Annotated in this window: 823 protein-coding genes, 19 tRNA genes, 3 rRNA genes, 2 other RNA genes, 9 pseudogenes and 3 riboswitches (2 of these 859 only partly in view); of the genes and pseudogenes, 490 read left to right on the forward strand and 366 right to left on the reverse strand. The window is 66.3% G+C overall.

Annotation, left to right across the window (positions count from 1 at the left end; all coding sequences use genetic code 11):
- The 11 genes from VXM69_RS21025 to ugpQ form a co-directional block, all read left to right on the forward strand.
- Window positions 1–151: the end of a fimbrial protein gene (locus tag VXM69_RS21025; protein WP_343727713.1), read on the forward strand. The gene continues 458 nt to the left of window position 1, outside the view; the window shows 151 of its 609 coding nt (coding positions 459–609); its start codon lies beyond the left edge, outside the window; the stop codon is at window positions 149–151.
- Window positions 148–1002: a pilus assembly protein gene (locus VXM69_RS21030; protein ID WP_367190129.1), complete on the forward strand. Its 855-nt coding sequence runs from the start codon at window positions 148–150 to the stop codon at window positions 1000–1002. The genes VXM69_RS21025 and VXM69_RS21030 overlap by 4 nt, the downstream gene beginning before the upstream one ends.
- Complete coding sequence (pilQ, locus tag VXM69_RS21035; RefSeq protein ID WP_343727711.1) at window positions 999–2630, forward strand: type IV pilus secretin PilQ; 1632 nt, start codon at window positions 999–1001, stop codon at window positions 2628–2630. Before VXM69_RS21030 ends, pilQ begins: the two co-directional genes overlap by 4 nt.
- Before the next feature lie 40 nt (window positions 2631–2670).
- Window positions 2671–3225: a shikimate kinase AroK gene (aroK, locus tag VXM69_RS21040; protein WP_034189844.1), complete on the forward strand. Its 555-nt coding sequence runs from the start codon at window positions 2671–2673 to the stop codon at window positions 3223–3225.
- Window positions 3222–4301, forward strand: a complete 1080-nt coding sequence (aroB, locus tag VXM69_RS21045) for a 3-dehydroquinate synthase (RefSeq protein WP_367190130.1) — start codon at window positions 3222–3224, stop codon at window positions 4299–4301. Before aroK ends, aroB begins: the two co-directional genes overlap by 4 nt.
- 65 nt (window positions 4302–4366) lie before the next feature.
- Window positions 4367–5551, forward strand: a complete 1185-nt coding sequence (locus VXM69_RS21050; protein ID WP_226104019.1) for a deoxyguanosinetriphosphate triphosphohydrolase — start codon at window positions 4367–4369, stop codon at window positions 5549–5551.
- Between the two features lie 90 nt (window positions 5552–5641).
- Window positions 5642–6976 (forward strand): sn-glycerol-3-phosphate ABC transporter substrate-binding protein UgpB, encoded by a 1335-nt coding sequence (gene ugpB / locus VXM69_RS21055; RefSeq protein ID WP_200087997.1) that lies wholly within the window; start codon window positions 5642–5644, stop codon window positions 6974–6976.
- A gap of 96 nt (window positions 6977–7072) precedes the next feature.
- Window positions 7073–7957 (forward strand): sn-glycerol-3-phosphate ABC transporter permease UgpA, encoded by an 885-nt coding sequence (ugpA, locus tag VXM69_RS21060; RefSeq protein WP_367190131.1) that lies wholly within the window; start codon window positions 7073–7075, stop codon window positions 7955–7957.
- Window positions 7954–8799, forward strand: a complete 846-nt coding sequence (ugpE, locus tag VXM69_RS21065) for a sn-glycerol-3-phosphate ABC transporter permease UgpE (protein ID WP_034189839.1) — start codon at window positions 7954–7956, stop codon at window positions 8797–8799. The genes ugpA and ugpE overlap by 4 nt, the downstream gene beginning before the upstream one ends.
- 32 nt (window positions 8800–8831) lie before the next feature.
- The gene (locus tag VXM69_RS21070; protein WP_059557071.1) at window positions 8832–9917 is read left to right on the forward strand and encodes a sn-glycerol-3-phosphate import ATP-binding protein UgpC; all 1086 of its coding nucleotides are present in this window, start codon (window positions 8832–8834) and stop codon (window positions 9915–9917) included.
- 28 nt (window positions 9918–9945) lie between these two features.
- The gene (gene ugpQ, locus VXM69_RS21075; RefSeq protein WP_367190132.1) at window positions 9946–10716 is read left to right on the forward strand and encodes a glycerophosphodiester phosphodiesterase; all 771 of its coding nucleotides are present in this window, start codon (window positions 9946–9948) and stop codon (window positions 10714–10716) included.
- 170 nt (window positions 10717–10886) lie between these two features.
- Here ugpQ and VXM69_RS21080 read toward each other — a convergent pair whose 3' ends face one another.
- A complete protein-coding gene (locus VXM69_RS21080) occupies window positions 10887–11618 on the reverse strand; it encodes an OmpW family outer membrane protein (protein WP_034189836.1) in 732 nt (243 codons plus the stop codon).
- 193 nt (window positions 11619–11811) lie between these two features.
- On the opposite strand from VXM69_RS21080, the gene VXM69_RS21085 reads away from it, so the two are divergent.
- The 5 genes from VXM69_RS21085 to thpR all read left to right on the forward strand — a co-directional run bounded on the left by VXM69_RS21085 (window position 11812) and on the right by thpR (window position 21432).
- Window positions 11812–12525 (forward strand): transposase, encoded by a 714-nt coding sequence (locus VXM69_RS21085; RefSeq protein WP_034189835.1) that lies wholly within the window; start codon window positions 11812–11814, stop codon window positions 12523–12525.
- 288 nt (window positions 12526–12813) lie between these two features.
- Window positions 12814–17517 carry a glutamate synthase-related protein gene (locus VXM69_RS21090; protein ID WP_034189834.1) on the forward strand — a complete coding sequence of 1568 codons (4704 nt, stop codon included), beginning with the start codon at window positions 12814–12816 and terminating at the stop codon, window positions 17515–17517.
- An 85-nt stretch (window positions 17518–17602) separates the two neighbouring features.
- Entirely contained in the window at window positions 17603–19069 is a 1467-nt protein-coding gene (locus VXM69_RS21095) for a glutamate synthase subunit beta (RefSeq protein WP_034189833.1), read from the forward strand.
- A 306-nt stretch (window positions 19070–19375) separates the two neighbouring features.
- Window positions 19376–20869 carry a sodium:alanine symporter family protein gene (locus tag VXM69_RS21100; protein ID WP_049035352.1) on the forward strand — a complete coding sequence of 498 codons (1494 nt, stop codon included), beginning with the start codon at window positions 19376–19378 and terminating at the stop codon, window positions 20867–20869.
- The gene (gene thpR, locus VXM69_RS21105; protein WP_069706019.1) at window positions 20866–21432 is read left to right on the forward strand and encodes an RNA 2',3'-cyclic phosphodiesterase; all 567 of its coding nucleotides are present in this window, start codon (window positions 20866–20868) and stop codon (window positions 21430–21432) included. Before VXM69_RS21100 ends, thpR begins: the two co-directional genes overlap by 4 nt.
- Before the next feature lie 109 nt (window positions 21433–21541).
- Here thpR and VXM69_RS21110 read toward each other — a convergent pair whose 3' ends face one another.
- From VXM69_RS21110 to VXM69_RS21125, 4 genes are all read right to left on the reverse strand, one after another.
- A complete protein-coding gene (locus VXM69_RS21110) occupies window positions 21542–22825 on the reverse strand; it encodes a D-amino acid dehydrogenase (RefSeq protein WP_049030990.1) in 1284 nt (427 codons plus the stop codon).
- A gap of 25 nt (window positions 22826–22850) precedes the next feature.
- The gene (locus VXM69_RS21115; RefSeq protein ID WP_059557073.1) at window positions 22851–24113 is read right to left on the reverse strand and encodes an MFS transporter; all 1263 of its coding nucleotides are present in this window, start codon (window positions 24111–24113) and stop codon (window positions 22851–22853) included.
- Window positions 24114–24236: 123 nt separating this feature from the next.
- Window positions 24237–25001, reverse strand: coding sequence for an SDR family NAD(P)-dependent oxidoreductase (locus VXM69_RS21120; protein WP_367190133.1), 765 nt, complete (start codon window positions 24999–25001; stop codon window positions 24237–24239).
- The gene (locus tag VXM69_RS21125) at window positions 24998–26767 is read right to left on the reverse strand and encodes an ABC transporter ATP-binding protein/permease (RefSeq protein ID WP_034189827.1); all 1770 of its coding nucleotides are present in this window, start codon (window positions 26765–26767) and stop codon (window positions 24998–25000) included. The genes VXM69_RS21120 and VXM69_RS21125 overlap by 4 nt, the downstream gene beginning before the upstream one ends.
- A 269-nt stretch (window positions 26768–27036) precedes the next feature.
- Window positions 27037–27160, forward strand: a riboswitch (TPP riboswitch).
- A gap of 225 nt (window positions 27161–27385) precedes the next feature.
- Here VXM69_RS21125 and VXM69_RS21130 point away from each other — a divergent pair.
- From VXM69_RS21130 to tatC, 29 genes are all read left to right on the forward strand, one after another.
- A complete protein-coding gene (locus VXM69_RS21130) occupies window positions 27386–28522 on the forward strand; it encodes an FAD-dependent oxidoreductase (RefSeq protein WP_367190134.1) in 1137 nt (378 codons plus the stop codon).
- A gap of 32 nt (window positions 28523–28554) precedes the next feature.
- On the forward strand, window positions 28555–28752 hold the full coding sequence (thiS, locus tag VXM69_RS21135; RefSeq protein ID WP_027783340.1) for a sulfur carrier protein ThiS: 198 nt from the start codon (window positions 28555–28557) through the stop codon (window positions 28750–28752).
- Window positions 28753–28790: 38 nt separating this feature from the next.
- Window positions 28791–29606, forward strand: coding sequence for a thiazole synthase (locus VXM69_RS21140; protein WP_034189825.1), 816 nt, complete (start codon window positions 28791–28793; stop codon window positions 29604–29606).
- Window positions 29603–30727, forward strand: a complete 1125-nt coding sequence (thiE, locus tag VXM69_RS21145) for a thiamine phosphate synthase (RefSeq protein WP_200088010.1) — start codon at window positions 29603–29605, stop codon at window positions 30725–30727. The genes VXM69_RS21140 and thiE overlap by 4 nt, the downstream gene beginning before the upstream one ends.
- A gap of 84 nt (window positions 30728–30811) precedes the next feature.
- The gene (locus tag VXM69_RS21150; RefSeq protein ID WP_006477138.1) at window positions 30812–31633 is read left to right on the forward strand and encodes an ABC transporter ATP-binding protein; all 822 of its coding nucleotides are present in this window, start codon (window positions 30812–30814) and stop codon (window positions 31631–31633) included.
- Window positions 31630–32397: a lipid asymmetry maintenance ABC transporter permease subunit MlaE gene (gene mlaE / locus VXM69_RS21155; RefSeq protein ID WP_034189823.1), complete on the forward strand. Its 768-nt coding sequence runs from the start codon at window positions 31630–31632 to the stop codon at window positions 32395–32397. Before VXM69_RS21150 ends, mlaE begins: the two co-directional genes overlap by 4 nt.
- A 24-nt stretch (window positions 32398–32421) precedes the next feature.
- On the forward strand, window positions 32422–32982 hold the full coding sequence (gene mlaD / locus VXM69_RS21160) for an outer membrane lipid asymmetry maintenance protein MlaD (protein WP_034189822.1): 561 nt from the start codon (window positions 32422–32424) through the stop codon (window positions 32980–32982).
- Window positions 32983–33013: 31 nt separating this feature from the next.
- On the forward strand, window positions 33014–33970 hold the full coding sequence (locus VXM69_RS21165; RefSeq protein WP_059557092.1) for a VacJ family lipoprotein: 957 nt from the start codon (window positions 33014–33016) through the stop codon (window positions 33968–33970).
- A gap of 111 nt (window positions 33971–34081) precedes the next feature.
- A complete protein-coding gene (locus VXM69_RS21170) occupies window positions 34082–34711 on the forward strand; it encodes a phospholipid-binding protein MlaC (protein ID WP_034189861.1) in 630 nt (209 codons plus the stop codon).
- Window positions 34708–34983: an STAS domain-containing protein gene (locus VXM69_RS21175; protein ID WP_034189821.1), complete on the forward strand. Its 276-nt coding sequence runs from the start codon at window positions 34708–34710 to the stop codon at window positions 34981–34983. The genes VXM69_RS21170 and VXM69_RS21175 overlap by 4 nt, the downstream gene beginning before the upstream one ends.
- A gap of 192 nt (window positions 34984–35175) precedes the next feature.
- Entirely contained in the window at window positions 35176–36102 is a 927-nt protein-coding gene (locus VXM69_RS21180) for an ABC transporter ATP-binding protein (RefSeq protein ID WP_034189820.1), read from the forward strand.
- Complete coding sequence (locus VXM69_RS21185) at window positions 36099–36929, forward strand: ABC transporter permease (RefSeq protein ID WP_226229976.1); 831 nt, start codon at window positions 36099–36101, stop codon at window positions 36927–36929. The genes VXM69_RS21180 and VXM69_RS21185 overlap by 4 nt, the downstream gene beginning before the upstream one ends.
- A gap of 56 nt (window positions 36930–36985) precedes the next feature.
- Entirely contained in the window at window positions 36986–37225 is a 240-nt protein-coding gene (locus tag VXM69_RS21190) for a BolA family protein (protein ID WP_006477131.1), read from the forward strand.
- Between the two features lie 14 nt (window positions 37226–37239).
- Complete coding sequence (gene murA, locus VXM69_RS21195) at window positions 37240–38589, forward strand: UDP-N-acetylglucosamine 1-carboxyvinyltransferase (protein WP_034189819.1); 1350 nt, start codon at window positions 37240–37242, stop codon at window positions 38587–38589.
- Window positions 38586–39239 (forward strand): ATP phosphoribosyltransferase, encoded by a 654-nt coding sequence (gene hisG, locus VXM69_RS21200; RefSeq protein WP_012327780.1) that lies wholly within the window; start codon window positions 38586–38588, stop codon window positions 39237–39239. Before murA ends, hisG begins: the two co-directional genes overlap by 4 nt.
- 24 nt (window positions 39240–39263) lie before the next feature.
- On the forward strand, window positions 39264–40580 hold the full coding sequence (gene hisD, locus VXM69_RS21205; protein ID WP_034189818.1) for a histidinol dehydrogenase: 1317 nt from the start codon (window positions 39264–39266) through the stop codon (window positions 40578–40580).
- 147 nt (window positions 40581–40727) lie between these two features.
- Window positions 40728–41801, forward strand: a complete 1074-nt coding sequence (gene hisC / locus VXM69_RS21210) for a histidinol-phosphate transaminase (RefSeq protein WP_069706014.1) — start codon at window positions 40728–40730, stop codon at window positions 41799–41801.
- A 65-nt stretch (window positions 41802–41866) separates the two neighbouring features.
- Window positions 41867–42454: an imidazoleglycerol-phosphate dehydratase HisB gene (gene hisB / locus VXM69_RS21215; RefSeq protein WP_006477126.1), complete on the forward strand. Its 588-nt coding sequence runs from the start codon at window positions 41867–41869 to the stop codon at window positions 42452–42454.
- A 62-nt stretch (window positions 42455–42516) separates the two neighbouring features.
- A complete protein-coding gene (locus tag VXM69_RS21220) occupies window positions 42517–43137 on the forward strand; it encodes a YchE family NAAT transporter (protein WP_049032488.1) in 621 nt (206 codons plus the stop codon).
- Window positions 43134–43775: an imidazole glycerol phosphate synthase subunit HisH gene (gene hisH / locus VXM69_RS21225; RefSeq protein WP_367190135.1), complete on the forward strand. Its 642-nt coding sequence runs from the start codon at window positions 43134–43136 to the stop codon at window positions 43773–43775. The genes VXM69_RS21220 and hisH overlap by 4 nt, the downstream gene beginning before the upstream one ends.
- 163 nt (window positions 43776–43938) lie before the next feature.
- On the forward strand, window positions 43939–44694 hold the full coding sequence (gene hisA / locus VXM69_RS21230) for a 1-(5-phosphoribosyl)-5-[(5-phosphoribosylamino)methylideneamino]imidazole-4-carboxamide isomerase (RefSeq protein WP_034189814.1): 756 nt from the start codon (window positions 43939–43941) through the stop codon (window positions 44692–44694).
- Between the two features lie 104 nt (window positions 44695–44798).
- Window positions 44799–45572, forward strand: coding sequence for an imidazole glycerol phosphate synthase subunit HisF (gene hisF / locus VXM69_RS21235; protein WP_011350732.1), 774 nt, complete (start codon window positions 44799–44801; stop codon window positions 45570–45572).
- Window positions 45572–45988 (forward strand): phosphoribosyl-AMP cyclohydrolase, encoded by a 417-nt coding sequence (gene hisI, locus VXM69_RS21240; protein ID WP_034189813.1) that lies wholly within the window; start codon window positions 45572–45574, stop codon window positions 45986–45988. Before hisF ends, hisI begins: the two co-directional genes overlap by 1 nt.
- Complete coding sequence (locus VXM69_RS21245; RefSeq protein ID WP_034189812.1) at window positions 45985–46350, forward strand: phosphoribosyl-ATP diphosphatase; 366 nt, start codon at window positions 45985–45987, stop codon at window positions 46348–46350. The genes hisI and VXM69_RS21245 overlap by 4 nt, the downstream gene beginning before the upstream one ends.
- A gap of 71 nt (window positions 46351–46421) precedes the next feature.
- On the forward strand, window positions 46422–46814 hold the full coding sequence (locus tag VXM69_RS21250; protein WP_034189811.1) for a membrane protein: 393 nt from the start codon (window positions 46422–46424) through the stop codon (window positions 46812–46814).
- Between the two features lie 31 nt (window positions 46815–46845).
- Window positions 46846–47211: a histidine triad nucleotide-binding protein gene (locus tag VXM69_RS21255; protein WP_034189810.1), complete on the forward strand. Its 366-nt coding sequence runs from the start codon at window positions 46846–46848 to the stop codon at window positions 47209–47211.
- A gap of 93 nt (window positions 47212–47304) precedes the next feature.
- Window positions 47305–47535: a Sec-independent protein translocase subunit TatA gene (gene tatA, locus VXM69_RS21260; RefSeq protein WP_034183658.1), complete on the forward strand. Its 231-nt coding sequence runs from the start codon at window positions 47305–47307 to the stop codon at window positions 47533–47535.
- 26 nt (window positions 47536–47561) lie between these two features.
- Window positions 47562–48092 (forward strand): Sec-independent protein translocase protein TatB, encoded by a 531-nt coding sequence (gene tatB / locus VXM69_RS21265; RefSeq protein WP_034189809.1) that lies wholly within the window; start codon window positions 47562–47564, stop codon window positions 48090–48092.
- Between the two features lie 41 nt (window positions 48093–48133).
- The gene (tatC, locus tag VXM69_RS21270) at window positions 48134–48922 is read left to right on the forward strand and encodes a twin-arginine translocase subunit TatC (RefSeq protein ID WP_034189808.1); all 789 of its coding nucleotides are present in this window, start codon (window positions 48134–48136) and stop codon (window positions 48920–48922) included.
- 210 nt (window positions 48923–49132) lie between these two features.
- Here the strand turns inward: tatC and VXM69_RS21275 are convergent, their stop codons facing one another.
- Window positions 49133–50338: a Do family serine endopeptidase gene (locus VXM69_RS21275; RefSeq protein ID WP_034189807.1), complete on the reverse strand. Its 1206-nt coding sequence runs from the start codon at window positions 50336–50338 to the stop codon at window positions 49133–49135.
- 21 nt (window positions 50339–50359) lie between these two features.
- Here VXM69_RS21275 and VXM69_RS21280 point away from each other — a divergent pair, with 21 nt between their 5' ends.
- From VXM69_RS21280 to VXM69_RS21310, 7 genes are all read left to right on the forward strand, one after another.
- A complete protein-coding gene (locus VXM69_RS21280; protein WP_049032317.1) occupies window positions 50360–51106 on the forward strand; it encodes a Nif3-like dinuclear metal center hexameric protein in 747 nt (248 codons plus the stop codon).
- Window positions 51107–51324: 218 nt separating this feature from the next.
- Window positions 51325–51945 carry a ubiquinol-cytochrome c reductase iron-sulfur subunit gene (petA, locus tag VXM69_RS21285; protein ID WP_006477110.1) on the forward strand — a complete coding sequence of 207 codons (621 nt, stop codon included), beginning with the start codon at window positions 51325–51327 and terminating at the stop codon, window positions 51943–51945.
- The gene (locus VXM69_RS21290) at window positions 51945–53327 is read left to right on the forward strand and encodes a cytochrome bc complex cytochrome b subunit (protein WP_034189805.1); all 1383 of its coding nucleotides are present in this window, start codon (window positions 51945–51947) and stop codon (window positions 53325–53327) included. The genes petA and VXM69_RS21290 overlap by 1 nt, the downstream gene beginning before the upstream one ends.
- Before the next feature lie 21 nt (window positions 53328–53348).
- Window positions 53349–54107, forward strand: a complete 759-nt coding sequence (locus tag VXM69_RS21295) for a cytochrome c1 (protein WP_367190136.1) — start codon at window positions 53349–53351, stop codon at window positions 54105–54107.
- Window positions 54108–54201: 94 nt separating this feature from the next.
- A complete protein-coding gene (locus VXM69_RS21300) occupies window positions 54202–54813 on the forward strand; it encodes a glutathione S-transferase N-terminal domain-containing protein (protein WP_006400565.1) in 612 nt (203 codons plus the stop codon).
- Window positions 54814–54884: 71 nt separating this feature from the next.
- Window positions 54885–55406, forward strand: coding sequence for a ClpXP protease specificity-enhancing factor (locus VXM69_RS21305; protein WP_034189803.1), 522 nt, complete (start codon window positions 54885–54887; stop codon window positions 55404–55406).
- A 19-nt stretch (window positions 55407–55425) separates the two neighbouring features.
- A tRNA-Thr gene (locus tag VXM69_RS21310) sits at window positions 55426–55501 on the forward strand.
- Window positions 55502–55631: 130 nt separating this feature from the next.
- Here VXM69_RS21310 and VXM69_RS21315 read toward each other — a convergent pair.
- Both VXM69_RS21315 and VXM69_RS21320 read right to left on the reverse strand, forming a co-directional pair.
- Window positions 55632–56366, reverse strand: a complete 735-nt coding sequence (locus VXM69_RS21315; protein ID WP_049032314.1) for a LytTR family DNA-binding domain-containing protein — start codon at window positions 56364–56366, stop codon at window positions 55632–55634.
- 1 nt (window position 56367) lies between these two features.
- Entirely contained in the window at window positions 56368–57450 is a 1083-nt protein-coding gene (locus VXM69_RS21320) for a sensor histidine kinase (protein WP_367190137.1), read from the reverse strand.
- A gap of 142 nt (window positions 57451–57592) precedes the next feature.
- Between VXM69_RS21320 and VXM69_RS21325 the strand changes: the two genes are divergently transcribed.
- Entirely contained in the window at window positions 57593–58324 is a 732-nt protein-coding gene (locus VXM69_RS21325) for a DUF6622 family protein (RefSeq protein ID WP_319001973.1), read from the forward strand.
- Window positions 58325–58641: 317 nt separating this feature from the next.
- Window positions 58642–58845: a hypothetical protein gene (locus VXM69_RS21330; RefSeq protein ID WP_034189859.1), complete on the forward strand. Its 204-nt coding sequence runs from the start codon at window positions 58642–58644 to the stop codon at window positions 58843–58845.
- A gap of 59 nt (window positions 58846–58904) precedes the next feature.
- On the opposite strand, the gene VXM69_RS21335 is transcribed toward VXM69_RS21330, so the two are convergent.
- The gene (locus VXM69_RS21335) at window positions 58905–59705 is read right to left on the reverse strand and encodes a transporter substrate-binding domain-containing protein (RefSeq protein WP_034189797.1); all 801 of its coding nucleotides are present in this window, start codon (window positions 59703–59705) and stop codon (window positions 58905–58907) included.
- A gap of 327 nt (window positions 59706–60032) precedes the next feature.
- On the opposite strand from VXM69_RS21335, the gene VXM69_RS21340 reads away from it, so the two are divergent.
- From VXM69_RS21340 to VXM69_RS21385, 10 genes and pseudogenes are all read left to right on the forward strand, one after another.
- Window positions 60033–63212: a type VI secretion system Vgr family protein gene (locus VXM69_RS21340; protein WP_367190138.1), complete on the forward strand. Its 3180-nt coding sequence runs from the start codon at window positions 60033–60035 to the stop codon at window positions 63210–63212.
- Between the two features lie 53 nt (window positions 63213–63265).
- Entirely contained in the window at window positions 63266–67876 is a 4611-nt protein-coding gene (locus VXM69_RS21345; RefSeq protein ID WP_367190139.1) for an RHS repeat-associated core domain-containing protein, read from the forward strand.
- Window positions 67876–68130: a hypothetical protein gene (locus VXM69_RS21350; protein ID WP_367190140.1), complete on the forward strand. Its 255-nt coding sequence runs from the start codon at window positions 67876–67878 to the stop codon at window positions 68128–68130. The genes VXM69_RS21345 and VXM69_RS21350 overlap by 1 nt, the downstream gene beginning before the upstream one ends.
- 58 nt (window positions 68131–68188) lie before the next feature.
- Window positions 68189–68299: an RHS repeat domain-containing protein gene (locus VXM69_RS21355; protein WP_124609908.1), complete on the forward strand. Its 111-nt coding sequence runs from the start codon at window positions 68189–68191 to the stop codon at window positions 68297–68299.
- Between the two features lie 148 nt (window positions 68300–68447).
- Window positions 68448–68927 (forward strand): annotated as a pseudogene (locus tag VXM69_RS21360) (RHS repeat-associated core domain-containing protein); the annotation flags it as partial.
- 25 nt (window positions 68928–68952) lie between these two features.
- A complete protein-coding gene (locus tag VXM69_RS21365; RefSeq protein ID WP_367190141.1) occupies window positions 68953–69306 on the forward strand; it encodes a hypothetical protein in 354 nt (117 codons plus the stop codon).
- 80 nt (window positions 69307–69386) lie between these two features.
- Window positions 69387–69743: a DNA/RNA non-specific endonuclease gene (locus VXM69_RS21370; protein WP_083286573.1), complete on the forward strand. Its 357-nt coding sequence runs from the start codon at window positions 69387–69389 to the stop codon at window positions 69741–69743.
- An 11-nt stretch (window positions 69744–69754) separates the two neighbouring features.
- Entirely contained in the window at window positions 69755–70183 is a 429-nt protein-coding gene (locus VXM69_RS21375; RefSeq protein ID WP_167361862.1) for an NTF2 fold immunity protein, read from the forward strand.
- A 177-nt stretch (window positions 70184–70360) separates the two neighbouring features.
- Window positions 70361–70786: a hypothetical protein gene (locus VXM69_RS21380; RefSeq protein ID WP_244131199.1), complete on the forward strand. Its 426-nt coding sequence runs from the start codon at window positions 70361–70363 to the stop codon at window positions 70784–70786.
- Window positions 70783–71058, forward strand: a complete 276-nt coding sequence (locus VXM69_RS21385) for an immunity 53 family protein (RefSeq protein WP_124609909.1) — start codon at window positions 70783–70785, stop codon at window positions 71056–71058. The genes VXM69_RS21380 and VXM69_RS21385 overlap by 4 nt, the downstream gene beginning before the upstream one ends.
- Window positions 71059–71116: 58 nt before the next feature.
- Here the strand turns inward: VXM69_RS21385 and VXM69_RS21390 are convergent.
- Window positions 71117–71230 (reverse strand): annotated as a pseudogene (locus VXM69_RS21390) (SymE family type I addiction module toxin); the annotation flags it as partial.
- 8 nt (window positions 71231–71238) lie between these two features.
- Here VXM69_RS21390 and VXM69_RS21395 point away from each other — a divergent pair.
- The 5 genes from VXM69_RS21395 to VXM69_RS21415 all read left to right on the forward strand — a co-directional run bounded on the left by VXM69_RS21395 (window position 71239) and on the right by VXM69_RS21415 (window position 73300).
- Window positions 71239–71583, forward strand: coding sequence for an RHS repeat-associated core domain-containing protein (locus VXM69_RS21395; RefSeq protein WP_301742731.1), 345 nt, complete (start codon window positions 71239–71241; stop codon window positions 71581–71583).
- A 21-nt stretch (window positions 71584–71604) separates the two neighbouring features.
- A complete protein-coding gene (locus VXM69_RS21400; protein ID WP_367190142.1) occupies window positions 71605–72015 on the forward strand; it encodes a hypothetical protein in 411 nt (136 codons plus the stop codon).
- 550 nt (window positions 72016–72565) lie between these two features.
- Window positions 72566–72883, forward strand: coding sequence for a hypothetical protein (locus VXM69_RS21405; protein ID WP_034187531.1), 318 nt, complete (start codon window positions 72566–72568; stop codon window positions 72881–72883).
- Between the two features lie 14 nt (window positions 72884–72897).
- A complete protein-coding gene (locus VXM69_RS21410) occupies window positions 72898–73194 on the forward strand; it encodes a hypothetical protein (RefSeq protein WP_301742733.1) in 297 nt (98 codons plus the stop codon).
- On the forward strand, window positions 73160–73300 hold the full coding sequence (locus VXM69_RS21415; RefSeq protein ID WP_366917819.1) for an Imm1 family immunity protein: 141 nt from the start codon (window positions 73160–73162) through the stop codon (window positions 73298–73300). Before VXM69_RS21410 ends, VXM69_RS21415 begins: the two co-directional genes overlap by 35 nt.
- 480 nt (window positions 73301–73780) lie before the next feature.
- On the opposite strand, the gene icmH is transcribed toward VXM69_RS21415, so the two are convergent.
- The 3 genes from icmH to tssJ all read right to left on the reverse strand — a co-directional run bounded on the left by icmH (window position 73781) and on the right by tssJ (window position 76620).
- Entirely contained in the window at window positions 73781–74563 is a 783-nt protein-coding gene (gene icmH / locus VXM69_RS21420; RefSeq protein ID WP_034187530.1) for a type IVB secretion system protein IcmH/DotU, read from the reverse strand.
- Window positions 74560–75906 carry a type VI secretion system baseplate subunit TssK gene (tssK, locus tag VXM69_RS21425; RefSeq protein WP_367190143.1) on the reverse strand — a complete coding sequence of 449 codons (1347 nt, stop codon included), beginning with the start codon at window positions 75904–75906 and terminating at the stop codon, window positions 74560–74562. The genes icmH and tssK overlap by 4 nt, the downstream gene beginning before the upstream one ends.
- A 102-nt stretch (window positions 75907–76008) precedes the next feature.
- Window positions 76009–76620, reverse strand: coding sequence for a type VI secretion system lipoprotein TssJ (gene tssJ / locus VXM69_RS21430; protein ID WP_034187528.1), 612 nt, complete (start codon window positions 76618–76620; stop codon window positions 76009–76011).
- A 372-nt stretch (window positions 76621–76992) separates the two neighbouring features.
- Between tssJ and VXM69_RS21435 the strand changes: the two genes are divergently transcribed.
- The 12 genes from VXM69_RS21435 (at window position 76993) to VXM69_RS21490 (ending at window position 92724) form a co-directional block, all read left to right on the forward strand.
- Window positions 76993–77622, forward strand: coding sequence for a tetratricopeptide repeat protein (locus tag VXM69_RS21435; RefSeq protein ID WP_034187527.1), 630 nt, complete (start codon window positions 76993–76995; stop codon window positions 77620–77622).
- Between the two features lie 46 nt (window positions 77623–77668).
- On the forward strand, window positions 77669–78184 hold the full coding sequence (tssB, locus tag VXM69_RS21440) for a type VI secretion system contractile sheath small subunit (protein ID WP_006484395.1): 516 nt from the start codon (window positions 77669–77671) through the stop codon (window positions 78182–78184).
- A 15-nt stretch (window positions 78185–78199) separates the two neighbouring features.
- Window positions 78200–79690, forward strand: coding sequence for a type VI secretion system contractile sheath large subunit (gene tssC, locus VXM69_RS21445; RefSeq protein ID WP_034187526.1), 1491 nt, complete (start codon window positions 78200–78202; stop codon window positions 79688–79690).
- Between the two features lie 71 nt (window positions 79691–79761).
- Window positions 79762–80265 carry a type VI secretion system tube protein Hcp gene (locus tag VXM69_RS21450; protein WP_034187525.1) on the forward strand — a complete coding sequence of 168 codons (504 nt, stop codon included), beginning with the start codon at window positions 79762–79764 and terminating at the stop codon, window positions 80263–80265.
- A 62-nt stretch (window positions 80266–80327) separates the two neighbouring features.
- Window positions 80328–80813 (forward strand): type VI secretion system baseplate subunit TssE, encoded by a 486-nt coding sequence (tssE, locus tag VXM69_RS21455; protein WP_034187524.1) that lies wholly within the window; start codon window positions 80328–80330, stop codon window positions 80811–80813.
- A gap of 76 nt (window positions 80814–80889) precedes the next feature.
- On the forward strand, window positions 80890–82725 hold the full coding sequence (tssF, locus tag VXM69_RS21460) for a type VI secretion system baseplate subunit TssF (RefSeq protein ID WP_034187523.1): 1836 nt from the start codon (window positions 80890–80892) through the stop codon (window positions 82723–82725).
- The gene (tssG, locus tag VXM69_RS21465; protein WP_367190144.1) at window positions 82689–83789 is read left to right on the forward strand and encodes a type VI secretion system baseplate subunit TssG; all 1101 of its coding nucleotides are present in this window, start codon (window positions 82689–82691) and stop codon (window positions 83787–83789) included. The genes tssF and tssG overlap by 37 nt, the downstream gene beginning before the upstream one ends.
- A gap of 43 nt (window positions 83790–83832) precedes the next feature.
- Window positions 83833–86502, forward strand: coding sequence for a type VI secretion system ATPase TssH (gene tssH / locus VXM69_RS21470; RefSeq protein ID WP_034187521.1), 2670 nt, complete (start codon window positions 83833–83835; stop codon window positions 86500–86502).
- 43 nt (window positions 86503–86545) lie between these two features.
- Window positions 86546–87667 carry a type VI secretion system protein TssA gene (gene tssA / locus VXM69_RS21475; protein WP_034187520.1) on the forward strand — a complete coding sequence of 374 codons (1122 nt, stop codon included), beginning with the start codon at window positions 86546–86548 and terminating at the stop codon, window positions 87665–87667.
- Between the two features lie 68 nt (window positions 87668–87735).
- Window positions 87736–90414 carry a type VI secretion system Vgr family protein gene (locus tag VXM69_RS21480; protein WP_367190145.1) on the forward strand — a complete coding sequence of 893 codons (2679 nt, stop codon included), beginning with the start codon at window positions 87736–87738 and terminating at the stop codon, window positions 90412–90414.
- A gap of 2 nt (window positions 90415–90416) precedes the next feature.
- Complete coding sequence (locus VXM69_RS21485; RefSeq protein WP_367190146.1) at window positions 90417–91910, forward strand: hypothetical protein; 1494 nt, start codon at window positions 90417–90419, stop codon at window positions 91908–91910.
- Between the two features lie 40 nt (window positions 91911–91950).
- A complete protein-coding gene (locus VXM69_RS21490; RefSeq protein WP_367190147.1) occupies window positions 91951–92724 on the forward strand; it encodes a hypothetical protein in 774 nt (257 codons plus the stop codon).
- Window positions 92725–93274: 550 nt separating this feature from the next.
- Here VXM69_RS21490 and VXM69_RS21495 read toward each other — a convergent pair.
- Window positions 93275–93487, reverse strand: a pseudogene (locus VXM69_RS21495) (hypothetical protein); the annotation flags it as partial.
- A gap of 4 nt (window positions 93488–93491) precedes the next feature.
- On the opposite strand from VXM69_RS21495, the gene VXM69_RS21500 reads away from it, so the two are divergent.
- Together VXM69_RS21500 and VXM69_RS21505 are read left to right on the forward strand one after the other, a co-directional pair.
- On the forward strand, window positions 93492–94400 hold the full coding sequence (locus tag VXM69_RS21500) for a DUF3304 domain-containing protein (protein ID WP_069706001.1): 909 nt from the start codon (window positions 93492–93494) through the stop codon (window positions 94398–94400).
- 140 nt (window positions 94401–94540) lie between these two features.
- Window positions 94541–95337: pseudogene (locus VXM69_RS21505) on the forward strand (hypothetical protein); the annotation flags it as partial.
- A gap of 81 nt (window positions 95338–95418) precedes the next feature.
- Here the strand turns inward: VXM69_RS21505 and VXM69_RS21510 are convergent.
- From VXM69_RS21510 to VXM69_RS21525, 4 genes are all read right to left on the reverse strand, one after another.
- On the reverse strand, window positions 95419–96369 hold the full coding sequence (locus tag VXM69_RS21510; RefSeq protein WP_069706000.1) for an OmpA family protein: 951 nt from the start codon (window positions 96367–96369) through the stop codon (window positions 95419–95421).
- A gap of 4 nt (window positions 96370–96373) precedes the next feature.
- Entirely contained in the window at window positions 96374–97363 is a 990-nt protein-coding gene (tagF, locus tag VXM69_RS21515; RefSeq protein ID WP_034187515.1) for a type VI secretion system-associated protein TagF, read from the reverse strand.
- Window positions 97360–101304, reverse strand: coding sequence for a type VI secretion system membrane subunit TssM (tssM, locus tag VXM69_RS21520; RefSeq protein ID WP_034187514.1), 3945 nt, complete (start codon window positions 101302–101304; stop codon window positions 97360–97362). The genes tagF and tssM overlap by 4 nt, the downstream gene beginning before the upstream one ends.
- A gap of 301 nt (window positions 101305–101605) precedes the next feature.
- Window positions 101606–102451 carry a M15 family metallopeptidase gene (locus tag VXM69_RS21525; RefSeq protein WP_034187513.1) on the reverse strand — a complete coding sequence of 282 codons (846 nt, stop codon included), beginning with the start codon at window positions 102449–102451 and terminating at the stop codon, window positions 101606–101608.
- 121 nt (window positions 102452–102572) lie between these two features.
- Here VXM69_RS21525 and VXM69_RS21530 point away from each other — a divergent pair, with 121 nt between their 5' ends.
- On the forward strand, window positions 102573–103532 hold the full coding sequence (locus VXM69_RS21530) for a phage tail protein (RefSeq protein ID WP_367190148.1): 960 nt from the start codon (window positions 102573–102575) through the stop codon (window positions 103530–103532).
- 207 nt (window positions 103533–103739) lie between these two features.
- Window positions 103740–104768 (forward strand): transporter, encoded by a 1029-nt coding sequence (locus VXM69_RS21535; protein ID WP_059557543.1) that lies wholly within the window; start codon window positions 103740–103742, stop codon window positions 104766–104768.
- Window positions 104769–104910: 142 nt separating this feature from the next.
- Here VXM69_RS21535 and VXM69_RS21540 read toward each other — a convergent pair whose 3' ends face one another.
- Window positions 104911–107079, reverse strand: a complete 2169-nt coding sequence (locus tag VXM69_RS21540; RefSeq protein WP_034187511.1) for a M1 family metallopeptidase — start codon at window positions 107077–107079, stop codon at window positions 104911–104913.
- On the opposite strand from VXM69_RS21540, the gene VXM69_RS21545 reads away from it, so the two are divergent.
- The 5 genes from VXM69_RS21545 (at window position 107078) to VXM69_RS21565 (ending at window position 110955) form a co-directional block, all read left to right on the forward strand.
- Window positions 107078–107299 carry a hypothetical protein gene (locus VXM69_RS21545; protein WP_176730067.1) on the forward strand — a complete coding sequence of 74 codons (222 nt, stop codon included), beginning with the start codon at window positions 107078–107080 and terminating at the stop codon, window positions 107297–107299. The genes VXM69_RS21540 and VXM69_RS21545 overlap by 2 nt on opposite strands.
- Window positions 107300–107719: 420 nt before the next feature.
- Entirely contained in the window at window positions 107720–108217 is a 498-nt protein-coding gene (locus tag VXM69_RS21550) for an LEA type 2 family protein (RefSeq protein ID WP_034187510.1), read from the forward strand.
- Between the two features lie 155 nt (window positions 108218–108372).
- Complete coding sequence (locus VXM69_RS21555; RefSeq protein WP_034187509.1) at window positions 108373–108705, forward strand: YegP family protein; 333 nt, start codon at window positions 108373–108375, stop codon at window positions 108703–108705.
- Between the two features lie 136 nt (window positions 108706–108841).
- A complete protein-coding gene (locus VXM69_RS21560; RefSeq protein WP_367190149.1) occupies window positions 108842–109975 on the forward strand; it encodes a methyltransferase in 1134 nt (377 codons plus the stop codon).
- An 89-nt stretch (window positions 109976–110064) separates the two neighbouring features.
- Window positions 110065–110955 carry an SAM-dependent methyltransferase gene (locus VXM69_RS21565; RefSeq protein WP_034187534.1) on the forward strand — a complete coding sequence of 297 codons (891 nt, stop codon included), beginning with the start codon at window positions 110065–110067 and terminating at the stop codon, window positions 110953–110955.
- A 20-nt stretch (window positions 110956–110975) separates the two neighbouring features.
- On the opposite strand, the gene VXM69_RS21570 is transcribed toward VXM69_RS21565, so the two are convergent.
- Window positions 110976–111548, reverse strand: a complete 573-nt coding sequence (locus VXM69_RS21570; RefSeq protein ID WP_034187507.1) for a DUF1415 domain-containing protein — start codon at window positions 111546–111548, stop codon at window positions 110976–110978.
- A gap of 77 nt (window positions 111549–111625) precedes the next feature.
- The gene (locus tag VXM69_RS21575; RefSeq protein WP_034187506.1) at window positions 111626–112246 is read right to left on the reverse strand and encodes a TetR/AcrR family transcriptional regulator; all 621 of its coding nucleotides are present in this window, start codon (window positions 112244–112246) and stop codon (window positions 111626–111628) included.
- Window positions 112247–112464: 218 nt separating this feature from the next.
- Between VXM69_RS21575 and VXM69_RS21580 the strand changes: the two genes are divergently transcribed.
- The 3 genes from VXM69_RS21580 to VXM69_RS21590 all read left to right on the forward strand — a co-directional run bounded on the left by VXM69_RS21580 (window position 112465) and on the right by VXM69_RS21590 (window position 115949).
- Complete coding sequence (locus VXM69_RS21580) at window positions 112465–113748, forward strand: MFS transporter (protein WP_034187533.1); 1284 nt, start codon at window positions 112465–112467, stop codon at window positions 113746–113748.
- 157 nt (window positions 113749–113905) lie between these two features.
- On the forward strand, window positions 113906–114511 hold the full coding sequence (locus tag VXM69_RS21585) for a nitroreductase family protein (protein ID WP_034187505.1): 606 nt from the start codon (window positions 113906–113908) through the stop codon (window positions 114509–114511).
- A gap of 187 nt (window positions 114512–114698) precedes the next feature.
- On the forward strand, window positions 114699–115949 hold the full coding sequence (locus VXM69_RS21590; protein ID WP_034187504.1) for an Hsp70 family protein: 1251 nt from the start codon (window positions 114699–114701) through the stop codon (window positions 115947–115949).
- Window positions 115950–116051: 102 nt separating this feature from the next.
- Here the strand turns inward: VXM69_RS21590 and VXM69_RS21595 are convergent, their stop codons facing one another.
- A complete protein-coding gene (locus VXM69_RS21595) occupies window positions 116052–116255 on the reverse strand; it encodes a cold-shock protein (protein WP_006477070.1) in 204 nt (67 codons plus the stop codon).
- Window positions 116256–116673: 418 nt separating this feature from the next.
- Here VXM69_RS21595 and VXM69_RS21600 point away from each other — a divergent pair, with 418 nt between their 5' ends.
- The gene (locus VXM69_RS21600) at window positions 116674–118272 is read left to right on the forward strand and encodes an APC family permease (RefSeq protein ID WP_034187503.1); all 1599 of its coding nucleotides are present in this window, start codon (window positions 116674–116676) and stop codon (window positions 118270–118272) included.
- A gap of 100 nt (window positions 118273–118372) precedes the next feature.
- Here the strand turns inward: VXM69_RS21600 and VXM69_RS21605 are convergent, their stop codons facing one another.
- The 7 genes from VXM69_RS21605 to VXM69_RS21635 form a co-directional block, all read right to left on the reverse strand.
- Entirely contained in the window at window positions 118373–119164 is a 792-nt protein-coding gene (locus VXM69_RS21605; protein ID WP_069705996.1) for a class III extradiol ring-cleavage dioxygenase, read from the reverse strand.
- 201 nt (window positions 119165–119365) lie between these two features.
- The gene (locus VXM69_RS21610; RefSeq protein WP_034187501.1) at window positions 119366–119962 is read right to left on the reverse strand and encodes a UbiX family flavin prenyltransferase; all 597 of its coding nucleotides are present in this window, start codon (window positions 119960–119962) and stop codon (window positions 119366–119368) included.
- Window positions 119963–119986: 24 nt separating this feature from the next.
- Window positions 119987–120298 carry a Grx4 family monothiol glutaredoxin gene (grxD, locus tag VXM69_RS21615; RefSeq protein ID WP_006477066.1) on the reverse strand — a complete coding sequence of 104 codons (312 nt, stop codon included), beginning with the start codon at window positions 120296–120298 and terminating at the stop codon, window positions 119987–119989.
- Window positions 120299–120365: 67 nt separating this feature from the next.
- Window positions 120366–121208 (reverse strand): peptide chain release factor N(5)-glutamine methyltransferase, encoded by an 843-nt coding sequence (gene prmC / locus VXM69_RS21620; RefSeq protein WP_034187500.1) that lies wholly within the window; start codon window positions 121206–121208, stop codon window positions 120366–120368.
- A gap of 7 nt (window positions 121209–121215) precedes the next feature.
- The gene (gene prfA / locus VXM69_RS21625) at window positions 121216–122298 is read right to left on the reverse strand and encodes a peptide chain release factor 1 (RefSeq protein ID WP_034187499.1); all 1083 of its coding nucleotides are present in this window, start codon (window positions 122296–122298) and stop codon (window positions 121216–121218) included.
- Between the two features lie 82 nt (window positions 122299–122380).
- On the reverse strand, window positions 122381–123679 hold the full coding sequence (hemA, locus tag VXM69_RS21630; protein WP_059557517.1) for a glutamyl-tRNA reductase: 1299 nt from the start codon (window positions 123677–123679) through the stop codon (window positions 122381–122383).
- 26 nt (window positions 123680–123705) lie between these two features.
- Complete coding sequence (locus tag VXM69_RS21635; protein WP_034187498.1) at window positions 123706–124470, reverse strand: response regulator transcription factor; 765 nt, start codon at window positions 124468–124470, stop codon at window positions 123706–123708.
- Between the two features lie 171 nt (window positions 124471–124641).
- Here VXM69_RS21635 and VXM69_RS21640 point away from each other — a divergent pair, with 171 nt between their 5' ends.
- From VXM69_RS21640 to VXM69_RS21655, 4 genes are all read left to right on the forward strand, one after another.
- Window positions 124642–124896, forward strand: coding sequence for a hypothetical protein (locus VXM69_RS21640; protein WP_034187497.1), 255 nt, complete (start codon window positions 124642–124644; stop codon window positions 124894–124896).
- A gap of 18 nt (window positions 124897–124914) precedes the next feature.
- A complete protein-coding gene (locus VXM69_RS21645) occupies window positions 124915–126729 on the forward strand; it encodes an aminopeptidase P family protein (protein WP_034187496.1) in 1815 nt (604 codons plus the stop codon).
- A gap of 66 nt (window positions 126730–126795) precedes the next feature.
- Window positions 126796–127347: a cysteine hydrolase family protein gene (locus VXM69_RS21650; protein ID WP_034187495.1), complete on the forward strand. Its 552-nt coding sequence runs from the start codon at window positions 126796–126798 to the stop codon at window positions 127345–127347.
- The gene (locus tag VXM69_RS21655) at window positions 127344–127967 is read left to right on the forward strand and encodes an HAD family hydrolase (protein ID WP_049028997.1); all 624 of its coding nucleotides are present in this window, start codon (window positions 127344–127346) and stop codon (window positions 127965–127967) included. The genes VXM69_RS21650 and VXM69_RS21655 overlap by 4 nt, the downstream gene beginning before the upstream one ends.
- A 137-nt stretch (window positions 127968–128104) precedes the next feature.
- On the opposite strand, the gene ettA is transcribed toward VXM69_RS21655, so the two are convergent.
- From ettA to gcvA, 3 genes are all read right to left on the reverse strand, one after another.
- Window positions 128105–129772: an energy-dependent translational throttle protein EttA gene (ettA, locus tag VXM69_RS21660; protein WP_006494122.1), complete on the reverse strand. Its 1668-nt coding sequence runs from the start codon at window positions 129770–129772 to the stop codon at window positions 128105–128107.
- A gap of 186 nt (window positions 129773–129958) precedes the next feature.
- Window positions 129959–130267 carry a DUF3761 domain-containing protein gene (locus tag VXM69_RS21665; RefSeq protein ID WP_069705994.1) on the reverse strand — a complete coding sequence of 103 codons (309 nt, stop codon included), beginning with the start codon at window positions 130265–130267 and terminating at the stop codon, window positions 129959–129961.
- Window positions 130268–130379: 112 nt separating this feature from the next.
- Window positions 130380–131297 (reverse strand): transcriptional regulator GcvA, encoded by a 918-nt coding sequence (gene gcvA, locus VXM69_RS21670; protein WP_226230009.1) that lies wholly within the window; start codon window positions 131295–131297, stop codon window positions 130380–130382.
- A gap of 193 nt (window positions 131298–131490) precedes the next feature.
- Between gcvA and VXM69_RS21675 the strand changes: the two genes are divergently transcribed.
- The 3 genes from VXM69_RS21675 to gabP all read left to right on the forward strand — a co-directional run bounded on the left by VXM69_RS21675 (window position 131491) and on the right by gabP (window position 134931).
- On the forward strand, window positions 131491–132756 hold the full coding sequence (locus VXM69_RS21675) for an MFS transporter (protein WP_367190150.1): 1266 nt from the start codon (window positions 131491–131493) through the stop codon (window positions 132754–132756).
- Between the two features lie 81 nt (window positions 132757–132837).
- A complete protein-coding gene (locus VXM69_RS21680) occupies window positions 132838–133173 on the forward strand; it encodes an MmcQ/YjbR family DNA-binding protein (RefSeq protein WP_034187490.1) in 336 nt (111 codons plus the stop codon).
- Window positions 133174–133539: 366 nt separating this feature from the next.
- The gene (gene gabP, locus VXM69_RS21685; RefSeq protein ID WP_049034433.1) at window positions 133540–134931 is read left to right on the forward strand and encodes a GABA permease; all 1392 of its coding nucleotides are present in this window, start codon (window positions 133540–133542) and stop codon (window positions 134929–134931) included.
- Window positions 134932–135096: 165 nt separating this feature from the next.
- On the opposite strand, the gene ychF is transcribed toward gabP, so the two are convergent.
- Window positions 135097–136191: a redox-regulated ATPase YchF gene (ychF, locus tag VXM69_RS21690; protein WP_034187488.1), complete on the reverse strand. Its 1095-nt coding sequence runs from the start codon at window positions 136189–136191 to the stop codon at window positions 135097–135099.
- Between the two features lie 247 nt (window positions 136192–136438).
- Between ychF and VXM69_RS21695 the strand changes: the two genes are divergently transcribed.
- The 4 genes from VXM69_RS21695 (at window position 136439) to VXM69_RS21710 (ending at window position 141085) form a co-directional block, all read left to right on the forward strand.
- Entirely contained in the window at window positions 136439–137617 is a 1179-nt protein-coding gene (locus VXM69_RS21695) for a UbiH/UbiF family hydroxylase (protein ID WP_034187487.1), read from the forward strand.
- A gap of 90 nt (window positions 137618–137707) precedes the next feature.
- The gene (locus VXM69_RS21700) at window positions 137708–138436 is read left to right on the forward strand and encodes a DsbC family protein (protein WP_367190151.1); all 729 of its coding nucleotides are present in this window, start codon (window positions 137708–137710) and stop codon (window positions 138434–138436) included.
- Window positions 138437–138541: 105 nt separating this feature from the next.
- Window positions 138542–140341, forward strand: a complete 1800-nt coding sequence (locus tag VXM69_RS21705; RefSeq protein ID WP_059557505.1) for a M61 family metallopeptidase — start codon at window positions 138542–138544, stop codon at window positions 140339–140341.
- A gap of 147 nt (window positions 140342–140488) precedes the next feature.
- Window positions 140489–141085 (forward strand): NAD(P)H-dependent oxidoreductase, encoded by a 597-nt coding sequence (locus VXM69_RS21710; RefSeq protein WP_034187484.1) that lies wholly within the window; start codon window positions 140489–140491, stop codon window positions 141083–141085.
- 120 nt (window positions 141086–141205) lie between these two features.
- Here the strand turns inward: VXM69_RS21710 and VXM69_RS21715 are convergent, their stop codons facing one another.
- From VXM69_RS21715 to rpe, 8 genes are all read right to left on the reverse strand, one after another.
- A complete protein-coding gene (locus VXM69_RS21715; RefSeq protein WP_367190152.1) occupies window positions 141206–142111 on the reverse strand; it encodes a uracil-DNA glycosylase in 906 nt (301 codons plus the stop codon).
- Window positions 142112–142124: 13 nt separating this feature from the next.
- Complete coding sequence (locus tag VXM69_RS21720) at window positions 142125–142751, reverse strand: CYTH domain-containing protein (RefSeq protein WP_069705988.1); 627 nt, start codon at window positions 142749–142751, stop codon at window positions 142125–142127.
- Window positions 142751–143536, reverse strand: coding sequence for an indole-3-glycerol phosphate synthase TrpC (gene trpC / locus VXM69_RS21725; RefSeq protein ID WP_059557500.1), 786 nt, complete (start codon window positions 143534–143536; stop codon window positions 142751–142753). Before trpC ends, VXM69_RS21720 begins: the two co-directional genes overlap by 1 nt.
- 29 nt (window positions 143537–143565) lie before the next feature.
- Entirely contained in the window at window positions 143566–144597 is a 1032-nt protein-coding gene (gene trpD / locus VXM69_RS21730; RefSeq protein ID WP_027788472.1) for an anthranilate phosphoribosyltransferase, read from the reverse strand.
- Between the two features lie 13 nt (window positions 144598–144610).
- Window positions 144611–145201, reverse strand: a complete 591-nt coding sequence (locus VXM69_RS21735; RefSeq protein ID WP_049030266.1) for an aminodeoxychorismate/anthranilate synthase component II — start codon at window positions 145199–145201, stop codon at window positions 144611–144613.
- A gap of 13 nt (window positions 145202–145214) precedes the next feature.
- A complete protein-coding gene (gene trpE, locus VXM69_RS21740) occupies window positions 145215–146708 on the reverse strand; it encodes an anthranilate synthase component I (protein WP_034187479.1) in 1494 nt (497 codons plus the stop codon).
- A 357-nt stretch (window positions 146709–147065) separates the two neighbouring features.
- Complete coding sequence (locus VXM69_RS21745) at window positions 147066–147839, reverse strand: phosphoglycolate phosphatase (protein WP_034187477.1); 774 nt, start codon at window positions 147837–147839, stop codon at window positions 147066–147068.
- 4 nt (window positions 147840–147843) lie between these two features.
- Window positions 147844–148530: a ribulose-phosphate 3-epimerase gene (gene rpe, locus VXM69_RS21750; RefSeq protein ID WP_367190153.1), complete on the reverse strand. Its 687-nt coding sequence runs from the start codon at window positions 148528–148530 to the stop codon at window positions 147844–147846.
- Window positions 148531–148708: 178 nt separating this feature from the next.
- Here rpe and apaG point away from each other — a divergent pair, with 178 nt between their 5' ends.
- Together apaG and VXM69_RS21760 are read left to right on the forward strand one after the other, a co-directional pair.
- Window positions 148709–149083 (forward strand): Co2+/Mg2+ efflux protein ApaG, encoded by a 375-nt coding sequence (gene apaG / locus VXM69_RS21755; protein ID WP_034187476.1) that lies wholly within the window; start codon window positions 148709–148711, stop codon window positions 149081–149083.
- A gap of 81 nt (window positions 149084–149164) precedes the next feature.
- Window positions 149165–150397 carry an MltA domain-containing protein gene (locus tag VXM69_RS21760; protein WP_034187532.1) on the forward strand — a complete coding sequence of 411 codons (1233 nt, stop codon included), beginning with the start codon at window positions 149165–149167 and terminating at the stop codon, window positions 150395–150397.
- A 161-nt stretch (window positions 150398–150558) separates the two neighbouring features.
- Here VXM69_RS21760 and paaK read toward each other — a convergent pair whose 3' ends face one another.
- The 5 genes from paaK to paaN all read right to left on the reverse strand — a co-directional run bounded on the left by paaK (window position 150559) and on the right by paaN (window position 156183).
- Window positions 150559–151857 (reverse strand): phenylacetate--CoA ligase PaaK, encoded by a 1299-nt coding sequence (gene paaK / locus VXM69_RS21765; protein ID WP_034187475.1) that lies wholly within the window; start codon window positions 151855–151857, stop codon window positions 150559–150561.
- Window positions 151858–151895: 38 nt separating this feature from the next.
- On the reverse strand, window positions 151896–152348 hold the full coding sequence (gene paaI / locus VXM69_RS21770; protein WP_034187474.1) for a hydroxyphenylacetyl-CoA thioesterase PaaI: 453 nt from the start codon (window positions 152346–152348) through the stop codon (window positions 151896–151898).
- Window position 152349: 1 nt separating this feature from the next.
- On the reverse strand, window positions 152350–153141 hold the full coding sequence (gene paaG, locus VXM69_RS21775) for a 2-(1,2-epoxy-1,2-dihydrophenyl)acetyl-CoA isomerase PaaG (protein WP_367190154.1): 792 nt from the start codon (window positions 153139–153141) through the stop codon (window positions 152350–152352).
- A 45-nt stretch (window positions 153142–153186) separates the two neighbouring features.
- Complete coding sequence (gene pcaF, locus VXM69_RS21780; protein WP_069705985.1) at window positions 153187–154389, reverse strand: 3-oxoadipyl-CoA thiolase; 1203 nt, start codon at window positions 154387–154389, stop codon at window positions 153187–153189.
- Window positions 154390–154476: 87 nt separating this feature from the next.
- Window positions 154477–156183, reverse strand: coding sequence for a phenylacetic acid degradation protein PaaN (gene paaN / locus VXM69_RS21785; protein WP_367190155.1), 1707 nt, complete (start codon window positions 156181–156183; stop codon window positions 154477–154479).
- A 129-nt stretch (window positions 156184–156312) separates the two neighbouring features.
- Here paaN and VXM69_RS21790 point away from each other — a divergent pair, with 129 nt between their 5' ends.
- The 8 genes from VXM69_RS21790 to VXM69_RS21825 all read left to right on the forward strand — a co-directional run bounded on the left by VXM69_RS21790 (window position 156313) and on the right by VXM69_RS21825 (window position 166942).
- A complete protein-coding gene (locus VXM69_RS21790) occupies window positions 156313–157089 on the forward strand; it encodes an enoyl-CoA hydratase (protein ID WP_034187470.1) in 777 nt (258 codons plus the stop codon).
- A 570-nt stretch (window positions 157090–157659) separates the two neighbouring features.
- Window positions 157660–159192: ribosomal RNA gene (locus VXM69_RS21795) — 16S ribosomal RNA — on the forward strand.
- Window positions 159193–159255: 63 nt separating this feature from the next.
- Window positions 159256–159332: transfer RNA gene (locus tag VXM69_RS21800), tRNA-Ile, on the forward strand.
- 37 nt (window positions 159333–159369) lie between these two features.
- Window positions 159370–159445, forward strand: a tRNA-Ala gene (locus VXM69_RS21805).
- A 281-nt stretch (window positions 159446–159726) separates the two neighbouring features.
- Window positions 159727–162608, forward strand: a 23S ribosomal RNA gene (locus VXM69_RS21810).
- Between the two features lie 155 nt (window positions 162609–162763).
- Window positions 162764–162876, forward strand: a 5S ribosomal RNA gene (gene rrf, locus VXM69_RS21815).
- The 16S, 23S and 5S rRNA genes sit together here with 2 tRNA genes alongside, the layout of an rRNA operon.
- 180 nt (window positions 162877–163056) lie before the next feature.
- The gene (locus VXM69_RS21820) at window positions 163057–165132 is read left to right on the forward strand and encodes a molybdopterin oxidoreductase family protein (protein ID WP_226251542.1); all 2076 of its coding nucleotides are present in this window, start codon (window positions 163057–163059) and stop codon (window positions 165130–165132) included.
- A gap of 136 nt (window positions 165133–165268) precedes the next feature.
- A complete protein-coding gene (locus VXM69_RS21825; RefSeq protein ID WP_034186344.1) occupies window positions 165269–166942 on the forward strand; it encodes a long-chain fatty acid--CoA ligase in 1674 nt (557 codons plus the stop codon).
- A gap of 275 nt (window positions 166943–167217) precedes the next feature.
- Here the strand turns inward: VXM69_RS21825 and VXM69_RS21830 are convergent, their stop codons facing one another.
- On the reverse strand, window positions 167218–168369 hold the full coding sequence (locus tag VXM69_RS21830; RefSeq protein ID WP_034186345.1) for a porin: 1152 nt from the start codon (window positions 168367–168369) through the stop codon (window positions 167218–167220).
- Window positions 168370–168648: 279 nt separating this feature from the next.
- On the opposite strand from VXM69_RS21830, the gene coq7 reads away from it, so the two are divergent.
- From coq7 to lpxC, 18 genes are all read left to right on the forward strand, one after another.
- Complete coding sequence (gene coq7 / locus VXM69_RS21835; RefSeq protein ID WP_034186346.1) at window positions 168649–169272, forward strand: 2-polyprenyl-3-methyl-6-methoxy-1,4-benzoquinone monooxygenase; 624 nt, start codon at window positions 168649–168651, stop codon at window positions 169270–169272.
- A gap of 386 nt (window positions 169273–169658) precedes the next feature.
- A complete protein-coding gene (gene mraZ, locus VXM69_RS21840) occupies window positions 169659–170087 on the forward strand; it encodes a division/cell wall cluster transcriptional repressor MraZ (RefSeq protein WP_006487094.1) in 429 nt (142 codons plus the stop codon).
- 23 nt (window positions 170088–170110) lie between these two features.
- Window positions 170111–171052: a 16S rRNA (cytosine(1402)-N(4))-methyltransferase RsmH gene (rsmH, locus tag VXM69_RS21845; protein WP_367190156.1), complete on the forward strand. Its 942-nt coding sequence runs from the start codon at window positions 170111–170113 to the stop codon at window positions 171050–171052.
- Window positions 171049–171390 carry a cell division protein FtsL gene (gene ftsL, locus VXM69_RS21850; protein WP_034186347.1) on the forward strand — a complete coding sequence of 114 codons (342 nt, stop codon included), beginning with the start codon at window positions 171049–171051 and terminating at the stop codon, window positions 171388–171390. Before rsmH ends, ftsL begins: the two co-directional genes overlap by 4 nt.
- Window positions 171387–173234 (forward strand): penicillin-binding protein 2, encoded by a 1848-nt coding sequence (locus VXM69_RS21855; protein ID WP_034186348.1) that lies wholly within the window; start codon window positions 171387–171389, stop codon window positions 173232–173234. Before ftsL ends, VXM69_RS21855 begins: the two co-directional genes overlap by 4 nt.
- Window positions 173231–174769, forward strand: a complete 1539-nt coding sequence (locus tag VXM69_RS21860; RefSeq protein WP_059558080.1) for a UDP-N-acetylmuramoyl-L-alanyl-D-glutamate--2,6-diaminopimelate ligase — start codon at window positions 173231–173233, stop codon at window positions 174767–174769. The genes VXM69_RS21855 and VXM69_RS21860 overlap by 4 nt, the downstream gene beginning before the upstream one ends.
- Complete coding sequence (gene murF / locus VXM69_RS21865; RefSeq protein WP_367190157.1) at window positions 174766–176172, forward strand: UDP-N-acetylmuramoyl-tripeptide--D-alanyl-D-alanine ligase; 1407 nt, start codon at window positions 174766–174768, stop codon at window positions 176170–176172. The genes VXM69_RS21860 and murF overlap by 4 nt, the downstream gene beginning before the upstream one ends.
- 16 nt (window positions 176173–176188) lie before the next feature.
- Window positions 176189–177358, forward strand: a complete 1170-nt coding sequence (gene mraY / locus VXM69_RS21870; RefSeq protein ID WP_006477019.1) for a phospho-N-acetylmuramoyl-pentapeptide-transferase — start codon at window positions 176189–176191, stop codon at window positions 177356–177358.
- Window positions 177359–177386: 28 nt separating this feature from the next.
- Window positions 177387–178898 (forward strand): UDP-N-acetylmuramoyl-L-alanine--D-glutamate ligase, encoded by a 1512-nt coding sequence (gene murD / locus VXM69_RS21875; protein WP_367190158.1) that lies wholly within the window; start codon window positions 177387–177389, stop codon window positions 178896–178898.
- On the forward strand, window positions 178895–180178 hold the full coding sequence (ftsW, locus tag VXM69_RS21880; protein ID WP_034186352.1) for a putative lipid II flippase FtsW: 1284 nt from the start codon (window positions 178895–178897) through the stop codon (window positions 180176–180178). The genes murD and ftsW overlap by 4 nt, the downstream gene beginning before the upstream one ends.
- On the forward strand, window positions 180175–181275 hold the full coding sequence (gene murG / locus VXM69_RS21885; protein WP_049032744.1) for an undecaprenyldiphospho-muramoylpentapeptide beta-N-acetylglucosaminyltransferase: 1101 nt from the start codon (window positions 180175–180177) through the stop codon (window positions 181273–181275). The genes ftsW and murG overlap by 4 nt, the downstream gene beginning before the upstream one ends.
- A complete protein-coding gene (gene murC, locus VXM69_RS21890) occupies window positions 181272–182669 on the forward strand; it encodes a UDP-N-acetylmuramate--L-alanine ligase (protein WP_049032743.1) in 1398 nt (465 codons plus the stop codon). The genes murG and murC overlap by 4 nt, the downstream gene beginning before the upstream one ends.
- A 132-nt stretch (window positions 182670–182801) precedes the next feature.
- Window positions 182802–183743: a D-alanine--D-alanine ligase gene (locus tag VXM69_RS21895; RefSeq protein ID WP_034186355.1), complete on the forward strand. Its 942-nt coding sequence runs from the start codon at window positions 182802–182804 to the stop codon at window positions 183741–183743.
- Between the two features lie 19 nt (window positions 183744–183762).
- Complete coding sequence (locus VXM69_RS21900) at window positions 183763–184515, forward strand: cell division protein FtsQ/DivIB (RefSeq protein WP_034186356.1); 753 nt, start codon at window positions 183763–183765, stop codon at window positions 184513–184515.
- A 26-nt stretch (window positions 184516–184541) separates the two neighbouring features.
- On the forward strand, window positions 184542–185774 hold the full coding sequence (gene ftsA, locus VXM69_RS21905; RefSeq protein ID WP_006487138.1) for a cell division protein FtsA: 1233 nt from the start codon (window positions 184542–184544) through the stop codon (window positions 185772–185774).
- Between the two features lie 111 nt (window positions 185775–185885).
- Window positions 185886–187082, forward strand: coding sequence for a cell division protein FtsZ (ftsZ, locus tag VXM69_RS21910; RefSeq protein ID WP_021159911.1), 1197 nt, complete (start codon window positions 185886–185888; stop codon window positions 187080–187082).
- A 188-nt stretch (window positions 187083–187270) separates the two neighbouring features.
- Window positions 187271–187777 (forward strand): peroxiredoxin, encoded by a 507-nt coding sequence (locus VXM69_RS21915; protein WP_034186357.1) that lies wholly within the window; start codon window positions 187271–187273, stop codon window positions 187775–187777.
- 240 nt (window positions 187778–188017) lie between these two features.
- Window positions 188018–188935 carry a UDP-3-O-acyl-N-acetylglucosamine deacetylase gene (lpxC, locus tag VXM69_RS21920; protein WP_006487145.1) on the forward strand — a complete coding sequence of 306 codons (918 nt, stop codon included), beginning with the start codon at window positions 188018–188020 and terminating at the stop codon, window positions 188933–188935.
- Window positions 188936–189017: 82 nt separating this feature from the next.
- On the opposite strand, the gene VXM69_RS21925 is transcribed toward lpxC, so the two are convergent.
- Window positions 189018–189494 (reverse strand): DUF721 domain-containing protein, encoded by a 477-nt coding sequence (locus tag VXM69_RS21925; protein WP_034186358.1) that lies wholly within the window; start codon window positions 189492–189494, stop codon window positions 189018–189020.
- A gap of 256 nt (window positions 189495–189750) precedes the next feature.
- Between VXM69_RS21925 and secA the strand changes: the two genes are divergently transcribed.
- From secA to VXM69_RS21945, 4 genes are all read left to right on the forward strand, one after another.
- Entirely contained in the window at window positions 189751–192549 is a 2799-nt protein-coding gene (secA, locus tag VXM69_RS21930) for a preprotein translocase subunit SecA (protein ID WP_367190159.1), read from the forward strand.
- A gap of 143 nt (window positions 192550–192692) precedes the next feature.
- Window positions 192693–193934 carry a bifunctional glutamate N-acetyltransferase/amino-acid acetyltransferase ArgJ gene (gene argJ, locus VXM69_RS21935; RefSeq protein ID WP_367190160.1) on the forward strand — a complete coding sequence of 414 codons (1242 nt, stop codon included), beginning with the start codon at window positions 192693–192695 and terminating at the stop codon, window positions 193932–193934.
- Window positions 193935–193953: 19 nt separating this feature from the next.
- The gene (locus VXM69_RS21940; RefSeq protein ID WP_069706783.1) at window positions 193954–194823 is read left to right on the forward strand and encodes an ATP-binding protein; all 870 of its coding nucleotides are present in this window, start codon (window positions 193954–193956) and stop codon (window positions 194821–194823) included.
- Window positions 194820–195263 carry an NUDIX domain-containing protein gene (locus tag VXM69_RS21945; protein WP_034186362.1) on the forward strand — a complete coding sequence of 148 codons (444 nt, stop codon included), beginning with the start codon at window positions 194820–194822 and terminating at the stop codon, window positions 195261–195263. Before VXM69_RS21940 ends, VXM69_RS21945 begins: the two co-directional genes overlap by 4 nt.
- 62 nt (window positions 195264–195325) lie before the next feature.
- Here the strand turns inward: VXM69_RS21945 and VXM69_RS21950 are convergent, their stop codons facing one another.
- The 9 genes from VXM69_RS21950 to VXM69_RS21990 form a co-directional block, all read right to left on the reverse strand.
- On the reverse strand, window positions 195326–195526 hold the full coding sequence (locus VXM69_RS21950) for a DNA gyrase inhibitor YacG (RefSeq protein WP_080287726.1): 201 nt from the start codon (window positions 195524–195526) through the stop codon (window positions 195326–195328).
- A gap of 25 nt (window positions 195527–195551) precedes the next feature.
- Window positions 195552–196307 (reverse strand): cell division protein ZapD, encoded by a 756-nt coding sequence (zapD, locus tag VXM69_RS21955; protein ID WP_034186363.1) that lies wholly within the window; start codon window positions 196305–196307, stop codon window positions 195552–195554.
- 109 nt (window positions 196308–196416) lie between these two features.
- Window positions 196417–197025, reverse strand: a complete 609-nt coding sequence (gene coaE, locus VXM69_RS21960) for a dephospho-CoA kinase (protein WP_059558070.1) — start codon at window positions 197023–197025, stop codon at window positions 196417–196419.
- A gap of 1 nt (window position 197026) precedes the next feature.
- Window positions 197027–197938 (reverse strand): A24 family peptidase, encoded by a 912-nt coding sequence (locus tag VXM69_RS21965; RefSeq protein ID WP_049034947.1) that lies wholly within the window; start codon window positions 197936–197938, stop codon window positions 197027–197029.
- Between the two features lie 46 nt (window positions 197939–197984).
- Window positions 197985–199196 (reverse strand): type II secretion system F family protein, encoded by a 1212-nt coding sequence (locus VXM69_RS21970; RefSeq protein WP_175027952.1) that lies wholly within the window; start codon window positions 199194–199196, stop codon window positions 197985–197987.
- Window positions 199193–200470, reverse strand: a complete 1278-nt coding sequence (locus tag VXM69_RS21975) for a GspE/PulE family protein (protein ID WP_367190161.1) — start codon at window positions 200468–200470, stop codon at window positions 199193–199195. The genes VXM69_RS21970 and VXM69_RS21975 overlap by 4 nt, the downstream gene beginning before the upstream one ends.
- A gap of 83 nt (window positions 200471–200553) precedes the next feature.
- Entirely contained in the window at window positions 200554–201846 is a 1293-nt protein-coding gene (locus VXM69_RS21980; RefSeq protein ID WP_175027950.1) for an HlyC/CorC family transporter, read from the reverse strand.
- A gap of 141 nt (window positions 201847–201987) precedes the next feature.
- Window positions 201988–202064 (reverse strand) — tRNA-Pro (locus tag VXM69_RS21985).
- Window positions 202065–202245: 181 nt separating this feature from the next.
- Window positions 202246–203241, reverse strand: coding sequence for a polyprenyl synthetase family protein (locus VXM69_RS21990; protein WP_031398933.1), 996 nt, complete (start codon window positions 203239–203241; stop codon window positions 202246–202248).
- Between the two features lie 210 nt (window positions 203242–203451).
- Between VXM69_RS21990 and rplU the strand changes: the two genes are divergently transcribed.
- The 4 genes from rplU to proB all read left to right on the forward strand — a co-directional run bounded on the left by rplU (window position 203452) and on the right by proB (window position 206560).
- Window positions 203452–203763: a 50S ribosomal protein L21 gene (gene rplU, locus VXM69_RS21995; RefSeq protein WP_027783472.1), complete on the forward strand. Its 312-nt coding sequence runs from the start codon at window positions 203452–203454 to the stop codon at window positions 203761–203763.
- A gap of 24 nt (window positions 203764–203787) precedes the next feature.
- A complete protein-coding gene (rpmA, locus tag VXM69_RS22000) occupies window positions 203788–204051 on the forward strand; it encodes a 50S ribosomal protein L27 (RefSeq protein WP_006476999.1) in 264 nt (87 codons plus the stop codon).
- A 187-nt stretch (window positions 204052–204238) separates the two neighbouring features.
- Window positions 204239–205351, forward strand: a complete 1113-nt coding sequence (gene obgE, locus VXM69_RS22005) for a GTPase ObgE (RefSeq protein WP_034186369.1) — start codon at window positions 204239–204241, stop codon at window positions 205349–205351.
- A 90-nt stretch (window positions 205352–205441) separates the two neighbouring features.
- A complete protein-coding gene (proB, locus tag VXM69_RS22010) occupies window positions 205442–206560 on the forward strand; it encodes a glutamate 5-kinase (protein ID WP_034186370.1) in 1119 nt (372 codons plus the stop codon).
- 103 nt (window positions 206561–206663) lie between these two features.
- Here the strand turns inward: proB and VXM69_RS22015 are convergent, their stop codons facing one another.
- Window positions 206664–207272: a CNP1-like family protein gene (locus VXM69_RS22015; RefSeq protein WP_034186371.1), complete on the reverse strand. Its 609-nt coding sequence runs from the start codon at window positions 207270–207272 to the stop codon at window positions 206664–206666.
- A 13-nt stretch (window positions 207273–207285) separates the two neighbouring features.
- Window positions 207286–207933: an RNA pyrophosphohydrolase gene (locus VXM69_RS22020; protein ID WP_034186372.1), complete on the reverse strand. Its 648-nt coding sequence runs from the start codon at window positions 207931–207933 to the stop codon at window positions 207286–207288.
- Window positions 207934–208151: 218 nt separating this feature from the next.
- Here VXM69_RS22020 and VXM69_RS22025 point away from each other — a divergent pair, with 218 nt between their 5' ends.
- Window positions 208152–209888 carry a proline--tRNA ligase gene (locus VXM69_RS22025; RefSeq protein ID WP_049030429.1) on the forward strand — a complete coding sequence of 579 codons (1737 nt, stop codon included), beginning with the start codon at window positions 208152–208154 and terminating at the stop codon, window positions 209886–209888.
- A gap of 21 nt (window positions 209889–209909) precedes the next feature.
- Window positions 209910–210512, forward strand: a complete 603-nt coding sequence (locus tag VXM69_RS22030; protein ID WP_034186374.1) for a MarC family protein — start codon at window positions 209910–209912, stop codon at window positions 210510–210512.
- Window positions 210513–210593: 81 nt separating this feature from the next.
- Here the strand turns inward: VXM69_RS22030 and VXM69_RS22035 are convergent, their stop codons facing one another.
- Both VXM69_RS22035 and ffh read right to left on the reverse strand, forming a co-directional pair.
- Complete coding sequence (locus VXM69_RS22035; protein WP_034186375.1) at window positions 210594–211145, reverse strand: hypoxanthine-guanine phosphoribosyltransferase; 552 nt, start codon at window positions 211143–211145, stop codon at window positions 210594–210596.
- A gap of 95 nt (window positions 211146–211240) precedes the next feature.
- The gene (gene ffh, locus VXM69_RS22040; RefSeq protein ID WP_034186376.1) at window positions 211241–212608 is read right to left on the reverse strand and encodes a signal recognition particle protein; all 1368 of its coding nucleotides are present in this window, start codon (window positions 212606–212608) and stop codon (window positions 211241–211243) included.
- A gap of 89 nt (window positions 212609–212697) precedes the next feature.
- On the opposite strand from ffh, the gene VXM69_RS22045 reads away from it, so the two are divergent.
- From VXM69_RS22045 to VXM69_RS22075, 7 genes are all read left to right on the forward strand, one after another.
- Window positions 212698–213591, forward strand: coding sequence for an inner membrane protein YpjD (locus VXM69_RS22045; RefSeq protein ID WP_034186377.1), 894 nt, complete (start codon window positions 212698–212700; stop codon window positions 213589–213591).
- A gap of 13 nt (window positions 213592–213604) precedes the next feature.
- Entirely contained in the window at window positions 213605–213922 is a 318-nt protein-coding gene (locus tag VXM69_RS22050; RefSeq protein ID WP_034186378.1) for a PP0621 family protein, read from the forward strand.
- Window positions 213919–214509: a 1,6-anhydro-N-acetylmuramyl-L-alanine amidase AmpD gene (ampD, locus tag VXM69_RS22055; RefSeq protein WP_034186379.1), complete on the forward strand. Its 591-nt coding sequence runs from the start codon at window positions 213919–213921 to the stop codon at window positions 214507–214509. The genes VXM69_RS22050 and ampD overlap by 4 nt, the downstream gene beginning before the upstream one ends.
- Window positions 214510–214965: 456 nt before the next feature.
- Window positions 214966–217971 (forward strand): ribonucleoside-diphosphate reductase subunit alpha, encoded by a 3006-nt coding sequence (locus VXM69_RS22060; RefSeq protein WP_343727931.1) that lies wholly within the window; start codon window positions 214966–214968, stop codon window positions 217969–217971.
- Between the two features lie 365 nt (window positions 217972–218336).
- Window positions 218337–219548 carry a ribonucleotide-diphosphate reductase subunit beta gene (locus tag VXM69_RS22065; protein WP_034186381.1) on the forward strand — a complete coding sequence of 404 codons (1212 nt, stop codon included), beginning with the start codon at window positions 218337–218339 and terminating at the stop codon, window positions 219546–219548.
- 83 nt (window positions 219549–219631) lie between these two features.
- Window positions 219632–219958, forward strand: coding sequence for a hypothetical protein (locus VXM69_RS22070; RefSeq protein WP_080287729.1), 327 nt, complete (start codon window positions 219632–219634; stop codon window positions 219956–219958).
- Between the two features lie 28 nt (window positions 219959–219986).
- Window positions 219987–220637 (forward strand): histone H1-like DNA-binding protein, encoded by a 651-nt coding sequence (locus tag VXM69_RS22075; RefSeq protein ID WP_034186382.1) that lies wholly within the window; start codon window positions 219987–219989, stop codon window positions 220635–220637.
- Window positions 220638–220849: 212 nt separating this feature from the next.
- On the opposite strand, the gene VXM69_RS22080 is transcribed toward VXM69_RS22075, so the two are convergent.
- The 10 genes from VXM69_RS22080 to VXM69_RS22125 form a co-directional block, all read right to left on the reverse strand.
- A complete protein-coding gene (locus VXM69_RS22080) occupies window positions 220850–221323 on the reverse strand; it encodes a glycine zipper 2TM domain-containing protein (RefSeq protein ID WP_034186383.1) in 474 nt (157 codons plus the stop codon).
- A gap of 19 nt (window positions 221324–221342) precedes the next feature.
- Complete coding sequence (locus tag VXM69_RS22085) at window positions 221343–222281, reverse strand: carbohydrate kinase family protein (RefSeq protein ID WP_034186384.1); 939 nt, start codon at window positions 222279–222281, stop codon at window positions 221343–221345.
- Between the two features lie 85 nt (window positions 222282–222366).
- A complete protein-coding gene (gene tpx / locus VXM69_RS22090) occupies window positions 222367–222870 on the reverse strand; it encodes a thiol peroxidase (protein ID WP_034182673.1) in 504 nt (167 codons plus the stop codon).
- 74 nt (window positions 222871–222944) lie between these two features.
- On the reverse strand, window positions 222945–224294 hold the full coding sequence (locus tag VXM69_RS22095) for a DUF3426 domain-containing protein (protein WP_367190162.1): 1350 nt from the start codon (window positions 224292–224294) through the stop codon (window positions 222945–222947).
- 45 nt (window positions 224295–224339) lie between these two features.
- Window positions 224340–225242 carry a 50S ribosomal protein L11 methyltransferase gene (gene prmA / locus VXM69_RS22100; protein ID WP_034186386.1) on the reverse strand — a complete coding sequence of 301 codons (903 nt, stop codon included), beginning with the start codon at window positions 225240–225242 and terminating at the stop codon, window positions 224340–224342.
- 2 nt (window positions 225243–225244) lie between these two features.
- Window positions 225245–226612, reverse strand: a complete 1368-nt coding sequence (gene accC / locus VXM69_RS22105) for an acetyl-CoA carboxylase biotin carboxylase subunit (RefSeq protein ID WP_034186387.1) — start codon at window positions 226610–226612, stop codon at window positions 225245–225247.
- Window positions 226613–226699: 87 nt separating this feature from the next.
- Window positions 226700–227173 (reverse strand): acetyl-CoA carboxylase biotin carboxyl carrier protein, encoded by a 474-nt coding sequence (gene accB / locus VXM69_RS22110; RefSeq protein ID WP_034186388.1) that lies wholly within the window; start codon window positions 227171–227173, stop codon window positions 226700–226702.
- 66 nt (window positions 227174–227239) lie between these two features.
- Entirely contained in the window at window positions 227240–227692 is a 453-nt protein-coding gene (gene aroQ, locus VXM69_RS22115; RefSeq protein ID WP_011350880.1) for a type II 3-dehydroquinate dehydratase, read from the reverse strand.
- A gap of 194 nt (window positions 227693–227886) precedes the next feature.
- A complete protein-coding gene (locus tag VXM69_RS22120; RefSeq protein WP_069706789.1) occupies window positions 227887–228438 on the reverse strand; it encodes a TlpA disulfide reductase family protein in 552 nt (183 codons plus the stop codon).
- 7 nt (window positions 228439–228445) lie between these two features.
- Complete coding sequence (locus VXM69_RS22125) at window positions 228446–229090, reverse strand: hypothetical protein (protein WP_034186444.1); 645 nt, start codon at window positions 229088–229090, stop codon at window positions 228446–228448.
- 247 nt (window positions 229091–229337) lie between these two features.
- On the opposite strand from VXM69_RS22125, the gene mpl reads away from it, so the two are divergent.
- The 18 genes from mpl to VXM69_RS22215 all read left to right on the forward strand — a co-directional run bounded on the left by mpl (window position 229338) and on the right by VXM69_RS22215 (window position 249182).
- Window positions 229338–230723, forward strand: coding sequence for a UDP-N-acetylmuramate:L-alanyl-gamma-D-glutamyl-meso-diaminopimelate ligase (gene mpl / locus VXM69_RS22130; protein ID WP_367190163.1), 1386 nt, complete (start codon window positions 229338–229340; stop codon window positions 230721–230723).
- Window positions 230720–231289: a YqiA/YcfP family alpha/beta fold hydrolase gene (locus tag VXM69_RS22135; RefSeq protein WP_034186391.1), complete on the forward strand. Its 570-nt coding sequence runs from the start codon at window positions 230720–230722 to the stop codon at window positions 231287–231289. The genes mpl and VXM69_RS22135 overlap by 4 nt, the downstream gene beginning before the upstream one ends.
- 80 nt (window positions 231290–231369) lie before the next feature.
- A complete protein-coding gene (locus VXM69_RS22140; RefSeq protein WP_226251553.1) occupies window positions 231370–233457 on the forward strand; it encodes an RNB domain-containing ribonuclease in 2088 nt (695 codons plus the stop codon).
- Window positions 233454–234320, forward strand: coding sequence for a shikimate dehydrogenase (gene aroE / locus VXM69_RS22145; RefSeq protein ID WP_034186393.1), 867 nt, complete (start codon window positions 233454–233456; stop codon window positions 234318–234320). Before VXM69_RS22140 ends, aroE begins: the two co-directional genes overlap by 4 nt.
- 14 nt (window positions 234321–234334) lie before the next feature.
- Window positions 234335–235072 carry a monofunctional biosynthetic peptidoglycan transglycosylase gene (mtgA, locus tag VXM69_RS22150; protein WP_034186394.1) on the forward strand — a complete coding sequence of 246 codons (738 nt, stop codon included), beginning with the start codon at window positions 234335–234337 and terminating at the stop codon, window positions 235070–235072.
- Between the two features lie 426 nt (window positions 235073–235498).
- Complete coding sequence (locus VXM69_RS22155) at window positions 235499–237109, forward strand: S10 family peptidase (RefSeq protein WP_367190164.1); 1611 nt, start codon at window positions 235499–235501, stop codon at window positions 237107–237109.
- Between the two features lie 82 nt (window positions 237110–237191).
- Window positions 237192–237593 carry an EF-hand domain-containing protein gene (locus VXM69_RS22160; protein WP_367190165.1) on the forward strand — a complete coding sequence of 134 codons (402 nt, stop codon included), beginning with the start codon at window positions 237192–237194 and terminating at the stop codon, window positions 237591–237593.
- Between the two features lie 349 nt (window positions 237594–237942).
- Window positions 237943–238842, forward strand: coding sequence for an IclR family transcriptional regulator (locus VXM69_RS22165; RefSeq protein ID WP_034186397.1), 900 nt, complete (start codon window positions 237943–237945; stop codon window positions 238840–238842).
- A complete protein-coding gene (locus tag VXM69_RS22170; protein ID WP_034186398.1) occupies window positions 238839–239864 on the forward strand; it encodes a 2-dehydro-3-deoxygalactonokinase in 1026 nt (341 codons plus the stop codon). The genes VXM69_RS22165 and VXM69_RS22170 overlap by 4 nt, the downstream gene beginning before the upstream one ends.
- Before the next feature lie 22 nt (window positions 239865–239886).
- On the forward strand, window positions 239887–240564 hold the full coding sequence (locus tag VXM69_RS22175; RefSeq protein WP_049030986.1) for a 2-dehydro-3-deoxy-6-phosphogalactonate aldolase: 678 nt from the start codon (window positions 239887–239889) through the stop codon (window positions 240562–240564).
- Complete coding sequence (locus tag VXM69_RS22180; protein WP_367190199.1) at window positions 240564–241343, forward strand: SDR family oxidoreductase; 780 nt, start codon at window positions 240564–240566, stop codon at window positions 241341–241343. The genes VXM69_RS22175 and VXM69_RS22180 overlap by 1 nt, the downstream gene beginning before the upstream one ends.
- Before the next feature lie 102 nt (window positions 241344–241445).
- Window positions 241446–242441, forward strand: a complete 996-nt coding sequence (locus VXM69_RS22185; RefSeq protein ID WP_049030988.1) for an arabinose ABC transporter substrate-binding protein — start codon at window positions 241446–241448, stop codon at window positions 242439–242441.
- 68 nt (window positions 242442–242509) lie between these two features.
- Complete coding sequence (gene araG, locus VXM69_RS22190; protein ID WP_124670813.1) at window positions 242510–244021, forward strand: L-arabinose ABC transporter ATP-binding protein AraG; 1512 nt, start codon at window positions 242510–242512, stop codon at window positions 244019–244021.
- Between the two features lie 69 nt (window positions 244022–244090).
- Window positions 244091–245107 (forward strand): L-arabinose ABC transporter permease AraH, encoded by a 1017-nt coding sequence (araH, locus tag VXM69_RS22195; protein ID WP_034186402.1) that lies wholly within the window; start codon window positions 244091–244093, stop codon window positions 245105–245107.
- A gap of 28 nt (window positions 245108–245135) precedes the next feature.
- Entirely contained in the window at window positions 245136–245933 is a 798-nt protein-coding gene (locus VXM69_RS22200; RefSeq protein ID WP_034186403.1) for an SDR family NAD(P)-dependent oxidoreductase, read from the forward strand.
- 51 nt (window positions 245934–245984) lie between these two features.
- Window positions 245985–247046, forward strand: a complete 1062-nt coding sequence (locus tag VXM69_RS22205) for an aldose 1-epimerase (RefSeq protein WP_367190166.1) — start codon at window positions 245985–245987, stop codon at window positions 247044–247046.
- A gap of 39 nt (window positions 247047–247085) precedes the next feature.
- The gene (gene pyrF, locus VXM69_RS22210; RefSeq protein ID WP_034186405.1) at window positions 247086–247928 is read left to right on the forward strand and encodes an orotidine-5'-phosphate decarboxylase; all 843 of its coding nucleotides are present in this window, start codon (window positions 247086–247088) and stop codon (window positions 247926–247928) included.
- 195 nt (window positions 247929–248123) lie between these two features.
- On the forward strand, window positions 248124–249182 hold the full coding sequence (locus VXM69_RS22215; RefSeq protein WP_367190167.1) for a haloacid dehalogenase-like hydrolase: 1059 nt from the start codon (window positions 248124–248126) through the stop codon (window positions 249180–249182).
- A 35-nt stretch (window positions 249183–249217) separates the two neighbouring features.
- Here the strand turns inward: VXM69_RS22215 and VXM69_RS22220 are convergent, their stop codons facing one another.
- The 3 genes from VXM69_RS22220 to thiL are packed head-to-tail and all read right to left on the reverse strand — an operon-like array spanning window position 249218 to window position 251283.
- Window positions 249218–249718, reverse strand: a complete 501-nt coding sequence (locus tag VXM69_RS22220) for a CinA family protein (protein ID WP_034186407.1) — start codon at window positions 249716–249718, stop codon at window positions 249218–249220.
- 31 nt (window positions 249719–249749) lie between these two features.
- Window positions 249750–250295 carry a phosphatidylglycerophosphatase A gene (locus tag VXM69_RS22225; protein ID WP_034186408.1) on the reverse strand — a complete coding sequence of 182 codons (546 nt, stop codon included), beginning with the start codon at window positions 250293–250295 and terminating at the stop codon, window positions 249750–249752.
- Window positions 250285–251283, reverse strand: coding sequence for a thiamine-phosphate kinase (thiL, locus tag VXM69_RS22230; protein ID WP_059558041.1), 999 nt, complete (start codon window positions 251281–251283; stop codon window positions 250285–250287). The genes VXM69_RS22225 and thiL overlap by 11 nt, the downstream gene beginning before the upstream one ends.
- Before the next feature lie 134 nt (window positions 251284–251417).
- On the opposite strand from thiL, the gene VXM69_RS22235 reads away from it, so the two are divergent.
- From VXM69_RS22235 to VXM69_RS22250, 4 genes are all read left to right on the forward strand, one after another.
- The gene (locus VXM69_RS22235) at window positions 251418–253760 is read left to right on the forward strand and encodes an NADP-dependent malic enzyme (protein WP_269465996.1); all 2343 of its coding nucleotides are present in this window, start codon (window positions 251418–251420) and stop codon (window positions 253758–253760) included.
- A gap of 376 nt (window positions 253761–254136) precedes the next feature.
- Window positions 254137–254568: a ribonuclease domain-containing protein gene (locus VXM69_RS22240; RefSeq protein WP_034186411.1), complete on the forward strand. Its 432-nt coding sequence runs from the start codon at window positions 254137–254139 to the stop codon at window positions 254566–254568.
- 16 nt (window positions 254569–254584) lie between these two features.
- A complete protein-coding gene (locus tag VXM69_RS22245) occupies window positions 254585–255148 on the forward strand; it encodes a barstar family protein (RefSeq protein ID WP_034186412.1) in 564 nt (187 codons plus the stop codon).
- 210 nt (window positions 255149–255358) lie between these two features.
- The gene (locus VXM69_RS22250; RefSeq protein WP_049028426.1) at window positions 255359–256066 is read left to right on the forward strand and encodes a hypothetical protein; all 708 of its coding nucleotides are present in this window, start codon (window positions 255359–255361) and stop codon (window positions 256064–256066) included.
- 78 nt (window positions 256067–256144) lie between these two features.
- Here the strand turns inward: VXM69_RS22250 and VXM69_RS22255 are convergent, their stop codons facing one another.
- The 3 genes from VXM69_RS22255 to speE form a co-directional block, all read right to left on the reverse strand.
- Window positions 256145–256912, reverse strand: coding sequence for a 16S rRNA (uracil(1498)-N(3))-methyltransferase (locus tag VXM69_RS22255; protein ID WP_034186446.1), 768 nt, complete (start codon window positions 256910–256912; stop codon window positions 256145–256147).
- A 17-nt stretch (window positions 256913–256929) separates the two neighbouring features.
- Window positions 256930–257346, reverse strand: coding sequence for a VOC family protein (locus VXM69_RS22260; RefSeq protein ID WP_034186414.1), 417 nt, complete (start codon window positions 257344–257346; stop codon window positions 256930–256932).
- A 118-nt stretch (window positions 257347–257464) separates the two neighbouring features.
- Window positions 257465–258322 (reverse strand): polyamine aminopropyltransferase, encoded by an 858-nt coding sequence (gene speE, locus VXM69_RS22265; RefSeq protein WP_059558038.1) that lies wholly within the window; start codon window positions 258320–258322, stop codon window positions 257465–257467.
- 215 nt (window positions 258323–258537) lie between these two features.
- On the opposite strand from speE, the gene tkt reads away from it, so the two are divergent.
- A complete protein-coding gene (gene tkt, locus VXM69_RS22270; RefSeq protein ID WP_034186416.1) occupies window positions 258538–260610 on the forward strand; it encodes a transketolase in 2073 nt (690 codons plus the stop codon).
- 87 nt (window positions 260611–260697) lie between these two features.
- On the forward strand, window positions 260698–261708 hold the full coding sequence (gap, locus tag VXM69_RS22275) for a type I glyceraldehyde-3-phosphate dehydrogenase (RefSeq protein WP_367190168.1): 1011 nt from the start codon (window positions 260698–260700) through the stop codon (window positions 261706–261708).
- Between the two features lie 96 nt (window positions 261709–261804).
- On the opposite strand, the gene VXM69_RS22280 is transcribed toward gap, so the two are convergent.
- On the reverse strand, window positions 261805–262686 hold the full coding sequence (locus VXM69_RS22280; protein ID WP_367190169.1) for a LysR family transcriptional regulator: 882 nt from the start codon (window positions 262684–262686) through the stop codon (window positions 261805–261807).
- A gap of 150 nt (window positions 262687–262836) precedes the next feature.
- Between VXM69_RS22280 and VXM69_RS22285 the strand changes: the two genes are divergently transcribed.
- Both VXM69_RS22285 and VXM69_RS22290 read left to right on the forward strand, forming a co-directional pair.
- Entirely contained in the window at window positions 262837–263610 is a 774-nt protein-coding gene (locus VXM69_RS22285) for an SDR family NAD(P)-dependent oxidoreductase (RefSeq protein ID WP_034186418.1), read from the forward strand.
- 15 nt (window positions 263611–263625) lie between these two features.
- The gene (locus VXM69_RS22290) at window positions 263626–264684 is read left to right on the forward strand and encodes an L-idonate 5-dehydrogenase (RefSeq protein WP_034186419.1); all 1059 of its coding nucleotides are present in this window, start codon (window positions 263626–263628) and stop codon (window positions 264682–264684) included.
- A gap of 105 nt (window positions 264685–264789) precedes the next feature.
- Here the strand turns inward: VXM69_RS22290 and VXM69_RS22295 are convergent, their stop codons facing one another.
- On the reverse strand, window positions 264790–265989 hold the full coding sequence (locus VXM69_RS22295) for an MFS transporter (protein WP_034186420.1): 1200 nt from the start codon (window positions 265987–265989) through the stop codon (window positions 264790–264792).
- Window positions 265990–266299: 310 nt separating this feature from the next.
- Between VXM69_RS22295 and cynR the strand changes: the two genes are divergently transcribed.
- Window positions 266300–267190: a transcriptional regulator CynR gene (gene cynR / locus VXM69_RS22300; RefSeq protein WP_367190170.1), complete on the forward strand. Its 891-nt coding sequence runs from the start codon at window positions 266300–266302 to the stop codon at window positions 267188–267190.
- A 36-nt stretch (window positions 267191–267226) separates the two neighbouring features.
- Here cynR and VXM69_RS22305 read toward each other — a convergent pair whose 3' ends face one another.
- Window positions 267227–267949: a FadR/GntR family transcriptional regulator gene (locus VXM69_RS22305; protein ID WP_175029127.1), complete on the reverse strand. Its 723-nt coding sequence runs from the start codon at window positions 267947–267949 to the stop codon at window positions 267227–267229.
- Window positions 267950–268161: 212 nt separating this feature from the next.
- On the opposite strand from VXM69_RS22305, the gene VXM69_RS22310 reads away from it, so the two are divergent.
- The 3 genes from VXM69_RS22310 to VXM69_RS22320 all read left to right on the forward strand — a co-directional run bounded on the left by VXM69_RS22310 (window position 268162) and on the right by VXM69_RS22320 (window position 271158).
- Window positions 268162–269484 carry a C4-dicarboxylate transporter DctA gene (locus VXM69_RS22310; RefSeq protein WP_034186448.1) on the forward strand — a complete coding sequence of 441 codons (1323 nt, stop codon included), beginning with the start codon at window positions 268162–268164 and terminating at the stop codon, window positions 269482–269484.
- Window positions 269485–269602: 118 nt separating this feature from the next.
- On the forward strand, window positions 269603–270610 hold the full coding sequence (alc, locus tag VXM69_RS22315; RefSeq protein WP_367190171.1) for an allantoicase: 1008 nt from the start codon (window positions 269603–269605) through the stop codon (window positions 270608–270610).
- Between the two features lie 14 nt (window positions 270611–270624).
- Window positions 270625–271158, forward strand: a complete 534-nt coding sequence (locus tag VXM69_RS22320) for an ureidoglycolate lyase (RefSeq protein WP_034186449.1) — start codon at window positions 270625–270627, stop codon at window positions 271156–271158.
- 114 nt (window positions 271159–271272) lie between these two features.
- On the opposite strand, the gene fur is transcribed toward VXM69_RS22320, so the two are convergent.
- Window positions 271273–271701 carry a ferric iron uptake transcriptional regulator gene (fur, locus tag VXM69_RS22325; RefSeq protein ID WP_006753314.1) on the reverse strand — a complete coding sequence of 143 codons (429 nt, stop codon included), beginning with the start codon at window positions 271699–271701 and terminating at the stop codon, window positions 271273–271275.
- Window positions 271702–271842: 141 nt separating this feature from the next.
- On the opposite strand from fur, the gene bamE reads away from it, so the two are divergent.
- The 9 genes from bamE (at window position 271843) to VXM69_RS22370 (ending at window position 281053) form a co-directional block, all read left to right on the forward strand.
- On the forward strand, window positions 271843–272664 hold the full coding sequence (gene bamE / locus VXM69_RS22330) for an outer membrane protein assembly factor BamE (protein WP_034186423.1): 822 nt from the start codon (window positions 271843–271845) through the stop codon (window positions 272662–272664).
- 62 nt (window positions 272665–272726) lie between these two features.
- Window positions 272727–273524 (forward strand): 4-hydroxy-tetrahydrodipicolinate reductase, encoded by a 798-nt coding sequence (dapB, locus tag VXM69_RS22335; RefSeq protein WP_049031358.1) that lies wholly within the window; start codon window positions 272727–272729, stop codon window positions 273522–273524.
- 17 nt (window positions 273525–273541) lie between these two features.
- The gene (locus tag VXM69_RS22340) at window positions 273542–274210 is read left to right on the forward strand and encodes a MotA/TolQ/ExbB proton channel family protein (RefSeq protein WP_034186425.1); all 669 of its coding nucleotides are present in this window, start codon (window positions 273542–273544) and stop codon (window positions 274208–274210) included.
- Between the two features lie 24 nt (window positions 274211–274234).
- Window positions 274235–274693: a biopolymer transporter ExbD gene (locus tag VXM69_RS22345; protein WP_059558032.1), complete on the forward strand. Its 459-nt coding sequence runs from the start codon at window positions 274235–274237 to the stop codon at window positions 274691–274693.
- Between the two features lie 181 nt (window positions 274694–274874).
- A complete protein-coding gene (gene leuS / locus VXM69_RS22350; RefSeq protein ID WP_034186427.1) occupies window positions 274875–277469 on the forward strand; it encodes a leucine--tRNA ligase in 2595 nt (864 codons plus the stop codon).
- Between the two features lie 38 nt (window positions 277470–277507).
- Window positions 277508–278059, forward strand: coding sequence for an LPS assembly lipoprotein LptE (lptE, locus tag VXM69_RS22355; protein ID WP_034186428.1), 552 nt, complete (start codon window positions 277508–277510; stop codon window positions 278057–278059).
- Window positions 278060–278077: 18 nt separating this feature from the next.
- Window positions 278078–279172 (forward strand): DNA polymerase III subunit delta, encoded by a 1095-nt coding sequence (gene holA / locus VXM69_RS22360; protein WP_367190172.1) that lies wholly within the window; start codon window positions 278078–278080, stop codon window positions 279170–279172.
- 167 nt (window positions 279173–279339) lie between these two features.
- On the forward strand, window positions 279340–280611 hold the full coding sequence (locus VXM69_RS22365) for a glutamate-5-semialdehyde dehydrogenase (protein WP_034186430.1): 1272 nt from the start codon (window positions 279340–279342) through the stop codon (window positions 280609–280611).
- Between the two features lie 19 nt (window positions 280612–280630).
- A complete protein-coding gene (locus tag VXM69_RS22370) occupies window positions 280631–281053 on the forward strand; it encodes a CopD family protein (protein ID WP_107938103.1) in 423 nt (140 codons plus the stop codon).
- A 132-nt stretch (window positions 281054–281185) separates the two neighbouring features.
- On the opposite strand, the gene VXM69_RS22375 is transcribed toward VXM69_RS22370, so the two are convergent.
- A complete protein-coding gene (locus VXM69_RS22375; protein ID WP_021158790.1) occupies window positions 281186–282034 on the reverse strand; it encodes a MurR/RpiR family transcriptional regulator in 849 nt (282 codons plus the stop codon).
- Window positions 282035–282327: 293 nt separating this feature from the next.
- Between VXM69_RS22375 and edd the strand changes: the two genes are divergently transcribed.
- The 4 genes from edd (at window position 282328) to VXM69_RS22395 (ending at window position 286928) form a co-directional block, all read left to right on the forward strand.
- Window positions 282328–284184, forward strand: coding sequence for a phosphogluconate dehydratase (gene edd / locus VXM69_RS22380; protein WP_367190173.1), 1857 nt, complete (start codon window positions 282328–282330; stop codon window positions 284182–284184).
- A gap of 19 nt (window positions 284185–284203) precedes the next feature.
- A complete protein-coding gene (gene eda, locus VXM69_RS22385; protein ID WP_034186432.1) occupies window positions 284204–284830 on the forward strand; it encodes a bifunctional 4-hydroxy-2-oxoglutarate aldolase/2-dehydro-3-deoxy-phosphogluconate aldolase in 627 nt (208 codons plus the stop codon).
- Window positions 284831–285049: 219 nt separating this feature from the next.
- Window positions 285050–286411 (forward strand): GntP family permease, encoded by a 1362-nt coding sequence (locus VXM69_RS22390; protein WP_034186433.1) that lies wholly within the window; start codon window positions 285050–285052, stop codon window positions 286409–286411.
- 13 nt (window positions 286412–286424) lie between these two features.
- Window positions 286425–286928: a gluconokinase gene (locus VXM69_RS22395; protein WP_034186434.1), complete on the forward strand. Its 504-nt coding sequence runs from the start codon at window positions 286425–286427 to the stop codon at window positions 286926–286928.
- A 72-nt stretch (window positions 286929–287000) separates the two neighbouring features.
- On the opposite strand, the gene VXM69_RS22400 is transcribed toward VXM69_RS22395, so the two are convergent.
- Window positions 287001–287648: a TetR/AcrR family transcriptional regulator C-terminal domain-containing protein gene (locus VXM69_RS22400; protein WP_034186435.1), complete on the reverse strand. Its 648-nt coding sequence runs from the start codon at window positions 287646–287648 to the stop codon at window positions 287001–287003.
- A gap of 277 nt (window positions 287649–287925) precedes the next feature.
- Between VXM69_RS22400 and VXM69_RS22405 the strand changes: the two genes are divergently transcribed.
- Window positions 287926–289350 (forward strand): NAD(P)/FAD-dependent oxidoreductase, encoded by a 1425-nt coding sequence (locus VXM69_RS22405; RefSeq protein ID WP_367190174.1) that lies wholly within the window; start codon window positions 287926–287928, stop codon window positions 289348–289350.
- A 93-nt stretch (window positions 289351–289443) separates the two neighbouring features.
- Here VXM69_RS22405 and purB read toward each other — a convergent pair whose 3' ends face one another.
- Window positions 289444–290832 (reverse strand): adenylosuccinate lyase, encoded by a 1389-nt coding sequence (gene purB / locus VXM69_RS22410; protein WP_034186437.1) that lies wholly within the window; start codon window positions 290830–290832, stop codon window positions 289444–289446.
- A gap of 296 nt (window positions 290833–291128) precedes the next feature.
- Here purB and VXM69_RS22415 point away from each other — a divergent pair, with 296 nt between their 5' ends.
- On the forward strand, window positions 291129–292082 hold the full coding sequence (locus VXM69_RS22415; RefSeq protein ID WP_049030013.1) for a LysR substrate-binding domain-containing protein: 954 nt from the start codon (window positions 291129–291131) through the stop codon (window positions 292080–292082).
- A gap of 10 nt (window positions 292083–292092) precedes the next feature.
- Here the strand turns inward: VXM69_RS22415 and VXM69_RS22420 are convergent, their stop codons facing one another.
- Entirely contained in the window at window positions 292093–292272 is a 180-nt protein-coding gene (locus VXM69_RS22420; protein ID WP_034186439.1) for a hypothetical protein, read from the reverse strand.
- A 93-nt stretch (window positions 292273–292365) separates the two neighbouring features.
- Between VXM69_RS22420 and VXM69_RS22425 the strand changes: the two genes are divergently transcribed.
- The 5 genes from VXM69_RS22425 (at window position 292366) to VXM69_RS22445 (ending at window position 296988) form a co-directional block, all read left to right on the forward strand.
- Window positions 292366–293652 carry a Glu/Leu/Phe/Val dehydrogenase gene (locus VXM69_RS22425; RefSeq protein ID WP_034186440.1) on the forward strand — a complete coding sequence of 429 codons (1287 nt, stop codon included), beginning with the start codon at window positions 292366–292368 and terminating at the stop codon, window positions 293650–293652.
- A 218-nt stretch (window positions 293653–293870) separates the two neighbouring features.
- Window positions 293871–294764 (forward strand): glutamate/aspartate ABC transporter substrate-binding protein, encoded by an 894-nt coding sequence (locus VXM69_RS22430; protein ID WP_034186451.1) that lies wholly within the window; start codon window positions 293871–293873, stop codon window positions 294762–294764.
- A gap of 84 nt (window positions 294765–294848) precedes the next feature.
- The gene (locus VXM69_RS22435) at window positions 294849–295589 is read left to right on the forward strand and encodes an amino acid ABC transporter permease (protein ID WP_034186441.1); all 741 of its coding nucleotides are present in this window, start codon (window positions 294849–294851) and stop codon (window positions 295587–295589) included.
- Window positions 295589–296266, forward strand: a complete 678-nt coding sequence (gene gltK / locus VXM69_RS22440; protein WP_034186442.1) for a glutamate/aspartate ABC transporter permease GltK — start codon at window positions 295589–295591, stop codon at window positions 296264–296266. Before VXM69_RS22435 ends, gltK begins: the two co-directional genes overlap by 1 nt.
- Entirely contained in the window at window positions 296263–296988 is a 726-nt protein-coding gene (locus tag VXM69_RS22445) for an amino acid ABC transporter ATP-binding protein (RefSeq protein WP_069706501.1), read from the forward strand. The genes gltK and VXM69_RS22445 overlap by 4 nt, the downstream gene beginning before the upstream one ends.
- 83 nt (window positions 296989–297071) lie before the next feature.
- Here VXM69_RS22445 and VXM69_RS22450 read toward each other — a convergent pair whose 3' ends face one another.
- Complete coding sequence (locus VXM69_RS22450) at window positions 297072–302291, reverse strand: autotransporter outer membrane beta-barrel domain-containing protein (RefSeq protein WP_367190175.1); 5220 nt, start codon at window positions 302289–302291, stop codon at window positions 297072–297074.
- A 604-nt stretch (window positions 302292–302895) separates the two neighbouring features.
- Window positions 302896–303807, reverse strand: coding sequence for a class II glutamine amidotransferase (locus VXM69_RS22455; protein WP_034187113.1), 912 nt, complete (start codon window positions 303805–303807; stop codon window positions 302896–302898).
- Window positions 303808–304013: 206 nt separating this feature from the next.
- On the opposite strand from VXM69_RS22455, the gene pyrC reads away from it, so the two are divergent.
- From pyrC to rnpB, 3 genes are all read left to right on the forward strand, one after another.
- Window positions 304014–305078: a dihydroorotase gene (gene pyrC, locus VXM69_RS22460; RefSeq protein WP_367190176.1), complete on the forward strand. Its 1065-nt coding sequence runs from the start codon at window positions 304014–304016 to the stop codon at window positions 305076–305078.
- Window positions 305075–305953 carry a DUF3025 domain-containing protein gene (locus VXM69_RS22465; protein ID WP_367190177.1) on the forward strand — a complete coding sequence of 293 codons (879 nt, stop codon included), beginning with the start codon at window positions 305075–305077 and terminating at the stop codon, window positions 305951–305953. Before pyrC ends, VXM69_RS22465 begins: the two co-directional genes overlap by 4 nt.
- Window positions 305954–305965: 12 nt before the next feature.
- An RNA gene (gene rnpB / locus VXM69_RS22470) (RNase P RNA component class A) lies at window positions 305966–306377 on the forward strand.
- A gap of 70 nt (window positions 306378–306447) precedes the next feature.
- On the opposite strand, the gene VXM69_RS22475 is transcribed toward rnpB, so the two are convergent.
- On the reverse strand, window positions 306448–306912 hold the full coding sequence (locus tag VXM69_RS22475; RefSeq protein ID WP_175028623.1) for an OsmC family protein: 465 nt from the start codon (window positions 306910–306912) through the stop codon (window positions 306448–306450).
- Between the two features lie 411 nt (window positions 306913–307323).
- A complete protein-coding gene (locus VXM69_RS22480; protein WP_059557353.1) occupies window positions 307324–307629 on the reverse strand; it encodes a DUF1090 family protein in 306 nt (101 codons plus the stop codon).
- A gap of 311 nt (window positions 307630–307940) precedes the next feature.
- On the opposite strand from VXM69_RS22480, the gene rplM reads away from it, so the two are divergent.
- The 3 genes from rplM to erpA all read left to right on the forward strand — a co-directional run bounded on the left by rplM (window position 307941) and on the right by erpA (window position 309372).
- Window positions 307941–308369, forward strand: coding sequence for a 50S ribosomal protein L13 (gene rplM, locus VXM69_RS22485; protein WP_009687896.1), 429 nt, complete (start codon window positions 307941–307943; stop codon window positions 308367–308369).
- A gap of 10 nt (window positions 308370–308379) precedes the next feature.
- The gene (gene rpsI / locus VXM69_RS22490; protein WP_006476904.1) at window positions 308380–308772 is read left to right on the forward strand and encodes a 30S ribosomal protein S9; all 393 of its coding nucleotides are present in this window, start codon (window positions 308380–308382) and stop codon (window positions 308770–308772) included.
- 228 nt (window positions 308773–309000) lie between these two features.
- The gene (gene erpA, locus VXM69_RS22495; protein ID WP_034187117.1) at window positions 309001–309372 is read left to right on the forward strand and encodes an iron-sulfur cluster insertion protein ErpA; all 372 of its coding nucleotides are present in this window, start codon (window positions 309001–309003) and stop codon (window positions 309370–309372) included.
- Between the two features lie 107 nt (window positions 309373–309479).
- Here erpA and VXM69_RS22500 read toward each other — a convergent pair whose 3' ends face one another.
- On the reverse strand, window positions 309480–310628 hold the full coding sequence (locus VXM69_RS22500; RefSeq protein ID WP_367190178.1) for an anhydro-N-acetylmuramic acid kinase: 1149 nt from the start codon (window positions 310626–310628) through the stop codon (window positions 309480–309482).
- A 142-nt stretch (window positions 310629–310770) separates the two neighbouring features.
- On the opposite strand from VXM69_RS22500, the gene tyrS reads away from it, so the two are divergent.
- From tyrS to VXM69_RS22515, 3 genes are read left to right on the forward strand one after another with little or no spacing between them, the layout of a single operon-like run.
- Window positions 310771–312012: a tyrosine--tRNA ligase gene (tyrS, locus tag VXM69_RS22505; protein ID WP_034187119.1), complete on the forward strand. Its 1242-nt coding sequence runs from the start codon at window positions 310771–310773 to the stop codon at window positions 312010–312012.
- A complete protein-coding gene (gene dtd, locus VXM69_RS22510; RefSeq protein WP_034182741.1) occupies window positions 312009–312467 on the forward strand; it encodes a D-aminoacyl-tRNA deacylase in 459 nt (152 codons plus the stop codon). Before tyrS ends, dtd begins: the two co-directional genes overlap by 4 nt.
- Before the next feature lie 23 nt (window positions 312468–312490).
- Window positions 312491–313153, forward strand: coding sequence for a histidine phosphatase family protein (locus VXM69_RS22515; protein WP_124607873.1), 663 nt, complete (start codon window positions 312491–312493; stop codon window positions 313151–313153).
- Between the two features lie 54 nt (window positions 313154–313207).
- Here the strand turns inward: VXM69_RS22515 and VXM69_RS22520 are convergent, their stop codons facing one another.
- The 10 genes from VXM69_RS22520 to VXM69_RS22565 form a co-directional block, all read right to left on the reverse strand.
- Window positions 313208–314344 carry a ParB/Srx family N-terminal domain-containing protein gene (locus VXM69_RS22520; protein ID WP_367190179.1) on the reverse strand — a complete coding sequence of 379 codons (1137 nt, stop codon included), beginning with the start codon at window positions 314342–314344 and terminating at the stop codon, window positions 313208–313210.
- Window positions 314345–314487: 143 nt separating this feature from the next.
- The gene (locus tag VXM69_RS22525) at window positions 314488–315441 is read right to left on the reverse strand and encodes an oxygenase MpaB family protein (RefSeq protein WP_059557350.1); all 954 of its coding nucleotides are present in this window, start codon (window positions 315439–315441) and stop codon (window positions 314488–314490) included.
- Window positions 315442–315463: 22 nt separating this feature from the next.
- Entirely contained in the window at window positions 315464–316534 is a 1071-nt protein-coding gene (ruvB, locus tag VXM69_RS22530) for a Holliday junction branch migration DNA helicase RuvB (RefSeq protein WP_006483430.1), read from the reverse strand.
- Between the two features lie 108 nt (window positions 316535–316642).
- Window positions 316643–317224 carry a Holliday junction branch migration protein RuvA gene (gene ruvA / locus VXM69_RS22535; RefSeq protein ID WP_031402135.1) on the reverse strand — a complete coding sequence of 194 codons (582 nt, stop codon included), beginning with the start codon at window positions 317222–317224 and terminating at the stop codon, window positions 316643–316645.
- Window positions 317225–317388: 164 nt separating this feature from the next.
- On the reverse strand, window positions 317389–317931 hold the full coding sequence (ruvC, locus tag VXM69_RS22540) for a crossover junction endodeoxyribonuclease RuvC (protein WP_006476894.1): 543 nt from the start codon (window positions 317929–317931) through the stop codon (window positions 317389–317391).
- A 151-nt stretch (window positions 317932–318082) separates the two neighbouring features.
- Window positions 318083–319648: a bifunctional phosphoribosylaminoimidazolecarboxamide formyltransferase/IMP cyclohydrolase gene (gene purH / locus VXM69_RS22545; RefSeq protein ID WP_034187122.1), complete on the reverse strand. Its 1566-nt coding sequence runs from the start codon at window positions 319646–319648 to the stop codon at window positions 318083–318085.
- Window positions 319649–319692: 44 nt separating this feature from the next.
- A complete protein-coding gene (locus VXM69_RS22550) occupies window positions 319693–319926 on the reverse strand; it encodes a Fis family transcriptional regulator (protein ID WP_006476892.1) in 234 nt (77 codons plus the stop codon).
- The gene (gene dusB, locus VXM69_RS22555) at window positions 319923–320990 is read right to left on the reverse strand and encodes a tRNA dihydrouridine synthase DusB (protein WP_124669293.1); all 1068 of its coding nucleotides are present in this window, start codon (window positions 320988–320990) and stop codon (window positions 319923–319925) included. Before dusB ends, VXM69_RS22550 begins: the two co-directional genes overlap by 4 nt.
- Before the next feature lie 138 nt (window positions 320991–321128).
- Window positions 321129–322271: a UbiH/UbiF/VisC/COQ6 family ubiquinone biosynthesis hydroxylase gene (locus VXM69_RS22560; protein ID WP_367190200.1), complete on the reverse strand. Its 1143-nt coding sequence runs from the start codon at window positions 322269–322271 to the stop codon at window positions 321129–321131.
- A gap of 81 nt (window positions 322272–322352) precedes the next feature.
- Window positions 322353–323738 (reverse strand): aminopeptidase P N-terminal domain-containing protein, encoded by a 1386-nt coding sequence (locus tag VXM69_RS22565; protein ID WP_226251568.1) that lies wholly within the window; start codon window positions 323736–323738, stop codon window positions 322353–322355.
- 181 nt (window positions 323739–323919) lie between these two features.
- Here VXM69_RS22565 and VXM69_RS22570 point away from each other — a divergent pair, with 181 nt between their 5' ends.
- Window positions 323920–324534, forward strand: coding sequence for a glutathione S-transferase N-terminal domain-containing protein (locus VXM69_RS22570; protein ID WP_034187125.1), 615 nt, complete (start codon window positions 323920–323922; stop codon window positions 324532–324534).
- A 107-nt stretch (window positions 324535–324641) separates the two neighbouring features.
- Here VXM69_RS22570 and VXM69_RS22575 read toward each other — a convergent pair whose 3' ends face one another.
- The 4 genes from VXM69_RS22575 to VXM69_RS22590 form a co-directional block, all read right to left on the reverse strand.
- Complete coding sequence (locus VXM69_RS22575; protein ID WP_034187126.1) at window positions 324642–326261, reverse strand: FMN-binding glutamate synthase family protein; 1620 nt, start codon at window positions 326259–326261, stop codon at window positions 324642–324644.
- 118 nt (window positions 326262–326379) lie between these two features.
- Window positions 326380–327543: a tRNA 2-thiouridine(34) synthase MnmA gene (gene mnmA / locus VXM69_RS22580; protein WP_034187127.1), complete on the reverse strand. Its 1164-nt coding sequence runs from the start codon at window positions 327541–327543 to the stop codon at window positions 326380–326382.
- Window positions 327540–328049 (reverse strand): NUDIX hydrolase, encoded by a 510-nt coding sequence (locus VXM69_RS22585; protein ID WP_049030822.1) that lies wholly within the window; start codon window positions 328047–328049, stop codon window positions 327540–327542. The genes mnmA and VXM69_RS22585 overlap by 4 nt, the downstream gene beginning before the upstream one ends.
- A 249-nt stretch (window positions 328050–328298) precedes the next feature.
- On the reverse strand, window positions 328299–329219 hold the full coding sequence (locus VXM69_RS22590) for a LysR family transcriptional regulator (RefSeq protein WP_034187129.1): 921 nt from the start codon (window positions 329217–329219) through the stop codon (window positions 328299–328301).
- An 80-nt stretch (window positions 329220–329299) separates the two neighbouring features.
- On the opposite strand from VXM69_RS22590, the gene VXM69_RS22595 reads away from it, so the two are divergent.
- Complete coding sequence (locus VXM69_RS22595) at window positions 329300–330223, forward strand: carbon-nitrogen hydrolase family protein (RefSeq protein ID WP_059557342.1); 924 nt, start codon at window positions 329300–329302, stop codon at window positions 330221–330223.
- A gap of 102 nt (window positions 330224–330325) precedes the next feature.
- Here the strand turns inward: VXM69_RS22595 and VXM69_RS22600 are convergent, their stop codons facing one another.
- Together VXM69_RS22600 and VXM69_RS22605 are read right to left on the reverse strand one after the other, a co-directional pair.
- On the reverse strand, window positions 330326–331012 hold the full coding sequence (locus tag VXM69_RS22600; RefSeq protein WP_034187131.1) for a YafY family protein: 687 nt from the start codon (window positions 331010–331012) through the stop codon (window positions 330326–330328).
- A 73-nt stretch (window positions 331013–331085) separates the two neighbouring features.
- On the reverse strand, window positions 331086–331490 hold the full coding sequence (locus VXM69_RS22605; RefSeq protein ID WP_034187132.1) for a VOC family protein: 405 nt from the start codon (window positions 331488–331490) through the stop codon (window positions 331086–331088).
- 291 nt (window positions 331491–331781) lie between these two features.
- Here VXM69_RS22605 and VXM69_RS22610 point away from each other — a divergent pair, with 291 nt between their 5' ends.
- Window positions 331782–332015, forward strand: a complete 234-nt coding sequence (locus VXM69_RS22610) for a hypothetical protein (protein WP_367190180.1) — start codon at window positions 331782–331784, stop codon at window positions 332013–332015.
- 88 nt (window positions 332016–332103) lie between these two features.
- Here VXM69_RS22610 and VXM69_RS22615 read toward each other — a convergent pair whose 3' ends face one another.
- The 6 genes from VXM69_RS22615 to VXM69_RS22640 all read right to left on the reverse strand — a co-directional run bounded on the left by VXM69_RS22615 (window position 332104) and on the right by VXM69_RS22640 (window position 339757).
- Complete coding sequence (locus VXM69_RS22615; protein ID WP_034187133.1) at window positions 332104–333408, reverse strand: class I SAM-dependent RNA methyltransferase; 1305 nt, start codon at window positions 333406–333408, stop codon at window positions 332104–332106.
- A gap of 153 nt (window positions 333409–333561) precedes the next feature.
- Window positions 333562–335676 (reverse strand): site-specific recombinase, encoded by a 2115-nt coding sequence (locus VXM69_RS22620; protein WP_034187134.1) that lies wholly within the window; start codon window positions 335674–335676, stop codon window positions 333562–333564.
- A 455-nt stretch (window positions 335677–336131) separates the two neighbouring features.
- Entirely contained in the window at window positions 336132–336857 is a 726-nt protein-coding gene (locus VXM69_RS22625; protein WP_034187135.1) for a membrane integrity-associated transporter subunit PqiC, read from the reverse strand.
- Entirely contained in the window at window positions 336854–338473 is a 1620-nt protein-coding gene (locus tag VXM69_RS22630; RefSeq protein WP_034187136.1) for an MlaD family protein, read from the reverse strand. Before VXM69_RS22630 ends, VXM69_RS22625 begins: the two co-directional genes overlap by 4 nt.
- Window positions 338466–339095 carry a paraquat-inducible protein A gene (locus VXM69_RS22635; protein ID WP_034187137.1) on the reverse strand — a complete coding sequence of 210 codons (630 nt, stop codon included), beginning with the start codon at window positions 339093–339095 and terminating at the stop codon, window positions 338466–338468. Before VXM69_RS22635 ends, VXM69_RS22630 begins: the two co-directional genes overlap by 8 nt.
- The gene (locus tag VXM69_RS22640; protein ID WP_034187138.1) at window positions 339092–339757 is read right to left on the reverse strand and encodes a paraquat-inducible protein A; all 666 of its coding nucleotides are present in this window, start codon (window positions 339755–339757) and stop codon (window positions 339092–339094) included. Before VXM69_RS22640 ends, VXM69_RS22635 begins: the two co-directional genes overlap by 4 nt.
- 259 nt (window positions 339758–340016) lie before the next feature.
- Between VXM69_RS22640 and VXM69_RS22645 the strand changes: the two genes are divergently transcribed.
- From VXM69_RS22645 to VXM69_RS22660, 4 genes are all read left to right on the forward strand, one after another.
- Window positions 340017–340577, forward strand: a complete 561-nt coding sequence (locus VXM69_RS22645; protein ID WP_124607869.1) for a cytochrome b — start codon at window positions 340017–340019, stop codon at window positions 340575–340577.
- Between the two features lie 8 nt (window positions 340578–340585).
- On the forward strand, window positions 340586–341146 hold the full coding sequence (locus VXM69_RS22650) for a YceI family protein (RefSeq protein ID WP_034187440.1): 561 nt from the start codon (window positions 340586–340588) through the stop codon (window positions 341144–341146).
- Window positions 341147–341211: 65 nt separating this feature from the next.
- The gene (locus VXM69_RS22655) at window positions 341212–341793 is read left to right on the forward strand and encodes a YceI family protein (protein WP_034187441.1); all 582 of its coding nucleotides are present in this window, start codon (window positions 341212–341214) and stop codon (window positions 341791–341793) included.
- A gap of 187 nt (window positions 341794–341980) precedes the next feature.
- A complete protein-coding gene (locus VXM69_RS22660) occupies window positions 341981–343258 on the forward strand; it encodes an MFS transporter (protein ID WP_367190181.1) in 1278 nt (425 codons plus the stop codon).
- A 12-nt stretch (window positions 343259–343270) separates the two neighbouring features.
- Here VXM69_RS22660 and VXM69_RS22665 read toward each other — a convergent pair whose 3' ends face one another.
- From VXM69_RS22665 to queA, 6 genes are all read right to left on the reverse strand, one after another.
- The gene (locus VXM69_RS22665) at window positions 343271–344785 is read right to left on the reverse strand and encodes a S41 family peptidase (RefSeq protein ID WP_034187141.1); all 1515 of its coding nucleotides are present in this window, start codon (window positions 344783–344785) and stop codon (window positions 343271–343273) included.
- 220 nt (window positions 344786–345005) lie between these two features.
- Entirely contained in the window at window positions 345006–345956 is a 951-nt protein-coding gene (gene secF / locus VXM69_RS22670; protein WP_034187142.1) for a protein translocase subunit SecF, read from the reverse strand.
- Window positions 345957–345974: 18 nt separating this feature from the next.
- Entirely contained in the window at window positions 345975–347996 is a 2022-nt protein-coding gene (gene secD, locus VXM69_RS22675) for a protein translocase subunit SecD (RefSeq protein WP_049028476.1), read from the reverse strand.
- A gap of 106 nt (window positions 347997–348102) precedes the next feature.
- Window positions 348103–348426, reverse strand: coding sequence for a preprotein translocase subunit YajC (gene yajC / locus VXM69_RS22680; RefSeq protein WP_006476868.1), 324 nt, complete (start codon window positions 348424–348426; stop codon window positions 348103–348105).
- A 232-nt stretch (window positions 348427–348658) separates the two neighbouring features.
- Entirely contained in the window at window positions 348659–349846 is a 1188-nt protein-coding gene (gene tgt / locus VXM69_RS22685; RefSeq protein WP_049028475.1) for a tRNA guanosine(34) transglycosylase Tgt, read from the reverse strand.
- A gap of 246 nt (window positions 349847–350092) precedes the next feature.
- Window positions 350093–351160, reverse strand: coding sequence for a tRNA preQ1(34) S-adenosylmethionine ribosyltransferase-isomerase QueA (gene queA / locus VXM69_RS22690; protein WP_059557336.1), 1068 nt, complete (start codon window positions 351158–351160; stop codon window positions 350093–350095).
- A gap of 167 nt (window positions 351161–351327) precedes the next feature.
- Between queA and recG the strand changes: the two genes are divergently transcribed.
- The 7 genes from recG (at window position 351328) to ubiA (ending at window position 359498) form a co-directional block, all read left to right on the forward strand.
- The gene (gene recG / locus VXM69_RS22695; RefSeq protein WP_124607864.1) at window positions 351328–353649 is read left to right on the forward strand and encodes an ATP-dependent DNA helicase RecG; all 2322 of its coding nucleotides are present in this window, start codon (window positions 351328–351330) and stop codon (window positions 353647–353649) included.
- 126 nt (window positions 353650–353775) lie between these two features.
- Window positions 353776–354735, forward strand: a complete 960-nt coding sequence (locus VXM69_RS22700) for a hydrogen peroxide-inducible genes activator (RefSeq protein ID WP_034187146.1) — start codon at window positions 353776–353778, stop codon at window positions 354733–354735.
- 381 nt (window positions 354736–355116) lie between these two features.
- Window positions 355117–355245, forward strand: coding sequence for a hypothetical protein (locus tag VXM69_RS22705; RefSeq protein WP_260435749.1), 129 nt, complete (start codon window positions 355117–355119; stop codon window positions 355243–355245).
- 101 nt (window positions 355246–355346) lie between these two features.
- Window positions 355347–357533, forward strand: a complete 2187-nt coding sequence (katG, locus tag VXM69_RS22710) for a catalase/peroxidase HPI (protein WP_034187147.1) — start codon at window positions 355347–355349, stop codon at window positions 357531–357533.
- Between the two features lie 110 nt (window positions 357534–357643).
- Window positions 357644–357805, forward strand: coding sequence for a hypothetical protein (locus VXM69_RS22715; RefSeq protein ID WP_367190182.1), 162 nt, complete (start codon window positions 357644–357646; stop codon window positions 357803–357805).
- A gap of 129 nt (window positions 357806–357934) precedes the next feature.
- Complete coding sequence (gene dpsA / locus VXM69_RS22720) at window positions 357935–358423, forward strand: non-specific DNA-binding protein DpsA (protein WP_034187148.1); 489 nt, start codon at window positions 357935–357937, stop codon at window positions 358421–358423.
- A 211-nt stretch (window positions 358424–358634) separates the two neighbouring features.
- A complete protein-coding gene (gene ubiA / locus VXM69_RS22725; protein WP_034187149.1) occupies window positions 358635–359498 on the forward strand; it encodes a 4-hydroxybenzoate octaprenyltransferase in 864 nt (287 codons plus the stop codon).
- A gap of 100 nt (window positions 359499–359598) precedes the next feature.
- Here ubiA and proC read toward each other — a convergent pair whose 3' ends face one another.
- The 6 genes from proC to VXM69_RS22755 form a co-directional block, all read right to left on the reverse strand.
- Window positions 359599–360411: a pyrroline-5-carboxylate reductase gene (proC, locus tag VXM69_RS22730; RefSeq protein WP_367190183.1), complete on the reverse strand. Its 813-nt coding sequence runs from the start codon at window positions 360409–360411 to the stop codon at window positions 359599–359601.
- A gap of 52 nt (window positions 360412–360463) precedes the next feature.
- Window positions 360464–361162, reverse strand: coding sequence for a YggS family pyridoxal phosphate-dependent enzyme (locus tag VXM69_RS22735; RefSeq protein WP_034187443.1), 699 nt, complete (start codon window positions 361160–361162; stop codon window positions 360464–360466).
- 120 nt (window positions 361163–361282) lie between these two features.
- On the reverse strand, window positions 361283–362509 hold the full coding sequence (gene glcF / locus VXM69_RS22740; RefSeq protein WP_034187151.1) for a glycolate oxidase subunit GlcF: 1227 nt from the start codon (window positions 362507–362509) through the stop codon (window positions 361283–361285).
- A gap of 7 nt (window positions 362510–362516) precedes the next feature.
- Complete coding sequence (glcE, locus tag VXM69_RS22745) at window positions 362517–363605, reverse strand: glycolate oxidase subunit GlcE (protein WP_034187152.1); 1089 nt, start codon at window positions 363603–363605, stop codon at window positions 362517–362519.
- A gap of 185 nt (window positions 363606–363790) precedes the next feature.
- The gene (locus VXM69_RS22750) at window positions 363791–365284 is read right to left on the reverse strand and encodes an FAD-linked oxidase C-terminal domain-containing protein (protein ID WP_034187153.1); all 1494 of its coding nucleotides are present in this window, start codon (window positions 365282–365284) and stop codon (window positions 363791–363793) included.
- 41 nt (window positions 365285–365325) lie between these two features.
- Window positions 365326–366735 carry an FAD-linked oxidase C-terminal domain-containing protein gene (locus tag VXM69_RS22755; protein WP_049035160.1) on the reverse strand — a complete coding sequence of 470 codons (1410 nt, stop codon included), beginning with the start codon at window positions 366733–366735 and terminating at the stop codon, window positions 365326–365328.
- Window positions 366736–366871: 136 nt separating this feature from the next.
- On the opposite strand from VXM69_RS22755, the gene VXM69_RS22760 reads away from it, so the two are divergent.
- Entirely contained in the window at window positions 366872–367423 is a 552-nt protein-coding gene (locus VXM69_RS22760) for a cob(I)yrinic acid a,c-diamide adenosyltransferase (RefSeq protein ID WP_034187155.1), read from the forward strand.
- Between the two features lie 95 nt (window positions 367424–367518).
- Window positions 367519–368727, forward strand: a complete 1209-nt coding sequence (hmpA, locus tag VXM69_RS22765) for an NO-inducible flavohemoprotein (protein ID WP_367190184.1) — start codon at window positions 367519–367521, stop codon at window positions 368725–368727.
- A gap of 248 nt (window positions 368728–368975) precedes the next feature.
- Here hmpA and aroG read toward each other — a convergent pair whose 3' ends face one another.
- From aroG to VXM69_RS22785, 4 genes are all read right to left on the reverse strand, one after another.
- Window positions 368976–370049 carry a 3-deoxy-7-phosphoheptulonate synthase AroG gene (gene aroG / locus VXM69_RS22770; protein ID WP_034187157.1) on the reverse strand — a complete coding sequence of 358 codons (1074 nt, stop codon included), beginning with the start codon at window positions 370047–370049 and terminating at the stop codon, window positions 368976–368978.
- Window positions 370050–370446: 397 nt separating this feature from the next.
- Window positions 370447–371913, reverse strand: coding sequence for a metalloprotease TldD (gene tldD, locus VXM69_RS22775; RefSeq protein WP_034187158.1), 1467 nt, complete (start codon window positions 371911–371913; stop codon window positions 370447–370449).
- A gap of 85 nt (window positions 371914–371998) precedes the next feature.
- Window positions 371999–372826, reverse strand: a complete 828-nt coding sequence (locus tag VXM69_RS22780; RefSeq protein WP_049028365.1) for a carbon-nitrogen hydrolase family protein — start codon at window positions 372824–372826, stop codon at window positions 371999–372001.
- A 48-nt stretch (window positions 372827–372874) separates the two neighbouring features.
- A complete protein-coding gene (locus VXM69_RS22785) occupies window positions 372875–377080 on the reverse strand; it encodes an AsmA-like C-terminal region-containing protein (protein WP_059557325.1) in 4206 nt (1401 codons plus the stop codon).
- Between the two features lie 230 nt (window positions 377081–377310).
- Between VXM69_RS22785 and glnE the strand changes: the two genes are divergently transcribed.
- Entirely contained in the window at window positions 377311–380115 is a 2805-nt protein-coding gene (glnE, locus tag VXM69_RS22790; protein ID WP_175027630.1) for a bifunctional [glutamate--ammonia ligase]-adenylyl-L-tyrosine phosphorylase/[glutamate--ammonia-ligase] adenylyltransferase, read from the forward strand.
- A gap of 92 nt (window positions 380116–380207) precedes the next feature.
- Here glnE and recN read toward each other — a convergent pair whose 3' ends face one another.
- Window positions 380208–381857, reverse strand: a complete 1650-nt coding sequence (gene recN / locus VXM69_RS22795; RefSeq protein WP_034187162.1) for a DNA repair protein RecN — start codon at window positions 381855–381857, stop codon at window positions 380208–380210.
- A 19-nt stretch (window positions 381858–381876) separates the two neighbouring features.
- Window positions 381877–382779, reverse strand: a complete 903-nt coding sequence (locus VXM69_RS22800; protein WP_034187163.1) for an NAD kinase — start codon at window positions 382777–382779, stop codon at window positions 381877–381879.
- A gap of 131 nt (window positions 382780–382910) precedes the next feature.
- Here VXM69_RS22800 and hrcA point away from each other — a divergent pair, with 131 nt between their 5' ends.
- The 3 genes from hrcA to VXM69_RS22815 all read left to right on the forward strand — a co-directional run bounded on the left by hrcA (window position 382911) and on the right by VXM69_RS22815 (window position 385624).
- The gene (gene hrcA, locus VXM69_RS22805) at window positions 382911–383933 is read left to right on the forward strand and encodes a heat-inducible transcriptional repressor HrcA (protein ID WP_034187164.1); all 1023 of its coding nucleotides are present in this window, start codon (window positions 382911–382913) and stop codon (window positions 383931–383933) included.
- Between the two features lie 134 nt (window positions 383934–384067).
- Window positions 384068–385132 (forward strand): ferrochelatase, encoded by a 1065-nt coding sequence (hemH, locus tag VXM69_RS22810; RefSeq protein ID WP_034187165.1) that lies wholly within the window; start codon window positions 384068–384070, stop codon window positions 385130–385132.
- Window positions 385133–385216: 84 nt separating this feature from the next.
- Entirely contained in the window at window positions 385217–385624 is a 408-nt protein-coding gene (locus VXM69_RS22815; RefSeq protein WP_034187166.1) for an RNA-binding S4 domain-containing protein, read from the forward strand.
- Here the strand turns inward: VXM69_RS22815 and VXM69_RS22820 are convergent.
- Window positions 385596–385757 (reverse strand): hypothetical protein, encoded by a 162-nt coding sequence (locus tag VXM69_RS22820; RefSeq protein WP_006476841.1) that lies wholly within the window; start codon window positions 385755–385757, stop codon window positions 385596–385598. The genes VXM69_RS22815 and VXM69_RS22820 overlap by 29 nt on opposite strands.
- Window positions 385758–386119: 362 nt before the next feature.
- Here VXM69_RS22820 and grpE point away from each other — a divergent pair, with 362 nt between their 5' ends.
- From grpE to pabB, 5 genes are all read left to right on the forward strand, one after another.
- A complete protein-coding gene (gene grpE, locus VXM69_RS22825) occupies window positions 386120–386665 on the forward strand; it encodes a nucleotide exchange factor GrpE (protein ID WP_034187167.1) in 546 nt (181 codons plus the stop codon).
- Between the two features lie 10 nt (window positions 386666–386675).
- Complete coding sequence (locus VXM69_RS22830; RefSeq protein WP_367189250.1) at window positions 386676–387095, forward strand: thioredoxin family protein; 420 nt, start codon at window positions 386676–386678, stop codon at window positions 387093–387095.
- A 147-nt stretch (window positions 387096–387242) separates the two neighbouring features.
- Window positions 387243–389195: a molecular chaperone DnaK gene (gene dnaK / locus VXM69_RS22835; protein ID WP_059528990.1), complete on the forward strand. Its 1953-nt coding sequence runs from the start codon at window positions 387243–387245 to the stop codon at window positions 389193–389195.
- Between the two features lie 265 nt (window positions 389196–389460).
- Complete coding sequence (gene dnaJ / locus VXM69_RS22840) at window positions 389461–390597, forward strand: molecular chaperone DnaJ (RefSeq protein WP_034187169.1); 1137 nt, start codon at window positions 389461–389463, stop codon at window positions 390595–390597.
- A gap of 4 nt (window positions 390598–390601) precedes the next feature.
- Window positions 390602–392467: an aminodeoxychorismate synthase component I gene (gene pabB / locus VXM69_RS22845; RefSeq protein WP_226227334.1), complete on the forward strand. Its 1866-nt coding sequence runs from the start codon at window positions 390602–390604 to the stop codon at window positions 392465–392467.
- 116 nt (window positions 392468–392583) lie between these two features.
- On the opposite strand, the gene panB is transcribed toward pabB, so the two are convergent.
- The 6 genes from panB to hda are packed head-to-tail and all read right to left on the reverse strand — an operon-like array spanning window position 392584 to window position 397671.
- A complete protein-coding gene (gene panB / locus VXM69_RS22850; protein ID WP_034187171.1) occupies window positions 392584–393399 on the reverse strand; it encodes a 3-methyl-2-oxobutanoate hydroxymethyltransferase in 816 nt (271 codons plus the stop codon).
- Window positions 393400–393442: 43 nt separating this feature from the next.
- The gene (locus tag VXM69_RS22855) at window positions 393443–394129 is read right to left on the reverse strand and encodes a deoxynucleoside kinase (RefSeq protein WP_034187172.1); all 687 of its coding nucleotides are present in this window, start codon (window positions 394127–394129) and stop codon (window positions 393443–393445) included.
- A complete protein-coding gene (folK, locus tag VXM69_RS22860; protein WP_034187173.1) occupies window positions 394126–394668 on the reverse strand; it encodes a 2-amino-4-hydroxy-6-hydroxymethyldihydropteridine diphosphokinase in 543 nt (180 codons plus the stop codon). Before folK ends, VXM69_RS22855 begins: the two co-directional genes overlap by 4 nt.
- Window positions 394669–394703: 35 nt before the next feature.
- A complete protein-coding gene (gene pcnB, locus VXM69_RS22865; protein ID WP_069707102.1) occupies window positions 394704–396242 on the reverse strand; it encodes a polynucleotide adenylyltransferase PcnB in 1539 nt (512 codons plus the stop codon).
- A gap of 5 nt (window positions 396243–396247) precedes the next feature.
- Window positions 396248–396925 carry an HAD family phosphatase gene (locus VXM69_RS22870; protein ID WP_049028593.1) on the reverse strand — a complete coding sequence of 226 codons (678 nt, stop codon included), beginning with the start codon at window positions 396923–396925 and terminating at the stop codon, window positions 396248–396250.
- 11 nt (window positions 396926–396936) lie between these two features.
- Window positions 396937–397671, reverse strand: coding sequence for a DnaA regulatory inactivator Hda (hda, locus tag VXM69_RS22875; RefSeq protein ID WP_034187176.1), 735 nt, complete (start codon window positions 397669–397671; stop codon window positions 396937–396939).
- Between the two features lie 250 nt (window positions 397672–397921).
- Here hda and purM point away from each other — a divergent pair, with 250 nt between their 5' ends.
- On the forward strand, window positions 397922–398977 hold the full coding sequence (gene purM, locus VXM69_RS22880; RefSeq protein WP_034187177.1) for a phosphoribosylformylglycinamidine cyclo-ligase: 1056 nt from the start codon (window positions 397922–397924) through the stop codon (window positions 398975–398977).
- 111 nt (window positions 398978–399088) lie between these two features.
- A complete protein-coding gene (locus tag VXM69_RS22885) occupies window positions 399089–399484 on the forward strand; it encodes an SgcJ/EcaC family oxidoreductase (RefSeq protein ID WP_367189251.1) in 396 nt (131 codons plus the stop codon).
- Between the two features lie 21 nt (window positions 399485–399505).
- Here the strand turns inward: VXM69_RS22885 and tet(64) are convergent, their stop codons facing one another.
- Window positions 399506–400699 (reverse strand): tetracycline efflux MFS transporter Tet(64), encoded by a 1194-nt coding sequence (tet(64), locus tag VXM69_RS22890; RefSeq protein ID WP_034187178.1) that lies wholly within the window; start codon window positions 400697–400699, stop codon window positions 399506–399508.
- Window positions 400700–400761: 62 nt separating this feature from the next.
- On the opposite strand from tet(64), the gene tetR reads away from it, so the two are divergent.
- The gene (tetR, locus tag VXM69_RS22895) at window positions 400762–401394 is read left to right on the forward strand and encodes a tetracycline resistance transcriptional repressor TetR (protein WP_367189252.1); all 633 of its coding nucleotides are present in this window, start codon (window positions 400762–400764) and stop codon (window positions 401392–401394) included.
- Window positions 401395–401399: 5 nt separating this feature from the next.
- Here the strand turns inward: tetR and miaA are convergent, their stop codons facing one another.
- Both miaA and mutL read right to left on the reverse strand, forming a co-directional pair.
- Window positions 401400–402377: a tRNA (adenosine(37)-N6)-dimethylallyltransferase MiaA gene (gene miaA, locus VXM69_RS22900; RefSeq protein WP_367189253.1), complete on the reverse strand. Its 978-nt coding sequence runs from the start codon at window positions 402375–402377 to the stop codon at window positions 401400–401402.
- Entirely contained in the window at window positions 402374–404374 is a 2001-nt protein-coding gene (mutL, locus tag VXM69_RS22905) for a DNA mismatch repair endonuclease MutL (RefSeq protein WP_367189254.1), read from the reverse strand. The genes miaA and mutL overlap by 4 nt, the downstream gene beginning before the upstream one ends.
- A gap of 193 nt (window positions 404375–404567) precedes the next feature.
- On the opposite strand from mutL, the gene VXM69_RS22910 reads away from it, so the two are divergent.
- Window positions 404568–405251: a DedA family protein gene (locus tag VXM69_RS22910; RefSeq protein ID WP_034187182.1), complete on the forward strand. Its 684-nt coding sequence runs from the start codon at window positions 404568–404570 to the stop codon at window positions 405249–405251.
- A 75-nt stretch (window positions 405252–405326) separates the two neighbouring features.
- Here VXM69_RS22910 and VXM69_RS22915 read toward each other — a convergent pair whose 3' ends face one another.
- From VXM69_RS22915 to VXM69_RS22930, 4 genes are all read right to left on the reverse strand, one after another.
- The gene (locus VXM69_RS22915) at window positions 405327–406139 is read right to left on the reverse strand and encodes a mechanosensitive ion channel family protein (RefSeq protein WP_034187183.1); all 813 of its coding nucleotides are present in this window, start codon (window positions 406137–406139) and stop codon (window positions 405327–405329) included.
- A gap of 200 nt (window positions 406140–406339) precedes the next feature.
- Window positions 406340–407764 carry a mannose-1-phosphate guanylyltransferase/mannose-6-phosphate isomerase gene (locus tag VXM69_RS22920; protein ID WP_367189255.1) on the reverse strand — a complete coding sequence of 475 codons (1425 nt, stop codon included), beginning with the start codon at window positions 407762–407764 and terminating at the stop codon, window positions 406340–406342.
- A gap of 85 nt (window positions 407765–407849) precedes the next feature.
- A complete protein-coding gene (locus VXM69_RS22925) occupies window positions 407850–409880 on the reverse strand; it encodes a capsular polysaccharide biosynthesis protein (RefSeq protein ID WP_367190201.1) in 2031 nt (676 codons plus the stop codon).
- A gap of 27 nt (window positions 409881–409907) precedes the next feature.
- On the reverse strand, window positions 409908–411062 hold the full coding sequence (locus VXM69_RS22930; RefSeq protein WP_367189256.1) for a glycosyltransferase family 4 protein: 1155 nt from the start codon (window positions 411060–411062) through the stop codon (window positions 409908–409910).
- A gap of 129 nt (window positions 411063–411191) precedes the next feature.
- On the opposite strand from VXM69_RS22930, the gene VXM69_RS22935 reads away from it, so the two are divergent.
- The 3 genes from VXM69_RS22935 (at window position 411192) to VXM69_RS22945 (ending at window position 414813) form a co-directional block, all read left to right on the forward strand.
- Window positions 411192–412364 carry a polysaccharide biosynthesis/export family protein gene (locus VXM69_RS22935; protein ID WP_367189257.1) on the forward strand — a complete coding sequence of 391 codons (1173 nt, stop codon included), beginning with the start codon at window positions 411192–411194 and terminating at the stop codon, window positions 412362–412364.
- 100 nt (window positions 412365–412464) lie between these two features.
- Window positions 412465–413772 (forward strand): glycosyltransferase family 4 protein, encoded by a 1308-nt coding sequence (locus tag VXM69_RS22940; RefSeq protein WP_367189258.1) that lies wholly within the window; start codon window positions 412465–412467, stop codon window positions 413770–413772.
- A gap of 60 nt (window positions 413773–413832) precedes the next feature.
- A complete protein-coding gene (locus VXM69_RS22945; protein ID WP_367189259.1) occupies window positions 413833–414813 on the forward strand; it encodes a hypothetical protein in 981 nt (326 codons plus the stop codon).
- A 418-nt stretch (window positions 414814–415231) separates the two neighbouring features.
- On the opposite strand, the gene VXM69_RS22950 is transcribed toward VXM69_RS22945, so the two are convergent.
- The 5 genes from VXM69_RS22950 to VXM69_RS22970 form a co-directional block, all read right to left on the reverse strand.
- Window positions 415232–417043: an FkbM family methyltransferase gene (locus VXM69_RS22950; RefSeq protein ID WP_367189260.1), complete on the reverse strand. Its 1812-nt coding sequence runs from the start codon at window positions 417041–417043 to the stop codon at window positions 415232–415234.
- 182 nt (window positions 417044–417225) lie between these two features.
- Entirely contained in the window at window positions 417226–422226 is a 5001-nt protein-coding gene (locus VXM69_RS22955; protein WP_367189261.1) for a glycosyltransferase, read from the reverse strand.
- A 158-nt stretch (window positions 422227–422384) separates the two neighbouring features.
- Window positions 422385–423053 carry an ABC transporter ATP-binding protein gene (locus tag VXM69_RS22960; protein ID WP_367189262.1) on the reverse strand — a complete coding sequence of 223 codons (669 nt, stop codon included), beginning with the start codon at window positions 423051–423053 and terminating at the stop codon, window positions 422385–422387.
- Window positions 423053–423853, reverse strand: a complete 801-nt coding sequence (locus tag VXM69_RS22965) for an ABC transporter permease (protein WP_089483498.1) — start codon at window positions 423851–423853, stop codon at window positions 423053–423055. The genes VXM69_RS22960 and VXM69_RS22965 overlap by 1 nt, the downstream gene beginning before the upstream one ends.
- Before the next feature lie 4 nt (window positions 423854–423857).
- A complete protein-coding gene (locus tag VXM69_RS22970; RefSeq protein ID WP_367189263.1) occupies window positions 423858–425012 on the reverse strand; it encodes a hypothetical protein in 1155 nt (384 codons plus the stop codon).
- A gap of 631 nt (window positions 425013–425643) precedes the next feature.
- On the opposite strand from VXM69_RS22970, the pseudogene VXM69_RS22975 reads away from it, so the two are divergent.
- The 7 genes and pseudogenes from VXM69_RS22975 to VXM69_RS23005 all read left to right on the forward strand — a co-directional run bounded on the left by VXM69_RS22975 (window position 425644) and on the right by VXM69_RS23005 (window position 439767).
- A pseudogene (locus tag VXM69_RS22975) lies at window positions 425644–426848 on the forward strand (capsule biosynthesis protein).
- Complete coding sequence (locus tag VXM69_RS22980) at window positions 426845–427630, forward strand: SDR family NAD(P)-dependent oxidoreductase (RefSeq protein WP_367189264.1); 786 nt, start codon at window positions 426845–426847, stop codon at window positions 427628–427630. The pseudogene VXM69_RS22975 and the gene VXM69_RS22980 overlap by 4 nt, the downstream one beginning before the upstream one ends.
- Window positions 427631–427636: 6 nt before the next feature.
- Window positions 427637–429157 carry an LTA synthase family protein gene (locus VXM69_RS22985; protein ID WP_367190202.1) on the forward strand — a complete coding sequence of 507 codons (1521 nt, stop codon included), beginning with the start codon at window positions 427637–427639 and terminating at the stop codon, window positions 429155–429157.
- A 3-nt stretch (window positions 429158–429160) separates the two neighbouring features.
- On the forward strand, window positions 429161–436789 hold the full coding sequence (locus VXM69_RS22990) for an SDR family NAD(P)-dependent oxidoreductase (protein WP_367189265.1): 7629 nt from the start codon (window positions 429161–429163) through the stop codon (window positions 436787–436789).
- Window positions 436786–437703 carry a UDP-3-O-acyl N-acetylglycosamine deacetylase gene (locus tag VXM69_RS22995; RefSeq protein WP_124669272.1) on the forward strand — a complete coding sequence of 306 codons (918 nt, stop codon included), beginning with the start codon at window positions 436786–436788 and terminating at the stop codon, window positions 437701–437703. The genes VXM69_RS22990 and VXM69_RS22995 overlap by 4 nt, the downstream gene beginning before the upstream one ends.
- Window positions 437704–437767: 64 nt before the next feature.
- Window positions 437768–439096 (forward strand): aminotransferase class I/II-fold pyridoxal phosphate-dependent enzyme, encoded by a 1329-nt coding sequence (locus tag VXM69_RS23000; RefSeq protein WP_367189266.1) that lies wholly within the window; start codon window positions 437768–437770, stop codon window positions 439094–439096.
- Window positions 439093–439767 (forward strand): GNAT family N-acetyltransferase, encoded by a 675-nt coding sequence (locus VXM69_RS23005; protein ID WP_367189267.1) that lies wholly within the window; start codon window positions 439093–439095, stop codon window positions 439765–439767. Before VXM69_RS23000 ends, VXM69_RS23005 begins: the two co-directional genes overlap by 4 nt.
- Window positions 439768–439885: 118 nt before the next feature.
- On the opposite strand, the gene cysC is transcribed toward VXM69_RS23005, so the two are convergent.
- From cysC to VXM69_RS23020, 3 genes are all read right to left on the reverse strand, one after another.
- Complete coding sequence (gene cysC, locus VXM69_RS23010) at window positions 439886–440449, reverse strand: adenylyl-sulfate kinase (RefSeq protein WP_367190203.1); 564 nt, start codon at window positions 440447–440449, stop codon at window positions 439886–439888.
- A gap of 739 nt (window positions 440450–441188) precedes the next feature.
- A complete protein-coding gene (locus tag VXM69_RS23015; RefSeq protein ID WP_069706541.1) occupies window positions 441189–442022 on the reverse strand; it encodes a class II glutamine amidotransferase in 834 nt (277 codons plus the stop codon).
- A 195-nt stretch (window positions 442023–442217) separates the two neighbouring features.
- Window positions 442218–442547 carry a carboxymuconolactone decarboxylase family protein gene (locus VXM69_RS23020; protein ID WP_034187202.1) on the reverse strand — a complete coding sequence of 110 codons (330 nt, stop codon included), beginning with the start codon at window positions 442545–442547 and terminating at the stop codon, window positions 442218–442220.
- Window positions 442548–442677: 130 nt separating this feature from the next.
- On the opposite strand from VXM69_RS23020, the gene VXM69_RS23025 reads away from it, so the two are divergent.
- The gene (locus VXM69_RS23025) at window positions 442678–443625 is read left to right on the forward strand and encodes an AraC family transcriptional regulator (protein WP_069706542.1); all 948 of its coding nucleotides are present in this window, start codon (window positions 442678–442680) and stop codon (window positions 443623–443625) included.
- A gap of 101 nt (window positions 443626–443726) precedes the next feature.
- Window positions 443727–444170 (forward strand): inner membrane protein YiaA, encoded by a 444-nt coding sequence (gene yiaA, locus VXM69_RS23030; protein ID WP_034187204.1) that lies wholly within the window; start codon window positions 443727–443729, stop codon window positions 444168–444170.
- 430 nt (window positions 444171–444600) lie between these two features.
- Here yiaA and VXM69_RS23035 read toward each other — a convergent pair.
- The 9 genes from VXM69_RS23035 to VXM69_RS23075 all read right to left on the reverse strand — a co-directional run bounded on the left by VXM69_RS23035 (window position 444601) and on the right by VXM69_RS23075 (window position 451161).
- A tRNA-Lys gene (locus VXM69_RS23035) sits at window positions 444601–444677 on the reverse strand.
- Window positions 444678–444785: 108 nt separating this feature from the next.
- Window positions 444786–445535, reverse strand: coding sequence for a tol-pal system protein YbgF (gene ybgF, locus VXM69_RS23040; protein ID WP_034187206.1), 750 nt, complete (start codon window positions 445533–445535; stop codon window positions 444786–444788).
- Between the two features lie 19 nt (window positions 445536–445554).
- A complete protein-coding gene (gene pal / locus VXM69_RS23045; protein WP_011883386.1) occupies window positions 445555–446067 on the reverse strand; it encodes a peptidoglycan-associated lipoprotein Pal in 513 nt (170 codons plus the stop codon).
- Between the two features lie 17 nt (window positions 446068–446084).
- Window positions 446085–447380, reverse strand: a complete 1296-nt coding sequence (gene tolB, locus VXM69_RS23050) for a Tol-Pal system beta propeller repeat protein TolB (protein ID WP_034187207.1) — start codon at window positions 447378–447380, stop codon at window positions 446085–446087.
- A 108-nt stretch (window positions 447381–447488) separates the two neighbouring features.
- Window positions 447489–448556 carry a cell envelope integrity protein TolA gene (tolA, locus tag VXM69_RS23055; protein WP_034187208.1) on the reverse strand — a complete coding sequence of 356 codons (1068 nt, stop codon included), beginning with the start codon at window positions 448554–448556 and terminating at the stop codon, window positions 447489–447491.
- Window positions 448553–449002, reverse strand: a complete 450-nt coding sequence (gene tolR, locus VXM69_RS23060) for a protein TolR (protein WP_006484943.1) — start codon at window positions 449000–449002, stop codon at window positions 448553–448555. The genes tolA and tolR overlap by 4 nt, the downstream gene beginning before the upstream one ends.
- Before the next feature lie 10 nt (window positions 449003–449012).
- Window positions 449013–449690: a protein TolQ gene (tolQ, locus tag VXM69_RS23065; protein WP_021157170.1), complete on the reverse strand. Its 678-nt coding sequence runs from the start codon at window positions 449688–449690 to the stop codon at window positions 449013–449015.
- Window positions 449691–449821: 131 nt separating this feature from the next.
- Window positions 449822–450307, reverse strand: coding sequence for a tol-pal system-associated acyl-CoA thioesterase (gene ybgC / locus VXM69_RS23070; RefSeq protein WP_034187209.1), 486 nt, complete (start codon window positions 450305–450307; stop codon window positions 449822–449824).
- Between the two features lie 107 nt (window positions 450308–450414).
- Window positions 450415–451161, reverse strand: a complete 747-nt coding sequence (locus tag VXM69_RS23075; protein ID WP_034187210.1) for an SDR family NAD(P)-dependent oxidoreductase — start codon at window positions 451159–451161, stop codon at window positions 450415–450417.
- A 180-nt stretch (window positions 451162–451341) separates the two neighbouring features.
- Window positions 451342–451443, forward strand: a riboswitch (ZMP/ZTP riboswitch).
- Between the two features lie 137 nt (window positions 451444–451580).
- On the opposite strand from VXM69_RS23075, the gene glyA reads away from it, so the two are divergent.
- The 7 genes from glyA to VXM69_RS23110 all read left to right on the forward strand — a co-directional run bounded on the left by glyA (window position 451581) and on the right by VXM69_RS23110 (window position 456369).
- Window positions 451581–452828 carry a serine hydroxymethyltransferase gene (glyA, locus tag VXM69_RS23080; protein WP_034187211.1) on the forward strand — a complete coding sequence of 416 codons (1248 nt, stop codon included), beginning with the start codon at window positions 451581–451583 and terminating at the stop codon, window positions 452826–452828.
- Between the two features lie 6 nt (window positions 452829–452834).
- Complete coding sequence (gene nrdR, locus VXM69_RS23085) at window positions 452835–453314, forward strand: transcriptional regulator NrdR (RefSeq protein WP_006476792.1); 480 nt, start codon at window positions 452835–452837, stop codon at window positions 453312–453314.
- Window positions 453315–453467: 153 nt separating this feature from the next.
- Complete coding sequence (locus tag VXM69_RS23090) at window positions 453468–454031, forward strand: GspH/FimT family pseudopilin (protein ID WP_226227321.1); 564 nt, start codon at window positions 453468–453470, stop codon at window positions 454029–454031.
- Window positions 454028–454438 (forward strand): cleavage protein, encoded by a 411-nt coding sequence (locus VXM69_RS23095; protein ID WP_034187213.1) that lies wholly within the window; start codon window positions 454028–454030, stop codon window positions 454436–454438. Before VXM69_RS23090 ends, VXM69_RS23095 begins: the two co-directional genes overlap by 4 nt.
- A complete protein-coding gene (locus VXM69_RS23100) occupies window positions 454422–455261 on the forward strand; it encodes a PilW family protein (RefSeq protein ID WP_367190204.1) in 840 nt (279 codons plus the stop codon). Before VXM69_RS23095 ends, VXM69_RS23100 begins: the two co-directional genes overlap by 17 nt.
- A 203-nt stretch (window positions 455262–455464) precedes the next feature.
- Complete coding sequence (locus VXM69_RS23105; RefSeq protein ID WP_069706562.1) at window positions 455465–455926, forward strand: pilus assembly protein; 462 nt, start codon at window positions 455465–455467, stop codon at window positions 455924–455926.
- Complete coding sequence (locus VXM69_RS23110) at window positions 455923–456369, forward strand: type IV pilin protein (RefSeq protein ID WP_367189268.1); 447 nt, start codon at window positions 455923–455925, stop codon at window positions 456367–456369. The genes VXM69_RS23105 and VXM69_RS23110 overlap by 4 nt, the downstream gene beginning before the upstream one ends.
- A gap of 54 nt (window positions 456370–456423) precedes the next feature.
- Here the strand turns inward: VXM69_RS23110 and VXM69_RS23115 are convergent, their stop codons facing one another.
- The 3 genes from VXM69_RS23115 to VXM69_RS23125 form a co-directional block, all read right to left on the reverse strand.
- Window positions 456424–456867 carry a DUF3318 domain-containing protein gene (locus VXM69_RS23115; protein WP_034187215.1) on the reverse strand — a complete coding sequence of 148 codons (444 nt, stop codon included), beginning with the start codon at window positions 456865–456867 and terminating at the stop codon, window positions 456424–456426.
- Between the two features lie 43 nt (window positions 456868–456910).
- The gene (locus tag VXM69_RS23120; RefSeq protein ID WP_034187216.1) at window positions 456911–457300 is read right to left on the reverse strand and encodes a phage holin family protein; all 390 of its coding nucleotides are present in this window, start codon (window positions 457298–457300) and stop codon (window positions 456911–456913) included.
- Window positions 457301–457423: 123 nt separating this feature from the next.
- A complete protein-coding gene (locus tag VXM69_RS23125) occupies window positions 457424–457726 on the reverse strand; it encodes a YqjD family protein (RefSeq protein WP_006494044.1) in 303 nt (100 codons plus the stop codon).
- 317 nt (window positions 457727–458043) lie between these two features.
- Here VXM69_RS23125 and VXM69_RS23130 point away from each other — a divergent pair, with 317 nt between their 5' ends.
- Window positions 458044–458682: a peroxiredoxin gene (locus tag VXM69_RS23130; protein ID WP_034187217.1), complete on the forward strand. Its 639-nt coding sequence runs from the start codon at window positions 458044–458046 to the stop codon at window positions 458680–458682.
- A 123-nt stretch (window positions 458683–458805) separates the two neighbouring features.
- Here VXM69_RS23130 and VXM69_RS23135 read toward each other — a convergent pair whose 3' ends face one another.
- A complete protein-coding gene (locus VXM69_RS23135) occupies window positions 458806–459993 on the reverse strand; it encodes an acyl-CoA dehydrogenase (protein ID WP_034187218.1) in 1188 nt (395 codons plus the stop codon).
- 115 nt (window positions 459994–460108) lie between these two features.
- Between VXM69_RS23135 and VXM69_RS23140 the strand changes: the two genes are divergently transcribed.
- Complete coding sequence (locus VXM69_RS23140; RefSeq protein ID WP_034187219.1) at window positions 460109–460900, forward strand: IclR family transcriptional regulator; 792 nt, start codon at window positions 460109–460111, stop codon at window positions 460898–460900.
- A 143-nt stretch (window positions 460901–461043) separates the two neighbouring features.
- On the forward strand, window positions 461044–461454 hold the full coding sequence (locus VXM69_RS23145) for a GFA family protein (protein WP_059557289.1): 411 nt from the start codon (window positions 461044–461046) through the stop codon (window positions 461452–461454).
- Between the two features lie 144 nt (window positions 461455–461598).
- On the opposite strand, the gene VXM69_RS23150 is transcribed toward VXM69_RS23145, so the two are convergent.
- Entirely contained in the window at window positions 461599–462402 is an 804-nt protein-coding gene (locus tag VXM69_RS23150; RefSeq protein WP_034187221.1) for an EAL domain-containing protein, read from the reverse strand.
- A 352-nt stretch (window positions 462403–462754) separates the two neighbouring features.
- Here VXM69_RS23150 and VXM69_RS23155 point away from each other — a divergent pair, with 352 nt between their 5' ends.
- From VXM69_RS23155 to fahA, 5 genes are read left to right on the forward strand one after another with little or no spacing between them, the layout of a single operon-like run.
- Window positions 462755–464416, forward strand: coding sequence for an FAD-dependent oxidoreductase (locus VXM69_RS23155; protein WP_059557287.1), 1662 nt, complete (start codon window positions 462755–462757; stop codon window positions 464414–464416).
- Between the two features lie 27 nt (window positions 464417–464443).
- Window positions 464444–464674, forward strand: coding sequence for a DUF2783 domain-containing protein (locus VXM69_RS23160; RefSeq protein WP_034187223.1), 231 nt, complete (start codon window positions 464444–464446; stop codon window positions 464672–464674).
- Window positions 464671–466032: an MFS transporter gene (locus tag VXM69_RS23165; protein WP_049033129.1), complete on the forward strand. Its 1362-nt coding sequence runs from the start codon at window positions 464671–464673 to the stop codon at window positions 466030–466032. The genes VXM69_RS23160 and VXM69_RS23165 overlap by 4 nt, the downstream gene beginning before the upstream one ends.
- A gap of 15 nt (window positions 466033–466047) precedes the next feature.
- Window positions 466048–467382, forward strand: a complete 1335-nt coding sequence (gene hmgA, locus VXM69_RS23170; protein ID WP_059557283.1) for a homogentisate 1,2-dioxygenase — start codon at window positions 466048–466050, stop codon at window positions 467380–467382.
- The gene (gene fahA / locus VXM69_RS23175; protein WP_367189269.1) at window positions 467379–468683 is read left to right on the forward strand and encodes a fumarylacetoacetase; all 1305 of its coding nucleotides are present in this window, start codon (window positions 467379–467381) and stop codon (window positions 468681–468683) included. Before hmgA ends, fahA begins: the two co-directional genes overlap by 4 nt.
- Before the next feature lie 64 nt (window positions 468684–468747).
- Here fahA and VXM69_RS23180 read toward each other — a convergent pair whose 3' ends face one another.
- The 5 genes from VXM69_RS23180 to VXM69_RS23200 form a co-directional block, all read right to left on the reverse strand.
- The gene (locus VXM69_RS23180) at window positions 468748–469908 is read right to left on the reverse strand and encodes an MFS transporter (protein ID WP_034187227.1); all 1161 of its coding nucleotides are present in this window, start codon (window positions 469906–469908) and stop codon (window positions 468748–468750) included.
- A 93-nt stretch (window positions 469909–470001) separates the two neighbouring features.
- Window positions 470002–471171 carry an MFS transporter gene (locus VXM69_RS23185; RefSeq protein WP_059557280.1) on the reverse strand — a complete coding sequence of 390 codons (1170 nt, stop codon included), beginning with the start codon at window positions 471169–471171 and terminating at the stop codon, window positions 470002–470004.
- A gap of 243 nt (window positions 471172–471414) precedes the next feature.
- The gene (gene bluB / locus VXM69_RS23190) at window positions 471415–472164 is read right to left on the reverse strand and encodes a 5,6-dimethylbenzimidazole synthase (RefSeq protein WP_367189270.1); all 750 of its coding nucleotides are present in this window, start codon (window positions 472162–472164) and stop codon (window positions 471415–471417) included.
- 111 nt (window positions 472165–472275) lie between these two features.
- Window positions 472276–473274 carry a 2-hydroxyacid dehydrogenase gene (locus tag VXM69_RS23195; protein ID WP_034187230.1) on the reverse strand — a complete coding sequence of 333 codons (999 nt, stop codon included), beginning with the start codon at window positions 473272–473274 and terminating at the stop codon, window positions 472276–472278.
- 30 nt (window positions 473275–473304) lie between these two features.
- Window positions 473305–474288, reverse strand: coding sequence for a LysR family transcriptional regulator (locus tag VXM69_RS23200; RefSeq protein WP_124607841.1), 984 nt, complete (start codon window positions 474286–474288; stop codon window positions 473305–473307).
- A 753-nt stretch (window positions 474289–475041) separates the two neighbouring features.
- Here VXM69_RS23200 and VXM69_RS23205 point away from each other — a divergent pair.
- On the forward strand, window positions 475042–476253 hold the full coding sequence (locus VXM69_RS23205) for an alanine--glyoxylate aminotransferase family protein (protein ID WP_034187452.1): 1212 nt from the start codon (window positions 475042–475044) through the stop codon (window positions 476251–476253).
- 27 nt (window positions 476254–476280) lie between these two features.
- On the opposite strand, the gene VXM69_RS23210 is transcribed toward VXM69_RS23205, so the two are convergent.
- The gene (locus tag VXM69_RS23210) at window positions 476281–477216 is read right to left on the reverse strand and encodes a helix-turn-helix domain-containing protein (protein ID WP_367189271.1); all 936 of its coding nucleotides are present in this window, start codon (window positions 477214–477216) and stop codon (window positions 476281–476283) included.
- Window positions 477217–477350: 134 nt separating this feature from the next.
- Here VXM69_RS23210 and VXM69_RS23215 point away from each other — a divergent pair, with 134 nt between their 5' ends.
- Window positions 477351–478241 (forward strand): EamA family transporter, encoded by an 891-nt coding sequence (locus tag VXM69_RS23215; protein ID WP_034187233.1) that lies wholly within the window; start codon window positions 477351–477353, stop codon window positions 478239–478241.
- A gap of 108 nt (window positions 478242–478349) precedes the next feature.
- On the opposite strand, the gene VXM69_RS23220 is transcribed toward VXM69_RS23215, so the two are convergent.
- Window positions 478350–479564 (reverse strand): MFS transporter, encoded by a 1215-nt coding sequence (locus VXM69_RS23220; protein ID WP_034187234.1) that lies wholly within the window; start codon window positions 479562–479564, stop codon window positions 478350–478352.
- A gap of 337 nt (window positions 479565–479901) precedes the next feature.
- Here VXM69_RS23220 and xdhA point away from each other — a divergent pair, with 337 nt between their 5' ends.
- The 4 genes from xdhA to VXM69_RS23240 all read left to right on the forward strand — a co-directional run bounded on the left by xdhA (window position 479902) and on the right by VXM69_RS23240 (window position 484942).
- Window positions 479902–481446 (forward strand): xanthine dehydrogenase small subunit, encoded by a 1545-nt coding sequence (gene xdhA / locus VXM69_RS23225; protein WP_059557274.1) that lies wholly within the window; start codon window positions 479902–479904, stop codon window positions 481444–481446.
- Between the two features lie 18 nt (window positions 481447–481464).
- Window positions 481465–483828: a xanthine dehydrogenase molybdopterin binding subunit gene (gene xdhB, locus VXM69_RS23230; RefSeq protein WP_034187236.1), complete on the forward strand. Its 2364-nt coding sequence runs from the start codon at window positions 481465–481467 to the stop codon at window positions 483826–483828.
- Between the two features lies 1 nt (window position 483829).
- Complete coding sequence (gene xdhC, locus VXM69_RS23235; protein WP_034187237.1) at window positions 483830–484447, forward strand: xanthine dehydrogenase accessory protein XdhC; 618 nt, start codon at window positions 483830–483832, stop codon at window positions 484445–484447.
- Window positions 484448–484540: 93 nt separating this feature from the next.
- Complete coding sequence (locus tag VXM69_RS23240; protein WP_367189272.1) at window positions 484541–484942, forward strand: nuclear transport factor 2 family protein; 402 nt, start codon at window positions 484541–484543, stop codon at window positions 484940–484942.
- 11 nt (window positions 484943–484953) lie between these two features.
- Here VXM69_RS23240 and VXM69_RS23245 read toward each other — a convergent pair whose 3' ends face one another.
- The 3 genes from VXM69_RS23245 to VXM69_RS23255 form a co-directional block, all read right to left on the reverse strand.
- A complete protein-coding gene (locus VXM69_RS23245; RefSeq protein WP_034187239.1) occupies window positions 484954–485901 on the reverse strand; it encodes a LysR family transcriptional regulator in 948 nt (315 codons plus the stop codon).
- Between the two features lie 69 nt (window positions 485902–485970).
- Window positions 485971–486609 carry a DsbA family protein gene (locus VXM69_RS23250; protein WP_034187240.1) on the reverse strand — a complete coding sequence of 213 codons (639 nt, stop codon included), beginning with the start codon at window positions 486607–486609 and terminating at the stop codon, window positions 485971–485973.
- A 94-nt stretch (window positions 486610–486703) separates the two neighbouring features.
- A complete protein-coding gene (locus VXM69_RS23255) occupies window positions 486704–488149 on the reverse strand; it encodes a TAXI family TRAP transporter solute-binding subunit (RefSeq protein WP_124607838.1) in 1446 nt (481 codons plus the stop codon).
- A gap of 439 nt (window positions 488150–488588) precedes the next feature.
- On the opposite strand from VXM69_RS23255, the gene VXM69_RS23260 reads away from it, so the two are divergent.
- From VXM69_RS23260 to VXM69_RS23270, 3 genes are all read left to right on the forward strand, one after another.
- A complete protein-coding gene (locus VXM69_RS23260) occupies window positions 488589–488954 on the forward strand; it encodes a BON domain-containing protein (protein ID WP_034187242.1) in 366 nt (121 codons plus the stop codon).
- A 138-nt stretch (window positions 488955–489092) separates the two neighbouring features.
- Entirely contained in the window at window positions 489093–491183 is a 2091-nt protein-coding gene (locus VXM69_RS23265) for a D-(-)-3-hydroxybutyrate oligomer hydrolase (protein ID WP_226227309.1), read from the forward strand.
- 612 nt (window positions 491184–491795) lie between these two features.
- Window positions 491796–493631 carry a S10 family peptidase gene (locus VXM69_RS23270; protein ID WP_049029236.1) on the forward strand — a complete coding sequence of 612 codons (1836 nt, stop codon included), beginning with the start codon at window positions 491796–491798 and terminating at the stop codon, window positions 493629–493631.
- Between the two features lie 158 nt (window positions 493632–493789).
- On the opposite strand, the gene VXM69_RS23275 is transcribed toward VXM69_RS23270, so the two are convergent.
- The 5 genes from VXM69_RS23275 to VXM69_RS23295 form a co-directional block, all read right to left on the reverse strand.
- Window positions 493790–494578, reverse strand: coding sequence for a sulfite exporter TauE/SafE family protein (locus VXM69_RS23275; RefSeq protein WP_034187453.1), 789 nt, complete (start codon window positions 494576–494578; stop codon window positions 493790–493792).
- Between the two features lie 292 nt (window positions 494579–494870).
- Window positions 494871–496310 carry a DHA2 family efflux MFS transporter permease subunit gene (locus VXM69_RS23280; protein ID WP_367189273.1) on the reverse strand — a complete coding sequence of 480 codons (1440 nt, stop codon included), beginning with the start codon at window positions 496308–496310 and terminating at the stop codon, window positions 494871–494873.
- A gap of 138 nt (window positions 496311–496448) precedes the next feature.
- Window positions 496449–497180 carry a DsbA family oxidoreductase gene (locus VXM69_RS23285; protein WP_069706555.1) on the reverse strand — a complete coding sequence of 244 codons (732 nt, stop codon included), beginning with the start codon at window positions 497178–497180 and terminating at the stop codon, window positions 496449–496451.
- A gap of 182 nt (window positions 497181–497362) precedes the next feature.
- Entirely contained in the window at window positions 497363–498010 is a 648-nt protein-coding gene (locus VXM69_RS23290; protein WP_011694181.1) for a PAS domain-containing protein, read from the reverse strand.
- 141 nt (window positions 498011–498151) lie between these two features.
- Window positions 498152–499114 (reverse strand): ornithine cyclodeaminase family protein, encoded by a 963-nt coding sequence (locus VXM69_RS23295; protein ID WP_367189274.1) that lies wholly within the window; start codon window positions 499112–499114, stop codon window positions 498152–498154.
- 381 nt (window positions 499115–499495) lie between these two features.
- Between VXM69_RS23295 and VXM69_RS23300 the strand changes: the two genes are divergently transcribed.
- The 9 genes from VXM69_RS23300 (at window position 499496) to VXM69_RS23340 (ending at window position 508199) form a co-directional block, all read left to right on the forward strand.
- A complete protein-coding gene (locus VXM69_RS23300; RefSeq protein WP_034187454.1) occupies window positions 499496–500275 on the forward strand; it encodes an ABC transporter substrate-binding protein in 780 nt (259 codons plus the stop codon).
- A gap of 67 nt (window positions 500276–500342) precedes the next feature.
- A complete protein-coding gene (locus tag VXM69_RS23305) occupies window positions 500343–501587 on the forward strand; it encodes an FAD-binding oxidoreductase (RefSeq protein WP_069706556.1) in 1245 nt (414 codons plus the stop codon).
- Between the two features lie 539 nt (window positions 501588–502126).
- Window positions 502127–504589 (forward strand): beta strand repeat-containing protein, encoded by a 2463-nt coding sequence (locus VXM69_RS23310; RefSeq protein ID WP_367189275.1) that lies wholly within the window; start codon window positions 502127–502129, stop codon window positions 504587–504589.
- A gap of 284 nt (window positions 504590–504873) precedes the next feature.
- Entirely contained in the window at window positions 504874–505233 is a 360-nt protein-coding gene (locus VXM69_RS23315; RefSeq protein WP_034187251.1) for a hypothetical protein, read from the forward strand.
- Window positions 505234–505266: 33 nt separating this feature from the next.
- Complete coding sequence (locus VXM69_RS23320; RefSeq protein ID WP_124607832.1) at window positions 505267–505782, forward strand: sigma-70 family RNA polymerase sigma factor; 516 nt, start codon at window positions 505267–505269, stop codon at window positions 505780–505782.
- A complete protein-coding gene (locus VXM69_RS23325) occupies window positions 505779–506561 on the forward strand; it encodes an anti-sigma factor (RefSeq protein ID WP_059557249.1) in 783 nt (260 codons plus the stop codon). The genes VXM69_RS23320 and VXM69_RS23325 overlap by 4 nt, the downstream gene beginning before the upstream one ends.
- Before the next feature lie 26 nt (window positions 506562–506587).
- Window positions 506588–507010 carry a quinol oxidase gene (locus VXM69_RS23330; protein ID WP_034187455.1) on the forward strand — a complete coding sequence of 141 codons (423 nt, stop codon included), beginning with the start codon at window positions 506588–506590 and terminating at the stop codon, window positions 507008–507010.
- Complete coding sequence (locus VXM69_RS23335; protein WP_034187254.1) at window positions 507007–507639, forward strand: membrane protein; 633 nt, start codon at window positions 507007–507009, stop codon at window positions 507637–507639. Before VXM69_RS23330 ends, VXM69_RS23335 begins: the two co-directional genes overlap by 4 nt.
- A gap of 44 nt (window positions 507640–507683) precedes the next feature.
- Window positions 507684–508199, forward strand: coding sequence for an SRPBCC family protein (locus VXM69_RS23340; protein ID WP_069707162.1), 516 nt, complete (start codon window positions 507684–507686; stop codon window positions 508197–508199).
- A 28-nt stretch (window positions 508200–508227) separates the two neighbouring features.
- Here the strand turns inward: VXM69_RS23340 and VXM69_RS23345 are convergent, their stop codons facing one another.
- From VXM69_RS23345 to VXM69_RS23370, 6 genes are all read right to left on the reverse strand, one after another.
- The gene (locus VXM69_RS23345; RefSeq protein ID WP_059557246.1) at window positions 508228–509277 is read right to left on the reverse strand and encodes an ABC transporter ATP-binding protein; all 1050 of its coding nucleotides are present in this window, start codon (window positions 509275–509277) and stop codon (window positions 508228–508230) included.
- Between the two features lie 27 nt (window positions 509278–509304).
- Window positions 509305–510891: an iron ABC transporter permease gene (locus tag VXM69_RS23350; protein ID WP_260449311.1), complete on the reverse strand. Its 1587-nt coding sequence runs from the start codon at window positions 510889–510891 to the stop codon at window positions 509305–509307.
- Between the two features lie 14 nt (window positions 510892–510905).
- On the reverse strand, window positions 510906–511940 hold the full coding sequence (locus VXM69_RS23355) for an iron ABC transporter substrate-binding protein (protein WP_059557244.1): 1035 nt from the start codon (window positions 511938–511940) through the stop codon (window positions 510906–510908).
- Window positions 511941–512001: 61 nt separating this feature from the next.
- Window positions 512002–513309 (reverse strand): iron uptake transporter deferrochelatase/peroxidase subunit, encoded by a 1308-nt coding sequence (gene efeB, locus VXM69_RS23360; RefSeq protein ID WP_226251621.1) that lies wholly within the window; start codon window positions 513307–513309, stop codon window positions 512002–512004.
- Between the two features lie 11 nt (window positions 513310–513320).
- Window positions 513321–514454 carry a hypothetical protein gene (locus VXM69_RS23365; RefSeq protein ID WP_301740583.1) on the reverse strand — a complete coding sequence of 378 codons (1134 nt, stop codon included), beginning with the start codon at window positions 514452–514454 and terminating at the stop codon, window positions 513321–513323.
- Window positions 514455–514531: 77 nt separating this feature from the next.
- Window positions 514532–515956 (reverse strand): carbohydrate porin, encoded by a 1425-nt coding sequence (locus tag VXM69_RS23370; protein WP_226251775.1) that lies wholly within the window; start codon window positions 515954–515956, stop codon window positions 514532–514534.
- Between the two features lie 710 nt (window positions 515957–516666).
- Here VXM69_RS23370 and groES point away from each other — a divergent pair.
- A complete protein-coding gene (gene groES / locus VXM69_RS23375) occupies window positions 516667–516960 on the forward strand; it encodes a co-chaperone GroES (RefSeq protein WP_004186661.1) in 294 nt (97 codons plus the stop codon).
- 46 nt (window positions 516961–517006) lie between these two features.
- Window positions 517007–518648 (forward strand): annotated as a pseudogene (gene groL / locus VXM69_RS23380) (chaperonin GroEL).
- A 157-nt stretch (window positions 518649–518805) separates the two neighbouring features.
- Here groL and VXM69_RS23385 read toward each other — a convergent pair.
- From VXM69_RS23385 to VXM69_RS23405, 5 genes are all read right to left on the reverse strand, one after another.
- On the reverse strand, window positions 518806–520662 hold the full coding sequence (locus tag VXM69_RS23385) for a hypothetical protein (protein ID WP_367189277.1): 1857 nt from the start codon (window positions 520660–520662) through the stop codon (window positions 518806–518808).
- Between the two features lie 6 nt (window positions 520663–520668).
- Window positions 520669–521589: a hypothetical protein gene (locus VXM69_RS23390; RefSeq protein WP_226251623.1), complete on the reverse strand. Its 921-nt coding sequence runs from the start codon at window positions 521587–521589 to the stop codon at window positions 520669–520671.
- Entirely contained in the window at window positions 521547–522191 is a 645-nt protein-coding gene (locus tag VXM69_RS23395) for a class I SAM-dependent methyltransferase (RefSeq protein ID WP_367189278.1), read from the reverse strand. The genes VXM69_RS23390 and VXM69_RS23395 overlap by 43 nt, the downstream gene beginning before the upstream one ends.
- Window positions 522188–523183: a glycosyltransferase family 2 protein gene (locus VXM69_RS23400; protein WP_367189279.1), complete on the reverse strand. Its 996-nt coding sequence runs from the start codon at window positions 523181–523183 to the stop codon at window positions 522188–522190. Before VXM69_RS23400 ends, VXM69_RS23395 begins: the two co-directional genes overlap by 4 nt.
- Before the next feature lie 489 nt (window positions 523184–523672).
- Complete coding sequence (locus VXM69_RS23405; protein ID WP_367189280.1) at window positions 523673–524536, reverse strand: hydroxymethylpyrimidine/phosphomethylpyrimidine kinase; 864 nt, start codon at window positions 524534–524536, stop codon at window positions 523673–523675.
- Window positions 524537–524788: 252 nt separating this feature from the next.
- Between VXM69_RS23405 and VXM69_RS23410 the strand changes: the two genes are divergently transcribed.
- The 8 genes from VXM69_RS23410 to VXM69_RS23445 all read left to right on the forward strand — a co-directional run bounded on the left by VXM69_RS23410 (window position 524789) and on the right by VXM69_RS23445 (window position 531392).
- Complete coding sequence (locus VXM69_RS23410; protein WP_004186709.1) at window positions 524789–524959, forward strand: rubredoxin; 171 nt, start codon at window positions 524789–524791, stop codon at window positions 524957–524959.
- Window positions 524960–525063: 104 nt separating this feature from the next.
- The gene (locus tag VXM69_RS23415) at window positions 525064–526365 is read left to right on the forward strand and encodes a hypothetical protein (protein WP_367189283.1); all 1302 of its coding nucleotides are present in this window, start codon (window positions 525064–525066) and stop codon (window positions 526363–526365) included.
- Window positions 526366–526547: 182 nt separating this feature from the next.
- Window positions 526548–527126 carry a YqgE/AlgH family protein gene (locus tag VXM69_RS23420; protein ID WP_034187262.1) on the forward strand — a complete coding sequence of 193 codons (579 nt, stop codon included), beginning with the start codon at window positions 526548–526550 and terminating at the stop codon, window positions 527124–527126.
- Window positions 527123–527572 (forward strand): Holliday junction resolvase RuvX, encoded by a 450-nt coding sequence (gene ruvX, locus VXM69_RS23425; protein WP_367189284.1) that lies wholly within the window; start codon window positions 527123–527125, stop codon window positions 527570–527572. Before VXM69_RS23420 ends, ruvX begins: the two co-directional genes overlap by 4 nt.
- Window positions 527559–528071 (forward strand): bifunctional pyr operon transcriptional regulator/uracil phosphoribosyltransferase PyrR, encoded by a 513-nt coding sequence (gene pyrR / locus VXM69_RS23430; protein WP_034187263.1) that lies wholly within the window; start codon window positions 527559–527561, stop codon window positions 528069–528071. The genes ruvX and pyrR overlap by 14 nt, the downstream gene beginning before the upstream one ends.
- A 73-nt stretch (window positions 528072–528144) precedes the next feature.
- On the forward strand, window positions 528145–529176 hold the full coding sequence (locus tag VXM69_RS23435) for an aspartate carbamoyltransferase catalytic subunit (RefSeq protein ID WP_006476735.1): 1032 nt from the start codon (window positions 528145–528147) through the stop codon (window positions 529174–529176).
- Window positions 529177–529228: 52 nt separating this feature from the next.
- A complete protein-coding gene (locus VXM69_RS23440) occupies window positions 529229–530515 on the forward strand; it encodes a dihydroorotase (protein ID WP_034187264.1) in 1287 nt (428 codons plus the stop codon).
- A 19-nt stretch (window positions 530516–530534) separates the two neighbouring features.
- A complete protein-coding gene (locus VXM69_RS23445; protein ID WP_034187265.1) occupies window positions 530535–531392 on the forward strand; it encodes a 1-acyl-sn-glycerol-3-phosphate acyltransferase in 858 nt (285 codons plus the stop codon).
- Between the two features lie 32 nt (window positions 531393–531424).
- On the opposite strand, the gene VXM69_RS23450 is transcribed toward VXM69_RS23445, so the two are convergent.
- Complete coding sequence (locus VXM69_RS23450) at window positions 531425–532264, reverse strand: symmetrical bis(5'-nucleosyl)-tetraphosphatase (RefSeq protein WP_367189285.1); 840 nt, start codon at window positions 532262–532264, stop codon at window positions 531425–531427.
- A gap of 349 nt (window positions 532265–532613) precedes the next feature.
- Here VXM69_RS23450 and rfbB point away from each other — a divergent pair, with 349 nt between their 5' ends.
- From rfbB to VXM69_RS23570, 24 genes are all read left to right on the forward strand, one after another.
- On the forward strand, window positions 532614–533675 hold the full coding sequence (gene rfbB, locus VXM69_RS23455; RefSeq protein WP_367189286.1) for a dTDP-glucose 4,6-dehydratase: 1062 nt from the start codon (window positions 532614–532616) through the stop codon (window positions 533673–533675).
- An 11-nt stretch (window positions 533676–533686) separates the two neighbouring features.
- Window positions 533687–534580 (forward strand): glucose-1-phosphate thymidylyltransferase RfbA, encoded by an 894-nt coding sequence (gene rfbA, locus VXM69_RS23460; protein ID WP_367189287.1) that lies wholly within the window; start codon window positions 533687–533689, stop codon window positions 534578–534580.
- Window positions 534565–535116, forward strand: a complete 552-nt coding sequence (gene rfbC, locus VXM69_RS23465) for a dTDP-4-dehydrorhamnose 3,5-epimerase (protein WP_367189288.1) — start codon at window positions 534565–534567, stop codon at window positions 535114–535116. The genes rfbA and rfbC overlap by 16 nt, the downstream gene beginning before the upstream one ends.
- Window positions 535109–536008 carry a dTDP-4-dehydrorhamnose reductase gene (gene rfbD / locus VXM69_RS23470; RefSeq protein ID WP_367189289.1) on the forward strand — a complete coding sequence of 300 codons (900 nt, stop codon included), beginning with the start codon at window positions 535109–535111 and terminating at the stop codon, window positions 536006–536008. The genes rfbC and rfbD overlap by 8 nt, the downstream gene beginning before the upstream one ends.
- A gap of 136 nt (window positions 536009–536144) precedes the next feature.
- The gene (locus tag VXM69_RS23475; protein ID WP_367189290.1) at window positions 536145–537560 is read left to right on the forward strand and encodes a mannose-1-phosphate guanylyltransferase/mannose-6-phosphate isomerase; all 1416 of its coding nucleotides are present in this window, start codon (window positions 536145–536147) and stop codon (window positions 537558–537560) included.
- Between the two features lies 1 nt (window position 537561).
- Window positions 537562–538380 (forward strand): ABC transporter permease, encoded by an 819-nt coding sequence (locus VXM69_RS23480; RefSeq protein WP_175894614.1) that lies wholly within the window; start codon window positions 537562–537564, stop codon window positions 538378–538380.
- Between the two features lie 5 nt (window positions 538381–538385).
- Window positions 538386–539180 carry an ABC transporter ATP-binding protein gene (locus VXM69_RS23485; protein ID WP_367189291.1) on the forward strand — a complete coding sequence of 265 codons (795 nt, stop codon included), beginning with the start codon at window positions 538386–538388 and terminating at the stop codon, window positions 539178–539180.
- A gap of 122 nt (window positions 539181–539302) precedes the next feature.
- On the forward strand, window positions 539303–540685 hold the full coding sequence (locus VXM69_RS23490) for a phenylacetate--CoA ligase family protein (protein WP_367189292.1): 1383 nt from the start codon (window positions 539303–539305) through the stop codon (window positions 540683–540685).
- Window positions 540682–542256 (forward strand): polysaccharide deacetylase family protein, encoded by a 1575-nt coding sequence (locus VXM69_RS23495; protein WP_367189293.1) that lies wholly within the window; start codon window positions 540682–540684, stop codon window positions 542254–542256. The genes VXM69_RS23490 and VXM69_RS23495 overlap by 4 nt, the downstream gene beginning before the upstream one ends.
- Window positions 542253–543374, forward strand: coding sequence for a non-hydrolyzing UDP-N-acetylglucosamine 2-epimerase (gene wecB / locus VXM69_RS23500; RefSeq protein ID WP_367189294.1), 1122 nt, complete (start codon window positions 542253–542255; stop codon window positions 543372–543374). The genes VXM69_RS23495 and wecB overlap by 4 nt, the downstream gene beginning before the upstream one ends.
- A gap of 19 nt (window positions 543375–543393) precedes the next feature.
- On the forward strand, window positions 543394–544617 hold the full coding sequence (locus VXM69_RS23505) for a glycosyltransferase (RefSeq protein WP_367190205.1): 1224 nt from the start codon (window positions 543394–543396) through the stop codon (window positions 544615–544617).
- Window positions 544614–545741: a glycosyltransferase gene (locus VXM69_RS23510; RefSeq protein ID WP_367189295.1), complete on the forward strand. Its 1128-nt coding sequence runs from the start codon at window positions 544614–544616 to the stop codon at window positions 545739–545741. The genes VXM69_RS23505 and VXM69_RS23510 overlap by 4 nt, the downstream gene beginning before the upstream one ends.
- Window positions 545742–545864: 123 nt before the next feature.
- A complete protein-coding gene (locus VXM69_RS23515) occupies window positions 545865–546842 on the forward strand; it encodes a glycosyltransferase family 4 protein (RefSeq protein ID WP_367189296.1) in 978 nt (325 codons plus the stop codon).
- A 174-nt stretch (window positions 546843–547016) separates the two neighbouring features.
- Window positions 547017–548141, forward strand: coding sequence for a glycosyltransferase (locus VXM69_RS23520; protein WP_367189297.1), 1125 nt, complete (start codon window positions 547017–547019; stop codon window positions 548139–548141).
- Window positions 548142–548424: 283 nt separating this feature from the next.
- Window positions 548425–550065 carry a glycosyltransferase gene (locus tag VXM69_RS23525; RefSeq protein ID WP_367189298.1) on the forward strand — a complete coding sequence of 547 codons (1641 nt, stop codon included), beginning with the start codon at window positions 548425–548427 and terminating at the stop codon, window positions 550063–550065.
- Window positions 550062–553871: a glycosyltransferase family 4 protein gene (locus VXM69_RS23530; RefSeq protein ID WP_367189299.1), complete on the forward strand. Its 3810-nt coding sequence runs from the start codon at window positions 550062–550064 to the stop codon at window positions 553869–553871. Before VXM69_RS23525 ends, VXM69_RS23530 begins: the two co-directional genes overlap by 4 nt.
- Before the next feature lie 9 nt (window positions 553872–553880).
- A complete protein-coding gene (locus tag VXM69_RS23535) occupies window positions 553881–554921 on the forward strand; it encodes a glycosyltransferase (RefSeq protein WP_367189300.1) in 1041 nt (346 codons plus the stop codon).
- Window positions 554922–554951: 30 nt separating this feature from the next.
- Window positions 554952–555920 (forward strand): glycosyltransferase, encoded by a 969-nt coding sequence (locus tag VXM69_RS23540; protein WP_367189301.1) that lies wholly within the window; start codon window positions 554952–554954, stop codon window positions 555918–555920.
- Complete coding sequence (locus VXM69_RS23545) at window positions 555917–556555, forward strand: histidine phosphatase family protein (protein WP_367189302.1); 639 nt, start codon at window positions 555917–555919, stop codon at window positions 556553–556555. The genes VXM69_RS23540 and VXM69_RS23545 overlap by 4 nt, the downstream gene beginning before the upstream one ends.
- Window positions 556552–557601 carry a glycosyltransferase gene (locus VXM69_RS23550; protein WP_367189303.1) on the forward strand — a complete coding sequence of 350 codons (1050 nt, stop codon included), beginning with the start codon at window positions 556552–556554 and terminating at the stop codon, window positions 557599–557601. The genes VXM69_RS23545 and VXM69_RS23550 overlap by 4 nt, the downstream gene beginning before the upstream one ends.
- A 31-nt stretch (window positions 557602–557632) precedes the next feature.
- Window positions 557633–558583, forward strand: coding sequence for an NAD-dependent epimerase/dehydratase family protein (locus VXM69_RS23555; protein WP_367189304.1), 951 nt, complete (start codon window positions 557633–557635; stop codon window positions 558581–558583).
- A 4-nt stretch (window positions 558584–558587) separates the two neighbouring features.
- Window positions 558588–559607, forward strand: coding sequence for a glycosyltransferase family 4 protein (locus VXM69_RS23560; RefSeq protein WP_367189305.1), 1020 nt, complete (start codon window positions 558588–558590; stop codon window positions 559605–559607).
- Between the two features lie 17 nt (window positions 559608–559624).
- Window positions 559625–561553: a polysaccharide biosynthesis protein gene (locus tag VXM69_RS23565; protein ID WP_367190206.1), complete on the forward strand. Its 1929-nt coding sequence runs from the start codon at window positions 559625–559627 to the stop codon at window positions 561551–561553.
- A gap of 198 nt (window positions 561554–561751) precedes the next feature.
- The gene (locus VXM69_RS23570) at window positions 561752–563848 is read left to right on the forward strand and encodes an acyltransferase family protein (protein ID WP_367189306.1); all 2097 of its coding nucleotides are present in this window, start codon (window positions 561752–561754) and stop codon (window positions 563846–563848) included.
- A 206-nt stretch (window positions 563849–564054) separates the two neighbouring features.
- On the opposite strand, the gene VXM69_RS23575 is transcribed toward VXM69_RS23570, so the two are convergent.
- From VXM69_RS23575 to VXM69_RS23595, 5 genes are read right to left on the reverse strand one after another with little or no spacing between them, the layout of a single operon-like run.
- The gene (locus VXM69_RS23575; RefSeq protein ID WP_367189307.1) at window positions 564055–565161 is read right to left on the reverse strand and encodes a glycosyltransferase; all 1107 of its coding nucleotides are present in this window, start codon (window positions 565159–565161) and stop codon (window positions 564055–564057) included.
- Between the two features lie 27 nt (window positions 565162–565188).
- On the reverse strand, window positions 565189–566211 hold the full coding sequence (galE, locus tag VXM69_RS23580) for a UDP-glucose 4-epimerase GalE (protein WP_034187283.1): 1023 nt from the start codon (window positions 566209–566211) through the stop codon (window positions 565189–565191).
- A gap of 15 nt (window positions 566212–566226) precedes the next feature.
- Window positions 566227–567363 (reverse strand): glycosyltransferase family 4 protein, encoded by a 1137-nt coding sequence (locus VXM69_RS23585; protein ID WP_069706991.1) that lies wholly within the window; start codon window positions 567361–567363, stop codon window positions 566227–566229.
- Window positions 567364–567405: 42 nt separating this feature from the next.
- Complete coding sequence (locus tag VXM69_RS23590; RefSeq protein WP_069706992.1) at window positions 567406–568230, reverse strand: glycosyltransferase; 825 nt, start codon at window positions 568228–568230, stop codon at window positions 567406–567408.
- The gene (locus tag VXM69_RS23595; protein WP_301740590.1) at window positions 568227–569483 is read right to left on the reverse strand and encodes an oligosaccharide flippase family protein; all 1257 of its coding nucleotides are present in this window, start codon (window positions 569481–569483) and stop codon (window positions 568227–568229) included. The genes VXM69_RS23590 and VXM69_RS23595 overlap by 4 nt, the downstream gene beginning before the upstream one ends.
- Window positions 569484–569738: 255 nt before the next feature.
- Here VXM69_RS23595 and VXM69_RS23600 point away from each other — a divergent pair, with 255 nt between their 5' ends.
- The 4 genes from VXM69_RS23600 (at window position 569739) to waaA (ending at window position 574608) form a co-directional block, all read left to right on the forward strand.
- Complete coding sequence (locus VXM69_RS23600) at window positions 569739–571133, forward strand: phosphomannomutase/phosphoglucomutase (protein WP_049030306.1); 1395 nt, start codon at window positions 569739–569741, stop codon at window positions 571131–571133.
- Between the two features lie 174 nt (window positions 571134–571307).
- Window positions 571308–572303 (forward strand): lipopolysaccharide heptosyltransferase I, encoded by a 996-nt coding sequence (gene waaC / locus VXM69_RS23605; protein ID WP_034187288.1) that lies wholly within the window; start codon window positions 571308–571310, stop codon window positions 572301–572303.
- Between the two features lie 24 nt (window positions 572304–572327).
- On the forward strand, window positions 572328–573212 hold the full coding sequence (locus VXM69_RS23610) for a Kdo hydroxylase family protein (RefSeq protein ID WP_059557203.1): 885 nt from the start codon (window positions 572328–572330) through the stop codon (window positions 573210–573212).
- A 37-nt stretch (window positions 573213–573249) separates the two neighbouring features.
- Window positions 573250–574608: a lipid IV(A) 3-deoxy-D-manno-octulosonic acid transferase gene (gene waaA, locus VXM69_RS23615; protein WP_367189309.1), complete on the forward strand. Its 1359-nt coding sequence runs from the start codon at window positions 573250–573252 to the stop codon at window positions 574606–574608.
- Between the two features lie 81 nt (window positions 574609–574689).
- Here the strand turns inward: waaA and ureG are convergent, their stop codons facing one another.
- The 16 genes from ureG to hemN all read right to left on the reverse strand — a co-directional run bounded on the left by ureG (window position 574690) and on the right by hemN (window position 589268).
- Window positions 574690–575337 carry an urease accessory protein UreG gene (gene ureG / locus VXM69_RS23620; protein WP_034187291.1) on the reverse strand — a complete coding sequence of 216 codons (648 nt, stop codon included), beginning with the start codon at window positions 575335–575337 and terminating at the stop codon, window positions 574690–574692.
- Between the two features lie 15 nt (window positions 575338–575352).
- Window positions 575353–576033 (reverse strand): urease accessory protein UreF, encoded by a 681-nt coding sequence (locus VXM69_RS23625; RefSeq protein ID WP_059557197.1) that lies wholly within the window; start codon window positions 576031–576033, stop codon window positions 575353–575355.
- Window positions 576020–576637, reverse strand: coding sequence for an urease accessory protein UreE (ureE, locus tag VXM69_RS23630; protein ID WP_367189310.1), 618 nt, complete (start codon window positions 576635–576637; stop codon window positions 576020–576022). The genes VXM69_RS23625 and ureE overlap by 14 nt, the downstream gene beginning before the upstream one ends.
- Window positions 576638–576655: 18 nt before the next feature.
- Window positions 576656–578362: an urease subunit alpha gene (ureC, locus tag VXM69_RS23635; protein WP_034187294.1), complete on the reverse strand. Its 1707-nt coding sequence runs from the start codon at window positions 578360–578362 to the stop codon at window positions 576656–576658.
- A 29-nt stretch (window positions 578363–578391) separates the two neighbouring features.
- A complete protein-coding gene (locus tag VXM69_RS23640) occupies window positions 578392–578697 on the reverse strand; it encodes an urease subunit beta (RefSeq protein WP_034187295.1) in 306 nt (101 codons plus the stop codon).
- An 8-nt stretch (window positions 578698–578705) separates the two neighbouring features.
- Window positions 578706–579008: an urease subunit gamma gene (ureA, locus tag VXM69_RS23645; RefSeq protein WP_006406310.1), complete on the reverse strand. Its 303-nt coding sequence runs from the start codon at window positions 579006–579008 to the stop codon at window positions 578706–578708.
- 236 nt (window positions 579009–579244) lie between these two features.
- Window positions 579245–580120, reverse strand: a complete 876-nt coding sequence (locus tag VXM69_RS23650) for an urease accessory protein UreD (protein WP_034187296.1) — start codon at window positions 580118–580120, stop codon at window positions 579245–579247.
- Between the two features lie 179 nt (window positions 580121–580299).
- Entirely contained in the window at window positions 580300–580992 is a 693-nt protein-coding gene (gene urtE / locus VXM69_RS23655) for an urea ABC transporter ATP-binding subunit UrtE (RefSeq protein ID WP_367189311.1), read from the reverse strand.
- A gap of 4 nt (window positions 580993–580996) precedes the next feature.
- Window positions 580997–581854, reverse strand: a complete 858-nt coding sequence (urtD, locus tag VXM69_RS23660) for an urea ABC transporter ATP-binding protein UrtD (protein WP_367189312.1) — start codon at window positions 581852–581854, stop codon at window positions 580997–580999.
- The gene (urtC, locus tag VXM69_RS23665; RefSeq protein ID WP_034187299.1) at window positions 581851–583038 is read right to left on the reverse strand and encodes an urea ABC transporter permease subunit UrtC; all 1188 of its coding nucleotides are present in this window, start codon (window positions 583036–583038) and stop codon (window positions 581851–581853) included. The genes urtD and urtC overlap by 4 nt, the downstream gene beginning before the upstream one ends.
- A gap of 1 nt (window position 583039) precedes the next feature.
- On the reverse strand, window positions 583040–584659 hold the full coding sequence (gene urtB / locus VXM69_RS23670) for an urea ABC transporter permease subunit UrtB (RefSeq protein WP_124607812.1): 1620 nt from the start codon (window positions 584657–584659) through the stop codon (window positions 583040–583042).
- A gap of 113 nt (window positions 584660–584772) precedes the next feature.
- A complete protein-coding gene (urtA, locus tag VXM69_RS23675) occupies window positions 584773–586080 on the reverse strand; it encodes an urea ABC transporter substrate-binding protein (protein WP_367189313.1) in 1308 nt (435 codons plus the stop codon).
- Window positions 586081–586447: 367 nt separating this feature from the next.
- A complete protein-coding gene (locus VXM69_RS23680) occupies window positions 586448–586771 on the reverse strand; it encodes a rhodanese-like domain-containing protein (protein WP_034187302.1) in 324 nt (107 codons plus the stop codon).
- Between the two features lie 14 nt (window positions 586772–586785).
- Entirely contained in the window at window positions 586786–587442 is a 657-nt protein-coding gene (locus VXM69_RS23685) for a protein-L-isoaspartate O-methyltransferase (RefSeq protein WP_034187303.1), read from the reverse strand.
- Between the two features lie 104 nt (window positions 587443–587546).
- Complete coding sequence (locus VXM69_RS23690; RefSeq protein WP_006488573.1) at window positions 587547–587804, reverse strand: hypothetical protein; 258 nt, start codon at window positions 587802–587804, stop codon at window positions 587547–587549.
- 72 nt (window positions 587805–587876) lie between these two features.
- Window positions 587877–589268 (reverse strand): oxygen-independent coproporphyrinogen III oxidase, encoded by a 1392-nt coding sequence (gene hemN / locus VXM69_RS23695; protein ID WP_367189315.1) that lies wholly within the window; start codon window positions 589266–589268, stop codon window positions 587877–587879.
- 176 nt (window positions 589269–589444) lie between these two features.
- Between hemN and VXM69_RS23700 the strand changes: the two genes are divergently transcribed.
- From VXM69_RS23700 to VXM69_RS23710, 3 genes are all read left to right on the forward strand, one after another.
- The gene (locus VXM69_RS23700) at window positions 589445–589765 is read left to right on the forward strand and encodes a YkgJ family cysteine cluster protein (RefSeq protein ID WP_049031226.1); all 321 of its coding nucleotides are present in this window, start codon (window positions 589445–589447) and stop codon (window positions 589763–589765) included.
- Complete coding sequence (locus VXM69_RS23705) at window positions 589762–590343, forward strand: DUF1439 domain-containing protein (RefSeq protein ID WP_034187305.1); 582 nt, start codon at window positions 589762–589764, stop codon at window positions 590341–590343. The genes VXM69_RS23700 and VXM69_RS23705 overlap by 4 nt, the downstream gene beginning before the upstream one ends.
- A gap of 79 nt (window positions 590344–590422) precedes the next feature.
- Window positions 590423–591253, forward strand: coding sequence for an undecaprenyl-diphosphate phosphatase (locus VXM69_RS23710; RefSeq protein WP_034187306.1), 831 nt, complete (start codon window positions 590423–590425; stop codon window positions 591251–591253).
- Window positions 591254–591342: 89 nt separating this feature from the next.
- On the opposite strand, the gene trmB is transcribed toward VXM69_RS23710, so the two are convergent.
- Together trmB and VXM69_RS23720 are read right to left on the reverse strand one after the other, a co-directional pair.
- On the reverse strand, window positions 591343–592110 hold the full coding sequence (trmB, locus tag VXM69_RS23715; RefSeq protein ID WP_059557183.1) for a tRNA (guanosine(46)-N7)-methyltransferase TrmB: 768 nt from the start codon (window positions 592108–592110) through the stop codon (window positions 591343–591345).
- Window positions 592111–592244: 134 nt separating this feature from the next.
- Window positions 592245–592319, reverse strand: a tRNA-Gly gene (locus VXM69_RS23720).
- Window positions 592320–592615: 296 nt separating this feature from the next.
- On the opposite strand from VXM69_RS23720, the gene VXM69_RS23725 reads away from it, so the two are divergent.
- Together VXM69_RS23725 and VXM69_RS23730 are read left to right on the forward strand one after the other, a co-directional pair.
- Complete coding sequence (locus tag VXM69_RS23725) at window positions 592616–592960, forward strand: cupin domain-containing protein (protein ID WP_034187308.1); 345 nt, start codon at window positions 592616–592618, stop codon at window positions 592958–592960.
- Window positions 592961–593300: 340 nt separating this feature from the next.
- A complete protein-coding gene (locus tag VXM69_RS23730) occupies window positions 593301–594467 on the forward strand; it encodes an enolase C-terminal domain-like protein (RefSeq protein ID WP_367189316.1) in 1167 nt (388 codons plus the stop codon).
- A gap of 3 nt (window positions 594468–594470) precedes the next feature.
- On the opposite strand, the gene VXM69_RS23735 is transcribed toward VXM69_RS23730, so the two are convergent.
- The 3 genes from VXM69_RS23735 to VXM69_RS23745 all read right to left on the reverse strand — a co-directional run bounded on the left by VXM69_RS23735 (window position 594471) and on the right by VXM69_RS23745 (window position 596607).
- Complete coding sequence (locus tag VXM69_RS23735) at window positions 594471–595097, reverse strand: LysE family transporter (protein ID WP_034187310.1); 627 nt, start codon at window positions 595095–595097, stop codon at window positions 594471–594473.
- 108 nt (window positions 595098–595205) lie between these two features.
- On the reverse strand, window positions 595206–595547 hold the full coding sequence (locus VXM69_RS23740) for a multidrug efflux SMR transporter (protein WP_367189317.1): 342 nt from the start codon (window positions 595545–595547) through the stop codon (window positions 595206–595208).
- Between the two features lie 121 nt (window positions 595548–595668).
- Window positions 595669–596607, reverse strand: coding sequence for a LysR substrate-binding domain-containing protein (locus VXM69_RS23745; RefSeq protein ID WP_034187311.1), 939 nt, complete (start codon window positions 596605–596607; stop codon window positions 595669–595671).
- A gap of 170 nt (window positions 596608–596777) precedes the next feature.
- On the opposite strand from VXM69_RS23745, the gene VXM69_RS23750 reads away from it, so the two are divergent.
- The 3 genes from VXM69_RS23750 to scpB all read left to right on the forward strand — a co-directional run bounded on the left by VXM69_RS23750 (window position 596778) and on the right by scpB (window position 600191).
- Window positions 596778–598100 (forward strand): MFS transporter, encoded by a 1323-nt coding sequence (locus VXM69_RS23750; protein WP_124607808.1) that lies wholly within the window; start codon window positions 596778–596780, stop codon window positions 598098–598100.
- Window positions 598101–598161: 61 nt separating this feature from the next.
- Complete coding sequence (locus VXM69_RS23755; protein WP_059557175.1) at window positions 598162–599385, forward strand: CaiB/BaiF CoA-transferase family protein; 1224 nt, start codon at window positions 598162–598164, stop codon at window positions 599383–599385.
- Window positions 599382–600191 (forward strand): methylmalonyl-CoA decarboxylase, encoded by an 810-nt coding sequence (scpB, locus tag VXM69_RS23760; RefSeq protein WP_034187314.1) that lies wholly within the window; start codon window positions 599382–599384, stop codon window positions 600189–600191. The genes VXM69_RS23755 and scpB overlap by 4 nt, the downstream gene beginning before the upstream one ends.
- A gap of 28 nt (window positions 600192–600219) precedes the next feature.
- Here scpB and VXM69_RS23765 read toward each other — a convergent pair whose 3' ends face one another.
- From VXM69_RS23765 to VXM69_RS23775, 3 genes are all read right to left on the reverse strand, one after another.
- Entirely contained in the window at window positions 600220–600762 is a 543-nt protein-coding gene (locus tag VXM69_RS23765) for a chromate transporter (RefSeq protein WP_367189318.1), read from the reverse strand.
- Window positions 600759–601400, reverse strand: a complete 642-nt coding sequence (locus VXM69_RS23770; protein WP_367189319.1) for a chromate transporter — start codon at window positions 601398–601400, stop codon at window positions 600759–600761. Before VXM69_RS23770 ends, VXM69_RS23765 begins: the two co-directional genes overlap by 4 nt.
- A 112-nt stretch (window positions 601401–601512) precedes the next feature.
- The gene (locus VXM69_RS23775) at window positions 601513–602268 is read right to left on the reverse strand and encodes a DeoR/GlpR family DNA-binding transcription regulator (RefSeq protein ID WP_034187317.1); all 756 of its coding nucleotides are present in this window, start codon (window positions 602266–602268) and stop codon (window positions 601513–601515) included.
- Between the two features lie 81 nt (window positions 602269–602349).
- Between VXM69_RS23775 and VXM69_RS23780 the strand changes: the two genes are divergently transcribed.
- The 3 genes from VXM69_RS23780 to VXM69_RS23790 all read left to right on the forward strand — a co-directional run bounded on the left by VXM69_RS23780 (window position 602350) and on the right by VXM69_RS23790 (window position 604370).
- Window positions 602350–602949, forward strand: a complete 600-nt coding sequence (locus tag VXM69_RS23780) for an NUDIX domain-containing protein (RefSeq protein ID WP_049029857.1) — start codon at window positions 602350–602352, stop codon at window positions 602947–602949.
- The gene (locus VXM69_RS23785; protein ID WP_367189320.1) at window positions 602946–603326 is read left to right on the forward strand and encodes a DUF4406 domain-containing protein; all 381 of its coding nucleotides are present in this window, start codon (window positions 602946–602948) and stop codon (window positions 603324–603326) included. Before VXM69_RS23780 ends, VXM69_RS23785 begins: the two co-directional genes overlap by 4 nt.
- Before the next feature lie 183 nt (window positions 603327–603509).
- Window positions 603510–604370 (forward strand): Sir2 family NAD-dependent protein deacetylase, encoded by an 861-nt coding sequence (locus VXM69_RS23790; protein ID WP_049031360.1) that lies wholly within the window; start codon window positions 603510–603512, stop codon window positions 604368–604370.
- 37 nt (window positions 604371–604407) lie between these two features.
- On the opposite strand, the gene VXM69_RS23795 is transcribed toward VXM69_RS23790, so the two are convergent.
- Window positions 604408–605619, reverse strand: coding sequence for a peptidase S8/S53 subtilisin kexin sedolisin (locus tag VXM69_RS23795; RefSeq protein ID WP_367189321.1), 1212 nt, complete (start codon window positions 605617–605619; stop codon window positions 604408–604410).
- A 409-nt stretch (window positions 605620–606028) separates the two neighbouring features.
- On the opposite strand from VXM69_RS23795, the gene crcB reads away from it, so the two are divergent.
- Both crcB and VXM69_RS23805 read left to right on the forward strand, forming a co-directional pair.
- Window positions 606029–606415: a fluoride efflux transporter CrcB gene (gene crcB, locus VXM69_RS23800; RefSeq protein ID WP_034187322.1), complete on the forward strand. Its 387-nt coding sequence runs from the start codon at window positions 606029–606031 to the stop codon at window positions 606413–606415.
- A gap of 23 nt (window positions 606416–606438) precedes the next feature.
- A complete protein-coding gene (locus tag VXM69_RS23805; protein WP_034187323.1) occupies window positions 606439–606789 on the forward strand; it encodes a DUF190 domain-containing protein in 351 nt (116 codons plus the stop codon).
- Between the two features lie 12 nt (window positions 606790–606801).
- Here VXM69_RS23805 and VXM69_RS23810 read toward each other — a convergent pair whose 3' ends face one another.
- Complete coding sequence (locus VXM69_RS23810; RefSeq protein WP_006488584.1) at window positions 606802–607365, reverse strand: YggT family protein; 564 nt, start codon at window positions 607363–607365, stop codon at window positions 606802–606804.
- 75 nt (window positions 607366–607440) lie between these two features.
- The gene (locus VXM69_RS23815; protein ID WP_034187324.1) at window positions 607441–608370 is read right to left on the reverse strand and encodes a DUF2520 domain-containing protein; all 930 of its coding nucleotides are present in this window, start codon (window positions 608368–608370) and stop codon (window positions 607441–607443) included.
- Window positions 608371–608885: 515 nt separating this feature from the next.
- On the opposite strand from VXM69_RS23815, the gene VXM69_RS23820 reads away from it, so the two are divergent.
- Complete coding sequence (locus tag VXM69_RS23820; protein WP_006488565.1) at window positions 608886–609182, forward strand: hypothetical protein; 297 nt, start codon at window positions 608886–608888, stop codon at window positions 609180–609182.
- 117 nt (window positions 609183–609299) lie between these two features.
- Here VXM69_RS23820 and VXM69_RS23825 read toward each other — a convergent pair whose 3' ends face one another.
- On the reverse strand, window positions 609300–609968 hold the full coding sequence (locus tag VXM69_RS23825) for a LysE family transporter (protein WP_069706104.1): 669 nt from the start codon (window positions 609966–609968) through the stop codon (window positions 609300–609302).
- A gap of 58 nt (window positions 609969–610026) precedes the next feature.
- Window positions 610027–611583 (reverse strand): UbiD family decarboxylase, encoded by a 1557-nt coding sequence (locus VXM69_RS23830; RefSeq protein ID WP_367189323.1) that lies wholly within the window; start codon window positions 611581–611583, stop codon window positions 610027–610029.
- Window positions 611584–612180: 597 nt separating this feature from the next.
- Here VXM69_RS23830 and VXM69_RS23835 point away from each other — a divergent pair.
- Complete coding sequence (locus tag VXM69_RS23835) at window positions 612181–613305, forward strand: lytic transglycosylase domain-containing protein (RefSeq protein ID WP_226251652.1); 1125 nt, start codon at window positions 612181–612183, stop codon at window positions 613303–613305.
- A gap of 107 nt (window positions 613306–613412) precedes the next feature.
- Here VXM69_RS23835 and VXM69_RS23840 read toward each other — a convergent pair whose 3' ends face one another.
- The 5 genes from VXM69_RS23840 to VXM69_RS23860 form a co-directional block, all read right to left on the reverse strand.
- Window positions 613413–614609, reverse strand: coding sequence for a pyridoxal phosphate-dependent aminotransferase (locus tag VXM69_RS23840; protein ID WP_367189324.1), 1197 nt, complete (start codon window positions 614607–614609; stop codon window positions 613413–613415).
- A 70-nt stretch (window positions 614610–614679) separates the two neighbouring features.
- Window positions 614680–615117: a transcription antitermination factor NusB gene (nusB, locus tag VXM69_RS23845; protein WP_034187329.1), complete on the reverse strand. Its 438-nt coding sequence runs from the start codon at window positions 615115–615117 to the stop codon at window positions 614680–614682.
- Window positions 615114–615629, reverse strand: a complete 516-nt coding sequence (gene ribH / locus VXM69_RS23850) for a 6,7-dimethyl-8-ribityllumazine synthase (RefSeq protein WP_006476661.1) — start codon at window positions 615627–615629, stop codon at window positions 615114–615116. The genes nusB and ribH overlap by 4 nt, the downstream gene beginning before the upstream one ends.
- Window positions 615630–615682: 53 nt before the next feature.
- Window positions 615683–616825: a bifunctional 3,4-dihydroxy-2-butanone-4-phosphate synthase/GTP cyclohydrolase II gene (gene ribBA / locus VXM69_RS23855; RefSeq protein ID WP_034187330.1), complete on the reverse strand. Its 1143-nt coding sequence runs from the start codon at window positions 616823–616825 to the stop codon at window positions 615683–615685.
- A gap of 192 nt (window positions 616826–617017) precedes the next feature.
- The gene (locus VXM69_RS23860; protein ID WP_034187331.1) at window positions 617018–617536 is read right to left on the reverse strand and encodes a DUF1993 family protein; all 519 of its coding nucleotides are present in this window, start codon (window positions 617534–617536) and stop codon (window positions 617018–617020) included.
- A gap of 272 nt (window positions 617537–617808) precedes the next feature.
- On the opposite strand from VXM69_RS23860, the gene VXM69_RS23865 reads away from it, so the two are divergent.
- Both VXM69_RS23865 and VXM69_RS23870 read left to right on the forward strand, forming a co-directional pair.
- Window positions 617809–618411 carry an O-methyltransferase gene (locus tag VXM69_RS23865; RefSeq protein ID WP_049028247.1) on the forward strand — a complete coding sequence of 201 codons (603 nt, stop codon included), beginning with the start codon at window positions 617809–617811 and terminating at the stop codon, window positions 618409–618411.
- Window positions 618408–619091, forward strand: a complete 684-nt coding sequence (locus VXM69_RS23870) for a GntR family transcriptional regulator (protein ID WP_367189325.1) — start codon at window positions 618408–618410, stop codon at window positions 619089–619091. The genes VXM69_RS23865 and VXM69_RS23870 overlap by 4 nt, the downstream gene beginning before the upstream one ends.
- A 110-nt stretch (window positions 619092–619201) precedes the next feature.
- On the opposite strand, the gene VXM69_RS23875 is transcribed toward VXM69_RS23870, so the two are convergent.
- The 4 genes from VXM69_RS23875 to VXM69_RS23890 all read right to left on the reverse strand — a co-directional run bounded on the left by VXM69_RS23875 (window position 619202) and on the right by VXM69_RS23890 (window position 622904).
- Window positions 619202–619831 carry a riboflavin synthase gene (locus VXM69_RS23875; protein ID WP_034187333.1) on the reverse strand — a complete coding sequence of 210 codons (630 nt, stop codon included), beginning with the start codon at window positions 619829–619831 and terminating at the stop codon, window positions 619202–619204.
- A gap of 14 nt (window positions 619832–619845) precedes the next feature.
- A complete protein-coding gene (ribD, locus tag VXM69_RS23880; RefSeq protein WP_034187334.1) occupies window positions 619846–620967 on the reverse strand; it encodes a bifunctional diaminohydroxyphosphoribosylaminopyrimidine deaminase/5-amino-6-(5-phosphoribosylamino)uracil reductase RibD in 1122 nt (373 codons plus the stop codon).
- Between the two features lie 15 nt (window positions 620968–620982).
- Window positions 620983–622266: a glutamate-1-semialdehyde 2,1-aminomutase gene (gene hemL / locus VXM69_RS23885; protein ID WP_367189326.1), complete on the reverse strand. Its 1284-nt coding sequence runs from the start codon at window positions 622264–622266 to the stop codon at window positions 620983–620985.
- Between the two features lie 185 nt (window positions 622267–622451).
- A complete protein-coding gene (locus VXM69_RS23890; protein ID WP_049034495.1) occupies window positions 622452–622904 on the reverse strand; it encodes a hypothetical protein in 453 nt (150 codons plus the stop codon).
- Window positions 622905–623106: 202 nt separating this feature from the next.
- Between VXM69_RS23890 and VXM69_RS23895 the strand changes: the two genes are divergently transcribed.
- The gene (locus VXM69_RS23895) at window positions 623107–624324 is read left to right on the forward strand and encodes a Bcr/CflA family multidrug efflux MFS transporter (RefSeq protein ID WP_367189327.1); all 1218 of its coding nucleotides are present in this window, start codon (window positions 623107–623109) and stop codon (window positions 624322–624324) included.
- 29 nt (window positions 624325–624353) lie between these two features.
- Here the strand turns inward: VXM69_RS23895 and VXM69_RS23900 are convergent, their stop codons facing one another.
- The 5 genes from VXM69_RS23900 to zwf all read right to left on the reverse strand — a co-directional run bounded on the left by VXM69_RS23900 (window position 624354) and on the right by zwf (window position 629789).
- Window positions 624354–624815 (reverse strand): type VI secretion system amidase immunity protein Tai4, encoded by a 462-nt coding sequence (locus VXM69_RS23900; RefSeq protein WP_124669211.1) that lies wholly within the window; start codon window positions 624813–624815, stop codon window positions 624354–624356.
- Window positions 624812–625315, reverse strand: coding sequence for a type VI secretion system amidase effector protein Tae4 (locus VXM69_RS23905; protein WP_049034493.1), 504 nt, complete (start codon window positions 625313–625315; stop codon window positions 624812–624814). The genes VXM69_RS23900 and VXM69_RS23905 overlap by 4 nt, the downstream gene beginning before the upstream one ends.
- Window positions 625316–625646: 331 nt before the next feature.
- Window positions 625647–627575 (reverse strand): bifunctional transcriptional regulator/glucokinase, encoded by a 1929-nt coding sequence (locus tag VXM69_RS23910; RefSeq protein WP_034187340.1) that lies wholly within the window; start codon window positions 627573–627575, stop codon window positions 625647–625649.
- Window positions 627553–628233 carry a 6-phosphogluconolactonase gene (pgl, locus tag VXM69_RS23915; protein ID WP_034187341.1) on the reverse strand — a complete coding sequence of 227 codons (681 nt, stop codon included), beginning with the start codon at window positions 628231–628233 and terminating at the stop codon, window positions 627553–627555. Before pgl ends, VXM69_RS23910 begins: the two co-directional genes overlap by 23 nt.
- 86 nt (window positions 628234–628319) lie before the next feature.
- Window positions 628320–629789 (reverse strand): glucose-6-phosphate dehydrogenase, encoded by a 1470-nt coding sequence (zwf, locus tag VXM69_RS23920; protein WP_034187342.1) that lies wholly within the window; start codon window positions 629787–629789, stop codon window positions 628320–628322.
- A 430-nt stretch (window positions 629790–630219) separates the two neighbouring features.
- Here zwf and VXM69_RS23925 point away from each other — a divergent pair, with 430 nt between their 5' ends.
- From VXM69_RS23925 to VXM69_RS23940, 4 genes are all read left to right on the forward strand, one after another.
- Window positions 630220–631467, forward strand: coding sequence for an ABC transporter substrate-binding protein (locus VXM69_RS23925; protein ID WP_034187343.1), 1248 nt, complete (start codon window positions 630220–630222; stop codon window positions 631465–631467).
- A gap of 138 nt (window positions 631468–631605) precedes the next feature.
- The gene (locus tag VXM69_RS23930) at window positions 631606–632544 is read left to right on the forward strand and encodes a carbohydrate ABC transporter permease (protein WP_034187344.1); all 939 of its coding nucleotides are present in this window, start codon (window positions 631606–631608) and stop codon (window positions 632542–632544) included.
- Complete coding sequence (locus tag VXM69_RS23935; protein WP_011544828.1) at window positions 632534–633391, forward strand: carbohydrate ABC transporter permease; 858 nt, start codon at window positions 632534–632536, stop codon at window positions 633389–633391. The genes VXM69_RS23930 and VXM69_RS23935 overlap by 11 nt, the downstream gene beginning before the upstream one ends.
- A 112-nt stretch (window positions 633392–633503) precedes the next feature.
- Entirely contained in the window at window positions 633504–634622 is a 1119-nt protein-coding gene (locus VXM69_RS23940; RefSeq protein WP_034187345.1) for an ABC transporter ATP-binding protein, read from the forward strand.
- A 93-nt stretch (window positions 634623–634715) separates the two neighbouring features.
- Here the strand turns inward: VXM69_RS23940 and VXM69_RS23945 are convergent, their stop codons facing one another.
- The 3 genes from VXM69_RS23945 to trxB form a co-directional block, all read right to left on the reverse strand.
- Window positions 634716–635366 (reverse strand): trimeric intracellular cation channel family protein, encoded by a 651-nt coding sequence (locus VXM69_RS23945; protein ID WP_049030589.1) that lies wholly within the window; start codon window positions 635364–635366, stop codon window positions 634716–634718.
- The gene (locus tag VXM69_RS23950) at window positions 635326–636105 is read right to left on the reverse strand and encodes a Smr/MutS family protein (RefSeq protein WP_049030588.1); all 780 of its coding nucleotides are present in this window, start codon (window positions 636103–636105) and stop codon (window positions 635326–635328) included. Before VXM69_RS23950 ends, VXM69_RS23945 begins: the two co-directional genes overlap by 41 nt.
- Window positions 636106–636240: 135 nt before the next feature.
- Complete coding sequence (gene trxB, locus VXM69_RS23955; protein WP_034187347.1) at window positions 636241–637203, reverse strand: thioredoxin-disulfide reductase; 963 nt, start codon at window positions 637201–637203, stop codon at window positions 636241–636243.
- A 338-nt stretch (window positions 637204–637541) separates the two neighbouring features.
- Here trxB and VXM69_RS23960 point away from each other — a divergent pair, with 338 nt between their 5' ends.
- From VXM69_RS23960 to VXM69_RS23970, 3 genes are all read left to right on the forward strand, one after another.
- Entirely contained in the window at window positions 637542–639851 is a 2310-nt protein-coding gene (locus VXM69_RS23960) for a DNA translocase FtsK (RefSeq protein ID WP_034187348.1), read from the forward strand.
- 46 nt (window positions 639852–639897) lie between these two features.
- Complete coding sequence (lolA, locus tag VXM69_RS23965) at window positions 639898–640587, forward strand: outer membrane lipoprotein chaperone LolA (protein WP_034187349.1); 690 nt, start codon at window positions 639898–639900, stop codon at window positions 640585–640587.
- A gap of 176 nt (window positions 640588–640763) precedes the next feature.
- Window positions 640764–642074 (forward strand): replication-associated recombination protein A, encoded by a 1311-nt coding sequence (locus tag VXM69_RS23970; protein ID WP_034187350.1) that lies wholly within the window; start codon window positions 640764–640766, stop codon window positions 642072–642074.
- 42 nt (window positions 642075–642116) lie between these two features.
- Here the strand turns inward: VXM69_RS23970 and VXM69_RS23975 are convergent, their stop codons facing one another.
- Window positions 642117–642386, reverse strand: a complete 270-nt coding sequence (locus VXM69_RS23975; protein ID WP_034187351.1) for a DUF2164 domain-containing protein — start codon at window positions 642384–642386, stop codon at window positions 642117–642119.
- A 250-nt stretch (window positions 642387–642636) separates the two neighbouring features.
- On the opposite strand from VXM69_RS23975, the gene serS reads away from it, so the two are divergent.
- Both serS and VXM69_RS23985 read left to right on the forward strand, forming a co-directional pair.
- Window positions 642637–643938 carry a serine--tRNA ligase gene (gene serS, locus VXM69_RS23980; protein ID WP_367189328.1) on the forward strand — a complete coding sequence of 434 codons (1302 nt, stop codon included), beginning with the start codon at window positions 642637–642639 and terminating at the stop codon, window positions 643936–643938.
- Between the two features lie 117 nt (window positions 643939–644055).
- A tRNA-Ser gene (locus VXM69_RS23985) sits at window positions 644056–644146 on the forward strand.
- 95 nt (window positions 644147–644241) lie between these two features.
- On the opposite strand, the gene VXM69_RS23990 is transcribed toward VXM69_RS23985, so the two are convergent.
- Window positions 644242–645402, reverse strand: a complete 1161-nt coding sequence (locus VXM69_RS23990) for an alkane 1-monooxygenase (protein ID WP_069706115.1) — start codon at window positions 645400–645402, stop codon at window positions 644242–644244.
- Window positions 645403–645947: 545 nt separating this feature from the next.
- Here VXM69_RS23990 and VXM69_RS23995 point away from each other — a divergent pair.
- The 5 genes from VXM69_RS23995 to VXM69_RS24015 all read left to right on the forward strand — a co-directional run bounded on the left by VXM69_RS23995 (window position 645948) and on the right by VXM69_RS24015 (window position 649237).
- A complete protein-coding gene (locus VXM69_RS23995; RefSeq protein WP_226103946.1) occupies window positions 645948–646583 on the forward strand; it encodes a GNAT family N-acetyltransferase in 636 nt (211 codons plus the stop codon).
- 169 nt (window positions 646584–646752) lie between these two features.
- Window positions 646753–647532: a septum site-determining protein MinC gene (minC, locus tag VXM69_RS24000; protein WP_200087418.1), complete on the forward strand. Its 780-nt coding sequence runs from the start codon at window positions 646753–646755 to the stop codon at window positions 647530–647532.
- A 60-nt stretch (window positions 647533–647592) separates the two neighbouring features.
- Window positions 647593–648408, forward strand: a complete 816-nt coding sequence (gene minD, locus VXM69_RS24005) for a septum site-determining protein MinD (protein ID WP_006486674.1) — start codon at window positions 647593–647595, stop codon at window positions 648406–648408.
- Window positions 648409–648420: 12 nt separating this feature from the next.
- Window positions 648421–648675 carry a cell division topological specificity factor MinE gene (gene minE / locus VXM69_RS24010; RefSeq protein ID WP_006486661.1) on the forward strand — a complete coding sequence of 85 codons (255 nt, stop codon included), beginning with the start codon at window positions 648421–648423 and terminating at the stop codon, window positions 648673–648675.
- Between the two features lie 160 nt (window positions 648676–648835).
- Window positions 648836–649237: a YXWGXW repeat-containing protein gene (locus tag VXM69_RS24015; protein WP_034187356.1), complete on the forward strand. Its 402-nt coding sequence runs from the start codon at window positions 648836–648838 to the stop codon at window positions 649235–649237.
- Window positions 649238–649353: 116 nt separating this feature from the next.
- Here VXM69_RS24015 and VXM69_RS24020 read toward each other — a convergent pair whose 3' ends face one another.
- Entirely contained in the window at window positions 649354–650913 is a 1560-nt protein-coding gene (locus VXM69_RS24020) for a chloride channel protein (protein ID WP_367189329.1), read from the reverse strand.
- Between the two features lie 170 nt (window positions 650914–651083).
- On the opposite strand from VXM69_RS24020, the gene waaC (VXM69_RS24025) reads away from it, so the two are divergent.
- On the forward strand, window positions 651084–652082 hold the full coding sequence (gene waaC / locus VXM69_RS24025) for a lipopolysaccharide heptosyltransferase I (protein WP_034187358.1): 999 nt from the start codon (window positions 651084–651086) through the stop codon (window positions 652080–652082).
- 20 nt (window positions 652083–652102) lie between these two features.
- Here the strand turns inward: waaC (VXM69_RS24025) and VXM69_RS24030 are convergent, their stop codons facing one another.
- The 5 genes from VXM69_RS24030 to VXM69_RS24050 form a co-directional block, all read right to left on the reverse strand.
- Window positions 652103–652282 (reverse strand): hypothetical protein, encoded by a 180-nt coding sequence (locus tag VXM69_RS24030; RefSeq protein WP_034187359.1) that lies wholly within the window; start codon window positions 652280–652282, stop codon window positions 652103–652105.
- A gap of 104 nt (window positions 652283–652386) precedes the next feature.
- A complete protein-coding gene (locus VXM69_RS24035; RefSeq protein WP_367189330.1) occupies window positions 652387–653697 on the reverse strand; it encodes an MFS transporter in 1311 nt (436 codons plus the stop codon).
- 320 nt (window positions 653698–654017) lie between these two features.
- The gene (locus tag VXM69_RS24040; protein ID WP_049034931.1) at window positions 654018–654509 is read right to left on the reverse strand and encodes an energy transducer TonB; all 492 of its coding nucleotides are present in this window, start codon (window positions 654507–654509) and stop codon (window positions 654018–654020) included.
- A 259-nt stretch (window positions 654510–654768) separates the two neighbouring features.
- Window positions 654769–655062: a hypothetical protein gene (locus tag VXM69_RS24045; protein WP_034187362.1), complete on the reverse strand. Its 294-nt coding sequence runs from the start codon at window positions 655060–655062 to the stop codon at window positions 654769–654771.
- 173 nt (window positions 655063–655235) lie between these two features.
- A complete protein-coding gene (locus VXM69_RS24050; RefSeq protein WP_034187363.1) occupies window positions 655236–655631 on the reverse strand; it encodes a hypothetical protein in 396 nt (131 codons plus the stop codon).
- A gap of 321 nt (window positions 655632–655952) precedes the next feature.
- On the opposite strand from VXM69_RS24050, the gene VXM69_RS24055 reads away from it, so the two are divergent.
- The 3 genes from VXM69_RS24055 to VXM69_RS24065 all read left to right on the forward strand — a co-directional run bounded on the left by VXM69_RS24055 (window position 655953) and on the right by VXM69_RS24065 (window position 658544).
- Window positions 655953–656606 carry a DUF4145 domain-containing protein gene (locus VXM69_RS24055; protein WP_034187364.1) on the forward strand — a complete coding sequence of 218 codons (654 nt, stop codon included), beginning with the start codon at window positions 655953–655955 and terminating at the stop codon, window positions 656604–656606.
- Window positions 656607–656853: 247 nt separating this feature from the next.
- Window positions 656854–658050, forward strand: coding sequence for a hypothetical protein (locus VXM69_RS24060; protein ID WP_367189331.1), 1197 nt, complete (start codon window positions 656854–656856; stop codon window positions 658048–658050).
- A 2-nt stretch (window positions 658051–658052) separates the two neighbouring features.
- Entirely contained in the window at window positions 658053–658544 is a 492-nt protein-coding gene (locus VXM69_RS24065; protein WP_367189332.1) for a hypothetical protein, read from the forward strand.
- Window positions 658545–658564: 20 nt separating this feature from the next.
- Here the strand turns inward: VXM69_RS24065 and VXM69_RS24070 are convergent, their stop codons facing one another.
- Window positions 658565–658825: a pyocin activator PrtN family protein gene (locus VXM69_RS24070; protein ID WP_367189333.1), complete on the reverse strand. Its 261-nt coding sequence runs from the start codon at window positions 658823–658825 to the stop codon at window positions 658565–658567.
- An 80-nt stretch (window positions 658826–658905) separates the two neighbouring features.
- Entirely contained in the window at window positions 658906–659478 is a 573-nt protein-coding gene (locus VXM69_RS24075; protein ID WP_367189334.1) for a hypothetical protein, read from the reverse strand.
- Between the two features lie 444 nt (window positions 659479–659922).
- Between VXM69_RS24075 and VXM69_RS24080 the strand changes: the two genes are divergently transcribed.
- Window positions 659923–660363: an NUDIX domain-containing protein gene (locus tag VXM69_RS24080; protein ID WP_158512070.1), complete on the forward strand. Its 441-nt coding sequence runs from the start codon at window positions 659923–659925 to the stop codon at window positions 660361–660363.
- A 221-nt stretch (window positions 660364–660584) separates the two neighbouring features.
- Here the strand turns inward: VXM69_RS24080 and VXM69_RS24085 are convergent.
- Window positions 660585–660959 (reverse strand): annotated as a pseudogene (locus VXM69_RS24085) (transposase); the annotation flags it as partial.
- Window positions 660960–661177: 218 nt separating this feature from the next.
- Window positions 661178–661254, reverse strand: a tRNA-Met gene (locus VXM69_RS24090).
- Window positions 661255–661811: 557 nt separating this feature from the next.
- Between VXM69_RS24090 and VXM69_RS24095 the strand changes: the two genes are divergently transcribed.
- Window positions 661812–662099, forward strand: coding sequence for a DUF3892 domain-containing protein (locus tag VXM69_RS24095; protein WP_080287783.1), 288 nt, complete (start codon window positions 661812–661814; stop codon window positions 662097–662099).
- 49 nt (window positions 662100–662148) lie between these two features.
- Here VXM69_RS24095 and VXM69_RS24100 read toward each other — a convergent pair whose 3' ends face one another.
- The 9 genes from VXM69_RS24100 to VXM69_RS24140 form a co-directional block, all read right to left on the reverse strand.
- Entirely contained in the window at window positions 662149–662715 is a 567-nt protein-coding gene (locus VXM69_RS24100) for a hypothetical protein (RefSeq protein ID WP_367189335.1), read from the reverse strand.
- Window positions 662705–663175, reverse strand: coding sequence for a hypothetical protein (locus VXM69_RS24105; protein ID WP_367189336.1), 471 nt, complete (start codon window positions 663173–663175; stop codon window positions 662705–662707). The genes VXM69_RS24100 and VXM69_RS24105 overlap by 11 nt, the downstream gene beginning before the upstream one ends.
- A 297-nt stretch (window positions 663176–663472) precedes the next feature.
- Window positions 663473–664552, reverse strand: a complete 1080-nt coding sequence (locus VXM69_RS24110) for a tyrosine-type recombinase/integrase (RefSeq protein ID WP_367189337.1) — start codon at window positions 664550–664552, stop codon at window positions 663473–663475.
- Window positions 664553–664605: 53 nt separating this feature from the next.
- Window positions 664606–664800, reverse strand: coding sequence for a hypothetical protein (locus VXM69_RS24115; RefSeq protein WP_367189338.1), 195 nt, complete (start codon window positions 664798–664800; stop codon window positions 664606–664608).
- A 9-nt stretch (window positions 664801–664809) separates the two neighbouring features.
- The gene (locus VXM69_RS24120) at window positions 664810–665826 is read right to left on the reverse strand and encodes a hypothetical protein (protein WP_367189339.1); all 1017 of its coding nucleotides are present in this window, start codon (window positions 665824–665826) and stop codon (window positions 664810–664812) included.
- Window positions 665826–665990 carry a hypothetical protein gene (locus VXM69_RS24125; protein WP_367189340.1) on the reverse strand — a complete coding sequence of 55 codons (165 nt, stop codon included), beginning with the start codon at window positions 665988–665990 and terminating at the stop codon, window positions 665826–665828. Before VXM69_RS24125 ends, VXM69_RS24120 begins: the two co-directional genes overlap by 1 nt.
- A 170-nt stretch (window positions 665991–666160) precedes the next feature.
- Window positions 666161–667084 (reverse strand): hypothetical protein, encoded by a 924-nt coding sequence (locus VXM69_RS24130; protein ID WP_367189341.1) that lies wholly within the window; start codon window positions 667082–667084, stop codon window positions 666161–666163.
- 304 nt (window positions 667085–667388) lie between these two features.
- Window positions 667389–668093 (reverse strand): hypothetical protein, encoded by a 705-nt coding sequence (locus tag VXM69_RS24135; RefSeq protein ID WP_367189342.1) that lies wholly within the window; start codon window positions 668091–668093, stop codon window positions 667389–667391.
- 89 nt (window positions 668094–668182) lie between these two features.
- Window positions 668183–668401 carry a hypothetical protein gene (locus VXM69_RS24140; RefSeq protein WP_367189343.1) on the reverse strand — a complete coding sequence of 73 codons (219 nt, stop codon included), beginning with the start codon at window positions 668399–668401 and terminating at the stop codon, window positions 668183–668185.
- Window positions 668402–668489: 88 nt separating this feature from the next.
- Between VXM69_RS24140 and VXM69_RS24145 the strand changes: the two genes are divergently transcribed.
- Complete coding sequence (locus tag VXM69_RS24145) at window positions 668490–669248, forward strand: hypothetical protein (protein ID WP_367189344.1); 759 nt, start codon at window positions 668490–668492, stop codon at window positions 669246–669248.
- Window positions 669249–669601: 353 nt separating this feature from the next.
- Here the strand turns inward: VXM69_RS24145 and VXM69_RS24150 are convergent, their stop codons facing one another.
- The 11 genes from VXM69_RS24150 to rph form a co-directional block, all read right to left on the reverse strand.
- Window positions 669602–672382 (reverse strand): DUF927 domain-containing protein, encoded by a 2781-nt coding sequence (locus VXM69_RS24150; RefSeq protein WP_367189345.1) that lies wholly within the window; start codon window positions 672380–672382, stop codon window positions 669602–669604.
- Window positions 672379–672720, reverse strand: coding sequence for a hypothetical protein (locus VXM69_RS24155; protein ID WP_367189346.1), 342 nt, complete (start codon window positions 672718–672720; stop codon window positions 672379–672381). The genes VXM69_RS24150 and VXM69_RS24155 overlap by 4 nt, the downstream gene beginning before the upstream one ends.
- Complete coding sequence (locus VXM69_RS24160; RefSeq protein ID WP_367189347.1) at window positions 672713–673066, reverse strand: hypothetical protein; 354 nt, start codon at window positions 673064–673066, stop codon at window positions 672713–672715. Before VXM69_RS24160 ends, VXM69_RS24155 begins: the two co-directional genes overlap by 8 nt.
- On the reverse strand, window positions 673059–673469 hold the full coding sequence (locus tag VXM69_RS24165) for a hypothetical protein (protein ID WP_367189348.1): 411 nt from the start codon (window positions 673467–673469) through the stop codon (window positions 673059–673061). The genes VXM69_RS24160 and VXM69_RS24165 overlap by 8 nt, the downstream gene beginning before the upstream one ends.
- A 295-nt stretch (window positions 673470–673764) precedes the next feature.
- The gene (locus tag VXM69_RS24170; protein ID WP_367189349.1) at window positions 673765–674088 is read right to left on the reverse strand and encodes a transcriptional coactivator p15/PC4 family protein; all 324 of its coding nucleotides are present in this window, start codon (window positions 674086–674088) and stop codon (window positions 673765–673767) included.
- Window positions 674089–674456: 368 nt separating this feature from the next.
- Window positions 674457–675116 (reverse strand): hypothetical protein, encoded by a 660-nt coding sequence (locus VXM69_RS24175; protein ID WP_367189350.1) that lies wholly within the window; start codon window positions 675114–675116, stop codon window positions 674457–674459.
- A 68-nt stretch (window positions 675117–675184) separates the two neighbouring features.
- The gene (locus tag VXM69_RS24180) at window positions 675185–676423 is read right to left on the reverse strand and encodes a tyrosine-type recombinase/integrase (protein WP_367189351.1); all 1239 of its coding nucleotides are present in this window, start codon (window positions 676421–676423) and stop codon (window positions 675185–675187) included.
- A 258-nt stretch (window positions 676424–676681) separates the two neighbouring features.
- Window positions 676682–676769, reverse strand: a tRNA-Ser gene (locus VXM69_RS24185).
- Window positions 676770–676813: 44 nt separating this feature from the next.
- The gene (gene hemW, locus VXM69_RS24190) at window positions 676814–678028 is read right to left on the reverse strand and encodes a radical SAM family heme chaperone HemW (RefSeq protein WP_034187382.1); all 1215 of its coding nucleotides are present in this window, start codon (window positions 678026–678028) and stop codon (window positions 676814–676816) included.
- Window positions 678029–678062: 34 nt separating this feature from the next.
- Window positions 678063–678707, reverse strand: a complete 645-nt coding sequence (gene rdgB / locus VXM69_RS24195; RefSeq protein ID WP_175027376.1) for an RdgB/HAM1 family non-canonical purine NTP pyrophosphatase — start codon at window positions 678705–678707, stop codon at window positions 678063–678065.
- Window positions 678682–679422: a ribonuclease PH gene (rph, locus tag VXM69_RS24200; protein WP_034187383.1), complete on the reverse strand. Its 741-nt coding sequence runs from the start codon at window positions 679420–679422 to the stop codon at window positions 678682–678684. The genes rdgB and rph overlap by 26 nt, the downstream gene beginning before the upstream one ends.
- Window positions 679423–679595: 173 nt before the next feature.
- Here rph and VXM69_RS24205 point away from each other — a divergent pair, with 173 nt between their 5' ends.
- From VXM69_RS24205 to VXM69_RS24220, 4 genes are all read left to right on the forward strand, one after another.
- Window positions 679596–680519 carry a YicC/YloC family endoribonuclease gene (locus VXM69_RS24205; RefSeq protein ID WP_034187384.1) on the forward strand — a complete coding sequence of 308 codons (924 nt, stop codon included), beginning with the start codon at window positions 679596–679598 and terminating at the stop codon, window positions 680517–680519.
- 6 nt (window positions 680520–680525) lie between these two features.
- Window positions 680526–681200, forward strand: coding sequence for a guanylate kinase (gene gmk / locus VXM69_RS24210; protein WP_034187385.1), 675 nt, complete (start codon window positions 680526–680528; stop codon window positions 681198–681200).
- 58 nt (window positions 681201–681258) lie between these two features.
- Window positions 681259–681462 (forward strand): DNA-directed RNA polymerase subunit omega, encoded by a 204-nt coding sequence (gene rpoZ / locus VXM69_RS24215; protein ID WP_006025620.1) that lies wholly within the window; start codon window positions 681259–681261, stop codon window positions 681460–681462.
- Between the two features lie 63 nt (window positions 681463–681525).
- Window positions 681526–683892 carry a bifunctional (p)ppGpp synthetase/guanosine-3',5'-bis(diphosphate) 3'-pyrophosphohydrolase gene (locus VXM69_RS24220; RefSeq protein ID WP_034187386.1) on the forward strand — a complete coding sequence of 789 codons (2367 nt, stop codon included), beginning with the start codon at window positions 681526–681528 and terminating at the stop codon, window positions 683890–683892.
- A gap of 152 nt (window positions 683893–684044) precedes the next feature.
- On the opposite strand, the gene VXM69_RS24225 is transcribed toward VXM69_RS24220, so the two are convergent.
- From VXM69_RS24225 to VXM69_RS24235, 3 genes are all read right to left on the reverse strand, one after another.
- Window positions 684045–684121 (reverse strand) — tRNA-Arg (locus VXM69_RS24225).
- Window positions 684122–684182: 61 nt separating this feature from the next.
- Window positions 684183–684259: transfer RNA gene (locus VXM69_RS24230), tRNA-Arg, on the reverse strand.
- Window positions 684260–684325: 66 nt separating this feature from the next.
- Window positions 684326–684402 (reverse strand) — tRNA-Arg (locus VXM69_RS24235).
- A 128-nt stretch (window positions 684403–684530) separates the two neighbouring features.
- Here VXM69_RS24235 and greB point away from each other — a divergent pair.
- Complete coding sequence (gene greB, locus VXM69_RS24240; protein ID WP_034187387.1) at window positions 684531–685094, forward strand: transcription elongation factor GreB; 564 nt, start codon at window positions 684531–684533, stop codon at window positions 685092–685094.
- A gap of 82 nt (window positions 685095–685176) precedes the next feature.
- On the opposite strand, the gene VXM69_RS24245 is transcribed toward greB, so the two are convergent.
- A complete protein-coding gene (locus tag VXM69_RS24245; protein WP_034187388.1) occupies window positions 685177–686322 on the reverse strand; it encodes a porin in 1146 nt (381 codons plus the stop codon).
- Window positions 686323–686818: 496 nt separating this feature from the next.
- Window positions 686819–687085 (reverse strand): hypothetical protein, encoded by a 267-nt coding sequence (locus VXM69_RS24250; protein ID WP_034187389.1) that lies wholly within the window; start codon window positions 687083–687085, stop codon window positions 686819–686821.
- Between the two features lie 393 nt (window positions 687086–687478).
- On the opposite strand from VXM69_RS24250, the gene VXM69_RS24255 reads away from it, so the two are divergent.
- A complete protein-coding gene (locus tag VXM69_RS24255) occupies window positions 687479–687682 on the forward strand; it encodes a cold-shock protein (protein ID WP_006476615.1) in 204 nt (67 codons plus the stop codon).
- A gap of 141 nt (window positions 687683–687823) precedes the next feature.
- Window positions 687824–688951 carry an exonuclease domain-containing protein gene (locus VXM69_RS24260; protein ID WP_367189356.1) on the forward strand — a complete coding sequence of 376 codons (1128 nt, stop codon included), beginning with the start codon at window positions 687824–687826 and terminating at the stop codon, window positions 688949–688951.
- Window positions 688952–688972: 21 nt separating this feature from the next.
- On the opposite strand, the gene VXM69_RS24265 is transcribed toward VXM69_RS24260, so the two are convergent.
- Together VXM69_RS24265 and VXM69_RS24270 are read right to left on the reverse strand one after the other, a co-directional pair.
- The gene (locus VXM69_RS24265) at window positions 688973–689566 is read right to left on the reverse strand and encodes a chorismate mutase (protein ID WP_049035000.1); all 594 of its coding nucleotides are present in this window, start codon (window positions 689564–689566) and stop codon (window positions 688973–688975) included.
- 223 nt (window positions 689567–689789) lie between these two features.
- A complete protein-coding gene (locus VXM69_RS24270) occupies window positions 689790–689936 on the reverse strand; it encodes a hypothetical protein (protein WP_009690993.1) in 147 nt (48 codons plus the stop codon).
- Between the two features lie 198 nt (window positions 689937–690134).
- Here VXM69_RS24270 and VXM69_RS24275 point away from each other — a divergent pair, with 198 nt between their 5' ends.
- The 3 genes and pseudogenes from VXM69_RS24275 to VXM69_RS24285 all read left to right on the forward strand — a co-directional run.
- Window positions 690135–690524: a DUF2946 domain-containing protein gene (locus tag VXM69_RS24275; RefSeq protein WP_034187392.1), complete on the forward strand. Its 390-nt coding sequence runs from the start codon at window positions 690135–690137 to the stop codon at window positions 690522–690524.
- A gap of 124 nt (window positions 690525–690648) precedes the next feature.
- Window positions 690649–692988, forward strand: a complete 2340-nt coding sequence (locus VXM69_RS24280) for a TonB-dependent receptor (RefSeq protein WP_367189357.1) — start codon at window positions 690649–690651, stop codon at window positions 692986–692988.
- A 45-nt stretch (window positions 692989–693033) separates the two neighbouring features.
- Window positions 693034–693311, forward strand: a pseudogene (locus VXM69_RS24285) (TlpA family protein disulfide reductase); the annotation flags it as partial.
- 79 nt (window positions 693312–693390) lie between these two features.
- Here VXM69_RS24285 and VXM69_RS24290 read toward each other — a convergent pair.
- From VXM69_RS24290 to pepN, 7 genes are all read right to left on the reverse strand, one after another.
- Window positions 693391–693645 (reverse strand): GlsB/YeaQ/YmgE family stress response membrane protein, encoded by a 255-nt coding sequence (locus VXM69_RS24290; protein ID WP_034187394.1) that lies wholly within the window; start codon window positions 693643–693645, stop codon window positions 693391–693393.
- Window positions 693646–693881: 236 nt separating this feature from the next.
- On the reverse strand, window positions 693882–694103 hold the full coding sequence (locus VXM69_RS24295) for a hypothetical protein (protein ID WP_367189358.1): 222 nt from the start codon (window positions 694101–694103) through the stop codon (window positions 693882–693884).
- A complete protein-coding gene (locus tag VXM69_RS24300) occupies window positions 694100–695839 on the reverse strand; it encodes an FAD-dependent oxidoreductase (protein ID WP_367189359.1) in 1740 nt (579 codons plus the stop codon). The genes VXM69_RS24295 and VXM69_RS24300 overlap by 4 nt, the downstream gene beginning before the upstream one ends.
- Window positions 695840–696002: 163 nt before the next feature.
- Complete coding sequence (locus VXM69_RS24305) at window positions 696003–696812, reverse strand: LuxR C-terminal-related transcriptional regulator (protein WP_049036565.1); 810 nt, start codon at window positions 696810–696812, stop codon at window positions 696003–696005.
- A gap of 170 nt (window positions 696813–696982) precedes the next feature.
- A tRNA-Thr gene (locus VXM69_RS24310) sits at window positions 696983–697058 on the reverse strand.
- A 205-nt stretch (window positions 697059–697263) separates the two neighbouring features.
- On the reverse strand, window positions 697264–698277 hold the full coding sequence (locus VXM69_RS24315) for a class 1 fructose-bisphosphatase (protein WP_006485729.1): 1014 nt from the start codon (window positions 698275–698277) through the stop codon (window positions 697264–697266).
- A 278-nt stretch (window positions 698278–698555) separates the two neighbouring features.
- The gene (gene pepN / locus VXM69_RS24320) at window positions 698556–701249 is read right to left on the reverse strand and encodes an aminopeptidase N (protein ID WP_367189360.1); all 2694 of its coding nucleotides are present in this window, start codon (window positions 701247–701249) and stop codon (window positions 698556–698558) included.
- A 187-nt stretch (window positions 701250–701436) separates the two neighbouring features.
- Between pepN and VXM69_RS24325 the strand changes: the two genes are divergently transcribed.
- On the forward strand, window positions 701437–702135 hold the full coding sequence (locus VXM69_RS24325) for a DUF4136 domain-containing protein (protein WP_049036562.1): 699 nt from the start codon (window positions 701437–701439) through the stop codon (window positions 702133–702135).
- A 52-nt stretch (window positions 702136–702187) separates the two neighbouring features.
- Here the strand turns inward: VXM69_RS24325 and VXM69_RS24330 are convergent, their stop codons facing one another.
- The 7 genes from VXM69_RS24330 to VXM69_RS24360 form a co-directional block, all read right to left on the reverse strand.
- On the reverse strand, window positions 702188–702760 hold the full coding sequence (locus tag VXM69_RS24330) for a TMEM165/GDT1 family protein (protein ID WP_049036560.1): 573 nt from the start codon (window positions 702758–702760) through the stop codon (window positions 702188–702190).
- A 95-nt stretch (window positions 702761–702855) separates the two neighbouring features.
- Window positions 702856–702976, reverse strand: a riboswitch (yybP-ykoY riboswitch).
- Between the two features lie 142 nt (window positions 702977–703118).
- Entirely contained in the window at window positions 703119–704438 is a 1320-nt protein-coding gene (gene guaD / locus VXM69_RS24335; protein WP_367189361.1) for a guanine deaminase, read from the reverse strand.
- Between the two features lie 371 nt (window positions 704439–704809).
- Window positions 704810–705835, reverse strand: coding sequence for an adenosine deaminase (locus VXM69_RS24340; RefSeq protein WP_034187403.1), 1026 nt, complete (start codon window positions 705833–705835; stop codon window positions 704810–704812).
- Window positions 705836–705853: 18 nt separating this feature from the next.
- Window positions 705854–706858 carry a xanthine dehydrogenase accessory protein XdhC gene (gene xdhC, locus VXM69_RS24345; RefSeq protein WP_034187404.1) on the reverse strand — a complete coding sequence of 335 codons (1005 nt, stop codon included), beginning with the start codon at window positions 706856–706858 and terminating at the stop codon, window positions 705854–705856.
- Between the two features lie 600 nt (window positions 706859–707458).
- On the reverse strand, window positions 707459–707971 hold the full coding sequence (locus VXM69_RS24350) for a disulfide bond formation protein B (protein ID WP_034187405.1): 513 nt from the start codon (window positions 707969–707971) through the stop codon (window positions 707459–707461).
- Window positions 707972–708108: 137 nt separating this feature from the next.
- Window positions 708109–709485 (reverse strand): amidase, encoded by a 1377-nt coding sequence (locus tag VXM69_RS24355; RefSeq protein ID WP_034187406.1) that lies wholly within the window; start codon window positions 709483–709485, stop codon window positions 708109–708111.
- A 7-nt stretch (window positions 709486–709492) separates the two neighbouring features.
- Window positions 709493–710173: a GntR family transcriptional regulator gene (locus VXM69_RS24360; RefSeq protein WP_034187407.1), complete on the reverse strand. Its 681-nt coding sequence runs from the start codon at window positions 710171–710173 to the stop codon at window positions 709493–709495.
- A 280-nt stretch (window positions 710174–710453) separates the two neighbouring features.
- Between VXM69_RS24360 and VXM69_RS24365 the strand changes: the two genes are divergently transcribed.
- Together VXM69_RS24365 and VXM69_RS24370 are read left to right on the forward strand one after the other, a co-directional pair.
- Window positions 710454–711626, forward strand: a complete 1173-nt coding sequence (locus VXM69_RS24365; RefSeq protein WP_034187408.1) for a gamma-glutamyl-gamma-aminobutyrate hydrolase family protein — start codon at window positions 710454–710456, stop codon at window positions 711624–711626.
- A gap of 115 nt (window positions 711627–711741) precedes the next feature.
- Entirely contained in the window at window positions 711742–712431 is a 690-nt protein-coding gene (locus VXM69_RS24370) for a DUF2968 domain-containing protein (protein ID WP_034187409.1), read from the forward strand.
- A gap of 91 nt (window positions 712432–712522) precedes the next feature.
- Here VXM69_RS24370 and VXM69_RS24375 read toward each other — a convergent pair whose 3' ends face one another.
- Complete coding sequence (locus VXM69_RS24375; protein WP_367189362.1) at window positions 712523–713464, reverse strand: hypothetical protein; 942 nt, start codon at window positions 713462–713464, stop codon at window positions 712523–712525.
- 316 nt (window positions 713465–713780) lie between these two features.
- Here VXM69_RS24375 and VXM69_RS24380 point away from each other — a divergent pair, with 316 nt between their 5' ends.
- The gene (locus VXM69_RS24380) at window positions 713781–715076 is read left to right on the forward strand and encodes an MFS transporter (RefSeq protein WP_124669193.1); all 1296 of its coding nucleotides are present in this window, start codon (window positions 713781–713783) and stop codon (window positions 715074–715076) included.
- An 84-nt stretch (window positions 715077–715160) separates the two neighbouring features.
- Here the strand turns inward: VXM69_RS24380 and VXM69_RS24385 are convergent, their stop codons facing one another.
- Window positions 715161–717074 (reverse strand): tetratricopeptide repeat protein, encoded by a 1914-nt coding sequence (locus VXM69_RS24385; RefSeq protein WP_034187412.1) that lies wholly within the window; start codon window positions 717072–717074, stop codon window positions 715161–715163.
- Between the two features lie 58 nt (window positions 717075–717132).
- Between VXM69_RS24385 and VXM69_RS24390 the strand changes: the two genes are divergently transcribed.
- Window positions 717133–718779 carry an FAD-dependent monooxygenase gene (locus VXM69_RS24390; RefSeq protein ID WP_367189363.1) on the forward strand — a complete coding sequence of 549 codons (1647 nt, stop codon included), beginning with the start codon at window positions 717133–717135 and terminating at the stop codon, window positions 718777–718779.
- Window positions 718780–718787: 8 nt separating this feature from the next.
- On the opposite strand, the gene VXM69_RS24395 is transcribed toward VXM69_RS24390, so the two are convergent.
- The 4 genes from VXM69_RS24395 to VXM69_RS24410 are packed head-to-tail and all read right to left on the reverse strand — an operon-like array spanning window position 718788 to window position 724090.
- Window positions 718788–719039, reverse strand: a complete 252-nt coding sequence (locus VXM69_RS24395) for a formate dehydrogenase subunit delta (RefSeq protein WP_200088889.1) — start codon at window positions 719037–719039, stop codon at window positions 718788–718790.
- A 7-nt stretch (window positions 719040–719046) separates the two neighbouring features.
- Window positions 719047–721998, reverse strand: coding sequence for a formate dehydrogenase subunit alpha (gene fdhF, locus VXM69_RS24400; protein ID WP_367189364.1), 2952 nt, complete (start codon window positions 721996–721998; stop codon window positions 719047–719049).
- 17 nt (window positions 721999–722015) lie between these two features.
- The gene (locus tag VXM69_RS24405; RefSeq protein ID WP_034187416.1) at window positions 722016–723593 is read right to left on the reverse strand and encodes an NADH-quinone oxidoreductase subunit NuoF; all 1578 of its coding nucleotides are present in this window, start codon (window positions 723591–723593) and stop codon (window positions 722016–722018) included.
- Complete coding sequence (locus tag VXM69_RS24410; protein ID WP_049033191.1) at window positions 723590–724090, reverse strand: NAD(P)H-dependent oxidoreductase subunit E; 501 nt, start codon at window positions 724088–724090, stop codon at window positions 723590–723592. Before VXM69_RS24410 ends, VXM69_RS24405 begins: the two co-directional genes overlap by 4 nt.
- Before the next feature lie 131 nt (window positions 724091–724221).
- On the opposite strand from VXM69_RS24410, the gene VXM69_RS24415 reads away from it, so the two are divergent.
- From VXM69_RS24415 to VXM69_RS24425, 3 genes are all read left to right on the forward strand, one after another.
- Complete coding sequence (locus VXM69_RS24415) at window positions 724222–725328, forward strand: substrate-binding domain-containing protein (RefSeq protein ID WP_124669189.1); 1107 nt, start codon at window positions 724222–724224, stop codon at window positions 725326–725328.
- Window positions 725329–725429: 101 nt separating this feature from the next.
- Window positions 725430–725699 (forward strand): hypothetical protein, encoded by a 270-nt coding sequence (locus tag VXM69_RS24420; RefSeq protein ID WP_049033188.1) that lies wholly within the window; start codon window positions 725430–725432, stop codon window positions 725697–725699.
- A 361-nt stretch (window positions 725700–726060) separates the two neighbouring features.
- Window positions 726061–726411, forward strand: coding sequence for a DUF4148 domain-containing protein (locus VXM69_RS24425; RefSeq protein ID WP_367189365.1), 351 nt, complete (start codon window positions 726061–726063; stop codon window positions 726409–726411).
- A 276-nt stretch (window positions 726412–726687) separates the two neighbouring features.
- Here the strand turns inward: VXM69_RS24425 and ssrA are convergent.
- From ssrA to ompA, 4 genes are all read right to left on the reverse strand, one after another.
- Window positions 726688–727057: a transfer-messenger RNA gene (gene ssrA, locus VXM69_RS24430) on the reverse strand.
- A gap of 17 nt (window positions 727058–727074) precedes the next feature.
- Entirely contained in the window at window positions 727075–727788 is a 714-nt protein-coding gene (gph, locus tag VXM69_RS24435; RefSeq protein ID WP_367189366.1) for a phosphoglycolate phosphatase, read from the reverse strand.
- 13 nt (window positions 727789–727801) lie between these two features.
- Window positions 727802–728500, reverse strand: coding sequence for a bifunctional 2-polyprenyl-6-hydroxyphenol methylase/3-demethylubiquinol 3-O-methyltransferase UbiG (ubiG, locus tag VXM69_RS24440; RefSeq protein ID WP_034187422.1), 699 nt, complete (start codon window positions 728498–728500; stop codon window positions 727802–727804).
- A 154-nt stretch (window positions 728501–728654) separates the two neighbouring features.
- Window positions 728655–729323 (reverse strand): outer membrane protein OmpA, encoded by a 669-nt coding sequence (gene ompA, locus VXM69_RS24445; RefSeq protein ID WP_006476579.1) that lies wholly within the window; start codon window positions 729321–729323, stop codon window positions 728655–728657.
- A gap of 526 nt (window positions 729324–729849) precedes the next feature.
- Here ompA and gyrA point away from each other — a divergent pair.
- From gyrA to cysM, 16 genes are all read left to right on the forward strand, one after another.
- A complete protein-coding gene (gene gyrA / locus VXM69_RS24450; RefSeq protein WP_034187423.1) occupies window positions 729850–732453 on the forward strand; it encodes a DNA gyrase subunit A in 2604 nt (867 codons plus the stop codon).
- An 83-nt stretch (window positions 732454–732536) separates the two neighbouring features.
- Window positions 732537–733136: a DUF2059 domain-containing protein gene (locus tag VXM69_RS24455; protein WP_034187466.1), complete on the forward strand. Its 600-nt coding sequence runs from the start codon at window positions 732537–732539 to the stop codon at window positions 733134–733136.
- A 155-nt stretch (window positions 733137–733291) separates the two neighbouring features.
- Window positions 733292–734374, forward strand: a complete 1083-nt coding sequence (gene serC, locus VXM69_RS24460) for a 3-phosphoserine/phosphohydroxythreonine transaminase (RefSeq protein WP_034187424.1) — start codon at window positions 733292–733294, stop codon at window positions 734372–734374.
- 33 nt (window positions 734375–734407) lie between these two features.
- On the forward strand, window positions 734408–735490 hold the full coding sequence (pheA, locus tag VXM69_RS24465) for a prephenate dehydratase (protein ID WP_069706142.1): 1083 nt from the start codon (window positions 734408–734410) through the stop codon (window positions 735488–735490).
- Between the two features lie 184 nt (window positions 735491–735674).
- Window positions 735675–736601, forward strand: coding sequence for a prephenate dehydrogenase/arogenate dehydrogenase family protein (locus tag VXM69_RS24470; protein ID WP_034187467.1), 927 nt, complete (start codon window positions 735675–735677; stop codon window positions 736599–736601).
- Window positions 736602–736614: 13 nt separating this feature from the next.
- Complete coding sequence (aroA, locus tag VXM69_RS24475; protein ID WP_027811969.1) at window positions 736615–737919, forward strand: 3-phosphoshikimate 1-carboxyvinyltransferase; 1305 nt, start codon at window positions 736615–736617, stop codon at window positions 737917–737919.
- 13 nt (window positions 737920–737932) lie between these two features.
- The gene (cmk, locus tag VXM69_RS24480; protein ID WP_060131095.1) at window positions 737933–738619 is read left to right on the forward strand and encodes a (d)CMP kinase; all 687 of its coding nucleotides are present in this window, start codon (window positions 737933–737935) and stop codon (window positions 738617–738619) included.
- A 124-nt stretch (window positions 738620–738743) separates the two neighbouring features.
- Entirely contained in the window at window positions 738744–740474 is a 1731-nt protein-coding gene (rpsA, locus tag VXM69_RS24485; protein WP_309290345.1) for a 30S ribosomal protein S1, read from the forward strand.
- A 22-nt stretch (window positions 740475–740496) separates the two neighbouring features.
- A complete protein-coding gene (locus VXM69_RS24490; RefSeq protein WP_034187427.1) occupies window positions 740497–740820 on the forward strand; it encodes an integration host factor subunit beta in 324 nt (107 codons plus the stop codon).
- Window positions 740821–741028: 208 nt separating this feature from the next.
- Window positions 741029–741322 (forward strand): lipopolysaccharide assembly protein LapA domain-containing protein, encoded by a 294-nt coding sequence (locus tag VXM69_RS24495; protein WP_012328123.1) that lies wholly within the window; start codon window positions 741029–741031, stop codon window positions 741320–741322.
- A 53-nt stretch (window positions 741323–741375) separates the two neighbouring features.
- Entirely contained in the window at window positions 741376–742548 is a 1173-nt protein-coding gene (lapB, locus tag VXM69_RS24500; RefSeq protein WP_059557123.1) for a lipopolysaccharide assembly protein LapB, read from the forward strand.
- A 90-nt stretch (window positions 742549–742638) separates the two neighbouring features.
- Complete coding sequence (locus tag VXM69_RS24505) at window positions 742639–744039, forward strand: UDP-glucose/GDP-mannose dehydrogenase family protein (protein ID WP_034187429.1); 1401 nt, start codon at window positions 742639–742641, stop codon at window positions 744037–744039.
- 7 nt (window positions 744040–744046) lie between these two features.
- On the forward strand, window positions 744047–744997 hold the full coding sequence (rfaE1, locus tag VXM69_RS24510; protein ID WP_367189367.1) for a D-glycero-beta-D-manno-heptose-7-phosphate kinase: 951 nt from the start codon (window positions 744047–744049) through the stop codon (window positions 744995–744997).
- Between the two features lie 63 nt (window positions 744998–745060).
- The gene (rfaD, locus tag VXM69_RS24515) at window positions 745061–746053 is read left to right on the forward strand and encodes an ADP-glyceromanno-heptose 6-epimerase (RefSeq protein ID WP_034187430.1); all 993 of its coding nucleotides are present in this window, start codon (window positions 745061–745063) and stop codon (window positions 746051–746053) included.
- A gap of 74 nt (window positions 746054–746127) precedes the next feature.
- Entirely contained in the window at window positions 746128–746481 is a 354-nt protein-coding gene (locus tag VXM69_RS24520; protein WP_034187431.1) for a helix-hairpin-helix domain-containing protein, read from the forward strand.
- A gap of 223 nt (window positions 746482–746704) precedes the next feature.
- Window positions 746705–747607, forward strand: a complete 903-nt coding sequence (gene cysM, locus VXM69_RS24525) for a cysteine synthase CysM (RefSeq protein WP_034187432.1) — start codon at window positions 746705–746707, stop codon at window positions 747605–747607.
- 79 nt (window positions 747608–747686) lie between these two features.
- Here cysM and mltB read toward each other — a convergent pair whose 3' ends face one another.
- Complete coding sequence (gene mltB, locus VXM69_RS24530) at window positions 747687–749036, reverse strand: lytic murein transglycosylase B (protein ID WP_080287788.1); 1350 nt, start codon at window positions 749034–749036, stop codon at window positions 747687–747689.
- A 43-nt stretch (window positions 749037–749079) separates the two neighbouring features.
- On the opposite strand from mltB, the gene VXM69_RS24535 reads away from it, so the two are divergent.
- Window positions 749080–750003, forward strand: coding sequence for a histone deacetylase family protein (locus VXM69_RS24535; RefSeq protein ID WP_034187434.1), 924 nt, complete (start codon window positions 749080–749082; stop codon window positions 750001–750003).
- Between the two features lie 36 nt (window positions 750004–750039).
- Here VXM69_RS24535 and VXM69_RS24540 read toward each other — a convergent pair whose 3' ends face one another.
- The gene (locus VXM69_RS24540) at window positions 750040–750939 is read right to left on the reverse strand and encodes an alpha/beta hydrolase (protein ID WP_034187435.1); all 900 of its coding nucleotides are present in this window, start codon (window positions 750937–750939) and stop codon (window positions 750040–750042) included.
- Window positions 750940–751157: 218 nt separating this feature from the next.
- Here VXM69_RS24540 and VXM69_RS24545 point away from each other — a divergent pair, with 218 nt between their 5' ends.
- From VXM69_RS24545 to VXM69_RS24570, 6 genes are all read left to right on the forward strand, one after another.
- Window positions 751158–752192 carry a methionine ABC transporter ATP-binding protein gene (locus tag VXM69_RS24545; RefSeq protein WP_034187436.1) on the forward strand — a complete coding sequence of 345 codons (1035 nt, stop codon included), beginning with the start codon at window positions 751158–751160 and terminating at the stop codon, window positions 752190–752192.
- On the forward strand, window positions 752182–752835 hold the full coding sequence (locus VXM69_RS24550; RefSeq protein ID WP_006486982.1) for a methionine ABC transporter permease: 654 nt from the start codon (window positions 752182–752184) through the stop codon (window positions 752833–752835). The genes VXM69_RS24545 and VXM69_RS24550 overlap by 11 nt, the downstream gene beginning before the upstream one ends.
- A 28-nt stretch (window positions 752836–752863) precedes the next feature.
- Window positions 752864–753658, forward strand: a complete 795-nt coding sequence (locus VXM69_RS24555; protein ID WP_034187437.1) for a MetQ/NlpA family ABC transporter substrate-binding protein — start codon at window positions 752864–752866, stop codon at window positions 753656–753658.
- 227 nt (window positions 753659–753885) lie between these two features.
- On the forward strand, window positions 753886–754635 hold the full coding sequence (locus tag VXM69_RS24560) for an electron transfer flavoprotein subunit beta/FixA family protein (protein WP_014897713.1): 750 nt from the start codon (window positions 753886–753888) through the stop codon (window positions 754633–754635).
- Between the two features lie 16 nt (window positions 754636–754651).
- Window positions 754652–755587 carry an electron transfer flavoprotein subunit alpha/FixB family protein gene (locus VXM69_RS24565; protein ID WP_367189368.1) on the forward strand — a complete coding sequence of 312 codons (936 nt, stop codon included), beginning with the start codon at window positions 754652–754654 and terminating at the stop codon, window positions 755585–755587.
- Window positions 755588–755684: 97 nt separating this feature from the next.
- Window positions 755685–757475 (forward strand): acyl-CoA dehydrogenase, encoded by a 1791-nt coding sequence (locus VXM69_RS24570; protein ID WP_367189369.1) that lies wholly within the window; start codon window positions 755685–755687, stop codon window positions 757473–757475.
- Window positions 757476–757572: 97 nt separating this feature from the next.
- Here the strand turns inward: VXM69_RS24570 and VXM69_RS24575 are convergent, their stop codons facing one another.
- Window positions 757573–758859 carry a D-amino acid dehydrogenase gene (locus VXM69_RS24575; RefSeq protein WP_049034348.1) on the reverse strand — a complete coding sequence of 429 codons (1287 nt, stop codon included), beginning with the start codon at window positions 758857–758859 and terminating at the stop codon, window positions 757573–757575.
- A 145-nt stretch (window positions 758860–759004) separates the two neighbouring features.
- On the opposite strand from VXM69_RS24575, the gene VXM69_RS24580 reads away from it, so the two are divergent.
- Entirely contained in the window at window positions 759005–759493 is a 489-nt protein-coding gene (locus VXM69_RS24580; RefSeq protein ID WP_012492860.1) for an Lrp/AsnC ligand binding domain-containing protein, read from the forward strand.
- A 102-nt stretch (window positions 759494–759595) separates the two neighbouring features.
- The gene (locus VXM69_RS24585) at window positions 759596–760762 is read left to right on the forward strand and encodes a PA0069 family radical SAM protein (protein WP_034186455.1); all 1167 of its coding nucleotides are present in this window, start codon (window positions 759596–759598) and stop codon (window positions 760760–760762) included.
- A 64-nt stretch (window positions 760763–760826) separates the two neighbouring features.
- On the opposite strand, the gene VXM69_RS24590 is transcribed toward VXM69_RS24585, so the two are convergent.
- Both VXM69_RS24590 and VXM69_RS24595 read right to left on the reverse strand, forming a co-directional pair.
- On the reverse strand, window positions 760827–761294 hold the full coding sequence (locus VXM69_RS24590; RefSeq protein WP_367189371.1) for an NINE protein: 468 nt from the start codon (window positions 761292–761294) through the stop codon (window positions 760827–760829).
- 109 nt (window positions 761295–761403) lie between these two features.
- Window positions 761404–762543 (reverse strand): sorbosone dehydrogenase family protein, encoded by a 1140-nt coding sequence (locus VXM69_RS24595; protein ID WP_367189372.1) that lies wholly within the window; start codon window positions 762541–762543, stop codon window positions 761404–761406.
- A gap of 151 nt (window positions 762544–762694) precedes the next feature.
- Between VXM69_RS24595 and rpsP the strand changes: the two genes are divergently transcribed.
- The 6 genes from rpsP to VXM69_RS24625 all read left to right on the forward strand — a co-directional run bounded on the left by rpsP (window position 762695) and on the right by VXM69_RS24625 (window position 766824).
- Window positions 762695–762949 (forward strand): 30S ribosomal protein S16, encoded by a 255-nt coding sequence (gene rpsP, locus VXM69_RS24600; protein ID WP_006476550.1) that lies wholly within the window; start codon window positions 762695–762697, stop codon window positions 762947–762949.
- Between the two features lie 42 nt (window positions 762950–762991).
- On the forward strand, window positions 762992–763669 hold the full coding sequence (gene rimM / locus VXM69_RS24605) for a ribosome maturation factor RimM (protein WP_367189373.1): 678 nt from the start codon (window positions 762992–762994) through the stop codon (window positions 763667–763669).
- A 1-nt stretch (window position 763670) separates the two neighbouring features.
- On the forward strand, window positions 763671–764465 hold the full coding sequence (trmD, locus tag VXM69_RS24610) for a tRNA (guanosine(37)-N1)-methyltransferase TrmD (protein WP_034186458.1): 795 nt from the start codon (window positions 763671–763673) through the stop codon (window positions 764463–764465).
- A gap of 133 nt (window positions 764466–764598) precedes the next feature.
- Window positions 764599–764991, forward strand: a complete 393-nt coding sequence (rplS, locus tag VXM69_RS24615; protein ID WP_006753174.1) for a 50S ribosomal protein L19 — start codon at window positions 764599–764601, stop codon at window positions 764989–764991.
- 87 nt (window positions 764992–765078) lie between these two features.
- Window positions 765079–765765 (forward strand): CoA pyrophosphatase, encoded by a 687-nt coding sequence (locus VXM69_RS24620; protein WP_367189374.1) that lies wholly within the window; start codon window positions 765079–765081, stop codon window positions 765763–765765.
- A gap of 120 nt (window positions 765766–765885) precedes the next feature.
- On the forward strand, window positions 765886–766824 hold the full coding sequence (locus VXM69_RS24625) for a CobD/CbiB family protein (protein ID WP_034186460.1): 939 nt from the start codon (window positions 765886–765888) through the stop codon (window positions 766822–766824).
- Between the two features lie 63 nt (window positions 766825–766887).
- Here VXM69_RS24625 and VXM69_RS24630 read toward each other — a convergent pair whose 3' ends face one another.
- The 3 genes from VXM69_RS24630 to VXM69_RS24640 form a co-directional block, all read right to left on the reverse strand.
- Window positions 766888–767205, reverse strand: a complete 318-nt coding sequence (locus tag VXM69_RS24630; protein WP_034186461.1) for a hypothetical protein — start codon at window positions 767203–767205, stop codon at window positions 766888–766890.
- A gap of 62 nt (window positions 767206–767267) precedes the next feature.
- Window positions 767268–768209 carry a ribosome small subunit-dependent GTPase A gene (gene rsgA, locus VXM69_RS24635; RefSeq protein WP_034186462.1) on the reverse strand — a complete coding sequence of 314 codons (942 nt, stop codon included), beginning with the start codon at window positions 768207–768209 and terminating at the stop codon, window positions 767268–767270.
- Entirely contained in the window at window positions 768206–769465 is a 1260-nt protein-coding gene (locus VXM69_RS24640) for a M48 family metallopeptidase (protein WP_367189375.1), read from the reverse strand. The genes rsgA and VXM69_RS24640 overlap by 4 nt, the downstream gene beginning before the upstream one ends.
- A 117-nt stretch (window positions 769466–769582) precedes the next feature.
- On the opposite strand from VXM69_RS24640, the gene orn reads away from it, so the two are divergent.
- Window positions 769583–770203, forward strand: a complete 621-nt coding sequence (gene orn, locus VXM69_RS24645) for an oligoribonuclease (protein WP_049030222.1) — start codon at window positions 769583–769585, stop codon at window positions 770201–770203.
- Between the two features lie 16 nt (window positions 770204–770219).
- On the opposite strand, the gene mog is transcribed toward orn, so the two are convergent.
- On the reverse strand, window positions 770220–770837 hold the full coding sequence (mog, locus tag VXM69_RS24650; protein WP_367189376.1) for a molybdopterin adenylyltransferase: 618 nt from the start codon (window positions 770835–770837) through the stop codon (window positions 770220–770222).
- Window positions 770821–771423, reverse strand: a complete 603-nt coding sequence (yjgA, locus tag VXM69_RS24655) for a ribosome biogenesis factor YjgA (RefSeq protein ID WP_272481919.1) — start codon at window positions 771421–771423, stop codon at window positions 770821–770823. Before yjgA ends, mog begins: the two co-directional genes overlap by 17 nt.
- 127 nt (window positions 771424–771550) lie before the next feature.
- Between yjgA and pmbA the strand changes: the two genes are divergently transcribed.
- Window positions 771551–772921 (forward strand): metalloprotease PmbA, encoded by a 1371-nt coding sequence (gene pmbA / locus VXM69_RS24660; RefSeq protein WP_049028856.1) that lies wholly within the window; start codon window positions 771551–771553, stop codon window positions 772919–772921.
- A 96-nt stretch (window positions 772922–773017) separates the two neighbouring features.
- Here pmbA and VXM69_RS24665 read toward each other — a convergent pair whose 3' ends face one another.
- The gene (locus VXM69_RS24665) at window positions 773018–773518 is read right to left on the reverse strand and encodes a dihydrofolate reductase (RefSeq protein ID WP_034186467.1); all 501 of its coding nucleotides are present in this window, start codon (window positions 773516–773518) and stop codon (window positions 773018–773020) included.
- Between VXM69_RS24665 and VXM69_RS24670 the strand changes: the two genes are divergently transcribed.
- Entirely contained in the window at window positions 773517–773783 is a 267-nt protein-coding gene (locus VXM69_RS24670; RefSeq protein ID WP_367189377.1) for a hypothetical protein, read from the forward strand. The genes VXM69_RS24665 and VXM69_RS24670 overlap by 2 nt on opposite strands.
- Here VXM69_RS24670 and VXM69_RS24675 read toward each other — a convergent pair.
- Window positions 773777–774103: a hypothetical protein gene (locus VXM69_RS24675; protein WP_059560737.1), complete on the reverse strand. Its 327-nt coding sequence runs from the start codon at window positions 774101–774103 to the stop codon at window positions 773777–773779. The two genes, VXM69_RS24670 and VXM69_RS24675, sit on opposite strands and share 7 nt — an antisense overlap.
- A gap of 122 nt (window positions 774104–774225) precedes the next feature.
- The gene (locus VXM69_RS24680) at window positions 774226–774627 is read right to left on the reverse strand and encodes a hypothetical protein (protein ID WP_080287732.1); all 402 of its coding nucleotides are present in this window, start codon (window positions 774625–774627) and stop codon (window positions 774226–774228) included.
- Between VXM69_RS24680 and VXM69_RS24685 the strand changes: the two genes are divergently transcribed.
- Both VXM69_RS24685 and VXM69_RS24690 read left to right on the forward strand, forming a co-directional pair.
- Window positions 774607–776004, forward strand: a complete 1398-nt coding sequence (locus tag VXM69_RS24685; RefSeq protein WP_034186469.1) for a sigma-54 dependent transcriptional regulator — start codon at window positions 774607–774609, stop codon at window positions 776002–776004. The genes VXM69_RS24680 and VXM69_RS24685 overlap by 21 nt on opposite strands.
- Window positions 776005–776045: 41 nt before the next feature.
- Entirely contained in the window at window positions 776046–777017 is a 972-nt protein-coding gene (locus tag VXM69_RS24690; protein WP_049030723.1) for a thymidylate synthase, read from the forward strand.
- Between the two features lie 88 nt (window positions 777018–777105).
- Here VXM69_RS24690 and VXM69_RS24695 read toward each other — a convergent pair whose 3' ends face one another.
- Window positions 777106–779697: a DUF6600 domain-containing protein gene (locus VXM69_RS24695; RefSeq protein ID WP_367189378.1), complete on the reverse strand. Its 2592-nt coding sequence runs from the start codon at window positions 779695–779697 to the stop codon at window positions 777106–777108.
- Between the two features lie 150 nt (window positions 779698–779847).
- Entirely contained in the window at window positions 779848–780555 is a 708-nt protein-coding gene (locus tag VXM69_RS24700; protein WP_034186470.1) for a helix-turn-helix transcriptional regulator, read from the reverse strand.
- 186 nt (window positions 780556–780741) lie between these two features.
- Between VXM69_RS24700 and VXM69_RS24705 the strand changes: the two genes are divergently transcribed.
- Together VXM69_RS24705 and VXM69_RS24710 are read left to right on the forward strand one after the other, a co-directional pair.
- Window positions 780742–780882 (forward strand): hypothetical protein, encoded by a 141-nt coding sequence (locus VXM69_RS24705; protein WP_301740633.1) that lies wholly within the window; start codon window positions 780742–780744, stop codon window positions 780880–780882.
- 123 nt (window positions 780883–781005) lie between these two features.
- A complete protein-coding gene (locus VXM69_RS24710; protein WP_027811985.1) occupies window positions 781006–781518 on the forward strand; it encodes an acyl-CoA thioesterase in 513 nt (170 codons plus the stop codon).
- Between the two features lie 46 nt (window positions 781519–781564).
- Here the strand turns inward: VXM69_RS24710 and fumC are convergent, their stop codons facing one another.
- The 3 genes from fumC to VXM69_RS24725 all read right to left on the reverse strand — a co-directional run bounded on the left by fumC (window position 781565) and on the right by VXM69_RS24725 (window position 784849).
- Window positions 781565–782959, reverse strand: a complete 1395-nt coding sequence (gene fumC, locus VXM69_RS24715; RefSeq protein ID WP_034186471.1) for a class II fumarate hydratase — start codon at window positions 782957–782959, stop codon at window positions 781565–781567.
- Window positions 782960–783104: 145 nt separating this feature from the next.
- Window positions 783105–784493, reverse strand: coding sequence for a multidrug efflux MATE transporter NorM (gene norM / locus VXM69_RS24720; protein ID WP_034186472.1), 1389 nt, complete (start codon window positions 784491–784493; stop codon window positions 783105–783107).
- A 137-nt stretch (window positions 784494–784630) separates the two neighbouring features.
- Window positions 784631–784849, reverse strand: a complete 219-nt coding sequence (locus tag VXM69_RS24725) for an RNA-binding S4 domain-containing protein (protein ID WP_034186473.1) — start codon at window positions 784847–784849, stop codon at window positions 784631–784633.
- Window positions 784850–785117: 268 nt separating this feature from the next.
- Here VXM69_RS24725 and VXM69_RS24730 point away from each other — a divergent pair, with 268 nt between their 5' ends.
- On the forward strand, window positions 785118–785519 hold the full coding sequence (locus VXM69_RS24730; RefSeq protein WP_034186474.1) for a hypothetical protein: 402 nt from the start codon (window positions 785118–785120) through the stop codon (window positions 785517–785519).
- A gap of 128 nt (window positions 785520–785647) precedes the next feature.
- Here VXM69_RS24730 and VXM69_RS24735 read toward each other — a convergent pair whose 3' ends face one another.
- The 8 genes from VXM69_RS24735 to fdxA form a co-directional block, all read right to left on the reverse strand.
- Window positions 785648–786433 carry a DUF4088 family protein gene (locus VXM69_RS24735; RefSeq protein WP_034186475.1) on the reverse strand — a complete coding sequence of 262 codons (786 nt, stop codon included), beginning with the start codon at window positions 786431–786433 and terminating at the stop codon, window positions 785648–785650.
- 161 nt (window positions 786434–786594) lie between these two features.
- Complete coding sequence (locus VXM69_RS24740; protein WP_034186476.1) at window positions 786595–786933, reverse strand: AzlD domain-containing protein; 339 nt, start codon at window positions 786931–786933, stop codon at window positions 786595–786597.
- Complete coding sequence (locus tag VXM69_RS24745) at window positions 786930–787682, reverse strand: AzlC family ABC transporter permease (protein ID WP_367189379.1); 753 nt, start codon at window positions 787680–787682, stop codon at window positions 786930–786932. The genes VXM69_RS24740 and VXM69_RS24745 overlap by 4 nt, the downstream gene beginning before the upstream one ends.
- 87 nt (window positions 787683–787769) lie before the next feature.
- Window positions 787770–788669 carry an AraC family transcriptional regulator gene (locus tag VXM69_RS24750; protein ID WP_059560729.1) on the reverse strand — a complete coding sequence of 300 codons (900 nt, stop codon included), beginning with the start codon at window positions 788667–788669 and terminating at the stop codon, window positions 787770–787772.
- A gap of 63 nt (window positions 788670–788732) precedes the next feature.
- A complete protein-coding gene (locus VXM69_RS24755) occupies window positions 788733–789218 on the reverse strand; it encodes a CreA family protein (protein ID WP_034186479.1) in 486 nt (161 codons plus the stop codon).
- Between the two features lie 127 nt (window positions 789219–789345).
- A tRNA-Asn gene (locus VXM69_RS24760) sits at window positions 789346–789421 on the reverse strand.
- 71 nt (window positions 789422–789492) lie between these two features.
- A tRNA-Asn gene (locus VXM69_RS24765) sits at window positions 789493–789568 on the reverse strand.
- A 103-nt stretch (window positions 789569–789671) separates the two neighbouring features.
- On the reverse strand, window positions 789672–789995 hold the full coding sequence (gene fdxA, locus VXM69_RS24770; protein ID WP_006753067.1) for a ferredoxin FdxA: 324 nt from the start codon (window positions 789993–789995) through the stop codon (window positions 789672–789674).
- Window positions 789996–790282: 287 nt separating this feature from the next.
- Here fdxA and pncB point away from each other — a divergent pair, with 287 nt between their 5' ends.
- From pncB to rmuC, 5 genes are all read left to right on the forward strand, one after another.
- Window positions 790283–791482: a nicotinate phosphoribosyltransferase gene (gene pncB, locus VXM69_RS24775; RefSeq protein WP_034186480.1), complete on the forward strand. Its 1200-nt coding sequence runs from the start codon at window positions 790283–790285 to the stop codon at window positions 791480–791482.
- A gap of 88 nt (window positions 791483–791570) precedes the next feature.
- On the forward strand, window positions 791571–792233 hold the full coding sequence (locus VXM69_RS24780) for a lactate utilization protein C (RefSeq protein ID WP_034186481.1): 663 nt from the start codon (window positions 791571–791573) through the stop codon (window positions 792231–792233).
- Between the two features lie 43 nt (window positions 792234–792276).
- Window positions 792277–793707, forward strand: coding sequence for a sodium:proton antiporter (locus VXM69_RS24785; RefSeq protein WP_059560721.1), 1431 nt, complete (start codon window positions 792277–792279; stop codon window positions 793705–793707).
- A gap of 81 nt (window positions 793708–793788) precedes the next feature.
- Complete coding sequence (locus VXM69_RS24790; RefSeq protein WP_034186752.1) at window positions 793789–794778, forward strand: D-glycerate dehydrogenase; 990 nt, start codon at window positions 793789–793791, stop codon at window positions 794776–794778.
- Complete coding sequence (rmuC, locus tag VXM69_RS24795) at window positions 794775–796253, forward strand: DNA recombination protein RmuC (RefSeq protein ID WP_367189380.1); 1479 nt, start codon at window positions 794775–794777, stop codon at window positions 796251–796253. Before VXM69_RS24790 ends, rmuC begins: the two co-directional genes overlap by 4 nt.
- 102 nt (window positions 796254–796355) lie before the next feature.
- Here rmuC and VXM69_RS24800 read toward each other — a convergent pair whose 3' ends face one another.
- From VXM69_RS24800 to VXM69_RS24825, 6 genes are all read right to left on the reverse strand, one after another.
- A complete protein-coding gene (locus VXM69_RS24800; protein WP_367189381.1) occupies window positions 796356–796841 on the reverse strand; it encodes an N-acetyltransferase family protein in 486 nt (161 codons plus the stop codon).
- Complete coding sequence (locus tag VXM69_RS24805) at window positions 796838–797113, reverse strand: hypothetical protein (protein WP_006476519.1); 276 nt, start codon at window positions 797111–797113, stop codon at window positions 796838–796840. The genes VXM69_RS24800 and VXM69_RS24805 overlap by 4 nt, the downstream gene beginning before the upstream one ends.
- A gap of 39 nt (window positions 797114–797152) precedes the next feature.
- Window positions 797153–798451 carry a gephyrin-like molybdotransferase Glp gene (glp, locus tag VXM69_RS24810; RefSeq protein ID WP_367189382.1) on the reverse strand — a complete coding sequence of 433 codons (1299 nt, stop codon included), beginning with the start codon at window positions 798449–798451 and terminating at the stop codon, window positions 797153–797155.
- Window positions 798452–798565: 114 nt separating this feature from the next.
- On the reverse strand, window positions 798566–799183 hold the full coding sequence (mobA, locus tag VXM69_RS24815) for a molybdenum cofactor guanylyltransferase MobA (protein ID WP_059560716.1): 618 nt from the start codon (window positions 799181–799183) through the stop codon (window positions 798566–798568).
- Between the two features lie 29 nt (window positions 799184–799212).
- Entirely contained in the window at window positions 799213–800325 is a 1113-nt protein-coding gene (gene moaA / locus VXM69_RS24820; protein WP_034186487.1) for a GTP 3',8-cyclase MoaA, read from the reverse strand.
- A 129-nt stretch (window positions 800326–800454) separates the two neighbouring features.
- Entirely contained in the window at window positions 800455–803589 is a 3135-nt protein-coding gene (locus tag VXM69_RS24825; protein ID WP_367189383.1) for a ribonuclease E/G, read from the reverse strand.
- A 722-nt stretch (window positions 803590–804311) separates the two neighbouring features.
- On the opposite strand from VXM69_RS24825, the gene VXM69_RS24830 reads away from it, so the two are divergent.
- Genes VXM69_RS24830 through VXM69_RS24845 form a run of 4 tightly spaced genes read left to right on the forward strand, consistent with a single transcriptional unit; the run spans window position 804312 to window position 807384 of the window.
- Window positions 804312–805316: an RluA family pseudouridine synthase gene (locus VXM69_RS24830; protein WP_034186489.1), complete on the forward strand. Its 1005-nt coding sequence runs from the start codon at window positions 804312–804314 to the stop codon at window positions 805314–805316.
- A gap of 5 nt (window positions 805317–805321) precedes the next feature.
- Window positions 805322–805981 carry an HAD-IA family hydrolase gene (locus VXM69_RS24835; RefSeq protein ID WP_049030461.1) on the forward strand — a complete coding sequence of 220 codons (660 nt, stop codon included), beginning with the start codon at window positions 805322–805324 and terminating at the stop codon, window positions 805979–805981.
- The gene (locus VXM69_RS24840; RefSeq protein WP_367189385.1) at window positions 805978–806379 is read left to right on the forward strand and encodes a Rieske (2Fe-2S) protein; all 402 of its coding nucleotides are present in this window, start codon (window positions 805978–805980) and stop codon (window positions 806377–806379) included. The genes VXM69_RS24835 and VXM69_RS24840 overlap by 4 nt, the downstream gene beginning before the upstream one ends.
- A 12-nt stretch (window positions 806380–806391) precedes the next feature.
- The gene (locus tag VXM69_RS24845; protein ID WP_367189386.1) at window positions 806392–807384 is read left to right on the forward strand and encodes a S49 family peptidase; all 993 of its coding nucleotides are present in this window, start codon (window positions 806392–806394) and stop codon (window positions 807382–807384) included.
- Window positions 807385–807445: 61 nt separating this feature from the next.
- Here the strand turns inward: VXM69_RS24845 and VXM69_RS24850 are convergent, their stop codons facing one another.
- Both VXM69_RS24850 and VXM69_RS24855 read right to left on the reverse strand, forming a co-directional pair.
- Entirely contained in the window at window positions 807446–808168 is a 723-nt protein-coding gene (locus VXM69_RS24850) for an SAM-dependent methyltransferase (RefSeq protein ID WP_034186493.1), read from the reverse strand.
- A complete protein-coding gene (locus VXM69_RS24855; protein ID WP_124670462.1) occupies window positions 808165–808797 on the reverse strand; it encodes a Maf-like protein in 633 nt (210 codons plus the stop codon). The genes VXM69_RS24850 and VXM69_RS24855 overlap by 4 nt, the downstream gene beginning before the upstream one ends.
- Window positions 808798–809027: 230 nt before the next feature.
- Between VXM69_RS24855 and VXM69_RS24860 the strand changes: the two genes are divergently transcribed.
- The 22 genes from VXM69_RS24860 (at window position 809028) to nagZ (ending at window position 828724) form a co-directional block, all read left to right on the forward strand.
- Complete coding sequence (locus tag VXM69_RS24860) at window positions 809028–809663, forward strand: DUF177 domain-containing protein (protein ID WP_034186495.1); 636 nt, start codon at window positions 809028–809030, stop codon at window positions 809661–809663.
- A gap of 98 nt (window positions 809664–809761) precedes the next feature.
- The gene (gene rpmF / locus VXM69_RS24865; RefSeq protein ID WP_006051932.1) at window positions 809762–809941 is read left to right on the forward strand and encodes a 50S ribosomal protein L32; all 180 of its coding nucleotides are present in this window, start codon (window positions 809762–809764) and stop codon (window positions 809939–809941) included.
- 129 nt (window positions 809942–810070) lie between these two features.
- Window positions 810071–811177 carry a phosphate acyltransferase PlsX gene (plsX, locus tag VXM69_RS24870; protein ID WP_034186496.1) on the forward strand — a complete coding sequence of 369 codons (1107 nt, stop codon included), beginning with the start codon at window positions 810071–810073 and terminating at the stop codon, window positions 811175–811177.
- Window positions 811178–812167, forward strand: a complete 990-nt coding sequence (locus tag VXM69_RS24875) for a beta-ketoacyl-ACP synthase III (protein ID WP_367189387.1) — start codon at window positions 811178–811180, stop codon at window positions 812165–812167. It begins immediately after the preceding gene.
- Between the two features lie 83 nt (window positions 812168–812250).
- A complete protein-coding gene (fabD, locus tag VXM69_RS24880; RefSeq protein WP_226251698.1) occupies window positions 812251–813183 on the forward strand; it encodes an ACP S-malonyltransferase in 933 nt (310 codons plus the stop codon).
- Window positions 813184–813219: 36 nt separating this feature from the next.
- A complete protein-coding gene (gene fabG, locus VXM69_RS24885; protein WP_034186499.1) occupies window positions 813220–813969 on the forward strand; it encodes a 3-oxoacyl-ACP reductase FabG in 750 nt (249 codons plus the stop codon).
- A 144-nt stretch (window positions 813970–814113) separates the two neighbouring features.
- Window positions 814114–814353 (forward strand): acyl carrier protein, encoded by a 240-nt coding sequence (acpP, locus tag VXM69_RS24890; RefSeq protein WP_004197638.1) that lies wholly within the window; start codon window positions 814114–814116, stop codon window positions 814351–814353.
- Window positions 814354–814517: 164 nt separating this feature from the next.
- Window positions 814518–815750: a beta-ketoacyl-ACP synthase II gene (gene fabF, locus VXM69_RS24895; RefSeq protein WP_034186500.1), complete on the forward strand. Its 1233-nt coding sequence runs from the start codon at window positions 814518–814520 to the stop codon at window positions 815748–815750.
- An 11-nt stretch (window positions 815751–815761) separates the two neighbouring features.
- Complete coding sequence (locus tag VXM69_RS24900; RefSeq protein WP_069245555.1) at window positions 815762–816226, forward strand: hypothetical protein; 465 nt, start codon at window positions 815762–815764, stop codon at window positions 816224–816226.
- Window positions 816227–816317: 91 nt separating this feature from the next.
- A complete protein-coding gene (gene rpoE / locus VXM69_RS24905; RefSeq protein WP_006490873.1) occupies window positions 816318–816917 on the forward strand; it encodes an RNA polymerase sigma factor RpoE in 600 nt (199 codons plus the stop codon).
- A gap of 86 nt (window positions 816918–817003) precedes the next feature.
- Window positions 817004–817621 (forward strand): sigma-E factor negative regulatory protein, encoded by a 618-nt coding sequence (locus VXM69_RS24910; RefSeq protein ID WP_034186502.1) that lies wholly within the window; start codon window positions 817004–817006, stop codon window positions 817619–817621.
- Window positions 817622–817626: 5 nt separating this feature from the next.
- Window positions 817627–818679 (forward strand): MucB/RseB C-terminal domain-containing protein, encoded by a 1053-nt coding sequence (locus tag VXM69_RS24915; protein ID WP_034186503.1) that lies wholly within the window; start codon window positions 817627–817629, stop codon window positions 818677–818679.
- Between the two features lie 16 nt (window positions 818680–818695).
- Window positions 818696–820195, forward strand: coding sequence for a DegQ family serine endoprotease (locus tag VXM69_RS24920; RefSeq protein WP_034186504.1), 1500 nt, complete (start codon window positions 818696–818698; stop codon window positions 820193–820195).
- A 7-nt stretch (window positions 820196–820202) separates the two neighbouring features.
- Window positions 820203–820439, forward strand: a complete 237-nt coding sequence (locus VXM69_RS24925) for a glutaredoxin family protein (RefSeq protein WP_034186505.1) — start codon at window positions 820203–820205, stop codon at window positions 820437–820439.
- 168 nt (window positions 820440–820607) lie between these two features.
- Window positions 820608–822401 (forward strand): translation elongation factor 4, encoded by a 1794-nt coding sequence (lepA, locus tag VXM69_RS24930; RefSeq protein WP_034186506.1) that lies wholly within the window; start codon window positions 820608–820610, stop codon window positions 822399–822401.
- A 16-nt stretch (window positions 822402–822417) separates the two neighbouring features.
- Window positions 822418–823311: a signal peptidase I gene (gene lepB, locus VXM69_RS24935; protein WP_034186507.1), complete on the forward strand. Its 894-nt coding sequence runs from the start codon at window positions 822418–822420 to the stop codon at window positions 823309–823311.
- A gap of 153 nt (window positions 823312–823464) precedes the next feature.
- Window positions 823465–824655 (forward strand): ribonuclease III, encoded by a 1191-nt coding sequence (rnc, locus tag VXM69_RS24940; protein ID WP_059560706.1) that lies wholly within the window; start codon window positions 823465–823467, stop codon window positions 824653–824655.
- Window positions 824656–824715: 60 nt separating this feature from the next.
- Window positions 824716–825615 (forward strand): GTPase Era, encoded by a 900-nt coding sequence (gene era / locus VXM69_RS24945; RefSeq protein WP_034186509.1) that lies wholly within the window; start codon window positions 824716–824718, stop codon window positions 825613–825615.
- Window positions 825602–826438, forward strand: coding sequence for a DNA repair protein RecO (gene recO, locus VXM69_RS24950; RefSeq protein ID WP_034186510.1), 837 nt, complete (start codon window positions 825602–825604; stop codon window positions 826436–826438). The genes era and recO overlap by 14 nt, the downstream gene beginning before the upstream one ends.
- On the forward strand, window positions 826435–827211 hold the full coding sequence (pdxJ, locus tag VXM69_RS24955; RefSeq protein WP_034186511.1) for a pyridoxine 5'-phosphate synthase: 777 nt from the start codon (window positions 826435–826437) through the stop codon (window positions 827209–827211). The genes recO and pdxJ overlap by 4 nt, the downstream gene beginning before the upstream one ends.
- A gap of 33 nt (window positions 827212–827244) precedes the next feature.
- Window positions 827245–827679 carry a holo-ACP synthase gene (acpS, locus tag VXM69_RS24960; RefSeq protein ID WP_034186512.1) on the forward strand — a complete coding sequence of 145 codons (435 nt, stop codon included), beginning with the start codon at window positions 827245–827247 and terminating at the stop codon, window positions 827677–827679.
- A gap of 16 nt (window positions 827680–827695) precedes the next feature.
- Window positions 827696–828724 (forward strand): beta-N-acetylhexosaminidase, encoded by a 1029-nt coding sequence (nagZ, locus tag VXM69_RS24965; protein WP_034186513.1) that lies wholly within the window; start codon window positions 827696–827698, stop codon window positions 828722–828724.
- Between the two features lie 182 nt (window positions 828725–828906).
- Here the strand turns inward: nagZ and VXM69_RS24970 are convergent, their stop codons facing one another.
- The 3 genes from VXM69_RS24970 to earP form a co-directional block, all read right to left on the reverse strand.
- Window positions 828907–830292, reverse strand: coding sequence for a sigma-54 dependent transcriptional regulator (locus VXM69_RS24970; protein WP_059560702.1), 1386 nt, complete (start codon window positions 830290–830292; stop codon window positions 828907–828909).
- A gap of 268 nt (window positions 830293–830560) precedes the next feature.
- Entirely contained in the window at window positions 830561–831118 is a 558-nt protein-coding gene (efp, locus tag VXM69_RS24975) for an elongation factor P (protein ID WP_034186515.1), read from the reverse strand.
- Between the two features lie 126 nt (window positions 831119–831244).
- A complete protein-coding gene (earP, locus tag VXM69_RS24980; protein ID WP_367189392.1) occupies window positions 831245–832438 on the reverse strand; it encodes an elongation factor P maturation arginine rhamnosyltransferase EarP in 1194 nt (397 codons plus the stop codon).
- A 76-nt stretch (window positions 832439–832514) separates the two neighbouring features.
- Here earP and uvrC point away from each other — a divergent pair, with 76 nt between their 5' ends.
- The 6 genes from uvrC to VXM69_RS25010 all read left to right on the forward strand — a co-directional run bounded on the left by uvrC (window position 832515) and on the right by VXM69_RS25010 (window position 835893).
- Entirely contained in the window at window positions 832515–834560 is a 2046-nt protein-coding gene (gene uvrC, locus VXM69_RS24985) for an excinuclease ABC subunit UvrC (RefSeq protein ID WP_367189393.1), read from the forward strand.
- Between the two features lie 91 nt (window positions 834561–834651).
- Window positions 834652–835239, forward strand: a complete 588-nt coding sequence (gene pgsA, locus VXM69_RS24990) for a CDP-diacylglycerol--glycerol-3-phosphate 3-phosphatidyltransferase (protein ID WP_034186518.1) — start codon at window positions 834652–834654, stop codon at window positions 835237–835239.
- Between the two features lie 149 nt (window positions 835240–835388).
- Window positions 835389–835464: transfer RNA gene (locus tag VXM69_RS24995), tRNA-Gly, on the forward strand.
- Between the two features lie 53 nt (window positions 835465–835517).
- A tRNA-Gly gene (locus tag VXM69_RS25000) sits at window positions 835518–835593 on the forward strand.
- 51 nt (window positions 835594–835644) lie between these two features.
- Window positions 835645–835720, forward strand: a tRNA-Gly gene (locus tag VXM69_RS25005).
- Between the two features lie 99 nt (window positions 835721–835819).
- A tRNA-Cys gene (locus tag VXM69_RS25010) sits at window positions 835820–835893 on the forward strand.
- 97 nt (window positions 835894–835990) lie between these two features.
- Here VXM69_RS25010 and VXM69_RS25015 read toward each other — a convergent pair.
- Window positions 835991–836539 carry a GNAT family N-acetyltransferase gene (locus VXM69_RS25015; protein WP_034186519.1) on the reverse strand — a complete coding sequence of 183 codons (549 nt, stop codon included), beginning with the start codon at window positions 836537–836539 and terminating at the stop codon, window positions 835991–835993.
- A 47-nt stretch (window positions 836540–836586) separates the two neighbouring features.
- Window positions 836587–837210: a helix-turn-helix domain-containing protein gene (locus VXM69_RS25020; RefSeq protein WP_034186520.1), complete on the reverse strand. Its 624-nt coding sequence runs from the start codon at window positions 837208–837210 to the stop codon at window positions 836587–836589.
- A 148-nt stretch (window positions 837211–837358) separates the two neighbouring features.
- On the opposite strand from VXM69_RS25020, the gene VXM69_RS25025 reads away from it, so the two are divergent.
- Window positions 837359–837595 carry a ParD-like family protein gene (locus VXM69_RS25025; RefSeq protein WP_034186521.1) on the forward strand — a complete coding sequence of 79 codons (237 nt, stop codon included), beginning with the start codon at window positions 837359–837361 and terminating at the stop codon, window positions 837593–837595.
- On the forward strand, window positions 837595–838401 hold the full coding sequence (gene map / locus VXM69_RS25030; RefSeq protein WP_034186522.1) for a type I methionyl aminopeptidase: 807 nt from the start codon (window positions 837595–837597) through the stop codon (window positions 838399–838401). The genes VXM69_RS25025 and map overlap by 1 nt, the downstream gene beginning before the upstream one ends.
- A gap of 96 nt (window positions 838402–838497) precedes the next feature.
- Here map and VXM69_RS25035 read toward each other — a convergent pair whose 3' ends face one another.
- Window positions 838498–839001, reverse strand: a complete 504-nt coding sequence (locus VXM69_RS25035; RefSeq protein ID WP_034186523.1) for a GAF domain-containing protein — start codon at window positions 838999–839001, stop codon at window positions 838498–838500.
- Window positions 839002–839080: 79 nt separating this feature from the next.
- Window positions 839081–839998 carry a LysR family transcriptional regulator gene (locus VXM69_RS25040; protein ID WP_124609129.1) on the reverse strand — a complete coding sequence of 306 codons (918 nt, stop codon included), beginning with the start codon at window positions 839996–839998 and terminating at the stop codon, window positions 839081–839083.
- Window positions 839999–840109: 111 nt separating this feature from the next.
- Between VXM69_RS25040 and VXM69_RS25045 the strand changes: the two genes are divergently transcribed.
- Together VXM69_RS25045 and VXM69_RS25050 are read left to right on the forward strand one after the other, a co-directional pair.
- Window positions 840110–840982: a pirin family protein gene (locus VXM69_RS25045; RefSeq protein WP_049029664.1), complete on the forward strand. Its 873-nt coding sequence runs from the start codon at window positions 840110–840112 to the stop codon at window positions 840980–840982.
- 144 nt (window positions 840983–841126) lie between these two features.
- The gene (locus tag VXM69_RS25050) at window positions 841127–841612 is read left to right on the forward strand and encodes a GNAT family N-acetyltransferase (RefSeq protein ID WP_034186526.1); all 486 of its coding nucleotides are present in this window, start codon (window positions 841127–841129) and stop codon (window positions 841610–841612) included.
- Window positions 841613–841622: 10 nt separating this feature from the next.
- On the opposite strand, the gene VXM69_RS25055 is transcribed toward VXM69_RS25050, so the two are convergent.
- Genes VXM69_RS25055 through VXM69_RS25065 form a run of 3 tightly spaced genes read right to left on the reverse strand, consistent with a single transcriptional unit; the run spans window position 841623 to window position 843593 of the window.
- The gene (locus VXM69_RS25055) at window positions 841623–842492 is read right to left on the reverse strand and encodes a cytochrome c oxidase assembly protein (RefSeq protein ID WP_069705373.1); all 870 of its coding nucleotides are present in this window, start codon (window positions 842490–842492) and stop codon (window positions 841623–841625) included.
- Between the two features lie 10 nt (window positions 842493–842502).
- Entirely contained in the window at window positions 842503–842949 is a 447-nt protein-coding gene (locus VXM69_RS25060; RefSeq protein WP_367189394.1) for a copper chaperone PCu(A)C, read from the reverse strand.
- A gap of 8 nt (window positions 842950–842957) precedes the next feature.
- On the reverse strand, window positions 842958–843593 hold the full coding sequence (locus VXM69_RS25065) for an SCO family protein (RefSeq protein ID WP_049029666.1): 636 nt from the start codon (window positions 843591–843593) through the stop codon (window positions 842958–842960).
- Between the two features lie 282 nt (window positions 843594–843875).
- Between VXM69_RS25065 and otsB the strand changes: the two genes are divergently transcribed.
- Both otsB and otsA read left to right on the forward strand, forming a co-directional pair.
- A complete protein-coding gene (otsB, locus tag VXM69_RS25070; protein ID WP_034186530.1) occupies window positions 843876–844628 on the forward strand; it encodes a trehalose-phosphatase in 753 nt (250 codons plus the stop codon).
- On the forward strand, window positions 844625–846013 hold the full coding sequence (otsA, locus tag VXM69_RS25075; protein ID WP_034186531.1) for an alpha,alpha-trehalose-phosphate synthase (UDP-forming): 1389 nt from the start codon (window positions 844625–844627) through the stop codon (window positions 846011–846013). Before otsB ends, otsA begins: the two co-directional genes overlap by 4 nt.
- Window positions 846014–846090: 77 nt before the next feature.
- Here the strand turns inward: otsA and VXM69_RS25080 are convergent, their stop codons facing one another.
- Entirely contained in the window at window positions 846091–847923 is a 1833-nt protein-coding gene (locus tag VXM69_RS25080; protein WP_124670450.1) for an ABC transporter ATP-binding protein, read from the reverse strand.
- A gap of 564 nt (window positions 847924–848487) precedes the next feature.
- On the opposite strand from VXM69_RS25080, the gene VXM69_RS25085 reads away from it, so the two are divergent.
- Window positions 848488–849552 (forward strand): glycosyltransferase family 4 protein, encoded by a 1065-nt coding sequence (locus VXM69_RS25085; RefSeq protein ID WP_034186533.1) that lies wholly within the window; start codon window positions 848488–848490, stop codon window positions 849550–849552.
- Window positions 849553–849788: 236 nt separating this feature from the next.
- Window positions 849789–850598: a hypothetical protein gene (locus VXM69_RS25090; RefSeq protein WP_034186534.1), complete on the forward strand. Its 810-nt coding sequence runs from the start codon at window positions 849789–849791 to the stop codon at window positions 850596–850598.
- 56 nt (window positions 850599–850654) lie between these two features.
- Here VXM69_RS25090 and gudD read toward each other — a convergent pair whose 3' ends face one another.
- Complete coding sequence (gudD, locus tag VXM69_RS25095) at window positions 850655–852007, reverse strand: glucarate dehydratase (protein ID WP_034186535.1); 1353 nt, start codon at window positions 852005–852007, stop codon at window positions 850655–850657.
- Between the two features lie 361 nt (window positions 852008–852368).
- Between gudD and VXM69_RS25100 the strand changes: the two genes are divergently transcribed.
- Window positions 852369–853118: a FadR/GntR family transcriptional regulator gene (locus tag VXM69_RS25100; protein ID WP_059560683.1), complete on the forward strand. Its 750-nt coding sequence runs from the start codon at window positions 852369–852371 to the stop codon at window positions 853116–853118.
- A 137-nt stretch (window positions 853119–853255) separates the two neighbouring features.
- Here the strand turns inward: VXM69_RS25100 and VXM69_RS25105 are convergent, their stop codons facing one another.
- The 3 genes from VXM69_RS25105 to pdxY all read right to left on the reverse strand — a co-directional run bounded on the left by VXM69_RS25105 (window position 853256) and on the right by pdxY (window position 858071).
- Entirely contained in the window at window positions 853256–854404 is a 1149-nt protein-coding gene (locus tag VXM69_RS25105; RefSeq protein WP_367189395.1) for a branched-chain amino acid ABC transporter substrate-binding protein, read from the reverse strand.
- 388 nt (window positions 854405–854792) lie between these two features.
- Window positions 854793–856937, reverse strand: coding sequence for a phosphocholine-specific phospholipase C (locus VXM69_RS25110; protein WP_367189396.1), 2145 nt, complete (start codon window positions 856935–856937; stop codon window positions 854793–854795).
- A gap of 273 nt (window positions 856938–857210) precedes the next feature.
- Window positions 857211–858071 (reverse strand): pyridoxal kinase PdxY, encoded by an 861-nt coding sequence (pdxY, locus tag VXM69_RS25115; RefSeq protein WP_034186753.1) that lies wholly within the window; start codon window positions 858069–858071, stop codon window positions 857211–857213.
- 172 nt (window positions 858072–858243) lie between these two features.
- Between pdxY and VXM69_RS25120 the strand changes: the two genes are divergently transcribed.
- Window positions 858244–859305 (forward strand): alpha/beta hydrolase, encoded by a 1062-nt coding sequence (locus VXM69_RS25120; protein ID WP_124670447.1) that lies wholly within the window; start codon window positions 858244–858246, stop codon window positions 859303–859305.
- Between the two features lie 19 nt (window positions 859306–859324).
- Here VXM69_RS25120 and VXM69_RS25125 read toward each other — a convergent pair whose 3' ends face one another.
- A complete protein-coding gene (locus tag VXM69_RS25125) occupies window positions 859325–860323 on the reverse strand; it encodes an LLM class flavin-dependent oxidoreductase (RefSeq protein ID WP_034186540.1) in 999 nt (332 codons plus the stop codon).
- Between the two features lie 638 nt (window positions 860324–860961).
- Here VXM69_RS25125 and hpnI point away from each other — a divergent pair.
- The 16 genes from hpnI (at window position 860962) to VXM69_RS25205 (ending at window position 879138) form a co-directional block, all read left to right on the forward strand.
- The gene (hpnI, locus tag VXM69_RS25130) at window positions 860962–862137 is read left to right on the forward strand and encodes a bacteriohopanetetrol glucosamine biosynthesis glycosyltransferase HpnI (RefSeq protein ID WP_034186541.1); all 1176 of its coding nucleotides are present in this window, start codon (window positions 860962–860964) and stop codon (window positions 862135–862137) included.
- A gap of 155 nt (window positions 862138–862292) precedes the next feature.
- Complete coding sequence (gene hpnJ, locus VXM69_RS25135; RefSeq protein ID WP_034186542.1) at window positions 862293–863714, forward strand: hopanoid biosynthesis associated radical SAM protein HpnJ; 1422 nt, start codon at window positions 862293–862295, stop codon at window positions 863712–863714.
- Between the two features lie 3 nt (window positions 863715–863717).
- A complete protein-coding gene (hpnK, locus tag VXM69_RS25140; protein WP_034186543.1) occupies window positions 863718–864602 on the forward strand; it encodes a hopanoid biosynthesis-associated protein HpnK in 885 nt (294 codons plus the stop codon).
- The gene (locus VXM69_RS25145; protein ID WP_034186544.1) at window positions 864599–865645 is read left to right on the forward strand and encodes a lysylphosphatidylglycerol synthase domain-containing protein; all 1047 of its coding nucleotides are present in this window, start codon (window positions 864599–864601) and stop codon (window positions 865643–865645) included. Before hpnK ends, VXM69_RS25145 begins: the two co-directional genes overlap by 4 nt.
- Before the next feature lie 87 nt (window positions 865646–865732).
- Complete coding sequence (locus VXM69_RS25150) at window positions 865733–866290, forward strand: lipoprotein (protein ID WP_034186545.1); 558 nt, start codon at window positions 865733–865735, stop codon at window positions 866288–866290.
- 269 nt (window positions 866291–866559) lie between these two features.
- A complete protein-coding gene (locus tag VXM69_RS25155) occupies window positions 866560–867249 on the forward strand; it encodes an ABC transporter permease (RefSeq protein WP_006488734.1) in 690 nt (229 codons plus the stop codon).
- A complete protein-coding gene (locus tag VXM69_RS25160; protein ID WP_034186546.1) occupies window positions 867246–867959 on the forward strand; it encodes an ABC transporter permease in 714 nt (237 codons plus the stop codon). Before VXM69_RS25155 ends, VXM69_RS25160 begins: the two co-directional genes overlap by 4 nt.
- A 20-nt stretch (window positions 867960–867979) precedes the next feature.
- Window positions 867980–868774 carry an ABC transporter ATP-binding protein gene (locus tag VXM69_RS25165; RefSeq protein WP_034186547.1) on the forward strand — a complete coding sequence of 265 codons (795 nt, stop codon included), beginning with the start codon at window positions 867980–867982 and terminating at the stop codon, window positions 868772–868774.
- 22 nt (window positions 868775–868796) lie between these two features.
- Window positions 868797–869837, forward strand: coding sequence for a GlxA family transcriptional regulator (locus VXM69_RS25170; RefSeq protein WP_059560667.1), 1041 nt, complete (start codon window positions 868797–868799; stop codon window positions 869835–869837).
- 1008 nt (window positions 869838–870845) lie between these two features.
- Window positions 870846–872078, forward strand: coding sequence for an aspartate aminotransferase family protein (locus VXM69_RS25175; protein WP_034186549.1), 1233 nt, complete (start codon window positions 870846–870848; stop codon window positions 872076–872078).
- 31 nt (window positions 872079–872109) lie between these two features.
- Window positions 872110–873162, forward strand: a complete 1053-nt coding sequence (gene aruF / locus VXM69_RS25180) for an arginine/ornithine succinyltransferase subunit alpha (RefSeq protein ID WP_034186550.1) — start codon at window positions 872110–872112, stop codon at window positions 873160–873162.
- The gene (gene astA / locus VXM69_RS25185; RefSeq protein WP_034186551.1) at window positions 873159–874205 is read left to right on the forward strand and encodes an arginine N-succinyltransferase; all 1047 of its coding nucleotides are present in this window, start codon (window positions 873159–873161) and stop codon (window positions 874203–874205) included. The genes aruF and astA overlap by 4 nt, the downstream gene beginning before the upstream one ends.
- Window positions 874206–874212: 7 nt before the next feature.
- Window positions 874213–875676, forward strand: coding sequence for a succinylglutamate-semialdehyde dehydrogenase (gene astD / locus VXM69_RS25190; protein ID WP_367189397.1), 1464 nt, complete (start codon window positions 874213–874215; stop codon window positions 875674–875676).
- 14 nt (window positions 875677–875690) lie between these two features.
- Entirely contained in the window at window positions 875691–877031 is a 1341-nt protein-coding gene (gene astB, locus VXM69_RS25195; protein WP_034186553.1) for an N-succinylarginine dihydrolase, read from the forward strand.
- 7 nt (window positions 877032–877038) lie between these two features.
- The gene (gene astE, locus VXM69_RS25200) at window positions 877039–878067 is read left to right on the forward strand and encodes a succinylglutamate desuccinylase (RefSeq protein ID WP_176730047.1); all 1029 of its coding nucleotides are present in this window, start codon (window positions 877039–877041) and stop codon (window positions 878065–878067) included.
- A gap of 276 nt (window positions 878068–878343) precedes the next feature.
- Window positions 878344–879138 (forward strand): ABC transporter substrate-binding protein, encoded by a 795-nt coding sequence (locus tag VXM69_RS25205; RefSeq protein WP_034186555.1) that lies wholly within the window; start codon window positions 878344–878346, stop codon window positions 879136–879138.
- A 90-nt stretch (window positions 879139–879228) separates the two neighbouring features.
- Here the strand turns inward: VXM69_RS25205 and VXM69_RS25210 are convergent, their stop codons facing one another.
- Both VXM69_RS25210 and cdpA read right to left on the reverse strand, forming a co-directional pair.
- Window positions 879229–880719 carry an HDOD domain-containing protein gene (locus VXM69_RS25210; protein ID WP_034186556.1) on the reverse strand — a complete coding sequence of 497 codons (1491 nt, stop codon included), beginning with the start codon at window positions 880717–880719 and terminating at the stop codon, window positions 879229–879231.
- A 27-nt stretch (window positions 880720–880746) separates the two neighbouring features.
- Window positions 880747–882489 carry a cyclic di-GMP phosphodiesterase CdpA gene (cdpA, locus tag VXM69_RS25215; RefSeq protein WP_193791016.1) on the reverse strand — a complete coding sequence of 581 codons (1743 nt, stop codon included), beginning with the start codon at window positions 882487–882489 and terminating at the stop codon, window positions 880747–880749.
- A gap of 278 nt (window positions 882490–882767) precedes the next feature.
- Here cdpA and VXM69_RS25220 point away from each other — a divergent pair, with 278 nt between their 5' ends.
- Window positions 882768–883316: a peroxiredoxin gene (locus VXM69_RS25220; protein WP_034186558.1), complete on the forward strand. Its 549-nt coding sequence runs from the start codon at window positions 882768–882770 to the stop codon at window positions 883314–883316.
- 87 nt (window positions 883317–883403) lie between these two features.
- Here VXM69_RS25220 and VXM69_RS25225 read toward each other — a convergent pair whose 3' ends face one another.
- Window positions 883404–884033 carry an NAD(P)H-binding protein gene (locus VXM69_RS25225; RefSeq protein ID WP_034186559.1) on the reverse strand — a complete coding sequence of 210 codons (630 nt, stop codon included), beginning with the start codon at window positions 884031–884033 and terminating at the stop codon, window positions 883404–883406.
- Window positions 884034–884263: 230 nt separating this feature from the next.
- Here VXM69_RS25225 and VXM69_RS25230 point away from each other — a divergent pair, with 230 nt between their 5' ends.
- Window positions 884264–885733, forward strand: coding sequence for an NYN domain-containing protein (locus tag VXM69_RS25230; protein WP_124670442.1), 1470 nt, complete (start codon window positions 884264–884266; stop codon window positions 885731–885733).
- A gap of 82 nt (window positions 885734–885815) precedes the next feature.
- Here VXM69_RS25230 and VXM69_RS25235 read toward each other — a convergent pair whose 3' ends face one another.
- The 5 genes from VXM69_RS25235 to VXM69_RS25255 form a co-directional block, all read right to left on the reverse strand.
- On the reverse strand, window positions 885816–886199 hold the full coding sequence (locus VXM69_RS25235; protein WP_367189398.1) for a VOC family protein: 384 nt from the start codon (window positions 886197–886199) through the stop codon (window positions 885816–885818).
- Between the two features lie 159 nt (window positions 886200–886358).
- On the reverse strand, window positions 886359–889667 hold the full coding sequence (locus VXM69_RS25240; protein ID WP_034186562.1) for an efflux RND transporter permease subunit: 3309 nt from the start codon (window positions 889665–889667) through the stop codon (window positions 886359–886361).
- A gap of 3 nt (window positions 889668–889670) precedes the next feature.
- The gene (locus VXM69_RS25245) at window positions 889671–892784 is read right to left on the reverse strand and encodes an MdtB/MuxB family multidrug efflux RND transporter permease subunit (RefSeq protein WP_034186563.1); all 3114 of its coding nucleotides are present in this window, start codon (window positions 892782–892784) and stop codon (window positions 889671–889673) included.
- A gap of 15 nt (window positions 892785–892799) precedes the next feature.
- Window positions 892800–894152 carry an MdtA/MuxA family multidrug efflux RND transporter periplasmic adaptor subunit gene (locus VXM69_RS25250; RefSeq protein ID WP_367189399.1) on the reverse strand — a complete coding sequence of 451 codons (1353 nt, stop codon included), beginning with the start codon at window positions 894150–894152 and terminating at the stop codon, window positions 892800–892802.
- A 257-nt stretch (window positions 894153–894409) separates the two neighbouring features.
- Window positions 894410–895234 (reverse strand): IclR family transcriptional regulator, encoded by an 825-nt coding sequence (locus VXM69_RS25255; protein ID WP_034186565.1) that lies wholly within the window; start codon window positions 895232–895234, stop codon window positions 894410–894412.
- A 559-nt stretch (window positions 895235–895793) separates the two neighbouring features.
- On the opposite strand from VXM69_RS25255, the gene VXM69_RS25260 reads away from it, so the two are divergent.
- On the forward strand, window positions 895794–896078 hold the full coding sequence (locus VXM69_RS25260; protein ID WP_321967544.1) for an HU family DNA-binding protein: 285 nt from the start codon (window positions 895794–895796) through the stop codon (window positions 896076–896078).
- 488 nt (window positions 896079–896566) lie between these two features.
- Entirely contained in the window at window positions 896567–896857 is a 291-nt protein-coding gene (locus VXM69_RS25265; RefSeq protein ID WP_321967543.1) for an H-NS histone family protein, read from the forward strand.
- A gap of 239 nt (window positions 896858–897096) precedes the next feature.
- On the opposite strand, the pseudogene VXM69_RS25270 reads toward VXM69_RS25265, so the two are convergent.
- A pseudogene (locus VXM69_RS25270) lies at window positions 897097–897975 on the reverse strand (transposase); the annotation flags it as partial.
- A 675-nt stretch (window positions 897976–898650) separates the two neighbouring features.
- Between VXM69_RS25270 and VXM69_RS25275 the strand changes: the two are divergent.
- The 6 genes from VXM69_RS25275 to VXM69_RS25300 all read left to right on the forward strand — a co-directional run.
- Window positions 898651–900408: an ABC transporter ATP-binding protein gene (locus VXM69_RS25275; RefSeq protein ID WP_321967542.1), complete on the forward strand. Its 1758-nt coding sequence runs from the start codon at window positions 898651–898653 to the stop codon at window positions 900406–900408.
- A complete protein-coding gene (locus VXM69_RS25280; RefSeq protein ID WP_367190207.1) occupies window positions 900374–902221 on the forward strand; it encodes an ABC transporter ATP-binding protein in 1848 nt (615 codons plus the stop codon). The genes VXM69_RS25275 and VXM69_RS25280 overlap by 35 nt, the downstream gene beginning before the upstream one ends.
- Window positions 902222–902461: 240 nt before the next feature.
- Window positions 902462–903352: an AMP-binding protein gene (locus tag VXM69_RS25285; RefSeq protein ID WP_367189401.1), complete on the forward strand. Its 891-nt coding sequence runs from the start codon at window positions 902462–902464 to the stop codon at window positions 903350–903352.
- Between the two features lie 11 nt (window positions 903353–903363).
- On the forward strand, window positions 903364–907998 hold the full coding sequence (locus VXM69_RS25290) for an HAD-IIIC family phosphatase (protein ID WP_367189403.1): 4635 nt from the start codon (window positions 903364–903366) through the stop codon (window positions 907996–907998).
- Between the two features lie 60 nt (window positions 907999–908058).
- Window positions 908059–911448: an amino acid adenylation domain-containing protein gene (locus tag VXM69_RS25295; protein ID WP_367189404.1), complete on the forward strand. Its 3390-nt coding sequence runs from the start codon at window positions 908059–908061 to the stop codon at window positions 911446–911448.
- Window positions 911417–915217, forward strand: the 5' portion of a protein-coding gene (locus VXM69_RS25300; protein ID WP_367189405.1) for an amino acid adenylation domain-containing protein. The gene runs 291 nt beyond the window's last position; 3801 of the gene's 4092 nt are visible here — the first part of the coding sequence; the start codon lies at window positions 911417–911419; the stop codon falls past the right edge of the window. The genes VXM69_RS25295 and VXM69_RS25300 overlap by 32 nt, the downstream gene beginning before the upstream one ends.

The raw sequence follows: 915217 nt of genomic DNA on the forward strand, positions 1-915217 counted from the left end.
CGAGCAGCGCGACTGGCGGATCGACGTGGATGCATTGAAACCCGTGTCGAGCGCACCGGTCCCACTGGCCGGGTTGCCGCTCCGGTTTTCGGTTCAATTGCGCTGGCACGACGCGATGCCGTCGCGGACCGCGACGGGAGACGGCGCATGACGGCGATCACGCATTGGCCTGCGCCGCGTGGCGATGCGTGGCCAGGCGGCATGCGGCGGGTCTCGCCGGGGGCCCTGCATGCCGCCGGCTGCGTGCTGACGTTCGTGGCCGTGCTGGCGGGCGGCATTCATCTGGCGAATGCGGCCGACTGGAGCGGGCTCGCGCAGAGTCGCGCGTTGCTCGCCGCCGCGCAGGGGCGTGTGGTCGACGCGCAGCGCGTACTCGGGGCCGCGGAGCACAGGCACGAGACCCGTTTGCCGCCGGCGCATGGCGACCGCGCGCCGGGCGCGCCGGAATGGGCGGCGCTGATGCTGGAATTGGCCGATCTCGCCGCGTCGAGCGGGCTGCACGGCGTATCGATCGAGCCGCAGCCCACCGACGGCGCGGCGCGGGATGGCCGGCGCACTGTGCGTATCGTTGCCGACGGCGGCTTTCGCGCGCTGTCGACGATGGTCGGCGGGCTGGCGCGCTTTCCGGTGCTGGCGGTGCCGTCGGCGCTGCGTGTCGAGCGAGGCATGCAGTCGACACGGGTGGACATGTCTGTCGACGTGTATCCGGCGCTGCCGGCGGCATCGTCCGCACGCGGCACGATGCCGCTTCAGGCCGCTGCGCTCGACGCCGATCCGTTCGGCGGGGAAGCCGACGGGAGGGCGGTCCGCCTCGCCGGCACGATTCGCGACGCGCGTGCCGGTCTCGCGTTGTTCGACGACGGAGACGGCGTGTTCACCGCCGTGGCGCCCGGCGAAGCGCTGGGGGCAGTGCGCGTGGTGCGCGTCGAGCCCGCGGCGGTGATGCTCGCGACGGCGGACGGCGCGCACCGGGTCGTCCTGGACGACGGAGGGCGGCCATGATGAAGCACGGCTGTCGGGTACTCGCCGTCTGGGCCGGATTGACGGCGGCCGGTGCGGGCGCGTCGTTGCCGCCCCTGCCGGCAGTCTGGCCCGCCGCGTCGGTGGAGGCGCCAGCGCCGGGCCTGCCGCTGCCGCACGGGAGCGTGGACGGCGCGGACAGCGCGGCTCCCGAGGAAGCCGGCCCGCCGCCGTCTGGCCAGGCTGCTCGCGCGGTGCTTCAGGCGGAGCCCGCTCCACCGGCGCCGCAACTGGAGGGGCCGCCGATTCCGTTGGCGCCGCCGGCCCGGATGAGCGACGCCGCTGCGCGGCAACCCGACGATGCGGACGACGCGCGACGAATCTCGCTGAATCTGCAGGGCGCCGGGCTCGCGGCCGCGTTCGACGCATTCGCGCGGTTCACGGGGCTCAATATCGTCGTCGGCGAGCAGGTGCGAGGCACCGTCACGTTACGTCTGAACAATGTGCGCTGGCGCGATGCGTTCGACACGCTGCTCGACACGCACGGGCTCGCGATGTCCCGGCGCGGCAACGTGATCTGGGTCACGCCGGCGGCCGAGCTGGCCGCCCGGGAGCGCGAGCGCTTCGAAATGCATGCGCGGGCCGCCGATCTGGAGCCGCTCGCGAGCCGCACGTTCGCACTGCACTACCCGCGCGCGCAGGACGTGCAGCGGCTGCTGGCCGGCGCGACCGGCCAGCGCCTGCTGTCGAAACGCGGCGCCGCGGCGGCCGATCCGCGCACGAACCTGCTGTTCGTCACCGATCTCGCGCCGCGCCTCGCGCAGATCGCGAGCCTGATCGACGCGATCGACCGGCCGTCGCGGCAGGTCCGGATCGAGGCCCGCATCGTCGAGGGCGAGCAGGGCTTCTCGCGCAACCTCGGTGCACGCGTCGCGCTGCGGGCGCAGGGGCGTCCGTCGGGGGGCGAGAGCGCCACGTTCACGGCCGACGCGCGCAACGCGCTCAACCTCGCCGCGCGGCCGCTCGGCGGCTTCGACGCGGCGACCGCCGGCTTCACGCTGTTCGCCGCGCCGCTCAGCCGTGTCCTCGACGTCGAGCTGAGCGCGCTGGAGGCGCAGGGGCGGGGCCAGATCGTCTCGCGGCCGCGCGTGGTGACGGCCGACCGCGTCAAGGCCATCGTCGAGCAGGGTTCGGAGCTGCCGTACCAGGCGAAGGTGGGCAATGGCGTGAGCGGCGTGCAGTTCCGCCGTGCGACGCTCAAGCTGGAGGTCGAGCCGCAGATCACGCCGGACGGGCGCGTGGTGCTGGATCTCGATGTGACGAAGGACAGCGTCGGCGAGCCGACGGCGGCCGGCCCCGCCATCCATACGAAGCATGTGCGGACGCGTGTCGAGGTCGAGAATGGCGGGACGGTCGCGATCGGCGGCATCTATGAACAACTGAACCGGAACGATGTGACGCGCGTGCCGCTCTTGGGCAAAATACCGTTTCTGGGCGCGCTTTTCCGGCATCGCGCGCAGCGCGACCAGCGCAACGAACTGGTCGTGTTCATCACGCCGACCGTCGTCGATGCGCGTTGCGATGGGCGCGACGCGGGCGATGCGGATCCCGATAAAACGGGGCCAGAAGGCGCCGGCGCAGGCTCGACAAGGCAGCCGCTTTGCCAGTAAGCTGCGCCACACACCAGCAAGATTGAAGCAGAGGAAGCCGTTGCAAGCGCGGGACCCACATGCAAACGTATTTTTCGTCGGCCTTATGGGAGCGGGTAAGACCACCGTGGGCCGTGCGGTCGCGCGTCGTCTCGACAGGACGTTCTTCGACTCCGACCACGAAATCGAGGCCCGCACGGGCGCGCGCATTCCGGTGATCTTCGAGCTGGAGGGCGAGGCCGGATTTCGCGATCGCGAAACGCAGGTGATCGCCGATCTCACCCAGCGCGAGAACATCGTGCTCGCGACGGGCGGCGGCGCGGTGTTGCGCCCGGAAAATCGCGACTGCCTCAAAAGCAACGGCATCGTCGTCTACCTGCGCGCCAATCCGCACGATTTGTGGCTGCGCACGCGCAAGGACAAGAACCGCCCGCTGCTGCAGACCGACGATCCGAAGGGGCGTCTCGAGGCGCTGTACGAAGTACGCGACCCGCTGTACCGCGAATGCGCGGATTTCGTCATCGAGACCGGCCGTCCGTCGGTCAACGGTCTCGTCAATATGGTGCTGATGCAACTCGAACTGGCCGGCGTCATCGCCAAGCCGCTACAAGCATGATTACTGTCAACGTCGATCTGGGCGACCGAGCCTATCCGATTCACATTGGTGCCGGCCTGATCGGCCGCACCGAGCTGTTCGCGCCTCACATCAAGGGTTCGTCCGTCACGATCGTCACGAACACGACGGTCGACCCGCTCTACGGCGACGCGCTGCGCGCGGCGCTCGCGCCGCTCGGCAAGCGCGTATCGACGGCCGTGCTGCCGGACGGCGAGGCGTACAAGAACTGGGAAACGCTGAACCTGATCTTCGACGGCCTGCTGACGGATCGCGCCGATCGCAAGACGACGCTCGTCGCGCTCGGCGGCGGCGTGATCGGCGACATGACGGGCTTTGCCGCCGCGTGCTACATGCGCGGCGTGCCGTTCATCCAGGTGCCGACCACATTGCTGTCGCAGGTCGATTCGTCGGTCGGCGGCAAGACGGGCATCAACCACCCGCTCGGCAAGAACATGGTCGGCGCGTTCTACCAGCCGCAGGCCGTGATCGCGGACATCGGCGCGCTGACGACGCTGCCCGATCGCGAACTGGCGGCCGGCGTTGCCGAGATCATCAAGACCGGCGCGATCGCCGACGCGGCGTTCTTCGACTGGATCGAGGCGAACGTCGACGCGCTGAACCGTCGCGAGCCGGCTGCGCTCGCGCATGCCGTGAAGCGTTCGTGCGAGATCAAGGCGAGCGTGGTCGCGGCCGACGAGCGCGAAGGCGGTCTGCGCGCGATCCTGAATTTCGGCCACACGTTCGGCCATGCGATCGAGGCCGGGCTCGGCTACGGCGAGTGGCTGCACGGCGAGGCGGTCGGCTGCGGGATGGTGATGGCCGGCGACCTGTCGGCACGGCTCGGCCTGCTCGACGAAGCGTCGCGGCAGCGCCTCGACGCGGTGATCGCGGCCGCGCATCTGCCGACGCGCGGGCCCGCGCTCGGCGACGCGCGCTACATGGACCTGATGCGCGTCGACAAGAAGGCGGAGGCCGGCGCGATCAAGTTCATCCTGCTGAAGCGATTCGGCGATACGCTGATCACGGAAGCGCCAGACGAAGCCGTGTTCGCTACACTGGCGCAGACGACCCGATAACGGTGGCCCGGATGCCCCGGCGCCCCTGACATGGAGGAGACGTGAGCGAGACATCCAGCAGCACCTTGCCCGAAGCCGGCCGCGCATCCGCTGCGCCGGTGGCCGAGCCGCCGACGCTGGCGGCGCTGGAAGCCCATCTCGCTCCGTATGCCGCGCACGCGTCGCAATCGCGCGGCCGCCGCCATCCGGAAACCCCGCCGGCGGCGCGCACCGAATTCCAGCGCGATCGCGACCGCATCGTCCATTCGACCGCGTTCCGCCGGCTCGAATACAAGACGCAGGTCTTCGTGAATCACGAAGGCGACCTGTTCCGCACCCGCCTCACGCACAGCCTCGAAGTCGCGCAGATCGCCCGCTCGGTTGCCCGCAACCTGCGCCTGAACGAGGATCTCGTCGAAGCGATCTCGCTCGCGCACGATCTCGGCCACACGCCGTTCGGCCATGCCGGCCAGGACGCGCTGAATGCATGCATGCGCGACCACGGCGGCTTCGAGCACAACCTGCAGAGCCTCGCGGTCGTCGACGAGCTGGAGGAGCACTACGGCGCATTCAACGGGCTGAACCTGTGCTTCGAGACGCGCGAAGGCATCCTGAAGCATTGCTCGCGCGAGCATGCGCGCAAGCTCGGCGCGCTCGGCGAACGTTTCCTGCACGGCCGCCAGCCGTCGCTCGAAGCGCAGCTCGCGAACATCGCCGACGAAATCGCATACAACAACCACGACGTCGACGACGGCCTGCGTTCCGGCCTGATCACGATCGAGCAGCTTGCGGAAGTCGAGCTGTGGCAGCGTCACTACGAGGCGGCGCTCGCCGAATTCCCGCACCTCGAAGGCCGCCGGCTCGTGCACGAGACGGTGCGCCGCATCATCAACACGCTGATCGTCGACTTGATCGACGAAACGACGCGCAACCTCGTGCGCGTCGCGCCCGCGTCGCTCGACGACGTGCGCGCCGCGCCGCCGCTCGTGTCGCACAGCGCGACGGTCGCCGCTCAGGCGGCCGCGCTCAAGCGCTTCCTCTTCAAGAACCTGTACCGCCACTACAAGGTGATGCGCATGGCGAGCAAGGCGCAGCGCGTCGTCACGGGGCTGTTCGACGCATTCATCGACGATCCGCGCCTGCTGCCGCCGCCGTACCAGTCCGACGACGCGGCACATCAGCCCCGCCTCGTCGCGCACTACATCGCCGGCATGACCGACCGCTTCGCGCTGAAGGAATATCAGCGCCTGTTCGTCATCAACGACAACTGACTGTCACAAACGATCACTAGACTTCGCCGGTTCAATGGCGACGGGAATGTTGCACACGCTGTTGGTAACGTTTTCATAGGAGAGAGGTCGATGAAGAAAAAGCCTGCGGGGACACTGGTTCGTTCGATCGCGCTCGGCGGCGCGCTGATGTTCGGGGTGCAGCACGTGGCGCTCGCCGCGACGGAAATTCAGTTCTGGCATGCGATGGAGGCCGCGCTCGGCGAGCGGGTCAATGCGATCGCCGACCAGTTCAATGCGTCGCAAAGCGACTACAAGATCGTGCCGGTCTTCAAGGGCACCTACGACCAGGCGCTCGCGGCCGGCATCGCCGCGTATCGCAGCGGCAATGCGCCGGCGATCCTCCAGGTCTACGAAGTCGGCACGGCCACGATGATGCAGGCGAAGAAGGCCGTCGTGCCGGTCTACGACGTGTTCAAGCAGGCCGGCGTGCCGCTCGACGAAAAGGCGTTCGTGCCGACCATCGCGAGCTATTACAGCGACGCGAAGACGGGCCATCTCGTATCGATGCCGTTCAACAGCTCGACGCCGGTGCTTTACTACAACAAGGACGCGTTCAAGAAGGCCGGCCTCGATCCGAACCAGCCGCCGAAGACGTGGGCCGACGTGCAGGCCGATGCCGAGAAACTGCGCAAGTCGGGGATGGCGTGCGGCTTCACGACCGGCTGGCAGGGCTGGATCCAGCTCGAGAACTACAGCGCGTGGCACGGGCTGCCGTTCGCGAGCCGCAACAACGGCTTCGACGGCACCGACGCCGTGCTCGAATTCAACAAGCCGCAGCAGATCGCGCACATCGCGTTCCTGCAGCAGATGGCGAAGGACGGCACGTTCACGTACGCGGGCCGCAAGGATGAAGCGTCGGCGAAGTTCTACAGCGGCGATTGCGGGATCATGACGACGTCGTCGGGCGCGCTCGCGAACGTGCAGAAGTTCGCGAAGTTCAGCTACGGCACCGGCATGATGCCGTACGACGCGAACGTGAAGGGCGCGCCGCAGAACGCGATCATCGGCGGCGCGAGCCTGTGGGTGCTGGCCGGCAAGGATCCGGCGACGTACAAGGGCGTCGCGAAATTCCTCGCGTACCTCGCTTCGCCGGCGGTCGCCGCGAAGTGGCATCAGGACACGGGCTACCTGCCCGTCACCAAGGCGGCCTACGACCTGACGCGCGAACAGGGCTTCTACGCGAAGAACCCGAGCGCCGAAACCGCGATCAAGCAGATGCTGAACAAGCCGCCGCTGCCGTACACGAAGGGGCTGCGCCTGGGCAACATGCCGCAGATCCGCACGGTGGTCGACGAGGAGTTCGAACAGGTCTGGGCGCAGAAGAAGTCGCCGAAGGACGCGCTCGATTCGGCCGCCTCGCGTGGCGACGAGCTGCTGCGCCGCTTCGAGAAGTCGGGCGGCTGAGCACGCATCGCGTCGTGCCGCCGGCGGCCCCGCGCATGAGCGCGTGCCGTCCGGCGGCACGGTTTCCTTTCCGTTTCGCCTGACCGGATATCCGCGATGCAATCCCGTTCCCGTTTCGGTACGAGCCTGTTGCCGTACCTGCTGATCGCGCCGCAGCTCGCGATCACCGCCGTGTTCTTCCTGTGGCCGGCGGGCGTCGCGCTGTGGCAGTCGACGCAGACGCAGGACGCATTCGGCACGTCGAGCGAATTCGTCGGCTTCGCGAACTTCGCGCACCTGTTCGCCGATCCGCTGTATCTCGATTCGTTCCGCACGACGCTCGTGTTCAGCTCGCTCGTCACGGTAAGCGGGCTCGTCGTGTCGCTGCTGCTCGCCGCCTGCGCCGATCGCGTGACCCGCGGCGCGCGCGCGTACCGCACGCTGCTGATCTGGCCGTACGCGGTCGCGCCGACGATCGCGGCCGTGCTGTGGGCGTTCCTGTTCAACCCGAGCATCGGCCTGATCACCTATGCGCTCGCGAAGAGCGGCATCGTGTGGAACCACGCGCTGAACGGCGGGCAGGCGATGTTCCTGGTCGTGCTGGCATCGGTATGGAAGCAGGTGAGCTACAACTTCCTGTTCTTCTACGCGGGCCTGCAGGCGATCCCGCGCTCGCTGATCGAGGCGGCGGCGATCGACGGGGCCGGGCCGGTGCGGCGCTTCTTCAACATCGTGCTGCCGCTGCTGTCGCCGACGAGTTTCTTCCTGCTGGTCGTGAACCTCGTCTACGCGTTCTTCGACACGTTCCCGGTGATCGACGCGGCCACCGGCGGCGGCCCGGCGCAAAGCACGAAGACGCTGATCTACAAGATCTTCACGGAGGGCTTCCAGGGGCTCGACATCGGCAGCTCGGGCGCGCAGTCGGTCGTGTTGATGATCATCGTCGTCGGGCTCACGGTGATCCAGTTCCGCTTCGTCGAACGCAGGGTGCAATACGCATGATCGAAAATCGCAAGGGCTTCGACCTGTTCTGCCACGCGGTGCTGATCGCGGGCGTCGTGCTGATCGTGTTCCCCGTCTACGTCGCGTTCTGCGCGGCGACGATGAACGCGCAGGAAGTGTTCACGGTGCCGCTGTCGCTCGTGCCGAGCACGCACCTGTTCGAGAACATCGCGTACATCTGGGGGCACGGCAGCGGCGGCACGACGGCGCCGTTCGGCCGCCTGCTCGTGAACAGCTTCGCGATGGCGCTCGGCATCGCGGTCGGCAAGATCGCGGTGTCGATCCTGTCCGCGTACGCGATCGTCTATTTCCGCTTCCCGTTCCGCAACACGGCGTTCTGGCTGATCTTCGTCACGCTGATGCTGCCGGTGGAAGTGCGGATCTTTCCGACCGTGCAGGTCGTGTCGACGCTGCACCTGACGAACACGTACGCCGGGCTCACGATGCCGCTGATCGCATCGGCGACCGCGACGTTCCTGTTCCGCCAGTTCTTCATGACGCTGCCCGACGAGCTGATGGACGCCGCGCGCATCGACGGCGCCGGGGCGCTGCGCTTCTTCTGGGACGTGGTGCTGCCGCTGTCGAAGACGAGCATCGCGGCGCTGTTCGTGATCACGTTCATCTACGGCTGGAACCAGTATCTGTGGCCGATCCTGATCACGACGGAAGCGTCGCTGTCGACGGCGGTGGTGGGCATCAAGACGATGATCGCGAGCGGCGACGCCGCGACCGAATGGCAATACGTGATGGCGGCGACGCTGCTGGCGATGATCCCGCCGCTCGTCGTCGTGCTGGCGATGCAGCGCTGGTTCGTGCGCGGCCTCGTCGATTCCGAGAAATGAACCATGGACGGTAACCGGGAGAAGGACCAGGTATGGCTGCGCTGAGCTTGAAGGGCGTCAGGAAATCCTACGACGGCAAGCAGCATGTGCTGCACGGCATCGACGTGGAGATCGCGGACGGCGAATTCATCGTGCTGGTCGGCCCGTCGGGCTGCGGCAAGTCGACGTTGCTGCGGATGATCGCGGGGCTCGAGTCCGTGACGGACGGCGAGATCGCGATCGGCGAGCGCGTCGTCAACACGCTGGAGCCGAAGGATCGCGACATCGCGATGGTGTTCCAGAACTATGCGCTGTATCCGCACATGACGGTCGCGCAGAACATGGGCTACGGGCTGAAGATCCGTGGAATCGAGCGCGCGACGATCGATTCGCGGGTGGCCGCGGCCGCGAAGATCCTCGAGCTCGAGCCGCTGCTGGCACGGCGGCCGCGCGAACTGTCGGGCGGCCAGCGGCAGCGTGTCGCGATGGGGCGCGCGATCGTGCGCGAGCCGTCGGTGTTCCTGTTCGACGAGCCGTTGTCCAACCTCGACGCGAAGCTGCGCGTGCAGATGCGGCTCGAGATCCAGCGGCTGCATGCGCGGCTGGCGACGACGAGCGTCTACGTGACGCACGACCAGATCGAGGCGATGACGCTCGCGCAGCGCGTGATCGTGATGAACCGCGGCTACGCGGAACAGATCGGCGCGCCGGTCGACGTGTACGAGAAGCCGGCGACGGTGTTCGTCGCGGGCTTCATCGGCTCGCCGGCGATGAACCTGATGCACGGCCGGCTGTCGGATGACGGCGCGACCTTCACGGTCGCGGGCGGCGGCCCCGCGCTGCCGGTCGCCGGTGCGCCAGGCATCGGCGCGGAGATCGCCACCGGGCGCGACTGGGTGCTCGGCGTGCGTCCCGAGCACATGACGCCGCAGCCGGGCGTCGCGCAGGCGACGCTGCCGGTCGACTCGTGCGAGCTGCTGGGCGCGGACAACCTCGCGCACGGCCGCTGGGGCAACCACGACATCGCGGTGCGCCTGCCGCATGCGGACCGTCCCGCACGCGGCACGGCGCTCGCGGCCGCGCTGCCCGCGCACCGGCTGCATTTCTTCGATCCCGAAACCGGCAAGCGTGCCGGTTGAACCTGCTGCACTTGCCGAGAGACCGACGATGACCCTCCGCACCGACTGGCCCTATCCGCGCGTCGTCGCCCATCGCGGCGGCGGCACGCTCGCGCCGGAGAACACGCTTGCCGCGCTCGACGAGGGGGCGCGTCGCGGGCACCGGATGGTCGAGTTCGACGCGAAGCTGTCGGCCGACGACGTGACGTTCCTGCTGCACGACGACACGGTCGACCGGACGTCGAACGGCCACGGGCCGGCGGCGGGCATGCGTTATGCGGCGCTCGCCGCGCTCGACGCGGGCGCGTGGCGGGACGCGCGCTTCGCGGGCGAACGGATGCCGACGCTCGAGGCGGCGGCGGCGCGCTGCATCGCGCACGGGCTCGCCGCGAACGTCGAGATCAAGCCGTGCCCGGGGCGCGAGCGCGAGACCGGGCAACGCGTGGCGGCCGACGCGGCTGCGTACTGGCGCGACGCCGCGGTGCCGCCGCTGCTGTCGTCGTTCTCGTTCGATGCGCTGCAGCAGGCACGCGCGACCGAGCCGGCGCTGCCGCGCGGGATGCTCTACGAAGCCGTGCCGGACGACTGGCACGCGCAGGTCGTCGGCGTGCTCGGCTGCGTATCGTTGCACGCAGACCACAAACGGCTCGACGAACCGCTCGTGCGCGCGATCAAGGCGGCCGGTCTGCGCATCCTGGTTTACACGGTGAACGATCTCGAACGGGCGCGCGAACTCGCGCGCTGGGGCGTCGACGCGGTCTGCACGGACCGGATCGACCTGATCGCCCCCGATGCGCTGGACGACATCGCCGTCGTCTGACGATCACGGCAGCGCCACGGCGCGGCTCGAGCGGGAACGTGCCTGACGCGAAAAAACAACGCCCCGGCGGGATTTCCGCCGGGGCGTTGTGCATCGTGGAGACGTTACGTCAGGAAAAATCCGCTACAAATTGCAGCAGGATTAACCATTCCCCAAATATTCGACTACGCTTAGAAGCGGTAGCCGACGTTCAGGTACGTGACGATCGGGTTGAGCGAGATCTTCGCTTTCGACGTTTCGGTCAGGGTGCCGACCGGCGTCCGGCGGGCCGTCGTGAAGGTCGCGGTCACGCTGACCGGGATGTACGAGATCGACAGGCCCCCGAACCAGTGTTTCGTGAAGTTGTACGTGAAGCCGGCGTTGAATACGGGCGCCCACTGGTTGCTGGTCGTCGCGCTGGTCGGGCCGCCGAGCACGCCGTTCTCGAAGCTGCTGTTCGTGATCTTTGCGCCGGTGAACCAGACATACGTCGCGCCGACGCCGACATACGGACGGAACTTCGCGTTGGCGTCGTTGAAGTGGTAGCGAAGCAACACGGCGGGGCTCCACTGGTACGCACGGCCGAGTACGCCGAACTTATCGAACTGACCCTTGCCGGTGATGTCGAACTTCGGCGGTATCCCCATGACGAGCTCGGTGGAGATGTGGTCGGTGACGAAGTAGCCCGCTGCGAGCCCAAGCGTATCGGCGTCGTTGATGCCGGCGCCCGTGTTGGGAATCGATTGGTTGATGGGCGTGCCGCCGACGCGATACAGGAACAGCGGATCGCTGCTGTCCTGCGGCGACAGGTGCAGCCAGCCGGTGCTGACGTAGAAATCACCTGCGGATTGTGCTTGTGCCGTACCGCCCGCAAACGTGAATGCGAGCGCTGCGGCCCCCGTAATGGCCAGTTTTCGTTTCATTGTGTCTCCTCCGATGTAAGGCGTGCTCATTATGACGACTGCGTTTAAAACCAAACAAGCTCGTAAGTTAGAGTTTTCACCCTAGGATTAGTACGACCGTACGCTTACGCGCGCCGCAGGGACAGGCATTCTACGCAGGTGCGCACTTTCGGACCTTCGGGTATTTCCTAACGCGTTCAAACGGACATTCAGCATGGCACGGTTAGCACGACTCTACGTTCCCGACCAGCCGCAGCACGTGATACTGCGCGGCCTGGATCAGCAACCCGCGTTCGTCGACGACCAGGACTACGAACTCTTCATCGATTGCCTGAAGGCCGCCGCGCGCGATCATCACCTGTCGGTGCACGCCTACGTGCTGCTGCCGCGTCAGGTGCAACTCCTCGTGACGCCGAGCGACGAGGCGAGCCTGCCGAAAGCGATGCAGGCCGTCGGCCGCCGCTACGTCGCGCATTTCAACCGGCGCTACTCGCGGCGCGGCACGCTGTGGGAAGGCCGCTACCGCGCGACCGTGATCGAAGGCGAGCGCTATTTCCTGCTCGCGAGCCGCGTGGTCGAGATGAGCCCGGTGCGGTCGCAGCTCGTCGCGACGCCCGAGGCCTATCGCTGGTCGAGCTACCGGCATCACGTCGGGCTCACCGTCGACAGCCTGATCACCGACCATCCGCTGTACTGGGCGCTCGGCAATACGCCGTTCGACCGTCAGCGCGCGTACAAGGAGCTGTGCGAGCAGCCGCTCGACGAGCGGCAGGCCGACCAGCTGCAGCAGGCGACGCTCAAGGGCTGGGTGCTCGGCGGCGAGCATTACCGCGAGTGGGCGGCGCGTACCGCGAACCGGCGCGTGTCGCCGTTGCCGCGCGGACGCCCCAGAAAGGTGCGTGAGAACACGCCGCCGATCCAGCAGTAATGCCGGAAAGGCGGGCCGGAAGCGGCGCTGCGGGCGCCGCTTCTTTTTGCACCAAAACGATACGGCCCCAATAAAACAGCACCAGATCGATGCGTCTAATCAATTGGGGTTCGATCAAGCGGTTTTTGTTGCTATTTCCTTGATTCGTCGCGTATATTCCGAATTCCGGTGGCCCGGGCGAAGCCTGCCCAACCACTGTCGGCCGCGCCGTCTCCCGTCGGGAGCGGGATCGGCGGCAACAAGAAAACGGTTCAACGGCCTCCAGGCCCCCTTTACGACGGTGTCCCCATGAACGACCACCAGCAGCCGCTCGCCGCGGTGCCCGCCGCACAAGGTCTGTACGACCCGCAAAACGAACACGACGCCTGCGGCGTCGGCTTCGTCGCTCACATCAAGGGCAAGAAGAGCCACGAGATCATCCAGCAGGGCCTGAAGATCCTCGAGAACCTCGACCACCGCGGCGCGGTCGGTGCCGATCCGCTGATGGGCGACGGCGCGGGCATCCTGATCCAGATTCCGGACGCGTTCTATCGCGAGGAGATGGCCAAGCAGGGCGTGGACCTGCCGCCGGCCGGCGAATATGGGGTCGGGATGATCTTCCTGCCGAAGGAGAACGCGTCGCGTCTCGCGTGCGAGCAGGAGCTCGAGCGGACGGTGAAGGCGGAAGGCCAGGTCGTGCTCGGCTGGCGCGACGTGCCGGTCGACCATGCGATGCCGATTTCGCCGACCGTGAAGGCGAGCGAGCCGCTGATCCGCCAGATCTTCATCGGCCGCGGCAAGGACATCATGGTGACGGACGCGCTCGAGCGGAAGCTGTACGTGATCCGCAAGACCGCGAGCCACCGCATCCAGGCGCTGAAGCTCAAGCACGGCAAGGAATACTTCGTGCCGTCGATGTCGGCGCGCACGATCGTCTACAAGGGCCTGCTGCTGGCCGGCCAGGTCGGCGTGTACTACCGCGACCTGCAGGACGCGCGCGTCGTGTCGGCGCTCGCGCTCGTGCACCAGCGCTTCTCGACCAACACGTTCCCGGCATGGGAACTCGCTCACCCGTACCGGATGATCGCGCACAACGGCGAGATCAACACCGTGAAGGGCAACGTGAACTGGCTGAACGCGCGTACCGGCGCGATCGCGTCGCACGTGCTCGCCGACGACCTGCCGAAGCTGTGGCCGCTGATCTACCCGGGCCAGTCCGATACCGCATCGTTCGACAACTGTCTCGAACTGCTGGTGATGGCCGGTTACCCGCTCGTGCACGCGGTGATGATGATGATTCCGGAAGCGTGGGAGCAGCACACGCTGATGGACGAGAACCGCCGCGCGTTCTACGAATACCACGCCGCGATGATGGAGCCGTGGGACGGCCCGGCCGCGATCGCGTTCACCGACGGCCGCCAGATCGGCGCGACGCTTGACCGTAACGGCCTGCGTCCGGCGCGCTACATCGTGACCGACGACGATCTCGTGATCATGGCGTCGGAAGCCGGCACGCTGCCGATCCCCGAATCGAAGATCGTCAAGAAGTGGCGCCTGCAGCCGGGCAAGATGTTCCTGATCGACATGGAGCACGGCCGCATCATCGACGACAAGGAGCTGAAGGACAACCTCGCGAACGCGAAGCCGTACAAGAGCTGGATCGACGCCGTGCGCATCAAGCTCGACGAGATCGAGCCGAAGGCCGAGGAAGTCGCGGCCGGCCGTACGCAGGGCGCCGCGCTGCTCGACCGCCAGCAGGCGTTCGGCTATACGCAGGAAGACCTGAAGTTCCTGATGGCGCCGATGGCGCAGCAGGGCGAGGAAGCCGTCGGTTCGATGGGCAACGACTCGCCGCTCGCGGTGATGTCGAACAAGAACAAGACGCTCTATCACTACTTCAAGCAGCTGTTCGCGCAGGTCACGAACCCGCCGATCGACCCGATCCGTGAAAACATGGTCATGTCGCTCGTGTCGTTCATCGGCCCGAAGCCGAACCTGCTCGACACGAACAACATCAACCCGCCGATGCGTCTCGAAGTGTCGCAGCCGGTGCTCGACTTCAAGGACATCGCGAAGATCCGCGCGATCGACCAGTACACGGGCGGCAAGTTCAGCGCGTACGAACTGAACATCTGCTACCCGGTCGCGTGGGGCAAGGAAGGCATCGAGGCGCGTCTCGCGTCGCTGTGCGCGGAAGCCGTCGACGCGGTGAAGTCGGGCTACAACATGCTGATCGTGTCGGACCGCAAGACCGACGCCGAGCATGTCGCGATCCCGGCGCTGCTCGCCACGTCGGCAATCCACACGCACCTCGTCCAGCAAGGGCTGCGCACGAGCACGGGCCTCGTCGTCGAGACGGGCTCCGCGCGTGAAACGCACCACTTCGCGCTGCTCGCGGGCTACGGCGCGGAAGCCGTGCACCCGTACCTCGCGATGGAAACGCTCGCGAAGATGGCCGAGGGCCTGCCGGGCGACCTGTCGCCGGAGAAGGCCGTCTACAACTTCACGAAGGCGGTCGGCAAGGGCCTGCAGAAGGTGATGTCGAAGATGGGCATCTCGACGTACATGTCGTACACGGGCGCGCAGATCTTCGAAGCGCTCGGCCTGTCGAGCGACCTCGTCGAGAAGTACTTCAAGGGCACGGCGTCGAAGGTCGGCGGCATCGGCCTGTTCGAAGTCGCGGAAGAGGCGATCCGCCTGCACCGCGACGCGTTCGGCGACAGCCCGGTCCTGCGCGACATGCTCGACGCGGGCGGCGAGTACGCATACCGCGTGCGCGGCGAAGACCACATGTGGACGCCGGATTCGATCGCGAAGCTGCAGCACGCGACGCGCAGCAACTCGTACCAGACGTACAAGGAATACGCGCACCTGATCAACGACCAGACCAAGCGTCACATGACGTTCCGCGGCCTGTTCGAGTTCAAGGTCGAGCCGACCAAGGCGATCCCGATCGACGACGTCGAGCCGGCGAAGGAGATCGTCAAGCGCTTCGCGACGGGCGCGATGTCGCTCGGTTCGATCAGCACCGAAGCGCATGCGACGCTCGCGATCGCGATGAACCGGATCGGCGGCAAGTCGAACACCGGCGAAGGCGGCGAGGACGAGAAGCGCTATCGCAACGAACTGCGCGGTATTCCGATCAAGTCGGGCGAGACGCTGAAGTCGGTGATCGGCGACGAGATCGTCAGCGACATTCCGCTGAAGGACGGCGATTCGCTGCGCTCGAAGATCAAGCAGGTCGCGTCGGGCCGCTTCGGCGTTACCGCCGAGTACCTCGCGTCGGCCGACCAGATCCAGATCAAGATGGCGCAGGGCGCGAAGCCGGGCGAAGGCGGCCAGCTGCCGGGCCACAAGGTGTCCGAGTACATCGGCAAGCTGCGTTACTCGGTGCCGGGCGTCGGCCTGATCTCGCCGCCGCCGCACCACGACATCTACTCGATCGAGGATCTGGCGCAGCTGATCCACGACCTGAAGAACGTGAACCCGAGCGCGAGCATCTCCGTGAAGCTCGTGTCGGAAGTGGGCGTCGGCACGGTCGCGGCTGGCGTGGCGAAGGCGAAGGCCGATCACGTCGTGATCGCCGGCCATGACGGCGGCACGGGCGCATCGCCGCTGTCGTCGGTCAAGCACGCCGGCACGCCGTGGGAGCTGGGCCTGGCCGAAACGCAGCAGACGCTGGTGCTGAACCGCCTGCGCGGCCGGATCCGCGTGCAGGCCGACGGCCAGATGAAGACGGGGCGCGACGTCGTGATCGGCGCGCTGCTCGGCGCGGACGAATTCGGCTTCGCGACGGCGCCGCTCGTCGTCGAGGGCTGCATCATGATGCGCAAGTGCCACCTGAACACGTGCCCGGTCGGCGTCGCGACGCAGGATCCGGTGCTGCGCGCGAAGTTCAAGGGCCAGCCCGAGCACGTCGTGAACTACTTCTTCTTCGTCGCCGAGGAAGTGCGCGAGATCATGGCGCAGCTCGGCGTCGCGAAGTTCGACGACCTGATCGGCCGCGCCGACCTGCTCGATACGCGCAAGGGCATCGAGCACTGGAAGGCGAAGGGCCTCGACTTCTCGCGCGTGTTCTACCAGCCGGAAGAGTGCGAGGACGTCGCGCCGCGTCACGTCGACGTGCAGGATCACGGCCTCGAGCGCGCGCTCGACCACGTGCTGATCGAGAAGGCGAAGGCCGCGATCGAGAACGGCGAGCATGTGTCGTTCATCCAGCCGGTGCGCAACGTGAACCGTACGGTCGGCGCGATGCTGTCGGGCGTGATCGCGAAGAAGCACGGCCACGAAGGCCTCGCCGACGACGCGGTGCACATCCAGCTGAAGGGCACGGCCGGCCAGAGCTTCGGCGCGTTCCTCGCGAAGGGCGTGACGCTCGACCTCGTCGGCGACGGCAACGACTACGTCGGCAAGGGCCTGTCGGGCGGCCGGATCATCATCCGTCCGACCAACGACTTCCGCGGCAAGTCCGAGGAAAACATCATCTGCGGCAACACGGTGATGTACGGCGCGATCGAAGGCGAATCGTTCTTCCGCGGCGTCGCGGGCGAGCGCTTCTGCGTGCGCAACTCGGGCGCGACGGCGGTCGTCGAAGGCACGGGCGACCACGGCTGCGAATACATGACGGGCGGTACGGTCGTCGTGCTCGGCGAGACGGGGCGCAACTTCGCGGCCGGCATGTCGGGCGGCCTCGCTTACATCTACGATCCGGACGGCACGTTCGCGGCGAAGTGCAACAAGTCGATGGTCGCGCTCGAGCCGGTGCTGCAGCAGGCCGAGCAGGAGCGCACGGTCGATCGCGCGCTCTGGCACGCGGGCACGACGGACGAAGCGCTGCTCAAGGGGCTCGTCGAGCGTCATTTCCAGTTCACGGGTTCGCCGCGCGCGAAGTCGCTGCTGGAAAACTGGGACGCGGCGCGCCGCCAGTTCGTGAAGGTGTTCCCGCACGAATACAAGCGCGCGCTGGGCGAGATCGGTGCGAAGAAGGCGGCGAAGGAAGTGCTGGCCGCCTGAGCGACGAACGACATAGCGAATGCCGCGCGCGCGTGATTGCCGCGCGCGGCTCCCCCACCCGATACACCGAACAGAAGAGCACCTTATGGGTAAGGCAACCGGTTTTCTGGAGTTCGAACGCCGCCACGAGGCGTACGAAGCACCGCTCACGCGCGTGAAGCACTACAAGGAATTCGTCGCGGCACTGACCGACGCGGACGCGAAGGTCCAGGGCGCGCGCTGCATGGATTGCGGCATCCCGTTCTGCAACAACGGCTGCCCGGTCAACAACATCATTCCGGACTTCAACGATCTCGTTTACCGCCAGGACTGGCAGCAGGCGATCGAAGTCCTGCACTCGACCAACAACTTCCCGGAATTCACGGGCCGCATCTGCCCGGCGCCGTGCGAGGCGGCGTGCACGCTCGGGATCAACAACGACCCGGTCGGCATCAAGTCGATCGAGCACGCGATCATCGACAAGGCCTGGGCGGAAGGCTGGGTGAAGCCGCAGCCGGCCGAGCACAAGACCGGCAAGAAGGTCGCGGTCGTCGGTTCGGGCCCCGCGGGCCTCGCCGCCGCGCAGCAGCTCGCGCGCGCGGGCCACGACGTGACGGTGTTCGAGAAGAACGACCGCGTCGGCGGCCTGCTGCGTTACGGGATTCCCGACTTCAAGCTCGAGAAGTGGCTGATCGACCGCCGCATGCGCCAGATGGAAGCGGAAGGCGTGACGTTCCGCACCAGCGTGTTCATCGGCAAGGATCCGCTGCCCGAGTCGATCGGCAGTCTCGCGAAGGAAACGATTTCGCCGGACACGCTGAAGGAAGAATTCGACGCGGTCGTGATCGCGGGCGGTTCGGAAACGCCGCGCGACCTGCCGGTGCCGGGCCGCGAGCTCGCGGGCGTCCATTTCGCGATGGACTTCCTGCCGCAGCAGAACCGCGTGAATGCCGGCGACAAGCTCGTCGACCAGCTGCTCGCGAAGGGCAAGCACGTGATCGTGATCGGCGGCGGCGATACGGGTTCGGACTGCGTCGGCACGTCGAACCGTCACGGCGCGAAGCAGGTCACGCAGTTCGAGCTGCTGCCGCAGCCGCCGGAGGAGGAAAACAAGCCGCTCGTGTGGCCGTACTGGCCGATCAAGCTGCGCACGTCGTCATCGCACGAGGAAGGTTGCGAGCGCGATTGGGCGGTCGCGACGAAGCGTCTCGAAGGCAAGAACGGCAAGGTCGAGAAGCTGATCGCGGTGCGCGTCGAGTGGAAGGACGGCAAGATGCAGGAAGTGCCGGGCTCCGAATTCGAGATGAAGGCCGACCTCGTGCTGCTCGCGATGGGCTTCACGCAGCCGGCGGCGCCGGTGCTCGACGCGTTCGGCGTCGCGAAGGATGCGCGCGGCAATGCGCGTGCGGCGACCGAAGGCGATCGCTCGTACTACACGTCGGTCGACAAGGTGTTCGCGGCGGGCGACATGCGCCGCGGCCAGTCGCTCGTGGTGTGGGCGATCCGCGAAGGCCGCCAGTGCGCACGCTCGGTCGATGCGTACCTGATGGGACATTCCGAACTGCCGCGCTGAGCTGGATCGCGCGGGTTTCGACGGAAGCCGGGCGTCCGAAAGGGCGCCCGGTTTTTTTATGGCTGGCGCCTGCCGGGGCGCGCCGGTTTCGCGTGCGCGGCGACGCCGTCCGATCGGGTTGCCGTGCCCGCCGGTACGCATCATTTTCGCGAAGCATCGCCTAACCTGATGACATCCAGGCGCGATTTCCCGATATCTCAAATCCTTTCGTTTTGTAATATTCCTTGAAAACTGTCATATCATGTCGCCCCTCGGGCCGCGTTCGCGGCCGACGCACCTGACTGACCCTATTTACAAGGAAACCGGATGGAAGCACTCCTGCAAGCGCTGATCGACGCCGTCAACGGCGTGTTGTGGAATTACGTGCTGATCGCGCTGCTGCTCGGCGCCGGCGCGTGGTTCACGCTGCGGTTCCGGATGATCCAGCTGAAGGCGCTGCTCCTCAGCATGAAACTGGTCGGCAGCAAGGGCGAGCCGGGCAGTATCTCGTCGTTCCAGGCGTTCGCGACGGGGCTCGCGAGCCGCGTCGGCACCGGCAACATCGCCGGCGTCGCGGTCGCGCTGACGGTCGGCGGCCCGGGCGCGATCTTCTGGATGTGGATGACCGCGCTCGTCGGGATGTCGTCCGCGTTCGTCGAGGCGACGCTCGCGCAGATCTTCAAGGTGTCGCATCCGGACGGCAGCTTCCGCGGCGGCCCCGCGTACTACATCCAGACGGGCCTGCGTTCGCGCGGCTTCGGCGTGCTGTTCTCGCTGTCGCTGATCCTTGCGTTCGGTTTCGTGTTCAACGCGGTGCAGGCCAACGCGATCGCCGACGCATTTCATACGTCGTTCGGCTGGAGCCGCGAGACGGTCGGCCTCGGCCTCGTGCTGCTGTCCGCACCGATCATCTTCGGGGGGATCCGCCGCATCGCGACGGTCGCGCAGGTGATCGTGCCGCTGATGGCGATCGGCTACCTCGCGCTCGCGGTCTACGCGGTCGCGACGCACATCGCGCTGGTGCCGGACGTGATCGTGCTGATCGTGAAGAGCGCGTTCGGCCTCGAGCAGGCAGCGGGCGGCCTGACCGGCTATGCGGTGAGCCAGGCGATCGCGATCGGCGTGAAGCGCGGGCTGTTCTCGAACGAGGCGGGGATGGGCAGCGCGCCGAACGCGGCCGCGACCGCGAGCACGCGGCACCCGGTCACGCAGGGGCTGATCCAGATGCTCGGCGTGTTCGTCGACACGATCGTGATCTGCAGCGCGACCGCGTTCGTGATCCTGCTGTCGGGCCAGTACGAACTCGGCACCGGCATGGAAGGCGCGGCGCTCACGCAGCGCGCGATCTCGAGCCACGTCGGCGACTGGGGCGGCATCTACATGGCCGTCGCGATCTTCTTTCTCGCGTTCTCGTCGGTGATCGGCAACTACGCGTATGCGGAAGGCAACGTCGAATTCATCACGAAGCGGCGCGGCGTGCTGCCGCTGTTCCGCGTCGCGGTGCTCGCGATGGTGATGTTCGGCAGCGTCGGGCAACTGCCGCTCGTCTGGGCGATGGCCGATACGAGCATGGGGCTGATGGCGATCATCAACCTGATCGCCATCATCGCGCTCGGCAAGTACGCGCACGCCGCGTGGGCCGACTATCGCCGCCAGCGCGCGGCGGGCATCGCCGATCCGGTGTTCACGCGCAACACGATCCCCGAACTCGCGCGCGTGCTGCCGGCCGACGTGTGGGGCGAACACGGGCCGCTGCCGCAGCGTCCGGCGGCGTCGGCCGACGCGGCCAGCGCGCCGCGCGGCGCGGTACGCGGGTCATGAACGGCGACCGGCTCCGTGCGTTCGTCGCGCTGATGCCCGATGCGGCGTCGCGCGACGCGCTGCACGCGTTGCCGGTCACCCGTGGCGCGCGACGCACGCTGCCCGCGCAACTGCACGTGACGCTCGCATTCATCGGCGCGATCGAGCGCGAACGGTGCGACGCGCTGGCCGCGCACCTGCCCGCGCTCGCGGCGGCCCATGCGCTGCCGCCGCTGCCGGTCGAGCGGATCGCGTGGTGGCCGAGCCTGCCGCGCGCGCGGCTGATCGTCGCGGAACTCGCGGCCGATCCCGCGTGCGTCGCGCTGAATGCCGGGTTGTCGGCGGTGCTGCGCGAACTCGGCGTGCCGGCCGACCGGCGGCCGTTCCGCCCGCACGTGACGCTCGCGCGGCTGCCGCATGACGCGGTCGGCCAGCCCGCGCACGGCGGCGCGCCGGGGCGACAGGTCGTGCTGCGTGTCGACGCGCTGACGCTGTTCGAAAGCCGGCTGTCGCACGAAGGCGTGTCGCATCGGCCGATCGCGTCGGCGCCGGTTGCGTGCGCGGATGGTCACGCCGCGCGCTGAGCGGTTTCCGCGATGCGGGGCGAAGGCCGGCCATCATCGACAGCTCGCCGGACAAACCGTCTGGACCCGATGGGGCGACGCCGCCGCCCGACGTCCGGCCTGCTGCGTTCTAACGTCGGTAGCGCGCGAGCGTCAGGCCGGACAGATCGATCTCCGGCTCGTGTCCGGTGACGAGGTCCGCCAGCACCTTCCCCGAACCCATCGACATCGCCCAGCCCGTCGAGCCGTGGCCGACGTTGAGCCAGAGCCCGTCGATCCCGCTGGCGCCCAGCAGCGGAGGCCCGTCGGGCGTCATCGGCCGGCGGCCGACCCAGAAGCGCGCCGAGGCCCGATCGGCGGCCGCCGGAAACCAGTCGTCGAGCACCTTCATCAGCGTATCGAGCGCCTGCTGCCGCAGCGCCGCGCGCCGGTTGCCGAGTTCCGCGGTGCCCGCGACGCGCAGCGTCGGGCCGAAGCGCGTGATCGCCGTCTTCAGTGATTCGTCCATCAGCGCGGCGCACGGCGCTTTTTCCTCGTCGACGACTTCGAGCGTGGCGGAATAGCCTTTCACCGGATACAGCGGCACGTCGATTCCATGCGGCCGCAGCAGGCCGGCGCTGTCGACGCCAAGCGCGACGACGATCGCGTCGGCGGCGAGCATCGCATCGCGTGGCGTGGCATCGCCCGCGGCGCGCGAATCGACCCGCACGCCGCGCACCTTGCCGCCCGCGACGTCGAGCGCGCGGATCTCGGTGCGAAAGCGGAACGTCACGCCGTTCGCCTCGCACAGCGCCCGCAGTTCGCGCGTGAAGCGGGCGCAGTCGCCGGCTTCGTCGTCGGGCAGGTAGATGCCGCCGACAGGCGCCTGCCGCGCCCAGCGCAGGCCCGGCTCGATCGCCGTGCAGCCGGCCGCGTCGAGTTCGCGAAACGCGATGCCGGCGTCGCGCAGCACCTTCAGCGCGGGCTGCACCATCTCGACGTCGAACGCGCCGCGCAGCAGTTGCAGGTAGCCGCGGCTCGCGCCGTAGTCGAACGGATAACGCTCGCGAAACGCATGCAGGCATGCGCGGCTGTAATACGCGACGCGCTGCATCCGCTGCTTGTTCACGCGGAACCGTTCGAACTCGCATTCGCGCAGCCAGCGCGCGATCCAGCGCCACTGCGCGGCATCGAGCGTCGGCCGGAAGATCAGCGGCGACGCGGGCTTGAACAGGTACTTGAGGATCTTGCCGGGCATCCCGGGCGCGGCCCACGGCGTCACGTAGCCGGGCGCGATCACGCCCGCGTTGCCGAGGCTCGTCGCTCGCGCGACGTCGGCCTCGCGTTCGATCACGGTGACGTCGCAGCCTGCTTCGCGCAGGTGCCAGGCGGTGGTGACGCCGATCACGCCGGCGCCCAGAACGATCACGTGCATGCGGTTTCCTGGGCGAAGCAGTTGATCACGACGCGACGGCCGGATCGTCGACGAGCGACTTGCCGCGCGTTTCCGGCAGCACGAGCGCGGCGACGATCACGAGCAGGTAGCCGCCGCCCGCCACGAGGCCGATCGCCTTCACGAGCGACATCGACTGCGACAGCGCGCCGACGAGGATCGGGAAGAACGAGCCGAGCCCGCGGCCAAGGTTGTAGCAGAAGCCCTGGCCCGAGCCGCGGATCGCGCCCGGATACAGTTCCGACAGGTACGCGCCGACGCCCGCGAAAATCCCCTGCACGACGATGCCGAGCGGGAAGCCGAGCAGCAGCATCGCGGTATCGGTGATCGGCAGCATCGTGTATGCCATGCCGAGCGAGAACGAGCCGATCGCGAACAGGATGAACGACGCGCGGCGGCCGAGCCGGTCGGACAGGATCGCGCCGACCACGTAGCCGACGAACGAGCCGACGATCAGCACGACCAGATAGCCGCTCGTGTTGAACACCGACAGGTGGCGGACGGTTTTCAGGTAGGTGGGCAGCCACGTCGTGATCGCGTAGTAGCCGCCGAGCATGCCGGTGCACAGCGCGCTGCCGAACAGCGTCGCGCGCAGGTGCGGCGGCGAGAAGATCTCGAGGAAGTGGCCCGACACGCGGCCCTCGTCGCGCGCGCGGCGCGTGGCCGTGTAGATGTCGGGATCGCTGACGTTGCGGCGGATGTACAGGATCCACAGCGCGGGCGCGATGCCGATCCAGAAGCACGCGCGCCACGCGAGCTGCTCGGGCAGCAGCGCGAAGAATGCCCAGTAGAGGATCGCGGCCGCGCCCCAGCCGAACGACCAGCTGCTCTGCACGGTGCCGACGGCCTTTGCGCGATGCTCGGGCGAGCGGATCGTCTCGGCCATCATGATCGTCACGACCGACCATTCGCCGCCGAAGCCGAAGCCCTGCAGCGTGCGGGTGGCGAGCAGCTGCCAGAACGAATGCGTGAACCCGGACAGGCACGTGAACAGCGCGAACGTCGCGATCGTCCACTGCAGCACGCGCACGCGGCCGTAGCGGTCGGCGAGGATGCCGGCGATCCAGCCGCCGATCGCCGACGAGATCAGCGAACTCGTCGCGATCATCCCCGCCTCGCTCTTCGACATGCCCCAGGTCGCGATCAGCGTCGGAATCAGGAACGAATAGATCATGAAGTCGAACGCATCGACCGCGTAGCCGCCGAAGCCGGCGTACAGCGTCCGGCGCTCGCGCGTCGACAGTTCGTTGAACCACTGGAATGCCTGCATGCTTGCCGCCCCCTCTCGTCTTGTCTCGCGCTGCCGCGTGGCGGTTATTTTACGGGCGCGGCCCCGCGTGCCAAAAAGGCGGGGACGGGTTCGTGCGGGCAAGGAGGGGGAGGGAAGGACGCGTCAGAGCGTCAGGCCGCCGTCGACGTGAATGACCTGGCCGGTGATCTGCCGCGCCGCATCGGACAACAGGAATGCGATCAGCGCGGCGACATCGTCGGGTTCGGCGATCCGGCCGAGCGGTGTCGCCTGTTCGGCCTGCGCCCACGCGGCGGCGTTGCCGGCGCTCGGGCCGTGGTCCTTGCGCGTGAAGCCCGGCGCGACGGCGTTCACGGTGATGCCGCGCGCGGCGAATTCGGCGGCCGCCGAGCGCACGAGCGATTCGAGCGCGGCCTTCGCGGCGGCGGTCGCCGCGAACGGCGCATCGGCGCGGTAACGGTGCGCGACGAACGAGCTGACCGCGACGATGCGCGGGGCGACCGACGCTTCGAGCAGCGGCCGCGCGCGGCCCGCGAGCGCCGAGAACGCGCCGGGCATCGCCGTGAAGGCGCACGCGAGCGTGTCCGCGGAAAGATCGGAAAAGGATTGCCGCGCGGCGAAGCCGGCGTTCGCGACGAGCTGGTCGAGCCCGCCGAAGCGCGTGGCGGTGGTATCGACGAGCGCGGCGGCAAGACCCGGTTCGCCGAGATCGCCGGTCAGCGTGATGCATTCGGCGCCGGCCGTCGTGCACGCACGGGCGACTTCGGCGAGCCGCGCCCGCGCGGAATCGTCCGCGCCGCGCGCATGCAGCGCCAGCGCGACGCCGGGCGCCGCGAGCCGTCGTGCGAGCGCCGCGCCGATCCCCGCGCCTGCGCCGGTGATCAGCGCGATGCGCGCGCGTGCGCTCACGCGGCGACCTTGTCGCCGGCGTTCGCGCGTTCGACGTTGATCGTGCCGACGTGGAACGCGGCCAGCGACTCGCGGTGCGCGATGCTGACGATCGCGGCCTTCGGCAGCCGTTCGGCGAACAGGTGATACAGGCGTGCCTCGTTGTCGGCGTCGAGCGCGCTGGTGGCTTCGTCGAGGAACAGGAAGTCGGGCTTGTGCAGCAGCACGCGCGCGCCGGCAAGACGCTGCTGCTCGCCGGGCGACAGCACGCGCGTCCAGTGCGCGGTCTCGTCTAGGCGCTCGACGTAATCCTCGAGGCGGCACGCGCGCAGCGCGTCGCGGCAGGCTTCGTCGCTGAACGTGTCGGGTGTCGCCGGATAGGTGAGCGCGGCCTTCAGCGTGCCGATCGGCAGGTAGCTCGTCTGCGGCACGAACATCATCCGCGCGCCGACCGGCGCATCGATCGCACCGTCGCCGAACGGCCACAGGCCCGCGAGCGCGCGCATGAACGTGCTCTTGCCGGAACCCGACTTGCCGATCACGAGCCAGCGCGAGCCCGGCTCGATCGTCACGTTGCCGATGTCGGCGAGCGCGTTGCCGTTCGGCAGCGCGAGCTTCAGCGCCGACGTCGACAGCTTCGCGTCGTCGATGTAGTGCAGGTTGATGCCGCCGTGCTCGGTCGCGGGCGACAGGCTTTCCTTCAGGTGCGACGTGCCCATCACGCGCTTGAATTCGCGCAGACGGTTGACGGTGGCGCGCCATTCGACAAGGGTCGAGTAGCTGTTGATGAACCACGAGAACGAATCGCTGACGGTGCCGAACGCGGACGAGATCTGCATCAGCACGCCGAACGAGAACGCGCCCGCGAAATAGCGCGGCGCGGCGACGACGAGCGGGAAGATGATCGCGATCTGCCCGTAGAAGCTCAGCACGAACGTGAGCCGCTTCGTGTACTTCATCACGCGCCACCAGTTGTCGCGGATGCGCATGAAGAGGCCCTGCGCGTTGGCCGCCTCGGTCTTCTCGCCGTCGTAGAACGCGATCTGCTCGGCGTTCTCGCGCACGCGGATCAGCCCGAAGCGGAAATCGGCCTCGACGCGCTGCTGCTGGTAGTTGATCGACACCAACGGATGGCCGACCTTCTGGATGATCAGCGAGCCGATCACCGCGTATAGCGCGGCCGCCCACACCATGTAGCCGGGAATCGAGATCGGCGTCGCGCCGAGCGTGAACGTCAGCGCGCCGGCGAGCGACCACAGGATCGTGATGAACGACACGAGCGTGACGACCGTCGACAGCAGGTCGAGCGACAGCGCGAGCGTCGTGGTCGCGAACGATTGGAGGTCGTCGGTGATCCGCTGGTCGGGGTTGTCCGCGAGGCGGTCGCGTTCGATCCGGTAGAACGCGCGATCGCCGAGCCACTGGCCGAGGAAGCGGTCGGTGAGCCACTGGCGCCAGCGGAAGCCGAGCAGCTGCCGCAGGTAGCGGCCGTACACCGCGAGGATGATGAACGCGAACGCGAGCGCGGAGAACTGCATCAGCAGATTCGGGAAGTCGTGGACGTCCTTCGACTGCAGCGCGTTGTAGAACTCGGCGTTCCACTTGTTCAGCCGGACGTTGATCCAGACCACGCAGAGGTTGATCGCGATGATCGTGACCAGCAGGCCCCACGCGATTTTCCATTCGGACGATACCCAGTAGGGCTTGATGAGGCTCCATGCGGATACCGGGCGCTCGTCCTGCGGCGCGTCGGAGGCGGAGCGGACGGGATCGATCGATTGGGTCATGTGCTTCCTGATGAGTAGCCGGCGCGCGGGCCGGGCGAAGCCGGGCGCGCGCCGCGATACGGCATGCCGGGGCGCGGCGCCGACGGACGGCGGGCGCAGCGATGGTCGCCCGCGCGTCTTAAACGGCGCTTAAGGGCCGGCGGTGACGCGGCAACCGGCCGCTCGCGCGGCCGGCCTGCGGGCATTGTGCCAGAGCGGCGCGGGCCGACGGCGAATTTGCCCCACGGGGACAGTTTGCGGCGCTTTCGGCTTTTATGGTCTAATGGCCGACGACGAAACAGGGGTGCTTCGTGGCGCGGCCGGCGGATGTTCCGGGCGGCGCGGCGAGGCTGAGAAAAACCCTTTGCACCCGATCCGGGTAATACCGGCGAGGGAAGTTTCTGATCCCGCCGGGCCGCGCTGGCCGCCATCCCATATGGTCAGCGCCCGAGTCCCGCCCGGCCGGCCTTTGCTGCCGGTTTCGTCCTTTTGGGTACGCGCATTGCGCGTTACGGAAGGAATGATGACCGCACAATCTTCAGTCTTTTGCTTGATTCCCGCCCCGATGCCGCATGCGTTCGCATGGGGCGGCGCGCGCGCGTCGACGCTCGTCGTGCGTATTCGCGCGGAGGGCGCGCGATGAACGTCCAGGATGCACGGCCCGATTTCGCGGTGCTCGGCGGCGGCCTCGTCGGCCGCCTGATCGCGTGGCGGCTCGCGGGCGACGGGCATCGCGTCGCGCTGTACGAGCGCGGCGGCCCGGACGGCGAGCAGTCGGCTGCCTGGATCGCGGCCGCGATGCTCGCGCCGCTCGCGGAAGCGGCGAGCGCGGAACGGCTGATCACCGAGCTCGGCGCCGCGTCGCTCGAACGCTGGCCGCAATGGCTCGCGGAACTGCCCGAACCCGTTTTTTTCCAGCATCACGGCACGCTCGTCGTCTGGCACCACGCGGACCGCGCGGAGGCGCCGCTGTTCGAGCGGCGGGTGCGCGCGAACGCGCCGGCCGACCTGCTCGACGGCGGTTTCGTGACGCTCGCCGGCGCGCAGGTCGATGCGGCCGAGCCCACGCTCGCGGGCCGTTTCGCCCGCGGCCTGCTGCTGCCGCGCGAAGGGCAGCTCGACAATCGCCAGGCGCTGCGCGCGCTGGCGGCGGGCCTCGCCGAACGCGGCGTCGACCTTCACTGGCACGTCGCGATCGACGATGCCAACCTGCCCGCCGCGCATTTCACGATCGATTGCCGCGGGCTCGGCGCGAAATCCGCGCTGCCCGCGCTGCGCGGCATCCGCGGCGAAGTCGCGCGCGTGCATGCGCCCGGCATCGGGCTCACGCGGCCCGTGCGGCTGCTGCATCCGCGCTACCCGCTGTACATCGCGCCGAAGCAGGACGATCTCTATGTGATCGGCGCGACCGAGGTGGAGGGCGAGGACATGTCGCCCGTCAGCGTGCGCTCCGCGCTCGAACTGCTGAGCGCGGCGTTCTCCGTGCATCCGGCGTTCGGCGAGGCACGCATTCTCGAACTCAACGCGCAGTGCCGGCCGACGCTGCCCGATCACCGCCCGGCGGTGATCTGGGACGGCGCATCGACACTCGCCGTCAACGGTCTGTACCGGCACGGCTTCATGATTGCGCCGGAAGTCGCGCAGGCAGCCGTCGCGTGCGCGCAAGCCGCGCTCGGCGGCGCGCTGGGCGATGCCGACGCGTTCGCCGCGTGGCGCGACGCCGCGCGTTGGCCGACGCTCCTTCATCACCGCAGCGACGCGCGCCAGCCGGCCTGACGCGCGCCGCCGACCGAATCCGACCGAGCCTCATGGATATCCAGATCAACCAACAGACCCTGACGCTGCCCGACGGCGCGACGGTGGCCGACGCGCTCGCCGCGTACGGCGCGCGGCCGCCGTATGCGGTCGCGCTGAACGGCAATTTCGTCGCGCGCACGCAGCATGCGGCGCGCGCGCTCGCGGCGGGCGACAAGCTCGACGTCGTGCACCCCGTCGCGGGCGGCTGAGCGCCGCCGGTTCGTCCCCGCTCTTCCAGGAAAACGACATGACGTCCCTCACCTCCGCCGACGCGCTGACGCTGTACGGCGAAACCTTCGCAAGCCGCGTGCTGCTCGGCACGTCGCGTTATCCGTCGCTGCAGTCGCTGTCCGATTCGATCGACGCGTCGCGTCCCGGGATGGTGACGGTCGCGCTGCGCCGCCAGATGACGGGCGGCACCGCAGAAGCCGGCTTCTTCGACCTGCTCAAGCGCCACGCGGTGCCGCTGCTGCCGAACACGGCCGGCTGCCAGACCGTCGCCGAGGCCGTGACGACCGCGCACATGGCGCGCGAGGTGTTCGGCACCGACTGGATCAAGCTCGAGCTGATCGGCGACGACTACACGCTGCAGCCCGATCCGGTCGGGTTGATCGAGGCCGCCGCGCAACTGGTCAAGGACGGCTTCAAGGTGCTGCCGTACTGCACCGAGGATCTCGTGATCGGCCGGCGCCTGCTCGACGTCGGCTGCGAGGCGCTGATGCCGTGGGGCGCGCCGATCGGCACGGGCAAGGGCATCGTGAACCCGTACGGCCTGCGCGTGCTGCGCGAGCGGCTGCCGGACGTGCCGCTGATCGTCGATGCGGGGCTCGGCGTACCGTCGCACGCGTGCCAGGTGATGGAGTGGGGCTTCGACGGCGTGCTGCTGAACACGGCCGTGTCGCAGGCCACGCACCCGGAGATCATGGCGCGCGCGTTCGCGCAGGGCGTCGAGGCGGGGCGCGCCGCGTACCTGGCCGGGCCGATGGACGCACGCGAGACCGCGCACGCGAGCACGCCGGTCGTCGGGATGCCGTTCTGGCACCAGGACGGGGGTGGCGCATGAGCGCGCGCTTCGCCGACGCATTCTGGCCGCCGGCCGATGAGCTGGCCGAAGCGGCCGAACGGATTCGCGCCCGCCTCGGCGACTGGCCGGACGGCGCGGCGCCGTGGCGGCTCTGCGTGGCGGCGCCCGACGTGCCGTCCGACGGCGACGTGCTGATCGTGTCCGCCGGCGACCGCGCCGCGCAGGCGCGCGCGTCGGCCGCGTCGCGGCCGGCCTCGCCGGAGGCGGTCGCGATCGAATTCGACGAGCAGGGTGCGGTGCTGCATGCGGCGGGCGCGCGTTACGCGCTCGAAGCCGCGCATCCGCTCGCGGACGACTGGATCGCGGCGCTCGCCGCCTTCCTCGATTGCGGTTTCGCGCCGGTCGACGCGCTGGTGCTCGCGTTGGCGTGGCAAGACGGCGACGAGACGCGTGCCGCCGACGCGTGGCCGGTCGATGCCGCGCGGTTTCCGCGTGTCGCCGGGCTGCCGCCCGCGCCGGAGCCGGCATTCGCGCCGTGCCCCGCGCAACTCGGCCTCTATCCGGTCGTGCCGGACGCGGCGTGGGTCGAGCGCGTGCTCGAGGGCGGTGCGCGGACCGTGCAACTGCGCGTGAAAGGCGCGACGCCGGACGCGCTGCGCCGCGAAATCGCGCGTGCGGTCGCGGCGGGGCGTCGTTATCCCGATGCGCGCGTGTTCATCAACGATCACTGGCAGATCGCGGTAGATGAAGGCGCGTACGGCGTTCATCTGGGTCAGGAGGACCTCGAAACGGCCGATCTGGCCGCGATCGCGCGCGCGGGCCTGCGGCTCGGACTTTCGAGCCACGGTTATTACGAGATGTTGCGGGCGTTGCACGCGCGCCCGAGCTACCTCGCGCTCGGCCCCGTCTACGCGACCGCCACGAAGGCCGTCGCCGCGCCGCCCCAGGGCCTCGCGCGGATTGCCCGCTACGCGCGCTTCGCCAGCGCGCGGGCGCCGCTCGTCGCGATCGGCGGGGTGGGGCTCGACACGCTGCCGGCCGTGCTGGCGACGGGCGTCGGCAGCGTCGCGGTGGTCAGCGCGGTCACGGGCGCCGCCGATTATCGGACGGCGCTTATTGCGCTGCAGCAATGTTTTCCCGGACAATTTGACAATCATTGACCGCCGGGCCCGGAACGGCGTCACGACATCATTCCAATGCAGGCCCTATAATTCGGCGTTCTGCGTAAAAGGACTGTCAGCTCCGTGAGCCCCACTCCTACCGAGACCCTGCTGGAACTTCGCGACGTCGACTTTGGCTACGGCGACCGCCTCGTCCTGTCCAACCTGAACCTGCGCTTCGGGCGCGGGCAGGTCGTCGCGGTCATGGGCGGCTCGGGTTGCGGCAAGACCACCGTGCTGCGCCTGATCGGCGGCCTCGTGCGCGCGCGCCGCGGCCAGGTGCTGTTCGACGGCGCCGACGTCGGCGCGCAAACGCGCGACGGCCTGTACGCGCTGCGCCGCAAGATGGGCATGCTGTTCCAGTTCGGCGCGTTGTTTACCGACATGTCGGTGTTCGAGAACGTCGCGTTCGCGCTGCGCGAGCATACCGACCTGCCCGAAGACCTGATCCGCGACCTCGTGCTGATGAAGCTCAACGCGGTCGGCCTGCGCGGCGCGCGCGACCTGATGCCGTCCGAGGTGTCGGGCGGGATGGCGCGCCGGATCGCGCTCGCCCGTGCGATCGCGCTCGATCCGCAGCTCATCATGTACGACGAGCCGTTCGCCGGCCTCGACCCGATCTCGCTCGGCATCACCGCGAACCTGATCCGCACGCTGAACCAGGCGCTCGGCGCGACCTCGATCCTCGTCACGCACGACGTGCCGGAATCGTTCGCGATCGCCGACTACGTGTACTTTCTGGCCAACGGCGGCGTGCTCGCGCAGGGCACGCCCGACGAGCTGCGCGCGTCGACCGATCCGAGCGTGCGGCAGTTCATCGACGGCGCGCCGGACGGCCCGTTCAAATTTCATTACACGAGCCCGCCGCTTGCAGCGGATTTCGGGCTCGGCGGAGGGCGCGCATGATCAGCGCGATCGGACGTTACGTCATCGGCGGCCTCGAGCGCGCGGGCTACGGCACGCGGCTGTTCGTACGCCTCGTGCTGCAATTCTTCCCGCTGCTGCGCCGGCCGCGGCTGGTCACGAAGCAGATCCACTTCCTCGGCAACTATTCGTTCGTGATCATTGCCGTGTCGGGGCTGTTCGTCGGCTTCGTGCTCGGCCTGCAGGGCTATTACACGCTGAACCGCTACGGGTCCGAGCAGGCGCTCGGCCTGCTGGTCGCGCTGTCGCTCGTGCGCGAGCTCGGCCCGGTCGTCACCGCGCTGCTGTTCGCGGGCCGCGCGGGCACGTCGCTCACGGCCGAGATCGGCCTGATGAAGGCCGGCGAGCAGCTCACCGCGCTCGAAATGATGGCGGTGGACCCGATCAAGACGGTGATCGCGCCGCGCATGTGGGCGGGCATCATCGCGATGCCGCTGCTCGCGGCGATCTTCAACGCGGTCGGCGTGCTCGGCGGCTACTTCGTCGGCGTCGTGCTGATCGGCGTCGATCCGGGCGCGTTCTGGTCGCAGATGCAGGGCGGGGTCCAGGTCTGGGCCGACGTCGGCAACGGCGTGCTGAAGAGCATCGTGTTCGGGTTCGCCGTGACCTTCATTGCGCTGTATCAGGGGTATGAAGCGAAGCCCACGCCCGAAGGCGTGTCGCGCGCGACCACCAAGACGGTCGTGTTCGCGTCGCTCGCCGTACTCGGCCTCGATTTCCTGCTGACCGCGCTGATGTTCAGCTAAGCCTCAGCCAAGCCAAATTTTGGGATGACGATGAAAAAGACTGCTCTCGACTTCTGGGTCGGCCTGTTCGTGGTGGTGGGCTTCCTTGCGGTGCTGTTCCTGGCGCTGAAGGTCGGCAACATGAGCTCGCTGTCGTTTCAGCCGACTTACTCGGTCCGGATGAAATTCGACAATATCGGCGGGCTGAAGCCGCGCGCGGCCGTGAAGAGTGCCGGCGTCGTGGTCGGCCGCGTGAAGTCGATCGGCTTCGACACGAACACGTACCAGGCGCTGGTGACGATCGACATCGACGGCCAGTACCCGTTCCCGAAGGATTCGTCGGCGAAGATCCTGACGTCGGGCCTGCTCGGCGAGCAATACATCGGCCTCGATCCGGGCGGCGACACGGAAATGCTGAAGTCGGGCGATACGATCTCGATGACGCAGTCGGCGATCGTGCTCGAGAACCTGATCGGCCAGTTCCTGTACAGCAAGGCCGCCGATGCGGGCGGTGCGAAGCCGGCAGCCGGCGCGCCGGCTGCGCCGGCTCCGGTGGCGGTGCCGGCGTCGGCGGTGTCCGCCGCGTCCGGTTCGGCGGCCCAATAACCACACGAGAGAATAGAAGAGGGTAATGACCATGCAGACGATCCGCATCAGGCACGCCGCGCTGGCGATAGCGGCAGCCGCCGCGTTGAGCGGCTGCGCGACCGTGCAGACGCCGACCAAGGGCGATCCGCTCGAAGGCTTCAACCGGACGATGTACAAGTTCAACGATACGGTCGACACCTACGCGCTGAAACCGGTCGCGAAGGGCTACCAGTACGTGGTGCCGCAGCCGGTGCGCGACAGCGTGACGAACTTCTTCTCGAACATCGGCGACGTCTACATCGCGGCGAACAACATCGTGCAGCTGCGGATCGCGGACGGCGTCGGCGACATCATGCGCGTCGTGATCAACACGGTGTTCGGCGTCGGCGGCCTGTTCGACGTCGCGACGATCGCGAAGCTGCCGAAGCACACGGCCGATTTCGGGATCACGATGGGCCGCTACGGCATGCCGTCGGGCCCGTACCTCGTGCTGCCGCTGCTCGGCCCGAGCACGCTGCGCGACACGGCCGGCCTCGGCGTCGACTACGTCGGCAATCCGCTCACCTACGTGAAGCCGGACGGCCTGAGCTGGGGCCTGTTCGGCGTCAACCTCGTCAACACGCGTGCGAACCTGCTCGGCGCGGGCGACGTGCTGGATGCCGCGGCGCTCGACAAGTATTCGTTCGTGCGCAACGCGTACCTGCAGCGCCGCCAGATGCTGATCAGCAACGCGCGCGGCGAGGCCGCCGCGACGTCGAGCAACGACGCGCTGCCGAAGTACGATCTGCCGGACGACGGCGCGGCACCGGCGGCGGCCGGTACGGCGGGCGCGGCAGCGGTGAGCGGCGCGACCGCGCCGGCGGGGGCATCGGGCGCGGCGGTTGCCGCGCCGGCCTCGGGCACGGCCGAAGGACCGAATCCGGCCAGCGAAACGAACGTGCCGGCGATGCAGGTGGCGCCGCCGTCGCCGGGCGGGTTCCGCTTCCCGAGCATCCGGCTGCACTGACGGATTTACATTCGTTACAGCCGGAAACGATTCAGTCGGTAGCGTGCGCGAACTTGCGCGTAAGCTACCTGCTCCAACCTTCGCATCGACTCATTCATGCAGGTCACTATGATGAAAAAACTGTTCCTGATCCCCGTATTCGCGGCGCTGTTCTCGTTCGGCAGCGCGGCTCACGCGCAAGTCGACCAGTCGAACCCGCAGTCGCTGATCAAGACGGCGACGCAGCAGGTGCTCGACGAAGTCAAGCAGCAGACGATCAAGCAGGGCGACACCAACCGCATCATCTCGATCGTCAACAAGGACATCCTGCCGTACACCGATTTCCGCCGCACCACGCAGCTCGCGATGGGCCGCAACTGGCGCACGGCAACGGCCGAGCAGCAGCAGCAGGTTCAGGAGCAGTTCAAGCTGCTGCTGATCCGCACGTACTCGGGCGCGCTGGCGCAGCTGAAGCCGGACCAGCAGATCCAGTACCCGCCGTTCCGTGCCGATCCGGCCGATACCGATGTCGTGGTCAAGACGGTCGCGATGAACAACGGCCAGCCGGTCCAGATCGATTACCGCCTGTACAAGTCGGCGAACGGCTGGAAGGTGTATGACCTGAACGTGCTCGGCGCGTGGCTGATCCAGACGTACCAGCAGCAGTTCAACGAAAAGATCCAGCAAAGCGGCGTGGACGGCCTGATCCAGTTCCTGACGCAGCGCAACCAGCAACTTGCCGCCGGCAAGCAAGCGTCGTGAGCGGCTTCGAAGCCGGCTCCTCGCTGACCGTCGCGAGCGCGAAGTCCGCGCTCGCGGACGGTCTTGCGCGCATCGGCGCGGGCGCCACCGCCGTCGATTGCGCGGCGCTGACGCAGTTCGACTCGTCCGCGCTCGCCGTGCTGCTCGCATGGCAACGTGCCGCCATGTCGCGCGGCGCGACCCTCGACATCCTCAATCTCCCGCCGAAGCTCGCCAGCCTCGCGCGCGCCTACGGCGTCGACGCGCTCATCGACGGCACCGGGCGACATTGACCCTGTCCGACCGGAGCCTGCCGCGCCAGCCGGCGCGCGCACGCGTCAGGCCGCGCGCCTCCGGCGCCGGCTCCCCCAGCCGGTTTGCCCTATAATCAAGCGTTTTGCGGGGCAGCCAATCGGCGTCCGGCCCCCATTTTCTTTCGCAGCAAGCACAGAATAGGCGTCGCGGCCCTGGCGTCGCGCACAGTCATGTCAGCCATAGAAATCCGTCACGTCAAGAAGCGCTACAAGTCGCTTCAGGCGCTCAAGGGCGTCAGCCTGTCGGTCGAGGAAGGCGAGTTTTTCGGTCTGCTCGGCCCCAACGGCGCAGGCAAGACCACGCTCATCAGTATCCTCGCCGGGCTCGCCCGGGCCGACGAAGGCAGTATCTCGGTGCGCGGCCACGACGTCGTCAAGGACTTCCGCGGTGCGCGCCGCGCGCTGGGTGTCGTCCCGCAGGAACTCGTCTTCGACCCGTTCTTCACCGTCCGCGAGACGCTGCGGATCCAGTCCGGCTATTTCGGGCTGCGCCGCAACGACGACTGGATCGACGAAGTGATGGCCAATCTCGACCTCACCGAGAAGGCCGACGCGAACATGCGCGCGCTGTCGGGCGGGATGAAGCGCCGCGTGCTCGTCGCGCAGGCGCTCGTGCACCGGCCGCCCGTGATCGTGCTCGACGAGCCGACCGCCGGCGTCGACGTCGAATTGCGCCAGACGCTGTGGAAATTCATCTCGCGCCTGAACCGCGAGGGTCACACGATCGTGCTGACCACCCATTACCTCGAGGAAGCCGAGTCGCTGTGCGACCGCATCGCGATGCTGCGCCGTGGCGAGGTGGTCGCGCTCGACCGCACCGACGCGCTGCTGCGCCGCTTCGCGGGGTTGCAGCTCTATCTGCGGCTCGCGACGGGCGCGCTGCCGGCCGAGCTGCGCGGGCTGGAGACCGACCCCGCCGCGCGCGCGCCGGGCGAGCACCTGCTGCGTCTCACGAGCTACGACGATGTCGAACGCATTCTCGCGCAATGCCGCGCGGCAGGCTGCACGTTCGACGAGATCGAGGTCCGCAAGGCCGACCTCGAGGATGTGTTCGTCCAGGTGATGAACGGGGCCGAGGTGATCGAGGGTCTGGCATGAATCAACAATCCCCGCGCGAACTGCGTTCCCTGCCGGCCGAAGGGACGCTGGGCACGGCCCGGCGCGTGCCGGGCAGCGGCTTCCGGACGCTGTTCTACAAGGAACTGCTGCGTTTCTGGAAAGTGTCGTTCCAGACGGTGCTCGCGCCGATCGTCACGGCGCTGCTGTACCTGACGATCTTCGGTCATGCGCTGTCGGGCCGCGTCGAGGTCTATCCGGGCGTCGAGTACGTGAGCTTTCTCGTGCCGGGCCTCGTGATGATGAGCGTGTTGCAGAACGCGTTCGCGAACAGTTCGTCGTCGCTGATCCAGTCGAAGATCACCGGCAACCTCGTGTTCATGCTGCTGCCGCCGCTGTCGTACCGCGACATCTTCGGCGCGTACGTGCTCGCGTCGGTCGTGCGCGGGCTCGCGGTCGGCACCGGCGTGTTCGTCGTGACGATCTGGTTTATCCCGATGCATTTCGCGGCGCCGCTGTTCATCATTGCGTTCGCGCTGCTCGGCTCGGCGATCCTCGGCACGCTCGGCCTGATCGCCGGGATCTGGGCCGAGAAGTTCGACCAGCTCGCCGCGTTCCAGAACTTCCTGATCATGCCGCTGACGTTCCTGTCGGGCGTGTTCTATTCGACGCACTCGCTGCCGCCCGTGTGGCGCGAGATCTCGCGTCTCAATCCGTTTTTCTACATGATCGACGGCTTTCGTTTCGGGTTCTTCGGCGCGTCCGACATCAACCCGTTCGCGAGCCTCGCGATCGTTACCGGTTTCTTCGTGCTGCTCGCGCTGATCGCGATGCGGCTGCTCGCGACCGGCTACAAACTGCGTCATTGATATCGACAGGCTGCGGCCGCCTCCCGGGGCGCCGCCGCCGACAGGAGCCTTACACCATGTTGCCGACTCCCGAACAGGTCAAGCAATACATCGCCGGCGGTCTCGCCTGCACGCATCTGGAAGTCGAAGGCGACGGCCAGCATTTCTTCGCGACGATCGTGTCGGCGGCCTTCGAGGGCAAGCGGCCGATCCAGCGGCACCAGCTCGTCTATGCGGCGCTCGGCGATCGCATGAAGCAGGAAATCCACGCGCTCAGCATGAAGACGCTGACGCCCGCCGAATGGCAGAACGCATAACCGGAAATCACTGAGTGCAAGTCACCGTCAACGAGCGCGACGCCGTCAAGAGCGTCGCCACGGCACACCCGGCCGCCAACGGGGAATCGCAGGGACAGGGGATGGACAAGCTCGTGATCGAAGGCGGTAACCGTCTGTCCGGCGAGATCGTCGTGTCGGGCGCGAAGAACGCCGCACTGCCGATCCTGTGCGCGGGGCTGCTCACCGCCGATCCGGTCGATCTCGACAACGTGCCGAACCTGAAGGACGTGCGCACCACGCTGAAGGTGCTGAACCAGATGGGCGTGAAGAGCGAGACCGACGGCTGCCGCGTGCAGCTCGACGCGTCGCGCGTCGACAACCTCGTCGCGCCGTACGAGCTCGTGAAGACGATGCGCGCGTCGATCCTCGTGCTCGGCCCGCTGCTCGCGCGCTTCGGCGAGGCGAAGGTGTCGCTGCCGGGCGGCTGCGCGATCGGCGCGCGTCCGGTCGACCAGCACATCAAGGGGCTGCAGGCGATGGGCGCCGAGATCAGCATCGAGCACGGCTTCATCGAAGCGCGCGCGAAGCGCCTGAAGGGCGCGCGCATCGTGACCGACATGATCACGGTGACGGGCACGGAAAACCTGCTGATGGCCGCGACGCTGGCAGACGGCGAGACGGTGATCGAAAACGCCGCGCGCGAGCCGGAAGTGAGCGATCTCGCCCACCTGCTGGTGGCGATGGGCGCGAAGATCGACGGTATCGGCACCGATCGCCTCGTGATCCAGGGCGTCGAGCGGCTGCACGGCGCGCGCCATTCGGTGATCCCCGACCGCATCGAGGCCGGCACGTTCCTGTGCGCGGTCGCGGCGGCCGGCGGCGACGTGATGCTGACGGGCGTGCGCCCGCACATTCTCGACGCGGTGATCGACAAGCTGCGCGAAGCCGGCGTGTCGATCGAGGAAGGCGACAGCTGGCTGCGCGTGAAGATGGACCGCCGCCCGTCGGCCGTGACGATCCGCACGTCGGAATACCCGGCGTTCCCGACCGACATGCAGGCGCAGTTCATGGCCCTCAATACGGTCGCGACGGGCACCGCGCAGGTCGTCGAAACTATTTTCGAGAACCGCTTCATGCACGTGCAGGAGCTGAACCGGCTCGGCGCGAACATCACGATCGACGGCAATACCGCGCTCGTGACGGGCGTCGAGAAGCTGTCCGGCGCGAACGTGATGGCGACCGACCTGCGTGCGTCGGCGAGCCTCGTGATCGCCGGGCTGCGCGCCGACGGGGAAACGCTCGTCGACCGGATCTATCACCTGGACCGCGGCTACGACCGCATGGAAGCCAAACTGACCGCCGTCGGCGCGAACGTGCGCCGCCTTTCCGGGAGCCAAGCATGACCGCGCCGCTGACCCTCGCCCTGTCGAAGGGCCGGATTTTCGAGGAAACCCTGCCGTTGCTCGCCGCGGCCGGCGTGCAGGTGACCGAGGATCCGGAAACGTCGCGCAAGCTGATCCTGCCGACGACGAACCCGGACCTGCGCGTGATCATCGTGCGCGCGAGCGACGTGCCGACCTACGTCGAATACGGCGCGGCCGATTTCGGCGTGGCCGGCAAGGACGTGCTGGTCGAGCACGGCGGCTCGGGCCTGTACCAGCCGATCGATCTGAACATCGCGCGCTGCCGGATGTCGGTGGCGGTGTCGGCCGGCTTCGATTACGCGAGCGCCGTGCGCCAGGGCGCACGCCTGCGCGTCGCGACGAAGTACGTCGAAACGGCGCGCGAACACTTCGCCGCGAAGGGCGTGCACGTCGACCTGATCAAGCTGTACGGCTCGATGGAGCTCGCGCCGCTGGTCGGGCTGGCCGACGCGATCGTCGACCTCGTCAGCTCGGGCGGCACGCTGAAGGCGAACAATCTGGTCGAGGTCGAGGAGATCATGGCGATCTCGTCGCGCCTCGTCGTGAACCAGGCCGCGCTGAAGTTGAAGCGCGCGGCGCTCAAGCCGATCCTCGACGCGTTCGAACGCGCGTCGCAGAATGGCGGTTGAGCGCATCACCGTAACGGAACTCCCATGTCCATCACCATCCGCAAGCTCGATTCGACGAACGAAGGCTTCGGCGCCGCGCTGCGCGCGTTGCTCGCGTTCGAGGCGAGCGAAGACGAAGCGATCGAGCAATCGGTCGCGAAGATCCTCGCCGACGTGAAGTCGCGCGGCGACGCCGCGGTGCTCGAGTACACGAACCGCTTCGACCGGCTGAGCGCGAACAGCGTCGCCGCCCTCGAACTGCCGCAGGACGCGCTGCAGACGGCGCTCGACGGTCTCGCGCCGAAGGCGCGCGCGGCGCTGGAAGCGGCCGCGGCGCGTGTGCGCGCGTACCACGAGAAGCAGAAGATCGAGTGCGGCACGCATAGCTGGCAGTACACGGAAAGCGACGGCACGGTGCTCGGCCAGAAGGTCACGCCGCTCGACCGCGTCGGCCTGTACGTGCCGGGCGGCAAGGCCGCGTATCCGTCGTCGGTGCTGATGAACGCGATTCCCGCGCGCGTCGCGGGCGTCGGCGAGATCGTGATGGTCGTGCCGACGCCGGACGGCGTGAAGAACGACCTCGTGCTCGCCGCGGCGCTGCTCGGCGGCGTCGACCGCGTGTTCACGATCGGCGGCGCGCAGGCGGTCGGCGCGCTCGCGTACGGCACGGCGACGGTGCCGGCCGTCGACAAGATCTGCGGCCCCGGCAATGCGTACGTCGCGTCGGCGAAGCGCCGCGTGTTCGGCACGGTCGGTATCGACATGATCGCCGGGCCGTCGGAAATCCTCGTGCTGTGCGACGGCACGACCGATCCGAACTGGGTCGCGATGGACCTGTTCTCGCAGGCCGAGCACGACGAGCTCGCGCAGTCGATCCTGCTGTGCCCGGACGGCGCGTTCCTCGACCGTGTCGAGAAGGCGATCGACGAGCTGCTGCCGTCGATGCCGCGCCGGGACGTGATCCGCGCATCGCTCGAAGGGCGCGGCGCGCTGATCAAGGTGCGCGACATGGCCGAAGCGTGCCGGATCGCGAACGACATCGCGCCCGAGCACCTCGAAATCTCGGCACTGGAACCGCAGCAATGGGGCCAGCAGATCCGCCACGCGGGCGCGATCTTCCTCGGCCGCTACACGAGCGAAAGCCTCGGCGACTACTGCGCGGGGCCGAACCACGTGCTGCCGACGTCGCGCACCGCGCGTTTCTCGTCGCCGCTCGGCGTGTACGACTTCATCAAGCGTTCGAGCCTGATCGAGGTCAGCGCGGAAGGCGCGCAGACCCTTGGCGAGATCGCCTCCGAGCTCGCGTACGGCGAAGGGCTGCAGGCGCACGCGAAGAGCGCCGAGTTCCGGATGAAGGGCTGACCACGCACCACGCGGGGCCGAGCCGGGGCGGGCGCCGATGCGCCGGCGCCGGCCGCACCGCGGAGCGCGGCTGGAGACCAGTGCAGGGCGGCAGCCGCCGCCTTGCCGACCATTTGATGCCGGCGCGACGCACGCCGGCTTGAGACCATGACGACGCCACAAGACATCATCCGCCGCGACGTGCTCGCGATGACGAGCTATCCGGTGCCCGACGCGAGCGGGTTCGTGAAGCTCGACGCGATGGAGAACCCGTATCCGCTGCCCGAACCGCTGGCGGCGGCGCTCGGCGAGCGTCTCGCGCAGGTCGCGCTGAACCGCTACCCGGCGCCGCGCCCGGCCGCGCTGCTCGACAAGCTGCGCCACGCGATGGGCGTGCCGGCCGGTTGCGACGTGCTGCTCGGCAACGGTTCCGACGAAATCATCAGCATGATCTCGGTCGCGTGCGCGCAGCCGGGCGCGAAGGTGCTCGCGCCGGTGCCGGGTTTCGTGATGTACGAGCTGTCGGCGAAGCTCGCGCAGCTCGAATTCGTCGGCGTGCCGCTGCAGGCCGACCTGACGCTCGACGTCGACGCGATGCTCGCGGCGATCGCCGGGCACCGGCCCGCGATCGTCTATCTCGCGTACCCGAACAACCCGACCGGCACGCTGTACGACGATGCCGACGTCGAACGGATCATTGCCGCCGCGCGGCACAGCCTGATCGTGATCGACGAGGCGTACCAGCCGTTCGCCGAGCGCTCGTGGCTGCCGCGCGCCGCCGAATTCGACAACGTCGTCGTGATGCGCACGGTGTCGAAGCTCGGTCTCGCGGGCATCCGCCTCGGCTATCTCGTCGGGCGGCACGCGTGGCTGACCGAATTCGACAAGGTGCGCCCGCCGTACAACATCAACGTGCTGACCCAGGCGACCGCCGATTTCCTGCTCGACCACCTCGACGTGCTCGATGCGCAGGCGGCCGAACTGCGCGCGGAACGCACGCGTCTCGCGCAGGCCGTGGCCGCGCTGCCGGGCACGACGGTGTTCCCGAGCGCCGGCAATTTCCTGCTGGTGCGCGTGCCGGACGCGGCCGCCGTGTTCGATGCGCTGCTCACCGAACGGGTGCTGGTCAAAAACGTGAGTAAAATGCATCCATTGCTGGCCGAATGCGTGCGGCTGACCGTCGGTTCTCCCGACGAAAACGCCCGCCTGCTGGCCGCCTTGAAACTCGCGCTGCCCGGTTGAGCCCAGGGCGCGGCGGCGCGCGACGATCAATCCCCATTTACCTCAGACTCAATCAAGGAATTGCCATGCGTGTGGCGGAAGTCGTTCGCAATACCAGCGAAACGCAGATCCGTGTGAAGCTCGATCTCGACGGCACCGGCCAGCAGAAACTGGCCACCGGCGTGCCGTTTCTCGACCATATGCTCGACCAAATCGCGCGGCATGGGCTGGTCGATCTCGAGGTCGAAGCGCATGGCGACACGCATATCGACGACCACCACACGGTCGAGGATGTCGGCATCACGCTCGGTCAGGCTGTCGCGAAGGCGATCGGCGACCGGAAGGGCATCCGCCGCTACGGCCATTCGTACGTGCCGCTCGACGAGGCGTTGTCGCGCGTCGTGATCGACTTCTCCGGCCGGCCGGGCCTCGAATTCCACGTGCCGTTCACGCGTGCGCGGATCGGCACGTTCGACGTCGACCTGTCGATCGAGTTCTTCCGCGGTTTCGTGAACCACGCGGGCGTCACGCTGCACATCGACAACCTGCGCGGGATCAACGCGCACCATCAGCTCGAGACGGTGTTCAAGGCCTTCGGCCGTGCGCTGCGCGCGGCGGTGGAGCTCGACGAGCGTGCGGCGGGGCAGATTCCGTCGACGAAAGGCAGCCTCTGATCGTCCGGATGGGCGGACGCTAAGGACAACCTCACGGCTTCGGCGCGCGGCGCCGGCTTGCGATGGATCTGCTCAAATCGTTCATTTCGCTGCTGGCGCTGATCAACCCGGTCGGCGCGGTGCCGTTCTTCCTGAGCCTGACGGCGCAGCAGACGGACGGCGAGCGGCGTCGCACGATCCGGATCGCATCGGTGTCGGTATTCTGCGTGATGACGGTGACCGCGCTGCTCGGGCAGCAGATCATCAACTTCTTCGGCATTTCGGTCGGGTCGCTCGAAGTGGGCGGCGGGATCATCATGCTGCTGATGGCGATCAACATGCTGAACGCGCAGATCGGCAACACGCGATCGACGCCGGAAGAGCGCCACGAAGCCGAGCTGAAGGACAACATCGCGGTCGTGCCGCTGGCGATTCCGCTGCTCACGGGCCCCGGCTCGATCAGCACGGTGATCATCTATGCGGCGAACGCGCATCACTGGTATGAACAGGCCGGGCTGGTCGCGATCGGCGCGGTCCTGGCTTTTCTGTGTTTCGTCGCGATGCGGCTCGCCGAGCCGATCGCGAACTGGATCGGCCGCACGGGCATCAACATCGCCACGCGGCTGATGGGTCTGATGCTGTCGGCGCTGGCGGTGGAATTCATCGTCAATGGACTGAGGGCGCTACTGCCTGCACTGAGATGAAAACTTCGATTGCGATTGTGGATTATGGGATGGGCAACCTGCGCTCGGTCGCGCAGGCGCTCAAGAAGGCCGAACCGGCCGCCGACGTGGCGATCGTCGACACGCCGGCCGCGATTCGCGCGGCCGACCGCGTCGTGCTGCCCGGCCAGGGCGCGATGCCCGACTGCATGCGCTGCCTCGGCGAATCGGGCCTGCAGGAGGCCGTGATCGAGGCGTCGCGCACGAAGCCGCTGCTCGGCGTGTGCGTCGGCGAGCAGATGCTGTTCGACTGGAGCGCGGAAGGCGACACGAAGGGCCTCGGCCTGTTGCCCGGCAAGGTCGTGCGCTTCGAGCTCGACGGCCGCGTGCAGGACGACGGCTCGCGCTTCAAGGTGCCGCAGATGGGCTGGAACCGCGTGCGCCAGTCGCAGTCGCACCCGCTGTGGGAGGGCGTGCCCGACGACGCGTATTTCTACTTCGTGCACAGCTACTACGTGACGCCGGACAACCCGGCACATACGGTCGGCGAAACGGCATATGGTGCGCCGTTTACGTCCGCGGTCGCGCGGGACAACCTCTTCGCGACCCAATTCCACCCGGAGAAAAGCGCGGAGGTCGGGTTGCGTCTATACCGCAACTTCGTACACTGGAAACCGTGAACGTGGTGCGCGAACCACAGTCGACGGGCCGCGGAGGCCCGTCTTGCGGGGCTCGCGCGCCTAGGCGCCGAAAGAGTTGTACTAAACTAGCGAGACGGCGCGGTACCGGATTGGCCGGTACGCGCCGGATTCTTTTCTTCTTCCACGACGACACCCGATTGCTATGTTGCTGATTCCGGCCATCGATCTAAAAGACGGTCAGTGTGTGCGCCTCAAACAGGGCGACATGGACCAGGCCACGATTTTTTCCGAGGACCCGGCGGCGATGGCCCGCAAGTGGGTCGATCTCGGCGCCCGGCGGCTCCATCTGGTCGACCTGAACGGCGCATTCGCCGGCAAGCCGAAGAATCTCGAGGCGATCGAAGCGATCCTCGACGAAGTCGGCGATGAAATCCCCGTCCAGCTTGGTGGCGGCATCCGCAGCCTCGAGACGATCGAGAAGTATCTCGACGCGGGCCTGTCCTACGTGATCATCGGCACGGCGGCCGTGAAGAACCCGGGCTTCCTGCAGGACGCGTGCACCGCGTTCTCCGGCAGCATCATCGTCGGGCTCGACGCGAAGGACGGCAAGGTCGCGACCGACGGCTGGAGCAAGCTGACCGGCCACGAAGTGGTCGATCTCGCGAAGAAGTTCGAGGACTACGGCGTCGAATCGATCGTCTATACCGACATCGGGCGCGACGGAATGCTGCAGGGCATCAACATCGAGGCGACCGTGAAGCTCGCGCAGGCGGTCGGCATTCCGGTGATCGCCAGCGGCGGCCTGTCGAACCTCACGGACATCGAGAACCTGTGCGAAGTGGAAGAGCACGGCGTCGAAGGCGTGATCTGCGGCCGCGCGATCTACTCCGGCGATCTCGATTTCGCGGCCGCGCAAAGGCGCGCGGACGAACTGAACGGCGAACTCGACAACGCGTAACGCGGTTTCCCGTTCGCCGGGGCCGCCCGCAGGCGGCCCCGACCGGAAGTCTCGTGCGAGGCTTCCGCAACCGGCCGTCCCAGCGCGGCATTTGGCGCAACATCATGGCTCTAGCTAAACGCATCATCCCCTGCCTGGACGTGACTGCCGGGCGTGTCGTCAAGGGCGTCAACTTCGTCGAGCTGCGCGATGCCGGCGATCCCGTCGAAATCGCCCGCCGCTACGACGACCAGGGCGCCGACGAACTGACGTTCCTCGACATCACCGCGACGTCCGACCAGCGCGACCTGATCCTGCCGATCATCGAAGCCGTCGCGTCGCAGGTCTTCATTCCGCTGACCGTCGGCGGCGGCGTGCGCGCGGTCGAGGACGTGCGGCGTCTGCTGAACGCGGGCGCGGACAAGGTCAGCATGAATTCGTCGGCGGTCGCGAACCCGCAGCTCGTGCGCGATGCGGCCGACAAGTACGGCTCGCAGTGCATCGTCGTCGCGATCGACGCGAAGCGCGTGTCGGCCGACGGCGAGACGCCGCGCTGGGAAGTCTTCACGCACGGCGGCCGCAAGAACACGGGTCTCGACGCGATCGAATGGGCGCGCAAGATGGCCGAGCTCGGCGCGGGCGAGATCCTGCTCACGAGCATGGACCGCGACGGCACCAAGTCGGGCTTCGACCTCGCGCTCACGCGCGGCGTGTCGGACGCGGTGCCGGTGCCGGTGATCGCATCGGGCGGCGTCGGTTCGCTGCAGCATCTGGCAGACGGCATCAAGGACGGCCGCGCCGACGCGGTGCTGGCCGCGAGCATCTTCCACTACGGCGAGCACACGGTCGGCGAGGCGAAGCGCTTCATGGCCGACCAGGGCATCCCGGTGAGGCTGTAATGAATACGGAAACGAAATCCCTGCCCGCGTGGCTCGACAAGGTCCGCTGGGACGACAACGGCCTCGTGCCGGTGATCGCGCAGGAAGCAGCGACGAACGACGTGCTGATGTTCGCGTGGATGAACCGCGAGGCACTGGCGAAGACGATCGAGACGCAGCGCGCGGTCTACTATTCGCGCTCGCGCAAGCGGTTGTGGTTCAAGGGCGAGGAGTCGGGCCACGTGCAGCACGTGCACGAGGTGCGGCTCGACTGCGACGAGGACGTCGTGCTGCTGAAGGTCGAGCAGGTATCGGGCATCGCGTGCCACACCGGCCGGCATTCGTGCTTTTTCCAGAAATTCGAGGGCACCGTCGACCACGGCGACTGGGTCGCGGTCGAACCGGTGCTGAAAGATCCCGAACACATCTACAAATGACGCAATCGACCGAAGACACGCTGCTGCGCCTCGCGGCCGTGATCGATAGCCGCAAGGGCGGCGACCCCGATCAATCGTACGTATCGCGCCTGTTCCACAAGGGCGACGACGCAGTGCTGAAGAAGATCGGCGAAGAGGCGACGGAAGTCGTGCTGGCCGCGAAGGACGTGCGCCAGGGCGGCGCGCCGAGCGCGCTCGTCGGCGAGGTGGCCGACCTGTGGTTCCACTGCCTCGTGATGCTGTCGCACTTCGAGCTGAGCCCGGCCGACGTGATCGCCGAACTCGAGCGCCGCGAGGGGCTGTCGGGCATCGAGGAAAAGGCGCTGCGCAAGCGCCGCGAGCGCGAGGAAAACGGCGGCTGATGCGCATCGTCCCGCCGCGGTGGCAGCAGTGCGGTAAGCTGTAAGAATTGTCATCTTACGGGGGTAGCATCATGAACGATACGTCGAACCAGTTTCCGACGCCCGCGGTGCCGGGGGCGGCGGATGCCGAGCGCCTGAACGGGCTGCGCACGCTGACTCACGTGCTCTACGGTCTTTATGCATTTCACTGGCTGACGGGCGGCGTCACGGGCATCATCGCGATCATCATCAACTACGTGAAGCGCGGGGACGTGGCCGGCACGCCGTATGCCGACCATTTCGAGTGGCAGATCCGCACGTTCTGGCGCGCGCTGATCGCGTACGTCATCGGGTTCGCGCTGGCATTCGTCGTGGTCGGATTCGCAGTGATGTTTGTCACGTGGATTTGGACGCTGTACCGTATCATCAAGGGTTGGCTGTACCTGAACGACAACAAGACGCTCGATCCGCAGGCGTGGTTCTGACCGGCGCGCGCGGGCGTTTCGCAGGAGCAACATGAGTCACGATCCGAATTGCCTGTTCTGCAAGATCGCGGCAGGCGAGATCCCGAGCACGAAGGTGCACGAGGACGACGAATTCGTCGCGTTCCGCGACATCCGCCCGGCGGCCGAGACGCACGTGCTCGTGATTCCGCGCCGGCACCTGCCGACGCTGTCGGCGGCGAGCGCGGACGATGCGCCGATGCTCGGCCGGCTGATGCTGCTCGTCGCGCGCCTTGCCGACCAGCTCGGCGTCGCGTACACGGGCGGCGAGACCGGTTTTCGCACGGTGATCAATACGGGCCCGGGCGGCGGGCAGGAGGTCTACCACCTGCACGCGCATATCCTGGCCGGTCCGCGCCCCTGGCAGCGGATGGGTTGACGGCGCGGGGCGTTTCCCCGCATCGATAGTCGAAGCCGGCGCGTCGCCGGCGATTTGCGCCGCCCGGCGGCGTGGTTGAGGAGAGGTTTCATCATGGGTGGATTGAGCATTTGGCACTGGCTGATCGTGCTGCTGATCGTCGCGCTGGTTTTCGGTACGAAGAAGCTGCGCAACATCGGCAACGATCTCGGCAGCGCCGTGAAGGGTTTCAAGGACGGCATGAAGGAAGGCGAAACGCCGGCCGACGCGCAGCAGCTGCCGCGCTCCGGCTCGGTCGACGTCAACGCGAAGGAAACGACGCGTTCCGATTCGAACAAGGCGTAACGCCGGCCCGCTGACAGGCATTCGCGATGCTGGATCTCGGTCTTTCGAAGATGGCGCTGATCGGCGTCGTCGCGCTCGTGGTGCTCGGCCCCGAGCGCCTGCCGCGCGTCGCGCGTACGGCAGGCGCGCTGTTCGGTCGTGCGCAGCGGTACATCAACGACGTGAAGGCCGAGGTCTCGCGCGAAATCGAACTCGACGCGTTGCGGACGATGAAGACCGATTTCGAATCGGCCGCGCGCAATGTCGAGACGACGATTCACGACAACCTGCGCGAGCACGAGAAGGAACTCAACGACACGTGGCATTCCGCGGTCGGCGGTCTTGACGAAGCGTCGGGTGCCGCCGGGTCCTACGGTTCCGACGCGCCTGCTGCGCCGTCGTGGCGCGGCAGTCCGGCCGCGCTCGCGACGAAGCGCCGCAACTGGCGCGTGAAGCAGGCGGCGACGCCTGTCTGGTACAAGCGCGCGACCACCCGCCGCACGCACGTGCAGTCGGGCGCCGCGCGTGTCGCGCGCCACCAGCCGGCCAGCCTGCGCCGGCCGACGCGCTTCTTCTGAGCCGAGCGCATGCTCGCTCGTCAATCCTACCGAGGGCCGGTGTGAGCGACCCCCAGCAGAACCCGGGCGACGCCCCGGAAGAAACCTTCATTTCCCATCTCGTCGAGCTTCGCGACCGCATCATTCGCGCGGGGCTGGCCGTGATCGTCGTGTTCCTCGGGCTCGTCTACTGGGCGCCCGACATCTTCCGGCTGCTCGCGCGGCCGCTGATGGAGAATCTGCCGAAGGACGGCAAGATGATCGTCACCGACGTCACCGGCTCGTTCTTCGTGCCGATGAAGGTCACGATGCTCGTCGCGCTCGTGATCGCGCTGCCGGTCGTGCTGTACCAGATCTGGGCGTTCGTCGCGCCGGGGCTGTACCAGCACGAGAAGAAGCTCGTCACGCCGCTCGTCGGCAGCAGCTACGTGCTGTTCCTGTGCGGGATGGCATTCGCGTACTTCCTCGTGTTCCCGACGATCTTCCGCGTGATGGCGCACTACAACGCGCCGCTCGGGGCCGAGATGACGACCGACATCGACAACTACCTGAGCTTCGTGCTCGGGATGTTCATCGCGTTCGGGGTCACGTTCGAGGTGCCGATCGTCGTCGTGCTGCTCGTCCGGATGGGCGTGCTGACGGTGAAGAAACTGAAGGAAATCCGCCCGTACGTGATCGTCGGCGCGTTCGTCGTCGCGGCGGTCGTCACGCCGCCGGACGTGTTCTCGCAACTGATGCTCGCGCTGCCGCTGATCGTGCTGTATGAAGCCGGGATCCTGGCCGCGCGGTTCTTCGTGCCGAAGAAGCCGGCCGAAGAGGGCGAGGCGGGGAACGGCGAAGCCGCGGGCTGACGGCGGCGCACCGGGCGGCGGGCCGGCTCTTCCGGTCGGCTCGAACGGTGCGGCGATGCCGTGGCCGAGCAGGCAAGCGTGTGGCATTGCCCCCTTCCCGGGCAATACGGATCGGTCGAAGCAAAGCAAAAGGGCAGCCAACCGGCTGCCCTTTTTCATTTCCACCGACGACAACGGGCGCGTGATGTCGCGCGACCCGTCTGCCCAACCTCATTCGGTATCGCTGTCCTGCTCGTCGAGCGTCTGCTTCGGCGGCGGCGGGCGCTTGCCGATCACGACGCTCACGTCGAACTCCTTGCCCTTGCGCACGACGTGCACCTTGGTCGGCGTGCCGGGCTTGATCTGCGCGACGACGTTCAGCAGCTTGGTCGTGTCCGTGATGTCCTCGCCGTTGACCGTGACCAGGATATCGCCCGGCTTGATGCCGGCCTTGTCGGCCGGGCCGCCCTGCAGCACGCCGGCGACGATCGCGCCCGATTTCTGCTGGAGCCCGAACGACTCGGCGATCTCCGGCGTGACGTCCTGCGGTTCGACGCCGATCCAGCCGCGCGTGACCGAGCCCGTCGTGATGATGCTCTCGAGCACCGTGCGCGCGGTCGACACCGGAATCGCGAAGCCGATGCCGAGCGAACCGCCCGAACGCGAGTAGATCGCCGTGTTGATGCCGAGCAGGTTGCCGTTCACGTCGACCAGCGCGCCGCCCGAGTTGCCGGGGTTGATCGGTGCGTCGGTCTGGATGAAGTTCTCGAACGTGTTGATGCCGAGGTGATTGCGGCCGAGCGCGCTGATGATCCCCATCGTGACCGTCTGGCCGACGCCGAACGGGTTGCCGATCGCGAGCACGACGTCGCCGACGCGCGACTGGTCGGAGCGGCCGAGCGTGATCGTCGGCAGGTTCGTCACGTTGATCTTCAGCACGGCCAGATCGGTCTCGGGATCGCTGCCGATCACCTTCGCGGTGGCCGTGCGGCCGTCGGCGAGCGCGACTTCGATCTGGTCGGCGCCGTCCACGACGTGCTGGTTCGTTAGAATGTAACCTTCCGGGCTCACGATAACGCCCGAGCCGAGGTTGGCTGCCGGTTCGTCCTGCTGCTTGCGGGCGTTGCGGTCGCCGAAGAAGTAGCGGAACAGCGGATCTTTCGCGCGCGGGTCGGGCGGCAGCGAGCCGTCCTTGCTGGAGAACACGTTGACGACGGCCGGCATCGCCTTCTGCGCGGCTTCCGCGTACGACGTGGTCGCCGGCGCGCCGCCGATGCCGGGCGCGACCTCCCGCAGCGCAACGATCGGCGTGGCGAGCTGCTTGCCGAGCTGTCCTTGCCGTTGCAGCCATTGCGGCTTGAGCGTCACGACGATGAACATCAGCGCGAGCAGCACGGTAACCGCCTGCGCGAAGAACAGCCAGAAGCGTCTAAGCATCTGAATGGATTAGAGGTTTATATGGATCGGATCGAACTTGAATTGTACTTGAACAATACCCTCGAAACCGCGCGCTTCAAGGACTATTGCCCGAACGGCCTCCAGGTCGAGGGGCGCCGCAAGGTCGAGAAGATCGCCACCGGCGTGACGGCGTCGGTCGCGTTCCTCGAGGCCGCGCTCGAATGGGGGGCGGATGCCGTGCTCGTCCATCACGGTTATTTCTGGCGCAACGAGGCGCCGCAGATCACGGGCCGCAAGTACCAGCGCCTGAAGCTGCTGCTCGCGAACGACCTGAACCTGTTCGCGTTCCACCTGCCGCTCGACGCGCATCCCGAATTCGGCAACAACGCGCAGCTCGGCGCGAAGCTCGGGCTGATCGGCGAGCAGCGTTTCGGCGAAGGCAACCTCGGCTGGATGGCGACGCTGCCGATGCCCGTCACGCTCGAGCACTTCGTCGCGAAGGTCGAGAACACGCTCGGCCGCACGCCGCTCGTGCTCGGTGACCCGGAGATGCAGCTGCGCCGTATCGCGTGGTGCACCGGCGCCGCGCAAAGCTATTTCGACGCGGCGATCGATGCCGGCGCGGACGTGTACCTGACCGGCGAGGTGTCCGAATACGTGACGCACACGGCTGCCGAGAGCGGCGTCGCGTTCGTTGCGGCGGGGCACCACGCGACCGAACGTTACGGAATCCAGGCGCTGGGCGCCCACTTGTCCGAAGAATTCGATATCGAGCACCTTTTTATCGATATTCACAATCCGGTCTGAGCGACGAATTTGCGGCGGTGCATCGAAATTTCGCAATGTAGCGAATGCTTAAAAGTGAAATGATTTAATCGCTCCGATAGTGGGGGATAACCCTTAACTATCAAACACTTCGAAGGGATTTTCATCTCCGGGCCTTGTAAATGGCGACTCCATTCGAGCAAACTAGCGGCGGAATGGAAAGTCGTGACGGAAAATCCAACTCAGAAGTGGGGCGTGTGATGCGAGACAAGGAAGAGAAACGCGTCGACAGCGGCCGCCGTACCTGGCTGATTGCGACATCCGTAGCAGGTGGCGTGGGAGGCGTAGCCACCGTCATACCTTTCGCGGCGTCGCTTGCGCCGTCCGCGAAAGCGAAAGCGGCCGGTGCCCCGGTCGAGGTTGATATCAGCGGCCTGAAGCCTGGCGAAATGGTCACCGTGCCGTGGCGCGGCAAGCCCGTCTGGATCCTGAATCGCACCGATTCGATGCTGGCCGACGTGGTCAAGGCCGACAAGGAAGTCGCGGATCCGACCACGAAATCCCCGTATTCGATGCCGTTGCCCGCGTATTGCGCCAACGAATATCGCTCGCGGGCCGATCGCAAGAACATTCTCGTCGTGATGGCCGTGTGTACGCACCTCGGCTGCACGCCTAGCCAACGCTTCACGCCGGGTCCGCAGCCGAACCTGCCGGACGACTGGCCGGGCGGTTTCCTGTGCCCGTGCCACGGTTCGACCTACGACCTCGCCGGCCGTGTGTTCAAGAACAAGCCGGCGCCTCAGAATCTCGACATCCCGCCCTACATGTTCACGTCGGCGACGACCCTCGTGATTGGCAAGGACGAGAAAGGAGAAGCGTGATGGCCGCCGACAACAAAGAAGTCTCCACGACAGGTCTCACCGGCTGGATCGATCAGCGCTTCCCGCTCACGTCCACCTGGAAGAAGCACGTTTCCGAGTACTACGCGCCGAAGAACTTCAACTTCTGGTACTTCTTCGGCTCCCTCGCGCTGCTGGTGCTCGTCAACCAGATCGTCACGGGCATCTTCCTGACGATGAACTACAAGCCCGACTCGATGCTCGCGTTCGCGTCGGTCGAGTACATCATGCGCGAGGTGCCGTGGGGCTGGCTGATCCGCTACATGCACTCGACCGGTGCATCGATGTTCTTCGTGGTCGTCTACCTGCACATGTTCCGCGGGCTGCTGTACGGGTCGTACCGCAAGCCGCGCGAGCTCGTGTGGATCTTCGGCTGCGCGATCTTCCTGTGCCTGATGGCCGAGGCGTTCTTCGGCTACCTGCTGCCGTGGGGCCAGATGTCGTTCTGGGGTGCACAGGTGATCGTGAACCTGTTCTCGGCGATCCCGTTCGTCGGCCCGGACCTGTCGCTGTGGATTCGCGGCGACTACGTCGTGTCCGACGTCACGCTGAACCGTTTCTTCGCGTTCCACGTGATCGCGATTCCGCTCGTGCTGGTCGGTCTCGTGATCGCGCACCTCGTCGCACTGCACGAAGTGGGGTCGAATAACCCGGACGGCATCGAGATCAAGGCGAAGAAGGACGAGAACGGCATCCCGCTCGACGGCATCCCGTTCCATCCGTACTACTCGGTGCACGATTTCCTCGGCGTGTGCGTGTTCCTGATGATCTTCGCGCTGATCGTGTTCTTCTCGCCGGAGATGGGCGGCTACTTCCTCGAGGCGAACAACTTCGTCCCCGCGAACCCGCTGCAGACGCCGCCCGAGATCGCACCGGTCTGGTACTTCACCGCGTTCTACGCGATGCTGCGCGCGACCACCGACCCGTTCAAGATCGTGCTGATGATCGTGATCGCGCTGCTCGGCGTGCTCGCGCTGATCCGCGCGCGCGGCAAGTGGAAGGCCGGCCTGCCAGTGCTGGCCGCGGCGATCGTCGTGTTCATGTACCTGACGGAGTCGAAGTTCTGGGGCGTCGTCGTGATGGGCTCGGCGGTGATCACGTTGTTCTTCCTGCCGTGGCTGGATCGCAGCCCGGTGAAGTCGATCCGCTACCGGCCGCTGTTCCACAAGGTGTTCCTCGGGATCTTCGTCGCGGCGTTCCTGACCCTCGCGTTCCTCGGCACGCGGCCGCCATCGCCGGCTGCGACGCTGATCGCGCAGGCCTGCGCGCTGATCTACTTCGCGTTCTTCCTCGGCATGCCCGTCTGGACGCCGCTTGGCACGTTCAAGCAGCCGCCGGAGCGGGTGCGCTTCAAGCCCCATTAACGTGAGCGAGGAGAGAACGACATGAAGAAACTGCTTTCGACACTCGCGCTGATCGGGGCGACCGCGTGCGCGCTGCTGGCGGCGCCGGCCGTGCGGGCGGAAGGTAATTTTCCGCTCGACCGGGCGCCCGATAACACGGAAAATCTCGTTTCGCTTCAGCACGGCGCGCAATTGTTTGTAAACTATTGCCTGAACTGCCACAGCGCGAACCTGATGCGCTACAACCGTCTGACGGATCTGGGCATATCCCAGAAGGAGATCGAAAAGAATCTCCTGTTCACGACCGACAAGGTCGGCAACACGATGTCCGTCGCGATGCGGCCCGAAGACGCGAAGAACTGGCTCGGCACCACGCCGCCCGACCTGTCGGTCGAGGAGCGCGCGCGCGGCCGCGACTGGCTGTATACGTCTCTGCGGAGTTTCTACCGCGACGATACGCGGCCGACCGGCTGGAACAACGCGGTGTTCGAGAACGTCGGCATGCCCCATGTGTTGTGGCAGCTGCAGGGGCAGCGCATTGCCAAATTCGAAGACAAGACGTACGAGGAGACGGGCGAGAAGGTCCACACGCTCGTCGGCTTCCAGCAGGTCACACCGGGCACGCTGTCGTCGCCCGACTATGATGCTGCGGTGGCCGACCTGGTGGCCTATATGACATGGATGTCCGAGCCGGCCCAGCAGACCCGCAAACGCCTCGGCGTGTGGGTGCTGATCTTTCTCGGTGTCCTGACTTTCCTGGCCTGGCGGCTCAATGCCGCGTACTGGAAAGATATCAAGTAAACACGCCTGACCGGCGTGGGGCCGGCGCAAGGCGGAACCCGTGAAAGGGGTTGCGCCGCGTGCCGGCCCTCGGCTTTTTTGAGGAAACGCAAATATGATGGTTCTGTATTCCGGCACAACTTGCCCGTTCTCCCAGCGTTGCCGGCTGGTGCTGTTCGAGAAGGGCATGGACTTCGAAATCCGCGACGTCGACCTGTTCAACAAGCCGGAAGACATTTCGGTGATGAACCCGTACGGTCAGGTGCCGATCCTGGTCGAGCGCGACCTGATCCTGTACGAATCGAACATCATCAACGAGTACATCGACGAGCGCTTCCCGCATCCGCAGCTGATGCCGGCCGACCCGGTGCAGCGCGCCCGTGCGCGCCTGTTCCTGCTCAACTTCGAGAAGGAACTGTTCGTCCACGTCAGCACGCTCGAGAACGAGAAGGGCAAGGCGGCGGAGAAGAACCACGAGAAGGCACGCCTCGCGATCCGCGATCGCCTGACGCAGCTCGCGCCGATCTTCGTGAAGAACAAGTACATGCTCGGCGAAGAGTTCTCGATGCTCGACGTCGCGATCGCTCCGCTGCTGTGGCGCCTGGATCACTACGGCATCGAGCTGTCGAAGAACGCCGCGCCGCTGATGAAGTACGCCGAACGGATCTTCAGCCGTCCGGCCTACATCGAGGCACTGACGCCGTCCGAAAAGGTCATGCGTCGTTGATGTTGCAATGAAGGAATGACGGAGCGGGCGGCGCGGCGTGCCGCGTGCCTGCTCCGGGTTCGAGGATCGTGATGCAAGAGATTTCAACGAAGCCTTATCTGCTGCGCGCGTTGTACGAGTGGTGCACCGATAACGGTTACACGCCGCATATCGCGGTGAGGGTCGACAACTCGACGCGCGTGCCGCGTCAGTTCGTGCGTGACGGCGAGATCGTGCTCAACATCAGCTTCGAGGCGACGAGCCAGTTGCAGATGGGCAACGAGTGGATCGAGTTCACGGCCCGGTTCTCCGGGAAGGCGCACAAGATCGAGATTCCGGTGGCCAACGTGCTCGCGATCTATGCGCGCGAGAACGGGCAGGGCATGGCGTTCCAGGTCGATGCGGTTGCGGGCGAGGGCGCGGATTCGGGTACGTTCGACGATGACGCCGCGCAAGCGGAAGACGGGCAGCGTGACGAGCCTGCGTCGACGTTGACGCCGGTCGCCGACAGCGGCGCGAACGAGGAGCCGTCCGAAGGCGCCGACGAACCGCCGAAAACCGACGGCGACGGCACGAAAGGCGGCAGCAGACCTCGCCTCAAGATCGTGAAATGAGGTAGAATCTCGCGCTTACGCCGGCTTAGCTCATCTGGTAGAGCAGTTGATTTGTAATCATCAGGTGGCGGGTTCGAGTCCTGCAGCCGGCACCATATTGAACGAAGGGTCGGGAGATTGATTCTCCCGGCCCTTTGTCTTTTCTGCGGCCGTCTTTCTGGTCGGCGAGGTGTCGCGTGCGCGGTGCCGCGACAAGGGGGCTGTCCTTTCGCATCAACCTGCCGCTCACATCTGCCTGAACAACCCCGCATACGCACGACTGACGGGCAGCATCTCCCGCTGCCCGTGCACGCGAATCCGCAACCGCCCCAGCAGATCGCGCTCGATACGATCGATCGCCGCGTACGCGACGATCACACCGCGATGCACCTGCGCGAACCGCGCCGGATCGAGCCGCTGCATCAGGTCCTTCAACGGCGTGCGGATCACGAGCCGTTCGCTGGCCGTGACGATTTCCGTGTATTTTTCCGACGCCTGGAAATACAGCACATCGTCGATCGAAACGAGCCGCGTCGCATCCTTCACGCCCACGGTCAGCCAGCGGATCGGCGCGGCATCCCGCGATTGCGCCGCTTGAGCCAACGCTTCGGGATGCCCGACAGCCGGCTCGCCGCGCTGAAGCTTCGCGATACAGCGCAGCAGCCGCTCGTCCGTCACCGGCTTCAGCAAGTAGTCGACCGCTGAGCGATCGAACGCGTCGACTGCATATTCGTCGTAAGCCGTGACGAACACGACATGTACGTCCGGCACCAGCGCAGCCAGCTTCAATCCGTCGATGCCGGGCATCCGGATGTCGAGGAACGCGATGTCCGGGCGCGGCGACGCATTCAGTGCGGCCAGTGTTTCGACACCGTTGCGCGGCATCGCAACGATCTCCAGTTCAGGCCAGAGCTGCCGCAGTCGTTGCGCGAGCGAAGCGGACAGGTTCGGTTCGTCGTCGGCGATGAGGGCGGTCGGCATGTCAGTCGATCGGAGTCAGCAGGGTGGCGGTGACGCCATGTGCGGCACGCGCGTTCGTTTCGACGGTGACGCTGCCGCGCTCGCCATGCAGCGTCCGGATACGTGCAGCGACGTTGGCGAGCCCGACACCGCCGTGCAGGCCAGAGCCGCCCTTGCCGAGGCCGACGCCCGTGTCGATCACGTTCAGTTCGAGCTTGTCGCCCCGCGTCCGGCCACGAACGACAATCCCGCCGCCGTCGATCGACGGCTCGATCCCGTGCAGCAGCGCATTCTCGACGAGCGGTTGCAGCAGCAGCGGCGAGAACGGCAGCGCGTGCAATTCCTCCGGAACTTCGATCGCATATGACAGCCGCTCGCCGAGCCGGATCGAGGCGATCTTCAGCAACGCGTCGACGAGATCGAGTTCGTCGCCGAGCGTCGACGTCGCATCGCGCGTGCGGCGCAGGCTCGCACGCAGGTAGCGGTTCAGGTGGTCCAGCATCGTCGATGCGCGGGACGGGTCGCGTTCGATCAGGCTCTGCACGTTCGCGAGCGTATTGAACAGGAAGTGCGGCTCGATCTGCGCCTGCAGCAGCGCGAGGCGTGCGGCTGTCTCGGCCTGGCGCGCTTCGGCGGCTTCGCGTCGCTCGGTTTCGAGCGTCGCGCGCATGCGAAGCGACTGAAGGAACAGCGACACGCACACGAACAGCACGGCCGACACCAGGAACGACGGCCCGTAGTTGTCCCACGCTCCGATGCTGGTGTGCCCGAATACGTGCGGCACGTTCCCGCGAATGATGGTCGCGGCGATCTCGAACCCGGCGAACACGCTGACCGGTGCGATCACGATGGCCTTCAGCACGAGCCCCGGCTTGCGCGGCAGCAGCCGATTCGCGGCGCGGCTGAGCAACAGCGCGCAGAAACCGATCGTGTTGGCGACGACGAGGTAGGGCAGCAGCGGTTCGCCGACATGGACGACCCAGAATCCCACGCCGACGACCGAATTGAAGCACGTGAACGCGAGCAGCGCGGCCGGATCGCGCAGCCGCCGCGGTGCGGCGCCGGCAGGCGGTGGTATCGGTGAAGGATCGGACGTGGCTCGCATGGTGTCGGGGGAGCGTGGTGCGCGATGCGCGTATGCCGTGACTTTAGCGTCACGCGGGCCGACTGCGTGAAAGTTGCGACGAACGGCGCGCGGCTTCGACGACGTGCGTCGGCGGCCGACGGCTGGCCGGCTATCGCCACGAGTGTCGCGGAGCGTCGCCCGGAGGGATAGCGGATGGCGCCGGCTCCGCGTCGAGCGGGCCTCACCGGACGACCATCGCCACGACGCGCAACTCGTCCGCGGATTCCGGCCGCCCGTCGCAAGCCGCGCCGCGCGCAGGGGCTGCGCGGTACGGTGTAGGCGTGTCCATTCCGATCAGGCGACTTCGACCATGTCCGCGCTCCTTCATCTGAAGCCTTACGTGTACGTGATGTTCTGCGTGCTGCTTTACATCGGCATCAAGCGCTGTTTCCCGCGCGAGGTGCCGGCGATGCGACCGCTGATTTCTCCCGTCGTATTCGGGATGCTCGGCATCGTCAGCCTGAACGGCCTGTTTCCGCACGCCGGTGTCGATGCGAACGCGATTGCGCTGGCGGCCGTGCTGGGCGGCGCGTCGCTGGGCTGGCTGCACGCGAGCCGGTGGCGCCTCGAATACCGCTCGATGCCGTCGGGCCTGCACGTGCGCCTACCCGGCGACGCAAGCCTGCTCGTCACGCTGATGGTGACCTTCGTCGCGGAAACCTGCATGCATTATGCAGTGGCCGTGCGGGCGCCATGGGCGGCGACGAGCGGCTTCGAGATGCTGTCGTTCGCCGTCTGGGGCGTGCTCGTCGGAATGACGCTTGGGCGTGCGCTGAACGTGGTCGTGCGCTGCATGCGCCATGCGAGCGGATCGGAGCGCGGCGGCTACCCGTATTCAGTCGATTCGCGATGACGGGCGCGAGCTTGATGCAGTTCGTCGTCAACTGGATCCGCATCGAAACGCCGGCGGCGCGTAATGCGGACTGTTTCGCTCCCGCTTTGCTGTCACGGCCGCGTCACGATACGCCCATAAGGTTGCACGTTTTCATCGCCGCGACCTCGCCCGACGGAGCCGTGCGCAACCCGCCCCGCGGCGACGTGCCCGCCTCGCAGGCCGGGCAACCGGGATCTCGCTCCGGCAGCCTGGCGGTCGCGCATCGCACCCTTCCATTCGAAAACACGATCGACGCCGGTTCGAACCGGATCGCGGCCGGTCAGGAGACAAGCACCATGCTGAGTCCGCACGAATTCTCGATGCTGTTGCGCATTGCGCGTGCGCCGGACAGCGTCGATCAATCGAATCCGGCCTTTGCCGTGCTGGTCGAGAAGCGTCTGGTCGACGATACGCAGGCGCGCATGAGCGCCGTGGCGGCGCGTCCGGCGCTGACGCCGATCGGCCAGATGTTGCTGGCGCGCTTCGACGAAGCGGCTTGAGGGGAGGCGTCACGCGTTCATCGAAATGAACGGCGTGACGCATTGAAACGCCGGGCCGCTTATTGCGCGACCGGCACCGTTACATCGCTGCCGAACCAGTGCATCGAGATCTTCTTCAACGTGCCGTCCTTGTGCAGCGAATCGAGCGCGTCGTTGATCGCCTTCTCGAACTTCGGATTGCCCTTGCGGAACGGGATCGCCATTTCCTGCTTGCCGCCGTTCAGCACCGCACCCGCGCGCAGCGGCAGGTTGGACGTCTTGATCATGTACGGCAGCATCAGCCGATCGTCGAGCGTTGCCTCGATCCGGCCCGCGGCGAGGTCACGCAGTTTCTCCGGCGCGCCCGGATACGTCTGCACCTCGATACCCGGCACGGTGCGCGCCATCTGGTCGTAGTTGGTGCCGAGCGTCACGCCCAGCTTCTTGCCCTTGAAGTCGTCGAGCGACTTGAAGTTGCGCGTGTCGTCCTTGCGCTGGATCAGCTGCGCGGCCGAGTACGTGTATGGCTGGCTGAAGTCGAGCGCTTCCTTGCGTTGCGGCGTGATCGTGACCTGGTTGACGATCACGTCGAACTTGCCGGCCTGCAGGCCGGCGATGATGCCGCTCCATTCGGTCGGGACGAACTGCGTCTTCACGCCGAGCTTGCCGGCGACCGCGTTCGCGACGTCGACGTCGAAACCCTCGAGCTGGCCTGACGTGCCGCGCGAATTGAACGGCGGGTACGTGCCTTCGAGGCCGACGCGCAGCACGCCGGCTTTCTTCACGGAATCGAGCAGGTCTTCCGCGTGTGCGGCGACGGCCGTGAAGCCGAGGGCCGACGCGAGCAGCAGGCCCGACAGCAGGAACTTCGAACGTTTCATCGCAGATCTCCAGTGTTCAGTGTCGTGTAGGGAGCGCCGGGTATCGGTTGGACCCGGATGAGGCCGGAATACGGGCACGTAGACACTACTCGCAACCGCGCCGCGCCGGAAGTCGAATTGGCCCTGATTGCAATCGATTTCACCTGGCGGCGAGGGCGGAACGGTTCGGCGGGCGGCAGCGCAGGCGAAGCGCGGACCGATTGGATGCCGTGTCTTCAAATCCGGCCGGTTTACGAAGATGCCAGTAAATTGTCTGTAAAATCGCGCGAGCGAAGTCCAGTGCTCGCGCCATCCGAGGGCGCGTCAAAAGAAGAAAAGGCCGTAGCCATGAACATGCAGAACACGATCGCCGCGTTGCGTGGCGGGTTGCTTCAGCAGGACCGGTTGCTGAAGCTCGATACGCCCTTGGGGGGCAACGTCCTGACCGTGCAGCGGGCAGTCGGCCGCTCGCGCATCGGGCGTGCGTACGAGTTCACGCTCGACGTGCTGTCGACCGATAGCGATCTGGAACTTAAAAAGCTGATCGCGCAGCCCGTCACGCTGTGGATCGAGCAAGGCGACCGCAGCTATCGGCCGATCAACGGATACGTGCATACCGCGCGCCGGCTGGGCGCCGACGGCGGGCTCACGACCTATCAGCTCACGTTCGCCGATTTCACCCATTTCCTGAAGTTCCGTCGCGACCAGCGGCTCTGGAACGACACGACCGTCGACCAGATCATCAGCGACGTGCTGAACCAGCATCCGCAGGCCAAGGGCCATTTCCGCTTCGCGCTGTCGAAGCCGGTGCCGAATCGCTCGTACACGCGCCAGCACGACACCGACTGGCATTTCGTGCATCGGCTGATGGAGGACGAGGGGCTCTTCTGCGCATGGCAGCAGGCCGACGACGGCAAGTCGCACACGCTCGTGATCACCGACAATCTGCAGGCGTTTGCGCCGCTGTCACCGAAGACGGTGAGCTTCTATCGCGGCGGTGCGGCAAGCGGGGCCGACGCGTTCACGCAATGGTCGGGCACGCGCACGCTGCAGAGCGTCACGCGGTCGACGCGCACGTTCGACTACAAGAATCCCGCGCAACCGTCGAATCCGAAAGGTACGTCGCTGCCGACGATGGCCGGCCAGGGTGAACTGCCGGACCAGCTCGAGGTGTACGAGTACACGGGCGCTTACACGTATCTGGACCAGACGCGCGGCGACCATCTGACGAAGGTACGGATGGAGGAGTGGGAATCGCAGGCGAAGCGCTTCCACGGTGCGGGCGGCGTGCGCGCGATCGACGCCGGCCGGCGCTTCACGCTGGCCGAGCATCCCGAGCACGATCGCGATTCCGCCGATCAGCGCGAATTCGCCGCGATCGAGGTCGCGTGGTGGATCGAGAACAACCTGCCCGTTGCGAGCGACAGCGCGGACTTCCCGTACAGCCTGCGCGAGGCATTGATCCAGGCACAGGACGGTTACGGCGCCGATCCTGCGTTGCGTGTCCCGCACGACGACGGATCGACGGGCTTCTATCTGGTCGAGGTCGAGGCGCAGCGCGTGAGCGTGCCGTATCGCAGCCCGTTCGAGCATAAAAAACCGGAGATGCACCTCGAAACGGCAATCGTCGTTGGACCGCAGGGCGAGGAGGTCTATACCGACGAACTGAACCGGATCCGTGTGCAGTTCGTATGGGACCGGTTGAATCCGGCCAACGAGAACGCGTCGTGCTGGGTACGCGTGGTGCAGTCGGATACGGGCGGCGGCTACGGCGGCGTGCACGTGCCGCGTATCGGCGAGGAAGTGCTGATCGATTACGTGGGCGGCGACTGCGACCGGCCGCTGGCCGTCGGGCGCGTGTACAACGGCGCGAACCAGCCGCAGTGGCACAGCGACGGGATCCTCTCCGGCTACCGGTCGAAGGAGTATTCGGGCGGCGGCTACAACCAGCTCGTGATGGACGACGCGACCGGGCAGAACCGCGTGCAGTTGATGAGCAGCAGCGCGAACAGCCTGCTGCACCTCGGCTACATCATCGACCAGAACGGCAATTCGCGCGGCTCGTATCTCGGCAGCGGGTTCGACTTGCGCTCGGATGCGTACGGCGCGGTGCGGGCGAGCCAGGGCCTTTACGTGACGACGCACCCGAAGGCGCCGAACAGCCAGCCGCTCGACGTGAAGGAAGCGCAGCAGCAGCTCGTGACGGGTGAAAGCCTCGTCGAAGCGATGTCGGGTGTGAGCGAGCAGCATCAGGCGGAAAGCCTGAAGGAAGCGCACGACACGATGCGCGCGTTCACCGACGCGACGCAGGACAGCAAGTCGGGCAGCGCGTCCGGCGGGCGCACGGCCGGTGGCGGCACCGGAAGCGCGAATGCGTTCAAGGAGCCGGTGATGCTGTTCGGCAGCCCGTCGGGAATCGGGATGTCGACGCAGCAGTCGGTGCATGTGGTCGCGAACGATCACGTGAACGTGGCGAGCGGGCAAAGCGTGCATGTCGCGGCGGGCAAGTCGCTGATCGGGAGCATCGGGCAGAAGCTGAGCCTGTTCGTGCAGAACGCGGGGATGAAGCTGTTCGCGGGCAAGGGCAAGGTGGAGATCCAGGCGCAGTCGGACAACATCGAGGTGACCGCGCAGAAGGCGGTGAAGGTCGTGTCGGCGACTGACCGGATCGAGATCGCGGCCGATCAGGGGATTCTGCTGACGAGCGGCGGCGGGTATATCCGCATTCAAGGCGGGAACATCGAGATTCATACGCCGGGTGCGGTCGATGTGAAGGGTGCGTCGCATACGTTCGCGGGGCCGGCGAGCATGGGGTATCCGTTGCCGAGTCCACGGCCGGATCAGCCGGGGCAGCTGGAGCTGTTTCACAAGTACGTGAACGGCGAGGCGGTGAAGGGCGGGCTGTTCACGGTGAAAGACGTGAACGGTGCGGTGCTGAAGAAGGGGGCGCTTGACAACAGCGGCTACACGGTCGTGAGCGGGCTGCCGCCGGGTGCGGTACGTGTCGAGTTCGGGAAGGATCCGCGCGAGTCGGATCAGCCGGCGAACTATTTCAAACAGGCGAAATGGCCGGCGGAGCCGGTCGAGCCGTCGCCGGAGGCGGCCCAGTCAGCGGCAACGGGACAGCTTGCCAGCCAGTTGCAAGGGATGGCCCCTGCTGCTGCGACGGCAGCCATGGGGCTCGTGAGCGGTGGCGGTGCAGGTGCAGCGCTGGGCGGACTGGCGAGTTCCGCGTTGCCGGCTGCGGCGGGCGCGCTGGGTGGGGCAGGTGCAGTCTCCGCGCTGCAGACGGCGTCGAGCCTGGGCAGCGCCGCTAAGCAGGTGGCCGGGATGGTGCAGGCGGCACGGCAAGGCGGACTCGCGGCGCTGGCCGCGCCGGCGGCGAATGCGGCGTCCGGTGCGTTGCAAGGCGCATTGCCGGGCGTCGCCGGTATCGCGGGCAAGGGCGCCACGACCGTGGCCTCGGCCGCGGGCGCGACGGGCATGAAGCTGCCGACGAGCGGGTTTGGCGGACCGCTGAAATCCTGAGAGCGCGGCGGCTCGTCGGCCGCCCGAATATGACGAACTGAACGAAGAACGACATGGCACAACAACTTCCGCCGGGCGCAGAGAAGGAACAGGCCGTTACCTGGCTCAGCGATGTTTCTCCGAAGGATGTCGCCGCGGTCGGCAACCGCTTCGATGCGTGGTTGCGCAAGATCAGCGGCAACCACATCACGTTCGAGGACGTGAAGACGTTTGCCGGTGCGGTACCGATCATCGGCAACATCATGGCAATGGTCGACGCGCTGGGCGATATTGCCGAAATCATCGAGAAGCGCGGCGGCCAGGTGCTCGACTACATGAGCCTTGCGATCAACCTGCTTGGCATCATCCCGGTTCCGCCGACGCTTGCGCCTTTCCGGATGTCGGCGCGCCCGCTGCTTGCGCTCGTTCGCCACGAATTGCTGATGACGCGCAACAACCTCGGCGCGGCGATCATCTCCGTGCTGGTCACGCATATCAACGCGACCTGCGCGACCGAGATCGAGGATTTTCTCAACAAGCTGAAGTCCGGTCTCGTCGAACTGCTCAACGGATGCGCATCGACGTGCCAGGAGCTCATGCTCGCGCTGGCGACCGGCATGGACAAGGCGCTGCACGGGCAACTCTTCGACGCGAACGCGAATCTGAAGCGGCAGCAGGAGATCGCAAAGAAGATGGCGGACGATCGGCCGTGGTACAGCCCGAGCCGTGTCGGCGACGGCATCCAGTTTGCGTACGAGGGGACCAAGGCGCTGGGAAAGAAGGTTGTCAACAAGACGGCGGGCACGGTGGCGAAGCTCGCGCCGGATGCGTGGCTCGAGCCGTTTCGCGGCACGGTGACGTTCCTTCGGACCGAAGCGCCGAAGATCGCGGCGTCGATTCGTTCGCTTGCCGGCAGCGAAGAAGGCAAGATGATGTGGCTGGTCTTGCAGCTGATCGAGGCCGTCGGGCGCGTCAAGGCACGCGCGAAGCTTCATGAGCAGAGTACGGACGTCAAGGCGAACGGGAAGAGCCAGGCGAAGAAGACGCGGGAGCAGGAAGGGCTGGAGAAAGTCGACGGACAAGCGCCGGTCGAAGGGGCGGGGAGGAGCACGTGCAAGGCGTGCGGGCTCGGGGCATCGGAGGCATCAATCGATTTCGCGTTTGGCGACGAAACGTTCTCCCACGTGGATTTCAACCTGCCGGGCGCCATGCCGCTCGTTTGGGAGCGTACTTATCGTTCTCGTCTGTCGGCTTATGACAATGGCGAGCTGGGTGCGCGATGGATCACGCCCTATACGACGCGCATCGACACCAAGAACGGTCAGTGGATCTATCGCGATGCGGAAGGGCGCAGCATCGAGTATCCGGCACTCGCTGCCGGCGCGGTGCACGATGATCTGTCGGAGAACCTGACGCTGTCGCGGCTCGACGATACATGGGTGACGATTGCGTACGGCCATGCCGTGCTGCATGTGTACGAGCGCCGCGGTGACGTGTTCCGTCTCGCGATGCAGAAGGACCGTGCCGGCAACACGATCACGCTGGACTACGATGCGCTCGATCGCCTGGCGCGTCTGATCGATTCGAGCGGCAATGTGCTCGCGTTCGAGCACGATCGGCATGGCCGGATCGTGCAGATCGAACACGTGCTCAAGGATGGTGTTCGTCGCACGCTGGCGAGCTACGAATACGATGCCGACGGCGATCTCGTGCGCGCGGTCGATCGCCACGGCAATGCGCGGACGTATCAGTATCGCCGTCACCTTGTGACGCGCTATACCGATCGCACGGGCCGCGGGATGACGCTCGAATGGGATGGCGCGGATGCCGAGGACAACGCAAACGCGAAGTGCATTCGTGAATATGCCGACGACGGCAGTCTCGATCTCCGGCTCGCGTGGAATCCGAACATCCGTCTGACCTACGTGACCGATGCGCTCGGACAGATGACGCGGTACTACTTCAACATCCACGGTTACGTGTATCGGATCGTGTATCCGGACGGTAACCAGGAGTGGTTCCGGCGCGATGCTCATCACAATCTGGTACTGCACATTCGGCAGGATGGCAGCATCGAGCGGAGTGAATACGACGCGCGCGGCAATTTGGTCCGGCAGGAGCGGGCGGACGGTAGCGTCGTCGAGATGGCGTACGACGAGAAGGATCAGATGATCCGGCTCGTCGACCCGAACGGGCACGTGTGGCAACGCAAGTACGACGATGCGGGCAACCTCGTCGAGGAAATCGATCCGCTCGAACACTCGACGAAGTACGAATACAACGACAAGGGTTTGCCGACGCAAATCATCGATGCGAAGGGCGGTTCGAAGACGCTCGAGTACAACGATGCGGGGCAGGTCACAAGCTATACGGACTGCTCCGGAAAGAAGACGGAGTGGCGCTATGACGATATCGGGCGCGTGATCGAGACAAAGGACGCGGCCGGTGGCGTGGTGGCCTATCGGTACGGCCCGAACGGGCAACCGACCGAAGTTCGCTCGCCTGCTGGCGTCGAGCAGGTCCAATACGATGCTGAAGGCCGCTTGCTCCGTCACACGGATCAGCTCAATCGTTCGACGCGATATGGCTACGACGCGGTCGGCCGCATTGCCAGCCGCGCTGATGCGCTCGGGCAGACGGTTGCGTATCGCTATGACCGCCTCGGGCGCCTGACCGCGTTGACCGATGCCAACTTTGCGACGTATCAGTTCCACTACGATCCGGCAGGGCGGCTGATCGAGGAAATCGGCTTCGACGGCAAGTCGACGCGTTATCAGTACGACAGCGAGAGCGGCAGTCTCGTTGCGATCGACGAAGCGGGTTGCGTGACGTCGATCGACGTCGATGTGAACGGTCGGCTGCTGAAGCGCGTCGCGGGGGAAAGCGAAGAGCGGTTTGCCTACGATCGGAGCGGCAAGTTGATCGATGCGGTGAATCGATACGGCCGCGTGCAGTTCTTCTTCGATCCGGTCGGCAATCTCGTGCGCGAACATCATGCGTACGACCTGTTCGGCGAACGACGCAGTTACGTATGGCATCACGAGTACGACGAACTCGGCAATCGGCGGCGTACCGTTCGGCCGGACGGCCATGCGGTCGACTGGCTGATGTATGGGTCCGGGCATGTGCACGGGATGCTGCTCGATGGCGAGGAGCGTGTGCAGTTCGAGCGCGATGACTTGCATCGCGAGACGGTGCGTGTGCTGTCGAGCAAGGTCGGCCAGCGCACGCACTACGATCCGGCTGGACGCGTGTTGCAGCAGACGATTCAGCGATCGACATCGCCCGCGCCGCTTGCCGAGCGGCGGTATCGCTATGACGTGGTGGGGCAGTTGTCGCGAATCGAGGACAGCCGCAAGGGCGGGACCGACTATCGATACGATCCGGTCGGACGGTTGATCGAGGCGATCAGTCCCATCGCGAAGGAACGGTTTGCGTTTGATCCCGCGAGCAACATCATCGATCCGGTGCGGACTGCGGACATGTCTGCGTCGCGTCCGAGTCCGGTGCGGCCGGAAAGCACGTTGCCGGTTGAGGTGCCGAAGGTGCTCGGTAACCTGCTGAAGGCGTATGCAGGCATGCACTTCGAGTACGACGCGCGCGGGAATCTGGTGCGCAAGCGCACGCCGGCGGGTGAGCAGGAATACGAGTGGGATGAATTCAATCGCTTGCTGTCCGCACGGGTTGCCGAGACGTCGCGGCAGAGTCAGGCGCGGTATTTCTATGACCCGTTCGGTCGGCGTATTGCGAAGGAGGTGAACGGCGAGCGGACGGTGTTCGGGTGGGATGGCGACACGCTGGCGTATGAGAGTGACGGCGAGCGCGGCACGCACTATCTGTACGAGCCGGGAACGTTCGTGCCGCTGGCGCAGTATGTTGCGGGGCCGGTTGAGGGGATCGTGACACCGGAGTGGAAGAGTACCGACCGCTATGTGCCAGAGGAAGATCCGCTGCAGAAGGTGCCGGAGCGTCGAGGCGATGCGGCGGTGTCCTATTACCACTGTGATCAGATCGGTACGCCGCAGTTGCTGACGGATGCCGATGGAGACGTCGTGTGGGAGGCGTCGTATAAGGCGTGGGGGGAAGCGCGGGAAGTGATCGCGCGGGTGTCGAAGGCGGCGGGGATCGTGGCGAGGAATCCGCTGCGGTTTCAGGGGCAGCAGGACGATGAAGAGACGGGGCTGCATTACAACCGGTATCGGTACTACGATCCAGAAGTAGGACGGTTCATTAGCAAAGATCCAATTGGACTTGCGGGTGGGCTGAATGCTTTCCAGTACGCGCCTAACCCCATCGGTTGGTTTGATCCGTTGGGGCTCAGATGCGATAGTCCAGCAGAAAAACTTCGTCGGAAGCTTTCAGCGCTTGAAGGAGCACAGGCGACTGCTGATCGAACGCGTGCGCTGCCAGACGGACGTATCCGGTACTACGATAAAGAAGCGTTAGCCAGAACTGCCGGGCCGACGAGAGGACGATCACACGTCACCGAATGGAATCCTGCTACTGGTCAAGTCCGCAGTTGGGAAGAGACGTACGACCATTCTGGAGCAGTGAATCGCGTTCATCCTAAGATGAATGATGGCGAGGTTCTGAATTTACCACACTACCCGCCGACCAAGGCAGATATAGATCAAGGGAAGGCGACGCCGGGCGGCAGAGCAATTAATTGTCCATGTAGGTGCTGATGATGAATCAACGCGATGAAAAACTGAACTTGGTCACGGAAATAATGGAGTTCATCGAAACACAACCCTATGCCCCGGAAACATGTGCTCGATATGTTTATCTCAAGTCGCTTGATGCTAGGGCATATCGCTATGGTGATAAGAGGCTCGACACGCTGCTCGACACGATTGGTGGGATGAGTGCTGGAGAGGAGTTCGTCTATTCAAAGACTGAGCTTCTAGAAATGTTGAAGGCGTACTTGTCAGAAGCGTAGTAACGAAAGGCCGCTCGAGCGGCTCCTGGTATATATGTGATTGTCGAGGTCGGGGGAGATGGAAATCAGGTACGACGGGATCGACCATTTGATCGAGCAAACGGGGGGCGACGGCAAGATGGTGCGCTATGAATACGACGAGGTGGGTTTACGGATCGCGTCACCTTGAGGAAATTACTCAACACCCCGCAGCCAAAGGCGCACCGGCACCTAGCGAGTGGCGCAATGCGACTACGACGCGGGTGGTGTTCTGCGCCCAGGCAATGTGCTTCTCGATTGGGAGAGTGAAGGAGCGCGACTTATAGACGGGGCTCGCCTATAACCGACACAGATACTACGATCCGAGTTCGGGGCGCTTCGTGTCCAAGGACCCGATCGGTCTCGCTGGCGGCAACAACCTCTATCAATACGCGCCCAATCCGACTGGCTGGATCGACCCGCTGGGGCTGGCTCGATGCCCTTGTGATCCGTGCTCGAAGTATGATGTTGGTACGTACGACGATCTCAAGAAGCGTTCAGCTTCTGGCGACGGCCTCGATATTCACCACGCGATGCAAAAACACCCAGCCGCCCAGGTTGTTGCTGGCTACGATCCAAAGACTGGCCCGTCCATAGCTGTTCCTGCTGGTGAACATGAACAAATTCCGACACGTAAGGGCGCGTATACGGAAACGGCGAGAGATTTGCTAGCTAGCGACATCAGAGACCTGAGACAACACACTGGCGCTTCTAACAAGTGCTTGCAACGGCTCATTGCGCTCAACAAGGAAATGTACCCAAAGGATTTTAAGAAATAGTATTCACGTAAAAAGGACTTCAGTCATGAATACAGAGGAATTCGTTGCTGCGATCCGGACGCATGTACAGGAGCAGGCGACAAGTGATCTTGTGAGAACTTTTACTGCCCCTCCGGGGCGGCGGCCTCGTGATCTGCTGATCAAGGTTTCGGAGTGGCGGGCTCGTTTACCGAGCGATGAACAACGGCTACTCGACGAAGCGATAGCAGAATCGGTTCGCGTTGCATTATTTGGTCTCTTTGCTGTAATCGACGGGTCAAGGGTCGTTGACGAAAATGTGGATCGGTTCATTATTACTGCTGTAGGCCACAACGGAGTTCGAGCAGAGCTTAATGAAGATACCGCAGTCGACCTTCACAGTGAGTTTGCGCCTGATTGACGAGAGTCTTCGAAGGGAGCAGTAAAAGAACAAGGGCCGCGTAAGCGGCCCTTGTTGTTTCTGGTCGCTGATGTCCGGAAATAGACCAACGCGCGGTTACTCGTTTCTCCCCTGATAATGCGAGTTCACGCGCTGCGGCTCGAGCCTTTGGATGTGCTAGCGATGACGCAGGGCACCCGATTGCGCGCAACCTTGGCGGTCTTGGTGGCGTTAAGGAAGTCTTTCCTCAGGATCCTAGTACGAATCGAGGGGCGTTCAACCGCTTTGAAAGCCAGATTGCGGACCACGTGGCTAGTGGCGACAATGTAATCGTTCGAGTTGTACCACAGTATGGATCTGGCTCAACCAGACCTGATTCAATTCTCTATCAAGCTAGGATAAATGGTGTTACGCACTCGCGGACGTTTGCGAATCCTTGTCCATGCAAATGCCCATGACTGGAGATGAAATGACGCCCACTGAACGATTGACGACCTTTATAGCGGATATGCTGCGTTGGGAGATAGCGCTTGAGGCGAAGCGACGAGCCCTGAGAGGCAACCAGGACTCATCGGTGCGTGAGCAAATGTTGACCGATGCTAGAGAAGCGCTAAACCAGATTTTTATGGAGCATCTCAGTGCCGAGGCGCTTGCTACGAAGGCGCAAAGTCGCCTCGACTTGTTGCCTTCTGGTCGTCCGCCAGAGTTTGAGCAGCAAGTGCTGGATGATACAGAGAGCAAAGTCGGTAAGACGATCTACATCGAGACGTTCAATGAAAGAGGACTCGCTCAGCGTCTCCGTTACGCGCTCGTAATGGAGCACGGTGAGCCGAAAATTGACGCCGTCTACGATTGGCGTCGGAGTACGGGTAAATGGGACAAGCAGGATTCCATCTAGAGTGAGTCACCGCGCCACATGGTGCGGGTGAAGCAAGGGCGGTTATCAGCAAAGCGGCTCGCAATGTAGGAATCAGGAATCCACTGCGCTTCGCGGACCAATTGAGATGCTGAAACGGGGTCGCTCCAGCTGCACTATAACCGGCATCGGTACTACGACCCGAGCAGCGGCCGCTTCATCTCGAAAGACCCGATCGACCTCGACGGTGGCTTCAACGTCTATCAATATGCGCCCAACCCGACCGGCTGGATCGATCCGTTAGGGCTTTCGAAGCAATGTCCTAAATGCTTGCCTAGCTGCAACGATTACGCGTCTCAGGGGCCGAAAGATTCAACTGAGATGGCCCCAAAGCATATCAACCAAAATTCGGTAACGTTCTCTACGCCCACAACACAAGGCCACATTGATCTGCAAGGGGCATCGCATTTCGATAAGGCCACGGGAACAGATATTCCGACACCTCATGTTCAGACTCGTACAATTAACGTTGGGCCAAACGGCCAAGTGACGACGTCGAAAAAGACAGAGGTTACAAGGGCTGCGACTAAACAAGACGTTCGTGTTGCAAGGGAACTGGCGAGACGAAAGGGGCTGTGCAAATGAGTGATCTGATTGATGCTTTGCAAAACTGGTATACCTCCCAATGCGACGATGTTTGGGAGCACTCTTATGGCGTCGAGATTACCAATATTGACAACCCGGGCTGGAGGGTCAAGGTAAGCGGTGCGTCAGGGAGGAAGCCTGTCGATATGAATGTAGAGCGCGATGAAGAAAATTGGATCACGGTGAAGGCAACCGAAACGGAATTCGTCGGGTACGGTGGTCCTGGTAATCTGAATGAACTACTGGCGCTCGTTGTCGATTGGTTGCGATAAGTACGAAGGGCCGCGAGAGCGGCCCTTGTTGTTGGTGCGATGAGTTGAAGCTCGCCGTTCAGGTGGCGGTAATGGTGAGCTTGCCGTGTTGGACGTGAACGTGGAGCTTCTGTCCGGCGTGGAAACCTGCGTCGTGTGTCAGCCAGCGGCCTGAGATCTTGATAAGGGATTGCGGCCGATGTGCGGGGCTTCGCGTCCAAGGAGCGTGAGACGGGGCTTTATTACAACCGGTATCGGTACTGCGATCCGAGTGGTGGGCGCTTCGTGTCGAAAGATCCGATTGGGTTAGCTGGCGGGGTCAACGTCTATCAATATGCGCCGAACCCGGTACAGTGGATTGACCCGCTAGGGCTCACGAAATGCCCTTGCGCCGACGACTTCGAGAAGATTCTCGCCGACGAAGGTGTCGTGACCGGAAGGCACGGTGACCTGAGAAGGATTGGCGGGCAACAAGACTCACATCACATTTACCAAGATGCCGCCGTGAATGGTCTGCCAAACTGGGCATTACGGCTGATACGCTGACTCGTGTGCCAAGGAATGGAAATGGTTCAACCAGGAGATGTTAGTGTGAGCAAATGGATTACAGATGATATGATTTTGGAGATATCCAAGATATGCGAATGTTTTTCAAAAAATATTTTCGAAAAATTGGTTTCGAATGGAAACTTTGACGCCAAAGAGTCGGAGGGGATTAAGAGGAATATTTTGGAATATCTGTGCGGGGATGTTCTGGATGAGAATGCGCTAAAAAGGATTGGAGTCCATGATAGAGGCTACATCGTTAGTCACGTGAAGTTGTATGAAATTGATCCGGGGGCGCCATCAGGGTCCAGTAAGAGGATGCAACTCGATCTAATAATAGATGGCGTTGAAAGTGACCTTGCTCTTGTTGCGCATGCATATAAAATGGCTGAAGGGGATAGGATTTTGATTTACGATGCTCTGACTTTGTAGGGTTGGTTTGCTGCTGAATGAGAGTGGAGGTTTTGCGTTTCCGGGTTATTCTTTTTCGATGGGGCGTGCAGTCGCTCAGTTGAGGTGAGGTGATGTTGATACGTATCGATTGGCGTGAATTGTATGTTGATGAGTAAAAATTTTCGATATTGATGCAAGGTGGGTCACCTTCGCTTCTTTTTTTGGATTGGTTCGGGAAGGGGGCAGATGATTGCGTACGATTTTGATTCGGACCTGACCGCCATATTATGTCTATTTGGCTAGGGAGTCTGATGAAGAAGATGGTGACTTCGTAGGTGTGGCGATCACGGAAGTCGTAGTATCTTGCCCAAAGTTCAATCGGCAAAAAGTATAGATGCGGGATGCAGGTTTCAAGTGGTGTTTAGGAGGAACGCGCGGACCGACAGCAACCACCGAGTCCACTGCGCGCATACGGAATTGGCATAATCACGGCTCGCTGATACGAGCGCCGTGACGCAGGCACTTTCGTGCACCTGCCACATCGCTGCTCCTGCGCATTGACTCCAGTCCCGTTACCACTGCAATACCCATGTCGACCACCACCACGACCGAAGTGTCGTTGCAACACATTCTCGAACATCCCGGCGACTTCTCCGGCTGGCTCTGCCTGCCGCCGACGCCGTGGACGCTCGATACAGAGGGCGCATTCACCGAAGACGCCGACGACCCCGAGACCAATACGCCACCGGCCATCGCACAGCAGCCCGGCTGGCGCGTCACGCTGAACAGCGCGACGATCGAAGACATCGTGATCAACGCGCACGATCAGGTCGACGAACCGAGCGTCGCCCAATTGCTCGACGCGTTCCTTTTCTACGTCGAGAACGACGCATTTATCCTGTTCTGATGACACGCCGGCGAATGCGAACGACGACAGTGATCGAGCAAACAACCGTCGGTAACCGTTCGCACGTGACGGAAGTGACGCGCGACGACCCCGCGCAAGCGATCGCGGCCGTCGAACGACTGAACGGTCGCGATCGCTCGACCATCGCCTTCGACGCGAGCGATGCGACGGTGATGACGATCGGCGGTGGCCATGACGGCAGATATGTCGTCTTCATCGCATCGGATCGACGCCGCATTGCTGAACCTGACGGCACCCGAAGCACCTGCAGACGAAATGATCGAACTCGTGGCGGGCGGCCAGCGAGGTAGCTATTCGGCGCGACAGTGCGTCGATCGTGCAACGGCGACGCAGGCGGCAGCCTATTTCGTATCGACCGGCGGCGCCGATCCGCGGTTATGCTGGCAACCCGGCTGATTCGCCGCGGGACAGGAAGGAAATGAATATTGCACACGATCCGGCAGCATTGCGCGCGCAACAGGAAGCGGATTTGCGCACGCTACGGTCTGCACGCCGCCGAGCCCGAAGAGGGGTACCGTCGCGATGTCGACGCTCGGGCGTATGCCTGTCTATGACACGCGCATCGCGCTGTCCGAAGGCGACGACGTCGGCTGGTTTTTCCATTGCGGCGAATACTCGGACGCCGCCGATTTCTATCGGCCGTTGCGCGCCGCGTACCTGTCGACCTACTTGCCTTCGGTCCTGCCCTATCTGCGGCTGCCAGCCGGCGCGCGTTTCATCATCGACGATGCAGGCTATGAAGATGTCTGGATAGCGTGGCGTATCGGTACGCGATCGAACTTTTTCAGCTGTCCAGAGGATGCGGGGCAAAAACGAAAAAGGACCGCCGAGCGGTCCTTTTTCCATGCAGCATCAACGTCGAACGAAGCCCGCCCCTCAAGGCAACGAAATCGTCAAATTAGCCGACTCCGGCCCGACCTTGATCACCTGCGAATAAGGCGCCAACGCCTGCAGCGTCTTGTCCTTGAGATAAGTATTGAGCCCGAGGTACCCGAGCAGTGCCACGAGTGCAAACACCGCCCCGATCGCCCAAACCGGCACCTCACGCTTCAACCGATGCGCGATCTGATCCGGCAACGGCCAATGCGGCGCGAACGGCGCCCGCTTGCCTTTCATATGCGCGATCTCATCGCCCAGCCGCGCGGTGAGGTAAGCGAGCTTCTCCGGCCCTTCGAGCAGATACTTGCCCTGGAACCCGAGCAGCAGACACATATGAAACACCTCGAGCGACTGCAGCCGCGCCGCGCCCTGCGCACGGCAATCCTCGAGATACTGATAGAACTTCTCGCCCGCGAGCTGCTCGCCGAACAGCACGAGCTGCAGCGGCCGGCGTTCCCAGTCGGCCCGGATCTTGAACTGCGACGACAGCACCATCTCGTCGATCGCGGCGCAGAACGCGAATTTCGCGCCGTAGACGTCCTCGGCAGCGATATTCAGCTTCTTCGCACCGCGCTCGAAATCCGACAGGAACTCCTGGATCCGCGTGCTGAACTCGCTCGCGCTGTCCGGTTCCCGCCCGTTCTTGAGCAGGAACAGCATGAAGAAGCCGTCGTACAGCAAATCGAGCAGCGAACGCGCCTGGAACGCGGAGTCCGTCGACGCCGGGGTATGCATGGGTGCCGGCGCATTGTCGCCGAACAGGGAAGGCGCGTAGCTCATGATGTGACCGCGATCAGTTCGAATTTCAGGTCATTGATGCCAGTCGGCGCATAGATCATCGCGGACTGGGCCTGCAGCATGCGCTCGTACAGCGGGCTGCGCGAATCGAGCGCGAAGTAGCACGCGCCCGGCCGCACCGGAATCGCGGGCGGCACCTGCGGCGTGTACGACAGCCGCACGCCGGGCATCGCCGACAGCACGAGCTTGTCGACGTCGTCGGGCGCGCCGACCTTGAAGCGGGCCGGCACGGCATCGACGAGCTCGACGCTCGGCATGTCCGCGGACACGGCCAGATAGAACTCGGTCTTGTCGTCGATCTTGCCGGAGTCGAGGCGGCCCAGGTGGAACGACGGACGTACCTCGTCGAGCGTGATCGCGAAATAGCGCGTCGAGATCACCGTGTCGAGCAGCTCGCGCAGCATCAGGTCGAGACGCGCAAAGCTCGGTCCCGGATCGTCGTGTCGGTAGACGGGCAGGTCGGCGAGCGAATAACCCTTCGAGAACGTCATCAACTGGCCCGCGAGGCGCAGCAGTTCCTGGAACAGCCGCTCCGGATGCAGCGCCGCGTGCTGGTGCAGGTGCGCGAGCGTCGCGAATGCGGCGTTCGCGGTGTGCAGCAGCCAGAACGATGCGATGTCGCCCGAGCGGAACTCGATGATGTTCTTCGACGGCTCGCGGTGGAAACCGTACAGCGCGTTCACCTTCGCCTGCAGCGCGTCGACGAGCTGGCGCAGCCGCTGGTGCAGGATCGGCGATGCCTCGATCGCGAGGCACGGCGGCACGAAGCTGTCGTCGATCTCGAAACCGGAGGTCGCGGTGCGGCGCACGCGGACGAGCGGCACCGACAGCAACTGGTCGCGCGGTTCGCTGTGCGCGATCAGTTTGACCTGCGTCTTCAGGAACGTGATGTCGGCTTCGGCGGCATCGGTGAAGTTGTCGGCGACGCTCGTCTGCTCGCTGACGAAGCGCGTCATGAAGCCGGCGGCCGGATCGTCGCTGTAATTGGCGCCGTTCTCGCGCAGCGGGTGCAGCGCGAGATAGAACACGAATTCGTTGATGCCCTCGGGCAGGGTATCCAGCGCGATCGGTGGCGGCAGGTCGTCGGCCTGCGGCGCGGCATACAGCGCACCGTCCGGAAACACGAGCGCGAGTTCGGCGACCCGCAGCACGTTGCTGCCGAGCGCGTCGCGATCGATGCGCACCGAGCGCACGCCCCAGTTGTACGGCTGGATCGCCTGGATGGACTCGAACAGGCGCGCCTCGTGGTACGCGTCCTGTCGCTGAAAGTGTTGAGGCCGGAGGAACAGCCCTTCCCCCCACAGCACCTTGGCCGAATAACTCATGTCAAATCCGGTTAATGTGGCGTTGCGATGTAATCGATTTGGTCGTGCCCGAATTAAATCGCCAATTGTTAACTCTTGTTAATTGACATTCGTGCGACATGTTTAACCGCAGGACACCGAAGACAGCATATTCAGCGGTTGTGACGGCGCACCCTGCTGCGGTGCAATGACGGTGCCATCGGTGACCGTCATCGCGCAATTATGCAGGCCGATGATTATGCCGGATTTCTCCGACTTCACCGGATCGAACGTCAGTTTCCATCGCTGGAGTGCGGGATCGCGGAACAGTGCGACGATGCCGAACGCCTGCGCCTCGCGCGAAACCTTCTCGGTCGCCGTATAGCGCTGGCCCGGAATCAGCGTGATTTCACGTACGTTCAGCAGGTCGGCGCCGAGTGCGGCCTTTTCCTTGGTCGGATCGGTGAAGGCGTCGAACGGCGCTTGCTGGAACGACGTCGGGTCCTTCAGCGTATAGAGCCGCACGACGAGCGCGAGCGGCTTGTTGTCGGTCGCGGCATTCAGGTTCGGCGCCGCGGCGAGCGTGATGCCGAGGTTGCGCGGCGGCTTTTGCGCGTCGGGCACCTCGGGCTTGCCGATGCCGGCCGCGGACATCACGGCGCTCGCGGCCGAGCCGAGCAGCGGGGCGGCCGCGCATCCGGCCAGCAGGGCGCACGCAACCAGCGGCAGCGCGTAGCGAATCATGGACGATCTCATGTGTTTCCGGCGTGCCGCCTTTATCCCTGTCAAGACTGCCAGGTATTTCCGCGATCGCTGCGAATCCCCGGCGTTACATTGTTCAACTATTAAGCGCGCCGGCGTCTCGGCGGGCATCCGGAAATTTTTTCCGCCGCCCGGGCGGCGCGTCGTGCGACCAGTAAAACTTGCGCATTCCGGCCGAAAGAAAAACCGCCGCGAGCCTGCGGCGATAGGCCATTCGAGGGGGTAGCGCCCGGTTTTAAAAGGAATTACTCTTCACACGACGATTGAATTATGAAAAATTGATCGGTACTATACCCGCGCGCTTCTTGCAAAGCAAAAGAACCAGATTCTCAACGATTTAAAACTCACGCGCCGGTGGAAATAACGATGAAAGACCGTCTCTTCGCAAAACTGTCTGGGGTAGTAGTGGCTTGCGGCGTGATCGCCGGTTGTGCGAGCCAGCCTCCCGCGCCGCCGACTGCCGAGGTGTTCAACAAGTCGCTGGCCGATGCAGACGCCGTTGCGAAGGCGGGGGACCAGGACAAGGCGCTCGGCCTTTACCAGCAACTCGCGAAGTCGGATCCGACGCGCGAGGAGCCGTGGTCGCGCATTGCGCAAATCCAGTTCGCACAGAACCACTACGGCCAGGCAATCGTTGCCGCGCAGGAAGCGCTGCAACGCGACGCGACCGACCGTCAGGCGAAGAGCGTGCTGGCCGTGGCCGGCCTGCGGATCGCGACGCAGTCGCTCGGCGAGCTGCGCCAGGATGCGTCGCTCGCGGGCGACGCGAAGTCCGATGCGCAGGCGCTCGCGAAGCAGCTGCGCGACACGCTCGGCGAATCGGCGCTGTTCCCGCCTGAAACGAAGGTCGTGAAGCCGCGCCCGCCGCGCCGCGTCGTCCATCGTCCGAAGGGCGTTGCCGCACCGGCCGCCGAAGCGGCGGCAGCCACCACGCCGACGCCGCCCGCCACGCCGCAAAAGGGCAGCGCCGATCCGTTCGGCGCACTGCGCAACTGAAACCGCAACTGACGCGATAACCACAACTAACCTGGGAGCCGTCGAGATGGCCAAGAAAGAAAGCATTCAGAAAAGCTTGCAGAAAATTCGGCCGCCGCGCGTCCAGCTGACCTACGAGGTCGAGAAGGGCGATGCGATCGAGGTGAAGGAACTGCCGTTCGTCGTCGGGGTCGTCGGCGATCTGGCGGGCCAGTCCGAAATCGAGCAGCCGAAGCTGCGCGACCGCAAATTCGTCAACATCGACCGCGACAATTTCGACGACGTGATGAAGGCGATCGAGCCGCGTGCCGCGTTCCAGGTGGAAAACCGCCTGAGCCCGGAAGGCGGCAAGTTCGCGGTCGACCTGAAGTTCCGCTCGCTGTCGGATTTCAGCCCGGACGAAGTCGTCGAACAGGTCGAGCCGCTGCGCCGCCTGCTCGAGGCGCGCTCGAAGCTCGCCGACCTGCGCAACAAGCTCGCCGGCAACGACAAGCTCGAGGATCTGCTGTCCGAGGTGCTGAAGAACACGCAGCAGCTGCAGGAGCTCGCGAAGGGCACCGGCGGCGACAAAGACGGCGAATGACGACGGAGTGTTGAGATGAACCAGCAAACGGCTGCGGCCCAAGCGAGCGGCGCGGAATACGCCGCCGGGACTTCGCTGCTCGACGACATCGTCGAGAAGAGCAAGGTCGCGAAATCCGATTCCGAGCATGCCCGCGCGAAGGACCTGATCGGCGAACTCGCGCACCAGGTGCTCGACGGCACGGTGATCGTGTCGGACAACCTGTCGGCCACGATCGACGCGCGCGTCGCGGAACTCGACCGCCTGATCTCCACGCAGCTTTCCGCGGTGATGCACGCGCCGGAATTCCAGCGCCTCGAGAGCACGTGGCGCGGGATGGACTACCTGGTCAAGGAAAGCAACACGGGCCAGACGATCAAGATCAAGGCGCTGCACGCCCCGAAGCGCGACCTCGTGCGCGACTTCAAGGGCGCGAGCGAGTTCGACCAGAGCGCGCTGTTCAAGAAAGTCTACGAAGAAGAATTCGGCACGTTCGGCGGCTCGCCGTTCGGTGCGCTGATCGGCGATTACGAGATCTCGCGCCAGCCGGAAGACCTGTACTTCATCGAGCAGATGTCGCGTGTCGCGGCGGCTGCCCATGCGCCGTTCATCGCGTCGGCGTCGCCGGAGCTGCTCGGCCTCGAGTCGTTCGCCGACCTCGGCAAGCCGCGCGATCTCGCGAAGGTATTCGACACGGTCGAATATGCGAAGTGGAAGTCGTTCCGCGACTCGGAGGATTCGCGCTACGTCGGCCTGACGCTGCCGCGCTTCCTCGGCCGCCTGCCGTTCAATCCGAAGGACGGCCAGACCGCGGAGCGCTTCAACTTCGTCGAGGACGTCGACGGCACCGAGCACGACAAGTACCTGTGGTGCAACGCGGCGTGGGCCTTCGCAGCCCGCCTGACGGCTGCATTCGACGACTTCGGCTGGTGCGCGGCGATCCGCGGCGTCGAAGGCGGCGGCCTCGTCGAGGATCTGCCGACCCACACGTTCAAGACGGACGACGGCGAAGTCGCGCTGAAGTGCCCGACCGAGATCGCGATCACCGATCGCCGCGAGAAGGAACTGAGCGACCTCGGTTTCATCCCGCTCGTCCATTGCAAGAATTCCGATTACGCCGCGTTCTTCGCCGCGCAGTCGGTGCAGAAAGCGAAGAAATACAGCACCGACAGCGCCAACGCGAACGCCGTCCTGTCCGCCCAGCTTCAATACATCTTCTCGGTATCGCGTGTTGCGCACTACCTGAAGGCGATGATGCGGGACAAGATCGGCAGCTTCGCCTCGGCGCAGAACGTGGAAACATTCCTCAACCGGTGGATTTCGCAGTACGTGCTGCTCGACGACAACGCGTCGCAGGAGCAGAAGGCGCAATTCCCGCTGCGCGAGGCTTCCATACAAGTGTCGGAGATTCCGGGGAAGCCGGGCTCGTATCGTTCGGTCGCATTCCTGCGCCCGCACTTTCAGCTCGACGAACTCTCGATTTCTCTGCGACTTGTCGCTGATCTGCCCAAATCGGCAAATTCATAAGCGAGCAAAATCGCCCGGGCGGGCCGCCTGGGTAGGACGTTAAAACCACCTCTTTGGGGAGTAGAAGGGCCATGTTACACATTCACTTGCAATTTGGTAGCCCGGCAGTCAAGGGCGAGTCGGCTGACAAGGACCATCAGGGCTGGCTTGAGCTGAAGTCGTGGGATCACTCGATCGTGCAGCCGCGTTCGGCAACGGCGTCGTCGGCCGGCGGCCTGACGCAGACGCGGTGCGAACACGGCGACATGGTGTTCTCGAAGGAAATCGATTCGTCGAGCCCGCTGCTGTACCAGCACGCGTCGGGCGGCACGACGTTCGACGAAGTGACGATCCATTTCTCGCGCGCCGACGGTGAAGGCAAGCGCGTGCAGTATCTGGAAGTCAAGCTCAAGTACGTGATCATCTCGAGCATCGCGCCGAGCGTCCGCGAGGAAGGCCTGCCGATCGAGACGTTCTCGCTGAAGTACGCAGCCGTGCAGTGGAAGCAGACCCAGCAGAAGATCGGCGGCAACCAGGGCGGCAACACGCAGGGCGCCTGGAGCCTGACGAAGAACGACAAGACCTACGCGGTCTAAGGTCGGTTGCGGCAACGGGGCGCACGGCGTCCCGTTGCCGTTTTCGCTGTGCACGCCGGCTGATGAAACGATTCGAACCCAGTTTTCTCGACAAGCTGTTCGACGACGAACCGCACCTGCCGGCCTCGGCAGCGATGCGGCAATTGTCGCTGGACGAGCTCAAGAACACGGTCGCCCGCGACGTCGAGGCGATCCTCAACACGCGTATCGCGCATACCGAGAGCGAGCTGGCGGCGCTGCCCGAATGCCAGAAGTCGGTGCTGACCTACGGGCTGAACGATTTCGCGGGGCTGAGCCTCGCGAGCCACTACGACCGCGCGTTCATCTGCAAGTCGATCCAGCAGGCCATCGCGCGCCATGAGCCGCGCCTGCAGCAGGTGCAGGTGACGTTCGAGCTGAACGAGCAAGCCACCAACGCGCTCTATTTCGCGATCCAGGCGCTGCTCGTCGTGCACCCGGCCGAAGAGCCGGTGAGTTTCGACGCGATGCTGCAACCGTCGACGCTGCAGTATTCGGTCACGCGCGCACGCGCCGCGAGAATGCAGTAAATCAAGCCGCCGAGCGGGCCGGACCGCCCGGTGGTTGATCAGGTCCGGCAGGAAATATTGAGGTTCGGGGTCGTCGATGGAAGAATTGCTGCCGTATTACGAGCGCGAATTATCGTTTTTGCGGCGCTATTCGCGAGATTTCGCCGAACGCTATCCGAAAATCGCGGCGCGGCTCGCGCTGTCCGGCGAGCATTGCGAGGATCCACACGTCGAGCGGATGATCGAGTCGTTCGCGCTGCTCGGCGCGCGCATCAACAAGAAGCTCGACGACGACTACCCCGAGTTCACCGAAGCGCTGCTGGAAGTGCTGTATCCGCACTACCTGCGGCCGTTCCCGTCGTGCTCGATCGCGCAGTTCACGCCAGCTTCGCCCGGCCAGCAGACCGAACCGGTCGTGATCGAGCGCGGCACCGAGCTGAAGAGCCGTCCGATCCGCGGCGTGCAGTGCCGGTTTCGCACCGCCTACGACGTGACGCTCGCGCCGATCCGCATTTCGGAGGCCCGATACACGCCGGTCGCGCTCGCGCCGAGCGCGACGGTGCTGCCGTCGAACGCGACGGGCGTGATCTCGATCACGTTCGAATCGCTCGCCGCGCAGCTCGATCTCGGCGCGCTGAAGCTGTCGACGCTGCGCGCGCACCTGCACGGCGAGCAGTCGTTCGTCGCCGCGCTTACCGACTGCCTGTTCGTCAACGTGCTGGGCGCGTATGTCGAGCCCGAACGCAACGGCCGCTGGACCGCGCTGCGCAAGCTGCCGATCGCGCAAGCCGGTTTCGACGAAGACGACGCGCTGATCGACTATCCGGCGAAATCGCATCCCGCGTATCGCCTGCTCACCGAATACTTCGCGTTCCCCGACAAGTTCGATTTCGTCGATTTCGACCTCGCGGCGATCACGCGCGCGTCGGGCCGCTGCCAGCGCGCGACGCTGCATCTCGTGCTGCAGGACGTGCGCAGCGATTCGCACGTCGCGCGGCTGCTCGAGCTGCTGACGCCGAGTCATTTCCGGCTGTTCTGCACGCCGATCGTCAACCTGTTCCGCCAGCACGGCGAGCCGATCCGCGTCACGCATCGCGCGGTGTCGTATCCGGTGATCGCCGAGGCGCGGCGCGCGTTCGCGTACGAGGTGTACTCGATCGACTCGGTGAAGCTCGTCAGGCAGCAGGCGCACGAGGAGTCGGTGATCGAATTCCGGCCGTTCTACTCGCTGCATCATGGTGAATCGGCGCGGATCGGCCACTACTGGTTCGCGCGCCGCAACGACTGGGTCGCGCAGAAGAGCCCCGGCTACGAAACCGAAATCTCGATCGTCGATATCGACTTCGAGCCGACGTCGCCGCAAACCGACACGCTGAGCCTCGACCTCACCTGCACGAACCGCGATCTGCCGGCGATGCTCGCGTTCGGCCTCGAGGGCGGCGACCTGTTCCAGGAGGGCGGTGCGCAGACGAGCGGCATTTCGATGCTGCGCCGCCCGACGCAGAGCGTGCGCTTCGAGCGCGGCCGCGCCGCGCACTGGCGGCTCGTGTCGCATCTGGCGCTCAATCACGTGTCGCTGGTCGCGCACGGCCTTGCGCCGCTGAAGGAAATGCTGACGCTGTACGACCTGCGGCGCACGGCCGTGTCGATGCGCCAGATCGACGGCCTCGTCGGGGTCGAGCAGCGCGGCGCCGTGCAGTGGCTGCCCGGCAAGCCGTTCGCGACCTTCGTGCGCGGCATCGAGATCCGGCTCACGATCGACGAGGAGCACTTCGTTGGCGCGAGCCTCGCGTCGTTCGTGCGCGTGCTCGACAGCTTCTTCGGGCTGTACGTCCATCTCAACAGTTTCGTTCAATTGGTCGTCGTGTCGAAGCGCACCGGCGAGGAGATCATCCGATGCAAGCCCCGAACCGGCGAATCGATCCTGGCGTAGTCGACGCGCTGCTCGACGAGCCGCACCGCTTCGAATTCTTCCAGGCGGTGCGCGTGCTCGAAGGGCTGTTCGCACGGCAGGCGTCGGACGCGCCCGGCGCATGGCGGCAGGGCGACGTGGTCGCGCAGCGCATCGAGTTCCGCAATACGCTGTCGCTCGGTTTTCCGCCGAGCGAGATCGAAGGTGTGCGCTCGTTCGACGACGGCGGCGCGCTGCTCGATTCGGGCGAGCAGCGTACCGCCGCGCTCGCGGCCGGCGAGCTCGGCCACGTCGAGCTGACGCCCGCGTTCTTCGGGCTGCTCGGCGGCCAGGGGGCGCTGCCGCTGCATTACACCGAGCAGATCGTCGCGCGGGAGTACCTGCGGCGCGATCATGCGGCGCGCGCGTTCTTCGACGTGTTCTCGAACCGCGCGACCGCGCTGTTCTACGCGGCGTGGAAGAAATACCGGCTGCCGTTCCATTACGAGCTCGATCGCGACGAGCGCTATCTGCCGCTGCTGCTCGCGATCGCGGGCGTACCGAGCGACGAGGTGCGCGACAGCCTCGCGGCCGGCCCGGGCGGCGTGCTCGACGAAGCCGTCGCCGGTTACGCGCTGGCCGCGCGGCACCGGCCGATGTCGGCCGCGTACCTGCAGCGCGCGCTGTCCGATTACTTCCGCGTGCCGGTGAAAATCGACCAGTTCGTCGGCAAGTGGTACGACGTGCCGCCCGACCAGTTGAGCGTGCTCGGCGAAGTCAACGCGGTGCTCGGCGCGACGGCGCTCGTCGGCGAACGCGTCTGGCAGCGCGACATGCGCGCACGGATCGTCGTCGGTCCGCTGTCCAAGCGCGATTACGAGGCCTTCCTGCCTGGCGGCGCGCACGCCGTCGCGCTCGAGCGGATGCTGACGCTGCTCGCCGGCGTCACGCTCGAATACGAGGTGAAGCTCGTACTGAAGCGCACCGAGGTCGGCGCGAGCATGCTGGGCGCGGGCTCGCGGCTCGGCTGGGATGCATTCCTCTGCACGCGCGACGCGATCGAGGACCGCTCCGATGCACGCTACGAACTGCACGTGATTCATTGATTCCGAACGACAACAACACGCAATCGAACCTGAGATCGACGCCATGAGCACGCCTCTGAAGACCCTGATCACGAAACTGAATCCGCTGTGCCGGCACGCGACCGAGCGCGCGGCGAGCGCGTGCCTGGCGCGCGGCCATTACGAGGTCGATCTGGAACACCTGTTCCTCGCGTTGCTCGAGGAGCCCGCCGGCGACCTGCCGCTCGCGCTGCGCGCGAGCCGCGTCGATCCGCATGCGCTGCGTGCCGATCTCGAACGCGAGCTGACGCGGCTGAAGACCGGCAACACGCGTACGCCGGTGTTTTCCGTGCATCTGATCGCGCTGTTCGAGCAGGCATGGCTGATCGCGTCGCTCGATTCGCAGCTCGGCCGCATCCGTTCGGGGCATCTGCTGCTCGCGCTGCTGACCGCGCCGGATCTCGCGCAGTTCGCGCAGCGGATGTCGTCCCAGTTCGCGGAAGTGAACGTGACGGACCTGAAGCACAAGTTCGACGACGTCGTGGCCGGGTCGAGCGAGGCCGAGCCGCGTCAGGCCGATACGGACGACGGCGGCGCGGCGGCGAGCGAGGCCGGTGCGGCACCCGCGGCGGGCCCGTCGAAGACCCCCGCGCTCGACACGTACACGACCAACCTCACGCAGCGCGCGCGCGACGGCAAGATCGATCCGGTGATCGGCCGCGAAGCGGAGATCCGCCAGGCGATCGACATCCTGATGCGCCGCCGCCAGAACAACCCGATCATGACGGGCGAGGCCGGGGTCGGCAAAACCGCGGTCGTCGAGGGGCTCGCGCTGCGGATCGCGGCCGACGACGTGCCGCCGCCGCTGCGCGGCGTGGCGCTGCACGTGCTCGACATGGGGCTGCTGCAGGCCGGTGCGAGCGTGAAGGGCGAGTTCGAGAACCGCCTGAAGAGCGTGATCGAGGAAGTGAAGAAGAGCGCGCATCCGATCATCCTGTTCATCGACGAAGCGCATACGATCATCGGCGCGGGCGGCCAGGCCGGCCAGAACGATGCGGCGAACCTGCTGAAGCCGGCGCTGGCGCGCGGCGAGTTGCGCACGATCGCCGCGACGACGTGGAGCGAATACAAGAAGTACTTCGAGAAGGACGCGGCGCTGGCGCGGCGCTTCCAGGTCGTGAAGGTCGAGGAGCCGAGCGAGCCGCTCGCGGCCGCGATGCTGCGCGGGATGTCGGGCCTGATGGAAAAGCACTTCAACGTGCGGATCCTCGACGATGCGATCACCGAGGCCGTGCGCCTGTCGCACCGCTACATCAGCGGCCGCCAGCTGCCCGACAAGGCGATCAGCGTGCTCGACACCGCGTGCGCGAAGGTCGCGCTCGCGCACAGCGCGACGCCGGCCGCGATCGACGACACGAAGAAGCGGATCGAGCGGATCGACGCGGAAATCGCGTCGCTGGAGCGCGAGGCCGCCGGCGGCGCGCCGCACGACGAGCGGCTTGCCGAACTGCGTGGTGCGCGCGACACGGCGCTCGAACAACTCGCGAAGGACGACGCACGCTACGAAGCCGAGCGTGCGATCGTCGCCGAGATTACCGAGCTGCGCGATACGCTCGACAAGGCGCGCGGCCCGTCGGAAGACGGCCAGCCGGTCGACGTGCCGGCCACCCGCGACAAGCTCGCCGAACGCGTGGCGGCACTGCACGCGCTGCAGGGCGGCGAGCCGATGGTGCCGCTGCAGGTCGACGGCCATGTCGTCGCCGAGATCGTCGCTGCGTGGACGGGTATTCCGCTTGGCCGGATGGTGAAGGACGAGATCGACACCGTCCTGAACCTGCAGCCGCTGCTCACCGCGCGCGTGATCGGCCAGGATCACGCGCTCGACGCGATCGCGCAGCGCGTGCGCACCGCGACCGCGAACCTCGAGGATCCGAACAAGCCGCGCGGCGTGTTCATGTTCGTCGGGCCGTCGGGGGTCGGCAAGACCGAGACGGCGCTCGCGCTGGCCGACATCCTGTACGGCGGCGAACGCAAGATGGTCACGATCAACATGAGCGAGTACCAGGAAGCGCACAGCGTGTCGGGCCTGAAAGGCTCGCCGCCCGGCTACGTCGGTTATGGCGAAGGCGGTGTGCTGACCGAGGCCGTGCGCCGCAACCCGTATTCCGTCGTGCTGCTCGACGAGGTCGAGAAGGCGCACCCCGACGTGCTCGAGATGTTCTTCCAGGTGTTCGACAAGGGCGCGATGGACGATGCGGAAGGGCGTGAGATCGACTTCCGCAACACGCTGATCATCCTGACGTCGAACGTCGGGTCGGCCGCGGTGATGCAGGCGTGCCTGAACAAGCCGGCCGAGGAACTGCCCGATCCGGACGCGCTCGCCGAGACGCTGCGCCCGCAGCTGTACAAGACGTTCAAGCCCGCGTTTCTCGGGCGCATGAAGGTCGTGCCGTACTATCCGATTTCCGACGACGTGCTGGCCGAGATCATCGAGTTGAAGCTCGAACGGATCCGCCGCCGGATCGAGGCGAACCACAAGGCCGCGTTCGAATGGGACGAGTCGCTCGTCGAGGCGGTGCTTGCGCGCTGCACCGAGGTCGACTCGGGCGCCCGCAACGTCGACCATATCCTGAACGGCACGCTGCTGCCGGAGATCGCGGGCCACGTGCTCGGCCGGATCGCCGACGGCGAAGCCATCGCGCGTATCGCGGTGCGTGCGGACGAGGCCGGCGAATTCGCGTACACCGTCGAATGAGCGCGGCCGCGCAACGTCCAAGCATTGATGAACTGACCAAACCATGCCGATCAATCTTCCCGAGCTGCTGACGCCGATCAGCGACGCGTCGCCCAGCGGCGACGACCTGCTGTTTTCGAACGAATTCGACGCGATCCAGGACGCGCGGCGCTACGACGATCCGACGCTCGACCAGGGCGAATGGGTGACCGAGATCAAGGAGGCGGACTGGGGCTTCGTCGTCGATCAGGCAAGCGTGCTGCTGCGTACGCGCACGAAGGACCTGCGGCTCGGCGTGTGGCTGACCGAGGCGCTCGCGCTCGAGGACGGCATCACCGGCCTCACCGACGGTTATGCGTTGCTCGAGGGCCTGTGCCGTGAGTTCTGGGACACCGTGCACCCGCTGCCCGAAGGCGAGGACACCGAATACCGGCTCGGCAACGTCGCATGGCTCTCCGGCCGCACGGCCGAGCTGCTGCGCGCGGTGCCGATGACGGACGGTGCATCGAACGCATTCAGCACGCTCGACTGGGAAGTGGCGCAGCACGTCGCGCAGGCGATCAAGCGCGATCCCGATCACGCGGACGAGATCGCGCGCGGCAAGCCGTCGCTCGACCAGATCGATTCGTCGCGGCGCGTGACGCCGATCGCGTTCTACACGACGTTGCTGGCGAACCTGAAGGCGTTCGAATTCGCGCTCGATGCGTTCGAGGAGCGGCTCGTCGAGCGCGCGGGCGATTCGGCGCCGAGCTTCCGTCAGGCGCGCGACGCGTTCGAGACCGTGTACCGGCTCGCCGAGCGTTTTGCGCGCGAGCAAGGCTACACGGGCAGCGCGCCGCACACGCAGGCGGCGCCGCAGGCGCAACCCGAGCGCATCGAGCCGGTGTTCGGCAATTCGATCCAGACCGAGGAGACCCACGTGCAGCAGCAGACCGCGCCGCGCCCTCCGGTGACGCAGATGATCGCCGGCATCCAGAACCGCGCGCAGGCCGTCGACCAGTTGCGTGCGGTCGCGCGCTATTTCCGCCAGACCGAGCCGCACAGCCCGGTCGCGTATCTCGCCGACAAGGCGGCCGAATGGGCCGACATGCCGCTGCACAAGTGGCTCGAGAGCGTCGTGAAGGACGACGGGTCGCTGTCGCATATTCGCGAGCTGCTGGGCGTGCGGCCCGACGAGCAGTCGTAAGCGCCGGGCCTTGCACCTGAGAGCGCGGGCTCGGCGGGCCCGCGGCAGACAAGAACAGGGATTGACGCATGAACGTGACCGAACTGGCCCAGGCGATCCGCGGCGGCCTGGTTCAGCAGGATCGCCTGCTGAAGATCGACCTCCCGTCGCTGCCGAACAATGCGCTGGTGCCGCGCCGCGCCGTGATTCACGCCGAACTGGGACGCGATTTCAGCGTGGAGCTCGATCTCGTGTCGAGCGCGAGCGACATTGAGCTCAAGACGCTGATCGCGAAGCCGATCACGCTGTGGATCCAGCAGGCGGACAAATCGTATCTGCCGATCAACGGTCATATCCACACGGCGCGCAGGCTCGGCGCGGACGGCAGCCTGTCGGGCTACCAGCTGGCCTTCGCGTCGTGGATGCATTTTCTCAAGTTCCGCAGCGACATGCGGTACTGGCAGGACCAGACGATCGACACGATCCTGGCCGACGTGTTCGATGCGCATCCGCAGGCCAAGGGCCGATACCAGTTCGCGCTGTCGAAGCCGCTGCCGTCGCGCTCCTACTGTCGCCAGAGCGAAACCGACTGGAACTTCGTGCATCGGCTGATGGAAGACGAAGGGCTGTTCGGCTTCTGGCGCCATGCCGGGGACGGCAGCGCGCACACGCTGGTGATTACCGACGACCTGCATGCGGTCGACGAACTGTCCCCGAATACCGTCAGGTTCGACCGCTCGGGAACGGGCAGCGAAACCACGGGTTTCACGCAATGGGCCGCGTCGCGCACCCTGCAGAGTTCGCTGCACACCACGCGCACGTTCGACTACAAGTCGCCGTCATCCGCCGGCAACCCGAACGGCACGACGCTGCCGACCAAGGCCGATCAGGGCGACCTGCCGGGCCAGACCGAAATCTACGAATACACCGGTGCGTATACGTACGCGGGCCAGGATCGCGGCGAACACCTGTCGAAGATTCGCCTTGAGCAATGGGAGTCCTGCGCGAAGCGCTTTTTCGGCGTGGGCGGCGTGCGTGCGATCGATGCGGGCCGGCGCTTCACGCTGGCGGATCACCCCGAGCACGATCGCGATTCGGCTCAGGACCGGGAATTCGCGGCCGTGAAGGTGTCCCGGTACATCGAGAACAACCTGCCGATCTCGGACCACGAGGCCAACTTCCCGCACAGCCTGCAGGACCGTCTGGCGCAGGTGAAAGCCGGCCACGGTGAAGCCGCGGCCTTCGAGGTGGGGCATGACGACGGTTCGGCCGGGTTCTATCTCGTCGAAGTCGAGGCGCAACGCGCAGCCGTGCCGTATCGCAGCCCGTTCGAGCATCGGAAGCCCGAGATGCAGCTTGAGACGGCCATCGTCGTCGGGCCGAAGGGCGAAGAGGTGTATACGGACGAGCTGAACCGGATCAAGGTCATGTTCGTCTGGGACCGGCAGAACGCGGGCACCGAAACCGCGTCGTGCTGGATGCGCGTCATGCAGTCGGATACCGGCGGCGGCTACGGGGCCGTCCATATTCCGCGTGTCGGCGAGGAAGTGCTGGTCGGCTACATCGGCGGCGACTGCGACCGGCCGATCGTCATGCATCGCGTCTACAACGGAGCGACCAAGCCGCAATGGCATAGCGACGGGATCCTGTCGGGTTTCCGGTCGAAGGAATACGCGGGGTCGGGGCACAACGAGATGGTGCTCGACGACGCGACCGGGCAGAACCGTGCGCGCCTGTTCAGCAGCAGCGCGAATTCGCTGCTTCATCTAGGTTACCTGATCGAACAGAACGGCAACACGCGCGGCACGTATCTTGGCTCGGGTTTTGATCTGCGTACGGATGCGTATGGTGCGGTGCGCGCCGGGCAGGGGCTGTATGTGACGACGCATCCGAAGCAGGCGAACAGCCAGCCGCTCGATGTGAGCGAAGCGAAGCAGCAGCTTGCCAATGCGGAAGGGTTGATCGAGTCGATGTCGCAGGTCAGCGAGATGCATCAGGCTGAAGCCCTCGGGGCCGGTCACGATGCGCTGAAGCAGTTCGTCGATGCGACACAGAACAGCGTGACGGGGGCGACGTCGGGCGGCAGGACCGCTGGTGGCGGGACGGGCAGCGCGAATGCGTTCACGGAACCGGTGATGTTGTTCGCGAGCCCGGCGGGGATCGGGATGGCGTCGGAGCAAAGCATGCACCTGGCTGCGGATCGCCACGTCAACGTCGTGAGCGGGCAGAGCACGCATCTCGCCAGCGGGAAATCGCTGGTGGCGAGCGTCAAGGAGAAGCTCAGTCTGTTTGCGCAGAATGCGGGCATGAAGCTCTTTGCCGGGAAAGGTGCCGTCGAGATACAGGCGCAGAATGACAACGTCGAGATGGTCGCGCAGAAGACGATCAAGGTGCTGTCGGCGACCTCAACGATCGAAGGCGTCGCGAAGGAAGAGATTCTGCTGACTTCCGGCGGCGCGTATGTCCGGATCAAGGGCGGCAACATCGAGATTCATGCACCGGGCAAGATCGACGTGAAGGGCGGGCAGCACACGTTCAGCGGGCCGACGAGCATGCATAAGACGTTCAAGGCGGAAGGCAAGAAGGCAGACATGCGGATTCGATATGTAGATGCCGACGGCAACGTGCCGCACGGGGAACCGATCAAGTTCACGACCGAGGACGGGACCGAGCATAGCGTCGCGCTCGACGCGGAAGGCAAGGCGGAATTGAAGAACATCGATTTTGACGAGTTCGTGGCCAGTCAGTTCAAACGGACGGGGGAGTGAAAATGGGCAAGCCACTTGTTCAACATAACGTCTGTATTGATCTGCCGGGGGAGCCGGTCAAGTGCGCGGCCGAGACGGAATTGACGGTGCTGTTACGCAAGCATCGGGATGTGGTATTCGATATCCAGCTTCAGGCCGGCGCGACCTATACCGTCACCACGACGCACCCCGATCAACCGAACGGGCGCTTTTATGACACGAAGCGGAAGATGAATGTCGGCAAGACGACGTTCAAAGATGGGGAGCCGTGCCACATCTGGATCGGCCGTACTTTCGAGGGGAGTCTGATTCTCAAGCAGGGCGAGAAGGTGCTTGGGCACTATCCGATTGCCAAAATGGACTGCACAAAGGGCTGTACGGATGATCCGAAGGATAAACCAGCGCCGGTTCTGATTGTGCTCCACAACGATAAGGAGTGGGCGAAGGACCTGATCCGGATTTCGGATGCTGGAGTCCTGGGAAAAGCTGCTGCGGCACCGTCCTTGATGTCCGCTCTGGATCAGGCCCGCCAAGCGCAATCCAAAGGTGATTCATCCGGCCTGATGAGTAATAGCCCGTTCCAATCTAAAAAAACGATGGCGGGTGCGCCCAATGTTTTCTCGGGGGAGGCATTAAATGTTTCCGCGGACGGGCGGGAAATAAAATACTCCGTTCACATGTTTTCCGTAAAGCGGAATGCCGGTGTGGAGGAGCCAAATTGGGTGCTGAGATTCTTCAAAGAGGGTGACAAACCTTACGAATTCAAGCCTAATCCTCACGATGTCATATCGAGGAACTGGCTTCTGATGCAGGTCGGAAATATCGGTGCGTATATCAGGGATGCTTGGTATGGAAATGAGCCTTGGGCAAGGGATTTTTTTAAAAGATCATTTTTTTTAATCAAGCGTGGCGGTGAAACGGTACTTGCATTCTCCACCGTCCCGGAAGATTGGAAAACTCTGGGATTTTTATTGGTTGGCTATGCGCGGGAAGTGCAGCCCGGTACCAAGCTGGCAACGATAGCCGGAGGGGCTGGATCATTGTCATCCGCAGGAGCGGCGGCGTGGAATGCAGCCAAGGGATCCTTTTCCGGGAATGCACTGGTCGCATTCTTTATTGGGGCGGGTATAGACACGATCGTCTGGTTTTCGGATTCAAATCAGGATTTCAGGGATTTAATCGCAATATTGTTGGTGGATGCATTCAAGGCGGCATTGGTTGGCGCTGCAATAAGCTTGGCCAACGCTGGCATAGTTGCCATGGCTGCAGCGACCGGAGTGACTGTAGGTGCTCTGGCGATAGGTGGATTTGTCTTGATTTTGGGTGTTGGTTTGCTTGTTGATTATTTGTTCGATGCCAGTGGGAAGAAATTCGTGAAATTGCTATTTCACAATCCGAAGGCTATCGTGGATGAAATCGATGGCATGGTGCGGAGGGCCGGTAAGGCACTCGAAGAAAAGCTGCCGAAGGATTATGGTGACTATTATTCAGGGTCGCAGTGGATGATGCTTCCCTGAGGATTCACTTCCGGTAATTTTTGAGGATTTTTATCTGACGATGATGGAAGCAAATGTTGATGGCCACCCAGTCGATGACGGTTCGCCGATAGATTTTCATGGGAAGCTGGCTGCGATAGAGTTGGCTATTGGTTTGCTTGTGGCCGCCATATATTACGTATTTTTCAAGTTGGGTGTGATGGCGGATTTGTTGTGGAAATCGATAGTGGTTGTTCAGTTTTGTATATCGATTGTTTTGTTTGTTCATTATGTTATGAATCGGCAGCCTCGAAGGCTTTGGGTTGAGGGTGTTGTTTCGCTGTTTTACCTGGGGCCGTGGTTGATGATCGCATTGTTTTGGTTGTTCTATATATCATATGTTCCGATGCCTGGAATTTTGAAGGTTTCCGTGATCGCTGTATGCTTTGCTATTATTGGGTGGCACTCGTTCAAGGTTTTGTTGGATTTTCGTCGCGCCGTTAAAAGCGAATCGGTTGTGAAGACAATTTATTATGAAAGTGGTGAGAATTTGGTCTTCCGTAATTCGCTGGGTGGCTATATTGACCAATTGACTTCGCGGAATCCGTTGAAAGGGTCCTTGCTTTCAGTGGTTGGTTATTCGATGCCTTTTGCTGCGGCATTTGGGTTAGGTGCGAACCATGTTTTTGGTGAGAACGTTGGTCCTCATGTGCTGGGTGTTGTTTTGTCGCTCGTTGGGTTCCCGATGTCGATCTGGATCATTGGAAATGCCTACGTGCGATCGATTTTTTTTCGAGTTTATTTGCCGTTGAAGCTTGAACGAAAAACCGGGAAGAAAGTTATTCTGAGTTCATGAATAGCCTGATGCTCGCGGCGGTTTGAAGCGAAATTTCATATCCGCGTGATACCACGCAATTCTCGGAGAGAATCTGGTCGCCGGTGCGGTCCTCATCGTGTGCGCGTGTGTGCTCGGAACGCCACTGTTTCTGGTCGATTCGCCGCCGTTGACGATCGCCGCTGACGGAGCAACGAACGATGACTCTTCTGGATTACTTGAAACAGGCGTCCGATCAGTGAATGCCCGATTCTCGGGCTCCGCGCTACGGCGATCAGCTGCATAACATGGGCGGATGCGACCAAGTGTGATCCGCAACCAGTCGCCATATCCGAATCACGAACCGCCGATGCGATTCCGTGCCCGCCGCATATTCACTGGGTGTGGCGGATGGACCGCCGTCGCAGCTCGAAATGTCGATCCAGGATTTCGAGCAGTCGCCGGGCGTTGTCCGTTTGCGTGGGAACGCGCCGTAGCGCATGGTGAGCGGCGTGCCGAGGTCGCCCTCACAAGGTGGTGGCCGCCCCCAAGCCCCCCGCAACCCGCTGCCCGATCCCGGGATGAGATCTTGCGCTGCGGCGAAATGAACGCAGCGCTGTACACTGGCCGGGATGGCGAGAGGGCGATCCTTGAAGTTGGTTTTGAGCATACCCAGATAAGGCACCATTCCTATCAGCTCGCCGGCTTCCTCCGACATGATGGATGAAACTGCATCGAGCAATCCGACAAACTTAATCTGAATCGGCACGCCTTCAATAGCGAGATCCGTGTCGTCCCTGCGTTTGGTCATGCAATACACTGCACCGGAATTCCCCGCGATTGTTCCAGGCCTTCGCGGTACACACGCCGTTCGCGGACGGTTCTCCGCTGCGCTGCGAGTCGCTGCGGCAGGCTTGCTGTTCGTGTCCATGGCGGCGTGCAGCAAGTCGGATCCGACCTACACCAGCATTTCGACCGAGGCGCTGAACTACCTGCCGTACAACCTCGTTCGGTTCACGATCACCGACCAGTTCGGCAACAAGGCACGCGGCGGCGGTGATCTCGAACCTGGGGCAGGGGAGGGCAGCATCGCCTGCTGCTACTTGCTGAAGGGCACCGATTTCAAGGTTCAGTGGACGTATTACGATGCGGACGACTGGCGGCCGGGCGAGCAGGTGAAGAAACAACAGGCGGAGACGGACGTTTCATTGCCGCCGACGAGGGAGCCGGACTCGATCGGCTCACGCATTCTCGAAGTTCACTTCTATCCCGATCGTCATGTCGAACTGGCATTTCCCGGCGAGATGCTGGGCAGTACGCGATTGCCGATCGTCGACGTGTCGCGTGACCTGACGAAACGGTACGGCAAACGGCTCGACGAAAAGTACAAGGACAACGACGCCCAGTTGCACCGCCGGATTGCGAGAACCGTTGCGGAAGCCTGGATCAAGTACCGCTTCACCGATCGCAGCGACCTCGAGCAATACGCGTATTACGCGCTTCTGGTGAATCCTCGGTTCGACGCGCACCAGGAGGCGCAGAAACTCATTCAGTCAAGCAAGGGCAAGCCGGGCGCATTCGCGAAGGCGGTAGCCGCGCTGTCGCCTTCGGTTGTGAAGGAGCTTGGGCGAAACCGATTCCAGGCGGTCGCGGTGCCGTCGATTCCGGCGGGGCTGTTGCCGCCGCCACGTGAGGAGAACAGCCATGGCAGGAGCTAACGATCGAAACGCTATTCGACTCGATCCTGACGATGCTACGCCGCAGAGCGTTCGAATGGCCGTCGACAGGATGGCGACGGCCAACTATCCGAAGGGAGATTGTCTGCCGTGCGGGGCAACGATCCGTATCGGCGTGTTCTTCGTACCGCAAGGTCGTCCCTGATACGCAGGGCGTGAACTTTCTGCCGCATGCGGAGGTATTCCTGCGCTGGATCGCCGTGCGATATCAGGATCCGGAATTCCGTCATTCAGTGACGGATCCGGCGACCGAGTGGCGCAAGGATGTCGAAAAAGCCGACTACGACCGGCGCGATGCCAAGGCAAAGCTCGACTGGGCGATGATGGGCCGCCAACGGATGGATTCGCCCGAAATTCAAAAGCTGAAGCTCGCGAAGCAGGCGGCGGACAAGCGTTACAACGACCTGTGGAGTGACGTCCCGCCGAGCAACTATACGACGGTCTGGCAGCGCCTCGACAAGGAGGCGAAGGAGATGACCGGCAAGTGGGAGAAGATGCGGCCGGAATACGAGGCCCAACAGCAGCGCCGCTTCATGCAGTCGTTCAACAACAAGCTGACCTATACGCCGCTGTTCCTCGCGCCTGCGTTTGCGCGCCACGTCGAACTGAACGAGGACGAGGTTGCGCTGGTCAAGGCCTGGGAGCAGGGGTATTGGGGAAGAACCCGCTTCCGTCGGAGGTGATGGCGATGTTCGACATGCTCGTCCACGATACGTTGCTGACGAGTTGGCAAGATCACGTGCTCGCGCCTTCACTGTACTTCAGGACACGGGACAAGGACGTGTTTGGAAAGACCGACTACGTGAAGGAAGATAAGCAGCGCAAGAGCGACGATCTCACCGCCGAACGGGTCGAGCAGGCGAGCAGGCAGAGCCAGCAATGGGCGAAAAGCTACCAGCGGACGCCGCCCACGCATTGACGTCACTCAGCGGCGCGCAATTATCTATCGCCGACACCCCGCCACACCGGGGCGGCTCATCGTGAGCCGCCTCCCGCAAACTTACTGCCCCACCCGGAACTCGATCCGCCGATTCCTCGCCCGCCCGTCGGCCGTATCGTTCGGCGCGATCGGCTGATCCGGCCCGACGCCCGTCGTCGTCATCTGCTGCGGCGGAATGTTCTTCGTGATCAGGTAACCCTTCACCGCATCCGCGCGCGCCTGGCTCAGCGCGATGTTCGACGTCCGGTTCCCCGAGTTGTCGGTGTGGCCGATGATGTCGACCGTGCGGTTCTGCATCTTCGCGAGCGCGGCCGCCATCTGGTCGAGGATCAGCCGGCCCTGCGGCGTCAGCGTCGCGCTGCCGGTCTCGAACTCGATCGTGCGATTGGCGAGCGTCTGGTCGAGCACGCCCTGCTCGGACGCCGACACGCGCAACCCGTTCTTGATCGTGTACGTCGGGTTCAGCGTGTTCGCCATGTCGCTGGCGAGCTGCTGGCGCTGCGCCTCGTTGTGCACCTCGCCCTTCATCTCGATCTGCGTGCCGTTGATCTTCAACTGCCCCTTGCTGATCTGCTTGAGTTGCGCGCCGAGCAGCTTCTGCACGTTGGCGCTCCAGTTCGGCGGCGTCGCGACGTCGCCGACCTCGATCTGGTCGACGACGTTCGTCGTGCCGTAGGTATCGCGCAGCTTCTGCAGCACGGCGGCCTTGGTCGCCTCGTCGGGCACCTTGCCGCCGACGACGACCTGGCCGGGCGCCGCGTTCGCGGGCGGCGGCGTGATCGTGCCGGCCGTGCCGCGCACCACCGTGCCGGACGCGGTGCCGGCGCTCGGGTTCGACGACGGCAGCGCGGTCGTCGCGACCGTGCCGTTGCCGACCGGCGTGACGGTGGCGCCGGTGTTCTGCGCGAAGGCCGCGCCGCTCGCGACGAGGCCGGCGGCGAAGAGGGCGGCGAGGGCGGGCGAGAGGGCGGCCGAAAGACGGGCGCGCCGGGCGTGAATCGTGCGATGCATCCCGTCAGCCTCCGATGAACGCTTCGCGGAACGCGTCGATGGCGACGCGCAGCGAGAGTTGCGGTTGGTCGAGGTAGCTGACGAGCTTGCTGATCTGCTGATCGTTTTGCGCATGGGCGTCGATCCACTCGGGATCGTCGATGTCGATGTTGTGGGCGGCGTAGGTCTGCGGGTCGACCACGCTCAGCAGCGTCTTGGAAGACGCGCCGTTGAAGCCGATGATCAGCCGTTCGCGTTCGGCGATCGTGCCGATGAAGATCGCGAGCTCGAAGTCGGCCTGCGCGACGAACGGCGTGATGAGTTCGAGCCAGAACGCGGCGACGAGGCTGCGGTAGAACGGATCCACGGGCAGCGGTAGCGTGAGCCCGCGCTCGATGTGCGACGAGCCGCTCTGCATCACGGGCCGCAGCAGCGAGCCGAGCGCGAGCATCGCGCCGCGCAGCCGCACCGGATGGCCGCTTTCGAGCAGCATCTGCTGCAGGCCGTACAGCGACTGATGTTCGACGAAATCGTTGAAGGTACCGTCGTGCGACGTGCCGGGGCCGCCGACATCGATCGGCACCTGCGTGTCGCCGAGCGCCTGCAGCGCGCCGGGCGGCTCCTCCTTCGCGAGCAGCGCCGGCATCTGCGCCGCGACGCGCGACCACAGCCGCGCGAACGCGAGCGGGCTGCGCGCGAGGAACGCGAGCGGCCGGTCGACCTCGAGCGCGGTCGCGCCGAGGAACGGGAAGCGGCGCATCGACACGTCGTGGCTCGCCACCATGTGGCCCGCGATCGCGAGCTTGCTGCGCGAGCCGATGAATGCGAAATGCATCGGCTTCGCATCCTCGTAGACGATCTTCCAGCGTGGATCTTCCGCAAGCAGCTCGAGCGCCTGCGCGATCCAGCGATCGAGCGTCTGCAGCAGCTGCGGATTGTGTGCGCTCTTGACGAAGTCGCCGCGCGACGGAATCTTGCCGAAGTAGGCGATTTGCGCCTGAACGGTTTGCGTCATTGCGCCCCCTGTGCATGCGTTGCGTTGGCGGCCGCGACGGCCGGCGCGGCGGCCGGCGTGCCCGTGCCGGCGGACTGCGTTGCGTTCAGCGCCGCGCCCGCGCTCGCGTCGGCGACCGACGACGGCAGCTGCAGGCCGCGCAGGCTCTGCTGCTGCGGCTGGTCACCGCCGCCGCCGGACGGTTGAGACGTGCTGATGATGCGCATCGTTACCGACACGTTCACGCTGCCCTGCGCCCACGTCAGGTCGAAGGTGCCGTCCGGGCGGCGCTTGCGCTGCGCCGAGTTGATCAGCTTCTCGAGACCGTAGCGGCCCGGCTCGTTGACGAGCTGCACCGTGCGGCCGTCGAAGGTCGTCGCGGACAGCGTCGCGCCCGGCGAGCCCTGCGGGTTCGGCCAGACGAAGTTGGTCCACTGCGGCGGCGTGTTGCGGTAGCGCAGTTGCTGGCCGTCGATCGCGATCGTGTATTCCGTCGTGCCCGTGCTCGGCTGCGGCAGGATCTGGAACACGGTCTGCGGCTCGGACGACGCGGCCGCGCTGCCGGCGGCGCCGCCCGCGAGCGGTGCGACCCAGCGTGCGAAGCCGTTCGTGAAGTCCGGCGTGAGCCCGATGCCCATGTCGCCCCACGTGCGGGCGGCGAGCGTGTCGCCGCGGCGTACCGCGAGCGGCCCGAGCGTCGTGCCGACGAACTTCGCGATCGAGCCGTCCGGACCGAACACCTGCGCGATCTCGCCGGCGCCGGCCTCGACCTTGGCGTTCGCCGCGAACGGGTACTTCGTCGCGAGCGAGTTCTGGAACGGCTGGTAGACCTGCGCGTTCCACACCTTGTTGACTTCGGCGCTGGCCGGCTGGATCACGACCGCGAACGCCTGCATCAGCGGCCGCACGAGCAGCGGGCGCAGCGACTTGCGTTGCGAATCGGTGAGGCCCGTCAGCATCTGCTCGTCGACGAGCTTCAGCGAATCGGCGAGCTCCGAACCGTTGCCGTCGAGCGTCTGCTGCATCAGCTGGCGCGCGCCCGGGCCCGGGTCGCCCTGGTTCTTGATCACATTGAAGCGGGTACGGACCTTCGACAGCGAATCCATGTAACCCTTGAGCATCGACGTGCCGTCATGCGTCGCGACGATCCGCGCGAGCCCGATGAACTCCTGGCCGATCGGACCCATCGGCACCTCGGCCGGATTGCCGTTGATGTCGATGTTGGCCGCCGCCACCTGGCCGGCCTGCGAGCGCGTGAACAGCTGCTTGACCCAGTTCACCACGCCCGTCTGCGCCTTCTTGATGGCCACGTTCGCGAGCGACGGGTTGTCCCACGACGTCTGGTCGTACGCGGTCTCGAGGATCTTGCGGATCGGCGAATCCTGCGGGTCGCCGAGGCGGTTCATCCCGTCGACGGCCTGGCCGAAGCTGCTGAAGCCCTGCACCGCGATGCCCTGCATGAACTTCTGCCAGTGCTGCGCGTACTCGGTCTTGTACATGCCGACGAGCGTCTTCTGGATCTGCTCGGGGCTGCCCTCGAGCGTCAGGTCGTCCTGTGTCGACGTGTTCAGCACCCAGTCCTTCGCCTGCAGCTCCTTGGTCGCCGCGTCGCGGATCGCCGGCTGCACGTAGTCGAACCACGCTTCGCGCGTGAACGTGCCCGGAATCGCGTAGCTGCCCGCCACGAGCGACTGGTTGCCGTCGCCGACGATGCGCGCGATGGTCATCGGCGCGAAGCGGGTCGACGCGCGCGCCTTGATTTCCTCGTAGACGCGCTGGCGGGCCGGCATGCCGCGCACGACGCGGCGCAGGTTCTCGCGGGTCTGATCGACGAGCGCGAGGTTCGCGTCGATCATCGGCCAGTCGTCGTCGTTCACGCGGGACAGGTAGAACGAGATCATGCGCTCGGCGCTCTTGATCATCTCGTCGCGCGGCATGTTGCCGCGATTCGTCTCGAGCCAGCCGCGCCAGAAGCGGGCGAGCTGGTCGGTCAGGTGCGCCTGCTCGACGTGGCGCTTGTCGGACAGCATCAGGTACGTCTTCAGCGCGTTGTACGCGTCCTGCACGTTGGTCGGCGACGCGTCGCTGTAGAGGCCGCCCTGCGGTGCGGCGGGCTGTTGCGCGGCGGCCGGCGCGGGGCCGGACGCGGCCAGTGCGGCACCGGCCTGCGGCGCGGCGCCTGCCGCGTTGGTCGAGACCGGCAGCGTGCCGCCCTGCACGGCGCCCGATTCGGGCGGGCGCGTCATCGGCACGAGCTGTTCGGGGTGCGCGTTCACGTCCTTCATGAACGACGCGAGGTTCTGCGACACCGGAGCCAGCAGGATCTGGCGCACGCCGTTGTAGTACTCGGTCAGCAGGTGCTGCTCGAGACGGTCGCCCTGGTACAGGCCGAGCGACACGGACAGCGGCTTGTCGCGGCGGAACTGCTCGAGCTGCTCGATCCGGTCTTCGAGGATGTCCATCGCCTGCAGGCGCGACTGCAGGTCGTTGCGGCCCTGTTGCAGGCGCGTGACGTTGTCGAGGTCGGCCTGCACGTTCGACACGAGTTGCTGGTTGCCGATCGTGGACCAGGTCCAGCCGCCGAGCGCGAGCGCGAGCGCCGCGACGAAGCCGAAGAAGGTGGCGTAGCGCAGCCGCGTCTTGGTCGGGCTCGCGAACTGGCGCACCGTCTGGCGGTCGGCGAAGATCACCTTCGAGAACAGGTCGCGCAGGAAGAAGCCGTTCTTCGAGAAGGCGCTGTGCGGCTTCGGCAGCGCGTTTCCGTCGAGGCCGAAGCGGTGCGCGATGCGCTGCGCGGCCGCGCTGTTGGTTTCGCCTTCCTGCAGGGCGCTGGTGAAGTAGAAGCCGCGGAAGATCGGCTTGTACTGGAACGGGTTGTTCTCGAACAGCGTCGCGAGGAACGCGCGCAGCGACGGCTTGATCGTCGAGAATTCGAGCGGGAAGCTCAGCTGGCCCGGCGACAGCTGGTTGCCGCGCGACAGCGACAGCTGCGCGACGCTGATCTCCTTCAGCCCCTCGTAGAGTTCCTCGAAGTGCGTATCGAACTGCGCGACCACGTCGCGCTTGTCGTCGGGCTCGTAGGGCAGGGTGGCGCCCCACACGCGGTCGTACTCGTGCTTGTCGCTGCTGCTGAAGAATTCGGTGAAGCCGGTGATCAGGTCGGCCTTCGTGAACATCACGTAGACCGGCGCGAACACTTCCAGCTTTTCCGTCAGCTCCTGAACGCGCTGGCGGAGGTTTTTCGCGAGGTTGATCGCGAATTCGGGGCGGTTGCCGGTGAGTTCGGCGATGCTCGCGGTGACGATGATGCCGTTGATCGGCGCCTTCGGGCGATAGCGCTTGAGCAGGCCGAGGAAGCCGAGCCATTCGCTGCGGTCTTCCTCGTGCACCGAATAGCGGCCGGCCGTGTCGAGCAGGATCCCTTCGGTCGTGAAGAACCAGTCGCAGTTGCGCGTGCCGCCGATGCCGTGGATCACGGCGCTGTTCTTGTCCGCGAACGGGAATTGCAGGCCGGAGTTGAGCACGGCGCTGCTCTTGCCCGCGGCCGGGTTGCCGATCACGATGTACCACGGCAGTTCGTACAGCGCGGAGCCGCCCGACACCTGGCCGATCTTCGATGTCTTGATCGTCTTCACCGCATCCGACAGGCGCGTGCGCAGCACGTCGAGGTCGGCGGTCTTCGAATCGGGGGCGAGCGCGGCGGCGGCGGGCGCGGCGATCTTGCCGGTTTCCGCCTGCTCCTCGAGCACCTGGCCGAGCTGCTGGTTCGCGCGCTTCACGCGCCAGCGGCGCCACAGCGCGACGACGAGCCACAGCGCGAGGATCGCCGCGAACGCGATCGCCGCCCACAGGAGCGGCAGCTGCAGCATGTCGGCGACGATGAAGAGAATCGCCGCTAGCGCGACGATCCCGACAATCGAGAGCGTACGCGGATGAGTCAGCACGTTGAGGATGCGTTGCATAGGACGTTCAGGTTCCGGTGCGATTCGGTGAGGCGACGCAGGCGCGCCGAGCGGCAAGGGTGGCGCCGCGATGTGTCGCCATGCTGTCAAACGGGATGAAGGGGGCTGGCATCAATGCGCCCGCGGCATCGGAGAAGGCGCGCGCATTAATGAAAGGACGCTGTGAGATTTAAAACGGAAGCGGCGGCCGGAAAAAATCGCGCACCGGAATGCCCGATTTTTTGCGTCGCCCGTATCGTTTCCTGCCGGGATATTTAAAAGCCCCATGCCGCCCTCATTATTTCCTGTCCGGCAGCCCTGGCTAGCTGCCGCGTCCCAGTTTAAAACCGGGTTTATGGTATTCCACGTGCCCGAGATCCATCATTTTCCATCGGCCGCCCCAGGTCAGGCCGACTTGCTCGGCGACCTGGCCGTACAACTCGTAGCCGCGCATCGCCCAGGGATCTTTCTCGGAAATGACCAGCTTGCCGTCGCGCAGGAATGCGTTGTCGGCCGCCAGCCCGAATTGGTGATAACTCTGGAAGGCCGCCGCGTTGGTCACGTTGCTGCCCATCTGTGCCAGCCGGTTCTGCCGTTCCGGGCTTCGGTACCCTTCCAGCAGTGCCATCTCATAACCGTGCTGTTCGTGCATGATCTTGTAGACCAGCAGCAGACGCGTACGGAAATCCGGGTCCAGCAGGTTCCAGTCGCGGCTCGCATCCTTGAGTGCCGGGCGTATCTGCTCGACTTCCTTGGTGGCGAAGACTTCCGGCGGCAGCGGCGGCGGCGGTACGAGCTGCTCGCCCTGCAGCAGCGCGGCGATCTTCTCGTCGGGCACGCGCGCCGTGTCGTCATACTGGAACAATTGCCGGCCGCGTAAAGCAATGGCGACCAATGGCGGCGTCGCAAGAATACCTGCCGATACCATAATCATCAAGCGCCGTCGAACCAGTAAATTTTGCACATCGTTTAATGCGCCGCGCGTAACGCTTGCCGATTTAACAATCTGACTCCGCGTGCGCGCGGCGCGATCGTTCGCACGGCGCGTAAGACGGCCGTGAAACTGGGCGACGGATTCGAAAACGGTCGCGCGGATACCCGGTAAAAGCAACAGTGCCGCAACCGCAACGGCAAGGGCGAAATAGGCGACGAGTGCGACGGCAATCAAGGAAATCCCCGGAAATTGGAATTGATTGTGTTTTGCAATGCTTGCTCTTAGAATCAGGCTGCTTCGAGAGGCCGGGCTATATTATCGCGGTGAATTAAACCAGGATTCAATGAGACGCTGAATGAGTGCGCCGGAAAATTCAAATTCGAAAACTCCGCCCAGCCTGCTGTCCGATACTAAACCGGCAGGCGAGGGAGGACCTCAGCAGTCGCGCATTCTCGCGAATCTGGAAGGACGTGTCACGCCGCCCGCCGAACCGCCGCGCCGTTCGCTGAAGGCGCCGATCGCCGCCGTCGTCGCACTGGTGGTTGCCGTCGGCGGCTGGGGTGCGTGGCGCATGCAGCAGCACTCGGGCGAACCGGTCGCCGCCGTGACGGCCGCCGCCGAGCCCGCGGCCGCCGCGCCGGCCAAGGCCGTACCGGCCAGCAACGCCGTCGCGCAAGTCGCGCAGAATGGCGCATCCGCCGCGTCCGCCGTGCAACCGGCCACGATCGTCAACGACGATTCGGCATCCCAGGCCGTTGCCTCTGCATCGTCCGCGTCCGCCGCCGACGGCAGCCGCCTGTCGCGCGCACTGGCCAATGGCGCCGACGACGCATCGGGCGCAGCCACGGCCGGCGCGGCTGCAGCCGCCACGGCCGCAGCAGCCGCGACGACGAAGACCGCGAAGGCCGACGCCACGAAGAGCACGAAGGTCGCGGCGCACGGCAAGGCCGACACCAAGGCCGATGCCCGCAAGCATCGCAAGGAACAGGAGGCGGAGCTCGCGCAGGCGAAGAAGCGCCGCGACGCGGCCGCGACCCGTACCGCGAAGGCGGCCGGGAAGGACGATCCGGATGCCGACCTGCTCGCGGCGCTCGTCGCGCGCACGAAGCCGGCCGACAAGAAGCTCGCCGCGCAGAAGGGCCAGGCCGTGCCGACCAAGACGGCCGCGACGTCCGGCTCGCTCGCGTCGCGCGTGAAGGAATGTTCGGAGCGCGGCTTCTTCGAAGATCAGCTGTGCCGCTGGCGTGTGTGTGACGGCCACTGGGGCAAGGACCCCGCGTGCCCGAGCGCCGCACAGTCGGAGACGCGGCAGTAGCGCGCGTTGCGCCTGCCGCCGCGCTTGGTCCGCGCCGCCCGTTGGGCGGCGCGTTGCTTTTGGGGGTGAGGAAGCTGCCGGTATGATGCGGCCTGATGCTGTCACGAGCGCGTCACGCCCGTCGGGCATACGTCTCCATTCCTTTCCCGGCGCGGGCCCGCGACCCGCGATGTGCGGCGCGTCGCGCGCCGCACGACCTTCGACACGATGGACCTGATCGTACAGACTTACGGCGCCGATACGTCCGGCATGGTGTGCGGCTTCCGCTTCGTGCCCGGCGGCGCCGGCGCGACGCTCGACGCCGACGCGGCCGCCGCGTGGCTGCGCACGTGCCGCGAACACGGCACAGGCGCGTCGGGCGATTTCGTCTGGCTGCATTTCAATCTCGCGCATGGCGCGAGCGAGCGCTGGATGCGCACGCATCTCGGGCTGCCCGACAGTTTCTTCGAATTTCTCCACGAGGGGTCGCGTTCGACGCGCATCGAGCAGGAAGACGGCGCGCTGCGCGCGATCGTCAACGACGTGATGTTCAACCTCGAGCTGACGCCGTCGGAGATCGCGACGCTGTTCGTCCACGTCGAGCAGCGCATCATGGTGACGGCGCGGCTCAAGCCGCTGCGCTCGGTCGACACGCTGCGCGCGTGCGTGCGCGATGGCGAGCGGTTCAGGTCGCCCGCGGAACTGCTCGTGCACCTGCTGCGCGACCAGGCCGACCTGCTGATCCAGATCATGCGGCGCACGAGCGTCGACGTCGACCGCATCGAGGATCGCTTCCTGTCGCAGCGGCTCACGTCGAGCCGTATCGAGCTCGGCGCGATGCGCCGCACGCTGACGCGCCTGCAGCGCATGCTCGCGCCGGAACCCGGGTCGATCTTCCGGCTGCTCGCGAAGCCGCCCGCGTGGCTGCACCTGGAAGACGTGCAGGAGCTGCGCGAATCGACCGAAGAGTTCTCGCTCGTGCTCGCCGACCTGGCGGGGCTCAACGAGCGGATCAAGCTGCTGCAGGAAGAGATCGGCTCGCGTCTCGACGAGCAGAACAACCGGACGCTGTTCACGCTGACGCTCGTGACCGTGATCGCATTGCCGATCAACATCGTCGCCGGCTTCTTCGGGATGAACGTCGGCGGCGTGCCGTTCTCGGAAAACAAGCACGGCTTCTGGCTGATGGTGCTGCTCGTCGCGGGCTTCACCGCGCTCGCCGCCTGGTGGGCATTCCGGCGTCGCGACGACCGCTAGCGACGCATCGGCGCCGCGGCGCGGTCGCGCGTGCGTCGGGCGGACGAAAAAAGGGCCTCGCATGCGAGGCCCGTCAAAGGTCGGAGAAGCCGGTACGCCGTCCGGCGCCGCAGGCTGCGCGGCGCCGGACGGCTGCGCACCGTTACTGCGTCACTACCTTGCGCGGCTTGAAGATGCCCTGGTATTGCAGTGCCGGGCGTTCCTTCGTCGTCAGCTCCACGCCGCCGAAGGTCGGCGTCTGGCGCAGCTTCATCGCGGCCGGCGAAGCGACCGAGCCGATCGACGTCGAGCGCGAAGCCGGCGCGAGATTGTTCGCGACGAGCAGCGCGGCTTCGCTCTTCAGGTTCGCCAGCAGTACCGGATCGGTCGAGCCGTTGACCTGCGTGAGCAGCCCGCTCCAGGCCGCGTCGCTGTAGTTCACGACGTAGTAGTCGAGACCGCTCGGGTCGGCGACCACGCCCGTGCAGCCGTCGATCCGCGTCTGCGTCTGCGTGTCCTTCAGCGCGAGCGTCGTGCGTTTCGCGAGACCCTGGCCGTACGCGAGCGTGATCGGCACCGTCCACTGCAGGCCCGGATACGCGTTCTTGTTCGGGAACGGCTGCTGTTTCAGCGTGACGATGGTCTGGTTCTTCGTCAGGTCGCACTGCGTGTCGAGCGAGATCAGCGGCACGCCGGTCTGACGCACGTAGCTGTCGCCGATCGGGCCGACCGCCTGGCCGCTTTCCTTCGACAGCGCATCCCACAGGCGCTTCGGCGTACCGTTGCCGAACGAGTAGTCGACCAGGTACTGCTGCAGACCCTTGCGCAGTGTCTGCTCGCCGAGATAGTTCTCGAGCGTCTTCAGCACGTGACCGCCCTTGTCGTACGTGAACGCGCTGGCGCTCAGCACGAAGTCGTTCGACGCCCAGCCGTTGAAGTTCGGCGCGACCGGGAATGCGTTCGGGCCGATGTCACGATTGATCACGCGGTACTTGTTCTTCACCTGGTCGAGCCAGCTGAACTCGTCGGGGAAGAACTGGATCGTGGTCTTCGTCTCGAAGAACGTCGCGAACGATTCGTTGAGCCACACGTTGTCCCACCAGTCGGTCGTGACGAGATCGCCGAACCACTGGTGCGCGACTTCGTGCGTCAGCACCTCGTTGCCGTAGTGCGACATCGGCTGGCCCGGCTGCGGCAGGATGTCGTCGGCGAACTCGAGGATCGACCCCCAGTTCTCCATCCCGCCGAAGTTCAGGTCCTTCTGGTCCTTGAACGCGTCGTTCGCGGCCACCGTGTCGAACTTCGTGAGCGGCAGCGCGATGCCCGTGTAGCGGTAGTAGAAGTCGAGCGCCTGCTTGGTGCGGTCCATCGCCGGCTTCGCCCACTCGCTCATGCCCGGCGGCGTGAACACGCGCAGGTGCAGGCCGCCCTTGCCGCCCGGCAGCGGGCTCGTGAAATCGTCCTCGTAGGTGTCGAACATGCCGCCGCCGAAGAACAGCAGGTACGACGGCATCGGCGGGGTCTTCTCGAACTGCACGAGCTTGTAGCCGCCGCCGACGTTGGTCGACGGCTTTTCGGCCGCGTTCGACACGACGCGCCAGCTCGACGGCACTTCGGCCGTCACTTCATAGGTCGGGCGGAAGGCCGGCTCGTCCCAGCCCGGGAACCACTGGCGAGCCAGGTTGGTTTCGCCCTGCGTCAGGATCGCGCCGCTCGTCTTGCCGTCGGTGCCCTTCAGGTCGACCCGGAACACGCCTTCCGCGGCCGAGCAGCCCGGATACGGATCGTCGCCGCAGCTGCCGCCCGTCTTCGTGCCCGGATCGTCGTACGACTTGAAGTTGATGATGCCCGACCACTCCATGTGCAGCGAATAGGTGCCCGGCGAGATCGTGCCGCTCACGGGCCGCAACTGATAGAAGTCACCCTTGTCCTGCGGCGTCGCAATCAGCTGGATATTGCCCGGCTGCAGCGTGATGCGGCCGTTCGTGAACTTGATCCGGTGGCCGGCGATCACGATGTTGTTGACCGGCTTCAGCACCTTGATTTCGACGTCGGCGCGGCCGTCGAACGCGTTCAGCGCGTCGTTCGGGCGGAACCACAGCCGGTAGTTCACGGGCACCACGGTGTCCGGCAATTCGACAGGCGATACGCTCTTGTCGACGTTCGATGCGCTCGGCGGCGCGGTGACGGCGGGCGACGAGCCTGAATGCGGCGCGCCGGCGGAGCTGAGCGCGGAAGCGGAGCCCGCACCGCCGTCGTCGCCGCCGCACCCGGCGAGTGCCAGTGCGGCGACGAGCGGCAGATAACGCATCTTGCGAATATGGATCGACATGACTGAAACCTCGATTGTTGAAGGAATCGTTCAGTGCTGCGAAAACGCCGGCAAAAGCCATCCCCTCGCCGTTAATCAACGGCGAAAAAATGGCAATGACGGATTATTCGAAAAGACGGTAGCCGACTACGTGAAGGTAATCATGGTTTACTGCCCCCTCTGGATTTCCGGATATTGGTTAACTTGCCAGTTCAAAATGGCCGGACGCGTGTTGTACTGAATTGATTTCGCGCGCACGACACCGGGCCGCGCGCCCGGCGGGGCGCGCAATCCCTTTGAACCGACGACCTACGGGGCTGGCCGGGCCAGGCCGCAGGACGGAAGGAAGGCGGGTTGCCATTCCGTAAATGCGCCGTCATGCGGCTTCAAGGTTTGTCGGCTTGCTCCAAGGATGCGTAAATATACTTGATGGTTTTGGGTAAAGGAAACGAAAAATTTAGAAAGAGCATCTATTGAATTCTCCGCGCTTCATTGAATGCTGGAAGTCATTAATTCGCTTTCCGTTTAGCTGATGATTTCGTAGTTTTAATCTATTAACGATCTTGGGCTGCCGCGAAAACTACGAAATCCGGCGTGGAGCGGCACGCTCGGTACAATGCATCGACGACCCGCTCACCGATCGCCGCGAGGAGGCCCTTCCATGCCACGTACCCTGTTCCGTTTCGCGCCGCTGCGCGCCGTGCCGATGCTGTTCGCCGCCGTGCTGCTGCTGCTCGGCGGTTGCGCGGGGCTGACGCGCGACCCCGTGCGCGTGTCGGTCGCGGGGCTCGACCCGCTCGTCGGGCAGGGGCTCGAGATGCGCTTCAACCTGAAGCTGCGCGTGCAGAACCCGAACGATGCGCCGATCGAGTACGACGGCATCTCGGTGTCGCTCGACCTGAACGGCACGCCGTTCGCGAGCGGCGTCAGCGATCGCGCGGGCACCGTGCCGCGTTTCGGCGAAGCGGTGCTCGACGTGCCGGTGTCCGTGTCCGCCTTCGCCGCCGCGCGGCAGGCGTGGAACCTGCCCGGCGCGGCCGCGAACGGCGAACTGCCGTATGCGCTGCGCGGCCGGCTCGCCGGCGGCGTGATCGGCACCGTGCGCTTCAACGACGCGGGCACGCTGCGCATGCCGGTCATGCCGGGGTGGGGCGGGTAGGCCATGCGGTTTCCGGTAACGTCGCTCAAATGTCAACGAAAATTGACGATTTTACGGTCTTCAATGCTTATCGTCGCGTGAGGTCGATTTTTGCGGGCGTTGCCCCTACACTTGCCGATGTCCGAGGGCCGGACATTCATTTCAGGAGCAAACTCATGGCGGCAAAATTCGAGATTAAGAAAGCCACGAACGGTCAGTACTACTTCCACCTGAAGTCGGCGAACGGCGAGATCATTCTCGCGAGCGAGCGGTACGAAGAGAAAGGCAGCGCGAAAAACGGGATCGCATCCGTGCGGGAAAATGCGCCGCTGGACGAGCGCTATGAGCGCAAGCTCGCCCACAACGGCGAGCCGATGTTCAATCTGAAGGCGGCCAACCATCAGGTCATCGGCACGAGCGAAACGTACAAGAGCGTGCAGGGCCGCGAGAACGGCATCGCGGCCGTCAAGCGCGATGCGCCCGGCGCGGAAGCCATCGATCTCGCCTGACGGTCGATCGCGCCGCGACGCATGCTTTCGGGCGGGTGTCGCGGCGCCCGTTTTGCCGGTCCGGGCAAAGCGCGGTATGGTGTGGTCCGCGCGGTGAATTCCCGCCGCCATCGATGCCAACCGTAACCGAGTTCGCGTGACCGATTTCCCCGTTTTCCACTGGACCGACGCCGACGGCGCCGATCATGCCGTGCGCTGGCGCTCCGAAGCCGGCGTGCCGCCGCCCAAGCGTGCGGTGCCCGCCGACGATCGTCTTGCCGCCGACGCGGCTTACCGCCTTGCTTGCGAGGGCACCGCGCTCGTCTGGCAGGGTGATTTCCAGAATGCGCGCCAGCTCGTGCAGGCGATGGCGCGCCGTGTCGAGCGCAAGCCGAAGAAGGCGAAAGCCGCGGCCGGCGTCGACGCATTCAACCTGCATCGTCTCGCGCAGTCGCAGCGTGCGCGCACGCTCGGGATGCTGCTGATCCCGCTCGACGCCGACTACACGATCCCGCTGCGCCGTGCGCCCGACGTGCGTGCCGCCTGCGAGGAGGCGTATGGCCCCGGCGGCGCGCCGTCGGTCGTGTCGCTGCGCGAACTGCTCGGTCTCGTCGGCGCGCATGAGTGGCGCAAGAAGGGCGTACCGATTCCGGCGCTCGGCGGCGCGCCGATCCACCCGCACTATGGCGTGTTCTCGCCGGTGCGCGGCGAATACGTCGACCTCGTCGCGCGCGCGCCGCTGCCGGCGACATCGCTCGCGTTCGACATCGGCACCGGCACCGGCGTGCTGGCGGCCGTGCTTGCGTCGCGCGGCGTCGAGCGCGTCGTCGCGACCGACCAGGATCCGCGTGCGCTGGCGTGCGCACGCGAGAACGTCGCGCGGCTCGGCCATGCGAGCCAGGTCGACGTCGTCGAAGCCGACCTGTTTCCGCCCGGCCGCGCGCCGCTCGTCGTCTGCAACCCGCCGTGGGTGCCGGCCCGGCCGAGCGCGCCGATCGAATACGCGGTCTACGACCCCGACAGCCGCATGTTGCGCGGCTTCCTCGCGGGGCTCGCCGCGCATCTCGAGCCGGGCGGCGAGGGCTGGCTGATCCTGTCCGATTTCGCCGAGCATCTCGGCCTGCGGCCGCACGAAACGCTGCTGCAATGGATCGACGAAGCCGGCCTCGTCGTGCTCGGCCGCGACGACATCCGCCCCGCCCACCCGAAGTCGACGGACGCCGACGATCCGCTGCACGCGGCACGCCGCGCCGAAGTCACGTCGCTGTGGCGGCTCGGCGCACGAGCCTGACCGCGCATTTTCGGTAAACTGTCGCCATTCCTCACGAATTCCCGCCGCCGGGCCGTGGTCGACCGACCGTGGCCCAGCGCCGCATCACGATGTCGAACAAGACCCACGAAATCCGTCCGGAGCAGTCCGTCGAGCTGCTGAAGGAACTGCACATCCTCACCCGCGACGGGAAGCTGAACCAGGACAGCCGCCGCAAGCTGAAGCAGGTCTACCACCTGTTCCAGTTCATCGAGCCGCTGCTCGCCGGCGTGCAGGCCGACCAAGGCAACGTGACGCTCGTCGATCACGGTGCCGGCAAGTCGTATCTCGGCTTCATCCTGTACGACCTGTTCTTCAAGCAGCAGCCGGGGCACGGTACGCCGGCGTTCGCGTCGCACGTGTACGGGATCGAGACGCGCGAGGAGCTCGTCACGCGCTCGACCGAGCTGGCCGCGCGGCTCGGGTTCGGCGGCATGTCGTTCCTGAACCTGTCGGTCGCCGACTCGATCACGTCGCCGCGGCTGCCCGAAACCGTCGACGTCGTCACGGCGCTGCATGCATGCGACACGGCGACCGACGACGCGATCCGCTTCGCGCTCGCGAAGCGCGCGCAGCACATCGTGCTGGTGCCGTGCTGCCAGGCGGAAGTCGCGGGCGTGCTGCGCAAGAACAAGGGCAAGTCGCTCGCGAACGCGCTGACCGAGGTGTGGCGGCATCCGCTGCATACGCGCGAATTCGGCAGCCAGATCACCAACGTGCTGCGCTGCCTGCAACTCGAGGCGCACGGCTACCAGGTCAGCGTGACCGAACTGGTCGGCTGGGAGCATTCGATGAAGAACGAGCTGATCATCGCGCAGTACAAGAACCTGCCGCGCCGGCGGCCCGGCGAGCGGTTGAACGAGATCCTCGGGATGTTCGGCCTTGCTGAACTGAACGAGCGCTTCTTCGTGGCGCAGGCCGCGCGAGCAGGCGGCGAGGCCGCCGAGCCGGCCGAAGGCTGACGCACGGCCCGCGCGGCGCGTCAGACGTCGTCGCCCGGCCTGCGCATCCATTCGCGCCAGCCGTCATGGCCGAGGCGGCGCAGCGTTTCCTGATTCTTTTCGTAGATCGCGGACGCGTCGGGAAACGCGTCGACCGCGCGTGCGATGCTGTCCTCGCGCAGCAGATGCAGGATCGGGTACGGCGCGCGGTTCGTGTAGTTCTCGATGTCGTCGGGCGCGGTGCCTTCGAATCGGTATTGCGGGTGGAAGCTCGCGATCTGCAGCACGCCGTCGAGCCGCAACTGCTGCACCAGCCGTTCGGCAAAGAACAGTGCGTCGTTGTAATCGACGAAATCGGCAAACGCATGCGGGAAGATCAGCAGCGTCGTATCGACCTGCCGCGGGTCCGCCGCATCGAGCGCGCGCAACTCGGTCTCGAGTTCGGCGAGCGCATCTTCCAGCGTCGTCGCGTCGCTGATCGCGTAGCGCACCTGTTCCTTCACGTAGACGCTTTTCGCGAACGGGCACAGATTGAGCCCGATCACCGCGCGCGCGAGCCAGTGCCGGGTGGCGGCGAGGATGTCGTCGTGCGATTCGGGGCGGGTGTCGGTCATCGTGAAAACCAGTCGGGCGGAAGAACGGCGAGGGCCGCATTGTAGCGGGCGCGCCGCGCGCCGGCGCATGCGCCGCGTCAAGCGCAGGCGGCTTCGATCAACTGCGTGACGAGCGCGGGCGCGGTGCCGATCGGCGTTTCGCCGTGCCGGTACGTCTGGCTCGCCGCATAGATGCCTTCGACCACCAGCGCAAGCGCGTCGGCCAGCGCCTTCGGCTGCCGCGCGCCGGCGCCTTCGCATAGCGAGACGAGCCGTTTCATCAACTGTTCCTTGTTTTGCGCGACGCGCTCGCGCGCCGGGTGCGACGCATCCGGGAATTCGGCGGCCACGTTGACGAACGGGCAGCCGCGATAGTCCTTCTGCGTCGCGCGCTCGGCAAGATCGACGAAATACTGGATCAACTGCGCCTTCGGCTGCCCCGGGTGCTTCGCGGCGCTCGTGTCGAGCCGCTCGAAGAAGCATGCGTCCATCCGTTCGAGATACGCGAGGATCAGCTCGTCCTTCGACGAGAACTGGCGGTACAGGCTCATCTTGTTGACGCCCGCGCGCTCCACGACCGCCTCGACGCCCACCGTTCGCACGCCTTCCCTGTAAAACAGCTCCTCGGCGGCACGCAGCAGGTGCTCCTGTGCGGTGGCGCCGTCGATCGGCCGGCGCGTACGCCGCGCCGGCGGTTTGTCGATCTCGATGCCCGACATGATGACCCTCGACTACGTGATGAATTGCTTGACATGTTACCGACTGGTAACTACGATCGCAACACACTTGTGACCGGTCGGTAACAATCGCGCCGGATCGACAGACGAATGCCAAGCGTCGGCCCGGGTCAGCCGACGTTGCAATGCGCGGCGGAGGTGGCCTGATCGGGGCGGAGCAGGTGCGATGGCGCCGGAGCCGCCAACTGGAGAACGCGAAGATGAACTGGGCAGTGACACGAATCAGCGGGCGCTTCCACTACGGATGGCTCGCGGCGGCGGTGGTATTCCTGATCCTGCTGGCGGCAGCCGGCACGCGTGCGACGCCGAGCGTGCTGATGGTGCCGCTCGAGCGCGAGCTCGGCTGGAGCCGGGCGGCGATTTCGCTGGCGATCTCGGTGAACATCGCGCTGTACGGCCTGACGGGCCCGTTCGCGGCCGCCGCGATGCAGCGCTTCGGGCTGCGCCCGACGATCCTCACCGCGCTGGTGACGATGAGCGCGGGCGTCGCGCTGTCGTCGATGATGACGCAGAGCTGGCAGATGGTGGTGATCTGGGGGCTGATGGTCGGCTGCTCGACGGGCGTCGTCGCGCTGACGCTGTCCGCGACCTTCGTCACGCGCTGGTTCCATGCACGCCGCGGCCTCGTGATGGGGATCCTGACCGCGAGCACGGCCACCGGCCAGCTCGTGTTCCTGCCGATGCTCGCGGCGATCGCGCAGCGCCACGGCTGGCGGCCGGTCGTGCTGGTCGTCGCGGTGGCGGCGGCGATCGTGATTCCGCTGGTGGCGTTCCTGTTGCCCGAGCGGCCGGCCGACGTGAAGCTGCGCCCGTACGGCGAGCCGGCCGACGCGCCGCCCGCGCCCGACGCGACGAAGGAGAACCCGCTCGCGGTCGCGTTCCGCACGCTGCTGATGGCGAGTCGTTCGCGCGACTTCTGGCTGCTGTTCTTCAGCTTCTTCATCTGCGGCGCGAGCACCAACGGCTACGTCGGCACGCACCTGATCGCGATGTGCAGCGACTACGGGATGACCGAAGTGCAGGGCGCATCGCTGCTTGCGGCGATGGGGGTGTTCGACCTGTTCGGCACGACGCTGTCGGGCTGGCTGTCCGACCGTTACGACAACCGCGTGCTGCTGTTCTGGTACTACGGGCTGCGCGGGCTGTCGCTGATCTATCTGCCGCATGCGTTCGGGATCGATTTCTTCGGGCTGCCGCTGTTCGCGATGTTCTACGGGCTCGACTGGATCGCGACCGTGCCGCCGACCGTGCGGCTCGCGACCGATGTGTTCGGCAAGGCCGCGGCGCCGGTCGTGTTCGGCTGGATCGTCGCCGGCCACCAGCTCGGCGCGGCGTTCGCGGCGCTCGGGGCCGGGCTGCTGCGCGCGAGCCTCGGTACCTACACGGTCGCTTCGATGATCTCGGGCGGGCTGTGCATCGCCGGCGCGCTGATCGTGCTGCGGATCAACCGCGGCCCGTCGCGCGCGGCCGCGCAGGCAGCCTGATCGCGGTGAACGCGGCCGGCCGCGCAGCCTGCGGCCGGCCAATGCACGCACGGAGATTTGCATAGCGCGGCGGGAGCGGGCGCGCCGCCGCTCAAGCGGGTATGCTTGCGGTTCGCCGGGCGTTCGCGCCCCTTCATCGATGTCAGCGAGGAACCGCATGTCCGTCAAACCTGCTCCCACCACTGTTTCGATTCACGATCTGATCGCAGGCCGCTGGAGCCCGCGTGCCTATTCGGACGAGCCCGTCAGCGCCGGTGATCTGCACGCCGTGCTCGAAGCGGCGCGCTGGGCGCCGTCCGCGTACAACGCCCAGCCGTGGCGTTTCATCGTATTCGATCGCGCGCATGACGAAGACGCATTCAAGCGCGCGTTCGCGACGCTGGTGCCGTTCAACCAGGGCTGGAATGCGCCGGCGCCCGTGCTGATTGCGGTGACCGCGCACACGTTGACGCCGAAGGGCGAGCCGGCACCGACCGCGTCGTACGACGCGGGCGCCGCCGCGATGTCGCTGGTGCTGCAGGCGCATGCGCTCGGCCTCGCGGCCCACCAGATGAGCGGTTTCGATACGAAGGCGTTTCGCGACGCGTTCGCGATTCCGGCCGACGTCGCGATCCTGTCGATCATCTCGCTCGGCCACTACGGCAACGTCGACAAGCTCGATCCGGTGCTGCGCGATCGCGAAAAGGCGCCGCGTACGCGCCATGCGATCGGCGAAGTCGTCTATGCGGGCGCGTGGAAGAAGGGCTTCGACGCGGCAGCCTGACCCCGCAGGCGGCGGGCTGCGTCCTGCATCCCGCCCGTGTGTGTCCCTGGCGCGCCGCGGCGCGCGCCGTCGCTTGCCGCGCCCGCCGCGCGGCACCGGTGGCCCGCCCCGGTTGTGATCCAGCGGGCTTCATGTTAAAAAGCCCGTCCTTTCCGTTTTCGCGCCGGCCCTGCTGCGGCAATTTCCCATGACTTACTGCGCGATCGATTTCGGCACGTCCAATTCCGCCGTGGCGCTGCCCGACGGCGACGGCATGCGCCTCGCGCCCGTCGAGGGCGACCACCTGACGCTGCCCACGGCGATCTTCTTCAACAACGACGAGGAAACGGTCGAATACGGCCGTGCGGCGCTGGCTTCCTATATCGACGGTTTCGACGGCCGGCTGATGCGCTCGATGAAGAGCATCCTTGGCTCGCCGCTCGCGGAGACGACGACCGATCTCGGCGACGGCAGCGCGATCGCGTACACCGAAATCATCGCGCGCTTCCTGACCCACCTGAAACGCAAGGCCGAAGCGCGCGCGGGCGCGCCGATCGGCCGCGCGGTGCTCGGCCGGCCCGTGTTCTTCGTCGACGACGATCCGCGCGCCGACCGTCTCGCGCAGGATCAGCTCGCGGCGGCCGCGCAATCGGTCGGTTTCGCGGACGTTCACTTCCAGTACGAACCGATTGCCGCCGCGTTCGACTACGAATCGCGCCAGCAGGCCGAGCGCCTCGTGCTCGTCGCGGACATCGGCGGCGGCACGTCCGACTTCTCGCTGGTGCGCGTCGGGCCCGAGCGGATGGCGCGGCTCGAGCGCAAGGACGACGTGCTGGCGCACCACGGCGTGCACGTCGCGGGTACCGACTACGACCGGCGTGTCGAACTGGCGGCGATCCTGCCCGCATTCGGCTACCGTTCGCTCGACCCGGAAGGGCGCGAACTGCCGAACAAGATCTACTTCGATCTCGCGACCTGGCACCTGATCAACACGGTCTACACGCCGAAGCGGCTCGGCGAGCTGAAGCTGATGAAGCACCTGTACCAGGACGTGCGGCAGTACGACCGGCTCACAAGCGTGGTCGAGCAGCGGCTCGGGCATGCGCTGATGGCGCGCGCGGAAGAGGCAAAGATCGGCGTCGCGGCGGGCGGGGAGACGATGATCGACCTGAACGACGTGGAAGAAGACCTGCTGATCGCGTTCGACGCCGATCGCCTCGTCGATGCGAGCCGTGACGACACCACACGCATCGTCGACGCCGCGCGCGAGACGGTGCGGCTTGCGGGCATCGCGCCGCGCGAGGTCGGCGCGCTGTACTTCACCGGCGGTTCGACCGGGCTCGCGTTCCTGTCGGGTGCGCTCGCGGGCGCGTTTCCGGAGGCGCAACCGGTATTCGGCGACCGCCTCGCGAGCGTCGCGACGGGCCTCGGCATTCACGCGCAGCGATTGTTCGGTTGAATGGCGGCAGGCGGAAGGGCGTAGCTGCCATCCCGCATCGGCGCCCAAAAACAAAAAGCCCCGCCGAAGCGGGGCTTTTTTACACGAATTATCGCGCCAAGCTTAGACCGGACGGATGTTCGCAGCTTGCAGACCCTTCGGGCCCGTCTTCACTTCGAATTCAACCTTCTGGTTTTCTTGCAGCGTCTTGAAGCCTTCGACGCGGATTTCCGAGAAGTGCGCGAACAGATCGTCGCCGCCGCCTTCCGGGGTGATGAAGCCGAAGCCCTTTGCGTCATTGAACCACTTGACGGTACCGGTTGCCATGTTACTTGTTCCTAAAAAGATAAAACGGGGCCGAAGCCCATGGGGTGCGGAAAATCAAGGAAGGGGTAATAGGACCACCGGAGTACCGTTGATGGGCGAACTACGAAAGAACCAATTCACTCGCCACCTGAAATCCTGCGAAGTCCTTTATACGGCTAATCGCGCTCATGGTCAACCGTATTCCCATGCTCTCAGGGTTATTGCGTATATCAGGTTTACAAAGCTTGCAGGCGATGCGAATTTTTTGTAGGGGCCGAACGGTTTTGGCGGCACGTTCGAGGTGCAACCGTTAAACTACGCGCCGCGCGGACGGGTTGCCCCGATCGGATGACTCGTCCCCCAAGAATGCGTGCGCGGTGCTGTCCGAGCCGATCCCGGACCGCGGGCCGACCATGCTTTTTGAGACACAGGAGAGGATGTGAAGAGTTCTATTCAACGGAACATCGGCCCGTTTGCATTGATGCTGACGGGGCTGGGTTCGATTATCGGCTCGGGCTGGCTGTTCGGTGCCTGGAAAGCCGCGAAGATCGCCGGTCCGGCGGCGATCTGCGCATGGATCATCGGTGCGGTCGTGATTCTTGCGATTGCACTGACGTACGCCGAACTGGGCGCGATGTTCCCCGAGTCGGGCGGCATGGTGCGCTACGCGCGCTACTCGCACGGTTCGCTGGTCGGTTTCATCAGCGCATGGGCCAACTGGATCGCGATCGTTTCCGTGATCCCGATCGAGGCCGAAGCGTCGATCCAGTACATGAGTACGTGGCCGTATCCATGGGCGCATGCGCTGTTCGTGAACGGCGAGTTGACGACACCCGGCCTGCTGCTGTCGGCCGTGCTGGTCGTCATCTACTTCATGCTGAACTACTGGGGCGTGAAGGCCTTTGCACGGGCGAACACCGCGATCACGATCTTCAAGTTCCTGATCCCGGGCGCCACGATCCTCGGCCTGATGCTGACGAGCTTCCATTCGGAGAACCTCGGCACCGCGTCGAATGCGAGCTTCGCACCGTATGGCTGGTCGGCCGTGCTGACCGCGGTCGCGACGAGCGGCATCGTGTTCGCGTTCAACGGTTTCCAGAGCCCGGTGAACCTGGCGGGCGAAGCGCGCAATCCGTCGCGCAGCGTGCCGTTCGCGGTGATCACGTCGATCCTGATCGCGCTCGTGATCTACGTGCTGCTGCAGATGGCGTACATCGGCTCGGTGAATCCGGCTGACGTCGCGCAGGGCTGGGCGCACTTCAATTTCTCGTCACCGTTCGCGGAACTCGCGATCGCGCTGAACCTGAACTGGCTCGCGATCCTGCTGTACATCGACGCGTTCGTCAGCCCGAGCGGCACCGGCACGACCTACATGGCGACGACCACGCGGATGATCTACGCGATGGAGCGCAACAACACGATGCCGAAGATGTTCGGCAACGTGCACCCGATCTACGGTGTGCCGCGCCAGGCGATGTGGTTCAACCTGCTCGTGTCGTTCGTGTTCCTGTTCTTCTTCCGCGGCTGGAGCTCGCTCGCGGCGGTGATCTCGGTTGCAACGGTGATCTCGTACCTGACCGGCCCGATCAGCCTGATGGCGCTGCGCCGCGCGGCGACCGACATCGAGCGCCCGCTGTCGATCCCGCTGATGAAGCTGATCGCACCGTTCGCGTTCGTGTGTGCGTCGCTGATCCTGTATTGGGCGAAGTGGCCGCTCACGGGCGAAATCATCCTGCTGATGATCGTCGCACTGCCGGTGTACTTCTACTTCCAGGCGAAATCGGGCTGGACCGGCTGGGGCGCCGACCTGAAGGCTGCCTGGTGGCTGGTCGCGTACCTGCCGACGATGGCCGTGCTGTCGCTGATCGGCAGCAAGGAATTCGGCGGTCACGGCTACCTGCCGTACGGCTGGGACATGCTGATCGTCGCGGCGATCTCGCTGGTGTTCTACTTCTGGGGCGTGAATACCGGTTACCGGACCCAGTATCTCGACGAGCGCGAGTCGCACGACGAGATACTCGAAGGGGTCGGCGCCTGACGCATGACCTGTCGCCGGATTCGGCGGCGGCGGGAAGCAGCGGAAAAAGCCCGCCCGAGCGATGCTCGGGCGGGCTTTTTGTTTGCGAAGGCGTCGCGGCTCAGGCGTTGGCGCTCGCGAACACGTAGTTCGTCATCGCGAGCACGCGCTGGTAGGTGCCGAGCGACTGGATGCCGAGCTGGTAATCGTCGTCCGCCGCGCCGAGCGCCGTGAAGACCGGCAGCAGATGCTCGTCGGTCGGATGCATCAGCACCGCGTGCGGCGCCTGCCGGCGGTAGTCGAGCAGCGCATCGACATCGCGCGCGGCGAGCTTCGCCTCGAACCAGTCGGTGAATTCCGCGACGCGCGGGTCCGCATCCTCGGGCGCGGCACCGAAATCGGCCGCACGCAGGTTATGCGTGATCTGGCCCGAGCCGATCACCATCACGCCTTCGTCACGCAGCGGCCGCAGCGCACGGCCGAGCGCGAAGTGGTGCGCCGCATCCGCGCGCGGCTGGATCGACAGCTGCGCGACCGGCACGTCCGCCTCCGGGAACATCAGCAGCATCGGCACCCACGCGCCGTGGTCGAGGCCGTGCTCGGTCGTCGCGGTCGCGATGCCGGCCGCATTCAGCAGCGTGGCCGCGCGTTCGGCGACGTCGGGCGCGCCCGGCGCCGGATAGCGGATGTCGTACAGCGCCTGCGGGAAACCGTAGAAATCGTGAATCGTTTCCGGATGCGCGGCGACGCTCGCGACCGGCCGTTGCGTGCCCCAGTGCGCGGACAGCATCAGTACCGCGCGCGGGCGCGGCAATTCGGCGCCGAGATGCGTGAATGCGCCGGACGGCAGCGTCGGGTCGATCGGCAGCGTCGGGGCGCCGTGGGACAGGTACAGCGAAGGCAAGCGGTTCATGGTGGTGGCCTGCAAAAAGGGTGTTTGCCTGTGACTATAGGCGCGCACCGCGTATTGATAAATCCGCGTGGCGGAATTTGATTGACGCTTGTTTGTTGATAATCGTCGCAACGTAATGCGTGACGGTGTGCGAAATCGTCAGTACGCGTGCAATCGAGTGAATTGCCGTGAAAATCGGCGAAGATGAGCGAAGAAGGGGGCTTACTGCGCGTGCCGGATGCCGGCCCAGGGTGTCGTCTGCGGCGCGCTGAGCGCGAACAGGTCGAGGACGCGCGTGACGGTCTGGTCGACGAGTTCCTCGATCGTCTTCGGCATCGCGTAGAACGCGGGCAGCGGCGGAAAGACGATGCCGCCCATCTCGGTGACGGCGGTCATGTTGCGCAGATGCGCGAGGTTGAACGGCGTTTCGCGCACCATCAGCACGAGACGGCGGCGTTCCTTCAGCGTGACGTCGGCCGCGCGTGTGATCAGGTTGTCGGACAGCCCGTGCGCGACGCTCGCGAGCGTCTTCATCGAACAGGGTGCGATCACCATCCCGTCGGTCGCGAACGAACCCGACGCGATCGTCGCACCGACGTCGCGCACCGAGTGCACGACGTCCGCTCGGCGTTCGACCTCGGCCTTCGGCAGCTTCAGTTCATGCTGGATGTTGAGCCAGCCGGCGTTCGAAATCAGCAGGTGCGTTTCGACGCCGCCCGCGGCGCGCAGCAGATCGAGCAGCCGGACGCCGTAGATCGCGCCGGTGGCGCCGGTGATCGCGACGATCAGCCGGCGTGGCGGCGCGCTGGGAGAGGCCATCGAAAGGGCAGCGGCTGCCGCGTGTCAGGCGGCGGCGAACAGTTGCTGCAGTTCGCCCGACTGGTACATCTCCATCATGATGTCCGAGCCGCCGATGAATTCGCCCTTCACGTAGAGCTGCGGAATGGTCGGCCAGTTCGAGAATGCCTTGATGCCCTGGCGGATTTCGTCGTCTTCCAGCACGTTGACCGTCTTGAACTGGTCGACGCCGCAGGCTTTCAGCACCTGCACGGCGCGGCCCGAGAAGCCGCACATCGGGAATTGCGCGTTGCCCTTCATGAAGAGCACGACCTGGTTTTCGTCGACGATTTGCTTGATGCGTTGTTGGGTGTCCATGACTGACCTTGCGTTTGCGGGGCGTTAGATCGAAATGATAGCGGATTTCAACCGGGCGAGCCGGGCGTCAGCCCGGCCGCCGGCCGCCTGTCGTGCGTTCGATCGAGGCGAGATCGGCGAGCGATTCGACCGCGACGAAGCCGTGCGAGGCGAGAATGTCGCGGACGGCTTCGGCCTGATCGTAGCCGTGCTCGATCCAGAGCGTGCCGCCTGGTTTCAAATGGGCGCCGGCGCCCGCGACGATCGTGCGGATCGCGCTGAGGCCGTCGGCGTCGTCGGTGAGTGCGCCGCGCGGCTCGAAACGCAGGTCGCCCTGCGCGAGATGCGGATCGTGCTGCGCGATGTACGGCGGGTTGCTGACGATCGTGTCGAACACGAGCGCCGGATCGAGCGCCGCGTACCAGTCGCTCTGCAGCCACTGCAGCGGGCCGCCGGGGCGGCCTGCGTCGAGCAGCTTGCCTGCGTTGCGCTGCGCGACGACCAGCGCGGCCGGCGAGCGATCAAGCGCCCACACGCGTGCATCGGGGCGCTCGGCGGCGATCGACACGGCAATCGCGCCACTGCCGGTGCCGAGATCGAGCACGGCCGGATGCGGCAGCCCGTCGATCGCATCGAGCGCGGCTTCGACGAGCAGTTCGGTTTCGGGGCGCGGGATCAGCACGTCGGGCGTCACGTCGAACGGGCGGCCGAAGAACTCGCGGATCCCGACCAGTTGCGCGACGGGTTCGCCGGCGACGCGGCGCGCTTCGAGCGCGCGGTAGCGTTCGACCGCGGCCGCATCGAGCGGCGCATCGCCGCGCGTGATCAGCTGTGTGCGGGTCCAGCCGAGCGCGTGCGCGAGCAGCACGCGTGCGTCGACCGCGTCGAGCGGTGACGCGCGCAGCAATTCGGCGGCGGTGGTGTCGGGCATCGCGGCCTCAGTCGGCTTCGCCGAGCGACGCGAGCAGCTCGGCCTGGTGCTCGCTGACGAGCGCGCCGATCAGTTCGTCGAGATCGCCGTCCATGATCGCCTCGAGCCGGTACAGCGTCAGGTTGATCCGGTGGTCGGTCATCCGGCCTTGCGGAAAGTTGTACGTGCGGATCCGTTCGGAACGGTCGCCGGAGCCGATCAGGCTCTTGCGCGTCGCGGCTTCCTTCGCGTGCTGCTCGTGATACTGCTTGTCCTTGATGCGCGCGGCGAGCACCTTCAGCGCGCGGTCCTTGTTCTTGTGCTGCGAGCGGTCGTCCTGGCATTCGACGACGATCCCGGTCGGGATGTGCGTGACGCGCACCGCCGAATCGGTCTTGTTGATGTGCTGGCCGCCCGCGCCGGATGCGCGGAACGTGTCGATCCGCAGGTCGGCCGGGTTGATCTCGACTTCGCCGATCTCGTCGGCTTCCGGCATCACCGCGACCGTGCACGCGGACGTATGGATGCGCCCCTGTGTCTCGGTCGCCGGCACGCGCTGCACGCGATGGCCGCCCGATTCGAACTTCAGGCGCGAAAACGCGCCCTGGCCCGCGATCCGCACGATCACTTCCTTGTAGCCGCCGAGATCCGACGCGCTCTCCGACATCATTTCGACCTGCCAGCGCTGGCGTTCCGCGAAGCGCAGGTACATGCGCAGCAGGTCGCCCGCGAACAGCGCCGATTCGTCGCCGCCCGTGCCCGCGCGGATTTCGAGGAAGATGTTGCGATCGTCGTTCGGATCCTTCGGCAGCAGCATCTTCTGCAGCTCGGTCTCGAGGCGCGCCATATCGTCGCGCGCGCTGCGGATTTCGTCTTCGGCGAAGTCCCGCATCGACGGGTCGGCGAGCAGTTCCTGCGCGGCCTTCTCGTCGCTGCGCGACTGGCGCCACAGCGCGTATTGCTCGACGACCGGGCCGAGTTCCGCATGTTCACGCGTCAGCTTGCGGTACTGGTCGAGGTCGGCCGTGACGTTTTCGCGGCTCAGCAGGTCGTTCAGTTCGGCCAGCCGTGTGGACAGCTGGTCGAGCTTGCGTTGCATGCTCGTTTTCATGGTGTGGAGCGGCGCTCCCGGGCAAGGGGTATTCGGAAAGGATAGGCCGGCGCGGGGCCGGCGGCAGGGCGACCGGGCGGCGCTAGTGGCCGGACTGGTCGTTCGAGCGCGGCGCGTGCTGGTAGAAGCCGCGCATCAGGTCGATCAGCGAATCGCGATCGGCGCCGTTCACGCGGTTGAGCGCGCTCGTCGGGCCGTGGATCAGCTTGTTGGTCAGCGCCTGCGACAACGCCTCGAGTACGGCGGCCGGATCGTCGCCGCGTGCGAGCAGTTTCAGCGCCTTGTCGACTTCGGCGCGGCGCAGCGCGTCGGCCTGCGTATGCATGTGACGAATCACCGGCACGACGCTGCGCGTGTCGAGCCATTGCATGAAATTCTGCACGCGCGTCTCGATGATCGCTTCGGCCTGCGCGACCGCGGCCTGGCGCGACGCGTTGCCTTCGCGCACGATCGCGCCGAGATCGTCGACGGTGTAGAGGAACACGTCCTTCAGCTTGCCGACTTCGGGCTCGATGTCGCGCGGCACCGCGAGGTCGACCATGAAGATCGGGCGGTGGCGGCGTGCCTTCACCGCGCGCTCGACCGCGCCGAGGCCGATGATCGGCAGCGTCGATGCGGTGCACGACACGATGATGTCGAATTCGTGCATGCGGGTCGGCAGGTCGGCCAGCGGCATCGCGCGGCCGTTGAAGCGTTCGGCGAGCCGCTGGCCGCGTTCGGCCGTGCGGTTCGCGACGACGAGTTCGCGCGGGCCTTGCGCGGCGAAGTGCGTCGCGCACAGCTCGATCATCTCGCCGGCGCCGATGAACAGTACGCGCTGATCCGACACCTTTTCGAAGATCCGCTGCGCGAGGCGCACCGCGGCGGCGGCCATCGACACCGACTGCGTGCCGATTTCCGTCGTGCCGCGCACTTCCTTCGCCACCGCGAACGTGCGCTGGAACAGCTGGTTCAGATAGGTGCCAAGCGCGCCGGCTTCCGTCGCGGTGCGGACCGCGTCCTTCATCTGGCCCAGAATCTGGGTTTCGCCGAGCACCATCGAATCGAGGCCGGACGCGACGCGGAATGCATGCCGGACCGCTTCCGACTGCGGCAGCGCGTACACATGCGGGGCGAGCTCGTCGACCGGAATCCGGTGATACTCCGACAGCCAGCGGACCGCGCCTTCGCGCGCCGCGCGATCGTCGGTCGCGCAATACAGTTCGGTGCGGTTGCAGGTGGAGAGGATCGCCGCTTCGGGCGTATTGGGTGCCTGGGGGCCGAGAAACACGTTCTTGAACGTGACGAGAGCCGGCTTGATCTGCTCGAGCGGAAACGCCACGCGTTCGCGCAAGGCGACAGGCGCAGTGTGGTGATTGATTCCGATCGTGAGGAGTTGCATATCGAGGGCTATCGTTTAGCCCCATATTATAGCGTTTCAGCGATTTCCTCACTCGCGGCATACCGGGCATCAGCGTGGCGGGGCCGGGAATTTGGGGGTTCGATCGGCACGCGGTCGAGCTGATAGCCGTAGCCGTAGAGCGGCAACAGCCGGTAGCCGCGCTCCGGGAGCAATTGCAACTTGCTGCGCAGCCGGGATGCGTGCGTATCGAGCGTGCGCGACTTCATGTCGCGGCGGCGCCCCCACACGGTTTCGAGGATATGGGCGCGCGACACGGGCCGCGACAGGTTCGTGAACAGCAGCTGGGCGAAACGGAATTCCTTGGGCGTCAGTGAAACGATTGCGTTGCCGAAGCGCACGAGGTCGTGCGTTGCGTCGAATGCGTATTCCCCATACATTTCGCGCGAGCGGGTCGGCGGCCGGCGTACGCCGGCGCGCCGGCTCAGTGCGTTGACGCGCGCAAGCAGCTCGGGGCCGCTCACGGGCCGCGCGAGGCAATCGTCGGCGCCCGCGTGCAGGCACGAGACGATTTCGCTTTCGCGCGGCGACTGCATCACGGCGATGGCCGGCAACCCGGGCAGGACCGTCTGCGCGCGCGGAATGACTTCCTCGGCGGGCTGATCGCCGGCCCAGTGGCCGGTGATCAGCATGTCGCAGGTGTTGTCGGCCGCGAGCCACGCGAAGAAGGCGGTGCTGGACGGAAACGCGTGGCACACGTGACCGCCCGCGAAGAGCAGCCGGTTCAGGAGCGCGGCGCGACGCGACTCGGGATCGATCAGAGCGATTCGCATGAGAGTTTCTTCATTACGGTAGCCGGTGCGCGCTTGCCATAACGTCGAGTCGGCCCCTACACTCGAACGTTCGCGGCACCCGGCTGGTCTCGGGTTCGATGGATGAATCGATGCTAGCCGCTGGTAACGTTCACGCCTATGGGACGAATCTGAATTTATAGAAGGCGTCGAATGAACTGGTTTGGAATCATTGTCCTGGGAGCGGCCGTCGGGCTGTTCGGCCGCTGGCTGCATCCGATGCGGCGCACGAGTCGGCCGGCGTGGTGGATCGCGGTGCTCGCCGGCATCGTCGGTGCGGCCGCCGCCCGCATGGCCGGCAATCTCTCGGGACTGTTTTACGATGGCGAGACGCTCGAATGGCCGGTCTGCACCGGCGTCGCGTTCCTTGCCGTAGCCGTGACGGTCGCGCTGTCGGCCCGTCGCTGAATGCTCTCAGGTGAAATCATGAATGCCCGTCTTCCCGAAGTCTCGCCGGTGCCGGCCCGCCTTGCGCTGTTGCGCGGTGCCATGGCCCGCGAGGACCTGGCCGCCTATCTCGTGCCGTCCGCCGATCCCCATCTGTCCGAGTATCTGCCCGAGCGCTGGCAGGCGCGCCGCTGGCTGTCCGGCTTCACGGGCTCGGTCGGCACGCTGGTCGTGACCGCGGATTTCGCGGGGCTATGGGTCGACAGCCGCTACTGGGTACAGGCCGACGCCGAGCTGGCCGGCACGGGCGTGCAGCTGATGAAGATGACGGGCGGCCAGCAGAGCGCGCCGCATGTCGACTGGCTGGCGCAGAACGTGCCGGCCGGCGCGACGGTCGGCGTCGACGGCGCGGTGCTCGGCGTCGCGGCGGCGCGCGGGCTGACGGCCGCGCTGAGCGCGCGCGGCATCGCGCTGCGCACCGATCTCGACCTGCTCGACGCGATCTGGCCGGAGCGGCCGGGGTTGCCCGGCGACGCTGTGTTCGAGCACACGGCGCCGCAGGCCGACACGACACGCGCGAGCAAGCTGGCCGAGGTGCGTCGCGCGATGCACGCGCAGGGCGCGCAGTGGCATTTCGTGTCGACGCTCGACGATCTCGCCTGGCTGTTCAACCTGCGCGGCGCCGACGTCAACTTCAATCCCGTGTTCGTTGCGCACGCAATGATCGGCGCCGATCGTGCGACGCTGTTCATCGCCGACGGCAAGGTGTCGCCGGCGCTGGCCGAGTCGCTCGCGCGGGACGGCGTCGACGTCCGTGCGTACGGCGACGCGCGCGCGTCGCTCGCGGCGTTGCCCGCCGGCGCGACGCTGCTGATCGACCCGCGCCGCGTGACGTTCGGCACGCTCGAGGCCGTGCCGGCGGGCGTGAAGCTCGTCGAGGCGGTGAATCCGTCGACGTTCGCGAAGTCGCGCAAGACGTCCGCCGAGATCGAACACGTGCGCGTGACGATGGAACACGACGGCGCCGCGCTCGCGGAATTCTTCGCATGGTTCGAGCAGGCCGTGAACCGCGAGACGATTACCGAGCTGACGATCGAGGAGAAGCTCACGGCCGCACGCGCACGGCGCCCCGGCTACGTGTCGGCGAGCTTCGCGACGATCGCGGGCTTCAACGCGAACGGCGCGATGCCGCACTACCACGCGACCCGCGAGTCGCACGCGACGATCGCCGGCGACGGCCTGCTGCTGATCGATTCGGGCGGCCAGTACATGACGGGCACGACCGACATCACGCGCGTCGTGCCGGTCGGCACCGTCAGCGACCTGCAGCGGCGCGATTTCACGATCGTGCTGAAATCGATGATGGCGCTGTCGCGCGCACGCTTCCCGCGCGGCATCCGCTCGCCGATGCTCGACGCGATCGCGCGCGCGCCGATGTGGGCGGCCGGGCTCGATTACGGCCACGGCACCGGGCATGGCGTCGGCTATTTCCTGAACGTGCACGAAGGCCCGCAGGTCATCTCGCACTACGCGCCGGCCGAGCCGTACACGGCGATGGAAGAAGGCATGATCACGTCGATCGAGCCTGGCGTATACCGTCCGGGCCAGTGGGGCATCCGGATCGAGAACCTGGTCGTGAACCGCGCGGCCGGAAAGACGGAGTTCGGCGATTTTCTCGCGTTCGAGACGCTGACGCTGTGCCCGATCGACACGCGCTGCGTGCTGATCGAGATGCTGCACGACGAGGAACGCGCATGGCTGAACACGTATCACGCGACGGTGCGCGAGCGCGTCGGCAGGCACGTGAGCGGCGATGCGAAAGCGTGGCTCGACGCGCGCACGCAGCCGATCTGACGCCGCCGGCGGCAACGGCCGGACCATAAGCCGACATAAGCCGAACGACAGAACCGAGGGCAAGCCATGACGGACACCGCAGTGATCGTGATCGACATGCAGCGCGGGCTGGTGGAGCGGGCGCGGCCTGCCTACCGGCTCGACGAGGTCGTGTCGGGCATCAACCGGTTGACGGCGGCCGCGCGCGCGGCCAACGCGCCCGTCTGTTTCGTGCAGCACGACGGCGATGCGGACGACGACATCGTGCCCGGCACGCCGGGCTGGGAGCTGCATGCGGGGCTGGTCGTCGGCGGCGACGACTGGCGCGTGCGCAAGCAGGTGAGCGATTCGTTCCACGACACGCCGCTCGCGGCGCAGCTCGATCGGCATGGCATCCGTTCGGTGCTGATCTGCGGTTATGCGACGGAGTTCTGCGTCGATTCGGCCGCGCGCCGCGCCGCGCTGCTCGGCTACCGGACGACCGTCGTGTCCGACCTGCACACGACGAACGAGCGTGCGCACCTGTCGGCCGCGCAGATCGTCGCGCACCACCACTTCATCTGGAACAACAACTCGCTGTCGGGCAACGCGGTGACGCCGCGTCCGCTCGCGGAAGTCCTTGCTGCGGAGTTTGCATGACGATCAAGGCCGTGGTGTTCGATTTCGGCGGCGTGCTGATCGACTGGAGCCCCGAGTACCTTTACCGTGAGCTGATTCCAGACGAAACCGAGCGTCGCTGGTTTCTCACGCACGTGTGCGCGATGGACTGGGTGATCCGCCAGGACGGCGGGCAGACGATCGAGGAAGGCACGGCCGAGCTCGTCGCGAAGTTTCCGGAGCACGAGGCGCTGATCCGCGCGTTCTATGCGCGCTGGCACGAGATGATCCGCGGCGTGCTGGAAGAGGGCGCCGCGCTCGTCGACCGGCTGGACGCGCAGGGGATGCCGCTGTTCGGCCTGACGAACTGGTCCGCGCAGACGTTTCCGTACGCGTGGGACAACTTCCCGGTGCTGCGGCGATTCAGGGACATCGTCGTGTCGGGCCGCGTGAAGCTCGTGAAACCCGATCCGGCGATCTATCGCGAGATGCATGCGCGGATCGTGCCGCACCTGCCGGGTATCGCGCCGCACGAGCTCGTGTTCATCGACGACAACGCGAAGAATGCGCAGGCCGCGACGGCGCTCGGCTGGCACGGCATTCATCACACGAGCGCGGCGGCGACCGAGGCACGGTTGCGCGAACTGGGCGCGCTCGCGTAAGCGACAGCGGGCGACCGCGCGGCGATAAAAAAAGCGGGCCACGGGCCCGCTTTTTCGTTCTGCCGATCCGGAGGCGGCCGCCTCGGGCATTCGGCCCCGCGTTGCCGCGGTGCCGGATGCCCAGGCCGGCGTGCCGGTCAGCGGCTGATCGGCTTGTAGCGCAGACGCTTCGGCTTCGCGGCTTCCTCGCCGAGGCGCGCACGCTTGTCGGCTTCGTACTCCTGGTAGTTGCCGTCGAAGAACGTGACCTGCGAATCGCCTTCGAACGCGAGGATGTGCGTCGCGATCCGGTCGAGGAACCAGCGATCGTGCGAGATCACCATCACCGAGCCCGCGAATTCGAGCAGCGCGTCTTCCAGCGCGCGCAGCGTTTCGACGTCGAGATCGTTCGACGGTTCGTCGAGCAGCAGCACGTTGCCGCCCGAGATCAGCGTCTTCGCGAGGTGCAGACGGCCGCGTTCACCGCCGGACAGGTTGCCGACGATCTTCTGCTGGTCGCCGCCCTTGAAGTTGAAGCGGCCGATGTACGCCCGCGACGGCGTTTCGTACTTGCCGACCGTCAGCACGTCGGCGCCGCCCGAGATTTCCTCGAACACCGTCTTCGAGCCGTCGAGCGCGTCGCGGCTCTGGTCGACGTACGCGAGCTTCACCGTCGGGCCCATCACGACTTCACCCGAATCCGGCTGTTCCTTGCCCGTGAGCATCTTGAACAGCGTCGACTTGCCGGCGCCGTTCGGGCCGATGATGCCGACGATCGCGCCGGCCGGAATCTTGAAGCTCAGGTTGTCGATCAGCAGGCGGTCGCCGAACGACTTGCTGACGTTCTTGAACTCGATCACTTCATTGCCGAGGCGTTCGCCGGCCGGAATGAAGATTTCCTGCGTTTCGTTGCGCTTCTGGTATTCCTGGCTGCTCAGTTCCTCGAAGCGCGCGATACGCGCCTTCGACTTCGCCTGACGGCCCTTCGGGTTCTGGCGCACCCACTCCAGTTCCTTCTTGATCGCCTTCTGGCGTGCCGATTCCGATGCTTCTTCCTGCTTCAGGCGCTCTTCCTTCTGGTCGAGCCAGCTGCTGTAGTTGCCCTTCCACGGAATGCCGTGGCCGCGGTCGAGTTCGAGAATCCACTCGGCTGCGTTGTCGAGGAAGTAGCGATCGTGCGTCACGGCGACGACCGTGCCGGGGAAGCGCACCAGGAACTGCTCGAGCCAGTCGACCGATTCGGCGTCGAGGTGGTTGGTCGGTTCGTCGAGCAGCAGCATGTCCGGTTTTTCGAGCAGCAGCTTGCACAGCGCGACGCGGCGCTTTTCACCGCCCGACAGATGCTCGATCTTCGCGTCCCAGGGCGGCAGGCGCAACGCGTCGGCCGCCACTTCGAGCTGCTGCTCGGGGCTGCCGCCGTCGCTCGACGCGAGGATCGCCTCGTACTTCGCCTGCTCGGCCGCGAGTGCGTCGAAATCGGCGTCCGGTTCCGCGTAGGCCGCGTAGATTTCTTCCAGCTTCTTGTTGGCCTGGAACAGGTCGCCGAGGCCTTCCTCGACGGCTTCGCGCACGGTCTTCGTCGGATCGAGCTGCGGTTCCTGCGGCAGGTAGCCGATGTTCAGGTTCGGCATCGGCGTGGCTTCGCCCTCGATGTCCTTGTCGACGCCCGCCATGATGCGGATCAGCGTCGACTTGCCCGAGCCGTTCAGGCCGAGCACGCCGATCTTCGCGCCGGGAAAGAACGACAGCGAGATGTCCTTCAGGATCTGGCGCTTGGGCGGCACGATCTTGCCGACCCGGTTCATCGTGAAAACGTATTGGGCCATTTCGGTGTGAAAGTCAGAAGTGGTTGAGACGGCCGCGCAGCGTGCGGGCGTGGCGGCGTCGGGTGATTCGGTACGGAGCGTGCCGCGCGGGGCGCGGCGGCGGCGCCGCGTGTCGGCGGCGCGAACGCGTATTGTACTTCGCCGCCGGCTGCCGCTGGCGCCGCGCAGCCGTCCGGATGCGTCGCGTTACAGCCACGCGGCGACGCCGCCGTGCCCCGAGCACGTGCCGCGTCGATGGCGGCTGAAGCTGTACGTGCCGTCGCGGCAGCGCGCGCTCGCCCCGTCCGGCACGCGGCCCGATTTCGAATGCGCGGGCGCGTGCACGGTCTCGCCGTCGCGGTTGCGATACGTGTCGTGACGGTCGAGATCGGCTTCGTTGCCGTAGCCGGGCGATGCGCGGTACGCGTGTGCGGGGTGGGGCAACGCGGCGCAGGTGACAAGGAAGACGGCGGACAGTGCCGCGATGCGTGTCGCGCGGCGGAACAGGGCAGGCATGGTCTCTCCCGGTCGGTTTGTTGTTATCGATGTCGGGCGGATCGCCCGCGCCGCATGTTAACGGATCGGCGTCCGACCGGTGCCGGTGCCGGCGCCGCGCGGCGGCGCGACGCTACGCCGCGCCGGACATCGACGCCGCGCCGTCCGCCTGCGCGGCCTCGAGAATCCAGCGGCGGAACGCGGCGACCTTCGGCCGCTCGGCGTGATGCGGCGGATAGACGAGGTAGTACGCGAAATCGTCGAGCCAGGCGACCTCGGCAAGCTGCACGAGTCGCCCGCTCGCCAGCGCTCCGCGCACCATCGCGGCCGGCAGCAGCCCGGCGCCCTGGCCGGCGACGATCGCCTGCAGCAGCAGGCCCGAGTCGTCGAACGCGGGGCCGCGCGGCGGCCCGAAATCGTCGATCCGCTGCGCGCCGAACCAGATGTGCCAGCCCTTGCGCTCGGCGTCGTGCAGGTGCGGCCAGCCGACGAGGTCGGCCGGCGTCGCCGGCCTGCCGAGCCGCGCGACGAGTTCGGGCGACGCGAGCGCGACGATCTCCACCGTCAGCAGGCGCTCGCTGCACAGCCCGATGTAGCGCCCGAGGCCGTGACGGATCGCGACATCGACGCCGTCGCGCGAGAAATCCGCGAGCGCGTGGCTCGTGACGACCTGCAGGTCGACGTCCGGGCACGCGTGCCGGAACTGCGCGAGGCGCGGGACGAGCCACGCGGACGCGAAGAACGGCGTGACGCTCACCGTCAGCACGCCGCTGTCGGCGGCGCCCGACACGCGCTGCGACGCGTCGGCGATCTGCCGGAACGCGTTGCGCACGGGCGGCAGGTAGTCGCGGCCGGCGGCCGTCAGCAGGATGCCGCGGTTCACGCGCTCGAACAGCTGCACGCCGAGATGCGCCTCGAGCGTGCGGATCATCTGGCTCACCGCGCCGGGCGTGACCGACAGCTCTTCGGCGGCCGACTTCACCGACAGGTGGCGGGCGGCAGCTTCGAAGGCGCGCAGGGCGTTGAGTGGCGGAAGGCGGGAACGATTCATTCAGTTTTTCTAAAGCGAAAGGCCGACGAAATATCGTTTGAGGCCGCGTGTATGCGCGAGTACCGTTGATGTATCGGATCACACGTTGCGTGACCGCGTTTCGGTAGCGGATGCGATCAACATAGTTCATCTATATCCATGAGGCAATCCGGGCGCTGCCTGGCGGCCGGTGGAACCTGAGAGGAGCATCGTCATGAACCGCCCGGGCGCACCGCGCCTCTTCTACGGCTGGTACGTGGTCGCGGCCGCGTTCGCCGTCACGTTGGTCGGGTTCGGCAGCGCGTATACGTTCAGCGCGTTCGTCGAGTCGCTGCAGCGGGATTTCGCCGCGTCGCGCGGGCAGATTTCGCTTGTGTTCTCGCTCGCCGGCTTCCTGTATTTCGGTTTCGGCATCGTCAGCGGGCCGCTGGCCGATCGCTTCGGCTCGCGGCGGCTCGCCGTCGCCGGGATGTTGCTGACCGGCGCGGGGCTCGCGGCGGCCGGCGCGGCGCACACGCTGCTGCAGGTCTATGTCGCGTACGGGCTCGGGGTCGGACTCGGCGTCGGCTGCGCGTACGTGCCGGCCGTCGGTGCCGTGCAGCGCTGGTTCGTGCGCCGGCGCGGCTTCGCATCGGGGCTCGCGGTCGCGGGGATCGGCGTCGGCACGCTCGTGATGCCGCCGCTCGCGTCCGCGCTGATCACGCATGCCGGCTGGCGCGGCGCGTATTTCACGCTCGCCGTGATCGCGGTCGTGCTGGGCGCAGGCATGTCGCTGCTGATCGAGAACGATCCGCGCGGGCGCGGACTGCTGCCCGATGGCGATGCGGCCGACGATGACAGCCGGCATGCCGGTGCCGCCTCGGCCCGTGTGAAGGTGCAGGCCGGGGCGACCGTGCGCGAAGCCGTCACGTCGCGGCCGTTCGCGAGCCTCTACGCGGCATGCCTCGTGTGCTCGTTCGGCGTGTTCGTCCCGTTCGTTCACCTCGTGCCGTACGCGCTCGATCACGGCGTCGCGCCGCCCAAGGCCGTGCTGCTGCTCGGGGCGATCGGCGTCGGCAGCACGGCCGGGCGCTTCTTCCTCGGCGGCCTGGCCGACCGCTTCGGCCGCCGCGCATCGCTGCTGGCGATGTTCGCCGGCATGGCCGTGGCGCTCGTCGCATGGGCGGGGGCAGGCACCGTCGCGACGCTCGCCGCGTTCGCGCTCGTGTTCGGCGTGTTTTATGGCGGCTGGGTCGCCGTGCTGCCGGCGGTCGTGATGGACTATTTCGGCGGGCGCAACGTGAGCGCGATCATCGGCATCCTGTACACGAGCGTCGCGTTCGGCACGCTGATCGGCCCGGCCGCCGCCGGCTTCATCTACGACGCGGGCGGCGGTTATCTCGTGCCGATCCTCGCGAGCGCCGCCGCGAATGCGATCGCGTTCGCGATCGTCGCGACGACCGGACGGGCGCCGGCGGCCGCGCGCGCAACCGGCGGATAGGCGCATCCGGCTGGGCGCGCCGCGCGATTTCCGGTAGCGTGGCCGGACCGGCAACCATCGGCCAACGGTCAGGGAGGCATCGTGACATTCGACGACGTCCGGCAGATCGCGCTTGCGTGGCGCGGTGTCGAGGAGGGCACGTCGTACGGCACGCCCGCACTCAAGGTGAAGGGCAGGATGCTCGCGCGGCTGCGCGAGGACGGCGACACGCTTGTCGTGAAGGGTGTCGGCCCCGACGAGCGCGCCTGGCTGATCGAATCGGAACCCGACGTGTATTACGTGACCGATCACTATGCCGGCTGGCCGATCGTGCTGGTCCGCCTGTCGGTCGCGCACCCCGACGCCGTGAAAAACCTGCTTCTGCGCGAATGGCACGCGATCGTCCCGGCCAGGTGGCGGGACGAAGCGGCGCACTGACGGCGCGGAATCCGGCACCACGCCGGATCAAGCGTTGCATCGGTTCGCATCGATGCAACGAGTGGTTCCATCGAAATTCTTCAATTGGTTCTTAGTGACGAACCGTTTGATGCTTACACTCCTTCGCTTCGAAGGCGGCTGACGACAGCCGATGGAAAGGGCGCACGCGATGCGCCGGCGTCTTGCACGCCGCATCGCACCCGCAGCTTCGCAGACTGCGCGGGCGCACCGACCCGAACGGCCCCTCCGGCCTCACGCCCGCGTGCGACGCACGCGCGGCCGCAGCCGGAATCAAGAACGACAACGCCCCACGCCGCCTTCACGCGACACCCGGTCATACCGGAACCGTTTTTTGGAGAGAGACAGATGAGTGGAAGCAACACGGGCCTCGGCACGGGCCTGAAGCAGCGTCACGTGACGATGATGTCGATTGCCGGCGTCATCGGCGCGGGCTTGTTCGTCGGCTCCGGCCACGCGATCGCGGAAGCCGGTCCGGCATCGATCCTCGCGTATGCGATCGCGGGCGTGCTGGTCGTGCTGGTGATGCGCATGCTCGGCGAAATGGCCGTCGCGCATCCGGACAGCGGGTCGTTCTCGACCTATGCCGATCGCGCGATCGGCCATTGGGCCGGCTTCACGATCGGCTGGCTGTACTGGTGGTTCTGGGTGCTCGTGATCCCGATCGAGGCGACGGCCGCCGCGACCATCCTCAATGCATGGTTCCCGGGCGTCGCGACGTGGATCTTCGCGCTCGGCATCACGCTGCTGCTTACCCTCACCAACCTCTTCTCCGTCAAGAACTACGGCGAATTCGAATTCTGGTTCGCGCTGATCAAGGTCGTCGCGATCGTCGTGTTCCTGTGCATCGGCGGCGCGGCGATCGTCGGAATCATCCCGGCGCCCGCCGTATCGGGCGTGTCGAACCTGTTCGCGCATCACGGCTTCATGCCGAACGGTGCCGGCGCGGTGCTGGCGGCGATGCTGACGACGATGTTCTCGTTCCTCGGCACCGAGATCGTGACGATCGCGGCCGCCGAATCGGACAACCCGCAACGCCAGATCGTGCGCGCGACCAACTCGGTCATCTGGCGCATCACGCTGTTCTATCTCGGCTCGATCCTGATCGTCGCGGCCATCGTGCCGTGGAACGACCCGCTGCTGCCGAAGCACGGCTCGTATCAGCGCGCGATGGAACTGATCGGCGTCCCGAACGCGAAAGCGATCATCGACGTGATCGTGCTCGTGTCGGTCGCCAGTTGCCTGAATTCGGCGCTGTACACCGCGTCGCGGATGCTGTTCTCGCTGTCGAAGCGCAAGGACGCGCCGGCGTTCCTGCATCGCACCGATTCGACCGGCACGCCGCGCGCGGCCGTGCTCGCGTCGACCGCATTCGGCTTCGTGACCGTGATCGCGAACTACCTGATGCCGGAGCAGGTGTTCGGCTTCCTGCTCGCGACGTCGGGCGCGATCGCGCTGCTCGTGTATCTGGTGATCGCGATCTCGCAACTGCGGATGCGCAAGACGCTCGAATCGACCGGCGCCGACCTGACGCTGCGCATGTGGCTGTTCCCGTGGCTCACGTGGGCGGTGATCCTGTTCATCTGCGGCACGCTGACCGTGATGTTCGTCAGCGAGGAGCATCGGATGGAAGTGGGGGCGACGGCCGTGCTGGCGTTGATCGTGCTGCTGGCGTCGTGGCTGAACAAGCGTGGGCGCGATGCGCAGGCGAGCGCGGGGCGGCGGGTGTCGGCGACCTGATGTCATGACGAAGCGGCGTCGGACGCACGGCGTTCGCCGCTGGCTGGCGGAACGTCCCGCAATGAAAATGGCCCGACGGCGCTTGCCGTCGGGCCATTCGTTTTTCGTGCCGGGCACGTGTTGCGCGATGCCGCGCGATTCACACGGCATCGGTCGATGCAACGCTCAGACGTTGAACAGGAAGTTCATCACGTCGCCGTCGTGCACGACATATTCCTTCCCTTCTGCGCGCATCTTGCCGGCTTCCTTCGCACCCTGTTCACCCTTGTACGCGATGAAGTCGTCGAACGCGATCGTCTGCGCGCGGATGAAGCCGCGCTCGAAGTCGGTGTGGATCACGCCGGCTGCCTGCGGCGCCGTGTCGCCGATATGGATCGTCCACGCGCGCACTTCCTTCACGCCCGCGGTGAAGTAGGTCTGCAGGCCGAGCAGCTTGAAGCCTGCGCGGATCACGCGGTCGAGGCCCGGTTCTTCCATGCCCATGTCGGCGAGGAACGCTTCCTTGTCCGCATCGTCGAGATCGGCGATTTCCGCTTCGATCGCCGCGCACACGGCAACCACCGGCGCATTCTCGCTTTCCGCGTACTTGCGCACCGCCTCGAGGTGCGGGTTGTTCTCGAAGCCGTCGTCCTTCACGTTGGCGACGTACATCGCCGGCTTCGCGGTGATCAGGCAGAACGGCTTGAGCAGCGCCGCTTCGTCGTCCGACAGCGCGAGGCCGCGCACGGCCTTGCCCTGGTCGAGCTGCGCGCGCACTTTCTCGAGCACCGCGACGAGCTTCGCCGCTTCCTTGTCGTTGCCCGACTTCGCGGCCTTCGAATAGCGCGTGAGCGCCTTCTCGACGGTGCCGAGGTCGGCCAGCGCGAGTTCGGTGTTGATCACTTCGATATCGTCGATCGGGCTGACCTTGCCGGCGACGTGAATGACGTTCTCGTCCTCGAAGCAGCGCACGACGTGCGTGATCGCGTCGGTTTCGCGGATGTTCGCGAGGAACTGGTTGCCGAGGCCTTCACCCTTGCTCGCGCCCGCGACGAGGCCCGCGATGTCGACGAATTCGACGACGGCCGGCACGACACGCTCCGGCTTGACGATCTCGGAGAGCGCCTTCAGGCGCGTATCGGGCACTTCGACGATGCCGACGTTCGGTTCGATCGTGCAGAACGGGTAGTTCTCGGCGGCGATGCCGGCCTTGGTCAGCGCATTGAACAGGGTGGACTTGCCGACGTTGGGCAAGCCGACGATGCCGCATTTGAGACTCATGGAATCCTTCGGACGGGTAAGGCGGCGCGGCCGGACAGGGCACGGCGGCGCGGGAAAAAAAGGGCGGCCGGCGCGTGGAGCGCGGCGGGCCGACGGTCAAAGACGCTATTGTACCGTGCCGACGCCCCGGATTCCGGGGTTGCGCCGAACGGCCGATGCGACGGGCCGCCGCGCCGCATCGGCCGCCAGCGATTCTGCTGATTTCCCGCAAAGTCCGGCCGCGTAAGGGTTTGGCCCCGCGGCTATAATGCCCGCCATGACTGCCCACCACTCCTTCGACGTCGCCGTGGTCGGCGGCGGGCTCGTCGGCAAGACGGCCGCGCTCGCGCTGACCCAGTCCGGCTACAAGACCGCCTTGCTTGCCCAGCCGGCCACGCCGCGCCCCGCCGATCTCGCGTTCGACACCCGCGTCTACGCGCTGTCTTCCAGTTCGCAGGCGCTGCTCGAGCGGCTGCGGGTCTGGCAGGCGCTCGACCACGGCCGGCTCGCGCCCGTCTTCGACATGCGCGTGTACGGCGATGCGCATGCGGAACTGCATTTTTCCGCCTACCAGGCCTCCGTGCCGCAACTTGCATGGATCGCCGAATCGTCGCTGGTCGAGACGTCGCTCGACGCCGCCCTGCGGTTCCAGCCGAACCTCACGTGGTTCGACGCGCGCGCACAGGGCTTCGACGTGCGCGACGACGCGGCCGTGCTCACGCTGTCGTCGGGGCAGGTGCTCGAAGCCGATCTGGTCGTCGGCGCCGACGGCGCGCATTCGTGGGTGCGTTCCCAAATGGGGGCCCGGGTCGAACGGCGCGATTACCGGCAGACGGGCGTCGTCGCGAACTTCAAGGCGTCGCTGCCGCACCGCGAGACGGCCTACCAGTGGTTCCACGAGGGCGAGATCGTCGCGCTGCTGCCGCTGCCGGACGGCCACGTGTCGCTCGTGTGGTCCGCGCACACCGCGCATGCCGATGAATTGCTCGCGCTCGACCCCGCGCAGCTCGCGGCCGAGGTCGAGCGCGTGTCGCACGGCCAGGTCGGCACGCTCGAATGCGTGACGCCGGCCGCCGGTTTCCCGCTGGCGCTGCAGACGGTCGACAAGCTGATCGCGCCGCGCGTCGCGCTGGTCGGCGATGCCGCACACCTGATCCACCCGCTCGCCGGGCAGGGGATGAACCTCGGGCTGCGCGACGTCGCGGCGCTCGTCGACGCGATCGCGGGCAAGGAAAGCTTCCGCAACCTCGGCGACACGGTGCTGCTGCGCCGCTACGAGCGTTCGCGCCGCGAGGACATCCGCGCGCTGATGGTCGCGACCGACGGCCTGCAGCGGCTCTTCGCGGTGCCGGGCTCGCTCGCGAAAGCGGTGCGCAATGCGGGCATGGCCTTCGTCGGTGCGCAGCCGCTCGTGAAGCGCTGGCTCGTGTCGGCCGCGCTCGGCTGAACGAACCTTCCGCCGCTTCGCCGGTCGGAGACGGTTCCGTTACGGCGTACACTGTGCCGTGCACACCGATTGAGCTGAAGGAAGATTTCGATGAAAAAAACGATCCGCATCGCGTCGCTGGCGCTGGCCGTCACGATGGCGACGCTTGGCTGCACCGCGCAGGCCGACCAGACCACCGACAAGCTGAAGGCCACGCTGCAAGCCCGTCTCGGCAACGATGCGCCGATCAAGAGCGTGTCGAAATCGCCGGTCGCCGGCCTTTACGAAGTGAACCTCGGCTCGCAGATCATCTATAGCGACGCGGCGGGCGACTACGTGCTGCTCGGCGATCTCGTCGACACCAAGACGCACAAGAACCTGACCGACGCACGCCTGTCCGAAATCAACAAGATCGACTTCGCGAGCCTGCCGTTCGCGAACGCGATCAAGGTCGTCAAGGGCAACGGCGCCCGCAAGATCGCGGTGTTCTCCGATCCGAACTGCCCGTATTGCAAGAAGCTCGAGACGACGCTGCAGTCGGTCGACAACGTCACCGTCTACACGTTCCTGTACCCGGTGCTGTCGCCGGACTCGACCTTGAAGTCGAAGGCGATCTGGTGCGCGACCGACCGTGCGAAGACGTGGGAAGGCTGGATGCTCGACCACCGCACCCCGTCCGGCGCCGGCACCTGCGATACCACCGCGCTCGACAAGAACCTCGCGCTCGGGCGCGGGATGAACGTCACGGGCACGCCGACGATCTTCCTGCCGGACGGCCGCCGCCTGCCGGGCGCGGTCTCGGCCGACCAGCTCAATCAGGCGCTCGCCTCGAGCAAGTAACCGACTGCACGCCGGGCACATGGCCCGGCGAGCGAGGGGCGCCCGCATGATCTGCCGGCGCCTCTCTTCGTTTTTGCCGCCGTATTCGACCGACCGATTGCCACGATGACCCAGCCGATCCGCTATTCGATTGTCCCGAAAGATCTTGCCGCGCACCTGTTCGAAGTATCGGTGACGGTCGCCGATCCCGATCCCGAAGGCCAGCGCTTCTCGCTGCCGGTGTGGATTCCGGGCAGCTACCTCGTGCGCGAGTTCGCGCGCAACATCGTGACGCTCGGTGCGTTCAACGACGCGGGTCGCAAGGTGCGCATCGCGAAGACCGACAAGCACACGTGGCAGGCCGCGCCCGTGACCGGCGCGCTGACGCTGCGCTACGACGTGTACGCATGGGACCTGTCGGTGCGCTCCGCGTATCTCGACGAATCGGGCGGCTTCTTCAACGCGACGGCCGTGTTCCTGAGCGTCGCCGGCCGCGAGGCCGCGCCGTGCGAGGTCGATATCGCGAAACCGGCCGGCGCGGCGTTCCGCACGTGGCGCGTCGGCACCGCGCTGCCCGAAGCGCGCGGCACGAAGCGCTACGGTTTCGGCGCGTATCGCGCCGCGAACTACGATGAGCTTTCCGACCATCCGGTGACGATCGGCGAATTCGCGCTCGCGACCTTCGACGCGCATGGCGTGCCGCACGACATCGTGATCGCCGGGCGCGTGACGCAGCTCGACATGGAGCGGCTGCGCACCGACCTGAAGCGCGTGTGCGAAGCGCAGATCGCGCTGTTCGAGCCGAAGTCGAAGAAGGCGCCGATGGACCGCTACGTGTTCATGACGCTCGCGGTCAGCGACGGCTACGGCGGCCTCGAGCATCGTGCGTCGACCGCGCTGATCTGCAACCGCACCGACCTGCCGGTGAAGGGGCGGCCGGAAACGACGGAAGGCTATCGCACCTATCTCGGTCTTTGCAGCCACGAGTACTTCCACACGTGGAACGTGAAGCGCATCAAGCCCGCGGCGTTCGTGCCGTACGACCTGACGCGCGAGAACTACACGTCGCTGCTGTGGCTGTTCGAGGGTTTCACGTCGTATTACGACGACCTGATGCTGGTGCGCAGCGGGCTGATGTCGCAGGACGAATATTTCGCGGCACTGGGCCGGACGATCGGCGGTGTGCTGCGCGGCACGGGCCGGCTCAAGCAGAGCGTCGCGGAAAGCTCGTTCGACGCGTGGATCAAGTACTACCGCCAGGACGAGAATGCGACCAACGCGATCGTCAGCTATTACACGAAGGGTTCGCTCGTCGCGCTCGCGTTCGATCTCGCGATCCGCGCGCAGACGCGCAACCGGAAGTCGCTCGACGACGTGATGCGTCTGCTGTGGCAGCGCTACGGCCGCGACTTCTACCGCGGCAAGCAGGCGGGCGTCGAGGAGAACGAAGTCGACGCACTGATCGAGGAAGCGACGGGCGTCGCGCTCGGCCGCCTGTTCACCGATGCCGTGCACGGCACGCGCGACCTGCCGCTCGCCGAGCTGTTCGCGCCGTTCGGTGTGACGCTGGCGCCCGATGTCGCGAACGGCGCGGCCGCGAAGCCGACGATCGGTGCGCGTCTGCGCGGCGGCACGGACTGCACGTTCGCGGCGGTCTACGAAGGGGGGGCCGCGCATCGCGCGGGGCTGTCTGCCGGCGATACGCTGATCGCGGTCGACGGGCTGCGCGTGACGGGCACGAACCTCGATGCGCTGCTCGCGCGCTACCGGCCGGGCGACAAGGTCGAGGTGCACGCATTCCGCCGCGACGAGCTGCGTACCGCGAAACTGAAGCTCGACGGCCCGGAAGTCACGCGCTACCGGCTGACGGCGGCCGCGAAGCCGGCCGCGGTCTCCAGGGCCCGGGAAACCTGGCTGAAGGGGTGAACGTAAGAAGACGGGTATCGGGGCGCGATCACGGATTGTTCTGCTGCTGCAACAATCCGTCGCCCTGAACCCGCTTTTTCACGGTCATGCGGCCACGCACAATGGCGTCACTCGCGCTACCGAAGCGCAACCCCACCGGAGCCTGACATGACGACCATTCTGCAAATCAATTCCGCTGCGCGTTCGCAAGGTGCGCAATCCACGCTGCTGGCCAACGAACTGACGGCAAAGCTGCAACAATCGAACCCCGGCGCGAAGGTCGTGGTTCGCGACCTGCTGGCCGATGCGCTGCCGCACCTCGACGAATCGGTGCTCGGCGCGTTCTTCACGCCGGCCGACAAGCGCACCGCGGAGCAGAATGCGATCGTCGCGAAGAGCGATGCACTGATCGCCGAGCTGCAAGCCGCCGACGTCATCGTGATCGGCGCCCCGATGTACAACTTCGGCATCTCGTCGCAACTGAAGACGTACTTCGACTGGATCGCCCGTGCCGGCGTCACGTTCCGCTACACCGAGAACGGTCCGGAAGGCCTGATCAAGGGCAAGAAGGTTCACGTCGTGACGGCCCGCGGCGGCAAGTACGCCGGTACGCCGAACGACAGCCAGACGCCGTACCTGCGCACCTTCCTCGGCTTCATCGGCCTGACCGACGTGAGCTTCATCTTCGCCGAAGGCCTGAATCTCGGCCCGGATGCGCAGAGTGCCGCGCTCGCGAGCGCGCGCGAAGCGATCGCCGCCGCGTAAGGAAGGCCGCCGCGGGTGCGACGCACCTGCTGCCTCTGCGTCGCCCGAAAAAAACGCCGCGTTCCCGAAAGGGGCGCGGCGTTTTTGCGTGCTTGCCGGCACGAAGGAACCGGCAGCGCGTCAAGCGAGCGTTTCGGCGACTTCCGGCAGGCGCCAGTCGATCGGCTCGCGGCCCGCATCGACCAGATAATCGTTCGCGAGCGCGAAATGGCGGCAGCCGAGGAAGCCGCGGTGCGCGGATAGCGGCGACGGATGCGGCGCCTCGAGCACGCAATGCGCGCTCGCGTCGAACAGCGCGCGCTTCGCCTGCGCGTGTGCGCCCCACAGCATGAACACGAGCCCGCGATGACGGCCGGCGAGTTCGCGGATCAGCGTGTCCGTGCATTGCTCCCAGCCGCGCTTCGCATGGCTGGCGGCCGCGCCGCGCTCGACCGTCAGCACGGTGTTGAGCAGCAGCACGCCCTGGCGCGCCCATGTGTCGAGACAGCCGTGGCGCGGCGTGTCGTGACCGAAGTTCGCGGCGATTTCCTTGAAGATGTTGCGCAGCGACGGCGGCGTGCGGACGGCCGGCGGCACCGAGAACGCGAGGCCGTGCGCCTGCGGCGTGCCGCGATCGTCGCCATGGTACGGATCCTGGCCGAGGATCACGACTTTCACGTCGTCGGGGCTCGTCAGGCGCAGCGCGCGGAACACGTCGGTCGGGTAGACCGTCTTGCCGGCTGCGCGCTCGTCGTCGACGAAGCGGCACAGCGGCGCGTACGCGTCGCTGTCGGTGAACGGCTTCAGCACGTCGCGCCAGACGGCCGGCAGCGCGTCGAATTGCGCGGCGAGATGCGGAACGTCGGCGGCGGCGGGCTGCGGTGCCGCCGCGGCGGGGGCCGGTGCCGCGGTTTTCTTCGCGGGTTTGCGCTCGGCCGCGGGCGGCTTGGAAGCCGCGGACGGTATATCGGCCGGTGCCGTTTCCGGCACGGGATCGTCGAACAGCGACGCCTGTTGCGGCGCGCGGGAAGTCTTGCGGGTTGCCATGCGTGATGCGTGTTTATTGCGCGCGCAGCCGGTAGCCGCGCTGCGCCTTGCTGATGTTTTCGGGAGCGAGGCCCGGCAGCGCCTGCTGCAGTTCGGCGGCAAGCGTCGAGAGCGCCGCTTCCGGGCCGTCGATCAGTTCGAGTTCGATTTCGCTGATCGGTTCGCGGCGCGTTTCGTGTTCCGCCTGGACGACGATCTCGCCGAGGTCCACCGCGGCCTCGACGGTCGCACCGCCGATCGCGACGCGCCACAGCGTACGCGAAAAATCCGTGCGGAACAGCGCATGCAGCGCGCCGGCCGCATTATTCAGCGCGGCGGCCGCTTCCGGCACGTCGCAGGCCGCGACGAGCGCGTCGATCTCGAGCGCGTCGCCGGCGACCGGCAGTTCCCATTCGTGGCGGCGATGCAGGCCGCCTTCCGCACTGCCGACCGTCTTGAAGGTCTGCAGCCAGCCGTGCGGCGTGCGACGCACGCGCACCGCGCTCTTCGAGCGCGCCAGCGCGAGATCGGGTGTGTCGTAGTAGACGTTCGCGAGCGTGACGTCGCGGCCGGGTTCGCCGGTCAGCGTCTCGAAGAAGCGTCGCGCGGCGTCGGCCTGACCGGCCGGCAGCGCGAGCTTGATTTCCTTTTCGATCGCCATCAGAAGAACATCCGCGCGAGTTCCTCGCCCGGCTGCTCGGCGCGCATGAACGCTTCGCCGACGAGGAACGTGTTCACGTTCGCCGCGCGCATCGTGTCGACGTCGGTGCGCGACAGGATGCCCGATTCGGTCACGACGATGCGGTCCGCCGGAATCATGTCGAGCATGTCGAGCGTGGTCTGGATCGACGTCTCGAACGTGCGCAGGTTGCGGTTGTTGATGCCGAGCAGCGGTGTCTTGAGCGTCAGCGCCTGTTCCATCTCGTTGCGGTCGTGCACTTCGACCAGCACCGCGAGGCCGAGCGAGTGCGCATACGCCTCGAGGTCCTGCATCAGCGGCGTATCGAGCGCGGCGGCGATCAGCAGGATCGCGTCGGCGCCCATCGCGCGGGCTTCGACGATCTGGTACGCGTCGACGATGAAGTCCTTGCGCAGCACCGGCAGCGTGCAGGCCGCGCGTGCCTCTTCGAGGTAGCGGACGCCGCCCTGGAAGAATTGCTCGTCGGTCAGCACCGACAGGCACGCGGCGCCGTGCGCCGCATACGAGCGTGCGATGTCGGCCGGCACGAAGTGCTCGCGCAGCACGCCCTTCGACGGGCTGGCCTTCTTGATTTCGGCGATTACCGCGGCGTCGCCGGCCGCGTGCTTCGCACGCAGCGCGCCGACGAAGTCGCGCAGGTCGCGCGCGGAGGCGTCCAGCTTCAGTGCCTCGAGCGGCGTGCTGCGCATGGCCGCCGCGATTTCTTCGCGCTTGACGGCGATGATTCGGTCGAGAATGTCGCTCATGGGGATTCCTGCTTGATTCGTAAGGGGAGTCAGCGCTTGAACTGCTGCGTGAAGCGCACGAGTTCGTCGACTTTCGCGCGCGCCTTGCCGCTCGCGATCGCTTCGCGGGCGAGCTGGATGCCGTCCGCGATCGATTCGGCGACGTTCGCCGCATACAGCGCGGTGCCCGCGTTCAGCGTGACGATCTCGCGCGCGACGCCCGGCTGGTTGTCCAGCGCGCCGAGCAGCATCGTGCGCGACTCGTCGGCATTTTCCACCTTCAGCGTGCGGTTCGACACCATCTGCAGGCCGAAATCCTCCGGATGGATCTCGTATTCGTGCACCTTGCCGTCGCGCAATTCGCCGACGAGCGTCGCGGCGCCGAGCGACACCTCGTCCATCCCGTCCTTGCCGTATACGACGAGCACGTGCTGCGCGCCGAGGCGCTGCATCACGCGCACCTGGATACCGACGAGGTCGGGGTGGAACACGCCCATCAGCTGGTTCGGCGCGCCGGCCGGATTGGTCAGCGGGCCGAGGATGTTGAAGATCGTGCGCACGCCGAGTTCGCGCCGCACGGCCGCGATGTTCTTCATCGCCGGGTGATGGTTCGGCGCGAACATGAAGCCCATGCCCGTTTCGGCGATCGACGCGGCGACCTGCTCCGACTGCAGGTCGATGTTCACGCCGAGCGCCTCGAGCACGTCGGCGCTGCCGGACTTGCTCGACACGCCGCGGTTGCCGTGCTTCGCGACCTTCGCGCCGGCCGCGGCCGTGACGAACATCGACGCGGTCGAGATGTTGAACGTATGCGAGCCGTCGCCGCCGGTGCCGACGATGTCGACGAAGTTCGAGTTGTCCTGCACCTCGACATGGTTCGCGAATTCGCGCATCACGGTCGCGGCGGCGGCGATCTCGCCGATCGTCTCCTTCTTCACGCGCAATCCGGTGATGATCGCCGCGGCCATCACCGGCGACATGTCGCCGCGCATGATGAGCCGCATCAGGTGCAGCATCTCGTCGTGGAAGATTTCGCGGTGCTCGATCGTGCGCTGCAGCGCTTCCTGCGGAGTAATCGTCATCGTGGGGCTCCCGTCACGCAGCCTGTGCAGCCGCGGCGCGGGCCTGCTTCAGGAAATTCTCGAGCAGCGCATGGCCGTGCTCGGACAGGATCGATTCCGGATGGAACTGCACGCCTTCGACCGGCAGCGTCTTGTGGCGCACGCCCATGATTTCGCCGTCGTCGGTCCAGGCGGACACTTCGAGGCAGTCCGGCAGCGATTCGCGCTCGATCGCGAGCGAGTGGTAGCGCGTGACGTCGAAATGCTTCGGCAGGTCGGCGAACACGCCGCGGCAATCGGTTTCGATCCGGCTCACCTTGCCGTGCATGATGGTCTTCGCGCGCACCACGCGGCCGCCGAATGCCTCGCCGATCGCCTGGTGGCCGAGACACACGCCGAGGATCGGTTTCTTGCCGGCGAACTCGCGCAGCACGTCGAGCGTGATGCCCGCATGTTGCGGATTGCTCGGGCCCGGCGACAGGCAGATCGCGTCGGGATCCAGGCGCGCGATCTCGTCGAGCGTGATTTCGTCGTTGCGGTAGGTACGCACGTCCTCGCCGAGTTCACCGAAGTACTGGACCAGGTTGTAGGTAAACGAGTCGTAGTTGTCGATCATGAGCAGCATGGTCAGTCTCCGGTCAGAAGTCGCTATCGAGGCCGTCCTGGACCTGTTCGGCCGCACGCAGCACCGCGCGCGCCTTGTTCTCGGTCTCTTGCCATTCGGATTCGGGTACCGAATCCGCGACGACGCCGGCCGCCGCTTGTACATACAGGTTGCCGTTGTGGATCAGCCCCGTGCGGATCGCGATCGCGAGATCCATCTCGCCCGAGAACGACAGGTAGCCGACCGCGCCGCCGTACAGCCCGCGCTTGACCGGCTCGAGCTCGTCGATCAGTTCCATCGCGCGCACCTTCGGCGCGCCGGACAGCGTGCCGGCCGGGAACGTCGCGCGCAGCACGTCGTAGTTCGTCATGCCGGGCTTCAGCTTGCCTTCGACCGAGCTGACGATATGCTGCACGTGCGAGTACTTCTCGATGACCATCTTGTCGGTCACCTGCACCGAGCCGATTTCGGCAATACGGCCGACATCGTTGCGCGCGAGGTCGATCAGCATCACGTGCTCGGCGATCTCCTTCGGATCGTTGAGCAGCTCGGTCGCGAGTTCCGCATCGCGCTCGGGCGTGTTGCCGCGCGGGCGCGTGCCGGCGAGCGGGCGGATCGTGACGATCTGATCCTCGCCGCGCTTTTCCTGGCGCACGAGGATTTCCGGCGACGCACCCACCACGTGGAAATCGCCGAAGTTGTAGTAATACATGTACGGCGACGGGTTCAGCGAACGCAGCGCGCGATACAGCGACAGCGGATTGTCGCGGTACGGCTTCGTCAGCCGCTGGCCGACCTGGATCTGCATCAGTTCGCCGGCCGCGATGTATTCCTTCGCCTGGCGCACGGCGGCCAGATAGTCGTCCTTCTTGAACTCGCGGAACGTCTCGGTGCGCACGCTGGCCGACGTGACGGGCGGCTGCACGGTCGTGCGCAGGCGCTGCTTCAGCTCGCGCAGGCGCTGTTTCGCCTTTGCGTAGGCTTCGGGCTGGCCCGGGTCCGCGTAGATGATCAGGTACAGCTTGCCGGCGAGGTTGTCGATGACCGCGACTTCCTCGGTCAGCAGCAGCTGGATGTCGGGCAGGCCGAGATCGTCGCGCGGCGCGGTGTTCGCGAGCTTCTTCTCTATATAGCGCACCGCGTCGTAACCGAAGTAGCCGGCGAGACCGCCGCAGAAGCGCGGCAGGCCCGGGCGCTGCGCGACCTTGAAACGCGCCTGGAACGATTCGATGAACTGGAACGGGTCGCCGTCGTGCGTCTCGACGACCTGGCCGTCGCGCACGACTTCCGATACGCCGTTGCGGGTGCGGATGAGCGTGCGGGCCGGCAGGCCGATGAACGAGTAGCGGCCGAAGCGTTCGCCGCCGACCACGGATTCCAGCAGGAACGAGTTGGCGCCCGCGCGTTCGGGCTGGGCCAGCTTCAGGTAGAGGGACAGCGGCGTTTCGAGATCGGCAAGGGCTTCCGCGATCAGCGGGATGCGGTTGTAGCCTTCGTTCGCGAGCGATTGGAATTCGAGTTCGGTCATGTTCCGGTCCTGTTCGGGACGAGCGGCGCGTGCGCCAGGGATCACTTGACGCTGCGCGGGTTGCCGTCGGCGAAAGGGCGGTCGATCGAGAAGTGCCTGTTGCCGGCCGGCATTCCGGGCGTGAACGTCGCGAGCCTGCGGCCGATCCTGAACGCAAGCGTTCGGACGCGGTGGAACTCGAGGTGGTGCGACGATCGGCGCGCGGATGCGCAGCGAGATAAAAAACGGCGCTGAAGACGTGCTTCAGCGTACCTCATCGAAGAGGTTAGCGCGACCAGCGACGCCAGGGCCAGGCTCCCCGGTCGATGCTGCTCAGACTCCGTTTTTTATTCAGAAACATGCGGATGGAAGAAATAATCAGACGGTTGGCCGGCCGGCGTTGTGCGCGGAAATTGCGCGAGCCGCGACCAGCAACGAATCGACTATACCATCCGAATTTATCGTTTGTATAGCTTTGCCGTGGTTGTAGCCGTACGGCACCGTCAGCGTCGCCATTCCGGCCGCGCGGCCGGCCAGCGCGTCGTTTTCCGAGTCGCCGATCGCGACCGCCGCGTCCGGCGGGACGCCGAGCGCGTCGCAGGCCGTCAGCATCGGCAGCGGATCGGGCTTCTTGCGTGCGACGCTGTCGCCGCCGAGCACGATGCCGAAGCAATCGGCCAGCCCGTATTGTTCGAGCAGCTCGACCGCGAAGCGGTGCGGCTTGTTCGTCACGCACGCGAGCCGGATCCCGGCCGCGCGCAGCGCGTCGAGGCCGGCGGCCACTTCCGGATAGAGGCGCGCATGGCGGCCGTTGATCTTCGCGTATTCGGTCTGGTAGATCGCCAGCGCGTCGTCGAAGCGCGCGTGCGCTTCGTCGGCCGGGAAGCGCGGCTTCAGCACGCTCTGGATCAGGTGTTCGGAGCCCTTGCCGACGTAGCCGATCACCTCGTCGCGCGACGTGGCCGGCGCGCCGAGCCGCGCGAGCATCCCGTTCAGGCCGGCCGTGAAATCGTCGGCCGTGTCGACCATCGTGCCGTCGAGGTCGATCAGCGCGGCTTCGATACGCGGCGCGGCAAAGCGGATCGGGGCGGCGTGCGTGGCGTCCGCGGTGGCCCCGGCCGGCGCGTGGCCGGCAAGCGACGAATCGGCCACGGCGTCAGCTCCGCTCGACGGTGGCGAGCGCGGCGCGCATCTCGTCGATCACCTTGCGGTAGTCGGGCTTGCCGAAGATCGCCGAACCCGCGACGAACGTGTCGGCGCCGGCCGCAGCGATTTCCGCGATGTTGTCGGCCTTCACGCCGCCGTCGACCTCGAGCAGGATCTCGCGGCCCGTGCGCTCGGTGTACGCGTCGATGCGCGCGCGTGCTTCGCGCAGCTTGTTCAGCGTTTCCGGAATGAACGACTGGCCGCCGAAGCCCGGGTTGACCGACATCAGCAGCACGAAGTCGAGGCGGTCCATCACGTGGTCGAGGTAGTTCAGCGGCGTGGCCGGGTTGAACACGAGGCCGGCCTTGCAGCCGTGGTCGCGGATCAGCGACAGCGTGCGGTCGATGTGATCGGAGCCTTCCGGGTGGAAGCTGATCAGGTTCGCACCGGCCTTCGCGAAATCGGGCACGATCCGGTCGACCGGGCGCACCATCAGGTGCACGTCGATCGGCACCTGCACGTGCGGGCGGATCGCTTCGCACACGAGCGGGCCGATCGTCAGGTTCGGCACATAATGGTTGTCCATCACGTCGAAGTGGATCCAGTCGGCGCCGGCGGCGGCGACGTTGCGGACTTCTTCGCCGAGCCGTGCGAAATCGGCCGACAGGATGCTGGGAGCGATACGGAATTGGGTCATGGCAGGGGAGCGGGGACGTTGCGGCGCAAAACCGTCATTCTACCGTCCGGCGACCCGGTGCGCGGCGGCGGGCCGTGCGGCCGAGGCCCGATTGCGCATAGAATGCCGAACCAATGCGGCGCGCCCGCGGCCCCGTTGCCCATGCCGGCACGGACAGTCACCTTCCACCGGAAACATCATGAGTCAGTATCAGTTCACCGTTTCGGTGAAAACCAGCTACCTGCCGGAACAATCCGACCCCGATCACCGTCAATACGCATTCGCGTACACGCTGACGATCCGCAACACGGGACAGGTCGCGGCGCAGCTGATCGCGCGTCACTGGATCATCACGGACAGCGAGAACCACGTGCAGGAAGTGAAGGGGCTCGGCGTCGTCGGGCACCAGCCGCTGCTGCAGCCGGGCGAACACTTCGAATACACGAGCTGGGCCGTGATCGCGACGCCGGTCGGCACGATGCGGGGCGCGTACTTCTGCGTGGCGGAAGACGGCGAGCGGTTCGAGGCGCCGGTCGACGAGTTCGCACTGCACATGCCGCGCACGCTGCATTGAGCGTGCGAAGCGCGTCAGCGCGGCTGGCGGTCGTTGTTGCCGCGGGCGTGCTTCTTTCTGCCCGACGACGTCCACACGACGATGAAGATCAGCAGGGCAAGCGCTACGAAGGCTTCGAGCGCGAAGATGAGCATCGGATATTGGTCGAGAAAATCTGACATGGCGGTTTCCATCAAGAACGGACATTGTATGTGGTTTGGGCCCCGGTTGGCCGGGTGGGTGGCAGCGGCCGCGGCGGCGGCGCTGCTTGCCGCGTGCGGCAGCGCACCGACGCGGACGTCGTCGCTGAAGCCGCCGACCGGCGCGGCGATCGTGCCGGGGCAGGTCGCCGCGAAGCGGCTCACGCCGGTCGCGTGGCAGCAGGTGCCGGGCTGGCAGGACGATTCGCTGATCGGCGCGACGGCCGCGCTGCGGCAGAACTGCGTGCGGCTCGCGCGCCAGCCGGCCTGGGCGCGCGCGTGCGCGGCCGCCGACCGGCTCGACGAGCTCGACGTCGGCAGCGCGCGCACTTTCTTCGAAACGTATTTCACGCCGTTCCAGCTCGCGAACACCGACGGGACGCTCGACGGGCTCGTGACCGGTTATTACGAGCCGCTGCTGCACGGTTCGCGCGTGCGCCGCGGCCCGTATCAGTACGCGCTCTATCGCTGGCCGGCCGGCTATCGCGCGGGGGCCGCGCTGCCGGCACGCGCGCAGCTCGAGCGCGCCGGGATCCTGAACGGCAACGAACTCGTGTGGGTCGACGATCCGATCGAGGCCTTCTTCCTGCAGGTGCAGGGCTCGGGGCGCGTGCTGCTCGACGACGGTTCGGTGATGCGGGTCGGCTTCGGCGGCACCAACAACCAGCCGTACCGTTCGATCGGCAAGTGGCTGCTCGATCGCGGCGAACTGACGCCCGCCCAGGCGACGATGCAGGGCATCAAGGCATGGGCGAAGGCGAACCCGACCCGCGTCGACGCGTTGCTCGACACGAATCCGCGGTTCGTGTTCTTCCGCGACATGCCGACCAAGGAAGATGCGCCGCACGGCGGCGCGGACGGCCCGATCGGCGCGCTTGGCGTGCCGCTGACGCCGGAGCGTTCGATCGCGGTCGACCCGTCGGCGATTCCGCTCGGCACGCCCGTGTTCCTGCAGACTACGCGTCCGCTGACGAATACGCCGATGAACCGGCTCGTGTTCGCGCAGGATACGGGTTCGGCGATCAAGGGCGGCGTGCGGGCCGACTATTTCTGGGGGCTCGGCGACGACGCGGGCGATCAGGCCGGCCGGATGAAGCAGGTCGGCCGGATGTGGCTGCTGTTCCCGAATTCGTGATGCGCAGCGGCGCGGTTGTTCCAGGCGGAATGCCCCACGTGACGTGACTTGACGGGCCGTGCCCCGGGACAAAACAGTCCGACCGGCTCTGGCCGATTCGGACTGTTTCTTTTGGGGCGGCGCGATGACCGCTCCGCGTCGCTGACCGGCGGCGTCCGGTGTTATCCCTTGCGCTTGTCGACGACGCGGCGTGCCTTGCCGACCGAGCGCTCGATCCCGTTCACGGGCAGCACGTTGATCACGGCCGTCACGCCGATCAGCGACTTGATGTCGTGCGCGAGCGCCTGTTTTGCCGCGTGGATCGCCGCCGTATCGGGTGCGGAGTCGGGGCAGGGCTCGACGTTGAGCGTCAGCACGTCGAGCGGGCCTTCCTTCGTCAGCACGATCTGATAGTGCGGCGCGAGCGCGCGCTGCTTGAGCAACTGCTCCTCGATTTGCGTCGGGAATACGTTGACGCCGCGCACGATCATCATGTCGTCCGAGCGGCCGGTGATCTTCTCCATCCGGCGCATCGTGCGGGCGGTGCCGGGCAACAGGCGCGTGAGATCGCGGGTGCGATAGCGGATGATCGGCAGCGCTTCCTTCGTCAGTGACGTGAACACGAGTTCGCCGAGCTCGCCGTCCGGCAGTACTTCGCCGGTTTCCGGGTCGATGATTTCCGGATAGAAATGGTCTTCCCAGATGGTCGGGCCGTCCTTGGTCTCGACGCATTCGGACGCGACACCGGGCCCCATCACTTCCGACAGCCCGTAGATGTCGACCGCGTCGATGCCCATTCGCTGTTCGATCGCGACGCGCATGTCGTTGGTCCAGGGCTCCGCGCCGAAGATACCGATGCGCAGCGAGCTCTGCACGGGATCGAGGCCCTGGCGTTCGATTTCGTCTGCGATCGACAGCATGTAGCTCGGCGTCACCATGATGATGTCGGGCCGGAAATCCTGGATCAGCTGCACCTGCTTTTCGGTCTGGCCGCCGCCGAACGGGATCACGGTCAGCCCTGCGCGTTCGGCGCCGTAATGCGCGCCGAGCCCGCCCGTGAACAGGCCGTAGCCGTAGCTGACGTGTACCTTGTCGCCGCGGCGTGCACCGGCGGCGCGGATCGAACGCGCGACGAGGTTCGCCCACGTGTCGATGTCGCCGGCCGTATAGCCGACGACCGTCGGCTTGCCGGTCGTGCCCGATGACGCGTGGATGCGCGAGATCCGGTCCTGCGGTACCGCGAACATCCCGAACGGGTAGCTGTCGCGCAGATCGCCCTTCGTCGTGAACGGGAAGCGCGACAGGTCGGCGAGCGTCTTCAGGTCGTCCGGATGCACGCCCGCGTCGTCGAACTTGCGACGATAGACGGGCGAGTGGTCATACGCATGCCGGAGCGACCACTTGAGGCGTTCGAGCTGCAGTGCGATCAGCTCGTCGCGTGAGGCGGTCTCGATCGGCTCGAGCGGTAGCGGGGTAGTCATGCCTGTCTCCAGTGTTTGTTATGTGCGGGCCGTCGGCGTCAGCGGTCTTCCGGGATGACCGTGCCCTTGATCTGGGCGGATTTGCCGCGAAACATCGCGACCGTTTCACCGGTCTGGTTCGTGACGCGGATGTCGTAGATGCCGTGGCGGCCGGCGCGCGCCTGTTCGATCGCCTCGGCCGTCAGCACGTCGTCGCCGTGCACCGGGCGCAGGAATTCGATCGAGCAGCCGGCCGCGACCGTGTTCAGGTTGTACGAGTTGCACGCGAATGCGAAGGTCGAATCGGCGAGCGTGAAGATGATCCCGCCGTGGCAGGTCTGGTGTCCGTTCAGGAATTCGGGCCGCACGCGCATCCGCAGGCGGGCGTAGCCGGCGCGAACTTCGGCGATTTCCATGCCGAACGCGCGGCTGCAGGCGTCGGCTTCGTACATGGCCTGCGCCGTGGCGCGGGCCAGCGAATCGGGGTCGAGCGTGGGGGTGGCGTGCGTCATGTCAACGCCCCTCGAAGCGCGGTGAGCGCTTCTCGATGAACGCCGTCACGCCTTCCGCATAGTCGTGCGACTGGCCGAGCTTGCGTTGAAGGTCGCGTTCCAGGTCGAGCTGCTGGTCGAGCGTGTTCGTGACGCCGTCGCGCATCGATTGCTTGATCGATGCGATCGCGAGCGTCGGCTGTTGCGCGAGCTGGGTGGCGAGCTGACGGACCGTCGCGACGAGTGCGTCGTCGTCGACCGCACGCCAGATCAAGCCCCATTGCTCGGCCTGCTCGGCGCCGAGCTTGTCGCCGGTCAGCGCGAGCCCCAGCGCGCGAGCCATGCCGACGCGCTGCGGCAGGAACCACGTGCCGCCCGAATCCGGCACGAGCCCGATCTTGACGAAGGCCTGGATGAAACTGCTCGAGCGGGCGGCAAACACGAGATCGCATGCGAGGGCGAGATTCGCGCCGGCGCCGGCCGCCGTGCCGTTGACGGCGGCGATCACCGGAATCGGCAAGCGCTGCAGGCGGCGGATCAGCGGATTGAAGTGCTCGTCGATCAGCGTGCCGAGGTCGGTGGACGCGCCCGGCGTGAAGTCGAGGTCGGCCAGATCCTGGCCCGCGCAGAAGCCGCGCCCCGCCCCTGTCAGAATCAGCGCGCGCGCGCCGGCCGCTTCGACTTCATCGAGTGCCGACTGCAGTTCGCGATGCATCGCCCGCGTGAAGCTGTTCAGCTTGTCGGGGCGGTTGAGGGTGATCGTGGCCACGCGCGCGGCCTGATCGATATCCAGCTGAATCGCCTGATAGGACATGCAGTGTCTCCTTCATGACTTCGTTATAGGCGCGCGGCGGGGCGGTTACACGCGTTCGATCGCGAGGGCGATGCCCTGGCCGACGCCGATGCACATCGTACAGAGCGCAAAGCGGCCGCCCGTACGTTCGAGTTGATGGAGCGCCGTGGTCACGAGCCGGGCCCCCGAAGCGCCGAGCGGATGGCCCAGCGCAATCGCGCCCCCGTTCGGGTTCACGCGCGGATCGTCGTCGGCGACACCGAGCATGCGCAGCACCGCGAGGCCCTGCGACGCGAACGCCTCGTTCAGTTCGATCACGTCGAACTGGTCGATGGTCATGCCGAGCTGACGCAGCAGCTTTTGCGTGGCCGGCGCGGGGCCGATGCCCATCACGCGGGGTTCCACACCGGCGGTTGCCATGCCGACGACGCGCGCGCGGCGGCGCAGCCCATACTGGTCGGCTGCCTGCGCATTGGCGAGCAGCAGCGCGCACGCGCCGTCGTTGACGCCCGACGCGTTGCCGGCCGTGACGGAGCCGTCCGGACGCACGACACCCTTCAGCTTCGCAAGCGCCTCGAGCGACGTCTCGCGCGGATGTTCGTCGCGCGACACGACGATAGCGTCGCCTTTCTTCTGCGCGATCGTGACCGAGACGATTTCGTCGGCGAGCGTGCCGTCCTGCTGCGCACGCGCGGCCTTCTGCTGGCTGCGCAGCGCGAACAGGTCCTGATCCGCGCGGCTGACGTGGTAGTCGACCGCGACGTTCTCGGCCGTTTCCGGCATCGAGTCGACGCCATGCAGCTGCTTCATCAGCGGATTGACGAAACGCCAGCCGATCGTCGTATCGAAGATGTCGGCCTGGCGCGCGAATGCGCTCGCGGCCTTGCCCATCACGAACGGCGCGCGCGTCATGCTCTCGACGCCGCCGGCGATCATCAGGCGCGCTTCGCCCGACTTGATCGCGCGCGCGGCCGTGCCGACCGCGTCCATTCCGGAGCCGCACAGGCGGTTCAGCGTCGTGCCCGGCACGGCGGTCGGCAGGCCCGCGAGCAGCGCCGACATGCGTGCGACGTTGCGGTTGTCCTCGCCGGCCTGGTTCGCGCAGCCGTAGATCACGTCGTCGATCGCCGTCCAGTCGACGTCGCGGTTGCGCTCGACGAGCGCCTTGAGCGGCACCGCGCCGAGGTCGTCGGCGCGGACGTCTTTCAGGGCGCCGCCGTAGCGGCCGATGGGGGTGCGAATCGCGTCGCAGATGTAGGCGTCTGTCATGGGCGTATCGATGAGCAACGAACCCGCCGGGTGGCGGATTCGTTCATGGTAGAGAACGTGGCGGCGTTTGCACGTCGGCCATTCGGGTTATGCCGTCTGGCCGGCTTCCGCGGGGACTGCTTTCGGGGCAACATGGACGCGGCTTTGCACCACGCGGAAGCGGTTGGCGACGAACGCCGGGTCGGCCAGCGCCGCGTTAGCCGCCGGGTTCGCACCGGTGCCGTGGAAATCGGAGAACGCGGCCGACTGGTTGACGAATACGCCGCCCGTCAGGTTGATCGACAGCGCGACACCGCCGCGTACCGCCGCGTCGTGCGCGGCCTCGACGATCGCGTCGTCGGTGCTGTAGACGGAGAGCGTCAGTGCGCCATGTTCCGCCGCGATTTCACCGGCGAGGTCGAGCGACTGAGCGGTCGAGTCGGTCGCGATCACGAACGAGATCGGGCCGAACCATTCCTGCGTGAATTTGGCGCGATCGGCCACGTCGAGCTGCAGTACGAGCGGCGTACGCACGCGGGCGTCAGGGAAGACCGGATGCTGGAGGGTCTGGCTGTCGGCGAGCACGCGGCCGAGCTGGCGGGCGTCGTCGATGCGCGCGGTCACGCCTTCGTTCTGGATCGCGCCGATCAGTTCGACCGCGCGTGCCGGGTCGCCGGTGAGTTTTTGGACGGAAACGGCGATGGCCTGTGCGACCTCGTCGAAGCTCGCATGACCGTCGGCCGTCCGGATCCCGTCGCGCGGCACGTAGATATTTTGCGGCGCCGTGCACATCTGGCCGGAATACAGCGCCAGCGAGAACGCGATGTTCCTGGCGGCGGCCTTCAGGTCGTCGGTCGAGTCGATCACGATCTGGTTGACGCCCGCCTTTTCGGTATAGACCTGTGCCTGGTGGGCATGGCGTTCGAGCCACGTGCCGTTCTGTGTGCTGCCGGTAAAGTCGATCAGCTTGATCTCGGGGCGCAGCGCGAGGTCCTGGACGAGGGCGCCGTCGTTGGGCTCGGTCGCGAGGAGCGTGACGACGTTCGGATCGAGTCCGGCCTCGCGCAGTACGTCGCGGGCGATCCGGACCGTGATCGCGAGCGGCAGGATCGCACCCGGATGCGGTTTGACGATCACGGTGTTGCCGGTTGCCAGGTCGGCGAACAGGCCCGGGTAGCCGTTCCAGGTCGGGAACGTGCAGCAGCCGAGCACGAGCCCCGTGCCGCGCGGGACGATCGTGTAGCGCTTGTGCATCGCGAGCGGCGGGTTCTTGCCTTGCGGTTTTTCCCAGTGCGCGTCGGCGGGGATGCGGCGCAGTTCGTCCCATGCATAGGCGACGGCCTCGAGCGCGCGATCCTGCGCGTGCGGGCCACCGGCCTGGAACGCCATCATGAATGCCTGCCCGGTGGTGTGCATCACGCTGTAAGCGATCTCGAAGCTTGCGCGGTTCAGGCGCGCGAGAATCTCGAGGCTGACGCCGATCCATGCGCTCGGGCCGGCTTCGCGCCACGTGCGTTGCGCGGCGGCCGCGGCGGCGATCAGTGCGTCGGGCGTCGATTTCGGATACCGGATGCCGAGCGCGATGCCATAGGGCGACTGCTCGGCACCGACCGTTTCGCCGGACGCCGGCTGGTCGAGTTCGAACGTTTTGTCGAGGTGGGACTTGAATGCGGCCTCGCCATCGGCGTTCGCGCTTTCCCCGTACACTTTGGGGCTCGGCATTTCGGCGAACGGGCTCCAGTACCCGCGGCTCTCGATGGCGGCGAGTGCGTGCTTCAGCGTGTCTTCGTGCTTCGTGAACAGTGCATGGGTCATGGCGGCGGCCTGATGGACATTGAGAGGGGTTGGATCGATTAATTAACCGACCGGTTGGTCGGAGAATGGTAGCATCAAACTATTCGCATGTGCGAGGCGTTTCTCATTTCATTGATCGAGGAGAAATAGATGGCTTACGAGAACATCCTGGTGGAGACCCGGGGGCGTGTCGGGCTGGTTACGCTGAACCGTCCGAAGGCGTTGAATGCGCTGAACGATGCGCTGATGGATGAGTTGGGCGCCGCGCTGAAGGCGTTCGATGCGGATGACGGCATCGGCGCGATCGTCGTGACGGGGAGCGAGAAGGCATTCGCGGCCGGTGCGGATATCGGCATGATGGCGACCTACTCCTATATGGATGTTTATCGGGGCGACTACATCACGCGCAACTGGGAGACGGTCCGCGAGATCCGCAAGCCGATCATTGCGGCGGTTTCGGGCTTCGCGCTGGGAGGCGGCTGCGAGCTTGCGATGATGTGCGACATCATCTTTGCGGCGGATACGGCCAAGTTCGGTCAGCCGGAGATCAAGCTGGGCATCATGCCGGGCGCTGGCGGTACGCAGCGGCTGCCGCGCGCGGTGTCGAAAGCGAAGGCGATGGACATGTGTCTGACGGCACGCTTCATGGACGCCGCCGAAGCCGAGCGGGCCGGGCTCGTGTCGCGCGTGCTGCCGGCCGACAAGTTGCTCGACGAGGCGCTTGCCGCCGCGGCGACGATCGCCGAGTTCTCGCTGCCGGCGGTCATGATGGTCAAGGAGTCGGTGAACCGCGCGTACGAGACGACGCTGGCCGAGGGCGTCCACTTCGAGCGTCGGCTGTTCCATTCGCTGTTCGCGACCGAAGACCAGAAGGAAGGGATGGCGGCCTTCGTCGAGAAGCGGAAGCCGGAGTTCAAGAACCGCTGATCGGGTGCTGCCACGCGCGGTGTCCGACGGCCTGTTGGGCGCCTGTTGTCAGCACGGCCGGTCGTCGCCCGTCGAACCCCCAGCCCCCGTGCGCGGCAGCGCACGGGGGCTTTTTCAAACTTTTTTCACAAAGGGCTTGCGTGGGCGGCGCGAGGTGCATAGAATCACGCCTCTTTCGCGCTCACGGAAACGCGGCGCGGAAGGAAGGGAAGCAGTGCGGTTGGGGCTTGGCAGGAACGGCCTCGGCGGTACGGAAGTTGAGCCCCGCGGTCGCAACGACGTAGTGCAAAAAGTTGTTGACGAGCTGCGAAACACGGTTCATAATCTCGCTTCTCTGCTGCTGAAAACGCAGCGCTGCCGGGAAACACGATGTTCCTCGCAGATTGCTCTTTAAAAATTAACAGCCGATAAGTGTGGGCGCTTGATGACAGCGAGCTGATCCTCGGATCAGATAGCGAAAGTATCAAGAGTCTCACACTAAAGTAAGTCAGGTTTATGAAGTGATTCATATTCCTGTCAGCTTTGAGTGAGCGACCGGTTCTTAACCGAACCGAAAACAGTAACAGGTTTGAACTGAAGAGTTTGATCCTGGCTCAGATTGAACGCTGGCGGCATGCCTTACACATGCAAGTCGAACGGCAGCACGGGTGCTTGCACCTGGTGGCGAGTGGCGAACGGGTGAGTAATACATCGGAACATGTCCTGTAGTGGGGGATAGCCCGGCGAAAGCCGGATTAATACCGCATACGATCTTTGGATGAAAGCGGGGGACCTTCGGGCCTCGCGCTATAGGGTTGGCCGATGGCTGATTAGCTAGTTGGTGGGGTAAAGGCCTACCAAGGCGACGATCAGTAGCTGGTCTGAGAGGACGACCAGCCACACTGGGACTGAGACACGGCCCAGACTCCTACGGGAGGCAGCAGTGGGGAATTTTGGACAATGGGCGAAAGCCTGATCCAGCAATGCCGCGTGTGTGAAGAAGGCCTTCGGGTTGTAAAGCACTTTTGTCCGGAAAGAAATCCTTGGCTCTAATACAGTCGGGGGATGACGGTACCGGAAGAATAAGCACCGGCTAACTACGTGCCAGCAGCCGCGGTAATACGTAGGGTGCAAGCGTTAATCGGAATTACTGGGCGTAAAGCGTGCGCAGGCGGTTTGCTAAGACCGATGTGAAATCCCCGGGCTCAACCTGGGAACTGCATTGGTGACTGGCAGGCTAGAGTATGGCAGAGGGGGGTAGAATTCCACGTGTAGCAGTGAAATGCGTAGAGATGTGGAGGAATACCGATGGCGAAGGCAGCCCCCTGGGCCAATACTGACGCTCATGCACGAAAGCGTGGGGAGCAAACAGGATTAGATACCCTGGTAGTCCACGCCCTAAACGATGTCAACTAGTTGTTGGGGATTCATTTCCTTAGTAACGTAGCTAACGCGTGAAGTTGACCGCCTGGGGAGTACGGTCGCAAGATTAAAACTCAAAGGAATTGACGGGGACCCGCACAAGCGGTGGATGATGTGGATTAATTCGATGCAACGCGAAAAACCTTACCTACCCTTGACATGGTCGGAATCCTGCTGAGAGGTGGGAGTGCTCGAAAGAGAACCGGCGCACAGGTGCTGCATGGCTGTCGTCAGCTCGTGTCGTGAGATGTTGGGTTAAGTCCCGCAACGAGCGCAACCCTTGTCCTTAGTTGCTACGCAAGAGCACTCTAAGGAGACTGCCGGTGACAAACCGGAGGAAGGTGGGGATGACGTCAAGTCCTCATGGCCCTTATGGGTAGGGCTTCACACGTCATACAATGGTCGGAACAGAGGGTTGCCAACCCGCGAGGGGGAGCTAATCCCAGAAAACCGATCGTAGTCCGGATTGCACTCTGCAACTCGAGTGCATGAAGCTGGAATCGCTAGTAATCGCGGATCAGCATGCCGCGGTGAATACGTTCCCGGGTCTTGTACACACCGCCCGTCACACCATGGGAGTGGGTTTTACCAGAAGTGGCTAGTCTAACCGCAAGGAGGACGGTCACCACGGTAGGATTCATGACTGGGGTGAAGTCGTAACAAGGTAGCCGTATCGGAAGGTGCGGCTGGATCACCTCCTTTCCAGAGCTTCTCGCAAAGTTGAGCGCTCACGCTTATCGGCTGTAAATTTAAAGACAGACTCAGGGGTCTGTAGCTCAGTCGGTTAGAGCACCGTCTTGATAAGGCGGGGGTCGTTGGTTCGAATCCAACCAGACCCACCATTGTCTGGCGGTAGGTACCTGAGGCATCTGTACTCATGGGGGCATAGCTCAGCTGGGAGAGCACCTGCTTTGCAAGCAGGGGGTCGTCGGTTCGATCCCGTCTGCCTCCACCAATCTTCAATGACAAGCGTTCGACTTGCGTCGAATCTTTGTCATTGGCGATTGAGCCAGTCAGAGGATATCAACAGATATCGGCTGTCGTTCTTTAACAATCTGGAAGAAGTAAGTAATTTGGATAGCGGAAGCGTCTCGAGATGGACGTGGAAACTATCCGGGTTGTGATTGTATCGATGTATCTCAAGATGATTCGAACTCTATGTTTGACTCAATTGGAATACGGCACAACGCGAGAACTCAACCTGTAGCGACTGTCGATGAGACAGACTCGTTATAGGGTCAAGCGAACAAGTGCATGTGGTGGATGCCTTGGCGATCACAGGCGATGAAGGACGCGGTAGCCTGCGAAAAGCTACGGGGAGCTGGCAAACGAGCTTTGATCCGTAGATGTCCGAATGGGGAAACCCGGCCCTTTTGGGTCATCCTGGACTGAATACATAGGTCCAGTGAAGCGAACGCGGTGAACTGAAACATCTAAGTAACCGCAGGAAAAGAAATCAACCGAGATTCCCAAAGTAGTGGCGAGCGAAATGGGATGAGCCTTGCACTCTTTATTTGTATTGTTAGCCGAACGCTCTGGAAAGTGCGGCCATAGCGGGTGATAGCCCCGTAGGCGAAAACAGTATGAAAGAACTAGGTGTGCGACAAGTAGGGCGGGACACGTGAAATCCTGTCTGAAGATGGGGGGACCATCCTCCAAGGCTAAATACTCGTGATCGACCGATAGTGAACCAGTACCGTGAGGGAAAGGCGAAAAGAACCCCGGGAGGGGAGTGAAATAGATCCTGAAACCGCATGCATACAAACAGTCGGAGCCTCGTAAGGGGTGACGGCGTACCTTTTGTATAATGGGTCAGCGACTTACGTTCAGTAGCAAGCTTAACCGTATAGGGCAGGCGTAGCGAAAGCGAGTCCGAATAGGGCGTTCAGTTGCTGGGCGTAGACCCGAAACCAGGTGATCTATCCATGGCCAGGATGAAGGTGCGGTAACACGTACTGGAGGTCCGAACCCACTAACGTTGAAAAGTTAGGGGATGAGCTGTGGATAGGGGTGAAAGGCTAAACAAACCTGGAAATAGCTGGTTCTCTCCGAAAACTATTTAGGTAGTGCCTCGTGTCTCACCTTCGGGGGTAGAGCACTGTCATGGTTGGGGGGTCTATTGCAGATTACCCCGCCATAGCAAACTCCGAATACCGAAGAGTGCAATCACGGGAGACAGACATCGGGTGCTAACGTCCGGTGTCAAGAGGGAAACAACCCAGACCGCCAGCTAAGGTCCCCAAATATAGCTAAGTGGGAAACGAAGTGGGAAGGCTAAAACAGTCAGGAGGTTGGCTTAGAAGCAGCCACCCTTTAAAGAAAGCGTAATAGCTCACTGATCGAGTCGTCCTGCGCGGAAGATGTAACGGGGCTAAGCTATATACCGAAGCTGCGGATGCGAGCTTTGCTCGCATGGTAGGAGAGCGTTCCGTAAGCCTGCGAAGGTGCGTTGAAAAGCGTGCTGGAGGTATCGGAAGTGCGAATGCTGACATGAGTAGCGATAAAGGGGGTGAAAGGCCCCCTCGCCGTAAGCCCAAGGTTTCCTACGCAACGTTCATCGGCGTAGGGTGAGTCGGCCCCTAAGGCGAGGCAGAAATGCGTAGCTGATGGGAAGCAGGTCAATATTCCTGCACCATTGTTAGATGCGATGGGGGGACGGATCGCGGAAGGTTGTCCGGGTGTTGGAAGTCCCGGTCGCTGCATTGGAGAAGGCACTTAGGCAAATCCGGGTGCGCAATTCAAGGGTGTGGCGCGAGCTCCTTAGGGAGCGAAGCAATTGGAAGTGGTTCCAAGAAAAGCCTCTAAGCTTCAGTCTAACGATGACCGTACCGCAAACCGACACAGGTGGGCGAGATGAGTATTCTAAGGCGCTTGAGAGAACTCGGGAGAAGGAACTCGGCAAATTGGTACCGTAACTTCGGGATAAGGTACGCCCTTGTAGCTTGACTGGCCTGCGCCAGGAGGGTGAAGGGGTTGCAATAAACTGGTGGCTGCGACTGTTTAATAAAAACACAGCACTCTGCAAACACGAAAGTGGACGTATAGGGTGTGACGCCTGCCCGGTGCCGGAAGATTAAATGATGGGGTGCAAGCTCTTGATTGAAGTCCCGGTAAACGGCGGCCGTAACTATAACGGTCCTAAGGTAGCGAAATTCCTTGTCGGGTAAGTTCCGACCTGCACGAATGGCGTAACGATGGCCACACTGTCTCCTCCCGAGACTCAGCGAAGTTGAAGTGTTTGTGATGATGCAATCTACCCGCGGCTAGACGGAAAGACCCCATGAACCTTTACTGTAGCTTTGCATTGGACTTTGAACCGATCTGTGTAGGATAGGTGGGAGGCTATGAAACCGGAACGCTAGTTTCGGTGGAGCCGTCCTTGAAATACCACCCTGGTTTGTTTGAGGTTCTAACCTTGGCCCGTGATCCGGGTCGGGGACAGTGCATGGTAGGCAGTTTGACTGGGGCGGTCTCCTCCCAAAGCGTAACGGAGGAGTACGAAGGTACGCTAGGTACGGTCGGAAATCGTGCTGATAGTGCAATGGCATAAGCGTGCTTAACTGCGAGACCGACAAGTCGAGCAGGTGCGAAAGCAGGTCATAGTGATCCGGTGGTTCTGTATGGAAGGGCCATCGCTCAACGGATAAAAGGTACTCTGGGGATAACAGGCTGATACCGCCCAAGAGTTCATATCGACGGCGGTGTTTGGCACCTCGATGTCGGCTCATCTCATCCTGGGGCTGTAGCCGGTCCCAAGGGTATGGCTGTTCGCCATTTAAAGAGGTACGTGAGCTGGGTTTAAAACGTCGTGAGACAGTTTGGTCCCTATCTGCCGTGGGCGTTGGATATTTGAAGGGGGCTGCTCCTAGTACGAGAGGACCGGAGTGGACGAACCTCTGGTGTACCGGTTGTCACGCCAGTGGCATCGCCGGGTAGCTATGTTCGGAAGAGATAACCGCTGAAAGCATCTAAGCGGGAAACTCGCCTTAAGATGAGATATCCCTGGGGACTAGATCCCCTTGAAGGGTCGTTCGAGACCAGGACGTTGATAGGTCAGGTGTGTAAGCGCAGTAATGCGTTCAGCTAACTGATACTAATTGCCCGTAAGGCTTGATCCTATAACAAGTCTGCCTTATGGATCGGCGCCGTGTGAAAGCACTGGCTGCAAGATCCAAAGCGACAAGTTGGATTCTCGTGTGTGATACACACAACTCAAAATTACTGCTTCTTCCAAGATTGGTTGCGCTGCGAAGCAACGCAACAACCCTCTTTGCCTGATGACCATAGCGAGTCGGTCCCACCCCTTCCCATCCCGAACAGGACCGTGAAACGACTCTACGCCGATGATAGTGCGGATTCCCGTGTGAAAGTAGGTAATCGTCAGGCTCCCTAAGCCAAGAACCCCCGCCCGAAAGGCGGGGGTTTTTGCATTTCGGCGACGAAAATGCACGTGCGCGACAATGTCAGTCGGTCTTCGTTCAGATAACCCGAGCTCTGAACGAAATGAGCGCGTTATCCGGCGTGTCCACGTAAAATTCGCGAATCCCCACCTCCGCATTCAAGACGATGAACGCCGCCACCCAGGTAGCCCGGGCCGTTTGCCCGCACGATTGTCCGGACACGTGCGCAATGCGCGTGACCGTCGAGAACGGGAAGGCGATCAAGGTAACGGGCGATCCCGATCATCCGCCGACGCAAGGTGTGTTGTGCACGAAGGTCAGCCGTTACGCCGACCGCGTCCATCATCCCGATCGCCTCACGGTTCCGCTCAAACGCGTCGGCCCGAAGGGCGAAGGGCGCTTCGAGCCGATCAGCTGGAGCGAGGCGTTCGACGAGATCGGCCGTCGCCTGGGTGAAATCGCCGCGCGCGCGCCGGAAGCGATCGTGCCGTACAGCTACGCCGGAACGATGGGGCTCGTGCAGGGCGAGGGCATCGCCCAACGGTTCTTCCACACGCTCGGCGCATCGCGGCTCGAGCGCACGATCTGTGCGGCAGCAGGCGCGGCGGGGCTGCGATATACGTATGGCGGCAGTCTCGGCATGCACCTCGAGCACTTCGAGGAAAGCGAACTGATTCTGATATGGGGCGCGAATCCGATCGCGTCGAGCCTGCACTTCTGGACCCGCGCGCAGGAAGCGAAGCGCCGCGGTGCGCGTCTTGTCGCGATCGATCCCTATCGCTCGCTGACCGCGGAGAAGTGCCATCAGCACATTGCGCTGAAACCGGGTACCGATGGTGCATTTGCGCTCGGCATGATGCATGTGTTGATCACCGAAAATCTGCTCGATCACGACTACATCGCTGACCATACGCTTGGTTTTGACGCGCTCAAGGCGCGCGCCATGTCCTATCCGCCGGAGCGGGTCGCGCAGATCTGCGGCGTCGATGCGTCGGAGCTGATCGATCTTGCGCGTCGCTACGGCGCCACGCGAAAGGCATCGATCCGCCTCAACTACGGCATGCAGCGCGTTCGCGGCGGCGGCAATGCCGTGCGCGCGATTGCCAGCCTGCCGGCGCTGACGGGAGCGTGGCGCGACCGCGCGGGCGGGCTGTTGCTGTCGTCGTCGGAATCCGCACCGGTCAACCAGGCGGCGCTGCTGCGCCCGGATCTGATGCCGGGTTGGCCGCACAAGCTGCCGCGCATCATCAACATGAATGCGATCGGCGACGCGCTGCTGCACCCCGGCGATGCGACATTCGGGCCGAAAGTCGAAGCCGTGATCGTGTACAACTCGAATCCGGTGGCGGTCGCGCCGGACTCGTCGAAGGTCGCCGCTGGGTTCGCGCGTGACGATCTGTTTACGGTCGTTCTCGAGCATTTCAAGACAGATACCGTCGATTTCGCCGACATTGTGTTGCCGGCGACCACGCAGCTTGAGCATCTCGATATTCACAAATCGTATGGCCACACCTACGTGATGGCGAACCTGCCGTCGATTCCGCCGGTGGGCGAGGCGCGGCCGAACACGGAGATCTTCCGTGGCATCGCGCGCAGCATGAGGCTCGACGAGCCGGCGCTGTATCACACCGACGAAGAGGTCGCGCGTGCGGCGCTCCGCTGGGACGACCCGGCACTCGACAGCGACTGGGAAACGTTGAAGCGGGAAGGCTGGCTGAAGCTCAAGCTGCCGGAGGCGCCGTTCGCGAACGGCGGTTTCCGCACCCCGTCAGGCAAGTGCGAGTTCTACAGCCCGCGGCTCGAGCAGATGGGCATGGACCCCGTCCCGGACTACCTGCCGCCTTTCGAATCGGCCGAGGCCGCGCCCGAGCTCGCCGCGCGTTATCCGCTCGCGATGATCTCGCCGCCGGCCCGCCACTTCCTGAACAGCACGTTCGTGAACGTCGACAGCCTGCGTACGACGGAAGGCGAGCCGCACCTCGACATGCACCCGTCCGACGCCGAGGCGCGCGGCATCGCGGAGGGCGACGTCGTCCGCATCTTCAACGATCGCGGTTCGATGCAGGCGCTCGCACGGGTTACCGATCGCGCACGGGCGGGGCTCGTCGTCGGACTGTCGATCTGGTGGAAGAAACTGTCGCCCGACGGCAGGAACGCGAACGAGGTGACAAGCCAGGCGCTGACCGATCTCGGCAATTCGGCGACGTTTTACGATTGTCTTGTGGAAGTTGAACGAATTTGATCGAATATCGCGTTATGGTCGGACGAATATCCTCGGAAGTTCGAAGTGGACATCTAACCCTGTTGTCTCGGGGCGGGGGAGCCGTTACGATGCGTTTTAGCACGACCATTCGAAAATCTGTGAGGAGACGCGCGGCATGGACAAAATTTGGCTGAAATCGTACCCACCCGGCGTTCCAGCCGAAATTGACGCGTCTCCCTATCCTTCTGTCCCGGACCTGCTCGACGAAAGCTTCCGGCAGTATCGCGATCGCACGGCGTTCGTCTGCATGGGCAAGGGCATCACGTACGGTGAGCTCGACAAGCTGTCGCGGCAGTTCGGCGCGTGGCTGCAATCCCGTGGCCTCGCACGCGGCGCGCGTGTCGCGATCATGATGCCGAACGTGCTCCAGTATCCGGTGACGATCGCCGCGGTACTGCGGGCCGGTTACACCGTCGTCAACGTCAACCCGCTTTATACGCCGCGCGAGCTCGAGCACCAGTTGAAGGACAGCGGCGCGGAAGCGATCGTCATCCTCGAGAATTTCGCGTCGACGCTGCAGTCCGTCATCGCCAATACGGCCGTCAAGCATGTGGTCGTCGCATCGATGGGCGACCTGCTGGGCATCAAGGGGTGGCTCGTCAATTACGTGGTGCGCAACGTGAAGAAGATGGTGCCTGCATGGCAGCTGCCGTCGTTCACGCGCTTCAAGGCCGCGCTGTCGGAAGGCGCGCGGCAGGCGTTCAAGCCGCAGAAGATCGGCCCCGACGACGTCGCGTTCCTGCAATACACGGGTGGGACGACCGGCGTCGCGAAGGGCGCGACGCTGTTGCACCGGAACATCGTGTCGAACGTGCTGCAGGCCGGCGCCTGGCACCATCCGGCACACGAGAAATACCCGGAGGTGAAACAGTTCGTGACGGTCGTCGCGCTGCCGCTGTATCACGTGTTCGCACTGACCGTCTGCGGTTTCCTGACGATGCGCACGGGCGGCATGGGAGTCCTGATCCCGAACCCGCGCGACATCGCCGGCATGATCAAGGAGCTGAAGGGCTATCAGATCTCGACGATTCCGGCGGTCAACACGCTGTACAACGCGCTGCTGAACCATCCCGAATTCAGTCAGCTCGACCTGTCGAAGCTCGTGATCGCCAACGGCGGCGGCATGGCGATCCAGGAAGGGGTCGCGAAGCGCTGGTATGAAAAGACCCATACCGCGATCATCGAAGGATACGGGCTGTCCGAAACGTCGCCGGTGGCGACCTGCAATCCCGTGACGGCGACCGAATACAGCGGGACGATCGGTTTGCCGCTGCCGTCGACCGAGGTGGCGATCCGCGACGATGCCGGCAATGACGTGGCGCTCGGCGAACCCGGCGAGATCTGCATCCGCGGGCCGCAGGTGATGGCGGGCTACTGGAACCGGCCCGACGAGACCGCGAAGGTCATGTTCCCGGACGGGTTCTTCAAGACGGGCGACGTCGGCGTGATGGACGCGCGCGGTTACGTGAAGATCGTCGACCGGAAGAAGGACATGATCCTCGTGTCCGGCTTCAACGTGTATCCGAACGAAGTCGAGGACGTGGTGGCGTCGCATCCGGGCGTGTTCGAGGTGGCGGCGGTCGGCGTGCCCGACGAGCATTCCGGCGAGGCCGTGAAGCTGTTCGTCGTGAAGAAGGATCCGGCGCTCACCGACAAGGACATCCTGGCCTACTGCAAGGAGCGGCTCACCGGCTACAAGCGGCCGAAGCTGGTCGAATTCCGTACGGAGCTGCCGAAAACGAACGTCGGCAAGATCTTGCGGCGCGAGTTGCGCGACGGACGCGCGTAAGTCGCGGCGAGGTTGAGCGAAAAAGCCCGGCAGACGCCGGGCTTTTTTGTTTGCGGATGAAGCGGATCGGAACCAGCCGCTTTCCGCGGCGGGCCGGCGGCCCATCGCATCGTCGATTGTGCCGACACGACCGGCGCACATGGCGCGCCGGTGGCGCTTTCACCGTGATTGGCCGGCGGATTTCTGGCGCGCCGGTCCAGCATGGTCGCCGCCGGGGAAAAGAAAAAGGCGCCCGAAGGCGCCTTCAATATGCTGCGGCTTGTCAGGCAAGCTGATTAGAACTTGTGACGGATACCGACGCGCGCTGCGACCTGGTTGGCGGAGCTCGAACCTGCGAGACCGTTGATCGCCGCGGTTGCCTTCAGGACGTTGCCGTTCGCGTCGAGCACGTTGCCCGAAGCGTGTTGGTACACGCCGATTGCGTAGACGTCCGTGCGCTTCGACAGGAAGTAGTCGACGCCCAGCGAGCCTTGGTGGTACTTGGCTGCCGAGTTGCCGTCGATCTTGCTGCCTTGCGTGTAGTCGTACGCCGCGCCGAGAATCAGCGCCGGGGTCAGCTGATACTTGAAGTTGATTTCGCCGTTGTTGAACGTCGCGGTCTGGTTCACGAACGGGCCTGCCGAGAAGCCCTTGAACTTCGTGTTCGAGTACGTCGCGCCGATCGTTGCCGCGCCGAACGTGTAGGCGCCGCCTGCACCGATGACCTGGTACGTGTTCGCGTTGTTCGCGTACGCGCCGTAGATCGGCGACGAAACCGACGACGATGCGGAACCGTTGTTGAACATGCCGCCGAACTGGTTCGGCGTACGTGCGTTCAAGTAACCGACGCCGAGGACCAGCGGGCCGTTGTTGTAGCCTGCGCCGAGCGACCAGACCTGGTTCTTCGAGAACTGGCCTGCCTGGCCGCCGAAGCTGTACAGGCCGCCGAACGTGATGCCGCCGTAGCTCTGGCTCGTGAACTTGACCGCGTTGTTCACGCGATAGGCGTTGTTGAAGTTGTCCAGGTCGCCCGGGTGAGCGGCGATGTAGCCGCCCCACTGGTCGCCTGCCTCGAGCGGGCCGACGAAGTCGACGACGGAGTCGTACTGACGACCCAGCGTGACCGTGCCGTACTGGCTCGACAGGCCGACGTAGGCCTGACGACCGAACATCAGGCCGCCCTGACCGAGCTTGCCGCTGTTCACGTCGAAACCGTTTTCGAGGGTGAAGATTGCCTTCAGGCCGCCACCGAGGTCTTCGGTGCCGCGCAGGCCGAAGCGGCTGCCTTGCATCACGCCGCTGGCCATGCTGTACAGGTGCTTGCCGCCTGCATTGTTGTTGAAGAGCAGGCCTTCATCGATGATGCCGTAAAGCGTCACGCTGCTTTGCGCTTGGGCAGCGCCAGCGAACGCGCCCAGCGCGACGAGCGCGAGAAGCGACTTTTTCATTAACGGATCTCCAAGAATCACTGAATTTTTTTGGCGGGGCAGATAGTTATGTTCTGTTGACGGGCCCCATCAACTTCGCAAGAAGTCGGACGTAATGTAGCAAAACCGTTTTTTGCCACAAAGCGAAATGCCGTGGCGCAAGGCCGCCATGTTTCCTTTATGCAACAATGGTTAAAATCACGGGTTAACCGCAATTTCCGCTGAATAATCAAGTCGGTTACGCAGCGGACTCGTGCCCTTGCCGCTCGCGGCGGCACCTGCAGCCAGGAGAACAGGAACGTGTTGGATGAACTGATCAGCGAATTCGATCGCGGCTTGCGATCGCTGACCGGCATTAGCCGGATGAGCCGCCCAGTGCCCACGCCGGCCGAGGCGCCCGACGTCGAGCTGACGCCGGCCGAACGGACGCATGCCGCTGGGCTGATGCGCGTGAACCACGTCGGCGAGGTCTGCGCGCAGGCGCTCTACCAGGCGCAGAAGCTCACCGCGCGCACGGCGTCGGCGAAGGCGATGTTCGAGGAGGCCGCGCGCGAGGAAGAGGATCACCTCGCGTGGACCGCGCACCGCCTGAAGGAACTCGACTCGCGCCCGAGCCTGCTGAATCCGCTGTGGTATGCCGGCGCGCTTGCGATCGGCGTCGCGGCCGGCACGCTCGGCGACAAGGTCAGCCTCGGCTTCATGGCCGAGACGGAGCGGCAGGTCGAGAATCATCTCGAAGGCCATATGTCCGAGCTGCCGGCGACCGACGCGGCGTCGCGCGCGATCGTCGACCAGATGCGGATCGACGAGGTGAAGCACGGCAAGGCCGCGACCGACGCAGGCGGGATCGAGTTGCCGCTGCCCGCGCGGATGCTGATGCGCGCCGCGTCGAAAGTCATGACGAGCACTGCGTACTATCTCTGAGAATTGCGCCGGGGCGACGCGTGACGCCGCCCTGGTTCACCGCCCCCGATACCGCCCGCCGACTCCTCGTTTTCCCGCCCCCGAAAGCCCCGTCCGCACGCCTGTCTGGCCCGTCTTTCTCACGTATCACCTTCACAAGTTGCACTAGCTCATTCATTTATAACGGTTTTTGGTATGAGGGGCCGCATGAGCATGTGCGCGTAAGTCCTTGTTCTAACTAACAAAATTCGTCAAAAAAGCGGGCCGCTCCCTTGACCGTGCCACACCCTTCCTCTAAAGTGGGAGACAGTGTGAGAAAGTGTATTTTTGTGTGATTTAGCGGGCTATTCCGGCTAAATTCTCAGCATTGAGCGGGTGCTTCGGTGCCCTGAACGGGAGAGCGGAAAGTGTTCCAAGGGGCGTCGGCGCTGACGCTCGATGCGAAAGGGCGGATGTCGGTGCCGGCTCGCTATCGCGAAGCGCTGCAAGGACAGGCAGAAGGACGGGTGACTGTGACCAAGCACCCGGACGGCTGCCTGTTGCTGTTTCCGCGCCCCGAATGGGAAGTATTCCGCGCCAAGATCGCCGCGCTGCCGATGGACGCGCACTGGTGGCGGCGCATTTTTCTCGGCAATGCGATGGACGTCGATCTCGACAGCGCGGGCCGGATTCTCGTATCGCCCGAGCTGCGCATGGCAGCCGGACTGGAAAAGGAAGTCATGTTGTTGGGAATGGGTAGTCACTTCGAGCTGTGGGATTCGCAAACCTACAACGCGAAGGAGCAGGCAGCGATGGCGCAGGGCATGCCCGACGCGCTGAAGAATTTCACGTTCTGATTGCGGTGACGGAGACGCCCGCGATGGGAAATGAATTGCGGCATCGGACGGTGCTGTTGGATGAGGCGATCGAGTCGCTCGTGACGCGGCCGGACGGCGTGTACGTCGACGGTACGTTCGGGCGGGGCGGGCATAGCCGCGCGGTGCTCGCGCGGCTCGCGCCGGCCGGGCGGCTGATCGCGTTCGACAAGGACCCGAGGGCGATCGAGACGGCGCAGGGCATCGAGGATGCGCGCTTCTCGATCGTGCATGACAGCTTTGCATCGATGCGCGACGCGCTTGCGGCGCGCGGCGTCGAGAAGGTGGCGGGTGTGTTGCTGGACCTGGGCGTGTCCTCGCCGCAGGTGGACGATCCGGCGCGCGGCTTCAGCTTCCGCGCCGATGGTCCGCTGGACATGCGAATGGATCCGACGCGTGGCGAGTCGGCGGCCGAATGGCTCGCGCGGGCTTCGGTGCAGGAATTGACGGAGGTGATACGGGATTATGGGGAAGAACGGTTTGCTTTTCAGATTGCAAAGGCGCTTGTTGCTCGCCGGGCAGAGTCCGACCGTCTTGGGCCTCTCGACACCACGGGCGAGCTTGCCCAAATCGTGGGTCACGTCGTCAAAACCCGTGAGAAGGGCAAGGATCCGGCAACCCGCACCTTTCAGGCTATACGGATTCACGTCAATCAAGAGCTTGCGGACCTGCAAGTCGTACTAGACGCGGCACTGTCGTTGCTGGAGCAAGGGGGGCGGCTGGTGGTGATCAGCTTTCATTCACTCGAGGACCGGATCGTCAAGCGATTCATGCAGGCGCACGCCAGTGCGCCTGCGGTCGATCGTCGCCTGCCGATCCGCGCCGTCGACCTCCCGAGCCCGCCGCTCAAGATCATCAGCCGTCAGTTTCCGAGTGAAGCGGAAGTCGCCGCGAATCCGCGCGCCCGCTCGGCCGTGATGCGCATTGCGGAGCGCGTCACGCCATGAGCCGCTTCAATATCTTCCTGCTGATCATCGTGATGGGTTGCGCGCTGTCGGTCGTCAACTCGACGAACCAGCAGCGGCAGATCTTCATCCAGCTGCAGCGCGCGCAGTCGCAGGAGCGCCAGCTCCAGCAGGACTACGCGCAGCTTCAATATCAGCAGAGCGCGCTGTCGAAGACGTCGCGCATCGAGCAACTCGCGAACGATTCGCTGAAGATGCAGGCGATCTCGACCGGCCGCACGCAATACCTGACGCTGCCGCCGGGCGCGGCGAAGGCGATCGACGCGCCGATCCCGGCGTCGGCCGACACGGCAGGCAAGGGCAAGGGGGGCGCGCGATGAAGCCGTCCCAGAAGCGCCAGAACGTGAAGTTCTCGTCGAGCCCCGTGCTGGGCGTGCACCTGCCGATGTGGCGCTCGAAGTTCGTCGTGTTCCTGCTGTTCATGGCGTTCGTCGCGCTGGCCGCGCGGGCGTTCTGGATCCAGGGGCCCGGCAACGCGTTCTATCAGAAGCAGGGCGAAAGCCGCTACCAGCGCACGCTCGAGCTGCCCGCGACGCGCGGCAAGATCCTCGACCGTAACGGGCTCGTGCTCGCGACGAGCCTGCCCGTGCGCGCGATCTGGGCGATTCCCGACGCGGTGCCGGACGATCTCGACGCCGACAAGATCAACCAGCTCGGCAAGCTCCTCGGCATGACGCCGAAGGAACTGCGCGTGAAGCTGTCGGAAGACAAGGGTTTCGTCTACGTGAAGCGCCAGGTGCCGCTCGACGTCGCGGACAAGGTCGCCGCGCTCGACATTCCCGGCATCTACCAGCGCAACGAATACAAGCGCTTCTATCCGGAAGGCGAGATCACCGCTCACCTGATCGGCTTCACGAACGTCGAGGACGAAGGGCAGGAAGGCGTCGAGCTCGGCGACCAGAAGTTGCTGTCCGGCACGTCGGGCGTGCGTCGCGTGATCAAGGACCGGATGGGGCACATCGTCGAGGACGTCGCCGAGCAGATCCCGCCGCACAACGGGACCGACGTCGACCTGTCGATCGACAGCAAGATCCAGTACATCGCGTACGCGAACCTGAAGGCCGCCGTCGAGAAGTTCAAGGCAAAGGCCGGCGCGGCGATGGTCGTCGACGTGCGTACCGGCGAAGTGCTCGCGCTCGTCAACTACCCGACGTACAACCCGAACGACCGCTCGCGCATGACGGGCGAGCAACTGCGCAACCGGATCATGACCGACGTGTTCGAGCCGGGCTCGATCATGAAGCCATTCACGGTGTCGCTCGCGCTCGATCTGCACCGCGTGACGCCGAACACGCTCGTCGAAACGGGCAACGGGCATTTCGTGCTCGACGGCGCGCCGATCACCGACGACGCGGGTTTCGGCACGCTGACGGTCGGCGGCGTGATCCAGAAGTCGAGCAACATCGGCGCGACGAAGATCGCGATGACGATGCGGCCCGAGGAAATGTGGAATATGTATACGAGCATCGGCCTCGGCCAGGCGCCGAAGGTCGGGTTCCCGGGCGCGGTGGCCGGCCGCCTGCGTCCGTGGAAGAGCTGGCGCCGCATCGAGCAGGCGACGATGTCGTACGGCTACGGCCTGTCGGTGTCGCTGTTCCAGCTCGCGCGCGCCTACACGGCGATCGCGCACGACGGCGAACTGATGCCCGTGACCATTTTCAAGACCGACCCCAATCAGCCGATCACGGGCACGCAGGTATTCAACCCGACCACCGCGCGCGAAGTGCGCGCGATGCTCGAGACGGTGGTCGCGCCGGGCGGTACGTCGCCGGATGCGGCCGTGCCGGGCTATCGCGTCGGCGGCAAGAGCGGTACCGCGTACAAGCATGAAGGGCATGGCTACACGCGCAAGTACCGTGCGTCGTTCGTCGGGATGGCGCCGATGCCGAATCCGCGCATCGTCGTCGCGGTGTCGGTCGACGAGCCGACCGCCGGCAGCCACTTCGGCGGCCAGGTGTCCGGCCCCGTATTCTCGGCGATCGCCGGCGACACGATGCGTGCGTTGAACGTCCCGCCGAACATGCCGATCAAGCAACTCGTCGTGTCTGACGATTCGCCGGCAGCGCCGAGCGCAACGGGGCCGCAAAAGCTGGCCGCGGGGAGCGGTGCGAAGCATATGATCGTGTCCAGCACGACGCGTAATTCACCAGGAGTTGTTCGATGAGCGCCGCCCGCAGTTCCCATCCGGCGCATCAGCAGATCGCAGCCGCGCTTGCGTGGCTGCGTCAGCATGTGGCCCCCGCGGCGCAACTGCATGCCGACACGCGCAGTCTCAAGGCTGGCGACGTGTTCGTCGCGTATGCGGTCGACGGGGCAGACAATCGCGCCTTCATTGCCAACGCCGTCGCACAAGGTGCGGCCGCCGTGCTGTATCAGCCGGAAGGGCTGGCCGCCGCGCCGGCCGTACCCGTCGCGCTCGCGGTGCCGGCGCTCGACCAGCTCGCCGGCGAGATCGCCAGCGGCTGGTACGGCGATCCGAGCGACAGTCTGCTCGCGGTCGGCGTCACGGGCACGAACGGCAAGACGTCGTGCACGCAATGGCTCGCTGTCGCGCTGACGGCGTTGCACCAGCCGTGCGCGGTGATCGGCACGCTCGGCAGCGGGATGCCCGGCCAGCTCGTGCCGACCGGCTTCACGACGCCCGACGCGCCGCAACTGCAGCGCAGCCTCGCGCAGTTGCGCGACGCCGGTGCGAAGGCGGTGGCGATGGAAGTGTCGTCGCACGCGTTGCATCAGGGCCGCGTGAACGGCACGGCCTTCGATATCGCGGTATTTACGAACCTTACGCAAGATCACCTCGACTATCACGGCACGTTCGATGCGTACGAAGCCGCGAAGGCGAAGCTGTTCGCGTGGCGCGGCCTGCGCGCGGCGGTGATCAATCGCGACGACGCAGCCGGCCGGCGCCTGCTCGAGAAGCTGGCCGGCCGCGTGCGCACGATCGCGTACGGGATCGGCGACGCGGCGGCACCCGACGCCGATCGCGAGCTGGTCGCGCTCGACGTGCGTGCGACCGCCACCGGCACCGCATTCCGCCTGCGTTCGTCGTGGGGCGACGCGGACGTCGAGGTCGGCACGCTCGGCACCTTCAACGTCAGCAACCTGCTTGCCGTACTCGGCTCGCTGCTCGCGGCCGATGTGCCGTTCGACGCGGCGCTCGCTGAGATCGAGCGGCTCGAGTCGGTCAACGGCCGGATGCAGCGGCTCGGCGGCCGGCTGCAGAACGACGAACCGCTCGTCGTGATCGACTACGCGCACACGCCCGACGCGCTCGAAAAGACGCTCGACGCGTTGCGCCCGATCGCCACGGCGCGCGGTGGCCGGCTCGTCTGCATGTTCGGCTGCGGCGGCGATCGCGACGCAACGAAGCGCCCGCTGATGGGCGCGATCGCGGAGCGGCTCGCCGACGAGACCGTCGTCACGAGTGACAACCCGCGCAGCGAGGATCCGCAGCGCATCATCGACCAGATCGTCGCGGGCATGACCGCACCCGATCACGCACGCCGCATCGAGGATCGCGCGAGCGCGATCCTGCAGGCCGTGCGCGGCGCCGCACGCGAGGATGTCGTCGTGCTGGCCGGCAAGGGCCACGAGGCCACGCAGGAAATCATGGGCAAGAAGCGTACGTTCTCCGATCAGGATCACGCGCGGCTCGCGCTGGCGGCGCGCGCGACGCACGGCAAGGGAGGCGGCGAATGACGATGCTCAGTCTCGGCGAAGCCGCTCGCCTGATTCCCGGCGCCACCGTCCACGGCGACGCGGGCGTCACGTTCGACCGCGTGTCGACGGACAGCCGCACGGCCGGGCCGGGTGACCTGTTCGTCGCGCTGAAGGGCGAGCGCTTCGACGCACACGACTTCCTCGGCGACGTCGCCGCGCGCGGTGCCGCCGCGGCACTCGTCGCGTACGTGCCGGCGGGCGTCACGATGCCGGCGATCGTGGGCGGCGAAACGCGTGCCGCGCTCGGCGCGCTCGCGCACGGCTGGCGCATGCGATTCCCGCTGCCGCTCGTCGCGGTGACGGGCAGCAACGGCAAGACGACGGTCAAGGAAATGATCGCATCGATCTTCGCGGCGGCGGTCGGCGCCGACGCGCGACTCGCGACGGCCGGCAACCTGAACAACGATGTCGGCCTGCCGCTGACGCTGTTGCGCCTGTCGGCCGCCCATCGTCTCGCGGTGATCGAGATCGGGATGAACCATCCGGGCGAGACCGAAGTCCTCGCGCGCCTCACGGCGCCGACGGTCGCGCTCGTCAACAACGCGCAGCGCGAGCACCAGGAATTCATGTCGACGGTCGAAGCCGTCGCGCTCGAACACGCGGCCGTGATTCACGCGCTGCCGCCGGACGGCGTCGCGGTGTTCCCGGCCGACGACGCGTACGCGGGCATCTGGCGCGTCGCGGCGACCGGCAACCGGATCCTCGATTTCGCGCTGCACGACGCCGAACGGCAGAACGACGCGCAGGTCGTCGGCCGTCTGCACGGCGGCGAACTCGCGATCGACACGCCGGCGGGTGCCGTCACGGTGCGGCTGCGCGCGCTCGGCGAGCACAATGCACGCAACGCGCTGGCCGCGACGGCCGCGGCGCTCGGCGCCGGCGTCTCGCTGTCGGCGATCCGGCAGGGCCTCGAATCGTTCGAACCGGTCAAGGGCCGGCTGCAGGTGAAGCAGGCGATTGCCGGGAGCCTCGCGGGTGCGACGGTCGTCGACGATACGTACAACGCGAACCCCGATTCGATGCGCGCCGCGATCGACGTGCTCGCCGCGCAACCGGGGCCGCGCGTGCTGGTGATCGGCGACATGGGCGAGGTTGGCGAAGAAGGGCCGGCTTTCCACCGCGAGATCGGCGCCTATGCGCGCGATCGCGGGATCGATGCGCTGTTCGCGCTCGGCGACGCGTCGCGCGACGCGTGCACGGCGTACGGCGACACGGCCCGCCATTTCGATGACGTCGGCGCGCTCGTGTCGGCGCTGCTCGCGGCCGGATACGGCGCACCGGCGACGGTGCTGGTGAAGGGCTCGCGGTACATGAAGATGGAGCGCGTGGTCGACGCGCTGACGAACCAACCCGCGGCGGGCACGGCGCCCGCCGCACACTGAGTAGAAGGAAGGAAGCATGCTGCTGGCGCTGGCGCAATGGCTGCAAGGAGACGCAAGCTTTTTGCGCTTGTTCACGTACCTCACGTTCCGTGCGGTGATGGCCACCATCACCGCGCTCGGGATCGGGCTCGTGTGCGGACCGTGGGTGATCCGCAAGCTGACGCAAATGAAGGTCGGGCAGGCCGTGCGCAAGGACGGCCCGCAGACCCACCTCGTCAAGTCCGGCACGCCGACGATGGGCGGCGTGCTGATCCTGATCGGCATCGCGGTCGCGACGCTGCTGTGGGGCGACCTGACGAACCGTTTCATCTGGATCGTGATGCTCGTCACGTTCGGCTTCGGCGTGATCGGCTGGGTCGACGATTACCGCAAGGTCGTCCACAAGGACCCGCGCGGGATGTCGTCGCGCGAGAAGTATTTCTGGCAATCGGTGATCGGGCTGTTCGCGGCCGTCTACCTGGCCTTCAGCGTGTCCGAGGCGAACAACGTGCGCGTGTTCGACCTGTTCATGGCATGGGTGAGGAGCGGCCTGTCGATGGGGCTGCCCGCACGTGCCGACCTGATGCTGCCGTTCCTGAAGTCGATCAGCTACCCGCTCGGCGTGTGGGGCTTCATCGTGCTGACCTACTTCGTGATCGTCGGCGCGAGCAACGCGGTGAACCTGACCGACGGCCTCGACGGCCTCGTGATCATGCCGGTCGTGCTGGTCGGCGCGTCGCTGGGTGTGTTCGCGTACGTGATGGGCAGCGCGGTCTATTCAAAATACCTGCTGTTCCCGCACATCCCGGGCGCGGGCGAGCTGCTGATCTTCTGCTCCGCGATGGGCGGGGCAGGGCTCGCGTTCCTCTGGTACAACACGCACCCCGCGCAGGTGTTCATGGGCGACGTCGGCGCGCTGGCGCTCGGCGGCGCGCTCGGCACGGTCGCGGTGATCGTGCGCCAGGAAATCGTGCTGTTCATCATGGGCGGCATCTTCGTCGCGGAAACGCTGTCGGTGATGCTGCAGGTTTCGTGGTTCAAGTACACGAAGAAGCGTTACGGCGAAGGGCGGCGCCTGCTGAAGATGGCGCCGCTGCATCACCATTTCGAATTGTCCGGCTGGAAGGAAACGCAGGTGGTCGTGCGTTTCTGGATCATCACGCTGATGCTGTGCCTGTTTGGTCTGACCACCCTCAAGCTGCGGTAAAGGAAAGGTAACAAGGATGTCTGGCGAGATGTTTGGAGATCGGCAACGGCCGATGGTGCTCGTACTGGGGCTCGGTGAATCGGGTCTCGCGATCGCGCGATGGTGCGCGAGGCACGGGTGCCGGCTGCGTATTGCCGATACCCGCGAGGCGCCGCCGAACCTTGCCGCGCTGCAGGCCGAAGGCATCGATGCGGAATTCGTCGGCGGGGCATTCACGCCCGCACTGCTCGACGGCGGCGTCGAGATCGTCGGGCTGAGCCCCGGGCTGTCGCCGCTCGAACCGGCACTCGCGGCGCTGGTCGCGGCCGCGCACGAGCGCGGGATCGCGGTGTGGGGCGAGCTGGAATTCTTCGCGCAGGCATTGCGCGCGCTCGGCACGAGCGGCTACCAGCCGAAGGTGCTCGCGATCACCGGCACCAACGGCAAGACCACGACGACGAGCCTCGCGGGCCTGCTGTGCCGGCGCGCGGGCAAGAAGGTCGCCGTCGCGGGCAACATCAGCCCGGCGATGCTCGACCGGCTCGCGAACGCGATCGACGAAACCGCGCTGCCCGACGTGTGGGTGCTCGAACTGTCGAGCTTCCAGCTCGAGACCGCGCGCACGTTTGCACCCGATGCCGCCGCGATCCTCAACATCACGCAGGACCACCTCGACTGGCACGGCGGCTTCGACGCGTACGCGCAGGCAAAGGGCCGGATCTTCGGTGCGACGACGACGCGCGTGCTGAACCGCGACGATGCGGCCGTGATGAAGTTCGCGCCGGCAGTCGGCGCGGCCGACGCGCCGCGCACGGTCACGTTCGGCCTGAACGAGCCGGTGCAGGACGGCGACTACGGGCTGTCGCGCGACAACGGCATTGCATGGCTGGTGGAAGCCGTCGATCGCGACGCACCGGATGAAGTGACGACGACCCGCCGGCGCAGGCGCGACGCCGCGCATACGCCCGACATCGCGCAGAAGCGCCTGATGCCGGCCGACGCGCTGCGCATCCGCGGGCTGCACAACGCGGCGAACGCGCTGGCCGCATTCGCGCTCGCCCGCGCGATCGACCTGCCGGCCGCGCCGCTGCTGCACGCGCTGCGCGAATATCGCGGCGAAGCGCATCGCGTCGAAGTGATCGCGACGATCGACGACGTCGACTACGTCGACGACAGCAAGGGCACCAACGTCGGCGCGACGGTCGCCGCGCTCGACGGGCTCGCGCAGAAGATCGTGCTGATCGCGGGCGGCGACGGCAAGGGCCAGGATTTCGCACCGCTGGTCGCACCGGTCGCACGCTGGTGCCGCGCGGTGATGCTGATCGGCCGCGACGCGCCGGCAATCCGCGACACGCTCGCCGAAACGGGCGTGCCGCTCGCCGATCACGAGACGCTCGAAAGCGCGGTGCGCGCGGCGGCCGATCTCGCCGAGCCGGGCGACGCGGTGTTGCTGTCGCCCGCATGCGCGAGCCTCGACATGTTCAGGAACTACGCCCATCGCGCGGATGTGTTCCGCGCGGCGGTCGACGAAATCGCCATCGACAAAGGAGCGACGCCATGAGCTGGTCCGATCGCCTCGTCTCCCGGTTCAACGACCGGCGCGACACCGGCGGCAATGCCGCGGGCGGCCGCGTCGCGTCGGCCACGCGCGCCGCAACGGGCGGCCTCGCGAGCGTCGTCAACGGCGTGCGCCCGAGCCGTTCGCGGATGCTCGACTTCGACTACTCGCTGTTGTGGGTCGCGATCGCGCTGCTCGGCCTCGGCGTCGTGATGGTGTATTCGGCGTCGATCGCGATGCCTGATTCGCCGAAATACGCGTCGTATCACGATTACGCGTTCCTGATGCGCCACTGCATTTCGCTCGGCGTCGCGTTCGTCGCGGCGGTGATCGCGTTCCGCGTGCCCGTCTCGACATGGGACAAGTACGCGCCGCATCTCTTCCTGATCGCGCTCGTCGGCCTCGTGATCGTGCTGATCCCGCACGTCGGCAAGGGCGTGAACGGGGCGCGCCGCTGGATTCCGCTCGGCATCACGAACATGCAGCCGTCGGAAATCATGAAGCTCGCGGTGACGATCTACGCGGCGAACTACACGGTGCGCAAGCAGGAATACATGCAGAGCTTCGCGAAGGGCTTCCTGCCGATGGCATTCGCGGTCGGCCTGGTCGGTGCGCTGCTGCTGCTCGAGCCGGACATGGGCGCGTTCATGGTGGTCGCCGCGATCGCGATGGGCGTGCTGTTCCTCGGCGGCGTGAACGGCAAGCTGTTCGGCGGCCTCGTCGCAACGGCGGTCGGCACGTTCACGATGCTGGTGTGGCTGTCGCCGTGGCGTCGCGAGCGGATCTTCGCGTATCTCGATCCGTGGGACGAGCGCTACGCACAGGGCAAGGCTTACCAGCTCACGCACTCGCTGATCGCATTCGGCCGCGGCGAATGGCTTGGCGTCGGCCTCGGCGGCAGCGTCGAGAAACTGAACTACCTGCCGGAAGCGCACACCGACTTCATCCTCGCGGTGATCGGCGAGGAGCTCGGCTTCGTCGGCGTGCTGGTCGTGATCCTGCTGTTCTACTGGATCGTGCGCCGCGCGTTCGAGATCGGCCGCCAGGCGCTCGCGCTCGACCGCACGTTCGCGGGCCTGATGGCAAAAGGTATCGGCATCTGGTTCGGCGCGCAGACGTTCATCAACATGGGCGTGAACCTCGGGCTGCTGCCGACCAAGGGCCTGACGCTGCCGCTGGTGAGCTACGGCGGCTCGGGCATCCTGCTGAACTGCGTCGCGCTGGCGGTACTGCTGCGGGTCGACTACGAAAACCGGGTGCTGATGCGCGGAGGGAAGGTATGACCGCGTCGCAACGCACGCTGATGGTGATGGCAGGCGGCACCGGGGGGCACGTGTTCCCGGGGCTCGCGGTCGCGCACCGGATGGAAGCGGCGGGCTGGCGCGTCGTGTGGCTCGGCAATCCGGCCGGGATGGAAGCGACGCTCGTGCCGAAGCACGGCATTCCGATGGAATACGTGCGGTTCGGCGGGCTGCGCGGCAAGGGCCTGAAGACCAAGCTGACGCTGCCGGTCAACCTGTTGCGCGCGTGCTGGCAGAGCCTCGGCGCGCTGCGCCGCGTGCGGCCGGACGTCGTGCTCGGGATGGGCGGCTACATCACGTTCCCGGCGGGTGTGATGACCGCGCTGTCGGGGCGTCCGCTCGTGCTGCATGAACAGAATTCGATCGCGGGCCTGACGAACAAGGTGCTCGCGAAACTCGCGAAGCGCGTGCTCGTCGCGTTCCCCGGCGCACTGCCGCACGCGGAATGGACCGGCAACCCGATTCGCGCGGAACTTGCGCACACGGAACCGCCCAAAGCACGCTATGCGTCGCGCAGCGGTCCGCTGAACGTGCTGGTCGTCGGCGGCAGCCTCGGGGCGGCCGCGCTGAACGAAGTCGTGCCGCGCGCGCTGGCGCTGCTGACGCCGGGCGAACGCCCGCGCGTCGTGCACCAGGCCGGCGTGAAGCACATCGACGCGTTGAAGGCGAATTACGAAGCGGCCGGTTTCGCGGCCGGCGAGGACGTGCGGCTCGTGCCGTTCATCGACGACATGGCGGCCGCGTACGCGGCGGCGGATCTGGTGATCTGCCGGTCGGGCGCGATGACGGTGTCGGAGATCGCGGCGGTGGGCGTGGCGGCGCTGTTCGTGCCGTTCCCGTACGCGGTCGACGATCACCAGACGACCAATGCCGCGTTCCTCGCCGATGCGGGCGCGGCGGTGCTGGTGCAACAACGCGACCTGTCGGCGGAACTGCTCGCCGACTGGCTGCGCGGCCAGTCGCGGGCATCGCTCGCGGACATGGCGGAACGTTCGCGCTCGCTGGCGAAGCCCGAGGCTACCGACGAAGTCGCGCGCGTGTGCGCGAAGGCGGCCGGCGCGCACCTGGAAACACTATGAAACACATCGTCAAACACATTCATTTCGTCGGGATCGGCGGCGCGGGCATGAGCGGCATCGCCGAAGTGCTCGTCAACCTCGGCTACGAGGTCAGCGGCTCGGATCTCTCGCGCAACGCGGTGACCGATCGCCTCCAGGCGCTCGGCGCACGGATCGCGATCGGCCACGACGCGGCGAACATCGCGGGCGCGAACGCGGTCGTCGTGTCGACGGCCGTGCGCTCGGACAACCCGGAAGTGCTGGCCGCCCGCAGCCAGGGCGTGCCGATCGTGCAGCGTGCGGTGATGCTCGCCGAGCTGATGCGCCTGAAGCAGGGCATCGCGATCGCCGGCACGCACGGCAAGACCACGACGACGAGCCTCGTCGCGAGCGTGCTCGCGGCGGGCGGGCTCGACCCGACCTTCGTGATCGGCGGGCGGCTGATCAGCGCCGGCGCGAACGCGCGGCTCGGCACGGGCGACTTCATCGTCGCCGAGGCCGACGAGTCGGACGCGTCGTTCCTGAACCTGTATCCGGTGATCGAAGTCATCACGAACATCGACGCCGACCACATGGACACCTACGGCCACGATTTCGCGCGGCTCAAGCAGGCGTTCATCGAATTCACGCAACGCCTGCCGTTCTACGGCAGCGCGGTCGTGTGCGTCGACGATCCGAACGTGCGGCAGATCATCCCGTTCATCTCGAAGCCGGTCGTGCGCTACGGCCTGTCGCCGGACGCACAGGTACGCGCGGAAGACATCGACGCGCGCGACGGCCGGATGCACTTCACGGTGATCCGCGAAGGGCGCTCGCCGCTCGCGATCGTGCTGAACCTGCCGGGCCTGCACAACGTGCAGAACGCGCTCGCGGCGATCGCGATCGCGACCGATCTCGGCGTGGCGGACGACGCGATCCAGCAGGCGCTGGCCGAATTCAACGGTGTCGGCCGGCGCTTCCAGCGCTACGGCGAGGTGCCGACCGCCGACGGCGGCCAGTACACGCTGATCGACGACTACGGTCATCACCCGGTCGAGATGGCCGCGACGATCGCGGCCGCGCGCGGCGCGTTCCCGGGCCGCCGCCTCGTGCTGGCGTTCCAGCCGCACCGCTACACGCGCACGCGCGACTGCTTCGACGATTTCGTCAACGTGCTGTCGACGGTCGACGCGCTGGTGCTGACGGAAGTCTACGCGGCCGGCGAGGCCGCGATCCCGACGGCCAACGGCGACGCGCTGTCGCGCGCGCTGCGCGCGGTCGGGAAGGTTGACCCGGTGTTCGTCGCGACGGTCGACGACGTGCCGGATGCATTGGCGAAGGTCGCTCAGAACGGCGACGTGGTGATCACGATGGGCGCGGGCTCGATCGGCGGCGTGCCGGCGAAGCTCGTGCAACACATTCAACAGAAGGCATGACATGAAACGACCCCCACGCTCACTTCGTTCGCTGTCGACCGGAGTTGGCGCTTTAGCGCTTACTCCGGTCCCGTGCAAGGCGCCCCCCGCGAGGGCGGTCAGCCTGCTTGGGGCGGCCCGGCGGAGGCTGGCATGAGCGGAATCGATCCGAAACGTTTCGGCAAGGTGGCGGTGTTGTTCGGCGGGGAATCCGCCGAGCGCGAGGTGTCGCTCACCTCGGGCCGCCTCGTGCTGCAGGGCCTGCGCGACGCGGGCGTCGATGCGCATCCGTTCGACCCGGCCGAGCGGCCGCTGTCGGCGCTGAAGGACGAAGGTTTCGTGCGCGCGTTCAACGCGCTGCACGGCGGCTACGGCGAGAACGGCCAGATCCAGGGCGCGCTCGATTTCTACGGCATTCGCTACACGGGCAGCGGCGTGCTCGGGTCGGCGCTCGGCCTCGACAAGTTCCGCACGAAGCTCGTATGGCAGCAGACGGGCGTGCCGACGCCGCCGTTCGAGACGGTGATGCGCGGCGACGATCTGGCCGCGCGCGCGGCCGACATCGTCGCGAAGCTCGGCCTGCCGCTGTTCGTGAAGCCGGCGAGCGAAGGCTCGAGCGTCGCGGTGCTGAAGGTGAAGACGGCCGACGCGTTGCCGGCCGCGCTGGAAGAGGCCGCCACGCACGACAAGATCGTGATCGTCGAGAAGAGCATCGAGGGCGGCGGCGAATACACCGCGTGCATCGCCGGCGATCTCGACCTGCCGCTGATCAAGATCGTGCCGGCGGGCGAGTTCTACGACTACCACGCGAAGTACGTCGCCGACGACACGCAGTACCTGATCCCGTGCGGCCTGCCGGCCGAACAGGAGGCGGAACTGAAGCGCATCGCGCGCCGCGCGTTCGACGTGCTCGGCTGTACCGACTGGGGCCGCGCGGATTTCATGCTCGACGCGGCCGGCAATGCGTATTTCCTGGAAGTGAACACGGCCCCCGGGATGACCGACCACTCGCTGCCGCCGAAGGCGGCGCGCGCGGTCGGCATCAGCTATTCGGAGCTGGTCGTGAAGGTGCTGTCGCTCACGCTCAACGACTGACGCAGGAACGGAACGACGTATGTGGAACAACGTTCGCCAACTCAACCTTGCCGCCAGCGCGCTGTACGCGCTGCTGCTGCTCGTGTTGGCGGCGGCCGGTTGCTACTGGCTGATCCAGCGCCCGACGTTCGCGCTGCGGGAAATCCGGATCGACGGCGATACCGAGCACATCAACTCGCCGACGGTGCGCGCGGGCGTGGTCGGCCGGCTGAAGGGCAATTTCTTCACGGTCGATCTCGATGCGGCGCGCGCCGCGTTCGAGCAGATGCCGTGGGTGCGCCATGCGAGCGTGCGCCGGGTGTGGCCGAATGCGCTGGCTGTCACGCTGGAGGAGTACAAACCGCTCGGGACCTGGGGCAGCGACCAGCTGGTGAGCGTCGACGGCGAGCTGTTCACCGCGAACCAGGGCGAGCTGGAGCAGGAACTGCCGGCGTTCGACGGCCCGGAAGGCAGTGCGAAGGAAGTCGTCACGCGGTACCGCGACTTCGGGAAATGGTTTGCGCCGCTGAAGGCGGCGCCGGAAGAAGTGACGCTGTCGGCGCGGTACGCGTGGACGGTGAAGCTGTCGAACGGCATGCAGGTCGAGCTGGGCAAGGAACGCAACAGCGACACGTTGCATGACCGGAGCCAGCGCCTGGTCGCGGCCTGGCCGGCCGTCACGGAGCGTTGGGGCAACGACATCGAGTACGCGGACCTGCGCTATCCGAACGGATTCGCGATTCGCGCGGCAGGCATGCGGTTCCTGACCGATACCGACAAGCGCAAGAAGTAACGAGAGATCACACGCAAGAGCACTTTATGAGCAAAGACTACAAGGATCTGCTGGTTTCCCTCGACATCGGCACGTCGAAGGTGGTGGCCATCGTCGCCGAGCTGAAGGGCGAGGGTCACTACGAGGTGATCGGTCTCGGCCAGAGCGAGTCGAAGGGTCTGAAGAAAGGTGTGGTGGTCAACATCGAGGCCACCGTGCAGTCGATCCAGCGCGCGCTCGAGGAGGCGGAGCTGATGGCCGACTGCAAGATCACCAACGTGTTCACGGGGATCGCGGGCAGCCACATCCGCAGCTTCAACTCGAGCGGGATGGTCGCGATCAAGGACAAGGAAGTCACGCAGACGGACGTCGCGCGCGTGATCGAGACCGCGAAGGCGATCAACATCCCGACCGACCAGCAGGTGCTGCACATCCTCACGCAGGAATTCATCATCGACGGCCAGGAAGACGTGCGCGAGCCGATCGGGATGAGCGGTATCCGGCTGGAAGTGAAGGTGCACATCGTGACGGGCGCGGTGAGCGCCGCGCAGAACATCGTCAAGTGCGTGCGCCGCTGCGGGCTGGAAGTGAACGACCTGATCCTGCAGCCGCTCGCGTCGTCGCTGGCGGTGCTGACGGAAGACGAGAAGGATCTCGGCGTGGTGCTGGTCGACATCGGCGGCGGCACGACGGACATCGCGATCTTCGCCGAAGGCGCGATCCGTCACACCGCGGTGATTCCGATCGCCGGCGACCAGATCACGAGCGACATCGCGATGGCGCTGCGCACGCCGACGCCGGATGCGGAAGACATCAAGGTCGGCTACGGAATCGCGAAGCAGGCGCTCGCCGATCCGGACGAAATGGTCGAAGTGCCGGGCCTCGGCGAACGCGGCCCGCGCACGCTGTCGCGCCAGGCGCTCGCGGCCGTGATCGAGCCGCGCGTCGAGGAACTGTTCTCGCTCGTGCAGCAGGTCGTGCGCGAATCGGGTTACGAAGAACTGTTGAGCTCCGGCGTGGTCATTACCGGCGGTGCGTCGATGATGCCCGGCATGGTCGAGCTCGGCGAAGACATTTTCCTGAAACCTGTGCGCATCGGCGCGCCGGAATATGCAGGCGGCCTCTCCGACGTCGTGCGCAATCCGCGCTACTCGACGGCGATGGGGCTGCTGGTCGAAGGCAGTGCTCAGCGCATGCGCGGCCGCAAGGTCGCCGTGCAGTCCGGCAACGCGGGGCAGGTGTTCTCGCGGATGAAGGAATGGTTCCTGAGCAACTTTTGACGAACCGAATCGAAATTCGCGCTGGTGCCGGCGGCTGGCGCGCGACAGGAGGTTGCCCGATCTCCTGCCGAATAACGGCCGATTAGCAGTTTTTCTCTTGACGGAGGCAACATGGAATTCGAAATGCTGGAAACCGAGACCAACGGCACCATCATCAAGGTGGTCGGCGTTGGCGGCGCTGGCGGCAATGCCGTCCAGCACATGATCAACCGCGGCGTGCAGGGCGTCGACTTCATCGTGATGAACACGGACGCCCAGGCGCTGTCGCGTTCGCGCGCATCGTCGGTGATCCAGCTCGGCAACACGGGCCTCGGCGCCGGCGCGAAGCCGGAAATGGGCCGCGCGGCAGCGGAAGAAGCGCGTGAGCGCATCGCCGACGCACTGCGCGGCGCGCACATGGTGTTCATCACCGCCGGCATGGGTGGCGGCACGGGTACGGGCGCGGCACCGGTGGTCGCGCAGATCGCGAAGGAGATGGGCATCCTGACGGTTGGCGTCGTCAGCAAGCCGTTCGAGTTCGAAGGCGGCAAGCGCATGCGCGTCGCGGAAGCAGGTTCGCAGCAACTGGAGGATCACGTCGACTCGCTGATCGTCGTTCTGAACGACAAGCTGTTCGACGTGATGGGCGACGACGCCGAGATGGACAAGTGCTTCCAGTGCGCGGACGACGTGTTGAACAACGCGGTCGCCGGCATCGCTGAAATCATCAACGTCGATGGCCTCGTGAACGTCGACTTCGAAGACGTGAAGACGGTGATGGGCGAGCAGGGCAAGGCGATGATGGGCACGGCGACGGTTGCCGGCGTCGATCGCGCACGCCTCGCGGCGGAACAGGCCGTGGCGAGCCCGCTGCTCGAAGGCGTCGATCTGTCGGGCGCGCGCGGCGTGCTGGTCAACATCACGTCGAGCCGTTCGCTGCGCCTGTCGGAAACCCGCGAAGTGATGAACACGATCAAGAGCTACGCGGCGGAAGATGCGACGGTGATCTTCGGTGCGGTGTACGACGACGCGATGGGCGATGCGCTGCGCGTGACGGTCGTGGCAACGGGGCTGGGCCGTGCGGCGAAGAAGCAGCAGTCGGCACCGATGACGCTGCTGCGCACGGGTACGGACAACCAGCCGGTCAGCGCGGTGTCGCACGGCTATGCACCGGCTCATCACGTCAGCACGGCGGACTACGGCGCGCTGGATACGCCGGCAGTGTGGCGCAATTCGCGCGAAACCGCGGCATCGCACGTGCAGGCGCTGCAGGAGAAGGGTGTCGACACGTACGACATCCCGGCTTTCCTGCGCAAGCAGGCTGACTGACGCAAACACAGGCGAAGCCGCGGCGAAACCGCCGCGGTATCGCCGGCGTGACGGATGCTACGGACCAGGACAGGCCGCGTCGGCTGCGACGCCGGGCCGGGAAACGTGCCCTCTTCGCTCAGGCGGGGCGGGATGGACCGTGCTGTCCGCAACACGCTGAAAAACCGTATCGCTATGAGGGACCAGCCATGATTCAAGTGGGCGACGCGCTGCCCGACGCGCAGTTGTTCGAGTTCATCGACGACGCGCGCGAAGGGTGCACGCTGGGGCCGAACGCCTACAGCGTGCGCGACCAGGTTGCGGGGAAGCGGGTGGTGATCTTCGGATTGCCGGGCGCGTTCACGCCGACCTGCTCGGCGCAGCATGTACCGGGCTACGTCGAACACGCCGAGCAATTGCGCGCGGCGGGTATCGACGAGATCTGGTGCGTGTCCGTCAACGACGCATTCGTGATGGGCGCATGGGGACGTGATCTGCACACCGCGGGCAAGGTGCGCATGATGGCGGACGGCAGCGCGGCTTTCACTCTTGCGCTGGGGCTGACGCAGGATTTGTCCGCGCGTGGCATGGGGATTCGTTCCCTGCGCTACGCGATGGTGATTGACGGCGGTGTGGTCAAGACGCTGGCCGTCGAGGCGCCGGGCAAATTCGAAGTGAGCGATGCGGCGAGTGTTCTCGCGACGTTGACGTCCTGATCGTGCGGTGCGCCGTTGCCTGCCGGCAACGCTGCTCACCGGCCTCAGGGCAGTTGTAACACGGGCTGATGACCGGAAACGCCTCCGTTCCGGGCATCGGCCCGTCCCGTATCGGCACGGGTAAACTGTCGAAACAGATTGATACGCAGTTGCAAACAGCGTTGAATAGGGAATTACGCTATAATCTCGCCTATCGAATATAACTCCTGATTGATATCTTCAATCAAGACGAAGAACACCATGTTGAAGCAGCGCACCATCAAGTCCATCGTGAAGACCGTCGGTATCGGTGTCCACTCGGGTCGCAAGATCGAGTTGACGCTCCGTCCCGCCGCGCCCGGCACGGGCATCGTCTTTTCACGCGTCGACCTGCCCACGCCCGTCGACATTCCCGCCTCGGCGATGTCGATCGGCGACACGCGGCTCGCGTCGGTGCTGCAGAAGGATGGCGTGCGCGTGTCGACCGTCGAGCACCTGATGTCCGCGTGCGCGGGGCTCGGCATCGACAACCTGTATGTCGACGTGACGGCCGAGGAAATCCCGATCATGGACGGCAGCGCGGCAACGTTCGTGTTCCTGATCCAGTCCGCCGGCATCGAGGAGCAGAACGCGCCGAAACGCTTCATCAAGGTGAAGAAGCCGGTCGAAATCCGCGATGGCGACAAGTTCGCGCGTCTCGACCCGTATTTCGGCTTCAAGCTGAAGTTCTCGATCGATTTTCGTCACCCGGCCGTCGACAAGACGGGCCAGGAGCTCGAAGTCGATTTCGCCACCACGTCGTACGTGCGCGAGATCGCGCGTGCGCGCACGTTCGGCTTCGCGCACGAAGCCGAGATGCTGCGCGAGATCGGCCTGGCGCGCGGCGGCAGCATGGACAACGCGATCGTGCTCGACGAGTACCGCATCCTGAACAACGACGGGCTGCGCTACGACGACGAATTCGTGAAGCACAAGATGCTCGACGCGATCGGCGACCTGTACGTGATCGGTCACCCGCTGCTGGCGTCGTACACCGCGTACAAGTCGGGTCATGGCCTGAACAACGCGTTGCTGCGCGAGCTGCTCGCGCACGAAGACGCGTACGAGATCGTGACGTTCGACGATCCGCAGGCCGCGCCGAAGGGCTTCGCGTTCGACGCGCAGACGGCCTTTGCGTAACCGGCGCGTTGCGCAAGCGATAAAAAAAGCGGCCTTCGGGCCGCTTTTTTGTTGGCCGGCCGCTGCCGGCGCAAAGGCGCCGTCAGCGCGACTTGGCGCCGTGCCGGGCCGCCATGCGGGCAAGCGCGGCCTGCAGCGGGGACGGTTCGAGATGATCGGCGAGATCGCGCAGGGCGGCGGCGCCGACCGAGGTCATCCGCGCCTGCTTCACGTGCGGCGGCTCCGGCGCGTCCTTCGGCCGCACGCGCACGCGCAGCGTCGTCACGGGCCAGCCGCGCTTCTGCAGATCGCCGAGCAGCCGCGGCTCGACCTGCCGCAACCGGGCAGCCAGCGCATTGTGCGCGGCAAAGAGGGTCAGGGTGCCGTCCTTGATGAAGCCCGGTTCGATGTGATTCGCGAGGTAGTCGGGCAGGAGCGCGGCGAGATCGCGCTGCAGCGACGCGATCTGCTCGACGCCGGCGCGCAGCGCCGCGAACGCGTCGGTGCGGCCGAGCACTTCCGACACGGGTTGCGGGCGATAGGCGGCGAGCGGGCCGAAACGCTTGGAAAATCGGTTCATCGAGGCATTCTTCGGGCGCGCACGCGCGCGGACGTTGCCGCCGATTGTACCCGCGCCGGCCCATGCCCGGGCGGCTTTCGCCCCGCCGGCCCGGCCGTCGGCGTGCGGCGCCCGTCCCGCCGAGAGACAGGCGTGCGCTTCCCCGCGTGCTAAAATTCGACGTTTGAGTCCACTAATTCGCTAAGCCGCCGAGGCTCGGGCGCCGGGGCGCGCAACACGCGCCGGGCGCCGGTGCTGCGACGCAGGATCCGATCCGATGACAACCGGTTTTCTCCAGAAAATTTTTGGCAGCCGCAACCAGCGGCTCGTCAAGCAATACCAAAAGACCGTCGCGACGATCAATGCGCTCGAAACGCAGATCGAGAAGCTGACGGACGACCAGTTGCGCGGCAAGACGGACGACTTCCGCCAGCGTGTCGCGGCCGGCGAGTCGCTCGACAAGCTGCTGCCCGAGGCGTTCGCGGTCTGTCGCGAGGCCAGCCGTCGCGTGCTGAAGATGCGGCACTTCGACGTGCAGATGATCGGCGGCATGGTGCTCCACTACGGCAAGATCGCGGAAATGCGCACCGGCGAGGGCAAGACGCTCGTCGCGACGCTGCCCGTGTACCTGAATGCGCTCGCCGGCCGCGGCGTGCACGTCGTGACCGTCAACGACTACCTCGCGCAGCGCGACGCCGAATGGATGGCGCGCCTCTACAACTTCCTCGGTCTGTCGGTCGGCATCAACCTGTCCGGCATGGAGCACGACCAGAAGCAGCAGGCGTACGCCGCGGACATCACGTACGGCACGAACAACGAGTTCGGCTTCGACTACCTGCGCGACAACATGGTCTACGAGACCGATGCGCGCGTGCAGCGGGCGCTGAACTTTGCGGTTGTCGACGAAGTGGACTCGATCCTGATCGACGAGGCGCGCACGCCGCTGATCATTTCGGGCCAGGCCGAGGATCACACCGAGCTGTACGTGCGGATGAATGCGCTGCCGCCGCTGCTCGAGCGCCAGATTGGCGAAGAGAAGGCTGACGGCACGGGCGTCGAGAAGCCGGGCGACTACACGCTCGACGAGAAGGCTCGCCAGGTGTTCCTGACGGAGTCGGGCCACGAGAAGGCCGAGCGCCTGCTCGCCGAATGGGGCCTGATCGGCGAGGGCGAGAGCCTGTACGCGCCGCAGAACATCACGCTGATGCACCACGTGTACGCGGCGCTGCGCGCACACACGCTGTTCCACAAGGATCAGCACTACGTCGTGCAGAACGGCGAAGTGGTCATCGTCGACGAATTCACGGGCCGCCTGATGGCCGGCCGCCGCTGGTCCGACGGCCTGCATCAGGCGGTCGAGGCCAAGGAGCACGTAAAGATCCAGAGCGAGAACCAGACGCTCGCGTCGATTACGTTCCAGAACTACTTCCGGATGTACGCGAAGCTGGCCGGCATGACCGGTACCGCGGACACCGAAGCGTACGAATTCAACGAGATCTACGGTCTCGAAACGGTCGTGATCCCGACCAACCGTCCGCCGAAGCGGATCGACAAACAGGACCAGATCTACAAGACGGCCAAGGAGCGCTACGACGCGGTGATCCGCGACATCCGCGACTGCTACGAGCGCGGCCAGCCGGTGCTGGTCGGCACGACGTCGATCGAGAACTCCGAGTTGCTGTCGCACCTGCTGAAGCAGGCCGGGCTGCCGCACGAAGTGCTGAACGCGAAGCAGCACGAGCGTGAAGCCGCGATCGTCGCGGAAGCCGGCCGGCCGAACCGCGTGACGATCGCGACCAACATGGCCGGCCGCGGTACCGACATCGTGCTTGGCGGCAATGCCGAGAAGCAGGCCGCGTTCATCGAGGCCGACGACGCGATCCCGGCCGACGAAAAGGCGCGCCGCATCCAGCAGCTGCACGACGAGTGGGAAACGCTGCACGAGCAGGTGAAGGCGGCGGGCGGCCTGCACATCATCGGCACCGAGCGCCACGAATCCCGCCGGATCGACAACCAGCTGCGCGGCCGTGCGGGCCGCCAGGGCGATCCGGGCTCGTCGCGCTTCTACCTGTCGCTCGACGATCCGCTGCTGCGCATCTTCGCGGGCGACCGCGTGCGCTCGATCATGGATCGCCTGAAGATGCCGGAAGGCGAGGCGATCGAGGCCGGCATCGTCACGCGCTCGATCGAATCCGCGCAGCGCAAGGTCGAAGCGCGCAACTTCGACATCCGCAAGCAGCTGCTCGAATACGACGACGTGTCGAACGACCAGCGCAAGGTGATCTACCAGCAGCGCAACGAGCTGCTCGAAGCGCACGACATCACCGAGACGATCACCGCGATGCGTCATGGCGTGATCACCGAAGTCGTCCGCCAGTTCGTGCCGGAAGGCAGCATCGAAGAGCAGTGGGACGTGCCCGAGCTCGAGGAAGCGTTGCGCAACGACTGGCAGCTCGACCTCGCGATTCAGGAAATGGTGAACGAGTCGTCGTCGATCACGGCCGAGGAAATTCTCGATGCCGTGATGACGGCCGCCGACGAGCAGTACGAGAGCAAGGTCGCGATGGTCGGCCGCGAATCGTTCAGCGCGTTCGAGCGCTCGGTGATGCTGCAGACGGTCGACCGCCTGTGGCGCGAACACCTCGCGGCGCTCGACCACCTGCGCCAGGGCATCCACCTGCGCGGCTATGCGCAGAAGAACCCGAAGCAGGAATACAAGCGCGAGGCGTTCGAACTGTTCGCCGCGATGCTCGAGGCGATCAAGCAGGAAGTCACGCGTGTCGTGATGAACGTGCAGATCCAGTCGCCGGAGCAGCTCGAGGAAGCCGCCGAGCAGATCGAGGAACGCGCCAGTCATCTCGAGAACGTCGAGTATCAGCACGCCGACTACGCGGACGCCGGTGCGCCGGTGGCGAACGTCACGGCTGCCGCGGCCGCCACGGCGACGGCCGACATGGTCGGCAGCGCGATGACGCACAGCGGCCCCGGCGGCGAGATGCCGAAGGTGGGCCGCAACGACCCGTGCCCGTGCGGCAGCGGCAAGAAGTACAAGCAGTGTCACGGGAAGCTGTCATGATCGGCGGCGGCGCGCGTCACGCGTGCCGCTTCGATCCAGCTTCGCGTGACTGATGTGAGTTGCGGCGGCCCGCGCGTGCGGCCGCCGGTTCTTCCAATCGATGCCGGCGTATGCCGGCATTTTCCATCCGGCAGGTGTGCCCCATGGCTGTCAATTTTCCGTCGATCGATCCCGCCCAACTGCATCCCGTCGCCGGCGTCACGCTCGGCTGGGCGGAAGCGAATATCCGCAAGCCGAATCGCAAGGACGTGCTGGTCATCTCCGTCGACGAAGGCGCAACGGTCGCGGGCGTGTTCACCGAAAACCGCTTCTGCGCCGCGCCGGTCATCGTCTGCCGAGAGCATCTGGCGAAGGTGCGCGCGGGCGGTACGGGCATTCGCGCGCTCGTCGTGAATACGGGCAATGCCAACGCCGGTACCGGCGAGCCGGGCCTCGCGAACGCGCGCGAAACCTGCACGGAACTCGCGCGCCTCGCGGGTATCGAGCCGGCGCAGGTGCTGCCGTTCTCGACCGGCGTGATCCTCGAGCCGCTGCCGATCGACCGCCTGAAGGCCGGGCTGCCGGCCGCGCTCGCGAACCGCAAGGCCGCGAACTGGTTCGATGCCGCGCAGGCGATCATGACGACCGACACGCTGCCGAAGGCCACGTCGCGCCAGGTGACGATCGACGGCCACACGGTCACGCTGACGGGCATCAGCAAGGGCGCGGGCATGATCAAGCCGAACATGGCGACGATGCTCGGCTTCCTCGCATTCGACGCGAACGTCGCGCAGCCGGTGCTCGACACGCTCGTGAAGGAAGTCGCCGACCGCTCGTTCAACTGCATCACGATCGACGGCGACACGTCGACGAACGACTCGTTCATCCTGATCGCATCGGGCAAGAGCACGCTGCCGGCCATCACGTCGACCGATTCGCCGGCTTATGCGGCGCTGCGCGACGCGGTCACGCAGGTCGCGCAGGTGCTGTCGCAACTGATCGTGCGCGACGGCGAAGGCGCGACGAAATTCATGACGGTGCAGGTCGAAGGCGGCAAGAGCGTCGCCGAATGCCGCCAGATCGCCTATGCGATCGGCCATTCGCCGCTCGTGAAGACGGCCTTCTACGCATCCGACCCCAACCTCGGCCGGATTCTCGCGGCGATCGGCTATGCTGGCGTCGCGGATCTCGACGTCGGCAAGATCGACCTCTATCTCGACGATGTGCTCGTCGCGAAGGCGGGCGGCCGCAACCCGGCCTACCAGGAAGAGGACGGCCAGCGCGTGATGAAGCAGAGCGAAATCACGATTCGCGTGCTGCTCGGCCGCGGCGACGCGCAGGCCACCGTCTGGACGTGCGACCTGTCGCACGATTACGTGAGCATCAACGCGGATTACCGCTCCTGATCGGGGGCGTTCGAACGCCATGGACAAGCTTGAACAGTTTCTGACCCGCGCCGAAGCGCTGCTTGGCCGCCTCGAGGGGATGCTGCCGCCCGCGCCGGCGGCCGTCGACTGGAACGCCGCCCACGCATTCCGCTGGCGCAAGCGCCAGGGGCGCGGCTACTTGCAGCCGGTGCCGGCCGTGTCGTCGATCACGCTCGCCGACCTGCACAACATCGATCGCCAGAAAGGGTTGATCGAGCAGAACACGCGGCAATTCGTGCAGAAGAAGCCGGCCAACAACGTGCTGCTGACCGGCGCGCGCGGTACCGGCAAGTCGTCGCTGATCAAGGCATGCCTGAACGCGTACGCGAACGACGGGCTGCGCCTGATCGAAGTCGACAAGGACGACCTGCACGATCTCGGCGACATCGTCGACCTGATCTCGCAGCGTCCGGAGCGGTTCATCGTGTTCTGCGACGACCTGTCGTTCGAGGAGGGCGAATCGGGCTACAAGGCGCTGAAGGTCGCGCTCGACGGCTCGATCGCCGCGCAGTCGGACAACGTGCTGATCTACGCGACGTCGAACCGCCGCCATCTGCTGCCCGAGTACATGAGCGACAACGAGTCGTACAAGCATCTCCCGGATGGCGAGATTCACCCCGGCGAAGTCGTCGAGGAGAAGATCTCGCTGTCGGAGCGCTTCGGCCTGTGGGTCAGCTTCTATCCGTTCAAGCAGGACGATTATCTCGACATCGTCGGGCACTGGCTGCGCCACTTCGGCTGCCCGGACGCGGAGATCGAGTCCGCGCGCGGCGACGCGCTCGTGTGGGCGCTCGAGCGCGGTTCGCGGTCGGGGCGCGTCGCGTGGCAGTTCGCGCGTGACTGGTCGGGCCGCAAGGAGCAGGCATGAGCGCGGATCTCGCACAAGGCGCCGTGCGCGCACCGGACGGCCGCAAGGTGACGGAAGTCGCGGTCGGCGTGATGGTTCAGCCGGACGGCAGCTACCTGCTCGCGCAACGCCTGCAGGGCAAGCCGTATGAAGGGTACTGGGAGTTTCCGGGCGGCAAGCTGGAGGCCGGCGAAAGCGTCGAGGACGCGCTCGCGCGCGAACTCCACGAGGAGCTCGGCATCGAGGTCACGGCCAGCCATCGCTGGCACACGCTCGAGCACGATTATCCGCATGCGTACGTGCGGCTCTATTTCTGCAAGGTGACGGGCTGGACGGGCGAGCCGCACAGCAAGGAAGGGCAGGCGTTCGTCTGGCAGAAACTGCCGGTCGCCGTTGCGCCGCTGCTGCCGGCGGCGCTGCCGGTGCTCGAATTGCTCGAGAAGGAAGCGGCGTCGAACTGACGCCGTGGCGGCCTGCCGGAAAGGCGGGCCATATCGCCGACGGGCGGTGCCGCTCGGCTGTCTCAGCTATCGCGACGGTCGTCCGTGCCGTCTTCTTCCGACGAGGGGCCCTCGTCGGAAGACCCGCCGATCCGGTACTTTTCCGCGGCCCAAGCCCCGAGGTCGAGTTGCTTGCAGCGGGCCGAACAGAACGGGCGGAACTGATTTTCAGGCGTCCAGCGCACTGCGGCGCCGCACGACGGGCATTTCACAACGGTAGTCATACGAAAGCGATCCGGCACACGGCCGTTACAGATTGCACAGTGTCAGATGGAACGGCACGTCGATATCCACCGCGCGCGGCCGCACATCGCCGTCCTGCATGGTGAACCGTACCCACAGCATGTATTTGTTGGCGCTCGCTTCGGGAATGACGCGCAGCTCCGGCGGCACGCGGACCTGCATCAGCTGGTAGGTGCGGCCCGACAGCATCTGTTGGTAGCTGCCCTGCATCGCCATGACCTTCGACGCCTGACCCGATTCGCGCGCGAGCCGCAGCACGATCGACGCGGCGTCGCGCAGCGGCAGCATCGGCAGAATCCACTTCGCGATGTCCTGGCGCCGTTGCTCGGCGGGCCATTGCTGCCACGCGTAGTACGACGGCAGGTCGAACTTGCACGTGCCGCCGGGAATCACCGCACGGCTGCGGATGCTGGCGAGCCATTCGTTGTCCACGAGGTGCTGGCCGGTCTTGCCCTGCATCTGCGCGAGATTGGCCAGCGTCTGCTCGATTTCGCCGAGCACGGCTTCGAGCGCGTTCTGCTCGATGCCCGGATTGCCGCGAAAGGGGGCGAGCGTCTGGCGTTGACGTTCGAGCTCCTTCATCAGATCCGATTTCAGGTCCGCGCGGCCCGTTACCTCGGCGATTTCGAACAGCGTCGTCAGCGCGACGTGGTGTTCACGCGGGTCCTCCTGAGCCAAAAAGAACGCGAAGCGCTCGAACAGATCTTCGAGGCGCAACAGCGTGCGAATTCGCTCGTTGAACGGATACTCGTAAAGAATCAAGCGCGCTCGCCTCTTGGGTAGGGATGGAAACAATGCAGGACATTCTAATGCTCACTCTCTACCCTAGCAACGCGCCAATTTCGTACACCATCACGATCGCGCGCGATGCTCAGTGCGCGGCGGCCGCGAACGCGACATAACGTTGGTGCAGTGCATCGACCTGCGCGGCGAGTGCATCGGGCGTCACCGCGTCGTTGACGATCACGTCGTCGGCCGCCGCGAGGCGGGCTTCGCGTGACGCCTGTCGCGCGATGATCGCTTCGACCTGCTCGCGTGTGAAGCCGTTGCGCCGCATCACGCGCGCAATCTGCGTTTCGACCGGGCAATCGACGACGAGCACGCGATCGCTGCGCGCCTTCCAGTTGCCCGACTCGACGAGCAGCGGCACGACGAACATCACGTACGGGCCCTGCGCGTCGCGTGCTTCGCGATCGGTTTCCGCGCGGATCAGCGGATGCGTGATCGCTTCGAGGCGCCGGCGCGCATCGTCGTCGCTGAAGATCAGCGTGCGCATCTTCGCGCGATCGAGCGAGCCGTCGGCGGCAACGTAGTCGTGGCCGAACGCCTGTTCGATCGCGGGCATCGCGAGGCCGCCGGGGGCGGTGATGCGGTGGGCGATCAGATCGGTATCGACGAGCGACGCGCCGCGGGCGCCGAACAGGTCGGCGACGGTCGTCTTGCCGCTGCCGATGCCGCCCGTGAGTCCTACTGCGTACATGTCAGCCTCCGAGCGCGAAATAGAACGGCGTGCCGAAAAACAGCGTCGCGGCGCCGCCGGCCGCGAGGAACGGGCCGAACGGAATCGGCTCCTCGAAGCGCATGCGGCCGCGCCAGGTCGCGACGAGCCCGACGATCGCGCCCGTCACGGCGGCGAACAGTACGACCTGCGGCAGCGCGGCCCAGCCCATCCACGCGCCGAGCGCGGCAAGCAGCTTCAGGTCGCCGAAGCCGATGCCCTCGATGCCGCGCAGCCATTTGAACAGCCAGTAGATGGACCACAGGAACAGATAGCCGGCCATCGCGCCGATCACGGCCGAGCGCAGCGACGTGAACGTGCCGCCGAGATTCAGCACGAGCCCGGCCCAGAGCAGCGGCAGCGTCATCGAGTCGGGCAGGTAGCCGGTGCGGATGTCGATCGCGCTCATCGCGAGCAGCGCGGCGCACAGTGCGAATGCGGCGAGCGCGGCGACGGTCGGACCGAACGCGGCGAGCGAGCCGGCAGCGAGCAGCGCGCACGCGAGCTCGACGAGGGGATAACCGATGCCGATCGCGTGGCCGCAGCGGCGGCAGCGCCCTCGCAGCATCAGATAGCTGACGAGCGGGATGTTCTCCCATGCGCGCAGCACGTGGCCGCAATGCGGGCAGGCGCTGCGCGGGCGCCACAGGTCGTAGCGCGGCGGATAACCGTCGTCGGGCGCGGCGCCGGCGTTGCCGGTCGCTTCGTCGATCTCGGCCTGCCACGCGCGCTGCATCATCACGGGCAGCCGGTGCACGACCACGTTCAGGAAGCTGCCGACGCACAGGCCGATGACGACCGCGAACGCGTACTGCAGCGCGGGCGGCAGCATCGCCAGCACGAGCAGCGTGCTCTCGGGCGATTCGGAAACGGCGGACAGGGGCGCGGGCGTCATGAGGCTCAAGGTTCGGACTTAAAAGGCGACAGAATCGGTTGCGATGCTACACCACGTTGCCGAGCTGAAGGATGGGCAGGTACATCGCGATCACGAGGCCGCCGACGAGTGCGCCCAGGACGATCACGATCAGCGGTTCGCCGAGCGCCGCGAGCGCATCGAGACGCGTGTCGAGCTGGCGTTCGCAGAGCGCCGCGATGTCGGCGAGCATCGTGTCGAGCGCACCGGTTTCCTCGGCGACGGCGATCGGCTGGACGACGTCGTCCGGAAAGCAGCCGGCCGAGCGCATCGCATCGGCGAGGCGCGCGCCGCGCAACACGCGTGCCGCGACGTGCGCGGTGGCGTGCGCGAACACCGGATGGCCGGCCGTGCGCTCGAGGGTGGCGAAGGCGTCGGCGAGCGGCACGCCGGCGCCGAGCAGCGTTGCAAGCGAACGGCACCAGCGTGCGGCCGCGTATCGCTCGAGCGCGCTGCCCGCGAGCGGCGCCCGCAGCAGGCAGCGCGCGACCGCATGGCGCAACGGTGCGGACCGCCGAAGCGCGTGCTGCGCGGCGAGTGCCGCTGCCGCGGCGCCGGCCACGAGCGCGCCGCCCCACGCCGACAATGCGGAAGACAGCGCGAGCAGCACGCGGGTCGGCGCGGGCAGGGCTGCGCCGAAACCGTCGAAAATCTGCCGGAACGTCGGCACGACCCACACCATCAGCGCGGCCGAGATCGCGAGCGCGAACAGGATGACGGCGGCCGGATACGCGAGGGCGGCCCGCAGTTTGCGCCATTGCGTATCGGCGCGCTCGCGGTGTTCGGCGACGCGCGTCAGCACGATGCCGAGCGAGCCGGACGCTTCGCCGACTTCGATCAACTGACGGTACAGCGTGCCGAACTGCGACGGATAGCGCGCGAGCGCGTCGGCGAAGCGCCGCCCGCCGACGATCTCGCGGGCGAGGCCCGCGGCGATGCGCGGCACGCCGTCGCGCGACCGTGTACGCGCGAGCATCTCGAGCGACGGTGCGATCGGCAGCCCGGCCTGCAACAGGCTCGCGAGCTGGCGCGTGAAACGCGTGATCTCCCGCGCGCCGGCCGTCGGCGGTCGGGCCGGCCCGCGGACGTCGAGCGACAACACCGCGATGCCGTCGCGTGCGAGCGTGGCGCGCGCGGCTGCGGCGTCGAAGGCGACGACGGTTCCGCGGTGCGGTGTGCCGTCGCGACGGCGGCCGCGCCACGCGAAGCGGGTTTCGCGCGGCGGCGTGGGCGTGCTCATACGGCGGGGGTGGCGGCGACGGCTTCCGCGAGGCTCGTCGTGCCGTCCCGCACGCGTGCGAATGCGGCATCGCGCAGGTTGCGCACGCCTTCGGCTGCCGCGCATTGCGCGAGCGCCCCGACGCTTGCGCGCGCGACGATGCGCTCCGCGAGTTCCGGCGAGACCGGCATCGTCTGATGCAGCCCGATGCGGCCGCGATAGCCGATCCCGTGACAGGCGGCGCAGCCGCGCGCGATGAACGGCCGCCATCCGGCCGCCAGCGCCGCCGGGTCGCAGCCGGCTTCCCGCAGCCCGCGCGCCGGTGCGTCCGACGGGACACGGCATGCGACGCACAGGCGCCGGACGAGGCGCTGCGCGGTGACGAGCTGCAGCGCGGCCGCGAGGTTGTACGGCGCGACGCCGATATCGAGCATGCGGGCGATGGCGGCCGGCGCGTCGTTCGTGTGCAGCGTCGACAGCACGAGATGGCCGGTCTGCGCGGCCTTGATCGCGACGTCGGCCGTTTCGGCATCGCGTATCTCGCCGACCATGATGATGTCCGGATCCTGCCGCAACAGCGCACGCAGCGCCGTCGCGAACGTGAGCCCGGCCTTTTCGGCGACACCGACCTGGTTGATCCCGTCGAGCTGGATCTCGGCGGGATCCTCGACCGTGCAGACGTTGTGCGCGTCGCGATCGAGCATCTGCAGCGCGCAGTAGAGCGATAGCGTCTTGCCGCTGCCGGTCGGGCCGGTGACGAGCACGAGGCCATGCGGTGCGCGTATCGCGGCCTCCATCGCGGCGGCCTGCTGCGCGTCGAAGCCGAGACGGGCGAGCGTGAGATCGGGCGGCAGCGTGTCGAGGCGCCGCAGCACGAGCTTTTCGCCGAACAGCGTCGGCAGCGAGCTGACGCGATAGTCGCCGCGCGTGCCGCCGTCGATCGCGATGCGCAGCCTGCCGTCCTGCGGAAGTCGCCGCTCGGCGATGTCCATGCGCGCGAGCACCTTGATTCGCGTGACGAGCGCGTCGCGCAGGTGCGCGGGCGGCCGCGCGTGGTCGTGCAGCACGCCGTCGATACGCAGGCGGATGCGCCAGCCGGTTTCGAACGGCTCGACGTGGATGTCGGATGCATTGCGCACGCGTGCCGCGTGCAGCGTGTCCGTCAGCAGCCGCACGGCCGGCGCATCGTCGAGCTGGGCCGCGTCGAGTGCGTGAGGCACGGCGGCAGGCGGCGCGGCGGAGCGGGCGGGCGGCGGCTGCATGCGCAGCGGCGCCCCGGAAGGAGGAAAAGGCATGTGAGCCGGCACGCTGGCCGCCTGTTGACCGTGACCTGCAGATGGTCGCGCGTCGCGGGCGGCGCCGGCAGTCGGCCGTTCGGCTAGCGGGTGGCGGCGCGTGCGGTGCGCGCGCCGCGCGGCTTGAAGAGCTTGACGGTGCGCACGGCCTGATCGTCGCTGCGCATCACCTCGAGCATCACGTCGCCGATCTTCAGGCACACGTCGTCTTCCGGAATTTCCTCGAGGATTTCGAGCACCAGTCCGTTCAGCGTCTTCGGACCGTCGGTCGGCAGCTTCAGGTGCAGCCAGCGGTTCAGTTCGCGCAGCGGCATGCTGGCCGACACGATGCATTCGCCGTTCTCGTCCCAGCCGCCCGCGCGTTCGCTGCGCGGCATCGACGTCGTGAATTCGCCGATCAGTTCCTCGATGATGTCTTCGGGCGTGACGAGCCCTTCGAGCTCGCCGTACTCGTTGACGACGAGCGCGGTGCGTTGCCGCGTTTCCTGGAAGAACTGGAGCTGCTGGACCACCGGCGTGCCCGACGGCACGTAGTACGGCTCGGCGAGCAGCGTGCGCAGCGTCTCGCGGTCGAACTCCTGATTGTGGAGCGCGGTCAGCGTCTTGCGCACGTGCAGCACGCCGAGCACCTTGTCGATGTCGCCTTCGTAGACGACGAGCCGGTTGTGATAGCAGGTTTCGAGCTGGTGCAGGACGTCGTCGAGCGGCGCGTAGAAGTTGAGCGACTCGATCTGGCGGCGCGGCACCATCACGTCATCGACCGTGATGTTCTCGAGGTCGAACAGGTTGAGCAGGATGCTGCGGTGCTTGGTCGGCATGAAGCTGCTCGACTCGAGCACGATGGCGCGCAGCTCGTCGGCCGACATCCGCTGGTCGCGACCCTTCTTCGTGTTGATGCGCAGCGCCCACAGCACGCCGTTCGCGAGCGCGTTGACGAACCAGACGACCGGCTTGAACACGCGCATCAGCGGCGCGATCACGAGGCTCGCGGGCAGGGCGATGCGTTCGGGGAAGGTCGCGCCGACGATCTTCGGTGCGATTTCCGCGAACACGATGATCAGGAACGCGACGATGCCGGTCGCGATCGACAGCGCGAGGTTGTTGCGGCCGAACGTATGCAGCGCGAGCGACGTCGTCAGGACCGGGATGATCGTGTTGAACAGGTTGTTGCCGATCAGGATCACGCTGAGCAGCAGGTCAGTGCGCGTGAGCAGGCCTTGCGTGGTTTTCGCGCCGAGCGCGCCCTGGCCGGCGAGATGCTTCAGCCGATGGCGGTTGAGCGCCATCATCGCGGTCTCGGAAATCGAAAAGAAGCTGGAACAGAGGAGAAGCAGGAAGACGGCGCCGATTTGCGCCCATAAGGGAATTTGGTCCACGCGTCGGATGGGCAGTGAAGGACAGGGATGGAGGGAATATAGCAGAGGCCGGCGACCGCGATGTGTCGTGCGCGACACATGGGGCCTGAGGCGGCCGGGCAAAAAAAAACCGTGCACACGGTGCACGGTTTTTTACAAATCTGGTCGGGGTGAGAGGATTCGAACCTCCGGCCTCTACGTCCCGAACGTAGCGCTCTACCAGGCTAAGCTACACCCCGATTTGGACTCTTCCGATTTCGCCGTCTTCTTCAAGACCGCTGCGTCGTCGAGCAAGAACATAACTATAACGACGTTTCTTTAAAAAGGGAAGGCCTTGGAGAAGAAAATTTTCGAGACAGGTGAATTTCCCGTGTCGACGGTGCGTCGTCGCAGCCGTGGCGGCGACGCACGCGATCGTGCTTACGACTGTCGCGACGTCGAATACGAGCACAGCGCGAGCAGGCTCTCCTTGTAGATCGAATCGGGGAACGCGGCGATCGCGGCGGCTGCGGCCTGCGCTTCCTGACGCGCGCATTCGAGCGTGTGATCGAGTGCGCCGGAGCGCGTGATCGCGTCGAAGATCGTGTCGAAACGATCGGTGCCGCCCTGTTCGATCGCTTCGCGCGCCAGTGCCGACTGCTCGGGCGTGCCGCGTTCGATCAGATAGATGAGCGGCAGCGTCGGCTTGCCTTCGCGCAGGTCGTCGCCGGCGTTCTTGCCCATGGCCTCGACGGTGCCTGCGTAGTCGAGCCAGTCGTCCATGATCTGGAACGCGGTACCGATGCGGCGCCCGTATTCGGCGGCGGCGGCCTCGGTCGGCGCATCGGCGCCCGCGAGCACGGCGCCCAGGCGGGCCGACGCCTCGAACAGCTTGGCCGTCTTGTAGCGGATCACCTGCATGTAGCGCGTTTCGTCGACGTCCGCGTCGTGCATGTTGAGGAGCTGCAGCACCTCGCCTTCGGAAATGATCGTCGTCGCTTCGGACAGGATCTCCATCACGCGCATCTTGCCGACGCCGACCATCATCTCGAACGAGCGCGAGTAGAGGTAATCGCCTACCAGCACGCTCGCCGCGTTGCCGAACAGCGCATTGGCGGTCTGGCGGCCGCGGCGCAGCTCGGATTCGTCGACGACGTCGTCATGCAGCAGCGTGGCCGTGTGGATGAACTCGACGACGGCGGCCAGCACGTGCCGCTGGTGCGACGTTTCGCCGAGCGCGCCGGCGACGAGCAGCAGCAACGCCGGACGCAGCCGCTTGCCGCCCGCACCGATGATGTACTCGGCGATCTGGTTGATCAGCAGCACGTCGGACGCGAGGCTTTGCCGGATAACGCGATTTACCTGCTCCATGTCGCTGGTGATCGGAGCGAGCAGGTGGGCGGCGCTGAGGGTGGGGGAGGCGGTGGACGACGACATGATGATGGAATTGGGTGATGCGGCGGATTATAAGTCGAATCCGCGAAATCCCGGTCTGTCAGACGTGCCGCAGCCGTGATTTTGGCCGTTCGGCCGGGGCTTGTGCGCGGCAATCGTCGATTGGTTTTGACTTCGGTGCTAACCCCATGTATAATCACGTGTTTTCCGCGCGTGGTGTGCGGAAAAATTGGATCCAGAGTGAGGTTCTCAATGTACGCGGTCATAAAAACCGGCGGCAAGCAGTACAAGGTTGCCGTTGGCGAAAAACTCAAAGTAGAACAGATACCGGCTGACATTGACGCTGAAATCACGCTCGACCAGGTTCTCGCAGTGGGCGAAGGCGAATCGATTAAGTTCGGTGCGCCGCTGGTCAGTGGGGCTTCCGTCAAGGCCACCGTTGTGTCGCACGGTCGTCATGCCAAGGTCACCATCTTCAAGATGCGTCGCCGGAAGCACTACCAAAAGCACGGCGGCCACCGCCAGAACTACACTGAGCTGCGCATCGACGCGATCAACGCGTAAGCGCCTCGGTAAAGGAGCAATCAGATGGCACACAAAAAGGCAGGCGGCTCTTCCCGGAACGGCCGCGACTCCGAGTCGAAGCGTCTCGGCGTGAAAGTGTACGGCGGCCAGGCAATCAATGCCGGCGGCATCATCGTGCGTCAGCGCGGTACGCGCATGCACGCAGGCGAGAACGTCGGCATGGGCAAGGATCACACCCTGTTCGCGCTGGTCGACGGTCACGTCAAGTTCGCGACGAAGGGCGCGGACAAGAAGCATCTGGTCATCGTCGTCCCGGCGGCTGCCTAAGTCAGGCACCCACGGGCTTCGTAGCCGAAAGGCCCCGCAGTCTTCGCGGGGCCTTTTTTTATTTGGTCGCCGGGCGCATGCGCGGGCCGGCGACCCTCGCGCAACCGGCGTACGATCGGCCGAACGGCAGATTGTTCAAGCGTGCCGGCGCGCGGCACAATAGCGGAAATACTGGGCGGAGTGACGAATGAAGTTCATTGACGAAGCACGAATCGAAGTCATCGCCGGAGACGGGGGTGATGGCAGCGCGTCGATGCGCCGCGAGAAGTTCGTCCCGTTCGGCGGGCCGGACGGCGGCGACGGCGGCCGGGGCGGCAGCGTCTACGCGATCGCCGACCGCAACATCAATACGCTGATCGACTACCGATACGCGAAGAAGCATCTCGCGCGCAACGGCGAAAACGGTCGCGGCTCGGATTGCTACGGCAAGGGCGGCGACGACGTTACGCTGCGCATGCCGGTCGGCACGATCATCAGCGACATGGATACCGGCGAGCTGATCGCCGACCTGACCGAGCACGACCAGCAGGTGATGCTTGCCCAGGGTGGTGCCGGCGGGCTCGGCAACCTGCATTTCAAATCGAGCACGAACCGTGCGCCGCGCCAGAAGACGGACGGCAAGCCGGGCGAGCGGCGCATGCTGAAGCTCGAGCTGAAGGTGCTCGCCGACGTCGGTCTGCTCGGCATGCCGAACGCGGGCAAGTCGACGTTCATCTCGTCGGTGTCGAACGCGCGGCCGAAGATCGCCGACTACCCGTTCACGACGCTTGCGCCGAACCTCGGCGTGGTGCGGGTCGGCCCGAGCAAGAGCTTCGTGATCGCCGACATCCCGGGGCTGATCGAGGGCGCGGCCGAAGGCGCGGGCCTCGGGCATCAGTTCCTGCGCCACCTGCAGCGCACCGGCGTGCTGCTGCATCTGGTCGATCTGGCGCCGTTCGACGAAAGCGTCGATCCGGTCGCGGAAGCCACCGCGATCGTCGGCGAGCTGCGCAAGTACGACGAAGCGCTGTACGAAAAGCCGCGCTGGCTCGTGCTCAACAAGCTCGACATGGTGCCGGAAGACGAGCGCGAGGCGCGCGTCGCCGATTTCCTCGACCGTTTCGGCTGGGACGGCCCCGTGTTCGAGATTTCGGCGTTGACGGGCCAGGGCTGCGAAGCGCTGTGCTACGCGATCTACGATTACCTGTCCGAGCATTCGGACGCACACCGTGCGGCGGAAGCGGAAGATCTCGCGGCGGACGTGCGTTTCCGCGATGCGCCGCCGGCGAACGGCGGTGCGGCGCCGGGCGACGACGCCTGAGCGGTTCCGGAACGCGCCGGGCGTGCCGCCCGGCGTCGGCGTTCAATCGCGCCCTGCCGGGCAGGCACCAGATACAGGAGACAGTGCAGGATGCGTTCGATCATCGCGGATTCGAAGCGATTGGTGGTGAAGGTGGGTTCCAGCCTCGTGACCAACGACGGCAAGGGGCTCGATCATGCTGCAATCGGCCGCTGGGCAGCCCAGATCGCCGCATTGCGCGCGCAGGGCAAGGAAGTCGTGCTCGTCAGTTCGGGCGCGATCGCGGAAGGGATGCAGCGCCTCGGCTGGAGCAAGCGGCCGCGCGAAATCGACGAGTTGCAGGCCGCCGCGGCGGTCGGCCAGATGGGGCTCGCGCAGGTCTATGAGAGCCGCTTCACCGAGCACGACATCCGCACCGCGCAGATCCTGCTCACGCACGCCGACCTGGCCGATCGCGAGCGCTACCTGAATGCGCGCTCGACGCTGCTCACGCTGCTGCGGCTCGGCGTCGTGCCGATCATCAACGAGAACGACACGGTCGTCACCGACGAAATCAAGTTCGGCGACAACGACACGCTCGGCGCGCTCGTCGCGAACCTGATCGAAGGCGATGCGCTGATCATCCTGACGGACCAGACCGGGCTGTTCACGGCCGATCCGCGCAAGGACCCTAACGCGACGCTCGTCGCCGAGGCCAATGCGGGCGCGCCGGAGCTCGAGGCGATGGCCGGCGGCGCCGGTTCGAGCCTCGGTCGCGGCGGGATGCTGACGAAGATCCTCGCGGCGAAGCGTGCGGCACACAGCGGCGCGAACACCGTGATCGCGAGCGGCCGGGAGGCCGACGTGCTCGTGCGCCTGGCGGCCGGCGAGGCGATCGGCACCCAGCTGATCGCGCGTACCGCGCGGATGGCGGCGCGCAAGCAATGGATGGCCGACCATCTGCAGGTGCGCGGCCATGTCGTGATCGACGCCGGCGCGGTCGAAAAGCTGACGGCCGGCGGCAAGAGCCTGCTGCCGATCGGCGTGATCGACGTGCAGGGCGCGTTCGCGCGCGGCGAGGTGATCGCGTGTGTCGGCCCCGACGGGCGCGAAGTGGCGCGCGGGCTCACGAACTACAGCAGCGCGGAAACGAAGCTGATTCACCGCAAGCCGAGCGGCGAGATCGAGGCGGTGCTCGGCTACATGCTGGAGCCGGAACTGATCCATCGCGACAACCTCGTGCTGGTGTGATCGCCGGCCAGGTTTCGGGTGTCCAGGCAGTCCAGTGAAAAAGCCCGCGCGACGCGGGCTTTTTCGAGTGGCATGCGATGCGGAGGGCCCGCACCGTGCGCCGTCAACGCAACTGCGTCATCGCGGTGCGGTGGAACCGGATGTTTTCCAGGATCTGCCGGGTCGAGCCTTGCGGCATCTTGTTCGAGCAGAAGTAGTCCTGATACAGCGCGGAGTGGTAAGCGTTCAGTTCGCCGTTCTCGATGCGCCGCCAGTCGTTCTCGACCGTGCGATCCCAGCCGTTGTGGTCCGAGTTCAGGCCCGCGTACTGGCGCCATTCGTAGGTGTCGCAGCGGATGCCTTCGTAGTTCACGTTGCGCGCGCCGGCCGGGCTCGTGATGACGACCGCGTAGCGCACGACGCCATCGGAGCCGACGTCGAGCGACTTCGCGTCGACGAAGAACTTGAGCGGCGTGTTCTGCGATACGTTGAACGGCAGCAGGTCGCCCGTTTGCGGCAGCGGCGGCAGCGTGTCGACCGTGTTTTCCTTCCAGTTCCCCTGGCGGTCCAGCAGATAGACGAACTCGCTGTCATCCTTGTTGGACGGCGCTTTCGAATTCGCGCAGCCGGCCAGGGCAGCCATCGCGGCGATCGATGCGAGCGCGAGAGCAATCGCTTTCAATATGCATTCCTCGTAAAAAAAGGGCGCGACACCATGGTCGCGCCCGGTCATGCAGTCCGACTCGTCATTTGCCGACGATCACGTGGGGCGGCATCTCGTCGAGCGTGCTCGCCTCCACTTCGATCTCCGAACACACTACCGATGTGTCGACAATCGTCAGCGTCTGCTGGGCCTGTACGCCAATGACGCGCGGATAGCGCGACATTCGCGGCCCGCGCGGCTTCTCGGCTCGCTGCGCCGGGCGGCGCAGGAAGCGCGACAGTTCCGTCAGCGCCAACTGATAGACATCCCGCTTGAACTCGATCACCGCATCGAGCGGTACCCAGTACTCGTTCCAGCGCCACGCATCGAACTCCGGGTGATCGGTCGCGCGCAAGCAAATGTCGCAATCGCGTCCAACCATCCGCAGCAGGAACCAGATCTGCTTCTGGCCGCGGTAATGACCGCGTACTTCGCGTTTGATGAACTTGTCAGGCACCTCGTAACGCAACCAGTCGCGAGTGCGGCCGATTATCTTGACGTGTTCCGGATGCAGGCCCGTTTCCTCGTGCAGTTCCCGGTACATCGCCTGCATGGGGGTCTCGCCGTACTTGATCCCACCTTGAGGAAACTGCCAGGAATGCTCGCGGAGCCGCTTGCCCCAAAACACCTCGTTGCGCGCGTTCAAGAGGATGATGCCGACGTTCGGGCGAAAGCCTTCACGATCCAGCATACAACCACCTTCGAATCCTTTAAAATTGCTTTGATTATAAACAGATAACGGGCGCTGCGCACCGTGACGGAGCGAAACCGCGCGGGGTGCACCGGCTGAATTGTCCCTGATTAGTCTGCTACGTCATCTGCGCCATCGTCGTTCGTCGCGCGCAGCTTTTTCACCTTGAAACTTTTTCGGGCGCCCCGCCTGGGGGCGCCGTTTTTGGAACCGTCCGCATGAAAGCTTCCCGTTTCTTTATCGGCACCCTGAAAGAAGCTCCCGCCGACGCGGAGATCGTCAGCCACAAGCTGATGGTCCGCGCCGGCATGATCCGTCGCGTCGCCGGCGGCATCTATAACTACCTGCCGGTCGGCTTGCGTTCGATTCGCAAGGTCGAGGCGATCGTGCGCGAGGAAATGAACCGGGCGGGCGCCATCGAGCTGCTGATGCCGGCCGTGCAGCCGGCCGAGCTGTGGCAGGAATCGGGCCGCTGGGAACAGTACGGCCCCGAGCTGCTGCGCTTCAAGGACCGCAAGGACAACGACTTCGTGATCGGGCCGACGCACGAGGAAGTCATTACCGACATCGCGCGCAACCAGATCAAGAGCTACCGGCAGATGCCGGTGAACTTCTACCAGATCCAGACGAAGTTCCGCGACGAGATCCGTCCGCGCTTCGGCGTGATGCGCGGCCGCGAATTCATCATGAAGGACGCGTATTCGTTCGACAAGGACGCGGCCGGCCTGAACGAGTCGTATCGCAAGATGTACGACGCGTACGTGCGCATCTTCACGCGCCTCGGCCTCGAGTTCCGCGCGGTCGCGGCCGACAGCGGCTCGATCGGCGGCAATTTCTCGCACGAGTTCCACGTGATCGCCGACACCGGCGAGGACGCGATCGCCTACTGCCCGACCTCCGACTTCGCGGCGAACATCGAAGCGGCCGAAGCGCTGCCGCTGATCGCCGAACGCGCGGCGCCGGCGCAAGCGCTGGAAAAGGTCGCGACGCCCGGCAAGGCGAAGTGCGAAGCCGTTGCCGAACTGCTGGCGATCCCGCTCGAGCGCACGATCAAGTCGATCGTGCTCGCGACCGACAACGAAGGCGCCGAGCCGACGATCTGGCTGGTGATGCTGCGCGGCGACCACGACCTGAACGAGATCAAGGTGTCGAAGCTGCCGGGCCTGAAGAACCACCGCTTCGCGACCGAACAGGAAATCGTCGAGTGGTTCGGCACGCCGCCGGGCTACCTCGGCCCGGTCGGCACGAAGAAGCCCGTGAAGGTGATCGCGGACCGTACGGTCGCGAACATGAGCGACTTCGTCGTCGGCGCGAACGAGGTCGACTATCACATCGCCGGCGTGAACTGGGGCCGCGACCTGCCGGAGCCGGACGTCGCCGACGTGCGCAACGTGAAGAAGGGCGACGCGTCGCCGGACGGCAAGGGCGTGATCGACATCTGCCGCGGGATCGAGGTCGGCCACGTGTTCCAGCTCGGCACCAAGTATTCGGAAGCGATGGGTGCGACGTTCCTCGACGAGTCGGGCAAGCCGCAGCCGATGCTGATGGGCTGCTACGGCGTCGGCGTCACGCGCATTCTCGGCGCGGCGATCGAACAGAACTTCGACGACAAGGGCATCATCTGGCCCGAGTCGATCGCGCCGTTCGAAGTCGTGCTGTGTCCGATGGGCTATGACCGCAGCGAGATGGTGCGCGAGACGGCCGACAAGCTGTACGCGGAACTCGTCGCGGCCGGCATCGACGTGATCCTCGACGACCGCGGCGAGCGCCCGGGCGTGATGTTCGCCGACTGGGAACTGATCGGCGTGCCGCACCGCCTGGTGATCGGCGAGCGCGGCCTGAAGGAAGGCAAGATCGAGTACCAGGGCCGCCGCGACGCCGAAGCGACGCTGTTGCCGGCCGACGCGGCTGCGGCGACGGTCGCGGAGAAGATCCGCGCCGCGCTCGCCCGCTAAGCTCGGCGCCCGGGGGACACGATGGAATACACGTTCCTGTCGGCCACCGTGCTCCTGGTGCTGATCACCGATCCGCTCGGCAACATCCCGCTGTTCATTTCGGCGATGCGGGACGTGCCGCGCGAGCGGCGCGTGAAGCTGATCCTGCGTGAAGTGGGGATCGCGTTCGTGATCCTGCTGTTCTTCATGGTGGTCGGCGACCGCTTCCTGCGGATGATGAGCCTCACCGACCTGTCGCTGCGGCTCGGCGGCGGGATCGTGCTGTTCCTGATCGCGCTGCGGATGATCTTCCCGCACCCGGACGGCGCGCTCGGCAGCGATCCGCGCGCGGGCGGCGAACCGTTCATCGTGCCGCTCGCGATTCCGGCACTCGCCGGGCCGTCCGCGCTGGCGACGGTGATGCTGCTGACGTCGCAGGCGCCCGGCAAGATGCTCGAGTGGGCCGGCGCGCTGACGGTCACGATGCTCGTCTGCGCGATCACGCTGGTGCTGGCCGAGCGGATCCAGCAATGGCTCGGCGAGCGGACGGTCGCGGCGTTCGAGCGGCTGATGGGCCTCGTGCTCGTCGCGATCTCGGTCGAGATGCTGCTGGCCGGCATTCGCGCGTTCGTGCACCAGTTGTAGGGCAGGCCGCGTACGCACGAAAAAAGCGGCGCGCCGGGAAACCGGCGCGCCGCTTTTCTTATGGGGCCGGCAGGGCGGCGATCAGACGTCGGCGGTCAGCGCGCGGATCGTCGGCAGGTTGCGCCAGTAGCCCTTTGCGTCCATCCCGCAGCCGAACACGTAGCGGTCCGGCACCGAGAAGCCGCAGAAGTCGGGGTGCAGCGGCTTCGCCTTCGCGAGCGTCTTCTCGCACAGCACGGCCGACATGAAGCGCTGCGCGCCCATGTCGAGGATCCGGTCGCGGATCGCGGCCATCGTCTCGCCCTCGTCGAGGATGTCGTCGAGCACGAGCACGATCCGGTCCTTCACCGATTCGCGCGGCGCGACGCGCCAGTGCATTTCCGGGCTGCCCTGCGTCGTGTTGCGGTAGCGGGTCAGGTGGATGTAGTCGAATTCGAGCGGGAAATCGAGATGCGGCAGCAGCATCCCGGTAAACACCGCGGCGCCGCCCATCACCGAGAGAACGAGCGGGAACGCGTCGCCGATCTCGGCGCGGATCGCGTCGGCCATCTTGGAGATCGACGCGTTGACGGCATCGGCCGACACGATCTCTTCGGAGTGGTTGAAAATGTGGAGGGCTTCTTCGCGGTTCATGTGTTCTGGCGGGCAGTCGGTATACAAATAAGAATGAAGCAGAACGGCGGGCGCGCGCTACAGCAAAAACCCGCGCGCCCGGCCGGCGGGCGGAATCAGCGCATGCCGGGCATCATGCCCTTCAGGCCGCGCATCATCTTCTGCATGTTGCCGCCCTTCAGCTTCTTCATCATCGTACGCATCTGATCGTACTGGTTCAGCATCCGGTTGACTTCCTGCACCGGCACGCCCGCGCCGGCTGCAATGCGGCGCTTGCGCGTCGCCTTGATGATTTCGGGTTTGGCGCGCTCGGCCGGCGTCATCGAGCTGATGATGCCTTCCATCCGGCGGATCTGCTTTTCGGCCTGGCCCATGTCGGCCCCGGCGGCCGCCTGCTGGAACTGCGCGGGCAGCTTGTCCATCAGCGACGACAGGCCGCCCATGTTCTTCATCTGCGAGATCTGCGCGCGGAAATCGTTCAGGTCGAAGTCGCCGCCTTTCTTGACCTTGTCGGCCAGCTTCTGCGCGGCCTGCACGTCGACGCCGCGCTGTGCCTCCTCGACGAGCGCGAGGATGTCGCCCATGCCGAGGATCCGGTTTGCCATCCGGTCGGGGTGGAACACTTCCAGGCCGTCGAGCTTCTCGGCGACGCCGACGAACTTGATCGGCTTGCCCGTGATGTGGCGCACCGACAGCGCGGCGCCGCCGCGCGAGTCGCCGTCGAGCTTGGTCAGCACGACGCCGGTGAGCGGCAGCGTGTCGTTGAACGCCTTCGCGGTGTTGACCGCATCCTGGCCGAGCATCGCGTCGACGACGAACAGCGTTTCGGCCGGCTTCAGCGTGCCGTGCAGCGCGGCGATTTCCTGCATCATCGCCTCGTCGATACCGAGGCGGCCGGCCGTGTCGACGATCAGTACGTCATGGTAGTGGCGCTTCGCCCAGTCGACGGCCGCAATTGCGATGTCGACGGGTTTCTGGTCGGGCGTGGACGGGAAGAAGTCGGCGCCGACCTGTTCGCTCACCGTTTTCAGCTGCATGATCGCGGCCGGGCGATACACGTCGCACGACACGGTCAGCACCTTCTTCTTGTACTTCTCGCGCAGCAGCTTCGCGAGCTTGCCGGCGGTCGTGGTCTTGCCCGCGCCCTGCAGGCCGGCCATCAGGATCACGGCGGGCGGCGTGACCGCGAGGTTCAGCTCGGCGGCCTTGCCTTCGTAGTCGCCGCCGATCACGGCGGTCAGTTCCTTCTGGACCACGCCGACGAGCGCCTGGCCCGGCGACAGGCTGCTGATCACTTCTTCGCCGAGCGCCTTTTCCTTGACCTTGGCGATGAATTCGCGGACGACCGGCAGCGAAACGTCGGCCTCGAGCAGCGCGAGACGCACCTCGCGGAGCATCTCCTGCGTGTTCGCCTCGGTGAGCCGGGCCTCGCCGCGCAGCGTCTTGACGACGCGCGCCATCCGTTGAGTGAGATTGTCGAGCATGGGGAGCGATGGACAGTGGGGCCCGAAGGCGCGGCGGAACCGAACAAAGGGAGCCGTCGCGGGAAGGGGGCCTAGTGTAAACTTCGAACATGGATATTGTACTGTATGCCCTCACCGCATTCCTGTACGGCGGCCTCGCCGTCGCAGGCTGGCGGACGCACCGCCAGGGTGCGACGCCGCTCGTCGCGAGCGTGCCGGCCGTGCCGGTTCCCGCGTCCGCCGCGTCGGGGATGAGCGGGGCCGGCCGCGCGCTGCTGTTCGCCGCGCTCGTCGCGCACGGCGTACTGCTCCACATGACGATCTTTCCGAACGACGCGATGGTGTTCGGCTTCGCGTTCGCGCTGTCCGCGATGTTCTGGCTCGGCGCCGGCATCTACTGGATCGAGAGCTTCTTCTTCCCGCTCGACAGCCTGCGCCTGCTGGTCTTGCCGCTCGCGTGCGGCGCGTCGCTGCTGCCGCTCGTGTTCGGCGGCGTGCGGGTGCTTCCTTATGCCGCGGCGCCGCTGTTCAAGCTGCACTTCCTGATTGCGAACATCGCGTACGGGCTGTTCGCGATCGCCGCGCTGCACGCGATCCTGATGCTGATGGTCGAGCGGCGGCTGCAGTCGCTGCGCAGCGGCGGGCGCGACGGCTCGACGGGCTGGATCGCGAGCTGGCTCGAAACGCTGCCGCCGCTGCTCACGCTCGAGAAGCTGCTGTTCCGCCTGATCGGCGCCGGCTTCGTGCTGCTCACGCTGACGCTCGCGTCGGGCATCCTGTTCAGCGAGCAGATCGACGCGCGCGCGCTGCGGCTCGACCACAAGACCGTGTTCGCGATCCTGTCGTGGCTGATGTTCGGCGGCCTGCTGGTTGCCCGCAAGACGTCGGGCTGGCGCGGCCGCGGCGCCGCGCGCTGGGTGCTCGTGTCGTTCGCCGCGCTGCTGCTCGCGTATGTCGGCAGCCGGTTCGTTTTCGAGGTGCTGCTGCACCGTTCCGTGGTTTGACCGCAGGTTTCCGATGCGACAGATTCTTCTCCTGATCCTTCTCTTCTTCGCGGGTTCGTGGCTCGCGCGCAAGCTGCGCCACGCGCAGGAGCATGCGCAGGCGCGCACCGGCCGCGGCGCCGGTTACGACGGCGCGTCCGGCGCCGGCGGCCCCGGAGCCGCGCGGCCGAACGGCGACGCGCGGTCGCTGCCCGAGCCGATGGTGCGCTGCGCCGAATGCGGCGTGCATGCGCCGAAGGGCGAAGCGGTCGCCGCGGGCGGCGACTACTTCTGCAGCGCCGAGCACGCGCAGCGCCACGCCGCGCGCGCGAACGGTCGCGACGTGCGATGAGCGACGCGCCGACGTTGTCGGTCGACGCGAACGGCTGGGTGCGCGAAGCGCGCCATGCGCCGTCGCCGAACTTCGAGAGGCGGCCCGCGGGCGCGGTGCCGACGCTCGTGGTTGTCCACAACATCAGCCTGCCGCCCGGCGAATTCGGCGGCGACGCGATCGAGTCGCTGTTCCTGAACCGCCTCGACTGCGATGCGCACCCGTATTACCAGCGCCACCTGCGCGGCGTGCGCGTGTCCGCCCATTTCCTGATCCGCCGCGGCGGCGAGCTCGTGCAGTTCGTGTCGTGCGACGAGCGCGCGTGGCACGCGGGCTCGTCCGAGTTCTTCGGCCGGACGCGCTGCAACGACTTCTCGATCGGCATCGAGCTCGAAGGCGCGGACGACGTGCCGTTCGACGACGCGCAATACGCGGTGCTCGCCGCGCTGTCCCGCGCGCTCGCCGCGCGCTACCCGGTCGACGCATTCGCCGGGCACTCGGACGTCGCGCCGGGCCGCAAGACCGACCCGGGCCCGCACTTCGATTGGCAACGCTTCGCGAGCGATGCCGGTTTTTCCGCCGAATACTTTCCTTTCCGTCAGCACTGATCGCGGGGTTTTTTGAGCGGAGAAAGTTTTTTCTCCGACCAATGCCTTGTCGTGTCTGCGCGTGAGCGATGTCAAGACCTTCACCGCAAATTATCCGTTTTGACCTCGTCCGAATGTCCACTATACTTGGTGCCAGTTGAGCAGTTCTGTACTAGATATAGTGTGTGTCGCAGGGGAAAACCCGAGCGGCACCGGCCGGCGGGCAACGCCGGCGGACAGGGTTCTCAGGGCGGCGCGTCAGGCCGGGCGGTCCGGGCGTCGCGATCAGCGCAGCGAACATCGACGGGGCAGGGTAGACATGACGAAGCACACGACCGGCCAGGTTGTCGCGCATCGACCGAACCGGCTTCCCCGGCGCATCGCTCGCCTCTTACCGCTCGCGCACCGCGTTGCGCGGCGTTCGTTTTAATCCGCGGTTCTTTCTCTCCGCACCATCCAACACCAGGAGCTTTGCACATGCAAACCACCGACAACGCGACGTCCCAGTACGAGAGCGCCTCGAGCCGTCCGCTCGGCGGGACCGACCAGGGCGCGAAGGCGCTCGCGCCGCAGGCCACGTTCGCCGACTACAAGGTGATCCGCCGCAACGGCAGCGTGGTGTCGTTCGAACCCTCGAAGATCGCGATCGCGGTGACCAAGGCTTTCCTGGCCGTCAACGGCGGGCAGGGCGCGGCTTCGGCGCGCGTGCGCGAGCAGGTCGAACAGCTGACGCACAACGTCGTGCGTGCACTCGTGCGCAGCCGCCCGAACGGCGGTACGTTCCATATCGAAGACATCCAGGACCAGGTCGAACTCGCGCTGATGCGCGGCGGCGAGCACAACGTCGCGCGTGCGTACGTGCTGTATCGCGAGAAGCGTCACCTCGAGCGCCAGCATGCGGGCGAGGACGCAGCGGCAGCGGGCGGCGAGTCGAGCACCGGCATCAACGTCGTCGACAACGGCGTCACGCGCCCGCTCGACCTGAACGCGCTGCGCGCGCTGATCGTGTCGGCATGCGAAGGCCTCGGTGCTGCGGTTAACCCTGACCCGATCGTCGCGGAGACGGTGAAGAACCTGTACGACGGCGTGCCGATGAGCCAGGTCTACGACTCGGCGATCCTCGCGGCGCGCACGATGATCGAGAAGGACCCGGCCTACAGCCAGGTCACGGCCCGCATCCTGCTGCACACGATCCGTCGCGAGATCCTCGGCGAGGAAGTCGTGCAGGCCGAGATGTCGACCCGCTACGCGGAATACTTCCCGCAGTTCCTGAAGCGCGGCGTCGATGCCGGCCTGCTCGACGACAAGCTGCTGCAGTTCGACCTGAAGCGCCTCGGCGAAGCCCTCGACGCGAACCGCGACCTGCAGTTCGGCTACCTGGGCCTGCAGACGCTGTACGACCGCTACTTCCTGCACGTCGAAGGCACCCGCATCGAAATGCCGCAGGCATTCTTCATGCGCGTCGCGATGGGCCTGTCGCTGAACGAGATCGACCGCGAAACGCGTGCGATCGAGTTCTACAACGTGCTGTCGAGCTTCGACTTCATGAGCTCGACGCCGACGCTGTTCAACTCGGGCACGCACCGCTCGCAGCTGTCGTCGTGCTACCTGACGACGGTCGCGGACGATCTCGACGGCATCTATGAAGCGCTGAAGGAAAACGCGCTGCTGTCGAAGTTCGCCGGCGGCCTCGGCAACGACTGGACGCGTGTGCGCGCACTCGGCTCGCATATCAAGGGCACGAACGGCAAGTCGCAAGGCGTGGTCCCGTTCCTGAAGGTCGTGAACGACACGGCCGTCGCGGTGAACCAGGGCGGCAAGCGCAAGGGCGCGGTCTGCGCGTACCTCGAATCGTGGCACCTCGACATCGAGGAGTTCCTCGAGCTGCGCAAGAACACCGGTGACGACCGTCGCCGTACGCACGACATGAACACGGCGAACTGGATTCCCGACCTGTTCATGAAGCGCGTGATGGAAGGCGCCGACTGGACGCTGTTCTCGCCGTCGACCTGCCCGGACCTGCACGACAAGTTCGGTGCCGACTTCGAGAAGGCTTACACGGCTTACGAAGAGAAGGTCGCGCGCGGCGAGATCAAGCTGTTCAAGAAGATCCCGGCGCAGCAGCTCTGGCGCAAGATGCTCGGCATGCTGTTCGAGACGGGTCACCCGTGGATCACGTTCAAGGATCCGTGCAACGTCCGCTCGCCGCAGCAGCACGTCGGCGTCGTCCACTCGTCGAACCTGTGCACGGAAATCACGCTGAACACGAGCGACACCGAAATCGCGGTGTGCAACCTCGGCTCGGTGAACCTCGTCGCCCATCTGGTGAAGCAGGCCGACGGCAGCTACGCGCTCGACCACGACAAGCTGAAGCGCACGATCAGCGTCGCGATGCGCATGCTCGACAACGTGATCGACATCAACTACTACGCGGTGCCGAAGGCGCGTAACTCGAACCTGAAGCACCGCCCGGTCGGCATGGGCATCATGGGCTTCCAGGACTGCCTGCACCTGCTGCGCACGCCGTACGCGTCGGAAGCGGCGGTCGAGTTCGCGGACCGGTCGATGGAAGCGGTCTGCTACTACGCGTACTACGCGTCGACCGAGCTGGCCGAAGAGCGCGGCCGCTACTCGAGCTACCGCGGCTCGCTGTGGGATCGCGGCATCCTTCCGCAGGACACGCTGAAGCTGCTGACGGAAGCGCGCGGCGGCTATGTCGAGGTCGACACGTCGGAGTCGCTCGACTGGACGACGCTGCGTTCGCGGATCGCCGCGCACGGCATGCGCAACTCGAACTGCGTCGCGATCGCGCCGACGGCGACGATCTCGAACATCATCGGTGTGTCGGCCTGTATCGAGCCGACCTTCCAGAACCTGTACGTGAAGTCGAACCTGTCGGGCGAATTCACGGTGGTGAACGAGTACCTGGTGCGCGACCTGAAGGAACGCGGCCTGTGGGACGAAGTGATGGTCGCCGACCTGAAGTACTTCGACGGCATGCTGTCGCGCATCGACCGCATCCCGGCCGACCTGCGCGCGATCTACGCGACCGCGTTCGAAGTCGACCCGACGTGGCTGGTCGAAGCGGCATCGCGTCGCCAGAAGTGGATCGACCAGGCGCAGTCGCTGAACATCTACATGGGCGGCGCGTCGGGCAAGAAGCTCGACGAGGTCTACAAGCTCGCATGGCTGCGCGGCCTGAAGACGACCTACTACCTCCGCACGATGGCGGCGACGCACGTCGAGAAGTCGACGGTCGCACACGGCGCGCTGAACGCCGTGCCGACGGGCGGCGCGGGCAACGGCGGTTCGGGCAGCGGCGGCGCGCAAGGCGCGGCAGGCGGCTTCGGTGCGGCGGGTGGCGATGTGTCGTCGGGCGCGATCAATGCAGCGCCGGCACTCGCGCCGGTCGAGGCGGACGGTCCGGTGTGCACGATGCGTCCGGGCGATCCGGGCTTCGACGAGTGCGAAGCGTGCCAGTAACGCAGTGCGCCTGACCTGAGAAGCAGGCAAAGGCGGCGCACACGACGACCGATCGAGGTTGAAGTGTGCGCCGCTCTCAACTAAAAAAATGATAAGGAATCTGTAACGCGCCACCTGCGTTGCAGGCAGTGACAAGCGATCGAAACATCCCCGACGGCGTCGCGTTTCGATCGGCGTTCGATGCGTCGGGCGCACCTCGCGATACATGCGCAACTCACTTCGCGCGCTGCATGAACGACGATGCGTTGCTCAAAGTGTTGTATCGAGGTCGCAACGCGAATCGAAAAAAGGATTTTTCGTGAGCGAACCCTTTTATCGCTCAGGAAAAGATGGTACAAACCGTTCTAAATTGATGGTGAGAATTTATGCTCAACTGGGATGACGAGAAGACTGCCGTAACCCCCGCGAGCGGAGCGCAGCAAAACGCGTTGCGCACCTCCGCCGGGATGGCTGTCGGAATGCAGGCCGCTGCGCCTGCCGCCCATCAGGTCCGTGACATTTTCGAAGGCGATCTTGCGGTGCCGCCGCAAGCATCGGCTGTTCCCGCCGGCGGTACGGAAGCGCGGGTCAATGTCGCCGACAAGCGCATCATCAACGGCCAGACTGACGTGAATCAGCTGGTGCCGTTCAAGTACAAGTGGGCGTGGGAAAAGTATCTGGCCGGTTGCGCGAACCACTGGATGCCGCAGGAAATCAACATGTCCCGCGACATCGCTCTGTGGAAGGACCCGAACGGTCTGACCGAGGACGAGCGCCGCATCGTGAAGCGCAACCTCGGCTTCTTCGTGACGGCCGATTCGCTCGCGGCGAACAACATCGTGCTCGGCACGTACCGCCACATCACGGCGCCCGAGTGCCGGCAGTTCCTGCTGCGCCAGGCGTTCGAGGAAGCGATCCACACGCACGCGTACCAATACATTGTCGAATCGCTCGGTCTCGACGAAGGCGAGATCTTCAACGCGTACCACGAGGTCACGTCGATCCGCGCGAAGGACGAATTCCTGATTCCGTTCATCCACACGCTGACGGACCCGGCCTTCAAGACCGGCACGCTCGAAGCGGATCAGAAGCTGCTGAAGTCGCTGATCGTGTTCGCCTGCATCATGGAAGGCCTGTTCTTCTATGTCGGGTTCACGCAGATCCTCGCACTCGGCCGCCAGAACAAGATGACGGGTGCTGCAGAGCAATATCAGTACATCCTGCGCGACGAGTCGATGCACTGCAACTTCGGCATCGACCTGATCAACCAGATCAAGCTCGAGAATCCGCATCTCTGGACCGCGGAATTCCGCGCCGAGATCCGCGAGCTGTTCAAGCAGGCTGTCGAACTCGAATACCGCTACGCCGAAGACACGATGCCGCGCGGCGTGCTGGGTTTGAACGCGTCGATGTTCAAGAGCTACCTGCGTTTCATCAGCAACCGCCGTTGCCAGCAGATCGGCCTCGATCCGCTGTACCCGAACGAGGAAAACCCGTTCCCGTGGATGAGCGAGATGATCGACCTGAAGAAGGAACGCAACTTCTTCGAGACGCGTGTGATCGAGTATCAGACGGGGGGCGCGCTGTCCTGGGAATAACCCGCAGCAGCGAACCCGTCACATGATGTGAGCAGCCGGCGGCCTCTCGGCCCCGGCCCAAGGTTTAGGAGCAAGAACGCCTGATGCAAAGCATGCCCGGTGCCTTAACGGCCCAACGATACGACAGGCACTTTGCGAACCCTTCAGTGGGATGGGCAAACTTCCCTCCGGATAAAGCGGACGGCCGTGTGGCGGTCCGCTTGATCAAGCGATTAGGGGTAGCGGCGCGCGGTGCGCCGGCTACCGACTTGATTTGGCGCGCGAGGCCGAGTGGTCACGCGCGCCATACCGTATTCATTAGCGTAAGCGCGCGGTATCTGCGTACGCCGATGAATAGCCCGCTTCGAAGCGCACGTCCTGAACAGCGTCCGCGGGAAGCGGGTTTTGACGAAGGGTGTAGTTTGAACTGACTCTCATCTGAACCTGAAGGAGAACAACATGGCTACTGCCAAGAAGAAACCGGCTGCTAAGAAGGTTGCTGCCAAGAAGACCGTTGCGAAGAAGGCTGCTGCTCCGGCGAAGAAGGCCGCTGCAGTGAAGAAGGTCGCAGCGAAGAAAGTCGCCGTGAAGAAGGTTGCTGCGAAGAAGGCAGCACCGGCGAAGAAGGCCGCAGCGAAGAAGGTCGCAGCCAAGAAGGTCGCAACGAAGAAGGTTGCAGCCAAGAAGGTCGCAGCGAAGAAAGTCGCCGTGAAGAAGGTTGCTGCGAAGAAGGCGGCACCGGCGAAGAAGGCTGCTGCGAAGAAAGTTGCAGCGAAGAAGGTCGCCGTGAAGAAGGTTGCTGCGAAGAAGGCGGCACCGGCTAAGAAGGCTGCCGCGAAGAAGGCGGCACCGGCGAAGAAGGCTGCCGCGAAGAAGGCTGCGCCTGCGAAGAAGGCTGCCGCGAAGAAGGCTGCGCCTGCCAAGAAGGCTGCCCCTGCGAAGGCGGCTGCTGCGCCGGCGAAGAAGGCTGCTGCACCGAAGAAGGCCGTCGTGAAGAAGGCTGCGCCGGCAACGACCGCGTCGACCGCATCGGTTGCGCCGGCATCGGGCGTGAAGACCGCGCTCAACCCGGCAGCGGCATGGCCGTTCCCGACCGGCAGCCGTCCGTAATCGCGGCTGACCAGCACCACCCGGACACTCACGTGGTGTCCGCGGGTTGAGTAGCGCTACTCAATCAGTCCCGCCATCTGGCTCAGGTGGCGGGATTTTTTTCGTCCGTACTCGCCGCAGCCGACACCTCGGCGAGTACGGACGAAAAAAACGCATGTGCAGCGTCGCACATGCGTTCGACCGCGGCTTGCGCCGCGTGCTGAGGATACCGGTTAGTGCGTGACGCGCGTGACGCCGCCGCTCGACAGCAGTCGTACGCGCTCGCCTGCACGGAACGCTTCGCCGCTGGCCGCCTGCGTGATCGAGCGCAGATCGCCGTTGTCGAGGCGCACGGTGATTTCGACACCGTTCGCCGTGCTGAGGTTTTCGCCCACGGCGTTACCCGCGACCGCGCCGACGAGGCCGCCCGCGATCGCCGTCAGGATCGAGCCCTTGCCGCCGCCGATCGCGCTGCCTGCGACCGCGCCGAGTGCGCCGCCGCCGAGCGTGCCGATCGCGCTGCCGCCGCCGTCGGACTGGATGCGTACCGCGCGGACGCTTTCGACCGTGCCCATGCGGACCGTCTGTTCGCGCTGCGCCTGGCCGACGCTATAGACATCGGCGGAACCGGGTGCCGTGAAGCAGCCGGCGAGCGTCAGCGTGGCCGTCAGCATGGCCGCGAGCGTGAGGGTTTTGTTCGTCAACATCTTTGCTCTCCCACAATATTCATTTGAGACTGTAACCGAATGCAGTCTCGAAGCGTGCGTCGATTTCCGCGCGCGTCAGTACGTAACTCTGGGGCCCCTGGTGGGCGATCTTGAGCGAGCCCATCAGGCTGGCGAGGCGCCCCGTGGTCGCCCAGTCGAGGCCATGCTCGATGCCGTACAGCAGGCCGCCCCGGAAGGCGTCGCCGCAGCCGGTCGGATCGGCGATGCGCTCGGCCGGTACGACAGGAATCTGCTCCGTGCCCTGCTTGTGGCGGATGGTCGCGCCGTGCTCGCCACGCGTAATGACGAGGGCGTCGACCCGGCTGGCGATTTCATCTTCGGACCATCCCGTCTTGTCGCTCACCAGCTTGGCCTCGTAGTCGTTGACCGCCACATAGGTCGCAAGTTCAATGCTGCGGCGCAGCGTCGCACCGTCGAACAGCGGCAGACCCTGGCCCGGGTCGAACACGAACGGCACACCGGCCTTGGCCAGTTCTTCCACGTGCTGCACCATCCCGTCGAAGCCGTCCGGGCCGACGATCGCGAGCTGGATGTCCGGCGCGTCGCCCGCATGGTTCAGGTGCGACTGCATCATCGCGCCCGGGTGGAACGCGGCGATCTGGTTGTTGTCGAGATCGGTCGTGATCATCGCCTGCGCCGTATAAGTATCGGGCAGCACGCGAACGTGGTCGCGGCGCAGGCCGAGCTGGTCGAGCCGGTCGAGATACGGCTGCGCGTCGAGCGCGCCCATCGTCCCCATCATGCGCGCATCGCCGCCCAGCAGGTGCAGCGCATACGCGATGTTGCCCGCGCAGCCGCCGAATTCGCGGCGCATCGTCGGCACGAGGAAGCTCAGGTTGATGAGGTGCACCTGGTCGGGCAGGATGTGCTCGCGGAACCGCCCTTCGAAGGTCATGATGGAGTCGTAGGCGATCGAGCCGCAAATCAGCGTAGCCAAGGTGTGCGTTCCTGTAGAAATGAGGGACCCTGCGCGACAACGCCGCGCGAAGGGCGCGGCGCGGCAGGGGAAAGCGGTAGAAAGCTTACTTCAGTGCGGCGAGCGCTGCATCGTAGTTCGGCTCGTCCTTGATTTCGCCGACGAGTTCCGCGTGGATCACCTTGTCCTGCGCGTCGAGCACGACGACGGCACGGGCGGTCAGGCCGTTCAGCGGGCCGCTCGTCACGTCGACGCCGTACGCGTTCGCGAACGCGCGGCCGGTGCGGAACGTCGAGGCCGTCACGACGTTGGCGAGACCCTCGGTCGTGCAGAAGCGCGTGGCGGCGAACGGCAGGTCGGCGGACACGACGACCACGACCGTGTTGTCGAGCGACGACGCGGCTTCGTTGAACTTGCGGGTCGACGTCGCGCAGGTCGGCGTGTCGAGGCTCGGCACGATGTTCAGCACTTTGCGCTTGCCGGCGAAGCTGGCGAGCGACAGGTCGGCGAGGTCCTTGCCGACCAGCTTGAAATCGGCGGCTTGGGCGCCGACGGCCGGGAACGTGCCGGCGAGATCGATCGGGTTGCCACCCAGCGTAACTTTGCTCATGTTCGTGCTCCGAAATAGCGCGCCGCTTGAGGCGCGCGGGTTGAGACGGGCGCGCATGCGCGCGCCGCGGTGCGTCACGGATAGAAGATCTGGACGCGGAAATTCGAGGCGGGCGTGCCGTTCGTTTCGAGGCGGACGACCATCGTCTGCGTGGTGCCGGGCGGCAGCCCGGCGTCGATCGGCGTGCCCGGACGCACGTAGTCGCGCGGTGCGAGCACGCGGCGCACGGTGACGCGATTGGCGTCGTCGAGCAGCGTGAGTTCGAGCGACGGGTACGCGAGCGCGACGCGGTAGCGGTTCGTCAGCGGTACCTTCAATTCGAGTTCGCGCGGCCCGTCGAGCTGGCGCAGGTCGGTCGCGTCGAGCCGCAGGCCGTCGATTGCGCGCGGCGGCGCGACCGTGCAGCCGAGCGGCGCGCAAGCCTGCCGGAACCAGCCCTGCGTGACGGGCCAGTCGATCATCAGCGTTTCGCGTTGCCACCACGCGAGCTGCGTGAAGAGCAGCACGGCCAGCACCGCCGCGACGAGGCCGCCGAAGAAACCGCCGAGCATCCCGCGCGGCTGCGGCGCGCGCGTCTCGCGCGTGACGGCGAAGTGCGGGCGGTCGTCGTCGGACAGTGCGGCCGGGAATGGTGCCGCCGGCTCGGCTGCCGCCGCGGGCGCGGCCTGATCATGACGGGGGAACGCATCGGATCCGGATCCGGTTGCGGGTTCGGGTTCGGTGACGGCCGGCGCCGGCGTGAACGCAAAACGCGGCTCGCGCGGTGCGCGTTCGTCGTCCGGCACGGCGAAGTGCGCGTGGCCGGCGGGTTCGGCGGCATCGGGCGTGGCTTGCGGTTCCGACGGGAGGTGGGCGACGAAGCGCGGCTCGCGCGGGTCGCGCTCGATCGGCGCGGGCGAGGCAGCGGTGTCGTGTTCCGTCGGCTGCGAATGCGGTTCGGCCGGTTGCTCGACGCCAGTCGAAGCGGCGTCGAGTTCGGTCGGGGACGGGAACGGCACGGGCGTGCCCGACAGATGAACGACGCCGGCTTCCGCGGCCGGGAGCGCGAGCGGCACCAGCGGCTCGACGCGGACGGTCTCGACGCTGTGCTGCAGCGACGGATCGACGCCGGCATCGAGCCACGGCGCCCACATGTCCCAGCCTTCCGGCTTGTAATCGGTGTGGGACGGCGACGCGGCCGGCGCGTCGGCGGTGAACAGCCGTGCGGGCGGGGCCTGATGATGCGCGTCGCCGTGGTCCGGCGCCGCAGCCGCGTCGGTCAGGGCCGGTTCGGGCTGCGGCGCGTGCTCGGGAACGAGCGATTCGGACGCGTTGAAGACTTCGTGGCAATGGCCGCAGCGCACGAGCCCGTCATGCAGCGAGAGCTGTTCCTGCTGCAGCCGGAAGACGGTTTCGCAATGAGGGCAGCGCGTCGCAAGAAGCATGTCGAGCCGGGCGGCCTGCTGGCCAGAGTGAAGGACAGCGCTATTCTAATGGCTTTCCCGCCGGGTTCCGGCGAGGCATACCCAACCTTCGTGTTCACGCCAGACCGAGATGTCGACGTAGCGCGCGTAGACGGCCGCGACTTCGTCCGCCTGGCGCGCGAGCACGCCCGACAGCGCGATGCGCCCGCCCGGTTTGACCTTCGATGCGAGCATCGACGCCATCAGCTTCAGCGGGTTCGACAGGATGTTCGCGACGACGATGTCGAACTCGCCGTCCGGGCATGCGTCGGGCAACCCGTACGTGACTTCCGCACGGTTGCGCTCGCTGTTCTGCCGCGCCGATTCGACGGCTTGCGGATCGATGTCGATGCCGATGACGGGGTTCGCCCCGCATTTCTTCGCGAGGATCGCGAGAATGCCCGAGCCGCAGCCGTAGTCGAGCACCGACTGGCCGGGCTTCACCGACTGTTCGAGCCACTCCATGCACAGACGGGTAGTGGGGTGGCTGCCGGTGCCGAATGCGAGGCCCGGATCGAGTTCGAGGACGAGCGCATCGGGATCGGGCGCGTCGTGCCACGACGGCACGACCCAGATCCGCTCGCCGATCGGGATCGGCTCGAACTGCGATTGCGTGAGCCGCACCCAGTCCTGTTCCTCGACTTCGCGGACGACGAACTTCGGCGTTTCGGCGATGCCGATCTCGTTCGCGGCCGCGGCGAGCAGCACGGCCGGCTCATGGTCGGCCGACAGCAGCGCGACCACGCGCGAGTGCTGCCACGCGGTGCGGTCGGGCACGAGGCCCGGCTCGCCGAAGAGCGGCTGTTCGTCGGGCGTGTCGGCGTCGGCGTCCTCGACGGACACCGACAGCGCGCCGAGGTCGAGCAGCGCGTCGGACAGCGCCTCCGCATGCTCACGGGCCAGTTCGACGACGAGTTCGCGATAGCTCATGCTTACGCTTCTTCCGGTGCGACCTGCTGCTTCTGCGCGAGCCGGTTTTCGAGATAGTGGATGCTGGTGCCGCCTTCGACGAACTTCGAGTCGATCATCAGCTCGCGGTGCAGCGGGATGTTGGTCTGGATGCCTTCGACGACCATTTCCGACAGCGCGATGCGCATGCGGCGGATCGCCTGCTCGCGCGTCGCGCCGTAGGTGATCAGCTTGCCGATCATCGAATCATAGTTCGGCGGCACGAAATAGCCATTGTAGGCATGCGAGTCGACGCGCACGCCGGGGCCGCCCGGCGTATGCCACGACGTGATCCGGCCCGGCGACGGCGTGAACTTGAACGGATCCTCGGCGTTGATCCGGCATTCGATCGCATGTCCGCGGAACTGGATGTCGCGCTGGCGCAGCGCGAGCTTCTCGCCGGCCGCGATGCGGATCTGTTCCTGCACGATGTCGACGCCCGTGATCAGCTCCGATACCGGGTGCTCGACCTGCACGCGCGTGTTCATCTCGATGAAGTAGAACTCGCCGTTTTCGTACAGGAATTCGAACGTGCCCGCACCGAGGTAGCCCATCTTCTTGCAGGCGTCCGCGCAGCGGTCGCCGATGCGGTCGATCAGGCGGCGCGGAATGCCGGGCGCCGGCGCTTCCTCGATCACCTTCTGGTGGCGGCGCTGCATCGAGCAGTCGCGCTCGCCCAGCCAGATCGCGTTCTTGTACGCGTCCGACAGCACCTGGATCTCGATGTGACGCGGGTTCTCGAGGAACTTCTCCATGTACACCTGCGGGTTGCCGAACGCACGGCCGGCTTCCTCGCGGGTCATGTTGACCGCGTTGACGAGCGCAGCCTCGGTGTGCACGACGCGCATCCCGCGTCCGCCGCCGCCGCCGGCCGCCTTGATGATGACCGGATAGCCGATCGCGCGCGCAATCTTGACGATCTCCTTCGGATCGTCCGGCAACGCGCCTTCCGAGCCCGGCACGCACGGCACGCCGGTCTTGATCATCGTCTGCTTCGCGGTGACCTTGTCGCCCATCATCCGGATCGTTTCCGGGCGCGGGCCGATGAACGTGAAGCCCGACTGCTCGACGCGCTCCGCGAAATCGGCGTTTTCCGACAGGAAGCCGTAGCCGGGGTGGATCGCCTCGGCATCGGTGACTTCCGCGGCGCTGATCAGCGCCGGCATGTTCAGGTAGCTCAGGTTCGACGGAGCCGGGCCGATGCAGACGGCTTCGTCCGCGAGGCGCACGTACTTGGCTTCCTTGTCGGCTTCCGAGTAGACGACCACCGTCTTGACGCCGAGCTCGCGGCACGCGCGCTGGATGCGCAGCGCGATTTCACCGCGGTTGGCAATGAGGATTTTTTCAAACATAGCGAGTATTCGTCTCTTCGAGGGGCGCGCGAACGGCGCCAGGCGAGCATCTCGGCGGCGCGCGGCCGGGACGGCCGCGCGGCGGGCTTAGCCGATCACGAAAAGCGGCTGGCCGTATTCGACGGCCTGGCCGTTCTCGACGAGGATTTCCTTGATCACGCCGGCCTTGTCCGACTCGATCTCGTTGAGCAGCTTCATCGCTTCGATGATGCAGATGGTCTGGCCTTCCTTGACCGTGTCGCCGACCTGGACGAACGGGTCCGCGCCCGGCGACGGCGCGCGATAGAACGTGCCGACCATCGGCGACGTCACGACGTGGCCTTGCGGTGCGGCCGGTGCGGCGGGAGCGCCCGCGGCCGGCGCGGCAGCGCCTTCGGTCGGCAGCGCGGCCGACGGAGCGGGCGCGCTGACTTGCGGGGCATACCCAGCCGTCGGCTGCACGTAGACCGGCGGTGCGTTCTTGACGATGCGCACCTTGCCTTCGCCTTCCGTCACTTCCAGCTCGGAGATGCCGGATTCGGAAACGAGGTCGATCAGAGTTTTCAGCTTACGAAGATCCATCGGGAATTCCCCTTTCAATACGTGAAAGCGCCGGTTAGGGGCCGGCGCTGAATCTAGATCGCGAAATCAGCCGCGCGACGTGCCTTGCAGCTTGTCCAGCGCGTACTCGAGCGCGTACAGATAACCTTTCCAGCCGAGCCCGCAGATCACGCCTTCGGCCTGGTCGGAAAAGTAGGAGTGGTGCCTGAACGCTTCGCGGCGATGCACGTTCGACAAGTGAACCTCGACGAACGGGATGCCAACGCCGGCGATCGCGTCCCGGATCGCAACGCTCGTGTGCGTGTACGCGGCCGGATTGATCAGGATGAAATCGGTCTGTTCCTCCCGCGCGGCCTGGATGCGGTCGACCAGCGCACCTTCATGGTTACTCTGGAACGACGACAACTCGGCGCCGGCTTCCCGGGCGCGCGCGGCAAGCGCCTGATCGATCTGAGCGAGCGTGACGCGGCCGTACACCTCCGGTTCCCGGGTGCCGAGAAGGTTCAGGTTGGGGCCGTGCAGCACCAGCAATCGTGTCATGGTCGCTTCTATTTCTGCGGAATTGCGCGAACTTTAGCGCTATTTAGAGAAATTTGTCTAGTTTTGCCGAACGGCCGGGCGCGACGGACCTGCAAGAATTACCGGCATGGAAGCAAAGTATCGGCGAATTCACGCGAAATTGCGGCGATCGACAGGCAAATCGCCGCCAACGTGCGGGCCGCCGTTCGGGCCGGTTACAGCGCGTCGAGCGTCTTTTTCAGCTCGGCCGGCTGGATTTGTCCCAATTTTGTCTCGCGAATCTTGCCGGTTTCGTCGATCACGACCGTAAACGGCAACGCGCCGGCGGTATTTCCAAAATTACGGGCCAGATCGGCGCCTGCGTAACCGCTGACGAAGACCGGATAGTCGACCTTTACCTTCTGCAGGAAGTTCTTCACGTTCTGCTCGGAATCGACGCCGATCCCGATGAAACGGATGCCTTTCTGCTTGTACTGGTGCGACAGTGCGACGAGCTCGGGCATTTCCTCTACGCAGGGGCCGCACCACGATGCCCAGAAATTGACGACGACCTTCTGGCCCTTGAAAGCGGCCAGCGAGGCCGGCTTGCCGTCGGTGCCCGTCAGCGACGACGCCCACAGCTGGTCGACCGGGTTGCCCTGCGCGGCGGGCGCGGCGACGGCGACGCCGTCGTCGGCACTGCCGCGGAACCAATGGCCGGCGGTCAGTCCGCCGGCGACGGCGGCGGCCGCGACCACCGCGAGCGCCAACATGCGTTTCATCATCATCGTTGAATCATTCCGGTTCGGAAGGGGTCTTGCCTGCCTCGACGAGCGCGCGCAGCGCGGCGGCATCGGCGCGGGCGACGCGGCCGCGCGCGTCGGCCTTGACCGCGCCGCGCAGGTCGTCGCTCGCATAGAGCGCGAGATGGATGCCGATCGCGTCCATGTCGCGCCGTGGGCGCCACAGGAAACTGAGCGTCTCGACGTCGGCGCGGCCCGCGAAGTGCCGCGTCTCGGAGACGTCGTACTGGACGTTCTGGTTCAGCAGGTAGATGGCGACGTCCTTCGGGTTGTCGGTGAATGCCTGCAAATGGATATCCGAATGGGCGTTCGCGGTGCCGTTCAGCACGGCGCCCGTCACATAGGGATGGAACTCGGCGAGCCGGCGCATCCAGTCGAGCGCGATCTCGCGCAGGCGGCGCAGTTCGTCCGGCTGGGTATCGCTCTGGAACAGCGCGAGGTATTCGCGCAGTTCTTCCTCGATCTGGTCGTTATCCGGCAGCCATTCGCCGGCAACGCGCGAATCGCCCAGCAACTGGCGCGCGGCCTTGCGCTTCGCGCCGGCATAGTCCAGGCCGTCCTCCGCGATCAGGCGGGCGGCGGATTGGGCGATTTCCTCGCGGACGCGCCGCGGGTCGAGAAGGGATTTGCGAGACATGATCCGGCAATCATACTCGATCGCCGACGGGCCCGAGCACGGGTACGGCGGGCCGCCACCCGACGCCCGGCCGGGGTTCGCCCGCATCGTTCGGGCCGCCGGGCAGCGCAGGCCGTCAGTTACAATAGCCATCTTTGTGTCGCGGCAAAAGTCGTGGGTCGGCGCCGGTCGCGCGGTCCGTCCGGCGCGCCGCACATGCATCCTTTCCGAATCGACGGCGCCCGGCGGCGCGAAAGCATTCATCTCTATGCACATCCATATTCTTGGCATCTGCGGCACCTTCATGGGCGGTCTCGCCGTACTCGCGCGCGAAGCGGGCCACACGGTGACGGGTTGCGACGCGGGCGTCTATCCGCCGATGAGCACCCAGCTCGAGGCACAGGGCATCACGCTGATCGAAGGCTACGGCGCCGAACAGATCGACCTGAAACCGGACCTGTTCGTGATCGGCAACGTCGTCACGCGCGGTAATCCGCTGATGGAGGCGATCCTCGATCGCGGCCTGCCGTACGTGTCGGGCCCGCAGTGGCTCGGCGAGCACGTGCTCGCCGGCAAGTGGGTGCTCGCGGTCGCGGGCACGCACGGCAAGACGACCACGTCGTCGATGCTCGCGTGGCTGCTGGAGGACGCGGGCCTGAACCCCGGTTTCCTGATCGGCGGCGTGCCGCTGAATTTCGGCGTGTCGGCACGGCTCACCGACTCGAGCTTCTTCGTGATCGAGTCCGACGAGTACGACACGGCGTTCTTCGACAAGCGTTCGAAGTTCGTCCACTACCGGCCGCGCACCGCGGTGCTGAACAACCTTGAATTCGATCACGCCGACATCTTCCCGGATCTCGCCGCGATCGAGACGCAATTCCACCATCTCGTGCGCACCGTGCCGGGCGTCGGCCGGATCGTCACGAACGGCCGCTCGGACGCGCTCGAACGCGTGCTGGCGCGCGGCTGCTGGAGCGAGGTCGAGCGCTTCGGCGTCGACGGCGGCTGGCAGGCGCTGCCGGCCGAGGACGGCGTGCCGGTCGACGAGCGCTTCGCGGTGTACTCGCAGGCCGAGCGCGTCGGCGAAGTCGCGTGGCAGGTGCAGGGCGACCACAACCGGATGAACGCGCTCGCGGCGATCGCCGCCGCGCGCCACGTCGGCGTGCCGCCCGCGCAGGCGGCGGCGTCGCTCGCGTCGTTCCGCAACGTGAAGCGCCGGATGGAAGTGCGCGGCAGCATCGACGGCGTGACCGTCTACGACGATTTCGCGCACCATCCGACCGCGATCGAAACCACGATCGCCGGCCTTCGTGCGCGCATCGGTCGCCAGAATGCCCGCATCCTCGCCGTGCTCGAGCCGCGCTCGAACACGATGAAGCTCGGCGTGATGAAGTCGCAATTGCCGGCCAGCCTCGCCGATGCCGATCTCGTGTTCGGCTACGGCGCCCCGACGGGGCGCGACGCGCTCGGCTGGAATCTCGGCGAGTCGCTGGCGCCGCTGGGCGACAAGGCACGCGCGTTCGACGATCTCCACTTGCTGGTGAAGGCCGTCGTCGAGGCCGCGCGCCCGGGCGACCACGTGCTCGTGATGAGCAACGGCGGCTTCGGCGGCGTGCACCAGAAGCTGCTCGATGCGCTCGGGAGCCGCACGTGATCCTGTATCTGCACGGCTTCCGGTCGTCGCCGGAATCGCAGAAATCGCGGCTGCTCGCCGCGCGCATGGCCGAACTCGGCCGTACCGGCGAGTGGCGGTGCCCGTCGCTGTCGGTGTCGCCGCTCGAGGCGATCGCGGTGGCCGAAGCGGAAGTGGCGGGCGCGCGCGACGTGACCGTCATCGGCAGCTCGCTCGGCGGCTATTACGCGACGTGGCTGGCGGAAAAGCACGGCTGGAAGGCCGTGCTGCTGAATCCGGCCATCGTGCCGCAACGCGATCTCGAGCAGCACCTGGGCGAACAGCCGCTGTGGCACGGCGGCGGCACGATCGTCGTCGAGCGCCGTCACCTGCATGAGCTCGACGCGCTGCGCGTGCCGGCAATCACGCGCGCCGAACGCTACTATCTGTTCGCGGCGACCGGCGACGAAGTGCTCGACTATCGCGAGATGCTGGCGCATTACCCGGGTGCGAAAACGCGCGTGATCGAAGGCAGCGATCACGGGATCAGCGAATTTGCCGACTATGTCGACGACGTTCTCGCATTTTGCGACGGAAAGACGTCATAAACCGGCCCGGTGCCGATCGAATTCCCATCATCATGCGGTGCCGCCGACGCGGCGCCGGGCAGTCTGAACGAGAGTACTGAGTGAACGTTTTCTTCGAGGAATCGGGCAGTTTCAAGGCGGGCAGCGTGCTGTCGCGCCAGGGCGATGCATTTCAGGTCGAGTTGCCCGGCGGGCGGCGCGCGAAGGTCCGCGCGAAAGACGTGCTGATCGAATTCGAGAAGCCGGCCGCGAGCGAGCTGATGCAGGAGGCCGACACGGCCGCGCAGCAGATCGACCTGGATTTCCTGTGGGAATGCGCGCCGGCCGACGAGTTTGCGTATACGGCGCTGGCCGCCGAGTATTTCGGCGCGGCCTACGGCCCGGTCGAGCGCGCGGCGCTGGTGCTGCGGCTGCATGGCTCGCCCGTCTACTTCCGCCGCAAGGGGCGCGGCCAGTATCAGCGCGCGCCGGAAGAGCAGCTCAAGATGGCGCTCGCGTCGCTCGAGCGCAAGCGCCAGCAGGCGCTGGTCCAGGCGCAGTACGAAGAGGAACTGAAGGCCGGCAAGCTGCCGGACGCGTTCGCGGGCAAGGTGCTCGGGCTGCTGACGCGGCCAGACAAGAACGCGATCGAATACAAGGCGATGGAAGCGGCGGCCGGCGCGCGCGGCGTGTCGCCGGCGCGGCTGATGCTCGACTGCGGCGGCATCGCGTCGCCGCGTGCGCTGCACGAGGCGCGCTTCCTCGCGGAATTCTTCCCGCACGGCACGGGCTTTCCGCCCGTCGCGGTCGGCCCGCTGCCGGACGATCTGCCGCGCGCGAACGTCGAGGCATTTTCGATCGACGACATCACGACGACCGAGATCGACGATGCGTTCTCGGTCGAGCACCTGTCCGACGGCCGCGTGCGGATCGGCGTGCACATCGCGGCGCCGGCGCTCGGCATCGTGCGCGGCGACGCGGTCGATGCGATCGCGCGCACGCGCCTGTCGACCGTCTACATGCCGGGCGACAAGATCACGATGCTGCCGGACGACGTCGTCGACGTGTTCACGCTGAAGGAGGGCGATTACCGTCCGGCGCTGTCGCTGTACATCATCGTCAACCGCGAAACGCAGGAGATCGTCGCGAACGAGACGCGCGCCGAGCTCGTGTTCGTGAAGAACAACCTGCGCCACAACACGCTCGACGAGCTCGTCACCGAAGAGACGCTCGCGGCCGGCACCGGCGACTATCCGCACAAGGACGACATCGCCGTGCTGTGGCCGCTCGCGCAGGCGCTGTTTGAGAGGCGCCAGGTCGCCCGCGCGGGCTACGGCCTGAAGCGCGAGGTGCAGCGCAACACCGACTACAACTTCTACGTCGAAGGCGAGCACGTGTCGATCACGCCGCGTCGCCGCGGGTCGCCGCTCGACCTGATCGTGTCGGAGCTCGCGATCCTCGCGAACTCGACCTGGGGCGCGTTCCTGCACGACCACACGGTGCCGGGCATCTATCGCTCGCAGCGCGGCTTCGGCGCGCCGGGCCCGAAGCGCACGCGGATGCAGACGACGGCCGCGCCGCACGAAGGCCTCGGCGTGGCCCAGTACGCATGGAGCACGTCGCCGCTGCGCCGCTACGTCGACCTCGTGAACCAGTGGCAGCTGCTCGCGTGCGTGCAGCATGGCGTCACCGCGAAGCTCGCCGCGCCGTTCAAGCCGAAGGACGCCGACCTGTACGCGGTCGTGCAGGGTTTCGACGATACCTATACGGCCTATGCCGATTACCAGCGCCGCATGGAGTACTTCTGGTGCTTGCGCTGGCTCGCGCAGGAGCAGAAGAAGCAGGTGGTCGCGAGCGTCGTGAAGGGTGATCTCGTGCGCCTGGAGGACATTCCGCTGCTGCTGCATGTGCCGGGGCTCGGCGTGCATGCGCGCGGCACGCGCGTGCTGCTCGACGTGATGTCGCTCGACGAGCTGACGATCGAGGCGTCGGTGCGCCTGCTGAACGTGCTCGACGCGCCGACCGTGACGAGCGGCGACGCGGCCGACGAAGAGGATGACGCCGAAGGCGGCGACGACACGCTGGTCGACGCGGAAGACGCGTCGGCGGAAACCGAAGCCGAAGCGCTGGCCGAAGCGGACGGCGCGGCATCGGAGGCGGGCGGCGAAGCCGCGAACGGCAACGACGGCGAAGAAGGGCGCGCATCATGACCGCGGCGGTGTCGACGAGCGGTGCCGACCGCTATGTCGTGTTCGGCAACCCGGTGGCGCACAGCAAGTCGCCGTTCATCCACGCGCAGTTCGCCGCGCAGACGGGCGAGCCGATCGAGTATGCGCACCGGCTTGCGCCGGTCGACGGCTTTGAAGCCGCCGTGCGCGCCTTCGTCGCCGAAGGCGGCCGCGGCGCGAACGTGACGGTGCCGTTCAAGCTCGAGGCGCATGCGCTGGCCGACTCGCTGTCGCCGCGCGCGGCGGCGGCGGGGGCGGTGAACACGCTGCGCATCGATGCCGACGGCCGTATTCACGGCGACAACACCGATGGCGTCGGCCTCGTGCGCGACATCGAAGCGAATCTCGGCGTGTCGCTCGCGGGCGCGCGCATCCTGCTGCTCGGTGCGGGCGGTGCGGCGCGCGGCGTCGTGCTGCCGCTGCTCGACCGCGCGCCGCTGTCGATCACGATCGTGAACCGCACCGCGAGCAAGGCCGAGGCACTCGTCGGCCAGTTCATGCAGGCCGCGCACGATGCGGGCTGCACGCTCGCGGGCGGCGGCCCCGACGTCGTGCGCGCGGAGCCGTACGACGTGGTGATCAATGCGACGGCCGGCAGCCTCGACGCCGCGTTGCCGGAATGCGACGCGGCCGCGTTCGGCGCGGGCACGCTCGCATACGACATGATGTACGGCGCGCAGCCGACCGTGTTCATGCAGCACGCGGCGTCGCTCGGCGCGCGCACGGCCGACGGGCTCGGGATGCTCGTCGAACAGGCGGCCGAATCGTTCTTCATCTGGCGCGGCGTGCGGCCGGACGGCGCACCGGTACTGGCCGCGCTGCGCCAGGCGCTCGCGGCGAGCTGACCGGAGCGCGGCACGTGGTGGCGGTGAGCAGCACGCAGCGCACGCGATCGGTGAGCCTCGCTCGCTGGATCGCCTATGCGGGATCGGTGTTCGCGCTCGCGTGGCTCGCGACGCAGCTGTTCTATCTTGCGCAGATCGCGTTGTGGTCGTTCGTGAACCCGGGCTCGACCGCGTTCATGCGCACCGACGCGTGGTGGCTGTCGCGCGCGACGCCGCCCGCGCAGATCCAGCACCAGTGGGTGCCGTACGACCAGATCTCGCGCAACCTGAAGCGCGCGCTGATCGCGTCCGAGGACGCGACCTTCGCGACCAACAACGGCTACGACGTCGACGCGATCCTGCAGGCGTGGGAGAAGAACAAGGCGCGCGGCAGGATCGTCGCGGGCGGCTCGACGATCACGCAGCAACTCGCGCGCAACCTGTTCCTGTCGCGCGAGAAGAGCTACATCCGCAAGGGGCAGGAGCTCATCATCACGTGGATGCTCGAAGCGGTGCTCGACAAGGAGCGCATCTTCGAGATCTACCTGAATTCCGTCGAATGGGGCCGCGGCGTGTACGGCGCCGAGGCGGCCGCACGCTATTACTACAAGGTTCCCGCGAGCCGGCTCGGTGCATGGCAGTCGGCGCGTCTCGCGGTGATGCTGCCGAAGCCGCGCTGGTTCGACGCGCATCGCGGCTCGGCCTACCAGGCACAGCGCGCGGCGGTCATCGCGCGCCGGATGGGGACGGCCGAACTGCCGCAATCGGAGTGAGCGGCGCGAGCGCGCCGTCGCATTGTCCGTTCCGTCGCCCGTGCGCCATTGCTGCGCCGCAACGCATTCGTGTCGCGCGCATGTCGGGCCACATCCGTTAGACGAATTCGTCTATTTCGCTTTCCTGAGCAATGCGGGCGACCGTGCGTTTTTGTTTGCCTGCATGGCACGAATTTCGCCCTTTTTTAGTCGCTGCGGGTAAACGCGAAAGCCGATGAAAGCGACGTGAAATGCAACGTTTCACGATTCGAAGCATTCCTGAAAGGTGTGCGCCGCACCCTTGGCCGGCCAAATATTTCAAAATTTTTCAAAGCTGACGGGCTCGCGTATATTGGCCAGCGCCTCGGCTCATCGGCCGCAAGCGAGGCGGGGGGCGGCTTATCCGGCTGCTCGACACAAAAAACATCCGAGAGAAGGAAAGCAACGATGCCAGCGAGCAAAGCGAAGCTGTTGTTGGGGGTAGTGTTTTCTTCGCTGATCCTGACGGCCTGCAACGACGACGTGACATCGTCCGCCGCTGCGAACGCCGCCAATTCAGCCGATCCCGCCGGTCAGGCGGACCAGGCTTACAACGATCCGAACAGTTATTCGTCGAGCGCGAACGCGTCGCTCGACCCCGCCGCCGCGGTTGAAAAGGCCGCCGTCACGCATCACCAGATCACGCTGAACGGCAAGACGATCCGCTACACGGCCACGGCCGGCCACCTCGTCGCGCGCAATCCGCAGACCGGCGCGCCCGAAGCCTCGTTCTTCTACGTCGCCTACACGGCCGACAACCAGCCCGCGGCGAAGCGGCCCGTCACGTTCCTGTACAACGGCGGCCCGGGCTCGGCATCGGTGTGGCTGCACCTCGGTTCGTTCGGCCCGCGCCGGATCCAGACGGGCGACCCGAACGCGAATACGTCGACGTTCCCGTTCGTCGACAACCAGGAAAGCCTGCTCGACACGACCGACCTCGTGTTCGTCGATGCGATCGGCACCGGCTTTTCCGAAGCGATCGCGCCGAACACGAACCAGACGTTCTGGGGCGTCGACCAGGACGGCGGCGCCTTCCGCGATTTCGTCACGCGCTACCTGACCGTGAACCAGCGCACCGGTTCGCCGAAATACCTGTTCGGCGAATCGTACGGCACGCCGCGCACCGACGTGCTCGCGAACCTGCTCGAGACGGCCGGCGTGAAGCTCGACGGCATCGTGCTGCAGTCGTCGATCCTGAACTACAACACGAACTGCGACATGGCGAGCGACTACGTCGGCAACTCGAACAACGGGGCGAGCCCGGTGAGTTGCGCGGGCTTCGTGCCGTCGTACGGGGCCGTCGGCGCGTACTATCAGCTCGACAATCCGAACCCGTCGAACCTGCCGCAGTACGCGGACCAGATGCGCCTGCTGACGGCCGGCAGCTACGCGCCCGCCGTGAACGCGTACCTCGCGAGCCATACGCCGCCGCCGCCGAACCTCGTGACGACGATGGTGAATGCGACCGGCGTGAAGCAGTCGCTGTGGAATGCGGACTTCAACGTGATCCCGACCTTCTTCGACAACAGCTTCCAGCTGTCGCTGGTCCCGGGCACGCTGATCGGCCGCTACGACGCGCGCGTGAACGTGCCCGTGTCGAGCCCGCTCGCGGCGGACGGCGATCCGTCGAGCTCGTTCATCACGAAGCCGTTCACCGACACGATCGGCCGCTACCTGCCGAACGAACTGAAGTACACCGCGCAGTCGGCCTACTCGGTGAGCAGCAACGCGATCAACACGTGGGACTGGACGCACGACGGGCTCGCGATGCCCGACACGATTCCCGACCTCGCCGCGGCGCTGACGCTGAACCCGCAGCTGAAGGTGCTGTCGTTGAACGGGTATCACGACATCGCGACGCCGTTCTACCAGACCGAGCTCGACCTCGCGCGGCTCGGGACGCAGCCGAACCTGACGATCAAGGACTATCAGGGCGGACACATGGTCTATCTCGACGATACGTCGCGTCCGCAGGAGAAAGCCGACCTCGTGACCTTCTACAACGCGGCCGCGCACTGATGCAGCGCCGGGCCGGCGTCGGGCGCCCGCGAGGGCGCCGTCCGCCGTCCGTCGACGACCTCATTCCAGACTGGAGCCTGATATGAAGAACCGTTTCATCGTCGTTGCCGCGGCGCTCGCATGGGTCGGCGCCGCAGCATCCGTATCCGCGTTCGCGCAGGCGAGCGATTCCATCGCACCGGCGCGTGCGCGCCAGGCGCAGCTCGGCGATCCGTACGTGCCGCCGGCCGCGCGCCGCGCGACCGCCGGCACGCAGACGACCGGCGCCGCGCTGCATGCGCAGGTGGTGCGCAAGCTCGCGAGCCAGTTCAGCGCGGCCGACACGCAGAACACGGGCTCGATCACCGAGTCGCAGGCGCGCGCGGCCGGCCTCGGCTATGTCGCGAATCACTTCCGGCAGATCGATGCGGGCGGCAACGGCCGCGTGTCGTTCGCCGACGTGCAGCGCTACATGCAGGCACGCAGCACGAGCAGCCAGCAGTAAGCGCGGCGGATCGTGAACCAACGGGGGCGGAACCCGCGACACGGCGGGTTCCGCCCCCGTGTTCATGGCGCGGCCGTTGCCTCGCACCCGCGGCCGGTTTCCGCCGGATTCTCATTATCTGGACAACGCATTCAAATATTGGAGCCGAGTGCGCGCGCTCCTACAATCCGAAGCACATCGACAGCTTCGGACCCACGCATCGCGCGGCGCCCGTCGCACACGGAGACACCTTCCATGAAGTTCGCCGGGCGCTTTACTCGGTGCATCGACCGCCGCCACGCCGCAGCACGGGACCTCGTTCCGGCGCCGCGCGTGCGGCTTCACCGATTCCGTTGAAGAAGCCCGTTCCATGACCAAGATGCCCGATTCCCTTGCCCTCGACGCCCGGCGCGCGACGCCGGCCGATGTCTCGCTGACCGACAGCATCGGCGCGACCAGCACGCCGCTCGATCTCGCCGCGCAGCAGGCCGGCACGCAGACGCTGCTGCGCGGCCTCGCGATCCTCGAGGCGATCGCGAACGGCGCGCGCGACATGCGCGCGATCGGCGCGGCGCTCGGGACGACGCGCAGCACGACGCACCGTCTCGTCAGCAGCCTCGTGCAGGCGCGCTACCTGCGCCAGGTGCAGGGCGGCTACCTGCTCGGCCCGAAGCTGATCGAGCTCGGCACGATCGCGCTCGAGCAGATGCCGCTCACCGCGGTGGCGCGGCCGCATCTCGAAGCGCTCGCGGAAGCGACGCTCGACACGATCCACCTCGGCGTGCGCGACGGCGACGACGTGCTGTACATCGACAAGATTCCCGGCACGCGCGGCCTCGAGATGCGCTCGCGCGTCGGCCACCGGATGCCGCTCGCGTCGACCGGCATCGGCAAGGCAATGATGCTCGACCTCGATCCGGACCTGTGGCGTTCGCTGTTCGAGGCCGCGCGACGCGCGCTGGCCGGCGTCAATTTCAAGCCCGACAACCGGCCCGAGACGAGCGCGTTCCTGCAGCGCATGGCCCACTACGCGGCCGGCGGCTATACGTTCGACCTCGAGGAGAACGAGGCGTCGATCCGCTGCGTGGCCGCACCGATCCGCGACGCGTCGGGCGCGATCGTCGCGGCCGTGTCGGTCGCCAGCACCATTCCGTACATGCCGCACGACCGGATGGACGAACTGATTCCGCTCGTGCAGCGCGAAGCGCGAGCCATTTCCGCGGAACTGGGCTGGAGCCCGCCGCAGGGTACCCGCAGGATCAAACGATGACCACTTCGACCCGGCCCGCTCCGGACGCCAGCACCGCCTTTCCGTCGCTGATCGCGCTCGACTGGGGCACGACGTCGCTGCGCGCCTACCTGTACGACGCGCGCGGCGCGCTGCTCGACACGCGCAGCCGCGCGGCGGGCGTGATGCATGTGCCGGGCGGCGGCGCGCGCGCGTTCGACGCCGTCTTCGAGGAAGCGTGCGGCGACTGGCTCGACCGCACGCCCGGCCTGCCGGTGCTTGCCGCCGGGATGGTGGGCAGCGCGCAGGGCTGGCGCGAGGCGCCGTACGTCGCGGTGCCGGCCGGCGCCGACGCGCTCGTCGCGGGCCTCATCACGGTGACGACGTCGCGCGGCGCGACGGTCTCGATCGTGCCCGGCGTGATCGCGACGGGCGAACTGCCCGACGTGATGCGCGGCGAAGAAACGCAGATCGTCGGCGCACTCGCGAGCGATCCCACGCTTGGCGCCGATCGTTCAGGGGTACTGATCGGCTTGCCGGGCACGCATGCGAAATGGGCGTGGGTGAAGCACGGGTTGATCGAACGTTTCCAGACCTTCATGACGGGCGAGCTGTTTGCCGTGCTGCGCGATCACACGATCCTCGGCCGCACGATGCGCGCGGGCGCCTCGCCCGACCGCGACGCATTCGTGCGCGGCGTGTCGGTCGCGCGCGGCGCGCAGCGCACCGGGCTGCTCGCGACGATTTTCAGCACGCGCACGCTGGGGCTGACCGACCGGCTCGCGCCCGATGCGCAGGGCGACTACCTGTCGGGCCTGCTGATCGGCCATGAACTCAATGCGCTCGACGCGATGCTCGCGGAGCGCGGCATCGCGCTCGCGGACCAGCCGCTCTTGCTGATCGGCGACGACGGCTTGTGCGCGCGCTACGTCGACGCGCTCGAGGTATTTGGCCATGCGCATGCGCGCGTTGCCGCGCATGCGACCGAGCGCGGCCTGTGGCGCATCGCGTCGCGTGCCGGGCTCGTGCGCGCGGACGGCGAGCCCGTCTGCGCCGACCAATGAACTGCTTGCAGAGGAATCTTCGATGTCGTCCGACCTGACCTTGCCCGCGCCGTACACGCCCCACGCCGCCCTGATGCGCGCGTTCGACGCGTGTCCGCTGATCGCGATCATGCGCGGCATCACGCCCGCCGAGGCGGCCGACCACGGCCGCGCGCTGTACGAGGCCGGCTTCCGGATCGTCGAAGTGCCGCTCAACTCGCCGGATCCGTTCGACAGCATCGCGGCGCTGCGGCGCGCGCTGCCGGACGACGCGATCGTCGGCGCGGGCACCGTGCTGCGTGCCGAGTACGTCGACCGCGTGCAGGACGCGGGCGGCGCGCTGATCGTGATGCCGCACAGCGACGCGGCGGTGATCCGCCGCGCCCGCGAGCGCGGCCTCGCGAGCGCACCGGGCGTCGCGACGCCGACCGAGGCGTTCGCGGCCCTGACGCACGGCGCCGACGTGCTGAAGATGTTCCCGGCCGAACAGCTCGGCGTGCCGGTCGTGAAGGCATGGCGCGCGGTGATCGACCGCGCGGTGCCGCTGATCCCGGTCGGCGGCATTTCGCCCGACAACATGGCGCCGTTCCTCGACGCGGGCGCGAACGGCTTCGGCCTCGGCTCGGCGCTGTACCGGCCCGGCCAGTCGGCCGACACGACGGCGGCGAACGCGCGCGCGTTCCAGGCCGGCTTGCGCGTCGCGCGCGGCGGAGCGGCATGATGGGCCGCCTCGCGGGCAAGGTCGCGATGGTGACGGGCGCGGGCCGGGGTATCGGCGCCGCGATCGCCCGCGCGTTCGTTCGCGAGGGCGCGGCCGTCGCGCTCGTCGATCTCGACTCCCCGCAGGCGCAGCACACGGCCGCCGCGATCGCGCGCGAATTCGACGGCGCACGCGTGTTGCCGCTGCAGGCCGACGTCGCGCGGCAGGATGCGGTGCGCGATGCGCTCGCGCGGACCGAAGCGGCGTTCGGTCCGCTCGACGTGCTCGTGAACAACGCGGGCATCAACGTGTTCGCCGATCCGCTGACGATGACCGACGACGACTGGCGCCGCTGCTTCGCGGTCGATCTCGACGGCGTGTGGCACGGTTGCCGCGCGGCGCTGGAGGGAATGGTCGAGCGTGGCCGCGGCAGCATCGTGAACATCGCGTCGACGCATGCATTCAGGATCATCCCGGGCTGCTTTCCGTACCCGGTCGCGAAGCACGGCGTGCTCGGTCTCACGCGCGCGCTCGGCATCGAATACGCGGCGCGCAACGTGCGCGTGAACGCGATCGCGCCGGGCTACATCGAGACGCAGCTCACGCGCGACTGGTGGGACGCGCAACCCGATCCGGCCGCCGCGCGCGCCGAGACGCTCGCGCTGCAGCCGATGAAGCGGGTCGGCCGGCCGGAGGAGGTCGCGATGACGGCCGTGTTCCTGGCGTCCGACGAGGCACCGTTCATCAATGCCGCCTGCATCACCGTCGACGGCGGGCGCGCGGCGCTGTACCACGACTGACGCAACGATTCGAAAGACCGCACGTGCGACGGCCGCGCGCACGCTGCGTCGAAACCAACAAGCGGCTGCATCCTGTTCGATGAAAACAAGGAGACACTGGAGATGAAACGCAGAACGTTCGTAACGCTGGCGGCCGCGGCCGCGGTGGTGATGGGCAGCCCGGTCGCGCACGCGGCCGACCCGGTCAAGATCGGTTTCCTGGTGAAGCAGCCGGAAGAGCCGTGGTTCCAGGACGAGTGGAAGTTCGCCGAAATCGCGGCGAAGCAAAAGGGCTTCACGCTCGTGAAGATCGGCGCGCCGTCCGGCGAGAAGGTGATGAGCGCGATCGACAACCTGTCCGCGCAGAAGGCGCAGGGCTTCATCATCTGCACGCCCGACGTGAAGCTCGGGCCGGGTATCGTCGCGAAGGCGAAGTCGCACAACCTGAAGATGATGACGGTCGACGACCGCCTCGTCGACGGCGCGGGCAAGCCGATCGAGTCGGTGCCGCACATGGGGATCTCCGCGTACAACATCGGCAAGCAGGTCGGCGACGGCATCGCGGCCGAGATCAAGAAGCGCGGCTGGGACATGAAGGACGTCGGCGCGATCGACATCACCTACGAGCAGCTGCCGACCGCGCACGACCGCACGAGCGGCGCGACCGACGCGCTGGTGGCCGCCGGCTTCCCGAAGGCGAACGTGATCGCGGCGCCGCAGGCGAAGACCGACACGGAAAACGCGTTCAACGCGGCGAACATCGCGCTCACGAAGAACCCGCAGTTCAAGCACTGGGTCGCGTACGGTCTGAACGACGAGGCCGTGCTCGGCGCGGTACGCGCGGCCGAAGGGCGCGGCTTCAAGGCCGACAACATGATCGGCATCGGCATCGGCGGGTCCGACTCGGCGCTGAACGAGTTCAAGAAGCCGCAGCCGACGGGCTTCTACGGCACCGTGATCATCAGCCCGAAGCGCCACGGCGAGGAAACCTCGGACCTGATGTACACGTGGATCACGCAGGGCAAGGCGCCGCCGCCGCTGACGCTGACGACGGGCATGCTCGCGACGCGCGACAACGTGTCGAAGGTACGCGACGAGATGGGGCTCGCGTCGAAGTAAGCGGCCCGCCGGCTGCCGCGGCGATGCGGCGGCCGGCGGTCGATCGATTTCGGAAGTGGAGAGACGACGTGTCAGCGGCACTGCGTTTTGACAATATCGGCAAGGTATTTCCCGGCGTGCGCGCACTCGACGGCATTTCGTTCGACGTGCAGGCGGGCGAAGTGCATGGCCTGATGGGCGAGAACGGCGCGGGCAAGTCGACGCTGTTGAAGATTCTCGGCGGCGAATACCAGCCCGATGCGGGCAGCGTGCTGGTCGACGGCCAGCCCGTGCAGTTCGCGAATGCGGCCGCGTCGATCGCGGCCGGCATCGCGGTGATTCACCAGGAGCTGCAGTACGTCCCCGACCTGACGGTCGCGGAAAACCTGCTGCTCGGCCGCCTGCCGAACGCGTTCGGCTGGGTGAGGAAGCGCGAGGCGAAGCGCTACGTGCGCGAGCGGCTCGCGGCGATGGGCGTCGACCTCGACCCCGACGCGAAGCTCGGGCGGCTGTCGATCGCGCAGCGGCAGATGGTCGAGATCTGCAAGGCGCTGATGCGCAATGCGCGCGTGATCGCGCTCGACGAACCGACCAGTTCGCTGTCGCATCGCGAGACCGAGGTGCTGTTCAAGCTCGTCGACGACCTGCGCGCGCAGGGCCGCGCGCTGATCTACATCTCGCACCGGATGGACGAGATCTACCGGCTCTGCAATGCGTGCACGATTTTCCGCGACGGGCGCAAGATCGCGTCGCACGAGTCGCTCGCCGACGTGCCGCGCGAACGGCTCGTCGCCGAGATGGTCGGGCGCGAGATTTCGGACATCTACCATTACGCGCCGCGCGCGCTCGGCGACGTGCGGTTCTCCGCCGAAGGCATCGACGGCCATGCGCTGCGCGCACCCGCAAGCTTCTCGGTGCGCGCGGGCGAGATCGTCGGCTTCTTCGGGCTGGTGGGCGCGGGCCGCAGCGAACTGATGCGGCTCGTGTACGGCGCGGACCACCGGCGCGCGGGCGTGCTGACGCTCGACGGCGCGCGCATCGACGTGAAGCGCACCGGCGACGCGATCCGCCACGGCATCGTGCTGTGCCCCGAGGACCGCAAGGAAGAAGGGATCATCGCGATCGCGTCGGTCGCGGAGAACATCAACATCAGTTGCCGCCGCCATTCGCTGCGCGCGGGGCTGTTCATCAACCGCAAGGCCGAAAGCGAAACGGCCGACCGCTTCATCCAGCGGCTGAAGATCAAGACGCCGAACCGGCGCCAGAAGATCCGCTTCCTGTCGGGCGGCAACCAGCAGAAGGCGATCCTGTCGCGCTGGCTGGCGGAGCCCGACCTGAAGGTCGTGATCCTCGACGAGCCGACGCGCGGGATCGACGTCGGCGCGAAGCACGAGATCTACGACGTGATCTACCGGCTCGCGGAGCGCGGCTGCGCGATCGTGATGGTGTCGTCGGAGCTGCCGGAAGTGCTCGGCGTGTCCGACCGCATCGTCGTGATGCGCGAAGGCCGGATCGCCGGCGAGCTGCCGCGCGAACGGGCGAACGAGCACGCGGTGCTGAGCCTCGCGCTGCCGCAGACGAGCGCGGTCGAGGCAGCCTGACGCGACCGGCGACAATCGAATCGAACCTGCGCGGCGCGGGCCGCGCGAAGCAGGAGCAGGAGACACACCATGCAAGTCAACGAAAACCTCGCCAGCGCCGCCGTGAAGCCGACGGCCGACGCGCTGGTTCCACAGCAGGGCGACCGCCAGAAGTGGTGGCAGCACCTGACCGAATACAGCCTGATCGCGATCTTCGCGGTGATGTTCATCACGATGTCGCTGACGGTCGATCATTTCTTCTCGATCGACAACATGCTCGGCCTCGCGTTGTCGATCTCGCAGATCGGCATGGTCGCGTGCACGATGATGTTCTGTCTCGCGTCGCGCGACTTCGACCTGTCGATCGGCTCGACCGTCGCGTTCTCCGGCGTGCTGTGCGCGATGGTGCTGAACGCGACCGACAACACGTTCGTCGCGATCGTCGCGGCGGTCGCGGCCGGCGCCGCGATCGGCTTCGTGAACGGCGCGGTGATCGCGTACCTGCGCATCAACGCGCTGATCACGACGCTCGCGACGATGGAGATCGTGCGCGGGCTCGGCTTCATCGTGTCGAAAGGGCAGGCGGTCGGCGTGTCGTCGGATACCTTCATCGCGCTCGGCGGGCTCACGCTCTTCGGCGTGTCGTTGCCGATCTGGGTCACGCTGCTGTGCTTCATCGCGTTCGGCGTGCTGCTGAACCAGACGGTATACGGCCGCAACACGCTCGCGATCGGCGGCAACCCCGAGGCATCGCGGCTCGCGGGGATCAACGTCGAACGCACGCGCGTCTACATCTTCCTGATCCAGGGCGCGGTGACGGCGCTCGCGGGCGTGATCCTCGCATCGCGCATCACGTCGGGCCAGCCGAACGCCGCGCAGGGCTTCGAACTGAACGTGATTTCCGCGTGCGTGCTCGGCGGCGTGTCGCTGATGGGCGGCCGTGCGACGATCTCCGGCGTCGTGATCGGCGTGCTGATCATGGGCACCGTCGAGAACGTGATGAACCTGTTGAACATCGACGCGTTCTACCAGTACCTCGTGCGCGGCGCGATCCTGCTCGCGGCCGTGCTGCTCGACCAGCTGAAGAACCGCGGCGTACGCGATTGACCGATCGGTTTCCACGGAGACGAACCGCATGACCATCGACACTTCCGCGCACGGCGCGAGCGCCGCGCGATACGCGCGATACCCGAGCCTCGAGGATCGCGCGGTGCTGATCACGGGCGGCGCGACCGGCATCGGCGCGGCGTTCGTCGAGCACTTCGCCGCGCAGGGCGCGCGCGTCGCGTTCGTCGACCTCGACGCGGCCGCGGGCGCCGCGCTGGCGGACAGCCTCGCGCACGTGCGCCACGCGCCGCTGTTCATCCAGTGCGACCTGACCGACATCGACGCGCTGCGCCGTGCGATCGACGCGATCCGCGCGCGCATCGGCGCGATCGCGGTGCTCGTGAACAACGCGGCGAACGACGCGCGCCACGCGATCGGCGACGTGACGCCCGACGCGTTCGACGCGGGCATCGCGGTGAACCTGCGCCACCAGTTCTTCGCCGCGCAGGCGGTGATCGACGACATGAAGCAGCAGGGCGGCGGCGCGATCATCAATCTCGGCTCGATCAGCTGGATGCTGAAAAACGGCGGTTATCCCGTCTACGTGATGGCGAAGGCCGCCGTGCAGGGGCTCACGCGCGGGCTCGCGCGCGACCTCGGCCCGTTCGGCATCCGCGTGAATTCGCTGGTGCCGGGCTGGGTGATGACCGACAAGCAGCGCCGGCTGTGGCTCGACGACGCGGGCCGCGCGGCGATCAAGGCCGGCCAGTGCATCGACGCCGAGCTGCTGCCGGCCGACCTCGCGCGGATGGCGCTGTTTCTCGCGGCCGACGACAGCCGGATGATCACCGCGCAGGACGTGATCGTCGACGGCGGCTGGGCCTGACCCGTTCGCACCGACCTGCATCGTTTCCTCGACGAAGGAAAGGAGTTCGCCATGACCGCCCCGTCCTCGCACGCATCGTCGTCCACCAGCCAGTCGCGCCGCGCGCGCCTGGCCGCCGCCGCGCAGCCGGTCAGCCCCGGCCCGCAGACGGCCGCGTTCGCGCAGGGCGTCGGCGCCGCGCATGCGGCGGCCATCACGCTGTCGAACGCGTCGTTGCGGCTCGACGTGCTGCCGCACCTCGGCGGCGGCATCGCGCGCTTCGACTGGCGCGGCGACAACGGCGCGCTGATGCCGGTGTTCCGCCGCTGCGAGCACCCGGAGACGGCGACGGACCCGAACGAGCTCGCGTGTTATCCGCTGCTGCCTTACTCGAACCGGATCGGCGACGGGCGCTTCGAATGCGACGGGCGCAAGATCGCGGTGCCGCGCAACCGCCGCGACGAGCCGCTGCCGATCCACGGCGACGGCTGGCTCGCGCCGTGGCAGGTGGACGATGCGACCGGCACGACGCTGCAGTTGTCGCTCGACCGCGCGGGCGGCGCGCCGTATGCGTTCCGCGCGATCCAGTCGTTCGAACTCGACGATGCGACGCTGTCGATCGCGCTGACGATCGAGAACGCGGGGCGCGCGCGGCTGCCGTTCGGGCTCGGCGTGCATCCGTTTCTCGTGCGCGACAGCGTGACCGAGCTGGCTGCGGCGGCCGGCGGGCTGTGGTTGTCCGGCGCCGATTTCCTGCCGGTGCGGCACGTGAGCGTGCCGCCGGCCTGGCAGTTCGGCGTCGCGTATCCGCTGCCGGCCGCGCTCGTCAATCACGCGTTCACCGGCTGGGGCGGCCACGCGACGGTGAGCTGGCCGCGCCGCGGGCTGTCGCTGACCGTCGCGGCGGACGCCGACGCGTACGTGCTCTACACGCCGCCGGGCGAGGATTTCTTCTGCTTCGAGCCGGTCGATCATCCGATCAATGCGGTGAACCTGCCGGGCGGCGCGGCCGCGCACGGGATGACGCTGCTCGCGCCCGGCGAGCGCCTCACGCGGCGCTTCGCGTTCACCGTCGAACGCGCCGATGCACGCGGCCATGCCGCGACACGCGAGGGACGCCGGCGACGCGGGTAAAATACGCGGTCTACCAACGGTTTGCCGCGAGTACCCGCCATGTCTTCCCCGCTTACTTTCATCGAATCGCTGCGCGCCGCGTGGCAGCGCACCGACTCGCTGCTGTGCGTCGGCCTCGATCCCGAGCCGTCGCGCTTTCCCGTGCAGTTCGACGGCCAGCCCGACGCGATCTTCGAATTCTGCCGGCAGATCGTCGACGCGACCGCGCCGTACGCGAGCGCGTTCAAGCCGCAGATCGCCTACTTCGCCGCGCATCGCGCGGAAGACCAGCTCGAGCGCCTGATCGCGCACATCCACCTCCAGCATCCGGGCCTGCCCGTGATCCTCGACGCGAAGCGCGGCGACATCGGCAGCACGGCCGAGCAGTACGCGCGCGAAGCGTTCGAGCGCTATCGCGCGGACGCCGTCACGGTGAACCCGTACATGGGCTACGACTCGGTCGAGCCGTACTTCGAGCACGAAGGCAAGGGCGTGATCGTGCTGTGCCGCACGTCGAACCCGGGCGGTTCCGACCTGCAGTTCCTCGAAACGGGCGGGGCCGGCCATCCAGGCCGGCCGCTGTACCAGGTCGTCGCCGACCTCGCGGCGAACAAGTGGAACGCGAGGAACGGCCAGCTCGGCCTCGTGGTCGGCGCCACGTTCCCGAAGGAAATCGAGATCGTGCGCGGGATCGTCGGCGACATGCCGCTGCTGATCCCCGGCATCGGCGCGCAGGGCGGCGACGTGCAGGCGACCGTCAGCGCGGGCCGCACGGCCGACGGCACCGGCATGATGATCAACTCGTCGCGCGCGATCCTGTACGCGAGCAAGGGCGAGGACTTCGCCGAAGCCGCGGCGCTCGCCGCGCAGAAGACGCGCGACACGATCAACGCGCATCGCTGACATGCCGGCCGCCCGTTCGGGCGGCCACCGGCCGCGCCCGCGCCCGCGGGCCGCGCGCCTTCATCGCGTGTGTGCCGCGCTGGCGCACACGAACAACTTCCCGTCGCTTCCGCACCGCATGCCCGCCGTTCATTCGCGCGATGCTGCCGCTTGTCATCGATCTGTAACGAAAATGTCAAGAAAGGGAGTGACGCCATGCCCAAGCTGTCCCGCCGTGTCCTGAGCGCGTTCGCCGCATCGTGGTGCATGACGTTCGCCCATGCGGCGGACCTGTCGCACTGGCCGGCCGACAGCGCGAAGGCGCTGAACGCGATGATCGCCGCGCACGCGCACCGCGGCGACTACGCGGTGTTCGACGCCGACAACACGACCTACCGCTACGACCTCGAGGAATCGCTGCTGCCGTACCTCGAGAACCGCGGCGTGCTGACGCGCGACACGCTCGACCCGTCGCTGAAGCTGATCCCGTTCAAGGATTCCGCCGACTACCGGGAGTCGCTGACGAGCTATTACTACCGGCTGTGCGAGATCGACGACCTCGTCTGCTACCCGTGGATCGCGCAGGCGTTCGCCGGGCAGTCGCTCGCCGATCTGAAGCGCCACGTCGACGCGATGCTCGCCGACGGCAAGCCGGTTCCGGTCCGCTACTGGCAGGGCGACAAGGTGGTCGACGGCGCGATGAACCCGCCGCGCTTCTTCCGCGGCATGCAGGAGCTGTACACCGCGCTGCGCGAGAACGGCATCGACGTCTACGTGATGACGGCCGCGCACGAGGAGCTCGCGCGGCTCGTGCTGTCCGACCCGAAGTACGGCTACCACGTGAAGCCGCAGAACGTGATCGGCGTGACGACGCTGCTGCGCAACCCGGCGACCGGCGCGCTGACGACGTCGCGGCTGCAGATCAAGGCCGGCAAGTACGACGAGGCGGCGAACCGCAGCCTGGTGATCACGCCGTTCCTGATGAACCCGATGACGTGGTACGAAGGCAAGCTCGGTTCGATCGTCGGCTGGATCGACCAGTGGAAGAAGCCGGTGCTGGTCGCGGGCGACACGCCGGCGTCCGACGGCTACATGCTGCTGAACGCGACCGACGTCGCGCGCGGCGGCGTGCGCGTGTGGGTCAACAAGAAGGACAAGCAGATGACGCAGATCCGCGCGTGGTCGGACGAATCGGCCGCGAAGCAGAAATCGCTCGGCCTGCCGGTGACGGCGGACAAGAACTGGATCGTCGTGAAGCCCGACGCGATCCAGTAAGCGGCAAGCGGGGCGCGTCGCGCGCCCCGGCCCGGTCAGCCTTCGCGCTCGTCGAGCAGCTTCAGCAGCCCGCGCAGCGCATGCGCGGCCGCCTGCGTGCGGATCTGCTCGCGGTCGCCCTTGAACACGAGCGTCTCGACGTCGGTATGCAGCCGGTTGCTCCAGCCGAACGACACGGTGCCGACCGGCTTCTTCTCGCTGCCGCCGGCCGGGCCGGCGATGCCCGTGACGGACAGCGCGACCTGCGCGCGGCTGTTGCGCAGCGCGCCTTCGGCCATCGCGCGCGCGACGGGCTCGCTGACGGCGCCGTGCTTGTCGATCAGGTCGGGCGGCACGCCGATCATCTCGATCTTGGCCTGGTTCGAGTACGTGACGAACCCGCGCTCGAACCACTGGCTGCTGCCGGAAATGTCGGTGATCGCCGCGGCGATCATCCCGCCGGTGCAGGATTCGGCGGTGGCGAGCGTCAGGTGCTCGTCACGCAGCTTGTTGCCTGCGCGGATCGCAAGCTGATGGACGACGGAATCGGTTGGCATGCGCGTCGGGATACGGGAGTCGGGAAATCGGTCAGCCGACGACGGAGCGCCACAGGGCGATCACGAGCAGCGTCATGAACGCGGCGACCAGGTCGTCGGCCATGATGCCGAGCCCGCCTTTCAGGCGGCGGTCGAAATAGCGGATCGGCGGCGGCTTGAGCATGTCGAAGAAGCGGAACGCGACGAACGCCCACAGCTGGCCGATGAAGGTCGCCGGCGTGACGAACAGCATCACGAGCCAGATCGCGACGATCTCGTCCCAGACGACGGCGCCCGGATCGGACCTGCCCGTCTTCCTCGCGGTGAAACCGGTGATCCACGTGCCCGCCGCGAAGCCGACGGCGATCAGCGCCCACCATTCGGGCACCGTCAGGTAGCGGTTGAGCACGACGAACGTCAGCCAGCCGAACAGCGAGCCGAACGTGCCGGGCATGATCGGCGCGAGCCCGCTGCCGAAACCGAGCGACACGATGTGCGCCGGGTGCGACAGCATGAAGCGCGCGGTCACGCGCTGCGGCGCGTCGGGTGCGGCGCCGGTCTCGGCCGCGGCAGGCGCGGGCGTCGGGTCAGTCTGCATGGAAGTGGTCGAAGCCGTGCAACGTGAGAGCGAGGGGCGCGCCGGCGGCGTCGTGCCACGCGATCGCGGGGAGCGCCGACGGCGCGGACATCGCGCGTATTGTACCGATTCGCGTGACCGGCACGCCGGCCGTTGCGCCGGCCGCCTCGACCGCCGCGCGGGCCGCGGCCGGCGCGGTGAAGCACAGTTCGTAGTCGTCGCCGCCCGCCAGCGTGCAACGGCGCTGCACGTCGGGCGGCAGCGTCGCGAGCGCGGCCGAGCGCGGCACCGCGTCGGCGTCGATCTCGGCGCGCACGTTCGAACGCGTCAGGATGTGCTGCAGGTCGCCGGCGAGGCCGTCGGAGAGGTCGAGCGCCGCGTGCGCGACGCCCGCGAGCGCCAGGCCGAGCGCGATGCGCGGCTCGGGCCGCTCGAGCGCGCGCCGGAACGCGGCCGCTTCGGCCGCGCCGGCCGCCCATTCGCCGCGCGCGACGCCGAGGCCCGCGCGGGCGTCGCCGAGCGTGCCGGACACCCACACGTCGTCGCCGTCGCGCGCGGCGTCGCGCCGCAGCGCCGCGTCGGGCGCGACTTCGCCGAACACGGTCACGCACAGGTTCAGCGGCCCGCTCGTCGTGTCGCCGCCGATCAGCTCGCAGCCGTAGCGCTCGGCGAGCGCGAACAGCCCGTTGCTGAAGGCCTCGAGCCACGCCGCGTCGGCGCGCGGCAGCGCGCAGGCGAGCGTGAACGCGCGCGGTTCGGCGCCCATCGCCGCGAGATCGGACAGGTTGACCGCGAGCGTCTTGTGGCCGAGCGCGTCGGGCGCGACATCGGGAAAGAAATGGCGGCCTTCCACCAGCATGTCCGTCGAAATGGCCAGCAATTTCCCGGATCGCGGCGTGATCAGCGCGCAATCGTCGCCGATCCCGAGCGTCGACGCGCGCGCCCCCTGCGCGGCGCGGCGCGTGAAGAAGCGTTCGATCAGCGAAAACTCGGAGAGGGCGGCTGGCACGTCGGGCGATCCGGAACGGTTGAAGGAACGGCATTGTACGAGGCGAACGGCGGCGCTTCTGCACCATCCGGTACATTTTTGTCGCGGCTGTTGCACCCGAATCGCCGGTCTGGCGGCCGATGATTGGCGCTACAATGCCGTCGAACAGTTATTCTAATCCGCCCGTCACGAGACACATGTCCACCCAAGCCTCCTCCAAAGCCAAGCTCCGCGAAGCCGCACTCGACTATCACGAATTCCCGACGCCCGGGAAAATTGCGATCGCCCCGACCAAGCAGATGATCAACCAGCGCGACCTCGCGCTCGCGTACTCGCCGGGTGTGGCGTACGCGTGCGAGGAGATCGTCGAGAATCCGCTCAACGCCGCGCGCTTCACCGCGCGCAGCAACCTGGTCGGCGTCGTCACGAACGGCACGGCGGTGCTCGGTCTCGGCAACATCGGCCCGCTCGCGTCGAAGCCGGTGATGGAAGGCAAGGCCGTGCTGTTCAAGAAGTTCGCGGGCATCGACGTGTTCGACATCGAGCTGAACGAGTCGGACCCGCACAAGCTCGTCGACGTGATCGCCGCGCTGGAGCCGACCTTCGGCGGGATCAACCTGGAAGACATCAAGGCGCCGGACTGCTTCATCGTCGAGCGCGAAGCGCGCAAGCGAATGAAGATCCCGGTGTTCCACGACGACCAGCACGGCACCGCGATCGTCGTGGCCGCGGCCGTCACGAACGGCCTGAAGGTCGTCAACAAGGACATCAAGAAGGTCAAGCTCGTCGCCTCCGGCGCGGGCGCGGCGGCGCTCGCGTGTCTCGACCTGCTGGTCGACATCGGCCTGCCGCTCGAGAACATCACGGTGACCGACCTGGCCGGCGTGGTTTACAAGGGCCGCACCGAGCTGATGGATCCGGACAAGGAGCGTTTCGCGCGCGAAACCGACGCCCGGACGCTGGCCGAAGTGATCGACGGCGCGGACATCTTCCTCGGCCTGTCGGCGGCGGGCGTGCTGAAGCAGGAGATGGTGAAGGGCATGGCCGAGCGTCCGCTGATCCTCGCGCTCGCGAACCCGACGCCGGAAATCCTGCCCGAAGCGGCGCTCGAAGTGCGCCCCGACGCGATTCTCGCGACCGGCCGCACCGACTACCCGAACCAGGTCAACAACGTCCTGTGCTTCCCGTTCATCTTCCGCGGCGCGCTCGACGTCGGCGCGACGACGATCACGCGTGAAATGGAGATCGCGGCCGTCAACGCGATCGCCGAGCTGGCCCAGCACGAGCAGAGCGACATCGTCGCGACCGCGTACGGCATCCAGGATCTGTCGTTCGGGCCCGAATACCTGATCCCGAAGCCGTTCGATCCGCGCCTGATCGTGAAGATCGCGCCGGCCGTCGCGCAGGCCGCGATGGACGGCGGCGTCGCGACGCGCCCGATCGAGGACATGGAAGCCTACAAGCAGCACCTGCAGCAGTTCGTGTATCACAGCGGCACGACGATGAAGCCGATCTTCCAGATCGCGCGCGCCGCGTCGGAAGAGAAGAAGCGCGTGGTGTTCGCGGAAGGCGAGGAAGAGCGCGTGTTGCGCGCCGTTCAGATCATCGTCGACGAGAAGCTGGCCAAGCCGATCCTGATCGGCCGCCCGTCGGTGATCGAGCACCGTATCCAGCGCTACGGCCTGCGCCTGACGCCGGGCACCGATTTCACGGTCGTCAACACCGAGCACGACGAGCGCTACCGCGACTTCTGGCAGACGTACTACAAGATGATGGCGCGCAAGGGCATCAGCGAGCAGCTCGCGCGCGTCGAGATGCGCCGCCGCACGACGCTGATCGGCTCGATGCTGGTGAAGAAGGGGGAAGCGGACGGGATGATCTGCGGCACGATCAGCACCACGCACCGCCACCTGCACTTCATCGACCAGGTGATCGGCAAGCGCCCGGGCTGCAGCGTGTACGCGGCGATGAACGGCCTCGTGCTGCCGGGCCGCCAGATTTTCCTCGTCGACACGCACGTGAACGTCGATCCGACCCCGGAGCAACTGGCCGAGATCACGATCATGGCGGCAGAGGAAGTGCGCCGCTTCGGCATCGAGCCGAAGGTCGCGCTGGTGTCGCACTCGAATTTCGGCACGAGCAACGCGCCTTCGGCGAAGAAGATGCGCGATACGCTCGCGATCCTGCAGGAAACCGCGCCGGAGCTGAAGGTCGACGGCGAAATGCACGGCGACGTCGCGCTCGACGCCGCGCTGCGCAAGGAAATCCTGCCGGAATCGACGCTGGAAGGCGAAGCGAACCTGCTGATCCTGCCCAACATCGACGCCGCGAACATCGCGTACAACCTGCTGAAGACGGCCGCCGGCAACAACATCGCGATCGGGCCGATCCTGCTGGGCGCCGCGCAGCCGGTGCACGTGCTGACCGAATCGGCGACCGTTCGCCGCATCGTCAACATGGCGGCGCTGCTGGTCGCCGACGTGAACGCGGCGCGCTGAGCCAAAACGAACGCGCCAGGCCGGTCGAACCGGCGTGGCGCGTCGGGAAAATTGTAAACAAAAGCAAAAAGAGGCGTGCCCGCAACGGGCACGCCGCCGGGCAGGGCGCAAACGCGCTTCCCGCAAGCAACAAGCAGCATCTCTCCACTCCAGACAGCGAGCGCGGCAGGGAGGCAGGTCCTGCCAACAGCGAGATGCCATCCGGATTTTATCCTATGTAAGATAAATGTAGTGTAATTTCGGTAAGAAATGCGCGATTCCGGGTATCGCGACGCTTTCGATTCCCAAACGGACATTGATTCGCGCGGCCAATAACGCTACGCTAACGCCTTTGTTGGTCGTCAACTACTTGATTTAACAGCGGGAACCCTGGTTCATGGCACGCAAGTGGCTCCGCAACGGCGCGCTCGCGTCCGTCTTCGCGATGTTCGCGATGGGTATCGTCGGCACGCCGACGGGCAGTCTGGTTTCCGCCGCTTACGCACGGGAGGCCGTTCCGGCCGACGTGGCCGCCAGCGGGCTCGATACGATTCCGGTTGCCAGTCTTCCGCGCGAGGCCGTGACCACGCTGGGCCTGATCGGCGCGGGCGGCCCCTATCCGTACGAGAAAGACGGCGTCGTATTCGGCAACCGCGAGCGGATCCTGCCGAAGGCGAAGCGCGGCTACTACCATGAGTACACGGTGCCGACGCCGCGTGCCCGCAATCGCGGGGCGCGCCGGATCGTCTGTGGCGGGCCCTTGCGCCGGATCGACAACTGTTACTACACGGGCGACCACTACAACAGTTTTAAACGTATTGTTGAATGACTTCGGGACGAATGGCATGAGCGACTCCATCTACGCGCACGATACGGCGGCGGCGGATCTGTTCGCTGCCGGCGACGGCAATCTGTTTCAGCGCGTGATCCAGCTGCACGCGGCGGCGCAGGCTGGCAGCACGCCGGAGCAACAGGAAGCCGAACCCGGGCTTTCATCGAACGAGGAGCCTATGAGCCTTTTCACGACCGTGCGACCCAATCTCGTGCAGTCGATCCGCGCGTTCCGCGTGCAGGATCTCGCCGACGAAGCCACCCGGCTCGGCCAGCACTTCCTGTTCGCGTATTGCGGCGCCGCGCAGTCGAAGCAGGAAGTGATGGAAACGATCGCGACGTCGTTCCTGTTCCCGAAGCATTTCGGGAAGAACTACGATGCACTGTACGACTGCTTGACCGACCTCGTCGCGAAGGCCGGCGCGCAGCCCGGTTTCGTGATCGTTCTCGAAGGGTTGCCGATCGCGCAGAAATTCGACAAGGAAGGGCGCGAGACGCTGCTCGACGTGTTCCGCGAGGCGGCCGAGTTCTGGGCCGAGCGCAAGGTCGCCTTCCGCGTGTTCTACTCGTTCGCGTAAGCACGCACCGGCCCGCGGCCGATCCGGCAGGAAGCCCGCCTCGAGCGGGCTTTTTTGCGCCTGCGCGATGCGTCCGGGCCGGTGCGCGCGCCGCTTGCCGACATCCGCCTTTCATCCGGCGCCGTTTTTCGGGACAATCCGGTCGGCCTGGCTGTGGCAGCCGCCGCACCGGGTGCGTACAACAAACCATCGAGAGAGGGCTGTCTTCCCATGAATATTTCCCGTTCCGCACGCGCCGTCGTGCTGCCCCTGCTGGTCGCGGCCGGCGCCGCGCATGCCGCGCCGCTGACGCCCGAGCAGACCGTCGACCTTTACATCGGCGCGCTCGTCAACGGCGACGTGTCGAAAGCGCGCGAATTCAACGACGCGGTTCGTGAGAGCTACAGCGGCAAGGACGCGCTCGACATCGGCGTGCTGTCGACGATGGGCGAGTCGATGCGCAGGGACATGGCCGACGGGATACTGGCGCCGATGCCGCCGAAGGCCAGTGCCGCGTTGCGCCCGTCGGTCGAGAGCATGGCCGCCGCGTATCAGCGCGCGCTCAATCGCTCGACATGCAAGACGACCGGGTCATCGCAGCAACCGAACCCGGACGTCGAGGGCGCGACGATCGCGACAGTCGAATTCGCGTGTCGCGTGGCCGATGCGGGGCCAGGCGCGAAGGCGCTGGAGGCGAAGCTGGGGCCGAATCGGCGCCTGAAGAGCGAGGCGGCGCGCATTGCGTCGCTCAAGACGATCTTCTCGGGCATCGCGCAGGTGCTGGACGATGCACCGGTGACGCATCCGGTGGCGGGCAAGATCGACATCTACAGCCTCAAGGAAGGCGGCTGGACGACCGGTAGTCCGGGAGACGTGCTGACGCCGGTGGTCGACGCGTTGTCCGATTCGATGCCGCACGGCTCGTCGAGCGACAAGTAACGTGCGACGAACCGCGGCGTCCGCGTCGCGTGCGAGCGGGGAAGGGCCGTGCTGCCTCGCGGCGGCACACCCTGCTCGTCACCACCCGCCCCAACGCGCGGCCAGCGCCGCGAGCACGGCCGCGCCGGCCGTTTCGGTGCGCAATACGCGCGGCCCGAGCGACAGCGCGGTGAAGCCGCGGGCGCGCGCCGCGTTTTCCTCGTCGGGCGACAGCCCGCCCTCGGGGCCGATCAGCAGCGTGACGGCGGCGGCGGGCGGCGTGCCGGGCAGCGACGCGAACGGGATGCTCGCGCGCGGCGACAGCAGCAGCCGCAGTTCGCCGTCGGCCGGTGCGGCCGGCAGCGCGTCGAGCCACGTATGGAAGCCGGCGACCGGCGCGACGTCGGGCACACGGTTGCGTCCGCACTGCTCGCACGACGCACGCACGACGCCGCGCCAGTGCGCGACGCGCTTGTCCGCGCGTTCGCCGGACAGCTTCACGACGCCGCGCGCGGTCGACAGCGGCACGACCGCCGCGACGCCAAGCTCGACGGCCTTCTCGATCACCCAGTCCATCTTGTCGCCGCCGGCGATTCCCTGCGCGAGCGTCACGCGATAGGGCGGCTCGGCTTCGGCCGGTTCGAACGTTTCGATCTGCGCGATCGCGTTGCGCTTGTCGATCTCGACGAGCCGGGCGCGGTACTGGCCGCCGGTGCCGTCGAACAGCGCGAGCACGTCGCCCGGCTGCAGGCGCAGCACCTGGGCGTGGCGCGCGACGTCGGCCGGCAACGCGAGCGTGGCGTCGGCGCGCAACGCGGCGTCGACGAAAAAGCGCGGCACGGCCGCGGTGGTGGTGGCTTCGTTCATGCGTGTTGCGGTGTCGGTCATGCGTCGAGACGGTGTCCAAGCGCCCATCGGTAGCCGTCGAGATCCTCGATCTGCGCGAAGCGGTCGCCCCAGAACTGGTCCTGCGGCGCGCTCAGCGATTTCGCGCCCGCGTCGAGCGCGCGCTGCCAGGTGGCGTCGACGTCGTCGACATACAGATAGAAGGATTGCGGCGCGGTCATGTTCGCGCTTCTCGGCGTGAGCGCGGTCGAGCCGAACGCGCCTTCGGGCGCGAACATCACGATCAGCTGGCCGCGGTAGGTCATCTCGACGTGCATGATCGCACCGTCCTCGTCGTGCACGTCGCGCAGCGCGAAGCCGAAGGCGGCCTTGAAGAAATCGATGGCCGCGCGCGCGTTGCGTACGGCCAGGTAGGGCGTCAACCAAGGCACGTTGGCCGGACGTGGATCGGTCATGAAAATCTCCTGTGGGACCAGGTGGGCGCTGCATCCGGGTCATTCCGGTTCCGCGTTTCGCACGGCGAACCATGCGCAACCCCACGGGAAAAACGGAACGATGCGGCCGCCCGGACGCTCAGCGGCGAACGCCCAGTGTATCGCGCAGCGCGCGCGGCAGGGCAAAGAGGGACGCATGCAACCGCGCATCGTAGTAGCGCAGGTCGTGGACGCGGCGGGCCGCGAGGCGATCGTCGATGTCGTGCGCGAACAGCGCGGCCGCGTCGAGCGTGTCGCTCGCGATCGCCATCAGCCACTGCGAGCCGTACAGCGGCACGTGCGCGGACAACGGATCGACGACCGCGAAGCTCGCGCGCAGGTCGTCGAGCAGCGCGGCGATGCGCGCGGCGTGGAATATCGGCGAGCCGAGGTGCATCGAAATCGCGCCGCACGGCGTGAGAATGCGCTTGAGGCGTGCGTAGAACGCACGCGTGTAGAGGCCGGCCGCCGGCGAATCGGGCGGCGTGAGATCGAACACGACGAGATCGAAATGCTCGACGGTCGACTCGACGAAGTGCGCGGCGTCACCGATCACGACCTCGACGCGCGGGTCGTCGAGCGCGCCCTGGTGCACGTCGTCGAGATAGCGGCGCGCCATCCCGACCACCTCGTCGTCCAGCTCCGCGATCACGATCCGCTCGATGCACGCGTGCTTGAGCAGCTGGCGGGCCGCGCCGCCGTCGCCGCCGCCGAGCACGAGCGCCTTCTTCGGCGACGGGTGCGCGAGCGCGGCCGGGTGCGTCATGCACTCGTGATAGACGTACTCGTCGCCGACCGACGTCATCGGCCGGCCGTCCAGCGTGAACAGGCGGCCGAGCTGCGGGGTTTCCCAGACCTCGATCTGCTGGTGCGAGGACGCGACGCGCGCGAGCCGCCGGGCATTCGGGAAGCCGTAGGTGGCGTGGGGCGTAGGGTGGAAGAGAAGCGTGGTGCTCACGGGCGGACCCTTGGGGCAGGCAGTTCCGACGTCTGAATTATAGGAGGCGGGCGGTTCGACGGAAAACCGTGCCGGAACACTACGCGCCGACAAGGGAAATGTCAGCCCATCTGTTAAAATGACGAGCTTTGCAGCCCCGTCCGTAGGCTCCGTCCGCTTCGCGTCCGTCAGGCGCCGCACCACGCGCCGGGAACGATCGACGCTCGCGCTTCCGGATGCCGCCGTGCCCCCGTTTCCTCGACTCGTTCTCCGGACTCGACATGACGACTTCGTCTCCCGCCTCCACCACCCTGATGGCCAACGCGATCCGTGCGCTCGCGATGGACGCCGTCCAGCAAGCGAACTCCGGTCACCCCGGCATGCCGATGGGCATGGCCGAAATCGGCGTCGCGCTCTGGTCGCGCCATCTGAAGCACAACCCGACGAACCCGCACTGGGCCGATCGCGACCGCTTCGTGCTGTCGAACGGTCATGGCTCGATGCTGCTGTACTCGCTGCTGCACCTCACCGGCTACGACCTGCCGATGGAAGAGCTGAAGAACTTCCGCCAGCTGCACTCGAAGACGCCGGGCCACCCGGAATACGGCATCACGCCGGGCGTCGAGACGACCACCGGCCCGCTCGGCCAGGGCCTCGCGAACGCGGTCGGCATGGCGCTCGGCGAAGCGCTGATGGCTGACGAGTTCAACCGTGACGGCGCGAAGATCGTCGATCACCACACGTACGTGTTCCTCGGCGACGGCTGCCTGATGGAAGGCATCTCGCACGAAGCCTGCTCGCTCGCCGGCACGCTGAAGCTGAACAAGCTGATCGCGCTGTACGACGACAACGGCATCTCGATCGACGGCGACGTCGTGAACTGGTTCCACGACGACACGCCGAAGCGTTTCGAAGCGTACGGCTGGAACGTGATCCCGAACGTGAACGGCCATGACGTCGACGCGGTCGACGCGGCGATCGCGAAGGCGAAGCTGTCGGACAAGCCGACGCTGATCTGCTGCAAGACGGTGATCGGTCAGGGCGCGGCCACGAAGGCCGGCGGCCACGACGTGCACGGCGCGGCGCTCGGCGCGGAAGAAATCGCGAAGACGCGCGAAGCGCTCGGCTGGAAGTGGGAGCCGTTCGTGATTCCGCAGGAAGTCTACGCGGCATGGGACGCGAAGGAAGCCGGCAAACGCGCCGAAACCGAATGGGACGCGACGTTCGCCGCCTATCGCGCGAAGTTCCCGGCGGAAGCCGCCGAATTCGAGCGCCGGATGGCCAACAAGCTGCCGGCCGACTGGGCTGAAAAGGCCGCGGCGATCATCGCCGGCGCGAACGAGCGCGCCGAAACGGTCGCGACCCGCAAGGCGTCGCAGCAGGCGATCGAAGGCCTGGCCGCCGCGCTGCCCGAACTGCTCGGCGGCTCGGCCGACCTGACCGGCTCGAACCTGACCAACTGGAAGGCGTCGAAGGCGGTCCGCGCGAATCCGGAAGGCCCGGGCGTCGTGCTGGGCAACCACATCAACTACGGCGTGCGTGAATTCGGCATGAGCGCCGCGATCAACGGCCTCGCGCTGCACGGCGGCCACAAGCCGTTCGGCGGCACGTTCCTGACGTTCTCCGACTACAGCCGCAACGCGCTGCGCGTGGCCGCGCTGATGAAGGTGCCGTCGATCTTCGTGTTCACGCACGATTCGATCGGCCTCGGCGAGGATGGCCCGACGCACCAGTCGATCGAGCACGTGTCGAGCCTGCGCCTGATCCCGAACCACGACGTGTGGCGTCCGGCCGACACGGTCGAGACGGCCGTCGCGTGGACCCACGCGGTCGCCGCCGACCGTCCGTCGAGCCTGATCTTCAGCCGCCAGAACCTCGCGTTCAACCCGCGTACCGATGCGCAGATCGCGAACATCGAGAAGGGCGGTTACGTGCTGAAGGACTGGGACGAAGAGATCGTCGCGCGCAAGATCATCCTGATCGCGACGGGCTCGGAAGTGGAACTCGCGATGAAGGCCGTCGAGCCGCTCGCGCAGCAGGGCATCGCGGCCCGCGTCGTGTCGATGCCGTCGACCAACGTGTTCGACCGCCAGGACGCCGAATACCGTGAGCGCGTGCTGCCGCACGGCGTGCGCCGCGTCGCGATCGAAGCGGGCGTGACGGCCTTCTGGCACAAGTACGTCGGCCTGGAAGGCGGCGTCGTCGGGATCGACACGTTCGGCGAATCGGCGCCGGCCGGCGTGCTGTTCAAGTACTTCGGCTTCACCGTCGAGCACGTCGTCGAGACCGCCAAGGCCGTACTGGCCTGACAACATACGCGACGCGCGCCACCCGTCGCGCGCGTCGCACCGTGAAGCTGCACGAAACGAATTTTTTCAGCCATCAGGAGATAGACCATGACGATTCGCGTCGCAATCAACGGCTACGGCCGTATCGGCCGCAACACGCTGCGCGCGTTTTATGAAAACGGCAAGAAGCACGATCTCGAGATCGTCGCGATCAACGACCTGGGCGATGCGAAGACCAACGCGCACCTGACCCAGTACGACACCGCGCACGGCAAGTTCCCGGGCGAAGTGTCGGTCGACGGCGACTACCTCGTCGTGAACGGCGACAAGATCCGCGTGCTGGCGAACCGCAACCCGGCCGAACTGCCGTGGGGCGAGCTGGGCGTCGACGTCGTGATGGAATGCACGGGCTTCTTCACGACGAAGGAAAAGGCGAGCGCGCACCTGAAGGGCGGCGCGAAGAAGGTCATCATCTCGGCGCCGGGCGGCAAGGACGTCGACGCGACGATCGTCTACGGCGTGAACCACGACGTGCTGAAGCCCGAGCACACCGTCATCTCGAACGCATCGTGCACGACGAACTGCCTCGCGCCGCTCGTCAAGCCGCTGAACGACAAGATCGGCCTCGAAACCGGCCTGATGACGACGATCCACGCATACACGAACGACCAGGTGCTGACGGACGTCTATCACGAAGACCTGCGCCGCGCGCGTTCGGCCACGCACAGCCAGATCCCGACGAAGACCGGCGCGGCGTCGGCCGTCGGCCTCGTGCTGCCGGAACTGAACGGCAAGCTCGACGGTTACGCGATCCGCGTCCCGACGATCAACGTGTCGATCGTCGACCTGTCGTTCATCGCAAAGCGCGACACGACGGTCGAGGAAGTCAACGCGATCATGAAGGAAGCATCGGAAGGCGCGCTGAAGGGCATCCTCGGCTACAACGACGCACCGCTGGTGTCGATCGACTTCAACCACAACCCGGCTTCGTCGACGTTCGACGCGACGCTGACCAAGGTGTCGGGCCGTCTCGTCAAGGTGTCGAGCTGGTACGACAACGAGTGGGGTTTCTCGAACCGCATGCTGGATACCGCTGTCGCATTCGCGAACGCGAAGTAATCCCGCACGTTGCGCGGCCACCGCGAGGCGGCCTGCGCGGCGAACGAGCCCGGCCGGTTTTTCCGGTCGGGCTTTTTTGTTGCCGCGTTCGGTGGCTCACGCCGCGGTCACCTGCTCGAGCGCGGCGGCGAACGCACGCTTCAGCGGGCTGTCGAGATCGGTCCACGCGAGGCCGATGCCGGTGCGGTGCCCGGCCAGGTCGAGCGGCCGCGCGAGCACGTTCGGCGGCAGCGCGCTCGCGGCTTCCGCCGGGATCAGCCCGATCCCCATGCCCGCCGCGACGAGCGCGAGCATCGTCGTGAATTCGCCGAACTCCTGGGCAATCTCGAGCGTCGTGCCCGCGCGGCTCAGCGCGAGCAGCATGTCGTCGTGAAAGCCGGGCGCGTAGCGGCGCGCGAGCACGAACACCGGCTGGCCGCCCAGCGCGGCCGGCGGGATCGGGTCGTGCACCGCGAGCGGATGATCGAGCGGCAGCGCGACGACGAAGCCTTCTTCCAGGATCACGCGCGTGTCGATGCCCGCATACGCGGCCGGCAGCCGGATCATCCCGAAATCGATCCGCCGGTCGCGCAGTGCGGCGATCTGGTCGGGCGTCGGCATGTCCTTCAGGTCGAGCGCGATCAGCGGATAACGCTCGCGCATCGTGCGCAGCACGGCCGGCAGCAGCGCGGGCAGCACCGACGACACGAACGCGATCCGCAGCGTGCCGATTTCGCCGCGGCTCGACAGCCGCGCCATCTGCTCCGCGCGCGCGGCCTGCTGCAGCGTGGCGCGTGCTTCGGGCAGGAACACGCGCCCGGTGTCGCTCAGTTCGACCTTGTGCCGGTCGCGCTCGAACAGGCGCGCGCCGAGTGCTTCCTCGAGTGCCTTGATCTGCATGCTCAACGCGGGTTGCACGATGCACAGGCGCCGCGCGGCGCGCCCGAAATGCAGCTCTTCCGCGAGCGTGACGAAGGCGCGCAATTGCTTGAGTTCCATGGTCGGCGGGCCCCCGTGGGCGGTAATCAGATTTCATGATAACCGGATCAAAAACAAGCATTGGCGCGGGGCCCGGCCGCCGGTGGAAGATAACGTCGACGCGAGACGGCCGCGACGGGCAGCCGGCTCCCCTGACATGAGGAGACATCGATGACTCACGCGCTTGACCGGTTCCGCCTCGACGGCCGCCGCGCACTGATTACCGGCTCCGGACGCGGGATCGGGCTGACGCTCGCCCGCGGACTCGCGGAAGCCGGCGCGGCGATCGTCATCAACGATCGCAATGAGGAGAAGGCCGCGACGCTCGCGCGCCGTTTCCGCGACGAAGGCTTCACGGCCGACCATGCGGTGTTCGACGTGGCCGAGCACGCGCAGGTGCGCGCGGCGATCGACGATGCCGAGGCGCGCATCGGCGCGATCGACATCCTCGTGAACAACGCGGGCATCCAGCGCCGCGCGCCGCTCGACACGTTCGACCCGGACGACTGGCATGCGCTGATGCGCGTGAACCTCGACGGCGTGTTCAACGTCGCGCAGGCCGTCGCGCGGCACATGATCGCGCGCGGCCACGGGAAGATCATCAACATCTGCTCGGTGCAGAGCGAACTCGCGCGGCCGACGATCGCGCCGTATGCGGCGACCAAGGGCGCGGTGCGGATGCTGACGAAGGGGATGTGCGCCGACTGGGCGCGCCACGGCATCCAGGCGAACGGCCTCGCGCCCGGCTATTTCGAAACCGAACTGAATCGCGCGCTGGTCGACGACGCGGCGTTCTCGGACTGGCTGTGCAAGCGCACGCCGGCCGGTCGCTGGGGGCGCGTCGACGAGCTGTGCGGCGCGGCGATCTTTCTCGCGTCGGCCGCCTCCGATTTCGTGAACGGCCAGACGCTGTTCGTGGATGGCGGCCTGACCAGCGCCGTTTGACGAGAGGAGAGGGTCATGCGTATGCGTTGCATGTGTGTGGTGATCCACGGGCCGAACGACCTGCGGGTCGAGGAGCAGGACGCGGGCGAGATCGGCCCGGGCCAGGTGCGCGTCGACGTCGCGATGGGCGGCATCTGCGGCTCCGACCTGCATTACTTCCGGCATGGCGGCTTCGGCGCGATCCGGCTGCAGCAGCCGATGGTGCTCGGCCACGAGGTGGCCGGCACGGTCGCGGAGGTCGCGCCGGACGTGACGTCGGTGAAAGTCGGCGACCGCGTCGCGGTCAATCCGAGCCGGCCGTGCGGCGCGTGCCGCTACTGCCTCGAAGGGCTGCCGAACCAGTGTCTCGACATGCGCTTCTACGGCAGCGCGATGCGCATGCCGCACGTGCAGGGCGCGTTCCGCAACGCGCTCGTATGCGACGCCGTGCAGTGCGTGAAGGTTGCCGATCACGTGCCGCTGTCGCTCGCGGCGCTCGCCGAGCCGTTCGCGGTCGGGCTGCATGCGGTGTCGCGCGCGGGCCCGCTGATCGGCAAGCGGGTGCTCGTGTCGGGGTGCGGGCCGATCGGCGTGCTTGCCGTCGCGGCCGCGCGCGTGCACGGCGCGACGGAGATCGTCGCGACCGACGTCGTCGAGGCGCCGCTGGCGGTGGCCAGTGCGCTCGGCGCCGACCGCACGATCAACGCGGCCGCCGATGCCGGCTGGGTCGCGCGTTACGCCGCCGACAAGGGCACGTTCGACGTGATGATCGAGTGTTCGGGCAATGCGCGGGCGCTGCGCGACGGGCTGGACGTGATGCGGCCGCGCGGTGTCGTCGTGCAGCTCGGGCTCGGCGGCGACGTCAGCCTGCCGCAGAACGTCGTGGTCGCGAAGGAGCTGTCGATCTGCGGATCGTTCCGCTTCCACGCGGAATTCGCGCTCGCGGTGCAGCTGATCAATGCGGGGCGCGTCGACCTGCGGCCGGCCGTCACGCGCGTGTTCCCGATGCGCGATGCGAATCTCGCGTTCGAACTGGCCGGCGACCGGCAGCGCGCGATGAAGGTGCTGATCGATTTCGCGGGCGAGACCGCGTGACGGCGCGGCGCTGACCCGCGACGGCCTCGACGCCGTCGCCACGAGGCACGCCCGCGATTCGCGCGGCGTGCCTCGGTCGTCGTGTCGCGGAAACGGAGGATCGCGTTACGGCGTGACCTGCCGCGTGCCGACACGTTGCGAGGCGAGCCACAGCGCGATCAGCACGCCCGACAGCGCCGCGCCCGCGATGCACACGCCGCGCCAGCCGGCGATGCCGTACGCGACGCTCGCCGCGAACGACCCGAGCGCGCCGCCGATGAAATAGCTCGTCAGGTAGATTGTCGTCACGCGGCTGCGCGCATTGCCGGCCAGCGCGTAGATCACGCTCTGGTTCGAGATGTGCATGCCCTGCACGCCGACGTCGAGCAGCAGGATGCCCGCGATCAGCGCCGCGAGCGAATGCGCGCCGGCCGCGATCAGTGCGAACGACGCGAGCACGGCCGCGGCGAACAGCCCCGTCGCCGCGTTGCCGTGGCCGCGATCGACGAGCCGGCCGGCCGACGTCGCCGCGAGCGCGCCCACCGCGCCGACGACGCCGAACAGGCCGATCCGGCCTTCGGAATAGCCGTACGGCGGCTGGCTCAGCAGGAACGTGAGGCCCGTCCACAGCAGGCTGAAGCACGCGAACACCAGCGCGCCGTAGGTCGAGCGCAGCGCGATCAGCGGTTGCGCGCGCACCAGCGCGACGAGCGACTTCATCAGCGCCGCATAGTCGACGCGCGTGTCGCGGCGATCCTTCGGCAGCTTCACGGCGAGCACGCCGGTCAGCGCGAGCACCATCACCGCGGCGATGCCGTAAACCGCACGCCAGCCGAACCCGTCGGCGATCGCGCCGGCCGCGACGCGCGCGAGCAGGATGCCGAGCAACAGGCCGCTCATCACGGTGCCGACCGCGCGGCCGCGCGAGCGCGCGTCGGCGAGCGATGCCGCGAACGGGACGAGCAGCTGCGTCGAGCAGGTGACGAAGCCGACCGCGACGTTCGCGACGACGAACGTCGTGAAATTGGTGCTGACGGTCACGGCGGCCAGCGCGACAACGTTGAGCATCAGCAGCCGCACGATCAGCGTGTGGCGGTTGACCGCGTCGCCGAGCGGGACGATCAGCAGCAGGCTCGCCGCATAACCGAGCTGCGTCAGCGTGACGAGATAGCCGAGCTCGGCCGGCGCGCGGCCGAAGCTGCGCGCGATCGCGGCGAGCAGCGGCTGCGCGTAATAGATGTTGCCGATGACGATGCCGCACGCGCAGGCGAACAGCAGCGTCATGCCGCGGGTGAGCGGAGGATGGTTGTCGTGATGCGGTTCCATGGTCGTGAAAAAACGGCGGCGCCGGCCGGCGGCATGGGGCCGTCGGTTGCGCGGTGTGACGGAAATCGGGGCCGGTGTGACGGATCGGCGGTGGGCCGATGCGCGCCGGGCGGATCGCGGCCGGGCCCGGATCGGGCGCGCGGCGGATCGTCGTGCGGCGGGCGCAGGCAGGGCGGGCCCGGGCGGGCCGCTCCGGTGCGGACAGGTGCGAGGCACGGGAACGGATGTGCGTATGATGCGGGAATCGCCCCATAGCGTCCAAGACTGGATCGTTATGGTATTCATTGGCAAAACCAATACGTTGGCCGCGATGCTTCTTCGCCACATCCGCTATTTCCTGGCCGTCGCCGAGCAACGCAGTTTCACGCGCGCGGCCGATGCGCTGCACGTGTCGCAGCCCACGCTGTCGCAGCAGGTGCGCCAGCTCGAGGACACGCTCGGCGTGCAGCTGTTCGACCGCTCGGGCCGCACGGTGCGGCTCACCGAATTCGGCGAAGTCTATGCACGCCATGCGCGCGCCGCGCTGCACGAGCTCGATGCGGGGCAGCGCGCGCTGCACGACGTTGCCGATCTCGGCGGCGGGTCGCTGCGGCTCGCGATGATGCCGACCTTCGCGGCCTACCTGAGCGGCTCGCTGATCGACGGTTTTCACACCGATTACCCGAACGTCGCGCTGACGATCGACGCGATGCCGCAGGCGCGCATCGAGGCGCTGCTCGCCGACGACCGGCTCGACGCGGGTTTCGCGTTCATGCCGCCGCGCGCGCCGGACATCGACGCGCTGCCGCTGTGGGACGAGCCGCTCGCGCTCGTGACGGGCCGCACGCACCGTCTCGCGCGGCGCCGCCGCGCGCTGACGCCGGCCGAGCTCGGCGGCGAGCCGCTGGTGCTGCTGAGCCGCGCGTTCGCGACGCGCGAGCGCATCGACCGGTACTTCATCGAGCAGGGCGCGCGGCCGACGATCGCGATCGAGACGAATACGATCAGCGCGGTGGTGGAGCTCGTGCGATGCGGCCGGCTTGCGACGGTGCTGCCCGATGCGATCGCGCGCGAGAGCGGCGAGCTGTGCGCGCTGGAGATCGATCCGCCGCTGCCGGCCCGCACGGCCGCGCTGCTCACGCGCAAGGGCGCGTACCGCAGCGTCGCGGCGCGCGCGTTCATCGAGCGCGCGCTCGCGTTCCGCTATCCGTCGGGCGGGTGACCGGGACGCCCGGGCCGTTTGGGAACCGGGGGCGCGTCAGGCGCCTGGCGTCGGGAAGAAGATGCCTGCGCGCTGCGCGGCGTTCGCGATGTGCGTTTCGATCGCGGTGCCCGCGGCGGCCGCATCGCGCGCGATCAGCGCGTCGACGATCGCGCGGTGCTCGTGCCATGTCGACAGCAGCAGCTCGCGCCGGTAGAACGGCATGCGCTGGCTTTCCTTCATGATGTCCGCGCTGCTGCGCAGCACCGATTCGATCGCCGCGTTGCCGGCCAGATGGATGATCCGCATGTGGAAGTCGAAGTCGAGCTGCGACGCTTCGTCGATCGCGTTGTCGGTCAGCGCGACGTGCAGGTCGGCGAGGTTGTCCTCGAACCATGCGATGTCGGCGTCGCTGACGACGCGCGCGGCCATCCGCGCGGCGAACCCTTCGAGCGCATAGCGCATCTGGTACGTATCGGGCGGCGACGACTGCTCGGAGAACTGCCACGGATGCGCGGCCGACGCCTGCGCGCTTTCGACATACACACCCTTGCCCGCCCGGATGCGCAGCATCCCGAGCGCCTCGAGCGTCGACAGCGCCTCGCGCAGCGACGCGCGGCTGATTTCCAGCTCCTCGGAGAGCTGGCGCTGGGCCGGCAGCAGGCTGCCGACCGGATAAACGCCTGCCTCGATCCGGTCGCGGATCGTCGCGATGGCGGCGTCGGTCACGGTATGCGGAACGTTTTTCATGGTGTGGACTTTGGCCGGTCTGACCGGCATTGTAATCCGCACGCGGGCAGTGCACGACGCCCCTACGGGAAAGCCACGATCCGACCCTGTCAGATGCGTTCCAAGCGGGCGGGCAGGGGCGGGAAATCCCTATTTTGTCGGTCCTTGACGCCACTATATCGGCTTCCTACTATCCACCATAACATCACTGGTCTTACCAGTATGAACAGACGAAACTGCAACCGTTGGATCGGGAGAGCGCCGTGTCGAAATTCCTCAATTCGCTGTTTGGCCGGGTAGTCGTCGCATTGATCCTGGGGGTCGCGCTAGGCGCGTTCTTCCCGCACTTCGCCGAGTCGCTGCGGCCACTCGGCGACGGCTTCCTGAAGCTGATCAAGATGGTCATCGGCCCGATCGTGTTCTGCGTCGTGGTCAGCGGGATGGCCAATGCGGGCGACCTGAAGAAGGTCGGCCGGGTCGGCCTGAAGGCCGTCGTCTACTTCGAGGTGATGACGACGATCGCGCTCGGCATCGGCCTGGTGCTCGCGTGGTTCACGCGCCCGGGCGTCGGGATGAACATCGACCTGCGCTCGCTCGACGCCGCGTCGCTCGCGTCGTACGCGAAGAACGCCGAAAGCCTGAAGGACACGGCCGGCTACCTGATGAAGATCATCCCCGACACCGCGATCGACGCGTTCGCGAAGGGCGACATCCTGCAGATCCTCGTGTTCGCGGTGCTGTTCGGTTCCGCGCTGTCGCTGCTGGGCGACAAGGCGCAGCGCGTCAACTCGCTGATCGAGGAACTGTCGCACGTGTTCTTCCGGATCATCGGCTTCATCATCAAGCTCGCGCCGCTCGGCGTGCTCGGCGCGATCGCGTTCACGACCGGCAAGTACGGCGTCGCGTCGCTCAAGCAGCTTGGCTACCTCGTCGCGGTGTTCTACGTGAGCTGCTTCGTGTTCGTCACGGTCGTGCTCGGCATCGTGATGCGCATCGCGGGCTTCTCGGTGTTCAAGCTGATTCGCTACCTGCGCGAGGAACTGTCGATCGTGCTCGGCACGGCGTCGTCGGACGCGGTGCTGCCGCAGGTGATGAGCAAGCTCGAATACATGGGCATCAAGGATTCGACGGTCGGCCTCGTGATCCCGACCGGCTATTCGTTCAACCTCGACGGCTTCTCGATCTACCTGACGCTCGCGGTGCTGTTCATCGCGCAGGCGACCAACACGCCGCTGTCGACCCATGACCTGATCGTCGTGCTGCTCGTGTCGCTCGTCACGTCGAAGGGCGCGCACGGCATCCCCGGTTCGGCGATCGTGATCCTCGCGGCGACGCTGTCGGCGATCCCCGCGATCCCGGTGCTCGGCCTCGTGCTGATCCTGCCGGTCGACTGGTTCGTCGGCATCGCCCGCGCGCTGACCAACCTGATCGGCAACTGCGTCGCGACGGTCGTCGTCGCGGTATGGGAAAACGACATCGACCGCGCCCGTGCGACGCGCGTGCTGAACCGCGAGCTGCGCTACGTGCCGGCCGACGAGGCAGGCCGCGCGGCGCCGGTGGGCGGCGACCAGGCTCACGCGCTCTGAGCGCGGCTCGGCGCGCGGGCCGGCTTCGCCCCTGGCCGTTGCGCGCGCTCGTCTTGCATGCGCCGGCGCCTCGATGCGCCGGCCTTTCACCAGAAATAACCGGAAATCAGGAGACGACATGGCAGCCCCCATTCTCGATCCGAACGCGCCCGCGTTTGCGCGGCGCTACATGAACCTTGCCGACCCGCGCCTCGGGGCGCAGGCGCTGTTCGCCAGCGACGAATTTTTCGCGCCGAAGGAGCGCATGCTGAATCCGGAGCCGGCCGTGTTCATTCCCGGCAAGTACGACGACCACGGCAAGTGGATGGACGGCTGGGAAACGCGCCGCAAGCGCACGACCGGCCACGATTTCTGCGTGGTGCGCCTCGCGCGGCCGGGCGTGATCCATGGCGTCGACCTCGATACGAGCCACTTCACCGGTAATTTTCCGCCGGCCGCGTCGATCGAGGCGTGCGCCGTCGACGGCGACACGCCGCCCGACGCCGCCGCGTGGCGGACGATCGTCCCCGCGACGACGCTGCAGGGCAATTCGCACCACTACGTGAGCGTCGACGACGCGCAGCCGGTCACGCACCTGCGCGTGAACCTGTATCCGGACGGCGGGCTCGCACGGCTGCGCGTGTACGGCCAGCCGCAGCGCGACTGGCGCCACGTGCCGGCCGGCGAGCTCGTCGATCTCGCGGCGATCGAGAACGGCGGTTATCTGGTGGCCGCGAACAACCAGCACTTCGGGCCGGCATCGCAGATGCTGATGCCGGGGCGCGGCGCGAACATGGGCGACGGCTGGGAAACGCGGCGCCGCCGCGAGCCCGGCAACGACTGGGCGATCGTCGCGCTCGCGCGGCCGGGCATCATCCGGCGCGTCGAGGTCGACACGGCGTTCTTCAAGGGCAATTTCCCCGACCGCTGTTCGCTGCAGGCCGCGCACGTCGCGGGCGGCACCGACGATTCGCTCGTCACGCAGGCGATGTTCTGGGCCGAACTGCTCGGCGAGCAGAAGCTGCAGATGGATCACGTGCACACGTTCGACCAGCTCGCGGCGCTCGGCCCCGTCACGCACGTGCGCTTCAACATCTTCCCGGACGGCGGCGTGTCGCGCCTGCGTCTGTGGGGCGAGCCGGCCTGAAGGAGGGCAGCGTCATGACCGGATCCCGCATCCTGCGCGTCGAACGCCTGACCCGCGAGGCGTTCGCGCCGTTCGGCGACGTGATCGCGCTCGAAGGCGCGCGGCACTTCCCGATCAACGGCGGCACGACCGAGCGCTTCCACGATCTCGCGGCGATCGACGTGTGCGCGGACGGCGGCCGGCCGCTCGTCAGCGTGTTTCGCGCGCAGCCGCGCGCGCTGCCGGTCGCGGTCACGCTGATGGAGCGCCATCCGCACGGCAGCCAGGCATTCATCCCGCTCGCGGCCGTGTCGCGCTATGCGATCGTCGTCGCGCCGGCCGGCGACTTCCGGCCCGATGCGATGCGCGCGTTCCTGGCCGAAGGCTGGCAGGGCGTGAACTACGCGAAGGGCGTCTGGCACCATCCGCTGCTCGCGCTCGACGCGCTCAGCGATTTCGTGATCGTCGATCGCGGCGGCCCGCAGCCGAACTGCGACGAGATCCCGCTCGAGTGCGCATGGACGCTGGCATTCGAGCCGGCTTGCGCGAGCGTCGAAGGGCATTCGTAAGCAATATTGGCCGGCCCGCGTGCCCCGCGCGGCGCGGCCCGAAAAGAAAAACGGCCCGGGCGGCGAGATGCCGGCCGGGCCGTGCTGCGTGCGCGACGCACGCGAATCGGCGGCTCAGTGCTTGCGGTGCGGGCAGTTCTCGGTCGTGCACGAGCCGTACATCGCGAGCGAGTGCTCCTGGAGCCGGAAGCCGCGCTCCTTCGCGATCGCCTGCTGGCGGCTTTCGATCTCGGCATCGAAGAATTCCTCGACGCGGCCGCAATCGAGGCACACGAGGTGATCGTGGTGCGAGCCCTCGTTCAGCTCGAACACGGCCTTGCCCGATTCGAAGTTGCTGCGCGTGAGCAGGCCGGCCTGCTCGAACTGCGTGAGCACGCGGTAGACGGTCGCGAGCCCGATGTCGAGCTGCTCGTTGAGCAGGTTCCGGTAGACGTCTTCGGCCGTCAGGTGGCGCACCGGGCTCTGCTGGAAGATCTCGAGAATCTTGAGGCGCGGTAGGGTGGCCTTTAGCCCGATATTCTTGAGATCCGTCGGATTGGTCATGGCTAGGCATCCCTAGAGTACAATGCAGGGCTTCAATGTTACCGGCTTTTCGCCGTTCCAGAAACACGCGCGGCCTGCACGCGGGCCAGCACGGTGAAGGAAATGATCCCAGAATCGCTTTCGCACTTTCAGAGGAGTCGCATGCGGAGTGCCATCATCGCTGCCGCCGCCGTCGTCGCGCTGGCGGGTTGTTCGTCGTACGACAGCGTGACGCAGCGCATTGCGCAGAGCATCACGCCCTATCGGATCACCGTCGTGCAGGGCAACTTCGTATCGCAGGAGAAAGCCGCGCAACTGCAGGTCGGCATGACGCGCGAGCAGGTCCGGGCATTGCTCGGCACGCCGCTGCTGGCGGACATGTTCCACGCCGACCGCTGGGATTACCTCTTCTACTTCAAGCGCGGCTCGACGTCGATCGTCCAGCAGCGCGATCTCGTCGTGACGTTCGCGGGCGATCGCCTCGCGGGCTGGACGGGCGCCGACAACCTGCCGTCCGAGCTCGACCTGCTGGCCGACATCGACGGCGACCGCGGCGGCAAGAAGGCGAAGGCGGCCGCGGCGGCGCGGAAGGCGTCGGAAGCCGCTGCCGCGAGCGCCGCGCAGGCGCAGGCGGCGGCGAGTACGCCGGTGCCGGATGTCGTCGCCAGCCCGTCCGTCGTGCCGGCCTCCGGCGCGGCGGTCGACCAGGATGCGAACGCGCAGGCCGCCCGTGCGGCGAACCGCGCGACCAACCAGGTGTCGGGACAGGGTTCGGCCGCACGCCGCTTCACGCCGTCCGCGCAGGCCTCGGGCGGTGCACCGGTGCCGGGCGGCCAGCCGCCGGGCGCCGCGCCGGCGATCCAGCCGCAGTTCCAGTTCCACCGCCCGCCGCAGCCGAACGTGTCGAACGAGGCGTCGCCGCCCGTCGGTCCGCAAGGTTCGGACAACCTGCAGAACCAGCCGCTCACCGCGCCGGCGCAGTAAGCGCGGTTGCGGAACCAGGGCGGCTCGCGCCGCCCGCCTTTAGACCTGTCGTGTAGAAAGCCATGAAGATTGCGATTGCCGGCGCATCGGGCCGAATGGGCCGGATGCTGATCGAAGCCGTTCTCAACGATGCCGACGCGCAGCTCGTCGGCGCGCTCGACCGCGCCGATTCGCCGTTCCTCGGCCAGGACGCCGGTGCGTTCCTCGGCAAGGAAACCGGGATCAAGCTGACCGACGACCTCGACGCCGTGTTCGCGCAGGCCGACTACCTGATCGATTTCACGCGCCCGGAAGGCACGATGGCCCACATCGCGGCCGCGCTGCGCCACGACGTGAAGCTCGTGATCGGCACGACCGGCTTCACCGCCGAGCAGAAGGCCGAGCTGCAGGCCGCGGCGGCCAGGATCGGCATCGTGTTCGCGGCGAACATGAGCGTCGGCGTGAACGTCACGCTGAAGCTGCTCGAATTCGCGGCGAAGCATTTCTCGCACGGCTACGACATCGAGATCATCGAGGCGCACCACCGCCACAAGGTCGATGCGCCGTCGGGCACCGCGCTGATGATGGGCGAGGCCGTCGCCGGCGCGCTCGGCCGCTCGCTCGACGAGTGCGCGGTGTACGGCCGCCACGGCGTGACGGGCGAGCGCGACCCGTCGTCGATCGGCTTCGCGGCCGTGCGCGGCGGCGACATCGTCGGCGATCACACCGTGCTGTTCGCCGGGATCGGCGAGCGCATCGAGATCACGCACAAATCGTCGAGCCGCGTGTCGTACGCGCAGGGCGCGTTGCGCGCGGTCCGCTTCCTGTCGGCGCGCGGCGCCGGCCTGTTCGACATGCAGGACGTGCTCGGCCTGCGCTGACCCACGGGGAAACTCCGATGGCGATACCCACCGGCGTTGTCCACTACCTCGAAAGCGGCGATGCGATCACGCATGCGGTCGCCTATGTGCTGCTGGCGATGTCCGTCGCCAGCTGGTGCTTCCTTTTCATGAAAGCCTGGCTCCTGGTCCGCGCGAAGCGCCAGGGGCCGCGCGCGCTCGCCGCGTTCTGGCGCGCGCCGTCGCTCGACGCGGGCATTGCCGCGCTCGCCGGCGCGGATCGCGAGCGCGTGTTCGTGCCGCTCGCCGAAGCCGCGCGCGACGCGGCCGACGACCATGACCCGGCCACGCTGGCCGCGCGCGTGGAGCGCGGCGAACGCGTGCTGCGCGCGCTGCGCCACGCGATGCTGCGCTCGCAGCGGCGTCTCGAATTCGGCCAGGTGCTGCTCGCGTCGATCGGCAGCACCGCGCCGTTCGTCGGGCTGCTGGGCACCGTGTGGGGCATCTACCACGCGCTCGGCAGCATCGCCGCGAGCGGGCAGGCGCAGATCGAGAACGTCGCGGGGCCGGTCGGCGAGGCGCTGATCATGACCGCGTTCGGGCTCGTCGTCGCGATTCCCGCGGTGCTGGCCTACAACATCCTCGGGCGGCTCGTCCGGCAGCTCGCCGAGGAACTCGACGGTTTCGCGCGCGACCTGCACGTGTTCGTGTGCGCGGCGGGCGCCTGACCGACGGGCGCGGGAGGAACGACCATGGCATTCGGCGGGCTCGAGCACCACAAGACGTCCGCGCCGATGGCGGAGATCAACATGACGCCGCTGATCGACGTGATGCTCGTGCTGCTCGTCATCTTCATCATCACCGCGCCGCTGATGACGCACGCGATCCGGCTCGACCTGCCGAAGGTCGCGGCCAGCGTCGCGCGCGACACGCCGTTATCCGTCACCTTGTCGATCGACGACGCCGGCAAGCTGTACTGGGACGACGCGCCCGTCGCGCTCGACGCGCTGCCCGCGCGCTTCCGGGCCGCCGCCGCGGGCGCCGCGCCGCCGGAGCTGCGGCTGCGCGCGTCGCGCGCGACGCGCTACGACGTGATCGCGCAGGTGATGGGCGCCGCGCAGGCCGCGGGCCTCACGCGGATCGGTTTCGTGACCGACGTGCCGCCGCAGGCGGGCGCCGCCGCGCCGGCCGCCGCCACGGCGAAACCCTGACGCGCCCCGGTTGCGGGCCCCGGCCCGCGAGACCGGCCGTGCGGGCCGGCGCGGGCGGTATAATCGTCGTTTTTCCCGGTCCGGCAACAGCCCGCCTGTTCCCGCGCCGGGCATGCACGCCTTTCGATCCACTGCTGCGCGCGAGCCGTCGCGCCGCTTAAAGCCTAGCCCGAACCACACCATGCACGAAAGATACGTACCCGCCGACGTCGAAGCCGCCGCCCAGGGCGACTGGCGCGCAGCCGATGCCTACAAGACGCAGGAAGATTCGCAGAAGCCGAAGTTCTACTGCGTGTCGATGCTGCCGTACCCGTCCGGCAAGCTGCACATGGGTCACGTGCGCAACTACACGATCAACGACGTGATGTACCGCTATCTGCGGATGAACGGCTACAACACGCTGATGCCGATGGGCTGGGACGCGTTTGGGATGCCGGCCGAGAACGCCGCGATGGCGAACGGCGTGCCGCCCGCGAAGTGGACCTACGACAACATCGACTACATGAAGGGCCAGATGCAGTCGATGGGCCTCGCGATCGACTGGTCGCGCGAGATCGCGACGTGCAAGCCCGACTACTACAAGTGGAACCAGTGGCTGTTCCTGAAGATGCTCGAGAAGGGCATCGCGTACAAGAAGACGGGCACCGTGAACTGGGACCCGGTCGACCAGACCGTGCTCGCGAACGAGCAGGTGATCGACGGGCGCGGCTGGCGCTCGGGCGCGCTCGTCGAGAAGCGCGAGATCCCGATGTACTACCTGCGCATCACGCAGTACGCCGATGAACTGCTGAACGACCTCGACGGCCTCGGCTGGCCCGAGCGCGTGAAGATCATGCAGCAGAACTGGATCGGCAAGAGCTTCGGCGTGAACTTCGGCTTCCCGTACGAACTCGACGGCGAGCAGAAGCTGCTGCGCGTGTTCACGACGCGCGCCGACACGATCATGGGCGTCACGTTCTGCGCGATCGCGGCCGAGCACCCGCTCGCCACGCGTCTGGCGCAGGACAAGCCGGAACTGCTCGCGTTCATCGACGAATGCAAGCGCGGCGGCGTCGCCGAAGCCGACGTCGCGACGATGGAAAAGAAGGGCGTCGCGACGGGCTTCTCGGTCAAGCACCCGCTGACCGGCGAGCCGGTCGAGGTGTGGATCGGCAACTACGTGCTGATGAGCTATGGCGAAGGCGCGGTGATGGGCGTGCCGGGCCACGACGAGCGCGACTTCGCGTTCGCGAAGAAGTACGACCTGCCGATCAAGCAGGTGATCTCGGCCGAAGGCCAGACGTACTCGCTCGACGCATGGCAGGAGTGGTACGGCGACAAGGAAACCGCGGTCTGCGTGAACAGCGGCAAGTACGACGGCCTGCGCTACGCGGAAGCGGTCGACGCGGTCGCGGCCGACCTGAACGCCGGCGGCTTCGGCGACAAGCAGGTCACGTGGCGCCTGCGCGACTGGGGCGTATCGCGCCAGCGCTACTGGGGCACGCCGATCCCGATCATCCACTGCCCGTCGTGCGGCGACGTGCCGGTGCCGGAACAGGACCTGCCGGTCGTGCTGCCGGAAGACCTCGTGCCGGACGGCTCGGGCAACCCGCTCGCGAAGTCGGAAGCGTTCCTGAACTGTTCGTGCCCGAAGTGCGGCGCGGCCGCGAAGCGCGAAACCGACACGATGGACACGTTCGTCGATTCGTCGTGGTACTTCTCGCGCTACACGGCGCCGGACGCCGACACGATGGTCGACGCACGCACCGATTACTGGATGCCGATGGACCAATACATCGGCGGCATCGAGCACGCGATCCTGCACCTGCTGTATTCGCGCTTCTGGACCAAGGTGATGCGCGACCTCGGCCTCGTGAAGTTCGGCGAGCCGGCGAAGAACCTGCTCACGCAGGGGATGGTGCTGAACGAGACGTTCTACCGCGAGGACGCTTCGGGCAAGAAGACCTGGTACAACCCGGCCGACGTGACGGTCACGCACGACGACAAGGGCCGCCCGGTCGGCGCGACGCTGAACACGGACGGCCAGCCGGTCGTGCTCGGCGGCATCGAGAAGATGTCGAAGTCGAAGAACAACGGCGTCGATCCGCAGGTGCTGATCGACCTGTACGGCGCCGACACCGCGCGCCTGTTCACGATGTTCGCCGCACCGCCCGAGCAGCAGCTCGAATGGTCGGGCGCGGGCGTCGAAGGCGCGAGCCGCTTCCTGCGCCGCGTGTGGAGCTTCGGCTACGGCAACCGCGAGGCGCTCGCCGCGCGCGCGGGCTTCGATGCAGCCGCGCTCGGCGAAGCCGACAAGGCGCTGCGCCGTGAGATCTACAGCGTGCTGAAGCAGGCCGATTTTGACTACCAGCGCCTGCAGTACAACACGGTCGTGTCGGCCGCGATGAAGATGCTTAACGCGATCGACGGCGCGAAGGGCGCGACGCCCGGCGTGCTGCGCGAAGCGTACGGCGTGCTGCTGCGCGTGCTGTACCCGGTTGTGCCGCACGTCACGTTCGAACTGTGGAAGGCACTCGGCTACGCGGACGAATTCGGCCCGCTGCTCGACGCGCCGTGGCCGAAGGTCGACGAGGCCGCGCTCGAGCAGGCCGAGATCGAACTCGTGCTGCAGGTGAACGGCAAGGTGCGCGGCGCGCTGAAGGTGGCGAAGGACGCGAGCCGCGAGGCGATCGAAGCCGCGGCGGTGGCCGACGAAGCATTCGCGAAGTTCAGCGACGGCAAGCCGGCGAAGAAGATCGTCGTCGTGCCGGGCCGCCTCGTGAACATCGTCGTCTGACGGCCGCCAGCCGTCGGACGTACCCAGAAGGAGCGAAGGTGATCCGCAGATCGTTTTTGATGCTCGTCGGCAGCGCGGTCGCGCTGTCGGCATGCGGCTTCCAGTTGCGCGGCCAGCAGGACTACGCGTTCAAGCACCTGCTGGTGGCCGGTGCGCCGGCGCCCGTCGAGGCGCGTCTCACGCGCCTCGTCGAGGCCGGCAGCGACACGAAGATCGTCAAGTCGGCGGACGACGCCGACGCCGTGCTGCGCATGTGGGAGTCGCGTGGGCAGAACACGCTGACGCTCAACAAGTTCGGCTCGGCGCAGGAATACGCGCTGTTCTATACGCTGAACTACACGCTGACGAGCAAGGACGGCACCGTGCTGATCCCGCCGAGCGCGATCGCGCTGAACCGCGCGATGACGTACAGCGACCAGTACACGAACGCGAAGGCGCAGGAAGCCGACATCCTGTACGGCGACATGCAGAACGACGCGGTCGACCAGCTGATGCGACGTCTCGCGATCGTCCATTCGCTGACGCCGGCGCCGGAGGACGTGGTGCCGGGTGTCGCGCCGCGCGCGCCGCTGCCGCCGCCGCCGCTCTGATCGACGGCGCACGTAGCGATGCAATTGCGACTTGATGCGCTGGAGCCGCACCTCGCGAAGGGGGTGGCCGGGCTCTATACCGTCTACGGCGACGAGCCGCTGCTCGCGCAGGAAGCGTGCGACCGCATTCGTGCGGCCGCACGCGCGGCCGGCTTCACCGAGCGTTCGGTGCATACGGTCGAGCGCGGCTTCGACTGGAGCGTGCTGCTCGGCGCGACCCAGGCGATGTCGCTGTTCGGCGAGCGCCAGCTGATCGAGCTGCGCATTCCGTCGGGCAAGCCCGGCAAGGAAGGCGCCGATGCGCTGAAGACGCTCGCGGCCGCGCCCAATCCCGACGCGCTGATGCTCGTCACGTTGCCGCGTCTCGATGCGGCCACGCAGAAATCCGCGTGGTTTACCGCGCTGCAGAACGGCGGCGTCGCGCTGAAGATCGATCCGGTCGATCGCGCGCAACTGCCGAACTGGATCGGCCAGCGTCTCGCGATGCAGGGCCAGCGGGCCGCGCCCGGCGACGACGGGCGGCGCGCGCTGCAGTTCATTGCCGAGCGCGTCGAAGGCAACCTGCTCGCCGCGCACCAGGAAATCCAGAAGCTCGGGCTGCTGTATCCGCAAGGGACGCTGTCGTTCGAGCAGGTGCACGACGCGGTGCTGAACGTCGCGCGCTACGACGTCTTCAAGCTGAACGAAGCGATGCTCGCCGGCGACGCCGCGCGGCTCGCTCGGATGATCGACGGGCTGAAGGGCGAGGGCGAGGCGATCGTGCTCGTGATGTGGGCCGTCGTCGAGGAACTGCGCACGCTGCTGCGGATCAAGCGCGGCGCGACGGCCGGCAAGCCGCTGGCGACGCTGCTGCGCGAGAACCGCGTATGGGGGCCGCGCGAGCGGCTGATCGGCCCCGCGCTGAACCGCGTGTCGGAAGGCGTGCTCGAGAAGGCGCTCGCGTTCGCCGCGAAGCTCGACCGGCAGGTCAAGGGGCTCACGGCCGTCGTGCCGGGCCGCCGCACGCAGGACGAGCCGCCGCCCGATCCGTGGGACGGGCTGTTCCAGCTCGCGATGACGGTCGCGGGCGCGCGCGGCGAGCGACCGCCGACCGCGGGTCGCGTGCGACGCTAGGTCCCGTCCGGGCCGTCAGCGCGCACGGCGCAACCCGCTTACAATATTTCGATTGCCGGCGCGGCGTGTCTGCCGCGGCCTAGCGCGGATGGCTGCCCCGGATGGCCGTCCGCGCGCTCCCCCACGAATTCATGCCGCTCCGCGCGGCTCGCTTCTCGAGTCACACGATGGATATCGATCAGTACATGACCGACCTGGGCCGTCGCGCCCGGCACGCTTCCCGCGCGATGGCGCGCGCCAGCACGGCCGCGAAGAACGCGGCGCTCGACGCGGTGGCCCGCGCGATCGAACGCGACGCGCAGGTGCTGAAGGACGCGAATGCGCGCGACGTCGCCCGCGCCCGTGAAAAGGGGCTCGATGCAGCGTTCGTCGACCGCCTGACGCTGTCGGACAAGGCGCTGAAAACGATGGTCGAAGGGCTGCGCCAGGTCGCGTCGCTCGCCGATCCGATCGGCGAGATCGGCAACCTCAAGTATCGCCCGAGCGGGATCCAGGTCGGCCAGATGCGCGTGCCGCTCGGCGTGATCGGCATCATCTACGAATCGCGCCCGAACGTGACGATCGACGCGGCCGCGCTGTGCCTGAAGTCGGGCAACGCGACGATCCTGCGCGGCGGCTCCGAAGCGCTCGAATCGAACGCGGCGCTCGCGAAGCTGATCGGTGAAGGGCTCGAGGCGGCCGGCCTGCCGCAGGACGCGGTGCAGGTCGTCGCGACGGCCGATCGCGCGGCGGTCGGCAAGCTGATCACGATGACCGAATACGTCGACGTGATCGTGCCGCGCGGCGGCAAGAGCCTGATCGAGCGCCTGATCAACGAGGCGCGCGTGCCGATGATCAAGCACCTCGACGGCATCTGCCACGTGTACGTCGACGATCGCGCCGATCTCGCCAAGGCGCTGACCGTCTGCGACAACGCGAAGACGCACCGCTACGGCACCTGCAACACGATGGAGACGCTGCTCGTGTCGGGCGGCATCGCGGCTGCGCTGCTGCCGCCGCTCGGCAAGCTGTATCGCGACAAGCAGGTCGAGCTGCGCGTCGATGCGGCTGCGCGCGCGGTGCTCGCCGATGCGGGCGTCGGTCCGCTCGTCGACGCGACCGAAGAAGACTGGCATACCGAATATCTCGCGCCGGTGCTCGCGATCAAGGTCGTCGACGGCCTCGACGCCGCGATCGAGCACATCAACCACTACGGCTCGCATCACACCGATGCGATCGTTACCGAGGATCACGACCGCGCGATGCGTTTCCTGCGCGAGGTCGATTCCGCGAGCGTGATGGTCAACGCGTCGACCCGCTTCGCGGACGGCTTCGAGTTCGGCCTCGGCGCGGAAATCGGCATCTCGAACGACAAGCTGCACGCACGCGGCCCCGTCGGCCTGGAAGGGCTGACGTCGCTGAAGTACGTCGTGCTCGGACACGGCGAAGGCCGCCAGTAACCCGCGAGGCGCACCACCAATGGCAATGCTCTGGGTCAAGACGTTCCATATCGTTCTGATCGCCGCGTGGTTCGCGGGGCTCTTCTACCTGCCGCGCATCTACGTGAACCTGGCCATGGAGACCGATCCGGCCGCGGTACGCCGCCTGCTGCTGATGGCGCGCAAGCTGTTCCGCTTCATGACGATGATCGCGGTGCCGGCGCTGGCCTGCGGGCTGTGGCTGTGGCTCGTGATCGGCATCGGGCAGGGGCAGGGCTGGATCCATGCGAAGGTGACGGTCGTGCTGCTGCTCGTGATCTACCACGCGTACTGCGGGCACTTGTTGAAAGTGTTCGAGCGCGGCGAGAACAAGCGTACCGACAAGTGGTATCGCGTGTTCAACGAACTGCCGGTGCTCGGCATGCTTGCCGCGGTCGCACTGGTCGTGATCAAGCCGTTCTGAGCGGCGCGGCCGGCGCGGTGGCCGGTGCGGACCCCTGCGCGACGGCGCCCCTCGGGGCGCCGTTTGTCGTTGACGTGCGTGTTACGTGCCGGCTGATGCGCCGGTCATGCGCCGGCCGACCGCCACGCGCCGTCAATCCTTCGTGCCGTCGTCGATCCGGCGCCGCGTGATCGCTTCCTTCGCGCGGCCGACCCGTTCCATCAGCGCGGGGCCGCGCGACAGCGCCACGCCGACCGCGAGGATGTCGCCGATCGCGAGGTGCGACATCCGCGACGTCATCGGCGAGAACACGTCCGTTTCCTCGGCAACGTTCGACGCGAGGCTCACGGTCGCGAGCTTCGCGAGCGGCGAATGGCTCTGCGTGATCGCGACGACCTTCGCGCCGCACGCGAGCGCGGAGCGCGCGGCGTCGACGATGTCGCGCGTGCGGCCGGTGTTCGAGATCGCGACGACGACGTCGTGCGGCCCGAGCAGCGCGGACGACATCGAGAACGTGTGCGGATCCGAGTACGCGACGCTCGGCACGCCGAGCCGGAAGAACTTGTGCTGGATGTCCTGCGCGGCGATGCCCGAGCCGCCGGCGCCGTAGAACTCGATCCGCGACGCGTTCGACAGCAGCGCGATCGCCTCGGCGACGCTGCCGGCGGACAGGCTGTTGCGTACTTCGATCAGCGCGCCGATCGTGCGGTCGAACACCTTGCCGATGATGCCGGGCGCCGGCTCGTCGGGTTCGACGTCGCGATAGACCGACGACACGCCCGGCGCGACGCTTTGCGCGAGCCGGATCTTGAATTCGCGAAAGCCGCTGCAGCCGAGTGCCTGGCAGAAGCGGGCGATGGTCGGCTGGCTGACGCCCGCGCGCGTCGACAGCTCGGTCATCGCGAGGTCGAGCACCTCGCGCGGCGCGGCAAGGATGTAGTCGGCGAGCTTGCGCTCGGACGGGCGCAGCTCGGCGCGGATCGCTTCAATGCGAGGCAGCATGGGACGGCACGTGAAAATCGGGTTCGGATGAGCGAGTGTATCGCAATCGAATTGTAGAAAATCTACATGAAATTACTAGCGTCATTGTGATGCTTCTGATGGGGTGACGGCAGGTGAAATTAGGGTTTTCACTAGTTTAAGCCTTGCTGGTGGCGGGAATAAGGGTTGTGCGGCTGTCGATCCGCATTGCGTGCTTGTAGTTTTTCTACTAGACTGGCTTCGTTCGGTCGACGCACTCGACCGTCCCCACGATTCCAACCGCCGGTGTCGGCCGGCATACAGGAGCGCCCAGCATGACGTCGCTGCACCCCACCCTGGCGAAGGTCACCGAACGCGTGATCGCCCGCAGCCAATCGACCCGTTCCGCCTATCTGCAGCGCATCGACGGCGCGCAGGGCAAGTTCCCGGCACGCGGCGCGCTGTCGTGCGCGAACCTCGCGCACGGCTTCGCGGGCCTCGAAGGCAACGACAAGTTCTCGATCAAGGCGATTCGCGAGCCGAACATCGGCATCGTGTCCTCGTACAACGAGATGCTGTCGGCGCATGCGCCGTACAAGGAGTTCCCCGAGATCATCAAGGCGGCCGCGCGCGAGAACGGCGGGGTCGCGCAGTTCGCCGGCGGCGTGCCGGCGATGTGCGACGGCGTCACGCAGGGCAACCCGGGCATGGAGCTGTCGTTGTTCTCGCGCGAAGCGATCGCGATGGGCACGGCGATCGCGCTCACGCACAACATGTTCGACGCGGCGCTGTGCCTGGGCATCTGCGACAAGATCGTGCCGGGCCTCCTGATCGGCGCGCTGCAATTCGGCCACCTGCCGACGATCTTCGTGCCGGCCGGCCCGATGACGAGCGGCCTGTCGAACGACGACAAGGCGAAGATCCGCCAGCAGTTCGCGACCGGCCAGGTCGGCCGCGACGCGCTGCTCGAAGCCGAATCGGCCGCGTATCACGGCCACGGCACCTGCACGTTCTACGGCACGGCGAACAGCAACCAGATGCTGATGGAGCTGATGGGGCTGCACCTGCCGGGCTCGGCATTCGTGCATCCGCACACGCCGCTGCGCACCGCGCTGACGGCCGAGGCCGCGCGCCGCGTGCTCGACCTGACCGTCGAGCGCGGCCATTACACGCCGATCGGCCATGTGATCGACGAGAAGGCGATCGTCAACGGCATCGTCGCGCTGCTCGCGACGGGCGGCTCGACCAACCACACGCTGCACCTGGTCGCGATCGCGCGCGCGGCCGGCATCCTGATCGACTGGAACGACTTCGACGAACTGTCGGCCGTCGTGCCGCTGCTCGCGAAGATCTACCCGAACGGCAAGGCCGACGTGAACCACTTCCACGCGGCGGGCGGCGTCGCGTTCCTGGTGCGCAACCTGCTCGAAGGCGGGCTGCTGCACGAGGACGTGACGACGGTGGCCGGCAAGGGACTGTCGCACTACACGAAGGAGCCGAAGCTGATCGACGGCAAGCTGACGTGGGTCGACGGCGCGGCCGAGAGCCACGACACGAAGGTGCTGCGCGGCATCCGCGACCCGTTCCAGCCGGACGGCGGCCTGCGCCTGATGCAGGGCCGGCTCGGCCGCGGCGTGATCAAGATTTCGGCGGTCGCGCCCGAGCACCGCAAGGTGACGGCGCCCGCGATCGTGTTCGATTCGCAGGAAGCCGTGAAGGAAGCGTTCGATCGCGGCGAGCTGAAGCGCGATTTCGTCGCGGTCGTGCGCTTCCAGGGCGCGCGCGCGAACGGGATGCCCGAGCTGCACCGTTTGACGCCGCTGCTCGGCGTGCTGCAGGATCAGGGTTTCCACGTCGCGCTGGTGACCGACGGCCGCATGTCGGGCGCGTCGGGTAAGGTGCCGGCCGTGATCCACGTGTCGCCGGAAGCGCTGCTGGCCGGCCCGCTGGGCAAGGTGAAGACGGGCGATACGCTGGTGATCGACGCGGAAGCCGGCGTGCTCGACATCGAGATCGACGACGCCGAGTGGCATGCGCGCCCGGTCGCGCAGCCGCTGCACCAGGCCGAGAACGAGGTCGGCTTCGGGCGTGAACTGTTCGGCGTGTTCCGCGCGGCCGCGGCGCCGGCCGAGCAGGGCGCATCGGTTTTCGGGACGCTGGTCGGCGAAACGGCCGCCCACGTCGCCGCATGAATTTCAAGGAGCCAATTCAATGAAGACGATTGCTGAAATCGTGAAGCTGGGCCCGGTCATTCCGGTGCTCGCATTCGACTCGGTCGAGCAGGGCGAACACGTGTCGCGCGCGCTGCACGCAGGCGGCGTGAAGGTACTCGAGATCACGCTGCGCACGCCGGCCGGCCTGGAGGCGATCCAGCGCGCGAGCCAGCTCGCGGACGACATCGTCGTCGGCGTCGGCACGATCACGAAACCCGAGCACTGCGCGCAGGCGAAGCGCGCCGGCGCGAAGTTCGGCGTGTCGCCGGGCCTGACGAAGGACCTGCACCTCGCGTCGCTCGACGCGGGCCTGCCGCTGCTGCCGGGCGTGATGACGCCGAGCGACATCATCCAGGCGCTTGAATTCGGCTACGAGATCGTGAAGTTCTTCCCCGCGCAGCAGGCAGGCGGCGTGCCGATGCTGCAGGCGTTCCACGGCCCGTTCCCGGCGCTGAAGTTCTGCCCGACCGGCGGCATCACGGTCGACACCGCGCCGAATTTCCTGAAACTGCCGAACGTCGTGTGCGTCGGCGGCTCGTGGCTCACGCCGAAGGCCGCGCTTGCCGCGCAGGACTGGGCCGAAGTCACGCGCCTCGCGCAAGCCGCGAGCCAGCTGCCGCGCTAATGCTTGTATGAAATGAAGAAAGAACCCTCGGAAGCAAGCGCTTAGTGCTTGTTTTACCGAGGGTTTTTGCTGATGGAACCGGTTCTATCCGCAGGCCGTAAAGATAAGTAAAATTCAGCGTCCTGACGGGGTGGGTACCCCCCGTGTTTCGGAGACCTGCATAGCCGGGCATACTCGCAACAGCTCGCCCGGTTCGAACAATTCTAGGAGGAGTGCCACATGGGGGCTGTCCAAGGCAGCATGCTGCTCGTATTCACGCTGATCGCGATTGCCGCGCTGATCCTGATGATCGCGCGCTACAAGATCTACCCGTTCCTGGTGCTAATCATCGTTTCGCTCGGCCTTGGTCTCGTCGTCGGCATGCCGATGGACAAGATCGTCAAGTCGTTCGAGACGGGCACCGGCGGCACGCTCGGTCACATTGCGATCGTCGTCGGCCTCGGCACGATGCTCGGCAAGATGATGGCCGAATCGGGCGGCGCCGAACGGATCGCGACCACGCTGATCGACTGGTTCGGTGAAAAGAACATCCACTGGGCGATGATGTTCGTCGCGATCATCGTCGGCCTGCCGGTGTTCTTCGAAGTCGGCTTCGTGCTGCTGATCCCGATCGCGTTCAACGTCGCGAAGCGCACCGGCAAGTCGCTGCTCGTCGTCGGCCTGCCGATGGTGGCCGGCCTGTCGGTCGTGCACGGGCTGATCCCGCCGCACCCGGCCGCGCTGCTGGCTGTCCAGCAATACGGCGCCGATATCGGCAAGACGATCGCGTTCGGCCTGCTCGTCGGCGTGCCGACCGCGATCATCGCGGGCCCGCTGTTCGCGCTGACGATCTCGAAGTTCGTGAAGCTGCCGGACAACAACCCGCTCGCGTCGCAATTCGTCGATTCGCGCACGGACGGCCGCACGCGCGAACTGCCGAGCTTCGGCATCACGCTGTTCACGATCCTGCTGCCCGTCGTGCTGATGCTCGTCGGCAGCTGGGCCGACCTGCTGTTCACGCCGAAGTCGCTGCCGAACAACCTGCTGCGCTTCGCCGGCAACTCGGACGTCGCGCTGCTGATCGCCGTGCTCGTGAGCTTCTTCACGTTCGGCAAGCTGCAGGGCTTCAACCGCGACCAGATCCAGAAGTTCTGCAGCGAGTGTCTGGCGCCGATCGCCGGGATCACGCTGATCGTCGGCGCGGGCGGCGGCTTCGGCGGTGTCCTGCGCGACAGCGGGATCTCGCAGCAGATCGTCGAGACCGCGAAGCACGCGCATCTGTCGCCGCTGCTGCTCGGCTGGTTCGTCGCGGCGCTGATGCGTCTCGCGACCGGCTCGGCGACGGTCGCGATGACGACGGCCTGCGGCATCGTCGCGCCGATCGCGGCGGCGGCCGGCACGACGGTCAGCCCGGAGCTGCTGGTGCTGGCCACCGGTTCGGGCTCGCTGATCTTCTCGCACGTGAACGATGGCGGCTTCTGGCTGATCAAGGAATACTTCGGGATGACGGTCGGTCAGACGTTCAAGACCTGGTCGTTGCTCGAAACCATCATTTCAGTGCTTGGTCTGGGCTTCACGCTGCTGCTGAGCATGGTTTTGTAACAAGGGGTAGTCAATGATTCTGATCGCAATGGGCGTATCGGGCGCAGGCAAGTCGCTGATCGGCGAGATGCTGGCGGAACGCCTGTCGTGCAGCTATACCGACGGCGACGCGTTTCACAGCGCGGCGAACAAGGAAAAGATGCATAACGGCATTCCGCTGACCGACGACGACCGCTGGCCGTGGCTGCGCACGATCCGCGCGGCCATCGAGGAAAAGCAGCGTGCCGGCGAAACGGCCGTGTTCACGTGCTCGTCGCTGAAGCGGTCGTACCGCGACGTGCTGCGCGGCACCGACACCGATGTGCGGTTCGTGTATCTGAAGGGGTCGTTCGAGGTGTTGCAGGAGCGCCTGAAGAGCCGCACCGGCCATTTCTTCGATCCGTCGCTGCTGAAGAGCCAGCTCGATACGCTCGAGGAGCCGGGCCCGGACGAAGCGATCGAGGTCAGCATCGAGCTGACGCCCGAACGGATCGTCGATCAGGTCATGCTGAAGATCGGTACCGCGCAGCAGCATTGAGCGCGGTTCGCGGCAATCGTCACGCAAAAGGCGCCCTTCGGGGCGCCTTTGCGTTGGCGCGAAGCCGGCCGGTCAGGCCGCGTGCGCGCGCCGCGCGATGCCGTCGAGCAGGACGTCGAGCATCGTGTCGTGCACGACGGCCGGGTCCAGCTGCGCATAGAGTGGGGCGGCCGACCTGACGAGCGGATGCTCGGCGTCGGACAGCGCGTTCATCTCCGCGAGTTCGACGTCGTTGGCCGCACGCGTGAGGCCGCCGGCTTCGGCGGCAGCGAGCCCGATCACGCTCGCGTACCAGCCGACACACACCGCCGGCAGCGCCGCGCGCGGGATGCCGGCGTCGGTCAGCGCGCGATGCACGGCCTCGATGTGTGCGAGGTCGGCCGGCCCCGTGCTCATGTGCCGCTGCAGCAGCGCGAACGCGGCAGGGTAGCGCAGCGCGAGCGCGCGGTACTGGCGCGCGAGGTCGCGCAGCCGCTCGCGCCACGGCAGCGACGGGTCGACCGGCACGAGCGAGCGCGACAGCGCGTTCGCGATCGCGCGGTTCAGGCCTTCCTTCGACTTGAAGTGATACAGCACGCTCATCGGGTCGCAGCCGACCGACTGCGCGAGCTTGCGCACGCTGAATGCGGCTTCTCCGACGTCTTCGAGCAGCGCGAGGGCGGCCGCGACGATCGCGTCCTTGTCGAGGCCGCGCGGGCCTTGGGCGGGTTTGTCCTTCATCGAGGCGGGCGGGCACGCCGGTGCGGGACCGGCCGTAAACTTGACGAAAGCTTATTCTACACTGTAGAATTATTTCTGCGGTGTAGAAATTGGGTGTCCCGGCACCTTTCAAGACGTGCTTTCGCACAGTCCGGGATCCAGGCGGCACGAGCGTGCCCGCCGTCAACACGGGCCATCGCGCCCCCTCTTCTCGTTGACACCCATGTGGAACCGGCTGCCCCACCCGCGAAGCCAGAAGGCTATTCGACAGGCGGCCCAAGACCATGCAAGTGCAATCATGACGTCCAACCAGCAACGACCCCTGATCCAGGGCGAATCGCGTTTCGAGCAAACGCAACTGAACATCGAAAAAGACAACTGGAACTGGTGCGACCCGGCTCGCTACGACGGCGAGCGCCCGGCCAACTGGTATGAGGCGTCGCTGTCGCGTCATGCGAACGGCGCGCCGCTCGCGCACGATGCGGTGTGCGACGTGCTCGTGATCGGCGCGGGGCTGCTCGGCGCATCGGCCGCGCTGCATCTCGCGGAAGCGGGCGTCGACACGATCCTCGTCGACAAGCACCACGTCGGTTCGGCCGCGTCCGGCCGCAACGGCGGCCAGCTGACGCCCGGCCTCGCGCGCTGGGAGGCGGCCGACATGATCGACCACCTGTCGCACGACGACGCGAAGCGGCTGTGGCGCTTCGCGTCGGCCGAGTCGATGGACCTGATCGATGCGATCGGCGCGCGCTACGCGCTCGACCTCGACCGCAAGCGCGGCCACATCACGGCGGCCGTTCACCCGGGCCACATGAGCGCGCTGCTCGACGGCGCGGATGCGCGCCGTCATCTCGGCGACGCGGGCGTGACGCTCGTCGGCCGCCATCAGCTGCACGACGAATACGTCCGCTCGGGGCTGTATCACGGCGCGGCGATCGATGCGATCGGCGGCCAGATCCATCCGCTCGCGCTGGTGCGCGGCCTCGTGCACGGCTTCCGGCTGAACGGCGGCGCGCTGTTCGAGGGCACCGAGGTGCTCGAACTCGACGAGACGCCCGCGGGCGTCGTCGCGACGACGCCGGGCGGCACGATCACCGCGCGCAAGGGCGTCGTGCTCGCGCTGCACAACACGACGTTCCGGCTGCTGGACGACGGCGCGGCAACCACGGTGCCGTTCTTTACCTACGTGAGCGTGACGGCGCCGCTCGACGTCGATGTCGCGACGCTGATGCCGGCCGGCATGCCCGTGTACGACACGCAGTTCCAGATCGACTACTACCGGCCGGTGCGCGGCAACCGCCTGCTGTTCGGCGGGCAGGGCACCGGCACCTGCTGGGCGCAGCCCGACGTCAACGCGTATCTGCTGACGCGGCTGAACACGGTGTTTCCGCAGACCGACGGCCGCATCGCGCTCGACTACTGCTGGAGCGGCGTCAGCGACTTCACGCTGAACGGCGCCACCGACAGCCGCAAGACCGACGCCCGCGTGCCGATGTACATGGTGCAGGGCTGGAGCGGCCACGGCGTCGCGCAGACGGTGCGGATCGGCAAGGCGATCTGCGACGATTTCGTCGGCCGCAACGACGATTTCTCGATGCTCACGGGCATCGATCACCGCGCGATTCCGCTCGGCCGGCAGTTGTCGCCGATCGCGATTCCCGCCGCGAAGGCCGCGATGAGCGTGATGAGCGCGCTGAACCCGGGGCGGATGATCTCGTTCTGATGGTCCGGTGTTCAGGCTGCCGCGCGCCGTCAATGAAAAAGCCCGATGTGAATCGCTCGCATCGGGCTTTTTTTCGTCCGGGGACGGCGGTGCTTACGCGATCCGTTTCGCGAGTTCGACGGCCTTGCCGATGTACGACGCGGGCGTCATCGCAAGCAGCAGATCCTTCGCGTCCTGCGGGATCGCGAGCGTGCCGACGAATTCCTGCAGCGCCTCGCGCGTGATGCCCTTGCCGCGCGTCAGTTCCTTCAGCTGCTCGTACGGGTTCTCGATGCCGTAGCGGCGCATTACCGTCTGCACCGGCTCGGCCAGCACTTCCCAGCAGTTGTCGAGATCTTCGTTCAGGCGCTGCGGGTTCACCTCGAGCTTGTCGAGGCCGCGGATCAGCGAGTCGTACGCGAGCAGCGAGTAGCCGAGCGCGACGCCCATGTTGCGCAGCACCGTCGAGTCGGTCAGGTCGCGCTGCCAGCGCGACACCGGCAGCTTGTCGGCGAGGTGGCGCAGCGTCGCGTTCGCGAGGCCGAGGTTGCCTTCCGAGTTCTCGAAGTCGATCGGGTTGACCTTGTGCGGCATCGTCGACGAGCCGATCTCGCCGGCCTTCGTCTTCTGCTTGAAGTAGCCGACCGAGATGTAGCCCCACACGTCGCGGTCGAGGTCGAGCAGGATCGTGTTCGCGCGCGCGACGGCGTCGAACAGCTCGGCCATGTAGTCGTGCGGCTCGATCTGGATCGTATACGGGTTGAACGTGAGCTTCAGGCGGTTCTCGATCACGTCGCGCGAGAACGCTTCCCAGTCGAATGCCGGATACGCGGACAGGTGCGCGTTGAAGTTGCCGACCGCGCCGTTCATCTTGCCGAGGATCTCGACCTTCTCGATGCGGGTGATCGCACGGGCGAGACGCGCGGCGACGTTCGCGAGTTCCTTGCCGAGCGTCGTCGGGCTGGCCGGCTGGCCGTGCGTGCGCGACAGCATCGGCTGCTCGGCGTGCGCGTGCGCGAGGGCGACGAGGCGCTGGTAGACCGTGCGCAGCGCCGGCAGGATCACGTGTTCGCGCGCGCCGGCGAGCATCATGCCGTGCGACGTGTTGTTGATGTCCTCGGACGTGCACGCGAAGTGGATGAATTCGCTGGCCTGCTCGAGTTCGGCCTGGCCCTTCACCGATTCCTTCAGCCAGTATTCGACGGCCTTCACGTCATGGTTCGTCACGCGCTCGATTTCCTTGATGCGGGCGGCGTCGTGCGCGGTGAAGCGCTCGGCGAGCTGCAGCAGGAACTGCTCGGACGCATCGGAGAAGCGCGGGATTTCCGCGAAGCCGGCGCGCGACAGCGCGATCAGCCAGTGCACCTCGACGGTGACGCGGTGGCGCATGAAGGCGGCTTCGGAGAGCCAGTCGCGCAGCGCTTCGGTCTTGCTGGCGTAGCGGCCGTCGATGGGCGAGAGCGCGGTGAGGGCGAAAAGCGTATCGGGACGAGTGTCGGACATGATCGGGCGGGCCTTGGGGCCGGGTCGAGCGAGGGGGAAGGAGAATCCGGCATTTTACCATTGGCGCGGGGCGATCCCGGCCGAACCGGTCCGGCCGCTACCGGCGCGGGGCACCGGCGCGGGCGACCAGTGCGGGCGACCAGTGCGGGCGACCAGTGCGGGACGGCGGGCGCGTGACGGCGGGCCGGCGCCAGAAAGGGCCGCTTGCGCGTGTCCGCGCCGCCGCCGCCGACCGGGGCTGCCCGCCGGTAGAATGCAGGCTTCTTCCCGACCGCCGCCCGCCGCGCCCCGCCTGCATGGAACTGAAATGGCTCGAAGACTTCGTTTCGCTCGCGGAAACGCGCAGCTTTAGCCGGTCTGCCGAACTGCGGCACGTGTCGCAGCCGGCGTTCTCGCGGCGGATCCAGGCGCTGGAGGCGTGGCTCGCGACCGAACTGATCGATCGTTCGGTTTATCCGACGCGGCTCACGCAGGCCGGGCAGATCTTCTACGAGCAGGCGCTGACGATGCTGTCGCAGGCGCACGAGGCGCGCACGCTGCTGCGCGGCCACGTCGGCGCGCCGGTGCCGACGATCGAGTTCGCGGTGCCGCACACGCTGTCGCTCACGTATTTTCCGCGCTGGCTGCAGCGGATCGAGGCGAAGATGGGCCAGGTCCACACGCGGCTGCGCGCGCTGAATGTGCACGACGCGGTGCTGTCGCTCGTCGAGGGCGGCTGCGATCTCGTGATGGGCTACCACCACCCGAGCCATCCGGTCGCGCTCGACCCGGCGCGCTACGACATGCTGGTCCTCGGCAGCGAGCCGATCAGCCCGTTCTCGGCGCCCGGCCGCGCCGGCCGGCCGCGCCATACGCTGCCGGGCGCGGCCGACGCGCGCGTGCCGTACCTGTCGTATACGCCGAACGCGTATCTCGGCCGGATGACCGAGGTCATCATCGCGAACGCGCCGACCCGGCTGTTCCTCGACCGCGTCTACGAGACCGACATGGCCGAAGGGCTGAAGGCGATGGCGCTCGCGGGCCACGGCGTCGCGTTCCTGCCGCACAGCGCGGTCGAGGATTCGGTCGCGGGCGGCCGGCTGATCCGGCTCGACCGGTCGGCGCGCGGCGGCGCGCATCCGTTCACGCTGACGATGGAGATCCGGCTGTACTGCGACAAGCTCGCGCTGCAGGGCGACGATCCGCGCCAGAAACTCGTGCGCGCGCTGTGGGAGGTCGTGCGCGACGAGCTGCGCGACACCCCGAATTAACCGCCGGCGGTTAATCGACCGCCGCCGGTCGGTCGCGGCCGGCTGACGGCGGCCTTGCGGTGCCTGTCGGGCGGCTGTCCGGCGGCCGGCCCGCGCGCATGCCAGCCGATTTTTTCGCCGGCGCGATGCACGGCCGATCGCGGGCGTTCTTGCGCAAATCGACCGCGGATTTGCGAAAAATCGCGATCATGCAAGAAACGCATAATCGAATAAGCAAACGGCATTGGATAAAAAAAACGGGTTTTTCGACAATGTGCGCAATCCGTTGAACGTTGGAGCTTCCATGTCTTCGCAACAGCAGTCCATCCCGTCCTACCTGCACGCCGACGATCTCGGCCCGTGGGGCAACTACCTTCAGCAGGTCGATCGCGTCGCGCCGTACCTCGGTTCGCTGTCGCGCTGGCTCGAAACGCTGAAGCGTCCGAAGCGCATCCTGATCGTCGATTGCCCCATCGAGCTCGATAACGGCACCGTCGCGCACTTCGAAGGCTATCGCGTGCAGCACAACGTGTCGCGCGGCCCGGGCAAGGGCGGCGTGCGCTACCACCAGGACGTGACGCTGTCGGAAGTGATGGCGCTGTCCGCATGGATGTCGGTGAAGAACGCGGCCGTGAACGTGCCGTACGGCGGTGCGAAGGGCGGCATCCGCGTGGACCCGCGCAAGCTGTCGCGGGGTGAGCTCGAGCGCGTGACGCGCCGCTACACCAGCGAAATCGGCATCATCATCGGGCCGAACACCGACATTCCGGCGCCGGACGTCAACACCAACGAACAGGTGATGGCGTGGATGATGGACACGTACTCGATGAACCAGGGCCAGACGTCGACCGGCGTCGTGACCGGCAAGCCGATCGCGCTCGGCGGTTCGCTCGGTCGCAAGGAAGCGACGGGCCGCGGCGTGTTCGTCGTCGGCTCGGAAGCGGCGAAGAAGAAGGGGCTGGAAATCGAAGGCGCGCGCATCGCGGTGCAGGGCTTCGGCAACGTCGGCGGCATCGCGGCGAAGCTGTTCCAGGAAGCCGGCTCGAAGGTGATCGCGGTGCAGGATCACACGGGCACGATCTACCAGCCGGCCGGCCTCGATTCGAACAAGCTGCTCGACCACGTCGCACGCACGGGCGGCGTCGCGGGCTTCGAAGGCGCCGAGCCGATGCCGAACGACGAGTTCTGGACGGTCGAGACCGACATCCTGATCCCGGCGGCGCTGGAAAACCAGATCACCGAGAAGAACGCGGCGAAGATCCGCACGAAGATCATCGTCGAAGGCGCGAACGGCCCGACGACGACGGCGGCGGACGACATCCTGAGCGCGAACGGCGTGCTCGTGATCCCCGACGTGATCGCGAACGCCGGTGGCGTGACCGTCTCGTACTTCGAATGGGTGCAGGATTTCTCGAGCTTCTTCTGGACGGAAGACGAGATCAACCACCGCCTCGAGCGCGTGATGCGCGAAGCGTTCGCCGGCGTGTGGGCGGTCGCGGAAGAGCACAAGGTGACGGTGCGTACGGCGGCGTTCATCGTCGCGTGCAAGCGCATCCTGATGGCGCGCGAAATGCGTGGCCTCTACCCCTGATCGTTGACTATGATCCATTCATGACGCAATCCCCCCGATTGCGGAAATGAACCCTCGCGGGCGATGCCGGATCCGGCCTCGCCCGCGCGCGCATTCGGGCGCCAGGAGCCGGGAGGAAGGCTTCGTGCAGGGCGATTCGTAGTGCGGTAAACAACCAGTACTTTCAAAAATATTACTTTGATACACTGGCGCGGGTTTTAGCCAAGGAGATGACCAAAATGAAATACCACAAGGCAGTCCTGATGGTCGCGGCGCTTTGCGCGTTCGCAAGCGGCGCGCATGCTCAGGAGACGGGCACGCTGAAGAAGATCAAGGACACGGGCGTGATCGCGCTGGGCCACCGCGAATCGTCGATTCCGTTCTCCTATTACGACCAGAACCAGCAGGTGGTCGGCTATTCGCGCGAATTCCAGATGAAGATCGTGGACGCGGTGAAGAAGAAGCTGAACCTGCCGAACCTGCAGGTGAAGAACATCCCCGTCACGTCGCAGAACCGCATTCCGCTCGTGCAGAACGGCACGGTCGACATCGAGTGCGGCTCGACGACCAACAACACCGAGCGCCAGCAGCAGGCTGCGTTCTCCGACACGATCTTCGTGATCGGCACGCGCCTGATGACGAAGAAGGATTCGGGCGTCAAGGATTTCGCCGACCTGAAGGGCAAGACGGTCGTGACGACCGCCGGCACGACGTCGGAGCGCCTGCTGCGCAAGATGAACAACGACAAGCAGCTGGGCATGAACATCATCAGCGCGAAGGATCATGGCGATTCCTTCAACACGCTGGAATCGGGCCGCGCGGTCGCGTTCATGATGGATGACGCGTTGCTCGCGGGCGAGCGCGCGAAGGCGAAGCAGCCGGGCGAGTGGGTGATCGTCGGCACGCCGCAATCGGAAGAAGCCTACGGCTGCATGATGCGCAAGGGCGATGCCGACTTCAAGAAGGTCGTCGACGACGCGATCTCGCAAGTCGAGAAGTCGGGCGAAGCCGCGAAGATCTACGCGAAGTGGTTCGAGAATCCGATCCCGCCGAAGGGGCTGAACCTGAACTTCCCGTTGTCCGATTCGATGAAGAAGCTGTACGCGAACCCGAACGACAAGGCACTCGACTGACCGCACGGCCGTTGATGCAGAAATGACGCTAATGAGACGGAAGAGGCCACGCTTCTTCCGTCTCTTTTTGCTGGAGTCTTGCCCATGTCTTACCACTGGAACTGGGGCATCTTCCTGAGCCCCGTGTCGACCGGCGAGCCGACGACTTATTTCGGATGGCTGATGTCCGGCTTCTGGGTGACGATCGAAGTGTCGCTCGTCGCCTGGGTCATCGCGCTGATCGTCGGGTCGCTGTTCGGCGTGCTGCGCACCGCGCCGAACAAATGGTTGTCCGCGATCGGCACCGTGTACGTGTCGATCTTCCGGAACATTCCGCTGATCGTGCAGTTCTTCGTCTGGTATCTCGTGATACCCGAGCTGCTGCCCGCGTCGATCGGGACCTGGATCAAGCAGTTGCCGCCGACCACGCAGTTCTTTACCGCGTCGATCGTCTGTCTGGGCCTGTTCACCGGCGCGCGCGTGTGCGAACAGGTGCGCTCGGGGATCAACGCGCTGCCGAAGGGCCAGCGCGCGGCCGGTCTCGCGATGGGCTTCACGCAATGGCAGACGTATCGCTACGTGCTGCTGCCCGTTGCGTACCGGATCATCGTGCCGCCGCTCACGTCGGAATTCCTGAACATCTTCAAGAACTCCGCCGTCGCGTCGACGATCGGCCTGCTCGACCTGTCCGCGCAGGCGCGCCAGCTCGTCGACTACACCGCGCAGACGTACGAGTCGTTCATCGCCGTCACGCTCGCGTACGTGATCATCAACCTCGTCGTGATGGCGTTCATGCGCTGGATCGAAGGCCGCACGCGGCTGCCCGGCTATATCGGAGGCAAGTGATGCATCAGTTCGACTGGAGTAGTATTCCCGGCGCGCTGCCGACGCTGTGGACGGGGGCGGTCGTCACGTTCCAGATCACGCTGATCGCGATCGTGGTCGGGATCGTCTGGGGCACGCTGCTGGCGCTGATGCGGCTGTCGGGCGTCAAGCCGCTCGCATGGTTCGCGCAGGGCTACGTGACGGTGTTCCGCTCGATCCCGCTCGTGATGGTGCTGCTGTGGTTCTTCCTGATCGTGCCGCAGCTGCTGCAGGGCGTGCTCGGGCTGTCGCCGACGATCGACATCCGCCTCGCGTCGGCCATGGTCGCGTTCTCGCTGTTCGAAGCCGCGTATTATTCCGAGATCATCCGCGCCGGCATCCAGGCGGTGCCGCGCGGGCAGGTGAATGCCGCGTTCGCGCTCGGCATGAACTACGCGCAGGCGATGCGCCTCGTGATCCTGCCGCAGGCGTTCCGCGCGATGGTGCCGCTGCTGCTCACGCAGGCGATCGTCCTGTTCCAGGATACGTCGCTCGTGTACGTGATCAGTCTCGCGGACTTCTTCCGCACGGCGGCCAACATCGGCGATCGCGACGGCACGACCGTCGAGATGGTCCTGTTCGCCGGCGCATGTTATTTCGTGATTTGCTCGTTGGCGTCTGCTCTCGTCAAGGGTCTCCAGAAAAAGGTCACAAGATGATTTCCATCAAGAACGTTTCGAAGTGGTACGGCCAGTTTCAGGTCCTCACCGACTGCACGACCGAGGTCAAGAAAGGCGAAGTGGTCGTCGTGTGCGGCCCGTCGGGCTCGGGCAAGTCGACGCTGATCAAGACCGTCAACGGCCTCGAGCCGTTTCAGCAGGGCGAGATCCTCGTGAACGGCCAGTCGGTCGGCGACAAAAAGACGAACCTGTCGAAGCTGCGCTCGAAGGTCGGGATGGTGTTCCAGCATTTCGAGCTGTTCCCGCATCTGTCGATCACCGAGAACCTGACGCTCGCGCAGGTCAAGGTGCTCGGCCGCGGCAAGGACGAAGCGACCGAGAAGGGCATGAAGCTGCTCGAGCGCGTCGGCCTGAAGGCGCATGCGCACAAGTTCCCGGGGCAGCTGTCGGGCGGCCAGCAGCAGCGTGTCGCGATCGCGCGCGCGCTGTCGATGGACCCGATCGCGATGCTGTTCGACGAACCGACGTCCGCGCTCGATCCCGAGATGATCAACGAAGTGCTCGACGTGATGGTCGAACTCGCGCAGGAAGGGATGACGATGATGGTCGTCACGCACGAGATGGGCTTCGCGAAGAAGGTCGCGCATCGCGTGATCTTCATGGACAAGGGCGCGATCGTCGAGGACGACCGCAAGGACGATTTCTTCTCGAATCCGAAATCGGAACGCGCGAAGGACTTCCTCGCGAAGATCCTGCACTGAGCGTTCGCGCGTTTCGCGCGCGTCCACGCGAAAACCGCCCGGCATCGAGCCGGGCGGTTTTTTTCGGCCGCCGGTCGCGTGCGTTACCAGCTGTAGCGGTAGCCGACCTGCCCGACGATGCCGCGCCGGTAATCGCCGCCGATGTTGCGCGCGATTTTCGCGTTCGCGTAGAGCTCGCCCGACTTGCCGAAGCTCGCGCTCACGCCGACCCCGAGCTCGTACCAGGTGCGGCCGAGGTGCGTCGCGAACGGCGTGCCGCCGACGACGGTCTGGCCCGGCGACAGGAAGTCGTGCAGCACGTCGGCCGTGAAGTACGGCGTCGCGGCGCCGCCGCCCGCATCCGACTGGAGGTTCGGCCGGAAGATGCGCACGCCGACGCGGCCGCGCAGCGCGTTCGTCGTCGTGCCCGATACGGCCGACACGTTGTCGTTGAACCCGTTCAGCTTCAGGTACTGGTACATCAGCTGCGCCTGCGGTTCGATCGCGATCGGCGTGCCGCCGATCGCGAACGGCTTGCCGACTTCCTGCGACAGCGCAATACCGAAACCGTTCTGCGACGCCTCGTTGCCGTAGCTGTCGCGATAGCGGTTGCCGTAGTGCGTGACCTGCCCGACGCTGTCGAAGTAGGTGCCGTCCGGCAGATAGCGCGTCCAGTAGCCGCCGACGCTCTGCGCGTGCATCTCGACCGAGCCCGTCGAGGTCGACAGGTCCTGCGCGTCGGCGCGCGCCATGTCGCTGAAACTCGCGTTCGACACGCCGATGCTGGCGGTCACGCCCGCATGCGTGCTGCCCGCGCCGTTCGGCGCCTGGTCGAGCGTCCAGTCCTTGCCGAACTGCGCGAAGAACGTGCGCTCGTCGGCCGCGAAGCGGCCCGCGTTCGCATCGAGGCTCTGGCCGCCGATGCGCCCCCATACGCCGTCGCGGTTGCCCGGCTGCTGCTTCTCGACGTTGTAGATGTCGCCGACGCGCTCGTGCAGCTTGCCGAGCGTGGAGAAGCCGTAGTCGGCGTTCAAGAGCGGCGTGAGCGCGTAGCCGGCGACGCCCGGGCGGTACGCGAGCGTGCCGCCGTTGCCGTTCCCGTTGTTGCCGCCGTCGCCGCCGCCGGACGGGTGGATCGGGTCGCCGGGGTCGGTCTGGTCGAGCTGCGAGCGAAGGTACCAGCCGTTCGCGTCGCTTTGACCGCCGCGATAGAGCCGGTATTCGTACGCGCCGGCCTGGACGGGCCCGGCGAGATGGAAGGCCGACGCGGTGGTCGTGCCGCCGTTGGCCGTGACGACCACCGGAATCCCGTCGCCGGTCGTCTGCGCGCCGGTGCCGGCCGTATTGGCGATCTTCAGGCCGGTCGTGCCGTTCGCGGCGCCGCCGTTCACGATCAGCCGGTCGGTCGGCGACGCGTCGGCGCCGAGATACGTGTTGAGCGCGATCGTGCCGCCGCGGCCGACATAGTTGCCGGTCGTCAGCGTCTTGTAGCTGCCCGTGAGCGTCGGCGAACCGACGGGGGCGGCGAACGCGACGAGGCCCGCGTTGCTCAGGCTGCTCAGGACCGAGCTGCCCGTCATGCGCCACGTGCTCGAGCCGTCGACCCTCAGCGCGACCGGATCGATCTTGCCGGTCAGCGTCGTGCCGTACCCGAGGAACACGTTGCCGGTGCTCGATGCGTCGGAGACGATGTCGCCCGCGAGGTTCACGCCCAATGCGTTGAACGTCACGTTGCTGCCGTTCGCAAGGTTCAGCAGCGTGCCGTTGCCGGCCGTCACGACCGTGCCGTTTACCGTGATGTCGGCCTTGCCGCCGCGCGCGGCGAAGGCCGGCCCGGCGACGGACGTCACGCTACCGCCCTGGACCAGGACCGAACTCGTCGCGCCGCTCGCGAGCATATCCGACGTCAGCACGCCGGCCGTCGCGCCCTTGAGCGTCGTGCCGTGCAGTTCGAGCAAGCCGCCGCTGTCCGCGGTTGCGCCGTTGCCGGCCGCGCTGTCGATCGACGAATCCGTACCGGTGATACGCCCGCCGTGCAGCGCGACGCTGCCGTCGGCAGCGCTACCCGACGTGGTGAGCGTCACACCCGACAGCGTGGCTGCCGCACCATCCATCACGATCGCATGCGCACCGGCGCCGGTCGTCGCGATGGTCGTGCCGTCGGCCAAGAACGCCGAATCGGCGCTCGACACGTAGACGCCGCGCGCATTGGTACCGGAGGTGCGGACGACCGTCGTCGGATAGGTCGCGATGAGCGCGCTCGTGCCGGTCGACGTGACGCCGTCGGCGCCGTTGCCGGTCGTGGCGATCTGCATATCGGACAGTGAGATCGTTGTGTTCGCGCCGAGGTTGCGGATCCCGCTGCCCGATCCGCCCGTTGCGATCGAGGTCGCGCCGGCCACGATACCACCGCGCGTGACGGTCGGGTCGATCAGCACGCCGTCGGCGCTGCCGTTCGCGATCACGGTGCCGGCGCCCGACATCGAGACCCATGTGCCGGCGCCCGTCAGGCGTACGCCCGCGATGCCGTCGTCGGCTTCGATCGAGCCGGTGTTGGCGAGTAGCGCCGATGCCCCCTGCACGAGCGCGCCGGTGCCATCGGACACGCGGATCGTCGACGCGTTGTTTACCGCGCCTAACGTGCCGACGACGACGCCCGTCGAGTCGGCGCCGGTCAGCAACACCGTATTGCGGTTATCGAACGTGCCGAGGTTTTGCGCGACGAAGCCCGTCACGCCGGCGGTCGACGACGTCACGGCGGCATGGTTGGTCAGCGTCGTCGCGACCAGGCCACCGGTGTTTGCGCCGGCGAGGTCGTGCGCCTGCCCGTCGACGACGCCCGCGATCGCGCCGGCCGCGTTCAGGTTGATCGTCGCGCCGGCGTCGATCGTGCCGTTCGCGCCGCCCTCGACCGCGATCGCGATGCCGTTCGCGCCGTTGACGTTGTAGGTCGCGTTGCCGGTCGACAGCGTCGTGCCGGCGTCGGTCGCGAGCACGCCATGCGCACGCTGGCCGTTGACGTCGGTCGTCAGCGTGCCGGCCGCCGACGCGCCCGTGTACGCCGCGCCGCCCGCGACGCGGAACAGCGTCGAGTCGTCGGTGTCGACGCTGAGGTGCTGCGCGGCCACGTTGATCTTCGAGCCCGCGCCGTATGCGTAGAAGCCGATCTGGTTCGTGCCTGACATGAAGGCCGGCACCGCGTTCGCGCCGACGTCGATCGTCGCGCCCGAGCGTGCGTGCACGCCGATCGCGCCGGTGCCCGTCAGGTTGAGCGCGCCGTCGAGCGTGGCCTTCGCAAGCGGCCCTTCGGCCCACACGCCGTAGTTGCGCGTGCCCGACGCGGGATCGAGGCCGCCGGCCACGTCGATCGTGCCGGTCGACGTCGCGGCGGTCGCTTGCGTGCCGGTGCCGAGCACCATCACGCCGATGCCGTTCACGCCATTCAGCGTGATCGTGCCGGTGTTGGTCACGGTCGCGGCCGTATCGGCCGCGAGCATGCCGACGTTGGCGAGCGGCGTGCCGGGCGCCGTGCCGTTGACGACGATCGCTCCCGCGTTGGTCAACGTGCCGGACGTCGAGCCGATGCTCGCGAGCGCGGCGCCGTTCTGTGTCTGCGAGCCGATCACGATCGTGCCGAGGTTGCTCGCGGTGCCCGATGCGCCGAGCAGGATGCCGTATGCGTGCGCGGCGAGCGCGACGTCGCTTGCCGTGCCGCCGGGTGCGTACTGGGCCGCGCGGCCGAGATAGATCGTGCCGCCGGCCTGGTTCGTGAAGCTGCCGCCGTCGACGAGGCCGCCGATCACCTGGCTGTCGAGCGTCGTCGCGTTGACGCCGACGTTGATCGTGCCGGCGTTCGACCCGGTCGCGCCGTCTGTCACACCTACCGCGTAGTTCTGCAGGTTCGGCTGGTTGCCGTCGAGCGTCCACGCGCCGACGTTCATCACGCCGTTGTTGACGAACGAGGTGCCCGTTCCGCTTGCGTACACGCCGTTGCCTTCCGTGTAAGCGTTGAAGCCGAAGTTGGCGGGCGGCGCGCTGCCGCTCGTGTCGAAGTTGTCGCCGGATGCGTAGCCGGACGAGATCGTGCCGTTGTTGACGCCGCTTGCACCGCTCAGCAGGCGCACCAGCGTGAAGTCGCCCGACAGGCGCCCGTCGTTGATGAAGTGCGCACCGTTTTCCGCGAGGACGGCCGAGCTCGGGACGATCGTGTTGGTGCCGCGGAAGTCGATCTGGCCTTCCTTGCCGATCTGCAGCGTCGCGTTCGCGCCCGTGCCGTGCATGACTGACAGGAAATCGATCGGCAGCGTGTTCTTGTCGCCCGCGGACACGGTGTTCTGATACTGGAAGCTTTGCTGCGAGAACGTCACGGCCTGGCTGAACGCGCTGTCGTAGGCGGCCTGCGAGCCGAGCGCGCCGCTTTGCACCGAGCGCACGAGAAAGTCGTTGTACGCGGCAAGCGATGCGGCGTCGGTGACCTTCCACGTACTGCCGTCGAACGCGGTGAAGGTGCCCGCGTAGGCCGGCACGTCGAGCTGGCGGCTGCCGACGGCACCGCCGTCCGCAAGATAGTCGCCGGTGGTGAACTGAATCTGGTTGCGCGAGTTCCAGGTGACGGTGCTTGTCGTGGAGCCCGTACCGTCCGCGAAGGTAAGGTCGGTCCCCTTCGCGGCGATCGAGATCGCGTTGCCGGCTGCGTCGGGCGCGTTCGCCGCATTGCCGATCGACACGTTGAGCGATCCGCCGGTGGCGGCGACGGTGCCGATGCGCGTGTTCACGTACTGATCGCCGTTCACGTCGTGGTAGACGGGCACTTCGGTCGCGCCGGCCGTCGACGCGGAAAACGCGGACGAGTCGTAGGTCGCGACCGACGTGCGGGTGCCGGTGATCGAGTCGGGCGTGCTCACGCTGTGCGTCTTGCCGCCGAGCGACAGCAGCGGCTGGTTCGGGTTGCCCGACACGATGGTCGTGCTGCCGATCGGCGTGAGCGTGTAGCCCGGGTCGCCGCCGGCGCCGGTCCATGCGCCCGACACGCCGACGGTGTCGCCGCCCGACACGGTGGTGGCACCGGCCAGGTTGTCGTTGACGGTCGGGCTGAAACTGCCGAGCGCGCAGGTGCCGCCGCTCGCGACGGCCGCGCCGCTGCCGCAGGTCGATGCATGCGCGCCGCCGGCCGACAGCATGGCCAGCAATGCGCCGAGCGCTACCGCGCGGCGGTTCGTGCCCGATGCGCTACCCGAGCGCTTGCCGCGCGCCCGTGCCGTTTCCGCCACCGCGACCCAGCAGCCGGCGGTTTCGCTCCATATCGATCGAAATGAGTGATTCACGACAAGCCCCTATTTCTTGTTTTGAAATGGCATTCGCCGGAATTCGGCGAATTCGCAATCCGCGGTGGAGAAATAATCCGAAAGGGGCGTGCGGCGGCTGTGGCTGCGTATCGCGCCAATCGTGTTTCGTTACACCAGCGATGGGCGGAGTCTACTGATTCGGAGCACGGTCGATTATCGAGAAATCGGGAAATGTGGGGATGCCAACCGTAGTGGGTTGTATTTTTGATTTGTGTGGTTAATCGAACCGAAAGCCATGCAGGTCAATGGACCCGGGGGATGGGGTGAAAATCAGGAATGGCCGGTGGGGTGGGTGGGATACCGCACGGATTGACGGCAACCGATAAGCTAGAATGCACGCCCGAGATTATATTTAATGGGAAGAATTTGCCGTTTCTTGATTTGGTTGTTTTTTATTTTCGCTTGTAAATTAATAAAATCAAGCGAATTTCTCATGGTGCTGATTCATTGCGCCGAATGGCGGCCCGAGTGAAACGGCATCGGCCGAGGCGCGCCGATTTTCACCGGTAAGGGATGCGTCGGCCTCGACGCGAGGTTCGCTCGAGCGGAAAGGACGCAGGTTGCGGCGCGTGCCGTACCGGGTTCAGAAATCGATTGCGTCGTCGGAGTCGCCGTCGGCGGCGGTGGCGAGTGCCTCACGGACCTCGCGCGGCGCGGACGCCGATGCGTCGAGCGCCGGGTTGCGCAGTTTCTCGAGCACACGCTCGGGCACCGGGATCTGCATCCGCGCGGCGACGTCGCCGCACTGGAACATGATCAGCTCGCCCGGCTCGAACGCGGTCCAGACCTCGTTGTCGGTGAGCGGCTGCGTCGCGATCACCGCGACGCGATCTTCGGGCGTCGTGTATTTCGCGAAGTCGATCGACAGGTCCTCGTCGACGAGATGCGCGGTCGAGAACGGCCAGCGCCGCACCAGATAGTGCAGGCGCGTCGAGCAGTGCGCGAAGAGCGCCTGGCCGTTCGACATCAGGAAGTTGAACACGCCGTGATCGGTGATCCCGCGCGTGAGTTCGCCGACGCGCTCGAACAACTCCGGCAGCGGCGGCTGCGCGCCGGGAAAGGCCTCGCGCAGCCCCTGCATCAGCACGCAGAACGCCTGTTCGCTGTCGGTCGTGCCGACCGGGTGGTAGACGCTGCCGTCCATGTTCGGCGCATAGTCCTGCAGGTCGCCGTTATGCGCGAAGATCCAGTGCCGGCCCCACAGCTCGCGCATGAACGGGTGGCTGTTCTCGAGCAGGATGTGCCCCTGCGTCGCCTTGCGGATGTGCGCGATCGTGTTCTTGGACTTGATCGGGTAGCGCTTCACCATTTCGGCGATCGGCGACGTGGCCGATGCCTGGTGATCGATGAATAGGCGGCAGGCCTTGTCCTCGAAGAACGCGATGCCCCAGCCGTCGGCATGGTGATCGGTCAGCCCGCCCCGGGCCGCGAAACCTGTGAAGGAGAATGTGACGTCCGTCGGCGCGGCGCAGTTCATTCCTAAGAGTTGGCACATTTTACTTGGGGCGGCAGGCTGAAGCGGGGGGGTAACGAACCGGGCGAACCCCGGTACAATGCGGCTTCAAGCATATCACCGAGCCCTGAGCGGTAAAAAGCGGATTCCGCTGGCCAAAGGTCCCGTGTTGCGGTTTGCCGTCAGTCGGCCCGCGCACGCGTGTTCCGGCCCCGCCAACGGCAAGCACGTTCCTCACGACGCCTCCTATGACTGCCTCGAACGCTTCCTCCCCGGCGACGCTCGCGCTCGCCCGTCCCGACGACTGGCACCTGCACCTGCGAGACGGCGACATGCTGGCCGCCGTGCTGCCGCACACCGCGCGCCAGTTCGGCCGCGCGATCGTCATGCCGAACCTGAAACCGCCGGTGACGACCACCGCGCAGGCGCAGGCCTATCGCGAGCGCATCCTCGCCGCGCTGCCCGCCGGGATGACGTTCGAACCGCTGATGACGCTGTACCTGACCGACAACACGCCGCCCGACGAGATCCGCCGCGCGCGCGAAAGCGGCTTCGTGCACGGCGTGAAGCTGTACCCGGCCGGCGCGACGACGAATTCCGACCACGGCGTCACCGATCTCGCCAAATGCGCGAAGACGCTCGAGGCGATGCAGGAAACCGGCATGCCGCTGCTCGTGCACGGCGAGGTGACCGATGCGTCGATCGACTTGTTCGACCGCGAGAAGGTGTTCATCGACCGTGTGATGACGCCGCTGCGCCGCGATTTCCCGGGCCTGAAGGTCGTGTTCGAGCACATCACGACGAAGGACGCGGCCGACTACGTGCGCGACGCCGACGCGGCGCCCGGCCTGCTCGGCGCGACGATCACCGCGCATCACCTGCTGTACAACCGCAACGCGCTGTTCGTCGGCGGGATTCGCCCGCATTACTACTGCCTGCCCGTGCTGAAGCGCGAAACGCATCGCGTGGCGCTGGTCGAGGCCGCGACGTCGGGCAACCCGCGTTTCTTCCTGGGCACCGACAGCGCGCCGCATGCGCGCGACGCGAAGGAAACCGCGTGCGGCTGCGCCGGCTGCTACACGGCGCTGCACGCGCTCGAACTGTACGCGGAAGCGTTCGACACGGCCGGCGCGCTCGACAAGCTGGAAGGGTTCGCGAGCTTCTTCGGCGCCGATTTCTACGGGCTGCCGCGCAGCGCCGAGACGGTCACGCTGCGCCGCGAGGCGTGGGAACTGCCGCGCGAGATCTTCGCGGGCGACACGCCGGTCGTGCCGTTGCGCGGCGGCGAGACGATCGGCTGGAAACTGGCATGACCGTTGCGCCGCCGCGCGGGTCCGGCCATGCGGCCGGCCGCATGGCGGCGGATTTCGCGCGGATCGACTGGTCCGCGCCGTGGCTCGGACCCTATGCGGAGCCGGGCCGCGCCGTCCAGGCGGCCGTATTGGCGGGTGACACCGCGCTGCTCGATGCGCTGAATGGCGCGTTGCGCGACGGCGCGCGTGTCAGCGGTCGCGGCAGGCCGCTGCGGTTCGTGCCGCAGGCCGCGCTGCCGCCCGGCATCGCATACGAAACCCATGTCGCCGACACCGGCGGGGTGCCGACTCGCCACCATCTTCACGACTTCTTCAATGCACTCGTCTGGTTCGCGTATCCGCGCACCAAGGCCGCGCTGAACGCGCGTCAGGCCGCCGCGATCGACGCGGCGGGCGGTGTCGGGCCCGTGCGCGGTTCGCTGCGCGACGCGCTCACGCTGTTCGACGAGAACGCCGCGCTGTTCGTCACGGCCGACCGCGCGCTCGCCGCTGCGCTGCGCGGCTTCGACTGGCCGCGGCTGCTGGTCGCCGCGCGCGACGCGTGGGGCACGCGCTGCGAAGCGCGGCTCGTCGGCCATGCGCTGCTCGAACAGCTCGTGACGCCTTACAAGTCCTGCACCGCGCACACGTGGATCGTCGAAGTGAGCGCCGACTATTTTTCATGGCCCGACGCGCAGCGCAACGCGCATGTCGACACGCGGGTGGCCGCCGAACTCGCGACGCGCGCGCTGACGAGCCGCGATTTCGCGCCGCTGCCGGTACTCGGTGTACCGGGCTGGTGCGCCGCGAATGCCGATGCCGCGTTTTATGACGATCCGGCGGTATTCCGCAGCGGCCGACGCGTGCGTGCTGCCGGCGGCGGCGCGCAGTGCTAGAATGCGCGTCGCAAAGCAGGCCAGGCAGTCGCGGCCTCGCCGCCTTCGGGCGCGCGGGGGCGAGGAAAGTCCGGACTCCACAGGGCAGGGTGATGGCTAACGGCCATCCGTGGCGACACGCGGAACAGGGCAACAGAAAGCAAACCGCCGATGGCCCGGCGCAAGCCGGGATCAGGTAAGGGTGAAACGGTGCGGTAAGAGCGCACCGCGGCGACGGCGACGTCCGCCGGCACGGTAACCTCCACCCGGAGCAATTCCAAGTAGGCAGGCGTGCATCTTCGGATGCAGGACGGGGCCCCCGTCTCGCCTGCGGGTAGGAAGCTTGAGCGCGTCAGCAATGGCGCGCCTAGAGGAATGGCTGCCACGCGTGGCGCGCTTCGGCGCGCGGCGTGCACAGAATCCGGCTTATCGGCCTGCTTTGCCGTTCGAATGCGAAAGGGCCGGCGTCTCCTTGCGGAGCGCCGGCCCTTTTTTCATGCGTGCGCGCGGTGCGTTCAGGCGGCGACGATGTCGAACGAATGCGTGAGTTCGGCCGTCTTCGCGATCATGATCGACGCGGAGCAGTACTTGTCGTGCGACAGGTTGATCGCCCGCTCGACCGTGCCCGGGTTCAGGTTGCGGCCGGTGACGGTGAAGTGGAAGTGCACCTTCGTGAACACCTTCGGGTCTTCGCTCGCGCGCTCGGCCTTCAGCGTGACCGAGCAGCCGGTGACTTCCTGGCGGCTCTTCTTCAGGATCAGCACGACGTCATAGGCCGTGCAGCCACCGGTGCCGAGCAGCACCATTTCCATCGGACGCGGCGCGAGGTTGTGGCCGCCGCCCTCGGGCGCGCCGTCCATCGCGACGAGATGCCCGCTGCCGGTCTCGGCGGAAAACGCCATGCCGTCCTGGCCCATCCAGCTTACTTTGCATTCCATGCTTGCACTCCAGCGTTGCCTGATTCGGATTCGATCCGGCATTGTAGCCCGCAGCGCAACGGTCGGCTGATGCGCTGCACGACGTGCAATGCCGGCGCCGTGCGGACAGGGCGTCCGACGGCAATTTCCCTGCTTCTTTTAGGGGTTCTGCTCTAGATGACGGAGATTCCTGTTCCCGGGCGTCGGAATCATGCCATTGATTTAAAAGGGAAAATCATTGTTTTCGAGCGTCACCTCGTGAATTTCGCATTATGGTTTTGGATTTCGCCATGCAAATTTTCTTGTTCAGTCGGCGACGCATTCGTATAATGAGCCTCATTGGTTGTCGCGCTGCGGCAACCTCCGAATGTCTCCTCCACCCTCCTCCTAAGGTGGATTAAGCCCGAACCAGCCGTTCGGGCTTTTTTTCGTCCCGTGCAAACATCGGCGCGCGGCTTGCGCGCGCCGGCAGCGTCACGCGGGCTGCCGTGCGGCAGGCGGCGATGCCGCGTCGGGCGCCGCGCCGCGCGAGCGCGTGTCAGGCGCAGGTGCATGGACGGCTGACGCATGGCCGTGACTGCGCGCGCAGAAGTGGCGGACGCGTTCGCGCACCGCGCGCAGGCGGGCGACGCGATCCTCGGCATGAGCGTTCCGGGCGTCGGCGATGCGCGCATCGAGCGCGTCGAGCTTGGCTTCGCAGCCGGTGTGAGCGGCGACGGCAGGCGCCGCGATGGCCAGCAGCGCGGCTGCGAGAAAGGGCGTAAGTCTTTGTTTCATCATGCTTGTTTGTTGTTTTCCGGGTTCGGCCGGTCGGGCGCGGCAAGGTCAGGTGCCGCGCGTCGACGGGTGCCGCCCCAGACGCTCGGTTCGCCTGGCTGGTTGGGGCACGACCGAATTTTGGCCCATTTCGGCCGCCGCGGACACGGGACGTGGATTCCCTTTGACCGCTTCGCCGTATTTCCTTTATAATTCAGGGCTTTTCCGCTTTCATGCCCACGGAAAAAGAACAGGGAGAGCCTGCACCGCGCCTCGAAGCGCACACAGACAAGCAGGAAGAACACATCGGGCAAAGCATTTTTTTTGGATCGATCATGAAGACGTTTTCCGCAAAAGCCCATGAGGTGACGCGCGAATGGTACGTGATTGACGCGACGGATAAGGTTCTCGGCCGTGTTGCCAGCGAAGTGGCACGCCGTCTGCGCGGCAAGCACAAGCCTGAGTTCACCCCGCACGTCGACACTGGTGATTTCATCATCATCATCAACGCGAGCAAGTTGAAGGTCACGGGCAACAAGACGCTGGACAAGAAGTACTACCGTCACTCGGGTTACCCGGGCGGTATCTATGAAACGACGTTCGGCAAGATGCAAGAACGCTTCCCGGGCCGCGCGCTCGAGAAGGCGGTCAAGGGCATGCTGCCGAAGGGCCCGCTCGGCTACGCGATGATCAAGAAGCTGAAGGTCTACGCAGAAGCGACGCATCCGCACTCGGCTCAACAGCCGAAGGCGCTCGAGATCTAAGGGGACCCACATGATCGGTAACTGGAACTACGGTACGGGCCGCCGCAAGAGCGCAGTCGCACGTGTCTTCATCAAGGCTGGCAAGGGCGACATCATCGTCAACGGCAAGCCCATCGCTGACTACTTCTCGCGCGAAACGTCGCTGATGATCGTGCGTCAACCGCTGGAACTCACGAACCACGGCCAGACGTTCGACATCAAGGTGAACGTGAACGGCGGCGGTGAAACGGGCCAGGCAGGCGCAGTGCGCCACGGCATCACCCGTGCACTGATCGACTACGATGCGACGCTGAAGCCGTCGCTGTCGAGCGCAGGCTTCGTCACGCGCGATGCGCGTGAAGTCGAGCGTAAGAAGGTCGGTCTGCGCAAGGCACGCCGCGCAAAGCAGTTCTCGAAGCGTTAATTCCGCTTCATGGCCTCGCCGCCCCTCGGGTGGCGTCCGCCGGAAAAACCGCCAGCTTCCAAGCTGGCGGTTTTTTTATGCCCGCTTTTTGCCTGTCCCGGGCCGCCGCCGCGGCCGCCCGCGCGGGCACGTTTGACGAAATCGACAAGAACCTATTGATTTCATGGACTTCAGCACGATCTTCTGATCGGCCCTACAATAGCGGCTAAAGCTTTTTGGAGAGTTCGAATGAACGCTGTTACCGAATCCGCAGCAACGACGACCGATATGCCGCTTCCGTTTGTCTTTACCGACGCGGCGGCCGACAAGGTCAAGCAACTGATCGACGAAGAGGGCAACCCCGACCTCAAGCTGCGCGTGTTCGTGCAGGGTGGCGGCTGCTCCGGCTTCCAGTATGGCTTCACGTTCGACGAGGAAGTCAACGAGGACGACACCGTGATGGACAAGAACGGCGTCCAGCTCCTGATCGATTCGATGAGCTACCAGTATCTGGTCGGCGCCGAGATCGACTACAAGGACGATCTCAACGGCGCCCAGTTCGTGATCAAGAACCCGAACGCGACCACCACCTGCGGGTGCGGTTCGTCGTTCTCGGTCTGAGCGCGCATCCGATCCGCGCCGGTTCGCCGGCATGAAAAACGGGGCTTCATGCCCCGTTTTTTTATACCCGTCTGCCGTGCTGCGTCCGCCGCACCGCAGGTCTCGCGTCAGCGCGGATAGAGCGCGCCGAGCACGCGATTGCCGGCTGCGCCGGTAACCGTCGCGAGATTGCCGGGCTGGCGCGCGGTGAAGCGGTACGCAAGCCACGCGAACGCGAGCGCCTCGACCTGCTGCGGCGGCACGCCGAGCGCCGCCGTCGTATCGACGGTGGCCGGCACGCCGGCCTCGCGCAGCGCGTGCCGCAGCGCGTCGAGCAACACCGGATTGCGCGCGCCGCCGCCGCAGACGAAGACGGCCTTGCAGCCCGACGCGTGTTTGGCCACCTCGCGTGCGACCGACACCGCGGTCAGCACGGTGAGCGTCGCCTGCACGTCCTCCGGCGCGACCTGGGCGAACGCGGCGAGCTTCGCGTCGAGCCATGCGGGATTGAACAGGTCGCGGCCGGTGCTTTTCGGTGGCGGCGCGGCGAAATACGGTTCGTCGAGCAGTGCATCGAGCAGCGGCGCGTGCACGGTGCCGCGCGCGGCGAACTTGCCGCCGTCGTCGTACGGCTTGCCCAGATGCCGGGTCGCCCATGCGTCGATCAGTGCGTTCGCGGGGCCGCAGTCGAAGCCGCGCACGTCGCCGCCGTCGCTGGGCAGGATCGTGATGTTGCTGATCCCGCCGAGATTGCAGACGACGCGCGTTTCGCCGGGCGCACCGAACACCGTGGCATGGAAGGCCGGCGCGAGCGGCGCGCCGTGGCCGCCGGCGGCCACGTCGCGGCTGCGGAAATCGGCGATCACGTCGACCTGGGTCAGTTCGGCGAGCAGCGCCGGGTTGTTGAGCTGCCGCGTATAGCCGCGCTCGGGGCGATGACGCACCGTCTGCCCGTGCACGCCGATCGCGCGGATTTCGTCGCGCGACAGTCCGGCCGTGCGCTGCAATTCGTGGCAGCACACCGCATAGCGCGTGACGAGCGCGTTCGCCGCGAGCGATTCGCGGTCGATCTCGTCGTCGCCGGGTTGTTGCAGCGCGAACAACGCGTCGCGCAGCGATTGCGCGAAGCCGACGAACGCTTCCGCGAGCACGACCGGCGCGCGGCCGGCCTCGAAACGCACGGCGACGCCGTCGACGCCGTCCATGCTGGTTCCCGACATCAGCCCGAAGTAGATGCCGTCGGCCGGATGGGCATTTTGCGGCTGTCGTTGCGGCACGTTGGGTTCTCCTGGATCGTGCGGCGCGGGCCGGTGCCGCGCGCCTTGCGCCCGATTATCCGCGCAACCTGACGCGCCGTTAAGCGATGCGCGCGCAAGTTATGGGAAAATCCCTGTTTTTGCGACATTCTTCCCGGCACCGATGAGCACCGAACCCAGTTCCAAGCCTGTTTTCCCGATCACCGACGAAGTCCGGCATGCGCTCGCCGTCACGAAGCGCGGCGTCGACGAACTGCTGATCGAGGAAGAGTTCGCGCAGAAGCTCGCGCGCAGCGCGGCCACGAACACGCCGCTTCGCATCAAGCTCGGCCTCGACCCGACCGCGCCCGACATCCACATCGGCCACACGGTCGTGCTGAACAAGATGCGTCAGCTGCAGGACCTCGGCCACACGGTGATCTTCCTGATCGGCGATTTCACGTCGCTGATCGGCGATCCGTCGGGCCGCAATGCGACGCGCCCGCCGCTCACGCGCGAGCAGATCGAATCGAACGCGAAGACCTACTTCGAGCAGGCCGCCCTCGTGCTCGATCGTGAAAAGACCGAAATCCGCTACAACAGCGAATGGTCGATGCCGCTCGGCGCGGACGGGATGATCAAGCTCGCGTCGCGCTATACGGTCGCGCGGATTCTCGAGCGCGAAGACTTCACGAAGCGCTTCCAGGGCGGCGTGCCGATCTCGATCCACGAATTCCTGTACCCGCTGATGCAGGGCTACGACTCGGTCGCGCTGAACGCCGACCTCGAGCTCGGCGGCACCGACCAGAAGTTCAACCTGCTGGTCGGCCGCGAGCTGCAGAAGCAGTACGGCCAGGAACAGCAGTGCATCCTGACGATGCCGCTGCTCGAGGGTCTCGACGGCGTCGAGAAGATGTCGAAGTCGAAGGGCAACTACGTCGGCATCAGCGAGAAGCCGACCGACATGTTCGGCAAGCTGATGAGCATCTCGGACACGCTGATGTGGCGTTACTTCGAGCTGCTGTCGTTCCGCAGCCTCGACGAGATCGCCGGCTTCAAGCGCGAGGCCGAAGGCGGCCGCAACCCGCGTGACTTCAAGGTGCTGCTCGCGCAGGAAATCGTCGCGCGATTCCACTCGCAGTCCGATGCCGAGCGCGCGCTGGAGGACTTCAACCATCGCGCGAAGGGCGGTGTGCCGGACGACATTCCGGCGGTCACGCTCGCCGGCGCGCCGCTGGCGATCGGCCAGCTGCTGAAGCAGGCCGGCCTCGTGCCGTCGACGAGCGAAGCGCTGCGCAACATCGAGCAGGGCGGCGTGAAGATCGACGGCGCGACGGTGTCGGACAAGGGCCTGAAGGTCGAAGCCGGCGAGTTCGTCGTGCAGGTCGGCAAGCGCCGCTTCGCGCGCGTCACGCTGACCGCATGATCGCGCTGATCCAGCGCGTGAAGCGCGCCGACGTCCGCGTCGGCGACCGGACGACCGGCGAGATCGGCGCGGGCCTGCTCGCGCTGGTCTGCGCGGAACGCGGCGACACCGACGCGGCAGCCGACAAGCTGCTCGCGAAGATGCTCGGCTACCGCGTGTTCAGCGACGCAGCCGGCAAGATGAACCTGCCGGTGTCGAACATCGACGGCGCGGGCCGCGCGGGCGGGCTGCTGCTCGTGTCGCAGTTCACGCTGGCGGCCGACACCAACAGCGGGCTGCGTCCGAGCTTCACGCCGGCCGCGCCGCCCGACGAAGGCGCGCGGCTGTTCGACTATTTCGTCGCGGCCGCGCGGGCGCGCCATCCGGTCGTCGAAACGGGCGAGTTCGGCGCCGACATGCAGGTGTCGCTCGTCAACGACGGCCCCGTGACGTTCTGGCTGCAAGTGCGGCCCTGATTCTTTCCCGGAGACGCGCGGCGATGGCCAGCACGCAGATTCTTTTCATCCGCCATGGCGAGACGGCCTGGAACCGCATCAAGCGCATCCAGGGTCATATCGACATTCCGCTGGCCGACACCGGCCTCGCACAGGCGAAGCGGCTGGCGGCCCGGCTCGAACGAGAGGCGCGCGACGGCGCGCGGATCGACGCGATCTATTCGAGCGACCTGATGCGCGCGCAACAGACCGCGCAACCTTTTGCCGAGGCGCTCGGTCTGCCGCTGCAGTTGCGCGAAGGGCTACGCGAACGCTCGTACGGCGCGTTCCAGGGGCACGACAGCACCGAGATCGAGGCGCTGTTCCCGGACGCTTACGCGGCATGGCAGACGCGCGATCCGGGCTTCGCGCCGGAAGGCGGCGAGTCGCAGCGCGCGTTCTATCACCGCGTGCTGCATGCGCTCGAACCGATCGTCGCCGCGCATCCGGGCGGCCGGATCGCGTGCGTCGCGCACGGCGGCGTGCTCGACTGCGTGTACCGCTTCGCGAACGCGATCGAGCTGTCGGCGCCGCGCACTTACCAGTTGCTCAATACGAGCGTCAACGTCGTCGATTACGTGGATGGCCGCGCGCAGGTCGTGCAGTGGGCCGACGTGTCGCATCTGGAAGCGGCGAGCGACGACGACGGGTACCGCAAGGTGCGCTGAGTCCACGGGCCCCGTGCGGCGTTGCCGGTCGGGGCTTTCGTCGCCGCGTGCCGCTTACCGCGGCAACGCGTGGCGGGTCTTGTAGTCGAGCGCGTACGCGATCTTGCCGGGCTTGTCGGCCGTGATCGGCTGGCGCAGCTTGTCGAACTCTCCCTTGCTGTATTTCTTCCCGCCGTTGATCGCATCGGCGCGCCCGAGATCGGCGCCCGTCTTGCCGTCGATCACCGGGTCCGTTGCCGCGACCATCCGCGTCGACGCATTCCAGACCGCATTCAGGTAGCCCGTGTCGGCCTTCGCCGGATCGGGATCGGTCGTGCCGCCGCGCGCGAGGTCGTAGCTCGCCAGCGCGAACGTGCCGGGCTGCGCGCGCAGCCAGTCGGCCCAGTAGAACTCGAGGTAGTCGGTCGCTTGCGCGGGCTTGCCGTAGCCGATGTCGCGCGTGAAATAGACGAGCGACCGGTAGCGATCGTTCGTCATCCCCAGCGACAGGCCGAGTCCGGTCGGCAGTTGCGCGGCCGTGATCGCCTTGCCTTCGCCATTCTTCAGGCGCAGATAACCGCGGCTTTGCATCTGCTGCCAGAACGCGTCGCCCGAGTAGTCGCCGAGGTTGTCCTTGACGACGACGTGCACGTGCAGCGCCGGGCCGCCGTCGGGCGTCTCGTAGTAGGTCGACAGGCCGTGATGGCCGTCGGTCAGGTACAGCGCATCGCCGTTCGGGCCGATCACGACGGGGTTCAGCACCGAGCGGTCGCGGGCGTTCGCGTCGGTCGTCGTGCATGTATAGCTCGCCGGTTCGCGCAGCGACGACCTGGCCGTGTAGCCGCCCGATGCGAGGCCGCCGAGCCCTTCGTCCGCGCAGAAGTCGTCGAACTTCTTGTCGGGCTGCAGCTCGTAGCGGCCGAGCTTGTAATAGATCTGGTCGTAGCCGATCGCACCCTGTGTCGGATGGAGGTCGCCGAGCGTCACGTCGATCAGGTCGCCCGCGCGCGCGGCTTTCCATTTGCCCGGTCGCGGCGTGACGGTGGCCGGCGGCGGGGGGGCCGGCGGGGTCGTGGTGCCGCCGGACGGCGTTTGCGCATCGGTACGCGCCACGGCGGCGATATCGTCGCCTCCGCATGCGGTGAGGGCGAGGACGGCGGACAGGCTGGTGGCGAGGGCGAAACGGATCGGCAGGCGGAGCATCGCGGGCATCGGGTATCGGTTGGGTGAACGGGACCTTGCGCGGATCACGGGCAGGCGGGACGGGCGGGGCGTACGACCGTGGGCGGGTGCAAGCCCGTCAGCTTGTCACAGGAATTTGACAGCCAATTGAAATGATCGGAAGAGCCGGATCGTCAGGCGGACGGGGTGCCGTCGGGCGGGGGCGCGGTCGCGCGACGGCGTGCGCGTTTCGACGCGCCGTTGACGAGCGCCCAGCGCAGCACGGGGGCGACGGCCCGTACGCCGGGCCGGACTACCGCGCGCCGCAGCGGCGCGAACGTCGACACGCCGAGCATGCGCTGCGCCCACGGCGGCAACAGGTCGATTCCGGCATGCATCATCAGCGACGCGGCCGGTCGCAGCGCGGGCGTCGCGACCGGCGCATTCAGCAGGATTTCCATCACGTCGAAGGTGTGCGGCCCGGCCTCGAGTTCCGGCTGCATGCGCGCGAGATAGGCAGCGACCTCGGCGCGCGAACGCGGTACCCCTTGGGCGCCGAGCAGTTCGGCGACCAACGCCGTTTCGGCGTAGTAGCGGTCCTGCAGCTCGCCCGACAACGACGGATTCACGTAGCGCAGATGCGCGGCCAGGAAGCTCGACACTTCCGCGACGTGTACCCAGGCGAGCAAGGCCGGATCGTCGGCGCGGTACGGCCGCCCGTCGGGTGCGGTGCCCGAGATGCGCGCGTGGATCGATTTCACGCGCTCGATCAGCGCGAGGGCGTCGGCGCGACTGCCGAACGTCGTGCCCGTGATGAACGTGGCGGTGCGCCGCAAGCGGCCGAGGATGTCGGTGCGAAACGACGAGTGATCCCAGACGCCCGCGAGCGCGAGCGGATGGAGCGCCTGCAGCAGCAGCGCGGCGATGCCGCCCGTCATCATCGACGTGAAATCCGCATGCACGCGCCAGCAGACGGCATCGGGGCCGAACAGCCCCGGGTCGCCGGGCGGCGAAGAGAGATCGAGCGACGGCCCGCCGCCGCCCGCCGTCAGGTGCGTGATGCCGGCCACCAGCCGCCTGCGGATCGGCTCGGCCCAGCGCGGGCCCGGTGCGGGTGCGGCGGGGTGGCGGCTGGGCGGCGTCGTCATGGCGGGGGGCTCGGGTGACGGATTACTTTCCGTCGGGGGTATCCCACTCGTCGCGTTCGGGGCGGCGGGCGTCGGGCACCGACAGTCCGAAGTGGCGATAGGTGAGCAGCGTGGCGACGCGCCCGCGCGGCGTGCGCTGCAGGAAGCCCTGCTGGATCAGGTACGGTTCGAGCACGTCCTCGATCGTGTCGCGCTCCTCGCCGATCGCGGCCGCGAGGTTGTCGATGCCGACCGGGCCGCCGTCGAACTTGTACAGGATCGCTTCGAGCAGCTTGCGGTCCATCAGGTCGAAGCCGACCGGATCGACGTCGAGCATCGCGAGCGCGGCATCGGCCACGGCCGCGGTGATCTGGCCGTCGGCCTTCACTTCGGCGAAGTCGCGCACGCGGCGCAGCAGCCGGTTCGCGATCCGCGGCGTGCCGCGCGAGCGCTTCGCGATTTCCAGCGCGCCGTTCGGATCGATCTGCGCATTCAGCAGCGACGCCGAGCGCCGCACGATGCGCGACAGTTGATCGGCATCGTAGAACTCGAGCCGGGCGACGATCCCGAAACGGTCGCGCAGCGGGTTGGTCAGCATCCCCGCGCGGGTGGTCGCGCCAACCAGCGTGAACGGCTGCAGGTCGAGCTTCACGCTGCGCGCGGCCGGGCCTTCGCCGATCATGATGTCGATCTGGTAATCCTCGAGCGCCGGATACAGGATTTCCTCGACGACCGGCGACAGCCGGTGGATCTCGTCGATGAACAGCACGTCGTTGGCTTCGAGGTTGGTCAGCAGCGCGGCGAGATCGCCCGCGCGCTCGAGCACGGGGCCGGACGTCTGGCGCAGGTTCACGCCCATTTCGCGCGCGATGATGTGCGCGAGCGTCGTCTTGCCGAGGCCCGGCGGCCCGAACAGCAGCACGTGGTCGAGCGGCTCGGAGCGGCGCTTGGCGGCTTCGATGAAGATCTCGAGCTGGCCGCGCACCTTTTCCTGGCCGACGTAGTCGTCGAGCTGGCGCGGCCGCAGCGCACGTTCGAACACCTCCTCGTGCGACGAGGCGGGCGTGGCGGCGATGATCCGCTGCTCGGTGGCGAGTTTGTCGGTTTCGATCATGCGGCCATTGTACCGCGCGACGCGGTCCGGCCCACCTGGCCGAACGGCCGACTGGCGCGCGGCGCGGCGCCGCGCGACACTGGTTTCGACGGCCGGATCGACCGCGCGTTACGCCTTCGACAGCGCCTTCAGCGCGAGCTTGATGCCTTCCGACACACCGGTGCCGGCCGGCACGTTCTTGATCGCGGCCAGGCCTTCCTTCTCGGAGTAGCCGAGCGCGAGCAGCGCGTTGAGGATGTCGGTCGCGTGATCGGACGGCGACGCGGCGCCGGCAAGCGCACCGAGGTCGGCGCCGAGCTTGCCCTTCAGCTCGAGCAGCAGGCGTTCGGCCGTCTTCTTGCCGATGCCGGGCAGGCGGGTGAGGCGCGCGGCGTCCTGCATCGTCACGGCCTGCGCGAGCTCCTGCACGCTCATGCCGGACAGCACGGCGAGCGCCATGCGTGCGCCGATGCCGGTGATCTTCAGCAGCTCGCGGAAGGTCGTGCGCTCCTGCGGCGTCAGGAAGCCGTACAACAGATGCGCGTCCTCGCGGACGATCTGCTGCGTGAGCAGCACGATGCGCTCGCCCGTCTGCGGCAGGTTGTAGAAGGTGCTCATCGGCACGTCGATTTCGTAGCCGACGCCGTTGCAGTCGACGAGCAGATGAGGCGGGTTCTTTTCGAGCAGGATGCCGGCGATGCGACCGATCATGGAGGGCGGGACGAGAGGAATAAAGCGCGAGTGTAGCGCACGCGCGGCGCAATGCCGATGGGCCCGGCCGTCAGGCCGAGGCGATACGTGTCGTGGGTGCGCCGTGCGCGCTCGGGACGGTCGCGGCACCGAACCGGCATGCCGGGTGACCGCGCGCGCCGGGGTCAGCCGACCAGTCGCCCGCGCCGCACGCGCAGCCCTTTCTGTGCGAGCGCCGGCGCGAGGCCGCCAAGCGTGCTGAGCGTGTTGCCGCCGTGCGCATGGCAGATCGCCATGCCGAGCGCGTCGGCCGCGTCCGAGCCCGGCTGGCCGGAGAGATTGAGCAGGCGCGTGACCATCTCCTGCATCTGCGTCTTGGTCGCGCGGCCGTAGCCGACCACCGCCTGCTTCAGCTGCAGCGCCGTGTATTCGGCGACCGGCAGGCCGCCCGCGACGAGGCCGCAGATCGCGGCGCCGCGCGCCTGGCCGAGCAGCAGCGTCGACTGCGGGTTCACGTTGACGAACACCTTTTCGATCGCGGCCTGGTCGGGCGCATGTTCGCGCACGATCGTCGAGACGCCCTGGAAGATCGTGCCGAGCCGGGTGGCCAGGTCGGCCGTCGGCGTGCGGATCACGCCGCTCGTGACATAGGCGAGCCGGTGGCCGCTGACGTCGATGACGCCGAAGCCGGTGACGCGCAGGCCGGGGTCGATGCCGAGAATTCGCATGAGTGAGGAGAGTTGCCTGATGCAGCGATACTACAACGAATGGTGCGACGCGCCGGCCGCCCGGTTGCGGGCGAAGGCGCCGCGCAATAAAAAACCCGGCGGGTGCGACGCCGCCGGGTTTTCGTGTTCGGCCTGCGCGGGCCGCATGCGATCAGTGACGGAAGTGGCGCACGCCCGTCAGGACCATCGCGATGCCGTGCTCGTCGGCCGCCGCGATCACTTCGTCGTCGCGCATCGAGCCGCCCGGCTGGATCACGCAGGTCGCGCCTGCGGCCACCACGACGTCGAGGCCGTCGCGGAACGGGAAGAACGCATCCGACGCGACCGCCGAACCGGCCAGCGTGAGGCCCGCGTTCTGCGCCTTGATGCTTGCGATGCGTGCCGAATCGACGCGGCTCATCTGGCCGGCGCCGACGCCGAGCGTCATGCCGTTGCCGCAGAACACGATCGCGTTCGACTTCACGTACTTCGCGACGCGCCACGCGAACAGCAGGTCGTCCATTTCCTTCGCGGTCGGCTGGCGCTTCGTGACGACGCGCAGCTCGCTCGGCTGCACGTTCCGCGAATCGAGCGACTGCACGAGCAGGCCGCCGCCCACGCGCTTCAGGTCGAAGGCGTTATGGCCGTCGCCGAGCGCGATCTCGAGCAGGCGCACGTTCTGCTTCGCGGCGAACACCTGCTTCGCGGCGTCGGAGAACGACGGGGCGATCAGCACTTCGACGAACTGCTTCGCGACTGCCTGCGCGGCTGCTTCGTCGACTTCGCGGTTGAACGCGATGATGCCGCCGAATGCGGAAGTCGGATCCGTCTGGAACGCCTTCGCGTATGCGTCGGCCGAGTCGTTGCCGACCGCGACGCCGCACGGGTTCGCATGCTTGATGATCACGCAGGCCGGCGCGTCGAACGTCTTCACGCATTCCCACGCCGCGTCCGAATCCGCGATGTTGTTGTACGACAGTTCCTTGCCCTGCAGCTGGCGGTAGTTCGCCAGTGCGCCGGCCGGCGTCGCGAGGTCGCGGTAGAACGCCGCGCTCTGGTGCGGGTTCTCGCCGTAGCGCAGGTCCTGCACCTTGTCGAACGCCATGTTCAGCGTGGCCGGGTACGTGCTGCGCGACGCGTGCTGCAGCTCGTCGGTCAGGCTCGTCAGGTAGTTCGTGATCGCGCCGTCGTATTGCGCGGTGTGCGCGAACACCTTCGTCGCGAGGCGGAAGTTGGTCGGGTAGCCGACCGTATTGCCGTTCGCCTTCATTTCATCGAGCACGACCGCGTAGTCGGCCGGATCGACGACGACCGTCACGTCGCGGTGGTTCTTCGCGGCCGAGCGCAGCATCGTCGGGCCGCCGATGTCGATGTTCTCGATCGCGTCGGCGAGCGTGCAGTCGTCCTTCGCGATCGTCGCGACGAACGGGTACAGGTTCACGACGAGCAGGTCGATCGTCGGGATGCCGTGCTGCTCCAGCGCCTGCATGTGCTCGGGCAGGTCGCGGCGCGCGAGGATGCCGCCGTGCACCTTCGGGTGAAGCGTCTTCACGCGCCCATCGAGCATTTCCGGGAAGCCCGTGTAGTCGGCCACTTCGGTAACGGGCAGGCCGGCGTCGGCGAGGAGTTTCGCGGTACCGCCCGTCGACAGCAGCTTGACGCCGAGGTCGGACAGCGACTTCGCGAAGTCGACGATGCCGGTCTTGTCGGAAACGGAAATGAGCGCTTGCTTGATCATGATGGAACCACCAATAGCCAGGGAAACGGGGACGGGACGGCCGGCTACAGCAGGCCGTGCTGCTGCAGCTTCTTGCGCAGCGTGTTGCGGTTGATGCCGAGGTACTCCGCGGCGAGCGACTGGTTGCCGCCCGCCTGTACGAGCACGACCTCGAGCATCGGCTTTTCGACGCAGGACATCACCATTTCATAGACGTCGTGCGGATTGGAGCCGTCTAGATCCCGGAAATACACGTCCAGGCTCTCGCGGACACATTGTTCGATGTTGTGCTTGCTCATGCTGCTAACTGGTTATGGTCGTCCGACTCGCCCTGGCCGTTTTCCTCTTCGTCATCGACGTAGACGAGGTGGTCCGACAGCGCCTTTTGCGCCTCGAAGAAGGCATTGACGGCGGCGAGCTGCTCGCGGGTGGAATCGAGCGTGTTCATCCTGTGCCGGAACCCGTTGGCGCCGGAAAGGCCGCGAGTGTACCAGCCGATGTGCTTGCGCGCAGTACGGACGCCCGTGAATTCACCATAGAAAGCGTAGTGGTCTTCCAGGTGTTCGTTCATCACGTGCTGGATCTCGTCGATCCGCGGCGGGGGCAGCAGCTCGCCGGTTTGCAGGAAATGATCGATTTCGCGGAACAGCCACGGCCGGCCTTGCGCGGCACGACCGATCATCAGCGCGTCGGCGCCCGTTGCATCGAGCACGGCCTTCGCCTTCGCGGGCGACGTGATGTCGCCGTTTGCGACGACCGGAATCCGAACGGCCGCCTTCACGGCCGCGATGGTGTCGTATTCGGCGTCGCCGCGGTACAGGTCGGCGCGCGTGCGGCCGTGCACGGTGAGCATCGAGATGCCGGCCGCTTCGGCGAGGCGCGCGACCGTGATCGCGTTCTTGTGCTCGCGGTCCCAGCCGGTGCGGATCTTCAGCGTGACGGGCACCGCATCGGGCCCCTTGCCGACCGCCGCGACGACGGCCTCGACGATCCGCTGCACGAGCGGCTCGTTCTGCAGCAGCGCGGAGCCGGCCGCGACGTTGCAGACCTTTTTCGCCGGGCAGCCCATGTTGATGTCGATGATCTGCGCGCCGTTGTCGACGTTGTAGCGGGCCGCCTCGGCCATCATCGCCGGATCGGCGCCGGCGATCTGCACCGCGATCGGTTCGACCTCGCCTTCGTGGTTCGCGCGCCGCATCGTCTTCGCGCTTTTCCACAGCTGCGCGTTGGACGCGACCATCTCGGACACGGCGTAACCGGCCCCCAGCCGCTTGCACAGCTGGCGGAACGGACGATCCGTCACGCCGGCCATCGGGGCGACGAACAGGTTGTTACGCAATACGTGAGGGCCGATAACGGGCATCGCAATGGCACCGCCCGCGACCGGCGCGGGCAGGGGAAGGGAAGACGGAAAACGGGCATTTTACCGTATTCCCATGCCCCGCCGATTTGACCCGGTTTGCCTGGCGTGGCCGCGCGCAACCGCGCGGTGCTGGGCGCGTCAGTTGCGCTGGCCGAACATCATCTGGCGCGCGATCGCCTTCTTGAGCGGCGGCACGAATTCGAGCGCGGTGAGGGCCGCGCCGCGCAGCAGCGGAAGCGGGCCCGAATCGATCGTAAACAGCCGCGCCAGCGTGTCGGTCGCGCCGATCGTGAAGCGCCGGTCGAGCGCGCGGCGCGCGTTGAAGGCCGCGAGCGCGGTTGCTTCGAAGCCTTGCGCGGACAGCACGTCGACGAGCGTATGCGCATCGCGCAGCCCGAGGTTGAGCCCCTGGCCCGCGACGGGGTGCAGGGTTTGCGCGGCGTTGCCGACGAACGCGACGCGGCCGCTGACCAGGGTCTGCGCGGCGTTCAGCCCGAGCGGGAACGACGCGCGTCCGGCGATCGCGACGAAGTCGCCCATGCGTTCGCCGAACGCGCTGCCGAGCTCGCGCAGGAACGCGTCGTCGGGCAGCGCGGCACGTCGTGCCGCTTCGTCGGGCGTGCAGCACCAGACGAGCGAGTAGTCGGCCTGGCGTGGGCCGCCGAGCGGCAGCAGCGCGAGCGGACCTTCGTGCGTGAAGCGTTCCCACGCGACGTTCGGGCGCGGCGCCGATACCGTGACCGTGCCGACGAGCGCCGTTTGTCCGTAGTCGCGGCGGTGCTTGGCCGTATCGGCCTGCTGTTCGTGGAACAGCCCGCCTTCGGCATTGATCACGATGCGCGCGCGCAGCGTGCGCTCGCCCTGCGGGCCGTCGAGCGTCAGCGTGACGCCGTCGGCGTCCTGTTGCGGCGCGCGTGCGGTGGTCGACGTGAGCCAGTCGACCCGCGTGCCGCGCACGGCGCCGGCGAGCGCCTGCACGATCGAGCCGTAGCGCACGACATAGCCGAGCGCGGCGACATCGTGTTCGTCGCGGTCGATCAGCGTGCGGCCGAAATGGCCGCGCTGCGACACGTGGATATGTTCGATCGGTGTCGCATCGGCGGGCCACGCGAGCGTGTCGAGCAGCACGCGGCTGCCGTGCGACACGGCGATCGCGCGCGGGTCGTTCGCGGTCGCGGCCGGTTCGCGCGCATCGATCAGCGCGATCGATGCGCGCTGCGTCGCGCTGCGGCGCGCGAGCCAGCCGGCGAGCGCGAGCCCGACGGGGCCCGCGCCGACGATGGCGAGGTCATAGTCCGGCGTGGCCGGGGGGAAGCGGTCGTCATCTTGATTCGTGAAACGGTGGTATCGGTCGGCGGCCGGTCATGCGCCCGCGCGCATCAGCGCTTCGATCTCGTCGGCGTCGACCGGCACGCCGCGCGTGATCAGTTCGCAGCCGTGCTCGCGCACGATCGCGTCGTCCTCGATGCGGATGCCGATGTTCCAGTACTCGGGCGGCACGTCGTCGGCCGCGCGCACGTACAGGCCGGGCTCGACCGTCAGCGTCATGCCGGGCTTCAGCGTGCGCCACGGCAGCGCGCCGTTGGCGTCACGCGCGGCGAGCCGCTCGCGGTAGTCGCCGCAGTCGTGCACGTCCATCCCGAGCCAGTGGCCCGTGCGGTGCATGTAGAAGCGCGCGTACGCGCGCTCGGCGATCACGTCGTCGACGCTCGAGAAGCGCGCCTTCGGGATGATGCCGGTGTCGAGCAACCCCTGCGCGAGCACGCGCACGGCCGCATCGTGCGGCGCCTCGAACGGCACGCCCGCGCGCGTCGCATCGATCGCGGCCTGCTGCGCGGCGAGCACGATGTCGTACAGCGTGCGCTGCGCGGGCGAGAAGCGCCCGTTGGCCGGGAACGTGCGCGTGATGTCCGACGCATAGCCGTCGAGTTCGCACGCGGCGTCGATCAGGATCAGGTCGCCGTCCCGCGCGGCCGCGTTGCCGGCCGGGTAGTGCAGCACGCACGCGTTCGCGCCGGCCGCGACGATCGAGCCGTACGCGGGCGACTGCGCGCCGTGCTTGCGGAACAGGTACAGCAGCTCGGCCTCGAGTTCGTATTCGCGGATGCCGGGGCGGCACGCCTGCATCGCGCGGCGGTGCGCGAGCGCGGAGATGTGCGCGGCGCGCATCATGATCGCGAGTTCGTGTTCGTCCTTCACGAGCCGCATGTCGTCGAGCAGCGGCGTGAGGTCGAGCAGCGCGTCCGGCGCGGCGACGCCCGTGCGCGCCAGCGCGCGCACCGCGTCGATCCAGCCGGCGAGCTGGCGGTCGAAGTCGGCCGATGCGCCGAACCGGTAGTGCACGGTGCCCGCGTCGGCGAGCAGGCGTGGCATCTCGGTGTCGATCACGTCGACCGCGAATGCCGCATCGAAGCCGAACGCGTCGCGCGCGGCCTCGGGGCCGTAGTGAAAGCCTTCCCAGATCTCGCGGTCGATGTTCTTGCCGCGGCAGAACAGGATCGACTCCGGCGCGCCGTGCGGCGCGGCCGCGTTCAGCACGAGCACGGCATCCGGCTCGGTGAAGCCCGTCAGGTAATGGAAGTAGCTGTCGAACCGGTACGGGTAGGCCGTATCGCGGTTGCGCAGCAGTTCCGGCGCGGTGGGAACGATGGCGACGCCGCCGCCCGCGGCACGCAGTGCGGCAAGCACGCGTTCACGGCGCTGGCGGTAGACGTCGACGGCGATGGCGGTATCGATGGGCGCATTCATCGTGCGATTGTAGCGCCGCGCGACGCGGTGCGTGAGAGGGGCGCCCGAAGCCGCGCCGGAAGGCCGCGCGGCGGTTGTTGCAAACCATCCACAGGCCGAGCCGGCGATTTTCTACCCGGCCGCGCCGGCCGGTTATGATCGGCGACAACGTATACTCTCGGCGGTTCCCCAAAAAAGGCAGATGATGAAATTAATCGGTTCGCTCGGCAGCCCGTACGTCCGCAAGGCGCGGATCGTGCTCGCTGAAAAGAAGATCGACTACAAGCTGGAGCTCGAGAACGTGTGGGCGCCGGACACGAATATTCATGCATCGAACCCGCTCGGCAAGGTGCCGTGCCTCGTGATGGAGGATGGTGCCGCGGTGTTCGATTCCCGCGTGATCTGCGAATACGTCGACACGCTGTCGCCGGTCGGCAAGCTGATTCCGCCGTCGGGCCGCGAGCGCGTCGAGGTGCGCTGCTGGGAAGCGCTGGGCGACGGCGTGCTCGACGCGGCGGTCGCGATTCGCGTCGAACACACGATGCGCGACGAGGCGCAGCGCAGCGCGAGCTGGATCGCCCGCCAGCAGCGCAAGATCGACGACGGTCTCGTCGCGATGTCGCAGGGCCTCGGCGGCAAGACCTGGTGCGTCGGCAATCATTACACGCTGGCCGACATCGCACTCGGCTGCGCGCTCGGCTACCTCGATTTCCGGATGCCCGAGCTCAACTGGCGCGATCGCCACCCGAACCTCGACAAGCATTTCGTGAAGCTGCAGCAGCGGCAATCGTTCGCCGACACGCTGCCGCAGAGCTGAGCGGCCGGCCACGCAGTCACGCATTCGGCAGACAAAAGAAAAGCGCCCCGCGGGGCGCTTTTCTTTTTGCCGCGCGGGCCGCCGGCGGAACGGGGCGGCCGCGCGCGTCACTCGATCGACGCGTACACGGCCTCGCCGAGCGTGAACGAATCGCTGCGCGCGATCGGCCACCACTTGTCGTACAGCGTGAAGCCGCAGGTCCGGCCGTCGAGCAGCGCGCCGGGCTTCAGGTACTTCAGCAACTGCGACATCAGCCGCACCTCGTGCGGCGCGACCCGCTGCACGATGTGATGCGCGCGCAGCTCGGACGGATGGCCGAGGCCGGCCGCCTGCACGAGTTCCTGCAGCGCATGCAGCGTATTGCGGTGGAAGTTGTACACGCGCTCGGCCTTGTCGGGCACGACGAGCGCGCGCTGGCGCACCGGGTCCTGCGTCGCGACGCCGGTCGGGCAACGGTCGGTGTGGCAGTGCTGCGCCTGGATACAGCCGACCGCGAACATGAAGCCGCGCGCCGAGTTCACCCAGTCCGCGCCGATCGCGAGCGTGCGGGCGATGTCGAACGCGGTGATGATCTTGCCGCTCGCGCCGATCTTCACGCGGTCGCGCACGCCGATCCCGACGAGCGTGTTGTGCACGAGCAGCAGCCCTTCCTGCAGCGGCACGCCGACGTGGTCGGTGAATTCGAGCGGCGCCGCGCCGGTGCCGCCTTCCGCGCCGTCTACGACGATGAAGTCGGGCACGATGCCGGTCTCGATCATCGCCTTCGCGATGCCGAAGAATTCCCACGGATGGCCGATGCACAGCTTGAAGCCGGTCGGCTTGCCGCCCGACAGCGTGCGCAGCCGTTCGACGAATTCGAGCAGCCCGCGCGGCGTGGAGAACTCCGAGTGCGTCGCGGGCGAGATGCAGTCCTTGCCCATCGGCACGCCGCGCGTCTCGGCGATTTCCGGCGTGATCTTCGCGGCCGGCAGCACGCCGCCGTGGCCGGGCTTCGCGCCCTGCGACAGCTTCACCTCGATCATCTTGACCTGCGGATCGGCGGCCTGCTTCGCGAACTTGTCGGGGTTGAACGTGCCGTCTTCGTTGCGGCAGCCGAAATAGCCGGACGCGATTTCCCAGATGATGTCGCCGCCGTTCTCGCGGTGGTACTTGGACAGCGAACCTTCGCCGGTATCGTGCGCGAACCCGCCTTTCTTCGCGCCGAGGTTCAGCGAGCGGATCGCGTTCGCGGACAGCGAGCCGAAGCTCATCGCCGAGATGTTGAAGATCGAAATGTCGTACGGTTGCGCGCGATTCGCGCCGACGCGGATGCGGAAATCGTGGTTCGGCAGTTTCGTCGGCGCGAGCGAGTGGCTGATCCATTCGTGCGCGACGGCCTTCACGTTCAGCTCGGTGCCGTACGGGCGGTTGTCGGCGACGTTCTTCGCGCGCTGGTACACGAGGCTGCGCTGCGCACGCGAGAACGGTTTCTCGTCGGTGTCGTCCTCGACGAAGTACTGGCGGATTTCAGGTCGGATGAATTCGAACAGGAAGCGGAAGTGGCCCCAGAGCGGGTAGTTGCGCAGGATCGCGTGACGGTCCTGCTTCAGGTCGTACAGGCCGAGCGCGACGAGGGCGACGGGGATGATGATCCACAACCAGGACAGCACGTGGGCCGACGCGAGCGCGGCCGCCGCGACGAGCAACAGGACGGCACACCACATCGCCAGATAGCGTCGTGAAAGCATGGGGACTCCATAAGAATCTTGAAATGCCGCCATGCGTGCGCTGCGCGGCGGCGCGCCGGCCGCGGCGGAATCGTGTTCCGCCGGGCGCGGCGTGCCGCAAGTCTAAACCGAATACGTGTCAGCGTGCGTCGGCGAGCGCCGGTGCGTGGCCTTCCGCCGGTGCGGCCCGACCGGGCGCGTCGGTTGCCGCGAGCTCGATGATGCCGCCGCCGAGGCAGATCTCGCCGTCGTACAGCACGGCCGACTGGCCGGGCGTGACGGCCCACTGCGCGTCGTCGAACGCGAGCGAGAAGCGCGCTTCGCCTGCCGGGCCGGGCGCGGCCGCGCCGAACGCGCAGGCGGCGTCGGCCTGCCGGTAGCGCGTTTTCGCGCCGCACGCGAAGCCGTCGGCCGGCGGCTCGCCGGCGACCCAGCTCACGTTGCCGGCGACGAGCTGGCGCGACAGCAGCCACGGATGATCGTGGCCCTGCACGACGTACAGCGTGTTCGACGCGATGTCCTTCGCGGCGACGAACCACGGTTCGCCGCTGCCGCTCTTGCTGCCGCCCAGGCCGATGCCCTTGCGCTGGCCGAACGTGTAGAACGCGAGGCCGATGTGCTCGCCGACCACCTTGCCGTCGGGCGTCTTCATCGGGCCGGGCTTCGTGGGCAGGTAGCGGTTCAGGAAATCGCGGAACGGCCGTTCGCCGATGAAGCAGATGCCGGTCGAATCCTTCTTCTTCGCGTTCGGCAGCCCGATCTGCGCGGCGATCTCGCGCACTTTCGTCTTCGGGATCTCGCCGAGCGGGAACATCGTCTTCGACAGTTGCGCCTGGTTCAGCCGGTGCAGGAAGTACGACTGGTCCTTCGTATGATCGAAGGCCTTCAGCAGTTCGAAGCGTCCGTCGCGCTCGCGCACGCGTGCATAGTGGCCGGTCGCGATCATTTCCGCGTCGAGCGACATCGCGTGGTCGAGGAACGCCTTGAACTTGATCTCGGCGTTGCACAGCACGTCGGGGTTCGGCGTGCGGCCGGCCGAGTATTCGCGCAGGAACTCGGCGAACACGCGGTCCTTGTATTCGGCGGCGAAGTTGACGGCCTCCACGTCGATGCCGATCAGGTCGGCCACCGACACGACGTCGATCCAGTCCTGGCGCGTCGAGCAGTATTCGCCATCGTCGTCGTCTTCCCAGTTCTTCATGAACAGGCCGACCACGTCGTAGCCCTGTTCCTTCAGCAGCCACGCGGTCACCGACGAATCGACGCCGCCCGACATGCCCACTACTACACGGCGCTTGCTCATTTGTTGACCGCCTGACGTTCGAATGCTTCGGGGCGCGGCGCGACCGAATGCGTGTGCACGAAATCGAGCGGAATGCGCCGCCCGGCGAGATAGTCGTCGACGCAGCGCATCACGGCGGGCGAGCGGTGACGCTCGCTGCACGCGCGCAGTTCGTCGGCCGTCATCCACAGCGTGCGGACGATGCCGTCGTCGAGCACGTGGCCCGCGACCGGTTCGCCGGCCGTGCCGCAGAACGTGAAGCGCAGGTAGGTCGCGCCGGCGGTGCCGGGCCGGTCGTAATGCGCGAGATAGACGCCTACGAGCGCGTCGGGCGTGAACGGGTGCGCGGTTTCCTCGAGCGTTTCGCGGATCACGGCGTCGGCCAGCGTTTCGCCGGCCTCGAGATGGCCTGCCGGCTGGTTGATGCGCAGGCCCGTCGAGGTTTCTTCCTCGATCACGAGAAAGCGGCCGGCGTGCTCGACGAGCGCGGCGACCGTCACATGCGGGGTCCAGATTTCGGGTTTCATGGATCGGCATTTTACCGGTTGCGCCCGAACGCTGCCGGCCGTCTGGTCTGGCGAATCCGACCCCGTAAGCCGCGCGTCTTGCCGTCGGGGGGGCGATGCGGTGCCGGCGGGCGCCGCGGCCGTGCGCGATCGATCGTGCGGAAGGTGCGGGCACGGCCGTCGTCCCGGGTGGAAAGCGGCGCCAGCGCGGTTGCGGGTGGTGTGCGGCACGCGCCGGCGGCGCGGCCGGCAATCCCGACGCACGTGCATTCACGGCGCGACGAGGCGCGTGACGCACGCGGCGATCGTGTCGCGGACGCGCACGATCGCCGGGTCGCGCTGCGTGCTCGTGCGCCAGCCGATTTCGACCGGATAGCGCGGCAGGTCGACCGGGCAGGCAAGCGCGCGCAGCGGCGTGGAATGGGCGATCGCGCGCGCCGCGTGCGCGGGAATCGTCGCGACCGCGTCGGAGCCGGCGAGCAGGTACGGCAACGCGGCGAAATGCGTGGTCGACGCCGCGACGCGCCGCTTGTGGCCGAGCGCGGCCAGCGCCTCGTCGACGATCCCGATCACGCCGCCCGACGACACGAGCAGGTGGTCGCGCCGCAGGAAATCGGCGAGCGTCAGCGCGCGCGGCGGCTGCGCGCGGGCGGCCGGATCGATCAGGCAGGCGTACCCGCCCGTCGCGACCGCACGCCGGCTCAGCCCGTTCGCCGAGAACCCGCCCGACGCGATCGCGAGATCGACGCCGTGCCGCAGCAGCGCGTCGCCGGCGATGCCGCTGTGGGTCTGCCGGAAGATCAGCCGGATGCCCGCGGCTTCCCGCGCGACCGCGTCGATCAACGCGCGGCCGAGCGCGATCTCGAAGTCGTCCGACAGCCCGACCGAGATCGTGCGGCCGACGCGGTCGCCGCTGTCGGCCGCGATCGCGAGGCTTTCGCGGCAGCGGTCGAGCGCGTCGGACAGGATCGGCTTCAGTTCGTCCGCGCGCGGCGTCGGCGCGAGCCCGCGGCCGGTGCGCACGAACAGCGGATCGGCGTAGATCACGCGCAGCCGCGCAAGCGCCGCGCTGACGGCCGACTGCGTGAGGTCGAGCCGCAGCGCCGCACGGCTCGCGCCGCCTTCCTCGTACAGCGCCTCGAACACCTTCAGCAGGTTCAGGTCGAGGCCGGCGATATCATCTGCATTCATGTCAGTTATCGTTGTATCGATTTGATCGATGAAATGATATCGATAAAGATGGCGTCACCTCATTCACCGGAGACGCCTTCATGTCCACGTCAGTCATCGCCGCGCTGCAGATCGGCGCATCGCCCGCCGGCACGCGCGCCACGCTCGACACGATCCTCGGCTACGAAACCGCGATCCGCGACAGCGGCGCGTCGCTCGTCGTGCTGCCCGAGGCCGTGCTCGGCGGTTATCCGAAAGGCGAGATCTTCGGCACGCGCCTCGGCTACCGGCTGCCCGAGGGCCGCGATGCGTATGCGCGCTACGCCGCGCAGGCGATCGACGTGCCGGGTCCGGAAACCGACGAGCTGGCCGCGCTGTCGCAGCGCACGGGCGCGAGCCTCGTGGTCGGCGTGATCGAGCGCGGCGGCAGCACGCTGTACTGCACGGCGCTGTTCTTCGATCCGCGCGACGGGCTCGTCGCGAAACACCGCAAGTTGATGCCGACCGGCACCGAACGGCTGATCTGGGGGCAGGGCGACGGCTCGACGCTGCCCGTCGTCGAGACGGCAGCCGGCCGCGCGGGCGCGGCGATCTGCTGGGAGAACCACATGCCGCTGCTGCGCTGCGCGATGTACGCGAAAGGCGTGCAGATCTGGTGTGCGCCGACCGTCGACGAGCGCGATCTGTGGCAGAACTCGATGCGGCACATCGCGCACGAAGGGCGCTGCTTCGTCGTGAGCGCGTGCCAGGTGCAGCCGTCGCCGCGCGCGCTCGGTATCGACGTGCCGGGCTGGGATCCCGAGCGGCCGCTGATCCGCGGCGGCAGCGTGATCGTCGGGCCGCTCGGCGACCTGCTGACCGAGCCGCTGATCGGCGAGGCCGGGCTCGTGACCGCGCGTATCGATACCGACGAACTCGTGCGGGCGCGTTACGACTTCGACGTCGTCGGCCACTACGCGCGGGCGGACGTGTTTTCGCTGCACGTGGACGAGCGGCCGAAGCGGCCGGTGGTGTTCGGCGGCTAATCGGCGAGTAATGAAGGCCGGACCGGGCGCCGGATGGCGCCCCGGGAAACGCGGGCGGCGGCGTGCGCCCCTTGCGCGGTGGACGCCCGCTGCCGTGCCGCGTCAGCGCATCGGCGCTTCCGCGATCCGCATGTAGTCGGCGATCCGCCGCCCTTCCATGTCCGGAAACTGCTCGTGCACGGTGATGTCGCCCATGCGCGCGATGTCGAAGGTGCGGAAATCGCCGCGCAGCTCGCACCACGCGCCGATCGTCCAGCGCCCGCCCCAGTACACGAGCCCGAGCGGCCAGACGCGGCGTTGCGAATGCGCGCCGAGCCGGTCGCGATAGTCGAAACCGACGACGTGGCGCGTGTCGATGGCCTGGTGGATCGCGTCGACCTTGGCGCAGAACGTCTCGTCGATGTGGAACGACGGCGCGAACACCGGCAGGCGGTCGAGCGCCGTGCGCTTGTCGGCCGGCATCGCCGACGCGATCTTCGCGAGCGCCGAGCGCGCGCCGCTCGCGAAACGCGCGCCGCCCCAGGTTTCGAGCATCCGCGCGCCGGTGGCGAGCGCCGCCAGCTCCTCGGCCGTGAACGTGAGCGGCGGCAGGCTCGCGTTGCGGTTCAGCCGGTAGCCGATGCCGGCCTCGCCTTCGATCGGCACCCCCGACAGTTGCAGGTCGCGCACGTCGCGATAGACCGTGCGCGGCGACACCGACAGCCAGTCGGCCAGCTGTTGCGCGGTCGTGAGACGACGCCCGCGCAACAGCTCGGCGATCTGGAACAGGCGGTCGGCACGGCGGGTCATGACAGCACCTCGATTCCTCTGGCTACGGGGATTTCGCGATGATAGCGCCGCGCCGGGCCGCCGGCCGGTGCGCTCAGTGGCATTTCGGCGCGTGCAGGCCGACGCGGTTGCCTTCGGTGTCGATCAGGTAGCCGACGTAGCCGTAGTTGTTCGGCAGCTCGACGACCGAGCCTTGCACGACGCCACCCGCGCGCTTCGCGCGTTCGAGCGCCGCGACGACCGATTCGCCGGCGTTCAGGTAGACGAGCACGCCGTTCGCGCTCGGCTTGATCTGCTGCGGATCGAACACGATGCTGCCGCCGGTGCTCGACGCTTCGTGATCGAACGTGGCCATCGGCACGCCGCCGATGATCGCGCGCTGCAACGTGGTTTGCAGCACGGTTTCGTAAAAGCGGATCGCCCGTTCGAAATCGAGGGACGGGATGTCGAACCACGCGATTGCGCGTTCCAGGGTGGCGGTGGCCGTTGCGGACGTCATGACGAGCTCCTTGTTGCGTTGTTATTCGGGTTCGGTGTGGAAACCAGCCTGCATTGCGCCGGGATTGAAGTGTGAGCGCGGGCTGCTGACACCGTATTGTCAGTAGAGTTGTCACCCTTGACATGCAACCATGGGGTTGCGCAATGACGCCATTGACCCGGGAGCGGCATGGACCTCGTTTTGTTGGCGGCCGGGGTCGTGCTGGGAACGTCAGGACGACGACGATCCGTCGCGGGTCGACATCGTCGGCGAGGTAATCGAGAACGGTCCGCCGCGCCGGCTGGTCGTCACGTGGCGCACGCCGTCGGGGGGGGGGGTGAAGAATCGCGCGGGATCTACCTCGTCGAGCCGCAGGCCGGCGTCGTGAAGCGGACCGTCACGCACGACGGGCTCGTGCCCGGTTCGGAGAGGGATCGCGGGATTCGCGGCGGCTGGCCGGTCGTGCTGTCGAGCCTGAAGACGCTGCTCGAGACCGGGCGTGCACTGCCATTCAGGATGGCGCGCGGCTCGGAGTCGAAGCACTGAAACGAAACGCCGCCGTTGCCGCGGGTGCGGTAACGGCGGCGTTTGTCGGTGCCGCGGCGGCCGCACGGGCGGCCCCGATGGACGCGGATTACGCGTCGCCGCCTTCCGGCGCGGCCGGACGCGCCTTCACGCTGCCGGCGATCAGGTCGAAGCGGAACAGCCGGCATTCGAGCGCGCCGTTGAACAGCGGGGTCTTTGCCGATTCGCGCAGCCGCAGCTGGCCCGGCAGCGAACGGTCGGATGTCAGCAGGAACGCCTGCCAGCCCGTGAAGCGCTGCTTCAGCGCATCGCCCAGCACGTTGAAGAACTCGCTGTCCGGTGCGTCGGTGTGCGTGCGGCGGAACGCATCGTCGTTGCCGCGGTTGCGGCCGGTTTCGCGCACCTCGCCGCGCGCGCTGCGGCCGCGCACTTCGATCCGCTCGCCGTACGGCGGGTTCGCGAGGATGATGCCCGGCGCGTCGCACGGTGGCGTCATCCCGCGCGCGTCGACCTGCTTGAGCCACACCGACGGCACGCCCGCGCGCTCGAGGTTCGCTCGCGCCTTCTCGAGCATGTCGCCGGAGATGTCGCTGCCGTACACGCCGAGCGCTTCGTTGCGCTTGCCGCGCGCCGCGCGCTTCGCGTCCAGCGCCGGGACCTTCAGGCCCTGCCACGCGGTGATGTCGTACTGCTTGAGCTTTTCGAAGCCGAACCGGCGTTCGACGCCGGGCGCGACGCCGAGCGCGATCTGCGCGGCTTCCGCGAGGAACGTGCCGCTGCCGCACATCGGGTCGTACAGCGCGGTGCCGGGCGTCCAGCCCGTCAGGCGCAGGATGCCGGCCGCGAGGTTCTCGCGCAGCGGTGCCGCGCCCTTGTCGAGGCGCCAGCCGCGCTTGAACAGCGGCTCGCCCGACGTATCGAGGTACAGCGTGCATTCGTTGGCCGTCAGGAACGCGAACACGCGCACGTCCGGCGCACCGGTGTCGATGCTCGGGCGCGCGCCGGTCTTGTCGCGCATCCGGTCGCAGATCGCGTCCTTCACGCGCAGCGTCGCGAACTCGAGGCTCTTCAGCGGCGACTTGATCGCGGTGATATCGACGCGCAGCGTCTGCGTGGCGGCGAACCAGCGCTCCCACGGCTGCTCGAGCGCGAGCGCATAGACGTCCTGCTCGTTGCGGTACGCGCGGTGCGCGATCTTCAGCAGGATCCGGCTCGCGATCCGCGAATGGAGGTTCGCGGCCATGCCGGCGGCCCAGCCGCCGCTGAAATGGACGCCGCCCGGCACCTGCGCGCCCGCGGTGAACGGCGCGCCGTTCAGGTGGCGGCCGGCGATTTCGGCCAGCTCGGCGGCAAGCGCCGCTTCGAGGCCGCGCGGGCAGGGGGCGAAGAATTCAAACAGGGTGGGCGAGGACATAAGGCGGTGAGGACGTGCAAAAGTCCACTATTGTACGCGGCGCGGGCGGCCGGGGCCGGCGTTTCGGCGCCGCACCGCCCGCGCGACGGCCGCGGGCGCGCACCGGGAGACCGGTGCGGCGCGGCCTGACGCGCCCGCCGCGGGTTCAGTGGGTCAGTGCGAGCCCGTGTGGCCGGCGCGCGCGGCCTGGCCGCCGGCCGGCCAGAACAGCGCGAGCGGATTCGACAGCACCGTGCGGACGATCGCGGCGACGAGCGCGCGCACCTTGGTCGGGCGCAGGCTGCGCGAGCGCACGGCCATCGTGAACGCGAGCGCGAAGCTCACGAGCACGTTGAGGATCGCCATGCTGAGCACGCCGGCGGCGGCCCACCACAGTTCGGGCGTGCTCAGCGCACTCTTGCCCAGCACGCCGAGCGCGACCCCGATCGAGCCGGCCGACAGCGTCACGTGACGCACCTCGAACGGGAACATGAACACGCTGACGATCGCCGGGATCAGGCCGAGCATCAGGCCGAGGCCGACGTTCGCGACCACGCCGGCGACGTTCGACCGGCAGAAATGCGCGAGCTTCGCGGCACCGGCCGCGCCGAGCGTGAGGCGCAGCCGGCGGTTGTAGGTGAGCGCGTCGCCGACGCGGTGCAGCACGAACCAGTTGTCGGCCCAGCCCGCGAGCAGGCTCGACGCCCACAGCAGGACGCCCGTGAGCGCCGCGTAGAACGGCGTCGGGCCGAGCAGCGAGAACGAGTGCAGCGTCGCATGCGCCTTCTCCGGCGAGATCACGTTCGTGTGCAGCACGTTGCCCGCGAACAGCTGCACGAGCAGGCAGACGGGCAGCACGACGAGCACGTTGCCGGAAATCGCGGCCGCCTGCGTGCGGATCAGTGCGATCACCGACGACACGAACGCCTTCACGCCTTCGTCGTGGCCGGTGTCGTCGAGTTCGCGCGCCAGCGTCGGCGCGGTCATCGCGGGCTGCTTGGTCGCGAGCGTGAAGTGCAGGAAGTGCATCAGCATGAAGCTGGCCGCGTAGTTGATGCCCGCGAGCAGCCCTTCGAGCATCGACTGCAGGTGCGCGCCCGTGATCGCGAACTTCACGCACACGGTCACGACGGTGACGAGGCCGCCGCCCGCGGCCATCCGCAGCATCTTCAGGTATTCGGCGCGGCCGCGCGAGATGTAGTGCTCGCCCGTGTCCGCGTTGGTCTCGACGAGCTTGCGCGCGAACAGCGAGAAGTTGCTGCGCACGAGGTGCGTGACGCTCTGGCTGTTCTGGTTCGCGTCGACCAGCTCGGCCGTCAGGCGGGCCATTCCGTGCAAGTCGTCGCGGGCCATCCACGCGTTCAGCAGCGTTTCCGCGCGCAGGATGCGCATGCGCATCCGCTCGACCTGGAACACGATGTCGACCGACACGCCGTTGCGGTACAGGTGCGAGAACACGTCGTCGACGGCGATCCGGCATTCGTCGAGCAGCACGCGCAGGTAGTTCACCTCGTGCAGCAGCTTGCTCGGGTCGCCGCCGTCCTCGACGGCCGCGTGCGCGGTCTCGACCGCGAGCATCGCGCGCGTGAGGCGGTAGAACGGCTGTGATTCGAGCGGCTTGCGCGCATCGTCGTCGGACAGCCGGCTGCGCACCGTCTGCGACAGGCCGGTCGAGCTGATCTGGCAGGTCAGGTTATGCAGCGCGGCCAGCAGGTCGCGCGAGAACGAGCCGGGCTCGTGGCGTTCCTCCTCGGTGACGTCGAACGAGATCAGCTCGGCGAGGCGCGCGAGCAGGTCGTCGGGCAGCGCGTCGATCCATTTCGCGTCCTCCGGTGCCGGGAACATCAGCGTGAACAGCGCCGACAGCTCGCGGCGGTTCGGCGCGGGCGGGATCAGCGACGAGTCGATCCGCTCGAACAGCGCGCCGAAGAAGCCCGAGTGCACGGGCATGCCGGCGTCGCACAGCAGCGAGATGCCGTCGCATTCGCGCAGGATGCCGCGCAGGATGCGCGCGGCGTGCGCTTTCCAGGCGGGGTTGCGATCGAGCACGTGGAACAGGTAGCGCAGCCGCGCATGGGCCGGATACGCGCGCGTGTCGGCGTCGCGCTCGGCCGGGGTCTCCTGCATCGTGCCGTTGCGGCGCAGCCAGTGCGCGAGCTCGATCAGCCATTCGCTGCGCTCGGCATACGATGCATCGGCGTCGGCGTGCGCGAGCAGCGCATCGAGTTGGTGACCGGCATTGCGCGACGCGCGCCACTTCTTGATCAGGGTCGTCAGGGAACGAAACATAAACGGAATAGCGAAAGCCCTGGACGGGCGGGTTCGGGATGCCGGCCGGGGAAGCGGCACGGCGCCGGGGAGAACGGGTGAGACGGGGCGGTGGCCGGACGATGCGCGGCAACCCGCGATGCGGCTGCCCCGCTGCGCTGCACGCCGATCGCGTGCGGGCGCCGGGAGGCACGGCGGTCGGGCCGAACGCGGCCCGGCGCCGCTGGCTGGCGCGCACGACGAACGGCGCGAGCCGGAAAGTGCGTAGGATCGTCAATCGGGCCGGAAAACGCAAGCCGACCGCGTTGGCCGGCGCCGGTTCCGGCCGATTTGACAAACAATGCAAACTCGCGGTTCGGCGCGATGCGCGGGGCCGGTCGCGGCGGCGTGATGCCGGCCGGTAACGGGCGGCGATCGCTATCGGATGCGCCGCGCGGGCCAGCGTCGCATCGAACGCTCGCCTGCGCGGCGCCCGCTCAGGCGCCGGACTTGCCCGTCGCGCCGGCGTCGCCGCCCGAGGTCGGGTTGGCCGGGCACGGCACGACCGGCGCGGCGGCCGTCTTGCTGCCGGACGCAGGCGCCGGCGTGGCCGCCGTGCCGCGGCGTGCGGCCATCGCGCGTACGCCGGCCGCGGCTTGCGTCGCAATCACGTCGAGCGCGCGCCGGTGGCCGGCGACGAGCGCGTCGTAGCCGTCGGCGACCGGTTCCGCGACGCTCGTGCGGCACGTCATCACGGCCTGCGTGGCGAGCGAGCGCACGCTCCACACCGCGTCGACCGCCGCGCGCTTGCCCGGCCACGACTCGAAGCGCTGCACGTTCACGCTGATGCGATACACGGGCACACCGGGCGGCGTCGCGGAATTCGCGACGTCGATCGTGCCGAGCTGCGCGGCGAGATCGTCCGACAGCGCGCGGCGGATCTCGTCGGCGGGCGGCGACGCCCAGCGCTCCTGCTCGAGCACGTCGACCTGCGCGGCGTTCTTCTGCACGACCAGCTGGTTCTTCGCGACCTGCTCGGGCACGCCGACGGACGGCACCTCGATCAGGAACGCCGGGTTGGCCGGCGCGGTGCGCAGCGGCGCCGCGGCGTCGGCCGGGCTGAGCGTGTAGAACCGGGCGGGCGGCGAGCTGCACGCGGCGAGCGCGAGGGCGGCGAGGGCCGCCGCCGCGCTGCGCGCGAAACCGTTCACGCGTGTCGTCATTGCTTGTCTCCTGGCTTGCCCTTGAGCAGCGATTCGGGGTGACGCTCGAGATAGTCGGCGAGCGCGTTCAGCGATTGCAGCGTGCGCGTGAGTTCCTTCAGCGCGCCGCGTACGTCGGACTGCAGCGGCGAATCCTGCTGCAGCGTCGCCTCGGCGGTCGAGAAGGTCTGCTTGGCGGCCGACAGCGTGTCGCGCGCTTCCGGCGCGACCTGCGTGTCGAGCTGCTTGAACAGCTTGTCGGCGTTCGACAGCGCGCTGTTCAGGTTCGCGCCGATCTGGTCGAACGGCACCTTGTCGAGCTTCTTCGCGATGTCGGCGACCTGCAGCTGCAGTTCGTCGAGCGTATTCGGCACGGTCGGCAGCTCAAGCGGCTGGCGTGCCGTGTCGATCTTCACGACCGGCGCCTTCGGGAAGAAGTCGAGCGCGACGTACAACTGGCTCGTCAGCAGGTTGCCGGTGCGCAGCTGGCCGCGCAGCCCGTGCTGGACGAGCCGCTCGACGATCTCGCGGCGGGCCGGTTCGCCCTTGCTCTCGATCGATTCGCGGAAGCGGCGGCCGAGACGTTCCGGATACACGTTCATCGTCACCGGCATCAGGAAGTTCTTCGTCTTCGGATCGAAGTCGATGCCGATGTTCGTCACTTCGCCGAGCACGATGCCGCGGAAGTCGACCGGCGCGCCGACGGCGAGCCCGCGCAGCGACTGGTTGAAGTTCATCACGACCTGCAGCGGCTGGCCGTCCGGGTCGCGCATCGCGTCGCCTTCGTCGGAGCCGAGGCGGAACGTCGTGTTGTTCGGCGCCGTCGCGCCGCTGCCCTGGTTCGGCGGCGTCTGGAACGCGATGCCGCCGAGGATCACCGTCGCGAGCGACTGCGTGTTCAGCTTCAGGCCGCTCGAATCGAGCCGCAGGTCGACGCCGCTCGCCTGCCACCAGCGCGAGTTGACGCCGACGTACTGGTCGTACGGCGCATTGACGAACACGTTGAACGTGACGCCCGTGCCGTCCTTGTCGAGCGAGAACCCGACCACCTGGCCGACCTGCACGCGGCGGTAATAGACCGGCGAGCCGATGTCGACCGAGCCGAGCGAATCGCCGCGCAGCACGTACTGCGTGCCTTTCTGGTCGCCCGTGACGGCGGGCGGCGTCTCGAGGCCCGTGAAGTCGGTCAGCGTATCCTGCCCGTGGCCGGCGTCGACGCCGATGTATGCGCCGGACAGCAGCGTACCGAGCCCCGACACGCCGGTCGCGCCGACGCGCGGCCGCACGATCCAGAAGCGCGAGCCCTTGACCGCGAAGTCCTCGGCTTCCTTCTTCAGCTGCACCTGGACGAGCACGCGCGACAGGTCCTTCGACAGCTTGATCGTCTTGACCGTGCCGATCTCGACGTCCTTGTACTTGACCTGGGTCTTGCCGGGCTCGAGCCCTTCGGCGCTGTGGAAGCTGATCGTGATTTCCGGGCCGCGTTCGCGCACGGACTTGATCACGAGGCCGATGCCGATCAGCGCGGCGATCAGCGGCACGAGCCAGACGAGCGACGGCAGCCAGCCGCTTTTCGTCGAGATCGTCGGATCGGGCGGCCGGGGCGCGTCGTGCTGCGGGCCTTGTGGACTATTCATGGTGATTCCCTGAGTTTTCGACTGGATCCCAGATCAGGCGGGGATCGAACTGCATCGACGCGAGCATCGTCAGGATCACGACGGAACCGAACGCGAGCGCGCCGGGGCCGGCCGTGATGACGGCGAGCGAACGGAAATGGACGAGCGCGACGGTCAGCGTCACGACGAAGATGTCGAGCATCGACCAGCGGCCGATGCGCTCGACGATCCGGAACAGCCGCGTGCGCTGCTGCGGCCGCCACGCGGTGCGGCGCTGCGCGCTGATCACGAGGATCAGCAGCACGCCGAGCTTGAGCATCGGCACGAGGATGCTCGCGACGAACACGACGACGGCGAGCGGCCAGTCGCCCGACACCCAGAAATAGATGACGCCGCTCATGATCGTGTCTTCCTGCGAGCCGACGATCGACGCGGTGCGCATGATCGGCAGCAGGTTCGCGGGAATGTAGAGGATCGCTGCCGCGAGCAGCAGCGCCCAGGTGCGCATGATGCTGTTCGGGGTACGGAAGTGCAGTGCGGTGCCGCAGCGCGCGCAGTGCGCGTGCGGCCGGTCGAGCGTCTGTACGAGCCCGCACGTGTGGCAGCTCGCGTAGCCTGCGCGTGCGGCGGTCGGTGTCGTCATCGGCGGGCGGCTTCCGGCAGCGGGGCGGCCGAGTCGGGTTGCCCGGGCGAGCGCCCGGCGCGCAGGTCGTCGGCGATGTCCCACAGCGTGCGCGGATCGAACATCAGCACGACCGCGATCATCAGCGTGAGTGCGGCGAACGCGAACAGCGCGGCGTCGGGCACGACGCGCGCGAGGCTCACCATCTTCACGATCGTGACCAGAATGCCGAGCATGAACACCTCGATCATGCCCCACGGCCGCACGAGCTCGATCGCGCGCAGGACCAGGTTGAAACCGGGCGGCACGACGCCGCGGCGGATCGGCAGCAGCAGGTACAGCAGCGCGGCCATCTCGACGAGCGGGAACAGCACGGTCGAGCAGAACACCATCACGCCGACGATCGCCATGTCCTGGTGCCACAGCGAATCGATCGCGCCGATCAGCGTGGTCTGCACGCGGTTGCCGTTCACGTCCATTTCGAGGATCGGGAACGCCTGCGCGATCGTGAACGTGATCAGCGCGGCGAGCGCGAGCGCGCAGATCCGCTCGATCTGCGCGGCGCTGTTGCGGTACAGCAGCGCGTCGCAGCGCGGACAGCGCGCGATTTCGCGGCCGCTCAGGCGTGGTTTGTGCAACAGTGCGTCGCACTCGTGACAGGCAATCAGGTCGTTTCGTTGCATGGAAAAGGCAGTTGTGCGACGGCTGGGGGAACGCGTCGACGGGGCCGGAACCCGCGCCAATCTTACCAAAAGGCCTTTTTCGGTGTGTCAAGGATCGTGCGCGTCGTGACCGATCGGTAACATGGCGGGAAGCCGTCAGCCGGCTGGCACGCCTGTCCTCAGAGTCCGCGCGCGTCAAAAGGTTGCGGTAGCATGGCGCCCTTGACAAGCGTCGGACTCCTGGCCGGCGCGGCCGTTCGCTGAACTGAGGAACTCCAAGATGGCATCGAATTCGCTGCCGGCCCGGCCGGTGCGCTACACGCAGACCGCAATCGCGCTGCACTGGCTGATCGCGCTGCTGATCGTCTGCGGCTTCGCGCTCGGCTGGGTGATGACCGACATCCCCGGCTTCACGCCGACGAAGCTGAAGTACTTCTCGTGGCACAAGTGGATCGGCGTGACGGTGTTCGCGCTGGCGGTGATCCGCGTGCTGTGGCGGGCGACCCACCTGCCGCCGTCGCTGCCCGGCGATACGCCCGCGTGGCAGCGCGCGGCGTCGCACGGCGTGCACATGCTGCTCTACGCGCTGATGATCGTGATCCCGGTGACGGGCTACCTGTACAGCTCGGCATCGAACATCCCGGTCGTATATCTCGGCATCGTGCCGCTGCCGCGGCTGATCGACCCCGATCCGGCGCTCAAGGAAACCTTCAAGACGCTGCACGTGTCTTTGAATTACATTCTGCTTGCACTCGTCGCGATGCACGTGCTCGCGGCGCTCAAGCACCAGTTGTTGGACCGCGACGGCCTGCTGTCGCGAATGCTTCCCTTTGCCAAATGAAGGATCCCATGAAAGTGTCTTTCTCCCGCTCCATGCTGACCGCGTTCGCCGCGGCGGCACTTGTCGCGTCGGGCGCGGCGCACGCCGATGTCGATCTCGCGAAGAGCAAGGTGTCCGCCGTGTCGAAGCAGATGAACGTGCCGACCGAAGGCGCGTTCAAGAAGTTTTCCGCGCAGGTGAAGTTCGATCCGGCGAAGGCCGCGCAGGGCAGCGCGCAAATGACCATCGACATCGCGAGCTTCGACCTCGGCGACAAGATGTACAACGACCAGGTCGCCGGCAAGGACTGGTTCGACGCGAAGGCGTATCCGCAGGCGACGTTCGTGTCGTCGGCGATCGCGCCGGCGGGCGGCAACAAGTACAACGTGACCGGCAAGCTGACGATCAAGGGCAAGTCCGAGACCGTCACGGTGCCCGTCACGGTCGCGCAAAGCGGTGCGACGCAGACGTTCGACGGCGTGCTGCCGATCAAGCGTTCGGCCTTCAACGTCGGCACCGGCGAGTGGAAGGACACGTCGATCGTCGCCGACGAAGTGCAGATCAAGTTCCATCTCGTCGCCACTAAGTAAGCGGCGGGCTGTCGCTTCACCCGAATGCCGCGCGAGGGCGCGGCGCCGTTCCAAGGAGAATGAGTTTGAAAAAGCATCTGATCATCGCCGCGGGCGCGCTGGCCGCGTCCCTGTCGTTCTCGGCCTTCGCCGAAAGCGCGACGTACCAGTTCGACCCGAGCCACACGTACCCGAGCTTCGAGGCCGACCACTTCGGCGGCCTGTCGGTCTGGCGCGGCAAGTTCGACAAGTCGAGCGGCACCGTGACGCTCGACCGCGCGGCGAAGACTGGGACGGTCGACGTGACGACCGACATCGCGTCGATCCACACGGGCAGCGCGAAGCTCGACGAGCACCTGCAGACGGCCGAATTCTTCGACGTGGCGAAGTTCCCGCAGGCGAACTACAAGGGCACGATCAAGTTCGACGGCGACAAGCCGGTGTCGGTGGTCGGCAACCTGACGCTGCACGGCGTCACGAAGCCGCTCACGCTGAAGATCGACTCGTTCAAGTGCATGCCGCACCCGATGCTCAAGCGTGAAGTGTGCGGCGTCGACGCGGTCGGCGAATTCAGCCGCGACGACTTCGGCCTCGACTACGGCAAGCAGTACGGCTTCAAGATGAAGACGAAGCTGCTGATCACGGCCGAAGCGGTCAAGCAGCAGTAAGGCTTCCGGCGAGGCCGGCCGCCGTGCCGGCCTGCCGCGGGCCCGACCGCCGCGCTCCCGTTACCGGGGGCGCGGCGGTTTTTTTTGCGCGCCTATAATCGCCCGAGCGCCGCGTGCGGCGCCGGGCAGGCCGACGGCGCGACAGCGGCTGCCTCGAACAGAACGTACAACGACAAGGAGATCGCCGATGCATGCCGTCACGCCGTCCCGTTCCATTGCCTCGTCGCCGCGCGTATGGCGCGCGGTGGTCGCCGCGTCGATCGGCAATGCGCTCGAGTGGTTCGATCTCGTCGTCTACGGCTTCTTCGCGGTGACGATCGCGAAACTGTTCTTCCCGGCCGGCAACGACACCGTGTCGCTGCTGCTCACGCTCGGCACGTTCGGCGTGTCGTTCTTCATGCGGCCGCTCGGCGCGATCGTGCTCGGCGCGTATGCCGACCGCGCGGGCCGCAAGGCCGCGCTCACGCTGTCGATCCTGCTGATGATGGCCGGCACGCTGATCATCGCGGTGCTGCCGACCTACGAGACGATCGGCGTCGCCGCGCCGGTGATCCTCGTCGCCGCGCGGTTGATGCAGGGCTTCTCGGCCGGCGGCGAGTTCGGCAGCGCGACCGCGTTCCTCGCCGAACACGTGCCGGGCCGGCGCGGCTTCTTCGCGAGCTGGCAGGTCGCGAGCCAGGGGCTCACGACGCTGCTCGCCGCCGGCTTCGGCACCGTGCTGAATGCGCAGCTCTCGGCCGCGCAGATGGCGTCGTGGGGCTGGCGCGTGCCGTTCTTCTTCGGGCTGCTGCTCGGGCCCGTCGCGTACTACATCCGCACGAAGGTCGACGAGACGCCCGAATTTCTCGCGGCCGAAGGCACCGCGAACCCGCTGCGCGACACGTTCGCCTCGCACAAGGCGCGCCTGGTTGCCGCGATGGGCGTGGTCGTGCTCGGCACCGTCGCCACCTATCTCGTGCTGTTCATGCCGACCTACGGCGTGAAGCAGCTCGGCCTCGCGCCGTCCGCCGCGTTCGCGGCGATCCTCGTCGTCGGCGTGATCCAGATGGCGTTCGCGCCGCTCGTCGGCCACTGGTCGGATCGACACGGCCGCGTGCGCGTGATGATCGCGCCGGCCGTCGGCATCCTCGTGCTGATCTATCCGGCGTTCGCGTACCTCGTCGCGCATCCGGGCTTCGGCACGCTGATCGCGCTGCAGGTGCTGCTCGCGTTCCTGATGACGGGCTACTTCGCGGCGCTGCCGGGCCTGTTGTCCGAGGTGTTTCCGGTGCAGACGCGCACGACCGGGATGTCGCTCGCGTACAACGTCGCGGTGACGATCTTCGGCGGCTTCGGGCCGTTCATCATCGCGTGGCTGATCCGCGCGACCGGGATGAAGACCGCGCCCAGTTTCTACCTGATGTTCGCGGCCGTGCTGAGCCTCGCGGCGCTGGCCGTGCTCCGTCGACGGTTCGGTTTCCGGTAGCGGGGCGGCGCGTCAGTTGTCGGCGCGCTCGCATACCGGCTGCGCCGGCATCAGTTGCGCGGGCGCGTCGACGGTTCGCACCGGGCGCCCCGCGAGCGCGGCGAGCGCCTGCCGAAGCTGCCAGTCGCCGGCCGTGCCGAACGCGCGCTGCGGCAGCGCCGTGCTCCTCGCCGTATCGACCTTCGCGCGCACGCGCTGCTCGCGCAGCGCCTGCCGCGCCTTGCGCACCTGCGCGAACGGGTCGGGCGCCAGCCGGTCCGCATACGGCGCCCGCGCGAGATCGGCTTCCCGGTACCACAGCAGCACGCCGTCGACGTCCGAATCGCGGCGCGGCGGCACGAGCCAGTCCGGCACGACGCCGTAGCCGTCCATCGGGCAGCCGTTCGGCCGCAGGTTGCGCGCATACGTGAAATTCAGGCGCGTGCCGTCGATCAGGTCGACGCCCGTCTGCGCGAGGCCCTTCCCGTAGGTCGGCATGCCGAGCAGTTTCGCGCGGCCGAGATCCTTCAGCGCGGCCGCGGTCGCCTCGGCGGCCGACGCGCTCTGTCCGTCGACGAGCACGACGAGCGGCACGGTGCGCCACCAGTCGTCGGCCTGCAGCGGTGCCAGCGGATCCTGCCCGTGCATGACGGGCAGCGCGTAGTCGGGCCAGTTGGTCGTGTAGCGGCGGCGCTGCGTGTCGCCACGCTCGACCGTCACCATCGCGGTGCGGTCGCGTCCCGCGAACAGCGCGGTGATGCCGATCGCCGCGTTGAGCGCGCCGCCGCCGTTGATGCGCAGGTCGAGGATCATGCCTGTCACCGGCGGGCCCGTGCGCCGCGCGGCCTGCACCGCGTCGATGTAATCGCCGACCGCCGGCTCCGGAAAGCTCGACAGCCGCGTGTACAGGATGTCGCCGTCGAGCCGCTTGGCGATCGCCGGATGCGGCTTGACGATCGCGCGCACCGGCGCGAAGGTCAGCACCGCATGCTTCGGGCCGCGCTGCACCGTGAGTTTCAGCGGCACGCCCGCGTCGCCCTTCGCGAGTTTCAGGAGTTCGCCGCTGTCGATGCCGACGACGCTCCGGTCGTTCATCGCGACGACGAGGTCGTCCGGCCGCACGCCGGCTTTCTCGGCCGGTGCGTCGGGAATCACGTCGATGATGTGCAGCCCGTCGGGCCGCGTCTCGAACACGATGCCGATGCCCGGCGTGCCGTTGCGCGCGCGCTGCTCGTCGTCGCGCCGCTCCTGCTCCTCCTTCGCGTTGAAGAAGCGCGCGTACGGCAGCGTCTTGATCCCGTCGTGGGTGGCGGCGTCGAGCAGCGCGCCGATGTCGACATCGGTCAGGTGCTGCTTCTTCAGTACTTCGACGGCCGCCTTCAGTTCGCAGAGCTGCGGTTCCCAGTCGGGCGGGCAGGGCGACGGCGTCGGGGTGGCGGCCGATGCCGCGGCGGGCGGCGCGGATGCCGCTTGCGCGACGGCGAGCGGCGCATGCGGGAGCCCGACCGCGACGGCTGCGCAGGCGGCAAGGCGACGAACGGCACGCATGGGAGGCATCATCGGGACCGCACGTTGGGACGGGTGGCGAGTGTGCTTGCCCGGCCAGCGCGCGGCCGGCATGCAAGCGGGGCAGGGTGGTGACGATTGTAGCCGACGCCCGCGACGGCGCTGCTCGTGTCGCCCGCGCGCCGTGTACCGCGGCGGCCCGCGCATAAAAAAACCGGCCCGAATGGGCCGGCTTGGGTGCGATGCCGAAACGGCGCGGCGCTTAAACCTGCGCGCCCGCGTTCGGATCGTCCGGATCGTGCGCGGTCTTCTTTTCCTTGATCAGGTCCTCGCGCTTGATGCCGAGCCACATCGCGAGCGAGCCCGCGACGAACACCGACGAGTAGATGCCGAACATGATGCCGACCGTCAGCGCGAGCGCGAAGTAGTGCAGCGTCGGGCCGCCGAAGAAGAACATCGACAGCACCATCATTTCCGTCGACGTGTGCGTGATGATCGTGCGCGACATCGTGGTCGTGATCGCGTGGTTGATCACTTCCTGCACGTTCATCTTGCGTTCGCGGCGGAACGTCTCGCGGATCCGGTCGAAGATGACGACCGACTCGTTGACCGAGTAGCCGAGCACCGCGAGGATCGCCGCGAGCACCGCCAGCGAGAACTCCCACTGGAAGTAGGCGAAGAAGCCGAGAATGATCACGACGTCGTGCAGGTTGGCGATGATGCCGGCCACTGCGTACTTCCATTCGAAGCGGAACGACAGGTAGATCACGATGCCGATCACGACGCACGCGAGCGCGAGCAGGCCGTCGGTCGCGAGCTCCCGGCCGACCTGCGGGCCGACGAACTCGACGCGTTGCAGCGTGACGTCGGGGTTCTGCGCCTTCAGCGCGCCCATCACCTGGTCGCTCTGCTGCGCGGACGTGAGGCCTTCCTTCAGCTGCAGGCGGATCAGCACGTTGCGCGACGTGCCGAAGTTCTGCACCTGCGCGTCGGCATAACCGAGCTTGCCGAGCGTCGCGCGCACGGGTTCGAGTTCCGCGGCCTGCTGGTACTGCACCTCGATCACCGTACCGCCGGTGAATTCGACGGACAGGTGCAGCCCGCGGTGGAACAGGAAGAACACGGCGGCGAGGAACGTGACCAGCGAGATCACGTTGAACACCAGCGCGTGCCGCATGAACGGAATGTCTTTACGGATGCGGAAAAATTCCATGGTCTCGTCTCCGGGGCCTTATTGGGTCGAGCCCGGTTTCTTCGGCGACACGCCTTGCTGCGCGCGGTTGCGCAGCTGCGGCTTGCCGGCGCGCGGCGCGTTGCCCTTCGCCGGGGCGGCGAGCTTCGCGGCGCGCGCGGTGTCGGTCGATTCGTCCGCGTCGGTGAACGATGCGGCGGCAGCGGCGCCTTCCGGCTTCCACACCTGGCCGATCGCGAGCGACTTCAGCTTCTTGCGGCCGCCGTACCAGAGGTTGACGATCCCGCGCGAGAAGAACACCGCGGAGAACATCGACGTCAGGATGCCGAGGCAGTGCACGATCGCGAACGCGCGAACCGGGCCCGAGCCGAACGCGAGCAGCGCGAGACCGGCGATCAGCGTCGTGACGTTCGAGTCGAGAATCGTCGCCCAGGCATGCGCGTAACCGGCCTGGATCGCGAGCTGCGGCGGCTGGCCGGCGCGCAGTTCCTCACGCACGCGCTCGTTGATCAGCACGTTCGAGTCGATCGCCATGCCGAGCGCGAGCGCGATTGCCGCGATACCGGGCAGCGTCAGCGTGGCCTGCATCAGCGACAGCACGGCGACGAGCAGCAGCAGGTTCACCGACAGGCCGATCACCGACACCACGCCGAACAGCATGTAGTAAGCGATCATGAACACGGCGATCGCGCAGAAGCCCCAGATCACCGAGTGGACGCCCATCTTGATGTTGTCCGCGCCGAGGCTCGGGCCGATCGTGCGTTCCTCGATGATGTCCATCGGCGCGGCGAGCGAACCGGCGCGCAGCAGCAGCGCGAGGTCGGCCGCGGCCTGCGGCGTCGGCTGGCCCGTGATCTGGAAGCGGTCGCCGAGCTCGGACTGGATCGTCGCGACCGTCAGCACTTCGCCCTTGCCCTTCTCGAACAGCACCATCGCCATCGGCTTGCCGATGTTGTCGCGCGACACCGTGCGCACCGCGCGGCCGCCGGCCGAGTCGAGGCGGATGTTGACCGACGGACGCTGGTGTTCGTCGAAACCGGCCGATGCATCGATGATGCGGTCGCCGGTGAAGATCACGTCCTTCTTCAGCAGCACGGGCGCCTGGTTGCCCTGCGTGAACAGCTCCTCGCCCGGCGGAACGGGGTCGTTCGGGTTCGGGTGCGTGTTGATCGGGTCGGCGAGGCGTGCCTCGAGCGTCGCGGTGCGGCCGATGATGTCCTTCGCCTTCGCGGTGTCCTGCACGCCCGGCAGTTCGACGACGATGCGGTCGCTGCCTTGCTGCTGCAGGATCGGCTCGGACACGCCGAGTTCGTTCACGCGGTTGTGGAGCGTCGTCAGGTTCTGCTTGAGTGCCGCGTCCTCGACGGCCTTCTGCACGGCCGGCGTGAAGGTGCCGACGACTTGCGTGCCGCCGCCGCCGGGCTGGGTCGCCCATTGCAGTTCGGTGATCGACGCGGCGAGCACCTTGCGGGCGTCTTCCGCCGTCTGCGCATCGCTGAAGTTGACGACCACGGACTGGTCGACGCGGCTCACACCGCCGTCACGGATGTTCTTGTCGCGCAGCAGCGAGCGTGCGTCGGACGCGTCGGAGTCGAGCTTCTTCGTGAGCGCGCCCGTCATGTCGACCTGGAGCAGGAAGTGGACACCGCCGCGCAGGTCGAGGCCGAGATACATCGGCAGCGCGTGCAGGGCCGTCAGCCAGCGCGGCGACGCGCTCTGCAGGTTCAGGGCGACGACGTACTGCGGATCGTTCGGGTCGGCGTTCAGCGACTTTTGCAGCAGGTCCTTGACGCGCAGCTGCGTATCGGTGTCCTTCAGGCGCACGCGGATGTTCGCGTTGGTCGCCGTGTTCTCGAAGGTGACGTCGTCCGGCGTGATCTGCGCGGACGCGAGCGCCGCTTCGACCTGGGTCAGCGTGGTCGAGTCGAGCTTGACCGTGGCCTTGCCGCTCGACACCTGCACCGCCGGCGCTTCGCCGAAGAAGTTGGGCAATGTGTACAGAAGGCCGATGGCGAGCGCCACGACCATCACGACATATTTCCAGAGTGGATAACGATTCATGAGGGGGCCGAACGGGTGGTTGGCGTGAAAGCGTCGCGTCCGGCGCCGCGGCGGCCCGCTCTCTCAGGCGGGCACGGCGCGGGGAGCCGGACGCTCGGTGAAGGGCTTACAGCGACTTGATCGTGCCCTTCGGCAGAATGGTCGTGACCGCAGCCTTCTGCACGGTGATTTCAGTGCCTTCGGCGATTTCGACGCCGATGTAGCCTTCGGTGACCTTCGTCACCTTGCCGACGAGGCCGCCGCTCGTGACGACTTCGTCGCCCTTCGCCATGGCCGCGAGCATGTTGCGGTGTTCCTTCTGGCGCTTCATCTGCGGACGGATCATGATGAAGTAGAGCACCGCGAACATCAGGATGAGCGGCAGGAAGCTCATCAGGCTCGATTCGGCGCCACCGGCGCCTTGCGCGAAGGCATTGGAAATGAACGGCACGTTGGTCTCTCCGTAGGGGAAGATCGAAAAATAAGCCGGTTATTCTACCACCGGCCCCATGTGCAAACGGATCGGCAAATGCGCTTTCGGATCAAGCTGTTAAAGCGCGAACCGATACCGTTGCGACTTGTTTGGAAAGGCAATTGTAATATTTGGCGGTCGCGACGGGCCATCGAAACGCGTTATTTAGTACGCGTCCTATGCGACTGGCGCGGTACGGCCCGCCGGCCGGTCAGTCGACCCCTCTGGCACGGTCCTCCGCGAAGCGCTGGCGGAACGCGTCGAACGTATGCGTTTCGATCGCCTCGCGGATCTCGCTCATCAGCTGCAGGTAATAGTGCAGGTTGTGGATCGTGTTGAGCTGCGCGCCGAGGATTTCGCCGACGCGGTGCAGGTGATGCAGGTAGCCGCGCGAGAAGTTCTGGCACGTGTAGCACGTGCAGCTCGCGTCGAGCGGCTTCAGCGAGTTCTTGTGCGTCGCGTTGCGGATCTTCACGTCGCCGAAGCGCGTGAACAGCCAGCCGTTGCGCGCGTTGCGGGTCGGCATCACGCAGTCGAACATGTCGACGCCGTTCGCGACGCCCTCCACCAGATCCTCCGGCGTGCCGACGCCCATCAGGTAGTGCGGCTTGTTGGCCGGCAGCTTCGGGCCGACGTGGCGCAGCACGCGCATCATGTCTTCCTTCGGCTCGCCGACCGACAGCCCGCCGATCGCGAGGCCGTGGAAGCCGAGCTCCGCCAGGCCCGCGAGCGATTCGTCGCGCAGGTCCTCGAACATCCCGCCCTGGACGATCCCGAAGAGGGCGTTCGGGTTGCCGAGCCGGTTGAATTCGTCGAGCGAGCGCTTCGCCCAGCGCAGCGACATGCGCATCGAGTCGGCCGCTTCCTTGTGCGTCGTGGGCACGCCGTCGGTCGCGTACGGCGTGCACTCGTCGAACTGCATCACGACGTCGGAGTTCAGCACCTTCTGGATCTGCATCGACACTTCCGGCGACAGGAACAGCTTGTCGCCGTTGATCGGCGACGCGAACGTGACGCCGTCCTCGGTGATCTTGCGCAGGTCGCCGAGCGAGAACACCTGGAAGCCGCCCGAGTCGGTCAGGATCGGCTTGTTCCAGCCCATGAAGCCGTGCAGGCCGCCGTGCGCGTCGATCGTGTCGAGGCCCGGACGCAGCCACAGGTGGAACGTGTTGCCGAGGATGATCTGGGCCTTGATCTCGTGCAGTTCGCGCGGCTGGATCGCCTTCACGGTGCCGTAGGTGCCGACCGGCATGAAGATCGGCGTCTCGACCACGCCGTGATTGAGCTTCACGCGGCCGCGGCGCGCATGGCCGTCGGTCGTCAGCAGTTCGAATTCGAGCCCGTTCGCCGGGCGGTCCTGCACGGGCGCGTGCGTATCGTGGGATGAACCTTCGGTCATCGCGTCATTCTCCTTGCCACCGGAAAAGCGTTGCATGGGACCGGAGTATGCGCTGAAGCGCTGACTCCGGATCGCAAGTCCGGCGCATGTTGGAAACGCCGCCGGGTAACCGGCGGCGGGAAAAAGCGGGTGCGCGCCATCGTAGCGCGGACCGCAGGAAAACGGGGCAACAGCGCGGGGACACCGGCGCGGCGCGTAGTGGCCGTTGCGCAGTCGCGCGCCGGCGCGTCATCGCACCTGCCGCGCTTACGCCCCCGGCGCCTCCGGCGTGTCGCGCCGCGTCAGCAGCATCGCGTCGCCGTAGCTGAAGAAGCGGTAGCGTTCTTCGATCGCGTGCCGGTACGCGGCGCGGATCGTCTCGACGCCCGCGAACGCGGACACCAGCATCAGCAGCGTCGATTTCGGCAGGTGGAAATTCGTGACGAGCCGGTCGACCACGCGGAACCGGTAGCCGGGCGTGATGAAGATGTCGGTCTCGGCCTGCGTCGCCGCGAGCGGTCGGCCCGCTTCGTCGGCCGCGCGCGCGGCGGCTTCGAGCGCGCGCATCGACGTCGTGCCGACCGCGATCACGTTGCCGCCGCGTGCGCGGGCCGCGGCGATCTTGTCGACGAGCGACTGCGGCAGGTCGTACCACTCGCTGTGCATCTTGTGCTCGGCGATGTTCTCGACGCGCACCGGCTGGAACGTGCCGGCGCCGACGTGCAGCGTCAGCGTCGCGCGCTCGACGCCCATCGCGTCGAGCTTCGCCAGCAGCGGCTGGTCGAAATGCAGCCCGGCCGTCGGCGCGGCGACCGCGCCCGGGTTGCTCGCATAGACGGTCTGGTAGCGCGTCTCGTCGGTCGCGTCGGCGTCGTGCTCGATATACGGCGGCAGCGGCAGGCGGCCGAACTGCTCGATCAGGTCGAGGCACGGCGCGGGGAAGTGCAGCGTGAAGAACGGCTCGACGCGCTCGCCGACCGTCACGTCGAATGCGTCGGCGAGACGCAGCGTCGTGCCGGCGCCCGGCGACTTGCTTGCGCGGATCTGCGCGAGCGCCGTGTGCGTGCCCGTCAAGCGCTCGATCAGCACCTCGATCTTGCCGCCGCTGGCCTTCTGGCCGAAGAAACGCGCCTTCAGCACCTTGGTATCGTTGAACACGAGCAGGTCGCCGGGCGCGATGCACGACGGCAGCTCGGTGAAACGGCGGTCGACGAGGCGCGCGGGCTCGGCGGTATTGTCGACCTCGAGCAGGCGGCTCGCGGTGCGATCGGGCAGCGCGGTTTGGGCAATCAGCTCGGGCGGCAGATTGAAATCGAAATCGGAAAGCGTGAACATGCGGGCTGGTTCGAAGCGGCCGGCGGGCGTCGCCGGCAGGGCGGAAACGCGTAAATGGGGCGCGCGAGCCGCTATGATGGCGGGATGCGCGGCCTGGCCGGCGTCGTTCGTTCGGACGACGTGAAAGCCGCTATTGTACTTGCCTTGCGAAGCACCCTGACGATCCGATGCCTGTGTCACCACGCCGTTCCGCCGCCGCCGTTGCCGATTCCGCCGATCCGTTCGACGCGGACGATGCCGCCACGCCCGCGCCGCCCGCATCGGCCGCCGGCGCGCGCCGCGCCGGCCCGAAGCGCGGCGCCGACGGCCGGCTCGCGCAGCCCGCTGCCGCCGCGCCCGACGTCGAACCGGGCGCGGGCGGCGGCGACGCCGACGCGCCCGGTGCATCGGGCACGAAGCGCAAGAAGAAGCCTGCCGCCGACAAACCGGTGAAAACCGCCGACAAGCTCGCGAAACTCGGCCTCACGCGTTCGATCGATCTCGTGCTGCATCTGCCGATGCGCTACGAGGACGAAACCACGCTCACGCCGATCGGCGAACTGCTGCCGGGCGGCATCGCGCAAACCGAAGGCGTCGTGTTCGACAACGAAGTCACCTATCGGCCGCGCCGCCAGCTCGTCGTGAAGATTCAGGACGACGACGGCGAGCAGCTCGTGCTGCGCTTCCTGAATTTCTACGGGTCGCAGGTCAAGCAGATGGCCGTCGGCCAGCGGCTGCGCGTGCGCGGCGACGTGCGCGGCGGTTTCTTCGGGATGGAGATGGTGCATCCGGCCGTGCGCGTCGTCGAAGCGGACGCGCCGCTGCCGCAGGTGCTCACGCCCGTCTACCCGAGCACGGCCGGCGTGTCGCAGGCCTACCTGCGCAAGGCGATCGAGAATGCGGTCGAGCGCACGCCGCTGCCCGAGCTGCTGCCGCCCGAGATCCAGCGCGACTACCTGAAGCCGCTCGACGTGCCGACGCTCGAGCAGGCCGTGCGCATCCTGCACCACCCGCGCGTCGATTCCGACGAAGCCGCGTTGATGGACGGCTCGCATCCGGCGTGGACGCGCATCAAGTTCGAGGAGCTGCTCGCGCAGCAGCTGTCGCTCAAGCGGGCGCACGAGGAGCGCCGCACGCGTGCCGCGCCCGCGATGCCGCGCCGCACCGCGAGCGACGCCGATGCGCTGACGACGCGGCTCTACGCGGCGCTGCCGTTCACGCTGACGGGCGCGCAGGCGCGCGTCGTCGACGAGATCGCGCACGACCTCACGCTCGCGCACCCGATGCAGCGCCTGCTGCAGGGCGACGTCGGCAGCGGCAAGACGGTCGTCGCGGCGCTGGCCGCCACGCAGGCGATCGACGCCGGCTACCAGGCCGCGCTGATGGCGCCCACCGAAATCCTCGCGGAACAGCACGCGCGCAAGCTGCGCGCATGGCTCGAGCCGCTCGGCGTGTCGGTCGCGTGGCTCGCGGGCAGCCTGAAGGCGAAGGAGAAGCGCGCGGCGATCGAGGCGGCTGCGCTCGGCACCGCGCAGCTCGTGATCGGCACGCACGCGATCATCCAGGACACGGTCGAATTCGCGCGGCTCGGCCTCGTGATCGTCGACGAGCAGCACCGCTTCGGCGTCGAGCAGCGTCTCGCACTGCGCGCGAAGGCCGCGAACGCGGCCAACGGCGCGCGCGATTTCCAGCCACACCAGCTGATGATGTCGGCCACGCCGATCCCGCGCACGCTCGCGATGACGTACTACGCGGATCTCGAGGTCTCGACGATCGACGAGCTGCCGCCGGGCCGCACGCCCGTGCTGACGCGCCTCGTCGGCGACGCGCGGCGCGACGAGGTGATCGCCCGCGTGCGCGAGGCCGCGCTGACCGGGCGCCAGGTGTACTGGGTGTGCCCGCTGATCGAGGAAAGCGAGACGCTGCAGCTGCAGACGGCCGTCGAAACCTACGAGACGCTGGCGGCGGCGCTCCCCGAACTGAAGGTCGGGCTCGTGCACGGCCGGCTGTCGCCCGCCGACAAGGCCGCCGTGATGGAGGCGTTCACGCGCAACGAAGTGCAGCTGCTCGTCGCGACGACCGTGATCGAGGTCGGCGTCGACGTGCCGAACGCGTCGCTGATGGTGATCGAGCACGCGGAGCGTTTCGGCCTCGCGCAGCTGCACCAGCTGCGCGGCCGCGTCGGGCGCGGCACCGCGGCGTCGGTGTGCGTGCTGCTGTACACGGGGCCGCTGTCCCTGACCGGCCGCGAGCGGCTGAAGACGATGCGCGAGACGACCGACGGCTTCGAGATCGCGCGGCGCGACCTCGAAATCCGCGGCCCCGGCGAATTCCTCGGGGCGCGCCAGTCGGGCGCGGCGATGCTGCGCTTTGCCAACCTCGAGACCGACGGCTGGCTGATCGACCCGGCCCGCGAGGCCGCGACGCGGCTGATTGCCGCGTACCCCGACATCGTCACGCAGCATCTCGCCCGTTGGCTCGGTGCGCGGGAACAGTACCTGAAGGCTTGATTCGGCAGCTCGGGGCCGGATCAGAAAGCCGTCGATCGATGCATCGGATGTCGAGAAACTTGGCGAACCGGTGCCGGAGGGTGTATAAATTAAACCTATCGCCTGTATATACCTGATTGACCCACAATGACGCTGACTGAATTGAAATACATCGTCGCGGTCGCGCGCGAACGGCATTTCGGCCGCGCGGCCGAGGCCTGCTTCGTGAGCCAGCCGACGCTGTCGGTGGCGATCAAGAAGCTCGAAGACGAGCTCAACGTGCAGATTTTCGAGCGCGGCGCGAGCGAAGTGAGCGTGACGCCGATCGGTGACCAGATCGTCACGCAGGCGCAGCGCGTGCTCGAGCAGACTTTCGCGATCAAGGAGATCGCGAAGCAGGGCAAGGACCCGCTGGTCGGCCCGTTCCGCCTCGGCGTGATCTACACGATCGGGCCGTACCTGCTGCCGACGCTCGTCAAGCAGATGATCCAGCGTGTTCCGCAGATGCCGCTGATGCTGCAGGAGAACTACACGCTGAAGCTGCTCGAACTGCTCAAGCAGGGCGAGATCGACGCCGCGATCATGGCGCTGCCGTTCCCGGAAACCGGCCTGATGGTGCGTCCGCTGTACGACGAACCGTTCGTCGTCGCGCTGCCGGCCGGCCATCCGTGGGAGAAGCGCGAGGAAATCAATGCCGAGGACCTGAAGCAGGAAACCATGCTGCTGCTCGGCAACGGCCATTGCTTCCGCGATCACGTGCTCGGCGTGTGCCCGGAGCTGATGCGCTTCTCGCAGACGGCCGACGGCATCCAGAAGACCTTCGAGGGCTCGTCGCTCGAAACCATTCGCCATATGGTCGCGAGCGGTGTCGGCATCACCGTGCTGCCGCGGATGTCGGTCGCCGAGGTCGGCCCGCGCGCGAACGGCCCCGATGCGGAACTGCTGTCGTACGTGCCGTTCAACGAACCGGTGCCCGACCGCCGCGTGGTGCTCGTGTGGCGCAAGAGCTTCACGCGGATGCCCGCGATCGACGCGATCAGCGACGCGATTTCCGCGTGCGAACTGCCGGGCGTCGCGAAGCTCGACATGCCGGCTACGATGAACTGAGCGCGTATGGCAGCATGATGAACGGGGTCTTGCGACCCCGTTTATTTTTCCCTATCGCATAGATGAAATTTATTAAATTCAAATAACCAATAGATATAGATAGAATCCTCTACATGGATCGGCGTCGTCGCCGACGCGCGACATGCACGTTGGATGCAAGCGTCAAAGGAGGATGTCATGATGCGGTCGGTATTGCAGCACGCGCAGCGGAACATCCCGTCGCGCGACACGGTCGTACATCGCGCCAGGGCCGCGGTTCGCAGCCTGCGTCCGATTGCGTTCGCGTACCTGGCGGATCGCGTGTATGGCGGATGAGTGCCGCCGCGCGCCGGTCCGGTGTTCCCCCGATTCACCCGCCATCAAGCCATGAGGGAGCATTGCATGCCCGACAGCATGACCACCGCACGCATCGCCGGCACGACGACTGCCGGCAGTGGCTTCCCCGAGCGCCCCGCCTGCGGCGCGTTGCAGCGGGAACGCGAGCCGAAGGCCGCGCACGACATCCCGTAGTACGGCAGGAGGATCTGCCTGTTCCGTTTCTTATCCCCCGCAATGCTCCACGAACCGCGCCCGGCACGTGGGGGCCTACGAGCAAGTAAAGGAGAAAAAGCATGTCGAACGAAGCGAAGTGTCCGTTCAACCACACCGCAGGCAGCGGCACGACGAACAAGGACTGGTGGCCGAATCAGCTGAACCTGAATGTCCTGCACCGGCATTCGGCGTTGTCCGATCCGATGGACCAGGATTTCGACTACGCCGAGGCGTTCAAGAAGCTGGATCTCGCGGCGGTGAAGCAGGACCTGCACGCGCTGATGACGACGTCGCAGGACTGGTGGCCGGCCGACTTCGGCCACTATGGCGGCCTGTTCGTGCGCATGGCATGGCACAGCGCCGGCACGTACCGCACGGCCGACGGCCGCGGCGGCGCGGGCGGCGGGCAGCAGCGCTTCGCGCCGCTCAACAGCTGGCCGGACAACGTGAGCCTCGACAAGGCGCGCCGGCTGCTGTGGCCGATCAAGCAGAAGTACGGCCGCAACATCTCGTGGGCCGATCTGCTGATCCTGACGGGCAACGTCGCGCTCGAATCGATGGGCTTCAAGACGTTCGGTTACGCCGGCGGCCGCGTCGACACGTGGGAACCGGACGACGTGTACTGGGGCTCGGAAAAGATCTGGCTGGAACTGAGCGGCGGCCCGAACAGCCGCTACTCGGGCAAGCGTGAGCTCGAAAGCCCGCTCGCCGCCGTGCAGATGGGCCTCATCTACGTGAACCCGGAAGGCCCGGACGGCAACCCCGACCCGGTCGCCGCCGCGCACGACATCCGCGAGACGTTCGCGCGGATGGCGATGAACGACGAAGAGACGGTCGCGCTGATCGCGGGCGGCCACACGTTCGGCAAGACGCACGGCGCCGGTCCGGCGTCGAACGTCGGCCCCGAGCCGGAAGCCGCGGGCCTCGAGGAGCAGGGTCTCGGCTGGAAGAGCACGTTCGGCACGGGCAAGGGCAAGGACGCGATCACGAGCGGCCTCGAAGTCACGTGGACCTCGACGCCGACGAAGTGGAGCAACGACTTCTTCAAGCACCTGTTCAGCTACGAGTGGGAGCTCACGAAGAGCCCGGCCGGCGCGCACCAGTGGGTCGCGAAGGACGCCGGCGAAGTGATTCCCGATGCGTTCGACGCGTCGAAGAAGCATCGCCCGACGATGCTGACGACCGACCTGTCGCTGCGTTTCGACCCGGCCTACGAAAAGATCTCGCGCCGTTTCTACGAGAACCCGGCCGAGTTCGCCGATGCGTTCGCGCGTGCATGGTTCAAGCTCACGCACCGCGACATGGGCCCGCGCTCCCGTTATCTCGGCCCGGAAGTGCCGGCGGAACACCTGCTGTGGCAGGATCCGATCCCGGCAGTCGACCACCCGCTGATCGACGCCGCCGACGTTGCCGCGCTGAAGGCGAAGGTGCTGGCCACCGGCCTGTCGGTGTCGCAGCTCGTGTCGACGGCATGGGCGTCGGCAGCGACGTTCCGCGGGTCGGACAAGCGCGGCGGCGCGAACGGTGCGCGCATCCGCCTCGCGCCGCAGAAGGACTGGGAAGTGAACCGCCCGGCCCAGCTCGCGAAGGTGCTGGAGACGCTCGAAGGCGTGCGGAAGGCGTTCAATGACGCGCAGACGGGCGGCAAGAAGGTGTCGCTCGCCGACCTGATCGTGCTGGCCGGTGCGGCCGGCGTCGAGCAGGCCGCGAAGAACGCGGGTATCGCGGTGACGGTGCCGTTCGCGCCGGGCCGCGCGGATGCGACGCAGGAAGAGACCGACGTCGAGGCGATGGCCGTGCTCGAGCCGCTCGCCGACGGCTTCCGTAACTACCTGAAGGCCGCGTACAAGACGCCGGCCGAGGCGCTGCTGGTCGACAAGGCGCAACTGCTGACGTTGACGGCGCCGGAGATGACGGTACTCGTCGGCGGCTTGCGCGTGCTCGGCGCGAACGCCGGCGACTCGAAGCACGGAGTGTTCACCGATCGTCCGGAAACGCTGACGAACGACTTCTTCGTGAACCTGCTCGACATGGCCACGGAGTGGAAGCCGGTGTCGGCCGCGAACGACGTGTTCGAGGGGCGCGACCGCGCGACGGGCGCGGTCAAGTGGACGGGCACGCGCGTCGACCTGATCTTCGGCTCGCACTCGCAGTTGCGCGCGCTGGCCGAGGTGTACGGCAGCGCGGATGCGAAGGAGAAGTTCGCGCGCGATTTCGTCGCCGCCTGGAACAAGGTGATGACCCTCGACCGCTTCGACCTCGCATGAAACCGGCCGCATGCTCATGCGGTCATGCAGTGACGCAGTAACGCGGAACGGCCGGTCGAACGACCGGCCGTTTCTTCTCGGAACGATGTCTTGTCAAGGGAGTAACGACCATGACGCAAATGATGCTCAACATGCGTGCGGCGGCGTCGCCCGTTCTGCGATCGCCGGTCGAACTGGCGCGCTACGTCGTCGGCTTCGCGATCGTCATCGGCGGGGCGGCGGAACTGGTCTCGCAGGCGCTGCACGCGCTCGCGTCGGTCGCAGGTGGTTGACGGCAGCGACGGCAGCGACGGTTTCGCAACGCCAGACGTGCGAGTCGCGAACGGATGCCGTGCGACGCGGCATGCGGATTGCTCGACGCATTTTCACCGGTTCAACATTTCGAACGAGGAGTCCCGAAGATGGCCAGGAAAGGCAACGCCACGCCGATCAACATCGGCATCAGCGACAAGGACCGCAAGAAGATCGCGGACGGCCTGTCGCGCCTGCTCGCCGATACGTTTTCGCTGTACCTCAAGACCCACAATTTCCACTGGAACGTGACCGGGCCGATGTTCAACACGCTGCACCTGATGTTCGAGGAGCAGTACAACGAGCTATGGCTCGCGGTCGATTCCGTCGCGGAGCGCATTCGCACGCTCGGCGTCGTCGCGCCGGGCACGTTCGCCGAGTTCGCGAAACTGTCGTCGGTGCCGGAAGCGAAGGGCGTACCGGCCGCCGAGGAGATGATCCGCCAGCTCGTCGAAGGACACGAGGCGGTCGTGCGCACCGCGCGCGACATCTTCCCGATCGCCGACGCGGCCAGCGACGAGCCGACCGCCGACCTGCTGACGCAGCGCCTGCAGACGCATGAAAAGACCGCGTGGATGCTGCGGTCGCTGCTCGCGTAAGCGCGGTGCGGCCGTGCAGGGGCGCCGACCGGCCCGATCCGCGATGCGGTCGACTCTGTCCCTTGATTGACGCGCGATGCGGCACAGCCGCGCGCAGCGGGCCTGGGCGGCGTGTGCGCGCCCGCCGGTAGCCGTCTGCGGGCCGCTCCCGACATGACGCGGAGCGCCGCTCGGCTCTAAAATGCCGGGGTTATCTTCCCGGTGCTTCGCCATGCTTGCCCGTTTTCCGCTGTATCTGCGGCTCGTCCGGATGGACAAGCCGATCGGCAGCCTGCTGCTGCTGTGGCCGACGCTCAACGCGCTGTGGATCGCGTCGGACGGCCATCCGCGCTGGCCGCTGCTCGTGATCTTCGTGCTCGGCACGCTGCTGATGCGCTCGGCCGGCTGCGCGATGAACGACTACGCCGACCGCGATTTCGACCGTCACGTGAAGCGCACGGCCGACCGGCCGCTGACGTCGGGCAAGATCCACGCGTGGGAAGCCGTCGCGATCGCGGTCGGGCTGTCGTTCGTCGCGTTCCTGCTGATCCTGCCGCTCAATACGCTGACGAAGGAACTGTCCGTCGTCGCGCTGTTCGTCGCGGGCTCGTATCCGTTCATGAAGCGTTTCTTCGCGATTCCGCAGGCGTATCTCGGCATCGCGTTCGGCTTCGGCATCCCGATGGCGTTCGCGGCCGTGCAGGACACGGTGCCGGCGATCGCGTGGGTGATGCTGGTCGCGAACATCTTCTGGTCGGTCGCATACGACACCGAGTACGCGATGGTCGATCGCGACGACGACATCAAGATCGGCATTCGCACGTCCGCGCTGACGTTCGGCCGCTTCGACGTCGCGGCCGTGATGGCGTGCTACGCGGCGACGCTCGGCATCTACGTGTGGGTCGGCGTGACACTCGGCTTCGGTCTCGTGTACTGGGCCGGCTGGGCCGCCGCGGCCGGCTGCGCGCTCTATCACTACACGCTGATCAAGGATCGCGAACGGATGCCGTGCTTCGCGGCATTCCGGCACAACAACTGGCTCGGCGGCGTGCTGTTCGCGGGCATCGCCGCGCATTACCTGCTGGCCGGCAACTGAACGACGAAGCCGCGCGCCCGGCGCGCGCCGCCAATGAAAAAGCGACCTGACGGTCGCTTTTTTTACGTCGGCGCCGGCAATCCGGCAAGCGCTCCCGCGCTTACGCGCGGCCGAGTTCGTCGCCCATTTCCTTCGCACGCGCTTCCGCCGCGAGCGCGCCGCGCACGATCGCTTCCTTCACGCCCTGCGCGTCGAATGCCGCAAGCGCGGCGGCCGTCGTGCCGCCCTTCGACGTCACGCGCTCGCGCAGCACGCTCGCCGGCTCGCCCGATTGCGCGGCCAGTTGCGCGGCGCCCGTAAACGTCGTGACCGCGAGCGCGCGGCCCTGTTCGTCGTTCATGCCGAGGCGGCGCGCGGCTTCCTGCAGCGCTTCGATGAAATAAAACACGTACGCGGGGCCGCTGCCCGAAATGGCCGTGACGGCGTCGAGTTGCGACTCGTCGTCGAACCACACGATCTCGCCGACCGCGCCGAGCACGTTCGACGCGAGTTCGCGGGCCGCCGCGTCGACCGCGGGCAGCGCGGCGAGGCCCGTCACGCCCATGCCGACCAGCGCGGGCGTGTTCGGCATCGTGCGCACGACGCGCGGGTAGTCGCCGAGCCAGCGCGCGAGATCCGTGCCGCGGATGCCGGCCGCGATGCTGATCACGAGCTGCGACGTCAGGTGCGGCGCGAGCGCCTGCGCGACGTCCTTCAGCACCTGCGGCTTCACCGCGAGCACGATCGCGTCGTAGCCGGCGAGCGTCGCGTCGACGGCCGCGCCGGTGCGGATGCCGAATTGCTGCGCGGCACGCGCGCGGACGTCCTCGTTGACGTCGATGGCATACAGGCCGTCGGCGGCGACGCCGCGCTTGATCAGGCCGCCGATCAGGGCCGCGGCCATGTTGCCGCCGCCGATGAATGCGATTTTCATGATGTCCGAATGAGCGAGTGAGTGAACGGAAAGGCGGAAAAGGGCGTGGCGTTCAGTGCGAATAATCGCGCGCGCCGAAGATCGCGGTGCCGACGCGCACGATCGTCGCGCCTTCGAGCACGGCCGCGTCGAGGTCGGCGGACATGCCCATCGACAGCGTGTCGAGCGGCAGGCCGTCGGCGCGCAACGTGTCGAACAGCGCGCGCAGCGCGCGGTGCGGCACGCGTTGCGCGTCGGTGTCGCCGGCCGGTTCGGGAATCGCCATCAGGCCGCGCAGCCGCAGCGACGGCAGCGCGGCGACCGCGCGCGCGACCTCGGCCACGTCGGCCGGCGCGACACCGCTCTTCGACGCCTCGCCGCTGATGTTCACCTGCACGCACACGTTGAGCGGCGGCAGGTGCGCGGGGCGCTGTTCCGACAGGCGCTGCGCGATCTTCAGGCGGTCGACCGAATGGACCCAGTCGAAGCGTTCGGCGACAGGGCGCGTCTTGTTCGATTGCAGCGGCCCGATGAAATGCCATTCGAGCGACGCGCGCAGGTCGGCGAGCGCATCGATCTTGTCGATCGATTCCTGCACGTAGTTTTCGCCGAATGCACGTTGCCCGGCCGCGTGCGCGGCGCGCACGTCGTCGGCGGGAAACGTCTTCGACACGGCGAGCAGCGAGATGGTGGCGGGATCGCGGCCGGCCGCGCGGGCGGCGTCGGCGATGCGGCGGTGAACGGATTCGAGACGGGCGGCGAGATCGGACATGACGGGCGCGAAAGCAGGCACGAAAGCGGGCATGAAGCCGATGCGCCGCGACACGCGGCGCATCGATCCGCTCATTATACGGACGCCGCGCGCGGACGCCGGCCGCGGCGGCGCGTCACGTCAGCCGTACAGCAAATGCTCGACGAGCTGGACCCAGTGGGTGACCGGAATCTGCGTGCCGCTCTGCAGGTGCGCGATGCAGCCGATGTTGCCGGACACGATCATCTGCGGTTCGAGCGCCTGCAGTTTCAGCAGCTTCTGCTTGCGCAACCGGTACGACAGCGACGGCTGCGTCAGCGAATAGGTGCCGGCCGAGCCGCAGCACAGATGGCTGTCGGCCGGTAGCCGCACGTCGATGCCGAGCGTCTCGAGCAGCCGCTCGACCTTGCCGCGCGACTGCTGGCCGTGCTGCAGCGTGCACGGCGGGTGGTACGCGACCGTATGGACCGCGCGGCGCCGCGCGAGCGTCGCGAGTTCGGCCTCGAATGCGAGCAGCACGTCGGAGATGTCGCGCGTCAGCGACACGATGCGCTGCGCCTTCTCCGCGTAAGCCGGATCGTCGCGCAGCAGGTGCGCGTATTCGAGCACCGTCGCGCCGCAGCCCGATGCGTTCATCACGATCGCCTCGGCGCCCTGTTCGACGTGCGGCCACCAAGCGTCGATGTTGCGGCGCGCGTCGTCGAGCGCTTCGTCGTGATAGTTCAGGTGCAGGCGGATCGCGCCGCAGCAGCCCGCGTCGGGCGCGACGACCGTCTCGATGCCGAGCGCATCGAGCACGCGCGCGGTCGCGATGTTGATGTTCGGCAGCATCGACGGCTGCACGCAGCCGCCGAGCATCAGCATCTTGCGCGGATGCGTGCGGTGCGGCCATTCGAGCAGCCGCGTGCGCGGCGGCACCTTGTCGCGCAGCCGCTTCGGCAGCAGCGGCCGCACATGCTGGCCGAGCCGCATCACGGGCGAGAACAGCGCGGCATTCGGCACGAGGCTCGCGAGCATGCGGCGCACGAGCCGCTGCTGCGCCGGGCGCTGCACCTGCGCCTCGACGTGCTTGCGGCCGATCTCGACGAGCCGGCCGTACTGGACGCCGGACGGGCAGGTCGTCTCGCAGCTGCGGCACGTGAGGCAGCGGTCGAGGTGCTGCTGCGTGCTGCGCGTGACGGGCGCGCCTTCGACCATCTGCTTGATCAGGTAGATGCGTCCGCGCGGGCCGTCGAGTTCGTCGCCGAGGAGCTGGTAGGTCGGGCAGGTCGCGGTGCAGAACCCGCAGTGCACGCACTTGCGCAGGATCGCGTCGGCCTCGTCGCCGTCGGGCGTGTTGCGGATGAAATCGGCGAGGTTCGTTTGCATCGAGCCCTCAGAGGTCGGGGTAGAGCCGGCCGCGGTTGAAGATGCGCGCGGGATCGAAGGCGGCCTTCAGCCCGCGGTGGATTTTCATCATCGGGGCGGGAAGCGGCGTGAACACCCCCGCGCTGCGGTCGTACGCGTCGCCCGCGCGGAACAGCGTCGCGTGGCCGCCGGCCTGCTTCGCGCTCATGCGGACGGTCTGCGCGTCGGCGTCGGTGATCCACCAGCGCTGCGCGCCGCCCCATTCCATCAGCTGGGTGCCGGGCAGGTGCATCGGCTCGGTGATTGACGGCAGCGCGAGGCGCCACAGCGCGTAGCCCGGCGGGATGCCGTTGAAGAACGGGTCGGTATGCTCGCGCAGGCCGGCCCAGAAGCGCTCGGCTTCGACCGCGTCGACGACTTCGCCGCCGAGCAGCGTCTTCGCCGATTTCACGGCCGCCTCGGCGCCCGACAGGCGCAGCACCAGCGTGCCGTTGCGCCAGGCGCTCGCACTGACGGGCAGCGGGTGGCCGCCCCATTCGTTGAGCTTGCGTACCGCGTCGGTCGCGGTCATCTCGAACTTCAGCGTGACCTCGGCGACGGGCATCGGCAGCACCTTGATCGACAGGTCGAGCATCAGCCCGAGCGTGCCGAGCGCGCCGGCCATCAGGCGCGACACGTCGTAGCCGGCGACGTTCTTCACCACCTGGCCGCCGAAGCGCAGCATTTCGCCGCGGCCGTTCATCAGCGTGACGCCGAGCACGAAATCGCGCGGTGCGCCGCAGGTGGCGCGGCGCGGGCCCGCGAGGCCGGCGGCGACGCAGCCGCCGACGGTGGCCGCGCGGCCGAAGTGCGGCGGCTCGAACGGCAGCATCTGGCCGCGCTCGGCGAGGACGGTTTCGAGCTGCGCGAGCGGCGTGCCCGCGCGGACCGTGACGACGAGCTCTGCCGGGTCGTACGACACGATGCCCTGAAACGCGCGCGTGTCGAGTATTTCGCCCTCGAGCGCCTGGCCGTACCAGTCCTTGGTGCCGCCGCCGCGAATCCGCAGCGGCCGGCCGTCGGCACTGGCCGCGCGGATACGCTCGGCCCATTCGGCGACGATGTCGTCCTCTTCCATGTTCTGTTGCTGCCTCGACTTGTTGTTCGGTCGATTGTACCGGGGTGGCGCGATTCCACATCGCGACTATCCCTAAGCCCCGTATCGCGGATCGCATGCCCGCGTCGCCGCGCGAACGGGCCGCGCGGGCACGGCCGGCCGCCGCGGCCGGGCCGCGGGCACGGGCCGCGACCCGCGCGCGCCGCTCAGAAGCGTGGCAGGTCGGGGTGCGGCAACAGCCCGCCGCGCACGTGCTGGCGGCCGTACTCGGCGCAGCGCGCGCGGGTCGGGATGCCCTTGTCCGGGTTCAGCAGGCCGGCCGGATCGAATGCGCGCTTGACCGCGAAGAACGCGTCGCGCTCCTGCGGCGAGAACTGCACGCACATCGAATTGAGCTTCTCGATGCCGACGCCGTGCTCGCCCGTCACGCTGCCGCCGAATTCCACGCAGCATTCGAGGATTTCCGCGCCGAACTGCTCGGCGCGGTGCAGCTCGTCCGGATCGTTCGCGTTGTACAGGATCAGCGGATGCATGTTGCCGTCGCCCGCATGGAACACGTTGATGCAGCGCAGCCCGTAGCGCGTTTCGAGCTGTTCGATGCGCGCGAGCAGCGGGCCGATCGCACGGCGCGGCACGGTGCCGTCCATGCAGTAATAATCCGCGGAAATGCGGCCGGCGGCCGGAAACGCATTCTTGCGGCCCGACCAGTAGCGCAGCCGCTCCTGTTCGTTGCGCGACACCTGGATGCGCGTCGCGCCGTGTTCGCGCAGCACGGCCGTCATCCGCACGATCTCCTCGGCGACTTCCTCCGGCGTGCCGTCCGATTCGCACAGCAGGATCGCCTTCGCGTCGAGGTCGTAGCCCGCGTGCGTGAACGCCTCGACGGCCTGCGTGGCCGGCTTGTCCATCATCTCGAGCCCGGCCGGGATGATGCCCGACGCGATGATCGCCGCGACGGCCTCGCCGCCCTTGACGACGTCGTCGAAGCTCGCCATCACGAGCTGCGCGGTCTGCGGTTTCGGAATCAGGCGCACCGTCACCTCGGTGACGATCGCGAACATCCCCTCGCTGCCGATCATCACGGCGAGCAGGTCGAGACCCGGCATGTCGAGCGCGAGCGAGCCGAATTCGACGATTTCGCCGTCGATCGTCACCGCGCGCACGCGCATCACGTTGTGCACGGTCAGCCCGTATTTCAGGCAGTGGACGCCGCCCGAGTTTTCCGCGACGTTGCCGCCGATCGTGCACGCGATCTGCGACGACGGGTCGGGTGCGTAATACAGGCCGTACGGCGCGGCGGCTTCCGAGATCGCGAGGTTGCGCACGCCGGGCTGCACGGTCGCCGTGCGCGCGTACGGATCGACCTCGACGATGCGCGTGAAGCGCGCGAGCGACAGCACGACGCCGAGCGCGATCGGCAGCGCGCCGCCCGACAGGCTCGTGCCGGCGCCGCGCGGCACGATCGGCACTTCCATGCGGCGGCAGATCTGCACGATCCGCTGGACCTGCGATTCCGTTTCCGGCAGCGCGACCGCGAGCGGCAGGCGGCGGTACGCGGACAGGCCGTCGCATTCGTACGGTGCGGTGTCTTCGTCGCGATACAGCAGGCAGTGCGTCGGCAGCACGGCCATCAGCGCCTGCACGACTTCGCGCTGGCGCTGCGCGCGGGCAGCGCTCGACAGTTCGACGGGGGCGTTCATGAGGTCTCCTGCAGCGGGCGGCGCGCGGTCGCGCCGCCGTGTCAGCACGTGAAAATCTTGCCCGGATTCATCAGGTTGCGCGGGTCGAGCGCGAGCTTGATCGCGCGCATCGTGTCGATCGCGTTGTCGCCGTGCTCCTTCGGCAGGAAACGCATCTTGTGCAGCCCGACGCCGTGCTCGCCCGTGCAGGTGCCGCCGAGGCGCAGCGCGCGCTCGACGATCCGGTCGTTGATGTGTTCGGCTTCGGCGAGCTCCTCGGGCTTGTCGGGATCGATCAGGATCGCGACGTGGAAATTGCCGTCGCCGACGTGGCCGACGATCGGGCAGGGCAGCGACGACGCACGCAGGTCGACTTCGGTTTCCTCGACACACGCGGCGAGCTGCGAGATCGGCACGCACACGTCGGTCGTCACCGCGCGGCAGCCCGGCTTCAGCTGCAGCATCGCGAAGTACGCGTTGTGGCGCGCGGCCCAGAGCCGGCTGCGGTCTTCGGGACGTGTCGCCCATTCGAAGCCCTGGCCGTGGTTCTGGCCGGCGAGCGCCTGCACGAGTTCGGCCTGCTCCTTCACGCCGGCCTCGGTGCCGTGGAATTCGAAGAACAGCGTCGGCGCTTCGGTGAGCGTCAGGTTCGAATGGCGGTTGATCGAGCGCACGGCGAGCGCATCGACAAATTCGACGCGCGCGATCGGCACGCCGATCTGGATCGTCTCGATCACGGTGCGCACCGCGTCGCCCATCGTCGGGAACGTGCAGATCGCGGCCGACACGGCTTCCGGCAGCGGGTGCAGGCGCAGCGTGATCTCGGTGATCACGCCGAGCGTGCCTTCGGAGCCGACGAACAGGCGCGTGAGGTCGTAGCCGGCCGACGACTTGCGCGCGCGCGAGCCGGTTTTCACCACGCGGCCGTCGGCGAGCACCGCGGTCAGGCCGAGCACGTTCTCGCGCATCGTGCCGTAGCGTACGGCGTTGGTGCCCGATGCGCGGGTCGCGGTCATTCCGCCGATGCTGGCGTCGGCGCCCGGATCGATCGGGAAGAACAGGCCGGTGTCGCGCAGCGCGTCGTTGAGCGCCTTGCGCGTGATGCCCGGCTCGACCGTCACGGTCAGGTCTTCGGCGTTGATCGACAGCACGCGGTTCATTTCCGACAGGTCGAGCGACACGCCGCCGCGCACCGCGAGCAGGTGGCCCTCGAGCGACGAGCCGGCGCCGTATGGGATCAGCGGCACGCTGTGCAGCGCGCACAGCGACACGACTTCGCGCACGTCGTCGGGACTGTGCGCGAACACGACGGCGTCGGGCAGTTGCGGATCGAACGGCGATTCGTCGCGGCCGTGGTGCGCGCGAACCGCGTCGGCGGTTGACACGCGCTCGCCGAAGGCGGCGCGCAGCGCATCGAGCATGGCGGGGGGCAGCGGGCGGCGCGCGGCGGCCGGCGGGGCAGGGTGATTCACGAACGTCTCCTGACGGCTTGTCGAACTTTCGGCCCATTCTACGCCGTAACACCCGCTGCGCCTGCCGCCGCGGGCTGCGATAATCGCGTTCCAGCCAACCGGGCCGCATCACGGCCGCGCACGAGAGGACATTCGCATGGGCAACCGCTTGAGCAAGATCGCCACGCGCACCGGCGACGACGGCACCACCGGTCTCGGCGACGGACGGCGCATCGGCAAGGACGACGCGCGGATCGCGGCGATCGGCGACGTCGACGAACTGAATTCGAACCTCGGCGTGCTGCTCGCCGAGACGCTGCCGGACGACGTGCGCACCGCGCTCGTCACGATCCAGCACGACCTGTTCGATCTCGGCGGCGAGCTGTGCATTCCCGGCCACGCGGTGCTCGACGACACGCATCTCGCGCGCCTCGACCAGTGGCTCGCCGACTACAACGCGACGTTGCCGCCGCTGAAGGAATTCATCCTGCCGGCCGGTTCGCGCGCGGCGTCGCTCGCGCACGTGTGCCGGACGGTGTGCCGCCGTGCCGAGCGCTCGATCGTCGCGCTCGGCCGCCACGACACGCTCAACGATGCGCCGCGGCGCTACGTGAACCGGCTGTCCGATCTGCTGTTCGTGCTGGCGCGCGTGCTGAACCGCGCCGGCGGCGGGACGGACGTGCTGTGGGAGCGCGGGCGCGTCCGCTGACGCGCGGTCGGGTTGTTGCGCACTGCGACAATTTGCCAGAGGGAGCGTGTATTTTTAAAGATGTATTGTGTGTACATGTTTAACGGAGAACGAACATGACCCACATCACCGCTGACCAGATGGCTCGCGTGAAGGCCACTGCTCCTGTCCTCGCCGTTCACGGCGCGACGATCACGAAGCACTTCTACCAGCGCATGTTCGCGCGCCATCCGGAACTGAAGAACCTGTTCAACCAGACGCACCAGAAGACCGGCAGCCAGCCGGAAACGCTCGCGAAGGCCGTTTATGCGTACGCCGCGAACATCGACAATCTCGGTGCGCTGGGCGGCGCGGTGTCGCACATCGCGCACAAGCACGCAAGCCTGAACATCCGCCCCGAGCATTACCCGATCGTCGGCGAGAACCTGCTCGCGTCGATCGTCGAGGTACTCGGCGACGCGGTCGACGCCGAGACGCTCGAGGCGTGGCGCGTCGCGTACGGCCAGCTCGCGCGGATCCTGATCGGCGCCGAGGCCGATCTGTATGCGGGTGCCGCGTGGAGCGGCTTCCGCCCGTTCAAGGTCGCGCGCAAGGTGCGCGAGAGCGACGAGATCACGTCGTTCCACCTGATGCCCGCCGACGGCGGCGCGGCGCCGGCCTTCGAGCCGGGCCAGTACGTCACGGTGAAGCGTTTCGTCGGCGAACTCGGTGCCGATCAGCCGCGCCAGTACAGCCTGTCCGACGCGCCGCACGGCAAGTGGCTGCGCATCTCGGTGAAGCGCGAGGCCGGTCGGCCGGAAGCGATCCCGGCCGGCAAGGTGTCGACGCTGATGCACGACGGCGTGGAAGAGGGCGCGATCGTCGAGGTGACCGCGCCGATGGGCGAATTTTCGCTGAAGCGCGGCGTCGCGACGCCGGTCGTGCTGATCTCCGGCGGCGTCGGCCTGACGCCGATGGTGTCGATGGCGTCGACGCTGGTCGAGGAACGCAGCCCGCGTGAAGTGCGGTTCGTCCACGCGTGCCGCTCGGGCGCGGTGCACGCGTTCCGCGACTGGCTGAACGAGACGGTGCGCACGCACGCGAACGTCAAGCGCACGGTGCTGTACGAACGGGTTGGCCTGCAAGACCGGGCCGGGGTCGATCACGACCTCGAAGGGCGCTTGACGCCGGAGCGCGTGCAGCAATACGCGCTGGTGCCGGATGCCGACTACTACGTTTGCGGCCCGATCGCATTCATGAAGGCGCAACGCGATGCGCTGATCGCGCTCGGCGTCGCGCCGGAACGCATCCATACCGAGATCTTCGGGTCGGGCGCGCTCGAGTGAGGCCCGCGCGCGAGACCTGCGCTTCATGAAAAAGCCCGGCGCGAGCCGGGCTTTGATTGGGGGGCGGGCACGGCGTCGTGCGTGGCGCTTCGGCCTCGCGTGACCGCGCCACACTTCGGCATCGGCGCTGACCGGTCGCATGCCTTCGGGCTTGCGCGACGGTCACGCGGTCGAACGCATCGGCATGGTCCGGACAATCCGGCAGTGCCGTCGCCGGGCGGGCCATACGGCCAGCCGGTTCGCGTCCGTCAGTTGCCGCTGCCGCGCGCGACGCGGCGTGCCTTGACCGATTCCGCGAGGCCTTCGAGTACCTTCACGCTGTCGTCCCACGCGATGCACGCGTCGGTGATGCTCTGGCCGTAGGTCAGCGCGCAGCCTTCCTTCAGGTCCTGCCGGCCCTCGACGAGGTGCGACTCGATCATCACCCCGACGATGCGCGCGTCGCCGGCCGCGATCTGGCGGCCGATGTCCGCGCAGACGGGGATCTGGTTCTCGTGCTTCTTCGAGCTGTTCGCGTGGCTCGCGTCGATCATCAGGCGTGCGGCGAGGCCGGCCTTGCCGATGTCCGCGCAGGCGGCGTTCACGCTGTCCGCGTCGTAGTTCGGCGTCTTGCCGCCGCGCAGGATCACGTGGCAGTCCTCGTTGCCGGCCGTCGACACGATCGCCGAGTGGCCGCCCTTCGTCACCGACAGGAAATGGTGCGGCTGCGACGCGGCCTTGATCGCGTCGACCGCGATCTTCACGTTGCCGTCGGTGCCGTTCTTGAAGCCGACCGGGCACGACAGCCCCGACGCGAGCTCGCGGTGTACCTGCGACTCGGTCGTGCGCGCGCCGATCGCGCCCCACGAGATCAGGTCGGCGATGTACTGCGGGCTGATCATGTCGAGGTATTCGGTCGCGGCCGGCAGCCCCATCTCGTTGATCTGCAGCAGCAGCTCGCGTGCGGTGCGCAGCCCTTCGTTGATCTTGAAGCTGTTGTCGAGGTGCGGATCGTTGATGAGCCCCTTCCAGCCGACCGTCGTGCGCGGCTTCTCGAAGTACACGCGCATCACGACTTCCAGTTCGCCCTTGAAGCGCTCGCGCTCCTTCACGAGCCGGCCCGCGTATTCGATCGCCGCCTTCGTGTCATGGATCGAGCACGGCCCGATGACGACGATCAGCCGGTCGTCCATCCCGTGCAGGATGCGGTGCATCGACTGGCGCGAGTTGTAGATCAGCTCGGACGCGGCTTCGGAGCACGCGAATTCGCGGATCAGGTGGGCGGGCGGCGTCAGTTCCTTGAGTTCGCGAATGCGGACGTCGTCGGTATTGTGCGGGGGCATGCTGTTTCTCCTAGGTTCCGGGCGCCGTTCGATCAGTGGGCGTGCGGCGGATTCATCAATTCAAGCGATTCAGTGATTTCGGTCGGGGGCCGTGGGACCGCTGCGGCGGCGACCGGGTGGCGAAGGGCGAAAAAAAACCGCCGGGTTCGCCGGCGGTTTTTTCGGGAATTTCGGTTGCGCTTTACGCGCCATCAACCCTCTCGATCCGCCAGCGGTCTGAGATACCAAAAAAAGTAAAAGTAAAACTTGGCGGACATGACGGGAATGGGGTTCGTCAAAAAAGTTGATTCGGAATTTATACCGCGTCGCCGGGCGGCTGGCAACCGGCAGCGGTCAAAAATGCGGACAATCCGCGCGTTTCACCCGAAATGCGCGGATTGTCTGCGCCGCGATGCGGTTATGCCGTACCGCCGACCGTCATCTTGTCGATCCGCAGGGTCGGCTGGCCGACGCCGACCGGCACGCTCTGGCCTTCCTTGCCGCACACGCCGACGCCCGTGTCGAGCGACATGTCGTTGCCGATCATGCTCACGTACTTCAGCGATTCGGGGCCGCTGCCGATCAGCGTCGCGCCCTTCACCGGGTAGGTGATCTTGCCGTTTTCGATCATGTACGCCTCGGACGCCGAGAACACGAACTTGCCGTTCGTGATGTCGACCTGGCCGCCGCCGAAGTTCACCGCGTACAGGCCGTTCTTCACCGACGCGATGATTTCCTGCGGATCCTTGTCGCCGTTCAGCATGTACGTGTTCGTCATGCGCGGCATCGGCAACGCCGCGTACGATTCGCGCCGCGCGTTGCCCGTGACCGGCATCTTCATCAGGCGTGCGTTCAGCGTGTCCTGGATGTAGCCCTTCAGGATGCCGTCCTCGATCAGCGTCGTGCACTGCGTCGGGTTGCCTTCGTCGTCGATGTTCAGCGAGCCGCGGCGGTTCGGCAGCGTGCCGTCGTCGACCACCGTCACGCCCTTGGCCGCGACCTGCTCGCCGATCCGGCCGGCGAATGCGGACGAGCCCTTGCGGTTGAAGTCGCCTTCGAGGCCGTGGCCGATCGCTTCGTGCAGCAGCACGCCCGGCCAGCCCGGCCCGAGCACGACCGTCATCGCGCCGGCCGGCGCGGGGCGCGCGTCGAGGTTGACGAGCGCCGCATGCACGGCGTCGTCGACGTAGCGCGACAGGACTTCGTCGGTGAAGTAGCCGTAGTCGAAGCGGCCGCCGCCGCCGCCGGAGCCGATTTCGCGGCGGCCGTTCTGCTCGGCGATCACCGTGACCGACACGCGCACGAGCGGGCGGATGTCGGCGGCGAGCGCGCCGTCGCTGCGTGCGACCAGCACGACGTCGTATTCGCCGGCGAGGCCGGCCATCACCTGCGTGACGCGCGGGTCGCGCCCGCGCGCCATCTGCTCGATGCGCTCGAGCAGCTTGACCTTGGCCGTCGCGTCGAGCGACGCGAGCGGATCGGACGGCAGGTACAGGTCGCGGCCCGAGATGCCCTTCAGCGAGCTGGCCGCCTTGATCTTCTGGCGGCCGCCGCCGGCTGCCGCGATCGCCTTGGTGGCGGCAGCGGCTTGCGCGATCGCCTCCGGCGACAGGTCGTCCGAGTACGCGAACGCGGTGCGGTCGCCCGCGACCGCGCGCACGCCGACGCCCTGGTCGATGCTGAAGCTGCCCGATTTGACGATGCCTTCCTCGAGGCTCCACGCTTCGCTGCGGGTCGCCTGGAAGTACAGGTCCGCGTAGTCGACGCGATGCGTGAAGATGTCGGCGATCGTGCGCGTGAGCAGGCTTTCGTCGAGGCCGTACGGCGTGAGCAGGATGTCCTTCGCCAGCGCGAGGTTGCGGATGCCGGGTTCGATGATGTTCATGCGGATATCGGGGGTTCTCAAAAAGTTGTCGGGTGCTGCTGGGCAGATGGGTGGGCCGCGCGGCGTTTCAAGCGGCGCGGCGGATTCAGGTCAGTACGCGGTGCCGCCATGCGGGCAGGCTCTGGCGCACCTCGGCAATGCGTTGCGGATCGATCGTGCCGGGCACGACGCTGGCGCCGACATCGCTGACCGCGACGATCTCGCCCCACGGATCGATCAGCATGCTGTGGCCCCAGGTGCGCCGGCCGTTCTCGTGCTTGCCGCCCTGCGCGGCCGCGAGCACGTAGCACTGGTTCTCGACGGCCCGCGCGCGCAGCAGCGTTTCCCAGTGCGCGCGGCCCGTCGTATACGTAAACGCCGACGGAACGACGATCAGCGCGCAGTCGCCCATCCGGCGATACAGCTCCGGAAAGCGAAGATCGTAACAGACCGACAGGCCGACCCGCCCGAACGGCGCGTCGAACGCGACGACCGTGTCGCCCGCGCGGATCGTGCGGGCCTCGTCGAACGATTCGTCGCCTTTCTCGAAGTTGAACAGGTGGATCTTGTCGTAGCGCGCGGCTTCGCTGCCGGACGGATCGAACACGAGCGTCGTGTTCAGCACGTGATCGGGCTCGGGCGCCTTCAGCGGCAGCGTGCCGCCGATCACCCAGATGCCGTGGCGGCGCGCGGCGTCCGCGAGGAAGCGCTGGATCGGGCCGTCCCGGTACGGTTCGGCGAGCGCGAGCTTGTCGGTGTCGCGGTGGCCCATGAAGCAGAAATATTCGGGCAGCAATACGAGCTGCGCGCCTTCGCCGGCGGCTTCCGCGATCAGGCGGCCCGCTTCGGCGAGATTGCGTGTGACGTCCGGCGTGCTCACCATCTGCAGCGCGGCGACCCGGAAGGGTGTGGCGGAACGGGTGTGGTCGGTCATCGCGGGATCGGTTGCGTCATAAATGGGGTGCGGCCCGGCGCCATCGGCTCACTGACCCGGATGCGCCGGATCGGCCGGACCGTGATTCATCTTACCCTGATCGCCCCGCACCCGCTCGATGTGCGGGTGCGCCCACGAGCCGGTGATCGCGTAGTCGAGCGCGAATGCGCGCGACAGCGTCTCCGACAGCGCGTAGTTCGCGGCCAGCACGCCGACGCCGAGCAGCGGGTTGATGACGGCCGCCCCGATCGCGGCCGCACCCGCGCTGATTTTCGGCGCGACGTGCGCATGGAGGTCCTGCGTCTCGGTGCCGAGATCGACGGCGCCGCGTACGGTGACGTTGGCGGGCCCCGTCATCATCGAGAAATCGTCGGTGCGCGCGATCCCGTTCGAGATCCGGCTCGTGCCGGTGATCTTGTCGAACGGCAGGCCCTTGCCGATGACGTCGCGGAAGTTCAGCGTCAGGAAGCGTGCGAGGCTCTGCAGGCTCAGCACGCCGAGCAGTTTGGCCGCGCCCGGATCGACCTTCAGGATCTGGCCGTGTTCGAGATCGAGCGCGACCTGGCCGCCGAACGTCGGGAAGTCGACCGCGGTCGGACCGCCGCGCCAGCCGACCTTGCCCGTCACCGTGCCGTGGCCGCGCTCGAGCGTGCGCGGCAGGCCGACGCGATCGAGCAGCGCGCCGGCGTCGTCGATGGCGAGCTTGAAATCGAACACGCTGCGGCGCGGCGCTTCGCTTTCGTCGGCGCCGCGGGCGAGCGCGCGGCGCGACGTGCGCCAGTTGCCGGTCGCCGTGAGCTTCGCGGCCGGGTTCGACAGCTCCAGCTTGTCGAGCTGCCACACGGGCGTGCCGTCTTCGTCGATGTTGCGCGCGTTGACGACGAGACGGCCGATGTCGTGGTCGCGCGCGACGACCTGGTCGACGATCAGGTCGATCGACGGCATCGGGCGGTCGGTCGGCGTCGGCAGGTTCATCGCGCGGCCGACGAGGTCGTGCTGCGAACTCTGCGGCACCACGAGCTTCGCGAGGCGCGCATTCAGCACGCCCGCGCCGTTGTGGCCGCCGCCCGGCGCCCACGACAGGTAGCCCGATACCTGGTTCGACGCGATGTTCGCCTGCCAGAGATCGTCGACGTGCGACGCGCCGACGATCACGTTTTCCCAGTTGCGCTTGAGCAGTTTCAGCGTGCCGAAGTGGAGCGCGAAGCGCTTCGGCGCGAAGCTCGCGAAATCGACGCGCGGCGCGCCCTGCGGCTCCGGTGCGCGCGGCGTGTCGGGCTGCAGCGTGTGGGCGAGCGCGAGCCACGCGTCGGCGTCCAGTTCGCCGACGTCGACGGCCGCGCTCACGCCGTCCTGCGGCATGTCGGGCATCCGGTGGATGCCCATCGCGCCGCGCACCGCGCGCAGCGGCTGGCCGCGCGTCGCGTCGAGCAGGTAGGTCGCGGACACTGGGCCGAGCGTCAGGTCGGCGTGTTCGAGGCGTTTGCCGTCCGCCTGCGGCGCCGGCTGCAGCGTGAAGCTGAACGGCATCGGCGTGCCGGCCGGCTTCGCGAACGGCGCGGGGAAATTCAGCGCCACGCCGGTCAGGTCGGATTGCGCGTGGATGTCGGGCAGGCGGCCCGGCGCGCCGCGCACGGCGACCTTGTACGGCGCGTCGCCGACCACGTGCTCGAGCAGCGCGGCGGCCGCGCCGTGCAGGTTCAGGCCGCGTGCGGCGTCGAGCGCGAGGCGGCCGTCGACGTCCACCGTGTACGGGCCGTGCGACCGGAAGTTGCCGTTCGCGCGCACCGGGCCGCCGAGGAACCGCCCCGACAGGCCGTGCAGCGACGCGCCGGCCTCGGTGAAGCGGACGCTGCCGCGCAGCGCCGACAGCGGCGGCACGCCGCTGGTCGACAGTGTGTTGCCGCCGAACGCGAGCGCGCCTTCGACGTGCGTATGCGGATGCGCGACGTGCTGCGGAATCGTGATCTTGAGCCCGAGCGATGCCGGCCCCTGCGCGTCGATCCGCTGGCCGATATGGCCGCTCATCGTGCCGAGCGAGCTGTTGTCCGCGTAATCGATCAGGTCGGCGAGCGGGCCCTGCGCATGGCCGTCGATGATCAGCGGCGAGTGTGACGGATTGCCGAGATCGTCGATGCGGCCCGCGACCTTCGTCAGCGCGACGCGCTTGTAGTGCGCGCGGTCGATGTCGAAGCGCAGCTTGTTCTGCTTGAGCTCGAACACGCCGTCGATTCCGTCGAGCGCGGGCCAGACGCTCGGCGTGCCGTTCGCGAGCTTGCGCGGCGGGTAGGGCGTCGGCTCGAAGCGCCCGCCGGTGAACGGCGCGACGATATGGAACACGCCGGCGTCCGGCTCGTGCTCGAACGGGAATTTCTCGAGCGGGCCGCGCGCGACGATCGACGCGCCCTTGGTTACCTTGCCGTCCTGCAGCGCGTGGCCGAGATAGTCGCGCAGGTGCTCGGACATCCCGGTCGGCAGGTAGCGCGGAATGCGCGCCACCGACGCGCGCGCGAAATCGGCGCGCAGGTCGAGCGTGCCGCGGCCGTGGCCGGGGTTCGAGTACGAGCCCGACACCGCGATTTCGGCATCGGGGTTCGACACGAGCAGGTCAGGCAGCGATACGTCGACGCGCGCGTGTTTCTCGCCGGGCGCGGGCGTGATCGTCCATTTTGCGTTGCCGCGCAGCCGGTCGAACGTCAGGCGCGGCTCGTCGAATTCGCCGGGCACGGTGACGGCCGCTTGGACCGTGTCGAAATGCGCGTTGCCGCCCGTTTCGTTCGCGTCGACGCGGCCCCACAGGTTCTCGATACCCGGCCAGCCGGCGCGCGGGTGGCCGCGCGGCGAGAGTCCGGGCGGCGGCTCCTGGGCCGCGAAGCTGATGCCCTGCAGGTCGCCGAGGAAGCGGTAGCGGACGATCGGCGCGGCGCCCATGCGCCGCTCTTCGTCGGCGAGGTCGGGCCGCGCGGGTTTCGCGCGCTCGACCTCGATGTGATAGTTCGACACCATCCCGCGCGGGTCGATCTTGATCAGCTCGTTGCGCAGGCGCGCCGGCAGCGGCAGCCCGCGGATGAACTCGCTGAGGATGCCGAGATCGACGCGGTCGCCCACGACGCTGATCAGCTGGCCCTGCGTCGCGGTCGGCACGCGGTAGCGCGCCGTCAGCGTCGACAGCGCGAGCGAACGGGCGAGCGGCGTGCCGTCCGGCAGCGGCGGCTGGCCGAGCTCCGCGTTGAAGCGCGTCAGGTGCAGCGTGTAGTCGTGACCGGCGTCGAGCACCATGTCCCAGCCGAAGCCGACCGTCGGCACGTCGAGCCGCGGCTGCGTCGGGCGCACCCGCAGCGCGACGTCGGCGCCCTGCAGGTCGCCGCCCGCGGCGCGCAGGTGGCCGTCGCCGAAGGTCGCCCAGATCGCATTGTCGATCCGGCCCGCGTGAATCGTCAGCGGCACGTCGAGGTAGCGCGTCAGCGTCTGCAGGTCGACGGGGCCCGTCGACAGGTACGCGTCGCCGGTCCAGTTCGACGGCTTGCCGATCGGCGCGAGCGGCTTGTGTCTGAAGCGCGCGCGGAAATCGAGCGGACCGAGCAGCAGCGTGCCGTTCGCGGGCGCCTGCAGCGCGGCCTTGTGCACGCGGCCGCTGTTGAGCACCGCGAGCCGGATGCCGGACAGCACGAGCTCCGGCGCGTCGTGCTGGGCGTCGCGCCAGCGCAGCGTGCCGCCGCGCAGCACGATCGCTTCCTGCTTCAGCAGCCACGTGCCGAATGTGTCGCTGCCGCCGTGGGTGGTTGCCACGCCGACGCCCGCGACGCTCAGCGAACCGTCGGCCGCGCGCGCGACGACGAGGTCGGGCTGGTCGACGATCAGGCTCGACAGCGCGGGCGACAGCCGCAGCAGCGACATCCACGACAGCGCGGCCGTCGCGTGCGGCACCGACAGCGCGACCTTGCCGTCGCGGCCGCGGATCGTCAGGTTCGTGAGTTCGACGCCCGGCTGCATGCCGGACCAGTTCGGGGAAAGCCTGCCGATCGAAAGCTGCGCGTGGAGCTTGTCGGACACCGCGCGCTCGATGCGCGGGCGGAATTCGTCGATGCGGGGCAGCAGGACGTAGCGCAGCCCGAGGAAGGCGCCGGACGCGACGAAGTAGGTGCCGATCCCGACTGCCAGCGTCACCCTGAACACGCGACGCAGGACCGGATGATCGTGCTTCGGAGGTCCCGCTTCGGGCGCAGCTACGGCGGATTCCTGACGGTCGGACATGCGGCGGACGGGCGGCGATATGGTAGTTTTGCAGACTGACGTTGAAATGTATCACACGGGTTCGTGCCGGCGGCCGTTGCGGCAGCGCGGCACGGGCTTTCCGGCGCGCGGTGCCGCGGCGGACGCGCGAGCGTCCCGCGAGGCCGCGCCGAGTTCACGAGGCCGGCCGGCAGCGGGGCGCGCACACGCCGGCCCGCGCCGGCTGGCCGTTCCGCCAGGCCCGCTTCTCGATGACCGACGCTTCCGCCCTGATCAGCACGTCCTATTCCCGCTACCTTGCCCGCGCGGCCGCCGCACGGCCCGCGCTCGCCGAGCAGGTTGCCGCGTGGGCGGCCGCGCCGCTCGGCCGCGTGCAACTCGATGCACGCCTCACCGAATTGCTCGCGACGCCGGCCGGCACGGCCGCGCCGACCGAGGAGCAACTGAAGCGCGCGCTGCGGCAACTGCGCGCCGAGGCGTTCGGCGCGGTCGCGGAGCGCGACCTGCGCGGGCTGGCCGACGTCGCCGAGGTGACGGGCGCGATGACCGATCTCGCCGAAGTGGCCGTGCAGCGCTCGCTCGCGCTGCTGTCGGCCGAACTCGAGGTGCTGTACGGCGAGCCGCGCGGCGCCGACGGCCAGCGCGTCGTGCTCGGCGTGGTCGGGATGGGCAAGCTGGGCGGCCGCGAGCTGAACGTGTCGTCGGACATCGACCTGATCTTCGTCTACGAGGACGACGGCGAGACGACGGGCGGCACGCGTTCGCCGCTGTCCACGCAGGAATACTTCACGCGGCTCGGCCGGCGCCTGATCGGCGTGCTGTCCGAGGTCACGGCCGACGGCTACGTGTTTCGCGTCGACATGCGGCTGCGCCCGAACGGCGATTCGGGGCCGCTCGTGTGCAGCCTCGGGATGCTCGAGGAATATTTCTACGTGCAGGGGCGCGAGTGGGAGCGCTACGCATGGATCAAGGGGCGCCTCGTGTCGGAAGGCGCCAGCGACGCGGCGCAGCGGCTCGCCGCGCAGCTCGAGTCGCTCGTCAAGCCGTTCGTGTACCGCCGTTATCTGGATTTCGGCGTGATCGGCGCGATCCGTTCGCTGCACCAGCAGATCCGGCAGGAAGCCGCGCGCCGCGCGTCGATGCGGCCCGACAAGGCCGACGACGTCAAGCTCGGGCGCGGCGGGATCCGCGAGATCGAGTTCAGCGCGCAGGTGTTCCAGCTGATCCGCGGCGGCCAGGATGCGGAATTCCGCGTGCGGCCGACGCTCGCGGTGCTGCGTCATGCGCAGGCGCGCGGGCTGATCGGCGAGGACGTGCGCGCCCGCCTGACCGATGCTTACAATTTCCTGCGCACGCTCGAGCACCGGCTGCAGTACCGCAACGACGCGCAGACGCATGCGATGCCGGTCGAGTCCGACGAACGCGCGGCGCTGGCCGCCTCGCTCGGCTTTGCCGACTACGCGGCGCTGATGACGGTGCTGGACGAGCACCGGAACTTCGTCGAGGCGCAGTTCGACCAGATCTTCGCGGACAAGGTGAAGGGCGGCGGCCCTTGCGCGGCGGGTGACGACACGGCTGCTGCATGGATCTGGAGCGGCGCGCTGGGCGACGACGGCGAGGACGACGCGCTGGTCGCGCGCCTCGACGGCCTCGGCTTCGCCGATCCGGCCGCCGTGCTCGCGCGGCTGCGTGCGATCTGGCAATCGACGCGCTACATGGGCCTGCCCGAAAAGAGCCGGCAGCGCTTCGACCGCGTCGCGCAGCGGGCGCTCGACGCCGCGCCGACGATCGATGCCGCGCGCCGCGACGACACGATCGTGCGCCTGTTCGACCTGCTCGAGACGGTCAGCCGGCGCGGCGTTTATCTCGCGCTGCTGACCGAATATCCGGCCGCGCTCGATCGCGTGCTGTCGGTGCTCGGCGCGACGCGCTGGGGCGGCGGCTACCTGATCCGCCACCCGCAATTGCTGGATGAACTGCTCGACGACGAGGTGATCGCGAGCCCGTTCGACTGGCCCGCGTTCAAGGACGCGCTGCGCGCGCGCCTCGCGGCGGCCGACGGCCCCGAGCAGCAGATGGACCTGCTGCGCCATGCGCAGCACGCCGAGGTGTTCCGGATCCTGCTGATCGACCTGGCCGGGCAACTGTCGGTCGAGCATGTGAGCGACCGGCTGTCCGAGCTGGCCGACGCGGTGCTCGACGTGACGATCGAAGTCGTCTGGTCGCAGCTCGCGAAACGCCATCGCGACGTGCCGAAGTTCGCGGTGATCGCGTACGGCAAGCTGGGCGGCAAGGAACTCGGCTACGCGTCCGATCTCGACCTGATCTTCCTGTACGACGACCCCGACGAGCGCTCGGCGGACGTCTACACGACCTTCACGCGGCGCCTGATCACGTGGCTCACGACCGCGACCGGTGCCGGCGCGCTGTTCGACATCGACCTGCGCCTGCGGCCGAACGGCGAGGCCGGGCTGCTCGTCACCGATCTCGATGCGTTCCGCCGCTACCAGCTGCGCGAGGGCGACGCCGCGAACACGGCATGGGTGTGGGAGCACCAGGCGCTGACGCGTGCCCGCTACAGCGCGGGCGATGCGCGGATCGGCGAGGCTTTCGAGGCGATCCGCCAGCAGGTGCTGACCACGCCGCGCGACGGCGGCGTGCTCGCGAAGGAGATCGTCGACATGCGCGAGAAGGTGTTTGCCGGCCATCCGAACCAGACCGAGCTGTTCGACCTGAAGCACGATCGCGGCGGAATGGTCGACATCGAGTTCATCGTCCAGTACTGGGTGCTGCTGCACGCGTCGAGCGACGCCGAGCTGATCCGCAATACCGGCAACATCGCGCTGCTGCGCGAGGTCGCGCGCTTCGGGCTGATGGGCGAGGACGAGGCCGAGCGCGTCGGCGCCGCGTACCGCAAGTACCGGAAGCTGCAGCACAAGCTGCGGCTCGACGGGATGGAGAAGGCGCGCGTCGATCCGGCCGTGGTGGCGGACGAGCGGGCGGCCGTGACGGCGCTGTGGGTGCGCGTGTTCGGTGCGGTTGAAACGGGCGTTTGAACGAAGGCAGGGCGGGCGCGGTTTCGACGCGCGTACCGTCCGCCGCGTATCGCGAGCGCGCCGGGCTGGAGCGGCGCAGGCCGACGGCCGTGTCAGGCCGCCAGCATTTCCTTCGCGTGCTTGCGCGTCGTGGCCGTGATCTCGAGCCCGCCGAGCATCCGCGCGACTTCCTCGATCCGGCTGGCGCGGTCGAGCGCGACGACCGTCGACACGGTGCCGCCGCGATCGTCGGCGCCCTTCGCGACCTGGAAGTGATGGTCGCCGCGCGCGGCGACCTGCGGCAGGTGCGTCACGCACAGCACCTGGCGGTCGCGCCCGAGCTGGTGCAGCAGACGGCCGACCACTTCGGCGACGCCGCCGCCGATCCCCGTGTCGACTTCGTCGAAGATCAGCGTCGGCGTCGGGCTCGCCGCGCTGGCGATGACCGCGAGCGCGAGGCTGATGCGCGCGAGCTCGCCGCCCGACGCGACCTTCGCGAGCGGCCGCAGCGGCACGCCGGGGTGCCCGGCGACGCGGAATTCGACCTGTTCGAGCCCGTGCGGGCCGCCGTCGGCGAGCGGCACGAGCGCGACTTCGAAGCTGCCGCCCGCCATCGACAACTCCTGCATGCCGGCCGTGACGGCCGTGCCGAGCGCCTTCGCGGCCTGCGCGCGCGCCTTGGACAGGTGCCGCGCGTCGGCGAGATAGGCTTCGCGCGCCTTCGCCTGGGCGGCCTCGAGCGCGCCGAGATCGGCTGCCGCGTCGAGCGCGGCGAGCTGCGCACGGCGCGCCGCATGTTCCTCGTGCAGCGTGTCGGGCGGCAGCCGGAACTTGCGGGCGGTCGAGTGCAGCGCATCGAGACGCGTCTCGACCTGCGCGAGCCGCTCGGGATCGAGATCGACGCGCTGCGCGTAGTGCGACAGCGAATAGACGGCTTCCTGCAGCTGGATCTCGGCCGGTTCGAGCGACGCGAGCGCGTCGCCGAGCGCGGTGTCGTAGTCGGCCAGGCTGCGCAGTTTCGACACGATCGCGCCGAGCTGCGCGAGCATCGCGTCGTCGGATTCGGACAGCGCGTTGAGCGCGCCGCGCACACCCTCGATCAGGTTCGCCGAATGCGACAGCCGCTTGTGCTCGTTGCTGACTTCGTCCCACTCGCCGGGCTGCGGCGCGAGCTTGTCGAGTTCGGCGAGCTGCCACGCGAGCTTTTCGCGTTCGAGCTGCAGTTCGCGCTCGTGCGCCTTCGCGGCGTCGATCGCCTGTGTCGCGTCCCGCCACACGCGCCATGCGCGCGCGACGTTCGCCGCATCGGCGACGAGCCCCGCGTGCGTGTCGAACAGCTCGCGCTGCGCGTCGGGCCGCATCAGCAGCTGGTGCGCATGCTGGCCGTGGATGTCGACGAGCATTTCGCCGAGTTCGCGCAGCTGCGCGAGCGTCGCGCTGGTGCCGTTGATGAACGCGCGCGACCGGCCGTTCGCGTCGATCACGCGGCGCAGCATCACGGTGTCCTCGGTGTCGAACGCGTGTTCGTCGAGCCAGCGCGCGACGCGGTCGTGCGGCGTGAATTCGGCCGTGATGTCGGCGCGGCCGCAGCCGGTGCGCACGACGCTCGCGTCGGCGCGTTCGCCGAGCGCGAGGGCAAGGGCGTCGATCAGGATCGATTTCCCGGCGCCGGTCTCGCCGGAAAAGACGGAAAAGCCGCTGTCGAATTCGAGATCGAGCGCGGCGACGATGACGAAGTCGCGGATCGAGAGGTGACGGAGCATGGTGTCGGGCGGAGCGGCGTCAGGACGCCTTGTCGTCTTCGTTCGAGGCGTGTTCGTTCCAGTGCAGCTTCTTGCGCAGCGTCGCGTAGTAGCTGTAGCCGATCGGGTGCAGGAACGGCACCGTGTGCTTCGAGCGGCGCACCTCGATCGTGTCGTTCAGCTCGAGCGACGTGAACGACTGCATGTCGAAGTTCACGTTGACGTCGCGCCCGCCGACGATCTGGATCGCGATTTTCGAGTCGTCGGGCAGCACGATCGGCCGGTTCGACAGCGCGTGCGGCGCGATCGGCACGAGCACGACGCCGGCCAGCTGCGGATGCAGAATCGGGCCGGCCGACGACAGCGCGTAGGCGGTCGAGCCGGTCGGCGTCGCGACGATCAGGCCGTCGGAACGCTGGTTGTACATGTACCGGCCGTCGACCGACGCGCGCAGCTCGACCATCCCGGAGAAGCCGCTGCGGTTCACGACGACGTCGTTGAACGCGATCGCGTGGTAGATCGGTTCGCCGTCGCGCATGATCCGCGCCTCGAGCAGCGCGCGCTCCTCGCGCTCGAACTTGCCGGACAGCAGCACCGGGACGAGCGCGTGCATGTCGGCGGCCGCGATGTCCGTGATGAAGCCGAGCCGCCCGTGGTTGATCCCGATCAGCGGTGTCCGGTACGGCGCCAGCTGGCGGCCGATGCCGAGCATCGTGCCGTCGCCGCCGAGCACGACCGCCACGTCCGCACGCGCCCCGATTTCGGCCGGGGTGAGCGCCGGGTAGCCGGTGATGCCGATCTCGCGCGCGGTGTCACCTTCGAACACGACCTCGAAGCCGAGCTTCGCGATGCTGGCGGCCAGCGTGGCGAGCGGTTCGGCGATGCCGGGCGTGTTGCTCCGGCCGACGAGCGCGACAGTATTGAACTGATTACCGGTTTTCATGCCGGCATTACACCATAGCTCGTTGACGAAAAGAACCGGCTGTGCGCCGACGGGGCCGGATCGGGCCGGCCCGCGCAACGGTGGCCGACGCCACTCGCCGCGGTCGCGCGGTTGCGCTAAAATTTTCCACCATGCTAGATCCTCGCGCACGAACCCTCCTGAAAACCCTGATCGAACGGTATATCGCCGACGGTCAGCCAGTCGGATCGCGCACGTTGTCCCGTTACTCCGGGCTCGAGCTGAGCCCGGCGACGATCCGCAACGTGATGTCCGACCTGGAGGAGCTCGGCCTCGTGTCGAGCCCGCACACGTCGGCCGGCCGCGTGCCGACGCCGCGCGGCTATCGGCTGTTCGTCGACACGATGCTGACGGTCGAGGCGCCGATCGACGCCGAGGCCGTCGCGCGGCAGGTGCAGCACACGCTGCAGGCCGGCGAGCCGCAGCAGCGGGTGGTCGCGGCCGCCGCGAGCGTGCTGTCGAACCTGTCGCAGTTCGCGGGTGTCGTGCTGACGCCGCGCCGCAGCCACGTATTCAAGCAGATCGAGTTCATGCGCCTGTCCGACAAGCGCATCCTGCTGATCATCGTCACGCCCGAGGGCGACGTGCAGAACCGCATGCTCGCGACGCCGCGCGACTATTCGCCGTCGCAGCTGACCGAGGCGTCCAACTACATCAACGCGCATTTCGCCGGCCTGTCGTTCGACGAGGTGCGCCGCCGCCTGCGCGACGAGATCGACCAGCTGCGCGGCGACATGACCACGCTGATGCACGCGGCCGTGACGGCCAGTACCGAGGTGCCCGACACCGAGGACACCGTGCTGATTTCCGGCGAGCGCAACCTGCTCGAAGTGGCGGATCTTTCGTCCGACATGGCGCGGCTGCGCAAGCTGTTCGACGTGTTCGACCAAAAGACGGGCCTCCTGCAACTGCTCGACGTGTCGAGCCACGCCCAGGGCGTGCAGATCTTCATCGGCGGCGAATCGACGCTCGTGCCGATCGAGGAAATGAGCGTCGTCACCGCGCCTTACGAGGTGAACGGGAAGATCGTCGGCACGCTCGGCGTGATCGGCCCGACCCGGATGGCGTACAACCGCGTGATACCGATCGTCGACATCACCGCGCGCCTGCTGTCGCTCACGCTGAGCCAGCAATAGCCTGCAATCGGCACCTGATCCCGCCCCGTCATCATGTCGTCATGCCGCCCGCGCCGACAGTCGGCCGAACGGCAAGGGGCGGCCCGCTATAATTGAGAGCCGTCCGGTCCCGTGCCCCGAGCACGTTCTTGCCCATGCGTTTCGATCTTGAGCCGCCTTCGAGCATCGCTGCTGCCCATCGCATCGGGGTGCTGCTGATCAATCTCGGCACGCCCGACGCACCCACGCCGCGCGCCGTGCGGCGCTACCTGGCCGAATTCCTGTCGGATCCGCGCGTCGTCGAGATTCCGCAGGCCGTCTGGCAGGTGCTGCTGCGCACGCTGATCCTGCCGCTGCGCGGCCGCGCCTCCGCGAAGAAGTACGCGGCCGTCTGGATGCCCGAAGGCTCGCCGCTGCGCGTGTACACGGAGCGCCAGACCGACAGCGTGCGGCACCTGCTCGCGTCGAACGGTTATCACGTGATGGTCGACTACGCGATGCGCTACGGCAGCCCGAACATTTCGCACGCGCTTGCGCAGTTCAAGCGCGCGGGCGTCGAGCGCGTGCTGCTGATGCCGATGTATCCGCAATATTCGGCGTCGACCACGGCCACCGCGTTCGATGCCGCCTTCGACGCGCTCGCGCGCATGCGCAACCAGCCGGAAGTCCGCACGGTGCGGCACTACGCCGACCATCCGGCCTATATCCACGCGCTGGCCGAGCAGGTGCGCCAGTACTGGGCACAGCACGGCCGACCCGACTTCGCGGCCGGCGACAAGCTCGTGCTGAGTTTCCACGGCGTGCCGAAGCGCACGCTCGACCTCGGCGACCCGTATCACGACCAGTGCCAGCAGACGGGCGCGTTGCTGATGGCCGCGCTCGGGCTGTCGACGACCGAGTGCCGCGTCACGTTCCAGTCGCGCTTCGGCAAGGCCGAATGGCTGCAGCCGTACACGGCGCCGACGCTGCGCGAGTTCGGCGAGGCCGGCGTGCGGCGGGCCGACGTGTTCTGTCCCGGTTTCACGGCCGATTGCCTGGAGACGATCGAGGAGATCGGCATGGAAGTGCGCGACGAGTTTCTCGCCGGCGGCGGCAAGACGTTCCACCGCATTCCGTGCCTGAACGGCGCGCACGCGTGGATCGGCGCGCTCGGCGAGATCGTCGCCGAGAATCTGCAGGGCTGGCCGGTCAAGGCCGCGCAGCCCGAGACGGTGAACTGAGATGAAACGACTCTCACGCCCGCCTGGTTCGCCGCCGCCCGACGGGGCGGCGAGCCTCCCTGGGGCGGCCCGGCGGAGGCCGACATGAATTACAGGATTTCCACGGATCCGGGCGCGAAGCTGCGCATCGACAAATGGCTATGGGCGGCCCGCTTCTTCAAGACGCGCTCGCTTGCGACCGATGCGGTCGACAAGGGGCACGTGAAGATCGGCGGCGCGGCGGTCAAGCCGGCGAAGGACGTGCGGGTCGGCGACGAGGTCGAGATTGCGATCGACGGCATCGTCTGGCACATTGCCGTGCTGGGCGTGTGCGACGTGCGCGGGCCGGCGAGCGTCGCGCAGACGCTTTACCAGGAAACGGAAGCGGGGCGGGCCGCGCGGCTCGCCGAACTGGAGCGGCGCCGCACGTATCGCGAGCCGGCGGCCGAACTGCACGGCCGGCCGACGAAGCGCGACCGGCGCATCATCGACAGATTTTCTGGTGGGAGCTGAACATCTGGTCGAAGGTCGCCCGCGCGCTGCCGTATTCGGTCGTGCGGTCGGTGACGGCTCCCGACAGGCAGATGGTGGTGGTGCCGGCAATGAGTACCAGCGCGACCACCGATATCGCAAAGGTCAGTTTCACGGTACTCCCCTCGAACACAAGGGTGAAAACGGCGCCAGGTGGTGTAAGGCGTCGGTCAGCTAGGGTAAACACGCTTTTCCGACGCTTGAGTGGAGTGTAGTGCAGCCGGCCTGTGCGGAGCTAGTCCTTGCCCGGTAAGCGTTGTTACAGGCCGTTTCGCCCGATCTGGCGGACTATGCGGCGCATGCACCGGCGAAACGCGCGGTTGTTTCGCGGCATTGGAGAATGCCGGCGAATAACCCTCTTGAAATCGCAGTTTCCGCCCTTATCTGCACCAGCAATGTGCGGTACCGCCGGTTATACGATCTATACGATCCGGCGATTGCCGATTTGGCTTCAACCTCTAATCGACTTTCAGCGACATGGAAAACACGCAAGAGAACCCGGCACCCCAATCGGCCGAAGACAACGGCAGCGAGAAGCAGGCGGCGCAAGGCGCCGCGCCCGCCGCCGAAGCCGCCGACGCGGCGCTCGCGGAGGCTCAAGCCAAGGTCGCCGAGCTGCAGGAAAGCTTCCTGCGGGCGAAGGCCGAGACCGAGAACGTCCGCCGCCGCGCGCAGGACGACGTGTCGAAGGCGCACAAGTTCGCGATCGAGAGCTTCGCGGAACACCTGCTGCCCGTGCTGGACAGCCTGGAAGCGGCCGTCAGCGACACCTCCGGCGACATCGCGAAGGTGCGGGAAGGCGTCGAGCTGACGCTGCGCCAGCTGACGAGCGCGCTCGAGAAGGGCCGCGTCGTCGCCATCAACCCGGTCGGCGAGAAGTTCGATCCGCACCAGCACCAGGCGATTTCGATGGTGCCGGCCGAGCAGGAGCCGAACACCGTCGTCACCGTGCTGCAAAAGGGCTATACGATCGCCGACCGCGTGCTGCGCCCGGCGCTCGTCACCGTCGCCCAGCCGAAGTAAGGCCGCCGCCATGGTGCCCGCCGGCGTCGATCCGGCCGCGTTCGACGCGTTCGACATGCAGGCGCTCGACGCCGGTTCGTTCGACGCGGCGCTCGACGGCGCGGGCGACGCGCTGGCGGTGGTGTTCTTCTGGGGCGTCGACTGCTTCAACTGCGAGATCGCGAAGAAGGCGATGCTCGCCCAGCCCGACGCGATCCGCGCGCTGGATCTGAAGTGGTTCCATTGCAACGTGTACGAACACCATCGGCTGGGGCGCCGCTTCGGGCTGCACGGCGTGCCGACGTGGTTCTTTTTCCACCGCGGCAAGCGGCTGGGCCGCGCGACGGGCTGGCATGGCCTCGCGCAGTTCCAGGCGGCCGTGTCGGCGGCGCGCGCGAAGGTCGCGGCGGCGGGCGATGGCCCGCACGATCCGGCTACCGGCGGCGATTGAAAAAATTTAATATCCGCATCGCTCGTCGGGTCTTGAAAACGAACCGGACGGACGCATTTCGGGAACAGAGTTGAATTCTGGCGCGCGAAACCGCCCCAAAACGCGGGTTTTCGCGCAGCAAACAGGCATTTCTGGAGATTAGGAAAAATGGGAAAGATCATCGGTATTGACCTCGGCACCACGAACTCGTGCGTCGCCATCATGGAAGGCAACCAGGTCAAGGTCATCGAGAACTCGGAAGGCACGCGCACCACGCCGTCGATCATCGCGTACATGGACGACAACGAAGTCCTCGTCGGCGCGCCGGCCAAGCGTCAGTCGGTGACCAACCCGAAGAACACGCTGTTCGCGGTGAAGCGCCTGATCGGCCGCCGCTTCGAAGAGAAGGAAGTCCAGAAGGACATCGGCCTGATGCCGTACTCGATCATCAAGGCCGACAACGGCGATGCATGGGTCGAAGCACACGGCGAAAAGCTCGCGCCGCCGCAGGTTTCGGCGGAAGTGCTGCGCAAGATGAAGAAGACGGCCGAAGACTACCTCGGCGAGCCGGTCACGGAAGCCGTGATCACGGTGCCGGCGTACTTCAACGACAGCCAGCGCCAGGCGACCAAGGACGCCGGCCGCATCGCGGGCCTCGAGGTCAAGCGGATCATCAACGAGCCGACCGCGGCCGCGCTCGCGTTCGGCCTCGACAAGGCCGAGAAGGGCGACCGCAAGATCGCCGTGTATGACCTCGGCGGCGGCACGTTCGACGTGTCGATCATCGAGATCGCGGACGTCGACGGCGAAATGCAGTTCGAAGTGCTGTCGACCAACGGCGACACGTTCCTCGGCGGCGAAGACTTCGACCAGCGCATCATCGATTACATCATCGGCGAGTTCAAGAAGGAGCAGGGCGTCGACCTGTCGAAGGACGTGCTCGCGCTGCAGCGCCTGAAGGAAGCCGCCGAAAAGGCGAAGATCGAGCTGTCGTCGAGCCAGCAGACCGAAATCAACCTGCCGTACATCACGGCGGACGCGTCGGGCCCGAAGCACTTGAACCTGAAGATCACCCGCGCGAAGCTGGAAGCGCTGGTGGAAGACCTCGTCGAGCGCACGATCGAACCGTGCCGCATCGCGATCAAGGACGCAGGCGTCAAGGTGTCGGACATCGACGACGTGATCCTGGTCGGCGGCCAGACGCGCATGCCGAAGGTCATGGAGAAGGTGAAGGAGTTCTTCGGCAAGGATCCGCGCCGTGACGTGAACCCGGACGAAGCCGTCGCAGTCGGCGCGGCGATCCAGGGCCAGGTCCTGTCGGGCGACCGCAAGGACGTGCTGCTGCTCGACGTGACCCCGCTGTCGCTCGGTATCGAGACGCTCGGCGGCGTGATGACGAAGATGATCAGCAAGAACACGACGATCCCGACGAAGCACGCACAGGTGTACTCGACGGCCGACGACAACCAGGGCGCCGTGACGATCAAGGTGTTCCAGGGCGAACGCGAAATGGCAGCGGGCAACAAGCTGCTCGGCGAGTTCAACCTCGAAGGCATTCCGCCCGCACCGCGCGGCGTGCCGCAGATCGAAGTGACCTTCGACATCGACGCGAACGGCATCCTGCACGTCGGCGCGAAGGACAAGGCGACCGGCAAGGAAAACAAGATCACGATCAAGGCGAACTCGGGCCTGTCCGAAGCCGAAATCGACCAGATGATCAAGGACGCGGAAGCGAACGCGGCGGAAGACCACAAGCTGCGCGAGCTGGCTGATTCGCGCAACCAGGGCGACGCGCTGGTCCACAGCACCAAGAAGGCGCTGACCGAGTACGGCGACAAGCTGGACGCGGGCGAGAAGGAAGCGATCGAAGCGTCGCTGAAGTCCCTCGAGGAAGTGCTGAAGGACACGTCGGCCGACAAGGCGGCGATCGACGCGAAGGTCGAGGAGCTTGGCAAGGTGTCGCAGAAGCTCGGCGAGAAGATGTACGCCGACATGCAGGCCCAGCAGGCAGGTGCGGCTGGCGCGGCCGGTGCGGCGGAAGGCGCGGCCCACGCGGGCGGCACCCAGCAGGCCGCCGACGATGTTGTCGACGCCGAGTTCAAGGAAGTGAAGAAGGACTAAGCCGGGTTGCAATGGCACCGCACGCCGCGCGCGAAACCGCGCGCGGCGCGACTGACCAGCGGCTGAAAAGCGGTCTGTCTTTCCTTCCGGATGGCCGGATCGACTCCACGCCTGGCGGGCCTCGCGGCCCTCCGGGCACATTTGTTTTTTGGCGGGTGCTGCGCGAGCCGTCCGCGGACGGCGCAGCGCCAGACGAGTCGAGAGACTTTACTGCAGGCGAAAGGAGCCGCCGTGTGCGCGATGCGTGGCGGCACAGTGAATCGATATGGCGAAACGGGATTACTACGAGGTTCTGGGCGTCGCGAAGAATGCGAGCGACGACGAAATCAAGAAGGCATATCGCAAGCTTGCGATGAAGTATCACCCTGACCGCAATCCGGACAGCAAGGATGCGGAAGAGCATTTCAAGGAGGTGAAGGAAGCCTATGAAATGCTGTCGGATGGCCAGAAGCGGGCCGCGTACGACCAGTACGGCCACGCGGGCGTCGATCCGAACATGGGCGGTGCGGGCGCACAGGGCTTCGGCGGCTTCGCGGATGCATTCGGCGACATCTTCGGCGACATCTTCGGCCAGGCCGCGGGCGGCGCCGCACGCGGCGGCCGCGGCGGCCCGCAGGTGTACCGCGGCGCCGACCTGCGCTACAGCATGGAAATCACGCTCGAGCAGGCCGCGCACGGCTACGACACGCAGATCCGCGTGCCGAGCTGGGTGTCGTGCGAGGTGTGCCACGGGTCGGGCGCGAAGCCCGGCACGAAGCCGGAAACCTGCCCGACCTGTCATGGCCAGGGCACGGTGCGCATGTCGCAGGGCTTCTTCAGCATCCAGCAGACCTGCCCGAAGTGCCATGGCACGGGCACCTACATCCCCGAGCCGTGCGTGCACTGCCACGGGTCGGGCAAGGTGAAGGAAACCAAGACGCTCGAAGTGAAGATCCCGGCCGGGATCGACGACGGGATGCGGATCCGCTCGGCCGGCAACGGCGAGCCGGGCATCAACGGCGGGCCGCCGGGCGACCTGTACGTCGAGATCCACATCAAGCCGCACGCGGTGTTCGAGCGCGACGGCGACGATCTCCATTGCCAGATGCCGATCCCGTTCACGACCGCCGCGCTCGGCGGCGAGATCGAGGTGCCGACGCTGGCCGGGCGTGCGTCGTTCCCGGTGCCGGAAGGCACGCAGTCGGGCAAGACGTTCCGCCTGCGCGGCAAGGGCATCAAGGGGCTGCGTTCGAGCATCGCGGGCGATCTGTACGTGCACGTGCAGGTCGAGACGCCCGTGAAGCTGACCGACACCCAGCGCGATCTGCTCAAGCAGTTCGAGAAGTCGCTGGCCGAGGGCGGCGCGCGTCACAGCCCGCAGAGCAAGAGCTGGTTCGACCGTGTGAAGAGCTTCTTCGAGTAACGGCATGACTGAAGGCAACGAGAGCGCGTCGTTCGCGCTCTTGGACGATTGCGACTCGACCGCGTCCGCGCGGTCGAGTCGTTTGTATTCGGGATTCGTGCGCGAACGCGTGTGCACGGATCCGGCGCGGCTCGACGACATCGATGCGGCGGTCGCACAGGACCTGCGCGACGGGCTGCACGCGGTCGTCGTCGGCGATTATGAATTCGGACGCAACCTGCAACGGGCGCAGCCGGGCCAGGCCCCGCTGCGCTTTTTGCTGTATGCGCGCTGCGAGCGCCTGTCGCGCGACGAGGTCGACGCATGGCTCGCGCGGCAGGACGGCGGCGGCGCGCCGTCGATCGCGGGCGTTGCGCATGTCGCGAAGAGCGTGTCGCGCGACGCGTTCGATGCAGCGATCGCCGCGGTGCACGACGCGCTGCGCGCGGGCGACTCCTACCAGGTCAACTACACGTACCGGCTCGATTTCGACGTGTTCGGCACACCGCTCGCACTGTACCGCCGGCTGCGCGCGCGCCAGCCCGTGCGGTACGGCGCGCTGATCGCGCTGCCCGGCGGCGCGTGGGTCGTGTCGTGCTCGCCCGAGCTGTTCGTCGAGAAGCACGGCGACGTGCTGCGCGCGCGGCCGATGAAGGGCACCGCGCCGCGTTCGGCCGATCCGCGCGACGATGCGGCGGCCGCCGCGTTCCTCGCGAGCGATCCGAAGAACCGTGCGGAAAACGTGATGATCGTCGACCTGCTGCGCAACGACGTGTCGCGGATCGCGCGCACCGGCACCGTCAAGGTGCCGGCGCTGTTCTCCGTCGAACCGTATGCGTCGGTGTGGCAGATGACGTCGACGGTCGAGGCCGGCTGGCGCGACGGCACGACGTTTGCGCAGATGCTGCGCGCGCTGTTTCCGTGCGGGTCGATCACGGGCGCGCCGAAGTACAAGACGATGCAGTTGATCGATGCGATCGAGTCGACGCCGCGCGGGCTTTATACGGGCGCGATCGGTTGGCTCGACGCGCCGGGTGACCGCGCGGCCGGCTGCGGCGATTTCTGCCTGTCGGTCGCGATCCGGACGCTGACGCTCGACGGAGCCGAGACCGGTGTCGACCCATCCGGTGCGGCAACGCGGCATCATGGCACGATGGGGGTCGGCGCGGGCATCGTGCTCGACAGCGTCGCGGCTGACGAATATGCGGAGTGCGAATTGAAAGCGCGATTCCTGACGGATGCCGATCCCGGTTTCCAGTTGTTCGAAACGACCGCGGCCACGCGTGCGGACGGCATCCGGCATCTCGATCGACACCTCGCGCGGCTGCAGCGCAGCGCGGATGCGTTCGGCTTCCGCTTCGACGCCGACGCGTTGCGTCGCGAGATCGACGCGCGCTGCGCGGCGCTCGACGGCGACGGCGCGTACCGGATGAAGCTCGCGCTGGCGAAGGACGGCACGATCGAGATCGTCGCGGCGCCGCTGAAGCCGCTGCCGGCGGGGCCGGTCGGCGTACTGCTGGCGTCCGCGCACGGTTTCGCGCCGACCCGCGCGAGCGACGCGCTGCTGCTGCACAAGACCACGCGCCGTGCCGAATACGACCGCGCGTGGCAGGCGGCCGAGTCGCTCGGCGGTTTCGACATGCTGTTCGTCAACGAACGCGGCGAGGTGACGGAGGGCGGTCGCTCGAACCTGTTCGTGAAGCTCGACGGCCAGTGGGTGACGCCGCCGCTGGCGTGCGGCGTGCTGCCGGGCGTGATGCGCGGCGTGCTGCTCGACGACCGGGCGTTCGGCGCGGTGGAGCGCGTCGTGACCCGCGACGATCTTGCGCGCGCACAAGGGTTGCTGCTGACCAATGCATTGCGCGGTGCGCTCGACGCGGTGTTGACGTGACGATGTGACGGAGCGGGCCTCGCGCTCGCGCCGGCCACCGGACTTTCAGCGCACCAACGAAAAGCGCGGCGCCCCGTAAAGGGCGCCGCGCTTTTTCACATCCGGCCGATGACGCGTCAGAACGAGTGCTCGGGGCCGGGGAACGACCGATCCTTCACCGCGCTCACATAGGCTTCGACGGCCGCCTGAATGCTCGGCTGGCCCTGCATGAAATCCTTCACGAAACGCGGCCGCTTGCCGGGGAATACACCGAGCATGTCGTGCAGCACGAGCACCTGCCCCGAGCAGTCGACGCCCGCGCCGATGCCGATCGTCGGAATCTTCAGCATGTGCGTGACTTCGGAGGCGACGAGCGTCGGCACGGCTTCGAGCACGACGAGCTGCGCGCCCGCGTCCTCGACCGCGCGCGCATCGCGCAGCAGTTGCGCGGCGCCGGCTTCGGTCTTGCCCTGCACCTTGAAGCCACCGAACGCATGCACCGATTGCGGCGTGAGGCCGACGTGCGCGCACACCGGCACCGAGCGCTCGACGAGGAAGCGGATCGTATCGGCGAGCCATTCGCCGCCTTCGAGCTTGACCATCTGCGCGCCGGCGCGCATCAGCTTGACCGAGTTCGCGAACGCCTCGGCCGGCGTGCCGTACGTGCCGAACGGCAGATCGGCGACGACGAGCGCGCGCGGTTGCGCGCGAGCAACGCAGGCCGTGTGGTACGCGATGTCGTCGAGCGACACGGGCAGCGTGGTCGTATGGCCCTGCAGCACGTTGCCGAGCGAATCGCCGATCAGCAGCACGTCGGTGCCGGCACGATCGAGCAGCGCGGAAAAGCTCGCGTCGTAGCAGGTGAGCATCGCGATCTTCTCGCCGGCGTCGCGCATTGCCTGCAGCTTGGGCACCGTCACGGCAGGCCGGCTCGATTCCTGGAGATAGGTCATGGGAAATCCGGGTCGATAAGTGAGGAACGACAGGCGGGACGCGTCAGCGCGTCGTCTCGCCCTTGACGAAGAACTCCTTGCGGCCGCGCATCGTCTCGATGCGCTCGATCAGCAGGGCGAGATCTTCGGGGGAATCCAGCGGGTTCAGGTGTTCCGCGGCGACCGTCAGCACCGGCGTGCGGTCGTAGTGGTAGAAGAATTCGTTGTACGCGTCGACGAGCGAGCGCAGGTACGCATCGCTGATCTGCAGCTCCATCGGCAGCCCGCGCTTCTGGATGCGCGAGAACAGCACTTCGGGGCTTGCCTGCAGATAGACGACGAGGTCGGGCGACGGCGCCTGCGGCACGTCGACGTGCGTCGCGACCGCACGATACAGCTGCCATTCGTCTTCCGGCAGGTTCAGCCGCGCGAAGATGTCGTTCTTCTGCGGCATGAAATCGGCGATGACGGGGCGGCCCGTGTCGAGCGCGCCGATCAGCTCGCGCGCCTGCTGCGCGCGCTGCAGCGCGAACGACAGCTGCACGGGCAGCGCGTAGCGCGCGGTGTCGCGGTAAAAACGTTCGAGAAACGGGTTGTCCTGCGGGCGTTCGAGCAGCGTCTGCATCGACCAGCGCTCGGCGAGCAGGCGCGCGAGCGTCGTCTTGCCGACGCCGATCGGGCCTTCGATCACGAGATAACGGTGCGGGGCGCGCAGGTCGGGTGCGGTGACGGTCAGCGGAGTGGAGTTCATCGGCAGCGGGTCTTGTCGGCGTCTTCGCCGGCAGCGAGCGCCTTCTGCATCGGGCACTGGCAGGTTTGCACCTTCTCGACGCGCTGGTCTGCCACGGCGGCGAGGAAGGCATCGGCACGGCCGCGCGCGGGAATGTCGAGCGCCGGTTCGATCTCGACGAGCGGCACGAGCGCGAACGCACGGTCGGTGAGGCGCGGGTGCGGGACGATCAGGTCGGGTTCGTCGATCGAATCGGCGCCGAACAGCAGGATGTCGAGGTCGAGCGTGCGCGGCGCGTTGCGATACGGGCGCTCCCGCCCGAAGTGATGTTCGATCTTCTGGCAAAGCGCGAGCAGTTCGCGGGCCGACAGCGTCGTATCGAGCTTGACGACGCAGTTGTAGTAGTCGTCGCCGCCCGCTTCGAAGGGCGCCGTGCGATACAGGCTCGATTTGCCGAGGATCGAGATGGTGCGCTGCTGCGCGAGGCACACCACCGCGTCCTTCAGGGTCTGGCGCGCATCGCCGAGATTCGCCCCCAGTCCGATATATGCAACCGTCATGGCATCACTTCCTACGTCGTTCGCCGGCGAGCGCGTCAGTCGTCGGACCCGCCCGAGGTATCCGGCACCTGCTCGGCCGCACCTTCACCCGGCTTGCGGTTTCGCACACCGCCGCGGCGGCGCCGCTTGCGGGGCGATTTTTCCTTCGAGCCGCCCTGCGTGAGCAAGGCCTCGCGAGCGGCCGCGTCGCCTTCGATGAAATCCGTCCACCACTGTCCGACTTCCGCATCGAGCTCGCCGGATTCGCAGCGTAACAGGAGGAAATCATACCCCGCTCTAAACCTTTGGTGTTCCAGCAGCCGCATCGCGCTGCGGCCCGAGCGCTTCTCGAGGCGCAGCTGCAGGCCCCAGATTTCGCGCATGTCGGCCGAATAGCGCTTGTGGATCGCCAGTTTCTCGGTCTGCATGTCGAGCACGTCGTCCATCGCGCGATGGAGCGCCGGCACCGGAATTTCGCCGTCGGCCGTGTATTGCTCGAAGCGCTGGCGCATGTCGTGCCACAGCAGCGTCGCGAACAGGAAGCCCGGCGACACCGGCTTGCCGGCGCGCACGCGGGCGTCGGTGTTGTTCAGCGCGAGCGTGATGAATTTCTCGCCCTGCGGCTGTTCGAGCACGACGTCGAGGAGCGGCAGCAGCCCGTGGTGCAGGCCTTCCTTGCGCAGCCGCGTCAGGCACGCGAGCGCGTGGCCCGACAGCAGCAGCTTCAGCATCTCGTCGAACAGGCGCGCGGCCGGCACGTTGTTGATCAGGTCGGCGAGCGCGTGGATCGGCTCGCGCGTATGCGGCTCGATCTCGAAGCCGAGCTTCGCCGCGAAGCGTACGACGCGCAGCATCCGCACCGGATCCTCGCGGAAGCGCGTGGCCGGATCGCCGATCATCCGCAACAGGCGGGCGCGCATGTCGGCCATCCCGTCGTGGTAGTCGAGCACCGTCTGCGTCGACGGGTCGTAGTACATCGCGTTGATCGTGAAGTCGCGGCGCGCGGCGTCTTCGTGCTGCTCGCCCCACACGTTGTCGCGCAGCACGCGGCCGCTGGCGTCGACCGCATGCGTGCGGCGATCGAGTTCGTCGCGCTTCAGGCGCTTCGGCGGCTCGGCGGTGGCGGCCTCGGGCGGCGCGTCGACCAGCGCGCGGAACGTCGACACCTCGATCAGTTCCTGGCCGAACTGCACGTGGACGATCTGGAAGCGGCGGCCGATCAGGCGCGCACGGCGGAACAGGCGCTGGACTTCGGTCGGCGTCGCGTCGGTCGCGACGTCGAAGTCCTTCGGCGCGATGCCGAGCAGCAGGTCGCGTACCGCGCCGCCGACGATGAACGCACGAAAGCCCGCCTGCTGCAGCGTGTCGGTCACGCGCACGGCGTTCCTCGAGATCAGCGCTGGATTGATGCCGTGCACGCTGGCCGGCACGACGGTCGGCTCATGGTTGCTGCGCGGCTTTTTCGTGCCGGCGCCGCGGGCGCCCTTCGGCGCGCGCGGGGCAGCAGGGGCCGCTTCGTCGGCCGGGGCCGCTGCGGGAGACGTTTGCCCGGTTTCGTCCTGACCGAGCAGCTTGCGGATGAATTTTTTGATCACGACGTTCAGAAAAGATCGAGGATACGCCAGCCGCGGGTGCTTGCATGCGCACGCAGCGTGTCGTCAGGGTTGGTCGCGATCGGGTCGGTGACTTTCTCGAGCAGCGGGATGTCGTTGTGCGAGTCGCTGTAGAAATAGCTGTGCGCGAAGTCGTCCCAGTGCTTGCCGAGCGATGCGAGCCATGCTTCGGTCCGCACGATCTTGCCTTCGCGGTAGCTCGGCGTGCCGGTCGGCCGGCCCGTGTAAGGCGAGTCGGGATGCCCGTCGGTCGTCTCGACCTCGCACGCGATCAGCGTATCGACGCCGAACGCGGTCGCGATCGGGCGCGTGATGAACTCGTTGGTCGCGGTCACCACGCAGCACAGGTCGCCCGCGTCGAGATGCTTGCGCACCAGTTCGAGCGCGGCGGGCGTCATCGCGGGCCGGATCACCTCGTGCATGTACTGCTCGTGCCATTGCGCAAGCTGCGCGCGCGAATACTTCGCGAGCGGCGTGAGCATTGCCGTGAGGTACGCGTGGATGTCGAGCTTGCCGGCCTTGTAGTCGGCGAAGAACTGATCGTTCTGCCGCGAGAAGCTTTCCGCGTCGACGATGCCGAGCTTCACCATGAAGCGGCCCCATTCGTGGTCGCTATCGGTGGGGATCAGCGTGTGATCGAGGTCAAAGAGTGCCAGATTAGTCATGGAAGCGCATTTTACTCGAAGCGGTTCGGGCCCGTGCCCGGTGGTGTGATGTCGTCGCCGGGACGCGCGAGCATCCGGCGCAGCAGCGGCAGCGTGACCGCGCGTTTTTGCTCGAGCGAGAAGCGGTCGAGCGCGTCGAGCAGCGCCATCAGGCTCGGCATGTCGCGGCGGAAATGGGTCAGCAGGTAGGCGGCGATGTCGTCGGTGAGCGCGATCCCGCGCTCTTTCGCGGCGAGCTTGAGCACCGCGATCTTGCCGGCGTCGGACGGCGGCGACAGGTGGAACACGAGCCCCCAGCCGAGGCGCGTGCGGAGATCCTCGCGCACGTCGAGCGCGAGCGGCGCCGCGGGGCCCGCCGCGACGAACGCGCTCGACGGGTGCGCGCGCACTTCGTTGAACAGATTGAACAGCGCGACCTGCTGCGCGTCGCTCATCCGGTCGCAGTCGTCGATCGCGTAGATGCCGATGCGCGGGTCGAACGTGAACGCGCCGAGCGGGCTCTGCGGCGTCAGGTAGCGCGCATAGCCGTACGACGCATCGCTCACGAGCGCCTGCAGCAGGTGGGTGCGGCCGCTGCCGGGCTCGCCCCAGATATAGAACGACCGGTCCGGCACGGGGCCCGCCGCGAGCGCGAGGTCGAGCTTCTGCAGGCGCGAGATCAGCTCGTCGTTCTCCTCGTTCATGATGAAGTTGTCGAACGTGGCGGGCGGCGGCGTGCCGAGATCGAGCGTCAGTTGACGGGACACAACAGTCACAATGCAGGTCGGTTGAAAATACGCGCGCCGTACGCCGGGCGCGCCCGGGGGCTTGCGGATCCGTGGGCTTCACGCGCGGCCGCACGCACGGCGCCGCGCGGGTTTCGGCGCGGACGGCTCGGCGATGAAAACGGGGACGTGTTGACCAAGATGCAATCCCTGACGATTCGGTGCTGGGAATTCCGGCCAACGGGCCGGCTTCGGGTAAAATCGCATTTTACCGACCTTCTCGCATTCCCCCATGAATCCTCCGAAATCCGCTCCCGACGCTCAGGGTCTGTCCTATCGTGACGCAGGTGTCGACATCGACGCAGGCGACGCGCTCATCGACAAGATCAAGCCTTTTGCGAAGAAAACCCTGCGCGACGGCGTGCTCGGCGGCATCGGCGGGTTCGGCGCGCTGTTCGAAGTGCCGAAGAAGTACCAGGAGCCCGTGCTCGTGTCGGGTACCGACGGCGTGGGCACCAAGCTCAAGCTGGCGTTTCATCTGAACAAACACGACACGGTCGGCCAGGATCTGGTCGCGATGAGCGTGAACGACATCCTCGTGCAGGGCGCCGAGCCGCTGTTCTTCCTCGACTACTTCGCGTGCGGCAAGCTCGACGTCGACACGGCCGCCACGGTCGTCAAGGGCATCGCGCAGGGCTGCGAACTGTCGGGCTGCGCGCTGATCGGCGGTGAAACGGCCGAAATGCCGGGCATGTACCCGGACGGCGAATACGACCTGGCCGGCTTCGCGGTCGGTGCGGTCGAGAAGAGCAAGATCATCGACGGCAGCACGATCGCCGAAGGCGACGTGGTGCTGGGCCTCGCGTCGAGCGGCATCCATTCGAACGGTTTCTCGCTCGTGCGCAAGATCATCGAGCGCGCGAACCCCGACCTGTCGGCCGATTTCCACGGCCGCTCGCTCGCCGACGCGCTGATGGCCCCCACGCGCATCTACGTGAAGCCGCTGCTCGCGCTGATGCAGAAGCTGCCGGTGAAGGGCATGGCGCACATCACGGGCGGCGGCCTCGTCGAGAACATCCCGCGCGTGCTGCGCGAAGGCCTCACCGCCGAGCTCGACCAGAACGCCTGGCCGCTGCCGCCGCTGTTCAAGTGGCTGCAGGAGCACGGCGGTGTCGCCGATGCGGAAATGCACCGCGTGTTCAACTGCGGCATCGGCATGGCCGTGATCGTCTCGGCGGCCGATGCCGACGCGGCGATCGCCGACCTGACCGCCGCCGGCGAACAGGTGTGGAAGATCGGCACCGTGCGTGCGACCCGCGAAGGCGAGGCGCAGACGGTCGTGGTCTGACGCGCCGCCAGCAGCAGATGCCGCAAGGAAAGCCGCCCGGAGTCGATCCGGGCGGCTTTTTTTCGGGCGCCGCGCGGCATGCGGACGCGCGCCGATGAAGGAGGGACGACGATGACCGAAGACGAACATGCGATCCGCGCGCTCGTGGAAAACTGGTTCGTGTCGAGCCGGCGCGGCGATCTGGCCACCGTGCTCGACCTGATCGCCGACGACGCGATCTTCATGGTGGCCGGCAAGCCGCCGTTCGACAAGGCGGCGTTCGCGGCTGCGTCGCGCGACGCGAATGCGGGCGCCGAGCACGCGCCGACGATCGACGGCCGTTACCGGATCGACGAACTGCGCGTGATCGGCGACTGGGCGTACATGCGCAATTTCATCGAGATCGACGCGACGCCGCCGGGCGGCGACACGATTCGCCGCTCGGGCCCTACGCTGACGATCTTCCGCAAGACCGACGGCCGCTGGCAGCTCGTGCGCGACGCGAATCTCGTGACGCGCGTGCGTTGAGCGCGGCGGCGCCGCCGACGCTCAAGCGGACGGCCGCGGCGCGTTCGCCGGACGCGCGCCGGCCAGCAAGGGCGGCACCAGCAGGTAGAGCAGCGCGGCGGCGGCCCACACCAGCCCCGGCCACGTTGCGCGCGTCGCCGCATAGGTTGCGGTGACGACCAGCGGCCCCGCGACGCCGATCAGGCTCGCCACGCTCGCGAGCGTACCCTGCAGTTCGCCCTGGCGTGCATCGTCGACCTGCCGCGCGAGCATCGCCTGCAACGCCGGCAGCGTCATGCCGCCCGCCGCGAACAGCGGCAGCAGCGCGAACGGCACCCACGCGGCGGTCGCGAACGCAATCGCCACGAGCCCGAGCGCGTCGCCCGCGAGGCCCAGTGCGAGCGCGCGGCGCTCGCCGAGCCGCGCGATCAGCGGCCCGATCGCGAACGCCTGCGCAAGCGCGTGGCACGCGCCGTAGCCGGCGAGCGACAGCCCCGCGACCGGCGTCGACCAGCCGAAATGTTCCTGGCCGTACAGGATCCACAACGTCGCGGGCGCTTGCGACACGAGCGCCACGATCACGTAGATGCCGACCAGCGGCGCAAGCGCGGGCGCGCCGCTCAGCCGGCGCAGGCTCGCGAACGGGTTGAGCGCGCCGGCCGCCTGGCCTTCGCGGGCCGAACGCGGCCGCGATTCCGGCAGCGCGCGCCAGACCAGCGCGAGGTTGAGCGCATTGAGCAGCGCGGCCGCGACGAACGGCGCGCGCAGATGCAGTGCGCCGAGCAGCCCGCCGATCAACGGGCCTGCGATGAAGCCGATGCCCATCATCGCGCCGAGCTGGCCGAAGCGCCGGGCGCGGTCGGGTTCGGCCGTCACGTCGGTTACGTAGGCGGTCGCGACCGCGACGTTCGCGCCGGTGATGCCCGCGATCAGCCGCCCGACGTAAAGCCAGGCGAGCGTCGGCGCGAGCGCCATCAGCAGATAGTCGAGCGCGGCGCCCGCGAGCGACGCGAGCAGTACCGGGCGGCGGCCAAAACGGTCGCTCAGCGCGCCGAGCAGCGGCGCGCACAGGAACTGCGCGAACGCGTACAGCGCGAGCAGGATCCCGTAGTGGGTATCGATGCCGCCCGCGCCGGCGAGCGCGCGCAGCAGCCCGGGCAGGATCGGCATCACGATTCCGACGCCGATCGCGTCGAGCAAAACCGTGGCCAGGATGGCAATCAGGGATGGATTCAAGAAGGTCACTCTATCGATGATAGAGTGGTGATTATTCCATAGTTTCCTTATCGGTGATAGAGATGAAGGACACAGGGGCGCGACTGACGCGCGACACGGTATTGCGCGCGGCGCTCGACTTGCTGGACGAAGTGGGGATCGATGGCCTGTCGACGCGGCGGCTCGCCGAGCGGCTTGGCGTGCAGTCGCCGACGCTGTACTGGCATTTCAGGAACAAGGCCGAACTGCTCGACGCGATGGCGGAGGCGATCATGCTCGAGCGCCACGACGCGTCGCTGCCGCGGCCGGGCGACGCGTGGGATGCGTGGCTTCTCGACAACGCGCGCAGTTTTCGCCACGCGCTGCTGGCCTATCGCGACGGCGCGCGCCTGCATGCCGGGACGCGGCCGCGGGCGCTGCATTTCAGCTCGATCGAACGCAAGGTCGCGCTGCTCGGCGAAGCGGGTTTCGCGCCAGAGGAGGCGGTCGACGTGATGTATGCGCTGGGCCGCTTCGTGGTCGGATGGGTGCTGGAGGAGCAGGCGCAACCGGACGGCGACGCCGAGGCGCCGCTGCCGGATGCGGCCGAGTATCCGCTGCTCGCGAAGGGATGGGCCGCGCTGCGCCAACGCAGCGGCGACGAGGCGTTCGAGCGCGGCATCGCGTGGCTCGTCGACGGCGCCCGTGCGCGGCTCGCGGCGCGCCGGGCCGGCTGACACGTTCAGTTGCCCGGCGTGCCGCCGTCGAGGACGCGTTCGAGCGCGTCGAGCGCGCGGGCCGTCGAATCCGGCGCGATGCAGTCGACGACGATCCGCTCCGGCATCGCGCGCAGCCACGTGATCTGGCGCTTGCAGAGCTGGCGCGTCGCGAAAATGCCCTTGTCGCGCATCGTCCGGTAGTCGGTATCGCCGTCGAGGAATTCCCACGCCTGCCGGTAGCCGACGCAGCGCATCGACGGCAGGTCGGGATGGAGATCGTCGCGGCGGCGCAACCGTTCGACTTCGTCGATGAAGCCCGCCTCGAGCATCGCGTCGAAGCGCTGCGCGATCCGTGCGTGCAGCACCGCGCGATCCGACGGTTCGAGCGCGACCGGCACGAAGCGGTACGCGGCCGCCGCATCGTCCGTGCGGCGCGGCGCGGCGAGCAGCACCGACATCGGCTGCCCGCTCAGCATGAAGATTTCGAGCGCACGCTGGATCCGCTGCGAATCGTTCGGCGCGAGCCGCGCGGCCGTGTCGGGATCGACCTGCGCAAGCCGCGCATGCAGCGCGGGCCAGCCGTCGCGTGCGGCGTCGGCGTCGAGCCGGGCGCGCACGTCCGGATCGGCGCCGGGCAGGTCGTTGAGCCCCTGCGTCAGCGCCTTGTAGTACAGCATCGTGCCGCCCGCGAGCAGCGGCGTGCGGCCGCGCGCGACGATCTCGCCGATCAGGCGCAGCGTGTCCGCGCGGAATTCCGCGGCCGAATACGCGTCGGCCGGGTCGATGATGTCGATCAGGTGGTGCGGCACGCTCGCGCGTTCTTCGCGCGACGGTTTCGCGGTGCCGATGTCCATGTCGCGGTAGACGAGCGCCGAATCGACGCTGACGATCTCGATCGGGCGACGCGCGGCGAGCGCCAGCGCCGCGGCCGTCTTGCCCGAGGCGGTAGGGCCGAGCAGGCAGGCGATCGTCGTTGGAGCGGGGTGCAGCGTAGCGCTCATTGGCCGCGCATGAAGAGACGGTCGAGATCGTTCAGCGTGAGCTGATACCAGGTCGGCCGGCCGTGATTGCACTGGTCCGCGCGCTCGGTCGCCTCCATCTGGCGCAGCAGCGCGTTCATCTCGTCGAGCGTCAGCCGCCGGTTCGCGCGCACCGCGTGATGGCATGCGAGCGTGCCGAGCAGCTCGTGCTGCCGCTCGGTGAGCACGCGCGAGCCGCCGAACGCGTGCAGGTCGGCGAGCACCGCGCGGGCGAGCGACTGCAGGTCGGCGTCCTTCAGCAGCGCCGGCACCGCGCGGATCGCGAGCGTCGTCGGCGATAGCACCGCCAGGTCGAAGCCGAGCGATTCGAGCGTGTCGCGTTCTTCCTCGACCGTGCCGATCTCGACCGGCGTGGCCGTCATCGAGATCGGCAGCAGCAGCGACTGCACGGCGACCGTGCGGTCGGCGAGCGCGTTCTTGAACTGTTCGTACAGGATCCGCTCGTGCGCCGCGTGCATGTCGACGATCACGAGGCCGTACGCGTTCTGCGCGAGCACGTAGATGCCGTGGATCTGGCCGAGCGCGAAGCCGAGCGGCTGCTCGTCGTGCGGGGTGGCGGCGATCGGCGAGGCGGCGAAGCCCGGCAAGGGCGCGACGGGTGCGCCGGCCGAATCGCGTGCGAGGGTCGTCGTGCCGTCCGGCGTGCCGGCGCCGGTGTCCTTGCGGCCGAACAGCGCGTCGTAGAGCGCCAGCGGCTGCGCGACGGGCAGCGTGCCCTGCGTCATGCGCGCCTGGCGCATCCAGGTGTTGCCTGACGACGAGGACGACGGCGACGAGAAGCCACCGCCGCCGCTGCCGGCGCCGCCGCCCGTCGCGTGGCCCTGGTTCTGCCCGAGCGGCGTGTCCAGGAACGACGACGGCCCGCGTGGCGCGGCCTCGAGATGCGCGGCATGGCCGCCCGCCGTGGTTTCCGGCGACGCGCCCGCATGACGCGCGAGCGCCCGCTGGACCGCATGGAACACGTACTGGTGGATCGAGCGCGAATCGCGGAAGCGCACCTCGATCTTGGACGGATGCACGTTTACGTCGACGGCCTCGGGCGGCAGGTCGAGGAACAGCACGTACGACGGGTAGCGGTCGCCGTGCAGCACGTCCTCGTAGGCCGCGCGCACCGCGTGCGTCAGCAGCTTGTCGCGCACGAAACGGCCGTTGACGAAGAAATACTGCTGGTCGGCGCGCCCGCGGCTGGCGGTCGGCAGCCCGGCGCAACCGTAGACGGCGAGCGGGCCCGCCTGCTCGTCGAGCGGCAGGTGCGCGGTCGCGAAACCGTCGCCGAGGATCTTCGCGACGCGCTGCGCGGGCTCGGTCGCATTCCAGTGCTCGACGGCCTTGCCGTTGTGCAGCACCGAGATCGCGACGTCCGGCCGCGCGAGCGCCGCGCGGCGGATCATTTCCAGGCAGTGGCCGAATTCGGTCTGCTCGCTCTTCAGGAACTTGCGCCGCGCCGGCGTGTTGAAGTACAGCTCGCGCACCTCGATCGTCGTGCCGGTCGAGCCGGCGGCAGGCGACAGCACGCCCGTCTGCGCGTCGATCTTCATCGCGTGCGCGGCATCGGCCGTCCGGCTCGTGATCGACATCTCGGCCACCGACGCGATCGACGCGAGCGCTTCGCCGCGAAAACCCAGCGTCGCGACGGCTTCGAGCTCCTCGAGCGAGCGGATCTTGCTGGTCGCGTGGCGCATCAGCGCGAGCGCCAGCTCGTCGGGCGGAATTCCGCAACCGTCGTCGGTGATCGAGATGCGCTTCACGCCGCCTTCTTCCAGCACGATGCGCAGCGACGTCGCGCCGGCGTCCATCGCGTTCTCGAGCAGCTCCTTGACGACCGACGCCGGGCGTTCGACGACCTCGCCGGCGGCGATCTGGCTGATCAGCTGGTCGGGCAGGGGCTGGATCGCGCGCAGCGGGCGCGGAGCGGGGGCGGGCGCGGCGCCCGCGGCCGTTTCGGTGATATCGGACATGGCCGAATTATAGCGAGGCTGCGCCCGCGTGCCGGGGCGGCGATCCGTTACGTTTTTTCACGGAGCCTTAAGGTAGTTTCGGTATCATGGCTCCACTGCGCGCGCCGCCTTGGCTGGCGGGCGCTTCTGCCATGTCTGGTCCCTTCCGGTCCCTTCCGGCCGCTGCGGCCCTATCGCCTTCGAGGAATCGCATTTGGATACGCTGCTTCATTTCGTCAATCTTGTCCTGCATATCGACGCTTTCCTCGGCGATTTCATCCGGCAGTACGGCGCGTGGGTCTATCTCGTGCTGTTCCTGATCGTGTTCTGCGAGACGGGGCTCGTCGTGTTCCCGTTCCTGCCTGGCGATTCGCTGCTGTTCATCGGCGGTGCGTTCGCGGCGACGGGCGAAATGAACGTCGGCCTGTTGATCGTGCTGCTGCTCGTCGCGGCGATTTCCGGCAACACCGTAAACTACCTGATCGGCCGCTGGGTCGGCCCGAAGGTGTTCAATACGCACATCCCGGTGCTCGAACGCTTCCTCGACCGCGCCGCGCTGCAGAAGACCCACTCGTTCTACGACAAGCACGGCGGCAAGACGATCGTGCTCGCGCGTTTCATCCCGGTCGTGCGCACGTTCGCGCCGTTCGTTGCGGGCGCGTCGTCGATGAGCGCCGCGCGCTTCCAGCTCTTCAACGTGATCGGTGCGCTGGTGTGGGTGCTGCTGCTCGTGCTGCTCGGTTATTTCTTCGGCAACATCCCGTTCATCCGCCAGTACCTGAACGTGATCGTGCTGGTCGGGATCGGCGCGGCGATCGTGCCGGTCGCGCTCGGCGCCGTGTGGAAGCTGGTGCGCGGGAAGCAGTCGGACAATGCGCAGAAGACGGGCGGGCGCTGAGCGCGCGTTTGCCGTTTCTTCTGGGCAATAAAAAAGCGTGGCCGGTGCCACGCTTTTTTTCGTCCGTCGATGCCGTTACGCGTTGCGATGCGCGACCGGCGTTTCGGGCGTCGGGTATTGCGCGTCGCGGAACGTCTCGAGGATCACGCGGTTGGTGTCGCAGTACACCTGCCAGTAGTGCTCGGGTGCCGTGGACGGGCGTACGAACAGCAACGGGCCTTCCGGCGTGAACTGCAGCACGCCGACGTCCGGCGCCGGGTTGGTCAGCACGTTCGGGATCTGCTGGATCGACGATTTCAGGCGGTTGATCGCGTCGACGGCGTCGACGCTGTTCGCGATCTTCGCGGTCAGGTCGACGCGGCGGTGCGACGTCGCGCTGTAGTTCGCGATGTTGTCCGAGAAGATCTTGTTGTTGCCGACGATCGTGACGATGTTGTCGGGCGTGATGATCGTCGTGCCGAACAGGCCGAGTTCCTTCACGGTGCCCGTGACGCCGCCCGCGCTGATCACGTCGCCGATCTTGAACGGACGCAGCACCTGCATGAACACGCCGGCGGCGAAATGCGCGAGCAGGCCGCCCCAGGCCGTGCCGATCGCGAGGCCGAGGCCGGCGAGCAGCGCGGCGAACGAGGTGGTCTGCACGCCGAAGATCTGCAGGATCGCGAGGATCAGCAGGATCGTCAGCAACACGCCGACGACGGAGGTCAGGTAGTCGGTGAGCGTCGGGTCGACCTTGCCGCTGCGGCGGACGACCTTGCCGAGCAGGCGGGTACCGATGCGGATCGCCCAGCGGCCGACGAACCACAAGACGATGGCCGCGAGGAGGTTTAGGCCGAAGTCGAGGCCGCGGGTCATCAGGAATTGCTGGGCGGTGGCGAGATCGATCATGCGTTCTCCGAAGTCAAGGGTAGAAAGGGCGGCGCATGCACCGGAATGGGTGGCGCTTTTATAACCTGAGCGGGGAGCGGCGGGCAACCTGTCTTACGTTGCTTGACGAAATGAAAGATGGGCAGGACGCGTGTGCGTGCTGCCCGTCGGGTGCATCGGATCGACGCCGGTTGCGGCGCACGACCCGGATGTTGCCGCGCTTACTTCGCTGCGCGGCCGTAGGTGTCTTCGAAGCGGACGATGTCGTCCTCGCCGAGATATGCGCCCGACTGGACTTCGATCAGTTCGAGCGGGATCTTGCCGGGGTTCGTCAGCCGATGGGTCGCGCCGAGCGGGATGTAGGTCGACTGGTTCTCGGTCAGCATGATCTCCTTGTCGCCGTTCGTGACCATCGCCGTACCCTTTACGACGATCCAGTGTTCGGCGCGGTGGTGGTGCATCTGAAGGCTGAGCTGTGCGCCCGGGTTCACGATGATGCGCTTGACCTGGAAGCGGTCGCCCTGGTCGATGCCTTCGTACGAACCCCACGGGCGGACGACACGGCGGTGCGTGACCGATTCGTGGCGGCCGGACGCATTCAGCCACTCGACGATTTTCTTCACGTCCTGGGTCTTGTCACGATGGGCGACCAGCACGGCATCGGCGGTTTCCACGATCACAATGTTGTCGAGGCCGATCGCGGCGACCATCCGGTGTTCCGCGCGGATATACGAATTCTTCACCGAGTCGGTGAAGATGTCGCCGATTAGCGCGTTGCCGTGCTCGTCGCTGTCAGCGATGTCCGCGAGTGCGCTCCACGATCCGATGTCGTTCCAGCCGAGGTCGGCCGCCGCGACAACAGCGGCGCGCTCGGTCTTTTCCATCACTGCATAGTCGATCGAGACGTTCGGGCACGCTGCGAACGCTTCGGCGTCGAGACGGAGGAAGTCGTTGTCGCGCTTGGCCGATTCGAATGCGAGTTCTGCCTGGCGGGCGATTTCCGGTGCATGGCGATGGAGTTCCTCCATGTACGTGGACGCCTTCAGCATGAACATGCCGCTGTTCCAGTAGTAGTTGCCGTCGCTCAGGAAGCGTGCGGCGGTGGGGGCGTCGGGTTTTTCGACGAATGCGTCGACCTGAAAAGCCGAAACGCCGTCGGCGACGGGTAAGCCGCGACGGATATAGCCATAACCGGTATGTGGTTCGGCTGGTTTGATGCCGAAGGTGACGAGATGTCCCTGCTTGGCGATCGATGCCGCTTCTGCGGTTGTCGCTACAAAGGCGGCTTCGTTCTGGATGACATGGTCGGACGGAAGCACTAGCAGCAGTGCATCGGGATTGCTCTGTTGTGCCAGCAGAGCGGCGATTGCTATCGCCGGTGCAGTGTTGCGAGCGATCGGCTCCAGCACGATCGAGGATGGTGCGACACCGATCTGTCGAAGTTGTTCCGCGACCAAGAAGCGTTGCTCATTGTTCGTGACGACGATCGGGTCAATAGCGTCCGGCATGTTGCGCAGACGTAGCGCCGTTTGCTGCACGAGCGTACTGTTACCCGTGAGCTTCAGGTACTGTTTGGGATAGCCGCCGCGTGACATCGGCCAGAGCCGAGTGCCGCTGCCACCGCATAGGATGACCGGATAAATCATAGGATACCTCGAGTTGAAATACCTCTGATATCAGTTTTCGACTGGCATAGAGGAAAGGGTGAAATGCGAAATCGTTGAAAGTCCTTTATGTCGGCCTGCGCCACCTTGGTTGAGAATTGTTGGCGGGGTGGTGCCGGCAATGCCATAGCGCATGCCGAAGCACGTTGCGGCTCCATCGTGCTGCTTTGACGAACAGGCGCTTGCGGTCCTTGCGGATTTCGCCAAGAGGGCGATTGGCCATATGCGATAGCCGCAGGACGACTGCTTCTGGGCTGGTGAATAGTGCGAGATCCCAGTCCCAATAGATTGGATACCGGAGCAATACGCCGGCTGTCAGCATGTCGAGCGTCAGCGTTCGGGCTCTCCAAGGTTGGGGTAGCGCGTCGTGGGTTAGTCCCCAGCCAGCATAGAACGGTAGTCCATAGGTATAGACTTTTTTACCACGCAACAGTGCTTCGAAGCCCGTCAATGAAGACAGTGTATGGACTTCGTCTACTGCGTTGATGAGCGATACGAGGTCTGCCCGGTCGTCGACGATGTCAGCGAGTTTCACGCCGTCGATGACACCGGGCCTATTTCCGGACATCACGTCAGGGTGCGGCTTATAGACGATGAACGCATCGGGATAGCGCGAGCGCACTTCCTGAAGCAAAGCCTCGGTCGTTGTGATACTTCCGGTTCCCAGCCGGATTGAAGCGTCATCCGCAACTTGACCGGAAACCAATGCAATGCGTCGTCCAGAGGGGGCGTGCCAGACGGGCGCGCGCCTGCCAAGATTGTATTTGGTCAGCCCGGATCGCACGATAGCGTGGCGTAACGCTGCCGCGCGCTCGAGTTCCCGTTCGTCAAACTGCGCTGTATTGAGTATCGCGGTCAAGTCGCTTGGCCGGGTGGCATCGAAGTAGATTCCCTGAAAATCGAGTACCTGACTATATGGCGCCGACATGTCCGAGCCGAGACCTGCCGAATGTAGAAAGCCGTCTTCTATACGAATCACGCGCGTGTCGGCGGGAAGGCCGTCTGCAGTGCGGCCACCCCAAACGGCGGCGGTCTCGTCAGAGCCGACGTCACGAGTTTTTCCAACCCAACGCAAGTTGCAGCCGCCTGCACGCAGGTAAGGAGTGGCGTATGAGCGTTTCCACCATTGAAAGCGCAATGCGGCGATCGCCGTCAAGTTGGCGAAGCGGGCGGCGACAGAATGCTGCAGGGCGATACTATCCAGCGTCGCTTCCAGCGAACCAGGCTGGCCGGTAGTCGGGTCGAGATAACGAGCAAGCTGTCTAAACACTACGTTGAAGAACGTGTTGCGCGTAGGGCGTGCCGTACGTTCGGGCATCACCTCATAGTCTTGGGTGAGACCCCAACCTGCATAATAAGGAGTTCCAAAGACGTAAGTTGGAACGCCTGCCAACAGAGCGGCCACTCCTTCCGAGGCACCGACGACATACACTGCATCTATCCGGCCGAGCATTTCGTATAGTGAGTGGTCGACTTCGAGTAAGGTCGTATTCGGAGGCAGTGTCGTCTGGCTTGACAGCCAGGTGCCGCGGCCGGAGTCTGCCGACCTCAGTAGCCAGAATTGCGCATCAGGATGCGAGTGGCTCGCATGGGCCACCATTTCCGTGAATGCCGCTCTTCGAGAGACACGCGACGTACAGTAGTCAATGTGAGTAGTTGCGCGCTCATCCAGCAAAACGACTCTCGAGGTGGCACATAGGTCGTGCCACTGTTTCGGCAGTGGGGTGACGCGATGACGGATATGGAGAGCATCCGTTGCGAGAACGCGGGCGATCGCATCCTCTAGATACTCTTTTGGCCCGGCATCGGAGGAGCGCAAAAGCTGCGACTCCAGTGCGGCAACGAGTCCGCCGCGAGAGAGGCAATCACCCGGACACGCGAACCACGAAAGCGGCGGTACATGTTGCTTGCGGTGTCCAAGTATCGGTCCGGGGTAGGTCGCTTGCATGGCGGCTCCGACGGCGAGTGCCGAGCGCGCCGCAATACGACCCACAAGCGTGTCTACCCAGATCAACGGCGACCTACCGGTCATCCATCCGATCAACCGTCTGCCGCGAACTATCGAACGCACATCGAATTCGCGATCGGCCGCCGACATGGAGGAGGAGTGTGACGGGGGCATCATTTAATGTAACGAATCGAGAAAGCGATCAACTTGCTCGAAATGTTCGCTCCATGTCGGCGTGCGGAAGCTAGCGATTTTTTGAACCCGATGGCGACGCTCAGGGCTGTCGTATTCCATATAGGTCCGGATATTTGCATACCAGGCGGGTCCATCGAGTGGATCAAGATACGCAGGGAAATCCGACGCAATTTCGTGAAACACCGGCAGGTCACTCGCGATTACCGGCACACCAAGGCCCAAGGCTTCCACAAGCGGCATGCCGTAACCTTCGACAAAAGAAGGGAACAGCAAGGCGCGCGCGTGCTGTAGCCACGTATTGAGTTGTATATCGCTGCAATCCGATTCTTCGATGACTGCTCGACGCAACGGTTCGCAGCGTTCAAGCATATCTATAACGTTTTCGCATTCCCAGCCACGCCGGCCGATAATGACGAGCTTGGGTGCATCGTTGCCCATCTGTTCAACAAGGCGCCGCCAGACATGAAGAATGAGCCAGTGGTTCTTGCGAGGTTCGATCGTGCCCAACATGACGAAATACGGTTTGTCGATGGGGGGCTGCGATGGCGAGCACACTACTGTGCCCGGCGCGAGGCGCGCAACTACAGTAGGCGGAGGTTTTGTTATACCCGCTTTTACTGCTTCTGTTAAAAGACTCTCCAAGGTGGCATCGGAGTTCGCGATCAGTCCAGCAGCACGTCGCAGCGCAGTATCGATTCTATGACGATGCAATGCATCGACGCCAGGGCGACAAAATTCGGCGTGAGTTACAGGAATCAAATCATGAATCAAGAAGACCGGGCGAATATTTCGACGCGCCAGAGTGTCATAGTAACGACCATGCTCCATCCCATTGTGACTGGTATGTAGCAATATGCCGCCGGTCACTTCCTGTCTCGAGACGCTCTGCACGCACGCTCGCGCCACAATTTTGCGTATCGCCCAGCGGTCGATTTTTGAAGAAAGTAGTAGGTCGAAGGCCGTGCGCGTATCCGTGGCGGACAAGATGGAGCAGAAGCCCCGCTCACTCAGCACCGCACGCGCGCCCGTGCCGTATCGCTGGATGTAAGCGAGCCCGACGCGATCGACCCCGGTGGGGCGCAGTCCATCGTACAACCGCGTCATCAGGCGGGAGACGTCAAGGAAGATATTCAACACTGCTGTTACATTTGTGTGCTAGACAATCGAGACGCGTTTGCACTTCGAGCGTGGTTTTTTTGCTTCTGCGCTTCATTCTAATGGACTACGTGAGACAATTTGCGCCGAACTCAATCACGTGTGTCAAAAATGCTGCATTTGTTTCGAGGTATCGGTGGGCGATTGCTCTGCTGCGGCGTCGTATGGCTTGCAGGCTGTTCTGCAATTCCGACGTCAGGGCCAAGTAGAGCTCAGATCGATGGTGCCGGGCAGGCCCGGAATAACGCTTCCGGCATTCAAATCGTCGATGTAACGGATGAAGTTGCACGCCAGCTGTATGCAGATCGCAAGCAAACCGACTTTTTTTCGACGCTTGGCGGAGGGGCAGAATTCCAGCAGCAACTCGGGACTGGCGATACCATTTCCGTGTCGATTTGGGAGGCGCCACCCGCGGCTTTGTTTGGTACGGGCCAGCAGCTTGAGTCGGCTAGTGGCGTGAATGGCACGCGTGTTACGGTCCTGCCGGATCAGATGATCGACGCTGATGGCAATATTAATGTGCCCTTTATTGGCGCAGTCAAGGCGGCCGGTAGTACGCCTTCGCAGTTACAGGAGCGTGTCGCCGCAAGGCTGCGCGGCATGGCTCACGATCCGCAAGTTCTTGTCAAGTTGGCCAAAAATGTGACGTCGTACGTGACCATCGTCGGCGATGTCGCTGCCAGCAACAGGATGCAACTAACCGCGCGTGGCGAACGCTTACTTGATGCGTTGGCGACCGCAGGCGGGGTGCGCGAGTCGATCAACAAAGTGACGATACAGGTTACGCGGGGCAATACAGTTGTTTCGCAGCCGCTGGAAGCGATCATCCGAGATCCTCGCCAAAATGTTGTGCTGCGAGCCGGCGATGTCGTGACAGCGCTATATCAACCATACAGCTTCACGGCACTCGGGGCTACCGGTAAGAATCAAGAAATTAACTTTGAAGCGCAGGGGATCACGCTAGCACAAGCGTTGGCGCGGGCCGGGGGATTGGAGGATTCGCGCTCAGATGCACAGGGCGTTTTTATTTTTCGACTGGAAGATCAGAATGCGATCACATGGCCCAATTCACCTGTCCGAACTACGGCCGACGGAAAGGTTCCAGTTATTTATCGAGTGAACTTGCGCGACCCGAACGCCTTCTTCGTCGCACAAAGTTTCATGATGGATAACAAGGACTTGCTCTACGTCTCGAATGCGCCGGTTACCGAAATTCAAAAGGTGCTGAACCTTGTGTTTTCGGTCGCCTATCCTGTTGTCACCGGCGTCCAAACTTTCAAATAGTTGTGTACGTCCGTCGCGTTGGATGTGGGCCGTCTAAGCACGGCCGAGCGGCCCATGCGCTGGCCCTCTGATCAAGATTTCTACATTGTGACCCGTTTCAATGAATAAAGTTGTTGCTATCGACGGACACAATCTTGCGCTTCAACGCGGAACAGGTGTCGCCACTTACGCGCGTAACCTCGCGAATCATGTGAGTCAGATGGGGGGGCGCACCCAGACACTGTATGGCGCCCCCATTTCGCCGAAGTTGCTCCCGTTGCTGCGCGAGATTTCATTCTTCGACTATCTCGGTGGAACAACGCCGAATCGCAAGCTTCTCTCGACTGCCGTGTCTTACGTAAAATCGGCACTGTCTGCTCCATTCGGTTATGAGGCTAGCCCCATATCAGTTTCTGGAAAAGTGGAGATTGCTCGCTTTGCGGAGCGGTTACCGAGAGAGTCTGCTATTTGGAATGTGACAGATCTCTTCTCTGTTGCGAGGACACACTTCCGGCGCTATGGGAAGTTCCTCACGATTCGTCTTCCACAAAAGCCGGACGTGATGCATTGGACGTACCCGCTACCTATTCGTGTAGAGGGTGTGCCGAACATCTATACGATTCACGACCTCGTGCCGCTGCGGTTGCCGTATACCACTCTCGACAACAAGCGCTATTACTACCGATTGATCAAGTCTTGTCTCGAGACGAGTGCTCACATTTGTACGGTATCAGAGCGTTCCAAGACGGATATTATTGAGTTGTTCGGTACGCCAGACCAACACATCAGCAACACCTATCAGGCAGTTGACACAAGTGACGTAGCCGCTTGCAAGAGTCAGTATGACGCCGAGCTTGAGGTCGAGGGGATTTTTGGACTGGAGCCCCGGAGTTATTTCTTGTTCTTCGGGGCAATTGAACCGAAAAAGAATATCGGGCGTCTGGTCGAGGCATTTCTTTCTGCGCGCTTGAATACAAAATTGGTTATTGTTGGTTCGCTTGCTTGGAAGGCCGATGAGGAAATGAAACTCATCAACGCGATGCTGAAGCAGCGCCCCGATTTAAAGCGTCGAATTCATGTGTTCGACTACACGCCGCGTTCATTCCTGGTCAGCCTCATTCGCGCGGCCAAGGCGGTGGTGTTTCCGTCGCTATATGAAGGGTTTGGTCTGCCAGTTCTCGAGGCCATGCAGCTCGGTACGCCTACGTTATGTTCGACGGGCGGTTCGCTACCGGAAATCGCTGGAGACGCTAGTGTAGTTGTCGATCCTTACGATGTGAACTCGATTGCTCGTGGCTTGCGTCAGCTTGAACAGGATGCTGAACTGCGACATCAGCTCTCGGTAAGTGGAGTCGCACGTGCGCAAATGTTCAATTCAGCAGCCTATGCTGATCGCTTGCAGGCAATGTATAACCGCATATTGCCTTGATGTTCATATCGACCCGAGTGTACGGTCGTTTCGAGATATTTCGATAGAGGCAAGGTATCAATGATGTTTTTGAGGCGAGCAGCAAAATTGTTCGGGGGTAATCGATCGGGCAAGCCGAGTGGGATCGCAACCACAACGGCACCTGTGTTGGCCACCGAGACAATTTGTTCATTACTCGCGGCAGAGCAGCAGATCAAGTCGGTCGTTGGTACCTTGGAAAGCGGCCGCCTCGTCTCGTCAGGCGCTGCGGGTTGGTTGACCTACGGACCGTACTTAGCCTTGGAAAAAGGACGATATCGCGTCGATATCGACGGCGAGGGTACGATTGCCGATGGAGGCATATGTCTTGTTGAGGTGACCGTCGATCTGGGAAAGCACATGGTGGCTCAAGTCGAAGCAAGCACGTCAAGTCGGGGATTGGTTCGGAACCTGTTTTTCACTCTCGATACATCTTGTAAAGATCTCGAAATTCGTACACATGTTGATGCATACTCAACGGTGGCTATTGACCGGATCAGCGTGACAAAGATCATGTCTACGGAAGCAGATAGCCAGCGTCGCAAACGAGTAATTTTCGATAATGAAGAGACGATTGCGGAATTAACATCTGTTGGCTCAGACACCATTATTGTTACGTTCCAGCCATTTGATTACATTGGCTTTGAGAGGCCGGGGTTCGGCGAGGATTACTTCTCGTCCTTGGGCTTGGACGTGCTGTGCTTTAAACCGAAGCGCAATATCTGGTATCAGGATATTACCGTCGGTATGATCGAGTATTATTGTCGCGCCGTGCTCAAACAATATAGTCGACGTATTTCGTACGGTTCGAGTATGGGTGCGTACGCCGCGTTATATTTTGCTCATGCGCTCGATGTGGATAAAGTTATTGCAATTAGTCCGCAATACTCTCCGAGGCCGGTAGATACGTCATTCGAGGATCGATGGAGCGACGTGCGTTGTCGTATGGGGTACTCGCATAGATGGCGTGAGCCGATCGGGCAGTATGCGCATTTTATTTACGACTTCGAGGATGACGTCTGATCGACGTCATGTAGAGTGTCTGAAATTGGTGTTTCCAAATCACAATGACATTGCATTGCCTTTCTCTGGGCATCCGAGTGCAACTGCGCTGTTCGAATGTCGTCGGCTCAGTACGTTGATTCGCGACCTAATCGAAGATACGCCGATTTCAGTGCGCCAGCTGCGCGCGGACATTCGAAACGGGTCTCAACACTACGCTCGCTCGCTGCTCTTGGCCAGCGCCGAACGCCATGGATCGTGGGCGGTAGGTTTATTCCGACATTTTGCGCACGTGCATCGTTTCGATAAACGGTGGATTCAGTCAATGAGTTCCCTGCTTAGTGAAAAACTCATTGCCGTCGGACGCCACGGGGAGGCCTCGAAACTCGAGGCGACGGCAATGGAGGCAGATCTCTAAGCGTCACGCACATACCGACGTTTATTCGACGAATCGCAATGACGAAGCCGGATGGTCGAAACAGAGTTCAAGGTGAGTCACGCCTCCGCACGCTCGTTCTTCCGCTTCGTAACGTTCGAGCAATTGCGATAAATCCGTCATGGTTTCGTATTGGCCGTCCACGCCGATTAGATGGCAACGGTAACCGAGTTCGGCGAACACTTGCCAGTAAGCATCGGGCGTGGTGCCCGAGACGTCAGCTTGATAAGCGGGGGAGTACTCCGACAACACGACAGGTTTAAATCGATCAAGTAATCTTCTTGCGCCACGAATGACAGGAAGTTCATTGCCACCTACGGCGATCTTCACGAGATCGCAGCGGGTGAGGTCATCAAGCGCAGCGTCGGCTTGTACTGCAGAAATAAGATCGAGTTGTGAGTAGTCAACCAAATGACTCGGTATCGCGCCAACTGGCTTGACGACACAGTTGGTCGACACTAAGTTGTGAACGATTGCCAGCGTATCAAATCGCTCGTACAACGCGGTGTTATGCACCTCGATATTGGGCAGGTTGTTGATGGCGGATGCGTGCAACAGTGCAGAGAGTGCCTTGGCACTTGGGTCAAAGGCGATGACTCGCCCGGTCGGCCCAACGCGTCGTGCCGCGAGCAAACTGAAGAAACCGATGTTGGCGCCGACGTCGATGACCACGTGACCGTTATGCAGTAAGCGTTCGAACACGGGAATGAATCGCGGCCGGAAAAGTCCCCCGTCCTGAAGATAGCGGGCCGCAAAGTGTCCCTCCGGAATCGCTAGTGTGACGTCGCACGCATGGGCGAAGGTGTGCCGGCGAGTGAGTGAAGCCGCCTCAGTCTGAAAGCGTTCGAACACATAACGAAGCTGCGGTCCGAACCGATCTGCCGTGGAGAGCAAATGGAGGTTTCCGGCATCATCGTCCACCACATCGCCTGGTTGCAGATCCGCCGGCGCGATCATCGGCCATTTCGAGCAAAGTGCCAAGTTGCTCGCTTCGAATTTCAATTGCAGTCTCTCTCGGCCAGGGCGCGACAAACTGAGTTTGTTTGTGGCGCCGAAGTCCTTGAGATAAGTGGCAACCGATGCGAGCGTGCCACCCGATAGACGAGTCGCATTCAGCAATGCAATCGATTCAACGTCAATAGATTGATTTATACGTTCGAGTCCAATTGATTCAATTCGAATTCCTATTTCACTCGATAGATATGCGAGCGTATCGCGATTTCGCTTATAAGGAATAGGTTTAATGGAGCCGCGACCGAAACTGCTTGCCCATCGATCAAGTAGAAGGTCGAAATTGAAATACTGTTCGTCTTCAGCGAGATCGTGGATCATCGATTCGTTGATTTCGATCCCGTCGCAGGCGAGTGTTGAGATTCGAGAAATCAGTACGTCGAGCTGAGGTCGTATAAAGCAAATGACCTCGATTTCGTCAAAATGACGATATAGCATGCCGGCAAGTCGATCTGTTTCGTCTGTATTACGATACAAACTACTGAAATATTCGCAGCTGACGATAAAGTGTCGGCAGTTGCGGGAGAGGGCTGCGCCGACGTCGCTCTGCAGATCGCTTTCAATTGACGCGCAAAGCGCTTCGTACTGTTGCGGATTTTGAACGCCGAATGCGGCAAGTCGGTCGTCCGTCATCACATGTTGCGAGTCCCTCCCATAGAGCGAGAGCTTGCGATGGGCGTATTCGCCTAGCACTCGTGAGTACCACACACCTTGAGCGGCGAGACTGTCTCGTTGGTGTGCTAGCGTGAGTTGCAGTGAAGAACTTCCCGTCTTCTCAGTGCCAATGTGGAGAATCAGCTTCATAGAAATAGATCGGTGCGATCGCAATTCGTATCTTGCGGTAGACACCGGTGGTAGCGAAACGGCGCAATGCGGCCGGTTCGCGAGGATATCGTCTTACGGACGTGGGGGACCTTCCACGTCCAGGATTGAATCGACCATGACCAACATCGTGCGCGCGGTAGATTCGCGCGCACGATGGAGTTTCAGGTAAGCAGCACAAAGCTGGGGAACGCACGCGACAACCGTCGCTTCTCAAGCGAACGGAGATTCTCACCGGTCATCTCATCAGCCTGTGTATCGCTTATTTCCTCGAGCGCGGACTGTACGCGCTGCATTGTCGTCAACCAGCCGGCGCGATCGGGGATATTGTCGATCACATGAACTCCATCGGCGGTGGTCGCCAATTGACTGATTCTGGCGATAGCCTCGTATGGGTCGATCGACGACAACGCAAGATGCTCCTCTAGTGACGGATCGCGCTTGAAGAGCTTGCGATAAACCGCGATTGCACGATAGATAGCAGGATACGTACACAATTCCGAGAGATGATAACGGCGTCGCGAATGCTGGATTTGGCCGGGAACCGGTGCCTGGAGATACAGGTGAGCTTGCAAGTCACCGACCGCGCTGCGTGTCGCGCGCGCTGTGTTTGCAATGCGTACGATTGCGCGTAAAACGGACATTCGTGCAGCGATATCGTCGGCGGGCATGGCGTTCAGTTCTGCACGTTCGAAATCGGATGGACGACGCTTGGCGATGGCAAGCATGGCCGTGTCGATGAAGTCAGCTTGGTCGAGTAACAGTAGCGAAAGGGCGCTGACGAGTCGGTTGCCATCTACAGCGGAGAGTTCGGAGCTCGCGAGCAGATCTGCATGACCGGGATCAACTGCGAGATCCAGTGGGCGTCCCTGCGTTAGCGCCTTGCAAGCAACATCAAAAATCGCTGCCAGTCGAATATCAAGGGATTCACCTTCGGTAGCTGCAAACGATTCGAGTTCAGTCGATGTGGGCAGTCGATCAAACTGAGACGTATAGAGCGTCTTTACTGCGGTGCGTGCTGGGAGCGCGAGTAGATCCGATACGATGATTGCGGATCCTGCACTCGGAATGCGTGCAGCACGACTCTCGGTATTCAATACAGCCAACGCGTCGCGATAGACCGCTTCGATCGTATTTTCGTCACGAAACGCTCGCAACCGGCCGAGAACTTGCGCGTAATAGGTTGGATTCGACAACCTGCGAAGAACGGTCGGCAATTCGGCATCCGTCGAAAAAATGACGCCCGCAGCCATGTCCTCGAACTGGTCTTCCGGGGACGTAACGACCGGCCGATCGGCCGTCATCGCGACACGAGCGGAGCCGGTAGTTGCCCAGTACGAAATCGGGCCTTGCGGGAAATACACGACGTCACCCGAGCGCAACGTTTCGAGAATTTCTTCGTCGGTTTGGAAGTCAAAAGTGACCTTGCCCGCCACACCCATATTCGCAACCAATTCTCGAGCTCGGTGTGCCCGCTCAGCGGAATCGCATGCGAAGTTGGCTACAAGACGACTATTCGACTCAACACACGCCTGGAGAATTCGATCGATTCGCTTATGAGGGGATAGAAAGCCGAAGGACGATACGGTCAGAGTATCTCCTTCCGCACGTGCGGAGGTTTCAACAGGAACGATCGGTGACGTCACATGAATGCCGTGCTCAACGAATATTGCACGAGTATTGCGCGCCGCTGCACTGCTCAGAGTAACGACAGGAATAGTCGAGTTAAACAGCACTTGACTGCGCTCACGTAGATCGGGCTTGTTCATGTCGATTGTATGCATCACGACAGCTGATCTGACGGTCGGGTAACGCACTGCATAGTCTTCGAGTCGCTCGATCAATTCTCCAGTCGTATCTGGTCCCGCAAGAGACGGATTGAAGGAATCGTACAGCCCGTATTCATGTTGCACAAATACATAGCCGTAGCGGCCCGTCGCCAGATACGGCTCACATTCGTCGACCCCGCGTACGATCACGGCGTCCCTACCTTGTCCCCGCATGGCGGCCGCAACGTGCGATGTGTAGCTCGCGATGCCGCATTGTTTTCCGTAGCTCGCGCATACCTGAATGACACCTGCAATTTGCGTCGTTCTCGGAATCGGCAAGACCGGCTTGTTGCCCGACGCGAGCAGACGCGCGTCGACTAACGAGACGATGTGCTCGGTCGTGGCGCTCCATTTCCGACGTTGGTAGTGCTCGCGGATGTAGGCTTCGCGCTCGGTGCGCTTCAAATGATCGTAGACATATTGGGTCACCAGAGCAATGAATGCCTCTTCGTCGGTCGGTGAGAAATAGTCCGCGCAATCTCCGCCGACTTCCGGCATTGATGTCGTCGCCGATGCGAGACAAACCTTCCCGTGAGACAAGGCTTCAGCGATAGGTAAGCCCCAGCCTTCGCACAGACTTGGGAACACGGTGAATAAGCAATTATCGTAGAGCTTGTCCAGACTCGCATCATCGACGTTATGCAAGAGGACGACCTTGCCGCCGGCATATTGCGTTGCGCGAAGCTCTGCCTCGATTGCGGTCATGCCATCGCCTGGCGAGCCGACGAACACGAGCGTAGGGCAATCCCCACCGCTCAGCTTGCGCAACCTGTCCCACGCACGGACGAGGAATCCGTGATTCTTGCGTTTGCCAAGTGCTGACACGAACATGACATACCCAGCACTTTTGGCGAGGCGAAGCACGGACGCGACTTTTGCTTCGTCGACACGCTGTTTCCGCGGGAGGCAGCGATAATCGTCGCCGAGTTCGACCTTGATGGTTTCGATTGGCTGGCGGCTGGTTTCGGCGCAGAACTGCTGAATTTCTCGCCCGGAGTGGTTCGAGTTGACCATGACCAGATCAGCTTGATCGAGTGCGGGCCCTATCCAGTAGCGGAAGATGGCCGCCCATTTTTCACTGACAAGCGCGGGATAGTACAGCTGTAACAGATCGTGGATGTATATTGCGACACGTGCTCCGGCTCGTTTGTATTCATCGAGAATCGAGTTATTTGCATCGTAGTGCCACGCCGAACCGAGAATAACGACGATATCGTGTGGACTTGACTCGAATGCTTTCTCGCCATTCGTCAGCGTGCGCTGGACGAACGGGTTGGGTTTTTTCTGCGATGCTTCACCGAAACTCGATGGGAAGATGGCCGATGTGAAGTCCGTCTGGTTGACTTCGACAGCGATCGTTTTCCAGTTCACGAGTACAAGATTGCCCTTCCAGCTTTCGAACAATTCCAGTACGACTTCGACAATCGTGCGCTCGATTCCGCCAGGTGCAGCGGACGCGGCAACAACGGTTGCGAGGCTTGTCACGTCCAGCACAAGACGCGTATCAGTGGGCTGGTCAGGTGGGCGAATGGAGCGAACCGCGTCGCGCCAGGCTGCAAATCGGCTGGTCCATTCAGGAAAACGCATCGCGAGGTCTTCGCGAGTAAGCAGATCTGCTGCGGCATTGAATTCTCGAGCGCCGAGCAACGCTTCGTACTCGAGTTCGATGCCACGCGGGTAGTGTGGGAACAGGTAATTGTAGGTACGCGCGGAATCGAGCGCCTCCTGCCAGTTGCGTTCTCGAATCGACATCATCGCGCGCAGTTCAAGATAAAACGCGCAATTCGGCCAGATTTCCGCGATTTCTTCGCATATCGCGCGGGAATTCTGGAAATCCCCGACGTTGAAGTGCAGCCAAGTTAGGCGAGTGTATGCGTTGAACAGGGGATTGGCCATATCGGGTGATCCCGGCTCATCGCTACGGGTGCGGCGCAGCAGCGAAGTCAGGCGCCGACCGGCTTCGATCGCTCGGGTCTGATGCTCCAAGCCAGTACTGAGGTCGAGCGCATCCTCCAGCAGATCACGATCCTCCGGAAAACGTTCGAGTGCACTCCACACCACTTTTTCTGCGTCGTCGAGTTTGTTGCACTCGCGCAGGGCCGCTGCACACCGTAGCCAGAATTCTTTGCGGCCAGGCGCGATAGTCAGTATTCGGTTCCACAGTGACTCGACTTCTGTTTGTTGGCGAGCGTCGCGTGCAATATCGGCCACCGCGACGAGAGGCTCCGCTGCCAGCGGATGGCGTCCGGCAATCTTCAGCAATGCGTCGCGGTAATCCTGTGCGGAGCGCCCGACATTTTCCAACCTGGCCGTCTCGATGTGCGCTCGAACAAAATCGGGTTGAAAGTGCAGCAAACCGCGCCAGGTTGCCAATGCTATCGAACGGCGACCAGCAGCCTCTTCGCATTCCGCGAGCATGGCAAGCACACTCGTATCCCGAGGCTGCCGTGCGAGCGCTTGCCGTAGTGTCTGGCACGCGTCATCTGCGCGGCCGAGTGCCAGCAAGACACTTGCATGGGTCAAATGGAGATTGGGTGACGAATCCATAACGATAGCGAGCCGGCTGAATTCGAGCGCCGCGGGATAATCGGCACGGCTTTTCAGAACGCGCGCCTTCGTTTCCGCAACGAGCGCCGAGCCTGGCCACCTCTCCTGCGCGTCGTCGATAATGGACTCGGCTGTACGCAAGTCTCCCATTTCGATCAGGACATTGGTCCGCTGCAGGGAGGCATTTAAGTCTTCGGGGTCGAGTTCCGCTGCACGAGTCCAGTACTCGAAAGCGCGCATCAGATCGTGGCGTCGGTACGCGCATTCCGCAAGGCCGGCGGCAACATCGAAACGAGTGATGCCATCGCTGGAGACCGCCTGGAGAATCGTCTCGGCCCGTGTGAAATCGCCGGTGCGTAGCCGGGCATGGGCTTCGCAGACATTGAATTCAACCCGGTTCGTCAGCGTAGCGGCGTGATGCCAAGCGTCTGCTTCAGCAGAATGATCGCCAAGAAAATGGCAAGCGCGTGCCAGGAGCTCATGCACGCTCGCGTCATTCGGGAATTCATTTTTCGCAAGATCGAGAATTCGCCGTGCGATCCGATAGCTCTCGTGCTTCAAATATTCTTCGCATAGTTCCTTGATGGCACCCGTATGCGTACGTCGCTTCGCATCTTCGATCAGGTCGCGTACGAGTTCATCAGCGGCCGGATCGTTCTCGCGGATTATCGCCGAGGATGATTGAAACCCTTCGGTGGCAACGTCATATGTCACTACGTTGACGTTATCGGCTTGTGATGCCCGAGCCGGTTCTGTGGTGGCGTCAGTTTTGCGCTTCTTGAAAATCACGGTGGGGCTCCAATGCGTGCGTGATCGGATTTGCGAAAGTCTTGCTCGGGATGTTGTCTAATGCACAACGGCGACAGGCGAGATGTCAGCCTACTTGTTGTCTTGTTGAGTGAATTTGACGATGCGGCACGTGTTCGACGAAAGAAGGCGGTCTAAACTTATGAATGAACAGGTTGACCCGTGATTTCGTGATAGAAATCAAATGCCGAGTCCACATCCAGGAACTCACGCAGCACTCCTTTCTCAAGTACACAAGCGCGCGTGCAGTGTTCACGGATGGTATTGGGATCATGTGACACCATAATCATCGCTCGATCGCGACGTTTTTCAAAAAGTTCTTGATGACATTTGGCGCGGAAACGTGCGTCACCGACTGCTATAACTTCGTCGATAAGAAAGCAATCGAATTCGATCGCCATCGACATCGCGAACGCGAGTCGAGCAAGCATGCCGCTCGAATATTTCTTCACCGGCTCTCGCAGATACGTTCCCAGTTCGGTGAAACTTTCCACAAAAGGTAGAGCAGCCTCGTAAGATGCGCCGTAGACTCGACAGGCGAATCGCAGATTATCCAGACCTGTCAAACTTCCTTGGAATCCACCTGAAAAGGCGAGCGGCCAAGACACGCTCATTGCTCGTTCGATGGCACCCGAAGTCGGTAATTCGGAGCCACTGATCAGACGGACCAGTGTTGATTTCCCCGCACCGTTGCGACCAAGGATGCCGATGCGTTCGGAGGGCTCGATTGTAAGATTGATATGGTCGAGAATTAACCGTTTGCCATTGCGTGTGCTGTAGTGTTTCGACACGTCTTGAAGATTTAACATCAGTGTTCCACTCTTGTCGACACGTCTCTCACAACCGCAAGTCCGATCCACGTGAGGAAAGCACAGACCATGATCGTATAGGGAACGTCGTAGTATGGCGTAATCTGTGAGCCGAAGTAACCGTAGCGAAATAATTCCACGCAGTTCGGCGCAGGAAACAACATTGCGATATCACGCAGGTTGGGAGGAAGCCAACTCGCCATAACGAAGGCGCCGGATACGGGAAGTTGGAAGTAGGAAATCGGGTGCCAGAGTCTTTCGACGAGTTCGCTGTATTCGCACAGTCCACCGATCAGCAGGCCAAGTGCAGCCGAGTACCAGCATAACAACACCCAGCCGGCTGCCATGTTCAGGACATCGGCGGGTGGGTCGATTATCCCTATCGCGATCAGCGTGCTGGTCAACACCAGCATCGACAGCGTTGTACCGACAATCTCAAGTGTGATGCGCGCGAAAAATAGGTCGATAACGCGAACGTTGCGGTGGAACAGCAAGGCTGCATTAGGCTCGACGGCCAACGTGCATCGTCCAATCGTATTGCGCCAGACTAGGACCGTGGAGTAGCTGGTGACCGCAAAGGCTGTCACGTTGATCTCGTGTCCTTGCCCCGTCTCGTGTAGCAGGTTCCAAAGTGCCGCGATACCGACCGTGAACAACATCGGTTCTGCAAACAGCCATGCGAAACCAATATTGTGACGACCGTAGCGCGTAATGATTTCGCGCATGGTTAGCGCGAAAACCACTCGCATCTGAATTTTGAGCGAGGTAAGCAGTGAAGGATATGGCCGAGGAGACGACATGACGTCAGTGCTGGTGTTCGCGCACGCTTGCAATCAGCAGGCTGAGTGAGGCCCACGCCACGATGCCGAGCACAAACACAGTAACAATGCCGCGGATGCGTTTGGGCTCGATCGCCACATCGGGCCTGTTAGGTTCGACAAGACGCTCAAGATACAGCTGCTTGCGATTTGCTTCCACTCTTGCGTTTTGAAGAGCGGTCATTGCCGCATCCAGTTGGCGATCGGCAAATTGAGCATCGAGCTGCAGGCGTGCGTAATTGGCGGCCTTCGCGGAAAGGGAGTCTTTGCTTCCGGCGACACCGACGGTTGTATTCGCGATTTGCTTTTCGAGCGTCTGAATATTCGTCTTCAGCACCGGAATCTGCGGGTTCTGCGGAGCGATTGACTGAAGCTGGATGAGTTGGTTTTGGGCTGTCAGCAGCTGATTCTGCAGACCGGTGATTTGCTGCAATTGCAAAGCGGACTGACGTTCTGGGTCGAACACAGAAAAAGAATTGCGATAGGCCGCTACGGTTGCGGCCGCGTCTTTCGCTTTTGTCGCTGCAGAGTCCACTTGCTGTTGTGCAAATCTGACCGTATCTGCCGCCGCACGCTGATTCATGCGATTCACAAGGCGCTCGCTCATCGCAATCAGATCTTCATTGATCTTCTGCGCATCTTGTGCAGTGTACGAGCGCACCTGCAGGGTCGTGATTGCTGACGTCGAATCCAGATCGACGGAGACGATTTGCTTGCCGTAGTAGCGCCACAGTGCTTCGAAACTATCGTCGAAATAACGTGAAAAGCGGCTGATTACGTCGCCGTGCTGGCTGTAGGCGTCAAGAATATAGTTACCCCGATTCAGCTCGCGCAGTGCATCGCGGGATCGAATGTAGTCGACTACGGAGTATGTGTCGTCTTGCGCGCGTGCCGCGCCAGTCCCTTGCAGCAGAGAGCTGAGAAGGCTTGTCTGGCTTTGACGCTGCGGACTGCGGACGACGAACCGAGATTCGGAAACATAGATGTCCGACGCGACGAGTCCGTAGTAGGCCGTGGCGATGATGGTCGGGGCCAGAACGGTAAGTGCAAACAACGTGTTGATTCGTTTGAGCCGCGCCACTACACCTTTATCGTTGCCGCCTAACGACGACGCCGAATACTTTTCCGATAGCGTTTTCAACGTCTTGTCCAAACTCAATTGCCAAAGGTCTTGGGATGCCGGGGGCGCCGCTCGCGTCCACCGTCAAGGGCATGGCGCCACCAGCGCAGGGTATGCGTGGTGGATTGCTTCGCGACCCAGCGCTCGTGCCGCTGCACCTCTGGCAGACGACGTTCACACCGAAATTCGGGCGAGTGATTATAGCCAGCGCCATAATTTTGCGCTATCTGAGTGTGGTTTTTCGCACCTGACTCAGCGGTGTCATTTGTGTAATTTTTTCGAATGTGAGCGGTAAGGCTTGCAAGTGATTTGGTGATTCTGCGGGACGGATTCGGGTGATTTCAGCGGGGCGGGCCTGATGGCGTGTGCATGCCGATCAGTGGTGTTGCCTGATCCGGCCCAGCATGATGGCGGTGGGGGTGTACAGCGCGGGGCGCCTATTATAGCCAAGTTGCGTGACTTGCGTCACCGCATTTTTGTTTGAGTGCGCGATTTTGTTCGCGCTAATGTTTTTGGCGCTGTCGAATGCGATAATTGCTAGCGGTGGCGCTCGGGTGATTTCCACGTCCGGTTCATATATATAGTGTGGATGCCGTGAGAGGCGAAAGCGTCTCGGATTCTTGTGCGCCCACACTGCTCGCAACATTCTTTCATGCGTCGCTCATATCTTGCGCTTCAGGGTACGGCCTCCCCTTTTTTTCCAAGCTCGCCGAGGCTTTGCGCATGCGCGGCCATGCAGTACAGAAGGTCAATTTTTGTGGAGGAGATCTTCTATACGGTGGGGCCGCGCGCCACGCGATGAATTACGAAGGGCGCCTTGGCGAACTGCCGGCATGGTATTCGGACGTAATCGGACGAGGTGGCTTCACCGATGTGCTGATGTTCGGCGACTGTCGCGAGGTTCATGTCCCTGCGCACGCGATGGCGCAGAAGGCGGGCATGCGTGTGCATGTATTCGAAGAGGGCTATGTGCGGCCGCACTGGCTGACGTTGGAGCGCCATGGAGTCAACGGTCGCTCCCTGTTACCTAGAGATCCGGATTGGTATCGTGACCGGCGCAAGGAGACGCCAGCAAGTCCGCCTGCCGCGCCGACCGGCTATAACCTTCGCGAGCGAGCCTTTCACGATATCGCTTATCGTAGCGCCAATACGCTATTTTCGCGCCGATTCCCGCACTATCGTAGTCATCGGCCACATAACGGATTCGTGGAGTATGTCGGGCTCGCCTGGCGTGCACTTGCGCAGCGCCGGTTTGAGCGTGATGCGGGCCGGGTAACGGATCAACTGCTTCGTGCAACTGATGGCTACTTCTTGTTCCCGCTGCAACTCAATTCGGATGCTCAACTCGTCGTGCATTCTCCGTTTGGCGGAACCCGGCCAGCGGTCGATCAAGTACTACGCTCATTCGCTGCCCATGCCGATTCAAACGTCCGGCTCGTGGTCAAGAATCATCCGTTGGATACGGGGCTAATCGATCACCGGAGCCATGTGCTTCTGCTTGCGCAGGAATTGGGGGTCGCCGACCGCGTTACCTTCATCGACGCGGGGCACTTGCCGACCTTGCTCGAGTATGCCCGGGGCGTGATCGTCGTAAACAGTACGGTTGGGTTGTCAGCCCTTCATCATCGGCGGCCACTCATCGCTCTCGGGCACGCAATCTACGATATGCAGGGGCTGACGTGGCAGGGCGGTCTTGATGATTTCTGGAAAGCCGAATTTGAACCCGATCGTGAGCTTTACCAGGCATTTCTTGACTACGTTATTCATCACACGCAAATCAACGGAGACTTCTATACCCGTACTGGGATCGAACGGGCGATTCGAGGTGCTGTGTCACGGCTCGAGGCTTCGGAATGAGTAATGCGGTGTCAACGAATATTGTAATCACTGGCGCAAGCAACGGGTTAGGACGGGCACTTGCCCTCGAGTATGCGGCGCCGGGCATTGTATTGGGTTTGATTGGGCGCGACGACGAGCGACTCGAGAGCGTAGCGCGCGAGTGCCGCGCTCGTGGTGCGTCGACGCGCGTCGGTCGCGTCGACGTTCGGGATGCAACCGCCATGGCCGATTGGTTGTGCGCTTTTGACGATTTCGCTCCGATCGACTTATTGATCTCAAATGCTGGGGTGGCAAGTACGCTTGCATCGGCGAGTGATTGGGAAGGGTTGGAGCGCACAGCGACGATTGTGAATACCAACTTTTTCGGTGTTGTTCATTGCGTACTCCCTGTTATAGAGCGGATGCGCATGCGAAGAAGTGGACAGATTGCAATGATCAGTTCGCTCGCCGCATTCCGCGGAATGGCTATTTCGCCGGCATATTGTGCGAGCAAGTCAGCGGTTAGGGCCTATGCCGACTCGGTGCGGCCACTGCTTGTGCGGGAGGGGATTGCAGTTTCTCTTGTGTTTCCGGGTTTCGTCCGAACAGCGATGAGTGACGTCTTTCCAGGCGACAAACCGTTCATGTGGAGCGCAGAACGCGCTGCTCGGTTCATTCGGCGCAAAGTCGACAAGCGCCGAGCGGAGATCGCATTCCCCATGGCACTCGCTGTTGGCATGCGGTTGTTGTCGATATTGCCTGCCAGGGTAGCCGATGCCATTTTGGACGGGCTTTCCTATCTGCCTCGCAAGGAGGTTTAGTTGACAGTGCCGCAGACAGCGATTGCCGCGTTCGCGTTTATCGCGTCGTTTTTGCTCGACCGATTGGCGTTACCTCGTGCAGGGGCGGGCCGACCGCTGGAAGCGGTCAGCCTGCATCTCGCTGCATTGACATTCATCGGATCGCTGGTCTTGCTCATTACCACGCGGCCGATCCTTTCGGCGTGTGCTGCACTAGTAATTCTTGCTCTGCTGGCGCTTGTTAGCAATGCAAAGTATGAGTCGCTGCGCGAACCATTCGTTTTTACGGATCTGAGCCTGTTCAGCCAATTGTTCGCGCATCCCCGGTTGTACCTGCCATTTTTGAGCGTTGGCAAGGTAATCGTAATCGTAATTGGCGTTGCGTTTCTGGTGAGCGGTTTTTTTGCTGAGCGCCCGTTCGACGGGCCGCTCTGGCCAGTGATGGCGCTCCTCGTGGCGTCCGCAGTCGCAACCTGTTGGTTGGCAGCACGCTTGCCGCTTACGCTGGATGCCGGCGCTGACCAGCAGCGGCATGGATTTTTTACAGTATTCGTCGCGTATCTGCTGAACGGCCTGCGGCCCGCGACGCTGCGTGCGTTCGAACACGCTGCGCAGACAGGTCCGTACGCATCGGGCGCACTGACTGCGGGCCCTGACGTGATCGTGATCCAGAGCGAGTCGTATTTCGACGCGCGTTGCCTTGGCACGGGGATCGAGCCCGTGAACTACCGTCATCTGGACATCGCGCGCCGGGAGTCCAGCTACCACGGCGAATTGATCGTGCCCGCGTGGGGGGCGAATACGATGCGTACGGAGTTTGCGATGCTGAGCGGATTGACGCCTGCACGTCTCGGTTACGCTCGTTTCTATCCTTACGCTTTCGTGCGGCGCGCGTGCACCACACTCGCAGCTTGGTTCCAGCACGGCGGTTACACGACTGTCGCGATTCATCCGTACTATGCAGACTTCTTCGGAAGGAACAGGGTCTTTCCGTTGCTGGGATTCGATAAATTTCTGGATATCGAATATTTTTCCGATTCGCCGCGAGCGGGACCATATATTGCCGATTCGGCCGTACTGGATACCGTCATCGATGTGCTGGACGAGCCCCGGAGCGCGCCACGCTTCATCTTCGCAATGACAATGGAAAACCACGGCCCCCTGCACCTGGAGCAGGTTTTACCCGGAGAATCGTCTTCGAGGCATACTCTTGGCGAAGACGCCTCCTGGCGCGACCTGACCGCATATCTACGGCACATTGAAAATGCCGACGCGATGATCGGCCGCTTGCTCGATCATTTGCGTACCAGCGATCGTGAAACAGTCGTTTGTTTCTACGGCGACCACGTTCCCGCGCTGCCTCATGTATTCGAAAAACTAGGCGTTACACCGCAAAACAGCGACTACTTCATATGGCGGAACTACGGCACGGATACTCCCGAACGCCGTGACCTGGCTGCCGAAGAACTCGGGTCGGTACTTTTGCATGTGGTACAAGATGACGGAAATCGCGTGGAAGAGCCGCACGCATCCGAGAAAGCGACATAAAAGATGAACAGTAAGATTGCAATAATTGGGGTGGCTTGTCGGTTTCCCGGGAGCGCTAACAATCTCGGCGACTTCTGGCAACTGCTGCGCGACGAACGCGACGCAGTGACCGAAATCCCCGCCGACCGCTTCGGCACCGATTTCTACCAGCACCCGTCCAAGCGCGAACCGGGCAAGAGCTACACGTTCGCGGCCGGCGTGCTCGACAACGTCGCCGGCTTCGACGCCGCATTCTTCGGCATTTCCCCGCGCGAAGCGGCCCAGATGGACCCGCAGCAGCGCCTGCTGCTCGAACTCGCATGGGAAGCGTTCGAGGACGCGGGCGTGCGCCCGGCCGACATGCGCGGCAGCAACTGCGGCGTGTTCGTCGGCGCTGCCAGCATGGATTACGGCAACCGCAACATGGACGATCTGAACGTGATCGATCCGTATTCGGCGACCGGCAACACCCTGAGCATCGCGTCGAACCGCGTGTCCTACCTGTTCGACCTGCGCGGTCCGAGCATGTCCGTCGACACGGCCTGCTCGTCGTCGCTCGTCGCGCTCCACCAGGCCGTCAAGGCGCTGCAGTCCGGCGAAGCCGAGATGGCGCTCGCGGGCGGCGTCAACCTTCTGCTGCATCCGTTCGGCTTCGTCAGCTTCTCCAAGGCGTCGATGCTGTCGCCGCGCGGCCGTTGCCGCGCATTCGACGCGACCGGCGATGGTTATGTTCGCTCCGAAGGCGGCGCGCTCGTGGTGCTCAAGCCGCTCGATCGCGCGCTCGCCGACGGCGACACGATCCATGCGGTGATCGCCGGCTCCGGCGTGAACTCGGTCGGCCACTCGCCGGGCGGCATCAGTGTGCCCGGCGCGGCCGCGCAAGCGTCGCTGCTGCGCAGCGTGTACGCGCGCGCCGGTATCGATCCGCAGTCGCTCGCGTACCTCGAGGCGCACGGCACCGGCACGGCGGTCGGCGATCCGATCGAGGCGCGCGCGCTGATCGACGTCGTATCGGGCCAGCGCCCGGCGGACCGTCCGCTACTCATCGGTTCGGTGAAGACCAACATCGGCCACCTTGAAACGGCCTCCGGCATGGCCGGCCTGCTGAAGGCCGTGCTGTGCCTGAAGCATCGCGCGGTGCCGCGCTCGCTGCATTTCGTCACGCCCAATCCCGGCATCGATTTCGACGGCGGGCACCTGCGCGTCGTCGATCGCTTCATGCCGCTCGACGCGGGCGACGCGCCGCTGACGGTCGGCGTCAACTCGTTCGGCTTCGGCGGCACGAACGCACACGTCGTGCTGACCGAGGCGCCGGCTGCCCGTGACGTGTCGACGGCTGCGCCGGAACCGGCCGATGCGCTGTCTCCGCTCGTGCTGACCGCGCGCGGCGCGACTGCGCTCGGCGCGCTCGCGGGCCGCTATCTGGCGACGCTCGACAACGGCGGCGACTGGCAGGCGCTTGCCGCCGCGGCCGCACGCCGCCGTCAATGGCTCGAACATCGCGCGATCATCGCGCCGGCCGACGTGGCCGAAGGCCGCGCGGCGCTGGCGGCACTGGCCCAGCCGGCGCGGGAAGGCGTGCCGGCCTGCGTGGTCACCGGTCAGGCGCCCGCGGACACGCCGCGCACCGCGCTCGTGTTCTCGGGCAACGGTTGCCAGTGGGTCGGGATGGGCAACGAACTCTACGCGGAAAACGCCGTCTTCCGCGCGGCGCTCGACGAAGTCGACGCGCTGTGGTGCGCCGACGGCAGCCCGTCGCTCGTCGACGTGATGCGCGGCGGCCCGGGCGCGGAATGGCTGGCCGGCGCGGGCGCCGAATGGCTCGCCGCGACCGAGAACGCGCAGCCGCTGCTGTTCGCGATCCAGGTCGGCATGATCCGCGTGATCGATGCGCGCGGGATGCGTTACGACGCGGCGATCGGCCATAGCGTCGGCGAGATTGCCGCGGCGTGGGTGACGGGTGCGCTGTCGCTCGCCGATGCGGTGCGCGTGATCAAGATCCGCAGCCGCGCGCAGGCGATGACGCGCGGCAGCGGCCGGATGGCCGCGGTCGGCATCGGCGACGCGGCCGCACGCGAACTGATCGCGCGTCACGGGCTCGCGCGGCGCGTCGAAATCGCCGGCATCAACAGCCCCGATGCGGTCACGCTGGCGGGCGAACTGCAGGGCCTGCAGGCACTTGAGGCCGCGCTGCGCGGCAGCGGCAAGTTCTTCCAGATGCTCGATCTCGACTATGCGTTCCACAGCAGCCACATGGATCGCATCGAGCCGATCGTGCTGGCCGAACTGGCCAGCCTGCGGCCGCAACCGGGCAACGGTACGTTCGTATCGACCGTGACCGGCGGGGCGCTCGCCGGTACCGAGCTCGACGCGCGCTACTGGTGGCGCAATATTCGCGAGCCCGTGCGCTTCGGCGACGGTGTCGCTTATCTGATCGAGCAGGGCGTCCGGCTGTTCGTGGAAGTGTCGCCGCATTCGATCCTGCGCACGTACGTGAAGCAGGCGTTCACGGCTGCCGGCGTGGCCGGCACGGTGCTGCCGACGCTCAAGCGCGATCACGGCAGCGCGGCGACGCTGCGACAGGCGATTCTCGCGGCGATCGCGCACGGTGCGAGCGTCGATCCGGATCGCTTTGCACCGGGCACGTCGCGCGCGGCATTGCCGTCCTATCCGTGGCAGCGCGACCGGTTCTGGCTGACGCCGACCGTCGAAGGCTACGGCCTCGTCAATCGCCGCCGCGAGCATCCGTTGCTCGGCTATCGCCTGCACGAACACGCGTTCGGCTGGGAAAACCAGCTCGATCCGGCGAAGCTGCCGATGCTGGCCGATCACGTCGTCGACGGCGGCGTGGCGTTCCCGGGCGCGGGTTACGTCGAAATGGCGCTTGCCGCTGCGCGCACCTTCTTCGATACGCCGGATGCGGCACTCGAAAACGTCGAGATCCGCACGCCGGTCGTGTTCCAGCCGCAGCAGTCGAAGCTGTTCCGGCTCGTGATCGAGCCGCGCACCGCGACCTTCACGATCGAGACGCGCGACCGGATGTCGGACGGCGCATGGACGCTGAACGTGACGGGGCGGATGCTGGAAAGCGGCTGCGCGCTCGGCGCTGCGCGGGTCGTCCCGTCCGGTACGCTCGAGCGCCTGCTTGCGCTGCCGGCCGCCGACGGCGACACGCTGTATGCGAACACCGCAGCGATCGGCCTCACGTACGGGCCGGCGTTCCACTGGGTCCGGAGCGTGCGGGTCGCCGCGGGCGACGACGCGGCGCTGGCCGACGTCTCGGCACCCGCCGCATGCGGCGATGCGCGGGCGTTGTCCGCCTATCTGCTGCATCCGGCGCTGATGGATAGCGGGTTTCATCCGCTGTTCGCGCTGCTCGCCGCGCACGCGCGCGACGGCGAGCATCCGGCTTACGTGCCGGTGCAGATCGGCCGGGTCGACTACCTGCGCGGCGATACGGTCGCTCGCGTGCTCGCGCGGATCGACCGGCGCAGCCCGCATTCGGTCGTCGCGCATTTCGAATTCCTCGACGCGCAAGGCGCGATCGTCGCGCGGCTCGGCGCTTGCCGGTTCCGGCGCGTCGACCTCGTCGGCCGCCGGCAGAACCTGCCTGCGCGCTTCGTGTACCGCCTCGAAGAGGCGCCGCTGCCGGGCGATGTCGATGCGGCCGGTCTGCCGGCGCCCGACGCGCTGCTTGCGCAGGCGGTCGCCCGGCTCGAGACGGCCGAGGACGACGGCCGCCGCACGCGGCATCTGACCGAAATCCTGCCGCTGCTCGACGTGCTCGCGAGCCTCTACGTGCTGCGCGCATTCGATGCGCTCGGCGCGTTCGCCGACACCTGGCAGCCGGCGCCCGGGCGTGCGGCGCTGGCGGCGCGTCTTGCCGACATGCTCGTCGAGGACGGCCTGGCCCATCGCGACGGCGCGCACCTCGTACGCGACGACGCGGCATGCGCGGCGTTGCCGCCGCTCGACGAGCTGTGGCGCGGGCTGCTGGCCGAATCGCCGGCGCACGTGGCCGAGCTGACGCTGCTTGCGCACTGCGGCGCGGCGTTGGCCGACGTGCTGAGCGGCGCGAAGGATGGCGCACGCTGGCTGTCGCCGACCGGCCACAGCCTGGTCGAGCAGCTCCTTGCCGCGTCGCCGACCTGGCAGCACGTGCACGCGCTGCTGACGGCCGGCGTCGGGCACGCGGTCGACGCATGGCAGCCGGCGCGCCGGCTGCGCGTGCTCGAACTCGGTGCGACGGACGGCGACGTGCTGCAGACGCTCGGCATGCATCTCGCGGCCGCACGCTGCGATCACACGATTGCCGCGACGGCCGGCCAGCTGGCCGGGTTCGACACGGACGCGGAAGCGGCGGTGCGCACGGTGGCGCTGCAGTCGGGCGAGCGATTGTCGCTGTCGGCCGACGACGCCGGGCCTTACGACCTGATCGTCGCGAACCGCGCGCTGAGCGGCCGTCACGACGTGGCCGACGCGCTGCATGCGATACGGTCGTGGCTGGCGCCCGGTGGATTGCTGCTGCTGGCCGAGTCGCGCCGCGGCCGTTTCTCCGACATCGTGTTCGCCGCGCAGGCGGCGTCGACGGAAGCCGACACGCCCGTGCCGCTGGCGCCGGCCGATCTCGAGGCCGCGCTCGCGCGCGCAGGCTACGTCGACGTTGTGCGGCACGTCGAGCAATCGCTCGACCTGGACGGCACGCCGACGTTCGTCGTCGCGCGCAATCCCGCGAGCACGAAGGCCGCCCAACATGGCAGCGACCCGAGCGATCTCGATGCGCTCGCACGCAACGAACGCTGGCTCGTGATGCACGCGCCGGGTGCGGTCGGCGGGTTCGGCGGGCAACTGGCCGATACGCTGGTGCGGGCGGGCTATCCGGCCGATATCGTCGATCTCACGCATGCGGCCGACGCGATTGCGTCGTTGCCGGCCGGGCAGCCGACGCACGTCGTGTTCTGCGCACCGGAAACGCCGCTCGCCGAGGCCGCGACGGGCGACGTCCTGATGGCCGCGCAGCGTCACGGCGCGATCGCGCTGGCGGCACTCGTGCGCGCGCTCGGCGCGCAGCCGAACGCGGCCACGCGGCTGACCGTCGTCACGCGCGGCGGCGCGCCGTTTGCCGGGGCCGCGAATGCGCACCCGGAACAGGCGACGCTGTGGGGCCTCGGTCGCGTGCTCGCGAACGAGCATCCCGAACTCGCGTGCCGCCTGATCGACGTCGACCAGACGGCGGACGGGATTCCCGATGCGCTGATTCGCGAGCTGACCGGCTCGGCGGTCGAGGAGGAAGTCGTCCTGAGCGCACACGGGCGGCGGGTGCCGCGCATGCTGACGGCCGCGCAAGCCGCGGCGCGCAGCAATGGCGCGATCGCGCGCGCGTCGGTGCTCGCGTTCGACGCGCCGGGCTCGTTGCGCAATCTCGAATGGTTTGCGTTGCCCGAAAGCCCGTTGGGCGAGGACGAGGTGGAAATCGAGCCGGTTGCCACCGGCCTGAATTTCCGCGACGTGATGTATGCGATGGGGCTCCTGTCGGATGAGGCGGTCGAAACCGGCTTCGCGGGCGCGTCTATCGGCATGGAGCTGTCCGGCCGCGTCGTCCGGGTCGGCCGCGCGGTGAAGGCATTTGCGCCGGGCGACGCGGTGCTCGGCTTCGCGCCGGCATCGTTCGCGACGCGCGTCAGGACGCGTACGCAAGCGATCGCGCCGAAGCCCGAACGCCTGTCGTTCGAGGAAGCGGCGACCGTGCCGACCACGTTCTTCACCGCGTATTACGCGCTCGTCGAACTCGCGCGGCTGCGCCGCGGCGAACGCGTGCTCGTGCACGGCGGCGCGGGCGGCGTCGGGATCGCCGCGATCCAGCTCGCGCGCCACTTCGGCGCGGAAGTGTTCGCGACGGCCGGCAGCGACGAGAAGCGCGAATTCGTGCGCCTGCTTGGCGCCGATCACGTGCTCGATTCGCGCAGTCTCGCGTTCGCGGACGAGATCCGCGCGATGACGGGCGGGCAGGGCATCGACATCGTGCTGAATTCGCTGGCCGGCGAAGCGATGGTGCGCAGCATCGACACGCTGCGTCCGTTCGGTCGTTTCCTCGAGCTCGGCAAGCGCGATTTCTACGAAAACAGCCATATCGGGCTGCGGCCGTTCCGCAACAACATCAGCTATTTCGGCATCGATGCCGACCAGTTGATGGGCGCGCTGCCGGAGTTGACCGAACGCCTGTTCGGCGAAGTAATGGCGCTGTTCGCGGCAGGCGTGCTGCATCCGCTGCCGTATCGCGCGTTCCCCGCCGAACGGGCCGAGGATGCGTTCCGCTACATGCAGCAGGCGCGCCAGATCGGCAAGGTGCTCGTGACCTATCCGTCCGGCACGCCGGCGCCGACGCGCGGTGTGACGGGCGCGGGCTCGCTCGCACTCGATCCGCGGGGCGCGTACCTGGTGGTCGGCGGCACGGGCGGGCTCGGCTTCGCGAGCGCGCGCTGGATGGTCGAGCGCGGCGCGCGCCGGATCACGCTGGCGAGCCGCTCCGGCGAACTCGCCGCCGCGGCGCGCGACGAGGTCGCGTGCTGGCGCGACACGCTGGGCGTTACCGTCGACGTCGTGTCGTGCGACGTGACCGATGCCGCGGCGGTCGACGCGATGATCGCCGCGATCGTCCGGCGCGACGTGCCGCTGAAGGGCGTGCTGCATTCTGCGATGTCGATCGACGATGGTCTCGTGCGCAATCTCGACGATGCACGCATGGCCGCGGTGCTCGCACCGAAGGTGGCCGGCGCGTGGAACCTGCATCGCGCGACGCGCGCGCTGCCGCTCGACCTGTTCGTGGTCTATTCGTCGGCGACGACCTATCTCGGCAATCCGGGGCAATCGAACTACGTCGCGGCCAACACCTTCCTGGAGGCGCTGGTCGAACATCGCCGCGCGGCAGGGTTGCCGGGTACGTTCATGGCTTGGGGCCCGCTCGAGGACGTCGGTTTCCTCGCGCGCCACGCCGATACGCGCGAAGCGTTGCAGTCACGGATCGGCGGTGCGTCGATCACGTCCGACGAGGCGATGGTCGCGCTCGAGCGCACGCTGGTTGCAGGCGCGGCCGGCGAAGCCGTGGTCCGGCTCGACTGGCACGCGGTGGCGCGCGGGATGCCGGCCGCGAAGGCGCGCCGGTATGCGCTGCTGCAATCGCACGCGAGCGGCGGCGACGCGCGCGACGGCGGCACGCAGCTGCGCGAAGAGGTGCTCGCGTTGCCGCGCGACGAAGCGATCGCGCTGGTGGCGCGGACGCTGCAGGCGCAGATTGCGCGGATTCTGCACATGACGCCCGACCGCATCGCGCTCGACAAGTCGGTGCTCGACATGGGCATGGATTCGCTGATGGGGATGGAGCTCGGCCTTGCCGTCGAGGAAGCGTTCGAGGTCAAGCTGTCGGTGATGGCGATTGCCGAAGGCGCGTCGGTCACGACGCTGGCCGGGCGCATCGTCGATTCGATCGGCGCGTCGGCCGATGCCGACGCAGGCTCCGCGACCGATGCCGCGCAGGAGGCCGTCGCGGCGCTTGCCGCGAAGCATGCGATCGACGGCGAAGCGCGCGCGATGCTCGACACCGGGCCGGCGGCCGTCGCCGGTCATGCGTCGCCGCCGCTGGAGGTTGTTCGATGAGCGCACCGGCAGGCTGGGCGACGCGCCAGGGTACGCTGGCACGGCCGCTGACGATCGACGGGCACGGGCTGCACACGGGGCGCCGGGTGGGCGTGCGGATCCTGCCCGGACGCCCGGAAGACGGTGTGACGGGCATTGCGTTCCGCCGCGTCGCGCACGGGCGCACACTCGCGACGCTGCCGGTCGATCCCGCGCTGCGCCGCGCGCAGCCGCTCTGCACGATGCTGCGCAATGCCGACGGCGTCGGCGTGCGCACCGTCGAGCATCTGCTTGCGTCGCTGCTCGCGTGCGAAATCGATCACGCGATCGTCGAGCTCGACGCGGAGGAGGTGCCGATTCTCGACGGCAGCGCAACGCCGTGGGTCGATGCGATCCGCGCATGCGGCCGCGTCGCGCTCGATGCGCCGAAACGCTTCATCCGGGTGCTGCGGCCCGTCGTCGTCACGGACGGCGAGGGCGACCAGCGGCGTGAAATGCGGATCGAGCCGGCGCCGCGCTACGAACTGAGCGTACGCAACGACCTGCGCGGCTTCGGCGACATGCACTGGGACGGCGCGCTGACGCCGGCCGCATTCGCGACCGAAATCGCGCCGTCGCGCTCGTACGGGCGCGTGAAGTGGGCCGTGCCGGCGATCGTCGCCGGGTATCTGCGCGGCGTGCCGATCCTGCGCGGCGCGCGGCCGTCGTGTACCGCGTCCATCGTCGGCAATCGCGTGCTGGGCGGGATGCGGCTGCCGGAAGAGTTCGTCCGGCATCGCGTGCTCGACCTGGTCGGCGATCTCGCGCTGGCCGGTGCGCCGCTGCTGGCGCGCGTGAGCGCGCTGCGGCCGAGCCACGAAATGAACTTCCGGCTGGTCGATGCGCTGCTCGCTACGCCCGATGCGTGGCAGTGGGCCGACTTTTCCGAGACTTGAATCCACGCTTTTTCAAAATACGCGGCGTAACATAGCGTCTTTTCGAGATAAAGCGAAGGAAGCGATGGCACTGGGAGAGCATCTTCGCCAGCAACTGGCGGCGAAAGCCCTGAAACGGCAACTGGAACGCGCGACCGATGCCGCGGCGGCACCCGGCGTGCCCGGCACGCCAGCTGCGCAGACCGCGTCGGCGCGCAGCCGCTTCGAATCGATGCCGCAGTATCAGCAGGTCCGGATCATGCGCGAGATGGGCGAGAAGCTGCGCGTCGACTCGCCGTTTTTCCGCGTGCACGACGGCGTCGCCGGTGCGACGACGCAGATCGGCGGCCGCGAATACCTGAACTTCGCGAACTACAACTACCTCGGCCTGGCCGGCGACCCGGACGTGTCCGCGCGTGCGAAAGCCGCGATCGACCGCTACGGCACGTCGGCATCGGCAAGCCGCATGGTCGCGGGCGAACGCCCAGTGCAGCGCGACCTCGAACGCGCGCTGGCCGCGTTCTACGAGACCGACGACTGCGTTGCGTTCGTGAGCGGGCATGCGACCAACGTGACCGTGATCGGCGCGCTGTTCGGCCCGGGCGACCTGGTCGTCCACGATGCGCTCGCGCACAACAGCATCGTGCAGGGCGCGCAGCTGAGCGGCGCGAAGCGGTTGAGCTTCCCGCACAACGACTGGCAGGCGCTCGACGAACTGCTGTCGCGCGTGCGCCGCGAATATCGGCACGTGCTGATCGCGATCGAAGGGCTGTACAGCATGGACGGCGATTTCCCCGACCTGCAGCGCTTCGTCGACGTGAAGACGCGCCACGGCGCGTTCCTGCTGGTCGACGAGGCTCACTCGCTCGGCGTGCTTGGCGCGACCGGCAGGGGTATCCGCGAGCATTGCGGCGTCGCCCCCGATCAGGTCGACATGTGGATGGGCACGATGAGCAAGACGCTGGCCGGCTGCGGCGGTTTCATCGCCGGCTGCCAGCCGCTCGTCGACATGCTGCGTCATCTGGCGCCGGGTTTTCTGTACAGCGTCGGACTCGCACCGACGCTCGCCGAAGCGTCGCTGGCCGCGCTCGAACGCCTGCAGGCGGAGCCGGCGCGCGTCGCGCAACTGCAGGCGCGCGGGGGGCAGTTCCTGACCGAGGCGCGCGCCGCCGGGCTGAATACCGGCACGAGTGCGGGTTATGCGGTCGTGCCGGTGATTACCGGGAGCTCGCTGAAGGCCGCGCAATGGGCGAATGCGATGTTCGATGAAGGGATCAACGTGCAGCCGATCTTCTATCCGGCCGTCGAGGAAAAGGCGGCGCGGCTGCGTTTCTTCATCTGCTCGACGCACGAACCGGAGCAGATCAGCCGGACGGTTGGCGTGTTGTCGCGGCTGGCGGGGCGGAGCGCATGACGCAGGCCGCCGCGTTCCCGCGGGCGGTTCCGCGCGCCGGCGAGCCCGCGCGGTTTCGCGCGGCCGATGCGGATGATGCGGCGGCGTGCGGGCCGCTCGTGTTTGCGTCCGGCGTGGCCGAATTCGGGTTCTTTCTCGGCGAAAGCGACGCGCGCTGCATCGCGTTCCTGCAGCGGGCATTCCGCTCGCGTCACGGGCGCTTCTCGTGGCGCCGGCACCGCGTCGCGGTTGCGCAAGACGGCACCGTGCTTGCCGTGATGGCGATTCACGACGGGCAGCGGACGATGTTCGACGACGTGCATGTCGTGTGGGCCCTTGCGCGTTTCTTCGGCGTGCGCCGCACGACCGGCCAGTTGCTGCGCGGGCTGATCCTCGAAACGGAACTTCCGGCGCCGAAGCGTTCGCAGATCCTCGTCGCGCATTGCGCGACCGACGAGCGGCAGCGCGGCACGGGTATCTTCAGTGCGTTGTTCCGCGATGCGCTGGACGCCGGTGCGTTGCCGGCCGACGGCAGCCGCGAGGTCGTGCTCGACGTGCTGACCCGCAACGGGCGCGCCCGGGCGCTGTACGAGCGGCTGGGGTTCGCCGCGCTGCCGCGGCGGCGCGAGCGTTCGCGCCGGCTGCCGGCCGAGCTCGATTCGATCCGGATGCGGTTGGATCGTCGCGGCTGACGAAGAGGGGGTTGACCGGTGTGGCGCAGGGCAGGCCACTCAATCTCCGCTCGCCAAACTGGCGCGCTGAAACAGAAGCGGGTGGTGACGGAGGGGCGGGCCGGTGGTCGCGCCGGTATCAGCCGTTCAACGGCAATTTTTGAATGATCGCGTGCACGCATTCCAGCGGATTTGCTTCGCCCGTGCGCACGTGCACGTCGGGCGATACCGGCTTTTCATAGGTCGATTCGATGCCGGTGAATTGGCGAATGGTTCCTTGCCTTGCCAGCGCATACAGGCCCTTGGGATCGCGCGCTTCCGCGACATCCAGTGCAACGTCGACAAAGACTTCGAGAAACTTTCCCTCGGGAAAACGCGCGCGAGCCTTCGCGCGTGCCTGCTGAAACGGCGAGATCAGCGCAACGATGACGACGAGCCCGGCATCCATCATCAGGCGCGCAACCTCGGCCGTCCGACGAATGTTCTCGTGGCGGTCCGCGTCGCTGAACCCCAGGTCCTGATTCAATCCTTCGCGAAGCTGGTCGCCGTCCAGCAGAAAAGTCCGCAGACCGCGCGCGTCGAGCTGTTCCTTCAGCAGATTCGACAGCGTCGATTTACCGGCACCGGAGACGCCGGTGAGCCATACCACGAAGGCATGGTCCTGCTTCATGCTGGAAAGCACGGATTGATTGCCCGTCAGCATGACAGGAAGAGAATTTTGGAGATCTTGAGTCATCTCGGATTCGATGTGCCGGTAACTGCGTCGCTGCTTTATTGTGATTCGGATTCATCCGTTGACGAATTGTAACGTGCCTTTTCCAAATTTGTAACTTGAATATTTTAATCAGGAATAAGCGTTCGTTCTCGCGCACGGCGACGGTGCGCGAGCACCACCTGTCCGGTAATGATTGCCGATGCGTCGTAATAAATTGAAATGAAGGCCTGTCGCGGACGGAGTAAAAGACACGTAGAATCCCGGCCCCATTTCATCGCTCTCTGGATTATCGGTACACCCATATCAGGCCCGGTGCAGTAGGGCATCCGGGCGTGGGCGATTTGTGCCGGAATCGTGGGAAGAATGGGAACGCTTGCCGGTCGACGTATCGCGGCATTCCTCGTACATATGTACTCGACCGTGTATCGATTATCGTGCTGGTCCCTGGCCGGTATGAAATCGCAAGAATATCAATTTTTTATTCAGAGAAAACCGGGGTAAGGAGCGCCGCCTGCCTTCGTCATACGGCCCCGGCGCCCATTATCGGATCGAGGATAATTCGCGGCGAGTTGCCCGATGGTATTTGCCGCGCCACGATCCGTATCGTTTCAGGTTTGACTCGGCAGTACTGAGCACTGCCCCCTCTAAACCGGATCGCCGCAATTGCCTCACTGCACCGAAGTGTTCGCCACCTGAATACGCTCGATTTCTTCAGGACTGCGGCGTGTCACTTGTGCCGCGGCGCGAACGGCTGCTGCAGCACATCCGCGCCATGCGCGACAATCGCCATCCCCTCCGGCACTTCCTCCCATGCACCGCGCAGGTCGACGAGCGGTTCCGACACGACCATGAACGCGTCGTCGCCGGCTTCGGCGATGCGCGGGTTATGTGGATACAGCTCGTGCAGGTGCTTGAACGACGTGCTGTGGAACAGCGAGCGTGATTGCCGTTCGCTCGAATAGCGCACCGCGATGATCCGGTCGCCGTCAGTCGCGCAGACCGTCATGTTGAGCGGATCGGCCACGCGATGCCGCGCGGCGGTTTCCTCGACCACGCCGACCATTCGTTCGAGTGCCGGCAGCGGCGTCTGTTCGAGGCCGTAAGTCAGCGCCAGGCGGAACATCAGCTCCGAATCGGTCGAGCCTTCGAGCGTCGGGAACAGCGCGGGATCGACCTTCATCGTCAGGTCGCGGCGCAGCTTGTGGAAGTCGCGGATCAATCCGTTGTGCGCGAACAGCCAGCGGCCGTGGCGGAACGGGTGGCAGTTGGTTTCCTGTACCGGCGTGTCGGTCGCCGCGCGGATATGTGCGATGAACATTCGCGAGCGGATCGCGCGCGCGGCTTCGCGCAGGTTGCGGTCGTTCCATGCCGGATGGACGGACCGGTAACGGAACGGGAGCTCGTCGGGGCGCCCGTACCAGCCGATGCCGAAGCCGTCGCCATTGGTGGTTGTGGCGCCGAGTTCCGAATGCAGGCTCTGGTCGATCAGCGAATGTTTCGCGCGGAACAGCACGGTTTCCAGATGGATCGGATTACCCGTATAGGCGAGCCAGCGGCACATGGAACGCTCCTTCACGATGGATCGTTCGCGCATGGTAGCCGACTTCGCGGCATGCCCGCGCCTGCGCGCGGCGCAGCGGCGGCTGCCGGCGCGAGCACGCCGGTCAATCTTCAACCATCGCGAGGTGCGTGGCCACCCGGCCGGACGGCCGGGCGCCACGCAGCAGGGTGGCCCGCGACGGCACTGCGGTGACGGTCAGTCGCCGAGCGCGTCCATCACGCGCGCCGAATAGACGAGCGCCGCGCCTGCATTCAGTGCGATCGCGACGCCGAGCGCTTCCGCCACTTCCTCCTTGGTTGCGCCGTGCTTCGTCGCCTCGGCGGTGTGAACGGCAATACAGCCGTCGCAGCGCGTCGTGACGGCCACCGCGAGCGCGATCAGCTCGCGCGTCTTTGCGTCGAGATGGCCGGTCTTGGCGCCGGCGCCGGACAGCGCCTTGTACCCGGCCAGCGTATCGGGCGACAGCTTGGCGATGTCGCCGATGCGCGTCGAGAGTTCCTTCCGGTATTCGTTCCAGTTCAGCATGATGCGTCCTTTTCGAGAAGAGGTGAGGAGGGCGGCGGGCGCCGCGATCTCGGGCGATGCAGACCTATTCTGATCGTTCGCGCTGAGGGTTTCGATACGCTAGAGTGTCAATTTTTAGCGCAATCGTCTCATGGATGCCTTGAGTCAACTGCTGTCGCTGGGGCGCAGCCATGTCGAGCTCGACGTGCGATGCCTGCTCGACGGGCCATTCGCGATGCCGCACGACCCGCTGCCGCCCGGCGAGGCGGCGTTCCATCTGGTGCTGACCGGCACGTGCCGGCTGCGCACGGCCGACGGACGCACGCTGCAGCTCGCCGAAGGCGATTTCCTGCTGTTGCCAGCCGGCGGCGCACACGACCTGCTCGACACGGGACGCGACCGGTCGCAGCCGGTCGTGCCGCTACGCGATTCGGGTGCCGGCGACGGCGCGGTGCTGCCGGTCAAGTCGAATCTCGATCCGGCCGCGCCGCACAGCGCGAGTGTGGACCTGCTGTGCGGACGGTTCGTCTACGCGCGTGGTGCAGGCGAATTGCTGATGCGCGCGTTGCCGCAGGTGCTGCACGTCGGATTGCGTGAGGCCTCGGGGTTCGAGCCGCTCCAACTGCTGACGAGCGTGCTGCGCACCGAGGCGTCGAACGTGCAGCCGGGCGCCGGCGCGATCGTGAACGCGCTCGGCCAGGCGCTGCTCGCGTATGCGCTGCGTGCCTATGGCCGCGGCGCGAGCGTGCCGTCCGGCTGGCTCGCGCTCGCGGCCGATGCGCGGCTGGGCCCGTCGGTCCAGGCTGTGCTGCGGGCGCCGGAGCAGCCGTGGACGGTCGAGTCGCTTGGCGACGCGGCGGCCATGTCGCGCGCGACCTATGCGCGGCATTTCCGCGAGAAAGCCGGGATGAGTGTCGGCGCGTTCGTCGCGCAGATCCGGATGATGCATGCATGCGCGTTGCTGCAGGACACGCAGCGCGGTCAGGCGGAGATCGGGCAGGCGGTCGGTTACCAGTCCGAGGCTGCCTTCGGCAAGGCGTTTCGCGCGGTGCTCGGCATGACGCCCGGGCGCTGGCGCCGCGCGCAGCGCGGCATGTAAGACTGCACCGGCGGCTGTCGTCTCGCGGACCAAAGCTGCTACCATGCGCAAAACGCAGTTCAACGAAAACGATTTCGAACAAGAAGAGAGAGGGCAAAGCAATGAACCAGACCACCATCCATCAGCCGTCGTTCGCGTTCGTGGCAGCATCGTGGGCCGCGCTGCTCGCCGGCTTCGCGGCGTTCCTGATCGGCCTCTGGAACGCCGGCATGCAGCTCAACGAGAAGGGTTACTACTTCACCGTGCTGGTATTCGGCCTTTACGCGGCGATCTCGCTGCAGAAGAGCGTGCGCGACCGCGCGGAAGGTATTCCCGTCACCGGCATCTACTACGGCCTCAGCTGGATCGCGCTGCTGCTGTCGATCGCGTTGCTGATCGTCGGCCTGTTCAATGCCACGCTGCAACTGAGCGAAAAGGGTTTCTACGCGATGTCGTTCGTGCTCGCGCTGTTCGGCTCGGTGGCCGTGCAAAAGAACACGCGCGACCTGCAGAACGCGAAGCCGCGTTTTGCCGACGCGGAGTCCGCGCCGTCGATCCAGGAGTGATGCTGCGCACGGCGGGCGCCTGATCGGGCCGCCCGCTTCGCGATGAGGGTCGCGGCGGCCCGCTTTCGTCGGCGTGCCACAAGCCTCCTTACTGTCGGTTCATCCATGCCGCCGCGCATGAAGGCGGAGATATTCCGGATGCCTAACTTCAATGAAGCCGCACCGCGGCCGCTCGTTCCATGGCGGCGAAGACCGCGCTCGTGCTGGAGACGAACAGCCTGCGCTGACGTTCAGGCAGTGACCGCAACGGTGGTGGTGGCGATGTCGAAGGACGCGGTAGTGGAGGGTGCCTGCGGGAGCTGCGATGCTCAGGGGCCGCGCGCGACCGAGTGCGCGGCGCGCATCGTCGATGCATTCAAGCTCGAACGGCCAGACGACAGACGCAAAAAAGCCTCCACGCGGGAGGCTTGAATGCACTATCAAAGATAGTTGGTAGGGTGGGAGGGACTCGAACCCTCGACTCTCTGATTAAAAGTCAGATACTCTAACCAACTGAGTTACCACCCCACGTTCTTGAAACCTGTTGGTTCGTTGCTTTAACAACTTGGCAAGCGACCCAAAGAGCAAAAGATTATAGCGGCGGATTGATGGGGTGTCAACAACCCGCCGCGATAATTATTTGATCGTTTCGAGCTTGCCCTGCGCCGTCTGCGCCGCGTTTGACCCGGCGTACTGCGACACGACTTGCTCGAACGTCTTCTTCGCGGCCGCCTTCTGGCCTTGTTCGAGCTGGTTCGTCCCGATCGCCACGAGGGCATCGGCCGCGCGCGGGTGCTGCGGGAACTTGCTGACGATCCCTTGCCACGTCGCGGTCGAACCGCGGTAGTCGCGCAGCGCGTATTGCGCATTGCCGTACCAGTACTGCGCGGTCGGCTGGTAGGGGCTCTGCGGATACTTCGCGATGAACGCGCGGAACGAAGCCGCGGCTGCCTTGAAGTTGCCGTTGCGGAACTGCTGTTGCGCCGCATTGAGCGCATCCGTTTCACCCGGCTGCACGGTGCCTTCGACACCATCGATCGTCGCCTGCTGCGGCTCGAACTTCTTGAGCCGCGTGTCGAGATCCTGGTAGTACTCCTTCTGCTGCCGCTCGAGCGTCGTCAGCCGGTTCGTCAGATCCTCGTTCTCGCCGCGCAGCGTCGCGACCTGCTGGTTCAGCTGGTCGAGACGGCCGGATTGATCGAGGATCGTACGCTGGGCGGCCGACAACTGGTTCGCCAGGTTGTCGGTTTTGCTACGCAGATCGAGCACGGCACGGCGCGCTTCGTTGTCGTCGAACACGCCGGCGTGCGCCGGCGCGGCCGACCACGCCGCGCCGGCGACGCAGAGAGCTGCGGCTGCACGCAGCCAGGTTACACGGTGCGTCATACGGCGATTCTTCCGTTACTTACTGTTGGTAGACGAGGTCGGCGCGACGGTTCTGCGCCCACGATGCTTCGTCGTGGCCCGTTGCCTGCGGCTTTTCCTTGCCGAGGCTCACGGCTTCCATTTGCGAGTCGTTCACGCCGAGCAGTGCCATCGCGCGGCGGACGGCTTCCGCACGCTTCTGGCCCAGCGCGAGGTTGTACTCGCTCGTGCCGCGTTCGTCGGTGTTGCCCTGGATCAGCACGTGACGCTGCGGGTGGCTCTTCAGGTACTGAGCGTGCTGCTGCAGCAGCGGCTGGTACTCGTCCTTCACCGAATAGCTGTCGAAGTCGAAGTAGATGCTGCGCTTCGCGAGCGGGCTGTTCGGGTCGTTCAGCGGATCGACGTTCACTTGCGCGACGTTGTCGGCGCTCGGTTGCGTGCTGACGGCACCCGCGTTGTTCGCCTTGTCGTCGAGCTTCACGCCCGACTTACATGCGGCGAGCGCGCTGATCATCATCACGGCCAGGGCCAGACGAGCTTTATTCGACATCATGGTTACTCTCCTTGTGGTCATTGCATGAAGGGCCCCCACGACGGCTCGCGAACGGAGCCGCCCTGGACGGACAGGATTTGCGGCGGCGCGCTGCCGTCGGAAGGCACTGCGGCCAGAACATTGCGACCACCCGACTGGGTAGCGTACAGAACGTACTGGCCGTTTGCCGCGAAGCTCGGCGATTCGTCGCGATTGGTATTCGTGATGGCGTTCGCCGCGCCGGATTGCAGATCCTGAACGTACAGCTTGAAGCCCCCGCCCGTGCGGGAGATGTAAGCGAGCAGCTTGCCGTCCGGGCTGATCCGCGGACTCGTGTTGTAGCTGCCGGTGAAGGTCACGCGCTGCGCGGCACCGGCGCTTTCGCCCTGTGCGGGCATCCGGTAGATTTGCGGCGCGCCGCCGCGATCGCTCGTGAAGTAGATCCAGCGGCCGTCCGGCGAGTAGAACGGCTCGGTATCGATCGAGCTGCTCTGCGTGAGACGGCGCAGGCCGCCGCCATTCGCGTTGACCGTGTAGATTTGCGTATTGCCCGTCAGCGACAGCGCGACGGCGAGCGTGTTGCCGTCCGGCGACCACGCCGGCGCACTGTTGTTGCCCTTCTGGTCGGAGACCATGTAGCGGCGGCCGGTCGGCAGGTCATGGATGTAGACGATCGGCTTCTTGCGCTCGAACGACACGTACGCGACCTTCGTCCCGCTCGGCGACCACGCCGGCGAGATGATCGGCTCGGTGCTCGACAGCGCGATGCGCGCGTTCTGGCCGTCCGAATCGGAGATCTGCAACTGGTAGCGATTACCGGTCTTGATCACGTACGACAGGCGCGTGGCGAATACGCCGCGCACGCCGAGCAGCTTCTGGTAGATGTAGTCGGCGATCTTGTGGCCGGCCGTGCGCAGCGTGGTGTCGGTCGCCGTCAGCGACAGGCCGCCGAGGCTTTGCTGCTTCACGGTGTCGTACAGGATGAAGTTGACCTTGTACTGGCCGTTCGCGTCGCGGTTCACGCTGCCGGCGACGAACGCGTTCGCGCCCTTGGCCTTCCATGCGCCGAGATCGACCGATGCGGTCTCGGGCACGGGCGTGCTGCCGGCGTCGATGTTGGTGAACTTGCCGCTGCGGGCGAGGTCGGCACGAACGATCGACGTGACCTGTTGCGGCAGGCTCGCCTCGTTCGTGAAATTCGCGGTGGCGATGGGGAACTGGGTCGACCCGACACCGGTGATCAGCACGTTGACCTGGGCGTTAGCGGCGCTGCCCGCCGTAATCAGACACGAGGCCACGAGTGCCCTGAAACCTAGCTTTGTCATCAAACTCATGCTTCTGCTTCCCATGTGACTTGGATCGCTGCGCAACCGCAGAGACAGTAAAAATACCCGATTCGTTCCCGTCCGGCAGCGACGCACGGAGTTTAAGCGCATTTGCGCTCACTCCGCCGCCTTGAAGGTAATCGTAATGCTCGACGGGGTATGACCGTCAGTATCGGGCGGTAACGGAACCGACGCCTGGATCGCATTGACGACCGCCTGATCCCACCCGGAATTGCCGCTCGATCGCGAGACCGACACGCTCAGCAGGTCGCCCGAGGGCGTACAGCGGATCTTGACGATGGTCGTGAGCCCCGCGCGCTCGCCGCCCCAGACGATGTTCGGCTTCACGCGGCGGCGCACCTTGTCGGCGTAGCCGGGCGATGCGGCGTTGCCGCCGGAACCCGTGCCGGTGCCGCTTTTCGCGAGGCCCTGGCCGCCGCCTTCACCGGCACCCGCGAGGCCCTGCATCTGCGCGAGGCGCGCATTTCGTTCCCGGTCGAGCTTCGCCTTGGCGGCCGCGTCGGCCTTCGCGTGCGCAGCCGCTTCGGCCTTTGCCTTCGCCTGCGCTTCCGCCTTCGCTTTCGCGGCGGCGTCCGCCTTGGCCTTCGCTGCCTGCTGTGCTTCGAGCTGCGCCTGCTTCTGCTGTTGCAGTTTTTGCTGCTCGAGCTTCTGCTGTTCGAGCTTTTGCTGCTCCGCGAGCTGCTGTTGCTTCAGTTTCGCCGCCTGCTTCTGCTTGTCGCGTTCGGCGGCCTTTTCCGCGGCGAGCGCGGCGGCCTGCTGCGCGGCGAGTTGCGCGCGGCGCGCTTCCTCTTCCTGTTGCTTCAACTGCTGCGCGCGGCGCTGCTGCTCGAGCAGCGCTTCGCGCGCGGCCGCTTCCTGCTGACGTTTCTTCTGTTGCAGCGCGATGTCGGCCTGCTCGTCGCGCACCGGCGGAGCGGGGGGCGCGACCTTCGCGGGCGGCGCGGGCGTGACGACGGGCCGCGGCGCGGGCACGTCGGGCACCTCGGTCCACAGTTCGGCTTCGGCGCCGGCCGGCGTGCTGTTCTGCCACTGCACGCCGTGATAGAGGAACAGCGCGAGCAGCACGTGCATCAGCGCGGCGAGCGCGAACGCGCGCCAGGTGCCGCGCTCGCGGGGAGGCTGAGGCGGGTAGGCGGCGCTGCGCGTGGATTGCTGCCGGTTCATTGCGATTTGACGAGGAGACCGACGCGCTTGACGCCGCGCGCCTTCAGATCCGACATCACGGTCATGACGGCATCGTACTGCACGGTCTTGTCGGCCGCGATCACGACCGGCTGGTCAGGGTGATCGGCCTGCCGGGCCGAGATGAAGCTGTCGAGCTCGGCCTTCGTCATCGTGTCTTCCTGGGTCGCGCCCGAGTCGCCCTTGTACTTGACGCTCATCGTGCGGTCGGCCTTGATGTTGACGACGACGGGCGGCGTCTGCTCCTGCGGCGCGGCATTGCCGACGGTCGGCAGGTTGATGATCGACGGGGCGACGAGCGGTGCGGTGACCATGAAGATCACGAGCAGCACCAGCATCACGTCGATGTACGGCACGACGTTGATGTCGGCCATCGCACGGCGCGAGCGGCCGCCGCGCATGCTGGATCGGATGGGACTTCCTGCCATGGCGCGCTCCTTACTGGGCCTGACGCTGCAGGATGTTCGAGAACTCTTCGATGAAGGTCTCGAAGCGGATCGCGAGGCGGTCGATGTCGTGCGCGTAGCGGTTGTACGCGACCACCGCCGGAATCGCGGCGAACAGGCCGATCGCGGTGGCGACGAGTGCCTCGGCGATGCCCGGTGCGACGTTCGCGAGGGTCGCCTGCTGCACGTTCGCGAGCCCGCGGAACGAGTTCATGATCCCCCAGACGGTGCCGAACAGGCCGATGTACGGGCTGACCGAGCCGACCGACGCGAGGAACGCGAGGTTGGCTTCGAGCACGTCCATCTCACGCTGGAACGACGCGCGCATCGCGCGGCGCGCACCGTCGAGCACGAGGCCCGGATCGCTGATGCGCTTTTCCTTCGCCTTCAGAAATTCGCGCATCCCCGATTCGAAGATCCGCTCGAGCGCGCCGATCGTGTGGCGGTTGTTGGCCGCGCTCTGGTACAGCGCCTGCAGGTCGCCGCCCGACCAGAAATCCTTCTCGAAGCGTTCGGTCTGCGCGCGCGCGCGGCGGATCGCGAACCACTTGCGGAAGATGAAGGTCCACGACATCAGCGACAGCAACAGCAGCAGTCCCATCACGGCCTGGGCGAGCACGCTCGCATTGAGGACGAGGGAAATGATCGACAGGTCTTGAGAAGTGTTCATAGAGGTTTGAGTAACGGCCCTTCGGGGGCGCCCGGTATGCGTGCGGCGCGGCGCGCCGGCCATGCCTGACGCCGAACCTTGCTTAGTATCGAATCAGAACCGCAAGTTCATAGGCTTTGTCTAAACGGCGCTCATGCGAGCTTCGTTGACAATGGAGTGTGCCCGGCGTCGATGACGGGCCCGCGTTGCAGCGCGTCGAGCACGGCCGGCGGGATGGCCGCGGGCCGGATACCGTCACGGTCGACGCAGCCGAGGCGAATGTGTCCGGCCACGAGCAGCGTGTCGCCGCACCAGGCTTCCTGCGTGAAATCCACCGACGCGCGGCCGATGCGTCCGGGCCGGCTCGTGATCGTCAGCGTGTCGTCGAGTCGCGCGGGCGCGCGGTAGTCGAGCGACGTGCTGCGGACGATGAAGATCGCGCCGGTATCGTCGGCGAGCTGGCGCTGGTCGATGCCGCACGCACGCAGCCACTCGGTGCGGGCGCGCTCGAAGAATTTCAGGTAGTTGGCATAGAAGACGATGCCGCCTGCATCGGTATCCTCGTAGTACACGCGCACCGGCCAGGTGAAGCCGGACGGCGCTTCCGGGGAGCGGGTAGGCTGAGTCATGGCGCGCATTCTACCGGAAGGCAAAGGCCGGATTCGTAACCGTTTCGTAACGGAATGTAGTGCGTCGTGGCACACCGGGGCCGGCCGCGGGCGGGCCTGCGGCCGCGGGCGACGTGTCAGCCGCGATGGATCGTGAGGCCCGCCGGAGCTTGCGCGACCGGCATCATTTCGATCGTATTGATGTTGACGTGCGCGGGACGCGTGGCGATCCAGTAGATCGTATCGGCGATGTCCTCGGCCGTGAGCGGCTGGACGTTCTCGTAGACGTTCGCCGCCTTTGCGTCGTCGCCGCGGAAGCGGACGTTCGAGAATTCCGTGCCGCCGCACAGGCCCGGCTCGATGTCGGTTACGCGCAACGGCGTGCCGATCAGATCGGTACGCAGGTTCAGACTGAATTGTCTGACGAAAGCCTTGGTTGCGCCGTATACGTTCCCGCCGGGATACGGATAGGTGCCGGCCACCGAGCCCAGATTGAAGATATGGCCGCGACCGCGCGCGATCATGCCGGGCAGCAATGCGTGCGTGACGGTCACGAGGCCCGAGCAGTTCGTGTCGATCATGGTCTGCCACTCGTCGAGGCTGGCCTTCTGGGCCGGCTCGACGCCGAGCGCGAGGCCGGCGTTGTTGACGAGCACGTCGAGCGCCGCGAATTCGGCGGGGAGGGCGGCCGGCACGGCTTCGACGGCCGCGCGGTCGCGCACGTCAAGCTCGAACGGCAGCAGCGCGTCGCCGAGTTCGGCCGCGAGCGCGTCGAGGCGATCCTTGCGGCGCGCGGTGGCGACGACGCGATGGCCGCCCTTGACGAAGGCGCGGGAGATGGCGGCGCCGAAGCCGGCGGACGCACCTGTGACGAACACGATCATTGCTGCTCCTGGTCGGTAACGGAATAGCGGGTGGAATCCCGCAAGCCTACTGAGAATGCCGCACCGCGGCAAGACGGCGAAGTGTTTCGGCACGGGCGCGTAGAGTCTGGCCCTTATTGTTTGGAGGCCACTGCCGTGCGGTTGCCTAATCATGACGCATCCAATACACTAATGCGCTCATCACCCCTGCGTGACTGGCGATAGAACCCTTTCGGGGTCAAGGTGGAGCATCCCACCGTGAAGCGCGGGGCGCCGTTTTTGCCGTTCGCCTGGGCAGCCGTTGTGCGCCGTCGCGTGCATCGCCGGTGGCTGTCCTGCCTCGCGTCATACGGATTCTTCCGCCACGTCGAGCTGGTCCCGCCAGCAGCGCACCGTACTAGGCCGCCCCGGTCAACCTGTACACACTTAACGGAAACCGTATGTTTGACAGAGCCCAAAGCACCATCGCGAACGTCGATCCCGAAGTCTTTGCAGCGATCGAGCAGGAAAACCGCCGCCAGGAAGATCACATCGAGCTGATCGCGTCGGAAAACTACACGAGCCCGGCCGTGATGGCCGCGCAAGGCTCGCAGCTCACGAACAAGTACGCGGAAGGTTATCCGGGCAAGCGCTACTACGGCGGCTGCGAGTACGTCGACATCGTCGAGCAGCTCGCGATCGACCGCGTGAAGCAGCTGTTCGGCGCGGAAGCCGCGAACGTGCAGCCGAACTCGGGTTCGCAGGCGAACCAGGGCGTGTTCTTCGCGATGCTCAAGCCGGGCGACACGATCATGGGCATGAGCCTCGCGCACGGTGGTCACCTGACCCACGGCTCGCCGGTGAACATGTCGGGCAAGTGGTTCAACGTCGTGAGCTACGGCCTGAACGAAAACGAGGACATCGACTACGAAGCGGCCGAGAAGCTCGCGCAGGAACACAAGCCGAAGCTGATCGTCGCGGGCGCATCGGCATTCTCGCTGAAGATCGATTTCGAACGCCTCGCGAAGATCGCGAAGTCGGTGGGCGCGTACCTGATGGTCGACATGGCGCACTACGCAGGCCTGATCGCGGCCGGCGTGTACCCGAACCCGGTGCCGCACGCGGATTTCGTGACGACGACGACGCACAAGAGCCTGCGCGGCCCGCGCGGCGGCGTGATCCTGATGAAGGCCGAGTACGAGAAGCCGATCAACTCGGCGATCTTCCCGGGCATCCAGGGCGGCCCGCTGATGCACGTGATCGCGGCGAAGGCGGTGGCGTTCAAGGAAGCGCTGTCGCCGGAGTTCAAGGCATACCAGGAGAAGGTGGTCGAGAACGCACGCGTGCTGGCTGAAACGCTGGTGAAGCGCGGGCTGCGGATCGTGTCGGGCCGGACGGAAAGCCACGTGATGCTGGTGGACCTGCGTGCGAAGAACATCACGGGCAAGGCAGCGGAAGCGGCACTCGGCGCGGCACACATCACGGTGAACAAGAATGCGATCCCGAACGACCCGGAAAAGCCGTTCGTGACGAGCGGGATCCGTCTGGGCTCGCCGGCGATGACGACGCGTGGCTTCGGCCCGGCGGAAGCGGAGCAAGTGGGCAACCTGATCGCCGACGTGCTGGAGAACCCGGAAGATGCGGCGACGATCGAGCGCGTGCGTGCGCAGGTCGCCGAGCTGACCAAGCGTTTCCCGGTCTATCGCTGATCGACGATGCGCTGCCCGTTCTGCCGGCATGACGACACGCAGGTCGTAGACTCGCGCGTGTCCGAGGATGGCGCCGCGATTCGCCGGCGCCGTCGCTGCTCGGCTTGCGACAAGCGCTTCACGACGTACGAGCGGGTCGAGCTGTCGCTGCCGTTCGTCGTGAAGAAGGACGGCAGCCGCACCGAATTCGACCGTCGCAAGATCGTCGCCAGCATGCAACTCGCGCTGCGCAAGCGGCCGGTTGCTGCCGACGCGATCGACGCGGCGGTCGCCCGTATCGAATATCAACTGCTCGCGACAGGCGAGCGTGAAGTGCGTAGCGAGAAGCTCGGCGAACTCGTGATGAACGAGTTGCGCGGCCTCGATACGATCGCTTATGTCCGCTTCGCATCGGTGTATCGCCGCTTCGAGGACGTTTCCGAATTTGCCGACGTGATCGAAGAGTTCCGTCGCGCCTCTCCCGCCAAGACCCCGCGTAAGCGCTGACGCGCTGCGTCCGTTCATCGTTTCCTCCGTTGGTCCAGTTCGCGCCGATTGTGTCGGCCGCGATCGTTTGTCGCCAGTCGGCCGTTCGGCAAATGGCGCGCGTCCGCACGCGTCGTTACAGTCCTCGTCTCATCCTGGTGGAGGACGATTGCGATGGAACTGCGCGCTCATCCCTTTAAAAGTTCGGCGCGGCTCGCGGGCGGGTTCACGCTCGTCGAGCTGATGGTCGCGCTCTCGCTGGCGGCCGGGCTCGCGCTCTACGCGGCGCCTGCATTCGACCAGTGGCGCATGCGCGAGCGCGTGGATGCACGCTCGCGTGCGCTGCTCGGCGCGCTGTCGTTTGCGCGTACCGAAGCGATGCGTCTCGGCACGCGTGTCACGCTGTGCCGGGCCGGGAACGACGGCACCTGCCTGCGTGCCGGCGAGCAGGGCGACGCGGCCGAATGGTCGTGCGACTGGATCGTCAGCGGGCAGGTCGACGGGCAGTCGCGCGTGCTGCGACGCTACCCGCGCGATGCCGAAGTGGTCGTCGCGGGCGCCGCGCACGATCTGGCTTTCGCACCGCCGGCCGGTCAGGCCATCGGCGGAATCCGGCGTTTCGAATTGCGACCGCGGCGCGGCGTGTCCGACGCGGAAGACGCACGCGTATCGCGTTGTGTACGGATTGCGGCAGGCGGCCGGGCGCGGGTCGTCGCCGGTCGCTGCGGCTCGGCATGAGCGCGCGGCGCAACGCCATGCGCGGCACGTCGCTGATCGAGGCGACGCTGGCCATCGCGCTGCTCGCGACCGTGATGCTGGCGGTGGCAGGCAGTCAGCTCGCGATGGCGCGCGCTCAGCGAGCGACGATCTGGCGCGAGCGTGCGTTGTGGCTGGCCGATGCGCGTATCGAGCGCTCGTACGCAGGCGCAGGGGCAAACGACGGCCTTGCGGCGCTGGCGGCTGCGTCGTTGCCCGGCGGCACGATGACACTCGACGCCGGGCCGGGCGGTGCCCGCTACGCGGTCGTCGGCTGGCGCAGCGGCAACACGGCTGCGTCGCCGCGTTGCGAAGCCGCGGGCGCGTCGGCGCAGCCGCCCTCGTGCGTCCGGATTCCATTTCGGGAGACTGATGCCGATGCACGCTGATCGTCGTATGCGCGCACACACTTTGCTCGAGGTGCTGATTGCGATGACCGTCGGTTTCCTCGTGCTGGCAGCGGCCGGCGCGCTCCATCATGCACAGCGCATTGCGCAACGGCGTGCGGAAGACGGATTCCGGATGCGCGATGCGGCAGGCACCGCGCTGTTGTTGATTGGCCAGCAGATCCAGATGGCGGGGTTCCGGCCGCTCGATACGGATGGTGCGTCATCGTTGCCGCCGGTGTTCGGCTGTTCGATGGCGCGTGTGCGGGGTGAGGGCGCACAGGCGCAGTGCGAGTCCGCGCGCGCTGCATCGGACGCCCTCCTGGTCCGGTATGTCGGCGATGCGGTGTCGACGTGGTCGACGGTGAGCGGCCAGGTGTCGGATTGTCTCGGGCAGGGCGTAGGCGCGCCCGGCGAACGGCCGCAGGTGGAGAACCGCTTCGACGCACATGTCAGTCCGTCAACGGGCGAGCCCGAGCTGTATTGCGAAGGTAGCGGCCGTCCGGGGACGCCGCAGCCCGTCGTGTCGGGCATCGATCAATTGCGCGTGCGCTATTTGCGTCGCGGCGGCGCGCAGTTTGTCGACGCAGACGCGATGCGTGTCGACGACTGGCGCGATGTCGTAGCCGTGCATGTCTGCGTGCGGGCACGCGGCGAATCGATGCGCGAGCCGGCCAGCCATGTCGACTGCAACGGTCGTGTTGTCGTTGCCCGGGACGGTCGCGCAGGTTTGACGCTCGATCGCATCATCGCGTTGCGGAACGCCGCGCTCGGTTTCGACGCGGCGTTGCCTGATGCAGCGCACACGCGTGAGGTGTTGCGATGAGCGGCGCCGCCCGGTACACGTGGGCAATATCGCGATGCGTTGCAACTGGCAACGCGAATGGGCGCGTCGCCGCAAGCGGTGACGAACGACGGCAGGCTGCGTGCATGAGCGCCGCGGCGACGAACCCGCGCGAACTGCGCATCCGCGTCCGATCAGCACACCGGTCCTGGCGTCGCGACGCAGGGCTCGCATTGCCGGCAGTCATTGCGGTCGGTGCGGCCATTGCAGCGCTGACAGGCACGTGGTTCGAAGCCGCGCTGACGGAAGCGCGCCGTACGCGAGCGCTGTCCGATCGGCTGATCGCATTCCACGCAGCCGATGCCGCGCTGGCGGCGTGCACCGCGCGATTGCTCGGTGGCTCGGCACCCTATGTGAGGGAGCGCGAATCGCACGTGGAGCCGGACAGCTGGCGGCGCATGCCGCCGCTCGCGTCCGCCGAAGCATTCACGCCGTTCGCTGGATGGCCGATGGCCGCAGGGCCGCCGCGGTGTTTGATCGAGGCATGGCGCGGAGCGGGGCCGCCCGGTAGCCGTGCTTATCTCGTCACCGCGCGCGGCATCGGTGCGCACCCATCGAGCGCGGTCTGGTTGCAGCACCAGGTCGCGATACGCGACGCGCGTGTCGTCGCGCTGCGCTGGCGTCGGGTCGCGACTGTGCTGCAATGAACGGTCGCTCTATCGTCTTCCGATCGACGGGATTCACGCTGGTCGAGCTGATGATCGTGCTCGCGATCGTCGCGGTGCTGGCGGGATGGGCCGTCCCGTCGTATCGCGAGCATGTCGCGCGCGTTCATCGCGCGTCGGCGGTCGCCGCGCTGTACCGCGCGGCCCAGTATCTCGAAACGCTGCAGGGTTCTCCGCCTTCGGCGTTACCGGACGCGCTCGCGTTGGCACCGCCGGACGGGCGAGCCGTGTATCGCTTGACGCTGCGGCGGCCGGATGGCACCGATTCGCCGGTGAGCTACGAACTGGAGGCCAGCCCGTTGGACACAGGCCCGATGCACGACGATACCTGCGGTACCTTCACGCTGGATTCGGCCGGAACGAAAGGCAATGCGCGGCGCGATGACGCGGACGAACCGGGCACGGCGTGCTGGGGTGCGCGTTGACTCTGCAGGAACGGCGCGCGACGGCGCATGGCCGCGCGCGCGGGATGCCGGCGGTCAGTCGTCGTGCGTGTCGAGCCCGCGCTCGTCGCGGGACTGCTTCCAGATCCGGTAGACCTCCCATGCGGCGAAGCCGAGCGTGCCCCACTTCAGCGCTGGGCCCGCGCTCGCGCGCAGCAGCGAGCGAACGGGCTTCGCCAGCACGAGCGACGCGAGCGAACTCAGCATCGGATACTGGTTGACGAGATTGCCGAGGCTCGCGTTCAGGTTCTTCGCGGACTGGCTGAACTTGTTGGTGGAAAGGCCGGGGATGAACACCTTGAGCCAACTGAAGCGCGTGACGGCGTGGCGCATCTCGCCGGCGGCTTCCGCGAGTTCGAGTCGCTCGACGTCGGATCGCAGGATCAGCAATTCCTTGCGGAGCGCGCGATGCTGTGACGCACTCCAGTTCGATCGCGACGAATGGGAGCGGGGTGAATTGCCCGTGACGTTCTGGCTCATGGCGCGTCGGCGAAGTAGGTGGATGGGGCGAGCGCGATGGCGCTCACGGCTTGCCGCGGAACAGTTCGCGGTCTTTCTCGAGTTCGGCGAGCGTCGCCTCGAACACGGTCGGCGCATCGCGCAGGCCCGAGCGTGCCTTCAGCGCGCACGCGATGCCGCCAACGGCATACAGCGCGGTGATCGCCGCGAGCGCTTGCCAGCGATAGGTATCCCAGAACGCGATCGCGACCAGCACGGTCAGGCTGATGAGCGCCATCGTCGCGAGCATCATCGCGGCGAGCCCGAGGAACAGCACGCCCATCAGGCGCTCCTTCTCCTCGGCAAGCTCGATGCCCACCAGTTCGAGGCGCGTCTGCAGAAGTCCGATCGCGGAGCCGACGAGGCGGCGCAGCGGTCCTTGGCCGGACGGCTGCGAGGTGGTGTCTGTCGTCATGGATGAGGTGCGTGCGCGTGCAGTGAGCAGCTAGAACAAAACCGGCCGGCGAATTCCGCAGGCTGGCTTCGACGCCCGCGAGCCGCGTGACGCGGCCCGCGGGACGAAACGGCGCAGAGCCCGTTACTTGCGGTTGATCAGCAGGCCGATCAGCACGCCGACGCCGGCGGCCACGCCGATCGACGTCCACGGGTGCTCGTGCACGTAATCGTCGGTGGCGCGTGCGGCCTTCTTGCCTTTCTCGACCACCACGACCTGGACGTCGGCTGCCTTTTCCTTGGCCTGCTTCAGGCGCGACATCGCCTTCTCGCGCAGCTCGGCCGCACGGTCGCCCGTGCTGCTCGCCGCTTGCTTGAGCAGGTCTTCGGCGTCCGAGAGAACGGTTTTGATATCCGACATCAGTTTCTCCTTGTTGATTTCCGACATTGCAACTCCCTTCATGCTGTCATGCTGCAGGTTCACATCGTAGCGAAACCCCTGCCTGCTGGCGAGCCGGGAAGACACACGGCGGCAGTGCAAGACTGCATGGTAAACGACTTGTAATCATGAACAGAGCGGCAAACGGGGTGAAAAGTTTCCCTCGCGGCCGACTGTCCCGCTCGACACAGGGTAAAAATGACAAAAAAGTATGTATATCAAACGGAATAATCGTTCGCACGGCCCATTGCTTCCCGTAAGCTGATGGACTGTTCCGCGCCGTCAAGCGCGCGGTTTCAACCAGCATCGTTCGAGGAGGGAACATCATGAGTCTGCGTCTTGGCGACATCGCACCGGATTTTGAGCAGGAATCGAGCCTGGGCACCATCAAGTTTCACGACTGGCTCGGCAACAGCTGGGGCGTCCTGTTCTCCCATCCGGCCGACTATACGCCGGTGTGCACGACGGAACTCGGGCTGACCTCGAAGCTGAAGGGCGAATTCGAGAAGCGCAACGTGAAGGTGATCGCGCTGTCGGTCGACGGCGTCGAATCGCACAAGGGCTGGATCAACGACATCAACGAAACGCAGTCGACGGTCGTCGGCTTCCCGATCATCGCCGACGCGGACCGCAAGGTGTCGCAGCTGTACGACATGATCCATCCGAACGCGAACGAAACGCTGACGGTGCGCTCGCTGTTCGTGATCGACCCGAACAAGAAGGTGCGGCTCACGATCACCTATCCGGCCAGCACGGGGCGCAACTTCGACGAAGTGCTGCGCGTGATCGACTCGCTGCAGCTGACCGACAACTACAAGGTCGCGACGCCCGGTAACTGGAAGGACGGCGACGACGTCGTGATCGTGCCGTCGCTGCAGGATCCGGAAGAGCTGAAGAAGCGTTTCCCGAAGGGCTTCAACGCGGTGCGTCCGTATCTGCGCCTGACGCCGCAGCCGAACAAGTAAGCATCGGCGGCCCGCAACCGCGGTTCCGATGAACGACGGCCCGCCCGGCAGTGATGCCGGGCGGGCCGTTTGCTTGGGGAGCGCACACGCGGCACCGCTGCCGCGTGCGTCACGCCCGGATGATCAGAAGAATGCCTGGATGCCCGTCTGCGCGCGGCCGAGGATCAGCGCGTGGATGTCGTGCGTGCCCTCGTACGTGTTGACCACTTCGAGGTTCACGAGGTGGCGCGCGACGCCGAATTCGTCGGAGATGCCGTTGCCGCCGAGCATGTCGCGCGCGAGGCGGGCGATGTCGAGCGCCTTGCCGCACGAGTTGCGCTTCATGATCGACGTGATCTCGACGGCCGCCGTGCCTTCGTCCTTCATCCGGCCGAGGCGCAACACGCCTTGCAGGCCGAGCGTGATTTCGGTCTGCATGTCGGCGAGCTTTTTCTGGATCAGCTGGTTCGCGGCGAGCGGCCGGCCGAACTGCTGGCGGTCGAGCACGTACTGGCGCGCGGTGTGCCAGCAGGACTCGGCGGCGCCGAGCGCACCCCACGCGATCCCGTAGCGTGCCGAGTTCAGGCACGTGAACGGGCCGCGCAGGCCGCTCACGTTCGGCATCAGGTTCTCCTCGGGCACGAACACCTCGTCGAGGACGATCTCGCCCGTGATCGACGCGCGCAGCCCGACCTTGCCGTGGATCGCGGGCGCCGACAGGCCCTTCCAGCCCTTCTCGAGGATGAAGCCGCGGATCGCGTCCTTGCCGTTCTCCTCGAGCTTGGCCCACACGACGAACACGTCGGCGATCGGCGAGTTCGTGATCCACATCTTCGCGCCGGACAGCGCGTAGCCGCCGGGCACCTTCTTCGCGCGGGTGACCATGCTGCCCGGATCGGAGCCGTGGTTCGGCTCGGTCAGGCCGAAGCAGCCGATCCATTCGCCGGTCGCGAGCTTCGGCAGGTACTTCTGCTTCTGCGCGTCGGAGCCGAATTCGTGGATCGGCACCATCACAAGCGACGACTGCACGGACATCATCGACCGGTAGCCCGAGTCAACGCGCTCGACTTCGCGCGCGATCAGTCCGTAGCTCACGTAATTGAGGCCGGGGCCGCCGTATTCCTCGGGAATCGTCGGGCCGAGCAGGCCGATTTCGCCCATCTCGCGGAAGATGGCGGCGTCGGTGCGCTCGTGGCGGAACGCTTCGGTGACGCGCGGCGCGAGCTTGTCCTGTGCGTACGCCTGCGCAGCGTCGCGGATCATGCGCTCTTCTTCGGTCAACTGCTGGTCGAGCAGCAGCGGATCGTCCCAGTGAAAAGTTGCAGCGGTCATCGTTTCATCTCCTGTTGGTCCGGTCTTCCAGCCGGGCCCCATGCCAAAAGTTCGCTTGACTGTAGTTCCGCTGTGCGGAACAATGTTTTGCAAATCGAACCCAGTGTAGCACCAGATGACACTTTCAACCATCGACGAAACCACGATCGACGAGCGCAAGTTCGTCGTCGCGCTCGCACGCGGGCTCGACCTGCTGCGCGCATTCCGGCCCGGCGAGACGATGCTCGGCAACCGCGACTTCGCGGAGCGCACGGGATTGCCGAAAGCGACCGTGAACCGGCTCGCCTACACGCTGACCGTGCTCGGTTACCTGCGCTACGACGAGACGCTCGGAAAGTATGCGCTCGACGCCGGCGTGCTGTCGCTCGGCTACGCGCTGCTGGCGGGTTCGGGGACGATCGACCTCGCACGCCCGCACATGCAGGCGCTCGCGCGCGAGATCGGCGCGGCCGTGTCGCTCGGCTGCCGCGACGGGCTCGACATGATCTATCTGGAGACGATCCGCAGCGAGACGGCGCTGACGCTCGGGCTTGCGCCCGGTTCGCGGCTGTCGATGCTGACGAGTTCGATGGGGCGTGCGTACCTGGCCGTGCAGCCGGAGGACGTGCGCCGCGCGCTGTACGCGGAACTGCACCGCGCGGCCGGCGGCGCGGCCGATGCCGATGCGCTCGTCGCGGCCGCGCAGCACGCGGTGGCCGAGTTCTCGGCGGGCGGGTGCTGTTATTCGTTCCGCGCGTGGCACATGGACGTGAACGCGGCGGCCGTTCCGTTTCGCGAGCCGCGCGAGGGGCGCTGGCTGATCCTGAGCTGCAGCGGCCCCGCGTCGTCGATGGGCGAGGACGTGTTCCGCACGCAGGTCGGGCCGAAGCTGAAGGCGCTCGCGCAGCGGCTCGGGCCGACGGCCTGAGCAACGCGGCGCGCGGCGCTCGCCGCCGCCCCGCAAGCGCGCCTTCCGCGTCGTGCGTGAGGGCGGGCGACGGCGCTGCCACTTGTACTGTGGCCGGAGCGCGCTCATCATCGTTCGCCTGCTTCCCGACGATGAGGTGTGCGATGCCCGACCCGGAACCGATGGAAGGCGGATGCGCATGCGGGGCGATCCGCTACCGTATCGCCGACGTACCGACCGATGCCGGTTTCTGCCATTGCCGGCTTTGCCAGCGCACGACCGGTGCGGCGGTCGTCGCATCGGCATCGGTGCCGATCGGCGCGTTCGAATACCTGCAAGGCGAACCGACCGTCTACGCGTCGAGCGCGTGGGGCGAGCGACGCTTCTGCGGCCGGTGCGGCGCGCAACTCGAATACCGGCTCGCCGAGGCGCCGCAGACGGTCGAGATCAATTACGCGACGCTCGACGAGCCGGCGCGGCTGCGTCCGGCCTGGCACGTCTGGTATCGGGACCGTTTCCCGGGCATCGAGATCGACGATGCGTTGCCCAAGTACGACGATGATGGCGTGCCGTGAGCGGTAACCGTCGACACGGGCGGACAGGCGCGAGTCGACGGCGCGTGCCTGACGGCCTGTTTCTCCCCCGGCCCGCGCGCCACGCGACATCCGGGCCCGGCATCCCGCGCGCCGCTGCCCGCACGCGCGGTCCCCGCCTGCCGATCAGGCCGTCACGACCTTGGCGAACACCGGCCCCTGCATGAACCGCACGTCGTATTGGCGCAGCAGCTCGCACTGCGTCTCGTCGACGACGCCGTCGAAGATCAGCGGAATCCGCACGCGCTGCGCATAGGCGACGAGCGCCTTGACCATCCCGTCGCGCAACGCGATGCCCGCATCCATCTTGATGAAGTCGGGCCGCGCCATGTCCGATTCGACCGCGAGGATACGACCCGGATCGGGCAGCTTGTCCGCGACCTTGAAGCCGTGATGCTGGTAGCTGCGCGTCAGGTAGCCGAGGAAGGTCTTGTGCGCGACCGCGACCGCCGGCAGCTCGATCACGATCCGCTCCGGCGGCAGCCCGAAGCGCTGCAGCACCGACGAGAAGTGCTTGCCGTGGTCGTACTTCACGCTCTTCAGCAGCCGTTCGTGCACGCGCAGGAACAGCAGCCCGTGGCGCTGCGCGCCGAAAAAGTTGATTGCATGCAGCGCGCGCGACAGGCGGTCGATCGCGACCAGCGTCTGGTCGTCGACGGCCGAGTCGACCGGATCGTGCGCCGCCCCCGTGACGACGGTGACCGCCTGGAAGCCGAGCTCGTCGCCGTAGCGCTCGATCGCGTCGGCGAACGACGTCGATTGCGGCGCGCCGGGCATCGTCACGTCGTAGATCGGTTCGTACGCGCTGGCGAGCGTGCGCTCGGGCAGATTCGCGCACGCGGTGCCGCCTTCGGCCAGCGCGAGGTGTTCCCGCAGATACGGCAGTTGCCCGGCACGGGCGACCAGCTCGGGGATGGTGGGCGGAATCATCGGCGTGAAAAGGAAAAACGGCGGCCGAAAGGGCCGCCTCGTCTCTTGATATTAGCAGCGCGCGCCGCGCTCGGCTCGCCGTTTCATTCATATGGTTATCCCATCCCGGAGGCAGTGCCTAGGGTTTACGTTGATTTCACTATTCGTAATTGGTTTTACTATTCGTAAATCCAGAATTTGTCGCCGATCAAGAAATGCGGCATGCGGGCGCCGCGGGACGGCGCCGTTCGCGAATCAACAGGAAGCAAGGAGCGAGACGTGGCGGATGACAACACAGGCGGGCAGGCACGCCGGCAGGAGACGAAAGGAACGACGGGCGCGCCGGTGCGCGCACGGCGGGGTTGACGAGCGGATGGCGACCATGAGCATCGATTACCAGACGCTGAAGTTCGAGTACCGCGCGCGCGCCCATGACGCGGCCGTCCATCCGGTGATCGTCGTCGGCGCCGGCCCGGTGGGCCTCGCGGCCGCGATCGACCTCGCGCAGCAAGGCGTGCCCGTCGTGCTGCTCGACGACGACGACACGCTGTCGACCGGCTCGCGCGCGATCTGCTTCGCGAAGCGCACGCTCGAAATTTTCGACCGGCTCGGCTGCGGCGAGCGCTTCGTCGACAAGGGCGTGAGCTGGCACGTCGGCAAGGTGTTCCTGCAGGACGAGCAGCTGTACGCGTTCGACCTGCTGCCCGAGGAAGGGCATGCGCGCCCCGCGTTCATCAACCTGCAGCAGTACTACGTCGAAGGCTATCTGGCCGACCGCGCGTTCGAGCTGCCGAACATCGACATCCGCTGGAAGCACAAGGTGACGGGCATCGAGCAGTCGGCCGAACACGCGGTGCTGACGATCGAGACGCCGGACGGCGTCGCGACGCTGCGCGCGCGGTACGTGATCGCGGCCGACGGCTCGCGCAGCCCGATGCGCACGATGATGGGGCTCGAAAGCCGCGGCCGCACGTTCAAGGACCGCTTCCTGATCGCCGACGTGAAGATGAAGGCGGAGTTTCCGACCGAGCGCTGGTTCTGGTTCGATCCGCCGTTCCACCCGAACCAGTCGGTGCTGCTGCATCGCCAGCCGGACAACGTGTGGCGCATCGACTTCCAGCTCGGTTGGGACGCCGACCCCGTCGCCGAGAAGCAGCCGGAGCGGGTGATCCCGCGCGTGCGCGCGCTGCTCGGGCCGGATGCCGAGTTCGAACTCGAATGGGTGAGCGTCTATACGTTCCGCTGCCAGCGGATGGACACGTTTCGCCACGGGCGCGTGCTGTTCGCGGGCGATTCCGCGCACGGCGTGTCGCCCTTCGGCGCGCGCGGCGCGAACAGCGGCGTGCAGGACGCGGACAACCTCGCGTGGAAGCTGAAGCTCGTGCTCGACGGCCGCTCGGCCGACAGCCTGCTCGATACGTATGCGAGCGAACGCGAATTCGCGGCCGACGAGAACATCCGCAACTCGACCCGTTCGACCGACTTCATCACGCCGAAGAGCGCGGTGTCGCGCGTGTTCCGCGACGCGACGCTGAAGCTGGCGCGCGACTGCGAGTTCGCGCGCAAGCTCGTGAACAGCGGCCGCCTGTCGGTGCCGGCGGTGCTCGCCGATTCCCCGCTGAATACGCCCGATCGCGGCGGCGACGCGTTCGCGTGCGCGATGCGGCCGGGCGCGGCGGCAGCCGATGCGCCGGTGCGCGTGCAGGGCGCGCCGGGCTGGCTGCTGCAGCGACTGCGCGACGGCTTCACCGGCGTGCTGTTCGGGTTGCCGGGCGATGCGCCCGCGCTCGCGAAGGCCGTCGACGGCCTCGCGCTGCCGGTGCGGCCCGTGCTCGTCGTGCCGGCCGGGCATGCGCGGCCGGCGGCCGGCGTCGACGTCGTGGAGGACGTCGACGGGCTCGCCGCGCAACGCTACGACGCGCAGCCGGGCACCTTCTACCTGCTGCGTCCCGATCAGCACGTCTGCGCGCGCACGCGCACGCTCGACCGTCAGGCGATTGCCGACGCGCTGGCGCGCGCGACCTGCGCACGCTGAATACGATAAAGACACCGGAGACCCGTCATGCCTTCACTCGACACCCGCCCGCGCCTGACCGACCCCGACGCGTTCTATGAAGCGCTGATCGACATGCATCGCGACCTGTCCGACAGCGACAGCCAGCTCGTCAACGCGAAGCTGATCCTGCTGCTCGCGAACCAGATCGGCGATGCCGACGTGCTGCGCGAAGCGATGGCGCTCGCGCGCCAAGGCGTGACGCCGCCCGTGCACCCGGCCGCCGAGGTGGCGCAATGAGCGCGGCGCCGGCCGACGCGCGCGTGCTCGAAGTCGAGCGCGTGATCGACGAGACCCATCGCCCGGGCTTTCACTGGATGCTGCTCGCGTTGTGCGGGCTGTGCCTCGTGATCGACGGTTTCGATGCGCAGGCGATGGGCTACGTGGCGCCGAGCGTGATCGCCGAATGGGGCGTGCCGAAGCAGGCGCTCGGCCCGGTGTTCAGCGCGAGCCTGTTCGGGATGCTGCTCGGCGCGCTCGGGCTGTCGGTGCTGGCCGACCGGATCGGGCGCCGCCCGGTGCTGATCGGCTCGACGCTGTTCTTCGCGGTGACGATGCTCGCGACGCCGTTCGCGGGTTCGATCCCGGTGCTGATGGCGCTGCGCTTCGTGACCGGGCTCGGCCTCGGCTGCATCATGCCGAACGCAATGGCGCTGGTCGGCGAGTTCAGCCCGGCCGCGCATCGCGTGAAGCGGATGATGATCGTGTCGTGCGGCTTCACGCTCGGTGCGGCGCTCGGCGGCTTCATCAGCGCCGCGCTGATTCCGGCGTTCGGCTGGCGTTCGGTGTTCTTCGTCGGCGGCGCGGTGCCGCTCGTGCTGACGATCGCGATGCTCGCGCGGCTGCCCGAGTCGCTGCAGTTCCTGGTGCTGAAAGGGCGCGTCGCGCAGGCGCGCGGCTGGCTCGCCCGATTCGCGCCGCAGGCCGGTATCGACGCGAACACGCGGCTCGTCGTGCGCGAGCGCGCGGCGAGCGGCGCACCGGTCGCCGAACTGTTCAGCCACGGCCGCCTGCCGGTCACGCTGCTGCTGTGGGCGATCAGCTTCATGAACCTGATCGATCTGTATTTCCTGTCGAACTGGCTGCCGACCGTGATGCGCGACGCCGGTTATTCGCCGGGCACCGCGGTGATCGTCGGCACGGTGCTGCAGACAGGCGGCGTGATCGGCACGCTGTCGCTCGGCTGGTTCATCGAACGTCACGGCTTCGTGCGCGTGCTGTTCGTGTGCTTCGCCTGCGCGGCCGTGTCGGTGGGGCTGATCGGCTCGGTCGCGCACGCGCTGCCGTGGCTGCTGGTCGTCGTGTTCGCGGGCGGGTTCTGCGTGGTCGGCGGGCAGCCGGCCGTGAACGCGCTCGCGGGCCAGTATTACCCGACGTCGCTGCGCTCGACGGGCATCGGCTGGAGCCTCGGCATCGGCCGGATCGGCTCGGTGCTCGGGCCGCTCGTCGGCGGACAACTGATTGCGCTCAACTGGTCGAACGGCGCGCTGTTCCACGCGGCCGCGGTGCCCGTGCTGTGCTCGGCGCTGTTCGTCCTCGGGCTCGCGGGCGTAACGCGGCGCAACGGCGTACAGGCGCCGACCGCCGCCACGAATTGAGGGAGAAAGGAAACGATGACGCTTGACCTGTCGAAACCGGCGAATGCCGGCTACCTGAGCGGTTTCGGGAACGAATTCGCCACCGAGGCACTGCCCGGCGCGTTGCCGCACGGCCGCAACTCGCCGCAGCGCGCGCCGTACGGGCTGTATGCGGAGCAACTGTCGGGCACCGCGTTTACCGCGCCGCGCGGCCACAACCGCCGTTCGTGGCTGTACCGCATCCGCCCGGCGGCCGTGCACCGGCCGTTCGAGCCGTACGCGGGCCCGCAGCGGCTCGTGGCGGAATTCGGCGATTCGGCCGACGTGCCGCCGACGCCGCCGAACCAGTTGCGCTGGGATCCGCTGCCGATGCCGGTCGAGCCGACCGATTTCGTCGACGGGCTCGTGACGATGGCCGGCAACGGCTCGGCCGCCGCGATGAACGGTTGCGCGATCCACCTGTACGCGGCGAACCGCTCGATGCGGGACCGCTTCTTCTACAGCGCGGACGGCGAGCTGCTGATCGTGCCGCAGCAGGGGCGGCTGCATATCGCGACCGAATTCGGCCGGGTCGACGTCGAGCCGTTCGAGATCGCGGTGATCCCGCGCGGCGTGCGTTTTTCCGTCGCGCTGCCGGACGGCGACGCGCGCGGCTATATCTGCGAGAACTTCGGCGCGCAACTGCGCCTGCCGGATCTCGGCCCGATCGGCTCGAACGGGCTCGCGAACCCGCGCGACTTCCTGACGCCGCAAGCCGCGTACGAAGACCGCGAAGGGGCGTTCGAACTGATCGCGAAGCTGAACGGCCGCCTGTGGCGCGCGGACATCGGCCATTCGCCGCTCGACGTCGTCGCGTGGCACGGCAACTACGCGCCGTACAAGTACGATCTGCGCCTGTTCAACACGATCGGCTCGATCAGCTTCGACCATCCCGATCCGTCGATTTTCCTCGTGCTGCAGGCGCAAAGCGACACGCCGGGCGTCGACACGATCGACTTCGTGATCTTCCCGCCGCGCTGGCTCGCGGCGGAGGATACGTTCCGGCCGCCCTGGTTCCACCGCAACGTCGCGAGCGAGTTCATGGGACTCGTGCACGGCGCGTACGACGCGAAGGCCGAAGGCTTCGTGCCGGGCGGTGCGAGCCTGCACAACTGCATGTCGGGCCACGGGCCCGACGCGGACACGTTCGAGAAGGCGTCCGCGAGCGACACGACGAAACCGCACAAGGTCGACGCGACGATGGCGTTCATGTTCGAAACCCGCACGCTGATCCGGCCGACGCGTTACGCGCTCGACACCGCGCAACTGCAGGCCGACTACTTCGAATGCTGGCAAGGCATCAAGAAACACTTCAATCCGGAGCAACGATGAGCGACACCCAAGACTGGCGCGCGACGCTCGACCCGGCTCGCAAGAGCTGGCTCGACACCGCGAACGATCCCGCCTGCGATTTCCCGATCCAGAACCTGCCGTTCGGGATCTTCAGCGATGCGCAGCAGCCGGCGCGTCGCGCGGGCGTGGCGCTCGGCGACCAGATCGTCGATCTCGCGGCGCTCGCGCGCGCGGGCCTCGTGACGCTGCCGGCCGGCGCCGACGCGTTCGCCGCGCCGACGCTCAATGCGTTCATCGCGCTCGGCCGCGACGCCTGGCGCGGCGTGCGCGTGCAGCTGTCGGGCCTGTTCTCGCGCGACAACGCGACGCTGCGAGACGACGCGGCGCTGCGCGCGCAGGTGCTCGTCGCGCGGCGCGACGCGACGCTGCATCTGCCGGTCGAGATTCCCGGCTACACCGATTTCTATTCGTCGAAGGAGCATGCGACCAACGTCGGCTCGATGTTCCGCGATCCGAAGAATGCATTGCTGCCGAACTGGTCGGAGATGCCGATCGGCTACAACGGCCGTGCGTCGTCGGTGGTCGTGAGCGGCACGCCGGTGCGGCGGCCGAACGGGCAACTGAAGCTGCCCGACCAGGAACGCCCGGTGTTCGGTGCCTGCCGCAAGCTCGACATCGAGCTGGAGACGGGCTTCATCGTCGGCCAGGGCAACGCGCTCGGCGAGCCGATCGCGTGCGAGGATGCGGAAGCGCATATCTTCGGGATGGTGCTGCTGAACGACTGGAGCGCGCGCGACATCCAGCAGTGGGAATACGTGCCGCTCGGCCCGTTCAACTCGAAGGGGTTCGCGTCGACGATCTCGCCGTGGATCGTCACGCTCGACGCGCTCGAACCGTTCCGCACCGCGCAGCCCGAACAGTCGCCGCAGCCGCTCGCGTATCTGCGGCACGCGGGCCGGCATGCGTTCGACATCGCGCTCGAAGTGACGCTGCGTGCCGAAGGCGCGGCCGACGCGACGTCGATCTGCCGCACCAACTTCAAGCACATGTACTGGACGATGGCGCAGCAGCTCGCGCATCACACGGTCGCGGGCTGCAACACGCGCGTGGGCGACCTGATGGGCTCGGGCACGATCAGCGGGCCGACCAAGGATTCGTTCGGCAGCCTGCTCGAACTGACGTGGAACGGCAAGGAGCCGGTCGCGCTGAACGGCGGCGGCAGCCGGACGTACCTCGAGGACGGCGACGAGCTCACGCTCGCCGGGTGGTGCCAGGGCGACGGTTATCGCGTCGGCTTCGGCACGTGCGCCGGGAAGATCCTGCCGGCGCGCCAGGCATAACGCGTCGCACGGCAAGACCGAACGGCCCGCATCGTGCGGGCCGTTGTCGTTTCGTCGATACGGATCAGACCGCGCGTTGCAACGCGGCGCGGCGTTCCCACAGCGCGGCCGCGACGAACGCCGCGACGCAGGCGAGCAGCACGCCGACCAGCGCATGGCTGCCCAGTTGCTCCATCAGCGCGCCGGCCACCAGCGGGCCGCCGAAGCTCGCGGCGCTCCACGATGCCGACACGAGCGAGCTCGCGGTGACGAGCGCCGCGCCGCGGAAGCGTTCGCCGCACGCGACGAGCGACAGCGTATAGATGCTGCCGGCCGCCGCGCCGAGCACGAACAGCAGCGGCCAGCACAGCCACGGATTCGCGATGACGAACGGCAGCAGCGGCAGGCCGGCCAGCACGATCCAGCCGGCGCCGAGGTGCACGCGTTCGCGGCCGAGCCTGTCCGCGAGCCAGCCGATCGGGAACTGCATCGCGGTATCGCCGAACAGCATGATCGACGCGAGCAGCACGGCGGTCGCGCTCGCGACGCCGTGATCCATCGCATAGAGCGGCAGCAGCGACAGCGCGAGCGTGTCGAACAGCGCGAAGAAGCCGGTGCCGATGATCAGTGCGGGCATGCGCGGCAGCACGTCGAGCCAGCGGCCGTGCGCTGCGTGATGCGCGTCGTCGCCGGCGAGCGGGGCGCGCCGGATCGTCGCGAGCGTGGGCAGCGCGAGCAGGAACAGCGCGCCGCACAGCGCGAAGCGGATGTGCGTCGCACCGGCGATCTGGCTCACGAGCACGGGGCCCGCCATCTGGAACAGCGTGAAATTGGTGGCGTAGATCGCGACGACGCGGCCGCGCGTCGCATCGTCGGCGAGCTGGTTGACCCACGCTTCGCCGATCGTGAACAGCAGCATCAGCGCGGCGCCGCACAGCACGCGCAGTGCGCCCCACACGATCAGGTTCGACGTGAACTGCATCAGCGCGGTGGCGGCCGCGAGCAGCACGACCGACACGACGATCGCGCGCCGCGAGCCGATATGCCGCGCGAGCGCGGTGACGAACGGGACGATCGCGAGGCCGCCGAGCGCCTGCGCGGCCGTCAGCATGCCGACGACGTTGGTGCCGTGCCCGGCTTCGGTCAGTGCGAGTGCGGTGAGCGGCAGCGTGGCGCCGGTGCCGAGGCCGACGACCGCGACGCTCAGGATCAGCGCGAGGAAATCGCGATTGAGAATGGCTTTCATCGGCCGGGATGCTACACCGCGGCCCTTGAAAGGTCCATGAAGGCCATCAGGATCGAATGGGGTTGTGTCCGCAACGATTGCGGCAGGGTTGCGTTATACGTAGTGGGTCGGCACCGCCACGGGGCGGCGTTCGAGCGATGCCGACCACAGCGTGAGCGCGAGCGCCGCGACGGCCATCGCGACCCCGACCCACGGCAGGTTCACGAGCGAGACGCCGGAGCCGATCGCCATCCCGCCGAGCCATGCGCCGGTCGCGTTGCCGAGGTTGAACGCCCCCTGGTTCAACGTCGACGCGAGATTCGGCGCGTCGCTCGCGCGATCGACGATCATGATCTGCAGCGGCGGCACGATCGCGAACGCGAGGATGCCCCACACGAAGATCGTCGCGAGCGCGGCGAACGGCACGTGCATCGTGCCGGCGAACAGCGCGAGGACGATGCCGATCAGCGCGAGCGTCGCGATCAGCGACGGCATCCGGCGCCAGTCGGCGAGCTTGCCGCCGAGCGTGCCGCCGACCGTCAGGCCGAGACCGAACAGCAGCAGCACATAGGTGACCTGATGCGGCGAGAAGCCCGTCACGTCCTCGAGGATCGGCGTGATGTACGTGAACACGCTGAACAGGCTCGCGGATGCGAGCACGCTGATGCCGAGCACCATCAGCACCTGCGGGTGCTTCAGCACGCTGAATTCGCGCGTGATGCTGGTGTCGGGCATCGCGAGGTGCTTCGGCAGGCACACCGCGAGCGCGGCGGCCGCGACGATGCCGATGCCGGTGACGGCCCAGAACGTCGCGCGCCAGCCGAATGCCTGGCCGAGCGCGGTGCCGAGCGGCACGCCGAGCACGTTCGCGAGCGTGAGGCCGGTGAACATCAGCGCGATCGCCTGCGCGCGGCGGTTCGGCGCGACGAGGCTGCTCGCGACGACCGAGCCGATCCCGAAGAACGCGCCGTGGCAGAACGCGGTGACGACCCGCGCGGCCATCAGCACCGCATAGCCCGGCGCGATCGCGCAGAACAGGTTGCCGGCGATGAACAGCCCGATCAGGCCCATCAGCGCGCGCTTGCGCGGCATCTTCGCGGTGACGACCGCGAGGATCGGCGCGCCGATCGTCACGCCGAGCGCGTAGCCCGACACGAGCATCCCGGCGGCCGGAATCGACACACCGAGATCGCGCGCGACATTGGGCAGCAGCCCCATGATCACGAATTCGGTGGTACCGATTCCAAAAGCGGCGACGGCAAGGGCGAAAAGAGGCAAGGGCATCGCGGTAGGCTCGGGAAAAGCCGCCGCTCATGCCGGGCGCGGGATGCGCGGGACGGGCGGACGGTAAGACGGTCGACAGCCGCGATTCTACTTCAGTGAAAACCCCTACGCTCGGGGCCAAAACGGTTGTTGCCGGCGTGCGACGGGGCGCGATGCCGAAAGCTCACAGTGTGGGATGGGGTGGCGATTTTCCGCGTCGGGCCGTATCGGGGCCAGAGCGTAGGCAATTGCGAGGCGCCGCCGTCACGCGATGCGTTCGGGCGCGCCGTCGGGGAGGGCATTGGACGCGTTCGTCACGTCGGCATCCGATTCCGCATTCACGGGAGACGAGGCTGCGCGGGCGCCGTCGATGGCAGCCGGGTCGTCCCAGCCGTTCTCGAACAGGCATGCCTCGATCGGCATTCGCGCGGCCCAGCGCTCCTGTTCGAGCATCGGTTTCGCGTAGAACGCGTCGACGTGCCCGATGCACAGCACGGCGATCGGCTTCGCGCCGTCGGGCATGCGCAGCAGCATGCGCAGCGCATCGACGTCGAACAGCGATACCCAGCCCATCCCGAGCCCTTCCGCGCGTGCCGCGAGCCACATGTTCTGGATCGCGCATGCGGCGGATGCCAGATCCATCTCCGGCAGCGTGCGGCGGCCGAACACGTGGCGCTCGCGGCCGTCGGCGAGCGCCACGACCAGCAGCTCGCCGCATTCGCGCACGCCCTCGACCTTCAGCCGCATGAATGCGTCCTGGCGTTCGCCGAGCGCATCGGCGGTCGCGCGCCGCTCGGCCTCGACCAGCGCGTGGATCGCGGTGCGCAGCGCGGGATCGGTGATGCGGATGAAGCGCCAGGGCTGCATGAAGCCGACGCTCGGCGCATGATGCGCCGCGCGCAGCAAGCGCGCGAGCACGGCTGGATCGACGGGCGCCGGCGTGAAGTGGCGCATGTCGCGCCGTTCGAAAATGGCGCGGTAGACCGCGGCGATGTCGGAGTCGTCGAAACGCATGAGCGGCAGGAGCAGGGAAGGACGTCGGCGCAACGATAGCAGACCGCGCACGTGCCGCGTTACGTCAGTCGAAACAAAAGGCGGGATTGTTGAGGGAGTGCGTGCGATGCGTCAGCGATTCGCGCTCACGACGTTCGCGGGCGTGCCCGCGTGCCACGCCTCGATGTTCAGCAGCGTCGTATGCGCGATCTCGGCCAGCGCCTCGCGTGTGAAGAACGCCTGGTGCGACGTGACGATCACGTTCGGGAACGTCAGCAGGCGCGCGAGCACGTCGTCCTGCAGCGGCAGGTCGGAGTGATCCTCGAAGAACAGCCCGCTTTCCTCTTCGTACACGTCGAGCCCGAGGTGGCCGAGCTGGCCGCTCTTGAGCGCGTCGACGAGCGCCTGTGCATCGACGAGGCCGCCGCGGCCGGTGTTGATCAGCATCGCGCCGTGCTTCATGCGCGCGAGCGTCTGCCCGTTGATCAGATGGTGCGTCGACGGCAGCAGCGGGCAGTGCAGGCTGACGATATCGGCGTGGCGCAGCAGCTCGTCGAGCTCGACGTAGCGCGCGCCGAACGCGATCAACTCGTCGTTGTACGGCGGCACGGAGTGCGCGAGCACGTGCATTCCGAAGCCCATCATGATCTTCGCGAACACGCTGCCGATGATGCCGGTGCCGATCACGCCGACGGTCTTGCCGTGGAGGTCGAAGCCGAGCAGGCCGTTCAGCGAGAAGTCGCCCTCGCGGGTGCGCGCGACCGCGCGCGGCAGCCGGCGATTGAGCGCGAGGATCAGCGCGACCGCGTGCTCGGCAACCGCATGCGGCGAATACGCGGGCACGCGCACGACCGTGATGCCGAGCCGCGCGGCGGCCGCGAGGTCGACATGATTGAAACCGGCCGAGCGCAGCGCGATCAGCCGCGTGCCGCCGTCGGCGAGCCGTTCGAGCACGGCCGCGTCGACGGTGTCGTTGACGAACGGGCACACGACTTCATAGCCGTGCGCGAGGATCGCGGTTTCCGCGTCGAGGTGCGACGGCTGGAAATGCAGCCGATAGCCGAACTGCCGGTTGGCGGCGGTAAACGAATCGTCGTCGTACTGCCGGCTGCTGAACAGGATCACGCGCACGCTGCACCTCCGATGGCTGACGCGCGCAGTTTACTGCAGCCCCGTGACGATGTCGGGCCGCTCGGGCCCGCGCGGCGGCCGCAGGAAGCCGTAGTCGGTCCGGTCGCGGGGCGCCGGTGCGCTGAAGTGGTCGAGCGCGTGCTCGACGAAGCTGCGCGTGCGGGCCGGCACGTACTGACGGTTCGGGTAGACGAGCGACAGTTGCGTGTCGGGATCGTCGATCCGGTAGCCGGCCAGCAGGCGCACGAGGGTGCCGCTGTTGAGCGCGTCGGCGACGCACGGCTCGGGCAGCACCGCGATGCCCGCGCCGGCCACGGCGGCGGCCTGCACCAGCGCGAGCTGGTTGACCGTGCATGCCGGGCGCACCGTGACCGAATGCGCGACGCCGTCGTGGCCGACCAGTTGCCACGATGGCGCATGCTGGTGCGGCGCGAGCGTGACCCAGTCGTGGCCCGGCAGGTCGTCGGGCGCGCGCGGCTCGCCGCGCCGGTCGAGATAGGCCGGCGCCGCGCATGCGACGAACGGGTTCGGCGCGAGCGCATGGCCGATCAGCGACGGATTGCCGTCGAACCGGTTGCCCGTGACGATGCCGACGTCGTACCCCGAATCGAGCACGTCGAGCGGCCCCTCGGCGACGGTCAGCTGTACGCGCAGCTCGGGGTAGCGGAGCCGGAAGCTGCTGACGAGCGGCGTCAGCGCCAGCGGCGACAGCAGCCCCGACGCGACGACGCGCAGCGTGCCGGCCGGCTCGCGCACGGCATGCGTGACGGACGACTCGAGGTGGTCGAATTCCTCGAGCAGCGCGCGGCAGCCGTCGAGGTAGCGCACGCCGGCCTCGGTGAGCGACAGGTTGCGCGTGGTGCGGTGGATCAGCCGTGTGTTCAGGTGGCCCTCGAGCATCGCGATCGAACGCGTGACGAGTGCATTGGACACGCCGAGATGGTGCGCCGCGCGCCGGAAGCTTTGCTGCTCGGCGACGCAGACGAATACACGCATGGTCTGAATCTGGTTCATGGCTTGCGTATTTCTGGCCCGGTTGATTGATTATGGTTGTGATTTTTCGCCATGCGACCTCGAAAGCCCATCGCACGACCCCAGTTCTCCCTCGTATCGAAAAATCGTTTTTTTCGATTCCGCAGACGATTGTTCAATACTGAACCTATATTCGTCAACCTGAGAAAATGGGCGGGTTGCGGAAAATCGAAATCACGGGTAACGGTTAAACGTTGCAATGCAGCATTTGCGTTCCGCGCAAAACTGACGCGGTATTGGAATATGCGCCAAGGTGGCGAATATTATCTATGTTAATCAATGGCTTGTCGGGTGATAAGGCGGCCTGGTTTCGTTAATTTGCGGAGTCGTTCCCCAATACATGCTGCGGTAATGGATGTTTTCAGGGTGGAGGCGATATTGCATGCCGCATTCCGGGCGGCGGTTTTTATCGGGCAGCCGGTCTATTTCGACTGACGCGAAAGTCGTCGCATGCCACCGGTATCGGCGAATCGCGACGTTATTGGCGAAGAAAATCACGCGAGGCGGAAGCCGAATGGAACCGTTTCACGACCGGCCCGCCATCCCTTTCCAATCGGGATGGCCATCGCGCGACACGCACGCGGCCGGCTGGCCCGGTCCGGCGACCGGGCCACCGTCGCGCTGTCCGGCCGCGCGTGCCTCTTGCGCGAGGCCGCGGAACGCGGAATGATCGATCAGTTCGCCATGCCGTGCGGCGAGCGTCCGAGCATGTCCTTTCCTCACCTCTTGCCAGCCATGTCCATCGATTACTCGCCGATTCCCTGTCCCGTCGTCGTGCCGCTCGACGCGATCCTGCCCGAAGAACCGCTGCTGATGATGGGGGCCGGCCCGGTTCCGATCCCGGCCGCCGTCGCGAAGGCGAACACGATCGTGATCAACCACCTCGGCGCGACGATGGCGAAGATCATCGAGCAGGTGAAGGAGATGGCGCGCTACGTGTTCCAGACCCGCACGAAGTGGGTGCTCGGCGTCGCGGGCCCCGGTTCGGCGGCGATGGAGATGGCGATCTCGAACCTCGCGTGGCGCGGCACGCGCGTGCTGTCGATCCGCAACGGCTTCTTCAGCGCGCGGATGGCCGAGATGGCCACGCGCGTCGGCGCCGACGTCGCGACGCTCGAGGTGGCCGACCGCGCGGTCGCGAGCCTCGACGAGATCGCGGATGCGATCGCGCGCGAGCGGCCCGAGATCGTCACGATCGTGCAGGGCGAGACGTCGAACACGGTATGGAACCGCGACCTGCGCGAAATCGCGGCGCTCGCGAAGGCGGCCGGCGCGCTGGTCGTCGTCGACGCGGTGTGCACGTTGTCGACGATGCCGCTCGAGATGGACGCGTGGGGCATCGACGCGGTGATCACCGGCGGCCAGAAGGGGCTGTCGTCGATCCCGGGCGTGTCGCTGATCGCCTTCTCCGACGCCGCGTGGGAGCGCATGAAGCATCGCCCCGAGCCGAACGCGCACTGGTGCCTCGACATGGCGCTCGCGGAGAACTTCTGGCACAACGCCGGCTATCACTACACGGCGCCCGTGTCCGGCGTGCTGGCGCTGCACGAGGCGCTGCGGCTCGTCTGCGCGGAGACGCTCGAAAGCCGCTTTGCGCGCCATCTGCGCTGCTCGCTCGCGCTGCAGGCGGGGGTTGAGTCGATGGGGCTCAGGCTCTACGCGCCGAAGGACTGCCGGCTCAATTCGGTGGTCGGGATCGAGACGCCGGAAGGGCTGACGCCCGGCATGGTCTGCGGCCATATCTCGAAGCAGTATCAGGTCGAGATCTCGGGCTCGTTCGGGTTGCCGATCGTACGGATCGGGCAGATGGGCGAGCAATGCCGCGAACACAACCTGTTCCGCACGCTGCATGCGTTCGGCCGCACGATGGTCGACCTGAAGGTGCCGGTCGACCTGCCGGCCGGTGTCGCGGCGCTCGAGCAGGAACTGTCCCGGCGCGGCGCGTAAGCGGGAAAGCGTGAAAACGGGCCGCGCTCAGCGGCCCTGCATCGCGCGCCGGTACGTATTCGGCGTCGTGCCGTGCGCGTCGCGAAAGCGGTGGCTGAAGTGGCCGGCGTTCGCGTAGCCGCAGTCGGCCGCGACCTGCGCGAGCGGCAATGCCGTCGTGCGCAGCAGCTCGCGCGCCCGTGCGAGGCGCTGCTCGGCCACCCACGCGTGCGGCGCGCGGCCGAACGACAGCCGGAACATCCGCGAGAAGTGGTATTCGGACAGCGCGGCGACCTCGGCCAGTTCGCCGAGCGTCAGCGGTTGCGTGAGATACGTGTCGATGTAGTCGCGCACGCGGCGGCGCACGGCCGGCGCGAGGCCGCCGCGGAACGTCGTGTCGGTGCGCGTCGTGCTCTGCCCGCGCAGCAGCAGGCTCAGCACCTCGTGCGCGGTCTCGTTCACGCGCAGCCGCTCGTCGGCGTCGTCCCAGCCGTCGAGCGCGAGCGAGCGCAGCAGCGCGGCGACGCGCGCATCCTCGAAATAGGTGCGATCGGCGAGCTTCAGCTCGCGCGGCTCGCGGTCGAGTTCGCGGATCGCGCGCTGCGTGAAGTGCTCGGGCAGGAAATACAGGTGGACGAAGTGCATCTCGCCGCGCACCCACCAGCGCGATTCATGGTCGCCCGGCAGCGCGCACAGCAGGCTCGGCGCGCCGTAGCGCGGCACGCGCTGGCGCTCGGTCCGGTAGCCGCCGTCGAGGTAGCACGACAGCGTGTGGTGGCCGGGCTGCTCGTAGACCGTCTCGCTTTCGTCGGTGATCCGCGTCCATTCGGCGATCGCGAGGTGGTCGCCGAGCCACGCGAAGCGCTCGAGCGTCGCGTTCGCCTCGGCGAGGGTGCGGCAGACCGACTGCAGGCCGAACGGCAGATCGCCGCCGGCCAGGGCGGCGGCGTGGTCGGCGGGTGGGGCGGAGAGGGAGAGGCTCATGATGGGCCGAGTATAAGCGGGCGCGCGGCAGCGCGTGCGGCGTCCCGAAAAAGACCGCAATTCCGGACAATCGTCCCACCCCGCGCGGCGGCATAGTCGGGATCCCGATTCACCCGATTTTCCGGATTGCCGCCATGAACCTGTCGCTTTATTTCGTCACCGTGCTGATCTGGGGCACCACCTGGATCGCGATCAAGTGGCAGCTCGGCTCGGTGCCGCCGCCCGTGTCGATCGCATGGCGCTTCTGGCTCGCGGCCGTCGTGCTGTTCGCGCTGCTGCGCGTGATGCGCCGGCCGGTGCGCCCGCCGCGCGACGCGTGGCGTTTCCTCGTCGCGCAGGGTTTCGCGCTGTTCTGCGTGAACTTCCTGTGCTTCTACTATGCGGAGCAGGTCGTGCCGAGCGGCCTCGTCGCGGTGATCTTCTCGACCGCGCCGCTCTTGAATTCGATCAACGGCCGGCTGTTCATGGGCCGCCCGCTGCGGCCGTCGGCGATCGCCGGCGCGTTGCTCGGGCTGACCGGCATCGCGTGCCTGTTCTGGCAGCAGATGGCCGGCCATCTCGACGATCATGCGACCTGGACGGGGCTCGCGATCGCGTTCGCGGGCACGATGTGCTTCTCGATCGGCAACCTGCTGTCGAGCCGGATGCAGTCGATGGGGCTGCACCCGCTCGTGACCAACGGCTGGGCGATGCTGATCGGCGCGGCGATCCTGACCGTCGGCAGCGTGGCGGCCGGGATGCCGTTCACGCTCGATACGAGCCCGCGCTATCTGGGGGCGCTCGTCTACCTCGCCGTGCCGGGCTCGGTGATCGGTTTCACCGCGTACCTGACGCTCGTCGGCCGGATCGGGCCGGAACGCGCCGCGTACTGCACGGTGCTGTTCCCGATCGTCGCGTTGGCCGTGTCGACGGTGTTCGAGGGTTACCAGTGGTCGCCGCTCGCGGTGATCGGGCTGCTGCTCGTGGTGGCCGGCAATCTCGTCGCGTTCGACCTGACGCGCCGGCTGTTCTTGCGGACGGCCTGAGCGTCGCGGTCGCCGACGAATAAAAAACGCCTGCGCGATGCAGGCGTTTTTCTTGAGGCGCCGGCGGCGCGACGGGCGCGACCGGCTGCCGTCCGACGCACGACATGGTCAGGCTGCGGCGCCGCTCCCCGCCACGCGCCCCTGCCGCTGGTACAGCATCATCGACAGGGCGACGCCCGCGGCGGCGGCCACCGCCGCGAACAGGAACACCTGCGGATAGCCGAACGCGCCCGCGACATAGCCCGCGAGCGGGCCCGTGATGCCGAGCGACAGGTCGAGGAACACCGAATACGCGGACAGCGCCGCGCCGCGGCTCGCGGGCGGCACGAGCGCGACGGCCTCGACGCCGAGCGCCGGGAAGATCAGCGCGAAGCCGAAACCCGTCAGCGCGGCGCCGACGAGCGCGATGTGCGGTACCGGCGCGAGCCACAGCAGCAACAGGCCCGAACATTCGAAGGCGAACGACACGATCGCGACGCGGAAGCCGCCGTAGGTCTTGATCGTGTTCGCGAACAGCAGCCGCGCGCCGATGAACAGCGTGCCGAACACGGTCAGCGACAGCGCGGCGTTCGGCCAGTGGCGCGCCGCGTAGTACAGCGTGACGAAGGTCGCGATCGAGCCGAAGCCGGCCGAACCGAGCGCCAGGCCGAGGCCGTGCGGCAGCACGCGCGTGAACACGCTCGCATACGACATCCGCTCGCCGTGCACGAGCGGCACCGGGGCGATCAGGCGCGCGAGGTAGAAGCCGCTCGCGGCCAGCGCGATCACGATCACGCCGATCAGCGCCGGATTCAGCGTATTCGCGATCGCGACGCCGACCGGCGCGCCGAGCGCGAGCGCGCCGTAGGTCGCGATGCCGTTCCACGAGATCACCTTCGCGTTGTGCGCGACGCCGACGCGGCCGATGCCCCACAGGATCGCGCCGGTGCCGCACAGGCTTTCGCCGACGCCGAGCACGAGCCGGCTCGCGACCAGCAGCACGAGGCTCGCGACCGGCCAGCGCGCGAGCAGCAGCGCGACGAGCAGCAGCACGCCCGACGCGCCGCAGCCGATCAGCCCGCGCAGCACCGTCTGCTTCGGGCCGAGCGTATCGGCCAGGCGCCCGGCGAGCGGCCGCGACGCGAGCGTCGCGAAGTACTGGACGCTGATCGCGCCGCCCGCGACGATCGCGGAAAAGCCGAGGTCGCCATGGACGAAGCCCGGCAGCACCGCGAGCGGCAGGCCGATGGTCAGATAGCAGATGAACGTGAAGCAAACGACGGACACGATTTGCAGCGTGACCGCGAACCCGCTGCGCGGCGGTGTGGCGGAATCGGAGGACATGGGGTCGGAACGAATGAACGAAGCAGACGGAAGACGGCGAAAAAGGGAATCGGGATTTTCCCATGGAACCGGTTTTCCCGCAGGTACCATTTAGTTCATCGCGACCTGTTTTCGGCGATGGCGGATGGCTGCAGGGGCGTCGGGCACGGGCGCGGAGTACCGTGCGGAAAGGGCCGCGGGCGGCCCCGGCGCTCATATCGCGGCAGTTATATGGGCCCCATGCGTGATGGGCTATGGGTTGCGAAATTTGATGGTGATAGCGTGCAAACTGTCAGAAAAACGTCGGTCGGGCGCTCCGCGCAGGCCGCCTTGCCCCCAATTGAAGAACCATCGAGACATGAGTGAGCCGATCCGCTTCTACCATCGTCACGCGATCCGCGAAGTCAGCGGCGCGGACGTCACCCGCACCGTGCTGCAGTACCTGCGCGAGGACGCGCATTGCACCGGCACCAAGGAAGGCTGCGCGGAAGGCGACTGCGGCGCGTGCACGGTCGTCGTCGGCGAGTTGAACGACGCCGGCGCGGTCGAGTTCAAGGCCGTCAATGCCTGCATCCAGTTCCTGCCGACGCTCGACGGCAAGGCGCTGCTCACGGTCGAGGACCTGCGCCAGCCGGACGGTGCGCTGCACCCGGTGCAGCAGGCGATGGTCGACTGCCACGGTTCGCAATGCGGGTTCTGCACGCCCGGCTTCGTGATGTCGATGTGGGCGCTGTACGAGAAGCATGGCCACGAAGGCTGTGCCGGCGCGTGCACGAAGGCGAAGGACGTGCCGACGCGCACCGAGATCGCCGATGCGCTGACCGGCAACCTGTGCCGCTGCACCGGCTATCGCCCGATCGTCGATGCGGCCGTGCAGATGTTCGATGCGCCGGCGCCGTCGGCACCGGTCGACACGGCCGCGCTGGCCCGCACGCTCGCGTCGCTCAAGCGCGACGACACGTTCGACTACACGACGAGCGACGGCGCGCGCTTCGCGGCGCCGCGCACGCTCGACGCGCTGGCCGCGCTGAAGGCCGAGCGTCCCGACGCGCGCATCCTCGCGGGCAGTACCGACATCGGCCTGTGGGTCACCAAGCAGATGCGCCGGCTCGACGACCTGATCTACGTCGGCCGGATCGCCGAGTTGCAGCGCCTCGCCGAACGCGGCGACTGGATCGAGATCGGCGCGGGCGTGACGGTCGAGAAGGCCTATGCGGCGCTGGCCGGCACGTACCCGGAACTGACCGAGATGTGGAAGCGCTTCGCGTCGCTGCCGATCCGCAACGCGGGCACGATCGGCGGCAACGTCGCGAACGGCTCGCCGATCGGCGATTCGATGCCGGGCCTGATCGCGCTCGGCGCGCGCGTCGTGCTGCGCGGCGGCGACACGGTGCGCGAGCTGCCGCTCGAAGCGCTGTACACGGGGTACCAGCAGAAGGACATGGCGCCGCACGAATTCGTCGTCGGCCTGAAGGTGCCGACCCGCACCGGAGCACGCGAGAAGCTGCAGTTCCGCACGTACAAGCTGTCGAAGCGGTTCGACTCCGACATCTCGGCCGTGTGCGCGGCCTTCGCGTTCATCGCGGACGGCGACACGATCCGCGAGCCGCGCATCGCGTTCGGCGGGATGGCCGCGACGCCGAAGCGGGCGACCCACACCGAAGCCGTGCTCGACGGCGCGCAATGGCACGAAGCCACCGCGCAGGCCGCGATGCAGGCGCTCGAGCGCGACTACCAGCCGCTGTCCGACATGCGCGCGACGAGCACGTACCGCCTCGATACCGCGAAGAACCTGATGTACCGATTCTGGCTGGAGACGCGCCCGCACGACCCGCTGCCGCCGCAAGCCCTGAATGTGCGTGAAGTGGCCGCCGAAGCCGGCGCCGGCGCGGCGCGCGTCTGAAGACGGAGAACCCCGACAATGAACCAGCAAGCAGAACCGTTCCTGAGCACCCTCGACCCGCAAGCCGACGCCGCGCAGGTCCACGTGTCGCGCGCGCACGAATCCGCGCACCTGCACGTCAGCGGACGCGCCACCTACACCGACGACATTCCGGTCGTCGCGGGCACGCTGCACGCGGCGCTCGGCCTGTCGGCGAAGCCGCACGCGAGGATCGTGTCGATGAACTTCGACGCGGTGCGCGCGACGCCGGGCGTGGTCGCCGTGTTCACGGCCGACGATATTCCCGGCGTCAACGATTGCGGCCCGATCATCCACGACGACCCGGTGCTCGCGAAGGGCATCGTGCAGTTCGTCGGCCAGCCGATGTTCATCGTCGTCGCGACGTCGCACGAAATCGCGCGGCTCGCCGCGCGCCGCGCGCAGGTCGACTACGAGGAGCTGCCGGCGATCCTGACCGCGCAGGAGGCGCGCGCGGCCGAAACCTACGTGATCCCGCCGCTGAAGCTCGCGCGCGGCGACGCGGCCGCGCGGCTCGCCGTCGCGCCGCACCGCGAGTCGGGCGAGATGCTGCTCGGCGGCCAGGAGCAGTTCTATCTCGAAGGGCAGATCGCCTACGCGGTGCCGAAGGACGACGACGGGATGCACGTGTACTGCTCGACGCAGCACCCGAGCGAGATGCAGCACCTCGTCGCGCACGTGCTTGGCGTCGCGTCGCACAACGTGCTCGTCGAATGCCGCCGGATGGGCGGCGGGTTCGGCGGCAAGGAATCGCAGTCGGGCCTGTTCGCGTGCTGCGCGGCGCTCGCCGCGTGGAAGCTGCTGTGCCCGGTGAAGCTGCGTCCGGACCGCGACGACGACATGATGATCACCGGCAAGCGGCACGACTTCCATTACCGCTTCGACGTCGGCTACGACGACGACGGCCGCATCGACGGCGTGGCGCTCGACATGACGTCGCGCTGCGGTTTCTCGGCCGACCTGTCGGGCCCGGTGATGACGCGCGCGGTATGCCACTTCGACAACGCGTACTGGCTCGGCGACGTCGCCATCGCCGGCTACTGCGGCAGGACCAACACGCAGTCGAACACCGCGTTCCGCGGCTTCGGCGGCCCGCAGGGCGCGTTCGCGATCGAGTACATCCTCGACGACGTCGCGCGTTCGCTCGGCCGCGATCCGCTCGACGTGCGCTACGCGAACCTGTACGGCAAGACCGAACGCAACGTGACGCCGTACGGGCAGACGGTCGAGGACAACGTGCTGCAGGAGCTGCTCGGTGAACTCGAGGCGACGAGCGACTACCGCGCACGGCGCGCGGGCGTGCGCGAATTCAACGCGCGCAACGCGGTGCTGAAGAAGGGCATCGCGATCACGCCGGTGAAGTTCGGCATCGCCTTCAACGTCACGCACTTCAACCAGGCCGGCGCGCTGGTGCACATCTACACCGACGGCTCGGTGCTGGTGAACCACGGCGGCACGGAGATGGGGCAGGGGCTCAACACGAAGGTCGCGCAGGTCGTCGCGCACGAGCTCGGCATCCGCTTCGGCCGGATCCGCGTGACGGCGACCGACACGAGCAAGGTCGCGAACACGTCCGCGACGGCCGCGTCGACGGGCTCCGACCTGAACGGCAAGGCCGCGCAGGATGCGGCGCGCCAGCTGCGCGAGCGGCTCGCGGTGTTCGCGGCGAAGCAGTTCGGCGACGGCAAGGTCGAGGCGGCCGACGTGACGTTCGGCAACGACGTCGTGTCGGTCGGCGGCCACGGCGTGCCGTTCGGCGAAGTGATCGCGAAGGCGTACCTCGCGCGCGTGCAGCTGTGGTCCGACGGCTTCTACGCGACGCCGAAGCTGTACTGGGACCAGTCGAAGCTGCAGGGCCGGCCGTTCTACTACTACTCGTATGGCGCGGCCGTGTCGGAAGTCGTGATCGACACGCTGACGGGCGAGATGCGCACGCTGCGCGTCGATGCGCTGCACGACGTGGGCGCGTCGCTGAACCCGGCGCTCGACGTCGGCCAGGTCGAAGGCGCGTTCATCCAGGGGATGGGCTGGCTCACGACCGAGGAGCTGTGGTGGAACAAGGGCGGCAAGCTGATGACGCACGCGCCGTCGACGTACAAGATCCCGACGGTGAACGACACGCCGCCCGAGTTCAACGTGCGGCTGTTCCGGAACCGCAACATCGAGGACAGCATCCACCGTTCGAAGGCCGTCGGCGAGCCGCCGCTGCTGCTGCCGTTCTCGGTGTTCTTCGCGGTGCGCGACGCGGTCGCGGCCGTGGGCGACTACCGGGTGAACCCGCCGCTCGACGCGCCGGCCACCGGCGAGTCGATCCTGCGCGCGATCACGGCAGTGCGTGCGGCCCGCGCCACGCAGGCAGGCTGACATGAACGGCCCCGCACGTTCGCTTCGCACCGCGCCGGCCCCGGCGTTCGCGCAGGGCACCGGCCAGCGCAACCGCGCGAGCGGTGCGCCGGCGCCGATGCACATCGTGCTGTTCGGCGCCGGGCACGTCGGTCACGCGCTCGTCACGCTGCTCGGCGCGCTGCCGTGCGTCGTGCAGTGGGTCGACACGCGCGACGAGCTGTTCCCGGACGAATGTCCGCCGAACGTGCAGCCGGAGCCGACCGACACGCCGGAGGCCGTCGTCGACGCGGCGCCGCCGGGCGCGTACTTCCTCGTGATGACGCACAACCACGCGCTCGACTTCTCGCTCGCCGCGCGGATCATGCGGCGGCGCGACTACGCGTACTTCGGGATGATCGGCTCGCGCACCAAGCGCGTGAAGTTCGAGCGCCGGCTCGCCGCGCGCGGCGTCGATCCGGCGCGGCTCGTGGAGATGGTGTGCCCGATCGGCGTCGCGGGTATCGTCGACAAGGCGCCGGGCGCGATCGCGGTGGCCGTGTGCGCGGAGCTGCTGCAGGCGCGCTCGGGCATGCCGGTGGCCGATGCGAAGGCGCTGGCGGCCGGACGCGCATGCGACGAGGTGTCCTGCTCGCGGTAGCACCGCGCGGCCGGCGCAGGGCCGCGCGTTTTTGCATACACTGCACGGCAACGCGCGGCATCGGGCTGCGCATCCCGTCACCGTGCACATGCCATGTCCGATTACCCGATCTATCTCGACGCGCTCGATGCGAGCGTCGCCGCCATCGAGCGCTGGCTGTCCGGCATCGACACCGCGCCCGCGGCGCTCGACGCGCTGCTCGCCGCGTTTTCCCCCGGCTTCACGATGATCCTGACCGATGGCCGCGTGGTCGACCGTGACGGCACGCGCGCGCTGTTCGCGAAGCTCGTCGGCGCGAAGCCGGGGCTGCGCATCACGCTGTCGGAGATCCGCGTGCTCGCGGCCGACGCATCGCATGCGGTGATCACCTATCTCGAAGCGCAGCACGCGGCGGCGGGCGCGCTGCCTGCGCGCCGCGCGACGGCCGTGTTCGAGCGCGACGCGGCGGGCGTCGTGCGCTGGACCCATCTGCAGGAAACCTTCTGCACGGCCTGAGCGGCCGCGTATCAGCGCTTGCGCGTGCGGGCGACCGTCAATTCGTCGGACACGCTCTGCATCAGCGCGCCCAGCCACGCGATGTCGGTCGGCCGGTCGGGCTGCGGATGCGTGAGCAGGTAGCTCTTGATGCGCGGGAACGGCACGGGCGGCGTGACGACGACGAGCGGCAGCAACTGCGCATAGTGCGTCGCGAAGCGGCGCGTCGTCGTGAAGATCAGGTCCGACTGCAGCAGTACCTGCGGCACGATCCCGAAGTACGGCAGCGTCGTCACGATGCGCCGCGTGAGGCGCGCACGAGCGAGGCCGATCTCGATCGCGTTGCGCTTGTCGCCGGTGTACGGCGTCGGCGCGACGTGCGCGGCCGACGCATACGCTTCGCGCGTGAGCGGCACGTGCGCGAGCGGATGCGTATCGCGCATCAGGCATACGATCGTGTCGGAGAAGAGATCCTGGCGCACGAACCGCGGGTCGGGCTTCGGCCAGTTGCCGATCACGAGGTCGAGCGCGCCCGATTCGAGCGCGCCCGCGTGGTCGAGCGCGGGATTCAGCGAGTCGATTTCCAGATGCGCATGCGGCGCCGCGTCGCGAAAGCGCTCGATCAGCGTCGGCATGAAGAAATCGTTCAGGTAGTCGGGCGCCGCGACGCGGAACGTGCGCCGCGCGGACGACGGATCGAAGTCGCCGTGCGGCGTCGCGATGAAGTCGACCTCGCGCAGCGCGCGCGACGCGGCCTCGAGCAGCGATGCGCCGTATTCGGTCGGCACCATGCCGGATTTGCCGCGCACGAGGATCGGGTCGTTCAGCGTCTCGCGCAGCTTGCGCAGCGCGGTGCTGATCGCGGGCTGGGTCTGGTTCAGCCGCAGCGCGGCCTGCGTGACGCTGCGCTCGAGCAGCAGCGTGCGCAACACGCGCACGAGCCAGATATCGAGCGAGGCGGTACGGTCGTCGTCTTCCATCGGATGGGGGTGATTCGGGTGACGCGTAACCTTACCGCAGCCGCGCGTTGGCGTGCGTGATACCGGCCATCACGCGCGACCCTTCGGCAGCGCACTGATCCGCTTGACCTCGCGCGATTCGAGCCAGTTCGGCGTGCGTGCGCAGTACAGCACCATCGGCAGCGCATCCTCGCCCCAGAACAACTGCTTGTTCATCCAGAACGTCGGCACGCCGAACACGCCGAGCGCGATCGCATCGGCGTTGTTGCGGGCCAGTTGCGCGCTCGTTTCCTCGAATTCGATCAGCGCATCGCCATGGCCGACGCCGACGCGCTCGCACAGCGCCGCGAAGCCTTCCGGCGTCGACGGATCGTTGCCCTCGCGCCAGATGAAGCGGAACATTTCCAGCACGGTCGCGATGTCGGCGCGCAGCGCGATCGCGAGGCGCAGCAGCTTGTCGGAATCGAACGGGTGCGCGGGCGGCATCTTGAAGCGAATGCCGAGCTGTTCCGCGCGAAACAGCGCGTGACGGTACGTGAACACGCGCTTGGCCGGCACGTCGGCGCTCGGGCGCTGCCCCCAGTGGCGCTGCAGGTCGAGCAGCGAGACGGCGACGGGTTCGAACGGCACGTCCGGCCATTTGTCGTGCTGCTCGAGCAGCAGATACGAGAACGGCGACACGAAGTCGAAGAACCAGGCAGGTTGGGCGGTATCGAGGCCGGTTGTCATGTCGTTCTCCAGAGGGTGGGGCGTGCGGCGCCTGGCGGCGGCCTCCATGTTACGCGGCGGCACGCGCATGCAGCAATGATCGCGGATCGTCCGCTCACGCGGAACCGGGAGTCGCCCGGGGGGCGCCGTCGGCCGGCGGCGGCGCGGCTTCGGCGCGTGCCGGCGGCGGCCCGCCCGCGCCGGGCGGGGCCGTCGGCGTATCCGGGTCGTGCGACGTGAGCCGCTCGCGCACGAAGCCGATGTGCTCGCGCAGCACGTAGAACTGCCCGGCGTACGCGAGCGGCATCTTCATCCGGTTCACGGCTTCCTCGATGTCGTCCAGTTGGTCGAGCAGCTGGACGCGTTCCTCGGCGGTGTGCTCGCCGAGCGCGCTGCGCTCGAGCGCGATCAGCGCGCCGTACCAGCGGTAGATGCGCGAGCGCACGCGCCAGCCGTACAGCGACGGCACGAGCCGCAGCCCGGGAATCAGGACGACGATCAGCGGCACGACCACCACCAGCAGCCGGTCGACCAGGCTCGCGACCCAGAACGGCAGCCGCCGGTACAGGAAGGTCTTGCCCGACTTGTAGTAGCGCGCGGCGTCGTCGGACAGCGGAAACCCGCGCGTGACGGACGACGGGAACTCGCCCGCGTGCTGCAGGATCGTCGCGTGGCCGTGCACCTCGCGCGCGGCCTCGATCAGCAGGTCCGACAGCGCGGGGTGCAGCGAATCGCGCGCGACGAGTTCGATCGTCGGTGCAACCGTGTGGATGTCGGCCGGCGGCAGGTTGCGGCCGAGATCGTAGACGCCCATCGGCAGCGTGATCGCGGTCAGGTAAGGAAAGCGCCGCGCGTACGCCTCGGCCTGCGTGAACGAGTACACGTGCACGCCCGGCGCACGGAACAGTTTCGCCATCACCGGGATCTGCGTCGAGTCGCCGGACAGGAACGCCGCGTCGATCTTGCCGTCGAGCAGCGCGGTTGCCGCGTCCTCGCCGGCGGTCGGCAGCAGCTCGGTCGAGCCGCCCGGCACGATGCCGTTCATCTTCAGCAGCGCGAGGCTCAGCTCGCGCGCGCCGCTGCCTTCCGCGCCGAGCGCGAGCCGCTTGCCCTTGAAGTCGGACAGGCGCGCGACCACCGGACCGCGGTACATGATCGCGAGCGGCACGTAACCGATGCTGCCGAGCGACACGAGGTGCTCGTCGCGCTCCTTCGGGCCGATGCCGCTCTGCACGAAACCGACGTCGACCGGCGCGTTCGGGTTGGACAGCCGCGCGAGGTTCTGCGCGGATCCTTCAGACGACTGGACGTCGAGCGTGACGCCGTTCTTCGCGAGGATCGTCTTGTACTTCTGCGCGGCGTTCCAGTACGTGCTGCCGGGCGGGCCGGACGAGATCACGAGCGTGGACGGCGGCGCCGGCTGGATCAGCCTGACGGCGAGCCAGACGGCCGCGGCGGCGAGCAGGACGGTCGGGCCGATCGACAGCGCGAGGTCGCGCCACGACACCGCGACGAAGCGGGCGAGGATGCGACGAGGCGGACGAGGGCGGGCAGGCTTCATGGGGTCGGCGGATGACGCTGGCGTGACGCATCGATGACGGTCGGGCGATTGTCGCGGGCGATGCGGATGCTCGCGGCGATGGTACCCGGTTTCACCGTGCGTGCGCGAATCGGGCAGCCCGGCGCGGCGCGGCGGCGACAGCGGCGGGCGGCCCCGCGTCAAAAGCTTTGCGCTTCCGCGGGCGCTGGATTACATTGTGCGACGCAGCCGCGCCCGATTCGCGCGCGACCCGGCACGCAATGAGACCGGGCGCGTCCGGCCGGCGGCTGTCCGGCCCGGCCGGCCCGCTATCAGCGTGCGCCGGCCGCCGGCCCGTGTCGCCTCTCTCGTATCGCCGTGGAAAACACCGGCTGTCCCGCCCGTTCGCGCGCGGGCCGGCTGTTTTTGGGGGTATCCGGCCGTACTGTGCACGGCCGTTCCGGAGTGATAAGGAGATAGCATGAAGTCGATCGTGTTGAGAGCGTTGGGCGTTGCCGCCGTGGCGGCCTGCCTGTCGGGCAGCGTGTATGCGCAGTCGAGCGACGCAGCGGCAACGGAAGCGCCGGCGGCCGCGACCAGCGCGCCGAAGGCCGCCGCGAAAACCGCGAAGAAGGCCAACCGCAAGCTCGGCTACGCGGTGCGCAAGGCCATTTCGAAGGAACAGGGCGTGAACGTGTCGAACCTCGTCGTTCGTTCGAAGGGCGGCGCGATCACGCTGGAAGGCACGATGCCGGCCCAGGACCAGATCGACAAGGCCGAAGCCGCGGCGAAGGACGTGAAGGGCGTGACGTCGGTCACGAACAAGCTGACGGTTCAGCAGCAGTGATGCCGGGCGGCGGCGCGCGAGCGCCGCGCGCGCTCGTTTCCAGGCGGGCCCCGGCATGCCGGGGCCCGTTTGCGCTTCAGAGGCCGCGGGCCGCGCGCGACGCGGCGGCGGACCGATAACGAAATCGAGGGGGCGGCGATGACGAGACTCGGGTGGGGCAGGCGGATGGGGTGGGGCGCGGTGCTGGCCGCGCTCGCGATGCTCGGTGCGTGCAACGGCGACGATACGGCCGAGCGCAATCGGCTGCCCGGCTTCGTGTCCGGCAGCGTGCGCACGACGGCCTACGACGGCGCGAGCGACGACCTGCTGACGGCCGGCCTCGGCAAGACGGGGCTGGCGGCGGCGAGTGCGCCCGGCTTCGCGAATCCGGCGCGGCCGACGAGCGCCGAGTTGCGCCGCCTCGCGATCTGGTCGAACTACCGTGCGCTCGTCGACATGAGCGCGAACGGCGGTTACGGCCGCTTCTGGGGGCCGAACGTCGATCTCGACGGCAACGACACGCTCGGCGAAGGCAAGATCCCCGGCACCGAATACCTCGCGTACTCCGACGACGGCAGCGGCACCAGGAACGTGACGCTGCTCGTGCAGGTTCCCGCCCGCTTCAATCCCGCGCAGCCATGTATCGTCACCGCGACGTCGTCGGGCTCGCGCGGCGTGTACGGCGCGATCTCCGCGGCCGGCGAGTGGGCGCTCAAGCGCGGCTGCGCGGTGGCCTACAACGACAAGGGCGGCGGCAACGGCGCGCACGAGCTCGGTACCGACACCGTCACGCTGATCGACGGCACGCTCGCCAACGCGGTGCTGGCCGGCACCGCGAGCCTGTTCACCGCGAACGTGACGAGCGGCGATCTCGCCGCGTTCAACAACCGCTTTCCGAACCGCTACGCGTTCAAGCATGCGCATTCGCAGCAGAATCCCGAGCAGGACTGGGGACGCGTGACGCTGCAGTCGGTCGAGTTCGCGTATTGGGCGCTCAACGAGCAGTTCGGGCCGCTGATCGACGGTTCGCATCACGGCGTGCGCTATCGCGCGGGCGACATCACGACGATCGCCGCGTCGGTCAGCAACGGCGGCGGCGCGTCGCTCGCGGCGGCCGAGCAGGACAGCCGCGGCTGGATCACCGCGGTCGTGGTCGGCGAGCCTCAGATCAACGTGCGGATGTCGCCGAATGCGGTCGTGCGCACGGGCGGCCAGCCGGTGCCGTCGTTCGGCCGGCCGCTGGCCGACTACGCGACGCTCGCGAACCTGCTGCAGCCGTGCGCGGCCGCGTCGGCGTCGCTCGCCGGCGCGCCGTACCTGAGCGCGCTGCCGGTCGCGACCACGCAGTCGATCCGCACCCAGCGCTGCGCGACGCTCGCCGCGGCCGGGCTCGTGTCGGGGGCCGACACGCAGAGCCAGGCGGCCGACGCGCTCGCGCAGCTCCACGCGGCCGGTTATCTGGCCGATTCCGACCTGCTGCAGGCGCCGATGTGGGATTCGCAGGCGATTCCGGCGATCGCGGTCACCTACGCGAATGCGTACACGCGCTCGCGCGTCACCGACAACCTGTGCAACTTCAGCTTCGCGACGACCGATCCGGCGACGGGCGCGGTCGCGGCGCCGGCTGCCTCGCCGATGCCGGCCGTGTTCGGCGTCGGCAACGGCGTGCCGCCGACGGCCGGCATCAACCTCGTGTTCAACAACGGCGCGGGTGTCGACCACCGGCTCGCGACGCCCGATGCGAGCTTCGCGGGCGCGCTGTGCCTGCGCCAGCTGTGGACGAACGGGATGCTCGGGATGCCCGCGAACGTCGATGCGGTACGCGTGAACGCGAACCTGCACGGCAAGCCGGCGATCATCGTGCAGGGCCGCAGCGACGCGCTCGTGCCGGTGAACCACGCGTCGCGCGCATACGTCGCGCAGAACGGCATCAGCGAAGCCGGGCGCAGCCAGCTCGTGTTCTACGAGGTGACGAACGGCCAGCACTTCGACGCGTTCCTGCCGGTTGCGGGCTTCGACACGCGCTTCGTGCCGGTCCACTACTACAACCTGCAGGCGCTGAACCTGATGTGGCAGCACCTGAAGAACGGCGCGCCGCTGCCGCCGTCGCAGGTGATCCGCACGGTGCCGCGCGGCGGCAGCCCGGGCGCCGCGCCGGCGCTGACGAGCGCGAACCTGCCGCCGATCTCGGCCGCGCCGGGCGCGAACGCGATCACGACCGGCGCCGGCGCGATCGACGTGCCGCTCTGACGGCCGCCGCCGCGCCGCCCCCGCCAGGCCGGACAGTCGTCCGGCTTTTTTCTTTTCGTCGTCTGGAATCGGTCCCGTATAGCCTTTTATCGGATTGGCGAGCTCCGTAACAAATTGTTACTTTACGGCGGAAAATCCGGAACCTATTATGCGCCGGTATTTTCACTTAATTTAATAAATTCCAGATACGAGAATATTCCTTTCCGTTTAGTTAATCGATCCTTTCGATTTTGTTAAATCGGCTCGGGCTGCGCTTGGTCGCCGTTTGGCGATTAATCTGCATCTCGCCGAGGGGGTTCGTTCGTCTGTCTGAAGCGAAGGTTCCTTGCCGGGCATGCTTTGCGGGGCGTCTTATTGCCGTCGATTTTGTGCAAATGCGGATTGGCGGAATGAATCCGAATTGCTGCGGATTATTGAATTGTCGTTTGCAATGGAATTGCTTCCATTGTGCAGTCGCAAAAAATGGGTGGGGTAAATCATGCCGGTCGATATTCGTCGACCCGGTAAAAAACTCGGAGTGCGTCGCATAACGAATGCATTCCCGGTGCGGAGCGCCGGCGCAAATGATCCTTTGCGGCCGGCGGTATTTATCGTTCTGTTCGAGAGGCAATAATGACGACACGGAAGTCCTTGAAAGACGGTTTCGCGCTATTCGGAACGACCTTGAGCGTGCCGCTCGCCGCCGCAGCGGCCGCGGCGCTGCTCGTCACGGGGTGCGGCGGCGACGACGGGCCGAGCCCGACTGCTTCGGCCGCCGCGGCGGCCGCGACGTCCAGCGGCAGCACGCAGGCCAACACCAATGCGACGGCCGCCGCCGCGGCCGACCAGCCGTACGTCGACACCGACGTGTACGGCACCGGGCCGAACGACGCGGTCACGGATTCGACCGAAGGCGCGGCGGTCGTGCACCGCCAGGTCACGATCGGCGGCAAGACGATCAAGTACACGGCCACCACGGGCCACCTGACGACGATCGATCCGGTCACGTCGGCGCCGAACGCGAAGATGTTCTACGTCGCCTACACGCAGGACAACCCGGATCCGTCGAAGCCGCGCCCGGTCACGTTCTTCTACAACGGCGGCCCCGGCTCGTCGTCGGTCTACCTGCTGCTCGGCTCGTACGGGCCGAAGCGCCTGCAGTCGTCGTTCCCGAACTTCACGCCGCCCGCGCCGTACAAGCTGCTCGACAACCCGGACAGCCTGCTCGACCGCACCGACCTCGTGTTCATCAACCCGGTCGGCACCGGTTATTCGACAGCGATCGCTCCGGCGAAGAACAAGGATTTCTGGGGCACCGACCAGGACGCCCACTCGATCGACCGCTTCATCCAGCGCTACCTGACCAAGTACTCGCGCTGGAATTCGCCGAAGTTCCTGTATGGCGAGTCGTACGGCACCGCGCGCAGCGCGGTCGTGTCGTGGGTGCTGCACGAGGACGGCATCGACCTGAACGGGATCACGCTGCAGTCGTCGATCCTCGACTATGCGAACGCGCTGTCCGCGCCGGGCACGTTCCCGACGCTCGCGGCCGATGCGTTCTACTGGAAGAAGACGACGCTCAACCCGACGCCGACCGATCTCGACGCGTACATGATCCAGGCCCGCAACTACGCGGACAACACGCTCGCGCCGCTCGCGCAGAAGCCGAACCCGCAGGACGGCGGCTTCGTCAACGTGCGGCTGAACCTGAACCTGCAGACCGCGCAGCAGATGGGCGCGTACATCGGCACGGATCCGACGTCGCTGATCCAGACGTTCGGCAACCCGGCCGCGCTCGGCAACGTGCCGTCGTCGGACGACAACCCGCCGTACACGTTCTTCCTGACGCTCGTGCCGGGCACGCAGATCGGCCAGTACGACGGCCGCGCGAACTTCACGGGCAAGGGCATCGCGCCGTACATCCTGCCGAACTCGGGCAGCAACGATCCGTCGATCACGAACGTCGGCGGCGCGTACACGGTGCTGTGGAACAGCTACATCAACACCGACCTCAAGTACACGTCGACGTCGTCGTTCGTGGACCTGAACGACCAGGTCTTCAACAACTGGGATTTCAGTCACATCGACCCGACCGGCGCGAACAAGGGCGGCGGCAATACGCTGTACACGGCCGGCGACCTCGCATCGACGATGAGCGTGAACCCGGACCTGAAGGTGCTGTCGGCGAACGGCTATTTCGACGCCGTCACGCCGTTCCACCAGACGGAGCTGACGCTCGCGCAGATGCCGCTCGATCCGACGCTCAAGGCGCAGAACCTGACGATCAAGAACTACCCGTCGGGCCACATGATCTACCTGAACGACGCGTCGCGGACCGCGCTGAAGGGCGATCTCGCCAACTTCTACGACGGCATCCTCGCGAACCGTACCGCACTGCAGCGCGTGCTGAAACTGCAGGCGCGCACGCAGCAGCTCAAGCAGCAGAAACTGCAGCAGCAGGGGCAGTAAGCGGCGCGGGCGGCACGTCGCCGCCCCGGATGGACGACAGCCCGATCGGCGCAGGCCGGTCGGGCTGTTTTTTCCTGGGTCGCGGCGGATGAGCGGCGTATCGGAGGCGCCCGCCGGGAAAAGGCGCAACCGCGAGGGAAGGGCGACGCCGGAACCGCTTACGCGAGCACGAGCCTGACGCCGACCGCGACGAGCGTCGCGGCGAGCAGGTTGCGCAGCAGCCGCTCGGGCGCGCGCGCCGACAGCAGGCTGCCGATCACGATGCCCGGCAGCGAGCCGAGCAGCAGCGACAGCAGCATCGACCAGTCGACCGAGCCGAGCAGCCAGTGGCCCATGCCGGCGACCAGCGTGAGCGGTACCGCGTGCGCGATGTCGGAACCGACGATGCGGGTCGTCGCGAGCAGCGGATACAGCAGCAGGAGCACGGTGACGCCGATCGCGCCGGCGCCGACCGACGTCATCGACACGAGCACGCCGAGCACGGCGCCCGTCAGCACGGTCGACCACAGCGTGCGCGCGGGGCTCGGCGCGAGCGGGTTGCGCGCGGCGAACGCGGTGAGTTGCGGCCGGAAGATCAGCGCGATCGACGTGAGCAGCAGCGCGATGCCGAGCACGAGCTGGATCATCCGCGCGGTGCCGGGCGCATTCATCCCGTGCGTATGCAGCCACCACAGCGTGATGGCCGCGGCCGGCACGCTGCCCACCGCGAGCCGGCCGGTGATGCGCCAGTCGATCGACCCTTTCAGGCCGTGGACGAGCGTGCCGGTGGCCTTGGTCGCGGCCGCGTACAGCAGATCGGTGCCGACCGCCGTCGCGGGGTGCACGCCGAACAGCAGCACGAGGATCGGCGTCATCAACGAACCGCCGCCGACGCCCGTCAAGCCGACGAGAATGCCGACGAACAGGCCGGACAGGGAGTACAGCAGATCGATATGGGGAAGCGACATCGGAAGCAGGCGGTTATGCGGCGTTCTGCGGCGGCGCGTGGCTGCGGCGCGCGCGTCAAAGTCCGCCATTGTCGCAAATGTGGCGCGTCGGCGTACGACTGCGTTAAAAATAGGCCGGGAAAGCCCGCGCGACGGGCGGGCGGACGGCGGGGGCGCGGTCGTTCGGATGGGCGGTGCGGCCGATCGTGTGCGATCGGGCCAAACGCATGACGAATCCGGCGCGTGCCGCGCCCGGCATGCGTAAAAAAGGGCGCGACAGTGCGCGCCCCGGTTCGATGGCGGCGGCCGCCGCTCAGTGCATCGCGGGGCCGGTGCCTTCGACGGCTTCCTGCCGCCGGATGCGCAGCGCGAAGCCGATCAGCGCGGCCACGGCGGCGAACACCGCGCCGAATGCGAATGCCGCGTGGTAGCCGCCGTTCAGCGCGGCGAGCGGCGCGGCCTGCGCGGCCGCGAGCACATCGGTGCGGGCGGCCGCGAGGCTCGCGAGCACCGCGAGGCCGAGCGCACCGCCCATCATGAACGCGGTATTGACGATCCCCGACGCCAGCCCCGAATCGGCAGGATCGACGTCGCTCATCGCGGCGAGCAGCATCGGGTTGAACGCGACGCCCGCGCCGATGCCGAGCAGCGTCATGCCGGGCAGCACGTGCAACACGAAGCCGCCGTCGACCGGCGCGCGCGAGAACAGCGCGAGGCCGCAGGCCGCGATCAGCAGGCCGGCCGCGATCGGGCCACGGATCCCGAAGCGCATCACGATCCGCGCCGACAGCCCGAGCGAGAACGCGGCCATGATCAGGTTCGCCGGCAGGAACGCGAGCCCGACCTGCAGCGGCCCGTATTGCAGCACGCGCTGCATGTACAGCGCCGACAGGAAGAACCACGCGAACATCGCGGCCGCCCACAGCACGGCGATCACGTTCGCGAGCGCGACGTTGCGCGCGGCGAACAGCGAGAGCGGCATCAGCGGATGCGCGCTGCGCGCCTCGATCGCGATGAACAGCGCGAGCAGCACGGCGGCCGCGCCGATCAGCGCGACGGTCTGCGTCGACAGCCAGCCGGCCTCGTTGCCGCCGACGATCCCGTAGACGGCCAGCATCAGGGAAGCGGTCACGGTGATCGCGCCCGCGACGTCGAGCCGCGCGGCGCCGGCCGGCGCGCGCCTGCGCGGCAGCAGCGCCGCGCTCATCGCATAAACCGCGATGCCGATCGGCAGGTTGACGAGGAAGATCCAGTGCCACGACAGCGAACTCGTCAGCAGCCCGCCGAGCAGCACGCCGATGCTGCCGCCGCCCGCGCAGACGAAGCCGTAGACGCCCATCGCGCGTGCGCGCTCGCCGGGCTCGGTGAAGAGATTCATGATCAGCGACAGCGAGACGGCCGACACCACCGCGCCGCCGAGCCCCTGCACCGCGCGCGCGGCGATCAGCATCGTCTGCGATTGCGCGAGGCCGCATGCGAGCGACGCGAGCGTGAACGCGACGAGGCCCGCGAGAAACATGCGCCGCTGGCCGTACAGGTCGCCGAGCCGGCCGCCGAGCAGCAGGCAGCCGCCGAACGTCAGCAGGTACGCGTTGACGACCCACACGAGGGCCGTTTCGGTGAAATGGAGGTCGGTGCTGATCGACGGCAGCGCAACGTTCACGATCGTGCTGTCGAGCACGATCATCAGCACGCCGAGACAGAGAACGATCAGCGCGTACCAGCGTTTCACGCCGTGGATCCCGTGAGTCATGGGCTCGCAGCCTTCTGACAGTTATTTGAAGGGATGCATTGTAGACGTCATCGGTGCGCGCTTCCTGCCGGTTTGTGGCAGGAGCGTCGCGTAGTGGCACGCATCCGCGGACGGGCGGGCCGGACGCATCGACGCGCGTTACGCGCGCGCCGGCAGTGCGCAGCCGTCGGGGCCGCAGGCGGCCGCGTCGGCGCCGTCGAGTTCGACGATGCCGTCGCGCCACGCCTGGTCGAGCGCCTGCGCGAAGGCGTCGGCCGGCTGCGCGCCCGACACCGCGTAGCGGCCGCCGAACACGAACAGCGGCACGCCGCGCCCGCCGATCTGCGCGGCGCGCGCGATGTCGGCTTCGACTTCGTCGCGGTACGCATCGCTGCGCAGCACGGCTTCGACGGCCGCGCGTTCGAGCCCCGCCTCGACCGCGAATTCGGTCAGCGCCGCGTGATCGAACAGCGAGCCGTGTTCGCAGAAATACGCGCGGTACAGCCGTTCGGTCAGCGCGTGCGCGCGGCCCGTCGCTTCCGCGAGCTTCACGAGCCGGTGGCCGTCGAGCGTATCGCCGACGAGCGTGCCGGGCAGGTCGTAGCGCAGTCCGACGCTCGCGGCCGCATCGGTCACCTGGCGCAGCATCTGGTCGACCTGCGCGGGCGACATCCGGTATTTGCCCGCGAGCATGACCTCGACCGGCTCGACCGGCTGGCCGGGCATCAGCCGGTACGCGCGCAGCACGACGTCGACGCGATCGGCGTGCGCGAACGCGGCGAGCGCCTCGTCGAAGCGGCGCTTGCCGATCCAGCACCACGGGCAGATCAGGTCGGACCAGATTTCGACGGTCAGGGTCGGGCGGGCAGTCGGGGCGGGAGCAGTCGTCATGGGCGGTTCCGGGCGGCAATGAAATGTAACCGTGATTGTATCATTTCGTGCTTCGACACCGCCGGTCGCGCGAAGCTTCGTGTGGAGCGGGGGCGCGCCCGGCGTACCACGAAGCATAGACAGGGAAACGGCATCCCGATAGCGACGACCGAGGCGGCCGTCGTGCGCTCGCCGCAGGGCGCTTACGCGTCGCCCTGCGTTTCCTTCAGGTGCTTGAGGTGTTTGTAGACCGTCGCGCGCCCCATCCCGAGGACGTTCGCGACGTAGTTGGCCGCGCTCTTGCCGCGGAACGCGCCTTCCGCGTACAGCGCCTCGACGAGCTCGCGCCGGTGCTCGCGCGTGAGCCCGTTCAGCCCGACCTGCCGCTCGCGCAGCCAGCCGTGCAGGAACGTGTTGATGCGCTCCTGCCAGTCGTCGCGGAACAGCTCGTCGGGCTGAGCGACGACGCCCGCGCCCTTGATGAACAGGTCGAGCGTCGCGCGCACCTCGTCGAACACCGCGATGTTGAAGTTGATGCACATCATCCCGGCCGGGCGGCCTTCGTCGTCGAACAGCACGTTGCTGACGCAGCGCATCCGCCGGCCGTCCCAGTTCAGCTTCTCGTACGGGCCGATCACGCGTTCGCGCGCGGAATGATCGATTTCCTCGAGCGCGGAATCGTCGCCGACCTCGCGCTTGGACAGGTTGTTCGCGAGATACAGCACGGTCTGGTCGTGCAGGTCGTGGATCACGACTTCCGCGTACGGGAAGAACAGCGCGGCGATACCGTCGGCGATCGGCGCATAGCGGGTGAGCAGCAGGTCTTTGACGGGGGATTTCTTCTTGCGCATCGGTGTCGCCATCTCGGGTGGGCGGGGGCCGGGCAGCGCATCGGGCCGGCGCACGGGCATACCGGTGGCCGGCATGCCCGTGCGCCCGCGCGCGGCCGCCGCGGCGGTTGCGCCATTGTATCGGCCCCGCGCGCGCGCCGCTCATGCGTGCGTCAGGTGCGTGTACAGCGCGTGGGCGATCGCGATGTCCTCGAGCCCGAGGCCGATCGAGCGGAAGAACGCGTGACGCGTGCGCGACGGCGCCGCGCAGGTGCCGGCGACGAGCGCGGGCAGGTCGCCGACGATCCGCCCGGCATCCCAGCCGTGATCGGCCGTCGCGATCTGCATTTCGCCGGCGCTGGCGGGCGTCGTGTGCCGGTAGTCGCAGTAGACATCCATGTCGGGCAGCCAGGCGGGCGGGATTTCGTGCGCGCGCACGACGTTCGTGCTGATCGACGTGACGAGCGCCGGGCGCGTGAGCATCCCGTCGCCGAGCACGGGCGTGCCCGACGACGTGCACAGCATCACCACGTCCGCGTCGCGCACGCAGGCTGCGACGCTCGCCGCCGCACGGGCGCGCGGGTCGAGTTCGGCGAGCGTGGCCTGCAGCGCCGCGTTGCCGGCCAGCGCCGGCGAGTACACGCGAATCGTCTCCCAGTCACGCAGCGCCGCCGTGTGCCGCAGATGCGCGAGACCGACCGCGCCCGCGCCGACGATCGCGAGACGGCGTGCGTCGCGCGGCGCGAGGCAGTCGACCGCCAGCGCCGTCGTGCCGGCCGTGCGTTCGACCGTCAGCAACCCCGCGTCGCACCACATCAGCGGCTGGCCGGTCCGCATCGACATCAGCGCGGTCCAGGCCGTGACGATCGGTTTGCCGCCCGTCACGACGTACGGCGACAACTTCGCGCCGAACACCTGCGCATCGGCGAGCGCGCCGAGATACGTGATGAAGTCGCCGGCCTGGTCGGGAAACAGCGTGAGCGTCTGCGGCGGCTGCACCGCGCGCGCCGCGGCGAGCGACGCGAACATGCGGCGCAACGTGCCGAGCACGTCGAGCGACGGCAGGGCCGCGCGCACCGCGGCTTCGTCGACGGTCAGTGGCGGGGTCGGGGCGGTTTGCGTCATGGGGACATCTCCGGTCGGGGCCGGACAGGACGGTCTCGAAAGACGGTGTCCGGCGGTGTTTGTGATGGACGAAAAGTCTAATATAGACAAACAAGATCTGGAGAATTTTTCTTTTCGAGACCGTGTTTCGCCGTGGTTTTCCGGGAAAACATAGGTAAATCAACGGTGTTCGTCGTGGCGGGCACAAGCGGGGAGGTCACGCGACGACGCACGATCATCGTATCCCCTATAGTCTATAGTAGACTTTGAGTCTATATTTCGGCTGCGAGACACGGCACGTCGTGTTGCGGCGGCCGCCTGCATCGAATGCCGATCCGGCGCCTGTCCGACGGCGTCGTGCGACCGATCTTCCTCGCCTCAATCCGGAACAGAAGGACCGTCATGAACTGGAAGCTTTCCCTTTGCGCCGCTGCGGCGCTCGCGTGCGCCGCCGTCACGGCCCATGCGGAACAGACCACGCTGCGTTTCGGTATCGAAGCCGCCTATCCGCCGTTCGAGAGCAAGACGCCGGCCGGCCAGCTGCAGGGGTTCGACGTCGACCTCGGCAACGCGGTGTGCGCGAAGCTGAACGTGAAATGCGTGTGGGTCGAGAACGCGTTCGACGGGCTGATCCCGGCGCTGCAGGCGCGCAAGTTCGATGCGATCAATTCGGCGATGAACATCACCGCGAAGCGCAAGCAGAGCATCGATTTCACGCCGCCGATCTACGTGGTGCCGATCGTGATGGTCGCGAAGCGCGGCTCGCCGCTGCGGCCCGACGTCGCGAGCCTGCGCGGCAAGCACGTCGGCGTGCTGCAGGGTTCGTCGCAGGAGGATTTCCTGAAGGCGCACTGGGCCAATGCGGGCGTGGCCGTGGTGTCGTACCAGGATCAGGACCAGATCTACGCCGATCTCGTCGCGGGGCGGCTCGACGCGGCCGTCCAGGAAGCGCAGACCGCGCAGGACGGGTTCCTCGACAAGCCGGCCGGCCGCGACTACCAGATCGTCGGCGACGCGCTGAAGGATCCGGCGACGCTCGGCGAAGGCACGGGCTTCGGGATGCGCAAGGGCGACAAGGCGCTGCAGGCGAAGATCGTCGGCGCGCTCGATGCGCTGAAGAAGGACGGTACGCTGAGCGCGCTGTCGCAGAAGTACTTCAAGCGCGACATCATCGCGAAATAAGCACCGCCGCGCGCCGGCCGCGGTGCCGGCGCGCGGCGCATCGAATCTCGACGCAGGACGGGGAACCATGGATTTCGACGTCATCGTTCTGGGGGCCGGCATCGTCGGCGTGTCGTCGGCGCTGCACCTGCAGGATCGCGGGCTGCGCGTCGCGCTCGTCGATCGGCGCGCGCCCGGCGAGGAAACCAGCCACGGCAATGCCGGGCTGATCGAACGCTCGTCGGTCGTGCCGTACGCGTTTCCGCGCCGGCTCGGCACGCTGCTGCGCTACGCGCGCAACCGTTCGGTCGATCTGTACTGGGACTACCGCGCGCTGCCCGCTTATGCGGGCTGGCTCGCGCGGTTCTGGCGCGAATCGTCGCCGCAGCGGCTCGCGGCCGCCGCACGCGACCTGCTGCCGCTCGTCGCGGCGAGCGTCGTAGAGCACGACGCGCTGCTCGCGCGTACCGATGCCCAGCCGCTCGTGCACGACGGCGGTTGGATCGAGGCGTTCCGCTCGCCCGCGCTGTTCGATGCCGAAGCGCGCGCGCAGCAACGCGTGGCTGTCGAGCACGGCCTGCGGATGGCCGTGCTCGACGCGCGTGCGCTGCGCGAGCGCGAGCCCGGCATCGGCGACGCATTCTGCGGCGCCTTCCACTGGCAGGACCCAAAGACCGTGTCGAGCCCGGGCGGACTGACCAAGGCCTACGCGCGGCTGTTCGAGCGCGACGGCGGCACGTTCGCGCTCGGCGACGCGAGGACGCTCGCGCAGGTGGACGGCGGCTGGCGGGTCGGGTCCGAACACGGGCCGATTTCGGCACGTTCGGCCGTGGTCGCGCTCGGACCGTGGTCCGATCATGTGTTCGCGCCGCTCGGCTACCGCATTCCGCTGCGCGCGAAGCGCGGCTATCACATGCATTACCGGCCGACGCGCACGCCGCTGAACGTGCCCGTGTGCGATACCGAGGAAGGATTCGTCGTCGCGCCGATGGAGGGCGGCCGCCTGCGGCTCACGACCGGCGTCGAGATCGCGCTGCGCGGTGCGCCGCCGACCGGCGTGCAGCTCGCGCGCGCCGAACCGCTGGCGCGCGACGCGTTCGGCATCGGCGAGCGGCTCGATCCCGAGCCGTGGCTCGGGATGCGGCCGTGCACGCCCGACATGCGGCCTGTGATCGGGCCCGCGCCGCGCCATCGCCATCTGTGGTTCGCGTTCGGTCATTGCCACCACGGGCTCACGCTCGGCCCCGCGACCGGGCGCCTGCTCGCCGAAATGATGACCGGCGCGCCGACCTACATCGATCCCCGTCCATACCGGCCCGCGCGCTTCGGTTGACCGGCGACGCTACGCGGCGAAGCGGCGCCTGCCGCCGCCGCCGTGCGTCGCGTCACGCGCGCCGATCACGAGAGGGCATTCACAGTATTTCATTCTGCTGTCCGGATAATCGAGAGCCGCGTGATCGAAAATGATCTGCGTAATCGTCAAGAAAGAAAATCGCGAATCAAAAAATTAGTAAATCAGCGATTTATCAATGCATTTTCATATCGGTGAAATGCGTAATGGGCAGCCGTCCATGACGGTATCGGGCACCATCGCGACCGGCTGTTCCGGCGCCGCGCGGAATGTACCGGAACACGTTACTGCGGGGCTCGCAAACGTTACGTTACATCCACGCCCTGTCCGCCTTTTTTCATCAGACGATTGATGCCCGTCAATCCCTGGGCAGCCCCTGAATTTCGTCTGAAATCGATTAAAAAATCGTTATTTCCAGTCAATAGGCTGACGAATCCATCCTTTTTTTGAATTGGCACGCTTCGTGCAATCCGTCCCCATGCTTTATCAACGTAGTGCCAACCGAGATAGGGAAAATAACGATGAGACACAATCTTAAATTGACGGGTGTGGCGCTGTCGGTCGCGACGGTGTTCGGGGTACTGGCTTCGGGTTCCGCAGTGGCGGGTGCCCTCGATTCGCTGCCGATCCCGCAAGTGATCGTCAACCCGCCGACGAACAGCGTGTCGGTCGGGCTGGTCGCCACGGGCACGTCGCCGCTGGGCTCGGTCACCGTGACGGCGGGCGGGTCGGGCGCGATCCAGACGTCGCTCGGCGATCCGGGACAAGTGCTGTCGGGAGCCGTGGGGGCGGTGACGGGCGCACTCGGCGGCGGCACGGTGCAGCCGCTCGCACCGGTCCAGGGTGTGTTGAACCAGGTGACGGGGGCGCTGAATGGCGGCAACCCGGCAAGCGCGCTGACCGGTGCGTTGAATACGGCGACGGGGACGCTGAGCAATGCGGTTGGCACCGTAACGGGCGCATTGGGGAATGTCGGCGGCGGTTCGAACCCGCTGGCGCCGGTGCAGGGCGTGGTGAATCAGGTGACGGGCGCGCTCGGCGGCGGCAATCCGGCCGGTGCACTGACGGGCGCCCTGAATACGGCGACCGGCGCGCTGAGCAATGCGCTCGGCACCGCGACGGGCGCGCTGGGCGGCATCGGCGGCGGGTCGAACCCGCTGGCGCCGGTTCAAGGTGTGGTGAATCAGGTCACGGGTGCGCTCGGTGGCGGGAACCCGGCTGGCGCGCTGACCGGAGCGCTCGGTACGGTGACGGGGGCACTGGGCGGTATCGGCGGCGGGTCGAGCCCGCTGGCGCCGGTGCAAGGTGTGGTGAATCAGGTCACGGGTGCGCTTGGTGGCGGGAACCCGGCTGGCGCGCTGACCGGTGCGCTCGGCACGGTGACGGGCGCACTGGGCGGTATCGGCGGCGGGTCGAGCCCGCTGGCGCCGGTGCAGGGTGTGGTGAACGGGCTTACGGGGTCGATTGGTGGCGGCGATCCGGCTGGCGCACTCACGGGTGTCGTCAACACGGTGACGGGGGCGCTAGGTAATCTCGGCAGCGGCTCGAACCCGCTGGCACCGGTGCAAGGCGTCGTGAACGGTGTCACGGGCGTACTCGGTAGCGGGAACCCGGCAGGTGCCTTGACCGGCGCACTTGGTACGGTCACGGGGGCACTGGGCGGTATCGGCGGCGGCACGAATCCGCTGGCGCCCGTTCAAGGTGTGGTGAATCAGGTGACGGGCGCGCTCGGCGGCGGCAACCCGGCTGGCGCGCTGACCGGCGCCCTCGGTACGGTCACGGGCGCACTGGGCGGCATCGGCGGCGGCACGAATCCAATTACCCCGATCCAGAACATCGTCAACCAGGTCACGGGTACGCTTGGCGGCGGCAATCCGGCCGGCACGCTGAGCAACGCGGTCAACACGATCACGGGCTCGCTCGGCAACCTCGGCGGCGCCGGGAGCCCGCTGGCACCGGTGCAAGGCGTCGTGACGCAACTCGCGGGCACGCTCGGCAACGGCAATCCGGCCGGCGAGCTGACGAACGCGCTGAACGCCGTGACGGGTGCGCTCGGCGGCGCGAATCCGCTGGCGCCGGTGCAGGGCGTCGTGAACCAGGTCGTCGGCACGCTGTCGGGTGCGGGCGGCGGCAGCCCGATCGCGCCGATCACGAACCTCGTCAACGGCCTGCAGAACGCGCTGCCCGCTGGCAATCCGGCCGGTGCGCTGACCGGCGCACTGGGTTCGGTCACGGGCGCCCTCGGCAACCTCGGCGGCGCGAACCCGCTGGCGCCGGTGCAAGGTGTCGTCAACCAGGTCGTCGGCACGCTCGGCGGGAGCAATCCGGCCGGCACGCTGAGCAACGCGGTCGGGACGGCCACGGGCGCCCTCGGCAACGCGGTCGGCTCGGTTGCGGGTGCGCTCGGCGCGCTGGGCGGCACGAACCCGCTGGCGCCGGTACAGGGTGTCGTCAACCAGGTCGTCGGGACGCTCGGCAACCTCGGCGGCACGAACCCGCTGGCGCCGGTGCAAGGCGTCGTGAACCAGGTCGTCGGCGCGTTGTCGGGCGCGGCGGGCAGCAGCCCGATCGCCCCGATCACGAACCTCGTGAACGGCCTGACGGGCGGCGGCAACCCGGCCGGCGCACTGACCGGTGCACTCGGCTCGGTGACGGGTGCACTCGCGAACGGCCCGGCAGCCCTCGGCCAGGCGGCCGGTGCGCTGTCGGGCGCGGCCGGTTCGACGGCAGCGGCGGGCGGCAGCCTGCTCGGCTCGGGCGCGAACGCGGCCGGCGGCACGGCGGGTGCAGTCGGCTCGCTGCTGACGACGGGCGCCAACGCGACGGCGACGGTCGTCAATGCGGCCGGCACGTCGGTGGGTACGGCGCTCGGTTCCGCGCCGAGCCTGTCGGTGACGCCGCATTCGGGCAATAGCGCGCCGAACAACCCGCTCGCACCGGTGACGTCGCTGCTCCAGTCTCTGACCGGCGCACTGCCGAAGTAAGGGCCGGATCCGCACGGCGGCGCCGCATGGCCGCCGTGCGCCGCGCTCGCGCAACGCGGCATGACAGCGATGTCATGCCGCGTTGTCTTTTCGGGCTTCCCGCTGTCTTGCGTCGCATGAGCAACCGCCGCCGACTATTTCAACGCGGCATGGAATAACCGGTTCCCGCCGTCCGTTTACCTACCGAGTTCCGGCCCGGCCCGCCGGCGGGATAATGGTCGCAACGAAACCGATCGTCCCGTCCGGCGGCGCCGTGCCGCCAGGCCCTGCCAAGGAGAACGGGAATGAAACGGATGCTCTTTGCCGCCGCGCTGACGGCGGCGATCGTGCGGCCGGCGGCCGCGGAACCGCCTCAGGTGAGCGACGGGAAACTGGTCGACGAGGCACACATGACGCTGTACGTGTTCGATCGCGATGCGCCCGGCAAGAGCGCGTGCGACAGCGCGTGTGCGGCCAACTGGCCGCCCGCGATCGCGGACGCGTACGACAAGGCATCGGGCGCACTGAGTCTCGTCGCGCGGGACGATGGCAAGAAGCAATGGGCGTACCGCGGCCGCCCGCTGTATCGCTGGAAGATGGACCGCAAGGCGGGCGACGCGGGCGGCGACGGGATCGGCGGCATGTGGCACGTCGCGCACCCGTGACCGCGCGGCGATGCGGATGCGCAAGGCTTCCTGATGAGCTACGAATCGGATCTGCTGGTGTGGCTGCCGCGTCTCACGCGCTATGCGCGTGCGCTGACGGGCGACCGCGCGTGGGCGGACGATCTCGTGCAGGACACGCTCGAGCGTGCGCTGAACCGGCCGCCGCGCGACGGCGGCAACCTGCGCGCGTGGCTGCTGACGCTGTTGCGGCACCGTTTCATCGACCAGTTGCGCGCGCGGCACGAGATCGCGGTCGACGATGCGACCGCGCCGTGGCAGACGATGGCCGCGCCGGCCGGCGAGATCGGCGGGCTGGTGCTGCGCGACGTGCAGCGCGCGTTGTACCGGTTGCCGGTCGAGCAGCGCGAGGTGCTGCTGCTGGTCGCGCTTGAAGAATTGAGCTATCGCGACGCCGCGCAGGTACTCGGCGTACCGGTGGGCACGGTGATGTCGCGGCTCGCGCGGGCGCGCGCGCAGATGCGCGCACTGCTGTCGGACGAGCCGTCGGCGCACGGCACGGCCGCGTTACGGGTGATCGGGAAAACATGATGGACGATCCGCACAAGCCTTCGAACGGGCGGGACGAGGACGCGTCGGCGCAACTGCTGTCCGCGTTGCTGGACGGCGAGCTGTCCGGGAGCGAGCGGCGCGAGATGCTCGAGCGCCTGCAGTCCGATCCGGAGGAGGCCGAACGATTCGCGCATTATCGCGCGCAGCGCGACGCGCTGAAGGCGCTGTTCCCGCTGCCGGGCGCGGCCCCCGCGCTGTTCGTGCAGCGTCGCGCGCCGCGCCGTCGTGCCTTCGCGTATGCGTTCGCGGGGCTGGCCGCCGGGCTGCTGATCGGCGTTGCGCTGCCTGCGGGCTGGCTGGCGATCGGCCGCGACCCGGCGTTCGCCGCGCGCGCCGATGTCGCGTATGCCGTGTACGCAGCCGATCGCGACCATCCGGTCGAGGTCGGCGCGGGCGATCCCGCGCATCTCGCCGCGTGGTTGTCGGCGCGCGTCGGACGGCCCGTGCGCGCCCCGTCGCTCGACGAATACGGCTACGTGCTGCTGGGCGGCCGGTTGCTCCCCGGCGATGGCGGGCCGGCCGCGCAGTTCATGTACCAGCGCGCGGACGGCGCACGCGTGACGCTTTACGTGACCGCCTACGATGCGCGGCATCTCGCGCCGCAGTCGATGTCGGCCGACGGCCGCTACACGTATTTCTGGTCGGATCGCGGCATGGGTTATGCGTTGTCCGGCCGCGGCGACGAACGGCGCCTGCGCGCGCTCGCGATCGAGGCGTGCGGCGCGCTCGGCGGCCCGACCGACGCGTGGAAGAGCTGACGCGTACCACCGGCAGGGAGCAGGCGATGAAGACGACGATGACGAAGGTGCTCGTGGCGGCGGCGCTCGCCGCGGGTGCGACCCTCGCGCGGGCGGACGGCGACGCGCCCGTGCGCGTGCCGGTCGACGCCGACGGCGTGCAGCGGGTCGCCATCGTCGGCGGCAGCTATTTCTTCCGGCCGAACCATGTGATCGTGCGCGCGCACGTGCCGGTCGAGCTGACCGTGTCGGCGGAGCCGGGCGTCGTGCCGCACAGCTTCGAGATCGCTGCGCCGCCGCAAGCAGGCATGGCGGTGCGCACCGAGCTCGGCACGACGCCGAAGACGTTCCGCTTCACGCCGGCGCAGCCGGGCCGGTTCGCCTACTATTGCACGCATCGGCTGCTGTTTTTCAGGAGCCATCGCGAGCGCGGAATGGAAGGCGTGCTCGATGTCGAGGCGGCGCCGTGATCGCCGCGTTGCTGGCCGCGAGCCTGATAGGAGCGAGCATGACAGCCGACCCCGTGACCGTCGCCCAGGCGCATTTCGACCACGTCCGCTCGTATCGCGCGACGATCCGCTCGTCGGCGCGCGGTGGCGAACACACCGAAATCCGCTACGCCTACCTGAAACCGGGCTTCGTCCGGATGGATTTCGTGTCGCCGCATCGCGGCGCGGTGCTCGCGTACGATCCCGGCGACGGCAAGGTGCGGCTGCGCCCGTTCGGCGCGCACGCGCCGCCCGCGCTGACGCTGTCGCCGTCCAATCCGCTCGTGCGCGACCGCAGCGGCCACCGGGTCGACCGGTCGGACGTCGGCGAACTGCTGCGCAACGTGCATGCGCTGCAGCAGGGCGGCGCGACGGTGACCGAAGGCGAGGAGGCCGTCGGCGGCCGGACCGCGCTGCGCGTGTCGGTCACCGGCGCACCCGCGCACGCGGTCGACGGCGTGCATCGCTACCGGCTGTGGCTGGACGCCGGGGACGGCTTTCCGCTGAAGGTCGTCAGCTTCGCCGACGGCGACGACGTGCCGCTCGAAACCGTGACGCTCGACGACGTCGAAATCGACGTCGCGTTCCCCGAGCGTTTCTTCGCACCTTGACCGACGAGTGGGCGCGTGTCCGTGACGGACATGCCGGAGGCTGCATGGCGGAATACCGGTTCTCGACGACCTGGCGCGTGGACGCGCCGCTCGCGGCGGTCTGGGACGCGATCTACCAGGTCGACCGCTGGCCCGACTGGTGGAAGGGCGCCGTGCGCACCGTCGAGATCGAGCATGGCGACGCGCGCGGCGTCGGGGCGCTGCACCGGTATACGTGGAAGGGCGCGTTGCCGTACCGGCTGACGTTCGACATGCGCGTGCGGCGCGTCGAGCGGCCGCATGCGCTCGAAGGCCGCGCAAGCGGCGCGATCGAAGGCGACGGGCGTTGGTCGTTCGCCGGCGACGGCGCGCACACCGTCGTGCGCTACGACTGGCACATTCGCACGCAGGTGCGCTGGATGAACTGGCTCGAGCCGCTCGCGCGCCCGCTGTTCCGCTGGAATCACGACGTCGTGATGCGCGAAGGCGCGAAGGGGCTCGCGCGATTGCTGGGGGCGGCCGTCGAGACGGATGGCCGGACCTTCCGGCCGCTGTCCGGCGCAGGCTGCGCCGATGCGTAGCAGCGCGTGAGGACGCGCGTCGCGTCGGTCAGCGCGCGTACGCCATCACCGCGCCGTCCACCGCCAGCGCGATGCGTTCGCCGACGGCCGGGCACCGGTGTCCCGGCACGCGGATACGCACGAGCACGTCGCGATCGGCATCGAGGCGTGCGAGCACGTCGGCATCCTGGCCCGCGAACTGCGCGGCTTCGACGCGCGCCGTCCGACCGCGCGCCGCGCCGGCCTGCGCGACCGGCACGATGCCGATCTGCTCGGGACGCAGCATCGCGTCGGCCGGCCCGTCGGGCAGCGGGGCGACGAGCGGCAGCTCGCCGAGCGCACAGGCGATGCGCGCATCGCGCACGTGACCCGCGAGCAGCACGGCCTGCCCGACGAACGACGCGACGTCGCGCGTGACGGGCTGCCGGTACAGCATCTGCGGCGCGGCCGTCTGCACGAGCCTGCCTTGCCACATCACCGCGACTTCGTCGCCGAGCGTCATCGCCTCGGGCTGGTCGTGCGTGACGAGCACCGACGTCGCGCCGGCCGCGGCAAGCGCGTCGGCCACCGCGCTGCGCGTTTCATGGCGAAGCGACGTGTCGAGCGCGGAGAACGGTTCGTCGAGGATCACGAGCGAGGGCTCGGGCGCCAGCGCGCGCGCGAGGGCCACGCGCTGCTGCTGGCCGCCGGACAGCTGCTGCGGCGCGCGGCTCGCATACGACGCCGGCAGCCCGACCATCTCGAGCAGTTCGTCGACGCGGTGATGGCGGCGCCGTGCCGCGCGCGGCAGCCCGAACGCGATGTTGTCGGCCACCGACAGGTGCGGAAACAGCGCGCCTTCCTGCGGCACGTAGCCGATCCGGCGCCGTTCGGGCGGCAGGTGCACGTCGGGGGCGGCCACGCGGCGTCCGTCGATCTCGACGGTGCCGCGCTCGGCGCGCTCGAAGCCGCACAGCACGCGCAGCAGCGTCGTCTTGCCGCTGCCGGACGGGCCTAGCAGCGCGAGGCGCGAGCCGCGCCGTACCGTGAGATCGATGTCGTGCAGGACGGTATGCGATCCGAACGATTTCGACAGGCCGTGGATGCGTAGTTCGCTCATGGGCGGTTCCGGGAAAAAGGGCGATGCTCAGTCGCGCACCGACGCGCGGCCGAGCAGCAGGAACAGCAGTCCCGATGCGCCGAGCGACAGCGCGACGAGCAGCGCCGCGTACGGTGCCGCGGCCGCGAACGCGAGCGTCGCCGTATCGCTCCATACCTGCGTGGCGAGCGTGCGTGTGCCGATCGGCGACAGCAGCAGCGTCGCGTTGAGTTCGGTGACGACCGAGATGAACACCATCGTCGCGGCCGCACCGAGGCCGGGTGCCGCGAGCGGCAGCACCACGCGCGTGAGCGTTGCGCGCCAGCCGAGGCCGAGCGAGCGTGCGGTTTCCTCGAGCCGGACCTGCACGTGCGACAGCGCCGCGCGCACGCTCACGACCGCGAGCGGCAGGAACAGGATCGCGTACGCGGCGACGAGCGCCGGCGCGCTCTGGTAGAGCGGCTGCAGCAGCCGCACCGTGATCGACACGATCGCGAGCGCGACGACGATGCCCGGCACGCCCTGCACGGTCATCGCCGTGCGCTCGAGGAGCGTCGCGACGCGGCCCGGATAACGGACCAGCAGGAACGCGAGCGGCAGCGCGAGCAGCGTGGTAACGGCTGCCGCCATCAGGCCGTAGCTGGACGATGCGAGCGTGGCTTGCCACAGCAGTTCGGGCGACACGTCGGCCGGCGTGACGGCGGCAGCCCCTTGTTGCGTGAGCCAGTAGCCGATCATCGCGAGCGGCACGCCGAGCGTCGCGGCCGCGAGCGCGGCGAATGCGACGGTGACGGGGCCGCGCCACCGGCCGAGCGGATAACGCATCGCGACGCGGCGTGCGGCGCGGTGCGTATGACCGTAGCGCGCGTGGCCGCGAGCGCGCGCCTCGATCGCGAGGCACAGCAGGCACAGCGCGATCAGCACGCAGCCGAGCAGCGATGCGCCGCCGCCGTCGAACGCGGTGCGGTACTCGGCATAGATCTCGGTCGTGAACGTGCGAAAGCGCAGCAGCTGGAACGCGCCGAATTCGGACAGCACGCCGAGCGCGACGAGCAGCATCCCGCCGCACAGCGCGGGGCGCAATTGCGGCAGCACGACGCGAAAGAACGTCTGCCACGGCGGGCAGCCGAGCGTGCGCGCGCTTTCTTCGAGCGCGGGGTCGAGCTCGCGCAGCGCGGCGGCCACCGGCAGGTAGACGAGCGGGAAGTACGCGGACGTCAGCACGATCAGCGCGCCGGCGAAGTCCTGCAGGTCGAGGCTCAGCGACACCCACGCGTAGCTCGTGATGAACGGCGGCACCGCGAGCGGGGCCGCGGCGAGCGCGGTCCACAGCGGCCGCGCGGGCAGGTCGGTGCGCTCGATGAACCACGCGGCCGCGGTGCCGAGCAGCGCGCATGCGAGCGTCGCGGCGCATGCGATCGACAGCGTGTTGACGAGCAGCTCGCCGACGAGCGGGCGCCACAGCAGCGCGATCGCATCGTCGACGCCGAAGGTGGCCGCGCGGTACAGCGTGAAGGCGAGCGGCAGCAGGATCGCGAGCGGCCCGCACGCGGCCGCGGCGACGAGCGCGCGCGACGGGCGCCGACGCGTCGCGGGGCGCGCTGCGTCGCGCGCGATGCGCGCCGTGCGGGACACGGCGTCGCTCACGGTCAGAGCAGGCCGGCCTGGCGCAGCAGCTTGCCGGCCTGGCTGTCGTCGCCGAGCTGTTCGAACGTCAGTGCCGGCGGGCTCAGTTCGTTGAACGGCTTCAGGATCGGATCGGGGGCGACGCCCGGATGCAGCGGATACTCGAAGCTGATGTGGCCGTTCGCCATCAGTTTCTGCGCGCGCTCGCCGACAAGATACGCGACGAACTTCTGCGCATCGGCCTGGTGCTTCGATGCCTTCATCACGGCGGCGCCCGACACGTTCACGGCTGCGCCGACGTCATGGTTGCCGAAGTGGTGGATCGCACTTTTCGTCGACTTGTCGCCGAGCTCCGCGTGCAGGCGGTCCCAGTAGTAGTTGTTGATGATGCCGGTTTGCACGCCGCCGCGGTTGACGGCCGCCGTCACGCCTTCGTCGTCGTCGAAGATCTGCGCGTTGGCCTTCAGGCCCTTCAGCCATTGCAGCGTCGCGGCTTCGCCGTGCAGCGCGAGCACCGCGCTCACGAGCGGCAGGAAGTCCGCATCGCTCGGCGCGACGCCGACCTTGCCCTTCCATTCCGGTTTCGCGAGATCGAGCAGCGACGCGGGCAGTTGCTGCGGCTGGAGTTTCGCGGTGTTGTAGACGAGCACGTTCTCGCGCGCGAGCACGCCGACCCAGTTGCCGTCGGCCGGGTTGAAGCGGGCGGGGACCGCCTGCAGCGTCGCGCCGTCGGTCTTCGCGAGCAGGCCCTTGCGGTCGAGCAGCACGAGTTCCGGCGAGTTCTCGGTGAAGTACACGTCGGCCGGCGTGCGGTCGCCTTCCGCGACGATCTGCGCGGCGAGCGCCGGGCCTTCGCCCGAGCGCACCTTCACGGTGATGCCGCTTTGTGCCTCGAAGTCCTTGACGAGCTGGTTGACGACCTGCTCGTGCTGCGCGTTGTACAGCGTGAGCGTCGCGGCGTGCGCGCGCGTGGCGTGCAGCGCGCCGGTCAGCATCAGCGCGGCGGCGGCCGCGGCGATCAGGTGCCGCAGCGGGCGGCTAACGGGAAAAGTGTTCATGTCGTCGTCGTGAGTTGCATCCGGGCGGGCCGGGGAAATGGGGCGTGGCGTCGCGATGCCGTTACGCTTCGAACAGCGCGGCGCCGATGTACGAACCGGGTTGCGCGCCCGGCGGACACGCGAAGATCGCGCTGCCGACGTGCGTGGTGAACTGGTTCATGATGTCCAGCTTCGCGAGCTTCTCGTTGATCGGGATGAAGCCGCGGCGCGGGTCGCGCTGGTGCGCGACGAACATCAGTCCCGCGTCGTACTCGGTCTGCTGGCGCCACGGCGGCCAGCGCTCGATGTAGAAGTTCGTGCTGTCGTTGTACGAATACGCGCGGCGCAGGATCTGCGCGCCGTTGTTCACCTGCGGCGATGCGAGACGCGCGTGCGCGTTGTCGGGGATCACCGGATTGCCGTCCTTGTCGACCGCGTCGAGGTCGAGCGCCTCGAACTCGTGCTGGCCGCCGATCGGTGCGCCGCTGTATTTCTTGCGGCCGAACACCTGTTCCTGGAAGCCGAGCTCGGTGTTGTCCCAGTGTTCGAGCGTGATGCGGATGCGGCGCACGACCGTGTAGGTGCCGCCGTTCATCCACGCCGGGCCTTCGTTGCCGGCCCACACGAACGCGTTCATCGCGGCCGGATCGTCGCGCGACGGGTTCATCGTGCCGTCCTTGAAGCCCATCAGGTTGCGCGGCGTCTCGCCCGGCTTGCCGGACGTGAAGCCGGCCTGGCCCCAGCGCATCTGCACGGCCTTGCCGCCGAGGCGCACGAGCTGGCGCACCGCGTGGAACGCCACCTGCGCGTCGTTCGCGCACGCCTGGATGAACAGGTCGCCGCCGGTCTTCTCCGGAATCAGCTGGTCGCCGTTGAAGCGCGGCAGGTCGACGAGCGCGGCCGGTCGCTGCTTCGCGAGGCCGTAGCGGTCCTTGCCCGCGACCGCGAACAGGCCGGGCCCGAAGCCGAACGTGATCGTCAGCCGCGACGCGCCGATGCCGAGCGCGTCGCCCGAGTCGGCCGGCGCGACGTCGTCGCCGCCGGTCGCCGGCAGCGGCTGCGCGGGGTCGCCGCGCGTGAGGCGTGCGGCCGCGTCGGTCCAGATCTTCAGCAGCGCGATCACGTCCGCGCGTTGGGTCGTGGTGAGGTCGAGCGCCGCGAAATATGCGTTGCGCTGCTGCGGCGTCGTGATGCCGCCCTGGTGCTTGCCGTAGAACGGCTCGATGTCGTCGTCGTGCGCGTGCGCGCCCGGTGCGACCGCGGGCGCCGCGTCGGCCGCGCGTGCGGCCGGCATCGTGCCCGCCGCGAGGCCCGCGGCCACTGCGGCGCCGCCGGCCTTCAGGAAGCCGCGGCGCGCGGGGCGCGACGGCGGGTTCAGATCGTCTGCCATGGTCGGCTCCGTTACTTCGCGAGCATCAGCGTGTTGACGTCGTCCTGGACGTAATAGAAGCCGTCGCCGTCGGGCGTCATCGCGATCCCGAACAGGTCGCCGTTGCCGGGCGGCGACTGCGCCTTGTCGGTATCGATCCAGCGCGCATAGAGCTGCTTGCCGGCGACCGGATCGATCTCGACGACCTGGCCGTTCAGCGCGTTGGTCGCGAGCAGATGGCCGTTCGGCGCGGTCGCGAGTGCGAGCGGGCGGCGCAGAAAGCCGTCGGCCGTCACCTGGCGGCCGACGCCCGCGCTCGTGTCGCGCGTGAGCGGATCGTCGATCTCGACGACGCGGTTGCCGATCGCGTCGGAGACGTACAGCTTCTTCTGGTCGCCCGACAGCGCGAGGCCGGTCGGGCCGACCAGGAACACGCCCTTGTCGGCCTGCGCGCCGAGGCCGCTCGCGACGACCGTTTCCTGCTTGATGACGGGCGGTTTGCCGGCCGGCACGTCGACGTCGAGGCGCAGTACCGTCGCCTGCTTGTAGACGGGCGGGTTGCCGTCCGCGCCGCCGACGCCGAAGCCGGCCATGCTGACGAACAGCGTCGCGCTGTCGCCGCGGTCGACCACGGCCATGTTGCCCCACGGGTCGTTGATGTTCGCGCTCGACCACGTCGAGGCGATCCGGCCGTGCGGATCGAGCACGATCAGGCAGCCGGCGCCCTTCGTCGCCGTCGTGCCGTCGTTGCTCGGCGTGCTGCCGACGATCACCCAGCCCGACTTCAGCATCGTCATCGCGGTCGACAGGCCGACGCCGCCCGGGCACGCCTTCAGGTCGCGTGGAATCGTCGCGAACAGGCTCATCTGCTTGGTCGACGGCCGATAGTCGACGATCGTGCTGCCCGTGCCCTGCAGGTTCGCCGCGTTGTTGAAGTTGTCGACGAGCACGTCGCCTGCCTGGATCGTGCCGGCCGACACCGGTGCAACCGCGATCGCGTACGGGTTCTGGTCGCCGTTGTCGGGCACCGTGTTGACGAGCAGCGTATGGCGATGCAGCGTCTCGAGGAAGCCTTGCGGCTCGGCGAACGCGCCGGCGGCGGCCGTCAGCGCGACGGCGGCCAGCGCGCCCGTCGCGAGGCGGCGAAGCGGGGCGGATTGAATCATCGGGATCTCCTGGGAGGCGCGCCGCGTCGGCGGCGCGCGAAAACGGGTGGCGTGGGCGGACGGCGGGCGCGCGGCGGTCAGAACGTGATCGTCGTGCGTGCGCCGAGCACGAACGTGTTGCGCAGCGGCTGGGTCGCGTCGCCCGGGTTCTGGCCCGCGCCGGCGTTGAACGTGTACTGCGCATCGGCCGCGATCACCCACCACGGGTTGACCTGATACTGGTAGGTCGCCTCGACGGTCGTCTCGCGGGTGCGCACGCCGTACGGGCCGGCTGCAAAGTTGCGCGCGGCCTGGTCGAGGTCGGTCACGTGGCTGCCGACCCGGATGTACGTGACGGCGAGGCCGACGCTGTCGTTGTCGCGACCGTCGAACGGCGCCTTCAGCACGATGCCCGCGTTCGCCGCGAAGCTCACGAGGTTGCGGTCGCCCGGCGCGCCCATCACGCGCGCGAACACCCCGAGGCTTTTCGCGCCGGTGGGGTCGGGACGCCAGATCATCTGGTCGGCCACCGCGTAGAAGCTGTAGTCGCCGTGGTGCTGCCGCGCGTTGCCGTTCGATGCGGGATCGGCGAGCGACAGACCGTCGGTGCCGGCGTTCTGGTCCGCGAAGCGGCCGTTGTGATACCACAGGCCGATCTTGTAGGTACCCGGCAGTCCGTTCGAATGGCCGGTGTCCATTTCGCCGTCGGACGGCTGGTTCAGCGCGTACTGCAGCTCGCCGATATAGAGCGTGCCGTTGTGCAGGTTGAAGTTCGTGCCGCTCAGGTTGCCCGGGTTGTTGCCGAGCGGATCGCCGTCGAACACGCCCGCGAGCGCGGTGAGTTTCGGCGTGAGCTGTGCGCGCACGCGTACGCCGAGGCCCGCGAGCGGATACGCGGGGCCGCCGTTCGGCAGATCGTACGACGGCAGCGCGGGCCAGCCGAACATCGTATTGACGAACGTGTTCGCATACGTGCTGACCATGAACTCCTGGTCCAGGCTCTGCTGGCCGATCTTCACGTCGACGCGCTTGTCGAGGAACGATTGCTGGTACCAGAGTTCCCACAGGCGCGTCGTGTCCTGCGCCTCGATGCCGCTCGCGGTGTTGAGCGTGCCGAGATTGCGCGCGCTCAGGTTGCTGCCGTGGATCTGCAGCGCGCTGACGTTGAAGGTGCCGCCGGGCAGGCCGATCGCCTTTTGCGTATCGACCGTCAGCGTCGCGGTCGTCAGCCCGTCATACGTGCCGCCACGGTTCAGGCCGCCGCGCAGGTTCGCGAGGTATTCGCTGGTTTCGGTGATCTGCAGCGTCGCGCCGTACTTGCCGAGCCACGGGCGGATGCCGCCCATGTCGCCGAGCAGGCTCTGGCGCGTCCAGATGCCGGTCCACATGCCGGCCGGCTTCGCCTGGATCGCGAGGTCGGCCTCGGGCGCTTCGGGCTGCGCGTCGACCGACGCGGCGGCGAACGCAGCGCCGCTCGCGAACGATGCGCACGCGAGGACGGCCGCACAGGCGGCGGGGCGCATCCGGGTGCGGACGCGGTCTCCATGGAACGACGCAACCTTCATATCAAATTCCTGGTTCTAATTGGTTTGGAGTCCTGCTTGTCGGTCGCTGTCCCGACGCTCGGCACCGATCGGCCAGGGCACGAAGAAGAGCGCAACGCGGCGCATCGTAGGAGTGTCGAATGGGAATGTCAATGTAAACGAGAATGATTCGCATCTAAATTACTGAATGTAATGGGAGGGCTTACGGATGGGGGCCGACGGGTGTTTTCCGAAAGAAAAAACGTAAATATCGGCGTAATGAAAATGAATGCTTCGATGCGGAGCGATGGATTGCCGGCAGGGGGGCGGGACGGGGCACCGGGCGCGTTGTGGCGGACGGAATCGGCGCCTGCGCGGGTTTTTCGATGCGATGTCGCCGGTCGCAGGAACTCCGTGCTTACCCGGTGTCCAAACGGGGCTGGATGCGATTCGCGGGCCGCGCGGGCTCGCCCGCCAAGCCGGGTAGCGTGGGTCAGGGTTTTGTTTTAAAAGGATTTTTCGTGATTTTCGGGTGTTTTCCCCGCTTCCGTGCCGCGTTGAAAATTCGTCCGGTTTCCCTTCTTGAATTTGTCAAAACCCGTCCATATAATTAGCACTCGCTGCACGAGAGTGCTAACAATTCTCTGCCGGGCGACAAGCCGGGCAGATTCCCTAAGCGTTCTTCAATCTCAGTCAAGAGAGGAGTGAATATGAACCTTCGTCCTTTGCACGATCGCGTGATCGTCAAGCGCCTGGATCAGGAAACCAAGACCGCCTCGGGCATCGTCATCCCCGACGCCGCTGCTGAAAAGCCGGACCAAGGCGAAGTCCTGGCCATCGGCCCGGGCAAGCGCGACGACAAGGGCGCACCGATCGCGCTCGACGTGAAGGTCGGCGATCGCGTCCTGTTCGGCAAGTACGCAGGCCAGACCGTGAAGGTCGACGGCCAGGAACTGCTGGTCATGCGCGAAGAAGACATCATGGCCGTGGTCAACGCGAAGTAAGCGTCCTCCGACGGTACATATTCCCAAGAATTCAAGGAGTTAGAAGATGGCAGCTAAAGACGTCGTATTCGGCGATTCCGCCCGTTCGAAGATGGTCGAAGGCGTGAACATTCTCGCCAACGCAGTCAAGGTCACGCTGGGTCCGAAGGGCCGCAACGTGGTGCTCGAGCGCAGCTTCGGCGGCCCGACGGTCACCAAGGACGGTGTGTCGGTCGCGAAGGAAATCGAGCTGAAGGACAAGCTCCAGAACATGGGCGCGCAAATGGTCAAGGAAGTCGCTTCCAAGACCAGCGACAACGCAGGCGACGGCACGACGACGGCAACCGTCCTCGCGCAATCGATCGTTCGCGAAGGCATGAAGTACGTCGCATCGGGCATGAACCCGATGGACCTGAAGCGCGGTATCGACAAGGCAGTCGCAGCGGCTGTCGACGAGCTGAAGAAGATCAGCAAGCCGTGCACGACGAACAAGGAAATCGCCACAGGTCGGCTCGATCTCGGCGAACAGCGACACGTCGATCGGCGATCGCATCGCTGAAGCGATGGACAAGGTCGGCAAGGAAGGCGTCATCACCGTCGAAGACGGCAAGTCGCTGGCTGACGAACTCGACGTCGTCGAAGGCATGCAATTCGACCGCGGCTACCTGTCGCCGTACTTCATCAACAACCCGGAAAAGCAAGTCGCCGTCCTCGACAACCCGTTCGTGCTGCTGCACGACAAGAAGGTGTCGAACATCCGTGATCTGCTGCCGGTGCTCGAGCAAGTCGCGAAGGCTGGCCGTCCGCTGCTGATCATCGCCGAAGACATCGAAGGCGAAGCGCTCGCAACGCTGGTCGTGAACAACATCCGCGGCATCCTGAAGACCGTTGCGGTCAAGGCGCCTGGCTTCGGCGATCGTCGCAAGGCGATGCTGGAAGACATCGCGATCCTGACGGGCGGCCAGGTGATCGCCGAAGAAACCGGCCTGACGCTCGAGAAGGCAACGCTGGCAGAACTGGGCCAGGCGAAGCGCATCGAAGTGGGCAAGGAAAACACGACGATCATCGACGGCGCAGGCGAAGCCGTGAACATCGAAGCACGCGTGAAGCAAGTGCGCGCGCAAATCGAAGAAGCGACGTCGGACTACGACCGTGAAAAGCTGCAAGAGCGCGTGGCCAAGCTGGCCGGCGGTGTTGCAGTGATCAAGGTCGGTGCTGCGACCGAAGTCGAAATGAAGGAAAAGAAGGCACGTGTCGAAGACGCACTGCACGCAACGCGCGCAGCTGTGGAAGAAGGCATCGTGGCAGGTGGCGGCGTTGCGCTGATCCGCGCTCGCACCGCGATCGCAGGCCTGACCGGCGCGAACGCCGACCAGAACGCCGGCATCAAGATCGTGCTGCGCGCGATGGAAGAGCCGCTGCGCCAGATCGTCACGAACGGCGGCGAAGAAGCCAGCGTCGTGGTGGCGGCCGTTGCTGCAGGTACGGGCAACTACGGCTACAACGCAGCAACGGGCGAGTACGTCGACATGGTTGAAGCCGGCGTCGTCGACCCGACCAAGGTCACGCGCACCGCACTGCAGAACGCAGCGTCGGTTGCTGGCCTGCTGCTGACGACGGACGCAGCGGTCGCAGAACTGCCGAAGGAAGACGCACCGATGCCGGGCGGCATGCCGGGCGGCATGGGCGGCATGGGCATGGACATGTAATCGACCTCGGTCGATGGTGTCCGGGACGCGCAGCGATGCGCGTTCCAGCCAAAAGAAAAGACCCGCAGCGATGCGGGTCTTTTTTTATTGGTGCGAGGATCTTGATGCCCGGTGGAAAATGGGCCGAGTGACGTTCGATGAGTGCGCGATCGTCTTGTTATTGACGTGGTATGACCAAGGTGTAGTAGGGCCGCGTTTTTACGACGAGAAGTGGATGGGTCGAGAGTGTGTTGACCACTGCAGCGTAGCGTGCGCGAGCGTGGTCAAGTTCAGCCGACGATGGCGGCCATCGATGGGCATTCCAGAGCAGATCGACATAACTGATGACCACGGCATGTGCGCTATGATCCGTCAGCACATGTTCGATGTTGCCGGCAAGGGTCGAGGTGTCGGACGAAAACAGCGTCGAAATGGATGCAGGCCAGTGCGCTTGCGCGAGCGCGACGTTCTTGTCGCCGCCAATGTTGTAGGTGTGTGTATTGGACACTGCGGCCAGATAGGCGGCCAGAAAGTCGTTGCCCTGCGGAACGAACGCAGTGATGCCATCTTTCGGAACATCCTGCCTGAAGTCCTCAACGATTGACCGATCGAGCATCGCAAACTGGTTGCGGAAGTCCAGCGGCGCATGCAGCCGCACCTGATGCTCGTAATGACGCACTTCGGAATACACGAGGTGGGATTCCGGGTTAGGCAGGTTCGATGCGAGCATCAGACCCAGCAGCGACCACGCAACGTTGTGCTTGTCGCGGCGCGACAGCTCCGTGATCAGCAGGATGAACAGAGCCCAGAACGCGAAAGCGGCCAATGCGGTCCAGCGATAGGATGCACGCATGTTCTTGAAGCCCGGTACGTGAGTCGACAAATAGGCCGTTCCGGTGGGGGCGATCGCGTATTCGGGCGGCATCGTAGCCTGGAAGTTGCCTGCGGCGCGGTCGGCATCGGGGCGTACGGAATCGACTTTCAGCGACGGGCCGAGTGCAAGGTACGTTGCTAGTACGCCAAGCACCAGCAGCGGAGCGCCGTGGGCCCGGTCTTTCATCAGCACGACTCCGGCAACGCCTGCAATGGCGACAGGCGCGACGAACGTGGTGAACCAGACGGATGCGTCTCCGAAGTAGGCTGCGTCGCTTCTCGGGGCGCTGACATGCAGTGCATCCCATAACCACAGGAGACCTTGCGTCGGCCGAACGAGCATGGTGGCGTCCACGCCAAAGCCACGGAATACGGACAGGGAATCGGCGGCGAAGCCTTGTGTGCCGACATATTGCCGGTAAAGTGCGAAGGCGACTCCGAAGCCGGCAGCGTACAGAGGCACGCCGACGGCGAGCCGGCGTATTCTGCGGCCGCCCGGCTGTGCGATCCAGCCCGCGTACTGGACGAGTACGCCGAAAGCGAACATGACGAACGTATAACCGTCGGTGAAGGCTGCCAGACAGGCGACGGTGACGAGTGTCGTTCCCGATATCGTGATCGTCCGTGAGCCGTGCGCATCGATCGCGTTGCACAGGCGATGTGTTGTCCACATGTAAAGCGGTAACAGCGCGATCCCGATCGACAGCATCGAGTATCCGGAGTGAGCCCATATGACCGGCATGGTCGTCCACGCCACGGCGAGCGCCAGTGCATATCGTTCGGGGGCACCCAGTGCCGATGCGTAGCGTTTTGCGCCCCACAGCGCGAGCGCCAGGAACAGCAGCATGGTTGTACTGTAGGCATCTGCGGGATTCAGCGGCGTAAAGGCAAGCAGCGCACTCTCGACAAACGCGCCGGACAGGCCGAATGCGATCGGCGCGGGGGCAGGGAGGCCGAAATGATGGGCGAAGATCGATGGCCAGCCACTGTTGGCGAACGATTGCGCGAACGACGAAATCCACAAGGCTTGACCGAGCGTCGGAAGAGCAACGAAGGGCACGGCTCCGTAGACGACGACGACCACTGCCAGCGCCACCACAAACGGCAGCGACTTGCGCAAGGTCGGTTGGAGTGGCAACGGATTTCGTCGAGTGTCGCGCATGCGTGATCAGTGCGGGTGTTTAGGGGTGAGCGTTGCGCCGATAAAGAACAGCAGGTCGCCAGCGACTGTCACCAGGCGGCCGAGGACAATCGCGGTGATGAGGTCGGCTTGGCCGACGACACTGTGCAGCAAACCGTACAGGACGGCTTCGCGAACGCCGACGCCGGCTGGTGCGCCGGGCGTGACGAGTCCTGCAAGCCACGCAATGACGTAGGCACCGCTCACCGGTAGCCAGAATGCCGCGTCGTGCGAGTCGATTTGCGCGTGTCGCGAGGTGATCGCAAGCAGCTGGCTGAAGATCAGGCCGGTGACAAACAAAAATGCCGCATGCAGCGAAACTGCCTGCGCAACGCGCGGGGACCAGCGGGTTTGGATTCCCCACACCGCGATCGTCAGCACGGCGGCGAATGCGGTGGTGGCGGTTTCGACACCGATGGCGGGCCATCTGAGTGGTGCTGCAAGCAGGGCAAACGGGACGGCCGTCGACGCAATGACAGCGAGTTCCCATCCGATCGATTTGGCAACAGGCCAGGCCGGTATGCCGGCAGCGATGCTGATTGCTTGCCTGCCGGCGAGATGGAAAATGTTGCCTGGCGTGTATTTGGCCAGCTGCGAGACGCCGTACGTCTTGATGGCCCAGGTGTGCGACTGCGCGACGCCGTGGTGAGCCAGTAACTGTCGCCACGCAAGCGCGAGCAGCAGGCCGCAGGCGCCGTAGCCGGCGCTGAGCGATGCGATTGCGCCCCACGTAACGGCAGAGAAGGCGTCGATCGAAAGCTGGCGGCTGTATTCGAACAACTTCGCGCCAACGAACAGGGTACCGAACGCGCCCAGTGCGCTACCGGCGAGGTGTACCCAGCGCCGTTCCCGTTTGCCGAACTTCACTACCGTGTCGCGCTGCGAGGGCGGCAGAGCAACATCGTCCACGGCAACGGCGTTCGCACGCACACGATATCGAAGCGCGTGGAGACGAACGCGATGAATGCCCGTTTCGACCAGCGTTGAACGTGGCCGGGTGTGTTCCCGAACGCGGAAATATATTTTCCGCGCGCGAGATTCATCGCGCTCCAGACAGGCTCGCGCGGTACGCTGAAAATCACGTGGCGTGCGCCGAGCGCGTGGATTTTGTGTAGTGCGACTTCAGGCTGCTCGAGATGTTCCAGCACTTCACAGCAGACGACGAGATCGGCATGGACGTCCTGCGCTTCGATTCGATAAACATCCTGACGCGAGAAATGAGACGGGTCGGCGCCACGTGCAACGGCGTTCTCCCGTGCCAGCTCGATCACGCGACCGGAGAAATCGCTGCCCGTGGCCTGCAGGCCCTGCTGCTGCCACTGGAGCACCCAATAGCCTTCGCCGCAGCCGATTTCATGGATTGAAGACGGTGCCGCCTGTGTCACGACGTCGGTCAGTGCGGTGTCGAAACCTCGCATGAGGCGTCTCACGATCGGATTCGTCGATCCGTATTTGTCGTAGTTGTTGCCGACGACGATACCTTGTTCCGCCATGCCGCGCGCCATCTTCATCGGACGACCCCGAATGCGCGAGGCGCTTCTTTTTCCATCGAGGTTGCCTGCCCACGATCCGTTTGCATCTGCTTGACCGCGAAGCGCACGTCCTCGAGGAGTTTGCGGTTCGTGGACAGCAGATCGGCAATGATTGCGATCAACAGCGTCTGGAAGCCGGCGCCGATGAGTATTGATGCAAGAATAAGGGACTGGACGTGCCCGGTGCCGTTGCCGGTCTCCCAGAAGTAGATGAAACGCAGCCCGGTCAGTACGCCCGCGCCAAACAGGGTCGCGCCCAGCGAGCCGAAGAACGTGGCAGGCCGGTAGATGACGAATATCCTGAAGATCGTGTGAACCGAACGCGTGACGTACGAACCGATGCTTTTGACGAGACGCGACGGCCGCAGGAACCCGTTGACTCGGATTGGCACCGAGACGATCGACATGTTGCGCTGGCCGGCCTGGATGATCGTTTCGAGCGTATAGGTGTATTCGCTGAACACCGTCAATCGTTGGGCGGCATGGCGACTGTAGGCGCGGAATCCGCTGGTTGCATCGGGAATGTCGGTGCGGCTGACCGCGCGGACCACCCAACTGCCGATTTTCTGAAGTAATTTCTTGATTGGCGAGAAATGGTCGATTTCGTCGATCGGCCGTGAACCGACCACGATATCGGCTTCTCCTGCATAAATGGGTCGAATGAGCGCAGGAATGTCGGCTGCATTGTATTGGTTGTCGGCATCCGTATTGACGATGACATCGGCTCCACGTTGCAGGCAGGCTTCAAGCCCGGTCGTGAAGGCGCGCGCCAGGCCCTGGTTGTGCGGATGTCGGACGATGTGGTCGACGCCTGCGGTACGTGCTACGTCGATCGTCGCGTCGGTGCTGCCGTCATCGACGATTAGCCATTCGACCCTGTCAAACCCGGCGACTCGGCGAGGCAGCGCCGCCAGTGCAATCGGCAGCGTGGCGGCCTCGTTGAAACATGGGGTTTGAATAATTAGCTTCATCGCCAATGACTGTAAATTCACCCCCAAGCTGCCGGATTTCTAGTCACTAAACAGCAATATTATTTCCGGCCGACGTCGATGGAATATAAATCAAACCGAATTCACAAAAAATTACGATAAATTACTTTTGGCGGCCGATCGTTGTGTGTGGGTCCGTGCTTCATGCGCGATATCGCAAAACGGAAGACGGTTGATTTCATGGGCTATCCGTCGGTGCGTGACGGCGTGCGAACCGTCCAGCCGATGGGCTGGCGCACGTACCAGGCGCATGGTCTCGTAATCAAATGTTGCAAAAGCCGGGATGAGGTGGCGTGTGCGCCAAAGTGGATCGCGTGAGATGGTGATGAAGGCGGCGCGACGGCGCGCGTGCAGTCCGGTTTGCTGACGACGGGAACGAGGGGGTGCGGGAGGAGCTATGCGGGCGGGCAATGACGGTGGGCCTGTTGTGGTAGTCACAGATGGACCGTGCCGCGTGCGCCGCCCTTTGGCTCAGTGCCGGGCGATTCTCGGCGAGCTTTTGCTTCCTTCCGACAATGGGCGCTCGTTGTCTTCATTGCTGCGCGCCCAGAAGAACCGGTCGGGCAGGTAGGCGCCCATGCCGGGCCGGAACGCGTCGCGCACGGCCTGGTACAGGTACTCCTGCGCCTCGCGCACCGCTTCGGGTGGTTCCTGGCCGTTCGCGAGCAGCGCCGCGATGGCCGCGCCGAGCGTATCGGTGATGCCCATCAGCCGGTGCGGCGAGCGATCCCACATGTCCTCGCGAAGCTGGCCTTCCTCGCCGTACAGCGTGTTGACGAGCCGGTGCGAGCCCGCCTCCGACGACAGGATGTACTCGCAGCCCTGCGACAGCAGGTGCGACACGGCGGCGTCGAGATTCGGCGCCTCGGCGTCGCCGTCCGGCTGCGCGAGCGCGATCAGCGTGGCGTGATCGGCGACCAGCAGCGTGGTTTGCGGCGCCAGCAGGTCGGCGATCGACTCGCGCAGGTCGTCGGCCGCGAGCACGTGCTCGTCGTCGAGCGTGAAATCCGGCGCGAGCACGAGCGGAACGCCGTCGTAGTCGGCGACGACCTCGGCGATCGCACTGACGACTTCCGCGCGCGTCGCCGCGCCGATCTTGAACGCGGCGACCGGCATGTCCTCGAGCAGCATGCGCGCCTGGGCGGCGACGACTTCGGGGTCGAGGCCGGTCACTTCGTCGCAGGCGGCGGAGTCGCGCACGGTGTAGCCCGTCAGGACGGACACGCCGTGACAGCCCATGCTCGCCAGGGTCATCAGATCGGCTTGGAGGCCGGAGCCGCCGGTGGGATCGGACAGGCCGAAGGTGAGGACGATCGGAGGGGCGTTGCTGGACATGTAAAAATGGGGCAAGAGAAAAACGGAAAGCGACGGAGATGCGGACCGCGAGGCGAGTGGCCGTTTTCGGCCCTGTGTTGCCCGGCAGGCCGCACTTTTCAGCCATTATGCGGTGGAATCCGGCCCGCACGACGGATTTTTTAGCGCAGCGCAACGTAGTCGCCGTCCTCCAGCGCGATTGCTAGGCAGTCCGGCCCCGACACGGTACCATCATGGCTCCCGAATTTACCGACTTTTCCCGACGCGGCTAAGATGGAATACAAGAGCTGGATGTGCCTGATTTGTGGCTGGATTTACGACGAAGAAGCCGGGCTGCCGGAAGAGGGCATTGCCCCGGGCACGCGCTGGGAAGACGTCCCGATCAACTGGACGTGCCCCGAATGCGGCGCTCGCAAGGAAGACTTCGAGATGGTCCAGATCTGATCGGACCGCTGGCCCACGGACACTCCGCTCCGGCCTCGCATCGGCCCGGCGCTCGCGCGCCGCGGTTCGGGCGAGCGACTTGACGATGACAGGCGCGCGTGTCCATGACGTCCGATCCGGCGAACGTTCCCCACCCTGACGCACTGCCCAACCCGCGCGGCGGGGCCGTGCGCGCGGCCGACGCATGGCTTGCGGCGGCCGCCGACGCATTCGGGCGGCACGACGATGCGGCTGCGCCGCTGTCCGCCGCCGCGGCGGTGCTGGCGGAAGCCGGCTGGCTGCCGGCCGCGCGGTTCGCCGGGCAACTGGCGGCCGCCGCGCCGCTGGTCGCCGCCGAGCCGACTTCGGCCGGCTGGCGTGGCGCGCTGCGCGACTTCCGCGCGGCCGTCGGGCGTCACAACCTGCGCGAGCTCGCGTGCTCGCCCGTTCTCCTCGACCATTTCCGTGCACTGCGCGCGCAAAGCGCCGCCGACCTGCGTGCCAGCGCGCCGCCCGACGCGCTCGCGCTGGTCGGCCGCGCGGTGCCGCCGGCCACGTTGCGCGCGCTGCCCGACGCGTTAGCGGCCCGGATCCGCGCCCGCTACGAGCAGGCGCTGCTCGGGCTGCTGCGCGTAGAGCGCGGCGCGCCCGACGCGGCGCTGGACGAACTCGATGCGATGCAGGTCGCGCTCGCCGACGACGGGCCGTACGATTTCTGGCGGCTCGCGAACGCGTGCCTGCGCGCGCTGCGCGCAAGCGGCGCGCCCGAGCTGAAACGCTTTCTTGCGCGGACCAACCTGCTGCTCGCCGAACAGGTGCGGGGCCGGCGCAGCGCGCCGCCCGAGCTCGTGCGCGAGACGGCGGCGCTGCTGTGGCGCGATTTCGCGCTGTTCGGTGCCGCGGCCGAGGACGTCGCGCTCGTCGAGGTGCTGCACGACTACGGGCTGACGGTCGACTGGCACGTCGCCGGCACGCCGGCGTCCGAGGCGTTGTGGGAAGCCGATGCCGCGCGGGCCGAGCACGATGCGGTCGCCGTCGCGCCGACCCGCGCGCTCGGCGTCGTGACCGTCAACGCGCATGCGTACGAGGATTTCCTGCAGACGGCCGATGCGTCGATGGCCGACCTCGCCGCCGATCCGGCCCGAGCCGACGCAGGCGCCGCCTGGCACGCGTCCGGCGCCGCCTACCGGGTCGGGACGGCCGCGTGCGCGCTCGGGCTCGGCCACGCGGCACTGCTGGCCGATACGCTCGGCCTCGCATGGCGCCGTGCCGCCCACGGCATGCCGCTCGCGGACGGCGGCCTCGACGCGCACGGCCACGCGTCCGACATGCTGCGCGCGGCGCTGCTGAAGATCGCGGCCGGCGTCGCGCCGCCGGACCTCACCGCGGCATCCGGCGCGCTCGGCACGGCGCTCGGCCGGACCTGACGAACGAGGGGACGGGCAGATGGCGGCGCCCCTTGTCGCGCGGGCCTGCAACACGCTGCCGACAGCACCCGCGCGCGTGTTAGAGTGCCGTGTGATCCGCGCGCGTCGTTGCCAGCGTGGCGCGGCGTTGCTTGTTGATCGCGGCCCGGTCAGGTCGCGGCGTCTTTGCTAAAATTCAAACCATGTCAAAGCCTTCCGATCGCATCAATCTCACCAACCAGTTCCTGATCGCCATGCCCAACATGGCCGATCCGACGTTCTCGGGAACGGTGGTCTATCTTTGCGATCACAGCGAGCGCGGTGCGCTCGGCCTCGTCATCAATCGTCCTACCGACATCGATCTCGAATCGCTGTTCAACCGTATCGACCTGAAGCTCGACATCGAGCCGCTGCTGCACATTCCCGTGTACTTCGGCGGCCCGGTCCAGACCGAGCGCGGCTTCGTGCTGCACGAGCCGGTCGAGGGCGCGAACTACAACTCGTCGATGTCCGTCGACGGCGGGCTGGAGATGACGACGTCGAAGGACGTGCTCGAGGCGGTCGCGACGGGCACCGGCCCGAAACGCTTCCTGCTGACGCTCGGCCATGCCGGCTGGGGCGCGGGGCAGCTCGAGGAAGAAATTTCCCGCAACGGGTGGCTGACCGTGGCCGCCGATCCGCGCATCGTGTTCGACACGCCGGCCGAAGAGCGCTTCGAAGCCGCCCTCGGCCTGCTCGGCGTCAGCTCGTCGATGTTGTCCGGCGAAGCAGGGCACGCATGAGCGGCGCGAGCGCGCGCGATGCGACGCTCCTGGCGTTCGACTACGGCGAAAAACGGATCGGCGTCGCGGTCGGCAACGCGCTGACGCGCTCGGCCCGTGCACTCGTCGTGATCCAGAACCTGAATCGCGAACACCGTTTCAAGGCGGTCGGCGACCTGCTGGCCGAATGGCGGCCGGACGCGCTCGTCGTCGGCCTGCCGATGCATCCGGACGGCACGCCGCACGACATGACGCAGCAGGCGAAGCGCTTCGGCAACCAACTGAACGGCCGCTTCGGGCTGCCCGTCACGTGGGTCGACGAGCGTTATTCGTCGGTCGAGGCCGAGGCCGGGCTGCGCGAGCGCAACGTGCGCGGCCGCGCCCGCGCGGAGATGCTCGATGCCGAGGCCGCCCGCATCATTCTTCAACAGTATCTCGATCAATTGTCCGATCATGAGCACCATTGATGCCGAGGCGCTTTACCGCGTCCTGCTCGACCAGATCCGCGCCGCGTACGGCACGGCGTTCGCCGAACCGGGCGGCCCGCGGCTCGCCGGCATTCACAGCGGCGGCGCATGGCTGGCCGAGCGTCTCGCACGCGATCTCGGCGCGCCGGCCTTCGGCGTCGTGAACGTCGCGCTGCATCGCGACGACTACGCGAAGAAGGGGCTCCACAGCCAGGCCAGCCCGACATCGCTGCCGTTCGAGATCGACGGCGCGCGCATCGTGCTCGTCGACGACGTGCTGTACACCGGGCGCACCGTGCGCGCGGCGCTCAACGAGCTGTTCGACTACGGCCGTCCGGCCGCGGTCGAGCTCGCGGTGCTGGCCGATCGCGGCGGCCGCGAACTGCCGGTCGCCGCACGCTTCGCGGGCGGCACGCTCGACGTGCCGGCCGGCGCGACGCTCGTGCTCGCGCGCGACGACGCGCGGTTCACGCTGCGCGTCGACCCGCACGGCGCCTGAACGACACGCGAACCGTATCCCGGGCCGCTGGTTTGCACCGCGGCCCGTTTGCATAGTTGGAATCACGCACACCATGACCACCGACACCACTGGCCGCACCGGCAATCCCGCCGCGGCCGCGAGCCCCGACCGGTTCCGCTACGGGTTCCTGAAGGGCAACCCGCAGCTCACGAAAAACGGCGAGCTGAAGCACCTGCTGTCGATCGAGGGCCTGCCGCGCTCGATCGTCAACCATATCCTCGATACGGCCGAGCAGTTCGTCAGCGTGACGGACCGGGAAGTGAAGAAGGTGCCGCTCCTGCGCGGCAAGTCCGTCTTCAACCTGTTCTTCGAGAACTCGACGCGCACGCGCACGACCTTCGAGATCGCCGCGACGCGCCTGTCGGCCGACGTGCTGAACCTGAACATCAACGCGTCGTCGACGAGCAAGGGCGAATCGCTGCTCGACACGATCAACAACCTGTCGGCGATGCATGCCGACCTGTTCGTCGTGCGCCATGCGTCGAGCGGCGCACCGTACCTGATTGCCGAGCACTGCGCGCCGCACGTGCACGTGATCAATGCCGGCGACGGCCGCCACGCGCACCCGACGCAGGGCCTGCTCGACATGTACACGATCCGTCACTACAAGCGCGACTTCACGAAGCTGCGCGTGGCGATCGTCGGCGACATCCTGCATTCGCGCGTCGCGCGCTCCGACATCCATGCGCTCACCACGCTCGGCGTGCCGGAAGTGCGCGCGATCGGGCCGCGCACGCTGCTGCCGGGCGGGCTCGAGCAGATGGGCGTGAAGGTGTTCCACAACCTCGACGAAGGGCTGAAGGGCGTCGACGTGATCATCATGCTGCGCCTGCAGAACGAACGGATGAGCGGCGCGCTGCTGCCGTCCGCGCAGGAGTACTTCAAGACGTGGGGCCTGACGCCCGAGCGCCTCGCGCTCGCCGCGCCCGACGCGATCGTGATGCACCCGGGCCCGATGAACCGCGGCGTCGAGATTGATTCGCAGGTCGCCGACGGCCCGCAGTCGGTGATCCTCAACCAGGTCACGTTCGGCATCGCCGTGCGGATGGCGGTGATGGGCATCGTTGCCGGCAACAGCGACTGAGCCCGCTTTCGCGCCTCCTTATTCACGCAATCAACGCATTCACTGACAGCGCATGAAGATTCATATCAAAGGCGGCACGCTGATCGATCCGGTCGCCGGCACCGAGCGGCAGGCCGATGTATTCGTCGCGGCCGGCAAGATCGTCGCGATCGCCGAGGACGGCAAGGCGCCGGCCGATTTCAACGCCGCGAAGACCATCGACGCGTCGGGCCTGATCGTCGCGCCCGGCCTCGTCGACCTGTGCGCGCGGCTGCGCGAGCCCGGCTACGAACACAAGGCGACGCTCGCGTCCGAGATGGCCGCGGCCGTCGCCGGCGGCGTCACGACGCTCGTGTGCCCGCCGGATACCGACCCCGTGCTCGACGAGCCGGGCCTCGTCGAGATGCTCAAGTTCCGCGCGCGCAACCTGCACCAGGCGAACGTGCACCCGCTGGGCGCGCTGACCGTCGGCCTCAAGGGTGAAGTGATCACCGAGATGGTCGCGCTGACCGAGTCCGGCTGCGTCGGCTTCACGCATGCGAACGTGCCGGTGCGCGACACGCAGGTGCTGCTGCGCGCGCTGCAGTACGCGAGCACCTACGGCTACACGACGTGGCTGCGTCCGCTCGACGCGTTCATCGGCCGCGGCGGCGTGGCCGCGAGCGGCGCACTCGCGTCGCGGCTCGGGTTGTCCGGCGTGCCGGTCGCGGCCGAGACGATCGCGCTGCACACGATCTTCGAGCTGATGCGCGTGACGGGCGCGCGCGTGCACCTCGCGCGGCTGTCGTCCGCGGCCGGCCTCGCGCTCGTGCGCGCGGCGAAGGCGGAAGGTCTGCCCGTGACCTGCGACGTCGGCGTGAACCATCTGCATCTGATCGACGTCGACATCGGCTACTTCGACTCGCAGTTCCGGCTCGATCCGCCGCTGCGCGGCGAGCGCGACCGCGAGGCGATCCGTGTGGCGCTCGCCGACGGCACGATCGATGCGATCTGCTCCGACCACACGCCGGTCGACGACGACGAGAAGCTGCTGCCGTTCGGCGAAGCGACGCCTGGCGCGACGGGCCTCGAGCTGCTGCTGTCGCTGACGCTGAAGTGGGCGGACGAGACGCGTACGCCGCTTGCGCAGGCGCTGCGCCGCATCACGTCGGCGCCGGCCGACGTGCTGCAGCTGCCGGCAGGTCGCCTCGCCGAAGGCGGCGCGGCCGATCTGTGCGTGTTCGATCCGCGCGCGCACTGGCGCGTCGAACCGCGCGCGCTGAAGAGCCAGGGCCACAACTCGCCGTTCCTCGGCTACGAACTGCCGGCCACCGTGCGCGCGACGCTCGTGTCCGGGCAGGTCGCATTCGAGCGCCACTGAACCACGCCGGATCCTCGCCATGACCGCCCTTCGCAAGCTGCGTCTCGTTTTTCACCTGTTGCGCGGCATGGCGATCGTCGCGCTGCGTTTTTCGCATGTCACGCCCGCGCGTCGCGCCGAGCTGATACGTCGCTGGTCGGTCAAGATGCTGCGGATCTGCGGGATGCGCGTCGTCGTCCACAACGACGCGGCGCGCCTCGACGCGGGTGCGCTCGTCGTCGGCAACCATGTGTCGTGGCTCGACATCTACACCGTCAACGCGTGGCGGCCGACGCCGTTCGTGTCGAAGGCCGAGGTGCGGCAGTGGCCGGTGGTCGGTTGGTTGGCCGAGAAGCTCGACACCGTGTTTCTGCAGCGCGAGAAGCGCACCGAGGCAATGCGGGTGATGCACGAGATGGCGGAACGGTTGCGCAACGGCGGTGTGATGTGCGTGTTTCCGGAAGGGACGACGTCCGACGGCCAGGCGCTGCTGCCGTTCCATGCGAACCTGTTCCAGGCCGCGGTATCGGCCGGCTGCGCGGTGCAGCCGATCTGTCTGATGTACGAGGATGCGCAAGGGCGTCAGTCGGTCGCGCCGGCCTACACGGGCGACCTGTCGCTCGGCAAGTCACTCGACATGGTGCTGCGTGGCGGGCCGCTCGTCGCGCATCTGTACGTGTGCGATCCGATTGCGCCGGGCGGCGACCGGCGGGCGACGTCCGCGGCGGCGCGCGATGCGATCGCGGCCGCGCTGGCGACGTTGCAGGAGACGGTCGGCAAGCCGTCGGCCGAGGCGCTCGCGGAGTTGCAGAAGCATGCGTATCCGGCGACCGAGCTCGGTGGCGGGGCGGCAGCCGATGCGGCGGCCGATGAGCCGGTGCCGGGGCGCGAGGGCTGATGCGCACCCCGTTTACGCGAATCGGCGTGTCGTTACTCGCCGCCCGGTGAGCGGCACGCTTCGCACTGCACCTGCGTGACCGTACGCTGCGCGGGGTCTGCCGTCAGCCTGACGGCAGACAACTGGTTCCCCCATACGCATCCCGAATCGAGCGCGACGACGTTGTCGCGCAGCGTCAGGCCAAGCGCGGCCCAGTGCCCGAACACGACCGTCACGTCCTCCGTGCGGCGCCCTGGTACGTCGAACCACGGCAGGTAGCCGGGCGGCGCGCTGTCCGGGCCGCCGTTCGCCTTGAATTCCATCGCGCCGTCGGGCGTGCAGAAGCGTACGCGCGTGAACGCGTTGAAGGCGACGCGCATCCGGTCCCGCTTCTTCAGGTTCGGACTCCATTGATTCGGCTCGTTGCCGTACAGGCCTTGCAGCGTGTCGCGCCAGTCGGGCGCGCGCAGCGCGCGCTGCAGTTCGTCCGCGAGTTCGAGCACGAGCGCGGTGTCCCATTGCGGCAGCACGCCCGCATGCGCGAGCAGCATTCCGTCCTCCGCATGGACGAACGGGCGGTGGCGGACCCAGTCGAGCAGCGCCTCGGCATCCGGCGCGTCGAGGATCTCGCCGATCGTGTCGCCCGGGCGCTCGGTGCGCAGCCCGGCGGAGACCGCGAGCAGGTGAAGGTCATGATTGCCGAGCACGACGGTCGCGCGTGGGCCGAGGTCCACGACCGCACGTAGCGCGGCAAGCGAGCCGGGCCCGCGGTTGACGACGTCGCCGGCGATCCACAGCGGCGTATCGGCTGGCGGCGAAAGCTTGTCGAGCAGCGACCGGAAAGCGGAATGACAGCCTTGGATGTCGCCGATGGCGATGGGGGGGAGGGGCATGGAGCGACGTAGGTTGCGTGGCTGGGCGGTGTTGGAAGTTTGGTTAATTTGGTGTTGTTTTGCGCAATTTCTCATGAAAAAAATCGCGAAAATTGGTATGAAATTTCGCGGATAGCATAGGTTCAGAGCGCTGTATCAAGTTGTTAGCGGCATGGCTTTTGCATGTGGCGCCTCCCTATAATTGTGCTTCTCCCCAACAAAATTAGCATTTCATGACTTTGGAGGCCATGTCGACCGGTTAAAATCCGCGGTCTGGCGTAGTGGTCACAGTTATCAGTGACGAGCACTTGCGAATCTGATGCGACGAGCGCCTCGATGGTGTTCGCCGCGTATTACTAAAGGGAGCCTCATGATCCTGGTTACGGGCGGCGCGGGTTTTATCGGTGCCAATTTTGTACTCGACTGGCTGCGCGCATCCGACGAAGCCGTGCTCAACGTTGACAAGCTGACGTACGCCGGGAACCTGCGCACGTTGCAGTCGCTTGACCGGAACCCGAAACACGTGTTCGTGCGCGTCGACATCTGCGATCGTGATGCGCTCGACACGCTGTTTGCTGAGCACAAGCCCCGTGCCGTGCTTCACTTTGCCGCCGAAAGCCACGTTGATCGCTCGATCCACGGTCCTGCGGACTTCGTTCAGACTAACGTGGTCGGCACATTCACGCTGCTGGAGGCCGCCCGTCAATACTGGAACGGGCAGAGCGACACCGACAGGGCGGCGTTCCGCTTCCTGCACGTGTCGACCGACGAGGTCTTCGGTTCGCTGTCCGCAACCGATCCGCAATTCTCCGAGACGACGCCGTACGCGCCGAACAGTCCGTATTCCGCGACGAAAGCCGGCTCGGATCACCTGGTGCGTGCCTATCATCATACATATGGTCTGCCGACGCTGACGACGAACTGTTCGAACAATTACGGTCCCTACCAGTTCCCCGAAAAGCTGATTCCGCTGATGATCGCGAATGCGCTCGCGGGCAAGCCGCTGCCAGTGTACGGTGATGGCCAGAACGTGCGCGACTGGCTGTACGTCGGCGATCACTGCAGCGCGATTCGCGAAGTGCTTGCGCGTGGCGTGCCCGGCGAGACATACAACGTCGGCGGCTGGAACGAGAAGAAGAACCTTGAAGTCGTCCATACGCTCTGCGATCTGCTCGACCGCGCCCGCCCGAAAGCGGCCGGCTCGTATCGTGACCAGATTACCTACGTGACGGATCGTCCCGGCCACGACCGTCGTTATGCGATCGATGCGCGCAAGCTCGAGCGCGAACTGGGTTGGAAGCCGGCCGAGACGTTCGAAACCGGCATGGCGAAGACGGTCGACTGGTATCTCGACAACCAGGCCTGGGCCGACGAGGTGGCGTCGGGCGAGTATCGCAAGTGGGTCGAGACCAATTACGCGCAGCGCGCTTGAGGAGGGTTGCGATGGGACGTAAAGGCATCATCCTTGCGGGCGGCTCCGGCACACGGCTGTATCCGATCACGCACGTCGTCTCGAAGCAGTTGCTGCCGGTGTACGACAAGCCGATGATCTACTATCCGCTGTCGACGCTGATGGTCGCCGGCATCCGCGACGTGTTGATCATTTCGACTCCGCAAGACACGCCGCGTTTCGAGGCAATGCTCGGCGACGGCAGCCAGTGGGGCATGAACATCCGGTATGCGGTGCAGCCTTCCCCGGACGGTCTTGCGCAGGCGTTCGTCATCGGTCGCGACTTCGTCGGCAACGATCCGTCAGCGCTGATCCTCGGTGACAATATTTTCTACGGGCACGATCTCGCGAAGCAGCTCGAGCGGGCCAGCGCAAAGGACGCGGGCGCGACCGTATTTGCGTATCACGTTCAGGACCCCGAGCGGTATGGTGTGGTCGAGTTCGACCGCGAATTCCGCGCGATGTCGATTGAAGAGAAGCCGGCAAAGCCGCGGTCGAGCTATGCGGTCACTGGGCTGTATTTCTACGACAGGCAGGTTTGCGACATTGCAGCCGACATCCAGCCGTCGGCGCGGGGCGAACTCGAGATTACCGATGTCAATTCACGCTATCTGGCGGCGGGCCAACTCGACGTCGAGATCATGGGGCGCGGCTATGCGTGGCTGGACACCGGCACGCACGATTCGCTGATCGAGGCCGCGACCTTTATCGCGACGCTGCAAAAGCGGCAGGGGCTGGTCGTCGCATGCCCGGAAGAGATTGCCTATCGCAAGCGCTGGATTGACGCGGAGCAACTGCTGGCACTCGCGCGACCGCTGGCGAAGAACGGCTACGGAAAATACTTGCAACATATTCTCGAAGATCAAGTGGCATGGCCATCCAAGTAACCGAAACGGCGCTGCCGGAAATCAAGATCATCGAACCGAAGGTATTCGGCGACGCTCGCGGGTTCTTCTACGAGAGCTTCAACGCGCGCGAATTCGACGAACAGGTCGCGCCCGGCGTGACGTTCGTGCAGGACAACCATTCGCGCTCTGCGAAGGGCGTGTTGCGCGGTTTGCACTACCAGATCCGGCATGCGCAGGGGAAGCTCGTGCGCGTGGTCGAAGGCGAGGTGTTGGACGTCGCGGTCGATATCCGGCGCGCATCGCCGAACTTCGGCAAGTGGGTCGGTGTGCGGCTGTCGGAGCGGAACCACCGACAGCTTTGGGTGCCGCCCGGTTTCGCGCACGGGTTCGTCGTGCTGTCCGAGTCCGCGCAGTTCCTGTACAAGACGACCGACTACTGGTATCCGGAATTCGAGCGCAGCCTGCTGTGGAACGATCCGGCACTTGGAATCGACTGGCAACTCGATTGTGAGCCGGTGCTCGCGGCGAAGGATGCCGCCGGGAAACGCCTGTCGGAGGCCGACGTCTATGAATGACAGGAAACGGATTCTCGTTACCGGCATTGGCGGTCAGGTCGGATTCGAGCTGGCGCGCTCGCTGCAGGGGCTTGGCCATGTCGTCGCGGTCGATCGCACCGCGCTGGACCTGGCGGACCCGGACCGGATTCGTGCGGTCGTGCGCGACGTGCGACCCGCGCTGATCGTCAATCCCGCCGCGTACACGGCTGTCGATCAAGCTGAAAGCGACGAGGCGGCGGCGATGCGCGTCAACGCCGTCGCACCCGGGATCCTGGCGGAGGAGGCGAAGGCGCTGGGCGCCGCGCTGATCCATTACTCGACCGATTACGTGTTCGATGGCGCGAAGGCTTCGCCGTATCTGGAAACCGACACGCCGGCACCGCAGAACGTCTACGGCCGATCGAAGCTCGAGGGCGAGCGGGCGATCGAAGCGGTCGGCGGAGCGGCGATCGTGTTCCGGACGAGCTGGGTGTATGGCACACGCGGACGCAACTTCCTGCTGACGATGCTGCGGCTCGCGGCGGAACGCCCGGAACTCAAGATCGTTGCCGACCAGATCGGCGCTCCGACCTGGGCGAACACGATCGCCATGCTGACTGCGCATGTCGCCGCACAGGCCTTCGCGGCCGCCGACGCAGCCGCGTGGTGGGCGGCACGCTCGGGCGTCTACCACCTGAGCGCTGGCGGCGAGACGTCATGGCACGGGTTCGCATGTGCAATCGTCGAGCGCGCGTCGCTCGCGTCGCGTCCGTCGGTCATTCCGATTCCGTCGTCGGATTACCCGACTCCGGCCACGCGCCCCGCGAATTCGCGCCTGTCGAACGAGAAGCTGGCGCGGACTTTCGGACTCGCGGCGCCCGACTGGCGCGATGCGCTGGAACTTTGCCTGGCCGGGATCCGGCAGGGCTGACGACGTGTCCCGGCCGGCCGATTCGGCGGGGGCATCATTGATTTGGCGGGCAACGCGGAAGGACGACGCCGACGGGCGACGTTCCCGATCATTCTAAGAATCGCCCCGTTGCCGGTTGTGAAAGAGAGAGGTTGTTGTGAATTTGCTACCCATCATTCTGTGCGGCGGTGCCGGATCCCGTCTGTGGCCCGTTTCCCGCGAAACCCATCCGAAACCGTTCATCCGTCTCGCGGACGGCGAAAGCCTGCTGCAGAAGGCCTTCCTGCGCGCGGCAGCACTTCCGGGCGTGGATGAAGTACTGACGGTGACGAACCGCGAACTGTTCTTCAAGACCGAAGACGAGTACCGCGAAATCAACCGCGAGAAGCTGACGACTTCGTTCATTCTTGAGCCGTTCGGTCGCAACACGGCCGCGGCGATCGCGGCGGCGACGCTGCACGCGGCGCGCGCGCACGGCGATCAGGTGACGTTGCTCGTGTTGGCTGCCGATCACCTGATCGCCGATCAGGCGGCGTTTGCCGACGCGGTCGGCAAGGCGGCCGCATTCGCGGCGGCGGGTCGGATCGCGACGTTCGGCGTGACGCCCGACGTTCCCGAAACGGCGTACGGCTATATCGAGGCCGATGCCGACAAGGTGGTGCGCTTCGTCGAGAAACCTGATCTCGAGCGTGCGCGCGAATATGTCGCGTCGGGGCGCTTCCTGTGGAATTCCGGTATGTTTTGCTTCACCGCTGGAACGATGCTTCGCGAGCTCGAGGCCCATTGCCCGGACGTGCTTCGCACGGTCAAGGCATGCATCGACGCGTCGCCTTCGTCAGACGGCAGCGGCGGCGCACAGATCCGCCTCGAGCCGAATACGTTCGGTGCGGTGCCGGACATTTCGGTCGACTATGCGGTGATGGAAAAATGCCGCGATGCGGCAGTGGTACCGTGCAGCATCGGCTGGAGCGACGTCGGCTCGTGGACTGCGCTGGGCGATCTCGCGGCGCCGGACGCGCAAGGCAATCGTGTGCAGGGCGAGGCTCTGCTGATCGACGTGAAAGACACATACGTGCAGAGCGATGATCGCCTGATCGGCGCGGTAGGCGTCGAGAACCTGATCGTCATCGACACGCCCGATGCGCTGCTCGTCGCGTCGCGTGAGCGCGCGCAGGACGTGAAGCATATCTATGCGGAGCTCAAGGCGACCGGCCACGACGCATACAAGCTGCACCGCACGGTGCACCGCCCGTGGGGCACCTACACGGTGCTGGAGGAGGGGCCGCGCTTCAAGATCAAGCGGATCGAGGTGAAGCCTGGCGCGAGCCTCAGCCTGCAGATGCACCATCATCGCAGCGAACACTGGATCGTTGTGAGCGGCATGGCGAAGGTCGTCAACGGTGATCGCGAGTTTTTCGTCGCGACCAACGAGTCGACCTACATTCCGGCCGGCCACAAGCATCGCCTCGAAAATCCGGGCGTCGTCGACCTCGTGATGATCGAGGTGCAGAGCGGCGAATATCTCGGCGAGGACGACATCGTCCGCTTCGAGGACAACTACGGACGTGCGTGACATGGATGCTACCTTCGTCAACGACGACGCCGAACTCGGCAACCATACCGGCAGCGACGACCTGATCGTCGGCGTGATGGCGACGCGCGTATGGGGCACGCTCGGATGGCATGACATCCGGCAACGTTATCGCCGTTCGGTCATCGGCCCGTTCTGGTTCACGCTGAGCACCATCGTGATGGTGGCCGTGCTCGGCGCGCTGTATTCGCAATTGCTGCACCAGGAAATTTCGAACTACCTGCCGTATCTGTCGATCGGCCTCGTCGTGTGGGCCTACATCGCGTCGGTGGCGAACGAAGGCTGCACCGCGTTCATCAGCGCGGCCTATCTGATCAAGCAGATCCGGTTGCCGTTGACCGTGCACGTCTGCCGCATCGCGTGGCGCAACTTCGTGATCCTGCTGCACAGCCTGCCGGTCGTGATCATCCTGTTCGTGATCTTCGGCCACATGCCATCGTGGGAATTCCTGCTTGTGCCGCTGGCACTGGTGGTCCTGCTGCTGCACGGTGTCTGGCTCGGCGTCACGCTTGGCATCCTGTGTGCGCGCTTCCGCGATATTCCGCCGATCGTGACGAACCTGATTCAGGTCGTGTTCTTCTTCACGCCGGTCATGTGGTCGCCAGAAATCCTGAAGGACCGCGCATGGGTTGCGGAATACAACCCGCTCTATCACCTGATCGAAACGGTACGGGCTCCGTTGACCGGGCGGCCGATTCTGTGGGAATCGTGGGCTTGGTCGATTGGCCTGCTGATCGTCGGGTTCGCGTTCGCCCAATACCTGATGAAGCGTTTCCGTAACCGTGTTCCTTATTGGCTTTGATTACCGTGAGTTCCTCATCGATTGTCGCTCGTAACGTATTCGTCGAATTCCCGATCTACGAGAATTCACACCGCTCGCTGAAAAAGGCGGTGCTGAATCTCACGACGGGCGGGCGGATTGGCCAAGACGCAGGCCGTCACACGGTCGTCCGCGCACTCGACGATCTGAATTTCACCTTTTCGGACGGGGAACGCATCGGCCTGGTCGGCCACAACGGATCCGGCAAGACGACGCTCCTCCGTACGCTGTCGGGTGTCTACGCACCCGTGCGCGGTGAACTCAAGGTGACCGGCAAGATCGCTTCACTGCTCGACGTGTCGATGGGTCTCGATCCGGATGCGACGGGCTTCGAGAACATCTATTTGCGCGGCATCCTCGATGGCCTGAAGCCCGCGCGCATCCGGAGCAAGATCGACGAGATCGCCGATTTCAGCGAACTCGGCGATTACCTGAACCTGCCGGTGCGGACCTACTCGAGCGGGATGATGCTGCGGCTTGCGTTCGCGATTTCGACGAGCGTCGAGGCCGACATCCTGATCATGGACGAATGGCTGAGCGTCGGTGACGCCGAGTTCAGCCTCAAGGCCGCTGAGCGGCTGGAACACCTGGTCGGCAAGGCGTCGCTGCTCGTGGTCGCGTCGCACGATCCGAAGCTGGTCGAACGCGTGTGCACACGCAAGATCTCGATGGAGCATGGCAAGGTCATCGGCGACGAGCCGGTCGTCGCACCGCCGCCGGAGCCGGAGTCGCCGGCAATTGAACTGCCGCCGGCCGGTAATTCCGCGGGACTGCTGCATTGAACGCGACAGCCGCCGGCGGAGGTGCTCGCTTCGCCGGCGGCCGCGCGAGAAAGTCCCCAATACATTGCCGATCCAACGGCATTCGCATCCGCCTTGCGCGGGTGCCACGAGGTTGAATTCCCATGCGAGCTGATCATCCATTTCTTCGCCACTCCGGAGCCTTGTTCGGGCGGCAGCCGTTCCGCACGCTGAAGGGGTTCGCGGGCGGGTATATCGCATACCCGATCGCGGAAAGCCGGGAAAAGCGCAGCGTGCGCCCCAAGATTGCCGAATTGCGCCAGTATTACGGGTTGTCGCTCGAAGCGCGCCGCCGCATCGCGATTGATCGTCTCGTCGACACGCTCGAATTTGCCGGCACTTCCGTACCGTACTATCGCGATCTGTTTGCCGCGCGACAGTTCGATCCCCAACGTGTGCGCGACGACGTGCGCCATCTCGATGCGCTGCCTTATCTGACGAAGGACATCATTCGCGAGCAGGGCGACCGTTTGCTGTCGGCGCCGCTCGATAGCGTGCGGCATCACGTCTGCAAGACGGGCGGCTCGACCGGCCTGTCCTGCACGATCTTCTACGATCAGGACGGCGCGGACTATTCGTCGGCGGTGACGTTCTACGCGCGCGAGCGTATCGGCAAGCTGCGCCATCGCTTCGAGCTGCATTTCGCGTGCCGCTTTCCCGACGACGTCGTGCCGGAATGGCCTTCGCGCGAAGATTTCAAGTGCTTCGCAATGAACCGCAGCAACATCTTCTTCGATCGCATCGACGATGCGGGCCTCGAGGAAATGTGGCGCACGCTGAAAAGCCGCCGGCCTTATCTCGCCCATTCGCATCCGTCGACCATGTACGCGCTTGCTTGCTACGTGCAGCGCAAGTACGGAGGCGGCAATGCGTTCGCGGTGTTCGAGTCGAGCGGGGAACTGCTTGAGCCGCATGCGCGCGAGGTCATCGCGTCCGCGTTGAGGTGCCGTGTGATCGATCGCTACGGGCTCGCTGAACTCGGCGTGATGGCGTATGAACTCGACGGGCATGAAGGCGGCTTTCGCGTGATGGATTCCGAGGGCTGGCCGGAAAGCCGGCTCGTCGATGGCGCGGACGCTGCCCACGAACTCGTATTTACAGGCTTCCGCAATCGGTTGATGCCGCTCATCCGCTATGCGACCGGCGACTTGGCCCGCGTGGAGGACGATCCGGTGAAAGGGTTCGTGCTGACCGACGTTGTCGGGCGGATTCACGACGTCGTGCCGATCAACGGCATCGCGCACCCGACGCATCATATTCAGGACATGCTCGATCACCGGGTCGGCGGTATCCAGGAGTTCCAGATCGATCTTCGCACCACGCCGCCGACATTGCGGATCGTGCTCGAGCCGTGGGCCAATGCCGACGAAACGACCGCGAAGCTGCGGCATTTCTGGGGCGATGCCTTCACGATTTCCTTCGTCGGCCATGATGATCTTGTACGCGTCGGCCGACGCGCCAAATTCCGCCACGTGGTGACCGCATGATCGGTGTTCTTTTCAATGATGGTGCCGCGCAAGCGGGGCAACTCGTCCTCGCGGCGCTTCGGCGCTCAGTGACCGCGGCCCAGGCGCGTCCGATTTCGCGTGGTGCGTTGCTCACGAGGGCGGACAGCGTAATCGTGGCCGTCGACTTGCCCGATGCGTGGGGCGACGACCTATTGGCATGGCTGCGTGCGCAGCCGCGCAAGCTGCTCGTGTTCGGGCGGATGCCGGCGGTGCTCGCCGCAGCTCTCGGCGTTCGGGTGGACGGGGCGTTTCCCGATGAACTGGCCGGCGCGAGTCGCAGCGAACCGGCGCCGACCGGCGACACGCGGGCGAGCCGGGCTGTGGTCGGTTATACGGCTGCCGCAGCGACGCTGGGCGGCGACACATGGCAACGGCCGTTCGAGCGTTTCGACTTCACCGACGAATGGAACAACCTGGGCCACGGCGCGATTCGCTGCGACGGATCGATCTGGTCGATTGCACAACCGGCCCGCGTTGCATCAGACGCCGAACTCGCGAGCCTGCGGATCGATGGCGTACCGGCAGGATCGTACGCGGCGTTGTGGGACGACGATGCCTCGAGCGTGCTGTGGTTCAACCGTGCGGTCGGGCCGATCGATTCGTTCGAGTGGCGAATCGTCGAGCGCTTCCTGTCGGCACATCGCGCGGACAGGCTGCCGTGCCATGCGGTACTCGGCGAGTTGCCCTGGGGGTACGATGCGGCGATCACGTCGCGCCTCGACTGCGATGAGGATATCGAAGCATCGCGGCCGTTGTGGGACGCGTATCGACGCATGGACGTACCATTCTCGCTGGCGGTCCATACGCAGAACCTGCACGATCCGAAGCACTACCCGATTCTGCGCGAGTTGCTCGACGACGGCGGCGCCGTGCTGTCGCATACCGCGACGCATGCGCCGAACTGGGGCGGCAGCTATGAGGCCGCGCTCGCCGAGGGCCTGCAATCGGCCGAATTGATTCGAGAGGTGACCGGCCAGCGCGTGCGCTATGCGGTGTCGCCGTTCCACCAGTCGCCGCCGTACGCATTGCATGCGCTTGCGGATGCGGGCTACGAAGGCTGCATCGGTGGGATCATTCGCAATGATCCGGAGTTCCTGATCGCGCGTGGCGGTGAACTGGCCGGAATGCCTGCCGGGTTCGTCGGTCACAGTCAGCAGTGCATGCTGCACGGCGATTGTTTGCTGGCAGCGGGCGATCCGCTTGCCGTCTACAAACAGGCATTCGATCTCGCGTACCAGACGCGTACGCTGTTCGGCTATCTCGACCATCCGTTTTCCGAACGCTATCAATACGGCTGGCGCGACGAACCGCAGCGAGTCGACGCGCATGAGCAATTGATCGCGTACATCCGCGCGAAGGCGCGCAATCCGCTGTTCATGACGGAAGAAACCGCGCTGGACTTTCTTGCGGCGCGGGCCCGCGTGAACATGGTCGAGGAGGTCGGCGGCATCCGCGCATGCGTGCTGCCCGGCACCCGTGGCGCATTCGCGATGGGCGTCGAATGGCGTGGCGAGCATGTCGAACTCGCTGCGGGGATGATGCTGTCATGAAAGTGATGGTCTTGATGGGCACGCGCCCGGAAGCGATCAAGCTTGCTCCCGTGGTCGCCACGCTGCGCACGGAAGTGGAGACGATCGTATGCTCGAGCGGGCAGCATCGCGAGATGCTCGCGCAGGCGCTGGACTTTTTCGGCATTGCACCCGATATCGAGCTCGACGTGATGCGACCGCGGCAGACGCTCAACGGGCTGTCGGCGCGCCTGCTCACGGGGCTTGACGCGGTGCTGGACGGCATCCGGCCTGACTGGATGCTCGTGCAGGGCGATACGACGACCGCGATGTGCGGCGGCCTCGCGGCGTTCCATCGCGGGATTGCGGTTGCACATATCGAGGCGGGGCTTAGGACCGGCGATCTGGCTAGCCCGTTTCCCGAGGAGGCGAATCGCAGCCTGCTCGGTCGCATTGCGAAGCTGCATTTCGCGCCGACCGGCGCCGCCGCGCGCAACTTGCTCGCGGAGGGCGTTCCCGCTTCGCAGGTGTTGGTCACGGGCAATACGGTCGTCGACGCGATTTCACTCGTCCGCGAGGTCTGGAAGACGCGCGACCTAGCGGCCACGCTGCCTGAATGGATGTGCGACGGTCGCCCGCAGGTGCTCGTGACCTGTCACCGTCGCGAGAATTTCGGCGACGTGCTCGAGAGCATCTGCAAGATGCTGCGCGATCTGTGCGCACGCTACGACACGTATCGCTGGGTATTTCCCGTTCATCTGAATCCGGCCGTGCGCGAACCGGTCCACCGCGAATTGGCCGGCATTCCGAACCTCACGCTGATCGAGCCTGTCGACTACCCGACGAGCCTGTACCTGATCAGCCGCAGCACGCTCGTTGTCAGCGATTCGGGCGGTATCCAGGAGGAGGCGCCATCGTTCGGCGTGCCGGTCGTCGTGATGCGCAATCACACCGAGCGCCGCGAGGGCGTGGACGCGGGTTTCGCGACGCTGGCCGGCCAGTCCGTCGAGCGGATCGAGCAGGCGGTCGTCGAATGGCTCGACGATCCCGGGCGCCGCGCCGAGCTGGCCGCTCGCGCAAATCCGTACGGGGACAGCCGTGCATCGCAACGCATCCTCATGAGTCTACTGGGGCGTCAAGCAGAGGTTTTCCGTGGATGAGCGCGTTCAGGACAGCCTGATGCCGCGCGACTGTGTGATGTTCTCGACTGCGGACTGGGACGAACCGTACTGGACGAACAAGCAGCATACGGCGAGCCTGCTTGCCTCGCGCGGGTGGCGCGTGCTGTACGTCGAGAGCGTGGGGTTCCGTTCGCCGAAAGTCGGCAGCGGCCGTGACTGGGCACGCCTGTGGCGGCGGCTGTGGCGCGGGGTGCAGTCGCTTGTGCTCGGGCCGCCGCGCCGTGCACGGAATGTCTGGGTGTTGTCGCCGCTGATGATTCCCGCGAAACATCACTGGCCGCTCGTGCGTGCGCTGAACCAGTTCCTGTTGCGCACGACGGTCAGCCGGTTCGCGCGCGGCAAGCGTTTCGACACGCCGGTCACGTGGACCTACCATCCGTTCATGCTCGACGCGATCCGCGGCCTGCGGCGCGGGCCGCTCGTCTACCATTGCGTGGACGATCTCGGCGCGGTGCCTGGCGTTGATGTCGACGCTTTCGGCAGCGCGCAACGCCTGCTGCTGGGCGCAAGCGACGCGGTATTCACGACGGCGCCGGCTCTGCAGTCGCAATGCTCGCCGCACAATCCGAACACGTACTATCTCAGCAACGTCGTCGATGCCGCGCATTTCGGTGCAGCGCTCGACGACACACCGTTGCCGCCGGAGCTGGCGGCGATTCCGGAACCGCGTCTCGTCTATCACGGCGTGCTGTCCGACTTCAAGATCGACATGCCGCTGTTGCTGGCCGCCGCGAAAACCCGGCCCGAATGGCACTGGGTCATCATCGGCGAGGAGCGCGAAGGGCAGCGCAGCCCGTTGCTCGCGGAATTCGCGCAGTTGCCGAATGCACACCTGCTCGGCTACCGGAACTACAGCGACCTGCCCGCCTATTTGCGCGGGATGAGTGTCGGCGTGCTGCCGACGCTGCTGAACGACTACACGCGGTCGATGTTTCCGATGAAGTTCTACGAATACCTCGCGGCTGGCCTGCCGGTGGTATCGACGCCGCTGGACTTCACACGCGATCCGCATGCAGGGCTCGAAGTCGGCGGCGATCTGCCGTCGTTCGTCGCGGCGATCGAGCGTCAGCTCGCGCGCGGCAAGCTCGATCGCCACGAGGCGCAAGCAGCGGTCGGAGACAATACCTGGGATCGCCGGCTCGACAAGATGCTCGCACTTACGTTTGGCGATGCGCGCCGGCAACCGGCACGGCGGGGCATGGCGGTCGGGGGGCGCGCATGAAGGTCGCGCACGTCTACCGAACGTATTTTCCGGATCCGCCGGGCGGGCTGCAGGAGGCAATTCGCCAGATCGCGATGGCGACGCGTCGCTACGGTGTCGACGCGCGCATTTTCGCGCTGTCGCCGACGCCCGAACCGACTTGCGTCGAGCGCGACGAGGGGCTCGTCGTGCGAGCCCGTTCGTGGGCGGCACCGGCGTCGTGTGATCTCGGCGGCATCGACGCGTTGCGGCGCTATCGTGAACTCGTCGATTGGGCGGACGTCGTCCACTTCCATTTCCCCTGGCCTTTCGCTGACGTGCTGCACCTGCTCGGTCGGACCCGCAAGCCCGCCGTGATGACTTATCACTCGGACATCGTGCGGCAGAAGCTGCTCGGCGCCGTCTACGGGCCGTTGATGCGGCGCACACTGAAGGCGATGGCCGCTGTCGTCGCGACGTCGCCGGCGTATGCGCGAACCAGCCCGGTACTGGCGACGGCGGTTTCCGCGAGGCAACTTCATACGATTCCGCTCGGCATCGCCGACTATCGAGACACGCCGCGCGTGCTGTCGCTCGAGCAGACGCGCCCTGAGCTTGCCGCGCTGGCGGCCAAGCCGTTCCTGCTTGCGCTCGGCGTGCTGCGCTACTACAAGGGGTTTCACACGCTGATCGACGCTGCGGCGCAGATCGGCGCGCCGATCGTGATCGCTGGGTCGGGGCCAGAACAGGCCAACCTGCACGCGCAGGCCGAGCGACTCGGCGCGCGCAACGTGATCTTCGCGGGACAGGTGTCCGACGACGAGAAGATCGCCCTGCTTGCGGCGTGCCGGGCGCTGGTGCTGCCGTCGCATCTGCGCTCGGAAGCATTCGGCATGGTGCTGGTCGAGGCGCAGATGTTCGGCAAGCCGACCGTCTGCTGCGAAATGGGTTCGGGAACGTCCTACGTGAACGAGGATGGCGTCACCGGGTTCGTCGTCGCGCCGGAGCAGCCGATGGCGCTGGCGGATGCCGCAGGCCGGCTGCTTGCCGACAATGCGCTGGCCGCCCGGATGGGCTGTGCGGCGCGTGCGCGGTACGAACGGCTGTTTTCGAGTGACGCGCTGGGCCGGGCGTATGGCGCGCTGTACGAGCAGGTGCGGCGCTGACCGAGCCGGGCGGGCAGCCCTGTGCCATTTCGATGAATTGACCGACGGCCCGGTCCGGTAAAATCGTCGGTCAGGTCCACGACCGTGATTCGAGCCCCTTTTGTTGCAACTGAGACAAAATTTATGAAGGTACTCTTTGCCACTTATCCGATGGCATTTCATACGCCAGGCGGCGGAGAGGTCCAGCTGCTGGCGTACCACAAGCACGTGCCTGCGCACGGCATCGACGCGACGCTGATGAATATGTGGGAGCCGCGGTTTCTGGAACACGATGTCGTGCATTTCTTCTCGTGTATCAGCGGTTCCTATCATTTCTGCCACTTCGTGAAGCGGCTCGGCTTGCCGCTCGTGGTCTCGGCAAGCCTATGGATTACCGACGCTACCCGGCATCTGTATCCGATCGATGAGATCCGCGCGCAGCTTGGCCTCGCCGACGTCATTGTCACGAATTCTGCCGTGGAGAGCGATACGCTGGCTGAGGTGCTGGACCTTCCGCGCGAACGCTTCGCGCACGTCTACAACGGGATCGACGACCTGTTTCTGCGGTCGGTGTCGCCGCACGCATTTCGCCGGCACTTCGGCCTCGAAGGGAAATTCGTGCTCAACGTCGGCAACATCGAGCCGCGCAAGAACCAGCTCGCGCTCGTGCGCGCGATGAAGGCGCTGCCCGACGTGAAGCTCGTGCTGGTGGGCGCGAAACGCGATACCGCGTATGCCGATGCGGTGCTGGAAGAGGGGGGCGCGCAGGTCATCTACCCCGGCGTGATGCCGCACGACGACCTGCTGTTGTCCGGCTATGCGGCCTGCGATGCATTCTGCCTGCCGAGCACGCTGGAGACACCGGGGCTCGCGGCGCTCGAAGCCTCTGCGCAGCGCGCGCCGCTGCTGATCACGTCGGAAGGGTCGTGCGCCGAATACTTCGGCGCGCGCGCCGACTACGTCGCGCCGGACGCGATCGACGCGATGAGTGCCAAACTGCGTGCGCTCGTCGATGCGGGCCGCGACGCACAGCTCGCGGCGGCGCCCGGCTTCGATCCGGCGGCGTTCACGTGGGCCCGCACGACCGCGGCGCTGGGCGACATTTATCGCCAACTGATATGACCGACGCGACAGTTCACGAGTCAAGCACGGACCGAAGCCTGCTGCAAGGCATGGGAATTTATGAAATCTGATTTGTTCGCGCCCGTACGGGTGCAGTCGACGCCGCACGTGATGATGGTCACGCATGTTCTGCCGTATCCACCGGCGGCCGGCAACGAGATCCGCATCTACAAGATGCTGTCGTGGTTCCGGCAGCGCGGGTATGGCATCACGCTCGTATTGAAGCCGCTCGGCGATACCGAAGTACCGAACGAGTGCATCATCGGTTTGCGCGACGTCGCCGATCAACTGTACGTTTTCGACAATCGCTTCGTGCCCGGCGCAACGGCGCGCGCTGTCGATCCCGGGTTCGACGATCCGGCGCTGGCGCAGATCCAGGACGGTTTCTGCCCGGCCTGGTTCGTCGACGAAGTCGCAGCGATCACTGCAGCCCTTCAGCCCGACGTCGTGATTGCTCAATACGTGTTCATGAGCCGCATCCTCGAATTGCCCGAATGCGCAGACGCGCTGAAGATCATCGATGCGCACGACCTTTTTTGTCGCAAGCAGGCGACGGTCGAACAGTACGGCATCAAGAATTACGGCCTCAGCCTGACGGAGGACCAAGAGCGTCGGCTGTTGCTGCGCGCCGACGTCGTGCTCGCGATCCAGCGCGTCGAACTGGACGAAATAGCCGCGTTTGTACCGTCGCGCAAAGTACTGCTGACGAGTTTCGACCTTGTGCCGCAACAGGATGACGGGACCGCTGTTGTGCCCGGACGTGTGCTGATCGTCGCGTCGGGCAATGAGTTCAACGTGCGCGGCACGCAGGATTTTCTCGACTTCACGTGGCCGCTGGTTCGGCAGGCTTGTCCGGACGCACGGCTGCGCGTAGTCGGCAAGGTGTGCCGCGAGGTCACGTGCGACGATCCGACGGTGGCTTTGCTCGGTTTCGTCGAAAGCCTGGACGCGGAATATGCGCAGGCCGAGGTGGTCGTGAATCCCTGCCGAGTCGGAACCGGCCTGAAGATCAAGACCATCGAGGCGCTCGCGTGGGGCAAGGCGCACGTCGCCTGGCCCTCGGCGGCGGACGGGCTGCGCGAGCTCGGCGAGGTGCCGGCCGTGATCGCGACCGATGTGGTCACGTTTTCAGACGCGATCGTCGACGTGCTGCGCTCGAGCGAGCGACGCGTGGCGATGCAGTCTGCGGCGCATGCGTTCATTTTCGAACACTTCCGCGCCGAGCGCGTGTATGGCGACTTGTGCGCAGCCATCGAGGCACGTCGGCCGATGGGTATCCTGGAGGAACAGAATGGATAACGCGATCGCGATTATCGTCACGCCGGATGCCGGCAATCATGCCGGTTCGGCACAACTGGCCGCGTGGCGTGCCCACGCGAGCCGTGTCGTGGTGTTCGCGCATGTAGGCGATCAGCGCGCACTGGATGCAGCGGCCGCTGCGGATTGCGAAGGAATTGGGGTCGCCGACGCAGGCGGCTTCTACGCCGCGCTGAATCGCACGCTTCATCCGCTGATCGAGGCGAGCACCGACGTGCTGTTCGTCGGGCCGGCCTACGATTTCGGCGCACCGGCACTGGATGCGTTGCGCGCGGGCATCGCCGCCGATCCGCTGTATGGTTTTGCATTGCCGCGCACGAACGTGGGCGGATCCGCTCCGGTGCCGCGCAGGCCAGGCGAACCGGCGCTCGATCGTCCGGATGCGTTCGAGCGCTTTGTCGCGGCGTTGCCCGAACGTTTTGGCGGCGGCCTCGTGCAGGCCGCGCCGGTGCTCGTGCGCTCCGGCGTGCTGTACAACTTCGGTCGACTCGAAGGCAAGACCTTCGACCTGTCCGATGCGCTCGCCATGCTTTTCATTCGCGCCAATCGCCGCGGTTACAGTGCAGTCGTCAGCAATCGTGCGTTATTTCTGGCACACGAGTCGGGCGATGTTTCAGAACCCGCCGCGCCGCCCGTCATCGATCGCGCGTCCGACTTCTACCGTGCGCTCGAACGTCAGGTCGAGTTTCCGGAGCAGCGGTTGCAGAAGCTGTTGTGGCAGGCCGTCAAGCCGAAAGAGGCGCGCCGCGTGCTGTTCGATATCCGCAATCTGGCTCCGGGCTACAACGGTACGGCGCAGCATATCTTGTCGCTGATGAGGCCGATCTGCGCGCTGGCGGCCGAGTATCGCATCGAGCCATATTTCTGGGTGCTTCCGCAGTCGGCCGATTTTCACGCATTGCAGGACGTCCCGGGCTGCACGCTCGCGTTCGAGCTCGGCGAGCACGACCTGTTCGACGCGTGCGTGCGCCTTTCGCAGCCATGGAGCTTCAGCGAACTGCGCGATCAGGCGTGGCGATCGTTGGTCAACATGTACGTGATCCTGGATGCGATCGCTTGGGACTGCCATTACATCCGGATGCCGCATATCGACGGCGTATGGCGCACGGCAGCCGATCATTCGGACGGCTTCGTGTACAACAGCCACTACACGCGCCGAGCGTTCGAGGAGCGTTTCCCGGCCGCGCGCAACGTGCCTGCCGCGGTCTCGTACTGCTCGCTCGACCCGGCCGAATATTTCACCGAGGAAACCTGCGCTGCACGGCCAGAAGCCGAGCCCTACGTACTCGTGGTCGGCAACCAGTACTACCACAAGGGCCTTGCCGAGGCGGTTCGCGTGCTTGCCGCCGGGTTCCCCGAGGTCAGCATCAAGGTGCTCGGCGAGACCGGCGAGCAGTTTCCGAAAGTCGAGCAACTGCCGTCAGGCAGGCTGTCGAACGAGGATGTCGACCGTCTATTCCGCGATTGCGCGTGCCTCGTGTTCCCGTCCTACTACGAAGGGTTCGGCCTGCCCGTCCTGAAGGCGCTGTCGTTCGGCAAGCAGGTGATTGCGCGCGACAGTGTGCTGATCGACGAAATCCGCGAGCGCGTGAGCCCGATCGATGACATCGTGCCGTATAACCGCAGAACCGAACTGTTGCGTGCGGTGCGCGCCGTCCTTGACGATGCGCACACGCGCAGTGCGACGCGCACGCAGGCGCAACGGCCCCAGGCGATCTTCGGCTGGGCCGAAGCCGCTCGTGAAGTCCTTGCGCTTGTCGGCGACCGTATTGGCGAGGCGAGCATCGAGCGCAGCCTCGGACGGCTGGAATTCTTCTACCGCACCGCCCAGTTCGACGTCGAACGGGCCGGCTGGGCGAACGCCGACCAGAACAAAGTCATCTTCGAGGTGGAGTTGGAGGAATGAAGTTACTCACCCTTTTCGTGCGCTATGGCGACACGGATTATGAGGGCGCATTCAAGCGACTGTGCCAGATGTACCAGCGCGTCGGCGGCCTTGACTACGATGCGTTGCTGATCGACACCGCATTGCGGCCTGGCGTGCATGCGAGGCTGGGCTCGCGGGCCTTGCTGATCGGCGGGGACAACACGCGCCGCGAATTCAGCGGCTGGGATACAGCACTTGCGCATCTCGGGCCGGATATCGATCGGTACGATCTCGTCCATGTCGTGACATCGGCGTACGAGAACGAGTACAACGGTTTCTATCCGTATATCAATTACGGCATGTTCGAGTTCGCGGCGAAGAATCGCCATGTCGTCCTCGCGCATATCGACGCGTATCCGGCGCCAGCCCGCCTGGTGGGGCGGAGTTTTCAGACCTGGGGCTGCTCGAAATTCCTGATCGCGGTGCCCGAGCGCATTCGTGCGCTGGGGACCTTTACGGGGCAATTCCCGACGGACCTGTTTTTTACGTCGTCACGCACGGCGCCATTCCGACAGGATGCGCCGTTGTCGGAGAACTATCGTCAGTATCTGATCGACTGGTTGACTGGCGATGGGCTGCCGCATGGCCAATGGCATTCGGTGTTCGATCTGTCCGACGCGAACCTGCAGCGGTTTCGCGAGAAGGCGATGTCGATCATCGACGAACACAGCCTGTCGATGCGGTTGCGCGAGAGCGGGGCGCAGATCGTCGACTACACGTGGCTGCATTCACGCGGACTCAGCCACGACGGGGCGAAGATTCCTGACGAATGTACGCAGGTCGTCGAGCGCAATCTGTACCTGTTCGGCAATCCGATCGTCGAGCCCGGTATCGATCTGACGAACCATCGCGCAACCAATGGGTTCCAGCAGATGTTCCACCTGCAAGGACATCTGCCATTCGGCCGCACCAGCGTGATCGACGCTCTGTGGCTGGGGAACGCCGTGCTGCGCCAGTATCTGGATCCGGCGCGGCCACTGCACTGCGCGGCAATTCACCTGAATCAAGGCGTCGCGATTGATGACGAGCAGCGCGCGTGGCTCGCGGTGCCCGACGACGACCTGCCGCAGGACGGTGTGCTGCCTCTGACACGCGGGCTGCATGCGGTCTATCTCGCGCGCGACGACCTGCGCGGAGCGTTTGATTTGAACGACGCTGCGGGACGGCGTGACCTGATTCGCTGGTGGTGCAACGACGGCCGAGCGAACCTCGCCTACCGTGACTTCATCGCGCCGTCCGTCTATCTGGAACCGGACGAGTCGGTCGAGCAGGATCTGCCGATTCCGCTGACTCGCGGCCTGTGTGCGCTTTGCGATGCGCGTGACGATCTGCGCGGCCAGATCGACCTGTCGACGCGGGAAGGGCGTCGTGCGCTGGTCGCGTGGTGGGTCGACGAAGGGTGGCGCGATGCGCGCTATCGTGGCTTCATGCCGACGAACATCTATGCTGAACCCGCGCCGGGCGTCGTGCAGGATGCATCGCTGCCGATTACGCGTGGCCTGCTGACTCTGCATGTCGCCCGCGAGGATTTGGCGCGCATCGACCTGTCGACGCCGGCTGGCCGCGAGGCGCTGATTTCGTGGTGGATGAACGATGGCCGGCTCAACCACACGTTCAACAACTTCATGCCGGCATCGGCATACGTGCGGCCGTCCGCTGCAGTCGAGCAGGATACGCCGCTGCCGATCACTTGCGGACTGCTGGCGTTTGCACGCGCGCGCTCCGATCTTGCCGGTCTCGATCTGGCGACGCCGGCAGGGCGCAACCGGCTGATTGCATGGTGGATGAACGAGGGACGCAAGAAGCCCGCGATCGCGAAGCTGATTCCTGCGGACCTCTTCAACGAAGTCGACCGGACGGTGACGCAGGATACGAGCCTGCCGATCACGCGCGGCATGCATGCCTTCCATCATTCGCGCGATGACTTGTCGCAATCGATGGACCTCGGCACGGTGGGCGGCCGGCGCGCGCTCGTCGGCTGGTGGATTGCCGAGGCGCTGCAGGATCCGGAACTGAGCGGCTTCATGAATCGAGACGTCTGTGTCGCGCCGGCATCCGACATCGTTCAGGATACATGCCTGCCGATCACGCAGGGGTTGCGCGCGCTGCATGCAGCCCGTGCCGATCTCTCCGAGCTTGCCGATCTCGCCACGCCGGAGGGGCGCGCGGCGTTTGTCGAATGGTGGATCGCGTTTGGCATGCACGACCCGCGACTCGCGGTGCTCGTGCCGGCGAGTGCATATGTCGAGATCGACGCGTCCGTCGAACAGGACGCGCCGATGCCGATCACCCGGTTCATGCGTCAGCTGTGCGCGCGCGATGGCGACGTCGACGTCGCGCAGCCGGCGGGACGCCGCGCGCTGACACTGTGGTGGGCGCGCGCGGTTATTGGCGGCCGCTTGCAGCTGCCGTTCCCGTTGACGCGTGAAATGCTCGGCATTGGCGACGACGTCGATCCGGCTGCGTGGCGCGACTTGCATCCACTTGCACAGGCTCTGCACGAGGCGCGCGACGATCTGCGCGCTGCATTCGACCTCGAGACGCAGGAGGCGCGGGCGGGGCTCAACCAGTGGTTGATGGATTTCGGGCGCTTCGAGATCGGCCTGCCGCCGCCGGCCCAGAATGTGCCCGTCATCCAGGTCAGCCAGCCTGTCCCGTGGGAAGGTGCGTGGCGCAGTGGTGGTGTGAACATTGTCGGCTTCGGGCGTGGGGAACTCGGTATCGGCGAGGATGTCCGGATGGCGTCGCGTGCGCTCACGGAAGTTGATTGCGATCAATGCATACCGCGCCTGCCGCTTGCGATCGGCGCCCGTCAGGGCGACCGGACACTCGAGTACTTCGAGGTCGACAAGCCGCTGTACCGGACGAACCTGATTTTCCTGCCGCACTATGAGACGATCCGGCTGCTCGGTGCCACGGGCAACGCAATACTCGGCGGGCGCTACAACATCGGCTGCTGGCAATGGGAATTGCCGCGCTATCCGGCTGGTCTGGAAGCGGCACTCGAGGTCGTGGACGAGATATGGTCTAGCACGAATTTCACGGCCGACGCAATGCGCGGCGCCACCAGCAAGCCGGTCCATGTGATGCCGATGGCCGTGTCGCTGCCGCCGCTCACGCGCGCGTATGCACGCAACGACTTCGGCGTGCCGCAGCACGCGTTCACGTTCTTGCATATCCTCGACGGCAACTCGAGTGTCTATCGCAAGAATCCGTTGGCCGTCGTGCGTGCGTTTCTGCGGGCATTTCCGGGAAATGTATCGGGCGTGCATCTTGTGCTCAAGACCATGAACATGGGGAAGTCGTCGCCGCAATGGGACGAGGTGCTCGAATTCGTACGCAACGATCCGCGCGTCACAATCATTTCGGAAGCGTTCGAACGGGAGCGCGTGATCGGTCTGCAGTCGGTGTGCGATTGCTTCGTGTCGCTGCACCGCGCCGAAGGCTTCGGGCGCAACATCGCGGAAGCGATGCTGCTCGGCAAGCCGGTCATCGCTTCAGATTTTTCGGGCAACCGTGATTTCACGACCGACGCGACTGCGTTTCCGGTGGGCGGTGAGATGGTACCCGTGCTTGCCGGGGAGTACAGTTTCGGCGACGGGCAGTTCTGGTGGGACGCCGATGTCGAGGCTGCCGCGCAATGCATGCTGCGCTGCGTCGAAGATCCGACGGAACGCGATCGTCGTGCCGCCAACGGTAAGACCCATATCATCGAACACTATGCGCCGGCGGCCGTCGGGCGCAACTACGTCGGGCGTTTGCGGACGCTCGGCCTGCTGGAGTAAGGAATCGTCATGCGTCTTTTCATTGCGGCCCCCGACATTTTTCCCGGCGATGCGGTAGGCAACCACTGTTTCGGCGTCGCGCGCGTCGCGCGCCGGCTCGGCTACGACGTCAGCTTGCATGCGCAGCACCACGCGGGTGATGTCGAGCCGATGGAAGCCCTGTTCGACACGATCGACGACGACGACATGCTGTGGGTTAGTTACTCGATCCACGATCCGCTGCTCGAACGCGTGCTGGCGCTGCCGGGGAAGAAGCTCTGCTATTTCCACGGTGTTACGTCGCCCGAGCTGCTGCGCGAATTCGAGCCGGTGACGGCCGATCTTTGCGCGAAGTCGATCGAGCAGTTCCCCTTGCTCGCCCGATTCGGCTCGCTGCTCGCGAATTCGCGGTTCACCGCCGGTTCGCTCGCGCCGTATGTCGCGTCTGAAGACGTTCGGATCCTGCCGCCGGTGGCGGCCGACATGGCGGTGTTCCGACATGTATCGCCGCCGCGTACCGAGCGTACAGCGGGTGCGCCGTTCGGGCTGCTCGTTGTCGGTCGAGTCGTGCCGCACAAGCGGATCGAGGATGCGATCGATATCGTCGCCAGCGTGCGCGAACGGGGCGTCGATGCGCGACTGCAGGTGATCGGTACGGCGCCTAATGGACAGTACGCGGGCTTTCTGGTCGAGCGCGCACAGGCGCTTGGTGTGGCACCGTTCGTGGAGTTCGCGGGGATGGTCGACGATCAGAACCTGTTCGAGCGCTTCGATCGCGCCGACGCGTTGCTGTCTGTGAGCCGGCATGAGGGCTTTTGCGTTCCCGTCCTGGAAGCGATGCATCTCGGCCTTCCGTCGTTCGTGCGCGACGGGACGGCGGCGAGCGAGGTGGGGGCGGGCACCGCCTTTATCTTCGATTCGTCGTCGTCAGCGGTCGATGCAATCGCCGCGGTGGCGTCCGAGCCGGCGCGTGCGACCCACGCGGCGGCATCGGGCAAGCGCCGCGCCGCCGCGCTGCTGGATGAGACCGGCGACGACGTTTTTCGTGCCATTCTAGGTTCGGCACGCTAATATTGCCGGCTATTTTTGTTGGATATCAAAGTGTTGGATCCTCGCGTACTGATTACGACCTACCATCAGGCATTCCTCGTGCGTGGCGGTGGTGAGTACGAGATCTTCTCCGTTGCGGATAGCCTGAAGCAGCGCGGGATGATCGTCGATATCTATGGGCCCTATGCGCGCTCGATCGACGATTACGACGTCGTGCTGCATTTCTCGGTGCATGGCGGCGGTCTCGAATTACTTGAAGCGGTCAAGGCACGCGGCAAGCCGGTCGCGCTGTGGCCGAACCTATGGGTGCGTGATGCCACCGAGACGCCGGAGGCGCTGGTCAACCGTCACGTCAGCCTGGCCGACGCGGTCATCTTCAAGTCGGCCGCCGAGCAACTGCACTTCGCGCAACGTTTCGGGTTGCCCGCCGACAAGGCGCGCCGGATTACCGTGGGCGCCGATGCGGCGTATCGGCGCCCCGCGCCGCAGGGGCTGTTCAAGAGCCTCTACGGCGTCGATCGCTACGCGATCTGGTTCGGCGTGATCGAGCCGAACAAGAACCAACTGGCCGCCGTGCGCGTGCTGCGCGAGAAGGGTATTCCGCTCGTGCTTGTGGGCCGCAGCCGCGACGAAGCGTACTATCAGGCATGCCGCGCGGCCGGCGGCGACAACGTGCTGTTCATCAAGGGACTGCCGCAAAAGTCGGAAATCGTGCGTGCCGCGCTGCAGGAGTCGCTGTTCTATGTCGAGCTGTCGCATGAGCCGCCGGGCCTGTCGGCGATCGAGGCTGGCCTTGCCGGTTGCCGGCTGTTGCTGAGCGACTCCGACTGGTCGCGCGAGCATTTTGGCGACGCGGCGATCTACGCGAATCCGGTCGACGAGGCCGATATCGCGCGGGGCGTCGACGCGGTGCTCGCGATGCCACCCGAGAATCCCTCGCTGGTCGACGGACTCACGCGATTCTGCCTGCCGGACGCAATCGATCCGCTGATCGACATCCTGCGGAGCATCGCGACATGATGCTCTATCTGGTGAGGCATGGCCGCTCGCGCGCGAACGAAGCGGGTCTCGTAACCGGGACGCCGGCGGACGTGCTGAGTGACGAGGGGCTTGCACAAGGCGCACGCATGGCGGCTTGGCTGGCCGAGACAGGTATCGCCGCCGACCGCCATGTCGTCAGCCAGTGGGGGCGCGCGCGCCAGACAGCCGACCTGCTGCTTCCGCAGGTGCAATGGGAGGTCGATGCGCGTGTGGGCGAAACCGACGCCGGCGAGGTGGCGAACTGGACGCTTGCGCGTTTTCTCGCTGCCGAGCCGCGTTTTCACGACGATCCCGCAAATCGCTATCCGGGCGGCGAATCGCACCTGGAGTTGAACGAGCGTGTGCTCGGCTGGTTGCGTACGCAACTCGAGCAGCGCTGTGAGCGCGTGATGGTCGTTGCGCACTCCGGGCCGATCTCGTGCATGCTGCAGCAGGTGACCGGGATCGGTATGGCGCGCTTTCCGGCGTTTCTGCCAGGTCATGCGAGCCTTTCCGTGGTCGATGTGCGGTTGCGCGACGGCGAGCCGACGGGCCGGCTGCTCGGTTTTTCGCTCGGCCCTGCATCGAATTTGCCGGTTGCCGTGCATGGCGCGGGCGGGCAGCGTGCATCATGATGAAAGTCCTGGCTTTGCAACGAGAGTCGCATGTCGCGTATGGCGTTCCGTCGCTGTCGGTGGCGGCGCGCATCACCGAAGTGCTCGAATTCATGGAGGCGCGCGGTGAACTGTCATTCACCGCGATTTCGGAAAACGACGAATGTGCACCGGCCGGTGTCGACTGGTGCGACGTGCTGATCCTAAGCAAGCACAGTTCGCGGCAAGCCGTCGAACTGGTCAAGCGCGCACGCGAACGTGGCGTGCGCGTCGTCTATGATGTCGACGACTGGATATTCTCCTTTCCGCGCTATAGCGGCGGTCAGGGTAACAACACGAAGCTCGGCCTGATCCACGAGCTGATCGGCCTGTCCGACGCGGTGACGGTCGCGAATATCACGCTCCTGAACAAGATCCTGCCGATCGTGCCGCACGCGATACTGGTGCCGAACGGTATGTGGGTCGAGAAATACGTGACGCCCTCTTGCGCTGCCGGCGAGGAAGCGTCGCCGCCGCGCATTGTGTTCACCAATGCCGATTTCCTGAAACTGCAAGCAGCGAAGGACATGTTGCTGACGGCGCTGCAGGTGTTCTTTCTGCGTCATCCGGAGTACGTGCTCGACTTCTACGGCGACCCGTTTCCGGAGATGTTCTCGCTGCCGTTCCTGCATTTCACGAACCGGATGCCGTACGCGGACTACATGCGGGCACTCGTCTCCGGTCGCTACCAGTTCGCGATTACGCCGCTCGGCAGCAGCGAGGATGAAGAGGCGGCCGAGTTCAATGCGTGCAAGAACCCGTTCAAGTATCTGAATTACGGCGCGGCGCAGGTGCCGGGGATCTACTCGTGCGCACCGATCTACGTCGACAGTGTGTCGGACGGCGTGACCGGCCTGCTAGTAAGCAACGACTTCGACGGGTGGGTCGACGCATTCGAACGGCTCGCCGGTGATCGTGCATTGCGTACCGATATGCGGACGGCGGCGTTTGAAGATGTGATGCGCAACCACCACGTGAGCGCGAGCGCCGATGTGCTGTCCGAAGTGATTTCGGGCAGCCGGCGGTAACGGCCCCCATTCGAGCGATGTCGGACGACACATGATTGCAGTGACGGGAGCGAATGGATTCGTCGGCCATGCCGTGCTGAGGCGGCTTGCCGGATACGGTCATGACGTGGCCGGTATCGTCAGGCGTGCGCAGCCGGAGCCGATCGTGCGGGAATGGGTATTCGACGCGGCCGATTTCGCGGGTATCGAGGCCGCATGGCCGGACTGGCTGCGCTGCGACGCCGTGATTCACCTGGCCGCGCGCGTACACGTGATGGACGACCTCGACGCGAACCCGCTGGCAGCCTATCGCCGGACGAATGTCGACGGCGCATTGCGTGTCGCGCAAGCTGCCCGGCAAGCGGGTGCGAGGCGTTTCGTCTACGCGAGCAGCGTCAAGGCGGTCGGCGAGAGCAGCAGTGGGCGGGCACCACTCGACGAGTGCGATGAACCACACCCGGAAGATCCGTACGGACGCTCGAAGCTCGAGGCGGAGCAGGCGCTGCGCGAGTTCGGCGTTCGCAGCGGCATGGAAATCGTGATTGTGCGGCCGCCGCTGGTTTATGGGCCGGGCGTGAGCGCGAACTTCCTGCGCCTGATGGGCGCCGTGGCGAAGGGGGTGCCGCTACCGCTTGGCGCCGTTGACGCCCGTCGTAGCCTCGTCTTCGTCGACAATCTGGCCGACGCGCTCGTGCGGTGTGCCGTCGACGCAGCAGCCGCGGGCGAAACCTTTCATGTGGCGGACTATCGCGACCCTGGGGTCGCGGAGCTCGTCCGGTTGATGGCGGCCGCGCTTGATGTTCGCCCGCGTTTGATCCCGGTACCCGCGGCGTGGCTGCATGCCGCCGGGCGGTTGACCGGGCGTTCCGCGCAAATCGATCGGCTTGCGGGTGAGTTGAGGCTCGACACGCGGCACATCCGGGAGGTGCTCGGCTGGCTCCCGCCGTTCACCCTCGAGGACGGATTGCGCGAGACGGCCCGGTGGTATCGCACCACACACTGAGCCTATGCAGATCCACCCCTTTCTTTCCCATGCGACGACGCACGCAGTCATCGGTGCAATTGCCTCGGCCTGCTTGAGTGCGGGCATCCTGGGACTCCTGCTGCGCTCGGGGCTGGCATGGTTGCTCGCGACCGACGTGCCGAACGATCGTTCGCTTCATACGCGCCCAACGCCACGGGTGGGCGGCTGGGGCGTCGTGCCGGTCGCGTGCGTACTGGTGTGGCTTGCGTCGCCGTCGCTGCGGGTCGTCGTGCTCGCAGCAGCTGCGCTCGCGCTGCTGTCGCAGATCGACGATCGCCGCGGGCTGCCGGCTCGCGTGCGATTCACCGGTCACGTCGTCGCGGTCTCCGCGTTTTTGGTGGCTTATCCGGCCGGCCTGCCGTGGTGGATGCTCGTCGGGATCGGCTTCCTGATGGTCTGGCTGATCAATCTCTACAATTTCATGGACGGCGCGGACGGGCTAGCCGGCGGGATGGCGGTGTTCGGCTTTGGCGGCTACGCGCTCGTCGCACTGACCGGGCCGCATCCGTCAGCCGATCTCGCGTTGTGCGCGGCAGCGGTCGCTGGGGCGGCCGCCGGTTTTCTGGTGCTCAATTTCCATCCGGCCCGGATTTTTCTTGGCGATGCCGGATCGATTGCACTTGGCTTTCTTGCGGGGGCATTCGGGTTCTATGGATGGGGAAGCGGTGTCTGGCCGATCTGGTTGCCTGCTCTGCTGTTCGCGCCGTTCATTGCAGATGCATCGGTTACATTGCTGAAACGTTTGTTGCACGGCGAAAAGTTCTGGCAAGCGCATCGTGAGCATTACTATCAGCGGATGGTGCGCTCCGGGATCGGACATGCACGTACGGCATGTTGCTGGTATGCGGTCATGGGAGCAGGCATAATCGCCGCTACTTGGGCGCTGCGCCTGTCGGCGCCTTTCCAATGGGCTATCGTGCTGGCGTGGTATGGCGTGCTGGCGATGCTGGGATACGTCATCGATGTACGCTGGCGCAGATTTCAAACAACCGTTTTAAAGTAAATCGAGGTGTGACGCCGATGTTTCGCCGTAAAGCGTCATGGCTGTCGTTCAGTGCCTTCCTGTTCGACCTGCTGGCCGTCGTGGCCTCGTGGCTAGTCGCCTATCTGGTCCGTTTCAACGGATATGTCCCGGCGGGCTTCCTGCACGGGGCATTCAGGGCGCTCGGTTGGGTGCTGCCCGTCTACGCACTAATGTTCCATATGTTCGGCCTGTACCGCGGCCTCTGGGTATTCGCGAGCCTGCCCGACCTGATGCGCATCTCGAAGGCTGTCATCGGTGGCAGTCTCGTCACGATGATCGGGGCCGTGATGCTTCAGCCCAACCCAATCATTCCGCGCTCGGTCTTGTTGCTTTCTCCCATATTGCTGTTCGTCATCATGGGAGGGGCGCGTGCGCTCTATCGAGCGACCAAGGAGTTCTACCGTTACGGAGGCCTGGTCGGCCTGGGTAAACCCGTGCTGGTGCTTGGTGCCGGCACGGCGGGTGCTAGTCTCGCGCGGGAATTGTCTCGCTCGGGGGAGTGGCGGCTTGTTGGTTTGCTCGATGACGACGTTACCAAGCATGGCCGGGAAGTGTACGGCTACAAGGTGCTCGGCGCAATCAACGACCTGAAGCGCTGGACCGATGCAATGAAGGTCGAATATGCAATCATCGCGATTCCTTCTGCATCGGTCGAAACGCAACGCCGCGTCGCGACGCTATGCGTGCGAGCCGGCGTGAAAGCGATGGTGCTGCCCGCGCTGATGCCGGGGCAGGGTTTTCTGTTCCAAGTACGAAGCATTGATCTCGAAGACCTGCTCGGGCGCGATGCAGTGACAATCGACACGGCTCACGTCGAAGCACTTTTGCGCGGCCGCGTTGTGATGGTGACTGGAGCAGGGGGCTCTATCGGATCCGAACTCTGCCGACAGATCCTACGCTTCGCGCCGGCGCAGATCGTTGCATTTGACTTGTCCGAATACGCGATGTACAGGCTCACGGAGGAATTGCGTGACCGCTTCCCCGATCAGCCCATCGTGCCCATCATCGGCGACGCAAAGGATTCACTGCTGCTTGATCAAGTGATGTCACGCTATGCGCCACATATCGTGTTTCATGCTGCCGCCTACAAGCATGTGCCGTTGATGGAAGAACACAACGCATGGCAGGCGTTGCGCAACAACGTGCTTGGCACATATCGGGTCGCGCGTGCTGCCATCAGTCATGATGTGCGGCACTTCGTGCTGATTTCTACCGACAAGGCAGTCAACCCGACGAACGTGATGGGTGCGAGTAAACGCCTGGCCGAAATGGCGTGTCAGGCGCTCCAGCAGACAAGTCAGCGCACCCAATTTGAGACCGTCCGCTTTGGCAACGTGCTGGGTAGCGCTGGCAGCGTGATTCCCAAGTTTCAGCAGCAGATTGCGAAGGGCGGCCCGGTGACGGTCACGCACCCGGAGATTACGAGATTCTTCATGACGATTCCGGAAGCGTCGCAGCTCGTGCTGCAGGCGTCGAGCATGGGGCGCGGTGGTGAAATTTTCATTCTCGACATGGGTGAGCCGGTCAAGATCGTCGATCTCGCGCGTGACCTGATCCGTCTTTACGGTTTCTCCGAGGAGCAGATCAGGATCGAATTCACCGGCCTGCGTCCAGGCGAAAAGCTTTACGAAGAACTGCTAGCGGACGACGAAGCGACGACGCGCACGCCACACCCGAAACTGCGAATCGCGCGTGCGCGTGAAGTGCCTGACCATCTGCTTGATGAACTGCTGCCATGGCTGATGCAGTATCGCGTGCTGAGCGACGACGAAGTGCGGCGTGATTTGCGACGTTGGGTGCCGGAATACCAGTCGGCGGCGGTGCCGCTCTTGCAGAGCGTCCCGACGCGAGGCACGTCAAGCGGCGACGAACGATCGCTAACGAGCGGCCAGGTATCTGGTGCCGATCTCGTTCGCTTTCGGTAGCGAGCCGTAGCAGGAGAACTGCCGTTGTCCGCACTGTGACGGCCTCCTGCTCCACTCACGACTCCCGCGACAGCGACCCCTCGAGCATGGCGTACGCACCATTACGTGCCGACTCGGTTGGTGGCGAGCGGGAGTTGCGGCGAACGTAGAGCGGCCACTCGATCCATAGCAACACCCCGATCCGCCGCAGGAAGGACTATGGCCGATCGTCATACCGATCTCAAAATGGAAAAGAAGCCCTTTCACGCGAACTACATCGACGGTTTGCGCGCCATTGCCGTCCTCTCGGTCGTCACTTATCACCTGAATGCAAAATGGCTGCCTGGCGGATTTGCCGGCGTTGATGTCTTCTTCGTGATCTCGGGATTCGTTGTAGCGATGTCGGTGAGCGACCTTGGTCCGATCAAGCTGCATCGCTTCCTTGCGTACTTTTATGCGCGGCGCCTGGTCCGGATCACTCCCGCGCTCGTAGGTATGCTGCTGGTAACGTTTTTCGCCTCGGCCTTGTTCATACCGGAAGCGTGGCTATCGTCGTCGAACCAGAAGACGGGGTTGTTCGCGTTTCTGGGCCTGTCGAACTTTGTTCTGTCTTCCAATACGGGTAACTATTTTTCCCCAATCGCGGAATTCAATCCGTTTACCCATACGTGGTCGCTCGCGGTGGAGGAACAGTTTTACCTGGTATTTCCCTGGTTATTCGTTCCATGGCTTCGAGGCAAGCGGACCCTTTCGATCAGCATGTTTTCGATTGCCCTTGTCGCGTCAGTCATCTGTTCGATTTGGTTGAGCAAAGTCGACGAAACGAGAGCGTTTTACATGACGTGGTCCCGGTTCTGGGAACTTGGCGCAGGGGTTCTGCTATTTCAGTTCATGCACGCACGCGGACACTCATTCAATGCGGCGAGTTCATCGAGTCGAATATTTTCCATCCTGGCAGACTTGGGACTACTGATGCTCGTCGTCGGCCTCGTGCGTGCTCGACCCGACGGGGCACCATTTCCTGCGTGTGTTTTGCCCGTCGTGGGCACAGCCGTCATGATCGGTGTTTTGCACGGTCGCCGCGGCGGCATTGCGTATGCGTTGCTGACATGGAAGCCTTTCAGATTTATCGGCACGATTTCCTATTCCCTGTACTTGTGGCATTGGCCGGTATTCGTGCTCTTCCGGTGGACCGTCGGTCTGGAATCGCATAGCTGGCAGGCCGCTGCGCTTGCTCTTACGGCTGCGTTTTCCGTATTGTCGTATCGATTCGTGGAGCAGCCACCGCGGCGCATGGCGCGTGCGGCCCGAAAGGCTGTCATGATTGCAGCGGGACTCGCGCTCGTGGCTTTCGGCTATGTGGCTTCCGCGGCCATTGCGGCGAATCAGCCGGCCATTTCACTCAGCACGGTGACGCGTCACATGGATCTTTGGTATCCCGAAGGCCCGAGCGTGATACGTACCCCAAGCGGATGCGGCGTCGCTTCTTCTTCGCGCAGTTTTGACGGCGGACTTGTGTTCGTGCACGAAAGAAGCGGTTGTGATGCGCCTTCGACGTTTCCGCATACGGTGTTCGTGCTCGGGGATTCTCACGCGATGGCGTATTCCGGCCTGATGAAGCAGTTTGTCGTTCGCACGGGGGCGACAGTGTATGCGTATAACGTAGGCGGTTGCCCGTTCATCAGTTTGCAGGCTTGGGTACCTGGTCGAGACGACACTTGCAAGAAGTTCGGTGATGCAGCCATTGCCGACGTGATGTCCCGGATCAAATCGGGCGACGTCGTGTTTCTCGCATCGCTGCGGCTTCCTCGCATGGTCGATCAGTGGGCGGTATTCGGTGTGGGCGCGGCGAGGGGCAACATGTTCAGCCAAGCCGCCCAGAAGGGGCGAGATCAAGCAGTAGAGGCAGCGATTCCAGTACTTCGTGGATTGGTGGGGCGCGGCGCCCGTGTGATATTCGAGGCGCCGACACCGATGCTTGAAAGCATCCCCTATCGATGTTCGGACCCGTTCAATCGCAGTAACCCGATTTGCGCGAAAGGCATGTCGATTTCTAAATCGTTGTTAGAGGAGCTTCGCGCCCCTATTCTCGCGTCATATGGCAGCATGGCTCAGTCCGTTCCGGGTATATCAGTTTGGGATCCGATGCCCGTGTTGTGTCCGGACAGTGAGTGCCATGCCTTTCGCGACGGGAAGCCGTTGCTCTTTGACGGAGACCACCTGAGTTATTTTTCCAACATGCTATTGCTGCCATCATTCGCGGCTTTCGTCGGTCAGCCGATACCAGTCGACAAATCGTCGGGTTCGTCGCACTGATGCTTACCGGTCGGTGAGAGGATTGCTGCGTGTTGCGAATTATCTAGTGAAGACGGATGTGTTGAGGATTGAAGAGGCGCGGCGTTGAAACATGCGGGAAGCACTATTTGAAGCGCCGCACGAGCATGGTTTCATGTCCGGGACCATGAATGGATTCGTTGAGGGATGCACCTCATGGCGTGACGTGCGATTCGTCGCAGACTGCGTCAATTCCGTCGTCGCGTTTTCCTCACCACCATCCACCGCGGCGCGCGAAACCGCACGATGCTGAGATAAAGCCACACGTAGGTCAGTGCGAACAGCACGACGAAAACGAACAGGTGCAGCGTGTGTCGCCAGAACAGCGTCGCGGGAATCACCGCGACGAGGCACAGCAGCCACAGATACGGCGACGTGAGCGAATTCCGCCGCGTCAGGTCGTGCGCGTGCTTCGTCCCGACGGCCCAGCGCATCAGCCGCTTGTACACCAGCATGTGCAGATGCACGCCGTCCGGAATCCCCGGCGACATCCCGCGGATGAACTTCTTCCGGTAGATCGAGAAGCAGGTCTCGAAGATCGGGTACATGAACAGCAGCACCGGGTACCACGCGGACACCTCGCGGTTGCGCATCACGAGCATGATCGCGAGTTCGGCGAGCATGAAGCCGATGAAATACGCGCCGCCGTCGCCGAGGAAGATCAGCCCGGCAGGAAAATTCCACAGGAAGAAGCCGAGCACCGCACCCATCATGATGATCGACGCGGACATCACGACCGGGTCGTTGACGTGGAACGCGACGTACGCAAGCGACGCGAACATCATGAAGCTGACCATCGACGCGAGGCCGTTGAAGCCGTCGATGATGTTGATCGCGTTCGCGAGCGCCGCGACCGCGAGCACCGTGATGAACGCCGAGATGGCCACGTAGCCGAGCAGGAAGTCGAGCGGCGGCACGCTGATGCGCTTGACCGCGATGCCCAGCAGCCAGAACGCCAGCGCGGCCGCGCCCATCGTGCAGAGCAGCCGCGCGCGCGGCGACACGCGTTTGGTCAGATCCTCGACGAGGCCGGACAGGAACGCCGGCAGCCCGCAGGCCGCGATGCCGAGAATGCTGCCCGCGATCGTCGGATAGCGCCGCGACAGGATCAGCGCGGCCACGACGACCCCGGCGAGGATCCCGATGCCCCCCACTCGCGGCACGGGCCGCACGTGGAATTTCTGCACGCCGGCCAGATCGCTGTCGATCGAGAATTTCTCGTGAAGGTGCGCGTAGCGCACGATGAACAGCGTGACGAGCAGGGAGACGATGAAGCCGGATGCGAAGCTGAGCATGGGATCGCTCGGAAAATGGACAGCGGATTATACAAAACCGCGCGGGTTCCCCTCCTGCCATCGCCAGTGGTCGGCACACATGTCCTCGATCCCGAGCGTCGCGCGCCAGCCGATGATGTCGGCCGCGGCCTGCGGATTCGCGTAGCACTCGGCGATGTCGCCCGGGCGGCGCGCGACGAGTTCATACGGCACCGGGCGGCCCGATGCCTTCTCGAACGCACGCACGACTTCCAGCACGCTGTAGCCCTGGCCGGTGCCGAGGTTCACGACAAAGCTCGCGTCGCGCTTCGCGAGCGCGTCGAGCGCGGCGATGTGTCCTTTCGCGAGATCGACGACGTGGATGTAGTCGCGCACGCCGGTGCCGTCCGGCGTCGCATAGTCGGAGCCGAACACGCGCAGCTTCTCCAGCTTGCCGACCGCGACCTGCGCGACATACGGCATCAGGTTGTTCGGGATGCCGGCCGGATCCTCGCCGATCAGCCCGCTTGCGTGCGCACCGACCGGGTTGAAGTAGCGCAGCGTCGCGATCCGCCACGAAGGATCGGACACCTCGAGGTCGCGCAGGATCTGCTCGGCGATCAGCTTCGACTGGCCGTACGGGTTCGTCGCCGACAGCGGGAACGATTCGTCGATCGGCGAGCGCTCGGGCACGCCGTACACGGTCGCGGACGAGCTGAACACGAACTGCCTGACGTTGCGCTCGCGCATGACCTTGAGCACCGCCAGCAACCCGCCGATGTTGTTCTGGTAGTACTCGAGCGGCTTCGCGACCGATTCGCCGACGGCCTTGAGCGCCGCGAAATGGATCGTGCCGGTGATCGGGTGCGCGTCGAACACCTTCGCGAGCGCGGCTTCGTCGCACACGTCGACCTGATGGAACGCGGGCGTCTTGCCGGTAATCCGCTCGATGCGGCGCACGGACTCGGCCTTGCTGTTGACGAGGTTGTCGACGATCACGACATCGTAGCCGTTGTCGAGCAGCTCGACGGCCGTGTGCGAGCCGATATAGCCCGCGCCGCCGGTAACGAGGATGGTGCCTTTAGCGGTCATTGCTGATGCGCTCCTTCAGAGAGTGATGCCGGTCAACGAACGAATGGTCTGCCGGTAGCGTTCGACGACCTGCTGCTCGTCGAATTCCGCCGTGACTTTCCGCCGGCCGCGCGCGCCCATCGCGTCGCGCCCGGCCGTTCCGAGTTCGATCATGCGGAGCAGTTGCTCCGCGAGGCTTGCGCTGTCGCGCACGCGGCACAGGAAGCCGGTTTCGCCGTCGGCGACGACGTCGCGGCAGCCCGGCACGTCGGTCGCGACGATCGGGCGGCCCATCGCCGATGCTTCCATCAGCGTGCGCGGCACGCCTTCGCGGTACGACGGCAGCACGACGCAGTCGGCCGCCGCGATATGCGGGCGGACATCGTGCGCCTCGCCGAGATATTCGACGATGCCTTCGCCGACCCATGCGTCGACGTCCGCGCGCCCGATTGCGCTCGGATTGTCGACGCCGAGCGGCCCGAGCAGCTGGAAGCGCGCGTTCGGGAAGCGGCCGCGCACGATGCGCGCGGCTTCCACGTATTCGCGCACGCCCTTGTCCCACAGCAGCCGGCCGATCAGGATGAAGACGGGCGCGTCGCCGGCGGGCAGCGGCACGGGCGCGAACTGCTCGAGATCGACGCCTTCGCCGTGCAGCAGCCGCGCGCGCTCGGGATGCGCGAGCAACTGCTCGTCGGTGAAGGTCGCGAGGTCGTCGCGGTTCAGGAACCACACTTCACGCGGGAAGCGGAACGCGAACCGGTACAGGCGCTTCGCGACGCTCGCCGCGCGGCTTTTCTGGATGAAGACGTAGCCGAGCCCGGTCGTCACCGCGATCGACGGCACGCGCGCGAGCCACGCGGCGACCGACCCGTAGATGTTCGGCTTGATCGTGTAATGGAACACGAGATCGGGCTTGAGCGCGCGGTAGTGGCGCACCAGCGCCGCGAGCGTGCCGAGATCCTCGCGCGGGCTCGTGCCTTTCGACGCGACCGCGAGCTTCACGTAGCGGCAGCCCATCTGCTCGAGCAACGGCACCGTGCGGTCGTGCGGCGCGATCACGACGACCTCGGCGCCGCGCGCGACGAGCGCACGGATCAGCCCGTGGCGATACGTGTAGATCGCCCAGGCCGTGTTGCAGACGAGCGCGATGCGCAGCGGGGAAGTGGCGGACATGAAAAAAGAAAAAAATAAAGCGTCGTAAATGCCGGATCGGCGTCAGGCGGACGGCCGCGCGGCGAACAGCGTCTGCTTGATCCGCTGCAACGTCCGGTACGGCGTCACGAAATGCAGCAGGTTCTTGGCGAGGCCGGCCCAGTCGTACGGGTTCAGCGCGTTGAAATGGCTCAGCAGCAGCGTGAGCGTCGACACCAGCTGGCGCCGGCGCTTGGTCGCACTGATCCCGCCCTCGTTCAGTTCGTAATACAGGCCGAGTTCCGGCAGGTTCGCGCAATCGTAGCGTTGCATTAACCGTAAAAAAAGATCGAGATCCTCGGCCGCGCGGTATTTCTCGCGATAGTTGCCCACTTCCCGCACGGCGTCGATGCGCAGCATCACCGAAGGATGCACGAGCGGCGAGCGCAGGAAGCGCGTGCGGCGCAGCGTGCGCGGATCGGCGGGCGGCGTCAGCATGAAACGCGGTTCGCCGGCGCGCGACACGACCTGCGTCCACATGCCGACGCAGGCCACGTTCGGGTGGGCGCCGAGATACGCACGCTGCTTCGCGAGGCGCTGCGGCACGGCCAGGTCGCCCGCGTCGATGCGGGCCGCATAGCGGAAGCCGCGCGCCGCGAGCGCGTCGATGCCGGCCGCGAGCGCGCGCTCGATGCCGCCGTTCCGCGGCATGCGCAGCACCTCGATCGCGAGGCCCGGCAGGTCGGGCGCGACGATCGGCGGCGTGCTGCCGTCGTCGACGACCAGCACGTGCACGGGCACATCCTCGCGAAACGACGCAAGGGTCCGGACGACGTCGTCGTGCCCGTTGTAGGCCGGCATCAGCACGGCCACGTCGTCGAGCGGGGGCGGGCAATCAGGGGACGTCATGTTCGCAGCTTGAAACGGATGTAATAAAAGTTGACGGCGGCCGCGGCCAGATAGCCGGCCGCCAGCCCGACGAGCGCGCCGTACAGGCCGAGCCGCGGGATCGCGAACAGGTTGACGACCGCGGCGATCGCCAGCGCGAGCAGCCATTTCGACAGCAACACGAATTTTGCTTGATATTTGAGAACGATAAGATTGCCTATCGCCTCGATGCCGGCCGGCACGGACAGCCAGACGGCCCAGCGGAAGATGTCGACCGATGCCTCGTAGCCGTGGCCGAACACCTTGCCGACGATCAGCGGGGCGGCCGCGTCGAGCACGAGCGCGCCGGCCGTCATCAGGCCGGCCGTCATCGCGATCAGGCGGACGATGTTGCGGCGCAGCCGCGCGACGTCCTGCACGCGGTAGACGAACGCGGGCGCGATGGTCTGCGCGAGCATCAGCGCGAGCGTGATCCAGTTTTCGTTGAGCTGCTGCGCGGCCGAATAGCGGCCAAGATCGGCGAACGACACGTGACGCTCGAGCATCAGGCGGTCGAGTTTCAGGAACAGGTACATGCAGATCAGGCCGAGCCAGAACACGGTGCCGGCCGTCGCAAAGTGCCTGAACAGCGGTTTATCGAACGTCCAGCCGAGCGCGCCGCCGTTACGATGCCGGTAGTACAGCAGCAGCGCGAAGCCGATCGCGGCGGCCTCGAGCGCCCACAGCCACGCGAAGCGGGCGGGGCCGGCGGCCGCGCGGACCAGCAGCCACACGAGCAGCGCCTTCGCGAGCGCCGTGACCATGCTGGTGACGAGCTGCGGCTTGCTGTAGGTCATGCTTTGCAGCCACGCGTTGATCACGCCGACGAACGGTTCGCGGAACACCATCGTGACGGCGAGACCCGTGAGCATCGCACCGACCAGCGGGTCGAACGCGCCCGCGGCGATCGCGATCCAGGTCGCGGCGAGCGCGGCGACCGATACGGAGATGCGCAGCGCGAACGCGCTGCCGAGCACCGCGCCGAGCTGGGCGGGCGGGCGCTGGACGATGGTCGGGACGAGGATTTCCGCGCCGCACACCCAGGTGAGCGGCGCGAGTACCAGGAGAAGCGTATTCGCATACTGCCATTTGCCGAACACATCTGGCCCGAAATAACGGGCCAGCAGGCCGCTGATCGCGATCGCGACGCCGATCTGCGTGAGCCGTTCGAGCCCCAGCCAGACGAGGTTCGCGACGGCTTTCGCGACGTCCGGGTTGCCGAAGCGCTTCAGCATGCGGCGCGGCGGCGCGCGTGCGGGGCGGCCGGCAGGGCGCCCGAAGGCTGCGGATTGGCGGCGGCGGGACGGCTAGGCATTAAAATGGGCGGTATGCGCGTCATCGAAACCCGCGATTATAAGTGGGATCGCGACCGCTCCAGCCGTTCCGTTCCTTGTTTTGCGGGGCCGCATGTATCATGCGCGGCACCGGCGAGAGGCGGCCAGCCAAGCCAGACAATTTTCCATGCACGCAACTGAGAGAGAAGAGAATCGATGATCTCCCAATCCATCTTCAAGGCATATGACATCCGTGGCGTGGTCGGCAAGACACTCGACGTCGATACGGCGCGCGGGATCGGCCGCGCATTCGGCAGCGAAGTGCGTGCGCAGGGCGGCGACGCGGTCGTCGTCGCGCGCGACGGCCGCCTGTCCGGGCCGGAGCTCGTCGGCGCGCTCGCCGATGGCCTGCGTGCGGCCGGTGTCGATGTCGTCGACGTCGGCATGGTGCCGACGCCGGTCGGCTATTTCGCGGCAAACGTGCCGCTGGCGCTGAAGGGCGGCGAGCGCCGCGTCGATTCGTGCATCGTCGTCACGGGCAGCCACAACCCGCCCGACTACAACGGTTTCAAGATGGTGCTGCGCGGCGCCGCGATCTACGGCGAGCAGATCCAGGCGTTGTACCGCCGCATCGTCGACGAGCGCTTCGAGACGGGCAGCGGCACGTATGAGGAAGTCGACGTCGCCGATCAGTACATCGCGCGCATCGTCGGCGACGTGAAGCTCGCGCGGCCGCTGAAGCTGGTCGTCGACGCCGGCAACGGCGTCGCGGGCCCGCTCGCGACGCGCCTGTTCAAGGCGCTCGGCTGCGAACTCGTCGAACGTTTCACCGACATCGACGGCACGTTCCCGAACCACCACCCCGATCCCGCGCACCCGGAAAACCTGCAGGACGTGATCCAGGCGCTGAAGGACACCGATGCCGAACTCGGCTTCGCGTTCGACGGCGACGGCGACCGCCTGGGCGTCGTCACGAAGGACGGCCAGATCATCTATCCGGACCGCCAGCTGATGCTGTTCGCGGAAGAAGTGCTGTCGCGCAACCCGGGCGCGCAGATCATCTACGACGTGAAGTGCACGCGTCACCTCGCGCAGTGGATCAAGTCGAAGGGCGGCGAGCCGCTGATGTGGAAGACGGGCCACTCGCTCGTGAAGGCGAAGCTGCGCGAGACGGGCGCGCCGCTCGCCGGCGAAATGAGCGGCCACGTGTTCTTCAAGGATCGCTGGTACGGCTTCGACGACGGTCTCTACACGGGCGCGCGCCTGCTCGAGATCGTCGCGAAGACGGCCGACCCGAGCGCGCTGCTCAATGCGCTGCCGGACGCGATGAGCACGCCCGAACTGCAGCTCTGGCTCGACGAAGGCGAGAACTTCAGCCTGATCGACAAGCTGCAGAAAGAGGCGAAGTTCGACGGTGCCGAGGAAGTCGTGACGATCGACGGCCTGCGCGTCGAGTACCCGGACGGCTTCGGTCTCGCGCGTTCGTCGAACACGACGCCGGTCGTCGTGATGCGCTTCGAAGCCGAGACGCAGGAAGGGCTCAAGCGGATCCAGGAAGACTTCCGCCGTGTGCTGACGGCCGCGAAGCCGGACGTCAAGCTGCCGTTCTGAGCGCCGGCGGCCTGCGGGCCGCCCGCGGTGCCGCGGCAGCTTCGTCGGCCGCGATTCTCCCGAAAAGCGGCGCACGTCACGGGCGTGCGCCGCTTTTTGTCTGTCCGCCCCGCCGGGCGAGATAAAATCCCCCCTTTATGCCTGTCGCCGGCTGCCAGCCGGCGTTTTTTCAGCGTGCAAAAGATCCTGATCGTGCGCGTGTCGTCGCTGGGCGACGTCGTGCACAACATGCCGGTGATCGCCGATATCCGGCGCCGCCACCCCGACGCGCAGATCGACTGGCTCGTCGAGGAAAGCTTCGTCGACCTCGTGCGGCTCGTCGACGGCGTGCGCAACGTGCTGCCGTTCTCGCTGCGCCGCTGGCGCAAGAAACCGTTCTCGGGCGCCACGTGGCGCGAGATCCGCGCATTCCGCAAGCGTCTCGCGGCCGAGCAGTACGATCTCGTGATCGACTGCCAGGGCCTCATCAAGACGGCCTGGGTCGCGAGCTGGGCGCGCGGCCCGCTGGTCGGGCTCGGCAACCGCACCGATGGCGCCGGCTACGAATGGCCGGTGCGCTTCTTCTATGCGAAGCGCGTGCCGATCGCGCCGCGTACGCACGTCGTCGAGCGGTCGCGGCAACTCGTCGCGGCGGCGCTGAACGACCCCGCGCCGACGCCGGCCGATCCGGTCGACTTCGGCCTCGACACGCGCGCGGCGGCGCTCGCGGTGGCCGCGCTCGGCCTGAACCTGCCGGTGCCGTACGTGGTGTTCGTCCATGCGACGTCGCGTGCCGACAAGCAGTGGCCGGACGCCGCGTGGATCGAGCTCGGCCAGGCGCTCGTGCGGCGCGGCGCGTCGCTCGTGCTGCCGTGGGGCAACGACGCGGAACGCGCGACCAGCGAGCGGCTCGCGAAGGAATTCGGCGATGCTGCGATCGTGCCGCCGAAACTGTCGCTGCCGGCCGTGGTCGGTCTGATCGACGGCGCGGCCGCGACCGTCGGGGTTGATACAGGTCTGGTTCACATCGCGGCCGCGCTGAAGCGTCCGACGGTCGAACTGTACAATTTCGCGACGGCCTGGCGGACCGGCGGCTACTGGTCGCCGAACGTCGTCAATCTCGGCACGGCGGGGCAGCCCCCGTCGATCGCGCAGGTGAAGTCGGCGCTCGCGGGCTTCGGTCTCCTGTAACGCTGTCCCACACGCGAACCGATCATGAGCGAATCCCAGATCATCGAAGTCCCGTCCGCCGACTGGAGCGGGCACAACCTGTCGGCGCCGCGCGAGCAGCTGCTGGCCGCGGTCGAGGAAGGCAAGGTGCTGTATTTCCCGCACCTGCGCTTCGCGATCGAAGGCGGCGAGGAAGCGCTGCTCGATCCGGCGCTCGCCGATCCGAAACGCAAGAACATCAGCCTCGCGCCGAACGGCGGCACGCTCGCCGGCGTGCTCGGCGACAGCGTCACGCAGTCGGCCGTGCGCGCGCTCGTCGCGCGCTTCCAGCAGCAGGCCGGCACGCTCGTCGACGGCCTCTTTCCGGAATACCGCGGCAAGCTGCGCGTCGCGCCGACCAGCCTGCGGCTGATGCAGGTCGAGACGCGCCAGACGTCGTGGCGCAAGGACGACAGCCGGCTGCACGTCGACGCGTTCCCGTCGCGGCCGAACTACGGCGAGCGCATCCTGCGCGTGTTCACGAACGTGAACCCGGCCGGCGTGCCGCGCGTCTGGCGCGTCGGCGAGCCGTTCGAGGACGTCGCGAAGCGCTTCCTGCCGTCGATCAGGCCGCAACTGCCGGGCGCCGCGTGGCTGCTGAACCTGCTGCACGTGACGAAGTCGCCGCGCAGCGCATACGACCACCTGATGCTGAACCTGCACGACAGCATGAAGGCCGATCTCGACTACCAGAAGACGAGCCCGCAGGAGACGATGCCGTTTCCGCCGGGTTGCGTGTGGATATGTTTCTCCGATCAGACTTCGCACGCTGTGATGTCCGGCCAGTTCATGCTCGAACAGACGTTCTTCCTGCCGGTCGACGCGATGGTCCGCCGCGAATGCGCGCCGCTCGGCATTCTCGAACGCCTGACGGGCAGGGCGCTGGTTTGAGCGCGCACCTGCTTCGACGCAACACGAGGGCCGCCGCATGCTGAGGGTGATCTATCGCGCGCTGTGGTGGCTCGTCGCGCCGGCCGCGGTCATCCGGCTCTACGTGCGCTCGCGCAAGGAGCGCGGTTATCGCGAGCATATCGGCGAACGCTTCGGTCACGTTGCGGGCCGCTTGCGCGACGACCGCGCGCCGCTGATCTGGGTACATGCGGTGTCGGTCGGCGAGACGCGTGCCGCGCAGCCGTTGATCGACGCGCTGATGCATGCGCGCCCCGATGCGCGCATCCTGCTCACGCACATGACGCCGAGCGGCCGCGCGACCGGCGAACAGATCTTCGGCGATCGCGTGCTGCGCTGCTACCTGCCGTACGACATGCCGGGCGCGGTGCGGCGCTTCCTGCGCGCGTGGCGGCCGACGCTCGGCCTCGTGATGGAAACCGAGGTGTGGCCGACGCTGATCGACGAGTGCCGCCGCGCGGACGTGCCGCTCGTGCTGACCAATGCGCGGATGTCCGCGCGCTCGTTCCGGCGGGCGGCGAAGTTCGGCGCGGCGACGCGCGATGTGTTCGGCGGCTTCTCGCGCGTGCTCGCGCAGAGTCCGGCCGACGCGGAGCGGCTGACGTCGCTCGGCGCGCGCAACGTGACGGTGCTCGGCAACCTGAAGTTCGACATGACGACGCCGCCGGAACTGGCTGCACGCGGCCATGCGTGGCGCGATGCGGTCGGCGCGCGGCCCGTGTGGGTCGCCGCGAGCACGCGCGAGAACGAAGAGGCGCTGGTGCTGCAGGCGTTCGCGGAAATGCGTACGCCCGACGCGCTGCTGGTGCTCGTGCCGCGTCATCCGCAGCGTTTCGCCGAGGTCGAGGCGCTCGTCGCGCGCAGCGGGCTCAAATGTGTACGGCGTTCCGTCTGGGCGGCGGACGCGGCCGCGCTCGCGGCCGGCCGGCCGGCTGCCGAACCGCTGCCGGGCGACGTGACGGTCCTGCTCGGCGATTCGATGGGCGAACTCGGCGCGTATTACGCGGCCGCCGATATCGCGTTCATCGGCGGCAGCCTGCTGCCGCTCGGCGGCCAGAACCTGATCGAAGCGTGCGCGGTGGGCGTGCCGGTGCTGATCGGGCCGCACGTGTTCAACTTCACGCAGGCGACCGCCGACGCGGTCGCGGCCGGTGCGGCGATGCAGGTCGCGGATCCGCTCGATCTCGCGCACGTGCTCGATGCGCTGTTCGCCGACAAGGCGCGGCGCGTCGCGATGGGCGCGGCCGGCGCGGCTTTCGCGTCGCGTCACCGCGGCGCGACGGCGCGTACGGTCGACGTGCTCGCGGCGCTGCTGCCGCCCGCCGAGCGCGGCGCGCGCACGCCGCAGGACGCGCCGGGCACGTCGGACGACGAATAGAACGAGTGGGACGAATCGACGAAGGGCGGCGCAAGGCCGCCCCGGTGCGCGTGGCGGCGTCGAGTGTCGCCGCGACGCTGCTCAGACCGTCAGCAAACCCTTCTTCTCGATGAACGCGATCACGTCCGCGACGCCTTCGAGCGCCTTCAGGTTCGTCATCACATAAGGCCGTTCGCCGCGCATCTTCCGCGTGTCGGACGCCATCACGTCGAGGTTCGCGCCGACCAGCGGCGCGAGGTCGGTCTTGTTGATCACGAGCAGGTCGGATTTCGTGATGCCGGGACCGCCCTTGCGCGGAATCTTCTCGCCGCCCGCGACGTCGATCACGTAGATCGTCAGATCGGACAGTTCGGGGCTGAAGGTTGCCGCGAGGTTGTCGCCGCCCGATTCGATGAACACGATGTCGGCGTCGGGAAAGCGCGCCAGCATCCGGTCGACGGCCTCGAGGTTGATCGACGCATCTTCGCGGATCGCCGTATGCGGGCAGCCGCCCGTCTCGACGCCCATGATGCGCTCCTCGGGCAGTGCGCCGGCCACCGTCAGCAGCCGCTGGTCTTCCTTCGTGTAGATGTCGTTGGTGATCGCGACGAGGTCGTAGCGCTCGCGCATCGCCTTGCACAGCATTTCGAGCAGCGTGGTCTTGCCGGAGCCGACGGGGCCGCCGATGCCGACGCGCAGCGGCGGCAGTTTCTTCGTGCGGCGGGCGGAGGAGGGAGCAGGTGCGTTCATGGTCTGGCGAGGGGGTCAGGAGCGGAACAACCGCGAGTACTGGGTCTCGTGCCGCGCGGACAGGATGCCGAGCTGCGGCGCGAACGTGTTGATGGCGTCGGGCGGCGTCGCGAGCGCCCGGCGCACGGCCGCGTCGATCGCGCCGCGCAGCGCGACGATGATGCGTTGTCCGGCGAGCTGGCCGAGCGGCACGGCCTTCAGCGCGGCGGACGTCTGGTTCTCGACCCAGCCGAATGCATATGCGGCGAGCGTCGCGTCGGCGCTGGCGTCGTGCGTGGCGGCTGCGTAGGCGAACGCGGTCGGCAGCGCGACCGGCGACAGCGACGCCAGCGTCGCGCGGCGCGCGGCATCGCCCCATTCGAGCGATGCGCACAGCTGCGCGAGCGACCAGCCCATCTGTTCGGTTTCGCGGCGCAGTTCCGCCGATTCGCGGCTCGCGACGAACCACGCGTTTTCGGCGGCGAGCGCGCGCGTGTCGTGCGCCTGCCAGCGCGCGAGCTGGTGCGCGAGGAACGGCAACTCGCCGTGCGCGAGCACGTCGGTCAGGCCGCTGGCGATCCAGTCGCGCGCGGAATCGGCGTCGCGGATCAGGTTTGCGTCGAGTGCCGCTTCGAGGCCCTGCGAATAGCTGTACGCGCCGATCGGCAGCGCCGGCGACGCGAGGTGCAGCAGCGCGACGAGTTCAGTGGTGGTCATGGCCGTGGCCGTGCGTGCATCCGGGACCATGCTGATGATCGTGATCGTGATCGTGATCGTGATCGTGATCGTGATCGTGCGAGTGCCCGTGGTGTTCGCCGAATACCTGCTGCGCGAGCGCGTAGTCCTCGGCGAACGTCGCGTCGTGCCCGTGCTTGTGGCCGCCGCCGTACGCGCCGGCTTCCGGCTGGAACGGCACCTGCGTCTCCTCGACCTGCGTGCCGAGCCGGCGCAGCATGTCGGCGAGCACCGGGTCGGCTTCGAGCTTCAGGTAACCGTCGCCGATCTCGACCGGCGTGTGGCGGTTGCCGAGGTGATACGCGGCGCGCATCAACGTGAGCGGATCGGCCGCGCGTACGAGCAGCACGGTCTCGGGGGCGGCGGCGATGCGCACGAGTGCGCCGTCGTCGGCGACGAGCACGTCGCCGTCGCGCAGCACCGTGCCGCGCGGCAGCAGGACCGCGACGTCCTCGCCGGTGTCGAGCGTCGCCGCGAGGCGGCTCTTGCAGCGGGCGTCATAGGCGAGCGTGAGCGTCGGCGCGCGCGCGACGAGCGACGCGGCGAGTTTCACGTTCGGGGCAATGCGTTTGTCGAGGGTGCGCATGAAACGGAAAACCGGCAATCAGAACAGGAAATAGCGTTGGGCCATCGGCAGCACCGTTGCCGGCTCGCAGGTCAGCAACTGGCCGTCGGCGATCACGTCGTAGGTTTCGGGATCGACGCTGATCGACGGGCGCCACGCGTTGTGGATCATGTCGGCCTTCGTCACGTTGCGGCAGTTGCGCACGGGTACGATCCGCTTCGCGAGGCCGTAGCGTTCCGCGATGCCCGCGTCGGCCGCCATCTGCGACACGAAGGTCAGCGACGTGCGCGCGAGCGCCCCGCCGCGCGTCGCGAACATCTCGCGGTAGTGGACCGGCTGCGGCGTCGGGATCGACGCGTTCGGGTCGCCCATCTGCGCCATCGCGATCATCCCGCCCTTCAGGATCATCGACGGCTTGATCCCGAAGAACGCCGGTTCCCACAGCACGAGGTCGGCCCACTTGCCGGGCTCGATCGAGCCGACTTCGTGCGCGATGCCGTGCGTGAGCGCCGGGTTGATCGTGTACTTCGCGACGTAGCGCTTCGCGCGGAAGTTGTCGTTGCGCGCGCCGTCTTCCGGCAGCGCGCCGCGCTGCACCTTCATCTTGTGCGCGGTCTGCCACGTGCGGATGATCACCTCGCCGACGCGGCCCATCGCCTGCGAATCGGACGACAGCATCGACAGCGCGCCGAGATCGTGCAGGATGTCCTCGGCCGCGATCGTCTCGCGGCGGATCCGCGATTCGGCGAACGCGAGATCCTCGGCGATCGACGGATCGAGGTGATGGCACACCATCAGCATGTCGAGATGTTCGTCGAGCGTGTTGATCGTGTACGGGCGCGTCGGGTTGGTCGACGACGGCAGCACGTTCGACTCGCCGCACACCTTCAGGATGTCGGGCGCGTGGCCGCCGCCCGCGCCTTCGGTGTGGTACGTGTGGATCGTGCGGCCCTTGAACGCGGCGACCGTCGATTCGACGAAGCCGCCTTCGTTCAGCGTATCGGTATGGATCGCAACCTGCGTGTCGGTGTCGTCGGCGACCGACAGGCAGTTGTCGATCGCGGCGGGCGTCGTGCCCCAGTCCTCGTGCAGCTTGAGCCCGATCGCGCCGGCCGCGATCTGCTCGACGAGCGGCTCCGGCAGGCTGGCATTGCCCTTGCCGAGGAAGCCGAGGTTGATCGGCCAGCCGTCGGCGGCCTGCAGCATCCGCTCCATGTGCCACGGGCCCGGCGTGCAGGTCGTCGCGTTGGTGCCGGTGGCCGGCCCGGTGCCGCCGCCGAGCATCGTCGTGACGCCCGATGCGAGCGCCTCGTCGATCTGCTGCGGGCTGATGAAGTGGATGTGCGTGTCGATGCCGCCGGCCGTCACGATCAGCCCTTCGCCGGCGATCACTTCGGTCGCCGCGCCGATCGCGATCGTCACGCCTGGCTGAATGTCGGGGTTGCCGGCCTTGCCGATCGCGGCGATGCGGCCGTGCTTGATCGCGATGTCGGCCTTCACGATGCCCCAGTGATCGAGGATCACCGCGTTCGTGATGACCGTGTCGGGCACGTCGGCGGCCACGCGCTGCGACTGGCCCATCCCGTCGCGGATCACCTTCCCGCCGCCGAACTTCACTTCCTCGCCGTAGGTCGTGAAGTCGCGTTCGATCTCGATCAGCAGTTCGGTGTCGGCGAGCCGGACGCGGTCGCCCGTCGTCGGCCCGAACATTTCCGCGTACGCGCGGCGGCTCAAGCGTAGTGTCATGTTGCTGTTCCTGAAGAGCGGGGCGCGGCTTACAGCGGCCCCATCACCTTGCCTTGAAAACCGTAGACGGCGCGCGCGCCCGCGAGCGCGACGAGCTCGACGGTGCGCGTCTGGCCCGGCTCGAAGCGCACGGCCGTGCCGGCCGCGATGTTGAGCCGGAAGCCGCGCGCGGCCGCGCGGTCGAACGACAATGCGTCGTTGACTTCGAAGAAGTGGTAGTGCGAGCCGACCTGCACCGGGCGGTCGCCGGTGTTCGCGACGACGAGCGTCAGCGTCGCGCGGCCCGCGTTCAGTTCGTGTTCGCCGTCGTCGGTGAGGATTTCGCCGGGGATCATGCGGGGCCTCACGGAATCGGATGATGGACGGTCACGAGCTTCGTGCCGTCGGGGAAGGTCGCCTCGACCTGGATGTCGGGAATCATCTCCGGCACGCCGTCCATCACGTCGTCGCGCGTGAGCAGCGTCGTGCCGTAATGCATCACTTCGGCCACCGTCTTGCCGTCGCGTGCGGCTTCCATCAGCGCGGCGGTGATGAAGGCGACCGCCTCCGGATAGTTGAGCTTCAGGCCGCGCGCGCGACGGCGCTCGGCCAGCAGCGCTGCCGTGAAGATCAGCAGCTTGTCCTTCTCGCGGGGAGTCAGTTTCATGAAGGCAAACGTTCGGGAAAACGTAATTTTTATCGGTGTACAGGCGACCAGGCGGACGCGCGAGTCATCGTAGCACCGCGCTGTTTTGCGTGCGTCGTGTATCAACTATGTAAGGAGCAAGGCGCGTGCCATGCCTGTCGCATGGTGCGCGATGCGCGTTCATGGTGCGTCGTGCATGACGAACGTGCAGTGTCCGAGGCGGCCTTGCGCCGAAACGGTGCGCGGCGCGGACGCGCTCAGGTTTGCCAGAGGCGCAACGGCCGTGCGTCGACGCCGTGCACGATCGGCCGCAAGTGCAGCCAGCAGTCGGTGAAGTGGCGCTGCAGCGCTTCCATCGAGGTCGACAGCGCGCGCACGAGCACGACCCCGGGCGTCACGCAGGTGGCGCCCGCACGCAGCGTGTCGTCGAACGGCATCCGGGCGGCGAGCGACTCGGCCAGCGCGGCGTCGCATGCGGCGCCGACGGCCCACAGCGTGCCGTATGCGGGAAAGCCGGCGAGGCCCTGCAGCGCGCCGCGCAGCGGATCGTGCGCGTCGAGCAGCGCGCGTTCGGTCCAAAGCGGCCGGCCGTCGGCATCGACGAGCGCCGAGGTCGATGCGATGCGTCCCGCCGCCCAGGTTTCGCCGGCCGCCTGCCGGCCGAGCTGCGTCGCGTCCCAGCCGATCGCACTGGCACCCGCGCCGAGCGTCACCGTGAAATCGAGCGCTGCGTGCGCCGCGTCGAAGAACAGGTTGTTCTGGGGCAGCCAGTCGAGCTTCGCGTCCCGGCCGACCGTGATGCCGATGCGCTGCGTCGCGTCGAGGCCGTTCGACTTGTACCACTTGGTCGCGCCCGGCGTCGTCAGCACCGCGTGCGTGCCGTCGCCGAGCGCGATGTCGATGTCGAGCCGGTCGCCGCCCGCGACGCCGCCCGGCGGGTGGACGATCACCGCGTGGCAGATCGCGTCGCCTTCCGGGTACAGCGGCCGCTGCACGCGCAGCGGGCCGTCGTGCAACCGGTGCGCGAGCGTCGTGCGCGCACCGTGCCGCTCGAAACCGAGTTCGAGGCGGCCGCGCCACGACTTGGCGACGGCGGGGCGGGACAGCGGGGCGTGCGAATCGGAGGCGGACATCGGCGGCAAACGGGAACGGGAAACGAAGGAAACGGGCGCGAGGAACGTGGATGCTACCGGAACAATAATGCAGTTGCCGCGTTCGGTGGAAGCGCCGCGTGCCGCGGCCCGGCTAGCCATCCGTTCTCGCCGCGGTGCCTACGCCGTGCCTGCCGCGGTGCCTACCGCCGTGCCGCGCATCACACCGCGATCAGTTCGCGCACGCCGTTCGCCGCCATGTCGCGCGCATCGCCGCCCGCGACGATCTCGCCGCGGCTCATCACCCAGTAGCGGTCCGCGATCGATTGCGCGAAATCGTAATACTGTTCGACGAGCAGCACCGTCATCCTCGATTCGTCGACGAGCTGGCGCAGCGTGCGGCCGATGTCCTGGATGATCGACGGCTGGATGCCTTCGGTCGGCTCGTCGAGGATCAGCAGCTGCGGCTCGCTCATCAGCGCGCGGCCGATCGCGAGCTGCTGCTGCTGGCCGCCCGACAGGTCGCCGCCGCGCCGCGCGCGCATGTCCTTCAGCACGGGGAACAGCTCGTAGATGCGGTCCGGCACTTTCGACGGCGCCTTGCGGCTGGCCGCGCCGACGAGCAGGTTTTCCTCGACGGTGAGCCGCGGAAAGATGTCGCGGCCCTGCGGCACGTACGCGAGCCCGGCCGCGACGCGCGCATACGGCGGCAGCGCGCCGAGCGCCGTGCCGCGCCACGACACGCTGCCGCTCTTCGCGGCGACGACGCCCATCAGGCAGCGCAGCAGCGTGCTCTTGCCGACGCCGTTGCGGCCGAGCAGCACGGTGAGCTTGCCGTCGTCGGCGGCGAGGTTCACGTCGCGCAGGATATGGCTGCCGCCGTAGTACTGGTTCAGTGCTTCGATCTTCAGCATCGCATCATCGTCCGAGGTATGACTCGATCACGGCGTCGTCGCGCTTGACCTGGTCGAGCGTGCCTTGCGCGAGCACCGCGCCTTCGGCCATCACCGTCACGCGGCCCGTGTCGCCCGCGAGCGCCGCGACGAATTCCATGTCGTGCTCGACGACCATCATCGAGCAGGTGCCGCGCAGCGTGTTCAGCAGCTCGGCGAGCTCCATCGTCTCGTGGTCGGTCATCCCGGCCGCCGGCTCGTCGAGCAGCAGCAGGGCAGGGCGCTGCATCAGCAGCATGCCGATCTCGAGCCGCTGCTTCTGGCCGTGCGACAGCTCGCCGGCCGTGCGGTAGGCGTGACTTTCGAGGCCGATCAGCGCGAGCGTCTCCTCGATCCTGGCTTGCGCCGAGCGGTCGAGCCGCGCGCGCAGCGAGGCGAGCCAGCCCTTGTCGGTCTGCATCGCGAGCTCGAGGTTTTCCCACACCGGATGCTGTTCGAACACGGTCGGCTTCTGGAACTTGCGGCCGATGCCCGCGCGCGCGATCTCGGGCTCGCTCATCCGCGAAAGGTCGAGCGTCTGGCCGAGAAACACGCTGCCGGCATCGGGGCGCGTCTTGCCGGTGACGACGTCCATCATCGTCGTCTTGCCCGCGCCGTTCGGGCCGATCACGCAGCGCAGCTCGCCCGCGTCGATCGCGAGCGACAGCTTCTTCAGCGCGCGAAAGCCGTCGAAGCTCACCTCGATATCCTCGAGATAAAGGATCGTGCCGTGCGACGTGTCGATGCCTTGCGGCACGACGCGGCCCATCGACGCGGCGCCGCTGACGGCGAGCAATTCGTCCTCGGGCGGCGGCGTGAACTGGTACAGGGCCGTTCCGTTCATGCGCGTTTCCCCTTCGCGAGCAAGGTTTCGACGAGGCCCATGATGCCGCGCGGCAGCAGCAGCGGCACGAGCACGAAGATCAGGCCGAGGAAGAACAGCCAGTATTCGGCGAAGTACGCGGTAAACAGGCTCTTCGCGCCGTTCACCGCGAATGCGCCGACGATCGGCCCGATCAGCGTGCCGCGCCCGCCCACCGCGACCCAGATCGCCATCTCGATCGAGTTGCCGGGCGACATCTCGCCGGGGTTGATGATGCCGACCTGCGGCACGTACAGCGCGCCGGCGATCCCGCACAGCACGGCCGACACGGTCCACACGAACAGCTTGTACGCGAGCGGGCTGTAGCCGAGGAACATCAGCCGCGTCTCGCCGTCGCGCACGGCCGTGACGACGCGCCCGAGCTTGCTCGTGACGATCGCGCGCGCGGCGATGAACGCCAGCACCAGCGTCGCGAACGTCAGCAGCAACAGCACCGTGCGCGTGCCGGGCGACGTGATCGCGAAGCCCGCGATGCGCTTGAAGTCGGTGAAGCCGTTGTTGCCGCCGAAGCCCGTCTCGTTGCGATAGAACAGCAGCATCGCGGCGAACGTCAGCGCCTGCGTGATGATCGACAGGTACACGCCCTTCACGCGCGAGCGGAACGTGAAGAAGCCGAACACCCAGGCGAGCACGGCCGGCACGAGCACCACGAGCGCGAGCGCCCACGCGAGATGTTGCGTGCCGCTCCAGTACCACGGCAGCTGGTGCCAGTCGAGAAACACCATGAAGTCCGGCAGGTCGCTGCCGTACTTGCCGTCGCGACCGATCTCGCGCATCAGGTACATGCCGATCGCATAGCCGCCGAGCGCGAAGAACAGCCCGTGGCCGAGGCTCAGGATGCCGCAATAACCCCACACGAGATCGAGCGCGAGCGCGGCGATCGCATAGCACATCAGCTTGCCGGCGAGCGTCATCGCGTACGCGGACAGATGGAACGCGCTCGCTTCGGGCGCGACGAGCGCGGCGAGCGGCACGCCGATGCCGATCGCGACGCACAGCGCGACGAGCGCGAGCCATGCGCGGCGCGACAAGAGCGCGGGGCGCGGCGGCAGGCCGAGCGCGAAGCCGTCGGCCGCCCGTCCGGCGGCGGCGGGCGTCGGTGCGCCGGCGACCGGGTTCGACAGCGAATCGCTGATTGAAGTCACGTCAAGCCTCCGCGCTGCGGCCCTTCGGGGCGAACATGCCCTGCGGGCGTTTCTGGATGAACAGCACGATCATCACGAGCACCGCGATCTTCGCGAGCACGGCGCCCCAGAACGGCTCGATCGCCTTGCTCGCGAGGCCGAGCCCGAAGCCGCCGAGCACGGTGCCGGCGATCTGCCCGACGCCGCCGAGCACGACGGCCATGAACGAATCGATGATGTAGTTTTGGCCGAGGTCGGGGCCCACGTTGCCGATCTGCGACAGCGCGCAGCCGCCGAGGCCCGCGATGCCCGCACCGAAGGCGAACGCATAGGCGTCGACGCGTGCGGTCTTCACGCCGACGCACGCGGCCATCCGGCGGTTCTGCGTGACCGCGCGCACGAACAGGCCGAGCCGCGTCTTCGTCAGCACGGCCCACGCGACGAATACCACCGCGAGCGCGAATGCGAGGATCGCGAGGCGGTTGTACGGCAGGATCAGGTTCTGCATCACCGTCACGCCGCCGCTCATCCACGATGGATTCACGACCTGCACGTTCTGCGCGCCGAACAGCATGCGCGTCGCCTGGATCAGGATCAGGCTCACGCCGAACGTCGCGAGCAGCGTTTCGAGCGGGCGGCCGTACAGGTGCCGCAGCACGAGCCGCTCCAGCACGATGCCGACGAGCGCGGCCGCGACGAACGACGCGGGCACGGCGACGAGCGGATACCAGTCGAACGCGCCGGGCGCGTAGCGCTGGACCAGCGTCTGCACGACATAGGTTGCGTACGCACCGATCATCAGGAACTCGCCGTGCGCCATGTTGATCACGCCGATCAGCCCGTACGTGATCGCGAGGCCGAGCGCGGCGAGCAGCAGCACGCTGCCGAGCGACAGGCCCGCGAACAGCGTGCCGACGATCTCGCCGCGGCGCTGCAGCGAGTGCAATGCGTCGAGCCCTTGCTGCGCGGCGTCGCGCACGCGGGCGTCGGGTTCCGTGTAGCTGCCGTCGGCATTCTTCGCGACGAGCGGGCGGAGCTGTTCGATCATGTCGAGATCGCGGCGCGCGGCCACCACCTGCACGGCTTCGAGGCGCTTCGCCGGATCGGCGTCGTGCAGCGCGGAGATCGCCCACAGCGCGTCGAGGCGGCGCTTCAGTGCGGGGTCGGTTTCCTTCGCGCGGGCACGGTCGATCATCGGCTTGAGCGCCGGATCGGGCGATTTCAGCAGCGCATCGATCGCGTCGCGTCGCGCGGCGACGTCGGGCGATGCGAGCGCGAGGCCCGACAGCGCGCCCGCGATCTTCGTGCGCAGCAGGTTGTTCAGCATCACGGGCTGTGCATCGCCGGCCGGCGTCGCGGCCTGCGTGAGCGCATCGTGCGCGGTGTCGCCGGTCTGGATCAGCAGGCGGCCGTCGCCGGTCGCGAGCGCGTCGCCGCTCGACAGTGCGTTGAGTACCGTAATCGCGCGCGGATCCGTGTCGGCGGCGAGGCGTTCGATCGCGGCCGTCTTCGCGTCGAAGTCGTCGCCGGCGAGCGCGGCGGTATCGGCCGCCGTCAGCGCGAACGCGGCGCGCGGCAGCATGCCCGCGAGGGCGGCGCACGCGACGATCGCGACGGCGGCTCGGCGAAAGCGTGTAGGCATCGGGAGATCCTGTCGGCGTAGGGAGGCGGATTCACGCACCGATGGGCCGGCCGGCGCATCGGTGCATGCGTGCGAGCGGGGCAGCGCGTCGGTGTGCGTGCCCCTGCATCGCGTCAGGCCAGCGCCGTGCGCTGCCGGCGCAGGAACGCCGGGATCGAGCTGACGACGTCGGGCTTGCCCTGGTTGCCGGCGATGAACGGGCTCCACGGCTGCGCGCGCACCGCCGTCTTCGTCTTCCACACGACGTTGAACTGCCCGTCGCCGCGGATCTCGCCGATCATCACCGGCTTGTGCAGGTGATGGTTGCCGTCCATCGTGAGCGTGAAGCCGGATGGCGCGGCAACCGTCTGGCCGATCATCGCGACGCGCACCTTGTCGACGTCGGTACTCTTCGCCTTCTCGACCGCCTGCTTCCACATGTGGATGCCGACGTAGGTCGCCTCCATCGGGTCGTTGGTCACGCGCTTCGCGCCGCCCGGCAGGTTGTTCGCCTTCACCCAGGCGGCGAACTGGTCCTTGAATTTCGTGTTGGTCGGGTTCTTGACCGACATGAAGTAGTTCCATGCGGCGAGATGGCCGACGAGCGGCTTCGTGTCGATCCCGCGCAGCTCTTCCTCGCCGACCGAGAACGCGACGACCGGCACGTCGGTCGCCTTGATGCCCTGGTTGCCGAGTTCCTTGTAGAACGGCACGTTCGAGTCGCCGTTGATCGTCGAGATCACGGTCGTCTTCCCGCCCTGCGAGAAGTTCTTGATGTTCGCGACGATGGTCTGGTAGTCGCTGTGGCCGAACGGCGTGTAGACCTCCTGAATATCGGCGTCCTTCACGCCTTTCGATTTCAGGAATGCGCGCAGGATCTTGTTGGTCGTGCGCGGATACACATAGTCGGTGCCGAGCAGGAAGAAGCGTTTCGCACCGCCGCCCTCCGCGCTCATCAGGTACTCGACGGCCGGAATCGCCTGTTGGTTCGGCGCGGCGCCCGTGTAGAACACGTTGCGCGACATTTCCTCGCCTTCATACTGCACCGGATAGTAGAGCAGCCCGTTCAGTTCCTCGAACACCGGCAGCACGGACTTGCGCGACACCGACGTCCAGCAGCCGAACACGCACGCGACCTTGTCCTGCGTGAGCAGCTGGCGCGCCTTCTCGGCGAACAGCGGCCAGTTCGACGCGGGATCGACCACCACCGGTTCGACCTTGCGGCCCATCACGCCGCCGCTCTTGTTGATGTCGGCGATCGTCATCAGCGCGGTGTCCTTCAGCGACGTCTCCGAGATCGCCATCGTGCCCGACAGCGAATGCAGGATGCCGACCTTGATCGGACTGGTGCCGGCATCGGCCGCGTGCGCGAACGGGCTCTTGCCCGCCAGCGCGAGCGCGCCGGCCATCGAACCGAACTTCAACAGACTGCGACGTTTCATCGGTATCCCCTTGTCGTGTTGGTTGTGCGTGCGCCGTGGCGGCGCCGGCCTTCCTGTAACGCAAGGCATGTGCCAGTCGCACGGATGCACGCCGGGCGTGCCTGTGCGGGGCGTTACCGGGCGTCGGGATGGTGCGGATGATGCGTCGCGCAGCAGGTGCGGTCCGTTGCGGTGCAGGCGCGTGGGCGCAAATGGTGCACGGTCGGCCGGGGCGCGGTGCCTTTGCCCGCCGGCGGCGCATGTGGACGGGAACGAAGCGGGGCGGAAAACAGAAACGGGCACGCGATGCGTGCCCGTTCGGCGGATCAGTGCGGCCGGCGGCAGCGGGCCGGCCGGCGGGGCGGCGCATGATGCGCCGCCGGACAGGTCAGTAACGCGGCACGGACGGATCGACGTCGCGCGACCACGCGTCGATCCCGCCTTGCAGGTTGTACAGCTTCGTGAAGCCGCGCGATTCGAGGAACATCGCGACCTGCGCGCTGCGCATCCCGTGATGGCACACGCAGACGATTTCCGCTTCGTCGTCGAGCTCCTCGCTGCGCGCGGGGATCTGCTGCATCGGGATCGACACGCTGCCGGCGATCTGCGCGGTCGCGATTTCCCACGGCTCGCGCACGTCGAGCACGACCGGCGCGGGGCGTGCCGAATCGCCGAGCCATTCCGCGAGCATCGCGGGCGTCAGGATCTGCATGGAGGCTCCGCCGCTCAGAACTTGAAGCGCGACGGCTCGATCGCGTTGACGAGGTGGTTGATGTACGTTTCGAACACGTCGGCGACACGATACTGCTTGTCGTCGATGCGCGTGATGATCTGTGCCTTCATCACCGGACGGCCGCCGACGAATGCCGACAGGCGGCCGCCGATCTTCAGCTGCTCGAGCATTTCCTGCGGCACGACCGGCAGGCCGCCCGCGACGCAGATCACGTCGTACGGCGCCTTGGCCGCCCAGCCGCGCGAACCGTCGCCGAGCACGACTTCCGCGTTGGTCACGCCGTCGTTGCGCAGGTTGTCTTCCGCGAATTTCGCGATCGCCGGATCGATTTCGACGGCCGTCACGTGCTGCGCGCGATGTGCGAACAGCGCGGCCAGGTAACCGGAGCCCGCACCGATCACGAGCACGTTTTCGTGTTTCTTGACGGTCAGCTCCTGCAGCACGCGCGCCTCGACGCGCGGGAACAGCATCTTGCTGGTGCCGCCGGGCAGCGGCAGTTCGAGGTCGGCGAACGCGAGATCGCGGTATTCGGCCGGAACGTAGTTTTCACGCTTGACGATCGACAGCAGGCCCAGGACGTCCAGATCCAGCACGTCCCACGGACGGATCTGCTGTTCGATCATGTTGAAACGCGCGTTTTCGATATTCATGGTGTGGTCACGCAGCCTGGTCGGCCATCAGCGGGGATAGAGAAACTTCGTGATTGTACCAAACGGGGCGGCCGCGAAGCCTTCAGGCGGCCTGCAACAGACCTTTACCCCTTGCTCTTCTTGATCTGCGCCTCGAATGCGAGGTCGAGCTTGCTCGCCTTGCGCGGCTTTTTGGGGCCGAATTCGTCGACGAACTTGACGAACTCGTCGAGCGGCAGCGGCTCGCAGCGCTTTTCGGCGGTGCCGCCGGAACGGTCGACGAGATAGAACAGGCCGCCCGCCATCGCGACGGCCGCGAATTGCGGGTTGCCGGAGCGGGTCTTCAGGCGTTCGACCGCGTGGGTCGCTTTGGTGGTGCGCATCGTGCGGGTTCTGGCGGAGCGTAAGCCCCACACTGTATCAAACCGGCCGCCCGCGTGCGGCCGGCGCGGGTGTCAAACGGTGCGCGAGTAACGCTGCCGCGGCATCTGGCCCAGGTATGCGTCGAACGCCATCGCGATATTGCGCACGACCATCCGGCCGGCCGGATGGATCGTCAGGCGGTCGCGCGCGATCGTCAGCAGCCCGTCGCGCTCGAACGGGCGCAGCGCGTCGAGTTCGCGCGCGAAATGATCGGTGAAGCGGATGCCGTGCGCGGCCTCGACATGCGAGAACGGCAGCGCGAGGTTGCACATCAGTTGCGTGATCACGTCGCGGCGCAGCCGGTCGTCGGGCGTGAGCCGCACGCCGCGCGCGATCGGCAGCCGGCCCGCGTCGAGCGCGGCGCCGTACGCGGGCAGGTCCTTCGCGTTCTGCGCGTAGACGTCGCCGACCTTGCCGATCGACGACACGCCGAAGCCGACGAGATCGGTGTCCGCGCGCGTGCTGTAGCCCTGGAAATTGCGCTGCAGCGTGCCGTTGCGCTGCGCGCGCACGAGTTCGTCCGACGGCCGCGCGAAGTGGTCCATCCCGATGTACACGTAGCCGGCCGACGTCAGCATGTCGATCGCGAGGCCGAGCAGCGCGATGCGCGCTTCCGGCGGCGGCAGCGCCGCGTCGTCGATCTGCCGCTGCATCTTGAACAGGTGCGGCATGTGCGCGTAGCCGAACACCGACAGGCGATCGGGCGCGAGCTCGATGATCGTCTCCAGCGTGCGCGCGAACACGGCGACGGTCTGGTGCGGCAGCCCGTAGATCAGGTCGACGCTCACCGAATGAAAGCCCGTCGCGTGCGCGGCGGCGAGCAGGTCGGCCGTCATCGCGCGCGGCTGGACGCGGTTGATTGCCTGCTGGACGGCCGGGTCGAAATCCTGCACGCCGAGGCTCAGCCGGTTGAAGCCGATCGTGCGCAGGTGCACGAGCGTCGCGGGCGTGACCGTGCGCGGGTCGATCTCGATCGAGAACTCGGCGTCGGCGTCCGGCGCGAGCGCGAAGTGCTCGCGGGTGGCCGCCATCAGTTCGGCCGTTTCGTCGTCGGACAGGAAGGTCGGCGTGCCGCCGCCCCAGTGCAGCTGCGTGACGGGGCGGGACGGATCGAACAGCGCGGCCTGCAGCGCCATCTCGCGCTTGAGCTGGTCGAGATACGGGCGGGCGCGGCGGTGGTTGTTGGTCGCGATCTTGTTGCAGCCGCAGTAGAAGCACGCGGTGTTGCAGAACGGGATGTGGACGTACAGCGACAGCTCGCTCGACGACGCGCCGGGGTCGCTGGCCGCGCGTACGTAGTCGGCCGGGTCGAAATCGTCGCGGAACTGCAGCGCGGTGGGGTACGACGTATAGCGCGGCCCGTTCGCGCCGTATTTCGCGAGCAAATCGGGACGGAACATTGTGTCGGCAGAACCAGAACTCATGACGGTCTCGCGCTTTTTAGATGCTTTCGAGTATATAAACACGCGATTCGGCTGCATTGTGTAATAACGTCGCAGCCGACGATGGCACAATGCGGGGTGGGGCAACCGGGCACCGCGTCCGGTTGCCGCGCCGTTTTCGTTGTCTGTCGTGTCGAGAGAGCCGAGTGTCCGTCGAATTGCCTGTCCGCCCGGCGCCCGCCGACGTCCCGCCGCCGCATGCGTGCCGCGAGGGCTGCGGCGCGTGCTGCATCGCGCCGTCGATTTCCAGCCCGATCCCGGGCATGCCCGGCGGCAAGCCGGCCGGCGTGCGCTGCGCGCAGCTCGGCGACGACCTGCGCTGCATGATCTTCGGCCGGCCCGAGCGGCCCGCGTGCTGTTCCGGGCTGCAGCCGTCCGCCGACATGTGCGGCGCGTCGCGCGACGACGCGCTCGCGTGGCTCACGCGCCTCGAGGCCGCGACGCGGCCGTCGGCGCCTACAGGAGAGCGTTCAGCATGACCGTACCTCGCGCGCCCGGCCGGCGCCGTTTCCTTGCCGCCTCCCTCGGCGCCGTCGGCGTGTGCGTATCGCTCGCCGCGTGCGCGTCGACGTTCCCGTTCATCCCCGATCACTACACGTTCTCGCGCGGCGACGTGCAGAAAGCCGTCGGGCGCAAGTTCCCGTACCAGAAGACGGTTGCGCAGGTCGTCGACGTGTCGCTCGCGAACCCGAACGTCAACCTGCTGCCGGACCAGAACCGCGTCGCGGTGCAGCTCGACGCGCATTTCGCGAGCCCGTTCCTGCGCGCGCCCGTCAGCGGCAAGTTCACCGTGTCGGGCCAGCTCGCGTACGACGCGCCGAGCCGCTCGGTCGTGCTGAAGGCACCGGCCGTCGACAGCCTCGTGCTCGACGGCGACGCGCAGATGTACGCGCAGCAGGTCGGGGCAGCCGCCGGCCTGCTCGCGACGCAGTTGCTGACCAATTACCCGATCTACACGTTCAAGCCCGAGCAACTGCAATTTGCCGGGGTGAACTACGAACCCGGTACAATTACGATCCTTACAAACGGCATACGCGTGGCGATCGTCGAAAAGTGACGACGGACCGCGCGCGGCCGGGCGGGCCGCGCGTGGAAGAGTGGCCCTTTCTTTCGACCTTTTCGGAGTTGGGCCACGGATGGACTGGATCCTGATCTGCAAGGCATTGATCCTCGGCGTCGTCGAGGGGCTGACGGAATTCCTGCCGGTGTCGAGCACCGGCCACCTGATCGTCGCGGGCAGCTTCCTGAATTTCAACGATTCGCACGCGAAGACGTTCGACGTCGTGATCCAGTTCGGCGCGATTCTCGCGGTCTGCTGGGAATACCGGCAGCGGATCGCATCCATCGTGTCCGGGCTGCCGAGCCGGCCCGACGCGCGGCGCTTCACGCTGAACGTCGTGATCGCGACGATTCCCGCGATCGCGCTCGGCCTCCTGTTCGAGAAGAAGATCAAGGCCGTGCTGTTTTCGCCGGTGCCCGTCGCGTTCGCACTCGTCGTGGGCGGCGCGATCATCCTGTGGGCCGAGGCGCGGCAGCGTGAACGCAGCGAGCCGCCGCGCGTGATGTCGGTCGATGCGCTGACGCCGCTCGATGCGTTCAAGGTCGGCATCGCGCAATGCTTCGCGCTAGTGCCCGGCATGTCGCGCTCGGGCTCGACGATCATCGGCGGGATGCTGTTCGGCCTCGACCGGCGCGTGGCCACCGAGTTCTCGTTCTTCCTCGCGATTCCGATCATCTTCGGCGCGACGCTCTACGAAACCGTCAAGGACTGGCAGGCGTTCACCGTCGATTCGCTCGGCCTGTTCGCGCTCGGGCTCGTCGCGGCGTTCGTCAGCGCGTTCGTGTGCGTGCGCTGGCTGCTGCGTTATGTCGCGACGCACGATTTCACGGTGTTCGCGTGGTACCGGATCGCGTTCGGGTTGTTCGTGCTGCTGGTCGGTTACAGCGGCTGGCTGAACTGGGCGTGAGGCGCGCGCCGGAATCCGGCGTGCGGGCATGAAAAAACGGCCCGATCGGCAATGCCGGTCGGGCCGTTTTTTCTGGGCGGAGCGAGGGCTTAACCGGCGCGCTTGCGGAACACCAGGTCCCACACGCCGTGGCCGAGCCGCAGCCCGCGCCGTTCGAACTTCGTCACCGGGCGGTAGTCGGGGCGCGGTGCGTAGTCGGCGGCCGTGTTCTCGAGCGTCGGCTCCGCGCCGAGTACTTCGAGCATCTGCTCCGCGTAGTTCTGCCAGTCGGTCGCGCAGTGAATGTAGGCGCCGGGCTTCAGGCGCGACGCGAGATGCGCGACGAGCGGCGGCTGGATCAGCCGGCGCTTGTGGTGGCGCGCCTTGTGCCACGGATCGGGAAAGAAGATGTGCACGCCGTCGAGGCTTTCCGGCGCGATCATGTGCTCGAGCACTTCGACCGCGTCGTGCTGGATGATGCGGATGTTCGGCAGATCCTGCTCGCCGATCAGCTTCAGCAGCGCGCCGACGCCCGGCTCATGGACTTCGACGCCGAGGAAGTCGTCGCCCGGGCGGTGCGCGGCGATTTCCGCGGTCGACGCGCCCATCCCGAAACCGATCTCGAGGATGCGCGGCGCGTTGCGGCCGAAGATCGCGTTCCAGTCGGGCAGTTCCGGCGCATACGGCACGACGAAGCGCGGGCCGAACTCGTCGAGCGCGCGGCGCTGGCCGGTCGACACGCGGCCGGCGCGCGTCACGAAGCTGCGGATGCGGCGGCGGTGCAGCGGATTGACGTCGTCGGCGCCTTCGGCGGCTTCGTCGGAAATGGCGTCGTCGTGCGGCGGCAGGCCGGCTTCGTTCGGATCGTCGTGCATCATCGGTGACAGAGAAAGGCTCGGTTGCGGGCGAGGGCCCGTTGTGCGCGGCAGTGCGCCGGGCGATCCGGCACATGGTACAAAAAAGCCGCCTTCGACGAGGCGGCTTTTGCGCAGGCTGCGATGCAGCCGAAAACTGGAGCGGGCGATGGGAATCGAACCCACGTCATCAGCTTGGGAAGCTGAGGTAATGGCCATTATACGACGCCCGCAGAACGCGTAATTCTACAAGGTTTGGCGGCGACGTGGCAAGTGAGGTTGTTTGGGCGGCTGGCAAACGACTTTGTGTACCGCGACGGACACCTATCTCGATGCACCGTCTGCGCGGCAGATCGGCCATTAAGTGAGGCGGTTCCGTGGCACCCAGATCGGACGAAACCCGCCGGCGGCGTGCCTCTACCAGCCGATGTCGAAAATGGACGAGTCGGTGTCGGACGCATACAAGCCCGGGCAAGGCTTTCGAACTAACGTGACAGGTCTCTTACACGATCGTCAGTCTGGAGCCGACATGTCCGATTTCATCACCGTTCTGCGCAAAACCTGCCCGACGCCTGTCCTTGATGCGACCAAGTGGAAGCGCATCGGCGGCGATCCGCACACCGTGAACCTCAACGCGTACGTCTCGAAAGACGGCAGCAAGATCATGGGCACCTGGATCTGCACGCCGGGCAAGTTCGAGGTGAACTACGAGAAGTGGGAGTACTGCCACTTCCTCGACGGGTACTGCATCATCACGCCGGAAGGGGAGGAGTCGGTGCACCTGAAGGCTGGCGACGTGTTCGTGATCGAACCCGGCATGAAAGGGACGTGGGAAGTGGTGGAGACGGTGCGCAAGTACTTCGTTTTCGCCTGAGCGGGCGGTCGATTCGACCCGGCCCACGCATACCGTCATCGCCCTGCTTCTCGCGGCTCACCAAGCCGCGAGAAGCAAACGAGGACTCCGGCTCAATCAATGAATGCCGATCCGGTCCGGAAATAGCGCGCCGAGCGTGGCGACAGGCTCGGCGCGCTCGGCTATCCGACTTCAACCCGTGACGAATGCGACGCGCGGTTGTCCGGCGATTACGCGACGACGGTCGCCGCCGGTCCTGCACGCTGTCACGCAAACCCCTAAGATGCAGCGATCCGCCCATCGATTCCGCTGCAGCGCATGAACCATCCGCCTGCGCCGGACGCCTCTCCGGAGCCCGACCATGCGCATCACCGCCATCCACGAGCGCGCGATTCCCGTGTCGCGTTATGCCGATCCCGCGATTCCGTCCGGCGGCCTGACGACGAGCGTCGTCGCGGTCGTGACCGACGTCGTGCGCGACGGCCGCCCGGTGACGGGCTACGGCTACGCATCGATCGGCCGCTTCGCGCAGGGCGGTTTGATCCGCGAACGGTTCGCGCCGCGCCTGCTGGCCGCCGCCGATACACTCGCCGACGACACCGGCACGAACCTCGACCCGTTCCGTGCATGGCGCGCGATGATGGCCGGCGAAAAGCCCGGCGGCCACGGCGAACGTTGCGTCGCGGTCGGCACGCTCGACATGGCGATCTGGGACGCCGCCGCGAAAATTGCCGACCTGCCGCTCAGTCGTTTTCTCGCCGACCGGCTCGAACGCACGGCGGCAACCCGCGTGCGCGTGTATGCCGGCGTCGGCTACCGCTATCCGCATGACGATCTCGCGCGCCTGTCGGACGAGATGCGTCGTTTCGCCGATCTCGGCTACACGCATGCGAAGATCAAGATCGGCGGCGCGGATCTCGACCAGGATCGACGCCGCATCGAAGTCGCCGCCGCGCACCTCGCGGGAAGTTCGCATCTTGCGGTCGACGCGATGAATACGTATGACGCCACGACGGTCGGCGCGGCCGCCGAGATGCTCGCACCGTTCGATCTCTGGTGGTTCGAGGACGTGTGCGACCCGCTCGACCTGCCGCTTCAGGCGGACCTCGCCGCACGATACGCCCCGCCGATCGCGGCCGGCGAAGCGCTGTTCTCGCTCGCGGAAGCGAAGCTGCTCGAGCGCTATGGCGGTTTGCGCCGCGATCGCGACGTGCTCGTGTTCGATCCCGTGCACGGCTACGGGCTGCCGGGCTATCTGCAGATCGTCGATCACTTCGTGTCGCGCGGCTGGCGGCGCGATGCGTTCTGGCCGCACGGCGGCCATCTGTTCTCGCTGCACGTCGTCGCGGCGCTCGGTCTCGGCGGCGCGGAAGTCAGCCCGTTCGCGTTCCATCCGTTCAGCGGATTGGCCGACGGCGAAACCGTCGACGCCGGATACGCACGCGTGCCGCAGGCGCCCGGTATCGGTTTCGAACTGCATGCCAACGCGCACGATACATTCCGCGCGATCCCGGTATCCGGTCGCTGAAACCTAAAGCGCATCGATCGCGAACCGAATCGCGAAGCCGAGCATCATCACCGCGACGAAGCCGTCGAGCACACGCCACGCGAGCGTGCGAGCGAACCAGGCACGGCACGCGCGTGCGCCATAGGCAAGCATCAGGAACCAGACGAGCGAAGCGGTCATCGCACCGATCGCGAACGGCGCGCGTGCGGACGGCGCATGACTCACGATCACGGTGCCGAGCAGCAGCACGGTATCGATCCACGCATACGGATTGAGCAGCGAAACGGCGGCGGTGGCGAGCACCGTGCTCGACCGCGTGGGTTCGGTGGCCGAGCGTGGACCCGTGACGTGTTCCGGCTGTCGTCGCCGGATCGCCGAGCGCAATGCGAGCAGGCCGTAACCGGCCAGATACGCGATGCCGGCCCACAGCGCGGCCGACACGACGCCGGGATGGCGCGACAGCAACGAAGACAACCCGCGCGCGCCGAGCGCGATCAGCAACGCGTCGCTGCCTGCGCAGACGAGGGCGATGGAGAGCAGGTGAGGGCTCGAGAGCGAGCGCTTGATGACGAAGGCGTCCTTGGGGCCGACCGACGTGAACAGGCCGGCGCCAAGCAACAGGCCTTCGAGGAAGGCAGAGGTGTCGAGCACGAGCGGGCCGACAACCTCTTAAGCTGAACCGGTGATGGTTACGATGTGAGCAACGTTAAGGGGGGCCGGGGGGTGTTGTCAATGCCGCGCCGGGCGCCTGCGCGTCGATCACCGCGCCGCTGCATCGCCGAGGTTGAGCGCGACGAGCGCGCAGACGGTCAGCGCGAGGCCGGCGAGCTTCAGCGACGACACCCACTCGTCGAAGCAGACGATGCCGATCACGGCGGTGGCCGCGGTGCTGGCGGCGGCCCAGCTCGCGTATGCGAGCCCCAGTTCGAGCCGCTTCGTCGCGAGCGCCATCAGCGATACGGCGCAGGCATAGCAGACGATCGTGAGCGCGGACGGCAGCGGGCGGGAAAAACCGACCGAAAATTTCAGGCCGACGGAGCCGAGCACTTCGGCGAGAACACTGACGCCTAGCAGAAACCAGGCAGACTGGGACGGGGACACGAACGGCCTCCTTCCCCCGACGCTTATACCGAGCGGCGAGGAGAAGCGGAGGTGTCAGCGGTCCGCCCACGAAAGGAGCTTGGTACGTGCGGTGGGGCCGCACTAAGCAAGCGAGCACGGGTCACGTGCGATCGCTGCGATCGTTATTGCCGGCCGCCCACTCCGGCCGCTGCCCGAGTGTGTCGAACAGCCGGACGATCTCGCCCTTGACCTTCTGCACCGCGTTGCTGACGAGCGCCGTATCGTGCCAGCACAGCGACAGGTCGCGCGCGAACAGCCGGTGCGCGACCGTCGACAGCTTGAGCTTGCGTTCCTCGATCTCGACGTGCGCGGCCGTCCACGGCAGGATCGTCACGCCGAGCTGCGCCATCACGGCCGCGAACAGCAGCCCGGTCGAACTCGCCTCGAAGCTGATCTCGTACGACAGCCCGGCCTCGCGCATTGCCCAGTCGACGCGGTTGCGGATCGTGTTCGGCGCGCTCGGCAGCACGAGCGGCATCCGCGCGATCGCGTCGAGCGGCACCGGATCGTCCGGCACCTGGAATTCGGGCCACGTGATCAGGTACAGCGTCTCCGTCAGCAGCCGGTGGACCGCGATGCCGCGCGTGTCGACCGCATCGACGACGATCGCGAGATCGAGCCGCGCGCGTTCGAGCAGCGTGTCGAGATCGGCGCTCGGCGCCTCGATCAGCTCCAGCATGATGCCCGGGTAGCGGTCGCGCACCGCGCGGGCGAGCGGAATGGCCAGCACGCGCGCGGTGCTCGACGGCATGCCGACCGTCACGCGGCCCTGCGGCGTGTCGGCGTCGCGGCGCAGCAGCTCGCGCGTGCCGTCGGCCTGGCGCAGCAGGTCGAGCGCGTGCTGGTACAGCGTGCGGCCGGCGGCGGTCGGCGCGACACCGCGCACGCTTCGCTCGAGCAGCTGCATCCCGAGATCCTGTTCGAGATTGCGCATCTGCTGGCTCACCGCCGGCTGTGCGACGTGTAGCGCCTCGCTCGCATGCGTGACGTTGCCGCATTCGACGACCTTCACGAAATAGCGCAACTGTCTCAAGTCCATCGCCGCCGTCTCCCGGTTCGAGTCATAAGCCAATCCGATCGAGCAAGATGAATATCATATTTTTCCGCGATCGATCGGGTTTCTATACTCGTCTCACAAAAGAGCCCGACTGCCGGCCATTCCGGACCGGACGCGGCGAACGTGCCGGCCCTGCCGGCAAGGAGACGAAGATGTTCAAGGCGATCGACGCGCCGGCGGCCGGCGCGAAGCCGCGGCGCACGCCGCTCACGCGCGAGCAGGTGAAGGGCTTCTGGGCCGTCTACGCGGGCTGGGTGCTCGACGGCGTGGATTCGGTGATCTACGCGCTCGTGCTGATTCCCGCGCTGACCGAACTGCTGCCGGCGTCCGGCATCGCGGCGACGCCCGCGAATCTGGGGATGTACGGGTCGATCCTGTTCGCGCTGTTCCTGATCGGCTGGGGGCTGTCGTTCGTCTGGGGGCCGCTCGCCGACCGCTTCGGCCGCGTGCGCACGCTCGCCGCGAGCATCCTGATCTACTCGGTGTTCACGGGCGCGGCCGCGTTCGTGCACGACGTATGGGCGCTGGCCGCGTGCCGGCTGATCGCCGGGATCGGCGTCGGCGGCGAGTGGGCGCTCGCGGGCACCTACGTGGCCGAGAGCTGGCCGGAAGACCGCCGCAAGATGGGCGCCGGTTACCTGCAGACGGGCTACTACTTCGGCTTCTTCATCGCCGCCTGCCTGAACTACACGATCGGCGCGACCTACGGCTGGCGCGCGATGTTCCTGTGCGGTCTGGCGCCCGCATTGCTCGCGGTGTTCACGGTGATGCGCGTGAAGGAGCCCGGGCAGTGGCGTCGGCACGACGCGCGCGACGGCGACGTGGCCGACGCGCGGCGCGCGCACCCGCTGCGCGAGATCTTCGCGCCGGCGTTCCTGCGCCGCACGCTGACGAGCGCGAGCCTCGTCGGCGTCGCGATCGTCGGGCTGTGGGCCGGTTCCGTCTACGAGGCGAGCGCGGTCAGCACGCTGGCGGCGCGCGCGGGCATCGATCATGTCGGCGCGCTGCGGCTCGCGTCCGTTGGTGCGGCGATCCTGTCGTGCGCGACGATCGCCGGCTGCCTGGTCGCACCGTGGCTGTCGGAGCGGCTCGGCCGACGCACCGCGCTCGGCGTGTATTTCGCGGGAATGGCGGCCTCGATCGTGTTCGCGTTCGGCTGGGCGTTCTACCAGCCGAACGGGCTGGCGGCGTTCATGGTGTCGCTCGCGTTCCTCGGTTTCTTCGGCGGCAACTTCGCGATCTTCTCGTTGTGGCTGCCCGAGCAGTACCCGACGCGCGTGCGCGCCACCGCGTTCGCGTTCAACGCGTCGGTCGGCCGCTTCATCGGCGCGGGCGTGAACTTCCTGCTCGGCGCCGCGATTCACGGCTACGGGTCGCTCGGCGTGCCCGTCGCGTGGACGGCGGCCGCGTTCGGACTCGGCATCCTGATCCTGCCGTTCGCGGTCGAAACGCGGCATCAGACGCTGCCCGAATGAGCGCCACACGCGCGTCGTTCGCTTCCACGCCACACCCAGTCATCAATATCAGGAGTCCGGAATGCAGGCATTGAAGGGAATCAAGGTCGTCGATCTGAGTCGCGCGCTGTCGGGGCCGTTCTGCTCGATGGTGCTCGCCGATCTCGGCGCCGACGTGATCAAGGTCGAGTCGGGGCCGCACGGCGACATGAGCCGCGCATGGGGGCCGTTCGATCGCGGCGTGAGCACGTACTACCTGTCCTGCAACCGCAACAAGCGCGGTATCTGCGTGGACTTCCGGCAGCCAGCGGGCCTCGACGTCGTGCGGCGGCTGATCGCGCAGGCCGACGTCGTGATCGAGAATTTCAAGGCCGGCACGATGGATGCGATGGGGCTCGGCTACGCGGCGCTGAGCGCGCATGATCCGCGGCTCGTGATGGGCAGCGTCACCGCGTTCGGCCCGCGCGGCCCGCTGCGCGACTGGCCGGGCTTCGACCAGATCGCGCAGGGTTATGCCGGGCTGATGAGCCTCACCGGGTTCGCGGACGGCGAGCCGACCCGCACGGGTACCGCGATCGGCGATCTCAGCTCGGGAATGTGGGTCGCGACCGGCGTGATGGCCGCACTGTTCGAGCGCGAGCGCACCGGTCGCGGCCAGCATGTCGGCACGTCGCTGCTCGAAAGCCTCGTTGCGCTGCTGAGCGTGCACGGGCAACGCTACCTGAGTCTCGGCGACGTGCCGCGCCGCACCGGCAATGCGCATGCGGTGATCGCGCCGTACGGCGTGTTCGAGACCGCCGACGGGCCGCTCAACCTCGCGCCGATCACGACCGACATGTGGCTGCGGCTGTGCCAGTTGCTGGAGCTGCCCGAGCTGTCGGACGATCCGCGCTTCGCGACCAACGATGCACGCGTCGCGCATCGCGACGAACTCAAGGTGTTGCTCGAAAGCCGGCTGCGCACGCGCGGCAAGCGCGAATGGACGCGGCGTTTCGTCGAAGCCGGGTTGCCGGCCGGGCCGATCAACACGCTCGACGAAGTGTTCGACGATCCGCAGCTCGCGCATTGCGGGCTGGTCGAGCCGGTTGCGCATCCGACGCTCGGCACGCTGCGCCAGGTCGTCACGCCGCTCGGCGGGATGGGCGACGACCTGCCCGCGCCGCGCACGCGCCACGCGCCGCCGCTGCTCGGCGAGCATACGGTCGACGTGCTGCGCGAAGCGGGCTACGGCGACGACGCGATCGACCAACTGCTGGCCGGGCGTGCGATCTTCCAGGCGGAAGCCGTGGCGGAGGCCGTGCAATGACCGCCATGACGAAACACGACAGCGCGTCGACCGTGACGGTCGACATGGTCGGCGAGCGGATCGCGCGCGTGCGGTTCGCGAATCCGGCGCGGCGGCATGCGCTCGACGCACCGTTGCTCGATGCGCTGGTCGCGCACCTCGATGCGCTGGCCGGGCATCGTCCGCCGCCCGTCGTGATCCTGTCGAACGACGGCAGCGGCGACGTGTGGAGCGCGGGGCACGACCTGCGCGAACTGGCGGACGATCGCGATCCGCTCGCCTACGGCAAGCCGCTCGAACGCGCGCTGCGGCGCGTGCGGACCTATCCGGGCGCGGTGGTCGCGGCGGTCGCCGGGTCGGCGTGGGGCGGGGCCGTCGATCTCGTGATGAGCTGCGACCTCGTCGTCGCGGCGCGCGACGCGCGTTTCGCGATGACGCCGGCGAACCTCGGCCTGCCGTACTCGACGAGCGGCCTGCTGCGTTTTTACGACAACCTGCCGATTCACGTGCTGAAGGAAATGTTCTTCTGCGCGCAGCCGCTCGATGCGGCGCGCGCCGCGCATCACGGGCTCGTGAACCGGCTGGCCGAAGCCGGTGGTGTCGACGACGCGGCGCTCGACGTCGCGCGCACGATTGCCGCGAAGGCGCCGCTTGCCGTGCATGCGGTGAAGGAGCAGTTGCGCGTGCTGCAGGACGCGCGGCCGCTGCCTGCCGACGCATTCGAACGGATTGCCGAGTTGCGCCGGCAAGCGTGCGAAGGCGCCGACTTCGACGAAGGGCTGCGTGCGTTTGGCGAGCGCCGAGCGCCGCGGTTTCGCGGCGTCTAGGCGGGTTCGGTCGCGCTGCGGCGGTGCGCTACATGCCGCCGAGCGCGTGCACGCCGACGAGCAGCAACGCGCCGAGCGCGATCAGCAGCAGGGCGTGAATGCGCGTGTAGATCACGCACAGCGTCGACGCCACCGCGATCGCGCGCGCGGCCCAGCCGCCGTCGAGCGCCTGCAGCAGCACCCAGACCGATGCGAGGATCATGCCGGCCGCGACCGGGCGCAGGCCGGCTTCGAGCGCGATCTGCCAGCGCTTGCCCTGGTGCCGCCGCCACAGATGCGCGACGCCGTAGATCAGGAACGCGGTCGGGCCGAACAGCGCAAGCGTCGCGATCACCGCGCCCCAGAAGCCCGCGACCTGCCAGCCGATCAGCGTCGCCAGCAGCGAGCCGGGGCCCGGCGCCATCCGCGCGATCGCGAAGTCGTTCACGAATTGCGTGGCGGTCATCCAGTGATGCATGTCGACGACCTGCCGCTGGATGTCGGCGATGATCGCCTGGCCGCCGCCGATCGTCGCGATCGACAACGGCGCGAATACGCCGAACAGGGCCGCATAACGGGGCGACACGGTCATCGCGTATCGTTCCCGGCCGGTGCCGGTGCCGGTGCCGGTGCCGGTGCCGGTGCCGCGGCCGCGCGGCGGTATTCGAGCGCGACGCTCAGCGTGCCGCCGATCAGCACGGTCCACACGAGCGGCCAGTGCAGCACCGCAACCGACACGAACGTGAGCGCCGTTACCACGAACGGCAGTGCGCGACGCGGCAGCCGCCGCACGGCGGTGACGGCCATCGAGATCGACAGTCCGATCGCCGCGGCTGCGGCGCCTGCGAGCGCGACATGCGTGAGCGGGAAGCGCGTGAGGGTCGAGAACGCGACGCCGAACAGCACGATCAGCACGGCCGGCGGCGCGATGATGCCGGTGAAGCCGGCCACCGCGCCGCGCCATCCGGCGAGGCGGTAGCCGATCCAGATCGCGAGGTTCTTCACGTTGACGCCCGGCAACGCCTGCGACAGCGCGAGGCCGTTGAGGAACGCCTCTTCGTCGAGCCAGCGCCGCTCGTGGACGAAGTCGCGCATCATCCGCCCGCTCAGTCCGCCGCCGAAGCTGGTCAGGCCGATCTGCGTGAACGCGACGAACAGCGCGAGGAGGCCGGGCGGCGGTGCGGCGCCTGCGGGCGGCGCCGGGGAAGTCGTGGCGGTGGACGGGGGCATCGGGCGGGTAGCGCGTGGCGATCGGACGATCGCCCATGTTACAAGCGGCGCCTGTCAGCAGGCTGACATGGGCCCGGCGCCGGTGCGACGGCATCCGCAACGATCCGACGCGCTACGCGCGCACGACCGTCACGCCAGCCGCCTCGATCGGTTTCGTCAGCGCGGTGTCGGTTTCCTGCTCGACGACGACCGTCTGCGCCAGCGTGATCTCGCCGATCACGAACTGCGACGCCGCGCGCAATTTCGATTGCGACGCGAGCACGACGGTCTCGGCCGCGCGTTCCGCCAGCGCGCGCTTGATCGCCGCTTCCTCGAAATCGCCGGTGCTCAGCCCCGCGACCGGATGAACGCCCGTGACGCCCATGAAGTACAGGTCCGCGTGGACGCGTGCGATGCCTTCCATCGCCGCCGCGCCGACCGCGACGATCGAATGCTTGTAGAGCCGGCCGCCGATCAGGATCACGTCGATCGACGGATGCGCGGCCAGCGCGACCGCGACGCTCGGGCTGTGCGTGACGATCGTCGCGCGCAGGTCGGCCGGCAACTGGCCGACGAGCAGCGCGGAGGTCGTGCCGCCGTCGATGATCGCGACCTGGCCGGGCGCGATCATCTCCGCGGCCCGCCGCGCGATGCGCCGCTTTTCCGCCGTCTCGAGCGCCTCGCGCTGCGCGAACGGCGCGACGGCCGGCGACGCCGGCAGCGCGCCGCCATGCACGCGCTGCAGCAGGCCTTCGGCCGCGAGCTCGCGCAGGTCGCGGCGCACCGTGTCTTCGGACACGCCGAATTGCGCGCTCAGCTCGACGGCCAGCACCTGGCCGTCGCGCGCGAGCGCATCGAGGATCGCCTTCTTGCGTTGGGTCGTCAGCATCGTGATTGCACGAAAATTCTTGAAATTGCACGAAACTGCACGTTACCATGGGCGCCGTCTTTTGTCGAACGGGAGGCTGCAATGGCTGCAACGCATGACCGGGTGCGCATCGTCGATACGACGGTGCTGTCCGATGACTGGTATGTGCTCAGGAAGGTGACCTTCGATTTCCGGCGCCGCGACGGAACGTGGCAGCGCCTGAGCCGCGAGACCTACGATCGCGGCAACGGCGCGACGATCCTGCTGCGCCATGCCGGCACGGGCGACGTGCTGCTGACGCGGCAGTTCCGGATGCCGGCGTTCGTGAGCGGCCACGACGGCATGCTGCTCGAAGCGGCGGCCGGCCTGCTCGACGACGAAACACCCGAAGCGCGCATCCGCGCGGAGGCCGAGGAGGAGACCGGCTATCGCGTGCGCGGCGTGCGCAAGGTGTTCGAGGCGTTCATGAGCCCCGGCTCCGTGACGGAGAAGCTGCATTTCTTCGTCGGCGAATACGATGCGTCGCTTCGCACCGGCGACGGCGGCGGCGTCGCGGAGGAGGGCGAGGATCTCGAAGTCGTCGAGATGCCGCTGCAGGCGGCGCTGGACGCGGTCGAGCGCGGCGAGATCGTCGACGCGAAGACGATCATGCTGCTGCAGTACGCCGCGCTGCGGGAAACCGCCGGCGCGCGCGCCGCATGAGGCCGCGGCTCGTGCTGGTCGCCGGCCCCTACCGCAGCGGCACCGACGGCGACCCCGCGCGCATCGCCGCGAACCTGCACCGGCTGGAGGTGGCGGCGCTCGCCGTGTATCGCCGCGGGCATGTGCCGATGATCGGCGAGTGGGTATCGCTGCCGCTCGCGGTCGCGGCCGGGTCGCGGCAGGTCGGGGACGCGATCAGCGAGACGTTCCTGTATCCGGCCGCGCACCGGCTGTTGCGACGTTGCGATGCGGTGCTGCGGATCGACGGCGCATCGCGCGGAGCGGACATGGATGTCGGCCTTGCACGGCAGCTCGGCAAGCCGGTCTATTTCTCGGCCGACGCGATTCCGGTCGCGCAGGACGATTCGGATCGCTAAGCGGGCAGCGCGGCGCCGGGCCGACGGTTCGCGGGCGGCCTCGCCGTAGCGGCTGCTGTCCGCATGGGGGCGGCCGGACGAGCGTGGCATCGCGCCGCTGTATCGCGCTGGCGTCGCGACGCTCGAACGGGCGTATGATCGCGTCGCCACCCGCGCAACGTTCGACGTTACCGCCTCCCCATCATGCCGTTCTCCGATTCCGTTGATTCCGCCGCCGCGCAACTGCCCGCCGATCTCGTCGCCGCCGCCGTCGATGCGCTCGCACGCGCTGACGCGTTGCTCGTGACGGCCGGCGCGGGTATCGGCGTCGATTCGGGGCTGCCCGATTTTCGTGGCACGGACGGCTTCTGGCGCGCATATCCGGCGCTGCGTCACGCGCGTCTCGAATTCCACGAGATTGCGTCGCCGCACGCATTTCGCGCGCGTGCGCCGCTCGCGTGGGGATTCTACGGGCACCGTCTGGCGCTCTATCGCGCGACGGTGCCGCATGCGGGCTTCGCGATCCTGCGCCGCTGGATCGACGCGATGCCGAACGGCGGCTTCGTGCTGACGAGCAACGTCGACGGCCAGTTCCAGAAAGCCGGCTTCGATCCGGCGCGCATCGTCGAGATTCACGGGTCGATTCACGCGATGCAGTGCCTGCGGCCGTGCACGGACGATACGTGGGAGGCGGCGCCGTTCGTGCCGGATGTCGACGAGGCGACGTGCCGCCTGATCGGCGACATGCCGGGCTGTCCGCATTGCGGCGGCCTCGCGCGGCCGAACATCCTGATGTTCGGCGATACCGGCTGGCTCGGTGCGCGCTACGACGCGCAGGAACGCGCGCTGGAAGACTGGATCGCGCAGGCCGGGCGCGTCGCCGTGGTCGAGATCGGCGCGGGCACCGCGATTCCGACCGTGCGGCTGCTGAGCGAACGGCTCGGTGCGGACGTGATCCGCATCAACGCGCGCGAAGCGCAGGCGCGCCGTTCCGACGTGATCGGGCTGGAAGGCGGTGCGCTTGCGACGTTGACCACGCTCGATCGCGCGTGGCGCGGCGGCTGAGCACCTCGCCACGGGCCGAGCGGCGCCGATCGCGCCGTTACGGCCGGGCGACGAGCGCCTGCACGAGGGCCGGCGCGACGGGCGAACCGAGGCCGGTGACGTAGTCGTAGCCGCCGGCCGCGCTGCAGACGCTGCCGCAAGTGCCGTTGGACCCGGTCGTCACGTCGTGAAAGGCGCTGCCGTACGCGTTCTTGCCGACCGTATAAAGCGCATCGTAGGTGCCGCTCAACGACCGCTTGCCGGCCGCGGCGCGCAGCGAATTCGCGATCGCGACGAGCGCCGACCATTGCGGCGCGCCCGCGCTCGTGCCGCCGACCTGGAACCAGCCGGCCTGCCCCTGATAGGCGACCGAGTCGTACACCGCGAAGCCGCTGGACGGATTCGCGTCGTAGCTGACGTCGGGCACGCCGCGCTTGCCGGCCACCGGAATCGGCCATGCCGTCTGGCCGGCCGGCTCGGCCTCGGTGGTGCTCACGCCGCCGCCGCTGCCGCTCCACGCCGCTTCGCCGACGTAGTTGCCGGCGCTGTCGGACGACAGCGTCGTGCCGCCGACCGACACCACGTACGGCGACGCGGCCGGGTATTCGGTCCCGGTGCCGCTGTCGCCGGACGACGCGACGAACGTGACGCCCGCGACGCTGAAGTGGCCGTCGAAGCCGGTCTCGCTGCTGAACTCGTTGCCGCCGAAACTCATCGATACGACCGACGCCCCGCGCTTGACGGCCACGTCGACCGCGGCCAGGAGGTCGCTGAAGCTGGCCGACGCGGCCTCGACGAGCATGATCTTCGCCTTCGGCGCGATCGCATGCACCCATTCGACGTCGAGCGAGATCTCGAGCGCCCAGCCCGAATCGGTCTTCGGCCGTGCGCCATGCGCGTACACCTTGGTGAAACAGCCGTTCGACGACGTGCAGGCCGGCAGCGAGAACGCGTTGCTGAACACGCCAAGGTCCGACTCGATCTTCGGATCGTCGTATGCGTCGACGATCGCGACGACCATCCCGTCGCCCTGGTTCGCGATCGAGTCGAACCCGTATGCGTGCCGCGTGAGCGCGGGCGTGAGGCCCGCGATCGTGGCCGTGCTCGCGCGCTGCTTCGTGTGGAACGGCGGCCGCGCGAATCCTTTCGGCGCGCGGTTGCCTTCGACGTAGGACTGCGGCCCGTTGCCGTCGGCGAGCACGCCGCCCGATGCGAGCAGCGACGTGCACAGCGCCGGAATCAACATGGATGACAGGCGGATCTTGTTCATTTCTCGAGTCTCCATGTCGATGGAGTGGCGTGGCGAAACAATTTTACGAAATCGACGGAATCAATTGAATCGAATATCGGCAGGATGCGGGAATGCCTGATGAGGGTAAATCCGTGGAATGCCCGTATAAGCAGACGTTTGCCGGGTCGACGGGGGAAATGAATTGTCTTTTTGTCTTTTAAAAATCCGATAAATAATCATCGTATTAAAACGAATTTGTCATGACGGATTGAATTGTTCGGAAATATCGATTACGTCGCGCTGGCGAAAATAACGGAAGGCCTCGAACAGCCGCGACACGATCGGGCGCGTACCGGCTCGCCTGCCGGCATTGCCGCCGTCGCGCGATTCCGCATACAGTTCAGCGTGGGCCGTGTCCGCCGCGCGGCGTCGTCAGTGAGGAGTGGCCTTGTTCTATTCGATCGTCGCGATCTTCGTCGGCGCCGGGCTCGGCGCGCTGCTGCGCTGGTTCCTGAGCCTCGCGCTCAACGCACTCTTTCCGGCCGTGCCGCTCGGTACGCTCGCGTCGAACCTGATCGGCGGCTACGTGATCGGCGTGGCCGCCGTCGTGTTCACGGCGCGCGTCGGGCTGCCGCCCGAGTGGCGGCTGTTCGTGATCACGGGTTTCCTCGGCGGCCTCACGACGTTCTCGACCTATTCGGTCGAAGTGATGACGCATGCGCTCGAGGGCGAATTCGGATGGGCATTGGCGGTGGCTGCCCTACACTTGACTGGATCGTTCGCGCTGACGGCGCTCGGCATGTGGACCGCGCGCGCGTGGCTTGCGGCGGCCTGAGCCGGCCGCCATCGGAGGGTGCGATGGACCGCGTCTTCTTGCGCTTTTACGTGCACGAGCAGCACCGGCTGCACTGGAAACCGCTGTGGGAATGGCTGCTGGAGGAGGCGAACCGGATGGGCGTCGCGGGCGGGTCCGCGTTTCGCGCGATGGCCGGCTTCGGCCAGCATCGCGTGCTGCACGAGGACCGCTTCTTCGAACTGCAAGGTTCGCTCGCGATCGAGGTCGAATTCATCGTCACCGAGGACGAGGCGCAGCGGTTGCTCGAGCGGCTGTCGCACGAGAAAGTACGCGTGTGCTACGCGATGATGCCGGCGCGCTTCGGCGTGATCGACACGCTCGGCGCACCGCCGGCGCAGGGGCCGGCGGCGTAGGGTGGCGTCGACTCAGATACCGAACATCGTCAGCGACACGGCGGCGCGCGTGACGATCATCAGCAGCACCTGCACGATCACGAACAACAGGATCGGCGACAGGTCGATGCCGCCGAGGTTCGGGATCACGCGGCGCAGCGGGTTCAGGAACGGCGCGGTGAGCTGGTAGAGGATCGGCATCGCCGGCGAGCGCGGGTTGAGCCACGACAGCAGCGCCATCAGGATCGTCATCCAGATCACGAGATTGAGCGCCCACTTCACGACGGTGAGCAGCGCGACCACGACGAGCGTCGCGATCACCGCGGCCGGATCGAAGCCGGCCATCACGACCATCAGCACGACGTAGACGAGCGCGGTGAGCAGCGCGGCGACGACGCTGGCCCAGTCGATGCCGCGCACGCCGGCGATCACGCGGCGCAGCGGCAGCACGAGCCAGTTGGTCGCCTGCAGCACGGCCTGCGTGACGGGGTTGTACGGCGGCACGCGGACGGCCTGCATCCAGACGCGCAGGATCAGCGCGGCGCCGAACAGCGTGAAGACGGTATTGAGCAGAAAACGGGCGATCTCGCCGAACATCGTTGGCATCCTTTTTATACAGTCAGTAGCGTGCGGCCGCCAACGCCGGTTGGCGGCGCATCGGCCGACACCTTATCACGCCTCGTCGCGCGACGGGGAGGGGGGCGCGGCCGTGCGCGCGAGCGACGTTTCGACGGCTTCGGCCAGCGCCGGCAGCGACGCCGGCGGGGCGGCGCGCTTCGCCGCGAGCGCGACCGCGCGGCGCGTCAGCAGTGCATACAGCGCCGCGTGATCGCCGCCGCGCGCCTCGAGCAGCGCGAGCTGGCGTTCGACGATACCCGTATCGCCGCGCGACACCGGGCCGGCCAGCGCGTTGGCGAGCCCCTTGTCGCGGGCGGTCTCGATCGTGCCGGCGAGCATCGGCAGCAGCGCGCGCAGCGCGGCATCCTCGTCGAAGCCGAGGCCGCGCCACAGCTCGACCGCTTCCGACAGCCCGCACAGCGCGAAGCTCGCCGCGTAGTGCGCGGCCGCGTGGTAGAGCATCCGGCCGCCGGCCGGAATCGACAGCGGATGGCAGCCGAGTGCGGCAGCAAGCCGCAGCAGCGTCGCATGCAGCGCGCCGTCGGCTTCGATCGTGACCGAGCAGCCGTCGATGCGCGCGAGGTCGGCATCGGTGCCGCCGAACAGGTAGAGCGGATGAAAGCCGCCGGTGGCCACGCCTTGCTGCTTCGCCGGATCGAGCAGCGCAACCGCCGACGCGCCGCTGCAGTGGACGACCGCCTGGCCGGCGGCGCGCGACGCGTCGAAGCGCAGCGCCGCGGCGGTCGGTGCGAGATGGTCGTCGGGCACCGTCACGAAGATCAGGTCGGCGGCATCGGCAACCTGCTGCGGCGTATCGACTGCCCGGCACCCGTCGATGCGCGCGGCGAGGTCGGCCGCCGACGCGGGCGTGCGGCTCGCGATCGCGACGACGGGGAAGCCGGCTTGCGCGAAGCGCTGCGCGACGCAGCGCGCGAGGCGGCCGGCACCGATGAAGCCGAGGCGGGGGATGTCGGGAAGCGGCATGGCGGCGGACGTAAGCAAAAACGAAGCAACCGCCAGTATCGCAGGAATGTCGGTGGCGCTGCGCAAGGGCGGCTGCCGTGCCATGGCAGGTATTCATGACCGGTGTGCGGCCCGGTCTCCCTGCGTACCGATGCCCGGCGTCACGGCCGAATGACGACCGGAGAATCCGACCCCGAAACATGGCGCGTGCCCGCGGCGCTTGAAATGTCGGCATCTTGTCTCAAATTTGTAATCGTTCATTACGTGCGTGTACCCGCTGCGCGTGCCGTATCCGGTAAGACTGACCGGCCCGTGCGTCGCGACCCGAGTCGTCGGACGGAATCGCGCGTTCCGCAAGGGTCGCCGCCCGCTCAGGACGCCATGCCGCAGGGCATCTCCCGCTGCGTGCAATTGCAATTTGCAACAAATGCGCGATACGCGAGGGGCGGGTTTTCGCTACATTGCTTCCATGCGACGTGCATGTCCGCCGTTGCCGACAGGAGCGCACAAAATACCGCTCCAGCAGGAGAATCGAAGTGAAAAAGCTCATTCCGTTCATCGCCGCCGCCGCGCTGGGCCTGGGTGCCGCAAGCGCCGCGCAGGCTCACGTGTCGATCGGGGTCGGCATCGGTATCCCGGTCGCGCCTGCGTACCCCGTTTATGCACCGCCGCCGCCCGTGTACTACGCGCCGCCGCCTCCGCCCGTCTATTACGCGCCTGCGCCGGCCTACTATGCGCCGCCGCCCGCCGTGGTCGTCGGCGGCTACTACGGTCGCCCGTACTGGCGTCACGGTTACGGCGGCTGGGGCCACCACGGCTACTGGCGTCGCTGATTCGTCCCGCGCGGCCTGACCGCGCGTGGCAAAACGGCGCAGCGTCCCGCGAGGGGCGCTGCGCCGTTTTTCTTTGCGGCGGCCGCTTGACGGGCGGCCCGTGCGGGCCGTCGTCGCCTACACCGCGTGCACGATCAGGTCGCGGTAGCCGCCGACGATCACGCTGTACGAGAAATACGCGAACAGCAGCGCCGACGCGATATGGCACGCGCGCATCAGCCCGGCGCCCGCGCGCTTGCGGCCCTGGCTCGCGAGCGTGCACATGAAGAGCGTCCACGCGAGGCCGCCGAGGAAGAAGCCCGACAGGAACACCGACGCGGTGGCCGGCGTGGTCGCGCCGGCCTTTGCGATCAGTGCGCCGCCGACCGCCGCGAACCACAGGATCGCGCTCGGCGACGACATCGCGAGCAGCATCCCGCGCAGGAAGCTGCGCCGCGCGCTCGCCCGCGGCTGCGGGGCGTCGTCCGCGTCGTCGTCGGCCGCACTGGCCGGCGCCAGTGCTTCGCGCGCCATCTTCCACGTGAGAAACAGCAGGACCGCGCCGCCGCCGATCCACACGATCCAGCGCACGGGCTCGAACTGCAGCAGCACGGCCATTCCCGCGAGCGCGAGCGCCGCATAGACGAGATCGCCGACGCACGAGCCGAGGCCGAGCCAGAAACCCGGCCGGAAGCCGTGCGATAGCGTCAGCGACAGCATCGCGACGTTCACGAGGCCGATGTCGAGACAGAGCGACAGCGACAGGAAGAAACCGTCGGACAGCATGGAGGCGGGTGGAAAACTCATCTTCGTCGTTCTTGTGGCGATGGCGAGGCACGGGCCGGCGCGCGCCGGCCGCATGGCGTCAGAGGCCGATCTCCTGCCAGAGCCGGTCGACGCGCGCCTTCACGGCCGCGTCCATCTCGATCGGGCGGCCCCATTCGCGATTCGTCTCGCCGGGCCACTTGTTGGTCGCGTCGAGCCCCATCTTCGAGCCGAGACCGGCCACCGGCGATGCGAAGTCGAGATAGTCGATCGGCGTGCTGTCGACCATCACCGTGTCGCGCACGGGGTCGACGCGCGTCGTGATCGCCCAGATCACTTCCTTCCAGTCGCGGATGTTCACGTCCTCGTCGACGACCACGATGAACTTCGTATACATGAACTGCCGCAGGAAGCTCCACACGCCGAACATCACGCGCTTCGCGTGGCCCGCGTAGCTCTTCTTCATCTGGACGATGGCAATCCGGTAGCTGCAGCCTTCGGGCGGCAGGTAGAAGTCGGTGATCTCGGAGAACTGCTTCTGCAGCAGCGGCACGAACACTTCGTTGAGCGCGACGCCGAGCACGGCGGGCTCGTCGGGCGGCTTGCCGGTGTAGGTCGAGTGGTAGATCGCGTCGCGGCGCATCGTGATGCGCTCGACGGTGAACACCGGGAACCACTCCTGCTCGTTGTAATAGCCGGTGTGATCGCCGTACGGGCCTTCGAGCGCGTGCTCGTACGCGGCCGACGCGTTGCCGGCCGGGCGCGGCGGTGCGCCGGCAGGCGCGGGGGCAGGGGCGCCTTCCTGCGGATGGATGAAGCCTTCGAGCACGATTTCCGCGCGCGCGGGCACCTGCAGCGTGTCGACGCCGGGCGTCAGGCACTTCGCGAGCTCCGTGCGGCTGCCGCGCAGCAGGCCGGCGAACTGGTACTCGGACAGCGAATCGGGCACCGGCGTCACCGCGCCGAGCGTCGTGGCCGGATCGGCGCCGAGCACGACCGCGACCGGGTACGGCTTGCCGGGGTTCCGCAGCGCGAACTCGCGGAAGTCGAGTGCGCCGCCGCGATGGGCGAGCCAGCGCATGATCAGCTTGTTGCGGCCGATCAGCTGCTGGCGGTAGATGCCGAGATTCTGGCGCGACTTGTTCGGCCCGCGCGTGACCGTCAGGCCCCACGTGACGAGCGGCCCCGCATCGCCGGGCCAGCAGGTCTGGATCGGCAGCTTGTTCAGGTCGACGTCGTTGCCTTCCCAGACGATCTCCTGGCACGGCGGCGACGATACCGACTTCGGCGCCATGTCCCACACGGCCTTCGCGAGCGACAGCAGCTTGCCGGCATCCTTCAGGCTCTTCGGCGGATCGGGTTCCTTCAGCGCGGAGAGCAGGCGCCCGAGATCGCGCAGCGAATCGAGCGCGGCGTCGTCGCCCGCATCGACGCCCATCCCGAGCGCGACGCGGCGCGGCGTGCCGAACAGGTTGCCGAGCACGGGAAACGCATGGCCGGTCGGTGCGTTGAACAGCAGCGCCGGGCCGCCGGCGCGCAGCACGCGGTCGCACAGCTCGGTCATTTCGAGCACGGGCGACACGGGTTGCGTGACGCGCCGCAGTTCGCCGAGCGCCTCGAGGCGCTGGATGAAATCGCGTAAGTCTTTGTATTTCATGAAGAAGGTCCGGGCCGCCCGCATGACGGGCGGCGATGGGCGGGCGCAGCGGCCGGCTGCGGCCCCGAATCGACCGACGATTTTACCCCGCGCCGCCGCGCGGCCGCCCGGCAGAGAAAAAAGTCGATCGCGCGCAAACCCCCTACGGCACGGGATTTGCGATCTGAAGGCTCGTCTCAAATTACTTTTTGTTATAGATTTGAGTTTTTATAGTGTTGACGATCTATAAAACCCTGCTAGAATCCGCTCACATTGGCTGCAGGGTAAAAGGCTTCGAGCCGCCAATCACCGATCTTTGACGCAGCGCGTCACCGTCCGCCGAATCCTGCACGGCGTATCCGACGGCCTTAGTCGTAGTCCCAGCCAGCGCTACCAGACGCTGGTTTTTTGCGTGGGTGCCACCGCGTATGCCCGCCTCGCCCATTGTGCGAAGGTGCCGGCCCTCTTACACCGTGGCCTCGAACGGTACTTATACCGTTTCCCCGATGCCTGCACGTCCCAACCAAGGCGTGCGGCGTCGTGATTCCGCGGCGCGTTTTCTGTCTCGCCATCGAGCTGAGCGAGCCGCACGAGTCATGTTCATGGGAGATGATCTGAATGAACGCTTGGTTATCGTGGCGTCCCAATGAGCAGCATGCGCAGATCGTGCGCAACATGCTGCGTCGCGGGACGCGTGTCAGTCACCATCTATTCAGCGTTGTCGGCTGTTTCGCTGTCGCGGTTGCGCTTGCACTGTGGCTGCTGCCAACCGTCCGCGGCACGCTCGCCGCGAAGCTGATGCCGGTCGTATCCGCGGCCGTGCAGGCCGGGCCCGCCCGTTTGCTGTCCGGCCATCCGCTGCCGAACTTCGCGCCTGCCGGCGCGCAGCCGCAGCAGGAAGATGCGCCTGAAGCGGACGCGCTCGCGGTCGGCCTCGACGTCGCACCGGAAGCCGCCGCACCGGGCGCCCAGGCCGATGCATCCGATCCGGCCCGCAACGGCCCGTCGCCGGTCGCGCTGGCCAAGCTGATTCCCGCCCAGCGGGTTGCCGCCGATGCGCGCGACGATCGTGCGCTGGCGTCGAACCGCGAACAGGCGCTCGTCGCGACCTACCTGTCGCGCCGTTACCGCGTCGCGCAGGAGCCGCTCGGCCAGCTCGTCAAGGCGGCGTTCCAGACCGGCCGCGACGTCGGCCTCGATCCGCTGCTGCTGCTGTCCGTGATGGCGATCGAGTCGGGCTTCAACCCGTATGCCGAAAGCGGCGTCGGCGCGAAGGGCCTGATGCAGGTCATGTCGAAGGTCCATTCCGACAAGTTCGAATATTTCGGCGGCACCGATACGGCGCTGCAGCCGCTCGCGAACCTGCAGGTCGGCGCGCTGGTGCTGAAGGACTGCATCGCACGCGGCGGCTCGCTCGCGAACGGCTTGCGCATGTACAACGGTTCGACGAACCCCGACGACAACGGCTACGGTTCGAAGGTGATGGCCGAGCGCGGCCGCCTGCGCGACGTCGCGCGCGGCCGCAGCGTGCCGATCAATGCACCGCAGGCACCGGCCCAGCCGGCGAAGCCGATCGTCACGGCCGCCGTGACGGCGGCGGCAGGCGGCGCAAAGCGCGTGCACGCGACGCTCGACAGCGCGACGTCGGTGAAGGCCGCGCCGAAGGAAGCGTCGCCGCAGGACGACGCGAGCGTCGACACCGCGAAGCAGTCGCACGGCGATCGTTCGGAGCTCGGCGCGTAACGTCACGCGTTTCGCGCGGTTCCGGCCGGCAGGCCATGAAAAAGGCACCCGATCCGGGTGCCTTTTCTTTTTGCGGCGGGTGAAACGCCCGTGTGCGGGCCGCGGCGTCAGTGCTGTCCGAACAGCGTCGCGAGCCGATCGACCGCCTCTTCGAGCCGCGGGTAGGCCGTCGCATACGACAGGCGGATATAGTCGCGCGGCGCATGGACGCCGAAGTCCATGCCGGGAACCAGCACGACGCCGGCGTCGTGCAGCATCGCCTGCGTGAGTGCGGCGCTGTCGCCGGCTGCCGGGTGGGCGACGCCGCCGCAATGCGCGTACACGTAGAACGCACCGTCGGGCATCACGGGGACCGTGAAGCCGAGCCGTTCGAGCGCCGGCACGATGAAATCGCGGCGGCGCTTGAATTCGAGGCGGCGCGCTTCATAAAGGTCGAGCGTGGCCGGTTCGAAGCACGCGAGCGCTGCACGCTGCGCGAGCGCGGACGGGCAGATGAACAGGTTCTGCGACAGCTTCTCGAAGGTGCCGATCAGTGCGGGCGGCACGACGAGCCAGCCGAGCCGCCAGCCCGTCATGCTGAAATACTTCGAGAAGCTGTTCACGGTGATCACGTCGTCGCCGAACGACAGTGCCGACACGGGCGCCGCGTCGTAGCTGAGCCCCTGGTAGATCTCGTCGACGATCGTGAAACCGCCGCGGGCGCGCACGGCCTCGACGATCCGCTTCAGTTCGTCCGGTTCGAGTGACGTGCCGGTCGGGTTCGACGGCGACGCGAGCAGCACACCGCGGGTGCGGTCGCCCCAGCGCGTGCGGACATCGTTCTCGGTGAGCTGGAAGCGCGCGTCCGGGCCGCTCGGCACGAGCACCGCGCGGCCTTCGGCCGCCGCGACGAAATGCCGGTTGCAGGGATACGACGGGTCGGGCATCAGCACTTCGTCGTCACGGCCCACGAGTGCGAGGCACGCGAGCAGCAGCGCGGCCGATGCGCCGGCCGTCACGACGATCCGCTCCGGGCTGATCGCGAGGCCGTATGCGCGCGCATAGTGGGCGGCGATCGCCTCGCGCAGCGGCGCAATGCCGAGCGCGCTCGTGTACTGCGTGACCCCGCGGCGCAGCGCGGCCGCGGCCGCTTCGACGACGGGCTCCGGCGCGGTGAAATCGGGCTCGCCGATGCCCATGTGGATAACATCGCGCCCAAGGGACTCGAGCCGCTGTGCCTCCTTCATCAGTTCCATCACATGGAAGGGCTGGATCGCGTCGACGCGTGCGGCGAGCGTGACGAGCGAATCGGCGGTGGTATTCATCGGCGGGCAGGGCGGAGGGGAGAAAGAATGAAAAACGGGCGCTTGCGCGCCCGTGAACAGACCGACGGTGTCAGCCGTTGCGGCGTGCCTGCGTTTCTGCAGGGCGCAGCTTCGCGGCGAGCTTGTCGAGCACGCCGTTCACGTACTTGTAGCCGTCGGAGCCGCCGAACGTCTTCGCGAGTTCGACCGCTTCGTTGATGATCACGCGGTACGGTGTTTCGACGTGGTGCGTGAGCTCGAACGTCGCGATCAGCAGCACCGCGCGTTCGACCGGCGAAAGCTGGTCGATCGGACGGTCCAGCGACGGCGTCAGCGCGTCGACGAGCGTGGCGTGCTCGCGGATCACGCCGTGCAGGATCGCGTCGAGCAGCTCCTTGTCAGCCTTGTCGTAACCGAGCGCGCCGCGCAGTTGCGCGTCGATCTCGCCGGAGGACGCGTTCGACAGCAGCCACTGGTAGAGGCCTTGCGTCGCCAGCTCGCGCGATTGTCGGCGGGCGCTCTTCTTCATGCGCGCTCCTCTTCGTCGTCTTCGTCTTCCTCTTCGTCCTCGTCGTCGCCGAGCTGGTCGAGGGCCATCGTCAGGTTGGCCATCTCGACGGCGACGCGTGCGGCGTCACGACCCTTTTCGGTCATGCGCGCGACGGCCTGCTCGTCGTTTTCGGTCGTCAGGACCGCGTTCGCGATCGGCAGGTTGAAGTCGAGGCCGATGCGGGTGATGCCCGCGCCGCTCTCGTTCGACACGAGTTCGAAGTGGTAGGTCTCGCCGCGGATCACCGCGCCGAGCGCGATCAGCGCGTCGAACTGGCCGCTTTCGGCGAGCTTCTGCAGCGCGAGCGGGATTTCCAGCGCGCCGGGCACCGACACGAGCAGCACGTCTTCACCGGTGACGCCGAGGCGTTCCAGTTCCTCGACGCATGCGTCGGCGAGGCCGTTGCACACCGGCTCGTTGAAGCGCGATTGCACGATGCCGATACGCAGGCCGTCGCCTTCGAGATTCGGTTGGTATTGTCCGATTTCCATGATCTTGTCCGTGGTGTGGATGAACGGTTATAGGGCGAAAGCGCCGTGGCGGGTTACGCGTTGGACGCCGGGCAGGACTTGGCTTCGCCGCCGGGCATCGGAATGAAGCCCGTGACTTCGAGGCCGTAGCCGGACATGCTGCCCAGCTTGCGCGGATTCGACAGCACCTGCATCTTGCCGACGCCGACATCGCGCAGGATCTGCGCGCCGATGCCGAACGTCTTGAAATCGACCGGCCGGCGCTTGAGCGCGGCCGCCTTTTCTTCCTCGTCGAACGCCTTGAAGACGTCGATCAGGTGTTCCTTGGTGTCGCCGCAGTTGAGCAGCACGATCACGCCGAGGTCGCGTTCCGCGATGTCGCGCATGGCGGCGTCGAGCGTCCACGAGTGCGTCGACACGCCCGTCTCGAGCAGGTCGAGCACCGACAGCGGCTCGTGCACGCGCACCGGCGTATCGACGTCGGGCGACGGCGTGCCGCGTACCAGCGCGATGTGCGGCGAGCCGCTCGGCTGGTCGCGGTACAGCACCGTGCGGAACGTGCCGTGCGCGGTCTGCATCGTGCGCTCGGCGATCCGTTCGATGATCGATTCCGTGCGGCTGCGGTACTGGATCAGGTCGGCGATCGTGCCGATCTTCAGGTTGTGTTCCTTCGCGAACTCGATCAGGTCCGGCAGGCGCGCCATCGTGCCGTCGTCCTTGATGATCTCGCAGATCACCGCGGCCGGCGTGAGGCCCGCGAGCGCGGTGAAGTCGCAGCCGGCCTCGGTGTGGCCCGCACGCACGAGCACGCCGCCCGGTTGCGCCATGATCGGGAACACGTGGCCCGGCTGCACGATGTGCTCGGGGCGCACATCGTGCGCGACCGCCGTGGCGATCGTGTGCGCACGGTCGGCGGCCGAGATGCCGGTCGTCACGCCTTCGGCCGCTTCGATGCTGACCGTGAACGCGGTGCCGTACTGCGTGCCGTTGCGGTAGGTCATCAGCGGCAGGTGCAGCTGCTTGCAGCGTTCCTGCGTCAACGTCAGACAAACCAGGCCGCGGCCGTACCTGGCCATGAAGTTGATCGCTTCCGGCGTGACGAATTCGGCGGCGATCACGAGGTCGCCCTCGTTTTCGCGGTCTTCTTCGTCGACCAGGATCACCATCCGGCCGGCTTTCAGCTCGGCGATGATGTCGAGCGTGGAGGCGAGCGTCATAAGGGGGCGAGAAAGAGGAAAGTGCGTATTTTACGCCAGCCGGACGGCGTTTCGGCTGGCATGGGCCGCGCGCGTCGGGCAAGGGCCCCGGAACGTGTCGCGGGCGGCCTGCGCGGCGGGCCCGGCGGGCCGCCGCGCGTGACCGGCGCGCGGGTGCGGACGGTGGCGGGCCGGGCGGATCCCGGCCGCGCGTCACGCGTGCTGGTCGCGTCCGCCGAGGTAGTCGAGCTTGCCGAGCTCGACGCCGCTGTGGCGCAGGATGTCGTAGGCGGTCGTCACGTGGAAGAAGAAATTGGGCAGCACGAAGCTCAGCAGGTACGACTGGCCGGTGAACTCGATCGGGCCGACGCGCATCTTCAGCACGATCTGGCGCGTCTCGCTGCCGTCGATCTGCGCGGCGTCGAAGCCTTTCAGGTAGTCGATCGTCTTCTGGATGCGCGCGTGCAGTTCGTCGAAGGTCTGCTCGACGTCGGGAAAGCTCGGGATCTCGGTGCCGGCGAGCCGTGCGGCGCAGCCCTTCGCCGTATCGGTCGCGATATAGACCTGGCGGACGAGCGGCAGCATGTCCGGGTAGAGGCGTGCGCCGGTGAACACCGACGGATCGATCTGCTTCTCGGCCGCGTGCGCCTGCGCCTTGCCGAGGATGTGCTGCAGGTTGGTCAGGCCGCGGATCAGGACGGGCAGCGAGGCCTGGTACATCGAGATGGACATGGGAACGACTCCTGTGGGAAGAGGGGCGGCCGGTGTGCGGCGCGTCGTGCGTGGCGGCGTTGAAACCGCTGTCGACGCATCTTAGCGCGACGGCACGGCCCGTGCGCGTCGTTGGCCATTCGGCCGGGAGTCCTCAAACCGAATGGCCGCCGGTCCCGCTGGCGCGGTTTCAGGCACGCCGGAATCGCGGCCCTCACGGGTATCGCGCCGCGATCCGGAAATTGTCGTATCATGAAACACGAAACACGAAATATGAAGCAATGGAGACCTGCATGATCGAACTCGACAGTGCCGCGTCGGCCGTCCTTGCCCGGCTGGCGTCCTTCGGCCAGGAAAACGACGCGCGGATGGCCGACCGCAGCCGCAAGATGCTCAACCTCGAACTGCCTACGGCCGAGCTGCTGTACCTGCTCGTCACCGGCGCGCGGCGCCGGCGCATGCTCGAAATCGGAACGTCCAACGGCTACAGCGCGATCTGGCTCGCGCATGCGCTGCGCGAAACGGACGGGCAGCCGCTCGTCACCGTCGAGTGTTCGCCGGAGAAGGCCGGGCAGGCGAGGGCCAACCTGCGCGCGGCGTCGCTGCAGGACTGGGCGCAGGTGATCGAAGGCGAGGCGACGCAGGTCTGCGCGGCCGTGACGGGCCCGTTCGATTGCGTATTCTTCGATGCCGACCGCGTGAGCGCGCCGCGTCAACTGGCGCACCTGTTGCCGAAGCTGACGGCCGATGCGCTGCTCGTCGCCGACAACGCACTGTCCCATCCGGATGAAATCGCCGCTTATCTCGCCGCGGTCGACGCGACGCGCGAGTTCGACACGACGATCGTGCCGGTCGGCAAGGGGCTCCACATCGCACGTCGCCGGCGGCCGGCATGACGCGCGCCGCACTCGAGCGCACGACCCTGGGGCGCGACGCCTACGGGGCGATCCGGGAGATGCTGGTCGACGAAGCGCGCTTCGCGGCGGGCGAAAAGATCAGCATCGAAGCGCTGTCGCGCGATCTCGGCATCAGCCGCTCGCCCGTGTGGGCGGCGGTCTCGCGTCTGGAGGCCGAGGGGCTGCTGCAGGTCGTGCCGCGCCAGGGTGTGTTCGTGATCGCGTTCGACCGCGCGCGGGTCGTGGCCATCTTCGAGGCGCGAGAAGCGCTCGAAGGCATGGCCGCGCGCCTGGCGGCGCAGCGCATGACACCCGACGAGCGCGCAGCGCTGGACGAAGCGCTGGTGCGGCAGGCCCGCGCGGTCGACCGCCGCGACGGCGGCGCATACCGCGTCGCCAACCTCGATTTCCACCACGGGCTGCTCGCCGCCGCGCGCAATACGACGATCGAGACGTCGCTCAGGGCGCTGTACGCGCAGGTGCAGACGATGTGTGCGGGCGGTGCGAGCCCGATGGACGACTGGGAGCGGCTGGGCGGGAACGTCGCCGAACACCGGCAGGTGTTCGACATGATCGCGAAGCGCGATGCGGATGGCGCCGAGCGCGCGGCACGGGTGCATGTCCGGCAACTGCTCGACACGATTCTGGTGCGGGCGGGCGGAGGCGGCGCGGATACCTGAGCGCCGGCGGAATGCCGGCGGATGGGGGCCGGGCAGGATGTCGAAAAACGGCGACCGCCGATATCCGGATGTCGGGCCGTCAGCCGCCGCTTCGACGGTGGCCGCTGCGATCAGTCCTGATGCGCGCCCTGTGACGACGAGAGCATCCGCTCCACATACCGCGCGATCATGTCGACTTCGAGGTTCACCTTGTCGCCGGCCTTCACATGGCGCAGCGTCGTGACCTCGACCGTATGCGGAATCAGGTTGATCGAGAACTCGCAGCCGTCCGCGCGATCGTCGATCGTGTTGACGGTCAGGCTCACGCCGTTGACCGTGATCGACCCCTTGTACGCGAGATAGCGGCCGAGCTCGCGCGGCGCGACGATGCGCAGTTCGTGCGATTCGCCGACCGGCGCGAAGCGCGACACGGTGCCGAGGCCGTCGACGTGGCCCGACACGATGTGCCCGCCGAGGCGGTCGTGCGCACGCAGCGCCTTCTCGAGGTTCACTTCGCCGGGCTGGGCGAGTCCGACCGTGCGGTTCAGGCTTTCGCGCGACACGTCGACGTCGAACGCGGTGTCGGTCTTCTCGATCACCGTCATGCAGGCACCCTGGATCGCGATGCTGTCGCCGAGCGCGACATCGGCGAGATCGAGCCCGCCGGCCTGCACGGTCAGGCGCACGCCGGCGTCGGCGGACGTGCCGAGCGGACGGATCGATTCGATGCGGCCGACGGCCGCGACAATTCCGGTGAACATCGTGACGGTTTCGTTCAGTGACGCGTGTCGGGCGGCGCGACACGCGCGAGGATCCGCAGGTCGTCGCCGATCCGCTCGACGCCGTGGAACGACAGTCGCGTGCGCGCATCGAGATGCGCCGGCGCGGCGAGGTCGAACATGCCGGCCGCGTCGGCGCCCAGCAGGCTCGGTGCGAGATAGACGAGCAATTCGTCGACGCACTGTTCGCGCAGCAGCGAGCCGTTCAGCTTGTGGCCGGCCTCGACATGCAATTCGTTGACGCCGCGCGCGCCGAGCGCCGCCAGCATCGCCGGCAGGTCGACCTTGCCGTGCGCGTTCGCGAGCGGCACGATTTCGGCGCCGCGCGACTTCAGCACGTTCGCGCGCATTTCGCCGCCGGCGTCGAGCCGTCCGCAGAAGATCAGCAGCGGGGCGCCCTCGAGCAGCCGCGCGTCGAGCGGCAGGTCGAGGCGGCTGTCCACGAGGATGCGTTGCGGCTGGCGCGGCGTGTCGATGCCGCGCACGGTCAGCAGCGGATTGTCCTCGCGCACGGTGCCGATGCCGGTCAGGATCGCGCAGGCGCGCGCACGCCAGGCGTGCCCGTCGAGGCGCGCGGCCTCGCCGGTGATCCACTGGCTTTCGCCGGACGGCAGCGCGGTGCGGCCGTCGAGCGACGCGGCGGCCTTCATCCGCACCCACGGGCGGCCGCGCGTCATCCGCGACACGAAACCGATGTTCAGCTCGCCGGCTTCATGCGCGAGCAATCCGCAGCGCACGTCGATGCCCGCGTCGCGCAGCATGCCGAGGCCGCGCCCCGACACCTGCGGGTTCGGGTCTTCCATCGCGGCGACGACCTTCGCGACGCGCGCCTCGATCAGCGCGTTCGCGCACGGCGGCGTGCGGCCGAAATGGCTGCACGGTTCGAGCGTCACGTAGACGGTCGAACCCGCGACGTCGTATCCGCGTGCGCGTGCATCCTTCAGCGCCTGCACTTCCGCGTGATCCTGGCCGGCCGGCTGCGTGAAGCCTTCGCCGATCACGTCGCCGTCCTTGACGATCACGCAGCCGACGCGCGGGTTCGGCGCCGTCGTGTACATGCCGCGCGCGGCGAGCGCGAGCGCGCGCTGCATGTGGGCGAAATCGATATCCGAGAACATGCGCGCGGCCCCGGGTCAGGCAGCGAGTGCCGCGAACGCACGGCGCGCGGCCGCGAGCGTCGCGTCGATCACCGCGTCGTCGTGCGTGCTCGACACGAAGCCGGCCTCGTAGGCCGACGGCGCGAAGTACACGCCCTCGTCGAGCATCAGGTGGAAGAAGCGGTTGAAGCGCTCGGTGTCGCTCTTCGTGACTTCCGCGAAGCTCGTCGGCACGCGCTCCGCGAAGTAGAGGCCGAACATCGCGCCGATCGAGTCGGCCGCGAACGGCACGCCGGCCGCGCGCGCTTCCGCCGCGAGGTCGTCGGCGAGCCGCTTCGTCTGCGCGGTGAGCGCGTCGTAGAAGCCCGGCGCCTGGATCAGCTGCAGCGTCTTCAGGCCCGCGGCGACCGCGATCGGGTTGCCCGACAGCGTGCCGGCCTGGTAGACGCCGCCGAGCGGCGCGAGGTGAGCCATGATGTCGCGGCGGCCGCCGAACGCGGCGGCCGGCATCCCGCCGCCGATCACCTTGCCGAGGCAGGTGAGGTCGGCCGTGATGCCGTAGTACGCCTGCGCGCCGCCGAGCGCGACGCGGAAACCGCACATCACCTCGTCGAAGATCAGCACGGCGCCGTGCTTCGTGCACAGCGCGCGCAGCGCGGTCAGGAATTCGGGCGTGCCGCGCACCAGGTTCATGTTGCCCGCGACGGGCTCGACGATCACCGCGGCGATCTCGTCGCCGAACGCGCCGAAGGCTTCCTCGAGCGCGGCGACGTTGTTGTATTCGAGGACGGTCGTGTGCTTCGCGATGTCGGCGGGCACGCCGGCCGACGTCGGGTTGCCGAACGTCAGCAGGCCCGAGCCGGCCTTGACCAGCAGGCTGTCCGCGTGGCCGTGGTAGCAGCCCTCGAACTTGACGATGCGGCTGCGGCCCGTGAAGCCGCGTGCGAGACGCAGCGCGCTCATCGTGGCCTCGGTGCCGCTCGACACCATCCGCACCTGCTCGATCGACGGCACGAGCTTGCAGATTTCCTCGGCGATCTCGATCTCGGCTTCGGTCGGCGCGCCGAACGAGAAGCCGTCGGCGAGCACGTTCTGCACGGCCGACAGCACTTCCGGATGGACGTGGCCGACGATCATCGGGCCCCACGAGCCGATGTAGTCGATGTACTGCTTGCCGTCGGCATCCCAGAAATACGGGCCTTGCGCGCGCGCGACGAAGCGCGGCGTGCCGCCGACCGAACGGAAGGCGCGCACCGGCGAGTTGACGCCGCCGGGAATGGTCTTCTGGGCGCGTTCGAAGAGGATCTGATTGTTGGACATGAGCGAAACCTGCGAGAGAAGGGCGCGGGGGCCTGTGCACGGGCCGCGGCGCCTGGGCGGAACGATCGTCTGATTGTACCGGAGACGCGCGCGGCAGGCCCGCCGGCGCTTGTGCGGCCTTTCGGCGCGCGGGGGCCGGCCTGGGCCGGAAACGGGGGCCCGATTCGGTCCGGCACCCGCCCCGGCTAGCGCGGCGGCTTGCGCTTGCCGGTCAGTTCGGCCCAGCGTTTCTCGAGCGGACCTTCGACCATCGGCTTGATCGACGTGCCGGACGACTGCGCGTCCCAGGTCTGCACCGAATACGGGTGGACGCGCAGCGCGTCGCGCGCGATCACGACGTCCTGGTGTGCATCGACCAGCCAGTCGTAGACGAAGTCGATGCACAGCCGGTAGCCGCGCTTCGTCGACGAATCGGGCACCTCGTACGGCGCGCGCGTCACGTAGCCGGAGCCGAACACGCCCTTCGGCTCCTTCGCGACGCGGTGCAGGAACACGCGGTCGCCCGGCAGGATGCCGCGTGCGAAGCCGCAGCCCCACACATCATGCACGGCCTCGCCGGCCTTCACGCGCGCGGCGACGTCGGGCAGCTCGGGCCACGGCCATTTCTTGGGGCTCCAGATCAGCAGGAAAGCGGTCATCGGTTCGGTCGGGCATTCAAATGATCGGACGAGAGCGGCAAGCTTAATCGAATCCGCTTGCGCGCCCGCCATCGTACGCGGCCGGAGGCGCGCAAAAAAGTTGCGCGTACAATCATGGGCCTGAACGCGCCATCCGTGGCGCGGCCTCCCGTCTTCACCGCCACGCGCGCCGCGATGCGCGCGGGCTCCATTCCGGATACCCATGTCTCACGTCGTCCGGCGCCGGCCCGATGCCCGGCTGATCCTGTTGCTCGGTGCGCTCGCCGCTTGCGGTCCGATCGCCACCGACATGTACCTGCCGAGCCTGCCGTCGATCGCCAACGGCTTTTCCGTCAGCGCCGGCGCCGCGCAGCGCACGCTGACGAGCTTCATGGCCGGCTTCTCGGTCGGCATGCTGCTGTACGGTCCGCTGTCCGATACGTGGGGGCGCCGTCCCGTGCTGCTCGGCGGCATCGCGCTGTTCACGCTCGCGAGCATCGGCTGTTTCGTGTCGGGCTCGATCGACATGCTGATCGTCGTGCGCTTCCTGCAGGCGCTCGGTGCCGGCGCCGCGTCGGTGCTCGCGCGGGCGATCGCCCGCGATGCGCACGAGCCGAGCGATGCGGCGAAGGTGCTGTCGATGGTCGCGATCGTCACCGCGGTCGGGCCGCTGCTCGCGCCGCTGATCGGCGGCCAGATCCTGCGTTTTTCCGGCTGGCGCGGCGTGTTCGTGGTGCTGGCCGTGTTCGGCGCGGTATGCGCGGCGACCGCCTACCTGCGCGTGCCGGAAACCTGGCCGAAGGAGCGGCGCAAGAGCACGGCCGTGCTCGCGTCGTTCGCGTCGTACGGGCGCATCCTGTCCGACCCGGTCGCGTGGGGGCACATGCTGTGCGGCGGGATGGCGTTCGCGGCGATGTTCTCGTACATCACCGCGACGCCGTTCGTGTACATCGAGTATTTCCACGTATCGCCGCAACACTACGGGCTGCTGTTCGGCCTGAACGTCGTCGGGATCATGATCGGCAACTTCGCGAACACGCGCCTCGTCGGCCGCATCGGCTCGCTGCGCATCATCGCGGCCGCGTCGCTCGTGAGCGCCGTCGCGTCGCTCGCGGTCGCGCTCGTCGCGCTGACCGGGTGGGGCGGGCTGTGGTCGATCGTCGTGTGCCTGTTCTTCGTGGTCGGCGTGGTCGGGATCCTGTCCGCGAACTGCACGACCGACCTGATGCACCGCTATCCGCACAACGCGGGCGCGTCGGCGGCGGTGTTCGGCGCGATGCAGCTCGCGCTCGGCGCGCTCGCGAGCGTCGCGATCGGCGCACTCGCGGACGGCACGCCGTTCGCGATGGGCGTGACGATCGGCGTGTCGGGCGTGCTGTGCTTCGTCGGGCGTTATCTGGTGCTGCGTTGGCACGGTCGGGCCGTGCCGGCCGGGGCGTGAGCTGCGGGTTCAAATTTCCCGCCTCGGCATCACTTGGAGCGGTCCGACGAGCGATTGTCGAGTCGATAGCTGCGCTTCGGGTTGGTCACGAATCGTTTGACCTGAGCATCGAGCTCCTGACTGTGGTACAGATCCAGGCATTTCAGAAAATCGAACCTGACGCCTTTGATTTCGGATTCGACGATCGGGTTGTGATAGTCGCGAGCAAGAAAACGATTGACCAGCGATTTGCCCGCGTCGGGGTTCCGTTGGAGATCGAAGTCGGTCCAGTCCATTAATGCACTGGCGCTGCTTCCCGCGTCCATCGCAGCGGACGGTTCATTCCGATAAGCGGTCGCGATGCATTCGGCGAGCACCATGTCCTTGTAGTTCTGTGCGTAGGTTCGGGTGCCGGCTTGCGGCGACGACGTTGCATCGGTTGCATGACCCGATTGCGCCGCTAACGTCAGTACCCCGAACATCACACACCGGAGCAGCGGATTTTGTCTCATGGCAGACTCCAGAAGTGTGCACGATCGGTGTGGTAGTTGGCTCCCGGCTCGTTGAAATAGCACTGGTCGTAACAGGTGAGTCCATTGAAAAGGGTCGCATGTCCCGCGGCATTCGACCAGCCTGAAACCTCGAAGAGAATGATCCCCTGCTTGTCCGTCAGGGCGTTGTCTTTCCGGGAAGGCGGGAATTGGATCACGTCTGCTTTGCCCCATCGCTGCTCGAGAAAGCGGATGAGATGCTTGACGCGATAGAAATACCAGCGCTTGTCCGCACCAGACACGGTTTGCCCTGGAATATAAGGTATCGGCATGCCGGCTTGGCCGAGAATATAGCTCAGTCGCACGGCGCACGTGTTATCCCAACGTAGCTTTGGGTCTCTGCTGTTGATATTGACGGCCACGTTGCCACCGATGGTCAAGGCAACTTTCTCCGCGGAATTTATCGGCGCATAAATGCGCATTGCAGCTGCCCATGCAGCTGAAAAGCGTGGTCTAGGCATCTCCCTCTCCGCAAACTGGATGAACGTGATGCTGTCGATGCCAAGCCGGATTCGTTGAGAGACGCACCATTTCTGGCATCGGACAGGGATGGCGGCATCACGCGGAGTGAAGGAAGTTACCGAGCCTGGACAACTGCTGACAATTGGACTCGTTCGAAAATGGGCGTGTGTCCGAACGTATGACGTCACGCACCGCCATCGGGAGAAGGTTTATCGACGATGGCCGGGCCGCTGTCGTTCGGGGCGGTGCCGCTCATGCAAAACACCCCGAACGCCGGGCCTGAAACCAGCGTTCGGGGTGTCGTGGATCGACGGCGTTTTCGCCGAAGCGTCAGTCCCGCGCGACGTCCTTCGCCGCCGGCGACGCGCCGTGGCTCAGCCAGTCGAGCACGTCGGCCGTTTCGTCGTCGCTCGCGCGCGCCTTCGCCTGCGCGACGGCGTCGGGCAGCTCGCCGTTCGTCGACGCGCGACGGATCGCGACGCCGACCGCGAGAATGTCGATCATCAGCAGATGCAGGATCCGCGAGATCATCGACAGCTGCGACTCGCGCATCTCGATGTGGTCGGTTTCGAGCGCGACGGTCGCGCGCTTCGCGAGCGGCGTGTTGCTCGACGTGATCGCGATCACCTTCGCGCCGGCCTGCATCGCGACGTCGAGCACGCGCAGCAGCTCGGGCGCGCGGCCGGACTTCGACACCGCGACGATCACGTCGCCCTTGCCGAGCAGCGCGGCCGACGCAGCCTGCATGTACAGGTCGCCGTACGCAATCGTCGGAATGCCGAAGCGGAAGAACTTGTAGTGCGCGTCCTGCGCGACGATGTTCGAGTTGCCGAGCCCGTAGAACTCGATGCGCCGCGCGCCGTTCAGGATCTCGATCGCGTTCTCGACGTGCTCGAAATTCAGGTGCTCGCGCAACTGCAGGATCGCGGACACCGTGTTGTCGAGCACCTTCGCGCCGAAGTCGGTGGCCGTATCGCCGAGATGCACCTGGCTGTGGCTCATCGGGATCGTGCCGGTGAGGCCGGTCGCGAGCTTCAGCTTGAAGTCCGACAGCCCCTGGCAGCCGAGCGAGCGGCAGAAGCGGATCACGGTCGGCTGGCTCACGTCGGCCTTGCGCGCGATGTCGACGATCGGATCGTTGATGATCGAGCGCGGATGGTTCAGCGCGAGATCGGCCACGCGGCGCTCGGCCGGCGTCAGCGCGTCGCGCATCTGGCGGATCCGCTCGAACACGGCCGACGACGCGCCGCCCGAGCGGTTCGACAGCTGCTCGGCGAGAATCGCCGACACGCCGAGGAACGCCGGGTATTCGGCGGTGATCAGGTAGGTCGGGATGTTCTGCAGATAGTGCGTGAAGCGGCCCTTCGCCTCGAAGCGCGCGCGGAACGACGAGCGTGTGAACAGCTCGCCGAGCTTCAGCGCGACGCCGCCGCCGATGTACACGCCGCCGAGCGCGCCGAGCGTCAGCGCGACGCTGCCCGCGAACGCGCCGAGAATCCCGCAGAAGCATTCGACCGTCTCGAGCGCGAGGGCGTCGCCCGCATGCGCGCGCTCGACGATCTCGACCGTGTCGACGCTCGCGGCGACGCGCTTCTTGTCGCGCGCGGCGAGCGCGCGATAGATGATCTCCATGCCGGGGCCGGCGCACACGCGTTCGAACGACACGTGCGGAAACTTCTTGCGCGCGTACTGCAGCACCAGGTCCTCGCGCTCGTCCTGCGGCGCGAACGACGCGTGGCCGCCCTCGCTGCCGAGCGCGATCCAGCGGTCGTCGGCCGGAATCAGGCCCGACACGCCGAGCCCGGTACCGGGCCCGAGCAGCCCGATCACGCTGTTCTGGCGGCGCGCGCCGCCGCCGACCTGCACGCGCTGCGCATCGGTCAGGCCCGGCAGCGCCATCGCGAGCGCGGTGAAGTCGTTGACGACGAGCAGCGTGTCGAAGCCGAGCGCGCGGCGCGTCGCCTCGATCGAGAAGCTCCAGTCGTGATTGGTCATCGTGACCTGGTCGCCGTCGACCGGGTTCGCGATCGCGATCGCCGCGTGGTTCACGCGGCTGATCTTCACGTCCTTCAGATACTTGCGGATCGCGTCGGTGATCGTCGGGTAATCGGCGCCGGGATAGACGCGGATCTGCGTGATTTCGCCCGGGCCGGTTTCCAGCGCGAAGCGCGCGTTGGTGCCGCCGACGTCCGCGAGCAGGCGCGGACCGTCGGCATGCTGACCCGCGACGACCACCTTACTTTGCGCACCAGTAGACATCGAGCTGGGTCCCCTTGTCGTTGGCCAGTTGGGAAATCGCGTTCTTCTGCAGCGACGCGGCGGCGGCGTCGAGCACGGCGCGCTTGCGCTCGCCCGCGATCAGCAGGAACAGGCGCTCGACGCGCTTGAGCGCATCGAGCGAATAGCTCACGCGCGCATGCGGGGCGGCGCCGGGGTGCACGGCGACGAAACGCTCGGGCGTCGTGATCGCGTGGTCCCATTCGGGCGCGTCGGCGAAGATCGACGCGGTGTGGCCGTCCTCGCCCATGCCGAGCACGGCGACGGTCGGTACGCGGTAGTCGGCGTTCGCGTTCAGCGCGGCGACGTGCGCGTCGAGCGCGCTGCGCGTGTCGACGAGCGGCAGGAAGCGGGCAGGGGCGGCCGCGTGCTGCAGCAGCGTGTCGCGCACGAGCTGCGCGTTGCTGGCCGCGTCGTCCTCCGGCACCCAGCGGTCGTCGACCAGCGTGACGTCGACGCCGGCCCAGTCGAGCGCCGCGTGCGACAGCGTATGCAGGAACGGGCGCGGGCTCGTGCCGCCGGACACCGCGAGCGTCGGGCGCGCGGCGCCGGCGAGCGCCGCGCGCAGCGCATCGCCGACGGCGCGCGCGAGCGCTTCGCTTTGCGCTTCCTGGGTGTCGAAAGCGTGGATCTCGATCACATCTCCTCCGGACTGCTTTGTCTGTTCAAATCGTACGAATCGTGGGGCACGTTGCCGGGCACGATCGTGCCCGGCAACGGTTTGCATCAGTTCTCTTCTTCGAGCCAGCAGGTGTCGTGCTGCGCGAGCATCGCGCTCGACGCGGCCGGCCCCCACGTACCCGCCGCGTACGGCTTCGGCGGCTTCAGGGAGCGCGCCCATTCGTTCAGGATAGGCTCGACCCAGCGCCATGCGGCCTCCTGTTCGTCGCGCCGCACGAACAGGGCGAGCCGGCCGTTGATCACGTCGAGCAGCAGGCGCTGGTACGCCTCCATCTGCCCTTCCTTGAAGAACTGGTCGAACGCGAGGTCGAGGTGCACGCTCGCGAGGTTCATCCCTTCGCCGGGCTGCTTCGCGAGGCAGTACAGGCGGATCGTCTCGTTCGGCTGCAGCCGGATCACGAGGCGGTTCGAGCCGGGACGCAGCGCGGTCGGGCCCAGTGCCGAGTGCGGCACCGGGCGGAAGTTGACGACGATCTCCGCGACGCGGTCGGCCAGACGCTTGCCGGTGCGCAGGAAGAACGGCACGCCGGCCCAGCGCCAGTTCTCGATCTCGACCTTCAGCGCGACGAAGGTTTCGGTCTGGCTGTCGGGTTTCACGCCCGGCTCGGTCGCGTAGGCCGGCACCTGCGCGCCCTTGATCACGCCCGCATGATACTGGCCGCGCACGGCCACCTTGCCGATGTCGCGCGGATCGACCGGCTTGAGCGCGCGCAGCACGCGCAGCTTCTCGTCGCGCACCGAGTCGGAATCCATCGAATGCGGCGGCTCCATCGCGACGATCGACAGCAGTTGCAGCAGGTGGTTCTGCACCATGTCGCGCAGCGCGCCGGTATTGTCGTAGAAATCGCCGCGCGCCTCGACGCCGAGCTCCTCGGCGATCGTGATCTGGATGCTCTCGACCCATTCGCGGCGCCACAGCGGCTCGAACAGCGCATTGCCGAAACGCAGCGCGAGCAGGTTCTGCACCGGCTCCTTGCCGAGGTAGTGGTCGATCCGGTAGATCTGGCCTTCCGCGAAGATCTCGCCGACCGCGTCGTTGATCGCGTTCGACGATTTCAGGTCGTAGCCGAGCGGTTTCTCGAGCACGATGCGTGCGCCTTCGTTCAGGCCGACCGACGCGAGCGCCTTGCAGATCGGCACGAACAGCGACGGGCCCGTCGCGAGATAGAACACGCGGATGCCCGGCAGCGACGAGATCGCATCGCGCAGCACGACGTAGTCTTCCGCGCGGCCGAGGTCGAGCTTCACGTATTCGATGCGGTCGAGGAAGGACTTCCATGCGGCTTCGTCGAGCGCGTTGCCGGCGGCCTTTGCCGCATGCGGCTTCACGTGCGTATCGACCCATTCGAGATAGGCCGCCCGATCCGATTCGTGTCGCGCCACGGCCACGATCCGGCCGCTCTCCGCGAGCATGTTCGCGCGGTGCGCTTCGAACAGCGCGGGCAGGATCTTGCGCATCGACAGATCGCCGGTGCCGCCGAAAAGGACGAAGGTAAAGCTGGAATCGGTATGCATGTGTCTCCGCCGTGTTGGGGTGCTGGGAAGCGATCCGTAGTGCGATAAAAATATTTTTGACACTGAATTGTAGTTTAACTACAATCCGCCGCAAGGGGTAGCACCTGGGTGAAGAAAAAAAGATGTGCGGTCGATGAACTGCGCGAGCTTCGCCTTCGGGAGCGCCTTGTGCCGAATGTTATCGGACATTGGCGGCGCGCATCGTCCGCGCGTCGTCGGCCCCGGGCTCGCGTCGCATCATCGCGGCGGGCCAGAAACACAAAGAGGAGACACGCCGTTGAATCTCGATTCACGCTTTCTGTAAGAGCCCGGCCGGTCATCGGCCCGTACGCTGCATGCGTCCCGCGGCTCGATTTCCCCGTCGTTTATCAAGAAGCCGGTTCCCGGTCAGGGAACCTCACGAGTTGATTCAGTCTGGAGGAGATAAGTAATGAAAGTTCGCTCGATCATGGGCGCGCTCTGCGCCGCGGGTCTGATGGCTGGCGCCGTGGCGGCGCAGGCAGCCGAGAATGTAACCGTGCTGCACTGGTGGACCTCGGGCGGCGAGTCGAAGGCCGTCGGCGTGCTGAAGGACGACTTGCAGAAGCAGGGCTACGTGTGGAAGGACTTCGCGGTCGCGGGCGGCGCCGGCGCCGCGGCGATGACCGCGCTGAAGACCAAGGTGATCAGCGGCGACGCACCGTCGGCCGCGCAGATCAAGGGCCCGCTGATCCAGGACTGGGCCGACCAGGGCGTGCTCGTCAACATCGATTCCGCCGCCGGCGACTGGAAGCAGAACCTGCCGCCGGAAATCGACAAGATCATCAAGTACAAGGGCCATACCGTCGCCGCGCCGTTCTCGGTGCACCGCGTGAACTGGCTGTACATCAACAAGGCCGCGCTCGACAAGGTCGGCGCGAAGGTGCCGACCACCTGGCCCGAATTCTTCGCGGTGGCCGACAAGCTGAAGGCCGCGGGCATCCAGCCGGTCGCGATGGGCGGCCAGCCGTGGCAGGACCTGACGCTGTGGGAAGACGTCGTGCTGTCGCAGGGCCCGGCGTTCTACAAGAAGGCGCTGGTCGACCTCGACCAGGCGACGCTGACGTCGCCGCAGATGCTGTCCGTGTTCGACACGGTGCGCAAGATCCAGGGCTACTTCGACACGGGCCGTAACGGCCGCGACTGGAACCTCGCGACCGCGATGGTCATCAACGGCAAGGCCGGCATGCAGTTCATGGGCGACTGGGCGAAGGGCGAGTTCGAGAACGCCGGCAAGAAGGCGGGCAAGGACTACATCTGCGCGGCGGTGCCGGGTACGGCGAACGCGTACACGTTCAACGTCGACTCGTTCGTGTTCTTCCAGCAGAAGGGCGAGAAGAACGCCACGCCGGGCCAGCTCGCGCTCGCGAAGACGATCATGACGCCGGACTTCCAGGAGCAGTTCAGCCTGCTGAAGGGCTCGGTGCCGGTGCGCCTCGGCGTGAAGATGGACAAGTTCGACGACTGCGCGAAGAAGTCGTACGCCGACGAGCAGACCGCGATCAAGTCGGGCGGCTTCGTGCCGTCGCTCGCGCACGGCATGGCGCAAAGCGACGCGACCGCCGGCGCGATCACCGACGTCGTCACGAAGTTCATGAACTCGCAGCAGGATTCGAAGAGCGCGGTCGCCGCGCTTGCGAAGGCCGCGAAGGTCAAGTAACGCGCGACAGGCGCCCGGCCGGAAACGCTTCGTCGGCCGGGCGTTTTTGCAAGTGCAGCAAACGGGCTCGCCCGCGGGCCCGTGCCGTACCCGGCGCCGGCCCGGCCTGCGTCGCCCTCGTTCCAGGAGTCGAATCAAGTGGCTGCCCCTCTTAGCGGAAACGGATCCGGCGCTGCCGCCGCGCGGCGTACGTCGCCGATGTCGGCCTTCGCCGATCGCTGGATTCCGAAGCTCGTGCTTGCGCCGAGCGTCGCGATCGCCGTGGTGTTCATCTACGGCTTCATCCTGATTACCGGCTATCTGTCGCTGACCCGCTCGCGGCTGTTGCCGAACTACGAATTCGACGGCTTCGGCCGTTACTCGGACCTGTTCCAGAACGACGTGTGGTGGACCTCCGCCGCGAACCTCGGCTGGTTCGGGATTCCGTTCATCGCGATCTGCGTCGCGCTCGGGCTGTTCCTCGCGATCCTGCTCGACCAGCGCATCCGCAACGAAGGCGCGCTGCGCGCGATCTTCCTGTACCCGATGGCGCTGTCGTTCATCGTCACCGGCACCGCGTGGCAGTGGATCCTGAACCCGGGCCTCGGCCTCGAGAAGGTGATGCACGACTGGGGCTGGACGAGCTTCTCGTTCGGCTGGCTCGACGATCCGGACAAGGCGATCTTCTGCGTGGTGATCGCGGCCGTGTGGCAGTCGACCGGCTTCGTGATGGCGCTGTTCCTGGCGGGGCTGCGCGGCGTCGACAGCGAGATCTTCAAGGCCGCGCAGGTGGACGGCGCGACGCTGCCGACCATCTACCGCAAGATCGTGATCCCGAGCATGCGCCCGGTATTCTTCTCGGTGCTGCTGATCCTCTGCCACATCACGATCAAGACCTTCGACCTCGTCGTCGCGCTGACGGCGGGCGGGCCGGGCACGTCGTCGTCGCTGCCGGCCATGTTCATGTACACGTTTTCGTTCAACCGCGGCCAGCTCGGGCTCGGCGCGGCGTCCTCGGTGATGATGCTCGCGACCGTGGTCGCGGTGCTGGTGCCGCTGATGTATATGGAATCGAGGAGCACCCGCAATGCAGCCTAAGATGACGATCAGCCGGGCAGTGATCTATGCGGCACTGATCCTGTTCGCGCTGTATTTCCTGTTCCCGATCTACGTGATGCTGTCGACGTCGTTCAAGGATCTCGACCAGCTGCGCACCGGCAACCTGCTGACGCCGCCCACCACGTGGACGGTCGACCCGTGGGTGAAGGCGTGGAGCGGCGCGTGCACCGGCGTGCGCTGCGACGGCATGAAGCCGTTCTTCCTGAACTCGCTGCAGATGGTGATTCCGGCCGTGCTGATCTCGTCGCTGATCGGCGCGTTCAACGGCTACGTGCTCACGCACTGGCGCTTTCGCGGCGCGGACGCGCTGTTCACGATGATGCTGGTCGGCTGCTTCATCCCGTTCCAGGTGATCCTGCTGCCGATGGCTCGCCTGCAGGGGATGCTCGGTCTTGCCAACACGATTCCGGGCCTGGTGTTCGTGCACGTCGTGTACGGGATCGCGTTCACGACGATGTTCTTCCGCAACTTCTACGTGAGCGTGCCGGCCGAGCTGGTGAAGGCTGCGCGCATCGACGGCGCGGGCTTCTTCACGATCTTCACGAAGATCCTGCTGCCGGTGTCGCTGCCGATCTTCATGGTGTGCCTGATCTGGCAGTTCACGCAGATCTGGAACGACTTCCTGTTCGGGATCGTGTTCTCCGGCGTCGATTCGATGCCGATCACGGTGGCGCTGAACAACCTCGTCAACACGTCGACGGGCGTGAAGGAATACAACGTCGACATGGCCGGCGCGATCATCGCCGCGCTGCCGACGCTGCTCGTCTACATCGTCGCCGGCCGCTATTTCGTGCGCGGGCTGACGGCAGGCGCGGTGAAGGGGTAAGCGCGGCTTTTTCCGATACGACGAACCGGCCGCGCACGACGCGCGGCGCATCGAAACGAACCCGACGCGGCGCCCGAGGGCGCCGCGCGAGACGAGACAGAGGATTCACAGCATGGCAAGCCTTTCCATCCGTGACGTGTACAAGACCTACCCGAACGGGGTGCCGGTCCTGAAGGGTGTCGACATCGAGATCGAGGACGGTCAGTTCCTGATCCTGGTCGGCGGGTCGGGCTGCGGGAAGTCGACGCTGCTCAACATGATCGCCGGGCTCGAGACCGTCACGAGCGGCGAGATCTGCATCGACGGCAAGGTCGTCAATGACCTGTCGCCGAAGGATCGCGACATCGCGATGGTGTTCCAGTCGTACGCGCTGTATCCGTCGATGACGGTGCGCGAGAACATCTCGTTCGGCCTGAACATCCGCAAGGTGCCGAAGAGCGAGCAGCAGCAGATCGTCGACCGCGTGTCGCAGATGCTGCAGATCCAGCACCTGCTCGACCGCAAGCCGGGCCAGCTGTCGGGCGGCCAGCGCCAGCGCGTCGCGATGGGCCGCGCGCTCGCGCGCGATCCGTCGCTGTTCCTGTTCGACGAGCCGCTGTCGAACCTCGACGCGAAGCTGCGCATCGAGATGCGCGCGGAAATCAAGCTGCTGCACCAGCGCCTCGGCACGACGATCGTCTACGTGACGCACGACCAGATCGAGGCGATGACGCTCGGCGACCGGATCGCGGTGATGAAGGACGGCGTGGTCCAGCAGTTCGGCGCGCCGCAGGAGATCTACGATTCGCCGTCGAACCTGTTCGTCGCCGGCTTCATCGGCGCGCCGCCGATGAACTTCATCAACGGCAAGCTGGTCGAGCAGGGCAGCGGGATCGCGCTCGAGATCGACACGGGCCTCGCGCGCAGCGCGCTGAACCTGCCGTTCGATGCGAAGCGGATGAACGGCCACGTCGGCCGCGAGGTGATCCTCGGCCTGCGCCCGGAGCGCATCACCGACGCGCGCAACGCGCACCACGGCGAGGCGTCGACGCTGCAGCCGATCGACGTGCGCGTCGACGTGACCGAGCCGACCGGGCCGGACACGCACGTGTTCGCGCAGGTGAACGGCAAGCGGATCGTGAGCCGCGTGCATCCGGCCGCGAACCCGCAGCCGGGGCAGACGCAGTCGCTGCTGTTCGACGTGTCGAAGGCCGTGCTGTTCGATCCGGCGTCGGAAGAGCGGATCGCGTGACGCGGCGGCAGTGCCGCGCGAAAGGGAAAGGGGCCGTGTCGAACGGCCCCTTTTGTCTGGGCGATGCGGCCGACGCGGCCGCGGGCGGCGCGATCAGTGCGGCAGCCGCACGTCGAACTTGAACGTCGCGAGCCGCGCGACGAGGATGAAGCCGGTCGCGAGCAGCACGCTGTACACCGAGTCGAACTGCAGCCACACGAGCAGCAGGTAGAACCAGCAGCCGACGAACGCGCAGGTCGCGTACGGCCGCGAATCGCGCAGGATCAGCGGGATGTCGTTGCACAGCACGTCGCGCACGATCCCGCCGACCACACCGGTGATCACGCCCATCATCACCGCGATGAAGCGCGGCATCTCGGCGTCGAGCGCGATCGCCGTGCCCGAGATGCTGAAGATGCCGAGCCCGATCGCGTCGGCGATCAGCAGCAGCCGTTCGGCCGACAGCCGCGACAGCATCCGCAGCACGAACGGCGCGAACAGCGCGAGCACGAAGATCGCGATCACGTAGTCGTCGTGCACGACCCAGTAGAACGGCCGGCGCTCGAGCAGGATGTCGCGCAGCGTGCCGCCGCCGAACGCGGTCGCGAGCGCGACGACGAACGTGCCGACCGAGTCGAGGCGGTTCTTGCGCGCCTCGATGAAGCCCGAAATCGCGAAGGCCAGCGTGGCGATCGCCTCCAGTACCGCGATCGCGAGCGTCAGCCTAGGATGCGGCACGCGGCCCCCGCTCGGCCGGCGCCGCATGCGGCTGCAGCAGCACGAGCACCGCGCCTGCGCCGCCGTCGTTGCCGCGCGCCTCGCAGAACGCGATCACTTCTTCCTTCTGCACGAGCCACGCACGCACCTTGCCCTTCAGCACGGGTTCCTTGCCGATCGAGCCGAGCCCCTTGCCGTGGATCACGCGCAGGCAGCGCAGCCCCTTCTTGCCGGCTTCGCGGATGAATTCGGCGAGCGCGTCGCGCGCCTCGTCGCGCCGCATTCCGTGCAGGTCGATCTGCGCCTGCACGATCCACGCGCCGCTTCTCAGCTTGCGCACGACGTCGCGGCTGATGCCGGGGCGGTGGTAATACAGCGAGTCGTCGCTGTCGAGCAGCGTCTCGGGATCGAATTCGTCGGACAGCGTCGCGTTCAGCACGGCTTCCTCGTCGCGCTGCGTCTGCTTCGGCACCGGGTCGGGCGGCGTGCGGCCCGACGACGCGCGCGGCGGCGCGTTCAGCGGCCGGATCGCGCCGATTTCGTTGCGGAACAGGTTCGCGTCGGCTTCCGCCTTGCGCTCGGCCTTCGCGGTTTCGACGCGCGCGCGTTCGCGGCGATCGGCTTCGCCTTGCAGCGACTGGCGCAATGCGCCGAGGCCCGCGAGGCCCTGGCCGCGCAGCGCGGCCGGATCGGGCGCGGGCGGCGGGGCGGCCGGCGCGGGGTTCGCGGGGCGGGCAGCGATCTTCCGCTTCGCGGGATCGCTCGGATGGGGCTGGTTCTTCGCCATGATTCGGTAACAGGGCAGGCGCGTTCGGGCGCGCGGGCAAAAAAAAGCCGCTGCACGGCGGCAGCGGCTTTCCGGTCGGGCCCGCTTCGCGGCAGCGGACGCCATTGTAGCGCCCGGCGCGGCAAGGCTCGCGGCTTACTTCTTGTCGTGCAGGCTTTCGAGGTAGCGCTGCGCGTCGAGCGCGGCCATGCAGCCCGTGCCCGCGCTCGTGATCGCCTGGCGATACACGTTGTCCTGCACGTCGCCCGCGGCGAACACGCCGGGGACGCTCGTCGACGTCGCGTTGCCGTGCAGGCCGCTCTTCGTCAGGATGTAGCCGTCCTTCATCTCGAGCTGGCCCTGGAACAGGTCGGTGTTCGGCTTGTGGCCGATCGCGACGAACACGCCCTGCACGGCGAGGTCTTCCGTCGCGCCGGTCTTCACGTTCTTGATGCGCAGGCCCGTGACGCCCGAATCCTCGCCCGTCACTTCGTCGAGCACGTGATCCCACTTGATGTCGACGACGCCTTCCTTCTGCTTTTCCAGCAGACGGTCGATCAGGATCGGCTCCGCGCGGAACTTGTCGCGGCGGTGGATCACGGTCACCTTCTTCGCGATACCCGTCAGGTAGAGCGCTTCCTCGACGGCCGTGTTGCCGCCGCCGATCACCGCGACTTCCTGGCCGCGATAGAAGAAGCCGTCGCAGGTCGCGCAGGCCGACACGCCCTTGCCCATGAACGATTCCTCGGACGGCAGGCCGAGATACTGGGCGGACGCGCCGGTCGCGATGATCAGCGAGTCGCACGTGTATTCGCCCGAGTCGCCGATCAGGCGGATCGGCTGCTCGTGCAGCTTCGCGGTGTGGATGTGGTCGAAGACGATTTCGGTGTTGAAGCGCTCGGCGTGCTCGAGGAAGCGCGCCATCAGCTCCGGACCCTGCACGCCTTTCGCGTCGGCCGGCCAGTTTTCGACGTCGGTCGTGGTCATCAGCTGGCCGCCCTGCGCGATGCCGGTGATCAGCACCGGGGACAGGTTGGCGCGAGCCGCATAGACGGCAGCCGTGTAGCCGGCGGGGCCGGAACCGAGAATCAGGACTTTGGCGTGTTTGGGCGTGGACATGTGCGAATCCGTAAAAGGCGGCCGCGGCGGGCGGGGTAGGGCTCGCCGTACGATCCGGGTTGACCGGGATGCCGTCATAGATGGGTATCAGACGCGCATTATAAAGGCCCCGTTGCTGCGTTGCCGAACGAGAGTTTCAATCGCCGCGATAGCGTGTCGGGGCGGCCCGGCGGTGCCGGCGCGGCGGCAACGGGCGCCCGGCGGGCCCGAGGCGGCCGCTTCGGCATCCCGTCCCCGTTATGTAACCGTCATTTACACTTGGCGGCACGGTGCAGCGTTTACAATAAGCGGGATCGAACGACAGGCGGGCGCACGGCCCGTCCTCTTTATACGGATTCATGGCAAAAGCTCCTTATTCCGCCCAGGCACAGGCGTTGCCGCACCGGATGTCGAAGCTCCTCACGGAGATCCGCTGGATTCTCCAGGTCGCGCTCTGCGCCTTTCTGGTGATGGCCCTGCTGAGCTACAGCCGGCGCGATCCGAGCTGGACGCACGCCGCCCAGGTCGATCACATCTCGAACTGGGCCGGCCGCGTCGGCGCGTGGACGGCCGACATCATCCTGCTGCTGTTCGGCCTGTCCGCCTACTGGCTGATCGTGCCGCTCGGGCGGCGCATCGCCGTCAACTACCGCCGCATCACGCGCCACGAGGCGATTCCTGACGAACCCGAGCGGCCGATCGGCTGGCTCACCGAAATCTTTGCGTTCGTGCTGGTCGTGCTCGCGTGCGACGGCATCGAGGCGCTGCGCATGTGGTCGCTGAAGGTGCAGTTGCCGCGCGCGCCGGGCGGTGTCGTCGGCGAAGCCGTCGCGGGTGCGATGTCGCACGCGTTCGGCTTCACCGGCGGCACGCTGCTGCTGCTGATCGCGCTGGCGATCGGCCTGTCGCTGTATTTCCGCTTCTCGTGGCTGTCGGTCGCCGAGCGCGTCGGCGGCGCGATCCTGTCCGCCGTCAACGTCGCGAAGCTGCGCCGCGAGGCCGAACGCGACCGCAAGCTCGGCGAGGCCGCGGCCGTGCGCCGCGAGGGCAAGGTCGAAGAGGAGCGCGTGCGCATCGAGGATCACGAGCCGGTGACGATCGTGCCGCCGGTCGTCACGCCGGCGAAGTCCGAGCGCGTCGAGCGCGAGCGCCAGGTGCCGCTGTTCACCGACCTGCCGGGCGACTCGACGCTGCCGCCGGTGTCGCTGCTCGATCCCGCGCCGAAGACGCAGGAAGCGATTTCCGCCGATACGCTCGAATTCACGTCGCGCCTGATCGAGAAGAAGCTGAAGGATTTCGGCGTCGAGGCGAGCGTTGTCGCCGCGTATCCGGGCCCGGTCGTCACGCGCTACGAGATCGAGCCGGCCACCGGCGTGAAGGGCAGTCAGATCGTCAATCTCGCGAAGGATCTCGCGCGCTCGCTGTCGCTCGTATCGATCCGCGTCGTCGAGACGATTCCCGGCAAGAACTACATGGCGCTCGAGCTGCCGAACCAGCGCCGCCAGACCGTGCACCTGTCCGAGATCATCGGTTCCGAGGTGTATGCGGCCGCCCCGTCGGCGCTGACGCTGAGCCTCGGCAAGGACATCGGCGGCAAGCCGGTGTGCGCGGATCTCGCGAAGATGCCGCACCTGCTGGTGGCCGGCACGACCGGTTCGGGCAAGTCGGTCGGGATCAACGCGATGATCCTGTCGCTGCTGTACAAGGCCACCGCCGAGCAGGTGCGCCTGATCCTGATCGATCCGAAGATGCTCGAAATGAGCGTCTACGAAGGCATTCCGCACCTGCTGTGCCCGGTCGTCACCGACATGCGCCAGGCCGGCCACGCGCTGAACTGGACGGTCGCGGAGATGGAGCGCCGCTACAAGCTGATGAGCAAGCTCGGTGTGCGCAACCTCGCCGGCTACAACAACAAGATCGACGAGGCGGCGAAGCGCGAGGAGAAGCTCCCGAATCCGTTCAGCCTGACGCCCGAGGATCCCGAACCGCTCGGCCGCCTGCCGAACATCGTCGTCGTGATCGACGAACTGGCCGACCTGATGATGGTGGTCGGCAAGAAGGTCGAGGAACTGATCGCGCGGATCGCGCAGAAGGCGCGCGCGGCCGGCATCCACCTGATCCTCGCGACGCAGCGTCCGTCCGTCGACGTGATCACGGGCCTGATCAAGGCGAACGTGCCGACGCGGATCGCGTTCCAGGTGTCGTCGAAGATCGACTCGCGCACGATTCTCGACCAGATGGGCGCCGAATCGCTGCTCGGGATGGGCGACATGCTGTACCTGCCGCCCGGCAGCGGGCTGCCGGTGCGCGTGCACGGCGCGTTCGTCGCCGACGACGAAGTGCATCGCGTCGTCGAGAAGCTCAAGGAGCAGGGCGAGCCGAACTACGTCGAGGGCCTGCTCGAAGGCGGCACCGCCGACGGCGACGAGGGTTCGGCCGGCGCGGGAACCGGCGAAGGCGGCGGCGAGTCTGATCCGCTGTACGACCAGGCGGTCGAGATCGTCATCAAGAACCGCCGCGCGTCGATCTCGCTCGTGCAGCGTCATCTGCGGATCGGCTACAACCGCGCGGCTCGCCTGCTCGAGCAGATGGAACAATCGGGGCTCGTGTCGGCGATGTCGTCGAGCGGCAACCGCGAAATTCTTGTGCCGGCGCGCGACGCGGAATGAGTCCGCGGCGCCCGCCGCGCCGGCCACCCACGGAGAAAACCGCAATATGCAGCAACTTTCGTTCGCAATGTCCCTTCGTTCGACGCGGCGCTGGCTCGGCGCGGCGCTTGCCGGCGCATCGCTGATGCTCGCGGCGACGCACGCGTTCGCGGGCGGCACCGAGCAGCTGAAGGCCTTCGTGTCTCAGGTGCGTTCGGCGAAAGGCGATTTCACGCAGCAGATCGTCAAGGCGCCGGCCAAGGGCGCGAGCGCCGCGCAGGCCGCGCCGAAGCCCACCGACAATTCGAGCGGCACGTTCGTGTTCGCGCGGCCGGGCAAGTTCATCTGGACGTACCAGAAGCCGTACCAGCAGGTGCTGCAGGCCGACGGCGACAAGCTGTACGTGTTCGACCGCGACCTGAACCAGGTCACCGAGCGCAAGCTGAACGGCGCGCTGGGCGCGAGCCCTGCCGCGATCCTGTTCGGCAGCAACGATCTCGACAAGAACTACACGCTGCGCGATGCCGGCGAGAAGGGCGGCATCGAGTGGCTCGAGATGCTGCCGAAGGCGCAGGACACGCAGTTCCAGCGGATCGGCATCGGTTTCCGGAACGGCACGCTCGCCGCGATGGAACTGCACGACGTGTTCGGCAACGTCACGCTGCTGACGTTTACGAACATCCAGACGAACCCGCCGCTGAAGGGCGATACGTTCAAGTTCGTGGTGCCGAAGGGCGCCGACGTGATCACCGGCTGACCGGCGCCGCGCGCCGCGTTTTCGCAACGGGCCCGCCGGCGACGGCGGGCCCGTGTCGTTTCCGCCTGCGGGCATCGGGCGTGGGCACCGGGCGCGGCGGCGCCGTCGCGCGGCTGTCATAATGTCGGGTCCGGCGGCCGGTTCGGCCGCCATCGTTTGATGTGGAGCGAGGGTTCATGTCCGACCTGTTTCAAGTCGAGCCGCGCCGCCCGCTCGCCGAGGCGCTGCGGCCGAAGACGCTCGCCGAGGTGATCGGCCAGACGCATTTGCTGGGCGAAGGCAAGCCGCTGCGGCTCGCGTTCGAATCGGGCAAGCCGCATTCGATGATCCTGTGGGGGCCGCCCGGCGTCGGCAAGACGACGCTCGCGCGCCTCACCGCGCTCGCGTTCGACTGCGAGTTCATCGCGCTGTCGGCCGTGCTCGGCGGCGTGAAGGACATCCGCGAGTCGATGGAGCAGGCGAAGGACACGCTGAACCGCACCGGCCGCCATACGATCCTGTTCGTCGACGAGATCCACCGCTTCAACAAGGGGCAGCAGGATGCGCTGCTGCCGTTCGTCGAGTCGGGTCTCGTGACCTTCATCGGCGCGACCACCGAGAACCCGAGCTTCGAGGTCAACTCGGCATTGCTGTCGCGTGCGCAGGTGTACGTGCTGAAGTCGCTGAACGACGACGAGATGCGGCAGTTGCTGAAGCGCGCGCAGGAAATCGCGCTCGACGGCCTCGCGTTCGACGACAAGGCGATCGATACGCTGGTCGGTTATGCGGACGGAGATGCGCGCCGCTTCCTGAACCTGCTCGAACAGGCGCAGACGGCGGCGACGTCGGCCGGTGTCGCGACGATCGACGCCGATTTCGTCAGCAGCGCGATGACGCTGAACGCACGGCGCTTCGACAAGGGCGGCGACAACTTCTACGACCAGATCTCGGCGCTGCACAAGTCGGTGCGCGGGTCGAGCCCGGACGGCGCGTTGTACTGGTTCTGCCGGATGATCGACGGCGGCGCCGACCCGAAGTATCTCGCGCGGCGCATCGTGCGGATGGCATGGGAAGACATCGGGCTCGCCGATCCGCGCGCGCTGCAGGTGGCGAACGACGCGGCCGAAACCTACGAGCGGCTCGGCTCGCCGGAAGGCGAACTCGCGCTCGGGCAGGCGGTGATCTATCTCGCGTGCGCGGCGAAGAGCAACGCCGGCTACAACGCGTTCAACCAGGCGATGGCGTTCGTGAAGCAGGACAAGTCGCGCGAGGTGCCCGTGCATCTGCGCAACGCGCCGACCAAGCTGATGAAGGAACTCGGCTACGGCCACGCGTACCGTTACGCGCACGACGAGCCGAATGCGTATGCGGCCGGCGAGACCTACCTGCCGGACGGGATGCGCGAGCCGCGCTGGTACCAGCCGGTGCCGCGCGGGCTCGAATCGAAGATCGCCGACAAGCTCGCGTGGCTGCGCGAACTCGACCGCGAGGCCGGCAAGAAGGACTGACCGCGCGTTGCGCGGGCCGGTTCGGTCGTCGCCGCCGTTGCGTCAGCGCTTGCGGCCCGGCTGCTGTTTCTTCCAGTATTCGAACGGCTCCTCGTGGCATTCGATGTCGAGCTCGGCGACGCGCGCATGCAGGCGTTCCTGCGCGTCGGCGATCGCGAGGTTGTAGATCGCCGGTGCGATTTCCTCGACGAAGAAGTGCAGCAGCGCGCCGGCCTGGATGTTGCCGATCGGCTCGTCCATGTTTTCCGTGAAATAGCGTTGCAGCGACGCGATTGCGCGGTCGCGGACATCCTTGTCGAGTTCGATGGTCATTGGGTCCCCTCGGGTGCGGTGAGGCGAAGCCGGGTGCTTCGCCCGATCGGTTGCCGCCCGCCGGCGCCGCGGTTTTGCGATCCGCAACGGTCGGGCGTACCGCGATTCGCCGGCCGCCGGCGTACGGGGCGGCAAGGCCATGTTGCCATGGCCGCCGCCCGTTTGGCGCATTGTCCGTTCGGCCGGTGCCGTGGCGGCCGCGCGGTGCGTTAGAATTCCCGTCTTACACAACGATTTTCCAAGTCCTCCCATGCTCGACATCCAGTTGCTGCGCAAAGACCTCGACGGCGTCGCGAAGCGCCTCGCCGATCGCGGCTACACCCTCGACGTCGCCGCGTTTTCCGCACTCGAAGCGGAACGCCGCGCGATCCAGACCCACACCGAAGAGCTCCAGGCGCGTCGCAACAGCCTGTCGAAGCAGATCGGCGCGATGAAGGGGAAGGGCGAGGACACGTCGGCCGTGATGGCCGAGGTCGGCGGGATCGGCGACGACATGAAGGCGTCGGAAGCCAGGCTCGGCGACATCCAGGCGCGCCTGTCGGACCTGATGCTGGGCATGCCGAACGTCGCGCACGAAAGCGTGCCGGTCGGCAAGGACGAAGCCGATAACGTCGAGGTGCGCCGCTGGGGCGCGCCGCGCCAGTTCGATTTCGAGGTGAAGGATCACGTCGATGTCGGCACGCCGCTCGGCCTCGATTTCGAGACGGGCGCGAAGCTCGCCGGCGCGCGCTTCACGATGCTGCGCGGTCCGATCGCGCGCCTGCACCGCGCGCTCGCGCAGTTCATGATCGACACGCACACGCAGCAGCACGGTTATACCGAGACGTACACGCCGTACATCGTGAACCCGGAGATCCTCTACGGCACGGGCCAGCTGCCGAAGTTCGCGGACGACATGTTCCGCGTCGAGAAGGGCGGCGCCGAGAACACGGTCACGCAATACCTGATCTCCACGTCGGAGATCTCGCTGACGAACACCGTGCGCGAGTCGATCGTCGACGCGTCCGCGCTGCCGATCAAGCTGACCGCGCATTCGCCGTGCTTCCGCTCGGAAGCCGGTTCGTACGGCCGCGACACGCGCGGGATGATCCGCCAGCACCAGTTCGACAAGGTCGAGATGGTGCAGGTCGTCGCGCCGGAAACGTCGTACGCGGCGCTCGACGAGATGGTCGGCCACGCGGAAGCGATCCTGCAGAAACTCGGCCTGCCGTACCGCGTGATCACGCTGTGCACGGGCGACATGGGCTTCTCGGCCGCGAAGACGTTCGACCTCGAAGTGTGGCTGCCCGCGCAGAACACCTATCGCGAGATCTCGAGCTGCTCGAACACCGAGGCGTTCCAGGCGCGCCGGATGCAGGCGCGTTTCCGCAACGCGCAGGGCAAGCCGGAGCTCGTGCATACGCTGAACGGTTCGGGTCTCGCCGTCGGCCGCACGCTCGTCGCGGTACTGGAGAACTACCAGAACGCGGACGGTTCGGTCACGGTGCCGGACGTGCTGCGTCCGTACATGGGCGGCATGGCGCGCATCGACACGCCGGCACAGGCGTCGTAACGCAGGTCTGCGAAGCCCTCGCAAAAAATTTTGCACAAAGGGCTTGTCAGCCAAGAAGAGATCGTTTTATAATCTTTTCTTTCGCGGAAATGACCAAACGCGAAATGCAGTAAGGAAGGAGAGGTGGCAGAGTGGTCGAATGTACCTGACTCGAAATCAGGCGTACGGTTTCCCCGTACCGTGGGTTCGAATCCCACCCTCTCCGCCAAAATACGAAGCCCCTTGATCCGGAAGGATCAAGGGGCTTTTCGTTTTGGGTTCGCGGCCATGCAATGACGGCCGCGGCGCCGTCCCCGGCCGATATCACGCCGCGGCCGGATACTGCGCCAGCACCCGGTCGCGGATCGACGGCTTGATGTTCGAGCGCGCCATGTCGCCGCCGTAGTGCGCGACGACGCGCGGATTCATCACGCGATACCAGAGCGGCGGCACGTACGCGAACAGGATCATCGTCGCGTAGCCGGCCGGCAGTTGCGGCGAATCGTCGAAGTGGCGCAGCGCCTGGTACGAGCGCGTCGGGTTCGCGTGATGGTCGGCGTGCCGCTGCAACTGGTACAGGAACAGGTTGGTCACGACGTGATTGCTGTTCCACGAATGCTGCGGCGTGCAGCGTTCGTAGCGGCCGCTCGGCAGCTTGCGGCGGCCGAGCCCGTAGTGCTCGACGTAGTTCACGACTTCGAGCAGCGAGGCGCCGTAGACGGCCTGGATCACGAGGAACGGGATCACGACCTTGCCGGCCATCGCGATCGCGATGCCCCACACGACGACCGTCATCGCCCACGCGTGCAGCACCTCGTTGCGCCAGGTCCACGGCGACCGCCCGAGCCGTTCGAGGCGCGCCTTCTCGAGCCGCCATGCCGAGCGGATGCTGCCGGTCACGGTGCGCGGCAGGAATGCCCAGAACGACTCTCCGTAGCGCGCGCTCGCCGGATCCTCGGCCGTCGCGACGCGCACGTGGTGGCCGCGGTTGTGCTCGACATAGAAGTGGCCGTACGCGACCGGCGCGAGCGTGATCTTCGCGAGCCAGCGTTCGAAGCGGTCGGTCTTGTGCCCGAGCTCGTGCGCGGTATTGATCGAGATGCCCGTCGCGGCGCCGAGCGACAGCGCGAAGCCGACGTAGTCGTACCACGCGAGCGCGTGCGTGCCGACGATCCATACGCACATGAAGAACGCGACGTATTCGACGCAAGTCGCCAGATAGACGATGAACCGGTAATAGCGCTCGCGTTCGAGGTGCGGCACGACGGCCTCGGGCGGGTTGTCGCGATCGTCGCCGATCAGCGTGTCGAGGACCGGAATCACGCCGAACGCGAACAGCGGGCCGAACCACCAGAACACGTGAAGGCCCGTCGACAGCGCGAGCTGCGCGGCGAGGATCGGCAGCGTGATCGTCAGTGCGCCCAGCAGCCACAGGTAACGCTTGCCATCCGACCAGCTCGCGGCCGATCCGTCGGTCATTGCCATTGTCTCCCTCCAGTCAGCGGGCCCGATGGGCGGCCGCATGCACGGTTGTTCGAATCCTCGTCGGCCCGCGACACGCGCGGCGCCACCGGATCGTTGCCCGGTTCTGCCTGTTATACGACCCGTGCGCGCGCTTGCCAAACATCGGCGCTAGGCGTGCGACTCCAAACGGAGGGCCGCGCGCGAGTCGCGCCCGAAAGGGCCGGCACGCGCTGATTGAAACATCCGGTGGAGACCGGATCGGCCGACGCATCCCGCGCGCTGGTCAGACGAATCGGGAGGTGTGGCGTGCGCGCACATCGATCCTGCTCGCCTGCAACAAATGTTGCGTCGCAATAAACGAAGGGGCGCGGCCAAGGTCGGAACACGTTTTGGGTTGCTCGTATTACGCAACATTACGATGGCGAGCATGACGGGCGGTGCACTTCGAAACGCGACTGCCGCGCATTGCAAGGCGAACCGGGCGAGACGTCGAGCGGCGAACCGTCGACGGTTGTCCGTCGGTGCGCATCGGCATGCCGATGCTGCACCTGCACACCGGTCGGCTCATGTCGCCGCGGGTGACACCTGTTGCCTTTCGATCCGCGCCGTCATTTGAAAATAACGATTTGACTCATGCCCCGCTTTCGGTTGAAGCTAATAGCTTGCTGTCCGAAGGGGGCTGTGCCTGCATGAGTTCGACCTTGACCGTTCGTCGTATCGTTGCCGACCAGGGCGGCGTGTATCGCGAACTCCGCGCCGCATCGCTGCGTGAGCCCTATGCGCCGGGCGAAGCGCCGGAGGCCGAATTGCTGACTGTCGAAACGGACGCGGCGTCGGCGATTGCCGCGCTGCGCGCCGTGTCCGACGAGTCGACGACTTTCCTGCTGTACACCGAAGGCCATCCGGCCGGCATGATCGGCGCGTATTTCGACAACACGCCTGATCGGCGCGCGTTCGTCAGCGAACTGTGGGTCGCGCATGCGGTGCGCCACCTGCGCGGCGGCGTGCTGCTGCTGGAGACGGCTACCGCCTGGCTCGCCGAGCGCGGCGCGAGCGAAGTCTATGCATGGATCGCCGATGCGAACCGCAACGCGATCCGTTTTTACGAGCGCGCGGGTTTCGGCAACACCGGTGAACATGCGCCGGTCGCGCGGATGCCGGGCGCGATGAAATCGCTGTTCGTGTCGCAGGTGAAGCACTGACGCCCCGTCGAAACGCGGGCCGCGCGGCGCGATGAGGGCTCCGCCGTCCGCTTGCCTGTCACCCTGCCGGTCGCTTGCCCGCCCGGGCCGCCGCCACCCCGAGTCCCAAAAATAATGGCCGCACGCGTGGACGCCTGTAAAATACGCAAAAAATTTTTGCAGAGTGTCCATGTCGCTTAAAAAATCGCCATTCTTCGAGCTGCGCAGCGGATCGGTCGATACGTTGCTGTTCACCGTGAAGACGACCGATCTCGATGCGTTGCGTGCCGAACTGGTCAAGCGCTTCGAAGCGACTCCCGAGTTTTTCGCCGACGATGTCGTCGCGATCGACGTCCGCCGCCTGGCTGACGGCGAACGCGTCGCGCTCGCGGACATCCGGCAGATGCTGAACGACGTGCGGATGCGCCCGGTGGGCGTGGTCGCACTGGCCACGCAGGGCTGGGCGGGGGAAGCCGGCCTGCCGCTGCTCGAGGCGCGCGATCGCCGCGTGCCGGCCGCCAAGCCGGCCGAGGGCGCGGAACCGTCGCCGATCGCCGAGGCCGTCGTCGCCGCGGCCGCCGCGGCGACGCCCGAACCGGCGTCGGAGCAGGCGCCGGCATCGAATCAGCCGGGCGGCCAGACGCTCGTGATCGACCGGCCGTTGCGTTCGGGGCAGCAGATTTACGCGAAAGGAGACCTCGTGGTGCTCGCGCCGGTCAGTCACGGCGCGGAGATCATCGCGGAAGGCAATATCCACATCTACGCGCCGTTGCGCGGCCGCGCACTCGCGGGCGTGCACGGCAATCACGACGCGCGCATTTTCTGCACGTGTCTCGAACCGGAACTGATTTCGATCGCGGGTATCTATCGAACAACCGAGAACCCGCTGCCCGCCGACGTACTGGGCAAATCGGTGCAGATCCGGCTCGAAGAGGAAAAACTGATGATCGAACCGCTGCGCCTGACGTAAATTCACGCGGCACGCTCCGGATCGATCGGCTCTCATTGACGAACACAGGGTATTGGGTAAATGGCAAAAATCATCGTGGTGACCTCGGGCAAGGGCGGCGTGGGCAAGACGACGACGAGCGCGAGCTTTGCGTCCGGTCTCGCGCTGCGCGGCCACAAGACGGCCGTGATCGACTTCGACGTCGGCCTGCGCAACCTCGATCTCATCATGGGCTGCGAGCGTCGCGTCGTGTATGACCTCGTGAACGTGATCCAGGGCGAAGCGAACCTGAACCAGGCGCTGATCAAGGACAAGAAGTGCGAGAACCTGTTCATCCTGCCGGCGTCGCAGACGCGCGACAAGGATGCGCTGACGCGCGACGGCGTCGAGAAGGTGCTGAACGACCTCGTCGCGATGGATTTCGAATACATCGTCTGCGATTCGCCGGCCGGTATCGAGGCCGGCGCGCTGCACGCGATGTACTTCGCGGACGAGGCGCTGATCGTCACGAACCCGGAAGTGTCGTCGGTGCGCGACTCCGACCGCATTCTGGGCATCCTGTCGTCGAAGACGAAGCGCGCGACCGAAGGCAAGGAGCCGATCAAGGAACACCTGCTGATCACGCGCTACAGCCCGAAGCGCGTGAGCGAAGGCGAGATGCTGTCGCTCGAGGACATCAGCGAGATCCTGCGCATCAAGCTGATCGGCGTGGTGCCCGAGTCGGAAGCCGTGCTGCACGCGTCGAACCAGGGTCTGCCGGCGGTGCATATCGACGGCACCGACGTCGCCGAAGCGTACAAGGACGTCGTCTCTCGCTTCCTCGGCGAGGACAAGCCGCTGCGCTTCACCGACTACCAGAAGCCGGGCCTGCTGCAGCGCCTCTTCGGCAGCAAGTAACGGAGGCCGCCCATGTCCATCCTTTCGTTTCTCCTCGGCGAGAAGAAGAAGTCCGCATCGGTCGCGAAGGAGCGCTTGCAGCTCATCATCGCGCACGAGCGGGTCGGCGGCCGGCCGCCGGCCGATTACCTGCCGGCGCTGCAGAAGGAACTCGTCGCCGTCATCTCGAAGTACGTCCATATTTCGAACGATGACATCCGCGTGAGCCTCGAGCGCCAGGACGACCTCGAAGTCCTCGAAGTGAAGATCGAGATCCCGCAAGCCTGACGCTTGCCGGTGTCCCTCCGCACGGCGGCGCCCGCCGTCGTGCGCGTCTTACGCCCTGTTGCACTTTCGGGCACGCCGTAACACGGCGCCTGTCGGCCGTAATCGCCCCTGCCGCATTGAACGAATACGCTCGCGTTATTTGTTCAACCAGGAGGTTGTGATGGCTGTCTCATCTGTTCAACGTCGTATCGTTTCGCTCGCGCTGTTTGCCGCGGGCCTGTCAGCCGTCGTCGCGCCGTTTGCCGCGCAGGCGGACGAGATTCTCGTCGGCACACCCGTGATCGCGCCGCAGGGCCGTGTGGTCGTCGCCGAGCCGGTTGCCGTGCGCACCGAGGAGATCGTCGTCGTTGCGCCGAATGCGCCGCCGCCCGTGCGCTACGAGGTCGTGCCGACCGCGCGCGTGGGCTACGTGTGGGAGCGCGGGCACTGGCACTGGGACCATGGCCGCTACGTGTGGATCGGCGGCCACTGGGAAGCCGAGCGCGTCGGCATGCAATGGGTGCCGGGCCACTGGGACCAGCGCGGTCCGAACTGGTTCTGGACCCGTGGCCACTGGGCGTGACGGAGGCGCGCGATGAGAAGAACCGTCATCGCCGTCGCGCTCGTCGCGATCACGCTGGCCGGGTGCGTCGTCGTGCCGGCGCGGCCCGTCTACTACCGGCCCGCACCGGTCGTGATCTACTGAGCGTCGCGCGGGCCCGGCTGCGCGGGGCCACTCGCGCCGGGCGCGGCCGGTTCGGTGCCATCCGGAGCCGGCGCGTGCGCCGTGGGGGCGCCCGGCGTCGCAGCGACAGCCTCGTCGCCGTCTTCGTCGCGCAACGTGTCGAGCGGATCGGCGGGCGCGGCAGCGGCGTCCTGCGGCTCGGTCACGCCGGTCGCAGCCGCCGTGCTCGCCGCCGATGCCGCGGCGGGTGCGGCGGGTGCGGCGGCCGCCGCGGGCGGCGCGAGATAACGCTGCGCGAGCGTTTCGTAGAGCGGCGGCGCGAAAAAGCGCGAGACCCGGCTCGACACCAGCGCGGTCGCCATCAGCGAAATCACGAGCGCATGGCCGTTGATCATTTCCATCACGATCACGAACGACGTGATCGGCGACTGCGTGACGGCCGCCAGATAGCCGACCATCGCGAGCGCGATCAGCATCGGCAGGCTCATGTTGTTGAACACGACGTGCAGCAGGTTGCCGAACCCGGCGCCGATCGACAGCGACGGCGCGAAGATCCCGCCCGGGATGCCCGGCAGGTACGACGCGACCATCGAGATCATCTTCAGGAACGGATAGAACACCGACAGGTGCTGGCTGCCGTCGAGCAGGCCGCGCGCCTCGGCGTAGCCGCTGCCGAAGGTCGTGCCGCCCGACACCAGGCCGACGACGGCGATCGCGAAGCCGCACAGCGCGGCGAACGTGATCGGCCGCTCGCGATACAGGCCCAGCAGCCGCGCGGGCAGCCAGCGCCCCGTGTTCAGCAGCAGCCAGCAGAACAAGCCGCCGGCGATGCCCGTGACGATCGCGGTGACCAGCACCGCGACCGCCAGCAGCTTCGGAAAGTGGAGGCCCGTGTCGATCGTGCCGAAGTACGTGTAGTTGCCGTTCAGGCCGAGCGCGACGACGCCGGCGAGGATGATCGCGGTGATCAGCACGCCGCTGGCGCGCGCGGAGAAGCTGCGCGTCAGCTCCTCGATCGCGAACACGATCCCGGCGAGCGGCGTATTGAACGCGGCCGACAGCCCGGCTGCCGCGCCGGCCAGCACGAGCTGACGTTCGATCTGCGCGTTCGAGCGCGGGTAGAAGCGCCGCAGGTTGAACATCAGCGCCGCGCCGACCTGCACGGTCGGCCCCTCGCGGCCGATCGTGAAGCCGCCCAGGATGCCCAGGAACGAAATCAGCACCTTGCCGAACAGGATGCGCAGCGTCAGCAGCCGGGCGCCGAACGCGCTCGGGCGCGCATGCAGCGTCGCGATCACCTGCGGGATGCCGCTGCCTTCGGCGCCACGGAAGAACCGGCGCGTGAGCCATACCGACGCGGCGGCGATCGCGGGCGTCAACAGCAGCGGCAACCATGCGGCGTGCTCGCGCATCGCGCGGAAGGACTCGTAGCCCCAGTCGATCAGCCGCGCGTAAAGTACGGCTGCCAGCCCGACGACGATCGCGCCGAGCCAGAAGACGCCGTACTGGCGCCAGATTCGCAGCGAGCGGCGGGTGAGGGCGGGAAACAGGGCGGGAAGCGCGGGGCGTGGCATCGGCGGGGCCATCAGGCAAAGGATCGATTATAGAAAGAACCGGGGCCGCGCAGTCGGGTGACAATGTTTTGCAAGGTTGTAGCATTTCGTTGCAAATGTAATCAGGAAGTAATGTCCGCGACGGGCATCCGTCGTTAGCATCCCCAAATGGCTGGCTCTTTCCCGCAAACGTGAAACGCATCCTCATCGTGAAAGTGACGTCGCTCGGCGACGTCGTCCAGACGCTCCCTGTCGTCGCGGACCTGCATCGTGCCTTTCCCGGTGTGGCGGTCGACTGGGCCGTGGACGAATCGTGTGCCGAGGTCGTGCGCTGGCATCCGGGCGTGAGCGCCGTGCTGTGCGCGCCGCTGCGTCGCTTCAAGAAGCTGCGGAACGTCGGCGACCTGAAGGCGATCTCGGCGTCGATCGGCGCGTTGCGCGCGCATCGCTACGATGCGGTCATCGATCTGCACGGGGTCTACAAGAGCGCGATCATCTCGGCGCTGGCACGCGCCGCGCGCCGTGTCGGCTACCAGACGCAGGATCTCGGCGAAGCGGGCGCGCGCTTCGCGTATTCGCATCGTTTCGGCCCGCGGCCGGATTGCGACGCGTGGCACGGGATGCGCGTGAGCGCCGGCGAGGCGCTCGGCTACCGGCCCGAAGGCATCGCGTCATACGGCATCGTTCCGCCGCAGGACGCGAACCTGCCGCCGGCCGTGACCGACGGCGGACCGTTCATGCTGCTGTTCCATGCGACGTCGAATCCCGACAAGAAATGGCCGGCCGACCATTGGGCCGCGCTGGCCACGCAGATGATGGCGAGCGGTGTGCGGGTGCTGTTGCCGTGGGGATCGAGCGCCGAGCGTGACGATGCGCAGGACATCGCCGCGCGCGCGCCGGGCGCGATCGTGTTACCGGCGATGACGGTGCGCGAACTTGGTGCGGCGCTCGGCCGGGCCGCGCTGGTGGTGGGGGTCGATACGGGGTTCGTCCATATGGCGCACGCGCTGCGGCGGCCGACCGTGATGATTTTCGTCGCGACGTCGCGCCACCATTGCGGGATCGGCGGTGCGCCGAACGCGCTGTCGATCGGCGAGCCCGGCGCGATGCCGTCCGTCGACGAGGCGCTGGATGCGATCGATGCGGTCGCCCCTGCCTATGGAGCGCAGCGCGCGCGACTGACCGCCTGAAGGCCGGGCCGCCGGCCGGTTCAGGCCAGCAGCGCCTCGACCGTGATGACGGCGGCGACAGCCGCCAGATTCGCCAGCAGCGCCTCGAACACGAGGCCGCGCCACGTCTTCGGCCGGAACCGCAGCGCCAGCAGCAGCGCGCCACCCAGCGCGAGTGCGAGGATCAGGACGAGATCGGCATTGCCGAGGCGGATGGTCATGGCGGCGGCTCCTTTCGGGGCGGGATCCCCGGGCGCGCAACGGCGCGCCCAGGATCGAGTATAGGCAGCGCCTGCCGCCGCGCAACCCGGGTCGCCCCGGAGGCTCAGACGAGCGATGCGTCGCGCGTTTCGCGCATCAGCAGCACGCCGATCAGGCTGATCGCCGCCGCGATCGACACGTAGCCGCCGACCCACGACAGCCCGCCGCGCGCCGCCAGCAGCTGCGCGATATACGGCGCGATCGACGCGCCGAGGATCCCGCCGAGGTTGTATGCCACGCCCGCGCCCGTATAGCGGACGTTGGTCGGGAACAGCTCCGGCAGCAGCGCGCCCATCGGTGCGAACGTCACGCCCATCAGGAACAGTTCGATCGTCAGGAACAGCGCGACGAGCGGCATCGAGCCGCTGCCGAGCAGCGGCTCCATCGCGAAACCCGACAGCAGCGCGGCGATCGCGCCGGCGATCAGCACCGGCTTGCGGCCAAAGCGGTCCGACGCCCAGGCGGACAGCGGCGTCGCGAGCCCCATGAACACGACGGCAAGGCACAGCAGCCCGAGGAAGCTCTGGCGCGGAATATGCAACGCCGTCACGCCGTACGACAGCGAGAACACCGTCGAGATATAGAACAGCGTATAGCAGACAACCATCGCGAGCGCGCCGAGCAGCGTCGGCTGCCAGTGTTGCGTGACGAGCGTCGCGACCGGCACGCGCACGCGTTCGTTGCGCTCGAGCGCGGCCTGGAACGCGGGCGTCTCGGTGATCTTCAGCCGCATGTACAGGCCGAGCGCGACGAGCACCGCGCTGACGAGGAACGGAATGCGCCAGCCCCAGCTGCGGAACTGTTCGTCGGACAGCGACAGCGCGAGCGCGAAGAACAGGCCGTTCGACATCAGGAAGCCGACCGACGGCCCGAGTTGCGGGAACATCCCGAACCAGCCGCGCTTGCCCCGCGGCGCGTGCTCGGTCGCGAGCAGCGCCGCGCCGCCCCATTCGCCGCCGAGGCCGATGCCCTGGCCGAAGCGCAGCACGCACAGCAGCACCGGCGCGAGCGTGCCGATCGCGTCGTAGCCGGGCACGAAGCCGATCGCGGTGGTCGACACGCCCATCACGAGCAGCGACGCGACGAGCGTCGACTTGCGGCCGATGCGGTCGCCGAAGTGCCCGAACAGGAACGAGCCGATCGGGCGGGCAATGAACGCGATGCCGAACGTGACGAACGCGGACAGCGCCTGTGCGGTCGCGGAACCATGCGGGAAGAATACGGGGCCGATGACGAGCGCGGCGGCCGTTGCGTACACATAGAAATCGTAGAACTCGATCGCGGTGCCGATGAAGCTCGCGAACACGATGCGCCGGTGGCTGACGGCGCCGGCCGAACCGGTTGCGTGAGCAACGGTCGGGGGGGATGCGGACATGGATGTCTCCGTTTTGTCGTTGGGGCGGTCGGCCGGGGGTGCGGCCGGACAGGCGGGCGCCTGCCGGGTGCGGCCGAGCGGATGATGCGGGTGCGGCGGATGCTGCGGATGACGCGAGGGCGGCGTGGACGCGCGCCGTGACGCGGACGTCACCCGCCGGTCGACGATGGAGACGGGTAGGTCGCCGCCGCCCGGTGCCGGCGTGGTCGGCTCGCGTGCCGGGTGGAGCGCGCGAACGCGCGCGCGGCGTGATGGCCGCGCGGGTGCGGAAAATTATAGCCAGCGCCGCCGCAGGCCGGCAATCGCGCGGCGGCGGCGCGTCAGTCGATCGATTGCGCCTGCGCGGACGCCGTGCTTTGCAGCTGGAAGTGGCCGTCGTCGTTGAAGAGCCAGCCTTCCATCAGTTCGAGCCGGCCGTTGCCGTCGAGCAGCCGCGACGGCGGCGCCGGCAGCGGCGTCGAGCGGCGCAGCGATGCGAGGGCGAGCGCTTCGGCCTCGCTGTCGCCGTTGCTGCGATAGACGGACGCGTTGACGAGACGGCCACTGCCGTCGACGGTGAAGGACACGACGACGAGCGATCGGAGCATCGCCTGCGGCGTGCCGCGCAGCATGCCGGACGGATTGCGCTCGGCGACGCGGTGCGCGACTTCGACGCGATACTGGTCGAGGTTGCCGCTGCGGACGATCGACGGAATCGTCAGCACCGAGTGTAGCGACGAAGGGGGCGTGATCGTGCACGCGGCAAGCAGGGCGGCGACGGCCAGCGCGGCAACACGCAGCCGGGCGACGCGCGGACGGAGAGGGGGGCGCATGAGGTGACGGCCGGAAGGGACTATAAAAAAATGATAGGCGTCCCGGCGCGAGACGATATGGGGAGAAACGCATAGCGCGCGACGCCGGACACTGCGTTCGCCGATGATGACGGCCGGGCGGTCGCATCGCGATGTAACGCGACGCGTGGCGGCTGCGTGCGTGGCGCAAGGTTGAAAGGCACGGCACGCCGCGATCGTCCGGCCGGTGCGCACCGCGGCCAGCCGGCCGCGCGATCGCCCGCGAGGCCTTTCACCGGGTTCAGAAGCCGTGCGTGACGAGCGACAGTACCGACAGGTCGGGGTGCGTGCCGTCGATGATGCTCTTGCCGATGTGCACGGCTTCATGGACGGCCTCGTCGACGGTCGCGAAGCTTTCCTCGCCATCCGCGTGAAACGCCACGGCATGGCCGGGCAGCGCGGGGTTCGCGCCCGGATGGCACACGTAGCCGGTGTAGGTATGGCGCGTGTCGCTGCCGGGCGCGGCGGCCGGCACGACATGGATCTCGAAGCCTTCGTAATCGACGGGTTGCGTCGCGCTCGACAGTTCGGTCATGGCGATCTCCGTGTGCCGCGCGCAGGGGTGGCGCGTGCGGCATCGAGTACGCGGCGGCGGTCGTGTCGCCGTGTTGAACGAATTCTAGGTGATCGCGGGGCGGGCCGGGAGGCTTCCGGCGCGGCATTCGGGCACGTTCCGTCCCGATTGGAAGCGGCGCGTGCGAGGCTGCGTCATGGCTTGCAGCGCGCATCCTTGCGCTGCACGACGATGATCACCGGGTATTTCTGGCCGTGGTCGAGTTCCACGCGCGCGACGACGGTGAGCGTCGCCGGATCGGAATCGTCGTACACGCTGACCTGTTCGTTGCGCAGGTAGGTGACGCCGGTGCAATTGGACGTGCGTCCGTCGTCCGACACCTTGCACTGAAGATCGTTGTCCTTCAGGTAGTTGTACGGTGCCGGGCTCGCGAGGTATTCGCTCAGGCCGCGCGGCGAACCGCCGACGCCGCTGACGGTTGCGATCGCGCACGATGCCTGCGCGCCGCTGCCGGACGCGGTGTCGGCGGCCGCATGCGTGCTGACGGCGGCCAGCATGGCGACGAGCGACGAGACGATGAGGGGCTTCATGAAGTGGGTTTCCCGTTTCGCGAATCGGAGCGCGGGATTGTAACGGCATCCGGCGCGACGCGTCGGAACGTGAGGAGCACGCACGCACGGGCAAACCGCCAAACAAAAACCCCGTCATTCGATGAATGGACGGGGTTGGGCGAACTTCCTGGCGGAAGCGGTGTCCGCTAAAGATCCTTGTAGGTAAAGGATTTGGAAGGTATTCGTAGAATTGACCCGCCAACCAACCCACCAAAAAAGCGACCAAGTTGGCCGTCCTTGCTTGACAGACCTGTTTACGGCACCGTAAACGGCCCAATAAATCTACGGGGATCGCCAAACATGAAGTGTCCGCATTGCGCTGTCGAGGTCCACCCGTCATTGCAAGACGAAAAGGTGAGCGGGGGGCCGCATTGGTGGAACAAGATCGGATTCCACCAATGGCAGCTTGCATATATGACTTGTCCAGCTTGCAATGATGCAATTATCTACTTGTATGGTCAGGCTGCCGCACCTCATCCTGAAGTTGGCCCGGTGCTCGTCTACCCCAAGTCCTCTGGACGTCAACGCCCGCCAAAAGAAGTTCCGGCACATATTGCTGAGGATTTCCATGAAGCGTGCGCAGTGCTGGGTGATAGTCCAAAAGCCTCTGCGGCGTTAAGCCGACGCTGTCTTCAGCTCGTTCTGCGCGAGAACGGCTTTGCGCAGAAGGATTTGGCACCAGCTATCCAAGCGGTGCTGGACGCGAAAATCCTTCCCGCAGCATTGGCCGATAACGTAGACGCGATCCGCAATATCGGAAATTTCGCTGCGCACCCAATGAAGGACTCAAGCACCAACCAGATTTTGCCCGTGGAGCCGCACGAGGCCGAATGGAACCTGGATGTGCTCGAGGAGTTATTTGATTTCTTCTACGTGCAGCCCGAGAAAGCGCGCCAGCGTCGAGCAGCGCTAGACGCAAAACTCGGCGCTGCGGGCAAACCACCGATGAAATAACAGCCATGAGGCATGTTGCGTGCACGAAGTCTTCGTGGTGCAAATCGCGCCAGCTGCAAACCAGGATCCGGTATAGCTCCGGTCGATATCCCCGGTGCGTTGGTCGATGTCAGGGCACGGGTAGTGGTGCATCGCTCCGCCAATGCAGGTAAGGCTTAGAACGATTTTTTGCGAGCGAAGTGGCGCGTGCGTCATGTCTGTGCTGAATCGCGGGCAACCGACCTTGCAACGGGGCGACGGAACAACCATGGACGACGTGATCGAATTCGAGCGAGCAGCGCTATACGAGGAGGTATGGGCTGATCCGGTGAGCACCGTATCGAAGAGGTACGGGATGTCTGACAATGGCTTGAGGAAGGTCTGCCATAAGTTGGGAGTACCGTTGCCGCCGCTCGGTTATTGGGCGAAGCTGCGCGCCGGCCAGAAGGTCAAACGGGCACCGTTGCCACGTCATGATGGCCAGACGGTGTTCTACGCTCAACCCGAGGCGTATACCCGTCGCGTCGCGGAGCCGGCAGATTGGACAGCGAGCCGGGAAGGGATTGAACGGGAGGAGGCGCGACCTGCGAGCCAGATTAAACCAACAGAGCACGGCGAGTGGTGTCATCGCCTAATCAAGGCACTGGCCAAGCGCTTGGCCGAAGTCGATCGGCAAATTGCGATCGAGAATAAACCGAGCCGCAATCCGTTTGGAGAGCCGAGATTCCATGAGGTCGAGTGGAAGGTGACCAAACCGGGCGGCATATTGGATGTCGGACCTGGTTACGCGGCCGTAGTCGTCACCCCTGATTCTCGGCAGAGAGCACTTTCGATCGCTGACGCGTTTTTCGTCGCAATGGAGGCGCGCGGATTCAAGGTGCGTCTCACGGACACGCATACGGTGATTGCTTGCAAGGACATCGCCATGCAGTTTCGATTGTCCGAAATGACCGAGAAAACGGTGAGCGGCGTTGGCTACGATAGGCAGCGGCCGCTTCGAAGACTGCGGATCACCATGCGAGAAAGCCTGCATGTTGGCAAGGAAATTCGAGCGCGAGATGAAGCCGACGTTACGCTTGAAGAGCGGCTAAATATGCTTGCCGCGCGATTGAGGATCGCTGTGCTTGGGTTTGACTCGCGCGAAGAAGATCGGCAAGAACAGGCACGGCAGATTACCGAAATGAGGCGCCGTATCGAGAATGCGACGTGGCACGATCAAACGGCAACGGAGGCGGCTCAACGAGAGAGAGCCGCCGTCGACGCATTATTCGCGGAGGCGGACCAATCTGATGCATGTGAACGTCGACGGCGCTACCTTCATCGGGTCGAACGCCTCGCGCAAGACCGAGGAATCGACGTCTCCGAGGCGTCCCAGATCGGGCAATGGCTAGCTTGGGCGCGAGCATCTTGCGACGTCCTCGATCCGATATTCTCTCGGGTAGCAGGGTTGGACAAAGAGGCCTAGCCATGGACGTCAGAAATGATCGTGTAGGGGACGACGCGCAGGCGAAAGAGCTTGCACACCGGCACGCAGCGCGGTCGTCACTCGAGCAATGGTGGGAGCGCTTGGCCCAACTGTCTTCTGCGTGGGATCTTGAGACGGTCAAACATCTCGTCGTGTTAAATGCGGCGGCTCTCGCTGGGGCAGCGACTTTGTTGGCGGGCGGGAGGTTGCAGCAGCCGAAGTGGATCGGTGCTGCCATATTGCTCGGATACGGGCTCGGTGTAGCCTTGGCAATTCTCAACATGTACCTCGTTAGGTTGAGCCTTGACAGGAACCTCAACGAGGTCAAGTCGCGCATGGCCGAGGTATACGACCTCACCAAGAAAATTGACCGGGCGTTTGATCCTCTCACCGCTGGAAGGAAAATCAATATCGCCGGCCAAACCTGTGGGTGGCTAAGCGCGATACTTGCCATTGCAAGCACGCTTGCAATCGGCATCAGTCTTGTCAATTGATCGATGTACGCGACCAGCGGCTACGCGCGCAACTGAGCGCATTCCTTCAGCGCAGCGGATCGACGCTCGTCGATATAGATCGCGAGATCCTGTATATGAACCCCCTTGGCCGACTTCTGCGATCTTTCCATTCTGACGAGGGGAATGGCGATCTCCCCAGCATTCACTTTGCGGACAAACTGTGCAACGGTGAGATGTGAGAAATAGTCGCGGCAGACGAGTTCGACCGAGACGATCGCCGTCGCGCCGTATTGGGCCATCAGTAGGAAGGCAGTGTTCATGGTCCTCGGTGTCAGTTGATTGACGCATGAGAGTGATTCACCGATCATGCGCTCCGCTGTTCGATGACTTGCCATTACCGTCATGCGGAAATGGTCGCGTAGACAGTTTGAGCTTCCTGTCGCAATGTCTGGATCCGGTCCAGGACCGTTCGCGCTTGCTCCTTTCTTTTTGAGTCAAACTCTTGATATGGGCTATGTACGCCATCAAAAATAAGCCTGGCTTCCTTCAAACAGCTACGGATTGCGACCAACGCTTTGATCTGATCGTCATGCAAGGCCGGTTGCTGGAGCAGCGAGGAAATACGAGGCAGCAGGTCTCCCATCGACTCTGCGAATATCCCAAGCTGCGGGTGGTCGGGCAGCGGGAACCCATAGTGGCGAGGTGGCGAATCCGGCGCGAGTTGCAGCGTGCCGACGAGTTCTTGGATCGCCTCTTCGCATTCGATAGCGATCAACCGCAGCGCGCCGGCATGCGCAAGCGTTGCTATGCGCCGATCGTCAGCACGCAGCTTCGCTTCCCGTCTTGACTGCAATGTAGGAAACAGAAAGGCAGCGACAACGGCGAGTGCCCCGCCAATGGCTTGTGCCCAGCCCGCAAGGCTGGCGTTAGCGCTTTCGCTCATCCACGCGATGACGGAATGCATCACACCCATGACCGATCGCTCCAAGCATTAAAGGCATAGATGCTAGCTGTTTGCGTTTCGATTCACCAGACTGTAAGCGCCTCACGCCGACCGTTCGCGATCGCTCGCTCGCGGATGGCAAGCTATTGATAGCGCGTTGATGAGTACTCGGTAGACGTTGCGGAGATCAGGTTATCGCTGAGAGCGGAGCGGATCGCGTGGCCAACTTGGCGGCCACATCCCAAGGCAGCGGTTCATCGATGCAGTTGACCGATGCTCATTCATCACGTCGCGCTCGCTGATGCCTGTCTGGCGATGGGGCTGACCATCGATCTAGCGAGGGCCGAACAACGGAACCGGCGCGTCGACGAAGATCGCGATCTGTGCGGCGTCTGTTCGCGACTTGCTAGCGTAAGCAAACTCCCGCTCCACCAACACGTCCTATACTGCGAGTTTTTTGGGGAGGAGAGATCAATGCGCGCCCCGTTTCAGATCCTTGCCATTCCTTATCGTGTCGGCTGTAAAGGGTCGACGTTCGCCGCCCTCAAACGTTCTGACGATGGACATTGGCAGGGTGTCGCTGGCGGCGGAGAAGTTGGTGAAACTCCGTTCCAGGCGGCAGTCAGGGAATGCCAGGAAGAAGTCGGCGTTGGCTCACGCAGCAGGGTTCGATCGCTAAAAAGTCGGGCGTCGATTCCTGTTGAGCACTTCACCGACCGCGGACATTGGCCGACTGACATGTTTGTCATCCCCGAATATTGCTTCGGGCTGGACTGCACAGACAAGGAGCTTGTTCTATCAAGCGAACACGTGGACGTGCGTTGGGGAACATATCGAGAGATTAATGCGCTACTGCGCTGGGATTCAAACAAGACAGCTCTCTGGGAACTCAACTGTCGTGTCACCAAGGAGTAGTCTGCCCTTGCTACGGACGGTGAACGTAGATACAAACCTATCGGCCGTCGTGTTGCTCGCTGTAGACGACCCAGAACCGGTAAGTGGCTCGGCCCGACCGTTTACCCTTTCGCGCGCGCGTGAGGCATGATGGTGATGTCGTGGAGGAGTCCGTGTTGATCACGAGCGATCGTGTCCGTGATCGGCGATCGTGGGCACGATCCATCTAAATCTATCCAGATCTACTTGGTTGAGAGTGTGGGCGGGGTGACGGGGTTCAGTTTGTCAGCCACGTTCCAGGGCAGCAATTCGTCGATGCGAGAGATCTTGTGATCAGCGATGTCGGTCAGGACGTATTCCAGGTAGGCACGCGGGTTGATGCCGTTGAGCTTGCACGTCCCGATCAAGCTATACATCGCGGCGGCCCGCTCGCCCCCGCTGTCGGAGCCGACGAACAGATAATTTTTGCGTCCGAGCGCGACACAGCGCAAGGCGTTTTCGGCGAGCACGTTGCTGATCTCGGCTCGACCGTCCTCGCAGTAGAACGTGAGGGCTGCCCAGTGGTTCAGCGAGTAACTGATCGCCTTGGCGAGCGCGGACTTCGTCGACAGCGGCTTGGCAATGGTAACGCTCGTGCGTGGGTGGTCACATCCACCGGGAATTCCTCAGCGGCTCCGGTGACAACCCGTCGAATGCCGATTTAAATCTGCAAGAGGGGGCACGGTGCAGTCCAGTTCAGCCCGGTGCTACGAGCAGGTTTAGCGCAACCGGCTTTCTATGGTGCGACCAACTCAAAGCAAAAGCCCGCTTGCTGTCGCAGAGCGGGCTTCGATGTTGGTTGCGGGGATAGGATTTGAACCTATGACCTTCGGGTTATGAGCCCGACGAGCTGCCAGACTGCTCCACCCCGCGGCGCGAAGTGTACGTGGACTGCCGCGCCACGTCAAACTGAGCTAGCACTTTCTTACGATGCCTGTTCGGCGTTGCCATCGCACAGCAGCCGAATGTCGTCACCGTCAAGCTGGGGGCGAAGCCGAGGAACTGCGCAGTCCGCTCGACACGCGTCCACAGCGTCTCCCTAGAAAACTCGAAGCCGATCGTCATGCATTGAGATGCGCGAAGATGCGCCCACCGCAGCGCGCGTAATCAGCGAGTGCTTCTCCGAACGTTAGACTGTCGAGTCGGACGAGCGTCAGACGTGCAGCGCTACAAGCATTCCATTTTTTGATGGTTTTGAGCAGATTCATATCGACTTTATGCCGCTGCGTGGTTATTTGAAGTCGCCTGCTACAATAATGTGATGGAGAATGATCCGGGCAGTTACCTTTGCTACTTATTTTGAAAAGTTAAAAGGGTTTTCCCGATATTCAATGGGCGGAAATTTGAGAGCATATTAATGACTCTCTTGCGGTGGTTCCAGTGGTTGTTCGCAAGAGACAATCTAAACATATTCTCTTGCGGGGCTAACGATGGCGACAAGACATCAAGTTCGGTGTATCAATAAAACGAATCGGGCAAGTCGACACGAGGCAATTTCCCATATCGGGGGGCAGAACGCCGACGGCACGAGATGGAAAATTACCGAATCCGATGCGATTTCTGGAATCGAGACGGGAAAATGGCAGTTTTACGTAAGTGGCGGTGGTCAAACGGCGGATGTCGTTATCGCTAAGACTCCCGAGGGGCGAAAGTATTTGAAGACCACGCGGGATACAACGACCCTGGACAATTTGCTTAGTTTGCCAGAATGCCCATGAGCCTCTATCACCGGTCTTGACGGTGGGGACTTCGCTGGAGGCTTCAATTTCAGATCCGCTGTCGTTCAAGAAGCGGCCGTAAATCGGCCGCCATCATGTTGCGCAACTCATCAACAAGCTCGCGAATGATGGCTTCTGCGCCTGCTGTTCCGACCAGTTCGGCAACTGGGCCCACGAGTCGATCTAGACCCTTATTGATGCCGCTCTGGAGAGAGCGGATCACTCGCCGCATCTCCTCGGTCTGCACCAGTTCGCCGCGATCACGCCGAAGCTTGTCCTCGAGTATCTCGGCCTGAACTGCATCGCGCCGTTGTCGAGCCGAATGCTCGCCACGATGCTCGACGGTGGCCGCGCGAGGCAGTCGACCAGTCGGACGGGTGATCGCATCGAGCTCCGTCGATCCGCCCCACGATACCGCGCCGCCTAGGTAGGCAGCCACGTCCGCCGTATCGAATCGCCAACCGCCGCCTTTCACGCCGCGGGATGCGACCGGAAAGTGAGGATCGGTCTCCAATCGCAAATCGAGCTTTGGCCGCGACCATCCGAGCAACCGGCACAACGCGCTCTTACTCACGAGCGCGCGCTGCGCGTCAATGCGATCTGAGTCAATCGTCATGCTCGTTCTCGACGTTGGTGACTGGCGCCCCCGAACGCAATGACGCCGCGTCGGAGTCGATGGCGGATCCGATTCGACCGAGCGTCACGCCGAGCTCGGCCACGAGATCGGCAATGACGCGATAAAGCGCGCGCGCATGTGCCAGGTCACGGCAGAGGTCCGAGCCGGCCTCCGACGACATTGAAAGCGCACGCGTTCGCCCCGATTTCGACGGGCGCGGGGTCGAGCCGGCCGCCTCAAGGTACGCGATCACGGCCGGCAGATCGAATCGCCAAGGCTCGCCCTGTTTGCCGCAGTGCAGCACAGGAAAGGAAGCGTCGCGCTGCAGCCGCCGATCGAGCGCCGGTCGCGACCATCCGAGACGAGTGCATAGCGCCTTTTTCCCGACGATCTCGCGCCGATTTTCGGGCCGACTTGTCAGGTCCGGCGTTACACGGTCCGTCGACGTTACAGCATCCATAACCACTCCTTCGTTCCTTGATGCACGGGCGATTGCAGCGATTTTGAAAATTTCTTTCCAGATTCCTTACAGCACGAACGTTGCGATTTCGCTCCGACTTGTAAGGTGTTTTTTTTCCTCAAAAGAACGGGAAGAACGGGCGCGCGCAGTGCCCGTGTTCCCGGCAGGGCGGGTAAGGACCCGCCCGGCCTGCCGAGGAGGGGTGAGGGCGTCGAAGGGCCCGGAGGCGCAGCTTCGAAGGGCCAATTTCCACCCCGCGCGGTCCGTTTTTGCAGACAAGTCGTGTTAATCATGGATTCAAGTGTCGATGCGGGTTTGCGGAGTGCTGTTCGCCACTTTCTCGCCACTCTGTTCAGGGTTGATTTGCAGGCCGGCAATCCGGGCGATGGACGCCTGTGCGAGTGCCGCAGTGGCGAGATTGGCTTCGAGGTAGCGCATGGTCGTCATGGGATCCTTGTGGCGCATGACGCGCTGGATGGTTGATACCGACGCACCGTTCTCGCTCAACAGTGTCGCGAATGTGCCTCGGAGCCTATGCGGCGTGATGCCAACCAACTGGCAAGCCGCGTTAGCACTGCGCAACACGGGACGAAGGAAGCCCGAGCGATAGGCTTGGCCGCGTCGACGGGTGACGATCAAGCCGACCGGTTGTCGGCGTGTGCGTAGGTAGTCGATGAGCCAGTCCGACATTGGAATCGGATCAGCCTCACGGCCTTTGGTAACTCCTGGCGTGTAAGTGCCGCGTTCCCAGTCGATCCAATCCCATCGCGCTGTGATGATTTCGGATTCCCGCAGACCGAGGCCGAACGCGAGCCGCACCGCGATCGACAGTCCTGGACAATCGAGGGCGTAGTCGTCGACGGCAGCAAGCCATTCCGCGACCCGCGAAACGGGCAATGTGGCACGTGGCCTTTTCTGGACCTTTAGCGCCTTCACTGACCAAGGAATGGTGGGCATTACGTTGCGTCTCACTGCCCATTTGCAGACGACCTTGAGCAGGTTCAGCCAGTGATTCACGGAAGCTGCGGCATGGCTGCGCCGATGATCCAACATCGCGGTTTCGACCAGCGGCGTTGTCAACTCGTCGACCAAAACATCGGCCAATCCGTACAAATGCAGACGCCCGAATGTTTCGACATTTCGTATATAGGCATGGCTACGGATGGTTTCATGTGCGGCCAGCCACTCCCGGACCAGTTGACGAAGGGTGGGGACCAGAGCCCCGCGCGCCCACAGGCGCGCGTGGCGATATGCACACTCGGCAACTGCTTCTGCGCGATGCTTGACCGTTTCATGCGTCGAACGTTGTATCCGAACTCCATCGATCTGGAAGCGGTAGTGCCAAACACTGCCGACTCGAAAAAGCGGGAATTTCATATTTCCGATCACGGCCTACGATGACGCCGTGGAAGAGCACTGACTGAGCGTTATTACGAGCGCCCTGCCGGCGTAGGCCAGGCAGCAGCCAACTCGCTCGGAATCGTTGCGAAATACTCTTGCCAACGTCCGTCGTCGCTTGTGACTGTTCCCTGGTTCGGAAACGCTTCCTCATTTTGCGGGCCAGTAAATGCTGAAATGATGGTTTCTTTGGTTCCATCGCTGAACTGCACATAGATCGTGACCATGTCAAATCCTTAGATTTCGTATCGCTCACAGTTTGCGCCCCAGGACGGAGCACCTGACGATGACGTAAGCGTGTAATAGATCGTCTGCGGTTGACCGATCAAGACATCGAAGCTCCCCGCAATTCCTTGTGCTCCGGTGAACGTCCCTCCGACGGTGGATTGATCCGATCCAGCGGCATCAGCATAAATTCCTGCGTTGACGGTCGATGCCACTCCGGTGGTGAAGGAGCTATATCCCTTCACACGAACAGCGTTTTTGGGGAATGCTGTCGTGGTATATGCCTGTGGAGTCGAGGATCCTGACGACGTCGCGATGATCGGCCGATTGACAACAGAGATCATGCGGTTACGTTGAGTGATCTGAGCGAACTGGCGTCCAGCATTGGTCGGAACTACGCTTACGAGCGCTGAGCCGGAGAAACCGGGAGGCATATTGGCACCCGCATATACATTCGGGGCAATAGTTGTGGTCGCATCCGTCGCTAGCAACGCAATACCGTCGTCCGGGTAGGTTATCGGGTCGGACGCATGTTGAGCCGCCTTGGCAGGACTATAGATCGCATATAGAGCCACGAATCCCGACACCGGAGCGCTGCCGGTATCCATTCCCCCAGGACCTGTATTCCCGATATTGATCGACTTGCTGAACGATCCGAGAACGTACTTCTTACTGCCCAAGGCAGTTCCGACCACCAGTTCGTCTGCAGTCAGCGTTGCACTCGACGACGCGGTAGGGATCGACATCGCGAGATTTCGCATGCTGCCAACCACAGGCGCAGATTGGGTGATCAACGCCTGAATCGCGGCGGCTATCTGAGCGTTGTTAGTTCGGTCAGGCGTAATGCCCGCCATCCTTAGGATGGCGATAAGCTCTTCCTGGATCGCGTTGAACGCATACGACGGCCAACGTGTCGCGGGCACGTTCGAGGCCGGATTTCCGTCCGTCGCAAATTGAGGTGTGCCGGTCGCCGGAGCGGTATCTGCCTGTGCTTGAGGTACCGAGTTTGCGGCAATGAGTCGATCCATTAGGACTTCTCCGAGAGTTTTTGCTGATCGTTCTCCGTCACTTCATTGAACGATTCGTTTTGCACACCCCCGTTACCGTTGAATGGATCTCCGAAGGTGATGAGGCCCACTTTGGTATTCGCCAGTGCATCGTCGTTCGACTGATCCGTGCTCATAGTGTCCATTGCAAGGTCCTGTGAGTGATGAGGAAGTTCTGCCGCCCGCCGCGAGCCGTGCCTGATGGGCGTGAATCAGGAGGTGGCGCTCGCTTCCAGGAGCGTCGGCAGATGCCGGTGTTTTTCTGAGCTGGCCTACCGCCGGCTGAGACCGTAGTACGTCGCCTGTCTGCGGCTGCTTAGCTATCGTTCACCGGAATAGCGGGGCCCATGTTGATTTCAGCGGGACGTGCAGAACGCGCGCCGCCAGGCTCCCCAAATGACCATGAATTTCCAGTTTTGTGCTCTTTACTGCGCTCCTGACGCCGGTCGAACTCTTCCTCCGACCGACGAATGCGCTCGGCAGCTTCGTCGAACCGTTGTTGTTCGCGAGCGCTTCTCTGCCGAGTCTCGGTTTGCGGCACCTTGGCGTGCGGCGGCATGAACGCCTTGTGGCTTTGCAGCGCTTTGGTGGTCGCGGCAATCTCGCGAAGCGTCAGATCAGCCTGCTCGGGCAGGCGAGTTGTGTCAGGAATCGGTTTGAGTAGATTGGCGCGGTGGTTGCGCGGCGACATCAACTGCAGGTCACTGAACCAGGACCGATCGAGACCGCCAGGAAAGCAATTGTCGATCGCTTTCGCCGCACTGAGGATGGGGAAGAGCGCATTGTTGAATGCCTGCACGAGGTCCTCCTCGAGCGCCGTCAGGAGTCCAGCGCGCACCGCTGCAACGGCCGCTGTGAACTTCGCCTTCGCGGCATTGACCGCTTCATCGGCAGCCCGCGCCATTTCGATCAGCATTTCGCGCGCCGCCATCTGGCGCTCGATCTCGCGCTTCTTTTCGGTGACGTCGAGTGCTGCCTTGTCAGCTGCCTTTACGGCCTTAGTCACGTCGGCCTTCGAGGCGTTATTTGCTGCAGACAGCGCCTCGCACTGGATCGCTTCAGCCTGAAGGCATGCCGCCGTGCGATCGAGTTCCGGCAGAGCTGCATTTGCCTGGTCGAGATTGTTGCAGCATGAGGTGAACGCGAGATCGGCGTTAGCGCGGCTTTGGATTGCAGCGCGGACGTCGGCAATCGCCGCTTCGAGCTGCACATTCGTGCGAAGGGCCTCGTGGAGGTTCATTGCTGGATCTCCTGCATCACCGTACCATAGCGCGCTCGAACGCGGCATCCCAGCCGGGATGGAGCTTCACGCGTCCGGTGGTGCTGTCTCGACGAGATCCAGCTCGATTGCTGTCTGCGACATCACGGGCTGCCGAAGCGACCGCCCCCCAGTGTTCGGGGCGACGACGAGAAACGATTGTGGCTCGCTTGTTCACGCTGTTCTCCTCCCGCTGGTTCGAGCGATGTGCTCAAGGTGGCCAGCGGATGGAGGCAGGTTGGAGCGTCATACATGTGTGCTGCAACTTCACACATGCGCGTGTGCGTCATTTGGTATCAAGGGGGACGCGGCTGGATCTGCCGAACGGATCATTACTCCACATGTCCCATTTGTCTCGACTTCCTGCCGCGGGCACTGGCATGGTGGCTTCGGTTCGCTTCAATGCTCGATCGATTACAGTCAGCGAGCGACCAAAGGCGGATGCCGTACGTTTTCGATATTTGCCGCCGCCCGCGGCGACAAGGTTGTCGTGATATGTCCGAATAGCGCTATCGCGGGCTGGGCCGGGCGGCATATCTTGACGTCCGATGCCGTCTATTTCGCCAGTGGACGCCTCATTGACCAACGGCCCATCGGATGGGCAGTCCTCCGGGGATTCCACGGAGATGCCGGTGCCAAGGGTTGCTAGCCAGTCGTTTAGATCAGCTGTGCTGATAAGGCAGCAGCGGAACATGACCGCGCCCGCGAGATCGCGATATTCGATCGGCAGCCGGGTAGGGGGATCGCGGCCAACGAGTCGACCGCAGCAGAGATCGTCGAACAGCTTCTCTTCGTAGCACCGTGCTGTATCCGCGCGCAGTCCTTCATCGTCCGGATGAAGCTGCGCAGAAATCAGGAGCGCCGCCTTCGCTGGGGTGAAAAAATCGGGAGGCGGGAGCGGGCAATAGCTGCCAGCGATATCACAGGCGCCCACTGTGACGGTAGCACCGATTTCGGCCGGGATGCGTCTTTTCGGTTTTCGTGGTCTCATGTTTCTATCCATCAATTGACGGCGTGCTGCTTAGCGGAACGCTGCGCGAGGCGAGAGAGTTACGGAGGCTCGATGGTCCATCATGGGCGTTAGCGACTTTGATGCCCCGACGTCGCAGCCAATACTGCTGGCCCCATCGTTCCGCTTGTTGAGAACGTCCGGGAAACGAACGGACGACGATTCAGCTTCGTCCGGATATAGCTTGGCTGCGATACGGTCGCCAGCGTCGGCTCGCGTGAGAAATCTGGGGGCGCCGCTGGAGTTGCCGCCAGCACCGCCGCACGCGCGTTCGCGAATGTAATGCTCATGTGCGTCTCCTATTCGGCTCACTATTTGCACGTGTCGATATCGAACGGAAACGCGATATGCTAGAAACCTCGACCGTCGATAGAGACTATGAAAAAAATCCATTTCCGTGGGCGGGTACTTCCTAGCCAGCCACAGGTGTCTATTAACTACCGGCCATCCATCAAATGGAGGGATGTGGATTGGGGCGTCGCGCTCGAGTTTTTGTTTCGTATCCAAAATTCCAGTGTAGACGTCGAGTGTCAACTCGAAACATGGCTTCCAGAATACTTTCCACAAGTACATCAACGTGCGCTCGACATTTGCCGAGCGCAGGTCGACGTGATCGCGTTCAGCCAAGGAATCGGACTTACAGTAATTTTCGACACATTCATCGATCCCGATGGAAGGACAACTTCGATTGCGCACGCAAATCCCGAGCTCGCCAGTCTCTGCACGGCATATTCATTGGAACATCGCTTCGATGACGTTTGCCGTACGGTTATTGGGCAGCCGTTATTGTTTATGGCCCTTCGCGAGTTAATCACAGCCATTTCGCTTCCGCATGTCTCGCTTGTTGAATGTGCTCGCGCAATGGATCGCTTGAAAAATTTGATCGCCACACCCGGCTCTAGCCCCAAGTCCGCCTGGAACCAATTGCGCGACGTACTGCACATTGACGAGGCCTATCTGAAGTACATCACTGATGCGTCGGCTGACCCGCGTCACGGGCAACCAGGCCACACGCCGGGTGCAGTGACTATGGAAGTCACACGACGTGCCTGGACGATCATGAATCGGTATCTGGAGTACCTGCTGCAGGGAGCCGTTCCGTTGGATCCAGATAGATTTCCAACCCTTGGTCGATAAAGCATGAGGGCAGTGCAATCGGTTTCCTCCGGCGCGTGCTGATCAGCCGTGACCGTGCTGGCGGCGAAGCCGCGCGCGCAAATCGGTAGTTCGGACTTTCCCTTTCATTCCTGTTATCGCTAGTGCGGCAACAGTGGCAACACCGGCAACAGCCTTACCAGACAGCCGTCTCCGCCGTTGCCACTTCGCGAATGACGTGGCAACAGTGGCAACGCCTACCGCCGACGATTAGATCTGAGAGGGGCAGACGGTTGCCGTTTGTTGCCACACGTTGCCATGCCATTTACTCCCTGATTTCCTTGCTGGTTGTGGTTGTTGCCTCTGTTGCCGGTTGTTGCCAGAAAAATCCGTTGCTACAGCGGATCAGCGTCAAGCTTCGCCGGGTCGATGTGATAGAGCCGCGGTGTGTGACCGTCCGGAGTCCGCGTCGTCTTCGATCGTCGGCCCGGATCGGTTGCGGCCAGCGCGCCCGCGCTCTCAAGCGCCTTCAATGCGCGCTCAAAGTCGTGGCCCTTCAACGCTTCGCGCAAGCCGCCGGCCTGGAACAGATAGAGACGGCGTTCGAATTCCTGTTTCCAGAAGCCCGCACGGTCGCGGACAACGTCAACACTCCCATCGATATTCGAGAAGCGGCCTTCTGCATGTCGGTCGATGAAATCGGAGACGGCGCGCAGGATCGCGACGTGTTCGGCGCTATGCCCGTTCGTGCCGCGTCGCTGGCGCCACAGTCCGAATGCATGCTTTGCCGCACGCGTTGCTGCGCCAGACTCCCACGGAACGATTTTCCATCGAGCCGCCAGTTCGCCGGCGAGTCCGCAAATTGCGAATGTGCGCGCCGCCCGGCGCTCTTGGCCGTCTACTGCGAAGCTTTCGAGGATCGGCTGCAACTCGTCTGACAGGTTCATGCCGCTCTTCAGCGCCTGCACAAGAGCTTCGACGAAGAGAGGGCCCGCATGTCCGTAGTGCCGGGCAGCGAGATTCCGCACCTCGTCAGACAATGCGGCGCCGGTCGCGCGTCCACGCAGGTTGTCGAATAGACCGAATTTGCCCTGTACGGGCACGTCGAGGATCCGAAGTTCCTGGCCCGTCTTCGCCTCGATGCCGCCCGCGCTCATCCGCCCAGCGATCGTCAGCTCGCCTGTCGAGAGCAAAAAGACGCGCCAACGGCTCGCCTGACGGGCTTCGCCATGCCGGTTGGCTCGCGTCTTACCCGTGCCGTTGATAAGCGCATACGCTGCCTCGTAGAGGCTCTTCGGATCGATTTCGCCGAGCTCGTCGAGTGCCAGAAGCGTGTCAGAGTGCAGCGAGCCTGTTCCCTCCAATCCATTCGCCGTTGCGCGCCAGGTGCGTTTGAAGGCCGGGCCGCCCCAGACGCTCACTGCGGCATGCAACGCAGTGGTTTTGCCTGACGACGAGTCGCCGTAGATATGCACGCCGCCACCGTCGATGTTGAGCGGCCCGAGGAGGGGACCGGCCAGCGCTGCCGAGAAGGCGAGCATCAGGAGCGGATTGTCGACCGCCAGTGCCGCCAGGTCGCGCCAAGCGTCGAACGTGCCGGCACTCGCGTAGGGCGCAGTGCGCCCGGACGCCTGGAACCATATGTCGTCGGCGCCGATCACGATATCCGGCAGCACGAATGCATCGCCGCTCCAACCCGTGATACTCGCCGCCCGCATACGGGCAGCCGGCATCTGAGCGGCGACGTATCGCAGGATGGCATTCTTGTCGTTCAGATCGAATATCAGGCCCTCGCTGAGCAGCACGCCGCGAGCTTCACTCCCGTCGCCGGCCAGCATCGACATAGGCATCGCCCATTTCTTGCGCTTGCCGGCGGGTGACAGGATTTCGAGCAGTCGTCCGTATTCCGCATCCTCGCCGTTGCTCGTCGTCGCGAGCACCCGGAGAGGCGTCGAGATCCATTTGTCGATCAGCACGGGCGGCGCATCGTTCTTCTCGGCCTTCGTGCCGTGCCAGTAGACGCCTGGTTTCACCTTCCGGCCGCCGATTTCCTGCCAGTCCTCGTATACGCGGTAACAGGGGCGATCTTCGAGCCCGGGGAAGTTGCTCCGTGCCGATGTTGAATCGGCCGAGTCGATCGTGTTATCGGTGGCCGGGGCGGCTGCTTCAATCGCTCGCCTGACGGTATCCGCGCCGAGCAGCAGGTGCATATCGTTGAAGTCCGTTGCGTCATCCGACCGACCATCACCAAAATTCGGAAATGCGACCGCGCCGCCCACCGCTCGCGCGGCTTCGAGGGCCTTTTCCTGACCGTTGCCTATGTCGCCGAGCAGTACGAGTTCAGCGACGGGATATCTCTCGGCGAGAGCGACGGCCGCTTTCTGCATGTTCCCGCATGACAGCGCCGCGACGGCCGGGAGCCCGGTACATAGGTGCGCCGACAAGGCTGTCGCGCAGCCTTCCGCGACGAGAATGCGCTTCGATCCGGAATCCGGCGCCGCCGCGATCCAGTACCCACCCGATTTCACGCCGCCGGCGAGAGCCGATTTTCGACCACCTTCGTCGATCATCTCGAGGCTAGTCACTGAGCCGGCCTTCTCGACCTGGGCGAGCAGGACACGGCCGGCAAGACAATGCGCCGATGACTTCGGCGCATATCCGGCCAGGGCGGTGAGCCGCTGTACTTCTATCTCGCGGAGCGTATCAACGTTCGGAAGGCCTTTGCGGAGAAGATATGGATGGTCGGGGCGCGCCGGGCTGGCCTTAGACCAGATCGCCAATGCTAGCGTCGCCGCATTGCGACCTGCTTTCTGCCGCTTCTCAGCATCCGCGGTGGCATTATGCGCTCGGCGCATACGACGTCGTTCTAGTTCGGCCTCGGCAACCACCGGGGCCTTGTGCTGCACGGGATCAAAGCCGTACTTCTTCGCAACGGCAAAGAGTGTTGCGATCGTGATTCCGCCGCTCACCTTCAGTGAGCGCCACGTGTCTCGCGCATCGGTTTCGACATACGACTGTCCGCCGCGGCTCCACGAATCGAACAGCTCGAAACCATCATCACCAAGGCCGCTTTTCAGCGCCATGGCAATCCGTACCCACGTGTCACGATCGATATCGGCTGGAACGACGGAAAGCGCCGCCTCGATGCGCTGGCGTTCGTCTATCACGGCATTCATAGGCCAGCCTCCAGCGAGATGCCGGCGCGCCGAATGACTGCGATAAACGCGTTGGCGTCGCCGATCGCACACACGGCCCCCTGTGCCAGTGCGTCGACGCGCGCGGACCGTTCGGCTCGCGACATCAACGTATCGAGCAAATCGGATGATTTGAAGCCGCCTGCAGCAGCTGCGCTGAGAATCGCCGCAAGGGCGATTCGGGCGCTGCTTTTGGCATTCATCGGCGCGAGCGGGGCCTCGTACGTTAGAAAGCCGAACATGAGAATGAGCTGGGCTGGAGTCAGGTATTCGCCAGAGCCGACATCGATCGATTGAGGGGCAATGCGGCGATCACTCATGCCGGACTCCCTTCATGTGTCGGGTAACGGTGGAGAAGCGCTCGGCGTTACCGTCAAACGTCGCTTGATGATCGCCAAACCACATTTCCCTGTCGTCGCACAACGTTTCCCCCAGTGATGCGAGGCGTGCTGCCAGCGATCCGGGCTCAGACGATTCCTTGATCGCTTCAAACAGCGATCGCATGTTCGCGAACGTTTCGCATGCGTGGAAGGCAGCAACGCTGGCACTTTCGAACACTGCGGCGATTTCCTTGACGTCAAGCGGCTCGGTTTCCGTTGCCACTGCCATGTGTTTCAGCGCGCCGCCGGATATAGCGCTCTGACGTGCATCAGCGATCTTAGCCATGACGAATCTCCGCATTCATGTTTTGGCAAAGGGTCGACGTGAAGACGAGCTCCGCACGGCCGATTTGATGCGCGAGAAGTCCCCGCGCGAGCGACGCGAGGTCAGCAATTGCGTCGTCGTTGTCGGATGCCAGCCGCTCGATTGATTCGAGGATGCTGGCGACTCGATCGAGAGCCTGCAGTGCCGTCGCCGCGGTGTCGTGGGTAGAGGACATTGCCCATGTCGGCGACCGGCGTTCGCTGCGCGCGATCGTCGCAATGTCAACGAGTGCGGCGCCGGCGATGTCGAGTGCGGAGGCTAAGCTCGGCGCAAGTGCAGCCGAACGAAGGGCGATACTGACTTTATCGGTGAGGAAATTCGAACACTGCGGTTGCTCGGGACGAGCGGGGATATGGCGCAACATGGTGCGGCCTCCAGAGACGGGTTGAGTAACCCGGCTCCCGACGCCAATCGGGGTGGCCGGGCACATGGCAGGGTTGGCGTACCGGCGTCTCTGGATACCGGCGTGCGCAAGCGCACCCCCACCAAGGCCCGACCATAGAAGATGGGACGAGGTGTACGGACGTAAAAAAACCGCACTGCGGCGGTTGTCCGCCAGAGAATCATTCCGGACGCCAATCCGGGCGGCTGTTGTCTCAGCCACGGGAAAAGTATACGCGCAGAGTTTACGAGCTGCAAGGTCTTTTTGTGGATCCACATCAGTTCACCCCCTTCGCGTCGAACGCTCGGCCGGCGATCATGAGCGCCTGGATGAGCTCGGCGAGCTGAGATGGATTGAGGGTGACGCCTTTCTGGCTCGGACGATATTCGCCGCCGCCGGCGTCGTACCAACAGCGAACATCGAGGAACTCACGACCGCGGAACTGACGGATCTGAACGCGCAGGCGTTCCGATGCACTCCGTTGCATATCCAGAAGATACCCACCGGGTTCCGACGGCGCGGTATCATTGCTGTGGGTCGTCTGGGTCGCGCTCTTGCCGGAGTCGCGGCCCTTTTCATTTTGGGTCGTCGGGATCGTCATGCATGTGCCCCCGTAAGAACCGCACGCAGCTCGCCGACGTTCCAAAGGGTAGAGCCACCGATCTTGCGAGGCTTCGGCAGTACGCCGCGACGGGATCGATTCCACGCGGTGGAAACGCTGCACCCACAAAGAGCGGCGACGACGTGCACGTCGACAGACGCAGCGTTGGGTAGGCTATCGAAATCCCTGAGCTTGTCTTTCGTTTTCATCCGTATCGACTCGAAAAGCGTCCGGAATTGGACGGGTCGATACAGCGTATTTTTTCGATTCTAGAATCCCAAGAGATCAACCTGCTATTACACGATCTCTGGCGACTAGAACGCGTGTTTTAGCAGCTAAACCACGTGCTGCGGTTCGTATGCAGGGACCTACTCAGCCGAAGGATCTTGATCATCGACCGGATTGGCTCGTTTCTCTGCGGAGATGAGTCGCGCCAGCTTGTCGTGAGAAAGAGGGATCCCCATCGCACGCAGTTTTTCCGCCGCACGGCTAGCAGACAATTTGTGGGGAACTTCGGCTCTCCATTTCTTGAGAGCCTCTTCTGACAGCTTTTTAAACGTAGCATTTCGCTTGCTTGAGCTGACCTTCCCAGGCGCGGCCTTTGCAACAATTTCGTCAGTGCACGTCTGAACGACACCACTCGTCATGGATGCGGCTGAAAGAGCACTGATCGCGGATTCCAAATCTCCAGCTTGTGCTAGTCGAAGAATGTTTCGCAAATAAACTCTTCCCAGCGCAATCGAGATCAGCAGCCGTCGCTTCGTTGTGCTTCTGCCGCACAGCTTATATAGGGCGGATATCGACTCGAGGGTGGCGATTTTTCCCACCGGAGTTTCTTGACTGAGACGTGCGTCCAGAAGTGCTTGGTCGATTAGACTTGCTCCTAGCGCGTCGAGCACCTTCGACGACGAGTCGTAATCCATCTTGAATACGGACTCGTATGAGGATCGATATTGTTGCGTGATTTCGCTTACTTCAATGTCGAGAGTTCTCAGCATCTTTTCATTCTGCCGAGCGATAGAGTCCACGTTTCGCCTCCCCATAAAGCTACGTTGGCCGGAAAATTAGATCGCGCCAGTCCGGCGATTTCATCTGTTTATGCCGACTTTCCAATCGGAACCACGCCGCCATCCACGAATGGCACTGAGATGAAGTTGGCCCAATCCGTCATCATGCGCCGGCGCTTCTCGAGTACATCGCCCCGCCAATAGGCCGCTTCCGTTGCATCGGTCTTGATGTGGGCGAGAGCAACCTCTGCGAGCTCGCGCGGATAATTGGTGTATTCGCTTGCCCAATCGCGGAACGTGGATCGAAAGCCATGCGGAGTTGCCTCGAGGTGCTGCCGACGCATCAGCTCCAATAGAGCCATGTCACTCAATACGCTGCCGGACCGCGGGCTGGGGAACACAAGATCCTGATCTTCGGTGCGCTCGATTGCCTTTAGCAGTTCAATGGCTGCCGGCGAGAGCGGTACGCGGTGCTCCTTCTTGGCCTTCATCCGCTCCGGCGGAACCGACCAGATACCGCGTTTGAGGTCGATTTCGCTCCATCTGGTGCCACGAGCCTCGCCGGATCGCGCTGCGGTCAAGATCGTGAACTCTAAACATCGAGCGCTGACGCCATCGGTCGCGCGCAACGCCTTCATGAAGGTTCCCATCTGAGCGATCGGGAGGGCCGGATGATTCCGCACTCGCTTGGTCCGCTTCGGGGCCGGCAAGAGCTTATCGAGATTGCCACGCCACGTAGCAGGATTGGTCCCGTCATCCCGGAAGCCTTTTACCTTGGCCCAGTCGAGGATGGCCTCCAGCCGTCCGCGCAACCGCGATGCCGTTTCCGTCTTCGTCATCCAGATCGGCTCGAGGACTTCCATGATGTGTGCGCGCGCGACATGTCGAACCATCAGGGTGCCGAGCTTAGGATAGGCATATTCGGCGAGCGTATTGCGCCATTGGTCGCCGTGCTTCGCGTTCTTCCACTCGGGTTCTTTGGCCTTGATGAACCGTTTGGCCGCAACCTCGAACGTGATCTCGAAAGCCTGGCTCGCCCTTAGGCGGCTCGCCGCCTCCTTGCGCGCGAGCACTGGATCGACGCCGCTTCGGATCTCATCGCGCATGGCTTGGGCCCGTTCATGAGCCTCTTTAAGCGGTACGCCGGGATAAGCGCCAAGGCCAATCTCGCGACGGTGGCCGCCCACGGTCGCGCGAAGTATCCATGAGCGCGTGCCGGTCGGAGAGATCTGCAGGTACAGGCCAGCAACTCGGCCTACTGCGTGCCAGCCGGGTGCCGACAGTCTCGAAACCGCTAGCGCGCCAAGCTCTTTTGCCGTTTTGGGCATGATCCAATCGAACTGTTCGCCGTGAGGCCCACCACGCGGGGCCTTTGCGAGTTCGGCGGAGGTTTTCCGGGAGCGGCATAGCGCCGCCAGTGCGCGAGTCCAACCCACCAACCGACCCACCGAAAACTTTACGACTATTCCGGACGGATCGCAATGAATCCGGATGGTTCGAGTTTTGAGGTTTGTCGGGAAACCCTTTTGTGGTAAGGGTTTGGGCGATTGATTCGGATGAATCTGGACGGGCGCGGATGGGTGATCTGGCGGAAGCGGTGAGATTCGAACTCACGGACAGTTTCCCGTCGCCGGTTTTCAAGACCGGTGCCTTAAACCGCTCGGCCACGCTTCCACACGAGGCGGCATTGTAACCGAAATGCCGCCGCGTTCATCCCGTCAATCGTCACGCAGGAACAATTCCTGCAGGTCGTTGAGAAAACGCTGGCCGAGCGGTGTCGGCGCGATCTGCGCGAAATCGCGCGCGATCAGCCCGCGTCGCTCCGCTTCCTGCAGCGCCGGCTCGATCGTGCTCATCGGCAGGCCCGTACGCTCCGCGAAACTGTGCACGGGGAAACCCTCGACGAGCCGCAGCGTGTTCAGCATGAACTCGAACGGCAGGTCGCGGGCGCCGACTTCGCGCTCTTCCTGCACGGCCGTGCCGGCCTTCGCCTGCTCGATGAAGGTTGCCGGATGCTTGTAGCGCGCCTGCCGCAGGATCCGGTTCGGGAACGACAGCTTCGTGTGCGCGCCCGCGCCGATCCCGAGGTAGTCGCCGAAGCGCCAGTAGTTCAGGTTGTGCTTGCACTGATGATTCGGCTTCGCATACGCGGACACCTCATAGCGTCCGTAGCCGGCCTCGGCCGTGCGTGCGTGGATCCACTCCTGCATGTCGGCCGACGCGTCGTCGTCGGGGACGACGGGCGGGAACTTCGCGAACAGCGTGTTCGGCTCGAGCGTCAGGTGATACAGCGACAGATGCGGCGGCGCGAACGACAGCGCGGTCTCGATGTCGGTGCGGCATTCGTCGAGCGTCTGGTTCGGCAGCGCGAACATCAGGTCGAGGTTGAAGTTGTCGAAGTTCTTCGCGGCGATCTCGACGGCCGCGCGCGCCTGCGCGGTATCGTGAATCCGGCCGAGCGCCTTCAGGTGCGTTTCGTTGAAGCTCTGGATGCCGACCGACAGGCGGTTCACGCCGCTCGCGCGGAACTGCGCGAACTTCGCGGCCTCGAACGTGCCCGGATTCGCCTCGAGCGTGATCTCGGCATCGGCGTCGAGCGGCAGCAGCGCGCGCACGTCGGACAGCATCCGGTCGAGGCCGGCCGCCGACAGCAGGCTCGGCGTGCCGCCGCCGATGAACACGGTATGCACCTGCCGCCCCCACACGAGCGGCAGCGCCTGCTCGAGATCGGCACGCAGCGCATCGAGGTACTCGGTTTCCGGGAATCGTTCGCCTTTCCATTCGTGCGAGTTGAAATCGCAATACGGGCACTTGCGCACGCACCACGGGAAATGCACGTACAGCGCGAGCGGCGGCAGCGACGTGAGCCGCACCTGGCCGGGCGACGTGAAGGTCGCGACGACGCGCGCGCCGGTTTGCGCGGCCTGGCTCATGCAACCCCCTGCGGCGAACGGGTAACGGGCATGCTCATGCTTCCTCCGCGAGCCGCGCCAGCAGCGCCTTCAGCGCCAGCGCGCGATGGCTGTGCGTGTTCTTCACGGCCGGATCGAGTTCCGCGGCCGTCGCGCCGAGCGCCGGCAGGTAGAAATACGGGTCGTAGCCGAATCCGTGCTCGCCGCGCGGCGTATCGACGATCTCGCCGGCCCAGCGCCCTTCGGCGAACAGCGGCTCGGGATCGTCCGCGTGGCGCACGAGCGCGAGCACGCAGCAATAGTATGCGCGCCGGTCGTCGACCCCGCGCAGCTGCTCGACGAGATACGCGTTGTTCGCCGCGTCGCCCTTGTCGCGGCCCGCACGCTGCGCGTAACGTGCCGAATAGACGCCCGGCGCACCGCGCAGCACGCGCACGCACAGGCCCGAATCGTCGGCGATCGCCGGCAGCCCGGTGAGCCGCGACGCGTGACGCGCCTTCGTCAGCGCATTCTCGATGAACGTGCCGAACGGTTCTTCCGCTTCGGGCACGGCGAGATCGCCCTGCGGGACGATCTCGATGCCGACCGTCGCGAACAGCGCGGTGAATTCGCGCAGCTTGCCCGGGTTGTTCGACGCGAGGACGATGCGCGACAGCGGCGCGAGGGTACGATCGTCAGGCATGGCCGGCGCCCAGGACATCCTTCTGCAGTTGCACGAGCTCGGCGATGCCACCCTGCGCGAGGTCGAGCAGCGCATTCATCTCGGCGCGCGAGAACGGCACGCCCTCGGCCGTGCCCTGGACTTCGACGAAACCGCCGGCACCCGTCATCACGACGTTCATGTCGGTGTCGCACTGCGAATCTTCCGCGTAGTCCAGGTCGAGCACCGGCGCGCCTTCGTATACGCCGACCGAGATCGCGGCGACGTGGTCGGTGATCGGCGAGCGCGCGAGCTTGCCGGCCGCGATCAGCGTCGACACGGCATCGTGCGCGGCGACGAAGGCGCCGGTGATGCTCGCGGTGCGCGTGCCGCCGTCGGCCTGGATCACGTCGCAGTCGATGTGGATCGTGCGCGGGCCGAGCGCCTCGAGATCGAACACCGCGCGCAGCGCGCGGCCGATCAGGCGCTGAATTTCCTGCGTGCGGCCGGTCTGCTTGCCGCGCGCGGCTTCACGGTCGCTGCGCGTGTGCGTCGCGCGCGGCAGCATCCCGTATTCGGCGGTCAGCCAGCCTTGCCCGCGCTCGCGCAGGAACTCGGGCACGCGTTCGGAGACGCTCGCGGTGCAGAGCACCTTGGTGTCGCCGAATTCGACCAGCACCGAGCCTTCGGCGTGTTTCGTGTAGTGGCGCGTGAGGGCGACCTTGCGCAGTGCGTCGGCGCGGCGGCCGCTCGGGCGGGAAACGGAAGACGTCATGGGGAAATCGCGGAAGGAGAGGAAACCCCGATTTTAGCGCCGAACGGCGGGCTTGCCCGGCGGGGTGGTCCGCAAAAATGGGATAATGCGCGCTTCCCGCCCCGCGTTTTCCGATGCGCCGGGCGCCTCGACACATCCCCGCCCGCGAGGGCACCCAGACGGCGAGACGAACCATGATCTACAGCATGACGGGCTACGCGAGCGCGACGCGCGAACTCGCGACGGCCACCGGCAACGGCGGCACCAGCGTGTCGGTCGAACTGCGCACCGTGAATTCGCGCTTCCTCGACCTCAATTTCCGGATGCCGGACGACGTGCGCGCGTGCGAGCCCGCGCTGCGCGAAATGCTGATGAACAAGCTGTCGCGCGGCAAGGTCGACGTGCGCATCAACCTGCAACGCGGCGAACAGAGCATCGGCGCGGGCGCGCTGAACCAGTCGGCGCTCGGCCAGCTTGCCGATCTCGAGCGTGCGGTGCTCGATTCGTTCCCGGGCGTCGGCCGCCTGCGCGCGGGCGAGATCCTGCGCTGGCCGGGCGTGCTCGCCGAAAGCGGCGTGTCGGCGGAAGCGATCCGCGACGCGGTGCTCGCGTGCGGCAAGGAAGCGATCGGCGAGCTCGTCGTCGTGCGTTCGCGCGAAGGCGCGCAACTGGCGACGATGCTGCTGTCGAACGTCACCGAGATGGAAGCGATCGTCGCGCGCATCACGCCGCTCGTGCCGGAGCTGATCGCCAAGCATCAGCAGAAGATCGTCGAGCGCCTGCAGGAAGCGCTCGGCCTCGCGGCGCCCGAAGGCGGCGCGACGATCGTCACGCGCGAGGAAGCCGCGGAACGCATCCGTCAGGAAGTGACGATGTACGGGATCCGGATCGACATCGCGGAAGAGCTGTCGCGGCTTACCGCGCACCTGAACGAAACGCGTCATGTGATCGAGAAGGGCGGCCGTGTCGGCAAGCGCCTCGACTTCATGATGCAGGAACTGAATCGCGAAGCGAACACGCTCGGCTCGAAGGCGGCGGCGAAGGAACTGGCCGACGCGTCGATGGCGCTCAAGCTGTTGATCGAGCAGATGCGCGAGCAAGTGCAAAACCTGGAGTAACGCAACATGATCCACCCCACTCACGACACGCATACGCTTCACGCGGGTGTCTACCCCGGCAACCTGTTCATGGTCATTGCGCCGTCGGGCGCCGGCAAGTCGACGCTCGTGAATGCGCTGCTGTCGAAGGACCGCGACATCTGCCTGTCGATCTCGTACACGACGCGCAAGCCGCGCCCGAACGAACAGGACGGCCAGCATTACCACTTCACGACCGTCGAGGATTTCCGCGCGCGTCACGCGGCGCATGAATTCCTCGAGAGCGCGGAAGTGCACGGCAACTATTACGGCACGTCGCGCGTCTGGATCGAAGAGCAGATGAAGAGCGGCCACGACGTGCTGCTCGAGATCGACTGGCAGGGCGCGTTGCAGGTGAAGAAGCAGTTCCGCAACGCGGTCGGCATCTTCATCCTGCCGCCGTCGCTCGATGCGCTCGAGGAGCGGCTGAAGAAGCGCGGCCAGGACGAACCGAACGTGATCACGCGGCGCCTGCTGGCTGCCGGCAGCGAGATCGCGCACGCGTCGGAAGCGGAATACGTGGTGATCAACGAGAATTTCGAGCGTGCGCTCGCGGAGCTCGAATGCATCGTCGCCGCGACGCGCCTGCGCTTTGCTTCGCAGTACGCGCGACACACGGAGCTGTTCATCGAGCTCGGCATCCATCTGCCCCACGCGGAATGACGCGGGGGACGAGGGACATAAGGTAGAATAAGGACTATATTCAGAAGGAATTACCAACATGGCTCGCATTACCGTCGAAGACTGCCTGAAGCAAATCCCGAACCGCTTCGAACTGGCGCTCGCCGCCACCTACCGCGCGCGGCAGCTCGCGCAAGGCCATACGCCGAAGATCGAAAGCCGCGACAAGCCGACCGTCGTCGCGCTGCGCGAAATCGCTGCCGGCCAGGTCGGCGTCGAGATGCTGAAGAAGGTGCCGGTGTAACGCGCATCCGGCCCGTTCCAGCCATGTAATCCACGCGCGCAACGACTCGACCTGGAGGCGAATATGAGCACCACCCCATCGTCCGCCTCCGCGGATTCGACCACCGAAGCCACGGCCCAGTCGCCTGCGCGCCAGTACATCGACGCGGTCCTCGAACAGTCCTTCCGGCATCTGTTCGGGCCGACCGCCACTCCGGAGCAGCCGCGCAAGCACGGTGTCGTTTCGATTGCGAAACTGACCACCGTGCTGGCCGAGTATCTCGCCCCGGACGAAATCAAAGAGGTCAAGGCGGCGTTCCACTTCAGCGACGAAGCCCACCTCGGTCAATATCGCCAGAGCGGCGAGCCCTACATCACCCATCCCGTCGCCGTCGCGGAAATCTGCGCCGGCTGGAAGCTCGACGCGCAGGCCGTGATGGCCGCGCTGCTGCACGACGTGATGGAAGACCAGGGCGTGACCAAGAACGAGCTGGCCGAGCGGTTCGGTCCGAAGGTCGCCGAGCTGGTCGACGGCCTGTCGAAGCTCGACAAGATGGAATTCCGCAGCCGCGAGGAAGCGCAGGCGGAAAACTTCCGCAAGATGCTGCTCGCGATGGCGCGCGACGTGCGCGTCATTCTCGTCAAGCTCGCCGATCGCCTGCACAACATGCGCACGCTCGGCGCGGTGCCGATGGAAAAGCGCCGCCGCGTCGCGCGCGAAACGCTCGACATCTACGCGCCGATTGCCCATCGGCTCGGGTTGAACAACACGTATCGCGAGCTGCAGGACATGAGCTTCGCGAACTTCAACCCGCATCGCTACGCGACGCTCGAGAAAGCCGTGAAGGCCGCGCGCGGCAACCGGCGCGAAGTGATCAGCAAGATCCTCGAGGCCGCGCAGCGCGCGATGGCCGACGCGAAGATCGACGCCGAGATCACCGGCCGCGAGAAAACCATCTACAGCGTCTACCGCAAGATGCGCGACAAGCAGCTGTCGTTCTCGCAGGTGCTCGACGTGTACGGTTTCCGCGTGGTCGTCGACAGTCCGCTCGACTGCTACACGTGCATCGGCGCATTGCATGCGCTGTACAAGCCCGTGCCCGGCAAGTTCAAGGACTACATCGCGATCCCGAAGATCAACGGCTATCAGTCGCTGCACACGACGCTCGTCGGCCCGTTCGGCGCGCCGATCGAGTTCCAGGTGCGCACGCGCAAGATGCACGAGATCGCCGAGGCCGGGGTCGCCGCGCACTGGCTGTACAAGAACGGCAGCGCCGATCTCAGCGACGTGCAGAAGCGCGCGCACCAGTGGCTGAAGTCGCTGCTCGACATCCAGAGCGAAGCCGGCGATTCGAGCGAATTCCTCGAGCACGTGAAGATCGACCTGTTCCCCGACGCGGTGTACGTGTTCACGCCGAAGTCGAAGATCATGGCGCTGCCGCGCGGCGCGACGGCACTGGATTTCGCGTATTCGATCCACAGCGATCTCGGCAACCAGTGCGTGGCCGTGAAGATCAACAACGAGCTGCTGCCGCTGCGCACCGAGCTGAAGAGCGGCGACATCGTCGAGGTGATCACCGCGCCGTATTCGAAGCCGAATCCCGCGTGGCTCGGTTTCGTGCGTACCGGCAAGGCGCGTTCGGCGATCCGCCACTACCTGAAGACGATGCGCCTGAACGAGTCCGTCCAGCTGGGCGAGCGGCTCGTCGACCAGAGCCTGAAGGGTTATGGTCTTGCGCTGGCCGACGTCGCGCCGGAAGTGTGGGAGAAGCTCGTGCAGTGGACGGGCAACAAGAGCCGCCAGGAAATTTTCGCGGACATCGGCCTGGGCCGCCGCGTCGCCGCGGTGATGGCCAAGCGCATCGAGGTGCTGATGAGCGGCCGCGATGCGGACGACGATCTGCCGAAGTCCGAGCGGCATGCCGTGCACCATGCGCCGCCGGTCGTGATCACCGGCACCGAAGGGATGTCGGTGCAGTTGTCGGCCTGCTGCCGGCCGATTCCGGGCGACGCGATCATGGGTTACATCGGCATCGGCCTGGGGATGGCGATTCATACGACCGATTGCCGTGTCGCGCAGCGTATCCATCGCCGCGATCCGGGCCGCTGGATCGATGTCGAATGGGCGCCGCAGCCGGGCCGCCTGTTCGATGTCGCGGTGAAGGCGCTCGTGAAGAACACGAAGGGCATCTTCGCGCGTGTTGCGGCGGACATCACGTCGGCCGATGCGAACATCGTGCACATCGCGATGGACGAGGATCTGACGCACGAATCGACGGTGCTGCGCTTCGTGATCCAGGTCAGCGACCGTGTGCACCTCGCGAACGTGATGCGGCGCGTGCGCACCAATCCGGACGTGATGCGGATCATGCGCGAGCGTTCGACCGACGACGGAGCGCATGCGCGCCACGACGGCGGCATGCGCATCGAGCGGGAGCGGCAGGATTACTGACGCGCTCGGTGTGCGGGCGATCGATCGACGGACGGCGGCCAATGGCCGCCGTTTTCATGCCGGCAGCGGTATGAACCTGCGGCAACGCGCGCGAGGGAAGAGGGGCGGCGGAAAAGAAAAAAGGGCTTTCCCGAAGGAAAGCCCTTTTAAGGTGGCGCGGCTGGCAGGATTCGAACCCACGACCCCTTGGTTCGTAGCCAAGTACTCTATCCAACTGAGCTACAGCCGCACGCAAAACGGTACTGCTTCAACTGTCGGAACCTTCTGCGATGGGAAGGCCCCCAAAAAAGTGGCGCGGCTGGCAGGATTCGAACCCACGACCCCTTGGTTCGTAGCCAAGTACTCTATCCAACTGAGCTACAGCCGCACGCAAAACAAAACTTCTACTGCTTCGAACTGAAAGGGCCTTCGGTTGGGAAGGCCCTCGAAAAAGTGGCGCGGCTGGCAGGATTCGAACCCACGACCCCTTGGTTCGTAGCCAAGTACTCTATCCAACTGAGCTACAGCCGCACGCAGAAGCGAAATTATAGCAGGGTTGTATAAAAAGGGAAGCCTTATTCGCGAATTAGGCGGCATGGCCTTCGCGGCGGCCCTTCGTGTACCCTTGGAGCATCAGTCATCCACGTTGAACCCGCATCATGAACAAGGCGTTTGTCAAAGAGTCGGACGGTGACGACGACGATCTCGACCAGGCTCAACCCGCGATTCCGGCGGGGGCGAAGAACTACATCACGCCGGCCGGCCACAAGCGGCTGAGGGACGAGCTGCTGAACCTGATCGACGTCGAGCGCCCCGAGGTCGTGCGGCTCGTGTCGTGGGCCGCGTCGAACGGCGACCGGTCGGAGAACGGCGACTACATCTACGGCAAGCGGCGGCTGCGCGAGATCGATCGCCGCATTCGCTTCCTGACGAAGCGGCTCGACCTCGCCGAAGTCGTCGACGCGAGCCGGCAGGAGAATGTCGACCAGGTGTTCTTCGGCGCAACGGTCGATTACGAGACGCCGGATGGCGTGGATCACACGATCACGATCGTCGGGATCGACGAGGTCGATCTCGACCATGGCTGCGTCAGCTGGATCTCGCCGGTCGCACGTGCGCTGATCAAGGCGAAGATCGGCGATACCGTCACGCTGATGACGCCGGCCGGCCCGCAGCCGATCGACATACTCGACGTCCGCTATCCGGCGCAGGGCACCGCCTGAGCCACGGCCCGCGCGCACGGCGCGGCAACGAAAAAGCGCCCCGGCGGGGCGCTTCGTCATCCGGCTTGCGGGCGGGTTTCGCTCAGAAGCGGTGGCGCATGCCGGCCGTGACCGCGATCTGCTTGTTGGTCGAGGATGCGGCGCCGAGCCCGTTGATGTTGGCACCGAGGTCGAGGCCGTCGTTGTTGACCTTCTGGAACTCACCCTGCAGATAGACGTCGGTGCGCTTCGACAGCGCATAGTCGGCCTGCAGGTTGAACTGGTGCCAGGTCGGCTTGTCGCCGGCCAGGCGGCCCTGCGTGTACGTGTACGAGCCGGCGAGCGACAGGGCCGGCGTCAACGCGTAACGGCCGTTGACTTCATAGTTGCTGAAGCGCGCGGTGCCGCCGAGGCCCGTGATGCCGCCGGACACGCCGGATTGCCCCGCGCTGATCGCGCGAATGCCGGTCAGGCGCGTCTGCGTGAACACGAAGCCGACCGTGGCGGGGCCGAAGCCGTAATTCAGGCCGGCCCCCCAGGTGCGCTGCACGCGCGACGCGAAGGTCCAGTCGCCGGTCACCGCGCCCGGATCGGATGCGGCCTGCGCGAGCGCGTTCACGTCGCTGTTCAGCTGCAAGTAGGCCGCGGCGAAGTTGAACCCCAGGTAGCTGTAAGACACGCCGCCGCTATACGCGCGGTTGTTCGCGAACGCCGTCGAGTTCGAGAACCCGTACAACGCGCCGAACTTGAGGCCGCCGTAGTTCGCGCTCTGGTACTTGACCGAATTGTTGATCCGGAACGAATTGTTCAGGTTGTCGTTGTCGAACGGGTGCGCGAACTGCGTGCCGCCGTATTGCGTGCCGGTCAGCGACAGCGGCCCGAGGTAGTCGACGACGCTGTCGTATTGCCGGCCCAGTGTCAGCGAACCGTAGCTGTCGTGCGCGAGGCCGACGAACGCTTGCCGACCGAACTCGCGGCCGTTCTGCTTCAGCGCGCCGTTGTTGATGCCGAAACCGTTTTCCAGCGTGAAGATCGCTTTCAGGCCGCCGCCGAGATCCTCGGTGCCGCGCAAGCCCCACCGGCTGCCGTTGACCGAGCCGCTCGTTTCCTGCCAGGCGCTGTGACCGCCCTGATTGTTCGTGTAGGTGATGCCGGCGTCGATCAGGCCGTATAGCGTCACGCTGCTTTGTGCGTGTGCGGCGGTAACGAATACACCCGACAACGCGGTGACGATCAGGGTTTTTTTCATGGATCTGTCTCCAAACAGGATGATGTCGATCGAACCTGCTGCCGGACCGGGCTGATGTGCGTGACGCTGTGACCGGCAGAGCGGCGGTGCGCTTGTCAGAAAGCCATCTGCAGTGTACGGAGTGCGTGAAGCGGAGGAGGGTGACGCTTTAAGCAATAATGTATTTTGGAATCCGCAAAGATCGTGGGATGCGCGTAAACGGTTGCACATCAAGGGTTTGCGGCGGTGCAGCGAAGAAAAATGGCGTTCAGGACTCCGTAACGGGCGTTGCGCGATCGCGACACCTGGTCAGCGGCCGGCGAGGGAGGCCGTAGCGCGATTATTGACACATCGGCAATAGAGGTTTGTGTGGAGCATGGCTAATGAAAGGTTGTTCTCTCGCTATACTGCGATCTCTGCTTTCCGAAGCAGACTTTTTCGTTGACGGAAAAGATCTCCAAACCTTTGTCGGCGCGACTTCCCAGTCGCGCTTTTTTTTGCCCCGCCGGTCCGTGCGCTACTGCGCGTACGAGCGCCGCTTGCGCTTGGGCGCAGGCGCGGCTTCCTCGGCATCGGTCGGCGGCGGTGTATAGGTCCAGTCTTCCATCACGTAGTGACGGGCATCCAGTGGCGAGGCGAGCAGGTTCTGCCAGTGGTCGCCGTGCCAGGTCGTATCGAATTCGGTGTCGCACGGCGCTTCGCGCGCGGACTCGGCCAGGGCGCGGGACTTGCGGCGTACGCGTCCGAGCCGGCTCGCGAAGCGCTTGATTCCGTCCAGCCACATGACCCTCTCCTTCCTGTCGGCGTGGTGTCAGCATCTCAACGTCCCCGGATTTTCGCAACCCGGAAAAAACCCGAGGGATTTACCGAGCTGATTTGTCCCCGGTAGGAATTTCATCGTCGGGATTATCGCAGATCCGTTCCCGGTAATATTGACAGGTTTTTGATGCGCATCAATTAATCAAAGGCGGTGGTGTACCGATTCCAGTGGTATTAGCGCTTTTTCGATAAAACTAACGTCAAAAATCTTCTTGACGCACCCGGATTGTCCAATTTATAAAGTCAGCACTCCGTCCTCGGGCGGCGTGCTGGTGCGGGTGCTGGCGCAATGTTTCGGGATTTCGGGAAACGGCTATAAAAATAGCTTTTTTGATCTAATCGAGTGGGGAACGAAGACATGGATACCGGTATCGTGAAATGGTTTAACGATGCTAAAGGTTTTGGTTTTATTACGTCGGACAATGGTGGTGAAGATTTGTTTGCGCACTTTTCCGAAATCCGGATGGACGGCTTCAAGACGCTGAAGGAAAACCAGCGTGTTTCGTTCGACGTCAAAGTCGGGCCGAAAGGCAAGCAGGCAGCGAATATCCAGGCGGTCTGACGCGCCACGCATTGCCGATCACGTCCGGCCCCCGCATCGCGGGGGCTTTTTGTTTTCCGGGGACGAATCGCTTCGGTCCGCGCTGGCCGTGGCCATGCTTGCCGGTGCATACTCACGGAAGCATCGTTTTCCTGTCTTTTCATGTCTGATTCTCGTCCGTCCGATCCCGCCAGCGAACAACCGCTCGTCTTCGTCGACCTCGAAACCACCGGCGGCTCGCCCGCCGAGCACCGCATCACCGAAATCGGCGTGGTCGAAATCGGTCCGCTTGGCGTGTCGACGTGGACGAGCCTCGTCAATCCCGAGCAGGCGATTCCGCCGTTCATCCAGCAACTGACGGGCATTTCGGATGCGATGGTGCGCGACGCGCCGTCGTTCGCGTCGCTCGCGCCGGCGCTGTTCGAGCGGCTCGACGGCAAGCTGTTCGTCGCGCACAACGCGAGTTTCGATCGCGGTTTCCTGCGCGCCGAATTCGAGCGCGCCGGCCTGGCGTTCAATCCCGATGTGCTGTGTACGGTCCGGCTGTCGCGCGCGCTGTTCCCGCGCGAATCGCGGCACGGGCTCGACGCGTTGATCGAGCGGCACGGTCTCGTTCCGGCTGCGCGCCACCGCGCGCTGGCGGATGCCGATCTGCTGTGGCAGTTCTGGCGCCAGTTGCACGACATCGTGCCGCTCGAGCGGTTGCGCGACCAGATCGCGTGCACGACGCGCCACTTCCGCCTGGGCGGCGATCTGACCGAGGCGTGGCTCGACACCGCGCCTGCCGGCTGCGGCGCCTATGCGTTGTTCGGGGAGGGCGACGCGCCGCTGTATGTGGGCCGAAGCGTGAGGGTGCGGCAGCGGCTGCGCGCGCTGCTGACCGGCGAGCGCCGTTCGTCGAAGGAGATGCGGCTGGCCCAGCAGGTGCGGCGCGTCGAATGGCGCGAGACCGGCAACGAACTGGGCGCGATGCTGGCGGAAGCGCAATGGATCGCCCAACTGCGGCCGTCGTACAACCGGCGCCCCGCGGCCGATGGCGTGCGTGGCGGCAATGCGCACTGGCCGTTCGACGGCGCCGTTGCGTTCGAGGCGAACGGCGAGCGCCGCCTGTTGCATGTGATCGACGGCTGGCGCTACCTCGGCACGGCCGAATCGCTCGATGCGGCCGCGCGGCTCGCCGCCGAGGCGGCGGACGGCACGTTCGAACCCTTTACCCATCGCCTGCTGCAGACGCATCTCGCGCGCGGGCTGCAACTGATTCCGCTCGCCGCGCTCACGCCGGCAGGTTGAGGGTGCGCGGCGCCGGTCGCGTCAGCCGATCGCGCTGGCGCCGCCGGCCGAGCAGACGTGCGACAGCGCGGTGTCGAGTGCCTGTGTCTGCTTCGAATCGTAGCGCGTCAGCGTTTTCCAGTTCGTGATGCTGCGCGCGAGGCGTGCCTGGCAATCGGGCGCATTGCGCAGCGGCGCGACCTGCGCGAGGCCCGCGAGCATTTTCTGCGTCAGCTGGTCGAGCGCCGGGCGCGTGCTGGTCGCGAGGTCGGGCGGTGTGCCCTCGGGCGGCCGCGTCGCGCGCCAGGTCGCGAACAGTGCATTCTGCACGTCTTTGCTCGCGGTGATCTGGTCCTCGAAGAACGTCCGTGCGAATGCCGGATCGACGCCGGCTTGCGTCGCGCGCTTTTCGACCGACGCAAGCAGGGCTGCTTCGCGCGGCGGGTCCTCGATCGCCTTCTGATTCGCCCACTTCCACCGCGCGACCGGTTCGGCGAGCGCGAGGCGTTGCGACGCGAGTGCGACGAGGTTGGTGAGCGCGGTGTCGTCGCCGTCGGCGCGGGCAATGTGAGGCGACGAAAAGAGGGCGACACCGAGCGCGGCGACAGCGACGCTGGCACGAATGGCTTGCTTCATCGGAATGATCGGAGGAGCCGGGCGGACCGGAGGTGGAAAACCAGAAGGATAGACGAAGACAGTCGCGCGGCGTAGCGACGCGACAGAAGAATCAGCAGGCGAGCTGATCCGGCACCGTCAGGCTGTTGCGGCCCGGGTGCGAGGCGAATGGCGCGCGATGCGCAGTGATGAACCGCACGATAGCGATGATCGACACGTGGCGGTTACAGAACCGGACAGGCGTTCACTTCGGCGAGTACAGCTTGTGCTGCTCGTCGAAGAATGCCCGCACGTGCTCGGGCAATTCGGCGAGGAATTCCACGCCGACGGGTTCCGGATCCGGGCTCATCACTTGCTCGGGCGGTGGCATGCGAGTGGGTCTTTCGTCCATGGTCATTTCTCCAGCAGGTTCGATGATTATCAACCTCGTGCTTGGATTTATGCCAGTGGCGAATCGTTAGATTTTGTCTCTGTTGTATTAACGGCACATGCGCTGCGGCGCGAGGTGTGATGGCCGCTATTGCCTCCTGCGCATTCAGCAACAATCGGGTCGCTTGTTATACTTGCGCGCACTTTTTCCTGGACCGCGATGAGACGAACGACGCGATGGATCGGCCTCGTATGGCTGGCGCTGGTACTGAACGTACTGTCGCCCGTCGTCGGCTACGCGCGTCTTGCGTCGAGCGGGTCGGGCGCGCTCACGCTCGAGTTGTGCAGTGCAGCGGGCGCGCGCCAGGTCGTGCTCGCCCAAGCGGGCGACGACCGCGACACGTCGTCGTTCGACCATGCCGGCGTGCCGCACTGCGTGTACTGCCCGGGCTTCGCGGCGAACCTCGCGCTCGGCACGCGCCTGCCCGACATGCCGGGCTTCGTGCGGACGTTCGCGTATCGCGTGGCCGCGCCGGCCGTTCCCGATTTTCCCCGCAAGCGCATTCGTCTCGCGCAGCCGCGGGCCCCGCCTGAAAACGTCCCGATCTGATTGATGTCGTGCGCGCCCCGGCGGCGCGCGTGCCGTCCGCGGCCCGGTCCGCGCGCCGCGTCGTGCGCGCGCGGCGCGCGCGCGTGCCCGGCGGTGTCCGATCACGTTTTCAGGAATTCACTTCATGTCGTTTACCCACGTCGCGCGGTTGCCGCGCGGCCGGCTCGCGCTCGCATGCGCGGCCGCTTTTGCGTGGCCCGCCGCGCACGCCGCATCGCCGGTCGATGCGCCCGCCGATTCTTCCCCTGGTGGCGTCGCGCGCCCGGCCAGCGCCGCCGTGCCGCCGGCACCGGCCGGCGACACGCTGACCGCCGTCAGCGTGACCGCCCAGCGGCAGCCGGTCGATCCGGATACGCCGGCCGTCGTCACGTCGATCACGCGCGAGCAGATCGACTCGCATACCAACGTCACCACCGAGGACGCGCTGAAGTACGCGCCGAACCTGATGGTCCGCAAGCGCTATATCGGCGACCGCAACAGCGTGTTCGCGGGCCGCGACTTCAACGAGCTGCAGAGCGCGCGCGGGCTCGTGTACGCGGACGGTGTGCTGCTGTCGAACCTGCTCGGGTCGAGTTATGCGTACCCGCCGCGCTGGTCGCTGATTCCGCCTGACGACATCGCGCGCGTCGACGTGCTCTACGGCCCCTTTTCCGCGCTGTATCCCGGCAACGCGATCGGCTCGACGGTGCTGCTCACGACGCGACGGCCGGACGAGCTCGAGGCGTCGCTGTCGACGCAATTCTTCACGCAGCGCTATCACGACGGCTACGGATTCGCGAACAGCTTCGGCGGCAATCATCAGACCGCGCGGATCGCCGACCGCGTCGGCCGGTTCTGGTTCGCGCTGTCGCTCGACCGGCTCGAGAACAACGGTCAGCCGATGCAGTATGCGAGTCCCAATTCGGCCTACACCCCGAAGCTGGGCACCGCCGTACCCGTCACGGGTGCCGCGACCGACATCGGGCCGAACGGCAAGCCGCGGACGATCGTCGGCGCGCAGACGATCGAGCGGACCGAGCAGCTCAACGAGACGGTCCGGATGGGCTACGCGTTCACCGACCGCGTTGATGCGACGCTCACGCTCGGGCATTGGGAGAACCATTACCGGCAGCACGGCGAAACCTTCCTGCGCGACGCGGCCAGCAACCCGGTCTACGGCGGCAACGTGTCGATCGGCGGGCGGAGCATGACCGTCGCGCCGAACGCGTTCGCGCCGCAACGCGGCGACCAGGAGAACTGGCTGTACGCGCTGGGCCTGAACGGCCGGCTCGATTCGGGCTGGCGGCTGTCGGGCGTCGTGTCCGCGTACGACGTGTCGCGCGACGTGCTGCGCGCGGCCTCGACCGTGCAGGGCGGGGCGGGCACGCTGTTCCAGGGCGACGGCACCGGCTGGCGCACGCTCGACCTGAAGGCCGAGGCGCCGACAGTGAAGGGCCACACGTTCACGTTCGGTTACCACTACGACAACTACTTCCTGCGCAACGTCACGTACAACACGGCCGACTGGCTGGCCGGGCCGACCACGTCGCTCGCGAGCGTCTATCGTGGCGACACGCGCACGCAGGCGCTGTTCGGGCAGGATGCGTGGCGCTTCGCGCCGGGCTGGCTCGCGACGCTCGGGTTGCGCTACGAGCGCTGGGATGCTTACGGCGGCGCGCTCGGCAACGCGGGCGGCACGCTCGGTTATGCGGATCGCGGCGCGAACGCGCTGTCGCCGAAGGTTGCGCTGCAATGGGACGCGACGGACGTGTGGCGCTTCCGGCTGTCGTTCGCGACCGGCACGCGGTTCCCGACCGTCGGCGAGCTGTTCCAGGGCACGATCTCGAACAATGCGATCGTCAACAACAACCCGAACCTGCGGCCGGAAAAGGCGATCGACTGGGACTTCACGGCCGAGCGCGACGTCGGTGTCGGCGTCGTGCGCGCGAGCGTGTTCCAGAGCGACCTGCGCGATTCGATCTACAGCCAGACGACCGTGTCGGGCGCGACGACCGTCACCAACGTCTCGAACGTCGACCGCGTGCGCGTACGCGGCATCGAGCTCGCGTTCAGCGGCGAGAACGTCGGGCTGAGGGGGCTCGCGATCGACGCGAACGTATCGGCCAGCAATGCGCAGATCCTCGCCGATGCCGCGAATCCTGCCTACGTCGGCTCGCGCTTCCCGCGCATTCCGCGCATGCGCGCGAACCTGCTGGCGTCCTATCGCTTCGACGAGCACTGGCTCGCGAGCGTCGGCGTGCGCTACTCGGGCCGCCAGTTCAACACGCTCGACAACAGCGATGTGAATCCGGACGTGTACGGCGGCACGAGCTCGTTTACGGTCGTCGACCTGAAGGCACGCTATCGCCTCGATCGTCACTGGACCGCATCGCTCGGCATCGACAACCTGACGGATCGCCGCTACTACGTGTTCCATCCGTATCCGGGCCGTACCTTCTACGGAGAACTGAAATGGTCGCTGTGAAGTCGTTCGCGGCGTTGTCTCCGGCGGGTGCGACGTGTTCCATTCGCGCATCGGGTCGCATGACAGCGCCTTCATCCGGACGGGTAGCTCGCGATGGTCGTGATGGATGCGTACAACGACAGCGGTGCGGCGCTCGCGTAAGCGCTCGCGCGGCATGCGCACGCGGAACCGGTGCCCGAGCGTTTGCGCGCGGCACTGGATGCGGGATGGCGGGGGACATGCCGCGCACCGTGTGGATCGGGCGCGATCGTGCACGCGAAGCGCGCAGCGGGGTGTTGACGACCGACGTGCTCGACGGCGAGTTGCAGCACGCGAAGCGGTGATCGAACGGGCGGCGCGCGGCAAACGGGCCGCGCGCCGGCCTGATGCGAAAACGCGCCCGAAGGCGCGTGGAGAGAAGCGTCAGGCCGCTCGTTTGAATAGCCGGATCACGAACAGCAGGATCACCGCACCGACGACCGCGACGATCACCGAGCCGATGAAGCCGCTGCCGACGCTGATGCCGAGTACTCCGGCGAGCCAGCCGCCGATCACCGCGCCGACGATCCCGACGATGATGTCGACGATCAGTCCGAAGCCGCCGCCTTTCACGAGCAGCCCGGCAAGCCAGCCGGCGATCGCGCCGATGATGAGCCACATAATCAAGCCATGAGTCATGGTGGTCCTCTCCTTGGGTTGAGTCGAAATGACCGGGCAACGGCTGTCGTGTGCCGCAAGCTGGATGAAAGCGGCATGCGACCCGCCGCGCCGCCCACGCAATGTAACGCGATAGACGGGTCAGGATCGTTAAGTAATGTTATGCACCCTTAAGCGGATTTTCCAGCGGAATTCGTCTGGCTGCGATGCGTCATGAAATGAATATGTAAGAAATGGGCGGGGACGGACCTGGCCGGTCAGGCGTCCCGCTGTCCGCGTGCCGCCACCGGAACGTTTGCATCGGGCAGCCCTTCGCCAGCATCGGCGATCAGTCGTGCGACGATCGCGGGATCGGCTATCGTCTCAATCGACAGGAGTGCGAAGCGGGTGAGATAAAGCGGTGCGTCGGTTTCACCGATCCGCGTCATCGTGCGGCACAGATCGGTGTAGAGCGTGTCGCGTTCGATATCCGTGATCATGCGGTCTCCTGAAGGTCGGTCTCGGTTGACGTGGGCGGGTGGAGCGCGCGGTCGAGCGCGGCGGCGAGATCGTCGGCGCGCGCGTCGTGCCAGCGGCCGAGTACGTGCCCGTCCGGTCGCACGAGATAGACGGTGCCGTCGCGTGCGTCGTACAGGTCGAACAGCCGGCCGTCGTCGTCATGGCCGGCGCAGGCCGGGTGTCGCGGCCCCGCTTGGCGTGCGAGCGTGACGAGCGTGAACGGCACGTGCGCATCCTGCACGCGCCGCTCGAGATCGGCGAGCGACGGATCGGGCACGCCATCGCGCGTGAAGCAGAACGCGGTGAAGCGCGGCGCGACGAGATCGGTCAGGTGGCCGCTGCGCGTGCCGCCGCCGAGTGGCGCGTACAGCGTCAGCGGACATTCGACGAGTACCGTGCCGGGCGCCGGGCCGGCCGCGAACGTGTCGCGCTCGGCGGCATTCAGCGGCGACTTCGCATACGCGATAGCCGATGTCTGGCGCGGGTTGATCAGCGAACGCAGTGCCGGATGCCGGCGCGCGAGCGTCAGCACGGCCTTGCGCATCAGTTCGAAGGCAAACGACGGCGGCGCCATGAACTCGGTGCTCTTCGTGCCGTAACGCAGGTTCTCGTGCGTCGCGAACACGCGTTCGTCCGAGTAGCTGTCGAGCAGTGCGTCCGACGCGATGCCGCGCAGCACGTACGCGAGTTTCCACGCGAGGTTGTCGGCATCGTCGATGCCCGAATTCGCGCCGCGCACGCCGAAGATCGGCACGAGGTGTGCGGCGTCGCCGCAGAACAGCACGCGGTCGTGCCGGTAGCGTTCGAGCGTCAGTGCGTTCGCCTTGTAGATCGTGATCCAGATCGGCGACCATGGGCCGCGCTCGCCCATCATGTCGAGCAGGTTCTGCACGCGGGGGATCACGTGCTCGGGCTTCACGGCCGCGTCGGCATCCTCGTCGTCGCGCAACTGGTAGTCGATCCGCCACACGTTGTCGGGCTGCTTGTGGACGAGCACCGTCGAGCCCGGGTTCGACGACGGATCGAAGTACGCGAGGCGCTCGGTCGGCCGGTTGCTGTCGAGCGCGATGTCGACGATCACATAGCGGCCCTCGTAGCGCGTGCCGCGGAGCGACAGACCGAGCGCGTCGCGCATCGTGCTGCGTCCGCCGTCGCATGCGACGACCCAGTCGGCGTCGAGCGCGTAGCCGCCGAGCGGCGTGTCGACGTCCAGGCGTACGCCGTCCGGTTGTCGCGTGACGCCGGTGACCTTCGTCTGCCAGCGGATCTCGATGAAATCGGCGCGGCGTCGCGCGGCGTCCAGCAGGAACTGCTCGATGTGATACTGCGCGAGGTTCACCATCGGCGGCAGCTTCTGGTTCTCGTCCTGCGGCATCGTGAAGTGCAGCACTTCGTCGTCGCGATGGAAACTGCGTCCGCCGGTCCATGGCAGCCCGGTGCGCAGGAAATCGTCGAGCGCGCCGAGCCGTTCGATGATCTCGAGGCTGCGGCGCGAAATGCAGATCGCGCGGCTGCCGTGACAGACCGAATCGTCGGCTTCGATCAACACGCTGCGAATGCCGTGATTCGCGAGGCCGAGCGCGACGGCGAGGCCCACGGGGCCGCCGCCGACGATCGCGACGCGATGCCGGTGCGTATCGATGCCGTCGACGCAGTCCGGCAGATGCGCGGAATGGCGCGCGGCGACGAACGGATAGGGTTTGAACGCGATGGTCATCGTTGGCTTCCACGGTGGTCTGACTCGACGTGCGCGCATCGGCGATGCGATGGGCAACGGGTCGATGCAGTATGGAAGCCGGGCGTGTCGCCGTTGTCCCCATTTCGGGTACGGCGGGCGCGGCAGGCGTGGCGGCGCTACGTTCGTCGCGAACCGAAACGGGTCAGGGCTGCATGCACAGCGCAAACAGTTCGCGCTGGCTCGAAATGCCGAGGCGCCGATACGCGCGCTTCTGATAGGTGACGACGCTCGATGCCTTCACGCCGATCGTCTCGCCGATCTCGCGCGCGGTCTGGCCTTCGAGCATGCCGCGCAGCACGTCGAGTTCGCGCTTGGACAGTTCGGGGCACGCATGGCGCAATCGCGCGAGCATCCGTTGCGGGATGCCGACCTGCGTCGCGCCGGCGAGTGCGTAGTGATGCTTCGCCGCCTGCGCGATCAGCGGCGCGAGCGTTTCGATCGCCGCGATCTCGCGCGGCTGGAACGCGCCGCTGCGATGGGCGCGGTACAGGTTGATCGACAGCCACGTCGCATCGTCGGGCTGCACCAGCAGCGCCAGCCGGTCGGATACGTCGGGGCCGCGATAGCATGCCGCGCGATACGCTTCGTGAGCGATCTCGTCGCCCGCTTGCTGATGCAGCAGCAGGTCGTGGCGGTGCGTGCCGCGATGGGCGGCCGATACGATCGGCTGGTTGCCGTCGAGTGCGTAGAAGTGCCGTGCGTAGGTGTCGGCAACGTCGCGCAGGTAGCGGCCGCCGCGATGATCGGCAACCGACATCGTGCGCGGGCGATTGCCGAATTCGTACGCGAAGATCGTGCACTGCGTGATCGACAGCGCAGCGTCGAACAGCTTCAGGACTTCGGCTGCGAACGCGTTCGCCTCGTGGCCGCCGATCGCGGCGACGAGACGCGTCGCGCGGGAGATATCCAGCTGCGCGTTGAGAGTCGGTCGCTCGAGACGCCAGGTGCGCATGAGGCGGGGAAGAGGGCGGAGCGGTCCGGCGATTGTAATCGGCGGCACGCGGTGCGTGAGTCGGGGGATGCCCGCAAGCGGGGCGGATACGGATACCGGATGGGCGCACGATTTCGGCGCCGGAAAAGAGAAAAGGCCTGACAAGCGATGCTTGTCAGGCCTTTATGTCTTGGTGCCGGAGATAGGAGTCGAACCTACGACCTTCGCATTACGAATGCGCTGCTCTACCAACTGAGCTACACCGGCAGCAGAGAAATGAAATTATATGGTCAAATCCGAGATCTTGGCAATAGGTTTTGCGAACTTTTTTCAGCTTGCTGCTGCTGTTTCGCGAAACCCTCGATCCGGCGGACTGCCCGCTTTCACTTCACTGTGATGCGACCGGTCAGGGCCACATCAAGAGGCGAGATTGTACTTGCGCATCACGCCTCCGTCCAGTGCTGCAGTGCAATTATTTTGCTTCGTCGTGATAGCCGGTGACGCGCTCGACTTCGTTCTTCGAGCCGAGGAACACGGGCACGCGCTGGTGCAGGCCCGTCGGCTGCACTTCCATGATGCGCTGCGTGCCGGTCGTCGCGGCGCCGCCCGCCTGTTCGACGATGAACGACATCGGGTTCGCTTCGTACATCAGGCGCAGCTTGCCCGGACGATCGGGCGTGCGCTTGTCCGCCGGGTACATGAAGATGCCGCCGCGGTTCAGGATCCGGTGCACGTCGGCAACCATCGAGGCGATCCAGCGCATGTTGAAGTTGTCGCCGCGCGGGCCGTCCTTGCCGGCGTTCAGTTCGTCGACGTAGCGCTTGACCGGGTCGTACCAGTGGCGCGCGTTCGACGCGTTGATCGCGTATTCGCGCGTGTCGGCCGGGATCTGCATGTTGCTTTGCGTGAGCACCCACGAGCCGACTTCGCGGTCGAGCGTGAAGCAGTTCACGCCGTTGCCGGTCGTCAGCACGAACACCGTCTGCGGGCCGTAGACGGCGTAGCCGGCCGCAACCTGCTGCGTGCCGGGTTGCAGGAACGATTCTTCGGTCGCCTGCTTGCCGTCCGGGCAGCGCAGCACCGAGAAGATCGTGCCGATCGACACGTTCACGTCGATGTTCGACGAGCCGTCGAGCGGATCGAACACGAGCAGGTATTCGCCGCGCGGGTAGTTCGCCGGGATCGGGAAGAACGTTTCCATTTCTTCCGATGCCATCGCGGCGAGGTTGCCGCCCCACTCGTTTGCGTCGAGCAGGATTTCGTTCGACAGGATGTCGAGCTTTTTCTGCACCTCGCCCTGGACGTTCTCGCTGCCGGCGGTGCCGAGCGCTTCACCGAGCGCGCCCTTCGACACGTTGTAGCTGATCGCCTTGCACGCGCGTGCGACGACTTCGATCAGCAGGCGCAGGTCGGCGGGAAGGTTGTTGGTCTCACGTTGCTGTTCGATCAGGAACTTCGACAGCGTGGTGCGGCGGGCAATGGACATGACAGACTCCGAAAGGCCAAAGAATCCTTGAATGGCCGCAATTTTACCTGTCGCGCTTCCCGCGCCACCGGCTTTTTTCGTCCGGTTACATCGCCGGGCGGCCGAGCCGGCCCGGTTTCTGGCGGCGGAGGGGGCGCGGTGCGTACCGGCGCGGCGGCAGGCCGAGCGGTCAGACCCCGTCATTCGGCTCGGTGCCGGCCGCGTCCGTGCAATAAAAAAGCCGGCGCCGCATCGGGCGGCGCCGGCTTCATCGCGCGAATGCGGGGCGGGCGACGGCGTCAGGCGAGCGCCTTCTCGACGATCTCGCGCACGTCGCGCGACTTCGCGCCGGCCGCGACCTGCTCGAGCGCGCCGCGCATGCGGTCGCGCAGCGCCGGCGTGAAGCGGCGCCACAGTTCGAGCGAACGCGCGAGGCGTGCGGCGACCTGCGGATTGATCGCGTCGAGCGCGAGCACCTGTTCGGCCCAGAACGCGTAGCCCGAACCGTCCGCCGCGTGGAATTGCGCGGGGTTGGCCGCACAGAAGCTGAAGATCAGCGAGCGTGCGCGGTTCGGATTCTTCAGGTTGAACGCCGGATGCGCGAGCAGCTTGCGCACTTTCGCGAGCGTCGGCTGCGCGGCCGTGCCGCGTTGCGCCGCCTGCATCGCGAACCACTTGTCGATCACGAGCGCTTCCTTCTCGAAACGGCGGTAGAAGTCGTCGAGCGCGCGATCGGCCGGCTCGTTCGCGCCCGCGGCGGCGGCGGACAGCAGCGCGCCGAGGGCGGCCGCGCGATCGGTCATGTTGTTCGCCGCGTCGTACTGCGCGGTCGCGAGGCGCACCGCATCGGCCGGATCCTCGAGTTCGGCGAGATACGCGAGCGCGAGGTTCTTCAGCGCGCGGCGGCCGGAGGCCTCCGGCGTCGGCTCGTAGGCGCCCGGCGTCTGGTGCTGCTCGTACGCGGCGAGCCATTCGGCGCGCAGCGCGGTCGCGAGCTGGCGGCGCACGAACAGGCGTGCGCGATGCACGGCGGCCGGGTCGGCCTCGGCCATCTGGTCGGCGAGGTAGGTTTCCGACGGCAGCGTCAGCGCGAGTTCGCGGAACGCCGGCGACAGCGTCGCGTCGGTCAGCACGCGCCGGAACGCGGCAATGAAGTTCTCGCCGAGCGTGAGCGGTTCGTTCGCGGCCGCCCGCGCGGCAAGCGTCAGCAGCGCGCGCGTCGCGAGGCGCTGGCCGGCCTCCCAGCGGTTGAACGGATCGCTGTCGTGCGCGAGCAGGAATGCGAGATCGTCGTCGCTGTAGTCGTACTCGACGATCACCGGCGACGAGAAGTTGCGCAGCAGCGACGGCAGCGGCGCTTCCGGCACGTCGACGAACGTGAAGGTCTGCTCGGTGTCGGTGAAGTCGAGCACGCGCGTCGTGCCCGAAGCGGCCGTTTCACCGTCCAGGCGCAGCGGCAGGTCGCGGCCGTCGCGGCCGATCAGGCCGATCGCGAACGGAATCAGGAGCGGCCCCTGCTGCGTTTCGCGCGCGGCCGGCGACGCGTCGCCGTAGCCCTGCGCGAGCGTGACCGTGTAACGGCGCGCGGCCGCGTCGTACGCGGTGCGCACCGACACGCGCGGCGTGCCGGCCTGGCTGTACCAGCGCTCGAACTGCGCGAGGTCGCGCCCGTTCGCGTCGGCCATCGCGTGACGGAAGTCGTCGCAGGTCACCGCGTGGCCGTCGTGGCGCTTGAAGTACAGGTCCATCCCCTTGCGGAAGCCGTCGCGGCCGAACAGCGTCTGGTACATCCGCACGACTTCCGAGCCTTTCTCGTAGACCGTCATCGTGTAGAAGTTGTTGATCTCGACGTAGCTTTCCGGGCGCACCGGGTGTGCCATCGGGCCGGCATCCTCGGCGAACTGCAGCTGGCGCAGCACGCGCACGTCCTCGATGCGCTTGACCGCGCGGGCCGCCGATTCGACGTCGTCGCCCGCGGCCATGTCGGCCGAGAATTCCTGGTCGCGGAACACCGTCAGGCCTTCCTTCAGGCTCAACTGGAACCAGTCGCGGCAGGTCACGCGATTGCCGGTCCAGTTGTGGAAGTACTCGTGGCCGACCACCGATTCGATGTTCGCGAAATCGGTGTCGGTCGCGGTCTCGGGGTTCGCCAGCACGTACTTCGTGTTGAAGATGTTGAGCCCCTTGTTTTCCATCGCCCCCATGTTGAAGTCGCCGACCGCGACGATCATGAAGCGGTCGAGATCGAGCTCGAGGCCGAAGCGTCTTTCGTCCCAGCGGATCGAGTGGATCAGCGAATCCATCGCGTGACGCGTCTTGTCGAGATCGGCCGGCTCGACCCACACCTGCAGCAGCTTTTCCTTGCCGGAGCCGGTCGTGATCTTTTCCTCGATCGCGACGAGCTTGCCGGCGACCAGCGCGAACAGGTAGCTCGGCTTGCGGAACGGGTCTTCCCATTTCGCGAAGTGGCGGCCGTCGGGCAGGTCGCCCGAATCGACGAGGTTGCCGTTCGACAGCAGCACCGGGTACGCGGCCTTGTCGGCGCGCAGCGTGACGATGTACGACGCCATCACGTCGGGGCGGTCGAGGAAGTAGGTGATGCGGCGAAAGCCTTCCGCCTCGCACTGCGTGAAGAAATTGCCGCTCGACACGTAGAGGCCCGACAGCGTCGTATTCTGGTCGGGGGCGCACGCGCTTTCGAGCGTCAGCTCGAACGCGTCGGGCACGTTCTCGACCGTCAGCCCGTGCTCGTGCGCGCGCACGGCGCCATGCGGCGCGCCGTCCAGCGACGCGCCGACGAATTCGAGCGCTTCGCCCATCAACTCCAGGTGCGGCGCGGGCGCGGCGTCCGGATTGCGGCGCACGCGCATCGTGTTCCTGACGATCGTGCGGGCCGGCGCGAGATCGAATTCGAGCGCGACGGAATCGATGAGGAATGCCGGCGGCGTGTAGTCGGCGCGGCGGATCACGGTGGAGGAGGCGTTGTCGGACATGGTCGTCGAGATCGGTGGGGTGGGGAACGGGCCCGTTACGCGGGCCGGGCGAACCGGGCCATTGTACAAAGGCTTGCGGCTGCGTGCCGGGCGAACTTTTTACCGCTTTCGACAGTCCGCGTATTATCGGCATCCCGTTGCGGTTCGCGCGGTGCGACGAACGGGTGACGGATCGACGAGGATCAACATGAAACGCGAATGGATTTTTCGCGGTGCGGGCTGGGCGGCGGCGCTGTGCGTGGCGCTGCTGACGGGCTGCACCAGCTATGTGACGACCCAGGTCACGGCCTTCTCCGACTGGAGCGGCAGCGACGCGACACGCACCTATGCGTTCACGCGCACCGAGGCGCAGAAGAACAGCATCGAGCAGTCGACCTACGAGCCGATCGTCGCCAACGAACTGTCCGCGTATGCGTTCCGGCAGGTGCCGCCGGCGCAGGCGCGTTATCTCGTCGGGCTGACCTATGCGGTGGGCAGCGATCTCGTGACGGTGCCGCAGCCGGTCTACTACGACCCGTGGTTCGCGCCCGGGCCGTACTGGCGGCGCGGGCCGTGGGGCCCGTGGGGGCCCTGGGGGCCGATGCCGGCCGGCTATGTCGCGCAGACGTACCAGGTGTTCGACTACACGCTCGGGATCCGCATCACCGAGCGCGCGACGGGCAAGGAGGTGTACAACGTGTCCGCGCGCACGACCGGCGACAACGGCACGCTGCTGTATGCGATGCCGTTCCTCGCGCGCAGCGCGCTCGCCGATTTCCCGCTGTCGAACGGCGCGGTCCGCTCGGTCCGGTTGCCGGTCGACAAGCGCGGCGGGCCGGCGACGCCGGCCGCCAACGAGCGCGCGGTGCCGGCTGCGCCGGCTTCGGGCGCGGCCGTCGCGAAGTAACGCGGTGCCCATCCCGGCGCGGCTACCCGGCCGCGCCGGTCATCCTGTTCCGTCAGACGCCGACACCCAGCAGCGCGAGCGCGCCGAGCACGACGAACAGCACGGCCGCGATCCCGTGCACGAGCCGGGTTGGCAGGCGGTGCGCGAAGCGGTCGCCGAGCAGGATCGCCGGCACGTTCGCGAGCATCATCCCGAACGTCGTGCCGGCCACGACGCCGATGTAGTCCTGGAAGCGCGCCGCCAGCGCGACGGTCGCGATCTGCGTCTTGTCGCCCATTTCCGCGAGGAAGAATGCGACGAGCGTCGCGCCGAACACGCCGAGCCGCGAGCGGGTGGCGTTGGCTTCGTCGGCGTCGAGCTTGTCGGGCACGAGGATCCACAATCCCATCGCGATGAACGAGAACGCGAGCGCCCAGCGCATGATCGACGGCGTGACGAGCGCGCCGAGCCATTCGCCGAGTGCGCCCGCGAAACCGTGGTTCACGAGCGTCGCGACGAGCACGCCGAGAATGATCGGCACCGGCTTGCGATAGCGCGCGGCCAGGACGAGGGAAAGCAGTTGGGTCTTGTCGCCGATTTCAGCGAGGGCGACGGCGCCGGTGGAGATCAGGAAGGCTTGGGACACGTATGGGGTTCCACGGGCCGATGTTGTGCGTGCGAGCGACGATCCACGGCGCGCCGGGCCCTGATGCGGCGCACTGTGAACCATCGGTCTCGCCAGGCCAGCGTGGCTGCGTCCGCCATGGCCGAACGGCCAAGTCTGTTGACGGACGCCTCCGTCACGATGCGCGCCGGGGGCGCGGGACATCGAGCGGAGCGGCTACTCCCCAATGAGCGGCGAATTCTAGCACGACGCATTGCGTGCGGGAAGGCGGCCGGCCGGGCGTGGGAGCCCGGTCGGCGAGGGCGCGCCTGGCTGCCCGGCCGGTACGGCCGCGATCGGGCCGTGCCGGTCGGGGCTGCGTACCGGCGCGGCGTTACCGTTACGCGGTGGCCGGCCGGCGCGCGGCGCCGCGTTCGTGGACGAGCTCGCCGGCCGCGTAGGTGCGGTACACCGCGCGGTCGTCGCCGAGCAGCGCGAACGCGAACAGCAGTTCCTCGAGCGAATCCGCGCGTTTGGTGCGGCGCGCGAGCAGCGGCGTGGCCTGCGGATCGAGCACGACGAAGTCGGCCTCGGTGCGCGGCTTGAGCGTGCCGACCGTGTCGGCGAGATCGAGCGCCTGCGCGGCGCCGGCCGTCGCGAGCCAGAACATCCGCGTCGCGGTCAGGTGGTGGCCCGACAGCCGCGCGACCTTGTGGGCCTCGTTCATCGTCTGCAGCATCGAGAACGACGTGCCGCCGCCGACGTCGGTCGCGAGCGTGACGGGTACGTCGTATTCGCCGGCCTTGTCGAAGTCGAACAGCCCGCTGCCGAGGAAGAAGTTCGACGTCGGGCAGTGCGCGACGACCGTGCGCGTCTCGGCCATCCGGCGGCGGTCCTCGTCGTCGAGGTGGATGCAGTGGCCGTACACCGCGCGCGGGCGCAGCAGCCCGTAGCGGTCGTAGATGTCGAGATAACTGCGGTGGCCGGGGAACAGCTCGGCCACCCATTTCACCTCGTCGACGTTTTCCGCGACGTGGCTCTGCACGAAGATGTCCGGATGGCGGCGCGCGAGTTCGCCGCACGCCTCGAGCTGCGCCTCGGTCGACGTCGGCGCGAAGCGCGGCGTGAGCGCGTACATCTGGCGGCCCTTGCCGTGCCAGCGGTCGATCAGCTCGGCGCTGTCGTCGTATCCCGACTGCGCGGTGTCGCGCAGGAACTCGGGGCAGTTGCGGTCCATCAGCACCTTGCCCGCGATCATCCGCAGGTCGCGCGCGTCGCTCGCCGCGAACAGCGCATCGGCCGACTGCTTGTGCACCGTGCAGTAGACGAGCGCGCTCGTCGTGCCGCACGCGAGCAACTCGTCGACGAAGAAATCGGCGACTTCGCGCGCATGCTCGGGATCGCCGAACTGGCGCTCGGTCGGGAACGTGTACTTGTCGAGCCACGGCAGCAGGCCGGGCGCCGGCGACGCGATCATGTCCGTCTGCGGGTAGTGGATGTGCGTGTCGATGAAGCCGGGCACGATCAGCTTGTCGCGCAGGTCGTGGACGACCGCGTCGCGCGCGAGCGTTGCCGCGACTGGCGCATACGGGCCGGCCGCGACGACCTTGCCGTCGGCGACGATCAGGAGGCCGTCGGTCTCGTGGTTCGCGGCCTGGCTCGATTGCGCCGGGTCGCCGTTGAAGGTCAGCAGCTGGGAACGGAAAGCGGTTTGCGTCATGACGAATGGTCCTGCATCAAGGTAAGGCGAACAGAAGAAAGCGATCGGCGCCGCACGGGGGCGGCCGGGTGCTTCGCGAGCGGCGGCGGCACGCTGCGTGCGGCACGACCGGAGGCGATTGCGCGGGCGAACGTGGCGGCCGAAGCCGCCAGCCGGTGGTCGCCGGCGATCCTCGCGGCCCACGCGCTCGCGACCGATGCGGCGGCGAACGCAACGGCGCATCGCGACGGCGGGCAACGGCGCACGACGCCGGACGGCGCCGTCGCCGCGCACGCCCGCCCGCGCCCGGCCCGGCGCAAGGCCGAACCGGCGGGCGCGAAGCGGATGCCGTTGCCGTGTCTCATCTGTCTAGCGTTCCTCGATGCGGGCCGTCACGCGGCCTGCCAGTACGCGTCGAGGCGCGCGTACAGTGCGTCGCGCTGCGCCGGTTCAATGAACGACGCCTCGAAGCCGTTGCGGATCACCGCATGGACTTCGGCATCCGTGAGCTGCAGCCCTTCGGCCGTCGCGAAGTAGTTTTCGTTGACGTAGCCGCCGAAATAGGCGGGATCGTCGGAGTTGATCGTCACCGCGACGCCGCGATCGAGCAGCGCCTTCAGCGTGTGCTTCGTCATGTCGTCGAACACGCACAGCTTCAGGTTCGACAGCGGGCAGACGGTCAGCGCGGTGCGCGTTTTCGCGAGGCGCTCGACGAGCGCCGCGTCTTCGATGCTGCGCACGCCGTGGTCGATCCGGTCGACCTTCAGCACGTCGAGCGCTTCGTGGATGTAGGCGGGCGGGCCTTCCTCGCCCGCATGCGCGACGAGCTTCAGCCCGAGCGCACGCGCCTTCTCGAACACGCGCGCGAACTTGGCCGGCGGATGGCCGAGCTCGGACGAATCGAGGCCCACGCCGATCAGCCGGTGGCGATAGCGCTCGAACAGCGGCAACGCGGATTCGAACGTCGCGAGCGCGTCCTCTTCGGACAGGTGGCGCAGGAAGCACAGGATCAGCCTGCTCGACAGCCCGCGCCGTTCGGCATCGGCGAGTGCGCGCTCGATGCCCGCGACGACCGTCTCGATCGGCACGCCGCGCTCGGTGTGCGTCTGCGGATCGAAGAACAGTTCGGTATGGACGACGTGGTCGGCGAGCGCGCGTTCGCAGTACGCGGCCGTCATGTCGTAGAAATCCTGCTCGGTCAGCAGCACGCTCGCGCCGGCGTAATAGATGTCGAGGAACGACTGCAGGTCGGTGAACGCGTACGCGGCGCGCAGCGCGTCGATCGAGTCGTACGCGAGCTTCACGCCGTTGCGCTGCGCGAGCGCGAAAATCAGTTCGGGCTCGAGCGAGCCTTCGATGTGGATGTGCAGCTCCGCTTTCGGCGCGCGGGCAATCTTGTCCTTGAATGTCGGGGTCATGGCGTCGTTCTTGGTCGGTCAGTAGGTAGGGGAAGCCTGCGCGGACGCATTCGCCTCGACGGCCTGCAGCAATTGCGCGGCCACCGAGATCGCGATCACTTCGGGCGCCTTGTCGATGATGCCTTCGACGCCGATCGGGCAGCGCATCCGCGCGACCTGGGCCGGGTCGATGCCGATCGCCGCGAGGCGATGATCGAACTGTACGCGTTTCGCCTGCGAGCCGGTCATCCCGAAGTACGCATAGTCGCCGCGCCGCAGGATGCGTTCGGCCAGCACGAAATCGAGTGCATGGTCGTGCGTCATCACGACGAAGTAGGACTGCGGCGGCGCGGCGTCGACCGCGTCGGCCGGGGCAGCGGCCGCTTCGATCGCGAGGTTGCCGATGCCGGCGAGCGCGTCGGCCGGCGGGAACACCGCAGCGGGCCCGTCGATCCAGCGCACGTGGCACGGCAGCGTCGCCAGCACCTTCACGAGCGCGGTGCCGATGTGCCCGGCGCCGAACAGCACGACGGGGAACGCAAACGGCGCGATCGTCTCGGTCATCAGCGACACGCCGCCGGTTTCCCACAGCAGGCAGTCGGCCCGCGCGGCTTCCGATTCGGGCTCGCTCAACAGCGGCGCGCCCGGCGAGGGGCCGAATGATACGCTACGCACGGTCGCGGCGCCGGCCGCGACGCGCTTCGCGAGCGACATGATCCAGCCGAGATCGCCGACGTCGAGCCGCTCGAACGCGAGCACCACGGCGCCGCCGCAGCACTGGCCGAGACTCGGGCCGAGCGCGAGCCGTTCGAGCCGGCGGGCGTGCGGCACGTGCGCGCCATCCTTCAGCAGGTGTCGCGCGATCTCGATCGCCTTCCATTCCAGATGACCGCCGCCGATCGTATGGCGCGCCGTGTCGCGCGTGACGAGCATCTTGGTGCCGGCCTCGCGCGGCGCGGAGCCGTCGGTATGCGCGACCGTCACGAGCACGGCCGCTTCGCCGTGCGCGAGCAGTTGCTGCAGATCGCCGAGCCAGGCTTCCATCAGCACACCCCGTTCGGAACGACGCGGCACGACACGCGGCGCGGGCCGGCGGGCGTGGCGATGACGGACGGGAGCCGGGCCGGCCGGCCGCACGGCTGATGCGGGACGACGGCAGCGCGCCGACGCTGCGCGCGAACGGCGCCGCCGGACACGCGGACGCCATGAGGGTGACGGATGCGGATGGTTTGCGTTGTCATGAGGAATCCAGTCGACATTGCGGATCGGGCGCGCGTTACGCAGGGGTGGTGAGACCGCCTGGCCTCGCGCACGTAGATCGCCATCCAGTCCCGAAGATAGCATCGCCGCGCGGCGCGAACATGGCCGGGCAGTGATCCGGGCTATCAGGAGGCGATCATGTCGATCATAGGCCCGCCGCGCGGGATCGGGGCGCCGATGCGTGCGCATCGGGCCGAAACGCATGCGTGACGGGGCGGGGGCGCGTCGGTTGCGCGACGCGCGTTCGCCCGGCGATCCGGGCGGCGGCGGAGTAGGGGTTTACGCGCGGCCGGCCGGCAGGGCGGGCGGAAGCGGCGGTTCGCGTCATCGGCGTGCGGCCCGATCGGCCGGGCCGCACTTGCCGGCGGCCGCAACAGCGGCCGGTCAGCGGGCGAGCTTGCGGCGATGACGCCAGAGGCTCGCGACGACCGCGGCCAGGATCACGGCGAAGCCGATCAGCGCCCAGCCGGGCAGCAGGATGCCGAGGATCGGCGGGTAGACGGTCTCGCACAGCCCGGCGACCTTGAACATGCCGGGGAACCACTGCGCGGGCGGCAGGCTGTCGACGATCGGCTGCAGCGTGTCGAAGCCGCAGCTGAAGCCCGGATTCATCTGGATCGACAGGTGCCGCGCGGCCGTGCCGACACCGCCGGCCGCGGCGATCGCGATCAGCAGCTCGAGCACCCAGATGCCGCGCCAGTTGCGGATCCCGGCGGCCAGGAACGCGAAGATCCCGATCGCGCAGAAGAAGTAGCGCTGGATGATGCACAGCGGGCACGGATCTTCGTTCTTCACGTACTGCAGGTACAGCGCGCCGGCCAGCAGGGCGATGCACGCCCATCCGAGCAGCATCAGCAGGCGGCGTTCACGGCGTAGCGCAAGCGTGTAGTCGTTCATGTCGGCGGGGTTCCTCGTCGGTCGGTCCGGAAAACAATCGCGCGATTTTAGCGCGAACGGTCTGGCACGAAACTGACAGCGCGCGTGCGGCAACCTGCCGCACCGCGCGCATCGCCCGCCGGCGATCGGCGATGCGGTCAGCGGATCGTGTTCAGCACGGCCTCGACCGCCTGGCCGATCGCGAGCAGCGCGTCGTCGCGATGCGGCGCCGCCGCGAGCATCAGGCCGACCGGCGCCGCGTCGCGCGGATGGCACGGCAGCGACAGTCCGCACGCATCGAGGAAGTTGAACGCGCTCGGGTTGCGCAGGATCAGCGCATTGGTGCGCGTGAACGCGTCGTCGTCCGTTTCGAGGTCGGCGATGCGCGGCGGCACGACCGGCACCGTCGGCGCGACGAGCGCATCGAAGCGCGCCCAGACCGTGTGCGCGGCTTCGTCGAGCATCGCGGCGCGCGCGGCGAGCAGGTCGAGATAGTCGGCCGCGCTCGCGGGTTCGCCCTTCAGGATCCGCGTCAGCACGCGCGGGTCGTACTGGTCGCGATGTCGGGCGAGCAGCGGCCGATGCCAGGCGTACGCCTCGATCGGCGAGAAGCCGAAGCGGTTGATCTCCGGCAGCCGGTCGAGCGCGGCGAAGCGCACGTCGGTGACGATCGCGCCGGCGGCTTCGAGATGCTTGAGCGCGGTGTCGAGCGCGGCCGCGACGTCGGCGTCGACGCCATCCGTCACGTAGTTCGTCAGCACGCCGAGCCGCACGCCTTCGAGCGGCCGGGCGGCCGGCACGTGCGGCTCGAGGCCCGCGAGCATCCGGTCGACGAGGGCGCAGCACGCGACCGTCAGGCCGATCGGGCCGAACGAGTCGAGCGTCGTCGACAGCGGCACGCCGCCTTGCGTCGGGATCCGGCTCGCGGTCGGCTTGAAGCCCGTCAGCCCGCACAGCGCGGCCGGAATGCGGATCGAGCCGCCCGTGTCGGTGCCGAGCGCGACGGCGGCCATCCCGTCGGCGACGGACGCGGCCGCGCCCGACGACGAACCGCCGGAAATCCGCGCATCGCCCGGCACGTCGCGATGGTACGGCGAGCGCGGATTGCCGAAGTGCGGATTCAGCCCGAGCCCCGAGAATGCGAATTCGCTCATGTTGGTGCGGCCGACCAGCACCGCGCCCGCACGCTTGAGCCGCGCGACGGCGACTGCATCGGTGCGCGCGGCCGGCGCGCCGTCGAGCACGCGCGAACCCGCGCGCGTCACCTGGCCCGCGACGTCGAACAGGTCCTTCACCGACACCGGGATGCCCGCGAGCGGCGACAGCACGGTGCCCGCGGCGCGCAGCCGGTCGTGCGCGTCGGCGGCCGCGCGCGCGTTGTCGGCGTCGACTTCGGTGAAGACGACGGCGCCCTGGCCCGACGGATCGGCGATCCGGTCGAGCGCGGTATCGACGAGCGCGCGGCTCGTGGTGCGGCCGGCCGCGAGGTCGGCGGCGAGCTGGGCGAGCGGGGGGAACGGCGTGAACGTGGTCATGAGCGGCTCAGGGGCGAAGATGTTGAAGAAGGGTGGAGCGAAACGAATCGATATGGCGCTCGACGGCGTCGCGCGCGCCGGCGGCGTCGCGGGCGGACAGCCGGTCGAACAACGCGCGGTGTTCGTGCTGGACGTCGGCGAGATGATGCGGTTCGGACAGCGTGACGAACCAGAAGCGCAGCGAGCGCTCGTGCAGCGCGCGCAGGATCTCGGCGAGGACCGCGTTGCGCGCGGCCGCGGCGATCGCCTGGTGAAACGCGCGGTCGAGTTCCATCATCCCCTCCACGTCATGCGTGTCGACGCAGGCCTGTCCGTCGTCGAGCAGCGCGGCCAGGCGCGCGAGATCGTCCGGCGTCGCGTGGCGCGCGGCGAGTTCGGCGCAGTGCGCTTCATTGATGCGCCGCACGTCGATCACCGCGACGATGTCGTCGAGCGACAGCGGCTGCACCATCAAGCCCTTGCGCGGCATCACCGACAGCAGCCCCTCGAGCACGAGCCGATGCACGGCCTGGTGCACCGGCGTGCGGCCGATCCCCGTGCGCGCGACGAGGTCGGCTTCGTTGAGCGCGGCGCCCGGCTTCAGGCGCATCGTGATGATGTCGCGCTGGATCAGCGCATACGCACGGTCGGCGAGGCTGGCCGCCGGCGCGGCGAACCGGTCGCGGGTGACGTCGGTCAGGGTATTCATGCGAGGAGCGGCGCGGCGGCCGGGCGGGGCGCGATCATGGCGCGGGCGATCGGGAGGCGTGGACGATGTCTGGATATTATTGTGATATATCACTGATGTCCAGTGCGGGCGACGAGACGCCGTCGGTGCGGGCGCGCGGCCGGGGGACACGCCCCGGCGCCGCCGGCAACCACTTGCAACAATGGCGACAGGATGTTGCGGGTTTGCCGCACGATCGTGCACTGAAGCATAATGAATCCTCGTCTATCCATACGCGTGAGCGACGTACCAGACCATCGTCATGAGCGAACACACGCCTTCCCCGGCCGGTCTGCCCGGCACCTCTTCCGCTTCCTCCGATTCCCTCCGTCCCGAGCCGGCGAAAACGCCCGATGCGCCGGCCGCGCAAGCCGCCGCGCAGAACGTCGCCGTGGACGGCGCGTCGCCGGTCACAACCGCGTCCGAGCCCGGTGCGCCCGGCGCCCCCGATGGCGCGGTCGCACCGCCGAAGCCGGGTGCGCCGCCTCCCGGCTTCGGTGCGCCGCCGGATTTCGAAACGTCGCGGCCGCCGCCCGCGAGCGCGCAGAATGCGCCGCCGGCCTACCTGAAGCAGAGCGACACGCCATGGTCGGTGTTCGGCCGGATCGTCGCGGCGCGGGCGCGCCGGCTGTTCGATCGCGCCGGCCAGCGCATCACGCAACGCACGCTGCGCATCGGCGTGTCGGCGCGGATCTTCCATCCGGAACCGGGTGCGAAAGGGCTGCGCGGCAAGACGCTGCAGTATCTCGAGGAATCGATCGCCCACTGGGTGATGTCGCGCGACGTGCTCGTGTTCATGATTCCGACCGTCGGCCACCAGGGGATGATCCACCCGAGCAACATCCGTCTGCGCGACTACGCGAAGCATCTCGACGGCCTGCTGCTGCAAGGCGGGGCCGACGTGTCGCCGCAAACCTACGCGGCCTCGGATGTGCGCCCCGAATGGCCGGGCGATCGCGTGCGCGACATGTACGAACTCGAGCTGCTGCATGAATTCGTCGAGTCCGGCAAACCCGTCCTCGGCGTGTGCCGCGGCTGCCAGCTGATCAACGTCGCGTTCGGCGGCTCGCTGTACCAGGACATCGCCACCGATGTGCCGACCGCGAATGCGCACGTGAGCGAGCATTACGACCAGCATCGTCACGCGATCCGCTTCCCGGACACGTCGACGCTGGCGAGCATGTTCCCCGGGCGCAGCGAAGCGATCGTCAACTCGATCCACCACCAGGCGATCCGCGATCTCGGCCGCGACCTGAACATCGAGGCCGTGTCGGCCGGCGACGGGATCATCGAGGGCATCCGCCATCGTCGTTCGCCGTTCGTCGTTGGCGTGCAATGGCACCCCGAGTTCCATCGTGCGGGCGGCGCGGAGTTGCTCGACTGCACGCCGCTGCTCGATGCATTCCTGCGCGCGGCGCGTGAAACGCGTCTGTAGCCAGCCGTATTTCGTGCGTTGTCCGAAGGCCGGCCGCTTCCCGATAAATTCGAGATGCGGCCGTTTCTTTTTGAACGATAATCGCGAGTTCCGATTCGTTCGCCGGAGTCCGACGTTGGCTTTCCGAAATATTTCCCCTGCACGATGCGCTGCGTGGATCGTTGCGCTGGCTGCCTGCGCGCAAGCGGGCGCGGCCTGGTCGGCCGACGCGACCGCACCCGTCGCCGGAACGCGCCCGGCAGTCACGAGCCTGAGCGGTGCCGAGGCGCCGGCGCCGGCCGCGACGGACGCAACCGCGCAAGGCAACGTCGCCGAGCTGACGCGGATGCTGCACGACGGCCGGATCGTCGAAATGCGCACGACGTACAACGGCAGCTACGGCGCGAGCCTGATGTTCGATCCGCGCGAGATGACGTACTACGTCGCGCTGTTCCAGGACAAGAATCTGTGGCGCGTGATCCGGTCGCAGGAAAAGAACCGCGCGGAGATGGTCTACGCAAACTTCGTCCAGCAGACCGTGCAACTCGCCGATATCGAGATCCGCCGTACCGAACTGCAGGCGCAGAAAGCCTTTCTCGAACGCGTGATCGCGCTGCAGGCGAACCGCGCGCAGCAGTTGCAGGCGGACCTGAGCGTCGCGCGCAGCCAGCAGGCCGAAGTCGCGCAGCGCCAGAAGTCGGCGCAGGAACAGACGCAGGCGCTGCAGGTCGAGAAGCGTGCCGCGCAGATGCAGTTGCGCGATCTGCAGGAGCAGGTGCGGCAACTCGAGAAGCAGACCGAGTCGGGGCTGCCCGCGCACAAGTAAGGATTCGTCGGACGCACGGCGAATACCACTGGAACCCGGCGAAGCGATCTTCGCCGGGTTTTTTGTTGGGCGGGCCCGGGATGGGGCGTCGTCAGTGTGCGAACGCGTCGGGCGTATCGGTCAGTCGGCGGTGGGACAGCCGGGACGTCCAGTCGAACCCGGCGGCGGGGGCGTGCATGGCACGCTCAGGCTGGGTGATGCGCAGCGCGTTTGCCGTCGCGATGAGCGTGAGCGGATCGTCCGGCGTGGCGCCGGCTTCGCGTGTGTCCGTTGCATGCGGCGGCGGGGCGAGCCGATCGCGTGTTTGGGCGCGCGGTGGTTCGATGCCGGATGGACGGCGCGCCGCCACATGCGCGTTGCCTGGTGTCCGGGCCGGCGCCGCTGCCATGCGCGAGCCGGCGGTTCGATGCGGGGACGCCGGTGGTGGCGTCGCAGCGCGCTGGACACCGGAGCTTGCCTGCGGTTGAAGCGGCGCCGGGCGACGCGTAGCGCGATGCGCGGCCGATCGCGGCGCCGCAGTTTTCGCCGTTGGCGCTGCTGCCGTGTGCTGCGGTGAAGTGTGCGCCGGCGTGTCCGGCTGAACCGGCGCGACCCGTACGGTACCGGTCGAAAACGTTGCATGGCCGCGCGCACCGTCGGCCGCTTGAAGCGCGTATGCAGGCCCGAAACCCGTGAACGGTTCATGCGCGGCGATCAGCCAGCCGATGATGCCGAACGCGCCGATGCTCCAGCAGGTTGCGTATATCGCGCGCCGGTCCCGGCGGTTGCCTGAAGGACGCGGGACGCGCCGGCCGGCGACGACGGGCGCGGCAAGCGATCCGGCCGCCGTCGTCGGCTGCCAGCGGCACTCGCGGTGCGGCCGGTCGACGTCGATGCAGGACGTCGTCAGCGTCGCGAGGCAGTTCTTGCTGGGCCGTGCACCGGGTGCGCCGCGAAACTTCCAATCGCGGCCGAACGGCGGCACGTGGTCGAGCGGGGCGACGCGAGGGCGGGCGAGCGCGCCTTCGACGGGGACAAGAGGCGAGTGGGTCATGAGGGCGGCGCGGACATGTCGTCGCAAATCGTGACATTGTGGTCAGCCGGCGAAGGCCGGTCGATCAGATCAATCTGATTCTTTTGCCCGTTTCAGGGCGACTCGTACGAGGCGAATGCCACGAAGGCAACGACAGCGGCGCTCCAAGGCAAATGTCGGCTTCGCGTGGCATCATTCGCGAACCATGCCGGTGCAAGCGTCGTTGTGCGATGCGCCACCGGCGGGCAGCGATGCCCGTGCGCGCCGGCCCGGCGCGGCGCGCATCGCCGGGTCCATGCGGCGCGCATTCGCGCCATCCGAGCTGAGCGAGAAAAACATGTCCACAGCGTCACACGCCATCGCGCAGGAATCGAAAGTCCGCACCGTGTTCCGGGTCGTCAGCGGCAACTTCCTGGAAATGTACGACTTCATGGTCTACGGGTACTACGCGTCGGCCATCGCGAAAACCTATTTCCCGAGCGGCAACGCATTCGCGTCGTTGATGCTGTCGCTGTCGGTGTTCGGCGCCGGCTTCCTGATGCGGCCGGTCGGCGCGATCGTGCTCGGCGCATACATCGACCATCACGGCCGCCGCAAGGGGCTGATCCTGACGCTCGGGCTGATGGCGATCGGCACGCTCGCGGTGGCCGCGATACCGGGCTATGCGACGATCGGCGTGCTCGCGCCGGTGCTCGTGCTGCTCGGCCGGCTGCTGCAGGGTTTCTCGGCCGGCGTCGAACTCGGCGGCGTGTCGGTGTACCTGTCGGAGATCGCGACGAAGGGCCACAAGGGGTTCTATACGTCGTGGCAGTCGGGCAGCCAGCAGGTGGCGGTGGTGTTCGCCGCGCTCGTCGGCGTGCTGCTGAATCGCGTACTGCCTGCCGAGGAGATGACCGCGTGGGGCTGGCGCATCCCGTTCCTGATCGGCTGCCTGATCGTGCCGTTCCTGTTCCTGATCCGCCGTTCGCTGAAGGAGACCGACGAATTCCTCGCGAAGCGTCATCGCCCGACGATGGGCGAGATCATGCGCTCGATGCTCGATAACTGGGGCGTCGTGGTCGCCGGCATGGGGATGGTGATCATGACGACGGTGTCGTTCTACATGATCACCGCGTATACGCCGACCTTCGGCAAGGAAGTGCTGCACCTGTCGTCGCTCGACGCGCTGGTCGTGACCGTCTGCGTCGGTGTTTCGAACCTCGTGTGGCTGCCGCTGTCCGGCGCGCTGTCCGACCGTGTCGGCCGCCGCCCCGTGCTGATCGCGTTCACCGTGCTGACGCTGCTGACGGCTTACCCGGCCGTGCTGTGGCTCGTCGGCGATCCGTCGTTCCTGAGGCTGCTCGCGGTCGAGCTGTGGCTGTCGTTCCTGTACGGGTCGTACAACGGCGCGATGGTCGTCGCGCTGACCGAAGTGATGCCGGCCGACGTGCGCACGGCCGGCTTCTCGCTCGCGTACAGCCTGGCGACGACGATCGGGGGCTTCACGCCCGCGATCTCGACGCTGCTGATCCACCAGACCGGCAACAAGGCGGCGCCGGGACTGTGGCTGAGCGTGGCGGCCATCTGCGGGCTGATCGCGACGCTCGTGCTGTATCGCACGTCCGAAGCGCGCAACCAGTATAAGGCGGCCTGACGGGCACCATTCCGTCGCGCGGCACGGGCCGCGTGGATCGCATTGAAAAAGGGAGCGCACCGCGCTCCCTTTTTTCGTCTGCGTTCAGGCGTCGCGTCGCAACTGGCCGGCAACCGTGGCCGCGACGTCGAGCCATTCGCCCGGCGCGGGCTGGCGGGCGATCCGGGCCTGCGGATACCACGGGCAGTCGTCGCCGGTGAACCAGCGCCAGTCGGGCGCGAACGGCAGCATGACCCACAGCGGCTTGCCGAGGGCGCCCGCGAGGTGCGCGACGGCCGTGTCGATCGTGACGACGCCGTCGAGCCGCTCGATCAGCGCAGCCGTGTCGGCGAAGTCGTTCAACCGGCCGTCGAAGCGATGCACGCGCGGATGCGCGTCGACGCGCGCGCGTTCGTCGTCGTCGAGCGCGGGTTGCAGCACGATCCAGTCGATGTCCGGCAGCGCGAGCAGCGGCGCGAGCGCATCGAACGGCATCGAGCGGTTTTCCTGCGCCTGCCGGCGCCCCGACCAGGCAAGCCCGAACTTGCGCTTCGACTGCCCGCCGAGCGAGCCGCGAAAGCGCCGACGGGCACTGTCGGGCGCATCGAGGTAGCGCGAGCCGCCGACGATGTCGTCCGGCTGCAGCCCGAGCAGGAACGGCAGGCTCATCAGCGTGCAGGCAACATCCGCCGCGGGCGGCCTGGCGGCACCCGGTGCGACGAGCGTCACGCGCCAGCGCGACGCGGCCGGCGCCAGCAGCGGCACGAGTTCCGGCTGGACTTCGAGCACGAGGTGCGCGCAGCGTGCGCGGGCAAGCGGCACGAAGCGGACGAACTGCAGCGTGTCGCCGAACCCCTGTTCCGCACGGATCAGCAGCGTGCGTGACGCAATCGGCTCGCCTTGCCAGCGCGGCAGCGTGCCGAGCGACGTCGCGCCGGGCGTCTCGTGGCGCGCTTCGTAGGCCGGCAGCCCGCGCGTGAAGTCGCCGAGCGTCAGCAGCGTGACCGCGCGGTGCAGCCGCGCGAGCGTGAGATCGGGCGCGACGCGCAGTGCCTGGTCGAACGCGCGCAGTGCCATCTCGTATGCGCGGAGCGCGTGATGCGCGTTGCCGAGGTTCAGCCACGCGAGGCCGAACGACGGATCGAGACCGACCGCGCGCTCGTAGTAGGGCAGTGCGTCGCGGTGGCGCCCCTGTGCGCACAGGGCGTTCGCGAGCCCGAACAGCGCGAGCGGAAACGGCGGGTGCAGCGCGAGCGCCGCTTCGAACGCGGCGGCCGCCTCCGCATGCCGGCCGACCGCGTCGAACGTGTTGCCGAGATTGAAATGCGCGGCGACGAAGCGCGGCTGCGCGGCGATCGCGGCCTGGAAGTGCGTGATCGCGTCGTCGGCGCGGCCCATCGCGTTCAGCGCCATCGCGAGGTTGTTGTGCGCGCCCGCATGCCCGGGCCGCAGTTCGAGCGCGCGACCGAACGCGGCGAGCGCATCGTCATGGCGGCCGAGCGCGTTCAGCGCGTTGCCGAGATTGTTGTGGATCGATGCGTCGTCGGGCGTGAGCCGCAGCGCGCGGCCGAACGCATCGATCGCGTCGTCGTGACGCTGCAGCGCCGCATACGCATTGCCGAGGTTGTAGTGCGCGAGCGGGAATTCGGGCGCGAGCGTCAGCGCGTTGCGAAAGCGGTCGATCGCTTCGTCGAGCCGGCCGAGCGCCTTCAGCGCGTTGCCGAGATTGAGCTGCAGCGCGGCATCGTCCGGGCGCAGCGCGACCGCGCGGCCGACGAGGTCGGCCGCTTCGGCATGCTGGCCCTGCTGGTGCCGCAGCACGCCGAACAGGTGCAGCGCGTCGGCGTTGGCGGGGTCGGAGGCGAGCGCGTTGCGATAGCCGTGCTCGGCCTCGGCGAGGCGGCCTGCGCGGTGTGCGGCGTACGCCCGGTCGAATGCGGAATCCATGACGCGAAAACTGACGGAAAGCGCGTATTTTCCCACACCGCGCGGGGGGGCCGCCGGTCGGCCGGTCGGCATATGGCCCCGTCACGCGGAGCGGCGTAGACTGGCAGGGTCGCGTGTCATCGAGGTTCTCATGGCTGACACACTGTCCGATATCCCACCCGTGCTGATCGTCGGCGCGGGGCCGACCGGTCTCGCCGCGGCGATGAGCCTCGCGCGGGCCCGCGTGCCGGTGCGCATCATCGATCGTCTCGCGGCGCCCGCGCCGTATTCGCGCGCGATCGGCATCCAGGCGCGCACGCTCGAGCTGCTGGAGCAGCATCGCGCGGTCGAACCGTTTCTCGCGCTCGGTCATCGCGCGCATGCGGCCGCGCTGCATGCCGACGGCCGCGAGATCGCGCGGCTCGATTTCGATCCGCTGCAAACGCGCTATCCGTATCTGCTGTTTCTCGATCAGAGCATCACCGAGCGCCTGCTGGCCGAACACCTGGCGCAGCTCGGCGTGACGGTCGAGCGCGGCGCGACGCTGACCGCGTGCGACGCGGGCGGCACGTCGCTCGACGTGTCGATCCGCCACGCGGACGGCCGCGACGAGTCGTTCGCGCCGTCGTACCTGATCGCGGCGGACGGCGCGCACAGCACGGTCAGGCATCTGCTCGGCCTGGGCTTTGCCGGGCAGGCGTTCGAACAGACGTTCCTGCTTGCCGATTTCGCGGCGATCCCCGATTGGCCGGACGAAGAGATCCACCTGTTCACGTCGTCCGACGGCATGGCCGGCCTGTTTCCGATGGGCGACGGCCGTTACCGGCTCGTGGCCGACCGTCCACCCGGCAGCGACGCGTCGTCCGATGCGCCGACGCCGACGCTCGCGGAGTGCGACGCGATCGTGCGTCGCCGTGCCGGCGTGTCGATCTCCCCGAGCGATCTCGCGTGGTCGTCCTATTTTCACCTGCATAGCCGGATGGTCGACCGGTTGCGTCACGGCCGCGTCTTTTTCGCGGGCGACGCCGCGCACGTCCACAGCCCGGCCGGCGCGCAGGGCATGAACACCGGCATCCAGGAAGCGTTCAATCTCGGCTGGAAGCTCGCGCGCGTGCTGGGCGCCGGCACGCCCGAGCGGCTGCTCGACACGTACCACGCGGAGCGCCATCCGATCGAGCGCGACGTGTTGCGGCAGACCGGATTCGTCACGCAGATGGTCGAAGCCGAGCGCGGCGCGATGCGGCTGCTGCGCGATCATGTCGTACCGCTGCTGGCGTCGTTCGGGCCGATGCGCGACGCGGTGCGGCGCACGGTCAGCGAGCTCGGCGTGCAGTACCGGAAAAGTCCGCTCACGCTCGAGCGCGTGCTCGACGGCGGCCCGCGCGCGGGCGAGCGGGCACCCGATGCACTCGTGCATGTGCTCGACGGGCCGCTCGGCCGCGCACCGGGGACGGCGCGGTTATACGATCTTCACGATCCGGCGAGCTTCACGCTGTTGCTGCTGGAAGAACCGGCGGATGCCGATACCGGCGAGGTGCCGCCGATGCCGGCCGACGCGCGGGCGCTCGGGCAGGGGCTCGAACGGATCATGCCGGAAGCGGTGCGCGCGTGGCGCGTCACCGATGCCGCAGGCGATGGCGCCGCCGGCCTGGCGCGGGAATACGGCCGCTCGCGGCCGTCGTTCTACCTGTTGCGGCCCGACGGTTATGTCGCCGTGCGCGGGCGCACGGCAACCGACGCGAACGCGCTGCTGCGCCACTGCGAAACCTGGTTCGCGGGCATGACGCAGTCCGCGTAGCGGCGCGGTCAGACGCTCGCGGCGGCGGGCACCAGCGAGGCCCGATGCGCGGCGACCGCGTCGCGCACGATCGGTGCCGTGCGTTGCGCGCCTTCGCTCGACGGATCGTCGAGCGCGGCGAGCAACGCGCGGCGCATCCGCGGTTCCCAGAAGCGCCGGAGATGGTCGGCGATGCCGGCCAGCGCTTCGTCGCGATCGGGCATCGATTCGAAGAATGCGCCGATCTGGTTGGCCATGTCGATCAGGTGTCCTTGATCCATCGCTGCCTCACTTGCCTGTCGTCACGGTGTCGGGCGTGGCCGCGCGGCGCTCGAGCAGGTCGATCTGCTCTGCGTTGAAACGCGCATACGCACGCTGCCAGTCGGACGGTTGCGCGACCGGCAGCACCTGCACGGCCGTCACCTTGTATTCGGGGCAGTTCGTCGCCCAGTCGGAACTGTCGGTCGTGATCACGTTCGCGCCCGATTCCGGGAAGTGGAACGTCGTGTATACGACGCCCGGCTGCATGCGCTCCGTCACGAGCGCGCGCAGCACCGTCTGCCCGGCGCGCGATTCGATGCCGACCCAGTCGTCGGTCCGGATCCCGCGATCCTGGGCGTCGTGCGGATGGATCTCGAGGCGGTCCTCTTCGTGCCACCGGACGTTTTCGGTCCGGCGCGTCTGCGCGCCGACGTTGTATTGCGACAGGATGCGGCCCGTCGTCAGGATCAGCGGATAGCGCTGCGTGACCTTCTCCGGCGTCGGAATGAACTTGGTGATCACGAACCGGCCCTTGCCGCGCACGAATGCGTCGATGTGCATGGTCGGCGTGCCGTCCGGCGCGTGCTCGTTGCACGGCCACTGGATGCTGCCGAGCGCGTCGAGCTTCTCGTACGACACGCCCGAGAAGGTCGGCGTGAGCCGCGCGATCTCGTCCATGATTTCCGACGGATGCGTGTAGTGCATGTCGTAGCCGAGCGCCTGCGACAGCAGCAGCGTCACTTCCCAGTCCGCGTAGCCCGCGAGCGGCGGCATCACCTTGCGCACGCGCGAGATGCGGCGCTCGGCGTTCGTGAACGTGCCGTCCTTCTCGAGGAACGTCGAACCCGGCAGCAGCACGTGCGCATATTTCGCGGTCTCGTTCAGGAAGATGTCCTGCACGACGATGCATTCCATCGCCGACAGCGCGGCCGCCACGTGTTGCGTGTTCGGGTCCGACTGGACGATGTCCTCGCCCTGGCAGTAGAGCCCCTTGAAGCTGCCGTCGAGCGCCGCGTCGAACATGTTCGGGATGCGCAGCCCCGGTTCCGGTTGCAGCGTGGCCGACCACGCCTGCTCGAACTGCGCGCGCACGACCGCGTCGCTGATGTGCCGGTAGCCGGGCAGTTCGTGCGGGAACGAGCCCATGTCGCACGAACCCTGCACGTTGTTCTGGCCGCGCAGCGGATTGACGCCGACGCCCTCGCGGCCGATGTTGCCGGTCGCCATCGCGAGGTTCGCGATGCCCATCACCGTCGTCGAGCCTTGCGCGTGTTCGGTGACGCCCAGCCCGTAATAGATCGCCGCGTTGCCGCCCGTCGCATAGAGGCGCGCGGCTTCGCGCACGCGTTCGGCCGGCACGCCCGTCACGTCGGCGGTCGCCTCCGGCGAATTCTCGTCGCGCGACACGAATTCGCGCCATTGCTCGAATGCGCGGGTATCGCAGCGTTCGGCGACGAAGGCGTCGGCGACGAGCCCCTCCGTGACGATCACGTGCGCGAGCGCGTTGACGATCGCGACGTTGGTGCCGGGGCGCAGTTGCAGGTGGTGCGTGGCCTTCACGTGCGGGCCGTCGACGACGTCGATGCGGCGCGGGTCGATCACGATCAGCTTCGCGCCTTCGCGCACGCGGCGCTTCATCCGCGAGCCGAACACCGGGTGGCCGTCGGTCGGGTTCGCGCCCATCACGACGATCACGTCGGCCTGGCCGACCGAGGCGAACGTCTGCGTGCCGGCCGATTCGCCGAGCGTCGTCTTGAGACCATAGCCGGTCGGCGAATGGCACACGCGCGCGCAGGTATCGACGTTGTTGTTGCCGAACGCGGCACGCACGAGCTTCTGCACGAGATAGGTTTCCTCGTTCGTGCAGCGCGACGACGTGATGCCGCCGATCGAGTCACGGCCGTACTTCTGCTGCAGCTTGCGGAATTGCGTAGCCGCATACGTGAGGGCTTCGTCCCAGCTCACTTCGCGCCACGGGGCGGTGATCTTCTCGCGGATCATCGGCTTCGTGATGCGGTCCTTGTGCGTCGCGTAGCCCCAGGCGAAACGTCCCTTCACGCACGCGTGGCCTTCGTTGGCGAGGCCGTTCTTGTGCGGCGTCATGCGCACGACCTGCGTGCCCTTCATCTCGGCCTTGAACGAGCAGCCGACACCGCAGTACGCGCAGGTCGTGACGACCGAGTGTTCGGCCTGCCCGAGCTGCACGACGGATTTTTCCTGCAGCGTGGCTGTCGGGCATGCGGCGACGCACGCGCCGCACGACACGCATTCCGATGCCATGAACGATTCGCTTTCGCCCGCGGCGACACGCGATTCGAAACCGCGCGCGGCGATCGTCAGGGCGAACGTGCCCTGCGTTTCCTCGCATGCGCGGACGCAGCGGTTGCAGACGATGCACTTCGACGGGTCGTACGTGAAATACGGATTCGATTCGTCCTTGCGGTCCTTCAGGTGATTCGCGCCGTCGAAGCCGTAGCGCACTTCGCGCAGCCCGACCACGCCCGCCATGTCCTGCAATTCGCAGTCGCCGTTGGCGGGGCAGGTGAGGCAGTCGAGCGGATGGTCGGAGATGTACAGCTCCATCACGTTGCGACGCAGCGACTGCAGCCGGTCCGACTGCGTGCGCACCTTCATGCCGGCTTCTGCGGGTGTCGTGCACGACGCCGGATAACCGCGCCGGCCTTCGATCTCGACGAGACACAGCCGGCACGAGCCGAACGGCTCGAGCGAATCGGTTGCGCAGAGCTTCGGGACGTTGACGCCGGCCTCGATCGCCGCGCGCATCACCGATGTGCCGGCCGGCACCGTCACCGGCTGGCCGTCGATTTCGAGCGTGACGTCGGTGTCGGCATGCCGTTGCGGCGTGCCGTAGTCGGTATCGTCGAACGGATCGCGGGCACGCGCCTGAGCGGCGCTCTTGCACGCGCATTGGCCCGAGCCGCAGCCGCCTTGGCGGACGTTGTTCGTGTCGAGGGACATGCAGGGCTCCTTCTGGGTCAGGCCGCGGCCTTGACCGGACCCGCTGCGGCATCCTTGCCGGCAGCGAGCCCGAAATCTTCGGGGAAATGGTCGAGCGCGGACAGCACCGGGTACGGCGTCATGCCGCCCATCGCGCACAGCGAGCCGGCCAGCATCGTGTCGCACAGGTCGCGCAGCAGCGTGACCTGACGCTCCGACGTGTCGCCGTCGCGGATGCGTGCGATCGTCTCGACACCGCGCGTCGAGCCGATCCGGCACGGCGTGCACTTGCCGCACGATTCGATCGCGCAGAACTTCATCGCGTATTCGGCCAGTTCGGCGAGGTTCGAGGTGTCGTCGTGCAGCACGATGCCGCCGTGACCGACGACCGCGCCGATCGCCGCATACGCCTCGTAGTCGAGCGGCACGTCCCACTGATGGTCGGGCAGGTAGGTGCCGAGCGGGCCGCCGACTTGCGCGGCGCGAGCGGGCCGGCCGCTGGCCGTGCCGCCGCCGAAGTCGAACAGCAGTTCGCGCAGCGTGACGCCGAACGCGAGTTCGACGAGGCCGCCTTGACGGATATTGCCCGCCAGCTGGAACGGCAGCGTGCCGCGCGAGCGGCCCATCCCGTAGTCGCGGTAGAACGCCGCGCCGCGCGCGAAAATCACCGGCGCCGTCGCGAGCGTGATCACGTTGTTGATGACGGTCGGCTGGCCGAACAGGCCCGCGAGCGCCGGCAGCGGCGGCTTCGCGCGCACGACGCCGCGCTTGCCCTCGAGCGATTCGAGCAGCGCGGTTTCCTCGCCGCACACGTACGAGCCCGCGCCTTTCGCGACGTGCAGCTCGAACGCGTGCGCGGAGCCGAGCACGTGCTCGCCGAGCCAGCCGGCTTCGCGCGCGCGGACGATCGCGGCTTCGAGTGTCGCGATCGCGTGCGGGTATTCGCTGCGCACGTAGATGTAGCCGACCGTCGCGCCCGTCGCGATGCCCGCGATGATCATCCCTTCGATCAGGCAGTACGGATCGCACTCCATGATCAGGCGGTCGGAGAACGTGCCCGAATCGCCTTCGTCCGCGTTGCAGACGATGTATTTCTGCGCGGCGTGCGCGTGCCGCACGGTGCGCCACTTGATGCCGGCCGGGAACGCCGCGCCGCCGCGGCCGCGCAGCCCCGATTCGATCAGCGTCTCGCAGGCGGCGTCGCCGTCGAGCGACAGTGCGTTCTTCAGGCCGGCGAGTCCTTCGTACCGCAGGTAGTCGTCGATCGACAGCGGGTCGGTCAGGCCGATCCGCGCGAACGTGAGGCGCTGCTGGCGCGCGAGATAGGGCAGTGCGTCGACGAGGCCGACGCTGCTCGGGTGCGTGCCGCCCTCGAGCCAGTGGGCGTCGAACAGCGCGGGCACGTCGGTGGCCGACAGGTTTGCATAGCCGACGCGGCCCGCGGCCGTGCCGATCTCGACGAGCGGCTCGAGCCACAGCAGCCCGCGCGAGCCGTTGCGGACCAGTTCGATCGCGACGCCGCGCCGTTCGGCCTCCGCGACGATCGCGGCGGCGAGCGCGTCCGCGCCGAGCGCCAGCGCGGACGAATCGCGTGGAACGTAGATGCGGGTCGTCATGCGGCCTCCTGCGAGTGGGCGACCGCGTCGGCGAGCAACGCGTCGAATTTCTCCGGCGTGACCTTCGCGTGCAGCACGCCGTTGACCGTCAGCGACGGCGACTGCGCGCACAATCCGAGGCAGTACACCGATTCGAGCGCGACGGCGTCCGGCGCGCGCGCAGCGGCGGCATCGCCGTGTGCCGCGTCGAACCGGCAGCCCGTGCGCGCCTCCGCATGGGCGGCGAGCGTTTCGCCACCCATGCTGCGGCACGCTTCGGCGCGGCACATCTGGATCGTCACGCGCGCGGGCGGCGCGGTGCGGAAGTGATGGTAGTAAGTCAGTACGCCGTGGACTTCCGCACGCGACAGGTTGAGTGCCTTGGCGAGCGGTGCGACGCAACCCGGCGGCACGTAGCCCGCGTCGTCCTGGATCGCGTGCAGGATCGCGACGAGCGACCGGCCGGCGCGCGCATGACGCTCGACGAGCGCGTCGGGCGCAGGGGAATTCGGGGACATCGGTTATGCTCCTCCAAAATCTCATATGCGCTTGCAGTTCATATAGTGCGCATCTCGACTTCGTTCTGATTGATTTTTATCAACCATAAGCGGAACATTCCGCGGTCGCAATAGGAAATCGGAGTGCATAATTGATTCGGATCGAATGCGACGCGTATCTGACCGTACGCGACACGGAAGGCCGGTCGGCCAGCCTGTCGGACGTCGCGCCGTTGCTCGAACTCGTGGCCGACACGGGCAGCATTGCGCAGGCGGCACAGGCCAAGGGGCTGTCGTACCGGCACGCGTGGGGCATGCTCCGCGCGCTGGAAGCGTGCATCGGCGGCGAGTTGATCGAAACGGCACGCGGCAAGGGCTCGACGCTGTCGGCGCTCGGGCAGGCGGTCGTCGATGCGCAGCGCCTCGCGCGCAGCCGGCTCGACGGGAATTTGCGCACGCTGGCGGCCGAAGTGGCGAGCGACCTGAACCGGCGGCTCGCGCAGCGCGACGGCGCTGTGCGCATCCATGCGTCGCACGGCTACGCGGTCGCGACGCTCGTCTCCGCGCTCGTCGATGCGCAGGCGGCCGTCGACATCAAGTATCGCGAGAGCATCGAGGCCGTACAGGCGCTCTCGCGCGGCGAATGCGACCTGGCGGGCTTCCATCTGCCGCGCGGCGCGTTCCGCGCGCAGTGCGCGCAGATCTACCGGCCGTGGCTCGACGACACGCGCCACGTGCTGATCCACCTGACGCGTCGTCAACAGGGGCTGTTCGTGCTGCGTGGCAACCCGAAGCAGGTCCGCGGTCTCGCGGATCTCGCGCGCAACGACATCCGCTTCGTCAACCGGCAGCCGGGGTCGGGCACGCGCATGTTGCTGGACCTCGCGCTGCGTGCGATCGGCATCGATCCGGAGCGCGTCGACGGCTATGCATCGGCCGAGCTCACGCATTCGGCGATCGCGGCATTCGTCGCGAGCGGGATGGCCGATCTCGGCTTCGGCGTCGAGCCGGCCGCGCATCATTTCGGGCTCGACTTCATCCCGGTCGTCGACGAGGACTATTACTTCGCATGCGAACGTGCGCGGCTCGACGCCCGGCCGCTCGCCGGCGTACTGGCGCTGCTGCGCGACGCACGTTTCGTCGAGCGCGTCGCGCATCTGGACGGCTACGATCCGGCCGCGTGCGGCACGCTGACGGGCATCGCGGCCGGGCTGGCCGGCGACGACGGCGCGCAGGCGCGGCACGGCAATTCCCGGTAACGGGGACGCGATCGGGTCGCGCTGCAACAGCGGGGGATTTGCGCTACGCTTGGCGCTTGATCAACGTTCCAACAAGCACGCCGTTCAGGCGTCATTCCGCCATGAAATTTTCCGTTCCCCACGCCGCGGCAGCGTTGACCGCGGGGCTGCTGGTCGTCGTTTCGCCGTTTGCGTCCGCGCAGAATTCCCCGGGTGTGCCGGGCGGCATCCTGAGCGAACAGTTTCGTTTGAACGAGCATCCGCAGATGCCGTTCGCGGCGTCGGCGCCATCGCAGAAATACCAGGGCGGCAAGAAGTCGGCGTTGCGCCGCAAGGGCGACCTGGGTGACCCGAACGGCTGCAACCTGAAGTGCCCGATGGATACCCAGTAATGCGCTGACCGGCGCGTTTGTGCCCGGGGTGAGGCGCCGTGCTTTCGCACGACTGCCCATCATCTGACCGCGGGTGGACGAGCGTCGATTCCGGGCCTATTGGTGGTCGAGCCCCGCAAAGCGTTACCGCTTTGCGGGGCTCGTGCTTTTCGACGGGCCCGCATCCAACGGGGTGCCGGGCGGAGCCGCCGTACGCACGTCTGGCCATCCCGCTCATTGATCTAGGGTTAACCCGTAATTCAGGAAGGATGTCTTCCAGAAACCTGCCTTATTCTTAAGCATCTGCCTACATAAACTTCGGTTTGTCAGCGATGAACAAGGTGTTCACCGCGAACACAGACAAATCTGGAGGTAGGTCATCATGAAGTCGCTCATTCAAGCCGTCGTCGTTGCCGCTGCGCTCGTTGCCCCGGTCGTGTCGTTCGCCCAGTCGGGCTCGACGATCACCCGCGCGCAGGTTCGTGCCGAACTGGTCCAGCTCCAGCAGGCCGGTTACAACTCCGCCCGCGGCGAAGATCCGCATTATCCGGAAGCGATCCAGGCCGCGACGGCCCGGGTTGCAGAGCAGCAGCGTGCGCTGGCGCAAGCGCAAGGCGCCGACGTCAGCGGCTACGGCGCACAGGCGCAGGGCGCATCGGCATCGGGTTCGCGTGCGATGGGCGTGCGTCCCGCCAGCGCTGAAGAAATGAAGTCGCTGTATCGCGGCAGTTGAGCCGCGCGTCGCCCGGCGCGAACCGGTCGCGACGACGCGTCGTGGCCGGGGCCGCGGTAGCCGGGCTGGCCGCCGTCAGGCGCAGCGAGTGACTGCGCGGGGGCGGCCGACCATCCGTCACCTCCTGCCGCCGGAGTACCGGCGGCATTCCGCCCGGCCGCCCGTCCGTCAGTGGCTGGGCGCTTTTTCGGCAGGAGAGGGAGGCATGCGTTTCGCCGGCAACAAAAAACCCCGCAGACTTGCGTCATGCGGGGTTCGTGCGACGAGCGCGGAATTTGGTGGAGGCGGCGGGAATCGAACCCGCGTCCAGAAGCGCTCCACGACTAGTTCTACATGTTTAGTCCAGTCTTTTGATTTAACCGCAGCGACGCGGACGAACACGCTGCACTACGGCGATTCGCTAGATTTTCGACCCTGGCGTCGCGACGCCGACAGGGCTTAACTGACGTAAATGACCTCTGGCGGTATTGCTACCGGTCTTGCGACACTAGCCCGTCAGTGAACTAGGCAGAGGACGGCGGCCCTTAGGCTGCCAGTGCGAACGTATCGTCGTTTGCAGTTACGATTTTCCCATTGATTAACGAGGTGACGGGTCCTCGACATGCCCTAGCCGCTTCACAACCCCTGTCGAAACCAGGTCGCCCCCGCGGATAAGATCAATCATTATAGCCCAACATCGCGCAGCAGTTCGCGCAGTTCCTGCGTCGTATCGACGAGATGCTGCGCCTGCCAGTCGGTCGGTGCGACGCCGTCGCCGCAATAGCCGTACGCGGCCGCGACCGTCGCCATGCCGGCCGCGCTGCCGGCCTGAATGTCGCGCAGGTCGTCGCCGACGTAGACGATGCGCGCGGGCGCGAGCGTCAACTGGTCGGCCGCGTGCAGCAGCGGGGCCGGGTGCGGCTTCGGGTGCGGCGTTGTGTCGCCCCCGACGATGCAAGCGGCGCGCGGTGCGAGACCGAGCAGGTCGACGAGTGGCGCCGTGAGCCGCATCGCCTTGTTCGTGACGATCCCCCAGCGCACGCCGCGCGCATCGAGTTCGTCGAGCACGTCGCCGATGCCGGGGAACAGCACCGTATGCACGCAGAGATCCGTCGCGTAGTTGGCCAGGAACTCGTCGCGCATCGCTTCGTAGCCGGGCGTGCGCGGATCGATGCCGAACGCGCCGCCGAGCAGGCCGCGCGCGCCGGCCGAGGCCAGCGGCCGCAACACGTCGAGCGACGTTTCGGGCAGGCCGCGCTCGCGTTGCATCTTGTTGACGGCCGCCGCGAGATCGGGCGCCGTGTCGGCGAGCGTGCCGTCGAGGTCGAACAGCACGGCATCGCAGTGCAGCAGGCGCGGTTCGTCGGCTGCCCGCGCGGTCGAAAGGGGATTCGTCATGCCGGTCGGAAGGTCACGCGCCGCGGCGGCACGCGATGAGGTAGTTGATGTCGGTGTCGTTCGACAGCGCGAAGCGCTTGCCGATCGGGTGATACGTGATGCCCTTGATCTCCACGATGTGCAGATCGGTCGCGCGCACGAAGCCCGCCAGTTCCGACGGACGGATGAAACGCGCGTAGTCGTGCGTGCCCTTCGGCAGCATCTGCGCGATGTACTCCGCACCGATCACCGCGAACAGGTAGGACTTCAGGTTGCGGTTCAGCGTCGAGAAGAACACCCAGCCGCCCGGCTTCACGAGCGTCGCGCATGCGGCGACGATATCGCCGGGCGACGGCACGTGCTCGAGCATTTCCATGCACGTGACGACGTCGTAGGTGCCTGGTTCGCGCGCGGCGATCGCTTCGGCGGCGATCGCCTCGTAGTCGACCATGATGCCGCTTTCGAGGCTGTGGAGGTCGGCGACGCCAAGCGCTTCGGTCGACAGGTCGATGCCCTTCACCTGGGCGCCGAGTCCGGCCATCGATTCGGACAGGATGCCGCCGCCGCAGCCGATGTCGAGCGCGCGTTTGCCGGCCAGGTGCGCGTGCGCATCGATCCAGCCGAGCCGGACCGGGTTCAGGTCGTGCAGCGGCTTGAATTCGGCATTCGGATCCCACCACCGGTGGGCGAGGTCGCTGAATTTCTGGAGTTCGTGCGGATCGGCGTTGGTCATGTCGGCAAACGGGCTACAGGAGGAGGGCGGTGCTGCGGTTCGTCAGACCCGAGTATATAAGAAGCAGGCGAGCGGCGAAGCGACGAGCGCCCGGACGGGCATCAATGAAAAAGCCCCGCCGGAGCGGGGCTTTGAAGCAGTCGAAAACCGCGGCTTAGTTTGCCGGAACGGTCGTCTTCTGCACTTGCTGCGTACCAACCACTTCGACTTCCACGCGGCGGTCCGGTGCGAGGCAGGCGATGAGCTGCTTGCGGTTCTTCTGGTTGCAGCCAGTCGTAACCGGGTTGCGCTTGCCCTTGCCTTCCGTGTAGATCTTGTTGGCCGGCACACCCTTGCTGACCAGGTACGACTTCACGGCTTGCGCACGGCGCAGCGACAGACGGTCGTTGTACTTGTCCGAACCGATGCGGTCCGTGTAGCCCGTTGCAACGACGACTTCCGTGTTCATGCCTTCGATCTTCGAAGCCAGTTCGTCCAGCTTTTGCTTGCCAAGCGGCTTGAGCGTTGCCTTGTCGAAGTCGAACAGTGCGTCGGCTTGATACGTGATCTTCTGGCTCGTGATGGCCGGAGCGACCGGAGCGACCGGCGGCTGCGGTGCCTGGGCGACCAGTGCGCCATCGCACTTCGCGTTGGCGGTGGCCGGCGTCCAGAACGCATCGCGCCAGCAGAGCTCGTTCGTGCCGTTCATCCACACCCATTCGCCCGTGCCGTTCACCCAGTTGTCATTGACGGCTTGACGCGACGCCGGCACCGACTGTGCCGAAGCGGATGCAGCCATAACTGCGGTAGCTGCAATGAACGCGAGCTTTGAAAGTTTATTCATATTTCTCCTCTCGAAATTGAGATTACCGCAGGTTTACTGCGAGCCTGTTGACGGTGACAAGTCATACATTGCTCGAAGTATAACATTGGTGCGGCACAAAAAACGCGGCACCGCTCTGTGTAGACTTCGAGCAGCGTCTAACTTTCAGTGCGTTGGCATTTTGCCATATCGTTCCCTTCCTACGAAAAAAAATCCTCCCCACCCTAAGATCGCTTCAACTTTGTGGTGCATGCGCAACACCGCCCTGCCGCAACTTTTAGAGATTGTCAAGAGTGTGTCGGCGAAATTGCGCGAATGTGTGCTGTTGTTTACACGTGCGCGCGAAACACGCGTGACGGGATGGCCTGCGACGTCGCGTCGCGTGCGATGTCGGTCGAATCGCCGCTGCCGCGATTTTTGCTATTTATATATAGAGGGGTCGCGAATTGGCGGCTGATGGGCGCATGTTAGAATCTCGCGTTGCGTTGCGCATGCAGCGCCCACGCGAAAGGCGTTCGCCGTCTTCGCTCCGAAACGATACGGATACATGGATCAATTCGCCAAAGAGACCCTGCCCACCTCCCTAGAGGAGGAAATGCGCCGTTCGTATCTCGATTACGCGATGAGCGTGATCGTCGGACGTGCCCTCCCGGATGTCCGCGATGGCCTGAAGCCCGTGCACCGGCGCGTGTTGTTCGCGATGCACGAACTGAACAACGACTGGAACCGTGCGTACAAGAAGTCGGCGCGTATCGTCGGCGACGTGATCGGTAAGTACCACCCTCACGGCGATACCGCGGTCTACGACACGATCGTGCGGATGGCGCAGGACTTCTCGCTGCGCTACATGCTGATCGACGGGCAAGGCAACTTCGGCTCGATCGACGGCGACAATGCCGCGGCGATGCGTTACACCGAAATTCGCATGGCGAAGATCGGTCACGAGCTGCTCGCCGACATCGACAAGGAAACGGTCGATTTCGAGCCGAACTACGACGGCAACGAAACGCAGCCGTCCGTCCTGCCGGCGCGCATCCCGAACCTGCTGATCAACGGCTCGTCGGGCATCGCGGTCGGCATGGCGACCAACATCCCGCCGCACAACCTGAACGAAGTCGTCGACGCGTGTCAGCACCTGCTGGGCAACCCCGAAGCGACGATCGACGAACTGATCGAGATCATCCCGGCGCCGGACTTCCCGACGGCCGGCATCATCTACGGCGTCGCCGGCGTGCGCGACGGCTACCGCACCGGGCGCGGGCGCGTCGTGATGCGCGCGGCCACCCACTTCGAGGAAATCGACCGCGGCCAGCGGATGGCGATCATCGTCGACGAGCTGCCGTACCAGGTGAACAAGCGCTCGCTGCTCGAGCGGATCGCCGAGCTCGTCAACGAGAAGAAGCTGGAAGGCATCTCCGACATCCGCGACGAGTCCGACAAGAGCGGCATGCGCGTCGTGATCGAGCTCAAGCGCGGTGAAGTGCCGGAAGTGGTGCTGAACAACCTGTACAAGGCGACGCAGCTCCAGGACACGTTCGGCATGAACATGGTCGCGCTCGTCGACGGTCAGCCGAAGCTGCTGAACCTGAAGGAAATCCTGCAGTGCTTCCTGTCGCACCGACGCGAAGTGCTGACGCGCCGCACGATCTACGAACTGCGCAAGGCCCGCGAACGCGGCCACGTGCTCGAGGGTCTCGCGGTCGCGCTCGCGAACATCGATGAGTTCATCGCGATCATCAAGGCCGCGCCGACGCCGCCGATCGCGAAGCAGGAGCTGATGGCGAAGCCGTGGGATTCGTCGCTCGTGCGCGAGATGCTGACCCGTGCCGAAGCCGAGAACGCGTCGGCGGGCGGCCGTTCCGCGTATCGTCCGGAAGGCCTGAACCCGGCGTTCGGCATGCAGGGCGACGGGTTGTACCGCCTGTCCGACACGCAGGCCCAGGAAATCCTGCAGATGCGTCTGCAGCGCCTGACCGGCCTCGAGCAGGACAAGATCATCGGCGAGTACCGCGAAGTGATGGCGCAGATCGCCGACCTGCTGGACATCCTCGCGCGCCCCGAGCGGATCACGACGATGATCGGCGAGGAGCTGACTTCGGTGAAGGCCGAATTCGGCGACGCGCGCCGCTCGAGGATCGAGCTGAACGCGACCGAGCTGAACACCGAGGATCTGATCACGCCGCAGGACATGGTCGTCACGATGTCGCATGCGGGCTACGTGAAGTCGCAGCCGCTGTCCGAGTACCGCGCGCAGAAGCGCGGCGGCCGCGGCAAGCAGGCGACGCAGATGAAGGAAGACGACTGGATCGAGACGCTGTTCATCGCGAACACGCACGACTACATCCTGTGCTTCTCGAACCGCGGCCGCGTGTACTGGGTCAAGGTCTACGAAGTGCCGCAGGGCTCGCGCAACTCGCGCGGCCGCCCGATCGTCAACATGTTCCCGCTGCAGGAAGGCGAGAAGATCAACGTCGTGCTGCCGGTCAAGGAGTTCTCGGCCGACAAGTTCATCTTCATGGCGACGTCGCTCGGTACCGTGAAGAAGACGCCGCTCGAGGCATTCAGCCGTCCGATGAAGAAGGGCATCATCGCGGTCGGCCTCGACGATGGCGACTACCTGATCGGTGCGTCGATCACCGACGGCGCGCACGACGTGATGCTGTTCTCCGACGCCGGCAAGGCCGTGCGCTTCGACGAGAACGACGTGCGTCCGATGGGGCGCGAGGCGCGCGGCGTGCGCGGCATGCAGCTCGAGGACGGGCAGCAGGTCATCGCGATGCTGGTTGCCGGCAGCGAGGAGCAGACCGTGCTCACCGCGACCGAGAACGGCTACGGCAAGCGCACGCCGATCACCGAATACACGCGTCACGGCCGCGGCACGAAGGGTATGATCGCGATCCAGACGTCGGAGCGTAACGGCAAGGTCGTCGCGGCGACGCTCGTCGACGCCGAAGATCAGATCATGCTGATCACGACGGCGGGCGTGTTGATTCGCACCCGCGTTTCCGAGATTCGCGAGATGGGACGGGCCACGCAAGGTGTTACACTCATCAGTCTCGATGAAGGTACCAAGCTCTCGGGCCTGCAGCAGATCGCGGAGGCAGAAGAGGGCGATGGCGAGGCCGACGAGGCGTCGGACGGCGAAGCCTGAAGAACGGATGAGACTCTGACCGCCGCGGGCGCGAAGCGCCGCGGCCGGCGAGCAACCATTCATATTTCCAAAAGGGAGTGATGATGCAAAAGCAATTCAAGCAACTGGTCCTGCTGGCCGCACTGGTGCCGACGTTCGCGATGGCGCAAGCGCTGTCGAATTCCGCACCGGCGCCCGCCGCGGCAGCTGCGCCGATCGACGCTGACAAGAAGGCGGCGATCAAGGATTTGCTCGACGCGATCGACGCGCCGAAGCTCGTGTCGGCAATCGGCAACAGCGCCGAAATGCAGGCCAAGCAACTCGTGCCGGCGATCCTGTCGGACGCGCTGTCGGAAAACAAGACGCTGAACGACAAGCAGAAGCAGGCTGCCGTTCCGACGCTGCAGAAGAACGCCGTGCCGAAGCTGGTCGACGGCGCGGGCAAGGTGTTCGGTACGCAGCAGTTCCAGAGCGACGCGATGTCGGCTCAGTACGACGCGTACGCGAAGTACTACAGCACGTCGGAGATCAAGGATCTGACGACGTTCTACAAGAGCCCGACGGGCCGCAAGTTCATCCAGGTGCAGGATCAGGTCGGTCGCGACGTGGTCAACGGCCTGATGCAGAAGTACATGCCGCAAGCGATCCAGGCAACGCGTACGCAGGCTGACAAGGAAGTCGCAGCAGTCAAGCCGGGCAAGTAAAGCCGTCCGGGCACGCCCCCGGCCGTTCGGCCGGGTTTGGCGGGAGCCTGACGACAGTGCGATAATGGCCGTTTGCGCGCGAGCGCAAACGGCCATTTCTTTTCTGGCGCGTTCTGCCGGCGGCGAGCCGGTCGCGTCCCTCCGAGGTTTTCACGATGCGCGTCTTTAATTTCTCCGCCGGCCCTGCGGCGATGCCCGAGGAAGTGCTGCGGCAAGCGGCCGACGAAATGCTCGACTGGCACGGCAGCGGCATGAGCGTGATGGAGATGAGCCATCGCGGCAAGGAGTTCATGTCGATCCACGAGGCCGCGCTGACCGACCTGCGCGACCTGCTCGGCGTGCCGGCCAGCCACCGGATCCTGTTCCTGCAGGGGGGCGGCATCGCGGAAAACGCGATCGTGCCGATGAACCTGCTCGGCTCGCGCAAGACGGCCGACTTCGTCGTGACGGGGTCGTGGTCGCAGAAGTCGTTCAATGAGGCGAAGAAGTTCTGCACGCCGCATCTCGCCGCAACCGGCAAGACGGAAGACGGCTTCACGCGTGCGCCCGCACGCGCCGAATGGCAGCTGTCGGACGATCCGGCCTACGTGCATCTGTGCACCAACGAGACGATCGACGGCGTCGAGACGTTCGAGATTCCCGATCTCGGCGACGTGCCGCTGGTCGCGGACGTCTCGTCGCACATCCTGTCGCGCCCGATGGACGTCGCGAAATACGGCGTGCTGTTCGGCGGCGCGCAGAAGAACATCGGGATGGCCGGCGTGACGGTCGTGATCGTGCGCGAGGATCTGCTCGATCGCGCGCTGTCGATCTGCCCGTCCGCGTTCGAGTGGAAGACCGTCGCCGCGAACAACTCGCTGTACAACACGCCGCCCACCTACGCGATCTACATCGCGGGCCTCGTGTTCCAGTGGCTGAAGCGGCAGGGCGGCCTCGAGGCGATCGAGGCCCGCAACATCGAAAAGGCGAAGCTGCTCTACGACACGATCGATGCGAGCAGCTTCTATCTGAACAAGGTCGAGCCGGCAGCGCGTTCGCGGATGAACGTGCCGTTTTTCCTGGCCGACGAAACGCGCAATGAAGACTTCCTCGCCGGCGCAAAGGCGCGCGGGCTGCTGCAGCTGAAGGGCCACAAGTCCGTCGGCGGCATGCGGGCGTCGATCTACAACGCGGTGCCGCTCGAGGGCGTGAAAGCGCTCGTCGAGTACATGAAGGACTTCGAGCAGCGCGGCGCCTGACGGCGGCGCTGCTCAAACAGCACGGCAAAACGCATGGACGACGAACTGAATTCCCGCCTGAAACCGCTGCGCGATCGCATCGACGCGATCGACGCGCAGCTGATCGCGCTCCTGAACCAGCGCGCCTCGGTGGCGCTGGAGGTGGGCGAGGTCAAGAAGCATTTCAACGCGCCGGTGTTCCGGCCGGAGCGCGAGCTGCAGGTGATCGCACGGCTGCAGGACATGAGCGCGGGGCCGCTCGCGAGCGAGCACATCAGCGCCATCTGGCGCGAGATCATGGCCGCGAGCCGCGCGCTCGAGCAGACGATCCACGTCGCATTCCTCGGGCCGGTCGGCACGTACAGCGAACAGGCGATGCTCGAGTATTTCGGCCAGTCGATCGAAGGGCTGCCGTGCCCGTCGATCGACGAGGTGTTCCGCTCGGTCGAGGCCGGTGCGTCCGCGTTCGGCATCGCGCCGGTCGAGAATTCGACCGAAGGGGCCGTATCGCGCACGCTCGACCTGCTGCTGCAGACGCAACTGCTGATCAGCGGCGAGCTGGCGCTGCCGATCCACCACAACCTGCTGACGCAAAGCGGCACGCTCGACGGCGTGAAGCGTGTCTGCGCGCATGCGCAGGCGCTCGCGCAATGCCAGCAGTGGCTCGCGGCGAACGCGCCGCAGCTCGAGCGGCAGGCGGTGGCGAGCAATGCCGAGGCCGCCCGCCTCGCGGCGGCCGATCCGACCGTCGCCGCGATCGCGGGCGACCGCGCGGCCGCGCACTACGGCCTGCAGATCGCGTTCTCGCTGATCCAGGACGATCCGCACAACCGCACGCGTTTCGTGATCATCGGCAAGCAGCCGGCCGGGCAAAGCGGTCACGACCAGACGTCGCTGATCGTGTCGGTGAAGAACGAGCCGGGCGCCGTGTTCAAGCTGCTCGAGCCGCTCGCGCGGCACGGCGTGTCGATGACGCGTTTCGAGTCGCGTCCGGCGCGCGTCGGCACCTGGGAGTACTACTTCTACATCGACATCGAAGGGCACCGCGACGATGCGGCGGTGGCGGCCGCGCTTGCGGAACTCGGCCAGAAGGCCGCGTTCCTGAAGATACTCGGTTCGTATCCGCGCGCACGCTGACGCGCTGGTGCGCCGCCCGCTCGCGCGGGCGTGGCGGCCAGGCGGGCAGGGCAGGCCGTTCGGCGCTGCCGAAGGCGGGTTCGGGCGGCATCCGGCGCTGGTTGCGCCGGGTGCGGACCCGTGGCCCGGAATCTGGAATTCCGCGTGCGGGGCGTCGTTCCGCGCGCGTAACTTGGCTCTTCTCGTGTCAGGCTTTGCATTCAACAAACTGGTCATCTTCGGCGTCGGCCTGATCGGCGGCTCGCTGGCGCGCGCGTTGCGCGAGCGCGCGCCGGGCGGTGCGGGCGAGGTCGTCGGCGTGGGCCGTTCGCGTCGCTCGGTCGAGCGCGCGCTGACGCTCGGCGTGATCGATCGCGCGGCGGCACTCGACGACGATGCGCAGTTGCGCGACGCGCTCGCCGGCGCCGATCTCGTGCTGCTGGCGGCACCGGTCGCCCAGACGGGCCCGTTGCTCGCGCGCATCGCGCCGTGGCTCGACGATGCGACGATCGTCACCGATGCCGGCAGCACCAAGTCCGACGTCGTCGCGGCCGCGCGCGCGGCGCTCGGCGCGCGGATCGCGCAGTTCGTGCCGGGGCATCCGATCGCCGGCCGCGAATCGAGCGGCGTCGAGGCCGCGTTGCCGGACCTGTACGTCGGCCGCAACGTCGTGCTGTGCCCGCTGCCGGAGAACGCGCCCGAGTCGGTCGCGCGGATCGACGCGATGTGGCGCGCGAGCGGCGCCGACGTGCGCACGATGAGCACCGAGCAGCACGATCGCGTGTTCGCGTCGATCAGCCATCTGCCGCACGTGCTGTCGTTCGCGCTCGTCGAGCAGATTCTCGGCGAGGCCGACGCGGAACTGAAATTCTCGTACGCGGCGGGCGGCTTCCGCGATTTCACGCGCATCGCGGCGTCGAGCCCGGAGATGTGGCGCGACGTCTGCGTCGCGAACCGCGCGGCGCTGCTCGACGAACTCGACGGCTACACGCGTGTGCTCGCGCGGCTGCGCGCGGCGATCGACGCCGGCGACGGCGCGGCGCTCGAAGCCGTGTTCACGCGCTCGCGCGCCGCACGCAAGGCATGGCAGGAGCGCGGCGGCGCGCCCGCTGCCGAACCGGTCAAGAAATAACAGGACGATTCCCATGGACTATCTCGATCTCGGCCCGTACTCCAGCGCATCGGGCACCGTGCGCCTGCCCGGCTCGAAAAGCATCTCGAACCGCGTGCTGCTGCTTGCGGCGCTGGCCGAAGGCGAAACGACGATCACCAACCTGCTCGACTCCGACGACACGCGCGTGATGCTCGACGCGCTCGGCAAGCTCGGCGTGAAGCTCGCGCGCGACGGCGACACCTGTGTCGTCACGGGCACGCGCGGCGCCTTCACCGCGAAGACGGCCGACCTGTTCCTCGGCAACGCGGGCACGGCCGTGCGGCCGCTGACCGCGGCGCTCGCGGTGAATGGCGGCGACTATCGCGTGCACGGCGTGCCGCGCATGCACGAGCGGCCGATCGGCGATCTCGTCGACGGCCTGCGCCAGATCGGCGCGCAGATCGACTACGAGCTGAACGAAGGCTACCCGCCGTTGCGGATCAAGCCCGCGACGATCTCGGTCGATGCGCCGATCCGCGTGCGCGGCGACGTGTCGAGCCAGTTCCTCACGGCGCTCCTGATGACGCTGCCGCTCGTGAAGGCGAAGGACGGCCGGACCGTCGTCGAGGTCGACGGCGAGCTGATCTCGAAGCCGTACATCGACATCACGATCCGGCTGATGGAGCGCTTCGGCGTGACCGTCGAGCGCGACGGCTGGCAGCGTTTCGTCGTGCCGGCCGGCGTCCGCTACCGCTCGCCGGGGCGGATCATGGTCGAGGGCGACGCGTCGTCCGCATCGTACTTCCTCGCGGCCGGCGCGCTCGGCGGCGGCCCGCTGCGCGTCGAGGGCGTGGGGCGCGCGAGCATCCAGGGCGACGTCGGCTTCGCGAACGCGCTGATGCAGATGGGCGCGAACGTGACGATGGGCGACGACTGGATCGACGTGCGCGGCATCGGCCACGACCACGGCAAGCTCGAACCGATCGACATGGACTTCAACCTGATTCCCGATGCGGCGATGACCATCGCGGTCGCGGCGCTGTTCGCGAACGGCACGAGCACGCTGCGCAACATCGCGAGCTGGCGCGTGAAGGAGACCGACCGCATCGCCGCGATGGCGACCGAGTTGCGCAAGGTCGGCGCGATCGTCGAGGAAGGCCCCGATTATCTCGTCGTCACGCCGCCGGAAAAGCTCACGCCGAACGCGGCGATCGATACGTACGACGATCACCGGATGGCGATGTGCTTCTCGCTCGTCAGCCTGGGCGGCGTGCCGGTGCGGATCAACGACCCGAAGTGCGTCGGCAAGACGTTCCCCGACTATTTCGACCGCTTCGCCGCGCTCGCCAAAGCCTGACCCGACTGTACCGATGAAATCGACCCGACCCTTTCACCCGACTCCCGTCATCACGATCGACGGCCCGACCGCCTCCGGCAAGGGCACCGTTGCCGCGCTCGTCGCCGCGCACCTTGGCTTCCACCTGCTCGACAGCGGCGCGCTGTACCGGCTCGCCGCGCTCGCGAGCGTGCGCTACGGCATCGCGGCGGAGGACATCGACGCGCTGGTGAAGCTGATCGACGATCTCCACATCACCTTTCGTGAAGGCTGTGCGCAGCTCGACGGCGTCGACGTGTCGAACGACATCCGCGCCGAAGCGGTCGGCAACCGCGCGTCGGCCATTGCCGTGCACGGGCCCGTGCGCACCGCGCTCGTCGCGCGCCAGCGCGCGTTCCGCAAGACGCCGGGCCTCGTCGCGGACGGGCGCGACATGGGGACGGTGATCTTCCCGGATGCCGTGCTGAAGGTGTTCCTGACGGCCAGCGCGGAGGCTCGCGCGACCAGACGGCATAAGCAATTGATGCAAAAAGGTTTTTCTGCTAATATGGATGACTTGCTCCGGGATCTTCGTGAACGTGACGCGCGCGACAGCAATCGCGCGGCCGCGCCGCTGAAGCCTGCGGCAGATGCCAAGCTGCTCGATACGTCGGCGCTGTCGGTCGATGAAGCCGTCGATCAAGTGCTGCAGTGGTACCGGGCGCTCGGCCAGCCCGCCTGAGAAGGCGGGCAGCGGTAGGTGTTCCGCGTCGCAAGCGCGGAGCGTGTTTCGAACCCTTAACCCCGTGTGGTCATCGATCTGGCCCTTTCAGCCTGCCATTCCGGCCGGCGTGGCACAGCGATCCATGCACAATCAGATTTTTATGTCCGACCTGCAAACCTCCACCCCGAATACCGAATCCTTTGCGGCTCTGTTCGAAGAGTCGCTGACCCGCCAAGACATGCGCGCCGGCGAAGTGATTTCCGCCGAAGTCGTGCGCGTCGACCACAACTTCGTGGTCGTCAATGCAGGCCTGAAGTCCGAGGCTTACATTCCGATCGAGGAATTCCTGAACGATCAGGGCGAGGTTGAGGTGCAGTCGGGCGATTTCGTGTCCGTCGCGATCGACGCACTCGAAAACGGCTACGGCGACACGATCCTGTCGCGCGACAAGGCAAAGCGCCTTGCATCGTGGCTGTCGCTGGAAAAGGCACTCGACAACAACGAACTCGTCACCGGCACGATCACCGGCAAGGTGAAGGGCGGCATGACCGTGATGGTCAACGGCATCCGCGCGTTCCTGCCGGGTTCGCTGGTCGACACGCGTCCGGTCAAGGACACGACCCCGTACGAAGGCAAGACGCTCGAGTTCCGCGTGATCAAGCTCGATCGCAAGCGTAACAACGTCGTGCTGTCGCGTCGTGCCGTGATCGAAGCAACGCAAGGCGAAGAGCGCGCGAAGCTGCTCGAGACGCTGAAGGAAGGCGCGATCGTCAACGGCGTGGTCAAGAACATCACCGACTACGGCGCGTTCGTCGACCTCGGCGGCATCGACGGCCTGCTGCACATCACCGACATCGCATGGCGTCGCGTGCGTCACCCGAGCGAAGTCCTGTCGGTTGGCCAGGAAGTCACCGCGAAGATCCTCAAGTTCGACCAAGAGAAGAACCGCGTCTCGCTGGGCATCAAGCAACTGGGCGACGATCCGTGGGAAGGCATCTCGCGCCGTTACCCGTCGGGCACGCGCCTGTTCGGCAAGGTCACGAACATCACCGACTACGGCGCATTCGTCGAAGTGGAATCGGGCATCGAAGGCCTCGTCCACGTGTCGGAAATGGACTGGACCAACAAGAACGTTGCGCCGTCGAAGGTTGTCCAGCTGGGCGACGAAGTCGAAGTCATGGTCCTCGAGATCGACGAAGACCGTCGTCGTATCAGCCTCGGCATGAAGCAGTGCAAGCCGAATCCGTGGGATGACTTCAGCCGCAACTTCAAGAAGGGCGACAAGATCACGGGCGCAATCAAGTCGATCACCGACTTCGGCGTGTTCATCGGTCTGCCGGGCGGCATCGACGGCCTGGTCCACCTGTCGGACCTGTCGTGGAGCGAAGCCGGCGAAGAAGCCGTTCGCAAGTACAAGAAGGGCGACGAAGTCGAAGCCATCGTGCTCGGTATCGACGTCGAGAAGGAGCGTATTTCGCTCGGCATCAAGCAACTCGAAGGCGACCCGTTCAGCAACTACGTTGCAATGAACGACAAGGGCTCGATCGTCGACGGCGTCGTGAAGACGGTCGATGCGAAGGGTGCGGTCATCACGCTGACGGGCGACATCGAAGGCTACCTGCGTGCGTCGGAAATCTCGCAGGATCGCGTCGAAGATGCACGCAACGTGCTGAAGGAAGGCGACAAGGTCAACGCGATGGTGATCAACATCGATCGCAAGTCGCGCGGCATCAACCTGTCGATCAAGGCAAAGGATTCGGCTGAGCAACAGGAAGCGATCCGCGGCCTGCAGTCGGACACGAGCGCTGCTGCGACCGGTACGACCAACCTCGGCGCGCTGCTGAAGGCGAAGCTCGACGGCCAGAACCAGTAAGCCTCACGAGGTCTGCTGAAGTATGACCAAATCCGAGTTGGTCGCGCAGCTGGCATTGCGATTTCCGCAACTTGTCCTCAAGGATGCGGATTTCGCGGTGAAAACGATGCTCGATGCGATGTCCGATGCCCTGGCGAAAGGGCATCGCATCGAAATTCGGGGTTTCGGCAGCTTCGGCCTCAACCGTCGCCCGGCGCGCGTCGGACGCAACCCGAAGTCGGGGGAGAAAGTGCAGGTGCCCGAGAAGTTCGTGCCGCACTTCAAGCCTGGCAAGGAATTGCGCGAACGCGTCGACGGCCGCGCCGGTGAACCGCTGAAGGCTGACGATCCGGACGACGAGCGTTGAACGTCGTTTGGTGTGCCCGGAACCCGTCCGGCGAAGGCTGAAAAGAAAAGCGCCCCTTGGGGCGCTTTTTTCATTTCCGGCGGCAGCGATGCAACGGCCGGCGCAGGATGTGCGCAGTCGCGGAAACGCTTCCTTTACAATACGGGTCGATTCGGTGCGACGAAGGGGAGTCGCGCGCCGCAGCAAACCTCAACAAAGAGAGGGCTTCATGAAGTTTATCGTCTGGCTGATCCGGGTATTGGTGTTCGTCCTGCTGCTGGTGCTCGCGCTGGCCAATACGCAAACCGCGACGCTGAATTTCGTTGCCGGCTACGCATGGCAAGCGCCGCTGATCCTGATCGGCCTGGCGTTTTTCGCCGTGGGGCTGCTGGCGGGCCTGCTGTCCGCGCTGCCTTCGATCTTCCGCCTGCGTCTCGAGAACGGGCGCCTGAAGCGCGATCTGCGCGCGGCGCGTGAAACGCCCGCCGTCATCGATCAGCCGCCGATGCCGCCCGTCATTTAACACGGACGCCGCGCGATCATCGCGCGGTTTTCGTCTCTGCTTCGATATTTCGCATGGATCTGGATTTCTGGTGGTTGCTCGCGATTCCGGTCGCGTTCGCGCTCGGGTGGGCGGCGTCACGCTATGACCTGAAGAATCTCCTGTCGGAGAGCGCCAACCTGCCGCGCTCGTATTTCCGCGGCCTGAATTTTCTGTTGAACGAACAACCCGACAAGGCGATCGACGCATTCATCGAGGTCGCCAAGCTCGATCCCGAGACGGTCGAGCTGCACTTCGCGCTCGGCAACCTGTTTCGCCGCCGCGGCGAGACCGACCGCGCGATCCGCGTGCACCAGAACCTGCTGAGCCGCACGGACCTGCCGGTCAACGAGCGTGACCACGCGTTGTACGAGCTCGGCCAGGATTTCCTGAAGGCCGGCCTGCTCGATCGCGCCGAGGAGGCGTTCCACAAGCTCGCCGACGGCGACTATGCGCTCGGCGCGCAGCGGGCGCTGCTGACGATCTACGAGATCGAGAAGGACTGGAACAAGTCGATCGATACCGCGAAGCGCATCGAATCGATGAGCGACAAACCGCTCGGCGTCGAAATTGCGCAGTTCCACTGCGAACTCGCGCAGGAAGCGCTGCAGCGCAAGAATGCGGCCGCGGCAGCCGAACAGTTGCGCCTGGCGCTGACCGTGAACCCGCAGAACGTGCGTGCGACGATCCTGTCGGGCGACGCGGCGGAGGCGGCAGGTGACCACACCGCCGCGATCGGGCACTGGAAGCGTGTCGAAGCGCAGAACCCCGCGTATCTGCCGCTCGTCGCCGACAAGCTGATGAAGGCGTATGTCGCGCTCGGCAAGAACGGGGAAGGCGCCGAGCTGCTGATGGGGTATGTCGACCGCTATCCGTCGAACGACCTGCTCGACATCGCGTACCAGCATATCGCCGGGTTGCGCGGCCAGGAAGCGGCGCACACGCTGGCGCGCCTGCAGATGGAGAAGTCGCCGAACCTGTCGGGGATGCTGCACCTGCTCGATGCGCAGATCGCGGCGGCCGACGAACCGCGCCGTAAGGAACTTGAAATGATGCGTGCGCTGATCAAGCAGCGCACGAAAAATCTGCCACGGTATACGTGCCAGAATTGCGGTTTCCGGGCACGGCTTTTCTACTGGCAGTGCCCCGGATGCAGCGGCTGGGAAACCTATGCGCCGCGCCGCGTCGAACCTGCGATGCCGGGCTGATCCCGGCACGCGGAGCCAACGCGCTGCGGTTGCCGCCGGGCTGGCCCCGGCGGCCAAGTTAGTCAATTACCGGGAAGTACCGGAACATCTATGAAAATCACCATCATCGGCACCGGCTATGTCGGCCTCGTCACGGGCGCCTGCCTCGCGGAGATCGGTCACGACGTCTTCTGTCTCGACGTCGATCCGCGCAAGATCGACATCCTGAACAACGGCGGCATGCCGATTCACGAACCGGGGCTGCTGGACATCATCGCGCGCAACCGCGCGGCGGGGCGCCTGCGCTTCTCGACCGACATCGAGGCGAGCGTCGCGCACGGCGAGATCCAGTTCATCGCGGTCGGCACGCCGCCCGACGAGGACGGCTCGGCCGACCTGCAGTACGTGCTCGAGGCCGCACGCAACATCGGCCGCTACATGACGGGCTTCAAGGTGATCGTCGACAAGTCGACGGTACCGGTCGGCACCGCGCAGCGCGTGCGCGGCGTGGTCGACGAGGCGCTTGCCGCACGCGGGCTCGCGGGCAGCGTCGCGCATCGCTTCTCGGTCGTGTCGAATCCGGAGTTCCTCAAGGAAGGCGCCGCGGTCGAGGACTTCATGCGTCCGGACCGGATCATCATCGGCGTCGACGACGACGAGACCGGCACGATCGCGCGCGAGAAGATGAAGAAGCTCTACGCGCCGTTCAACCGCAACCACGAGCGCACGATCTACATGGACGTGCGCTCGGCCGAATTCGCGAAGTATGCGGCGAACGCGATGCTCGCGACGCGCATCTCGTTCATGAACGAGATGTCGAATCTCGCCGACAAGGTCGGTGCCGACATCGAGGCCGTGCGCCGCGGGATCGGCTCCGATCCGCGCATCGGCTATCACTTCCTGTACGCCGGCGTCGGCTACGGCGGCTCGTGTTTCCCGAAGGACGTCCAGGCGCTGATTCGCACCGCCGGCGAGAACGGCCAGCCGCTGCGCATCCTGGAAGCCGTCGAGGCCGCCAACCATGCGCAGAAGGACGTGCTGATCGGCAAGATCGAGCAACGCTTCGGCGCCGACCTGACGGGCCGCGAGTTCGCGGTGTGGGGCCTCGCGTTCAAGCCGAACACCGACGACATGCGCGAGGCGCCGAGCCGGCGTCTGATCGCCGCGCTGCTCGAGCGCGGTGCGACCGTGCGCGCGTACGATCCGGTCGCGATCGACGAAGCGCGGCGCGTGTTCGAGCTCGATTTCGGCCACGATGCCGATGCGCTGGCGCGGCTGCATCTCGTCGACACGCAGGATATCGCCGTGACGGGCGCGGATGCCCTCGTGATCGTGACCGAATGGAAGGAATTCCGGAGCCCCGATTTCACGCGCCTGAAGGCCGAACTGAAGGCGCCGGTCATCTTCGACGGCCGCAACCTGTACGAGCCGGACGCGATGGCCGAGCTGGGCATCGACTACTATGCGATCGGCCGTCCGTATGTCGATCCGCAGTCGTCCTCCCGCGGCTGACCACACGATGAATACTCTTCACGAAATCGTATCGGTGCCGCGCGCGCAGCTCGCGCGCTCGCGCGTGCTCGTCGTCGGCGACGTGATGCTCGACCGTTACTGGTTCGGCAACGTCGATCGCATTTCGCCTGAAGCACCGGTGCCGGTCGTGCACGTGCAGCGTCAGGAGGAGCGGCTCGGCGGCGCGGCCAACGTCGCGCGCAATGCCGTGACGCTCGGCGGCCAGGCGGGATTGCTGTGCGTCGTCGGGTGCGACGAGCCCGGCGAGCGGATCGTCGAACTGCTCGCCGGCAGCGGCGTGACGCCGCATCTCGAGCGCGACCCGGCGCTGCCGACCACGATCAAGCTGCGCGTGCTTGCGCGCCAGCAGCAATTGCTGCGCGTCGACTTCGAGGCGATGCCGACGCACGAGGTGCTGCTCGCGGGGCTCGCGCGCTTCGACGCGCTGCTGCCGCAGCACGACGTCGTGCTGATGTCGGATTACGCGAAAGGCGGCCTGACGCACGTCACGACGATGATCGAGAAGGCGCGTGCGGCCGGCAAGGCCGTCCTCGTCGACCCGAAGGGCGACGACTGGGCGCGCTATCGCGGCGCGTCGCTGATCACGCCGAACCGCGCGGAGCTGCGTGAAGTGGTCGGCCAGTGGAAGTCGGAAGGCGACCTGCGCGCGCGCGTCGCGAACCTGCGCGCGGAGCTCGACATCGATGCGCTGCTGCTCACGCGCTCGGAAGAGGGGATGACGCTTTTTTCCGCGACCGGCGAACTGCACGCACCGGCGCTCGCGCGCGAGGTGTTCGACGTGTCGGGCGCGGGGGACACCGTGATCGCGACGGTCGCGACGATGCTCGGCGCCGGCGTGCCGCTGGTCGACGCGGTCGTGCTCGCGAATCGCGCGGCAGGCATCGTGGTGGGCAAGCTCGGCACGGCCACGGTGGACTACGACGAACTGTTTCACTGAGCGCATTCGGCGGCGCGACGAGCGCGTCGCACGAGTGGCTCGCACTTTTCAGGCAGGACGATCATGACCCTCATCGTCACCGGCGCGGCCGGTTTTATCGGCGCGAACATCGTCAAGGCGCTCAACGAGCGCGGCGAATCGCGCATCATCGCGGTCGACAACCTGACGCGCGCGGACAAGTTCCGCAATCTCGTCGATTGCGAGATCGACGACTATCTCGACAAGACGGAATTCGTCGAGCGCTTCGCGCGCGGCGATTTCGGCAAGGTGCGCGCGGTGTTCCACGAAGGCGCCTGTTCGGACACGATGGAAACCGACGGCCGCTACATGATGGACAACAACTTCCGCTACAGCCGCGCGGTGCTCGATACCTGTCTCGCGCACGGCACGCAGTTCCTGTACGCGTCGTCGGCCGCGATCTACGGCGGCTCGACGCGTTTCGTCGAGGAGCGCGACGTCGAGGCGCCGCTGAACGTGTACGGCTATTCGAAGTTCCTGTTCGACCAGGTGATCCGCCGCGTGCTGCCGAGCGCGAAGAGCCAGATCGCGGGCTTTCGTTATTTCAACGTGTACGGCCCGCGCGAGACGCACAAGGGGCGCATGGCGTCGGTCGCGTTCCACAACTTCAACCAGTTCCGCGCGGAAGGCAAGGTGAAGCTGTTCGGCGAGTACAACGGTTATGCGCCGGGCGAGCAGACGCGTGACTTCGTGTCGGTCGAGGACGTGACGAAGGTGAACCTGTTCTTCTTCGACCACCCGGAGAAGTCGGGCATCTTCAACCTCGGCACGGGCCGGGCGCAGCCGTTCAACGATATCGCGTCGACGGTCGTGAACACGCTGCGCGCGCTCGACAACCAGCCGCCGCTGACGCTCGCGCAGCAGGTCGAGCAGGGGCTGATCGAATACGTGCCGTTCCCCGATGCGCTGCGCGGCAAGTACCAGTGCTTCACGCAGGCCGACCAGACGAAACTGCGCGCAGCCGGCTACGACGCGCCGTTCCTGACCGTGCAGGAAGGCGTCGACCGCTACGTCCGTTGGCTATCCGGCCAGGTTTAAACGCAGGCGTTGCGTCGCTAGACTGGGTCTCACGGTCGGCAGCCGCCGGCCGTTTTTCTTCGGAGATCCAGCACATGATCAGGAAATGGTTTGCCGCAGCGGTCATGCTCGGCGCAGTCGCGTCGGCCTGGGCGGCCGTCGATGTCAATACCGCGAGCGAGGATGCGCTCGTCGGCATCAAGGGCATCGGTCCGGCGCGGGCGAAGGCGATCGTCGATGAACGCGGCACGCGCGGTCCGTTCAGGAATGCGGAAGATCTCACCGCGCGCGTGAAAGGCATGGGCGGGCATATCGTCGAGCGGCTTCAGCAGGAAGGGCTGACGATCGGCGCGGCGGGCGCAGCCGGCGCGGCCGCGGCGCCGCCCGCCGCGGGCAAGCCTGCGGCGGCCAAGCCTGCCGCCGCGCCCGCCCGCACCGCACAGAAGTAACGCATCGCGCGCGACCGGCAACGAGCTCCTTCAGCCGCCGTCGTCATGACGGCTTCCCGCGGCATGCCGCGGGTTTTTTGCGTGGGGGAGCGCGTGCGATACGGGGGGCGATCACGTGTCGCGCGGCATGCGTATTCCATCGTCGTAATGGGGGTTGCCGGCGCGAGCGGCGGTGCTGGTTTACAATCGATCGATTGATCGGCCTCGCACTGACGGTATATCCATGGCTTACAAAACTATCGAAGACACGATCGGCAATACGCCGCTCGTGCAACTGGTCCGCTTGCCGGACGACGAGATTCGCGCGCGTAACAACGTGGTGCTCGCGAAGCTCGAAGGCAACAACCCGGCCGGTTCCGTGAAGGATCGCCCGGCGCTGTCGATGATCAGCAAGGCCGAGGCACGCGGGCGCATCAAGCCGGGCGATACGCTGATCGAGGCGACCAGCGGCAACACGGGTATCGCGCTCGCGATGGCCGCCGCGATCCGCGGCTACAAGATGGTGCTGATCATGCCGGAGGACCTGTCGGTCGAGCGTCGCCAGAGCATGGCCGCCTACGGTGCCGAAATCATCCTGACACCGGTGAAGGGCGGGATGGAGCTGGCGCGCGATCTCGCGGACGAGATGCAGCGCGAAGGCAAGGGCGTGATCCTCGACCAGTTCGCGAACCCCGACAATCCCGTTGCGCACTACGAAGCGACGGGGCCGGAGATCTGGCGCGACACCGAAGGGCGCATCACGCACTTCGTGTCGGCCATGGGCACGACGGGCACGATCATGGGCACGTCGCGCTATCTGAAGGAACAGAACCCGGCGATCGAGATCATCGGCGCGCAGCCGGAAGACGGTTCGCGCATTCCGGGCATCCGCAAGTGGCCGGAAGCGTACCTGCCGACGATCTTCGATCGCAGCCGCGTCGACCGTGTCGAGAGCGTGAGCCAGGCCGCGTCGGAAACGATGACGCGCCGGCTGGCGGCGGTCGAAGGCATCTTCGCGGGCATTTCGTCGGGCGGCGCGTGCGAAGTCGCGATGCGCATCGCGCGTCAGGTCGAGAACGCGACGATCGTGTTCATCGTCTGCGATCGTGGCGACCGCTATCTGTCCACGGGCGTGTTTCCCGCCTGAACACGGGTTGGCGTGCGCCGCGCGCCAGCCATGTAAAAAGCGCCGCTCGTGCGGCGCTTTTTCTTTGGGCGGGCAGATCTTACTGCGACTGCGCGTCGTCGTCGGCGGCGGCCGGCTTCAGCGCGCCGCTCGCTTCCATCTGCGCCTTCACGGCTTCGCCGAGCTGGTACACGGTGAGCGCGTAGAAGAAGCTGCGGTTGTAGCGCGTCAGCACGTAGAAATTCTTGAGCCCGAGCATGTACTCGGTCGCGCGCCCCGGCGACGGCAGGTCGACCACGGTCACCGGCGTGCCGGCTTCGGTCGTGATGTTGACCGTCGGCTCGTTCAGCGTCATGCCCGCGCGCGTCAGTTGCGACAGCGCCCAGTGCGGCTCGGGCTGGCCGTCGGCGGCGGCCTGCGCAATGCCCAGGCTGCCCGTATCGGGCGTGATCTGCCAGACCACCGGCCGGTCGGTTTCCCAGCCGTGCTGCTTCAGGTAGTTCGCGACGCTGCCGATCGCATCGACAGGACTGCTGCGCAGATCGACGTGGCCCGTGCCGTCGAAGTCGACCGCATACTCGCGGATGCTGCTCGGCAGGAACTGCGGGATCCCGATCGCGCCCGTGTACGAGCCGAGCACGGTGGTCGGGTCGAGCTGGTTGTCGCGGGTCCAGACCAGGAAGTCCTCGAGGTTCTTGCGGAACGTTGCCTGGCGGCTGTCGCGATTCGGCGTGTCCGGATAATCGAACGTGAGCGTCGTCAGCGCGTCGAGCACGCGGAAATTGCCCATGTAGCGGCCATAGATCGTCTCGACGCCGATGATGCCGACGATCACCTCGGGCGGCACGCCGAACTGCTCGGACGCGCGCTGCAGCGTTGCCTGGTTCGCCTTCCAGAACTTCACGCCCGCGTTGATGCGGATCGGCTCGATGAAGCGCGAGCGATAGACGCGCCAGTTCTTGACCGTCGGCGACGGGGCCGGCTTCACGAGCTTGACGGCCGTCGCCGAGTAGCTGATGCGCGAGAACAGCGCATGCAGGCTCGCGGAGTCGAAGCCGTTGCGGCTCACCATCTCGTCGATGAAGGCGTCGACCTTGGCGTTGTTCGCATAACGCTGCGGAACAATTTCCTCCTCGAAGGTCTGACCTTGCGGCAACGGCTGCTGCGGCTGGGCCTGGGCGACGAGCTTGCCGGCGGGCTTCGCCGGCTGCGTCTGCGCGCCGGCAGGCGCGGTGCCGAGGGCCGCGACGACAGCGGCGGCGACGAGCGGGACGCGGACACGGGACAGCGCGGAGAGGAGGGCGGCAGGCTTGCTGGAATTCATGTCGAAGCGGGCGGACAGGGCGATTGTGTTCGGCGCAGTATACCCGACGGATCCGGCGCGCCGGGGCGTGGCGGGCCCCCGTTGTGGTAAGTTAGCGGCGAATTCGCGGCAGACGATGGACATCATTGATGGAGACCTGCGGCGCACCGAGCGTCGTGGATGACAGCTTATGGCAACCGCTTTCTATACGCACCCCGACTGCATGCTGCACGAGATGGGGGAATGGCATCCGGAGTGCCCGGCCCGCCTGTCGGCGATCCAGGATCAACTGATCGCGAGCCGCATCGACGATCTGATCGTGCACGAAACCGCGCCGTTCGCGAGCGAGGTCGCGCTGGGTCGTGTGCATACGCAGGCGCACATCGATTACATCCGGAGCATGACGCCGGTCGACGGCTACGTCGAGATCGATCCCGATACGCTGATGAATCGCGACACGTGGCGCGCGGCGCTGCGCGCGGCCGGCGCCGCGATCGCGGCGACCGACGCGGTGATCGAAGGCCGCTATGCGAATGCGTTCTGCGGCGTGCGCCCGCCCGGCCACCACGCGGAGCCCGCCCGTGCGATGGGCTTCTGCTTCTTCAACAACGTCGCGATCGCCGCGCGGCATGCGCTCGACGTACACGGTCTCGAGCGTGTCGCGATCGTCGATTTCGACGTGCACCACGGCAACGGCACCGAGGCGGCGTTCGCGAACGACGAGCGCGTGCTGATGTGCAGCTTCTTTCAGCATCCGCTGTATCCGTTCTCCGGCGTCGATCACCAGGCGCCGAACATGGTCAACCTGCCGATGCCCGCGCGCAGCAACGGCATGGCGATCCGCGAAGCCGTCGACATGTTCTGGCTGCCGCGCCTCGACGCATTCAAGCCGCAGATGCTGTTCGTGTCGGCCGGCTTCGACGCGCATCGCGAGGACGACATCGGCAGCCTCGGCCTCGTCGAGGCCGATTTCGAATGGCTGACCGCGCAGATCGTCGACGTGGCGCGCCGGCATGCGCAGGGCCGCATCGTGAGTTGCCTCGAAGGCGGCTACAACCTGTCCGCGCTCGGGCGCAGCGTAGTCGCGCACCTGCGCGTGCTGGCCGGCATCTGATTCCCGACGCCTGACGGGCAGGACGTGCGGGCGCGCTCAGCGTGCCGGCACGCGCGCGTGAATCCACGCGATCAGCGCGTCGATCACGCGGTCGCGATCGAGATCGTTCATCGTTTCGTGGAAACCGCCTTCGTATAGCGTCAGCGTACGATCGGGCGAGCCGACGCGTGCGCCGAAGGCGCGGCTGCCGTCGGGTTCGGTCAGCTTGTCCTCGGTGCCGTGATAGACGAGTACCGGCACGCGCAGCGCGCCGCGGCCGCTTTCGATACGCGCCATCGCGTCGAGAATCTCCGCGCCGGTGCGCGCGGGCACCGCGCCGTGATGTACGAGCGGATCGGCGCGATTGGCCGCGACGACGGCCGGGTCGCGCGACAGCAGCGCCGCATCGATCCTGATCGCCGGGAAGGTCGGCCAGACGCGACTGATGACGCGGCTCACCGCGAGCATCCAGCGCGGCACGTCGCGCCCCGGCGCGAGCGCCGGGCTCGACAGCACGAGGCCCGTCAGCACATGGCCGCGGGCCGGCGCACGCTCGATCGCGTAGAGCGCCGCGACCGCGCCGCCCATGCTGTGTCCCATCAGGAACAGCGGCGCATTGCCGCGGGCGGCTTCGGCGACCAGCGCATCCGCATCGTTCAGGTATCCGTCGAAACGGTCGACCCACGCGCGCTGGCCGGGCGACTGGCCGTGCCCGCGCAGATCGATCGCGTGCACGTCGATGCCGGCCGCGTTCAGCCGGCCGGCGAGCGCGGCGTAGCGACCCGCGTGTTCGGCGAGGCCGTGCACGAGCGCGATCGTCGCGCGCGGCGGTACCGTGCCGTCGCCGGCCGGCCAGCGGTACGACGCCAGTTCGAGCCCGTCCGCGGTACGCAGCCGGCCCATTGTCGGTGCGGGTGGCGACGCGGGCGCGGCAGCCGGCGTGGTGGTAGCGGTCATCTGGCGTGTCCCCTGTTGGTTGGCATAGGTGTTCCGGATCATAGTCGCGGCCTTCGCGCGGCGGGCCAGCGGCGCCCCTCTAATTTCGTGTAGTTATGAAAAGATCGAAATCGATTATTAAGTGGAATGAGGGGTTTGCGGTAAAATCGCCGGCTATTCCAGATGCATCGGCGGCCGACTGGCGGGCCAACTCGCCGGCCGGCCGCCGTTTTGTTTACATGATCGAATTACGCAATCTTTCGCAGCGTTTCCCCGGGCCGAGCGGCTGGGTCGAGGCGTTGCGCAACGTCAACCTGACGATCCCGCAGGGCGAGGTGTTCGGCATCATCGGCCGAAGCGGCGCCGGCAAGAGCACGCTCGTGCGCACCATCAACCTGCTCACGCGGCCGACCGAAGGCAGCGTCGTCGTCGGCGGGCGCGATCTCATGCTGCTGCCGGCGGGCGCGCTGCGCGAGGCGCGCCGCGAGATCGGCATGATCTTCCAGCACTTCAACCTGCTGTCGTCGCGCACGGTGTTCGACAACGTCGCGCTGCCGCTCGAGCTGGCCGGTGCGAGCCGTGCCGAGATCGAGGCCGCCGTGCTGCCGCTGCTCGACCTCGTCGGGCTGTCCGCGCAGAAGGACCGCTACCCGTCGCAGATCAGCGGCGGGCAGAAGCAGCGCGTCGGGATTGCCCGCGCGCTCGCGAGCCAGCCGAAGGTGCTGCTGTCGGACGAAGCGACGTCCGCGCTCGATCCCGAAACCACGCGTTCGATCCTCGATCTGCTGAAGCGCATCAACCGCGAGCTCGGCCTGACGATCGTGCTGATCACGCACCAGATGGAAGTGATCAAGCAGGTATGCGATCGCGTCGCGGTGCTCGATGCCGGGCGCGTGGTCGAGGAGGGCCGCGTGATCGACGTGTTCCTGCAGCCGCATCATGAGGTGACGCGCGCGCTGATCGGCGACGTGATCGCGCAGGAACTCCCGCCCGCGCTGAAGGCACGCGTGGCCGAGCGGCTGAAGACGGGCAGCGGGCACCTGCTGCGGCTCGCGTTCACGGGCTCGGGGGTCGACCAGCCGATCCTGTCGGAGACGATCCGCCGGTACGAACTCGATTTCAACATCCTGCACGGTCAGATCGACGAGATCCAGGGGCAGGCATTCGGTTCGCTCGCGGTGCTCGCGGGCGGCGAGCCGGGCAAGGTCGGGCAGGCGCTCGCGTTCCTGCGCGAGCAAGGTGTGGTGGTAGAGGAGCTTTCGTATGTTGAGTGAGATGTTCGATATGTTCGTGCAGTCGTTCTGGGAGACGCTGATCATGGTCGGCATCTCCGGAGCGGTCGGCGCGCTCGTCGGCCTGCCGCTCGGCGTGCTGCTCTACCTGACCGATCGCCAGGGCGTGCTGCAGAACCTCGCGGTGAACCGCGTGCTCGGCGGCATCGTGAATGCCGTCCGCTCGACGCCGTTCATCATCCTGCTGGTCGCGGTGATTCCGTTCACGCGTCTCGTCACGGGTTCGTCGATCGGCACGGCCGCGGCGGTCGTGCCGCTGACGCTCGCGGCCGCGCCGTTCATCGCGCGTCTCGTCGAGACGGCGTTGCGCGAAGTCGACCGCGGGCTGATCGAGGCCGCGCAATCGATGGGCGCGACCACGTCGCAGATCGTCTTCAAGGTGCTGTTGCCCGAATCGCTGCCGGGCGTCGTCGCGGGCCTGACGATCACGTTCGTGTCGCTGGTCGGTTACTCGGCGATGGCGGGCGCCATCGGCGGCGGCGGGCTCGGCGATCTCGGGATCCGCTACGGGTACCAGCGCTATCTGCCGGAAGTGATGTGGACGGTCGTCGCGATCCTGATCGTGTTCGTGCAGATCGTCCAGTCGTTCGGCGACTGGCTCGTGCGCCGGCTGAGCCACAAATAAGATCAAACCGGTCCGTAAGGGGGACACGATGCAACGACGTTTCATGCTGAAGTTCGCGGCGGCACTGGGTGCGGCCGCACTGTTCGCGGGCGCGCACGCGCAGGCCGAAACCATCAAGGTGGGCGTGACGGGCGGACCGCACGCGCAGATCATGGAAGTGGTGAAGAAGGTCGCGGCGAAGAGCGGCCTCGATATCCGTATCGTCGAATTCTCCGATTACGTGCAGCCGAACGCCGCGCTCGCGTCGGGCGACCTCGACGCGAACAGCTACCAGCACGATCCGTATCTGCAGGCGCAGGTGAAGGATCGCGGCTACAAGCTGATCAAGGTCGCGGATACCGTGACGTTTCCGATGGGCATCTATTCGAAGCGCGTGAAATCGCTGGCCGAACTGAAGCCGGGCGCGCGCGTCGCGGTGCCGAACGACCCGACCAACGGCGGCCGCGCGCTGCTGTTGCTGCAGAAGCAGGGGCTGCTGAAGCTGCGCGCGGATGCGGGGCTGAAGGCGACGCCGCTCGACATCGTCGACAATCCGCGCAAGCTGAAGATCGTCGAGCTCGATGCGGCGCAGATTCCGCGCTCGCTCGGCGACGTCGACGCGGCCGCGATCAACACCAACTACGCGATGGAAGCGGGGTTGAAACCGAATCAGGATGCGATCGCGATCGAGGGCCCGAACGGCCCTTACGCAAACATTCTCGCGATTCGCGACGCGGACCGGAACAAGCCGTGGGTCGCGAAACTGATCGCGGCCTATCATTCGGCCGACGTGAAGCAATTCATCGAGGGCAAGTTCGGCGGGGCGGTCATCGCCGCCTGGTGACGGGCGGAGGACGGACGCCCGGCGGGATTAGAGTCGATGATCGAAAACCCGGGCTTTGCGTCCGGGTTTTTTCTCTTTTAAAATAGAACGACCGTTCGCTATCATTGGCGCGTCGCCAAGAAGCGGTATCCTCGACAGCCACGATGGATGGGTCCGCTTGGCCGCGCAGTCATGAGGCCTCGCTATAGAATGGCCTCTGGTCGTATTCGTAACTTTGGAGCGTGTGCATGAAAATCCTGGTGCCAGTGAAAAGAGTGGTCGATTACAACGTGAAGGTCCGCGTGAAGTCGGACAACACGGGCGTCGACATCGCGAACGTGAAGATGTCGATGAACCCGTTCGACGAAATCGCCGTTGAAGAAGCCGTGCGCCTGAAGGAAGCGGGCGTCGCGACCGAAGTGATCGCGGTGTCGGTGGGCGTCACGCAAGCGCAGGAAACGCTGCGCACGGCGCTGGCGATCGGCGCGGATCGCGCGATCCTCGTCGAATCGAACGACAGCGTCGAGCCGCTGGCCGTCGCGAAGATCCTGAAGGCACTGGTCGACAAGGAGCAGCCGCAGCTGGTGATCCTCGGCAAGCAGGCGATCGACGACGATTCGAACCAGACGGGCCAGATGCTGGCCGCGCTGGCCGGCCTGCCGCAAGCGACGTTCGCGTCGAAGGTCACGATCGCGGACGGCAAGGCAACGGTTGCACGCGAAGTCGACGGCGGCGCGGAAACGCTGTCGCTGACGCTGCCGGCGGTCGTGACGACCGACCTGCGCCTGAACGAGCCGCGTTACGTGACGCTGCCGAACATCATGAAGGCGAAGAAGAAGCCGCTGGAAACCGTGAAGCCGGAAGACCTCGGTGTGGACGTCGCGCCGCGTCTGAAGACGCTGAAGGTGGTCGAGCCGCCGAAGCGCGCGGCCGGCGTGAAGGTGCCGGACGTGAAGACGCTGGTCGAGAAGCTGAAGACCGAAGCCAAGGTGCTGTAAGAGGGAGCGGAAAGAAATGACGATTCTGGTGATTGCAGAACACGACAACGCGTCGATCAAGGCCGCGACGCTGAACACGGTGGCGGCGGCAGCGAAGATCGGCGGTGACATCCACGTGCTGGTCGCGGGCCACAATGCACAAGCAGCGGCTGACGCGGCAGCGAAGATCGCAGGCGTGTCCAAGGTGCTGCTGGCCGACGCGCCGCAACTGGCCGCGGGCCTGGCGGAAAACGTCGAGGCAACCGCGCTGAACATCGCGAAGGACTACTCGCACATCCTCGCGCCGGCCACCGCGTACGGCAAGAACATCGCGCCGCGTATCGCCGCGAAGCTGGACGTCGCGCAGATCTCGGACATCACGGCGGTCGACAGTGCCGACACGTTCGAGCGCCCGATCTACGCGGGCAACGCGATCGCGACGGTGCAGTCGAGCGACCCGATCAAGGTCATCACGGTGCGTGCGACGGGTTTCGATCCGGTGGCAGCGGAAGGCGGCAGCGCAGCGGTCGAGAAGATCGACGCGGCGGCGGATGCCGGCAAGTCGCAGTTCGTGAGCCGTGAAGTGACGAAGCTGGACCGTCCGGAGCTGACGTCGGCGAGCATCATCGTGTCGGGCGGCCGCGGTCTGGGCAGCGGCGAGAACTACACGAAGGTGCTGGAGCCGCTGGCCGACAAGCTGTCGGCGGCACTGGGCGCATCGCGCGCGGCAGTCGACGCCGGCTACGTGCCGAACGACTATCAGGTCGGCCAGACCGGCAAGATCGTCGCCCCGCAGCTGTACATCGCGGTCGGCATCTCGGGTGCGATCCAGCATCTGGCCGGCATGAAGGATTCGAAGGTGATCGTCGCGATCAACAAGGATCCGGAAGCGCCGATCTTCAGCGTGGCCGACTACGGCCTCGTCGGCGATCTGTTCTCGCTGGTGCCGGAGCTCGTGAGCGAGCTCGGCTGACGCGGCGTGACGCTTCAGCGTTAAGCACACGGGAAAGGGGCGCGCCGAGCGCCCCTTTTTTTACGCCATCGACAAAAGAGAGAAGAGGAGACGCGCCATGAGTTATGTCGCCCCCGTCAAGGACATGCTGTTCGTGCTGAAGGAACTCGCGGGCATCGACGCCGTCGCGCAGTTGCCGGGTTTCGAGGATGCCGGTTACGACACGGCGCAGGCCGTGCTCGAGGAGTCCGCGAAATTCTGCGGCGAGGTGCTGGCGCCGCTGAACGTCGAGGGCGACCGCCACCCGAGCAGCTGGAAAGACGGTGTGGTGACCGCGACGCCCGGCTTCGGCCACGCGTTCCGCCAGTTCGTCGAAGGCGGCTGGCAGGGGCTGCAGCATCCGGCCGAGTACGATGGCCAGGGGCTGCCGAAGCTGATCGCGACGCCGTGCATCGAGATGCTGAACGCCGCGAACCTGTCGTTCGCGCTGTGTCCGCTGCTCACCGACGGCGCGATCGAGGCGCTGCTGACGGCCGGCACCGACGAGCAGAAGCAGCGCTACGTGCCGAAGCTGATCTCGGGCGAATGGACCGGCACGATGAACCTGACCGAGCCGCAGGCGGGCTCCGACCTCGCGCTGGTGCGCTCGCGCGCCGAGCCGCAGGGCGACGGCACGTACAAGGTGTTCGGCACGAAGATCTTCATCACGTGGGGCGAGCACGACATGGCGGACAACATCGTCCACCTGGTGCTGGCGCGCACGCCGAACGCGCCGGAAGGCGTGAAGGGCATCTCGCTGTTCATCGTGCCGAAGTTCATGGTCAACGCGGACGGGTCGCTGGGCGCGCGCAACGACGTGCACTGCGTGTCGATCGAGCACAAGCTCGGGATCAAGGCGAGCCCGACGGCGGTGCTGCAGTACGGCGATCACGGCGGGGCGATCGGTTACCTCGTGGGCGAGGAGAACCGCGGCCTCGAATACATGTTCATCATGATGAACGCGGCGCGCTTCGGCGTCGGGATGCAGGGGATCGGCGTGGCCGACCGCGCGTACCAGAAGGCGGCGGCATTCGCGAAGGAGCGCGTGCAGAGCCGCCCGGTGGACGGCTCGGCCAGGCAGTCGGTGACGATCATCCATCACCCGGATGTGCGGCGGATGCTCGGCACGATGCGCGCGCTGACCGAAGGCGCGCGGGCGCTGGCGTACGTGGCGGCGTCGCACAGCGACATGGCCCATCGCCATGCGGACGAGGCGACGCGGGCGCGTCATCAGGCGATCTACGAGTATCTGGTGCCGGTGGTGAAGGGCTGGAGCACGGAGATGGTGAACGACGTGGCGAGCCTGGGCGTGCAGGTGCACGGCGGGATGGGCTTCATCGAGGAGACGGGCGCGGCGCAGTACTACCGCGATGCGCGGATCCTGGCGATCTACGAAGGGACGACGGCGATCCAGGCGAACGACCTGGTGGGCCGCAAGACGATGCGCGACGGCGGCGCGGTGGCGAAGGGGCTGCTCGCGGAGATCGACGCCACGGTGGCGGCGCTGGGCAAGCTGGACGGTGCGGCGGCCGCGTCGATGAAGGTACAGCTGGAGAAGGGCGCCCGCGCGCTGGCGTCGGCGGTGGATTACGTGCTGGCGAACGTGAAGCAGGATCCGAACGCGGTGTTCGCGGGGAGCGTGCCGTACCTGAAGCTGGCGGGCGTGGTGCTGTGCGGGTGGCAGATGGCGCGCGCGCTGGTGGCGGCGCAGGCGAACCGCGCGAGCGACCCGGCGTTCTTCGATGCGAAGATCGCGATCGCGCAATGTTATGCGGAACACATTCTCGTGCAGGCCGGTGCGCTCGAGGCGTCGATCGTCGGCACGAAGGGCAACGAGAGCGTGCTCGCGTTGACGGAAGACCAGTTCTGACCGCGAGCAACGCCGTCGACGCAACGAAAAAGGCGCCCGAGGGCGCCTTTCCTTTTCCTTTTGCCGCCGGCCGGCCCGTGTTGCGGGCCGTCGCGGCTCAGGCGTAGGCCGGGCGCGTCTGGCCGGCCACGTCCTTCAGGTAGCGATGCACCGACAGGTCATCGGCCTGGATCGCGGGCATCTTGCCCGAGATCAGGTCGGCGAGCAGTTGGCCCGAGCCGCACGACATCGTCCAGCCGAGCGTGCCGTGGCCGGTGTTCAGGAACAGGTTCGACACCGGCGTGCGGCCGACGATCGGCGTGCCGTCCGGCGTCATCGGGCGCAGGCCCGTCCAGAACGTGGCCTTCGACGTGTCGCCGCCGCCCGGGAACAGGTCGTTGACGCACATCTCGAGCGTTTCGCGGCGCGCGGCGCGCAGCTTCTTGTCGAAGCCGACGATTTCCGCCATGCCGCCGACACGGATGCGCTGGTCGAAACGCGTGATCGCGATCTTGTAGGTCTCGTCGAGCACGGTCGACACCGGAGCGGCCGCTTCGTTGACGATCGGCGCGGTGATCGAATAGCCCTTCAGCGGATAGACCGGGATCTTCATCAGGTTCGAGATGAAGTTCGTCGAGTACGAGCCGAGCGCGACGACGTACGCGTCCGCGCGCACCGTCTCGCTGCCGCACTGCACGCCGGCGATCTTGCCGCCCGCGATCGCGAGCGCATCGATCGGCGTGTTGTAGCGGAACTTGACGCCGAGCGATTCGGCGAGCGCGGCCAGGCGCGTCGTGAACAGCTGGCAATCGCCCGTTTCGTCGCCCGGCAGGCGCAGGCCGCCCGTCAGCTTGTGCGAGACGGCGGCAAGCGCCGGTTCGGCATTCTTCAGTTCGGCCGGCGACAGCAGTTCGAACGGCACGTTCGCTTCCCGCAGCACCGCGATGTCCTTCGCCGCGCCGTCGAGTTGCTGCTGCGTGCGGAACAGTTGCAGCGTGCCGCCCGTGCGGCCTTCGTACTCGATGCCCGTATCGGCGCGCAGCGCCTGCAGGCAGTCGCGGCTGTATTCGGCGAGGCGGACCATGCGGCCCTTGTTGACCGCATAGCGCTCGGCCGTGCAGTTGCGCAGCATCTGGTACATCCACTGGAGCTGGAAGCGCGTGCCGTCGAGGCGGATCGCGAGCGGCGCATGCTTTTCGAACATCCACTTGACGGCTTTCAGCGGCACGCCGGGCGCGGCCCACGGTGCGGCATAACCGGGCGAGATCTGGCCTGCGTTCGCGAAGCTCGTCTCGAGCGCCGGGCCGGCTTCCCGGTCGATCACGGTGACTTCATGGCCGGCGCGTGCAAGGTAATACGCGCTTGCCACGCCCACTACACCACTGCCCAGAATGACGACTCGCATAGCTGCTCCAGATGGAAGGGACCAGATCGAGGCCGGGCGCGTGTGCGGCTCCGTGTAACCTCTAGCTGATCTAGTTTTTTGCGCTATGGTATTGTCGAATGTGTAGGTTTTGTTATCGTATTTTTCCGGTTTTCAGCATAAACAAATGAGAACGCAACGTCAGCCCGTACGCTCGCTCGACAAGCTCGACCGGCGCATCCTGAAACTGCTCCAGGACGACGGCCGGATGGCGATGAAAGACCTCGCGGAACAGGTCGGACTGACCGTCACGCCGTGCATCGAGCGCGTGCGTCGCATGGAGCGCGACGGCGTGATCACCGGCTATCACGCGCGGGTCGACCCAGGTCAGCTGGGGGCCGCGCTGCTGGTGTTCGTCGAGATCACGCTTGGCCACAAGGGCGGCAACATGTTCGAGCAATTCCGCCGGGAAGTGATGAAGATCGACGAGGTGCTCGAATGCCATCTGGTTTCCGGCGATTTCGACTACCTGATCAAGGCGCGGATCGGCGAGATGGCCGACTACCGGAAGCTGCTCGGCGACATCCTGCTGCAACTGCCCGGCGCGGTGCAGTCGAAGAGCTATGTCGTGATGGAGGAAATCAAGGAAACGCTGACGATTGCCGTCGGCGAGTGACGCGTCGGCAGCCTGTTGTCGAGCCCCTTATCCCGCCCTTGGCATGCTGCGCCCAATACTGTATAAATGTACAGTATTGGGCGCAGGCGAAGGGGTGGGCATATGGACGATCGGTCCGACAACGAATTTCCGGTAGCACCGCCCGTGCCCCGCAAGGGGCGCGGTGCGGTCGACAACCTGCAGGGGCGGTATGAAATCGCGCAGCGCGAAGCGGTCGACGACGGCTGGACGCACGAGTCGGACGATGCCGACTTCCCCGCGCCGTTGCGCACGCAGGTGTTCGAGGAGCGTGCGAAAAGCATCCTGACGCACAACCAGTCGCCCGATATTCCGTTCAGCGTATCGCTCAACCCGTATCGCGGCTGCGAGCACGGTTGCATCTACTGCTTCGCGCGGCCGACGCACAGCTATCTCGGCCTGTCGCCGGGGCTCGATTTCGAAAGCCGCATCTACGCGAAGGTCAACGCGGCCGAGCTGCTCGAGCGCGAGATTTCGCGCAAGCGCTACGTGCCGGAGCCGATCGCGCTCGGCGTCAACACCGACGCGTACCAGCCGGTCGAGCGCGACCTGCGCATCACGCGCAGCGTGATCCAGGTGATGCACGATCGCGGGTTGCCGTTCGCGGCGATCACGAAATCGTCGCTGATCGAGCGCGATCTCGACCTGCTCGCACCGATGGCCGAGCGCGGGCAGGTGATGGCGGCGGTCACGATCACGACACTCGATGCCGATCTCGCTCGTACGCTCGAGCCCCGCGCGGCCACGCCGGCGCGACGGCTGCGCACGATCCGCGCGCTGCGCGACGCGGGCGTGCCGGTCGGCGTGAGCATTGCGCCGGTGATTCCGTTCGTGACCGAGCCCGACATGGAGCGCGTGCTCGAAGCGTGCGCGGAAGCCGGCGCGACGCACGCAAGCTACATCATCCTGCGGCTGCCGTGGGAGGTCGCGCCGCTGTTCAAGAACTGGCTCGCCGCGCATTTCCCCGACCGCGCGGAACGCGTGATGAACCGCGTGCGCGACATGCGCGGCGGCAAGGACTACGACGCGGATTTCTCGAAGCGGATGAAGGGCGAGGGGATCTGGGCGGACCTGTTGCGGCAGCGCTTTCGCCAGGCCGTCAAGCGGCTCGGGTTGAACGAGCGCACGAACGGCATTCTCGATCTGTCGCAGTTCCGCGGTGCGCCGGCCGCGGTCGCGCCGGTGCCGCGTGTTGCCGGACGTTCGGCCGGTGCGAAGCCACGCGACGACATGCAGTTGAATCTGTTCTGATACGCGAGCAAGGTCGCCGCGTGCCGGCACCGGGCGAGGGCCCTCGGCGCCGCGTCCGTCGTGCTTACTGCGAAATCTGCTTCGCGGCTTCGACCTGCGATTCGAAATACGTCTGGAACGACAGCGCGAGTGCGGTCATCAGCAGGAACGCGCCGATCAGCAGCGAGAAGATCACGACGAAGATCACGGTCCAGCCCGACTTGCTGTGCTTGCCGGTGCCCGCGTTGAATTGCGCATCCCATTTTTCGTCAGGGCGCAGCCCGTAGACGAGTGCGGCGAGGAATGCCGCCAGCAGCGAGATCGCGCCGGGTATCGCGAGCCACCAGCCGAGGCCGGCAGTGCGTTGGGTCGCCGCAAGCAAAAGGAAGCCCGGGATGCCGACGATCGTCGCAAGCAGGTGCGCCCAGCCGTACACGTCGCGCAAGCCATACAGATAGAAGCGGTGCGCGCCGAGCGAACCGAACAGGAACGCGAGGGCGGCAGTGAGCGTCTTGGAGCGGAAGCGGCGGGACGGTGCGGTGCTGCTGGACATGGATGGCGGCGGATGGTCGTTGGCATGGGCGGCCGGCGGGCCGGCGCGGGCGCGCGGCCCGGCACGCATTCTACGATGCCCGGTCGGGCCCGGTCACCCCTTGCCTGCGTCAAGGTGCCGCATAGGTCACGCGGTAGATGGCGCCGGCGTAATCGTCGCTGACGAGCAGCGAGCCGTCCGGCAGCGGCAGCACGTCGGCCGGGCGTCCCCATACCGTGCCGTCGGGGCGCAGCCAGCCCGTGACGAACGGCATCTGCTGCGCGTGGCTGCCGTCCGCCGACACGATCACGCGCATCACGCGGTAGCCGACCTTCGTGCTGCGGTTCCACGACCCGTGTTCGGCGATGAACACGTTATTGCGATACGACGCCGGAAACATCGGCCCGGTATAGAAGCGCATGCCGAGCGCGGCGACATGCGCGCCGAGTTTCACGACGGGCGGCGCGTAGCGGCGGCACACGCCGGCGCTGCCGAATTCGGGGTCGGGCGTATCGCCGCCATGGCAATAAGGAAAGCCGAAGTCGAGCCCGGCGCGCGGGGCGCGATTCAGCTTGTCATCGGGTACGTCGTCGCCCATCAGGTCGCGCCCGTTGTCGGTAAACCACAGCTCGCCCGAATCGGGATGCCATGCGAAGCCGACCGTATTGCGTACGCCGCGCGCGACCACCTCGCGTTCGCTGCCGTCCGCCTTCATGCGCGCGATGATTGCGTAGCGGCTGCGATCGGCGAGGCAGACATTGCACGGTGCGCCGGTCGGCACGTACAGCTTGCCGTCGGGGCCGAACGCGATGAATTTCCAGCCGTGATGATGTTCCGTCGGTAGCGCATCGGTCACGACGACGGGGGCGGGCGGTCGGGCGAGCCGATCGTCGACATGATCGACGCGCAGGATCCGCGATACGGCGGATATATAGAGGGCGCCATCGCGGTAGGCGACGCCGACGGGCATGTCGAGCCCGGAGGCGATCACGTAGTGCGCGGTGATCCGGCCCTCGTGCATCGCGAACGCGTGCACGCGGCCTTCGCGTGTACCGACATACAGGATGCCGCGGGGCGACCAGGCCATTTCGCGCGCGGCCGGTACCGTGTCGGTCAGGATTTCCACGTGGAAGCCGGGCGGGACGACGAGTTCACTCACCGGCAACGGCGCGGCAAACGCCGGTGCGGACGCGAGGCTGGCAAGGCCGGCGAGCAGCGCCGTGAAACGGTTCTGCGCGCGGCGCGTCGAGGCAGCGGGAAGGGGCGGCATGACGGCGGGAAACGTCCTGGACACGACGATTGTATGCCCGCCCGACAGGCCGCCCGCGGAATTTTGCGCGTAAGTGTTTGTTGTACCTCTGGTTTCCGGCTATAATCGCGTGTTTCAGTAGTTTCGAACCCGGTTTTCCGAAGGACATCATATGGTTATCATCCGTCTGGCTCGTGGCGGCTCGAAGAAGCGCCCGTTCTACAACATCGTCGCTACCGATTCGCGCAACCGTCGTGACGGCCGCTTCATCGAGCGCGTCGGCTTCTACAACCCGGTCGCCACGAAGGGCGAATCGCTGCGTATCGCTCAGGATCGCCTGACGTACTGGCAAGGCGTTGGCGCGCAACTGTCGCCGACCGTCCAGCGTCTCGTGAAGGAAGCGCAAAAGGCGCAACCGGCTGCCTAACATGGCACGGTGTGCCGGTCGTGCCGGCTGTGAGGTGCATTGATGGCGGGTCACGATTCCGGTAATGCAAGGCGCGGGCGTGCGTCATTCGGCGCGTTCGTCCGCAAGCCGGTCGAGCGCGACGCTGTCGCGAGCGCCGGTGAGGCTGCCCAGCAAGGTGGTCTCGAAGCGACGCAAGCCTGGCCCGACGACGCAGTCGAGGTCGGGGCGGTAGTCGACGCCTACGGCCTGAAGGGCTGGGTCAAGGTGGCGACGCATGCCGACGCCGGTCGCGGCGGCGATGCATTGCTCAACGCGCGTCGCTGGTGGCTGGAGCGCGGTGCGGAGCGGCTTTCGGTTCGCATCATGCAGTCGAAGACGCACAGCGACACCGTCGTTGCGCAACCCGCGGGCGTCAGCGACCGCGATGCCGCACTCGCGATGCGCGGCTTTCGCGTGTTCGTGCGCCGGGAAGATTTCCCGGCACTGGCCGCGGACGAATTCTATTGGGTCGACCTGATCGGTCTCGATGTCGTCAACGAGCAATCGGTGGCGCTCGGGAAGGTGAGCGGGATGATCGACAACGGCGTGCATTCGATCATGCGTGTCGAGTATCCGGCGACCGGCAAAGACGGTCAGCCGACCACCGACGAACGGTTGATCCCGTTTGTCGGCGTATACGTCAAAACGGTGGATCAGGCGGCGCGTCGGATCGTCGTCGACTGGGAAGCCGATTACTGAAATGAACCAGGTAACCGAGAGCGCGGTGCAGTTCGACGTCGTCACGCTCTTTCCCGAGATGTTCCGTGCACTGACCGACTGGGGAATCACCAGCCGGGCCGTCAAGCAGGGGCGCTTCGGGCTGCGCACCTGGAACCCGCGTGATTTCACGACGGACAACTACCGCACGGTCGATGATCGTCCGTACGGCGGCGGTCCGGGCATGGTGATGCTGGCGAAGCCGCTCGAAGCCGCCATTGACGCCGCGAAAGCGGCGCAGGCGGAGCAGGGCATCGCGAGCACGCGTGTCGTGATGATGTCGCCGCAGGGCGCGCCGCTCACGCATGAGCGTGCCGTGCGGATGGCGCAGGAGCCCGGTGTCGTCGTGCTGTGCGGCCGCTACGAAGCGATCGACCAGCGTCTGCTCGACCGGTGCGTCGACGAGGAAATCAGCCTCGGCGATTTCGTCCTGTCGGGCGGCGAACTGCCGGCGATGGCGATGATGGATGCCGTCGTACGGCTGCTGCCCGGCGTGCTGAACGATTCGCTGTCGGCCGTGCAGGACAGTTTCGCCGACGGCCTGCTCGATTGCCCGCACTACACGCGCCCCGAGGAATACCACGGCGTGCGCGTGCCGGACGTGCTGCTCGGCGGGCATCATGCCGAGATCGAGCGGTGGCGGCGGCAGGAAGCATTGCGGAATACGTGGCGGAAGCGGCCGGACCTGATCGTCCGGGCGCGCCGCGAGAAGTTGCTGAGCCGGGCCGACGAGGCGTGGCTTGCGAACCTCGCACGCGAAGCGAAGGACGCCTCCTGAGGCGGCTGCGCGAGCGGGAATTGGCGGTGCCGTGCATGCGTGTGCGGTGCCTGATGTGAATCCATCCTCTATCGGGGCCAGGCCTGGAAGCAGGCGGGTACCAACGCCGACACGATGGCATAAGGAGTCAGTAATGAATCTGATCGCAAAACTTGAGCAGGAAGAAATCGAGCGCGCGCTCGCCGGCAAGACGATCCCCGAATTCGCCCCGGGCGACACGGTGATCGTGAACGTGAACGTGGTTGAAGGTAACCGCAAGCGCGTTCAGGCTTACGAAGGCGTCGTGATCGCGATTCGCAACCGTGGTCTGAACTCGAACTTCATCGTCCGCAAGATCTCGTCGGGCGAAGGCGTCGAGCGTACGTTCCAGACGTACTCGCCGCTGCTGGCAAGCATCGTCGTGAAGCGTCGCGGCGATGTGCGTCGTGCGAAGCTGTACTACCTGCGCGAGCGTTCGGGCAAGTCGGCTCGTATCAAGGAAAAGCTGGTGTCGAAGGATCGCGCCGCAGCAGCTTCCCAAGAGTAAGAGCTGTAAGGAAAAAGCACCCACCCGGGTGCTTTTTTCATTCTGGCGCGACAATATGCTCGATACGACACGAACCCGAGAGCCCCATTGAATCGCCGCCCCATCATCGATCCCGAAGTCCTGCCGGTCGAAGGCACCGGTGCCGGCCTGCCTGTCATCGATCCCCCGCTGATGACGCCGTCCGGCTTGCGCGAACGTTTCGCGCGTACGCTCGACTGGAGCGTCGAGCCCGGCGAGGCGAGGCTGCAGGAAGGCGTCGATCCGCGCAGCGCGGCCGTCCTCATGCCGCTCGTCGTCCGCGAGTCGGGCCTGACCGTGCTGTTGACCCAGCGTGCCGACCACCTGAACGACCACGCCGGGCAGATCAGCTTCCCCGGCGGCCGTCGCGAGACGTTCGATCGCGATGCAACGGCCACCGCGTTGCGCGAGGCGAAGGAAGAGATCGGGCTGGCCGCCGAACGGGTCGAGATCCTCGGTGCGCTACCCGACTACCTGACCGGCACGGGCTTCTGCGTGACGCCGGTGGTCGGCCTCGTGCATCCGCCGTTCACGGTGCAGGCCGATACGTTCGAAGTCGCCGAGATTTTCGAAGTGCCGCTCGCGTTCGTGATGAATCCCGCGAACCATCAGGTCCGCGTGTTCCGCTGGGAAGGCGGCGAGCGTCGTTTTTTTTCGATGCCCTATCCGAATGGCGAACCGGGCGGGCATTACTTCATCTGGGGCGCAACTGCCGGCATGTTTCGCAATCTCTACCGCTTCTTGGCCGCCGGCTAGGCGCATGCACCGGCCGGCGCGCGCGGCCGGCCGCCGGGCGACCGCGCCGGCAGCCATGCGGGGCTGGCGCTGTGCTATCGTTATGCAAAAAATGACATAACTCCGAAGACGGCGCCACGCATGACTTTCTTTTCGGTTCTCCTCGCCCTCATCATCGAACAGGTCCGCGCGTTATCACCGAGCAATCCGGTGTTTGCGCTGTTCCAGTTTCATGCGGAAACCGTTGCGCATGGCCTCGACGCCGGCAAGCAGAAGCACGGCATCCTCGCCTGGCTCGCGGTCGTGCTGCCGTGGGTGCTGATCGTCGCGCTGATCTATTTCCTGCTGTACAAGGTGAGCTTCGTGCTCGCGTTCCTGTGGAACGTCGTCGTCGTGTATTTCACGCTCGGCTTCCGCCAGTTCAGCCACTACTTCACCGACATCCACCTCGCGCTCAACAACGACGACGTGCCGCGTGCGCGCGAAATCCTCCGTGAGTGGACGGGCATCGACACGGTCGACATGCCGGTCGGCGAAATCGTCCGCCATACGCTGATTCATGCAGTTGTCGCGTCGCATCGCCACGTGTTCGGCGTGTTCTTCTGGTATGTGCTGCCGATCGGCCCGGCCGGCGCCGTGCTGTACCGGATTTCCGAATACCTCGCGCGCAGCTGGTCGACGCCGGGCGACGACCGCACGGCCGCGTTCTCGACGTTCGCGCAGCGCGCGTTTTTCGTGATCGACTGGATTCCCGCGCGATTGACCGCGCTCGGCTTCGCGATCGTCGGCAATTTCGAGGATGCGATCTACGCGTGGCGCAATCACACGCGCCAGTGGCCCGACCCGAACGACGGCGTGCTGCTCGCCGCCGGCAGCGGGGCGCTCGGCGCGCGTCTCGCGGGGCCGCTCGCGGAGCCGTCGAGCCTCGATGCGCTGGCGGTCGGCGACAGCGGTCCGTTGACGGTCGGAGACGATTGCACGCCGCGGACGCTGCAATCGGCGGTCGGCCTCGTCTGGCGTGCGGTGATCCTGTGGATGATCCTGCTGCTGATGCTGACGCTCGCCGTCTGGGTGTCGTGACGACGCACGGCGGGATCCGATGAAAGAACAAGGCCGGCTCGATGCCGGCCTTGTCGCTGTGGGTCAGTCGTCGCGCGGATCGCGCACGGCGCCGCATTGCCAGCACGCGGTGAACTGGGCCTCGAGCGCTTCGCCGCACTGCCGGCAAAACCAGGGCGCGGCGCCGGCCGACGGGCCGTGCGAGGCGGCATCGAGGAGCCGGCGCGCGAGGGCGCCGTCGCGTTCGTCGTCGAGCCACAGCTCGGGCGTGCACGCATCGGCCGGCAGGCCGCCGAGCGCGCCAGTCGCGTAGCAGTTATGCAGCTCGCAACCGACGCCGGCCACCTGAAGCACGTTGGCCCAATGTTGCGCGGTCGCGAGATCGGGTGCCTTGAAACGCATCGCGGCTCCTGTCGATGAAGGCCGGCCCGGGCGTGCCGGCCGGCCCCGCGCGCCTCTCGCGCTCAGCGGACGATCTGGCTCGCCTCGTGCACGAGCTGGGCGTACAGCGCATGCCGCGACGGCGCGATACGGCCGTCGGCGACGGCTTCGAGAATCGCGCAGCCGGGCTCGTGCAGATGATGACAATTATAGAAACGGCAATCCGCGAGCAGCGGCCGGAACTCCGGAAACGCGCGCTCGAGGCGGCCTTCCGTCAGGTGGTAGAGGCCGAATTCCTGGAAACCCGGCGAATCGATCAGTGCACCGCCGCCTTCCAGCGGGTAGAGGCGCGTGAACGTCGTCGTGTGGCGGCCGCTGTTGAGCGCGGCCGAGATCTCGCGCGTCGCGGCTTCGGCATCGGGGACGAGCAGGTTCACGAGCGTCGACTTGCCCATCCCGGACTGGCCGAGCAGGATCGTCGAGTGCCCGGCGAGGTGCGGCATCAACTGCGCGCGCGCGTCGTCGGGCGAGCCCTTCACCGACAGCTCGAGCACGTCGTAGCCGAGCGCGCGGTACGGCGCGAGGCGCTCGCGTGCGACCGGCAGCGCGGCCTCGACGTCGATCTTGTTCAGCACGACCAGCGGCTTCAGCTCGTTCGCCTCGGCCGCGATCAACGCGCGGCCGAGCAGGTCCTCGCTGAAATAGGGCTCGGTCGCGAGCACGATCAGCAACTGGTCGAGGTTGGCCGCGAACAGCTTCGACTTGAACTGGTCGGAGCGGTACAGCAGATTGCGCCGTTCGCCGATCTCGACGATCACGCCCTGGTCGGCCGATGCGAGTTCGTACACGACGCGGTCGCCGACCGCGATGTCGCTCTTCTTGCCGCGCGGGAAGCACTGCAGCATCGGGCCGCCGTCGTCGGGTGCGACGATGTAGTGGCGCCCGTGCGCGGCGATCACGCGGCCTTCGACCCGTTGCGCGTTCGACGCGCGCGGGGCCGGCTTGCGGGACGTCGGGCGGCTCATGCGTGTTGCAGCAGGCGGTCGATCCGCTGCGACGCAGGCGGATGCGAGTAGTAGAAGGCCGTGTAGACGGGGTCGGGCGTCAGCGTCGACGCGTTGTCCTCGTAGAGCTTCACCAGCGCGCTGACGAGATCCTGCGCGTCGGTCTGGCTGGCCGCGAACGCGTCGGCCTCGAATTCGTGCTTGCGCGACGTAAGGCTGCTGAACGGCGTCGCGAAGAACAGGAATACCGGAATCGCGAGGAAGAACAGCACGAGCGCGGCGCCCGCGTTGCTGGTGTCGAGCGACGGCGTGACGCCGAGCCCGGTGTAGAACCACGTGCGTTGCGCGAGCCAGCCGAGCAGCGCGAGCAGCACGAGGCTCAGCACGAACGACACGAGCATCCGCTTCATCACGTGGCGGCGCTTGAAATGGCCGAGCTCGTGCGCGAGCACGGCCTCGATTTCCTGGCCGGACAGGCGCGCGAGCAGCGTATCGAAGAACACGATCCGCTTCGATGCGCCGAAGCCCGTGAAGTACGCATTGCCGTGCGCGGAGCGGCGGCTGCCGTCCATCACGAACAGCCCCTTCGCCGCAAAACCGCAGCGCTTCATCAGCGACTCGATGCGCGTGCGCAGTGCGTCGTCCTTCAGCGGCTCGAACTTGTTGAAGATCGGCGCGATGAAGGTCGGGTAGATCAGCAGCACGAGCATCTGGAACGCGACCCAGACGATCCAGGTCCACAGCCACCACAGGCTGCCGGCCTGGTTCATCAGCCACAGCACGACGAACAGCAGCGGCAGGCCGAGCGCGGCGCCGAGCAGCGCGTTTTTCAGCATGTCGGTGAAGAACAACCGTTTCGTCATGCGGTTGAAGCCGAACCGTTGCTCGACCCCGAACTGCCGGTAGTACTCGAACGGGACGTCGATCACGCTCGTGATCACGAGCACCGCGGCGACGAGCGCGACCTGCTGCCCGTAGCCGCGGCCGAGCCAGCCGGTCAGCAGCATATCGAGCGCGCCGACGCCGCCGAGCAGCGTGAGGCCGACCAGCACGGCCGCGCTGACGACGATCTCGAGCATCGTCAGCCGGGTGCGCTCGACCGTATAGTCGGCCGCGCGCTGGTGGGCGGTCAGCGGGATGGTCGCGCTGAACTGCGCGGGCACGCCGTTGCGGTGCGCCGCGACGAAGCGGATCTGCCGCGACGCGAGCCACAGCTTGGTGACGACCATCGCGAGTACGGCGATCGCGAACAGCAGGGTGAATGAAAAGGGTGACATCGAAGGCGCCAAAGGGTTCTATGCGAGAATTATATGTTCTTGCGGACCGGCCCCGCTGATGCGATGCCGGCCGCCCGGGCGGCGCCGCGCGCCGTCCGCCATTTTCCAGGATGACTCATGACCGATACCGCCGCTTCCGCCAGCCAGCCCGCGCTCGTGCGCAACGAGTTGAACCTCGTCTGGCTCGACATGGAGATGACGGGCCTCGACCCGGATAACGACCGCATCATCGAGATCGCGGTCGTCGTGACCAATTCCACGCTCGACATCGCGGTCGAAGGCCCCGTGTTCGCGATCCACCAGAGCGACGAGACGCTCGCGAAGATGGACGACTGGAACAAGTCGACGCACGGGCGCTCGGGCCTGATCGACCGCGTGCGCGCGTCGACCGTGACCGAGGCGGAAGCCGCCGCGCAGCTGCAGGCGTTCCTTGCGCAGTACGTGTCGCCCGGCAAGTCGCCGATGTGCGGCAACTCGATCTGCCAGGACCGCCGTTTCATGGCGCGCTGGATGCCGGAATTCGAGCGGTTCTTCCACTACCGCAATCTCGACGTCAGCACGCTCAAGGAGCTGTGCCGCCGCTGGCAGCCCGCGATCTACAAGGGTTTCCAGAAGCGTGCGATGCATACGGCGCTCGCGGACATCCACGAGTCGATCGACGAGCTGAAGTACTACCGCGAGCATTTCCTGATTCCGGCCGCATCGGCGCCGGCAGGCGAATCCGCGCCGGCCGCCTGAGCGGGCCGGCGCGCGGTCAGCGCGGCGCCCGCCGCGCGCTTTTCGGCCGGAACGCCGCGACCACCGCGGCGTCGGTCTCGACGTACGGGCCGCCGATCAGGTCGATGCAGTAGGGCACCGCGGCGAAGATGCCGGGCACGGTCGACTTGCCGTCGGCATCGCGCAGCCCTTCGAGCGTTTCCCGGATCGACTTCGGCTGGCCCGGCAGGTTGATGATCAGCGCCGCATGGTCGGCCGTCTCGCGGATCACCGCGACCTGCCGCGACAGGATCGCGGTCGGCACGAAATTCAGGCTGATCTGCCGCATCTGTTCGCCGAATCCCGGCATTTCCTTCGTCGCCACGGCCAGCGTGGCCTCGGGCGTCACGTCACGGCGTGCGGGGCCCGTGCCGCCGGTCGTCAGCACGAGGTCGCACCCCGCGACGTCGACGAGCTCGGCGAGCGTGGCGGAAATCGTCGGCGCATCGTCCTGGATCAGGCGCGTTTCGGCGCGCCACGGCGACGTGAGCGCGGCGCCGAGCCATTCCTGCAGCGCCGGAATGCCTTTGTCCTCGTAGACGCCCGTGCTCGCGCGGTCGCTGACCGACACGAGGCCGACGACGAGTTCGTCCGGGTGGTTACGCTTCGTCGTCATGGTCGTCTTCGGTGTCGTCCGGCGCATCGTCACCCGCGTCGGGCGAGCCGCTCGCGGTCTTGATCCACTGGAACAGCTCGCGGAAATAGCGCGGCGGCTTGCCTTGCTGCGCTTCCTTGCGCGCGTTGCGGATCAGCGTGCGGCCTTCCTGGATATCGGCTTCCGGGTGCTGGCGCAGGAATTCGGTCAGCGCGTCGTCGCTGGCGAGCAACTGGTCGCGCGTGCGTTCGATCCAGTGCAGGCGGGCCGTCGCGGCCTTGTTCACGCCGCGTTGCGCGTCGAGTGCGGTGCGCAGTGCGGCCGTTTCGTCGTCGGTCAGCGAGCGCATCACGCGTCCGACGTACTGGAGCTGGCGGCGCTTGCCTTCGTGATCGGTGATCCGGCGTGCCTCGCGAACGGCGTCCGCGAGGTTTTCGGGCATCGGCATGCGCTTCAGTGCGTCTTTCGGCAGGTCGACGAGCGCCTGGCCGAGCACCTGCAACTCGTGCATCTCGCGCTTCAACTGGGATTTGCTGGGGCGATCGTAGCCGTTGTCGTCGTCTTCGACGGCATGCTCGATCGGCTGGATTCGGGTTTTGCGTGTCATGGGCGGCATTGTATCGCGGCGCGGACACCCCAAGCTTGTCTGTGTCCGGCCCCGGACCTTGCTATGATCGCGGGATACGCAACATTTTGACCATGCGGGCGCCCGCCCGCCACCGGATACCAAGACGATGGCAGCCAATCTCGACGTACAAGCGCGCTATTTCCCGCACACGCAGGACCAGCTCAAGGAAATCGCGTCGGACATCCTTCGCCATGCGAAGGCGCTCGGCGCGTCGGACGCCGCGACCGAAATCTCCGAAGGCGACGGCCTGTCGGTATCGGTGCGCCGCGGCGAAGTCGAAACGATCGAGCACAACCGCGACAAGATGGTCGGCGTGACGGTGTTCATCGGCAAGAAGCGCGGCAACGCGAGCACGTCCGATTTCTCGCCGGCCGCGATCAAGGATACCGTCGCCGCCGCGTACAACATCGCGCGCTTCACGGCCGAGGACGAGGCAGCCGGCCTCGCCGAGGCCGAACTGCTCGAAACCGACCCGCGCGATCTCGATCTCTACCACCCGTGGGCGCTGACGGCCGACGACGCCGTCGAGCTGGCCCGCCGCGCGGAAGACGCCGCCTTTGCGGTCAGCCCGCAGATCCGCAATTCGGAAGGCGCGAGCGTGTCGGCGCAGCATTCGCAGTTCGTGCTCGCGACGTCGCGCGGCTTCCTGTCCGGCTACCCGTACTCGCGCCACTACATCGCCTGCGCGCCGATCGCGGGCAGCGGCCGTCACATGCAGCGCGACGACTGGTATTCGTCGAAGCGCAGCGCGATCGATCTCGCGGCGCCCGAGGCGGTCGGCCGCTACGCGGCCGAGCGTGCGCTCGCGCGGATGGGCGCGCGCCGCCTGGACACCCGCAAGGTGCCCGTGCTGTTCGAGGCGCCGCTCGCGGCCGGCCTGCTCGGCGCATTCGTGCAGGCCGTGAGCGGCGGCGCGCTGTATCGCAAGACGTCGTTCCTCGTCGACAGCCTCGGCAAGCCGGTGTTCGCGCCGCACATTCAGGTCGTCGAGGATCCGCACGTGCCGCGCGCGATGGGCAGCGCGCCGTTCGACGAGGAAGGCGTGCGCACGCGCGCGCGCAGCGTCGTGAAGGACGGTGTCGTCGAGGGCTACTTCCTGTCGACCTATTCGGCACGCAAGCTCGGCACGCAGACCACCGGTAACGCGGGCGGGTCGCACAACCTCGCGCTGCGCAGCTCGAACACGCAGGCGGGCGACGACTTCGAAGCCATGTTGAAGAAGCTCGGCACGGGCCTGCTGCTGACCGAGCTGATGGGGCAGGGCGTGAACTACGTGACGGGCGACTATTCGCGCGGCGCGGCGGGTTTCTGGGTGGAAAACGGCGTGATCCAGTATCCGGTCGAGGAAATCACCGTCGCGAGCACGCTGCAGGAAATGTTCCGGCACATCGTCGCGATCGGTGCCGATTCGATCGTGCGCGGTACGAAGGAAACGGGCTCGGTGCTGATCGAGCAGATGACGATCGCGGGGCAGTAAGCGAGGCGCGGCGTCAGCCGCCCGCCCTCCAGCGAAAAAGCCCGACCGGCGGCAAGCCGGTCGGGCTTTTTTCATCGCGTGCGGCCGCGTACCGCGTCAGCCGCGCTTGCGTTCGTAGACCACGAACGCATAACCAAACGTGTTCGGCGCGGCAGCCTGGTGCGCATCGCGCGACACTTCCTGCCAATGTGCGGGATCGGGCGCGGGGAACGACGCGTCGCCGTCGAAGTCGGCGTCGATCTCGGTGACGACCAGCTTGTCGGCGAGCGTGAGCCCTTCCGCGTAGAGTTGCGCGCCGCCGATCAGGAATGCCTCGGGTACGCCGTCGCGCGCGGCGAGCGCCAGTGCATCGGCGAGCGACGTGACCGTGTCGCAACCGTCGAAACGGCGCGCCGCATCGCGCGTGACGACGATGTTGCGGCGGCCCGGCAGCGGCCGGCCGATCGATTCGTGGGTCTTGCGGCCCATCACGATCGGCGCGCCCATCGTCGTGCGCTTGAAGAACGCGAGATCCTCGGGAAGTTTCCAGGGCAACTGGTTGTCGCGGCCGATGATGCCGTTGCGGGCACGCGCGACGATCAGGGTCAACGTCGTCATGAAGGTCGGGGAAGAGGAAAACCGGAATGGCGCCGATTCTACCGGAACGGCGGCACGCATCGCCTTTCGCGTGCTGCGCGCCGCGACGCTCGATGCATGGCGTCGCGGCGACGGACCGAATAAAAAGAGTGCCCGCCGGGGGACGGAGCACAAAACCTTTGTCGTGTCGCGGGAACGGCGATACCGGCGCGGATCGGTGTCGGTCGGCTCGAATCGTCAAATCAATACGGAATCCTTATTGAGTGGGGCGGCGCAGGCTCACTGACGCTTGTTGCCTTGAACGTTGCCTTCCATCGCGTGCTGCACGTCACCGGGTTGCGATACCGGAAGCGGCATCGGCAGTGGGGGCGGTGGCGGGATCTCGTCCCACAGCGTGACGGTTGCCTTGCCGGTCGGCAGCGGTTGCGGTGCGGACACGGTCACGATGCCGAAGCCGCCGCCGTGCCGCAGGCTCGGCGCATTTTCGGCCGGCAGCATGGCGCGATCCGGTTTTGCGATGTCATCCGCGCGGGCCGGCGCAGGCGGGCCGGCGGCCGAGAGCGCGAGCGCCATCGGCACGAAAGAAAGTAAAAGATGTTTGCGCATGGCCGCTGTCTCCGATCGTTTACGGATTCAGCGAAATGCATGCCACCGTGCCGGGACCGTTGTCGCTACGGCGATTCGCGCTCAAGCGTTGCGAATTGTGGCCGAAAACGCCTGAAAATGTTTCAGGCCTGAAACGAGGGGGCTCGGGAATACTGCGGATTCAATCGATTCGCTTCAAGGATGAAAATCGGCCCGTGTGTTGATGAACGAACACCTTGCTGCGCATGCGCTATGTGCAGATGATTGACCTGCATCGACCTCCTGTGCGATTGGGCCGTATCGCCGTCGGCGCCGAAATCCGTTTGTCGTATTTGGTGCCTATAACTAAGCTGTCTTGACCAAAAATAACTGGACGCGAGATAAGCGCCATCATGCGAGGCTTTGTCGTTGCCGAGCATCGGCATGGCGAATCGAGCCGCCTCTGGCTGACCCGATTCGATCCTTTTCGCACGAACTCTGACGTGCGCGGCAATCGTTAGACGGTTGATGAACGGGGTGAGGATATGGGAGCCGATCAGCGGCACGTGATCTACTATTCGCGCGAACCGAACGACGCGTTGCGCGGCCATTTCGACGAGTGCGGCTGGCGCGTCGATCTCGCGGAGACCGTACGCGACGTCCGGCGTGTCGTGCAGCATGGCGTGGCAACCGCCGGCCTGCTCGACTTTTCGCCGGGCTTCAAGCCCTCGGACCTGCGCGAACTCGAATCCTGCCTGAGCATCCAGCACATCGGCTGGATCGCCGCGACGCGTCGCGGCCAGTTGCAGGATGCCACGCTGCGCCACCTCATTCGCGACTACTGCTTCGATTATGTGACGATGCCGTACGAGACGTCGCGAATCGTCGAGACCGTCGGTCATGCGCACGGCATGGTCGCGCTGACCGATCCCGTTGCGCCGCCGGTCGGCGCCGGGCGCAGCGAAGGCGAGATGGTCGGCACCTGCGATGCGATGCTCGGGCTCTTCAGGACGATTCGCCGCGTCGCGGCGACCGATGCGCCGGTGTTCATCTCCGGCGAATCGGGTACCGGCAAGGAACTGACGGCGGTCGCGATTCACGAGCGTTCGTCGCGCGCGCAGGCACCGTTCATCGCGATCAATTGCGGCGCGATTCCGTCGACGCTGCTGCAGGCCGAACTGTTCGGCTATGAGCGCGGCGCATTCACCGGGGCGAACCAGCGCAAGATCGGCCGCGTCGAGGCCGCCAACGGCGGCACGCTGTTTCTCGACGAGATCGGCGATCTGCCGCTGGAAAGCCAGGCAAGCCTGTTGCGCTTCCTGCAGGAAGGCAAGATCGAGCGGCTCGGCGCGCACGTGTCGGTGCCCGTCGATGTGCGCGTGATCTGCGCGACGCACGTGGACATGGACGCCGCGTTGCGCGAAGGGCGGTTCCGCGAGGACCTGTTCCATCGCCTGTGCGTGCTGAAGATCGAGGAGCCGCCGCTGCGCGCGCGCGGCAAGGACATCGAGGTGCTCGCGCGTCACATGCTCGAGCGTTTCAAGGGCGATGCGCATCGCCGCCTGCGCGGTTTCTCTCCGGACGCGGTCGCGTCGCTGTACGGCTATTCGTGGCCGGGCAACGTGCGTGAGCTGATCAATCGCGTGCGCCGCGCGATCGTGATGTCGGAGGGCCGGATGATCACCGCGGCCGATCTCGAGTTGAATGACTTCGCGACGCTCGCGCCCGTGTCGCTGCTGGAGGCGCGGGAAGCGGCCGAACGGCAGGCGATCGAGCAGGCGCTGCTGCGCCACCGCGGCCGTTTCGCGGATGCCGCGCGTGAACTCGGCGTGTCGCGCGTCACGCTCTACCGGCTGATGTGCGCGCACGGCATGCGCGATCGCGGCGACACGCTGGCAGGGTTTTCGGCGCCGTTGCCGGAGCTTCCTCACCACGCTTGCTAAAATTGGCGGGTACGGCCGCCCTCGCGGCCGAAGGAACCCGCATGAAACAGTATCTCGACCTCGTTCGTACCATTCTCGATACCGGCACCTGGCAGGAGAACCGCACGGGGATCCGCACCATCAGCATGCCGGGCGCGATGCTCCGCTTCGACCTGCAGCAAGGCTTTCCGGCCGTGACGACCAAGAAGCTCGCGTTCAAGTCGGCGATCGGCGAACTGGTCGGCTTCCTGCGCGCGTCGCGCAGCGCGGCCGAGTTCCGCGCGCTCGGCTGCAAGGTGTGGGACGCGAACGCGAACGAGAACGCGCAGTGGCTCGCGAATCCGTACCGTCAGGGCGTCGACGATCTCGGCGACGTGTACGGCGTGCAATGGCGCCAGTGGCCGGGCTACAAGGTGCTCGACGCGGGCGCCGACGCGCAGATCGCCGACGCGACGCGCCGGGGCTTCCGGATCGTCACGCGTTTCGACGAAGACGGCGCGCCGAAGGTGCTGCTGTACAAGGCGATCGACCAGTTGCGCCAGTGCCTGGACACGATCATGGAGAATCCGGCCGACCGCCGCATTCTGTTTCACGCGTGGAATCCGGCCGTGCTCGACCAGATCGCGCTGCCCGCGTGCCACCTGCTGTACCAGTTCCTGCCGAACGCGACGAAGCGCGAGATCTCGCTGTGCCTGTACATCCGCAGCAACGACGTCGGCCTCGGCACGCCGTTCAACCTGACGGAAGGCGCCGCGCTGCTGTCGCTCGTCGGCCGCCTGACGGGCTACACGCCGCGCTGGTTCACGTATTTCATCGGTGACGCGCACATCTACGAGAACCAGCTCGACATGCTGCAGCGGCAGCTCACGCGCGAGCCTTACGAAAGCCCGCGGCTCGAGATTGCCGAGCGCGTGCCCGACTACGCGAAGACGGGCGTTTATGCGCCCGAATGGCTCGAGCAGGTCGAGCCGTCCGATTTCTCGCTGGTCGGTTACCGCCACCACGAGCCGCTGACTGCGCCGATGGCGGTCTGAGCGCGCGGTTTCATCGATCCGCGCCCTGCAGAAAGAAGGCCCGACCGGCTGAGACCGGTCGGGCTTTTTTGTTTCACGTTTGCGGCACTTACTGGCGATGCCGCTCGTCGTGCCCGCCTGGCGGCGGGCTGCTCGGGCGCGGCGCCTCGACGTGCGGTGCCGGTTGCGGCCGCGGTTCCATGCGGGGAGCGGGCATCGACGGGCGCGGTTCCATGCGGGGTGCCGGCTGCGGTCGCGGCTCCATTCGAGGTGCGGGCTGGGGGCGCGGCTCCATGCGCGGCGCCTGCGGTTGCGGGCGCGGCATGTCGTGTACGGCTGGCGCCGGCGGACGGTACTCGTTCACGCGCGGCGGTGCGACTTCGCGGTGCGGCGCCGGTTGCGCGAATTCGGGGCGGGATTGCGGCGTGGGAGCGGCCCGTTCCGGTTGCGCTTGCCCGTGCTGGGCCGGTGTCGGGAAATCGGGGCGTGGACGCGGCTGCGGAATCTGTGCCGTGTTGTCGACCCTCGGTTGCGGCAACGCGCGCGGCGCGTCGTTCCGGCCGCCGGGCTGCGTGCCCTGCGGTGTCGGTATGCCCTCCGGATGCGGCACCGCCGCACTGCGCACGGGCGGCAGTGCATTCTGGCCTGCCGCGTGAAGGGCGCTCGGCGGGGCGGGGCGCTGGCGTTCCATCGGCGTGTGCGGCTGCATCCACGCCGGCGACGGCGCCTCGGGTGCGTGCGTGTTGCCGATGCCCGACGGCGTGTTGCTTGCGATCGGCGGGTGCGGGACGCCGTTGCCGGGCCCGAAGGCCTGATGCGGCGTCGCGTTGCCGGGCGCCTGCGGCATGCCGCCGTTGGCGAAATGCGGCCCATTGGGGATTTCGCCGTTCGCCAGCCGTCCGGCATTCGGCACGCCCGGCAATGGCGCACCGGGCGCACCCGGCCGTCCGGTTTGCACGGCAGGCGGCTGGCCTTCGCGCGGCGCGCGTGACGGCTGCACGACGGGGCCGTGCGGATTCACGAGCTGCACGTTGTGCATCGCCCACGCGCCGCCGCTCGGATTACCCGGCACGCGGACCGGGCGGGCCCTGTAATCGGCCGGCACGCTCGTCTTCACGACCGGCGCGCCGGCGCCCGGCACGCGCCCGCCTTGCTGCGCGAGATGCGCGGCTGCCTGGTCTCGATAGGCGGCGGGCACCGCGGGGTTGCGCGTCGCGACGTAGGGGTGCTGCGCGATCGCCGCCGGCGGACGGTAGCCGGCATTGCGCAGCCCGCCGGTAAAGCTCTGGCGCACCGGCGCGATGCCGGGTGTGCCCGGCGTGACGTGCGCATTGCGCCATTGCCGCGGATCGACGTGTTGCGAGAAGTGCGCGACCGGCTGGCCATGCACGAACGCGGCGGCCGGCACGGCCGTGATCGCGTGCGGCGCACGGAAGTTCACGTACGTCTTGTTGATGTTGGTGATATTGGTGATGTTCGTCACGTTCACGGTCTTGTTCACGTTGACGTTGTTCACCACGATATTGCGATTCACGCGGTCGTAGTAGTGCGGGCTCCAGCCGCCCCAGCGCGGGTGCCACGGCTCGCCCGGGCCGAGCGCGAACCATGCGCAGCCGGCCGCGGCGACGCCGCCGACCGTGAGCGCGACGCTCCAGTCGGGACCGCCGCCCCCGCCCACGAACGCGACGAGCGCCGGCGCGTAGACCGGCGGCTGGCTGACGACCATCGGGCCGGGCACCCAGGCCCAGCTGTCGTCCACGTACGCCCAGCGGCCGTAGTGGTACGGCGCGAAGCCCCACGGTGCGTCGTCGACCCACGTCCAGCCCCACGGCGCCTGCCAGATCCAGTGGCCGTCGTGATACGGCGCCCAGTCGGCCGGCGTGTCGTTCGGCACCCAGACCGAGCCGTAATTCGGGGTTTCGCGCCACGTGCCGTTCGCGTCGAGATCCTGATAGCCGGGAATGTCGCGGGACACATAGCGGGCCGACACCGAGCGCTCCTCGGCCGCGTCGCGGCTGGCGGCCCACTGGTCGAGCGGGTCGGGGCTCGGCGCCGCCGATTGCTGTGCGACCTGCAGGTCGGTGCCGGTGAACACGACCTGCTGCCCGGGCGACAGCGGGTACTGCCCGTTGCTGCCGTAGACGGTCGCGCTGCCGCTGCGCATCGTGACGGTCGTGCTCGCGCCGTTCGGCGCGACATCGACGCGATAGTTGCCGGGGCCCGTGATGCCGAGCGCGAGGTTCGGCGTGTCGATTTCGTACGATCCGCCGCGGGGCAGATCGCGCACATGCGTCGATACGGTGCCGAGGCCGACCTTCAACTGCGTCGTCGTGTCGTCGAGATTCAGGATCGACAGGCTCGTCGAATCGCCGAGCCGCACCGCGGTCGAGCCGATATGCAGTTCCGAGCGTGCGCCGGCGTCGTTCCAGAGCTGGTCGCCGGTCGTCAGCGGCCGGTTCACGGCCGCATACGACCACGTATCGGTGCCGGCCGGTTCGGTCGTCACGGCACCCGACAGGTAGTTGAGCCGCGCGACGCGGCCGGGCGGGTCGCCGCCCGGTTGCCGTGCCGCGGCCGAATACGGCGGCGCGCCGGCCGATTGCGCGAAGGCGGGCGGCAGGGCCGCAAGCGCGGCGAACGCGAGCAGCGTATAGCGGGCGGTTCGCTTGAGCGTGAACAGGGGGGCCATGGTGAGCGTCATCGTCGTTATCGCGGCGCGTCGATTCGTGCCGTTGAGTTCACAATATCCGCTCGGCCTGTTTCAATGCTCGGTGTTTTGTAAGTCGGATGGCACGCGGTGTAACAAAACCTGTCTGTCGCGTGCCGCTGTCGTGCAGCCGCAATGCGGGCGTCAAGCGGACGTAAGCCACGCGTCGAAAACCTGCTGGCCGGGCACGGTGACGCGCAGCACCCGCGGCCGTGCGGAACGTTCGATCCAGCCGTGCGCACAGAAGCTTTCGAGCAGCGCCGCGCCGAGCGCGCCGCCCAGATGCGAGCGCCGCTCGCTCCAGTCGAGGCAGCCGCATGCGAAGCGGCGCCGGCGCGTGCGCTGCTGCGCGACGTCGATGCCCCATTGCCCGAGGGCCTGCGTGCCGAGCTCGGTGGCTTCGATCGCGTCGCCGTCCGCGAGCAGCCAGCCGCGCGCGGTGAGCCCGTCGAAAATGCGCACCGCAAGTTCGCCGGCCATGTGGTCGTAGCAGGTGCGCGCGTAGCGCAGTTCGGCCGGTACCGTGCGCGACGGCGCCGGTACCGGGCGGTGCGGCGCAGCCGCGCGGGCGACGTTCGCGAGCGCCTCGAGCGACGCCGCGATGTCGGCCGACGCGATGCGGTAGTAGCGGTGCCGGCCGCGCACGTCGAGCGCGAGCAGGCCGCCTTCGGTCAGCCGCGCGAGGTGCGCGCTTGCCGCGGACGGCGACAGCCCCGCGATCATCGTCAATTCACCGGCCGGCCGCGCGCTGCCGTCCATCAGCACCCACAGCATCGCGGCGCGGCCGGGGTCGGCGATCAGTGCGCCGATGCGGCTCAGGCCCGGAAAGTGGTGGTCGTCTTGATCGGTCATCGTCGTCTCTCGTCAAGCGGGATGAGGGGCAGTGTAGTGGGTGTGCGCATTCGATGTTTCGTATCCGGATGAAATGTCGGATGCGGCGGCGCCGTCCCGCGGCAGCCTGGCTGCGGCCCGTTGCGGCGCGCGTAGAATGGGCCGGACGCGGCGGCAGCGGGCCGCCGCATGTGACACGATGCAACGATGAAGACGATTTTCTGCATGTTGGCCGCCGCGCTCGTCTGCGTGGCCTGTGCGCAGGGCGGCGCGGGCGCCGCCGGCGGGCAGGGCGGCAGTATCGAGATGTACGGGACGATCGACCAGGGCGTCACGGTGCGCCGCTGACCGGCGGCGCTGCGCGCGCGGGGCGGGGCGGGTGGTGCCGGCGCGGGGCTGGCCGCGACGCATTGCCGCACTGCAACGTATAATGGCCCGATTACAGCGCCCCTGCCGCCTGGAGCCAGAACGATGCCCCAACCGTCCCCCGTGCCGGCCGCCCTCGACCGTACCGAAACCGTATTCCGCTTCCTCGCCGAGCCTTCGTCCGTGAACTTCGGCGGCAAGGTGCACGGCGGCGCGTTGATGAAGTGGATCGACGAGGTCGCGTATGCGTGCGCGGCCGTCTGGTCGAGCCGCTATTGCGTGACGGTCAGTGTCGGCAACATCCGATTCCAGCGTCCGATCCTGGTCGGCAACCTGGTCGAGCTGAAGGCGCGCGTCGTGGCGACGGGCCGCACCAGCATGCACATCCATGTGTCCGTGCACGCGGGGGACCCGAAGGGCGGCGTGCTGCGCCAGACGACCGACTGCCTCGTCGTGTTCGTCGCGGTCGACGAGAACGGCAACCCGGTGCCGGTGCCGCCGTTCGTGCCCGAGACCGACGAGCAGAAGGTACTCGCGAAATATGCGGCCGACGTACGGGCCGCGCTCGACAAGATCGTCGAGATGAAACCGGAAGAAGTCGCGAAGGGCACGGTCTGACCGCAGCGGGCGCCGCGCTCGACGCGCCGCGCCCGTCGTCCTGCCCCTAGCGCGTCCCGATCATCTGCTCGGGGCGCACCCACGCATCGAATTCCGCCTCGGTCAGGTAGCCGAGCGCCAGCGCGGCCGCCTTCAGCGTCGTGCCTTCCTTGTGCGCCTTCTTCGCGATCTGCGCGGACTTGTCGTAGCCGATGTGCGGATTGAGCGCCGTCACGAGCATCAGCGACTCGTTCAGCAGCAGGTCGATCCGCGCGCGGTTCGGTTCGATGCCCACCGCGCAGTGGTCGTTGAAGCTCTGCGCGCCGTCGGCGAGCAGCCGCACCGACTGCAGCACGTTGTGCGCGATCATCGGCCGGAACACGTTCAGCTCGAAATTGCCGCTCGCGCCGCCGACGTTGACCGCGACGTCATTGCCGAACACCTGGCAGCACAGCATCGTCACGGCTTCCGACTGCGTCGGGTTCACCTTGCCCGGCATGATCGAGCTGCCCGGCTCGTTTTCCGGAATCGACAGTTCGCCGAGCCCGCAGCGCGGCCCGCTCGCGAGCCAGCGCACGTCGTTCGCGATCTTCATCAGGCCCGCCGCGACCGTTTTCAGCGCGCCGTGCGCGAAGACCAGCGCATCGGCGGCCGCCATCACCTCGAACTTGCTCGGCGCCGTCACGAACGGCAGCTTCGCGAGCCGGCCGATCTCGTCGGCGACTCGCACCGCGAACTCCGGATGCGCGTTCAGCCCGGTGCCGACCGCGGTGCCGCCGAGCGCGAGCTCGTACAGGTGCGGCAGCGCCGATTCGACGTGACGGATGCCCTGGTCGAGCTGCGCGACGTAGCCGGAAAACTCCTGGCCGAGCGTGAGCGGCGTCGCGTCCTGCAGGTGGGTGCGGCCGATCTTCACGATGTCGGCGAACGCCTTCGACTTCGCGTCGAGCGTCGCGCGCAGCGTGCGCAGCGCCGGCAGCAGATGATTGACGATCGCGTACGCGGCCGCGATGTGCATCGCGGTCGGGAACACGTCGTTCGACGACTGGCCGCGATTCACGTCGTCGTTCGGATGGACCTTGCGCGCTTCGCCGCGCTCGCCGCCCAGCAGCTCGCTCGCGCGATTCGCGATCACCTCGTTGAGGTTCATGTTGGTCTGCGTGCCGGAGCCCGTCTGCCACACCGCGAGCGGGAATTCGCGCGGATGCTTGCCGGCGATGATCTCGTCGGCCGCGTCGATGATCGCGCGCGCCTTGTCGTCGGCGAGCACGCCGAGCGACTGGTTCACGGCCGCCGCGGCGCGCTTGACGATCGCCAGCGCGTGGATCAGCTCGGGCGACTGCTTCTCGGTCGAGATCCGGAAATTCTGCAGCGAGCGCTCGGTTTGCGCGCCCCAAAGTCGGTCGGCCGGCACGGCGATTTCGCCGAACGTGTCGCGTTCCATCCGAACTGCTTCGTTCATGATGCACTCCTCCTGGAAAGGGGAAAGGCCGCGCGTCGTCGCGCGGCATCAGGCGTATCGTGAGGCAGTCGCGCCGCTCGCGCGGCGTCTCGAGGTGTTCAGCCGACAAGCATAGCGCCGGTCGCGATTTCGCGTCGTGTCGCGCTCAGTGCCGCGTCGCGACGAGCGACGCGGTTTTCAGATGAAAGCGCCATGCCATCAGCGCGGCGACGCTCGCGAGGCCGGCGGCGAGCCCCCACCACAGGCCGCGTGCGCCGAGGCCCGCGTGGAACGCGAACCAGTAGCCGGTCGGGAAGCCGATGCCCCAGTAGCCGAAGGTCGCCGCGAGCATCGGGATGCGTGTGTCCTTCAGGCCGCGCAGCGCGCCCGACGCGACGGTCTGCATGCCGTCGACGATCTGGAACACCGCGGCGATGCCGAGCAGCGAGGCGGCGAGCGACACCGTGGCCGCGTTGGCCGGGTCGTCGAGATTCAGGTACAGGCCGACGATCGTATGCGGCGCGACGATCATCACGACGCCCGACAGCGACATGAACGCGACGCCGAGCGCGAGTGCGACGAAGCCCGCGTGCCGCGCGGCGACGGGCGAACCCGCGCCGACCCAGTAGCCGACGCGCACGTTGGCGGCCTGGCCGATCGCGAGCGGCACCATGAACGACACCGACGCGACGTTCAGCGCGATCTGGTGCGCGGCAAGCGACGTCGCGCCCAGCACGCCGACCGTGAGGCCGGTGGCGAGGAACAGCGTCGATTCGACCCCGTACGTGATCGCGACGGGCCAGCCGATGCCGATCAGTTCGCCCATCGTGGGCAGCTTCGGGCGCGACGCGGTCACGAAATGGCGGAAGCGCCGCCGGCCGTGCAGCAGCCAGATCAGGGCGAGCGCGGTGAGCCAGATCGTGATCGTCGTCGCGACGGCCGAGCCGAGAAAACCGAGGCGCGGCAGCCCGAACGCGCCGTGGATCAGCCCGTAGTTCAGCACGCCGTTGACGCCGACGCCGCCGATCGACACCCACAGCAGCCGCCGCGCGGCGCCGATCGCCGGCAGGAATGCCCGCATCAGCCCGACGCCGATCAGGCTGCCGAGCGCCGCGTAGCGCAGGATGCCCGTGTATTCGCCGACGTGATGCGCGAGCAGCGGCGGCTCGTGGAACATCAGCAGGATCGGTTCGGACAGCGACAGCGCGACGATCGCCGGGATCGCGAGCAGCACCGACAGCGCGAAGCCCGTCCAGTAGATGTGCGGCACGCGGTCCTCGGCCTGCGCGCCGCGCGCGTGCGCGACGCTCACGCTGACCGACGACAGCACGCCCTGCAGGATCGTGACGATGACGAAGAAGAAGTTCGCGCCGAGCCCGCCCGCCGCGAGCGAATCGGGGCCGAGCGAACCGAGCAGCACCGTGTCGGTGACGCTCATCGCCATCTGGGAAAGTTGCGCGATCGCGAGTGGCGCGGCGAGGCGCGCGGTATCGGCGGCGTGACTGGATAGCGACGGCGGCGCGGCGGCCGTCCGCGTAAGACCGGAATGCGACATGGAATGGGCGCTCGCGCGGGTGCGGGCCCGCGCTGTATGTATTTATTTTGAGAGACGGCTAGCTTACGGCTTTATTCGTACGGTGTCGAACGCGTGCGCCGATGGCCATGTCGCGGACAGGGGGAACGCCGCGGGTGCTAGGCCTCGCGCACCGCGATGCGCGTGTCGCCGAGCAGCACGACCTGGCCCGCGCGGATCTTGCAGGTCTTGCGCAGCTCGACCGCGCCGTCGACTTTGACCGCGCCGGACGCGACGATCACTTTCGCGCTCCCGCCGCTGTCCGCGAGGCCGGTGATCTTGAGAAGGTTGTGCAGCTCGACGTATTCGCCGGTCAGCGTGAAATCCAGGTTGGGCATGACGAAGGAGGTGCGCAAGGCGCGGGAGGAAACGCTCCGCATCATACGGCACCGCGGGCCGACGCGCGAGCGCGGGCCGTCACGGCCCGCAGTTGTTAAGGACTGTGAGCGATTCGTCAGCAAATGAAACGGTGGGTAACAGTCTGAGAGATTCGAGAACCGGCCGGGCGCGCCGCGGGTCTTTGTCGTACCTGCTGCGTGTTGCGGCGGGGACGCGACGGACCGCATCGCAGCGGTCCGGGCTCACAACTTCTCGAGGAGAATTGCCATGTCCAAGATTCGTACGATGCTGATCGGTGCCGCGCTGACGGCGTTCGCCACTTCGGCCGCATTTGCCCAGACGGGGACGGCGGCGCAGGGTGCAGCCGGTGCCGGCGTGCAGGCACAGACGCCGGCCGCAGGTGTCGGCGCAGGCGTACAGGGCAGCGCCGGCGCGAACGCGTCGGGCAACGCGGTCGGCGGCGCAACCGATGCGGTCGGCGCGGCAGCCGACGGCGCGAAGGATACCGCGTCGTCGGCCGTCCATTCGGCCAAGAAGCACACGAAGCATGCCGCGAAGTCGGCCAAGGGCCATGTCGGCGCCGCCAAGGCGAAAGCCGGCGAAGCGACCGAAGGCGGCGCGTCGGTCGGCGCGCAAGGCGGTGCATCGGCCCAGGGCGCCACGCAGTAAGCGACGCCCGGCGCCGCGCGACGCTCGCCCCCCGGGCGTCGCGCCGGCAGCGGTCCGACGGCCCGGTTCGCCTCATGCGAGCCGGGCCGTTTTCATGGGTTCATGCTATCAGCGGGATGGGTGCGCGGTCATGGCCGGCGCTGTCCTTGCCCTTGTCCCGGTTGTCCCTGCGACGGTCGCACGGCGGCCGGCGTGAACACGCTGCGCAGCCACGCGGCGAGCCGTGCGAAGACGTCGTACGGTTCCTCGACGAAGATCTCCGGCTTCAGCAGCCGCAGGTACTCCATGATCTGCTGCGCTTCCTGCTTCTGGAACGAGCCGTGCGCAAGGCCCAGCCGCAGCAGCCCGCGCAGTTCGCCGAGCTTGTCGCGCGCGGTGCTGCCGACGCTCATCTCGCACGCGAGCTTGGCCTCGTAGATGCGCTGGCGCAACGATTCGGCGAGCCGCCACGCAGGCGTCTGCATCAGCTCCTCGAGCGCCTGGATGTCCTGCGCCGCGCCCTTGATCTGCGACGCGAGCGGGTCGATCAGCGACGGGTCGCCCTGCGCTTCGGCGACGATCGCCTTCGCCCAGTCGCGGCACGCTTTCGCGAGTTCGTCGGGGGTCCATTCGGAGCGCGACGCGAAGCCGAAGCCGAATTCGCCGGCCTGTCGCATCAGGATCGCGACGACGTCCGGAAACTCCTTGTCGAGCGTGCGCTTGGCCCATGCGTACTGGCCGCCCTGCAGCATCCGCTGCACCGCGTGTTCGGTCAGCGGCACCATGTTGTCGAGCAGCTTGGCGCGCAGGAAATCCTCGAACGACGGTGTCGCGAACTGCGGGTCGAGTTTCAGCGACACGCGGACGAACGCGTCGTAGTCCTTGCGCAGGGACTCGAGCGTGTCGTCCTTGAGGGAAAGGGTGATCTGGCCCATGAATCGTCTCGATGGCGGCCCGCGCAAGCCGACGGCCGGCACGGCGCACCGGGGCGGGCGCAGCGTCGACTGACCGGTGCGCGCCGAGGCCGGTGGCGGGTCTTCATCCCCTATATCGGCGCGCCGGGCGGAAACTTGAGCGTGCGCGGTAGAGCGTCCGCTCAGGCGGGCAGCCAGTGCGGGATCACGACCCCTTGCCAGAAGAAGAACGCCGCGAGCCCCGCGGCGATCGTCACGAGCGGGCGGCGGGTTGCCGCCGACACGAGCACGGCGGCGAGCGCGCCGACGAGCTGCGGATTGCGCCAGGTCAGCTCGGCCGGGCCGCCGTGCGGCGAGACGGTCATCGGCACGATGATCGCCGTCAGCACGGTCACGGGCACGAAGCCGAGCGCGGTCCGCACGAGCGGCGGGAAGGTCAGCCGCTCGCCGAACAGGAACAGCGTCGAGCGGATCGCGTAGGTGATGACGGCCATTCCGAGGATCAGCAGCGCGTAGCTCACGATGTCGCCTCCGTGCGCGAGCCGGTGCGCCTGCGTTCGTGCAGCAACGTGAGCGTGACGCCGATCGCGACGCCGGCGGCGACCGCGCCGAGCAGCCCGAGCTTGTACGGCCAGCCCTGCCAGAAGCAGGCGAGCGTGCCGGCCGTCGCGGCCGCCGCGAAATAGCGCAACGTGCCGAGCTGCGGGACCACGATCGCGATGAAGGTCGCCGCCATCGCGAAATCGAGGCCGAGCGACTGCAGGCCCGGGAACGCCGCGCCGAAGCCGATGCCCGCGAGCGTCCAGACCTGCCAGTTCAGGTACATCGCAAGCCCGGAGCCGAAAAAGTAGTGGGGGCCAACCGTGCCGGGCGCGAAGTGCCGGTAGTGCGCATGGGCGACCGCGAACACCTCGTCGGTCATCAACGCGCCGAGCGCGGCACGCCAGCGCAACGGCAGGTGTGCGACGTAGGGCGCGAGCGTCGCGCTGTACAGCAGGTGGCGCAGGTTCACGATCAGCGTGGTCGCGAGCACGACGACGAAGCTCGCGCTGCCCGCGATCAGGCCGAGCGCGATGAATTGCGCGGAGCCCGCGAACACGGCGAGCGACATCAGTGCGCCGTGCCATGCGGCGAGCGGGCCGCCGCCGACGAGCGTGCCGAAAATCACGCCGAACGGTGCTGCGCCGATCATCATCGGAATCGTGTCGCGCGCGCCGTCGAGCCATTCGTTGAGCGGGCGGCGAGGGGGCGAGGCGGGTGTCGGGTTCAAAGGGGCTCCTCCATGAACGGGAGGATAGCGGGCCGGTGGCGGGCCGGCTTGTATGTTCTTGCGCTCGCGAATGCGTGGGCGGCCGCGTCAGCTCGCCTGCCAGCGCCCGGGCGGAACCCCGAACATCCGTTTGAAGTGTCGCGTGAAGTGGCTCTGGTCGACGAAGCCGCTGGCCGCCGCGACGTCGGCGACGGGCACGCCCGCGCGCAGCGGCGCCAGCGCGCGCTGCAGCCGCAACTGGTTGCGCCACGCATGCGGCGGCATGCCGGTGGTGCGCGTGAACAGGCGTGCCGCGTGGAACGGCGACAGGCCGGCTGCCTGCGCGACGTCATCGAGCGTCACCGTGCACATGAGATCGGCCGCGAGCCGCTCGCGCATCGCGTCGACGCGCGGTTCGTCGGCCGCGAGCGGCGCCGGTCGCGGCCGCGCGTCGGCATGGCGCACGATCAGCGTCGACAGTGCGTCGAGCATCGCCGTTTCGGCGGCGAGCGGATCGTAGATGCGCGGTGCGTCGGCTGCCGGATCGCCGGCCGGCTGCCCGTGCGCATGCGACGACAGCGCGCGCTCGCTGCCGGCTTCCATCATCCGGTGCGCGAGCGTGAGCCGGGCGGCGAGATCGGCGTCGCGAATCACGTCGGAGGCAAACCACGGCGCATCCTGCGGGCGGCCGGCGATCGCGCTCGCGAGTCCGCGGACGAATTCGACCGGCAGGTAGCTGACGCGATAGCACCAGCCTTCGTCGGTTGCGCGCGAACCCGTATGCACTTCGCCGGGATTGATCACGGGCACGGTGCCCGTTTCGGCGACATAGCCGTTGCCGCGATAGGTGAAGCGTTCCGCGCCCTCGAGAATCACGGGGATCGTGTACGCGTCGTGCCAGTGCGGCGCGAACGCGTGGTCGCGATAGGTCGCCGTGAGGAGATCCGCGTCCGGCAGCAGCGGCGTGCGCCAGTAGCGTGCGGCGTCGGGAAGGCGGGTGGCGGACATGATCGGGCGCGGGAGCGGTCGGACACGACAGTGTATCGCTCGCGCGCCCGGCCGGTGTGCGCGTTACTTGACCGGAATCGTCGTGCCGGCCGGCATCGGCACCGCGGTGACGGCATTCTTCGGGCTGCCGCTGACGATCCGGTCGCTGTAGGTCAGGTAGACGATCGTGTTGCGCTTCTGGTCGACCACGCGCACGACGTGCAGCGTCTTGAAGATGAACGACATGCGTTCGCTGAACACGTCGGTCTGCTGCTTGAGCGGCTCCTTGAAGCTGATCGGCCCGACCTGCCGGCAGGCGATCGACGCCTCGCTCGGATCCTCGGCCACGCCGAGCGTGCCCTTGATCCCGCCGGTGCGGGCGCGCGATACGTAGCAGGTCACGCCGTTCACGACCGGATCGTCATACGCTTCGACGACCACGCGGTCGGAGCCCGTGACGCGGAAATGGGTGTTGACGCTGCCGACTTCCTCCGCGTGCGCGAGCGGTGCCGCGGCGAAGGCGGAGAACAGGAGGGCGAACGGGGCGGAGCGCAGGAGACGATGCTTCATCGACGGAACCGGATGCGAATGCGGGACAAAGACTCTAGCATGCGCGCGACGGGGCGATGAACGGCGGAAACGCGGAAGGGTGGCCGGAAAAACAAAAGGCCCGTCGAATGACGGGCCTTTCATTGTTTGGCTCCCCGACCTGGGCTCGAACCAGGGACCTACGGATTAACAGTCCGGCGCTCTACCGACTGAGCTATCGGGGAATAAATCGGTACATCTGCGTGCGTTGTTTCCAACAAAAAACCCGTCCACTTTCAACGGGCCTTCGTGTTTTTGGCTCCCCGACCTGGGCTCGAACCAGGGACCTACGGATTAACAGTCCGGCGCTCTACCGACTGAGCTATCGGGGAACAAACAACAACAGCAGAGAAACGAGATTGTATGGAGTGGTCGCTAACCTGTCAATACCTTCGGGCCGCGATCTACAAAAAAATTTCTGCGGCCGCCGCGCGATCAGCGCTCGAGCAGGTGCAGCTTCTCCTGCACGTCCTTCCACTCGTCCGCGTCGGCCGGTGCCGGCTTGGTCTTGGTGATCGACGGCCAGTTCTTGGCCAGCTCGGCGTTCAGCTCGGTGAACTGCTGCTGGTCGCCCGGAACGTCTTCTTCGGCATAGATCGCATTGGTCGGGCACTCGGCGACGCACACGGCGCAGTCGATGCACTCGTCCGGATCGATGGCGAGAAAGTTGGGACCTTCACGGAAGCAATCCACCGGGCACACATCCACGCAATCCGTGTATTTGCACTTGATGCAGCCTTCGGTCACAACGTGAGTCATTAAAACGCTCCTGCTTGGCGGTATATATGGGGTGGCGTTTGCGCCAAAAGCGGCATTGTAACTGAAGCGCCAAACCCGCATCGCGTGGTCGGCTATCCGGCTTATATCGTTTCGTGATTAGTTTATGGGGTGCGCAACGCAGGCGCGTGCGCGGCGCGCCTGCGCGACGGGAGCAGGGCCGCGGGCGGTTTCCCGATGGTCGGCCCCGCATTCGGGTAACATGGCCGCCTGACCGGGCGGCGCGCGGTGCGCAGGTGCCCTGTCTCGATATTGGCGGTGCCGTCACCATGATCATCACTTCGCTGCTCGACACGGATCTCTACAAGTTCACGATGATGCAGGTCGTCCTGCATCACTTTCCGGCTGCAAACGTCGAGTACCGCTTCCGGTGCCGCACGCCCGGCGTCGACCTCGTGCCGTACATCGACGAGATCCGCGACGAGGTGCGCGGCCTGTGCGCGCTGCGCTTTTCCGACGTCGAACTCGACTACCTGCGGCGGATGCGCTTCATCAAGAGCGATTTCGTCGACTTCCTCGCGCTGTTCCACCTGAACGAGAAATACATCTCGATCACGCCGTCGCCGAAGGGCAACGGCGAGATCGACATCGTGATCGAGGGGCCGTGGCTGCACACGATCCTGTTCGAGATCCCGGTGCTCGCGATCGTCAACGAAGTCTATTTCCGCAACACCCAGCGCGAGCCCGACTATCGCGAGGGCCGCGAGCGGCTGCGCGAGAAGATCAAGCTGCTCGGCGCGGAACCCGAGTTCGCCGACTGCAAGATCGCCGACTACGGCACGCGCCGGCGTTTCTCGAAGGTCTGGCACGAGGAAGTCGCGCTCACGCTGCGCGACGGGCTCGGCCCGCAGTTCGCGGGCACGAGCAACGTGCTGTACGCGATGAAGCACGACATCACGCCGCTCGGCACGATGGCGCACGAGTACCTGCAGGCATGCCAGGCGCTCGGCCCGCGGCTGCGCGATTCGCAGATCTACGGTTTCGAGATGTGGGCGAAGGAATATCGCGGCGACCTCGGGATCGCGCTGTCGGACGTCTACGGGATGGATGCGTTCCTGAACGACTTCGACATGTACTTCTGCAAGCTGTTCGACGGCGCGCGCCACGACTCGGGCGATCCGTTCGAATGGGGCGAGCGCATGCTGCGCCACTACGAGGCGAACCGCTGCGACCCGCGCACCAAGGTGCTCGTGTTCTCCGACGCGCTCGACATCCCGAAGGTCATGCAGTTGTACGAACGGTTCCGCGGGCGCTGCAAGCTCGCGTTCGGCGTCGGCACGAACCTCACCAACGATCTCGGCTACGTGCCGCTGCAGATCGTGATCAAGATGGTGCGCTGCAACGGCCAGCCGGTCGCGAAGCTGTCGGACTCGCCGGGCAAGAGCATGTGCGACGACAAGGCGTATCTCGCGTACCTGCGCCAGGTGTTCGGCATCGCGCAGCCGGTCGAGGAAGACGCGTCGAAGTGAGCGCCGGCCGTTCGGCCGAAGGTGCGTGGCGGCAGGGGCGGCCGGTATAATCGGACGGTATTGCACGCCAACGTCACGAGGACCGTTCATGGACACTTCCGCTGCCCGTCGCCAGATCCTCGCGCGCATCCGCGCGGCGCAGGGGCGCGCGGCCGAACCCGACGCAGCGGAGCGCGACGGCGTCGCCGACTATCTCGCGCGTCATCCGCCGGGCCCGCGCCCGCCGGCGCCGGCCGACCTCGTCGCCGCCTTCGTCGACGAAGCCGCGCGCCTGTCGACCACGGTCGACGAAGTCGCGACGCTTGCCGACGCGCCTGCCGCCGCCGCCCGCTATCTTTCCGCTCACGGGCTGCCGGCGCAGGCCGTCGCGTGGCGCACGCTGGCCGATCTCGACTGGGCCGGCGCCGGCCTGTCGGTCGAGTGCCGCAAGCCGCGCGACGGCGATCTCGTCGGCCTTACCGGCTGCTTTTGCGCGACCGCCGAAACGGGTTCGCTGGTGCTGCTGTCCGGCCCCGACACCTATGCATCGGCCGGCCTGCTGCCGGAAACGCACATCGCGCTCGTACCGGCTTCGCGGATCGTCGCCGGGCATGAGGACGCGTTCGCGCTGATTCGCGCGGAGCGCGGCGAATTGCCGCGCGCGGTCAACTTCGTGTCGGGCCCGTCGCGCACGGGCGACATCGAGCAGACCATCGTCCTGGGCGCGCACGGCCCGTATCGCGTGCATGTGATCATCGTACGCGGCGCATGACGCGCCCGCTGCATCCGCTACCACTCGAACAAGGAAGTTCTGCATGAAACGACATGCCGCCTGGGCAGGCATGGCGTCGGGAATCGCGCTTGGCGCGGCGCCCGCGCTTGCATCGGCCGCCACGCTCGACGGTGCCGCGCTGTCCGCACTCTGGGGCATCCCGTTCGCCGGGATCCTGCTGTCGATCGCACTGTTCCCGCTCGTCGCGCCGGTGTTCTGGCATCACCACTTCGGCAAGATCGCGGCCGGCTGGGCGGTCGTGTTCCTGGTCCCGTTCGCGGTCGCGTTCGGCGCGGGCACCGCGTTCGGCACGCTCGTGCACGCGCTGCTCGAGGAATACATTCCGTTCATCGTGCTGCTCACCGCGCTCTATACGGTCGCGGGCGGCATCTGCGTGAACGGCAACCTGCACGGCTCGCCGAAGCTGAACACCGCGATCCTCGCGCTCGGCACGCTGCTCGCGAGCGTGATGGGCACGACGGGCGCCGCGATGCTGCTGATCCGGCCGCTCCTGCGCGCGAACGACAACCGCAAGCATGTCGTGCACGTCGTGATCTTCTTCATCTTCCTCGTCGCGAATGCGGGCGGCTCGCTGTCGCCGCTCGGCGATCCGCCGCTGTTCCTCGGCTTCCTGAACGGCGTGAGCTTCTTCTGGACGACGACCCATCTCGCGCTGCCGATGCTGTTCATCTGCGTCGTGCTGCTGACGCTGTTCTTCGCGCTCGATACATACTTCTACCGGAAGGGCGGCGAGGAGCGGCCGGCCGCACTCGACCCGACGCCCGACGGCGCCGCACTGTCGATCGACGGCAAGATCAACTTCGTGCTGCTCGCGGCCGTGATCGCGCTCGTGCTGATGAGCGGCGTGTGGAAGCCGGGCATCGCGTTCGACGTGTGGGGCACGCACGTCGCGCTGCAGAATCTCGTGCGCGATGTCGCGCTCGTGCTGGTGACGCTCGCGTCGCTCGCGCTCACCCCGCGTTCCGCGCGCGAGGGCAACGCATTCAACTGGGCGCCGATCGAGGAAGTCGCGAAGCTGTTTGCCGGGATCTTCGTGACGATCGCGCCGGTCATCGTGATCCTGCGCGCGGGCTCGGACGGCGCGTTCGCACAGATCGTCCATCTCGTCACGGGGCCGGACGGCAAGCCGATCGACGCGATGTACTTCTGGGCGACGGGCATCCTGTCGTCGTTCCTCGACAACGCGCCGACGTATCTCGTGTTCTTCAACCTCGCGGGTGGCGATGCGCAGGCGCTGATGACGACGGGCGCATCGACGCTCGCGGCGATTTCCGCGGGTGCGGTGTTCATGGGCGCGAACAGTTATATCGGCAACGCGCCGAACTTCATGGTGAAGGCGATCGCGGAGTCGCGCGGCGTGAAGATGCCGAGCTTCTTCGCGTACCTCGGCTGGGCACTCGTGATTCTGGTCCCGGTGTTCCTGCTGACGTCGCTGATTTTCTTCCCGGCGTAACCTGACGACTTTCAACCCAGCGCGGGTGGTCCCGGTGGCGCGGCGCGCGCCGCGACCGGCTCGCGGCATACGGAGATGGCGATGCAGAAGATCCTGGTCGCGCGTCCGATCTTTCCGGACGTGATCGAACGGCTCAAGCAGTATTTCGACGTCGACTGGAACGACGGCGACGCGCTCGCGCCCGATGCGCTCGCCGCGCGTCTGGCCGACAAGGACGGCGCGCTGACGGCCGGCGACCCGGTCGGCGCGGCGACGCTCGCGGCGGCCCCGCGCCTGCGCGTCGTGGCGAACATGGCGGTCGGCTACAACAACTTCGACATGGCCGCGTTCAACGCGGCGAACGTGCTCGGCACCAATACGCCCGACGTGCTGAACGAGTCGACCGCCGATTTCGGCTGGGCGCTGATGATGGCCGCCGCGCGCCGGATCGCCGAATCCGAGCACTGGTTGCGCGCCGGTCACTGGCGGAAGTGGGCGTACGACGGTTTTCTCGGCTCCGACATCTACGGCTCGACGCTCGGCGTCATCGGGATGGGCCGCATCGGCCAGGCGCTCGCGCGCCGCGCGCGCGGCTTCGGGATGCAGGTGATCTATCACAACCGTTCGCGGGTCGCGCCCGAGATCGAGGCCGAGCTGAACGCCGAGTACGTGTCGAAGGATGCGCTGCTCGCACGCGCCGATCACGTCGTGCTCGTGCTGCCGTACACGAAGGAGAACCATCACACGATCGGTGCGGCCGAGCTCGCGAAGATGAAGCCCACCGCGACGCTGACCAACATCGCGCGCGGCGGGATCGTCGACGACGCGGCGCTGGCTGCCGCGCTGCGTGACGGGACGATCGCCGCGGCCGGCCTCGACGTGTACGAGGGCGAGCCGACCGTGCATCCGGCGCTGCTCGAGGTGCCGAACGTCGTGCTGACGCCGCATATCGCGAGCGCGACCGAACAGACGCGCCGCGCGATGGCGAACCTCGCCGCCGACAACCTGATCGCCGCACTGGGCGAGGGGCCGCGCGCCGGTCAGCCGCCGAATCCGATCAACCCTGACGTGATCGGGAAGCCGCGCGCATGACGATGACGTTGTTGCTTGCGGCGGTCGTCGTGCTGGCCGTCGCGCTCGCGGTGGCGATCGTCGCGCTCGTGCGCGGCGGCGGCCGTCACGACGACGCGGCCGTACTCGGCGACCAGATCGAGGACGCCGCGCACGCGCAGGCGCGCGCGGTCGAGCGGCTCGAACGCGAATTGCGCGGGGAGATCGTCGAGAGTGCGCGCGGCTCGCGCACCGAGCTGGCCGGCAGTTTCGCGCAGCTTCAGCAGACGCTCGCCGCGCAGCTGACGAGCGTGGCGACCGTACAGAACAACCAGATCGAGGGTTTCGCGCAGCAGCTCGGCAAGCTCGTCGCCGGCAATGCGCAGCAATTCGACGCGATGCGCGAGAGCGTGCAGCGCCAGGCGCAGCAGGCGCGCGAAGAGCAGACGGGCGCGCTCCGGCTGTTCGGCGACACGTTGAACCGGCAACTCACGCAACTGACCGAGGCGAACGACCGCCGGATCGGCGAGGTGCGCGCGACGCTCGAACAACGGCTGAAGGAAATCGAGACCAACAACGCGGCGAAACTCGAGGAGATGCGCCGTACCGTCGACGAGAAACTGCATGCGACGCTCGAGCAGCGGCTCGGCGAATCGTTCAAGCTCGTGTCGGACCGGCTCGAACAGGTCCATCGCGGGCTCGGCGAAATGCAGACGCTCGCGGCCGGCGTCGGCGACCTGAAGAAGGTGCTGACCAACGTGAAGACGCGCGGCACCTGGGGCGAAGTGCAGCTCGAGGCGTTGCTCGAACAGATGCTGACGCCCGACCAGTACGCGAAGAACGTCGCAACGGTGCCGAAGAGCACCGAGCGCGTCGAATTCGCGATCCGGTTGCCGGGGCGCGACGCCGGTACGCGCGATGCGCCGCCCGTGTGGCTGCCGATCGATGCGAAATTCCCGCGCGAAGACTACGAGCGGCTGATCGATGCGCAGGAGCGCGCCGACGTGGTGGCCGTCGAGGAGGCGGCCCGTGCGCTCGAGACGCGTGTGCGGCTGGAAGCGCGCACGATCGCCGAGAAATACGTCGCGCCGCCGCACACGACCGATTTCGCGCTCCTGTTTTTGCCGACGGAAGGGCTTTACGCGGAGATTCTGCGCCGCCCCGGACTGACCGACCTGCTGCAGCGCGACTATCGCGTGACGATTGCCGGGCCGACGACGCTCACCGCGCTGCTCAACAGCCTGCAGATGGGGTTCCGCACGCTCGCGATCGAGCAGCGCTCGAGCGAGGTGTGGCAGGTGCTCGGCGCGGTCAAGGCGGAATTCGGCAAGTTCGGCGACGTGCTCGCGCGCACGAAGTCGCAGCTCGAAACGGTCACGCGTTCGATCGAGGCGGCCGAGCAGCGCACGCGCGTGATGAGCCGCAAGCTGAAGCAGGTCGAGGCGCTGCCGGGCGATACGGCGGCCGGGCTGCTCGGTGCGGAAGGTGCTGACGGCGCCGATGCGGACGACGCATGACGTGAGTCGCCCACAGCAAGCGGGACGAAAAAACGGGCGCCGAGGCGCCCGTTTTCCGTTGAAGCAGTTTCCGAAGCGACCACCGGAGCGGCCGGCCCGCGCTCATTGTCCGGCGAGTGTACCCAGCGCGTCGCCCGTGACGCGGACGATGCGCCATTCGGGCAGTACGGTCGCGCCCATCTTCTCGTAGAAATCGATCGCGGGCTGGTTCCAGTCGAGGACCGACCATTCGAAGCGAGCGCAACGGCGCTCGACGGCCAGGGCCGCGAGATGACGCAGCATCGCGGTGCCGAGGCCCGTGCCGCGCTGCGACGGCTGCACGTACAGATCCTCGAGGTAGAGGCCGCGACGGCCGAGGAAGGTCGAATAGTTGTGGAAGAACAGTGCATACGCGACGATCGCACCGTCGTGCTCGGCCACCCGCGCTTCGGCGGCGGGGTGTTCGCCGAACAACGCATCGGCGAGATCGGCCTCGGTCGCGACGAACAGATCCGTGAGCTTTTCGAACGCGGCCAGTTCGCGCATCAGCGCGAGGATCGCGCCGACGTCGCGTGTTTCGGCCGCGCGGATCAGCGACGTGCCGCTCACGCTTCCTCCGGCGGATCGGACAGCACGATCTCGATGCCGCCGAAGCGCGACGCGACCCAGTTGTACGCGTGGCAAGCGATCCACAGCAGCACGAAGCCGAGAATGGCGTTCAGCAGCAGTGCGCTCAGGATCGTGCTCAGTTCGACCATCCCGTAGCGGATGTACGCGACGAGAATGCCGAGCAGCACGATCGGCACGCTGAACGTCAGATACACGAGGATCAGCGCCTTTGCGGTCTGCCCCGCGGCGATCGACGAGATTTGTTTCTTCATGTGCGGATTGCCCCCGTAGAAATATACCGATAGTGGAATTCAGATCAGGCCGTCGAGCGGCAGGATGTCGACCGGGGTGCCCGCGTCGACTGTCGCGGTATCGTGGCCCAGGACGATGAAACAGTTGGCGGCCGCGAGGCCGCTCAACGAGGCGGAACTCTGCGAGCCGGCCGGCGTGACGTGCCAGCGGCCGTCGGCGGCGCGTGTCGCGATGCCGCGCAGGTATTCGGTGCGGCCGGGGCGCTTCTTCAATGGCTGCGTGCTGAGCGCCGGGTACGTCGCCGGCGGCGGCGTCCGTGCGCCGGCCAGCGTCAGCAGCGCCGGGCGCACGATCGCGTAGAACGTCACGGCCGACGCGACCGGATTGCCGGGCAGCCCGAAGAAGAGCGCGTGACCGGTGCCGCCGGCCGCACGCGCGAGCGTGCCGCAGGCGAGCGGCCGGCCGGGCCGCAGCGCGAGGCTCGCGAACGTCACGTCGCCGAGTTTTGCCATCACGTCACGCGTGAAGTCGGCTTCCCCGACCGAGACGCCGCCCGACGTGATCACCGCGTCGGCCTGCGCGTCGATGGCGTCGCGCAACGCGGCTTCGAGCGCGGCCGGGTCGTCGCGGACGATCCCGAGATCGAGCGCGTCGACATGCATCCTTTTCAGCATCGCGATCAGCATGCCGCGATTGCTGTCGTACAGCGCGCCGCGGGCGAGCGGTTCACCGGGTTCGCGCAGCTCGTCACCGGTCGAGAACACGGCGACGCGCACGCGGCGGCGCACCGCGACGTCGGTGACGCCGAACGAGGCGAGCAGGCCGAGATCCGACGGGCGCAGAATGCGGCCCGCGGCGAGCGCACAGGCGCCGCGCGCGAGATCCTCGCCGGCCTTGCGGCAGTTCGCGCCGCGCGAGACTTCGTGCGCGCCGAAACGGATCGCGTCGCCGTCGACGCGCACGCGTTCCTGCGGAATCACCGTGTCGCATCCGGCCGGCATCGGCGCGCCCGTCATGATGCGCACGCACGAGCCGGTTGCCACGGCGCCATCGAACGGATGACCCGCGAACGCGGTGCCGGCGACCGTCATCGCGATGTCGCCCTGCGGCGTCGCGGGCGCGCCGGCGCTGCCGTCGAATGCGTAGCCGTCCATCGCCGAGTTGTCGTACGCGGGAATGTCGAACGGTGCGTTCACGTCAGCCGCGAGCACGCGGTCGAGCGCATCACGCAGCATCACCGTGTCGCACGCGTCGACCGGCGCCGCGAAACGGCACGCGAGTGCCTGTGCGTCGGCGAGCGACAGCGGGGCATCGGAATCGGGTGCGGCTCGGGAGGCGGGCGAGGATTGCGTGATCATCAGTCGGACTGCGCCGCAAGGCGTATCGGGTTCGTGGCCGGTGGCGCGAGGAGGGTGCCTGGGCGCGAGTGTCGCGTGCGGCGGGCACCGGGCGGGAGCGGCACGGACGCGCCGTCAGCGACGGGCCAGCGCGGCGAGATCCTGCCAGGAATTGGCATTGTAAAACGCACGCTCGTCGCGAAACTCGACTTCGACCGTCTTGTGGCGTGCGTACCACGCACGCACCTTGCGGTCGCCGGCCGCGAGCCGGGCGGCCAGATCGTCGGCCAGCGACGTGCGCAGCAGCGCGAACGTCGGCTGCGGCGAGCGCGCCTGCTGCGCATCGACGGTCACGGCCATCGCGATGTCGGCCTGTTGCGCGTCGAGCGCCGCGTGCAGCCGCGCGACGAGGTCGGCGGGCAGGTAGGGCGTATCGCACGGCGAGCACGCGACGAGCGGTGCGCGCGCCACCCGCATGCCGGCGAGCAGGCCCGCGAGCGGGCCGGGGAAGTCGGTTGTGTCGTCCGCGACGATGCGTGCGCCGAACGGCGCGCCGAGCTCGGCATAGCGATCGGCGTGGCGATTCGCGCTGATCAGCGTCTCGTCGACCTGCGGCGACAGCCGGCGCAGCACGTGCAGCGCGAGCGGCGTGCCGTCGAGCAACTGCAGGCCCTTGTCGACGCCGTCCATGCGCGTGGCGCGCCCGCCTGCGAGCAGCAGGCCGGCGATCGAGGGGGAGGCGGAAGCGGGCATCGCGCGAAAGCGGAACGGGGCGGCGTGCGTCAGCCGCCGATATACGACATTTCGACACGCTTGCCGGTGCCGTCGGGCATGGCCTCGGCCGATGCGCTGCCACGCAGCTGCGAATAGCGATCGGTGCGGGCCTGCCAGATGCGGGCGATCGCGGTCGCGATCTCGGCGTCGGTCGCGCCGCCGCGCACGAGCGCGCGCAGGTCGTGACCCGTCGACGCGAACAGGCACAGGTACAGCTTGCCTTCGGTCGACAGCCGCGCGCGCGTGCAGTCCCCGCAAAAGGCCTGGGTGACGCTCGAGATCACGCCGATCTCGCCGCTGCCGTCCGCATAACCCCAGCGTTGCGCGGTTTCGGCCGCCGTGTGCGCGTCGAGCGGCACCAGCGGGAAATGTTCGGCGATCCGCGCGACGACGTCGGCCGACGGCAGCACCTCGGTCATGTTCCAGCCGTTCGACGTGCCGACGTCCATGTATTCGATGAAGCGCAGGACCACGCCGGTGCCGCGGAAACGCTCGGCCATCGGCAGGATCTCGCTGTCATTGGTGCCGCGCTTCACCACCATGTTGACCTTGACCGGCGCGAGGCCGGCCGCCTGCGCGGCGAAGATGCCGTCGAGCACGTCGGCACTCGCGAACTCGGCATCGTTCATGCGCTTGAACAGCGCGTCGTCGAGCGCGTCGAGGCTGACCGTCACGCGTGTGAGCCCGGCGTCCTTCAGCGCACGCGCCTTGCGCGCGAGCAGCGAGCCGTTGGTGGTCAGCGTCAGGTCGAGCGGGCGGCCGGCGTGCGTCGTCAGGCGCGCGAGGCGCTCGATCAGGAATTCGAGATTCTTGCGCAGCAGCGGCTCGCCGCCCGTGATGCGGATCTTCTCGACGCCGTGTGCGACAAAGAGTCGCGCCACGCGCTCGATCTCCTCGTGCGTGAGCAGGGCGCTGTGCGGCAGGAACGGGTAGTCCTTGTCGAAGACCGCGCGCGGCATGCAGTACACGCAACGGAAGTTGCAGCGGTCCGTCACCGAAATGCGCAGGTCGCGCAGCGGCCTGGCGAGCGTGTCGGCCAGCGTGCCGTCGGGGGCATGCGCGACGCCGGAGACGTCCGGCATCCCGCTGACGTCGGCGAGGGGAATGATGCGTCGGGACATGTTGAAAGAAGTGCGAACCAGACCTCCATTTTAGCCGCAAGCGGCCGGCGGGTCCGGTGGGCGGAAACCCGCAGCGCGGACATGAAAAAGCCCGCCGGAGGCGGGCTTTTCCTGGTCGGGCGATGCGACTTAGTGATGCGTCGTTTCGACCTGCTGCATCGGGGCCGTATCGGCCGGCGGCAGCACCTTGCGTTCGCGCGGCACGCGGGCCGGGCGCGGGAGCTGCGACGCGGCTTCCTGCGCGGCAGCGAGCTTGCCGGCGTCCGTGTTCACCCAGACGAGGCCGGCTTGCTCCAGCACGGCATCCAGGCTCGCCGAAGCGGGCGCGGCTGCCGGTTGCGCGGGAGCGGCTGCCGGCGCCGGTGCGGCGGCGACCTCGACCGGCGCAACGGCGACCGGTGCCGGTTCGACTGCCACCGGAGCGGCTTCGATCGCTACGGCCGGCGCGGCTTGCTCGACGGGCGCCGGCTGCGGCGCCTCGACAGCGACCGGGGCCGCGGCCGGGACTGCCGGCACTTCGAACGCGTCGGTCGGCGAAACCGCGACCGGAGCCGGACCGGCTTCGGCGACGACGGCCGGTGCAACCGGCGCCGGTTCCGCGACCTGCACGGCGACGGCCGGCTCGACCGGAGCCGCTTCGACGGGTGCCGGCGCCGGGGTTTCGACAGCGGCCGGAGCAGCATGCTGCTCGACGACTGCTTCCACGACGACCGCGCTTGCCACGGCTGCGACGACTGCCGGCGCGGCCGTGTGGGCCGGTTCGACAGCGGCCGGTGCCGCCGGCGTCACGGCTTGCACGGCGCCTTCGCCATCCGCGCCTTGCTCGGCCTGGTCGACGACCGTGCCGTCTTCTTCGCGCTCACGACGACCGCCGCGGCGGCCGCGACGGCGACGACGGCGCTCTTCGCCGTCGCGCGCGACGGCTTCCGCATCGGCTGCCAGATCGGCGCCGGGCAGGGCCTCCGCAACGGCCTTGTCGTCTTCCGGTTCCGGGTGGTTTTCACCGCGGTTGACGGTCTCGAGCGTGGCCGCATGCTGGGTCGGCTTGCGGCGCTCGCCGCGCTCGCGACGCTCGCCGCGTTCCTGGCGCTCGCCGCGGCCGGTTGCCTCGACGGCGTCCGGCTGCTCGGCACGCTCGCGCGGTTCGCGGTTCTCGCGCGGTTCGCGCGGCTCACGGCTTTCACGCGGCTCGCGGCCTTCGCGCGGGCCACGGCCCTCGCGACCTTCACGGCCCTCGCGACCTTCGCGACCTTCGCGACCTTCACGCAGCTCACGGCCCTCGCGCGGCTCACGGCCTTCACGCGGTTCGCGCACTTCCTTGCCTTCGCGTTCCTGGCGTTGCGGCTGGCCACGGCCTGCCGCTGCCTGATCGCGGCCGCCTTGCGCCTGCTGCGCGCCGCCGCGGCGGTTGCGATTGCGATCGCCGCCGCGCTGCTCGGTCTTCTCGGTCCGCTCGCGGGCCGGACGGGCCGCCTGCTCCTTCGCCGGTGCCGGAGCAACCGGTGCGGGCGCCGGTGCCGGCGCGACGCCGAACAGGCCCTTCAGCCAGCCGATGAAGCCGCCGCTTGCCGCGGCGACAGGGGCAGCCGGGGCGGGCGCGGCCACCGGTTCGACCGGGCGCTGCGGCGCCGGGCTCGGGGCCGGACGCTCGGGCGTGATGCCCTTGACCGCGGCTTCCTGCTTCGGCTTCACTTCCGCGGCGCGCTTGCTGTAGCCGGTTTCCGACTCGAGTTCGCGGGCGGCTTCCTCGGCCATCTTCCACGACGCGCGCGGATCGTCGAGGCGCGCATCGTCGTGACGCAGGCGCTCGAGCTTGTAGTGCGGCGTATCGAGGTGCTTGTTCGGGATCAGCACGATGCCGACCTTGAAGCGCGACTCGATCTTGTTGATTTCCTGACGCTTTTCGTTGAGCAGGAAGGCGGTCACCTCGACCGGCACCTGGCAGTGGATCGCCGCGGTGTTTTCCTTCATCGCTTCTTCCTGAATGATCCGCAGGACCTGCAGCGCGGACGATTCGGTATCGCGGATGTGGCCGGTGCCGTTACAGCGCGGGCAGGTCACGTGGCTGCCTTCCGACAGGGCCGGACGCAGGCGCTGGCGCGACAGCTCCATCAGGCCGAAGCGGGAGATCTTGCCCATCTGCACGCGCGCCCGGTCGTGCTTGAGCGCATCTTTCAGGCGCTGCTCGACTTCACGCTGGCTCTTCGCCGATTCCATGTCGATGAAATCGATCACGATCAGGCCGCCGAGGTCACGCAGGCGCAGCTGGCGGGCGACTTCGTCGGCCGCTTCGAGGTTCGTGCGGGTCGCCGTTTCCTCGATGTCCGCGCCCTTGGTCGCGCGCGCCGAGTTCACGTCGATCGCGACGAGCGCTTCGGTGTGGTCGATCACGATCGCGCCGCCCGACGGCAGCGGCACCGTGCGCGAGTACGCGGTTTCGATCTGGTGCTCGATCTGGAAGCGCGAGAACAGCGGCACGTCGTCGTGGTAGCGCTTCACCTTCGACACGTTGTCCGGCATCACGATATCCATGAACGCACGGGCCTGATCGTGGATCTCGGTCGTGTCGATCAGGATTTCGCCGATATCGGGCTGGAAATAGTCCCGGATCGCGCGGATCACGAGGCTCGATTCCAGATAGATCAGCATCGGCTGGCCGGCATTGCCGCTTTGCGACGCCGCTTCGATCGCGCGCCACAGCTGCAGCAGGTAGTTCAGGTCCCACTGCAGTTCCTCGGCGCTGCGGCCGATGCCCGCGGTACGGGCGATCATGCTCATGCCGTCCGGGATCTGCAGTTGCGCCATCGTTTCGCGCAGTTCCTGGCGCTCGTCGCCCTCGATCCGGCGCGACACGCCGCCGCCGCGCGGATTGTTCGGCATCAGCACGAGGTAACGGCCGGCGAGCGAGATGAAGGTGGTGAGGGCGGCGCCCTTGTTGCCACGCTCTTCCTTCTCGACCTGGACGATCAGCTCCTGGCCTTCGCGCAGGGCATCCTGGATGCGCGCGGAGCGCATGTCGATGCCTTCCTTGAAGTACTGGCGGGCGACTTCCTTGAACGGCAGGAAGCCGTGGCGGTCTTCGCCGTAGTTGACGAAGCACGCCTCGAGCGAAGGCTCGATACGGGTGATGACACCTTTGTAGATATTGCCTTTGCGCTGTTCGCGCCCGGCTGTCTCGATGTCGATGTCGATGAGCTTTTGCCCATCGACGATGGCGACGCGCAGCTCCTCCTGCTGCGTCGCATTGAACAGCATGCGTTTCATGAACGGCTCCAGGCGGCTCCGCTGCCGGCGCCTCGCGGTTGTCAGTCGCGAGGGCGGGAACGACGGCAGGCCGTACCTTGTTGTGTTGTCACGAGCACGCTGGAGCGGGAACGATGGCGGGGAGAATTGCCTGAAGAGGCGCTTGGGCCCGAAAGACGGAGCCGGCGGCCATAGGGCACCTGCGAATACGGCTTCAAAGCACGGCGTTCACACACCGCACGCTGCAAAAGCGCGCTAAGCCTGAGTCCGGGCATTGCCACGGGCGCGCACAATGCGTCGCGCGCGCCGACGGGCGGCAGATGCTGCGGCTTGGGCCGCAGCGGGGAGTATCGAATCCAGCCCGACTTTCCCGCTTGGGGTGTACTTCCCTGGTTTGACGTCGCCAAGTCCCGCACGCTTCGCGGGACCAAATCGGGCGCAACGCCGTAATTTTCGCAACCGGCAGCCTGCGGACGCACTTCGCGCCGTCGGGCTGCCGATCAAATTCTTTTCAACCAACTTTCCGTTACCGCGGCGCCTTGCCGACCGAATCCGCCTGTGGGCGCGATCCTTGCCGACGGGCGGCGCCGTGCGTGCAACTTGCTGCATCTCTTTGATTAGGGGTGAGCAGCGGACCCCCGGCGCAAGTAAAATAACGGTTTGCGCTTGCGCCTTGCCCGATTCAGCCGGGGCCGGCCGGTCAGGCCACCCACAACGTCAGGCTGGGCAAAATTATATTCAGTATGAATGAGTTAGGCAAAATATCCCAGAATTCGGTCGCAAGCGGCCAGGTATCGATGATCGAGATCGACGAAAACTCGGCCGGTCAGCGTATCGACAACTTCCTGTTGCGCGTCTGTAAAGGCGTGCCGAAAAGCCATATTTACCGGATCCTCCGCAGCGGCGAAGTGCGCGTGAACAAGGGCCGGATCGATGCGCAGTACCGCCTGGCGCTGGGCGACATCGTCCGCGTGCCGCCCGTACGGGTGGCGGCAGCCGACCTGGCGCGCGCCGACACGCCGGTCGTGCCGCCCGCGAATTTCGACGTGCTGTACGAGGACGACGCGATGCTCGTCATCGACAAGCCGGCCGGCGTCGCCGTGCACGGCGGCAGCGGCGTCGCGTTCGGCGTGATCGAGCAGATGCGCCAGGCGCGCCCGCGCGCGAAATTCCTCGAGCTCGTGCACCGGCTCGACCGCGAGACGTCCGGGATCCTGATGCTCGCGAAGAAGCGCACGGCGCTGGTCGGCCTGCACGAACAGATCCGCGAGAACCGGATGGACAAGCGTTACTTCGCGTGCGCGCACGGCGAATGGCAGCCCGACTGGGGCCGCCGCCGCGCGGTCAAGGCGCCGCTGTTCAAGTATTCGACCCCGGAAGGGGAGCGCCGCGTGCGCGTGCAGGACGACGGGCTGGCGTCCCATACGGTGTTCAACCTCGTCGACCGCTGGTCCGACTATGTGCTCGTCGAGGCGGAACTCAAAACGGGTCGGACCCATCAGATCCGCGTGCACCTCGCGCATCTCGGCCTGCCGATCGCCGGCGACGCCAAGTATGGCGATTTCGCACTGAACAAGGCGCTGGCGCGCGCGAACGCGCAACCGTCACTGAAGCGGATGTTCCTGCATGCGCACCGGCTGCGGCTTGCGCATCCGCTGACCGGCGAGGCGCTGCAGTTCGACGCGCCGCTGCCGGACGAATGCCGGCGCTTCCTCGATCAACTCAGCGCACTGCGCGATACCGCCTGAACCGCATGGCTCGACAGCAATTTGACCTGATCGTCTTCGACTGGGACGGCACGCTGATGGATTCGACTGCGCACATCGCGCACAGCATCCAGGCCGCGTGCCGCGATCTCGGCCTGCCCACGCCGTCCGACGAGGCGTCGCGCTACGTGATCGGCCTCGGCCTGCGCGACGCGCTGCAGATTACCGCTCCGACCCTCGATCCGTCCGAGTACGCGAGGCTCGCCGAGCGCTACCGCTATCACTATCTGCTCGACGACCAGCGCATCGAGCTGTTCGCCGGCGTGCGCGAACTGCTCGCCGAGCTGCGCGACACGGGCTACCTGCTCGCGGTGGCGACCGGCAAGGGGCGGGTGGGGCTGAACCGCGTGCTCGACCAGTCGAAGCTGACGAGCCTGTTCGACGCGACGCGCTGCGCGGACGAGACGTTCTCGAAACCGCACCCGGCGATGCTGCACGAATTGTCGCGGGAATTGGGGCAGGATCTGGCGCGCACCGTGATGATCGGCGATACGACGCACGACCTGCAGATGGCCGCGAGCGCCGGGGCGGCCGGTGTCGGTGTCGCGTATGGCGCGCATACGGCCGATGCGCTGGCGGCGCTCGCGCCTCGCTTCGTCGCGCCCGATGTCGGTGCGCTGGCCGAATGGCTGAGGGAGCACGCATGAGCGCGGCGCCGGACGCCGTGCGCGTGTGCGCATCGGATGCGCTGGCCGACGGCGGCGCCGGCGTGCGCGTCGACGCGACGCTGCGCGGCGAGCAGGCCGTCGTGTTCTTCGTGCGCTACGACGGCCGCGCGTACGGCTACCTGAACCGCTGCGCGCATGTGCCGATGGAGCTCGACTGGGCCGAAGGGCAGTTCTTCGAGTCGTCGGGCCTTTACCTGATGTGCGCGACGCACGGCGCGATCTATGCGCCGGACACCGGCAAGTGTGTCGGCGGCCCGTGCCGCGGCGGCCACCTGCGCCCGGTCGAGGTCGACGAACGGGACACGCCCGACGGCCGTGCGGTATTCTGGGTGCCGGATGCCGACCTGCATCCCGCCACTTCCGCCACGACCGACTGACGACACCACTGCATGGCCGACCAACCGAATTCCCCGGAATCCTCCTCCCGTCCCGACAGCCGTGAACCGAACTGGGAGCGCGCGGCGCTCGAACGGATCGCGCTCGCGGCCGTCAAGGAGCAGCGCGCGGCGCGGCGCTGGAAAATCTTCTTCCGCTTCGCGTTCCTCGGCGTGTTCGTGCTGCTTGCGTTCGCGCTGATCGATTTCTCGAGCGATTCGAAGTTCTCGTCGAGCGGGCGGCACACGGCGCTCGTGACGATCGACGGCGAGATCGCGGCCGGCGTCAACGCGAACGCCGAGGACATCAACACGGCGCTCGACGCCGCGTTCGACGACGACGGCACGGTCGGTGTCGTGCTGCGGATCAACAGCCCGGGCGGCAGCCCCGTGCAGGCCGGGATGGTCTACGACGAGATCCGGCGGCTGCGCGCGAAGCATCCGGACAAGCCGCTGTACGTCGTCGTGACCGACATGTGCGCATCGGGCGGCTATTACATCGCGGCCGCGGCCGACAAGATCTTCGTCGACAAGGCGAGCATCGTCGGGTCGATCGGCGTGCTGATGGACGGTTTCGGCTTCACCGGGCTGATGGGCAAGCTCGGCGTCGAGCGCCGCCTGCATACGTCGGGTGAAAACAAGGGCTTCTACGATCCGTTCTCGCCGGAGACGCCGAAGATGGACGCGCACGCGCAGGCGCTGCTCGACCAGGTGCACGCGCAGTTCATCAAGGCCGTGAAGGATGGCCGCGGCAAGCGGCTGCACGAGACGCCCGACCTGTTCTCGGGGCTGTTCTGGACGGGCGAGAAGAGCGTCGAGCTCGGGCTCGCCGACGGCTACGGCACCACCGACACGGTCGCGCGCGACGTGCTGAAGGCGCCGGACCTCGTCGATTACACGGTGAAGGAAAGCCTGACGAACCGCGTCGCGCGCAAGTTCGGCGCGGCCGTCGGCGGCGCCGCGATGAAGGCGCTGACGGCCGTCGGCGCGTCGGTCAGCCTGCGCTGACCGGCTGGCGGCGGGCCGCGACGGCCCGCCTTCGTGCCACCGGCTTGTGCCGGCTGACGCGTCAGTTCGCGAGCAGCAGGAAGATGGCGGGACGCTTGTGCAGATTCGGCGCGGGCGCCTTTTTCCAGTCGGTCACGGTGCGGCTCGCGATCGTTTCGGTCGCGAGGGTCAGGTCGGCCGCGACGCAAATCTGCGTCGACGGCGCGCAGGTCGCGATCAGCGTGTCGAGCATCGCGTGATTCCGGTATGGCGTTTCGATGAAGATCTGCGTCTGGCGCGCCTTGCGCGACAGTTGCTCGAGTTCGCGCAGCCGTTTCGCGCGCGCGGCCGCATCGACCGGCAGGTAGCCGTTGAACGCGAAGCTCTGGCCGTTCAGGCCCGACGCCATCAAGGCGAGCAGGATCGAACTCGGCCCGACGAGCGGCACGACCTTCACGCCGCGCTCGTGCGCGCGGCGCACCAGCAGCGCGCCGGGATCGGCGACGGCCGGGCAACCGGCTTCCGACACGAGGCCGGCGTCCGCGCCGGCCAGGATCGGCGCGAGCAGCCGGTCGATGGCGCCGGCCGGCGTATTGACGTTCAGCTCGCTGATCTCGATTTCCTGGATCGGGCGGGTCGTGCCGATCTTCTTCAGAAACGCGCGCGTCGTTTTCGCGTTCTCGCCGATGTAATAGCCGAGCGTGCCGGCGCGCGCCTGGACGGCGGCGGGCAGCACGGCGGCAAGCATCGATTCGTCGCCTTCGCCGAGCGTGTTCGGGACGAGGTAAAGCGTGCCGGCGGTCATGCGCGGTCTCCACGGGTGGTTGCAAACAGCGGGTAGTCGGCGGCGCGCAGCATCCGCGTGAGCGCGATCAGCGGCAGGCCGACCAGCGCGGTCGGGTCGTCTGAGTCGATCGCGTCGAGCAGCGCGATGCCGAGCCCTTCGGATTTCGCGCTGCCGGCGACGTCGTACGGGGTTTCCGCGTGCAGGTACGCGTCGAGTTCGGCTTCGGGCAGCGAGCGGAAGCGTACGTGCGTGACGACGTCCTCGACCTGCGCTTCGCCCGTGCGGCTGTCGTACAGGCACAGCGCGCTGTGGAATTCGACCGCGCGGCCCTGCATCGACACGAGCTGCGCGAGCGCGCGCTCGTGCGTGCCGGGCTTGCCGATCTGAAGGCCGTCGAAGGTCGCGACCTGGTCCGACCCGATCACGAGCACGCCATCGGGTGCGTCGATCGTCGCGGCGACGGCGCGCGCTTTCGCGCCGGCGAGGCGCAGTGCGGTCGCGGCCGGGGTTTCGCCGTCGAGCGGGGTCTCGTCGAGGTCGGGCGACACGACGTCGAACGGCACGCCGAGGCGCTCGAGGAGCGCGCGGCGGTAGCGGGAACTGGAGGCGAGAATCAGCCGCGGCGGGCGGCAAACGGTATCCGGCATGGTCGGTTGGATCGGTGAGTCTTCAGGTGTGGCGCGGCGTTGCGCGGACGCAAGCTTAAGTGATTGACCGCAAAAGGTAAAACAGGTATGCTTTCCCGCTTTTCGTCGGCAGGCTTCCGCAGTGGTGGCGCCTGCCGGGTCTTCGGAAGTAAAGTACGTCATCCGCGGATGAGCCGTACGCGAGCGGTACCAAGCCGGATCCGCAAGTCAGCCTGTAGGCGGGAGCGCACATGAACACTTCTTCTGGCAAACCTGCGGCGGCGCTCGATCCGCGCGCGGTCGACCTGTTCGAGTTCGCCCGCAGCGGGCGGCAGGCAGCCGGTGCGGTGCATCTCTCGCAACTGCCGCGCATGTTAAACGAAGTGCCGGCGGACGCGCCAGATCGCGACACGGTCTTCACATGGCAGGCGGAAGGGTTCACGCAGAAGGAACTGCAGGACGACGGCGCCGACGGTCAGCAGCCGTACCTGCGCCTCGCGGTGCATGGCCATGCGTGGCTCACGTGCCAGCGCTGCATGACGCCGTACGACCAGACGTTCGACGTCGACATGACGTACCGGATCGTCGCGACCGAAGAAGAAGCTGAAGAATTTCCGCTCGACGACGATGAAGCCGATGTGATCGTGGGCTCACGCCAGTTCGATCTCGTCGACTTGATCGAAGAGGAATTGCTGCTTTCGTTGCCGCTCGTGCCCAAGCACGAGGTTTGCCCGGCAGTTCACGAAAGCCTCGTGTCGGGTGCGAGCGGTCCCGCGGAAGAGTCGGACGAAGAGTCCGACGAAGCCGGGGACGAAGGCAAACGGCCGAATCCGTTCGCAGCGCTGGAAGCGTTGAAGAAGGGCGGTGACGGCAACAAGAAACACTAAGCAGTTGTGGCGCGGGAAGGCGTAAGGGCTTTGGGCCAGGGTAGTTAAGCGCCGGATCGGGCTGTGTTAGAATCCGGAAAATTATTTAGGAGTTAGTCATGGCAGTCCAGCAAAACAAGAAGTCGCCGTCGAAGCGCGGCATGCATCGTTCGCACGATTTCCTGACGGCAGCGCCGCTGGCAGTCGAGCCGAGCACGGGTGAAGTGCACCTGCGTCACCACGTCAGCCCGAACGGCTACTACCGCGGCAAGAAAGTCGTCAAGACGAAGAACGACTAAGCGTCAAGTCACGCGTTGCGCGCTACGTTTGCCGTTCGCGTGACAACTGGTTCGCTTGACACTTTCCTGGCGCAACAAAAAGGCGGCATTCTACTGCCGCTTTTTTGTGCCTGAAATTCGTCGCATTCCATGACCGTAAAGCTCACAATCGATTGCATGGGAGGCGACCACGGCCCGTCCGTGACCGTTCCCGCGGCAGTCAAGTTCGTCCGCGCGCATCCCGATGCGCACCTGATGCTCGTCGGCATCGAAAGCGCGATCCGCGCTCAGCTGAAGAAGCTGAAAGCCCTCGACGATCCCGCGCTGACCATCGTTCCCGCCACCGAAGTCGTGGCGATGGACGACCCTGTCGAAGTGGCGCTGCGCAAGAAGAAGGATTCTTCGATGCGTGTCGCGCTCAATCACGTCAAGGATGGCGCGGCGCAGGCCTGCATCTCCGCCGGCAATACCGGCGCGCTGATGGCCGTTTCCCGTTACGTACTCAAGACGCTGCCCGGCATCGAGCGGCCCGCGATCGCGTTCGCGCTGCCGAACCCGACCGGCTACACGATGATGCTGGACCTCGGCGCGAACGTCGACTGCGAACCGCAGCACCTGCTGCAGTTCGCGGAGATGGGGCACGCGCTCGTGGCGGCGCTCGAAGGCAAGGAGCGTCCGACGATCGGCCTGCTGAACATCGGCGAGGAGGTCATCAAGGGCAACGAGACGATCAAGCGCGCGGGCGAGCTGCTGCGCGCCAGCACGCTCAATTTCCGCGGCAACGTGGAAGGCAACGACATCTACAAGGGCACCGTCGACGTGATCGTGTGCGACGGCTTCGTCGGCAACGTCGCGCTGAAGACGTCGGAAGGACTCGCGCAGATGCTGTCCGACATCATTCGCGAGGAGTTCGGCCGTTCGCTGATGTCGAAGCTGATGGCGCTGCTCGCGCTGCCGGTGCTGATGCGTTTCAAGAAGCGCGTCGACCACCGCCAGTACAACGGCGCGGCGTTGCTGGGGCTGAAGAGCCTCGTGATCAAGAGCCACGGTTCGGCCGACGCCTACGCGTTTGAGTGGGCGATCAAACGCGGGTATGATGCCGTCAAAAACGGCGTGCTGGAGCGCCTCGCGCGCGCGATGGCGGATAATTCAGTGTCGCTCGGCGATGGCGAACACGACGCGGGTGGCGCGGGCCAGGCAAGCCCGGCCGCAGGCCAACACGCCGAACCTTCCGCTGCGCAATCCTCTAAAGCATAAATGGCCCAATCGACTCTCTATTCCCGCGTGCTCGGCACGGGCAGCTACCTGCCGCCCGACCGCGTCACGAACCAGCAGTTGACCGATCGTCTTGCGAAGGAAGGCATCGAGACGAGCGATGAATGGATCGTTGCGCGCACGGGCATCCATGCGCGCCATTTCGCCGCGCCCGACGTCACGACGAGCGATCTCGCGCTCGAGGCGTCGCGCCGTGCGATCGAGGCGGCCGGTGTCGATCCGCAGTCGATCGACCTGATCATCGTCGCGACTTCGACCCCCGATTTCGTGTTCCCGAGCACCGCGTGCCTGTTGCAGAACAAGCTCGGCATCAAGAACGGCGGCGCGGCGTTCGACGTGCAGGCCGTGTGCTCGGGCTTTGCGTACGCGATGGCAACGGCCGACAGCTTCATCCGCAGCGGCCAGCACCGTACGGCGCTCGTGGTCGGCGCGGAGACGTTCTCGCGCATTCTCGACTTCAAGGACCGCACGACCTGCGTGCTGTTCGGCGACGGCGCGGGCGCGGTGATCCTGTCCGCATCGGAGGAGCCGGGCGTGCTGGGCAGCGCGCTGCATGCCGACGGCAGCTATTCGCACATCCTCTGCACGCCGGGCAACGTCAACCGCGGCGTGATCGAGGGCAGCGCGTTCCTGTACATGGACGGGCAGGCCGTGTTCAAGCTCGCGGTCAACGTGCTCGAAAAGGTCGCGATCGAGGCGCTCGCCAAGGCGAATCTCGCGCCCGAACAGATCGACTGGCTGATTCCGCACCAGGCCAACATCCGCATCATGACCAGCACCTGCCGCAAGCTCGGCCTGCCGCAGGAGCGCATGGTCGTGACGGTCGACCAGCACGGCAACACGTCGGCCGCGTCGATCCCGCTGGCGTTCGACACCGCGGTGCGCGACGGCCGCATCCAGCGTGGCCAGCACGTGCTGATCGAAGGCGTCGGCGGCGGCTTCACCTGGGGCGCGTCGGTCTTCCGCTTCTGATCCGCGGCGCGCGACCGCTGCGCGCGGATCCCACCGGCGCGCCGTTCGTGCGCGCCGTCCGAATCGATTCAATTGGGGACGATATGAAATTTGCATTCGTTTTTCCGGGGCAGGGCTCGCAGGCGATCGGCATGCTCAACGCATTCGCCGATCTGGCCGTCGTGCGCGAGACGCTTCAGGAAGCGTCCGATGCACTCAATCAGGATCTCGGCAAGCTGATCGCCGAAGGCCCGGCCGAAGAGCTGAACCTGACCACCAATACACAGCCGGTGATGCTGACCGCCGCTTACGCGTGCTACCGCGCGTGGCAGCAGGCAGGCGGCCCGGCGCCGTCGATCGTCGCCGGCCACAGCCTCGGCGAGTACACGGCGCTCGTCGCCGCGGGTGCGCTGGCGTTCAAGGACGCGGTGCCGCTCGTGCGCTTCCGTGCGCAGGCGATGCAGACGGCCGTGCCGGTCGGCCAGGGCGGCATGGCCGCGATCCTGGGCCTTGACGACGACACCGTGCGCGCGGTGTGTGCCGAAGCCGCGGAAGCGGGCGTCGTCGAAGCGGTGAACTTCAATGCGCCCGCGCAGGTCGTGATCGCGGGCAGCAAGGCCGCGGTCGAAAAGGCGTGCGAGCTCGCGAAGGCGAAGGGCGCGAAGCGCGCGCTGCCGCTGCCGGTGTCGGCGCCGTTCCATTCGTCGCTGCTCAAGCCGGCGTCGGACCAGTTGCGCGACTACCTCGCGAACGTCGACGTGAAGGCGCCGCAGATTCCGGTCGTCAACAACATCGACGTGGCCGTGATCAGCGATCCGGCCGCGATCAAGGACGCGCTGGTGCGCCAGGCCGCGGGCCCGGTGCGCTGGGTCGAGTGCGTGCGGCACATCGCCGGCACCGGCGTCACGCACGTGATCGAATGCGGTCCGGGCAAGGTGCTCGCCGGCCTGACGAAGCGCATCGACGGCAACCTGACCGGTGCGTCGGTGTTCGATCCGGCATCGCTCGACGAAGCCCTCAAGCTGGTGACCGCCTGACGCGGCGCCTTTTTTCAAGAAACGGATATTCGATTCATGGAAAAGACTCTCGATAAACAGGTCGCGATCGTGACCGGCGCGTCGCGCGGCATCGGCCGTTCGATCGCGCTCGAACTGGCGCGCCTGGGCGCGACGGTGATCGGCACGGCGACGAGCGAATCGGGCGCCGCCGCGATCAGCGCGGCATTCGCCGAGGCGGGCGTCACGGGCCGCGGCGCGGTGCTGAACGTCAACGACGCAGCGGCCGCCGAGGCGCTGATCGATGCGACCGTGAAGGAATTCGGCGCGCTGAACGTGCTCGTCAACAACGCGGGCATCACGCAGGACCAGCTCGCGATGCGGATGAAGGACGAGGACTGGGACGCGGTGATCGACACCAACCTGAAATCGGTGTTCCGCCTGTCGCGCGCGGTGCTGCGCCCGATGATGAAGGCGCGCGGCGGCCGGATCATCAACATCACGTCGGTGGTCGGTTCGGCCGGCAACCCGGGTCAGGTCAACTACGCGGCCGCGAAGGCCGGCGTGGCGGGCATGACGCGTGCGCTCGCGCGCGAGATCGGCAGCCGCGGCATCACCGTGAACTGCGTCGCGCCGGGCTTCATCGATACCGACATGACGAAGACGCTGCCGGAAGAACAGCAGGCCGCGCTCAAGACCCAGATTCCGCTCGGCCGCCTCGGCAGCCCGGAGGACATCGCCCATGCCGTCGCGTTCCTCGCATCGCCGCAGGCCGGTTATATCACCGGCACGACGTTGCACGTGAACGGCGGCATGTACATGTCGTAACGGTTTTCGTTTACCATCCGCGCCGTATCCCGATTTTCAGGCGGATAGGCGCTTGATCGACCATCAAGCCAACGCGCGTTTTGGCGTCAGCAAACCTGATAAAATGCGCGCACTTGTAAATCTGAACTTTCCCTCGGAGGGGTAATGGACAACATCGAACAACGTGTCAAGAAGATCGTCGCTGAGCAACTGGGCGTCGCGGAAGCCGAGATCAAGAACGAAGCTTCGTTCGTGAACGACCTGGGCGCCGACTCGCTCGACACGGTCGAACTGGTGATGGCTCTGGAAGACGAGTTCGGCATGGAAATCCCGGACGAAGAAGCAGAGAAGATCACGACCGTTCAGCAAGCGATCGACTACGCTCGCGCAAACGTCAAGGCGTAAGCGCCTTTCGCGCTTGTCCGCCACGTCGCCGCGATCTTCGCGATTGACGCGCCATCCTGCCGGCTTCGCGCCGGACGGACTAACAGCCACAGGGCTCGCAGGGCTGGTTCCTGTGGCCACTGTGGCTTTTGTTTTTGTCATCCAATAATGGAAAAGAGGTTACCGTGAGCCGCCGTCGTGTTGTTGTTACAGGCCTGGGGCTGATTTCGCCTGTTGGCAATAATGTTGCCGACGGCTGGGCCAATCTCGTCGCCGGCAAGTCCGGTATCGCCACCGTCACGAAGTTCGATGCGTCGAACCTCGCCTGCCATTTCGCGGGCGAAGTGAAGGGTTTCAGCGCCGAGGAGTACATTCCGGCGAAGGAAGCCCGGAACATGGATACGTTCATCCATTACGGCATCGCCGCCGGCGTCCAGGCCATCCGGGACAGCGGGCTGGAAGTGAACGAAGCCAACGCGGAACGCATCGGCGTGCTGGTCGGTTCCGGCATCGGCGGCCTGCCGATGATCGAAGACACGCACCAGACCTACGTCGATCGCGGCGCACGCCGGATTTCGCCGTTCTTCGTGCCGGGTTCGATCATCAACATGATCTCGGGCCACCTGAGCATCATGTTCGGCCTGAAGGGCCCGAACCTCGCGGCCGTGACGGCCTGCACGACCGGCCTGCACAGCATCGGCCTCGCCGCGCGCCTGATCCAGGCCGGCGACGCCGACGTAATGGTCGCGGGCGGTGCCGAATCGACGGTGTCGCCGCTCGGCATCGGCGGTTTCGCGGCGGCGCGTGCGCTGTCGACCCGCAACGACGATCCGGCCAGCGCCTCGCGTCCGTGGGACAAGGACCGCGACGGCTTCGTGCTGGGCGAGGGTGCCGGCGTGATGGTGCTCGAGGAGTACGAGGCGGCGAAGGCGCGCGGCGCGAAGATCTATGCGGAAGTCTCGGGCTTCGGCATGACGGGCGACGCGTACCACATGACCGCGCCGAACATGGACGGCCCGCGCCGCTGCATGGTCGCGGCACTGCGCGACGCCGGCATGAACGCGGACGAGGTCCAGTACCTGAACGCGCACGGCACGTCGACGCCGCTGGGCGACAAGAACGAGTCCGACGCGGTGAAGGCGGCCTTCGGCGAGCACGCATACAAGCTCGTCGTGAACTCGACGAAGTCGATGACGGGCCACCTGCTGGGCGGCGCGGGCGGCCTCGAATCGGTGTTCACGGTGCTGGCGCTGCACAACAACGTGTCGCCGCCGACCATCAACATCTTCAACCAGGACCCCGAGTGCGATCTCGATTACTGCGCGAACACCGCGCGGGACATGAAGATCGACGTCGCCGTGAAGAACAACTTCGGCTTCGGCGGGACCAACGGCACGCTGGTGTTCAAGCGCGTCTGACGCTGAATCGCTTGACGAGTCCATTCGACATGCCGGCCGGGCGCCCGCAGCGCTTTGCGTTGCGGGCCTCGGCTGTCTCGTATCTCGTGCTGGCCGTGTTCGTCGCATCGGCTGCCGCGTCGGCCTATCTGTTCTGGGCGCCGCGCGCGGGCGCCGCCGCCGGCGCATGCGTGTCGGCCGCGACGGCCGCGCTGCTGGCCGTGTGCGCGGCGCGGGCCGGTGCGCGTCGGCTGCCGGCCGAGCTGCGGATCGATGCATTCGGGGAGATTGCGGCGTTTGGCCGCACCGGGCGGCTGCTGGCCCGTGGCCGCGTGACCGGCCATGCGCACTGGAGCAGCCTGCTGCTGGTGCTGTCGGTCGGGCAGGGTGCCCGGCGGGCCCGGCCGCTGCTGATTCCGGCCGATGCGCTCGACGCGGCATCGTTCAGCGCGCTGTCCGTGCTGGCGAGAACCGCGGGCGCGGCGGGGCGGGCATGACCGCGGCACGGTTACCGACCGTAACCAGCGGCCGGCGCCGGAACGCTACAATAGCGCTCCGCGTTGCATCCCTAGTTAACGGATTTGTCAGGTGAGTGAAAAAGAAATCGATCAGGCTCTGGTCGAGCGCGTACAGAAGGGCGACAAGGCGGCGTTCGAACTCCTGGTCTCCAAATACCACCGCAAGATCATTCGGCTGATCTCGCGCCTCGTGCGGGATCCCGCCGAGGTCGAGGATGTGGCCCAGGACGCGTTCATCAAGGCGTATCGTGCGCTGCCGCAATTTCGCGGCGAATCGGCGTTCTATACGTGGTTGTACCGGATTGCCGTCAATACGGCCAAGAACTACCTTGCGACGCAAGGCCGCCGGGCACCGACCTCGACCGAGGCCGATGCAGAGGAAGCGGAAACTTTCTCCGACGCAGACCAACTAAGGGATATCAACACGCCTGAGTCGATGTTGATGAGCAAGCAGATTGCCGAGACGGTCAACGCTGCAATGGCTCTGCTGCCCGAGGAACTGCGCCAGGCAATCACGCTGCGCGAGATCGAGGGCCTGAGCTACGAAGAGATCGCGGAAATGATGGGCTGTCCGATCGGGACGGTCCGGTCGCGGATCTTCCGCGCGCGCGAAGCAATCGCTGCCAAGTTGCGTCCGCTGCTCGATACGCCCGAAGGCAAGCGCTGGTAAGCGCGATGGGCGTAACGACGCGGGTCGGGGTCTAGTTACGGATAGAGTCGTGAAGTCACGACGGGGTGTGCAAGATGGGGAGCATCATGGGGTCGGTCAATACGCAATCGCAAGCGTGCTCGCGCGGCGAGCGCCTTTCCGCGCTGGTCGACGGCGAAATGTTCGATGGCCCGGACCACGGGCAGTTTCTGGCTGAGCTCGACCGCGCGGATCGCGCTGCGTGGGCCCATTACCACCTGATCGGCGATGCGCTGCGCTCGGACGAGCTCGCGCTGTCGCCCGCCGTGAGCGTCGCGTTCACCGCGCGCATGTCGGCTGCGCTCGACAGCGAGCCGCACCTGCTCGCGCCGGCGGCGGCGCCGGTCGCGCGCAAGCTGCTGTCGCTGCGCCGGCGTGTCGTGCCCGCGTTCGCGGTCGCGGCCGCGGCGGCCACGCTGACGTGGATCGTCGTCCCGCAGATGCAGACGGCCGGTGCCCCGGGCGCCGTCCAGGTCGCATCGGCCGGTGCGCAGCAAGGCGGCAACCTGCAGCGCGTGACGGTTGCGCAGGCATCGGCCCAGCCGGGCTTGCAGGACGTCAACATCATTCGCGACGCGAGCCTCGACCAATATCTTGAAGCGCACCAGCAATTCGCGCAGCAGCCCGTCGTCACGGGTTCGATGCCGCTGATCCGCGCAGCCGTGACCACCACGCCAGGCCAATAAACCCGATGCGGACATTGCAGTTGAATCACGCCATCTCCGGGTGGAAGCGGCTGCCGGCCCTCCTGCTTTGCGCAGCCGCCCTGTTGTCCGTTCAATCCCTTCCTGCCAGCGCCCAGCAACCGGACGATCCCGTCGCGACCCGCAAGGGCGCCGCGGACTGGCTCGACCGCGTCCAGCAGGCGGCGCAGCAGCAGAGTTACGAAGGCACGTTCGTCTACCAGCGCGGCGGGTATGTCCAGTCGTCGCGCATCGCGCACGTCGCGTCCCGCGACGGCGAGTTCGAGCGGATCGAGACGCTCGACGGCAAGCCGCGCAAGCTGCTGCGGCATAACGACGAGCTGTACACGTTCGTGCCCGAGCGCAAGCTGTGCGTGGTCGAGCGCCGCCAGACGCGCGACTCGTTCCCCGCGCTGCTCGGCGCGAGCGGCGAGCACGTGATGTCGGTCTACGACGCGAAGTCGCTCGGCAAGGACCGCGTGGCCGGGATCGACGCGCAGGTCGTCGAGCTCGTGCCGAAGGATGCGTACCGTTTCACGTACAAGCTGTGGGCCGACGCGCGCACCGGGCTGCTGCTGCGTTCGCAGACGCTCGATGCGAACGATCACGTGCTCGAACAGATTGCGTTCTCCCAGTTGCAAACGGGGGGCGCGAACGGCGACAAGGCCGCGATCGCGGCCGGCATGCGCAACCTGAGCGGCTGGACGGTCGTGCGCCCGCCGGTCGCGACGGTCGACATGGAAGCGCAGGGCTGGCAGCTCGCACCGAGCGTTGCCGGCTTCCAGAAGATTCGTGAAGTGCGCCGGCCGATGGCCGCGCGCGATGCAGGCGACCCGCCGATCGCGGTCGATCAGGCCGTCTTCACCGACGGTCTCGCGACGATCTCGGTGTTCATCGAGCCGGCCGAAAAGAATACGCGCAAGGAAGGCGCGGGCAGCACCGGTGCGACGCACGTTCTCGTGAAGCGCCGCGGCGACTACTGGATCACCGTGCTCGGCGAAGTGCCGCCGGCCACGTTGCAGCAGTTCGCGTCTGCCATAGAATACAAGGCTTCCAAGTAACGCTACGGCTTCCGACATGATGAAACTCACGCTGCGCAAATGGCTCGCGGCGGCGGCGTTGTCTGCCTGCCTGCCGCTCGTGCCGCATACCGCATTCGCCGTGACGGCTCCCGCTGCCAGCCTGCCCGACTTCGCCGACCTGGTCGAAAAGGTCGGGCCGGCCGTCGTGAACATCCGGACCACCGCCAACGTGCCGACCAACAGCGGCCCGCGCGGGATGCTCCCGCCGGGCTTCGACAACGGCGACATGTCGGAATTCTTCCGGCGCTTCTTCGGCATTCCGCTGCCGCAGGCGCCCGGCAACGGCGGCGGCAACGGCAGCAACCCGAAGAGCGCGCCGGCGCCGGACAATCCGCCCGACACCGAGCAGAACCGTGGCGTGGGCTCGGGCTTCATCGTGTCGGCCGACGGTTACGTGATGACCAATGCGCACGTCGTCGACGATGCGGACACCATCTACGTGACGCTGACCGACAAGCGCGAATTCAAGGCGAAGCTGATCGGCGTGGACGACCGCACGGACGTCGCGGTCGTGAAGATCCAGGCGTCGAACCTGCCGGTCGTCGCGATCGGCGATTCGAACAAGGTGCGCGTCGGCGAGTGGGTCGTCGCGATCGGTTCGCCGTTCGGCCTCGACAACACGGTGACGGCCGGCATCGTCAGCTCGAAGAGCCGCAACACGGGCGACTATCTGCCGTTCATCCAGACCGACGTCGCCGTGAACCCCGGCAACTCGGGCGGCCCGCTGATCAACATGCAGGGCGAGGTGATCGGCATCAATTCGCAGATCTACAGCCGTACCGGTGGCTTCATGGGCATCTCGTTCGCGATTCCGATCGACGAGGCGATGCGCGTGGCCGACCAGCTGAAGGCGACCGGCAAGGTCACGCGCGGCCGGATCGCGGTGGCGATCGGCGAGGTGACGAAGGACGTGGCCGATTCGATCGGGCTGCCGAAGGCCGAAGGCGCGCTCGTCAGCAGCGTCGAGCCGGGCGGCCCGGCCGACAAGGCGGGCATCCAGCCGGGCGACATTATCCTGAAGTTCAATGGCCGTTCGGTCGATACGGCGTCGGACCTGCCGCGCATGGTCGGCGACACCAAGCCCGGCACGAAGGCGACGGTCAGCGTGTGGCGCAAGGGTCAGGCACGCGATCTGCCGATCACGATCGCTGAGACGCCGGCCGAGTCGACGGCGAAGGCCGAACAGCGCAAGAACGCGCCGCAGAAGCCGCGCCAGACCAATTCGCTCGGTCTGACGGTGAGCGACCTGACGGCCGACCAGATGAAGGCGCTGAAGCTGAAGAACGGCGTGCAGATCGACGGCGTCGACGGCCCGGCTGCCCGTGCGGGCCTGCAGCGCGGCGACATCGTGCTGCGCGTCGGCGACACCGACATCACGAACGCGAAGCAGTTCGCCGACGTGACGGCGCAGCTCGATCCGCAGAAGGCGGTCGCGGTGCTCGTGCGGCGTGGCGACAACACGCAGTTCGTGCCCGTGCGGCCGCGCCAGAAGTAACGCGCCGATGTTCACGCTCTACGGCCGCGGCTGGTGCCACCTGTGCGACGACATGCGCGACGCACTGGCGCCGGTGGCGGCCGAATTCGGCGTCGCGGTCGACTACGTCGACATCGATACCGATGCGGCGCTGGTTGCCCGTTACGACGAGGATGTGCCCGTGTTGCTGCTGGACGGCGCGGAAGTGTGCCGCCACCGGTTCGACGACACGCGGGTGCGCGACGCGCTGGCGGCCCGGCGCTGAGTTCCGGCCGCGTCCGGCGGGTGCCCGCGGCGGGCCGCGCTGCGGGCGGGCGTCCGAAATACCGCCCGTCGAAAGCCTTTTCAGCTAAAATAAGCTGTTTTTTCACCGACTTACACAAGGCGTGCTCCGCAGTCGTCGAGCGCGCCTTTTTCGCTTGATCGGCACTGAATGGATCATATTCGCAATTTCTCGATCATCGCGCACATCGACCATGGCAAGTCGACGCTCGCGGATCGCATCATCCAGGTATGCGGCGGTCTCGCCGACCGTGAAATGGAAGCGCAGGTGCTCGACTCGATGGATATCGAGCGCGAGCGCGGCATCACGATCAAGGCGCAGACGGCGGCATTGTCCTATCGCGCGCGCGACGGCAAGGTCTACAACCTGAACCTGATCGACACGCCGGGGCACGTCGACTTCTCGTACGAAGTCAGCCGTTCGCTGTCCGCCTGCGAAGGCGCGCTGCTGGTCGTCGATGCCAGCCAGGGCGTCGAGGCGCAGACGGTCGCGAACTGCTACACGGCGATCGAGCTCGGCGTCGAGGTCGTGCCGGTGCTGAACAAGATCGACCTGCCGGCCGCGAACCCCGAGAACGCGATCGAGGAGATCGAGGACGTGATCGGCATCGACGCGACCGACGCGACGCGCTGCAGCGCGAAGACGGGGCTCGGCGTCGAAGACGTGCTCGAGTCGCTGATCGCGAAGGTGCCGCCGCCGAAGGGCGATCCGGCCGCGCCGCTGCAGGCGCTCATCATCGATTCGTGGTTCGACAACTACGTCGGCGTCGTGATGCTCGTGCGTATCGTCAACGGCACGCTGCGCCCGAAGGAAAAGATCAAGATGATGGCGACCGGCGCGCAGTATCCGGTCGAGCACGTCGGCGTGTTCACGCCGAAGTCGCGCAATCTCGACTCGCTGTCGGCAGGGCAGGTGGGCTTCATCATCGCCGGCATCAAGGAGCTGACGGCCGCGAAGGTCGGCGATACCGTCACGCACGCGGCCAAGGCCGCTGCCGAGCCGCTGCCGGGCTTCAAGGAAGTGAAGCCTCAGGTGTTCGCGGGGCTGTATCCGGTCGAGGCGAACCAGTACGACGCGCTGCGCGAGTCGCTCGAGAAGCTGAAGCTGAACGATGCGTCGCTGCAGTACGAGCCGGAAGTGTCGCAGGCACTCGGATTCGGTTTCCGCTGCGGCTTCCTCGGGCTGCTGCACATGGAAATCGTGCAGGAGCGGCTCGAGCGCGAGTTCGACATGGATCTCATCACGACCGCACCGACGGTCGTCTACGAGGTCGTGCAGAGCGACGGTTCGACGATCATGGTCGAGAACCCGGCGAAGATGCCGGAGCCCGGCCGCATCGCCGAAGTCCGCGAGCCGATCGTCACCGTGAACCTGTACATGCCGCAGGACTACGTCGGCTCCGTGATCACGCTGTGCGAGCAGAAGCGCGGCTCGCAGATCAACATGCAGTATCACGGCCGCCAGGTGCAGCTCACGTACGAGATCCCGATGGCCGAGATCGTGCTCGACTTCTTCGATCGCCTGAAGTCGGTGTCGCGCGGCTATGCGTCGATGGACTACGAGTTCAAGGAATACCGTTCGTCGGACGTCGTGAAGGTCGACATGCTGATCAACGGCGACAAGGTCGATGCGCTGTCGATCATCGTGCACCGGTCGCAGTCGCAATACCGCGGCCGCGAGGTGGCCGCGAAGATGCGCGAGATCATCCCGCGCCAGATGTACGACGTGGCGATCCAGGCCGCGATCGGCGCGCACATCGTCGCCCGCGAGAACATCAAGGCGCTGCGCAAGAACGTGCTCGCGAAATGCTACGGCGGCGACATCACGCGGAAGAAGAAACTGCTCGAGAAGCAGAAAGAAGGCAAGAAACGGATGAAGCAGGTGGGTTCGGTCGAGATCCCGCAGGAAGCGTTCCTTGCGATCTTGCGCGTCGAAGACAAATAACAGGACTGATCCTTTTATGAATTTTGCGCTGATTCTTTTTGTGCTCGTCATCGTGACGGGCGTAGCGTGGGTGCTGGACAAACTGGTGTTCCTGCCGCGGCGACGCAAGGCGGCCGACTCGGCGATCGAGGAGTTCGATCGCCAGCAGTCGCGCATCGACAAGCGCTTCGCGGATGAAAACGCGGTGCAAACGCGTTCGAAGCTGCGCGACGAGAAGCTGCGCCAGCCGTGGTGGCTCGAGTACACCGCGAGCTTCTTTCCGGTGATCCTGGCGGTGTTCGTCGTGCGCTCGTTCGTCGTCGAGCCGTTCAAGATCCCGTCGGGCTCGATGGTGCCGACGCTGCTCGTCGGCGATTTCATCCTCGTCAACAAGTTCGAATACGGGCTGCGCCTGCCGGTCACGAACACGAAGATCACGCAGGGCAGCCCGCTGTCGCGCGGCGATGTCGTCGTGTTCCGTTATCCGAAGGACGAGTCGGTCGACTACATCAAGCGCGTGATCGGCCTGCCGGGCGACACGGTCGCCTACCAGGACAAGCAGCTGACGATCAACGGCCAGCCGGTGCCCGAAACGCCGCTGCCGGATTTCTTCGACGACGAGCGCCAGAATTACGCGAAGCAGTTCGAGGAAACGATCGGCAACAAGAAGAACGCGATCCTCAACAACCCGGCCGTGCCGCCGTTCGTGATGGGCGCCTACGACTATCCGTATCGCGACAACTGCACGTACAACAGCCGCGGCGTGATCTGCAAGGTGCCGCCCGGTCACTACTTCATGATGGGCGACAACCGCGACAACAGTGCGGACAGCCGCTACTGGGGTTTCGTGCCGGACCAGAACATCGTCGGCCGCGCGTTCTTCATCTGGATGAACTTCAGCGACCTGAAGCGCATCGGCTCCTTCAACTGATCGCAGTCGACTCGCACGCAATACGCGACGCACGGGCCGCGTCGCGTATTGCCGAACTACTTTAAGAACCGGCGGTAACACCGCCTCGTCACGCCTTTTCGTCTCCGGCCGTGCCGTTTCGGCCCGACCGGCGCCCGCGTTATACTCCTGCACATGCCCCTATCCCAGTTGGAAAGCCGGCTGCGCTACGAATTTCGCAATGCGGAATTGTTGCGCCAGGCTTTGACCCATCGCAGTCACAGTGCCACGCACAACGAACGGCTCGAGTTTCTCGGCGACTCCGTTCTGAATTGCGCGGTGGCCGCCCTTTTGTTCCAGCGTTTCAGCAAGCTGGACGAAGGCGACCTGTCGCGCGTACGCGCCAACCTCGTCAAGCAGCAGTCGCTGTACGAAATTGCTCAGGCCCTGAATATCTCGGACGGCCTGCGGCTGGGCGAGGGCGAACTGCGCAGCGGCGGGTTCCGTCGCCCGTCGATCCTCGCGGACGCGTTCGAAGCCATCATCGGGGCCGTGTTCCTCGATGGCGGCTTCGAAGCCGCCCAAGGGGTCATCAAGCGCCTCTACATCCCGATTCTCGACCACATCGATCCGCGCACGCTCGGCAAGGACGCGAAGACGCTGCTGCAGGAGTACCTGCAGGGGCACAAGATCGCACTGCCGACCTATACGGTCGTCGCGACGCATGGTGCGGCGCACAATCAGCAGTTCGAGGTCGAATGCACGGTGCCGAAGCTGGACGTGAAGGTATCGGGCTCCGGCGCGAGCCGGCGCGCGGCCGAGCAGGCCGCCGCGAAGAAGGCGCTCGACGAAGTGATGGCGGCCGCGCCGATGCTGGCCACGAAGCCGAAGCGCTCGAAAAACGCGCGCGGCTCGAAGCATGTGGAACCCGAAATCGTGCCGGGCGTGAAGGGCGTGCAGGAAGCGCTCGACCTGCGCTCGCCGGAGCGGAAGGAGCGGGCGGCTGCCCGTGAGGCCAGGGCGGCCGCCGGTGCGGTGCCCGCGGCGGCTGCGACCGGTGCCGAGCCGGCCGTCGCGCCGATGGCCGCGATTCGCGCGGCGCATGTCGAGACGGCTGCCGACAAGGGTGAGCGGGCGGCGAAGCCGGCGGCCGACAAGGTGGCCGATAAACCCGCCGACCGTCCCGACAAGGCGGCGGACAAGCCCGCGGACGCCGCGCCGCGTGCTGCCGATCCGGCCGCATCGTCCGCCGACAAGCCTTCCGCCGGTTCCGACCCCGCTGCACGCACGCGTGCGCGCGACGCTGCCGCACCGGACGCCGAGACGCCGCCGGGCGGCGCGAGCCTCGCCGCCGCGCAGGCGCGCGTGGCCGATGCCGACCACTGAATTGCCCAGCGATCGTGCCGCGCGCCGCGCGGCCGTTTCCGAACCTGCCTCCCAAACGATATGAACACTCCCGCTCCTACCGGCTTCCGTTGCGGCATGATCGCGATCGTGGGCCGCCCGAACGTCGGCAAGTCGACGTTGATGAACGCACTCGTCGGCCAGAAGATCAGCATCACGTCGCGCAAGGCGCAGACGACCCGCCATCGCATCACCGGCATCAACACGTTCGATGACGCGCAATTCGTGTTCGTCGACACGCCGGGTTTCCAGACCCGTCACAGCACCGCGCTGAACCGATCGCTGAACCGCGCGGTCACGTCGACGCTGACGTCGGTCGACGTGATCCTGTTCGTGATCGAGGCCGGTCGCTTCGGGCCCGACGACCAGAAGGTGCTCGACCTGATTCCGCCCGGCATGCCGACGCTGCTGATCACGAACAAGATCGACCGTGTCGCCGACAAGGCCACGCTGTATCCGTTCATGCAGAAGATGAACACGCTGCGCGAATTCGCCGAGCTCGTGCCGCTGTCGGCGCAGCAGCCGGAAGACATCAAGCGCCTGCTCGAGACGATCAAGCCGTACCTGCCGGAAGGCGCCCCGATCTACGGCGAGGACGAGCTGACCGACCGCAGCTCGCGCTTCCTCGCGGCCGAAATCCTGCGCGAAAAGGTGTTCCGCTGGACCGGCGACGAGCTGCCGTACACGAGCACCGTCGTGATCGACAAGTTCGAGGAGGAAGGGCGGCTGAAGCGCATCTTCGCGACGATCCTCGTCGAACGCGATTCGCACAAGGCGATGGTGATCGGCAAGAAGGGCGAGAAGCTCAAGCAGATCAGCACCGAGGCGCGGATGGACATGGAGAAGCTGTTCGACGGCCCCGTGTACCTCGAGACCTTCGTGAAGGTGAGGAGCGGCTGGGCCGACAACGAGGCCGGACTGCGCGCCTATGGGTACGAATGACGCGCTGACGTCGACTGAAGACGCGGTGACGGCCGGCGCGAACGACGCGCCGCTGCCGGCTCCGCCCGAACCGCCGCGCAAGGCGCGGCGCGCGACGTCTCGCACGTCCGATTTCCGCGTCGCCGAGCAGCCGGCGTTCGTGCTGCACAGCTATCCGTATCGCGAAACCAGCCTGATCGTCGATGTGCTGACGCGCGATCACGGCCGGCTTGCGCTCGTCGCGAAGGGCGCGAAACGCCCGCACTCCGCGCTGCGCGGCGTGCTGCAGACCTTCCAGCCGCTGCTGCTGTCCTGGTCCGGCAAATCCGAGGTGCGCACGCTGACGGGGGCCGAGTGGGTCGGCGGCATGCTGCCGCTCGGCGGCGACGGGCTGCTGTGCGGTTTCTACGCGAACGAGCTGCTCGTGAAATTCTGCGCGCGCGAGGATCCGCAGCCGCCGCTGTTCAATCATTATGTGTTGACGCTCACGCGCCTCGCGCACGGCGAACCCGCGGTGCAGGTGCTGCGTTCGTTCGAGCGCGTGCTGTTGAAGGAGACCGGTTACGCGATGGCGCTGAACCGCACGGTCGCGCGCCGCGCGGTCGAGCCCGATCGCCGCTACGTGTTCGATCCCGAACGCGGCGTGCGCAACGCGGACGACGACGTGCCGTCGCACTGGCCGGTCATCACCGGACAGACGTTGCTCGACATGGAGCAGGACGATTACCATCGAGCCCAGACGGTCGCGCAAAGCAAGACGCTGATGCGCTTCCTGCTGAACACCTATCTCGGCGGTACGCCGCTTGCCACGCGTCAGATCCTGATCGACCTGCAAAACCTATGAGCTTCTTCCTGACAACGCCCACCGCCATCGACCTCGGCGTGAACATCGACCACGTCGCGACGCTGCGCAATGCGCGCGGCACGGCCTATCCCGATCCGATCCGCGCGGCGCTCGCCGCCGAAGAGGCCGGTGCGGACGCGATCACGCTGCATCTGCGCGAGGATCGCCGCCACATCGTCGACGCCGACGTGCGCAAGCTGCGCCCGCTGCTGAAGACGCGCATGAACCTCGAATGCGCGGTGACGGCCGAGATGCTCGACATCGCGTGCGAAGTGCGTCCGCACGACGCGTGCCTCGTGCCGGAAAAGCGCGAGGAACTGACGACCGAAGGCGGTCTCGATGTCGCCGGCCACTTCGAAGCCGTGCGCGCGGCCTGCAAGCAACTGGCCGACGTCGGCGTGCGCGTGTCGCTGTTCATCGACCCGGACGAGACGCAGATCCGCGCCGCGCACGAAGCGGGCGCGCCGGTGATCGAACTGCACACGGGCCGCTACGCCGAAGCGCACGACGAAGCCGAGCAGCAGCGCGAGTACGAACGCATCGTCGCGGGCGTGCAGGCCGGTGCGCAACTGGGCCTGAAGGTCAATGCGGGGCACGGGCTGCATTACACGAACGTGCAGCAGATCGCCGCGATCGACGGCATCGTCGAGCTGAACATCGGTCACGCGATCGTCGCGCATGCGATCTTCGCGGGCTGGGACAACGCGGTGCGCGAGATGAAGGCGATCATGGTCGCCGCCCGCGTCGCCGCGCTGCACGGCGGCGCGCGTTGAAGATGAAACACCGCCGCGTGCGCGCGTACTGACATGGCGATCTACGGCATCGGTACCGACATCGCCCAGGTAAGCCGCGTCGCGGCCGTGCTCGAACGCACGGGCGGCCGGTTTGCCGAGAAGGTGCTGGGCCCCGACGAACTGCGTGTGTTCCATGCGCGCCGCGCGCGCTCCGAGGCGCGCGGCATCGCGTTTCTCGCGACGCGCTTCTCCGCGAAGGAAGCGTTCTCGAAGGCGATCGGGCTCGGCATGCACTGGCCGATGACGTGGCGCGCACTGCAGACGCTCAACCATCCGAGCGGCGAGCCGTACGTGGTCGCGTCGGGCGAGCTGGCCGACTGGCTGGCCGCGCGCGGCATCACGGCGCGCGTGACGGTCAGCGACGAGCGCGACTACGCGGTGTCGTTCGTGATCGCCGAAACGGACGCCGCGCCTGCTCCTGCTCCTGTTTCCCGAACCTCCTCCTGACGGACTTTCCGATTCGATGAAAACGACTCCCGGCCCGGTCATGCTCGACGTCGTCGGCACGGCCCTGTCGCGCGACGATGCGCGGCGTCTTGCGCATCCGAATACCGGCGGCGTGATCCTGTTCGCGCGGCACTTCCAGAACCGCGCGCAGCTGATCGCGCTGACCGACTCGATCCGCGCGGTGCGCGAAGACATCCTGATCGCTGTCGATCACGAAGGCGGGCGCGTGCAGCGGTTCCGCACCGACGGCTTCACGGTGCTGCCCGCGATGCGCCGCCTCGGCGAGCTGTGGGATCGCGACGTGCTGCTCGCGACGAAGGTGGCGACCGCCGTCGGCTACATCCTGGCCGCCGAACTGCGTGCGTGCGGGATCGACATGAGCTTCACGCCCGTGCTCGACCTCGACTACGGGCATTCGAAGGTGATCGGCGACCGCGCGTTCCATCGCGACGCGCGCGTCGTCACGCTGCTCGCGAAGAGCCTGAACCACGGGCTGTCGCTCGCCGGCATGGCGAACTGCGGCAAGCATTTCCCCGGGCACGGTTTCGCGGAAGCCGATTCGCACGTCGCGCTGCCGACCGACGACCGCACGCTCGACGCGATCCTCAAGCAGGACGTTGCGCCGTACGACTGGCTCGGCCTGTCGCTGTCGGCCGTGATTCCCGCGCACGTGATCTATACGCAGGTCGACAAGCGGCCGGCCGGATTCTCGCGCGTCTGGCTGCAGGACATCCTGCGCGGCAAGCTCGGCTTCACGGGCGCGATCTTCAGCGACGACCTGTCGATGGAGGCCGCGCGCGAAGGCGGCACGCTCACGCAGGCGGCCGATGCCGCGCTCGCCGCCGGTTGCGACATGGTGCTCGTCTGCAACCAGCCGGAGGCGGCCGAGGTCGTGCTGAACGAGCTGAAGGCACGGGCGTCGGCCGAGTCGGTGCGGCGCATCAAGCGGATGCGCGCGCGCGGCAAGGCGCTCAAGTGGGACAAGCTGGTCGCGCAGCCCGAGTATCTGCAGGCGCAGGCGCTGCTGAAAAGCGCACTGGCGTAAACGGGGAGGGGACGGTGCGGTTCGCGTCCTGTCACCCGCTGAAACGAAAAGCCGCGCGATTGCGCGGCTTTTTCATGGGTGACGGCACGGGGCAAACGGGGGCAAACAGGGCAATCGGCACGGTGGGCTTTTGCGCAACTAACGGTCAGGTCCGGCCAGTGCCCGTATTCACGATCGCCCGCTCAGTTCACCTTCATCCGCTGCAGCTTGTTGTACAGCGTCTTCGGGCTGATGCCGAGCAGCGTGGCCGCACGATGGCGCGTGCCGCCGACCGCGTCGAGCGTCGCGCGGATCAGCAGGTCCTCGACGTCGGACAGCGGCGTGCCGACCTTGATCTGCACGCTGCTGCCGTTCAGCGCGGCGCCGGAGGAGAAGCTCGGCTCGCCGGCGCGCAGCGTCTCGATGAAGTCGCCCGACGCGTCGTACGCGAAGCGCACGCGTTCCTGCAGTTCGCGCACGTTGCCCGGCCATTCGTAGGACAGGCATTCGCGCACGAAGCCCGGCGCCGCGCGCTTGTCGGTCGTGCTGCGCCCGGTCGCGCGCGCCTCGCGGTTCAGTTCGTCGATCTGCGCGTCCGCGATCGCGAGTGCGTCGCCGTCGCGCTCGCGCAGCGGCGGCATCGTGATCGACGCCGCATCGAGGCGCAACCATAGATCCTCGCGCAGCGTGCCGTTCGCGACCGCTTCGCGTGCCGGGCGGCGCGTGGTCGCGATCAGCCGGAAATCGCTCGTGATCGAGCTCGTGCCGCCGATCCGCATGAAGTTCTGCGAATCGAGCGCATGCAGCAGCGCTTCCTGCAGCACGAGCGGCAGCGCGGTGATCTCGTCGAGGAACAGCGTGCCGCCGCCGGCCTGTTCGAACAGGCCCGATTCGCGGCGCTCGGCGCCGTCGAACGCGCCGCGCTCATGGCCGAACAGCACGCTGTCGAGCGACGCGCCATGGCGGCCGGCCTGCGCGATCGTCCGGCAGTCGAACGACACGAACGGCCCCTTGCGGCGCCGGCTCAGGTCGTGCAGCGTGCGCGCGGCCAGCTTCTTGCCGGTGCCGGCCTCGCCCGAGAACAGCACGGCCGTTTCGGTGCGCGCGTTGTGCTCGATCATGTCGTACACGTGCTGCATCGCATCGCTGCAGCCGACCAGCGCGCCGAAGCGGCCGAGCCGGCGCAGCGACGCACGCAGCGACTGCACTTCGTCGATCAGTTCGTACGGGCGCGGGATCCGCGCGAGCAGGCTGCGCAGGCGCGGAATGTTGATCGGCTTCAGCAGGTAGTCCCAGATGCCGTGACGCAGGCCCTCGATGGCGCTCTCGACCGTCGCGTTGCCCGTGAGCACGATGACGGGCAACGAGCCGTTCGGCTGTTGCTGCGGCAGGTGCTGGAGCAGGTCGAACCCGCTGCCGTCCGGCAGGTTCAGGTCGACGAGGACGACATCGGGGATCGAGCGGCCCAGCGCCGTGCGGGCTTCGGCGAGCGACGTGGCCGTGTCGACCGAGAAGCCGTCTGCGGCGAGCAGCGCGGTGAGGCCGGAGAGACTGTTGGGATCGTCTTCGACAATCAGGGCGTGTGGCATGGTGGACGCGAGTCGAGTCAAGAGAGGCGGGCTGTCGGCCATCGGGGCCGCAGCCGCATGTCAGATTAAAAACTGATTTTATGCCCCGCCGAACCCGTCACGCGCATTATTTCTCCGGCGCTATAAAACAGTTACCGATGATACAAATTGAATATCTTTACCGGTGGATTTTGTGTTCCTTATGCCCTTGGCTGGTGCCCGCTGTTGGCGCCAGACAAACAAAAAGCGCCCCGAAGGGCGCTTTGTTCGATGCGGGTATCGCTGACGATTACGCGCGGCTGCGGTATTCGTTCGTACGCGTATCGATTTCGATCTTGTCGCCGGTATTGCAGAACAGCGGCACTTGCAGTTCGAAGCCCGTTGCGAGCTTGGCGTTCTTCAGCACCTTGCCCGACGACGTGTCGCCCTTGACTGCCGGCTCCGTGTAGGTGATCTCGCGAACGAGGATCGTCGGCAGTTCGACCGAGATCGCCTTCTCGTTGTAGAACACGACTTCGCACGCCATGCCGTCTTCGAGGTAGTTCAGCGCTTCGCCCATCATTTCGGCTTCGACTTCGAACTGGTTGTAGTCGGCGTCCATGAACACGTACATCGGGTCGGCGAAGTACGAGTACGTCACTTCCTTGCGGTCGAGCACGACGACGTCGAACTTGTCGTCGGCCTTGTAGACCGATTCCTGGCCTGCGTTCGTCAGCAGGTTCTTCATCTTCATCTTGACGACGGCGGCGTTACGGCCCGACTTGTTGTATTCCGTCTTGGAGATGACCCATGCGTCGCTGCCGATCTGCACGACGTTGCCTACGCGGAGTTCCTGTGCGGTCTTCATAAAAACTGTCCTGATCCAATCAAATAAATAGGTGCCTGAGCGTTGCGCAACGGCTGACGGCGCAAGCGGTGCGTTCCGGTGGACGCCAAAAGCGAGCGCTTGCCTGGTCAGCCGTCGGATAACCGCTTATTTTAACTGAGATTTTGCGTATTCCGCCAGCTTTCCGGCGAGATCGCCGACCGCCGCGAGCGCGTCGGCCCAGCGGGCCGCATTGGCGTCCAGTGCGGCACGGTGTTGCCAGAAATCGGCCCAGTCGGGCGTGCCGGCGCCGTTCCATGCATGCCAGAACCGCTCGAGCGCGGCGCGCGGCGCATCGGCGAGGCCTGCCGACAGGTGCGCGAGCGCGGCGTCGAGCTTCGGCAGGTGCACGTCGTCGGCCTGCGGGTAGATGTGCCACACGAACGGCTTGCGCGCCCATTGCGCGCGGACGAACGAATCCTCGCCGCGCACGAAATTGAGGTCGGCCGCCCACAGCAGCGGATCGTAGTCGGCCTGCGGGACGAATGCGAGCCCGTGGGCGACCAGGTTGCCGGCGCGTGCATGAGCGCCCGCCGCGAACGACTCGACCCCGAAAAAGCGCGCGACGGCCGGCGACAGGCGGCCGGCCGGCACGAGCGCGACGACCGGCGACGGGCCGTCGCGCCATTGGGCGAGCAGTGCGTCGACGGCCGGATTTTCGTACGCGAACAGACTGACGACCGTCGTGCCGGGCGCCGGCGGCGCGCCGCCGGTCGCGCGCTGCCACCATGCGGCGCGGGCCGCGGCGTCGGCATCGAAGGCCGTCCGGCGCGCGTCGAGGTCGTGCTCCTTTGGCACGCCGCCGGTGCCGGCCGACAGGCCGGGGAAGAAGAACGTCTTCAGCAGCGGGTAGCGTGGATGCGGCGACGGCCGCAAATGGAAATCGGCGACCCAGTCCTCGGCGCTCAGGTATTCGAGGTTGATCCACACGGGGCGGCGCTCGCGGCGCGCCATCGCCGCGAGATACGCGCCGGGCAGCTCGCACGCGAACGCCTCGATCACGACATCGGCGATCTCCAGTGCGTCGCCGACTTCCGCATGCCAGTGCTCGATCGCGATCGCGTCGATCGTCTGCCGTCCGGCGTCGGGATCGACGCTCGGCAGCAGGCGCGCGAAGGTGCGCAGGTCGTCGACGAACAGCCGGACCTGCCAGCCGTGCTCATGCGCGAGCTGGTGCGCGACGCGCCAGCACACGCCGATGTCGCCGAAATTGTCGATCACCGTGCAGAAGAGGTCGCAGGCGATCGGTTCGCCCGGCGCGAGCGTTGCGGCGGGGTGTGGGGCAGCGGTGGTGCGTGGCATCGAAGCGGGCCGGTGAATGCTCTAAACTGGCGATTCTAATAGACCCGTTCCGCGTTACAAGGCGCCCGGATCACGCATGACAGCCCCAGAAGCCTCCGATATCCCGTTCGAACCGAAGAAGATCCTTGCGCAGTTGCCGCACATGCCCGGCGTCTATCGTTATTACGACACCGCGGGCGCCGTGCTTTACGTCGGCAAGGCGCGCGACCTGAAGAAGCGCGTATCGAGCTATTTCACGAAGACCCAGCTGTCGCCGCGCATCGCGATGATGGTCACGCGCATCGCGCGCATCGAGACGACCGTCACGCGCTCGGAAGCCGAGGCGCTGCTGCTCGAGAACAACCTGATCAAGGCACTCGCGCCGCGCTACAACATCCTGTTTCGCGACGACAAGTCGTATCCGTACCTGAAGCTCACCGCACATCGGTTTCCGCGGATGGCCTACTACCGCGGGTCGGTCGACAAGCAGAACCAGTATTTCGGGCCGTTCCCGAGCGCGTGGGCCGTGCGCGAGAGCATCCAGATCCTGCAGCGCGTGTTCCAGTTGCGGACCTGCGAGGATTCGGTGTTCAACAACCGCACGCGGCCGTGCCTGCTGCACCAGATCGGGCGCTGCACGGCGCCGTGCGTCGGCGCGATCTCCAGCGAGGATTACGCGGTCGACGTGTCGAACGCCGCGCGGTTCCTGCTCGGCCGGCAGTCCGAAGTGATGAAGGAACTCGAGCAGAAGATGCATGCGTTCGCGGCCGAGCTGAAATTCGAGCAGGCGGCGGCCGTGCGCAACCAGATGAGCTCGCTCGCGACGGTGCTGCACCAGCAGGCGATCGAGGTCGGCGGCGACAGCGACGTCGACATCCTCGCCGTCGTCGCGCAAGGCGGGCGTGTGTGCGTGAATCTCGCGATGGTGCGCGGCGGCCGGCATCTCGGCGACAAGGCGTATTTCCCGACGCACGTCGAAAGCGCGCTGACGCTCGCCGAAGGTGGTCTTGGCGACGAGGCCGAGTCGTCGGAAGCGGCCGACACAACCGGCGCGACCGCCGCCGGGGTGCCCGACCAGCCCGCGGAAGAAGCCGGCAGCGTGCGCGGCGGCGCGGCGGCGGCATCGGTCGAGGCGGAGGTGCTCGATGCGTTCATCGCGCAGCACTATCTCGGCAACCGCGTGCCGCCGGTGCTTGTCGTCAGCCACGCGCCCGCGAGCCGCGACCTGCTCGAGCTGCTGTCCGAACAGGCCGGCCACAAGGTGTCGCTGGTGCGGCAGCCGCAGGGGCAGCGGCGCGCGTGGCTGTCGATGGCCGAACAGAATGCGCAGATCGCGCTGATGCGGCTGCTGTCCGAGCAGGGCTCGCAGCAGGCGCGTACGCGCTCGCTGGCGGAAACGCTCGGTTACGACATCGACGATCTCGCGACGCTGCGGATCGAATGCTTCGACATCAGCCACACGATGGGCGAGGCCACGCAGGCGTCGTGCGTCGTCTACCATCATCACAAGATGCAGTCGGGCGAGTACCGCCGCTACAACATCACGGGCATTACGCCGGGCGACGATTACGCGGCGATGCGGCAGGTGCTCACGCGCCGCTACGAGAAGATGGTCGAGCAGGCCGCGCAGGCGGCCGCGGTGGATGAAGCGGCCGGCATCGACGGCGAATCGACGCGCCAGGCCGAGGCGTCGAGCCTGCTGCCGAACATCGTGCTGATCGACGGCGGCAAGGGTCAGGTCGAAATCGCGCGCCAGGTGTTCACCGAGCTGGGGCTCGACACGTCCATGCTGGTCGGCGTCGCGAAGGGCGAGGGGCGCAAGGTCGGCCTCGAGACGCTCGTGTTCGCGGACGGCCGCACGCCGCTCGAACTCGGCAAGGAGAGTGCCGCGCTGATGCTCGTCGCGCAGATCCGCGACGAGGCGCACCGCTTCGCGATCACCGGCATGCGGGCGAAGCGGGCGAAGGCGCGCCAGACGTCGCGGCTCGAGGAACTCGAGGGCGTTGGCGCGAAACGCCGGCAGCGGCTGCTCGCGCGGTTCGGCGGATTGCGCGGCGTGGTGGCCGCGAGCGTCGAGGAACTCGCGAGCGTCGAGGGCATCTCGCACGCGCTCGCCGAACAGATCTACAAGCAGCTTCACTGACGCGCCCGTGCGGCCGGGCTGCCTCGCCAGCGTTCTTGTGGCAGGCCGGTCGACACGGCACAATTGCGAATCCTTTACTGTCCCGCATGCCATGCCGTTCAATTTCCCGATTTTCCTGACGTGGGTACGGATCGTGCTGATTCCGCTCGTCGTCGGCGTGTTCTACCTGCCGGACACGGTGATGGGCGGCGCGCACCGCAATCTCGCGGCGGCGGCGATCTTCATCCTCGCGGCGCTGACCGACTGGTTCGACGGTTATCTCGCACGCAAGTGGAACCAGACCTCGTCGTTCGGCGCCTTTCTCGATCCGGTGGCGGACAAGCTGATGGTGACGGCCGCGCTGCTGATCCTCGTGCAGATTTCGCGGGTCGATGCGGCGATCGCGCTGGTGATCGTCGGCCGCGAGATCGCGATCTCGGCGCTGCGCGAGTGGATGGCGCAGATCGGCGCATCGAAGAGCGTCGCGGTGAACCAGCTCGGCAAGTTCAAGACCGCATGCCAGATGGTCGCGATCCCGATGCTGCTGTTCTACGGGCCGCTGCCGCTCGGCGTCGTGACGATCGACACGCGCGTGTGGGGTGAGTGGCTGATGTATCTCGCGGCGGTGCTGACGATCTGGTCGATGCTTTACTACATGAAGCTCGCGTGGCCGCAGATCCGTGAGCGCGGCGGTGCGTGAGACGTGCGTCTCGCGTTCGGTCGAGGCGGTTTTTGTAAAAAGGGCTGGAAAAGCCCTTGACACACGAATGTGCCTTCGACATAATCTCGCTTCTCCGCTGCACGACGAAGTAAGCGTGTGACGGGGAAGCAGCAGTAGCGTAGCGATACGCGGGAGTAGCTCAGTTGGTAGAGCGCAACCTTGCCAAGGTTGAGGTCGCGAGTTCGAGACTCGTCTCCCGCTCCAGATTTTTTCTGGCAGCGCGTTGGTTGGCGAAGCGCTGCAGATGCAGGACCCATGCGGGAGTAGCTCAGTTGGTAGAGCGCAACCTTGCCAAGGTTGAGGTCGCGAGTTCGAGACTCGTCTCCCGCTCCAGATTTTTCTGGCAGCGTGTTGGTCGGCGAAGCGCTGCAGGTGCAGGACAATGCGGGAGTAGCTCAGTTGGTAGAGCGCAACCTTGCCAAGGTTGAGGTCGCGAGTTCGAGACTCGTCTCCCGCTCCAAGTAATGGGGAAGCCAAGCTTCCCTTTTTATTTGATGGACTTCCGGTCCTCGAATAGAAATCTGTCGCTTGCCTCACGGCATCCGGACAGTCCGCTTTTGGCGCGATAGCAAAGCGGTTATGCAGCGGCCTGCAAAGCCGTTTAGGCCGGTTCGACTCCGGCTCGCGCCTCCAGGTAGGAAGAGAAAAAGCCCCGCTTCGGCGGGGCTTTTCTTTTTTCTGCATCGTTTGCCGGCCGCCGTACGGGATGCATGCGACGGCCTCCGCGCAATCAGCCATCCACCGGCTGCGCGGGCGTATCGAGCTTCAACTGATAGAACGCCGCGTCGAGCCAGCGGCCGAACTTGAATCCCGCCTCCGTGATCGTGCCCGAGTGCACGAATCCCAGTTTCGTATGCAGTGCGATGCTTCCGGCATTGGTCGCGTCGATGCAGCCGACCAGCACGTGCACCTGCGCGTCGCGCGCACGACGGACGACTTCGCGCAGCAGCAGTTCGCCGAGCCCGCGGCCGCGCTGGTCGCTGCGCACGTAGACGCTGTGTTCCACCGTGTACTTGAACGCAGGGAACGCACGGAACGTGCCCCAGCTCGCGAAGCCGAGCAGCGTGCCCGATGCGTCGACGGCGCCGACGACCGGAAACCCGCCCGCGCGTTTCGTCGCGAACCACGTGACCATCGCTTCCGGCGGGCGCGGCCGGTAGTCGTACAGCGCGGTCGAATTCGCGATCGCGTCGTTCAGGATCTCGAGGATGGCCGCTGCGTGCTCGGCCTCGCTGCAATCGATCAGGCGCACGTCGTCGTGCTGTTTCGGGGAATTCATACGGGTTCCTGGTGGGGTTGAACGGGGGCGTACACCCCACGCATGCGTTACGCGTTCCGCGCGCCGGCCGCGCCGGACGCATCGCAGATCACGACGACATAGCGCGCGGGATGCGGCGACGGATTGCTGAAGATCAGCGGCTGGTCGAGGCGCAGGGCCAGGCAGTCGCCTTCGTGAAGCGCGTGCAGCGCATCGCCGAGCGTGACGTCGACGCGGCCGCTGATGACCCACACCTGCTGATGCAGCACGCGCTCGCGTCCGCCGCTGTCGTACGCGACGCGCGCGCCGGGCGGGAAATCGACCTCGACGAGCTGGATCGGCGACGGCCAGCCGGCCGGGGAGAGATTGCGCCGCACGTAGCCGGACGCCGGATCGCGCCACTCGGCCTGCTGCGCGCGCCGGGCCAGCGGCTGCGCGGGCGCGTCGTCCCGGTCGCCGCCGAACAACCCGGCCAGCGAGATGCCGAGGCCGGCCGCGAGCTTGTCGAGCACGACGGCCGTCGGGCTGGCCGACGCGCGTTCGATGAGCGAGATCATCGAACGGCTGACGCCGGAACGCGCGGCCAGCGCATCGAGCGTGTAGCCTCGAACGGTGCGCAGTTCGCGCACGCGCCGTGCGATGCGCTCGTTGATGCCGCTGTCGTCGGCCGCGGTGATCGTGGATTCTTTCATGATGGATTGATTTTCCAGCAAACTGGAATTTGATGTCAACGGCATTTGCCGCAGCCGACAGAGAGGGGAGCGGGATTCGGGCAGCTTGCCCGGCGCGCGTGCGCAGCGTAATATACGAAATAGCTACGTTTCGTTTAATTGGGGATATATGGGCATCATCAAGATTTCCGAGCACATGCATGAACGGCTGCGCTCGACGAGCACGGCGCTGAGCCGTTCGATCAATGCGCAGGCCGAACATTGGTTGCGCGTCGGAATGCTGGCGGAACTCAACCCGGCGCTGTCCTACGGCGACATCTGCAAGATGTTGATCGAGGCCGAGGCGCGGGGCGGCGACGTGGGGCCGGCGGAACCGGTCGCGTCGCAGATCGAGCAGGTGGCGTAATGGCGAGGCGAGAAATCCCGATCCGCGGGGCCGCGGAAATCGCGAAGTCGCGCGAAGCCGCGAAGCTCGCGTCGCAGGTGCTGACGATGATCACCGAGCACGTGAAGCCGGGCGTGACCACCGACGAGCTCGACGCACGCTGCCGCGAATACATCGTCGACGAACTCGGCGCGATTCCCGCGAACATCGGTTATCACGGTTATCCGAAGACGCTGTGCACGTCGGTCAACCATGTGGTCTGTCACGGCATTCCGACCTCGCGGCCGATGCGCGACGGCGACATCGTGAACCTCGACATCGCGGTGATCAAGGACGGCTGGTTCGGCGATACGAGCCGCATGTATTTCGTCGGCGAGCCGAACGAGCTGGCGCGGCGCCTCGTCGCGGCCACCTACGAGGCGATGCACGCGGGCATCCGCGCGGTGCGTCCGGGCGCGACGCTCGGCGACGTCGGTTACGCGATCCAGCAGGTCGCGCATCGCGAAGGGTTCAGCGTCGTGCGCGAGTATTGCGGGCACGGCATCGGCGATGTCTATCACGACGAGCCGCAGGTGCTGCATTACGGCCGCCCGGGCACCGGCGTGCCGCTGCGGCCGGGGATGATCTTCACGATCGAGCCGATGCTCAACGCGGGCAAGCGCGACACGCGCGTGCTGGCCGACGGCTGGACGGTCGTCACGAAGGACCATTCGTTGTCCGCGCAATGGGAGCACATGGTCGTGGTGACGGAAACGGGCTTCGAGGTGCTGACCGAGGACGCGAAGCCGCAGGCGTTCGCGGCGCTGTCGGGCACGCACGCGGCCTGACAGCGGCCGTGCGCCGCGTATGACGAGGCGCGGCACTGCAATGAAACGGGCCCTTTCGCGGGGCCCGTTCCGTTTGCGGCAACCGGCCGGCGAGGCTCAGCCGCGCGCCTTCTGCCACGCGTGTTCGACGAACACGCGGCACAGCGCTTCCATGCCCTTGCGATCTTCGTCGTCGAAGCGCGCGGCGACCGGGCTGTCGACGTCCCACACGCCGATCAGCGTGCCGTCGCCGGCCACCAGCGGGACGACGATTTCCGATTCCGAGGCCGCGTCACACGCGATATGGCCGGGAAACTCATGCACGTCGCGCACGACCTGCGTCTCGCGCGTCTGCGCGGCGGTGCCGCACACGCCCTTGCCGAGCGCGATGCGCACGCACGCGGGCTTGCCCTGGAACGGGCCGACGACGAGTTCGGTCCCGTCGAAGAAGTAGAAGCCCGCCCAGTTGAGACGATCGAGCGCGTGATAGACGAGCGCGGAGAAATTCGCCGCGTTGGCCGTCAGGTCGCGTTCGGACTCGACGAGCGCGCGTGCCTGCTCGACGAGCGTCGCGTATTGATCGGCCTTGGAGGCGTTGGGGTCGTTGGACAGCGTGAACATGGCGGGAAAGCGATAAGGGTTGTGAAAAGACGCGTGGCGCGTACCGCAGTCTACGGCACGCACGTGCGGTCTGCAGCGCTCAGTCGGGCTCGAGTTCGGCAAACCGCTCGGCCAGGAAGTCGAGCAGCGCGCGCACCGCGGGCAGCAGCCCGCGGCGCGACGCGAACACCGCGTGCACGATCTCGCGGCGCGGCGCCCAGTCCGGCAGCACGGTGACCAGTTCGCCGCGCGCGACTTCGTCGCGGACCATCATCGTCGGCAACTGCACGACCCCGACCCCCGCGACGGCCGCCGCGCGCAGCGCGAGCATGCCGCCCGTCACGAGGCGCGGCTGGTGATGGATTTCCGCGTGCGCGCCGTCGGGCCCGCGCAGCCGCCACACGTGGGTGGACTGCGGCACGCCGTGGTCGAGGCTCGGCAGGCGGGCGAGATCGGCGGGAACGGCCGGCGCGCCGCGCTCGCGCAGCAGCGCGGGGCTCGCGACGAGGCACTGGCCGCGCTCGGCCAGCACGCGCAGCGCGAGATCGCTGTCTTCGAGCGGCGGCGGGCGCACGCGGATCGCGACGTCGATTCCTTCGCCGACCACGTCGACGCGACGGTTGGTTGCTTCCAGATGAATGTCGACGCGCGGACACGCGGCCATGAACGCGGCAATCATCGTCCCGACCAGCGAATCGAGCAGCACGACCGGGCAGCTGACCCGCACGATGCCGCGCGGCTCCTCGTGCAGCAGCGCGATCGCCTCGTCGGCCGCGTCGGCCTCGACGAGCATCGCGCGGCAATGCGCGTAGTACGTCTGGCCGACGTCGGTGACCGTGAAGCGGCGCGTCGAACGCTGGATCAGCCGCATCCCGAGCCGTGCCTCGAGCAGCGCGACGCGGCGGCTCAGTTTCGATTTCGGCATGTCCAGCGCACGCCCGGCCGGCGCGAAGCCGCCGTGTTCGACGACCTGCACGAAGTAGTAGAGATCGTTCAGATCCCGTGCTTTATCGTTCATGAAATAGAACGCTGAGTGCGATTTCGGCAGTCTACCGGATCGATCGTTCCACCACTATATTGCTACTCATGGATGCGAAACACGTGTTTCGCCGCAATTTGGAGAAGGGCCATGAAGAAGATCCAGGGTGTGTACAGTGCGCCGCGCGGACATTGGGTCGGCGACGGTTTCCCGGTGCGTTCGATGTTCAGCTACCAGTCCCACGGCGCGCACCTGAGCCCGTTCCTGCTGCTCGACTACGCCGGCCCCGCGACGTTCGAGCCGGGCTCGGTTTCGGCGCCGCGCGGGGTCGGCCAGCATCCGCACCGCGGGTTCGAAACGGTGACGATCGTCTATGACGGCGAAGTCGCGCACCGCGATTCGACCGGCGCGGGCGGCACGATCGGCCCGGGCGACGTGCAGTGGATGACGGCCGCGAGCGGGATCCTGCACGAGGAATTCCACTCGGAGGCGTTCACGAAGCGGGGCGGCCCGCTCGAGATGGTGCAGCTGTGGGTGAACCTGCCCGCCGCCGACAAGATGGGCGCGCCCGGCTATCAGACGCTGCTGAACGCGGACATTCCCGTGGTCGAGCTGCCGGACGGCGCCGGGCGTGCGCGGATCATCGCCGGCGAACTCGACGGGCGGCGCGGCCCGGCCCGCACGCACACGCCGATCGACGTGTGGGACGTGCGGCTCGTGGCCGGCGGCCACGCGCGGTTCCCGATCGCCGAAGGGCGCACGCTCGCGGTGGTCGTGCTGAGCGGCACCGTGCAGGTGAACGGCGAGACGGTCGCGCGCGAAGCGCAGTTCGTGCAACTCGGCCGCGACGGCAGCGACGTCGAGATCGAAGCGAACGGCGACGCGAAGCTGCTGATCCTGAGCGGCGAGCCGATCGACGAGCCGGTCGTCGGCTATGGTCCGTTCGTGATGAACTCGCAAGCGGAGATCCGTACCGCGATCGAGGACTTCAACGGCGGCCGCTTCGGCCAGATGCCGGCATGACAGTCGTGACGGCATGACGGACAGGCCCCGCGCAATGCGGGGCTTTTTTTTCGCGCGCGGGCAGGCGGTCGTGCGCGACAGGCGCTTCGAGGCATAATCGACGGTTGTCGCGCGCCGGCCGGCGCGCCCGAATCAGGACCGTACATGAACGCATCCGCCGCATCTCCGAGCGCTGCCGATCTCGACTGGCGCTGGAAATCCTTCGACGCGCTGACGGCGCGCGAAGTCTATTCGATCCTCGAGGCGCGCAGCGCCGTGTTCGTCGTCGAGCAGAACTGCGTGTATCGCGATATCGACGATGCGGACCAGGCCGCATGGCACCTCGCCGCGTTCGATCCGGCCGGCCGCCTGGCCGGCTATCTGCGCGTGCTGCTGCCCGATGCGCAGCATACCGACGTGCGTATCGGCCGCGTGCTGACGACCGCCGCGTTTCGTGGTGCGGGCCTCGGCAACGGGCTGCTGTCGCGCGCGCTCGAGCACATCCGCGCGCAATGGCCGGATACGCCGGTGAGCCTGCACGCGCAGGCTCACTTGCAGCGTTTCTACGGGGCGTTCGGCTTCACGCCGAGTTCGGACGTGCATGACGAGGACGGCATCCCGCACGTGTGGATGAGCAGCGCGCGCGCATGACGCGCAGCGGTCAGTGCGCGGCGCGGGGCACCGGCGGCTTGTCCGCGTGCCGCGCCGCGCGTTCGCCGATCAGGCGGCCGCGCGCGGAGAGCCGCAGCCAGTGCCGCAGCGCGATCAGCGCGCCGATCACGCTCATCATCGAGCCGGGAATCCACAGCAGCAGCCCGCCGATCTGCTGATCGCGCAGCGGGCTCAGCCACGTGAAGGCACGGCCGCAGATCGAGTAGATCGGATACAACTCGTGCGGCGTGAAGAAGATCAGCGCGCCGAGCGCGATCTGCGGCGGGATCGCCGCGACGACGATCAGGATCCGGCGCCCCGGCGACAGCCGCGCGGGCGGCGCGGGCCGCGGATCGACGACGAGCCACCAGAACAGCAGCCCGTCGATCACCATGCTCCAGTTCATCACGCGATAGAGCCGCCAGTCGAGCATCGCGATGAAGTGGATCGGCGAGAGCAGCCAGAAATAGATCAGCCCGACGAACAGCACGACCGCGACGACCGGATGGAACACCACGTCGAGCGTGGCCCGGACGGGCGCCCACGCGAGCGCGGGGCGCACGAAGCGCTGTCGCCAGCGGAACGGGATGCCCGCGCGGATCGCCGCGCCCGGATACGACAGCGCGATGAAGAACGGCCCGAGGTGGTGCAGCACGAGATGCTGCGCGCGATGCATGAAGAACTCGTGCTCGAAGAAATAGTCGAGCCGCGTATGCAGCGCGATGTAGAGCGCCGTCAGCCCGAACCAGAACGAGAACTGCCGCAGCGGCGACACCTTCGCCTTCTTCACGCCGCGCGCGAACAGCACGGCCGCCGTCAGCACCGCGATGACGACCGTCGGCGACGGCTCCCACGGGTCGAGCCAGTACAGGAGGTTCATTGCGCGCGGATCACTTCGCCTGGGCCGGCGACTTCACGGCAAACGGTGCGTCGACCGTTTCGCCGTCGGAGAATTTCAGGCGCAGGTGCACGGTGTCGCCCGGCTTGATCGCGTGCTTCGGTTCCTCGAGCATGAAGTGATAGCCGCCCGGTGCGATGTCGACCTTGCCGCGCGCGGGGATCGTCAGCTTGTCGACCATTTCCATCTTCTGCGTCGAGCCGTTCGACACGGTCTGGTGCAGCATGGCCATCCCGTAGTCGGGGCTGTCGACGTCGACGAGATCGACCGGCTTGTCGCTCGTGTTCACGAGCGTCACGTAGCCGCCCGCGGGCAGCTTGTTCGGCAGCCAGCGCACCCACGCGCCCTGCGCGGTGATCGCGCCGGCGGCATAGGCCTGGGCGCCGGTGCACAGCGCGGCGAGGAGGGCGAACGTCTTGAAGGTCGTCTTCGTGTTCATGGCGGAATTCAGGTCGTGGAGGCGGTGTCGATGATCCGGCGCACATCGGCGGCGATGGCGTCGGGCGAATCGCGATCGGTCGCGAGCAGGCGCGCGCGGCCGGTTGCGTCGAAGATGTAGACGGCCGAGCTGTGCGTGACTTCGTAGCCGCCGGACGGATCGCGTTTTTCCATCTGGTACGCGACGCGATAGCGTTTCGCGAGCGATTCGATCTGGCCGTCGGTGCCGGTCAGGCCGCGCGCGTGCGCGGCGTCGAACGCGGCGACGTACGACTGCATCATCTGCGGCGTGTCGCGCGCGGGATCGACCGATACGAACAGGATGCGCACGTCGTTGGCCCGCGGGCCGAGCTTGCCGAGCACTTCCATCAGCCGCGCCATCGTTTCGGGGCAGACATCGGGGCAGTGCGTGTAACCGAAGTAGACGAGCGCGACGCGGCCGCGGAACGCATCGGCGTCAACGGGACGGCCGTCACCGCCCGTCAGCGTGAACGACAGGTCGGGCAGGTGACCGGTGACGTTGGTCAGGTTCCAGCGCGGCTCGTCGTGCGTGCACGCGGCGAGCGTCACGGCGGCGGCGAGGGCCGCGGCCGTGCGGATGAGGCGGGGGAGGCGCCACGGCGGCGCGGGACGGGCAGACGACATCCTGGGGCTCGATCGGTCGGAAAAGTGGCCGGCCGGCGGTGATGCCAGGCGTCGCGCGGCAGGCGGTTGCGACTGTAGCGCAATTCGCGCGCCCGCGTCCTTTCGAAACCCGTACGGGGCGAGCGAGCGGGGCAATATGTCGCAGTTGACGCAAGCGGCGGCGCGCGGCAGGCGACGTACCGGTTTCGCCCATCTCGGTGCGCAGGCGCGGTAAGATGCGCACAATTCCATTCGCGCAGCGGCGGCCCGTGGTTGCCGGCCGACCCTCAGACTATCGAATCGATGCAATCCGTTCCGGCTTCCCTGTCCCTGACCGATACCGCGTTCTTCTTCGACTTCGACGGCACGCTCGTCGAACTCGCGCCCACCCCCGACAGCATCCACGTTCCGCCGTCGCTGCTGACGCTGCTGGACGCGTTGCGCCGCCGCTCGCACGGGGCGGTCGCGATCGTGTCGGGGCGCGGCATCGACAACCTCGACACGTTCCTGCAGATGCCCGGCCTGCCGATCGCGGGCCTGCACGGGGCGGAGCGCCGCGATGCGAATGGCGACACGCAGCGCATCGGCTTCAACGACGAACGCCTGTTGCGCATCGAGCGCGAGCTTGCGGGTGTCGTCGACCGTCATCCGGGCATGCTGCTCGAAATCAAGGGCGCGGCCGTCGCGCTGCACTTTCGCAATGCGCCCGAGCGCGAGGCGGTCGCGCGCGAAGCGGCCGAGCGTCTCGTGGCCGACTATGCCGATGCATACGTGCTGCAGCCCGGCAAGATGGTGTTCGAGATCAAGCCGAAGGGCGTCGACAAGGGGCGTGCGCTGGCGGCGTTCCTCGACGAACCGCCGTTCGCGGGGCGCATGCCGCTGTTCGCGGGCGACGACCTGACCGACGAGAAGGGCTTCGCGGTGGTCAACGCGCGCGGCGGCCTGTCGATCAAGGTCGGCGCGGGCGAGACCTCGGCCCGCGCGCGGCTCGATTCGGTCGACGCGCTGCATGAGCAGATCGCGCGCTGGCTCGGCACGGGGCAGCCGCACGCATGAGCCGGCTCATCATCGTTTCAAACCGCGTCGCACCGATTTCGGAAGGCGAACCGGCGGCGGGCGGCCTGGCGATCGGCGTCTATGACGCGCTGAAGGAGACGGGCGGCATGTGGTTCGGCTGGAGCGGCGAGGTCGTCGCATCCGGCGCGCCGCAGCCGCAGATCCGCATCGAGGAGCGCGGGCCCGTGACGTTCGCGACCGTCGGGCTGTCGCGCCGCGATTACGACCAGTACTACCGGGGTTTCTCGAACGCCACGTTGTGGCCCGCGTTTCATTACCGTGCGGACCTGATCCAGTACGACCGCCACGAATTCGACGGCTATCGTCGCGTCAACGTGTGGCTCGCGCAGCAGCTCGTGCCGCTGCTGCAGGACGACGACGTGATCTGGGTGCACGACTATCACCTGATTCCGTTCGCGCGCGCGCTGCGCGAGGCCGGCGTGAAGAACCGGATCGGCTTCTTCCTGCATATCCCGTTTCCGGCCGCGCAGGTGCTCGTCAACGTGCCGCCGCATCGCGAACTCGTCGAGTCGCTGTGCGCGTTCGACCTGCTCGGCTTCCAGACCGAACCCGACTTGCGCGCGTTCTGCGACTACGTCGAGTTCGAGGCGGGGGGCGACGTCGAGCGCGACGGGCACAACACCGTGCGCGTGCGCGCGTTCGGCCAGACGCTGCGTGCGGCTGCCTATCCGATCGGCGTCTATCCGGACGAGATCGCGTCGCTCGCGCAGGCGGGCGAACACGGCAAGGCCGTGCGCACGCTCGCGACGTCGCTGCGCGGGCGGCAGCTGATCATGAGCGTCGACCGGCTCGATTATTCGAAGGGGCTCGTCGAGCGCTTCCGGGCATTCGAGAAGCTGCTCGAGCACCAGGCGTCGATCCGCAACCGCGTGTCGTTCCTGCAGATCGCGCCGTCGACGCGTGCGGACCTGCGCGCGTACCAGGATATCCGGCTGCAGCTCGAAGCGGAGTCGGGGCGCATCAACGGGCGCTACGCGGAGCTCGACTGGGCACCGATCCTCTACATTCACCGCCAGTACGACCGGCAGGTGCTGGCCGCGCTGTACCGGCTCGCGCGCGTGGGCTTCGTGACGCCGCTGCGCGACGGGATGAATCTGGTCGCGAAGGAATACGTGTCCGCACAGAATCCGGACGATCCGGGCGTGCTCGTGCTGTCGCGTTTCGCGGGCGCCGCGCGCGAGCTGACGGGCGCGCTGATCGTCAATCCGATCGACATCGACGGGATGGCCGATGCGCTGTCGCAGGCGCTGACGATGCCGCTCGCCGAGCGGCGCGCACGCTATACGGACATGATCGCGCAGCTGCGCGAGAACAACGTGTCGGTGTGGCGCGACAACTTCCTGCGCGACCTGCAGCACGCCTGACCGGCCGTTTCCGCGCCAATGAAAAAAGCCGCGGTGCGTGATGCACCGCGGCTTTTTTGTCGGCTGGCGGGGGCGCGTCAGGCCACGCGCTCGCCGGTCGGGGTGTTGCCGTCGTGCGCCGGGTGATGGCGGCCGTGCTGTTTCGCGAGCAGGTCGCGGTACAGGCCGGGGCGATTGCGCAGCACCTCGGGCGGGCCGTCGTCGATCACCTTGCCGTTGTTCATCACGATGATCCGGTCGAAGTTGCGCAGCGTCGACAGGCGGTGCGCGATCGCGATCACCGTGCGGCCGACCATCAGGCGGTCGAGCGCGCTCTGGATCGCTTCCTCGGACGCGCTGTCGAGCGCCGACGTCGCTTCGTCGAGCAGCAGGATCGGCGCGTTCTTCAGGATCGCGCGCGCGATCGCGATGCGCTGGCGCTGGCCCCCCGACAGCTTGACGCCGCGGTCGCCGACGATCGTGTCATAGCCTTCCGGCATCGCCTCGATGAACTCCGCGCAACGCGCGTCGCGCGCGGCGGCGAGCACTTCGTCGCGGGTCGCGTCGGGTCGGCCGTACGCGATGTTGTCGTAGATCGTCCGGTGCAGCAGCGAGATGTCCTGCGGCACGAGCGCGATCGCATGGCGCAGGCTGTCCTGCGTGATCGCCTTCACGTCCTGGCCGTCGACCTTCACGACGCCGTCCTGCGTGTCGTAGAAGCGCTGCAGCAGCGCGAGCACGGTCGACTTGCCGGCGCCCGACTTGCCGATCAGGCCGACGCGCTGGCCCGGTTCGATATGGAGATCGAAGTGGTCGAGGATCGCGCGGCGGTGCGGATACGCGAACGTCACGCGCTCGAAGTCGACGCGGCCGCCCGTGGCCGCCAGCGGCTGCGCGTCGGAGCGGTCGGGCATCCCGTGCGGTTCGAGCAGCGTCTTCACGGCTTCGGACAAGCGCGCGACGTGCTGCGTGACGTCGACGAGCGCGACCGCGAGGTCGCGCGTGCCGTGCAGGATCGTGAAGCCGAGCGAACTGACGAGCACGATGTCGCCCGACGTCGCGCGGCCCTGGTCCCACAGCCACAGCGCCCAGCCGAGCAGGCCGGCGGACAGCATCGCGGTGATCACCGCGTGCAGCAGGCGCAGCTTTTCGAGATAGAGCAGGCTTTGCTGGCGCGCGTCCATCTCGGCCTTGACCGTCGCGCCGAAGCGCTTCTGCTCGCGCAGCGTCATCCCGAACGCGCGCACGAGGCCCATGTTGCCGATCACGTCGACGAGTTCGCCGTCGACCGCCGCGGCCTTCGCCGCGAACGCATGGTGACGGGCCGAGCCGCGGCCGGCGAGCTTGAACAGGATGATGGACAGCACGGCCGAACAGCCGAGCAGGCCGGCGGCCATCAGCGGATTGACGACGATGATCATCAGGATCGCGCCCATTACCGCGATGCACGGCGGCAGCACGTTCCACGCCATCGTGTTCTCGGACGTATACACCGCGTTCGACGTGGCCGTGATGCGGCTCGCGAGCGTGCCCGGCTGCTTCTCCGAGTAATACGTCGGCGAATGGCCGATCAGGTACTGAAACAGGTCGCGCCGCAGGTCGCCGGTCACGGCGACGAACGTGTGCGCGGCGACCCAGCCGCCGACGCGCCACAGCAGGTTGTCGGCCGCGATCAGCCCGACGAGCAGCGCGAACGCGCTCCACAGCGGACCCGGGTGATGGCGCCCGGTCGCGAGCACGTCGATCAGGTGCTTGATCGCATATTGCGAACCGAGCGCGCAGCCGACGGCGGCCAGCACGCTGAAGAGCACGATGAGGTGCGCGACGGGGTGGAGGCGGATGTAGCGGAACAGGAACGCGATCGGCCGGTGCGCGTAGCTCGACAGCTTCGCGTTGTGGGCGTTGCGCTGGGCAGGGGTGAGATATTCCAAAATATGCGTGCGGTGATTCGGTGATTGAGCGTGGCGGCTGGATCGCATGCCGGCGTTCGCCCGGACTGAATAATCCGGCATTGTAAACAAGGCCGTGCGTCGCGCTGCGCGAATCTTGCCTTGGCCAGGGGCTCGCGGTCGATTTTGAGATAAAATCCGGCATCCCGTCCTGCCTCGTGTGCCGAATCACGCTGCCGGCAGCCACGGGTGACGAGGATCGCCAAAGGGCCTTCCACTCTAGAACGGACACCCGAGTCCGCGGGTTGCAAAGTGTTGCGCCTTTGTAACAAAGTAAAGTGTTTGAAATGTTGTGCGCCGTATCGGGATTAACCCTAGATAATCGGCTCCGGGTTCGATTCCAGGTTTTTTTACGAACCCCTGTCAACGGGTCTTCGTTTCAAACGTTCTATGCCTGTCGCGTCGCCGACGCTCCTTGAGCAGCGCGGGTTCGACGCCCCCGGCAGGCTGATTCGTCCGATGGTTCGGATGAAAAGCATCCAGCCCGGACCGCCGGCAGGTTGCCGACCCATACCTGGTTTTTAGCCGATTTTTTAGGAGTTACGCATGCGAATCGCCCAAATCGCTCCGTTGCATGAAGCGGTACCCCCGAAACTGTACGGTGGTACCGAGCGAGTGGTGTCCTACCTCACCGAAGCACTCGTCGAGATGGGGCATGACGTCACGCTCTTCGCGAGCGGCGATTCGCAAACCTCCGCGAAGCTCGAAGCGTGCTGGCCGCAGGCGCTGCGCCTCGACCCGACGATCCGCGACGTGATGGCCCCGCACATGCTGCTCCTCGAGCAGGTGCGCCGCCGTGCGGAAGAGTTCGACGTCCTGCACTGCCACATCGACTACTACCCGTTCTCGCTGTTCTCGCGCCAGCCGGTCCCGCATCTGACGACGATGCACGGCCGTCTCGACCTGCCGGAACTGCAGCCGATCTTCAATGCATTCAGCGACGTGCCGGTCGTGTCGATCTCCGACAACCAGCGCATCCCGCTGCCGCAGGCGAACTGGCTGTCGACCGTCTACCACGGCCTGCCGGAAAACCTGCTGACGCCGATCCCGAACGTGAAGCCGAGCTACCTCGCGTTCCTGGGCCGCATCTCGCCGGAGAAGCGCGTCGACACGGCAATCCGCATCGCCGAGCAGGCCGGCCTGCCGATCAAGATCGCCGCGAAGCTCGACAAGGCTGATCGCGCGTACTACGAAGAGAAGATCAAGCCGCTGTTCGCGCTGCCGCACGTCGAGTACATCGGCGAAATCAGCGAGGCCGAGAAGACCGAATTCCTCGGCAATGCACATGCGCTGCTGTTCCCGATCGACTGGCCGGAGCCTTTCGGCCTGGTGATGATCGAGGCGATGGCGTGTGGCACGCCGGTGATCGCGTTCAAGCGCGGCTCGGTGCCGGAAGTGATCGACAACGGCGTGTCGGGCTTCGTCGTCGAAGACGAACTGTCGGCCGTCGCGGCGCTCAAGCGCCTCGATACGCTGCCGCGCGAGAAGGTTCGCGCCGCGTTCGAAGCACGTTTCTCGTCGAAGGTGATGGCGCAGAATTACGTGAAGGGCTACGAGGAACTGCTGCGCCAGAAGCGCCGCACGGTGCTCCGCGAAGTCAACGCAAGCTGATCGCGGGCCGCCGCCGCGCTGCGGCGCGCGGCCGTCATCGACGCCCCGTCCGGGTTTCCGGCGGGGCGTTGTCACATCCGCGGCGCGGATGTGTTGTATTCTCGCCGCGCCCGGCGCCGCGAACGCCCCCCGAAGCGGCCCGGCACGCCATCCGGCCGTCTGTCCAGACGGTAATGTCCCTATAATGGCCGTGCCGTGAAATCCGGCCCTGTACGAATATCAAGAGGAGAGCAGTCTTGGCGAGAACGAAAACCACGCGCGCAGCGCCGGCCCCCGGCGCCGGTGTGATCTTCGCGTTGCGCGCGATCGGTCTCGTGCTGCTCGCGCGCTGGCTGTTCTCGATGTCCCAGATGGGCTATCGCTCGTCGCTGTCCGCGATGGTGTCGTCGCCGTGGGCGTTCGTCTACCTCGTGCTGATCTTCCTGCTGCTCGCGCTGCCTGGCGCCGTCGCGCGCGCCGAGCGGCCGTTCCATCCGCTGCCGCAGTGGCTGCGTCAGGCGCTGCGCGTCTTCGCGCTGATCGGTTTCCTGTTCGCCGTCTGGTCGATCGGCGCGTTCACGTGGGCGGCCGGCTGGCGCCGCGCGCTGCATGCGGTGACGGCGACCAACGGCTGGCTCGTCGCCGCGCCGGCGCTTTACGCGGCCATCGTCTGGATCTGCCGCCCGCGGCCGCTGTGGCGCACCAACGTGGCCGCCCGCCGCTTCGCGGTCGGCCGGTATGCGATTTCACTCGACGTGCTGACGCGTACCGCGATCGTCTGGATGGAAAGCCGCAAGGTTGGCCAGTACGACGCGCGTGAGCTGTCGGTGCGCTGGCCGGGCCGCAAGGCTGCCGCGCCGGGCGAGCAGGGCGCGGCGGACGGGCAGCCGGCAGTCGTGCCGCCGCGTCGCGGCAGCCTGTTCAATCGGCCCAAGGTCGAACTGCTGTGGGATTCGCCGGCGGCCGTCGGCCACAACCGGCAGATCGTGATGCGCGCGCCGCTCGCGACCGAAGGCGACCGCGTCGCGGTGCTCGCGCTCGACGCGGCGCTCAAGCAGATCGTCTGACAGGGCGGGGACGGCACGGGCAACCGGGCGATCCGGGCGCCCGGTTCGTTCCGCGTTCAGCGCACGAGGCAGGGGCGCTTGTTGTTGAACGTCCACCCCGGAATCAGGTACTGCATGGCTGCCGCGTCGTCGCGGGCGCCGAGGCCGTGCTGCTTGTACAGCTCGTGCGCGAGCGCGACCGCATCCATGTCGATGTCGATGCCCAGGCCCGGCCGCTTCGGCACCTCCACCAGCCCGTTCTCGATTTTCAGCGGCTCGCGCGTCAGCCGCTCGCCGTCCTGCCAGATCCAGTGCGTGTCGATCGCGGTGACCTGGCCCGGTGCGGCGGCCGCGACGTGCGTGAACATCGCGAGCGACACGTCGAAGTGGTTGTTCGAATGCGAGCCCCACGTGAGACCCCAGTCGCGGCACATCTGCGCGACGCGCACCGAACCCTGCATCGTCCAGAAGTGCGGGTCGGCGAGCGGGATGTCGACGGCCTGCAGCTGCACCGCGTGGCCCATCTGCCGCCAGTCGGTCGCGATCATGTTGGTCGCCGTCGGCAGCCCCGTCGCGCGGCGGAATTCGGCCATCACCTCGCGGCCCGAGTAACCGTTCTCCGCGCCGCACGGATCTTCCGCATACGCAAGCACGTGATGCTGATCGCGGCACAGCCGCACGGCTTCGTCGAGCGACCAGGCGCCGTTCGGGTCGAGCGTCACGCGCGCGTCGGGGAAGCGTTCGGCGAGCGCCGTCACGGCCTCGATCTCGCTCGCGCCTTCGAACACGCCGCCCTTCAGCTTGAAGTCGTTGAAGCCGTAGCGCGCATGCGCGGCCTCGGCGAGCCGCACGACGGCCTCGGGCGTCAGCGCGGCTTCGTCGCGCACGCGCGTCCAGTCGTCGGTCGCGCCGCTGCCGTCGCGATAGGCGAGCGCGGTTTTCGTGCGGTCGCCGATGTAGAACAGGTAGCCGAGCATTTCGACACGGTCGCGCTGCTGGCCTTCGCCGAGCAGCGCGGCGACCGGCACGCCGAGATGCTGGCCGAGCAGGTCGAGCAGCGCGGCCTCGAGCGCGGTGACCGCGTGGATCGTCGTGCGCAGGTCGAAGGTCTGCAGCCCGCGGCCGCTTGCATCGCGATCGGCGAAGGTGCGCCGCACGTCGTTGAGCACCGCGTGGTAGTTGCCGACCGGCTGGCCGACGACGAGCGCGCGCGCATCGTCGAGCGTGCGGCGGATGCTTTCGCCGCCCGGCACCTCGCCGACGCCGGTTCGGCCCGCGCTGTCCTTCAGGATCACGAGGTTGCGGGTGAAGAACGGACCATGCGCGCCGCTCAGGTTGAGCAGCATGCTGTCGTGGCCGGCGACCGGAATCGCTTGCAGGTCGACGATGCGCGGCGTGTCGTGGGAAGGCGAGGCAGTGACGGCGTTCATGGGCGGCGATGGCAGAAGAGTAGGCAATGCCGTGCGGCAAAAGCTTTGCCGCGCGCGGCGGGAGGTGCGATCATTCGACAACCGACGTGCGCGGCGCGCAAGGCCCGCATGTCGACAGCAACCCGGAACGGGGGTGGGAGCGACAACGAGACCAGCGGAGCGCGGAACGCGAATGCTGGCCGATCGTCAGGCACGAGACCAGGCGGCGCTGAAGTGCCGGCCCTGAGTCGACAGGAGATTCGCGCACCGATCATCAGTCGTCGGATGACTTGTGACGCAGTATAATGAATCATCGGCTTTCGCTCAAACCCCGCGTAAACCCTCGGCTCACATTACGATCATTCAAAAAGGAACCGGCCTCATGTCCGTGCCCACGCTTCCCGCAGCGCCGCGCCGTCGCGCACGCAGCCTCGCACAAGATGTCGTCGACGCGCTGACCGCGCAGATCGAAAACGGCACGCTGCGTCCCGGCGACAAGCTGCCGACCGAAACCGAAGTCATGGCGGCGCAGGGCGTGAGCCGCACGGTCGTGCGCGAGGCGATCTCGCGGATGCAGGCGAGCGGCCTGATCGAGACGCGCCACGGCATCGGCAGCTTCGTGCTGGAGCCGTCGCGCCGCCAGACGCTCGGCATCGATCCCGCGACGATCACGACGCTGCGCGACGTGCTCGCGGTGCTGGAACTGCGCATCAGCCTCGAGAGCGAGTGCGCGAGCCTGGCCGCGCAACGCGCGAACGATGCCGACCTCGCCGCGCTGCGGCGCGCGCTCGACGCAATCGCGACGGGCGCGGGCGGCGGCCGCGATACCGCGCAGCTCGACTTCCAGTTTCACCTGCAGATCGCGCAATCGACCGGCAACCGCTATTTCGTCGACATCATGACGCAGCTCGGCACCTCGATCATCCCGCGCACACGCGTGAATTCGGCGCGCTTCGCCGGCGACGACCTCGAGCGCTACGTCGGCCGGCTGAACCACGAGCACGAGGATATCTACGAGGCGATCGCGCGCCACGACCCCGAAGCCGCGCGCGCCGCGATGCGCACGCACCTCACGAACAGCCGCGAGCGGCTGCGCCGCGCGCACGAGGCGGCCGAGGCCGAAGCCGGCTGACCGTCGCGTCACGGGGCCCGCGTTGGCGTGGGCCCGGTCGAATCGCTTCAACATCAGTCGTCATACAAGATCGATGCGACGGCATCGATCCGCCCGGCCTGGCGGCGGGTTCGCCGCCAGACCGCCTGCATGACCGATCAGCCTCCCTTCGTCACGATCGTCTTCCACGCGCCGCTCTTCACCTGGTAGAGCGTCGACATCCCGCTCTTCAGCGAACCGTCGTTCGCGAACGAGATGCGGCCGGTGACGCCTTCGAAGTCGATCTTCTTCAGCGCCGGGCGATAGACCTTCGGGTCGGTCGAGCCAGCCGCCTGCATCGCCTTGATCGCGGCCCACGCCGCGTCATAGCCGAACTGCGCATACGACAGCACGTCGACGCCGAAGCGCTTCTTGAAGCGCTGTTCGAAATCCTTCCCCTGCGGCAGCTCGTCGAGCGGCTGGCCGTATTCCCACGCCATCGCCCCTTCGGCGGCCGGACCGGCGATCTTGATGAACTCGTTGTCCTTCACGCCGCCGCCGCCGACGAACTGCGCGTTCAGCCCGAGCTGGCGCATCTGCTTGATGAAGTTCGCGGCGAGCGAATCGAGGCCGCCGAAGAAGATCAGGTCGGGGTTCTTGCCTTTCAGGCTCGTGATCTGCGCGCGGAAGTCGACGGCCTGGTTGCTGGTGAACTCGCGGCCGATGATGTTCCCGCCGGCGGCCTTCGCGGCCTTCTCGAACTCGTCGGCCTCGCCCTGGCCGAACGCGGTGCGGTCGTCGATGATCGCGATGCGCTTCGCCTTCGTCACGTCGACCGCGTACTTGCCCGCGTTGCCGGCGTTCTGGCCGTCGGTCGCGATCACCATGAACATGTTCGCGAGCCCGCGCGACGTGAGTGTCGGGTTGGTCGCGGCCGGGTCGATCACCGGGATGCCGGCCTTGTCGTAGACGACCGATGCCGGAATCGTCGTCCCCGAGTTGAAGTGACCGACCACGACCGACACGTTCTGGTCGACGAGCGCCTGCGCGGCCTGCACGCCGATGCGCGGGTCGGCCTGATCGTCCTGCACGACGAGATTGAAGTGAGCCGGCTTGCCGGCGATCTGCACCTTCTGCGCGGCGGCATCGTCGAGCGCGAGCTGCACGCCGTTCTGCAGATCCTTGCCGTAGCCGGCGTTCACACCCGTGAGCGGTGCGGCGAAGCCGACCTTCACGTCGGTTGCGTCGGCAGCCTGGGCGGCCTGTTGCGAGAGGAGGGCCAGCGCGGATGCAATCGACACCGACAGCAGGGAATGACGGAATTTCATGTTGTTCCTCTTGTTCGACACCAGCGAGTGGGTACCGCGCGCGTCCGGGCGAGCCGGGCGCGTGCGACGGGCGGGCGGTTCGACCGCTTCTCGGAATCGGGCGGGGAGGTCGGCATCGCGATCTTCGGAACACGCCCCCGTCAGGCTCGGTGAAGAGCCCCGATTGTCTCGATATATAGGTCGCCGATATGCGCGGGTCTTGGCAATTTGCTGCGCATTCGATGCGGATTTGCGCATAGCTTCCGCGCGGGCAGGACCGGCCGGTATCCGGAGTTTCCCGTTGCGGACGGAAGGGGCGAAGAGGAGGGCAGGAGGAGGGGGCGAGACAAGGGCGCGAGACAAGGGCGCGGCACGGCCCGCCGGGGGCCGTGCCGCGCAAGCGATGCCGTCAGTCGGACAGCGCGTCCGATGCGGCCTCGGTGTCGTCGTGCGACGCGTGCGTGCGGATCAGCGGATCGCTGGTGCTCGGGCGGCCCGTTTCGACGTGGCCCGCGAAGCGGCGCAGGAAGCCGAGCAGCCGGCCGTCGCTGACGGTCAGGTCGTACCAGCCGTGGCTGCCGCGCAGATCCCAGTAGTCGTCGACGTGCGCGCCGGGCGCGAGGTCGAACGTGCGCGGGCGGCCATGACCATAGGCGTTCGTGACCTTGAGCCGCACGGCCTTGTGGCCGCGGTTCATCAGGCGCAGCGTGATGTTGCCGTTCGCGACGTCATAGCCGTAGATCACCTCGGGGTTCACGTTCGCGCTGCCCACGCCGGTCGCGAACGGGCCGCGGAAATGGCAGTAGAAGCCGTTCGGGCCGTACACGTCGAGGTCGTACAGGCCGAGCGATGCCGCCGCGCTCCACGTGTCGGCGACGCGTTTGCCGGCTTCGACCGTATACGCCCACGGGCCGTCCAGGCGGTTGCGCGACTGGACCTGGAACGCGGCGCCCGCGCGGCCGGTGTTCGCGAAGGTCAGCCGGAACTCGCCGTTGACGGATTCGACGCGGCCGTGCACGAACAGCTCGTACGGCAGCGCGCGCGCCGGACGCAGCCCGGCCTCCTGCTTCGGCAGCTTCTGCAGCACCGGCGGCACCGGGATGTAGTCGGGATGACGGTTGCGGTCGGGCGGCGCGTAGCCGCTCGTGTCGGGCAGCGTCGGCCAGCCGGCATCGGACGTCGCGAAGTCGAACGCGGCGGTCAGGTCGCCGCACACCGTACGGCGCCACGGCGACACGTTGGCGGCCGTGACCGGATATTGCGCGCCGAACCGTGCCTCGATGAATTGCAGCAGCGACGTGTGATCGAAGGTCTGCGAGCAGACCCAGCCGCCCTTGGTCCACGGCGACACGACGAGCATCGGCACGCGCGGCCCGAGCCCGTAAGGGCCGGCCATGTGCGACGCGTCGCCGGCGAACGCCTCGTTGGTCGTCGCGACCGTCGACAGCCCGTTGTCGCGCGACTGCGGCGCGAACGGCGGCGGCACGTGGTCGAAGAAGCCGTCGTTTTCGTCGTACGTGATGAACAGCGCGGTCTTGCTCCACACGTCGGGATTCGACACGAGCGTCTTCAGCACCTGCTCGATGTACCACGCGCCGTAGTTCGCGGGCCAGTTCGGGTGCTCGGAATAGGCTTCCGGCGCGCAGATCCACGACACCTGCGGCAGCGTGCCGTTCTTCACGTCCTGCTGCAGCACGTCGAACAGCGTGCCGCCCGCGCTGATGTTGGTGCCGGTGCGCGCCTTGTCGTACAGCGGCGTGCCGGGCAGCGCGGTGCGGTACTGGTTGAAGTAGAGCAGCGCGTTGTCGCCGTAGTTGCCGATGTACGGGTTCTGCGTCCAGCCCCACGAGCCGTTCGCGTCGAGGCCCGTGCCGACGTCCTGGTAGATCTTCCACGACACGCCGGCCTGTTCGAGCACTTCCGGATAGGTCGTCCAGCCGTAGCCCTTTTCCTCGTTGCCGAGCACCGGGCCGCCGCCCGCGCCGTCGTTGCCGACGTAGCCCGTCCACATGTAGTAGCGGTTCGGGTCGGTCGAGCTCGGGATCGCGCAGTGGTAGGCATCGCAGATCGTGAACGCATCGGCGAGCTGGTAGTGGAACGGGATGTCGTCGCGCTTCAGGTACGCCATCGTCGTGGTGCCCTTGTTCGGCACCCACTGGTCGTAGCGGCCCTTGTTCCATGCGGCGTGCATGTCCTGCCAGCCGTGCGGCAGGTCCTGCAGGAACTGCAGGCCGAGCTTGTCGGCGCCCGGATGGAACGGCAGCAGTTCGGCCGGACCGACCGGCTGGTGGAACACCGACTTGCCGTTCGCGAGACGTAGCGGGCGCGGGTCGCCAAAACCGCGGACACCGCGCATCGTGCCGAAGTAATGGTCGAACGAACGGTTCTCCTGCATCAGGATCACGATGTGTTCGATGTCGCGGATCGTGCCGGTGCGGCGGTTCGCGGGAATCGCGAGCGCATCGCGGATCACGGGCGGAAACAGGTTCAGCGCGGCGGCGCCGGCAGTGCCGGCGGCGACGCGCAGGAAGTCACGACGGTTCGATCGGGTCATGGTCGTTATCGTGCGTTAAAGGGGGAAGCCGATTGGCGGGACCTGCTGGAAGGGCGCGCTCCGGGGCGCAGGATGCGGCTGCGCGGGTTCGTGCCGCCGCGAGCATAGCGAGAAATCGGTGTCATTCATGTGAAGTCCGGAAACGTTTGCAGATGCGGTGAAACGACGGCGAAGCAGCATCGGGACACGGGGCGCCCGCGGTCGTGGCGCGGCAGGGGAAGCGGGCAAGCGGCGCAGGCGGCTCGCCGGTGAAGCGGAGCGGAGGGCGATGCGTCAGGCGTCGGTCACCCACGCGCCGAACCATTCGCTCGGGCGGGCGATCTCGTCCTGCGCGGCGACGAGTTCGAGTTCGTAGCGGCGCGCATCGTAGGTCGCCTTCACGACCGCATGCACGGCCGCGAGCGTGTGCTCGAACGCGGCGCGCACGGAGTCGCCACGCAGCCGGCGCGCGACGAAGATCGCGCTGGTCAGGTCGCCGACGCCGACCGGATGGCGCGGAAACGCGTACAGCGGGCGCTGGCCGATCCACGCTTCGGTTTCGGTGACGGCGAGCATGTTGAAACGGTCGGCCGGACTGTTGCGGTCGTGCAGGTGCTTGACGAGGATGATCCGCGGGCCGCGGCGGATCAGCGCGCGGCACGCGTCGACGGCTTCGGCGACGGTTTCGATGCGCCGCCCGGCGAGCTTCTGCAGTTCGGTGTGATTCGGCGACATGCCGTCCGCGAGCGCCGGCACCTCCTGCACGATGAACTCCTCGACGCCGGGCTCGGGCCGGATGCCGCCCGTCTGGCCCATCGCGGGATCGCAGAAGTACCACGCGTCCGGATTCATCGCCTTCACCGAGCGCACGATCTCGACGGCCGCGCGTGCTTGCGGCGGCGACCCGAGGAAGCCGGACAGCACGGCGTCGCAGCGCTTGAGCGCGCCGATCGCGGCGATGCCGTCGACGAGCTGTTCCATCTTCGCGGCATCGATCGCGCTGCCGGCCCAATGGCCGTACTGCATGTGATTCGACAACTGGACGGTGTTGAGCGGCCAGACGTTGACGCCGAGGCGCTGCATCGGGAACACGGCCGCACTGTTGCCGGCATGTCCGTAGATGACGTGCGACTGAATGCTGAGGACGTTTTTCATGGGAATCGCCTGCACGCGTTTCAGGGTCACGTCACACGATACCCGAGTTCGTCGCACGCGCGGAAGTCGCGTGGCCCCGGAGTGTTGCGCGCCGTCGTCACGCGAGCGCGTAGAATCGCGGGGCGCGCGGCGGCCCGGCTGCCCGCGCGCGTCTCCAATCTCCGTGATCGCCATGCTTTCGATTTGCAAGATGTTGTCTGTTGCGCGCGCCGCCGTGCTCGGCGCGGCCGCCGCCGCCGTGTGCGCCATGCCTGCGGCGGCCGTTGCCGCACCGTCCGCGGGCAACGACGGGCCCGTGTACGGCCCGCGCCTGGAAGGGTTCACGTATCCGGCGCCCGTGCACCTGTATACGTTCGTGTCGCAGCGCGAAACCCTCGAGATGGCGTTTCTCGATGTCCAGCCCGCCCACCCGAACGGTCGCACCGTCGTGCTGCTGCACGGGAAGAACTTCTGCGCGGCCACCTGGGAGGACACGATCGGCGTGTTGAGCCGTGCCGGCTACCGCGTGATCGCGCCGGACCAGATCGGCTTCTGCAAGTCGTCGAAGCCCGAGCGCTATCAGTACACGTTCCAGCAACTCGCGCGCAACACGCATGCGCTGCTCGAATCGGTGGGCGTGAAGTCGGCGACGATCGTCGGTCATTCGACCGGCGGGATGCTCGCGATCCGCTATGCGCTGATGTATCCGAAGGCGACCGACCAGCTCGTGCTCGTGAACCCGATCGGCCTCGAGGACTGGAAGGCGCTCGGCGTGCCGCCGCTGTCGGTCGACTACTGGTATGCGCGCGAGCAGAAGACGACGGCCGACGGCATCCGCCGCTACGAGCAGGGCACGTACTACGCGGGCAAGTGGTCGCCGTCGTACGAGCGCTGGGTGCAGATGCTGGCCGGCATGTATCGCGGCGCCGGCCGCGATGCGGTCGCGTGGAATTCCGCGCTGATCTACGACATGATCCTCACGCAGCCGGTGGTCTATGAACTCGGCGCGATCCGCGTGCCGACGCTGCTGATGATCGGCGACAAGGACACGACCGCGATCGGCAAGGACGTCGCGCCGCCCGACGTGCATGCGAAGCTCGGCCGCTATCCGGAACTCGCGAAGCGCACGCAGGCCGCGATCCCCGGCGCGCAGCTCGTCGAATTCCCGGCGCTCGGGCACGCGCCGCAGATCCAGGATCCGGACGCGTTCCACAAGGCGCTGCTCGACGGGCTGGAGGCCGTGCACCCGCAGTGACGCGGGGGCAGGGGCGCCGTCAGCGCGCCTCGTTCGCGAGCTCGTCGCGAATCTGCGCGGTCAGTTCGAACGAGCGCAGCCGCGCGGCGTGATCGTAGATCTGCGCGGTGACGATCAGCTCGTCGGCGCCGGTTTGCGCGATACGATCGCGCAGCTTGTCGCGCACCGTGTCGCGCGAGCCGACCGCCGCGAACGACAGCGAATGCGCGACGGTCGCGAGCTCGAGCTCGTTTGCCTCGAGCACGTCGACGGGCGGCGGCAGCTTGCCCGGCGTGCCGCGCCGCAGGTTGATGAACTGCTGCTGCAGCGACGTGAACAGGCGCCGTGCCTCGTCGTCGGTCTCCGCCGCGAACACGTTGACGCCGACCATCGCGTGCGGCTTCGGCCACGCGGCCGACGGCCGGTACTGCGCGCGATAGATCTCGAGCGCACGCATCAGGTAGTCCGGCGCGAAGTGCGACGCGAATGCGAACGGCAGCCCGAGCATCGCGGCGAGCTGTGCACTGAACAGACTCGAACCGAGCAGCCATACCGGCACGTCGAGCCCCGCGCCGGGCACCGCGCGCACGCGCTGGCCGGGCACCGGCTCCGCGAAGTAGCGCTGCAGCTCGGCGACGTCGTCCGGAAACGAGTCGGCGCTGCCGATCAGGTCGCGGCGCAGCGCGCGCGACGTGGTCTGGTCGGTGCCGGGCGCGCGGCCGAGGCCGAGGTCGATGCGCCCCGGATACAGCGAGGCGAGCGTGCCGAACTGCTCGGCGATCACGAGCGGCGCGTGATTCGGCAGCATGATGCCGCCCGAGCCGACCCGGATCGTTCGCGTGGCGCCCGCGACGTGGCCGATCACGACCGCGGTGGCCGCGCTCGCGATGCCCGGCATGTTGTGATGCTCGGCCAGCCAGTAGCGCTGGTAGCCCCAGCGCTCCGCATGCTGCGCGAGATCGACGGTGTTGCGGAACGCCTGCGAGGCGTCGGTGCCGGCCGGAATGGGGGCGAGATCGAGTACGGAAAACGGTGTCATCGGGTGGCCTTCGAATGAGGGGCGCGGTGATGCGCTTATGCAACAAATGCCAAGGATTTTGCCAAAGGGTTCCGGAACGTGCTGGCGGCGCGCCGATACCCATGCGCCTTACAGGGGTGCAGGGGCGTCGTTCTTGATCGTTGCAGAAATCAATCTAATCGCCGATTAATTACCAATCTTTACGGCGATTGGCGGTGAATCCGCATCGACGTACAAATTTGCACGAAACGTCTGATTTTCAAGACTGCAATACGCCTGCAAAGTGCTTACGCTAACGTGAACGTGGCTGTACCGATAAGGTTCGTCGTCCGCTCAGCTTTGCCGGAATTGCACTAGTCCGTTTCTCGTCGTGCCACGCGCGGGGGGCTGCGGACTGCTAAAATCCGGCGCCTGCCCATGTTGTGCCGATGGTAGCCATTCGAGTCTTCCCGCATCCCCTTCCGGGCATTGCGCGGAGAGATGCCACGCGAAACCGGGCATGGCCGCACCCGAACAACGGGGCGCGCCTCCCCCATTACAGACGCTGCTGGAACAAGGAGTCGGGTCGTGCCCGCGTTCGTCGTCGCCGGAATACCGCATCACGCTCAATCGCGCTCAAGCGTTCTCCATGGCGTTCAGGCTGCCGGGAGGCGTTGCGCATGACGCCAACCGCAACACTGCTCGACTGGCTCCTGATCGCCTTCACGCTGGCCGCGGCCGGCTATGCGCTCGTCGCGGCCTTCGCGCCGCGGCCGCGCACGCCGCGCACCGCCGCGCGCGACGGTTTCGAGCCGGTCAGCGTGCTCAAGCCGCTGTGCGGCGCGGAGCCGCACCTGTACGAAAACCTCGCGACGTTCTGCGAGCAGCGCCACCCGCGTCATGAGGTGCTGTTCGGGGTCGCGTCGCCGGCCGATCCGGCGATTGCCGTCGTCGAGCGGCTGCGCGCCGACTATCCCGAGTGCGACATCACGCTGGTGGTCGACGCGCGCGTGCACGGCAAGAACCTGAAGGTCAGCAACCTGATCAATCTCGCCGCGCGCGCGAAATACGACCGCATCGTGATCGCCGACAGCGACATCGCGGTACAGCCCGACTATCTGGAGCGCGTGACGGCGCCGCTCGCCGACGTGTCGGTCGGGGTCGTCACGTGCCTGTATCATGCGCGCAGCGTCGGCGGCTTCTGGACGCGGATCGGCGCACAGTTCGTCGACGCGTGGTTCGCGCCGTCGGTGCGGATCACGCACCTCGGCCGCTCGAGCCGCTTCGGCTTCGGCGCGACGCTCGCGCTGACGCGCGACACGCTCGACCGGATCGGTGGCTTGTTCGCGCTGAAGGACGAGCTGGCCGACGATTTCTGGCTGGCCGAATTGCCGAGGCGCCTCGGGCGGCGCACAGTACTGTCGGAGGTCGAGGTCGCGACCGACGTGATCGAGCCGTCGTTCGGGCCGCTGTGGCACCGCGAAACGCGCTGGCTGCGCACGATCCGTTCGCTGAACCCGGCCGGCTTCGCGTTCCTGTTCATTACGTTTACGGTGCCGTGGCTCGCGATCGGCGCGGCGCTCGCGCTGCGCCTCGACGGCACCTTCGCCGGCACGCTGGCGGGCGGCGCAGCCGTGGTCGGCGCATTCGGGCGGCTCGTGCTGCACGCGCGCGGCGAAGAGGGCTGGCGCGCGTTCTGGCGCGACCTGCCGCTTGTCGCGGTGCGCGACACGCTGCTCGCGCTCGAATGGCTCGCGGCCGTGTTCGGCACGCACGTCGTGTGGCGCGGCGCAAGGATGACGGTCGTCGGCGGCGAACGCGCGACGGCGGCGGTGGAAGCAGTGGACGGCCATTAGGACCGTCGATCGAACCCGGCCCGAGGGCCGAGACGCGCTGCACGGCGACGCCGCGCGGCGCGACATGACAGAGAGGCGGGCGCCGGCACGGCGGCCCGCGGTTTTTTGACTGAATCGTTGCAACGAAACGAACTATGCAGGCTACCGGAGCATTCATGAAAACGCTGTTCTTGCAGGCCCCTTCGTATGACGGCTTCGACGGCGGAGCCGGCTCGCGCTATCAGGCGAAGCGCGAAATCCGTTCCTTCTGGTATCCGACCTGGCTCGCGCAGCCGGCCGCGCTCGTGCCGGGCAGCCGTGTCGTCGATGCGCCGGCCGACGGCCTGTCGGTCGAGGAAACGCTGAAGATCGCCAACGACTATGACCTCGTGATCATTCACACGAGCACGCCGTCGTTCCCGACCGACGCGATGTTCGCGCAGGATCTCAAGAAGATGAAGCCGTCGATGCTGGTCGGCATGGTGGGCGCGAAGGTGATGGTCGATCCGCACAACTCGCTCACGGCGAGCGACGCAATCGACTTCGTGTGCCGCGAGGAATTCGACTACACGTGCAAGGAGCTCGCCGAAGGCAAGCCGTTCCCCGAGATCAAGGGCCTGAGCTGGCGCGCGAAGGACGGCTCGATCGAGCACAACGAAGCGCGTCCGATCCTCGAGAACATGGACGAGCTGCCGTTCGTCGCGCCCGTCTACAAGCGCGATCTGAAGATCGACAACTACTTCATCGGCTACCTGAACTATCCGTACGTGTCGATCTACACGGGCCGCGGCTGCAAGTCGCGCTGCACGTTCTGCCTGTGGCCGCAGACGGTCAGCGGCCATCGCTACCGCACGCGCTCGGTCGAGAACGTGCTCGCGGAAGCGAAGTGGATCCGCGACAACATGCCGGAAGTGAAGGAACTGATGTTCGACGACGACACCTTCACCGACGACCTGCCGCGCGCCGAAGCCATCGCCATCGGCCTGGGCAAGCTCGGCATCACGTGGTCGTGCAACGCGAAGGCCAACGTGCCGTACAAGACGCTGAAGGTCATGAAGGAAAACGGCCTGCGCCTGCTGCTGGTCGGCTTCGAATCCGGCGACGACCAGATCCTCGTGAACATTAAGAAGGGCGTGCGCACCGATTTCGCGCGCCGCTTCAGCGCGGACTGCAAGAAGCTCGGCATCAAGATCCACGGCACCTTCATCCTCGGCCTGCCGGGCGAGACGCAGGAAACCATCAAGAAGACGATCGAGTACGCGAAGGAAATCAATCCGCACACGATCCAGGTCTCGCTCGCCGCGCCGTATCCGGGCACGACGCTCTACAAGCAGGCCGTCGAAAACGGCTGGATGGAAGAGAACAAGACGATCAACCTGGTGAGCAAGGAAGGCGTGCAGCTCGCGGCGATCGGCTACGCGCACCTGTCGCGCGACGAGATCTATCACCACCTCGAGCAGTTCTACCGCGAGTTCTATTTCCGCCCGTCGAAGATCTGGGAGATCGTGCGCGAGATGCTGACGAGCTGGGACATGATGAAGCGCCGCCTGCGCGAAGGCGTCGAGTTCTTCCGCTTCCTGCGCGCGCACGAGGCGTAATCCGTGGCGACGCAGCGGGCGGCGCGGGCGCTGATCTTCACCGCGGACGACTTCGGGCTGCACCCGCGCGTCAACGCGGCGGTCGAGCGCGCGCATCGCGACGGCGTGCTGAACGCCGCGAGCCTGATGGTCGGGGCGCCCGCGGCGCGGGACGCGATCGAACGCGCGCGGCGGCTGCCGTCGCTCGCGGTCGGCCTCCACCTGGTGCTCGCGGACGGGCCGGCCACGCTGCCCGCGCATGACATTCCCGCGCTCGTCGGGCCCGACGGACGGTTCGGCGACGCGATGGCGAAGGACGGCTGTCGCTTTTTCTTCCTGCCGCACGTTCGCGCGCAACTGCGCCGCGAGATCCGTGCGCAGTTCGACGCGTTCGCGGCGAGCGGCCTGCCGCTCGATCACGTGAACGCGCACAAGCATTTCCACCTGCATCCGACCGTGCTGTCGATGATCATCGAGATCGGCCGCGACTACGGGTTGCGCGCGGTGCGGTTGCCGTACGAGACGAGCGCGCCCGCGCTGCTCAAGCCGTGGATCGCGCTCGTGCGCGCGCGGCTCGACCGCGCCGGGCTCGCGCACAACGACTACGTGGTCGGGATCGCGCAGACGGGCGCGATGGACGAGGCCGTGCTGCTCGACGCGCTCGCGACGCTGCCGCCGGGCGTCGGCGAGATCTACTGCCATCCGGCCGAGGCCGGCGACGGCCCGATCACGCCGACGATGGCCGGCTACCGTCCGGTCGACGAACTCGACGCGCTGCTGTCGCCGCGCGTGGCGGCCGCGCTGAAGGCGGCGGGCGTCGCGACCGGCGGCTTTGCCGACGTCTTCGGCCAGCCCGCGGCACGTCGCGGCGCGCAGGCGGCGCGCGCACCGGGAGCGCAGCCGTCATGAGCAAGTGGATCAAGTGGCTCGGCTGGCCGATCGGCATCGGCATCCTGCTCGCGCTGGGGCTGCACGAAGGCGTCGGCGACGTGTCGCAGATGCTCGCGCGCGCCGGCTATGCGCTGCTGTGGCTCGTGCCGTTCCATGGGCTGCCGCTGCTGCTCGATGCATACGCGTGGCACCTGCTGCTCGACCGGCGCAGTTCGCTGCCGTTCCTGTGGTGGATCGCGACTGTGCGCGAGGCCGTGAACCGGCTGCTGCCGGTGGTCGGGATCGGCGGCGAGATTGTCGGCATCCGGCTCGCGCGCTGGCAGGTGCCCGATGCGAGCCGTGTCACCGCATCGGTGATCGTCGAAGTGCTCGTGACGATCGTCGTCCAGTATGCCTTCGCGGCGCTCGGCCTCGTGCTGCTGCTCGCGACGACGGACAACATGGGCGGCGGCACGATCGGTCTCGCGCTGCTGCTGACGCTGCCGTTGCCGGTGCTCGGCGTCGTGCTGATGCGGCGCGGCGGCGTCTTCCACGCGATCGAGCGTTTCGCGGGGCGCCTGCTCGGCGATTCGCACCGGCTGCTGCAGGGCGTCGACGGGCGCCGGCTCGACGCCGACATCGACGCGCTGATGTCGCGCACGGGCCTGCTGTTCAGCGCATTCTTCTGGCAACTGGCCGGCTACGTGCTCGGCGCGCTCGAGATCTACTGGGCGCTCGCGCTGCTCGGCCATCCGGTGTCGATCGGCGGCGCGATCGCGATCGAGGCGATGACGCAGGCCGTGCGGCATGCGGCGTTCATGGTGCCAGGCGGGCTCGGCGTGCAGGAGGCGACCGTCGTGCTGCTCGCGCAGATGTTCGGCGTCGACCGCGAGACGGCGCTGTCGCTCGCGGTGGTCAAGCGCGGCCGCGAGGTGCTGTTCGGCTGCCTGGCGCTCGGCTCGTGGCAGCTTGCCGAACTCGTGCGTACGCGCCGCCGCATCGGTGCGCCGCCGGCCGCGCCGCGCGCGGCGCAGGCGGGCCGCGTGACCGACGCCGAGACGGAAACCGAAACGACGCATTGAACAGGAGACGGGCCGCGCGCCCGTCTCGCGCTTTTGGCGTCGCACGGGTATCCTTGCCGCGTGTTTTCTCGACGCGCATTTCTTCCGATGATTTTCCGATTCCGGCTGCTTCCCGTGACGATGCTGGCCGCCGCGCTGGCGCTGACCGGCTGCGACGACAAGCAAGGCGACCTCGACGTGCAACGTATCAGGGACTTCTTCAACGCGATCAAGCCCGCGCCGCTGCTGCTCAAGGGGCTGAAGGTCGGTGAATCGACCGAGGCCGACGTGCGCGGCACGATGGGCAAGCCCGAGATCGTGCGCGAGTTCACCGACGGCTCGAAGCGCTACGAATATCCGCGCGGCCCGATGGGCAACCAGACCTGGTTCGTCGATCTCGATGCGAACGGGCGCTACGCGGGCGCGACGCAGGTGCTGACCGCCGAGAATTTCGCGAAGGTGCGCCCGGGGATGAACGAGGACGAGGTGCGGCGCCTGCTCGGCAAGCCCGGCGACATCGCGCAGTACCCGCTGAAGCCCGAGACGGTCTGGAGCTGGCGCTGGCTCGAGGACGGCGTCAACACCGACGCGTTCTTCAACGTCCATTTCGGCCCGGACGGGCTGGTCTATACGACTTCGCGCTCCGACATCCTGAAGGGACGGTAAGCGCGGCCGTCTGCGGCGCTATATCGAAAAAGCGACCGGAAAATTGCAAAAAGTCCGCTTCCCTGCGTGTCATCCGACTGTCAGGAAGCGGCTTTTTTCCTTTTGAAACAGCGAAGTAGACATCGGTCGCAAATGACGAGGCGGGTTGCTGCGATGCAGCAATCGCGCGCCAGGTGATTTGAGACAATCAATTTCGCTTGCGACTATCCGCGTCAGCCCGGCGCGGGACAGGCGACGCGTCGGCATCCATTCCAACTCTGGAGACGCGCGTGTTCCTTTACGGCTTTGGTCCTGTTCTCTGGGCCGGCACCGTGCAGACCATCGAGCTGTCGGTGCTGTCGCTTGCCACTGCGGTGGCGCTGGGGCTGATCGGCGCGGTGGCGAAGCTGTCGCACAACCGGGTGCTGCGAGCGATCGCGACCGGTTATACGACGCTGATCCGCTCGGTGCCCGATCTTGTGCTGATGCTGCTGTTGTTCTACAGCATCCAGATCTGGCTGAACCAGTTCACCGACCTCGTCGGCTGGAACCAGATCGACATCGACCCGTTCGTGGCCGGCGTGCTGACGCTCGGCTTCATCTACGGCGCGTATTTCACCGAGACCTTCCGCGGTGCGTTCCTGTCGGTGCCGCGCGGCCAGCTCGAGGCCGGCGCGGCTTACGGGATGAGCGGCGCGCGCGTGTTCGCGCGGATCATGTTTCCGCAGATGATGCGCTTCGCGCTGCCGGGCATCGGCAACAACTGGCAGGTGCTCGTGAAGGCGACCGCGCTGGTGTCGATCATCGGCCTCGCGGACGTCGTGAAGGCCGCGCAGGACGCCGGCAAGAGCACGTTCAACATGTTCTTCTTCATCCTCGTCGCGGCGCTGATCTACCTCGCGATCACGACCGTTTCCAACCTCGTGCTGATCCAGCTCGAGAAGCGATATTCCATGGGCGTGCGGCACGCAGAACTATGATCGAGATCCTCCAGGAATTCGGCAAGGCGTTCCTTTTCTGGGACGGCCAGCGCCTCTCCGGCCTCGCGGTGACGTTGTGGCTGCTCGTTGCGTCGATCTCGCTCGGCTTCGTGTGCGCGGTGCCGCTCGCGGTCGCGCGCGTGTCGAAGAAGAAGTGGGTGTCGATGCCCGTGCGGTTCTACACGTACGTGTTTCGCGGCACGCCGCTCTACGTGCAGCTGCTGCTGATGTACACGGGCATGTACAGCCTCGAGTTCGTGCGGTCGCACTCGCTGCTCGACGCGTTTTTCCGCAGCGGCTTCAATTGCGCGATTCTCGCGTTCGCGCTGAATACCTGCGCGTACACGACCGAGATTTTCGCCGGCGCGATCCGTGCGATTCCGCACGGCGAGGTCGAGGCGGCGCGCGCGTACGGGATGTCGCCGTTCACGATGTATCGCCGCGTGATCCTGCCGTCGGCGCTGCGCCGTGCGCTGCCGCTGTACAGCAACGAGGTGATCCTGATGCTGCACGCGACGACCGTGGCGTTCACGGCGACCGTGCCGGACATCCTGAAGGTCGCGCGTGACGCGAATTCCGCGACCTACATGGCGTTCCAGTCGTTCGGAATCGCCGCGCTGATCTATCTTGCGGTATCGTTCGCACTCGTCGCGGCGTTTCGCCGGGCGGAGCGCCACTGGCTCGCGTATCTCGCGGCCGCCCGTCATTGATTCACTTCGAGGAGAGCCAGTTGGCCGAGATCACTCAAACGCACGGTGCCACCAAGCTTGCGGCGCTCGACATCCACAAGCGCTATGGCGACAACGAAGTGCTCAAGGGCGTGTCGCTGAACGCGAAGGCCGGTGACGTCATCAGCATCATCGGCGCGAGCGGCTCGGGCAAGAGCACGTTCCTGCGCTGCATCAACTTCCTCGAGCGGCCGAATGCGGGGCAGATCGTCGTCGACGGCGAGGCCGTCCGCACGAAGGCCGACCGCGCCGGCGCGCTCGAAGTTGCCGATCACAAGCAGCTGCAGCGTATCCGCACGAAGCTCGCGATGGTGTTCCAGCACTTCAACCTGTGGGCGCACATGAACGTGCTCGAGAACGTGATGGAGGCACCCGTGCACGTGCTCGGCATTTCCAAGAAGGAAGCCGAGGATCGTGCGCGCGAGTACCTGGAGAAGGTCGGCCTGCCGCCGCGCGTCGAGAAGCAGTATCCGTCGCACCTGTCCGGCGGCCAGCAGCAGCGCGTCGCGATCGCGCGTGCGCTCGCGATGCATCCGGACGTGATGCTGTTCGACGAGCCGACGTCGGCGCTCGACCCGGAGCTGGTGGGCGAAGTGCTGAAGGTGATGCAGAAGCTGGCCGAGGAAGGCCGCACGATGATCGTCGTCACGCACGAGATGGGTTTCGCGCGCAACGTGTCGAATCATGTGATGTTTCTGCATCAGGGGCGGACCGAGGAAGAGGGCGATCCGAAGGAGGTGCTGGTGCGCCCGCAGAGCGAGCGGCTCAAGCAGTTCCTGTCGGGCAGCCTCAAGTAACGCGACGGGGCAGGTTTCAGCCGTGGTACCGGTGTCTCGTCCCGCAGGCGCCACCCGCACGACGCAGGTGGTGATCGTTGCATTGCCGCCCGTGTCGATGTCGGGCGTGGGTCCGATCGTCGATGCGTTGAATCTGGCGAACGAGATCGACGGGCGGCTGCTGTACCGCTGGCAGGTGTGTTCGTGGGACGGGCGGCCCGTGCCGCTCGCGGGCGGGGCGCAGTGGCATGCCGATGCGGCGTTCAACGATGCGATCGCATGCGACTGGCTGATCGTCGTGACCGAGCGGTTTCAGCAGTTTGCCGATTACCGGCTGTTTCTCGCGAGTCTCGCGCGGGTCGGGCAGCGGACGCCGGTCGTGACCGGCATTCACCACGGCGTGTGGTGGCTCGCGATGGCCGGGCAGCTTTCCGGGTATCGCGTGAGCGTGAACTGGGAGACGTATCAGCAGTTCGCCGAGCAGTTCGAGCGGTCGATCGTCACGCAGCAGATTTTCGAGATCGATCGCGATCGGGCGACCTGTGCCGGCGGGCAGGCGACCGTCGATTTCATGCTGGCCATGATTGGCCGGGAACACGGGCCCGAGCTGGGCGAGCGGATTGCCGATGCGCTCGGCGCCGGGACCTTGCGCAGCGGCGAGGAGCGGCAGCGGATTCCCTTCGTCACCGCGCCCGGTGAGCGGCATCCTCGGTTGAATGACGCGTTGCTGCTGATGGAGGCCAATGTCGAGGATCCGCTGACGACCGACGAGATCGCCGAGCTGGTCGGCGTGTCGCGCCGACAGTTGGAGCGGCTCTTTCGACAGTATCTCGGGGCGATGCCCTCCAAGTATTACCTCAATCTCCGATTGCTCAAGGCCAGGACGCAGTTGCAGCGGACCAGCAAGTCGGTCGTGCAGGTTAGTCTCGCTTGTGGGTTTTCTTCTGCTGCGCACTTTTCTAATGCGTATCGCGAAAGGTTCGGGGTCACGCCTCGGGAGGATCGGCGCGCGTGGCTCGAGAAGCAGACAGGTGGGGGGAGTGAGCCGCGGGCGGGGGCGCTCGTGGAGTGGGGGAAGGATTGATTTTTTTGGTTTTTTTGGGGGCGGTTCGCTCGCGTTTTGACGTGAATTGCCTGTGATCGTAATGGTCTATTAGCGTCGCCCCTGCGCGGGGCGGCGGTTACTTTTCTTTGTCTTGCCAAAGAAAAGTAACCAAAAGAAAGGCGCTGTGAAAACGCAAGACTTCCCGGTGCCATAGCCTGCAAAGTGGCCCTCGCCTAAGTGTCCGCGCCAGCAAGGAACCCGGAGTGGTTCGAGCAATGGTTCTGACTCCACTCATCCTCCAGCGGAGCGGTATACCGCCCGCCAGCTCCATCCTCGCTTCGCTCGGCTGCAAGGTGCTTCTGGTCGTGCGGTGCGCACGTTTGCTTATCCAGGAGCCGTTGCCTGCCAGGCATCTCCGACGATTCACATCGATCGTGCAATTACGCCGCCTGCAAATCGATCATTGCTCGCGGTGTATTGCTGTACCCCATTTTTCCTGGCCGGGGCAGCGAATCAGGTGTTCACCGAAAATGACGTCTTGCCCAGACGAGTGAGGGCGATTGCTGATCGATGGCGACGCTGGAGGGGGTGTACCTGTCGGCCGAGCGAAGCGAGGGCGGAGCTAGCGGGCGGTATACCGCTCCGCTGGGGGATGAGTGATGTCAGAACCATTGCTCGAACCACTCCGGGTTCCTTGCTGGCGCGGACACTTAGGCGAGGGCCACTTTGCTGACCATGGCACCGGGAAGTCTTGCGTTCTCACAGCGCCTTTCTTTTGGTTACTTTTCTTTGGCAAGACAAAGAAAAGTAACCGCCGCCCCGCGCAGGGGCGACGCTAATAGACCGTTACGATCACAGGCAATTCACGTCAAAACGCGAGCGAACCGCCCAAAACCCCCAAAAAAACCACCCCCCACCCCCAGAAGGCAAAATAAAAGCACACTATCCGCTTCCGATAGAACCCGTCGCAAATCCGCAAGACGCTTGCGTCACCCTTACCTAAACTTGATCCTGTTGAACCCTCTTACGAAACCGAAAGGAACGACCATGACGACCTCGACCGTGACCCGCCAGACATTCGACGAAGTGATGGTGCCGGTATTTTCCCCCGCCCCGTTCGTGCCGGATCGCGCAGAGGGCTCCCGCGTGTGGGACACGGCTGGCCGTGAATACATCGATTTCGCGTGCGGCATCGCGGTCACGTCGCTGGGCCACGGCCACCCGGAACTGCTGAAGGTCCTGGACGAACAAAGCCGCAAGCTCTGGCACATCGGCAACGGCTACACGAACGAGCCGGTGCTGCGCCTCGCCAAGCGTCTCGAATCGCTGACCTTCGCCGACCGCGCGTTCTTCGCGAACTCGGGCGCGGAAGCAAATGAAGCCGCATTGAAGCTCGCACGCCGCGTCGCGTTCGACCGCCACGGCGCCGATAAAGCGGAAATCATCTCGTTCGTGCAGTCGTTCCACGGCCGCACGTTCTTCACGGTCAGCGTCGGCGGCCAGCCGAAGTACTCGGAAGGCTTCGGCCCCGTGCCGGCCGGCATCACGCACCTGCCGTACAACGACATCGAAGCCGCGAAGGCCGCGATCGGCCCGCAAACCTGCGCCGTGATCGTCGAGCCCGTGCAAGGCGAAGGCGGCGTGATCCCGGCCGATCCGGCCTTCCTGAAGGCGCTGCGCGAAGCGTGCGACGCGCACGGCGCGCTGCTGATTTTCGACGAAGTGCAAACGGGCGTCGGCCGCACGGGCCAGTTCTACGCATACATGGACACGGGCGTCACGCCGGACATCCTGACGACCGCGAAGGCGCTCGGCAACGGCTTCCCGATCGGCGCGATGCTGACGACGAACGAACTGGCCGCGCACTTCAAGGTCGGCGTGCACGGCACGACGTACGGCGGCAACCCGCTCGCCTCGGCGATCGCCGACAAGGTCGTCGAGCTGATCGGCGATCCGGCACTGCTCGAAGGCGTGCGCGAACGCAGCGTGCGCCTGAAGGGCGCGCTCGAACGCATCAACGCACGCTTCGGCATCTTCAAGGACGTGCGCGGCAAGGGCCTGCTGGTCGGCGCCGAACTCACCGCCGCGTTCGACGGCCGCGCGAAGGACTTCGTCACCGCCGCCGCCGAGAACGGCCTGATCATGCTGATCGCCGGCCCGAACGTGCTGCGCTTCGTCCCGTCGCTGGTGATCCCGTTCGACCTGCTCGACGAAGGCGTGAAGCGCTTCGAGAAGGCGGTCGAACAGGTGCTCGCCGCACAGGAAGCCACCGCGCGCTGATCGGCGCCCCCCATCGCAGACAGGAACGACGATGCTATTTGTTCGCCCCGGCAAACTCACGGATCTCGATGCGCTCGCGCACATGGCGCGCACCGCGCAGCCGGTCCTGCACTCGCTGCCGCACGACCGCGCGGCGCTCGAAGCGCGCGTGGCGCTCTCCGAGGATTCGTTTCGCGCGGACGTCGATTTCGCCGGCGAGGAGTTCTACCTCTTCGTGCTCGAGGAATCGTCGACCGGCAAGCTGCTCGGCACGGCGAGCATCGTGGCCGCGGCCGGCTACTCGGAGCCGTTCTACGCGTTCCGCAACGACGCACTGATCCACGCGTCGCGCGAGCTGCACGTGAACCGCAAGATCCACGCGCTCACGATGTCGCACGAGCTGACCGGCAAGAGCCGGCTCGCGGGCTTCTACGTCGATCCGTCGCTGCGCGGCGATGCGGCCGCGCACCTGATCTCGCGCGCGCGGATGATGTACATCGCCGCGAACCGCCGGCGCTTCACGCCGGAAGTATTCACGCTGCTGCTCGGCGTGAGCGACGGCAACGGCGCATCGCCGTTCTGGGAAGCGGTGGGGCGCAAGTTCTTCGGCCGCGATTTCACCGACGTCGACATCGCGTCGGGCGGCCGCAGCCGCACGTTCATCGCGGAAGTGATGCCGGCCTATCCGCTCTACGTGCCGCTGCTGCCGGAAGCCGCGCAGCGCGTGCTCGGCGAGCCGAACGAAACGGCCTTGCTCGCATACGACATCCATCTCGAGGAAGGCTTCGAGCCCGATCGCTTCGTCGACATCTTCGACGCGGGCCCGGTGCTGACCGCGCAGGTCGACCGCACCGCGTGCGTGAAGCACGGCTCGGAGCGCGTCGTGCGCGAGGCCGCGCACCAGCAGGGCGATGTCGCGTACCTGGTGTCGACGGGCAGCGGCGAATCGTTCCGCTGCGTGCTGGCCGACCTGCCGGGCGACACGGCCGAGGCACCGCTGGCCGGCGACGTGCGCGCGGCGCTCGATGTGAAGGATGGCGATGTCGTGCGCTGCGTGCCGCTGCACCGCCGCGACGATGAAGATTTGAAGGGAGACGCAGCATGATCGTCGTTCGGGTCGTACAAACGGGCGACGTCGACGCGCTCGTGTCGCTCGCGAAGGAAACCGGGCCGGGCCTGACCACGTTCAAGCCCGACCGCGACGCGCTCGCCGCGCGTATCGCGCGCGCGCGCCGCACGCTGGACGGGCAGGCCGCGCCGGGCGAGGCCGGCTACTTCTTCGTGATGGAAGAATCGAAGACGGGCGACATCGCGGGCGTGTGCGGGATCGAAACGCAGGTCGGCCTCGAGCAGCCGTTCTACAACTATCGCGTGAGCACCGTCGTGCACGCGAGCCAGGAGCTCGGCGTGTGGACGCGGATGTCCGCGCTGAACATCTCGCACGACCTGACGGGCTACGCGGAAGTGTGCTCGCTGTTCCTGAGCCCGCGCTATCGCACCGGCGGCGTCGGCGGCCTGCTGTCGCGCTCGCGCTTCATGTTCATCGCGCAGTTCCGCGAGCGCTTCCCGGAACGCCTCTGCGCGGAACTGCGCGGCCACTTCGACGAGGACGGCACGTCGCCGTTCTGGCGCGCAGTCGGTTCGCACTTCTACCAGATCGATTTCAACGCAGCCGATTACCTCAGCTCGCACGGCCGCAAGTCGTTCCTCGCGGAACTGATGCCGCGCTACCCGGTGTACGTCGACCTGCTGCCGCAGGACGCGCAGGACGCGGTCGGCCTCACGCACCGCGACACGCTGCCGGCCCGCAAGATGCTCGAAGCGGAAGGGCTGCGTTACCAGAATCACGTCGACATCTTCGACGCGGGCCCCGTGCTCGAATGCCACATCAACGACCTGCGCACGGTGCGCGAGAGCGTCGTCGTGCCGGTCGCGATCGGCGTGCCCGATACGGGCGAGGACGCGCAGGGCGGCCATCCGCCGAGGTCGCTGGTGTCGAATACGTCGCTCGGCGATTTCCGCGTCGGCGTCGCGCCGGGCGTCGTGGCGAACGGCTCGTTCGTGCTGTCGGCCGACGATGCCGCCGCGCTCGACGTGAAGGCCGGCGATCCGGTCCGCGTGCTGCCGCTCAAAGTCAAACAGGGATAAACGAATCATGACGGAACTCTTCATCGACGGCGCCTGGGTCGCGGGCTCGGGCCCCGTGTTCGCTTCGCGCAACCCGGGCACCGACGAGATCGCATGGCAGGGCGAAAGCGCGTCGGCGGCCGACGTCGACCGTGCGGTCGCGAGCGCGCGCCGTGCATTCGCCGGCTGGTCGGCGCTCGACTTCGAATCGCGTTGCGCGATCGTCAAGCGTTTCGCCGCGTTGCTCAACGAACGCAAGGAAGCGATCGCGACCGCGATCGGCCGCGAGACGGGCAAGCCGCTGTGGGAAGCACGCACCGAAGTCGCGTCGATGGCCGCGAAGGTCGGCATCTCGATTCAGGCCTACCAGGAACGCACCGGCGAGAAGCGCCAGGACATGGCCGACGGCGTCGCGGTGCTGCGCCACCGTCCGCACGGCGTCGTCGCGGTGTTCGGTCCGTACAATTTCCCCGGCCACTTGCCGAACGGCCATATCGTGCCCGCGCTGATCGCGGGCAATGCGGTCGTGTTCAAGCCGTCGGAACTCGCGCCGGGCGTCGCGCGCGCGACGGTCGAAGTGTGGAAGGAGGCCGGGTTGCCGGCCGGCGTGCTGAACCTCGTGCAGGGCGAGAAGGACACCGGCATCGCACTCGCGAACCATCGGCAGATCGACGGACTGTTCTTCACGGGCAGCTCCGATACGGGCACGCTGCTGCACAAGCAGTTCGGCGGCCGTCCGGAGATCGTGCTCGCGCTCGAAATGGGCGGCAACAATCCGCTCGTGATCGGCGAAGTCGAGGACATCGACGCGGCCGTGCATCACACGATCCAGTCGGCGTTCCTGTCGGCCGGCCAGCGCTGCACGTGCGCGCGCCGCATCTTCGTGCCGCAGGGCGCGTTCGGCGACCGCTTCCTCGCGCGCTTCGCGGACGTCACGTCGAAGATCACGGCCGACGTGTTCGATGCCGATCCGCAGCCGTTCATGGGCGCGGTGATCTCGGCACGCGCGGCCGCGAAGCTGGTCGATGCCCAGTCGCGCCTGATCGAGCAGGGCGCGAAACCGGTCATCGCGATGACGCAGCGCGATCCGCGCCTCGGCTTCGTGAACGCGGCGATCGTCGACGTGACGGGCGTGGCCAACCTGCCCGACGAGGAACATTTCGGCCCGCTCGCGCAGATCGTCCGCTACGCGACGTTCGACGAAGCGATCGAGCGCGCGAACGACACGGAGTTCGGCCTGTCCGCCGGCCTGCTGGCCGACGACGAGAAGGCATGGGAACACTTCCGCCGCACGATCCGCGCCGGCATCGTCAACTGGAACCGGCCGACCAACGGCGCGTCGTCCGCCGCGCCGTTCGGCGGCACGGGCCGCTCGGGCAACCATCGCCCGAGCGCGTACTACGCAGCCGACTACTGCGCGTATCCGATGGCGTCGGTGGAAAGCACGCAACTGACCTTGCCCGCGAGCCTGTCGCCGGGCCTGCATTTCTGATCGAGGGAGCGACGATGAACGCACAAGAAGCCAATTTCGACGGGCTCGTCGGCCCGACCCACAACTACGCCGGGCTGTCGTTCGGCAACGTGGCGTCCCTCAACAACGAGAAGTCGGCCGCGAACCCGAAGGCCGCCGCGAAGCAGGGGCTGCGCAAGATGAAGCAGCTCGCCGATCTCGGTTTCGCACAGGGCGTGCTGCCGCCGCAGGAGCGGCCGTCGCTGCGCCTGTTGCGCGAGCTCGGCTTCTCGGGCAAGGACGCGGACGTGATCGCGAAGGCCGCGAAGCAGGCGCCGGAACTGCTCGCCGCGGCGAGCTCGGCGTCGGCGATGTGGACCGCGAACGCGGCCACGGTCAGCCCGTCGGCCGACACGAGCGACGGCCGCGTGCACTTCACGCCGGCGAACCTGTGCAGCAAGCTGCATCGCGCGATCGAGCACGAAGCGACGCGCCGCACGCTGTCGACGCTGTTCGCCGATCCCGCGCACTTCGCGGTGCACGAAGCGCTGACGGGCACGCCGGCGCTCGGCGACGAAGGCGCGGCGAACCATACGCGCTTCTGCGCGGAATACGGCAAGCCGGGCATCGAATTCTTCGTGTACGGCCGCGCGGAATACCGCCGCGGGCCGGAACCGAAGCGCTTCCCGGCACGGCAGACCTTCGAGGCGAGCCGCGCGGTCGCGCATCGCCACGGGCTCGCCGAGGAAGCGACGGTCTACGCGCAGCAGGATCCGGACGTGATCGACGCGGGCGTGTTCCACAACGACGTGATCTCGGTTGGCAACCGCGACACGCTGTTCACGCACGAGCGCGCGTTCGTCAACAAGCAGGCGATCTACGACACGCTGACCGCCGCGCTCGACGCACGCGGCGCGCGCCTGAACGTGATCGAGGTGCCGGAAGCGGCCGTGAGCGTGAACGACGCGGTGACGTCGTACCTGTTCAACAGCCAGCTGCTGTCGCGCGCGGACGGCTCGCAGGTGCTCGTCGTGCCGCAGGAATGCCGCGAGAACGCCAACGTCGCGGCCTATCTCGACCACCTCGCGGCCGGCAACGGCCCGATTCACGACGTGCTCGTGTTCGACCTGCGCGAAAGCATGAAGAACGGGGGCGGCCCCGCATGCCTGCGCCTGCGCGTCGTGCTGAACGACGCGGAGCGCGCGGCGGTCACGTCGAACGTGTGGATCAACGACACGCTGTTCGCGTCGCTCGACGCATGGATCGACAAGCACTACCGCGATCGCCTCGCACCGGAAGATCTCGCCGATCCGGCGCTGCTCGACGAATCGCGCACGGCGCTCGACGAACTAACGCAGATCCTGCGCGTCGGTTCGCTGTATGACTTCCAGCGCTGAGGCACGGATGCCGTCCGCCGCGCTGCTCGACGACTTTCTCGCGTTCACGCTGGCCGGCAGCGTGCCGGCCGAGCAGGGCGGTACCTGCGCGGGCGGTGCGGTGCGCTGGCAATGGCCCGGCGACGGGCTGCTCGTGCTCGAACCGGTCGCGGCGAACGAGGCAACACGCGCGAGCGTGCTCGTATCGGCGGGCGTGCACGGCGACGAGACGGCGCCGATCGAGCTGCTGTCGATGCTGGTGCGCGATCTCGCGTCCGGCGCGCTGCCGCTCGCGTGCCGGCTGCTCGTCGTGCTCGGCAACGTGCCGGCGATGCGCGCGGGCGAGCGTTATCTCGACGACGACCTGAACCGCCTGTTCAGCGGCCGTCACACGCAGGTGCCCGCGAGCCGCGAAGCGCCACGCGCCGCGCAGCTCGAAGCGGCCGCGGCCGCGTTCTTCGCGGCCGCGCCGGCGGGCAGCGCGCGCTGGCACATCGACATGCACACGGCGATCCGCGCGTCGGTGTTCGAGCAGTTCGCGCTGCTGCCGCATACGGGCACGCCGCCGACGCGCACGATGGTCGAATGGCTGGGCGACGCGCGCATCGCGGCCGTGCTGCTGCACACCGCGAAGGGCAACACGTATTCGCATTTCACGGCCGAGCATTGCGGCGCGCTCGCCTGCACGCTCGAACTCGGCAAGGTGCGGCCGTTCGGCCAGAACGACCTGACGCGCTTCGCGCCGGCCGACCGCGCGGTGCGCAAGCTGGTGTCGGGCCGGCCGACGGATGCCGACGCGGCGCTGCCGCGCGTCTTCACGGTGATCGACCAGATCACGAAGCAGAGTGACGCGCTCGAGCTGTTCGTCGCGGCCGACGTCGCGAACTTCACCGCGTTCGCGCGCGGCACGGTGCTCGCGCAGGACGGCGACTACCGCTACACGGTGACGCACGACGAGGAGCGGATCGTGTTTCCGAACCCGACCGTGAAGCCGGGGCTGCGTGCGGGCCTGCTCGTCGTCGACACGACGCGCGAGACGATCGCGGCATTGGTCTGACCGATCGGCGGCCGCGCCGACGCGCGGGCCGCCTTGCGTATTTGCGACATCGTCTTGCAAGTTCGATGGCCGGCGCGGCCGGTGCCGCATGCGCACCGCAGCATCGCGCATCGGCAGCCGCTTTGCCATGCCGGGCCGCGCGGATTGGTACAATCGCGGCCTTGCGGCTGTTGCGCCGCATCACGGCGCGGCAGCCGCATTGTCGGGGTCATCCGACCCTGCAATGATGCCTGCGCCCGTAGTTCCGGAACATTCGAGTATCGAGGAGAGCACCTGATGAAGTTGGATTGGCGTAAAGTGGCCGCGCATGCGGTGGTGGCGGCATCGGCGGTGGCGGCAGGCAGCGCGTTTGCCGCGGATCTGAAGGAGATCCGGTTCGGCGTCGAGGCCTCGTACGCACCGTTCGAATACAAGACGCCCGACGGCAAGCTGACCGGCTTCGACATCGACATCGGCAACGCGGTGTGCGCGAAGCTGAAGACGAAGTGCGTGTGGGTCGAGAACGACTTCGACGGCCTGATCCCCGCGCTGCAGGCGCGCAAGTTCGATGCGATCAACTCGGACATGACGATCACCGACCAGCGCAAGCACGCGATCGCGTTCACCGACCCGATCTATACGATTCCGAACCAGCTGATCGCGAAGCAGGGCAGCGGCCTGCTGCCGACCCCGCAGTCGCTGAAGGGCAAGCGCGTCGGCGTGCTGCAGGGCACGATCCAGGAAGCGTACGCGAAGAAGAAGTGGGCGCCGGTCGGCGTTGAAGTCGTGCCGTACCAGACGCAGGACCTGGCCTACGCCGACCTGAAGTCGGGCCGTCTCGACGCGACGTTCCAGGATTCGGAAGCCGGCTCGAAGGGCTTCCTGACGAAGCCGCAAGGCCAGGGCTTCGCGTTCGCGGGCGGCACCGTCAGCGACGCCGAGATCCTCGGCTCGGGCGTCGGCTTCGGCCTGCGCAAGAACGACGCGGCGCTGAAGACCGCACTCGATCAGGCGCTGAAGGACTTGAAGGCCGACGGCACGATCGACAACCTCGCGAAGAAGTACTTCAGCGTGCCCGTGACGCTCAAGTAAGCGCTTCGTTCGAACGCACGATGCAAAAAACCGGCCGCCGATGCGGCCGGTTTGCTTTTGGGAACCGGAAACCGCGCGGGCGGCCGGCCGTCAGCCGTGCTGCGCGGGGAAGAACCGCCCCAGTTCGTGCGCGAGTTCGTTGAGGATGCTCATTTCCTGTTGCGAGATCTTGCGTGCGGGCTGCGCGCCGGCCCAGTCGCCATACAGCAGCGCGACCGTCGCCGCATCGACCCGCACCGGCAGCAGCACGAACGCGCGCGTGTCGTCGAACACGTCGAGATACCACGCGGGCAGGCGCTTGAGCATCTTCGGTTCCTGCGCCTGCTCGATGAAGATGCCGACCGAATTGGTGATCGCGAGATGGAATACGTCCGGCTCGAAGCGCTCGTGAAAGCGCAGCCGGTAGAGCGCCGCGTCGACGCCGGGACCGAAACCCAGGCGCGCGGCGAACGTGCCGTCGTCGTGGCGCACGAACATGACGGTGCGCGTGAACGCGAGGCTCGCGAGCAGGCTTTCCGACGCCAGCGCGAGCACCGGCGTCAGCACGTGCTCGGACGGCAGCGCGCGCAGGTCGGCGAGGCCGGCTTCGAGACAGGCTTCGGGCTCGGCCTGCGCACGCGCGATCGCATCGGCGTTCGCGCGCAACTCGACGATCTCGCGCATCACGGTGTCGCTCGCTTCCTCGTGCGCGAGCCGGTCGGCGATCTCGACGAGCGCGTCGGGTTCCGTATCGAGCGCCGGCGCGTAGTGCTGCGCGAGCGCCGCGATGTGCGCGTCGCGCTGCGGACCATCGGGCATCGCGAGCGCACTCGCGACGTCGGCCGAGCAGCGGCTCACCGCCCGCAGCCAGTTCACGCGTTCGATCATGTCCTCGTCGGCCGCGAGTTCGCGGCCGAACGCGTCGACGCGGTTCACGTGGTGGTGGTCGTCGGCGATGCCGTCGCGGATCATGTCGGGCAGCCGCCAGCGTGCCGCCGCCTCGAGCCCGATCTCGTCGAAACCGACGCCGAGCACCTCGACGCAGGCGGCCGATTCGTCGACGTGCATCTCGGCCGCGCGGCGGCGGATCTTGTCCCATTCGCTGTCGAGATAGCAGACCACGAGCAGCTTGCCGACCTGGCGCATCAGCGTGCAGACGACGGCTTCCTCGCCCGCGCGCAGGTCGGCGCGCTCGGTGAGCTTGCGCGCGACGCAGCCGGACAGCAGCGCGCGGTTCAGCTCGAGCTTCGCGTCGATGCGCCGCGGCGTGCTGTGGTGGAAATGGTCGACGAGCTTCAGCCCGACGACCAGATGGCCGACGGCGTCCATGCCGAGCACCATCAGCGCGCGCGTCACGGTCGTGATGTTGCCGCCGAACGCCATGTACATCGCGGAGTTCGCGAGCCGCAGCACTTTCTGCGTGAGCGCGAAGTCCGACAGCACGACACGCACGAGTGCGGTGAAGTCGAGGTCGTCGTTCTTCATCGCGGCCATCGTCGCGCGCAGCGATTCCGACAGCAGCGGGAAATCGCCCCGTTCGCTCATCCGGGCCCACAGCTTGTCCAGCAAAGCGGTGCGGGGCAGGTGTTCGGTGATTGACATACGGATCTGTCCGGTTCGCCGCGCGCGTCAGGCGGCGGCGTGCAGGTGCAGCTGCTGCGCCTCGAAGCGCCGCGCGAGCTCCTCGGACGGCAGCGCCTGGCAGACGAGCCAGCCCTGGATGTGATTGCAGCCCATCTCCGTCAGCAGTGCGCGCTGCGCCTCGGTCTCGACGCCTTCGGCGACGAGTTCGAGATCGAGCGTCTGCGCGAGGCCGACCACCGCCGACACGATCGCGCGGTCGTTGCGCGACGTCAGCAGGTTCTCGACGAAACTGCGGTCGATCTTCAGCTTCGCGAGCGGGAAGCGCTGCAGGTACGCGAGGCTCGAATAGCCGGTGCCGAAATCGTCGATCGCGAAGCGGATGCCGAGATCGGTCAGCTCCTCGAGCAGCACTTTCGCATGCGCGGGATCGTGCATCAGCAGGCTTTCGGTGATTTCGAGCACGATGCGGCGCGGGTCGATGCCCGTCAGCGCGATCGCCTCGCGCACGCTCTGCGTGAAGCGCGGGTCGCGGAACTGCTGCGGCGACACGTTGACCGCCACGTACTGCAGCGCAAGCCCCTGGCTGTCCCATGCGACGAGCTGCATGCACGCGGCCTTGAGCACCCAGTTGCCGAGGTAGTTGATCAGGCCGATCGATTCGGCGAGCGGAATGAAGGTCGCCGGCGGCACGAGGCCGTGTACCGGATGGCGCCAGCGGATCAGCGCCTCGACGCCGACCACCGCGCCCGACTGGCTGTGCGTGATCGGCTGGAAGTGGAGCGAGAACTCGCCGTTGCGCACGCCGTCGTACAGGTCGGCCTCGAGCTTCAGCCGTTCGGCGTCGGCCGGATCGTCGACCGGCGCATGGAACGCAAGCGCGTTGCCGCCCGATGCCTTCGCCTGCGCGAGCGCATGGTCGGCGCGGCGCAGCAGCGGGCTGTGATGCTGCGCGCGATGCGGCGCGGCACGTTCGTCGGGGTAGAGCGCGATGCCGATGCTCGCGGACAGGTGCACGGTCTGCCCCTGGTACACGTAGGGCTCGCGCACCGCGGCCTGCAGCCGGCGCGCGAGCGCGTCGGCTGCGTGACTCGCCTGCGAGCGGTCCGAGGCGCCGAGCACGATCGCGAACTTGTCGCTCGCGACGCGCGCGAGCCGCTCGTTCGGCGTGACGAGCGCCTTCAGCCGCTGCGCGGTCTCGCGCAGCAGCGTGTCGCCCGCGTCGTAGCCGAGCGCGCGGTTGATCCGCTGGTAGTCGTCGAGGTCGAGCAGCAGCAGCGCCGCGCAGGTGCCGTCCTCGTCGGCGGTCTGCTGCGCACGCATCAGCGCTGGCACGAGCGCGGACAGGTTGTCGAGCCCCGTCATCGGGTCATGGTGCATTTCATACGTCAGCTTCGCCTCGAGCGCGCGCCACGACGACACGTCGAATGCCGCGATCGCGAAACCGTCGACGCCGTGATGGCGGCTCTTGAACGCACGGACCTCGACGTCCAGCGGGTAGGTGAGCGACTTGACGATGCACATCGTCGCCTTCTCGACCTGGCCGGAACGCGCGGCGCGCGCAAGCAGGCCTTCGAGCGCCGAGGTATCCTGTTCGGCGATCAGGTCGCGCAGCGTCAGCGTGTGCAGGTAGTCGCGGTGGTAGCCGATGAAGCGCAGGCTCGCGTCGGACACGTACAGAAAGCGCAGCTCGCGGTCGACATGGGCGAGGAAATCCACCGTGCCGACCGTCTGTTCCAGCCAGTTGCGCACGGAGTCGTCGCGGCGCGGCGCGCCGGCGCGCGCCGGCATCAGCGCGCCGCCCGACCAGGCGAAGCGGCGCAGCGTATGCAAGGCGCTGCGCCAGGAGCCCTTGCGTGACGTCTGTTTCCTGTTGGCTTCCATGTTTCTCGCTGACGTGAAGGGCTGGAACTGGTTGTCCGCAAGGAATAACGGCAGATTGTGCGGAATCTTTAACGGGCCGGCCGCGGATGGCGCAGCCGCCGGCCCGGATCGCATCCCGGATGTTCGACAGGCGAACGCCGGCGTGGCCTGTATCGAGGCTGACTTTATAAGAAATGAGGACGCAGATGAAGCGAAAACTGTTGCTGGGCGCCGTGGCGGCGCTGGTGGCCGGCCATGCGCTGATGGCGCAGGCGGAATTGAAGCCGGGCGCCGCGGCGCCGGATTTCACGACGCAGGCGTCGCTGGGCGGCAAGACTTACACGTACTCGCTCGCCGGCGCGCTGAAGCAGGGGCCGGTCGTGCTGTATTTCTACCCGGCGGCGTTCACGAAGGGCTGCACGATCGAGGCGCATGCGTTTGCCGATGCGGTCGACCGTTACAAGGCTTACGGCGCGACGGTGATCGGCGTATCGGCCGACAATATCGACACGCTGACGAAATTCTCGGTGAGCGAGTGCCGCAGCAAGTTCCCGGTCGCGGCCGATCCGGACGCGAAGATCATCCGGGAATACGATGCGAAGCTGCCGGCGCTCGACCGCGCGAACCGCGTGTCCTACGTGATCTCGCCGGAAGGGAAGGTGCTCTACGAATACACGAGCCTGTCGCCCGACAAGCACGTCGAGAACACGCTCGCCGCCGTGAAGGCGTGGGCCGACGCGCATCCGAAGCCGTAAGCGGCCGCGCCTGGCACGAAAACGGCCCGCCGTGCGGGCCGTGGGCACGACAACACGCGCCGCCGGGCGGCGGCGCGCAGCGGGCCGTCACGCGCGCAAGGCCTGCTCGATCGGCACGCTGCCGCCGACGAAGCCGACGATCTTGCGCGAGATGCCGAGCTTGATCGCCTCGATCGCGGCCCATGCGACGTCCTGGCGCGACACGGGCGGCGCGGGGTCGAGCCAGGCGTCGGTCAGCGCGATCTTGCCGACGCCCGGATCGTCGGTGAGCGGGCCCGGGCGCAGGATCACGTAGTCGACACCCGACGCGATCACGCGGTCGTCGCCCTCGCGCTTCATCTGCGAATAATGGCGCAGCGCGTCCGGCGCCTGTTCGGGCCGGTACGCCGAAAGCGAGCTGATCACGACGAGCTTCTGCGCGTTGAAGGCGAGCGTGTATTCGGCCGCGCGGGCCACCGCGTCGCGGTCGACCTGTTCCTCTTCGGCCGCGCCCTCCGATTCGGCCGAGCCGGCCGCGTAGATCACGTGCGTGATGCCCTGGAACGCGTGCGAGAAATCGTTCGTCAGATCGGCCTCGACGACCCGTGCGCCCGCCAGCGCATAGCCGTGCCGGCGCACGAGCGCCGTGACCTCGAACTCCGGCTGCTTGAGCAGCAGATCCGCGCAGGCCTGGCCCGTCCGGCCGGTCGCACCAATCAGCAGTACCTTCGTCGTCATGAAACCGCTCCTTGCTCGATGCGTCTTCCGTCCAGATAGGGACGGACGACCGATAACTCAAGTGTAATGTCGATTTGCCCCGCCGGCGGGCGCGTATTAAGGGGCGTACCGGCGTCGGGCGTTCATTCGTTCACACGGATGCGGGAATGACGCGCCGACCGGCTATCATGTGCGCGATGGTTTTTTCGCCGTTACGCGTATAACGCGCCGGCCCACCGGTTGGAGTACACATGGCATTACCCCTGGACAACGTCAGCATGGCCGTGTTCTGCGACTTCGAGAACGTCGCGCTCGGCGTGCGCGACGCGAAGTACGAGAAATTCGACATCAAGCCCGTGCTGGAGCGCCTGCTGCTGAAAGGCAGCATCGTCGTGAAGAAGGCCTATTGCGACTGGGATCGCTACAAGGGCTTCAAGGCGTCGATGCACGAGGCGAGCTTCGAGCTGATCGAGATTCCGCACGTGCGCCAGTCGGGCAAGAATTCGGCCGACATCCGGCTCGTCGTCGATGCGCTCGATCTCTGCTACACGAAGTCGCACGTCGATACGTTCGTGATCATCAGCGGCGATTCCGACTTCTCGCCGCTCGTGTCGAAGCTGCGCGAGAACGCGAAGAAGGTGATCGGCGTCGGCGTGAAGAAATCGACGTCGGACCTGCTGGTCGCGAACTGCGACGAATTCATCTTCTACGACGATCTGGTGCGCGAGCAGCAGCGCACGCTCGCGAAGCGCGAACAGCAGCAGCGTGCCGGCAACGGCGGCGCGAGGCGGCCTGACGAGCCGGCCTCGCGCAAGCACGACATGGATGCCCGCAAGGCCGAGGCGATCGCGCTGGCGGTCGAGACGTTCGATGCGCTCGCGTCGGAGCGCGACGACGTCGGCAAGATCTGGGCGTCGGTGCTCAAGAGCGCGATCAAGCGCCGCAAGCCGGATTTCAACGAGTCGTACTACGGGTTCCGCGCGTTCGGCAACCTGCTCGACGAAGCGCAGGCGCGCGGCCTGCTGGAAGTGGGGCGCGACGACAAGTCGGGCGCGTTCGTGTCGCGGGCCCGCCAGCCGGCGGCCATGGAGCATGTCGCGGCGGGCGGGGACGGCAGCGCGCACGGCGGCGCCCACCACCACGGTGCGCGCGCGGCCGAACCGGCGCGGGCCGGGCGCAATGCGCAACGTCGCGGGCAGCGGGCCGAAGCGGTGGCGCACGAAAGCGAGCAGGCCGAAGCGGAAGCGGCGGACGTCGCCGAGTTCGTCGAGGCTGGGTCGGTGACGCCACCGGCTGAAACGGCTGAAGCGGCGGAGGCGGTCGACGCACCGGGCGAGGCGAAGGACGGCCGCAAGCGTGCGCGCAAGAGCGCGGCGAAGAAGACGGGCGCGAAGAAGGGTGCCGCCGCGAAGGGCGCCGGCCATCATGCGGCCGGGAAGACCGACGACGCCCACGGTGAGGCGAAGCACGGCGGCGGCGACCAGCACGCGCACGGCAGGCATGCCGACGACGCGGAGCAGGGCGACGAACGGCATGCCGCCGTGACGCGTGCCGAGCCGGCGGCCGGCGATGTCGGCGGCGACGGGGCTGCCGCCCAGCCGTCGCATGAGGCGGCGCCGCTCGAAGCGCATGCCGACGCGCCGGCCGCTGCCAAGAAAAAGCCGGCCCGCAAGGCGGCACCGCGCGCACGTCGTCCGCGCAAGACGACGGCGGCCGAGTAACGGCAGGCGTCCGGGTGCCGTCCGAAGCGGGACGGCATCCGCGCCGAACGATACCGGCCGGCGCAATGCCGGCGCGGCTGTGCTAGCCGTTCAGCACATACGGACGCGTCATCACTTCGAGGAAGTGGCCGTCCGGGTCGTCGAAGTACACGCCGCGCCCGCCGTTGTGGCGGTAGATGTCGTCGGGTTGCCGCTTCGCGGGATCGGCCCAGTACGCGAGCCCGCGCGCGCGGATGCGCGCCAGCACGCGATCGAAGCCGGCTTCGTCGAGCAGGAACGCATAGTGCTGCGACCTGATTTCCCCCGCCTGTTCGTAGAAATCGAGCGACACGCCGTTGTCGAGCGCGACGACCAGCATCGCGCCGAACGGCGTCGGCGGCGGCAATTCCAGGAGTTCGGTCAGGAAGCGGCTCGACGCATGCTTGTCGCTGCACCAGACGATCGTGTGATTGAGCTGGACGTTCATGGCGGGTTCCGGCGAAGGGCTCGCGGTAGGCATGGACTCACGATAGCCGATCGCCGCCCGGGTTCAAGGGCAAAAAAACGGCCGCCTGCCTGAATTGCCCCCAGGAGTTGGACACCACTCCAACCCTTGGGGTCGGCTCAGTCGGGCCGCCGCTTCCCGTCATTCGCCGGCCACCGCCGGCCCGCCCGAATTGCCGCGGCGATTGCGGCGTTTCTCTCCCCACACGCGGAACCGGTCCATGTACAGGTAGACGACCGGCGTCGTATAGAGCGTCAGCACCTGCGACACGATCAGGCCGCCGGCGATCGCGATCCCGAGCGGCGCGCGCAGCTCGGCGCCGTCGCCGCTGCCGAACGCGAGCGGCAGTGCGCCGAGGAGCGCGGCCATCGTCGTCATCATGATCGGGCGGAAGCGCAGCAGGCACGCCTCGTGGATCGCGTCGAACGACGACTTCTTGTTGTTGCGCGTCTGGTCGATCGCGAAGTCGACCATCATGATCGCGTTCTTCTTCACGATGCCGATCAGCAGGATCACGCCGATCAGCGCGATGATGCTGAACTCGGTCTTGAACAGCAGCAGCGCGAGCAGCGCGCCGACGCCGGCCGACGGCAGCGTCGACAGGATCGTGATCGGGTGGATGTAGCTCTCGTACAGGATCCCGAGCACGATGTAGACGGCCAGCAGCGCGGCGAGAATCAGGATCGGCTGGTCGTTCATCGACTGCTGGAACGCCTGCGCGGTGCCCTGGAAACTGCCGACGATCGTCGGCGGGACGCCGACCTGCGCCATGGTCTGGTAGATCACCTGGGTCGCCTGCGACAGCGACACGCCCGGCGGCAGGTTGAACGAGATCGTCGTCGCGACGAACAACCCCTGGTGGTTGACCGACAGCGGCGTCGTGCTCGGCCCGAACGTCGCGATCGCCGACAGCGGGATCATCGTCGACTTCGACGTCGACACCGACGCACCCGACGACGCGCTCGACTTGCCGCTCGCGGCGATCGAGTTGAGCGCCTGGTTGCGCGCGGAATCGGACGCGATCGCCGCGGCGCTCTGCGTGGCCGTCCCGGCGCTCGACGTGCCGGCCGACGTCGCGACATAGGTGCCGGCGGCCGCGTTGGTGGTCTGCGAGCCGTTCGCGCTGCCGCCCGACGTGCTGATCCACACCTGGTTCAGCATCTCCGGGCTTTGCCAGTATTTCGGCGCGACTTCCATCACGACGTGGTACTGGTTCAGCGGGTTGTAGATCGTCGAGACCTGGCGCTGGCCGAACGCGTCGTACAGCGTGTTGTCGATCTGCGCGGGCTTGATGCCGAAGCGCGCGGCCGTCGCGCGGTCGATCGTCACCATCGCCTCGAGGCCGCCTTGCTGCTGGTCGGAGTTCACGTCGGTCAGCTCGGGGCGCTTCTGCAGCGCCTCGGTCAGGATCGGCCCCCACTTGTACAGGTCGGCGCTCGAATCGCCGAGCAGCGTGAACTGGTACTGCGCGTTGCTCTGCCGGCCGCCGACGCGGATATCCTGCGCGGCCTGCAGGAACGTGCGCGCACCCGCGACGTCCGCCAGCGGCGGGCGCAGCTGCTGGATCACCTGGTCGGCCGACAGCTTGCGCTCGGAGCGATCCTTCAGCGTGACGAACATGAAGCCCGAGTTGGTCTGCGTGCCGCCGGTGAACCCCGCGACGCTCTTCACGTTCGGGTTGCCCTGCACGATCCGCATCATTTCGGAGAACTTCAGCTTCATCGCCTGGAACGAGGTCGACTGGTCGGCCTGGATGCCGCCGATCATCAGGCCGGTGTCCTGCTGCGGGAAGAAGCCCTTCGGCACGACGATGTACAGGTACACGTTCAGCCCGATCGTCGCGAACAGCGTCAGCAGGATCAGCAGCGGCCGGCGCAGCGCCCACGACAGCGAGCGCTCGTAGCCGCGCTGCATGCGCGAGAAGCCGCGCTCGAGGAAGCGCCCGAAGCGGCCTTCGTTTTGCGGGTCGTGCGACTCGGGCAGCAGGCGCGCGCACATCATCGGCGTGACGGTGAGCGACACCGCGAGCGACACGGCGATCGCGAGCGACAGCGTCAGCGCGAATTCGCGGAACAGCCGCCCGACGATGCCGCCCATCAGCAGGATCGGCAGGAACACCGCGACGAGCGAGATGCTCATCGACAGCACGGTGAAGCCGACCTCGCGCGCACCGTCGAACGCGGCCTGCATCCGCGACTTGCCGTTCTCGATGTGCCGCGAGATGTTCTCGAGCACGACGATCGCATCGTCGACGACGAAGCCGGTCGCGACGATCAGCGCCATCAGCGACAGGTTGTCGATCGAGAAGCCGAGCAGGTACATCGCGCCGAACGTGCCGACGATCGAGATCGGCACCGCGACGCTCGGGATCAGCGTCGCGCGCCAGTTGCGCAGGAACAGGAACACGACCATCACGACGAGGCTGACCGCGATCAGCAGCGTGTGCTCGGTGTCCTTCAGCGACGCGCGGATGGTGGTCGAGCGGTCGAGCACCGGCGTGACCGTGATGTCGGCCGGCAGCGACGCGGTGAGTTGCGGCAGCGCCGCGCGCACGCGGTCGATCGTATCGATGATGTTCGCGCCGGGCGAGCGGTAGAGGATCACGAGCACCGCGCGCTTGCCGTTCGACAGGCCGAGGTTGCGCAGGTCCTCGACCGAATCGACGACGTCCGACAGGTCGGACAGCCTGACGGCCGAGCCGTTGCGGTAGGCGACGACGAGGTCGCGGTATTGCGACGCCTGGGAGGCCTGGTCGTTCGTATAGAGCTGGTAGTGCTGCGGGCCGAACTCGATCGCGCCCTTCGGCGCGTTGGCGTTCGCGGACGCCAGCGCCGCACGCACGTCCTCGAGGCCGATCCCGTAGTGGAACAGCGCCTGCGGTTCGAGCTCGACGCGCACGGCCGGGTTCGCGGAGCCGCTCACCGAGACCTGGCCGATCCCGTCGATCTGCGACAGCGACTGCTGCAGCACCGTCGATGCGGCGTCGTACAGCTTCGCGGGCGACGACGTTTCCGACGTCAGCGACACGATCATGATCGGTGAATCGGCCGGGTTGACCTTGCGGTAGGTCGGGTTGCTCTTCAGCGCGGCGGGCAGGTCGGCGCGCGCCGCGTTGATCGCGGCCTGCACGTCGCGCGCGGCGCCGTCGATGTCGCGGTTCAGGCCGAACTGCAGGATGATCCGCGCGTTGCCGACCGTGCTCGTCGACGTCATTTCGGAGACGTCGGCGATCGAGCCGAGGTGCCGCTCGAGCGGGCTCGTCACGCTGGTCGCGACCGTTTCCGGGCTCGCGCCCGGCAGCGACGCCTGCACCGAGATCGTCGGGAAGTCGACCTGCGGCAGCGGCGACACCGGCAGCTTGATGAACGCGAACAGGCCCGCGAGCGCGACGCCGAGCGCGAGCAGCGTCGTCGCGACGGGGCGGGTGATGAAGGGGCGCGACAGGTTCATGGCTTACGCATCCGTGCGCTTGCCGGCGTCGGGGCCGTGGCGTTCGAACCAGCCGCGCACGCGGCGCGCGAGCGAGTCGAAGCCGAGGTAGATCACGGGCGTCGTAAACAGCGTCAGCACCTGCGACACGATCAGGCCGCCGGCGATCGCGATCCCGAGCGGCTGGCGCAGCTCGGAGCCGGCGCCGGAGCCGACGATCAGCGGCACCGCGCCGAGCAGCGCGGCGAGCGTCGTCATCAGGATCGGCCGGAAGCGCAGCAGGCACGCCTGGTAGATCGCCTCGCGCGGCGGCTTGCCTTCGACACGTTCGGCCTCGAGCGCGAAGTCGATCATCATGATCGCGTTCTTCTTCACGATACCGATCAGCAGCACGATGCCGATGATGCCGATGATGTCGAGGTCGTGCCCGGTGATCATCAGCGCGAGCAGCGCGCCGACGCCGGCCGACGGCAGCGTCGACAGGATCGTGATCGGGTGGATGTAGCTTTCGTACAGCACGCCGAGCACGATGTACATCGTGACGACCGCCGCCAGGATCAGGAACAGCTGGTTCGACAGCGACGCCTGGAACGCGAGCGCCGCGCCCTGGAAGCGCGTCTGGAACGACGCGGGCAGGCTGATGTCCTTCTCGGCGGCCTCGATCGCCTTGACGGCCTCGCCGAGCGACGCGCCCGGCGCGAGGTTGAACGAGATCGTCGTCGACGGGAACTGCGACAGGTGCGCGACCAGCAGCGGCGACGGCCGCTCGTGGAACGACGCGATCGACGACAGCGGCACCTGGCCGCCGCCGGCCGACGGCAGGTAGATGTCGTTCAGCGATTGCGCGTAGTGCTGCTCCTTCGGCTCCGACTCGAGAATCACGCGGTACTGGTTCGACTGCGTGAAGATGGTCGACACGATGCGCTGGCCGAACGCGTCGTACAGCGCGTTGTCGACGGTCGCCGGCGTGATGCCGAAACGCGCGGCGCTCGGGCGGTCGATCTCGATGTAGACCGACTGGCCGTTGCTCTGCAGGTCGGTCGCGACATCGGCGAGCGACGGCTCCTGCTGCAGCCGCGCGACGAGCTTCGGCACCCAGGTCGCGAATTCTTCCGCGTTCGGGCTCGTCAGCATGAACTGGTACTGCGTCGGGCTGACGGTCGAATCGATCGTCAGGTCCTGCACCGACTGCATGAACAGCGAGATGCCGGTGATGTTCGCCACGCGGTGCTGCAGGTCGCGGATGATCTGCGCGGCCGTTTTGGAGCGGTCGTCGCGCGCCTTCAGGTTGATCAGCATCCGGCCGCTGTTCAGCGTGATGTTGCTGCCGTCGACGCCGATGAACGACGTGAGGCTGTCGACGTTCGGGTCCTTCAGGATCTCGGCCGCGAGCGCCTGCTGGCGTTCGGCCATCGCGCCGTACGAGATCGACTGCGGCGCCTGCGTGATCGCCTGGATCACGCCGGTGTCCTGCGCGGGGAAGAAGCCCTTCGGCACGTAGATGTAGAGCAGGGCGGTCAGCCCGAGCGTCAGCAGCGCGACGACCAGCGTCGAGCGCTGGCGGTTCAGCACCCATTCGAGCGCGACCGCGTAGCGCGCGATCACCCAGTCGATCGTGCGGTGCACGCGCGCCTCGAAGCGGTGGCTTTCCGGCGGCGGCGAATGACGCAGCAGCTTCGCGCACATCATCGGCACGAGCGTGAGCGACACGATCGCCGAGATCACGATCGTCACCGCGAGCGTGATCGCGAACTCGTGGAACAGGCGCCCGACCACGTCGCCCATGAACAGCAGCGGGATCAGCACCGCGATCAGCGACACCGTCAGCGAGATGATCGTGAAGCCGATCTGCCTCGAGCCCTTCAGCGCGGCCTCGAGCCCCGACTCGCCTTCCTCGACGTAGCGCGCGATGTTCTCGATCATCACGATCGCGTCGTCGACGACGAAGCCGGTCGCGATGGTGAGCGCCATCAGCGACAGGTTGTTCAGCGAGAAGCCGGCCATGTACATCACCGCGAGCGTGCCGATCAGCGACAACGGCACGGACAGGCTCGGGATGATCGTCGCGTAGATGTTCGCGAGGAACAGGTACATCACCAGCACGACGAGCGCGACCGCGAGCAGCAGCTCGAACTGCACGTCGCGCACGGCCGCGCGGATCATCGTCGTGCGATCGGTGACGATCTCCACGTCGAGCGCGGCCGGCAGCGTCTCCTGCAGCTTCGGCAATTGCGCCTTGATCGCGTCGACCGTCTGGATCACGTTCGCGCCCGGCTGGCGCTGCACGTTCAGGATGATCGCGGGATCCGAATTCACCCACGCGCCGAGCTTGGTGTTCTCCGAGCCGGCGACGACCGTCGCGACGTCGGTCAGCATCACCGGGCGGCCGTTCTTGTACGCGACGACCGCGCTGTTGTACTGGTCGGCGCTCGTCAGCTGGTCGTTCGCGTTGATCGTGTAGGCGCGCGTCGGGCCGTCGAAGTTGCCCTTCGGGGTGTTGACGTTCAGGTTCGAGATCGTCGTGCGCAGGTCGTCGAGGTTCATCCCGTACTGCGCGAGCGCGGTCGGGTTCGCCTGGATCCGCACGGCCGGGCGGTTGCCGCCCGACAGGCTGACGAGGCCGACGCCCGCGATCTGCGAGATCTTCATCGCGAGGCGCGTGTCGGCCAGGTCCTGCACCTGCGTGAGCGGCAGCGTCTTCGACTTGACGGCGAGCGTGATCACCGGCGCATCGGCCGGGTTGACCTTCGCGTAGATCGGCGGGGCCGGGAGGTCGGACGGCAGCAGGTTGCCGGCCGCGTTGATCGCGGCCTGCACTTCCTGTTCGGCGATGTCGAGCGGCAGGTCGAGCGAGAACTGCAGCGTGATCACCGACGCTCCGGCCGAGCTTTGCGACGACATCTGGTTCAGCGACGGCATCTGCCCGAACTGGCGCTCGAGCGGCGCGGTGACCGACGAGGTCATCACTTCCGGGCTCGCGCCGGGGTAGAAGGTCTGGACCTGGATCGTCGGGTAGTCGACTTCGGGCAGCGCGGCGAGCGGCAGGAACCGCAGCGCGACGAGACCGGCCAGCATGATCGCCGCCATCAGGAGGGCGGTGCCGACCGGCCGGAGAATGAAGAGGCGGGAAGGATTCATCGAGCGGCCCGCGCGTTATTGGGCCGCTGCCTGCGACGCACCGTGCTTGTGTCCGCCGTGATGGCCGGCAGCACCCAACGCCGCGCCGGCGCCGCGCGTGCCCGACGCGCCTTTCGGCTTGTCGGCCGGAATCGAGATCTTCGAGCCTTCGCGCAGGCGGTCGGAGCCGTCGGTCACCACGCGCTCGCCGAGCGCGACGCCGCTGACGATGCTCGTGCGTTCGCCGTCGACCGGGCCGATCGTGACCTTGCGCACGGTTACCGTGTTGTCGGGTTTCACGACGTAGACGAACTGGCCGATCGAACCCGTCAGCACCGCGGACGTCGGCACGATCGTCGCGTTGCGCAGCACGTCGACGAGCAGCCGCGTGTTCACGAACTGATTCGGGAACAGCATGCCTTCCTTGTTATCGAAGTTCGCGCGCAGCTTGACCGTGCCGGTGCTCGTGTCGATCTGGTTGTCGAGCGTGGCGAGCGACCCGGTCTCGAGCGGCACCGTGTTGTTGCGGTTGTAGGCGGTGACCGACAGTTTCTGGCCCGCGTTCACCTGCTTGAGGATCTGCGGCAGGTTGTCTTCCGACGTCGTGAAGATCACGCTCATCGGCTGCAGCTGCGTGATCACGACGATGCCGTTGGTGTCGCCCGGCGTCACGTAGTTGCCCGGGTCGACCTGGCGCAGGCCGACGCGGCCCGATACCGGCGCCGTGATGCGCGCATACGTGAGGTTCAGCTTCGCGGAATCGATCGCGGCCTGGTCGGTCTTCACCGCGCCTTCGTACTGCTTGACGAGCGACGCCTGCGTATCGACGGTTTGCGACGCGATCGAATCCTGCGACAGCAGCGTCTGGTAGCGCTTCAGGTCGAGGCGCGCCGTCGCGAGCAGCGCCGAGTCGCGTGCGAACGTGCCTTCGGCGTTCTCGAGCGCCACCTGGTACGGGCGCGGGTCGACCTGCGCGAGCACGTCGCCCTTCTTGACGATCTGGCCTTCCTGGAACGACACCGACTGCAGGTAGCCCGACAGTTGCGTCTTGACCGTCACGTTCGCGAGCGGCGTGACGGTGCCGAGCGCGGACAGCACGATCGGCATCTCGCCTTGCGTCGCGGTCGCGACCTGCACGGGCTGCGGAACGTTCGCCATTGCAGCGGGGCCGCCGCGGCCGCGATGGCCGCCTGCGCCGCCGCCGGCGCTTGCGCCCGCGGTTTGTGCCGCGCTGCCGGCCGCCGGCGTGCGGTTCCACGGATGCCACCACAGCAGGCCGCCGATGACGACGACCGCGAGCGTTCCGATCATCAGCATGCGGCGCGGGCGTCGCGCGGCGGGGGACGCAGGGTCTTTCGAAGGGGGCGTGGGCTTTTGTTCGTTATCCATCGTGATCTGTCAGGAAGACGGCGCGGCGTGCCGGAAATCGGACTGCTGGGCTGCGCGTGGGCGAGCGGGTGACGGGACGGGGCGGCCCGGCTCGGTCCGGGGCCCCCGTCGACCCGCGCGGGGAAAAGAGCGGTGCGCGCCGAGAGTGCGGCGCGACGATGGGCATGATCCTACGTCCCGTCCCCGTTACAGTCCAGTCGTCTATCTTTCAACGGGTTACGGTCGTTACAGAACGCGACGGAACGGTGACGGAACGATTACACGCCGACGCGCCGGGCCGGCGCGCCGCCGATCTCGCGGGTGATTTTCGCGATGCACTCCTGCAGCGCGGGCACGACATGTTCCTGCAGCCATTCGGGCGGACACTGGTGCGACGCGCCGCCGCAATTCACCGAATAGCGCTGGCCCGACGGGCCGACGAAACCGGCCGCGACGGCATTCAGGCCTTCGCGCCATTCGCCGATCGCGATCGCGTGGCCGTCGCGCATCGCGTCGTCGAGCGCGGGGGTCAGGCGCGCCGACACGTGCGGCCAGTCGTCGCCCGCCGTGGTGCGCAGCGACTCGAGCAGCAGGCGGCGCTCGTCGTCCTCGAGCGCGGCGAGATACGCGCGGCCGACCGCCGTGCGCGCGATGTCCATCCGCGAGCCGATTTCGAGGCGCGTGACGAGCACGGCCGAGCGCGGCCGGATCACGTCGATCGCGACCATGTCGAGCCGGTCGCGCACCGCGAGGTGCACGGACAGCGACGTGCGTTCGGCCAGCTCGATCATGAACGGCCGCGAGCGCGCGCGGATGTCGAAGTTGCGCAGGAAGCCGTGGCTCAGCTCGAGCACCGACGCGGTGAGCACGAAGCGCTCGCTGTCGGGCAACTGGAACAGGAAGCCGGCGCTGACGAGCGTCGCGGTGATGCGCGAGACGGTCGGCTTCGGGATGCCGGTCAATTCGGTCAGTTCGCGGTTGCTGACGGGGGCGTCGGCAGCCGCGATGCGGCGCAGCACGGCGAGGCCGCGGGCGAGGGCGGTGATCTCGTCGGGCGACGATTCACGGTCCCGCGACGCGGGAGAGGTTACAGTTGTCGACACGAGGGATTCTCTCTAATTCCGAAACTCGATTTCAATTTTGTTGGTATTGTAGGACTATTGTCAAAGGATGCATGTTCCGCGGGCGAACCGGTCATTGGATGAAATTTTACGGGTTCACCCTTGGTTTATTAGGAAAACGCTCAAATGAGCGTTGCCAGAAAGTGCATGAACCGGTGCAAATACCGCTTGACTTGTCGGGCGGAAACGGAAAGAATGTCTCACGTTTTCGAAACATCGTTTCAAGAGTTTAACCGGCAACGATGTTTCGCGCAGTCTCTCAGGTTCTAGCACGGCCCTCGGAATGGCTAGAACTTTTTAGCGCCACGGTCTCCGTGGCGCTTTTTTTTGCCCGTTATCGGCGCACAACAAAGTCTGCAGCAACGAGGAAGAGCGAATTCAGAGACATCAAAGTATGCAGCATTGGGGAAAAGCATTGTTTGGTGCACCATTTTGAGAGCGATTGGCTATGGTAATTTGTATTTCGATAGCCTGGCGCTGGGTGAAACTGCACTGAGTTGCCCCGGCGTCGCTCGATGCGGTAGGGTAGACGGCGCCTTCATTGACGAGGTCGGCTCATGAACTCATTAATGCTGTCGCAGCCGATACTGGTCTGAGCAAGATGGCCGCTAGCGAGACGATCCAGGCTGTACTGGACGTGATCATATGTGTTGTTAGCGACGGCGGCAGCGTGCAACTCGTCGGATTTGGCTTGTTCGCGCAAGGGCAACGTGCAGCACGGACCAGTAGAAATCCGACGACGGGTGCTGAGATAGCAATCGCTGCAGCGACGATGGTGAAGCTCAGTGCCGGCAAGGCGTTCAAAGATGCCGTGAACGCGTCTTGAGTAGTGACTCCGATTGTCGGCAAGCCTACCGATTGGAGCATGCAGACGTCTACACGGTTGCGGTCGGTCGGCGATCAGATCGTGCCGTCGCGTCGGATCGCAGGGCTATGTTAGCCTTCATTTCGGGACATTCTCCCCCGGCCACGAATCGCAAGCCAAACACCTGGCTGTGCAGTCCAAGCGGGACCGCCGGCAGGCGGGCGCTTCGGGCTTAGAGCGCGCCGTGCTGGTGCAACGCCTCGACCACCTTCAAGAGAAGGAATCCGAACGTCAGCAATGGATTGACGGTGGTCCTGAGCGAGGTTTATGCCAACGCTGACGGAACTGCGGAAAATGACGCCGTCATAGTTGTTTTCTTGATGAACTCACCCAGGTGTTGATTGGGGGATGTATATATATCTACGTTAGTATGTCTAAGCGCTACCTGCTCGCTCCCGTGGCCAAAACCGCTATCATGTATACAGAGATTCCAACTAGAGGAGAAACGGATGGCTACTTACAAAGAGCTGAAAGCTCAAATGGACGCCTTGGCAGAGAAAACGGAAGCGGCGCGGCGCGAGGAAATCCAAGCCATCGTCGATGACATCCGCGTCAAAGTTGCGGAGTACGGCCTTACCGAGAAGGACATCTTCCGCGGACGCTTGGCAAAACAGGCAAAAGCATCGGTGGAAGCGAAGTATCGTGATCCGAAGACCGGCGCGACCTGGTCGGGCCGCGGCCGCGCGCCGGCGTGGATCAAGGACGCTAAGAACCGAAATCGATTCCTGATTCAGGAATAAATCTCCCCATCTACGACTTGGCTGACCGTGGGAAACATCGCTCTGTGCTCGGCTAGGTGCCCATCACATGATGGGTGATTTTGACGAAGCCTAGAGTGCCTTGGAGCAGAACTTTGCCCATGTCAGGCATCAAGCCCACGGCTCTGTCAGCTTCCGCTTTCATTCCATGCCTGCACTCTTGAGCCGTGATTCGAGGCTTTTGGTGTGCTGGCGACTTCGCGCAACGTCGCTTCCAAATCAGGGCGTGAGAAGTCAATCTCCAAGCCATTCTCATACGCCCAACTGCCGAGCGCCTTTGAAACGAATTCGCTGTCATTGTTGTCGGCCTTGATATAGCAAGGAAGTGAGCGGTATTGGGCAAGTCGGGGCAGCGCTGCGACAAAATGCTCGCCCCGCAGCGAACCGTCGACTTCGATCTCCAGACATTCCCACGTGTAGTTATCCACGATCGTGAGCGTGCGTAGCGGTTGGCCGCTGAACAGCGCATCTGCCACAAAGTCCATGCGCCATACTTCATTGATGGCACTGACAGACTGCTTCGGCTGCCTGAGTCTTGCCGACTTGTTGCGTCGCGGTCGTTTGTGACGCAATGAAAGCCCGAGTTCGCGACACCCGCGTTCGACGCATTTATGGCTGTCCCACTAGCCTTCCCGGCGAAGCATCACGTACGCGTGGCGCACCGTAACGCACCCGCATTTCTGTGATCTCCTTGATGCGCATCTCCAGTGCGCTTTGATCCCGCGCGAGCGACTCGTAATGGTAGACCGTGAGGGACAGCCGCAACAACGCACAAGTCTTCCGCTGGCTTGCGCCGAAACGCAGCATCAAGTCCGTGACCAGTTCACGGCGCCGAGAAGGCTTCGGAGCTTTTTGACAGAACGTCCTGCAGCATGGGCTTGTTCAGCGACAGATCGGCTACGAGCCGCTTGAGCTTCGCGTTCTCTTCCGCAAGTTGCTTCAGCCGGCGCAACTCCGACGGTGACAGCCCACCGTACTTCGGCCGCCAATTAAAACGTCGCGTCGCTGATCCCTATTTTGCGGCGGATCTCCGCGACAGGCGTGCCCAGCTCGGCCTGCTTCAACGCATATGCGATCTGCTCTTCGCTTTGTGGGGACAGCTCGGGGGGCTGGATGTGCGTGTTGTCTCGAGCGCCGCTCGGATATTGTATTCGCGAGCTCGGTGCTGCGCGCAATCTACTGTTGTTCGAGTTCCGGACGATACTGCATGTCGGCGAGTGATTGACGATTATCTCAGGCGAGCTTACCGAAGTCGTTCGGCTGATCCGTGTCCGAATCGATGTCGGACCAGCACCACGAAACTCATGTCGTAATGCAAAAAAGCCGAAATTGGGGTCGGAGATACAGAAAGACGTAAAGAGGCCTACCTCAAATTTCACAATATGGACTTCGAAGGAAGTGGTTAGAACCTATTCGAGCTGATAGAAATGCCAGCTTCCCGGGGATCGCAAAAAAAGAAATAAATAATTTCCCTGGGCGAAATAATGAACCTGCGACCACTTAGCTTTCGCACGACTGCGTGTCTCAACTCCCAGTATTTGAATATTTTTAAAATTCAGATTCGATATGAGCGGATGCGAGATATCTGATACTGACAAAAATACTAGGTTCACGCTTTATGGAAAACTGGGAAGAAATGCCAGACTTCGGTAGGTGAATTAATTATGACGAAACCGTCTTGATTCTATCGGATGTCCTATACTGGTTCTCAAGGCTTACATTCTTGAACACTAACTGCTCGATAAAAGAGGGTTCGATCTCGCATGTCGGAGTTAATGACATTCAAGAGGCTGCTCTGGTGGTGGAAGCGGCATCGACTGAAGTCGTTTATTGGGATTTGTGCTCTAGTAATCGCTCATTTATTTGAGGCAGGTATCTCGGGAGTGCTTAGGGAGGGTGTTGATCGCTTGGCACATGGGCGTATCGATATAAAAGGCATCGTTCTGATATTAACGCTATTATCGATTGCAAAGTATGCTTGCTTAAGCTTTGGTCGTCGCGTCAACGCGAGGATATCCGTTGAGATGGCACGGGATTTGAGAGCGGACATGTATGCACATTTGCAAAATCTAGACTTCTTTTTCTATGAAAAGCATAAGATAGGGGATCTGATTGCGCGTTCTACCGGTGATATTGAATCAATTAAAACATTCTTTCGATACTCATCCAATCAGTTCACAAGTCTGGTGGCCGTGACAATCATTGCGCCGATATTCATGGCTAATCTCTCAGTTCGACTAGCCGTTTGCATCTTTCCAATGTTTGTCGTCACTGTCGTCGGAGTTTGGTGGCTTACAAGGATGATTCGAGAGCAAACGGCGAGCGTTAAGATTGCAACGGGCGATTTGAGTGAATCCGTGCTTCAAAACCTTAGAGGAATTAGGACGATTCAGGCGCACTGCCAAGAAGAAAGGGAGGTGGCATACTTTGCTAAGCAGTCTCAGGCTTACGCGGGCATGAATGTCGAGCTAAATAGGTTGCAATCACATCTCAATAATTTCACATTTGTAATTGCAGCGTTGATGGGCTTGATCGTCGCTATGGTCGGTGGCAGTGAAGTGCTCTTGGGGCGAATGAGCGTTGGAACCTTAAGCGCATTTATTTTCTATTTGACTATGATCATGGGAGTTTATGGTCGCTGCAGCACCCCGGTGTTTGCCTATTTGAGCGCTGCGGCGGCTGCGGTTCGAATTTTTCATGTGCTTGACCAGAAACCTCGGTTGACAGATCAAGGGCGTGATGGCTTAACTGGGGATGTGAAAGGACACTTATTGCTACGTGACGTTTCATTTAAGTATTCAGAAAGTGAAAAATCGCGTTATGTGCTTGACAAGGTGTCTTTAGAGGTTTCTGCGGGCGAGTTTGTGGTCATTGTCGGACGCGTAGGGGCGGGAAAGACAGCGCTGCTTAGGTCGTTGACGAGACTGAACGAACCGCAACTAGGATGTATAGAGCTTGATGGTCAGGCCATTACAGAATATTCACTCCGCGATCTAAGAAATGCAGTTGTACTTGTCGCACAGGACAGTCATGTGTTCGCTGCAACTTTACGTGAAAATATTGCGTACCATGATCCGGATCGAAATGATGATGACGTGTGGCAGGCAGCCAGAATTTCAGACCTGGAGGCTACTATCCTCAATATGGACGCGGGCCTTTCAACATTGGTTGGTGAGCGTGGCGTTACGCTTTCAGGAGGGCAGAGGCAACGTGCTGTTCTAGCTCGAGGTGTGATCCGAAAGTCTCCTGTTTTACTTCTAGACGATACATTTTCCGCGCTTGATGCAAAAACAGAATCTACTGTGTTGTCAGCCCTTAAAGCAGCGAGGCATTCCCTCACCACAGTAATTGTTTCGCATCGACCGTCTGCAGCACAGTATGCCGATCGGGTGATACTGATGGATCACGGACGTATCGTTGGCTGCGCAAGTCACGAGGATCTTCTAACCACCAGTCAGCTCTATCGGAGCCTGTGTGGTTTGGAAAACCCACCACGGGATGGCGTCGTTAGATCGGAGTTGCAAGTTGGGTAGCGGCGGGGATTTCACGCCGGTTTGGCGTATCCGGCATTGGTTCTATCCATACAGGTTTCAGATCGGGTTGGCATTGCTCGCGCTTGTATTATCGTCCGCTTGCGCGGTGATACAGCCGATTTTGCTAGCGTATGTTGTCATCGATAATGTATTAATGAATCATGAGATATCCAAAATCAGTATAAATTTATGGTTACTCGATATTTGCCGTTGGATATCTATAAATTTATCGATTTCGATGCTGGCCGCGGCAGGCGTATCCATGATGTTGCTAATGTTGGTGTTTGTTGTCTCCGCGCATTTCTATCGAACGCAATTGATGACCGCGGCGCTCAACGGATTATGTGATCTTCGGTGTGATCTTTTTGAGCATCTGGAAAAGCTGCCGGCGGCATTTTTCGATCGAAATGAGATTGGTACGATTGCAACACACATAAATCAGGATATCGAGCTTTTGGCGCAACTCGTTTTTGGTGTAAGCAGTGTCGCCGGAGCCATAGTTCCACTATTTCTGGCGATCAGCGTGATATGGTCTTTAGATATTTCGTTGGCGGCGGAACTAACGCCATTTGTGGTGCTGGTCGTTGGCTTGACGGCGGGATTTCTTGGAATTATCGGACCTTTATACAAAAGAATTCTTCAGATCGCTACACTGCAAAGCGGACATTTGTATGAAAATCTCTCCGCTATCGAGACAGTACAGTTAAACAATCGACAGGAGTTTGATTATCGGCGGTTCACCACCTCTCTCGCTTCAAGAAGTTTGCTGGAAGAGAAGGCATTTAAGGTAGAAACGACGTATTTCTCATTTTTGGACAGTTTGTGGGGAGTTGCCCTCGCGGTAATATTGTGGAGCGGTGGGCACAAAGTCTTTGCGCTTCAATTGTCGCTCGGTTCATTAATATTATTCCTGCAGTATAGTGAGATGCTATTTCGGCCTTTGGTTGAATTGGGGCTTCAAGTCAACGGGTTGCTGCGCGCGCGTGTTTCGTGTGAGCGAATTTTTAAATTGCTTGATTGGGATGAGGCTTTAAAAGTTCCGGATAGTCCAGTGGCTCTCGGAAAAATCGTACCTGGCAAGATAGAGTGTAAAGGATTGGAGTTTTGCTATAGTCCTGGGATTTTGGCGCTTGCGGGCGTGAGTCTGGCGATAGAGAGCAAGCAGCATGTTGCCATAATCGGCCCTACCGGATCAGGGAAAACAACATTATCGCGGCTTATTTGCAGATTTTATGATATTCCAGAAGGTATGATATTTATAGACGGTGTAGATATCATGCGTATTTCCCCGGGTGAGCTTCGGCAGCATATAGGTGTGATTTTTCAAGATTTCCATATTTTTCCAGGAACTATTTTAGAAAATATTGCACTTGGTAATTCCCGAATTGATCTTGATACTGCGATGAGGGCTGCAGAAGCTGTACAGGCCAGGCGATTTATCGAAGCGCTACCGCGAGGGTTCCACACGTTTATCGACGACAAGGCATCCGGTTTATCTCAGGGTGAAAAACAGCTCCTCGCGTTCGCTCGTGTTGTAGCTCATAACCCAGATGTTTTGATCTTGGATGAGGCGACATCGAACATAGATTCTGAGACTGAGGCTGCGATTCAAATCGGTCTGAGAAGCGTGATGCAAGACCGGACTACCATAACCATTGCTCATCGCCTGCATACCATTCGGGATTCAGATCAGATCTTCGTAATGAATGAAGGTCGATTGGTTGAGCAAGGTACGCACCATCAACTTCTTCTTAGAGGAGGGATGTATGCAACCCTATATGCGCAGCAGACTGTCAATGGTGAACTGTTATAAAGTGAGCGATCAATCAGCCAACCATTCGTTTTAAGCGAATCAGCAATATATTTCAAAGATTTCCTTTAAGCCAACTTCATTCTGAAGGCGGTGATGTTGGTGAGGTAGTAAAAATAAATTGCACATACACTCTACTGTTGAGTGCGTATATTTTTTGAATTGAAAATTTTCGCCACACATTAATTTTTTTCAATTCAGCTTTTTGTTGCCGCGCCGCCGGTTTCGCTGATCGGAGTCGATATGAATATGTGGGAAATGCTCGTTCGAGCCGCTGACCTCAATTTAGGGGCCGAGTTGAGATTCATTGAGCGTGACTCGACCGAAGAAGTGTTTGGTTATCGAGAGTTAATTTATCGCGCGCAACGCACTTTGGCATTCCTTCAGGGAAATGGGGTCGGTGTTGGAGATCATTTGATCCTGCAGATTCAATCGGAGCATAGGCAGCTTGAGATATTTTGGGCATGTGTATTAGGCGGTATTATTCCGGTGCTTGTTCCAAAAGCAGTTGCGCTGAGGGAAAAATCGGAGGGGCGTCAACGGCTGGCGGGTATTCTCGAATTGTTTGCAAGTTCATTTGTGGTGGTGGATGACACCCTGCAGAATTTGGAAGCAAATAGTGTCGTAATTAAAGGTAATTTAAAATCTAGTCACCTGATCGTTGACGATCCGAATGGAGGCAATCCCCGAAGTGCTGCTTTCTACGTCGCAAATTTGGATGATCTTGCATATCTGCAATTTTCGTCCGGTTCAACAGGAAAGCCTAAGGGAGTTCGCATTACGCATCGAAATGTTCTCTCGAATATACGAGACATCGTCGAAGCGGCCGATCTTAAGCCGGATGACGTGACACTCAATTGGATGCCATATTTCCACGATATGGGGTTGATCGGATTTCATTTGGTGCCCACTTTTCTCGGGATAAATCAAATTAATATCCGATCGATAGATTTTGTGGCTGATCCTAATTTTTGGCTGCATCTAATTTCGACGCATAGGGCGAGCCTTGTTGGCTGCCCAAATTTTGGCTTGCAGCATGTAATTGAGCGGGTGTCGGTTAGTGATATCAAGAAGTTCGATCTTTCTTGTGTGCGTCGGTTGTTCAATGGAGCGGAGCCAATATCTGCCCTGTGATGAGACGTTTCTTGGGTCTAGTCGAGCATGCGGGATTTAAAAGGTCATCGATGCTACCGGTTTACGGACTGGCTGAGGCTTGTCTTGGGGTAACGTTCAGTCCGGTTAATGAAGAGCCTTTAATTCATTGTATCGACCGAGAAATTCTCGTTAATCAAGGGGTCGCGAAGGCGACTCCGCCTGAAGCAGACGTTATCGAATATGTCGATCTCGGCAGCCCACTGCCTTCTGTTCAAATTAGGATAGTTAATGAGACTGGCGAGGAAGTTGGGGAGTGCAAGATAGGCGAGGTACAAATTCGAGGCGATAATGTGACTTCCGGTTATGAAGCTAGATCAGACGATAGCTGGGAGGAATTACTCTTCGCATCAGGCGGTTGGTTGAGAACCGGGGATATTGGTTTTTTGAAGAATCGACGACTTGTGGTTGCCGGGCGATTGAAAGACATTATCTTTGTCAACGGTAGGAACGTCATGGCAGCCGATTTGGAGCGCATGCTATGCGAGAAATTTGATTTGTCGGAACTGTCTGTCGCTGCTTGCGGGACAACAGATCATAATACCGGAAGCGATCGGGTATCAATATTTGTCGTCACCCGTCAAAAAGGAGATTTTTGGGCAACGCTCCACAATATTGGATCTGCGGCCGAGGAATATCTTAAATATCCAGTCGATGCTGTGATTCCGATTAATCGACTACCACTCACATCGAGTGGGAAGGTGCAGCGACATAAGCTGAGAATGCAACTGGAAGGCGACCTATTTGTATCGTTGCGACGCGCCTATTTGGAATATAAGCCTAAGACGCTTTCTCCGTTTGGTTGTATTCCTCTTGAAGGGGAAATGGAGCAGGTATTGGGTAGGATATGGTGTGAGGTTCTAGGGGTTGAGTCGATTGGGCGTCAAGATAATTTTTTTGAACTTGGTGGTCATTCTCTGTCGGCTATGCAAGTTCTGGCACGAATTGAGCTCGAATTAAAGCGGAAGGTAGCATTCCAAGACGTATTCAAAAGTCCGATCTTTAGAGAGTTTGCAAGGCTAGTGGGGTGCGCGCCAATTTACGAAAACACTATTATCACCCTGGCGGATCGAAAGAACCAACTAGGTTTGTCGCATGCGCAGCGCCGGGTGTGGTTTTTGGACCAACTCGAACACACACGGTCAGCATATATTATCCCGGTAGTTTTGAAAATTGGGCAATCCGTAGATCAAACTTTGCTTCAGAAGACGCTGGATACGATCGTAGCTCGCCATGAAATTTTGCGAACGGCGATCGTTGTGGTTTCAGGTAAACCAGTGCAGGTCATCGCGGATCAGGCACATTTTCCCTTGTCTTTCGTTAATCTAAGTGGTTTGCCAAACGAGATGCGCGACACTGAGATTCAACGATTTTTCAATGAAGAACGGGATACCCCATTTGATTTGGAGCGTGGACCGCTAGTCCGCGGTCGGCTACTTCGGACATCGGAAGATAATAGTCTCGTGTTAATTACACTGCATCACATCATCGCGGACGGATGGTCAGTGGGAGTGTTAGTACGAGAGATCGAGGTGCTTTACACCGCCTTTCAACTTGATCAGCCGAATCCTCTTCCTGCATTAGAAGTTCAGTATGCAGATTATTCTGCATGGCAGCTTGAGCAAGCGACACGCGATCAAATACGAATCTCAGCTGAATATTGGCGAAGAGAGCTGATCGGAGCTCCGGAGTTGACCGATATTCCAACGGACTATCCACGACCCGCTATTTCAAATTTCGATGGTGGCCATAGAAGTATTGTGCTTCCAACATCCCTAGTTGAGAGACTTAGGAGCTTGGCAGGCGAAAAAGGGATAACGCTGTTTTCCGTGTTGTTAACCGCATTAAAGGTATTGCTCTGTCGTTGGTCCAACGAATCAGACATTACGATAGGAACTGTTTTGTCAGGGCGGGACCATTTGGTGACTGAGTCACTAATTGGATGCTTCGTGAATTTCGTTCCACTGCGTAGTAAAAATATTGATAATGGAAATGTTGATCAATTGCTGGAATCAGTTGCGTCTAAAATTCTAGAGGCACATGAGAATCAACGATGTCCTTTCGATGAAATAGTTCGCTATACGAATGTTGCGAGAAGCGCTGCTCACAATCCTATCTTCAATGTGGCTCTATTGCTGCAGGAAGATTATATTGAAACTGTCGCTCGTCGTTCTCGGAGTCGAGAAAGGGAAGTAGAAAAGACAAGTTTTGTAGTAGAAGATGTGGTCGAGATTAAATCGAAAGCCGCGTTGCTTGATCTGAGATTCGTGGCGGAAAACAGGCCTGACGCATTCTCGGTGTGTTGCGAGTATCGCGAAGATATATTTAATGTGGGTACGATCGCGGAGTTGCTCGATTCGTATCGAGCTTGTCTCGAGTGGATTTTAGAAAGTCGTCATCTTACTGTCAGTGAATTTAGTATTCCTAATGGACTGGGTAATAAGAGTGAAGTGCGAGATGGGAAGATCGATTTGATATTAAATGTTGCATCGAGTTTCGTTGCGGATTCTATTGATGAATCGCTTCGATTTTGGGTGGCGAAATTGAAAAAGAAGGCAAGGATTAAGTATGCTTCATATGGCCAAGTATTTCAGGAGATTCTTAATCCGAGTGGTGCTTTTTCGAAAAATTCACGTGGACTAAATGTGGTGCTATTTCGTTTTGAGGATTGGCTCCAGTGTGACATTTTAGAAAATGATGAGGCTGCTCGTCGCGATTCGATCGAGAGGAAAATTGAGATTATTACGGGTGAATTATGTGACTCCGTCAAGAATTATGTCGCAATTAATACGGCTCCTTTAATTATTTTGTCTTGCCCCAGTTCGAGGCAAGGAGCCGAAATGCAAGTTGATACCTATTTCATCCGTCGTGCAGAGCAAGAGTTGTCGGCGTGTATAGCCGAATTTGATGAGGTGTGTTTTGTTGATTCCTCGACAATGGTGCAGCGACATTTGGTGAATCAGTGGTGTGATTTCCATGCTGATGAAATCGCGCATGTTCCTTATACGAGAGAGGGATTTGCGGCAATCTCAAGTGAGATTGCCCGGCAGGCATATTCACTGGTGTCGGAGCCATACAAAGTCTTGGTATTTGATTGTGATGAAACTCTATGGCGTGGAGTATGTGGAGAAGACGCGCCGGAAAATTTGATCCTCGATCCTGGAAGGCGAGCACTTCATGAACTCGCAGTGAAACTGCATAAGGCAGGCGTATTGCTTTGTGTGTGTAGTAAAAACAATGAGCAGGACGTGTGGGAAGTATTTGAGCGGAGAAGCGATTTTCTACTGAAGCGGTCTCATTTTGCTGGTGCGAGGATTAATTGGTCATCTAAATCGGAAAATTTGGTTTCGCTTGCGAATGAACTTGGCCTGAGTTTGGATAGTTTTGTATTCGTTGATGATAATCCACTGGAGTGTGCGGAGGTCGAGGCGAATTGCCCCCAAGTTCTGGTTCTGCAAATGCCAAGTGACGAGACAAAGATTGAGGAATATTTTCAGAACGTATGGGCGTTCGATCGAAGAATGAGCACGTCGGAGGCAAGACTTCGCACGAGCTACTACCAGAGCAACAAAGATCGCGACGCTGCGCTTTTAAATTCCGGAGGATTTGATAAGTTTCTGGAAAGTCTGGAACTCGAAGTTTCGGTGCAACCGATACGAGATGAACAAATACGACGCGTCGCTGAATTGATTGCCCGGACAAATCAATTCAACGCATCTACGATAAGGCGTAACGCTCTAGAAGTTAGAAAGTTAGTCCGCGAAGAGCGGGTCTCCTGCGATGTGGTCCACGTGCGGGACCGATTTGGCGACTATGGTCTCACTGGCGTGGTTATTCATTCAGTGAAAAATAATTCGCTTGAGATAGAAACTTTGCTGCTAAGTTGTCGTGTGCTGGGGCGTGGAGTTGAGCATCAGTTGTTTAATTATCTGGCAAAAGTGGCTGTGGAAAATAAATGTGATCAGATATTAATTCCATACGTTCGTTCGGCGAAAAATCAACCGATTCTGGAATTTTTGAGCGCACTTTCGGAAGATCATTCACACTTGGATGATTTAAGTCACACATATTGTGTTTCTCTGTCGAAGGCGGCTGATGCTAGATTCAAATCTGACCATGGATTTAAAATTCAGAGCGGACAGCGGAAGGAGCTAATTTCCTCTGCTTCGGATGGGTTGGGGCGCGAAATGGTGATGCTATTACGCGACATCGCGTTGGGCCTATACAGTCCAGCAAACGTCATTGAGATTATAGATAAGGGCGGTGCTAGGCGGGCATCCTGCTTTGACGATTATGTTGCGCCTGCAACCGCGACGGAGGAGAAACTCGCGGCTATCTGGCAGCGTGTTCTTCGTATCGATCTGGTGGGTCGTCAGCAAGATTTTTTTGAATTAGGTGGAGACTCTTTATTGGCCGTTCAGGTTATCAGCCAGATTCGTCGAGAATTTGCGGTTGAAATTGATCTTTCGATAATTTTTCTTTCGCCTACGATTCGGGAGCTTGCGGATGCTGTGATGACGGAATTGATTGCATCGTATGAAGATAATCGCGTTGAAAGTATTATGGCCGAGATTGATGTCCTTTCGGTGGATGAGATTGAGGCTATTTTGGCTCAGGAACGTTACTGACCAGCGCGGGTATTCATGGGACTGAATGCTTCGATCAGACATGGTGAGCGGGAAGGCTAAATGAAAAGTAGATTAGATCTTCTGAAGCGAGAGCTTCTGCTAAGTAGGTTAAAGAGTGGCAGAGACGCCTCGTTTGGGCATGTTGTCGACTCAATTGGACATGCTGATAGGAGTGGTCCACTACCACTATCGCAGGCACAGCAGAGAATGTGGTTCCTTAGTCAGTTCGAAGGTGCGGGGAGTGCCTACGTCATCGCGGGAGCATTAAAGTTTGACGGTCTTTTGGATGATCGGGCGCTACGCACTTCACTGAACAGGGTGGTGGCTCGACACGAGAGTCTTCGAACAATTTTTAAAAATATCGATGGAGTCTTGCAGCAATTTATTTGTCCCGCAACAGATTTTCCATTGGAATATATTGATTTATCTGAATTGGCATCAGATGCTAAGGACATGATGGTGGCTCAGCTGGTAGACGAAGGTGTTCGACGTAACTTCGACTTGGGGCGCGGGCCACTCTTCCGTGGGCAGTTATTGCGGCTTGCTGAGCGCGAATGGTATTTGATTGTGATGATGCACCACATCATTTCAGACGGACGGTCGATGGAGGTGCTGATTCATGAGGTGACGACGCTCTATAACGCATATCGCCAAGGTGTTCCCGATCCCTTGGCGCCGCTTTCGATTCAGTACGCAGACTATGTCGCGTGGCAATGTGCTTCAATCCAAGAACGCTGGCAGACGGATCAATTGGAGTATTGGCGTGAGAAGCTAACTGACGCACCTGCGCTACTTGGATTGCCTACGGATAAAACGCGACCATTGACACAAAGCTTTGTCGGTGCTCGGGAAAAAATTAACTTAGATCCGGTGCTCACTCGGCGTATTCGGGCGTTTGCGAAGCAATATGGTGTCACGTTATATATGGTCCTTTACACGGGTTGGGCCATTCTTTTGTCTAAATTAAGCGGCCAGAATGATATTGTGATCGGCACGGCGATTGCAAACAGGCGCCGTGGTGAAGTCGAGAATCTGATCGGACTGTTTGTAAACACTTTGGCATTGCGCGCTCGTTTAGATGGTAATCCGAGCGTGCGCGAGTTGCTTAGCAGAGTTAAACGCATGACTCTGGAAGCCTACAGTCACCAAGATGTTCCCTTTAACCTCGTGGTTCAGGCGCTTCAACCCCATCGTAGTTTAAGTCATGCACCTTTGATTCAAACTATGCTGGTATTGCAGAAAGCGCCCGGAGAGCCTCTGTCCTTGCCAGGTTTGACCGTCACACAGCAGTTCGTCGATCGAAAAACCTCGCAATTCGACCTGACGCTTTGGTTGACGGAAGGAGTGGATGAAATTGCCGGGGAACTGGAGTATGCGAGTGATCTTTTCGAGCGTGAAACAATCAATCGCTGGAGCAATTATTTCAGGGAAATTTTGAAAAGTATGGTGGTGGATTCTTCGCAGCGCGTCAGCGAACTAAGGTGTATGAGTTTCGATGAATTAGACCGCATACTCAAAGAATTTAACGCTGCTCCGGCTATAGGACGGTCGGACAAAACGATTCACGAGTTGTTCGAGGCGCAGGTGGAGCGCAGCCCGGATAGCGTGGCGGTGGTGTTTGAGGGCGAGCAACTGACCTACGGGGAGCTCAACGAGCGGGCAAACCGGCTGGGGCACTACCTGCACGGGCGCGGGGTTGGGGCGGACAGTCTGGTAGGTATTTGCGTGGAGCGCAGCCTGGAGATGGTGGTGGGGTTGCTGGGGATCTTGAAGGCGGGCGGTGCGTATGTACCGCTGGATCCGGCTTATCCGCGGGAGCGGTTGGAGTTCATGCTGGGTGATGCGAGGCCGGTGCTGGTGCTCACGCAAAGTGAGTTGCTGGGGGCGTTGCCGATGCAGGGTGTGCCGACATTCTGTCTGGACAGTCAGTGGTCGGAGCTTGGGCAGATGCCGCAGCAGAACCTGGCCAACGTCACGCACCCCGAGCACCTGGCGTACGTCATCTACACCTCGGGATCTACAGGCAGACCCAAGGGAGTGGGGATTAGCCACCACAATTTCTGTCGACTGCTCGCGGCGACCGAGGGCTTTGGCTTCGGGCCAGAGGATGTCTGGTGCCTATTCCACTCATTTGCGTTTGATTTTTCCGTTTGGGAGATGTGGGGCGCGCTGCTGCACGGTGGTAGGTTGGTCGTGGTTCCATTCATCGTATCGAGAAGTCCGGAACAGTTCCTGCGGCTTCTGCAGCGCGAACGGGTCACCGTGTTGAATCAAACGCCGTCGGCATTTCACGCTCTGCTGGAAGCAGATCTGGGGGGCGGTGCTACAAACGAGTTGCAGCTTCGACGGGTGATTTTTGGCGGTGAGGCGATCGACAAACTCTCGCTGGGAGATTGGCTGCAGAAGCGGCGTGGGGTCGAGCTGACCAATATGTATGGGATCACGGAGACTACCGTCCATGTGACTTGGATGCATCTAAAAGAACGCACGAGCTTCGGATCATCGGTGGGGCGGCCCATTAACGATCTGAGCGTATACATCCTTGACGGTGAACTGAACCCGGTACCGATAGGAGTGGCCGGGGAGTTGTACATAGCAGGCGCTGGTCTGGCGCGCGGGTATCTGAACCGGCCCGGGCTGACGGCGGAGCGGTTTGTGCCCAATCCGTACGGTGCGCGAGGTTCGCGCATGTATCGCACCGGAGACCTTGCACGTTATTTACCGGACGGCAACATCGACTACCTGGGACGAATCGACCAGCAGGTCAAGATTCGAGGGTTTCGTATTGAGTTGGGTGAGATCGAGGCGGCGCTCAGCGGGTTTGAGGGCGTGCAAGAGGCGGTGGTGCTTGCCCGTGAAGACGAACCTGGAGAGAAGCGGCTGGTGGCGTACGTAGTGGGTGCGCAGGAGGGCGAAGAGCTTGAGGTATCGAGGCTGCGGGCACATCTGCAAAGGAGCGTACCGGAGTACATGGTACCGGCGCATTTCGTGCTGTTGCAGGAGATGCCGCTGACACCGAACGGGAAGGTGGACCGCAGGAAACTGCCGGCGCCGGAGACGAGTCGGGGAGAGCAGGGATACGTCGCACCGAGGACACAGACGGAAGAGGTGATAGCGCAGGTATGGGCAGAGGTGCTCAAACTTGACCGCGTAGGAATCCACGACAACTTCTTCGAGTTGGGTGGACATTCACTGCTGGCAGCGCAAGTGATCTCGCGAATTGAAGAGGTCTTGTCTATCAACTTTTCTTTGGTTCATATCTTTAGTCAACCGACTGTATCAGCCTTGTCGTCATATGTCGCCAATCTTAAAGATCGTCAACTAGATAAAGCCATTGAAGAAGAAAAAGTATTTGCGGAAATTGTTGCTCTTATCGAGATAAAGGCTGGGGAAAATAGCACCCAACTGCGAGTCGACGATGGGAAAGGGGAAAACATTGCAGCCTACTGACCTTCTGCGCTTTCTTGCGGGACGCAATGTTTCCGTCTGGGCTGACGGGGAGAAGCTCTGTTATTCCTCTGGCCTGGATACTCCTGGCGCAGATATTGTTTCTGTTCTCAAGTCACAGAAAGCAATTCTGCTTCAAGTTCTGCGTGGCGCTGGAGTAGCAACTGCACACGCAGCGCGGCGGCATCTTCCCTTGTGTTGTTCGTTTGCGCAGGAGCGGCTATGGTTCCTGGACCAGCTTGATGGTCGCAGTGCGAACTACAACATCCCGGTGGCATTGCGGCTCGAGGGAAGGCTACAGGTTCGGTTGCTGGCGAGCGTGCTGCAGGAGGTGGTGGAACGTCATGAGTCGCTGCGTACAACATTCGAGACGATTGAGGGATTGCCAAGGCAACTGATCCGGCAGCACATGGATGTACCGCTGGAGGTTGAGGATTTGAGCGACCTGCCGCCCTCGCAGCGGGAGGTGCGGGCACGAGAGTTTGCACAGCAAGAGGCACAGCAGCCATTCGATCTGAGCGAAGGACCATTGATCCGGGCCCGGGTAATCCGGTTGGATGAACAGGACCATCTGCTGTTGCTTACGATGCACCACATTGTCTCCGATGGGTGGTCGATGGGGGTGCTGGTTCGCGAAGTGGCGGCGCTGTACGCGGCATATGTGAACGGTCAGGCATCGCCGCTGCCGCCGCTGGCGATCCAGTATGCGGATTTTGCGCACTGGCAACGCCAGTGGCTTAGTGGAGAGGTGCTGGAGCGGCAGCTCGGTTACTGGAAGCAGCAGTTGCAGGAGGCGCCGACGCTGCTGAGTTTGCCAACGGACAGGCCGAGGCCGGTGGTGCAAAGCCACCGTGGAGCGACACTGGAGTTTGTGCTGGATGCGCCGCTGACGGCAGGGCTGCAGGAGTTGGGGCGGCAGACGCAGGCGACGTTGTTCATGGTGCTGACTGCGGTGTTCAACGTACTGCTGGAGCGTTATTCGGGGCAGGCGGACATCTGCATAGGTACGCCGATCGCAAACCGCAACCGGACTGAGATCGAGAACCTCATTGGTTTCTTCGTCAACACGCTGGTGCTTAGGACGCGGGTGTCGGGGGATGAGACGTTTGCGGGCTTGCTCGGGCAGGTGCGCAAGACGGCCCTGGAGGCGTATGCGAATCAGGATGTGCCGTTCGAGCAGTTGGTGGAGGTTCTCAAGCCGCAGCGGCATATGAGCCATTCGCCGCTGTTCCAGGTGATGCTGGTGTTGCAGAACGCCCCGATGGGCGAGCTGGAGTTGCCGCAGTTGAATCTGCAGCCGATGTCCTCGGACAGTGCGACGGCCAAGTTTGACTTGACGCTGAGCTTCACGGAGTCGCAGGGGCAGTTGTACGGTGCGCTGGAATACAACACGGATCTGTTCGATGTACAGACGATCGAGCGGATGGTTGGGCATCTGCGACGGCTGATGCAGGAGGTGGTGGCGGATCCGCGCAAGAGGCTGGGTGACCTTCAGATGCTGGACGATCAGGAGCGTCATCAAGTGCTGGTGGAGTGGAACGACACGCGGGTGACGTATGACCGGGAGCAGACGATTCACGAGTTGTTCGAGGCGCAGGTGGAGCGCAGCCCGGATAGCGTGGCGGTGGTGTTTGAGGGCGAGCAACTGACCTACGGGGAGCTCAACGAGCGGGCAAACCGGCTGGGGCACTACCTGCGCGGGCGCGGGGTTGGGGCGGACAGTCTGGTAGGTATTTGCGTGGAGCGCAGCCTGGAGATGGTGGTGGGGTTGCTGGGGATCTTGAAGGCGGGCGGTGCGTATGTACCGCTGGATCCGGCTTATCCGCGGGAGCGGTTGGAGTTCATGCTGGGTGATGCGAGGCCGGTGCTGGTGCTCACGCAAAGTGAGTTGCTGGGGGCGTTGCCGATGCAGGGTGTGCCGACATTCTGTCTGGACAGTCAGTGGTCGGAGCTTGGGCAGATGCCGCAGCAGAACCTGGCCAACGTCACGCACCCCGAGCACCTGGCGTACGTCATCTACACCTCGGGATCTACAGGCAAGCCTAAGGGAGTGGGGATCCGACACAAGGCTGCGGCAGTGTTTCTTGGATGGGCTGGACAAACATTTAGTTATGAAGCCCTTGCGGGAGTGCTTGCTTCTACATCGATCTGTTTCGATCTGTCGGTCTTTGAACTGTTTGCGCCCTTGTCCAAGGGTGGTAAATGTCTATTGGTAAAAGACATCCTGGAGGTTGTGCAGAGCGACTTCATCGGCTCTGCAGTAAGGTTGATCAATACAGTCCCGTCGGCTATCGCTGCTGTTTCTCGACTTGGATGGCGAGAGACAGATTTGCAGGTAATAAATCTCGCAGGGGAACCACTAAGCCAGGAACTGACAGCTCATCTGAAAAGGGCTTTCCCGACCACCCAGATCTTCAACCTCTACGGACCAACAGAGGACACCACTTACTCAAGCTATCGGCAAGTCGACTGTTCTAGCGGAGTGAATATCGGTAGGCCGCTGGCGAACACACAGATCTACATCCTTGATGGTGAACTGAACCCGGTACCGATAGGAGTGGCCGGGGAGTTGTACATAGCAGGTGATGGTCTGGCGCGCGGGTATCTGAACCGGCCCGGGCTGACGGCGGAGCGGTTTGTGCCCAATCCGTACGGTGCGCGAGGTTCGCGCATGTATCGCACCGGAGACCTTGCACGCTATTTACCGGACGGCAACATCGACTACCTGGGACGAATCGACCAGCAGGTCAAGATTCGAGGGTTTCGTATTGAGTTGGGTGAGATCGAGGCGGCGCTCAGCGGGTTTGAGGGCGTGCAAGAGGCGGTGGTGCTTGCCCGTGAAGACGAACCTGGAGAGAAGCGGCTGGTGGCGTACGTAGTGGGTGCGCAGGAGGGCGAAGAGCTTGAGGTATCGAGGCTGCGAGCACATCTGCAAAGGAGCGTACCGGAGTACATGGTACCGGCGCATTTCGTGCTGTTGCAGGAGATGCCGCTGACACCGAACGGGAAGGTGGACCGCAGGAGGCTGCCGGCGCCGGAGATGAGCCGAGGGGAGCAGGGATACGTCGCACCGAGGACACAGACGGAAGAGGTGATAGCGCAGGTATGGGCAGAGGTGCTCAAACTTGACCGCGTAGGAATCCACGACAACTTCTTCGAGTTGGGCGGACATTCGCTGCTGGCGCTTACCGTCAGTGAGACTATAGGGATGCAACTTGGTATTTCGGTCAAAATACAGCAACTTTTCCGATCGCCTCGTCTGGAAGATTTTGCTATTGATTTGGATAATTCAGTAAAAGTGAAAAGTATTGTTTGGAATTGGGGGGTGCCGAATATTGAGCGGAGAAATATTGTAACTATTTTTCTTATTCATGGGGCTGGCGGCGAAATCGGCTATTTTAATGATCTTGCGACCACGCTTCGGCAGCAATATCGTGTTTTTGGTATTCAGTCGCCTGCAGCTGTAGGCAAATGCGATATGCCTAAATCACTCAAAGATCTAGCGGAGTACTATAGGCTCGAAGTTTTGAAACAAATGCCAGGGCCATATCTTCTTGTCGGCTGGTCTATGGGGGGAGTCATTGCACTCGAAATGGCTAAGAAAAATAATCAATTATTGCAAGGAGTCGTTCTTGTGGATACTCATCGTCCGAAGAAGGTCTCTATCTGGCAGGAATTAGATTTTGAAAGGCAAGCTAACGAAGTGATCAAGGGGCGAATCTCTAGATCAGGCGGCAATCAAAATTGGGATGTCTCCCCGGAGATATCGGTG

The sequence above is a fragment of the Burkholderia sp. Ed8 genome (assembly GCF_040761425.1).
Taxonomy (GTDB): domain Bacteria; phylum Pseudomonadota; class Gammaproteobacteria; order Burkholderiales; family Burkholderiaceae; genus Burkholderia; species Burkholderia seminalis.

Bases quoted from the DNA above. Each gene is read 5' to 3' on its own strand.
- ureG (WP_034187291.1), bottom strand. From the start codon at position 575,337: ATGAACGCACCTGCTCCCTCCTCCGCCCGCCGCACGAAGAAACTGCCG.
- VXM69_RS24535 (WP_034187434.1), top strand. From the start codon at position 749,080: ATGGCAACCGCTTTCTATACGCACCCCGACTGCATGCTGCACGAGATG.
- VXM69_RS23575 (WP_367189307.1), bottom strand. From the start codon at position 565,161: ATGCTCAGCTTCGCATCCGGCTTCATCGTCTCCCTGCTCGTCACGCTG.
- VXM69_RS21945 (WP_034186362.1), top strand. From the start codon at position 194,820: ATGAGCGCGGATCTCGCACAAGGCGCCGTGCGCGCACCGGACGGCCGC.
- VXM69_RS23555 (WP_367189304.1), top strand. From the start codon at position 557,633: ATGATTGCAGTGACGGGAGCGAATGGATTCGTCGGCCATGCCGTGCTG.
- pcaF (WP_069705985.1), bottom strand. From the start codon at position 154,389: ATGACAGACGCCTACATCTGCGACGCGATTCGCACCCCCATCGGCCGC.
- VXM69_RS24275 (WP_034187392.1), top strand. From the start codon at position 690,135: ATGAGACGAACGACGCGATGGATCGGCCTCGTATGGCTGGCGCTGGTA.
- VXM69_RS22455 (WP_034187113.1), bottom strand. From the start codon at position 303,807: ATGTGCCAACTCTTAGGAATGAACTGCGCCGCGCCGACGGACGTCACA.
- VXM69_RS24565 (WP_367189368.1), top strand. From the start codon at position 754,652: ATGACGATTCTGGTGATTGCAGAACACGACAACGCGTCGATCAAGGCC.
- VXM69_RS22080 (WP_034186383.1), bottom strand. From the start codon at position 221,323: ATGTTGACGAACAAAACCCTCACGCTCGCGGCCATGCTGACGGCCACG.
- VXM69_RS24910 (WP_034186502.1), top strand. From the start codon at position 817,004: ATGGGGTCGGTCAATACGCAATCGCAAGCGTGCTCGCGCGGCGAGCGC.
- VXM69_RS22620 (WP_034187134.1), bottom strand. From the start codon at position 335,676: ATGTTTCGTTCCCTGACGACCCTGATCAAGAAGTGGCGCGCGTCGCGC.
- hisD (WP_034189818.1), top strand. From the start codon at position 39,264: ATGTCCATCACCATCCGCAAGCTCGATTCGACGAACGAAGGCTTCGGC.
- VXM69_RS24665 (WP_034186467.1), bottom strand. From the start codon at position 773,518: ATGACGACGTTGACCCTGATCGTCGCGCGTGCCCGCAACGGCATCATC.
- ftsL (WP_034186347.1), top strand. From the start codon at position 171,049: ATGAGCCGCTTCAATATCTTCCTGCTGATCATCGTGATGGGTTGCGCG.
- VXM69_RS25210 (WP_034186556.1), bottom strand. From the start codon at position 880,719: ATGTCAATCACCGAACACCTGCCCCGCACCGCTTTGCTGGACAAGCTG.
- VXM69_RS24295 (WP_367189358.1), bottom strand. From the start codon at position 694,103: ATGATCACGGATATCGAACGCGACACGCTCTACACCGATCTGTGCCGC.
- VXM69_RS25160 (WP_034186546.1), top strand. From the start codon at position 867,246: ATGATCGAGATCCTCCAGGAATTCGGCAAGGCGTTCCTTTTCTGGGAC.
- cdpA (WP_193791016.1), bottom strand. From the start codon at position 882,489: ATGCCGGCGCGCGCCGGCGCGCCGCGCCGCGACGACTCCGTGCGCAAC.
- xdhC (WP_034187404.1), bottom strand. From the start codon at position 706,858: ATGGAAGCCTGGCTCGGCGATCTGCAGCAACTGCTCGCGCACGGCGAA.
- VXM69_RS22240 (WP_034186411.1), top strand. From the start codon at position 254,137: ATGGCACGCAAGTGGCTCCGCAACGGCGCGCTCGCGTCCGTCTTCGCG.
- VXM69_RS21410 (WP_301742733.1), top strand. From the start codon at position 72,898: ATGCGAACGACGACAGTGATCGAGCAAACAACCGTCGGTAACCGTTCG.
- VXM69_RS21170 (WP_034189861.1), top strand. From the start codon at position 34,082: ATGAAAAAACTGTTCCTGATCCCCGTATTCGCGGCGCTGTTCTCGTTC.
- fdhF (WP_367189364.1), bottom strand. From the start codon at position 721,998: ATGTCCCTCGACACGAACAACGTCCGCCAAGGCGGCTGCGGCTCGGGC.
- VXM69_RS23305 (WP_069706556.1), top strand. From the start codon at position 500,343: ATGGATTTCGACGTCATCGTTCTGGGGGCCGGCATCGTCGGCGTGTCG.
- mraY (WP_006477019.1), top strand. From the start codon at position 176,189: ATGCTGCTGGCGCTGGCGCAATGGCTGCAAGGAGACGCAAGCTTTTTG.
- dusB (WP_124669293.1), bottom strand. From the start codon at position 320,990: ATGCCCGTTATCGGCCCTCACGTATTGCGTAACAACCTGTTCGTCGCC.
- rpmA (WP_006476999.1), top strand. From the start codon at position 203,788: ATGGCACACAAAAAGGCAGGCGGCTCTTCCCGGAACGGCCGCGACTCC.
- VXM69_RS22120 (WP_069706789.1), bottom strand. From the start codon at position 228,438: ATGATGATGAAACGCATGTTGGCGCTCGCGGTGGTCGCGGCCGCCGCC.
- grxD (WP_006477066.1), bottom strand. From the start codon at position 120,298: ATGGACACCCAACAACGCATCAAGCAAATCGTCGACGAAAACCAGGTC.
- astE (WP_176730047.1), top strand. From the start codon at position 877,039: ATGCCGTCCGCCGCGCTGCTCGACGACTTTCTCGCGTTCACGCTGGCC.
- VXM69_RS22225 (WP_034186408.1), bottom strand. From the start codon at position 250,295: ATGCAGACTGACCCGACGCCCGCGCCTGCCGCGGCCGAGACCGGCGCC.
- VXM69_RS23325 (WP_059557249.1), top strand. From the start codon at position 505,779: ATGATGGACGATCCGCACAAGCCTTCGAACGGGCGGGACGAGGACGCG.
- VXM69_RS23815 (WP_034187324.1), bottom strand. From the start codon at position 608,370: ATGCCGCTTCCCGACATCCCCCGCCTCGGCTTCATCGGTGCCGGCCGC.
- VXM69_RS24360 (WP_034187407.1), bottom strand. From the start codon at position 710,173: ATGAATACCCTGACCGACGTCACCCGCGACCGGTTCGCCGCGCCGGCG.
- VXM69_RS24305 (WP_049036565.1), bottom strand. From the start codon at position 696,812: ATGCGCACCTGGCGTCTCGAGCGACCGACTCTCAACGCGCAGCTGGAT.
- rsgA (WP_034186462.1), bottom strand. From the start codon at position 768,209: ATGAGCCGCCCGACGTCCCGCAAGCCGGCCCCGCGCGCGTCGAACGCG.
- VXM69_RS23755 (WP_059557175.1), top strand. From the start codon at position 598,162: ATGCAGGCATTGAAGGGAATCAAGGTCGTCGATCTGAGTCGCGCGCTG.
- VXM69_RS22760 (WP_034187155.1), top strand. From the start codon at position 366,872: ATGGGCAACCGCTTGAGCAAGATCGCCACGCGCACCGGCGACGACGGC.
- VXM69_RS24845 (WP_367189386.1), top strand. From the start codon at position 806,392: ATGGCCGACCAACCGAATTCCCCGGAATCCTCCTCCCGTCCCGACAGC.
- queA (WP_059557336.1), bottom strand. From the start codon at position 351,160: ATGTTCACGCTTTCCGATTTCGATTTCAATCTGCCGCCCGAGCTGATT.
- VXM69_RS23890 (WP_049034495.1), bottom strand. From the start codon at position 622,904: ATGACCGCTTTCCTGCTGATCTGGAGCCCCAAGAAATGGCCGTGGCCC.
- pepN (WP_367189360.1), bottom strand. From the start codon at position 701,249: ATGTCCGACAACGCCTCCTCCACCGTGATCCGCCGCGCCGACTACACG.
- VXM69_RS23975 (WP_034187351.1), bottom strand. From the start codon at position 642,386: ATGACCATCGAACTCGACAAGGATGTCCGCGACCGCGCAATCGCGTCG.
- VXM69_RS21925 (WP_034186358.1), bottom strand. From the start codon at position 189,494: ATGAACCGATTTTCCAAGCGTTTCGGCCCGCTCGCCGCCTATCGCCCG.
- rpsP (WP_006476550.1), top strand. From the start codon at position 762,695: ATGGTTATCATCCGTCTGGCTCGTGGCGGCTCGAAGAAGCGCCCGTTC.
- VXM69_RS24280 (WP_367189357.1), top strand. From the start codon at position 690,649: ATGTCGTTTACCCACGTCGCGCGGTTGCCGCGCGGCCGGCTCGCGCTC.
- cmk (WP_060131095.1), top strand. From the start codon at position 737,933: ATGAAATCGACCCGACCCTTTCACCCGACTCCCGTCATCACGATCGAC.
- VXM69_RS25265 (WP_321967543.1), top strand. From the start codon at position 896,567: ATGGCTACTTACAAAGAGCTGAAAGCTCAAATGGACGCCTTGGCAGAG.
- VXM69_RS21250 (WP_034189811.1), top strand. From the start codon at position 46,422: ATGAACGATACGTCGAACCAGTTTCCGACGCCCGCGGTGCCGGGGGCG.
- VXM69_RS22660 (WP_367190181.1), top strand. From the start codon at position 341,981: ATGCATGCCGTCACGCCGTCCCGTTCCATTGCCTCGTCGCCGCGCGTA.
- pdxJ (WP_034186511.1), top strand. From the start codon at position 826,435: ATGAGCTTCTTCCTGACAACGCCCACCGCCATCGACCTCGGCGTGAAC.
- ettA (WP_006494122.1), bottom strand. From the start codon at position 129,772: ATGGCCCAATACGTTTTCACGATGAACCGGGTCGGCAAGATCGTGCCG.
- fur (WP_006753314.1), bottom strand. From the start codon at position 271,701: ATGACCAATCCGACGGATCTCAAGAATATCGGGCTAAAGGCCACCCTA.
- VXM69_RS23355 (WP_059557244.1), bottom strand. From the start codon at position 511,940: ATGAACACTTTTCCCGTTAGCCGCCCGCTGCGGCACCTGATCGCCGCG.
- VXM69_RS22285 (WP_034186418.1), top strand. From the start codon at position 262,837: ATGACTCACGCGCTTGACCGGTTCCGCCTCGACGGCCGCCGCGCACTG.
- VXM69_RS22520 (WP_367190179.1), bottom strand. From the start codon at position 314,344: ATGCCCGCGATGCTCCGCCTGCCGATCCGTTTCGCCCTCGCCACCAGC.
- VXM69_RS22305 (WP_175029127.1), bottom strand. From the start codon at position 267,949: ATGCCGGTCAGACCGGCCAAAGTCCACACCATGAAAAACGTTCCGCAT.
- VXM69_RS23395 (WP_367189278.1), bottom strand. From the start codon at position 522,191: ATGAAGATGGCGCGCGGCATGGCGGAACAAGGTATCGTCGTCGGCAAC.
- tssF (WP_034187523.1), top strand. From the start codon at position 80,890: ATGGAAGAATTGCTGCCGTATTACGAGCGCGAATTATCGTTTTTGCGG.
- VXM69_RS23990 (WP_069706115.1), bottom strand. From the start codon at position 645,402: ATGGCAATGACCGACGGATCGGCCGCGAGCTGGTCGGATGGCAAGCGT.
- VXM69_RS25055 (WP_069705373.1), bottom strand. From the start codon at position 842,492: ATGAACCTCCTGTACTGGCTCGACCCGTGGGAGCCGTCGCCGACGGTC.
- cysC (WP_367190203.1), bottom strand. From the start codon at position 440,449: ATGCTGACGGGCAATCAATCCGTGCTTTCCAGCATGAAGCAGGACCAT.
- VXM69_RS24490 (WP_034187427.1), top strand. From the start codon at position 740,497: ATGACCAAATCCGAGTTGGTCGCGCAGCTGGCATTGCGATTTCCGCAA.
- miaA (WP_367189253.1), bottom strand. From the start codon at position 402,377: ATGAGCGCTACGCTGCACCCCGCTCCAACGACGATCGCCTGCCTGCTC.
- lpxC (WP_006487145.1), top strand. From the start codon at position 188,018: ATGTTGAAGCAGCGCACCATCAAGTCCATCGTGAAGACCGTCGGTATC.
- VXM69_RS22735 (WP_034187443.1), bottom strand. From the start codon at position 361,162: ATGTCCGATCTCGCCGCCCGTCTCGAATCCGTTCACCGCCGCATCGCC.
- VXM69_RS21555 (WP_034187509.1), top strand. From the start codon at position 108,373: ATGGCGGCAAAATTCGAGATTAAGAAAGCCACGAACGGTCAGTACTAC.
- VXM69_RS23400 (WP_367189279.1), bottom strand. From the start codon at position 523,183: ATGAAGCTAATTATTCAAACCCCATGTTTCAACGAGGCCGCCACGCTG.
- VXM69_RS21300 (WP_006400565.1), top strand. From the start codon at position 54,202: ATGATGGTTCTGTATTCCGGCACAACTTGCCCGTTCTCCCAGCGTTGC.
- pyrR (WP_034187263.1), top strand. From the start codon at position 527,559: ATGAGCACCATTGATGCCGAGGCGCTTTACCGCGTCCTGCTCGACCAG.
- VXM69_RS21110 (WP_049030990.1), bottom strand. From the start codon at position 22,825: ATGCACGTGATCGTTCTGGGCGCCGGCGTGATCGGCGTCACCACCGCC.
- VXM69_RS22570 (WP_034187125.1), top strand. From the start codon at position 323,920: ATGATGAAATTAATCGGTTCGCTCGGCAGCCCGTACGTCCGCAAGGCG.
- VXM69_RS25275 (WP_321967542.1), top strand. From the start codon at position 898,651: ATGACATTCAAGAGGCTGCTCTGGTGGTGGAAGCGGCATCGACTGAAG.
- VXM69_RS24065 (WP_367189332.1), top strand. From the start codon at position 658,053: ATGGACGTCAGAAATGATCGTGTAGGGGACGACGCGCAGGCGAAAGAG.
- VXM69_RS22065 (WP_034186381.1), top strand. From the start codon at position 218,337: ATGCTCAACTGGGATGACGAGAAGACTGCCGTAACCCCCGCGAGCGGA.
- tssB (WP_006484395.1), top strand. From the start codon at position 77,669: ATGGCCAAGAAAGAAAGCATTCAGAAAAGCTTGCAGAAAATTCGGCCG.
- VXM69_RS22965 (WP_089483498.1), bottom strand. From the start codon at position 423,853: ATGTCGTCTCCTCGGCCATATCCTTCACTGCTTACCTCGCTCAAAATT.
- tolA (WP_034187208.1), bottom strand. From the start codon at position 448,556: ATGAACCGGCAGCAATCCACGCGCAGCGCCGCCTACCCGCCTCAGCCT.
- alc (WP_367190171.1), top strand. From the start codon at position 269,603: ATGGCAGCCCCCATTCTCGATCCGAACGCGCCCGCGTTTGCGCGGCGC.
- VXM69_RS22340 (WP_034186425.1), top strand. From the start codon at position 273,542: ATGGCGATACCCACCGGCGTTGTCCACTACCTCGAAAGCGGCGATGCG.
- VXM69_RS23165 (WP_049033129.1), top strand. From the start codon at position 464,671: ATGAGCGCGGCGCCGGCCGACGCGCGCGTGCTCGAAGTCGAGCGCGTG.
- VXM69_RS23370 (WP_226251775.1), bottom strand. From the start codon at position 515,956: ATGCGCCCCGCCGCCTGTGCGGCCGTCCTCGCGTGCGCATCGTTCGCG.
- purB (WP_034186437.1), bottom strand. From the start codon at position 290,832: ATGTCCGACACTCGTCCCGATACGCTTTTCGCCCTCACCGCGCTCTCG.
- minE (WP_006486661.1), top strand. From the start codon at position 648,421: ATGTCCATCCTTTCGTTTCTCCTCGGCGAGAAGAAGAAGTCCGCATCG.
- VXM69_RS21585 (WP_034187505.1), top strand. From the start codon at position 113,906: ATGTCCGTCAAACCTGCTCCCACCACTGTTTCGATTCACGATCTGATC.
- VXM69_RS24180 (WP_367189351.1), bottom strand. From the start codon at position 676,423: ATGCCCAAAACGGCAAAAGAGCTTGGCGCGCTAGCGGTTTCGAGACTG.
- pgsA (WP_034186518.1), top strand. From the start codon at position 834,652: ATGCCGTTCAATTTCCCGATTTTCCTGACGTGGGTACGGATCGTGCTG.
- VXM69_RS22430 (WP_034186451.1), top strand. From the start codon at position 293,871: ATGAAATACCACAAGGCAGTCCTGATGGTCGCGGCGCTTTGCGCGTTC.
- VXM69_RS21645 (WP_034187496.1), top strand. From the start codon at position 124,915: ATGAATGCCCGTCTTCCCGAAGTCTCGCCGGTGCCGGCCCGCCTTGCG.
- VXM69_RS23270 (WP_049029236.1), top strand. From the start codon at position 491,796: ATGACGACACGGAAGTCCTTGAAAGACGGTTTCGCGCTATTCGGAACG.
- trmD (WP_034186458.1), top strand. From the start codon at position 763,671: ATGAACCAGGTAACCGAGAGCGCGGTGCAGTTCGACGTCGTCACGCTC.
- VXM69_RS21330 (WP_034189859.1), top strand. From the start codon at position 58,642: ATGCTGAGTCCGCACGAATTCTCGATGCTGTTGCGCATTGCGCGTGCG.
- astB (WP_034186553.1), top strand. From the start codon at position 875,691: ATGAACGCACAAGAAGCCAATTTCGACGGGCTCGTCGGCCCGACCCAC.
- VXM69_RS21640 (WP_034187497.1), top strand. From the start codon at position 124,642: ATGAACTGGTTTGGAATCATTGTCCTGGGAGCGGCCGTCGGGCTGTTC.
- hemH (WP_034187165.1), top strand. From the start codon at position 384,068: ATGCGTTTCGATCTTGAGCCGCCTTCGAGCATCGCTGCTGCCCATCGC.
- VXM69_RS23490 (WP_367189292.1), top strand. From the start codon at position 539,303: ATGCGAGCTGATCATCCATTTCTTCGCCACTCCGGAGCCTTGTTCGGG.
- VXM69_RS23075 (WP_034187210.1), bottom strand. From the start codon at position 451,161: ATGATCGTGTTCGTCACAGGTGCGTCCGCCGGCTTCGGCGCCGCCATC.
- VXM69_RS23280 (WP_367189273.1), bottom strand. From the start codon at position 496,310: ATGACTCACGGGATCCACGGCGTGAAACGCTGGTACGCGCTGATCGTT.
- VXM69_RS21305 (WP_034189803.1), top strand. From the start codon at position 54,885: ATGCAAGAGATTTCAACGAAGCCTTATCTGCTGCGCGCGTTGTACGAG.
- VXM69_RS22095 (WP_367190162.1), bottom strand. From the start codon at position 224,294: ATGCTTCTTGCGACGCGCTGCCCTCATTGCGAAACCGTCTTCCGGCTG.
- VXM69_RS21610 (WP_034187501.1), bottom strand. From the start codon at position 119,962: ATGGCCTCTCCCAGCGCGCCGCCACGCCGGCTGATCGTCGCGATCACC.
- VXM69_RS23155 (WP_059557287.1), top strand. From the start codon at position 462,755: ATGGCGACCATGAGCATCGATTACCAGACGCTGAAGTTCGAGTACCGC.
- VXM69_RS25145 (WP_034186544.1), top strand. From the start codon at position 864,599: ATGAGCAAGTGGATCAAGTGGCTCGGCTGGCCGATCGGCATCGGCATC.
- pilQ (WP_343727711.1), top strand. From the start codon at position 999: ATGATGAAGCACGGCTGTCGGGTACTCGCCGTCTGGGCCGGATTGACG.
- VXM69_RS22025 (WP_049030429.1), top strand. From the start codon at position 208,152: ATGAAAGCTTCCCGTTTCTTTATCGGCACCCTGAAAGAAGCTCCCGCC.
- VXM69_RS24560 (WP_014897713.1), top strand. From the start codon at position 753,886: ATGAAAATCCTGGTGCCAGTGAAAAGAGTGGTCGATTACAACGTGAAG.
- VXM69_RS23650 (WP_034187296.1), bottom strand. From the start codon at position 580,120: ATGTCCGCCTCCGATTCGCACGCCCCGCTGTCCCGCCCCGCCGTCGCC.
- trpC (WP_059557500.1), bottom strand. From the start codon at position 143,536: ATGAGCGACATTCTCGACCGAATCATCGCCGTCAAGCGCGAAGAAATC.
- VXM69_RS23495 (WP_367189293.1), top strand. From the start codon at position 540,682: ATGATCGGTGTTCTTTTCAATGATGGTGCCGCGCAAGCGGGGCAACTC.
- VXM69_RS23840 (WP_367189324.1), bottom strand. From the start codon at position 614,609: ATGAATACCACCGCCGATTCGCTCGTCACGCTCGCCGCACGCGTCGAC.
- VXM69_RS23595 (WP_301740590.1), bottom strand. From the start codon at position 569,483: ATGCTGAAGCGCTTCGGCAACCCGGACGTCGCGAAAGCCGTCGCGAAC.
- VXM69_RS24145 (WP_367189344.1), top strand. From the start codon at position 668,490: ATGAAAAAAATCCATTTCCGTGGGCGGGTACTTCCTAGCCAGCCACAG.
- VXM69_RS25285 (WP_367189401.1), top strand. From the start codon at position 902,462: ATGAATATGTGGGAAATGCTCGTTCGAGCCGCTGACCTCAATTTAGGG.
- ftsZ (WP_021159911.1), top strand. From the start codon at position 185,886: ATGGAATTCGAAATGCTGGAAACCGAGACCAACGGCACCATCATCAAG.
- rpe (WP_367190153.1), bottom strand. From the start codon at position 148,530: ATGACCCAATTCCGTATCGCTCCCAGCATCCTGTCGGCCGATTTCGCA.
- hisB (WP_006477126.1), top strand. From the start codon at position 41,867: ATGCGTGTGGCGGAAGTCGTTCGCAATACCAGCGAAACGCAGATCCGT.
- VXM69_RS22980 (WP_367189264.1), top strand. From the start codon at position 426,845: ATGAGTAATGCGGTGTCAACGAATATTGTAATCACTGGCGCAAGCAAC.
- VXM69_RS23130 (WP_034187217.1), top strand. From the start codon at position 458,044: ATGAGTCTGCGTCTTGGCGACATCGCACCGGATTTTGAGCAGGAATCG.
- glnE (WP_175027630.1), top strand. From the start codon at position 377,311: ATGACCGACGCTTCCGCCCTGATCAGCACGTCCTATTCCCGCTACCTT.
- obgE (WP_034186369.1), top strand. From the start codon at position 204,239: ATGAAGTTCATTGACGAAGCACGAATCGAAGTCATCGCCGGAGACGGG.
- VXM69_RS22050 (WP_034186378.1), top strand. From the start codon at position 213,605: ATGCGACAGATTCTTCTCCTGATCCTTCTCTTCTTCGCGGGTTCGTGG.
- minC (WP_200087418.1), top strand. From the start codon at position 646,753: ATGTCGCTTAAAAAATCGCCATTCTTCGAGCTGCGCAGCGGATCGGTC.
- ribH (WP_006476661.1), bottom strand. From the start codon at position 615,629: ATGGAAATCGGACAATACCAACCGAATCTCGAAGGCGACGGCCTGCGT.
- VXM69_RS24690 (WP_049030723.1), top strand. From the start codon at position 776,046: ATGAAACAGTATCTCGACCTCGTTCGTACCATTCTCGATACCGGCACC.
- VXM69_RS22615 (WP_034187133.1), bottom strand. From the start codon at position 333,408: ATGTCCTCGCCCACCCTGTTTGAATTCTTCGCCCCCTGCCCGCGCGGC.
- ruvC (WP_006476894.1), bottom strand. From the start codon at position 317,931: ATGCGAATTCTCGGCATCGACCCCGGCCTGCGCGTCACCGGCTTCGGC.
- VXM69_RS21500 (WP_069706001.1), top strand. From the start codon at position 93,492: ATGCAATACACTGCACCGGAATTCCCCGCGATTGTTCCAGGCCTTCGC.
- VXM69_RS23250 (WP_034187240.1), bottom strand. From the start codon at position 486,609: ATGACAACCGGCCTCGATACCGCCCAACCTGCCTGGTTCTTCGACTTC.
- cynR (WP_367190170.1), top strand. From the start codon at position 266,300: ATGCTTCTTCGCCACATCCGCTATTTCCTGGCCGTCGCCGAGCAACGC.
- VXM69_RS23125 (WP_006494044.1), bottom strand. From the start codon at position 457,726: ATGTCGGAAATCAACAAGGAGAAACTGATGTCGGATATCAAAACCGTT.
- VXM69_RS21590 (WP_034187504.1), top strand. From the start codon at position 114,699: ATGACTTACTGCGCGATCGATTTCGGCACGTCCAATTCCGCCGTGGCG.
- VXM69_RS23015 (WP_069706541.1), bottom strand. From the start codon at position 442,022: ATGTGCCGCTGGCTCGCCTATACGGGTAATCCGATCCATCTGGAAACC.
- VXM69_RS23780 (WP_049029857.1), top strand. From the start codon at position 602,350: ATGGCTGCAACGCATGACCGGGTGCGCATCGTCGATACGACGGTGCTG.
- VXM69_RS21700 (WP_367190151.1), top strand. From the start codon at position 137,708: ATGAAAAAAACGATCCGCATCGCGTCGCTGGCGCTGGCCGTCACGATG.
- VXM69_RS24840 (WP_367189385.1), top strand. From the start codon at position 805,978: ATGAGCGCGGCGCCGGACGCCGTGCGCGTGTGCGCATCGGATGCGCTG.
- VXM69_RS24340 (WP_034187403.1), bottom strand. From the start codon at position 705,835: ATGACCCCGACATTCAAGGACAAGATTGCCCGCGCGCCGAAAGCGGAG.
- VXM69_RS24705 (WP_301740633.1), top strand. From the start codon at position 780,742: ATGAAGACGATTTTCTGCATGTTGGCCGCCGCGCTCGTCTGCGTGGCC.
- VXM69_RS22830 (WP_367189250.1), top strand. From the start codon at position 386,676: ATGGTGCCCGCCGGCGTCGATCCGGCCGCGTTCGACGCGTTCGACATG.
- trpE (WP_034187479.1), bottom strand. From the start codon at position 146,708: ATGACCGAACTCGAATTCCAATCGCTCGCGAACGAAGGCTACAACCGC.
- VXM69_RS23775 (WP_034187317.1), bottom strand. From the start codon at position 602,268: ATGCTGACGACCCAACGCAAGAAGGCGATCCTCGATGCGCTCGCGCGC.
- VXM69_RS25060 (WP_367189394.1), bottom strand. From the start codon at position 842,949: ATGAACACGAAGACGACCTTCAAGACGTTCGCCCTCCTCGCCGCGCTG.
- VXM69_RS23520 (WP_367189297.1), top strand. From the start codon at position 547,017: ATGCTGTCGTGGTTCCGGCAGCGCGGGTATGGCATCACGCTCGTATTG.
- apaG (WP_034187476.1), top strand. From the start codon at position 148,709: ATGAGTCAGTATCAGTTCACCGTTTCGGTGAAAACCAGCTACCTGCCG.
- waaA (WP_367189309.1), top strand. From the start codon at position 573,250: ATGCTGAGGGTGATCTATCGCGCGCTGTGGTGGCTCGTCGCGCCGGCC.
- urtA (WP_367189313.1), bottom strand. From the start codon at position 586,080: ATGAAACGTCGCAGTCTGTTGAAGTTCGGTTCGATGGCCGGCGCGCTC.
- xdhC (WP_034187237.1), top strand. From the start codon at position 483,830: ATGAACGGCCCCGCACGTTCGCTTCGCACCGCGCCGGCCCCGGCGTTC.
- araH (WP_034186402.1), top strand. From the start codon at position 244,091: ATGCAAGTCAACGAAAACCTCGCCAGCGCCGCCGTGAAGCCGACGGCC.
- VXM69_RS22220 (WP_034186407.1), bottom strand. From the start codon at position 249,718: ATGCCAACCGATTCCGTCGTCCATCAGCTTGCGATCCGCGCAGGCAAC.
- VXM69_RS24575 (WP_049034348.1), bottom strand. From the start codon at position 758,859: ATGCGAGTCGTCATTCTGGGCAGTGGTGTAGTGGGCGTGGCAAGCGCG.
- ugpB (WP_200087997.1), top strand. From the start codon at position 5,642: ATGAAGAAAAAGCCTGCGGGGACACTGGTTCGTTCGATCGCGCTCGGC.
- VXM69_RS23560 (WP_367189305.1), top strand. From the start codon at position 558,588: ATGCAGATCCACCCCTTTCTTTCCCATGCGACGACGCACGCAGTCATC.
- serC (WP_034187424.1), top strand. From the start codon at position 733,292: ATGCGCGTCTTTAATTTCTCCGCCGGCCCTGCGGCGATGCCCGAGGAA.
- VXM69_RS22785 (WP_059557325.1), bottom strand. From the start codon at position 377,080: ATGTCCGACCGTCAGGAATCCGCCGTAGCTGCGCCCGAAGCGGGACCT.
- VXM69_RS22950 (WP_367189260.1), bottom strand. From the start codon at position 417,043: ATGAAGCTGATTCTCCACATTGGCACTGAGAAGACGGGAAGTTCTTCA.
- tssC (WP_034187526.1), top strand. From the start codon at position 78,200: ATGAACCAGCAAACGGCTGCGGCCCAAGCGAGCGGCGCGGAATACGCC.
- serS (WP_367189328.1), top strand. From the start codon at position 642,637: ATGCTCGACATCCAGTTGCTGCGCAAAGACCTCGACGGCGTCGCGAAG.
- VXM69_RS24325 (WP_049036562.1), top strand. From the start codon at position 701,437: ATGAAACGCGAATGGATTTTTCGCGGTGCGGGCTGGGCGGCGGCGCTG.
- fabG (WP_034186499.1), top strand. From the start codon at position 813,220: ATGGAAAAGACTCTCGATAAACAGGTCGCGATCGTGACCGGCGCGTCG.
- VXM69_RS22295 (WP_034186420.1), bottom strand. From the start codon at position 265,989: ATGGAACCGCATCACGACAACCATCCTCCGCTCACCCGCGGCATGACG.
- VXM69_RS21030 (WP_367190129.1), top strand. From the start codon at position 148: ATGACGGCGATCACGCATTGGCCTGCGCCGCGTGGCGATGCGTGGCCA.
- ychF (WP_034187488.1), bottom strand. From the start codon at position 136,191: ATGAGTCTCAAATGCGGCATCGTCGGCTTGCCCAACGTCGGCAAGTCC.
- VXM69_RS23530 (WP_367189299.1), top strand. From the start codon at position 550,062: ATGAAGTTACTCACCCTTTTCGTGCGCTATGGCGACACGGATTATGAG.
- VXM69_RS25150 (WP_034186545.1), top strand. From the start codon at position 865,733: ATGATTTTCCGATTCCGGCTGCTTCCCGTGACGATGCTGGCCGCCGCG.
- lepB (WP_034186507.1), top strand. From the start codon at position 822,418: ATGAATTTTGCGCTGATTCTTTTTGTGCTCGTCATCGTGACGGGCGTA.
- VXM69_RS24095 (WP_080287783.1), top strand. From the start codon at position 661,812: ATGGCGACAAGACATCAAGTTCGGTGTATCAATAAAACGAATCGGGCA.
- efp (WP_034186515.1), bottom strand. From the start codon at position 831,118: ATGAAGACCGCACAGGAACTCCGCGTAGGCAACGTCGTGCAGATCGGC.
- VXM69_RS23260 (WP_034187242.1), top strand. From the start codon at position 488,589: ATGAAGTCGATCGTGTTGAGAGCGTTGGGCGTTGCCGCCGTGGCGGCC.
- hpnJ (WP_034186542.1), top strand. From the start codon at position 862,293: ATGAAAACGCTGTTCTTGCAGGCCCCTTCGTATGACGGCTTCGACGGC.
- VXM69_RS24390 (WP_367189363.1), top strand. From the start codon at position 717,133: ATGGCTGACACACTGTCCGATATCCCACCCGTGCTGATCGTCGGCGCG.
- VXM69_RS24875 (WP_367189387.1), top strand. From the start codon at position 811,178: ATGGCCCAATCGACTCTCTATTCCCGCGTGCTCGGCACGGGCAGCTAC.
- galE (WP_034187283.1), bottom strand. From the start codon at position 566,211: ATGACCGCTAAAGGCACCATCCTCGTTACCGGCGGCGCGGGCTATATC.
- VXM69_RS24045 (WP_034187362.1), bottom strand. From the start codon at position 655,062: ATGACCGAACTGTCGAGCGCGACGCAACCCGTCGATTACGAAGGCTTC.
- VXM69_RS22155 (WP_367190164.1), top strand. From the start codon at position 235,499: ATGCCAGCGAGCAAAGCGAAGCTGTTGTTGGGGGTAGTGTTTTCTTCG.
- VXM69_RS24050 (WP_034187363.1), bottom strand. From the start codon at position 655,631: ATGAAGCCCCTCATCGTCTCGTCGCTCGTCGCCATGCTGGCCGCCGTC.
- VXM69_RS23300 (WP_034187454.1), top strand. From the start codon at position 499,496: ATGAACTGGAAGCTTTCCCTTTGCGCCGCTGCGGCGCTCGCGTGCGCC.
- map (WP_034186522.1), top strand. From the start codon at position 837,595: ATGGCGAGGCGAGAAATCCCGATCCGCGGGGCCGCGGAAATCGCGAAG.
- VXM69_RS25085 (WP_034186533.1), top strand. From the start codon at position 848,488: ATGCGAATCGCCCAAATCGCTCCGTTGCATGAAGCGGTACCCCCGAAA.
- pyrF (WP_034186405.1), top strand. From the start codon at position 247,086: ATGTCTTCCCCGCTTACTTTCATCGAATCGCTGCGCGCCGCGTGGCAG.
- VXM69_RS21415 (WP_366917819.1), top strand. From the start codon at position 73,160: ATGATCGAACTCGTGGCGGGCGGCCAGCGAGGTAGCTATTCGGCGCGA.
- VXM69_RS21290 (WP_034189805.1), top strand. From the start codon at position 51,945: ATGGCCGCCGACAACAAAGAAGTCTCCACGACAGGTCTCACCGGCTGG.
- VXM69_RS23545 (WP_367189302.1), top strand. From the start codon at position 555,917: ATGATGCTCTATCTGGTGAGGCATGGCCGCTCGCGCGCGAACGAAGCG.
- VXM69_RS25120 (WP_124670447.1), top strand. From the start codon at position 858,244: ATGCTTTCGATTTGCAAGATGTTGTCTGTTGCGCGCGCCGCCGTGCTC.
- VXM69_RS22070 (WP_080287729.1), top strand. From the start codon at position 219,632: ATGCAAAGCATGCCCGGTGCCTTAACGGCCCAACGATACGACAGGCAC.
- VXM69_RS23245 (WP_034187239.1), bottom strand. From the start codon at position 485,901: ATGGAAGACGACGACCGTACCGCCTCGCTCGATATCTGGCTCGTGCGC.
- VXM69_RS23945 (WP_049030589.1), bottom strand. From the start codon at position 635,366: ATGCGGCGCCGGCCGAGCGGGGGCCGCGTGCCGCATCCTAGGCTGACG.
- VXM69_RS22550 (WP_006476892.1), bottom strand. From the start codon at position 319,926: ATGAGCAAGCACAACATCGAACAATGTGTCCGCGAGAGCCTGGACGTG.
- VXM69_RS22935 (WP_367189257.1), top strand. From the start codon at position 411,192: ATGCTGCATTTGTTTCGAGGTATCGGTGGGCGATTGCTCTGCTGCGGC.
- proC (WP_367190183.1), bottom strand. From the start codon at position 360,411: ATGAAAATCGCATTCATCGGCGGCGGCAACATGGCCGCGGCCCTGATC.
- recG (WP_124607864.1), top strand. From the start codon at position 351,328: ATGCCTGTGTCACCACGCCGTTCCGCCGCCGCCGTTGCCGATTCCGCC.
- ruvB (WP_006483430.1), bottom strand. From the start codon at position 316,534: ATGATCGAAACCGACAAACTCGCCACCGAGCAGCGGATCATCGCCGCC.
- scpB (WP_034187314.1), top strand. From the start codon at position 599,382: ATGACCGCCATGACGAAACACGACAGCGCGTCGACCGTGACGGTCGAC.
- ribBA (WP_034187330.1), bottom strand. From the start codon at position 616,825: ATGACGCTCGCCTCCACGCTCGACATCATCGCCGAGCTGAAAGCCGGC.
- prmC (WP_034187500.1), bottom strand. From the start codon at position 121,208: ATGCCCGACACCACCGCCGCCGAATTGCTGCGCGCGTCACCGCTCGAC.
- VXM69_RS23770 (WP_367189319.1), bottom strand. From the start codon at position 601,400: ATGCCCCCGTCCACCGCCACGACTTCCCCGGCGCCGCCCGCAGGCGCC.
- VXM69_RS24540 (WP_034187435.1), bottom strand. From the start codon at position 750,939: ATGACCGCTACCACCACGCCGGCTGCCGCGCCCGCGTCGCCACCCGCA.
- VXM69_RS22635 (WP_034187137.1), bottom strand. From the start codon at position 339,095: ATGACGACACCGACCGCCGCACGCGCAGGCTACGCGAGCTGCCACACG.
- VXM69_RS21895 (WP_034186355.1), top strand. From the start codon at position 182,802: ATGAGCGGAATCGATCCGAAACGTTTCGGCAAGGTGGCGGTGTTGTTC.
- VXM69_RS23295 (WP_367189274.1), bottom strand. From the start codon at position 499,114: ATGACGCAAACCGCCCCGACCCCGCCACTGACCGTCGACGAAGCCGCG.
- VXM69_RS21675 (WP_367190150.1), top strand. From the start codon at position 131,491: ATGAACCGCCCGGGCGCACCGCGCCTCTTCTACGGCTGGTACGTGGTC.
- VXM69_RS22995 (WP_124669272.1), top strand. From the start codon at position 436,786: ATGAGCGCACCGGCAGGCTGGGCGACGCGCCAGGGTACGCTGGCACGG.
- VXM69_RS23515 (WP_367189296.1), top strand. From the start codon at position 545,865: ATGAAGGTACTCTTTGCCACTTATCCGATGGCATTTCATACGCCAGGC.
- pal (WP_011883386.1), bottom strand. From the start codon at position 446,067: ATGATGTCGAATAAAGCTCGTCTGGCCCTGGCCGTGATGATGATCAGC.
- VXM69_RS21070 (WP_059557071.1), top strand. From the start codon at position 8,832: ATGGCTGCGCTGAGCTTGAAGGGCGTCAGGAAATCCTACGACGGCAAG.
- VXM69_RS24675 (WP_059560737.1), bottom strand. From the start codon at position 774,103: ATGCGCAAACATCTTTTACTTTCTTTCGTGCCGATGGCGCTCGCGCTC.
- VXM69_RS23705 (WP_034187305.1), top strand. From the start codon at position 589,762: ATGACCGTACCTCGCGCGCCCGGCCGGCGCCGTTTCCTTGCCGCCTCC.
- glyA (WP_034187211.1), top strand. From the start codon at position 451,581: ATGTTTGACAGAGCCCAAAGCACCATCGCGAACGTCGATCCCGAAGTC.
- ybgF (WP_034187206.1), bottom strand. From the start codon at position 445,535: ATGACGCACCGTGTAACCTGGCTGCGTGCAGCCGCAGCTCTCTGCGTC.
- otsA (WP_034186531.1), top strand. From the start codon at position 844,625: ATGAGCCGGCTCATCATCGTTTCAAACCGCGTCGCACCGATTTCGGAA.
- VXM69_RS24670 (WP_367189377.1), top strand. From the start codon at position 773,517: ATGAAGGTCGGGGAAGAGGAAAACCGGAATGGCGCCGATTCTACCGGA.
- VXM69_RS24520 (WP_034187431.1), top strand. From the start codon at position 746,128: ATGATCAGGAAATGGTTTGCCGCAGCGGTCATGCTCGGCGCAGTCGCG.
- VXM69_RS24755 (WP_034186479.1), bottom strand. From the start codon at position 789,218: ATGAAGCATCGTCTCCTGCGCTCCGCCCCGTTCGCCCTCCTGTTCTCC.
- VXM69_RS23505 (WP_367190205.1), top strand. From the start codon at position 543,394: ATGCCGCGCGACTGTGTGATGTTCTCGACTGCGGACTGGGACGAACCG.
- VXM69_RS25235 (WP_367189398.1), bottom strand. From the start codon at position 886,199: ATGAACGTCCAGCTCAATCACACGATCGTCTGGTGCAGCGACAAGCAT.
- leuS (WP_034186427.1), top strand. From the start codon at position 274,875: ATGCACGAAAGATACGTACCCGCCGACGTCGAAGCCGCCGCCCAGGGC.
- VXM69_RS21635 (WP_034187498.1), bottom strand. From the start codon at position 124,470: ATGCGAATCGCTCTGATCGATCCCGAGTCGCGTCGCGCCGCGCTCCTG.
- VXM69_RS22750 (WP_034187153.1), bottom strand. From the start codon at position 365,284: ATGAACGCCCCCGTCGAACTGTCGAGCGCTGCCCGCGCGCAGCGCCAG.
- VXM69_RS24365 (WP_034187408.1), top strand. From the start codon at position 710,454: ATGAGCGAACACACGCCTTCCCCGGCCGGTCTGCCCGGCACCTCTTCC.
- VXM69_RS22465 (WP_367190177.1), top strand. From the start codon at position 305,075: ATGACCGTTGCGCCGCCGCGCGGGTCCGGCCATGCGGCCGGCCGCATG.
- VXM69_RS22990 (WP_367189265.1), top strand. From the start codon at position 429,161: ATGAACAGTAAGATTGCAATAATTGGGGTGGCTTGTCGGTTTCCCGGG.
- otsB (WP_034186530.1), top strand. From the start codon at position 843,876: ATGCAATCCGTTCCGGCTTCCCTGTCCCTGACCGATACCGCGTTCTTC.
- VXM69_RS23825 (WP_069706104.1), bottom strand. From the start codon at position 609,968: ATGAGTTTTCCACCCGCCTCCATGCTGTCCGACGGTTTCTTCCTGTCG.
- hisI (WP_034189813.1), top strand. From the start codon at position 45,572: ATGAATACGGAAACGAAATCCCTGCCCGCGTGGCTCGACAAGGTCCGC.
- VXM69_RS24710 (WP_027811985.1), top strand. From the start codon at position 781,006: ATGCCCCAACCGTCCCCCGTGCCGGCCGCCCTCGACCGTACCGAAACC.
- VXM69_RS24595 (WP_367189372.1), bottom strand. From the start codon at position 762,543: ATGCCGCCCCTTCCCGCTGCCTCGACGCGCCGCGCGCAGAACCGTTTC.
- VXM69_RS24120 (WP_367189339.1), bottom strand. From the start codon at position 665,826: ATGGATCGACTCATTGCCGCAAACTCGGTACCTCAAGCACAGGCAGAT.
- VXM69_RS22940 (WP_367189258.1), top strand. From the start codon at position 412,465: ATGAATAAAGTTGTTGCTATCGACGGACACAATCTTGCGCTTCAACGC.
- VXM69_RS24165 (WP_367189348.1), bottom strand. From the start codon at position 673,469: ATGTTGCGCCATATCCCCGCTCGTCCCGAGCAACCGCAGTGTTCGAAT.
- VXM69_RS22405 (WP_367190174.1), top strand. From the start codon at position 287,926: ATGACGTCCAACCAGCAACGACCCCTGATCCAGGGCGAATCGCGTTTC.
- tolQ (WP_021157170.1), bottom strand. From the start codon at position 449,690: ATGAACACTTCTCAAGACCTGTCGATCATTTCCCTCGTCCTCAATGCG.
- hrcA (WP_034187164.1), top strand. From the start codon at position 382,911: ATGCTAGATCCTCGCGCACGAACCCTCCTGAAAACCCTGATCGAACGG.
- mnmA (WP_034187127.1), bottom strand. From the start codon at position 327,543: ATGAGCAAGCGCCGTGTAGTAGTGGGCATGTCGGGCGGCGTCGATTCG.
- rdgB (WP_175027376.1), bottom strand. From the start codon at position 678,707: ATGTCCTGGGCGCCGGCCATGCCTGACGATCGTACCCTCGCGCCGCTG.
- VXM69_RS21385 (WP_124609909.1), top strand. From the start codon at position 70,783: ATGAGTGATCTGATTGATGCTTTGCAAAACTGGTATACCTCCCAATGC.
- VXM69_RS24110 (WP_367189337.1), bottom strand. From the start codon at position 664,552: ATGAAATTCCCGCTTTTTCGAGTCGGCAGTGTTTGGCACTACCGCTTC.
- urtE (WP_367189311.1), bottom strand. From the start codon at position 580,992: ATGCTGAAGATCGAAGCACTGAACCAGTACTACGGCGGCAGCCATATC.
- VXM69_RS22435 (WP_034186441.1), top strand. From the start codon at position 294,849: ATGTCTTACCACTGGAACTGGGGCATCTTCCTGAGCCCCGTGTCGACC.
- secF (WP_034187142.1), bottom strand. From the start codon at position 345,956: ATGGAATTTTTCCGCATCCGTAAAGACATTCCGTTCATGCGGCACGCG.
- hpnI (WP_034186541.1), top strand. From the start codon at position 860,962: ATGACGCCAACCGCAACACTGCTCGACTGGCTCCTGATCGCCTTCACG.
- VXM69_RS23590 (WP_069706992.1), bottom strand. From the start codon at position 568,230: ATGACGTCCCCTGATTGCCCGCCCCCGCTCGACGACGTGGCCGTGCTG.
- VXM69_RS21355 (WP_124609908.1), top strand. From the start codon at position 68,189: ATGGAAATCAGGTACGACGGGATCGACCATTTGATCGAGCAAACGGGG.
- VXM69_RS23275 (WP_034187453.1), bottom strand. From the start codon at position 494,578: ATGTCGCTTCCCCATATCGATCTGCTGTACTCCCTGTCCGGCCTGTTC.
- VXM69_RS23415 (WP_367189283.1), top strand. From the start codon at position 525,064: ATGACGTCCGATCCGGCGAACGTTCCCCACCCTGACGCACTGCCCAAC.
- VXM69_RS22715 (WP_367190182.1), top strand. From the start codon at position 357,644: ATGACGCAAATGATGCTCAACATGCGTGCGGCGGCGTCGCCCGTTCTG.
- VXM69_RS21710 (WP_034187484.1), top strand. From the start codon at position 140,489: ATGACGACCATTCTGCAAATCAATTCCGCTGCGCGTTCGCAAGGTGCG.
- VXM69_RS23875 (WP_034187333.1), bottom strand. From the start codon at position 619,831: ATGTTCACCGGAATTGTCGCGGCCGTCGGCCGCATCGAATCGATCCGT.
- VXM69_RS22585 (WP_049030822.1), bottom strand. From the start codon at position 328,049: ATGAAACCCGAAATCTGGACCCCGCATGTGACGGTCGCCGCGCTCGTC.
- VXM69_RS23860 (WP_034187331.1), bottom strand. From the start codon at position 617,536: ATGTCCATCTCGATGTACCAGGCCTCGCTGCCCGTCCTGATCCGCGGC.
- VXM69_RS24455 (WP_034187466.1), top strand. From the start codon at position 732,537: ATGCAAAAGCAATTCAAGCAACTGGTCCTGCTGGCCGCACTGGTGCCG.
- VXM69_RS22205 (WP_367190166.1), top strand. From the start codon at position 245,985: ATGACCGCCCCGTCCTCGCACGCATCGTCGTCCACCAGCCAGTCGCGC.
- VXM69_RS24725 (WP_034186473.1), bottom strand. From the start codon at position 784,849: ATGCCCAACCTGGATTTCACGCTGACCGGCGAATACGTCGAGCTGCAC.
- tagF (WP_034187515.1), bottom strand. From the start codon at position 97,363: ATGACGCAAACCGTTCAGGCGCAAATCGCCTACTTCGGCAAGATTCCG.
- uvrC (WP_367189393.1), top strand. From the start codon at position 832,515: ATGACAGCCCCAGAAGCCTCCGATATCCCGTTCGAACCGAAGAAGATC.
- hemA (WP_059557517.1), bottom strand. From the start codon at position 123,679: ATGCAACTCCTCACGATCGGAATCAATCACCACACTGCGCCTGTCGCC.
- VXM69_RS24105 (WP_367189336.1), bottom strand. From the start codon at position 663,175: ATGGATGCTGTAACGTCGACGGACCGTGTAACGCCGGACCTGACAAGT.
- VXM69_RS23600 (WP_049030306.1), top strand. From the start codon at position 569,739: ATGATCTCCCAATCCATCTTCAAGGCATATGACATCCGTGGCGTGGTC.
- VXM69_RS21130 (WP_367190134.1), top strand. From the start codon at position 27,386: ATGAACGTCCAGGATGCACGGCCCGATTTCGCGGTGCTCGGCGGCGGC.
- VXM69_RS24915 (WP_034186503.1), top strand. From the start codon at position 817,627: ATGCGGACATTGCAGTTGAATCACGCCATCTCCGGGTGGAAGCGGCTG.
- VXM69_RS24115 (WP_367189338.1), bottom strand. From the start codon at position 664,800: ATGGTCACGATCTATGTGCAGTTCAGCGATGGAACCAAAGAAACCATC.
- VXM69_RS25020 (WP_034186520.1), bottom strand. From the start codon at position 837,210: ATGAAAGAATCCACGATCACCGCGGCCGACGACAGCGGCATCAACGAG.
- VXM69_RS22290 (WP_034186419.1), top strand. From the start codon at position 263,626: ATGCGTATGCGTTGCATGTGTGTGGTGATCCACGGGCCGAACGACCTG.
- VXM69_RS21125 (WP_034189827.1), bottom strand. From the start codon at position 26,767: ATGACCCAATCGATCGATCCCGTCCGCTCCGCCTCCGACGCGCCGCAG.
- mobA (WP_059560716.1), bottom strand. From the start codon at position 799,183: ATGCCCGCTTCCGCCTCCCCCTCGATCGCCGGCCTGCTGCTCGCAGGC.
- fumC (WP_034186471.1), bottom strand. From the start codon at position 782,959: ATGAACGAAGCAGTTCGGATGGAACGCGACACGTTCGGCGAAATCGCC.
- VXM69_RS21485 (WP_367190146.1), top strand. From the start codon at position 90,417: ATGGGCAAGCCACTTGTTCAACATAACGTCTGTATTGATCTGCCGGGG.
- tpx (WP_034182673.1), bottom strand. From the start codon at position 222,870: ATGAGCAAAGTTACGCTGGGTGGCAACCCGATCGATCTCGCCGGCACG.
- guaD (WP_367189361.1), bottom strand. From the start codon at position 704,438: ATGACGCAAACCGCTTTCCGTTCCCAGCTGCTGACCTTCAACGGCGAC.
- fabD (WP_226251698.1), top strand. From the start codon at position 812,251: ATGAAATTTGCATTCGTTTTTCCGGGGCAGGGCTCGCAGGCGATCGGC.
- VXM69_RS24015 (WP_034187356.1), top strand. From the start codon at position 648,836: ATGGCTGTCTCATCTGTTCAACGTCGTATCGTTTCGCTCGCGCTGTTT.
- VXM69_RS22250 (WP_049028426.1), top strand. From the start codon at position 255,359: ATGAATATTTCCCGTTCCGCACGCGCCGTCGTGCTGCCCCTGCTGGTC.
- VXM69_RS24790 (WP_034186752.1), top strand. From the start codon at position 793,789: ATGCAGAAGATCCTGGTCGCGCGTCCGATCTTTCCGGACGTGATCGAA.
- rmuC (WP_367189380.1), top strand. From the start codon at position 794,775: ATGACGATGACGTTGTTGCTTGCGGCGGTCGTCGTGCTGGCCGTCGCG.
- pabB (WP_226227334.1), top strand. From the start codon at position 390,602: ATGACTGAAGGCAACGAGAGCGCGTCGTTCGCGCTCTTGGACGATTGC.
- tgt (WP_049028475.1), bottom strand. From the start codon at position 349,846: ATGACCGAAGGTTCATCCCACGATACGCACGCGCCCGTGCAGGACCGC.
- VXM69_RS22800 (WP_034187163.1), bottom strand. From the start codon at position 382,779: ATGAAAACCGGTAATCAGTTCAATACTGTCGCGCTCGTCGGCCGGAGC.
- VXM69_RS22855 (WP_034187172.1), bottom strand. From the start codon at position 394,129: ATGAACTCCACTCCGCTGACCGTCACCGCACCCGACCTGCGCGCCCCG.
- efeB (WP_226251621.1), bottom strand. From the start codon at position 513,309: ATGGCAGACGATCTGAACCCGCCGTCGCGCCCCGCGCGCCGCGGCTTC.
- VXM69_RS23150 (WP_034187221.1), bottom strand. From the start codon at position 462,402: ATGATTCCGCCCACCATCCCCGAGCTGGTCGCCCGTGCCGGGCAACTG.
- mutL (WP_367189254.1), bottom strand. From the start codon at position 404,374: ATGTCCGATATCACCGAAACGGCCGCGGGCGCCGCGCCCGCCCCCGCT.
- VXM69_RS21735 (WP_049030266.1), bottom strand. From the start codon at position 145,201: ATGCTGCTCATGATCGACAACTACGACTCGTTTACCTACAACCTGGTC.
- VXM69_RS24505 (WP_034187429.1), top strand. From the start codon at position 742,639: ATGAAAATCACCATCATCGGCACCGGCTATGTCGGCCTCGTCACGGGC.
- astD (WP_367189397.1), top strand. From the start codon at position 874,213: ATGACGGAACTCTTCATCGACGGCGCCTGGGTCGCGGGCTCGGGCCCC.
- VXM69_RS22390 (WP_034186433.1), top strand. From the start codon at position 285,050: ATGGGGGCTGTCCAAGGCAGCATGCTGCTCGTATTCACGCTGATCGCG.
- VXM69_RS22260 (WP_034186414.1), bottom strand. From the start codon at position 257,346: ATGACCGATCCACGTCCGGCCAACGTGCCTTGGTTGACGCCCTACCTG.
- VXM69_RS25050 (WP_034186526.1), top strand. From the start codon at position 841,127: ATGAACGCATCCGCCGCATCTCCGAGCGCTGCCGATCTCGACTGGCGC.
- VXM69_RS22945 (WP_367189259.1), top strand. From the start codon at position 413,833: ATGATGTTTTTGAGGCGAGCAGCAAAATTGTTCGGGGGTAATCGATCG.
- VXM69_RS21350 (WP_367190140.1), top strand. From the start codon at position 67,876: ATGATGAATCAACGCGATGAAAAACTGAACTTGGTCACGGAAATAATG.
- VXM69_RS23640 (WP_034187295.1), bottom strand. From the start codon at position 578,697: ATGATCCCCGGCGAAATCCTCACCGACGACGGCGAACACGAACTGAAC.
- VXM69_RS22180 (WP_367190199.1), top strand. From the start codon at position 240,564: ATGGGCCGCCTCGCGGGCAAGGTCGCGATGGTGACGGGCGCGGGCCGG.
- dapB (WP_049031358.1), top strand. From the start codon at position 272,727: ATGAAGATTGCGATTGCCGGCGCATCGGGCCGAATGGGCCGGATGCTG.
- ugpA (WP_367190131.1), top strand. From the start codon at position 7,073: ATGCAATCCCGTTCCCGTTTCGGTACGAGCCTGTTGCCGTACCTGCTG.
- VXM69_RS21965 (WP_049034947.1), bottom strand. From the start codon at position 197,938: ATGACGCCCGCGCCCCTGTCCGCCGTTTCCGAATCGCCCGAGAGCACG.
- rfaE1 (WP_367189367.1), top strand. From the start codon at position 744,047: ATGAATACTCTTCACGAAATCGTATCGGTGCCGCGCGCGCAGCTCGCG.
- tolR (WP_006484943.1), bottom strand. From the start codon at position 449,002: ATGGCAGGAAGTCCCATCCGATCCAGCATGCGCGGCGGCCGCTCGCGC.
- edd (WP_367190173.1), top strand. From the start codon at position 282,328: ATGACGTCGCTGCACCCCACCCTGGCGAAGGTCACCGAACGCGTGATC.
- VXM69_RS21180 (WP_034189820.1), top strand. From the start codon at position 35,176: ATGTCAGCCATAGAAATCCGTCACGTCAAGAAGCGCTACAAGTCGCTT.
- VXM69_RS21480 (WP_367190145.1), top strand. From the start codon at position 87,736: ATGAACGTGACCGAACTGGCCCAGGCGATCCGCGGCGGCCTGGTTCAG.
- gap (WP_367190168.1), top strand. From the start codon at position 260,698: ATGACGATTCGCGTCGCAATCAACGGCTACGGCCGTATCGGCCGCAAC.
- gmk (WP_034187385.1), top strand. From the start codon at position 680,526: ATGATCCACCCCACTCACGACACGCATACGCTTCACGCGGGTGTCTAC.
- VXM69_RS24420 (WP_049033188.1), top strand. From the start codon at position 725,430: ATGAAATTTTCCGTTCCCCACGCCGCGGCAGCGTTGACCGCGGGGCTG.
- VXM69_RS23005 (WP_367189267.1), top strand. From the start codon at position 439,093: ATGACGCAGGCCGCCGCGTTCCCGCGGGCGGTTCCGCGCGCCGGCGAG.
- VXM69_RS23910 (WP_034187340.1), bottom strand. From the start codon at position 627,575: ATGTCTACTGGTGCGCAAAGTAAGGTGGTCGTCGCGGGTCAGCATGCC.
- VXM69_RS22575 (WP_034187126.1), bottom strand. From the start codon at position 326,261: ATGCTTTCACGACGCTATCTGGCGATGTGGTGTGCCGTCCTGTTGCTC.
- VXM69_RS24860 (WP_034186495.1), top strand. From the start codon at position 809,028: ATGAACACTTCTTCTGGCAAACCTGCGGCGGCGCTCGATCCGCGCGCG.
- hisA (WP_034189814.1), top strand. From the start codon at position 43,939: ATGTTGCTGATTCCGGCCATCGATCTAAAAGACGGTCAGTGTGTGCGC.
- VXM69_RS24155 (WP_367189346.1), bottom strand. From the start codon at position 672,720: ATGAGTGATCGCCGCATTGCCCCTCAATCGATCGATGTCGGCTCTGGC.
- gudD (WP_034186535.1), bottom strand. From the start codon at position 852,007: ATGAACGCCGTCACTGCCTCGCCTTCCCACGACACGCCGCGCATCGTC.
- VXM69_RS22125 (WP_034186444.1), bottom strand. From the start codon at position 229,090: ATGTCTCGCAAATCCCTTCTCGACCCGCGGCGCGTCCGCGAGGAAATC.
- VXM69_RS24060 (WP_367189331.1), top strand. From the start codon at position 656,854: ATGGACGACGTGATCGAATTCGAGCGAGCAGCGCTATACGAGGAGGTA.
- VXM69_RS22400 (WP_034186435.1), bottom strand. From the start codon at position 287,648: ATGAAGGACAAACCCGCCCAAGGCCCGCGCGGCCTCGACAAGGACGCG.
- VXM69_RS23445 (WP_034187265.1), top strand. From the start codon at position 530,535: ATGACCGCCCTTCGCAAGCTGCGTCTCGTTTTTCACCTGTTGCGCGGC.
- VXM69_RS24130 (WP_367189341.1), bottom strand. From the start codon at position 667,084: ATGAACCTCCACGAGGCCCTTCGCACGAATGTGCAGCTCGAAGCGGCG.
- urtD (WP_367189312.1), bottom strand. From the start codon at position 581,854: ATGAACGGAACGGCCCTGTACCAGTTCACGCCGCCGCCCGAGGACGAA.
- VXM69_RS23895 (WP_367189327.1), top strand. From the start codon at position 623,107: ATGTCTCACGTCGTCCGGCGCCGGCCCGATGCCCGGCTGATCCTGTTG.
- VXM69_RS21400 (WP_367190142.1), top strand. From the start codon at position 71,605: ATGGTTCAACCAGGAGATGTTAGTGTGAGCAAATGGATTACAGATGAT.
- VXM69_RS23950 (WP_049030588.1), bottom strand. From the start codon at position 636,105: ATGGCGAAGAACCAGCCCCATCCGAGCGATCCCGCGAAGCGGAAGATC.
- rpoZ (WP_006025620.1), top strand. From the start codon at position 681,259: ATGGCTCGCATTACCGTCGAAGACTGCCTGAAGCAAATCCCGAACCGC.
- VXM69_RS23440 (WP_034187264.1), top strand. From the start codon at position 529,229: ATGAAGATTCATATCAAAGGCGGCACGCTGATCGATCCGGTCGCCGGC.
- VXM69_RS21165 (WP_059557092.1), top strand. From the start codon at position 33,014: ATGCAGACGATCCGCATCAGGCACGCCGCGCTGGCGATAGCGGCAGCC.
- hemW (WP_034187382.1), bottom strand. From the start codon at position 678,028: ATGAGCCAGGCCGCGCAAACCGGCGCGCGCGTCGTCGCGACCTTCACG.
- VXM69_RS24545 (WP_034187436.1), top strand. From the start codon at position 751,158: ATGATCGAATTACGCAATCTTTCGCAGCGTTTCCCCGGGCCGAGCGGC.
- VXM69_RS22160 (WP_367190165.1), top strand. From the start codon at position 237,192: ATGAAGAACCGTTTCATCGTCGTTGCCGCGGCGCTCGCATGGGTCGGC.
- VXM69_RS22415 (WP_049030013.1), top strand. From the start codon at position 291,129: ATGGAACTGAAATGGCTCGAAGACTTCGTTTCGCTCGCGGAAACGCGC.
- gyrA (WP_034187423.1), top strand. From the start codon at position 729,850: ATGGATCAATTCGCCAAAGAGACCCTGCCCACCTCCCTAGAGGAGGAA.
- pyrC (WP_367190176.1), top strand. From the start codon at position 304,014: ATGACTGCCTCGAACGCTTCCTCCCCGGCGACGCTCGCGCTCGCCCGT.
- hisF (WP_011350732.1), top strand. From the start codon at position 44,799: ATGGCTCTAGCTAAACGCATCATCCCCTGCCTGGACGTGACTGCCGGG.
- hmpA (WP_367190184.1), top strand. From the start codon at position 367,519: ATGACCCACATCACCGCTGACCAGATGGCTCGCGTGAAGGCCACTGCT.
- lapB (WP_059557123.1), top strand. From the start codon at position 741,376: ATGGATCTGGATTTCTGGTGGTTGCTCGCGATTCCGGTCGCGTTCGCG.
- VXM69_RS21095 (WP_034189833.1), top strand. From the start codon at position 17,603: ATGGGTAAGGCAACCGGTTTTCTGGAGTTCGAACGCCGCCACGAGGCG.
- accC (WP_034186387.1), bottom strand. From the start codon at position 226,612: ATGTTTGAAAAAATCCTCATTGCCAACCGCGGTGAAATCGCGCTGCGC.
- VXM69_RS23185 (WP_059557280.1), bottom strand. From the start codon at position 471,171: ATGCCCTTGCCTCTTTTCGCCCTTGCCGTCGCCGCTTTTGGAATCGGT.
- ftsW (WP_034186352.1), top strand. From the start codon at position 178,895: ATGAGCTGGTCCGATCGCCTCGTCTCCCGGTTCAACGACCGGCGCGAC.
- rfbC (WP_367189288.1), top strand. From the start codon at position 534,565: ATGGCCATCCAAGTAACCGAAACGGCGCTGCCGGAAATCAAGATCATC.
- VXM69_RS21255 (WP_034189810.1), top strand. From the start codon at position 46,846: ATGAGTCACGATCCGAATTGCCTGTTCTGCAAGATCGCGGCAGGCGAG.
- VXM69_RS23405 (WP_367189280.1), bottom strand. From the start codon at position 524,536: ATGTCCAGCAACGCCCCTCCGATCGTCCTCACCTTCGGCCTGTCCGAT.
- VXM69_RS21565 (WP_034187534.1), top strand. From the start codon at position 110,065: ATGTCGAACAAGACCCACGAAATCCGTCCGGAGCAGTCCGTCGAGCTG.
- recN (WP_034187162.1), bottom strand. From the start codon at position 381,857: ATGCTCCGTCACCTCTCGATCCGCGACTTCGTCATCGTCGCCGCGCTC.
- aroE (WP_034186393.1), top strand. From the start codon at position 233,454: ATGACCGCGGCGGTGTCGACGAGCGGTGCCGACCGCTATGTCGTGTTC.
- VXM69_RS23365 (WP_301740583.1), bottom strand. From the start codon at position 514,454: ATGATTCAATCCGCCCCGCTTCGCCGCCTCGCGACGGGCGCGCTGGCC.
- VXM69_RS23810 (WP_006488584.1), bottom strand. From the start codon at position 607,365: ATGTTCGGCGAGATCGCCCGTTTTCTGCTCAATACCGTCTTCACGCTG.
- VXM69_RS21825 (WP_034186344.1), top strand. From the start codon at position 165,269: ATGGACAAAATTTGGCTGAAATCGTACCCACCCGGCGTTCCAGCCGAA.
- hisC (WP_069706014.1), top strand. From the start codon at position 40,728: ATGACGACGCCACAAGACATCATCCGCCGCGACGTGCTCGCGATGACG.
- VXM69_RS24630 (WP_034186461.1), bottom strand. From the start codon at position 767,205: ATGCGTTTCAAGGCACCCGATCTCGCGACCGCGCAACATTGGGCCAAC.
- VXM69_RS21140 (WP_034189825.1), top strand. From the start codon at position 28,791: ATGACGTCCCTCACCTCCGCCGACGCGCTGACGCTGTACGGCGAAACC.
- VXM69_RS21365 (WP_367190141.1), top strand. From the start codon at position 68,953: ATGAATACAGAGGAATTCGTTGCTGCGATCCGGACGCATGTACAGGAG.
- murF (WP_367190157.1), top strand. From the start codon at position 174,766: ATGACGATGCTCAGTCTCGGCGAAGCCGCTCGCCTGATTCCCGGCGCC.
- VXM69_RS21860 (WP_059558080.1), top strand. From the start codon at position 173,231: ATGAGCGCCGCCCGCAGTTCCCATCCGGCGCATCAGCAGATCGCAGCC.
- VXM69_RS24835 (WP_049030461.1), top strand. From the start codon at position 805,322: ATGGCTCGACAGCAATTTGACCTGATCGTCTTCGACTGGGACGGCACG.
- VXM69_RS23940 (WP_034187345.1), top strand. From the start codon at position 633,504: ATGGCAAGCCTTTCCATCCGTGACGTGTACAAGACCTACCCGAACGGG.
- ftsA (WP_006487138.1), top strand. From the start codon at position 184,542: ATGAGCAAAGACTACAAGGATCTGCTGGTTTCCCTCGACATCGGCACG.
- tldD (WP_034187158.1), bottom strand. From the start codon at position 371,913: ATGAACATCATCGAACCCGGCATCCGCAACCTCGCGCTGGCGAAGGAC.
- VXM69_RS23210 (WP_367189271.1), bottom strand. From the start codon at position 477,216: ATGAGCCTCTCCCTCTCCGCCCCACCCGCCGACCACGCCGCCGCCCTG.
- mlaD (WP_034189822.1), top strand. From the start codon at position 32,422: ATGACGATGAAAAAGACTGCTCTCGACTTCTGGGTCGGCCTGTTCGTG.
- VXM69_RS22590 (WP_034187129.1), bottom strand. From the start codon at position 329,219: ATGAATGCAGATGATATCGCCGGCCTCGACCTGAACCTGCTGAAGGTG.
- VXM69_RS23805 (WP_034187323.1), top strand. From the start codon at position 606,439: ATGGACCGCGTCTTCTTGCGCTTTTACGTGCACGAGCAGCACCGGCTG.
- glcF (WP_034187151.1), bottom strand. From the start codon at position 362,509: ATGCAAACGAACCTCGCCGATTTCATCCGCAACACGCCCGACGGCGAC.
- VXM69_RS22625 (WP_034187135.1), bottom strand. From the start codon at position 336,857: ATGACGACACGCGTGAACGGTTTCGCGCGCAGCGCGGCGGCGGCCCTC.
- thpR (WP_069706019.1), top strand. From the start codon at position 20,866: ATGAACGGCGACCGGCTCCGTGCGTTCGTCGCGCTGATGCCCGATGCG.
- VXM69_RS23610 (WP_059557203.1), top strand. From the start codon at position 572,328: ATGAGCGAATCCCAGATCATCGAAGTCCCGTCCGCCGACTGGAGCGGG.
- aruF (WP_034186550.1), top strand. From the start codon at position 872,110: ATGCTATTTGTTCGCCCCGGCAAACTCACGGATCTCGATGCGCTCGCG.
- VXM69_RS21190 (WP_006477131.1), top strand. From the start codon at position 36,986: ATGTTGCCGACTCCCGAACAGGTCAAGCAATACATCGCCGGCGGTCTC.
- gabP (WP_049034433.1), top strand. From the start codon at position 133,540: ATGAGTGGAAGCAACACGGGCCTCGGCACGGGCCTGAAGCAGCGTCAC.
- thiS (WP_027783340.1), top strand. From the start codon at position 28,555: ATGGATATCCAGATCAACCAACAGACCCTGACGCTGCCCGACGGCGCG.
- groES (WP_004186661.1), top strand. From the start codon at position 516,667: ATGAACCTTCGTCCTTTGCACGATCGCGTGATCGTCAAGCGCCTGGAT.
- VXM69_RS23020 (WP_034187202.1), bottom strand. From the start codon at position 442,547: ATGCTGAACTGGAACGAATACCGGAAGGAACTCTCGACGCGCATCGGC.
- VXM69_RS21650 (WP_034187495.1), top strand. From the start codon at position 126,796: ATGACGGACACCGCAGTGATCGTGATCGACATGCAGCGCGGGCTGGTG.
- VXM69_RS23925 (WP_034187343.1), top strand. From the start codon at position 630,220: ATGAAAGTTCGCTCGATCATGGGCGCGCTCTGCGCCGCGGGTCTGATG.
- greB (WP_034187387.1), top strand. From the start codon at position 684,531: ATGAACAAGGCGTTTGTCAAAGAGTCGGACGGTGACGACGACGATCTC.
- VXM69_RS23905 (WP_049034493.1), bottom strand. From the start codon at position 625,315: ATGCCTAGACCACGCTTTTCAGCTGCATGGGCAGCTGCAATGCGCATT.
- panB (WP_034187171.1), bottom strand. From the start codon at position 393,399: ATGACCTATCTCCAGGAATCGAGCCGGCCTGCCGTGACGGTGCCCAAG.
- VXM69_RS24580 (WP_012492860.1), top strand. From the start codon at position 759,005: ATGAGAACGCAACGTCAGCCCGTACGCTCGCTCGACAAGCTCGACCGG.
- VXM69_RS23025 (WP_069706542.1), top strand. From the start codon at position 442,678: ATGGATGCCTTGAGTCAACTGCTGTCGCTGGGGCGCAGCCATGTCGAG.
- trxB (WP_034187347.1), bottom strand. From the start codon at position 637,203: ATGTCCACGCCCAAACACGCCAAAGTCCTGATTCTCGGTTCCGGCCCC.
- VXM69_RS23785 (WP_367189320.1), top strand. From the start codon at position 602,946: ATGAGGCCGCGGCTCGTGCTGGTCGCCGGCCCCTACCGCAGCGGCACC.
- aroG (WP_034187157.1), bottom strand. From the start codon at position 370,049: ATGCCCCCGCACAATACCGACGACGTCCGCATTCGCGAACTCAAGGAA.
- acpP (WP_004197638.1), top strand. From the start codon at position 814,114: ATGGACAACATCGAACAACGTGTCAAGAAGATCGTCGCTGAGCAACTG.
- VXM69_RS23765 (WP_367189318.1), bottom strand. From the start codon at position 600,762: ATGACCGTGTCGCCCCGTTATGCGGCCCTGTTCGGCGTATTCGCGCCG.
- VXM69_RS24825 (WP_367189383.1), bottom strand. From the start codon at position 803,589: ATGAAACGCATGCTGTTCAATGCGACGCAGCAGGAGGAGCTGCGCGTC.
- ugpQ (WP_367190132.1), top strand. From the start codon at position 9,946: ATGACCCTCCGCACCGACTGGCCCTATCCGCGCGTCGTCGCCCATCGC.
- VXM69_RS23870 (WP_367189325.1), top strand. From the start codon at position 618,408: ATGACGCGCGCCGCACTCGAGCGCACGACCCTGGGGCGCGACGCCTAC.
- VXM69_RS23565 (WP_367190206.1), top strand. From the start codon at position 559,625: ATGTTTCGCCGTAAAGCGTCATGGCTGTCGTTCAGTGCCTTCCTGTTC.
- VXM69_RS21510 (WP_069706000.1), bottom strand. From the start codon at position 96,369: ATGCATCGCACGATTCACGCCCGGCGCGCCCGTCTTTCGGCCGCCCTC.
- rpsA (WP_309290345.1), top strand. From the start codon at position 738,744: ATGCACAATCAGATTTTTATGTCCGACCTGCAAACCTCCACCCCGAAT.
- VXM69_RS25100 (WP_059560683.1), top strand. From the start codon at position 852,369: ATGTCCGTGCCCACGCTTCCCGCAGCGCCGCGCCGTCGCGCACGCAGC.
- VXM69_RS23320 (WP_124607832.1), top strand. From the start codon at position 505,267: ATGAGCTACGAATCGGATCTGCTGGTGTGGCTGCCGCGTCTCACGCGC.
- rph (WP_034187383.1), bottom strand. From the start codon at position 679,422: ATGACGTCTTCCGTTTCCCGCCCGAGCGGCCGCCGCGCCGACGCACTG.
- VXM69_RS25125 (WP_034186540.1), bottom strand. From the start codon at position 860,323: ATGACACCGTTTTCCGTACTCGATCTCGCCCCCATTCCGGCCGGCACC.
- VXM69_RS22215 (WP_367190167.1), top strand. From the start codon at position 248,124: ATGCCCAAGCTGTCCCGCCGTGTCCTGAGCGCGTTCGCCGCATCGTGG.
- paaG (WP_367190154.1), bottom strand. From the start codon at position 153,141: ATGTCCTATCAGGCGATTCAGCTGGATATCGATCAGGCCGCGCGCGTG.
- VXM69_RS25225 (WP_034186559.1), bottom strand. From the start codon at position 884,033: ATGACGACGAAGGTACTGCTGATTGGTGCGACCGGCCGGACGGGCCAG.
- VXM69_RS24410 (WP_049033191.1), bottom strand. From the start codon at position 724,090: ATGTCCCCGAATTCCCCTGCGCCCGACGCGCTCGTCGAGCGTCATGCG.
- VXM69_RS23385 (WP_367189277.1), bottom strand. From the start codon at position 520,662: ATGCGCGACACTCGACGAAATCCGTTGCCACTCCAACCGACCTTGCGC.
- icmH (WP_034187530.1), bottom strand. From the start codon at position 74,563: ATGAGCTACGCGCCTTCCCTGTTCGGCGACAATGCGCCGGCACCCATG.
- VXM69_RS23750 (WP_124607808.1), top strand. From the start codon at position 596,778: ATGTTCAAGGCGATCGACGCGCCGGCGGCCGGCGCGAAGCCGCGGCGC.
- VXM69_RS23570 (WP_367189306.1), top strand. From the start codon at position 561,752: ATGGCCGATCGTCATACCGATCTCAAAATGGAAAAGAAGCCCTTTCAC.
- VXM69_RS21535 (WP_059557543.1), top strand. From the start codon at position 103,740: ATGGACCTGATCGTACAGACTTACGGCGCCGATACGTCCGGCATGGTG.
- VXM69_RS22185 (WP_049030988.1), top strand. From the start codon at position 241,446: ATGAAACGCAGAACGTTCGTAACGCTGGCGGCCGCGGCCGCGGTGGTG.
- VXM69_RS22475 (WP_175028623.1), bottom strand. From the start codon at position 306,912: ATGCCGGATCGAATCCGAATCAGGCAACGCTGGAGTGCAAGCATGGAA.
- tssE (WP_034187524.1), top strand. From the start codon at position 80,328: ATGAAACGATTCGAACCCAGTTTTCTCGACAAGCTGTTCGACGACGAA.
- prfA (WP_034187499.1), bottom strand. From the start codon at position 122,298: ATGAAAACGAGCATGCAACGCAAGCTCGACCAGCTGTCCACACGGCTG.
- VXM69_RS23115 (WP_034187215.1), bottom strand. From the start codon at position 456,867: ATGAGCCAGAACGTCACGGGCAATTCACCCCGCTCCCATTCGTCGCGA.
- VXM69_RS25035 (WP_034186523.1), bottom strand. From the start codon at position 839,001: ATGTTCACGCTGTCCAACGACCCCAACGCCTCCAAGGCCGATCAATAC.
- VXM69_RS23680 (WP_034187302.1), bottom strand. From the start codon at position 586,771: ATGCAGATCCTGACGCCCGCGATGCTCGCGGAATGGCTCGGCGATTCG.
- VXM69_RS24570 (WP_367189369.1), top strand. From the start codon at position 755,685: ATGAGTTATGTCGCCCCCGTCAAGGACATGCTGTTCGTGCTGAAGGAA.
- VXM69_RS21550 (WP_034187510.1), top strand. From the start codon at position 107,720: ATGCCACGTACCCTGTTCCGTTTCGCGCCGCTGCGCGCCGTGCCGATG.
- VXM69_RS23290 (WP_011694181.1), bottom strand. From the start codon at position 498,010: ATGCGCAAGAAGAAATCCCCCGTCAAAGACCTGCTGCTCACCCGCTAT.
- VXM69_RS24920 (WP_034186504.1), top strand. From the start codon at position 818,696: ATGATGAAACTCACGCTGCGCAAATGGCTCGCGGCGGCGGCGTTGTCT.
- VXM69_RS23160 (WP_034187223.1), top strand. From the start codon at position 464,444: ATGCCTTCACTCGACACCCGCCCGCGCCTGACCGACCCCGACGCGTTC.
- VXM69_RS22395 (WP_034186434.1), top strand. From the start codon at position 286,425: ATGATTCTGATCGCAATGGGCGTATCGGGCGCAGGCAAGTCGCTGATC.
- thiE (WP_200088010.1), top strand. From the start codon at position 29,603: ATGAGCGCGCGCTTCGCCGACGCATTCTGGCCGCCGGCCGATGAGCTG.
- ugpE (WP_034189839.1), top strand. From the start codon at position 7,954: ATGATCGAAAATCGCAAGGGCTTCGACCTGTTCTGCCACGCGGTGCTG.
- VXM69_RS21580 (WP_034187533.1), top strand. From the start codon at position 112,465: ATGAACTGGGCAGTGACACGAATCAGCGGGCGCTTCCACTACGGATGG.
- VXM69_RS23345 (WP_059557246.1), bottom strand. From the start codon at position 509,277: ATGAGCGAACTACGCATCCACGGCCTGTCGAAATCGTTCGGATCGCAT.
- VXM69_RS21665 (WP_069705994.1), bottom strand. From the start codon at position 130,267: ATGCCTGCCCTGTTCCGCCGCGCGACACGCATCGCGGCACTGTCCGCC.
- rnc (WP_059560706.1), top strand. From the start codon at position 823,465: ATGCCCCTATCCCAGTTGGAAAGCCGGCTGCGCTACGAATTTCGCAAT.
- VXM69_RS23110 (WP_367189268.1), top strand. From the start codon at position 455,923: ATGAACGGTCGCTCTATCGTCTTCCGATCGACGGGATTCACGCTGGTC.
- VXM69_RS24380 (WP_124669193.1), top strand. From the start codon at position 713,781: ATGTCCACAGCGTCACACGCCATCGCGCAGGAATCGAAAGTCCGCACC.
- VXM69_RS21830 (WP_034186345.1), bottom strand. From the start codon at position 168,369: ATGAAAAAGTCGCTTCTCGCGCTCGTCGCGCTGGGCGCGTTCGCTGGC.
- VXM69_RS24075 (WP_367189334.1), bottom strand. From the start codon at position 659,478: ATGGGTGTGATGCATTCCGTCATCGCGTGGATGAGCGAAAGCGCTAAC.
- argJ (WP_367190160.1), top strand. From the start codon at position 192,693: ATGGCTGTCAATTTTCCGTCGATCGATCCCGCCCAACTGCATCCCGTC.
- VXM69_RS23410 (WP_004186709.1), top strand. From the start codon at position 524,789: ATGGAATACAAGAGCTGGATGTGCCTGATTTGTGGCTGGATTTACGAC.
- bamE (WP_034186423.1), top strand. From the start codon at position 271,843: ATGCGGAGTGCCATCATCGCTGCCGCCGCCGTCGTCGCGCTGGCGGGT.
- hemN (WP_367189315.1), bottom strand. From the start codon at position 589,268: ATGAGTTCTGGTTCTGCCGACACAATGTTCCGTCCCGATTTGCTCGCG.
- grpE (WP_034187167.1), top strand. From the start codon at position 386,120: ATGGAAAACACGCAAGAGAACCCGGCACCCCAATCGGCCGAAGACAAC.
- VXM69_RS24385 (WP_034187412.1), bottom strand. From the start codon at position 717,074: ATGCCGACCGGCCGACCGGCGGCCCCCCCGCGCGGTGTGGGAAAATAC.
- VXM69_RS24625 (WP_034186460.1), top strand. From the start codon at position 765,886: ATGACTTTCTTTTCGGTTCTCCTCGCCCTCATCATCGAACAGGTCCGC.
- tkt (WP_034186416.1), top strand. From the start codon at position 258,538: ATGCCGCCGTGCCCCCGTTTCCTCGACTCGTTCTCCGGACTCGACATG.
- VXM69_RS22565 (WP_226251568.1), bottom strand. From the start codon at position 323,738: ATGAATGCGCCCATCGATACCGCCATCGCCGTCGACGTCTACCGCCAG.
- VXM69_RS23730 (WP_367189316.1), top strand. From the start codon at position 593,301: ATGCGCATCACCGCCATCCACGAGCGCGCGATTCCCGTGTCGCGTTAT.
- cysM (WP_034187432.1), top strand. From the start codon at position 746,705: ATGGCTTACAAAACTATCGAAGACACGATCGGCAATACGCCGCTCGTG.
- VXM69_RS22630 (WP_034187136.1), bottom strand. From the start codon at position 338,473: ATGAATAGTCCACAAGGCCCGCAGCACGACGCGCCCCGGCCGCCCGAT.
- VXM69_RS21345 (WP_367190139.1), top strand. From the start codon at position 63,266: ATGGCACAACAACTTCCGCCGGGCGCAGAGAAGGAACAGGCCGTTACC.
- murC (WP_049032743.1), top strand. From the start codon at position 181,272: ATGAAACACATCGTCAAACACATTCATTTCGTCGGGATCGGCGGCGCG.
- VXM69_RS23420 (WP_034187262.1), top strand. From the start codon at position 526,548: ATGTCAAAGCCTTCCGATCGCATCAATCTCACCAACCAGTTCCTGATC.
- VXM69_RS23960 (WP_034187348.1), top strand. From the start codon at position 637,542: ATGGCAAAAGCTCCTTATTCCGCCCAGGCACAGGCGTTGCCGCACCGG.
- rfaD (WP_034187430.1), top strand. From the start codon at position 745,061: ATGACCCTCATCGTCACCGGCGCGGCCGGTTTTATCGGCGCGAACATC.
- VXM69_RS24150 (WP_367189345.1), bottom strand. From the start codon at position 672,382: ATGAATGCCGTGATAGACGAACGCCAGCGCATCGAGGCGGCGCTTTCC.
- ubiG (WP_034187422.1), bottom strand. From the start codon at position 728,500: ATGACCAACGCCGATCCGCACGAACTCCAGAAATTCAGCGACCTCGCC.
- VXM69_RS25280 (WP_367190207.1), top strand. From the start codon at position 900,374: ATGGCGTCGTTAGATCGGAGTTGCAAGTTGGGTAGCGGCGGGGATTTC.
- VXM69_RS21335 (WP_034189797.1), bottom strand. From the start codon at position 59,705: ATGAAACGTTCGAAGTTCCTGCTGTCGGGCCTGCTGCTCGCGTCGGCC.
- tatB (WP_034189809.1), top strand. From the start codon at position 47,562: ATGCTGGATCTCGGTCTTTCGAAGATGGCGCTGATCGGCGTCGTCGCG.
- VXM69_RS21570 (WP_034187507.1), bottom strand. From the start codon at position 111,548: ATGACCGACACCCGCCCCGAATCGCACGACGACATCCTCGCCGCCACC.
- VXM69_RS21975 (WP_367190161.1), bottom strand. From the start codon at position 200,470: ATGCCTTTTCCTCCTTCCGGGGCGCCGCTGCGCATGCAGCCGCCGCCC.
- VXM69_RS21950 (WP_080287726.1), bottom strand. From the start codon at position 195,526: ATGACTACCGTTGTGAAATGCCCGTCGTGCGGCGCCGCAGTGCGCTGG.
- VXM69_RS21820 (WP_226251542.1), top strand. From the start codon at position 163,057: ATGAACGCCGCCACCCAGGTAGCCCGGGCCGTTTGCCCGCACGATTGT.
- VXM69_RS24495 (WP_012328123.1), top strand. From the start codon at position 741,029: ATGAAGTTTATCGTCTGGCTGATCCGGGTATTGGTGTTCGTCCTGCTG.
- VXM69_RS22815 (WP_034187166.1), top strand. From the start codon at position 385,217: ATGAATTACAGGATTTCCACGGATCCGGGCGCGAAGCTGCGCATCGAC.
- VXM69_RS24020 (WP_367189329.1), bottom strand. From the start codon at position 650,913: ATGCCACGCCCCGCGCTTCCCGCCCTGTTTCCCGCCCTCACCCGCCGC.
- rplS (WP_006753174.1), top strand. From the start codon at position 764,599: ATGAATCTGATCGCAAAACTTGAGCAGGAAGAAATCGAGCGCGCGCTC.
- VXM69_RS23835 (WP_226251652.1), top strand. From the start codon at position 612,181: ATGAACGCTTGGTTATCGTGGCGTCCCAATGAGCAGCATGCGCAGATC.
- VXM69_RS23725 (WP_034187308.1), top strand. From the start codon at position 592,616: ATGTCCGATTTCATCACCGTTCTGCGCAAAACCTGCCCGACGCCTGTC.
- VXM69_RS23480 (WP_175894614.1), top strand. From the start codon at position 537,562: ATGGATGCTACCTTCGTCAACGACGACGCCGAACTCGGCAACCATACC.
- tssM (WP_034187514.1), bottom strand. From the start codon at position 101,304: ATGCAACGCATCCTCAACGTGCTGACTCATCCGCGTACGCTCTCGATT.
- VXM69_RS21990 (WP_031398933.1), bottom strand. From the start codon at position 203,241: ATGTCGTCGTCCACCGCCTCCCCCACCCTCAGCGCCGCCCACCTGCTC.
- VXM69_RS22885 (WP_367189251.1), top strand. From the start codon at position 399,089: ATGACCGAAGACGAACATGCGATCCGCGCGCTCGTGGAAAACTGGTTC.
- aroB (WP_367190130.1), top strand. From the start codon at position 3,222: ATGATTACTGTCAACGTCGATCTGGGCGACCGAGCCTATCCGATTCAC.
- VXM69_RS24265 (WP_049035000.1), bottom strand. From the start codon at position 689,566: ATGAAGCAAGCCATTCGTGCCAGCGTCGCTGTCGCCGCGCTCGGTGTC.
- lolA (WP_034187349.1), top strand. From the start codon at position 639,898: ATGCAGCAACTTTCGTTCGCAATGTCCCTTCGTTCGACGCGGCGCTGG.
- VXM69_RS21090 (WP_034189834.1), top strand. From the start codon at position 12,814: ATGAACGACCACCAGCAGCCGCTCGCCGCGGTGCCCGCCGCACAAGGT.
- eda (WP_034186432.1), top strand. From the start codon at position 284,204: ATGAAGACGATTGCTGAAATCGTGAAGCTGGGCCCGGTCATTCCGGTG.
- VXM69_RS25175 (WP_034186549.1), top strand. From the start codon at position 870,846: ATGACGACCTCGACCGTGACCCGCCAGACATTCGACGAAGTGATGGTG.
- VXM69_RS24405 (WP_034187416.1), bottom strand. From the start codon at position 723,593: ATGACGACCCGCATCTACGTTCCACGCGATTCGTCCGCGCTGGCGCTC.
- dnaJ (WP_034187169.1), top strand. From the start codon at position 389,461: ATGGCGAAACGGGATTACTACGAGGTTCTGGGCGTCGCGAAGAATGCG.
- VXM69_RS21185 (WP_226229976.1), top strand. From the start codon at position 36,099: ATGAATCAACAATCCCCGCGCGAACTGCGTTCCCTGCCGGCCGAAGGG.
- VXM69_RS24640 (WP_367189375.1), bottom strand. From the start codon at position 769,465: ATGTCACCCTTTTCATTCACCCTGCTGTTCGCGATCGCCGTACTCGCG.
- VXM69_RS24290 (WP_034187394.1), bottom strand. From the start codon at position 693,645: ATGACTCATGGCTTGATTATGTGGCTCATCATCGGCGCGATCGCCGGC.
- VXM69_RS22075 (WP_034186382.1), top strand. From the start codon at position 219,987: ATGGCTACTGCCAAGAAGAAACCGGCTGCTAAGAAGGTTGCTGCCAAG.
- VXM69_RS22600 (WP_034187131.1), bottom strand. From the start codon at position 331,012: ATGACCCGCCGTGCCGACCGCCTGTTCCAGATCGCCGAGCTGTTGCGC.
- paaN (WP_367190155.1), bottom strand. From the start codon at position 156,183: ATGACCCATGCACTGTTCACGAAGCACGAAGACACGCTGAAGCACGCA.
- VXM69_RS24750 (WP_059560729.1), bottom strand. From the start codon at position 788,669: ATGTCCGCCACCCGCCTTCCCGACGCCGCACGCTACTGGCGCACGCCG.
- rplU (WP_027783472.1), top strand. From the start codon at position 203,452: ATGTACGCGGTCATAAAAACCGGCGGCAAGCAGTACAAGGTTGCCGTT.
- rimM (WP_367189373.1), top strand. From the start codon at position 762,992: ATGGCGGGTCACGATTCCGGTAATGCAAGGCGCGGGCGTGCGTCATTC.
- VXM69_RS24080 (WP_158512070.1), top strand. From the start codon at position 659,923: ATGCGCGCCCCGTTTCAGATCCTTGCCATTCCTTATCGTGTCGGCTGT.
- VXM69_RS21695 (WP_034187487.1), top strand. From the start codon at position 136,439: ATGCCCGCCATGACTGCCCACCACTCCTTCGACGTCGCCGTGGTCGGC.
- minD (WP_006486674.1), top strand. From the start codon at position 647,593: ATGGCAAAAATCATCGTGGTGACCTCGGGCAAGGGCGGCGTGGGCAAG.
- VXM69_RS24315 (WP_006485729.1), bottom strand. From the start codon at position 698,277: ATGTCCATTGCCCGCCGCACCACGCTGTCGAAGTTCCTGATCGAACAG.
- VXM69_RS21915 (WP_034186357.1), top strand. From the start codon at position 187,271: ATGATTCAAGTGGGCGACGCGCTGCCCGACGCGCAGTTGTTCGAGTTC.
- VXM69_RS24070 (WP_367189333.1), bottom strand. From the start codon at position 658,825: ATGAACACTGCCTTCCTACTGATGGCCCAATACGGCGCGACGGCGATC.
- VXM69_RS21530 (WP_367190148.1), top strand. From the start codon at position 102,573: ATGAGTGCGCCGGAAAATTCAAATTCGAAAACTCCGCCCAGCCTGCTG.
- paaI (WP_034187474.1), bottom strand. From the start codon at position 152,348: ATGACGCACGCCACCCCCACGCTCGACCCCGATTCGCTGGCCCGCGCC.
- VXM69_RS21405 (WP_034187531.1), top strand. From the start codon at position 72,566: ATGTCGACCACCACCACGACCGAAGTGTCGTTGCAACACATTCTCGAA.
- VXM69_RS24350 (WP_034187405.1), bottom strand. From the start codon at position 707,971: ATGAACGACTACACGCTTGCGCTACGCCGTGAACGCCGCCTGCTGATG.
- VXM69_RS24805 (WP_006476519.1), bottom strand. From the start codon at position 797,113: ATGAAGAAACAAATCTCGTCGATCGCCGCGGGGCAGACCGCAAAGGCG.
- VXM69_RS23000 (WP_367189266.1), top strand. From the start codon at position 437,768: ATGGCACTGGGAGAGCATCTTCGCCAGCAACTGGCGGCGAAAGCCCTG.
- glp (WP_367189382.1), bottom strand. From the start codon at position 798,451: ATGATCACGCAATCCTCGCCCGCCTCCCGAGCCGCACCCGATTCCGAT.
- VXM69_RS24970 (WP_059560702.1), bottom strand. From the start codon at position 830,292: ATGCCACACGCCCTGATTGTCGAAGACGATCCCAACAGTCTCTCCGGC.
- hisH (WP_367190135.1), top strand. From the start codon at position 43,134: ATGAAAACTTCGATTGCGATTGTGGATTATGGGATGGGCAACCTGCGC.
- VXM69_RS22375 (WP_021158790.1), bottom strand. From the start codon at position 282,034: ATGCTGCCTCGCATTGAAGCGATCCGCGCCGAGCTGCGCCCGTCCGAG.
- ompA (WP_006476579.1), bottom strand. From the start codon at position 729,323: ATGAATAAACTTTCAAAGCTCGCGTTCATTGCAGCTACCGCAGTTATG.
- VXM69_RS22365 (WP_034186430.1), top strand. From the start codon at position 279,340: ATGGATATCGATCAGTACATGACCGACCTGGGCCGTCGCGCCCGGCAC.
- VXM69_RS21970 (WP_175027952.1), bottom strand. From the start codon at position 199,196: ATGAGCACGCCCACGCCGCCGCGCGAAACCCGCTTCGCGTGGCGCGGC.
- VXM69_RS22425 (WP_034186440.1), top strand. From the start codon at position 292,366: ATGTCTTCGCAACAGCAGTCCATCCCGTCCTACCTGCACGCCGACGAT.
- VXM69_RS23900 (WP_124669211.1), bottom strand. From the start codon at position 624,815: ATGAGACAAAATCCGCTGCTCCGGTGTGTGATGTTCGGGGTACTGACG.
- rpmF (WP_006051932.1), top strand. From the start codon at position 809,762: ATGGCAGTCCAGCAAAACAAGAAGTCGCCGTCGAAGCGCGGCATGCAT.
- ruvX (WP_367189284.1), top strand. From the start codon at position 527,123: ATGAGCGGCGCGAGCGCGCGCGATGCGACGCTCCTGGCGTTCGACTAC.
- VXM69_RS22920 (WP_367189255.1), bottom strand. From the start codon at position 407,764: ATGATTTATCCGGTCATCCTATGCGGTGGCAGCGGCACTCGGCTCTGG.
- rfbD (WP_367189289.1), top strand. From the start codon at position 535,109: ATGAATGACAGGAAACGGATTCTCGTTACCGGCATTGGCGGTCAGGTC.
- VXM69_RS23100 (WP_367190204.1), top strand. From the start codon at position 454,422: ATGCCGATGCACGCTGATCGTCGTATGCGCGCACACACTTTGCTCGAG.
- VXM69_RS21545 (WP_176730067.1), top strand. From the start codon at position 107,078: ATGACTGAAACCTCGATTGTTGAAGGAATCGTTCAGTGCTGCGAAAAC.
- VXM69_RS21575 (WP_034187506.1), bottom strand. From the start codon at position 112,246: ATGTCGGGCATCGAGATCGACAAACCGCCGGCGCGGCGTACGCGCCGG.
- VXM69_RS24685 (WP_034186469.1), top strand. From the start codon at position 774,607: ATGGGAGCCGATCAGCGGCACGTGATCTACTATTCGCGCGAACCGAAC.
- VXM69_RS24270 (WP_009690993.1), bottom strand. From the start codon at position 689,936: ATGGACGAAAGACCCACTCGCATGCCACCGCCCGAGCAAGTGATGAGC.
- VXM69_RS23585 (WP_069706991.1), bottom strand. From the start codon at position 567,363: ATGTCCGCCACTTCCCCGCTGCGCATCGCGCTCGTCTGCAACACGGCC.
- VXM69_RS23710 (WP_034187306.1), top strand. From the start codon at position 590,423: ATGGACTGGATCCTGATCTGCAAGGCATTGATCCTCGGCGTCGTCGAG.
- VXM69_RS24250 (WP_034187389.1), bottom strand. From the start codon at position 687,085: ATGTGGCTGGACGGAATCAAGCGCTTCGCGAGCCGGCTCGGACGCGTA.
- VXM69_RS23790 (WP_049031360.1), top strand. From the start codon at position 603,510: ATGCCGTTCTCCGATTCCGTTGATTCCGCCGCCGCGCAACTGCCCGCC.
- VXM69_RS23240 (WP_367189272.1), top strand. From the start codon at position 484,541: ATGTCCGATTACCCGATCTATCTCGACGCGCTCGATGCGAGCGTCGCC.
- petA (WP_006477110.1), top strand. From the start codon at position 51,325: ATGCGAGACAAGGAAGAGAAACGCGTCGACAGCGGCCGCCGTACCTGG.
- tolB (WP_034187207.1), bottom strand. From the start codon at position 447,380: ATGAGTTTGATGACAAAGCTAGGTTTCAGGGCACTCGTGGCCTCGTGT.
- VXM69_RS24030 (WP_034187359.1), bottom strand. From the start codon at position 652,282: ATGACCATCCGCCTCGGCAATGCCGATCTCGTCCTGATCCTCGCACTC.
- VXM69_RS22175 (WP_049030986.1), top strand. From the start codon at position 239,887: ATGTCGTCCGACCTGACCTTGCCCGCGCCGTACACGCCCCACGCCGCC.
- VXM69_RS25025 (WP_034186521.1), top strand. From the start codon at position 837,359: ATGGGCATCATCAAGATTTCCGAGCACATGCATGAACGGCTGCGCTCG.
- VXM69_RS24695 (WP_367189378.1), bottom strand. From the start codon at position 779,697: ATGACGCTCACCATGGCCCCCCTGTTCACGCTCAAGCGAACCGCCCGC.
- VXM69_RS24100 (WP_367189335.1), bottom strand. From the start codon at position 662,715: ATGACGATTGACTCAGATCGCATTGACGCGCAGCGCGCGCTCGTGAGT.
- VXM69_RS24375 (WP_367189362.1), bottom strand. From the start codon at position 713,464: ATGACCCACTCGCCTCTTGTCCCCGTCGAAGGCGCGCTCGCCCGCCCT.
- VXM69_RS22480 (WP_059557353.1), bottom strand. From the start codon at position 307,629: ATGATGAAACAAAGACTTACGCCCTTTCTCGCAGCCGCGCTGCTGGCC.
- xdhB (WP_034187236.1), top strand. From the start codon at position 481,465: ATGAACCAGCAAGCAGAACCGTTCCTGAGCACCCTCGACCCGCAAGCC.
- VXM69_RS22705 (WP_260435749.1), top strand. From the start codon at position 355,117: ATGCCCGACAGCATGACCACCGCACGCATCGCCGGCACGACGACTGCC.
- rplM (WP_009687896.1), top strand. From the start codon at position 307,941: ATGAAGACGTTTTCCGCAAAAGCCCATGAGGTGACGCGCGAATGGTAC.
- VXM69_RS21450 (WP_034187525.1), top strand. From the start codon at position 79,762: ATGTTACACATTCACTTGCAATTTGGTAGCCCGGCAGTCAAGGGCGAG.
- murD (WP_367190158.1), top strand. From the start codon at position 177,387: ATGTTTGGAGATCGGCAACGGCCGATGGTGCTCGTACTGGGGCTCGGT.
- VXM69_RS22200 (WP_034186403.1), top strand. From the start codon at position 245,136: ATGACCATCGACACTTCCGCGCACGGCGCGAGCGCCGCGCGATACGCG.
- tyrS (WP_034187119.1), top strand. From the start codon at position 310,771: ATGAGCACCGAACCCAGTTCCAAGCCTGTTTTCCCGATCACCGACGAA.
- VXM69_RS25015 (WP_034186519.1), bottom strand. From the start codon at position 836,539: ATGAATTCCCCGAAACAGCACGACGACGTGCGCCTGATCGATTGCAGC.
- trpD (WP_027788472.1), bottom strand. From the start codon at position 144,597: ATGACGATTACTCCGCAGGAAGCGCTGCAGCGCACGATCGAGCACCGC.
- VXM69_RS23205 (WP_034187452.1), top strand. From the start codon at position 475,042: ATGTCCATCGATTACTCGCCGATTCCCTGTCCCGTCGTCGTGCCGCTC.
- zwf (WP_034187342.1), bottom strand. From the start codon at position 629,789: ATGCATACCGATTCCAGCTTTACCTTCGTCCTTTTCGGCGGCACCGGC.
- VXM69_RS25045 (WP_049029664.1), top strand. From the start codon at position 840,110: ATGAAGAAGATCCAGGGTGTGTACAGTGCGCCGCGCGGACATTGGGTC.
- VXM69_RS23995 (WP_226103946.1), top strand. From the start codon at position 645,948: ATGTCGCCGCGGGTGACACCTGTTGCCTTTCGATCCGCGCCGTCATTT.
- VXM69_RS22645 (WP_124607869.1), top strand. From the start codon at position 340,017: ATGGCATCGAATTCGCTGCCGGCCCGGCCGGTGCGCTACACGCAGACC.
- VXM69_RS24055 (WP_034187364.1), top strand. From the start codon at position 655,953: ATGAAGTGTCCGCATTGCGCTGTCGAGGTCCACCCGTCATTGCAAGAC.
- pmbA (WP_049028856.1), top strand. From the start codon at position 771,551: ATGGCAGCCAATCTCGACGTACAAGCGCGCTATTTCCCGCACACGCAG.
- dpsA (WP_034187148.1), top strand. From the start codon at position 357,935: ATGGCCAGGAAAGGCAACGCCACGCCGATCAACATCGGCATCAGCGAC.
- VXM69_RS22605 (WP_034187132.1), bottom strand. From the start codon at position 331,490: ATGACGTCCGCAACGGCCACCGCCACCCTGGAACGCGCAATCGCGTGG.
- VXM69_RS21080 (WP_034189836.1), bottom strand. From the start codon at position 11,618: ATGAAACGAAAACTGGCCATTACGGGGGCCGCAGCGCTCGCATTCACG.
- paaK (WP_034187475.1), bottom strand. From the start codon at position 151,857: ATGACTACCCCGCTACCGCTCGAGCCGATCGAGACCGCCTCACGCGAC.
- erpA (WP_034187117.1), top strand. From the start codon at position 309,001: ATGAACGCTGTTACCGAATCCGCAGCAACGACGACCGATATGCCGCTT.
- VXM69_RS22165 (WP_034186397.1), top strand. From the start codon at position 237,943: ATGACCAAGATGCCCGATTCCCTTGCCCTCGACGCCCGGCGCGCGACG.
- VXM69_RS25250 (WP_367189399.1), bottom strand. From the start codon at position 894,152: ATGGATAACGAACAAAAGCCCACGCCCCCTTCGAAAGACCCTGCGTCC.
- VXM69_RS24125 (WP_367189340.1), bottom strand. From the start codon at position 665,990: ATGGACACTATGAGCACGGATCAGTCGAACGACGATGCACTGGCGAAT.
- VXM69_RS25295 (WP_367189404.1), top strand. From the start codon at position 908,059: ATGAAAAGTAGATTAGATCTTCTGAAGCGAGAGCTTCTGCTAAGTAGG.
- hisG (WP_012327780.1), top strand. From the start codon at position 38,586: ATGACCGCGCCGCTGACCCTCGCCCTGTCGAAGGGCCGGATTTTCGAG.
- nagZ (WP_034186513.1), top strand. From the start codon at position 827,696: ATGAAAACGACTCCCGGCCCGGTCATGCTCGACGTCGTCGGCACGGCC.
- VXM69_RS23135 (WP_034187218.1), bottom strand. From the start codon at position 459,993: ATGACCGCTGCAACTTTTCACTGGGACGATCCGCTGCTGCTCGACCAG.
- trmB (WP_059557183.1), bottom strand. From the start codon at position 592,110: ATGATGCACGACGATCCGAACGAAGCCGGCCTGCCGCCGCACGACGAC.
- VXM69_RS24925 (WP_034186505.1), top strand. From the start codon at position 820,203: ATGTTCACGCTCTACGGCCGCGGCTGGTGCCACCTGTGCGACGACATG.
- VXM69_RS21595 (WP_006477070.1), bottom strand. From the start codon at position 116,255: ATGGCAACCGGTACCGTCAAGTGGTTCAATGACGCAAAGGGCTTCGGC.
- VXM69_RS23450 (WP_367189285.1), bottom strand. From the start codon at position 532,264: ATGCCCCTCCCCCCCATCGCCATCGGCGACATCCAAGGCTGTCATTCC.
- earP (WP_367189392.1), bottom strand. From the start codon at position 832,438: ATGCCACGCACCACCGCTGCCCCACACCCCGCCGCAACGCTCGCGCCG.
- VXM69_RS22030 (WP_034186374.1), top strand. From the start codon at position 209,910: ATGGAATACACGTTCCTGTCGGCCACCGTGCTCCTGGTGCTGATCACC.
- ribD (WP_034187334.1), bottom strand. From the start codon at position 620,967: ATGTTCTCGGATATCGATTTCGCCCACATGCAGCGCGCGCTCGCGCTC.
- VXM69_RS24780 (WP_034186481.1), top strand. From the start codon at position 791,571: ATGGACACTTCCGCTGCCCGTCGCCAGATCCTCGCGCGCATCCGCGCG.
- VXM69_RS21900 (WP_034186356.1), top strand. From the start codon at position 183,763: ATGTGGAACAACGTTCGCCAACTCAACCTTGCCGCCAGCGCGCTGTAC.
- VXM69_RS23745 (WP_034187311.1), bottom strand. From the start codon at position 596,607: ATGGACTTGAGACAGTTGCGCTATTTCGTGAAGGTCGTCGAATGCGGC.
- VXM69_RS24830 (WP_034186489.1), top strand. From the start codon at position 804,312: ATGAATGAGTTAGGCAAAATATCCCAGAATTCGGTCGCAAGCGGCCAG.
- orn (WP_049030222.1), top strand. From the start codon at position 769,583: ATGACCGATACCGCCGCTTCCGCCAGCCAGCCCGCGCTCGTGCGCAAC.
- VXM69_RS23090 (WP_226227321.1), top strand. From the start codon at position 453,468: ATGGAACTGCGCGCTCATCCCTTTAAAAGTTCGGCGCGGCTCGCGGGC.
- VXM69_RS21340 (WP_367190138.1), top strand. From the start codon at position 60,033: ATGAACATGCAGAACACGATCGCCGCGTTGCGTGGCGGGTTGCTTCAG.
- VXM69_RS25205 (WP_034186555.1), top strand. From the start codon at position 878,344: ATGAAGTTGGATTGGCGTAAAGTGGCCGCGCATGCGGTGGTGGCGGCA.
- VXM69_RS21115 (WP_059557073.1), bottom strand. From the start codon at position 24,113: ATGCAGGCATTCCAGTGGTTCAACGAACTGTCGACGCGCGAGCGCCGG.
- VXM69_RS21605 (WP_069705996.1), bottom strand. From the start codon at position 119,164: ATGAACCGCTTGCCTTCGCTGTACCTGTCCCACGGCGCCCCGACGCTG.
- VXM69_RS24550 (WP_006486982.1), top strand. From the start codon at position 752,182: ATGTTGAGTGAGATGTTCGATATGTTCGTGCAGTCGTTCTGGGAGACG.
- VXM69_RS25230 (WP_124670442.1), top strand. From the start codon at position 884,264: ATGGCATTACCCCTGGACAACGTCAGCATGGCCGTGTTCTGCGACTTC.
- VXM69_RS24255 (WP_006476615.1), top strand. From the start codon at position 687,479: ATGGATACCGGTATCGTGAAATGGTTTAACGATGCTAAAGGTTTTGGT.
- VXM69_RS24590 (WP_367189371.1), bottom strand. From the start codon at position 761,294: ATGTCCAGCAGCACCGCACCGTCCCGCCGCTTCCGCTCCAAGACGCTC.
- VXM69_RS22235 (WP_269465996.1), top strand. From the start codon at position 251,418: ATGCCGTCGAACAGTTATTCTAATCCGCCCGTCACGAGACACATGTCC.
- VXM69_RS22780 (WP_049028365.1), bottom strand. From the start codon at position 372,826: ATGACCGACCACACCCGTTCCGCCACACCCTTCCGGGTCGCCGCGCTG.
- tssH (WP_034187521.1), top strand. From the start codon at position 83,833: ATGAGCACGCCTCTGAAGACCCTGATCACGAAACTGAATCCGCTGTGC.
- rpsI (WP_006476904.1), top strand. From the start codon at position 308,380: ATGATCGGTAACTGGAACTACGGTACGGGCCGCCGCAAGAGCGCAGTC.
- VXM69_RS24040 (WP_049034931.1), bottom strand. From the start codon at position 654,509: ATGCGCCCCCCTCTCCGTCCGCGCGTCGCCCGGCTGCGTGTTGCCGCG.
- rfbB (WP_367189286.1), top strand. From the start codon at position 532,614: ATGATCCTGGTTACGGGCGGCGCGGGTTTTATCGGTGCCAATTTTGTA.
- yjgA (WP_272481919.1), bottom strand. From the start codon at position 771,423: ATGACACGCAAAACCCGAATCCAGCCGATCGAGCATGCCGTCGAAGAC.
- VXM69_RS24035 (WP_367189330.1), bottom strand. From the start codon at position 653,697: ATGTCCGCATCCCCCCCGACCGTTGCTCACGCAACCGGTTCGGCCGGC.
- mlaE (WP_034189823.1), top strand. From the start codon at position 31,630: ATGATCAGCGCGATCGGACGTTACGTCATCGGCGGCCTCGAGCGCGCG.
- VXM69_RS23285 (WP_069706555.1), bottom strand. From the start codon at position 497,180: ATGACGACTGCTCCCGCCCCGACTGCCCGCCCGACCCTGACCGTCGAA.
- VXM69_RS24730 (WP_034186474.1), top strand. From the start codon at position 785,118: ATGTCCAAGATTCGTACGATGCTGATCGGTGCCGCGCTGACGGCGTTC.
- hemL (WP_367189326.1), bottom strand. From the start codon at position 622,266: ATGTCCAACAATCAGATCCTCTTCGAACGCGCCCAGAAGACCATTCCC.
- VXM69_RS22170 (WP_034186398.1), top strand. From the start codon at position 238,839: ATGACCACTTCGACCCGGCCCGCTCCGGACGCCAGCACCGCCTTTCCG.
- VXM69_RS21245 (WP_034189812.1), top strand. From the start codon at position 45,985: ATGACGCAATCGACCGAAGACACGCTGCTGCGCCTCGCGGCCGTGATC.
- pncB (WP_034186480.1), top strand. From the start codon at position 790,283: ATGATCATCACTTCGCTGCTCGACACGGATCTCTACAAGTTCACGATG.
- VXM69_RS23140 (WP_034187219.1), top strand. From the start codon at position 460,109: ATGACACTTTCAACCATCGACGAAACCACGATCGACGAGCGCAAGTTC.
- VXM69_RS23180 (WP_034187227.1), bottom strand. From the start codon at position 469,908: ATGAAAGCCATTCTCAATCGCGATTTCCTCGCGCTGATCCTGAGCGTC.
- urtB (WP_124607812.1), bottom strand. From the start codon at position 584,659: ATGCCTACACGCTTTCGCCGAGCCGCCGTCGCGATCGTCGCGTGCGCC.
- katG (WP_034187147.1), top strand. From the start codon at position 355,347: ATGTCGAACGAAGCGAAGTGTCCGTTCAACCACACCGCAGGCAGCGGC.
- tetR (WP_367189252.1), top strand. From the start codon at position 400,762: ATGAAGGACACAGGGGCGCGACTGACGCGCGACACGGTATTGCGCGCG.
- VXM69_RS24425 (WP_367189365.1), top strand. From the start codon at position 726,061: ATGAAGTCGCTCATTCAAGCCGTCGTCGTTGCCGCTGCGCTCGTTGCC.
- mog (WP_367189376.1), bottom strand. From the start codon at position 770,837: ATGACGACGAAGCGTAACCACCCGGACGAACTCGTCGTCGGCCTCGTG.
- recO (WP_034186510.1), top strand. From the start codon at position 825,602: ATGGGTACGAATGACGCGCTGACGTCGACTGAAGACGCGGTGACGGCC.
- VXM69_RS22015 (WP_034186371.1), bottom strand. From the start codon at position 207,272: ATGACCGGGCGCGACCATGGTGTCGCGCCCTTTTTTTACGAGGAATGC.
- VXM69_RS22245 (WP_034186412.1), top strand. From the start codon at position 254,585: ATGAGCGACTCCATCTACGCGCACGATACGGCGGCGGCGGATCTGTTC.
- VXM69_RS22525 (WP_059557350.1), bottom strand. From the start codon at position 315,441: ATGACGACGCCGCCCAGCCGCCACCCCGCCGCACCCGCACCGGGCCCG.
- tssG (WP_367190144.1), top strand. From the start codon at position 82,689: ATGCAAGCCCCGAACCGGCGAATCGATCCTGGCGTAGTCGACGCGCTG.
- norM (WP_034186472.1), bottom strand. From the start codon at position 784,493: ATGTCGCATTCCGGTCTTACGCGGACGGCCGCCGCGCCGCCGTCGCTA.
- VXM69_RS23935 (WP_011544828.1), top strand. From the start codon at position 632,534: ATGCAGCCTAAGATGACGATCAGCCGGGCAGTGATCTATGCGGCACTG.
- prmA (WP_034186386.1), bottom strand. From the start codon at position 225,242: ATGAGCTATCGCGAACTCGTCGTCGAACTGGCCCGTGAGCATGCGGAG.
- purH (WP_034187122.1), bottom strand. From the start codon at position 319,648: ATGATCAAGCAAGCGCTCATTTCCGTTTCCGACAAGACCGGCATCGTC.
- yiaA (WP_034187204.1), top strand. From the start codon at position 443,727: ATGAACCAGACCACCATCCATCAGCCGTCGTTCGCGTTCGTGGCAGCA.
- ffh (WP_034186376.1), bottom strand. From the start codon at position 212,608: ATGCTCGACAATCTCACTCAACGGATGGCGCGCGTCGTCAAGACGCTG.
- VXM69_RS21705 (WP_059557505.1), top strand. From the start codon at position 138,542: ATGACCCAGCCGATCCGCTATTCGATTGTCCCGAAAGATCTTGCCGCG.
- tssK (WP_367190143.1), bottom strand. From the start codon at position 75,906: ATGAGTTATTCGGCCAAGGTGCTGTGGGGGGAAGGGCTGTTCCTCCGG.
- VXM69_RS25110 (WP_367189396.1), bottom strand. From the start codon at position 856,937: ATGACCCGATCGAACCGTCGTGACTTCCTGCGCGTCGCCGCCGGCACT.
- VXM69_RS23315 (WP_034187251.1), top strand. From the start codon at position 504,874: ATGAAACGGATGCTCTTTGCCGCCGCGCTGACGGCGGCGATCGTGCGG.
- ureA (WP_006406310.1), bottom strand. From the start codon at position 579,008: ATGAAACTGACTCCCCGCGAGAAGGACAAGCTGCTGATCTTCACGGCA.
- VXM69_RS25040 (WP_124609129.1), bottom strand. From the start codon at position 839,998: ATGAACGATAAAGCACGGGATCTGAACGATCTCTACTACTTCGTGCAG.
- gph (WP_367189366.1), bottom strand. From the start codon at position 727,788: ATGACGAATCCCCTTTCGACCGCGCGGGCAGCCGACGAACCGCGCCTG.
- VXM69_RS21280 (WP_049032317.1), top strand. From the start codon at position 50,360: ATGGATCGGATCGAACTTGAATTGTACTTGAACAATACCCTCGAAACC.
- VXM69_RS23830 (WP_367189323.1), bottom strand. From the start codon at position 611,583: ATGAAATACAAAGACTTACGCGATTTCATCCAGCGCCTCGAGGCGCTC.
- secD (WP_049028476.1), bottom strand. From the start codon at position 347,996: ATGAATCGTTATCCACTCTGGAAATATGTCGTGATGGTCGTGGCGCTC.
- glcE (WP_034187152.1), bottom strand. From the start codon at position 363,605: ATGGAAGAGGACGACATCGTCGCCGAATGGGCCGAGCGTATCCGCGCG.
- proB (WP_034186370.1), top strand. From the start codon at position 205,442: ATGCGTTCGATCATCGCGGATTCGAAGCGATTGGTGGTGAAGGTGGGT.
- VXM69_RS25240 (WP_034186562.1), bottom strand. From the start codon at position 889,667: ATGAACCTGTCGCGCCCCTTCATCACCCGCCCCGTCGCGACGACGCTG.
- VXM69_RS25245 (WP_034186563.1), bottom strand. From the start codon at position 892,784: ATGAATCCTTCCCGCCTCTTCATTCTCCGGCCGGTCGGCACCGCCCTC.
- ureC (WP_034187294.1), bottom strand. From the start codon at position 578,362: ATGACACTACGCTTGAGCCGCCGCGCGTACGCGGAAATGTTCGGGCCG.
- fdxA (WP_006753067.1), bottom strand. From the start codon at position 789,995: ATGACTCACGTTGTGACCGAAGGCTGCATCAAGTGCAAATACACGGAT.
- rfbA (WP_367189287.1), top strand. From the start codon at position 533,687: ATGGGACGTAAAGGCATCATCCTTGCGGGCGGCTCCGGCACACGGCTG.
- VXM69_RS23265 (WP_226227309.1), top strand. From the start codon at position 489,093: ATGACGAGACTCGGGTGGGGCAGGCGGATGGGGTGGGGCGCGGTGCTG.
- VXM69_RS25220 (WP_034186558.1), top strand. From the start codon at position 882,768: ATGAAGCGAAAACTGTTGCTGGGCGCCGTGGCGGCGCTGGTGGCCGGC.
- ureE (WP_367189310.1), bottom strand. From the start codon at position 576,637: ATGCGCACCCTCGACAAACGCATTGCCCCGAACGTGAAACTCGCCGCG.
- tatA (WP_034183658.1), top strand. From the start codon at position 47,305: ATGGGTGGATTGAGCATTTGGCACTGGCTGATCGTGCTGCTGATCGTC.
- VXM69_RS24735 (WP_034186475.1), bottom strand. From the start codon at position 786,433: ATGGGCCAGATCACCCTTTCCCTCAAGGACGACACGCTCGAGTCCCTG.
- gltK (WP_034186442.1), top strand. From the start codon at position 295,589: ATGCATCAGTTCGACTGGAGTAGTATTCCCGGCGCGCTGCCGACGCTG.
- VXM69_RS22035 (WP_034186375.1), bottom strand. From the start codon at position 211,145: ATGAACCGCGAAGAAGCCCTCCACATTTTCAACCACTCCGAAGAGATC.
- ybgC (WP_034187209.1), bottom strand. From the start codon at position 450,307: ATGCGCGCCATGACTCAGCCTACCCGCTCCCCGGAAGCGCCGTCCGGC.
- VXM69_RS24140 (WP_367189343.1), bottom strand. From the start codon at position 668,401: ATGAGCATTACATTCGCGAACGCGCGTGCGGCGGTGCTGGCGGCAACT.
- tssJ (WP_034187528.1), bottom strand. From the start codon at position 76,620: ATGAGATCGTCCATGATTCGCTACGCGCTGCCGCTGGTTGCGTGCGCC.
- VXM69_RS21375 (WP_167361862.1), top strand. From the start codon at position 69,755: ATGACGCCCACTGAACGATTGACGACCTTTATAGCGGATATGCTGCGT.
- VXM69_RS21085 (WP_034189835.1), top strand. From the start codon at position 11,812: ATGGCACGGTTAGCACGACTCTACGTTCCCGACCAGCCGCAGCACGTG.
- VXM69_RS22650 (WP_034187440.1), top strand. From the start codon at position 340,586: ATGAAAGTGTCTTTCTCCCGCTCCATGCTGACCGCGTTCGCCGCGGCG.
- ruvA (WP_031402135.1), bottom strand. From the start codon at position 317,224: ATGATCGGTCGCATCGCCGGCATCCTGCTCGAAAAGAACCCGCCTCAT.
- VXM69_RS22445 (WP_069706501.1), top strand. From the start codon at position 296,263: ATGATTTCCATCAAGAACGTTTCGAAGTGGTACGGCCAGTTTCAGGTC.
- VXM69_RS22280 (WP_367190169.1), bottom strand. From the start codon at position 262,686: ATGGAACTCAAGCAATTGCGCGCCTTCGTCACGCTCGCGGAAGAGCTG.
- mltB (WP_080287788.1), bottom strand. From the start codon at position 749,036: ATGATGTCCATCGTCTGCCGCGAATTCGCCGCTAACTTACCACAACGG.
- VXM69_RS22925 (WP_367190201.1), bottom strand. From the start codon at position 409,880: ATGTCGGCGGCCGATCGCGAATTCGATGTGCGTTCGATAGTTCGCGGC.
- era (WP_034186509.1), top strand. From the start codon at position 824,716: ATGAACACTCCCGCTCCTACCGGCTTCCGTTGCGGCATGATCGCGATC.
- VXM69_RS23510 (WP_367189295.1), top strand. From the start codon at position 544,614: ATGAAGGTCGCGCACGTCTACCGAACGTATTTTCCGGATCCGCCGGGC.
- VXM69_RS22595 (WP_059557342.1), top strand. From the start codon at position 329,300: ATGTCCACGTCAGTCATCGCCGCGCTGCAGATCGGCGCATCGCCCGCC.
- pdxY (WP_034186753.1), bottom strand. From the start codon at position 858,071: ATGAAAAACGTCCTCAGCATTCAGTCGCACGTCATCTACGGACATGCC.
- ampD (WP_034186379.1), top strand. From the start codon at position 213,919: ATGAGCGACGCGCCGACGTTGTCGGTCGACGCGAACGGCTGGGTGCGC.
- VXM69_RS24785 (WP_059560721.1), top strand. From the start codon at position 792,277: ATGAAACGACATGCCGCCTGGGCAGGCATGGCGTCGGGAATCGCGCTT.
- VXM69_RS22665 (WP_034187141.1), bottom strand. From the start codon at position 344,785: ATGCGTGCCGTTCGTCGCCTTGCCGCCTGCGCAGCCGTCGCGGTCGGG.
- VXM69_RS23550 (WP_367189303.1), top strand. From the start codon at position 556,552: ATGATGAAAGTCCTGGCTTTGCAACGAGAGTCGCATGTCGCGTATGGC.
- astA (WP_034186551.1), top strand. From the start codon at position 873,159: ATGATCGTCGTTCGGGTCGTACAAACGGGCGACGTCGACGCGCTCGTG.
- dtd (WP_034182741.1), top strand. From the start codon at position 312,009: ATGATCGCGCTGATCCAGCGCGTGAAGCGCGCCGACGTCCGCGTCGGC.
- VXM69_RS23535 (WP_367189300.1), top strand. From the start codon at position 553,881: ATGCGTCTTTTCATTGCGGCCCCCGACATTTTTCCCGGCGATGCGGTA.
- VXM69_RS24205 (WP_034187384.1), top strand. From the start codon at position 679,596: ATGATCTACAGCATGACGGGCTACGCGAGCGCGACGCGCGAACTCGCG.
- VXM69_RS22915 (WP_034187183.1), bottom strand. From the start codon at position 406,139: ATGATCGATCTCGCCACCGCCCAGCAATTCCTGATGACCCGCGGCCTC.
- pheA (WP_069706142.1), top strand. From the start codon at position 734,408: ATGGACGACGAACTGAATTCCCGCCTGAAACCGCTGCGCGATCGCATC.
- VXM69_RS21715 (WP_367190152.1), bottom strand. From the start codon at position 142,111: ATGGCAACCCGCAAGACTTCCCGCGCGCCGCAACAGGCGTCGCTGTTC.
- VXM69_RS21220 (WP_049032488.1), top strand. From the start codon at position 42,517: ATGGATCTGCTCAAATCGTTCATTTCGCTGCTGGCGCTGATCAACCCG.
- VXM69_RS21295 (WP_367190136.1), top strand. From the start codon at position 53,349: ATGAAGAAACTGCTTTCGACACTCGCGCTGATCGGGGCGACCGCGTGC.
- wecB (WP_367189294.1), top strand. From the start codon at position 542,253: ATGAAAGTGATGGTCTTGATGGGCACGCGCCCGGAAGCGATCAAGCTT.
- VXM69_RS21940 (WP_069706783.1), top strand. From the start codon at position 193,954: ATGGACAAGCTTGAACAGTTTCTGACCCGCGCCGAAGCGCTGCTTGGC.
- VXM69_RS24355 (WP_034187406.1), bottom strand. From the start codon at position 709,485: ATGACCACGTTCACGCCGTTCCCCCCGCTCGCCCAGCTCGCCGCCGAC.
- VXM69_RS24850 (WP_034186493.1), bottom strand. From the start codon at position 808,168: ATGACCGCCGGCACGCTTTACCTCGTCCCGAACACGCTCGGCGAAGGC.
- VXM69_RS22870 (WP_049028593.1), bottom strand. From the start codon at position 396,925: ATGACTAATCTGGCACTCTTTGACCTCGATCACACGCTGATCCCCACC.
- VXM69_RS24855 (WP_124670462.1), bottom strand. From the start codon at position 808,797: ATGCCGGATACCGTTTGCCGCCCGCCGCGGCTGATTCTCGCCTCCAGT.
- gcvA (WP_226230009.1), bottom strand. From the start codon at position 131,297: ATGAATCGTTCCCGCCTTCCGCCACTCAACGCCCTGCGCGCCTTCGAA.
- VXM69_RS22370 (WP_107938103.1), top strand. From the start codon at position 280,631: ATGGCAATGCTCTGGGTCAAGACGTTCCATATCGTTCTGATCGCCGCG.
- VXM69_RS23220 (WP_034187234.1), bottom strand. From the start codon at position 479,564: ATGTCCTCCGATTCCGCCACACCGCCGCGCAGCGGGTTCGCGGTCACG.
- lepA (WP_034186506.1), top strand. From the start codon at position 820,608: ATGGATCATATTCGCAATTTCTCGATCATCGCGCACATCGACCATGGC.
- VXM69_RS23685 (WP_034187303.1), bottom strand. From the start codon at position 587,442: ATGAATATCGAAAACGCGCGTTTCAACATGATCGAACAGCAGATCCGT.
- VXM69_RS23255 (WP_124607838.1), bottom strand. From the start codon at position 488,149: ATGAAGCCTGCCCGCCCTCGTCCGCCTCGTCGCATCCTCGCCCGCTTC.
- VXM69_RS24220 (WP_034187386.1), top strand. From the start codon at position 681,526: ATGAGCACCACCCCATCGTCCGCCTCCGCGGATTCGACCACCGAAGCC.
- VXM69_RS21855 (WP_034186348.1), top strand. From the start codon at position 171,387: ATGAAGCCGTCCCAGAAGCGCCAGAACGTGAAGTTCTCGTCGAGCCCC.
- moaA (WP_034186487.1), bottom strand. From the start codon at position 800,325: ATGTCCCGACGCATCATTCCCCTCGCCGACGTCAGCGGGATGCCGGAC.
- VXM69_RS22045 (WP_034186377.1), top strand. From the start codon at position 212,698: ATGGATATTGTACTGTATGCCCTCACCGCATTCCTGTACGGCGGCCTC.
- VXM69_RS23625 (WP_059557197.1), bottom strand. From the start codon at position 576,033: ATGACCACCACTGAACTCGTCGCGCTGCTGCACCTCGCGTCGCCGGCG.
- VXM69_RS21315 (WP_049032314.1), bottom strand. From the start codon at position 56,366: ATGCCGACCGCCCTCATCGCCGACGACGAACCGAACCTGTCCGCTTCG.
- VXM69_RS24585 (WP_034186455.1), top strand. From the start codon at position 759,596: ATGGACGATCGGTCCGACAACGAATTTCCGGTAGCACCGCCCGTGCCC.
- VXM69_RS22960 (WP_367189262.1), bottom strand. From the start codon at position 423,053: ATGTTAAATCTTCAAGACGTGTCGAAACACTACAGCACACGCAATGGC.
- VXM69_RS24555 (WP_034187437.1), top strand. From the start codon at position 752,864: ATGCAACGACGTTTCATGCTGAAGTTCGCGGCGGCACTGGGTGCGGCC.
- aroQ (WP_011350880.1), bottom strand. From the start codon at position 227,692: ATGACACGATTGCTGGTGCTGCACGGCCCCAACCTGAACCTTCTCGGC.
- VXM69_RS22515 (WP_124607873.1), top strand. From the start codon at position 312,491: ATGGCCAGCACGCAGATTCTTTTCATCCGCCATGGCGAGACGGCCTGG.
- VXM69_RS23340 (WP_069707162.1), top strand. From the start codon at position 507,684: ATGGCGGAATACCGGTTCTCGACGACCTGGCGCGTGGACGCGCCGCTC.
- acpS (WP_034186512.1), top strand. From the start codon at position 827,245: ATGGCGATCTACGGCATCGGTACCGACATCGCCCAGGTAAGCCGCGTC.
- VXM69_RS23200 (WP_124607841.1), bottom strand. From the start codon at position 474,288: ATGAACCAGATTCAGACCATGCGTGTATTCGTCTGCGTCGCCGAGCAG.
- VXM69_RS23970 (WP_034187350.1), top strand. From the start codon at position 640,764: ATGTCCGACCTGTTTCAAGTCGAGCCGCGCCGCCCGCTCGCCGAGGCG.
- VXM69_RS23310 (WP_367189275.1), top strand. From the start codon at position 502,127: ATGAGACACAATCTTAAATTGACGGGTGTGGCGCTGTCGGTCGCGACG.
- mpl (WP_367190163.1), top strand. From the start codon at position 229,338: ATGCACATCCATATTCTTGGCATCTGCGGCACCTTCATGGGCGGTCTC.
- coaE (WP_059558070.1), bottom strand. From the start codon at position 197,025: ATGTACGCAGTAGGACTCACGGGCGGCATCGGCAGCGGCAAGACGACC.
- tssA (WP_034187520.1), top strand. From the start codon at position 86,546: ATGCCGATCAATCTTCCCGAGCTGCTGACGCCGATCAGCGACGCGTCG.
- VXM69_RS21320 (WP_367190137.1), bottom strand. From the start codon at position 57,450: ATGCGAGCCACGTCCGATCCTTCACCGATACCACCGCCTGCCGGCGCC.
- VXM69_RS21490 (WP_367190147.1), top strand. From the start codon at position 91,951: ATGATGGAAGCAAATGTTGATGGCCACCCAGTCGATGACGGTTCGCCG.
- VXM69_RS22060 (WP_343727931.1), top strand. From the start codon at position 214,966: ATGCAAACCACCGACAACGCGACGTCCCAGTACGAGAGCGCCTCGAGC.
- VXM69_RS23095 (WP_034187213.1), top strand. From the start codon at position 454,028: ATGAGCGCGCGGCGCAACGCCATGCGCGGCACGTCGCTGATCGAGGCG.
- VXM69_RS22320 (WP_034186449.1), top strand. From the start codon at position 270,625: ATGACCGGATCCCGCATCCTGCGCGTCGAACGCCTGACCCGCGAGGCG.
- rsmH (WP_367190156.1), top strand. From the start codon at position 170,111: ATGGGAAATGAATTGCGGCATCGGACGGTGCTGTTGGATGAGGCGATC.
- VXM69_RS24700 (WP_034186470.1), bottom strand. From the start codon at position 780,555: ATGACCGATCAAGACGACCACCACTTTCCGGGCCTGAGCCGCATCGGC.
- VXM69_RS22420 (WP_034186439.1), bottom strand. From the start codon at position 292,272: ATGATCGCGATTTTTCGCAAATCCGCGGTCGATTTGCGCAAGAACGCC.
- VXM69_RS23120 (WP_034187216.1), bottom strand. From the start codon at position 457,300: ATGACGACAGACACCACCTCGCAGCCGTCCGGCCAAGGACCGCTGCGC.
- VXM69_RS24170 (WP_367189349.1), bottom strand. From the start codon at position 674,088: ATGACGATCCCGACGACCCAAAATGAAAAGGGCCGCGACTCCGGCAAG.
- VXM69_RS25065 (WP_049029666.1), bottom strand. From the start codon at position 843,593: ATGTCGTCTGCCCGTCCCGCGCCGCCGTGGCGCCTCCCCCGCCTCATC.
- xdhA (WP_059557274.1), top strand. From the start codon at position 479,902: ATGAGTGAGCCGATCCGCTTCTACCATCGTCACGCGATCCGCGAAGTC.
- VXM69_RS21100 (WP_049035352.1), top strand. From the start codon at position 19,376: ATGGAAGCACTCCTGCAAGCGCTGATCGACGCCGTCAACGGCGTGTTG.
- secA (WP_367190159.1), top strand. From the start codon at position 189,751: ATGACAACCGGTTTTCTCCAGAAAATTTTTGGCAGCCGCAACCAGCGG.
- accB (WP_034186388.1), bottom strand. From the start codon at position 227,173: ATGGATCTTCGTAAGCTGAAAACTCTGATCGACCTCGTTTCCGAATCC.
- VXM69_RS24260 (WP_367189356.1), top strand. From the start codon at position 687,824: ATGTCTGATTCTCGTCCGTCCGATCCCGCCAGCGAACAACCGCTCGTC.
- VXM69_RS23865 (WP_049028247.1), top strand. From the start codon at position 617,809: ATGATCGAACTCGACAGTGCCGCGTCGGCCGTCCTTGCCCGGCTGGCG.
- VXM69_RS21275 (WP_034189807.1), bottom strand. From the start codon at position 50,338: ATGCTTAGACGCTTCTGGCTGTTCTTCGCGCAGGCGGTTACCGTGCTG.
- VXM69_RS21435 (WP_034187527.1), top strand. From the start codon at position 76,993: ATGAAAGACCGTCTCTTCGCAAAACTGTCTGGGGTAGTAGTGGCTTGC.
- VXM69_RS21540 (WP_034187511.1), bottom strand. From the start codon at position 107,079: ATGTCGATCCATATTCGCAAGATGCGTTATCTGCCGCTCGTCGCCGCA.
- VXM69_RS21760 (WP_034187532.1), top strand. From the start codon at position 149,165: ATGAAGATCAGCAGGGCAAGCGCTACGAAGGCTTCGAGCGCGAAGATG.
- murG (WP_049032744.1), top strand. From the start codon at position 180,175: ATGACCGCGTCGCAACGCACGCTGATGGTGATGGCAGGCGGCACCGGG.
- nrdR (WP_006476792.1), top strand. From the start codon at position 452,835: ATGCGCTGCCCGTTCTGCCGGCATGACGACACGCAGGTCGTAGACTCG.
- VXM69_RS22700 (WP_034187146.1), top strand. From the start codon at position 353,776: ATGACGCTGACTGAATTGAAATACATCGTCGCGGTCGCGCGCGAACGG.
- VXM69_RS24160 (WP_367189347.1), bottom strand. From the start codon at position 673,066: ATGGCTAAGATCGCTGATGCACGTCAGAGCGCTATATCCGGCGGCGCG.
- holA (WP_367190172.1), top strand. From the start codon at position 278,078: ATGCAATTGCGACTTGATGCGCTGGAGCCGCACCTCGCGAAGGGGGTG.
- aroA (WP_027811969.1), top strand. From the start codon at position 736,615: ATGGACTATCTCGATCTCGGCCCGTACTCCAGCGCATCGGGCACCGTG.
- VXM69_RS25105 (WP_367189395.1), bottom strand. From the start codon at position 854,404: ATGAAATTCCGTCATTCCCTGCTGTCGGTGTCGATTGCATCCGCGCTG.
- VXM69_RS22640 (WP_034187138.1), bottom strand. From the start codon at position 339,757: ATGCAACGAAACGACCTGATTGCCTGTCACGAGTGCGACGCACTGTTG.
- fahA (WP_367189269.1), top strand. From the start codon at position 467,379: ATGAGCGACACCCAAGACTGGCGCGCGACGCTCGACCCGGCTCGCAAG.
- VXM69_RS24245 (WP_034187388.1), bottom strand. From the start codon at position 686,322: ATGAAAAAAACCCTGATCGTCACCGCGTTGTCGGGTGTATTCGTTACC.
- VXM69_RS23215 (WP_034187233.1), top strand. From the start codon at position 477,351: ATGAACCTGTCGCTTTATTTCGTCACCGTGCTGATCTGGGGCACCACC.
- VXM69_RS23435 (WP_006476735.1), top strand. From the start codon at position 528,145: ATGACCACCGACACCACTGGCCGCACCGGCAATCCCGCCGCGGCCGCG.
- nusB (WP_034187329.1), bottom strand. From the start codon at position 615,117: ATGAAGAAGAGCGCCCGCCGACAATCGCGCGAGCTGGCGACGCAAGGC.
- folK (WP_034187173.1), bottom strand. From the start codon at position 394,668: ATGACGGTTGCATATATCGGACTGGGGGCGAATCTCGGCGATGCGCGC.
- VXM69_RS23690 (WP_006488573.1), bottom strand. From the start codon at position 587,804: ATGCGCACCACCAAAGCGACCCACGCGGTCGAACGCCTGAAGACCCGC.
- VXM69_RS21720 (WP_069705988.1), bottom strand. From the start codon at position 142,751: ATGGCGATCGAAAAGGAAATCAAGCTCGCGCTGCCGGCCGGTCAGGCC.
- bluB (WP_367189270.1), bottom strand. From the start codon at position 472,164: ATGCGTTTCGACGACTCCGACATCGCCGCGGTCTACCGCGCCATTTTC.
- hmgA (WP_059557283.1), top strand. From the start codon at position 466,048: ATGACGCTTGACCTGTCGAAACCGGCGAATGCCGGCTACCTGAGCGGT.
- VXM69_RS21655 (WP_049028997.1), top strand. From the start codon at position 127,344: ATGACGATCAAGGCCGTGGTGTTCGATTTCGGCGGCGTGCTGATCGAC.
- VXM69_RS23330 (WP_034187455.1), top strand. From the start codon at position 506,588: ATGAAGACGACGATGACGAAGGTGCTCGTGGCGGCGGCGCTCGCCGCG.
- VXM69_RS22345 (WP_059558032.1), top strand. From the start codon at position 274,235: ATGGCATTCGGCGGGCTCGAGCACCACAAGACGTCCGCGCCGATGGCG.
- VXM69_RS23145 (WP_059557289.1), top strand. From the start codon at position 461,044: ATGCCCGACCCGGAACCGATGGAAGGCGGATGCGCATGCGGGGCGATC.
- VXM69_RS24395 (WP_200088889.1), bottom strand. From the start codon at position 719,039: ATGGATCAAGGACACCTGATCGACATGGCCAACCAGATCGGCGCATTC.
- plsX (WP_034186496.1), top strand. From the start codon at position 810,071: ATGACCGTAAAGCTCACAATCGATTGCATGGGAGGCGACCACGGCCCG.
- VXM69_RS22255 (WP_034186446.1), bottom strand. From the start codon at position 256,912: ATGAACGAAGCCACCACCACCGCGGCCGTGCCGCGCTTTTTCGTCGAC.
- VXM69_RS21790 (WP_034187470.1), top strand. From the start codon at position 156,313: ATGGCTTACGAGAACATCCTGGTGGAGACCCGGGGGCGTGTCGGGCTG.
- purM (WP_034187177.1), top strand. From the start codon at position 397,922: ATGAATCCTCCGAAATCCGCTCCCGACGCTCAGGGTCTGTCCTATCGT.
- VXM69_RS22020 (WP_034186372.1), bottom strand. From the start codon at position 207,933: ATGCTGGATCGTGAAGGCTTTCGCCCGAACGTCGGCATCATCCTCTTG.
- dnaK (WP_059528990.1), top strand. From the start codon at position 387,243: ATGGGAAAGATCATCGGTATTGACCTCGGCACCACGAACTCGTGCGTC.
- VXM69_RS24300 (WP_367189359.1), bottom strand. From the start codon at position 695,839: ATGACCATCGCGTTCAAACCCTATCCGTTCGTCGCCGCGCGCCATTCC.
- VXM69_RS23795 (WP_367189321.1), bottom strand. From the start codon at position 605,619: ATGAACAAGATCCGCCTGTCATCCATGTTGATTCCGGCGCTGTGCACG.
- VXM69_RS24135 (WP_367189342.1), bottom strand. From the start codon at position 668,093: ATGAGACCACGAAAACCGAAAAGACGCATCCCGGCCGAAATCGGTGCT.
- ubiA (WP_034187149.1), top strand. From the start codon at position 358,635: ATGCTTGCCCGTTTTCCGCTGTATCTGCGGCTCGTCCGGATGGACAAG.